The sequence below is a fragment of the Sporomusa sp. GT1 genome, from assembly GCF_014634905.1.
GTDB lineage: Bacteria > Bacillota > Negativicutes > Sporomusales > Sporomusaceae > Sporomusa > Sporomusa sphaeroides.
The window spans coordinates 1-722,469 of record NZ_BMBX01000001.1; the positions used below are offsets into that span (position 1 = coordinate 1).

Consider the following 722,469-nt stretch of genomic DNA (forward strand, 5'->3'; position numbering starts at 1 on the left):
CTCAAATAGGTTTATTCCTATTCTTGCCAGTAAGGAAGATGTTTCAAACTTATTTACACAAAATTTTCTGTGCCCTCTGGAAGTCCCATATAATATCTCCATTCAAGTAATGAGCAACACCACTCTCAATAAAAGCATATATTCGCTATAAAGCTATTTTTTCCTTTAAAAATTCTGTTAATTTCCTTGCTCATTCATTGACAATAATACTGTTGCTACTTCAATCTGCCTTATCCGCCATTCATTGTCTTCATATTTCCATATGGAAGTTACATTGGCCACCAGATCAGCGTTGTATGCCCCTACCACCCGTTGATGACCACGAAGCTCATAGGTGCCGTTACGGCTAAAATCAATGGGTTCTATTACTGAAAATGGATAGGAGTATGGCTTAACTTCTTTTAAAAGCTTACCTTCCGGGCTATACACATTACTGCCAAGATACCTGTCTTTATTAGCACTGAGATCAACAATGGTACTGCGTCCGGTATTTTCGTTGACTAATTCGGCTTTAAAGCCATCAACAAACCTGCCGGTAAACTTTGCTCCACCATTATTCTTTTCAGCAAAAATCACCTTCGGTTCGGCGCCACTGAAAGTAGCGATAACGTGTCCCACAATGCCGCCGCTGCCACCTGTTGGTGCCGACACCATAACATCACTGATCTTATCGCCGTCAAAATCTCCCACAAACAACTTAGCTTCGTAACCGCCGAAATTCTCCAATTGAGTAGACACCTGGTTACCGGTCGCACCATTTTGAACTATGATATCGATTTGGTCGGCATATATAGCGTCCGGTTTTGCTTTGCGACCAATTAAGAAGATATTGTCTTCGATAGCATCACCAGTAACATCGGCAATTTTAGCGTCAAGTACATACCTCCCGGCAGGCAGCTCAATTTTTGCCGGTTCCATTGCCAAGCTGCGCGCCGCACCGGTAACATGACCTGCCGCATTATAAACGGTTTTCACTGTATTGGTCTCATAAGAGCCTTCCTGTGCCAGGTACACTGACGGAACAAAAAGAACTACAGCCGATATAATTCCCGCAATTTGTTTTTTATATTGCATATCACGAAACTCTCCTTTTTAAAAATCACTTTGTTATTACAATAAACGTAAACCTATCAAAAAAGTAACGAAAATAGCTAAGTTTCTTAAAAAACAGAAAAGCCCACAGATACATTTCTGTGAGCCTGTTTTTTTGCATTCTGGTGGGACTAACTGGACTCGAACCAGTGACCCCTACGATGTCAACGTAGTACTCTAACCAACTGAGCTATAGTCCCTCAACTCAGGTAAATTATATTACGGTTAATTATAAAAGTCAAGGTACTTTATAAATTAGTACAGAATATTGTTGGCAATTACCAGACGTTGAATTTGGTTGGTTCCTTCGTAAATCTGCATGATTTTAGCATCACGCATATATTTCTCCGCAGGATACTCTTTGGAATAACCATATCCGCCCAGCACTTGAACAGCATCCACCGTAACCTTCATCGCCGTGTCAGCAGCAAAGCATTTAGCAATGGCAGATTCTTTAGTATAATCCACACCCTGGTCTTTCAGCCAGCAGGCTTTATAAACCAGCAGCCGGGCAGCCTCAATTTGCATCGCCATATCAGCCAGCATAGCCTGTACAAGCTGGAACGAAGCAATAGGCTTATCAAATTGTACGCGCTCCTTGGAGTATTTAACAGCCAATTCAAAAGCCGCCTGAGCCAATCCCACCGATACCGCACCAACAAACGGCCGGGCAGCATCCAGTGTTTTCATGGCAATCTTGAAACCTTCTCCTTCACGGCCAATACGGTTAGTTGCCGGAATACGCACGTTGTCTAACACCAATTCGCAGGTATTAGAGGCCCTGATCCCCATCTTTTCTTCTTCTTTACCAACTGTAAAACCCGGAGTGCCGCGATCGACAATAAAAGCAGTCAGGCCACGGATACCGGCTGTTTTACGGGTATTAGCAAAAATAATATAAATTTCAGCAATGCCACCATTAGTAATAAAACACTTTGTTCCATTAAGAATATAATCTTCACCGTCTTTAACAGCGGTAGTGGCAACTGCTCCTGCGTCAGAACCGGCACCTGGCTCAGTCAGCGCAAAAGCGGCTAATTTACCATTATTAAGAACATCAAACATCTTCCGCTTTTGCTCATCAGTACCCAATAATACTACCGGATAAGAAGCTAAAGCATTGGCTGCCGTTGTTGTAGCTACACCAGCACACCCTTTTCCCAGTTCCTCATAGATAAGAGCGATTGAAAGGGCATCAAGACCTGGTCCATCATACTCTTCAGGAACAGTTAAATTGAGCAAGCCTGCTTCATCAAGCTTCTTCCACAGATCAGCTGGAACCACACCGTCTTTATCCATTTCTAAAGCGTGCGGAGTAATTTCTTTAGCCACAAAATCCTTTACCATCTTTTGTAGATCCAGTTGGTCGGGAGTAAAGTTAAAATCCATGCCTTGCCTCCTTATTGTTCGCATAATACAAAAAAATACTAAAGATAAGTATACCGCATAATGATTTTTTTGTTAACACCCAAATTGCAAAAAAATGAAAAAACGCGCTATTTTAACAGCAGTTTAGCGCCAACTGCAAGTAATACTAAGCCAAACAGCTGTTGAGGGCTGCAAGCCATACGTTCAAGGCCAAAGCCGCCAAAATGATCAATAAGAATGGCCGTCAATACTTGTCCGACAATTATAGCGGTAGTAGCATTGGCTACACCAACACTGGGGATACTGGCAGCTACCAAATATATTATGGCAACGCCAATCATACCTCCCAACCAGGAATACCAAGGTGCTCCTTGCCATGCGTACAAATTCCCCTTACCCATTTTAAACAAAAACAGCAAGATCATTACCAACAAACTTCCGGTAATTTGCACAATAAATGTGGCCTCCAAAAGACCAATAACTTTACTTAACGAAGAATTCAGCGACCCCTGCACCGCCATTAATACCCCGGAAACCAACGCTAATACCAATGGCAGCATTTCGCTTGAGATGAAGTTCAACTTAGACACGCCCCCGTATATTTGCACAATTCTAAGTGTAGTATAATACTTGGAAGTTATTAATATTCCAGGATAACCTGCTTTGGAATAAAAAAAAGAGGCTTACTCTGCTAAGCCTCTTTAGTCAAGTATATATACTGTTACTTGCCGAACGCCAAAAGCCAAAGCCTCGCGGCGGTTCTCATAAGCCAAATCAATACGGTTACCCTTAATCGCACTGCCGATATCGTCAGCTACTGCATACCCATAGCCTTTAATATACAATCTGGTTCCCAAAGGAATAACCGATGGATCGACAGCAACCAAACCCTTACGCAAATAATTGCCCCGGTATGTATAGCTGCCATTTCCAGGATCATGCGCCGTATACGCTGATGCCTTCATAACAATAGAGCGGCTGTATCTGCTGGGTTCACTCGTCAAGCGCCCAAGATAGGCGAATGTTTCTTTGTCAACAATACCCGTTACTTCAAGGTCATTATTACGTTGAAATTCTTTTACGGCCTTAGCGGTAATCGGACCGAAGATCCCATCAATCGCGCCGGCATAAAAACCACCATCTGCCAAAAACTTCTGCACAGCTCGTACTTCATCGCCACGTGCGCCAACAGCAATCGGCGCTTTTTCCGGCTGCTCCGCAGTCAATCCGACCGATGGGCTGCTTACTGCAAACAGCATGACCAATGCAAAAGTAAACGCCCAAAAGGCTCTTTTCAATGGTTTCACCTCTCTTACAATGCGCCTCCGAGGTTAGCTGTCGGGTTTGGGCAAAAGAGAATGTGAGAACGCCCTACCGCGATTGCGGATTCACCCCTGTATTTCTATTGGTTCCCCCGTACCATATAAGGATTCGGCATTATAAATATAATATACCAAATTGCAAGCTTGGTCAAATTCGATATCATGGTATATTCTTGTCATATCGTCTATTTCTTTCAGTTATTTAAAAATTTCAGGAAAAATTGGAGGCAAACATTATATTCCCAGCGCCGTGCATAACTCCTTACTCGCTACACCGGTAACAGCTACCCCTTTATCTGCTTGATAAGCTTTAACCGCTTCTTCTGTCATAGTGCCAAACAAGCCGTCAGCCCGTCCCTGAAAGTATCCCATCTCTTTAAGTTTGAGCTGCAGCGCAGCTACGTCGGAGCCTGAAGCTTTATATTTCAAATTTCTTTCAATCCTAATATTTCTGCCTGTAATGCTTACCGGAGTACCAATAGGAGTCCATTCAAACAGCTCTTCGACATCCTTATTGCGCATTCTGATACAGCCATGGCTGGCAAATTGTCCAATTGACCATGGCTTATTGGTCCCATGAATACCAAATGTGCCCCACGGCACATTTAACCCCATCCAGCGAGTACCAAACCCTGTTCCCCAGTCATAATCCTTCCATACAACATTCCATTCGCCAATAGGGGTGGGAGTTTTACTTTTACCCACAGCAATCCGGTACTTTTTGTAAAGCTCACCATCGTTATGGAGCTCTAACTCCCTTGACTGAACTTTTATTAGAATGCTCACCTTACCGGCAGGTGCCTCAAAGGGTTGCCGACTATCAATTGCCGCCAGGTCCTGTTCATCCATATACTCAAAGCCAAGAATGCTAAAAACAATGCTTAAAATAGCTAATACTGCTATACCGAAAAATATCCGTGAACGCCTGACTTTAAACGACCATAAGGAATTCACCTGGTTCGCCCCCTTACAGACTGTATTCTTCAGAAAATATATGCAGCTGTCCGCAAGGGTATGAAATTTTACATGCTGTCAGGCCAACAAAAAAATTAACCGGCTAAAGCCGGTTAATTTAACACATTACATCGCATTAGCTACCATAACCCAATGGCACTTTGCGGGATTAAGATCCAAATGAATATTATTCTTGACTGCGTTTGGCATCAAAATAGTTATTAGTGTTAGTAAGCAACGTAGAAAGCAAGACCACCTCATCCTGGTATCCGGCTAAACGGTCACTTACCTCTGCTTGGACTTTTTCCTGCACGCTACTACGCACAGCAGTCTCTACCGCCCGGGCAATGTTTTGCTTAGCCACATCCTGGTCCTGGACTGCCAGTTGCGCCGCAACTGAGCTAATATCATTAACAATATCCGCTTTTCCGGTGCGTTCAAGGGCAAATTGGGCAAGAGTTCCCCACAATGCCTGTTTATTGCCTTGTTCAAAATTATCCTTTATTTTCAACAACTCTTCAATCTGGGCAGCCTGTGCGTTGGCAGCAGATAATTCAGCCAGTTGGTCTCCCAAAGACGCAGCCTCTGCTTTAGGCATCGCCAACGAAAATATTGGCATTGCGAAAACCATCAACATGACAGCGGCTATCTTTCTTTTCACAATAATACTCCTTCCCCTTTAATGGTTTGGATTCGTAACACATTTTATCATATAGTTTACATAATTAATAGAGGTAAATTAAACAAGAAAACTGATTGCAAAAACAATCAGCTTTTTTTGTCCTAACAGAAATATAACTTTCTTAAGAACAGGATCAACACCGGCTTCCGCTGCGACGCGCCTGGATGGTGCTAATACCGATTGTGCCACGGATGGCATAGCAATTCGGCCCGCCAAAGACTCGGCACAAGCCGTGTTTTCTTTATTTAATGCAAGCAGTTATAGTACCATTTTCAAATACCGGAATAACTGACAAGGTATCTTGTTGTAAACATAACATAACATCTTGTTCAAAGCCGATACTACGTAAATAGCTGGCATGTGACGATTCTGCCACCCTTGGCAGTAACTCGGCGGCAAAATCACGGTACATCGCCTGCGCGGCCAATGCGGTGTCACTGAGTTTAGCAGTCTTACTGAAGCGCTCTGCCAGCAGGCCTGCACACAAAGTGTCTTCCAAGGAAAACCGCCCCTCCGAACCGGCACATACAATGACGACATCGTCTTGCTGCTGTTGTAAAGCACTTGTTATGGCAGCCGCATTAACAAAAGCCATTGCATATACCTTTTGAGCCGCACTTGCTTTGGTTAATGCCAACGTTCCGTTGGTCGTTGTCATTACAATTGTTTTACTTGCTACTTGTTCCCGTGTGTATTCAAAAGGCGAATTTCCCAGGTTAAAACCCGGAATAAGCAAGCCTTCGCGTTCACCAGCCAGCAATATATCCGGATTATTAGCTTTAAGCTTGTTAGCCTCTGCTACTGTTCTTACAGGGATTAGCTCTTTACAGCCATTGGCACAAGCAGTGGCAATACTTGTCGTCGCTCTAAGCACATCAATAACCACCGCACTGTACTTACTGTATTTTTCATCGTCAAAATCGTTAGGAGTAAAACAAATATCAATATTCACGATTTCTACCTCACTTTCCTGACCAAGAATCCGTATTACATATATCCAAATTATATATATCCAAAAATATGTACATTTTTGTCAGACTAAAAGGAAAGCGCTTGGGCTGTCCAAGCGCTGCTCTGTTAACCTAGAATACCCTGTTTTACATTGTCTAAGCCTAAACGATCTATCATCATGCCAATGCGCTCGTGTTTGCGGGCATTGGCTTTGTAGTAAGCAATGATTTTATTAATAATCGCGATTACTTCTTCCTGAGGTATTTGTTCTGTTAATAAATCAGCAACTCTGGCTCTGGCACCAGCACAGCCGCCAATTACAATTTTCCAGCCTTTAGCGGTACCGATCAGGCCTATATCCTTTACCCAGCCCTCAGCACAGGAATTGGTACAGCCGCTAACCCCAAATTTGAGTTTGCCTGGCAACTCCATGCCATGATACAATTTATCAATCTCAAGCCCTAACGTTAAACCATCTTGCTGGGCCCGCTTACAGAAATGAGTGGCCGGACAAATCTTTACGCTCCGCACACACAGACCAACAGCAGCACCTTTATCCATCCCTAGTTCTTCCCACACGGCATCAATTTTATCCTCGGCAATACCAACAATGGCAATCCGCTGCGCTGAGGTTAGTTTGAGTGCCTTGGCTCCGTATTTTTCTGAGACGTCGGCTATTTTCCTCAACACGTTAACATCGAGAATGACACCACCGGGAATATGAGGAGCAATAGCATATGTTTCTCTGTCACGCTGAACGATAGCACCTTTTTCCAATAAATCTGTCTTTTGTTCCATAATATGAAACCTCCTATAAGATAATAATATGTAGTGGAATATTATTATAAATTAGATACTTCTTATAAAAATCCTGCTCCCTTACAAAATTTTTCTAAAAAATGCAAAGGGCAGAGATAGAGTTCTTTTGACGCAAAAAAATATAGCATCCATATAGACGCTATATTCTTGCTAAATCGATTCTGGCTTACGCCCAGGCATCCAGCATTTCACGGAGTTTTACTACATGTGTCTGTTCTTCAGCTTTTAACTGGTTAAATATAGTTCTGGCTTCTTCAAATTTAGCACATTTCGCTAAGGCATCATAAAACAGAATAGAATCTTTCTCATCTTGTAAAGCGGCTTTCAGAATATCGGCAATGGTATTAAGTTCAGGCAAAGTTTGCGCTGCCTTATCTTTAGGGAAAATATGGGGCTCAGCGAGAACTGTCAAATACTTTGAAGTTTCTTGGTCAAACAGGTAATCGCTGGCATCCGCATCTTTGTTTTCCTTAAGTTTATTATAAAGTGCAGTGAATTTTTCATGATGATAAATTTCTTCATTCATAAGAAACATGAACAAGTCTTTATGTTCCTGATTTTTGGCTTGCTCATATGCTTTTTTGTAAAAGTCGCGACCACGTGCCTCCATATCAATAGCGATTCTCAGGCCTTCCAAGTCGCTAAACAAGTTGCCCATATCACAGGCATTTTTTTGCATGTGGATGTCCTCCCTTTATTAAATTCATAATATACTGGATTATATTCCATCTTTCTGGATAAAATCCTTTTTCCTTTGTGACTTTTTTATCAAATATAGTGAATAATTAGCAAATTAAATTATGTACACTATTATATACATACTTATCCTGGGACTTAGCCGCTCTTGAACTCCCGCCTGTAGAAGATAGGGGTCTTAGAGCAGGTTAATCTCAGAATAAAAGGAAAGCAGCATGGGTAAAAATCCCAGTGAAATTTCACTGGGATTTTTACTATTAGTAAGGTGATATCCTATTAACAATGGATCATATTCTTCTTGTATTCACGATAGAGTACTTTTAATTCATTAACCTTATCTGACATCTCAATTTGCAGGGCTGATGCAGTATCATAATCGCCTGCCTGAATAGCCTCTTTAATCCGGGTAAATATACACTTTTGCGATAAGCAGTCTTTGGCAAGTCCCACTCTGAGAGCATTGATCTTATCCCAGTTGGAAAGGTCAAGATCACTGGCACAATCAGCATTATGCAAGAGTACTGCCTCTTTTACAACACCGAGATTTTCCGGAATAATGCGATTGAGCAGCTCAGTTTTCCAGCGAACTAACGCACCAGCCACAAAAGCCTTAACCAGTTCGGGGCGGAAAGATCCGCCAATAGTAAGTGTTTTAACCTTCTCCGGATATTTCTCGATATTTTGCATGTTTTCCCAAACAGTGGCAGGCGGTTTGCCAAACAAGCGATTACGCTCTTCGGCAGAATAATCATCAAATACGTCATGTTCGCTGCGATACGCCCGTTCTGTTTCAAGATAAAAGCCTTCTTGTCCGGCTTCTTTGGAAAGCTCGGCATCCAGTTCTGCTATTGTTTTGCCAGAATTTACGGCAGCTTTAATACCATCAAGCATGCTCATATAAATAGCCGTTATTGCAATATAGGTATTGGTATACGGATTCGGAGAACGAACTTCAAATCTGGTAGCCATCGGATTATTAACATCACGTACCAGTCCCGCCAGGATGGTTCTGTTACGCGAAGGCACGGCCGGAGTATGGCCTAAGGAGGTTACGATACATACCGGTGCCTCAAAACCGGGCTTTAAACGATTAAGCGAGTCATTGGTTGAAGAAATGAACGGGTTAATGACTTCGTAATGCTTTAAGAGTCCCATGATTGCACCATAACCAATGGCGCTTAAAAAATACTGCTTCATATCAGAAGGCGAGAACAGGTTAACGACTTTTCCAGACTTAAGTTTTGCTGCAATGCCGACATGAGTATGTTCACCACTGCCAGCAACACCAATTATCGGTTTTGCCTTGAAAGTTACCTCCAGGCCATTTGCCCGAAAAGCTTCTTTCACAATAATTCTGGCTTGAAGCTCATTGTCTGCGCATTGCAAAGCATTAGAAAACTTCCAGTCAATCTCCAGCTGTTCCATAACATGGTTTAAGTGACCGGTTTCATCGATCTGTGCTTTAACGCCACCGACTTCTTTGTGACCCATTTCCGGTTCAAGACCATATTTGGCCATCATCAATATGGCTTGTTCCATTGCAGTACGGACATTGCCACGTGTCCGCTGCCAGTATTGCTCCTGTAGAACCTGGGAAGCCGACAGTTCTTCCACTTCTGCTTTGTTGGCCGGAGTTTTTACCCAGAATTCAAGTTCGGTGGCCGCAGTAAAGAGAATATCGTCTACATCAGCAGCATTGATATGTTCTAAGCCGGCAATCTTACTATTGTTTTGGAAAAGAGCCTTGATTTCCGCTTTTATATATTCCATGCTTTGCGCTAAAATGGAACGGGAGTCAACTCTAAGTCCATCATGTACCAGGAACGCCGGAATCCGGAGCGTACCGACAGGTTTACCGGTCTCCTCATCAATATGTTCATAATTATAGTCTACAAACCAATTAACACTGGCATCGGCCAGCATATCCAGTTTGGCGTTGTTTAATGTTGCAATGCCGGTAAGAACAACAGACGAGCCATCTGTCTGGACTGCACTGCCATCATAAAAGTTTTCCATATCCTCCATGAACAAACCAATAGGAATCTTCTCATCGGTATCATTACCAGCCAAGTCAATACCCACCAGTGAAGCAAACTTGATTTCCGGGTGATTAGTTAACAGGTTCAAAATTTCTTCTTTACCATATTTACCTGCAGGAATTACATACACTAAATCTTTAGTCATTTCCTTCACCTCATCATAAAATATTCATCTTATAGGTTCTCGCAATAGACCCTGGCCAATTCGGGCAAAAAAACAAACTCCTCCACTTTGCAGGTGTGAAGGAGTCGCCATTGACTCAGTCATATTTAAATATGTACTTATTATAGCATAAAAAATCCTTTTGTCTAGATACTAAATTACTTTTTTCTATTTTTACTCATTCCCCTTGTCCATGTGGCTGTTTTCCCCCATGCCCCATTCTGGCAACCAGGAGCATTGCCAACAGGATAACAGATACCCCACCTACCATAACAGGTGTCGTTACTATGTGGCGCGGTAAATATTCATATAAGCCGGCTACACCAAAGAAAATAAAGATACTAGCGGCAACCCATTTTACTAATCGCTCAGGAATCTTCTTGCCTAGCACTACACCAATAACTATACCGATGGCATTGGCAATCATCATGCCGACTGTGGTTCCCAGCCAAACAGGTATGATTTGATTGGCAAACTGAGCTGCCAGTGCGACGGTGGCCAACTGGGTTTTGTCTCCCATTTCTGCAATAAAAAAAGCGATAGTGACTGTCCAAAAGGGGCTGCGGTTAGTCTCTTTATCTTCACCGTTAAGTTCATCTCCCCGGATTGTCCACAAGCCAAAAATAATAAATGATGCCGCAGCAGCAATCTGCACATATTGTAACGGCATGAATAGCGTTATGTAACTACCAACAACTACAGCAAAGAGATGATTAAGAACGGTGGCTACGAAAACACCGGCCAAAACGGTAGGCCACGGATAACGAGTGGCAAACGCCATGCCCAGCAATTGTGTCTTATCCCCCATTTCAGCAAGTATAACAAAGGTAAGTGATGTAATAAATGCTGTCAAAAAGATTCCTCCTTAACAAGGTTAACTCATCTACTAGTATGACCAAAATACAATAAGTTTTCAACCCCAAAACTTTACATTTGAATTTGATTCAGTTATGCTATTGCTATAATCGGTGGAAAAGGATGTGATTACATGGAGCTATTGGAAGCCATTAATAGCCGCCGCTCAGTACGAAGTTATACCAGCGCCCAGGTAGATAAAGCAACAATTGAAAAACTGCTCGACGCTGCCGTACAGGCCCCCAGCGCTATGAATTCCCAGCCTTGGGCCTATGCTGTAATTCAAAATGCCGCCCTGCTCAAAGAATATTCCGACCGCACCAAGCAACTTCTCCTGGCATCGCTGGATAAATTTCCGCAGCTCAACAAGTATAAAGCAGCATTTGAAAACCCTGATTTCAATATTTTTTACAATGCCCAGTCACTGGTAATTATCTTTGCCAAGCCTGGATCTCCAAATGGTACTGTGGATTGCTGTTTAGCCGCACAAAACTTTATGCTGGCAGCACACAGCCAAAACCTTGGCACCTGTTGGATTGGCTTTGCCCAGAGATTTTTAAGTCTGGCTGAAATCAAGGAAGAACTCGGCGTCCCGGCGGAATATGAAGCGGTAGCCCCGATCATCGTAGGTTATCCGGAGGTCAAACCGCCGGCAGTACCTAAAAAAGCTCCGGAAATTTTATTCTGGAAATAATACAAAACCCGCAGCCAAAATGCCTGCGGGGTTTTTTTATCATGATAGAAAGTATAACTTTCACCTGGATAAGGGCAACATCGGCTTGTGCTTTCGCCAAAGGCTCGGCGCAAGCCGTGTTTTCTTTATGCTTGTCTGAGTAGTCAATAAGCCGAGTTCTGTTCCGCGTTAGCGGTGATGATCATTTATCTGGGCCGGCAGTTGCCTGACAGCTCAAGCGACACAACCCGGAAGGCTCAGCGGGCAGCTTCATCCCTTCCCTATTCGGTCTTGCTCCAGGTGGGGTTTACCTAGCCAGTCAGTCACCTGACTGCTGGTGCGCTCTTACCGCACCGTTCCATCCTTACCTAACCAAGGTTAGGCGGTCTGCATTTCTGTGGCACTTTCCCTGAGGTCGCCCTCGCTGGACGTTATCCAGCACCCTGCCCTAAGGAGCTCGGACTTTCCTCGAGTGCAATCAAGCACCCGCGATCATCTTTCGTACTCAGAGGTTAATCAACCGGATATTTATTATATCACTTGTTCAACACTAAATCAATAAGAACTAAGCAGTACTAAAACAAGAGTTACTCCGGTCAAGACACAGCTGTATTAATAGGATCTAAATACATCCTGCTGTACATTACTAGCCATAATTTGTACATTCCAGTTTTTTTTGCCGGCACACAGGGTTAAATACCTGACCACACTTTCCACCACCGGTTGTTCGGTAGCAAAATGACCGGCATCTATAATAACCATCCCCTCAGCAATTGCCTGCTGGGCATCATGATATTTTACATCGCCGGTCACCAGGACATCGGCTCCCGCCTTACTTGCGGCTTCAATCAAACTGGCCCCGCTGCCACCGCATACCGCCACAGTGTTAATTACAGCATCGGCCGGACCTGCCACTTTAATTGCTTCAACAGCTAACGCCGTCTTTACCTTCTGTATAAATTCTGCCAAAGGCATTGACTCTGTCAGGCGGCCAACACGTCCCAAACCGTGACGAAGGCCGCTATTTTTAAGTACATATTCATCGTAAGCAACTTCTTCATAAGGATGGGCCGCCAGCATGGCAGCAATCACCTCAGAGCGCCGCGATTTTGTGACAATGGTTTCCAGCCGGTATTCCTCAACAAATTCAAGCTTGCCCTGTTCACCGATAAATGGCGCAGTCCCGGCAAGCGGTAAAAATGTGCCGATCCCCTGAGTCTGAAAAGTGCAATGGCTGTAATTCCCAATATGCCCCGCACCAGCTTCAGTCATAGCCATGCGCACCTGTTCGACATGGGAGGCAGGAACAAAAACTGCCAGCTTGTGCAGCGGCTCCTGATAAACCGTCGTCAGCGGCGCAATAGCCAGCAGATTGAGTTTCCGGGCCAGTACATCATTCACTCCCCCGGGCGCACTGTCAAGATTGGTATGGGCGGTATATACGGCGATTCCATGTTTAATTAAAGTGGACAACATACTTCCTAATGGCAAATCGGTGCGAAGCTGCGAAATTTTTTTAAATATTAGCGGGTGATGGGCAACAATCATGTCAGCGCCTGCCGCGATTGCTTCACTAATAACCGCCATATCTACATCCAAAGCTACACTGACTTTATGTATAGTCTGTTCCGGACTGCCAACCAACAGACCAACATTATCCCAATCCTCTGCCAAATAACCAGGAGCTAACTGCTCAAGCCCGGCAATAATATCACGGCATTTTACAGACATGCAAGCTTGTCCTCCAATTCTTTCAGTTTTCCATTAAACTCTCTGTATTTTACAGAATTAACGGCTTCCGTACTGCCGGCCATTGCCGAAAGTACGCCACGCAAATGACTGATCAATTCTTCGATATGCTGTTTCAACAGCGGATGCCTTGTATGCCAGAGCAGCGGTCCAATTTCATATAATACCGGCTCCACTTGCCGGCTTATTCCTTGTTCTGCCGCAATGATCTGATATAACCGCCCATCCTCTTCCACCAATTGTTCATCAACGATGTGCCAATTGTTAATACATAACCATTCTCTAACAAGTGCGGCAGCAATCATGGGTTGTAAAATAAGGCGTTTAATGCTTATCGTCACCTCTGGCCGGGATGTCAAAATGTCAATAATATTTGCCCCACCCATGCCGGCAATCACAGCGACGTCGGCTTCACCGGGGCTAAGTACCTCAAGGCCATTCCCCTGCCGTACGGAAACCTGTTCTGCCAATTGCCGGGATTCCACCGCGTTTTTCGCCGATAGATAGGGGCCATAATGGATATCTCCGGCAATAGCGCGGGAAATAACATTCCTGGTAACAAGATATATTGGCAAATAAGCATGATCTGTACCGATATCGGCCATAGTTGCTCCGGCAGGAACCATGTCTGCAATGGTTTTTAATCGTTCGCCCAATTTCATTGTGTATCCTCCTGTCGGTTTGTCCTTGTTATTATTTCGCCTGGTGGCTAAAAAATCCTTTCCTCCTATATAGTAAGAAAAATCGCTGACGCGCAAAATCATTCTATTAGACTAAACAAAAAACCTGCGAGCTTAACTTCGCAGGTTTTTATGGTGGGCGATGACAGGATCGAACTGCCGACATCCTGCTTGTAAGGCAGGCGCTCTCCCGGCTGAGCTAATCGCCCGGGTAATTAGAATAAAGGATGTTCTGCGCTACCGCTCAGAACTAAGCAATTCGCACAGGTTCTGGTATCGCTTTCGCTCTCCAAAACCTGGCTCTCTGCTTATCACTCAGGTTCTCATGTCGCCTATCGGCTCGTGAGAACCTGGTTCGCTGCTTATGGTGACCCGTAAGGGAATCGAACCCTTGATACCGCCGTGAAAGGGCGGTGTCTTAACCGCTTGACCAACGGGCCAGAACAAATGGTGGGCCCACCTGGGATCGAACCAGGGACCAGCCGGTTATGAGCCGGCTGCTCTACCGCTGAGCTATAGGCCCTAGAGAGATTAAAACAGGTTTTCCGAAGAAAGCCTGTTTGGAAACATAGTTAGAAACGTATAGGATAGGATGTTCCGCGCTACCGCTTGGAACTAAGCGATTCGCACAGATTTCCGCGTCGCTGTCGCTCCTAGAAATCTGGCTCTCTGCTTATCTGCTTATGGCTCCTCGAGTAGGACTCGAACCTACGACCGATCGGTTAACAGCCGATTGCTCTACCAACTGAGCTATCGAGGAATATCGCCAACGTTAATTATTATAAGATAATGTATTTATTACGTCAAGTAGTTTAGCAAATTTATTCAAGGAAGTCTTTTAATTTCTTACTGCGGCTTGGATGACGAAGTTTCCTCAGTGCTTTAGCTTCTATCTGGCGAATCCGTTCACGGGTAACGCCAAAATACTGCCCCACTTCTTCGAGAGTACGAGCCCGGCCATCATCCAGGCCAAATCTGAGACGCAGCACTTTCTCTTCACGCGGAGTAAGTGTTTCAAGCACTTCCTCCAGCTGTTCCTTAAGCAACATAAATGATGCTGCTTCAGCAGGAGCAGGCGCGTCCTGGTCTTCAATAAAGTCGCCTAAATGAGAATCTTCTTCTTCACCAATAGGCGTTTCCAATGATACAGGTTCCTGCGCGATTTTCATAATTTCCCGTACCCGCTCGACACTAACATCCATAGCTTTGGCAACTTCTTCCGGCGATGGTTCACGCCCAAGTTCTTGCAGCAGCTGGCGTGACACGCGAATGAGCTTGTTGATGGTTTCCACCATGTGCACTGGAATACGGATAGTACGAGCCTGGTCGGCAATAGCTCTGGTTATGGCCTGGCGTATCCACCAGGTAGCATATGTGCTAAATTTATATCCCTTGTTGTAGTCGAATTTTTCTACAGCCTTAATTAGTCCCAAATTACCTTCTTGAATAAGATCAAGGAACAGCATCCCCCTGCCAACATACCGCTTGGCAATACTTACAACCAGTCGTAAATTAGCTTCTGCAAGCCGGCGTTTGGCCTCCTCGTCTCCTTGCTCCATACGCTTTGCCAGTTTCACTTCTTCATCAGCGGTTAAGAGCGGTACCCGGCCAATTTCCTTAAGGTACATACGAACAGGGTCATCGATGTTAATGCCTTCAGGAATGGTGAGATCTATATCTACTTCTTCGGCTGTGGATTCAATCTCAGCCATGTCAGGGCCTTCAATCAATTCACTGTCCGGGGCATCATCAACAATTTCAATACCTTTATTGCTAAAGATTTCATACATATCATCAATTTCATCAGGACTCATATCATCGGTCTGCATAGTATCCATAATTTCGGCATATGTTAACACACCGCGTTTTTTTCCTTTATGCAATAGCTCATTGACATGCTCGCCTGAAGTATTTTTCTTATCGGCCATAGTTTTCCCCCCTTCCCGTGGCAATCGACAGTAGTTGATTTATCCATACCTGCTTATTAGTGATGCAATTTGCTAATTTCATGTTTAATTCGCTGACTTTCCGCCAGTTCCTGCAGAAAGCTACTATCCCCCATGCGTTCTAATTCGTCGGCCATCAGCCGGTGTTGTTCGTACAATGTTGTTAAATGAGCTAACCTAATGGTTTTTATACAATCATCTACTAATTTGACTACATCCTCAAACTGTATTTCCATTAACATAATATGTGAAAATTCGTTATTGGCTTTTTCACTTAAGCTATTCACAACTGTATTTAGTTCTGCCTGTGTAATATTTTTTTCCATATTATACGCATTAAATATCAAATTAATTATCTCTTGTTGCAAAACACCTTGAAATTCTTGTGGAAAAATTTTTGCAAATACATAAGGAACCAGTGATAAATCATCGCACATCAAACGAATCAGTTGACGTTCAGCCTGAACTACTGCTGGTGCCGGTTGTTTATATAAGAAGGCAATGTTTATAGTTTTCCCGTTTTTTACATTTTTATCCTTTTTAAGCTGAACTATATATTTTGTTATTTCGCTCCGTAAAGCGCTTTCATCAACAGCAAGTATCTGAGATAACCGTGTAATATGAGCATTGATTTCTACCGCATTATCTGCCTCGGCCAAAATGGGTGCCAGTTTGCCAACAACAGCAATTTTGCCTTGAACAGTAGAATAATCATCTGATTTTAACGCTTGGTCAAGCTGATAATCCAACAGAGACTGTGCTGCTGCCAGTAACTCTTCAAAGGCTGCACTGCCATGTTTCCTAATAAACTCGTCCGGATCCTTACCATCTGGTATTGTTACTACCCTGATAGCTGCGCCTAATGCCCGCACAGTATTGAGCGCCCGCAGGGTTGCATTCTGGCCGGCTGCATCGCTGTCATAGGAAAACAAAAGCTCAGTATTAAGGTTATTAAGTTTCAGGAGGGTTCTGGCCTGTTCTGGTGTAAAAGCCGTCCCCAGGGATGCCACTACATTTTTGATGCCATGAGTATACAGCGTGATAGCATCCAGATAACCTTCAACAATAACTACCTTGCCTAAGTCGCGAATAGGCTTATATGCACTCTCAATGCCGTATAGTACCTGGCGTTTATTAAAAACTTGAGTTTCCGGTGAATTAAGGTATTTAGGCTGAGTATCATCCAAAACCCTGCCACCGAAACCTACAATCCGGCCTCTTACATCGCTTATCGGAAACATAATACGGTTACGGAATCGATCGTAAACGCCATCTCCTGATGTCCGGGCAGCACACAGCCCTGATTTCAGCAGTATATCAAGAGTAATGCCTCTTTCACTGAATGCTGATGATAGTTTATCCCAGAATGGTGGTGCAAACCCTAGTTTAAAAAAATCAATACATTCAGCAGTTATGCCACGACTGGTCAGATAATCACGGGCCGGTTTACCATAATTGGTTTTGGTTAGACAGGAATGAAAAAAATCTCTGGCTAACTCGTTTACCTGATATATTTTGGCTATTTCCTGATCCCGGGCTTGCTCGCGCGGGGATTTTTCCTTTTCCGGCATAGGAATGTTAAGTTTTTTCGCCAAGAGCTTTACCGCTTCAAAAAAAGTAATGCTTTCAACTTTCATGAGGAAATTGAAAACATTGCCACCGCTCTGACAACCAAAACAATAGAAAAAACCTTTATCCGGAGTTACCGAAAACGAAGGTGTCTTCTCGTTATGGAAAGGACAGCATCCCCAGTAATTTTTCCCTTTCTTTTTTAACGCAACATAGTCTGAGACAATACTGACAATATCACTTTCCGAGCGCAACCTATCGATAAAATCATCGAAAATCGCATCTTTCATAAACTCACCTTATCCAGGCAATGAGCAAATTCTCCTGCTGTGTTTTTAGATACATGATTCTGCAAATAGTTCCAACATCTGACTTAATTCTGCATTAAGAGTAATATTCCTGCCAAAAAACAGCAAATATAGAAAGTTGTTTATGCATAGTTCAGTGCAACCGTGTTTTTCAGCAGTTACTTTAGTAATTATTATTCAATATAAATGACAAAATTCCTCTTTTACATCTTGACAAAACTGATAATATTTGTTTAGAAAGAAAACACGGCTTGTGCCGAGCCTCTGGCAACGGCACAAGCCGATGTTGATCCTGTTTATAAGAAAGTTTACTTTCTGTTAGGATAAAAAACAGAGCCTAAGGTGTAAGCTCTGCTGACTATTTTGGTATCCCCCAGGTAGCAGGGATAAATAATTTTTCAAACTGCTTAATGGCATACAAATCCGTCAAACCGGCAATATAGTCAACAACAATGGTTTGCAGCCCCCATCGTTCTTCACGTTCCAAAAATTCCTGTGGCAAATTGCCAGGAGCGGACATGTAGGATTCAAAAAGTTTGCTAATAACGTACATAGCCTTTTTCCGGTCAGGTTCAAGCGCATCTGAACGATAAATCCTGCTAAACATGAATGAACGGAATTCGTTCATAGCGTCTTTAACCCGGCCGGACATAATAATTTCATTTTTTCCATCAGACTCTGTAATAATATCTGACACCATAACCGTTATCATGCTGGAGGGGTTTGAACCGAGTACCTTAGAAACCTTTGCCGGTAAATCTACCGGCTTGAGCATGCCGGCCCTAATACCGTCATCATAATCATGACACAAATAGGCGATACGGTCGCCGTAGCAAACGATATTGCCCTCAAGCGTAAAGGGTTTATTTTCGCCTGTATGGTTTAAAATTCCATCTCTTACTTCGGCAGTCAAGTTAAGCCCTTGTCCGTTCCGTTCCAAATGCTCTACCACTCGTAAGCTTTGCTCATTATGATGATAACGCCCGATAAGGTCACGTAAGGCGTATTCCCCTGCATGTCCAAAAGGAGTATGTCCGACATCATGCCCCAACGCGATGGCTTCTGTCAAATCTTCATTAAGCCTGAGTCCACGGGCAATAGTCCGGGATATTTGCGCAACCTCCAAACTGTGCGTCATGCGCATACGGTAATGGTCACCAGGAGATATATATACTTGCGTTTTATGTTTAAGACGTCTGAAGGCCTTACTATGAATCACGCGATCCCGGTCCCGTTGAAAGGCTGTACGAAAATCACAAAACGGTTCTTCATGATCCCGGACGGCTTCCCGGCTTTTTGCAGCATAACTGGATAATATTTTAAATTCTTGTTCTTCAATGCGCTCACGAATTTTCATATGTTCAGCCTCCTTTTCTATATATTATACATTATTTCCCTTTATGAGACTAGTTTTTCTCAGTATTACACATTTTGGCAGAGCACAACTCCGAATAATTTGTTATAATGATATAATAGAAAGGGGCGTAACGGATGAGAACCAAAATATTTTTATCCACTCTTTTAATCTTAGTACTTTTCACAGGCCTGGCAGCGGCAGCAAAACCGGTAGTAACAGCTGATCGTACATATTTTGATATTAGTACCGGTCTTTATGTTCTAAATGGCAACGTCCGCATTGAGATGAAAAACCGGATAATAACTGCCGGCCAGGCAAAAGTTAACCCGGTTTCACTGGAAATCTGGGGTTCGGGCGGCATCACCGTAACTGAGAATGATGTGCATTTTACCGGTGACAGTGTATATGTCTACGGCACTAAGGATAAGGCAAAAATTGACGGTGGCGTTAACCTGTCCCGCAACGGATTAGCTATCACAGCCGATACTGTGGAATTTAACTGGCGTACCAAAATAGCTGTTTTTAACGGCAATGTTAATGTAGCTCAAAACGGCAGCCATTGGTCAGCTGATTCTGTCAGCTATAATGTCAAACTTAATAGTTTCCTTTAAAATGATTTAAAGTGATTAAGAAAATCCCTGGCCGCAACAAAATGCGTACCAGGGATTTTTACTATTTGGCGTAAAACGTCATTTTTTTTACAAATTGACTAATTTGTTTTTCTGAACAATTTCCAATATCCGGTTTGCCGTCTCTTCGATAGCTTTATTGGATACATCAATTATCGGGCACTGCACTCGGCGCATAATCGACCGGGCATAGTCAAGCTCCTCGTGTATCCGCTCAATATTGGCATAGCTGGCATCAGGCCCTAATCCCATTGTTTTGAGGCGTTCACTGCGAATTTCATTAAGCTTGAACTTGTCAATAATCAGGCCAACCGTGCGATGAGGCGGTACTTGAAAGAGCTCCTGCGGCGGCGGTATTTCCGGCACAAGCGGCACATTGGCCACTTTGACTTTTTTATGAGCCAAATACATGCTTAGCGGGGTTTTTGAGGTGCGCGAAACACCAAGAATTACAATATCGGCTTTTAGCAACCCCCAGGGGTTTTTGCCGTCATCATACTTTACGGCAAACTCTACCGCTTCCACCCGTTTAAAATATTCCTGGTCAAGTTTATGAATAAGCCCTGGTTTTAGTCTGGGAGTTATGCCACTGATGTCTTGCACTGCAGCAATCATCGGACCCATAATATCGATTGTCGGAATATTATGTTCTTTGGCCTGTTCTAATAATGCCTCACGCAAATCAGGAGAAACTAAGGTATGACAAATAACACAAGAATGGTTGGCTGCTTCCTGCACTGTTTCGGCAATTTGCTCCACCGAGTTGATATAAGGTATCCGGATAATATCAAATTCACTGGAATTAAACTGACTAGCCGTAGCGCGAGCCACCATTTCAGCCGTTTCACCAAGAGAATCTGATAATGCATAAATAATCGGCAGCTTAGCCATAACTGTCTCCTCCTCGTCCTTCGCCAATTTCAACAAACACTCTGGTAATATTGGTTTTAGTTAGACGCCCGACTACTTCATGCTCATGAACTTTGTTGCCCCGCAGGTTAGCCGGAACAACAACCGGCAGACTATCCACCTCGTTGTCAATAATTTTTTTGGCAGCTGTTAAAATTGGTTCCTCCGGAGTTGTTGTAATTATTTTCGTCACCGGTGTCATAAGTACCTTTACAGGCATTTTATGCAGGTCGCTTCCACCCATAGCCACCTTAAGCACATCTTTACGCGAAACCACTCCACCTAAAATGCCGCCTGGTTCAACAACATATACTGAACCGACATCTTCCAGGAACATAGTGACAACAGCATCATAGGCGCTTGTGCCAGTGGTGACAACAACAGGCACTGATTGCACATCCTTAACTTTTATCCTGTTAACTTGTTCAGTTAGCAAGCTTAGAGTATTTTTGCCGGTATAGTAGTAGCCCACCTTGGGTCGGGCTTCTACCATACCGGACATCACCAGGATAGCTAAATCAGGCCTAAGGGCGGCTCTGGTTACACTAAGACGTTCAGCAATTTGTTCCCCGGTAATCGGGCCTAATGTTCTGACCATCTCAGCAATTTTTTCTTGCCGCGGCGTTAAACCCAATAACTGCCCCCCCTTTTTGCTGATAGAAAGGCTACATAAGCCGCATTTTTCCTACAGGCGAAAAATGACTATATTACGACAATTTTAGTTAAATCAGCGGTATGTGCGGATAGGCCGGAAATGGCTTTTAGTAACGCCAGACGGTTGTTTTTGACAGCCGTATCTTCCACCATAACCATGACGGCTCCGAAAAATGCATCAATTGGTGCAGCCATAGCGGCCAGTACGGTGAGCACACCCTGATAATTTTTTTCGGCTTCATGCTTTTCAACGGCTGCCCGGGCGTCGGTGTATGCTTTATATAAAGCGTGTTCAGCCTCGGCTGTAAACAAACCTGGATCAATAGTCTCTGAGCTGGCATTCTTCGCTAAATTTCCTACACGAATCAGCGCCTGCACTGCTTTTTGCATAGCGATAGTTCCGCCTTCGACAGCCATGGCTTTTGCCCTTAACCAGGTATCATAGACATCATCAACACCTGCTGCTAATACGGCATCGATCATATCATACTTTAGCGCTTCATCTGTTAGAACATTTTTTATCCGCAGACGGAAAAAATCTTGTATGTCTGCCAACAGTTTAGTCTGCCGCTCATTATCGCTTATACCCAATAAATCCATAGCCTGAGCGGCTATCGCTGTTAAAGAAACAGGATACTTGGCTTCAATTAAAATATGTACAATACCCAGCGCCTGACGCCTGAGTGCGTACGGGTCCTGTGAACCTGTGGGAATGAGGCCCCGGCTGAACGTAGCCACAATATTATCCATCTTATCAACTATGCTGATTAATCGTCCTGCGGTTGTTTGCGGCAGCATGTCACCGGCAAACCGTGGCAGGTAATGTTCAAATATCGCTTGGGCAACTGCCGGATTTTCGCCATGCAGCAGCGCATATTCACGTCCCATGATACCTTGGAGTTCGGTAAATTCGCAGACCATGCCTGTCACTAAATCAGCTTTGGCCAGATGTGCTCCCCGGTTAACGATAGTAAGCTCCTCCTGGCTGATTCCCAGCATCTGTCCAATAGCAGCCGCCAAACGTTCTAAACGCAGTACTTTATCATAGAGTGTACCCAAGCCTTCCTGGAATACTATAGATTTTAGTTTCTCCACCCGGTCGTTCAAAGCTACTTTTTGGTCTTCTTCAAAAAAGAACCTGGCGTCAGCCAATCTGGCCTTCAATACCCGCTCGTTTCCGTGGCAAACAATGTCAATATGCTCGGCACCGCCATTCCTTACGGTAATAAACATTGGTAAAAGCTTGCCATCTTTGCCGGTTACGGGAAAATACCGCTGATGCTCACGCATGGGAGTAATAATAGCCTCCGGCGGTAAACTAAGATATTTTTCTTCAAAACTGCCGCATAAGGCTGTGGGATATTCCACTAAATGAACTACTTCTTCCAAAAGTTCTGCATCAATGGTCGCTGTTCCTCCCCGGCTCAGCGCTAAAGTTTCAATTTGCTCCCTGATTACACGGCGGCGTACATCCGGGTCAACCATAACGTAGTTTTCGTCAAGCCGGGAAAAGTAATCTTCCACCGAATTCACTTCGATTTCAGCCTTACCCAGGAAACGATGCCCGCGCGTCATGTTGCCGGAAGTTACTCCCGGCAGAGTGAAAGGCACCACTTCACTGCCAAACAAAGCTACCACCCAGCGGATAGGACGGGCAAAACGCATATCCAGATCTCCCCAGCGCATACTTTTGGGGAAAGATAAATGGTTGATAATATCGGTTAACAGTTCTGGCAGAAGTTCGGTTGTCTGCCGGCCTACTTCCTGGACAACAGCGTATATATAGCCATCTTTAACCACAAACGCCGAAGGATCAACACCCTGTCCCCGGGCAAACCCCAAAGCGGCTTTGGTAGGGGTGCCATCTTCAGCAAACGCTATTTTAACAGATGGTCCTTTATTTTCGCTATGTTTGTCGGCTTGACTGCCGGCAACCGCTCTGATGATAACAGCCAAACGCCGCGGCGTGCCGACAGTCCTGACCTCGCCGTGGACAATTCTAAGTTCCGCCAATTTGGTTTTTGTTATATTTTCCAGTTGTGCCAATGCACCTGGCATAAATTTCGCAGGAATTTCTTCTGTTCCAATTTCCAAGAGTAGATCTTTGCTCATGGCTTATTTACCTCCCTTTAGGAGCGGATAGCCGAGATTTTCCCGCTGCTCCAGATAACCTTGCGCACACAGACGGGCCAGATTCCGTACCCTGCCGATAAAGGCGGTACGTTCACTAACGCTGATGGCGCCGCGGGCATCAAGCAGATTAAAACTGTGGGAACATTTTAGCACATAATCATATGCCGGCAATACATAACCCAGTTCAACAATACGAATGGCTTCTTTTTCGTACAAATCAAACAGCTTGAATAATAGCTCAGTATCGGCAATTTCAAAATTATAATGGGATTGTTCCACTTCATTGCGATGAAAAACATCACCATAGGTAATACCATTTACCCATTCAATATCAAAGACATTTTCCTTGCCCTGAATATACATGGCCAAGCGTTCCAGTCCATAGGTAATTTCTACAGATACTGGTTTAACATCAATACTGCCCACTTGCTGAAAATAAGTAAACTGAGTAATTTCCATACCGTCCAGCCACACTTCCCAGCCCAAACCCCAGGCCCCCAAAGTAGGGGATTCCCAGTTGTCTTCCACGAAGCGGATGTCGTGTTTTTCTGGCTCAATTCCCAGTTTCGCCAAACTGGCTAAATATAATTCCTGAATATTCGCCGGTGAAGGTTTCATAATAACCTGATACTGATGATGCTGGAATAAACGGTTGGGATTATCCCCATACCGTCCGTCAGCCGGGCGGCGTGATGGCTCAACATAGGCCACATTCCACGGCTCAGGCCCGAGCGCCCGTAAAAAAGTCGCCGGATTCATCGTACCTGCACCCTTTTCTACGTCATAAGGCTGCTGAATAATGCAGTTTTGTTCTGCCCAAAAATTTTGCAATGTCAGGATTATCTCCTGGAATGTCATAGAATTCCCTCCTAAAAAAAATAAAAACATCTTGTCCCAGTAACTTTAATCAAGTTACAGGGACGAGATGTTATTCCCGCGGTTCCACCCTGATTGGGCACATAGAAGCGCCCCGCCTTAATCTATTGCAGGTTTTACTCTCTGACGATTTCCTCCTGCGGCTTGGGAAGGCCTTTCACCTTGATAATACCGGGCTTACACTCTCCCCGGTTCGCTGTACGGCAAGGTTACTTATTTCCCGCATTGCCTCATTGTATACTTTTTTATCCTAACAGAAAGTATAACTTTCTTAAGAACAGGATAAGTGCAACATCGGCTTCCACCTTCGCCAAAGGCTCAGCGCAAGCCGTGTTTTCTTTACCAGAATAACAAATGTCCTCAGGTTTGTCAAATACTAAAACACATCTTTAGGGAAATCAGCCTTGGCGGCTTCGGCTTCATCAGTGTCATCGGCATCAGGTTCCTGGCGTACTACCTCGATAGTACAACGTTTGAACACAGCCACTAATACACCCAGAGCAGCCAATTGCGGCAGCACTACAGCACCGATGGCACCTAAGGCAACCGGTATTTCAGCCAACACCCTGCCTTCATGCTTCACGCGTATTTTATTGACATTACCTTCCCGAATGAGTTCTTTGACCTTATCAATAACCTCAGTAGAACGTACTGAAAATTCCTCTGTCCACTTCCCATCAGTTTTGGTTAAACCCTCAAGTTCAATTAGAGTATCAATCACATTGCCCTGATTACGTTCCAAAGCCTCTTTGGCTTCCCGGTACGAAACACTTGTGCGTTCTCTAATCAGGTCGATTTTCTCCAAGGTAATATCCATGTCATAATCCCCCAAGCAGTTTTGCTTAGTTTCTCCTTATTACAGCAAAGCTATTCTTTATTCTAAGGAGTTAATCCGGTTAATGAACTCCAGTGACTTTAAAGGGCGCTCCAACTGGTGTCGGACAAACCCATACAGCAAGGTTTCGATATTTACCAGGATTCTGGCATTAACAGCAAACTGCCCTGGATTATCTAAATCAAGAGTGCATACTTGTTCTAAAAACTTTTGGTCGGCCTGGTGAAAAACAGGGTCATTCGCCAGGCTGCATTCGGCACAAGTGCTGCCACCGGCAGCAAAACTAAAGCTAACTGGGAAAATTAGTTTTTTGCCGCATTGCGCGCACCGCTCATACTCAGGTTGAAAACCGGCTAAGGCTAATAGCTGCCATGCCCCTGCCAGGGCCGAAATACGCGGGTTGCGAACGGCAAGCAAACGAAAAACCGCCAGCAAGGTATCATACGCCGCAGCTTCAGGCTGCCGCTCTGGCCATAACCCGGTTGCCAGTTCGGCAATGAAATTAGCGTATGCCAGTTTGGTTAAATCTTCTCTGATTTCCCGGAAAGAAGTTTGCACTTCACATTGTTTTACCGCATCCATGCCTTTTCCGGCAGTCATTGCCAGAGACAAGTGGGTAAATGGCTGGAGGCCTCCTCCCAGCTTGCTTTTAGGTTTACGGGCACCATAGGCCATAGCTCTTATGATTCCATATTCACGTGAAAATAAAGTGACCACTCTGTCGGCAACGCTCCAATCGCGTGCTGCCAACAGAATGGCTTCTGTCTGATACTCTACTGCCATCTAGCCTCACGTAATCCATGATTTGAAAAATTTGCTGGTAAAAGCATCGGTTCTGTGGATTCATCCGCCGGTTCAGAGGTATTGCCAGGACAATCTTGACATGCACGATAAGCAAGGTAAGCATCGATATTACCGGTACTAAAGAAAATCTCCCACATGGTTTCCCGTAATAACACTCGACATCATCCCTTCACACAATATTGACAAGCAGGATTAGCCACAAAAACCTATTATATTACGCTTCTGCCACTGCTTGCAGCGGCAAAAGCGGCACAGCCTTAACTCTTACAATCCTAAAACCGTTAACATGCAGCACCTCAAAGGAATAGTCACCGATATCCACCTTGTCACCGGCCTCAGGACGCCGTCCCAACATGCCGAAGATATAGCCGCCAAGGGTGTCTTCCTCATGTTCATCCAATCGGATATTTAAAAGTTCGGTTACATCATCTAAAAGTACTCCGCCGTCAAATTCATAGCTGCCGTCAGGCAAACGCTGGATTTCCACCTCTTCAGTTACATCATCATGTTCATCCTGAATATCGCCAACAATTTCTTCAATAACATCTTCCATCGCCACTAGTCCGGCCGTGCCTCCGTATTCGTCCGCAACAATAGCCAGATGGGTACGCTTACGCCGCATAACCTGCAATAAGTGAGCTACCGACATGCCTTCGGGAACCACCAATATTTCGCGCACAATGGCGGTTAAATCCTTTTTATTATTTACAAGCAAATCAAAATCCATTATATCGCGAATATGAATCATGCCAATAATATGATCCTTATCCTCCAGACAAAGCGGATATCGGGTATGGCCGGTTTCTCTAACCACTCGCATATTTTCTTCAAAAGAATCATCAGCAAACAAGCAGATCATATCCTGGCGCGGTACCATGATTTCCCTTGCCAAACGATCAGCAAAATCGAAAACATTATCAATTAATTCGCTTTCCATCTGATTGAGTACCCCGCCGCGGTGACTGGCACTTACAATCATCCGCAGTTCTTCCTCCGAGTGAGTCAGTTCTGCTTGGTTAGCAGCCTTAATCCCCATCAAACCCAAAATCGACTTGGCTGCTTGATTACACAGCAAGATAAAAAGATATCCGGCCTTGTGAAAAATGTATAGCGGCCAGGCACAAGCCAATGCCAGATTCTCCGGATGTTGAATAGCCATTGATTTTGGCACAAGTTCTCCTAAAACAATGTGCAGGAAAACAATGGTCATAAAACCGATGACAATACTTATCGTAGAAATCAGCCACTCGGAAACCGGAATATAATTGAGTAACAGGGGACCTATCAAAGCAGATATGGCCGATTCCCCCAGCCATCCCAGCGCCAAAGATGTCAGTGTAATACCCAGTTGGGTTGCTCCCAGATATGTGTCAAATGAGTTTACTACTTTTAAAGCTATTTTAGCCCGGCCATTGCCTTGATGAGCCAGTTCTTCCAGCCTGGTTTTCCGGATTTTCACCAGTGAAAACTCAGCCAGCACAAAGAACGCATTTGTTAAAACCAATAGCATGACGGCCGCCAGTTTTATTAAACTGAATAAAGGCGAATCGATAAAGCATCTCTCCCTAGTTATTTGGAATCATTACTGCGTGGCATAATAGAACCTGCAGTAATAACATATTGTAATGCGCTTTCGCTAGTTACATCTAAAGGTATTATGTCCCGTCTGGGCACAATAATATTAAATCCTGCAGTCAGATTTAAGCTCATAGGAACGAACACGCAGACATGTTCTTCACTAAATTTTTCCGCCAGCGGTGCTGATAATTCAGGCATAAGAAATCCCAGTGATTTGACTCCCGGGTGGGGATAAGGCACTAAAACCGCATTTTGCAAAAGTTTTTGTGATTCAAATACTGCCGTTGCCAATTGCTTGACACTGTTATATATAAATTTCACTACAGGTATTGAACCTAACAGCCGCTCGCCGTACCCGATTACATTTTTTAAAAGCCAGTGGGAGGATAACCAACCCACAAGAACAATTACCAGCAATACCACAACCAGAGCCACGCCGGGAAAATGAATCGGCAGATATTGTCCCAGCAAACGATCAGTGAATGAAAAGATATTGATAACAACAAACGTCGTGATGGTAATTGGTACAATGAGAATTAACCCATTAAAGAAATATTTAGAAAACCACTTCATTAATTCACCTCTCCTTACAAATCATACCATTAACCACCGTATTGGTCAATATATGTTACATGTTTATAGCCTGCGAAAGAAAACAGGCTGCCGCAAGCGGCAGCGCAAAAAACGGTTATTATGGCTTTACTACTCGAAACCAAAACTTTTTAATACATTTGCCCGGTTACGCCAATCTTTTTTGACTTTGACCCAAAGATCAAGATAGACTTTCGAACCCAGCAGGTTTTCAATATCGGCACGCGCCATCCTGCCAATATCTTTCAGCAACCGGCCGCCGGCACCTATTACAATGCCTTTTTGCGAATCACGTTCCACATAAATAACAGCTCTGACATACAAGTCTTCATTTGCTCTGGTAACTATTTCTTCAATATCAACAAGGATTGCATGTGGAATCTCCTCTTTGGTCAGATGCAGCACTTTCTCCCGGATAAGTTCGGCAATAACCAGCCTTTCCGGTTGGTCGGTAATCATATCTTCCGGGTAATATTGCGGTCCGGGCTCAAGGTAGTTCTTTATCTCAGCAACCAGTCCGTCAAAGTTAGTTTGATCAAGTGCCGAAATCGGAACAACAGCGGCAAAATTGAAGGCAGCGGTATATTTTTCGATAATGGGAAATAATTTTGGTTTTTCTATGCGATCTATTTTATTGACAACCAGAATGACCGGTGTGCGGGCATTGGCCAGGTTATCTAGTATGTAACGTTCTCCTGGCCCCATTTCAGCAGTCACATCAACGACAAATAAGATAACCTCCACTTCGCGCAACGAGCCTTCCGCTTCTTTAACCATATACTCACCCAGTTTGTGTTTGGGTTTATGAATGCCCGGGGTATCAATAAAAATAATTTGGGCATCGTTCTGAGTAAGCACTCCCATAATTTTGTTTCTGGTGGTTTGTGGCTTATCAGACATGATGGCCACTTTTTGTCCGATTAAATTATTCATTAGTGTTGACTTGCCAACATTAGGGCGGCCAATAACAGCCACAAATCCTGATTTGTAATTTTCTTTATTCATTATTATCACCGTCTTTATAAAAATCAACTTTAGCAAAACTAAAGGGTAACAGCTCATCCATAGTAACCAGCCGCCGATCGCCTTTAAGGTTCATTAAAATAATTTGGCTAATGCCAAATTCAGCCATAACCTGCCGGCAAGCACCGCAGGGAGAGACCGGACCGGGCGTATCAGCCACTACGGCTATTGTTGTAAGTTCTGTTTCTCCTGCCGATACGGCTTTGAAAATAGCCGTGCGCTCGGCACAGTTAGACAGACCATAGGAAGCATTCTCGATATTGCAACCCGTAAAAATCTGTCCGCTCTTGCCCAGTACTGCCGCTCCTACCTTAAATTTTGAATAAGGCACATAAGCCTGTTCTCTGGCCTTGACAGCGGCTTTACCCAGTTCCTCCATCATCGTTCCCACCTATTTAAACAATTTGTCCCAGAATAAAACATAGCCAACACCTACGGCAGCCAATGCCTGAACCAGCACGGCTCCGGCAGCGGCATCTTTAGCCGCTTTGGCCAGCGGGTGAAACTCCGGCGAAACTTTATCGACAAGCGCCTCTATCGCCGTATTTATCATCTCAACAGCCATTACTGCAGCAATCGTAACAATTAAAACAGCCAGTTCAATACGGCTCAGTCCCCAGTTCCAGGCTGCGGCAAGTACGAGCAAAGCAGCCGCTATATGGATCTTCATATGCCGTTCTTTGCGCACACAATAAACAATACCGGCAATGGCATATCTAAATGCCGCTATTATTTGCATACCGGCAGCGATTGCTCGCGCGTAATACCGAGAAGGGATAAAACATGTTCTTCTTCCTGACGCATTTCCTGTTGTTCTTCCGCCTCCTCATGGTCATAGCCCAAAAGATGCAGCATGCCGTGAACTGTCAAATACGCCAGCTCCCGCTCCAAGCTGTGTCCATATTCCCCGGCCTGCCGGGCGGCCGTCTCCAGCGATATAATAATATCACCAAGCAAAATCTCAATATCAGCCGGAATCTGGTTAATATCCGGCTCATGAGTGCCTGCGCAATGATCATTCATCGCAAAGGATAATACATCGGTAGGCTTATCTTTACCCCGGTACTGGCGATTAAGCTGGTGAATATATTCATCATCAGCCAATACTACGCTGACTTCGGCCTGGGGCTCTAATCCATATACCTCAGCCGCCTTATTTAGTACCTGGTTCAACATGCACTCCATCGCCGACGTTATCGTCATCTTTTCCTGCAGGTTGTTTATTATTATTTCCATTCTTGTTTTTTCTCCTCTCAAGCTCTTTTAAAGCTTCAGGGTATTCGATACGGCTGTGAAACATGCTTGACAACAAACGGATATAAACATCGCCAATTATCTTAAGATCTTTTAAGGTAAGATTACAATCGTCAAGCTGACCGTCTTGCAGCCTTTCCCGGATAATTTTCCGCACAGTAGACTCAATCCGGTTAACATTTGGTTTGCCAATTGACCGCACTGCCGCTTCACAGGCATCGGCCAGCATGATAAGCGCCGCCTCTTTCGTTTGCGGTGCCGGCCCTTCATAACGAAAATCGTCTTCAATAACACATTCACCATGCTCGTGTTCTGTTGCCCGCTTATAAAAATAGGATACCAGTGTTGTGCCATGATGTTGCTGAACAATATCTGTTATTACCTGCGGCAGCTTATAATCCCGGCACAGATCAAGGCCATCCTTAATATGTGAGGTAATGATCAAGGTACTCAGCGATGGTGCAATTTTGTCGTGCGGGTTTTCGCTGCCTGCCTGGTTTTCAATGAAAAAATACGGTCTTTTGGTTTTACCGATGTCATGATAATAAGCCCCTACCCGGACAACAACAGGATCGGCACCTACCGTAACGGCAGCCGTCTCAGCCAGGTTGCCAACAAGTACACTATGATGGTAGGTTCCCGGCGCATCCAACAGCAGTCGCTGCAATAGCGGATGGTTGGGTTTGGCTAAATCCAGAAGCTTTACCGGTGTAGTAATATTGAAGGCATTTTCAAGGTAAGGCAAAAGCCCGATTGTAATTACGGCAGAAAGTATTCCGCCAATGGCGCCAGACAGCCCCTGCAGCAAGATTTCACTGCCGTTAAGCTGCTCAATAAGGCCTGTCGACCCAATTACCAAAAAATTGACGGCCGCGATGGAAACACCGGCTTTAGTTAAACTGTAACCATGAACCATCTTGGTTACACTGTATACACCTGTCATACCACCAATAAGCGCAGCAGCCACTGCTCTTAAATCATGTTCAACAATTACGCCAAAAAACATAGCCATAATTACACCTACAACCAGCCCTACCCGTGCATCGATAAGGATAGCCGCCAGGAGAGCACCAGCGGCAACCGGTGCGGCAAAATCTGAATAATAATGGGCTACTTTGGCAATTATCATAGTGACCAAAATAATTAGACCGAGCAAAATCAAGTATCTGTCGTTGGCATGGATGCTATTGGCAAATTGATATAAATACCCCATCGAAATTCCCATAACCAATAACACAAAGACAGCCAGCCCCAGGATCCGCGCTGCGTTCACATTGCCGGCATAAAGTCCTAATTCTTCCATTACATGAATTTGTTCACTTGTAACAACATCGCCGCGCCTTACCAGAATCTGACCCTTTTTAACCGTTTCCCGAACAGGCTCAATATTGGCCAGCGCCGACTGCTTACGTTTGTCTGTTTCGCGAACATTTAAAATAAAGTTAGGTCTGATCAATGTTTGTGCAATTCCAGCTACTATCGTCTCGGCATTTTTATTAAGCCCTAATTCTTCAGCTTCCAGCACTACCTGTTTTCTGGCAATTTCAAGGTCATCATCCCTAATGCCGCGCTGCAGATATTTGCGCAATATCGCTGTAGTGTAGTTTTCCGTTTTTACTAAGCCGTCTTCATCCAAATGAATCAAACCGGTAATAACGGCACTTGACAGACTTACAGGTAAACCGTGCGTTAGTTTCTCCAATTTCTGCTCACTGGTAGTCAGGCTGTTGTCTGCCAAAACAGCCTGCGCTGAACGAAAAATAGTTTTGACATCTTCTTCCGCCTTCGCCATAACGGCAACATCCATGTCATACACATTAGCCACACTGGCCAGGACCTCAATCTCAAGTTTTTTAGTTTTAGCACTATCTACATAAGATACGGTCCGTGGTGCAATTACATCCCTGTCACTTACTTCTCCAACAAGCAGTGATACTTTTTCCGGAATAAAATCAGCAGACAAACATACCATATACAACGCAAAAAACACAACAAACATCAGGATTCGACGCACTAATGGCCGGGTATAGATACTTCCCGGCTTAAGAAACAGTTTTCGCAACCTGTTATTAACCGATATCATCTTTTTTCACTCCAGACAAATATTGAGCACCTGTCGGCAAAATCTTTATTTTTTATCAGCACTCAATAAATTCTTACTTTTGACCGTACTGTTCATAAGCCTTGATGATTCGGCTGACTATTTCATGCCTTACTACATCGCTTTCATCCAAAGTACAAAGTGCAATACCGGGAACACTGTCCAGTACGGCTTGGGCATGCTTAAGGCCTGATTTAACGCCTAAGGGCAAATCAATTTGCGTTATATCGCCGGTTATAACCATTTTAGAGCCAAACCCCATTCTGGTCAGAAACATTTTCATCTGTTCAGCAGTTGTATTTTGCGCTTCATCCAGAATGATAAAAGAATCCTCCAGTGTCCGTCCCCGCATATAGGCCAAAGGGGCTACCTCGATAATGTTTTTAGTCATATGTTTCTGTACAGTATCTACGCCCATGATATCATACATGGCATCATACAACGGTCTTAAATAGGGGTCTACCTTTTCCTGAAGATCACCTGGTAAAAAACCAAGCTTTTCACCGGCTTCTACCGCCGGCCTTGTCAGAATTATTTTCTCTACCTGCTTATTTTTCAAGGAAAATGCTGCCATAGCAACAGCAAGATAAGTCTTCCCGGTTCCTGCCGGTCCTATTCCGAAGGTAATAGGATTACGCCGGATTGCATCTAAATACCGGCTTTGTCCGAAAGTTTTTGGCTTAATATGACGGCCCCTGGCACTAACGAGAATGGTATCGGCAAACATTTGATGAAGAAAATCCGCCTGACCAGCCAAAATCATGCGGATGCTGTATTTAACATCGTGGCTGGTTACCGGATTACCCTCCCGATATAAATAAATCAGCTCGTTAATCAAGCGGATAAGATTGTCAACTTCTTGCGGTTCACCGTCGAAAACTATTTCTGTCCCTCTGGCCGTTATCCTGCTGGCAAAATGCTGGCTGACTAACCCTAAAAATTCATCATTTCTTCCTAAAACTGCTACTGCTTCTTTAGTGTCTGCAAAGCTAACCCGTTTCTCCAAACAACCAATGCCCCCTAATACCATATTTACTGAGAAATATTTATAGTCTGCCCAATATCTTCGATTGTTTCTACATTTACCTTAACTCTGACAATATCCTCTTCGGCTGTTTTTAGGATTTCATAATTACGTGATAATATCTGCGCTGTTTCAGGTATACTGGTTTGCACTAGCTGAATAGCCTTGGCATGCGCTTCATCACGGGCTTTCTCAAAAGGTTTCTCTGTCAGGGTCGAGTTTATTTCATGATATATTGTAATAGTTGATTCGACAGTAAACCCACTATTCCTCCATTGAGGCATGCGTTTCTGTGTAATCTCGGTTTCGAACTCCGTGAACGGCTGATTTGGCGTGGCATTAAAGGTTAACTCCTTATCATTGATTTTCAGTGTCACAGCCACCTGGCGATTGCCTGTGCGGATAACAGATTTTTCTTTGCGCTCAGCTTCGGCATAGCTTTCATACCACACCCGTGCTGTGACAATACCTTTAGCCCTTATCAGTTCCCCGGGAACGCTGATTATATGAGGTTGACCGGCATCAGCCGCAGGCACCGGCTCAGGAATAAATCCTTTCACCAGTAAATCACCTTTTTTTACGGTATCTCCCAGTTTTACTGCCGGTTGTCCGGCTAAAGCAATGATCTCGGTAATAACACCGTCTTTGGCAGCAACGATATGGGCCGGTGCTTTATCTTCCTGTTTGGGCATGGTCTTTTCCACCACTTCGATAATCGCCCTGGTACCGGTAAAGTTTATGCCGACCCATGCTACTTCCGGAATATTGAGTAATATTTCCCGTTCAATGCTTTTGATATTCAGGCCATTTTTGCCGGCTCCCGCTTTTAGCCCTTGCTGATAGGCAACATATCTGATCCCTTCTTCCGGTATATTTTTCAAACCTGTAATTTCAACAAACCAAATATAGGAAGATAGTATGTTGAGCACCAGGATAAACAAAACAACTCCTACGATCATCATCTTGCGGCGTTTGATGCGTTTGATTACAAACGGCAGACCACGATGTGACAGTACTTTTATTCTGGTACGGCTGCACAACACCAATGGCCGGATTTTAAAAAAATCACTTAATCCTATCCAGGCAATAATATCTTCATTGTTTTTGCTTATACCCCATAATAAAATCTGTTCTGTGATACAAAGATTAATAAACCGTTCCGGCATGGAGCCGCTTATCTGGATTTTTACAGCACCATGCAGATATTTAGTACTACATATCATACTTAACCTCCTGCACTACCCCTTCAATCAGGATTTGCTCGGCCTGCAGGTTGCCAAGCGTTAGTGTTTCACCATAAATATATAGTTCTCCCTGGCTGAGTTTGATACGGACAAGAGAAGGGGTATATTCAATAATCCCTTTATGATTTTCAACCAGCAGTTGCTTGTTGCCAAGCATAGTTATTCTTGGTAAGTCCAGTACTATATCTTGCGGTATTTCTAAAATTCCAGCCAACGATTGTAAATTTCTTCTACGGCGTAACATGGAAAATCCCCCCTCATATACAAATGTATGCCTATGAATAGGCTGATTAGTACATGATAAGGAGGATTTCAAAAACTATCTTAAATTACATTACCATAGTTGCCTGAGGCAGGGTAACTGCTGCCGCCAAAGAAGGATCAGGACACATGCGGGTTAAATATTCTTCAAATTTATGCACTTTTACCGGAGCGGCAAACCGCATATAGTTAGTGGCTACAATCATTTCACCGCAATCAAGGTTTTTAATTTCATTACGCTGCTGTAAAATATCTTTACGGCACATAGCCTCCAGTTTACCTCGATCAGCTTTAGAGGCAAGCCCCAGTATAAACAAAGTGTTCAGCTGGGAAAGTACTTTATCGGCTAACAAGCGGGGCTGCTGATCAACAACACATAAGCCGATATTAAATTTTCTGGCCTCACTAACTAACCGGGCAAAAACATTTTGCGTGCTTTGTTCCTTTTTACCCAAAAAGCGATGTGCCTCTTCCAGTACAATTAACACCGGCTTCGTCCGGGAAAGCTCAGACTCAGACTTACCGGCGTAATGCAGCAGCATTTTTTTTGATAAAAGGGTTGATAAAGCCTGTTCACCGACAGGAGAGATATTTTTTAGTTCAACAAGTACAACTTTGCCTTGTTCCAGGTTGGTTAGCATGTGTTCAATGGCGGTAAGACCGTTATTCAAATGGCTTTCATTACTAATATTCAGTTCTTGTTCCAGATTCCAGCAGATGCTTTTAATTTTACTAATTGTCCGTGATTGAAATTTTTGCCCGGTTGAGCCGGCTATTTCTTCAATAATATCATCCACATCATAATGTAACACATAGTCCATCCAGCGTTCCTGCCAAACAGAAGCCAGTTTATAAATCGCATCAAGCTGGGGTTCGCTGAAAGTAGCACAGGCCGTAATATCCTCCGGCTCTACTTCGCTATAATTGAGCGCTAGCTTTTGTACATTATTATGAGGATGTTCAGGGGTGGTGTTATAAACAACCAAACGCTCTTTCACGCGAGGATGCAGGGATAAATCACGATAATACTCATTATGAACATCAAATATGAGCAGTCCGTAATTCTCGCTGTCGATAATAGAGCTGGAAAGGACCTTTACCAGATTGCTTTTGCCAGACCCGGTTGTGCCGAAAATACCGATATGTTCGGTAATGGCTTTAGAGCCGAATATACCGACAGGCAGCTTCAACACTTCACGGCCGCTTTTCAGATACCCGATTTCAAGATCACCCTTCATTTCATTCAACAAAGCCGTGTCATCGGTTGTCAGGCCGCGAACTTCGCAGAAAAAATCCGGACAGGTTTTGGGATTAAATAGCTGCCCCTGGCCGTCGGCGTAACAAAGTTGTTCAGCAATACCAAGTTTTACCGTATGGTTGCCGCCTAAATAAAAATCAAGTTCTTCCTGATTAACCACCTGTCCATTCTCATCCAGTTTGCTCATTAAATAGCTGACACCATTCATTCCTGACCAGCGTGATTTAATTTTAAAATCATAAGCCCGAATATAGAACCTATCATTATTTTTCCCTTCAACCACTAAAATATCACCAAAATCAACATCCTGATTAGGAGCAACGACAAATTCCATATAGGTGCCTTTTGCATAAGTAAGGCGTCCTTTATATTCCAACATATGTTTGCCCCCTTTGATAGTTTGTTTAGCAACGATTTTAGTGTGCGCCAAAACAAAAGAAATAAAACAGGGGTTATTTTCCCTGTTTTATTTCGAATTGCTTAATTTGGTTTTTTATCCCGATAGAAAGTATAACTTTCGCCTGGATAAGGGCAACATCGGCTTTCGCCTTCGCTGAGGCTCGGCGTAAGCCGTGTTTTCTTTATCCATAATTATTGTTTAGGCTGCCGCCATATCGGCCGATAAGCACGAGGCGGCTGAAGGATTTCGGCAAAAATCAAGCCGTTTTGTGCTACTTGTGGTGATAATTTTCCCTTCCAGGGGGAAACCGGTTCTGTAGTGTGCGGTATATGTACCGGCGCTGGCATAGGCACCGTCGTTTTTTGGGGAGCATCCCAAGTTTGGGCAGTGAAATCCGTATAGGTTAATGCCGGCTGTGCGGCAGGCTTTGCTTTTATCTCTGTTGGCTGCGGTTTTGTGCCAACCGGGGTTGGCACTTTTGGGGGAATATCGGGATACTCATATTCCTCCGGATTTTTGCGCCGTTTTAGCAATTCAGGGATGAAATACAGCAACAGCATTATTAACAGAGGAAGTAAGGATTCCATAGCTTCACCAACCTATTTCTATTTCCCTTTTTCGTGTTCATTTGACTTCATATCTGTAGTTACCGGCCCGGCTTTAGCGATGGTTTCACGCATTTGCGTATCTGCCAGTACATTATTCATATTATAATAGTCCATTACACCGATACGCCCTTCTTTTAGGGCAACAGCCAAAGCTTTCGGTACATCGGCCTGAGACTCTACTACTTTCGCCTGCATTTCCTGCGTGAAAGCACGCATTTCCTGCTCTTGAGCCACAGCCATAGCCCGTCGTTCTTCGGCTTTTGCCTGAGCAATACGTTTATCTGCCTCGGCCTGGTCTGTCAGTAATTCAGCGCCAATATTACGCCCAACATCAACATCAGCAATATCAATGGACAGAATCTCAAAGGCGGTTCCTGAATCCAAGCCCTTGGTCAATACAGTGCGCGAAATAAAATCGGGATTAGCCAATACTTCCCTATGGTCCTCGGTCGAGCCCACGGTAGTAATAATACCTTCACCAACACGGGCAATAATAGTAGCTTCACCCGCACCGCCAACCAAACGGTCAATGTTAGCCCTTACGGTAACCCTTGCTTTAACTTTAAGCTCAATACCATTTTTAGCCACAGCTGATACAAGCGGGGTTTCAATAACTTTGGGGTTAACACTCATTTGAACTGCCTCAAGCACGTTCCGGCCAGCTAAATCAATGGCGGCAGAACGTTCGAACGGCAGCGGAATCTCAGCCCGGTGAGCGGCAATCAGGGCATCAATTACCTTATCCACATCACCGCCTGCTAAAAAATGAGCTTCCAGTTGATTTACGTTTACATCCAAACCTGCTTTGTTAGCCTTGATTAGAGGATGCACAATTTGAGCGGGAGGTACCCGCCTGAGACGCATACCGACAAGAGTAAAAATACCTACATTGACTCCGGCTGCCAAAGCTGAAATCCACAGCCCCAGAGGCACGAAATGCAGGAATACACCTATTCCGATAATCACCAGAAAAACAAATAAAGCACTACCAATTAAAGCTGACAACATAATACCTCCTATTTATCTTTAAGAATTTACAGGACGGACAACAATACGGTTTCCGGTTATATTCACCACCTTAACTAATGTATTGGGCTCAACAAACTGCCCCTCAGACACTACATCAAGTTGAACACCATCAATAATCATCGCACCGGCAGGCCGAAGGCCTGTAGTTGTTACACCTGTTTTATTCAAATATACGCTATAATCTTGACTGCTGCTAAAACCGGCATTTTTGGTCGCAGCATCTTTTAGAATCAGTCGTGACCATAACTTGCTGGACGGCAGGCGTTTTAAGAGCAGCAAAAACACCACAATGGCAACCAACAAGCTTATCGCCAGCATGTTAATAGCAGCGGCATTGGCTCCCAGTGTTAAAAACAAGCTGGCAAATACGGCGATAATGCCGCTAATTCCAAATACTCCCACACCTGGCGTATAAAGTTCAAACAGGATAAGCGCCAGACCGCCGAGAAACAGAATAATTTCCAGCCACCCGGCAATTCCGGTAAGCCACTGGCTGCCAAAGAAGAGTACGGCCGCAATCAGACCAATCAAAGCGGCAACTCCCATCCCGGCTGTTTTGATTTCTGTCAACACTGCTAAAAATATAATTGACATCAGAAATGATTTAACCGTAGGATTAGACAGCCAGCCTGCCACATTTTCCTGCCAGCCTGGCATATATTCTATGACTTCGCTGCCGGCTAATCCATAATGCGCAAGCACGGTTTCCCTGTCAGACGCAACAATATCGGCATAACCTACTTTGATGGCCTGGTAATCAGTAAGAGCCAATATTTGACCAGGTTCGGCATACCCCGGAAACCCCAGTGATTTATCCACCATAGCTTCAGCTACCTGAGGATTGCGCCCGGTTCGGTTGGCTGTGGCCGCCAGTTCTGCTTTTAAGGCAGCCACTGTCTTCTCAGTTGTTGGTATGGGTTCTGCCGCACCGATACTGCCGCCTGGCGCTATCGCAATATGTTTATGCGAAATTGCAATCAGCGCTCCCGCCGACCAAGCACGATTTTTGATATAACAGATAGTCGGCACAGGCGAGTTGATGATCATATCACGGATACTGACAGCCGAATCCACCAAACCGCCAAAGGTATCAATCTCAATTAAAACAGCCTGCGCCTGTTTGCTCCCGGCATCAGTCATAGCCTTATGAACAAGCGCCGCCTGACCGCCATCGATTTCGCCTTTGATAGATATACTGATGACAGGCCCGGTGGCAGCCGCTATCGGCCTTTCTGCAAGGAACAGGGTAAACAGGGCCGCCATTACAATAATTACCATTTTATGATACGCAATATGCCTCATATTCTCACCTCCAAACAATTCATTAGATTATCTTGCCAAATCATTTATTAGTTTATTCGCCATCATTTGCCAGTATCCCTGTTTTCTCCCAATAAAATCTTATTTGTCGAAAGTTTGAAAATTGTTACTTATTGTAAAAGCCTTGACTTGTCGAATCATGCATGTTATTGTCTTAATATAGTCAAGTGAAGCTTATGCAACATATAATGCAGTAATATAAACAGCCAATTCATCTACTATTTACACTTCTATGCAGCAATTATTGCGGTTGTTCCCCAGCAGTTATCTTCTATTAGTCGTAGCACTAGTGCATCAACAATAATCTACTGATCTCAGCATAAGCTACAGCAATTAATTACAAGACATGTAACGGTCAGCTTCACTAACTACAGAAAAGACAAGCATTGCTTGTCTTTTCTTTTTTATTCCCTCTACGATGTTTATCTATACAGGCACAGGACTACTAACCTGCCCTTTTCTCCCTGCTTGTAGCAATTTGAAGTCTTAAAGCAGGTTAGTCATCACAATAAACTAAAATCCGGCGTTAAAAAACGCCGGATTTAAATTTGTTCTACTGATTTAAGAACTCGCGCACAATGCTGTTTACGAGCTTGCCGTCAGCACGACCCTTAACTTTTGGCATCAATATAGCCATAACCTTGCCCATATCTTTGGCGCTGGCAGCTTGAGACTCTGTAACAGCTTCAGTCACAAGAGCCCGCACTTCTTGTTCACTCAATTGTTGAGGAAGGTACTGCATCAGAATGTCGACTTCTTGTTCAAGGTTCTCAACCAAATCAGGACGATTACCTTTTTTAAACTCTTCAATCGAATCCCGGCGCATTTTGACTTCTTTAGCCAGTACGTCCAGAACTTCCTCTTCAGAAAGTTCTCTTTTTTTGTCAATTTCTAGATTTTTGATACTGGCGCGAACCATGCGAATAACGGAAAGCCGAAATTTTCCAGCTTCTCTATCCTTCATAGCCTGCTTCATATCTTCTGTTAGCTTGTCTTTAATAGACATTCAGTTGATACCTCCGAAACTAGTTAAACTTACGTTTACGTGCTGCTTCGGATTTCTTCTTGCGTTTTACGCTGGGTTTCTCATAATGCTCGCGTTTTCTAACTTCCGCAAGAACCCCGGCTTTTTGGCAGGTACGCTTGAACCGGCGGAGTGCGCTGTCAAGCGTTTCATTTTTGCCTACTTTTACTTCAGACATCTGATCTCCCTCCCTCCACTAGAACCATTACGAGGAAGTGTACTTGAATAACATACACCTAATTATTATACACTAAAACGCTGAATATTGTCAATATTAACCTGGAGGCCAGGTCATAAAACGGCCGCCCAATATATGGAAATGGAGATGGTAAACAGTCTGTCCACCATTATCCTTGGTATTGATGACTGTGCGGAATCCGTCTTCAGCTACTCCGGCAATTGCTGCTATTTTGGGAATTGTCGCCATGATATGACCAAGCAGCTCTGCATCATCAGACGTTGCCTCAAGAATATTAGCTATATGTTTTTTGGGTATAATCAATACATGTACAGGGGCAACGGGATTTATATCAGGAAATGCAATAAGCTGTTCATCTTCATAAATAGCGTTTACCGGAATGGTTTTAGCTGCAATTTTACAAAATATACAGTCCTGCTGCATAGGTACTCCCTCCCCTCCGCAGTAGATAGTAATATACATTTGCTTTCTAAATTATTCTTCTTAATTATATAAAATCCTGCCGAAAATATGTTACTCAAGAAATTTATTCTATTATTTTCCCCCAGAGCCCATCTTTGTGCACACGCTCAATCGCAACTTTACCGATTAGTCCGATATGCTCCTGAGTACCGGCAGCATAAACACGCACATAATTGCCGGTTAAGCCTGAGAGTAAGCCCTCGGTTTCGCTAATTTCAAACAATATATCAAGCTTTTGTCCAATAAATGACTGATGATATATTTCTGCCTTCCTGTCAGCCAACTTTTGCAGACTCTGTGCCCGGCGTTTTTTTTCTAGTTCAGGTACTTGAGCCAAAAATTTAGCAGCCGGAGTACCTGTCCGGCGGGAATAAGGAAAGACATGGATTTTGGCAAATGGCATAGTACCGACAAAATCCAAAGTGTTGGCAAACATTGCTTCCGTTTCTCCCGGAAAACCAGCAATTATATCTGTCGTAACCGCAATATCCGGCACGCGCGCCCTAATACCGGCAATTAACTCCCGATACTGAGCAGTCGTATAGTGTCTGTTCATAGCCGTTAAAATCCGGTCATCTCCGGATTGCAGCGGGAGATGGAGATGCCGGCAAAACCGGCTGTCCAATTGCATCAACGCGATCAAGCTGTCAGAGACTTCAACCGATTCCAGCGAACCGAGACGCAGACGCATAAGCCGGTTCCCCCCGGCGTTTAAAACTGTCCGGGCGGCATCAACCAGCGTAATCTCCTGTTCTTTGTTGGACAAATCACGGCCAAAAGCCCCCAAATGTATGCCGGTAAGAACAATCTCGGTAAAACCGGCAGCCACCAGCTTTTCCGTTTCGGCGGCAATGCTGGCAAGTGTCCTGGAACGCAGCGGCCCGCGGGCATAAGGAATAATACAATAGGTACAAAAATTAGTGCAGCCTTCCTGAATTTTAAGAAAAGCCCGTGTTCGTCCCGGCATAGCAAACAGCGGAATATCCTCAAACTCTTTAGCCTGCATAATATCGGTAACGGCGTTGACCTGTACTGTCCGGTTATTAGCCAGAGCGGCCTCAACCAGTTCCACAAGCCGTGCTCTGTCCTGAGTACCGACAATGACATCCACCCCGGGAATTTGAGCTACCTGACCGGGCGAAACTTGCGAGTAGCAGCCGGCAACGGCAATAATAGCCTGGGGATTCAGTCTGCTGGCCCGCCGAATGAGTTGGCGTGATTTTTTTTCTCCCAGACTGGTGACCGAACAGGTATTGATGACATACACATCCGCCTGTTCGTCAAAGCCAACCATTTTGTAGCCTTGAGCCTTAAACAGACCTTCCATTACTTCTGTCTCAAACTGATTTACTTTACAGCCCAATGTTGTAAAAGCTACTTTTCGCATAGTCAGCCCCCTAAATCGCCGCACTCATACATGACAGCCGTTAAAGCAGCTAAGGCTGCTGTTTCGGTACGCATAATCCGTGGCCCCATAGTAACAATACTAACCCCTTGTTTTTGGCATAACCCGACTTCGGCTGTGCTGAAACCGCCTTCCGGACCAATAAAAAGCATATATGCCGGCTTATTGGCTTGAACAAGCACTTGCTTTAAACCACAAGCGGCTTGTCCCTCATATAGCATAATTTTATTGGTATCAGTAAATTCCTGGTTTGTAAGTACATCGGCCAGGCGGATTATCGGATATACTTGCGGAATATGGCTTCGCCCGCATTGTTTAGCCGCTTCACGGGCAATTTTTTGCCAGCGGTTCACTTTATCTGCCTGTTTCGCAGCCTCATACCGCACGACACAATGTTCGGTAGCCGCAGGAATAATGCCATGTACGCCAAGCTCTACTGCCTTTTGCACAATAAAATCCATCTTTTCCCCTTTGGCCAGGCCCTGCACCAGGTAAACCGCAACAGATGGTTCTGTATTATCTTCCGTAAGGGAAAGCAAGGTAAGCTGTATGACCTCCGGAGTTGCCTGAGTAATTTGGGCTTGACAGGTTTTTCCGTCCTGGCCGGATAATAAGACGGTATCACCGGCGGCTAGCCGCAGCACGGCAGCCATATGCCGGGCATCCGGACCGGTAATTGCCATAGTCTGACTAATGGGGGCCTCAATAAAGAAACGGCGCATATACGCGCCTCCCTATCGGCTGTCGCTGCCGGCCACAATAGCCACCCAGCCGCCTTCTTCAATGACCTTATCAACGGCAAATCCGTTATCAATAAGTGCAGCGGTAACATCACTCAAACGTTCGGAAATAATGCCGCTGGCAATAAACAAACCGTCATCTGCCAGTCGTGTCCGGACATCTGGCAGCATTTTGATAATGATATCGGCAATAATATTGGCAACTATCACATCAGCCTTACCCTGTACGCCGGTCAGCAGGTCGCCGTGAGCAACTTCTACAGTTGCCGCCACCTGGTTAATCACAACATTTTCCCGGGCTACCCGCACGGCTACCGGATCAAGATCAACCGCCTGCACATGTGCTGCGCCAAGTTTGGCCGCAGCCACTGCCAATATGCCGGAACCTGTACCGACATCAAAAACAATATTGCCTGGTTTAATACTCTCTTCCAGGCAGCGAATACACATGGAAGTGGTATGGTGTGTACCTGTACCAAAGGCCATCCCCGGATCCAATTCAATAACAATATCATCAGTGAGCGGCACATAGTCTTCCCAGGACGGTTTAATAACAATATGCTCACTTATCCGTACCGGATGAAAATACTCTTTCCAGGAGGAAGCCCAATCCTCTTCCTGTACTTCACGACAGTTAATACAACCCCGGCCTTTATCAAGGTTATGTTCATGCAGCCTATTGACACTTTCCTCAAATACACGCAGCTTATCGTCCAAAAGCTCATCAACAGGCAAATACGCCTTAATAGTTACTACTTCTGTTTCTGTTTCTTCGGGGATGTCGCAATAATCCCAGGTCCCTGAGCGCCGGTAACTATTAATCAGTTCAGGGTCTTCTATCACAACCCCGCTTGCTCCCAGATCGTGAAAAACATTAGCCACCGCCTCAGTAGCCTCATGGGAGGTTTGAATGCTGATTTCAGCCCATTTCATGCGCCATCGCCCCTTATACATCTATTAATACTACTTACAAAACACTAAAAACATTTTTAAATTTCTTAAAAAAACCTTTTTCTTCCGAGGTCGGCTCAACACCGCCGGCTTTAGCAAACTCTTGTAAAAGTTCCTTTTGGCGGTCGGTTAATTTCTTCGGCGTTACTATTTTAACGCGCACATGCTGATCACCGCGTCCATGGCCGCGCAAATGCGGAATACCTTTATCTTTGATGCGGAACACGGTGCCGGTTTGGGTGCCTTCAGGCACCTTGAGCTTAACCCGGCCGTCAAGTGTAGGCACTTCAATTTCGTCCCCTAATGCAGCCTGAACAAAATTAATCGGCACTTCGCAAACAACGTCATTGCCTTCACGTGTAAACAGTTTATGCTGTTTTACGAAAAGATACACGTATAAATCCCCGGGAGGACCTCCGCGCTGTCCGGCTTCGCCTTCATGAGCCACCCTAAGTCTGGAACCGTTATCAACGCCGCCAGGAACTTTAATTTTGATTTTACGTTTGACTCTGGTCTTGCCGCGGCCATTACACTCTTTGCACGGAGTCTTGACGATTTTTCCTTCTCCCCGGCAACGTTCACAGCTTCTCACATTGACCATACGGCCAAAGGGCGTGTTTTGCGTTACCTGAACCTGACCTGTGCCCCGGCATTCGGGACAAGTTTCAGGATGTGTTCCGGGAGCAGCACCTGAACCTTGGCAGGTACCGCAATCTTCGGTGCGTGGTACTTGAATTTCAGTTTCCAAGCCGAAAGCGGCGTCCTCAAAACTGATCTCCATATCATAACGTAAATCGGCCCCCCGTTCAGGTCCGGCCTGCCGCCCACCGCCGAAACCAAAACCCGCCTGCCCAAAGAACATATCGAATATATCCGAAAAACCACCAGCCCCGGCGCCGCCAAAACCGCCACCGCCGTTAGCGGCATCGAACGCAGCATGACCAAATTGGTCATACTGCGCCCGGCGCTCGGCATTGGATAGAATTTCGTAAGCTTCATTTACTTCTTTAAACTTTTCTTCCGCTTCTTTGGGATTGTCGCGATTAACATCAGGATGGTACTTGCGGGCCAATTTGCGATAGGCTTTTTTGAGTTCATCCTCTGACGCCGTCTTGGCTACACCAAGCACTTCATAATAGTCACGCTTACTCATTCACACCATCCCAAACTCATTATTTCTTGTCTTCGTCCACCACTTTATATTCGGCATCAACTACTTTATCGTCATCAGGTGCACCTTGCGCACCTTGTGCTCCGCCTGGCTGAGCCCCTTCTGCCGCTCCTTCGGCCTGAGCAGAGGCTTGATACATAGCAGTCGACAGTTCGTAAAGCGGCTTAGTAAGAGCTTCGGAATCAGCCTTGATGGCCTCAATATCGCTGCCTTTCAATGTTTCTTTCAGCTTATCAGCCGCTTGCTGCACTTGATCAACAAGAGTTTTATCGGCTTTTTCGCCAAATTCTTTAATGGTTTTTTCCGCATTATATACCAGCGAGTCGGCATTATTACGAACTTCGACTTCTTCTTTGCGCTGTTTGTCTTCAGCAGCATGCGACTCGGCTTCTTTAACCATTCTTTCTACTTCCTCTTTATCCAGTCCACCGGAAGAAGTAATGGTAATCTTTTGTTCTTTGCCTGTACCTAAATCTTTTGCCGATACATGGACAATCCCGTTGGCATCGATATCAAAAGTAACCTCAATGCGCGGTACGCCACGGGGGGCAGGAGGAATGCCGGAAAGTTCAAAGCGTCCCAGTGTCTTGTTATATGACGCCATTTCGCGTTCACCTTGCAGTACATGAATATCAACAGACGGCTGATTGTCAGCAGCAGTTGAGAAGGTCTGACTCTTGGAAGTCGGGATGGTAGTATTGCGGTCAATAATTTTGGTAAATACCCCGCCCAGAGTTTCGATGCCCAGGGACAGCGGCGTAACGTCCAGCAACAGTACGTCTTTTACTTCACCAACAAGCACACCGGCCTGGATGGCGGCACCGACGGCTACGCACTCGTCCGGGTTGACACCTTTATGCGGCTCTTTGCCCAAAGATTTTTTAATGGCTTCCTGTACGGCCGGAATCCGGGTGGAACCGCCGACAAGAATAACTTTATCAATATCCTTGGCAGACATCCCGGCATCGCTTAATGCCTGACGGGTCGGCCCCATGGTAGCTTCAACCAGATCGGCCGTTAATTCATCAAATTTTGCCCTGGTCAGATTGATGTCAAGATGTTTCGGACCAGTTTGATCGGCAGTAATGAACGGCAGGTTAATATTAGTGGTAAGTACACCTGACAGCTCAATTTTGGCTTTTTCCGCAGCTTCTTTCAACCGTTGCATGGCCATCCGGTCATTGGTCAGATCAATTCCCTGTTCTTTTTTGAATTCGGCTACCAGCCAATTCATAACCCTTTCGTCAAAGTCATCGCCACCCAGCTTGTTATTACCACTGGTGGCTTTAACTTCGAACACGCCGTCGCCCAGTTCCAGGATCGACACATCAAACGTGCCACCACCCAAGTCAAATACCAGGATAGTGTGGTCATTGCCTTTATCCATACCATAAGCTAAAGCTGCAGCCGTAGGTTCATTGATGATCCGAAGCACTTCAAGACCTGCGATAGCACCGGCATCTTTGGTAGCCTGACGCTGGCTGTCAGAGAAGTACGCAGGAACGGTAATTACCGCCTGAGTTACTTTTTCACCCAGATAAGCTTCCGCATCGGATTTGAGTTTTTGCAGAATCATTGCTGAAATTTCCTGAGGAGTATAGTCCTTACCCTCAATAGTAACTTTATGCGTAGTCCCCATATGACGTTTAATCGAGCTAACCGTGCCGTCAGGATTGGAGACAGCTTGACGTTTAGCGATTTGTCCAATTAAGCGCTCACCGTTTTTTGAGAAACCTACTACAGAAGGGGTGATGCGACTGCCTTCCGGATTAGGAATAACTACCGGCTCGCCGCCTTCCATTACAGACACGCAGGAGTTGGTAGTACCAAGGTCAATACCAATTACTTTTGCCATCGTTAATTTCCTCCTTAAGTAAACTTACTTGTGAATTAATTTCCTACTACTTTTACCATACTTGGACGAATTACCCGCCCGTTAACTTTGTAACCTTTTTGCAGTTCTTCCACAATCATACCATCAGGCTGACTGTTATCCTCAAGGCGCAGTACGGCTTCATGCTGCGCTGGGTCAAACATATTTCCTACCGCAATAATGGGCTCTACCCCTAACTGTGTCAGGGTACTATTTAGCTGGCGGAAAATCATTTCCACGCCTGTGGCCAAAGCAGTTACGTCATTTGGCGTACTGGCTGTTGCCCGCTCAAAATTATCCACTATAGGCAAGAGTTCACAAATAATGCGCTCTGCAACTATAATAGATAGTTCTTCCTTCTCCTGACGAGTCCGGCGCCGGAAATTATCAAAATCGGCTTGTAAGCGCTTATACCGGTCTGTCATCTCATCAAGCAGGCGGCCTTTTTCATCCAGCGCCGCCATAAACTGACTTACATCTTCTGCCTGAAAACAAACTTCATAATTTTCTTCTGCTGCAGTTTCAGTATTTAGATTTTCTTGAACTGATTCAGTTTGTAATCGCTCTTGTTTTTTTTCTGCCACGAACTCCACCTCCGGTTATTTAGAAGTCAGGCATACCGCTGTCAGCACCGCCTGCCTTCTGGGCATTAGCCCCCTCTTCTTTTTTCTTTATAATGGTATCAATCCGCAAAATAGCCACAGCCACTTCTCCTGCAGCTTTTATGGCATGAAGTTTTACCGGAACCGGATCAATAACACCCCGCTCCAGCATATCAACCACTTCACCGCTATCACAATCCACACCTAAAGAATCGCGGTTTTGAGCCGTTTGCGCAGCAACGACATCCTCTACTTTTTCCAGAGGATTAAAGCCTGCATTTTCCACGATTTGCGACAAAGGCTGCTTCAGAGCATTAGCTACGCAATCCAGGCCATAGGCAGCCATACCTTTAAGGTTTTCACGATATTTGCTGACTTCCCGTGCCATTGCAATTTCAATGGAACCACCGCCCGGTACGTAACCGCCCTTTACTGCGGCCTGCACACTGGAAGCGGCATCTTTAGCAATACGTTCGCGTTCCCCTACTACCTCTTCGGTGGCTGCACCTACCAAAATCGTGGCCATTGGCTTGCCGCTGCCGCCAATAACCCGCACTTGTTCCAGCTTTTCATCCTGGTATACCTTTTGTGCAGCACCCAAATATTTTTCAATATCGGTCTGTTCTTTTTTCAAGCCGGTGCGTTTTATCATCCGCGCTCCGGTGTGATCGGCTACCCGGCGCAGATCTTTGGAAGATACCCTCTGAATAACCATAATATTGGCATCTGTGAGAATTTCCTCGGCAGCGCTGTGTACCCCCCGGTCAACCATAACAATGTTCACACCAAGACCAACAATCTTTTGCACGTTGGATTTAAATTCATCCTGCAGATCGATATACCTTTTAAAACCGGCTTCTGTACTTAACGCCTCGTCTTCAATCTCTTCCGGTTCAAGTGCATCATCAATAAGCAGTAATTTTGCATTCAATATTTCTTCCGGCATTTCCTGGGTCATACGTTCCTGATCAACAATAACACCCAGAAAGACTTCATTGTCAGCGCCCGCTTCCGCCGTAATAATTTCGGCCAGCTTAAAGTTAGATTCGTTTAGCTTTTCCACACCTATCAGTTTAGCGGCTGCTACCACCAGGTCGGCAATATCTTCATGTTCCCGTCCGGCGATCATGGCAATACTCCGGAGTATGGGATCATTTACTTCAGTAATCGTACGGGTACGGTCCTTTACGTTTTCCAGGACTTTGGCGACACCATACCTGATGCCTTCAATGACTCTGGCGACAGGTACACCGCGCATAACCTGGTTTACCCCTTCAGATACCAGACTGCCAGCCATGATGGTCGCGGTGGTAGTGCCGTCTCCTACTTCGGCCTGTTGGGCCTTAGCGGTATTAATAAGCATTTTTGCCGCCGGATGATTAACATCCATCTTATCTAAAATTGTGACACCGTCATTGGTAATAATAACTTCACCAAAACGGTCAACCAGCATAGTATCAAGCCCTTTAGGGCCGATTGTACCTTCAACGGCTGCAGTAATTGCCCGTACAGCATTGGCGTTAGTTAACAGAGCGGCTAAGCGTTCATCCACATCAGCGCCACTGCCGGCTTGCTTTAAATTCATGGATTTCCTCCCACCTATAGCATTTTATACTTTTTCAAAATTTCACCTAAATGGCGTTGCATAAATTTAAGTACAGACATAGTTTTACCATATTCCATCCGGGTGGGACCAAGCACGGCAACCGTTCCTACCACTTGCCCGTCTATGCGGTACGTGGCTTGAACAACACTGCAGTCATGAATGCCTGTATATTTATTTTCCTGACCAATCGTAACAACCACACCATCACTGTTGGCCATATGGAGAATATCACATAGCAAACGGTCTTCCTCCAGCATGGTTAAGAGACCCTTAACCTTATCAACATCCCTGAATTCCGGCTGATTTAACATCTGCGTCGTGCCGCCAAGATACACTTTTTCCTTCTTATCAACAGTAAGTACATGCTTAAGCAGGGTAACGGCCCTTTCATACAACTGCGGGTCAGGCAAAATATCGTTTTGAATATCTTTTAGCACCGGTGTAGTAATCAGTTCGATCGCCAAGCCTCCCAGCCGGGAATTGATGGCAGTTGCCACACGGGTCAAGTCTTCATGGTTCAGGCCTTCAGGAATTTCAATTATTTTATTTTCTAACAACCCGGTATCGGTGATAATAACAACAATAGACCGGCACTCATCCAGCGGTAAGAACTGAAGGTATTTGAATGTACATTGTGACACTTGTGGTGCCAGGACCATAGAAACATTGCTGGTCACGCGGGAAAGGACCTTAACTGTCTCCTGAAACACTTCGTCTATCCGCCGGGCTTTTGTCTGATACCAGTTGTCGATGAGCTGAATATCTTTGTCAGAGATCTGGGGTGGTGCCAACAAACAGTCAACATAAAAACGGTAACCTTTGACTGAGGGTATTCTGCCTGCCGAGGTATGCGGTTGTTCAATATAACCTAACAGCTCCAAATCGGCCATTTCATTACGGATTGTGGCCGGACTGACCCCCAAATTATATTTACGGGCAATCGTCCGCGAGCCAACCGGTTCTGCGGTGGATATGTAGTCATCAATAATGGCGTGCAGGATTTGGCGCTTCCTTTCATCTAACATCGACTCCACCTCCTTGTTGTTAGCACTCATATCACGCGAGTGCTAACACCTACTAAAAAAATACCACTCCTTGGGTGTAATGTCAAGATAGTACACTACTTCTATGAGCTAATCGGGTAAAAAACTTCTAAATACTATATTGCCAAACTTCATCCCCGTATCGGTTAGCCAAATCCGTTCATCATCTGCCTCCAGCAAGCCTTGTCGTTGAAGCCTCGCAAAAACATTGCCAAACAGGTCAAAAAAATCTACACCAAAATACCGGGTAAAATGACTTAATCTCATCCCGCAGGTAGTACGCAATGTTAAGAAAATATATTCGGCCATAGACTCGCCCAAGGTCAATATTTCCTCCATGACGACCGGAGACCTGCCTGTTGTTACTCTACTTATATATTCCTTAATTCCCGTTACCGTACCTGTTCGCTGCCTGTTTAAAAAAGAATGGGCAGCAGCTCCAAGCCCTAAATAAGGCTGATAATGCCAATATTTCAAATTGTGCCGGCACTCGAATCCCGGACGGGCAAAGTTTGAAATTTCATAACGGGCCAACCCTTGATTTGGTAAAAACTCAGACATTGCATTATACATGGCTTCCTCGGCCGCTTCATCCGGCAAGGCCAGCAACCCTTGTTCAGCGGCCGTCGCCAACGGGGTTCCTTCTTCCAGTTTCAGCCCATATACCGAAATATGGGCCGTATGTAATGCTGCCGCTTGCTCAAGCTCGCGAAAAAATCCAGCTACTGTCTGACCTGGCAAACCATACATTAAATCAATACTTATATTATTAAACCCGACAGCTTGTGCGTATTCCACAACCGCAAGACTGTCGGCCGTTTGATGGATACGTCCCAGGCCGGTAAGCAAATCATCATTAAAGGACTGAACACCAAAACTCAGTCGATTAATTCCGGCAGCTTTCAAGGCGGCAAGCTGCTGCCGCGTTACCGTGCCCGGGTTAGCTTCCATACTGATTTCAGCTCCGGACTCAATCGTAAAGTTATCCTCAAGACTGGCTACTATTTGCTCCAGCAGGGGAACCGGCAGGACACTGGGCGTGCCGCCGCCAATATATACTGTGTCAACAAGCGGCTTATACAACTTACCGCCCTGATCAGCAATCTGCTGACACAAGGCGGTAGTGTAGGCCGTAAATAAGTGTTCTACTCCCGAATAGGAAGAAAAATCACAATACAAACATTTCTGTCGACAAAAGGGAATATGAACATATAGGCCAAGTTTGCTCATCGTCCGCTACCTTAATCCATTTTTAAAATAGCCATAAACGCTTCTTGCGGAACTTCAACGTTGCCCACTTGTTTCATCCGCTTTTTACCCTCTTTTTGCTTTTCCAGCAACTTGCGCTTACGGGTAATATCGCCGCCATAACATTTTGCCAGTACATCCTTGCGCATGGCCCGTACAGTCTCGCGCGCAATAACCTTGCTGCCAATAGCGGCCTGAATGGGAATCTCAAACATTTGCCGGGGGATAATACCTTTTAGCTTTTCGGCCAGCTGCCGCCCCCGGTGCGCCGCTCTGTCCCGGTGGACAATTACACTCAGGGCATCAACCGGCTCACCATTCAGCAAAATATCCAATTTTACCAAATCCGATGTCTTATAACCCAACAGTTCATAATCCAGCGAAGCATAGCCGCGTGTTGATGATTTCAACTTATCAAAATAATCAAAAATGATCTCACTTAAGGGTAAATGATAGGTCAGCATTACCCGGGTGGTATCCAGATATTTCATATCTTTAAACTCGCCGCGCTTATCTTGAGACAATTCCATAACAGCGCCCACAAAGTCATTGGGAACCATAACTGTGGCTTTTACATACGGTTCTTCCACATGTTCAATTTCCTGAGTTGTCGGCAATTTCGACGGATTTTCAATATTGATAACTTCACCGTCTGTTCTGAACACCCGGTAAATTACACTGGGTGCGGTGGTAATAAGCGTCAGATTATACTCCCGCTCCAGTCGTTCCTGAATAACATCCATATGTAGAAGTCCCAGGAAACCGCAGCGAAAACCAAAGCCAAGAGCAATAGAAGTCTCAGGTTCAAATACCAGCGATGCATCATTTAACTGAAGTTTTTCCAGAGCATCACGCAAATTTTCATAATCAGAGCTATCTACCGGGTATAAACCGCAATACACCATTGGCGTAATTTTGCGGTAACCCGGGAGTGGTTCGGCCACCGGACGCTCGGCACCGGTAATAGTATCACCTACCCGGGTATCTTTTACATTCTTGATGCTGGCGGCAATAAAACCAACCTGTCCCGGGCCCAACTCGTCAATGTTGGCAAGATATGGTTTGAATACGCCTACTTCCGTCACATCAAAAACCTTATTTGTCGCCATCATTTTGATTTTCATGCCAGGTTTGATACAGCCATTCATCACCCGTACATAAGCAATTACACCTTTGTAGGAATCAAAGTGCGAGTCAAAAATGAGTGCACTTAAGGGTTCATCAACAGTACCTGCAGGTGGCGGAACTTTTTTAACAATGGCCTCAAGGATTTCTGCGATGCCGATGCCTGTCTTGGCGCTGGACAAAACAGCATCTGAGGTATCTAAGCCGATAACATCCTCAATTTCCTGTTTAACCCGCTCCGGCTCGGCGCTTGGCAAATCAATTTTATTGATTACCGGCACAATCTCAAGGTCATGTTCCAATGCCAAATAAACATTGGCCAGCGTTTGGGCTTCAATCCCCTGGGCGGCGTCAACTACTAAGAGCGCCCCCTCACAGGCTGCCAGACTGCGGGAGACTTCATAGGTAAAGTCAACATGCCCCGGTGTATCGATAAGGTTCAGCATATACGTTTCGCCGTTATTTGCGGTATAAGACAAGCGAACAGCCTGCGCTTTAATCGTAATGCCACGCTCGCGTTCAAGCGCCATTTGATCCAAAACCTGGTTTTCCATCTCGCGGGCAGAGAGAGCACCTGTATACTCCAACAACCGGTCTGCAAGCGTCGACTTGCCATGGTCGATGTGGGCGATAATAGAAAAATTGCGAATATGTGATGTATCCATCAGACTGGGGCTCCTCCCTGGTATAAATAAGGTTTTTTACACATTTCTATAAATTATACCATTAGCTGCCCGTTAACTGCAAGCGCTACCTCTATTCGCCAATATACTGTTTAATTTGCACTATAGCCGCTTGGGCCTGTGTTCTCACTGCCTGAATGGCAGTCTCAATATAGGGTCTAATGTGATTCCAGTATTCGAGCACCTGTTCCTTCGCGGCAAACGCTTCATCCACAAACTGCCGGTGCCAAACATCAAGCCAATGTCCAATAAACCTTCCGTCAATTTCTATTTTAGCCGGAATAGTAATGGCATGATTGGCGATATGCACTACAAGCTCATGGTCTGTCCGGGAAATATGGGCAAAAGGATATATTTTGCCCAGCGTTAAGCCATAGCCAAAAGCATAAGCCGAATATACATCTTCCCGGTTGCGGCCAATATAAAAGAAGCGTTCTTGCTCAGGACGCTGAGTGAGAGTGGTTAATTGATGTTCTGCCAGTCCCACACCAATTACAATAATGGCCAGCAATATAAAAAGACCTCGGGCTATAATTCCTATATCATTTGCCGCCACCCGTTCAAACACGCCACCCCTCCTCCGCTGACTAACGGTTCTCAGCAAGTATTTCTGCCAGTATGTCTCCCAGTATTTCCATACTACGCATGGCCTCTTCTTTACTGCTTTCCTGTGATCCTACTTCTATCAGCAACGCTCTGGGATGAAGATGCTGGTTATACCGCCACTCCACCAATTGAATACCGCGGCATAACCCCGGAAATTTAGCATTCAGCTTAGCGTCAATTAACTTAGCAAAGGCGTGATTCTGCTGCCAGTGCGGTTGGGGCAAATCCTGCTGTCCGGTAGCTACAACAATAGTAATTTTGGCAATCGGCAAATCATTAGCCATAAGGGTTACATTTTGGCGCTTATCAGCGTCGCGATGAATATCGAAAATCATTTGAATCGACGGATTTTCGGCAAGCATTTTTTGTGCAGTAATTTCGGAAGGTCCATACGCTTTCATAAAGCTGGGGTAGTCGTGAATCGTGGTACTGTGAATGGCTTTTACCCCATTTTTCTCTAACTGTTTGGCTAATGCCGCTCCTACTTCCACGATTTCACCGTGCTGGCCTCCTGGCCGGTGCGTCACGCCGGAATTGGGAATAAAAGCTTCCGCCGTATGTGTATGGTATATTCCTACAAGCGGTTTGTCTGTAATTGCTACAGTTTTCGTATCAAATACCGGGAAGTTCGGCAGTGTCGTTGCACTGACAGCAGGCGATACCGGCTTTTTAAACGCCAATATAAAAGGGATTTCCTGTGAAACTAGCGAGCGCAAATCGCGAAAATCAACACCTGCAAATACCCGCACTATTTTGTTGGCAAAATTTTCATCACCGGGTGCCGGCGTTATTTTTATTATACTTTGCGGCTGAAATGTCAGGGAAAAACCAGGAATGCCTGAAATAAGCACGTCCTTTCCTTTAGGCCACAAAGCAGGCATGTATTGTCCGTAATATACTGCTTTGCCACTTACCGGTATAGCACTCTGTGTCAGATTGAGATAGGTGCCAAAAAATAATCCTCCTGATATTACCATCATCACCACAATAAACGCTATATTGGAAATCCTATAGATGCCGTAAAATCGCAAGAAATTAGACCAATGCCTGCTTTGATTTCTTTGTTTCCGCTCTTTCCTTGTAACCATTGCCGCCTCCGCCAGACCCCCAGAATTGGTTGTCCTCTGCTATTTTTGTTTACATACAATGTATATGCCTGGCGGCAGAACGATATTACAATTAGTCCCAAATCAATGTAAGTACATATGGATATTCTCGTAATCAATGTTAGGATGCATCGCCTGATTAATGCCGCCGGCCACAACGGCAGCAATATCTTCGATGAGTCTGTCAACCTCCTTAGGCGTTACCATAAGGTCTCCGAGTATGTCAGGCAATACCTGCCGGACAATGGTCTGCCTGTCCTGGTCAGATAAATTGGCCATGCTCTTAAAATACCGGCCAAAAGCCGCATGTTCCTGGAGAGTGTTAATGGTATCCATAGCAATGGTTGAAGCATGCACCACTGTCGGTACGCCAATAGCCACGACCGGCACTCCTAACGAGGCCTGCGTAAGCCCAAAGCGTTTATTGCCGACACCTGAACCAGGATGGATGCCGGTATTAGCTAATTGGATGGTAGTAATTACCCGTTGACTGGAAGCAGCAGCCAGAGCATCGATAGCGATTACCAAACTGGGCTTGATATTGTTCACAATCCCCTGGATAATTTCGGCTGTTTCCATACCGGTTATACCAAGCACACCGGGAGAAATCGCACACACCGCGCGCACACCGCCTTTTAGTTCCGGCGACAACATCTCCTGCAAATGCCGGGTAACGACAATCTTGTGCGTAGCCCGCGGGCCTAAAGCATCTGGCGTGACATTCCAGTTTCCAAGGCCGACAACCAATACGGTGGCGTTGCGAGGTAAATTAACCATTCCAGCCAATTCAGCCGCCAGAAAATTCATGATTTTTTCCTGTAACGGAGTATTTTTATAGCGTAAGCCGGGTGCCTCCAGGGTAATATAACTTCCTTTGGCTTTCCCCATCATTCGCTCAGCCTCAGGAGTAGTAATATTTACCCGGGTAATAAGTACATCCTCATCTTCACTGGTCTCAACTAAAACACCGGGAATGTCTTCGCTCACCTGTTTTGTCAGCATTTCACGCGCTTCTAACGCCAAATCGGTTCGTACTGCAGCAGGAACTTGATCCATGAATTATTCTCCCCCTACTAAAAACTATTTCAAACCTATCTTATCCGGAAAAAAAGTTAGCTATACCAAGCCAATTGCTTTTACTTTATTGCTTGCTTTTTCCTGTAGAGCATGCTAAAATAGTTCAGTAACATATACATAAGGAGGTGAATTACTTGCCAAATATTAAAGCATCTGAGCGTAGCGTAAAAACTGACGCAGAACGGCGTGCCCGCAATTATTCGGTAAGATCAGCGATTAAAACTTCTGTTCGTAAGGTGGAAGAAGCTGCACGTACCGGTAAAGCAGATGAGGCCAAGAACCTCCTGACTACTGCTGCCAGCGTTATTGACAAAGCAGCCGCCAAAGGCGTTATTCATAAAAATGCCGCAGCTCGTAAGAAGTCCCGTCTAGCTCGCAAAGCTAATGCAACTCAAGCTTAATTATCTCAATAATAATTGAAACCCTGTTCACTAAAAAGTGGACAGGGTTTTCTTTATCCTAACAGAAAGTATAACTTTCTTAAAAGCAGGATCAACATCGGCTTCCGCTTTCGCCAAAGGCTCGGCGCAAGCTGTGTTTTCTTTATCCGCATAATTCAATAATTATTTTTTCCAGGGCTACCGGCCCAGTCCGGCTTGACTTTAAATCCTGGTCGGCTGCCGCCAGGCTGAGCATAGCCTCTCTTAGTTTACTGTCAGCAAAACCCCGGCTTTGCTTCACCAGTTTCTCACCAATAAAGCTTGGCACCTTAAAATACTCAGCCACCTCCCGGCTGCCATAGCCTTGGTGTGTGAGTTCTTTAGCCTGCCATAACTGTCTGACCTGCCGGGCTAAGAGTGCCAATAGCCTCACAGGATGTTCCCCGGCTGCCAGTTGTTCACGCAAGAGCGCAAGTGCCTGTGAAGTATGTTTTTGGCTTAGCGCCTCCACCATAGCAAAAATAGATACCTCGGGAACGGAAGACAAGATTTGCAATAAATCCCGGCGGGTAACCAGCCTTTTATCTGCCGTATATAAAATTACTTTCTCTAATTCATTGTTTAAAAAATCAAGAGAAACTTGCGGCATCATGCTGACTGCTGCTATAAGATGTTCCTCAGCATCGGAAGCCATTTTGATTTTGAGTTCAGAAAGCCGGTCTGTCAACCAAGCGCGCAGTTCCTTCCCCTTTAAGGGTGCTGCCTCAAAGACCACGCCATTTTTTTCCACAGCTTTATAAATCTTGCGCCGCTTATCAGGCTTATCAGGCGTCAGAAATACAAGATGACTATAGGCAGGCATATTACTAAATAAAGCAATTAACCGGTTTAATGCAGGATCGGTTTTGTCCTGCCCCTCGTCGCTGCTGCTCTTGCGTCCGGCACTAAAAAGCGTCGTGCTGCGGATAATGATTAAGTTCTTTTCACCTAAAAAGGGTATTGTTTCAATAGTATTTATCAGTTCTTCCTTAGCTGGATCGGCTTCAAAAATAATGAGGTTCATATCCCGGTCTGCCGGTGGTACCACACTGGCAATCAGAGCCTGCTCGACCTGCCGTAGATGATAGGTTTCTTCCCCATGCAAAAGATAAACAGGAGCAATCTTATTTTGTTTAATGAGAGTACATATTGCTTTATAATCCATAATTCACCAGCTTATATATTATTTGATATAGGTGTCAACTTCCAGCTTCCTGCCGTCAGACTTAAACACTACGGCCCCATGGGTATCTGTACAGTAAATTACGGTCTGCCTGTCAGTCAGGCGTCTGATGGTTTCCGGATGCGGATGCCCGAACCGATTGGCATAGCCTACGGAAATAACGGCATACTCCGGGTCAAGAGCCTGTAAAAACGCCGCCGTGGTGGAGGTCTTTGAACCATGATGTCCTACTTTAAGCACCGTACAGGGCTTAACCGCTTTTGCGGCAAGCAGCGCCTCCTCACCTTTTGCTTCCAGGTCCCCGGTGATAAGAAAACTATGCCGGCCATAACTTACCCTAACCACACTGGATACTTCATTGCCTGTGACAGCTTGATTTCGGCCATTTTCACCAACCGCATGCTCGATACCAACATCCACCCCATCCAGTTGAAATCTCTGATCTGTATATGTAGGAATAATCGCGATCGCCGGTTTAGTGTGAACAAGTGCCTGTACTGCCTGTGAATATTCTTCTCGCGGCAGCATAACCTTATTGACGCTAACCCTGCCGGCAATACCGGCAGCGCCGCCTGCATGATCTTGGTGTCCATGGGTCAGGATTAAGTAATCAACGGTTGTCACGCCATAGTGCTTGAGATAGGGAGCAACCACTCTTTCACCGATATCATAATTTGAACTGCTGAAACTGCCGCCGGTGTCCACCAGTACGGCCTTGCCACGGGGTGTAATAATCAAAGCCGCATCCCCTTGACCCACATCAATAAAGTGCACGGACAAGGGCCGCGGATACCAGGTATACACTGCCAGCAGACCAATAATTACCATGGCGGTTGTGGCGCAAGTGCCCGGACGCTGCCTGACAAGCTGTCCCGGACCCGGGACAGCTAACGGACGCCAGCCATAAAACCAGGCCAGGAGCAGGTAGTAAGCCGCGCTCCCGCTTATCCCTACAGACGGTATGTAAACAGAACTGTACGGCATCGCTGCCAGGAGCGCTGTCAGCATCATAACCAAACCGATTAACAGGCTGCTGATTACAAACACCAGATTGCCAATGACCGGAACAACGGTATAAATTATAACTCCTGTCAAGCCAAGGATGATTACCAGTTCAACAACCGGCAGGACAAGGATATTGGCAGCAAAAGAGATGAGGGAAAAATTATTAAAATACCAGGCAATTATCGGCAAAACACCCAGTTGGGCACTCGCGGTCACCGCCAACGGTCCCGCCAGCCATGCTGGCAAAAAAGCAGACAGATAATCATATGTCGGTTTATATAAAAATACCAAACCGGCTGTGGCGGCAAACGATAATTGAAAACTAATATCATAAAGCAGCAGCGGCTGATAAACAAGCATTCCCAGCGCTGTAATGGCTAGTGCCGCCGGAGCATAGCTTTCCCGTTCAACCAATATTGCCAGCAAGCTGATTATGCCCATAATCATCGAACGTATTACCGGTGGCGTAAATCCGCTGATACAGGCATAAAATACAATCGCCAGTACAGCCACAACCGTAGTCGTCCGGGAACCCAGCCGCAGCTGATTGCCGAACCACCGTATCAAGCCTGCCACCAATGCAATATGCGCACCTGAGACAGATAAAATGTGAATTAACCCGGTTGCCGCGAAATCATCGACAACACTTTTATTTATTCCTTGATAGCCGCCAAACAGTACGGCCGTTAAGATAGCGGCATCATTTACCGGCATTACCTTTTGCAAGGCCCGGACAATTCCGGCTTGCCAGTCAGCCAGCGCTGCACGCCAGGAGTATCCGGCATAGGCTGTATTCAGCTTAATGTTCTGCTCCTGTACAGACATACGTGCTGTAATACCCTCGCGCTTAAGCGCAACCGTCATATCGATCTGTCCCGGGTTATTATACCCGCGCAGCTCCCGTACTTTCCCATAGACAGTTATTTTATCACCGTAAACTGCCAACTCACCGTTTTCCTTATACAGCACATTAATGCGAACTTTTCCACCGGAAGCTGATTTAGCGCCTGTCTTTTCCAATTCTACATTTTGAACTCTGACTACATATCTTACTTGTTTGCCGTGCGTATTTGCCTGGCTTATCTCAGGAACGGCATCCACAATTCCCGTGACCGTAACGGTTTTCCCGATATGGTGACTAATATCATCGGCCGGAACAATGCTATCCAGATTGGCACAAAGCATTCCGGCAATAAAAAACAGGCCGATAATCGGCCAAAAGGCCTGTTGGTAATTACGAACAACACGCCATAACGCTGTCAAAAACAATAACATAGCCAAGACAATAAGCGTCAGACTATGCCAGCTATATATCCCTGCCTGCCAAATACCTGCGGCAAAAGCGGCACAGGCAAATACAATAATAGTATTTATTTGCTCCATAATCACAGCGATATTTTGCTTTTAAACTGATTATATTTTGCCTCACCAATACCTGGCACTTTCTTGATGTCGGCAATATCTCTGAACGGTTCAATATTGGTGCGATACTCAATAATCCGTTCAGCTATTGCCGGGCCAATGCCTGGCAGTTTATCCAATTCCTCTTTGGAAGCGGTATTAATATTAACCTTATCACCGCTGCTGCCAGTATTGGCATTAGCAGGCGCTGCCACACCCGGATTATTGCTTACAGGAATAGCGGCATAAGGGATATGAATCTGCATCTCATCTTTAAGCAGCACTGCCAGATTAATTTTTGCCGCATCTGCCCCAGGCATAAAGCCGCCGGCCAAGGCCACGGCATCAACCACCCGGCTGCCGCGAAAAAGCTTGTATACGCCCGGCTTGCTAACCCCGCCGCTGACATAAACTACAACTTCATCCTCCGCCCCCTTACCGGCAGGAGTAGGATTAGAATTTTGTAAGGTTTCCGGTGAAGGTGCTGCTGTATTCATAGCCCGGTCTGCTGAAGTCTTTTGCACAAAGCTGTAACAACTATAGGCCAAAATCCCGCATGCCAGCATAATAATAATGATTAGCTTTCTCTGCAGAATCCCCATAAACTGATACCCCTCTTTGTATTTTTGAATATATTTCAACAAATTGGATTAATATCCTGCCCAATTTTCATTTTTTGTAAATTGTTTTACAGATATCGCCATTGACATTATTTTACTCGTTAGTTACCATAGAATTGCAATATAGCAGCTTTGACCCGGTTTTGTAGGATGGCAGGATTGCAGGAGCCTTGAAAGCAGGTGGTAATAACCAACCGGTCAATAGCCATTGTAGATGTAGAAAGGTAGGATAGTTTCATGTCAATTCAGTTTGTAATTGTTGTCCTTTATATTTTTTTGCTCTTTGCCATCAGCCTCTATGCGAAACGTAAAGCTGCCGGCGGAAGTGTGAACTTTTTATTTGGCGGACGCCAAATGAATGCCCTCTTAGTGGCCGCTAATGTGGCAGGACTGGCAGTTGGAGCCGCCTCAACTATCGGTGTGGCAGAAAATGCCTTCACAGCCGGTATCGCGGCCGGCTGGTATAATGCTGCCTGGGCTGCCGGCGCCTTGGTCATGGGCGTATTGGCAGCCGGAAAATACCGTGAAATGGACTGTACCACCATTCCCGAACTCTTTGAACGCTATTATGATAAAAAAGGCCGGGTTATCAGTGTTATCGGCCTAATTACTATACAATTGGTTATAACTTCCATGCAATATCTGGCTGGCGGCGCCATTTTGTCCTCAATGCTGCCGGAGGTATTTTCATTCACCGGCGGTATGATTACCAGCGCTATCGTTTTTGTAGGAATAACCCTAATCGGCGGACTATGGTCATCCGGTTTATCCAATATTGTCAGTGTTGCCCTGATATATGCAGGCGTTGTTACCGGAACCGTACTGACAGTTAAGCAGCAGGGCGGTTTGAGTACAATCGCCGCTCAACTGCCGCCAGGCACTGATTGGTTCACCCCTCTTGGCGGACTCGGTTTTGCTACCATTGCCGGCTGGTTTGTTGTTATGATTACCCAAAGCTTATCGGCCCAAGGCCCGGTGCAGATTGCCTGTGCCGCCTCAAGCGCCAAAGCTGCTAAACGGGGATTCATCTGGGGCGCAATTTTGATTTTCCCTATCGGCTTCTTATGTGCCATTATGGGTTTGGCTGCCAGAGTAGCTTATCCTGAAGTGCAGGCAACTCTGGCGCTGCCAAAAATTATTATGGGACTTGATCCTGTCATTTCAGGTATTACCCTTGCCGCGTTATGGGCTGCCGATGTGTCGACAGCCTGCACCCTGCTGCTTGGCGCCGGCACTTTATTTGCTCAGGATATCTATAAACGGTTTATAAATCCCGCACTAACCGAAAACAAATATGTCATCATCAACCGTGTAACTATTTTGGCTTTAGGCTTTTTCACCCTTTGGCTGGCCTTTAACGCAGTGGGCATTTTGAAAACCCTGCTGCTGGGCCTAAGCTTGACAACAGCATTTACCCTTGTGTTTTTATGTACGATCTTTTTGCCAGGCCTATGCCGGCGGAATTCCGCCTTTTATACCACCCTGGCCGGCATGCTGACATTGCTGGCCTGGCAGCTGATTCCGGAAATTAGAATAGTTGCTCACCCCATCTATCTCGAATGGCTTGTATGTATAGTAACTTTCCTGGCAGTTGCGGTAATTGACCCTCAGAAAATCACAATTCCTGCAAAATCCACTCAAACTACACAATGATGGGGGATTAACAATAATGAGTGAAATAACCAGCATAGATGTTGGACGAGCCGCACTGCGAATGGCTATCAGTGAAACCAGACAAGACGAGCACGATACTCGGCAGTTATTGGCAAAACGAAACCTGCAGACTGTAGCCGTAGATTTTGGCGGCGAGTTTATCCCTTCAGTCAAGAAAATCATTGAGCGGGCCGTTGTGGCTGCTCAGCGACAAAACCTGGTGCCTGGCAATCATGTTGGCGAAGGCGCTGTTGCCGGGGCGGTACACGCAGCCTTAGAACAAGTTTCTGCCAAGGCAGTAGGCCTTAATGTCGGTGGTAAAATAGGTATTGCCCGCCATGGAGAACATCTTTGCGTAGCCGTTTATTTTGGCGTTGGTGTGCTAAACCTTAATGAAGTTGCTATAGGACTTGCCCACCGCTCATTGTCATTGTAAATTGTACATTAATATAGAAACAGGGTACCGGTTTATTAGCCGGTACCCTGCTTTTAAATACGACTAAGCAATTGGGCTAATACTTTGTATTTCGCCTCACGCAGAGCCTGATCATAATCGACAATATACCATTCACCGTCAATTTTTTCAAGCCCTACCGGCTTAACCGAAACATTCATTGAATTTTGTTCGGCCTGCAAAGTAACAACCGCTGCCGCATAATCACCTTGCTGAGCCACTTTTTTCACAGATAACAAATTCGAGTTTTTAATTGTTGAACTGCTTTCTCCGGTGACGTATTTTAATACGGTCTTGGTGTCACTAGCCGATGTCGGTGACACATAGAGTGCCGCTTCCTTCATCTGGTTGTCTTTAGCAGCATCAAAAAAGTTCTGAATTACCGCTTCTGGTGACAAACCGGACTGACGCTGAACACCTGAACCGCCGCCGCAACCGGCTGCAACAAGCAGAGCCAACATGAGCATAGCAACCAGAATTACCTTATTTCTCATACTACGTAATCCAATCCTTTCTAAGTATTATGGTAACAAGATACTTGTATATTATATCATAAAACAAGCAGTTTTTTTGAGGATAATTATGTAAATATAATAGCCGCAGACAAAATTAATCACCAGCATAAACGGCATACCCATAACAAAAGTTGCGTGAAGCGTCTTATGCCGATAAATATACATACCGGTAAGTACGCCGGCGGCGCCAAAAAATAAGGCTACGAAAAAAAAGGTGCGTTCACGAATCCGCCAGGTTTTTCTCTTGGCCCGCTCTTTATCCAGTCCAACCAAGCGAAATGCAACCACATTCCAGACAAAATACAGTATAAGCCAAGCTGGTAAATCAATATTCACTACAATCCACTCCCCCTGCCATTGTCCCCGCCGAAATATAATTGTCGGCTTTTTGGATGATATAGGATACACCACTAAAACGAAAAAGCCTAGACATAAGTCCAGACAAACATAAAACGCATATTAATTGCTTTTAAACCGAACCTAGAACGCTTCCCATCAGCTTTATTTGTTCGGGATTTACCTAGCTTTCTGTTATTGTACCGCCATTTACATGAAGAACTTGACCAGATACATAGCGAGAGTCGTCACTTGCTAAATATACATATGCCGGAGCGACCTCAAACGGTTGCCCGGCGCGTTTCATAGGGGTATTAGCGCCAAAGGTTTTAATATACTCGGCAGGAAAACTTGACGGATTTAACGGGGTCCAAATCGGTCCCGGGGCTACTGCATTAACACGGATATGCCTTGGTGTTAAAGATAAAGACAACGATCGTGTAAGACTGACAATTGCCCCTTTAGTTGCAGAATAGTCAATTAGATATTTTTCTCCTTGATACGCCGTCACAGAGGTAGTATTTATAATCGAAGCATAGGGGCACATATGAGGCAGCGCCGCCTTAATCATATAAAAGAACGCAAAAATATTAGTTCTAAAGGTAGCATCCAACTGTTCGGCAGAAATATCAAGAATGCTCATCTGGGGAAATTGAACACCATGATTATTTACTAATATATCTAACCGCCCAAAAGTCTCCATTGTTTCTTCCACAACAATATAGGACTGACGCTCGTTTCGCAGATCTCCCGGCAAAAGGATACAATCTTGACCGATTTCGTGTATTCGTCCTTTTGTCTCTTCAGCGTCCCGGTGCTCATCAAGATAGGCGATCGCAATACTGGCGCCTTCTTTCGCAAAGGCATAGGCAGCTGCCCGGCCGATGCCGCTGTCGCCCCCGGTAATAATTGCTACTTTTCCCTGCAGTTTGCCACTACCCAAGGAGTTTGGATTTTCTGAGATAGGTCTGGGGTGCAAAAGATACTCCATACCGGGTTGACGGTTTTGATGCTGGGGAGGAAAGGTAACGGGGACAGCTTCGCATTGTTCTTCCATCCCTAAGTATGAATACTTAGGATACATAACATCACTTCCTTATTCGGTTTACTATATCATATTCCACCTTGATAAGTAGTGACATAATATCTTAGAAATTAATGCAGAGATGAGATCATAACCAGCTTTGATTGTGATTGCCAATTAGTTCCTGTATATTTAAACATAGTTTCTACCTCAGCTAATCTGTCTGCTCTATAAGCGCCAGAAAGACTTTGACTGCCTTTTAGCTCGTAGACCCCATCATGATCGATATCAACCGGTTCTAACTTAACAAAAGGGGCAGTCATTGTCTGAGTTTCCTTTTGTACCTTACCCTCTTTGTCATAAATACCTAACCGCAAATAATCTTCCCGGCGTTCAGCTACTCCAACGATTACTGTTGTTCCATCGGTATTATTGGCGAGAGATACTTTCCAACCGTCCACAAACTTGCCAGTAATGTTAGTGGTAAAATTCTCTTTACTGCCGAATAGCTCTTTTGGCTCACCGCCACTAAAAGATATGATATTGTGATATGACCATCCACCGCTGCCGCCTGATGCTGTCGCTACGTAGACGTCAGCTATTTTATCACCCGAAAAATCGCCAGCGAAAAGATAGGGCTGATAACCGCCTACTTCAGCAAGAGGAAAACGAATAAATGACTTATCTGCACCGCTTTTTACTGTAATACTAAGATTTTTAGCAGCAGAAAAATTGGACTGGATTTTATAGCCGGCAAGGTATATCCTGTCAGCTATACCATCACCGGTTACATCAGCCTCGAGAGTATCAAAAATATAATAATCGGCAGGTAAGTTTATTTCCGTTGCCAAAATAGCGCTCGCATTCACTGCCATCATCGGTGCAGTGAATAAGCTCAGCATAATCGCGGCCATAAGAACTTTAATTTTTTTCATGTTGCCAGTCGACCTCCTTTATAATATGAACGATAAACAAAGTGAAAAGTAACAGTTCTTATTAAACCCCTCACAAACTGTTGCCTTAGCTGCCGCTGGCAGGATATGATCACAGCAAGCAAAAAACTTAAAGTCTGGGAGAAATCATTAATTTCTCCCAGACTTCTATCTTTCGTGTTTCACAGACAATACTGTGCGTTTTCTCCCGGATCAGACTGGCTCGAAGCCACGGAATCCCAGAAAACTTATTATATTATATTGAATTAATTTTAACACCGCATTTTAATTTAAGCAAGCTTTTGCTATAGGCTCATTATCTTAACTGGTTGGCAATATCTTCCCTGCCAAGTTCTTTTAATTTTTCCCTCGCAGCTTCTAAGCTCTTGCCCAGTGATATTCTTTGCTTGCTGCTAATTAGTATTAAGGTATACTCACCATTGAAATCTGATATTTGCTCACTCATATCACCACTCACCCAAATTGTTGGAGCTCCAGCCATAATATCGCTCCTCCTTTTTTTGGCAGACTTTCGCCAAAAGATAATAAATCCCTGCTGAAGTCTAAAAAAGGGCGTTCGGTTTATTGATCAGGCATGGTTAACCCCAGATACAATCCGGCCAGAAATATCGTAAAAATTGCCACAAAATGAATGACAAACCAAAACCATTGTTCAGAGCGGAAAGCCTCGGCCGGTATGGGCGCTCTCAAATGCTGCGGTATAAGCTTACCACCGATCCATTCCATTAAAATAAAAAAGCCCCACCAACTGGTGTATGAATCCCAGAAATCCCATTCAAAATCATAGTGAATCAGCCTTGTTGTATTTTTTAAGACCGTTTCCAAGAGCACGCCAAGATTTACGCTCACCCCATAAAAGGCTATTTTGTGCACCCAGTTTACCGGACTGTACCTGACACCCAGAATAACATAAAAAGAAAATGCGGTCAGAACTGCAATCACGGGAATACGGCTAAATGGCATAAAGATGTAGGGAAAAGAGTAAAAGCCTACTTTTTCAAAAATAAAACAGAGTATAATTCCCAGTATTCCGGCGATCGTATAAAGCAGGCCATAGCGCCGCCAGTCCAGGCGCAGAATAAAAAAGGTACCGGTAAGCGATATTATCAAACTAATCACCGATATATACATTTCTATACTGCTATCAAGAAAAGTCAGCCCCATAAACCTGGCCTCCAGAATAATTCAATTTTGTTTGTAGTGTATTCCATAACAGTGCTTTATAATCAAATTAATTTTCATGTCGGACTGATCTGATTGTTATGGACAACAGTTACTGCCTTGGCAGAATGAGAAAATGAGCAAAATCGATTCAACAAAAACTGGAGAATAAGCAAATGCTTGCAGGTGCAATCACAAAATAACTCCACCTGATGATGCCCTGCCGTGAACAGGTCGAAACACTCTCATTAGAGAGTGTCGCGAAAACCCGCCACAAGGAGTATTACAAGGCTCCCCTTAATATAGATTGTTCTCTGAAAATAAAAAAGCCCACCAGATAAGCCTGGCAGGCGGCTGACTATATTAAATACTCTTTATCATTATCAATCAAAAAAGTTAAGTAATCACGAATAATATCATTCGCTTTGGACTTATCATTGGCATTAGCAAAATGAAAGCTTCCATCGGTAATCTTAAAATCTTGAATCCCTTTTAATAAAAGCTGTTCTCGTATGCGTGAAGTTAATTTACTCATGAGTGTCTCTTCCGTGCCGGCAATCACAATATCACTTCCTTATTTCCATAATTTGGATATATTATATCATTACATTGCCAAAAAGCCAACAAAAAAATAAAAAGCCGCCAACCGGAACCGGCAGGCGGTATAAATTTCGTGGTTGCGGGGACAGGACTTGAACCTGTGACCTTCGGGTTATGAGCCCGACGAGCTACCAACTGCTCCACCCCGCGATGATTGTTTATTGTTAAGCTTTTATTTAAACTTTTATCTATTATATCACACTTTGCGCGAAATTAGTACGATTTCCGAAAAATAAGAAACTCACCGTCATGAGAAGGATGAGCGGCTATCATTTCGTTAATAAATACGTACCGGCTGCAGTGCCAATAGTCTAGAATGTTCGCTCTTGCTGCGAGCAGATTTTTCTTTGTTGAGTTCCTTCTTATGCAGCTTAGCTTGCTTCTCCATCTCTTTGTTATGAATAAGAGCACCTACGGAATATCAGGCAGTTGTACACCATTGCCTACATTCCATAGGTTTGTACATCGCAGGTAAATAGTATATTGAGGAAACACATATACTATTATTCAATATCCATGTCAGAATGGTGTGCACCTTCATCAGATAATCTTTTTATTACCTCGTGATGCCATGGTAGCCATACTCCGTAAACCACAATGAAAACAGGTATTGAATACCAATTTTGCCATCCCAGTAACTTCATATATCCAATCTGCGTGAGCAGCCATTCATAAGAGTAAGATATACTTGTAAATATTGCAACATATAACCACTTGTTCTTTTTATCAAAATAGTTGATAAATATTACAGCTAAACAAGAGGGGATAATTGCATAAGACGCTAAGTCCCCAATCCCCTCTTTACCGGGATCTCCCAAGTCAAAGAGATCAAAGTATTCTCCTAGAATATTTATGTCAAGTAGCACACCTACACATCCTACGACTCCAAAGGTAAGGTAGATACCTAGCCAATTAATCTGTCGTTTGGGCATGAACACAACAAAGAGCAATACGGTCATGCAAAACAGTAAAGGAAGCCAAATTCCCGTAGCATATATATCCAATCTGTCCAAAAAAGCATCCATTACATTAAACATCTCCTTACCACGCTGCTATCAGCAGTATTCCCTTATTATAATTTTTATACTAACACAATTTGTATGAGACTTGTTCTTAATTGTCCTCCTATCATCAGCCGCTTACCGCAGAATTTTATCTCTCGCAGAATCTCACCTTGTATAAATTCTCGGTAATAGCACATCATATAAATAGGGAGAATCACCCTAAACGCATTTTTAAGGGAGGTAACACGATGGGTGGCAGAACTCTTGACCAGTTTCGCAGTAGGCAACAAGCCAAGTCCAAAAAGAATAAAGAAACCGACTTGCCCAAAGATCCCAAAAAAGAAGATTCAAAGCGTGATTCTGAATAGGTGGCAACCGCCGCCTTCTTTTATTTTGGTAATAGGGGCTTATATTCACGAATTGCAGTCAACAGAAAAACATTCTGCCAATGTCATGCAGGGGATTTTGCAAACATTAAAGCCAGAAATAAAAAAAGGACAGACCAATTAAGGTCTGTCCTTTCTACATCTACAAGGTTTAATTTTGTCCTCGCTAAAATGCGGCAAGGGACAAGATTACATAAATAAAAAACCCGCAGATCTATAAACCCGCGGATTTACTGGACTTTTCTGGTCGGAGCGACACGACTTGAACGTGCGGCCTCTACCACCCCAAGGTAGCGCTCTACCAAACTGAGCTACGCCCCGACATTGTTACCAGTCATGCTGTATTTTCTACGATGTTTGACTGACAAAATTTATTGTACCTAATTTCCGGAGAATTGTCAACAGTTTTATCAATTATAAGTTTTATTATGGAAACTTTTATTAGTTATCTGGTAAGTCCAGCGTGATGATTCCACACCGACCGAACAACAGTAATCGCTAGCTTTTAATGCATATTACCGGCATATTGCTGCCCGCTTGACCGGACGGGCAAATACTCCGCTTAGACCGGCTTTTGCCACCCGCTCTTTAATGGCTTGGATATCGGTGGTATATAAGCCTTTCTCCTGCATGCGCTCAAAGTATTGAGCACCGGAAAATGTGTATTTTACTTTTAAGCCGTTTACTGATTGCATTTGTTCGCCGACATGGGCAATAGCATCACCAATGGCTAATGTTTCGGGTAATATCAGTAGTTTTTCGCCAAGTGCCTGACGTAGTGCATTATGTCCTGCCAGAGTACCTGTTACAATGGCCTCTGTATGGCCAACCAAGAGACCGGCCTTTTCGCCGCCGCAAAACAGGTTATCAATTCCCTGGACTTTGAGGGTGTTGTCCCGCGGCGAGAGTGCGGTAAAACGCATCGAATTGCCCACACCGCCGGAATATGGATCTTCATAACGGGCGTTCTCAAAGCCCGGAATCTGGCGGAGCTTGTCCAATGGAAAATAAGGCGTCATGAGCTTGGCATGACCGGTATCAAGCAGAATGACGTTATCAGCAAATTCCTTTAAGGCATATTGCTGGCAGGCTTTTATCGATAGAGAGTCCGGCTTTTTAAGCCGGTCAGGTATAGGGACGACAACGACCCCCTTAGTGTTAAGTTCTTTAACAATGGCTTCACTCAGTGAGTCTTTGTGGAGTTTGCAGGAACCGCTCATGGCACCTAAGCTGCCGTCAGCCTTACGCCCAATCATTTCTTGTATGCCGGCACGGGCAGCAATACTTATTCTGGGGCCAAAGGTTGGACAACGAATAATACACATTGCGCAGCCGTTGCCATACTTGCTGCACTGGGATTGGGGGCCGGCGGTCCCGGTAGCTTCGACAAATACATCACCATACACTTCGTCGTCCTTGTCGGTGATAACTGACTTAATTCTTTGCCCGTCCATTGTAATGTCACGCACTCTGGCCAGGAAGTTATATTTTATATCATAGTATGCTAATAATTGTCTAATAGCGGGTTCCACACGCGCCACATCATACAAAGTAACATGCTTATGACCGGGAAATTCAACATTGCTATGGCGGGCAACTTTATCGATAGTATTAAATATATCGTCACCCATAGCTGACAATTCTTCCGCAGCCGTAAACCGGCCATTATTACGCATAATTCCACCGACCAGGCCTGTTCCCAGAAGCATGTCTGCCCGTTCAAGTAAAATTACTTCACCTGCGCCTGCTTTTTTGGCCGCTACAGCTGCACTGCAGCCAGCCCACCCGCCGCCAATAACAACTACTCTAGGCACGAAGGACACCTCCGTTATAGTTCAGGCAATGCCCGTATTTTGCAGATATTCTTCTTCCGGGATGTACCTTACGACTCCCGTTGCAACAAAATAACGCTGCCATTCTTTATCCGATGACTAACCTTCATCTGGGGTTAAAATCCCACCTGAAGCTAAGTCTACTTTATATTTTGGCATGAAATACCGCAAATATGTATAAAGAAATACGGCTACGCCGGGCCTCTGGCGGCAGACAGCAGTCGATGTTGCCCAAACAAAAACCTGATCGCGATATGTGCGAACAGGTTTTGTATATATGTTATAGTATTATAGCACCTTGCCGGTCAATGTTTAACAGTTGGTATCTTGCTTTGATCTTATGAATATTGAAGGCTTTGACCATTACCTGCCCCACTTCATCGGAGTCTCCGTCGGTAAAGGCCAGCAGACATGGCCCGGCACCGCTTAACGCCGCCCCCAGTGCTCCGGCCTGACGGGCAGCTGTTAATACTTGCGCCATACCGGGAATAAGCTTCTCACGATATGGCTGGTGCAACCGGTCTTCCAGCGCGTGCAACAGGAGTTTAAATTCACCGGTGCACAATGCTCCGACTAACAGTGCCGACCGGCTGACATTAAACACGGCATCCGCAAAGGGTACCGACTCCGGCAATACTCTGCGGGCAGCCTTGGTAGACAGGTTAAACTCGGGGATAACAGCTACCATTGTAAAATCCTTGGGAGGCAGGAACCGCAAATATTTGGCAGAGCCGCTATCCATGATGCTGACAGTAATACCACCAAAAATAGCCGGAGCTACATTATCTGGATGGCCTTCAATACTGGTAGCCATATCCAGAATTTCTTGCTTTGATAATTGACAGCCGGTAATTTCATTGGCTGCTACCAGTCCACCGACTATAGCGGCCGCACTGCTGCCAAGTCCTCGCGCCAGGGGAATATTGTTGACCATTTTAAGCGCAATTCCCGGATAGTGCCGGCCTGTTTTATTCAGAACCATCTGAACGGCTTTAATGGCAACATTAGAACCGTCAGCCGGGATAGCACCTGCACCTTCGCCCGCTACCTCAAGTGATATACCTGCTTGTGGACTCAAAGTAAGTTCAAGCTCGTTATATATCGTGCAAGCTATACCAACCGCATCAAACCCCGGGCCGCAATTGGCCGTTGTTCCCGGCACGCGGATTTTCACGGTATTTGCCATGATATCGCCACCTTTACTGCTATGAAATCTGCTCTGCTTCTACTCTGATTACATTGCCCACTTTGCTTACCATCGACATGCCCAGTAAGGTATTCATGGCTAGACGGATGTTTTCGTCAGATACCCGGTATGTAATAAGCACAAGCTCTGTTGCGCACTCCACTTTACGTTTCTGAATGACGGAATGCAGGCTGACCTGCTGGGCACCAAATGCACCTGCAATAGCCGCCAGCACACCCGGTTTGTCTTCGACTAAGAGGCGGATATAATACGGTGATTCGGTTTTACTGACAGGATAGATGGGTTTTTGTTCAAAACAAGTACACAATATCCTGCTGCTGACATTATGGCGAATATCGCGGGCTACATCAATGATATCGGCTGTCACCGCACTGGCAGTTGGCAATTCACCGGCCCCGCGGCCATAAAACATGGTTTCACCTACGGCATCACCTTTGACAAAAATAGCATTAAATACATCATTCACTGCGGCTAAAGGATGAGTAACCGGCAGGAAGGCCGGATGTACACGTACATTAATCCCCCGGTCATCTTGCTTGGCAACAGCCAGAAGCTTGATGACAAAGCCAAGTTCCCGGGCATACTCAATATCTTCAATGGTAATATTGGTTATACCTTCAATATAGACATCTTCTAATGTAACCCGGGCACCAAAACCGATGGAAGCCAATATGGCAATTTTTCGGGCCGCATCATAACCACCGACATCAGCTGACGGATCGGCCTCGGCATACCCTTTGGCCTGAGCTTCGGCTAATACATCACTATAATCCATTTGTTCGTTGGTCATTTTGCTGAGCATATAGTTGGTCGTGCCATTCACAATGCCCATAATCTCACTGATTTGATTAGCCGCCAGACATTGTTTCAACGGTCTGATTATCGGGATACCCCCGCCGACACTAGCTTCGAATAGAAAATCGGTATGAGTTTCTGCCGCAGTGTCAAACAATTCGCGGCCGCATTTGGCCACCACATCTTTATTTGCGGTAACAACGTGCTTGCCGGCCTTGAGCGCGGCTAACATATAATCTTTGGCCGGCAGCTCGCCGCCCATAACTTCAACCACGATTTTTATATCAGAATCATGTAGTATTTCGTCAATACTTGTTACCAGTTGCGCCTCTGTTGTTATATTTCTAACCTTGTCTGGATTTTTTACCAGTATTTTCTTGATAACAACAGGTGCTCCCACTTTTTGTTGAATACTGCGGGCGTTATTGGCCAATATTTTAACCACACCGGTACCAACAGTCCCCATTCCCAACAAAGCAATCTGGATTGCTTTCATTATTTTTCCTCCTAAGCCTGACCTAGAACTTCCAGTCTTTTCACACCATCAACCATTCTTAATTTGTCAAGCATTGCTTCCAAGTCAATAGCTAATTCGGCAGTTTCAATGGATATAGTCGCATTGGCGACCCCTTGCAGCGGAATCCCCTGATTAATTGTCAAAACACTGCCATGTTCGTTGGCTATCGTGTTTAGAACCCGTGACAATACGCCTGATTTGTGTTCAAGCAACAGAGCAAGTGTAACAATCTTTTCTTTACTGGCTTCATAAAACGGAAATACATAGTCCTTATATTTGTAATAGGCGCTACGGCTTAGTTCCATTTTTTCCACTGCTTCGTTAATTGTTCTTGCTTCACCGCGTTTTAATAACTCTTTTACCTTAATCGTCTTTTTGATGGCTTCGGGTAAGATTTCCTCCCGAACTAAATAAAAAACAGCTTTTTGTCCTGTAACCATGGTTCTCCTCCTCGGTACTGCTACTACGGATGGATATCTGTATCTGGTAGACATTATATCATCAATTCTGCCAGGTTTACAAGCCAAAATACAAAAAAATTCTAGTCAGTCCTTTACAGACTGACTAAAAAATTCTTCTGAAAATACTGTTTTTGTTAAAAAATGATACATATTAATCCGCCGCTGCCATCATTAACGATTTTTTGCAGTGTATCTTTTAGTTTTAACTGTGCATTTTCCGGCATAGCTGTCAATTTATTTTGAATGCCTTCACGAACCAGTTCATTTAAAGATTTACCAAATAAGTTGGTGCGCCAAATTCTTTCCGGTTCGCCTTCAAATTCACGCATGAGGTATTGAATGAGTTCTTCGCTTTGTTTTTCAGTGCCGATAATAGGAGAAATTTCCGCTTGCACATCAGTACGGATGATATGTAAGGATGGAGCCGAAGCCTTTAGTTTTACGCCAAACCGGTTGCCTGTCCGGATAATTTCAGGTTCTTCTAAAATCATTTCATCAAGTTGTGGCGGTACAATGCCATAACCAGTTTGTTCAACATCTTCAAGCGCAGAGGCAATTTTGTCATACTGCCGCTTAGCTATTGACAGATCTTTCATCAGGCGCAACAAATGATGTTCACCGCTAATAGTAAAGCCGGTGAGCTCTTCAAGTACACTATAGAAAAGATCCGGGCGGGCGGTCATTTCGATAACGGCTATACCACTGCCAAGGTCCATGTCATGAAGAATGACATCGGCGACAAAGTCATAACCGGACAAATCGTCAATGGCCCGATCGATATCACGCAAACGGCGAATGTATTGAACGACGTCATTCACCGCACCCTCAAATTTTTGTCTCAGCCAGTGATCTTTCTCCAGCTCTTCTACCCACTTAGGCAATGTTATATTGACTTCTTTGACCGGGAATTCATATAATACTTCCTGCAAAATTCCATAAATATCGTCATGCGATAATTGGGCGCAATCAACCGGAATGACAGGCACATCATAACTGCCTTCCAGTTTAGCCACAAGTTCACGAGTATCTTTGGAATTTGGTTTGCCGGTATTTAAAATGACCAGGAATGGTTTTTGCAATTCTTTAAGTTCGGCAATGACACGTTCTTCGGCCGGAAGATATTTATCCCGGGGTAAGTCGGTGACAGTACCGTCTGTGGTAATGACCAAACCAATTGTTGAATGTTCGGCAATAACCTTACGAGTGCCAACTTCGGCTGCTTCCTGGAACGGAATTTCGTTTTCGAACCAGGGTGTAAGCACCATGCGGGGGCCTTCTTCCTCTTCATAACCCAGCGCACCGTCTACGGTATAACCAACACAATCGACAACCCGAACCCGCACATTAACATTGTCTTTTACATTGATTTCGACGGCTTCATTAGGGATGAACTTAGGCTCTGTCGTCATAATAGTTTTGCCGCCGGCACTTTGCGGCAGTTCGTCTTTGGCACGTTCTTTATCATGGGGATTACTGATATTAGGTAATACCATGGTTTCCATAAAACGTTTAATAAAGGTTGATTTACCCGTGCGAACCGGACCGACTACACCAATATAAATATCTCCACCAGTGCGTTCGGCGATATCTCTAAACAGGTCGAATTTTTCCATCTGGCGTCTCCCTCCCTGATTACGGTAATTGTCATTATAAATATATGACAGGCCACCTCAAATATTACAAAATATAAAAAAGTATGGTAACTAAAAAGTAACTTACCTTACTTTATTAGCCACCATACTTTTTTATGCCAAGTTTATTTACTGCCAATGTAAATTGTTAAGCACAACTTCTTCTACCTCATGTGTCCGGCCGCGGGTCATGAGTTCGAGAACTGCATGTTTCGAGGATTTATTTTGATACAGGACCTCATACATTTGTTCTGTTATCGGCATTTCCACTTTATATTTAGCTGCCAATTGAAAGGCTGCTTTAGTTGCCCTGATACCTTCCACAACCATGGAGGTTTCCGCCTGAATTTCATCAATGGTCTTGCCTGCCGCCAGCATCAGGCCAGCCCGCCGATTGCGGCTGTGTACACTGGTGCAGGTGGCAATAAGGTCCCCGATACCGGCGAGTCCGGCAAAGGTCAGGGGATTTGCTCCCATCGCCATACCAAGGCGGGTGATTTCGGCCAACCCGCGTGTCATCAGTGCGGATTTAGCATTATCACCAAACCCCAGTCCTTCGGCAATGCCAGCGCCAAGGGCAATGATATTTTTGAGCGCGCCGGCAAGCTCTACCCCGACTATATCAGGATTGGTATATACGCGAAAAAAAGGCAGCATAAAGGTATCTTGCACAAACTCAGCTACCTTGCGCGACCTGGCTGCGGCAACAGTGGCCGTGGGATGACCGGAAGCCACCTCCTCAGCATGATTAGGACCTGATAATACGGCAATATTCTCAGCCGCTAGCGGTAATTCTTCGGCAATGATTTCGGACATCCTTTTCACGGTGGTTAGTTCCAGCCCTTTGGCAGCACTGACAATAAGGGTGTCAGCACTGACGTAGGGGGCCAAGGCTGCTGCTGTTTGCCGTATGGCGTGAGAGGGCGTAACCAGTACGATTAGCCGGGTATCGCCTGCGGCCACGGCGAGGTTATCGGTAACGCAAACCGTTGCCGGTAATTTGCAGCCAGGTAAATAGCTGTGGTTTTCCCGGGTGGAACGGATGCTTTCCGCTAACTTAGGCGACCTTGCCCATAGAACAACCGATTGATGTTTTTGACCCAACACGCCGGCTAACGCTGTCCCCCAGCTGCCGGCGCCAATTACTGCGATATGCATTATATTACTGTCACTTCTCCTTTGCGGGACCGGAGGCTGTTTTACCGCCTGCTCTAATTTTTGGTTCTTCCCCTTTTAGAAGGCGCTCAATGTTCGGACGGTGCCGGATAATAACAAATAAAGCGGCCAATATCCCGAAATAAAAAAATTCTTGCCTGACATTCAATAGCCACATGCTGATAGGAACCAAAGCTGCCGCGACAATGGATGCCAGCGAAACATAGCGAGTCAAATAAACAATAGCCGCCCAGACGGCAAAAACAATGAGTGTTACCTTAGGCGCAATCATGGCGATAACACCAAGGCCGGTAGCCACACCACGCCCGCCTTTAAAATTCAAAAATACCGACCAGTTATGGCCGGTGATAGCGCCAATACCACCAGCCAATTCAGCTAGCGCCGTTCCGCCCAAATACTGACCGATCAGGACCCCTGCCACACCTTTGAGCGCATCTGTAAGAAAGACCCAGAAGGCCGGCCAGGGACCTAATGTCCGATACGCATTAGTGGCCCCAATATTTTTACTACCAAACTGCCGTAAATCAATATTATAGAAATTCCGACCAATAATCAGTCCATTCGGAATTGAACCAATTAGGTAGCTGGCAGCAATAACCAGCACATACTCCATTCTCCCACTCCTTCAATGAGTTTACTCCTCTTTGTCTTTGCGGCCACGAACCACTAATTTGAGTGGAGTTCCTTCAAAACCAAACGCTTCTCTCAATTTGTTTTCTAAAAAGCGCAAATAGGAAAAATGCATAATTTCCGGATCATTAACAAAGAAAACAAAGGTGGGCGGTTTTACGTCCGGCTGGGTGGTAAAATAGATTTTAAGCCGCCGGCCTTTGTCGGAAGGTGGTGGATTGATCGCAGTAGCATCTTCAATAACTTGATTAAGCACACTGGTTGCTACCCTCATGGAATGCTGGTCTGCTACATATTTTACCAGCTCAGTTACCCGATGAACACGCTGTTTGGTGAGCGCTGATGTAAATAGGACCGGCGAATATTGCATGAAACCCAATTCTTCGCGAATGGTCTCGGTAAATTTCAGCGAGGTCTTGCCGTCTTTTTCAATAAGATCCCATTTATTAACGACAATAATGCTGGCTTTACCGGCTTCGTGGGCATAACCGGCAATCTTTTTATCTTGTTCTGTCACGCCTTCTTCGGCATTAATAACCATGAGCACTACATCACAGCGGTCGACTGCCCGCAGGGAGCGGATAACACTATACCGTTCAACCGGCATATCAATCTTGGCCTTACGCCGCATGCCAGCCGTATCAATCAGCACATAGGACTGACCGTCTTTAGTAAAATGGGTATCAATGGCATCACGGGTAGTGCCGGGAATGTCACTGACGATAACCCGTTCTTCACCAATAATGGAGTTAACCAGCGAAGATTTGCCAACATTGGGGCGGCCGATTACCGCCACTTTGATTTGGTCAATATCTTCGGGTTCAATATGCTCTTGTGGCATATTTTCAATTAATCTGTCAAGCATGTCACCAATGTTAAGGGCGTTAGCGGCGGAAATGGCAATAGGATCACCTAGTCCCAGATTATAGAACTCGTAAATATCGGCTTCATTTTTCATATTGTCTACTTTGTTTACCACCAAGAGCACAGGCTTTCTGGTGTTGCGCAAAATCACGGCCACTTCGTTATCAGAGGAAGTTAATCCGGCTTTGCCGTCCACAATGAACATGATAACATCGGCTTCCTCGATAGCCAGTTTAGCCTGATTACGTATGGCATTAAGCATCTTGTCTGTGGTCTCAAATTCGATACCGCCGGTATCAATCATAGTAAAATTGCGGCCCAGCCATTCGGCATCCATGTAAATACGGTCACGGGTAACACCGGGTATGTCTTCAACAATAGATAGACGGCTCTTGCCAATATAATTGAATAAAGTTGATTTGCCGACATTAGGCCGGCCAACAATTGCGACAATTGGTTTACTCATCTAATACCACCTTGTATCTTTTTAAAATCGTTTCCTTGATGTGATGAATCCGTTGATCTGTAGTAGTTTTTCCTTTACCATTGCCTGTATTTACTTAAATTAACCGCATAATTGCATAGTTACCGTACTATAGCTGTTCTTGCCTGCACACTATCGCCACGCAGCAAGCAATTGTTTTAAATCCTGGGCAAAATAGGCACTGCGCACAGGTGCCCCCAGTTCGGCGGCAATATCTGCAGGTGTGGTGTCATCAAGAAAAACCTGCTCCCCTTTTCTGAGAGCAACTCCTGGTATAATAATACCGGTCCGGGAACCCGGAAGCCTTTTCAATGCCTCGATAATATCACCGCCGGTCAACAGTCCGGTGACGGTAACATCACTGCCAAAAAATCTGTTTTCCACTGCAATAACCCTAACTGTTAAGTTGGGAACAGCCAGTTCAGCCAAAAGAGGTACGAGAATTTTTTCAGCGGAAATGCCGCAGATAACATCGATAACCTGTGGCTCAGTATAGCCGGCAGCCATGACCGGTTCTTCCTCCCATTCAGCCAGGAAGCTGCGGACAAGGCCGACCCCGTTTTCCAGCTGCCGAAAGCCGTCATACGATTCATAACTCGGAAATTCTTTACCTGCAGCCAGATAAAATTCATCAGCCAGATACACGAAAGATTCCTCAAGCTCTTCACGGCATTTTTTTTGCCACTCATGGACAAGTTCTGTTACCTCTTCAGCAGCGGCAGCGGAAAACTTGATTAACGGATGACAATGGTCACGATAACGGGTAAGACCTACGGGAACGATCGACAGCGATAAAACCGACGGCTTAAGAGCGTATAAATCCCGGATGGTTCTATCTAACTCCCTGCCATCATTAACCCCGGGGCAAAGCACAACCTGTGTATGAAAGTCAATACCTTTGTCTGCCAGTTCATTAAGCTGGTCCATTATCTTGCCGGCCTGCCTGCCACCTAACATCCGCTCTCTAAGTTCACCATTAGTAGTATGTACGGAAACATAAAGTGGCGAAAGATGCAGTCTGGCAATCCGGCTGATATCTTTTACTCCCAGATTGGTCAGGGTAACAAAATTGCCATATAAAAAAGAAAGGCGATAGTCGTCATCTTTAATATACAGGCTTTCACGCATACCTGGCGGCATTTGGTCAACAAAGCAAAAAATACATTTGTTAGCGCACTGTCGCACTTTATCAAATACTGCGCTTTCAAACTCCAACCCCAAATCTTCATCATATTCTTTTTCCAGAGTTATTAGTTCCTGTTCGCCGGAGCTGCGTTCTATAAGCAGTTCAATTTCTTCTTCAGCCAGCGCAAAACTGAGATCAATGATATCCTGAACAACCTCGCCGTTGACTTCAAGCAATCGGTCTCCGGGCATAAGGCCTATTTCAGCGCCGATACTGTCAGATTTTACGTTAGATATAATGCCGCTATATGTCAAAGTATTCCCCCCTTTCTTTAGTATTCCTTCAGTAGCTATATTTTCCTGCAAAACCGCTGATAAACGGCAAAAATTAAATTAGAAAAGGCAGGACCAGGCCTGCCTGCTTAGTACTATTTGTCGTCTTTCCTGTCAGCTTGCTCGGAAGGCTCATTGTCTTTCCTGCGTTTTCGGGACTTGGGAGCAAGAAAATTAGCAAACTCTGTTGATGCAAAATTTTTGAGTTTAGCACCGGCCTCTTTGAGGCCGCCGGTACTCAGTAATAAAAAAGCTGCGCCCCCAACGATGAGCAGTCCTAAAATCCACCCTATCGACTTGGTGGCGCCCGATGCCCCGCCGGCAGCAGAACCCAGGCCGGCATTGCCATCCGCATTGGTGGCTCCGGCGGCATTGGGGCCGGTAGGAGCGCTGGATTTACCGAGTATTGTTGGTATAACGTCGGCAAACAGGGCAATGCCTTTTTCAGCCGATTCGCGGTCATTCGTATGGGCTCCGACTTCCAGCAGCATGGAACGCGGATGCAAGTCCTGATTATAATCGCCGCCTTTGGCAAAAAAGATACCTTTCACCAAACCAGGATGCTTTTTATCTGAGGCGGCTTTAATCTGCAGGGCATAATCTTCAATTTGCTTGCCTGTAGGGCCATATTTGCCAACAACCAGTTGCACTTTACTGATATCCTGTCCGTCAATTTTACCACCATACACCTGCGGTGGCACAGCATCACGGTGAATATCAAAGATAGCATCAGGCTGTTCTTTTTTAATCAGATTAACCGCTGTCCGGCGCGAACGTTCATACGCCATATCGTCATGCGGATCATGCTTGGCTTCCGAAAAAGCCACATTCATACCTTTGCTTTCGAGTTCTTTGGCGAATCTGGCACCGACTTTATAGATACCGCCGGCACCAAGAATACTTTCTTTGCCATCGGTGGGCACATAAGACTCGTCAGAATGAGTATGATAAATGGCCACTTTACCGCTGCCCTCGGCTCTGGCAGTGGCTGGTTCCAAAAAACCCTTAAATTGAGCCAGAATCCCTTGCTCAGGTTCCTTATAATACAGGGATAGATCAACTTCCTCAATTAATTTGGCATAAGCAGTATCGCCCTCAACTCGGACAACTTCATACTTGCGATTGTTTTCAGTAAGAACCTGATCTCCCGGTTGCAGCAGCCGGCCTGTCATATACACGTTATTGCCGGCTTCATCGACAATAGTCGCGTAACTGCCGTCATTACGTTCATGGGCAAAGCCGTTGGGACTAAGTATCGCAAGCAGCAGCCCGATAATAAGGACTGCACCCAGTCTACTCTTCACGGCGTTCACCCCCGTTGTTTGAGGCCTTGTCATTTGCTGGCATTTGCTGGGTATCTTTTTGTTTTTCCTTCGGATGCAGTTCCTTACTAAACTCATAGAGACCTTCAGGACGATTGGGTCCCAGTACAGGCCCGCCCTGCAATTTTTCCCGGGTCTCGCCTACCAGTTCGGCAATCATAACCGCGATGATACCGGCAATAATGGTCGCATCAAAGGCTCCCGCCCCACCAATCGCCGTAGTTCCGGGAATGCCCAGACCAGAGATGGTTACTGCATGGACAATATCGCTTAAAACTATTCCCAATACCCCGCCGATAAAGGCACTGCGACGTGAACGGCCGGCAATATAGGCAATTAAGCCTGCGGATATTCCATAGATAAGTTTGGGGTCCATAAACATGTTTTCCGGTTCATACGGCAGATAGCGTGAGCCTAAGGATACCGCTGCAGCTACCAGTACCGCCGCAACAACCGCCCGCACTCTTTCAGCCGTTTCATCAGCTTTAACAATTAAGTAAATACAAAGTAAAATTGGCAATAAAGCGCCACCCACGTTAATGGTGATTTCCATCGGGGAACGCATAACGGGAATGTCAATAAAGCTGCCAATAACGATTCCGGCAATGAAAAGCAATGCCTGTTTATCCGTCATTCGCATACGATCCAGGATTCGCTGCGCTAGTCCGAAATAAACCAAGACACTGACGACTAAAAGTAGAATCATTCCCAGCGGCATATTCATCATGTTGTCTCACCTCATACCTTTGTGATGTTGATTTATTACATCTAGTTTGCACTGTTACTGTCTGATTAATACAAAGGGGGGTGTCTCAAAATAGGTTTTATTTCCAGCCCATTTCACATAAAAAAACACGGCTTGCGCCGAGCCTTAGGCGGGCCGAATTGCTATGCCATCCGTGGCGCAATCGGCACTAGCGCCATCCAGGCGCGTCGCAGCGGAAGCCGTTGTTGGGATTATAACCGCCGCCCGGCAATACCTGGACCCGCTGCCGCCATCCTGACAATATCCTCCATTTGCTCCGGCGAGTAAGTGGTGACCCCTGGTTTATCTCTCTGAGCAAGCTGATACATAGCCTGAGCCACCACTCTTGCCTCTATTGCCAGCTTAGGCCATGACCTCTTAAGTAAAAGGGAAAGCCCGCGGACGACCTTAATTGCTATGGTTTCGAAAAATCTAAACTCTTGGCGCATCCCGATCAGCAGCGACGGACGAAGAATCGAGACTGCTGTCAAAGGAATGCTTTTTATTTGCTCCTCAAGTTGTCCTTTCAATTTTTGATACCAGATAAATGATCCAACATTGGCATTTACCGCGCTTACAATCAGAAAATGACAGCCCCCCTGTTCTTTTGCCATATTAGCCAAGGTAACAGGATACTCTACATCCACTCTGTACATGGCTTCCTTCGTTTTGGCTTTCTTGATTGTTGTCCCTAAACAGCAAAAAACATCATCTACCGCAAAATATTCTTTTACCGCTTCAAGCCGGTCAAAATCACAGACTATTTCTATTAGCTTTGGGTGTTTCACCGCCAGAGGTCTTCTGACAATGGCATAGACTGTTGCATATTGTTTCTCCGCTAGCAGGATTTGCAGCAATTCACTTCCCACTAAGCCGGTTGAACCGGCGATAAGAGCCGTTTTCGCCTTCACAATACCCTCTTCCCTTCCAAAAGTAAATGTTTTCATTGCAATGGATTTGTTTAATAAAATAAGTCCGCTTTCAATCATAATCATGAGAAAGCGGACTCTGCCTTTTCGTTGATAATATCATTTAATCTTTCGCTAACTTCTTTGTTTTGACAGGCTCTCTCGCTGTACGACAGCCCCGCTAGCGTATTTTTTTCCGTCGTGCAAACTGTGTTATATCAATGCCTCTGGCTTCCAGCCATTCCCGGCTGAAGCCGGTAATCACAAGAGGACAAGACTGCAGTTCCTTAACGGTGCGTGTACCCGCCAGCAGCATGAATCGTTTTACATCTGTAGTAAAGCTCTCATACCAGTGAATAGCTCCCTCCAGCCCTTGGCACTGCAGCACTTTAAGTATCGGGCCGGCTATACCCGCCGCTGCACCGCCGATAGTAAGCGCCTTAACAACATCAAGTGGTGTTCGTACTCCGCCTGACAGGATAACATCTGCACTGGAATTGGTTATTGACAGCACTTCCATGGCACTGATAGCGGTGGGGATACCCCAACTCATCATGTCGTCATCCAAAGGCAGTTTACTGCGGGCAGCTTCAATTGCCAGGAAGTTAGTTCCGCCGGTCCCACCGACATCAATAGCTTTAACGCCGACACCCGCAAGCGCTGTCGCTTGTTCGCGCGCAATGCCGCACCCCACTTCCTTGACAATAACCGGAACATCCACTTGCGCCACGATGGCTGCAATGCGTGACAGATAACCGCTGAAGTCGCGGTCTCCCTCACTCATGATAATTTCCTGGCCGGAGTTAAGATGAATCTGAATAGCCTGGGCATCAATCATTTCAACGGCATAGCGGGCAGCCTCAGGCGTGGCATGGGCCCCAAGATTGGCAAATACAATCCCCTCCGGGTTGACCTGCCGGACAATTTTATAAGACTCGGCCACAGCCGGATTCTCAACGGCTGCATATTGAGAGCCAACCGCCATAGGTATGCCTGTTTGTTTGGCAAATTCCGCCAAATCGCGATTAAGGAGGGTAACATCATCGGCACCGCCTGTTATCGCATTAATAATAACTGGTTGTGCCAGAGGGATACCGGCCACAGTTGTACTGATGTCAATATCCCGCCAGGCCAAATCCGGCAGACAATTATGCACTAAATGAAAATCGGCAAATCCGGCAGCCGCCGGACCATCGTCCAGCAGCATCGAGTACTTTATATGTTCCAGTTTGCGTGACTGCCGTTTCATACTTCGCTTTAGTCCTCCCGTTTAAACAAATGACCAAATTTATCACCAAGCGTAACACCCGATGCAGGAGCCTGTTTAGTCAGGTAATCATTGAATTCTGCCCGCTCTTTATCCTGCTGAGCTTGCACCATACTCAGGGCAATTCGCTTGGTTTCTTTATCAACACTTAATATTTTAACCGCTACCTGCTGCCCGATGCTTACTGCTTCTTCGGCATTAACAATACGCCTTTCCGCTACTTCCGAAATATGCACCAAGCCTTCAACACCTGCTTCAATTTCTACAAAAACACCGAACTTTACAATTTTGGTAACCTTTCCAGCGACTACCGAACCAACAATTAGTTTATCGACAGCAGCATACCAGGGATCTCTTTCAACATCTTTCAGACTAAGTGACAGCTTTTTGGCCTCCATATCAACCTTAAGTACAACCACTTTAACATCATCGCCAACACTGACCACTTCCTGGGGCGTTCTAACCCGCTGCCAGGATAAGTCGGAAATATGAACCAGTCCGTCGATGCCACCGATATCGACAAATGCGCCAAAGTTAGCCAAACGACTTACTTTGCCGGTAATTGTCTGTCCCACCGCCAGTTTAGCAAACAGTTCGTTCTCCTTGGCTTCCTTTTCTGCCAGCAGCAATTGTTTGCGGGATAATACAGCTTTCTGTTTTTCCCTGTCAATTTCAATAGGAACTGCCGGAAGAGTTTGTCCGATAAAAGTATTCAAATCCTCCACATATCTGATATCCAGCTGTGATGCCGGAATAAAAGCGCGTACACCGAATACGGCGGCAACCACACCGCCTTTAACCACTTCGGTGACCCTGGCTTCAACCGCCTGTTTGGCTGCAAGGGCCTGCTCGAGCTTATCCCAGGCGGTAATTTTATCAGCCTGCGCTTTAGATAGCTTAACTTGACCGTCAGCACCATCAGCCTCAATGACCAGCACATCAATAATTTGTCCCTGACTTACAGCGTCAGCAGCCGTCTGCGGGGCCGGATAAGCAAGTTCTGACAGGGGTATGACTCCTTCCGCTTTATAACCGATATCAACAAATACCTCATCATGGCGTATTCCCACAACAGTGCCTTTGATAACACTGCCGGCCTCAAGTTTAACCACATTGCCAATATTCATTTCTTCCATCTTAGCATATACCTCCTCAATTACCCACTCAGGGGTTGACGCACCGGCTGTAATACCGGCATTCTGTACATTTACAAACCACTCAGGCTTTAGCTGACCGGCTGACTCAATGTGCCGCGTTTTGCAGCCGGCCTCCTGGCAGACACTTGCCAGGCGGGTGGTATTGGCACTATTTTTGCCGCCGACTACGATCATAATATCTACTTTTTTCGCCAGGTCGAGCGCTGCCTGCTGTCTGAGGTCAGTTGCTGTACAAATAGTGCGCTCAATCTTCAAATCCTCACATTTGGTTTTTAAAATTGACAGAATGGCTTCAAAATCATTGGCAGCAAAGGTAGTCTGAGCCACCACTCCCAGCCGCGGATAAAACGGCAACGACTTGGCTGCAGCAATGGTTTCTACCACTTGGGCTTCCTCATTTGACCAGGCCACAATGCTTCTTACCTCAGGATGCTGGTGCTCGCCGACAATGACCACCTGATAACCGGACTGCCTAAGCTCATAGGCTGCCTGTTGAGCCTTCTTTACATGCGGGCAGGTGGCATCAACCACGTCTAACTGCTTGGCCTCAGCCTGCCGGTAGATTTCCGGCCCCACGCCATGTGACCGGATAATGACCTTGCCTGCAGGAATATCCTCCAGATTGTCAACCGCACCAATGCCTTGCGTTTGCAGGTGACTAACCATTTGCGGATTATGAATAATGGGTCCTAAGGTATGTACCGGACAATTTGACGCAACAGCACTCACAGCCATGTTGACAGCTCGCTTTACTCCATAACAAAAGCCCCGGTGCTCAGCCAAATATATTTTCATAAAAGCCTCCTATTATATATTCCACAGCCAAAAATATGGCAGGCGCAGGCAGGTAATGGCCTTAAAGCTGTCTTTTGTATATTCACCTTATTTATTATACCCCCTTTACTCTGGCGTTTCAAATAAAAAGCAAAACCGCCACCAATTCGGCAAAGCCAAATTGGTGGCGGTTATCAGGCAACAATTAACTATTAGCTTGGAATATTAGGCTTTGTGGTATCAACCGGACAAGACATAATCGAAATCTCCGTGTTCATACCAATCGGCTTATCTGTTTTTAACAGCTGGCGCCACAGTCTGATAGAATCAATCAGGGTAATAATTACCAGGATAATCAGGATAATGCTCATTGTACCATTAGTGTTACCTAAGGTATCGCCGCGTTTGAAAAACATTTGTACGTTCATTACACCGGCAGTGATAACAGTAACGGTCAGAAAAGCAAGCGGTGCAAAGGTAATCCATGCATAGGATTTCTTAGGAGCAATTTTCAGGATAATGGTAGTGCCAAGAGCCAGGGCAATTACTGCCAAAAGCTGATTGGCAACACCGAACAGCGGCCAAATGGTGGCTACGTCACCACTATAGAGCAGGTAGCCCCAGCAGTAGGTTACGATAGCACTGGTAAAGAGAATGCCAGGCCACCAGTTGGTTTGTTTGAGCGGAGCATATATATATGTGCCGAGAATATCCTGAAGGATGTAGCGGGCTACACGGGTACCGGCGTCAATTGTGGTAAGAATGAACAGCGCTTCAAACATGATGGCAAACTGATACCAATAGCTCATGAGATGCTGCATACCACCAATACTGGAAAAGATGTGAGCCATACCAACGGCCAGCGATACAGCACCGCCAGGACGGTGAGCGACATCCATTTGCACCAAACGGGATAATTCTTGGATTTCAACAGTAGGAATACCTAATTTGGCAAATACAGCCGCCGGGCTGTTAATCGCAAAATAATCACCAGGCATCAGCACAACTGCCGAAATAAGAGCCATTACCGCCACAAAACCTTCGGTCAGCATGCCGCCGTAGGCAATCAGGCGGGCCTGAGACTCAAGTTCAATCATCTTAGGAGTTGTACCTGAACTGATAAGCGAATGGAATCCGGAAATGGCGCCGCAGGCAATAGTAATGAACACATACGGCCACCAGGGTCCGGGAATAATGGGTCCGCCACCGTGAATAAACTGAGTGGTCATCGGCATGTTAACCGTTGGCTGAACAATGAGAATGCCTAATGCCAATGCCAATACAGTACCAATCTTCATATACGAACTTAAATAGTCACGGGGAGCCAATAACAGCCATACCGGCAAAACTGCGGCAAAGAAGCCATACAGCGGTAAGGCTACTGATAATTGCTGCTTAGTTAAGTCAAAGATACCGGCAATTCCTGCCCAGGGCTGACCAGGGCTTAGCCAATGGCCGGTAAATACGGCAGCCATTACCAGGAGGAAGCCAACAATGGAACCCGACCGGATAGCACCCGGGGAGATTTTGAACATATAGAGACCAATGACAATAGCAATCGGGATGGTCATAAACAGCGTGTATACGCCCCAAGGATTTTTAAACAGGGCATTGACAACAACAATAGCCAAGCCGGCAAGAGCAACAATAATGATAAAGAGAATTGCGAGCGAAGTGGTTACACCGGTCAACGGACCAACCTCACGCCGGGCAACAACTGCCAGCGATTGACCATTGTGACGCACCGACGCGAACAGGATAATAAAATCATGAACAGCACCGGCAAAAACTGAACCTAGTAAAATCCACATAAAGCCAGGGCCCCACCCATATTGGGCAGCCAATACCGGACCAACAAGCGGGCCAGCACCTGCAATAGCTGCAAAGTGGTGACCAAACAATACCCATTTATTGGTTGGTACGAACTCTCGTCCGTCATTACAACGGTAGGCCGGAGTTATATTGGCATCATTTAATGCCAGGACTTTTGCCGCGATGAATGCTGAGTAATACCGGTACGCCAGCACATAAACACAAATCGAAACTACTAATAAATTAACTGAATTCAAAAATAATTCCTCCTTTCAGAATCTAAAAACTAAACCTTGTGAATACAATCCCCCTTTCACAGAAGATTCCCTTATATTTGAAATGATACAGTATAGTGTATGAGTAGGCAATACGTCTGCCGTGAAATGACAAAAAACCAGGATGAAATACACTATCATCCTGGTCAACAGCACACTCTTGTATACATAGTTACACATGTTTTTTTATTCTAACAGAAAATATAACTTGGCCGTGTTTTCTTCATAAACCGAATATTTTTTTGAGTTTGGGAACCTGCTGGCGGCTGACCGGCACTTCTTCAGCCAACCCTTCCAGGATCAAATTATAAGTACCGTTAAACCACGGAATTATCTCCCGGATTTTTTCTATATTAACAAGATAGGCACGATGGGTACGAAAAAACAATTGTTCATCCAGGCGAGAATAAAACTCCTGGAGAGACATATTGGAGTAATAGCATTTATTGGCCGTGCGGATGGCTAATTGGCCTTCGGCACAATATACGGCAATAATATCCTTTGTGTCAATTACAAAAGCTTTGCCGTTGTGTTCAATCGCCAATTTTTGCAGAGAATAAGGCACTGCTGCTAACTCGCCGGCCCGTTTGGTGGAATTGGTCTGCACAGCTTCCTGCAATAATGCCCGAACCTTTTCTATACATTTTGCCACTCTTTTGGCGGAAAAGGGTTTCAATAAATAGTCGACGGCATTAAGATCAAAAGCTTTAACCGCAAATTCTTCGTGCGCTGTGGCAAAAACAAGCAACGGCACAATCTGAGCCGCATGCATTTTTTCGGCAATTTGGATACCGTTTGAGCCGGCCATTTCAATATCCAGAAAAATTAAGTGCGGATTCAGCGAGGGTATGGCGTTGATGACGGTATCACCACCGGCAAACTCACCCACAACCTCAATTTCACGAAAACTTTCCAACAAGTATTTTAACTCACTGCGTGCCGGCTCTTCATCATCAACAATCATGACTCTAATGGTGCGTAATTGATCAACCATTCACCACAACCTCCATGTCAATGGGTATATGGAGCAGCACTGTTGTTCCCTGCCCTTCCACACTATCAATGGCAAGTGCATGTTTGGGACCGTATATCGCTTTGAGACGTTCATTAACATTAGTTAAACCAACACCGGCTCCTTTGCCAAAACCATATTCCAGTATCTGTTTTTGGATGGTGGCCGGGATACCCTGACCATTGTCGGTAATGGAAATCTCAACCTGCCTGCCAATGATTTGCGCGAGAATTTTAATGGTTCCGCCATCAACTTTGGCCAGAAGACCATGTTTTACAGCATTCTCGACAAGTGGCTGCAAGGTAAAAGCAGGGATAAATATATCCAGAGTATCAGGATCTATGGCATGCTCAATGGTTAGCCGCGAACCAAATCTCGCTTGTTCGAGAGTGAGATAGGAATCCACATGCTCAAGTTCTTCTTTGAGGGTGACAAAATCCCGGGCTGTTTTTAGGCTGCGCCGAAAGAACTCGCTTAACTCAATTAAAAGATTGCGGGCATTTTCAGGATTTGTACGGCAAAAAGAAACAATCGTATTCAGGGAATTAAATAAGAAATGCGGATTGATTTGAGCTCTAAGGGCTTTTAGCTCCGCTTTGGCCGTTAACTCTGCTTTATGTTGGAGGGCTGCCAGTTCAAGCTGAGTACCAAATACCTGGCCAAGTCCCTGGGCAAATTCGATATCCAGCGCTGTCAGCGCTTCTTCGCGCGCGTAATAAATCTTCAAAGTGCCAACAAGCTCGTCCCGGCAATAGAGCGGTACGACTATCGCCGATTTTAGCGGACAGGCCGGTTCCGTGCAGCCAATCTCTGCCTGCGTCTGAGCTACCGTAACCTGCTGCTGGGCCAAACAGGCTTTAGTTAATTTAGTAAATACCCGCATGCCCTGTGCATGATGGTCACTGCCACGGCCTATATGGGTTAACACTCGTTCCAAATCGGTGATTGCCACTGCGGCAGCCGAAGTCATAGTTAAGATATTTGCAGCTACTTTTTCAGCCGAGATTGGATTTAACCCCTGGCGGAAATGGGGTAATGTAGCATTTGCTATCTTGAGGGCTTTGTGAGTTTGCAAAGCGGCAATTTGGGTCTGATGCTCTTTGGCGTTATGAATAATAATCATAAAAACCGCGATACCTATGGCATTGGCCAGCGACATGGGAACAGCGACAAGAGACACCAGCGACCAGGCTGCTTCGTAAGGTTTTGCAAATACTAAAATCAAGCCCATACTGAGCATGATTACACTAACACCGATAATTACACCGGTAATCCATTCCGATGTTTTCGGTTTAATACGCATATGAACATAGCCGGCTATCACACCGCCGATTATGGTGGCAATGCCGCACTGCACAGCAGTAAAACCCCCAAGGTAAATCCGGTGCAGGCCGCTGATTACCCCGGTAGCGGTTCCTACCAGCGGACCGGCCAAGAGCCCGGCGGCAATTGCCCCGGTATCCCGGACATTGGCAAGCGCGCCTTCAATGGGTATGCCAAAATACGTGCCGGCAATAGATATAAGCGAAAAAATAAATATAAGTGCCAACTTCTCCCGGCCGGTAGTAGTTTCTTTAAAAAGCAGGCGAAAAGCCCGTGTATGTGATAATACATACGCAAAAACGGCAATTATGGCAATACGCTGCACTAAGATTATCGATAAATGAACTTCTACTATTTCGATCGTGCTATTTCCCATATACTTATACCTGCTTGCCAGACGAGGGATTGGCCGCCTCCAGCAAAAGACCTATCTCTGTCATAATTCGCATACTCATGACCTCCATAGTATCTTGGGTATTATTGTCACGGCTTACTATAATCGGCTTGCCAAAGACCACCTTAAATTCCGGCAGCCAGTGTCCGTCCCGGAAGACTTTATCGGTGCCAATTAGCGCCGCCGGCACCACCGGCACGCCGGACTTAATCGCCAGCAGGGCAAATCCGGGTTCCGGCGCACCCAGTTTACCACTCTTACTGCGAGTGCCTTCAGGAAAGATGCCGAGAACAGAACCGTTCTCCAGCAGTGTCAAAGCGGTACGGATTGCTTTCCTGTCAGCCGCTCCCCGCCTTACCGGAAAAGCTCCTAGTTTGGTAATCAACCAGCTAAATATAGGGTTAGAAAACAATTCTTCCTTAGCCATAAAGTGAATTTTCCGTGGTATAGCGGTACCAAGCACCGGCGGGTCCCAAAGACTGATATGGTTTGCCGCAATAATAACACCACCTGCCGGTATATTCTCGGCTCCAATCACTTTCCAGCGAAATACCAGTGAGAAAAAGGTGCGCAGTATAACATGAACCAAGTTATACATTTGTCTGCCTCTCCTTGCATAGGTTTAGTATTTTTTCCACAGTGTCATCGATAGACAAATGGGTAGTATCAACCTGAATAGCGTCGGCAGCAGCGATGAGCGGCGCAACTTCCCGTTCACAGTCTTCCTTGTCCCGGCAGGCAATTTCATTTTCCAGTTCAGCCAAAACAATGGTATAGCCTTTGTCTGTCAGTTCCCGCCACCGGCGTTTCGCCCGCTCGGCAATAGATGCTGTTAAAAATATTTTTATGTCGGCATTAGGCAAAACATGAGTGCCAATATCACGGCCATCCATAACAACGCCACCCTGGCTCGCCATTTCCCGCTGCAATTTTAACATAACATCTCTAAGCTCAGGTACCTGCGCTACCTTGGCTACAAGCCGGCTGACCTCAGGGGTGCGGATGGCCTCCGTAATATCCTGTCCGGCCACAGCCACTTTGGTTTTACCATCCACATAGGACAGCTTTACATCAAGCTTGCGGGCTAAACCGGCAATCTCCCGGTTATTAGGTTCCACACCTTCATGAAGCGCCTGCCAGGCTACTGCCCGATACATAGCTCCGGTGTCAATATAGGTATAGTTTAACTTTTGCGCGGCAAGTTTTGCTACCGTACTCTTGCCAGCGCCTGCCGGTCCGTCAATTGCAATGATTAAGGGCTTCATTTATTGCCTCCTTTACTCCTGCCTTAATGCTGCCAAAATGCTAAAAAAGTCAGGATAAGAAATTTTTACACAATCAGGTTCTTCGATTTCAACGCCTTGGGCAGCCGCACCAGCCACTGCCAGCGCCATGGCCATGCGGTGATCGTGGTGGGAATTGCATGAGGCAAAATTTAATTTTTGCGGTCCGTTAATAATAAGGCCATCGGCAGTTTCGTCAATAGCGGCCCCCATCTTCCCAAGCTCGAGCACAACGGCCTTGAGACGGTCGGTTTCTTTTACCCGCAGTTCTTCTGCGCCGGTAACAACGGTTTGACCTTCGGCAAACAAAGCCGCAACCGTTAATACCGGAATTTCGTCAATAAGACGCGGGATAATCTCGGCGCCAATGGTTACGCCCTGCAGCTTAGCCGAACGAACAATAATATCTGCTACCGGTTCTCTGCCGCTCCAGCGTTCATTGGTAACCGTTATATCTGCACCCATTTGGGTTAATATATCGAGAATACCGGTGCGGGTCGGGTTGATGCCCACATTGACTAATACTAATTGACTGTTAGGAATAATGGAGGCAGCTACCAGCCAGAAGGCTGCTGAGCTGATATCACCCGGGACATCAATTTGCTCCGGGGCGTCAACCTTTTGTACAGGCTCAATGATAATACTGTTACCCTCCCGTTTAACAGGTATGCCGAAGGTTTCAAACATGCGCTCAGTATGATCGCGTGAAGGCATTGGTTCGGTAACAATAGTCGGGCTGTTGGCAAATAGTGCTGCCAATAGTATGGCTGACTTTACTTGCGCGCTGGCAACAGGCATATCATATTCAATGCCTTGTATTTGTTCGGCTGCCAAAATAGCTAAGGGAGCATACCGTGACTGCTCACGCCCCTTAACGTTTATTCCCATCCTGGCCAGTGGTGTTATAACCCGGGCCATCGGGCGTTTTCTCAGGGAAGCATCACCGGTCATAACGCTAAAAAACGGCTGAACTCCTAATAAACCTGTCATCAGTCTTATTGTTGTTCCCGAATTACCGGCATCAAGTACCTCATGCGGTTCACGCAGTCCGTAAAACCCATTGCCTGTAACAGTAAGAACCCCTGCATCGCCTTGCTCAACACGTACTCTAAGCGCCCGCATGCAGTCAATCGTTGACCAACAGTCGGCGGCATGCAAAAAATTTGTTATCTTTACAGGCGTATCAGCAAGACCGGCAAGCATAATACTGCGGTGCGATATCGACTTATCTCCCGGAATATTGACAGTCCCTTTCAGACCGGTTGTTCCCGTAACTTTCATATTTTCTCCCATACTACTATACTACTCCCTCTCATCACTTATTTTTCTTTTTATTTACGGTTCGACCAAGTGCGGCAGTTAATTTGTCCAGTTCTTCCATGAGCTGGGCAAAATTTCCTGGCGTGAGTGACTGAGGTCCGTCAGATAAGGCTTCCTCCGGGCAGGGATGCATTTCTATCAGCAAGCCGTCAGCACCGGCGGCAACTGCAGCCTTGGTCATAGGACTAACCCACCGCCAACTGCCTGTGCCATGGCTTGGATCAACAATAACAGGCAAATGGCTTATATGTTTTATTACCGGCACAGCACTCAAATCCAGCGTATTGCGTGTATAGGTCTCATAGGTACGAATGCCCCGCTCACACAATACGATTTGATCGTTGCCGCCTGACATAATGTATTCAGCAGCCATGAGCCATTCTTCAATCGTAGCTGCCAAACCACGCTTTAGCAGAACTGGTTTTTTGGCTAACGCTACTTCTTTGAGCAGTACGAAGTTTTGCATGTTGCGTGTACCAATTTGCAGCATATCTACATACTCGGCAATTAATTCTACTTTACGGGGATCGGTTACCTCTGAAACAACAGGCAAACCTACTTCCTGACCAACCGTCCTGATAATTTCAAGACCGTCTTTTTCCAGCCCTTGAAAACTGTAGGGTGAAGAACGCGGTTTATATGCTCCGCCCCGCAGCATTGCCGCCCCGGCCTCTTTGGCGCTGGCAGCAGCTTGCTGTAATTGTTTATAGCTTTCAATTGCACAAGGCCCGGCAATAACGGGGATGTTTTCTCCGCCAAAACTGGCAGTGCCAACCGTAACAATAGTATTGTGCTGTTGAAACTCCCGACTGGCTAATTTATAAGGTTTTGCAACAATAACTACCTTATCAACGCCTGGCATTCTTTCATATAGATCGGGATTACAGGCCGATAAGTCACCACTGGCTGTAATAATTGTTTTATCTGCGGTAGTTATCGAGTGACCATCCAAGCCCAACTGTCGAAGCTTGTCCATTACCCGATTAACCTGGCCGGTAGTGGGAGTGTTCATCATTATAATCATAACAGGCCTCCACAATATCTCCAAAAATATGCTTTAGTATAATTCCCTGCCTGGTAAAAATTCTCCTCCAACATCCGCAGTTTATTGCCGAATTTCCGTAAATAATTCACCCTTGCGGCGTATTACCGTTTAAAAATTACCTTCCCTACCACCACAAGATTACTTTGATTTTCCAGTAAAATACCATCCACAGGATACACCAGATCATTTTTATGTGTATCAATAATAAACTGGGCGGTTTTTTTAATTCTAACAGCGTCAATTTCGATATAATCGCCTTCATATACTGTAAGTTCAACTTCACCTTTGCCAAAATTGCCCACCGTTTCCCCGTTTACGGTAACAATCGCATCAACACCGGCCGGCGGGTTAATCATCCGGATGGTAATTTTCTTCCCCGGCCGCAGCGTACGCATCGACTTGGCGACAACTTTGTTTACCGTGTTCATAGTCCGGTCAGCATTAGGCAAAGGCACATCGGCGGCATACATAGTGGCAGGAGAAGTGATTTGCTCGCCCTCCAGTTTATCTACCAAAGAGAGATATTTTCGGGCCTCGCCATGCACAAGGAGAACTTGCACTACCAGCAGCAAAACAACAGCTGCTGTGGCCAGTTTGATGAGCAGCCGGTCGATAACATAGAAATGCTTACGGCGGAACTTGTCATTTCGGTTCTCCATCCTAAAGCCCCCTATCGCAGTTCATCTCTACTAAAATGCCTTGCGGCCCTTACATAGCTAGTTTACAAGGTATTAGTGCTGCATCCGGCAATAACATGAAGTATATCACCGGATGCAGCACTAGCTCCCGGCAGCAGACCTGCCGGCCACATAGCCGGTAGAAAAAGCGGCTTGCAAATTAAAACCACCGGTGTATCCGTCTATGTCAATAACTTCACCGGCAAAAAACAAACCGGGTATCAATTTTGATTCCATGGTCCTTGCATCAATTTCTTTGGTACTGACACCGCCGGCCGTTACTATAGCTTCAGCTACCGGCCTGGTTTGCGAAATGGTAAACGTCAGGTGTTGAAGTATGGTTAGCAGGCGCATTCGCTCTTCTTTCGTAATTTGATGGACAAATTTATCCGGGTCAATAAACGACAAATCAATGACAACAGGAATTAGTTTGGCAGGCAGCAGTTCGTGCAGAGAGTTTTTCAACTGCTTTCTGGTAAACTTGGCAAAGTCACGCTGCAGGCGCTTGTCCAAAGTCTCCATACTAAGAGCCGGCTTAAGATTGATGGCTATCGTCACTTCCTGATCCGGAGCAGCGGCAAAAAGCTCAGACACTTTTTTGCTTAATGACAAAATAATGGGGCCGGACAGACCATAGTGGGTAAACAACATCTCGCCAAATTCTTCGGCGGCTTTTTTGCCGGCGCTTAACACAGTTGCTGTCACATTCTTAAGCGACAAACCTTGCAGTTCAGTTATCCATTCCTCCGCAACTTCCAGCGGCACCAGTGACGGCTTCAGCGGCACAATGGTATGTCCGGCAGCCTGCGCTAACCGGTAGCCGTCACCTGACGAACCTGTACCTGGATAGGAGGCGCCGCCTGTCGTAATAATTATGGCATCGGCCCGGTATTCGGCCTCTGTTGTAATAACACCAACAGCCCGGCCATCTTCTATAATTAGTTTTTTAACTGTTTGATTTGTTTTTACGTTAACCTGTAGTTTGGACAGTTCTTTAGTAAAGATGCTAATAACATCTTTGGCCTGATCACTAACCGGGAAAACCCGCCCGCCGCGTTCCACCTTGGTCGGCAAACCGGCCTGATTAAGAAAATCAACAACATCCTGATTAGTAAAGGCATGAAAAGCGCTGTATAAAAAAGAGCCATTCCCTGTCATATTTTTCACCAGTTCAGGAATATCGCAGTTATTCGTGAGATTGCAGCGGCCCTTTCCGGTAATAAGCAGCTTACGTCCGACATCTTTCATTTTTTCGAGTAGCGTTACCTGAGCGCCATATTGAGCCGCGCTTACGGCAGCCATAAGGCCGGCGGCTCCACCGCCGATGATAAGAACTTGCTGCATATGTCACACTCGCTTTTCTTAATTATTTGAGGAAATTGAGCAAAAAAACCCTTATTTACTTCCAAATAAGGGTGAAAAAATCAACTGTTTTTTTTCTTGCCCAGGCGTTTTAGTTCTTCCACCTCACCGGCAAGCAGTTGGCGGTACTGCCCTCGTCTGACTCCCTCCAAGGTTAAAAAGGCAAATTTAACCCGCTTTAAATTCTTCACAGGAAAACCGATTGCTTCACACATCCGGCGAATCTGCCTGTTTTTTCCTTCGTAAATAACAAATTCCATGGTAGTTAACGCTTTTTCCCTGTCGATGTCCACAATATTAATTTTTGCCGGCGCGGTCATGCCATCTTCTAATTTAATACCGGCCCGCAGCTTGTCGAGCTTCTCCTCAGGTGGATACCCCTGAACCTTGACTAAATAGGTTTTGGCGATCTCATGACTGGGGTGGGTCAGCGCATGCGTCAAATCACCGTCATTGGTCATAAGCAGCAGCCCTTCGGTATTATAATCCAGCCTCCCCACAGGATAAACCCGTTCCGGAATATCGGCAACAAGGGTAGCCACCGTTTTACGTCCCCGGGGATCTTCCAATGCAGTTATGATTCCTTTCGGCTTGTTGAGCAAAATATAAACATACTTTTCCGCTTTTAACGGCTTGCCATCAACAGCAACCCGGTCCCGCCTGGTCTCAACTTTACTGCCAAGCTCAGTAACCGTCTTGCCGTTAACGGTTACCCGGCCGGCTGTAATGAGTTCCTCTGCGTCCCGCCGTGATGCAATACCGGCTTGAGCAATAATTTTCTGCAAACGTTCTAACATGTATTTCGACTCCTACTTTTACACTTATTTTATTCTTGAGCAAATTGACTAAAATCAGTCTGTACTTTACAAGTGCGCACCCGTTTATTGTCTTTAGTTAGCCGGTCACAACTGCCGCAAATGCCTTCGCCACAGCACATGGTGGCATTATTGGTGGCTGCCATTGGCAGGTTGACTTGAGCCGTCTGCATGGCGGCGATAACTCCATAATGCTGCTCATCAGGCCCTGCGCTGACAATAAGCTCAGGACATTCTTTGCTGTCGGTTAACAGCTCGGTCAACGCCTGCATGCCAAACTGACGCATGGAGGCTACTTCCTGGACAGTAATGCCCAGTTCGGTAAGTTCACCGGCAATAAAAACCTTGCCAATCCTGCCCGGTGCGACAAGTGCTTTGATATCATTATTCTTTTTGACCAGCCGGTGTGCTATTGATAATGCAGGTGGCTGTCCCATACCCCCAGTTATTAATAATATTTTACCATTAACTATGTTGTCAATCCAGGGTTGACCAAAAATACCATTAAAATACGGACCGCGCACCAATACATGGTTATTGTTGTCGGCTAACAAGTGTGCGGATTTGGGTCCGGTAGTTTCAACAACCACTTGAAGATGGCTGCCAATGACCCGCATTACGCCTACAGGAAACTGATAGAACTGCTGGTCGGACGGCCGGCGCAAGAAAACAAAGGACCCGCATCTGTCAAGAGCCTGGGCAAGTTCAGGGATTACTTCAAATTCCAAGAGGTATGTATGCTCGGCAATCTTTTCTTTTAAAATAAATTCAGTATCGGCTTCCATGCGTACAGGTGCATCGGCATCAATAATCCAGTTTTTCTTTTTTGCTTGCCATTGTTTTTCGTATAGTATGCACACTCCGCTCCAGTTGCAATCACATACTGCTTCACCTTTTAAATGGCTGCAAAAAGTACAATGGTTAGTTTCCGCCAACAGGCAAGGGCAATAAGGAGAATTTATATCAATACACTTCATTGCCAGCTTATATAGCATATTTCACCCCTCCTTGTTAAACCAAACAGGTATTATAAATATCATTTAATCCCGTTTTGATAACACGGTCATTAATTTCTCCCCGAACGGCTGAATATAAGCCGCGTTGTTTCATCCGCTCAAAATAGGCCGAACCTGAGAAAGTATACCTTAGTTTAATGCCTTCTTCTGTCGTCATCTGCGCGTGAATATAATTGATAAAATCACCTGAAGCCAGTTCGGACGGCAGTTCAAGATACTTCATATCAATACAGCAGCGTACCGCATTATGGCCTGCTAAAAGTCCGGTTACTACCGCTTCCGTATGGCCTACAAGAATACCGGATTTTTCACCGGCACAGAACAAATTATCAATACCGTCTACTTTCAGTGAGCTGCCGCAAGGAGCCATACCCAAATACCGTATGGAATTCCCTACTCCCCCGGCGTACGGGTCTTCATACCTGGTGCGTTCCAGTCCGGGTATTGTCCGCAGCATATCAAGCGGGAAGAAAGGGGTCATTAGCTTGGCATGTCCGGTATCAATCAGAACCATGTTTTCAGCATAATCGGCAATGGCATATTGTGAGCAGGCTTTTTTTCCAAGCATTCCTGACTTTTTGAGATTTTCCGGCAAGGGTATGACTACCATGCCTTCTTTTTCTAATTTATCTTTAAGCTCAGGACTGAGTGAGTCTTTGTTAATTTTACAGGAGCCGCTCATAGCGCCATAGCTGCCATCGGCTTTTTTACCCATTATTTCTTTGACATCGGCCTTGGCGGTAATACTTACCCGGGGTCCGAATGTCGGACAGCGAAGAATGCACATGGAGCAACCGTTGCCATATTTTAGGCAATTGCCCATAGGGCCGGAAGTTCCGGTTGTGTCAACAAAGGCATCTGCCTTGAAAACTTCTTCGTTATCATCAAGAAGGTGTTGGATCTTTTTACCGTATTTAACTACACCAGATACCCTTACCCTGGTCTTGATTTCAATACCATAGTTTTGCAGGATTTTTTTCACCAAGGGTTCCATTGTAGTAACATCATAAAATGAAGCATGACTATGTCCGGGAAAATGTATACCTCTATGCCTGCTATTGGCATCCATGGCTACAAATAAGTCTCCCCCGCCCATGGCAATAGCTTCTTCAGCAGCCGTAAACCGGCCATTGTTGCGGAATATGCCCCCAACTAAGCCTGTTCCTAACAGCAAATCCGTGCGTTCAAGCAAAACTACCTGTGCCCCGGCTTTAGCCGCTGCTAACGCTGCGGCACAGCCAGCCCAGCCACCTCCAACTACGACGACTTTAATCATGGACTTCGCCTCCATTCCCCTGCTTTACATCACATTACAGTGTATTCGTTTGGATTCGAAGTGCCACAAATGCCGATATAGAAAAAACTGGCAACAAATGTTGCCAGTTAGCTTGTAAATAGATATTGGCACAGGTAGACGGCAAGCAAAAAGCTGGCTATATCACCTGATAGTCCGACCAGGAGAGCATACCGTGGATTGCTGATTGAAACCGCACCAAAGTATACGGTCAGCACGTAAAAGGTAGTGTCCGTACTGGCCAGCACGGTGGAAGCTATCCTCCCAACCAGCGAATCAGGACCATAGGTATTCAAAATTTCTGTTGCCATTCCAAGAGAACCACTGCCTGACAGCGGACGCATTATGGCTAACGGCACCAGATCAGCCGGTACTCCCAGCACATCCAGCAGCGGTGCCAGGAGTGCCACACAGGCGTCCATGGCACCTGATGCCCGAAAGATGCTGATAGCCACCAGCATGGCTACCAGACAGGGTATAATTCGGATAGCTGTTTGGAATCCTTCAGCAGCCCCTTCAATAAACGCTTCATATACTTTAACCTTGCGCAGGTATCCGACAATGGGAATTATGAGCAGCACAGCAGGAATAGCCCAAACTGACAGCTGCTCACTCAGTTCAGTCAACATCCGGAGTATTCCTCCTTTATCGTCTAAATACTGCCCGGCATAGCCGGTCAATAATAAGTACAAAAATGGTGGCAACCAAACTGACAATCAAGGTTGGCCCGACTATCTCGGTAGGATTTACCGAACCTGCCGCCGACCGCAGCGCAATAATAGTAGCCGGAACAAGGGTAAAACCGGTAGTGCATAAAGCCAGTAAAGTACACATAGCCGGCGTGGCCGTGCACTTTTTCGGATTTAAGGTCTGCAACTGCTGCATTGCTTTAATACCCAGCGGTGTTACCGCATTGCCCAGACCGAGCATATTGGCACTGATGGTCATAATGATCGCCCCCATGGCCGGATGATTTTTGGGTACACTGGGAAATAGCAAACCAACTATCGGCTGTAAAACGAAGGAGATGACTTTGATTAATCCCGATAATTCGGCAATTTTCATAATACCCAGCCATAAGCACATAATTCCAATTAAATTAATCGCCAATTCGACTGCACTTTTGGCAGCGCTGATGGCGCTCGCAGTAACAACCTCAATCCTCCCGTTCATTCCGGCATAAATAATGCCGCTGGCCATCAGTAACAACCAAATTACATTAATCATCACACTATCACCCATTATGATGTATGACAGAATGTTGCAGGCTAGAACGTCAAAAGGACGCCGGCGGCGTCCTTTAAGCAAAATTGCGAATTACAAATGTCACGAAGCCTACCACTGATCCCCAAATCAGTTTGAAAAATGATTTTCGTTCCACCGTCCGGTCAGCAACCAGTTCGGTACTGGCAACTGCTACATTATCGTACATGACGGTAACTGTGCCGAGTTTCTGCCCGGCGGCAACCGGTGCGGCAACTTTTTCAGGAGCATCAATTACCGTGGTAAATTTATCAAATTCATTATCAGCAACCGGTAGAATAATATCATCAGTGGCCATCAGTTTTACCTTACCGACTTTACCCTCAGTAATTTTAACGGTCTTTAGAATATCATCCTTACGGACAACAGGCAGTTGTGTGAGCTTGCTGAAACCGTAATCCAAAAGGTTTATGGAATCATCCCACATATGTTCGCTGTCCAGCACTACGGCAATAATTTGAATGCCGTTCCGGTTGGCGGCTGAAACCAGGCAGCGTCCTGCAGCATCGGTATAGCCTGTTTTAACCCCGTTAGCCCCGTCATAGAGCCATAGCATTTTGTTTTCGTTATACAAATCCCGGTCATGATCTTTCCCTGGCCAGGGAATAACTTTATGCTGGGTTGAAACAATTTGAGCAAAGAGTTGATTTTTATATCCGTATGCTGTAATTTTGGCCAAATCATGTGCCGTGCTATAATGCTGTTCATCAGGCAGGCCGCTGCTATTGGTGAAATTGCTGTTGACCGCGCCAATAGCATGAGCTTTAGCGGTCATCTGTTTAGCAAAATTTTCTACTGAGCCTGAAATATGTTCAGCCACAGCTACGGTTGCGTCATTGCCGGATACAAGCATTACGCCATACAACATATCCAGCAAGGTAAGCCGCTCGCCTGCTGTGAGCCATAAAGAGGATCCTTCCGTGCCGGCGGCTTGGTCGCTGGCAGTAACAACATCATCCAGTTTGCCGTACTCGAGCGCTGTTATCAGTGTCATAATCTTGGTGGTACTGGCCGGATAGCGCTGTTCTGCCGCATTTTTGCTATAAAGTACTTTTCCTGTTGATGCTTCTATGACAATTGCCGATTTAGCCGTAAGTTCCGGCAGAGCAGTCCCGGCAAATACAGTTGTTGGCAAAAAAACCAGACATAGCAGGGACAATATTCCAAAATTAATTAGTCGTCGCATAATTCAATCCTTTCGCGTAAGGTAAGCCAAGCAATATTATATAATTAAATTCACCACAGGTCAAAAGTAATTACCTGCCAAATTAATCCATGTTATAAGCCAGACCATCATCCATTTGTATCAAAATCAGGATCAATTTAGCGAGGATTGTTGCGCAGTGCAAGGCGGAGGAACCACACCGGCGTCGTAAAGCGGCTGTTAATAGCTAAGCTTGTCTAAATTTTACGTGTAATACTATCATGGCATTATTTGCGCAGCAGACGGAAATAATAGTAACAAATTCAAGGAGGTGAATCAATATGGAAACACTTGATCTTAAATCATCGTTGCGCACCACCCTGACGCAAAAGCAGGAACTTGTGCGCGATTATCAGTCGTTTGCCGATCGTATTAATGACAAAGAAGTAGCTAAAATGTTTAAACATTTCGCAGAAGCGGAAGCGCTGCATGCCACGCAAATTAAGAATAAGTTGGATGATTTAGCCAGCAATTAGTACTTGTATATGTAAAAACCCACACAATTATGTGTGGGTTTTTACATATACGACCGGTTGTCCTACTCCTCTGCCGAAGACTGCCGGTAGCCTTGAGTTTCGGCAGTTTGCGCAAGCTCTTCAAGTTCTTCCTCTTCACTGGCATCTTTGCTCAGCATGCTTTCAATCTTATTTATTACTTGTGGCACCATATCAATAAGCCGGTCATAAAAAAGGTTGCTCTCCACCGACATAAACCGCACTCCGCTAGTCGGCGAGCATACTAAAAATCCTACCGGTTTCACGCTAATGCCGGCACCGCTGGCACCACCAAAAGGGTGGCTGTGTGCAGCCGCTGTATCTTCGGCCTCATAGTCGCCGCCACCTGCCGCAAAACCAAATGTTACCCGCGATATAGGGACAATCACAGTTCCATCAGGGGTTTCCACCGCGTCGCCAACAATGGTATTGACATCAACCATACCTTTGATACTTTCCATAGCTGTTTTCATTAAACCCTGTATCGGATGATCAGCCACTGCGAGTCGCCTCCTTGTGCAATGAATTTGCTACTCTCGCCATACTTGCAGTAATAACATTGCCAAGTCTGATTCTGAATATACACCTTACTTCGACCTCCAGATAGTTGCATCCATATACGGGCTTCACCCTTACCGCAGGTTCGGAATCCATAATCAACCTATTTTGCAGCGATTGCAGCAACAGGCCCAGCATAGAGCCCAATATGCCCATTAGGACACCCGTAACAGCGGCATCCTCAAAGCCATATACAACTTTTATCTCAAGCCTGTCACAATGCATCGCCTGCGTTAATCTGTTTGCATAATGGCGATAGGTGCGGAAAAAGTGTCTGGTTGACTTAAGCAAACGCAAGAATCGCCGCGGGTTGTAAATAAATATCTTGGCCAGTTTTTTTACAAAACGCTGCTCACGCTCCGCATGTGTTGCGGTTTTAGCATGGGAAGTCTGTATTTCCGAGGTAACCCATGGCAAATCATTATACTGGATAATTTCAATAACAGGAATTTTCATGGTATAAATGAGCAGCTTTCTCAAGGCATAAACAGTCACTTCAAGAAAATCATCATCTTTACGCCGGCAAAAATGCAAGTCAATGTACAGGTTGACTTGTGAAAGCAGCCATAAAAAAAAGAGCACTGTTGTCAGGAATAATAGCCAGCTTTCCATGCTTTCCACCTCTCGCCTTGTAGCCTATTAGTTAGTATGCACGAATAAATAAAAATAAGACAACCAATGGTTGTCTTATTCCTCAGTCTCCGTACCCGGAAGCAGGCTGGCGATGGCCGGTAGGTCATCTAAGCTGTTCAGGCCAAAACATTGTAAGAACTCGTTAGTTGTGCCATATAAGATCGGACGTCCTACCGCTTCTTTGCGGCCTACTTCTTTAACGAGTGTACGGTCAAGCAGTGTGGCAATCACTCTGTCAGCTTTAACACCACGGATACTCTCAATTTCCTGTTTGGTCACAGGTTGTTTAAAGGCGACAATGGCGAGTGTTTCCAGGGCGGCAGCCGACAATTTGCTATCCTGCAGTTCGGCCAGTTTGCTGACAATATCAACAAGCGAGGGTTTTGTACATAGTTGATACCCACCTGCCACTTCCACAATGGTAAGACCACGCTGCTCACTCACCATGATGCCTGTCATTTCGACGATCAACGCATGCACATGGTCAACGTGAATATCTAATATTTGAGCTATTTTTGCCGCAGGCAGCGGCTGTCCGCTAGCAAATAGCAACGCTTCAATTGCTCCTTGCAAATGCTGATAAAACATCCGCCGGTCACTCCTTCAAACTAAGGCAAATCGGTGCAAACTGCTTTTCCTGGTGAATCATGATTTGCTTTAATCTAATTAGCTCCAATAACGCTAAAAAAGCGGCAATAAACTCCGAACGGGAACCTGTCCTAATCATGAGTTTGTGAAATTCCAGCTTCCCGTTGTTACTTCTCAACAGCGTCATAATATCGTGCATTTTATCCTTAACACTTATCTCTTCCGGGGCAATAACGGCAAAGTCTGGAATCACACTTTCCCAAAGCGCGGCAAAAGCTTTTAGTAAATCGTCAAGTGAAAGCCCTTCAGGCAGTGGAAACTGCTTGGCAAACTCCTGCGGCGATCTAATAAAATATTTATCCCGCTCACTGCCCAGTTGGTTGAGGAACTGGGCTACTTGCTTATATTTACGATATTCAATCAGCCGGTCAACCAGTTCTTGGCGCGGATCAATAAGCTCATCGGCTGCTTCGGCAATAACCGGACGCGGCAATAACATGCGCGATTTTATTTGTAACAGAGTAGCCGCCATAACGAGAAATTCACTGGCTACTTCAATATCGAACTCTTCCATAGCCTTAAGATAGTACAGATATTGCTCGGTTATCTCAGCGATGGGAATATTATAGATATCTATCTGACTTTTTTCAATTAGATGCATTAGTAAGGCTAATGGTCCCTCAAAAGCTTCTAGCTTGATAGTATAGCCTGACATAATTTAACTAGCCCAAGTTCATGACTGACCGGACTTCTTCCATGGTTGCTGCTGCTACTTTTCTCGCACGTTCGGCACCGTAAGCTAATATTTCCCTGATTTTTTCAGGCTTGGCCGCCAGCTCTTTGCGGCGGCTATGGACATCGACCAATGTGGTAACCATCTTTTCAGCCAGCCGTTTTTTACATTCTACACAGCCAATACTGGCATTCCGGCAATGACCGGCAATTTCGCTTTGTTCCTGCTGTGAACTAAAGATTTTGTGAAAGGTATAGACTGTACAAACTTCCGGATCACCCGCATCGGTTTTCTTAACCCGCTTGGGATCAGTAATCATCAGCCTTACCCGCGCCTGCAACTCCTCCGGCTCAGCCGCATACGGAATCTCATTGCCATAGGATTTACTCATCTTGCGCCCATCGATGCCTGGCAACAGGGGGCTTAAAATAGCCTGAGGCTCAGGAAATATCGGCTTGTACAAATTTGCAAAACGACGAACAATTTCTCTTGTCAGTTCAAGATGCGGTATCTGATCTTCAGCTACCGGCACGACATCAGCCTTATACAAGATAATGTCGGCCGTCATCAATTCCGGATATCCCAAAAATCCGTAAGTATTAATCTCTTTACCCATTTCACCTAATTGCTGCAATTTATCTTTATAGGTCGGGACACGTTCCAGCCAGGACAGCGGTGTCATCATTGACAGCAGCAAATGTAGTTCAGCATGTTCTTTTACATGCGACTGGACAAACACAATACTCTTCTCCGGATCCAGGCCGGCACTCAGCCAGTCCAGCGCTATATTTTCAATACGCTCAGGCAGTTTGCCGGTATCTTCGTACGAAGATGTAAGCGCATGCCAATCTACTATCGAATATATGCAATCATATTCTTCCTGCAGTTTGATCCAGTTGCTAAGCACCTGATAATTCCCCATATGGAAATTCCCCGACGGCTGCATGCCGCTAAAAATACGTTTTTTAGTCAAAATATATCTCCTCCTGTTATAAAACTGTCATTACTATTAAATTAATAATATAGGATAAACCAATTCTCAGCGGATAGATAATGCTGCCAATAACACCGGTAAAGACAAGTGCTATTAATATAAAGGAGCCATATTGCTCCATTCTATCAAATATCTCTCCCTGACGGGCTGGCAGTATACTTGCCAGTATCTTTGAACCGTCAAGCGGCGGTATGGGTATCAAATTAAATACGGCTAAAATTATGTTATAGCTGTACAGCAGCCACAAAACTTTTACCCAATCCCCGTGTAACAACTGCAACTTACCCAAAATGGCTATGGCAAAGGCGGTTAAGAGCGCCAGCAGCATATTAGACACAGGCCCTGCCATCGATACGAGTAACATTCCCTTGCGGTAATCCGTAAAATTGCCGGGATTAATAGGAACAGGCTTCGCCCAGCCAAACTGAGCCAGCCACAACATTAAGAGTCCAATGGGATCAAGATGTGATACAGGATTAAGTGTTAACCGCCCCATAAACCGCGGAGTCGGATCACCTAACGTAACTGCAACCCTGGCATGGGCATATTCATGTACCGTGAGGGCAATTAATAATGCCGGGATTCTGAATATCATATCGGCGTCAAAACCAAACAAATGGAGTCCTCCTTATTACTTTCACTCGACGTACTACTAAATTATACTAAAAAAGCAAGCAAAAGCAAAATAAAATAGCGGATTATTTCTATACTATCTACAATGCGTTACAGTTTTGCAGCGACTGGTGTGTTGGCAAAAGCACAAGTCAAGCGCCAGCGGTGGAGCGTTGTCAATACACCAGCCGTCTGCGACTGCAAATTCTTTACTGCTGAATATATAAAATTAGCAAAACCTGCTCAAAATAAACATATCCGGGTAAACTGCTGTTCTTTACCTTAAAATGAAAGGAGGCATCTACTTATTATGCGGGTACTGTCACTGATAAACATTGCGGTATTTACTTTGATTTTGCTGTTACTGGCCGGCTGCGGCTTAGCAGGGCCTGCGCCTAAACCGGAAATAGGTCCTGCCGGCAAACCGGTTGAGTCAAAGCCCAACCCGCCGGTTTGGGAAAGATTTATTTCAGCACCTGCCGAGCTCTATGATCTGGAAGCCACCGCCGGAGTTGTATTTGAAGGCATTAACAAAGAAGACTGGGCCCAGGCGCAGGCCGGGCTTGCCAATCTGCAAGCCAAGTGGCAGCAAGGCAAAGCCGCCGTCGGCGATAAAAAAGGCGTAAAGGAAGCCGATGAAGCTATGGGAAAACTAATTGCAGCCATCAATTCCGAAAAAATAACCGAATCTCATGAAAACCTGCTTGCCTTCATGGGTAGCATCAGCGATATCGGCAAGTCCTATAAACTATCACCTGTTGCCGATATTATTGCTGTCAGTAATGGGATACGCAATGTCAGTTTTTATGTAGAAAATAAAGATTGGGAAAAAGCTGTCATTAAAGCAAAAGAATTACAGGGAACCTGGGAAAAAGTAAAGCCTGGCATGGAGCAGGTTGGGATTTTAGGTGAGATAACCAAAACCCATTCAACGGTAAATCAGTTGAAAGATTCCGTTAATGCTGAAAATAAAGGCGCGTTTAAAGAGCAACTGGCCAACATCAATGAAAGCATGGGATATATACGTGAATTTTTTCGTGGAAAATAGCCTCCAGCAACAATGCCGCCCGGAAACTACGGGCGGCATTGTTTGTCTTACTTTTTATCTTGGTCACTACTGTCTTTAGTATTGTCTTGCACGCCGGTACTTTCAAGCCGGTCTGCATCCTGAGGTTTTAGGACGGCAGGACGCAATATTTTATTAGGTATGGGCAGCCGGAATAATACGTCTTTCATTGCACTAAAATTAAAGGGAATTGCCGGCCATAGATAAGGAATACCAAAAGATGATGTTGTCAGCATCAATAAAAATACGGCTCCTACTCCCACAATAAAGCCTGGCAATTGGAAGAACATGACCAAAATGATAATCAGGGCCCGAAAAAGACGGGTAGCCATAGCAAACTCCATACTGGGAGTGGCAAATGCTCCGACAGCGGCTACTGCCGTATAAAAGATTGTCTCATTGCCGAACAGTCCTACCTTGGTGGCAATATCGCCCAGCATAAACGCTCCAATAAAACCTAAAGCCGTTGATTGCGCGGTAGGAACATGTACGGTTGCCATTCTGACCAATTCGACCCCAAACTCGGCCAATATAAACTGAATTCCAATAGGAATGATGCCTGACTCCTGCGGACCCAGAAAAGCCAGAGATTCAGGCAAAATCTGTCTGTTTAGCACTACAGCCAGCCATAACGGCGGCAGAAGCAAAGATAATAAAACCCCTGCCAAGCGAATCAGCCGTAGGTAAGAGCCAACTACTACATTTTGCCGGTATTCCTCCACATGCTGCACATGATGCCAAAAGGTTGTCGGCAAAATCATAATATTAGGCGAAGTGTCAACAACTAAACATACATGCCCCTCAAGCAGATGAACGGCAGCGACATCCGGCCGTTCGGTATACCGCACTTTCGGCAGCGGATTCCACTTGCTGCCGACAACAACATATTCTTCTATAGCCTTTTCCGCCATCGGTACGCCGTCAATATTAATATTATTTAACCGCTCCTTGACGGTCTCAACCAGTTCCTGGTTGGTAATATCTTTAATATAAGCGACCGCAACATCACACTGTGACCGTGTGCCTACCTTGACAATTTCAAATCTGAGATTGGGGTCACGCAACCGCCGCCGGATCAGCGCCGTATTAAAAACAATGGTTTCAACAAAAGAGTCCCGCGAGCCTCTTGTTACCTTTTCGATATTTGATTCGGCAGGAGCCCGAACCGGATAGGCGCGTGCATCAATGACCATGACTTGCCCTTCGCCTTCCACAAAGAAGAGCAGTTCACCTGACAGCAGGCTGGTAATAGCATCATTCATGTTTTCAACCAATTTGACCTGGGAATGAATGGCCCGCGAATAAAACAGTTTCTGGAAGGTATTGACGGTTAATTCCTCTTGCTTATAAGCGGTTAATTCTTCAAACACATTTGATAAAACCACGTCATTGGTCATACCATTTATCGAAAATGAAGCTGCCCGTTTTTTCCCTGCCCGATATTCGCGAAAGATAATATCAAAGGTTTCGCCCACTCCCAGGCGGTCTTTTACATAATTTATATTACTGTCAAGATCTTTAGCAATTTTCTGTTCATCTGACATAATCAATGCCACTCCGTTCTAATATCTCTTCAATTGCTTTACGGGTTATTGGAGCTCCCCGGCTCAAGTCATCATGCTTATCCATTTTCCCAATATCGCCTACGCCAATAATAACAGGCACCTCAACATCATTTAACACATCAACAGTATCACCGGTAATCACCGGCTCACAGTCGCAAGCATTCTTTTTTTTGATTTCCCCTTTTTTATCAACCGATGAGTCAATCACATGGCCCTGGCAATCAATACAGGCATCGGCATGAACCCCATGAATACAGTGGGTATTGGAGGCTACAGCCACAGCACCTAATACTTCAATATCAGGATGATTGGCTACGTATTCCAGCGCCCGTTCTCCCTCGGCTTTTTCCTCACGTCCTTTATCATCAAACATAACAAGTACCGGATCACGGGGAACGGTTTTCAGAAGTTCAACAATTTTTTTGCCACCGATAGGTGTCGGGTTGCCCCCTGATGCCGAAATACAGCGTAAACCCAAGGAAGAACCAATATTTTCAACTGCCTGCTGAGCTACTTTATCACCATCTGTAACGAGAATCACCCGTATTTTTTTATTGAGTGCCGTAACTTTTTCCAACTCCATCACCTCATTGCTACTGGCTATTTTCTTCGCCTAGTAAATTACTGATTTTATTAGCAATTTTTTCGCTTTCACTAATTACCTGTTTGAGCTTTTTTAAACTTGCTTCCAGTTCATTGGAAAGCTCATATTGTGCCTGAGCCAATACTTGTGCGGCAGTCTGCACGGCAATAGGCTTGTTAGAACTGTTATTCCCGTCATTTCCCTGTTCTTTACTCTGGTTCTGGCTTTGCCTTGCCTGCTGCGCCCCTTGCTCTCCGCCGGTGGCTGCCGGATTATTTTGCTGACCGGCATTAGCCAGCAGCATGCTGAACAATTGCCGTAATTCCGGCGCCACTTCCGCTTGAGAGTTTGCAGCCTGCTGTCCTGCCTGGGGTGACTGCGGCTGCGGCATTGGTTGATTTATCCCGGGTTGTTGTTCTTGTTGGGGTGGAGAGTAGCCGCCACCACTATGACTGTTTCCGTTAAGGGTCCCCTGCAAGTTCTCCAGTTGCCCGTTAATCCTATGTAACAGGTCGACAACTTCTTGCGAATTATCCAGCTTGGCTTGCGTTTGCAAGAAACCTTTAGCCATATCGGCAATTACTGTTCCTTCACCTGTCTGTGAACTTTCCAGACTTGAATTTTGTCCTTGCCTGGGTTTAATGTAACTTGATACCTTACTCGAAATTCGTTTCGGCACACTAATCCCCCCATATGTTACTCAAAAAACTGACTGGCTTATAAAGTTACCCTTTCGGATTAAAAACAATGGCTATAAGTAAACCAAAAATAACCGCTGCTGTTATCCCACTTGCAGTTGCTTTAACGGCCCCGCTGAAAATACCCCAAAAACCGATTTTATCCACTTCTTCCAGAGTACCTGAGACCAGCGCATGACCGAAACCCGGTAAGGGAACGGTTGCTCCCGCACCGCCCAGCTCCACTAACGGCTGATATAGCCCTATTCCGCTTAAAAGGCCGCCTAATACTACAAACAGCACTAACACATGGGCTGGTGTAAGCGGAGTAAGCTCCATAAGCAGTTGTCCGATTACACAGATCAAGCCCCCAATAACAAAAGCCATTACATATGCCTGCAAATGGGTTGCCTCCTTTTATATTTCCACTGCTACAGCATGCGCAATACAGGGGATTGATTCTTTTTGCTGATACGAGGTCGTACTATGCAAACTGCCTGTACCTACCAGCAATATTTTGTGCAGTTTCTGACGCATGAGTAAACGGTAAATATAGCCGGTAAATACGATTGCCGAACTGGCGCAGCCACTGGCACCGGCATGGGCGTCCTGTTCCTCTTTAAAAATCATGCAACCGCAGTCCTCATAATTTGTTGATAAATCAATTCCTTTCTCCTTAAATAACTCAATGACCAATGCTTTGCCAACACTTCCCAGGTCACCGGTATAGATCATGTCATAATAATCCGGCGGACGCCCGGTATCGTTAAAGTGAGACCACAAGGTATCGGCAGCCGCGGGAGCCATAGCCGGCCCCATGGCGTTAGGATCTTTTAAGCCTATATCTACTATTTTCCCCACCGTTGCAGCCGTAATCCGCGGACCCTTGCCAGCGGCTGAAATGACCACCGCACCGGCTCCGGTTACTGTCCACTGCGAAACAAGCGGCCGCTGTACACCAAGCTCGGTAGGAAACCGGTATTGACGTTCGGCCGTGTCATGATGACTGGAAACACAGGCAACAACTTTATTGGCAAAACCGCCATCAAGCAAGGTCGAGCCAACCAGCATACTTTCAGCTAATGTGGAGCAAGCACCATACATACCCAAAAATGGGCGGCCAATATTTCTTAGCGCAAAATGAGTACTCATTAGTTGATTAAGCAGGTCGCCTGCCAATACATAGTCAACATCAGTAAGCACACTGTTATCCTTTGCTACCGCGGCCCGTATTGCCCATTCCATCATGCAGGATTCACATTGCTCCCAACTATCGTTGTTGTCAAGATTATCCTCTAGTATCCGGTCATAAAACTCGGTTAATATCCCATCGCCTTCCATCGGGCCGACAACATTGGCGGTACTTGTTATAACCGGGGGAACAACAAAAACAATACTCTGCTGACCTCGCTTTTTGTGCATGCTGTCCACCTTTCTTACAGTCTCAGCCAATAAATAAACCCAATGATTACTGCTGTTGAAATGCCATAAACCAATACCGGCCCGGCAATTACAAACATTTTTGCACCGATACCAAAGACATAACCTTCCCGCTTAAACTCCATAGCCGGCGAAACTATGGCATTGGCAAAACCGGTTATCGGCACAACCGACCCGGCACCGGCTATTCGTCCAAGTTCATCATACAGCCCTAAGCCTGTGAATAAGGCGCTTAGAAAAATTAGCACGATAGAAGTCGGCCCGGCAGCTTCCTTTTTGCTAAATCCCAAACTCATAAAATACTCCAGAAAAAATTGTCCAAGCACACAAATCAAGCCACCAACAATAAAGGCCCATACCACATTTTTTACTATAGGAGGTTTAGGTTTAAGCTGATTAAACTTTTCCTGGTACCGTTCCTGTTCAGCCTGACTGGCTTTGCTGTTAAACACTTGCACACCTCCATTATCAGTTTGGTATGATAAAGCAGACTTAGCTTCAGGTGGGGTTTTAACCCCATCTGAAGGTTAGTCGCCCAACTTCCTGGGAAGCCCCTAAACTCCCGCTGGGAGTCTTAGGGTTAGCCATCGGATAAAGCAGCTATTGCTAAAAACCAGTGTAAGTTCGCTTATATTTTGACCATAGCTAAACTGATTAATTCATATAACAACAAAGAGTGCCTGCGGCACTCTTTACGCTAATTATATTTAATTAGTGATTAACCTTGAAGGCTACCTTTACATCGGCTTTGTATTCCCCTATGTGGCCGTTATCTACACTTGCCGTAAAATTTGTTACTTCGACGCCAAGAATGGAGTCAACAGTCTTTGCCGCTTCCAAAACAGCATTATCTACCGCATCAGTCCAGTTGTGGCGGGAAGTTCCCACGAGTTCGATAACTTTTACAACCATATTACTACCCCCTGTAAAAATTATGTTTGGTGACAATTATAGTCTGTACATTATTCTGATTGTTATGCCACAAAAAAACTTGTCTGGCTCTCATTGGAGGTTTCGGAGTCATATCTGTAGTAAAATACAGCCAGGCAGCCGCGCTCCCGGCCATAAGCAGCGACACCAAAAACAGAAAAATAAAGCCTTTGAACTTTGATTTATTAACTACACTATCCATTGCAATCACCTCTTATTTTTATTATGTCCTAAAATCAGTTTACTACTATGGTATGAAAAAATAAGAAAAATCCTGGCACGCTCCATATAATCGTTAACATTACCGAGGCGCGAGTGGCCGTTATGCATAAGCGGAGCAGCGTTGTATGACGGCAGCCCGTGCCGGGTCTGGTGCTGGCACGCAAAATTTATACATGCTGTTAGACTAAAAAAACAGACCTCATTTGCTAAGAGGTCTGTAATAGTTCTCTGATTATCTTGAGCGCATGTTTTTCAATACGTGATACCTGCACCTGGGATAACCCAATAATTACCGCAATTTCAGCCTGTGTTTTATCGGCAAAGAAACGTAAATAAATAACGGTACGTTCTTTCACAGGCAGCCGTGCCAACACTTCTTTTAACGCCAGTTTATCGAAATACGCACTGTCCTGGCCCTCCGGCAGCATGATTTGGTCTAAAAGATGGATGGTATCGCCGCCATCACTGCCTGGAAACGCCTGCTCATATAATGAGACTTGCGGCTGAACAGCTTCGAGCGCGGAAACGATTTCTTGCGGTGCCAGCGATAATTCTTTGGCAATTTCGGTAATTGTTGGTTCTCGGCCCAAAGAACCTTGAAGCTTTTCCTGGGTTTTGTGAACACGATAGGCAAGCTCCTTTAGCGGGCGGCTGACTTTGACCGGATTATCATCTCTGATAAACCGGCGAATCTCACCAATAATCATAGGTACGGCATAGGTAGAGAATTTGACACTAAAATTGAGATCAAAGCGTTCAATGGCTTTCAACAGTCCAATACTGCCAATCTGAAATAAATCATCCCACTCATAGCCGCGGTTAGTAAAACGGTGGACAATGCTTCGGACTAAATTCAGGTTGTTTTCAAGAATACGCTCTTTAGCTTCTTCCCGTACGGCAGGGTCAGTCGATTGGGCCTTACAAAGCAATTCTTTAAATTCCTCATCTTTGAGCATGGTTTTCACCTAGTGCTCTACGCAGGGCACAAGCATTTTTACCATTCTTACCGTCGTCCCCTGCCCCAGTTCGGAAATAACTTCAAGTTCATCCATGAAAGAATCCATAAAAACAAAGCCTAATCCCATACGTTCAGGATCACTGGAAAACGAAGGCTGACGTGCCTCTTTGATATCGGCAATGCCTCGCCCGTAATCAATAACAGTAAATTCAAGCTTGTTCTGAAATAGGTTCATAATTAATTCAATATAGTTTTGTTTATCATTACAGTCACCATAACCGTGAATTACAGAATTAGATACGGCTTCCGAAACGGCAACTTTAATTTCATCAATTTCTGTGAGCGTCAAATCCAGTTGTGCGGCAAAAGCCGCCGCTGCCGTCCTGGCAAAACCGACATTTTCATCAACACTTAACATCGAGAATTTTATTTGATTTTTTATCTGCGTTCCCATTGGCACAGCCTCCTTATAGTAGTTCTAACGCTTGGTCTTCAGATTGATAAATGTTTAAAATTTTCATTAACCCGGCCAATTCAAATATCCGCTGTACCTGCGGTGCAAGGTGAACTACGAGGATTTTTCCGCCAAGCGGGGCAATATGCCGGTACCGTCCGAGAATAACACCTAACCCGGAGCTGTCAATGAAATTAACTCCCTGCATATTCAGTAAAATGTGTTTGGCTCCGCTCGCCTCCAGTGCCTCATCGACGACAGCACGGAATTCATTAGCTCCGCAAACATCCAGTTCACCTGTAAGCCTTACTACCAAAACACCCTGCTTCATAACTGTAACAAGCTTCAACAATATAACCTCCCAAGTTAACGTCTCTACAATGGGGAATTCGGTAAAAGGAAATTTTTTCCTGCTATAATTATGTAAAAAAATAAAAAACTGCAGAATATTCCGCAGTTTTTTATCCTAACAGAAAGTATAAAACTTTCTTAGTTACTCATTATCGATCTGTTTTTAATTTGAAATGCTGAACAAATTTGTTATCATATTTTGGAAAATTCTTATCAGCCCGGCTTTGGGTACCGCTTTTTCAGCAATTAAATCTACTTTACCCATTTCCTGGCCATCTTTAATAACAATAAGCTCGCCGCATTTTTGCCCTTCTTCTATCGGGGCATTAACACTGGAATCTGCCACGATCTTCTTTTGCAAATTCTTATTTTGTCCTTTGCCGACAATTAAATTTAAATCTTGAGCGGCCACCAGTTGAATCTCTTTCTCTATGCCTTTATTGACTTTCAGCCGTTCAACCACAGTGCCTTGAGTGACAATGGGTACAGCCGTATAATTGGCAAAGCCCCAATCAAGCAGTTTCATGCTTTCTCTTAAGTGAGAACGTGGTTCAGGGGTGGCGAACACTGCTGAAATAAGACGAAGACCATCCCGTTTGGCGGTACCGACAAAACAATATTTTGCCTCTTCTGTCCAACCGGTTTTCAACCCGTCACCGCCCTTATACCACCACAATAGCTTGTTAGTATTAACAAGCCAGTTTTTCCCATCCCGCAACCAGGCTTCTTTAATCCCGCACATCTCCATATACAGTGGGTGGGTGGTGGCTTCTTTGGCAATTAATGCAGCATCATAAGCACTCATGTAATGGTCAGTTGTTGGTAACCCATTTACATTGTTAAAATGAGTGTCTGCAAGACCTAATGCTTCGGCCCGCTTATTCATAGCTTCAACAGCAGCCGCTTCACTGCCGTAAATGTGTTCCATAAGTGCTACGGCAGCATCATTCGCACTGACGACCGCCACGGCAGTCAATATCTCCTTGACAGACATTTTCTCGCCTGGTTCCAGCCAGATCTGTGATCCACCCTGACGCCAGGCAGTTTCACTTGTAAATATTTCGTCAGTAAGTTGAATGCGGCCCTGTTCCACAGCTTCGACTGCCAGCAGCAAGGTCATAATTTTGGTTACACTGGCAGGCGGCAAGCGTTTGTGTGAATCTTTTTCAAAAAGTATAGTACCATTTTCGTCCATAAGCACAGCAGATACAGCACTAGTTTGCAGTTGCGCAGCTGACTGCGGGTTTGCCGGAGCGCCAAAAGCAGTACCACCGGCCAAAAGCAAAAACAGTAATGTTACCAGCACAGTTTTTCGGATCAATCATAACACTCCTTTCTTTTGAATTATGGTATCCCATATTGGAGAAGCTTAAACAAGAAATAAGACAAAAAAAATCGACTGGTATTATTCCAGTCGATTATGAAAGCCGTTTTTATCAACCAAGCCTATTATCAAAGGCGGAATGACGGCAGGCTGCTCTTTAATTTCAATGGCCTGCTGTAAAATTTCGTCCGCCTGTTCAAGCTTTGATTTATCATTTGTGTATATTATTGCCAACGGCTGCCCGCAGCTCACATACTGTCCCAGCCGGCACTGCATCTGTATCCCGGCGGCTACATCGATTGTCTGTCCCTTATACTCCCGGCCTGCCCCCAAACGCATAGCGGCATAACCAATTTGAGCAGCGTTGACAGCGGTAATATATCCCTGACAAGGGGCCGTAACTTTCTGAACAAAGCCGGCCTGCGGCAGCTTACCGGTATCTTGCAAAATAGCGGAATCACCCTGTTGAGCAGTAATAAACTCGCCAAATTTGGCTAACGCCTGTCTGTTGTCGATAAGGTTTGTGAGGAACCTGCGCCCGTCTGCCGGTGTTTTTGCTTGACCGCCTAACACCAGCATCTGCGAACCCAGTTCCAGGCAAACCTCCTTGAGCGCGGCTGTACCCCGGCCTGATAGCAGTTCGATGGCTTCCTTAACTTCCAGGCTATTGCCGATAGCCATACCCAACGGCTGATCCATATTGGTTAGTATGGCAACCGTTTCCCGGCCAACAAGCCGGCCGATAGTTACCATAGCTTCAGCCAAGGTAACAGCATCAGCCTTGGTTTTCATAAAGGCACCGTTGCCAACTTTTACATCCAGGACAATTTTATCTGCCCCTGAAGCAATCTTCTTACTCATAATGGATGATGCGATAAGCGGTATACTCTCGACCGTGGCCGTGACATCTCTAAGCGAATATAACTTGCCGTCGGCCGGTGCAATAGCAGCCGATTGGCCGGTGACAGCAATCCCGTATTGCTGCAGATTAGCAATAAATTCCTGACGTTCCAGCGTGGCCTTAAAGCCTGGTATGGCTTCCAGCTTATCTATGGTACCGCCGGTAAACCCCAGTCCCCTGCCGGACATTTTGGCCACAGGCACTCCGGCGGCAGCCACTAGCGGTGCCAGCACCAGTGTGGTGGTATCGGCAACCCCGCCGGTACTGTGTTTGTCCACTTTTATTCCGGGCACCTGGCTTAGATCCACCTGCTCACCGGAGTTAGCCATAGCCATAGTAAGGGCTGCTGTCTCACGGTCTGTCATACCCCGGAAAAATACGGCCATAAGCCAGGCCGCCATTTGATAATCAGGTAGTTTATCATCGGTATAAGCCTGTATCAGCCAGGCAATTTCATTTTCTGATAATTCTTCACCATTACGCTTTTTGGTAATTATGTCAGCGGCATGCACTATTTTTCACCTCAAAAGGTCTTTTAAGAAGCTATGTCCATAGGCTAACGGTGCCAGAGAGAAATTCGCGGCCACAGTTGCCCCCACATCGGCAAAGGTAGAACGTATCCCTAAATTGACTGGCTGCTGTGTTGTTGCCAGTCTCTTATGATACGCCAACAGCGGTACATACTCTCTGGTATGATCTGTTCCCGCTACAGTAGGATCACAGCCATGATCAGCGGTAATAATCAGCAGATCCTCTTCTGTCATCCTGGACACAAAGCCGGCAAGAGCTGTATCAAATTCTTCCAAAGCCTGCCCATAACCTGCCGCATCGTTGCGGTGTCCGTAAATGCTGTCAAAATCAACAAGATTGGCCATAATTAATCCGCTTGGCAAACTTTTGCCTGCTAAATCGGTAAGCACTTCCATGGCATGACTGTTGGATTTTGTGGGATAAGATTCCGTCAGGCCCTGGTGGGCATAAATGTCGGCAATTTTACCAATACCAGTGACGGCAAAACCGCTCTCTTTAAGCAGGTCAAGCACTGTTGGCGCTGGCGGTTCCAGACTGTAATCATGGCGGTTAGCCGTACGGACAAAATTCCCCGGTTTACCGATAAACGGCCTGGCAATAATCCGGCCCACAGCATGGTCGCCAATGCAAACTTTGTCTCTCGCGATTTTGCATAACTCATATAAACGGGTCAGGGGAATAATTTCCTCATGAGCAGCAATTTGAAAAACACTGTCAGCAGACGTATATACGATCGGTCGGCCTGAACGCATGTGCTCTTCTCCCAGCTCGGCGATAATCTCGGTACCGGAAGCTGCTTTGTTGCCCAAAACCTCCAGCCCTGAGTGGAGCTTGAAGGTTTCAACAATTTCGGCCGGAAAACCGTTAGGATAGACAGGAAACGAAGTAAACAGCGGACAGCCTGCCAGTTCCCAATGACCGCTTGTCGTGTCTTTTCCTTTCGACAGTTCCGCCATTTTTCCAAAAGCAGCAATAGGGCGGGAAACTGCCGGGACACCAGCAATGGGCTCAATTAGGCCTAATCCCATGCTTGCCAGTACCGGCAAAGTAAGTCCGCCCTTAGTTTCAGCAATATGTACCAGCGTATTGGCTCCGGCATCACCGTATTCGTGGGCATCAGACATAGCACCAATCCCTACGCTGTCAAGTACAATCACAAATATTCGTCTAAACAAGTTGTATAGCTCCTCTGTGAAGTAGTGTATATAGTATTATGCGCGCGGATGAGTTTTATCATATACTTCTTTTAAACGGTTTTTGGTTACATGCGTATAGATTTGAGTTGTCGAAATATCGGCATGACCAAGCATTTCCTGAACCGAGCGCAAATCTGCACCATTTTCTAACAAATGTGTGGCAAAGGAATGTCTTAAGGTGTGGGGAGTGATCTCTTTGGTAATATCTGCTTCTAATGCATATTTCTTGATAATCTTCCAAAAGCCCTGCCTGGTAAGACGATTACCATGATGGTTAACAAATAACGAAGCTTCTTCATAAGTACGCACCAGTTTCGGCCGGCCTTTGCCGATGTATTCCTGCACACATCTGGCGGCAATAGAGCCAAGCGGCACAATACGTTCTTTGGCACCTTTACCATAACACTTAATATAACCCATCTCCAGGTTAACATCAGATATGTTCAGACAGATGAGTTCCGAAACCCGGATACCTGTGGCATACAATAACTCCAGCATGGCTTTGTCCCGCAGACCGGTAGGTTGAAACGCATTAGGTTGTTTTAATAATTCTTCCACTTCAGTAATGGTAAGAATTTTGGGCAGTTTTTTCTCCAACTTGGGCGATTCCAGATTGACAGCAGGATCTTTTTCCAGATGACGCTCTCTGACCAGGTATTGATAAAAAGATTTTATGGCAGCAAGATTACGTGATATCGTGGAAACGGCGCGCCCCTTCATTTGGAGATTATTAAGATAACTTAGGATGGTGTCACGATTCGAATTCCGTAAAAAATCTAATTGACTATTTTGCAAAAACGTGTGAAACTGCCGTAAATCCCGCCCATAGGATTCTAGCGTATTTTGGGCTAACCCTCGCTCAACTGCAAGATAGTTAATAAATTCGTTAACATACGATTCCATTTTATTTTACCACCCTTTTTCCTTCCCAGATTATCGGCTGAATATTCACAGTATCTGGTCTATTTCTTTATTCAACATGAAGTTTACTTTTCCTTTATTTGTCTATCATGTTTTGTAAAGTTTTAGTGTTTTTTAGTGAGAAAATGCTAATCTATGTCATACTGTAAAGAGACAGCCGTCTTTGCTTCAGTCATAACCCGCAGCGGTTTTTCTAACAAGTGCTGGTCCCGTATTTTAAGACCGGGATTACTGAACTCCCAAAGCATGGTCATTAGTTTGGGCAGAATGTAGAAGATGATAAGCGTTAATAGGACGATTCTGATATACAGTTTGGACCGCTTGATTACACGCCGCAAAGAAAACATCACTACCATACGCTTGTTCTTCCCTCCCCGTTAGAAATATGGGGCTCTGGCTTAACTTAATATCATACTTATTCATCACATAGTAGGTTTATTCTTATTTTAAAAATTCAAATAGCATCCTTATTCTGTTTTTGAAAAAGTTATACTGCCTGTCAGGGTAAAAGAAACCGCTGGCACAGTCCTTTCATCTGTCAATATTCCTGAGGCGCGGGTGGCTGTTATACATAAGCAGAGGTTAAGCGCCCGCCGTATGGCGGCCACCCGCGCCGGGTCTTGTGTTGACATATAAATAAATTGACAAAGGCTGCATAGCCTACTACTATGCAGCCTTTGCTAATTAATAATGATTTGTGCCGCGGTTTTCATAAATACCGGTGAAATGTATACTTCTATCAAGGTTGCACCCAACATGAGCACCAGCATGATTAAGCAAAATACCGAGTAAGAAATCGAGTTATAAAATAAATTCTCTTTATTCTTGCGGCGCACTAACATCAGGGAAAAACTTGTCGCCGCCACACCTGTGGCCAAAATGGCCGGTACAGCCAAAAAATTATGCGGTAAAACGGAAACAAGAGCAAACAGCAAACCTTTCATTATATATTCATTGACTAAAAAACCAACCGTAAAACCAATGACAAACCCTCGCAAGCAAACCAAAAACAGCACAAAAGGTATCCCGACAATAGTAAAACCCAGCAGCCACATAATGCCAATCATTTTGATATTATTAAACATTACACTGGTTAATAAGGAATGGGTGTCACTTATTCCTTCCTGCTGCCCGGTTAAGCCCTGAAAAAATACCTGCAAATAACCGATGAGTTCAGTTTTTTGTTCATCAGGCAGTGTCTTTACTGCCATTGCACCAATAACTATGCCAATAATAAATATGAGAATCATGAAGAAATAGGCGACAATATTCGCACGGATATACTCGACAGCATTCTTGCGAAGCAGTTTTAGCATGCATGTACCTCCCTGCCAGTACTGCTACAATATATGTTCTGCTAAAACTGTTTAGACCTTTTTGTCCACTACATTTTAACCATCGGTCTTAACCATCCGCCCATAGATTCCGCCGCCACCGGCAGTGATGGCCGCCGCTCCTGTACGGGCACAGATAATAAAATCGGCGATTTTACTGCCCGCCACTTTGGCCAAAGCATCATAGGTGACGTAATGCAGAATATTCATCTCTGTATCAAAGGCCTCCAGCAAGTTAGCCATATTTTTCTTCCCCAGGCCAGGAATAAATTCCAAAGGAATTTGATAACAATAGCGGGGACGGTAAGCGGGATGGCGGGGTTCAGGATAATCAGCTATTTCGTTGATCCGGTCAAACACACCCTTTACCAGGCTGCTGCCGCCGCATTGCGGACAGCAGTTGCCTGTCAAGCCGTAAGTATCAGTAAAAGCGCAGTTTGAACAAAAGGTGTGATGGTATTTCCCCAGTCTAGGATCAAGGCCATAGTTGGCTGTTACCTGCCGGCCACCGCTGCGAGCTAAGGTTTTGGCTATTTCAGCAAAAGACAAGGCTTCCATGCCAAAAATGTTATACTCCCGGGCAATTTTATCTAATGAATGGGCATCTGAGTTAGTAATGAAGGTATACTCACTCAATTCACCAATTCTATCTGCCATATCGCTGTCAGAGCTGAGCCCCAGCTCAATTGCCGCCAGTTGGTTCAGTTCTTTATCGCCGAGAATGTGAGACAACTTATCACAGCACACGCCATACAAACTTTTATGTGGCGTAAAAACATGGGCCGGCACAATGAGCGCGTCAAAATTGCCGGCAATAGTAATAAGCTGGTTCAATGGCATATGGGCGTTCTGCGAACTAAGATTGATATTGCGGATAAACCGGCACATATAGCTGGAAAACGCCGCCATTGTCTCAATATCGGGAACAAAAACCAGGGTATGTGCCAAACCGCCATTAGGCTCCCGTGTCTCGATTTCCGCGCCAAGCACCAGCAGCATATGCTCCTTATAGATATACCCGCCGCTATTAACCGGCACAAGCAAGCCTTCTGACACAAGCAGTTTAATATCTGCCAGCACCAATGGCGATAACGCATCAACGATACCGACAATATCCATACCTTTGCGGCCGGCAGCCTCACTTAAAATTTCCCGCACAGTTAACCGGCGGGAGGTAGGAATTTTTACCCATTTGCCGCTTTCACTCATGCCGACATGAATGTGCAGATCAGCAAAATATTGATTTAGCATGGTCTAGATCCCAGCCAGACACAGTGCCACCAAACTTTTGGCATCACAAATTTCACCACTTTTAATCATTTGACGGATTTGTTCAGGAGAATACTGTTCTGTTTTGATAAATTCATCTTCATCAGGCCGCTGGTCGGATTCCACCAGATCTTCAGCCAGATACAGGTGAATCACTTCATTGGAAAATCCGGGGGTTGTGTACATGGATGTCAGTTTACGCAGTTTGTTGGCAACAAAGCCGGTTTCTTCAGCCAGCTCCCGCAGAGCGCAGTCTTCCGGTTTTTCGTTTCTGTCGAGCTTGCCTGCAGGAACTTCCAGAATGATCCGGCCGACAGGATGCCGGAACTGACGGACTAAAACAACCTGCCCCGTTTTGGTTATCGGCACAACAGCAACAGCACCGGGATGTTCCACTACTTCCCTTGTTGCGGTACGTCCATTGGGAAGTATAACCTCATCCCGTCTTAAATTAATGATTTTACCTTCAAATAAACGATTTGAGCTTACCGGCTTTTCATATAAATCAATTTCGGTATGCGGCATAGAATTACCTCCAAATTTTTATGGTATATGTTGCCAAGGCTTATCATATATTCCTTCATAAGGAGGAATGTCCTAATGAAAGTAATTGCCAATAATGGCCTGTATTTTAGCGGTAAAATTAAAGATTTACTGAAAGAATTACAAAGATTAAGCAAAAACTATAGTACGCTGCACGAAGTCATTACCAAAACCAGGCAGTAAACGGAAAACCGTGGACAAAGCCACGGTTTTCCCGTTTTTACCTTTACTCCATCCACGGATAATGCGTATGAGGTGTCAAAACAAACAGCGGTGTTTTGCTGTTGGCGGTTGCTGCAAGCCATTTGGGAACCACTACCCAATTAACAGGCAGAGACAATTGCCGGGCAGCCTGTTCAACAATACTCAGCCCCTGGTAAACATGTTCCAGGGTTGTTTCCGGGCCAAGATTAGTATTACTAACCAAACCGCTGATTTTGAGCCGTGAAACTTGTTCGATACGTTGCAAGGTGTGAATAATGCCCTGAACATCACTGGTAAAGGGGCGTTTGGTATTAATAACCAGCAAAGCCTGGTAAGCATATTGAGCAAAATGCCGGTTAAGCTGCCCTAAGACAATGGCCGACTCGCCACCGCCAACATCCATGACTACATGGGTATTGGTCTGGGACAACACTTCGAGTATATTGTGGGGTAATACCGGCAAGTCGGCATGTGACAGCCTCGGCTCAGGCGCAACTACCCTTACGCCGTTCTGCTCCAGCAGCTCACGGTTTTCCCTGGTGCGGAAATACGGTTTTACCAAATCAATGTCGACAATAGCTGTATCCATTCCCTTAGCTTTCAGTGCCAGCGCATAATTGACGGCTAATTCCGTCTTGCCGCTGCCAAATTCCCCGACAAAAATTGTGATACGGTTATCTGTCATCGCTTTTCCTTACCTGCTATTCATATATTTTTGCGGCTTCTTCGCCACGCAGCACCCGTAAAGCACCTTCAACCAATGCCTGAAGCTCATCTTCTCCCGGATATACCAAGACCTGATTGATAAATTTCACCCGGTCGGTAATCATTTTTACAAGCATGGTCGAATGGGCCAAACCGCCGGTCAGGACAATGGCATCCAGAGCACCGTTTACCACTGTGGCCATGGCACCAATTTCTTTTGCCACCTGGTAAGCCATAGCTTCATAAATAAGCGCCGCTTTAGTATCACCATTAGCAATACGGCTTTCTACTTCCCGTCCGTCATTGGTGCCAAGATGCGCTACCAGGCCACCTTGTCCAACCAGTTTCTTATTTATGTCATCAAGACTATACTTGCCGGAGAAGCACATATTGACAAGGCCATAGGACGGCAAACTGCCGGCACGTTCCGGTGAAAACGGTCCTAAATCATTCGGGTTGCTGACATCAATCATCCTGCCTCCTCGTTGTATCCCGACGGAAATACCACCGCCAAGATGAACCAGGATTAACGTAAGAGCCGTGTATTCTTTGCCCATTTCCTTGGCAACTCTATGGGCTACGGCTTTCATATTAAGGGCATGGAACAGACTGCGGCGGGAAATCTCCGGTAAACCGGTAATACGGGCCAACGGTTCAAATTCATCAACACTTACCGGATCAACAATGAAAGCCGGAATTTGAACCTGGTTGGCTATACCTCTGGCTAAAAGCCCGCCCAGATTGGAAGCATGTTCGGTTTGTACTCCTATGATTAAATCTTCAGCCATAGCATCATTAACGGCATAGGTCCCGCTGGCAAGCGGTTTTAACGGCCCACCGCGGCCAACAACAGCCGACAAGTGGTTTACTTTAATATTATTGTCCGCCAAAGCCGCTTCTACTAATTTTAACCGGTAGTCATATTGATCGCAGACTTTCGCAAAGGCTTTCAATTCAGTAGTACTATGACGGATAACTTGCTCAAAATCAATTTGTTCATTGGTATATACCGCTATTTTTGTTGAAGTTGAACCGGGATTAATTGCCAGGATTTTGTATTGATTCATACTGCCTCCATACCACAGTCTAGTTAATTATATTATGTATTCATTGCCTGATGCAAAAATCCTGCCAGACGAAACAAACCCTCCTGACTTAATTGTCCAGAGGGTTTGTACAGCTTAGCTGGCTCTCATTTCCATGCGGAGTTTATCGGCAATCATCGCCATGAATTCCGAATTAGTAGGTTTACCTTTGTCAAGCTTAATGGTATAACCAAACAATTTATTAATCATGTCAATATTGCCCCGGTTCCAAGCCACCTCAATGGCATGGCGGATAGCCCGCTCAACGCGGCTGGGAGTAGTAGAGTATTTCTCAGCAATCATGGGATAGAGAACTTTCGTGACAGCTCCTAACAATTCTACCTCAGCGACAATCATCATAATGGCATCGCGAAGGTATTGATAGCCTTTAATATGCGCCGGAATACCAATTTCTCTGATGATATTGGTAACCTCTACATCTATGGGCCGGGTCTTAACTATCGGCACAGTAGCGGCGGCAGTAACCGGACGGGTAGTAACAGCCGTTCCGGCTAATTGCCTGATTCGATTAATAAGCACGTCCATGTTGAAGGGTTTTAAAACATAGTAATCGGCACCTAGTTCTACTACCCGCTGGGTAATGCTTTCCTGACCGAACGCGGTCAGCATAATGATCTTGGGGCGTTTGTTAGCTGAAGCGTTAATGCGCTCCAAAACACCGATCCCGTCTAAATGTGGCATAATGATGTCTAAGACTATAACATCCGGAGATCTTTCTTCAATAATCGATAGCATTTGTTCTCCGTTATAAGCTACACCAACTAACTCAATATCAGACTCTCGGCTAAGACATTCCTGGAGAATCTCCGAGAACTCTTTGTTGTCGTCAGCGATAGCTACTTTAATTGTTTCGCTTAGCGTTACCATTGGCATCCTCCCTGCAATTCTCTTATATATTAATGCATGTTACAACATATTCGACAAAATCGCGCCAGTTCCTTCCTGGTTTGGTAGAAAAAACCAATTTATTTTAATTAAATTCTAAATATTACCTTAATTATATATGATACAAGGATTCTATGACAAGCCTGATGTGAAAAAGTACTCCAGGCATCTGCCTGGAGTACTGCAAGACACGGCTAACTTATTTATCGGTTTTAACGGCTTCCTCTTTTTTCTCATGCAAATTGGCAGACAATGGACGAAACGGAGTCACTGTTGAAATTGCATGTTTATAGACTAACTGCTGTTTACCTTCGTTTTCAATTATTACAGTAAAATTATCAAAGCCTCTTACGGCTCCACGCAATTGAAATCCATTAACCAAATATATAATTACCGGCACGCTTTCTTTTCGTACTTGATTTAAAAAACTGTCTTGCAGATTAATGACTTTGTTAGTCAAATGAAACCCCTCCGTATCAATGTTCTACTCTTTTTCTATTCTACCTTATACAAAACTTTCCTGCAACATACTTGTAAATAGCTTCCAGTAAATTATTGTAATTACCGAATTTGTCCACATCAAACCAGGTTATATAAGACATACGCCGGTAAAAGGTCAATTGCCGTTTGGCAAAGTTTCTCGTGGCTTGTTTTACCTGTTCGACTGCGGTAGCTAATTCTTTCCCTTCGCTCAGATGCTCAATAATCTCTTTATACCCAATGCCGCGCATAGCTTGACAGCCTGGCAATACTCCCTGCTGCAGCAGTCTGGCTACTTCATCTACCAAACCTTGCTCAACCATGATATCAACCCGTCGGTTAATCCTTTCGTATAACCGGGCTCTATCCATAGTAAGTCCAATAACAGCAGCATTATAAAGAAGCTCTGTGGGTGCTGTTTTGTCTTGAGAAACAGTTTCGCCGCTTACATAGAATACTTCCAGTGCCCTGATTATCCGGCGCAAATCATTAGGATGCAGCCTGGCAGCAGTGTCTGGCTGAACTTTTGCCAGGAGAGTATGCAGGTATTCATTCCCTTGCTCTGCCGCCAGATTAGTCAATTTCTGCCGCAGGACCTCATCGCCGGGAGCCTGACTAAAGCGGTATCCTTCAAGCAGCGCCCGCACGTACAGGCCGGTGCCGCCCGCCAAAATGGGAATATGTCCGGTGTTATTGATTTGGGTAATAAGTTTTTGGGCATAATTGCGAAAATCAACAACATTAAATTCTGCAGCCGGCTCTAAGATGTCAATAAGATGATGCACCACACCATCGCGCTCAGCCAAACTGGGTTTGGCAGTACCAACATCCAACCCCCTGTACACAAGCATAGAGTCGCCGGAAATGATTTGGGTGTTGAATTCTTTCGCCAAATCAATACTTAGTTTGGTTTTGCCTACGGCAGTGGGGCCAATAATTACTATCAAGCGTTCTGTCATAATTGGCCTCCGGCAGCTTTGTCTGTGTGACAGTCGATAATGCCATATTGTATGCTGCTGTATTTGCCGCCAACGATTGTCGTTATCCCCAGACGCGAAAACTCACCACTGCCTGCCGCTTCTTTTACCACAACTTTTTGCCTGGCTATCCGGCAGGCTTGCTCCACAGCTTCCGGTGTAAGAGAACGGTTATCTGCCAAATTTCTAATCGGGTGTAAGTTAGAGCTCTTATAAATCGGCTGACGAAACATGGGGTCAAAGTATACAACATCAAAACTGCAATCCGGTACTGCTAAGAGATATTGAAAATAATCGGCGTTTTCCACTTTAATCCGGCGTAAAGCGCTGGTGATATCATATTCAGGCTGAGGTTCAAGCGCAAAATTTTGCAGTCCAAGTCTGGTTATCAAAGCTATTATGGGTGAACTTTCCAGTCCAACAACCAGACCGCTTTCACCGGTTACAAAACTGGCAACAATAGCATCTGTCGCCAGACCTAAGGTGCAGTCAAGCACTGACATGCCTGCTGCCAGCCCCATGGCAGCCACCATATGGTCATGTTTTCCATTTAACAAGTTTTTTATGCGTAATTCGGCCATACTTAGGTGAAAAAAGTATTCACCATTGCTGGTGTGTACAATTGGACCATCAACAGCAGCGACAATAATATTACTCACTTTATATTGCTCCCTGATTGCCGCCAAAGATTGCCGGTTGCGTTCTATAAAAGGAGCATTCAGTGCCGCTGCCATCTGTTTCGCGGTTTGTACAACACAGGCTGAAGGCTGCCCAGCGGTTGTAACAATCAAATCCATGGTAACCACCTAGGTCCGCTTAAACATTTTGGCCAAATCATCCGGGCCAAATTTCACGATTGTAGGGCGCCCGTGGGGACAAGTGTAGGGCAATTCGGTTGTATATAGTTCACTAAGCAGGGCTTGAATTTGCCGCATGTTGAGTGACTCTCCCGCCTTAATCGCGCTGCGGCATGCCGCCATTTGCAGATAGGCATGCCGTAATTCCTGCGCCGATGGTTGGTGCATATCACCAATTAATTGTAAGATTTGCCTTAGAATAGCTTCGGCGTCGGTCAGGGGAATATCTGTTGGCATTTCCAACAGACGCATGGTATCGGGACCAACCTGTTCCAAAGTAAAGCCAAGCTGGTAAAATGTGTCATGATGTTCGACAATACTGTTGCAATCGTCACTGGTAAATTCAAAATATTGTGCCACCAGCAGTTGTTGGACCGGTACACGCCCTTTGGAGCGGCTTAAACGGTCATATAATATCCGCTCATGGGCGGCATGCTGGTCGATAATGTACAGACCGTCCTGCCCCTGTGCCACGATGTAACAAGCGTTGATCTGGCCCAGCGGATAAAGGTCGCATTCGGCATTGGCCGAACGGGAATCACTATACTCTGCTAATGGCTCCTCCTGCTGCAAGGACTGTCTAACAGCGGCAAAGGAAATATTTTCCTCACGCCACAATGCAGGTTTCCATGGCTCCGGCGCTGCGAACATACTGGTATGTCCCACGGCAGGAATGCTGTGTTTTTGTCCGCTCGGACTGCCGGTAATAACCGGCTGGTTTATCATAGGTTCTGTCTGGGTCTCATTCATGGCAGTCTGATTATGTACAGGCGCCGACAGGCTGGAGGATACGGCTTTATATACTGCCCGGTACAATTTTTGCTCATCACTGAATTTGACTTCTTTTTTCTGGGGATGAACATTGACATCAATGGTTTCCAGGGGTATGGTGAGCCGCAGCACGGCCAGCGGATACCCATTTTTCGGCAGCAGCGAGAAATAGGCATTATCAAGCGCTTTGGCCAGCATTCGGCTGTTTACCACCCGGTTATTAACCATAAAGGTTTGCCATTGCCGGCTGCTTTTTAGCAGTACAGGCTTTGCCACATAGCCTGATACAATGATGCCTTCGTTGTTATACTCTACCGGCAGTAATTCCGGCACCACCTTGTGTCCGTAAATATCGGCAATGGCATTAACTAACTGCCCGGTACCGCCGGTCGAAAGCACCAGGCGGTTATTGCTGATTAATCGAAAAGCTATGTGCGGGTGCGACATGGCTAATTTTGTCACCGCATCATTAATATGTCCGCTTTCCGCCGGCGGCGTCTTCAGGAACTTGCGCCTTGCCGGTGTATTGAAAAACAAATCGGCAACAGTCACAGTGGTGCCGCAACCTGCCCCGGCCTCGCGAGCATCTGCCAATACGCCGCCATTAATTTCTACATAGGTTGCCAAAGCATCGGTTTGCAACCGGGTAGTCAGCGTAAATTTGGCTACCGCCGCGATGCTGGGCAAGGCTTCGCCGCGAAAGCCCAGGGTTTGTATTGCCGCCAGATCTTCGGCGGTTCGAATTTTGCTGGTGGCATGGCGCTTTACAGCCAACAGGGCATCTTCATATCCCATGCCTTTGCCGTCATCGGTTACCCGGATAAATTGTGTGCCGCCGTCAACTATTTCAACTTCTATACTGGTACTGCCGGCATCAATTGCATTTTCGACAAGCTCTTTAACGACGGCAGCCGGCCGTTCTACCACTTCACCGGCAGCAATCTTATTGGCGGTATTCTCATCTAACAGGTGGATAATTTGCTGGCTCATAACCTTCCGGTTTCCTCTCTGGCTTTATTTTGCAGTTGATACAATACATTCAGCGCTTCTAAGGGAGTGAGGGTCATAACATCAACAGCCAACAGTTCGTCTGCAACACCTGAACCAAACAGCGACATCGTAGCGGCGTTAGCCGGCTTGGCACTTTCCTCTTTACCTGCTGCCGGTGCCTCACTGTTCACGTCAGCCTTACATTGTTCTAAATCCTGCAAAATTTGCTGGGCCCGTTCAATAATCCGCTTAGGTAACCCGGCGAGCTGAGCGACATGCACACCATAGCTCTTATCTGCCCCGCCCGGTATAATCCGGCGCAAAAATACAATATCATTACCACGTTCTTTTACAGCCACCGAATAATTTTTAATGACTTTACTGTACTGGGCCAGCTCGGTCAATTCATGATAATGTGTCGCAAACATAGTTTTGGCTTTAACCTTGTCTTTGATATATTCGACCACTGCCCGCGCAATGCTCATACCATCAAACGTACTGGTCCCACGGCCAATCTCATCTAAAATAAGCAAGCTATTGGCTGTGGCAAATTTTATAATTTGCGCCGTTTCCGTCATTTCAACCATAAAAGTACTTTGGCCTGTTGCCAGATCATCACTGGCTCCTACCCTGGTGAAAATCCTGTCAACAGGACAAATTGACGCCTCCCGCACCGGAATAAAGCTGCCAATCTGCGCCATAATGACAAGCAGTGCCACCTGACGCATGTAGGTCGATTTACCAGCCATATTGGGGCCGGTTATAATCATTATCTCACAGTCGTGATGATTGAGCCCGGTATCATTTGGCACAAACATTTCACCGGCTAAAAGCCGCTCAACCACCGGATGGCGTCCGTCCTTGATGATAAGCTCCCTGCTCTGATTCAAACCAGGACGTACATAGTTAAAGCGAACCGCTGCTTCATTTAAGGAAATAAGCACATCTAACTGGGCTATTTGCCTGGCAGTCTGCTGGATTTCGCAAATCCGCTCTTTAATATAGTCCTTAATGGTAGTAAACAGCTGATACTCAATAGTAACAATCTTTTCCTGAGCGCCAAGCACCTTTGTTTCAAATTCCTTAAGCTCAGGTGTGATATACCGCTCGGCATTGACAAGGGTTTGTTTACGGATATAGGTGGGAGGAACTGCACCGGCATTGGCGTGAGTAACTTCAATATAATAGCCGAAAACTTTGTTATACCCGATTTTGAGCGACCTGATGCCTGTAGCCTCACGCTCCCGCAATTCCAGTTCCTGAATCCACTCTTTGCTGTCTCTGGCAATACTCCTAAGCTCGTCCAGTTCTAAATCGTAACCTGCACGAATAATGCCGCCCTCACGAATACTAAAGGGAGGATTGTCGACAATGGCTGCTGCAATCATTTGGGTTACATCGATATGGGTTTTAATCGCCTGTCCGATACCGGTCAATAATGCTGCCTGGCAATCCTGAAGCTTGACCTTTATCTCAGGCAAGACTGATAAGGATGTTTTCAGCGCCGACAAATCCCGCGCATTGGCGCTGCCTACTTCAACTCGGGTCAGGATCCGTTCAAAGTCATATATCTCACCAAGCAGTTCACTTAAAGCTTCGCGGGTTGCCCCTTTATCCGACAAATCGGCAATTGCATCCTGCCGCTTGAAAATACCGACAGGACTTAACAGCGGAAATTCCAGCCATTTTTTAAGCAGACGCCCGCCCATCGCGGTTTTGGTAAAATCCAGCACCGCCAGCAATGTGCCTTTGCGCCCGCCGTCACGCATGTTGCGGGTAATTTCAAGATTTCGCAAGGTTGAGGCATCCAGGACTAAGTAGTCCTGGGTATCCACGCGTGTCAGCTTATTAACATGCGAAAGATCGCTTTTTAAAGTATGGTGCAAATAATACAGCAGATAGCCGACGGCAGCCTGGGCCCCCGAACTGCCGGGCAGTTCTTCACCGGCAAAATGCTGCCTGGATAGTTCATTAGCCAGTAACGAGTCCGGCATTGCCAGGGTAGTAACCGCACAAGCGGGTACTCTCTGACCGAGAAAGCCGTTTATTGCCGGAAAGCTTTCTATTTTGCCCACTACCACCAATTCTGCCGGCAGCAGGCGGTACAATTGGTCACAAACAGCCGTTGTGCGGAAACTGCCGGCAAAGACCGCCCACAAACACTCTCCGGTAGAAATATCGGTGGCTGTCAAACACAGTTCATCGGCTTCCTCATATAGTAAGGCCAGGTAATTATTTGCCTTATCAGGCAATGAGGCTTCAGCCAGCACAGTGCCTGGCGTTATAATCTTGACAACTTCTCTGCGGACAATGCCTTTGGCTTGTTTTGGATCCTCCACTTGTTCACAAATAGCCACCTTGTAACCTTTACTGATTAATTTAGCAATATAATTATCGGCGGCATGATAAGGAACACCGCACATCGGAACACGCTTATTCTGGCCTCCCTCGCGCGAAGTCAGAGTAATTTCTAATTCCCGTGAAGCGGTCTCGGCATCTTCAAAAAACATTTCGTAAAAATCGCCTAACCGGAAAAATAGTATCTCACCACTATGCCTACTCTTTACCTCCCGGTATTGTTCCAGCATTGGGGTATAGCTTATTGCCATAGTGTAAATTCTCCTCTACCAAAACAATTAAATCAAACGGCCTTTCAAAACCCAGGTCTGCGCCGTATCAATCTGAATATGTACCAAATCACCGGCTTGTTCCTGACCTTTTTTCGGCCATAACACAATTTTATTTGTACGGGTTCGTCCCATAAGGGTATTATCATCATTTTTACTGGGACCTTCAACCAGCACTTCCATACTCTTACCAACAAGCTGTTCATTGATAGCCAGACTAATTTCATTTTGTACCGTCATTAGCTGATTAAGACGGGCCTTTTTCGTTGGCAGAGGTACTTGATCCGGATATCTGGCCGCCGGTGTACCTGAGCGTTGTGAATAGATAAAGGTATAAGCCGCGTCATATCTAACCGTTTTAAGGAATTCCAGCGTTTCCTGAAATTGGTCTTCCGTCTCTCCCGGGAAGCCGACAATCAAGTCAGTGGTAAGACTGGCACCGGGGACAGCCTGGCGAATCTTAGCTACCAGTTGACGATAGTAGCGAGTGGCATAACCCCGGTTCATGCCTTCAAGGATAGCATCGCTGCCTGCCTGAACCGGCAAATGAAAGTGCTCGCAGATCCTTTTACTATTTTTAATGGTTTCAATGACCTTATCGTTCATATCCCGCGGATGTGAGGTCATATAGCGGATACGGGCAATCGTATCAACCTGGTCGGCGGCACGCAGCAAATCTGCAAAATCAACCTGTTCCTCACTGTCTTTTCCATAGGAATTGACATTTTGACCAAGCAGTGTTATTTCTTTGAAACCGTCCTGGCCCAGTTGCTGAATCTCATTTATGATATGCTCAAGCGGACGGCTGCGCTCGCGCCCTCTGACATAGGGGACAATACAATAGGTACAGAAATTATTACAACCATACATGATCGGTACCCAGGCAGATATTTTCCCTTTCCGTACAGTCGGCACATCTGGCGCAAGTCGCTGAGCCTGATCCCAGACAGCCAGAACCGGTTCGCGGCTTTCCTCCAGTTTAGCAATAAGTTCTACAAGTTGATGGGTATTATGGGTGCCCATAACCAGATTGACATGAGGAAATTTTTTAAGGATTTTATCTTTGTCCTTTTGGGCCATACAGCCAACAACCCCAATAATCAAATTAGGATTAACCAGCTTTAGCCTTTTCAGTTCACCGATTTTACCATAAATTTTCTTTTCGGCACTCTCCCGGACACAGCAGGTATTTATTAAGATTATGTCGGCTTGCTCCATATTTTCTGTAATCTCATAGCCAATTGTCCTCAATTGACCGGCCAGCCGTTCTGAGTCATTCAAATTCATTTGGCACCCGAAAGTAATTGTGTGAAAAAGCTTGGGTGAGCCGTGATTTTGCTTTGATTCCATCTATGTATCAGCTCCAATTGCGAAAGAGTATCTGCCAATTATTATAGCTTAAATTTTAAGCCAGCACAAATTTTAAGCAAACACGGCTTATACCACAGCCTGAACAAAAGCCCAAGCCGGTATTGATTCAACCGCAATGTCCGTTGCTGGCATCAGACGCAAAAAAAATCCCCGGCAATAAAAATCGCCAGGATTTTTTTTGTGCTATTTTTTTCGTGTTCCCCAAATCATTTTAAAACCGGAATAAATAACAAAAATGCCAAAAATCCGTTTAAGTTCACTGGCAGGTATATGTTGAACCAAATTAGAGCTGATTAAAGCTCCGACAATAGCTCCTCCGGCCAAATAGAGAACAGCTTGGTAGTGAATCAGCTTATCTCTATGAAAATGCCACACACTGACGAGAGCGGTAGGAATGATAACCAGCATGGAAATCCCTTGCGCGGTATGCTGCGTTATGCCTAAGATAAAGACCATCATCGGCACCAGCACCGCGCCGCCGCCAATGCCCAGCAGCCCGCTTAAGATACCGGCACCCAGGCCGATTGCAAAAATAATAAAAACGGCACTCACGATACCACCATCCTCAAACCGACAAGTATGAGTAAAAGCCCAAATAGCTGTTTTAGCCGGATGGCAGGGATTCTTTTCATTATCCGGGCCCCGATACTGGCGCCGCACATACTGCCAATAGCTAAATTAACCGCCAAACCCACATCAATATTGCCATGAAAACCATATACGGCACTGCTGACAAGGGCTGTCGGAATAATCACCGCCATTGAAGTGGCTTGAGCAATATGCTGGGTAATAGAAAAATAGGTTACCATGAGGGGTACAAGAAAGATGCCGCCGCCCACACCGAGTAAGCCGCTGAGAATACCTACAACAAAGCCGGCTCCCGAAAACTTCAGTTGTTCAGACATTATTAAAACCCCTTATTAATCAATGGTACAGGGGGCCAGGCCCTCTTTATAACTGCGGTATTTATCATAAATGATGCGAATGGCGGTAATGATTGCTTTCTTAGCGCTGCCTTGATACGTTTTGTCCACAACTCTAACCAGACTCTCCGGATTGGCAATAGATTTGCCAACTAAAATCGAGGCTACATGATTACGAGCTACCGCTGTAGCCAGGGTACAGTCGGCTTCCATGATGGTTCCCGTATCTTCATCAATACTCAGCACTACGCCGATAACTTTATAAATTTCACTGGCTGTAATTCCTGTGGGTAATTTTGCGTACCCTGAAAATAAAATACGCTTATTTCTATTGTTTTCCACAGTTTCCCATCCTCACATATAGTATCTTACTAAAGTTAACAGGCTTGTCGCCGAAAACGCCGGTCAAACGCAACCGCAGGCAATGGCTGCCGGAGAATTATTCAATACTTAACCGTTTAACCATCACATTTACTTCTTTAACGTTCATGCCTGTCATGTACTCAACAACCTGCTTGACACGGGTTTGAGCATCCTGTACGACATTCCAGATCGATGGCCCATATTTAATGGTTACATCCAACGAAATCGAAATTCCTTTTTCTCTGTCCTGCGAGTTTTTAATATGTATTTGGCCTGTTTTGGTAACAGCCTCCTCGCTTGTCGCAACATAGTCCACAATTGCCGCTATTACTGCATCGGAGATAAGCAGCTTTCCATAATAACTAAAGGTCGGCCGGACAATTGATTTTTCTCCCAGCTTACGCCGCTGCTTTGAGCGGGATTTTTTAAAAAAGACATCCAGCGGATCAATTAAATAACCGGAAAAATGCGGTTTAAGTTCAATCGTAGGTACAGGAATAATATGTTTCCCCTCTTTTAGCCTACTCTCTTTCGCTTTGGCAATTTCACCCCTAGTGGCAATATCCTCAATCCGGATTACCTGGCTGATTGGCGGTAGATTCAGCACATCCACTATTTTTTCTACCATGTTTTTGGATGTACCCAATACTAAAATACGGCCAGGTTTTACTCTAACAATTGCATCTCTAACTTCAACAGCATGGTCAGGTTCCATAAATATGGCACGTTTGACAGCACGAATTTTGCTTGGCTCTTTTTTTGCTGAATAGCCGGCAATAATTTTACTGTCCTTAATTAACAGCCCGTCGTCAATAATTGTATCAACGTCATATTCGTGCGCAACAATTAGCGCCCGATGGCTTTTGCCCGTTCCACTTGGACCTACCAGAGCGATGGTGTCCATAGGCCAGCCTCCTGCCCAAATAATAAGATATAGCCAGTTATTATTAGAAAGGGATTCTTTCTAATAATATAAAAATAAACACCTTTGCAGGTGTTGTCAAGTAAAAGTATCACATTGACAAAGATTCAACAATAGCAGTCGGAATCGTGAAGCTGCCCAGTTCCTCAGGATACCTGCCGGGAATAGCATGGAAATCGGAACCGCCTGTTATTTTCAATTTGTATTTGTTGGCAATCCCCAGGTATTTGTTTGTCATTGCCTGGTTATGCTCCGGATGATATACTTCCAAGCCATGAATACCGGCTTGGATTAAATCAATAACCAAATCATCGTTACCGACCAGGCCGGGATGCGCCAATACGGCAATACCCCCAGCCTGTTCGATTAAGCGGATTACTTGTTCCGGAGTCATTTTATAATGGGGAACATATGCCGGGCCATTTTGGGCCAGCGTCTGTTCAAAGGCTGCCGCAACTGTATTAAAGTATTTTTTCTCGACAAGCGCCTTGGCTATATGCGGCCGCCCTACGGCTTCGGCTTGCCCGGCAATGGTCAATACCCGGCGGTAATCAATCGAATAACCCAATTTATTTAATTTATCTACCATAACTTTGGCACGCTGCAAACGGTCCTGGAGAATAATCTCCAATTGATCGTTAAGCTTACCATTGTCAATATCAATATAATACCCCAGAATATGGACCTCATATTTCGGTAAATCGGTGCTGAACTCTATCCCGGGAATAATGACCGGCTTGGCAACAGCTGTATCGAAAGCAGCAGCTCGCCGCAGCTCTTTATGGGCAGCAACGGTGTCATGGTCCGTAATAGCAATATGGCTGAGGCCTGCCCGCCTGGCCTGCCTAACAATTTCCTGGGGCGATAACCGGCCATCAGAAGCCGTGGAGTGAATATGCAAATCAGCAATCATAACCGGCCCAGGTTGGCAGCCAATTGAATGAGTGTCCGAACCCCTGCCCCGGTACCCCCCTTGAGATTATAACCCTTATTCTTATCTGTATCCGATGTTCCGGCTATATCCACATGTACCCATGGGGTTTCGCCAGCAAACTGTCCGATGAATAAGCCGGCTGTAATTGCCCCGCCCGGCCGGCCGCCGCTATTTTTCAAATCAGCTATTGAACTCTTGATTTGCTCAAGATATGCTTCATCATTAGGCAGCTCCCACATTTTTTCCCCTGTTTGCCAGGCGGCAGTGGTGACTGCTGCCAGCCACTCGCGATTGTTGGTAATAACACCTGAATAAAAACTCCCGAGCCCAACAACACACGCCCCTGTTAATGTTGCGATGTCAATCAGCTTAGTGGCCCCCAGTTTTTGGGCATAGGTGATCGCATCTGCCAGAATCAACCGTCCTTCGGCGTCGGTGTTTAACACCTCAATGGTTTTCCCACTCATCGATGTAATAATATCACCTGGCCTGTAGGCCGTTCCGGATGGCATATTTTCAGTACACGGCACAACAGCTAAAATATTTATTTTAGGTTTAATTTGGGCAATAGCCAGCATAGCGCCTAACACAGCGCCGCCCCCAGCCATATCCCCCTTCATTTCATCCATATTTTGACTGGGTTTTAGTGATATTCCACCACTGTCAAAGGTAATCCCTTTGCCGACATAGGCTATAACTTCTGGCTTTGCCGGAGCTCCCGCATACTTTAAGGCAATTAATTTAGGAGCGGCAACGCTGCCTTGCGCTACTGCCAACAGTGCACCCATCCCCTGTTTTTCCATATCCTCTTTATCAAGTACGCTTAGTTCCAAACCGTATTTTTGGGCAATCTCAGCAGCATGCCACGCCATTTTGGCCGGGGTCATATATTGAGCCGGGTGATTTACCAGGTCGCGGGCATAATTTACACTTTCGGCAATTATTTTGCCAAGCCGCATTGCCTCATTATATTCATCAATTTTTGTGCCGTCCTGTATCGCAATAACAAGTTTCTCGATGGCAGGAGAATCCTCTTTGCCGGTTTTGTAATGTTTAAACCGATACAGCCCCATGACGGCCCCCTCAACAACAGCTTGAGCCGTTTGGCAGCCTTCTGCCACTCCCGTATCTGGTACAGTTGTTACTACCGTTTTCGCACGGAGCTTTCTGGCAGCCCGCATTCCAACAGCAATAAGCGCGCGGGCTTTGTCTAACGTAAGTTCACTTTGCTTGCCCAGACCAAGCAAAATAACATGTTTCGCACCAATTGCACCAAATGTATGTATAACTGTGGTTTCACCATACTTACCACATTCCGGCATATCACGAATGATTTCACTTATATGTCCACTTAACGCTTTGTCTACAGCGCCGGTTGTTCCACCGGGAATCATAGCGCCTTCAGATACATGAATAATAATGGAATCACATACAATTTCCGGTAATGAGCCGGCAATGACCTCAAGTTCCATCTTTTTCACTCCTTATACTGATATACCATCTATACTATTCCATGATATTTTATATGGTTATATTATGCCATAAAATACTTATTAAAAACACTAAAACCTGTTCAAGATGAACAGGTTTCAAGCTTTCGGTAAATAATTAGCGAGGCTCAACAATCAGTTTGATGGCAGTTCTTTCTTCACCATCAATAAGAATATCGGTAAAGGCGGGAATACAGATTAGATCAACTCCATGCGGCGCTACAAACCCTCTTGCAATCGCTACTGCTTTTACAGCCTGGTTAAGTGCTCCGGCACCAATTGCTTGAATCTCGGCGCCACCACGTTCTCTCAATACACCAGCCAAGGCCCCTGCTACAGAATTAGGATTAGATTTTGCTGATACTTTCAATACATCCATGCTTTTATGTGCCCTCCTTTGATAAAAAAAAATTATTAGTTCTATAAATTAGATATATTCGTTATACGGCAAAAAATACCTTTTTTCACAAATAAAAAAAATCTAATTATTACAACAAATTCAATAAATTCATTTTTTATAGCAACCAATAACGCATTATAGGCACATTGCAGTAACAACAAAGTCAAATACCCATTGTTGCAGGGCAACCGGACATGCTATTTGTTAAACACAAACACACGCCCATCTTCCCGAATACCAATAAGACCGTGATTATCATTATATTGTTTACGCATATTTTCCAGCATATCTTCTATTACTTCGTCTTGCAGCCGGAGGTCTTCTTCTAACATGGTATCATTATGGTCAGCAACCAAGCGCTCGGCAAACCGTTCTCTAAGAAGTTTGATCGTTAAGTTAATCTCTCCCCGGGACATAGTGTGTACATCCCGCGTAATACTTAGCATTGCCACTTGCTCATAGGAACTTAGTTCAACATCCATGCTGCTGGTTTTAATGTCCTCCAATAAATGATATGCCGCAACACTATTAATAATAAGTCGTTTAAGGTTTTCAAAGTCCACGGCCGTGGGAATACCGGAAATCATAAATGTAAGTTTTATCGAATTTTCCTCAGGATCAAAGTTGATGGTTCCAATTTCAGGATACCGCACCAACATAGATATAAGCAGGTTTGCCCCATCAGAAACCTGTTGATCATTTTGATTAAATTCAGGCATGTATTTTCACCATCCAAAAAGTATATATATAGAGCAAGTATTCTCTGAGAAGATGCTAAATCCTGCTTTTAAATTCTTGGTAAAAAATCTAAAAAACGGCTTTACCTAAAGGTAAAAGCCGTTTAAATAGCTCAATTCATTTTTTTACTTCGCATAATCAACAGCACGCGTTTCACGAATAACTGTTACTTTAATTTGACCCGGATATTCTAGTTCACTCTCAATTTTCTTCACAATATCCCTTACCAAACGAACAGCAGTTAAATCGTCAATCTTATCTGGTTTAACCATAATACGAATTTCGCGGCCTGCTTGAATAGCAAATGACTTTTCTACGCCATCAAATGATTCAGCGATTTCTTCCAATCGTGTTAATCGCTTAAGATAGCTTTCTAATGTTTCTCTACGAGCTCCCGGCCGCGCAGCAGATACAGCATCAGCTGCCGCTACCAGCACTGCCTGAATGGTTTTAGGTTCTTCGTCACCATGATGCGCAGCAATAGCATTAATAACCTCAGCTGTCTCACGATATTTCTTAGCTAAATCGGCACCAATGGTAACATGCGGACCCTCAACTTCATGGTCAACAGCTTTACCAATGTCATGAAGCAACCCTGCCCGCTTGGCTAACATTACATCCACGCCAAGCTCGCTTGCCATAACTCCGGCCAAATGTGCTACTTCAATGGAATGCTTAAGTACATTTTGGCCGTAACTGGTACGGAATTTTAATCGTCCAAGAAGTTTTATCAGCTCCGGATGCAAACCATGAACACCTGTTTCAAAGGTAGCTTGCTCGCCTGCTTCCTTAATTTTCTGTTCAACTTCTTTTTGCGCCTTTTCAACCATTTCCTCTATGCGAGCCGGGTGAATACGCCCATCAACGATAAGCTTTTCCAGTGCTATTCTGGCAACTTCCCGCCGAACAGGATCAAATCCTGACAAAATAACCGCTTCAGGTGTATCATCAATGATTAAATCAATACCGGTAAGGGTTTCAAGGGTTCGGATATTGCGGCCTTCACGACCGATAATCCTCCCTTTCATTTCATCATTAGGCAAGGAAACTACCGAAACAGTAGTTTCTGCGACATGATCAGCAGCACAGCGCTGAATGGCCAGTGATATAATCTCTTTGGCTTTCTTTTCCGCTTCTTCCTTGGCCTGTTGCTCCAATTCTTTGATGAGCATAGCTGTTTCGTGCTTAATTTCATCTTCGACATTGGCAAGCAGTAAGCTGCGGGCTTCCTCGGAGGTCAAACCGGACAGTCTTTCGAGTTCAGTAAGTTGCTTGGCATAAAGCTCGTTAATCTTTTCTTGACTTTTATCCAACTCAGTTTCTTTACGACTGAGAATCTCTTCTTTCTTTTCAAGAGAATCGATTTTTCTGTCAAGGTTTTCTTCTTTTTGCACCAAGCGCCGTTCCAGACGCTGAAGTTCTGTACGACGTTCTTTAATTTCCCGCTCAAGTTCACTTCTAAGTTTATGAATCTCTTCTTTGGCTTCTACTAGTGCTTCCTTTTTCTTAGATTCGCCATCCTTCTCAGCGTCTTCTAAGATTTTTCTGGCTGCATTTTCCGCAGAAGCGATTTTGGCTTCGGCAATATTTTTACGTACTAAATAGCCTGCACCAGCACCTAGCAGTCCGACTAAAATTGCGGTAAGAATAATTTCTAGTATATGTTCCACCTCCTTCATTTTGCAAAATAGCTATTAAGGGTAAAGCCGATATTTAGCTCGCTTTCAAAAGTAGCTGCTCTGATGCTTTATCAACATACAGGCTCTCTTAAAAGTTTACCTAACTAGATTTAACTTGTTACACGATTGGATAATTTTATTGTAAATGTTTTTCAAATAGGTGTCAAGGTGACATATCCCTAAGGTGCTTTAAAACTTTACTGACAGTTCCTGGGCTAAATCCTTTTGCCGCTAAACGGCGCACTAGCTTCGGCATTGCAGCCTCATGACAGGCCAGGTATTTTTGGGCTAAATTAAGGGCTGCCTGATATTCAAATTCCTCATCCCGGCTCATTAGCCTTTCATTAATCAAAGCTGCCGGCAAACCTCGCCGCCTTAATCTCATATAAGACTCTTTTACACTGTATTTATTCATCTCAGCATATTTTTCCAGGAGCCGATCACAAAGCGCGGCATCATTCAGATAGCCGCGCTCAGTAACATATTGAATAGCTGCATGTACTGCATCCTGGTCATAACCTTGCTGTGCAAGCTTTTGCTCAAGCTCGTACTGACTATAAGTTCTATTCTTTAACAGCGCAACAGCAGTGTCAGCTATCTTCTTATTCATCAGACTTCAAAAGCCTCGTCACTATCCTCGCTAAAAGCCTCATCACTTTGACTTAAGGTTTTATCAAGCTTGGCATCGCCGGTAAGTAAGGTTTCGCGGATCTTCTTATCAATTTCATCGGCAATTTCCCGGTTTTCTTTGAAAAATTCCTTGACGTTTTCCCGCCCTTGCCCCAGCCGTTGTCCATTGTAAGAAAACCATGCGCCGCTTTTATTGATAATATCAAGGCTAACTCCCATATCCACCAGACTGCCTTCACGCGAAATACCTTCACCATACATTATGTCAAATTCAGCCTGTTTGAACGGAGGAGCTACTTTATTCTTAACAACCTTGACCTTCGTGCGGGTACCGACAACATCATTCCCTTGTTTCAAAGTATCGGCCTTGCGAACATCCAAACGGACTGACGAATAGAATTTCAAAGCACGTCCACCGGTGGTTGTTTCCGGATTGCCAAACATAACACCGACTTTTTCACGAATTTGGTTGATAAAGATAACCGTAGTACGCGATTTACTGATAATACCGGTAAGTTTACGTAAGGCTTGAGACATTAAGCGGGCATGAAGACCGACATGCGAGTCTCCCATATCTCCCTCAATTTCGTTTTTGGGCACCAAAGCAGCTACCGAGTCAATGACAATAACATCAATAGCCGCACTGCGCACCAGTGCCTCAGCAATCTCAAGCGCTTGTTCACCATTATCAGGCTGGGAAATTAAAAGATTGTCAATGTCAACACCCAGTTTTTTGGCGTAAACCGGATCAAGAGCATGCTCGGCATCAATAAATGCAGCTATACCTTCCAGTTTCTGTGCCTGGGCTATAATATGTAACGCAACTGTGGTTTTACCTGACGACTCTGGCCCGAATATTTCAATAACGCGTCCCCGCGGTACGCCACCGACGCCGAGCGCAATATCAAGAGGTAATGAGCCTGTTGGGATAACTTCAATATTCATTTTGGCAGCCGCTTCGCCAAGCTTCATAATAGCGCCTTTGCCAAAATCCTTCTCTATCTGCCTCATAGCATTTTCAAGTGCTTTGAATTTGTCCATTTCCCGGTTTTTCTCAAAATCTTTCGCTTTATCCACGATAAATATAAACCTCCCCCGCTAACTATATATTCAGCATTAAAGAAGTTTACAGGCACAGGCAGGAGGCATGTTGACAATGCCGCACCGCTGGTGCCTGACTTTCACTGCCAACACACCTCCCGCCTGCAAACTTTAACGCTCTGTATATATACTAACAGTATACAAACGTTTGTTCGTTTTGTCAATCCTCTTGCCGGGTGATGTTTGCCTATATGGTATTTGTATTTTAGCGTCCCTTTGCCGGTTCTATATTAATCCGGTAGCCTTTAATGGTGTTTTTATTCATGACCGACAGTACCCGTTCGGCAACGGTTTCCGGTACTTCAACAAAGGTAAATTTATCATAAATATTTATTACACCGATGATACTGCCTTCAATGTCAGCTTCTTCGGCAATTGTGCGAACAATGTCCTGTGGCTGAATTCGTTGCGCCCGTCCGGCATTAATAAATAACCTTACCATGCCAGGCTCGGCCCCGGTGTTGGCAAATTGGGTTTTCTCAAGACTTACCTGCTCTTTGTAGCCTTCTTGAAACAGTTTTAATGCAGCTGCCGCAAGCTCGATCGGGTCGTAATCGGCAGCCAAATCAGCGATAATACTGCTATAGGCATCAAACCCGCCGCGGTTAATGGTCTGAGTGAGCTGGTTTTTAATCACTTCTGTCTGACGTTCAAGAATATCGGCAGGTGATGGCAATTGGCGCCGCAGGATGCGTGTCCTGACCTCTTTCTCAATAATCTTAAGCTGTCTGTACTCACGGGGTTGGATAAAAGTAATTGCCACACCCTTTTTCCCGGCGCGGCCTGTACGGCCAATGCGGTGAACATAGGATTCAGGATCTTGAGGAATATCATAGTTAATAACATGGCTGATATGATCAATATCCAGCCCCCGCGCAGCAACATCGGTGGCAATAAGAATATCCAGCTTACCGTCACGGAATTTTTTCATAACCCGGTCACGCTGCGTCTGGCTTAAATCACCATGCAATCCGTCTGAAATATAGCCGCGCGCCGACAAAGACGCCACCAGATCGTCGACACCTTTCTTCGTCCGACAAAAAATGATAACCCGGTCAACCGTCTCGGAATCGAGTACCCGGCACAAGCCGTCAAGCTTATCACGGGTTTCGTAATAGATTTGGTCAATCAGCGGCACTGTCAGTTGCTCTTTACTAATAGTTACCGTTACTCTGTCTTTCATATACCTATTGGCTAATCTCATTATTTCAGCCGGCATAGTGGCCGAAAATAGCAGGGTTTGGCGCTCAGTGGGAACATGCGCAAGGATACTTTCAATATCGTCGATAAAGCCCATATCCAGCATTTCATCAGCTTCATCAAGTACCAGCATTTTTACATGGTCCAGCTTGATCGTGTTTCTGCGAATATGGTCAAGCAGTCGACCAGGAGTTCCGATGACGACCTGTACACCTAATTTGAGCGTTCTAATCTGTCTTTCTATGGCCTGCCCTCCATAGATAGGCAAGGTTTTAATCCGCTTGAATTTCCCGATTTTAGCCAATTCTTCAGAGACCTGGATGGCCAGTTCGCGCGTTGGGGTAAGCACCAGGGCTTGTATTTGTCTGGCCTCGGTTATCCGCTCCATGATCGGTATACCAAAGGCGGCAGTCTTACCTGTCCCGGTCTGTGCCTGACCTAAAACATCCTTGCCTGTTAATACCAGAGGGATAGTCTGGCTCTGAATGGGAGAAGGTTCTTCAAACCCCATCGCCGTAATAGCTGCTGCTGTTTTCTTACTTAAAGCTATCTCACCAAATAAAGTTACTGTGTCTTTCAATATAACAACCTCCTAAATAGTAAGCAGATAATGCCGCAAATGACTAAGGGCGGCTAGAGCCGTCCGGTTTTTTATATCAGTACGTGCTCCTGTAAAATAATGCTCGTAACAGTTGGTTCCTGCCGGACCGTCAATGGCAATGTAAACAAGTCCTACCGGCTTATCGGCAGTGGCGCCGTCAGGACCGGCAATACCGGTAATGCCGATACCTACACCGGCACAGAATTTTTCTCTAATACCCTGAGCCATGCCTTCAGCTGTCTCACGGCTTACGGCCCCTTTTTCGGCAAGTATTTCTTCGGCAACGCCAACTTGTTCCATTTTGACAGTATTGCTGTAGCATACTATGGAACCTGTCAGGTACCGCGAACTGCCGGGAACATCGGTAATACGGCTGGTAACAAGGCCGCCGGTACAAGATTCTGCAAGCGCTGCCGACAATTTTTTTTCCAGTAATAATTTGCCCACACTCATCTCGATAGTGTCTTCATCAATTCCAAAAACATGTTCACCTAACAACGGGCGGATTTGGCTTTCGAGATCGTGAATCATTTGCAAAGCTTTTGGTTCGCTTGCCGCCTGAGCAGTAATGCGCACGTGAATTTCACCACTGCGGGCTAACAAGGCAATCGTCGGATTGGACTGAGATAAAATATAGTGCTTAATTCGCTCTTCTAACGCCGACTCTCCCAGCCCATAGGTACGGAGGACTCTTGATACTATCGCCCCCTGAAAACCAAAGCGTTCGCTAAGATACGGAACAATCGAGGTTTCAAACATGGCTGAACATTCATGCGGCGGTCCCGGCAGATTGATAATAATTTTACCTGTCGCCTCGTCTTCAATAATAACACCTGGCGCTGTGCCGCAAGTATTTTCAACAATCCGTGCTCCTTCGGGCATCATGGCCTGACGCAAATTATTACTTGGCATACAGGTACGGCGTGTGGCAAAATACTGCTCAATTTGCTTGGCACTTGCCTCATCCAGATACATCGTTTTCCCTAGCAGCGATGCGGTTACTTCTTTAGTGATATCACCTTGCGTTGGACCCAGTCCACCGGTTGTTATAACAAGGTCGGCCCGTTCTAATGCGGTTTTTAAAACCAGCTTCATTCTGTCCCGGTTATCACCGACTGTTGTTTGATATATCACGCTAAACCCCAGCTCGTTTAAGCGGGTAGCTAAAAATGGCGCATTGGTATTTATTATCTGTCCCAAAAGCAGTTCAGTTCCTGTACTGACTAACTCTACAATCATTACTTTCCCCCCTAACTCTATTGCATTCGCGTTATAAATTAGCAAATCCTCTACTTAATTGATATTTTACCGCAAAAATTATCGTTAATAACCGCATTATTGCTATGGCTTATTTATAACCGGACTGCTATATACAATGTGTTAAAAACTTTTGCAGGCGGGTGGTGTGTTGGCATAAGCGGAAGTCAAACGCCAGTGATGGAGCGTTGTCAATATACACCGCGCCCGCCTGCGCCCGCAAACTTCAAGAACACGGAATATATAGCTTTCAGGATAAAAAATAGCAGAGCATGACGCCTCTACTATTTTGAGCTTGCATTATAGTATTATGGCTGGTGCCTTGGCGAAATCGGATATGAGGTTTAAGATGCGCCTAGTCCGGCTTTTTCTCTGCTAACAGATCGTACGTAAATCCTTGTACAACCTCTGCCTGTACTACAGCCCCGGGAACCAGCCCGCCAGCGTTCTCAACAAAAATCCGTCCATCCACATCAGGCGCTTCCCGGTATGACCTGCCGAAAGCCACATCAGGCTGTTCGCTATTATGGCCTTCAATGAGTACCGTAAGCTCTTTTCCTTCCATCTGGCGATTCAGTTCTTCGGAAATCTGGCATTGCAATGCCATCAGTTCGTGATATCGTTCTTCTTTAACCGTGTCAGGCACCTGCTGCGCCAAAGCCCCGGCCGGTGTGCCTTCTTCCTGGGAGTAGGAAAAAACACCTACCCGTTCAAACTTTTGCGCAAGCATAAATTGCTTTAAGGTTTCAAAGTACGCGTCTGATTCACCCGGGAACCCGACAATGAACGAAGTACGAATAACTACGCCAGGGATGGAAGCTCGAATCTTAGTTAGTAATTTTTCAATATCAGCCCGCGTATCACGGCGGTTCATGGCCGCTAATATTTCATCATCAGCATGTTGCAGCGGCATGTCAATATATTTACAAATCTTAGGTTCGCTGGCAATTGTTTCAATAAGCTCATCATTAAAATATTTAGGATAGCAATAAAGCAGCCGAATCCAAAGAAGTCCGTCGATTTTTACCAATTCTTTAAGCAAGGCTGTTAACTGCGGCGTATGATAACGGTCACGCCCATAACTGGTAGTGTCCTGAGCAATCAAATTTATTTCTTTTACACCTTGTGCAGTGAGGTTTTTTACCTCACTGACAATGGATTCTATTGTACGGCTGCGATATTTTCCCCGCACCAGCGGAATCACACAATAGGAACAGCAATTACTACAGCCTTCGGCAATTTTTACATAAGCACTGTAAGAAGGTGTAGTGGTAATGCGTCTCATGTTTTCATCATAAATAGTATCTGTCTCACCAATAAGCAAAAGACGCTCACCAGCCAGAACAGCCTGTACTGCTTCCATAATCCGGTGCCATGCGCCGGTACCGACAATGGCCGAGACTTCCGGCAATTCGTCTAATAATTCCTGCTGATAACGCTGCCCCAGACATCCGGCAACAATCAGACCCCGGCATTTACCTTCCCGTTTAAAATCAGCCATCTGAATAATGGTGGAAATAGACTCTTCTTTGGCAGAGTCTATAAATCCACAGGTGTTGACTATCAGGATATCGGCGGCATGCGGGTCATCGGTAATAGTTATATTGTTATCAGCCAAAATTCCCAGCATTATTTCAGTATCTACCAGGTTTTTGGCACATCCTAAACTAACAAATCCTGCTTTAAGCATTGGTGCGTAGGCCTCCTACTTTATTCCCAAGCGGGCTTGAACCCATTTATCCAGTAATCGCCGCTGCTGTTCAGGGGAGTACATATCATGATGGTCAAGCAGCTTCATGTTTTTTTTCGCATATTCCCGGTATAGTTTTGTTTCCGGATTAGTGGGGAAAAAATAAAATTTATGTTGTGTCATAACCACTTGCGGTGCATCCTGAGTAAGCCAGTCAATAAAATGTTTTGCCTGCCCGGCCTGCTTAGCTCCTCTGACCAGGCCCGCGCCTGTCAGTAAATACGCCGAACCACTTTCAGGGTAAACAATTTGCACGGGAAAGCCGTCCTTGGCATAACGCATGGTCTCACTGTGCACAGCAATACCGATATCAACCTCACCCATGCTGGCCATTCGCGCCGGTGTTGCCAGAAATTTAGCATATTGCACAATATGCGGGTGAAGTTTTTTGAACAGATTTAATGTCTGCTCCTCACCATTAGCAGCAACCAAAGTGTATAAAAGATTGGCAGACGCATCGGCTGCAAGAAAATCCGTCATACCTACCCTTACTTTATCATCCAGCAGCAAGTCTGACCAGTTGGCCGGTTTTTGCGCTGCGGCTTGATAGTAATCCTGATTGACCGCAAAAACAATGGGGTCATACCATAGACCTACCCAATAACCGTCAGTATCTTGAAACCTGCTTGGTATGATATCCGTATATTCTGATTGGTATGGTACCAGAAGCGCACTGCTCCGGGCTTGTTTCAGCGTCTTGCGATGAGCCAGGATGAGGTCGGCCTGCGGCTGCAGCGACTCTGCTATTAACCGGTTAATCAGTTCCTTGTCGGTAAGGGGGGTAATATTCACTCTAACATTAGCGGTTTTCTCGTATTCCTGGGCTATTATGGCTACCTGCTCCAGCGGTAATGTTGTATAAACAGTAATGGTTTCCAAACCGCTTTTGTTCCCCTTGCTGCCCGCATAGCCTGCAAGATAGGTAGTGCCTGTAACCAATAAAATAAGCAAAAAGAAAGACATTAACAACAGTGGTAGATAACGTCGCATAAACTACCTCCGCTCTATTATAGTCCGCCAAGCCTAAATCCGCAGTGTTTTTATCGCAGACTACTAGCTATAGTTAGAATTACAGGAAAGGCAAACATATATACTATACCTTTTATTTCTTCTTTATGCAAGTCTAAATTCCTTTAATTTCCTGAACATAAATCATTATATTGTATCTGTAAGCAAACTAGTAGCTTGTCAGCTCTAAAACAGTAGAATAATGGCGAGGCTATTTTTCGCAAATCAAGGCGGAGGAAGGAAGCATACCGGACGTATGCTGACTGACGACAACGAAGAGTTGCGGAAAATAGACCGTCAGTATTCACTGGATTAGGGCTGGCAAGTTACTAACTCCATTATTCTAAAAAATAACATATTGTGGTAGAATAGAGGAGACCAAGCTTCCGGGGAAACCCGCTAAACTCCCGGTTATTAAAGCAGGGCGTATTAGTGTGGTATCAGGTAAATTATCGGAAAGGAGTTGTTACCATGATAGATAAACCCTCCTTGTGGTCTATGCTTCATCCGGATTTGACCGCGCGTCTGCTTATTGTCATAATTTTTTTACTGTTAATAGCAGTGGGTTACGCCTTCGGCATCTACGACGGGCTTGTACATAATGATACGACAGCTGCCCTGAATTCGTTTGCCGCACTACTCTTATACGCCATTCCCGCCTTTGGCTTGTTAAAGCTCAAACGCTGGGCCCGGCTGGTGGAATTAGTCTTATCGATTGTGTTTGTAATCATCGGATTTATCGTCATGTTCGGCTACAGTATGACGATGGGGATTATAACTATTGTCCCCCATGGACTAATTGCCATGTACCTGTTATCAGATGACTGCCGCCGTGCATTTGGCCTGCTAGCCAAAAGAGACTAGATTTTTCTATCTAGTCTCTTTTCTTTACCCCGCTTGTCCCTGGCAGGAGCAACCCGACGGGTTTTGTTAGATTTACCGGCTTGTGAAACGGCAGCCTGCGGTTTATTTCGCGGCGGCCGTATCAGGCATTTTGGCTCATAGCCGATTAAGTCCCGGCGATTGGCCTTAGTGAGTGCTTCATACACCAACTCGTAGTTTTTCGGATTCCGGTACTGCAATAACGCTCGCTGCAGCCTTTTATCCTCCGGCTTTTTGGCAACATAGACCTTTTCCCCTGTCAGCGGATTGATCCCGGTATAATACATACAGGTTGATATGCTTCCCGGAGTAGGAATGAAATCCTGCACCTGCTCCGGATTATAACCGGTATCACGCAGAAATTCGGCCAATTCAACCGCTTCTTTAAGGCCGGCGCCCGGATGGCTGGACATAAAATAAGGTACAAGGTATTGTTCCTTACCTAATTCCTTATTGACTTTTTCATATGCCTTTTTAAATTTTAAATACGTATCTTTACCTGCTTTGCCCATTAGTTGTGTTACTTTGGCCGAAATATGCTCTGGTGCTACTTTTAACTGACCGCTGACATGATGCTCGCACAATTCCCGCAAAAACTGCATATCATTGGCTGCCAGCAAATAATCATACCGCAGCCCGGAGCGCACAAAGACTTTTTTTATGCCGGGAATTTTTCTGATTGCCCTAAGCAATTCTAAATACTCGGTATGATCGGTGTTCAAACTTTTGCAAGCATTGGGAAACAAGCATTGCTTGCCGCGGCAGGCCCCCCGGTCTGCTTGCTGCTCACAGGCAGGCTGGCGAAAATTCGCGGTAGGTCCGCCCACATCATGGATATACCCCTTAAAGTCCGGCATTCTGACAATTTCACCGGCTTCCCGCAGTATGGATTCCTTGCTGCGGCTCTGAATTATCCTTCCCTGATGCGCGTATAACGCACAAAACGAGCAGCTTCCATAACAGCCGCGATGACTGACTATGCTGAACTTTACCTCCTGAATAGCCGGAATCCCGCCTGCTGCGGTATAGGAAGGATGATAGGTGCGCTGATATGGCAAATCATATATTTCGTCCATCTCCTGGGTCGACAGCGGCATAGCCGGTGGATTTTGCACCACATATTGTTCACCATATCCCTGAACAATGATTTTTCCCCTGATCGGGTCCTGCTCCAAATACTGAATTTTGAAGGCCTGGGCAAAATCAGCCTTACTGTTGACGACCTCCTGGTAACCAGGTACCTCAGCATAATCCCAGAGATGCTCAAGCCGCTCGGTGCGATAACAGGTTCCCGGTATATCCCGGATATTTTCAATACCAATACCGGCAGCTAATTGTGCGGCTAAGTCTTTTATCTGCTTTTCACCCATACCATATATCAGCAGATCGGCTCTACTATCAATCAAAACTGACCGCCGTATACTATCTGACCAATAATCATAATGGGCAAACCGCCGCAAACTGGCTTCGATGCCGCCAATAATCAACGGTGTCTTTTTCCAGATCTCTCTTAGCCGGTTGCAATAAACAATTGTCGCCCGTTCCGGCCTAAGTCCAGCCTGGCCTCCGGGCGAATAGTTATCAGTACTGCGATATTTCTTGGCTGCCGTGTATTTATTAAGCATAGAGTCAAGATTGCCTGCGCTGACCAATACACCCAGCCGGGGTTTGCCTAAACGTTTAAAGTCATTCGTGGTACGCCAGTCAGGCTGAGCAATGATTCCCACCTTGTAACCATACTTTTCTAAAAGTCTGGAGATAATGGCCGGTCCAAAACTGGGATGGTCAACATACGCATCCCCGCTTATAAACAGGAAATCCAGTTGTTCCCAGCCTCTTTCAGCCATATCTTCTCTGGTCATGGGCAAGAAATTCGTCATATCGGTAAATTTACCTCATTCCTATTGTGTAATTCCCGTCAATGTAAATGTTTTAACAATGACTTCACCATTCCCACCAATTTTCCCCACCGCATTCCCGTTATATACTACCTCAACGGCACCGGCGTTGCCAAACTTGGCTGTCAGAGTATTGACGGCTTCCCAGGTCAACGATTCACCGCGCTTGGGAATACCTTCGTAGATTTCCTTGCCGTCTGCCATGACTTGTGTCCAGCACTGGGAATTGTATTTAACATTTACAATGACTTTGGCAGCCGGCTGGACCGGCAGAGCCGACTGGGTTGACGGCATTGGATTTGAAGCCGGCTGCTGCGCTGCCGGTTGCTGCATTGCCGGTTCCGGCTGTTTAGGGGCCGCTGATTGCGATGGCGGAGTTGGAACAGGTTTTTGACTGCCAGATGACCACCAGGTCACTCCGGCAACAATCCCTGCTGCAACAACAGCTATCCCCAGCCATTTGAACCATGCATTACCGCTTTGAGGCGGCCTGCTTACAGGCTCTTCCTGTTGGCTGCTTTCCGGAACACTCTCGGTAACCTGCCCTTTATTTTGACGATATATCTCCATAACCTGCTGAGGATCAAGCCCCAGAAAAGTTGCATAATTGCGGATAAACCCTTTTACATATACCTCTCCGGGAATAACACCATAGTTACCTTCTTCAATAGCGTTAAGATACAGCGCCCTAATGCTGATAGCACTTTCAACATCTTTGATCGACAGATCTTTCTTTAAACGTTCAGCGCGTAAAAGTTCCCCTACTGTTTGCAAAACAACTACCTCCCAAACTGTTGTAAGTATTGGATTATCACTTCCGTTGCCTGCTCTATATCATCTGCATTTACTTCTACATCATATATAGCTGTATCTGATTGCCCATAGCCATACATAAGATCGTAATAGTCCACAAGCAGTACCTTCACGACGTCCCGAACCTTACCTGCTCTAAAATCAGCCAATAAGCATTCTGTTTTCTTGTTGCCGAGACGTCTGCGCAATGATTCAAGGCCAGCAACTATTGCTTCATCATTGTCTTTATCTTTATATAAATGTATGTACTCCTTGATTAACCGGTCTACCCGTACCTCAATATCTGCTGACACCAAAATCTTTTTGCCCCGCCTCATAGCGTCAAACAGACAGTCGGGTAAGTATACATTGCCAATACGCTTGCTTTCACATTCAACGACTATATATGGCTGTGTATTTAATTGGTCAAGCGCCAGCAATAAATTCGTATCAAAAATTTGAGCTGTTGCCGGTCTGCCTAAACCAATTTGTCCAAAAACCGACCCCCGGTGATTTGCTAATTGTTCCAAATTGATTACCGGAATGTTTGCATTAGCCAGTTGGTTTAGAATTAAAGTTTTCCCTGTGCCGGTTGAGCCGCAGAGCACAATGATTATGGGTTTAACCTCGAAAGTTCTCAGCCTGTTCAAGACAAATTGACGATAGGCTTTGTAGCCCCCGGAAAGCTGAGAAGACAAGATTCCCATTAATTCCAGCACAGTTACTACCGCTTTGGAGCGCATGCCACCCCGCCAACAGTACACTACCACTTTTCGTCCTGATTTACGAAGTTGTTGAACCCGTCCGACGATATCCGGCAGCTTGGCTGAGGCCAAAACCAGTCCCTGCAGCTTGGCTTCTTCGACACCTACCTGTCTGTAGGTCGTTCCCACCTGAACACGTTCATCATCACTGAATAAGGGAATGTTTACGGCTCCAGGGATATGCCCGGTTTCATATTCTGCCGGTGAACGCACATCAATAAAAACCGGACTGTCTATAGCGACAGCTTCTTCTACACTAATAATACTATGCAATATAAATCACCACTATTATTCTACCCTGTCATAAATGCGCTAAGCATAAAAGAGAGTTATTTCTTGAAATATCTTGCGTTAACTTGTTCAGAAGTCATAATAATATCCCGTGCTTTACTACCTATATTGGGTCCGACAATTTTCATCTCTTCCATAGTATCAATTAACCTGGCCGCGCGCGTATAGCCAATACGAAATTTGCGTTGCAGCATGGATACAGAAGCTTGTCCGGTTTCCAGCACCATATTTACGGCATCTTCCAAAAGTTCATCCTCAAAATGAGTTTGCTCATCTTTACCGGCATTCCCACTCTCCACAGTCGTTATACCATCATTATATTCCGGCTCAGCCTGTTCCTTAATATAGTTTACCAGGGCTTCCACTTCGCTATCGGCAATAAAGGCTCCCTGCACCCTGAGCGGCTTTGAAGCCCCGACCGGGTAAAATAACATATCCCCTTTGCCTAACAGTTTTTCGGCCCCGGCACTGTCTAAAATTGTCCGTGAATCGACTTGTGACGAGACAGCAAAAGAAATGCGGGAAGGTACATTGGCCTTAATTGTACCGGTAATGACGTCAACCGAAGGACGCTGTGTGGCCAGTACCAGGTGCAAACCGGCAGCCCGGGCTTTTTGTGCCAGGCGGCAAATGGCATCCTCAACATCGACAGGGGCTACCATCATCAAATCAGCCAGCTCGTCGATGATAATCAGCACTAAGGGCAGACGGTTATCGGCATGAAGCTCATTATACCGTGCAATATCACGGACTCCCGCGGTAGCAAAAACTTCATAACGGCGCTCCATCTCCTGTACAGCCCAGTTTAAGGCCGATGCCGCTTTTTTGGCGTCTGTCACTACAGGTGTCAGCAAATGCGGTATACCATTATAGTTGGATAGTTCCACCATTTTAGGGTCAATTAATACTAATTTTACTTCATCAGGACGCGCTTTAAAGAGCACGCTGGTTATCAACGTATTAATGCAAACGCTTTTGCCTGAACCGGTAGCCCCCGCAACCAGCAAATGCGGCATCTTAGCCAGGTCTGCAACAATTGGCTGTCCTGCAATGTCTTTGCCTAACGCTACTGTCAAACCGGAGGAAGAACGTACAAATTCGTCAGTTTCCAAAACCTCTCTTAAAGCAACACCGGATAATTCTTTATTGGGCACTTCAATGCCAATAGCTGCTTTACCGGGAATAGGAGCTTCAATACGAACCCCTGACGATGCAAGTTTCAGCGCCAGGTCATCTGATAAATTCACTATTTTGCTTACTTTTACACCAGGAGCGGGTTCAAGTTCGTACCGCGTAACTGTCGGTCCCTGACAAGTATTTATCACTCTGGCACTGACGCCGAAACTGTCTAACGTCTGTTCCAGTATACGGGCGTTGTCGGTAACTTCTTTCGGCAGCTTGGTTAAGCGTGGACGGTTTGGTTTTTTTAAGATAGATACCGGCGGCAACCCATATGTTGCAGTCGCCTCAGCCGCTTCAGGCCTGACCGGCACGAAAGACTCCGGTTCAGAGTGTTCTGCTGCGGCGATCCCCTCTTTAGGCATACTATTTTCTTTTTTGGGCGTCTTGACAATAAATTCCGGCTTGTCATCACACTGCTGGTCATAAAAAGCAGGCCGGGTTGGTGGCTCCTCTTGTTCTGAGAAAATATTTTCTGCAGACGCGGCGATAGCTTCCTTGGCTGAAGTCAGGCTGTCTACCGCCTTGACTTTAGCTGTCAGCAGTGCTGCCGCCAGTGACCAGGTCGTAATCATTAGTATTGAACAAAGCAACATGGCGGAGAGTACGATAATGGAACCATGCACTCCTAACAATTTACGCAAAGAAAAAAGCAGCACACCGCCGGTAAAGCCGCCGCCTGTCACCAAGCTATCAGGCATTATTTCCTGACCAACCGGAATCTTAACATGATGATAAATTGCTAAAACCATAAGATAAAAAAGCAATAAGCCCCAAAACTTGACTGAATAAATAATTGGGCTTTTCGCTACAATGTACTTTAGTCCAACGATTAACAACACCAAAGGTACAACTGTCGCGCCAATGCCAAAAGTATATGTAAGTATTTTAGCAATAAATACCCCTAACGGACCAACATTCAAGCCCAGCAGGCTAATTAACGCCAGCAGTCCGCCGGTAAACATTGTTATACCCAATAATTCATGTCGCAATTCCGGAGTCAAATGGTCTAACCATTTAGGCAAAACATACCACCTCTACTAGTACAGGGTTCTACACTATGAGAAAAATTCCTTTATTTTTAGTATTTTTAAGGTAAAAGAAAAACGCCCTCTTTACGAGAGCGCCTGAATAACCGGTTTATAAGTGATAATTGTTCCCGGCTGCAATTCATTGCGAAGGTAGTCGACAGGATCGGTGGTCAATAAGCGAACAACACGAAATTCATTATGCGATATTTTTTGCGCCATTACCTTTTGTCCTGCATATTCAATTTCTTCATAAGCTGGCTGCGGCTGATTTTGGTCGCTATACACTACTTCTTCCGGAACAATTGTCCAGAGAATCATTACTGCTTCAGCCCCTTACCTTCTTTATGGTCTTTTTGCAGTTCAATGAGTTCCTCTAGTTTTTTCAAGGCTTGCGATACGCCGCCTATTTCATTAATTAAACCATATTTAACAGCATCTTTGCCAGCTACCGAAGTTCCGATGTCCCGGGACAATTCACCTGTTTTGAAGAGAAATTCTTTCCATTTCTTTTCAGTTACATTGGAATGGCTTACCACAAATTTATTAACCCGCTCTTGCATCTTTTCGAGATAATCAAAGGAACTTGGCGCGCCTATGACCAAACCGGTAAGCCTGATAGGGTGAATTGTCATGGTAGCGCTCTCCACGATAAACGAATATGTCGCCGAAACGGCAATCGGTACGCCAATACTATGCCCGCCCCCCAATACTATGGAAACAGTGGGTTTTGACATACTGGCAACCATTTCAGCGATGGCCAGCCCTGCTTCAACATCGCCGCCTACAGTATTGAGTACCAGCAGCAAACCGTCGATTTCATTTGACTGTTCAATCGCGACAATCTGTGGCATTACATGCTCATATTTGGTGGTTTTGTTCTGAGGCGGTAAAACCATATGGCCTTCAATTTGCCCAATTATAGTCATTACATGAATATTGGTCTTCGCTATTGGTACTTCGGGTGTCCCCAACTCCTGGATATTTTCGGCTGCTGCTGTTTTCCTGGCTTGTCTGCTTTTTTTCGGACTTTCTGCCGGCGACGGATTTATTTGAGGTGCTTCAGGATTAGTACCCGGAGGAGCAACTACCGGATTATCATTAACTATCATCTACATATCCCTCCAGCCAATAAGCTAGTTATTTTTTATCCATATATAGTATTGGCGCTGATTGAGATTTCATACAGGCCTTGCCGGCAAAACAAATAAATAAGCCTTGAGGTGCCTGGTTTTTCAGCAGGAACACTCAAGGCTTCATTATTATACTTCCATGATTATCGGTAAAATCATAGGACGGCGGCGGGTACGTTCATATAAATATTTGCCCAGCGTATCACGAACATTGGATTTAATGGCGGCCCATTCCGTAATACCGTTATTTTCACACCTTTCCAACGCCTGCCTGACACGCTCTTTGGCATCTTCCATAAGCTGTTCAGACTCGCGTACATAGACAAAACCACGGGATACAATATCCGGGCCTGCGGCCACTTGCCCGCCTTGTTTGTCCATCGTAACCACAATGATTAATATTCCGTCCTGTGAAAGCTGCCGGCGGTCGCGAAGTACAATATTGCCCACATCACCAACCCCAAGGCCATCCACTAAGACGTTGCCGGAAGTTACCTTGCCGGCTACCAGCCCCTTGTCGGCGGTAAACTCCAATACTTGGCCATTTTCTGCAACAAAAACGTTCTCCTTAGGCAGCCCCATGGATTGTGCCAATTGAGCATGCTTTACCAGGTGACGGTATTCTCCATGAACCGGGATAAAGAATTTCGGCCGGATCAGGTTTTGGATTAATTTGAGCTCCTCCTGGCTTGCATGGCCGGAAACATGAATGCCTGAAGCTGCTTCATATACCACTTCGGCACCTTGCCGGAAAAGATAGTCAATTGTGCGTGAAACCAGTTTCTCGTTGCCGGGGATTGGTGTGGCTGAAATGATTACCGTATCTCCCGGAACAATTTCAACCTTTTTGTGTTCCGACATCGCCATTCTCGTTAAAGCCGACATCGGTTCCCCCTGACTGCCTGTTGTCAGAATAACAACTGCTGAAGACGGATAATTATTAATTTCATCAATATCAATAAGTATCCCTTCAGGCACATTTAAGTAGCCTAGCTCCAGAGCAATATTGGCAACATTAACCATGCTGCGTCCAAGAATAGCTACCTTGCGCCGGTATTTGCAAGCAGTATCAATGGCTTGCTGAATCCGGTGGATATTAGAAGAAAAGGAAGCAATAATAATACGCTCCCGCGCGCTGCGAAAAGTCTCGTCAAAGATGACTCCAACCGACTTTTCACTTTGCGTGTAACCAGGTCGTTCCGCATTGGTACTATCGGCCAAAAGCACCAGAACCCCTTGATCACCTAACTCGGCAAAGCGGTGAAAATCGGTAACTTTACCGTCAACCGGAGTCTGATCAAGTTTAAAGTCGCCGGTATGAACAATCACACCAACCGGTGTTTTTATGGATAAGGCTACTGAATCGGCGATACTGTGACTTACCCGGATAAAACCGATTTTAAAATTACCAATCTGAATTCGGTCGCCTGGTTTAACGGCATTCAGATTAGTCGTAGGAACGTTGTTTTCTTTCAAACGGCCTTCCAGGATGCCAAGAGTCAAACGAGTGCCATATACAGGGACATTCAGCTGTTTTAATACATATGGCAGGGCACCGATATGGTCCTCATGCCCATGCGTTAAAACAACCGCCTTCACTAAATCGCGGTTGTCCAACAAATAGGTAATATCAGGAATAACCAGATCAATCCCCAGCATGTCGTCTTCAGGGAACATTAAACCTGAGTCAATGACTATGATTTCGTCACCATAGCGTATGACCGTCATGTTTTTACCGATCTCCCCCATACCGCCCAAGGGAATTATCTGTACTTTGTTTGGTTGTCGTGACAAAAAAACATACACCTCCAAATAAATAAAGTAACCATACGAATCATTAAGTTGTAAGCGCCCGTTCATTAACCATAAACTAAAAAACCGGCCGTCCTGCCCACTTGTGAATAATTATAACCGATTTACCTGCCTATGACAACAAGTGGTACTGCTCGCTCAGAATATTATATGCAAATTCTGGCGACACATGCAAAAACCGGCAGCATTCGCTGCCGGTCTAAATTTACTGTAAAACACCTATTGATTGCATTACCTGTTTAAGCTGCTGCGTCTCACCCGCAGTGGGCGATATTAACGGCAGCCGCAGGGGACCTGCGTTGATGCCGATAATATTTACACATTCTTTAATCGGTATCGGATTAGTTGTAATAAAAATGGCTTTGAAGAAAGGCATAAGTTCAAGATGTATTGCTTGTGCTTTGGCTATATCTCCGGCAAAAAAAGCGGTTATCATCTCTTGCATACGCTTGCCGACAATATGTGCAGCAACACTAATTACCCCATTGCCGCCTACGCCTAAAAGCGGTAGTGTCAATCCATCATCACCACTATACACTAAAAAGTCGTTCGGCGTTATCCGGATAATTTCAGAAATTTGATCTAAGCTGCCACTGGCTTCCTTGACTGCTACAATATTGTTAATTTCCGCCAGCCGGGCAATCGTTGCCGGTAAAATATTAGAAGCGGTACGACCGGGAACGTTATATACAATAAGCGGCAACCCCGTTGAGTCGGCAATAGCTTTAAAATGCTGATAAAATCCTTCTTGCGGCGGTTTATTATAATAAGGACCTACAAGCATAGCTCCATGTACACCAATTTTTTCGGCTGCCTGCGTCATTTCAATCGATGCTCTGGTATCATTTGAACCGGTTCCCGCAATGACGGTAGCACTGTCCCCCACTGCATCCAATACCGTCCTGAATAATTCCAGCTTCTCATCCTTTGAAAGAGTAGCCGCTTCCCCGGTGCTGCCGGCCACAACAATGCCGTCAGAACCATTAGCTACAAGGTATTTCGCCAGTTTCGCTGCTTCATTGTAATTTACGCTGTAGTCAACATTAAACGGGGTTACCATCGCGGTTAAGACTCGTCCGAAATTCCTCATGATACTCTCCCCTTATTAATTTGATAAACCAAATTTTTCATGAAGCGACTTAACAGCGGCTCCAACGTCACTTTGGGGTACAAGCGCTGAAATGGAGGTATGCGAGTCTACAGTTTGCAAAATAGCAATCTTATTACGTGATAGAGCTTCGATAAAGTTCGCCATAACTCCGGGAACTTCACGCATTCCGCCACCAACTACCGACACTTTCGCACAGTTTTCCAAGATTTCGATATGATAGCCTTGCTGCTTGAGTTTGGTTGAAGCCTGCTCTACATGCTCAGCAGTAATGGTGAACATAATTTGTCCCGGATGGACATTAATTAAATCAACACTAATATCACTTTCAGCCATGGTTCTAAACACGTTAAAGCTGCTGTCACTTCCCATGGTATCGTCAAGATGAACTTTAAACTGGGCAATATTGGTCAGGTAAGTTACCCCTGTAGCCACCCTGTCAACTACCGCAGCTTCACTGGTATCCTCTTGGGCAATATTAGTGATAAGTGTCCCGGGAGCATCACTAAAGGTGGATTTTACTACCAGGGGAATATTTTTTTGCATGGCAATTTCCACTGCCCGGGGATGAATAACCTTAGCCCCTTGATGCGCCAGTTGACATACTTCACCATAGCTTATGCAATCAAGGATTTTAGCATTCTCGACAATTCTTGGATCAGCGGTCATGATGCCGTCAACATCGGTATAGATTTCTATCATTTCCGCATTGAGCGCTGCACCTAACGCCGAGGCAGTTGTATCACTGCCGCCACGTCCCAAGGTAGTAAACTCACCTTCATCAGTCATACCTTGGAAACCACAGACAACAGGGACTTTTCCTTGTTTTAACAGGCTAAGTATCCGTGTTGGATCACATTTTAAGATACGGGCGTCAGTAAAGTTATCATCTGTGGTAATGCCCGCCTGCCCGCCTGTTAACATAACAGAAGTCATACCGGCCGCCTGCAAAGTACCGGCCATAACTACAGCTGAAATCATTTCACCGCAGTACATAATCTGATCCAGTTCCCGGGCCGCAGTCCCTTTATACACCGAACGTGCGACGCTAAGCAGCGTATCGGTGGCATAAGGAGCTCCCTGGCGCCCCATTGCCGATACCACAATTACCGGATTGAAGCCCTGTTCCCGCGCCTTCTCAATTTTACGCAGAACCAGTTCCCTCACTTCGGGTGACGCTACAGATGTGCCCCCGAACTTCTGGACAAGTATTCGCATTTTGTACACCTCAAATTAAGTTATGCTCAATCATATACTCGGCAATTTGCACGGCATTAAGAGCTGCACCTTTTCGAATCTGATCGCCTACTACCCACATATTCAGCCCATAAGGAACCGTTTTATCCGGGCGGATACGACCAACGAATACCTCATTGCGGTCAGAAGTATATAAAGGCATAGGATACAGCATTTCTGCCGGATCGTCTTGTACAATAATGCCTGGGAATTCAGCCAATAGCTGTTTTGCCTCTTGCGGGGACAGCGGACCGTCCATTTCTATGTTTATTGATTCAGAGTGACTGCGATATACCGGTACTCTTACGGTGGTCGCAGTGATTCCGATAGAATAATCATTCAATATCTTATGAGTTTCATGTACCATTTTCATTTCTTCTTTAGTGTAATCGTCCTCAACAAAGACATCAATATGTGGCAACAGATTAAAGGCTATCTGATAATGTTTGGGCAGACTGGCACTTGGCAATATATTAGCTTCTACCGGACGGTTTTCCATAATGGCCTTAACCTGATCTGTAAGTTCGTCAATAGCCTCCTTGCCGGCGCCAGAGACTGCCTGATAGGTTGATACAACAATCCGCTTTATTTTGGCAGCGTCATAAATAGGCTTCAAAGCCATAACCATAATAATAGTTGAACAGTTAGGGTTGGCAATAATTCCTTTGTGCTTTTTTATAGCCTCAGGGTTAACTTCCGGCACTACCAAAGGCACTTCCGGATCCATGCGAAATGCACTGGAGTTATCAATAACAACAGCTCCCCGTTTAGCAGCTTCAGGTGCCAGTGTTTTACTGATCGAACCGCCGGCAAACAAAGCAAACTGCACGTTGTTAAAAGCCTCTGGTGTTGCTTCTTCAACTATGTAACTTTTTCCCATAAATTCTATGGATTTTCCGGCTGATCGTTCAGATGCCAACAATTTTAATTCATTAAACGGAAATTTGCGTTCTTCAATAAGTCTTAAAAATTCCTGTCCAACTGCTCCAGTTGCACCTACAATTGCTACATTATACTTTTTCATGTAAGCCACTCCCCCAAGCTTTTCACATTATTTTGTACTACTATACAAGACTTTAGTCCATTATATGTTCAAGGCCAACTATTAGCCCATCCACAGTCAGTACCTTTTTACAAGCCAGTACAACTCCCGGCATAAAGGATTCCCGGGATATTGAATCATGGCGAATGCTAAGCGTTTGTCCTAAACCACCAAAAATTACTTCCTGATGGGCAACATAGCCTGGCAAGCGAACACTATGCAGCCTAATTCCCGCTAATTCGCCCCCACGCGCACCAGGCAGTTTCTCAGTCTCCCGGGGATGACCCTGACGCATTTCACCTCGCACACTGGCAATCATCTCCGCCGTCCGCAGGCCGGTGCCGGAAGGTGCGTCAAGTTTTTGATCATGATGCATTTCGATAATTTCGACATGCGGTAAATACTTAGCAGCTTCTTGCGCCAGTTTCATCATGAGAATTGCACCTATGGAAAAATTAGGAGAAATAATTGCATTAACTTTAGAAGCTGTACATAATTTACGGAGCTCATTAATATCGGCTTCCGCTAAGCCGGTAGTTCCAACTACCGGGCACACACCGTTTTTAATTGCCAGTTGAGTATTATTCATAACTGCTTCAGGATTAGTGAAATCAACCATAACTTGTGGTTTTGTCTCATTGATAACCGTAACCAGATCATTGCCTACAGTTACTCCTGTTTTGCCTGCGCCGATAATATCCCCTACATCGGCAAAATCTGAGTTAATATCCATCGCACCAACTATACTTAACTGCTGGTCCTCATGAACTGCGCGCAGTACTTCCCGCCCCATTTTGCCATAAGCTCCACATACCATTACTCTAATCAAACGCTGTCCACCTCCTATTAAGATAAAGCTGACTTAGCTTCAGGTGGGGTTTTAACCCCATCTGAAGGTTAGTCGCCCTTATCCTGGGATTTAGCTGCTCTTAACTCCCTTTTGAAAAAGGGAGTCCTAGAGCGGGTTAATCTCAGGGAAAAACCTTCGCTTTTGCCAAATCCTTAGAAAAGTCAAAGGCATAAACATAAAGCAGCCGGTGAGTGCATTTCTCGCCGGCTGCCCTAAAGACAGCATTGGTCTAACCTTAGGAAAATACAAACGTATATTCCTCTGATCAGATGAGATAGCACTCCACCAAGTAATGGTGACAGTCTTAAACCTGTTTGATATAAGACCAGTAAAAGAGACTGGCAGTCCTGCTTTTACTTCGGCGGTTGTCCCTTTCCTTCCAGCTCATCGACGCCGCTCTCCCTGAAAGTACTGTTAACTCCCGCACCTCTACTTCATCCTGTATAGGATGTTGCTTATTCATTTTATACACATTCTATACCAAAGGTTCCAACGTTGTCAAATAAATATTAAAAAATAGTGTATTTTACGGTCTAAACAGGAAAAACCACCGACAAGTTTCTTATAACCATCATATTACTGAGGCGCGGGCGGCCGTTATATATAAGCGGAGTCAAACGCCGGCGGCGCTGTGTTGTATAAATTGAGTAAAAACCGGGGATTCCCCCGGTTTTTTTTAGCTTAATGCGTGAGTTTCGACATCCTTGGCACCATTTTGGCGAAGGATCTGAGCCGCTTGGTTAGCCTTAGCTGCATCGGCGCGGATAATAGTCAAAATTCCCCCTTGCACTACATGCTGCTCATAGCGTTTTCCCACCTCAGCGGGAATGCCCCAGTCAATCAAACCACCGGCAATACCACCGGCCACAACCCCGCTTAAAGCAGCTGCAATCGGACCGGCAGCAACAATTGGCCCTACTCCGGGAATGGCTAAAGCACCCGCTCCCAGCAGCAAACCGCCAATTCCGCCTAAGGTGCCGCCTGTAAGAGTACCATCGGTAATGTCATCTTCAAAAGATCCATCACCTTGGGTGTTTCTTGTGTTTTTGTTCTTAGAAACAATGTTGATTTCTTCTGTTGTAAAGCCTTGCGCCCTGAGGGAATTAACCGCTTGCTCCGCATTATTCCGGCCATCAAACACGCCGATTACACTTTTAACCCCCTGGGTATTTCCCTGAGCTGACTGAGTTGCCTGATTTCCCTGCATGGTGCCTGCCGTCATTTGATTGGAAGTGGCCGCCGGCTGGGCACCTGTATTGGCATTGAACATGGCATTGCCTGCCTGTCCTGTAGTTTGGTTCATCGCCTGATTATTAACATTACCTGCTATTTGATTGCCACCATTGTTACTGTTTGTTGTCTCCATCAATAAAGCCTCCTAACATTAGTGTGATATACAATCTAATGTTAGGTTGACCATGTATAAGTTTTTTATTCCCTAAACGTAGAATACATTCGTTCATAAGCATTATTCAAATCAACAATAACAACCTCGTCACCAATCCGTTTGATAGCCTGCCAGGGTATTGTGGTTATCTGACCATCCCCTAAAAAGTTAAAGAGGGATCTTCGTTTGGGTAATACCAAGCCGCCAATAACCCCTGTCCGACTGTCAAAAGTAATTTCACATTCACCGATTATGCCCAACCGGGCTCCATCACCCAAATTAATAACTTCTTTTCCGGCCATTTCACTTATCCGCATATCCTCACCTACTTAATTACCAAATAGTCTACTAAAAAGCGGCTGGATAACCGCCATAGCAATCGACGTCATAGCCAACGGATCAAACGAAAGTATCCCGACCGTTATTTTCTCAGGCAACTCAAGTTTCAGGAAGGAAACCACCATTACCATCGAAAGATATACCCCGCCGGCAGTAGCTACTAAATCCTGTACAGCGGTGGAAAAAGGTGATGGCTTGGGTTCCAGCAAAGGTGCACTGTCCAATAAGGTACGAGAGCGACAGACACGCAGCCAAACCGATCCCATAAGGAGAAGAATAATGAGTACCAACGCCGCCCATGTATACATCGTATCCCCCCTAACCGGCTTCTACCAATGTATATGGCGCTTTAGACTAAAATATGAACGAAAAATCAGCCCGGCTTCACTCGCCGGTACTGCCTAAGCCACCTGACCGGACAGCGGCAACACAATCATTATCTGTCTTTAAATACTTATAAAAAATTCCCTGAGCTATTCTAGTCCCTGCTCTGATTGTCAAAGGCTCGGTACCATGATTAAATATGCCAACCAGAATATGTCCCTCATTGTCCGGATTATTATAATAATCGGCATCAATAATTCCTTGCCCATTGATTAAGCTCAAACTATGTTTAATGGATAAACCGGAACGGATGTGAATACCTAAATATTCATCCTCCTGCATATAAGCTTTGAGGCCTGTCGGAATCAAGGCCACCTTTCCGGGATATAAAGTAGTTTCTTGAGCGGCGGCAATATCATAGCCGGCACTTAATCCGGTCTTGCGTACAGGCAAAATTACATTACAGTCCTTATATTGGGTAATTACCTCAAACCCTCTTGTCATACTATTCCCCTTTTAAATCCTAAAGTTCGTATTAATTTTTGCAGAATCAACAGGCCCCAGGGCAGTAAAGCACAATTGCTTGGCAGTAAGCATCTGCTCAATCATCTGATTGACATCGGTTAACGTTACCCTGTCAATTTTACCGACAACTTCGTCTAAGGACACAAATTTGCCTAAAGTAATTTCCAGTTTGCCAATACGGGACATCCTGCTGCTTGAACTTTCCAGTCCCAGCAGCAAATTTCCCTTTATTTGCTCTTTGGACTTAGTTAACTCTTGTTCACTGATTCCTTTTTCTTTGAATTCTCTTAGGTTTTCCAGAATCAGATCTAAAACCTGATTTACATTGCCTGGCCGGGTTCCGGCATAGATAGTGAATAAGCCGGCATCCCGGTAATTGGTTTGATAGGAATAAATGGAATAGGCCAGTCCCCGCTCTTCCCGGATAGATTGAAACAGCCTGGAGCTTATCCCGCCGCCTAAAATATTATTCAGAATATGAACAGGATATATTTCCGGGCTGTCTTGTGGCACACTTGCTGTACCTAAACACACATGTACCTGCTCTATGTCTTTGCTGACAATGGTTTTCGCCGGAGCAAACGCCGGAGCAGTGATTGCCAGATTTCGGCTTTGGCCTTGCATTTGACCAAAATAACTTGCTGCCAACTGTACCAAAGCGTCATGGCTTATATTGCCGGCTGCAGCAATAACCAAATTATCCGGTGTGTAAAAATCCTGATAATATTTTTTCACTAACGCCTGGTCAAAGCGTTCTATCGAAGCAAGTGTGCCTAAAATATTCCGGCCAAGCGGATGAGCCGGCCAGATAGTATCTAAATGAATATCATGAACCAATTCATCAGGTGTATCCTCATACATATGTACTTCTTCAAGTACTACCTGGCGTTCCCGCTCAATGTCATCTTCGGCAAATTTGGACCGTAGCAGCATATCGCTTAAAATATCCATCGCCAGCTCGGCATGCGAGTCTAACACTTTTAGATAATAACAGGTGCACTCTTTGGCGGTAAATGCATTAAGCTGACCACCTATAGCATCCACCGTCTCAGCAATATCCTTGGCCGACCGCCGGGCGGTACCTTTAAACATCAAATGTTCAATAAAGTGAGAAACACCATGATTTTCTTCGTTTTCAAACCGTGATCCGGTAGCCATCCATACTCCCATGGTGACTGATTTAACATACGGAATAGTCTCCGAAACAACACGAACCCCATTAGGTAACACTGATTTTCGGTACATACAGTCTCCTTTTCCTCAAACCAAAGTTAAAGCTTCCACCAGTATGCCTGGGAGAAAATCTTTATCATTTCACATACCTATTATAATGCAATTTATCAAAATAAGCATATTCCTTATTATACCTAAATTCAATAAAGAAAAAAACAGAGATAACCGGCTAAACTTCAGATTGACCAAAATCAATTGAAGTTTAGCCTGCTTTATCTCTGTTTACAGAAACTAATTTATCCGATGACTAACCCGCTCTAAGACTCCGCTTCACAAGCGGGAGACCCCTATGGGCACAGGCGAGCGGCTAAGTCCCTGGATAATTCCGACTAAGATTCAAATGGGGTTAAAACCCCATTTGAATCAAGTCTCCATTTATAGAATTAGTTAGCAAAGTAGCTTACTATCCCATCGAAAATACCCTGAGCCATTTTATTGCGGTAACTGTCTTCCTGCAGTTTACGCGCTTCGCCGGCGTTTGTCACAAATCCCATCTCAACTAAAATACTAGGCATGCTGGTGTTGCGGAGAACGTGGAAGGTTGCCGGCGATGTACCTTTATCTACAGCACCTGTCGCTTTGACAATACCGTTTTGCACTTTAAGTGCAAGCTGGGAAGACTTGCCGCTGGGATAAAAGGTCATTGCTCCGTAAATGGCAGGATTGGGATTAGAATTGGAATGGACACTAACAAATATATCAGCCTTGTTAGCTTCGGCAATATTTACCCTTGCGGCTAATTCCTGTCCAAGCGAGCTGCCCTCGGCAGCTACGGTGCGGTCAGTTTCTCTGGTCATAACTACTTTGGCGCCGGCGCTTGTCAGCTTGTCCCGCAATTTTTTGCTGACAGCTAAGTTATTATCCGATTCCCGGGTATTGTTGGCTACCGCCCCAGGGTTGCTGCCGCCATGGCCTGGGTCGACAACAATGACTTTGCCACGCAATACACCGCTGCTGCCGGTAACAGAACTGCCGTCTCCGGACGGAAGCGGTGTCACTTTTACCGGACTATCCGGCGAAGTTGTTGCCGCCTTGCCGCCATCAAAAATATTCAGTATTGGGCCAAGAATTTTATCAAATAAAAAACTAAAAAGCTTTTCAAAGATATTAGATCCGCCAGAGCTGCCGCCGCCATCTGTTCCGGGAACAGTCGAAGCCCCCAGAGTGCTGACAACACTGTTTAAAGATGCCGCATGGCTAACTTGTACAGGTGCCACGACATTAAATACCAAAACGAGAAGCATAGCTATAATCATTATTTTTTCTTTATACACAACAAACCTCCTGTGTCGTTTATTAGTTGGTTATTTGCGGAACTTGTCCCTCAATACCGGCCACACTGCCGGGTCTTCTTCGCCAAGTTTCCACATGGCGGCACCGGCAATATCATACTTGGTAATAAGTGCCAGCTTGTGTTTCAAGCTTTCGCTATTTTCAAACCAAACCGTATGCGCTGTACCGTCTGTTGCGGTATAGCTAAAATGAGGAGATTTAGCTGTGTCATCCCACTGCACGGTTTTACCATAACGCTGAGCTAAATCCATAATAGCGTCAAACTCTAATGACTGGACTCCTTGTGCCGACCAGTCATAACCATAAGCAGCAATGCCAAGATAGAGTTTATCTTTAGGAATAGATTTCAACGCATATTTTAAGTTGTTTTCCACCCAGCGGATATCAGCAATCGGCCCCGGGCCACTCCAGGCACCGTGATTATCGTAAGTCATGATCATAATTTTATCAGCATATTTGGCTAACTCGGCGTAGTCATAGGCAGCCGCCACATCATTGTTCTCATCCTGTTTAGGAAAAACATCAATGGAAACAATATATCCCTGCGGTTTGAGGCGGCCATAAAGCTCACGCATAAAGGCCGTTAAAAGATCACGGTCTTTTGCCGGCACCATTTCAAAATCAACATTGATACCATCCAGATTGTACTTTTTAATATAGGCTTCAAAATTATCAATCGCTTTGGTTCTAAGAGCAGGGTTTGCCAGAACAGTATGCACTGGTGGCGCGTTATCCTGTTTAGCGTTATTCACCAACAGCAATACTGCCACATCTTTCTGATGAGCAGTGTTAACCACAGCTATATGGTCATTGCCACCCCGGTCGGTTAGTGTGCCATCGGCCTGCATGGTAGCCCAAAAAGGCGCAATGGTCTTAATTACATCAGCATTTTGAACCATAGAATTATACGAGGAAGTATCTTCCCCCCACCATTCAGCATAAAACCCGACAAACTCTTTCGCTAAGTTGGTCTTTAAGCCATTATCGGAACTATTGTCTTGAACAGCTGCATCTGGGCTGGCAGCATTTCCCAGGACTTTACCCAGGAACAGACCAAGGATAATATCAACTACCCCCTTGCCTGCACTCACGCCACTCGTCCCGCCGGACTCAGCAGTCCCGGCAGCCTGTCCTAATATATCAGATACGGAAAAAGCATGTGCCGGCATAACCGGCAGCATAAAAGTCGCCATAACAGTCATCATGACTAACCAAGCCGTTGCCTGCTTATACTTTTTCATCAGCTACCTCCATCCCAGCAGATAAGTTGTCTTATCCTGCTTTTAGAAAGCCATGCTTTCTGTTAAAGCAAGCATAATAACTACATGTTATTTTTTATGTAAACATATAGTATCACATTTATTGCATTTGGTCAATAAAAAAGCAGGCTTTCGCCTGCCTGTTTTTACGGTTTTAGTATATCAGATACCGTAGTTATTGTATATCCGCGTTTTTGTATTTCCTCAATAAGACTGGGAAGAGCCTGGGCGGTAGGCGCGGTTGGATGCATCAAAATAATGGCGCCGTTATGAAGCTTTTTCAATACCCGCTCCTTAAGTATTTCCGGCGGCGGCCGCTTCCAATCGACCGTATCAATGCTCCACATGATCGTAGTGTACTGTAATTCCTGCGCAGCCAGCAATACTGTATTGTTATACTCACCATAAGGTGGCGCGTACAGGTTTGTTTTTATGCCGGTAAGATTGTTTACTAATTCTTCTGTTTTTATGATTTGCTCTTTGTTTTTCTCTTTGCTTAGGTTGTTAGGGTGCGGGTGGCTATAGGTATGGTTACCCAGCTCATGTCCTCTATTGGCTAAATCCTTCAGTATTTCAGGATATTTATTAGCCCAGCTGCCGCCAATAAAAAAAGTGATGTGAATATTATTTTTATCCAATGTCTTAAGCATATCGGGGAGGTATTCTTCGCCCCAGAATACATTGCAAGCAAATGCCACTTGCGGCCGCGACTGATTTCCCTGAAAAATGGGCGGCGGTACAGTCGTCAGTTGGGTAGTAGCCAGCAGCGGCTGGAGCAGGCCTGATAACATAGCTATTGTCAAAAAGACACCAATAGAAAAATACACATACCACTGGCGAATTTTTCCTACCATTATCATTTTACACTGCATAACAATCAACTCCTGCCTAATACCCCGCATCACTTAAATAGTGAGGTGACGCAAGGTACTATCTCCTCGCTCACATATAGTACAGTGTATTAATGGTGCCAGTCATTTATGAGCAAAATTAAAAGACTTGGCTGCTGCCAAGTCCCTAAATTGTTTGACCGATATGGTATTATTCGCCGACTTCAGGGCGGGTTTCCTTTGGCGGTTCTGCTTTTAACAACTCTTTACGCGACAGATTAATACGGCCTTGGCGGTCAATTTCTGTAACTTTAACCATAATTTCATCGCCAATCTTAACAACATCTTCTACTTTGGCTACCCGTTCGCGCGCAAGCTGTGAAATATGGACAAGGCCTTCTTTCCCAGGCAGAATCTCGACAAATGCACCAAAGTTCATGATGCGGGTGACTTTACCCATATAGGTGGTACCAACTTCCACGCTGCGTACCAGGCTTTCAATTATACTCACTGCTTTTTGACCAGCCTCAACATCAACGGCGGCAATAAATACTTTGCCATCATCCTCAATATCGATGGTCACGCCTGTTTCCTCAATAATCTTTTTGATAATCTTACCGCCTGGTCCAATGACATCGCGAATTTTATCAGGATCAATTTCCATCGTAATAATGCGCGGTGCAAACGGCGAAAGTTCTTTTCTCGGTTCAGCAATAGCCTCAAGCATTCTGCCCATTATATGCATGCGTCCCCGCCTGGCTTGAGCCAGCGCATCTTCAAAAATTTCCTTCGTAATGCCGGATATTTTCATATCCATCTGCATAGCTGTTACACCTTTTGCCGTACCGGCTACTTTAAAGTCCATATCACCCAGCGCATCTTCCATGCCTTGAATATCTGTCAGGATGGTATAATGATCCCCTTCTTTAACCAGACCCATGGCTACACCGGATACGGGAGCTTTAATCGGCACACCGGCGTCCATTAATGATAATGTACTGCCGCATACGCTGCCCATAGAGCTTGAGCCATTGGATTCCAGCACTTCTGACACTAACCGGATGGTATAAGGAAAATCAGTTTCTGAAGGAATTACAGGCAGCAAGGCTCTCTCAGCCAGTGCGCCATGACCAATCTCGCGACGGCCCGGACCGCGTGAAGGACGAGTCTCACCTACGCTGAAGGAGGGAAAATTATAATGATGCATATAGCGTTTGGATTCCTCAACACCAAGCCCGTCAAGAATCTGTTCATCCCCGATGGCTCCCAGGGTGGTTATCGTGAAGACTTGCGTCTGTCCGCGAGTAAACAAGCCTGACCCATGAGTACGTGCCAAAAGACCTACTTCACAAGTAATAGGCCGTACTTCTTCAATCTGGCGGCCATCTGGACGGATTTTATCAACGGTAATCATTTTCCGTACAATTTCTTTGAGAATTTTTTGGAACATGTAATTAATGTCTTTTTCATTCTCAGGATACAGCGAAAGGAAATGTGCCACAACTTCATTTTTAATCTGTTTGATATTTTCCTCACGCGTATGCTTATCTGAATTAACTACAGCTACCTTTAACTGTTCTGTTGCAAATTGCCGCATAGCTGCATCAATATCGGCAGGGACTTCATATAACGGTTTTTCCTTTTTCGGTTTACCGATTTTCGCAATAATATCTTCCTGGAAAGCAACTATTTCTTTGATGGCTTCGTGACCAAATAAAATTGCTTCAAGCATGGTTTCTTCCAGCAGTTCATTGGCCCCTGCCTCAACCATTAAAATGGCATCTTTGGTACCTGCTACGACTAAATTAAGTTCACTTTTTTCCTGCTCTTCCACCGTGGGATTCAAAATAAGCTTGCCGTCAAGCAGCCCTACACGCACACCGCCAATTGGCCCGTTAAAACCAATATCAGATACGCCTAAAGCGCAGGATGCACCAATCATTGCCGGGATATCCGGCGGGTTGTTCTGATCTACCGACATGACAGTAGCCACAACGTGAACATCGTTTCTCAGCCCATCGGCAAATAACGGTCGAAGCGGCCGGTCGATTAAGCGTCCGGCTAAAATGGCGGCTTCGCTTGGACGCCCTTCCCGTTTGATAAAGCCACCGGGAATTTTGCCAACCGAATATAAGCGTTCTTCATAATCAACAGTCAATGGGAAAAAATCAATGCCCGGCCGCGGCTCGGCCGACTGAGTCGCAGCCACAAGCACAGCCGTGTCACCGTAACGTACCAAAACGGCACCGCTGGCTTGTTTAGCCATTTTACCTGATTCAATGACCAGGGTACGGCCACCTAATTCCATCTGGAATTTCTCCATATTTTGTTTTCCTCCTCTGTTAAACCCCTTTTCTTTTAGCAAAGATTAACTGTTCGACATTTTTCTTATTATTCCCTTTTTTATTTTTCTTTAACCTGGAAAATAAATAAAAAAAAGCGGAAAATCCGCTTTTTTTATTTCCGCAAGTTGAGTTTTTCCAAGATTGAACGGTAGCGTTCAATATCATTTTCACGCAGATAGTTTAAGAGACCTCTGCGCTGACCAACCATTTTTAATAGACCGCGACGGGAATGGTGGTCTTTTTTGTGTTCTCTTAAATGTTCTGTCAAATAATTAATGCGCTCGGTAAGAATCGCAATCTGAACTTCCGGTGATCCGGTATCATTCAAGTGTACACGATATTTTTCGATAAGTTTCTGTTTGTTTTCAGGTGTCAGCACGATGGTTCACCTCCTTTTACGTAGCTTTACCCCCATTAGCCAAGACATCGCCGGAGACTCGACTATCCTCGCTATGGTTATATGTGATTTAATCACTAAAATATATACTAACATAAAGATTAACACATGTAAACCTTTATAGCGCTTTAAAAGTAATTTTTTCGCGCAAAATTGATATCATTAGCCATTTGCTGTTTTAGTTGCTCGATGGAATTAAAAGCAATCTCACCGCGAATTCGGTCAAGAAATTGTACCTGAAGATGTTCTCCATAAATCAAACGGTCAAAATCCAAAATATGGATTTCAATCCGGCGGGATTGCCGCGTGAAGGTAGGATTATTGCCAATATTGGCTACTGCATTAAATTTTTGGCCGGACTTATCTATGGCATACACGGCATAAACTCCGTCAGCGGGAACCAGCAGGCCTTGAGGAATAGCCAAATTAGCGGTAGGAAAGCCTAATTTATTACCCCGCTGGTCGCCTTTGATAACTTCCCCGGTGATGGTTACGAAGCGGCCAAGCAAAACAGCCGCCTGTTTGACTTCACCCTCTTTAATTAATTGCCGGATAACAGTACTGCTCACAACAGTACCTTCGATATCAACCATATGTACCACATCGACGCTGAACCCGTGAAGAACGCCAGCCTTTTTCAACATGTCCGACGTCCCTGCCCCCCGATACCCATAGGTAAAGTTTTCTCCGACTATCACATGTTTCAGCTTAAGGTTGTTGACCAGCATTGCAACGAAACTCTCAGGCGTCAGTTGTAAAAGCTGACTTGTAAAGGGGATATTAAATAAAATATCAACTCCCAGGGCTGCAATTAAATTAACCTTTTCCGGGTTGGTTATGATGAGCGGTGGACAATGTTCTGGATTAATAACATTTAGAGGATGATTGCTAAAAGTAAACACAGAGCTCAAGCAGTTTTCGTTTTTCGCCAGCTCGACAGTACGTGAAATGATTGCCTGATGTCCAACATGAACACCATCAAAAGTTCCTAACGCCATATAAATGCCCGGATATTGATGTATGTCTTTTATCTGTGTAAATACTTCCATAGTTTCTCTGTTTCTCCTCGTTACCGCCTTACAGAAGGCTTGAGCGCAATACCTGGCAAGCGCTAGCTATAGCCTTCCTATCAGGGCAAAAATTATAAGGGGTGACTTTTGCTAAGAAAAATCGCTGGAGTGGCGCGCAAAATTTATAAATTCTGTTAGGCAAGCCAATAGTCCGGAACGCTACCGGTCCGGACTTAATATTTTAACTGGCGTTAGTAGCGACTGACCTTCGGCCCCGCTTATTTTCCGTCCAATGCCAATGAAAGTTTTCTGCCAGTCGTAGATTGTAACCAAATCCAGGGCATTTGCCTGACAGCAGATACTGCGTCCATTTTTTACAGCATTAGAATCTTGTTCAGATAATATCACAGCGGGAAAATGAGCAAGAACACTATCAGGCTTTTGGACGGCTTTTTCCTTGAGTAAAGCAATTTCTTCAAGGGTTAAAGACTGTTCCAGACAAAAATTACCGACACGGGTTCTTACCAAAAAACTCATGACTGCCAAACAATTCAATTTACGGCCAATATCAGCACATAATGTCCGAATGTAGGTTCCTTTAGAACAGGTTACATCAAACACAAGGCCTGCTTCATGCTCTGCCACCAATGCAATAGCATGGATCATAATGGTTCGAGGTTTCCGCTCAACTACCTGACCGGCACGAGCCAGCTCATACAACTTTTTACCGCCAATTTTCACCGCTGAATACATGGGGGGAATCTGTTCGTTAACTCCGATAAACGCTGCCAGCGTTTCCCTTATTTGTATTGACGACGGCCTTGTGTACGGACTGCTGGCAATAATTTGACCTGTATCGTCACCGGTATCTGTTTCAAACCCGAAGGTAAGTTCAGCACGGTAATGCTTGTCTGCGTCTGACAGATACTCAACAAGTCTGGTTGCATTACCTAAAAAGATTGGTAAAACGCCAGCTGCCGCCGGGTCCAGCGTACCGGCATGACCGACACGTTTTATACCATATAAGCGGCGAATAAACGACACCACGTCATGAGATGTCATCCCTGGCGGTTTAAGTACATTAATCACACCACTGTGCATCATGCAATAAAACCTGCAGCTAATTGTTTTCTTGCTGCCTCGACAACCAATGTTTTAGCACGGTCAAGCGGCTCAGCTACCGTACACCCCGCCGCCCGCGCATGCCCTCCGCCGCCAAAAGAAAGGGCCAGCTTGCTTACATCTGCTGTCTTTGAACGCAGACTTACCCTCACACTATTATCATCTGCTTCCTTAAACATAATGGCTATTTCAACCCCGTCAATGTTACGCGGATAATTAATAAAGCCTTCTGTGTCATCCTTAAGTTTGGTTATTGCATCATAGTTTAACACGATTGTAGCTATGTTCCCGGCATCGCCGCAATCGATGATCTCAAGCGTCTCAAGCACTTTGGGCAGCATTTCAATAACAGCCCTTGGTTTGGTTTCAAGACGTTCGGAGATAACATGCGGCTGAGCACCCAGTTCCACCAATTCCGCCGCAATTTTGAGGGTTTGAGCTGAAGTATTGGCATAGCGAAAAAAACCGCAGTCAGTGGCTATGGCCGTAAACAATGCTTCAGCCATACTTGGCGTGATATTGGCATTTACTTCTTTAAATATCTTGAAAATAATTTCGCCGGTAGCGGCCGCCTGACTATCAATATACCAATAATCGGCAAACTTGACGTTGGATATGTGATGATCCAGGTTCAGTATAGGGGCTTTTATAACCTCACTTACCTTCCCAATTCGCTCCAGATCACTGGCATCAAGCACTACCAGTAAATCGGCGGTATGGACAATACCTTCAGGCTTTTCTACCTTCTCCCAGCCGTGGAGAAAGTAGAAAGCCCGAGGAACTTCATCATCAAGCAGGATTCTTACCTGTTTGCCCTGCGCTGACAGAAAGCTGTAGAGGGCAAACAGCGACCCTAACGCATCACCGTCCGGATGAACATGAGCAGTCAATATGATGTTGTTGGCTTTATTTAACAGCGTAGCGCTGTCTGCAATCGACACTTCCATCGGTGTTACTGGTTGCCTTCTTCCTGCTTAATTTTCAAGATGAGCTCCTGAATTCGCGCACTATATTCTAAGGTTTCATCAAGGTGTAGTGATAATTCCGGCGTACATCTCATCCGGATGCGTTTGCCGATTTCGGCACGCATATAGCCTAAGGCTTTAGTTAATCCAGCCCAGGTTTCAGCCTTTTGTTCATCACTGCCCATAAGGCTGAGATATATTTTAGCACTACGAAGGTCACCGGTGGCTTCCACCCTGGTAACTGTTACAAAGCCTATCCGGGGATCTTTGAGATCTGTCAGGATTATCTTGCTAATTTCCTGTTTGATAAATTCCTGCACCTTTTCTACCCGCAGTTGTCCCATAATAATTCCTCCGCTATCTACAACATCATTAAGCGCGCGGTGCGACTTCTTCCATGGTGAAGGCTTCAATGATATCGCCTTCTTTAATATCGCGGAACTTTTCAACAGTTATGCCACATTCATACCCTTGTGCGACTTCTTTGACATCATCTTTAAAACGCCGCAATGATTCGAGTTTTCCTTCATGAATAACAATGCCGTTTCTCAAGATCCGCACTTGGCTGGTACTGGTGATTTTTCCTTCCGTTACATAGGAGCCGGCAACCACTGCTTTAGGGATAGAAATTACCTGGCGTACTTCTACATGTCCCAAAACGACTTCTTTAAACTCAGGAGCCAGCATACCGGTGATGGCAGCCTCTACATCATTAATGGCTTCATAGATAACCCGGTAGGTTCTAACGTCGATTTTTTCAGTGTCTGCCGCTTTGCGGGCATTACCGTCAGGTCGGACATTAAAACCAATGATCAGGGCGTTAGAAGCGGCTGCTAACATAACGTCCGATTCATTAATGGCGCCGACACCGGCATGAACGATATTTACTCTCACTTCATTGTTCTTGATATTTACCAGTGATTGACGCAGAGCCTCAATCGATCCCTGAACATCGGCTTTCACTACAATGTTAAGATCTTTTAAGCTTCCTTCCTGGATTTGCTTAAATAAATCATCCAGTGAGACCTTCTGCGACTGCTTGATATCTTCTGTACGTTTTTTGGCCACACGTTTTTCAGCCACAGCCCTGGCAGTTCGCTCGTCAACTGCCACTAAAATATCACCCGCCTGGGGAACATCGGCCAATCCCAATACTTCTACCGGTGTAGAGGGTTCAGCCTTCTTAATTTTTTCGCCACGGTCATTGGTCATTGCCCGCACTTTACCATAAGCGGTACCGGCAATGATGGTATCACCGATTCTAAGCGTACCTTTTTGCACAAGTACGGTTGATACCGGTCCCCGTCCTTTATCAAGTTTGGCCTCAATAATGGTTCCATAAGCAAGACGATTGGGATTTGCCTTAAGATCAAGCATTTCCGCCACTAATAAAATCATTTCCAGAATGTCGCTGATACCTGTCTTTTGATGGGCTGAGACCGGAACCATAATAGTGTCGCCGCCCCAGTCCTCAGGTATTAACTGATGTTCTGCCAATTGCTGCTTGACCCGGTCTGGGTTTGCACCCGGACGATCTATTTTGTTAATGGCAACAATAATCGGAACTTTTGCCGATTTGGCGTGATTGATAGCTTCTATCGTTTGAGGCATAACACCGTCATCAGCGGCAACAACCAAAATGGCTATATCAGTTACCTGAGCGCCGCGCGCGCGCATGGAAGTAAACGCTTCATGGCCCGGAGTATCCAAAAAGACAATCTTTTTGCCCTGACACATTACCTGATAAGCACCAATATGCTGGGTAATCCCGCCAGCTTCCTGCGATGTCACATGGGTTTGCCGAATAGAGTCTAACAGTGAGGTTTTGCCATGGTCAACATGCCCCATAACCGTAACAACCGGTGGACGATGAACCAAATCTTTTTCATCATCTTCAATCTCCGGAATTTCTGTCGGATCTTCTTCCGGCGGAATAGCTTCAACAGTGACGCCAAATTCACCGCCTAAGATAGTGGCTGTATCGAAATCGACTTCCTGATTAATACTGACCATGGTTCCCAGCATCATCAGCTTTTTAATTACTTCGCCTGCTTCCCGGCCCATTTTGCCGGCCAGGTCTTTTACCGTAATTGATTCGCCAATTTTGATGCTCTTAGGTTTTGGCATCTCAGCTTTCGGCGGAGTAAACTGATTCCTGCCGGTCTGGTTTCTGTGCTGGCCGGAACGTTGCTGCAAATTCCTATTCCCCTGCCCGGGGCCGCGGCGCGAATTATTATTGGTCGAACGGCGATTATTATTTTGAAACTGCGAATTTTGCTGTCCCTGTGGCCTGTTATCCGCCCCAGAAGCCGGATTCGGCTGCTGGCGCTGCTGCCCAGACTGTTGCATAGGAGTCTGTGGCCTTTGCGGTGGACGCTGCTGCTGGTTATTGAAGCCGGGTCTGTTCTGTTGCTGCTGGTTATTGGTACCCGGTCTGTTCTGCTGTTGCTGATTATTATAGCCCGGTCTATTTTGCTGCTGCTGATTACTAAAGCCCGGCCTGTTCTGTTGTTGCTGATTATTGAAGCCCGGTCTGTTTTGTTGCTGCTGGTTATTATAACCCGGTCTGTTCTGTTGCTGTTGGTTATTATAACCCGGTCTGTTCTGTTGCTGTTGGCTATTGGTACCCGGTCGGTTCTGCGGCTGCTGGCTATTGACACCCGGTCTGCTCTGCGACTGATTGCTGCGGACCGGTCTGTTCTGTTGCTGCCCACTCTGATTCGGCCTGTTTGACGGCTGGTGAGAATGAGCAGCCGGTACGGCATTAGCGGCTGCAGGCTGCGATACCCGTTGTTCAGCCGGTGCGGCAGGCTGGGATGACTGCGCAGTGCGGACAGGCGTACCCGGATTAGGCTCTCCTGTTTTACGGGCAAACGTTCTATCAATTGCGACCTTTGCATCCTCATCAACACTGCTCATATGATTCTTGGCAGTAATATTATGGCGACCTAAAATATCTATAATAACTTTACTGGTAGTATTATATTCTTTGGCTAATTCATATACTCTGTATTTGGACATTGATCCACCCCCATTTTCTTTCTCCCCCACGGATAAAATCGACTTACCTTGAAGTGAGGTTTTACTCCTGCCACAAGGTTAATCTCCTCAATCCCGGACTTCCCGCTTTACCTCCCACTTGCAGAAGCTGGAAGTTCGAACAGGTCAGTCAGCGGAGATATAGCTTACTCTTCTAACGCCCGGACTAACGGTTTGACAAAACCATTATCGGTAATGACCACTGCCGCCCGTAGTGCTTTGCCGATTGCACCACCCAGTTGTTCTTTTGACAAGGCATAATAGATAACGATATCCCTGGATTCTGCTTGATACTGATACTCTTTTTTCGTAGCATCAGATGCATTGTTTGCCACAATCAGCATTCTGGCCTTGCCTGATTTGATAGCACCCTGAACCGCAAAATCACCTGAGACTATCTTGCCGGCCTTCTGCGCCAATCCCAGAAGCGACATAAGGTTCTTTTCGTTCATTCGGTAACCCCGGCCCTCAGCGCATTATAAACAGCTTCATCAATCTGATGTTTAAGCGCCTTTTCCAGGCGTTTTTCCTTAAAAGCTTTTGTCAAACATTGCTCACACGGGCACATATACGCACCCCGTCCGGCTTTTTTGCCGGTAGGATCAAGTATCACTTCTCCGTCCGGAGTTCTGACCACCCGCAGCAATTCTTTTTTTGATTTCATGGTCTGACAGCCAACGCACATTCTAAACGGAATCTTTTTGGCTTTCACTCAAACTCCTCCTGCGCTGAGCTTAATGGTGAAACTGATGCCTGAGCTGCTTGTGATTCACTCTTAATATCAATTTTCCAACCAGTAAGCTTAGCTGCCAGTCGTGCGTTCTGTCCTTCTTTGCCAATAGCCAGTGAGAGTTGATAGTCTGGAACAACTACTCTTGACATTTTTTCCGCTTCCTGAATATCTACAGAAAGTACTCGGGCAGGACTCAAGGCATTGGCTATATATTTTGCCGGATCAGCATTCCATTTAACTATATCTATTTTTTCGCCTTTTAACTCGTTAACAATAGTCTGTACCCGCATACCTTTATGGCCTACACAGGAACCTACAGGATCCACTGTCTCATCACGGGAGTAGACGGCGATCTTCGATCGTAGGCCGGGTTCCCTGGCTACTGATTTTATCTCAACAACCCCATCGTGAATTTCAGGCACTTCCAGTTCAAACAAGCGCTTCAATAATCCTGGATGGGTTCGGGATACAAGTATTTGGGGCCCTTTGGTGGTTTTCTTTACTTCTACTATATAGGTCTTCAATCTGTCGGCGTGTTTATATATTTCATCAGGAATTTGTTCAGAAGGTGCTAAAACAGCTTCCGCTTTGCCCAAGTCAATAAATACATTTTTTTGTTCAATTCTCTGAACAATACCTGTTACAATATCACTTTCCCGATTGGAAAATTCCTCATAAATCATACCCCGCTCGGCTTCCCTAATACGTTGCACAACAACCTGCTTAGCTGTTTGTGCTGCAATTCTGCCGAAGTTTTTGGGCGTAACTTCTAATTCAACCACATCTTCAAGCTCATAGCGCGGATCAATAGCCTTAGCTTCCTTTAAAGACAGTTCAAGACGTGCATCACTTACATCCTCAACCACATTCTTCCGGGCATAAACATGTATTTCACCGGTAGTTCTATCCAAAGAAACTCTTACATTTTGTGCCGAACCGAAGTTACGTTTATAGGCTGAGATCAAAGCGGCTTCTATGGCATCAAACAAAACTTCCGGCGCAATGCCTTTTTCTTTTCCCAATTGTTCAAATGCCTGCATAAATTCAGCGTTCATACAATTCCCCCCTATTCAATTGTTGCTAAAACTCTATATGTAATCTGATCTGCGCAGCTTTTTCCCGCGGAATATTCACAATTTGTCCCGCGATATCAATCCGGACTTCTCCATCAATTAAACCAAGCAGGTTTCCCACAAGCACTTTTTGTCCATTAATGGCCTCATAGGTTTTTACTTCTACCTTATCACCAGCATGACGGACAAAATCACGCTCCTTTTTGAGCGGACGATCAAGACCGGGGGAAGATACTTCAAGATAATAATGATCTTTAATCAAATTACTTTCATCCAGCTTAGCCTCAAGCTGCTCGCTCACCCATTGACAATCATCAATCTCAATACCTGATTCTTTATCCAAGAAGACTCTGAGATACCAGTCGTGCTCTTTTACATATTCAACATCAACCAATTCAAGCTTACTATCGGCAATAATGTCGGAAACAAGTTTTTCAACAACTGATTCTATTTTCTCTTTAGACATGATTTTTATAACACCTCCGCTTCAACGGCTCAAGCCGGCCGCAACAGTTCCTGCTTTTTATTCTTGCCTAATCTCTTACCCCTCATACCCTAAGATTGATTAGTGCTGAAATACGATGAAAGAGTGGGTGCCGGTACCCACTCTTAAAAAGTCAAATACTTTTATACTGCAATTATTATACCATTAAAATGGTAATCTTACAACCGACTTAATCAATTTTAATTATTAGGCAAACAATTGGGTTTGGTCACTGTCATCAAGCCCCTCTAGACATCCATGGGTTTTCAGAATATCAATAACAGTTTTCGAAACCCGGCTGCGGGACCGCAGATCTTCAATTGATGAAAAAGGCTTACCCTGCCTGGCAGCTACAATGTTTTGGGCAGCTGATACTCCTACTCCCTGCAAAGATCCCAGCGGCGGCAAAAGGCCATTGTCCACCAGCTGAAATTTTGACGCATCTGATTGGTATAGGTCAACCCGCCGAAAGCCAAAACCGCGCAAATACATCTCATATGCCATTTCCAAAATGGTATGAGTGCTTTTTTCTTTAGCCGACAAAGCATTGCCCTTTTCTTCCAGCGCCGTAAGCTCAGCCTTAATTGCTTTATCACCTTTGACGATTAAATCAGCATCAAATTCAGTGGCTCTAACCGTAAAATACGAGGCGTAAAAGGCCAAAGGATGATGTATCTTACAATAGGCTATCCGGAAGGCCATCATAACATAAGCCACAGCATGCGCTTTGGGAAACATATATTTTATTTTTTGACAGGACTCTATGTACCACTCAGGAACGTCTTTGGCCCGCATTTTCTCAACATCATCAGGTTTTACGCCTTTTCCTTTACGTACGCCTTCCATAATTTTGAAAGCCACCTGCGGATCAACGCCTTTATGGATGAGATAAACCATAATGTCATCCCGTGCGGAAATGGCTTCTGACAATTTTGCCGTGCCATTTCTGATAAGGTCTTGCGCGTTATTGAGCCACACGTCAGTACCATGGGAAAAACCGCTTATCCGCACCAATTCACTAAAGGTCTTAGGCTTGGTATCTTCCAGCATTTGCCGCACAAACTTAGTGCCAAATTCCGGTATGCCGAAAGTAGCAACCGTACTGCCCAGTTGTGCAGGGGTAAGCCCTACAGCCCCTGTTGAGGAAAACAGGCTCATTGTTGTCTGATCATCAAACGGGATGGTTTTTGCATCAATACCGGTTAAGTCTTCCAGCATCTTTATTACTGTCGGATCGTCATGGCCCAGAATATCAAGCTTGACCAACCGGCTGCTGATCGAATGGTAATCGAAATGGGTGGTAATTGTTGAAGAGTTTTTATCATCTGCCGGATATTGAATCGGCGTAAAATGATGCACATCCATATCCCGCGGCACAACCATAATTCCGCCCGGATGCTGTCCTGTGGTTCTTTTTACACCGGTACAACCGTCAAGCAAACGGTTTATGTGGGCATTACGAGCCACTTGGCCTTTGTCATTTAAGTAATTTTTAACAAAGCCGTATGCTGTTTTTTCAGCGATTGTGGCAATAGTGCCTGCTCTAAAGACATTATCACGGCCAAACAACTCTTCTGTGTATTTATGCGCCACCGGTTGGTAATCACCGGAAAAGTTAAGATCAATATCGGGAACTTTGTCGCCATGAAAGCCCATAAACACCGCAAAGGGAATATCATGCCCGTTTTTCTCCATCCTGATTTGACAGTGTGGACATTCTTTATCCGGCAGATCAAAACCACCGCCATAACTGCCGTCGGTTATGAATTCACTGTATTGACAGTGTGAGCAGCGCCAATGCGGCGGCAGGGGATTTACTTCGGTTATCCCTGTCATGGTAGCTACAAAGGATGAACCGACAGAGCCCCTTGAGCCTACAAGATAACCGTCATCCATTGATTTTTTCACAAGCTTATGCGCAATCAGATATAATACGGCAAAACCATTATTGATTATCGAGTTAAGCTCATATTCAAGGCGTTTGGCCACAAGTTCGGGCAGCGGAGTTCCATAGAGCGATTCGGCCTTTTGATAGGACATGAGCTTGATTTCTTCCTCAGCACCGGGAATCTGCGGTGAATATAATTCCTCGGGAATGGGTTTGACCGATTCGATAAGCCCATTAATCTTAAGCGGAGCTTCTACCACTACTTCATAGGCTTTATCGGTTCCGAGGTAATTAAACTCTGCCAGCATCTCGGCCGTTGTCCGGAAAAAAAGCGGCGGCTGCTTATCAGCGTCATCATACCCCTGTCCGGCCATGAGGATGCGGCGGTATATTTCATCTTCCGGATTTAAAAAATGCACGTCACAGGTGGCAACTACTAATTTTCCCAGTTTGGCACCAATGGTACAGACCTGCCTGTTGATGTCGCGCAGCCCTTCTTCATCGGCAATTTTTCCTTTTCGCAGTAAAAATTCATTATTACCTGTAGGCTGAATCTCAAGATAATCATAATAGTTGGCAATCTTAATTAATTCTTCTTCACTGGCACCTTGAACCATAGCATGAATTAATTCACCGGCTTCACACGCTGAACCTAATAATAGTCCTTCCCGGTGTTCATCCAGTATAGCCCGGGGAATACGCGGTGTACGGTGCAAATACCGCAAATGGGATATCGAAACCAGTCGATACAAGTTACGAAGCCCGATATTGTTTTTCGCTAAAATAATAATATGGCGGGCTTGGTTAATATCATCCTCAAAGAGATAGCCTTCCATACCATAAATCACTTTAATGCCGGCACTAACAGCCTCTTCATATGCCTCGGGAAAGGCTTGGACCACCCCATGGTCGGTAATGGCAATGGCCGGATGCCCCCATTTTGCTGCTGTTTTTATCAGGCTTTTGGCAGATACAACAGCATCCAGCGCACTCATGCGGGTATGGGCATGCAGTTCAACCCGGCGAACAGGTTCATTGTCCTGGCGTTCAGGGGCTTTTTCCGCCCGGCACATGCTGTCGGCAAACAATGTTAGTTCATTGGCAAATTTATCATATTGCACAGTGCCCTTAACGGTCACCAGCATCCCCTTCTTAATCAGCCCGCTAGTCTTATCGAATTGCTCTTTATTATCAAAAAATACTTTGCCGCTAATACCATCAGTCGAATCAACAAGGTCAAATGTCAGCAGAAAACGCCCCGACTTTAACTCCTTCAATTCATGATTAATGATTTGCCCGGTAAGTATTACGTTGCGTGCTTCTTCCTGGATGGCATTTATCGGTTGCCCAGCACCGGCAGCGCCCCGAATGTTGCGGCCAAATATAATAGGACTATCACTTGCTTTAGGTTTATCCTGCGGCGACGCTGCTTCCGTGAGAGCTTCCCGGTATTCAGGCGTTAACAGCGCATCATCACATTCAACCGTTTCTTCAATAATTGAATGGATAAACCTGACCTCAGAGCTACGGCCAAACTCTTGCAGGATAAAGGACTTAATCGCCTGTTCCACCCCACGCTCAGCCAAAATAGCCGTTGACAAACCGCCCATAGTTTCAATGGTAAGGGTTTCTTCGTCATAAGACCAGGAGTCGGAGGCACTTAATAGTAAATGTTTTGTACCATAATGTCCCCGTGCAACCTGTTCAACAAATTGGGACCAATTCTCAGTCAGATACTGTTTTACATCCCTGACCTGCTGGCTAAAAATAACGTTAGCTAAACCGCACTGCTGACACAGCTGCGCCGCCAGCGTATCAAGCGCCTGCCCGGCAACAAGTTTGGCTGTAGTTATATGTATTGCCCAGGTCTTTGCACTGGGATTTACTTCCACTTTTTTAACTTGAGCTGTTTTTAATAGTTGCTGACTAGCCGAATCCAGCGGTAGCCGCTCCACAAATTGAAAAAAGCTTTGGCAATTTTCAGGTATAACACAATAACTAGGCATTTAACCTCTCCCCATCAATAACAGGTCACAGATATTCTATATATTTTACCACGGTTTTTCAATAGAAATCACACCATCAATTTCTGTAAGTTCCGAGAAAATCCGTACCATATCGGCATCTGGCGGAATTGTTAAGGCAAACTCCAATTTTATCACTTTTTGTTCATGTATATGGTGCATGGTTATATTGTGGATACCAATACCATGTTGTCCAAAAAACATGCCTACCTGCCCAAGCTGTCCAGGCTGATCACGGATAATCAACTTAATTTTATCCCGTGATTTACTGGTCCAGTGGCGGCGTTCCACTTGCCCAAAAAATACTAAGGTCAAAAATACCAAAGCCGTACCGGCAATACCGGTAAAAAAGAGACCTGCTCCAATTGCCAGACCAATCCCTGCTACCACCCATAGACTGGCTGCAGTAGTAAGGCCTGTAACAGTCAAGCCTTCTCTCAGAATAGTACCTGCACCTAAGAAGCCAATCCCACTAATCACTTGCGCAGCGATTCGTCCAGGGTCCTTATTGACCGTCTCAATGCCGGTGAAACCGTAAATAGATACCAGCATCATTAATGTCGAACCCACACACACCAAAATATGGGTACGCAAACCGGCCGGCCTATCCAGGCTTTCGCGTTCAAATCCAATCAAGCCGCCAAGCAGACATGAGATAACCAACCGTAAAACAATATCTATTTCACTGATTGGAGCCACTCTCTCTCACCTCCCATTACTTGCAGCCGCTAATAAAGAAAACACGGCTTGCGCCGGGCCTGGCGACGATGAAAGCCGATGCTGCTCTTAAAAAAGTTATATTTTCCGTTAGGAAAAAAAGCGTGATCACCGGTATCACGCTTTTTTATGATAAAGCTGCTTCTATAATAATATATACCGCGTTAAAGTTTTTTTACAAACAGATGGTGTGCCGGCAAAAGACAAGTCAAACGCCGGCGCAGCATTGTGGAATATATAATTACAGTTTAGCCAGCAATGTTTTGATACCTGCTACATATTCTTCAGGTCCAAAATAGAGTGTCTCGCCGGTACGCCGCACTTTAACTTCAATTAGATTGTCACTGATGGCTTTGGGACCAACTGTGACTTTTACCGGATAGCCAATAAGATCGGCATCCTTAAATTTAACACCAGGACGCTCATTGCGGTCATCCAGTACGGCTTCTACGCCGCTGGCGTTTAACTCACCGTATATTTTCTCAGCCAAAGCCATTTGCAGTTGATCTTTGGTGCTGACGGGAACAACTACGGCATGGAACGGTGCAATAGGTACAGGCCAGATAATACCGTTTTGATCGTAATTTTGTTCAATGGCTGCCGCCATGGTACGGCTGACCCCTATCCCGTAACAACCCATTACCATGGGCTTCTCTTTACCATCGTCATCAATAAAGGTAGTCTGCAAAGCTGTACTGTATTTAGTGAATAGCTTAAATACCTGACCAACCTCAATCCCCCGTGCCGTTTTAATCGGAGCGCCGCAGCGGGGGCACGGATCACTTTCCTGAATCAAGCGGATATCGGTAACAATCGACGCCTTAAAGTCACGGCCGGGATTAACATTGATATAATGTGCATCAGGCTTATTGGCACCGCACACGGCATTATGCATATTCATAACAGTAGCATCGGCTACAATAATAATATCCTTTTTGTCCGCCAGGCCAACAGGACCAATATATCCGGCTTTACTGCCAACAACACTGGCAATAGCTTCTTCGTTAGCCATTTCAAGGTGCAGGCAGCCAACTTTATTTAGCAGTTTAATTTCGTTTACTTCATGGTCACCGCGTACCAGTGCCAGGACAATCTCACCTTTATCGGTGCTATAAGCCAGTGTCTTAATTGTCTTTTCCGGGCTTACCCCCAGGAACTGGCTGAGTGCGGCAATGGTTTTCGTATCCGGCGTATCTTTTTCCGTCAACGGCATGCTTTCCTCGGCTGCCGCACTGATGGGATGCAGTTCAGCTTTTTCAACATTAGCGGCATATTCACAGCCGCCGCAGTACACAATGCCTGCTTCCCCGGAATCGGCAATTACCATAAACTCGTGTGAACCACTGCCGCCGATAGCGCCTGAATCGGCTTCTACCGCACGGAAGCTCAGCCCGCAGCGGGTAAATATCCGGGAATAAGCATCATACATTTTGTTATAGCTTTCATCAAGGCCTGCCTCATCACGGTCAAATGAATACAGATCCTTCATGATAAATTCCCGTCCCCGCATAAGGCCAAACCGGGGTCTGATTTCATCGCGGTATTTATTCTGAATCTGATAAAGCAGGAGTGGCAGTTGACGATAGGAGCGTACGTCACCACGAACAAGGGTGGTAATCAGTTCTTCATGGGTAGGGCCTAAGCAGAAATTGCGGTTGTGACGGTCTTTGAGACGAAACATTTCATCACCATAAACACTCCACCGGCCAGTTTCCTGCCACATTTCGGCCGGCTGGATAATTGGCATTGCCAGTTCCTGACCGCCTTTTGCAGCCATCTCTTCGCGCACAATGGCTTCAATTTTTTTTAAGACACGCCACGCCAATGGCAGGTACGAATAAATTCCACCGGCAGCTTTACGAATAAAGCCAGCCCTGAGCATTAATTGATGGCTTATTACTTCGGCTTCAGCCGGAGTTTCTCTTAACGTTGGTGCAAATAATTGGGAAACACGCATGTTAGTTGTTAGCCTCCTTATTAAGTTTGTCAATTTCAGCAAATAATGCACTTATGAGTTCGTCTTCCGGCACTTTACGGATAATCTTGCCTTTACTGAACAACAGGCCCTCGCCTTTGCCCCCGGCAATACCAACATCAGCTTCTTTTGCTTCACCTGGTCCATTTACCACACACCCCATTACGGCTACAGTAATGGGCTTTTTAAACAGTTTCAGCTTATCTTCCACCATTTCGGCAATATCTACCAAATTAATCTGGCAGCGGCCGCAGGTGGGACAAGATACCAGCGTGGGGCCATATTGCCGCAGTCCAAGTGACTTAAGAATTTCATTGGCCACATGAATTTCTTCTACAGGGTCGCCGGTTAACGATACTCTGAGGGTATCACCAATCCCCTGGGCCAATAGCGCTCCGATTCCTACTGCCGATTTAATGACACCTGACCGCACTGTTCCAGCCTCGGTTATGCCAAGATGCAAAGGATAATCCACCGCTTCCGACATCAGCTGATAGGCGCGGATCGTTAGCGGTACATCATGGGCCTTCAGCGATATTTTAATGTCATTAAAATTATGCTTCTCTAATATATGGATATGCTTTAGCGCGCTTTCCACCATAGCTTCTGCTGTCGGACTCCCGCCATGTCTGGCAAGCATCTCCTTACTTAGTGAGCCGGCGTTAACCCCGATACGAATGGGAGTTCGCCGCTTTTTAGCGGCTTTAACAACAGCGGCTACCTGGTCAGCGTCGCCGATATTTCCCGGATTCAGGCGCAGGCCGTTAACACCGTGCTCGATGGCAGCGAGAGCCAGACGGTAGTCAAAATGAATATCGGCAATCAGCGGTACCTCGACCGCCGCTTTGATTGCTGCTATCGCCTGGGCGGCATTCATGTCAGGCACGGCAATGCGAACAATATCACACCCGGCGTCAAGCAGCCGCTTAATTTGTGCTACCGTTTCCGGAACATTGTCGGTACGGGTATTTGTCATTGATTGTATTGAGATAGGCGCACCGCCACCTACCGTAATTTTGTCAATTTGGATTGGCCGCGTTTGCTTGCGCTGCATACTTCATCACCAGCTTAAAACAATTTTAATCGCGATATATCTTTGAAGGTTGCCACCACAAACAGGAGCATGAGTAATGCAAACCCAATCATCTGGATAAATTGCATTTGGTTTCGATTTAGCGGTTTGCCTCTGAGACCTTCCACCGCCAGGGTGACAACATGCCCTCCATCCAGTACCGGCACCGGCAGCAGATTAATCAGGCCTAAATTAATACTTAAAAAAGCAGCAAATTGCAGTAACGGAATGATGCCAAGCTGGGCCACTTCTCCTGCCATCTGTGCTACACCAATGGGTCCGGCGACATCGGCAGCCGCTTTACCGGTAATCATCTCGGCAATGCCAACTACCATACTTTGCGCGACAAACAAGGTTTGTTTGCCCGCCAGACCAATAGCCTCAACCACTCCTGGCTGATACTTATTAATTAGCGGCATGACACCAATAATCCCCCGCTTAGTACTTTCATCATATTCAGGCGTCAATATCGCTGTTTTGTCTTGTTCAGAACCTCGGGCATAGGTTATCGTGAGATTCGCTCCCGCATGTGATTGGATTACACTGACAAAGTCACGCCAGGATTCAATCGGGGTGCCATTTACCGCCGACACTTTATCCCCCGGCAGCAAACCAGCCATAGCGGCCGGCTTATCCGGAAAAATCTTGCCGATGATTGGCTGATTGGAAGGAGTGTCGATGCCGGCACTGACAAATACGATGAACAGCAAAACAACCGGCAAAACCAGATTCATGGCAGAACCGGCCACAATAACCAGCATTCTGGCCCAGATAGGCTTCGCGCTGAAAGAACGTTCATCCTGTTCTTCATCAGGATCCATACCGGCAATTTTATTATAGCCGCCTAGTGGTATGATGCGAAGAGAGTATATGGTTTCTCCAATTTTTTTGCTTATTAGCTTTGGTCCGAAGCCGATAGCAAATTCATCCACCCTCATTCCCACGCTCTTCGCAGTAATAAAATGACCAAGCTCATGGACTAGGATTAATAAACCGAAAACAAATATGGTTGCAATAACGGTAGACAAATCTTTACCACCCCTTCATGTATTTGGTTAGGCCTTCCTGCCAAGGTCACTCACTGCCTGGACCGCACATTGGCGCGCCCATGTATCTGCTGCATATATTTGCTCCAAATCTGGAGTGGTAACAAGTGAATGTATTTCCATAGTATAACTTATAATCTGTGCAATATCAAGAAAACCAATTTTGCCCTGTAAAAATGCATACACAGCCACTTCATTGGCAGCATTGAAGACACAAGGCATGGTTCCGCCCTTGTTCCCCGCAGTATAAGCCAGCTTTAATGCCGGAAAATTGCCTGTATCAGGTTCAGTGAAGGTCAACGCCGACAAAGCAGTCAAATCAAGCCGTGGAAATTTGGAGGGTATGCGTTCAGGATAAGACAACGCATACTGAATCGGCAGACGCATATCCGGCATTCCCAATTGGGCCATGACACTGCCATCAATAAATTCCACCATAGAATGAATAATACTCTGAGGATGAACACAAACATCAATTTGATCATAAGCCACACCAAAGAGCCATTTGGCTTCAATCACTTCCAACCCTTTATTAGCCAAAGTTGCTGAATCAATTGTGATTTTACGTCCCATAGACCAATTAGGATGTTTCAGGCAATCCTCGACGGTAACATGAGCTAGTTCCTTGGCGGTACGCCCCCGGAACGGGCCGCCTGACGCCGTTAAAATAATCCGGCCAATGTGTTTATTGTTTTCGCCCTGCAAACACTGAAAAATCGCGCTATGTTCGCTGTCAACCGGATAAACGCTGACATTATAGTCTTTCGCCAAAGCCATAACTAACTGACCGGCGGCTACCAGCGTTTCTTTGTTAGCCAGAGCAATGTTTTTTTTAGCTTTGATGGCGGCAATCGTTGGCTTAAGACCGGCGAAGCCAACCAGTGAGGTCAAAACGGTATCTGTCTGGTGAAAAACAGCAGCTTCTAAGAGCCCCTCCTCACCGGTTACGATTTGGGTTGGCCCGCGATAGGAAGCAGCCAGACGGTCAGCTGCTTGTTTATCAATTAGCACCGCTAATTGGGGTTTGAAATATTCTATCTGCTCTTGTAGCAGCTGTTCATTATGATAGGCAGCCAACACTGTTACATTATATTTATCAGGGTTAGCAGCAATTACGTCCAAAGCCTGAGTACCAATGGAGCCGGTACTTCCTAAAATTGCAATATGCTTCATCTGTGGAACTCCTGTCTAAATTTCTAATAGCCGACAAATGTTCTTATGTAATAGTAGACCACCGGAACGGTAAACATAATGGCATCAAAGCGGTCAAGTACGCCGCCATGTCCTGGCAAAACATTGCCGGAGTCTTTTACTCCGGAAAATCTTTTAAGCGCCGATTCTGCCAGATCACCGAGCGGAGCTGCAAGACCTACCAAAAGACCTAAGAGCAGGGTATGGACCAGCGGCAATCCACTCACCCATCCCATAATACTGACACCGGCAATACTGCCGATTAAACCACCTATTGCTCCCTCATAGGTTTTACCAGGGCTGATAGCCGGACACAATTTATGCCGCCCCAGCGTGGAACCAACAAAATAAGCCAGCGTGTCACTAGCCCAGGTACCGATGAAAGCCAGCCAAAGATAAGCTGCACCGACCGATAAGGCGCCCAATGCGGTTTGTATATATTCATAGGGGCTGGCAAAGCGCAGCAGCAGCAAATGCGCAAACGGCAAACTGATATATAGTGTTCCCAACACAGTAAAGGCGGCATCCGTCATGCCAAATTTCGCATGGGAAACCACTGATTTGGCGATAGTCGCCAACACAACCAGCAATATAACCATAACCAGTTCCTGCGCATTACCCAACCACGCACAGCCCAAAACTAATATGACCCCCATAAGACCAATCCCGCAGTGAACCTGGATATCCTTTGCCTGCATCATTTTATAAAACTCATGCCAGGCCAAGAGTGCCAGCAGTATTACCGCGGCAGCAAACAGCCATGCACCATAATTAATAATGTATATGGCTATCGGTATTCCAATAGCTGCTGTCAAAATACGCATTCCAAGCAATATAGGCACCTACCGTTTATTCGTATTTTTTATACCACCAAATCTTCGATCCCGTTGCTGATAATCGCGAACAGCCTGCAGCAGATCTTCTGATTTGAAATCCGGCCAGTGAATTTCCGTAAACCAAAACTCAGTATATGCCATTTGCCATAACAAAAAATTGCTAATGCGAAAATCTCCGCTCGGCCTGATCAATAAATCCGGAGCCGGCAAATTGGCAGTATATAAATGTTCTTCAATAATTGTTTCATTGATATCTTCCGGGTCTAACTCCCGCCGTAACACTTTTTCACTAATTATCTTAACAGCGCGCGTCAACTCAGCCCGGCCCCCGTAGTTTACGGCCAGATTTAAAATCAATCCTGTGTTATGAGCTGTAAGCGTCTGAGCTTTTTCAACTTTTTTTTGCAAATTGAGGGCCAAATCCCCTGTATGACCGATAAATCTTACTTGCACATTATTTTCATCTAATTCGGCAAGCTCATTATCAAGATAATCAGACAGCAGACTCATTAACAAACTGACTTCATCAGCCGGCCGCCGCCAGTTCTCCGTAGAAAAGGCATATGCAGTAAGGACTTGTATACCTATTTCGGAAGCGGTCTTTACAATTTCCCGCAGGGTTTCCGCCCCGGCCCGATGACCAAGGGTCCGCGGCAACCCTTTTTTCTGCGCCCAGCGTCCATTGCCATCCATGATTATAGCCACATGACGCGGGAGTCTTGTGGGATCAATATCATTATAATCGTTTTGTTTAAGAGTATGCTTTTTGCTAAACCACTTCATCCACACACTATAATCCTCCGCTAAGCTTTAGCTATAGTTATGACCAAATTATCTCCAGAATATAGTAGTCCGCCAAGGCAAAATCCACAGTGTTTTTATCCATCCTGTGGCTTTAGACTTGGCAGACTACTAGTAAAATTAGCCAACAGATATCAAATTTAAACCCCCTCTTGCGAGGGGGATTTAAATTATTCCGGAGCTACAATTGCACCAGTTGGGCAAACCTCTGCACAAGAACCACAGTCAACACATTCTTCGTTGATGCTGTAGATGGGTTCACCTTCTTGAATAGCGCCAACCGGGCAGGTAGCCGCACAGGAACCACAGGCAACACACTCATCTGTAATTTTGTAAGCCATTAATTAAAACACCTCCTTTCCCATTTTAGCAGCAGCAATTAAATGATAAATTCCATCAGCATCCACTTGCTGCCTAATAACATACAATGTATCATCAAGCTGAAACATATTGCGCGAAGGTTTAGTAATGGTAACAGTATATTTGCTGTCATTTTGTTCCAACTTATTAATAACTTCAGACAACGGCTGCGCGACTGTATCCAAGCTGTTACACTTCCATAATGTCTTTTTCTTTTACTGCCATTACCTGATCCACTTCTTTGATGTATTTATCAGTCAGCTTTTGAATATCATCTTGCGCCTTTTTGGCTTCATCTTCCGAAAGGGCTTTGTCTTTTTCTATTTTTTTAACAGCATCATTGGCATCACGCCGCAAATTACGAATAGCGACTCTGCACTCTTCCGCTTTCTTATGTATAACCTTGACTATTTCCGCCCGGCGTTCTTGGGTAAGCTGCGGAATGGCAAGACGGATAACGGCACCATCACTATTAGGCATCAAGCCTAAGTCGGATTTTTGAATAGCCTTATCAATAGCAGTAAGCATTGACTTTTCCCAGGGCTGAATGATAATCATCCTGGGCTCGGGAACTGAAATATTGGCAACTTGATTAACCGGTGTTGGTGATCCATAATAATCCACCATTACCTTGTCAAGCAGAGAAGGGTTTGCCCTGCCGGCGCGCAAACTGCCATACTCTTTCCTCAAAGCTTCCAAAGCTTTTTTCATTTTATCTTCATGGGCAGAATGAATTTCCTTAGCTGTCATTTCTTTTCTCCCCCAACGATTGTTCCTATATCTTTTCCCAGCGCTGCTTTTAAAATATTTCCGGGTTCATCAATACTAAATACTACAATTGGAATTTGATTATCCATACATAATGAAGTGGCAGTAGAGTCCATAACCCCTAACCCCCGCTGCAGAACTTCAATATATTCAAGTTCTTTAAACTTCTTGGCATCAGGATTGTGACGCGGGTCAGAATCATAGACACCATCGGTACTCTTTTTAGCCATTAAGATAACATCTGCTTCGATTTCGGCTGCTCTGAGTGCTGCAGTTGTATCTGTAGAGAAATAGGGATTTCCCGTACCGGCGGCAAAAATAACTACGCGTCCCTTTTCCATATGACGTATTGCCCGGCGCCGGATGTAAGGCTCAGCAACCTGCTGCATATTAATGGCGCTCTGCACTCGCGAATCAACGCCGCAATGCTCCAGTGCATCCTGCAGGGCCAGCGCATTCATAACAGTTGCCAACATCCCCATATAGTCGGCAGTAGCGCGATCCATTCCTTTAGCGCTGCCTGCCAGGCCCCGCCAAATATTTCCGCCACCAACAACAATGGCTACATCCAGATTGTTTGCTTTTATTTCTTTAATTTCTTTAGCGATAGCATCGACAACTATTGGATCTATACCATAACCTTTATTGCCAGCTAAGGCTTCGCCACTTAATTTTAAGACAACGCGATTGTATTTACCGTTCGCCAAGCGGGAGAACCTCCTTTGATTGTATTTCTACAAATAGTCTTTAAATCCTTTATTTGTCACAACATTTTTTGTTCTGCTCTAACAGAAAGTTATACTTTCTGTTAGAGCTTGAGAAAAAAGAGAACACGAAGTGTTCTCCTATTTGTTAACAGCAGCCATTACTTCTGCCGCAAAATCATTGGCCTTTTTCTCAAGACCTTCACCTAAATGGTACCTGGTAAAACGACGAACCGATATGTTTTCGCCAATTTTAGCCACACTTTCTGTGATAAGCTGCTTAATTGTTTTATCCGGGTCCTTAATGAAAGGCTGTTCCAATAAGCAGGCTTCTTTATAGAATTTCTCCAACCGGCCGCCAATCATTTTCTCGATAATGTTGGCAGGTTTGCCTTCATTCAGCGCCTGAGCCCGAAGAATTTCTCTTTCATGATTCAGTATTTCTTCCGGCACTTCTTCACGGGCAACATAGCTAGGGTTAGCAGCAGCTATTTGCATTGCTATGTCACGCACCAAACTTTTGAACCCATCGGTTTTGGCAACAAAGTCAGTCTCACAGTTAACTTCGAGAAGAACACCAATGCGTCCTGCCCCATGTATGTAAGCTTCAACAAGTCCTTCCGAAGCTATCCGGCTAGCTTTTTTTGCGGCGGCAGCCAAGCCTTTTTCCCGCAAATAATCAACAGCCTTTTCCATATCACCATTAGTCTCACCCAGCGCCTTTTTACAATCCATCATACCGGCACCAGTACGTTCTCTCAACTCTTTAACCATTCCAGCCGTTATCATGTCTAATCCCCCTAACTATTATTAAAGGTAAGAGGGCAAAAAAGCCCCTTACCTTTATTTTGCAAATAATAGTTTACTCTGCCATCTGTTCGCCTTGACGGCCTTCCAGAACAGCATCGGCAACTTTTGCAGTAAGCAACTTGACAGCACGAATAGCATCGTCGTTGCCAGGAATAATATAATCAATTTCATCAGGATCGCAGTTGGTGTCAACAATACCAACAATGGGAATACCCAGATTGCGAGCTTCAGCCACAGCAATGCGTTCTTTACGCGGATCAATAATGAACAGCGCACCTGGAAGTTTGTGCATATTTTTAATGCCACCAAGGAATTTTTGCAGACGTTCCATTTCGTGGCGTAAAGTAATAACTTCCTTCTTAGGCAATACTTCGAACATGCCTTTTTCTTCCATACCTTCCAATTCACGCAGTCTGTTAATACGTTTTTGAATAGTTTGGAAGTTGGTCAGCATACCGCCAAGCCATCTTTCATTAACATAAAACATGTCGCATCTGATAGCTTCTTCTTTTACAGCTTCCTGAGCTTGTTTCTTCGTACCCACAAATAACATAGTTTGTCCTTGGGCAGCCAGGTCACGTACAAAATTATACGCTTCTTCCACCTTTTTAACTGTTTTTTGCAGGTCAATAATATAGATACCGTTACGCTCCGTAAATATGTACGGGGCCATTTTGGGGTTCCATCTTCTGGTCTGATGGCCGAAATGCACACCAGCTTCCAAAAGCTGTTTCATGGAAATAACTGACATAAGATACACCTCCTGTTAATTTACCGCCGCAATCCGCATTTTTTGCCGTCACCATTTCTTTGGCACAGTGGCAAAATTAGATTGCGTGTGTGATAACACCGAAAAATAGTATAGCATAAGTTCTTACCGGTAACAAGTAAAAATTCCTTATATTTTTTTACTTTTTATCATTTTTTTGTTTTTATTATACCAAACGGTTCATTTTTTATTCAATTGCAGCAGTAAGGTTATCTCACCCTTACCCACACCGGTGGCTTTAGCGATTTCCGTAATCGTATAGCCTTGATCAGCCATAGCAATAATAAGCCGGTGTTTTTCTATATTAACCGGCTCTTTATCAAGTTTATTATCATCAAGCAATTCAGCTATATCATCAGCAGGCGGAGCTAACTCCATTGCCGGGGTCGGCTCCGGTACATGACTCACAGACTCTGTCCGGCTCTCCTGCCTGTAATTATCGCTATTGGGGCGATTTTCCAGTTCTATCAGTTGTTCAATAATTTTATTGGCATACTCCACCTGCTGGCTAAGTATGCCAATCTTCGCTTCTGCTTCTTCCAGCAGTAACTCAAGCTGTGCTGATTCATCCTCCAGCCGCCTGATAATCGAATCGGCCGTTTGCTCAAGCTGCTGAGAAAATTCATTTGCCGGAGCAGATACATTCAGCATAAACATTTTGATAATCATTTCTTTCTTATATACCAATAAAAAAACTAACAGTAATACAGCTACTAAAGAAACAATCACGCCTGTAAGCAAGTATACCACCCCAATATATCAGGTTTTAATGTCAATAATATGTCCACGCAGCGGGTCCTGTCCCACACCTTCCGGATCTTCTTGCTCAGACGCTTCTTTTGGCTGATCATGATTGCGAGCAAACTCACGCGGATGTTTTTTATGCTTTTGGTTCTCATCCCGTTCAACTTTACCGCCTTGACTCTTGTCCATGCCTTGCACTTGCTGCTGGCGCACCTGTACTGTCTTTTTCAGTTCTTCCGCAAATTGCTGCTGCTGCAACGTACTTTGTTGGTTCAAATTATTTTGCTGTTTTCCGACTTCTGTCGCTTTGGGAATAAGCACCTGCATATCAATTGGTCTGATGCTCATTATATCACCCACCCAATCATAATATAAGCAGATTGGTCATTTATTACTATTTATAAGAACTTGTTTTTATTTCCCCGTCTTCAGCATAAAATTTAACAAACTTAGCGGCATCCCGTAAGGGTTTTACTAATGTTCCGATAACCAATTTAACTCCCGGATAGGCAGTATCCGCCACCTTAACATGTCCATACCGCATTTCTTCTAAAGATATTTCGATTTCTGCCAAACGGTTACGCATGGTTTCAATCTGGCCAATTAAATGAAATTGCGCTTTCGTCAATTTAAGCAGCATTTCGTGCTTATCGGGCGGCAGAGTATTTTGATTCATAGCTTTCAGTACGGTAAGGGCTTTCTTCGTTTGTTCCAGGTTAAGTTCAATCTTTTTGACTTCTTTTCTCAATTCCTGGTATTCTTCCCGCAGCTTAGGATTTACACCAACTTCGATATCGGTATTGGTGGCTGAATTAGTTCCAATAACCTTTGCCCTGATTTCTTCGCCGGCCGATATCTGCCCGCCGACAATTAAACCACGCCGTTCCTCAACAATTACCCGTTTTGCGGCACTTACTTTGCTATGCAGCACAACATCACTGACAATAACGTCTTTCCCGGCATAGACTGTTGCGTTTTCAATATATTTGGAAACTACATTTTCAGCAGCTTTTATATACCCCCGGTTCATGCCTTGAATTCCCATACGGACAACTACATTTTTTCCTTCAACAATACCACCGCTGACACTGCCGGCAATTTCTACATTGCCTTCTGCTTTAACCGTAAAACCGGTTTGCACTGACCCTTTAACGATTACACTGCCAACAAACTCAATATTGCCTGTAGACAGATCAACATCGGCTTTGATTTCAATCATAGGTATGACATTCAGCTTGTTATTGAGCATAACCAGCTGACCTGCCTGAGCGGCATACACCTTTAGGCCTTCGTCCACATAAACATTTTTGCCTTTCGGTAATACTACATCCCTACCCGGCTTAGGAAAAACTTCATTACCCAGAATATCCATACCGGCTGTGCCCGGTGTCGCCGGTACCTTTTCTGCCAGTAATTCATCTGCGTGAACAACAGTAAACATGTTAAGATTTTTAAAATCAACCCGTCCGTCTTCCAACTCTGCCGGGCGTCCTTTATTTTCTAAATCAACAAGATATGTAATACTTGCATTAATTCCATCAACCGGACGCAAGCCGTTGGCGCAAGCTACTATAGTACCAGGCTTGGCAAACGCTGTTTCCACTGCCGCAAGATCAATACCGTAAGTAATACCGGCATTTTTAATCCGGTCCATGACCTCTTCGATGCTAACCGGCCGACAGCCTTGCGGCTTAATCACCTGTAGTGTAGCTTCCATTTTATCACGAGAGATTTGAATCTGTATGTCCGGCTCTGCTTCTACCGGTTTCTCTGCAACTTTAACAGGAGTACCTAATGCCTCTCTTACAACACGGGTAAGCAGAGCATTGTCGACCTTATCGATACCAAGCTCTGCCAAAGCTTCAATTATTTTCGGTACTTTTACAGGCTCGCCTGTCCCTTGTTGAGGATAAACAGTTAGAAAAAAACCATCTTCTTCTGCCGCAATATTGAAATATCCGTCAAGTGAACTAAGTTTCTCCTCAGTATGCTCTAAAAAACGATTGTTGTCCTCCATACGATTATCCCCCATCAATAGCACTCAAACTATCATACTATATGATAAATATCTATACAAAACTCGACTTAACTCTTGACAGAGCGCCACGCAGTCGGAAAATAGCTTTAGTATGAAGCTGGGAAATACGTGCCTCCGATAACTTCAGTATTAGGCTAATTTCTTTTAACGTCAATCCTTCGTAATAGTAAAGACTGACTACCAGACGTTCTTTTTCCGGTAACTTATCAATACTTTTTGCCAACATCTCTTTTACTTCTTGTTCTTCGATATGTTGGGAAGGATTTGGTGTATGGTGCGAAGCGGTCTCAGTTCTGGCGAACTCTTCCAAGGGAATAAGAGTGCTGGCATTTAGATGATTAATAAGCGTATAAAGTTCATTTAGTGGAATTTTCATTGCCATAGCAATCTCTTCATCTTTTACCGAGCGGCCTAACGCATGTTCTAATTTAGCAACTGTTTGTTCATATTGACGTGCTTTTTGTCTAATGGTAGCCGGAATCCAATCCTGGGCTCTCAATGAATCAAGAATAGCTCCCCTGATTCGAACTACCGCATAAGTCTCAAATTTAACCCCCCGGTCAGGATCAAAACGTTCAATTGATTCCATAAGGCCAAAAAAACCATTACTGATTAAGTCATCTTTATCCACATGCTGAGGAAGACTGACTGCAATACGCCCTGCTACTAATTTCACCAGCGACAGATAGTGTTCAATAATTTTCTCGCGTATTTCCGGACTTCTGTTACTGCTATGATAGTCCTGCCAAAGCTTGAGTGTGTTAGCAGCCTTCTGTTCAGCATTATTACCTGCCATTGGCGCTTACCCTCCCATCCTTACTTTTGCGTTAGTGTTATATTATCAAAATTTTCAGGATTCAAGGGTGTAAATTCCGGAATCGGCAACTCTTCTGCCTCAGGCTCATCACTGCTGACAATATCAACATTTGTACCTTTAAGGTCAGCTTCTTCCAGGGTTTCTTGTTTCTCTTGCAAAAAACGCTCAGCAAATTGACCACATGCATATCCTAACACGGCAAAAAGGACTAGCGAGACTAATGTACGGTATAAAATGGCAGTCAGTGCAATCGTGTTAAAAGCACCAACCAGTACAGTCAAGATGCTGGCGGCAAATGCCATATATAAACTAACCCGTAACTTTAGTGCCATAGCCCGTCCTCCAATTATAGTTCTTTTTCACCTTTATCAATAGTTTTTACCCGAAATACGCCGGTATCCAGCTTTAATTCAACTGTTCGCCCATAATTGCCCCCGGTATCTTCAGCAATGAGCCTTATCTCCAGTTTTTTCAAAACTAAACGTACTGCCTCGGCATTGCGTTCCCCCACCCGCATAATATCAGTAGTATTGGTAAAGGTAAACATTTGCGCACCACCGGCAATTTTGGCGGTAATTCGTGATTTAACGGCCCCAAGTTTAATAATCTCACTTAACATTAGCGGCAAAGCAGTATCGGCAAATTTAGCCGGATTGTCGGTAGCGCGCGCCTGCGTACTATCAGGCAGCATAATGTGTGCTAAACCACCTACCTTAGCCACTGTATCAAATAAGGCAATACCTACACAAGAGCCTAGCCCATAACTAATTAAGCTGGCCGGATTACGTCCAATCTTGTAATCAGCCATTCCTACTTTTATTAGTTCTGCCATTATTCCTTCACCCCGATTGCCGCCAAGATTGTATTAAGGGAGCCGGGATCAGGAATAAGGAAGAAATGCCCTTTAACACCGTCGTTTTCAGTGGTAAACTCTGTCTCTATAACCAGAGCATGGTCACCCATTTGTCCCAGTTGGATCAAAATAACACTTAATATAGCACCGGCCATATCAATAGCCAAGGCCGGAATCGACGGGAGTAAGGTTAATTTAGTAAAATAGGACAAAGCATTCAAATATGCCCCTGCCAAAATATTACCAATCTCCATCAATGCCGATTCATCCATAGAGTTAAGCAGCTGAGTTTCCCCCTGAGTACGGCCCATAAGCATATCAACCAGATAAAAGGCACTCTCACGGGGAAGAAGAAATAAGATACTGCCAGGCGCCGGACCAAACACTCTCAGGTAAACACCTGCAACCATTGCATCCGGGCCGCCAACTACTTCCGGTACCTCCCCCAGAGGAAGAATGGATACCTCGGGAACCGTCATATCAATTTTGTTATTGATAATTTGAGATAGTGCTGTTGCCGCATTGCCGGCACCCACATTGCCAATTTCCCTCAATGCGTCTAACTGCAATGGTGATAAGTTTAATATATCCTCAGACAACCTCGCCCCCCCTTTGATATCTATACATAATAATTATCCTGCCTTAACTTCCTGGCCTATGCCAATAATTGCATCAGTATTCAATAAGATCAACAATCTGTCATCCACTTTTCCTACTCCGCTCAGGTAATCGGCTGCAATACCGCCTACCACAGCCTGTGGCGGCTCAATACTATTTTGGTCGATAGCCGTTACTTCTGATACAGCGTCAACAATCATTCCCACATGTATGTCTTCTACTTTGATAATAATAATCCGGGTATCGTCGGTGTGATCCTGCGGCGGCAAGTTAAGCCGTTTCTTTAGGTCAATTACCGGCAGCACACTGCCGCGCAAATTCATAACACCTTTAATATAATCCGGAGAATGAGGCACACGGGTAATCTCCGTGTTTCGCTTTATCTCTTGAACCTGCAGAATGCTGACACCATATTCTTCGCGCCCCAGCTTAAATACAACCAGTTGAACTTCATTTCCGGAATATGTTACTTCAGACATGCTTTTCCCTCCCTGCCTATTGCTTTAATGCGCTAACATCCAGGATGAGCGCTACTTCACCATTACCTAGGATAGTAGCGCCAGCAATAACCTTAATACCAGCCAACAGTTTGCCCATAGACTTAATGACTATTTCTTGCTGCCCGATAAGTGTATCAACAATAATTCCGGCACGATTTTCACCCATATGAACAATAACTACAAATAATTCATCCTGATTATGGATACAAGTATCAGGAACGTTAAGTACATTTCCTAATCGCACAATGGGAATAATTTGCCCTCTAAGTAAAATAACTTCCTGATTCTGAATGGTTTTAATATCCCGTGGCGTAATATTTATAGTGCTGTCAATGGAGCCAAGCGGTATGGCATAAATCTCTTCACACACCTTTACAAGCAGTGCCTGAATAATTGCCAATGTCAGTGGCAGCCGGATTTTAAACTTACTGCCGCCATTGATCTTAGTCTCAACATCAACCATGCCACCCAGGGATTCAATCTTAGTCTTAACAGCATCTGTGCCTACGCCGCGCCCCGAAACATCCGTAACTGTCTCAACTGTGGAAAATCCCGGTAAAAATACCAGTCTGATAGCCTCAGCCGGTTCAAGTCTGTCAGCCTCGGCTTGCGTAATAAGTCCTTTATCCACTGCCTTTTGTTTAATAACATCGGCATTCATGCCTTTGCCGTCATCTTCAACCATGATAATAACATTATTGCCTTCATGCCGGGCAATAAGGCGAATTTCGCCGACAGGATTTTTGCCTTTAGCTTGCCGTTCTGCCGGGTGCTCAATACCATGGTCAATAGAGTTTCTTAGCAAATGCACCAGAGGATCGCCAATTTCATCAATAACCGTACGGTCAAGTTCTGTTTCTTCCCCCTGAATGATAAGGTTAACCTCTTTATTCAATTCGCGTGACAAATCTCTAACCATCCGGGGAAAGCGATTAAACACCTGGCCTACCGGCACCATACGGACTTTCATAACAACAGCCTGTAAATCGGTAGTTACCCGGTCCATCTGCTCAATTGTCTCAACAAGTTCGGTAAGCCGATGCGTTAAGCCGATTTGCTCCAGCCGGGTTTTGTTTATAACAAGTTCTCCGACCAGATTTAATAAACTGTCTAATTTATCAATATCAACCCTGACTGATTGTCCGCTTTTCAGTTTTTTATCAACAGCAGGATTATGATCATTAGCAGGCGGCTTTTCGGACTTTTCAGCCACGGCAGCTTTCTTATCCATGTTGCTTAACGTAACGCTCTTTGGTTGAACCGCCGGAGTCTCAACCGTTTCTTTAGCCGTATCCTGAAGGTCGGACGAAACAACAACTACTTCTTCAACTTCCGAGATACTGCTGACTGCATATTCAAGCTTTTCAGCATCGGCAGCCGTTAAAACAAGTGCCTGGAACGTATAATCAAAATTTTCTCTTTCCAACTCTTCAACAGCAGGAATACTCTTGATAACTTCACCAATTTCTTCTAAGACGTTCATTACCATATAAGCTCTGGCTGATTTTAGCAGGCATCCTGTCCGTAAGGTAACATGAACTTCATAACATTCAAGGCCTTGTTTTCTTGCGGCTTTGACAACAGTAAGCTCTGTTTCATCCAAATTGACAGCTTCCACCGACCTTGCCGGAGCTTCCTGCTGGACTGCCGCCGGCGGCAGCTTTTCAGCTGGCGCTGGAGAAAATTCACCTCTGGCAATGGCTGTGAGTTTAGTAATTAATGGTTTAATTTCAATCGTCGCATCTGAATTTGAAGCCACATTTTCTACCAGCTGTTCCAAGGTGTCAATACACTTAAATAAAATATCAGTAATATCATCATCGGCATGCAGCGTCCCTTTACGCAAGAGGTCAAGAACATTTTCCATTTCATGTGTAAGTTCAGCAATCGTGGTAAAGCCCATGGTAGCGGACATACCTTTTATGGTATGAGCACTGCGAAATATCTCGTCAAGTACAGTTAGACTGCCGGGATCGTTTTCAAGATCAAGCAAGCAATTATTTAACGTCTGCAGATGCTCACGCGATTCTTCCAAAAACATCCCCATATACTGATTAATATCCATTCGTTTACACCCCCATATTACGTCCCAAGCTTGTTACTTCGATAAAGTAGACTTAGCTTCAGTTGGGGTTTAACCCCAACTGAAGGTTAGTCGCCCTTATCCTAAGACTTAGCCGCTCGCCTGTGCCCGTAGGGGCATAACTCCCACTTATAGAAGCTGGGAAGTCTTAGAGCGGGTTAGTCTCAGGATAAAACTTTAAGTATTTCAGCGGTTACACCGGTAATGGGTACTATCTTATCAACTACTCCCAACTCAATAGCCGCTTTAGGCATTCCGTACACAACTGCCGTTGACTGATCTTCGGCGATAGTATAACCGTTCTGCCGCTTAATAGCCTCGATACCTTTTGCACCGTCACGCCCCATACCGGTTAAAATAACGCCTATTGCCTTGCTGCCATAAGTACGTGCCACCGATTCCATTAGGGGATCTACCGCAGGTCTATGTCCGCCAATGGGAGGATTTTGGTTGAGTTTAATAACGGTTTTTCCACCTTCGCGTTCGATAAGCATATGATAATCTCCTGGCGCAATAAACACATATCCAGGACGGATAACATCATTATGCTCTGCTTCTTTTACAGTAACAGAAGACAATGAATCCAACCGTTCTGCCAATGATTTAGTAAATCCCGGCGGCATGTGCTGTACAATTACAATACCGCAGGGTATATTACCGGGAATTTTAGTAATAATTTCCTGTAAAGCTCGCGGACCACCGGTAGAAGTGCCAATGGCAACAATGCGTTCATCAAGTGCCAGTCCAGGCTGTGAATGCATTTTGGGCATTGCCGGCAAAGCCCCGGCGGTAGCTCTGCCTTTCGCTAGCTGCAAGACATTGGCTCTGACTGCGGCCCGGCATTTGGTAAGTATTTCGGTGCGAATGGCTGTAATATTTGATATCGGGCCTGCAGTCTTAGCAACAAAATCGACAGCACCAATTTCCAGTGCCCGCAAAGTAGCTACAGCACCTGCCTGCGTTAAACTGCTAATCATGACAACCGGTGTAGGAGCTTCTTTCATGATCAGTTCCAACGCTTTAATACCGTCCATAACCGGCATTTCAACGTCCATGGTAATTAAATCAGGTTTAAAACGTTTTACTTTATCGATAGCATCTTTGCCATTACGGGCAGTATCAACAACCGTAAAATCAGTTTCACCCGCAAATAAATCTGTTAAAAGCTTACGCATAAATACAGAATCATCAACAACCAATACCTTTATCATCAACTCACCACCAATATCCTGTATTTATTCCAAACCTTTGCGGCGTTGTTCCAATTGCTTCTTGAAGATAAATTTAATAATATTGCTGCGGTCTTTTTCGGTAATTTCAAGAAACTTAATCCCCACCCAAAACAGTGTGCGGTCAGGTTGAGGCTGCTCTAGCCTGACCACTTCAGTTTTTAATGTCAGCGGTCCGATTTCCGGGTAGTCAATTGTTACCATTAATTTAGTTCCAAGCGCCCATTTATGACTGGTGGCTATCTGCGCGCCACCGCCGCTGATATCCTTGGTTATCGCCTGGATGACAGGTGTCTCGACTACTTGGTCACCTTCCATATTCATAATCTGTACAGGCAGCGCTACATCAACACGTACGAAAGCCCGTTGTTGAAATTTCTTAATATTATACGGTGCAGCAATAACCCATATCGGCAAAGGGGTCAGTTCCCGTGAAAGTAAAGAACTGGTAAACTCAAATGCCAGCCCATTAACTACCGTTCGCCCAAAAAAGACCTCGCCCCGCTGCAGCATGACCGGATATCCTTTACTCATCGGCATAGCAATGCTCATGCTATTAGCGGTAATATCTTCAATACGGCTGTGGTATTGCTCAGCAAAGCCGTCTTTTCCAGGCACAATAACTACAATACGCTGATTAATTTTAAAGACATTGTCGGGTTTATTACTCATAAGAATACCTCCTCATTTGAGGACTACTACATATATTCTAAAAATTTATGGAAAAATCCTCTTATTCCACGAGACGGCTCAACATTTTCACCATAAAGCAATTTTTTAGCAATGCCTTCAATACACCGGGATGATATGGCTTCAGGAAACGATAGCAGAAGCGGTACTTGTTTCTTAACCGCTTTCACCAGATTGCGATCTTCATAAACATACCCAAGGTTATCAATAGACACATCAAGAAACCGCTCCGAGACTCGCATTAGCTTCTCAACAACCATCTGACCTTCATCCCGGTCCACCACACGGTTAACTACCAGTCTAAGCAGCGCGTCACCCTTTTGCCCGGCATACGCTTTCATCATGGCATAAGCATCTGTCATAGCCGTAGGCTCAGGGGTCGTAATAATAATAACTTCATCGGCAGCCGTCACAAAATTCAAGACATTGCGGCTTATGCCGGCTCCTGTATCAATCAAAATAAAGTCTGCCCAATTGTCAAATAGAGACAGTTGAGACACTATATGCTGCAGATGGACATCACTGAGGTTAGCCAAATGATAAATACCGGACCCACCGGCCATGAATAAAATCCCACGCGGTCCTTCAGTGACGACATCGGTTATTTTTAGTCCGCCTTCTAATAAATTAAGAATACTATAAGGTGCAGAGCAGCCTAAAACAACTTCAACATTTGCCATCCCCAGATCGGCATCAATGACCAATACCTTTTGATCAAACGCCGCCAACGCCAGTGCCAGATTTACGGTAAAATTAGTTTTCCCTACACCGCCTTTGCCACTGGTAATTGTGAGCACGCGGCTTTTAGGTTTTTGCTTGAGAATAGCAGTTTTCAAAATGGGAGAATTTAGGGTCATTTGACGTAATTTTTCCGCTTGATCACTCATGATAATCCCTCAAAATCATGTTCGCTAATTTAGTAGAGTTAACGAGTTCAATATCATCAGGAACACTTTGCCCTGTGGTCATATAAGACAGGGTTGTGGGAAAATGGTACAGCAAATTCAGCACTGTCCCCAAATTACTTGCTTCATCAACTTTTGTAAACAAAAATTTGTGCGGCGAGCAAACTGAAAATTTATTTACTATTTCAAATGCATCCCGATACTTAGTTGTAGTACTCAGCACCAGATGGGTTTCAATATAAGGATCAACCGCTAACAGTTCCTGCAGCTCAGTAAGCTGCTCACGATTGCTCGGGCTGCGGCCGGCAGTGTCAATTAAAACTAAATGTTTATCTCCATGGCGATAAAGCGCAGTTCTAAGTTCATCAGGAGAATATACAATTTCAAGTGGTACTCCGATGATGTCGCCATAAATTTTTAATTGCTCAACGGCTGCAATACGATACGTATCGGCGGTAATCAAAGCTACCTTATAGCCTTCTTTCAACGCAAAATTAGCAGCCAGTTTTGCAATGGTTGTAGTCTTGCCTACACCGGTTGGCCCAATTAAAGCTACCGTTTTGCAGCCTGATGGTGATATGTCAATCCCATCAATACCTTGTAAACACTGGACAATGCGATCAACCAACAGCTTGCGAATCATCCCCGTGTCACCGGCAGCACCGTTTTTGCCATCAGGTATTCCTTTAATAAGGCTCTCGGCAATCACCGGTTCAATATCATTCTTCAGCAATACATCCATAAGCGGCGAAGTTGACTTGCTGTCTTGCGGAAATTGACATAACATTTGCTCCATCATTTTTCGCATATTAGACATTTCAAGCTGCATCGCCGTTATTTTTGTATCCTCAATAGTATTGGCTGCAGGCGAAATCCATTGTTTTTTTTCAATACTGGGAGCAGCAGGAGAATCCAGCGCGGCCATAACCTCTACCATCTCTCTGCCGAAAAAGCCCAGGATTCCACCTTTTTTAAAGCGCCGAGTATGTAAAATAACAGCATCGCGTCCTAAATCCTGCTTAACTTGCGCCATTGCTTCTGGCATACTATGTGCTGTAAACAATTTGACTTTCAAATTACAATTTCACCATCCCTAGCGCCTGTACTTCAATTTTAGCATCTAATTCAGCATAGGATAACACAGCCAAATTCGGCGCCACCCGTTCTGTAAGTTTGCGGAAATATAATCTGGCCCCCGGACTTGTAAGTACCAGCGGTTGATAACCCATGTTAGTCAGTTTCGGCAGCTCATTTGTCAGGCTGGTGATAACAGCCTGTACCTTCTGAGGGTCAAGGGCCACATAGGAGCCTTGCTCGGTGCGCTGCACAGAATTGACAATAATATTCTCAAGCTGTGAGTCAACCGTTAGGCAGGTCAAAATATTATTGTTAACAAATTGGCGGGATATCTGGCGGGCCAGGGCATGGCGAACATACTCGGTCAAAATCTCAGTATCTTTAGTCAAAGTGGCATAATCAGCCAGTGTCTCAAAAATAGTTACCATATCTCTAATCGAGATTTTCTCACGCAGCAAATTGCCCAACACTTTCTGAATTTCACCAAGTGATAACAAGTTTGGCGTTAATTCATCGGCAACTGCCGCATTGTTCTGTTTAACAGATTCAATTAAGGTTTGTACTTCCTGGCGTCCCAGAATTTCAGCAGCATGGGTCTTAATAATTTCTGTAAGATGTGTCGCCAGCACAGATACCGGATCAACAACAGTATAACCGGCAAGTTCAGCTTGCTCCCGGTATGTTTCCTGAATCCATAGGGCTGGCAGCCCAAACGCCGGTTCGACGGTTTCAATACCCGGTACCGATTCAAAAACTGCACCTGAATCCATGGCCAGGAAATGATCTAACATTAACTCGCCTCTGGCGATTTCAATGCCCTTAAGTTTGATAACATACACATTGGGTTTAAGCTGAATATTATCACGTATCCGGATTGTCGGAACAATAAGTCCCAGTTCCAACGCACATTGACGACGAATCATAACCACACGGTCCAGTAAATCGCCGCCCTGGCTGACATCAACAAGCGGAATAAGACTATAGCCAATTTCCAACTCCATCGGGTCAACCTGCAGCAAAGAAACAATATTCTCGGGCTTACGCACCTCTTCTTTTTCCTTTTCTTCCTGCTGCGACATTTCCATTTGCACTTCAGATTTCTGCGTCCTTATCAGCGCATAGCCAATGGCGCCGGTAATAGCGCTCATCGAAAAAAACGGAATACCCGGCAGCCCGGGAATCGTCCCAAGCAGCGCCAGTACACCGCTGGCAATGAAAAATATGCGGGGGTTATTAATAATCTGACTCGTAAGGTCTGAACCTAAATTCGCTTCCGAAGCCGCCCTGGTTACAACAATACCGGTAGCGGTAGATATTAAGAGCGCCGGTATTTGGTTGACCAAACCCTCGCCCACGGTAAGCAGGGTATAGGTCTGCAGTGCCTGCAAAGCATCCATATCGCGCTGCAGCATCCCGATGGCAAAACCGCCGACAATATTAATCACAATAATAATAATGGCGGCAATCGCATCACCTTTAACAAACTTGCTCGCACCGTCCATAGCCCCGTAAAAATCAGCTTCGCGCTGAATAGTTTTCCGGCGGTCACGCGCTTCCTTATCACTAATAAGTCCTGCATTCAGATCGGCGTCAATACTCATTTGCTTACCCGGCATAGCATCCAGAGTAAAGCGTGCCGCGACTTCCGCGACCCGTTCAGCACCTTTGGTAATTACAATAAACTGAATAATAATCAGGATAACAAAAACAATAAAGCCAACTACCGCATTACCGCCTACTACGAAATTACCGAAAGCGGCAATGACTTCTCCGGCATGACCATCTAATAAAATCAGCCGGGTGGAGGATACGTTAAGAGCCAGCCGGAATAAGGTAGTAACCAGCAGCAATGAGGGAAATACAGAAAAGTCCAGTGGTTCTATATTATAGATAGCTACCATAACAATAACCATAGCCAACGTAATGTTAAGCGTCAGCAGCATGTCAAGGAGAATTGTCGGCAGCGGGATAATCATCATAACTACAATAGTAATGATGGCCACAGCTATCATGATGTCACTGTATTTAGTTATGCCTCTAACTAACGCAGACTGGTGTGCAGCCATTTATCAAATCGCTCCTTCTACTAAGACAAGCGTTTTTTTAAGCGGTATACATAAGCCAAAACTTCCGCCACCGCCTGATATAATTCAGGGGGTACAACATCCCCAATTTCCACTACCGGATACAGCGCACGCGCCAACGGTTTGTTTTCTACCACAACTACCTTGTGCTCCCGGGCCACTTGTTTGATACGCTCAGCGATAAAATCCTGTCCCTTCGCCAAAACCACCGGTGCCGACATATTTTTTTCATACTTTAAAGCAATGGCCAGATGGGTCGGATTTGTCACTACGACATCGGCTTTGGGAATTTCCTGCATCATACGCCGCATAGCGATAGCCCTCTGTTTTTCTTTTATTTTACTTTTTATTTGCGGATTGCCTTCGGTTTGTTTGAACTCTTCTTTTACTTCTTGTTTAGACATTTTTAAGCTCTGATTATGTTCCCACCATTGATAGATATAATCAAAGATTGCCAGAATCATCATGACGGCAATAATCTGAAAAGCCAGGTCAAGCACCAGCGAAGCCGCCAGTGCCACCGAATCGATAATCTCCATATTAATTAACTTAGGAATATCTCCTGTTTGTAACACCGCAAAGCGGTAAATAAAATAACCGATAATACATACCTTGAAAATAGACTTTGCCAGTTCGACAAGTGATCTTTTGGAAAATAAGCGCTGAAAGCCGGATATCGGATTCAGCTTGCTAAATTTCGGCATGATAACCTCTGTCGAAAACATGGCCCCGACTTGCATGAAATTGATCATTACCGCAATGATCATGATAACAAACAAAACCGGCAAAACTGTTTTTAACAACACTACAACTGCCTTAACATATATTAATTGCACAGACTGAAACGTAAAGTCCGGTGTAGCCAAACTTGACAACGTTGTTTTCATAAAGCCTGTCAGCTGATTATAGGCATGATCTCCTAAAAACTTAAGTGTGCAGAAAGCAGCCAGAATAACAAATACCGAATTAATTTCATTGCTTTTGGCCACCTGTCCTTTTTTTCTGGACTCCTGCCTGCGTTTCGGAGTAGCCTCTTCCGTCTTTTCACCATTAAATAACTGCAGGTCAAAGCTGGTCAGCTTATACCGGTTAGCTTTAAATTGGCGCAAAACTTTCCAGGAGGCGGTACATGTGGTGAAAAATTTCATTGAAAACTACCTCCAAGAAAACAATGTAAAATGGTAAAGCCAAAGATAGTACAAAAATGCCGACAAGAATTTTGCCCGGCACACCAACGACAAAAATATTCATTTGGGGCATAGTACGGGCTAAAATACCTAAAGCTACATCGGTAAGCACTAAAGCTACCGAAATCGGCAAACTAATCTTGACTGCAATAATAAAAATGGCAACAAGCATATCCACCATAATATTAGCCAGCATATTGGGCTGAAATACCCCCTTGGTTACCGGAATGATTTTGAAACTGTAAAACATAGCTGACAAAAAAAGATGATGACTGTTACTTGCCAAATAAACCAGCATCGCCAAGATATATTTAAAATTGCCAATAATCGGCACCTGCTGGCCAATTAGCGGATCAAAGACATTCACCATCCCAAAGCCGATTTGCGTATCTAACAATGCCCCTGTCATCTGTATTCCATGAAATATAAACGAACAGGCAAATCCCATGATCAGGCCGATTAAAAATTCACCGATAATCAAGGCAACATAGGATAATAAGGCGTCCGGCAAAATAAGGTTTGGTTCAGCTAACAGCGGTAACAATATATAGGATAATAGTAACGACAGCCCGGCTTTGACCATTACCGGAACATTGCGGGCACCAAACATCGGGGCTGTCGAAAAAATCCCGCTCATTCGCGCAAAGATCAACAGACAAAAGCCTAACTGGTTTTGCAGTAAAGTAAACAAATCCAATATTGCTTACCACCAATCTATGTAGAAATACCGCTGCTCCTTCCAGTTAGCGTACCATGGCCGGCAGATTCATAAATATCTCTCTGGTATAATCAACCAATATACTCAGCATCCATGGCCCAAAAACAAGTATAGCAACAAAAACAGCAATGATCTTGGGAATAAACACAAGTGTTTGTTCCTGTATTTGGGTTGTCGCTTGAAATATGCTCACCATAATACCAACCAGCAAGCCAAGAACAAGCATCGGAGCTGCGACCATCATAACCATAGCCAATGCATTCCGGCCTAACTGGATAGCCATATCGCCCGACATAAGCGCCCTCCTCTTAGTGAAAACTACTGACCAATGAGCGGACAACCAAATGCCAGCCATCTACCAGTACAAATAGTAAAAGCTTAAAAGGCAGCGAGATCATTACCGGCGGCACCATCATCATCCCCATAGCCATAAGGGTGCTGGCCACTACCATATCAATTACGATAAAAGGAATGTAAATTAAAAAGCCAATTTGAAAAGCCGTCTTCAGCTCGCTAATGATAAAAGCCGGAATCAACACCGAGGTGGGGACATCTTCCGGCGCATTAGGCCGCGCCATTTCCGACATATTTACAAATAAAGCCAGATCATTTTCACGGGTTTGCTTGAACATAAACTCACGCATAGGGTTCATGGCTTCGGTAAGTGCCGTTTCCTGGTTTATCGTCCCGGCCAGCATGGGCTGGAGCGCATTTTTATTCACCTGGTCAAAATAAGGCGACATCGTAAAAAAGGTTAAAAACAAAGCCAGTCCGACTAAAACCTGATTCGGCGGCATCTGCTGGGTTGCCAATGCACTGCGCATAAAGGATAATACGACAATAATGCGAGTAAAGGATGTCATCATAATCAAAATAGACGGTGCCAGTGAAAGCACCGTTAATGTTAACAGAACTTGCAGGCTCAGAGCAACATCCTGGGGATTATTCGCTTCTTCCACCCCAATATTAATATTGGGAATCAACGGTGCTGCTGTAGCCATTGCCGGAAAAGCCAGTGCTATAATTAGGGTCAAAACAAAAACATGGTAATGCCATGTTTTTGTATATGTAATCCATCGTGACACTCTATTTACCTCTTCCTATTATTGTTTTCAGGCTCCTTATCAACTGTTTCGGGAGTGTCTGAACCGAAAACAAGGGGAAAATTTCTTGGCATCTGCTTGAGCGAGACAAGCTGGCGGCGAAAAATGCTGCCAAACTGTTCGGGCGGCAGGGTATTAGCAGTAGCCTGCAAAGCTTTAATACGCTCAATCTCAGTTGGTGAAGTAATCTCATTGAGCAGCGTAATATTCTGCTCGGTAACCCCAAGCACCATAAACTTACCTGCTATCTCTACCACATGAACAGCACGATTAGGACCCAATGACAAAGTAGAATACACTTTGCCGCCAAATCCTCCGGCCCGTGTCATTCTTTGCCCCAAAAATTTGGATGTAAAATAGGCAAGCCCGAGAACCAGCAAAAAAGTTAACAGTAACGAAATAATATAACTGCTGGTAGCAAGCCAGGAGGATGCCGTCGGCTGAGGCTCTTGATATTTTAAATATTCGCCTGTTTCCGCGGCTGCCAATACCTGGCCTGTCAAAAATAGCAAAACAAAAATAATGAGTACAACACTACCGCTTACATGAAATTTACTGCGCATGTATCAGTATATTCCCATCTAGCCAACTGCTTTGCGGACAGCTTCAAGCACGCGGTCAGGCTGGAACGGCTTAACGATAAAGTCGCGAGCCCCTGACTGAATTGCTTCAATAACCATAGCCTGCTGCCCCATTGCGCTGCACATAATTACTTTAGCACTGGGATCAATTTTTTTAATTTCTTTTACGGCAGTAATTCCATCCATTTCCGGCATAGTAATATCCATTGTGGTCAAATCAGGCTTAAGCTCCTGATATTTTTCCAGTGCTTTAAGACCGTTTTCCGCTTCGCCAACTACATCATAGCCGTTTTTGGATAAAATATCTTTAATCATCATGCGCATAAAAGCAGCATCATCCACGACTAAAACTTTAATCGCCATTAAAATAATCTCTCCCTATTTCGAAATTTATTTAGAATTGTTACTGGAGATTGTTAACCCGCTCCAAGGGACTTATTACATCGGTGATCCTCACACCAAAGTTTTCGTCAATAACTACAACTTCCCCTTTGGCAATCAATTTGCCATTAGCTAAAATATCTACCGGCTCGCCGGCCAGCTTATCGAGTTCGATCACCGAACCTGGCGCTAATTCGAGAATATCACGTATTAGTTTGCGGGTGCGGCCCAACTCCACCGTAATTTGCAGCGGTACATCTAAAAGCAGGCCAATATTGGTGTCAACACCAGGCATGCCTCCTGGTTTTAACGGCGCAAATTGAACAGGTTGCACTGCCACATTTTGCACCGGTTGCTGGGTCGGCTGAGCATAAGCAGGAGCCGGTTGTGGTGGCGGCGCTGCGGGTTTAGGCGGCGCTGGCTGCGGCGGCGGGGCTGCTGCCGGCTGAACAGCATTCATCAAATTTTCCACCATTTCTTTGGCAACACTAAGCGGCATAAGCTGCATAAGCTCACTGTCAATAAGCTCTTCTACTTCCATCCGGAAAGACACCCGTACCAACGGGTCATTGCCTGTAACAATTTGAGTAATATCAGGATCTATAGCAAAATCCAATAAATTGACCTTGGGTGGCGCTATATCCACTTTTTTCTTGAAAATGGTAGATATGGATGTGGCTGTTGACCCCATCATCTGATTCATAGATTCACTGACAGCACTCATATACAATTCGTTTAATTCGGTCGGCGGATTTGAACCGTCACCGCCCATCATCAGATCGGCAATAATTAACGCGTCTTGCTCGCGTATAGCTAAAATATTGGTTCCCAGCAATCCCTGGGTATACCCTACTTCAATAACCAAATACGGCAGCGGATACTGGCGCTTTATTTCATCCAAAGTAGATATTGAGACCTTCGGGGTAGTAATCGAGACTCGTCTGCCCAAAAGCACAGACAGCGTAGTAGCGGCCGTCCCCATAGAGATATTGCCAATCTCACCCAAAGCATCTTTTTCAATATCCGACAACTCTTGCCCAGCCGGAGATGGCGAGGCTGCTACCGGTTCGCCTCTTAATAAAGCGTCTATTTCTTCCTGGGACAGGAATCCGTCACTCATCATTATCATCTCCTTGGGAAATTACTTGAGTAATTTGTATTGCATTTTTATGTCCGACTAAACCCGGTTTACACTTAAACTTTTCCCTGCTGCCAATAATGACACTCAAATCATTTTCAGCCTTAGTGTCAAGCTGCAACACATCCCCCACTCCCAAATTCAAAAGTTCATGAACGCTGATAGTAGCCCGTCCAAGTTCTGTAATAACAGGAATAAGGGTTTTCTCGAGCTTGCGCTGCAACGTATTCATGGTTTCCGGTGAAGATTGTTTGGCTGTTGAAGAAGACACCCAAAAAGTCGTTGTCAACTTAGACATAATTGGTTCAAGCACTAAATAAGGGATACAGATATTCATCAGCCCTTCCGCCTGACCAATCTTTGCCTGAAGCGTAATCAGCACCACCATGTCATTGGGAGGGACAATCTGAGTAAACTGCGGGTTGGTCTCTAAAGCCTCCATCCGGGGCTCTATACTTACAACTTGCTTCCAAGCTTCCTGCATGCTTTCCATAGCTTTATGAATAACCTTACGAATAATGGCTTCCTCTATATCAGTCAAGGCACGTGCTTTGGCAGGAGGCAATCCAGGACCGCCAAACAATCTGTCAATAATCGCTAACACAATGTTAGGATTTATCTCCAGGATTGCGTTGCCTTTCAGCGGCCGCATCTGGAAAATACTAATAACACTGGGATTGGGCATTGACCGGATAAATTCCTCATATGTCAGTTGGTCAACAGACGCAACATCAATATGAATAAGTGTCCGCAGATGGGCTGAAAGGTAGGTATTGATCATGCGCGCGAAATTTTCGTGCAGCATGTAGATGGTACGGATTTGGTCTTTAGAAAACTTATCCGGACGCTTAAAGTCATAGATTTTAATCTTACGCTGTTTTTCTTCAGTTTTTATTTCTTCAGCAGTGACAACACCAGTCGACAAAGCTGACAGTAAATCATCGATTTCGGATTGTGATAAAACATCAGGCCCTGCCAATCCTCCCCCACCTTTCCACAAAAAACAAAACTATGTACTTAACGAGCAGTTAATTTATTATACAAAAATATTCGACATGATTCTACTGTAAAACAAAATTAGTAATATAAATGTCATAAACCCGTTCGCCGCCAAGAACTGTATTAATTTCATTTTTTAATACTTCTTTTAGCTGATCTTGTTTTGCCGGGTCAAAATCTTCTATTTTCTGCGAACGTAAGACATAAACTGCAGTATCCAATATCTTTATTTCCTCAGGTGAGGGTAATTTCCCTTCTTTTTGCGCTGTTTTCTTCTCAGGTTTCAATTCCACAATCAAGCCGATTTTAAGGTACCGGCCGCTATTGACTCCGCCAATATTGAGAATAAGTCCGTCTTTTGCATCCCCTAGCTTAATAAAATGTCCCGGCTCATGCAGCGCACTTTTCTCAACCGTTTTATCAGATACCACTCTTGTCGCAATCAAGTACGAAATACCACCGGCTAAAATTAAGCCCACCACGATCAAAATGATAATTGTCATCATTGACATTTTTTTTGGTTTTTCCTCTTCAGCCACTGGCACACCTCCATTACATAGATATTTGTTTCATTGACATGCAGCTTACCAGCTATATATTCCGCGTTAAAGAATCTGATAGGTGCATGCGGGTGGTGCATTGACAACTCTCCACCACTGGCGTTTGACTTACGCTTTTGCCAACACACCACCCGCCTGCCACAATAGTTAGCACATTATATAAAAGGAGAGGTTACCGCATATTTCTAAACAATGCCCGCCGGTAATCCATAACCATGCGTACAATTTCATCCATTGATTCTTCCACAATCAGTTTTTTGCCGCTGGTTAACGTAATTACCGTATCAGGTGTCTCCTCAATGGTTTCAATCAGTTCGGCATTCACCACAAAATCGCGGTCTTGCGACTTAAGTTTGGTAACCTTTATCATGTCAATCCTCCTCACTTACTTTTTGAAAAAGCAGGTAGCGGAAGAGAGGTCTTCCCTCCGCTACCCATCATGCAATTATCGCTTCAAGTTAGCCAATAGCTCCAGCATTTCGTCGGTTGTGGTAATAATTTTGGAGTTGGCCTGGAAGCCACGCTGAGTAATAATCATATCACTGAATTGCTGAGCCAAGTCGACATTGGACATTTCCAGAGTACCGCCGGCAAACTCACCGCGCCCGCCGGTACCGCTTGTGCCGATGTCCGCAATGCCGGAGTTATTGGTCTCAGTATACAGATTGTCACCGGCTTTATTCAGGCCGCCGGGATTGTTAAATACAGCCATCGCAACCCTTGCCAGATTCTTACTCATACCATTGGTAAAATTACCCACAATAGTGCCTGTAGCATCAATGGTAACACCGTCTAAAGTACCGTCAGCCCAGCCATTTTGCTCGGTTGCCTTAGCTGTAGACTCACTGGCATATTGAGAAATTGCCGAAAAATCCAGATCAACCGTGAAAGAACCGGCGCCGGCATAGGGTCCGCCTGCCGGATCAATCGTCAGGCTGTTTACCATGGTGTTTAACGCATCATACACACCAAAACGATCAAAGGAGATTGTCGACGGATTCCCGGTTATTGTCCCGACTGTAACACCATCTTTGTTAACAGCAGTCCCGGAAGGAGTAAACTCCCAGGTATTATCTCCGGTCTTGATAATGCTGGCGTTTATGGTGTATGGATTTCCTTGTGAATCATATATGGTAACCTGCATCGGTACTTTAGATGTTTCGTTATAGGCTGCTTTCACTGCCTCCGATGCATTTGTAACAGCAGTTGCTGCATCAAGCGCTGTTTGTGATGCAGCTGTTTGTGCAGTTTTTTTAAGTTGCTGGTCAGCTTCTGCTGCCTGTCGTGCTGCTTCTGCAGTGGTGAATGCTCCGTTTGCAGCGGTAACTGCTGTATTTGCAAATCCTTCCGCAGTGGCTGCAAGTCCAACTACTGCACCTATAGTTGATGTTGGAGGTGTAGCAGCCAATTTATCCGCCTCGGTTTTTAAGTTAGTAGCCGCGTTTTTTAGATCATTAGCAGCAGTTTGCGTAGCCGAAGTAGCACTATCTGCGGCAGTGGCTGCGAGAGCTGCGGCTGTATTTGCAAGCAAGGCTACATCAGCTGCTGTCGGTACCGGAGCAGGTGTACCATTCTGCAAAGCTACTGCCGCAGCATGTGCAGCAGCCATGGCTGTTTGTGCAGCCACCAGTGCATTCTGGGACGCCTTTGCTTTCACTTCGTCAGTTTGTGCCGTTGATAAAGCAGTATTTGCTGCCGCTAAGGCAGTGTTTGCATTTTGCAATGCAAGATCTGCCGCATCCTTGTCCGATTTTGCCGTTGTCAAAGCAATGTCTGCCGCCGCCCGTTCGGCTGCTGTGCCTGTCTTGATCGCGCTGGCCGATAAGTTCTTGCCAAAGGTAATTTTGTTGGTTTGCTGCGCCTTCATCATCTCACCAACTGGAATTTTAATGGTAGTAATGTCGCCGGTGGAATCAATATTCCCGGTAACAGAATCGGCCATCCAGCCTGCCACCTTTAAGCCGGTTCCGGGCACCACATAATTGCCCTGCACATCAAAGTCAAAATTACCTGCACGTGTATAGTACTTTTGGTTGCCATCAGCTAAAATAAAGAATCCCTGACCTGTGATTGCCAGGTCTGTTTGCTTGCCTGTAGGCTGGTAGCTGCCATCGGTGAAAATAGTATCAATACTGGCCACAGCCATCCCGAGACCAACCTGCTTCGGGTTGGTACCGCCGCGATTGCCTTGCGGCGAGGATGCTCCCTGCAGGGTTTGGCTTAAAATATCCTGAAAGTTAACTCTGCTGCCTTTAAACCCAACCGTATTGACATTGGCAATATTATTGCCGATGACATCCATCCGGGTCTGATGGTTGCGAAGACCGGATACTCCGGCAAATAATGAACGCATCATAGTTAAACATGACCTCCTACATTCTTTTAGTAACATATTGGCTGCATCTGTCAATCAGCAGCCTGTGGGGCTTCCTCAAGAGGTCCAGCCCTAAATGATTACCGCACTGTCAATATTGGTAAATACGTTGCCTGCGCCACTTGCGCCGTCCACAGCAGTAATTACCGTTTTGTTTTTCACACTGACGACAAACGCCAAATTATTATCCATAATGATCAGTGATTCTTTTGCACCTTTTTGCGCCGCTTTGTCAATAGCCTGACTGAGCTGATTGAGCTGGCTGCTGTCAAGCTGAATTTTCCGGCTGTCAAGCCGCTGGAGCGCATGCTTGGAAAAAGTAACGCCGGCAAGTTCCTGACCCAGAATTTGATTGAAACTGGTTCCCGCAGCCGGTTGATTCGCCGCTGCTCTTGCTGGTTTGGGTGACGATGATACCGGTACTATTGGCGGCAAAGGCTGATATGACTGGTAAATACGGTTATCAGACATCGCTAGTCACCTGTGGAGCTATCCTTGACGCTGGTTACTTCACTTAGCCCGATAGTGCTGTCGCCAATAACCAGTTTCGGCACACCATCCACCAAGCGCACAGAATTCACCACGCCGTAGGTTTCCTTCCCGTCTTTATCTATCCAGCCTACTGTTTTACCGATCAGGGTGCTGGCCTGAGTCATCTGCCCGGTAGTGTAATCAACCGGAATTTCCGTAACGCTTATTACTTCACTCAGCCCCACAGTGGTATTTTCGTCAAGAACCAGTCTTGCTTCGCCGTTGACTATTTGCACAGAATTGACCATGCCATAGTAAAGCTGTCCACCCTGCGCCCAGCTGACTACCTTTCCAATCAAACCGCTGGCCTGACTCATCTGCATCGAGGTGTTCAGGTTTTTCATTTGTTCCAAACTGGTAAATTGGGCCATTTGGGCAATAAAATCCTTATCTTCCATCGGCTCCATCGGATCTTGATATCTCAGCTGCGTAATCAATAACTTCAGGAAATCATCTTTGCCAAGTTCATTGGTTTTATTGGTCCTGTTATTGGTCTTGTCAGTAGCTGAGCTTGCTGCGCTCTGCGTTGAGTTAGTAGTATATATACCAGCCATGATAACCTCCTTTTCTTATATACGGTAATCCACACCGGCTTGACTGCCGGTTCCGGGAATTCTTCCCTCTGCCACTTCTCCGTCAATTGCCTCAACAAAGCCCTCAGCGTCCTTTTTGTTCGTAAGCTTGATGAATTGCTGGCGCGAATTTCTGTCCTGGTCATGATTGGGCAAAAACTGGTCCAGTCCGGCTGAAACACTTACATTGTCAACCTTAAGACCGTTATTGGCCAAATCCAGTTTGAGCTGTGGCAGCGATTGTTCGATGATATTGCGTACTTCGGAATTGTTGGAATGGAAACTGGCGTTCACCACACCGTTTTCTACAGCAACCTTAAGGGTAAGCTCTCCCAGATGTTCAGGTTTTAGCCTGATAATCATTTCGGTGTTTTGCGGCTTGGCAATAAGTCTGGTCTGGGCTACGATTTGCTCAGCCACTTGATGAACATCGGCAAAAGGAACTCCTGGCTGCTTGGTCTCTGCAGCGGCGGTGGTACCGGTTTTGGTTAAAATAGTATCCAGGCCTTGGGTAAAGGTGTGTGTTTTATTTACTTCCACCGTATTGATACTCAGGTCCTGAGCAAGCTTAGGCTGGCTGAGCGGATTTTCCGCTGAAGAATGCTTTTGGCCTTCTCCGCTAAACCCTTTACTTGCCTGTTTACCCTGTTGGTCGGTCGGCAAGAGCGGCAGTACCTCAGCCTCTGCTGGCTGCTGCTCAGCTTCTACAAGACGCTCATTACGCATACCTGTTTCGGCTTTAGGTATCTGACTTTGGCCTGCGATCACAGTCTGAGGCCCTATTGTGGCAATATCCTCCGCACTTGGCACTGACTGCGGTAGATTTCCCTGCATCTGTTGCGTATTCAGGCTGGCAGTATTAGCCGCTGTAGTTGCAGTCGGAATAAGTTCTGCAGGCAATTGCGCCTGACTGGCCGGATTATTGGCGGTTTCTGCAAACAATGTTCCCATTTGCGCACTTTCCGGTGAAACCGCTGCCTGCTGTTGCAAATTGATGCTGGGAGCTGTTACCGGAGCAACTGTCGCTTCAGGAGCGGCAGACTCACTGGCGGCCGTTGGCACTGGAATAAATCCTGGTACAGTCAGGGCAGTATTCACGGCGGTCTGTAAAAGCTGATCAGCCGGAAGCATTGCGCCGTCATCAGAGCCAGGTAATTCATCTGTGAGCATGTCCAAGCTTTCAGGTAAAACTTGCTTGTCGGCAGACTCAGCAGTCTTGATGACCAAATTTGTTGGCAGGTCAGGCAGTAAAAGCTTCTCTGTCTTACCATCTGTTGTCTGCTGTGCTTCGGATTGTGAAACAGCAGTATTCAGTTTGTCGCTAAAACTGTTGTTTTGCTGACTTTTCGGCTTGTTATTAGCCGTCTTGCCGGAAGCGGCTGCCGTTTGCGGGTTGACTGGTAATAAACCGAGTGCTGTATTCATGTTTTTCACCTCCTTTCGGTGCGTACATACTATTTATGCTACAGGCGTGGCGGCTGGCGCTGACCTTTGAGCATATCTTCGGTTATGCGGGCGGCGCGTTTAGAATCAAACAAAGCCAGTATTTTAGAAACCTGGTCTTCTTCCATTTTGCCGAAAATGGCAATAACGGTAGCATCATCCAGTTCATTCATAATTGTTACCGCCGCATCGGGCTTCATTCCACCGTACAAACGGGCTAATTTTGAGATACGCTTGGCTTCTTCCTGCTGTCTAAGCTGGGCTTGTTTTTCCAAATCCTCCGGGGTAATGATATTAGGATTTGGCATTTGCGGAGTTGGCACAGGTGCTGCCGGCTGCTCAGCCGGATTCGATATTACCGGCGGCACTGCTGCCGGCCCAGGCGCAGCCATATCTTCCTCCAACTCTACCGGCTCAAAATTAGTTTTGGGCAAAAAACGCTCCATCACCGGATATTGGGACAAATTCATATCACTGGTGATTTTTTCTACATCAAATAATTTAAAATAGACTCCGGCACCAAATCCGATAGCTGTGAGAATACACAGGGAGAGGATTACCACCAAAATTTTAAATACCAGGCCAAATCTTGACTGCGGTTCTTGCTGTACCGGTGGCGGTGCAGCAGGCGGCGGCTGTTTGGATTTGGCAGCAGGAGTTCTAGGTTTTTCAGCCATTAATTACAGACTCCTCTACTTAGCCAGTGATAGCACTCTGGCTACATAGTTACGGGTTTCGCTATAAGGGGGAATACCATTAAAATTTTTCACAGCCTGCGGGCCGGCATTATAAGCGGCTACCGCTTTGCTGACATCCCCTCCAAAGGTAGTGAGCATTTGTTTCAGATAGCGAACACCGCCGTCAATGTTCTCCCGCGGATCCTTGCTATTGCGTACCCCTAATGAGCGGGCAGTTTCAGGCATCAATTGCATTACGCCAACAGCCCCAACCGGCGAAACGGCTTCAGGTGACAAGCCTGATTCGGCTTCAGCTACCGCCATTGCCAGCTTGGGGTCAACCCCATATTTGCCGGCAGCTAGGTTTATCATCTTAACAATATCTTCCTTGCCGGCGCTGACTGCAAGTTTGGCAGCAGTTGACTGCTGCGCTGCGTCCGCTGCGGCAAGTGTTGCGGCAAAATCACCGGCAGGCCGGGACTGAGTATGAGAAAACCGCTGTTCTATAGCAGCAATTCGCTGCATCACTTGATTAATACTCTCCATCATGTTAACCACTCTCCTTGTCACGCATAAAGGCTTGCGTTCCAAGCTCGTCAAGAATTTTTTGCTCTTCCTGCAATAGCTCGTTATTATACTGTTCCAACCGTTTTTTTCGCAAGTTATCAACAAGTTTTCGCTGTTGAATGGCAGCCTCCAATAAGGTAAGGCATTCCTGGCGATATTCCGTTGCCTTGGCAACTTGCTCCCGTTGAGCGATAATTTCGCTCTTTATTTTATCGATATAATAACTAAAGGTCTTAAGCTTCTCAATTGTCGGTTGTCCGGCCTGCTCGTCATTAAGCCGGTCAAGGTTGAGTGCCAGTGTATTTTGTAAGTCATTTAGCAATTCTTGTGCTTTGCGCAAACGGTCCGCGGCTTCGGCTAGCTTAATCTGCGCTTGTTCTTCCTGCATTTTTCGAAATTTTAGCAGCATTTCCAGGCGAAACCGAAACTTCTTCATAAGCTTTCATCCTTAGCAGCTATATATAACGACTATTTTTTTGCAATATTCCACCCGTCTGCACCTGCCAGCTTCTTTAATGGGGAATATATCTCTAAGCGACAAGTTTTTTTAAGCGCTGAACCGTTTCTGACAGCAGGGTATTTTCATTAATGCCTTGCTGGAGAAACTTTTTAATCTCGGCAATGACAGCAATTGCCTGGTCGATAGCCGGGTTGCTGCCATGAGCATAGGCCCCGATATTAATTAAATCTTCAGCTTCGCGATAGGTTGCCAATAAAGCACGCAATTGCTGCGCACATTGCACATGTTCAGTCTCAACAATTTCCAGCATGACCCGGCTGACACTGGCTAAGATATCAATGGCCGGATAGTGATTTTGTGCAGCCAAATTCCGGCTCAACACAATGTGTCCGTCAAGAATGCTGCGAACCGCATCGGCTATCGGCTCGTTCATATCATCCCCGTCAACCAACACGGTGTAAATTCCGGTTATTGATCCCCGGTCGCCAGTACCTGAGCGTTCGAGTAATTTTGGCAGCATGGCAAATACGGAAGGAGTATATCCCCGGGTAGCCGGCGGTTCACCTACTGTCAGGCCAACTTCACGCTGTGCCATGGCAAACCGGGTCACGGAATCCATCATCAGCATAACATCCAGTCCCTGATCCCGGAAGTATTCAGCAATGGCGGTGGCTGTCATGGCTCCCTTGAGCCTGACCAACGCCGGCTGGTCTGATGTCGCAACAACGACAACCGCTCGTTTTAACCCTTCCTCGCCTAAATCCCGTTCAATGAATTCCCGTACTTCCCGGCCACGTTCACCAATAAGAGCAATTACACTAATATCAGCCTCCGTATTCCGGGCTATCATGCCTAAAAGGGTGCTCTTGCCCACACCGCTGCCAGCCATAATCCCTACCCGTTGGCCTCTGCCAAGGGTCAGTAAGCTGTCAATAGCCCGAACACCGACACCGAGTTTTTCTGAGATGCGCCGGCGGGCTAAAGGTGGTGGCGGCACAGCAGTAAGCGGGTATTGACTGTTACTGTTCAGTGGACCTTTGCCATCAATCGGATTACCAAGTCCATCCAAAATCCGGCCTAACAGTTGACGCCCTACATTTACTTTAAGCACTCGATGAGCCGATACAACTTCACAGCCTGGACCAATACCCTGAATTTCACCGACAGGCATTAACAGCACGCGATTCTCTCTAAAGCCTACAACTTCGGCAGGAATCGGTTCACCCGGATTGCGCGGGTAAATGTAGCACAATTCTCCGAGGTTTACATGCGGTCCCTGCGATTCAATCACCAGACCGATTATCTGGGTAATTCTACCATTTAATTTCATGGTGTCGGCACTATATATAGCGGAGAGATATTTTGATGGATCAAATGCTGGGTTCATGGCAGCACTTCCTGAATGGCTTTGTAAACCAATTCTAATTTGGTATCCAGCCTGGCATCGACCGTACCCAGCGAGGTGTCAATAACACAGCCTCCTAATGGAACAATGGGATCAACAGTTACACTAACCGCATTTTCCCTGCCAACCATAAGCTGCAAATCGCGTTTGGCCATCAGTACCATTTCATAATCTTCGGGATTGACTCGAATAGTAATTTGTTCCTGGTCGCGAACCTTGCTTAATGCTTCTTTCACAATTGGCAAAATGGCAGTTGGGTTTTCTTCCAGCTCCCGGGCCAGTACTCTTTTGGCTACAACAAAAGCAATTTCGACAATCTCCCGTTCGGCGTCAAGAATCATCTGCCGGGCCGCTTGTTCTGCCGTCCCGACGATTCCCTGAGCCTTCTCCAGGGTCAACTGCATAGTCTGCTGCATATCAGCCAGTGCTGTTTGTTTTCCTTGTTCAAGCCCTTCCTGCTGACCTTGCTCAAGGCCTTCCTGATAGCCCTTATTGTGGCCTTCTTCATAAGCCTGCTGTGCCAGTTCGTGCGCCTTGCTTTCAGCCTCAGTCAAGCACTTGGCTGCAGTTTCTTCCGCCTTGGCGATAATTGTCTCAGCCTCATACCGGAAAGCCTCCAGGTCGATTGCAGGCACAACCGGCTCCGGCTCCTGTTCACGCACCGGCTCGGGTGCGATAATCGGACGGGCTTTGATAATTACCGGGCAGTTTTTTTCGAAGAACACACTTTTTATGATCTTAGACAATTATTTCGTCTCCTTTACCACGAGAAACAACGATTTCACCCGATTCTTCGAGACGACGTATATTATTAACAATTTTCTGCTGCGCTTCTTCCACATCTCTTATACGTACCGGACCCATGTACTCGATTTCTTCGCGAAGCATTTCACCGGCCCGTTTGGAAATATTTTTGTAAACTTTTTCAGATACTTCGCTTGCGGTTGCTTTAAGCGCCAACGCCAAGTCTTTGTTGTCAATTTCTCTAAGCACAAGCTGAAGCGACCTGTCGTCGAGAAGAACAATATCTTCGAAAACAAACATCCGCTTTTTAATTTCTTCAGCCAGCTCAGGATTTTGCACTTCCATGTTTTCAATAATGGTTCGTTCAGTAGTCCTGTCAACCCGGTTAAGAATATCGACAACAGAATCAACGCCACCGGCAGCTGTAAAGTCTTGCGTCACCAGTGATGATAATTTGCGTTCAAGAATTCTTTCCACATCACGGATTACATCAGGCGAAGTCCGGTCCATCGTTGCAATCCTGCGGGCAACGTCCACCTGCCGTTCAGGCGGCAATGCGGAAACGATAGCGGCAGATTGCTCCGGCTGAAGATAGGCCATAATTAATGCAATGGTTTGAGGATGTTCGTTTTGGATAAAGTTAAGTAATTGACTGGGGTCGGTTTTGCGGGCAAAGTCAAACGGCCGGATTTGCAGACTGGTAGTTAACCGGTTGATAATTGATACGGCTTTTTCGGAGCCCAATGCCTTTTCCAGCACTTCGCGGGCATAATCCAGACCCCCGTTGGAAATATATTCTTTAGCCACACACATTTGATGAAACTCAGCAAGCACTTTATCTTTTTGTTCTTGTGACAATTTTCGCTGATTGGCAATTTCCAGCGTTAATTTTTCAATTTCATCTTCACGCATGTGTTTTAACACCTGGGCTGAGATGTCAGGCCCCAGAGCGATCAACAAAATTGCTGCTTTTTGTTTTCCTGTCATTTCATTTGACTGGTACATGGCCTAAACACCTCTCATTACTCATCCGCTAACCAAACCTTAAGAATCTGAGCTACATCTTCAGGCCGTGATTTGGCAAATTTCTCTATCGAACCTCTTTGCTCAGAGCGTTCTTTTTCCTGAGCGTTTAATTCTTCTTTAGCTGCTTCAGCCTCCAGGTCAGCTATCGGCTGCGGTTCAAGCGCAAGCGCTGCAAGCGCCTCTTCCTCTTCGCGGCGGCGGGCATAGCGTCTGTAGTAGAAGTAGAGCAATGCAATAACGGCAAGAACAGCCAGACCAATGGCCAGCATATACACCTGCTGCTGTCTTTTCGCCATTTCCTCTTCTTCTTTACGTTGTTTGTCTGCCAGCTCTGTGTTGAACTGTATGGTTTCTACCGCAATGGCATCACCGCGTACCGGATTAATGCCAATAGCAGAAGCCACCGTTTTAGTAAGGCTGTCCTGCTGCGATTGCGGAATAGAGGCATCAACGAGAACAGCAACAGTTAACCGCTTGATGGAACCAGGGGTACTTACAACCTTTTCCTTGGTTTCATTGATTTCATAATTGCGGGTAGCTTCTTTTTTCTCGTAGTTTGACTCTGAGTTATTATTGGCGGCAACATAGCCCGGGATATTAGAAGTTGTTCCGGGAACGCCACCCGGCGCAGCCGCCGAATTTCCCTGATAACTTTCATTGATTTCGTGCGAACTGCGAATGATGCCTTTGTCATCGACAACAGGTTCAAAAACCTGCCGGTCCAAGGTACGCTGATCAAAATTAAGCTCAACATTCACCCTGGCCGCAGCCTTTCCTATTCCCAGTGTCTGGTCAAGCAGTGACTGCACATTTTTTTGCAAATCATCCTGTACTTTTTTGGTCATTTCAAACTGGGTGAGCGCAGCAGTGCCGGCAAGCGGCGGAGCTTCTTCCGACTGATCATTCAAAACCCGTGCAAGATTGTCAACAACCGTGATATTTTCCGGCTTCAGCCCCTGCACACTATGAGCCACCAGATTAACAATCCCTTTTACCTGCTGCTGGGTTAACTGGGCTTGCGGCTTGAGTTTCAGCATAATGGATGCCGTGGCCGGCTTTTCAGTTTTTTTATAAAGACTGTCCTCAGACATAACAATATGTACTCTGGCTTTTTCCACTTCACCCATCTGTTCAATGGTTCGCGTTAATTCTCCCTGAATGGCTTGCAGCAGGTGTACTTTGTTTTGAAATTCCGTAGTGCCAAATTTGCTCTGCTCAAAAATTTCAAAACCTTTATTTCCTCTGGGCAAACCCTGGCTGGCCAAATCCAACCTAAGCTTATGTACATCTTTAGAAGGGACTAAAATGTCAGCGCCCTTGCTTCCTGTTTGAACTTCATACTCAGCCTTCATCTCTTTTAGTTTCGCAGTAACATTGCCTGCATCTTCAGCTTCAAGACTAGTAAACAAAGGTACATTATCCGGGCGGCTGCCCCACCAATAACTCCACAGTAAAATAGAAAGAAATATAAATGCGGCTGTACCAATAATAATATACTTATGTCTTTTATTCATGTTTTGCCAAAGACGCAGAGACTGTTCCTTCAAATCAGCCATGTCTCCACCCTTTCAGTTACGGAAAAATATGCCCAAACTCATACAGTAGTCAGACTACAGCACAGATACCCGGCAATGGCAGATATCTGTGCTGTTTTCATATTAAACCTGCATTCTCATAACTTCCTGATAAGACTCAACAACTTTATTGCGGACTTGCATGGTGAGCTGCAGCGCAACAGATGCCTTTTCAGCAGCGATGGTTACTTCGGCAATATCTTGAATCTTCCCGGCCGCCAGGTTTAAAGATGCTTGTTTAGATTGATTCTGCAGGTTATTTACACTATGTAGCGCATCTTGTAAAAACTCGCCGAAGGTTTTCTCCGATTCTTCTGTTTGGGCAATCGAAGCGGTTTCCGACAAAGCATTTTTGACAGGCATTAATTTTAAAGCTTCAATTTTCATTTATTGTCTCCTACTTTCCAATATCTAAGGCCTTCAGGGCCATACTTTTGGCAGCGTTGACAGCCGCTACATTAGCCTCATAGGCTCTAGTGGCAGTAATCATATCAACCATTTCACTGACAATATTAATATTAGGCATTTCCACATAGCCATCCTGGTTGGCATCAGGATGATTAGGATCGTACATAAGTTTAAGGGGAGCGTTATCCTTAATAATACCTGTTACGCGAACGCCCTCGCCTGACTCCATCTGACGGGACAACAGCTGACCGAAGGAAGCTTGTTCAGAACGCGGTTCAAATACTACCATTTGACGGCGATAAGGACCGCCTTCCGCGGTGCGGGTAGTATTAACATTGGCTATATTATTAGAAATAACGTCCATACGCAGCCTCTCTGCCGTCATGCCGGAAGCTGCAGAATCAATGGCCCGAAACAATCCCATAATTAGCTTCTCCCTCCACTAATTGCTGATTTGATACCAGCAAAATATTTGTTGATTTGTTGCGCAACTGCATCATAGTAAATAGAGTTTTTTGCCAAACCGGCCATTTCGCTGTCAATGTCCACATTACTGCCGTCACTGCGGAAAGAAGTAGTGGTAATCGTGTGAATAGTCGGCTCAACATTAGTAATGCCTGTTGATTTTATCGGCAAATGCCGGGCGTGTGTCCTGGCAATTGCCGGTTTGCCAGCACTCATGGCTAATTCCAGCTGATCTTCAAAACTTACTTCACTTTTTTTAAATTTTGGTGTATTAACATTGGCAATGTTATTACTGATAACTTTATGACGAAGCGAGGCTGCGCCCAACGCTTTTTCCAGTACCGATACCTGTGTTGATTTTAAAAGTGAATCAAGCACTTGGCTGGCCCTCCTGTATGTTCAGATTGCACACCACGCCTCAGGTGCTGCGCGTTAGCTATAACCTTATGCATATTTCTACAAAATCTATGAAAATCCTTTAAAAAACTTCCAGCGGATTATTAAGTTTTCCTAAAAAAAAATTCCAACCACTTAACAGTGGCTGGAATGTAATATTGATTTTTTATAAGTCTGTTTTATTTTTTGAGTTTTTTCAACTCATCCAATAAGCGTTCATTAAGCACTTTAATATAGGTGCCTTTCATGCCAAGCGATTTAGATTCAATTACGCCGGCACTTTCAAACTTACGTAAGGCATTAACAATGACTGAGCGGGTAATACCAACACGGTCTGCAATTTTACTGGCGACCAGCAAGCCTTCATTTCCTTCAAGCTCGCTCAGTATGTGCATTACTGCCTCAAGTTCCGAATAGGACAGAGTTCCTAACGCCACTTGCACTGTAGCCTTTTTCCGAGCTTCTTCTTCAATTTTCTCGCTGCGGTCTCTGAGCATTTCCATGCCGACAACTGTTGCACCATATTCGGCCAGGATTAAATCATCATCCACAAACTCAAGGCTGAATTTAGCGACAATCAGAGTTCCAATTCGCTCGCCTACGCCATGGATAGGCACAATAGTCGTATACTTATCGTTGAATAAGCAGGAAGTACCTTCACTAAAAGAACATAATCCACTTTCCAGGCGGAGGTTAGGTGAAGTTTGATCAATTTTGCGCAGCCATTCAACATATCTTTCCGGAAACTGCCCCAGTTTAAGCACTTTATCCCGCATGAGTTCACACTCAAAATCGTCAATCAAGGCATAGCCTAACACGCCACCGTCTTTGCTGACAATATAAATGTTAGCAGCCATAACACTGCTAAGCACTGCTGCAACTTCGCTGTATTCGACTTTCTCTGATTTTTGGAGCAGTTTGTTAATCGCGCGAGTGCGTTCTAATAAAGACATACTATTCCCCTACCTTTCATAATGTAAAACCATTAGTTTATAAAATGTAATGGCTTAAATCTTGATTAATAACAATATGGTCCAGTCTTGCTTTTACATATTCGCGATTAATAATAACCTGCCGCTCAGCAACATCAGGCGCATCAAACGCCAAATCTTCCAGAAGTTTTTCTAAAATGGTATGCAGCCGGCGCGCCCCAATGTTTTCTGTCTGAAGGTTCACCCGGCAGGCAATATCGGCAAGCTCATCAATAGCATCTTCGGTAAATTCAATTTCTATGCCTTCGGTTTCCAGCAGACCAACATATTGTTTTATCAGCGCATTGGCTGGTTCTGTAAGTATTTGCTGAAAATCTTCTTTGGATAAGTTGGTAAGTTCAACCCGGATAGGAAAACGTCCCTGCAGTTCGGGTATCAGGTCAGAAGGCTTCGAAACATGAAAGGCACCGGCAGCAATAAATAAAACATGATCAGTTTTTACCGGACCATATTTGGTAACAACGGTAGATCCCTCGACAATGGGAAGTATGTCACGCTGGACTCCCTCCCGGGAAACATCAGGCCCTGAACTTTGACCCCTGACAGCTATTTTGTCAATTTCATCAAGGAAAATAATCCCATAGTTTTCTGCCAGGTCAATGGCACTGGCGGTAACCTCATCCATATCAATCAGTTTCTGCGCTTCTTCCTGAATAAAGATTTTCCGGGCATTGGCCACGGTTACTTTGCGCTTTTTCTGTTTCTTCGGCATTATATTGCCGAGCATATCTTGTATGTTCATTCCCATTTCTTCGATTCCGGTTCCGGCAAACATGCCCATGACAGGTTGACCACTATCTTCTACTGTAATTTCGATCAGTTCCTCTTCCAGCTCGCCGCTTTGAAGGCGTTTACGCCACCATTCGCGTCCTGCGCTGGCTACCGGCGGTTCTTCCGGTTCCGGCGGCTTCTCCTGATTAGTCCCCATACTGCCGGAAAATAGCATTTCAAATGGATTTCGTGTGGTATCCTTCTTGGGAGGTGGAACAAAGTGGTCAAGAATGCGTTCATTAGCGAGGTCTTTGGCTTTGTCGTTTACCTCAAGCATTTTTTGGTGTTTAACCATGCGAATGGAGGTTTCCAGCAAATCCCGGACCATGGACTCGACATCGCGGCCCACATAACCTATTTCGGTAAATTTAGTGGCTTCCACTTTGACGAAAGGCGCATTTACCAGTTTCGCCAGGCGCCGGGCGATCTCGGTTTTACCGACACCTGTAGGACCAATCATTAAGATATTCTTAGGGACAATCTCTTCTTTAAGCTCTGCCGGCAGCTTCTTGCTGCGCCAGCGGTTTCGCAGGGCCACAGCAACTGATTTTTTCGCCTGCTGTTGACCGATTATGTATTTATTCAACTCACTGACTATTTCTTTTGGTGTAAGTTCCAGCAAAATCATCCCCCTTTAAAACTATAGTTCTTCTACGGTAATATGGTCATTAGTATAGACACAAATACCGGCTGCAATTTCAAGTGCCGTACGGGCAATGCCGGCGGCCGGCAAGTCAGAGTGCTGCACAAGCGCTCTGGCGGCTGCCAATGCATAGGGTCCGCCTGAACCTATCGCGGTGACACCGTCGTCCGGTTCAATGACTTCCCCATTGCCTGATATAATGAGAAGATGTTCGGCATCAATAACAATAAGCAGGGCTTCCAGTCTGCGTAAAACTCTGTCTAAACGCCATTCTTTAGCCAGTTCAACAGCTGCTCTCATCATGTTGCCATTAAATTCTTCCAGCTTACTTTCAAATTTGGAGAATAACGTAAATGCGTCCGCAACCGAGCCGGCAAATCCGGCTAAAACTTTACCATGATAAAGGCGGCGCACTTTTTTCGCATTGTGTTTCATTACTGTATTTTGACCAAAGGTAACCTGTCCGTCACCAGCAATAGCTGTCTTTCCCTGATGGCGAACAGCAACAATCGTTGTAGCGTGAAACATGGTATCACCTCCAAGGGAAATTTAGGCACGTGGATGCGATTTCTTGTAATTGGCTTTGAGTCTTTCGGTAGTTATATGGGTGTAAAGCTGGGTGGTCGACAAATTAACATGGCCTAAGAGTTCCTGCACGGTTCTGAGGTCTGCCCCGTTATCTAACAGATGGGTAGCAAAAGTATGACGCAGGGTATGGGGACTGACATTTTTCTTCACAGCCATTTCTTCCACATACTTTTCAACAATCCGGCGTATGCTCCGGTCAGTGAGCGGGCCTCCCCGGTTATTTACAAACAGATAGCTGTGCTGCTTTTTGGTTTGGCGGCCATATTCGCCAGTCTTAGTGCACAATACGGGGCGTGCACGCTGCAGGTATTTTTCCAAAAAAACGACTGCCGTCTTCCCCATCAAAACAATTCGTTCTTTCGCCCCTTTACCGGAGACGATAATGGTTCGTCCCTCAGCATCAATATCCGGCAGGGTAATTCCGGCAAGCTCATTAACCCGTACGCCTGTCGCATAAAGCAGTTCCAGCACCGCTTTATCCCGAAGACCAAGCGGACTGTCATCCGGCAAAGCCATTAATTCGCTAACTTCGTTAACATCCAGAAAGACAGGTAGTTTTTTTTCCAGTTTTGGTGTTCTAACTGCGTCACATGGATTTTCACTTAAAATATTTTCCCGGCATAAAAACCGGAAAAACGACCTAAGCGCCGCAATTCGTCGCATAATGGTCGCTTTAGCGTACTCTTGCGATTTTAAATGTGCTAGATAACTGCGAAGTAACAACGGGGTAACATAACTAAACGGCCTCTCACCGCCCCCCTGATTTGACACAAACTCGACAAATTGGTAAATGTCGCGCTGGTAATTCAGCAGCGTATGGCGGGAGGAATTTTTTTCAACTCGTAAATAGAACATAAACTGATCTATAAATTTGTCAATTTGATTTGTTTGTTTGTTATCACACATTATCATCATTCTTCCCGACAAAATTAATGGCTTCTGATTTTGCGGAAATTACTATTATACTAACACACCTAAGAAAATTCCGCAATATTATTGTCGTATTATTCAAATAAATTCTTCTAGCGCCGCTAATGCCCTGTCGGCAATAGCTCTGTTTTTAAGTTTCTTATCTCTGATCTTATGCCCTAAGGGGGGTATAAGCCCAAAGTTTATATTCATAGGCTGAAAATTAGACGGATCGGCCTCTGTGATATAACGGCACAAAGCGCCGTGCGCCGTCTCTTCCGGGAAAACTTTCGGTTCGAGACCTTGGGCTATCCTGCCGGCGTTAATCCCTGCGATAAGACCGCTTGCCGCCGACTCCACATATCCTTCAACACCGGTAATCTGTCCGGCAAATACAATGTTTGGCTGCTCCTTCATTTGCAATGTCGGGAGCAGTGTTTTGGGAGAGTTGATATAAGTGTTGCGGTGCATTACTCCGTAACGGACAAACTCCGCGTTTTCCAAGCCTGGAATGAGTTTAAAAACCCGCTGTTGTTCCGGCCATTTGAGGTGGGTCTGAAAACCAACAATATTATAAAGGGTTGCGGCAACATTATCCTGGCGAAGCTGTACAACCGCATAAGGCATTTCCCCGGTTTCCGGATGTCTTAGCCCAACCGGCTTTAAAGGTCCGAAACGCATGGTATCCACGCCTCTGGCAGCCATAGTTTCTATCGGCATGCACCCTTCAAAGACAACCATGTTTTCAAACGCTTTGCGTTCTGCCGTCTCTGCATGAGTCAATTCGTGCCAGAATACCTCATATTGTTCTTTGGTCATCGGACAGTTAAGGTAGTCATCATCGCCCTTACCGTAGCGGGAAGCCCGGTAAATAGTGTTCATATTAAGGGAGTCGGCGGCAATAATAGGAGCAGCCGCGTCATAAAAATACAAATAATCATTACCAGTCAGCTTGGCAATAGCCTCTGACAAAGCCGGTGATGTCAGCGGCCCGGTAGCAATAACCAGCGGTCTGTCTTCCGGTATTGCTGTTACTTCGGCAGGTATAACCGAAATACGCGGATGATTGCTCAGCGTCTCGGTAATAAACCGGCTAAAATCGTTTCTATCAACTGCCAGTGCCCCGCCTGCCGGAACTGAATGAGCATCGGCCGCTTTCATAACCAGAGAATTCAGCCGCCGCATTTCTTCTTTCAAGAGTCCGACAGCATTTTCTACGGCATCAGCTCTCAGTGAGTTACTGCAGACCAATTCAGCAAACAAGCCGGTCTGATGGGCCGGTGTCATTGTTTTGGGGCGCATCTCATACAAGTCTACAGCTATGCCTGCTTCAGCCAGTTGCCAGGCAGCTTCACTGCCAGCCAGTCCGGCTCCTAATACAGTAACTTTAGCCACTCTTTTTCCTCCGGTTAGCAGAAGCCTTCTTGGAAGTTGGCTTTGCTGCCTTGCCTTCTGCTTTTTTCGTTGTTTCTTTATTCTCAGACGTTTGCCGTGACGGGCAAGACTCGTTGCTGCAAAGAGCGGCAAAGCCGCCATTTTTATATTTATGCCGAACCATATAGGTGCCGCATACGGGACAGTTATCGTTTAACGGCAGATCCCAGGTAGTAAAGTCACATTCAGGGTATTTTTCACAACCATAAAAAATTCTGCGCCGTTTAGTCTTCCTCTCGACAACCGCACCACCGCATTTAGGACATTTCACGCCGATATCTTTCAAAATGGGTTTGGTATTCCGGCAAGTGGGAAAACCCGGACATGCCAGGAAATTTCCATACCGCCCTTGCTTAATAATCATCATTTTCCCGCAGTTTTCACAGGGAATGTCGGAAACTTCAACAGGCAGTTCCACCTGCCCGATAGCTTCTTCGGCAAAACTCAAATCTTTAGCAAAAGGATCATAGAATTCTTCCAAAACACCTAGCCAGGAGGCGTCACCTTCGGCGATAGCATCTAATTTGTCTTCCATCCCGGCAGTAAACTCAACATCAATGATTCTCTCGAAGTATTGTTTTAAGAGATCAAGCACCACAATCCCCAGATCGGTAGGATGAAACTTTTTCTCCACACGCTCTACATAACCCCGGACAACAATCGTCTCAATGGTCGGCGCATAGGTGCTGGGACGCCCGATGCCCTTTTCCTCCAGTACTTTAACCAAGGAAGCTTCTGTATAACGAGGCGGAGGTTCGGTAAAATGTTGCTTAGGTTCCAGTTTGGCAAGCTGTAAAACTTGCCCTGTTTTTAGTTCAGGCAAAGTAGTTTCTGTGTCAAGATCACTGTCAGAGTTTTGTTCCAATTCCTTGCCTTTACCGATAGCTCCACTAAAAGCGGCTAAGAATCCGGGAAATTTTAATTGTGAGCCTGTGGCTTTAAGCCTGTAATTTCCGGCGGTAATCTCAATGGTAAGGGTATCGTAGACAGCCGGTGTCATCTGGCTGGCAATAAACCTTTCCCAAATAAGCGTGTAGAGCTTTAACTGGTCTTTGGTCAAACTTTTGCCGATAGCTTCCGGCAACAGCTCAAGAGTGGTAGGTCTGACCGCTTCGTGAGCGTCCTGGGATTTCTTATTGGCGTAGACAGGCGCTTTAGCCGGCAGGTAGCTCACGCCAAACTTGTTTTCAATATAGGCTCTGGCTTCCTGCTGAGCAGTTTCAGCTATCCGGGTCGAGTCGGTACGCATATAAGTAATAAGACCGACCTGACCGGCCCGGCCAATATCAAGGCCTTCATACAGCTGCTGCGCAACCATCATTGTTTTGCGGGAAGTAAAGCCTAATTTGCGGGCAGCCTCCTGCTGCAGGCTGCTGGTGGTAAACGGAGGATATGGATTTCTCTTTCTCTCACGCTTTTTCACGTCGCTTACTACATATTCGGCATGGGTAAGCTCACTAACAATGGTTTCTGCCTGCGATTGGTTGTTGACATTCAGCTTTTCGCTGCCAACCATAAATAATTCGGCAGCAAATGCTTTGGCTGTACTTTTTTCTTTTAACTTTGCGGTAATTGTCCAATACTCTTCCGGAACAAAAGCCTGGATTTCTTTTTCCCGGTCGCAAATGAGACGAACGGTGACCGATTGCACCCGGCCGGCGCTTAACCCTTTACGCACTTTGCGCCAAAGCAGCGGGCTAAGTTTATAGCCTACGATCCTGTCAAGTATCCGTCTGGTTTGCTGAGCATATACCCGCGGCAGATTAATGGGGCGTGGTTTCTTGATAGCCTGCTGAATAGCCGGCTTAGTAATTTCATTAAATTCAATGCGGCAGGTAGTATGCTCCGAAAGATTAAGAATATGGGCCAGATGCCAGGCAATAGCTTCCCCTTCACGGTCAGGGTCTGTCGCCAGATAAACAGTATCAGCATTTTTTGCTGCATCTTTCAGACTTTTAATCAGATCGCCTTTGCCTCTGATATTAATATATTTCGGTGAAAAGTTGTTCTCAATATCAACCCCGAATTGACTTTTGGGCAAATCCCGCAAATGTCCCATAGAAGCTTTCACCATGTAATTTTTCCCAAGAAATTTTTCAATTGTCTTGGCTTTGGCCGGGGATTCTACTACAACTAGAGCTTTGCTCACTCAATTCCCTCCCTAGCGGCACGGGTATAGCGTTGTGCACTATGTTCAACCGTCAAACCCCGTAATGAAAGTTGCAATAATATATATGCGGCTGTTGCCGGCAATACCTTCAACTTTGTAACAATTTCTTCAATGCTCATGGGCTCGTCATAATTGAGTAACCCATATATGGCTTGTTCTTCTGCTGACAACGCCAGCGTTGTTGGCTTAACTGAAAAATTTTCCCAACCATATTCTTCAAGAATATCGGTCGCGCAATCGACAGGCTTTGCTCCCAGCTTCAAAAGCTTATTGGCACCTTTACTGGTGTTTGCAAAAATACTGCCAGGTACGGCAAATACATCCCGCCCTTCTTCTAAGGCAAAATCAGCAGTTATTAAGGCTCCGCTCTTTTCAGCGGCTTCCACGACAATAACCCCGCGCGCCAAAGCGTTAATGATGCGGTTACGGGCCGGAAAATGACCGGGATGGGCCATGGTACCGGGCGCATATTCAGAAACCACCGCACCGGTTTCAGCAATGCTTGCCAGCAAATTTTTGTTTTCCGGCGGATAGGCAACATCTACGCCGGAGCCCAGTACAGCTATGGTATACCCTTGCTGCTCCAGCGCCCCCTGATGGGCGGCAGTATCAATGCCACGCGCGGCGCCGCTGACAATGCCTACTCCGGCAGCAGCTAATGCTGCCGCTAACATGCTGGCGGCATTTTTCCCATAAGCCGTAGCTTTACGGGCGCCAACAATGGCGATCAGCTTATCGGTTGCCGGTAAAGTCCCCCGGTAATACAGTACATAGGGCGGATTAAAACTGTTCTGCAACAGCGAAGGATAATTGTCTGCCGTTAACGTACACAGAGAAATTCCTTTTTTAAATAAAGTGTCCGCCAGTTTATGTATATCTATCTTGTCCCGGCAGCTAAGTAAATTATTACAAATAGTAGTATCGATACATTTGGATAAAAATAAATCGCCCTGGTCAGCTAGCCAAGTCTGCCGGGCGCTACCAAAATAATCAATCAAGACCTTCATGCGTGAACTGCCGATACCTGGCACCATTTGCAGAGCAGCCAAGTAAAATTGTTCCATATCAGTTCCTCCACATTAGCTGGCATTAAACCGCCAAAACATAGCAAGCACCTGGTAAGTCATAGTACTTGCAATTATAACTGGGATAAAATCCAAAGGTCAAGAGCCAGGAGTCCCAATTTAAATATTTTTTTACAATATTTTAGCTTTTAATTAATAAAAATACTTATTAACTAAAAAATTAACTATATTTTTAGCCGCATCAGGGCAGCCAACTGCTGCAGCCCGCTGCTGTAACCGGCTAAGCTCGCCATGCTCGCCTGCCATCAAATTCAGCAAAATAGTTTTTAACTCCGGCAGCGAATCAGCCCTAAACGCTGCCCGCCTGGCTAATAAGTAGCGGGTATTTGCTTCTTCCTGCCCCGGTATTGGCCGGTAGATAATAAGCGGTACCCCCAGAGCCAACGCCTCAGATACACTCATACCGCCGGGTTTAGAGATTAATAAATCGGCAGCGCTCATAATTTCATGCACATTGTCAATATAACCCAAAATCCTTACAGGATGCTTGGCTGCTGCGGCAAAGCGCATGAGTTTTCGATACAATTGCCGGTTATTGCCGGCAATTGCGATAAACTGCAACGGTTTATCAATTTCCATACACATATCCAGGATGCTGTCCATAGGCAGGACGCCGGCCCCGCCTCCCATAATCAGGATGGTTTTCCTGTCTGAAGAAAGCGTAAGCTTATTGAGTATTTGGCTCCTGTCACCCTGTTGGCTAAACGCCAGACTTACCGGAATGCCGGTGACAGTAACAGCTTCCTGCGCAACCCCGTATTGACCTAAGTACTCCACCATGCCGGCATGGGCCACAAAATAATGGTCCAACTCCGGATAAACCCATAGCCGGTGGGTAACAAAATCTGTGACAATGGCTACCGCCGGAACTGTGAGCAGGCCGTGCTTTTTACACCAGGCCACCAGCCCCGCCGGGGTAGCGTGGGTACATACAATGACCGATGGTTGAAAACTTCTGATATACTCCTCCAGGCGCCTGGCAAGAAACCGGCTGACCAAGTCCCGTCCCATCAAAGCCAACCGGCTTTGATTACCCCAGCTATACATGGCTGCGTAAGCCTGCGGAAATATATCCAGTATTTTTAAATAGCTTTTGAGTATCGCCTGTCCAATACTTGGGTGAAAAAAATCAAACACGTTGCAGAGTTCAGTCTGGCAGGCAGTGTCAGTCATTTTGAGCATCTGACTGACTGCTTGTGCCGCCCGGATATGCCCGGCACCGACCGGCGCGCTCATAAACAGAACCTTATTGTCAGCCAATGCCGTTCCCCTGCCTGGACGCTGAGAGCCGGCCATACAGGGTAACCTGACTGTCGTCCGGACTGACAGCCAGCAATTCCTGCGCTGTTTGTCCCTTAAATATAGGTACATTGCCGGCAATCTCGGCCAGTGGAATCAATACAAACCTTCTGTCAGGCATACGGGGATGCGGTAGTTCAAGTGCCTGAACGGCCATTTCCACATTATGATATGCTAAAAGATCAACATCAATATTACGCGGTCCCCATCGGACCTCGCGAACTCTTCCCATTTTTTGCTCAGCAGCAAGACAAACGGCAAGTAATTCCAGCGGCGGTAAATCAGTATCAATGGCAATTACCGCATTCAGAAAGCTTGGCTGCTCCTTCAGTCCTACCGGCTCAGTTTCATAAAGTGAGGATACTTTTGTCACGGTAATGCGCGCATGCCTGTCCAGCAGGCTGATAGCGGTGGCAATATTATCTTCTCTGGTAGTATTGTTGCTTATATTAGAACCCAACCCTAAAAAAATCATTCGCCACGTCTCCGGACGGCTTCCACTTCCACACAATCAAGAGCAGCGGCAATGGGCACCGATGGTTTGCGTACCCTGACGGTAACTTCCTCGACCAGAGGGTGCAAGCGCAAAACCTCCCCGGCAATGTGGTAGGATAATGCCTCCAGTAATTGGAAGCGATGATTTTCCACTATTTCTTTAGTCTGGTTATATACAGAAACATAATCTATGGTTTCTTCAAGCCTGTCATTTACGCCGGCTTGCCTTAAATCGGCTTTCATATCAAGATCTACATAAAAACGCTGTCCCAATTCCCTCTCAAACTCATATACCCCGTGGAAACCGTAAAATACCATATTTTTTAAAGATATTTTATGACTCATTGCTACTCCCCCTATTGATATTTGGCATTTAGCATTACATCTGTCATACGGGCCATGCGGGCTATAGCTTTTACATCATGCACCCGGACAATATGTGCCGCACCCTTGATAATTCCCAATACGACACTGGCCCCTGTTCCCTCTACCCGGTCATCAGGCAATGCATCCAAAATTTCACCGATAAACTTTTTGCGTGAAGTGCCGAGCAATACCGGGCAGCCCAGTGAATTCAATTCTTCCAGCCGTGCCAGTACGGCCAGGTTTTCCGGCAGCCCTTTGCCAAAGCCAATGCCTGGATCAATAATAAAATTCTTGGCGTCAATACCGGCCGCCATACCAATTTCGATACTCTTACGCAAGAATTCCAGGAGATGTGACATAATGTCCCGCTCGTAATAGGTGCCCTCCTGATTATGCATAACTACCACCGGCACATTATATTCGGCAACTACTTTAGCCATTTCCGGATCAAACTGCAGTCCCCAGATATCATTAATGATGTGTGCCCCGGCTTTAAGTGCCTCCCTGGCAACACTGCCTTTATAAGTATCGACAGAAACAGGCACACTAAAATTGGCTAATATTTTCTCCAGCACAGGCATTAACCTGTCTAACTCCTCTTCGGCGGAAATCTTCTGCGAGCCGTATGGCCTGGTAGACTCGGCGCCGATGTCAATAATATCGGCACCGTCTTTAAGCATTTGTTCGGCATGCCGCATGGCCGAGTCAAGAGTATTAAACTTGCCGCCATCTGAAAATGAATCAGGCGTAAAGTTCAAAATCCCCATTACCAGCGTTTTCCCCGGAGTAATTGCCAGGCTATGCTGTCCCAACTGATAGGCGCGATGCGGAAAATTTTCACCGGCGGCGATGATAGCCTCTAACTCTTTAGCTAATTGCCCCAGTCCCCATGGCTGACCCTTAAGCTGGGGAATGGCTTGCTTAAAGTGTTTTAAGCTGCCGCTTAACAATACATCTGTATACTCATCGCTAAAATCGGCTGCGCCTCTGGTAACCGCTGCCTCGCCGCCTTTAGAAAGAAAAGTCTGTTTTAAAATGAGCGAAGCTTTACTTAATACATGCTCGACTTTTACTGTCTTGTGCACAATTTTATTGGACATAATAGCCATACCGCCAGGATCACAATTGACTTTTGCCAGCTCCTTCCGGGCCTGTTCCTGGTTTTTTATTTCAATTATTCGCATATTGTATCGCATTAACGCTCCTCCCCTATTGCGGCAAAATGTAATTTTATTGTATCATAAAATTATGTAGAATAAATATTATTATGCAAATTTTAGAAATTTGTTATTCAATTTGCAATATCTAGGAGGCCTCTAATGAAACAACGCTTATCGCCTGATCTTTTCAATCTTCCTGTTGAGCAAATAAAAAGCGGTTTTTTTAGTGACAATTATTTCGTGCGTACCCAGGAAATCCTCATCAAAGACAATCACCGGCCTAAGGTAGTCATGCAGGTTTTTCAACGTCAGCATGCTGTTGTTTGCGGTGTAGATGAAGCCATTGCTATAATTAAAAAGTGCGCACATAATCCCGAAAGTCTGACAATTCATGCCCTGCATGACGGGGATTCGGTTGAACCATGGGAAACGGTTATGACAATTGAAGGAGACTTAGCTGACTTTTCTCATTTGGAAACCGTTTATTTAGGTGCACTATCCCGTCAAACTAAAATTGCGACCAATGTACGCAAAGTAGTTGCAGCCGTCAATGGCAAGCCGGTGTTGTTCTTCCCGTCACGCTTTGATCATTATGCAGTGCAAACCTCTGATGGTTATGCGGCCCATATTGGCGGCGTTCACGGAGTATCCACTCCGGCCAATGGTGCTCTTTGGGGCGCCGAAGCACTGGGCACCATTCCTCATGCCCTAATTGCCACATATGGCGGCGATACCGTCAAAGCCACCAAAGCCTTTGACCAGCATGTTGATCCGCGGATAAACCGGGTAGCGCTTGTTGATTTTTCTAACGACTGTGTTGCTACATCCCTGGCAGTGGCCAGAGAATTAGGCGATGCGTTATGGGCAGTCCGCCTCGATACTGCCGATAATCTTGTCGACGTATCTGTCATCCCCCAGATGAGTACTTTTAAACCTACCGGTGTCTGCGCGCAATTGGTGCTGAATGTCCGCCAGGCATTGGATGCAGAAGGCTTTAACCATGTAAAAATCATGGTTTCCGGCGGCTTCAATGCTGAACGCATCCGCCAGTTTGAAACCGCCGGCGTACCTGTAGACATTTATGCGGTAGGCAGCAGTTTGTTTAATGACAATATCAACTTTACCGCCGATATTGTTATGGTCGATGACAAGCCTTGTTCCAAAGTGGGCCGCAGCTACCGGCCAAACCCCCGCCTGACATTGGTGGAATAGTAAAAAAAGGGTTGTGGATAACTTGAATTCAAGTTGCCACAACCCTTTTTTTGTCCGCCGCTTAACCACACTACCCCTCCGTTTGCCGCATAGGGGAGTATTACGGAGGTAGTCGACTTTTCAGGCATTCACTTTTTATGATTTACAGTGGAAGCCATCCCGGCAAGCTGTTCCGACATTGCCATCAGCATTTGGCTGTGGGCTGTCAGGTTCTGAATGGTTTTTGCCTGATGTTCGGTAACAGAATCAACCTGCTCAATCTCGCCGGTAATTTTTTCAATAGACTGTTTGATGTTATCCAGAATACTGGTAATTTGCGTGGCTGAACCGGCACTATTGGCAGCCAGTTTGCGCACTTCCTCCGCTACCACGCCAAAACCTTTTCCCATTTCGCCAACTCTGGCAGCTTCAATAGCAGCATTGAGTCCCAGAAGATTGGTCTGACTGGCTACGTTTTTAATAAACCCGACAACTGCATCAGTATCGGTTACTTGCTTGTTGGCGGCAACTGAAAGGTCTTTTAGAAACCGGCTGCTGGCAGCCAGTTCTTCTGCCTGAGCCAAAACGGCTTGAATGGCCGAAGACATCTCAACCGCAGAATCAGAAAGTTGCTTTGCGGCAGTTTCCAGCATGGTTTGACGCTCCAGTGATTCATGGATAGCTACAGCGCCAATGACTTCCCCCTGCTCATTCATAACCGGCAGACTGACGGCAACATAGGGAATACCATAGACTTCACTGCCAACTGCCGTAACGACCCGCTGCCGCCGCTGTATGGCTTGTTGAGCAGCAGAGCCTGGCTTGAGCGGTTCCCCGACAACCACTTGCCCTTCCAGCTCAGGAATCGAATAAGATACCAGCCATTTGTTCCGGTCACTCACCACCATGCCGACTTTGCCATTGACTAGCTGAGGAATGTATTTTGCCACCCGGGTAAAGCACTCCAACAGTGAAACTTCTGCCATCATAACCCCTTCCTTTTCTCACTGAATGCTGTGGAATATTATATTCCTGCTACCATCTGCGGCTTGACCCGCCGCCGCCGCCCGAACCCCCGCCAAAGCCACCGCCGCCGCCGCCACCGCCACCACCGCGGGATCGCAGCAGGGAGAGAATAAGGTAGGTAATGCTGCCCCCAAAAAATACCCAGTCAACAATAAATAGGCCTAGCATTCCGGCAGCAATTGCCAGTTGAGCCCACCAAGGCAAGGTATCCCACCAGGATTGCTCTTGCACAGACTGTGTTTTTACGGCTTTTGCATCGGTACTGATGTCTGTCTTATACTCGGCGGCGGTAATACTTACCAAGGCCTGATAACCGTTCCAGATTCCCTGATTATAATCACCGGTACTAAAATAAGGTATCATGTAACTATCTTGTATCATACCGGTTTTAGCGTCATTGAGTGCCCCTTCCAGTCCGTAGCCTACCTCAATCCGCGACTGCCGGTCATTTACAGCCACCAGCATCAGGACACCGTTGTTTAGCGCTTTGTCCCCGATCCCCCAGTGCCTAAGTACGGCTAAGGCATACTCTTCCAAGGATGCCCCTTCCAGTGATTTTACCGTCAATACTACAATCTGCGCTTTGGTCTTAGCTGCCAGCTTAGTGCCCAAGCTGTTAATTTTACTCTTTGTTGCCGCATCCAGTACGCCGGCGTGGTCTTGAACATATATGCTCTGCGTTGGTGTCGGCGGAATTTTCGGCTGAGCCCAAACAGCAGATATCATCAATAAGGATAAGCATGCGATTAACGTCAGCCAAGCCAGCCTTTTATTCATAAGCCATCCCCCCGCCTGGCAATTTAAAAGTTAACCTGGGGAACTTGTTTAGCACTTTCTTCCGCTGTAAAGTATTCTTTAGGCCCAAAGCCCATCATTCCGGCAAATAAGCTTGTCGGCAGTGAACGTATTTTTACATTATAGACTTGCACCGCGTCATTATAGTCTTTACGCGCTACGGCAATGCGATTTTCTGTTCCGCTGAGTTCATCCATCAGCGCCCGGAAATTAGCATCAGCCTTAAGGTTGGGGTAATTTTCCGCCACCATCAGGAGTCTGCTGAGAGCAGAATTAAGTTCACCATCGGCTGCCGCTTTGCCCGCCGGCCCTTGGGCGCCGGCCAACTTGGCACGCGCATCGGCAACAGCCTGAATGGCTTGTTGTTCGTGCGCGGCGTAGCCTTTTACCGTATTAACCAGGTTAGGAATCAAGTCGCCCCGGCGTTGCAGCTGGTTTTCAATCTGACTCCACTTGCCGGTAACATTTTCATTCATGCCAACCAGGGTATTGTAGCTAAACATGGCGCTGACCAGGAGCGCCCCGACAATGGCGATAATAATCCATACCGACTTATTCATAAAAACCTCCTTTTAACTTTACAGTCTCCTGTTTATTATATCTATATACAACGCGTTAAATTTCTTGCAGGCAGATGGTGCGTTGGCAAAAGCGGAATGCGAGATATTTTGTTTAATTCAATTTATTTCCTGGAAATAAATTGAAAGTCACTGCGAAATTGAATGGCTTCCGCAATATGCTCTGCCGAAATCCGGGCTGACTGCTGTAAATCGGCAATGGTCTGAGCTACTTTTATGATCCGGTCATAGCCGCGAGCGCTGAGATTCATTCTGGCAAAAGCCTGCTTTAGCAGGTTTCTCGCATCCGGCATAAGCTGACATAAGGTTTTAATATGCTTGTGCTGCATTTGAGCATTTGCATAAAGTCCGATACTTTTGAGACGTTCCTCTTGAATCCATCTGGCGGCTTCTACCCGCTGCCGGATAGTAACCGATGACTCCTGCGGACTATCTTTGACCAGATCGTTATATTCCAGACGCGGCACATGGATTATTATGTCCAGCCGGTCAAGCAGCGGCCCTGAGATTCTCTTCTGATAACGGCGAATATCGGCCGGTGTACACGAACATTCCTGAACCGGATCCGAGCTAAAGCCGCAGGGACAGGGATTGAGTGCGGCAATAAGCATTATTTTTGCCGGATAGGATAATGTAGCATTAACCCGCGAAATGGTAACTTCCCCATCTTCAAGCGGTTGACGCAGGACTTCAAGCACCGTCCGCGGAAACTCAGGCAATTCATCCAGGAATAGGACGCCATTATGGCTCAGGGTGACTTCACCCGGCCTCGGTATACTGCCGCCGCCAATCATACCGGCGGTGGAAACAGTATGATGCGGACTGCGGAAAGGGCGCTCAGTAACCAGCCCCATATTGTTTTTCAGCATTCCGGCCACACTGTAAATTTTGGTAACTTCAAGCGCTTCCTGGGGGGTCATGGCAGGCAGTATTGAAGGAAGCCGTCTGGCCAGCATGGTTTTGCCCGAACCCGGCGGCCCCGACATTATAACATTATGAAAGCCGGCAGCGGCAATTTCAAGGGCCCGCTTGGCAACAACCTGGCCTTGTACATCAGCAAAATCAAGTGCCGAATCAACAGCCTGGCTTGCCGGCAGCCGGGAAATTGCCGGGAACAGTACCGTCTCACCAGCAAGATGTTTAACAACCCCGTCCAGCGTTTCCGGGGCATATACGGTTAAATCTCCGGCAAGCAATGCTTCCTGAGCGTTTTCCGGCGCGACAATCATTTCCTCGATAGTATTACTCCGGCAGTTAGCCGCCATCGATAATATCCCGGATATAGCCCGCAGCCTTCCGTCTAAAGACAGCTCTGCCGCAAATACCTGATTCCGGCAATTGGCAGGGTTAATCTGGCCACTTGCCGCCAATATGCCTACCGCAATGGGTAAGTCCAGTCCTGAGCTGTCCTTCTTGATATCGGCAGGTGCCAAATTAACAGTAATACGGCGGGACGGAAACTCAAAGCCGCTATTCTTGATGGCTGCCCGTACCCGTTCACGGGATTCACGTACAGCCGTATCAGGCAAACCTACAATATCAAGACCAGGAATGCCATTGGCAATATCCACTTCAACAGTTATCAGCACACCATGTAAGCCTAAGGTCGTAGAGCCGAAAGTTTGTGCAAACACTAGTACCTCATCTCCCTCAAAACCAAGGATATTTTGCGCTTTTCCCGCACTGCTTCGTTGTCGTCGCCTTACATATTCCCGATATGCGCGGCTCCTCCGCCTTGCATTGCGAAAAAATCTGCGCAACCTATTCCATCGGTTTTAAGAAAGATGAGGTACTAGTTACCCCCACAGTAAATTAACTGCCAAAAGCATTTATTATGTGATTGCAGCGAATAGAATCCTGAGATAAATACACTTCCAGAATATCGAAACGGCAAGCGGCATCTGCAAGACCGCGCTGGTTGAGAAAACACAGTGCCGTATTTATTATTTTTTGCTGTTTCCTCACATTAACGGCCTCAGCCGGAAACCCATAAGCAACTGAGCGTCTGGTCTTGACCTCGACAAAAACCAGGCACTCTTTATCTTTAGCAATAATATCGATTTCACCGGTTTTTGCCCGGTATTTGGTAGCAATAATTTTATACCCAAGCCTGCCCAGATAGCTTGCAGCAGACTGTTCACCTTTGTTGCCAACGTCAATATGGTTCATAACATCCTCCGCCGGCCTGTCACTTACGCTGCTTGCCTATTTGCTGGTCCAAACGGTAAATATATGCCAAAACTTCAGCAACAGCCTGATACAGTTCAGGCGGTATTTCCCTGTCCAGTTCAACAGCCATAAGCATGCCTGTAAGTGTTTTGTTCTGATATACCGGAATTCCATGTTCTTGGGCCGAGCTTAAAATCTTGCCGGCAACAAAGCCTGCACCTTTTGCGATTACTCGCGGTGCTTTATTTTCCAGTTCATCATATTGCAGTGCAACTGCCTGGGTTATTTTGTCACGCTCTTGCTCTGGCAAAATAGTATCTCCTCCGCGGCAAATATAATTACCCTACGCGATTAGCCGGTAGTCCAACAGCCCTAACCGGTGCAAAGCTTTGGCGATGATGCCTGCATGGCCCGTATTTTTCCAGCGCATCCATATGTTCTTGCGTACCATAGCCTTTATTGCGACTAAACCCATACATGGGGTATTGGCTATCAAGCTGATTCATGATGTGATCCCGCTCTACTTTAGCAATGATGGAAGCCGCCGCAATGGAAGCACTGACCTGATCGCCGCCAATAATTGACCGGGAGGGCATCGTAAGTGATAACGGTACGGCATCTATCAATACTGCCTGCGGTGATGGCAACATGTTTTCAATGACTTGGTACATGCCGCTCACGGTAGCTTGATAGATATTAAGTTCATCAATTGTTTCCACACTAATGATACAGCGGTTCACCGCGCTGGCAACCCGGTTAATATCCTCATATAGTTTTTCCCGCTGCGCAGCTGAAAGTTTTTTCGAATCATTTAACCCCGGCAGATAACAATCAGGCGGTAAAATCACACCGGCAATTACTACCGGCCCTGCTAAAGGCCCCCTGCCGGCTTCGTCAATACCGGCAACTAAACTATAGCCCGCACTTTGCAACTGCCGTTCATGTTTGTATAATGCGCTAATGCGCACTTTTTCCTGCAGTTCCCTTTGCCGCCGAGATTCCCATTTATCTGCAAGCCGCTGCACCGATACCCGGGCATCCTGTTTTAATGCATCTATTATATGTAGGGAAATATCTTCTTTTGCTAATAATGAAGTTATTTGTGCCACCGTCATCTGTGCCGTATCCAAAACCAGTCCCCCAAAACTTATTATATATTTTTACATATTCTTGATTCAACTTACAAATCCTGCCTGTTTAAGGCAAGAATAATAGAACGGCCAAAATTGTTCGGCCGTTCTTGTGTCTCCTGCCGCCAGGGGTGGCTCAACATAGGTTTAGTAATCAAGAGCATTATTACCACTAACAACTTGGAATATAGGTATTTTACAGCTGCGTTAAAATAATAGTCTCATCCTCCAATACGGCAATAGTGTGTTCATATTGAATGCAAATAGAATGGTCAACAGTCCGCGCCGTCCAGCCATCTTTATCGATTTGCGCCTGCCATCCGCCATTTGTAATCATCGGTTCAATGGCAATTACCATTCCCGGTTTAATTAACGGACCTCTGCCAGCCCGTCCATAATGAGGAATCTCCGGTTCTTCCCACAAATCCCGTCCGATGCCGTGACCACAAAATTCACGAACAACGCCATATTGATACCCTTCGGCATAAGTTTGAATAGCAGCGCCAATATCGCCGATCCGCTTCCCTGGCCTGGCCTGTTGAATGCCCAAATCCAGGCATTCTTTTGTGACCTTCATCAATTGATCTATTTCCGGCCTTACCTGCCCAACAGCATAAGACCAGCCTGAATCGCCATGATATCCATTTAACTTAACGCCGATATCAATCGTAATGACATCACCGGCTCTTAACTCCGTCTGATCCGGTATTCCATGACAAATAATATCATTGATTGATGTACAAATACACGCAGGAAATCCATGATGACCTTTGAAGCTAGGGGTTGCTCCCGTTTGTTGAATAAAATTTTCAGCAATTCGGTCCAATTCCTTAGTAGTAATTCCCGGTTGAATATGTTCTTTTAAAGCAGCATGACACTGAGCCACAATCCTACCGGCCTCTCTCATAATTTGAATCTCTCTGTCTGATTTGAATATAATCATTTAGATTCTCCTTTCGCACAGCATGCCTAAGGCAAACTGCCGATATTAAAGCATGTTTTCGCTATGTGGACTTTTATAGATTTCCCTGTTGTCTTATTATTTAATTGCTATTCCACCTGCTCCCGCCAAACCCTGCTAATACACAATGGCGCTCCCGCTTTACTTGAGAACAAGCAGTTCAGCATGCTGTATATTCCGCGTTAAAAAATCTGGCAGGCGCAGGCGGGTGGTGCATTGACAACGCTCCACCACTGGCGTTTGACTTTCGCTTTTGCCAATACACCATCGCCTGCAAAAATAGTTAGCACGTTATATATGCTTTTGCTTGCCAGCCGGAAACTGAACAGAGATATTAAACAATAGAACGGCCAACACAGTGTTTAGCCGTTCCTTCTAGCCTTAAAGGGTATATTGTCTTTCTGTTGTCAGTTGGGACTGTCAAGGGTAAACTGCCCCAGCTTACCGGAACGAAAATCGGTCAGAATAATTCTTCTGGCTTTTTCTTCATCTACCACGCCGCCGCTGCGTAAGCAGCCCCGCTTGGCTCCGATGAGCGCTAACAGCTCAGTGGCATCCTCAACCAGCAGTTCCTGCGTTAATTTATACCGCTCGCATAATCGGCTGCTATAGTTATCCCGCAATATTTCCAGAAGCCTGAGGATGACTTTTTCCATATCATATATGTCATCTTTAATCGCGCCGGTAGCAGCCAGTTTAAAAGCTACTTCCTGGTCATCCATCTTCGGCCATAATACGCCGGGAGTGTCTAACAATTCGAGGTTTTTGCCAACTTTTAGCCACTGTTGTCCCCGCGTTACACCAGGCCTGTCGCCGGTTTTGGCCGTTGCCGTACCTAACAGCCTGTTGATGAGCGAAGATTTGCCAACATTGGGGATACCGAGAATCATGGCTCTTACCGGCCGACCTTTTATCCCTTTAGCAGTCAGCTTAGCAATTTTTTCGCTAGCCTCTTGTTCCACTTTGTTGACCAGTTCTTTCATACCCTTGCCGCTGGCGGCATCGATACTTACGGTTGTTAAGCCCTGACTGCGGAAATGATTAATCCAGAGTGTTGTTTGCGCCGTTTCAGCCAAGTCGGCCTTATTAAGCGCCACTATCCTGGGTTTGTCGCCAACAATTTCGGCAATCATGGGATTAGCACTGCTTATGGGAATACGCGCATCCAGCAGTTCAATAACAACATCAATAAGACTGAGTTGTTTGGTAATCATTCGCTGGGCTTTGGCCATATGGCCGGGAAACCAATGAATGTGCATTACATCACACTCCTCACCTAAGAAACATAAATGATATTAAAGTAGCCTTGCCATTATTCTACCGTTTTAGAGCTGACAAGATACTAGGGCAAGGTTTTTATGTGATCAAGCGGCCAAAAAACAGTAATGGCTTTGCCTTTAATAAGCTCTAACGGCACAAAACCAACGTCTTTAAAGCGACTGTCTTCGGAATTGTTGCGATTATCGCCCATTACATAAATGTGCCCTTCCGGAACGGTAACTGCCGGATACGACCCCCGGGTACGCTCTAATATATATGGCTCGTTTAATAGTTGTCCATTAAGGAGAACTCTGCTGTCTTTAATCTCAACAGTATCCCCTGCCACGCCGATTACCCGCTTAATAAAGTCACGGCTCGGATCACGGGGATAGCGAAAAACTAATATTTCGCCCCGTTCGGGTGCCTTAAACCGATAAATAAATTTATTAACAACCAGTCGTTCGCCATTAACCAGGGTGGGCCGCATAGACGGTCCCTCGACCATGTATAATTCGACAATAAAATACCGGATAAAAAAAGCCAAAACGATAGCTATCAGAATCGATATAACCCAGTCTTTTATTTCTTCACCCAGATTGGTAGTACTCACAGTCTTACTCCTTCCGCAATAGGGGATACCTTACATTCAGGGGTGATATGAAGAAAAGGGACTGAAATCAGTCCCTGAGTACCTGTCGATTTAGCGTTTTTCTCTAATACGGGCGGCCTTACCAGTAAGGTTGCGCAGATAGTAAAGCTTGGCTCTGCGGACAATACCGCGGCGCATTACTTCGATTTTTTCAATACGCGGAGAATGTACCGGGAAAGTACGCTCTACACCTACATTATAAGATATGCGTCTTACAGTAAAAGTTTCCCGCACACCGCCCCCTTGGCGGTTGATTACTACACCTTCGAAAACCTGAATACGTTCACGGCTGCCCTCAACAACTTTTACGTGTACACGCACGGTGTCGCCTGCCTTGAAAGACGGGATGTCTTGCCGCAATTGTTCTTGTTCCAAAATTTGAATAATATTCATTTTATTTCCTCCTTATATCAGACGTTCATACCAGTGCGCAGAGGACCGTCCGTATTACACAAAATGTATTATAGCACATATTATCCGGCAACTCAACTAATCGATTGCAAAAGTTTGGATAATGTATCATATGAACCGTAATGCCTTTTGCGGACATCAAGAATGGCTGGTACAATAAAGCCAGGAGGTGTCCAACATGAAAGGTCAGCGATTTGATGCAGAGTTCAAAAAAGATATCGTGAAACTCTATCTAAGTGGAGCTCGAACCTGCCCCAGTTTGGCAGCGGAACTAGGAATTCACGAAACTACGATCTATAAATGGATTCAACAATATAAAAGTGATCCAGAACATGCTTTTCCCGGATCAGGGAATCTCAAGCCCGATGAGGATGAAATCCGTAAAGCGCAACGACGCATTAAGGAACTAGAGAATGAAGTCGCTATTTTAAAGCAAGCAGCGGTATACTTCGCCAAAAACAGCAAATAAGATATCAGTTTATCTACGATTACCGCTCCCAATATGCTGTTAGCGATTTATGCCGCATTTTAAAGGTAGCCAGAAGCGGATATTACGCCTGGGTGAAAGCCGGTTCCTGAAAACCCACGATCGGGATGCTGTAGTAGTGGCTCATATTCGTCAGATTGAACGAGAGCATGATCACAATTACGGCGTTCAAAAGGTCTATGAAGAATTAAACGACAAAGGGATTATCATCGGGCGCAGCAAAGTACAACGAATCATGCATGCTCACAGCATCAAAGCCCAGATCAAAAGCAAATACAAACCGCAAACAACCAAAGCTGACCCGAATGAACAAGCCTTTGACAACCTGTTAAATCAAAACTTTGAGGTGCAAGAAATAAACAGAGTGTGGCTGGCTGACATCACCTATATCCGGGTGGGCGGCCAGTGGTGTTATTTAGCTTGTGTCTTAGATTTAGCCAGACGCAAAATAGTTGGCTGGGCTCTGGGCAGTCGCCCTACAGCAGACCTTGCTTGTAGAGCGCTTAGGATGGCCATTGTAAAAGAAAAACCTGCTGAAGGTCTCATCCATCACTCCGACCGGGGAAGTCAATACACATCGAACAAGCATAAAGACTTGCTGAAAGAACATAACATCCTTGGCAGCATGAGCCGGAAAGGCAATCCCTATGATAACGCCCCGATGGAATCCTTCTTCCGGCTTTTAAAAGTGGAGCATGTTAAAAAACGGTCCTTTGCTACGCTAGGGCAGGCTGCGGCCAGTATCGAGGCCTGGATCAGCTATTACAATACACGTAGAAGACATAGTGCCTTGGGTGGCATTTCGCCGCTATGCTACGAGATCAGAAGAAACTCGCCATTTAATCTGTCCGCGTAGGCCAATATGGTTCAATAATACTCCACCTTCTAGAAGGTGGAGTTACCTCTTTCTAGATTCAGGTAGGTAGAGTCCCCCTCTGAATCCCCAATGTCCAGCTTTAGCTGGACAAGTTTACTCAGCCCACCAATGTTCGCCCAGCAACCGGTCAAGTATAATGGCAACTGCCGCACGCACAGGCAGATGGTTATAGGTTCCCGGTCCGTAAATCGGTTCTAATATATAATCAAACTGCTTCATTACTGAATTCTCCATACCCCAACCTGTTCCAAACAGCAGCAGGCAGGGTATGCCGGCTGCTATCTCCTGCCGCAGTCTCCTATAGGAGACTGTATTTTCATACTTACGGGCGTCGGTGGTAACAATTATAGGGCATACACCTTCCCTGGCCGCAACATACTCGACAGCTGCCGCAATATCGGGGATAACTTCCACTATGCTTAAGGCCTCTTTGCGGTCAGGATTATACTGCCCGCCGTAGCCCTCCTGCCAGTAGCCGATAATTTCTTCGGCCAATGCTTTCTGGCTGTCATGAGGATGAATGATAAAATACTTGATCAAATCATACGTCCTGGAGGTACGGGCAATATCATGGATATCAAAATTCGTAATGGCGGTGGTTACTATCTCATTATTTTTATTGTAAATAGGATGATGCACCAAGCCAATATATACAGGCAATGCCATAATCAGCCTCCAGCCTGCTCAGTCTTTATTTCTTCCAACAGCTTATGGTCAAGAGAACTTAGCTCCATCCCGGCCAGCAAATCCGGCCGGCGCAAAAGCGTTGCCCGCAGCGACTCTTTCCGCCGCCATCTTTCAATTTTGGCATGATCGCCTGAGAGCAGCACCTCCGGCACTTCCCAGCCATTGAACTGACGCGGGCGCGTATATTGCGGATATTCGAGCAAACCGTTATAAAAGGAATCCTGCTGCGCGCCATCATCGGCGCCAAGCACTCCCGGAAGCATCCGCGCAACCGCATCGGTAATGACCATTGCAGGCAATTCCCCGCCTGTCAGCACATAATCACCGATGGAAACAGCCTCGTCAACCACATGCTGGCGTATCCGGTCATCAATACCTTCATAGTGGCCACAGACAAGGATTAACTGCTCATAGCCGGCCAGTTCCCTGGCTTTAGCCTGATCAAAAACTTGTCCGCCCGGACACATCAGTACAATCCGCCGGCGCGTAAGCTTAGCTGTACATACTACGTTTTCCACTGCACGGAATATCGGTTCCGGTTTCATAACCATACCCGAACCACCGCCAAAAGGATAGTCGTCGGCAATATGATGCTTATCATAAGTAAAATCCCGGGGATTGGTTACATGAACAGCGATATGTCCGCTATCCTGCGCCCGTTTGAGGATGCTGTGCCCTAGTGGACCGGCAAACATATCGGGAAATAACGAAATAATATCAATACGCATAAAACCTCTGTTAGTCCATTTCTTCCTGAAGTTTGACTACCATCTGTTTTCCGGCAATGTCAATTTTCTTAACAACTTCTTTAATGGCCGGGAGCAGCAGTTCTTTGTTGTCTTGCTGTTTTACAACATACACATCGTTACTACCCGGCTGCAGGACATCGGTTATACTGCCAAGCTGTTCACCGTCTTCGGTAACGACAGTAAGGCCTATTATATCAAAAATATAATATTGTCCTTCCGGCAGTTTGACTGCATCCTGCCGGCCGATTTTAATTAGTTTGCCTCGCAGGCGTTCACTGTCATTCATAGAATCAAATCCGGAAAATTTGAGCAGGATCATCTTTTTATGCTGCCTGGCTGACTCCAGCTTCAGCTGGCCAACATCATCGACAAATACGGTTGTAAGATCATGGAATCGGTCAGGAAAATCAGTTAGCGGCAATATACGAACGTCACCCCGCACACCGTGCGGGGCAACAATTTTACCGATAGTAATCAGATCGGGGCCAGACATATTAGTTGCGGAAGGCAATAATTTTGCCATCTTCCAGCAAAATTTCCGTTGCCATCAGTTTGTGGAGGTCATCACCAATACTTACTGTAACAACTCTATCCATAGTACCCTGAACGACTTCCGCACCGATTTCCAGTTGTGCTGTTTCCTTTAGCTTTTCCAGCATATGATTTTTAAAATCAAGCCGTTTTTGCCGCTCGGCATCAATTTGCTGGCGCAAACCTACCAGCCCCTGGGCATCTTGCTTGGCTTGCTCGGTCATCATGCGTTTAGCATGAAATTCGATTTGCTGGAGTTCTAAATCGGCTTTTCTGATAGCTTCCTGAATTTCAGCCGCCAAGTGCGCTTTAAGATCCTCTGTTACTTTGGCTTTAACGGTTACCGGGCACTTAATTGTCAAGTTTTCAACGTTGGCCATTAATTCCACCCCTTTGGTTTCAGCTTAACAGGTTTTAATTATATTATTTCCACCATTACTCGTTTGTTTTCCCGGGTGGCGGCAGCTTTAACCACAGTGCGGATAGCTTTGGCAATACGTCCTTGCTTGCCAATGATTTTCCCCATGTCTTCCGGGGCCACATGCAGTTCATAGACTGTACCCAAATTATCGGTTGTTTCGTTAACATTGACGTGCTCCGGGTTTTTCACTAACGCTTTGGCGATAACTTCGACTAATTCTTTCATGCAGTTATCACGCCTCGTTTCTACACTTTACTTAGAACGCTTTACTTCATCCCATTTTTTCAGGATGCCGGTTTTGCTGAACAGGTTTTTAACAGTATCGGTAGGTTGAGCGCCTTTTTGCAGCCATGCGATGGCTTTTTCCTCGTCAATCTTGATAACTGCCGGTTCAGTAGTGGAATCATAATGACCCAGGTTTTCAATAAAGCGGCCATCCCGTGGCGAACGGGAATCAGCTACTACTACACGGTAGAAAGGACGTTTTTTTGCGCCCATACGCTTTAAGCGAATTTTAACTGCCATAATAAGTCACCTCCTTTTTAGAGTATCCCAAAATGTATCTTCAGATGATTTAATTCATAAAGGGAAGCTTAAAGTTTGGCTTCTTGCCGCTCTTTTGCATTTCCTGAATGCGTTTCATCATCTTTTTGGCTTCACCAAATTGTTTTAGCAGGCGATTAACATCTTGTACCCGCGTACCGCTGCCAAGAGCAATCCGCTTGCGGCGGCTGCCGTTGAGTATCGACGGGTCACGCCGTTCTTTGGCGGTCATCGACCGGATAATGGCAATGATATGTTTGACTTCTTTATCGTCAATATCCATGCCTTGCAGCTGTTTAAGCTTGCCCATACCGGGAATCATGCCGAGAATTTGATCAAGCGGCCCCAATTTGCGCACTTGTTCAATCTGTTCGAGGAAATCATCCAGCGTAAACTCTGCTTTGCGAAGTTTTTTCTGCATTTCCTCCGCTTTTTCCAGGTTAAGCGTCGATTCAGCCTTTTCAATGAGGCTAAGTACATCGCCCATCCCTAAAATACGCGAGGCCATCCGGTCAGGATGAAAGGGTTCCAGAGCATCCAGTTTTTCACCCATGCCGGCAAATTTTATTGGCTGGCCGGTAACTGCCTTAATGGAGAGAGCGGCCCCGCCACGGGCATCACCATCAAGTTTTGTCAGGATAATGCCGTCAATGCCAAGGTCATTATTAAAGGACTCGGCCACATTAACGGCATCTTGTCCGGTCATCGCATCAACGACCAGTAAAATTTCATGAGGCTTGACCGTTTGCTTAATGGATTTCAGCTCATTCATAAGCTCTTCATTAATGTGCAAACGACCGGCGGTATCAATAATCACAATGTCGCGAGCCATCATCAGGGCTTGATCCACGGCTTTTTTAGCAATATTGACCGGGTTTTCCTGCCCCATAGTGAATACCGGAATCTCCAGCTGCTGCCCCAGTACCTCCAACTGCTTGATCGCAGCCGGACGATAAATATCGGCAGCCACCATCAGCGGCCGCTTGCCCTGACGTTTGAGCAGATGTGCCAGTTTACCGGCTGTTGTCGTCTTACCTGCGCCCTGCAAGCCCACCAGCATAATGACTGTCGGGGGGCGGGACGCAATGGCAATGCGGCTCTGGGTACCACCCATCAGGTTGGTTAATTCTTCATTTACAATCTTTATAACATGTTGAGCAGGCGTTAGGCTTTCCAATACTTCCTGGCCTATGGCCCGTTCTTTGATTTTTGCAATCAGGTCTTTTACTACTTTAAAATTGACGTCAGCTTCCAAGAGGGCCATCCGCACCTCTTTAAGAGCATCAGCAACATCACTTTCCGAGAGTTTGCCCCTGCCACGCAACTTTTTAAATGTTTGCTGGAGCTTATCGGCCAAACTTTCAAAAACCATTTATGTTACACCTCCCGGGTGTCTTCTAACAATACACTTAATTTAGTCAAGGCGCAGCGCAGCTCAGGTAACTGCCGAATCTGGTGCGGCAGCTGCTCCAAATTACTGACAACTTCAGCAAGCAGCGTACGTTCTTCATGATAACGGGCAGCCAGTCCTAATTTAGCTTCATATTCTTCCAGGGTCTGTTCAGCCCGGCGTAAAATGTCATGCACCGCTTGGCGTGACACACCAAATTGTTCGGCAATTTCAGCCAGTGACAGATCCTGCAGATAGTGCATATTAAGACAGTCACGCTGTTTTTCGGTCAGGAGCGCATTATAGAAATCATACAATTGACCTACTCTCAGCACTTTATTTAACATATGGTCCATAACGCTCACCTGCCTATGATGACAAGGGAAATTCCTTTACACCACAGATTATATACAAAAACACAAAGTATGTCAAGTAAAATTACTTGTCAGCAAATAAAGCGGCGGCAAAATCAGCAGCAACGAAAGGCCGCAGGTCGTTAACCCCTTCGCCTACCCCTACCCATTTCACAGGCAGACCAAGTTCATTGTTAATAGCGATTACCACTCCGCCCTTGGCTGTACCGTCCAGTTTGGTTAAGACCACTCCCGAAAGCTTGACCGCATCGCCGAATAGTTTGGCTTGATTAATAGCATTCTGTCCGGTAGTGGCATCAAGCACCAATAAGGTTTCGTGCGGTGCATCTGCTATTTCTTTGGCAATTACCCGGTTAATTTTTTTCAGTTCTTCCATTAAGTTCGATTTGGTATGCAAACGGCCGGCCGTATCAATAATAACCATATCAGCTTTCCGGGCTTTGGCAGCCTGTACGGCATCAAAAGCCACTGCCGCCGGGTCAGAGCCCTCCGCATGCTTAATAACTTCGGTACCGGTCCGCTGCCCCCAGATTTCTATCTGATCAATGGCAGCGGCGCGAAAGGTATCGCCGGCAGCCAACAGCACTTTCTTGCCGTTTTCACAATAATAGCTGGCCAATTTACCAATTGTCGTTGTTTTGCCAACTCCATTTACGCCAACAACCAGTATAACGGTAGGCGGGTTATGGGAAGCAGCTTCTGCCGGGGACTGACCTACCAGCATAGCACTGATTTTTTCCTGTAAGAATGGTTTTAGATCATCAGGAGAATTGATTAGCTTGTCTTTAATGCCTTTACGAATTTCAGCCATTAATTTGCTGGTGGTTGCTACACCAACATCTGCCGACAATAATACGGCTTCCAGATCATCGAGAAATTCGTCATCAATTGTGGCATAACCAATAACCAGCTGCTCGATTTTTTCCGTAAAGCTTTTCCTGGTTTTCTCCAGACCTGCTTTTAATTTATCAAAAAATCCCATTGTGAATTCCCCCAAATTAGACTTATTGTTATCCGATGACTAACCCGCTCTAAGACTCCCGCTTTTGCAAGCGGGAATTATACCCCTACGGGCACAGGCGAGCGGCTAAGTCCCTGGATAATTCCGACTAAGATTCAGCTGGGCTTAAAACCCCGTCTGAATCAAGTCTCCATTTATCCGGCTTTGTCCATAAACTTTACCGAAACCAGCCTGGATATTCCCGATTCTTCCATTGTTACGCCATGCAATACACCGGCGGCTTCCATGGTTCCTTTGCGGTGGGTAACAATAATAAATTGCGTGTTTTGTGCATAATCACGTAAAAATTCGCTAAACCGCTGTACGTTGGCTTCATCCAGGGCAGCATCAATTTCGTCGACCACACAAAAGGGTGCCGGACGGTATGTCAGGATAGCAAATAACAGTGCAATTACGGTAAGTGCCCGTTCACCGCCTGACAACAGGGCCAGATTTTGCAGTTTCTTGCCCGGAGGCTGTACAATAATATCTATGCCTGTTTCCAGAATATTACCCGGCTCAATCAGCACAAGCTCCGCCCGTCCACCACCAAACAAACGGTTGAATACATCGCCAAAATATTGATTTATGGCTTTAAAGGCGGTATTAAATTGACGTGACATAGTAATATCAATATCTTTAATTACTGATGTCAAATACTCCTTAGCCTGTGATAAGTCAGTAACTTGCCCCTGCAAAAAGGCATATCGCTCCCGGACACGGTTATATTCTTCAATAGCTGCCGGATTAACCGGTCCAAGTGCTGCTATCTGCTGTTCAAGGGAAGCTATTGTCTGTAACAGCTGTTCAACACTGTCAGACCTTTTTAGCGCACGTGCCTCCTCAATTGAGAGGGCAAGCTGTCCGGTAAGCTGTTCGTGGCAGTTAGCTGCTTCATATGTATATTTAGTGACAAGTAATTCCAGCTCGTGCAGTTTGTTTTGCAGGTCAGCACTCTGCCGGCGTAAATCTTTGATCTCTTTGTCCAGCCGTCCTATACCTGCCAGTTTTTCCAGCTTGTCGGCATAAAGTGCCTGACGTGTTTCAACCAGTTGACATTTATCGCCTAACAGCCTTTCCTTGCTTGCCGAGAGTGAGGCGAGTTCGGCCTGAGCTTGTCCATTCTCCGACTGTAGCTGCTGCTTCTCAGTATGGATACGGGCAAGCTGCGCAGCCAGCGATGCGGTGAGCTGCCCAGCCTGCTCGCAGCCGGAGCGGGCTATGGTTACCGCTTGGGTAATGGCGCTGAGTTTAATTTTAGCATCGGTCAATTCATCGCCAATAGCTTGCTGCTCAGCTTTTTTGATTTTAAGTTCACCCTGCCAATCTTCCACTTGTGATTTATAACCGATTTCCCGGGTTTCCAAAGAAACAATGCTGGTTTTACTTTGCTCAAGCTTTTGTTGACAAACAAGTATTTCGCGCTGGCCATCCGCTACTTCGGCAGATATCGTTCTAAGCGCCAGCTCGCATTGTTCGTCCTCGGTCCTGACCGCAGCTAAATGAATTGCCAATTCGGCTTGTCGAAGCTCTATTTCTTTTACATTGTTATCATAACCAGCCAGCTGCGCGTTAGCCCCGGTTATCGCGCTGGCAAGAGCCGCTTTTTCCTGTTCTAAAATTTCCCGTTGCTCTTTCAGGGCTGTCAATGCTTGTTTGAGTGTATCAATTTCATTATTTCTGGCAATAAAACTGGCTTCTTTACGCCCCATGCTGCCGCCGGTCAATGATCCGCCGGGATTAATAAGTTCACCGTCAAGGGTAACAATCTTTACGGAAAATCCACAATTGCGCGCAATTGTCAGTGCATGATCAATGGTTTTTGCAATAATAACCCGGCCCAGTAAATAATTTACTACTGAGCGATACCGCTCGCTAACCCCGACAACGTCTGCGGCAAACCCTAGTGCGCCCGGCTGATTGGCGGCCAGTATTTCGGCTTCTCTTGGTTTATTTATTTTAATTGTGTTTAACGGTAAAAAAGTAGCCCGTCCTAATTTTTGTGTTTTCAAGAAATTAATAGCTTGCTTAGCGGTTTGATCTGTATCGGCAACAAGATGCTGTTGCGCGCCGCCAAGTGCTACCTCAATAGCATTGACATAGGTATCCGGCACTGTCAAAAGCTGGGCTACTGCGCCACAAATCCCCTGACGCCAGGAACTCTGGTGTTTCAATATACCTTTTATCGCCCGGCCAAATCCTTCTAATTCCTGCTGCATGCTTGTCAAAACACTAAGGCGGGATGAGGTTTCATTTACCTTACCGGCAAGCTGCTGTTCTGTTTCTAAGATATTCTTATATTCATATTCCAATTTAGCCTTGTTCAGTTGCACAAGGTTAATCTGCTGTTCGAAATCCTTTCGCCGGTCAGCAAGCGCTTGAGTCTCGGCCTTAAGCTGCTGATCTTTAGCGCTGATTTCCTGCTGCCGGATCAAATAGTTCTCACGTTCTTTAGCAAAATTCATCTGTTGTGCGGTCAACGCCGCCAAGTCACGCTCAAGCATGCGCAGGGCGTTACGTTCATTTACCAACAGCTGCAAATGTTCAAAGGTTTGCTCTTTGCCTGTCTCAATTTGCTGCTCAAGCTGTCTGATGCTGGCAGCCAGGCACTCGCTGTGCCTGCTTTTCTCCGCTAACATGGCATTAGCAGTAAGAATTTGTCCTTGTTTATCTTCCAGTTCACCGTATAGTTCATTAAGTTTTACTTCTGCCGCTTGCTTTTCAGCTGTTAAGCGGGCAAGCTCTTCGTCAAAACGCGCCTGCGCCTTTTGACCTTGTTCAATTCGCTCAGTCAATACTCCTGTACGGCTATCTGTGCGCTCTATTTCCTGGGTTACTTCTTGAATATTTTTTTCAGCACAAGTAACCGCTTCCTCTGTTTGAGCAAGCGTTAGCGTTAACGCATCTTTTTCATTGTCGGCTGTAGTTAGCCGGGCACTGGCTGCAATACTCCGGTCTGTTACATTAGCCTGCTCCAGCTTAGCGCTCTCTACCAGCTTTTCCGCTTTTGTCAACCGTTCCAGCAGCAAAGTTGCCTGACAGGCTGTCAATTCCGTGTCTAACAAATTAAACTGGCTAGTCCTGTCAGCGCTTTCTTTGAGCGGTTCTAACTGACTTTCAAGCTCTGCAGTGATATCCCGAACCCGGGTCAGATTCTGTTCTGTGTCGTCCAGCTTACGCAAGGCATCCCGTTTACGCTGTTTATACTTGATGATACCGGCGGCTTCTTCAAACAAAAGCCGGCGTTCTTCCGGTTTGCTGCTTAATATCTCATCCACTTTGTTCTGCCCGATTACTGTCATCGAATCGCGGCCCAGTCCTGTATCTGCCAGCATTTCATGAATATCTTTTAACCGGCAGGGTGTTTTATTGATGTAATATTCACTGTCCCCTGAACGAAACACGCGGCGGGTGATGGTAACTTCACTAAAATCTAATGCCAGCTGCCCATCGCTGTTATCAAATACGAGAGAAACTTCTGCTACTCCCAAAGGTCTGCGGTTGACACTGCCTGCAAAGATGACATCCTCCATCTTGGCACCGCGCAAGGTGCGCAGGCTCTGTTCACCAAGCGCCCAACGAATCGCATCAGAAATATTACTTTTGCCGCTGCCGTTGGGGCCAACAATGGCTGTTATCCCTTGTCCAAACTCCAGTTCGGTTTTTTCGGCAAACGATTTAAATCCATATGCCTCAAGTCGGCGAAGCAGCATACTAATCACCCTTTATATTTAAAGTCACTCAAAATTTTACCATGCCAGGTACAGTAACACAAGAGCAGAGAACATAAGGCCATAATTTAGCCGCAGATTCCCGGAACATTCCTACAGGCACAGGACAGTCGTTATGCATAAGCGGAAGTTAAGCGCCAGCGGTGTGGCGCTCCGTGCGGGCCTTGCATTGGCGCACAAAACTTACAAATTTTAGATATATAAAAAAGCCTGCAGCAGATGCTGGCAGGCTTTTTCACAGCAAGCCGAATCTCATTAACGAGGCTCAACGATAAATCTAATGGCGGTACGTTCTTCCCCGTCAATAGAAATTTCCGCAAAAGCTGGTATGGTAATCAAATCAATGCCATTGGGAGCGACGAAACCACGTGAAATCGCAATAGCCTTGATAGCCTGATTAACCGCCCCTGCACCTACTGCCTGCACTTCTGCGGTACCTTTTTCCCGCAAAACTGCGGCCAGAGCGCCTGCTACGGATTTGGGATTTGATTGTGCAGATACTTTCAGCACTTCCATTTTTTCGCTCTCCTCCTTTGAATTCAGGGCCTATACATAAAGGTATTCTTCCTATTTCCTAAAAATTCCTTCTTTTACATGATTTTTAAATTTCATTTTATCATATTTTTGCTTAAAAGAAAGGAAAGGCCCTTATACTTAAACAGGAGCGAACCTGGATTTACTGTCGAATCGGCGCATAGTGTTATCGCCGGTAAGTTGTATTGCTGCCGCAGGCGACTGAGATTGTTATTATGTTGTCCCCGCACTTTAGAGGTGTCTTTGGGGTGATGGACAATCGTAAAACCGGTTTCAGTATCGAAGAAGTTTTGTTCAATAAACCGGGCCAGCATTAAGTAAAAAATATGTGAATCCACCAGTTCGCCAAAAGCCGGATGATACGGCCCGGCAAGTACATTCTCATTACTGTCCAGTTCCTCACTGGCTTGCAGGCCTGTTCGAATAACCTCAATACCCTGGCGTTCAAAAACGAGTTTCATATAAGCGCAGCGGGCTACTGCCTGCGGTAATGACAACGGCTGATAGGCTCCCTGCTGATATAATTCTGCCAGCCTTGTCCCGGCAATAACGATAGTTGGATAAATGCGGGCAAAATCCGGACATAAAATGATGGTCTGACGGACGGTAGTAATTAAACTCATCCAATCCTCACCAGGTAAACCGGGCATCAATTGCAAACCACAGCTAATACCGGCAGCTTTCAGCAAATTCACAGCTTCAGCTACAATTTGACTGCTATGCCCGCGCGCCGCATTAAAAAGTACAGCATCGTCAAAAGACTGAACACCAAGTTCAACAATACTCACCCCGTGACTGCGAAGATTGGCAAGCATACTGCCGGTTATACAGTCAGGTCTGGTAGAAAGACGAATAGCATGAATTTGACCATTATATAAAGCCTGACTGGCCGGAGCCAGCAATTCATTTTGCATAGCTTGCGGCAAAGCGGTAAAACTGCCGCCGTAGAAGGCTACTTCTATCCGGCGAGCTTGATTAATGTCAGCCAGCCGCCCCTGAATAACAGCCGCTACCTGCCTGGCAGTAACTGGTGTCGATAGGCCGGTTATTTTTTTCTGATTACAGAAAATGCATTCATGCAAACAACCCAAATGGGGGATAAATACCGGGATAATATAATGCTTCATAATACTACAATACTCCTATACAGAAAGGACGACCAAAATGGCCGCCCTAGTTTCACAGATTATTGAGTTATTGTGCCAAGCTTTAGCAGCGCCTGTTTGGCAGCCTGTTGTTCGGCTTCTTTTTTACTTTTGCCCCAGCCTGAACCCATACGTTCGGTATTCACAAAAACGGCCACTTCAAAAGATTTGTCATGATCAGGCCCGCGTTCGTTAATAACTTCATAGGCAATTTTACTATCATTATTTTTTTGCACAATTTCCTGCAGCCAGGTTTTATAATCTTTTAAATAGTCACCGCGTTCAACCAGCTTCAATTCAGATTTAAGCTGATTTAACACATAGCGGGCTGCGCTCTTGAAGCCAGCATCAAGATAAACGGCACCAATGATGGCTTCAAAGGCATCTGCGAGAATGGATATCCGTTCCCGTCCGCCTGACAGTGCTTCCCCTTTACCCAAGAGGAGATATTCACCAATTTTTAGTTCCAATGCTCTTTTAGCCAGCGTTTGTTCGCAAACCACCTGAGCTCTGGCTTTGGTAAGTTCGCCTTCAGGCAATTGTGGACACTGACTAAACAAATATGAGCTAATGATCAGGTCCAAAACCGCATCGCCTAAGAATTCCAAACGCTCATTATGCCTAATACTGGTGCCTTTAGTTTCATTGGCATATGACGTATGGATAAGAGCCTGATGCAGCAGTTTATAATCGCCGAACACAACTCCTAAGGACCGGCACAACTCAGTTAACGCTTGCATGCGGGTATCATCTAGCATCCCTTTAACTTCTTTCATAAAAAAATAGGTTACGCCTGATATTTTTTTACCAGGATGGTTGCGTTGTGACCGCCGAAACCAAAAGAGTTCGAAAGTGCCACATTTACAACTTGTTCCCGTGGTTTATTTGCTACATAATCCAGATCCAGCTCAGGGTCCTGGTTTTCTATATTGATGGTCGGCGGGACGATACTGTTAGCAACGGCAAGCACGCAAGCAATTGTCTCGATACCACCGGCTGCGCCTAACAGGTGCCCAGTCATGGACTTAGTTGAGCTAACCTTGAGGTTTTTAGCATGTTCGCCAAACAATGACTTGATCGCGAGTGTTTCATTTTTGTCATTGAGTGGTGTGGAAGTACCATGAGCATTGATGTAATCTACTTCTTTAGGCTCAATTCCGCCATCTTTGAGCGCCATAGCCATGCATTTAGCGGCTTGAGCACCTTCAGGGGCGGGAGCGGTAATATGATAGGCGTCGGCATTAGAACCATAGCCGATAATTTCCGCATAAATTTTGGCGCCGCGTGCCAGTGCATGCTCGAGGGTTTCCATGACTACTATGCCTGCGCCTTCGCCCAAGACAAAACCATCACGGTCTTTATCAAACGGACGGGAAGCTTTTTGCGGTTCGTCATTGCGGGTAGACATAGCCTTCATGGCACAAAAGCCGCCAACTGCCGCAGGCGATACAGCTGCTTCGGTACCACCGGCAACCATAACATCAGCATCACCGCGTTGAATAATTTTGAAAGCATCGCCGATAGCGTTAGTGCCTGTTGCACAAGCAGTAACTACGCAGCTGCAAGGTCCTTCAAGGCCAAGAGTAATAGAAGTTTGGCCTGCCGGCATATTGGCAATCATCATGGGTACAAAGAACGGGCTAATCCGGCCCGGCCCCTTTTCAAATAATGTTTTGTACTGGTCATGCAGCGTATCCATACCGCCAATACCACTGCCGATTAAAGTTCCCATACGGCTGCGGTCCTCTTGTTCAAGATTGATTCCCGCATCTTCAAACGCCATCTTAGCCGCAGCGACAGCAAATTGAGTACATCTGTCCATACGCTTGGCTTCTTTTTTGTCAATATACTTTACCGGGTCAAAATCTTTTACTTCACCGGCAATTTGGGTAGAATATTCGCTGGCATCAAATCGGGTAATACGGTCAATTCCTGATTTGCCAGCAAGCAAAGCCTGCCAAAAAGCGTCTGTTCCAATACCAATAGGCGTAATCGCGCCCATTCCTGTAATTACAACTCGTTTTTTCAAGAAGGTCACCCCACTAATTTATTTCTTCAACTTCCCTAAGAAGCCGTGTAAATATTTCTTTTACAGGTAATATTTCATCTATTTTATGAATATACTCGCCGGTAAATACCAGTCCGGTGTCAACATCTCCCTGTTGAGCACGAATCAGTGCACTAATTATACAAAAATTCTTTTCGCAATGTTTTAGACATGCCACACATTTATCCGGACCATCGACGGTACATTCAAGGATTTTCTTAGCAAAAGGGTTTTTGATAGCACGTCCCGGCAACCCCACCGGGCTTTTAATCAATACTACGTCTTCAGGTTTAGCCTTTAAATAAAATTCCTTTAAAGCCGGAGCGGCGTTAGACTCCACACTGGCGGCAAACCTGGTTCCCATTTGTACGCCATCAGCACCAAGCTTCATTACTTCAGCAATATCCCGACCGGAAATGATACCGCCGGCTCCGATAACGGGAATAGCTACGGATTTTTTGATATCAGGCAGAAGTGCATGCAAAGATTCATCAGTCCCCAGGTGACCACCTGCTTCTTTGCCTTCAACAATAATAGCGGCAGCGCCCAGCTTTTCTGAAATTTTGGCGGCCTTAACTGATGATACAATTGGCACGATTGGAGTACCCGACTTTTTCCCCATCGGGAATACGTCACGCGAGAATCCAGCTCCTGCTACTACCAAATCAATCCCTTCATCAATGGCAGTATCAACATAGCGAGCAAATTCTCTTGCCGCTACCATGATGTTTATACCAATTATCCCTTTGGTCAAGCTGCGCGCCAGTCTAATTTCATGGCGCAACTCATCAAAAGCCATACCTGATGCTGCGATAAGTCCGATGCCGCCAGCTTCAGCCACTGCTGCCGCCAAACGGGCAGTTGATAATCTTATCGCCATGCCCCCTTGGATAATTGGGATCTTAGCAACATGTTGGCCAATTTTAAGCTCCGGAAGTTTCAAGTAACAACTCCTCCAATCAATAAACCATACCATAAGCTACCTACACATTACCTTTAAGAAAGTCCCGCGAAAAAGTTTCCACGGGACTTTCTCCGTTTGAATAAGGTAATGACACCAATTACGACGCCAAAAAAAACATTTGAATTACGCTTGCTTTTCCTTGTCTATGTACTCCACAGCGTCTTTTACTGTTTTAATTTTTTCAGCGATTTCGTCAGGAATTTCAATGCTGAATTCCTCTTCAAAGGCCATAATCAGTTCAACAATATCCAGTGAATCAGCGCCAAGATCGTCAATGAAAGTAGAATTGATTGCTACATCAGCTTCATCAACGCCGAGCTGTTCCACAACAATTTCTTTAACCTTGTCAAAAGTTGTCATAATGGTATTCACCTCCTTCCAAGGAATTTTAACATATATTACATTACCATACCACCGTCAACATTTAAAGTCTGTCCGGTAATATAATTTGCCGACTGGCTTGCTAAAAATACTACGGCAGCGGCCACATCTTCGGCTTCACCCAAACGGCTCAGAGGAATTTTCGCCTCCAAATCGGCTTTAACCTGTTCTGACAAACCATGTGTCATATCGGTAGCAATAAAGCCTGGTGCAATAGCATTGACGGTAATGCCCCGTGATGCCAACTCTTTTGCCATTGATTTAGTAAAGCCGATAACACCGGCTTTGGCCGCAGCATAGTTAGCCTGTCCGGCATTGCCCATAAGACCCACAACCGAAGTCATGTTGATGATCTTACCGCTTCTTTGTTTCATCATACTCTTGGTTACTGCCTTAGTACAATAGAATATTCCTTTAAGATTGGTATTCATGACAGCATCCCAATCCTCATCCTTCATGCGCATTAACAGTGTATCCCGGGTGATACCGGCATTGTTTACCAGAATATCAATTTTACCATAGGTATCAATGGTCTGCTTGACAAGACTGTCTACTGCATCGGCGTCAGCAACATCTGCCTTGACCGTAATTGCCTGACCGCCATTAGCGGTAATGACTGTACGAACCTCTTCAGCCGCCTCGGCATTGCCGGCATAATTAATTACAACCTTTGCACCAACCTTGGCCAGCGCAATAGCCACTGCCCGCCCAATTCCCCGAGAAGCTCCGGTAACGATGGCAACTTGTCCGTCTAAATGCATTTTAACGAACCTCCTTGAAATAATCAAGAACTTTTTCTAAAGAAGCCTCGTCTTCTATATTCAGCGTTTCGACATCTTTTGCAATTTTTTTGGTGAAGCCTGTAAGAACTTTTCCTGGTCCTACTTCTACAAAAGTATCTGCGCCAAAGTTCACGATTTGCGCCACACAGTCCTCCCACACCACCGGACTGGCAGCCTGTTTGACCAGCAATTCTTTTAGGGCTTCGCCTTGCGTAACAATTTGGCCGTTAACATTAACGACAACCGGAATGGCTGCATCCTTAACAGACACTTTGTCAAGTTCGGCCGCCAGTCTTACTGCCGCTGGCTGCATCAAAGAGCTATGGAAAGGTGCACTGACAGGCAAGGAGATAGCCCTTTTGGCACCTGCCGCTTTTAACAGTTCATTGGCTTTCTCAACAGCCTGTGTCTTACCGGCAATGACAATTTGCCCCGGGCAATTAAAGTTTACGGCTTGCACAACACCAGCTTCAGCTTCTACCTGCCGGCAAATCTCCACAACCTTATCGCGGTCAAGTCCCATGATAGCCGCCATACTGCCTTCTCCCAGCGGTACGGCTTCCTGCATGAATTGTCCACGCTTTCGTACCAATTGAACAGCATCTGTAAAGGCCAGCGCTCCAGCGGCAACCAATGCCGAATACTCGCCAAGACTGTGTCCGGCCACAATATCAGGAGTAATTCCACGCTGTTTTAATACCGCATAGCAGGCCACACTCATCGTCAAAATAGCCGGCTGGGTGTTATATGTTTTCTTGAGTTCTTCTTCAGGACCATTAAAACACATATCGGTAATTGAAAAGCCAAGAGCTTCATCTGCCGACTTGAATATGTCCCGGACAATATCAAACTTATCATAGAAGTCCTTGCCCATACCGACAGTTTGTGATCCCTGTCCGGGAAAAACAAATGCTAGTTTACCCATTTCTTTCCCTCCTTATGTATTTGTCGGATATTTACATATTTTGCGTCAGTCCAGTAATGACTTTCGGAACATTTTGAACAATATCCTGCATAATTTCATCCACAGTCCGGATTGAATTTATCAAACCCGCAACCTGCCCAACCATCACAGAACCATACTCTACATCGCCTTCACGTATCGCCGCCCTAAGCTTTCCGGCACCTAAACGGTCCAATTCCTCAACTGTCGCACCTTGCTTTTCCATTTCAGCAAATTCACGGGTTAGTTTATTGGCAATAACTCGTACCGGATGTCCTGTTATTGCACCGCTGACAACAGTTGAGCGTTCTTTGGCTTTGATAATGGCAGCTTTATAGTTAGAGTGAGCAGTACATTCAACCGAGGCGGCAAACAGGGTTCCGATTTGTACGCCCTGAGCGCCTAACGCCAGTGCAGCCACAACCCCGCGGGCATCGCCAATACCGCCTGCCGCAATAACCGGCACAGAAACAGCGTCAACAACCTGCGGCACTAATGCCATGGTTGTTACTTCACCTACATGACCACCGCTTTCCATACCTTCTGCAATAATAGCGTCAATACCTACCCGCTCCAGGCGTTTAGCCAGCGCCACCGAGGCAACAACCGGAATAATCTTGGTACCTACTTCCTTTAATGCCGGAATGTACTCGCCCGGATTACCTGCCCCGGTAGTAACTACCGCTACTCTTTCATCAACAACTACCTGCATAACCTCTTTGACAAAAGGCGACATAAGCATAATATTGACACCAAAGGGTTTGTCAGTCAGAGCTTTTGCTTTTTTTATCTCTATCTTCAGTGCCTCTGGCGGCATATGCCCGGCACCAATTAACCCCAAACCTCCTGCATTCGAAACTGCCGCTGCCAATTCAGCGGTAGCTACCCAAGCCATTCCACCTTGCAAAATCGGATATTTAATCTGTAAAAGCTGGCAGAGTTTGCTATTTAGCAATAGTGTCGGCCTCCTTGCCCCATTTTATAACAGCTGATGCCCAGGTTAACCCAGCACCGAAGCCAACAAGCACGACAATATCACCTTGTCTTATTTTGCCGCCATGTACAGCTTCTTCGAGGGCGATGGGAATAGAGGCAGCAGATGTATTACCATATTTATCAACATTGACCATAACTTTATCCATCGGCAGTTTAAGACGCTTTGCCGCCGATTGGATGATCCTGTTGTTGGCCTGATGCGGAATCAGGCAATCAACATCATTGGCGCTGAGTCCGGCATGTTCTAATGCCTGAATCGCAGCTTCTCCCATTATTTTAACAGCAAACTTAAACACTTCGTTACCATTCATATGGACAAAATGCATTTTTTGCGTAACAGTTTCAGAACTTGCCGGATTGCGCGAGCCACCGGCAGGGAGTTTTAACAAATCGCCACCTGAACCATCGGCTCCTAATTGGGCGCCAATAATACCGTAACCGGCCTCTGTTTCAGCCAATACTGCCGCACCGGCACCATCACCGAATAAAACGCAGGTATTCCGGTCAGTCCAGTCCAGTATTTTAGAAAGAGTCTCCGCACCGACGACCAATACCTTTTTGTATAAACCGGCCTTAATAAATTGACTGCCTGTCACAATACCATAAACAAATCCGGAACATCCGGCCGCTAAATCAAAAGCAGCTGCACGGCTGGCCTTGAGATTAGCCTGTACTAAGCAGGCGGTTGAGGGAAAAGACATATCCGGTGTGGCTGTAGCGACAATAATAAGATCAATCTCGTCAGCAGTAACACCGGCATCGATAAGAGCTTTCTCTGCCGCCCTGGTGGCTAAATCAGAGGTTGCCATATCTGGCGAAGCAATCCGGCGTTCCCGGATGCCGGTTCTCGATTCAATCCATTCATCTGAAGTGTCCACTATACTTTCCAGGTCTTTATTTGTCATTATTTTTTCAGGCAAATAGGTGCCAAGACCAATAATGCCTACGTCTTTAATTTCCTTCATGTGTTACAACCCCCTCTTTAGCAATGGTTTCGCGAATGTGGGCGACAACATCCTGCTCGGTAAATTCTTTAGCTACTCTAATAGCATTTTTTATAGCTTTAGCCTGTGAACTGCCATGGCAAATGATAAACCCTCCATTTACACCTAAGAGCGGCGCTCCGCCATATTCGGCATAGTCCAGCTTTTTCTTTAACCCGTTCAAAGCCGGCAACACCAGCATTGAAGCCACTTTTGTCAAAAAACCGCTGGTTTTGATGGATTCTTTAATCAATTGCAAAATGGCTTTAGCCAAGCCTTCCCCAAATTTTAATACAATATTTCCTACAAAGCCGTCGCAAACAACAACGTCAACCGTTCCTTTCGGAATATCACGGCCTTCCACATTGCCAATAAAGTTCACCGTATTAAGCTGCTTTAACAGCGGATATGTAGCTAAAACCTGTTCATTGCCTTTGCTTTCTTCCTCACCAATAGTTAAAAGCCCTACCCGCGGGCTGGGAATATTAAGGACATATTCCGCATAGATGGCACCCATAATAGCGTTTTGGACCAAATGTTTGGGTTTACTATCAACATTGGCGCCCGAGTCTAAGAGAATGGTTGTGCCTGTAAGGTTTGGCATCGGTGTTGCAATAGCCGGCCGCTCAATTCCATTAATCCGGCCTAAGCCTAATAGTGCGGCAGCTACAGCCGCACCCGTGCTACCCGCACATATTACCACATCGCAATGTCCCTGTTTAACCAGTGATGTAGCAACAACGACAGAAGCATCCTTCTTTTTTCTCACAGCAGCACCCGGCGATTCATGCATATCAATAACTTCGCTGGCGTGATGAACAGTAATATTTGATTCTTTCCCATTGCCATGACGTTCAAGCGCTTGAGTAATTTGACTTTGGTCACCGACCAAAACAATTTCAACATCATCATTTACATACGCCTTGGCGGCCTGTAATGCGCCTAAAACAATTTCATCGGGCGCATAATCTCCCCCCATAGCATCAATGGCAACCCTCATTCAATATCTTCCTTTCACAAAACCCGACAGAATATGAGTATTTATCTAATACTTTGTTATTTAGGCAAATCAGCATCCATGGAAACCATAATAAATTTAGCACGAAATACTTCTTGGCTATCATTTCTAGTTTTTACCCAAATAAAATATTTATTGCCTCTTTTTTTAATATTCTCTGCTTTGGCTACCAATTTTTCCCCTTCACGCACGGCAATCTTATATTTGATATTCGCAACCCCGGTTACGGCCAAGGGCGCATCAATAATTGCCAACGCCAAAGAATTCGCCTGAGCGAAGATATAATGCCCCCGTGCAACTTTTGTTTTCTCAAATACCATTTCCGGCGTTACTGTCATCAGCGATATCCCTGACTTCCCTAACTCCAGGTCAATCAGATCACCAATAACATCCGCACTGGCAATGGTTTTAAGCTTGTTCCGGGCTTCCTCGGCCATCTGCTTGGTACGTTCCCTAAGCTCGGGTATACCAAGTTCCAGCCGGTCAAGCCGAATGGTTTGCACGCTAACTTTCAAATAGGCTGCCAGTTCTTCATCTGTAAGAAAAGGTGTTGTTAACAACTTCTCTTTCAATTTCTCCTGGCGTATTTTTTTTTGGACCCGAGCCATAACATCACCTAATTTTATCAGCAACTTATAATACCAATTGATAGTATTAATTATAGCTACTTGCTACCAACATTGCAAGTAAAAAAGTGAGCAAGATAAATTTAATTGCCTTTTATCTTGCTCACTGCTTATTTTTTTATTCTGCTTGAACCACAACTTTACCATTATAATGACCACATTCAGGACACACACGGTGAGGCATCTTCTTTTCGTGACATTGAGGACATTCAACTAAACCTGGAATAGTAAGTTTCCAATTAGCACGACGCTTATCACGGCGAGCTTTAGACATTTTACGCTTAGGTACTGCCATTTGTTTCCACCTCCTTAACAAAATTGGCCAACCTGCATAACCTTAGTCCTTGGACAAGAGTTTTTCTAAAACCGCAAGCCTTGGATCGATTTTAATCGGATTACAGCCGCAGGTGCTTATGTTTAGGTTGGCCCCGCACTCGGGACATAGACCACGACAGTTCTCACTGCACACTGGTTTCAACGGCTTGGCCAACAAAATATTCTCACGAATTAAGTCAGTGATCTCCATTTCATCACCAGTAAAACAGCTAAATTCAAACTCGGAATCTTCGCCTGTTTCTGCCAGACCGGTTTCCTTGATTTTTTCACTAAAAGGAATGGTAAGTACACTAACCACAGATTCCAGGCACCGGCTGCAGGATTCCTTCAGAGTAGCATGGATGGTTCCGGTTATTTCGTAATAGGTTCCCTTATTGGCAACCACACCGTCAACCAGGACAGTATCAGTCCAGGCTTCTTCCCGCTGGTTAAGGGCAAGTTCGTCAACCGAAGTTTGGAAAGAAAAAGTTTGGGTACCCCCAAGCTCTTTTTTTAACTGTGCTATGTTAATTTTCATCATTTTCCACCAACCTTCATCTATTATATCGACCCCCCGAAAGTTTGTCAAGAAATAAAGAAAACACGGCTTGTGACGAGCGTCAGCGAAGGCAGAAGCCGATGTTGCCCTTATACCCGGAGCGGTGTAAAGAAAAGCAGGGAACAAAATGTCCCCTGCCTATCATGCGAAGGTTGTATGGTGGTTATGCAAGTTTGCTGCAAATTGTTTTGGTATCCCGGGCGATAACAAGTTCTTCGTTGGTCGGGATAACAAAAATCTTAACTTGAGCGCCATCAACACTGATTTCTTGCGCTTTGCCGCGAACATTATTTTTGACAGGGTCAATTTTGGTGCCAAGGAATTCCAGGCCGGTGCAGATTTTTTCGCGCATAGTGATAGAGTTTTCACCAAGACCGGCAGTGAACACAATAGCATCAACACCACCCATGGCGGCAGTATAGGAACCAATGAAATTACGCACTCTGTAAGCAAACATTTCCAACGCCAGTTCTGAACGGTCATTGCCGGAATTAGCAGCATCTTCAATATCACGGAAATCACTTGATACGCCGGAAACCCCAAGTACACCGGATTTTTTATTAAGATAGCTGTCGATTTGTTCGGCGGTCATGCCTTCTTTCTTCATTAAGAAAGGAATAATAGCAGGATCAATGCCGCCGCAGCGGGTTCCCATTACCAGACCCTCAAGCGGTGTGAAGCCCATGCTGGTATCAATGCATTTACCATGCTTAACAGCGGCAATGCTGGCACCGTTTCCTAAATGACAGGTAATAATACGCAGATTGGTTATCGATTCGCCCATGAGGTCTGCAGCCTGTTGTGAAACATATTTATGGGAAGTACCATGGAAGCCATAACGTCTAATGCCATATTTCTCATAGGCTTCATAAGGTAAAGCATAAAGAAATGCATGTTTAGGCATTGTTTGGTGAAAAGCAGTATCAAAAACAGCTACCTGAGGAACGCCTGGCATGATTTCGGCACAAGCATTTATCCCCATAATGTTGGGTGGGTTATGTAATGGTGCCATTTCAATGCATGCTTCCAGAGCGTCCATTACCGCCGGAGTAATCAACACAGAATCAGCAAATTTTTCACCGCCGTGTACAACCCGGTGTCCAACGGCCGCAATTTCTTTCATATCAGTGATTACACCATGCTTTGCATCAGTAAGAGCTTCGATAACCAGCTTAATTCCAATGCTATGGTTTTTGATATCGGCATTAATTACCACTTTGTCTTTGCCTTCCGGCTGATGAGTCAGGATCGAACCATCAAGGCCAATACGTTCCACCAAACCTTTGGCCAAAACCGACTCATCATTCATATTAACCAACTGGTACTTAATTGAGGAACTTCCACAATTGACAACTAAAACTTTCACAACAAAATCCTCCTTATTTCTTGGGTATGTTTTTTTCTGTCAGACCACGATTCATAAGCCAACTCATTCTCTAACAATTTTTATGTTTTCGACGCGTGCCTTAGTTTCCCTTCATCAGGAAAAACTTATTTAATAAAAAAATTCACAAATGCATAAAATCCGGAAAGTTTTTTTGCAGTATTGCCGCCATTAACATTCCAAGATGACGTTTAGCTGCAGTAATTCTGCTTTAGATGCTATATAATAAAACAATACAATGAATACAGGGTGATATGTAATGATGAAAGCAGTCGGTCTGATTGTAGAATACAATCCCTTCCACAATGGTCATTTATGGCATCTAAACGAAGCCAAACGAATTTCAGGCGCACCATTTGCGATCGGGGTCATGAGCGGCAATTTTACGCAGCGGGGCGAACCGGCCATGACTGATAAATGGTCTCGGGCTGCCATGGCTGTTAAGGCTGGTGTCGATTTGATCGTCGAACTCCCGGTAGTGTTTTCGGTACGCAGTGCCCAATACTTTGCAACCGGCGGCATTCGGCTGCTTAATCATTTAGGAGTTGTCAGCCATGTCTGCTTTGGTGCAGAAATGCCGGATATGGCAAAGCTAGCGGCAGCAGCAAACGCGTTAAACCAACCGGCTGTCATTACTGCAATGCGTGAACAAATGAAAACCGGTCAGACATATGCCGCCAGCCTTGCAGCAGCCGTATCGGCAAGCGCAAGCGTTGATGCAGGTCTGTTTCAATCCCCTAATAATCTCTTGGCCATTGAATATGTACGGGCAATTAATACCTATGCTCCCCAGCTTGTCCCTTTGCCGCTTAAGCGTCTTGCGGCCGATTACCATGATAGCCTGATTACTTCTCCTATTGCCAGCGCTACAGCTATCAGGGCGGCCATTCTCCAAAAGGGTGCATTGTCTCCCGGCAGTACGGCCTGGCAAGCACTCCCGCCAAGCTGTGCCCGGCAGATTAACGAATTGATCAGTACTGGAAAGGTCCCTGTAACCTTAGCAGATTTTAGCAATATTATTTTAGCCAAAATCAGAGCCATGCGCCTGGATGCGCTGGCCGGATTGCCTGACATCACAGAAGGCCTCCATAATAAAATAAACCAGGCTGCCTTCAAAGCCACTACTGTCCAGGAACTATTGGCATATAGCAAAAGTAAACGCTATACCATAACCCGTCTGCAAAGAATCATAGTCCACGCACTGTTAGAAACCACCAAAGACCAACTGGCACAATTTGACCAGTCTGGCCCCTTATATGCCCGTATATTGGCATTTAACAGCAATGGACGCCGCTTACTCAAAGAAATTTCCCAGCAGGCCACAATACCGCTAATAACAAAAACTGCGCATTATCTTACCAGCAAACAACAGACGCCTAACAGCCTATCGCCGCTGCAAGCTATGTTAGCCCGTGATATTAGCGCAACAGACATATATGCCTTGGGATTTCCTAATCCTCTGTGGCGGGCAGGCAATCAGGATTATCAGACTTCTCCTCTGTACATTGCAGACGAGTAGTCCGCCAAGCCCAAATCCACAGTGTTCTTATTCATCCAATGGCTTTAGACTTGGCAGACTAGCCAATATTTTTTTGATTTCCGGAATAACCGACTCGGCGGCAACTTCACCAGCCAGTGCACACTCATCCATCGTCTCGAAAGAGCTGGGCGAAAAGCTGCCCACATCTGGCTGAATAAGCACATCACAATGATGCTGGCGATGCTTGCACAATTCCCTTTCCATGATATCGATGGATTGAATAATTACGTCAAACATATTGCTGATATTGGTTATCGTACCTGCATGAGCCAAGTCAACAGCGATAACAACATCGGCCCCCATATTCCGGACAGTGTCGATCGGAGTAGGATTTATAACAGCACCGTCGACAAATAATTTACCATCGATGGTAAAAGGAATAAAGACACCCGGCACAGAAATACTGGCCCTCACGGCTTGGGCAACATCCCCCTCGGTAAAAACAACTTCCCTCCCGCTATTTAGCTCTGTTGCTACAACTGCCAAAGGAGTTTTTAGCTCGGCAAAGGTTTTTTGTTTTGTTAAGAGCCGGATAGTTGCCAGCGCCCGTTCACCGGAAACCATCCCCATCTGTGGTATAACAAAATCCAGCCAGTGACGCTTTTTTAGATTTTTGGCCAGTTTAAACATGGTTTCAGGATCAAGCCCGGCCGTGTACAAAGCACCTATCAGACTGCCAATACTACAGCCGGCAATATAATCTACAGGAATATTATGCTTTTCCAATACTTTAAGGACGCCAATATGAGCAATCCCCCTCAGCCCACCTGACCCCAGAGCCAGACCTATTTTTGGCGGCATCATCATCCCTCCAATACAACTACGCAGTATTTGCACCGTATTTTAGTTATATTACCTCTGCCTTGTCAATATATATATTATCAAACCGCACGGCTTGGAGGAGGAGATTAGTATATGCGGATTTGGGGCAGTGGCAAGCGTTATCGTTCACGATTATTAGCCTATTGCATGGCCTTTTGTACGGTATTTATAACTATCGCTATGGTGACATATCCCAAAGATGCCTTTGATTCAGCTATTATGGGTTTAAATTTATGGTGGAATGTTGTTTTTCCCGCCCTGCTGCCTTTTTTCATTTTGTCAGAAATACTTATGGGGCTTGGAGTTGTTCATTTCATCGGCGTGCTACTCGAACCCCTGATGAGGCCGATATTCAATGTTCCCGGTGTCGGAGCCTTTGCCATGTCCATGGGTCTTGCTTCCGGCTACCCAATGGATGCTGTAATCACCTGCAAATTTCGCAAGAATCAATTATGTAGTGCCGTCGAAGCTGAGCGGCTGCTCTCCTTCACTAATACGGCCGATCCGCTGTTTATGGTAGGCGCAGTAGCTGTAGGTATGTTTGGTATGCCCGAATTAGGTGCTACCATTGCCTTGGCCCACTACATATCCAGTTTTTTTGTGGGAATAATCTTCAGGTTTCACGGACGGGACCGGGATAATTACACCCAAGAGGGTCCGGCAGTACGCGGCAATATCATTATTCGTGCGTTTCGGGCTTTGTATAATGCCAGACAGGAAGATAAGCGCTCACCCGGCCAATTGCTTGGTGATGCGGTCAAATCTTCGATGAATACCATCCTGCTGATTGGTGGCTTTATCATTGTTTTCTCGGTATTTATCCGTATTATGACCATTGTCGGTATTACCGATATCCTTACAAGCATGTTTGCCGCAATGCTGGGAGTTATCGGTTACAGCACCAGCTTAGCTCCGGCATTGGTAAGCGGCTTGCTGGAAATTGATCTGGGCACATTGGCTGCCAGCCAAGCTGTTGCCCCACTTGATCAAAAGGTTGTTATCGCCAGTGCAATCATCGCCTGGAGCGGCCTTTCAGTTCATGGCCAGGTAGCCAGTATTGTTATCGAGTCAGGCATACGTATGATTCCGTACATGGTAGGCCGGTTGCTGCACGCTGTGCTGGCCGCTGGAATTACTGTGTTATTACTCGGCCCGGGAGAGCAGTTTACCAAACTATTGGTCCTGCCGGTATCGATGAATATTGCTCAAAGCAATACCTGGAGCTTATGGCTGACCAGAATCGAACAAACTACCTATCAGATCGGAATATTGCTGAGCATTATGATAGCACTATCGATCGCTTTTCACCTCTGCAGAGAAATATATGGGTATGTAAAAAGATAAGGAGCATAGCTCCTTTCTTCTTTGTCTGTAAGAAAAATATTCTTCTGCATTAAAAGCAACGCAGCTAAAAATTCTGCATCGCCATGCCACTTTATTTATCCTGGCTTTTTTGGTTTTGTTGTAACTCGCGATGGCCTTGCTGAACTACATCAAGTGTTCTTTCCAGGTGAACCAATACATGCTTAAATACTTCATCAGCATAGCTGACCGCATCGGACTGTAAATCTTTAGCTGTTTTACGGGCCTGCATAACAAGTTCATTAGCCTGCTCCTGCGCCTGTTTATTTATCAGGTTCTCATCGGTAAGCTTAATACAATAGGTTTTAGCCTGTTCCACAATACTTTGCGCTTCTTTCTGTGCCTCATCAAGAATGCGCTGCCGCTCGGCAATAATATGTTTAGCTTCATCAAGCTCTTTCGGCATCAGTTCACGCAGGTCATCTAAAAATTTGGCCAAATCATCTTCTTCGATGACTCTTTTATTAGTAAAAGGTACGCGGGCGGCCTCAACCAGCAGGGTCTCCATGTCATCAAGCAATTTCTCAATAGTCATAACTTTCTCCCTTCCCCATAACAAATCTAGCTTTTTTCACGTCTAGCCTTTTTCACGAATTCTTTTTACTATTTTTTCTTCTAAGCATGCAGGCACCAATCCTGTAATTGGTCCGCCAAATCTCGCTAACTCCTTAATGCCGCTTGAGCTAATGAACGAATAATCGCTACTGGTCATCATAAAAATCGTTTCCATATCGGGATCGATTTTCTTGATGAGCAGTGCCCGTTGAAATTCATATTCAAAGTCACTCAGCGCCCGTAAGCCCCTGACAATAAAGGTACTGTTCTGACGCCGTACATAGTCGTTTAGAAGGCCGGAAAAGCTATCTACTTTAATGTTGGGTATACCTTGTGTCGCCAAGGTTAGCATATCTACCCGTTCTTCCATGGTAAACAGCGGCTTTTTATTAGGATTATGAAAAACCGCGGCAATCACTAAATCAAACATTTTGCTGGATCGCAGAAAAATATCCAGATGCCCGTTACTAACCGGATCAAAACTGCCTGGGCAAACTCCTATCCGCATATTGGCTCCTCCTGTAGCAAATTAGTGTCGCATATTAACGCATCAAAAAAGTTACGACCGTTTCTCCATAGCGCTCGGTACGAATTAACTTGAGATGCTGCCATTGAGTAGTTATCGGTTCATGTTTGGAATGTTCAACAACAATGAGTCCCCCAGCTTCTGCAACACCGGTTGTATCAAGCTTGAGAAGCACAGCAGAAACAAGTCCCTGGTTATAAGGAGGGTCTATAAATATAAGCCTGAACGTCCGACCCAGCTGACTTAACTTATCAATTGCCTTAACCGAGTCACCCCGCCAGATTTCGGTCTTTTCACTCAATTTTGCCGTATGAATATTGTCTTTTATAGCCGCAAGACTATGCTGACTATGATCGATAAACAGCGCATGCGCTGCCCCGCGGCTAAGAGCTTCTAACCCCAGATTGCCTGTGCCGGCAAACAAATCCAGCACATGGGCACCAGCTACCGCACCCTCAGCAGTTGGCAATTCTAAGTTAATAATAATATTAAATATTGATTCTTTGACTCGATCCGCAGTAGGACGCACATCAAGACCTTTCGGTGCTTTGAGCCTGGTCCCTTTCGCAATTCCGGTTATAATCCGCATATCTACCTCAATTTGTGGCTAAAATTCAGTTTACCATAGATATTTTAGCACATTTAAACCCGTATAACACTTTTTGCTAAAAAATATTTTACATGTTTTTCTTATATATATAATGTGCTAACTATATATATATTAGTATTATTCCCGCCTGCACTCCGGGCAAACAAAAAATAACCGGAGATATCCGGCTATTCTTCACTCTCATTTATTTACTACACGGAAAGCTCCTAAAAATCTTGCCTGATAATAGGGCTTAGACATAGCGGTCAAGGTTACCTCGCCGGCACCGGAACTAGCATGAATAAATTGACCATTACCCACATATATACCGACATGAGAAGGACCCGGAATATAGGTGCTGTAAAAAACTAAGTCACCAGGCTGAATGGCGTTTGGTGGTACACGATGACCAATATTATATTGTTCGTCCGCCATTCTCGGCAGGGAAATACCGTAACGACTGTATATATAGTAAACAAAGCCGGAACAATCAAATCCGGTTGGGGCTGAACCAGCCCATACATAGGGAACTCCTAAAAATTGCTGAGCCAAACCAGCAATTTGCTGTCCGGTGTTTCGGTCAAACTTACCTCGGCTTGCTGCATGATTATTCCCTAAATAATTTTGCAGCGCCAGCCAGGTTTCCGAACCAACCACACCATCGTCCTCAATACCGACAGTCTGTTGAAATTGAATAACTGCCAGCTTCGTAAGCGAACCAAAATTACCGTCAACATTGTATTGATAGAAACCTATCTTTTTTAATTCTGCCTGCAGCGTATAAATGGCATCATTGGTGTCACCTTGTTGTAAAACAGGTAGATCCTGGCCAGACGCCTGAGCTATATTGCCGGGTGTCGCCAGCAAAAAGAAGGCACAGCTAAGAACCAAAAAAATCGTTTTAACTAAATTCAAACACATACCTCCGCACTTTCCATTTTTTTCTTACATTTCGACACTTGGTATGAAAAGTCCTTTGGGACTAAAGACTCATAAACCTGATATATCAAAATTTTCTTCAAAAACCTGACCCTGACTGTTGACATAGTATTATGCACGTGGTAGAATTAGTAACTGTGAGCCGGGGCGTGGCGCAGTTTGGTAGCGCGCTTGGTTCGGGACTAAGAGGCCGCAGGTTCGAATCCTGTCGCCCCGACCAGTTAAATCCAGTAATATCAGGCATCCCGAAGCTTGATAAGGCAACAACAGAGCATCACCAAAGCATTCTATTAACAGAAGGTTACAAATGAATATGCTGATGCATATACAAACATCTTGTTATTATTTACAAGATGTTTGTTTTTTTAGTTTGCCGTTATTTCCCCGTATATACTATGCTGCAAATATAAAACTGCCACCTGCCAGGAACGCTGACCGATGTAAAAGCCCTGCAGCAGCCCCAGGGCTGCATAGCCGCTCGCGATACCATTTTCCTTCTGAATCGTCAGCTAAACCGCTTTCGTTATCTCATGAAATTAATAGATAAACAGAATGGACAAAAAAGAAAATACAGAATATAATGAAAATAGGAGAGGGAATAAGAAAGGGAGGATGAAGCACATGCTTAAAAATTATCCTGCTACTCAATTATTTCTCTTATCATCATTGATTTTAATGATTTTGCTCCTCATTACTCCGTTAGTGAGGGAGTGGTACATTTTTGCCGCGGTGTTAGGCAGTCTGAAGTTCGTGGTAAAGGTTATCTGTGGCTTCTTCTTATTCTTTACAGTAATCGATATTATAGACGGTACACAGCTTCGCAAGCCAAAGCATTAATGATAATCAAAATGATAAAAAAAATTAACCGAAGCCGATGGCTTCGGTTTTTTGTCCCAACAGAAAGCATAGCTTTCAGATGGGGTTAAAACCCTATCTGAGTCAAGTCTCCATTTATCATTTGCATATACCGCATCTTTTACACCCCGCACTGCATGGCAAGGTGTATTTCTCTGCCTGAGCTTGGCGATACTCTGTCAATAAATAAGACATTGGAAAACCCATATGCAAGTTGTCCCATGGCAAAACTTCCGTTTCGTCGCGAAAACGGTACAAATAAAAATCTTCATCGACATTATATGTCTTTAGCGCCGTCTTCCAGGCTTTCACTCCACCCTTAGTCACAGCGGCAAGCAAGACTTGTCCCAGCCTGCGGTCACCCCGCGCCAGCACACTTTGGATATAGGCTTCTTTAGGCTGTTCAATCAGCGTCTCAATTCCCTTCCGCTTCTTTAATGCAGTTTGAATATATTTTAGTTTAGCCGCAACTTCTGACATTGCAGCCATAGGCAACCACTGAAAGGGGGTAAACGGTTTGGGAATAAACGGGTTAATACTCAGTGTCAGCATGCCGTTGCAGCCTAAAGATTCCATGTACAGCTTAATCTGCTCTGCCATTTCAACAATCGCTTCTATGTCCTGTTCCTGTTCCTCCGGCAAACCAACCATAATATACAGCCTCACATGAGGAATACCGGCCGTTACCGCCGCCTTGACTGCCTGGAAGATATGCTCGTTGCTAATCTGCTTATTAATTATTTTACGCATCCGTTCACTGCCGGCTTCCGGGGCCAAGGTAATGGTTCTATGGCCACTGACAGCCAAAGCCTCTACCAGCGGAGCGGTCAATGAGTCAGCCCTCAGTGAGGCAACCGACAGGGTCAGCCCCTGAGCTAAAATCAACTGGCACAACTTATCAATTTCAGGATAGTCGGAAATCGCCGCCCCCATTAAACCGACTTTGGCACGAAACGCTTTAGCCTTGTCCACACCTTCGGCAATTTGCGTCAGTGACCGCACCCGCGGATTACGGAAACAATAGCCTGCCATACAAAACCGGCAATGCCGGCCACAGCCTCTGGCGACTTCAATCAGATACATATCCTTAAATTCTGTATCAGCAGTAACAATAACCGTTTGCCCGGAATATCTGCCCAAATCTTTAACATAGCGGCGGTTTACCCTGACAGGCGCAGCTTCATGCCGCTCATACCGCTCAATAAGCCCGGCCTCATTATATCTGGGTTGGTAAAAACGCGGCACATATACGCCTTCAATTTGTGCCAGGCGTAATAATAATTCCTCGCGTGCCAATCCACACTTACGGCTATCATAATAGCAATCTAAAAACTCCTGAATTACTTCTTCACCTTCACCAATAATACAGGCATCAACAAAGTCAGCCAATGGTTCCGGGTTAAAAGTAGCGCACGGACCCCCGATAATAACCAGCGGATCTCCCTCTTGCCTGTCGGCAGCCAATAATGGAACCTTACCGGCTGCCAATATGGCAAGCAGATTGAAATAATCCATTTCAAAAGAAACAGCAAACGCAATGAGCGGAAATTCATATAAGGGCAGCTGATTTTCTAAAGTTAACAGCGGTGTATTTGTCCGGATATATTCATCAAAGGTTTTTTTATCAGGCAAAAACAGCCGTTCACAGGCAGTATCGCCCCGGCTGTTTATTTGCTCGTAAATGATATGCAAGCCAAGATTGGACATCCCAACATGGTAGGTATTCGGATAAACAAGCGCCATGGGAGAGCGGGCCCCAGGCGCATATTTCATGGTTCCCTGCTCAGTTGCTACTATTTTCTGCAAGCGCTCTTTTAATTGCCATGTCACAGTAATCACATCCACCTGTAATGTCTCTTATAATAGTTATTGTTAATAACATTACAATAGTATACATTAAATTTTACGCCCAAAGTTTTTTTGCCGCATCCTCCCAGAGTATTACCTTGTTAGCAGCCAGAGTTGCTTTGGTATCAATCAGGCGTTGATTGCGGGAACCCCTAAAGGCTAAGCCTAAATCCCGTTCGACCTCACGATATAATCCGTCAACCAAAAGATCAGTATACTTAAGCAATTGCCCAATACTTTTCCGTTTTACCGCCATGGCCGTCAATTGCTCAAAAGTAAAGCCACTGTAAGTAACAATATCCAGCCCCTGGGCTTTTAGCCGTTTGGCCAGATGGGCCAAAGGCCTTGGCTGAAGAAACGGTTCGCCACCCGAAAAGGTTACTCCCTGTAACAACTTGTTACGGGCAGCGAGTTGTTTAATATGATTAAAAAGATCTTCCACAGCAATAGGATAGCCGCCATTTACATCATGCGTATCTTCATTATGGCAACCCGGGCAGCGGTGCGGGCAGCCTTGCGTAAAAATCACCAACCGCAACCCCGGACCATCCATAATACTTTCTTCAGTGATTCCGGCAATGCGAATTTCCATATATTCACCTTCTTTTAAGCAGTGAGCCGGATTTCTAGGAGCGCGAGCGACGCGGAAATTTGTGCGAATCGCTTAGTTCCGAGCGCCAGCGAGCGAACATCCTCAGACATGCCGCACTCTTTGGTTTAATTCGTTCAACTTAGCATCATTAAACCGGTCCACCGTACTCAGATAACCGGTAATGCGGCGAACCCGGCGAACACTGGTAGTGCCGCAAGAGGGACATTCTTCGGTGTCAATTACGCCAAGATGGCCGCAGCCTTCACAAAAATCCACCGGGAAATTAAAGCCGGCATAGCCGAAATCACATTTGCCCATATAGCGGATAATCTCTTCTAAAGCTCCCAGGTTATTGACAGGCGGCGCAGCAAATTCTACATAACTAATATGCCCGGCATTGGCATATTTGTGATACACACCTTCAATGCGAATTTTATCAAAAACACTGATCGGGTAGTTAACAGGAATATGGAATGAATTCGTGTAATATTCTTTATCTGTAACCCCAGGAATAATACCATACTCCCGGAGATCCATCTTGACAAACCGCCCGGATAAACCTTCAGCCGGCGTGGCTAATAACGTATAATTCAGATCGTAATGCTCAGCTGCCCGGTCAAGCTTATCACGCATAAAGGCCACAATCTCTTCACCCATAATTTGGGCCTCTTCATTTTCTCCATGATGATAACCGTTTAAAGCAGTCAGTGCCTCAGCCAAACCAATAAAACCAACTGACAGGGTACCATTTTTAATAACATCTTCAATATAATCATTAGCTTTCAGTTTATCTGAATCAAGATAAAGGCCTTGCCCCATTAGAAACGGCATATCCCGAACCTTTAGTTGAGCCTGAACCTGAAAACGGTGGTATAACTGTTCACAAGTCAAATCAATAAGTTCTGCCAGACTCTCATAAAACTTCATAAAATTTCGTTCAGCTTTAATAGCCAGGCGCGGTAAATTTATGGTAGTAAAGCTTAAGTTGCCTCGCCCGTCAGTTACCTCTGGACCGCAACGATTGGACATTACTCTGGTACGGCAGCCCATGTAGCCCACTTGATTCCCATAAGGCTTATTAAAGGTAGAATCCATGAAACTGAAGGTAGGATTAAGGCGCTGGGCAGCAACGCGGATAGCCAGTTTAAATAAATCATAGTTGGGATCGCCGGGATTAAAGTTAACTCCTTCTTGCAGGCGGAAGATAATATTGGGGAAGATGGGATTTTCACCACGTCCTAAGCCTTTTTCATAGGCTAACAGCAAATTTTTAATTACGGCCCGCCCGGCCGGTGAAGTATCGGTACCTATGTTAAGACTGGAAAAAGGCACTTGGGCACCTGCCCGTGAATGCATGCTGTTTAAATTATAAATCAGCGCTTCCATTGCTTGGTATACTTCTTCATTGCTGGCTTTTTCCATAAAAGAAGCCATATCATGGTCAAAAAAAGCAAATGACTGGCCACCATGCATGTCATTTTGCGAGCTCTGCAAAATAATTGCTGCCAGCGCCGTGGCTGAGGCCGGGCGTTTAGGCTGACGAATAAAACCATGACCATTGTTAAAACCACTATGAAGTAACTTTCCTAAGGGTATTTGCACACAAGTCAAAGTTTTTCCGTAAAAGTCCAGATCATGAATATGATAATCCCCTTTAACATGAGCCTGAGCAAACTTTTCCGGAATCAGCCGGTTTAAATAAAAAGCCTTACTGGCTGCACTGGCGATTTGCAGCATCTTGGCTGATGGCGAATTAGATACATTGGCGTTTTCACGACTGGTTTCCACCAAAATTTCGCCAACTGCATCCATAAGGTCTGACTTGGCTTCACGCAGGCGGGTACGCTTGTCCCTGTGCAAAATGTAGGCTTTAGCGGTCTTAGCATGGCCTGTCTCAATCAAAATCTTCTCAACCGCATCTTGCACCTCTTCCACACCAAATACGCCGCCATTATATTTCTGTTTTAAAAACTTTAACACTTCAAGAGTGAGCTCCAAAGCTAATTGCCGGTCAGCTCCCCCCACGGCCTTGGCAGCTTTATAAATAGCTTCCGTTATTTTGCTTTCATCAAAAGCGGCTTCCCGTCCATCCCGTTTCTTTATTTTAATAAACATGACTCTTCCCCCATATTCAATTTACTCCTTATGCTGTGTTTTCATTAGGAGTTCAAGTTCCTGCACAAAGTTATTAATATCAGCAAATTGGCGATATACGGAAGCAAATCGTACATAAGCCACCTGATCAAGCTCTTTGAGATGCTGCATTACAGACTCACCAATCTGGCGGGTAGACACCTCCCGCTCAGAATGATTATAAATGTCCTTCTCTACCTTACTAACAGCTCTCTCAATAGTATCAATAGGTACTGGCCGTTTTTCGCACGCCCGCAACAGTCCGTTTAATAGCTTGCCCCGGTCAAACCGTTCCCGACGACCATCTTTTTTTATAACCATCAACGGTATTTCCTCAACCACTTCATAAGTGGTAAAACGGCGGACGCAAACTGAGCACTCTCTGCGTCGGCGAATAGAGTTCCCTTCATCAGCAGCTCTTGAATCAACAACCTTGCTGTCAATCACTCCGCAAAATGGACAGCGCAAATGTATCCACTCCTTGATTACTCCGCAAAATGTGCTATAATATTTATAGCTTCGCAGGTCACATTACTATATATTGTATTTCATAAATTAAATATACGCCATATATTGTGTTTTTCCTGCTTAAGGGAAAAATATTGCAAAAAAATCTCTAACCTATAACCAGGTTAGAGATTTTTTATCCTAACAGAAAGTATAGCTGTCTTAAGAGCAGGATCAACATCGACTTCCACCGTCGCCACAGGCTCGGTGCAGGCTGTGTTTCCCTTTATCAGCCATGTTTGAGCTCGCCAAAACTACCTGCTTCCACTAAAATTACGTCCATTCCGATTTTATTAATTTTATCCCAAGGAATAACCACATCTTCATTGCGACCAAATAGGCCTAAAAATTTGCCTACTCCTGGTACAACAATAGCGGTAAGCCTCCCGGTTTCAACATCAATTTCTATATCTGTAATATTACCCAACCGTTTACCGTCAATTACGTTTATAACTTCTTTCAATTTCAAATCGCTGGTCTTTAACATCTATCCCCCTCCTCCGTCCCATACCTTTACATTCTACAATAATTATATGAAGGACAAGGGATAAATGTGTGTTGAAATATTTATTTATTAAAGAATTCAACAATTTTCCAGCGTACCTCAGGAACAGGCGCTGCGCTGCCTTGCTGCCCAACCGTTTCTTTTGCCGAGGACAGCGGGGCTAGAGCCTTGTTAGCACCATCAATAAAGCACAGTGGCGGAAATAATACACACCACCAGTTTTGACCTGCCGCCTGCCCTAAGAGAATACGAACAGCTTGATAATCGCCCGCAGGCAATACCAGATTGCCATAGGAGCGTACAGGAAATGCAAAAATTCCCAATTGTACGGCAACCGGATAATCGGCACCGTTGTCCAGCAGTGTTTTTCTTGCCAGTGTGATAATCTCTTGTTTGTGGCTGGCAATAATATTTTCAGCTGCTTTAGCATCGCTAACATCTTTGACATAAGGGGTTATATACGCAACCACCGCATCACGAACTTTTAGCTTGAGCTGCTGATCTTCGATACTGTCACTATTGGCTAAAATATGCAGTCTCACATAATCACCCCGATTAGGCAGCGCGACGCCTCGCTCGTGCTGATAAAAAAGCACCGCCCAGCCACCGGCAACAAAACAAAACAATACTGCCAATAACACGATTTTAAATCTAACTATTTGTTTTCTCCTCATAACTATCTATTGCCTCCCACACAGCAGAACCTAAATATATTTGCGCATATGCCCTAAGGCTGCTTTTTCTAAACGGGACACTTGGGCTTGAGAAATACCGATTTCCTCGGCTACTTCCATTTGAGTTTTTCCTTCAAAGAATCGTAAGGTTAGAATATGTTTTTCCCGCTCGCTCAGTTTGCGCAGCGCCTCTTTAATAGCCACACCTTCAAGCCAGCTTAAATCCAGATTTTTGTCGTCGCTGATTTGATCCATCACAAATATCGGGTCACCACCATCATGATAGATGGGTTCAAACAAAGAAATGGGCTCTTGGATGGCATCAAGGGCAAAAATTATTTCTTCCCTTGGCACTTTAAGCTCATTGGCAATCTCACTAATGGAGGGCTCCCGTGAAAACCGGCTGACCAGCGAATCGCGCACTTGCAGCGCCTTGTAGGCAATATCCCGCATCGAACGGCTTACTCTAATGGGATTATTATCTCGCAAATAACGCCGGATTTCCCCAATAATCATCGGCACCGCGTAGGTAGAGAACTTAACATTCTGCGATAAATCGAAGTTGTCAATGGCTTTCATTAACCCGATACAACCAACTTGGAATAAATCATCAACATATTCGCCCCGGTTGTTAAATCGCTGAATTACGCTAAGCACAAGCCGCAGATTACTATAGATTAGCTGTTCACGGGCGGCTCTCTCGCCGCCTTGCATTATTTCGAACAGCTCGCGCATTTTAGTGGCAGAAAGCACCGGGAGCTTTGCTGTATTTACACCACATATCTCAACTTTATTGACAATCATGTTGTTTACCTCCCCAGTTTCCCTAAGCTACTAAAACAACTTACTCACACAAGCATTATTGCCATGGCTTGGAGGTTTTATACTTATATGCCCATAAAGACACGCGCACACGCAAAAAAAAATTATCCGCTGGACTCACTCCATGCGGATAATTTCTTTACGCAGCCTCTTGATAATTCGCTTTTCCAGTCTTGATATATATGATTGCGAAATCCCCAGCATATCGGCCACTTCTTTTTGCGTACGTTCATTGCCATCATCATTAAGACCAAACCTAAGTTCCATAATTCGCCGTTCCCGTCCGGATAATTTATTCATCGCCGTATACAGCAGGGTTTTATCAACCTCTTCTTCGACCGACTTATAAATTATGTCATTCTCGGTTCCCAGCACATCTGAAAGCAACAGTTCATTACCATCCCAATCGATATTAAGCGGCTCATCAAAAGATACCTCTGCCCGGGTTTTACTATTACGACGCAGGTACATTAAGATTTCATTCTCAATACAACGCGAAGCATAGGTCGCCAGTTTGATTTTCTTGACAGGATCAAAAGTATTCACTGCCTTAATCAGTCCGATCGTGCCGATACTAACCAAATCTTCCACACTGACGCCGGTATTTTCAAATTTGCGGGCAATATAGACAACCAGCCGGAGATTTCGCTCAATAAAAACACTCTTAACCGATTTATCCCCTTTTTGTAACCGGTTAAGCAAAAATATCTCTTCATCACTTGATAACGGTGGCGGTAAAATTTCTGCGCTGCCTACATAAAATACCTCATCAGGCTTGAGCCAACCGATGGCTTGCAGCAATGATATAATTTTAAGCCTGATATATAGTTTAACTATTGGCCAGGTTATGCGCATACACTCACCTCCTTTGTGATATGTGCTCCGGTTATAAGCGCCGGGTGCAAAAGTGCCTCATAAGGGCGATCACTGGCAAATACACCGTCATAAAGGCCAATAAGCACCTCGGTCGTATATGCCAAGCCATCCTCAGTCCTCACACTAATACCGTCCGGTCTAAAACCAAGCAGCATATTTTTTCCACCGACAGATTGACAAGGAATAACTTCCACTCTTGCCAGCCAAGCTGCATCCTGGCATTCGTGAAGATTTGACAGCCAGGCCGCCGGACTGGTAGAAGTTAAATAACCGGCTGCCTGTGAGCCTAGCAACTGAATTGCCGACTGCCAGCATAGCAGGACTACCGGCTTGTTCCCCAGCAGTGAATATAAGTTATTCCCGGTATCCAGCATGCCGGTGACATCTTTGTTCTGTCCATTATATTCAATCCGCACTTGATAGAAATTTCGCCGGCGAATCATTTTCCCCATCAGTCTTCTGGCAATAAGCGTAACAAGCATGACGGCTATGACACTGCCTGCAGCTAAGCTGCTCCAGGACATATCAAGATAATTGCCTGCCTGCTGGGGTGCTTCTGTTTGAATAAAATATAGCCAGCCTAAGGTAGCTCCCCCCAAAATGAAGGAGACAATAAAGAAGGCACCGACAAGGACCAATGTTGTCCTGACCGTCCTGTAACCAAAAGCCAGCAAGACAAGCACTACAGACATCAGCAACTTTCCCGGAATACTGTACAATACCGCCAGCTCCGGAAAAATTCCACTCAAAGCATAAACTCCCCCAAAGAGGGCGGCCGGCAACAGGCGTTTCCAGCTATAAGAAATGCCTGCCGCATGCGCTGTTAAGACCAGAATAACGCTATTCATGATACAATTAACAATCAATACTACATCAGCATAAATATACACTGGACATACCTTCCCGGCTGGAATTTTATAAGCTGTAACACTCTACACTATATGCGCTGAACCTAATTGCTATTCCAATTATAACAAGCAGCTAAGTAAAAGAGTGTCTGTTTTTGCCAGAAATTAACTGCAAAAACAGACACAAAAAACCCGGCTCAGATTGAGCCGGGTTTAATTTCCCTACTATCTTTTTAGCGACGCATCCATGCGGGGATATCTAAGTCCCGCCCTTTAAATGGTTCAATAACCGGAGTTCCTTCTTTTCCTTCACTGTGTTTCAGGAGTGGCTTAGGATCAAAACCGGTAGCAATAACAGTTACCCGTACTTGATCTTCAAACATCTCATCAATGGTAGCACCGAAGATAATGGTAGCTTCCGGATCAGCAGCTTTGGCAATAATATCGGCAGCTTCATTGACTTCAAACAGTGTAGTATTGGGACCGCCGGTGAAGTTGAGCAATACACCTTTAGCACCATCAATCGACATCTCTAACAGCGGGCTTCTGATAGCTGCTTCAACAGCCGCAATGGACCTGTTGTCGCCTGTTCCAAAACCAATACCCATGAGTGCTGAACCAGCGTCACTCATAATCGTCTTAACATCGGCAAAGTCAAGATTAATTAACGCAGGCACAGCAATCAGATCAGAAATTCCTTGTACACCCTGCCGCAGCACGTCATCAACAATTTTGAAAGCATCCATAATAGAAGTTCGTTTATCAACTACCTGGAGCAAACGGTCATTAGGAATGGTAATTAACGTATCTACTTTTTCCTTAAGCTTGGCAATTCCCCGTTCGGCTTGGAGTTGACGTTTACGTCCTTCAAAAGTAAATGGTTTGGTAACAACCCCAACCGTTAAAGCTCCGACCTCTTTGGCACATTCGGCTACCACCGGCGCTGCGCCGGTACCCGTACCACCACCCATGCCGGCGGTAATAAACACCATATCGGAACCTTTAAGAACCTTAATGATATCCTCGCGGCTTTCTTGAGCCGCTTTTTCACCAATATCCGGATTAGCGCCTGCCCCTAAACCTTTTGTTAACTTTTCCCCGATCTGAATCCGATAAGCGGCTTCAGAACCAATGAGCGCCTGAGCATCGGTATTAACAGTAATAAATTCCACGCCCTGCAATCCGGCACCAATCATGCGATTAACCGCATTATTGCCGCCACCGCCTACACCGATAACTTTTATAGAAGCAAACTGGTCTAAGTCCATGTCAAATTCCAACATTACAAAGTTTTCCTCCCTTAACATCTATCAAATTTTCAATAGTTTCTTTGCTTTATCAATAAATACACCCCACGCGCTATGACCAGCCTCCGGCTCGTTTGCAACAATCCGTGTACCATGGTTTATAATGCCATAACACACAGTATTGGACGGATGTACATATTCAGCAGCCAGCCGGTCTGGTTTCACCACTTCGGTATCAAGCTGAAAAACTTTAGCTACACAAGCTGCCATACTAGGCGTCGCCCCTGAACCACCAGTCAAATAAATACGTTCAAAGGTCTGTTCTGAGCCAGGCAGATACTTGTCCATTAACGGCTTAAGATAATCGTACATCAAAGTAACAATTTCATCTACTCTGCTTTCAATAATATCATATAAAAAGTCAAAGTGAACATGTTTGTCAGTCGTTCCATAATCATTGCAATCAAGCACTATTCCCTGGTTACGCAAATCAGGAGACAGCCGGGAATAGTAGCGTTTGATTTCCTCCGCGTGGGCTTGGCTGACGCCTATTCCCTGCATTAAATCACTAGTTATGTAATCACCGCCCAACGGTAACGAAGCCGAGTAACAAAGGTTGCCACCGACATAAATAACAAGTTCAGAAGTACCGGCACCCATATCGATAAAGATAAAGTTGCCTGGCCGCGCCGGCAGCTCATTTTTCATAGTTTCGGCTGCAATAACACTGCCAGCGACAATACCATTCAACTGGATTCCCTTCCCGGCAAGTGCCTCTCGGAGCTCCTGGATAATGGCTTTAGGAGCTGATATGATATGGGCTTCTACTTCTAAGGCGGTCCCTGGCAGGACTGCCGATTCTTTGGCCGGAAACACATGCAAAATGTCGGCATCATCCTGGGCAACCGAAAACATGGCCGCTTTGCAGGCACGCTCAACATCCAAACGGGTTACCGTTCCAGGTGTTGACGGCGCAACGCTGCCAATACTATTTTGCGTAACAAGTGTTGAACCACTGAGCCCCAAATAAACACCACCGGCAGCTTGGGTGTCAGCCGCCATAATAACACAATCTACTGCTTGTCTTATAGAATAAGCCAAAGCATTTATATCTGTAATGACTCCCCTGGCATATCCTGCTGTCGGGGCAGTCCCACTGCCGACAATTGCTACACTGCCATCGGCTTGTAGTTTTCCGGCAAATACTTTGACCATGCCTGTGCCGACATCAATAGCTAATATGTTTTTTTTGTTCATAAATCCCTCGCAGCACAGTATTATGTTTCTTCCCAATAGTTTCAACAAAAGTAGCATTTTCCCTTTTTTTTTCCGGAAAAATACTCGCTTTTTTTAAGGCAGTAACAACTAGAGCTTCAAGACCGAACCACTAACAGACGGCCTGAAGCTCCGGAGAATTTATTTCTTAAGAAAATACCGGCGAATGATAGCCAGGTTTTGAAAAATCCGTAAACCAAAAGCCAATAGTGCAACATAATATAAATCAATCCCCAGGCGCTCACCAATATAAACTAAGCCGGCAGCCATAAGCGCATTGGTGAAAAAGCCGGTTATAAATACCGTATTGTCAAATTTGTATTCAATTCCGGCTCTAAGGCCGCCAAATACCGAGTCTAACGAAGCCAGCAAAGCTACCGACATAAATTTTGCATATTCAAGTGGTACAGTAATCGGGAAAGAGATACCAATAAGAATACCTATAATAAGTCCAATAATCGGCAAGACCATATTACTGCTCACCTTCCTTAGCCGGCTTGGCAAACTCAAACCGGAAAGCGCCTTTATATGCCGGAACCACTACTGCCTCTTGCTTTTTAATTGTCACTTGAATACCCCAGAATTGCAAGGTTTCAATAACACCGCCGCGCATTTTCAGTGCATTTTCCAATGTTGTGGGTTCTCCGATAGCCCGCACATCATAAGGTGGCGAGTAACGGGAGTTATTCACCGATAAAGTTGGACCGGCACAGCGAATTTCCGAGCTGGCAATGAGCCGCTGCTCATTAATAGAAATAGCCTCAGCGCCTGCCGCCCATAATTCGTTAATGACTTTTAGGATATCATCATCATGAATAAGATACAGGTTAGGGTTTTCCCCCGGTTTGGACGGCCGTTTGCTATCATCAATTGTTACAATAATTCCTGGACCTTCTACAGCTACTACACCGGCGCCCATCCTTACCCGGTCAAATTCCTTGGATGCAACTTCAACACCTGAAGTGCGTTTTAAATCCTGAACCTGCTTAGCCAGCTCATCCCGTTCCTTTTCAGTCTGGTTCAGCCGTTGGGATAAATCCTCTACCCTTTGATAGGGAATACTTGATTTAATATCCTCAGTGGTACGATATTGTACCGCCAGCATAATACCCAGCACTACACAGACCAAGGCAATGGCAAATTGCCCCTGCTTAATAGGTAACAAAATATCGTCTCCTTTCCAATTTCACCTTATTTGTCCCGTATTTTGATAATGGGTGAAGTATAGTTAAGATCTATATATTCAACAACCATTTTTTTTGCGGAAATTTCCTGTAAAATTTCACCTGTTAATTTGGCTTTTTCCATAAGCCGTTGATTGTCACCCACCCGAATATAAATCGAGCCGGTGGTATAAGCTACAAGTTCATCAGCAGACTTAATGTTAACCTCGGATAATTGGTTTAAGACCTCCTCATCCAGCGCCGCCAAGTATGTTAATACATTTAAAAGTCCAGGATTATTCACTTGGTCACCAACATATACATTCCCCAAACGGACGCCGGTAATAACAGGCACTTTGACTTGTTTCAAATTTTTAAAAGCCGCCATAACTATGCCCTGCCTGTCAATTTCCACAAAACCATACTGATTGGCGACAAATGCCAGCGGCTGACGTTCCTGAATATGAATACCGATAGTAGCCGGAAATTCTCTTTCAACCTGCACTTCAGCCACCCGCAGGTCATTCAGCAATCGGTCCCGTATTTCCGGGGTTTTCAGCCGAAAAATATTTACTTGTTCAGGAACACCCGCAACACGCAATACATCTTCGACAGCAATATACTTATTGCCGGAGACAACGACTGTCCCTACCGTAAAATAGGAAGAATTAATAAATAAAAAAAATGCTATCAGCACTGCCAAAGCCGCCAGACAAAGCGCGAATCGCGAAGCCCGGCGCTTCCTGTCCGCTTTCAAGCGTTCTGCCGTTTGCATGCAATCACTCCTGTAGACACCTTATGCAGTAATTATACAACGGATTGTCCGCTAAAGAAATAAAAAAATGAGCAGTTAATACTGCCCATTTCACCTTTTATTCAGCTACCATCAACAAAATGCGTTCACACAATTCGTCAAAACCTATACCGACAGCAGCTGCTGCCTTGGGCACAAGGCTGGTAGCCGTCATGCCTGGAATAGTATTAATTTCCAGAACATAAGGTTGATTATCGTTGCCCAGCATGACGTCAACCCGGCCAATACCCCGGCAGCCCAGCAGCTTATATGCGGCAAGCGCTATGCGTTGTACATGGTCGGCAACCTGGGTTTCCAGTCTGGCCGGCACAATATATTCGGTGGCTCCCTTAGTATATTTAGACCGATAATCATACCGTCCGGATTGGGGTACTATTTCGATGATGGGCAGTGCCTCCGGCTGGTCGGTACCAAGTATGGAAACAGTCAGCTCTTGCCCCCGGATAAATTCTTCAACAACAATGTGACCGCTGTAGTTAAAAGCTTCCCGCACAGCTGACCCAATATCACCGGCCTTTTCGACAATGATGACACCGATGCTTGAGCCCTGAGCGGCGGCTTTTACTACTACCGGCACACCAAAGGTAGTTAAAATGTCCTCTGCCACCAAAGCCAAATCTGTATCCTGTTTGCTGTACAGCCGGGACTGCGGGGTAGGTATCCCTGCAGACATAAACAAGCGCTTGGTTATCGCTTTATCCATGGCCATCGCACTGGCTAACACTCCTGAACCGGTATACGGTATTCCCAGCATCTCCAGGGTACCTTGCATCAGTCCGTCTTCACCATACAGTCCATGAATAGCATTAAAGACTACATCAATCTGCTCTTGTTTAAGCTGTTCAATGAAATTAGGGGGATCAAGGTCTACGCCAACGGCAGTATACCCTTTTTCTCGCAGCGCTGTTAAAATAGCCCGCCCTGTATTTAACGATACTTCTCGTTCAGACGACGGTCCACCCATGACAACTGCAATTTTTTTGTTTTTCATAAAAAATCCCCCTTTAGTTACCCTGTCCTTACAATTTGTGCTCCTAAAGACTGCAACTTTTGCTCTAAATTTTCATAACCGCGCTCAATATGATATACCTGTTCAATCTCGGTGGTGCCTTTCGCCGTTAATGCCGCCAAAACCAGCGCACTGCCGGCGCGTAAATCAGGTGCAGCCACAATGGCGCCTGTCAGGCTCGCTACCCCGCGGATAATGGCAGTACGGCCTTCAACCTTGATTTTGGCCCCCATTCGGGTAAGCTCATCAACATGCTTAAACCGGTTCTCAAAAATAGTTTCGGTAATAATACTGGTCCCTTTGGCAATGGTTACTAAGGAGAGCATGGGTGCTTGCAAATCGGTGGGAAAACCGGGATATGGCAGTGTTTTAATATCGACACCTCTAAGCTCCCCGGCCTTTATTCTGATAAAATCATTGCCTGTTGTTATCTGCGCCCCAATTTCCTGAAGCTTATCGGTTACTGAAAATAGATATTCGGGAACAATATTTTCGATAACAATATCACCGCGGGTCATAACTCCTGCGATCAAAAAAGTACCGGCTTCAATCCTGTCGCACATTACCGTATGTTCGGCAGGAACCAGTTTATTTACACCATTAATCCTGATAGTGTCAGTACCTGCGCCGCTGACTTTTGCCCCCATTTTATTCAAAAAAGCCTGCAAATCAGCAATTTCCGGTTCACGAGCCGCATTACGAATAATGGTAGTACCCTTAGCCAGTACAGCGGCCATCATGGCATTTTCGGTAGCACCAACACTGGGAAAATCGAAGTTAACTTCGCCCCCTGTCAGTTCTACTGCTTCGGCATCGATAAAACCAAAACTTTCGTCAACTTTTGCGCCAATTCTCTCTAGAGCTTTAATATGTAGATTGATTGGTCGAGGTCCGATAGCGCAACCGCCGGGATAAGACACTCTAACTTTACGGAATCTTCCTAATAGTGGCCCCATTAAAAATACTGAGGCTCGCATTTCCCGCATCAAATGTTCGGGGATTTCAGCCTTACTGACGTTGGTAGTATCAATAAGCATGGTATGGTCCTGCCTGGATATCTTGGCTCCAAGCAGTGTCAAAATATCCTGCATGGCTTGAATATCACGCAAAAAAGGAACGTCATGAATAACGCTGACACCACAGCACAGAAGCGTTGCCGCCATAATTGGCAAAGTGGCATTTTTGGCCCCGCTGATCCGGACACTGCCACATAGTTGTACTTCTCCTTTGACGATAAATTTCTCCATCGTCTTCCCTCCTAGAAAAGTACAATCACCCTACATCTTATATCTAAGCTCTCCAAAATCCTCTATAAATTAAATTATAATTTTTGCATAAGCTTTTCTACTAATTCTTCGCCAACCTCATAAATATTACCAGCTCCCATAGTCATTATCAAATCTCCGGGCTCGGCAATTTCGGCCAGATACCGGGCAATTTTACTTTTGTCCGGTATATAAGTTACCTGCTGACTGGATTGCCTCTCAACCTCAGCTTTGAGACTTTCACCGCTAACTCCGGGAATAGGTTGTTCACCGGCCGAATAAATGTCGGTAAGAATCAGTAAATCAGCAGAAGTGAAAGCACCGCCGAATTCCTGGCATAAAAATTTGGTACGCGTATACCGGTGCGGCTGGAAGACACAGATTAAACGCTTAGGTTGCGTCTGCCTGGCACCTGACAAAGTGGTAGTAATTTCCGTAGGGTGGTGGGCATAATCATCCACTACCCAAATACCATTAACCCGCCCTTTGGACTGAAACCGGCGTTTAGCGCCCTGGAACAGGCCAAGACCATCCACGATCTGCGAAAAACTGAGCCCGGCTTCCCTGCCTACAGCTACTGCCGCTAAGGCATTGGCCACATTGTGCATGCCAGGCACGCAAATCCTTGCCGTACCTAATGATTCACCCCGGTGATATACATCAAAGATGGTAACCGGACCGTCGGATTTTATATTACGTGCGGTATAATCTGCTTCATGATTCAGTGCATAACTTACATAGCGCCGGTCCAGCTTAGACGCTATATTTCTCACATAAGCGTTATCAAAGCATAGTACGGCCAGCCCGTCTGCCGCCTCAAGCCTATGTAAGAACTCCTCGAAAGTGCGTAATATATTATCCATAGTCTTGTAGTAATCCATATGGTCATTTTCAATATTAGTAACAACTGCAATCTGCGGTGAAAGCTTCAAAAAGGAAGCGTCGCTTTCATCGGCTTCTGCCACCAAATACCGGCCCTGACCGAGTTTGGCGCTGCCGCCTATGGATTCTAATTCACCACCAATGATTATCGTCGGGTCCATACCTGACTTTTCCAGCATGAGAGCAATTATGGAAGTCGTTGTGGTCTTGCCATGAGCACCGGCTACAGCTATGCCCTGCCGCCTGGCCATCAGAAACGCCAGGATATCAGCCCGGTGGTATACAGGAATTGCGTTTTCCCTTGCGGCCCGGACCTCCGGATTGGTTTCGGGAATAGCGGTGGAAACTACCACAGCTTGCGCGTCACCGATATTTTCATAATTGTGGCCAGTATACACTACTGCACCCGCCTGCTCAAGTTTGGCTGTAACAGCTGATTTTTGGGCGTCAGACCCAGATACAGCATACCCCATATCCAGCAGTACTTTGGCAATAGCACTCATACCTGAGCCACCGATACCAATAAAGTGAATTCTTTTTATAGTATTTAACATGATATTTCTCCCCTTTCTTGCGCACCCCTCGATACCGCATCCGCAGAAAGAGTTATTCCCAGCCTATCCGGCTGCTGCCTAGGCATATCATAGTGTATGCAGTGCTTACAGCCATTGTTACCTTATACCCCGCGTTTAAGGTTTTTTCAGACTAAGCGCTAAACGGGCAATGGTTTCTGCCGCTTGCGGGCGCCCTAACTCTTTGCTCTTTTTCGCCATATCGGCAAGTGCTTCCGGGTTGTCCAGCAGCCTTTCAATTGTATCTATTAGTATAGCACTTGATAATTCCTTATCGGCAATAACACAGGCCGCTCCCTGTTTTGCGAGAGCTTGTGCATTGAATTCCTGATGATTTTCAGCCGCATACGGATAGGGTACAAGTATTGCCGGAATGCCTCGGGCTGTTAATTCAGCCAAGCCCACTGCTCCAGCCCGGAAAATAGCCAAATCAGCCGCCGCTAATGCTAACGGCATATTATACAAATACGGTTTGATGATAATATTACCATCACTGGAAATGTCTATACCAGCTTGCTTATTATTGCCAACTATGCTATTATACTCGTTTTGTCCTGTCACATGCAATATTTGAATACGCCTGTTACCGCTAAAATGTTTGTGAACACCAAGCATAGCGTTATTAATACTGCGGGCCCCGCGACTGCCACCGACAACCAACAGGGTGAGTCTGGCAGGGCTAAGCCCCAAGGCAGCCTGTCCTTCCTCACGTGTTGCCGACATGACTTCCGGCCTGATAGGATTACCGGTAAAGATAATTTGTTCAGGCTTGTATTCTGTAAAATATCCCCGGGCCTCTTGGTAGCCGATAGCGATTTTGTCAACAAAGCGTGCCAGAATTTTATTAGTAATGCCTGGTATAACATTCTGTTCCTGAATCATCGACGGTATCTTAAGCAAACTGGCACTGAGCAGCACCGGACCACATACATAGCCGCCGGTGCCTATAACAACATCTGGCTTAAAAGCCTTGACAATCCGGATAGATTTCCAAACACCGCCTGCCGTATTAAACAAAGTCTGCACATTTTTCCAGGAGAGTTTGCGTTCAAGACCGCGCACCTCAATGGTGGTAAAGTCAAAACCTTCTTTAGGAATAATATCGGCTTCAAGACCTTGTTTCGTTCCCACAAATAGTATTTCACAGTGCTCGGCCAACTTGGCTATCTCTCTTGCGATAGTAATGGCGGGGTAGATGTGCCCACCTGTCCCCCCGCCAGAAATAATCATCCGCATAGGTTTGCCCCCTACATTCATTTCCAGCTGACATATCGCGAAACATTAAGCAAAATACCCACTCCGGCCATGGTAAAAATCAGAGCCGATCCCCCAAAACTGAGAAAGGGCAGCGGTATTCCGGTTACCGGCATCGAGGCGGTAACTACTGCGATATTCATCAGCGCCTGTAAAACAATCATACTGGTTATGCCGGCAGCCAGTAAACTGCCATAAACATCCGGCGCCGAGATAGCTATTTTAAAGCCACGCCAGGCAAATAAGAAGAAGAGGATAAGAACAGTGGCCGTACCAATAAACCCAAGTTCTTCCCCTAAAATGGCAAAGATAAAATCGGTGTGCGGTTCAGGCAGATATAAGAATTTTTCCCGGCTGCGTCCCAGTCCAACGCCAAATAAGCCACCTGAGCCAATAGCATATAAAGACTGAATAATATGATAGCCGCTGTTTAGCGGATCTGCCCACGGATCACTAAACGCCAATAGACGCTTTAACCGATATGGTTCGGCAATAATGAGCCCAACAATGCCGAGAACGCCGACTGCCCCTAAAGAACCCAAATGTGCCAGTTTAGCACCGGCGGCAAACAACAGAATAAAGACCGTACCACCGATAACCAGGGCCGTACCTAAATCAGGTTCTTTTAAGATTAAGCCGAATACCACCAAAAGTATAGCTAACTGGGGAGCAACACCTTTCATAAAGCTGCCGATTTTGTCTTGCGTCAGAGCTAAACGGTTGGCGGTAAAGAGCACCATGCATAATTTGGCTATTTCTGACGGCTGCAGATAGAGCGAACCAAACCCCAGCCAACGCCTGGCACCGTTGACTACCTTACCTAACCCGGGAACGAGGACAAGCACTAGCAATAGCAGCGTAACCAGCATGATTGGCTTAGCTAAATTTCGCCAGGCATGATAATCAATATTCATGGTAAGCAGCATCGCCAGGATTCCCAACACGGCCCAGATTATCTGGCGTTTTAGAAAATAGTAGCTGTCATTATAGTTGACATATGCAGAAACAGCACTGGCGCTATACACCATTACTATCCCAAACCCCAATAAACCAATGATGGCAAAAAAGATGACATAATCGGGCGACTTAGGTCTGCCTACCACTCCCGCTCCCCCCTTAACCAAACGCAATTCAACAACCTATGGCTTTAACTCACTAACCGGTGTACCAAATCTTTGAAGGCTTTCCCCCGTTGTTCATAATTATCAAACATATCATAGCTGGCACAAGCCGGTGACAATAGCACCACTTGCGGCGGTTGAGCCAGACTGTGAGCAAGGGTTACCGCCTCATCAAATGAAAATACCTGGTGAACATTTTTTATGTCCTGCCGGGCAGCAGCCTCAGCAAAACGCTGCTGTGCTTCCCCCAGCAGTATTACATGATCGGTTTTTTCTTTAGCCACCTGCATGAACTCGGTCAGGTCTGTCTTTTTATCCCGCCCGCCGGCAATGAGAATAATCTGTCCGTCAAAAGCCTTAAGGGCTTTTATTGAGGATTCAGGATTAGTACCTTTAGAATCATTATAGTAAGCTACACCGTCAATTTCAGCTACAAACTCCAGGCGATGCTCAACACCGGCAAAGGTTTTAAGAACCGCCGCCATAGCTTCTGGCCGGACTCCGGCAAAATAGCCGATGGCGCAGGCTGCCAGCGCATTTTCTATATTGTGACCGCCCTTGATTTTTATATCGCTAACAGCACAAATATCGGTTTTTTTTCCGTCCCAGCTGATTCTGACATTGCCGTCTTCGACAAAAGCACCAGCTGCAAGCGATTGTGTAAGACTGAAATAAACTGCTTTACCGGCTGCCCGCTTAGCCATATCGCGCACAGCCAGATCGTCATAATTCAGGATTATATAATCAGCAGCTTGCTGCTTGGTAAATATTTGTTCTTTCATTTGCTGATAAATATCCATGGTACGATGCCGGTCCAGATGGTCTGGTGTTATATTTAAAATGGCCGCAATATGTGGCCTGAAATTAACAACACCCTCCAGTTGGAAACTGGATATCTCTGCTACAATAATGCCGTCCGGCTTCACTGCCAGTGCTTGCTCAGACAGCGCCGCACCGATATTCCCCCCGACAGCTACTTCCCGTCCGGTAGTTTTAAGCATTTCGCCGACAAGGGTTGTCGTCGTCGTTTTACCATTCGTACCGGTAATCGCCACTATCGGTGCTTCGCTGAGGCGGTATGCCACTTCCACTTCACTCATGACAGTAATCCCCTGCTCCCGGGCGGCAGCAACAAGCGGGCTATAGATAGATATACCTGGCGACAATACCAAATAGTCTACTCCGCGCAAAAGCTCTGCCTGCTGGTTTCCTAATGCCAGCATAATGCCGGCTGATTGCAATGCGGAAAAATCCTTGCCAAGCTGCTCGGCAGGCTTGGCATCGCTTAATGTAACCGCTGCACCTAATTTCCGCAAAATACAAGCTACCGAAATCCCACTTACCCCGGCACCTAAAACCAAAACTTTTTTATTGGCAAATTCCGTCTGTTTAACCACTTAGATACCTCCTGCCCGGCTGACCGCCAAGATACTCAAAGCTATCGCGGCAAACAACGTACCTGCCAGCCAGAACACGGTTACTACCTTGGTTTCCGTCCAGCCGGACAATTCAAAGTGATGGTGAATGGGACTCATTTTAAAAACCCGTTTGCCTGTTGACTTAAAGGAAACAACTTGAATAATAACCGACAGGGCCTCAATAACAAATACACCCCCGACGATAACCAGTAAAAATTCCGTTTTGGTCATCACGGCTACCGCAGCCAGTGCTCCCCCTAATGCAAGCGAACCAGTATCCCCCATAAAAACTTTCGCGGGAAAAGCATTATACCGTAAAAAACCAAGACATGCGCCGGCTAACGCTGCACAAAAGAGGGCTAAATGAGGTTTGCCAAAATAAAGCGAAATTACGGCATAGGCCAATGCAGCTACCGTTGTGGTGCCTGCTGCCAGGCCGTCAAGACCGTCTGTAAGATTGACTGCGTTGGTAGTACCGACAAGCACCAGAAAAATTAATAAATAATATAAAGCCCCAAAATCGACATTGGCTCCCCAAACAGGGATCCATAAATCGGTTCCCCGCCCAAAATAAATGCTGGCAATATAGGAAAGAGCCACAGCCATAATAATTTGTCCCAGCAGCTTTTGCCGGGCCTTAAGCCCCAATGAGCGCTTAAGCACAACTTTGATAAAATCATCCAGAAAACCAATCAAGCCATGACCCAAGGTAACAAATAAGGCTAGTAATACTTCCGGATTGTTGCCGGAAAAAATCAGACTGGGGACAACCAGCGCCAACAAAATCAGCACCCCTCCCATAGTGGGGGTACCGGCCTTTGCATAGTGACGCTCCGGCCCTTCTTCTCTAATACTTTGACCAAATTTCATTCGTCGTAGCATGGGAATAACCACCGGTCCGGCAAGTATGGCGATAGCAAATGCCATCACGGCGGCATACAGCAATTCTTGCATGGTAACCTCCTGTATCGGCTCACTGCTGCTTACAGCAAGATATCGTTAAACGCTTCCAGCATAGTTTCCATCTTCATCCCGCGGGAACCTTTAAGCAAAATGTAATCCCCTGGCTGAAGCAGGCCGCGCAAAGCCAGAGTGGCTTCCTGGTGTCCGGCAAAAGCCTGTGTGGCTTTTACGCCATCCTCACAGGCAGCATCGGCAATATGTTTGGCTAATTCCCCCACTGTCAGCACAATGTCAATACCCAGCGCCGCCGCCTGCCTGCCGATGCGGCGGTGCGCTTCCTTGGCAGCCTCGCCCAGTTCCAGCATATCCCCCAGTACCGCAATCTTGCGGCCCCGGGTCATGGCCGCCAAAGTATCAAGCGCCGCCGCCATAGATAAAGGGCTGGCATTATATACATCATTGACAACCGTGTATTCTCCATATTTTTTTACCTCAAGCCGCATCGCACCCGGAACAAAACTGCCAATACCTGCTTGCAGCTCGGCAGGCTTTAATCCCAGCTCCCAGCCGGTTGCGATAGCAGCAAGCGCATTATATACATTATGGATTCCCACGGTATGCAAAACAACCGGAAAAGAACCGCGCGGACTACAGCAGTCAAATTTGGTTACTAACTCACCATTGTCGTTGTTGCTGATATTTTCAGCCCTCACAACTGCTTCCGGCTGCAAGCCGTAAAACACCACTCTTGCCTCAGTTTTAGTATCCATGGCCCGTACATGAGGATCATCGGCATTGAGAACCACCAAATCATTGCGAGTAATTGCTTCCACAAGCTCGGCCTTGGCCATAGCAATATTTTCGACAGAACCAAGAATCTCCATATGAGTTTCTCCGACATTAGTAATAACCCCCACGGTGGGTAAGGCAATCTCAGTTAACTGGCAAATCTCACCGCGCGAGCGCATGCCCATTTCCACAACAGCCGCTTCGTGACTGGCTTCCAGCTTTAGTAAAGTAAGCGGCAAGCCAATTTCATTATTGAAATTGGCTTCGGTTTTAAGCACATTAAATCTACTGGACAACACCGCGGCCAGCATATCTTTTGTCGTTGTCTTGCCATTAGAACCGGTCACAGCAATGACCGGAATAAGAAATCGCTGCCGGTGAAACCGGGCTAACGCTTGCAAGGCCGCCAAAGTATCTGCTACTTCGATCACCGCGACATTGTCAGGTACCTGAACCGGCCTGCCGGCAATCACCCCGGCCGCCCCTTTAGCCACAGCCTGAGCAATAAAGTCATGGCCGTCAAAACGCTCGCCCACTAACGCAATAAACAAGCTGCCAGGCTGAAGCTTCCTGGTATCGGTAGTAATTCCCCTGAATAATTTTCCGCCGCTGGCTGCAGCCAAACGGCCGCCCGTGGCCTTCAGCACCTCTGGCAACGTAAAATCAGCCATTCTTTTTCATCTCCCTGATAATTTCACGGGCTGCCTGCCTGTCATCAAAATCAATTGTTTTGTCTGCCAAAATCTGATATGTTTCATGACCTTTACCGGCGATAAGCACAACATCCTCAGGCTCGGCAAGTGCTATCGCCCGGGCAATTGCCTGGCGGCGGTCAGCAATTTTCTCATACTGTTTGCCGGCCTGATTGCCGGCTAAGGCTTCTTTGATCCCGACTTCTATATCTGCCAATATTTTTTCCGGGTCTTCACTGCGGGGGTTATCTGAGGTAGCGATGACTATATCACCATACTGCACGGCCAGTTTGCCCATAACCGGGCGTTTCGTGCGGTCGCGGTCCCCGCCGCAGCCAAAGACGACCAGGATTTTGCCTGCAGCAAACTGTTTTGCTGTTCTGAGCACATTTTCCAAACCATCAGGCGTATGGGCATAGTCAACAATAACAGTAAACGGCTGCCCGGCCTGCACCAGTTCAAATCGCCCCGGTACGCTGGTAAACTCCTCAAGCGCTTGTTTAATTGTCTCCGGGTTAACACCTTCCGCCAAGGCGGCTCCTACTGCTCCTAATACATTATACACATTAAACATCCCGGTAATACTGAGCTTTAGTTCTCTTTTGCCAAAGGGCCCATGAATGTCAAAGCTGACGCCTGCCGACTTAACGTCAATATTGGCCGCGGTTAAAACCGCATTATTCGTAACAGCATAACTTATTACCGGACAAGATGAATATCCGGCCATTGGCACACCGGCGCTATCATCGAAATTAATTACCGCGGCTTTACCTGTTTTGGTGTTTTGCGGCCGGCTTAAGGAGCGAAACAACCCGGCTTTGGCATCAATATAATTCTCAAAAGTTTGGTGAAAATCCATATGATCCTGGGTCATGTTGGTAAAGACACCAACATCAAACTCGCAACCGGCCACCCGGTTTAGCGCCAATGCGTGAGAGGAAACCTCCATTATAGCATAGTCTATGCCGCTATCAACCATTTCCGCCAGTGTGCTTTGCAGTTCAATGACATCAGGAGTGGTATTTTTAACAGGCAGCACTCTGTCTTCAATCAATGTCTGAATGGTCCCGATTAAGCCGACTTTATAAGCAGCTTGCCGTAAAATACTACGAATCAAATACGTGGTCGTCGTTTTGCCATTCGTGCCTGTTACCCCAATCATCCGGAGCTTATGTCCCGGATAGTCATAAAAATAGGGTACAACCGCCTGCATGGCCGCCCGGGTGCTTGCTACTTTAATAATGGTTATCGCCGCATCTGGCGGCTCTGGCACATCTTTTTCCACTACGACGGCAACTGCACCACGCCGGGCAACTTCGGCAACAAAATCATGCCCGTCAGCATGAACGCCGGTTAAGCAAAAAAACATAGTCCCGGGAACCACTTTACGGGAATCATGCGCCACCGCAGCAATGGTTTGGTCAAGCCGTCCCCCTACCACAGGCTGCGGCAATAATGCCACCAATTGTTCTAATTTCTTGGCCATAAAAATTCCTCCTGCCTACATTACGAAAAAAATTAGTGAATCAATAACCCCATTATACTATTTTTACCAAAATCAGTTATATATAGTATACAAAATATACAAAAAATCTTTATTGACATTCTGAGAATAAAATGCCGCTACTCAAAATAGACGTCAATACTTGTTCCTGATAACACTTTACTGCCAGGCAAAGGATCTTGTTTGATAACTTTGCCGTCTTTACCGTCTATTCCAACCGGATTAATGACAAAGCCTAGTTCTGCCAGCATATCAGCTGCCTCCCGCTGTGTCCGTCCGGTTAGATCCGGCACAGTAACCTCACCGGCCACATACCTTGGCGTCATAGTATACAGCAATACCCCGCCGCCAGGCGGCATGCGGCTGCCAGGCTTAGGAATCTGATCGGCTATTCTATCGCCTGCTTCCTCTATCCGTGGAGTCAAGCCGGCTTTTTTCAGTTCCGCCACAGCTTCCGGAACGCTTAAATTAATTAAGCTGGGAACCAGTACATGGGCCTCGGTCGTCCCGGATTTTGCCGACGGGGACAACTGGGGGCTAATTTTGAGATATTGCAATACATCTTTCATTACGGCGCCAAATACCGGGGCGGCAATTTGTCCGCCATAGTAAAGCCCGACAGGTTCATCAATAATCACCAACAGAGCTACCTGGGGGGCGTCAGCCGGCGCAAACCCGACAAAAGACGCCACATATTTGTCAGGTGAATATCCGCCTGCACCGACCTTTTGCGCCGTACCCGTTTTTCCGGCAATCCTGAACCCCTCAATATATGCATTTTTCCCGGTACCTTGCGATACTACCGACTCCAATATTTCATTAACTTGCTTAGTTACCGAAGTATCAAGCACTTGCCGGACAACGTCCGGCTGAAACCCTCTGATAACCTGCCCGGATTTGTCCTTCACTTCTCTGACAATCTGCGGCCTTAACAGCTTGCCGTCATTGGCCACCGCTGCTACCGCGGTAACCAGTTGAACAGGAGTAACCGCGATACTCTGCCCGATTGACATGGTTGCAATATTAATCGGCGTTGCTTTAGTACGGTCAATAGTAATACCCTTTGCTTCTCCCGGCAAATCAATATTGGTGTGACGGCCAAAGCCAAAGTCGTCAATATACTTGTAAAAGGACTCCCGTCCTAACCGCAATCCTACAGTAACAAAACCGACATTGCAAGAGTTTTGTACCACTTCGGTGAAGCTTTGACTGCCATGCCCCCCATGTTTCCAGCAGTGAATATGGCGTCCCTGCACTTCCACTTCACCAGGATCAAAAAACCTGTCTTCCGGTCTTACAGTATGTTCTGACATAACGGCAGAAGTAGTAATAATCTTGAAGGTTGATCCAGGCTCATAGGAGTTGGAAACGGCAATATTACGCCAAAGTTTAGGGGAATACTCACTGAATTTATTAGGATTATAATCCGGTTTGTTGGCCAAGGCCAAAATACTGCCGTCACGTGGATCAATGGCAATAATCGTGGCCGCTTTGGCCTGAGTCTCTTTCATCACCCGTTCAAGTTCACGCTCAATAATCTGCTGAATAACCACATCAATGGTAAGGTAAATATCATTTCCTTCAACAGGAGCTACAAACCGGTGTGAAGCGTGCGGTATCTCCCGGCCCCTGGCATCATATTCGATGACAATACTGCCGGAACGTCCCTTTAAATAGCTGTCAAACGTCATTTCCACACCATCTAAACCCTGGCTGTCAATCCCGTTAAACCCCAGAACATGGGCAGCCAAATTATCATTAGGATAATGGCGTTGACTTTCCTGTGTCAGACCAATGCCCGGAATATTAAGCAATTGTACCTTACGGGCTGTCTCAGCATTAATTTTTCGTTTGACCCAGGTAAAAGCCTGGCGCCTTTTTAGCTTGTTTTTAAGATTAGTTTCATCCAACGCCAAAATAGCAGCCAGACTGGCTGCTGTTTCTTCAGGATTCCGTATTTCGGCTGGTATTGCATATACAGATTCAGTACTGACACTAACCGCAAGTTCGCGGCCATTTCGGTCGTAAATAATGCCTCGTTTGGCTTCAACAGGAATTTCACGTATGCGTTGATCAACAGCGTTTTCCGAAAGCCAGGCGCTCTTATAAAACTGGAGATAGAGTAAGCGACCAATCAACCCCACCATAATTACCGATATGACAAGAAAAAGGAAAGCCACCCTCTTCCTGATGGTAACATGCGAAACAGATGCCACCTATATATCTCCCCCATCGTCTAAATTACCGCCCTTTACTCGCCTCCGCTTTATGTACTTTGATTGCGCTCAGCATCTGCTCAGCAATACTCTCCGGCTGGACAGGCACTGTTAAGGACTGATCGGCTGAAGGTGTGGCTGCCGCTGCGAAATAGGCATTCCTAGGGATAACCATGCCTAACTCGTTCATCGCAATGGCTTCGATACGCTGCGGTGATTTCAATTTTGCAATATCCAGACGCAAGAGCTCATTTTCTTTTTCCAGCTTTGCTACCTGGCTTTTAACTTTCACTAAATCATAGCCTGCTTGAACAATGGCAGCACTTTGCATAGTTGTAACCACAGCAATTAGTATCGCCATGGAAACTAATATCAGACACTTAACACGCAATTGTTTGTCAGCTTTTTGCACAATCTTCGGCGCAGGTGAAGCGGCTTCTTGTTCATAAACATACAGTTCTTGTTTTTTCTGTACTAACATCTTTATTGCTCCTCCCCACTATTTAGAACAATTTATCATGCTAACTTTTCGGCTAACCGCAGCTTGGCACTCCGGGCCCGTGGGTTATATTCAAGCTCGGTGGACGATGGCAGGATAGGTTTACCCTGCACCTTAACCTTTGCTTTCGTATTGCAAATACAAATCGGCATTTTGGGCGGACAGACACAGTTTTTGGCCAACTCCTGGAGCGTCTGTTTGGCAATCCGGTCTTCCAGCGAGTGGAAGGTGATGATCCCGATACGTCCTCCCGGCTTCAGTCTGTCGACTGCGGTGATAAAAGTATCCCGCAAAATTCCCAGTTCGTTGTTCACTTCGATTCTAATGGCCTGAAAGGTTCTTTTGGCAGGATGCGGGCCGCCCTGGCGTGCTCCGGCAGGAATAGCCTTCTTGATAACCTCCACCAGCTGCCCTGTTGTTTCAATACTGCTTTTGGCTCTATTTTCAACAATAAATTGAGCAATTCGCTTTGCCCAGCGTTCTTCCCCATAATCGGCAATAACAGCTGCCAGATTCTGTTCACTGTAGCTATTGACAACCTCATAGGCGGAAAAATCGGCATTAGGATTCATCCGCATATCAAGCGGCGCATCCTGCATGTAGGAAAAGCCCCGTTCAGCAACATCCAGTTGATGTGATGAGACTCCCAAATCAAACAAAATGCCATCCACCAAACCGGTCTCTAAATGCTCTAACACCGAACCTAAGTTGCGGAAATTATCCTGAACAATACTTATCCGGCAGGCAGCTCCTGATAAACGCTGCTTGCCGGCTTCCACGGCTGACGGATCCTGGTCGATGCCGATTAACCAGCCGGTTGGTGCTAACTGTGCAGCCAAACAGGCCGAATGACCCCCGCCCCCAAGTGTACAGTCTACATAAATTCCCCGGGGATTAGAAAATATACCGTCAACACTTTCTTTTAATAATACACTGGTATGTTCAAAGTCTCGCACTCTTTACCCACTCGTTTCGGTTATAGTTATAATTAAATGCCTAAATCAGCTAAATTCTCCGCAATAGCAGTAACCGTAGGATTAATCTGCCGGTTATATTCATCCCAGGCCGCTTTATCCCAAATCTCAATCCGGGTCGATACGCCAATGACAACCACATCCTTGTCCAATTGAGCATGCTCCCGTAAATTGGCTGGCAATAGCACCCTGCCCTGCTTATCGCATTCCAGTTCAGCCGCTCCGGAAAAGAAAAATCTCACAAAAGCTCTGGCCTCCGGCTTAGCCAATGGCAGCTTTTTCAATTTTTCTTCTAGGATAGCCCACTCATCCCGGGTATATACAAATAAGCAATTATCTAATCCTTTAGTGGCAATACAGGTTTCTCCCAACTCCTCACGGAATCTTGCGGGAAAAATCAGCCGTCCTTTATTGTCAATGGTATGCAGGTATTCACCCATAAACACGGCTGTCATCACCACCATAAGAAAAATATAACCACTTTCCACCACTTTACACCACTTTTTTAGACTATTCTGGGCAAAAAAAAAAAATCCTGCTTATAATCTGCAAGATTCTAAAAAAATCCATTAAATGGAGACCTAAGTCCCATGTTTTTAATACTGGTACCTTGTTAGTTCCGTATCAACCCAAACCGTTCCAACACCGGCGCGGCATTAAGCCTGACAAAAAAGCTGCGGAAAGTCTGCTGTCCTCTAAAGATAGGTATGCGCTCCAACGCATACGGATTGCTTTCAGCGCCTGCCTGACCAAAACGGATAGTAAAAGCCGCCTTATAGCCTGCTTGTTTCACCATTTCCTCCACCTGCGAATTATATGCGCCGGTGGGATAGGCAAAATATCTGACCTTGCTGCCTAATTGCCGCTCAATTTCCTGGCGCGAACTTAGCAGTTCTTCCAGAGCCTGCTCACGGGAAAGCGCAGTAAGCGCCTTATGTGATACGGTATGGGAGCCAAAAACAAAGCCGTCGCGCTGCATCTCCCGCACTTGCTCCCAGGTCAGATAGCGTTCATCATGTCCCACCAAATTGGTAATCAGAAAGATTGTTGCCGTAAAACCGTATTTTTTCATAATCGGATACGCGTTGGTATAATTATCCAGATAACCATCATCAAAGGTAATTAGAACCGGCTTTTCCGGCAATGCCTTGCCATGGTTGAGATAAGCCATCAATTCGTCCGGCGTAATGGTGGTAAAACCGTTACGGGACAGATAGTCCATTTGCTCCTCAAAATCCTGGGGCGAAATAGACAGCGCATGGTGCAGCGTATCAATTTTATGATAATTTAAGATAGGAACATCATCAAGCGCCGCACCTATGTCGCGATTACGATTGTGTCCGGCTACCACAGCCGTGGTACTAATTGTGGATGATGCCAGCAGCAATAAAAAAATAAGTCCCATAATCATAAAACATCCCTGACGCCGGCTAAAACGAACCACCGTATTTCCTCCCTCTGTTAAACCACTTCACTATTTTTCCGTCTCTTTTTATTACGCCAAGCCAGCAAGGTTCCGCTCCATATTAGGATAATAGCACTGACTATCTGGGCCAAACGCCAGTCTCCCAGCATTTCACTGTCAAGCCGGAACTCCTCAATAACCAAGCGGCCCAGCGAGTATAAAATCAAATACAGCAAAAGCAGGCTGCCAGATGCCAGTGTGCTTGGTTTTTTAATTGTTAGCCGGCTTACTGCAATAAGTAAGATAAATATAGCTAAGCCCCAACCGGATTCATATAAAAAAGTAGGATGAAAAAAATCGAATTGCTCATACCCCGGTGGACGGTATATGTAATCAATATAGATACCCCAGGCTGCGTCTGTCGGATAACCGAAGGCATCCTGGTTGATAAAATTCCCCCATTGGCCAATAGCCTGGGCAAAAGCGAGCCCTGGTACAACGATATCGGCCCAGCGCCAAAAAGAAATTCTGTTGATTAACGAATATAGCCAAATCGTTAAAACAATACCAATTAACGCACCGTGGATGGCTAGGCCGCCATGCCATAGCTGCAAAATTTCCCGGGGATTGCCGGCATATAACTGCCAGTTTACAACAACATAATACAATCTGGCGGAAAATATTCCTATAGGTATGCTATACAGGGTTAAGTCCAGTAAAGTATCCACATTTTCACGGCGTAAACGAACCTGATACCAGCTTATGGCACATGCTGCCAGAATGGCGGTGGCTAAAATAAGCCCAAACCAGCTAAAATGAATGGTGCCTATTGAAAAAGCAATTTTTCCCATGGAAGCTCCTAATACTGATTAAATTTCGTGGAAAGCGTAAAAAACACATAAAAAAATATCGATAATACGATACTAATACAGTAGTGCGGCCAAGCACCGGTAGTGAACAATGCTAAGCCCTTATCAGTTGTCATGCACCATCACGCTGCTACTAAATTCATAATAAAGTCATGACAAGCATTAGTCAAGTGTGATATAATTAATTATGTTACCAACATATTCCATTTAACTGTAATTTAAGGAGGCTGTTACAATGACTATCACTAAAGACATGAGCATCGTTGATGTTGTTCAACAATATCCGCAGACTGTTCAGGTATTCCGCAACTATGGCATGGGTTGCCTGGGTTGCGCTGCTGCCCGCTTCGAGAATATCGAACAGGGCGCTGCTGCCCACGGCATTGACGTAACTGCGCTGATTGACGATTTAAACAAAGCTGTAAATGCATAATTATAAAAACAGGGCAATATGGCCCTGTTTTTATTTCTCCTTTTTCTCCTGCCGGCAGCTGACAACAGCAAGACCAACTGCCGCTTCATAATCCAGCGCCAGTTCCGTATTGCCAATCCTGAGAACATAGACCGGTGATGTCTGTACCATCTCAATCTCTACCCCGGGCAACAAACCAAACACGGTAAGTTTGCGCAAAGTCCTGACATCTTGCCCGGTTATTGCCACAATCCTGGCTTTTTCACCGGCTTTGAGTGCAGTTACAGACTGTTCTGTCATAGCATCCCTCACCTTTAGTTTCAACATGTTATTATTCTGTATATTCCGCTTTGCCAACACACTACCCGCCTGCAAAGCCTTAACGCATTATATATCCCTGCCGTGTTTGCACAAACTCTTTACTATATCCGAATAGGCAACAGGTTAAGAATATGATGCACCACCGCAGCCGAACCAAAGGCAATTATAATGATCAGCAGCACCATAGCTATAGCCCCGAATAGGCCGCGTTCCTTAACCATAACGGCAAATTGAGCGACACAGGGGACAAATAGGGTTATCGCTATGGCGGCAATTACCAATTGAGAATCGGTCAGTTTGCCCTGAGCCGCCAGGTCATACAACCCGGCGGCACCATAGTCACGACGAAAAAATCCCAATAAGAATGCCTGAGCTGTTGCCGGCGGCAAGCCGACAAATACCATCACAGGCTCAACCCATGTAATTACTGTATGTAAAACCCCGCTGTGATGACCAGCCCACAGCACCATGCTTGTTACAATAAATACCGGCAATATCTCCATTAAATACCATACCATTCTGCTATAGGCCTTTTTTATAACATTACTGACCAGCGGCAGCCTAAGCGGTGGCAGCTCCATATAAAAAGCGCTGCGACTTCCCGGCACAATTTTGGCACTCAACCAACCGACAGCAATAAAAACAATCAGCATATATACACTCCAGATCGTAACGGCAGCAGTATTATGCGATAACAGTGCCAGTACTACCCCTAGTTGAGCCGAACAGGGTATGGCCAGCGACAGCAGGAAGGTAGCCAGCAGCCGTTCGCGTTTACTTTCAAGAGTGCGGGTAACCATTACCGCCATCGTGCCACAGCCTAATCCCAAAGTCAGCGGGATGACAGCCCTGCCATTTAAGCCAAAATACCGGAAGACGGCATCCACCAACATTGCCAGTCTTGGCAAATAGCCGGTATCTTCCAATACCGCAAACATCAGAAAAAATGTCCCGACAATGGGTAAAATAATTGCCAATGCATAGCGAAATCCCATGGTAAAAATGCCGTATTCCCCTACCAGCAGCCCTTGTGCCCACTCCCACGGAATACTGCTGCCAACAAGCTGCTCGGCTATCGGGTTAATCAGCGGTATAAATACGCTATTGTTAAGATAATCGACAAGATAACCGGCACCAAACTTCCCAACAAATTGATATAAGCCAAAGTAAAGTACCAGGCAAAGGATAGGAATCCCGCTTACCGGTTGTCTGGTTATTTTGCCCAGCCAGCCTGCCAGCCTTTCTGTCGGCCGGCGTTTAAAACTCGCCTGCTTAACCACCTTACTGATAATCTTATCGGTAACCTCCTGCCGCAATGCCGCCGCGCTAGCCTCAAGGCTGCCTTTTTTTTGCCCTGACAGCTGCTTGATGGTATCGGCGATTTCCGGCCAGGCTGCCTCCGACCGGGCAATATCTGACATCATAGTATCACCCTGCAGTAACAAGAGCGCAGTTATCCGCTTACTAAAACCATATGGCCGGGTTAATCTGCTGCTAATACTGGCAATTGCCTGTTCAAACTCTTCGTTCAGGCTAAAAACCTTCGGCTTAGTCCGCTGATAATTGCCAACTCCTTGTTTCAGTGTTTCCAGCCCTGTCCTTTCCACAGCCGATGTAGTGATAACCGGGATTCCGAGTATTTTTTCCAATAGCAGCCTGTCAATTAACATCCCCAAATCCCGGGCTTCATCCATAATATTCAAGTTAAGGATTACAGGCAAGCCGGCATCAATAAGCTGAAGGGTCAGCGGCAGCATCCGCCGGATGTTTTTTGCATCAATAACATGAATCACAATATCTGGCACCAAATTGCCCAACAACAGTCTGGTAACCTTCTCCTCATCAGTCAGCGGAATTAGCGAATACATCCCCGGCGTATCAATGACTTCAAAGCGTCGTCTGCCGTAGTTAAAATGACCTGTTGAAATATCAACCGTAGTACCCGGGTAATTAGATACGGCAACATAACTTCCCGTCAAATAGTTGAATATTGCACTTTTACCAACATTAGGCGAACCTACCAGTACAACTTTTGCCGGTGTATTTCGCATGCCATATCCCCCGCTTATCAAAAGTACCATGTTAAATACTACTGCTAATTTCCTATGCCGGTACAGGCGTGGATATGCGTTCAGGACAAATAAAATTCCCGGCCCACAAGGGCCGGGAAACTGGAGAGCGGTTAATCATCGGATAAAAAATTATATTATTTTTTCCAGTTTGGCAACAATATTGGGTTTAGGCATATACCCTGTTATTTTTTCCAATTGTTCGCCGTCTTTAAAAACAATCATGGTCGGCAAACTCATGACACCATATTTTTGCGCCAGTGAACGGTTTTCATCAACATTAATTTTAGCAACCTTAATTTGATCTTGCATTTCTTCTGCCAGTTCATCCAGGAGCGGTGCTAATCTGGTGCAGTAGCCGCACCACGGTGCCCAGAAATCTACAAGTACCGGCTTAGCAGTGTCAAGAACTTCCTCTTGGAAATTATTTTCATTCGTATTGACTACATTTGCCATTAGACAGTCCCCCTTTTTATTATTATAAAACGGGTATGTATCCTACTTGTGGTTGCAAAGTTCAACCAGTACACAATTCTGATCAACCACATTAAGACCAATATTTGCGGCTGCCATCACTACGCTGGCAGCATTGGCACCAGGCTGCAGCCAAACATTCTTTATACCCAGCTCAGCACAATGATTCATAATTTGTTCGCCAATTTTAGGTGGCACAACGACATTTACCACCTCAGGCACAACCGGCAGGTCCTTAAGCGCCGGATAACAGGTATCACCAAGTATCTCACTTACACCGGGGTTTACCGGGTACACCCGATATCCCGCTTCTTTTAATGCTTTAAAAATCTTATAGCCAAACTTATCCTTGTTGTTAGTAGCTCCTACAACGGCCCAGGTTTTCATTTGGAGCATTGCATCAACATGGCTCATAGAGTATCCCCCTTACCGTTATTTTACGGCAATAACCCTTAAATCATTCCTCAGTAACAGTTACTTTATTCATTGTGTCACCTTGGGCAATTTGGTCAACGGTTTCCATGCCTTCAATAACCTTGCCAAATACCGTATGAACACCATCCAAATGAGGCTGAGGCTCGTATACAACAAAGAACTGACTGCCACCGGTATTGGGGCCGCGATGCGCCATTGACAATGAGCCGCGCTCATGTTTGTTAGGATTGCCTTTAGTTTCACAGGGAATGGTATAGCCAGGGCCGCCAGTACCATTGCCGCTGGGGCAACCGCCCTGGGCAACGAAACCTTTAATTACCCGGTGAAAGGTTAAGCCATCATAAAATCCTTCTTTGATTAACTTCTCGAAATTGGCTACTGTCTGGGGTGCATCTTTTTCAAATAACTCGATAATTACATTGCCTTTATCCATCTCAATAATTGCTTTTTTCAAAGTTTATCCCTCTTTTACATAGAATTATCTCAATTATATCACAGCTAGGTATACTTTGGCAAAATTGGAAACAGGTTTACAGAAAAAATAAAATACCCTTTCACAAAACGTATGCCGAAGCAGTTAGAGCATTTTTCGAAGTATCTCAATAGCAACGCCAGCCATAACCTTGTAACCGGCCTCACTGGGATGTACGCCGTCACAATGCAGCCCTGACTTTATTTCAGCATTGCTTTCGTCAACCATCGCTGAATAAAAGTCAATATAGACAGTACTATTATTGACAGCATATTGTTGAATAACTTCCCGGTATTCACCCAGCAAAGTCTCGGCATACCAGTCATTACACGGTATCGGCAGACCAATAATTGGAATAATGCCGTTTTCCACTGCCAGCTTTACCATAACTCGAATATTATCAATGGCCTGGCTAACCTCAACACCCTCGTAAGCATCATTAGTCCCGCCCATAATGATAACATGCGAAGGCTTATGCCCAAGTGCATCACGGTCAAAGCGGTTCAGCATACCAGTTGTTGTATCCCCGTTGATACCACTATTGACATGCTCAATATCAAATTCTTTAGACGCTAAGCAAAACCACGATTGCTCTGGCAAATAGGGAAAGCCATATGTAATTGAATCGCCTATGGCGACTATTTTTACTGTATTAACAGTACCCATCCTCCTTTTTCAAATTTTGTAAGACCAGCAGCAACATACTGCCCATTCTTAAAGGTAGCTTGTCCAGGAATGGCGAGAGTATGGGTTTAGGCATAAAAAAATTCTCCTTCTCACGAAGGAGTACCACTTGTTAAATAATTATGTCGGCCCACGGTACCGTGCTCTCGTATGTTCATACCCGCTTCTCAGCAGGTGGGCGTTTTCTAGTTATGTTTTTGCCTTCCACTCTTAGGAGGCTTGGCAGCTGCGTAACATCTAACTCCCCAAGTAAATGAGTCGGTTGAACATATAAGAGGTTAACGAATACCCCAGGCATTAGCGTCTTCTGTTATTATGTATCTTATCATGCCGGCGGCATTTGCTCAAGGCGGAAAATCAGGCAAAAAAGTAGGGTTTTAGCTTAATTAGCCGGCTTCATCAGGCTAATGCCATTTCACCCTTGAGCGCGCGCGGTTATTAATTATTTGACTTTTTAGTAATTCAATCCTCTGACTTTAGACTTGACGGACTACTAGCCTTATTTTTTAAAATGGCTGACACAGTTTAATAAGGTGATTGTCGGCCGGCCATCATAATATTCAATAATATTTACAGCAGTATTATCTTGTCTGATACTCCATACATGATTTAGGTGTATATCGAGGACCGCACATAAAATTGTGCCAATAGTACCGCCATGAGCCACTACGGCTACTGTTTGGTCCGGATGGTCGGCCACAATTTTTTCAATAGCGGTATATGCCCGCGCTTTGAGCTGATGAAAGGTTTCACCGCCAGGTATTTGCAATTCATCAGGTGTTGTCCACAATTTACCTAACAGTCCCGGCCAACGCACCGAAATTTCTTCATAAGTGAGGCCTTCCCAGTCGCCAAACTTTATTTCCCGCAGCTGCGGCACAGTATGTACTGTCAGGTTATGTTTAGCCGCAATATATCCGGCTGTCTTATAGGCACGAGACAGGTCACTGGCATAAACCGCCGCAACGGCTTCTTCAGCTAAGCGCTCTGCTACCGCTTGAGCTTGTTTAAGTCCGGTATCGGTTAAGGCAATATCGCTATGTCCCTGATACTTTCGTTCCAAATTCCACAGCGTCTGACCGTGGCGTACTATAATTAATTTCGTCATGGGTTCACCTCAATACCTGCTCTAAGTGTTCGAGCAGCATTTTGTTTTGCTCGGCCAATTTAACAGCCACCCGCATATAATACGGAGATAATCCCGGATAATTACTGCAATCACGAATTAAGATACCGCTTGCCGCCAGCCGCTGCCGCAGGCAGGCTGCCGAATGGCCGCTTAAGCTGGTATCTATTAATATGTAGTTGACAGATGGCCTAAACGGTTTTAAAACAGGCAAAGCTTTCAGACCTTCATACAATGCATCTTTTTCGCAGTTTATTATTCCCCGGCTTTTTTGCTGATACTCCTGATCCGCCAAAGCAGCTACACCGGCTGCCTGTGCTAACGAATTGACATTCCAGGGGTCTTTGGCAGCATGGAGTCTGGCGGTGAGTCTGGGATGAGCAAGGGCAAATCCCAATCTAAGGCCGGGAATAGCATAAAATTTAGTAAGTGAATGGAGTATTACCAGGTTATCATATTGCTTAAGCAGCGGCCGGCAAGTATATTTGCCGCCATCTATGATAAAGTCTATAAAGGATTCATCCATAACCACCATGACCTTAGCTTGTCTGGCAGCAAACAGTAACTGTTCAAGCTGGCTTACCGGCAAAAGTGTGCCGGTAGGATTGCTGGGGTTGCCGATAAATACCATATCAACCCGGCTCAGGTAATCACACAGTGATTTTACATCAAGCGCAAAATTATGTTCCGGCGACGCATACACGTATTCAACATCGGCCCCGGCCGCCCTGGCCGCCCGTTCATATTCACAGAAGGCCGGTACCGGAATAAGCACCCGTTTGGGGCGTAAGCTGTGGGCAAGCACATACAGCAGTTCAACAGCCCCGTTACCGGCAGTTATGTACGCTGCGTCGACTTGATAATAGCTGCTTATTGCTGTTTTGAGCAAGGCTGCTTCGACATCAGGATAGTGAATTACCTGGCCAACAGACTGAACTATAGCTGTTTGAACACTCGCAGGCAAACCAAGCGGATTTATATTGGCGCTATAATCCAGCACACCGTTTAAGGTTCCCCCACGCTCCCGTGCCCAGGCATACACATTGCCGCCATGAACATGATTATCCGCGTTCACTGCCATCATCTCCTGTTATGATAAGTCCGCCGGCGATCAAGCGGACAGTTTTCAGATAAGCAACTTCCGGACAGGCACGGCCCAGTTCCTTAATACAGGCATCGTGACCGGCCATAGCTCTTTCGCAGAACATAACCCCCAGCACTGTGCCGCTATGGGCAACGCAAACACCCACAGCACCGAAATCCCGGCTAATATGCAGCACCTGTTCAAGACAAGGTTTATATAATATCTTTTGATTGGCAACGGCACTCATCGTAGCTCCCTGTCCGATAAGCCGGGCATCTCCGGTTATGAGACCCTGTGCTACTAAATGAACTGCCGCTCTAATCGGCTGCTCATTGGCCTGATTTAAGCCGGCTAAATCCTCACGCTTATTAAAGGACAGCGTATCAACCTCACCACCTGCGTCAAAAACAGCAATTTTCATTGGCGGAGGGTTCCCCAGGTGGCGGCGAATCTTGCCCTGCACATGGTCAAACATAATAATTCCCGGATAAAAAATGCCGTCAGTCGGTTCAATGGCCAGAGCAATATCAGCAATTTCGTCACAAGACAGCCGTTCACCGGTGGCCGCCAGAGCTACAGCCTGACAAGCGGCGCTGATATCGGCACTGCTGGATGCCATTCCTTTGCCTACCGGCAAATCCGATTCTACTTGTATGCCAAAATCACCGGCAACAGTAAGATATTCAAGTGTTTTGTCAACAGCTGCCGCTGTTTTGGGCTCAACACCTGTCAATTTACCGGCAGGAATAATTGAGACTTCAGAATACCAGTCCACCGGGCAAGTAATCAAAAAATTGATCCCGTTTACCGTTCCCTGAACCAATTCGCCGCATGAGCCAGGTGCTTTAACTTTAATGGTCATAGAAAAGTCTGCCTTTCAGTGATTGAATCTTATTTATGCTAAATGATAAACACAAGCAAAGCCACTAACTCAGTTATCTCGGTAATAGCTCCATAGGTATCACCGGTTAAACCGCCCAGCACCTTGGCAAAATATCTTGCTGACAGTACTCCGGCCAATACGGCGCTACCGGCACTGATTGCTGCCTGCATACCAAACGGAATGATTGTTATAAGTGCGATAATACCGGCAATAACCAAAGTAGTACGGCCGGCATACTGGGCAAACGCCTTTCCCATGCCGTCAGGACGCGCATAAGGAAACGAAGTGATGCTAATAACCATAGCCATCCGGCCTGCCACCGGCATAAGAAAAAGAGCGGTAATCAGCGTGGCCGGCGCCATATCGGCAATAAGCGAATATTTTAATAATAACAGGAGGCCGAAGGCTACTACACCATTAGCTCCTACCCGGCTGTCTTTCATAATCTCCAGCATCCGCTCGCGTGAGCGGCCTGAAAATACACCGTCGGCTGTATCCATGAACCCATCGCAGTGCAAACCGCCGGTGAGTATAATTTCGGCGATAATAATGACCGCCGCCAGTACATGTGACGGCAGGAACTGGGCGAAAACATAAGCCAAACCAGCTAATAACAAGCCGATAACAACACCAATCAGTGTAAAATATTTTACACTGCGACCAAAACTGTCCGGCGACCAGTCGGTTTGCTCCACAATGCGGATACGCGTAAGAAACTGTAGTCCGGTAAAAAAATCTTTCAAGCTCTGCTTCCCTCCACCCTAAAGTAACGTGTGAGATAAAGAAAACACGGCTTGCACCGAGCCTCAACGAAGGCAGAAGCCGATGTTGCCCTTATCCAGGCGAAAGTTATACTTTCTATCAGGGCAAGAAACATGATTGGTCTGGTAGTCCATCTACATTAAAAGCCAAATCTCGCTCAGGATAAAGCAAACAATCCCTTGCAGGCAAATGCAGCTATAATAAACAGAGTGGTAACTACATACATAATTTGAATGGTTTGTTCAATATGTACAGGCCGCAGTTCATGTTTTGCCTCACCCATATAGGCCCGGAAAGAAGCCACTCCACCATAGTAATTGAGACCGCCCAGTCTTACTCCCAGCGCTCCGGCGACTCCGGCTTCCGAAAAGCCGCTATTAGGACTGGGATGTTTGACTGCATCGCGCCTGATAGCCTTCCAGGCCCCTTGGGTATCCAGCCTGAGCAGTGCGGCGGCCATAATGATCAATAACCCGGTAATTCTTGCAGGAATGTAATTAAACACATCATCAAGCCGGGCGGCAACCATGCCGAAATCCCGGTATTTTTCATTTTTATAACCGACCATGGAATCCATCGTGTTTACCGCCCGGTACAGGCAAGCAAGTGGTACACCGCCAATTATAGCATAAAATAGCGGCGAGATAATACCATCAACAATATTTTCAGCCACTGTTTCCACAGTGGCACGGGTAACTTCAGGCGTATCAAGAGCAGCCGTATCACGTCCAACGATCCAGCCTACCTTAAACCTGGCCTGTTCCATATTGCCGGAATTGAGAAACCCGGCAATCTCCCTCCCGGCTTCCGCCAGAGCGCGGGGCGATATGGCAAATGACAGCAGCACTGCGCCGGCGATGTAGCCGGCCCAGGAATGAATGGCGCTTAACGCCGCCATGATCAGCCATGCCACCCCATAGGCTGTTGTCAGCACAATAGCAACCAATATCGCCCCTGCCATGGTTTTACGCATAGCCGGATGATTGACAGCCAATAAATGCCGCTCCAGCCAGGCAATAAACGTACCAAGCATAACGACCGGGTGAAGTGATGTACGCGGGTCGCCAACCAACCGGTCAATAATAACCGCGCCTAATGCCACATACTGTTCCATGACTAGCTACCAGTGGCTTCATTCATAATACGATAGACCAAGTCCATATTCATATTCTGACGGACAACCTCTGCCAACCGGTCATAGGCGGCATTTTTCAGCGCCTGTGTATCCTTAACGACCCCCAGCGGTGCCAGGCCCTTGCGCACTCGCAGCGCATCAAGCACAGCCCGCCGATAGGCGTCATTATCGAAGATTCCGTGCATATAAGTTCCCATGACCAGTCCGTCTGCTGAAACAGCACCATCCGGCATATTTACCTGTTCACCCGAGCGGGTGGTAATACTAAAAGCATGGTCAACAGGGCTCAAAAACTGGGTGCGTCCCATGTGAATTTCGTAGCCTGTCAGGTTGCCGCCGCTAAAATTAATTCCCAAAAATTTGTGATTGTCAGCCGCCGCTGTAACTTGATGGGTTACTTTATCAGCGACAAAAACAGTAATACTGTCAATTAAACCCAAACCCATCACTTTATCCAGGTCTGATTCGGTATGGTCAGGGTCCTGCACTTCCCGTCCCAGCATCTGGTAGCCACCACAAATACCAACAACAGGTGTGCCGCTTTTTACCAGCTTGATAAGTTCCTGCTCATAACCATTATTGCGAAGGTATAACAAGTCTTCAGTAGTGTTCTTACTGCCGGGCAGAATGATAAGATCAGGCTTGCCAATGGCTTCTCCCTGCCGTACATACCTAAGCCGGACATCAGTTTCACCGGCTATGGCGTCAAAATCAGTGAAGTTCGATATTTTTGGAAGCCGCAGTACGGCAATATCCAGGTCACCGTTTTTAGCCGGCTGCCCTTTATCTTCCAGTGATACCGAGTCCTCATCATCAATACCCAGCCGGTCAAGATGGGGAATGACACCTACCACCGGTTTACCGGTCTTAGTTTCGAGGAAATCCAGTGCCGGTTTCAGCAAATTAATATCGCCCCGGAATTTATTAATAATAATGCCTTTTACCAAATCGCGCTCATCCGGCTCTAACAGTTCCAGAGTGCCGACCACAGAAGCCAGCGCCCCGCCTCTGTCGATATCAGCAATCAGCAGTACCGGCGCCGCAGCCAGTTTGGCAACACGCATATTAACAATATCGTTAGCTTTAAGATTAACTTCCGCCGGACTGCCGGCCCCTTCAATCACGATAACGTCAAAGTCATTATGCAGTTTCTCAATACACTCGGTTACAACCCCCAGTGCGGTGAGACTATAGCCGGAATGATATTCTTTTGCCGACATATTGCCGACAGACTTACCCATAACAATGACCTGTGAACAGGCATTACCGGTAGGTTTTAATAATACCGGATTCATTTCAACAGCTGGGTCCAGTCCGGCGGCCTCAGCCTGAGCTACCTGGGCCCGCCCCATTTCGCCACCTGTTTTGGTTACATAGGAATTAAGCGCCATATTTTGTGCCTTAAATGGAGTTACCCGCTGTCCATCCTGTTTAAAAATCCGGCACAAGGCCGTTGTTAAAATACTTTTGCCAACATGGGAACTTGTTCCCTGCAGCATAATTGCTTTAGCCATTATGCTCACCCTCCCCCAGACTAACGGCTATTTTTTTGAGTTCCACTGCCAGACCGCTGACCACCAGATATACTTCATCAGCAACCCCGGCTACTTTCTGATTCACCAGCCCGGCAACGTCCCGGTATTCACGGGCCAGCGCATTATCGGGCACAATGCCTGCTCCGACTTCGTTGGTAACAAATATTACCTCCGCCTGATCCTGCCTGGCGCTGGCCAGCAGTTTATCGATGGCTGTCAGTACAGCTTGCCTGCGTTCTTCCCGGTCAGCAGGCGCAGTCGGAGCCAGGAGCAAATTACTGGTATATAGTGTCAGGCAATCAAACAGCACGGCTTCGGCGCACTGAACAGCCTGAGCCATGGCTTGTTCGGCCTGGTAAGGAGCTTCAAACGTCGGCCAGCCGGCCGGCCGGCGGCTTTGATGCAGCTTTACCCGTTCCTGCATTTCCTCATCATAGATTTGGGCGGTAGCAATATATGCAACCTTCCGGCCGCCTTGCGCCGCATACCGCTCGGCAAACGTACTTTTGCCGCTGCGGGCCCCGCCGGTAACCAAAATAATGCTTGCTGCCATACTATTTCCCTCCCTGTCCGGTCAGGTGCTTATACCGGATACACCGTTCGACAAACCGCTTGGCAGCTTGCCGATTACCGGCAAAATGCATATGCAGATAGGAGGCCAATACCTCGCCGGACACATAACCGCCCGGATATTTGGCTCCTGTCCGCATTTTTGTAAATTCGAACGCCCAGGGAAACTCTGCTGCACTTACATCGGGAATCATCCGGGAAAAATGAAATTCATGCCCGCGCAGCCTTTCGCCGCCGGTACATAACACATTATCCTGTAATGCGGTTGTTTCCACATAGCCTACTGTTTCGAGCTTAGACTGCATCTGGCATACTGCCGGGATAATTCCGGCCATATCATAGGCCTGGCCGTCAAAGTCGATAATCTGCCGCGCCAAATACATCAGGCCGCCACATTCAGCATAAACAGGCATGCCGGCTGCTGCCGCACGCCGCAGATCATTTCTCATCAAGACATTGTCCGATAATTCCCTGACAAACATTTCGGGAAAACCGCCGCCCAGTACCACCCCATCTACCTTAGGCAGACAGCTGTCAGCAAGCGGACTAAACGGTACCAGCTCGGCTCCGAACTCAGTCAAAACTTCCAGACTTGACGGATAATAAAAGGTAAATACATCATCCTGGGCTACACCAATCCGGACTTTGGCCTGAGCCGCAGGCTTCCCGGTACTCCCGCTGCCGCCTGGCAGCGGCTCAGCGGTTTTAGCCAGCGCCAGCAACGCATCCAGATTAACCTCTTGCGCTATCTGACGCCCCATTTCCGCCACAGTGGCAGCCGCATCCTGCTCAGTTACCGGCGTCAGGCCAAGATGCCGTTCCGGCATCACCAGCTCGTTGTTGCGAAATACGGTGCCGATAACGGGAATTCCCAGTCTGGCAAAAGCCTCGCAGACCATCAGCCTGTGGCTTGGTGAGCCAAGCCGGTTAATAATGACCCCGGCCAGCTTAACCTCCGGATCATACATTTTAAAGCCCAGCGCTATAGCCGCCGCACTCTCGCCCATAGACTTGGCATTAATCACCAATACTACCGGTGCATTCAGCATTTTTGCCACCGCGGCCGTGCTGCTGACACCGGAGCGCCCGCCATCATACAACCCCATGACACCTTCAATAACGGCAATATCATTGCCTGCTGCCGTACTGGCAAAGATTTCTGCCAGCGTTGCCGGCGGTACCAGCCAGGTATCGAGATTATGCGCGCTTTTGCCGCTGGCCAGACGATGAAAGCCCGGGTCGATGTAGTCAGGGCCAATTTTATAGGATTGGACTTTAAGGCCGCGTTCAGCCAAGGCTGACAGCATACCGGTTACAATGGTGGTTTTACCCACGCCGCTGCTGACTCCGGCAATGACCACCCGGGGAATGTTTAATTGGCCCATAGGTACCCCTCCTGTATTCAGCAAATTAGCGGCCTAACATATACATAACCGCATTAACCGAAGCTGCTGCAATCGGGCTGCCGCCTTTGTTGCCAAGCACAGTGATATAGGGAACAGGCGAAGTGGTATGCAGCAGTTCCTTGGATTCGGCAGCACCAACAAAACCGACAGGTACGCCAACAATGAGGGCCGGCTTGACATTATTTTCTTTAATCATTGTCAAAACTTCAAACAGGGCTGTCGGTGCATTGCCAATGGCCACAATGGCGCCATTGAGCTTATCACCAAATTTGCGCATGGCCGCCATTGACCGGGTAATGCCGGCTGCTTTGGCTTCCTGGGCCACCGTTTCATCAGCTACCAGACAATAAGCCTGGCCGCCCAGTTCGGCCAGCCGGCGCTTGTTTATACCGGTGCGAACCATTTCTACATCACAGAAAATGTCGCAGCCGTTTTTAAGCGCCGCGAGCCCGGAAGCAATGGCTTCCGGATGAATTTTAATAATCCGGGCATAATCGGGGTCACCGGCAGCATGAATAATGCGCGAATACACTTTGATTGCCTGTTCATCTAAATTGAAACCGTCTAAATAGGGAGCGATAATCTCCATACTGCGATTTTCAATAGCCATCGGGTCTTTTATATATTCCATGATAATCCCTCCCGAATAGTAATTATTCTCATTTTGCAGCAGTACCGGCCAGCAGTCTTGTTATTACTTCGGTGCTTGTCCGGCACAGATTTTTATACTCAATCGCCGGACGTCCAATGACCACCAGCTTCAGACCAAGTTCCATAGCGGCCGATATTTTGGTATCAGCACCACCAATAGTACCACTGTTCTTAGTTATGACAACCTCTGTACCATACTCCTTAAATAACGCCACATTAAGCGTGTGGGAAAATGGCCCCTGGATGGCAACAATATCACCAGGCTTGAATCCCAGTTCCATACATTCTGTTATTACATCAATTTGTGGCAGCACCCTGGCAATCAGGCGGCAATCTGCCAGCAGCGGTTCTGTCTTGAATATCTTTAACGTGCGGCTGCCTGTGGTTAAGAAGATTATCTTGCCAAGACCGGCTGCTATTCTTGCGGCCTCGGCAGCATCTTTAGCCAGATGCAGTTGCCTGTATTCCGGAACACTCACCTCTGAACGTTCGTAGCGTATGTAGTCAACTCCACTGGTTTCACAGGCAGCCATAGCATTTGCCGATACATTGGCGGCATAGGGATGGCTGGCGTCCACAACCGCCTTAATCCCCTGAGCAGCTATGAATTCCTGCATCCCCGCCAGTGTCAACTGTCCCGTATGGACACAAATACCTGGTAATTCGGCCAAACTTCGGCCATAATCACTGATTACCGATACAACCACCTGATAACCGCCTGCCGCCAGACAGGCCGCCAATTGGCGGCCATCCTGCGTACCGGCCAGCACTAAAATCATACGTGATAGCCTCTGGGGGTAATCATTCTCCCATTGGCTGTATATGTCTGGCTGTTGCCAATAATGACCAGTGAAAACATATCAATATGCTCTTTAGTAAAGTTGTCCAAAGTTGACAACGTCATATCTTCTTTGGTCCGGGTAGCGTGATGCACAATCCCGACCGGAGTATCGGTCTGCCGGTGTTTTAGCGCAATTTCGCGCACCGTTTCTATTTGACTTGTCCGCCGGGTACTTTTGGGGTTATAAATAGCAATAACGAAATCCCCGGCAACCGCCATTTCCACTCTCTTTTTAATAACTTCCCAGGGAGTTAATAAGTCACTCAGACTGATAACGGCAAAATCGTGCATCAGCGGTGCTCCCAGGATAGATGCTGCCGCACCGACGGCGCTGATACCGGGAATAACCTCTACTTCCGGCTGCCTGGCTGCCGGCTGCTTGCCAACAAGTTCAAGCACTAAACCGGCCATACCATATATTCCCGGGTCGCCGCTGGAAATTACCGCCACCTGTTTTCCGGTCATGGCTTTATCTACCGCCGCCTGACAACGGTCGATTTCCTGCATCATGCCTGTGCCAATGGTGGTTTTGGCTGGCAGCAGAGCTTTTATCAAATCCAAATAGGTATCATAACCAACAATAATCTCAGCATCTTCAATCGCCTGCCGGGCTCGGGGCGTCATATCCTCCAGGCTGCCTGGCCCTATTCCCACCACCGATATTTTACCGTTGTGACCGCCACAGTCACTTTGGGATATTTTGTTTTGGGCAAAATCAGCTTGTTGTTCCGCCCCGCTAGTATGGCTGCTGGTTCGCATACATTTCCCACTCCTATCTTCTCATTAACAAAATCAGATAACGACAATTCATATTGGTCTATACATTGTTCCAGTTGTTCATTGGTAAAAAACTTAATCGGCACACCCAGCTGCTCCGCCACTGCGAGCAAACCCTGTTCATCGGCTTTTACGACAGTACTGCCAATCACAGCCACACTGTTGCTGCTCCGTCCGATTGTCCGGCAAGCCTGATTGATGGCTGACAAAATTTCAGCACCGGTGGTATCCCGCCGACAGCCGATACCAAGGGCTAAACTGTGGGGACGCAAATACAGATGCTGTTTCTGAATAGTAAGTTCTTTATCGGTAATGACTACAGCAGCATCATACTGATCCGGATGGATAAGTTCACTGCTATAAACTAATGCAACCCCTTGCCTGGCTGCCAAAGCAATATACCGCTCGCTTTCAGCCAGTTCTTTATCAACAAAAAACAACACCCTGTCACCATTAACAATGGCTGCGTTTATGGTTTTTAGCGAGCTGAACGGTTCTATGGCCAGGTCAAGTTTGACTGCCAGTATGTCAGCAGCCGGCAAGCCGGCAACATCGGTAGCGGTAGTGATAACCGGCACAGCTTTGGCGGCACGGCTCACTAACCCGGTTAACTCATTGGCGCCGCCGATATGACCTGACAACAGGCTTATCGCATAATTGCCGCCATCATCCATGACAACTACCGCTGGATCGCAGCGTTTGTCCTTCACCTGTGCCGCAATGACCCTCACGACAATTCCTGTCGCCATAATGAACACCAAGCCATCATATAAGGAAAATATTTCAGCTACCAGGTCGCTTAAGGAGTCATAGGTATGATGTAACTCTGGCAGATTGCGCCCGTTTTTAGCATAGACATCAACCCCCGGCCCCAGCAGCGGTGCTATCCGTTCAGCCAGTTCGGCCCCTTTGCGGGTAACTGAGATGACTGCCAGCTTCACAATTTATTTAGCCTCCTGCGCCTGTCTGAACATATGTCCGAATTCCGGAGCATATAACCGCGACAAAGCATAATCGGTTTGCAAGACCTTACCGACCACAATCATGGCTGTACGGTCAATATTATTTTCTCTGGCAATTTGAGCAATAGTGCCTAAGGTAGCGCGGAAGATTTTTTGATCAGGCCAGGAGGCTTTTTGCACAATAGCCACCGGGGTTTCGTAGGTATAGCCGCCATCTACCAGCTCTTTAACCACATTGTCCAGCATATGCACACTCAGGAAAATACACATCGTAGCCTCGTGGCTGGCCAGCTTAACCAGTTTTTCTTTTTCCGGCACCGGGGTGCGCCCTTCCAAACGGGTAATAATTACCGTCTGGGATACATCAGGCAATGTATATTCCTGCTTTAAGGCAGCAGCTGTAGCCAGGAACGAGCTAACGCCGGGGATAACTTCAAAATCAATATTTTTCGGTGCCAGTGCATCCATTTGCTCCTGAATGGCACCATATATGCTGGGATCGCCGGTATGTAACCGGACTACCAGCTTGTTCTCTTTAACCCCTTGCTCCATAACAGCAATGACTTCATCCAGCGTCATGGAGGCGCTGTTATAGATGGCAGCTCCATTTTTAGCCAGGGATAAGAGCGCCGGATTGACTAACGAACCGGCATAAATAATGATATCTGCCTGTCCCAAAAAGCGCTGCCCTTTCACGGTAATCAGCTCAGGATCTCCCGGACCGGCTCCTACAAAAAATACATTCATTGATATTCTCCCTTCATCCAGGCTGTTTCCCTATCCGGCAGCCTGCCCTTCTTTAGTACAGGTAATAATATATATCGGGTTAAGTGCTTTAAACATATTACTGGTGCCCACCGGCTGAATCCGGGTAACTTGTACACAGCAAGCCTCAACCGCATAGGCCGGACGCTGCCGCATAAGCTGGAGAGCGGCAGACAGTGTTTCTACGGTAACAGCTGTTACAATCAGGCGTCCGCCCGGTTTCAGCAATTGATCGGCCGAGGACAAAATGTCGGGCAGCCTGCCGCCACTGCCGCCGATTAAGATGACTTCCGCCGCCGGCAGCCCGGCCAGCGCCGCCGGTGCCGAACCAAGCACAGCCTTAACATTGCCGGCCGCAAACTTAGCGGCGTTGGCCTTAATCAGTTCAATCCCCTCGGGTTCGCGCTCAATGGCATATACCCTGCCTTGCCTGGCCAATAACGCTGCTTCAATGGATAGCGAACCGGTACCTGCCCCGATATCAATGACAGTGTCGGCAGCACCAATGCTGGCCTTAGCCAAAGTTAAGATGCGAATTTCCTGTTTCGTCATCGGAATGTCGCCTCTGATGAACTGCTCATCCGGAATACCTAAGCTGTGACTCATGCTTTCACCACCATTACGCTATGTTCAAAACCGGGAGTTTCTGTGGCCTCGGCTAAGGTCATAGCAGCCACCACTTCATTGTCATAAGACAAATTGGCGCATAACCAGACATGAGCCGCCTCCGGCCACCCGAATGCTAACAGGATGCGCGAAATGCAGGCCGGATTGTGCTGAGTGTCAGTCAGGATGCCCAGCTTATGGCCTGGCCGGTAACGCAGTACCTCATCAGCGGCTGTACGGCCATGCATACTGATCAGAGCGGCATCCTGCCACACTTCGGCCACCCGGGCAAACGCCAATTGGGCCGAACTAATACCGGGAATCACCGTAATACTCTCTGGCGCAAACCGTTTTCTGACTGCCACCAGCATGCTGTAAAAGCCCGGGTCGCCGGACACCATAACCACTACATCCTGACTTGCCAGCTGTTCTTCAATAAAATCAAGCACACCGTTGATATCTTTATCAATAATCCTGGTAACCTGACCGCCTGCGGCAAAGGTATCCAGCGCCCGCTTACTGCCTACCAGAACTCTGGCCTGGGCAATCCTCCGGCTAACGACAGGCAGTACATAATCAGGCGATCCGGGGCCAATGCCAACAACTACTACCTGGTACCTACATTCCATCCTAAATGGCCTCCAATTTCACGGGCTGTCTCATCAAGCCCCAGTATATCTCCCTGTAAAGTCACAATAACGGTTCCCACTGTCAAATCACCAAACACATAACGCTTTGCCCTGGCACTGGCCCTTTCGGCCAGTACAGAATAAACCTCGGTCATATTATACCGGGCGATGATTGGCATAGCAGCTTCGGTAGTAGTCGAAGCCATTATTTCTTCGATGGCCGTCTGTGGCGCTCCGTTTAGCGCCATATAGGCGGCTATTGTCTCCAGGCGGGCATCGGCCATCCGGTTATGAGTATGGAATATGCCGGCCGACACTTTAACGATTTTGCCAAGATGTCCAAATAACAACACCCGGCGCATGCCGTATTTTACTGCATTCTCCAACATATGTCCGATAAAATTGCTTGTCTGGATTACGGCAGCGGCCGGCAGGCCGCAACGGTTGATGGCTATATCCTGTCCGATTTTTCCCGGAGCAAATACTATATCTGTATAGCCTAATGCCTGCACCACACTAATCTGCGGTACAAGTGAATTTTTAAAAGCCTCTTCTGACATCGGTTCAACAATACCGGTAGTGCCAATAATCGACAGTCCGCCAACAATCCCCAATATGGGGTTAAGCGTTCTGGTCGCCAATTTCTCTCCCTCGGGAATAGAAATTGTCACAACAGCCCCTTTATCTGTTGGCAAACACTCAGTCACAGCCCTGGTAATCATGGAACGCGGCCCGGGATTTACTGCCGGTTCACCTACCGGCACAGCCAGCCCGGGTTTGGTCACCGTTCCTACGCCAATACCTGCTTTGATCATAACTCCCGGTTTATCGGTAATAATGACCTCTGCCATAATCCTAACCCCATTGGTTATATCCGGATCATCACCGGCATCTTTGATTATTGCCGCCATACCGCCGCCGGCAACCGGCCAGCTTTCGGCAACAGGTACTGTCAGCAGGACTCCTTGTGGTGAAAAAACCTGAAGAACAGTCACCGGCTGGCCCAGCCAGGCCATAACCGCAGCCTTGGCTGCCGCTGCGGCACAAGTCCCGGTGGTTATCCCTTTGCGCATTTCTTTATCGGACAATAAAAAAGCCCCCTTGAGCAGGGGGTATAACACCAAACAACATGTAAAGATTGCCTGAATATTGTACCCACACCTGCCTATCTTCCGTAGGTCCTAGCGGCATGTGTTAGAACAGGCAGGTCTCCTGACTCTGGTTCTTCGCGTACTTAGCCTTCCCAGTTTCCCAGTGGCATGTATTAAGCAGCATCCCCATTACAGTGGCGGGACCGCGCCGGTATTACACCGGACTTCCCTATTAAGCGCAAAGCACCCATTCCCTTACATGTATCAAATTTGCGATTAGTACTATTATTCCATATAGTTAATTATTTTCCTGCTTACCAGGCAGGAATTATCTAAATTAAATAATCTAAAAATTTTTCTGTATTTTTTGCGTTTTTTGTCAATTTTTAAAAGGGTTTTAGCCTATTTATTACGAAGTGTATACTGGTCAGACCATCATACCGATTAATTCGGTTATAAGGGAGTGGAGAATTTGAAAAAAGTAAGTGAAAATTGGACCCATGCGCTTACCTCCGGTACTTGTAGCGCCAACCTGTTCCCGGAGTTTGAAACCCGGGCAAAAAACGCGGCCGCCGAAGTATTTCGCGTCAAAACAGCGGCTGAAGCCAAAGAAGTCATTGCCAATTTAGTCAAATACACCAACGCCCGCAAAGTAGTAGCCGTTGACAGCCCCTTGCAACAGGCAGCAGGAATTAATGCCACCCTAACAGACCTGGGTGTAAGCCTGTACACCGAACAAGCAGATATCGCCGAGCATGCTGAAAGTGCCGACATTGGCATCTCCGCTGTTGAGTTTGGCATTGCCGAGTCAGGCAGTGTTTGCCAGGATGCGTTAGCGTTTGAAAGCAGGCTTGTCTCGATGCTGCCTCCTTTACATATTGTTTTCATGAACAGCAATAGAATTGTTCCCGGCATAACAGAAGCTATGGAAACAATCGCCAAAGTCTACGACCGCGGTTATATCAGCTTTATTACCGGCCCCAGCCGCACTGCCGATATTGAACGCGTACTGACAATCGGCGTACATGGTCCCAGCCGTTTTGTCATTATTGCCGTTGATGAAGAAGTTAACGGAGGTAAGCAATAATGGAAGCGAATAATCGTAATATAAAAAATGAAATCCAGGAAAAGTTACAGGATGAAGTGCTGCGTGGCGCATTAAGCCGCTTTGCGGAGGCCTATCCAATATCCAGGGCCAAAGCTTATGAAAATGTTGCCGATATTGAGGCTCTGCGCGAACAAGTCCGTCAAATGAAGATGAGCGCCGTTGCCGATATTGAAAACCTAGCCGATAAATTTGAAACAGAAGCTGCCAAACGGGGCGCTAAAGTGTTTCGCGCCAAAGATGGCAATGCGTTAAAAGAATATTTGATAAACCTCTGTAAAGAAAAAAATGTAAAACGAATTGTTAAATCCAAATCCATGGCTTCCGAGGAAATTCATCTTAATCACGATCTGGAAGCAGCCGGCTTGCATGTTAAAGAAACTGACCTGGGTGAATGGATTATCTCTCTGGCCGGTCATAAACCGTCCCATATGGTTATGCCAGCCATTCACTTAAACCGTGAACAAGTTGCCGGCTACTTCTCCAAAGAACTGAAGCAGGAAATTCCGACCGATATTCCGTTCATGGTTCAGGCTGCCCGCCAAGCGCTCAGAGGGGAGTTCCTGGAAGCTGATATGGGCATATCGGGCGCAAACTTCGGTATCGCTGAAAATGGCGCTATCGGGCTGGTAACGAATGAAGGCAACGCCCGCCTTGTCACTACCCTGCCACGGGTTCATGTTGTCATCATCGGTTATGAAAAACTGATTCCCACCATTAAAGATGCCGCCCCCATCCTGCGCACCCTGCCGCGTAATGCCACCGGCCAGCTGATGACCAGTTATATGACCATGACTTCCGGTGTAACCCCGGTCATGGTCAAACAAGACGGAAAATGGGTTGAGCAAGACAAAGAACTTCATATTATTTTATTTGATAACGGACGCTTACAAGCTGCCCATGACGATAAATTCAAAGAAATCTACCAATGTGTTCGCTGTGCTTCCTGCCTCAACGTCTGTCCTGTATACACAATTGTCGGCGGTCATGTGTATGGTCACATCTATGCCGGCGGTATCGGCGCCATCCTGACGGCCTTCCTCAACAGTATGGGGGATTTTGAAAAAATCAATGAACTTTGTATCGGCTGCCGCAAATGTGTTGAGATATGCCCTGGCAAAATTGACATACCACACCTGATTGAAGAACTCCGGGCCAAAGCCGTCAAGGAACACGGTCTGCCTTTCGGTGTTAAAGCAGTAGTTGAAAACGTACTGTCAAACCGTAAGGTATTCCACACCCTGCTGCGGTTAGCAGCGATCGGTCAAAAACCGTTCCAATCCGGCCGTGTAATCCGTCATTTGCCGCTATTTTTAGCCGGCATGGCCAAAGACCGCAGTCTCCCGGCAGTGGCTGATGTTCCCTTCCGTGACCGCGTATCCAAGGTAACCAGGAAAATAAATCAGCCTGTCAAGAAAATCGCCTTCTTTAGCGGCTGTAACATTGATTTTATTTTCCCGGAAACCGGTGAGTCGGTGTATAAGGTACTACAGGATCTTAATATGGAAGTAGTTTTCCCGGAAGAACAAAGCTGCTGCGGCAAACCGGTACTGGGGATGGGTGACCGCGAAACAGCCAAACGGATTGCCAAAAAGAATATCGAGGCCTTCGAAGCCACAGGCGCTGACGCCATTCTTTCAGCTTGCCCGACTTGCGCCGAGACCTGGCATCAAACTTATATCGAATTGTTTGAAGATGAGCCGGCCTGGAAGGCCCGGGCCGAAAAAATCGGTCATAAGGTCTGCGAGTTTACCAGCTTTGTCGCGAAGGAATATCAAAAAGCCGGCCGCCTGGTCAAAACTGCCGGCAATGTAAAAGTAACATACCATGATTCCTGCCATATGAAACGCGGCCTTGGCATTTATACCGAGCCGCGCCAGTTGCTGGAAGCGGCTAACGGCTACGAGCTGGTAGAAATGAAAGACTGCGATAAATGCTGCGGTATGGCCGGTGCCTTCGGCGTCAAATATACCGAGCTGTCCATGCCTATCCTTAAGCAAAAAATTACCAACATTAAAGCCAGCGACGCTGAGATAGTCGCCGTTGCCTGCCCGGCATGCATGATGCAAATTCAGGGTGGCCTTGATAAGCAGCTGCCAAATGTAAAGATTAAGCATGTAGCCGAGATTTTAGCGGAAAATATTAAAGAGTAAATAAAGAAAACACGGCTTGCGCCGAGCCTTTGGCGAAAGCGGAAGCCGATGTTGCCCTTATCCTAACAGAAAGCATAGCTTTCTGTTAGGATAAAAAAAGGAGTCTTTCGCTGAGAAAGACTCCTTTTGGCTGTTCATTTTGCTGCTTATCTCTCTGCCTGCCCCAGGGCATAGCCAGTTTCAAGCGCTTTCTTGTTAAGTTCTTCAGTACCTTTAGGTACTCTGGCCAGTACAGCCTTGGTCAAACATTCCAGTTCTACCAGATCGGCAAAACCGGCCAATGCACCAAGAGCAACAATATTGGCAACCATAACATTCCCCAGTTCATTACGGGCAATATGGGTTATCGGCAATGCCAAGACTTTGGCATCTACTTCCGGCAGTGTTTTAACCAGGGTAGTATCAACAACCAGCTTGCCGCCTTGCTTTAACAGGCCGATATATTTATTGCAGGCTTCCTGGCTCATAGCCAGCAAAATATCTGCCGCGGTAGCTTTGGGATAATCGATTTCCTGATCACTGATAAGGACTTCGGATTTGCTGGCTCCCCCTCTGGCCTCCGGACCATAGGACTGGGTCTGAATGGTCTGCTTGCCGTCAAGAATAGCCGCTTCCGCCAAAATAATACCGGCAAGAATCAAACCTTGACCACCAGTACCGCTCAAGCTAATTTGCCACATTATTTATTCCCCCTTTTGGCCTGAACATGAGCAATCAGTTTGTCATATTCTGCGGTAAACTCAGGGGCTTCCGAACGGTGAAGCTCGCCAATAACAAACTTGTCTTTAAGCTGTTCCTGCGAAAGCTTGGCAGCAGCCTGAACCGGAATTGCGTGTTCTTTCTGCCATTCCATCATTTTAGCTGCCGAACCCATCTTGTTTTTACGTCCGTAAGAAACAGGACATTGGGTAATGGCATCAATTACGGAAAAGCCTTTATTTTCAATACCTTTGACGACGAGATCTGTCAACATATTGGCATGAAATGCGGTTGCCCTGGCCACATAGGTAGCACCGGCAGCAATAGCTAATGCCCCAATGTCAAAGGACCGCTCAATATGACCAAACGGTGCCGTCGTTGATCTGCTGGCAAGCGGGGTAAGCGGCGAGGACTGTCCGCCGGTCATACCATAGATATTGTTGTTAAAGATAATGGTAGTAAGGTCGATATTCCGTCTGGCAGCATGAATGAAATGATTGCCGCCAATAGCGGTAGAGTCGCCATCACCGGTAATGACCAAGACATTCAGTTCAGGTTGCGCCAGCTTAATACCTGTGGCAAAAGTCAGCGCTCTGCCATGAGCTGTGTGGACAGTATTGAAGTTCATGTAACCGGATGCCCGGGACGAACAGCCGATACCTGATACAATAATGGTCTTTTCCTGATCAAGACCTAATTTATCAATGGCGCGAATGATAGAAGCCAAGATGATACCATTGCCGCAGCCGGGACACCAGATATGGGGAAAAGCTGACGGCCGCAAATATTTTTCGATGTCTGCCATTATTTAGCACCTCCAACGGCTGTAACAATTGGTGCCAGTATTTCTTCCGGTTTAAATAGTTCACCGTCGACCCTGGTAACAGAAACTACTTTGTCCTGACCTACATACCGCTCAATTTCACCGGCCAATTGGCCATAGTTCATTTCAGGCACAATAACCTTTTGGACTTTTGCTGCTGCCTGTTTTACAACATCGCCAGGAAACGGCCAGATGGTAATCAATTTCAAGAGACCTGCCTTAATCCCCTGCTCTCTGGCTGCCTTCACAGCAGCAATGGCTGCTCTGGCCGACCCGCCATAAGACACAACCAATACTTCGGCATCATCAAGATAATGCTCGGTGTAAAGCGTCAGTTCCTCTTTGGCATTATCAATTTTAGTATGTAAACGTTCAATGAGCTCAGCTGTAAGGTCATTAGCCTGGGTAGGCTGTCCCAGATAATTATGCACCAAGCCTGTTACATGGTAATAATAGCCTGACCCGAAAGCAGCCATCGGCGGAATGCCATCGGCCTCAGGTTTGTACGCCTGATACTCGCTTGGCGGGACAGCAGGCAATTTACGGTCAATGATCTCAATTTCATCCGGTTCCGGTAATTCTACCCGCTCGCGCATATGGCCGATGACTTCGTCCAACAGCAGCACAACAGGAGTACGGAACTTTTCCGAAAAATTAACTGCTTTGACGGTTACATCAAAACATTCACGCACAGATGCCGGCGACAGAGCAATTACACCACGGTCGCCGTGACTGCCCCAGCGAGCCTGCATAACATCCCCTTGACCGGGTGATGTAGGTTTGCCGGTGCTTGGGCCCAAACGCTGCACATTAACAATTACAACCGGAATTTCAGCAATAGAGGCATAGCCGATTAATTCCTGCTTGAGTGAAAAGCCGGGGCCACTGGTAGCAGTAAGTGCCTTAACTCCGGTCAGGGCTGCGCCGCATACGGCACCCATGCTGGCAATTTCATCTTCCATCTGGATAAACTTACCGCCCAGCGCCGGCAGTTTTTCAGCAAGTATTTCAGCAACTTCAGTACTTGGGGTAATAGGATAACCACCAAAAAAACGAACTCCAGCCGCCAGTGCCCCTTCGGCACAAGCCTGATTACCCTGCATTAAGCGTGCTTTTGTCACTTGGCAGTCCCCCCATCGGTTTTCGTACTGGTTTTTTCTTCTTTGGTTACTTTAATCGCATAATCCGGGCAACGCAGCTCGCATTGACCACAGATAATACATTTATCTGGATCTTTTGCATAGATTTTGCCCATTTCGTCTAAATCCAGAACGGCTTTAGGACAAAAATGCACACAGATACCACAGCCTTTACATAGCTTTGGTTTAATAGCCAGTGCCATAACAGCTTTCACTCCTCTTTCAATCAGTGTATGACTAGTGTGGATACTGATATATATACCCTAGTATAACCATAATAATTGGTTATCCAATTTTAAATTTGCTGTTATTGCGACATTTTCCTGCTAAAAATTTTATAAGCTGCAAAAAAAAAGTTAGTAATTTACATTGCCTTATTCAAAGCATGATAGGTTCGTCGCAGGCCTTCAGGCAACGGCATATAAGGCTGCCAGCCAATACCGGCAAGAGCAGCACGATTTGATAGTGTCGAGTGATAAATATCCCCTTCTCGAGGCGGCAGATAGCTCCTGTCCATTGGCTTGTCAGCCACAGCCGCCAATATTGCAATCAAATCGTTAACACTGGTTTGTGTCTGACTGCTAATGTTATATACCCTGTTTACCCGCGTATGCGCCATAAGGGCCTGACAATTTGCCTCAGCCACATCACCAACATAAATAAAGTCTCTGGTCTGGCCGCCATCGCCAAAAATACAGATCGGCTGATTTTGATGAAGTTTGCGGGTAAAAATGCTTACTACCCCTCCCTCGCCGCCGTCGCCTTGACGTTCACCATATACATTGGCATAACGGAGAACTACATAGTCAAGCTGATGGATCTGGCTGTAGAGCGCAAGATACTTCTCACCGGTACACTTGGTAAGACCATAAAAAGACCCGGGCTTAAGGTGCGCTTCCTCAACAATCGGCAAACAGTCCGCATCGCCGTAAACTGCAGCACTGGAGGCAAATACCACCCGTTTAACACCTGTTTTGCGGCAGGCTTCCAAAACATTCACCATGCCGAGCAAGTTTACCTGACAATCAATATCAGGATGGTCAACAGAATAGGGTACTGATGTTTGTGCAGCAAGATGCACTACACAATCAAACCTTTCCTGGGAAAATACATTCAACAGCTCAGCGTCCAGAATATCCATCTTCACAAATTTGACCCCGTCCGCAACATTGGCACGCAAGCCTGTACTTAGGTTATCAAGTACAACAACCTCCCAGCCCTTGTCCAGCATCTTATCAACAGTATGCGAGCCGATAAAGCCGGCGCCGCCAGTTACTAGTGCTTTCATATTGCTCATCCTCTATCTGTTATTCTTTCTACATAGTACGCCATCAGGCCCAAATTCAAGTGGCCTTGCCAATTCATCCTACGGCTTTAGACTTGGCAGACTACCAGACTTGGCAGGTTACTAAACCGGGCGGACTGGCAGACTGCCAAAGGATACCAGTCTGACCTGCCGCTGTGCCAGGCGTTCCATCACCTGCCGGCTGGCAACGGCCGCCAACTCCTGCTGCCAATGGTAATCCCAGCCGAATGCCTGGTGTAATACACTATTATCCAGACCCGGATGGACCATAATTTCTGACAGACCGTTAGGCAGATTATCAATAATGTTCAGCAAAATCTCTTCATTCATGCTGCCGCCGGCCAACATTCCATAAAAATGTTCAGGCGCAGCCAGCCTTGCACGCCGCACCTTCGAGCGGGCCAGGTTTGCCAGCGTACTAAGACCCAGCCGGCCAATAAGCCTACCGGCAGTTGGTCTGAAACCACCGAAAAACAAGGGCGGCTCGGCCGGAACCCGCAGAGCCGGAATAGCAAACTGTTTGGCAATGTCGATGACAACATCGATTATCCCAGGCACCACATGCATATGTTGATGGCTGTCAAGATGAGTAATGGCAATGCCGGCTGCCATTACTTTTTTCACTTGGGCGGTAAGCTCCCGCCTTACATCCTCAAGACGAACACCGGCTAAACAAAATTTTTGCAAAAATACCGGATAGCTGGAGCATAACAGTCCGTCCTTATCAATCAGCGAAATAACCTGTCCCGGTTCGGCTGCCGGCAATCCGCCAACCAGCGTGAGATGAACCCCTATTCCCAACTGCGGATGGACTGCCGCTAAAGCGGCTGCATGATTAAAGGCAGGCGCACCGGCCATGATCGAAGTGCTGGTTATACAGCCCTTAGTATATCCTTCAACGATACCGAGATTAATGGTTTCATGCAAACCGAAATCGTCGGCATTTACAATTAACTGTTTCATAGTTTCCTCAAAAAGATTTTATTTCCTCTGCGAAAATGGTTAATGGGGCAAAATATCCCTGGTATGAGTTGATATGTGATTTCTGATACTATTACTGGTTGCGTGACCAAATATAAAATACAGGGAGGTAATTACACGATGACACAATCCAAACAAAGCAAGCAAGCTGAAAGCAAAAGCGAATATGGTACCTTGACTGCTAAAATGGATGCCAACAAAGATTATTCCAGCAACACTGCCGGAACCAGCGCTTCCTCTTCCACGGCTGCCGGCACCTCGGCTTCTTCAGCAGATATGAACCAATTAAGCCAACTGGCTAAACAGTCGCAAACCAGCAGCAGCACAGCTGCTACTAACGCAAAAACCCAAAAGGCCAATCAAACATTAACCGCAAAATATGATGCTAATGGCGACTATAGCGCCGAATAGCAATAAGTGAAAACCAGGACGGCGCCGGACTCATGCAAAGAGTCTGGCGCCGCTTGTTTCATTGTTCCACGCACTCAACATGCGCAGCATAGGCACTATGATTATGAATGGACTCATAGTTTTCGCATTCCACTTCAAACCACTCTACACCATCAATCTTGCGCAGTGTTAGTACCAAATCCCTAAGCACATCTTCCACAAACTTCGGATTTTCATACGCCTTTTCCGTAACATACTTTTCATCTTCGCGCTTTAGCAACGCATACACCTGGCAGCTGCCCTGCTCCTCCATCATGGCCGCCAGATCTTCAATCCAAATAAATTTGCCTGGCAGCTGCTTAATTTTTGCCCGCATAGTTCCCCGCTGGTTATGGGCTCCATAATGCGAAATTTCTTTACTGCACGGACAAAGCGACGTAAATGGCACCGTAATTCCAAACATAAAGTCCAATTGTTCGCCGCGAACCAGCTCAGCGGAAAATACGCAATCATAATCCAGCATGCTTTTTAAGCCGCTTACCGGTGCCGCTTTCTCGATAAAATATTTAAAATGAATATCAATATGTGCCCGCATGGCATGTAAGCGATCAATAGTATCTGTCAGCATATACTCCACTTCGCGATAGGATACCGGTTTTTGACTCCAATCACTCAGTATTTCGATGAAGCGGCTCATATGGGTGCCTTTAAACTCTTGGGGCAAATCAACAGCAAGCTTAATTTTTGCCAATACCGACTGGAACGAGCCACTCTTGGTTTTTATTAAAAAAGGTAAGTGAACATCGCTGACCCCAACCTTCTGAATAGCAATACCACGCTCATCACAGCTGTTTTGAACATCCTTAATCCCGCTCTTTCCCTGGGTCGTTTGCTTCATGTTATTCACTCCTAGTATGATACAAAATAGGGTCCTTCAGTCCTGCCTCAGCAAATCCTTTAAGACGCAAAAGACAGCTGTCACATTGTCCACAAGCCGCATCCTGGCCCTGATAGCAGCTTGTTGTCAGATGAAGCGGTGCTGCCAGCTTGTCCCCTAATAATACGATATCCTTTTTGCTTAAGGCTATCAGGGGCGTCTCAATAATAATCTTCCGGCCATCCTCAGCCGTAGCTTTGGTAGAATAGTTAGCCAGTTGCTGAAACATGGCAATGAATTCAGGGCGGCAATCAGGATAGCCTGAATAATCCAAGGCGTTAACACCGATATATACCCGCTCAGCTCCCGTTACTTCAGCATAGCCAAGAGCATAACTCAAAAAAATCAAATTCCGGGCAGGCACATAGGTAATAGGAACTGCCGCAGCGCCGGTATCCCCTTCCGGGACAGCCAGTTTAGGATCAGTCAGCGCACTGCCGCCAATGGCATCCATATTTGTCTCAATAATCAAATGACGGTCAACATTATAATGCTGAGCGACACTGGCGGCGGCCGCAAGTTCCCGCTTGTGCCGCTGATGATAATTAAAGCTTATTGGCAGCAGCTCATAGCCTTCACTGTTAGCGACAGCCATACATACTGTAGAATCCAATCCGCCAGACAACAGCACAACTGCCTTTCTCTTCATAAGCGTTCCCCTATCTAATCATTTATTTTCTGCAATTAAGCTCTGATAATTTTTACAATGCTCAGATTCTTATTACGTTCCAAATCAATGTATTCTATGTCCGAAGTGACTACAACCGGCCTTGATGCCAGAAAATGTCCAAGATAAATCACCTCTGCCTGTCGTCCATCACTTAATTCTACAATATTGCCCACAAAAAAATCGCGAATATTATTTAAAAATACTATGCCAATCTCAGGGTCAAGCTTATGAAACATTTCCTCAAGGATCATATCTACTACGGCAAAGGGTGTAATCTTGCGATGATATACACGGTCGGAAGTCATGGCATCATAGATATCGGCTATGGCAATAATTTTTGCGTATTCATGTATTTTTTCGCTGGTAACACCCAGCGGATAACCGCTGCCGTCAAAACGTTCATGGTGCTGGAAAACTCCATAAGCCACACCCATTGGCAGATTAGGTATATCATGCACCAATCGATACCCCCGGATTGTGTGCAAACGCATAATCTCCATTTCTTCAGGGGTAAGCTTGCCAGGCTTATTGAGTATTTCTAAAGGAATCTGGGTTTTGCCAACATCATGCAGCAAACCGGCTAACACCAAATCCTGCAAATCCTGTTCGGCAAACCCAAGCCATTTTCCCAATACGCCACAAATTACCGCCACATTAACTGAATGATGAAACGTATAATCATCCTGACGGCGTATCATATGAATATGATTGATTACTCCGGTTGAGTTAACCAACGGGTCAATCGAGTTATTGGTTAATTCACGTATAGCTGCCAGTGGCACTTCCTTGAAAAAGCGTATTTTAGCAAATGACTCTTTGAGCGCATGCACCGTATCGTCATAGTCAGCATAAAACTTTTTTTGCTGGAGAGTTTCCGGAATAGAAAAATCAATATCAGGCTCATCTGAGAGTAATTCCTTAATAAATACTGTGGAAATATCCCAAAATTTTAGGCCTTCAATCATGCTTTGTGAGAGAATTGTTCCTTCACTGAGAACAATCTTTTTATCCCGCGTCAGTACCATCCGCCCAATTTCCATACCAGGCTTTATTTCGTCGAGCGGATATGGTTTGATACGATACTTTGCAGTCATTGCTTTCCCTCCCCGCACGCCACTCCCGGATATATAATTAGTATATGTTACAATATTAACAATATAATTTTACATGTTTTCCTTTTTTCCTGCTAAAAATTTTCCAAATTGAGTTATATCTGCTCAAAAGTCTTAAAATGGAGCTTGCAAACTTGGTTTAATGCCGCTTTTCCATACTTTCCGGCAAATTCCCGGGCAACGCCAACTACCTGGACTGCCCCTTTAGGAAAGCTGATGCCAAACTGTGCAGAAAGCTCGGCCATGCTGACTAAAAATCGGTCACGCGCCAGGATGGAGGCGGCGGCAACGGCAATATTGCGCTCAGCCCGGTGCATCTGTATTAAGGTAATCTCCTGACCTTTTTCTAAGAGTTCGGCCTGAATAAAACGTTCGTGGGCGAACTGGTCGGCGATGGCAAACTTGGCCGGCTCCTGGGTTAGCAGGCTCTCAAGAGCCCGGGCGTGCGAAAAGGCCAGAAAATGATTGAGGTTCCTGCCGGCACTGTTAAACTTGCTGTACATAGCATTATACTCAGCCGGCATCCACGCCAGTTCAACAAACCGGTGTGCGCACTCTTCCCTGATACGTTCTGCCAGAGCACGGTTTTTTTCGTCAGACAGGGCTTTGCTGTCTTTTACTCCTACGGCGGCCAGTTTATCGGCCGTCTGTTCATCCACCAGCACCGCAGCCACTACCAGCGGACCAAAGAAATCGCCTTTACCTGACTCATCAAGACCAATCCATTTATTATCAAAATCAGCCACAGCCTCAAAGCCTGGCGGCCGTCCGGCAATTAGCTGCGCCTTCCCGGCACCCCCGCCCGCAGCCGGCGTTTTTCCTGCGCAAATGGCCTCCACGGCTGTTTTGAGCGGAGACCCAGAACCACCTACAACAATACTAATGCCCTTTTTTCCATTATATATATTAACAGTCACTGTGGCCTGCCCGTCGGAAACCTTTACCTGCCGGCCATAATTGATCGGCTTTTCCGCCGTTATAGTAAATCCTGCCTGGGCAAACCCTTCCTTCAAAACCGCCAGTCTTGCGTTTAGCATATCCATCTACAACCTTCTGTCCTTAACAAATTGACATAGCTTCTTTTAACGCAATATGTTGAACTACCTTAAGCGGCACCCCGGTGGCTTCAGCAATTTTACGGCAATCTTCATATTCGGGCGCTACATTACATATCTTGCCCTGATGGGAGCTAATTTTCACCTTGACTTCTCCCCAAGGCAAGCTAATAATCATAAACTCGCGACTAGCCATAGACCGTGATACCGGATAGATGCGCATGCCAATTGAGGTGGTTTCCTGTAAAACAATATCAACTGCTTTAGTCCGGCAATCTGCGGGAATCAGTACAGACAGTTTCGTTGCCGGCCGGTTTTTCTTCATAAAAATAGGCGTCAGCCAAACATCCAGTGCCCCGGCAGCAAAGAGTCTGTCCATTACATAACCATACAACTCCGGGCTTTGGTCATCAATATTGGCTTCCAGCACCAAACATTGTCCGTCCTCCCGGCCACTCAGCAAGGCGGACACATTGCCTGCATATAACCGCAAAACATTGGGAATTTCCAGTTCCCAGGTACCGGCCCCATAACCAATTCGGGCACTGACAAAGCTTTCAGGCATAGCTCCAAAACCATTGCCTAAAGTCGCCAGCACAGCAGCGCCGGTAGGTGTCACCAGTTCTTTGGCAATATCTCCCTGATAGCAGGGAATACCCTGCAAGAGTTCGGCAGTGGCCGGTGCCGGTACCGGCATAAGTCCGTGACAGCACTTAACAAAGCCGCTGCCAACATGCAGGCGTGAAGCATAGATATGTTCGATCCCCAGGTAATCAAGCGCCCAGGCGATCCCAACAATATCCACAATCGAATCAACTGCGCCGACTTCATGAAAATGAACCTCTTCGGCCGGCATGCCGTGAACCTTCCCTTCGGCCTCTGCCAGACGGGTAAATATCCGCTTAGCCAGTTCCTTAACCGCAGGTGCAAGCTCTGCACAATCGATCATAGCGACAATATCAGCTAAAGTGCGATGCTCATGCACCGACTCGTCTACCTGAACATCCAGATAACAGGCATTGATACCGCCTTTGTCCACTCTGGTTATTACCAGCTCATAGCCGGTTACCGGCAATTTAGCCAGTTCTGTCCGGAGCAGTTCTGCCGGTGCACCGGCGTCCAGCAGAGCCCCCAGCAGCATGTTGCCGCTAATACCGGCAAAACAGTCAAGATAAATTGCATTATATTTTACATCCATTAGTTCAAATCACCTCATTTGATTAATAATGCTGGCCAGCCTGCCTGCGCCGAAACCATTGTCAATATTCACAACGGCGATACCTGCCGCGCAACTGTTAAGCATGCTTAATAATGCCGCAAGCCCGCCAAAACTTGCGCCATAGCCAATACTTGTCGGCACTGCAATGACAGGTTTAGCTGCCATGCCGCCGACAACACTGGCCAGCGCCCCTTCCATCCCGGCAACAACAATAAGGACATTAGCCTGCTCGATAAGCTGCCTTTGATCAAGCAGGCGATGAATCCCGGCCACCCCCACATCATATACCCGTCTGACTTCATTACCCATAATTTCAGCAGTAACAGCTGCTTCCTCAGCTACCGGAATATCACTGGTGCCGGCACTCATCACCAAAATAAACCGTTCACTGTCAACAGGCGGTTTTTGCCGCTCAACAGTAATTAATCTGGCCAATTCATGATACTCAGCATCAGCTACAACGGCTTTTACGGCAGTATACATCTCTTTGCTGGCTCTTGTCGCCAAAATACTATGATTATATTCGGCCAGCCGCTGAACAATAGCCTGCACTTGTTCCACCGTTTTCCCCTGACAGAAAACCACTTCGGCAAAGCCTTGCCTGATCAGGCGATGGTGATCCAGTTTAGCAAATTCCAAATCTTCATAGGGCAGTATCTTTAGTTTCTCAACCGTTTCTTCTAAGCTTAATTCGCCTGTCTTAAATTCTCTTAGCAGGCTGCTTACATGGTCAACATCCATTTTCTACACCTCGTTCAACGTCTCATTCATACTGCCGGTGCGATAACCACTAAGATCAAGCGTAACATATGTAAACCCAAGCTTCTTTATACCGGACACAATAACCGGCAACAACTCCTGGCTGGCTAACAGCTTTGCCATAACTTCCGGCTGCAGCTCAATACGTGCCAGGGCATCATGATGACGTACCCGGATCTGACCTGAGCAATGCTGCCGCACCACTTCCTCAGCAAGTTCCACCTGGCGCAACCGTTCAGCGGTAATCTCCAGCCCATACACCAGGCGGGATACAAGGCAGGCCGCACTTGGCTTGTCCCAGGTGGGCAGCCCCCACTCTTTCGACACAGCCCGGATATCCTCTTTGGTAAAGCCGGCTTCCAGCAGTGGGCTTTTTACCTGTGGCAGTTCGGCAATGGCTTTCATCCCTGGGCGAAAATCTCCTAAATCATCGGCATTGGAGCCCTCAATAACCCAGTCAAAGCCATGCTCCCGCGACCAAGCCACCAGTGCGGAAAACCGTTCCTTTTTGCAATAATAGCATCTCTGGGACGTATTAGCAATAAAATCAGCGCTATTCATCTCTGAAGCTGGCAGCACAGTATGCTTGATACCAATTGCCTGGGCAAACGCCCTGGCCTCCTCGCACTCTCTGGCCGGAGATGATTCGGATACCGCCGTTATGGCCATAGTATTGTCCCCCAGCACCCTATGCGCGGCTGCAGCCAAAAAAGTACTGTCAACACCGCCGGAGAAGGCAATAACTGCACTTTTGAGCGTTAAGAGTATGGTATTAAGCTTATTTACTTTTTCCTGGATTGTAATCATTGCCATCCTCCTGTTAATTATCAACATAAAGACATAATGTTTTTATATGCATTATGTCTTTATAAGAATTCCCTATGAACAGCCAAAATCCTGTTTATGGCTGAATTTTTTTAATTTTGCAATTGGGGAGCAGGATGTGAGTTTTCTAAAAGTTTTTCCAGGGTCTCGATGATTTTCAGTTGAGTTTCTTCCATAAATAATATGCACTGGTTTAGCAACAGAATCTGCGGGTGAATCCGTATTTGCCTTTCCCGCGCAACCAGTTCCAAATACCCAATTGCCAGTTCCATTTGTTCAGCAGCCGCTAAAACCTGGCTGTCAAGTAATCGCTCCCAGAGAATATAGTGATATGCCTGCACCAATTGGGCAGCCTGACTATATCCTTCACTATTGTAATGATAATGGGCAAATTCGGAAACATGCTTAACAAACTCATTAAATTCATGACTGGTAGGCAGCATCATATCCGAGACTGTAGTTAAGATGAGTTTGTTTAGCTCATGAATATTGCTGTTTTGCAGTTTCATTAATGTTAACAAATTATTTACTTCATCCGTCTGATTAAACAATAGCATCCCCCCAAGGCGGTGCCTTTTAGAGCATTATACTTCATAGTATTCAGTTCCCCCATATTATGTCACTAGGTACCTGCAAAACAAAACCGCCGCAAAACCTATTCGTAAGAATAGTGTCTGCGACGGAATTTTACTGCCACCATATGTTAGAAGAAAATTTTACCGGGATTTCTATTCGTAAATTTGCGAATTGACACAGGTAAGCGGCTTGCCGCCGGTGAGAACGGCAATAATATTGTTAGCAGCAATCTCGGCCATGGCGTTTCTGGTCTCAATGGTTGCATTGCCCAAATGCGGCGCTAACACTACATTATCAAGTTCTTCCAGACCGGCGGTCACTTTAGGCTCAAATTCATATACATCAAGAGCCGCACCGGCAATTGTCTTGCTCTTGAGCGCCGTAAGCAGGGCGGCCTCATCAATCAACGGGCCGCGGGCGGCGTTAATCAGGAACGCAGTAGGCTTCATACCGGCCAATTCCTTAGAGCCGATCATATGTTTCATGGCCGGATTATAGCTCTGGTGGAAGGTTAGGAAATCGGCCTGCTTAATGACTTCTTCCTGAGGCAGATATTCAAGCCCCAGTTCCTGCTCAAGTTCAGGCTGCAAACGGGTGCGGGTATAATAAACGATCCGCATATCAAAGCCTCTGGCACGTTTTGCCACAGCCCTGCCAATATTGCCCATACCAATAATCCCCAGTGTCTTTCCTGTCACTTCAACGCCCAAATGATACAATGGCGCCCAACCGGTAAACTTGCCGGCCCTGGTGGTTTTATCCCCCTCAACAATACGGCGGGCAATAGCCAAAATCAGCCCCCAGGTTAAATCAGCAGTGGCGTTTGTGGAAACTGCAGGTGTGTTGGTTACCGGAATCTTCCGGGAGGTAGCGGCAGCTACATCAATATTATTAAATCCGGCACCATAGTTGGCAATAATCTTCAAATTGGGATTTGAAGCGATTATTTCGGCATCAATGTTATCCGAGAGCAGGCATAATAATGCATCTTTTCCTGCCAGGCCATCGATAATTTCCTGCTTGTTTAAAAGGCGAAGATCGTTGTGCATGGTTACCTCAAAATGCTTGGACAGCATCTCGGCCGCAATTTTGGGAATAAGCCCCGAAACAAATACTTTTTGTTTCACTGTCAACAGCTCCTTTTTGTTACCTGCATTGCCAGTGCCTCACCCGGCGGGAACACGAAGTATATCACCGGTCTTTTTGCTGCCAGGCTTTGTTGTCGTCGCCTTACATATGTCCGATATGTGCGGCTCCTCCGCCGCGCCTGACAACAAAAATTCTCGGAGCTATGCTTCATAACCCCGCCGGATGAGACACTTGATATATTTTAAATATATTTTACCAAAATTCCTTACTTTATGGTAGAGTACGCCGGCAGGATATTATAGCTTTATCCCGAACAAATTTGGTAAATAGGTAGAAGGAGGTATGTTTATGGCAACGCTGACAATAACTGACCAGGCTCTCGAATATATTACTTCTCGCGGCAAACCAATATATCTTGAACTTTTTCAAGTCATTTCCTGCTGAATTGACATAAGAGAAAGCCCGGCTGTACGCCTGGGCCAACCGCATAATCCGGAAAAATATTCTCTTGAGGAAATACAAGGCGTAACAGTATATATCCCCTACGAACTGCCCGACATCCCCTTAACCATTGCGCTCAATCGCTTCCTATGGTTTAAGAATCTGGTTATCGAGGGCTGGCGACTGGTCTGAACGAGAAGCCCTGGCATTTACATGCCGGGGCTTCTGTCTGTTGTATCAGGGTTAGCCTGTCTGAAATGATTTTGCAGTCTGTCAATCAAAAGATATACCAGCGGAATAATAATAAGTGTCAGGAAAGTTGAAGTAATTAAGCCTCCGATAAGGGTTACTCCCATGGATGAGCGAATTTCAGCCCCGGCACCAATGCCCAAAGCAATGGGCAACATGCCGAAAATCATGGCAAGTGTTGTCATTAAGATCGGTCTGAGCCTGACTGAACCTGCTTCCACCAGAGCCTCGACGGTCGGCATACCTCCTGCGCGCAGCTGATTTGTGTAGTCGACAAGCAAAATAGCATTCTTAGTTACCAGTCCCATCAGCATGATAACGCCAATCAACGACATGATATTAATGGTATTGCCTGCAATTAATAAACCGAGTATGGCTCCAACCAGGGAAAATGGTAATGACAACATGATTGTCAGCGGATGGATAAAGCTTTCAAATTCCGCTGCCAGCACCATATAAATCAGAATGATAGCCAAGATAAGCGCCTTGGCAATCTCGTTAAACGAGTTTTCCATCATCTGGGCCTGGCCCACCAGCTTATGGGTATAGCCTAAAGGCAAATTAAGCCCTGGAATCAAATCTCTTACCTGGGCAAGGATTTCACCTGTAGAAGTGCCTACCGCATTGGCGTAGACAATGACCTGACGCTGACGATCTTCCCTGTCAATTTGCGTCGGACCGGATGACAGCTTCACTTCGGCGATATCACCGAGGCGGATAAAACCGCTCCGGCTCTGAATCCGAAGATTGGCCACATCGTCCATACCCAGGCGATGTTCTTGTTTAAGCTGGACGCGAATATTATAGTCACTGTCAGCCACATTATACTGGTTGCCGGTTGTTGACCCCAGAAAAGCAGTTTGTACCGCCTTGCCGGCAGTTGCCGCATCCAGGCCGACATCGCCCAAACGAGCCGGATCAAATTTTACCTGAACCTCCGGTTCAGACTGTTCGCTGGATATATCAACATCGGTAGTACCGGGAATTTGTTTTATTTGTTCGGCAAGTAAGCTGGCATACATATTCAGATTATCCAGCTCCGGACCGCGCAGTGCCACCTGTACCGGACGCGAATCGCCCCGCCCCACGCCTTGCCCGCTTGACACCGATACCTTTAAGCCTTTGACACTCCGGAACTTAACCCGAAGCTCATCCATAATCTGCATCATGGAGCGTGAACGCTCCCCGGTGCTAACCAGCCTTACACCAATCATTGAGCGATAAACCTGACGGTTGCTGCCAACAACCATATAAGCTGATTCCAGTTCCGGAATAGCCAGAATTTCCTGTTCAATCTGGGCAGCTAATTCCCGGTTCCGCTCAATCGACGTTCCTGCCGGAGCCGTCATATTGACAATAAATTCACCGGAGTCATAGGTGGGTTGAAATTCAGAGCCAAGAAACTGCACGAGCAAGCCATTAACCAACAGGGATATTATCGCCAGCGCCACCAGTTTTTTCGGCCGCCGCAGCGCCCAATGCAATACCTGCCGGTAAAATTCCCGGAAAGCCTCAAACCCTCGCTCCCATTTATCAAGCATGGCCTCCAGCCAGCGAATTCCACCTTTTTCCCCGCCATGACCGGCCTTAAGCCAATAAGCCGACAACATGGGTGTCAGTGAAAAAGCAACAAACAGGGAGAACGCCACGGCAAATGCCACCGTCAACCCGAACTGCTTGAAAAACTGGCCAATAATCTCACCCATATTGCCGACAGGCACAAAGACGGCAATAATGCAAAAGGTTGTCGCCAGCACTGCCAGCGAAATTTCTTTAGTGCCTTCACACGCCGCCTCGAAGGTTTTTTTACCTTGCTCCATGTGGCGGAAGATATTCTCAATGACTACGATGGCATCGTCAATCAGAATGCCTACCGCCAGACTAAGCCCCATTAACGACATATTGTTAAGGGTAAAATTCATCACCTTCATCAAAAAGAAGGTGGCAATAATGGAAGTCGGAATGGCAAGAGCACTGATAATGGTTGCCCGCGTGTTGCGTAAAAAGAGAAAAGTAATGGCCACAGCCAGGAAACCGCCAAACACCATGGTCACCATGACATCTTCCACACTGTCTCTAATATACACTGAGTTATCCCGCACTTTGGTGACCTTGATATCAGGCGGCAGCACATTCTGTTGCAGATGCTCCATCGACTGTTTTACTTTTTCCGCGACACCGACAGTATTGGTGCCTGATTGTTTTTGGATGCTGACAATCACGCTGGGTACGCCATTGGTTGCAGCATAGTTGCGTTCTTCCTCCCAGGCATCTTTGACCTCAGCCACTTCGTGGAGCCGCACTAAACGCCCCTGTTGGTTAAGAACAATAATTTGCTTGATATCATCAATGCTTTTGTATTTACCAATGGTTCTAACTGTTAACTCCATGCCTTTTTCTTTGACATGCCCGCCCGGAGTATTGACATTATTGCTGTTAACAACCTCCAGCAATTGCTGCAATGACAGACCATAAGCCTCCAGTTTGCTGGGGTCGGCCAGAATTTGAATTTCTCTTTGGGCTGCCCCATAGACACTAACCTCGGCTACCCCTTCTAACTGCTGGATTTGGTCTTTAACAATATCCTCGGCAATTTTGCGGATTTCACCCCGCGACCGGTTGTCGGAGGCCAGACTAAAAGTAAGGATAGACTGTGCCGTAATATCGTACCGCTGGACGACAGGCTCATCAATCTCGTCCGGCAGCCGCCGGCGAATACCGGCGACCTTCTCCCGCACATCGTTGGCAGCCAGCTTGGCATTTGTCCCCAATTCAAACTCAATCGTGGTCTGCGACACGCCTTCCCGCGATACCGAGGATAGTGTCTTAATGCCTGACACTGAGCTTACGGCATCTTCGACAGGTTTTGTAATCAGGCTTTCCATCTCTTCCGGCGAAGCGCCGGTATAGGTAACACTGACCAAAACAATAGGAAACTCCACATCAGGATACAGGTCAATCCCCAGGCTCGGATAGGAGTTAAGCCCGAATACCACCAGCAGCATAACCAGCATAGTGGTAAATACCGGCCGCTTGATAAATAAATTAATCATTTAGCTGCCGAGCCTCCCCCGGCGCAGCCATTCGGACCAGCGAACCGTCCCGCAGTTTATTTTGACCGGCAATGACGATCTGCTCTCCCTCTTTAACGCCGTCAATCACTTCCGCCCAGCCGCCGCCCACATACCCCAGAGTAAGCAGACGCTGCTGCACTTTGTTGTCAGCTGTAAGCACATACACCGTTTTACGGTCTTCCCGCATCACCAGTGCCGTTTCCGGCACAACAAGGGCCTGCTCATGCGCCGGAACAGGAACTTCCACTTTGGCAAACATACCGGCCTTGATAATATTTTGTTCATTAGGAATGGAAATCTCGGCGGTAAAGGTTCGTGAAGGCATGGCAGCTACCGGTGACAGACGGGTTATTGTCCCCACAAACTCCTGGCCACCAAGCGCATCTACCCTGACCTTTACACTGGCACCGGTCTTAAGCTGGGTAATCTCCGCCTCGCCTACCGTAGCCTTAGCTAAAAGCGTGCTAATGTTGGCCACAGTAACCAGCGGCGTACCTGCTTTGGCATAAAAGCCGACTTGCAGATGACGCCGGGTGACCACACCACTCTGTGGCGCTAGTATGGTAGCGCCTGTCAGTTTGCTTGCATAAAGGCTTAACGCGCCTTCAGCCGCCCGAACCTGACCTATAGCCAAATCGCGTTTCGTTCTGGCAGAATCGAGTGTTTGCACCGATATGGCACCTTGCTCAGCAAGTCTGGCCATCCGGCTATAATCAAGCTCAGCTTGTTCAAAATTGGCCCTGGCCTGCAGCAGAGTTCCCTCTGCCTGAATAACCTGGGCCGAAAGTTCTCCCATATCAAGCACGGCTATCGTCATACCGGCAGTGACAGCATCCCCTTCATCCACCGTAAGGGTCTCTATACGACCGTCAACTTTACCGGAAATATCCGCACTCCATACCGGCTCAAGACTGGAGGAAAAGGTTAGCACAGGCGTAACGTCCCGTCTGGTAACAGCAGCCACTTCGACCGCCACTGCCTGCCCCTGCGCCACGCGCCCGGCCCGTTCTTTTCCCGCCTGCACATTGCTATAGATACGGTAGCTGATAATCCCGGTTAAAACCAATGCCATAATTGCTACAATAATGATTGCCCTTTGCTTGCGTGCCACCTGTTCATTCCTCCACATAAATTTTAAAATCCTCAGTTTTTATTCGACAAGTGACCAGGCTATCCTGCCACCGTAATGTAAATTTATTGATAAGAAAAACCGCTAGCGCGGTCCTTTGGCTTTGCACAAATTAGATAATCCCGGAATGTCAAAAAAGATCTTTACTTTTGGCATTGCCCCATAAGCAGAGAATCAAGTTATTAGGAGCAACGCGACGCTAGAACTTGTGTGAATCGCTTAGTTCCAAGCGGAGCGCGGAACTTCCTTTAGCTAAGGTCTAGGCCTAGAGCTTCCAAAAGCTGAAAAGCCGGGCGGTATTCCTAAAATCCGTAAACTCGCTACGCTCAAACAGTACGGATTTTTTAACGGAATACCGCCCGGCTTTTCTCCTGCGGAACGCTTTTTCCGGCAATGGCCGGAGGGTTACGGGAATTGCGAGAAAGTATCGAAAATCTCTCTTGATGTAACTCGCTGGTGTCAGGTGATCTGCGCCAACGCTTCCTTAATTGCAGAATCCGTAACTTCGCGGGTTATCTTTACCTGACCAATGCCTGTCATAAGTACCCAGTTGATTTTACCGCTCTCCATCTTCTTATCTCTCTGTAAGTAACTCATAAGTGCTTGGGGCGAATAGCCGGGAGCTTTAAGCGGCAAACCCATGCGGCTGAGCAATTGCTGTAAAATCTCTACATCCTCGTGCTTACATACCCCCATACCCTTGCTGATAAGTCCGGCAGCATGCATACCGATGGCTACGCCTTCCCCGTGATTATACTCCGAATAACCACCCACAGCTTCAACGGCATGGCCAACAGTATGCCCAAAGTTCAGCAGCATACGCAGTGAACTCTCCCGTTCATCCTGGGCCACAATTTCAGCCTTAAGCTCGCAGCACCGGCCGATAACCGTCGCCAGCACAGCCGGATCGCGAGCCAATAAAGCGGCAGCAGCAGCGGCTAAGTCAGCAAAAAAGTTCTGGTCGGCAATAACACCATATTTTATGACCTCTGCCAGACCGGCTTTTAGTTCCCGCTCAGGCAGTGTTTCCAATGCTGTCGGATCAATAACGACCAGGTTCGGCTGATAAAAAGCACCGATTAAATTTTTCCCCAGCTCATGATTAACGGCAGTTTTGCCGCCAACACTGGAATCAACTTGCGCCAATAAGGTCGTCGGCACTTGGATAAAAGGTACGCCGCGCAAATAAGTAGCCGCCACAAAGCCGGCCAAATCACCGACAACACCGCCGCCCAGAGCAATAATCGGCGATTTACGGTCAAGGCCTTCGCTAATGGCCTCAGTGAACACCGCATTTGCTGTAGTAAGCGATTTTGAACCCTCTCCCGGTTTTACAGTTACCATCGCGACTGTAAAGCCGGCAGCTGTCAGGCTGTCAGTTAAGGTTCCCGCATAGAGCGGACATACGTTTTCATCGGTCACAATAAGGGCTTTATCTCCCAGCGGCAAGCGGCGCATCAGTGCACCCACATGACTGATTCCGCCGGACATTATATGGATGGTATAGCTATGTGCTTCCAGGTTAACTCTTACTTCGGCCACGCAAATAACCTCCTTCCCGCAGCAAGCCAATAATTTTCTCTGTCACTTGGTGGGGCGGCATACAACTGGTATCAATAGTATAGTCGGCCCTCATATAGAGGCTGGCCCGCTCTTGAAACAACCTGGCTACCCGCTCGGCCCGGTCCTCACAATCTAAGAGCGGCCGTACGCCACGGCGGGAGGTTCGTTCCAGAATGGTATCCAGCGAAGCCGTGAGCGAGATAATAATTCCCGTATTTTTAAGTCTGACCATATTCTCCTGCTTAAGCACTACCCCTCCGCCTGTGGCGATAACCGTGTTGGTATAACGCGCAACCCGTGAAATAACCTCCCGTTCTAATTGACGGAAATGGTCTTCGCCATAGAGTTGGAAAATATCACTAATAGCCAGCCCTGTTTCTTTCTCAATTTTTTTGTCAACATCAACAAAGGGACGGTTTAGTCTTCCTGCCAATAACCTCCCGGTGCTGGTCTTACCTGTACCCATAAATCCGATTAGAACTATGTTTTTCACTTGTTCCTCCAAATTAAACATTGCCTATTTAACAATACGTGGGGTAAGGAAAATGACTACTTCTGTATCGTTGTGTGTTTTACTAAAATTTTTAAATAAAGCACCAATTATTGGCAGCCCACTGAAGAAGGGCACAGCCTTTCTCGCTTCACTGTCTGTAGACCCGATTAAACCACCAATTACCATGGTTTCGCCGTCCTTCAGCCGCACTGTAGTCTCAGCCTGACGGGTGGTAATCTTATATTGTTTAATATCTGACACTAAAGTGGGACTACTGACTTCTGTAAGAACCTGTACGGTGATCAGTCCGTCGGTATTAATCCTCGGCGTATAAATCAATTTGATACCGGCATCTATATACTCGGTACTTGTTGTTGTTGTCCCATTTGTTAGTGTTTGCACCTGTACAGGAATACGGTCACCAATAAGGATCTGCGCCTGTTGACCGTTAATCGTGGTAACCTTGGGCCTGGCAAGCACTTTCGCATCGCCGTTGCTTACAAGTGCATTAATCGTTGCCTGGTAATAAAACTCGTAAGGATAGCCTTCCGGATTACGGCCAAATTGAATAATCCCTTTATTATTTTCGCGGGTAACCATAATATTATCATCATCGTCTTTATCCCGCTCTGCATATTGCGGCGTTGCTTCCCATGACCATTCAATTCCTATATTTTTTGTTTTCTCTTTACTGATAGCCAGCACTTCGGCTTCCAGTGATACCTGCTGATAAGGTACATCCAATTCATCCAACAGTTTTTGGACCCTTGCTGCCTCGGTATTGGTGCCAAAAAGAATTAATGAATTTGTTGCATAATCAATAGTCAGCCTGTCTAATGCTGTTGATTCTTCGCTGGATTTTTCGCCGGTAGTGGCGGCAGCACTGCTTTGCTGTGTATTGGCAGTTTTCATAGCTGAACTACCCTCGGTTTGTGTGATTTTCTGTCCTTTTTTCGCCCCAAACAAAATGGAGAGAATTGTGTCTTTAACAGAATCCGGATTGATAAATTTCAGTTTAAAGGTATGTACCGATCCAAACGCGCGGCCGATTTGTTCAGCAACCCCTACCACCATAACATCACCAACTAATTGGTAGGTGAGTCCTTTGGTCTTGCATACCAAATCAAAAGCCGAATCGTACGGGATATTGGTAAGCTGAATGGTGATCGTCCCCTTGACCGAATCATCCAGTATCATGTTTACCTTGCCGACACTCGCCAAAGCCGTAAGGACATCCCGGACTTCCGCATTGCTCACCTGCATGTTGACGGGGGGTTTAGCCGCAGCAACACCTGTTATGCTAAAGGAAAAAAGACATAACACTATAAGTATTGATTTCTTCAGGCAACACATTAAATTCACCTTTCTAAAGTCAAAACTTTTTCGCCCTGCGGGCTCCGCAGAGTGGCCGTGCCTTCCCCAATAGTTACCAGTTGATATATACCGATATATTCCTTAATCAGATAAGAGCGGCTAACACCATCTCTTTTTATTATCGCAACCTGTTGCCCGCCGCCACTCACTGTTCCAGCCAGTTCTAACGAACTTTCCGGCGTTGCAGAGGGTAACGCGGCAGATGCCTGAACACTTGAGTAATTCTTTGCTGACGGTAATGCAACGACCACCGCCGCCGGCTGAAATTCCGGGGGAACGGCAAACGGGTCACGTACCACGGCATGTACCGGATAGCGTGATGGCATTACCGCCCGTGACATTGCCGGTGAACTAATGCTTTGCCGAGAGGAGCCCGGATGAGTACCGGAAAAGGCAGTCCGTCCCGGCAACCAGAAAAAATACCCTGATGCCGCGGCGATAAAACAACAGAAAAGGATCAGCTGGATACTATGCCGCCAGCTTCGCCTGTGCTGCTTGCATTGTGTGCACTGCCCCCGGTTAAGCCTTTCCACAAAGTAACTCCTCTCTTAGTAAAACATCATGACACATAGATAATGAATTTAATCATTAATCCGTATTCTATAATTATTAATGGCCAGCCGCAAATCGTCAATACTGTCACCGCCGAATTTTTCCAACAGACACTGAACCATTACAATAGCCGCCATGGCTTCGGCAACAACCGCGGCCGCGGCAACAGCACACACGTCGCTCCGCTCCGTATTGGCCTTTTCTTCCGATTTATCGGCTATATTCACAGTCGCCAGCGGCTTCATCAGTGTCGGAATTGCCTTCATTACGGCTTTAATAATAATGGCCTCACCATTACTTATACCACCTTCAATACCACCGGCATTATTGGTGCGACGACAATACCCCTGACTGCCCTCATAATATATTTCATCATGTACCTGACTGCCTGACAAATTGGCATAAGCAAACCCTGCCCCGAATTCTACGCCTTTAATGGCTTGAATAGACATAACAGCGGCCGCCAAGCGGGTATCCAATCGCCGGTCCCATTGCACATGACTGCCTAGCCCGGGCATAACCTGAGCAACTACTACTTCAAAGATACCGCCCAGAGAATCGCCTGCCGCCTTGGCTTTCGCAATAGCTTCCAGCATTTCTGCCTCAGTTTGCGCACCACCGATGTTTAAAACTCTGGAAGTTATGGTAATACCAGCCACCGCCAAAAGCTGCTTAGCAACAGCGCCTACCGCAACGCGGGCTGCAGTTTCGCGGGCGCTGGCCCTTTCCAAAATGTCCCGGATGTCTTGCCGCTGGTACTTTAACACCCCAGGCAAATCAGCATGTCCGGGTCTGGGAGCCCGAATGGGTTCTCCCTGCGGCTGGCCAAATACAGCCATCCGCTCTTGCCAGTTATCCCAGTCACGGTTATGAATAAGCATAGTTATCGGACTGCCTAATGTAACGCCAAAACGCACCCCTGAGGTTATTTCGGCTTTATCTTTTTCAATCTTCATCCGGCCGCCGCGACCAAACCCCTGTTGGCGGCGTGCCATATCGGCATTAATTTGATCCAAATCCAAGGCCAAGCCTGCCGGAATCCCTTCAATAATAGCGGTAAGCGCCGGTCCATGCGACTCGCCGGCTGTAAGGAATCTGAACATGAAAACACCCCTGTTTAATTTTTTTTATTTTTTACCGGAGATGACTGAGACGGCTGTTGTGGTACAGGTTCGGAAAAAATGCCGTAGCTGTACACAACTGCTATAAGTTTAACTTCTAATATGCCTTGTTTTGCTTGAAGATGAGCATACGTAAGGTAATTAAACCGCTGAAGCTCACCCATTTTTTTCGTAAATTCAAGCAGATTGGGAAATGATGCTTTGAGCTGGATTTCTATCGGAATCTCCCTGTAGCCATTTCTGTTCACCATGGCCAATGGCTTAATCTCCAAAAGACTTACTTGACTTAGCTTAGCGGCTTGTTCAATTTCTTTTAAAAAACTGCCGATTTCAGGTTTATCAGGCAGTTTTGCAGCCAGTTTGGCAACCTTCGCATCCATATCCCGTACATGTTGTGACGGGTCAGGGTACTTTTGTGCATAGCTTTCAATAGTTTTTATGCGTTGCTGTTCTATTTGACATTGAGCTGCAAGGACATCCATCCGCTTGCCTTGTGGCGCTATTATCCCTAAATAGACCAAGACAATGGCAGTCAGCAACCCTGCCCCGAATAAAATCACCATGTGCTTACTGTCTAAGTTGACCAGCCAGCCTGTCACAACTATATCCCCTTAATTTTCACAGTCATTTCAAAGGTAGTATACAAATACTCAGCCTCTTGTTCGGCCTTAAGCAGAACAGGTTCGCCCAAAAGTTCATCCCGTTCCAGTTGGGTAATAAAATTGGCCAAATCAGGGTAGGTTGCCGCGTTGCCTTTTACCAGCAACACCTGCTGCTCCCCGGCACTTAGTTCGGAAAGCCATATTTGCGGCGGCGTTATCACGCCAAAATGCACTATGATGGCATTCCACGAAGTCTGTTCAGCCGTTATGTTAAGCAGAACTGCATGTTTTTCATTAATCAGACGTTGTTTATCTATGACTAATTGCATTTTTTCCTGGGTTGGACGTAACAGCTCATATTGCTGGCTCAAAGCTGCCAATTGCTGTTCCAATGCCCATATTTTATAAGTGTTAAAAATGATTATTCCCAAAACCAAAGTGGTAAAGACTCCGCCGGTAACCAGTGCCAGCTTTTTCAAAGGCCATTTTGGGCGTCTCCTGGCAGGCGGCAGCAGATTAATAGTTAACATCCATTCCTCCGTGCAAAGCAAGGCCAATCGCAACCGCCAGCTGTGGCGCCAAGCCATGCAAATACTCTCTATCCAGCGAAGCAGCCGGAGTTAACACGCTGAGCGGGTTATGCCGCAGCACCTGAATGTCCCCTAATTGCGCAACTAAATATTCCGGCAGATTATCCAGCTTTGCTCCACCGCCGGTAAGATAGATTCTATCAAGTACAGTTTCCCGGTTTTGTGCCTGATAATACTCGACCGTACGCTCTACTTCACGCCCAAGTTCACTGGCAAGCAATTGGAGATGCTGGTGCACCATAGACAATTCGCCTTTGAAATCATGGCACTTCAACATGCCGGTCTGTTGTTTCAAGCGTTCAGCCTCTGGATATTCAAGCCCTGTTGTCTGCATAATGACTTCGGTAAACTTGCGGCCGCCGATCGGAACAAGTCTGGTAACTGCCGGACTTTCACCCTGAAAAACACTAATTTGAGAAACAGTGGTGCCAATATCAATAACCATGGCATTTTTCACGTCATGCAATGTTCGAAATACAGCCAATGGTTCAATATCGATGGCTAACAGTTTGCACCCAGCCGCTGCCAACGCGGCAGCTAAGGTGTTAACAAGCTCATGAGGTGCTGCCACCAGCAGCACCTTGAGCTCTGATTCATCTTTTCCCGGCCCAATTACGGCAAAGTCATAATAATAACTGTCAGGCTCGTAGGGTACATACTTTTCCATATCCCACCTGACGGCCGCTTTAAGTTCTTCCTTAGTCATAACCGGAAAAATGATTTCCCGGACAAATACTGCTCTGCCGGCTACTGCTACAACCACATCCCGGGAGTAAATTCCACTGGTGGCCAACAGTCGGCGAATACTATCTGCCAGTGCCTCGTGCTCAAGTACATACCCGTCCTCTACCGCATGTTCAGGCAAATCAATCAAACCTGCGGCTTTAAGTACCGGGTGTCCGCTATGTAAAGATAGCTCCGCCGCCTTAACCTGTCCGGTGCCAATATCAATACCTACAATATTTTGGGATTGCCCTACAAACCAGTGAACCAGATGTTTTTTAATCCTTTTTAGATTCATGACGCGGCTGGCTGGACACAATCTGAATAGCCTGACTAATAGCAGTAAGAATATCAACATTAAATTGCTGTTCCAGTGATTTTGCCTTGCTAAACGTTTCCCCCTGTGCACTCACAACATAATGAGGCGGCAAAAGGTTCAAAGCCAGGGCAGCAGTGTCAAAACGGCATTTTTCACATCTGCAGGCATGTTTATGGCTTTCAATGACTTCATCAATCTGTTGCCAAACTAAGTCTTCCATAAAGTTTTTAAGTTCCACAAATATCCCTCCCACTGTTTAATAGTTGCTATACGAATCTATAGATAAGCCGGACGTACTTGCAGCATGTGGCGTAACCTGAAGTATTACTTGCCGTTTAGCGGCTGTTTTCCCACTGCCAACTGTCCCGGTTGAAGTAATAATGCGTGTTGTCCCCGAGCCTGTTACCTTGACAGTATAGCTGCCCGCTGTAGGAGTTCCCTCATTTTTAATGGCAGAAGTCTTGGTAACCCCTGGAGGAATTCCGGTTTTTGCCACAAAATCAGTCTCTGTTTTTAATTTGACAATAGCCCACTGAACTCCTGCTTCAGCGAGATATTGAGCAGCAACTCCATTGCAATAATCTTTGCTTATATCCACTTCGGTCGAACTAAGTGAGATAAAGGCTCCGCCTAAGCCTAAAAGTAAGGTCATGACAATGATTGCCATCAGCGTAACCGAACCGCGTTCCGGCGATAAGCGCCGCGTAAACAGCAAGAGCATCACCTCTGTTTCTTTCATCCTGACAGAAAGTGTATAACTTTCTTAAAAACAGGATCAACATCGGCTTCCACTGTCGCCAAAGGCTTGGCGCAAGCCGTGTTTTCTTTATCAAATAAGCGTGATATTGCTTCAGATAGAGTTGAAGCTCCACCTGAAGCAATTCTTACTTTGGCATTATCACTTAAAGGTCTGCGTCAAACTGGTAACTGCCGAATAAAGTACGAAACTATGCCCGGTAACAGTATCCTTTGCTTCCACCGTTATGGTTATCGTATCAGGATTGCTGGAATCAGGCTGCCTAAACAGGGCTTGATTATCCGGGTTAAGAATAATGTAGTTCGCCCCTTTAACATTCTCACCAGTCACCGGCTGCGAAACAACTTGCGGAATGATACCGGTCTTATATAATTTATGGTCGGCTGTACTGACATGATAGCGGTAGGTATTGCCATACTGGCCTGATTTTATATTACGGTAGGTAATAGATCTGCCATCGTTCCCCAGTTGATAATTATCACCATAACGTAAATCCCTAACCATACTATCAACCGCAAAACGGGCTGTCTGCTGCACCTCAGACCGGCTGATGCCGGACTTCCAGGAAACAAGCGAAGTAGACAGAAGCCCAAAAATTCCGGACAATAATACTACTGTCAGCATAAGTCCAAGCATCAATTCGATCAAAGTCATTCCCCGTTGCCCTGTCATGCTGTTTTGCATTTAACATCTCTCCAAATACTCCAAGTAAAACCGGCAACTGCAATAATTATGGAATGCAGGAGTAAAAAGTGGTTAGTTGTACCTGACGCGCTTGTCCCTGCCTGGTCCATGAAACCACCACCACCACTTCGACAAGGCGGCTGTCATCAATACTGACAAAAGCCGTAGTTGCAACCGAGTAAGGACCTGTTGCCGCTGCCGTTCCCTGCCACGCAATGCTGGCCGGCAAGGCTAGATTTTTCCAATAGGTATCTGACCGCAGCTTTAACAGTTCCAGCTGTTTTTGCGCTAAATTGACAGCCGCCGTATATTCCGCAGCGCCATTGGCAGCTTTGGTGGACTGGAGGAACATACCTGTAACTGCTAATAAAACTATGCTGGTAAGCATCATTCCCACCACTACCTCAGCCATAATAAAGCCGTTTTGCCGCCTTAGTCCAGACATTCACTCCACCCCGTCACAACGGTTACTCGATACGTATCCGCCCCACAGAATCAATGATCACTTGTTTGCTCAAGCCGGTTATCTTCCTGCTGTTTACGCTAATGGTCGTCCCCATACCGTGGGGCAAAACCGGAAGTCCGTTTACATTAAAAGATACAACAGCATTAACTACAAAAACACTGGCCGGCAGCCTAACAGATTTTACACTGTGACCACTCACCATCACACTGTATTGATAAGGCTCGGCCGAAGCAAAAACCATCCTGGGGATAGCTTCGCCGCCGCTATTAACTGTCAATTGCTGCATCCAGCGCAAATCGGCCGCCAATTGCCTTGACGCACTATCCATTTCCCGTCTGGCTGTCGAATCTCCCAGTTTCGGGACAGCTAATGCGGTCACCAACGCAAGGATGGCAAGCACCATCAGCATTTCTATAAAAGTAAAGCCGCTTTGACCAGACGGCTTTAGACAAATTTTCTTCTTTATGGCAAAAATTGAAAATACCATTGGATAACCTCAACTCCGTATAAAGCACTAATAAAACCGGCAATAGCAATAAAAGGGGCAAAGGGAATAAAATCTTTGCGGGTTTTCAGTTTGAACAGCAAGAGCAAGGCGCTGCTTAGACCGCCCAGGACAAAAGCTAAAAATAAGGTCAGCATGATGGGTTCTAACCCCAGCCATAAACCAAGAGCTGCAACAAGCTTGATATCCCCATCGCCCATACCGCCGCGCGTAATTAGGGCGAGAAAAAGTAAGACTCCCCCGCCGGTAACAGCAGCAAGAAGCATATCCCCAATAAGGGGATAACCGGTATATAGCTTGGCAACAACACCGGCTCCGGCAAACCAGACAAGCACTTTATCCAAAATAAGCTGATGATCATAGTCAATGAAGGCAATAATGACCAGAAATGAAGTAAACAGCAGAGCTGTAACCAGTTCAATCCCTGCGCCAAAACACAAGAAACACCAAAGGAATAATAATCCGGTAAGCAACTCAACCAGCGCATAGCGTGACGAATAGGGCTTGCCGCAATAACGGCATTTGCCGCCTAAAAGCAGATAGCTCATTATAGGAATTAAATCCCGAGCTGTAAGCGGGGTGTTGCATTGAAGACAATGCGAAGGCGAAGTAACTACAGACTCGTTTTGCGGTAAGCGATAGATACAAACATTGAGAAAGCTGCCGATAACAGAACCAATAAAAAACATGAACATACTTAACAACTAAAATACCCCTATCAACCCATATAGTTAAGCAGCTGATTATTCTGCTGCACAATACAGCTATAGTCCTAACAACCGCTTATGATTTTTCGCTCCAGTCGGCATAATACGACTTGGCTGTAGCTTCCACAGTCGCAAACGCACGTCCACCATCAATACCATAAATAACTTTCTTGTCCTGGTACTTAAAGCTTTGTTCGCCGCTCTTCACTGTTGAGATAAAATAAGGCGATAAGGTAGCAATATCTGTGGCAAATACGCCTGTGGCAGCATAGTGCTGGGCAATTGCGCTGTCAATACTCCGCAAATCAGCCTGAATTCTCGCCTTGGTTGCACTGTCGGTAGCACTGGTAAATTTAGGAACGGCAATGGCAGCCAAAATCCCGATAATGGCGATCACTACCAGTAATTCAACTAAAGTAAAGCCTTTTTGACTTTTTATATTGTTTCTGCTGTTCATAAGCATTGCTTCAACCCTCTGTTAATTATAAGATTGGTTAAAATTAGTAAGCACATCAAATATCGGCAGCATCACCGAAATCACAATAAACCCAATAATTATCCCCACAATTCCAATCAATACCGGCTCCAGCATACTACTCAGCCTGCTAACCATATCCTCAACATCACTATCATAAAAATCGGCGATCTTCTCTAACATCTTATCCAATTCGCCTGTTTCTTCCCCAACGGCTACCATCTGCACCACCATAGGGGTAAACACGTTACTAGCCCTTAGTGGCATTGCCAGCCCCATTCCCTCACGAATACTAGCCTGAGCCACAGTCAATGCTCTTGTCATACTAAGATTGCCTGAGCTCTTTTTCACAACTTCAATGGCGGTGATAATGGGTACCCCACCCCGTACCAAAGTTGACAGAGTACGGCTAAAACGGGCAATTGCCACCTTACGCCATAACAGGCCAAATACCGGCAAAACAAACAGTAATTGATCCAGCACCAGCCGGTATTGCGGCTGCCGCGCCAATATGATTACCCCTATGGCTGACAACAGCAGTGCCGCTGTCAGCCATAGGCCATAATCGGTGAGCAAACTGCTGATTTTCAGTAATCCTTGCGTCGCCAGCGGTATTTCAGCCTGCATATCTTCAAATAATTTCATAAAGGGAGGCAAAACAAAGGTCAGAATAAAGCTAACAGTTACTAACGCAATACCTACAACCACTGCCGGATAAACCATCGCCGATTTGACCCGTTCATTAAGTTTATGCTCTTGTTCGAAGTGAATTGCCAGCCTGCTTAGCATCTCGTCAAGCACACCGCCAACTTCCCCGGCTTCCACCATATTAATCATAATATCAGGGAAAATAGTGGCATACCCGGCCATAGCCCTGGACAGAGTTTCACCTGCTTGTACCTTTTTATAAATGACTTTTAGGGCAGCTTTGAGTTTAGGATTGTGGGCCTGTTCAATCATGATACTGAGACAGGCTAATAAGGACAGCCCGGCATCCACCATTGTCGAAAACTGGCGACAAAAAACGGCTAAATCTTTTATAGTAACCAACTGCAGTTTATCTAACGTCGCACCAATAGCGGATGCTGATTTCTGTACTTTGATTTGGGTGACAAAATAGCCTTTATCCCGGATATAGGCAGCTACTGCCGCCTCGTTTTCGGCCATAACGCTGCCTGTCAACACCTGACCGGTTCGGGCTTTGGCCTTATAGCTATATGTTTTTATCACTGCTAAATACACCTCTATGTTTAGCGAATATACATTTAACCATTTGCCAAACGGATAAAGGTCTCCTGATCTATAGCCCGTGCGAGAGCTTCCTCATAAGTTACGATACCCCTGCGATACAAATCACGCAGTGACATATCCATAGCCTGCATCCCGCTTTTAGCTCCGGTCTGGATAACCGATATAAGCTGGTGGGTTTTGCCTTCACGGATAATATTGCGCACCGCCGGTGTCGCCACCAAGACCTCCATGGCGGCTGTCCGCCCGGAAGCATCACGGTTGGGCACTAGCTGCTGCGCCACAATCCCCTGCAATGTGAGTGACAACTGAATCCTGATTTGCTGCTGCTGGTAAGGAGGGAAAACGTCAATAATGCGGTCAATGCTCTGGGCAGCATCACCGGTATGTAAAGTAGCCAGCACCAAATGTCCGGTTTCAGCGGCTGTCAGCGCAGTGCCAATGGTCTCCGCATCACGCAACTCACCTACCAGGATAACATCCGGGTCTTCCCGCAATGCTGACCGGAGAGCACTTACAAACGACCGGGTGTCTACATGAATTTGGCGTTGGTTAATAATACTTTTTTTATGGTTATGCAAATATTCAATAGGGTCTTCCAAGGTAATGATATGACAAGCCCGCTCGGTGTTAATTAGATTAAGCATAGCGGCTAAGGTAGTTGACTTGCCGCTGCCGGTAGGCCCGACGGCAAGCACCAGCCCCCGTGGTTTTCGCGCCAGGGTTTTGAGCACTTCCGGGTGGCCAAGCTGCTCTAAACTGGGTACCAGCTCGCTCACCACGCGAATGGCAACCGCCAGGGAACCACGCTGTTTAAAAACATTGACCCGAAAACGGCTCAAACCAGCGATACTATAGGCGAAATCAATCTCTCCCAAAGCTTGAAGCTTGTCTTGCTGTTCCTGAGTGGTAATCTCCCTAACCATGAATTCAGTATCTTTAGTTTCGAGTTTTGGATACCGGGTGCCTTGCAAACTGCCTCCTACTCTAAAAATGGGGGAAATCCCTACCGTAAGATGAATATCTGAGGCCTGAGCCAATACTGCTGCTTCCAGCAGACTATCTATATGTTTCATGTTTTTCCCTCTACTCCTGGCCCGAGTAAGCAACCCGCATAACCTCGGACACGGTAGTAAGTCCGTTGAATGCTTTGACAATACCATCCAGGCACATGGGTTTCATACCTTCCGTGGCTGCAATACTTCCTAAAATATTGCTCGATACCCGCCGGTTGATGGCCTCGCGCACCGCCGGACTGACAGCCATCACTTCATGGATGGCCATACGTCCAAGATAGCCGGTATGGCTGCAGCGCGGGCAACCAACACCCCGGTACAAGCCAGGCCTGTCTTTAAAACCATTTGTCAGCAGGAAATGCCACTCCGGCGACTCAGCTGCCGGTGTATATTGTTGTTTGCAATCCGGACAAATTATCCGCACCAGCCGCTGGGCAACTATCCCCAGTACTGCGGAAGCCACTAAAAAGGGTTCCAGCCCCATATCGATTAACCGTATCACTGCTCCCGGCGCATCATTGGTATGCAATGTACTAAATACCAGATGACCGGTAAGCGCTGCCCTGACAGCAATATCGGCAGTCTCCCTGTCCCGTATTTCACCAACCATAATCACATTAGGGTCCTGTCGCAAAATCGACCGTAAACCATTAGAAAAGGTTAATCCCGCCTTATAATTTACCTGCACCTGGTTAATACCATCTAAGCGATATTCAACAGGATCTTCCACCGTAATCACATTTTTGCCGGGGGTACTAATCTCAGTAAGAGTCGAATATAAGGTGGTGGTTTTACCTGCCCCGGTAGGACCGGTCGTGAGGATCATGCCATGAGATTGAGAATATAGTTTACGGTATACTGTTAAATTCGCGGCGGCAAAGCCCAGTCCATTAACATCCAAAATAACAGTCTGTTTATCCAGTATCCGTAATACAATTTTTTCACCGCTGATTGTGGGCAAAGTTGATACCCTAAGGTCAATCTCACGCCCAAACTCCTGCACCTTTATCCGTCCGTCCTGTGGCAGCCTTTTTTCCGCAATATCCATTTCACTCATAATTTTAATCCGCGAGATAATGGCAGCATGAGTATGTCGCGGGAAAGTAACAACTTCTCTTAGTACGCCGTCCATTCTGAACCGCACTCTCAGCAACTTGTCCTGCGGTTCAATATGGATATCGCTGGCCCGTTCTTTAATAGCCTGGCTGATAATGGAATTGACGATACTCACCACCGGTGCATCGTCGGTTAATTGAAGTTCAGCAGCAGTGGTGCTAGTACCGGCTGCGTCTGTTTTAAGCTTGCTGACAGCCTTCTCAACCAAATCCTGCACACCATAGGACCGCCGGATGGCCCACATAATCTCACGTTCGGCAGCAATTACCGGTTCGATGTCGCAGCCTGACGCCATCCGTACATCATCAATGGCAAAAAAATTAGTGGGATCAACCATGGCCAAGGTTAATGTACGCCCCTCTTTCTTTATGGGAATAACCTGATAGCGTTCAGCCAAAGCGACAGGTATCGTTGAAGCAATTTCGCGCGAGATTTCCATCGCGCCAATAGTAACATACGGTACACCCAGTTGAAACTCCAGTATTTCAGTCATCTTTGTTTCGGTAATATAGTCTAAAGCAATAAGCACTTTTCTTAGAGGTTCACCTGTCTTTTTTTGCACGCTTACTGCTTTATTCAGTTGTTCGTGACTGAGAATTCCAGCTTCAAGTAATACATTGCCCAACCGTTTACAATTATTCAACATTTGTTTATCTCCACCCAAAAATAATTAAACGGCTTGTACCGAAGTTTGAGCGAAAGCGAAAGGAAGCGAGTTCAGAGGAAAAAAAAGCAACCGGCACAGCAAAACATAGCTATTTTGCATGATCGGTTGCATTACTTGCGTTGTTGAATAAGTAATAAAATATAGCTTCAAACTTCATAATCTTTATATTATTTTTATGAAGGATGAATTAGAGAGTATTTTTATATAGTTCGTACATAAATAAAGAATTCCTGCCCCAATAATGGTGTTTTTATAAAAAAAATCCATTATTGGGTATTATTTACTTAATTTCGACAGCAGCACCTGCTGCATAATATCACGTGGAGCAGAGCAGCCAGTCCAGAGTTCAAATGCCAACGCCCCCTGCTCAGCAAGCATGCCTTCCCCCCCGACCACAGTGTGGCCATGTCGCACCGCCTCGGCCATAAAAGCGGTTGTCAGCGGGTTGTAAACCAGATCTGAGATAACGGCTGACGGCCTTAGCAGTTCCCAGGGCAGAGGTGGCTGGCTGGCTATATTGGGATACATCCCCAGAGGTGTGGTATTAACAACAATATCGGCTTTAGACAGCGCGGCGGTAAAATCCCGGCTATCCCACCCGGTGCCGTACACAGGCGTATTTATTGGCAGCAGCTTTACAATACCGTCAACTTTCCCTAGGTCCCGGGCACTAATAGCTACTGACGCAGCATGATTGGTGATAAACCCGGCGGCTACCGCCCGCGCCGCGCCGCCTGCCCCTAAAATAACGACATGCTTTCCGGTCACAGCAACACCTGCCAGTTTGAGGGAGCTGATATAACCGCCGGCATCGGTGTTGTGACCTATCAGGCGACCTTCCTTACTAACGATGGTATTAACAGCGCCAACCAACCTGGCACTGTTGTCTATTTCATCTAAATAATCCATGACAGCGATTTTATGGGGGATAGTGACATTGATACCTGCAAATCCCAGCGCTTTAACTCCGGTTACCGCCTGAGAGAGCAGTTCCGGCGGAACTGCAAGCGGCAGATACACGTAATCCAGACCGCTGGCAGCAAACGCAGCATTATGCATAGCCGGAGACAGCGAATGGCTGAGCGGCCAGCCCAACAAGCCAACTTTTTGAGTTGTGGCGGTTATATTCATAAAACAGTTCTCCTTTACATACCAGCCTATAGTCAGTATCAAACGGCACGCCTGAAGCTAAGTCGCCCTTATCCAGGGCTTAGCCGCTCGCCTGTGCCCGTAGGGGTATAACTCCCCCTTGCAGAAGCTGGAAGTCTTAGAGCGGGTTAGCCGTCAGATATATCTCAGGATAAGCGTCCGGCAGATTTTAACAAACGGACGGCCAGCTTTTCCAACTGGCGGGTAAATTTCGTGCCAATAAACTCTTGAGCTGCCAGCGGTTTAACCCAAATAGTAAACATACCTAAGCGATTACCGCCTAATATGTCGGTAAACAATTGATCACCAACTACGGCAATTGACGCCGGACTCAATTCCATAACCCGCGCGGCCTGGCGAAATCCTGTCCGGGAAGGTTTTAACGCCCGGGCGACAAAAGGCACTTCACACTGTGCCGCAATTTGTCTTACCCGCCGGTTTCCGTTGTTTGACACCAGGCACAGTTTAAAATCCCGGTTAACCAAATCGGTAAGCCATCCCAACACTTCCGGACAAATTTCCGAGCTATTCCAGGGAATTATAGTGTTGTCAAGGTCGAAAACGATGCCACGGATACCCTGTTTTTTGAGTTTTTCCAGATTAATGTCATATAAGGTGTTTACCACCAAACAAGGTGCTAATAACTTAAGCAAATTTCCCCTCCTCAGCCAATAGTATTATAGGTTGGTAGCAGCCCGACGCCAAGGTCGGGCATTACTAACAGCATTTATGGAAAAATCGGTATTGGCTGCCGTACAATTACCATAAATTATATCATGGCAAAAGTAAAAACAAAAGGAATTGCCACACAGGCGCTTACAATGACGGCCAAAGTCTGGTCATTGTAAGCGCAGTGCGGCAATCTTATTTGGGTGGGTTTCCATCCACCGACAAAGTCTTACCCAATTTGTTAATCGCATGTTTTTCTATTCTACTGACATAACTGCGGGATATCCCTAAAATTTTAGCAATATCCCGCTGTGTCTTCCGACTGCCATCAGGTATACCAAACCGCATTTCAAGTACCCATTTTTCTCTCGCTGTCAGTCGGCGAATCTCCCGCGTCAACCGTTCTTGCTCACATAGACTTTCGACTGCTTCGCCCACAACATCCGGAGCTGTGCCAAGCACATCAATCAGTGTTATTTCATTAACATCTGGTATTTATCTGTTTCATAGTTCAAGTTCGTCCGGCTGAGTATCTAATTACGCTTTCGGCTTGGGAACATGCTGTTCTAGCTCTTCGATAATATCTGGCAGCTGAAGCAATAGTTCCTCTATTTCCTTTAATTCTTCTTCACTTAATACAATATCGTCCGTACCGCCCATCACTAACCCTCCCGCACAAAATAAAAATACCAGATTGCGTTTAATGCAACCTGGCAATCATAGATGTAACTCATCCTTAGACCCACGGCTTTGCGTCCCTTCCTTTAAGAAGGTTTGCCCATTATTCTTTTTTTAATTATTTTTATACATCTATTGCCAAAATCCTGCTAAGATGGATAAAAAAGAGTAAATATTTTCCCATTTCTGCAGACATATCACATATCCACTGCCTACTGCAAAAAAGAGAGTTAAAAACCGCTGACCCGGTCCTTACAACCGACAACACTACTGAAGCGTAGACGGCCGGTATGCATAGCGGCGCAGCGTTGTCTGACGGCTCATCTGTTAGATTTAAAAAACCGCCCTTGCGGACGGCTTACCAGTTATAATCATTCATGAAATCAGGAAAATCTTCAGCTTTACTTAATTCTGTTAATTTCTGCCTCGCCTCAGCAAGCGTAGTTCCGATTCTTGTTGATTCTCCGGTTTTATTAATCAACAGAATCTCGCCGTTGCCAATTACTACCTGCTCCAAATCATCTTGGCTTGTCCAAAAATATTGAGACTCCATAATAACCTCCCCTTTTACCATTTACATGTACATCTTTCGGCAAAAAGGATTTAATTCCTGCTGCCAAGCAAGTCCATAGGAACGGTTAATTGCTCATTTTTTGCTATTCCCAATTAAATTCCATAGTTACCGCCAGTTCACCGGCTTCAGGCTGAACACTAAAATACGAGCAATGGGAAAGTATCTTGCGTAATGATCGGAGCTGTTTGGGAGAATCCCCTGCTATTTTAGGAACTCGAACAATAACAAGTGCCTTATTATTGAAATTCTCGACAACAGTAATATTATTCGATACAAGTTTTATAGCAGTTAATATACGGATAAATGTTTCTCTTCTCATAGACAGCCCCCCTTAAGATGACTTTATGTAAATTATATCATGATTAAATGAAAATTGCATGAATTTATTACTGTAAAAAATTGCGGCATATATTTATACCCTTGTTTAGGCATGAAAAAAGAGCCCGAAGGCTTTAATTATTTAATTTTATTCTTTAGCATTTGTTGATATTCATTGAGCAGCACATCCAGCATCTGGCTTGCCCGAACAACTTCCATATCTGTTAGTGATTTTTCTTTCGCGATTTCATGCAACTTATCACGCATTTTCTCAATCATTACTTGCAGTTCAATTAATTCTTTCATGATTATTGCCCTTTCACCCCCTGGATAATTACAGTCTTCCCAGGAACGAAAGCATCTATTTGCATAAATTTAATATCGCTAATGTTTGGTATGCCGGCAACTGATTTACCTCCGGTTTGCTGCTTCGATTTCTTCGCCCAGGTATCATTCCCGCTTGTCCGGATTGCTATCAGCCGATTACTCGGCTTTGAACAGTGTAGTAAGCCTGTGTTGAAGGATTGCAGTTAAATCAACACCCAAATTCAGTTTCAGCCTTTCATCAACAGGCAGCGAATTCCAGGCGGCCCAGGCGGCGAAGTGGAATTGGCGAAGGATTATCTCTTTTTCCTCCTCCTTCATGGGCGGCGGAGCTACTATGTGAACCGTGGTTTTACCTAATTTATAAGTAACGGCATATTTCTTTCCCACGCGATCACCTCATTTATATATATGCCGGTGACCGGTATGGACGGCCCTGCTAACTGCCAAAATTCACCTCTCCGGTCGCAGGAAGGTTATAAAGTTCTTCCCCGGTCCGTTTGGCAGTCATCAATAGTCCAATGTTGCTTACAGACAATATTTTTCACCTCATATATTGTCTGCGAGCAACATATAAAGTAAAATCAACATAGCGGGATACTATGCTGTGGCTAGATGTAATACCAGAAGTAATAGAAAGCTGAAACATTTATTCTTTATGTGACAAAGGACACAGTACTAATCCCACAGGCTGTGTTTTTGTTGATTATGTAGAATTAATCATATTGGAGGAGTCATTATGTCAAAAACCTTTGAATTTCGTGGTACCGGGTTTGGTTACCTCTGGCTGGTAATATGGACTTCAATTGTATCAGTCATTACCCTGGGACTATACTTCCCTTGGGCTTATTCCGCTCAACAGAGATGGATTGCCGATAATACTTACGTGAATGGACGGCAGCTACTGTTTACCGGTACCGGAATCCAATTTCTGGGCCACTGGCTGTTGATCATGGTATTAACCTTTATAACGTTTGGGCTGTACGTGCCTTGGGCTTACTGCCAATTAAAACGCTGGGAAACAGAGAATACCTGCTTTGCCGACGAGGTAACCACACAAAGTGGTTCACCAACAGTCATTAATCATTAGAAATAGTTACCAAACCGGTTGATATGAGCACAGGTTGCAAAATGAAACTTCGAGGAGGTATGTAATATGCGCCAATATAAAGTGATAGAAGTAAAGAAAAAAGGATTTCTGGGAACCTCACGGCTTGATGGCGGACGGCTGGAGGAAATTCTGAATGAACATGCCCGCAATGGCTGGATTTTTGATAAACACATTTCCGGAGAAACTCTGGTTCTTGATAAAGATACTATTATGCTTGTTTTTTATAAAGACGCCTAACTATTCGACGGAAACCTGTATATTACCCTCAGAGGTGATACTATGAGGCCACCACACACTTGTCAGGACTTAGAGCCAGCCGCCTTTTACCTCCGCAAATCGCGCGAAGACAGCGAAGCCGAAGCCCGGGGCGAGGGTGAGACACTGGCTAAACATAAACGGGACTTATTCAGACTGGCTAAAGACTACAACGTAACTATCGCACATGTTTTCGAAGAAATAGTATCTGGAGAAAGTGTCGTTAACCGTCCGGAGATGATGCAGCTTCTTAAGGAAGTTGCCGAGGGAAAATGGCGCTCTGTATTCTGTATGGAAGTTGACCGCCTGGGGCGTGGCGACATGGAAGATCAGGGATTCATTCTTAAAACCTTCAAGAACGCCAATACGCTCATCGTAACACCGCGCAAGATTTATGACCTTAATGATGAATTTGATGAAGAATACACCGAATTCGAAGCCTTTATGGCACGCAAGGAATTGAAGATTATCACCCGGCGTCTGCAAGGCGGCAGGGTGCGTTCGGTGCAGGATGGCAATTATATCGGCGCCAGACCGCCATATGGCTATCAAATTGAGAAAACCAACCGTGAGAGAATATTAATACCTCACCCAGACCAGGCTCCCGTAGTAAAGCTCATTTTTGAATTATATACTCATGATGACCCTAATGTCAGAATGGGCAGCAACAAGATTGCTGCTGAACTTAACCGGCTAGGCAAGCCTACCTATAGCGGCAAACCCTGGGAGGCCTCTACTGTTCTCTTTATCCTGAAAAACGAAGTCTATATCGGCCGGCTGCAATGGAAAAAGAAAGAGGAAAAAAAGTCAAAAACTCCGGGCAAAAAAGAGGACGTTAGAACACGCCCCCGTTCGGAGTGGATTGACGTTGAAGGCAAACACAAACCGCTTGTGGCCAAAGAGATTTTCAGCAAAGCACAGGCAATCCTAAAAGGTAAATATCATGTCCCCTATCGGCAAGTCAACGGTATTACCAACCCACTGGCCGGACTTGTTAAATGCGCAATATGCGGTGGAGCCATGGTATACAGGCCATACTCCCACCAGCAGTACCCCCATATCATCTGCTATAACAAGCAATGCCCGAATAAGAGCAGCCGCTTTGAGTATGTGGAAACCAGCGTGCTGAATGGCCTTGAATATTGGCTGGAGAAATACCGGGCTCAATGGGTGCGCAACAAGCCTGTCGAACAAAAAGATAATGCAATAAGTATTAAGAAAAAGCTATTGCAGCATCTTAACAAGGAGCACAAAGAGTTAGAGCTGCAAAAAGATCGTCTCCACGATTTTCTGGAAAGAAATATCTATGATGAAGCTACCTACCGGGACAGGTCTCAGAAACTTTCCGAACGGATTCTGGAAACGGAAAAGACCATAGCCGACACCGAGACTGCTATCAAGCACGAAATAGCAAGAGAACAAGCCAATAAAGATATTATTCCGAAATTTGAAAAGGTCCTTGTCGTTTATAAAAAGACAAAGGACCCGGCGGTTAAAAATCAATTGTTAAAAACTGTATTAGCATATGCCACTTACCGCAAAGAAAAGCACCAAAATGGCGACAGTTTTATTCTGGAGCTGCATCCCATTTTACCCAGGTAATGCGCAGCTGTGATTGCTTAAACAGATAAACAGTCAGTGTTATTTCATTTCCTTCCTTATCAACCCCGATCGGGTCATACAAACTAACTTCACTGCGTATGCGGCGGGTACTTCTTAAATGCATGAGTATTTCATTCTCAATGCATCTGGCTGCATAGGTAGCCAACCTGATCTTCTTGGCAGGGTCAAATGTGTTAATGGCTTTAATAAGACCTATCGTGCCGATGGAAATGAGATCATCAACATCTTCGCCAGTGTTATCAAACTTCTTGACAATGTGTGCCACTAATCTCAGATTGCGTTCAATTAGTACGTTTCGGGCCTCTTCCTCCCCGTTCTTTAACCGCTGCAAATAAATACGTTCATCTTTCTCCGACAGCGGCAAAGGGAAAGTATTGTTAGCTATATAAGAGACGAGCAGGGTGATGCCTTTAATTACCGAAGCTGCTAATACCGTAATAAACGTAAGAGCCATTCAGTCATTCACCCCCAAAAAATCTGTCGATTAAATTCTATGGAGTAGACAAGATGAATGTGCCTGGCAATAAAAAATATTTATATACCACTTGCGCCGGCAGCGCAGGTGGCATATAATCGATAAGAAATGTATGCCGTTCGGGAGGAGCGTGGTTTCGCATGGAGCGTTATATTGCTGATATTGGTGTATTCTTTGCCGGCACGCTGGTAGTACTATACATGATGTGGGACAGGCTGTTTCCTGAGGAGTAGGTAACAGCCATTAATCGAACTGAAAGGCGAGATGGCAGTGCAGCCATCTCGCCTTTTTCACTTGGTTCATTTAGCCATAGACTGAGTGCAGGCCGGCATTGTTTCAACCTGGATGGTGTTCATTGCTTCGGTAAGCACTTCGCTAATCACTTTGCTTATTTTCATTACCTTAGACAGCGGCGTACTCTGCAAATCAAGGTAACCTATCTGGCTTTGCGCATTCACCACACCAATAATTGATATATCACCAACAGTAGGCAGCCGGTTGCCGACAGCAATGCCTGCAGCCAATCCGCCTTGCCAAACTTCAATATTGCCGATCTCATGGCTTTTCCCCAGGCAAGCGTCAATGGCAATAATAAGCGGATGATGAAACCGATGCTTAATAATATTAAGCATTTCGACGAAATTACCGGCGTGAACAGGCTGCTCCAATGTACCATACACATGGCATTCGGTGTATTCTTCCAGATAGGTTCCGATTAGCGGCCCCAAAGCATCACCGGTATAGCGGTCAGAGCCAATGCACAGTACCACCAACGGCCGTAAGTGTATCCCTTCCTGACACTTTAATAGCATTATCAGATGGTCATATAGTTTTTCCCGGCTATTGGAATCATGCAGATTAACGGTTAGCTTATTCAGAACATGTTTTGCCATTATCCCTCTCCTTTTAGCTGTCCTCTTTAATCTGTATGCCCCCCTGCCTTAGTTTATGTTTAATATTGACCAGTAGTCTGCCAAGTCTAAAGCCGTAGGATGAATTGCGCGAGATTTTTCGTCCAGCAAGACGAAGGAGCCGCACATATCGGACATATGTAAGGTGACGCTAAAGTAAACACGGTTTGTGCCGAGCGATAGTGACAGCAGAAATCGATGTTGCCCTTATGTCCCCGTGGACCAACGAAGCTGGGCGGGAAATCTCGCGATAAGAACACTGCGGATTTGGGCTTGGTGGACTACTAACTAATAAGCGGCAGCTCTTGATATTCAGGCAGAGTCACTGCCCGGGCCAGCGCATGGGTAACAAATTCAACATGTTCTTTAAAATCGACCTCCATGGCGGCTGCGCTGACTGTAATGGTCTCACGGTTTACCGCACGGGCAAAAGCCTTGTCTTTCATTTTCTTCATAACCGATTTTAGTTCCAGATTTCCTAAGCTCTTATCCGGGCGCACCAAAGCACAGGCAATGATAAAGCCGGTCAGTTCGTCAACTGCCAGCAGCGTTTTTTGCAACAAGGTGCGCTCCGGCTGCCAGTCACGGGCATGGGCTTCAACATCGGTGATAAACTGACTGTTATACCCGGCTGCCGAGAGTAATTCCCGGGCATGATGGGGATGATCATCCGGGAATTTTTCAAAATCAACATCATGCAGTAGCCCTACAGCTCCCCAGTATTCAACATCTTCACCAAATTTAGCTGCATAGGCCCGCATCGCAATTTCAACCGCCAGGCAATGCTTTAGCAGAACCTCACTATGTACATGCTGACGCAAAAGCTGCCAAGCCTGTTGTCTGTTGTAGTCCATGTAATAATCCTCCTAAATTATGTATAGTAATTTAATCCGATTATACCAAATTTGTTAAATACATTACAAGTTGATTATCTGGCTATGGGACTCTGTCCGCTGCCAATAACGGTGAAGCTGACGGTAAATGGCCGTTGCCAGATAGCACAAAATTGCGGTAATAATGATGGAACCGCCTGGTGCAATATCCAGGTAAAATGCTGCCGTCAGACCGCACCCTACGGACAATACAGCTAACAGAATTGCCCAGCCCAGCGTAGCCTTAAAGCCTTTCCCCAATTGTTCCGCTGCCGCTACCGGCACAATCATCAAAGCACTCACCATAAGAATCCCTACCACCATCATACCGGTAACAACAGTAATGGCCGTAACTATACTTAATGCCATATTCACCGCACCGGTATGAATGCCCGCAACTTTGGCCACGTCTTCATCAAAAGCAACCAAAGTAAGTTTGTTAAAATGGCTAAATACCACTCCCAAAACAACAATGCCACACCCGCTAATCACCAGAACGTCTTGCCAGGATACTGTAAGGATACTGCCGAACAGAAATCCCAGCAAACTGGCGCTGGGTATCCGGGTAATAGTACTAAAAATTATCGCTAATGCTATTCCCGCATAGAAAAAAATAGCCAACGCAGTATCTGCCATTTGGGTGCGGTGGCGCCGTACAAGCTCAATGCCGACAGCCCCGGCAACGGTTAATGTAAATGCTCCTATCGCCGGGTAAATACCTGCCAGATAACCACCTGTTACTCCGGCAAAAGCAATATGTCCTAACCCGTCACCAATCAGCGACTGCCGGCGTACCACAATAAACATCCCCAAAACCGGGCAAATGACAGCCGTTATAAACCCGGCTAAAAAAGCCCGCTGCATAAAGTCGTATTGCAATATTTCCAAATTAAATCCCCCCACTTGTTCAGTTAGCCTGTGAAGCCGGAATAATACCACAAATGCCGCATAGTGGCATGACTGGAATGAAATTGTTCACTGTCACCAAAAAAACACAGGCTGCGATTAATACACGCTACTTTACTGGCAAACTGGGTAGCGTTTTCAATATCGTGGGAAACCATAACAATGGTAATGCCTAGTGTGCTGTTAAGCTGACCCAGTAGTTCATAAATTTTGGCACTGGCGGCATAGTCGATACCGCTGGTCGGTTCGTCCAGCAGTAATAATTGCGGATTACCGGCCAGAGCCCGTGCTACCATTACCCGCTGCTGCTGGCCGCCGGATAGTTCGCCAATCCGGCGGTCTTTTAGCTTATCCATCCCCACTAATTCCAGCATATGCCGGACAATATGCCTGGCTCCTTTGTCTTTTAGCAAACTGGAATAATTAACAAGCCCCAATGCCACAATTTCTTCGACAGTGGCTGGAAAAGCTGCCGTATTCTGGGCATAATGCTGTGGCACATAGCCAAGTATTCCCTGCCTGGCAGCGGTATAAACCGTCTGGTTGTCAATCAACACGTGACCAGCCAGGGGCTCGATAAGTCCGGCCATAATTTTTAACAGCGTACTTTTCCCCGCACCATTAGGACCGACCGCTACTACAAATTCACCCTGAGCTACAGAAAAGGTAATATTATTAAGCACCATTTCTGTGTTGTACCCGAATGTAATATTATGTAAGTTAATTTCAGCCATAGTTTTCCTTTTACTCCTTAAGAAGGATTGCATTGCCGGCATACACCGAACAATTCTAAGTTGTGACGCACTAATTCATAGCCATGTGTTTGCAACACCAGCATGAGGCGGGGGTCTACCGGGCAATACTCAATACATTGCGTTTGTCCGCATTTTACACATACAATATGATGATGATGGCTGGTGTCCACCAATTCATATCTGACACTTTCTTTTCCCAGGGCATTTATCGGGGTTAACGCTTCTAAGTCAACCAAAACATGAAGATTGCGGTATACAGTGTCCAGGCTTATGTCCTGATAGCGCACCTTTAGTTTTTCCCAAATTTCAAAGGCGGACAACGCTTGGCCTGACTCAACCAGCTGCGCAATCATAGCCTGCCGCTGGGCTGTTATCCGGTAGCCTTTATCTCTTAAACGGGCTATTACAGCAATGACACTTGCTGCATGATCGACAGTCATATCTTTTCCCCCCTTTCTACTGCAAAAAAGATTCCTAATAGGAATGAGATTGCCACGCTACGCCAGCAAGCGGTAACGCGGCAATCTCTGAATGCAATTTATTATTCGAGAGCCTGGATTAAATTGGCTAAGTTTGCTCGCATCAGTGTAAGATAATTCTTCCCCTGCTTTACTTCCTCAGGGGTTAACGCATCCACCGGATGCAATACCAGAACTTTGGCGCCGGCTTCTTTAGCCAAAGTTTCCGCTACTTTGGAACTCACAATGGTCTCCGAAAATATGTAACTAATTTGCCGTTCACGACACAGCTTGGTAATATCAGCCATCTTTTCCGGCGTTGGTTCAGCATCCGGTGACAAACCCATGATGGCAACCTGTTCCAGCTGGTAGCGCTCTGCCAAATAGCCAAAAGCAGCATGGGTAGTAATAATTGTACGTTTCTTTACCTTTTGCAAACCGCTCTGATACTCTTCGTGAAGCTTTTGCAGCTCTTTATTATAATTAGCGGCATTTTCACGGTAATAGGCGGCATTGGCTGTATCGGCAGCAGCCAGAGCTTCCGCAATGTTGTCTACTTCCTTCTGGGCCAATACAGGATCAAGCCAAACATGCGGATCAATTTCGTTTTCTTCATGCTCATGCTTATGCTCATCAACATGGTTATGTTCGTCATGTCCATGACTATGGGGAATGCCTTCTTTTAATTCAATACCTTTACTGACCTCAACCGCCGTTGTGCTGCCAAGTACGTCTTTCCCCGTTACTTTGCCAATCCAATGCTCGAAATTGGCACCGTGAAAGAAAAACAGTTTTGCATTTTTGACCTGTATCAAGTCCTTGGCAGATGGTTCCCATTCGTGCGGTTCGGCTCCGGCAGGAACAAGTATGTCTACCTCGACTTTGTCGCCACCAACCTGCCGGACGAATTCGTATACCGGATAAACACTGGCCAAAACCTTGATTTTGGCTGCTTGCTGTGCATTATCACCTGGCGCAGCTGTTCTCTGACCGCAACCACTGACAAGTACCCCCAATAGAAAAAGTACAACCAAAACCATCCTTGTTTTTATCATATATATCGCTATCCCCTTTTAATAAGAATATTCCTATTAAGATAGTAACAGGCCGGAATCCTACTGTCAACACTTTCCACCGCTTAATAAGATTATTCTTAACAAAAAATCAAAAAAATATAGCGGCATATATAGCTGCCGCTGCTTTTTTTAGCATTATTTTACTTGGTTGCACGGGTAACCTCAAAAGATCGACTGTATATAGCATGAAATAACAAAAGCGGGAAGACAGATAATGCCTTCCCTTCTTGTTGGTTTACATCACCCGGCGGGCGCCAATGTAGCGCGGACCCCAATAGCTACTGCTCATACTGGCAATAGCCACACCGCGGCTGGACGTAGCGCTGATAAAATTACCATCACCAATATAGATGCCGCTGTGAGATGCTCCCGGTGCGTAGGTAGTGAAAAACACCAAATCACCGGGTTGAAGACGACTGTAAGACACAGGCCGCCCAACTGCAAACTGTTCATCAGCCATTCGCGGCAGAGAAATACCACTCTGGGCAAATACGAAGCGAGTAAAGCCGGAACAGTCGAAACCGCCAGGGCTTGTCCCACCAAATACATAAGGCACACCTTGATAACGCAGCGATGTCTGAATAATACGCCGTACCGAAGTTGTGGAAGAATCACGGCTGGCAGGAATATCCCGCCCCATCAAAGCACGATAAGTTTGTGCTCCAACTACACCATCAGGCTCAAGACCCCGAGCTTTTTGAAAAGCCTTGACAGCACTGACCGTTAAGTTGCCAAAATCACCATCTGCTGTGCCGGCATCAAAACCAAGCTCATTAAGCTGAGTTTGAATAGCGGCTACATCAGCGCCTCGGTCACCGGATTCATATGTACCTGAAGCATGGGCAAAAGCAGCGGTCCCAAAAAAGAGACAAAAAGCAACAATAAACCCGAAATACTTTTGCAATTGGTTTCCCCTCTCCTTGGCCTCCGAGGTTAGCTGACGGGTTAGGGTTGCAGGCACCCTACCTGAAAAGCCAGTGCTAATCAGGTTTCACCCCATAAAACTGGTTCCCCCGTACCTGAGCTGGATTCGGCTTTCTAAAACGCTCCTTGGTTATTATTCTGTATCAAATTTGAAAATCCTGCCTAAAATTCATGGTTTTTTTACAAATTTAGGGAGGATTATAGTTTCCTGATAATTACTACTCGTTACCTTTGTTTTGCTGCCGGCTCAAATCAGCCTGAAGCCAGTAGAGCGGACGCTGTTTCACTTCTTCAAATATTCTCCCGACATATTCACCAATAATACCAATGCCCGCTAATTGCAAACCGCCCAACAGCAAAATACTGGCCGTAATTGTCGCCCAGCCCGGAACAGCTTCATCGGTAAAAAGCCTAATATAAACAACATGGCCTGTCAGCACAATGCTGCTGAACCCCAGGGCCAGTCCAATATAAAAGGCAAACCGGAGCGGTGTTTTAGAATATGCCGTTATACCATCAAGCGCAAAATGCAGCATTCGCTTTAATGAGAATTTGGATTGCCCGGCAAAACGTTTCGGCGCAACAAATTCAATCTTAGTCTGCCGATAGCCAATCGCGCTGATCATACCTCGAATAAATCTGGCACGCTCCCGAAAGCGCCGGAAACTATCTACCACCTGTTTATCTAATAATCTAAAATCAGAGCCACCCTCGGTAACCTGTACATTAGACACGGCATTCATCAATTTATAAAACATGCCTGAGGTAAAGCTTTTAAACCAGGATACTCCTTCGGTATTAATTCTCACTGTCTGGACTACCTGGAAACCTTCTTCCCATTTGGCAATCAACTGCGGCAGCATCTCAGGCGGGTGCTGCATATCGCCATCCATGGTAATAACGGCATCCCCTTTTGCATGGTCCAGTCCGCAGGTTAAAGCCACCTGATGACCAAAATTGCGAGCCATAATGAGCGCCCGTACCCGCTTGTCCGCATTGACTAAACGTTCTAAGATAAACGGAGTAGCATCACTTGAACCATCATCGATAAAAATGAGTTCATAAGAATAGGCCAGCGGCTCCATAGCATTAACAACTTCCTGATAAAAGTTGTCGATATTATCCTGTTCGTTAAATACCGGCACAACAATAGATATTACCTTTTCCGGTGAAGCCATAATCAGCCTCCTTTTCACCATTTTATTATTGCACTGCCGGGCAGTGAATGCAAGTCCTGGAACTGAAAAAGCGAGATTACTTCCCATACCTGCAATGACGGTAAGGACCCGCTACAGTCATTGTGAGAGGTACGGCGAAACAATCTCGCTTTTTCACTTGGAACCTTCTTACGCTGTGATATCCTGACGTAAAACCATTGCGTCATGCAAATAAATATGCTTGATATCCTGCTGACAAGTATCGGTATTCCAAAGAATCAATACTCTGATACACAACGGCAGCGCTTCAGGACACTCTATTTCCTGGGTGCCAAATAATGGCACTTGTGTCCAGCCGAGTTTTCTTGCACCTGCAGCCGGAAAAGCCGCGTTTAAATCAGGGGTTGAGCTGAATATCACAGCGCCAATATCTTCGGTATTCATCGCATTTTCCCGTACAATTGCCGCTAGAAGTTCAGCCACGCGCTCAAAGATTTCTTCACATTGGTTTGCGGTAACAGTTGTCGCGCCTCGAACGCCACGCAGCATAATAACCACTCCTAGAGAAAAATTAGCATAGGCTTAGTATACAATATACGCGAAATTAATCCTTTTTCCTGCCAACATTGTAAATATATATATCCAATAACACTAAAGCCTCGCCGCCATGCTGTTAAGGTTAGTCTTCTTTCTTAGGTTTATTGCACCGGCAGGAGTCGCATACATGGCACCGCCACCAGCCACATTCGGGGCAAACGGCATTGGACTGATTCAGCTCAACATATTTTCCTTGTTCATACTCTTGCCAGCAAAAGCTGGCACCCGCTATTTTCTTTAACATAACCGACCGGGTATCTACCCATAATTTTTGCCCAAAAACAGTAATCAACAGCTCATGTACACCATTCTGCTCGTTAAACCTGTAATCTTCAGCAGGAAATACTTCAGGCACTCCTTTAAGGCTAAGGATAACATAGAGAACATTGTACTTCACAGTCCACCTCCCGCATGTATCCGCTGACTTAATCACTCTAAGACTCCCGCCTCTTTAGGCGGGAGTAAGAGCAGCTAAATCGCTGGATAATTCCGACTATACTCCAGTTGGGGGAACCTCACCGGAAGCAAGTCTTCAGTTATAATACCTATGTATGCGGCAGGCAGTTTATACCCCAAGAATCTAATACTCGCAATGTCCTGCAGATAGCATTGTCAACACTAGCTTGTACTATTTCACTTAATTCTAAACCAACATCAATAACGGCCGGCTGAACTCCTAATACAACCACGTCTTTCACCGGCTCTTCCAATACTTCCAGTGCCGCCAGCACGTCCTGAATCCCCAGTTCGTGCATGGATACTTTATGTTTAAAATAAGCCTTGACTTCCTCATTGGCAAACTGAAAAAAAGCCCCTGGCTCACTGCCGCCATTGATGGCATCAATAATCAGCAGCCGGTCAGCGCCTTTGATAAAGCGCAGCAATTCCATGCCAAGCGTACCGCCGTCAAGAACTTCAACAGTATCCGGAAAGGTATAACGCCGGGTAAGTTCTTCAACCACCCGGACGCCAAAACCTTCGTCCTGCATTAAAATATTGCCGATACCCAAAACAACGATTTTTTCCATGATGCAAGCTCCTATCATTCGCTCAATAGACAGAAGATTGCCACGCTAAATTCTGCTATACATCCGGCGTGGCAATCTCGATCTTGATTACTCTATCTTAGTTTTCAGCTTATCTTTTCTAATATCATCCAAATCATCAGGTTCTTCTTCCATATACTTGACACCGGAGAACATCGCCGATATCTCGCCGCCTTTTTCGGTAAAGTCAGCCCTGATTGCCATATATACGTGCACAATGACAAACAAGATGATACACCAGGCAACAAAATGGTGAATGATATGAACAGTGTATTCGTTAACCAGCCAGTTGTTAAACGGGCCAAATACTTTTGCCAGGAACCGGTTAGGCTCAATCATGTAGTACATCGCCAAACCGGTTATGGCTTCAATCAGAAACATAAGATATACTGCCAGATAGCCTGATCTGGCCAATGAATTCCGGAGATAAGGACGATGCTTGCCGCGCATGAACATATAATGCATCTGCGTATCCATAATTCCAGTCCAGTACAGCTTAGTCCACGGCTTAGGCAAAAGCCTGTCGCCGGGATTAATGATAAAGCCGTAAATGCGGGGAATAAAGGAGATGATAAGCACATAGCCTGCGATAAAATGAATATACCTTATCATTTCCATCGATAAAACATGATTAACGGCAAACGTTGGCTCTATTCCCTGTGTCCCCAGGAAAAAAGGATTGCCAATGTACAGGCCGGTAAGAAACAGAATAAATGTACATATTACCATAACCCAATGGAAAATCCGCGTCCACGGGCTAAACAGGTAATAAGGTTTCATTGCTCCTTGACGCATGACCGGTATTCCTCCTTTTTTATAAATACGGGTCGGTGCGAACTACTGCAAGTTCCTTGCCTTCTTTGTCATAGAGATGAGTGGCACAGGCCAGACAAGGGTCAAAAGAGTGAAGCACCCGCAGTATTTCAAGCGGCTTTTCGGCAATCTTTACTTTGGTATCAATCATACTGGCTTCATAAGCGCCATAGCCGGCTTTTCCGTCCCGGGGACAAGCGTTCCAGGTGGAAGGAACAATCGCCTGATAGTTTTCAATTTTGCCGTTTTTAATGGTTACCCAATGACTCAGGCCGCCTCGCGGCGCTTCGTGCAGACCCACTCCTTTGGCTTCCTTCGGCCAGGTTGCCGGATCCCAGGTAGCCGTGTTAGCTACTGTTGTGTCGCCGGCTTTAATACTGTTTATCAGTTTATCAAAGAAATACTTGGCAATATACGCATGCAGCTGTGCATCCAAAGCGCGGGCTGCCGTACGCCCCACTGTAGTCGGCATCCATTTTTCCGGCGGCAGATTTAATGCTTTGGACACTGCCTCAATCTGGTCAACCATGAATTTTTCCGCCCAGGTTGGCTCACCGATAATGCCTTGTTTAACCTTGGTATACACAATAATATATTTAGCCAGCGGGCCAACTTCAGCCATTTTACCATTCCATTTGGGTGTCTTAATCCAGGAATATTTGCCATCCTCGTTAAGATACTTCCAGTTGGTCTTGGTTCCTTCTTTCGGTTCGGTATATTGCGGAGTGGTAACACCGTTCCAGGGATGAAGGTCCTTGCCGGCTTCAGGATAACGGTACCAGGAATGTTCAACACCTTCGGTCAACACATTCGGATCAGTCAGGTCTTTACCTTCCAGCGGATGGAAGACAGCCTGGCCAATACCCTGACCAAAGTTTTCTACAACCCCGTTGGCACGGATTAGCAGATTTTTAAAATAATCGCCATTGGAAGTTCCGCTATAGCGGTCTTCGGGGAAATCGCCAAAGGCCAGCACCCGTTGTCCGGCTAAACCACCCCCGTCGGCAAAACCTGCTTTGACAAACAAATCGCCAATGACCAGCGCATCCGGTATGTAAAAATTATTTACCAAATCTATCGTCAGATTTATCGCAGTATCCACTACGGCTAACCGTTCGGTGTTAATAGGTGCATTCATATCATTCATGGAAATGGAACAGGGCATCCCGCCGACAATATAGTGCGGATGAGGGTTTTTGCCGCCAAAGATAACATGGGGAATAACAATTTCCCGCTGACGGTCAAGCATGTTCAGATAATGGGATACAGCCATCAGATGAGCTTCCGGCGGCAGCACATTATAGTCGGGATGATCCCAGTAATGGGCCGAAAAAAGACCCAGTTGGCCACTCTCTACAATGCCTTTTATTTTATTTTGAATTTCCCTGAAGTACGCGGTTGTTGCCTTCGGAAACTCTTTAGGATAGGCGTTGGTGTCAAAACTGACAGGGCCCTCAAACGTGAGGCTGTATTTTTCCAGTACCGTGTTCTGCAGAGCCGCCGTAGCTGCCGGGTCGGCTCTGAGCGCCGCTACCGGGCTGACCCAGTCCAGGGCATGCAAATGATAAAAATGGACAAGATGATCATGCACCATTTGCGTACCGGCTATTATATTGCGAATAAAGTTGGCGTTTTTGGGAATTTCAATACCTAACGCATCTTCAACCGCCCGCAAGCTGCCTAAAGCATGTACGGTAGTACAAACACCGCAGATTCTCTGGACAAACATCCAGGCATCCCGCGGATCCCTCCCGTTTACTATTAATTCAATCCCCCTCCAGGCAGTGCCGCTTGAAAGAGCATCTTCCACTTTGCCGGTAGCTTCATCTACTTCTATTTCAACCCGCAGGTGGCCTTCAATCCGGTTTATCGGATCAACAACTATGCGTTTCATCTAAACCGCTCCTCCTCATCCCTATTCATTGTCCTGGCCGCGTTCCGGCTTTGGTTCGTCCGTGCCGTCCTGCGCTTTTTCTGCTTTAGACTCATGCATTTTGTGCTGAACATAGGATGCAATACCATGAGTCGCTACACCGGCGGCAGTCACGCCGGCCAGGATAGCGCCAACTTTGTCTGCATTGACAATAGTATTAGGCACAGGGATGTTAGGCAGCCGTTCATAGAAAGGATCATTATCCCAGAAGTTATTGGCGGCACAGGCAACACAGGGCGCACCTGCCTGGATGGGATAACTCATACCATTCCACCAGCGTATATTGCCGCAGGAGTTATAAGCTTCCGGCCCCCGGCAGCCCACCTTATACAGACACCAGCCGGCCTTGCTGGCAATATCGTCAAATTTTTCCACAAACATACCGGAATCAAAAAATGGACGACGATAGCAAGTATCATGGATGCGATTGCCAAAAAATTGTTTAGGCCGTCCCTGATTATCAACAGGCGGTAACTGGCCGAAAAGAACATAATGCATAATGGTACCTGTCAGCACTTCCGGAATCGGCGGACAGCCAGGCACCTTGATAATCGGCTTGCCACTAACAATCTCACTTACTGCCACCGACTTGGTGGGATTGGGTCTGGCGGCCTGAATTCCGCCCCAGGCGGCACAGGAACCATTTTCAATAATCGCTGCCGCATTTTTAGCGACATGCTTCAATGTCTCAAGCATGGGTTTCCCGCCAACCATACAGTATATGCCAGCTTCCGCAGTAGGCACAGCGCCTTCAAAAACCAGAACATACTGACCCGCATATTTTTTTATTGTTTCTTCCAGGTGATGTTCCAGTGGCTCGCCGGCAGTGGCAGCCAGTACATCCATGTATTCAAGAGCAATCATATTAAGCACCAGATCGGAAGCCAACGGTGACTGGGAACGAATAAAGCTCTCGTCGCAACCTGTACACTCATGACCATGCAGCCAAATGACCGGCAGCAACGGTTTTTTCTCTGCCGCTTCAATGACACGGGGTATTAGTTCGGTAGACAGCCCCATAATACTGGTCAGAGCCACGCATGTTTTAACGAAATCACGCCTGCTGATATTTTTCTTCTGAAATAATCCCCAAAGGGTATCCCGCTTTTCCATAGTCGCCCCCCTTAAAATAATACTGTTTACAAATTAATCCTTCTTCTGATATTCTGCTTATTTTTCCAGTTTCCTGTCGCACTTGTCAAAAAATAATAAATTACAATTAGAACTTATTATGCCGCAGCTATACAGGCAATTTACAGGCGGGTGATGTATAGGCAATACACCACCCGCCTGCACCATAAACTGCTTTCACTTGTTAATTACTTATAGAGAGTTGGTTCCTGCTGCCTTATTGGCAGCATTAATAGACTGATGAGATAAATCAATGGACTGCCCCAGCGTGTTAAGTCCTTGAACCGGATTATGGAACCCCATACTGTTGGAGGCTGCCATGTAATCCCAATACCATTGAGCCCGGCGCAGCAATTCACGGGCATTGGCCAGTTCAGTCTGATTGACATTCGGGATTTGACTGGCTTTTTGAATGGCTTCATGGGCTCTGGCAACATTTTCTCCCGCCATATGCTGAAGCTGCCAGGTATTATCCTGATAGGCCTTAACCTGGTTGAATAAAAGTTCCTGTCCCTGGGTATGGCAGGGGGAACAAGATTCATCAAGCGTCTTTAACGGGCTTGTCATCCAGTGCGAACTATACTTCTGTCCGTTTTTTCGCATATAGGGCATATGGCAATCAGCACAGGACACACCAAATTTGCCATGAACCCCATTTTGCCATTCTTCATAATCGGGATGTTGTGCCTTTAAAACAGGCACTTTTGAATCGGTTTGCAGAAAATCATATTCAAATCCGTTCGGTTTGTCGGAATAATACTCATACATTTCCTGAGGAGTCAGGCCTTTATCCCAGGGAAATATTACTTTGAAGGTGCCTGGCTCAAAATAGTACTCAGAATGGCATTGACCACATACATAAGAACGCATCTCTTCACGGCTGGCCTTGCTGACATCTATGCCACGCCGTTGCATAGCTTCGATAAAGGCCGGATTAATTACCCGCAATCCCATAGTCTCAGGATCATGGCAGTTAGCGCAGTTGATCGGATGATCTTTGGCCCGGTCCATGAGTTCATTAAGCGGTCGACTGGCATAACCCCAGCCCATTTCCTGATAAAATTGCTCCAGATACGGTGTTTTACAGGTAACACAGGCACCTTTAGCTGCCGGACCAATTCGCTTGGATTCCCGCAAATCGTGCATCGCATACTGGTGACCGCGATCTTCGGTATAATCTTTGCTGAAGGGATTGCCTTTGAAGTTGACAAATAATTCGGGCTGTCTTTCCGATTTTTGAATATTGATGCCGCCCCCATAACCTGTCGGCGAAGGTGCGGTTTCTAAATTCTTCTGATAGCTTTCGTAATACAGCGGGTAGTTTTTACCCCAGGCTTCGATGTTATATTCACCTGCCGGAAGTTTAACCAACTGTACTGCTGATTGCGGTTTAAACAACCATATACGGCTAAGCACCGCTCCTGTAAACAGGATAATAAGCACGAGAAAAGCAGCCAAGACTTTTTGGGTCTTATTCAACAGGAACACCCTCCTTAACTACAATCTGATTATGAATCATGCCGCGGTGGCATTTGGTGCAGGCGTACCCGCCGCTTGCCGACATAAAAGTATTGCCGATCGTATAAGCATGGCAACGGGCACAGTTATCGTTTACAATAGCTCTGCCTTTGGCACTAATCCGAATAGTATCAGGATAATCACGCAAGAATTCATGATAGGTGTCATGCATACCGGTTTGTCCTTTGACAATCATTTTCTCAACCAGGTTCTCCTGAGGCAAATGGCAATCCCCGCAACTAAACTGACGGTGATTGGACGCCTGCCAGGTAACCGCTGCATGCTGCATGGAGTGGCAGCTGCTGCAAAAGGAAGCCTTGTCTGCATAAGCTATGCCGCCGCCTGCTATGGCAAACCCGGCAATGGCTGCTAATGCGCCAATCAGCATGAAGGCAAGAGTGTTTCTTTCCAGATATTTTTTCCATCCCAATGTAGCCACCTCCCGATAACCGTTCAGATCTGCGTACTATTCAGCATTATTAGATTCCCATTTTTGGAAGGGTTTATGCCAAAAAAAGAAGCTGGCTGAAACAAAGTTTCAGCACAGCTTCTTTTTTAGCAGTATCATCTATTTCCCCGGTTACACCAAGGCTCTTCAGCCAAATAATCTCCGTCAGAATAATAATACGCTCTGGCGCGGCAACCGCCACACAGGCTGTCATAACCACAAGAACCGCAGCCGCCTTTGAGCGGTTCCTGGCGCAGTTCTTGAAAGACCTTACTGTCTTGCCATATTGTATCAAAAGCAGCCTCTCTCACGTTACCTACTTTCAGCGGTAAATACGGACAAGGCTGGACATCGCCATTAGGCAATATGACACAATAGGTAGTACCTGCCAGACAACCGCGGGTATAACGCATGGGTACGCCGCGTTCTTTAGCAATACGCATAAACTGCGGGGCACAGGTTGGTTTTATTTCAATAGAGGTGGTTGCCTGCTTGTCAAGAATGCGTGTCAGCAGGGCTTCATACTCTGCTGTCTTAAGCGTGGTTTCTTCAATATCTTTTCCCCGCCCGGCAGGCACAAGAAAAAAGATATGATGAGCAACAGCGCCTAACTCAACAGCCAGATCGGTAACCTTGGTAATTTCATTTTCATTCCAGTTGGTCACGGTGGTATGGAGCTGGAAAGGCAAACCGGCTTCCCGGCAGTTTTTGATCCCCTCCATGGTTTGCTGCCAAGCGCCTTTCACTCCCCGGAAGGTGTCATGACGTTCAGCGTCACAGCTGTCTACACTTATGCCTGCGCACATTAATCCGGCAGACTTCAGCCTGGCCGGAACCTCACCGGTCAGCATAATGCCATTGGTGCCGAGTACCGGTCTAAGCCCGACGGCAGCAGCATGGGTAATGAGTTCATAGATATCAGCGCGCAGCATGGGCTCGCCACCGCTTAAAATCATAATCTTAAAGCCGGCTCTGGCGATCTCGCTAAGCAATTTTTTGCCTTCAGCGGTGCTTAGCTCATCAGAACGTTTAGCGCCCGCATCGCGGTAACAGTGTATACAATTGATATTACACTGTTGTGTGGTATTCCATGAGATTATCATGCAGTTACTCCTTGTAATCAGTAAGATAGCACGCCGGATCTTCGCTCCAAATATCACCCGATACTGCCTCTGCCCTTATCCGGCAGCCACCACAGAAACTTTTGTAGCGGCACTCGCCACAGCGACCGGTAACATGGCTTTGTTTATCACGCAGCTTGCACAAAAATTCATCTTGTGCATTGTGCCAGATTTGACTGAATGATTGTTTGCGAACATTGCCAAGCGATTTATGGCCCCAGAACTGACAGGCATGAACATCACCCTGGGGATCAACATTAGCCATTTTCTGTCCGGCCGAACAGCCGCCATGCATACCCAAAAGCTCTTTAATTTCGGGTACCCGTTCCGGCTGAGTACGCTCAAAATGTTGCAGAATATAGATGCCGTCGGCATGATTATCGGTGGTAAGAATTTCAACTTCCACGCCACGCTTGTGAAAATCCAGTGTCCGTTCAATTAAATATTCAATTGTCTGGCGTTTCTGTTCAGAAGTGGTATCAAGTTCAGCCATTTCCTTGCCTCGTCCGGCATATACCAGATGATACATACAGAAACGAGGAATCTTCTCTTGTTCAACTATATCTAAAATATCGGGCAATGTATGATAATTCAGCTTGTTAACAGTAAAACGGATCCCTGTTTTGTTACCGGCGGCAATAGAGTTGCGGATTCCGGCAAGAGTTTCTTTAAAAGCCCCTTTTTTCCCCCGGAAATAGTCGTGCACTTCTTCATTGCCGTCAACACTAACGCCGACATACTGGAAGCCGGTATCTTTAATACGTTTGGCCATCTGCGGGGTAATGAGCGTGCCATTTGTTGAAATAACCGGGCGAATGCCCTTCTCAAGGGTATAAGCCCCCAGTTCAAACAAATCCTGGCGGACAAGTGGTTCACCGCCGGAAAACAGTAATACAGGCACTTTCATGCCTGCCAGGTCATCAATAAAACGCTTGGCTTCAGCAGTAGTAAATTCACCTGCATAATCACGGTCTTCAGCACAGATATAACAGTGCTGGCAATTAAGATTACAGCGGTTGGTCGAATTCCATACGACAATGGGTGTTGCGTCTGAGGAAAATTGAAGCATCTGGGGCGGCAAGTGGCGGGAACTACGACCATATTTTACGATGTCAGACACAGTCGCCGTGCCGCAAAGCAATTTGGTGCAACCTATCATCTTGTATTATTTCTCCTTCGATTTTAAGTTTTATAATAATTTCGACATACGGCGAAAAGTTCCCTGCTGGCCTTACAAACTTTTCCGATAATTGTAAACAAGCCCTATAGTTGACGGGGAATATATAGTATCCCATAAGGATTTACAGTAGGTTGTTGGTAAGAGCGCAGGTTAAGCGCCTGCGTCGGAACATAACTAACAACCTGCTGTAGAGGAAAATCTGTATTGGATTTTATATAGTACAACTCCCGGATACCATATAGTACCCGGGAGTTGTGGTTTTAAAACAGCTTTTCCAAAGCATCACCAATATCTTTTTTCGGACGATAGCCGGTAATCCTGGCAACTTCCCTGCCGCCTTTAAAGAATACCAGCGTAGGAATACTCATAACATTGTATTGGCTGGCCAGTTCCTGTTGCTCATCCACATTAATCTTAGCTACATCTGCCCGGCCTTCGAAGTTTTTGGCCACAGCCTCCACTTCCGGTCCCACCATTTTGCAAGGACCACACCAGGGCGCCCAAAAGTCGACAAGCACCGGTTTGTCGGCTTTAATGACATTGTCATTAAATTCCACCGCGTTTGTAATGGTAATTATACTCATTTTCCCGCCTCCTTGGACTAGCAGTCCGCCAAGCCCAAATCCGCAGTGTTCTTATCGCGAGCTTTCCCGCCCAGCTTCGTTGGCCCACAAGGGCATAAGGGCAAGATCGGTTTCTGCTGTCGTTATCACTCGGCACAAACCGTGTTTACTTTATCGTCACCTTACATATGTCCGATATGTGCGGCTCCTCCGCCTTGCTGGACGAAAAATCTCGCGCAATTCATCCTACGGCTTTAGACTTGGCAGACTACCGATGGTATTTATTATCTCTATTTCACAACAATATTAACCAGTTTCTGCGGCACAGATATTACTCTGACAACCTCTTTACCGGCAATAAGCTCACGGACTCTTTCCTGCTCAAGCGCTGTCTTTTCCAGTTCTTTTGCACTGAGGCCTGCTGCGACAACCACTTTGTCGCGGACTTTGCCGTTAATCTGAAGAACAATCTCGACTTCTTCGACTTCCAGGGCAGACGCATCAAATGTCGGCCAGAATTGTTTATGAACACTGCCGTCGGCAATGGTCTCCAGCCATAATTCTTCGGTGACATGAGGAGCGAACGGAGCAAGCATTTTCAGCAGACTTGCGACTACCTCCCGCAACAAAGCAGCGTTGGGTGTTATACTTTGCTCTTTCAGGGCATACATCGCATTAACCAATTCCATAATCGCACTGATGGCTGTATTAAAGTTAAACCGCTGACCGATGTCCTCGGTTACCCGTTTGATGGTTATGTGCAGAATGCGGCGAAGTTCTTTTTCTGCTTTAGTCAGTTGGCTTGGATCATAGCTTGCCGTCTCTGCCTGGATATACGGTCCATAATGACCGATAATCCGCCACAGACGTCCTAAGAAACGGTATGCACCCTCAACGCCCTGGTCACTCCATTCCAAATCCCGTTCCGGGGGTGCCGCAAATAAGATAAACAATCTGGCGGTATCGGCACCGTACTTGCCAATAATCTCTTCCGGCGAAACAACATTGCCTTTGGACTTGGACATTTTGGCACCGTCTTTGATAACCATCCCCTGGGTTAACAGGTTCTTAAACGGCTCATTGACATTAACCAGGCCGGCATCTTTTAATACTTTGGTAAAAAACCGTGAATACAGAAGGTGCAAAATGGCGTGTTCTATGCCACCGATATATTGATCGACAGGCATCCAATAGTTGGCTTTATCAGGATCAAAGGGCTCGTCCGCACTATGCGGGCTGGTATACCGGAAGTAATACCAGGAGGAGCAGATAAAGGTATCCATAGTATCTGTTTCCCGCCGCGCCTTGCCACCACATTTCGGACAAGTACAGCTGATAAACTCCTCGGCTTTAGCCAGTGGCGATACCGAGCCGCTGGTAAAATCAACGTTTTCAGGCAATAAAACCGGTAATTGTTCTTTGGGAACAGGTACTGTACCACACTCAGGACAATAGATGACAGGAATCGGTGCGCCCCAATAACGCTGACGGGAAATGAGCCAGTCACGCAGACGATAGTTAATCCGCCGCTTGCCAATGCCTTGTGTTTCGAACCATTGCGCAATTTTGACCTTGCCGGCTTCGTTATCCAGACCGCTGAATTCACCTGAATTAACCATAATACCCTGGCCATCATACGCGCCAGTCATATCATTAAGGTTTAGCGCTTGGTCAGCCGGCTGAACTACCAGCCTTTTCGGCAAATCATACTTATTGGCAAATTCCCAGTCACGCTGGTCATGAGCCGGTACACCCATAACTGCACCGGTACCGTATTCTGCCAATACATAGTTGGCTATCCAGATAGGCACTTGCTCACCGGTAAACGGGTGAAGAGCATACGCCCCGGTAAAGATGCCCTCTTTTTCCGTCTCAGTGGATGTGCGGGCAATTTCACTTTGTCCTCTGACCTTCTCGATAAAGGCTCTGACAGCCGCTTCCTCCGGTTTGCCGGTAACAAGCTTGTCCACCAGCGCATGCTCCGGTGCCAGTACAATATAACTGACACCAAAAACCGTATCATGGCGGGTGGTGTACACGGCAATCTTATCATTTATTTCAGGCACGGCAAAACTGAATTCAGCGCCTTCACTGCGGCCAATCCAGTTTTCCTGCATGGTCTTAACCCGTTCAGGCCAGCCTTTAAGCTCAGGCAAATCGTCTAAAAGCCGGTCAGCATACTCTGTTATCTTTAAAAACCATTGTTCGAGGTCTTTTTTAACAACATCAGAGTCACAGCGCCAGCAGCGTCCGTCAACCACCTGCTCATTGGCCAGTACGGTATTACAGTCATTACACCAGTTTACTGCCGCTTTCTTTTTATACGCTAATCCACGCTCAAAAAACAGCAAGAACAGCCACTGGGTCCAATGATAATAATTCGGATGACAGGTGGCTACTTCGCGGTCCCAGTCATAAGACAACCCCAGCTCTTGCTGCTGGCGGCGCATGTTAGCAATATTATCCTTAGTCCAGGACGAAGGATGAATGCCATGCTTAATAGCGGCGTTTTCGGCAGGCATGCCAAAAGCATCCCACCCCATAGGATGCAGCACATTGTAGCCTTGCATGACTTTGAATCTGGCGACAACATCACCAATCGAATAATTACGTACATGGCCCATGTGCAAATTTCCTGATGGATAGGGAAACATCTCCAAAACATAATATTCTGGTCGCTGGCGGTTAATAGTTGTGCAGAAAGCATTGCTTTCAGCCCAGAGTTTTTGCCATTTGGCCTCAATCTCGCCTGGCATGTATTTTTCATTCATCGAGTAAATCCCCCTTGGACAGATAAGATAATAAACTATAGCTTACACTGAGCTTTAGCGTAAGAGAAGCCGATTAATTTCTATACCCGTAGAATATAAAAAAATCCCGTGGCTAACGCCAGGGACGAGGCTTCTCGCGGTACCACCCTGTTTGATGACAATTGTCATCCACTCATTTGCCAATAACGCCAGCCTCGCGTCGACCACTACAAACGTTCACAGTCGCTCTTCAGCAGCGAGTTCAATAATAGTACAGATTGGCTCACAGCGACCGCCAACTTTCTGAACCGCAGCTATCATTTACTATTCTGCCTCTTAAGATTTGCATTCTCAATTATATAGTAATAATTTGCAAAAGTCAACTTATGGATAAATGAGTCTTTGTGCCGCACCGTCATAAGCCGGGTGGATAGCACCCCGACCCCTGTTTGACATAAATAGCACCAAGTGCAGCAGACTATAAACGCAAGCAGCTGTTTCTAGCAGATGGTTGGCTGGCTCCGCGACCACAGTAAATTTTGCAGCCGAAATCTATATGGTATAATTATACGGTGAGACGTTTTCGAAGGGGTATGGGTATGAAGCATTGGCAAGGTTACTGGCAAAGATACCGGCTGCATTTTAGCGGAGCGGCCTTGTTTGTGGCGCTGGAGGCGGTATGCGATTTGCTGCAACCGACCATTATGGCCAGTATTATTGATATTGGTGTGGCCAACCGGGATCTGGATTATGTACTGCAGCAGGGCGGCATCATGCTGCTGGTGACGGCGGTAGGCGCTTTGGCGGCAACCGCCCGCAATATCATTTCCAGTACAGTATCCCAGCGGATGGGCACCGAACTGCGCAGCCAGGTCTATGAAAAAATTCAGACCCTGCCGTTTACCATGGTTGACAAATTTGACCGGGCAGCCCTGATAACCCGGCTGACCAATGACGTAACCCAGATTCAGTCGCTGGTAAACGGCATGATGCGCATTTCGCTGAAAGCACCTATTCTTTGCATTGGTGGCCTGATTATGGCAGTCAGTCTAAACCCTCGCCTGAGCGTGGTGCTGGCCGGCGTTGTGCCGGTGGTGGGCTTGCTGATTGCCATTAATATGAAAATCGGGTATCCCATGTTTCTGGCGGTGCAGTCCGCCCTTGATCAAATGAACCGGACAGTACGGGAGACAGTGGCCGGGGTCCGGGTGGTAAGGGCCTTTAACCGGTTTAGTTATGAACAAACCAAGTTTGCGACTGTTAATACCTATTTCCGGGAGCGGTCGGAGACAGCGCTGCGCCGGATGGCAGTTTTCGGACCGAGCATTGCCCTGACGATGAATCTGGGAGTGGTCGCCGTCCTCTGGCTGGGCGGCCGCGGAGTGAAAAGCGGCGAGATGCAGGTCGGCCATATTATTGCTTTTATAAATTACATGACCCAAATATTATTTGCACTGGTCATTATTGCGCTGGTATTCAACGTATTTGTCCGGGCCCGGGTTTCGGCCCGCCGGATCGAAGAAGTGCTGAATGTCCAGGCAGACGGGACGGAGGAACTGGCAGCCGACCCGGCGCCTCTTTCCTTCCAGGGCAGGATTGACTTCGAACAGGTCTCTTTTGCCTATGATGGAACGCTGGCACTGGATAATATTTCGCTGACCTGCCTGCCGGGAGAAACCGTCGGCATTATCGGGCCGACCGGCTCAGGGAAAAGCACGCTGGTGCAGCTGATTCCAAGACTGTATGAACCTGCAGCCGGCACTGTGAAGCTGGACGGCCTCGATATCCGCCGGCTAAATCCCCGGCTGCTGCGGGATAGGATAGCCTTTGTGCCGCAAAAGGCCTTGCTATTTTCCGGCACGATTCTGGACAATATCCACTGGGGCAAAGAGGGAGCAACGTCGGCAGAAATAGAAACTGCCGCCCGCATGGCCCAGGCCCATGACTTTGTCATGGATTTCCCGGAAGGCTATGAAACCTGGATTGGGCAGGGAGGCGTCAATTTATCCGGCGGGCAGAAACAGCGGCTGGCCATTGCCCGGGCGCTGGTGCGCAAGCCGGCCATTTTGATTCTCGACGATGCCACCAGTGCGGTAGATGTTGCTACCGAGGCCCGGATTAGACAGGCTTTAGCGGCCTATGCGGCCGGGCTGACCTGTTTTATTATCGCCCAGCGGATTTCTTCTATTATGACAGCCGATAAAATTGCTGTTTTGGATGAAGGAAAACTCGTCGGACTGGGACAGCATGAAGAGTTGCTGGCAAGTTGCGCGGTATACCGGGAAATTTGCCAGTCGCAGTTAGTATCTTGTGTCACCTAATTCTTTGGATTATATAGCAGTCTTTTTCCGCCCTGCGTTGTTGTCGTCGCCTTACATATGTCCGATATGCGCGGCTCCTCCGCCTAGCAGGGCGAAAAAACCCTTGCTATCTAATCTCAAATTTCAAGTGACACAAGGTACTAGACGGGGAGGGTTGCTGATGGCAGAGCAGGACCGGCGGAAAAATTCCGGCTCCGGATCTTACCGGGAATTTTTGCGCGGCGGCAAGGGTTTGGGCCGGAGCAAACAGCAAGCAGTGATCAAGCCGCAGCATTTTTGGTCAACACTTGGCCGGTTGTGGTACTATCTTGGCCGGGAGAAAGAACAACTAAGCGTTATCTTTGGCATGGTACTGCTGGAAGGAGCGCTGGCGCTGGCCGGCCCCTATCTGGTCGGTGTGGCAGTGGATGCAGTGACAGCCTACGGCCAGGGCGGTTCTCCCGCCCGGCTGGAACAGCTCATTTTTATGCTGCTGGCTGTGTATCTGGGCACAGCTGCACTGTCTGCCGTTGGAGGCTGGTTGATTGTGGGCGTGTCTCAGCGGCTGGTGGCTGTCCTGCGCCGGGAACTGTTTACCAAGCTGCAGAAGGTTCCGCTGGTATATATCGATACCCGGGGCCATGGTGATGTCATGAGCCGTTTTACCAATGACATTGATATTGTAAGTACAACGGTTTCGCAAGCGGCCAGCCAGATAATGGGCGGCTCGATCGCAATTGCGGGTTCAGTGGTCATGATGCTGTGGCTGAGTCCGCTCCTGACGCTGGCTGCTATGATTACGGTGCCGCTGTTGGTTTTGCTGACCAAGGCAATTTCCCGGCGGACCGGACAGCTGTTTAAGGAACAGCAGGATCAGTTAGGCCGTCTCAATGCCCATGCTGAAGAAACTATCAGCGGGATTGAAGTGATTAGGGCCTATAATCATGAGGCAAAAGCCATTACCGAATTCAACCTGATCAATGACCAGCTCTGCCAGGTGGGGCTTAAAGCGCAAATCTGGTCAGGATTTTTAATGCCGATTATGAATGTCATCAACAATGTGGGCTTTGCCGCCATTGCCATCGTCGGCGGTATTCTGGCCGTCAATCAGGGAATTACCGTCGGCGTCATCGCCAGTTTCCTAGGGTATTCCCGTCAGTTTATCCGGCCACTCAACGACTTGGGTAATACCTTTAATACACTCCAGTCAGGGGTCGCCGGTGCCGAACGGGTCATAGAGCTGCTGGATACTGCCGAAGAACCACCGGATCCGCCAGGGGCGGCAGTGCTGCACAAGCCACGGGGCGAAGTGATCTTTGACAGGGTTTCCTTTGGCTACCGGCCGGACCGGCCAATTTTGCATGCTATTAGTTTTACAGCCGCCGCCGGCAGCAGCATTGCCCTCATTGGCCCGACTGGCGCCGGCAAGACGACCATCGTCAATCTGTTAACCCGTTTTTATGACGTTACCGGCGGAACCATTTACATTGACGGGCGGGATATCCGCGACTATACCCGCGACAGTGTGCGCAGCACGTTCGGCATTGTCCTGCAGGACACCTACCTGTTCTCGGGGACAATCCGGGATAACATCCGTTATGGCCGGCCGGGGGCGTCCGATGCGGATGTGGCGGCCGCAGCCGCCAAAGCCAATGCGGCCGGGTTTATTGAGCGCTTCCCACTGGGGTATGAGACCGAACTGACGGAAAACGGCAGTAACTTAAGTCAGGGACAGCGGCAATTGTTAGCCATTGCCCGGGTTATCCTGGCTGACCCCTCCATCTTGGTATTAGATGAAGCCACTAGCAGCATTGATACCCGGACAGAAGGGTATATCCAGACTGCGTTGAAGACCATTATGCAGGGCCGGACCACGTTTATTATCGCTCACCGTTTAAACACCATCCGTGATGTGGACATGGTGCTGGAAATTCAAGACGGCAGGATTGCCGTCCAAAGACTGCGGCAGCAGGCCTAAGCTACGGGAACAGCTGCCCTTCAATCCGGCTCCGGAGTACCGGCGGCACAAGCGCCGACCGGCAGCGAAAAACTTAGAGGGTTTATAAAACTGTTCTATCTCAGTCAAACCTTCATACACTGTTCATAAGGAGGTGCGTCATGTATAAGCTTATTATCGGCAATGTCAGAGTGACCGTAAATGATGACAGTATTAAGCGGGAGCAGGCCGCCGCTTATGGCAAACAGGCGATTGCCGCTGCCAGCCAGCAGGGCAAGCTACTCTCCCATGTTGAACTTAGTACCGGACCAGACGGTATTGAGGTTGCCTGCACGGAAAAAGCCGGTTGCCGCATGATCAGAAAATCCATTACCCAAAGTATGCTTGACGGTGTCTTAGATGCCGCCAAAGAGAAATTCTATCCCACCGGAACCTTTTCCCAAAAAGATTTATGGTTTGACAGCGAAACAGGTCAGGAGTGGCGGGGACAGGAATGCGAGTTAGCGCGTCAGGACGTTTTGAAAAGATTAGAAGAATGGGTAAGTTCTCAAAATTCCCAAATCCATACATAACCGGCACTTACGGACAAGTCAGAAGTTACGGGGAAACAACCAAAACCACCCTGAAACCAAAATCGGAATCCGGGTGGTTTTAGTTTGCTCTTAGCAATAGGGATAAGCATCTTTTTCATTGCCGTTGCAGCGTCCGGGTGACAATACATAGGCGTATTTGCGTGCATAGTGGTTCCTGTGTTTGGCAGCATGAGCCAATAGGGTGTAAAATATATCTATTTCCTCAAAGTTATTATATATACCGAAACTAATCCGGGCTAAACCGGGTATCCTTTTATCATCATGGGTTTGATAGTATTTGATTTCCTCTTCATTCAAGTTCAGCAGCTTTTCAACATAGGGGTGGGCGCAGAATAAGCCACTGCGAATGGCAATTCCGGCTTCCTGGGACAAAAGTTCGGCAACCTGACTATGGTGCAAGCCTTCTAAACTAAAGGATATCAGGCTTACCCGCTCCTCTCTTCTTTCCTGGCGACTGTATAAAGTAACACCGGGAATCTCTAACAAGCTGTCGATAGCATACTCAATGAGTGCCTGTTCGTAATTATGGATTTCGGTAATAGACAGACGGGACAGCGCTTCTATGGCGGTAATCAGCGCCAGCACCCCCATCATATTGGGAGTGCCGGCTTCATATTTTGCCGGTGGGTCATCCCACTCAATATGTTGCTGTGAAACCAGGCCAACTGCTCCTCCCCCCTGATACACGGGAACAGCCTGTTCAAAGCATTTCTTCGGCCCAATCAACACGCCGGTGCCAAACGGCGCATACATTTTATGGGCTGAAAAAGCCAGAAAATCAATATGTTCGGGCGAATGCTGCGGTTTCATGTTCACCGGAGCATGCGGAACCCATTGGGCACCATCAACAAAAATCCTGGCCCCGTATTTATGGGCCAATCTGGCAATTTTAGGAATAGGATTGATATAGCCGGTAACATTAGAAGCACCGGTAACAGCTACCAGGCTTACTTTTCCCCGATAGGCCCGCAGCTTGGTTTCCAGGTCTTCTAACGATAATCTGCCTGATTTGGTTAATCCTACATAGTCGACAGTAAATTTATCCCGCCAAGGCATGTCATTAGCTAAATGTTCCATATCTGTTGATAACACGACCTGCTCTTTGCCGCCTGCTGCCAGGACATAGGCCAGTATATTGATGGATTCGGTGGTGTTTTTGGTAAAAATAATGACATCACCTGGATCAGCCTTAACAAAATGCCTGACAACTTCCCGCCCGCGGTCATAAAGCTCTGAAGTCAGAATTGATTTATAACCTCTGCCCCGATGAACCGAAGCATACCAGGGAGCAAACCGGGAAATTGCTTTTATTACCGGGCTTAACGGCGGCGTGGTGGCTGCATTATCAAAATTAATCGCCGTAACCTGCCGGCCATTTGCCAATGTGACTTTCGTATCACATCCGGCCACTAGGGTTCGAAAATAACTTCCTGGGTTCCGGTAAATCATATTTCAACCCCGCTTTTCATTATTTTTTTTAATACGCCGTCAATATAATTTATGCAGCCGGTCAAGCCGGGGGAATAGCAATGCAGGATTTTCAGAGACCAGAGAATAATTATCTACTATTGAACCATTAGAGATAGCCTGAAGGAGTCGTTATGCTAACAGATGAACAGATTCGGCACGAAGCGGATATTGATGCTTCATATACCAGAGGATTGCACTATTATCGCAATAGCTGTGTCAAAACTTTGCACTTCTCAGCCTCTGACAGCACCTTTGAAGCCAAAGTGCTGGGAAACGACCTGTATAGAATAGCTGTGACATTTACCCCGGCGCAAAAGATTGAACAATATCACTGCGATTGTCCGGCTTTTTTCAGATATCATGGCGCTTGCAAGCATATTGTCGCTGTGTTGAAAGCCATCCAGCAGAATTGGGATACCTATTTCACTACAGCCAGCTATGTCCCAATAACGCGTGCAACCAAAGCAATGCTGGATTTTTTTCAGAATACCGGGCTTGAAGCCCAAGTGGACAAGCCCTACTCAGCCTCGCGGTTAAAGCTTATCCCCACCTATAGCTTTCAATGGTATCCTGACCAAAGACTAAGTCGGCTGGATTTTACCATTGGCACCGACCGGATGTATGTTGTGAAGAATATTCCACAACTCATCACCGCTATGGACACTAATCAAGAACTTATCTTTGGTAAAAACTTTACCTTACATCCCGTCGAAGCTATCTTTGATGAACCTTCAGCAGCTCTGCTGCAGCTGCTGAAAAATGCTTACGACGAAGAAAATCAGCGAGCCTTATGGAATTATCATTCATTTTCCGGGTCATCTGCCAACTCTGCTTTTAGTGAAGCCAGGCATTTTAAACTAACCAATACCTATCTTATGCGCTTCTTCGAGATTATGCACACTCAGCCTTTTACTGCCATAATTGACGGTCAAACACCGGCTAAGCTTACTGTACAAAAAGGCAGACCGCCAATACAGCTTGCAGTTGAAGCCGCTAAAGGCGGTTTACGCCTGTCTATGGCGGCCAAAGATGAAGTATTTTACGGACTTGATACCGATTACCGCTACATTTACCATAACAACACTATCTATCACACCGATACGGTATTCGCCGGCTATGTTAAACGGCTGCTTGAGTGCTTATGCGAAACCAGAAAAGCCGAAATAGCTATTCCGGCAATAACAGTGTCTGATTTTGTGTCAGGTACCCTACCGGTGTTGGAAACTATTGCTTCAGTAAAGGTAGATGCCACTGTTTACAACAAATTCCACAAAGAACCTTTGGTACAACATGTGTATTTGGATAAATTCGCAGAAGGGCTCAGCGCAAAAATTGAGTTTTGCTATGGCACTGTTATCATCAACCCGGCTGCCGACACAAGCGCAGTTTCTTCTATCCCGGAGGAAAAATGGCTTTTGCGGTCTACAGCAGAGGAACGGGAGCTGTTAAGTATTTTTCAACAGCACGGCTTTGTTTGGGAAAATGGCAGCCTGGTTTTACCTGACGAAGACGCTGCCTATACGTTTCTGCAGCAAGGCTTGCCACAGCTGCAGGATATTGCCGAAATATTTTACTCCAATGAGTTTCACCATATCAAAATTCAGCCTGCCGGCAAGATTGCCGCCGGTGTAAGACTGAATACCCATACTGACATGCTGGAGTTTTCACTGCAGCTGGACGATATCTCTGCTAAAGAATTAATCGAATTATTAGCCGCATACAAATTGAAAAAGCGCTATCACCGTCTGCCAAATGGTGCATTCATTCCGCTTGATTCCACCGAATTTCAAACAGCCGCCAGACTGATTGACGCGCTGGGCCTGCGCCCGGCCGACATTGAGAAACAAGTGGTAGAACTGCCCAAATACCGTGCCCTGTATCTTGACAGCCTGGCAAGGGAGTCACCGGACTTTACCATGGAACGCAGCAGTACCTTTAAACGTATGGTACAAGACATCCGCGAACCGCAGGATAGCGAATGCGTTATTCCGCAAGGCATCCAGGGCAAACTCAGAGATTATCAAAAAACCGGCTTTAAATGGCTCAAATCTCTTGCCAATTACGGGTTAGGCGGTATCTTAGCCGATGATATGGGGCTGGGAAAAACCCTGCAGGTAATTGCTTTTGTCCTTTCAGAAAAGGCTAACTGTCAAGCGCCGTCACTGGTCATCGCTCCCACCTCACTTGTCTACAACTGGCAGGAAGAAGTGTTCAAGTTTGCGCCCAGCCTAAACGCAGTCGTTATCTCCGGCCAGCCTGATGAACGGGTGGAACAGCTCCAGGATATCGGTAATGCCGATCTGGTCATAACCTCCTATGGCCTGATTCGCCGTGACGTAACCTTTTATCAAAAAACTGCTTTTAAATACTGTTTCCTGGATGAAGCCCAGCATATTAAAAATCCCAACACGCTAAATGCCAAATCAGTTAAGCAAATTAAGGCCGGCAGTTATTTTGCCCTTACCGGCACCCCGATTGAAAACACCTTAACCGAGCTGTGGTCGATTTTTGATTTCCTGATGCCCGGTTATTTGCGCTCACACAAAGCGTTTACCAGCCGGTTTGAAATTCCCATTGTTAAAAATGGCGACAAGAGAGCGCTAGCAGAACTGGGGCGGCACATCAAACCCTTTATTATGCGGCGCATGAAAAAAGCAGTTCTTAAAGAACTGCCGGAAAAGGTCGAGACTAAGATGGTCAGCGAAATGACCCCGGAACAAACCAAGCTGTATGCCGCCTGGCTCTTAAAGGCCAAATCAGAGTTCGAAGCCGAAGTCAGCGCCAACGGCTTTGAAAAAAGCCAGATTAAAATCCTCTCCCTGCTGACCAGGCTTAGACAAATTTGCTGTCATCCGGCTCTGTTTATTGAAAACTATGAAGCCGGCAGCGGCAAGCTGGAAATGTTGCAGGAACTAATCAGGGATGCTATCGGCAGCAGACACCGGATCTTACTATTTTCTCAATTTACCGGGATGTTGGCCTTGATTAAACAAACACTTACCGCCATGCAGCTCAGCTATTTTTATCTGGATGGCGCTACCAAGGCCGATGAACGCCTCCGGCTGGTAAATGCTTTTAACGCCGGGGAAAACGAAATTTTCCTTATTTCACTCAAAGCCGGCGGCACCGGCCTCAATCTTACCGGCGCCGACATGGTTATTCACTACGACCCGTGGTGGAATCCTGCCGTCGAAGATCAGGCAACCGACCGCGCCTACCGGATTGGACAAAAAAATTCGGTTCAGGTCTACAAGCTGATTACGAAAAATACCATTGAAGAAAAAATTTATCTGCTGCAGCAGCAGAAGAAAGAAATGATTGATACCCTCATTAAGCCTGGGGAGAATTTCCTGACCAAGATGAGTGAGTCTGAAATCAGGGAACTGTTCACCCTATAAGATGCCGGTGCGGCAACCTGCTGCCAGCATACTTGCCGTTTCCGGGTCGTCGGCAGCCATGGCACTCTTACTCATGGCATTGCTATTCACCCCATTATTAGATAAAATATATTCCAGAAATATAGGTGAGGATACTTTTAGTTATGAAGATATTTGCTATTGCTGACCTTCATTTGTCAGGAACGCCCCCTGCTAAGCCGATGAGCATTTTCGGCGCACACTGGGAAGGGCATTGGGAAAAACTTAAAGTAAATTGGCGCGAACAAGTCACCGATAACGATGTGGTTCTGATTGCCGGTGATACTTCCTGGGCAATGAAGCTGCCGGACGCACTTGTCGATTTACACGCTATCGCCAGTCTGCCTGGAAGAAAAATCATAATACGCGGCAATCATGATTATTGGTGGCAGACAGTAAGCAAACTAACCAAAGCCGTCCACGGCAAACTGGAGTTTCTTAACAACAGTTTTGCCCCTGCCGGCGAATGGGCCATCTGCGGCAGCCGCGGCTGGACATGCCCCGAAGACCCGCTGTTCAAAGCCAAGGACCGGCCCATTTTCGAACGGGAATTGCTGCGTGTCGAAGCTTCCCTGCAGGCCGCCCGGGTTGCCGGTTTTACCCGCATCATTCTTATGCTGCACTTCCCCCCGTTTTATGACCACCAGAGCCATACAGGTTTTGCCCAGCTGATTACTAAGTACAAGGCAGAGATCTGCATCTACGGTCATCTGCACAGCGATTCCATAAAAAATGCGGCAACCGGTGTAATTAACGGTGCCGCCTACCATCTTGTATCCTGCGATGCGCTGGAATTTCAGCTCAAGCAGTTGATTTAGCCGCTCGGCCTTGCTGCGATGTAATAGTTCAACCCAATAGGTTCCACAATATGCCGATGCCCTTTTGCATCAAATCAAAGTAAATAAACAGACCTGCGGCAATGAGTATGATGCCAGCCACTTGCTGAACAACCGGCAGCCATTTATAGATTCCCTGAATTTTACTCATATAGCGGTTTATCAGCAGCGCCAGGGCCAAAAATGGCAGACAAAAACCCATAGCGTAAATAAACAGGAGAAATGCTCCCTGGCTGACAGTGGCCGTTGCCCCTGCATACATAAGTACGGTAGCCAAAATAGGACCGGTACAAGGTGTCCAGCCGGCGGTAAACGCCAGCCCTAAGAAAAACGCCCCTGCCGGGCCGGTAAACGTGCTTTGTAAAAATGGCCGGTATTCGCGGGCAAGGCCAGGCAGTTTCAGTATGCCAAGCACATGTATTCCCATGATCATCATGAATACTGCCCCTATTTTACGAATAACCTCCTGATAGTCCAAAAACAGCTCACCAATATAGGAGGCCGTTGCGCCCATAGCCACGAATATGAGCGTAAAACCGCTGAGAAAACTAATGGCATTGGCTAAAAACCGCCAGCGATTGTCCGCCATGGTCTGGGCCCCGCCTCCGGCCAAGAGCGCAGTATAGGTGGGCAGCATAGGTAACACACAGGGTGACAAAAAAGAGACCAACCCCGCCCCGAAAACCGTTATCAGGGTGATGCTATAATCCATTCAGCACTCCTTCCAATTCGGCCAGCGTTACCGGGCCTGACTTCCGGTATTTGATAATCCCTTGCTTATCCACCACTAAAGTGGTAGGAATGGCGTTAATACGAAAGAGCTTTGCCACCTCCCCCTCTGTATCACTTAAAACGCTCATGGTATACTTGTTCTGAGCCATGAACGCAGCCACTTTATCACCAGGCTCCTGAATGTTGACAGCGTGGAATTCAACCTTGCCACTATACTGCTCAGCAAACTTATCCAATTCCGGCATCTCCTGACGACAAGGCGGACACCAGGTCGCCCAGAAGTTGATTACCAGAATCTGTCCGGCCGGAGCAACTGTGACCTGCCTTCCGTCCAAAGCAGGCAATGTAAACCCTGGCAGAGCTTTGCTTACTGTAACGCCAGTCTCGGCTGGCGGTTTCTGGGGTTCCGCCCCGGAAAAACTGTCAGGCTGCATGGCGACAAATCCCATGGCGACAGTCATGCAAATAACAGCCACTGCTAAAATGATAAGTCTTTTTGGCATAATAATCTCCTCTCATACACTATATGCTTACTAAGGAATATACAGAATCCGCGAATTACTAACACCAATATTATAATGGAGGCCGCACTATGCATCAGTATCTTTTTTTTATCGGAGACTTCCCCATCCGGGCTTACGGGCTCATTTTAAGTCTTAGTATTATTCTGGCTACCTGCACTGCCTATTTTTTTGCCAAGCAGGATGGGCGCTGGCATCAGCATGTGCCGGATATGGGAATTTATTGTGGCTTAGCCGGTATTGTCGGTGCAAGATTATGGGATGTCTTTTTCTTTGACTGGGATTACTACCAACACCACCTGCTGGAGATTCCCTTTGTCTGGCAGGGGGGAATGGCCATTCAGGGCGGTGTCCTGCTGGGGGTTATCGCTGGTATCGTCTACACTAAGATCCACAAAATCGACACCTGGGCTTTTGCCGATATTGTTGCCGCTCCGGCGGTTATCATGGGACAAGCTATTGGCAGGATGGCCAATCTAATGAACGGTGATGCTTTTGGCAATCCTACCGGCGGCAACTTTGGCATAATTTATCCGCCGACAACTTTAGCCTACCAGGTGTATGGCGACAAACCGTTATGGCCGGCTGAAGTGTGGGAAGGCCAGATCGATGTTGTTATTTTTGTACTGCTACTGCTCTTTAGAACAACCAACCATGCCAAAGGCCAGGTTTTTATCCTTTATGCGATTTTGTATTCAGCCGCCCGCTTTTTCCTCGAATTCCTCAGGGGAGACTATGGCACACTTTTATTTGGCTTAAAATCCGCCCAGCTCACCAGCCTGGGCATCATACTCATTGGCCTGATCCTATTTATCCGGCAAGGATATTATGCCGAACGTATCGGCCTCGGCAGCAAAAGTAAATAATAAAAGCTATTATAAAGCGAGGCTGTGGATGACTTATCACTAAGTTTTCCCACAGCCTCTTTATAATTTTATGGATATACGGCTATCAATTCAATTTCTACACTGACATCACGCGGCAGCCTGGCCACTTGCACACAAGCGCGAGCAGGCGGCTCATCGGCAAATGCTTGCGCATATACCTTATTCATCACCGTAAAATCTTCCATATCTTTCAAAAATACCGTTGTCTTGACAACATTGGCAAAAGTGAGACCCTCTCTTTCCAGAATTGCCCGCAAATTAGCAATAACCTGGTAGGTTTGGCTTTCTATGCCGCCATAAACAATTTGGCCGGTAGTAGGATCAAGCGGAATCTGGCCTGATACAAATAAAAATCCATTGGCTTTAATAGCCTGAGAGTAGGGCCCAATGGCCTGCGGGGCACGATCAGAACTAATCACGGTTTTCATGCTGCAGCCCTCCGGAAAATATATTTTTTTGAAGTATTCTCCATATATCTGAAAAAACCTGCTATCTGGCACTGATTTTTTCTGTCAACTCCAGGCCGGTAGGTGTAACTGCCAAACCACCCTGAGCCGTTTCTTTAAGCGAACAATGCATGGATCGGCCTACAGACTCCATGGCATCAATTACTTCATCCACCGGAATAACACTGGTAATGCCGGCCAATGCCATTTCCGCAGCAATGACAGCCTGAGCCACAGCACCGGCATTACGCTTAACACACGGTACTTCCACTAAGCCGGCTACCGGATCACACACCAACCCCAGCATATTTTTAATTGTAATAGCTACCGCTTGTCCGACTTGAGCTGCTGTACCGCCTAACAGTGCCACCATCGCGCCTGCAGCCATAGCTCCGGCTGAACCGCATTCAGCCTGGCAGCCGCCTGCCGCACCGGCCAGTGAAGCCCGAGAAGCAATAACCATCCCAATGGCACCGGCTACAATCAGCCCACCGGCCAATTGTGTCTGATCAAGGTCATATTCTTCTTTCAGGGCAAATAAGATGCCTGGCAATACACCGCTGGAACCGGCGGTAGGGGCGGCGACAATCCGTCCCATAGCAGCATTGGCTTCCCCGACAGCCAGAGCGTAGGCCACCGCTTTGCCGCTAAAACGCCCCATCAGCGTCTTTTGCCGACTTTGGTTGTATTGCTGTAACTTCCTGGCATCGCCGCCCACTAGGCCCCCCTTGGAACGAGGCCCCTTTAGCCCGGCAGCAATTGATTCTTCCATTACGGCAAGCATGGCTTCCATCCGTGCAATAATTTCAGCAGACGATAATTCTGTCTGTTTGACCTGAAGCCCTAAACAAAATTCTGTAAACGGCAGTGCCTCTTCTTCAGCCGCCGTAATCCACTCGGCAAGCGACAATTTTGCTAATGACATTCCCTTACACTCCTTGTCCGCTAATGGCATGAATACAACGTACTGTTTTTATCATCGGCAGACCGGCCACAGCAGCCAGGTCTGCCTCAGCCAGCGGCTGGTCGGTCTCAAGCACCATACTGGCCAAACCACCTTTATTTTTTCTGAACACTTTCATCTGAGCAATATTAACGCCACATTTGGATAATATTCCTGTTACCTCAGCCACTGCACCGGGACGGTCTTCATGCAAGGTCAGGATTGTCGGAAAATCGCCGGTAAAGGCCAGCGGGAAATCATCTACTTCACTAATTACCACGCGTCCGCCGCCAATGGATGCTCCCGCGACCTGACTCTTAACTCCGTCTTGCCCGGTCAGCCAGAATTTCACAAAATTGGGGTGAGCCGCATCACCGGCATCAATTGTCCGAAAAAAATAATGTAAACCGGCTTCCCGGGCATAGTCAAACGCCTGCGGGATCCTCAGATCATCGGTCGGCCAGCCCATAAGCCCTGCTACCAGTGCCAAATCAGTTCCATGCCCCCGTCCGGTCTGAGCAAACGATCCATGCAGGCCGATAGTGGCCTCAATGACCGGCTGACCTAAAATTGCCCTGGCAGCATTCCCCAGACGTACCGCCCCTGCGGTATGAGAACTTGAAGGGCCAACCATAACCGGACCAATAATATCAAAAATATTCATTACTTATCCTTGCCTCCCAGTCTGTCCAGCGCCAGCAGCAAACCATAGATAAGAGCCGCCGGACGCGGCGGGCAGCCTGGCACATAGATATCTACAGGAACGATTGTGCCGACAGCACCGCGAATGGCATAACTGCTGCCAAAAACTTTGCCGCTGGCAGCACAGGCGCCCACCGCCATAACCAATTTTGGTGCCGGCACAGCTTCATAAGTCATAGTTAGGGCTTGCTCCAGATTACGGGTAACTACTCCTGTCACCATCAGCATATCGGCATGCCGCGGCGAGGCCACGAAATCAATACCATATTGCTGCAAATCATAAACAGGATTATTCAGCGCCGTCATTTCCCAGTCACAAGCATTGCACGACCCGGCATCCACATGCCGGATATGCAGTGACCGTTTCAGCGTGGCTTTAATTTTTTCCGACAGCCGGGTTGTCAGCTCAGCCAACCGGTATTCGTCCGAATGATCTAAGACGGCATGCTCGCAGGCAGCAACACATGCCCCGCAAAAAATACAGGCCCGGTTATCAATGAGGAGCTGCCCGTCCGTAAGCCGGATGGCTCCGGTAGGACAAGCCTTACAGCAACTTTGGCACTGTTGGCACAAACCGGCTGCCTTCGTCACCTCACCGCGGAACCGGGGAGGCACCATGCCACCATCATAGGGTTCGGTTACGCGGCCTGTTTTCACTATTTTTTTGAGAAGTTCCAGCATAGTATCCCCCTTTAGTAGTCCACCAAGCATAAATCCATGGTGTTCTTGTCGCGATATTTCCCGCCCAGCTTCGTTGTCGTCACCTTACATATGTCCGATATGCGCGGCTCCTCCGCCTTGCTGGACGAAAAATCTCGCGCAATTCATCCCATAGCTTTAGTCTTGGCGGACTACTAGCGATCAAGACACGCATAACATAATTCAAAACTTTTATTGATTAAGGGAAAATCAGGAATAATATTCCCGGGAGCAGCAACCGTAAGCGCCGGCCAGTTGGCATAAGAAGCCGACCGGGAAAAATAACGGTAGACAGTATTATTTTCACCTGCCATCAGCCAGTGCAAAACAGAGCCGCGGGGCGATTCGGCATAACCGCAGCCTGCCTTATATGGCGGGGCAGACGGTACTTCAACTAACAGCTTGCCACCAGGTAACCCTACCAGTATTTGATCAATAATTCTGAGTGACTCGCCGGCCTCATCAGCCCGCACCCATAAACGGGCTGCCACATCGCCCTTCTTATACACCGGCACTTCAAAATCAAACCGCCCGTAGGCCGCATAAGGAAAATCCCGCCGCACATCAGAATCAATACCTGATGCCCTGGCGGCCACCCCGACAACCCCCAAATCACTGGCTGCCCGCTGCGGCAAAATACCGGTAGTATTGACCCTGTCCAAAAAAGCGTCATTCTCCCTGAGCAGCCCCATTAGTTCGTTAAAGTCCCGTGTAAGTCTGACAAGGGTGCGGCGAATGTCATTGATCATATCCTTAGTAATATCCATAGTAACCCCGCCCAAAGTCACCCAGCCACGCAAGAACCGGTTGCCTGCCAGACGTTCATTCAGGCGCATTACCTGCTCTTTTAACCGCGCTCCATGGCTTACTCCCGGCGCAAAGCCCAGCCCGGCACATAAATTGCCAATATCGCCAACATGATTATACAGTCGTTCCAGTTCGGCAGCCAGTACCCTTAGGTATTCGGCCCGAACGGGAATTTCAACCGCAGTCATGGTTTCCACAGCTTGAACAAAAGCCAGCGTATTGGCCACCGAACAAGCACCGCAAATACGTTCGGCCTGATATAATGCCCGGCCAAAGGACATGCCTTCCACCGCTTTTTCAATGCCGCGGTGAGTAAAAAACAGCTTGGCCTCCAGATTAATAACATTTTCACCTGCCTGGCTAAAACGAAAATGACCTGGCTCGATAATGCCGGCGTGAATCGGGCCGACAGGCACTTCAAATACACCTTTGCCCTGAACAGGCGCCATTGTATACTCGCTGTTGGCATTAGGTACAGGCGCATCCGGATCGAAATCCTTCCGGAGCGGGTATAGGCCCTGGGGCCAGTTTTCATGCAGCACAAGCCGCCTTAAATCCGGATGTCCAAGCGGTACTAACCCAAATAAATCATGAATCTCCCGCTCATACCAGGCGGCAGACGCCATCAAAGGCGTAAGGGAAGGAAATTCGGGCGGGTCCTCCTGCTTGATCAGGGCTTTAATGGTTTTAATCAGCCTGTCTGCCTTACCGGCAAAGACGGCATAGATGGCAAAACAACCATTGATAGCGCGTTCATCATTCGCAAACATAGCTGTCAGCCGGTAGCGGCCACCATGGCTGAGTACATTGGCGGCTGCCCGGAGGGTTGCCACCGGTATTACTTCCATTGTTGCTGTCATAGTCCCCCTCCTGTCATAATAGCCACAGCCCTGGTGATAAGAGTATCAAGCCAGGCCGGCAGGTAAATGCCGCCGCCGGCCATCAGCACCAGCGATACCACTATGGCTGCCATCGCCGGTTTGCCAGGCCGGTAGCCGCTGGCGGCAACCCGCCGTGGCGCTGAAGCAAAGCCCAGCTTTAAAGTATAGTAAATCATACCGGCAAAAATAGCAGCCATCAGCAATAATATTATCACTCCCAGCCAGGAACTGCCTGACTGAAAGGCGGCCCATACAATGGTAAGCTTACTGTAAAAGATGCTAAACGGCGGCAAGCCGGCAATAGCCAGCACGGCAGCCACAAACAAGGCTCCCATAACCGGTGCGGCGCCCACCAGGCCCCGGATACGCAGGATATTCTTGGTGCCATAGTGTTGGATAACAGCACCTGCCAGATAAAACAGGGCTGATTTCGTTATCGCATGATTAATTACATGCAGCAGCGACCCATACATGGCGAGCGGTGTGCCAATCCCCAACCCCAGTGTAATCAGCCCCATATGTTCAATACTCGAATAGGCCAATAGCCGTTTCAGATCATGCTGTACTAAAATAAACGGAACCGCAATGACAATGGACAATAAACCGAAGCCTGTCAAAAATTGTTCAGTAAAAGCAGGCCCTACAGCGCCTTTAACTATAATAGAGGTACGGATAATGGCATACAGTGCACAGCTTAAGAGTGCCCCGGATAAAAGACCGCTGACCGGCGACGGCGCCTGGCTGTGGGCGTCAGGCAGCCAGGTGTGCATGGGAGCCAAGCCAGCCTTGGTGCCATAGCCGATTAAAATAAATACAAAAGCCAGTTTAACCATACCAGGATCAAGCCGGCTGCTGGCAGCCTTAAGCGCCTGCCAGCTTAGTGCCTGCCCGCCGCCGATATCGGCGCTGACCTGCGCATAGTACAGCAAAATGGTGCCTAAGAGTGCTAAACAAATCCCTACAGTACACACCATTACATACTTCCAGGCTGCTTCCAGTGCCGGGCGGTCAAAATAGAACGCCACCAGTAAGGCCGAACTTAAAGTAGTGGCCTCAATGGCAACCCACAGCAGCCCCATATTCTCTACTACCGGCACACATACCATCGTAAATACAAATAAGTTTAGCAAAATATAATAGCGTTTCAGCATTTTTAAGGAAGCATGCCCCTGCACAATCTCCAGCTTCATGTATGACAGCGAAAATAGCGTGGCCGTGCAGGTAAGTATCGCAATCACCAGCAACAACACGGCGCTCAGGGCATCAACATAGAATTGACCGGCTTGAATATTCCCATTCACCGCCACCTGATAAACAATAACCAGCAAAGTCAAACTTAACAGACAGCTGCCGGTCAGATTAAGCCGCCTGATGGCTTGCTCTGTCAATTGTGCCATATTTAAAAGACTAGTTGCCAATGGCAGAACCAGTGCCAGAACTATCCATTGCTCCATACTATCATCCCTTTAACTTTTTTAACACACTGGTATCTGTCGACATAAACGAGCGTTTCAGCCGGTAAGTCAAAATAACCAGTACCACTACCGCCACCATCACATCCAGAACCACGCCAAGCTCAATAATGAGCGGCAAGCCCTGCGTTACCGACAGTCCAATCAGATACAGGCCATTTTCCATCGTAATCAGGCCAACAATCTGAAGTACCGCCTGACGCCTGATCATAATCATCGTCAGACCAATTAACATCATGGCAACCGCGGCAGCCAGCGCATCCCGGCTGACAATTTCCGGCAGCGCCTTGTCAGTTAGTCCATAGGCCAATACAATCATAATCCCGGCTACCATGGCCGAATAATTAGGCTGTAAAATAGGATTAACTTCCCGTTCCCGCCGCAGCATACCGACAATACGGAACAGAGCGTAAGGAATCAGGCCGGCTTTGATAACCAGTGTAAGCGCAGCCGCAATGTAAGTATGCACCGCGCCGGTTTCAGCAGCTACAATAGCACAGGCCAGTGCCACCAGGATGGATTGGCCCAGTAAAATAATAACCGCTGTTTTCAGGTTGGTAACCCGGCTTAACAGCAGTGCCAGAAATAACAAAATAATGATAAGCACATTCACAGCCTCACCCCCTTCTTACTGTGCCACCAACGCCAGCAGCGCCAGCATAGCACCTACTCCCATAAAACCCGGTACTTTAAACAGCCGCATTTTGTTAGTACTGGTCTCGATAACCGCTAAGATCAGGGCCGTAAGCAGTACCTTGCCGGCTGTCCAGAAAAATGCCATAACCGGCGATAAACCGCCCGGCTGCCAGGGTAAAAACAATACAACGAACAAAATGATAAAGACTAATTGTTTAATGGCCGACGCCCAAAAAATCAGCCCCAGCCAGCGGCCGGAATATTCCAGCACCATGCCCTCGTGAATCATGGTCAGCTCCAGATGCGTATCAGGATTGTCAACAGGAATGCGCCCTGTTTCTGTCACTAATATAAGAAAAAAAGCAATAGCAGAGAAAATATATGGCAGCGAAAAAGGAGTAGCCGCTGCCGCTCCGGCCATAGCCGCCAGCCCGGTTGTTCCGGCTCTCACAGCCACTGTCAGCATGGTTAATAATAGCACAGGCTCTACCAGCACACTGATATACATCTCCCGCGAGCCGCCCATGCCGCCAAAACTGCTGCCGGCGTCAAGGGAAGCCAGCACCAGAAAAAAACGTCCGGCCGCCAGCACATAGAGCAAAGTAAATAAATCGCCTGCCGGCAAGAGTGCTGCCGCGGCAAAAGCGCCGGCAAAATAAATAAAGGGCGCCCGGGAAAAAATCCACGAGGTGGTCGGCGATACCACACTGTCTTTTTGCAGTAGTTTAGACAAATCATAATATACTTGCAGTACTCCCGGGCCACGACGGTTTTGCATGCCGGCTTTGGCGGTTTTAATCATACCGGCTATGAGCGGTGAAACAGCCACAATAGCGAAAGCACAAACAAAATTTTTAATTAGCGTTACTGGTTCCATATTACTCACCACCCGTTACTTATAATGAGTGCCAGCACGGTAATTGCCGTGATATATCCGACATAAAGCTGGACACTGCCTGTTTGAATACCCTTCATAAACTGAGCCGCCTGAATGATGGCATGATTAACAGGCCGGTAAAGGGCGTTAAATATATCGATAATACTGACATGATAACTCAAGCGACGCCCAAAGTAGCGGTTAGGGCTTACATCCGCAACCGTCTCACGCTGGGGCCGTAAAATTGCCCGGAAAGCCATGCGGATTGGCTTGGAAAAGCCGGTAGCAGTATATTCCATCCTGGCTGTCGGCACAATCCCGCAGGTCCAGGTCTCACCACCAACAATCTGCGGTTTGCCGTATAACCGGTATAACGCCCAGGCAAGAGCTGCACCAAAAAACATAATAAGCACGACCACAGGCATCTCCAGACTGGTATTGCCGCCGGCCGGCTGAACCCCGGCCAGATACCAGGCCGTATCGGCAAAAGCCGGCAAAGCATTTATACCAGGTATCCCAAAAAGCACCTGTTTCAGAGCCTCAATAACCAGCTGCGGCCATACACCAAAAAATACGCACAAGCCGGCAAGAGCCGCCATAGACACCAGCATAGGCTTGTTAGCCTCCCCAGCCTGCTCAGCCTGGCTGCTGCGCGGTTTGCCCAAAAAAGCAATGCCGAACGCCTTCACAAAGCAAGCCGCTGCCAGCCCCCCGGTAAGCCCGAGCAGCGCCAGCAAAAGCGCTGCCAGCACCTTCCCCAGCACCCCTTGCAAGGCTTGCGGCAAATAGAGCAAAGACTGAAAGGTTAACCACTCGCTGATAAAACCATTTAACGGCGGCAATGCCGAAATAGCGGCAGTACCAGCCAACACACACACAGCCGTGTAAGGCATCTTTTTTATCAGGCCGCCCAGGCGTTCCAGCTCCTTGGTCCTGACAGCTGTAAGCACAGCTCCGGCTCCCATAAACAGCAGCGACTTAAAAACAGCATGGTTTAGCACATGATAAAGCGCTGCCGCCCAGGCCAGCGCTGCCAGCGTGCCCAGGCCTTTGGCCATAAATACCATGCCGGCCCCCATTCCCAGCAAAATAATACCCATATTCTCCGCACTGGAATAAGCAAGCAACCGTTTTACATCCGACTCCATCAGCGCATAAAGCACACCCAATACTGCGGACACAATAGCAAATACCAGCACCACTACGCCCCACCAGACCGGGCCTGTACCCAAAAATTCAAGATAAAACCGGCATAAGCCATAAATGGCGGTTTTGAGCATTACACCTGACATCAGTGCCGACACATGACTGGGAGCCGCCGGGTGTGCCCGGGGCAGCCAAATGTGTAGCGGAATAATACCGGCCTTGGTGCCAAAACCAATCCAGGCACACAAAAATACCATGTTCTTAGTCCAAGTATCAAGACTGCCTGCTGCCTGAACCAGGCTGCCAAAGTCCAAACTGCCTGCCTTGTGAGCCAGCAGAAAAAAAGCAGTGATAACAAAAGCCGTCCCCACATGGGTCATGACAATGTAGACAAAGGCTGCCCGCCTGACTTCACTATGATGATGCTCATAATTGACCAGAAAAAACGAAGTAACAGCCATCAATTCCCAAACAACAATAAAGGCGGCCACATGACTAACAGCAACCACCAGCACCATCGACAGCAAAAAAGCGCAATACATCGATACCATAACCTGATAGCGACGTCCGTCCCCCGCGTACTCACGGCTGTAACCAACAGCATATATACTGGCTGCAGCGCCTACTACCCCAATAATCAACAAAAAGTACGCCGCCAGATAATCCAGCCGGATGTGAACCGGTTCGCCTAACAGCAATAGCGGTGTCATTAAGTCAACTTTGCCACCGGCAAAAATAAAAATCGCACACAGTACAACCGCCAGACACCCCAGCGCCGCCATCCCATGTGCAACATAGTTGACTATTTTGTTACTTTTAGTGAAAAATGGTGACAGTACACCTGCAATAAAGAAAAACAGGGAAAAATACAATAAAACTTCGGCAACCATTGTAACGCCTCCGGTCCGGTAAATAGTGATTGATATTTTATATGATACTATTGTAACATAATATTATCAGGTATGGGGCAAGAAAAAAAATTTTCCAACATGAAATTACAGGTTAATTAAGTGGAGGCTAAAATATGGATAGAATACGTATTGTAATTGCTGACGATCATGCCGTACTGCGTTCGGGACTCAAAGCATTGCTGAATTGTTCACCATTATTTGAAGTCATTGGCGAAGCCGGTGATGGTCAACAGGCCATTCGCATGGTAGAACAGCTCCGTCCGGATGTACTGCTGCTCGATATATCCATGCCGGTTATGAGTGGCGTAGAGTGTATAAAAGAAATGAAATCCCGGGGACTTTCCTGCCGCATACTTGTCCTGACAATGTATGATGATGATGAATATATCAAAGAAGTCATGCGGGCCGGTGCCGACGGCTATGTGCTAAAAAAATCGGCAGACACCGAACTGGTTGAAGGTATCCTTAAAATTTCCTCAGGAAAAAAACATCTCAATGAAACCATGTCGCAAACCCTGCTGGATAGTCTGCTCAAAATTCCAGACGAAAAAAACGACCAGCGCGATCCCTATACCCTCTTAAGCGCGCGGGAGCGTCAAGTGCTGCGGCTGCTGGCCCAGGGGCATACCAACAGTGAAATTGCCAGTCACCTGTCTTTAAGCACCAAAACGATAGATACTTACCGCTCACGCGTCATGACCAAACTCAATGTCCGGAAAAAATCCGAACTGGTCAATTACGCTCTGCAGTATAAACTTATCAATATGTGAAAATTAAGACTATTTGTCGGATTTTCCCTTACAGGCACTTACAGTAATCCCCTACATAATATTACTGTAAGTGCCTGATTTACATTTTGACGAAATTTAGCGACAATATTATCAAATGCTAATTTTCTTTACTGTCGGAAAATTTTAAACATGAAGGGGTATGAGCAAATGCAAAACCAACATATTGAGGCGCTCAAAAGAATTGTAGGTACTGAGCATGTACTAACAAGTGCGGAAGAGCTGCACTGCTATTCGTATGATGCTACTCCAGGGTTTTCCCATATGCCCGACGTTGTTGTCATACCAGGCACTACGGAAGAAGTAGCCAAGGTGCTGGCGCTGGCCAACAGTGAAAAAATTCCGGTTTATACCCGCGGTTCGGGCACCAACTTGTCTGCAGGCACTATACCGACAAAAGGCGGCATTGTGCTCCTCATGACCCGTATGAATCAGATTATTGAAATTGATACCGAAAACCTGGTGGCGGTAGCCCAGCCCGGCGTCATAGTTTCTGATCTTAATAAGGCGGTTGAAACCCACGGCCTCATCTATCCGCCAGACCCCGGCACCGTAACCACAGCTACCTTAGGCGGCACCGTCTCTGAAAATGCCGGCGGACTGCGCGGGCTCAAATATGGCGTAACCAAACACTATGTGATGGGCCTTGAAGTAGTGCTTGCCAGCGGACAAGTTATGAATGTCGGCGGCAAAAATGTAAAAGACGTGTCCGGTTATGACATGACCAAGCTCTTTACCGGTGCGGAAGGCACCTTAGGCGTAATTACTAAAATTATTGTTAAACTGGTCCCCGCTCCTGAGGCCAAAAAGAGCATGATGGCTATTTTTAAAAACCTTGACAATGCCGGTAATTCCATAGCGGCCATCATCGCCGCCAAGATTATTCCGGCAACACTGGAAATTATGGATAATCCCACCATCCGCACGGTCGAAGATTATGCCAAAGTTGGCCTGCCGGTTGATGCCGAGGCCGTCCTGCTGATTGAAGTTGACGGTATTCCCGAGGTAGTGGAAAAAGAAGCTGCAAAAGTCCTGGAAGTGCTGACCATTAATAAGGCAGATGAAGTGAGACAGGCCAAAGATGCGGCTGAACGCGATAAAATCTGGGCCGCCCGCCGCGCCGCACTCCCGGCCCTGGCCAAGCTCCGCCCCACAACCTTTGTGGAAGATGCCACCGTCCCCAGAAACAAGGTTCCTGATATGATTCGCGCTGTAAATGAAATTGCAAAAAAATACAATGTCACTATTGGTACCTTCGGCCATGCCGGCGACGGCAACATGCATCCGACTATTGTCTGTGACATCCGTGATGAGGAAGAAATGAGCCGGGTATATAAGGCCATGGACGAAATTTTCGGTACCGCCATTAAACTGGGCGGCACACTGTCTGGTGAACATGGTATTGGCCTTGGCAAACTTAAATATATGGAAGATCAATTCGGTCCGGTAGCGATGGAAGCTATGCGCAATATTAAACGCGCCCTTGACCCCAACCTCATTTTAAATCCTGGAAAACTAGTAGGAGAGTGTTAAAATGAGTGATTCTAACAAATCCGTCACCGCGCAGGCCATCAATGCGCAGGATAAGGAACTGTTGGCTGACATTCAGGATGCGCTTGCCAACTGTATGAAATGCGGTAACTGTATGGAAGTGTGCCCCATCTACAAAGAGCTGGGCACCGAAACAGCAGTTGCCAGAGGTAAACTCGCACTGATGGAGGCGGTATTAAGCGGTAAAATTCCCATCAGTGAAAACTTCGATAAATGGATGGCCAAATGCGTATCCTGTAAAGCGTGTTCGGTAAAATGTCCTTGCGGTGTACCGGCTGACGAACTTATCGTCCGCGGCCGCCAGGCTGCCGTAAAAGCCCGTGGTCTGCATCCGGTAAAGAAACAGGTGTTTAACCTGCTGAAAAACCGGGCCATGTTTGACCTGGCACTAAGAATGGCCGGTCTCTTTGGCCCGCTAAGCATGAAAAAACTACCCCGCCCTATGGCGGCCGTAGCCCGTTTCCCGATGCCCGGACTTGACAAACGGCGCGTAACCGCACCGTTTGCCGCCACACCGTTGCGCAGCCAAAACCCGGAAGTAATTAAAGTTGATAAACCCAAAATGAAAGTCGGTTTTTTCACCGGCTGTACTATTAATTATATTTACACCGATGTAGGTCAGGCAGTCATTGATGTACTCAAGGCCAACAATGTTGAAATTGTCATCCCGCCTATGCAGCATTGTTGCGGCACACCGATATTTATGTCCGGCGATGTTGAGTCGGCTAAACTCTTAGCCAAACACAATATCGAAGTCTTCGAACAATATGATATTGATTACATCATTGCCGCCTGTGGCTCCTGTGCCGAAGCCTGGAAGATAGAGTTCATCGAATTGTTCCACGATAACCCGGTAATGAAAGCCAAGGCTGAGAAACTGGCTAGCAAGACCTATGAAATCAGCCAATTCTTGGTCAATGTTGTGAAGCTTGACAAAAGCAGGCTCGGTCCGGTCAATGCCACAGTCACCATGCACGACCCCTGTCACATGGCGCGTGGTATCAAAGTTACCGCTGAACCGCGTGAAATATTAAAATCCATCCCCGGTCTGACCTTCGTAGAAATGAAAGAAGCCGACCGCTGCTGCGGTTCCGGCGGCTCTTTCAGTCTGGCGAACTACGAAATCTCACGTAAAATTAACGACCGTAAAATCGCCAATATTGCTGAAACTAAAGCAGACACAGTGGCTACCAGCTGCGGCACCTGCCGCATGCATATCACCGACGGCCTGGTCCAAAACAACATGGACCAAAACGTATTCCATGTCATTCAGCTGTTAGACAGGGCTTATAAAGCCGGCCAGCGCAAGTAAAGCTTACTCCACATAGACTGCGATGGTGGCCGATGGTCTGACTCACCCCCCAGCCATTATCACAGTAATGTGTAAATTAAGTCCAGAGTAAAAAATGGAAAGCGGTTAATGGGCTTGCCCCAAACCGCTTTCTGTTTTTTTATGCTGCTGGACAGGAATCTCCACCGCAATGGTCGTTCCTTCCCCTTCAGAGGAATGAATGGTAAAATCTCCTGACAAAAGTGCGACCCTTTCATGCATACCGTGAATACCAAGACAATTATCACTGGCAGTACCGCTGATCCGCTTGGCATTAAAACCAATACCGCTGTCTTTTACTATCAGCATAAGTCTTCCCTTGTGCTTTTTCAGGGTGACTTTCACCTTACTGGCTTTGGCATGTTTGGCAATATTGGTTAAAGCCTCCTGCAAAATCCGGTATAAGGTAATTTCAATCTCCGGCAAAAACCTTTGCCGCGACAAATTAACAACAGCCAGGTCCACAAAAATATTATATTGACGTGAATAGTTCTCAATATACTTTTGCGCTGCTGCCACCAGCCCCAGGTCATCCAGCAAGGCCGGTCTAAGCTGCACGGCCAGGTGATGCACAGCCTCCAGTGTTGTTACCACCAAATCACGCATCTCCAAAATTTTCATCCGCTCATTCTCACTATGCACATGCTCGGATAATACCCGTAAACCAACAATAATTGACGTTAAAGCCTGGCTGGTTTCATCATGCAGCTCACGCGATATCTTTTTACGTTCCTCTTCCTGAACACTAATCACCTTGTTTAACAACGTGGATTGCAGCTCTTCCTTCTCCAGCAGAGCGCGCACCAGCTTTTCCTGTCTGGCATTAGATTCTAAGGCCGCCTCGACAAATCTTGCAGCCAATCGGGCGTAAGGCGCTGCCGTATGAGGTTCACCGGAAACGCCGATAACCCCAACACAGCAATCATTTACCATAATCGGCACATTGAATCCTGCCCGTACCCCTTTTAATTGCCGTTCTTCCTTATCTGTTACGGAAAATTCCCGGATCGGACCACTAAGCAGCATTTTTGCAGCCGCTTCATGAATATGCGAGATACGCTCCTTGCTGAAGGATGCAATAATAACACCGTGATTATCTGTAATATTGACGTTTTGATTGAGTTCTGCGGCAACAATATCAACAAGTGTTTGAGCAAAACGGGGATCAAGCTCCATAGCTGCCCTCGCCGGAGTAAGAGTATATTCGGTTTTTCCGCCAATACCTGCCTGACACTGCTGGTTTCATTGTAAACAAATCCCCCTTACAATTAATTTGTGCTTTACAAAATTTGGTTTGCGTCAATATAGATAGTATCTAATAAAGCTTTGCAGCCGCCTCACTTGCTTGCCTGCAATTACCAATAGACCACCTCCCCGTCAGCTGTGATATAATTAGCAAGTATTGATATGTTATGTCACCTAGTTGGGGAGGTTTCGATCGCATGGATACTTTCTCCCATGCCTTGCTGGGTATTGCTGTTGCAGGTTTATCAGGACACCCGTTAAGCATTGGCGACCCTATTTATGTAGCAAGTATTATCGGTGCCCAGGCACCTGATTTTGATGTAATTGCCAGCGTCCGGGGAAAACTCGCTTTACTCCGTCAGCACCGGGCTTTCTCGCATTCCATCCCCGGGCTTATCCTGTGGTCAGGTTTGATTACTGCCGGCTTTTTCTTAGCGTCACCAGCGACAGCACCTGTTGACGTTTTTGTTTGGTCTTTTCTCGGAGGTCTGTCACATAGTATTATGGATTTTTTTAATGCCCATGGCGCAGCCGTCTTGTGGCCATTTAGCCGGGAACGCAAAAGCTTCAGTCTGTTAAATGTGTTTGATCCGTTACTGCTAATCATTATGCTTGCCGTATTTGTTCCAGGCTTTCCGGTGCGGGACACTTCCCTGCTCTTTTTTGCCGTAACCGGTTTGTATATTGCGGTAAGATTTGTACTTAAGCTACGCGCAACCAATCGGTGCAGACACCATTTTGGCAGTAATGCAATTATGCGAATGCTGCTTATGCCATCCCTTAAGAGTACCCGCTTCTGGGATTTTGTTATTGAAACCAATAACCACTATTATGTCGGGCAAATCGGTGTATTTCATCAGGCGTTCACGATTCATACCGAACTGGCCAAACAAACCTTGTCTCCGGCTGCCCAGGGGGCACAAAAAACCGTTTTGGGCGAATTTTTTTCGTCGTTTACGCCGTTTAGCTATTTTACCGAACATCAGGATCACCAGCAACATGCTAAATTTGTGCACATTTATGATCTGCGTTATTTTTTCAATCAGACCTTCCTGCATAGTGCCACGATTATTTTTGGCAGCGATCAACAGCCCTGTGATTCCTACATTAAGACCTATGGGCAAAAAATAAAAATACCCTGTTAAAGCCAAGCCTGTTTCATGTGCTGCCCGCCTGCAGCGTCCATATTCTTTACTGTGGAATATACTAGTCGGCCCATTTATAGAATATGGCTGGCTACATTGGTTAATTGCTCCAAATTGCGGCATTCAAACACTTGCCGGCAATATGGCAAATACTCTTGCATGAGACAGTCTCCGGCAAACCACTCTTTCTCCGGCAGAGGATTCAGCCAGTAGATGGCCTCAGCCTGTTCGGCAATTTTAGCCAGTTCGTCCGCCCCGCCCGGATGCCAGTTATTCCGGCCATCCCCTAAAATAATTAGTTTAGTGCGGCTACTAATGGCCGAAAGCTCATGCCGGGCCAGTTGTTCAAAAACAAAATCATAACGTGACAAACCTACCCGGCGGTTAAATCGGTCGCGTAAATGCCTGGCCTGCAAAAAAGCATTAACATCCTGATTTTTAAACCACTCGGTAACTTCAACGGCTTCATCAACAAACACAAACGAGCGGATGTTGGCATAACGCCTGTTAGCCGCCTGCACCAGTTGCAGCATAAACCGGCTAAACTGTTCTACCGAGTTGGAAACGTCACATAATAGCCATAAATCCACCTTACTCTTGCTCTTATCCCGGTATTTTAAATGCAGCGGGCAGCCGCCGGTGCGAACTACTTCCCGGAAGGTGCGGCGAAGATCCACCTTGCCGCGTTTGGCCCGCCGCAGCCGAATGCCAGGCCTTTCGGCCAATTTTTTGGCCAGTTTGGCAATCTCCTGCTCCACGGTGATAATTTCTGCCGCAGCCAGGCCATCAAATTCCCGGCGCCTGATGTTAGCATACTCAACCAGCTGCACGATATGCTGACGGCCAAATTGCCTGACCGCTTTACGCTCCAGTTCCCGGCGGATAAGTGCCTCCAACTGAGCAAACAGCTTTTGCCAATTCTGAAACCGGCCTTCTTTCATCTGTTTATTTACATATTGACGCTCAATTTTGTTAACGGCTTCAAACCATCTGAGTTTGACCTGAACAGCCCGCAGCTTTTGCGATATTTCTTCCGGCTCTGCACTGGCAAGAGCTATATCTCTGGTAAATTGCCTGGCCAAGTCTTCCAGCACAACGGCCGGCTGACTATCAATGGTTTCCAGCAGACCTTCGGCATCGCCACCGGCGCCGGCTGAACTGCGGCCACTGCCATCAGCGGTAGCGGCTTTAATTGTCAGCAGTTCCTGATTATGAGCCGCTTGTTCGGACGCCGGCGGTGCTAAATCAAAATAAAGATCAAATAAAGCAGCAAAGACCGGCCGCTCCCACATGCTTTTGACCAGCGTGGTTTCCAGCACGCCCCGCAGCAGCACCGGGTTAAAGCCAATGAGTTCGGCCGACCGCAGGGCATCGGCGGCTTCCATGGTGGTTACCGTTAGACCGGCTTTCCGCAGTAAACGGACAAATTCGACAATCAAATGTTTCATGGCTTAAGTAAATATGGCAGCTTATCGGCGACAAGCTCACGGTCTTTGGTATATTTGAGCAGTGCGGTAAGCGTAGCGCGGACTGCTTCTGGCGTTAATTCGCCGCCAAAAAGATGCATGGATAATGCCCAATCAATACTCTCGGTAACACTGGGCGGCTTCTTGAGCGGCTGTTTGCGAAGATTTTGAACAAATTCGACAAGCTGATTGGCAAACTTCCGGTCAATTTGCGGAGCATTCAACTCAACAATCGCCATTTCCCGTTCAAAATCAGGATAATCAATGTGAAAATGCAGGCACCGGCGGCGCAGCGCATCACCTAATTCCCGGGTGCTATTGGAAGTCAGCACAACATGCGGCCGGGTAACGGCACTTATGGTGCCAAGTTCGGGAATGGTTACCTGCCAGTCAGATAAGGCCTCCAGGAGGAAGCTTTCAAACTCCTGATCGCTTTTGTCAATCTCATCAATTAAGAGCACCACCGGTTCCGGACTGGTAAGCGCCGTTAGCAGCGGTCGTTTTAGCAGGAATTCCTGATCAAAGATCTGCTGCCGCCCTGTTTCCCAGCCGCTTTGCGCCAATGCCTCAATCTGGATGTATAACAGCTGTTTTTGATAGTTCCACTCATACAGCGCCTTGCTTTCGTCAAGACCTTCATAACATTGCAGACGGATAAGCCGCCGGTTGCGCAGCCGTGACCACGCCTTTGCCAACTCGGTTTTGCCAACACCGGCCGGCCCTTCCAAGAGCAGCGGCTTCTCCAGGTTCTCGGCCAAATACATTGCTGCCGCTAAATTATTATCAGCCAGATAGCCGTTTGCCGCTAAGCCGGCTTTCAGGTTCTCAATTGCTTCCATCACTACCAACTCCATTAACTGATTATTGAGCCACCCCATCCTTAAATACTTTTACAACATTTTTTATACACGCGATATCGGTTAGCGGATTGCCGGCCAGCACCAGCAAATCTGCCCGTTTACCCATTTCCAGGGTCCCAAGTTCCTGATCGGCACCTATCGCCTGCGCCGCTAAGCCGGTAGCAGCCTGAAGCACCGCAGCGGCCGGCAAGCCACACTCGGCCAGCAAATAAAGCTCCCGCCAGATATCACCATGCTCTACCCCGAGTGCTCCGGCATCAGTACCGGCAACAATCCTGGCACCTGACCGATAGGCCCGCACTACCATCGCTTTATGCCGCAAGTATACTGTCTCAATGCCCGCCGGCGGCAAGGTCCTGGTCTGATGGGTACGGCCATAGTCCAGCATACGCTCAAACGGCACCAGGGTGGGTATCCAATACACAGCACTGTCAGCCATGATATCTGCCGTAGCTTCATCAATTAGCGCCCCATGCTCGATGGTAGCCACACCGACAGCCAGTGCCTGACGCACGCCGGCTATACCGTTTGCGTGTACAGCAACCTGCCGGTTTAACCGCTGCGCTTCATTGACGGCTGTCTTGGCTTCTGCCAGCGACAGTTCCACAATACCGGCGTCTTGGGCAACAAAGTTGACACAGCCTGTCATCATAAGCTTGATGCAATCGGCACCGCTTCTGACCTGTTCCCGCACCGCCTTAACCATTTCATCCGGTCCGTCAGCCTCCCGCCCGCCGGCATAATGAAAATGCCCGCCGGTTATGGAAATAGCTTGTCCGGCCGTAAACACTCTGGGGCCCGGAATAGTTCCCTGATTTACAGCCTTTTTTAAAAAGGTGCTTATCCCGTAGGGGCCGCCTAAATCACGAACCGTCGTTACGCCCTGACAAATGGTTCGCCTTAGGTTATTGACCGCCCGGAGCAGTGTTGTTTCCTTATCCTCCTTCCAGCGCAAAGTACGTGCTTTTGCATCTGAAATGCCTTCCAAAAATAAATGGACATGAGGATCAACGAGACCTGGCATAACGGTGTACTGAGTATAATCAACGGCTGCGGCCACACAGTCAGCAGCAAAATCGCCGGCTTGACCGATACCGGCAATGCGTCCCTGCTCTACAGCCAAGTAACAGGTCTCGCGGCAGCGGCCTGTTCCCTCTATTAGCAGACCTATCTTAAACAAATTCATGCTCGTCCTTCTTTCCCACACCTGACTTTGCTTGTAAAATTTAGCTGAGTGTACATTTTCACAGTATTCTTCATGCTGCGATTAAGTCCCTGCCGCTCCCGGATTTTTCTGTAAAATTCTTGACATTATCTTGCCAGATAAGTATAATTACAATGTAATTCAGTGTAATATTATAAAATTTGGGGGTATAGCTCAGCTGGGAGAGCGCTTGAATGGCATTCAAGAGGCCAGCGGTTCGATCCCGCTTATCTCCACCAAGCAAGAAGAATTAACTGTTCATCTGGTTAATTCTTCTTGCTTTTTTATCCTGCACTGCTCCGGGTTAAGTCCGCCTGCCATTTTATCCACTCCTTACCTTGACTGACGCCCGGATGTAAGATAAACTATTTAGAAGGAGAGGAGCGTGTTAATGGAATCGTTAGTAGAAATACTTTTGGAATGGGGTTTTCCCGGTCTCTTACTTGCCGCTTTTACAGAATCCTTTATATCGCCGGTGTTGCCTGACCTGCTTCTCATCCCATTAGCTTTAGCAAATCCGCACTACGCCATATATTACGGGCTAGCTGCCACGGTTGTATCTGTCTTAGGCGGTTTAGTTGGCTATGGCATCGGTTTAAAAATCGGCCTGCCGGCCGCCCGTAAGTGTATGCCGGCCAAATATCTGAGCAAAATACACACCACTGTGGAAAAAAATGCGCTGCTGGCAATATTTCTAGCTGCTTTGTCCCCTATTCCGTACAAGTTTGTCAGTATCACAGCCGGAGCGTTAAGAATAAATATGTCAATTTTTTTAATCATTTCTTGCCTGGGCCGCGGCAAACGTTTTTTACTGGAAGGTGTGCTTATCTATTATTTTGGCCCGCAGGCGGTGGAAATGTTTACCCAGCACAAAGATGATATGTTGATCATTTCACTCATTCTCATTGCCATCGTCGGTGTGGTGACTTATATTATAAAAAGAAGTAAAAAAAACGATACCGTGATTGATGAATTGTAATATCCACTGCCCGCTGCAGTCAAAGCCAGCGGGCAGTTTATTATAAGGAGGTTTAGCAACGAGATGGCCATCATGATCATCCTATAGCAACCGCGCGTGTTTGATACTGTGCATAAAAGGATATGATATGACTGTACCTGTACATGAATTTTACTTTATCCAATGGCTAACTCGCTTTAAGACTCCCGCCTCTTTAGGTGGGAGTCTACCCCTACGGGCACAGGCGAGCGACTAAGCCTCTGGATAATTCCGATTAGGATTCAGATGAGGTTAAAACCCCACCCGAATCAAGTCTACATTTATCAAAGGGAGAGTGCTATTGTAATTTTGGACACAGCTTCGATTGGTACCGAGATTATAATTATCCTTGTTCTTATTTTAGCCAACGGGCTATTTGCTATGACCGAAATGTCCATTGTTTCTTCCCGTAAAAGCCGTTTAGAAAGTATGGCCACCAGCGGCAGTAAGGGCGCGCAGGCCGCCATTAAGCTGGCAGAAGACCCTACGCCATTGCTATCCGCCGTACAGATTGGGATTACCCTGATTGGCATATTGACAGGCGCTTTTGGCGGAGCCAGATTATCGAGCTATCTTGTCGTACCGTTAAATACCATCCCCTTTCTGCGCGGTTACAGTGAGGCCATCAGCCTTGCTATTGTCGTTGGCATAATCACCTATTTATCGCTGATTATCGGGGAACTGGTGCCGAAAAAACTGGCGCTCAATAACCCTGAGCCAATTGCAGCAGCCATTGCCAGACCCATGTCTGCTTTTGTACGTCTTAACCGTCCGCTGGTCCATTTGTTAAGTCTTTCGACAGTTATGGTAATGAAGCTGCTTGGAACCAAAGCGCCTGATGAACCACCGGTAACAGAAGAGGAAGTCAGGGGACTGATTGGGCAGGGAGCACAATATGGTGTCTTTGAAAAATCTGAACGCGAAATGCTGGAAAAGATTTTTATTCTTGGCGATATGCGCGTCGGTGCTCTTATGACGCCCCGGACCCAGATCAAATGGCTGGATCTTGAAGATAATGATCAATATAACCTGCGCATCATCCGCAACTCTAACCATCTGTTTTTTCCGGTAGCTCGCGGCAGTTTAGACGATATAATCGGCGTTGTTTACTCTAACGAACTCCTGGCAAACTATATTCCCGGAGTGCCCTTACGCCTGGAGGAGGCTGCCCGCCAACCGCTCTATGTTCCCAAAAACACCCCAGCCCTGAAGGTTCTGGAAAAAATCAGGGAAACCGATGTATATGTGGCCCTGGTAGTTGATGAATATGGCGGTATTTCCGGTTTGATCAGCCTTTATGATATTGCTGAGCACATTGTCGGTGATATGCCCTATCTTGGTGAAGATGAAGATCCTGATGTCATCATTCGTGATGATACATCCTGGCTGGTAGATGGTATGCTTTCTGCCGAGGAATTGAAAGAATTACTGGATGTAGACCATTTTCCCGGTGAAGAAAGAGGGTATTTTCAAACCCTTGGCGGTTTCATTGTCTCTTTCCTTGGCCGCATCCCGGCAACTGCCGAAAGTTTCGAGTGGAACGGCTATACCTTTGAAATCGTTGACATGGATAAGGCCCGGGTTGACAAAGTGCTTATTACCCGTCAGTTGCCACAGGTACATGGCGATCGTTCAACAGAATAATAACATAGCAGCCCTGCGAATTTGCAATTCGCAGGGCTGCGTTCTATTTATAGCGAAAACATGGCTTGACCTTTGGCGGAAGCAGCCACCAAACCGGTGCTAAAAAGTTCGCATTGACGGAGTGCGTTTTTCATTAATTGTATGAGCATACTCCTCAAGCTGTGTGCTTAACGTGCTGCTGGCTGTTATGATCTCGGCATCAGCCGAATTAGAATTCTGCATAAGTTCATTAAGCTGCTGCCTAAGTGCTTTAACCTGCAGAGAAATAGTCTGTAACTGCTGGTCCATGCAATATTCCTCCTTATTGTCTTGTATTTATAGTCTTTCCCTCATCATAAAAAACATGTAAGCATTGGGATTAGCAATCATTGTCGCTCATGCTTATTTTGCATCCGGGAAAACTAACACCAGCACAGGAGGTGATAATTTGACAAAAAAGACTGGCTTCTGGAACGGCAAAAACATGGCCGGCGAATCACATGCGGGTGTTAAAGGGTTAATCAGTGAAGGGCCGCGCACAAGCCCTACCCAGTCAAAATATCAGGTAAGCACAGATACCGTCTCTGCCACTGACCTCCAGGCCAACGCAGAAGCTCCGGATACTGCTGGCAAACACACCCCTGGCTGACCCAACAAAAAAAAGCGGTAGTTGTGCCGCAGGCAAACTTTTAAGGAGGGATTATTCTATGGCTGACAAACAGACAAGGAAGGCAAACAATACCAAGAGCAATGAACTTGCCGACAAAATGCATCCCACCGACAAGCCTGCCGACAAAAAAAAGCATGCACCTTGCAAAAACTCCCTTCCCACTTAATAAATAATGAAGGTGGCTATTCGCCACCTTCATTATTTATTAAGTAAGTCCAGCCCTCTTTCTGTTCAATAAGCCGGTCTTTGAACAAACGGCCCATCGCACGTTTAAAGGCCGCCTTACTTATATTAAATTTTTCCTTAATGATCTCCGGCGGTGAATTATCACTATAAGGCATCTGACCGCCCCTGCTGCGAAGCACCTGCAGTATTTTGGCGGTATCCTCGTCCATGGCATTTTCTTTGGCCGGACGCATGGATACATTGATGCGGCCGTCTTCTCTGATATAAGTAACCCGGGTGTCAAGTTCAGCACCTACCCGGGGCCGTTCTGTCATCTCATCATTGTGCAGGAAGGCAATAAACCGGTCTTTAGTAAAAAGAAAGGCGCCCTGCTCATTATAATTGTATACCGACCCGGTTACCATATCACCGACTTTAACGCCTTCAGCCGGCCGGGAAGCCTGTCTGAGTTCGTCTTCCACCTCCATAGTAACAGCCGGACGGCCGGACTTATCGCGATACAGCTTGACCCACACTTTTTCACCGCGGCGCGGCAGGCCCCGCCTGCCGGCATGCGGCATGAATACACCCCGTTCAGCGCCAATATTGACAAAAGTGCCGTCACGGGTCGTGTTAATAACTTCCACTCTGGCGACCTGGCCTTCACGCATTTGCGGCAGGCGCATACTGGCCGTCAGCCTGCCTTTGGGATCTGTATAGAGGTATACCTTAACAGTTTGTCCTACGGCAACAGGTTCTGTCTGTTGGGCATTATGCAGCAAAATATCATCACTGGTATTGCCTGTACCGGCGTCTAAAAATACGCCTAAGTCACTTTTCCGTACCACTGCCAGCTCTACTACATCACCAGGCCTGAATGCATGTTTATTTCTATCCATACTCACACCTAACCTTGGTAAGACATTTGTTTGGCATCGCTCCACAACCGCTCGAGATTGTAAAATACACGGTCATCTTCCACAAAAATATGGGCCACACAACTGCCATAATCGAGTAGCACCCATCGCGCTTCCCGGTATCCTTCTTTACGCAACAGCCTAATGCCTTGTTCTTCCATCTGTTCCACAATGTTATCGGCAATGGCTTGTACTTGGGTAGTTGAATTAGCGCTGCAAATGACAAAGGAGTCAGTAACTGGTGATATTCCCAGCAAATCCATAATAATGATGTCACGCGCTTTTTTGTCGCTGGCAGCTTTGGCCGCTAATTCAGCTAAATTATGATTATCAATCATCGGTTAAACATTACCTCCTGGAAACTCTTCGTTATAGCTTTTTCTTTCCAAAATTATTTTATTCGGACCAGACAGGCCAGTTTCCTGCCTAAAAAGGGTAAAGCCTCAAAAATAAGCTTTACCCTCGAACATTTTAGTTGTTTCTGGTGCTGGCCGGACTTGAACCATCCCTGGATATGCCACCGGCTGCCTTTTTAGAAAAAAACATTTTTTCTATTACCTGTGTTGTCTGCTCGGTATTCGGCACCCAATAGCTCAAGCCTTCGATGGTGGCAAAATCACCTGGCAGCATTTCCGCATTAAAATTATTTGAGTCAAAGCTTTTGAGACTATTGGCTACTTTGGCCATAGTTATCACCGACATATCGGTATCAACATATTGATTAAGGGTACTGACAAGTGCGGGTACCTTTAAGAGAGTGCCCACCTGCATGGTCTCTTTAGCCAGGGCTTTTACAAAACGCTGCTGTCGCTGCACCCGGCCAATATCACCAAGTTCATCACTGCGGAATCGAACATATTGCCCCGCCATTTCACCATCTAAATGCTGATAGCCTTTATCAATATCTATCGTAAGATCAGCGTAAGGGTCACGATAGTGCATATCATGCTCGACGTAAAGATCCACACCACCTAAAATATCAATGACTTTGATAAATGCCTGCCAGTCAATTACTACATAATAATTAACCGGAATATGCAAAAACTGCTCCACGGTGCTGCGGGCAAGTTCAGCGCCGCCATAAGCGTAAGCATGGTTAAGCTTGTCATAGCCCTTGCGTCCGGGGATGTTCACCTTAGTGTCACGCGGCAGGGACAACAAATTGATTGTGCCATCATCCGGATTAAGGCTGGCAACCATCATGGTATCTGATCGTCTGGCCTTATCATAAGGGTTTTCATGATCTTGATCATCAAGACCTAAGAGTAGGATATTGACTCTGTTCTTAAGTGTTTCCGGCGGACGTTCGGTAGACTTTACCACCGGCGTTACTGCCGGTACACGAGCCATACTAAGGTATGCATAAACAGTGGCTCCCGCAATAGCCACTACCGCCAGCAGCAGCAGCACCAGCAGAATAAGAATGCGATCCCAGCGAATTTTGCGTCGCCGCTGTCTTGTTTTATTGTCTGCTTCGTTCATGGTATCATCTCCTCTCCAAGAGATAACAGGACCAACATCGGCTTCCATCGCCGCCAAAGGCTCGGCGCAAGCCGTGTTTTCTTTATCCTGATAGAAAGTATAACTTTCGCCTGGATAAGGGCAACATCGGCTTTCGCCTTCGCTGAGACTCGGCGTAAGCCGTGTTTTCTTTATCTTTGTAATAAATAATTACGGCCTTCTATTGTGGCCGGATGTATAAGCAAGCCTTGCTCAATAACATAGTAAAGGGACTGATCAAAGGCGGCAAGCAAAGCCGCATTAAGATCGGCGTCAGCTAAACGGCGAAGCTTGTCTACCCCGGGAAACTTCCTGCCCGGTTCTATACAATCAGCCAGATAAATGATTTTTGCCAAGGTTGACATAGTACGCCCGCCAGTAGTATGAAGCCTAATGGCAGCCAGAATATCAGGATCATCGACCCCATATTCCGTGTTGGCCAGAAATGCGCCGACCGGCGCGTGCAATAACACGGGTTGGCAACGTTCGACATCATTCATCACTATAGCAAAAGCTTCTGCCTTTTGCAATAGGCTATCGCTGGAAATGTTGCGGGCACAGTCATGCAACAGCCCGGCCAGGCGGGCTGTTTGTACATCTACGCCAAATCTGCCGGCAAGTTCACCGGCAGTCTGACTTACTCCCAATGAATGTTGAAAGCGTTTGGCAGACAATACTTGTGACAGCTTGTCCATAGCCTGGTTATACTCCATGATTTGACACCACCTTGTTGTTCTTATTATAAAGTAGACTTAGCTTCAGGGTGGGGTTTTAAACCCCATCTGAAGGTTAGTCGCTCTTATCCAGGGGCTTAACCGCTCTTAAACTCCCACTTTTAGAAGACGGGAGTCTTAGAGCGGGTTAGTCATCAGATAAAATTCGGCAGTTTTTTGCAAAAATCCTCTTACATATATAGTATCCAACAATTGCAGGCAGGTTGTGCAATAAACTGCTGGCTTTGCTGAAAGAGGCAAATAAAAAACCTCCTAAATATATAGGAGGTTAATATATAGGGTTACAGTTTATTATAAACTACAAGCTGCTACACCGGCCTTTTACCCTTGCCGTGGCTTAGCTTCATTGACAACGATTTGCCGGCCGCCGACTTGAGAACCATTCATAGCCTCGATCATTTTGTCGGCATCAGCGTCCTCTACTTCTACAAACCCAAACCCACGGGAACGTCCTGTTTCCTTATCCGTGATGATTCTGCTCGAAATTACAGAACCATGTGGGCGGAAAGTATCTGCAAGCTCTGTGTCTGTAGTAGTCCAGGGCAGATTGCCGACATAAAGTGTTTTTGCCAAAGGGAATCACCTCCGTTACCTCAGGATACTTTTAAACAAAATAAGTTTTACGTTAACATTATTTGCAAAAGCACGGTATTTATGCCTGCCTGATTCTACCTTTTTAAATTGGCGGACTACTATCGGTACAAGCCTTCCTTGTAGATGTAAGCTTCCACACTTTCCGGCACGATATATTTAATCGACCGCCCCTTCTTCACCCGTTCACGAATATCGGTTGAAGATATTTCAAGCTCCGGTGTGGCCAGCCGCTGAATGCTGCGGCGTCCTTTGGCGCCAAACTGTTTTATTACCTGATCAATATAACTGATGCAGCCCGGCCGGGTAGCGGCCACAAAGAAACATAAATCCAGAAGCTGGTCGATATGCCGCCATGTGGGCAAATCTTTTACCGCGTCGGCACCGGTAATAAAATAAAATTCGGTACTGGCACCATAGCAATCAATTAATGCTCTGACAGTATCAACCGTATAGGAGGGACCGGAACGCTCAAGTTCAATGCCTGACACAAAAAAATGGGGATTAGAATAGGTAGCCATCACTGTCATAATATAACGGTGGATGGCTGGCGTAACCAGTGATTCTTGTTTATGCGGCGGATTGCTGGCAGGAATAAATAAGACTTTATCCAGGTTGTATTCAATACGGACAGCTTCCGCCGTTACTAAATGACCGACATGAATAGGGTCAAAGGTCCCACCCATAATACCTACTTTAGCTGTTGCGCACACCATAGTATCTGCCTTTCAAAATATCCAAAAAATCCAAATTCACTTTCATTATAGCAAATGCTTGTCACCATGAAAAGATATTTAAGTGCTGCACCACAAAGCTTGGCTGCTTTTATCCGGAGACTTAATCGCTCTTACTCTTGCCTGGAGAAGCGTGAGTCTCAGCGCGAGTCAGTCATCGGCTACAGGTTATGATGAACCACACTATGCCAGCTACTGCGGCGATAAGGGCGGCTGCCTGCGCATAATCAACAGCGTCATGCCGTCCCTTTGGCGTACGCAAATAATTCATTACAGCATAATAATAACCTGACAGCTGTTTTAGCTTATTCATCAGTGCCTGCTATGCCAAACTATCGTATTTGCCCATTGCCGTTTACTATATATTTAATGCTGGTCAACTCCGGCAGCCCCATCGGCCCTCTGGCGTGAAGCTTCTGAGTACTTATGCCGATTTCAGCGCCAAACCCAAACTCAAAACCATCAGTAAACCGGGTTGAGGCGTTAACATATACGGCAGCAGCATCGACCTCCTGCTGGAAGCGGTTAGCATTGTCATAGTCGCAGGTGACAATGGCTTCCGAGTGCCGCGTGCTGTATGTTGCAATATGATCCAGCGCCATATCCAAACTGCCGACTACCCGTACTGCCAGAATAAGATCCAGAAATTCGGCCGCCCAGTCTGCTTCTGTCGCTGGCTTAACAGCGGTATGATATGTCATAGTCTGGGTGCAGCCTCTTATTTCAACACCGGCTTGGATATACCGTTCCAGCATGGCAGGCAGGAACTGAGGCGCGATTTTTTCATGAACCAGCAAAGTCTCCATGGCATTACACACGCCCGGTCGCGAAACCTTGGCATTGAAGGCAATGTCCTGAGCCATGGTAAGATCAGCCGCAGCATCGACAAAGGTATGACAGACACCTGTACCTGTTTCAATAACAGGTACCGTGCTGTTTTCAACAACAGTCTTAATCAGCCCGGCCCCGCCTCTGGGGATAATTACATCCAAATATTGATTAAGCTTAAGCATGGCAGTGACAGCCAAACGGTCAGTGGTCTCGATAAGCTGAATGGCTCCTGCCGGTACGCCGGCCGCCTGCGCGGCATTGGCCAGGATGGACGCAATAGCAGTATTCGAATGGATGGCTTCCGAGCCGCCGCGCAAAATAACGGCATTACCGGCTTTTAGGCAAAGTCCGGCAGCATCTACCGTAACATTGGGGCGGGCTTCATAAATAATACCAATAACCCCTAATGGCACCCTCATTTTTGTGACCTTAAGGCCATTAGGCCGCAGCCAGCCGCTGATACTCTCCCCGACAGGGTCTGGCAGTGCCGCAATTTGCCGTAAGCCGTCAGCTATGGCTTTGATTCTGGTTTCATCAAGCATCAGCCGGTCAACGAGGGGTTTAGCCATGCCATTTTCCCTTGCTTGCGCAATATCTTTGGCATTGGCGGCAATAATTACTGCCTGATTGTCTGCCAACGCTGCTGCCATCGCCAAGAGTGCCTGGTTTTTCACCGCAGTAGATAATGTCGCCAGTTTGCGGGCTGCGAGCTTAGCTTTGCCGCCTTTTTCGGTGAGTTCCTTTATGTAATCCATACCTTGTCTCCTCTCTATACCAGTAATACCAGGTTGTCGCGGTGTACAATCTCATCATAGGGTTTAGAGCCAAGTATCTGACTAATTTCATGGGTGTGAACCCCCATGACTTTTTTCACATCATCAGCACCGTAATTGGTAATGCCTCGCGCCAGTTCCCGCCCACAGTCACTTACGATACTGATGGTGTTGCCTAGCTCAAAGTCACCGTCCACGGCTGTTATTCCGGCAGCCAGCAGGCTGGAGCCGCCCTTTAGCAGTGCCTGTTCACACCCTTTATCAACTTTTACCTTGCCGCTCACGCCGGCGCCAAAAGCCAGCCAGCGTTTACGAATTTGCAGGCGATTTTCTTTGGAAATAAAAATCGTGCCTACCCTATGGCCTTGCAGTACCTCACGAACTACACCATCCCGGCCGCCGGAGGCAATCACCATGGTTACCCCGGAATTAACGGCAATTTTCGCTGCCTGTATTTTGGTATACATACCGCCTGTTCCCCGAAGGGTGCCTGGTCCGCCTGCCAACTCTTCAATCGCCGGGGTAATATCCATAATTTCATCAAGCAGAGTGGCCTGTGGGTCTGTCTGAGGATTGGCGGTGTAAACGCCTTCCACATCGGACAAAATGATCAGCAAATCGGCGTCAATAATGCTGGCTACCATGGCGGAAAGTGTGTCATTATCACCAATTTTCAATTCATCAATGGCAACTGCGTCGTTTTCGTTAATAATGGGAATGACGCCCTGGTTCAAGAGCGCCATTAATGTGTTGCGGGAGTTAGTATACCGCTTGCGATTAACAGAGTCGGCGCGTGTTAATAATACCTGGGCAACAATCTGACCGTATTCACCAAACATTTTCTCGTAAATGTGCAGCAAAATTCCCTGCCCAACAGCCGCCGCCGCTTGCTTTTCAGGAATCGTTTTGGGCTTTTCTTTAAGTCCCAGGCGATCCATGCCGGCACCAACTGCACCGGAAGTAACCAGGATAATCTGTTTTCCCTGATTGGCAAGATCAGACAACTCACGTGCCAGTCTCTCTATCCGCAAAAGATTAAGTTTGCCTGTCGTATGAGTTAATGTACTGGTTCCAACCTTAACAACAATACGGTTGGCACTGCTTAAATTCTCTCTGGTAAGCATACTAATACTCCCCTCCACAATTCACGGCAATTCTATTTTTGATTTTTCCTCATTTTTTTTATAAAGTAAGCCGTTGCGGCCAATTACCTGTACTAATTCTGCACCGGTAGCCTTTGCGAGTGCGGCAATAGCAGCTTTCGGTTCTTCCGGGCTGTTTTGCAGCACCCGGACTTTGATAATTTCTCTGGCAGCCAATGCTTGTTCAGCACTTTCCGTAACAGTGTCGATTACGCCACTTTTACCAATCTGCACCACAGGGTCAAGCGTGCTGCCCATCGCCCGTAAAAATCGTTTTTGTTTACCTGTGAGTGTTGTTTCATTCACTTGCACTTGCAAAATATAGCCTCCTATGGTCTAAACTCAAATTCCATATCGCCGATACGAACTGTGTCACCTTCCTGGATTCCTCTTGCCCGGAGTTCTGCATCAATTCCCAGTTTACGCCAAATGGCCTGGAAACGGCGTAAGCCCTCTTCATCACCAAACCGGGTCATGGCCACCAGTTTTTCGATATTGTCACCCCGAACGACAAACGCGCCGTCGTCTTCCCGGGTAATGGAGAATTCGTCCTCAGGTTTGGCTTCATATACTTTGGCCTCTTCTATTTCCTCCGGCTCTTCCACATATGCATCCAGGAGCTGAGAGGCCCGCTGCATAAGAACCTGCAAACCCTCGCCGGTAGCAGCTGAAATAGGATAAATCTCATGCCCGGCAGCCTTCATATAGTCGGCTACCTGCTGATAATTCTCCTGCGCTTCCGGCAAATCCATCTTATTGGCGGCAACAATTTGTGCCCGCTTAAACAGTTTTTCATTATACAGTTTAAGCTCATTATTAATTTTGTGAAAATCCTCTATTGGATCACGGCCTTCTATCCCGGATACATCAAGCACATGGATCAGCACTTTAGTTCGCTCAATATGACGCAAAAAGTCGTGCCCTAACCCCACACCTTCATGCGCGCCCTCGATTAATCCCGGAATATCGGCCAGCACAAAGTTTCGGCCTTCAGCAATGCTGACAACTCCCAATACCGGCGACAAAGTGGTAAAATGGTAGGCCGCAATTTCAGGTTTCGCTGCCGATACCATAGATAAGATACTGGATTTGCCTACACTGGGATAGCCAAGCAAACCAACATCTGCTAATAGCTTGAGTTCAAGCAGCAGTGTTTGTTCTTCACCGGGTTCTCCTAATTCGGCAAAAGTCGGTGCCCTGTTTACACTATTGACAAACCGGGCATTACCGCGTCCACCCCGTCCTCCTTTGGCAACAATAACCATTTGTCCGGGTTCGGTAATATCCCCAAGTATTTGGTTGGTCGCTTCATCTCTGATAATAGTTCCCGGCGGTACTTTAATCAATAAGTCTTCCGCACCGCGGCCGTGCATGTTGCTGGACTGGCCGTTAGCCCCGTTATTGGCTTTGAACTGGCGCTTGTAACGAAAATCAATAAGGGTATTCAGGTTGGCATCCCCAATTAATACTACATTGGCGCCACGGCCGCCATCGCCGCCGCTGGGCCCGCCTCTCGGAACATACTTTTCCCGGCGAAAACTCGACATACCGTTTCCACCGCTACCAGCCTTAACCGTAATTTTGGCTCTATCAATAAACATAGAAATCCCCTTGCATTTTTTATATGTAATATGCGCGTTCGCACCCATTCTTATCCGATAGCCAATCCAGCTAAGACTCCCAGCTTCCGCAAACAAGAATTAAGCATATAAGCTCCGGGAAGTTTAGAGATTCAGCCACAGGCATAAGTATATTTTTTACACAGACTTATTTTGGTAGGCGGCAAGCAGATCGGATATCATATCAGGGTCGTGCGCCAATTTTTCGATATATTGCAGTGCTTTTTCGCCCCGTCCTAATTGTATCATCGCATGGATGACCTGCAGATGATTTAAAAAATCATGCCGCTGAATACGAAGCAGTTTGATCATATCAGCACAGGTAGCTACTTCAGGGCAAGTGGAATTGGTCATACTATCATCCTTCCAATATACTGCGGATGATGTATCTTTCGCTCCCGGCAGCTAAAATACCTGTCGGACTTCGACATTTTCACTGAAAATTAAAGAAAACACGGCTTGTATTGGCACCCAAAACCTATACTTTCTGTTAGGGTAAAAAAAACCTGCGGCCAATTAGGCCGCAGGCGTTTCTTACATCGCTTCTTCAGCTGCAGGATACACACTAACTTGCCGGTCATAACGGCCTTTACGCTCGAAAGCGACTTTGCCGGGAACTTTGGCAAACAAAGTATCATCTTTGCCAATACCGACGTTATTACCGGGATGGAAATGTGTACCACGCTGGCGCACCAGAATGCTGCCTGCGGTTACAGCTTCACCGTCTTGACGCTTCACACCCAGGCGCTTAGCCTCGCTGTCGCGTCCGTTACGTGAGCTGCCAACACCTTTTTTATGAGCAAATAATTGTAAATCAAAAGAATTCAATTTAAATTTTTCCATCTTGCTTTCACCTCCTGTGCTCAATAATACGAACACTTTTAGGATATAGTCTGGCAATTTCGGTTAAGCCAAGCAGCATTGTTGCAAAAATTGCGTCCGTAAGCCTGTCAGGCTGACCAATAAGTTCCATAGTAAGAACATCAGTGTCCTGTACCAGCTCAATATCCCGCCCCAAATGGCGTTCAATTCCCATGATGGAGGATTGGACCAGTGCCGATACTCCGGCACAGACAATATCCTGACCATGTGGCGCAATATTGGCATGACCGCCGACCGTAAATCCGGTAATTGCCTTGTTGTTATCACGAACCAATGTAATGGTAATCATTGTCCGGCCTTATGCTTCAATTTTCGCAATGCGGACTTTAGTGAACGGCTGACGATGACCTTGGCGGCGGCGGTAATTGGACTTGGCTTTATATTTGAAAACCAGAATCTTCTTGCCTTTGCCATGGGCCACTACTTCAGCAGTAACTTTGGCATTAGCAATGAGCGGTTTGCCGATAACGACCTCGCCGTCCTTTACCACAGTCAGAACACGATCAAAATCAACAGTCTGACCTTCGGCAGCTTCGAGTTTCTCAATATTGAGCACATCGCCTTCAGTAACGCGGTATTGTTTACCGCCTGTTTCGATAATAGCGTACATGTTTAGTTTGCACCTCCCCTGTGTTAGGACTCGCCGAATACGGTAAAACGAAACAAAGTTTCGTTTTTTGTAGGAACCTCTCCGTGCGGTGGTGTAGACACTGCCTACATCATCAAATATTATCATACTGGTAATAGTTTGTCAATCTGGTTTCCACAGCAAGGAAAATATCTCCGGATTGAGGTCGGCAACAGGTTCTAGCGTAAGGCTTCTGGCTGTTTCCTCTTCCAGACGCTTGAGCTCACCCTGCTTTGTTAACAAGTCAGCTACCTGGGGATGAACTTGAATTAACAGCCTTCCTCCCGGCCGTGACCGTTTATTTAGCTTTCTTAAATCCCGTTTAATGTCAAGCACTACCGTTTCCGGCGATTTAATGCGGCCTTTTCCCAAACAATACGGACATTGGCTGTAAAGCATGCCGTTAATACTCTGCCTGGCCTTTTTCCGGGTCATCTCAACCAAACCCAGGCTGGTAAAGCCTAACACATTGGATTTGGTACGATCCTTTTTTAATTCCAGTTCAAGTACGGCAAGCACGGCTGCCCGCTGCTCGGCTTTGTCCATATCAATAAAGTCAATGATAATGATGCCGCCAATATCCCGCAGCCTTAGCTGCCTGACGATTTGTGCCGCTGCCTCCAGGTTTGTCTGAAATACCGTTTCCGACAGGTTGGTCTTGCCGACAAATTTGCCGGTGTTAACGTCAATGACAGTAAGTGCTTCGGTATGATCAATGACTAAATAGCCGCCACAGGCTAATTCTACCCGCCGGTTACGCAGGCTGTCCAACTGGGCATCCAGGTTAAAGCGGCTGAATATATCACTCTCCTGGCCGGTTGGTGTATACAAGCGAACACACTCTGCCAGCTCGGGCGATATATGGGTAAGTAAATCAACAACCCGGTTGTAAGCTTCCTGGTTATCAATAACAAACTCGGTAACATCCTCAGTCAGATAGTCCCTGACAATCCGCACAACAAGCTCGGCATCCCGGTAAATGAGCGCCGGAGCATTGCTGCGTTTAGCCCTGGAGCTTAGTATTGACCACATGTTAGCCAAATAAGCCATATCTTTTATTAAGTCTTCTTCACCTTTGCCTATGGCTACCGTTCTGACAATGACTCCCATGCCGGCCGGACGAATTTTCTCGGCAATCTGACGCAGGCGTTCACGTTCGGGTTCTTCTTCAATGCGGCGCGAAATACCGATATAGTCGACGGTAGGCATAAGCACAATATACCGCCCAGGCAGTGTCAGACTAATGGTAGCCCGCGGTCCTTTGTCCCCCATGGCGTCCTTGGCAATCTGCACAAGTACATCCTGGCCGATGGTCAAGTGCTGACAGGCGGCTTGACGACCCGCATCCCCCATATATAAAAAAGCATTTTTATCCCGGCCAATATCCACAAATGCGGCCTGCATACCCGGAAGAACATTTTTTACTTTGCCTTTGTAGATATTGCCGACCAAATGTCCGCTTTCGCTGCGTTCCACCGATACTTCCATCAGCTCACCTGCTTCTAAAAGGGCCACCCTGGTTTCTTCCGGCATCACGCTGGCGATTATACTTTTACTCATACTTTATTCCTCTTACGTTCTCTCTACCTATAATTCCATAGGCGATAGCTGTACCCGGCCATCGCTTACAAACAGCCCGGTGCGATTAATTAAGGCATTGTCTTTATCAGCAGGCAGTCCAAAACCGGCAATCAGCGCGTCAATCACTTCAACCGGCTTGACACTGCCGCCGGGAGTAATCTTTATCGATAAGCCAAGGCTCATGACTTCCTGCTGGCTGTCGGCCACTTTCCTCACGGCAACCGGTGTGGCAAGATATTCTTTAATATCAATTTCACGCCGGCCTTTAGGCGATTGTTTACTATAGATGACTTCAACTTCACTATTAAACTTTGCCAAGCTCGTTTCGACAGTATGCCAGTGCGCTCCTGGCGCCAGGGAAGCAACAACTTCATAGGTTGCCAAATTAACCACTGCCATCAGGGCTTTACTGCGCCCACCCACATATTTAGCGGCTTTCAGAGTAATGCCTGCAGGTAACTGGGGCTTCAGTCTTGCTGTTATCTGGTCAACACTGATTTCTTCAGTCAGTTCAAGCTCCAGATATTCGGCCTCACTGGTTACTCCCACCGCCAAAGCTGAAGCAAAAGCCAGCTTCATATGGGGATTAAAACCTTCCGAGTAGGCGGCCGGCAGCTTAGCCCGCCGAATGGCCCGTTCCATTGTACCGGCCAGGTCCAAGTGGGAAACATAGCGTATTTCATTGCTTTTGGTTATCTGAAGCCGTAATTTAGCCATTATGCCTGCCCCCAATCCACAACGTTAACCTCAAGCTCCTGACAGACGCCACAGGCCATGCAGTTTTCATGACGGCAATCAGGGGTAAACGCAGCATCTTTCGCCGCCTGCCACTCCCGCGCCAGGAAAGACTTGTCCACACCTGCCGATAAGTGTTCCCATGGCAAATATTCCTGCAGCGCCCGTTCCCGGTTGGCATAGAAAACAGGATCAATTCCTTCGGCAGCAAAAGCTTCCATCCACACAGCATAGTTAAAATGTTCAGACCAGCCGTCGAACTTGGCACCATTCTGCCAGGCCCGGAGCAGCACCTTGCCCAGCCTGCGGTCACCGCGGGCAAACACGCCTTCCAAAAAACTGGTGCGGGCATCATGCCAGCTTAGCGAAATACTGCGGTCCTTAATGAGTGAGCGCAGCAGCTTTTGTTTGCGTTCAAGCTCTTCCACCGGGTTTTGGCCAAACCATTCAAACGCAGTGTGCGGTTTGGGGACAAAAGAAGAAACACTGACAGTTACCTTGGCCCCTTTGCGTCCTTTCAGCTGTTTATACAGATCAGCCACCCGCTGAGCTAACGCAGCAATACCTGCGATATCTTCATCCGTCTCGGTCGGCAAGCCAATCATAAAATAGAGTTTAATGGTTGACCACCCGGACTTAAAAGCAGCACTTACCGCTTCTGTCAGGTTTTCCTCGGTAACTCCTTTATTGATAACATCTCTGAGCCGCTGAGTCCCGGCTTCCGGCGCAAATGTCAGTCCGCTTTTTCTCACTTGCTGCACTTGCTTGGCCAAATCAATGGAAAAGCTGTCAATTCTCAGCGAAGGCAGCGACACACTTACTCCCTGCTCTTTAAACCGCTCAATAAGTTCCGTAATTAAATGACTAAGACAGGAATAATCGGCCGAGCTTAATGACACCAGCGAGATTTCGTTATAGCCGGTATTGTCAATCAGCTGCTGCACATGCTTGAATAATGTCTCAAGTTTGCGTTCCCGAACCGGACGATAGATTACTCCTGCCTGGCAAAAACGGCAGCCGCGCGTACACCCCCGGAACAGTTCCAGCATGATGCGATCATGCACAATTTCAATAAAAGGAACAATCGGCTTTGTCGCAAATATTATCTGATCAAGCTCTTGAATAACACGCTTAACAATAACGGCTTTGGCTTCCGGTATAAGCGGCTTAATCGCCTCCACTGCACCGTCAGCCTGATAATCTACCTCGTAAAACCGGGGAACATAGATTCCCTGCAGGCCGGCAAGCCGTTTTAGTATCCCCGTCTTGCCACCAGGCCTGCCGGCCTGTTTCCACTCAGCAATAGCAGCGGCCACCTCGGCTATAACCTCTTCAGCCTCACCAAGTATAAAAAAATCGACAAAATCAGTCATCGGCTCGGCATTAAAAGCACATGGGCCGCCACACACTACCAGCGGTTGACTTTCATCCCGTTCGGCAGCCAAAAGTCTAATACCCGCCAAATCAAGCATATTAAGCACATTACTGTAACTAAGCTCATACTGTAAGGAAAAGCCGATAATATCACATTGGTCAACAGGCCGCTTACTTTCCAAGGTATGTAGCTTGATACCAGCGGTTCTCATTTCCGCTTCCATATCCACCCATGGCGCATACACACGCTCCGCAAACGTATCCGGACGGTTATTTAATACTTCATATAATATTTTAAGCCCAAGATTAGACATGCCCACTTCATACACATCAGGCATAGCCAGCACAAAATTTACAACATATTCATCAGGGGCTTTGCTAACACTGTTCCACTCATGACCAGTGTAACGGGCCGGTTTCATGACCCGGCTCAAAATCCCGGGACTGACAGGATCTAAAGAAGACATAGGTACCTCCAAAGTATATTTCTGCAATAGAATTCAGACAAAAGCCAACGGCCGGCAGCGCGACAGCTATAAAAATTATTATCTATTCTTTGACTGGAAATATCAAGACTTATTTTTTCCATCTTGGCCAGATTTGAAACCTGACAAAAAGATGCGGCTACAAAAACTCTTTTATCCTGGCTCTTATCCCCTTTTTCAGGAGGCCCTCCCACACTTCGGTTTCTGTCAGCGCTCCGCACAATTTGAAATTTTGGTCAACAATATGCACAATATAATATTGCTCTGGGCCAAATAAGGCAATAACCTCACTGATAGCAGCATCCTCAATGGCTGTCAGATGTCTTGTCGGCATAATGCCGCAGGCAATGAGCTCAGCTTTTTTTCTGGCCAGGATACGCATGGTCCGGAATCCGGCCAGCGTGTTTTCCGTCCGGGCAGTAAGCAGCAAAAACCCGGCAGCTACCAGCATAGTCAAATTCACCGTATGATCAAACAAAAAAATCAATCCTGCCAGCACGATCAGCAGACAACTTATGATATGACTCATGGTTACAACAATAGCTGTGGCAGCCCGGTAGTCGCGTCTGCGGGTAAGAACAGCCCGCAAAATTCTGCCGCCGTCAAGCGGTAATGCCGGCAGCAAATTGAAACCGGCCAACATAAGGTGTGTTTCGCCATAAAAATAAATCTCTTCCTGCCAACTGCCTGCCACCCCCGCTGCGGCATAACATAAAGCCGCCAGACCCAGGCTTGCCAGTGGTCCGGCGGCTGCAATCATTATTTCACTTACCGCCCCGGCATCGGCCAGGCGTTCTACGCGCGCCGTAGCGCCAAAAGGCAGCAATTCCACCTGCTTGACTTTATAACCTAAGCCGCCTGCCATCAGCATATGCGCCAATTCATGCAATAAAACGGCACTAACAATTAGCAGCGCTTTATCGGCAAGACCGGCAACAGCAAATACGGCAATCAGCCCCAAAAACCAATTATTTACTATGATTTCAACCCCTGCTATCTTCCCGGCCCGCATATTTCACATCCTTATCTGCCAGTATCGTGCGACACTACTTTATCCTCGACAAAGGATCAATAGCTTTGCCATTTTCCCGCAGTTCAAAGTACAATACGGACACGGCAGCTCCCGTTTTTCCAACCCGTGCCACCACCTGCCCCTGACTGATCTCATCACTTTCTTTGACTAATACATCGGTCAAGTGACCGTAGATTGTCTCGATATTCTGCCCATGGTCAATAATAAGGATCGTGCCAAACTGGACACTGTCGGTAACGATTTTGACTTTGCCGGTAGCCGCTGCACGTACACTTGCTCCTGCCGGCGCAGCAATATCAATGCCTTCGTGGAAGATATCCTGCTTAACCGCAGTATTGCCCTGCCAGCCATACTGCGCTACTATCTGCCCCTCTACCGGTTTAGTCATATAGCGCAAAGGATCGGCAGGACGGGAAATGGTTGTCTGCATTTGTTTCAACACAGGTATCCCGGATATATCGGCGCCATTAGGCCAATGCCGGTTTATATACTCAATGGTTCTGGCTGTATAATAGACAAAATCAGTCTGAGTCGCCAGGACCTGACGAACAATACCTGTGACTTCCTGTCCAACTCTGGTATTTGATGCCTGGGCACCGTAAACCAGCGCAAATATCGCTAACGCTGCTATTATTTTTTTAAGCCAGGTATAGTCAGGTTCTTCTTCATAATAAGATTGCCAGTTTTTTTCCGTATTGCGGGCAGAAAAATTCCAGTGATTTTTTAAACGGTTCCATAGCTTTGTCATCCTAAACCCTCCATAAGTACCGGCTTAAGTGTTCTTATGGAATATATATGCTAAAACTACAGATTTATAACCAGCGGCAAAATTCCCTCTCCAGCAATGGCAGGCCGCTACCACGCCAATCAGCAACAAACCCAAATAAGAAAAACTGCTGGCGCATAAAACTTATACATTTTGTTAGAGCAAAAACAAACAGACAGGCTGTTTCAACATTCACAGCCTGTCTATGTACAATAGGCACTACAGCCAAAGAAGTCGGCAGATGTCTGATGGCGGTGGGATAAAATATAACCGATGCTTTGCCGTCAAAATAAAATTTTTTGCCTTCGCATATAGATATTTAATAATATCCCGATACTGATCATATTAGTGGTCAGTGAACTTACACCATAACTCATCAGCGGCAGGGGAATACCGGTAACAGGCATAATTCCCGCGGTCATACCAACATTAACAAGCAGATGAAAGGCTAACATCGAAACAATGCCTGTTGCCAGCAGTGTGCCGAAATTATCACGGGCACCACCGGCAATTTTGACTCCGCGATAGAGTAAGATAAGGTACAGCAGCAAAATTATCACAGCGCCAACAAACCCCAGTTCTTCCCCAATCACGGCAAAAATAAAATCGGTATGATTTTCCGGCAAAAAGTTCAGCTGGCTTTGCGTACCGTTAAATAAGCCTTTGCCAAACAACATGCCCGAACCAATGGCAATCTTAGACTGAATAATGTGGTAGCCTGAACCCAAAGGGTCCACATTGGGATCGATAAATACCGTTAACCGTTTTTTTTGATAATCCTTTAAAAAATGCCAAAAAATTGGCATAAAGGCAATACCTGCCCCAATAATAGACATTAAGAGCCGCATATTAATGCCGGCTACAAAAATCATTCCGAACAATATGGCCATAAATACCAGGGAAGTGCCAAGATCAGGCTGCTTTAACACCAGGATAAACGGTATGCCCACATAGACAAAAATCGGGATAATATCTTTAAAAGAATTAAGCTTACCTGTTCGTTTATCCAATACCTGGGCCAGCCCAATAATCATAATCAGCTTAGAAAACTCCGATGGCTGCAAACTGATGGGGCCGATCTGAATCCAGCGCTGGGCGCCAAGCGCCGTTTGCCCGACAAACATAACGGCAAGCAGCATTATCAGATTAAAGATATACAAAAAACCTGAGAATCTTTCCAGTGACTTATAGTCAAAATTCAGCATAATAAAGAAAACAGCAATATTAGCCAGGACAAAAAAACCCTGACGCTGCACATACCAGTATCGGTCCTCACTGGGAGTGTTGATATGAGTAGCACTACCGATGATAACAAGACTTACAAGAATAAGCAGGGCAGTAACAGCGATCAGAATAAAATCTAAATTCCGCAACAGGCGCTGGTTAAGCATAACCTAGTGACCTCTCTCTAACAATATCTTATATATTATAATAGTATTTTCTGCCCGCGTCCAGTATGCTGCCGTAAGAGGCCGCCATCAATCTTATTTTCCCTACTCTCCCGGCATGGTCCGTTTCATGCGGTTTACCGGAATATTAGCAACCAATGCCACCTGGGTGTTAGTCCGGGTCAAATTTATTTCCATTTCGGTTTCATTAATATCCATATAGTTAGAGATAACTTTAATCATATCATCTTTTATAACTTCCATAAACTGTGGTGATACATTAACCCGGTCATGCACCAGAACAAATCTCAAACGTTCTTTTGCAATATTTTTCGAACCTTGCGCTTCTCGGCCAAACAGCTTTTGAATAAGTTCAAACAACATTTTCTCCTCCTAGACCCATTATTTACAATCCCAACACTTTTTTAAACTTGCCCCATAAACTCTCATTCGTCTCAAGAACCATGAGCGGAACATTTTCGCCTGTCAGGCGGCGCACGATGTTGCGGTAAGCCGTACTGGCCAGGGCGGAGTTGTTGACAACGGCAGGCTCGCCCCTGTTGGTAGATATGACAATGTACTCATCTTCAGGAATGATTCCCAATAAATCAACAGCTAAAATTTCGATAATATCGTCAATATCCATCATGTCGCCCTTTTTGACCATGAGTGGCCGGATACGGTTAACAATCAGCTTAGGGTTGTGCTTGCCTTCTGATTCTAACAAGCCGATAATTCTATCCGCGTCGCGAACAGCCGACACTTCCGGTGTGGTAACAATAATGGCGCGGTCTGCACCGGCAATGGCATTTTTAAACCCTTGTTCAATACCTGCCGGACAATCAATAATTACATAGTCAAATTCTTGCGCCAAGTCTTTGCATAACTGCTGCATTTGGTCTGGCGTAACGGCGTTTTTATCTCTGGTTTGGGCAGCAGGCAGCAGGTAGAGTGTCTCGTACCGCTTGTCCCTGATCAGTGCCTGCTTTAAGCGGCAGTTACCCTCAGTCACGTCAACTAAATCATAGACAATTCTATTTTCAAGCCCCATAACTACATCAAGATTCCTTAAGCCGATATCGGCATCAACTAAAACAACTTTTTTGCCCTGAAGAGCAAAACCAGTACCTATATTAGCGGTTGTCGTCGTTTTTCCTACGCCGCCTTTTCCTGACGTAATAACTATTACTTCCCCCATCTATGTACCTCCTATGTAATCTTTACATCGTCTGCCGGTCCAATCACAACAACTCCGCCGTCAATCCGGGCTGTTTCCCGGTAGGCAGGCACATCCTGGTTGTCAGGTGCCCGCGCAATAAGTCCGGCGATTCTTAGCTGGCCTGCGATTAGCTTATCAGCCGTAATAACCGCCGCTTGATCGCCGTTGGCGCCGGCGTGTGCTAAGCCTCTGCAGGTTCCCTGAACAGTAATATTGCCGCTGGCAATAATTTCAGAACCGGGATTAACGTCTCCCATAACGATGACAGAACCGTCAAATACTACCTTCTGACCGCTTCTGAGCGTTCTTGATATGATTAACGTTTGTCCGCCTTCGTTCTCCTGCCGGTATAGAGCAGCTTCCCCGCAGCTATTATCCTGAGGCGATATTTCGGGTGGCAGGGGCTCAGGCCGGTCATGTAAGGCAAGTCCATAACCGGCCAGCAGGCTGATTAGCTGCCTTCGTTCATCACCGGTTAATGTATTGGTGCCGGATGACACTTTGACGCCGGTGCTGCCGGTAAAAAAGTAGGCAGCCGACTCCAACTTTTCTTTTAACTGTTCCAATATGGCGGTAAAATCAGCCGTTTGGTTCAGTACCAATTCAAGGCCGTCTTTACTTCCTTTAAAAACTACATCCTCCCGCATATCTTCTCCTAAATTTTACCATAAATTATTACCCATATGTCAACTAAAATTCGCCCTATTTCCCAAATTTCCTGCAAACTATATACACAACATAGTAAAGCTTTTTGCAAGCACAGGTGTACCGGCAAACCTGTGCTTCCGGCGGGCAACGGCAAAGCGATACCAAACCGTATCGTTCTTATCGGGAGGCATATCCTGTTAACAGCTAAAAAGGGTATGTCCCATATAAGCTGGAATATAGTACTTTAGTATTGTATTGGAGGCTATAACGTGATTAACTTTTTGGCAAAAATTACTGCCTGGCTGGGACAGCATATGTTCTTTATCGTACTTTCCGGCCTGATAGCCGGGTTTTTAATACCGCTTCCCGATTCTCCCGCCCTGCGGGCGACCGTAGTCGGTTCCTTTGGTTATATGACGTTTGTTACCGCACTTGGTACAAGTTTAAAAGAATTTTTACGAGTGTTAAAAAAGCCGGTTATCCCGCTCTGGATACTGGTATTAATACATGTTGTATCCCCATGTATTGCCTGGCTGGCAGGACTGTTCTTTTTCAGCGGCGATCCTTATACCCAGTTAGGCTATTTAATAGCCGCCTCCACTCCCATTGGTGTGACGTCTGTCATTTGGACGGCTTTAACCGGTGGCAGCGTATCTGTTGCCCTGGTTGCCGTCACCCTTGATACATTGCTGGTGCCTGTCATGTTACCCTTTTTCTTTAAGGCCGTCATTGGGCAGACATTGCAAATTGATTACCTGCAAATGATGGTTCAGTTATTTGCGATGATTACCATCCCAAGTATAGCCGGTATGCTGATTCATGATCATGGCCGCAGCGATATGCTGCCCAAGTCGCTTAAGGTTATTGGCAATTTTATTGCCAAGCTGGCCTTCTTTGCCGTTATATTCATTAATGCCGCTTTAGTTGGACCAGATATCGCCTGGGACTTGTCGACCCTTAAAATCGTCCTGGTAACCATGTTCCTGGTGGCGCTGGGCTATGCCATGGGTTATCTGGGTTCTTTGGTTTTTAAAAACCGCTCACGTGAAGTGGCGCTGGCCATGATTTATTGTGTTGGCTTGCGTAATGCCAGTTTCGGCGTGGTGCTGGCTTTAACCTTCTTTCCCCATGCTGTCGCTATACCGGTAACTATGACAATTTTATACCAGCAGCCATTTGCAGCCATCATTCCTTACTTTTTTGGGTCTACAGGCAATAAAGACCAGGGTGCAACCTAAATATGGGGTAAGCAAAACCACTGACGCAGTCCTTTGACTTTACGCATATCAGATAATTCAGGAATCAAGCGTCGCGGTCTTACTTTTGGCATCGCCCCATAAGCAGAGAACCAGGTTATTAGGAGCAGCGCGACGCGAAAACTTGTGTGAATCGCTTAGTTCCAAGCGGAGCGCCGAACTTCCTTTAGCTAAAGAAGCCAGAGGGTTACGGGAATAAACTCTGTTAGACTAAAAAAACATGAAGCTAGACTGATAAAGTCTAGCCTCATGTTTTCTTTTATCTGGTTATAACGCAGTCTGCGGCCGGTATATTTTAGCCGCTTCAGCCGGAGTCTGGTTAATATTAAAAGCTGCTTCCATAATTTTTTTGGCAATAGGTACTGCTGATGATGAACCAAAACCGCCTTGCTCAACAATAATAGCAACTGCCACCCGCGGATCTTCATAAGGACCATAGCCTACAAACCAGCCATGGTCACTGCCATGAGAATTTTCCGATGTACCCGTTTTTCCGGCAATGGCAACCGGAAAATCTCCAAAGGCAGTGGCCGCAGTACCACCTTCCTGGGCAACTTCCCGCAGTGATTCCTGGATAAGTGTCCAATTGCTCTCAGCCAGAGTTACCTGACCTGTTTTTTCCGGCTCAAAAGTTTTAAGAACCTCACCATTAGGGCCGGTAATCCTGCTAACCAGTTGTGGCTTATAACGTTGACCGTCGTTGGCAACCTGACCAATAACCACAGCCATTTGGAGCGGCGTTGCCAATTGAAAGCCTTGCCCAATGGCAGCGTCGAAGGTCTCTGATAAATACCAGTCTTCTCCATACACTTTTTCTTTATACCGCCGGTTGGCCACCAGACCGTCCGATTCCCCCGGCAAATTGATTCCGGTATAGGCACCTAAGCCAAACATGCGGGCAAACTTTTCCAGATTATCAATACCCAACCGATTACCCATCTCATAAAAGTACACATTATCCGATTTAGACAAGGCTTCACGGAAGTTAATCCATCCCAAAGCTTCCCCCATAGCATTACCTTTGGGGATAATCCAGTGCGTGCCGGTATCAAGGATTTTTTCTTCCGGTGTTACTTTTCCAAGCTCTAATGCCGCCGCACCGGTAATAATTTTAAAGGTTGAGCCTGGCGGATATACACCGGCTATCGCTTTGTTATCCATCGGGTGATGCGGATTCTCGTTAAGTAATTTCCAGTCTTTACTGGAGATACCGCCATTAAATGCATTAGGATTAAAGGTCGGACGACTTACCATGGCCAAAACTTCCCCGGTCTTCGGGTTCAAGACTACGGCAGCGGCGGCTTTGGCATTGGTGTATCCTGCTTTGGTCTGCAGATAAATCAGCTGTTCATCAATGGCCGCTTCGGCCGCCTTTTGGATTCGCTGATCAATTGTCAGCACTAAGTTATTGCCAGGTATCGGGTCCTTCTTGCCAATTACCTGTACCGGACGGCCATTAGCGTCAACCTCCACCTGGTTGCCGCCGTCAGTACCGCGAATTTCTTTGTCATACACTCTTTCTAAACCAAATTTGCCGACAATATCTCTCGCTTTATACCCCTGGGCTTTGCCGCTTTCCAACTCTGTCTCATTAATCTCGCCGACATAACCAAAAATATGAGCGGCAAGCTCATTATTAATATAATTTCGCAGCGGCTGAATTTCAATAACAACCCCAGGCAGTTCTGAGCGCCGTTCTTCAATTTTGGTAACAATTTCGGGACCGACATCGGTTTTGACCCGGATAGGTTCAAATGAGCCGGTTTTCTGAGATAATTTCTCTTTAATCTCTTCTGCATTGAGGTTAAGGATAACAGCCAGCTTGCCGATGACTTCATCGGGAACCGGCCCGTTAATGGGCAGTAAAGATATGGTGAAACCCGGACGATTCGATACCAGCATTACGCCATTCCGGTCATAAAAAACGCCCCGTGGGGCCATAATGGGAATAAGCCTGATGCGGTTGCCGTCAGCCAGCTGTCCGTAGTATTGACCTTGTGCCATTTGCAGATAGCCAAGACGAGATACTAAGGCAACAAATATGAAAATGATAATTATACCAAAAATCTCTAGTCTGCCATATTCACGTTTAGCAAGCATCCGACAATCTCCCTTCCAAGAATACCAACGAACTGACATACCAGAGAATTAATTTGCTGTTTCAAAATTGACTGCGGTTACCGAAAGTAATCCGGTAAATCAGCCGGTGAATCGGAATACAAAACAAAATATTATAGGCCAAGGAAGGTAATAGCTGATATTGCAGCATAGGAATAAGCTCTACCTTGTAACCCAACAGCAAAAGCAGAGCCTGCATGCTCACGCTGTTAAAGAAAGTAGCCATGGTAATCGCCAATACCGGCAATACCATACTTTCTTTAAATACCTTGCGTTCAGCCAAGCCGGCTATATAGCCTGTAGCCATCTTCGATAAGGTGTTCAAGCCGAAAATATTGCCTGACGCAAAGTCCTGCATTACACCTGCAAAAAAACCAATACCAACACCCCGCTCCCGGCCGGCAAGCAAACCGCTGGCTACAACAATAATTAACAATATATCAGGTTTAGTCCCATTGCTAAAAATTAATGGCAGTAAGACAGACTGAACAGCAATAGTGCCTAGAAGTAACCCGGCCCAGACGACTATTGTTCTCATTGACCTGCCCCTTTCGGCTGTACAGGCGAACTAGACCAGGTTTGCCCCGGTGTAGTGGGAGCAGCCGCCGACGGCACAAGTTGCACTTCGCGCGACTGTACGATGATTAATACCTCTTCTAGTCTATCAAAATCTACTGCCGGCTTCAAGACAGCATATTTTAACAATCCGCCTTCATCATTAACAATATCCATAACTTCACCAACTAATAAACCTTTGGGATATATACCGCCGAAACCGGAGGTAATGATCTTATCACCCTTGATTACATCGGCGTCACGGGCAATATTAATCATTCGCGGTGCGTGCGAATTAAAGGTACTGCCTTCAACAATACCAGCTACCCGCGACTCAGGCCGTTGCACCAGGCAGCCGACCGCGCTCCGCGGGTCCAGGATGAGCTGCACTTTGGCAGCATTATTATAAACGGTTACGACATTGCCAACAAGTCCTTGGGCAGTTACCACCGCCATATCCTTTGCTATCCCATCGGCAGCACCACGGTTTATGATAATTATGCTGGTCCATGTTCCCGGATCACGGGCAATTACTTGCGCGGTGACAAAATCAAACTGCGGAACAGTTTTTTTGTAATCCAGCATACCCCGCAATCGCGCATTCTCTGCCAAAATCTCCGTAGTATTAACATCTTTTTGGCGCAGTCCCTCATTTTCAGCTTTCAGCGCCTGATTATCACGATACACTGTCATAATTTGTCCGGTAAAAGAACTTGTGTGACGTATAGCAAACCCAAGTTTGCCTAATACATATTCGATCGGAGTTAATAATGTAATTACAGTCTGCTCCATAAAAGCAAACTGATATTTCCCTTTGGCTACAGTACCGGCCAGCAAAAAGACGGTAAGCACCGCCACTAAGAGAATGACCGCCTTTTTGTGAATGAATCGCACTTTCCGGGCCCCTTCCTTACAATAATTCCAGCTGCGAGAATCAGCCTAGTTGAGTCTTTTTGGGCGGCATTAGCACCCGTTTTAAAAGATCAATGCTTTCCAGTGCTCCACCAGTACCTGCGGCAACACAGGACAAAGCTTCTTCGGAAATATGTACCGGCATTCCTGTTTCTTTGTTCAGCAGCGTATCCAGCCCTCTTAAAAGCGACCCGCCACCAGTCATAACGATTCCACGGTCCATGATATCGGAAGCCAGTTCAGGGGGGGTTTTCTCCAAGGTAACCTTAACAGCTTCAATAATACCTGCTACCGGCTCACTGAGTGCTAATTGCACTTCACTGGCTTTAATAATCAAGGTCTTAGGTAAACCGGTTACTAAATCCCGCCCGCGTACATCCATTTGTTCATCGGCTTTCGGAGTAATGGCCGAACCAATAGTAATTTTCACTTCTTCTGCAGTACGTTCACCGATCATTAAGTTATAAGTGCGTTTAATATACTGAATAATCGCCTCATCCATCTCATCGCCGCCAATACGGATAGAACGGCTGGTAACAATGCCGCCCAGTGAAATAACGGCTACTTCGGTAGTGCCGCCGCCAATATCAACAACCATATTCCCGGTCGGTTCATGAACAGGCAAGCCCGCGCCAATGGCTGCGGCCATCGGTTCTTCAATCAAATAGGCTTCCCGTGCCCCGGCCTGAATTGTAGCGTCAATAACCGCTCTTTTTTCAACCTCGGTAACACCGGAAGGTACACCGACAATGACTCGCGGCCTGATAAAAGACTTTGAATCCATTGCTTTTTTTATAAAATATTTAAGCATCGCCTGAGTTACGTCAAAATCAGCAATTACGCCATCTTTGAGCGGTCGAATGGCCACAATATTCCCCGGCGTACGCCCAATCATCTGCTTGGCTTCCTCACCGACAGCCAACACTTCCCCGGTATCACGCTGGATGGCTACTACGGACGGTTCTCTCAGAACAATCCCCCTGCCTTTCACATGCACCAGTGTATTGGCTGTACCGAGATCTATCCCCATATCACGCGATAGTGAACCGAACAAATTGAACATAGAAATTTTAGCCCCTTTCATTTAGAAAACCTATTATATTATTCCCTTTTCCTTAAAACTAACATACTTGCCATCGCCGATTATTACATGGTCAAGTACGGAAATATTCAGTACTGTTCCGGCTTCCACCAGTTGTTTCGTCAATGCGATATCTTCCCTGCTGGGAGTCGGATCACCGCTGGGGTGGTTATGCACCAGGACAACCGATGCCGCACTGTAACTGATGGCTTCCCGGAAAAGTTCCCGCGGATGAACAATAGAAGCATTTAAACTGCCGACAGAGATAATTGCCCGGGCAATAACATGATTCTTGGTGGACAAAAGCAAGGCAACAAAATGCTCTTTTGTCTGATATCTCAGCTCCGGCATCATCAAATCTGCGGCATCACGCGGATTCCTTATTACCGGACGTTCTGCCGGCTCTTTCCGGCTCAGCCTGCAGCCCAGTTCTATGGCAGCCACCACCGTAACGGCTTTGACTAAGCCGATGCCTGCCGTTTGGCTCAATTCCTGTGGTGATATGCTGCCAAGACCGGACAATTCATATTTAACTAACAGTTGTTCAGCAAGCCGGTTAACCGGCATATTTTTCGTGCCTGTGCGGAGAAGTATCGCCAATAACTCGGCATTACTAAGAGCTTTGGCTCCCTTGGCAAGCATTTTTTCGCGTGGCCTTTCCGTCTCAGGCAGCTCTTTCATCATTAACTGTTTATCTACAGTCATAACAGTTCTACTCCAGCCTGTCCTAATAGTTTTGACAGCAAAACAAGCGGTAAACCCACCACATTATTATAACAGCCATTAATGCTTTCCACCAGCAGTGTTCCCCGCCCTTGAATCGCATAAGCGCCGGCTTTGTCCATCGGTTCGCCGGTATCCACATATCGCTCAATTTGAGCTGCTGACAGCGGTCTGAGGGTAACGGCAGTCGCACTGAAACCAGTGAACACCCGGCCGTCTCTGACCACTGTCACGCCGGAAATAACCGTATGCTCTCTGCCGGCAAGAGCTGTGAGCATTCTGACAGCATCCTGCCTGTCCACCGGTTTGCCAAATACCTTCCCGTCCAAAACCACAATAGTGTCAGCCCCAATGACTACGGCATCTCCGGCAACCTGTTTACTAACATCCATGGCTTTATCGCGTGCCTGACCTATCGCCAATTCGTGAGGCGGCAGGTCTTTAGCATTATCTTCCTCAATTTGGCTGACAACAATCGTAAACGTAAGACCGATTAACTCCAGCAGCTGCTGCCGCCGGGGCGACGATGATGCCAGAACTATTTTCATGCCCAATCCTCCTAAAAACGCCGGAAAAGGATAACTGCCGCAATAATCCCTATTATACTCATCAAATTAGGGTACAAGGCAAAACCAATTACCAGTTTTATTACATACAGGTTAATGGCTACCGGTGGAACATCAAACACAGGAAACGGTTTTATCAAATAGGGAGCAATGCCTGAAAGCAAACTGGAACTGGCGGCAAGTTCGCCTAAAATGCCGCCGACAACTGCTCCGGTGACAAGAAATAATACCATCATACCCATATTTTTTCCGGCTGAGCTGCCTCTTTTTGTGCCGGTTTTCACCGTAAAACCCCCTCATGCATTAACAAATGTTGTCAGAACACTACTATATAACAATATATTGACAAAAGTATGACAAATCATATATGAACAAATGGTATAAGGACATTGTCAATCCGTATCTTTACAAGTCAAGCCATGCTTTACCGGAATTTTAGCAAGAAAATAATTAGCCGCCAGGCCGGTGCAGAGTCCAGTCGGTACGGCAAAAAGCAATAGGTATGGCAGATACCATAACAGCCCCGGACTATTAACAAGCATAGCTGCCAAAATTACTTGCGCAATATTGTGAGTTGCTGCGCCAAGTACACTGACACCGACAGGGGAAAATACCTTGCCGTAGGTATTAGCTGCATAACTCATAATAAAAATACTGGCCATCGCACCGCCCATACTCATAACAAATGCCGGTCCAAACAGGGAACCGCCAAATAACGAGCCTAGTAACACCCGGGCAACGGTAACATACACAGCATCCCGCCAGCCTAGCATAATGATTGTCAGCAGTGAAATTATATTAGTCAATCCCAGCTTTACACCAGGTACAGGTACGGGAACCGGCAGCCGGCTTTCCACAACATGCAGGGCGGCAGCTACGGCGACAAGCAGGGCTAAAAAAACCAGGCGTTTTGTCTTAGCCATATTTACCTCACAATGTCGTCAATATCAGCAGAACTATCGGCTGTTATTTTGACAACAACCCGGTAAGGTAAACATACGATCTGCTGTGGCGGAGTATTTATCCAGCCTGACTGAACACAAATTTGATCCGGACAGTCAGCTTCTTTCATATGTACATGTCCATCTTTGTACTCAACAACATTAAAATGGCTATCGCCGCCAATCCTAAATTCTCCGGAATAACCCGGACGTAACGGAATTGTTTTTACTATCTGGCCGTTTACTGATATGACCATATGCTTTTCCTGACCGCTTGCTCCTGACAGGTAGTACATATTAAGGCCGATACCGGCAGTTGCAAATAGTAACAAAGCACTAATCAGCCATTTGTCAGCTTTTGTAAGCATAATTGCCACCTTGCCCATATTCTATTATATTTTACATTAAAATAATGGTTTATGCAAATAATACCAAAATTATCCTTTGTAAGAAAATGCCGGTTTTTACCCGGGCTCTGGCATCATCCGGTCGCAGCGGCAGGAATTATATTTTCACTCCTGAAAAAAGCGGACCGGTAAGCGCCAGCAGCACAGCGTTGTATGCCGTTGTGCTGGGCCCCTGACCAAAAATCCTGGGAAGACAATAGTAAAGAGGAGGGCTTCCCCTCCTCTTTTACTTATTGTTTGTATTATGCTACAACATCTTCCACTTCGCTGCCGGGCACTACCCCAAGCACTGCTTCCCTGATGGCTTTAGTCGGACATTTAGCCAGGCAAGTAGGATTGTTACACTTCTCGATACATACTTTGGCGTCAACAACCGCTAAATTGCTCTCCATCTTAATAGCGCCATACGGGCATTCTTTCATACATAAGGTGCAGCCAATACAAGCAGCCTTGCAGGCTTTCTTAGCAACCGCGCCCTTATCATGTGAATTACAATTAACACGGACAGAAGCTCCCAGCGGCATCATAGCAATGACTTTTTTCGGACAAACTGTTTCACATTTTGCACAACCGGTACATTTATCCGGATCAATAATCGGCAGGCCGTCGGCACTCATTTCCATAGCGCCAAACGGACAAGCTCTAACGCAGGTGCCAAGACCCAGACAACCATATTTACAGCTCTTAGGGCCGCCGAATAACAGGTTGGCTGCCACGCAGTCCTCCACACCGACGTATTCATTGGCCTTACCGGCCTTGACATACGTACCGGCGCACCTGACCTGGGCAATCCGGGGGTCAACGGGCGCCGCCGCCTTGCCTGTCAGCTCGCCGACCAGTTTGGCGACAACGTCCTTGCCAGGGGTACAGAGATTGGGCGGGACATCCGGGTTGGTCACCACGGCCTCGGCATAGCCCATGCAGCCGGGATAGCCGCACGCGCCGCATTGTCCTTTGGGGAGTATGTCCTCAACAATATGAATAAGCGGATTAACCTCAACGGCAAACTTCTTGTTGGCATAGGCCATAATAATACCGAACAACAGTCCCATGGAGACTAGTAAAACTATAGCCGCAATTACGGTATCAGCCCCGACATTCGCGTCAATCGACGACTCGACTGCCACTGCAGCATGTACAGCTTGATCAAATCCGGCCAGCATAAGAAACAGAATGCCGGCTGTTATTTTTTTCATTGCGCATATCCTTACAGTTTTTTTCATAATTTATTCAGCCAAACCTCCTTTCTATGAAATCATGCCGGAGAAGCCGAGAAACGCCAACGCCAGCATACCAGCTAGAATAAAGGAAATCCCCAGGCCGTCAAGCGTCTTAGGCACATTCGCATACTGTAATTTTTCCCTAAGGCTCGCCATAAGCACGATAGCTAGGGCAAATCCCGCACCGGAACCAAAAGAGTTTACGACACTCTTAACTAAGCCAAAGCCCTCTGCGGCATTGATTACAGGCAAACCGAATACTATGCAGTTTGCGGCAATCAGCATCAGGTAAATACCCCACATATTATATAATGCAGGCGAATGTTTCTTGATAATCATCTCCAAGAGCTGCACAGAACAGGCGATAAGGAGGACAAAAACCGGTGTTTGCAAAAACTTAAGCCCAAATGGAACAAGGGCAAATGTGTATACAAGCCAAGTCATTACCGAACTTACCACCATAACCGAAGTTACCGCAACACCCATACCAAGCGAGGCGTCAAGGTTTTTGGAAACCCCGAAAAATATGCACAGGCCCAAGAAACGAGTTAGAACGAAGTTGTTAATAAGAACAGCTCCGATAAATAAAGTGAAATACTCACCCATTCGCACTCACTCCTTTTTGCAACGCCATTTTTTGCATTCTTGCCTCTTTCAGTTTCTTACTCGCCGCTTTATCTTGATATTGACCAATGATGGCAAAAAGGCCGATCAAAAGCCCAATAAGCATGAAAGCTCCAGGCGGCAAAATCATAATGAGTGCAGGATTGTAAAAGCCTTCGGGAAATATAGGAATCTTAAACAGAGTCCCGCTGCCAAACAATTCACGGGTAGCACCGATTAAAACCATGGCACCCAGAAAGCCGATGCCCATGCCTAAGCCGTCCACCGCCGAAGGGATAACGCCGTTTTTTGTGGCAAAAACTTCCGCACGCGCCATAATAATGGCAAAAACGACCACCAGCGGCAAATAAATACCCAGCGCCTCAAAAATCTCCGGAGAAAAAGCTTGCAGTACCAACCCGCTTACCGTAACAATTGTGGATATGGAAGTAATAAAAACAGGGAGGCGCACTTTGGGATTGATAAAGTTTTTCAAAAGAGAAATAACAATATTATTTGTGGTAATAACAAAAGTTACCACAATGCCCATGGCAACCGCGTTATTCACGGTCGCAGTTACCGCCAAAGCCGGACACAAACTCAAGGCCAGCCGGAAAATGGGATTCATTTCGAAAAGCCCTTTGGTAAACTCAGGCCACAATCTCATATTTTCGTTACTCATTTATTTTATTCACCTCACTTGTTCTGGGTTTCTTTCATATATACTCCAACTTCCTCAGCCGCTTCTCTAATACCTTTGGCTATTGCCCTTGTAGTGATAGTCGCGCCGGTCATCGCCTGAATATTTTTATCGGTTGGTTCTTTTACAACTACCAAATCTTCAGGTTTTTTCCCCGGAAACTGTTGATAAAATTTCGGCTCATAGAATTTGTCGCCAAGACCGGGAGTTTCCGCTTGGGATACAACCTTGAAATTTAATAGTTTCCCTTCCGGGCTAACGGCGATAATCATCGAAACTACACTAGAATAACCTTTGCTCGCAGCCGGGACAATATAAGCTATCACCTTGCCGTCAGCCTTCATTGCGGCTTTATACCATCCGGGCTTGTTTTCAATCGGAATTATACCCCAATCATTCGGGCTTAATTTTAAAGCAAACTCCTTATTCGGCACATCTTCAATTACCGCCTGCATAGCTTTTTCTTTTCTTTTCGTATCATTTGCAGCCGCGTAAGGCGCGGTAATAAAATACACTCCCGAAAGAATTACACTTGAGATCAGACAGGCCGTCGTCAAGTTAAGGGCAATTTTTATAAGACTGTCATTTTTACCAGAATCATGTGACATGCTCCCACCTCCTTACACCGTTTTTCCGAACCTGACGGGTTTAATAGCGCGGTCAATAAGCGGCGTTACCGAGTTCATCAGCAAAATAGCATAACAAACACCCTCAGGATAGCCGCCTTGAAGCCTAATCAAAACAGTAAGAGCTCCCGCTCCGGCGGCAAATATAATCTGCCCTTTGACGGTAATGGGGATAGTAACCATGTCGGTAGCCATGAAAAACGCCCCCAAAATCAACCCGCCGGAAAGCATGCTCAAAATCGGGTCACCTGTGAAAAGGCCGGTAGAGCCGTTAACATTATACAAGCCGCCAAAAATCCAAGTCAAAACCGCTACGGTAGAAATCATAACAACCGGAATTTGCCAATTTACATAACCCCGATAAATGAGGTAAAGACCTCCCAAAATCAGGAGAATCGCCGAAGTTTCGCCCATACTGCCGCCATGTGTGCCCAAAAACATGGCCTTGTACATAGTGGCTTGGTCGCCAAAAACCTCCACCAGCTTGGCATAACCTTCCATTTTTAAAATACCCAAAGGAGTGGCGCTAGTAAGCGCGTCAACCTTGCCGGGCATAGCCATCTTCGGCCAGGTTGTCATCAAAACCGGCCAGGAAGCAACCAGCGCCGCTCTGCCGATTAGCGCGGGGTTAAAAATATTAAACCCAAGCCCGCCCATGGTGTGTTTGGCAATGCCGATGGCAACGACAGAACCAAAAACCGGCATATACCACGGCACATCCGGCGGTATGTTCATCCCTAATAAAAGGCCTGTCAAAAACGCGCTGCCGTCATTTATGGTAATAGGTTTTTCCTGCCATTTTTGAATAAGATATTCGGTCAAAACACATACCGCTATACACAGGGCCAAAGTAGTAAAAGCCCCGATTCCAAACTGATAAACGGAAAATAAAGCCGCCGGCACCAGAGCCATATTAACGGTCCACATTATTTTGGAAATGGATTCATCGCACCTGATATGCGGCGACGCCGAGACCGTCAACATACCGGTGTCAAGTTTTACTTCTGCGCTCATACTCTTTGCGTCACCTCCTATTTCTTCGCCGCAGCCTGGGCCGCGTTTTGGACTTTACATAGTTTGATATACTGAACAATATTGCGCTTGGCGGGACATACATAGACGCATGAGCCGCACTCCACGCAGTCCAAAACGTTATATTCTTTCACGGCCACCTCAAACGCGCCGCGTTCGCCAAGAATGCTGAACATGTTGGGTACCAGCCCCATCGGGCAGGCCTCTACACAGCGGCCGCAGCGAATACAGGGCTGTTCATCCCCCATATTTACGTCAGCTGCACTCAGGGCTAAAATTCCGGACGTACCTTTGATAACAGGTACGTCAACAGTGCGTTGGGCCATCCCCATCATGGGTCCACCCATAATCACTTTGACCGGCTGCTCTTTAAAGCCGCCACACAATTCAATTGCCTGGGCAAAAGTTGCGCCTACCCGCAGCAAAATATTTTTAGGTTCGGCAATAGCACCACCGGTAATGGTAGCAACACGCTCGATCAAGGGGATACCTTTCTCGACAGCATCAGCCATAGCCACCATCGTGCCAACGTTTTGAACAACAGTACCTACATCCATAGGCAGGCCGCCGGATGGTACTTCCCGGTCAAGGATAACCTTAATCAGGGTCTTTTCCGCACCTTGCGGATATTTTGTTTTAAGCGGTACAACTTCGATAGCAGAACCGGTACAAGCTTTACGCATAATTTCAATGGCATCAGGCTTGTTTTCTTCGATGCCGACATAGCCTTTGCTTACGCCAAGAATCTTCATTGCAATCTTCATGCCTGTAATAATGCGCTCGGTTTGCTCCAGCATTACCCTGTGGTCGGCAGTCAGGTACGGTTCGCATTCTGCGCCGTTTAGGATAAATGAGTCAATAGGCTTTTCCGGAGGCGGAGACATTTTTACATGTGTCGGAAAAGTTGCCCCCCCCATACCGACAAGACCGGCAAGGCGAACAATCTCTTTCAATTCTTTAACATCAAGCGACTGCCAGTCGCGGCTAAGCGGCAGACCGGGTGCCCATTCATCCTTGCCGTCACTTTCAATGACAACTGCCTGACAGGCGCCAAAAACCGGATGAGGATATTCGGCAATTTCCACCACCTTACCTGATGTTGAGGCATGAATCGGACTGGCGACAAAGGCTTGTGCCTCAGCTACTACCTGTCCTTTCTTGACCAGATCGCCCACCTTGACTATCGGTGCGCAAGGCGCTCCCAGATGCTGCCTGGTAGGAATGATGACTTTCCGCGGTATCGGCGCCACTTCTATGGCTTTGGCAGCCGTATACCGCTTGCGGTCGTCGGGATGAACCCCGCCGCGAAAGCTTTTTGCCATAAATTCAACTCCTTTTTATTTAGAAATTTTTCAACCGCAATTTAATATTTTGGCCAGCCCAAACCAAACTGCTTACAAAATCCGGGTGATTACCGGCTGCATGTCTGCCCTGGTTCTGGCCTTGCGATCATAATAACGAACATACAAAAGTGACAGGACGCAAGCAATACTCCCGCCGCCCATTTGCAACCAGAAAGGGTCGTTAATCCCCATCATCTCGGTTCCAAAATACCAGCCTACGACAGCGCCGGCAATGGTGCTCAAAACAGGAACGGCATAAACAACAAAAGCCGATTTCAGCATGCTTATCTGCTGGATTTCAAAAACCACCCTCTGCCCGCGTTTCGCGCCCACCGGGTTGCGCGCGACAAGAACTATCGCATTGTTGCCGGGACACGAGCCGCAGCTTTCGCAATCGTTATGGCGGCTTGCCTTTATGCGGGCCACGCCGCCGTCAGTCTCGAGAACTATCCCTTCATGCTCCTTATCCATCAGGCTTTCACCTCCACGTTTTTTTAGCCTGTGCAGTCAGAATATATATGCTTCTACTACTACAATCAATTTTCCTGCTCTGGGAAGCATTTTTGCTCATTATTTATAGTTATTAAGTAAATCCGATGTTAGTAAATTGAAAAAATTCTAACTGTATTTACAATACCAGATTTTTAAAAAAATTACTATACTTTTTTGTGAAATTTTGTACAAAATCTTAAATTAACACAATAAATATAAAAAAGGCCTTTTCAAACGTTACCTGTAACGTTCAAAAAGGCTTTTAGTATAAAAAGGCTTATATTTTTGAATTTATTATCCTTTAAGCATGGTTTCATTTTTTTCTTCTGTCAGCAATACTTCTTTAATAATTTTTTCTTCTGCCACCACTTTTTCAGGTAATTTTGACCGCAATGCGATGAGCAGTTGCTGCCCTGGCTTAATGTAAAACCGTCTATTTTCCATTTTCCCCTTATATCCCGGCGCGGTATAGGCCAATGTCCAGACATTCCTGCTGTCCAGCGCCGAATTAAACCGATAGGTACGGCGAAATTTAATTACGCCGATAAGCTGGGGCTTATAACGGTATAAGCCAAAAATATCACGGTAAGGAATTTCGTGCGTTATGCGGCCTAATAAACCATGTTTGATTAATCTGAGTACCTTCTTATCCATTTCATAGGTGTATTTTGCCGACATACGCTCAATAAGCACAAACAGCACCAACGCTTCAGCCATCAGCTCCACCGGTTGAAATATTCCAAGGGCAAACCATTTGTAAAGTGAAAATACGACAACAGCCGCAAAAGCTGTTACAGCTGCTGTCATCACCATAAAATTCTTTCTGCTGATTTGTGAGCGTACTACTACTTTTTCCAATGCAATCGAAGCCTCCGTGTGACATTGCTTTATATAACCTTATTCTCTCTCAGTTTGTTAATTTCCTGTACACTTAAGCCGAGAAATTCCTGTAAAATTTCTTCCGTGTGCTGTCCCAGGAGCGGCGCCGGTTGTTCAACAACTCCGGGAGTATCTGACAATTTAATAGGTATTCCCGCCATTTTTACCATACCTGCAACCGGATGTTCAGTACCAACAAGCATATCTCTGGCAACAATCTGAGGGTTATTTACCACTCTATCCATGGTGTTAATCGGGCCGCACGGAATTCCCGCATCTTCCATCACCTGAAGCCATTCATCAACTGTCTTGTGTACAAAAGCAGCATCCAGCAAATCTTTTAATTGCCGCACATTTTGTGTCCTCATGGCATTGGTGGCAAAACGGGAATCTTGCGCCAATCCGGGTTGACCTATTACCTTACATAATTTTTCAAATAACTTATCATTACCTGCACCGACGATGAGCGAACCGTCTTTGGCGGTAAACGCCTCAAACGGGGCAATCGAAGGATGCCGGCTTCCCATCGGTCCGGGGGCGGTGCCTGTTACCATATATCTGGCTATGGCATTTTCCAAAACAGCCAGTTGACAGTCCAGCATTCCCACATCAATCATTTGGCCGTGCCCGCTTTTTTCCCGGTGGTATAAAGCCATTTCAATCCCGATTACAGTAAACAGGCCGGCAATAATGTCGCCGATAGAGGCGCCTACCCGGACAGGCGGCCCGCCTTCCGGCCCGGTAATGCTCATAATCCCTCCCATTGCCTGAACAATTACGTCATAGGCCGGTTTATTCCGGTAGGGACCTGTCTGACCAAAACCGGAGCAGGCAGCGTAAATGATGCGGGGATTAATTTCTTTTAAACTACTATAGCCAAGCTCAAACTTTTCCATAGTGCCCGGACGGTAATTCTCAACTACAATGTCGGCTTTTTTTACCATTTCCCGAAATAAGGCACGGGCTGCCGGACTTTTTAAATTGAGTGTCATGGAGCGCTTATTGCGGTTTAGGCTCATGAAATAGGCACTCTCTTCACCGATAAAAGGACCAAAAGCCCTGGAATCGTCACCAACTCCGGGAGGTTCAATCTTAATGATTTCAGCCCCAAAGTCAGCCAGCATCATGCTGGCATATGGCCCTGCCAGTACTCTCGTTAAATCCAGCACAATCACATCCTGCAATGCCTTCATTCTACCATCCCCCTAATTACGTAAATTTGCTGCCATTCATCGACAAAGCTGCTGCTATTCGGGAAAGGTCAATGAGAAAACTAAAAACCCAGTATGCCAAAGAATATATAGCAGACAATACCGCCAACCACCGACATGGCCAGTCCCCACATTAGAAGATTCCGGAACAATTTAGCCTTGTCTTCATGTTCACCCGCGCAGGCAATGCACAGCGCGCCGAGAGTAGAAAGAGGTGAGGTATCAACAAGGTGGGCGCCAATGTTAATTGAGGAGATAAGGGCGATGGGGTTACCGCCGCCAACTTCCTGGATAAGACCGGGCACCATGGGTAGGAACATTGGCATAACAACACCGGAAGAACTGGAATAAGCTGAAAGCAGACCGGTTACAAAACCAAGCACGCCATTAATAGTTGTCGGATTGGAAATAGCGCCAATCAGTTTTACCAGGGCATTCAGGCCACCGGCTTTATCCATAACTTCAATTAATACCGTGACCCCGCAAACCATCATAATTACACCCCAGGGAATAACCTTGATGGCCGCTTTGCTGTCACCGGAACCGGTCAGCATGAGTACGCCGGCCAGAATAAAGGCGATGGTTCCCACATTAGCTAAAATGTTCATCATCGCTTTGGAAAATAAACCTTTAGTGGCAGGCAAACCGGGTAGGATAACCAGGAGGATAAGGATAAACACAGCTAAAAGGGTTAGTATTTGATGCTTATTAAACGGTTCAGGCCTGGGAGCCAATTCATCAATATTCAACGCCTGACCTCGCTGCTTCTGAATCCAGGCCCAGCCGCCCAGAACAAAGAAGCCGCCAATGTTAACAAAGCCTTGCGCTATTTCCGAGTTAAAATGAATTTTCCAGGCTAAACCACTAAGCTGCTCGGTCGCAATGCCAAGCCCTGGCGCCATTTTAGCGATTATGCCATTGGAAATGATACCGGTGGGAGCAAAAGGTGAGAAAGCAGCGCCGTTAGCGGCACCAACAACCAGCAGGGTCATAAGCAAGGCCGGCATATTGATCCTGGTGGCAATGGCCATGGCTACAGGCGCCATCAATGCGGTACCGGCAATATTACCAGGTCCGATAGTAACAATAAAGGTTGTCAGCAAAAACACGATTAACGGCACAATGGCTGTATTGCCTTTACACAGGCGGACCGAATAGGCTGTCAGTTTTTCCATGGTGCCGTTAGTCTGGGCCATACCAAACAGGAAGGTTACCCCCACTAAAATCATAAATAAGCCTGTCGGAAAATAGCCAAGCACTTTTGTGCCGGCCGTGTCGCCCCAAAAGCCTCCAACAATTATGGCAAATGCAATGCTAAGGAAACCCACATTAAGATCTTCGTTGACGCAACTGATAACGACAACAATGACCAAGGCCACTATTGACATTATTGCTGCTACTGAAATATCCATTTACAATTCCTCCTACATCATGAATGTGTTTGCAGCCTTATCTTCAAGCGCGAACACGCATTTTTTATACTATTCCACAATTGCTTGAGTGTAATACCTCTTTACCGGGAATTTGGACAAAAATAATAAGACGGTGAAGCGCGTACACAGCTTCCCCGTCTTAGGTAATTCATATAGTATCATCCAATAGAGATTTACAGCAGGATGTTAAGCGTTATTCTTATTCTTCGTCTTCATCGTCTTCGTATTCATCATCATCTTCATCCTCTTCCACCGGTGCCGGAAATGCGGCATGAAGCGCCTTCGTAGCAAAAATGAAGACACCAATAACCGCGAACATGGTTGGCAAAGCGACTGTCATCAGGGTAATTGCTTTTGAAGTTGCACTTTCCATCTATTTACCTCCCTATTTTGCCAATGCAGGAATCAGAGCAAGTACTAAGCCGCCGGCCACAACAGAGGCAACCTGTCCGGCTACATTTACCCCGATAGCATGCTGTATGATGAAATTAGTAGGATCTTCTTTGAGTGCCATTTTAGCAATTACCCGGCCAGACATCGGGAAGGCCGAGATACCGCAAGCACCAATCATCGGATTAATCTTGGTCGGACTAAACAGGTTCAGCAGCTTGGCGAACAGTACGCCGCCAACAGTATCAAATACGAAAGCTACAGCACCCAAAGCCATGATCAAAAGAACGTCAAAAGTCAGGAAACGTTCGGCAGACATGGTACCGCCGATGGTAATACCAAGTACCAAGGTAACCAGATTCGCAAGCTCATTTTGAGCAGAGTTTGAAAGATTCTCTACTACACCACTTTCTTTCAGCAGGTTGCCAAACATCAGGCTGCCGATAAGAGCAACCGAGATGGGAGCAACGATGCCGGCAATAAGCACAATCATGATCGGGAATAAAAATTTGGTTGTTTGCGAGACAGGTTCTTCCCCTTCAAACCCCATTTTCATTTTGCGCTCGCTCTCGGTAGTAATGGCTCTGATAACAGGCGGTTGAATTACCGGCACCAATGACATGTAGCAATAGGCGGCAACCGATAAAGGTCCTAACAATTCCTGGGCAAATCGGCTGGCTACATAGATGGTTGTCGGACCGTCAGCAGCGCCAATAATACCGATAGACGCCGCATGTTCAAAAGAAAACCCTACCAAGGTTGCGCCAACTGCGGTGGCGAAAATACCGAATTGCGCGGCAGCCGCAAACAGCATGACCGAAGGGCGGCGAATGAGTGGCGTAAAGTCGCACATTGCGCCGATGGCAATAAAAATAAGTACAGGAAATAATTCATTGGCAATACCTGCGTTATAGAGAACAATGAGAAACCCTTGTTCTCCCGGTGCATTAGCGACAGCCGATGAATGCGGGATATTGGCCAGGACTGCCCCAAAGCCAATCGGCAAAAGGAGCGTCGGCTCATAATCATGTTTTACTGCAAGATAAATGAGTAATGCGCCGACAGCCCACATAACCACATGCTTCCAGGAAAGACCAATGAAGCCCATGAGAAGTTCGTCGAGCCAAGGATATTGGTGAATCAATGCTTCCATGTGTGTTCAGTACCTCCTAATATATGTTTGTGAAAGAAGCGGCATCATTATAAGCTTTACATAACATTTCAGCGTTATGTAGTAGGAAATAGTGCGGCTTAAAGAGTACCGCACTATTTCTCTATTTGCTAAAAACACGATTATCGCCGGCCATTGATGTGACAAATAGCCTTACCTTAGAAAAACGCGGCTTGCTGTGAGAATAGGCTTAGCCAAGTACAGCCATAACCTCACCAGGTTTAACATTTTGACCGGCGGCTACGTTGACCGATTTAACAGTACCGTCGGACGGAGCGCCGATTTCGTTTTGCATTTTCATGGCTTCCAGAATAAGGATGACTTCACCCTTCTTAACCTGCTGTCCGGCTTTGGCCATGACTTTAGATACTTTGCCAGGCATCGGAGCCACTATCGGGGTATCACCGGCAGAAACCTGAGCCGGTGCAGGAGCAGCGGCCTTAGGTGCCGGAGCAGCAGCAGGTGCGGCAGCCGGAGCTTGAGCAGCCGGAGCAGCGGTCGGACGAGGCTGAGCGGATGCAGCGGCGCCCACTTCTTCTACTTCTACCTCATAAGTATTGCCATTAACGGTTACATTAAATTTTTTCATTGTAACGGACCTCCATTCATTGATGGTGTTCTATTCACTTACGCAAATTGACGGCTATCCATAATCTTCTGCCGTCCGACATTTGCCCATTGATTGCCTGTGCGGGTAATCCTGACAGCCAGGTTGCCGGTTCCCATCATGGCATAGATGCTGGCAGTAATGGCGGCAATGACTTCAGGGCTAATGCCCTCTGCATCTACGGCCATTGAAGAGGCTATTGGCGATTCGGTTGCTGCCGCCGTTGGTTTTTTCTTCTTTTTCTTAGGCTTGGGCGGCTCAGGTTTTCCGAATATCGAATCTAAAAATCCCACGTTACTGTCCCCTTTCTTTCTGTTTCGAAGGTGTAAGCGAGAGAATTATAGCGGAATACTACCATGTTTTTTAGCCGGACGCTGTTCACGTTTGGTTGCCAGCATGTTGAGCGCAGTAATAATCCGTGGCCGGGTTTCTTTCGGTTCGATAACTTGGTCAACGAAACCGCGTTCTGCCGCTTTGTACGGAGTAGCGAAGTCTTCCACATATTTTGCTGTTTTCGCTTCCGCATCAGCATCACCACGGAAGATAATATTAGCCGCTCCTGCCGGCCCCATAACCGCAATCTCGGCGCTCGGCCAGGCCAAAACCTGATCGGCCCCTAAATCCTGGGAGCACATGGCCAGATAGGACCCGCCATAGGCTTTACGGGTAATAACGGTAATTTTAGGAACAGTAGCTTCCGAGTAAGCATACAGCATTTTAGCACCATGACGAATAATTCCGCCATATTCCTGATCAGTACCAGGCAAAAAGCCGGGAACATCAACAAGATTAACTAAAGGCAGGTTGAAAGCGTCACAGAAGCGAATAAACCGCGCCGATTTGTCAGAGGCGTTGATATCAAGGCAACCGGCCATATTGTTAGGCTGATTGGCGATAATACCTACCGGCTGACCGTCAAAACGGGCAAAGCAGGTAATGATATTTTGCGCATAATGAGCATGAACCTCATAGTACTCGCCATTGTCGACAACCGATTTAATTACATCCTTCATGTTGTAGGGCTGATTCGGGTTATCCGGCAGCAGGGTATTAAGCCCCTCATCCATACGGTTAGGATCATCGCCTTTGTTGACAACCGGAGCTTCGTCCAGATTGTTGCTTGGCAGGAAGCTTAAAAGATAACGAACCTGCTGCATGCAGTCATCATCATTTTCCGTGGCAAAATGCGCCACCCCGGAAGTCGAGTTATGGGTCATGGCACCGCCTAATTGCTCGGCCGTAACTTCTTCAGCCGTAACCGATTTAATAACCTGCGGGCCGGTAATAAACATTTGACTGGTATTTTTGACCATGTAAATGAAATCGGTCAAAGCCGGTGAATATACGGCACCGCCGGCGCAAGGTCCCATGATTACCGAAATTTGCGGGATTACGCCTGAAGCCATGGTATTTTGATAGAAAATTTTTCCATAGCCGGATAAAGCATCCACCGCTTCCTGGATACGTGCGCCGCCGGAATCATTAATGCCGATTAACGGAGCACCCATTTTAAGAGCCAGTTTTTGTACTTTTACAATTTTATTGGCATGCATTTCTCCCAGCGAACCACCAATAACGGTAAAGTCCTGGGCAAATACATATACTAAGCGGCCGTCAACAGTGCCATAGCCTGTCACTACGCCTTCGCCCGGAGATTCTATTGTTTCCATGCCAAAATTAGTGCAACGATGGGTGACAAATTGATCCAGTTCAACAAAAGTTCCCGGATCTAATAATTTTTCCACACGCTCACGGGCAGTAAGCTTACCGCTGGCATGCTGTTTGTCAACACGCTTTTGCCCGCCGCCTAGCTTAACCTTTTCCTGGCGTTTTTTCAGATCGTCAATTTTTTCCTGGATTGTAGCCATTTAGAAAAACACCTCCATAACTCTTGGGGATTACTTGCGTTCAGACAATTCGAGTAAAATGCCGCCGGTTGCTTTTGGATGAATGAAAGCAATGCTGGCACCGCCGGCGCCATAGCGCGGCGCCTGGTCGATAAGGCGAACACCTTGCTCTTTAAGGTCCGCAAGAGCAGCCTCAATGTTGTCAACACGCAGGGCTACGTGTTGAATGCCTTCGCCGTTCTTTTCAATGAATTTAGCTACAGGACCATCCGGAGAAGTTGATTCTAACAATTCCACTTCACTGTCGCCGCAGGGAATAAAGCATACTTTTACCTTTTGCTCTTCCACAACTTCTTCACCCATAGCTGTCATGCCAAGCACTTCTGTGTAAAATTTCTTGGCTTGTTCCATGTCTTTTACTGCAATACCAATATGATCAACTTTGAGGACCTCGAATTTACGGGCGTTTACGCCTGATTTACACTCTTGGGACATTCGCAATACCTCCTGTTAAAATTTGATTGATATATCCAATCTTTCTCATAATACCATATTTTAATATCAGGTACTATATTTTCCTGTCAACTGCGTATTTTTTTTCTATCAGCGCAGCACTTGACGCAATAAATCTGTAACTACGGTGTACGGGTCTTGCTCCCGCTTTTCGATGGCCGCCACTAACGAGTCGAAGGTACCGCCGGTGATAACGGTCTTAAGTATATACCGGCCGATTTGTTCATCCAGTAAAGCAATAAGTTCATTTTTCGTACGTTCTGTACGCCTGGCGGACAGCTGTCCTGATTGTTTCAGATGGCAAATATGCTCTTCAATGGTGGCAACAAGCTCGGTGATGCCTTCCCCTTTACTGGCTACCGTCCGTTTTACCGGCGGCCGCCATGCCAGCATGGTCTGATTTAAGTCCAGCATCATCTCAATTTCAGTATTTAACCGGTCTACGCCATCTCTGTCCGCTTTATTGATGGTAAATATGTCGGCAATTTCTAAAATACCGGCTTTAATCGCCTGAATATCATCCCCCAGGCCTGGTACCAGCATTACCATGGTGGTATCGGCGGCTTTAACAATGTCGACTTCAGACTGGCCGACACCCACGGTCTCAATAAAAATAACATCCTTGCCTGAAGCATCTAATATTTTTACAGCTTCCGCGGTCTTGCGTGACAATCCCCCCAGACTGCCTCTTGTTCCCATGCTTCTAATGAATACCCCTTCATCCAGGGTTAGTTCATTCATCCGAATACGGTCACCTAAAATAGCGCCACCGGAAAAAGGGCTTGTTGGGTCAACGGCTATGATCCCCACGGTTTTTCCCTGACAGCGGTATTCTTTGGCCAATTTGTCAGTAAGGGTACTTTTGCCGGCGCCAGGGGGGCCGGTAATGCCGATAACATGTGCATTACCGGTATGGGGATAGAGTTTTTTCATAATCTCGGCTGCTTCATCGTACTCATTTTCCACAGCGGTGATAGCGCGGGCCAGGGCTCGTTTGGAGCCGGCCAGCACCTCTTCTACGATATTCATTCCTATCACCTGTACATCTCACAAATGCGAGTGTTTATTATTTTACTGTAGTTTTGATAAATTCAACAATATTGGCTGTCGGGGTGCCTGGAGTAAATACTTCGGCCACACCGGCGGCTTTAAGTCCCGGAATGTCGGCATCGGGAATAACACCGCCGCCAATGATAAGTACATCGGACATGCCTTTTTGTCTGCACAGCTCGACAATGCGGGGGAAGAGGTGATTATGAGCGCCGGATAACAGGCTGATTGCCACCACATTTACGTCTTCTTGCAGTGATGCTTCCACAATTTGTTCCGGCGTCTGGCGAAGGCCAGTATAAATTACTTCAAATCCAGCATCACGGAGAGCGCGGGCTACGACTTTGGCGCCGCGGTCATGACCGTCCAAGCCAGGCTTTGCTACCAATACTCTAATACGTTTTTCCATCGTTGTCCCTCCTATTTTAGAGTTATAGGCTTACATGAGCTTCGTATTCGCCGAATACTTTGCGCATTACGCCGCAGATTTCTCCAAGAGTTGCATAGGCCTTAACAGCCTCAAGAATAAGCGGCATAAGATTAGTATTTTCATCTTTGCAGCCTGCTTCCAGTTTAGCAAGTGCAGCCGAAACGGCAGCACTGTCCCGGCGGGCGCGGAGGTCTGAGAGTTTTTTCTTCTGTAATTCACCAACAGAAGCATCCACACGTAAAAGACCTTCTACCGCCTTTTCTTCAATTTGGAACTGGTTAACGCCAACAATAACGCGCTGTTTATTTTCTACTTCCATTTGCCATTTGTAAGCGCTTTCCTGGATTTCACGCTGAATATAGCCTTTTTCAATAGCCACAACAGCGCCGCCCATATCATCAATTTTCTTAATGTAATCCCAGGCTTCCTGCTCGATTTGATTGGTCATCGCCTCGATGTAATACGAACCGGCCAGCGGATCAACCACATCGGCTAAACCACTTTCATAGGCCACAATTTGCTGGGTGCGCAGCGCGATACGTACCGAATCTTCGGTGGGCAAAGCCAGCGCTTCGTCTTTGGAATTGGTGTGCAGGGATTGGGTACCGCCAAGCACGGCTGCCGCTGTTTGCAAAGCAACGCGGACAATATTATTATCCGGTTGTTGCGCGGTAAGCATGGAGCCGGCTGTTTGTGTATGTACACGCAGCATCCAGGATTTGGGGCTCTGCGCACCAAAACGTTCTTTCATTACTTTGGCCCAGACCCGGCGCGAAGCGCGGAACTTAGCAACCTCTTCCAGTACATTGTTATGAGCATTCCAGAAGAAGGACAAGCGTCCGGCGAAATCGTCAACATTTAAACCGGCTTTAATGGCAGCATCAACATAGGCAATACCGTCGGCAATTGTGAAAGCGATTTCCTGGGAAGCTGTCGAACCGGCTTCCCGGATATGGTAACCGGAAATAGAGATGGTGTTCCAGTTAGGGACATGCTGTGAGCAATATTCAAAAATATTGGTGATAAGCCGCATAGAAGGCTTAGGCGGGAAAATATAAGTACCGCGGGCCGCATATTCTTTCAGAATATCATTTTGGATAGTCCCATTGAGTTTGTCAGGGCTGACACCTTGTTTTTCAGCAACGGCAATGTACATAGCCAGCAGTACGGAAGCCGGGGCATTAATCGTCATGGATGTCGATACCTTGCCAAGGTCAATGCTGTCAAACAGGATTTCCATATCAGCCAGTGAGTCGATAGCAACACCCACTTTGCCGACTTCACCTTCAGCAATCGGATCATCCGAGTCATAACCAATCTGGGTCGGCAGGTCAAAGGCGCAGGATAAACCGGTGCCGCCGGACTCTAACAGGTAGCGATACCGTTTGTTAGATTCTTCCGCAGTGGAAAAGCCGGCATACATACGCATGGTCCAGAAACGGCCGCGATACATAGTTGGCTGCACACCGCGGGTAAACGGATATTGTCCGGGGAAACCAATCTCTTGTTCATAGTCGGTGCCCTCAATATCAAGGGGAGTATAAAGCCTGTTGTAAGGTAAGTTTTTGCGTTCCGGAAATTTGGCCTGGGCTTTTTCTACCTTGCCGGTGTACTCGGCCATCTTTTCCTTCAGGCTAATTAGGTTAGCTGTGCACATCTTCTAAATTCCTCCTTTAGATATGTAGTTCTCTGATGCATCGGAAAGATTATTTTTTTTCTGTATAAGTCAATTCTATTTATCCGATGACTGACGCTCTTAAGACTCTGCCGCCTCTGCACCTGGGTGTAAAAACGGCCAAGAGTCTGACCAGTTTACCTTCACCAGTAACTAACAACAGGTGCTGATAAATCTGCTTTATTTCATACTGCCTGTTTCCAGGAAGCGAGTATGCCAGGATAAAGCTTCATGTAAGAGATGCGGTGTATGCGCATAGCCGGTGGCTTTTTCAGCCCGCTCCAGATACTCGCGCAGCATTGGCTGATAATCAGGATGAGCGCAGTTGTCAATAATAACCCTGGCACGTTCCTTCGGACTTAAGCCACGGATGTCGGCAATGCCACGTTCGGTAATAAAGACATCAACATCATGTTCTGTATGATCAAAGTGTGAGCACATGGGAACAACGGAAGAAATACTGCCTTGTTTGGCAATTGAATTGGAGAAGAAGCAGGTTAAGTAGGCATTGCGTGCAAAATCGCCTGAACCGCCGATGCCGTTCATCATTTTGGTGCCCATAATATGAGTGGAATTGACATGACCATAGATGTCAAATTCAATGGCAGTATTCATGGCAATTACCCCAAGGCGCCGGGCGATTTCCGGGTTGTTGGCAATTTCCTGCGGCCGGAGAATAATTTTCTTGCGATATTCAGCAATATTATCATACAGGCGTTTTAAGCCATCCGGGGAAGGAGTGAGAGAAGTACCTGAGGCAATAATCAGCTTGCCGGCATCAATAAGATCAAACATGCCGTCTTGAACAACCTCAGTGTATACAGTAAGATTTTCAAAGTCAGAATCTGCCAGGCCGGCAATGACCGCGTTTGCAACCGAACCTACGCCTGATTGTAAGGGCAGCAGATTGACCGGCATGCGGCCGGCTTTAATCTCCTGGTGTAAAAAATCAATAAGGTGACCAGTCATCGCCCTGGCATCATCATCAATGGCTGCCAGCGGACGAACGTCATCTTTGATATCACAGGGCACAATATAAGCTATTTTGTCAGGACCGCACGGAATATAAGGTGTGCCAATACGGTCACTGGCTTTGACCAGCGGTATCGGCTGACGGTTCGGAGGGTCAAGCGGCACATAGACGTCATGCATACCCTCAAGCTCAAGCGGCTGGCTGGTATTGATTTCCACTATGACAAAATCAGCACTTTGCACAAAGGATGCTGCATTACCAAGGGAAGTTGTTGGAACAATATGGCCTTCTTCGGTAATAGCGCAAGCTTCCACAATAGCCACATCCACCTTGCCGCCGAAAAATCCGTAACGGGACATCTGCGCTACATGGCTTAAATGAAGGTCGGTATACTGAATAGCACCACTATTAATGGCTTTTCTGATGGTATCGTTAGTTTGGTAAGGAAGACGTTTGGCAATCCCTTTCGCTTCCGCCAAAGCCCCGTCAAGCTCTTTACCAACCGAAGCACCGGTCCATAAATTCACTTGAAAATGCTCTTGTTTCATTCTCGCTGCCAATGCCAGGGGTACCGCTTTGGGATAACCTGCAGGCGTAAACCCGCTGGCACCAATATTCATTCCTGGTTTAATGCTGTTAGCCGCCTCTTCGGCACTAACAATTTTTGCATATAAAGATTTGTTTCTAACCCGCTCTTTAATGTCAATCATTTACGCACCCTCCCCGCGAATGATATGTTACTAGCTAATTAAGAAAGTAATCACTGTTATTGTTAGGAAAACAACAAAAAATATTCTAAAAGTATTCGCCGTCCACAATAAAAAAGCACCCATGGGTTCATTTTGTATAAACAAAATAAGCCTAGGTGCGCGCTTATTAGCTATCCGTGACCGATAGGCAACAGACCATAAGAGCGGAGTTTTCGAATATACTTTCAATGCGTCCACATGGCTGGCTTGTCCGTATATTATAGACTTGGCTGTACATGAGATTATTTGCTATTATCTATTCTGCAAAAAAGCCTAAATTCCTGCTATTTTTTTCTAATAACAGTTCGAATTTATTTATTTTCCCAACCGAAAGTCCAAATTTCCCTAAGAACCTAAAAAGAGGATAAAAGCAACAGAACAGAACAGCCTTGTTATACCAGTTGAACTTCCTCTGGATTAAAAGCCACCTCTACGTTGCTGCCCAGTGTCAGACCAATGGTTTGCTCCCGGGGTACCCGTACCAGCAGTGACAAACAACCGGTTTCAATCCTGATTTTATAAGCTCCAACACCTGGAATAATTCCGACCACCTTGCCTTTAGCCGTTATGAGCGGCTGACGGCGCAGCAGCGAGCTCTCATTGAGGATGTACAGGGCATCCCCCGGCAGGCAACAGGCCGTTGCCCGGGGCGGGGCCGGGGTATTATGCCTAAACTCAACACCCCCAGGCAAACGTACCACCAGTTCCCGTCCGCAATGCTCCACTTGACACGGCAATATATTATCCATATCGACAAGGTTAGCGACAGTTGCAGTAGCCGGGCGGCGAAGCACAACTTCCGGGCAAGCATCTTGAATAATCCGGCCGCCTTCTAACACCACCACTCTGTCGGCAAAATAGAGCACATCATTAAAATTATGACTAACCAGTAACACCGTTAATTTATGTAATGTTGCTACCTGCTTTAAATCCGTCAGAATGGCTGTCCGTGAAGCCGTATCCAACGCGGCGAACGGTTCATCCAACAGCAGTAACTGCGGCTGAAAAACCAACGCCCGCGCTAGGCCAGCCCGTTGCGCTTCACCGCCTGAAAGCTGGTTGGCCTGACGTTTGGCCAAGTGCTGACAGTGGAAGGTAGTAAGCGCTTCCCGTACCTGCTCTTCTATCTGTGCTGGAGAATAGCCGCGGAATTTTAAAGGCAAGGCCACGTTATCATATACTGTGCCATTAACCAGCAGCGTCTCCTGAAACATCATCGAGCTATAGCGGCGGGCAGTTTCCGGACCGCTTTTAGCAGCATCCCGGCCAAACAGGGTAAGCATTCCCTGCTGATAGGGCAGCAGCAGGTTGATTACCTGCAGCAGCGTACTCTTTCCGGCACCATTGGCACCTGACACTGCCACCAGTTCCCCTGCGCCGATAACCAGATTTTCAATATCCAGCACCGGCTGCCGGTTACGGTATACCTTAATTTTGTTTAATTCGATAATGGTTTCTTCCATAATTCCCCGCCTTGCTATCTTGCAGTCCGGTTTTGCAAATAAGTTAAAGCGGCAACAATACCGTATGCCACAACCAACAAAATAAAACTAAGCGCCAAAGCGGTGTCATAATTACCTTTACCCACTTCCATGACCGTAGCGGTAGTCAGCACCCTGGTCTGGCCCTTGATGTTACCTCCTACCATCATGGAAGCTCCTACCTCCGATACTACGCCGCCAAACCCGGCCATAACAGCAGCCAGTAATCCCAGTTTCGCCTGACGGATCAAGAGTATATTAGCCTGCCATTTGGAAGCCCCAAGTGATAAGAGCTGCAAGCGTAATTTCGGGTTCAGACTGCCAATAGCGGCAAACGATAATCCGGCAACAATCGGACTGGCAATAACAGCTTGGGCGATAATCATCGCCCAAGACGTATACATAATTCCCAGCATCCCAAGCGGTCCATACCGCCAGAGCATTAAACTAACCACCAATCCCACGACAACCGGCGGCAGCCCCATGCCAAAATTGACCACGCTGACAATAATTTTTTTCCCGGGAAACTCGTTAAGTGCCAGCCATAACCCCAGCGGTATTCCCAGGATAATGCTTATTATGGTAGCTATCCCTGACACTTTGATCGTCAGCAGGGCAACCGCCAGAATCTCTGGGTCTTGCCAGATATTATCCATAATTTAAGGCCTATATTCCAAAATCTTTTTCGGTTTTACCGCCGTCAGCAGTAAATAAAGCCTGTCCATATTTGTCTTTCCCAAAAGTACTGATGATGCTCTGGCCCTCATTTGACAACAAGAAGTCGGCAAAGGCTTTAGCACCTTCTTTGTTTACTTTATCGAATTTTTCAGGGTTAACTTCCATTACATGATAAATGTTGAGCAATTTTGCGTCGCCCTCAACCAGAATTTGGGCGGTAATGTTTTTTGCTTGGGATAAATAGGTAGCCCGGTCGGCAATGGTGTAGCCTTTTTTCTCATCGGCAATTTTAAGAGTTTGCCCCATACCGGCACCCGCTTCCTGATACCAGGCATTACCTTGCGGCTTAATGGCAGCGGCTTTCCATAAATTCAGTTCAAGCTTATGGGTACCGGAATCATCACCCCGTGATACAAAGGGTGCCTTACCTGTGCTAATGGCTTTTAACGTATCGATAACTGATTTGCCTTTAATGGCCGCCGGATCTTCTCCAGGACCAACAATAATGAAGTCGTTATGCATTACCAGACGGCGATTAATAGCCGCACCACTATCCACTACTTTTTTCTCAGCATCCGGAGCATGTACTAATAATACGTCAGCTTCGCCTTTTTGTCCCATTGCCAGGGCTTGGCCTGTACCAACAGAAATGGTTTTAATTACATAGCCTGTTTTCTTCTCAAAAGCCGGAATGATTACATCCAGCAAGCCACTATCCTGGGTACTGGTAGTAGTAGCCAGAATAACTTCCGGTTTGGCCGGTTTTGCCGGACTTTGTGCCTGCTGATCCGGAGCTTTCTGACAGGCTGTCAAGGCGAAAGTCATGAGAATGATCATCATGACGCCAATCAAATTTAGTACTTTTCTTTGCATACCATACCTCTCCCTTTTCCTATTCATTAGTCTAGCGCTAAAACTGCCGTTCTTGTACATTCACCTGCCTTTAATTTTTCATAAAGAAAACACGGCTTGCGACGCGCCTTAACGCGGCGCAAGTCAATGTTGCCCTTATCTTGTTCTTAAGAAAGCTATACTTTCTGTTGGAAATTAAAAAACAGCATTGCGAAAGATAAAGCAATGCCGTTTTTGGCGGTGTAAGCTTCTTCTTTTCACAAGGAAGGCGCTCCAGTTTCCTGGAATACCCTATCGGTCAGCTATCTTAGCTTTTCAGCCTTAGATTCACAGACTCGAAGAAAATATTTATTATTAAAGTCATTAAATTGTGCCATACAGGCCTGTTTCACTGCTTAGTAGCAAGCGCCCATAGCCAGGAACCATTCACATCTTTAGCAGCACCGTACCGGCTTCTGCCAGATCATAACCTCCCAGACGTTCCACTTCCTGCCGGAAAGCAGGTGTCTGTAAAATGGTAATAATTGTTTCGGCCGTAATATCGCCAGGCGGGAAGTTCAATAAGATATCGTAGCATTCGTGGGATATCGGAATAAATTCTAAACCCAAAGCCGTCGCCGCCGCCCGGATACCCAGGCCGGTATCGGCGGCACCGGCCGTAATGGTTGCCGCTACCGCCATGTGGGTGCTGACCTCTTTTTCGTAGCCTGTAATATGCTCCACCCGTAATCCTGTTCGAGGCACTAAATGATCTAAGAGCATTCTGGTGCCTGAACCGCGCTGTCTATTTACATAGGTGATATCTTCTCTCCCCAGCTCCTCCAGGGTCTTAATATTTTTGGGATTGCCCGGCAGCACCATCAATCCCTGCTCGCGGCGCGCCAGCCGTACTAGCTGCCAGTTTCCTTTTGTCAAATACTTATTAACAAAAGGAATATTATACTCGCCGGTCTTATCGTCAAGCATGTGAATACCGGCAATATGAGCTTCATTGTTCCTTACGGCCATTATGCCGCCCATACTGCCCACATTGGCGGCCGACAGCAGTTTGCCGGCCTGGCGGTTTAAAAATACGCCTAAAATATCCAGCGCCAGATCATGACTGCCGACAGCCAGTACTGTTTCCGACTGCTGCCGGTTAAGCATGTTTATCTGTACCATAGCGCCGGCCGGAAGCCCGGTACTGCGTTCACTCACCACCAGAACACCTTGCGCTTTGATGAGTGAAGAAATGATTCCTGCACCGCGGCTTAGCGGCGCAGCCACCGTTTTCCCTTGAATTGTCCCTACAGATACCCGTACAAACTCCTCAACGCCAACATGAGAGGACAGTTGTCGTGCCAGTACCGCCGGAACCTGCTGCGCCGCCGGGATCGGCAGACGCTGCCGCTCATAGAGCACATCTTTCACAAACAATTCAGCAGTCAGCATGGCCGATACCGGATATCCTGGCAGACCAATTACCGGCTTTCCCTGGCAGAAAGCCAGGATTACCGGTTTACCAGGTTTGATGGCTACTCCATGAACCAGCACTTCGCCAAGTTCGGCGAAAATGCGGGAAGTGAAATCCTCAGTTCCCGCTGAAGTGCCGGCATTGGTAATAACCATATCACTGGTTGCCAGACTGGCAATAACCGCTTGCTTGATCTGCTCATAATTATCTGGCACAATTTCATGACGTATAGCGTCCCCGCCCCACTGAGTAACTGCCGCACATAACATATGGGAATTAACATCCAGGATTGCGCCAGGTTTTAAGTCGTGTGAACGTGCTACAAGTTCAGTGCCTGTAGGAATAACGGTAACTTTTGGCTTTGCCACCACTTCAACGGTTTCCAGTCCGGCAGACAACAGGGCGGCAATATCAGCCGGCCTGATTACCTGGTGCTCCGGCAATACCATTTCATTGGCGACAATATCTTCACCGATGATGCGGACATGCTGCCATGGTGCCGCAGCAGCAATAATTTCGGCAGACGCATTTTCTATATGTACATCTTCAATCATAATAACTGAATTAGTCTCTGCCGGCATCAAGTCACCGGTATCAATTATATAGCATCCTCCCGGCACAAAAGGTTCATGACTTTTCAGTAACTTCAAGTGCATAGGGGTAGTTTCTGTTGCGCCAAACGTATCCTGCGCCCGGACAGCAATACCATCCATGGCAGAGCCATTATAATGCGGCACCGATTGTTTGGCATAGTTACATCCGGCAGTAACGCGCCCCAAGGCCTGTTCAACCGGCAGTGTCTCGGTCGGCAAATCAGTAAAATAACCGGCTGACATCAGCTTATTCTGCCATAATTCCCAGCTTTTTTCTCTGGGCAGACACTCTAAATATGCTTTTCCTGTGCGCATGACTATGCCTCCCTCATGACTTCGACAAGGACCACATCGCCGGCGTAAAGCCCGCTGCTGTCAGCAGGCACATGCACAACCCCGTCTGCCTGAGTCATAACACTGATAAGTCCGGATTTCCCCAACACAGGTTCAGCCCGGTATTCTCCAGCCTGCCAAATCAGCTTTACCCGCAAAAAGTCGTCGCGCCCGGGAGCGGATGCACAGTTACGGGTCAGTCTTGCCGGAATCCTCCAGCCTGTTTTACATGACCCAGAGCCCTGCAGTCTGCTAACCAACGGCATAACTACCATTTGGCATATGGTCATAGCTGCCACCGGATGTCCCGGCAGTCCGAATACCGGCACATGGTCAATCAAACCGAAGATGGTCGGCTTGCCCGGTCTAACCGCCAGCCCGTGAAATATGACCTTGTTCCGGCCAAGTTCCTCAATGACCTGCACCGTATGGTCTCTAGCCCCGACCGAACTGCCGCCGGAAACCAGTACCAACTGGTTTTCGCCGGCTGCTTTGCCGATTGCTGCCAACAGCTCAGCATAGTCGTCTTTGATAATTCCATAACGCGTAACCTGGCAATCGGCTGCTGTCAGCATCGCCGCCAGCGTATATGAATTAATATCGCGTACCTGCCCATTTTCAGGTACGGCAATAACATCGACAACTTCATCGCCTGTTGAAATAATTCCTACCGTTAATCGCCGGCGCACCTTTACCCTGGCAATGCCACAGGCCGCCAGCGCGCCAATTTCAGCAGCAGTCAGCCTGGTGCCGGCAGCGACAAAAACCGTACCGGGTTTTATATCTTCCCCTTTGGCCACCATATTTTCCCCCGGTGCAATCGGCTTGACTACCAGTAAGGTTTCTTGATCTGACTGCTCGGCATGCTCAAGCATAACCACACCATCTGCACCGGCAGGCAGCATACCGCCGGTCGGAACAATTACCGCCTGGCCTGAGACAATGGTATAATCGGCAGACTGGCCCATAAATACTTCGCCAATAATGTCCAGCATTACCGGCGCCCCTTCACCGGCACTGAAAGTATCGCGGCTAAGCACCGCATAACCGTCAACCGTGGAGCGGTTAAATGGCGGCAAATGATCAGCGGCGGCAATATCTTCGGCAACAATCCGTCCCAATGCCTCGATAAGCTCAGTTTCCTCAACAGCCGTTGTACATTCCGGCAATACATTGTTAATCAGCGTTTGTGCCTTAGTTAAAGAAATGCAATCAAAAAATTCCATGTCAGTCTCCTTTATTGACTCCAAAACAGCCCAACTGACAGGCAATAATTTTTACTTTAGCCGCATCTGCAGCCCTTCCGACAGTAATAGGCGGCACGCCTTGGCTATTAGCCAGTGCTATAGCTTCCGCACAGGTTAGACGGCCGTCTTTGGCAAGTTCCTGTACTTTCTGTTTAATGGATTCGTCAATTTGCTTCATGGCTGCCTCCTGTAATGCTGTTATCTCCTATACACTTTGCCATTTGTTTAACAATTCCTGCAATACTATCTGCTTACATTTCAATTATTTTCTATTTTCTAACAAAATTAAATTTGTTTTTCTGGTTTTTGGCATAAAATCCTAAAGCCATCCGGTATGGACCCGGACAGCCTGGAGGCACGAAAGCCACTCTGTCACCTGGTTGAATAGCATAATCCAGAGACTGCGCAAAACCGTTGACAAAAACTATTTCAATTTCATCCAGAGGTATCCCCAGTTTTTCCGCCAGTTGAGTGCCTGTAGTTGGCTCCTCAAGTTCCATAATCAATGGAATAGGCCAGTTTTTCTCTTTAAAAAATTTATACAAATGAAGAAATCCCCGTATCTCAATAGTTCTCCCAGCTTGTTCCGACATGGCTATCCTCCTTAAGTCCTACCTTTATCTTCCATTTTACTACATGATAATAAATAGGTACAGGCAAATATAAACTAGGCTGGTTTATTGACTAGTTTTTAATAGCATACAATCGCATCTTCTTATATAGAGTATTTCGGGATATTCCCAATTCTTTAGCTGCCCGGCTAACATTTCCGGCAAATGCATCAAGCTTGGCAATTATCCTATTTCTCTCTGCAAAGCCGGCCAGCTTTTGCCTTTGTTCCCTGGTAAAAATAACTTCATTTACTTGTGGTGCCGCTATTTTCATCAGTGAAGACTGTGCATAAAGTACTTCAGGCAAAAGCTCCACGGTAATAACTTTATTCTCAGCCAAACAGGCCGCATGCTCGACCACGTTTTGTAACTCCCGTACATTGCCAGGCCAGTAATATCTATGTAAATAGGTCATAACTTCGGACTCCACCGCAAATGTACACCCCTGTGCACGGCTTACCCTTTCTAAAAAATGATCAAACAGCAGTTGTATATCTTCGCGGCGCTCCCGCAGCGGCGGAATAAGGATTGACAACACATGTAAGCGATAATACAGATCAAGACGAAAGGTTCCTTTGTTTACTTCTTCCAGCAGATTCTTGTTTGTAGCACAAATCAGGCGAATGTCAATCGGAATTATCTTATCACTGCCGATGCGCGTCACTTTTCTTTCTTGTATCACTCGCAGTAAGGCGGTCTGCTGTTCGGGAGGCATGTCACCAATTTCGTCAAAAAAAAGAGTTCCACCAGACGCCAGCTCGAACTTCCCCGGTTTACCACCGCGTTTCGCCCCCGTAAAAGCCCCTTCATCATATCCAAATAACTCACTGCCAATCAGTTCCCGGGGAATGGCGCCGCAATTGACAGCCACAAATGGTCCGTTATGCCTGTCACTATGGTTGTGAATAGCCTGAGCAAAGATTTCTTTACCTGTACCACTTTCACCAGTAAGCAATACATTGGCTGCCGTATTCGCGGCCCGTGTGGCAACATGCACAGCTTCACGGATTTGAAAGCTTTCCCCAATAATATCGCTGAACTGCAACACTGCGGCATCACCACTAGAACGCTGTGCCATATGCTTCAGTTGTTTGATAGGCCTGAGAACAATAATGCCGCCAGCCAGCACGTCTTGCTCATTAAATACAGGCTCCCGGGAAGCTACAAAATGCCGGCTACCCCCGTGGGCATCCACTATGATTTCGACCTGATGATAACTTTTACTGGAAGTTAGAATCTCCCCTGACTTACCATCAAATAACTGCCTAAGTTCTGTCCCGATTATATGTTGCTCCGGCTTTCCAAGCATAGCCCGGCCTGCAGGATTTATTTCAATTACTGCCTCATGGTTATCAACAATAAGTACACCATCAGAAACGGTATTTTTTAAACTGGCCATCCTTTTGTTAATCAATGCGATTTCACAATTCTTTTGACTCATGCTTAGCTGGGCAGTAACAGCGTCGGCAATAACCGTTACAATTCCCAATGCATGTAAATGCGACGCATGAAAGGCGTAGGATATATTTAGAACACCGGTAATTTGTCCATCACAATCATAAATTGAGGCCGCCGAGCAGCTAAAAGCATGAATTTTTTTGCAATAATGTTCTGCACCCGATACCTGAAGCGGCTCTCGCAGCTTGATCACTGTTCCTATGGCATTAGTCCCTACCGTTTCTTCCTTCCAGCTAACCCCGGGATAAAAGTATTTCGTCATCGGATTCTGCCGGGTATCTTCGTCACATACCATTGCAAGAATACAGCCATTTTCGTCAGTTAATACAACAATAAAGCCAGAGCCTTTAAAAAATTCATAAAGTCTGGACATAAAGGGTTTTGCTGCCTCAATCAGTTTTTCCTTTCTTTTTAAAACCTCACTAAGGCTCAAATCATCCAACCAGTGGTGAATGTTATCATCATAAGGATCTATCCCCTCATGATAACACCTGGCCCATGACTCAATAATTTGCTGACGGGCTTTGCATGTATAGGGGTTACCTGTACTTAGGAATTTTTCCCATTCATGATAAACAGGGTCCTTCATCGGCAAAGAAATTATCGTCATGCAACCCTCCCCCTTTTCTTAGCAGGTATTCGCTCTATGCTGCGCCGAACGCCTAACCGCCACCCACTGGCGGAAATAAGCCCACCCGGTCACCCTCATGTACCGGCTTGTCAAACTCGCATCCAATACCATTAATCATAATCAGATGAATCTCTGCCGGATCAATGTTAATTTTTCTCACCACATCCAACACCGTGCTACCGTCAGGCACCACTACCGTTATTACTCCATTCGGGCTTGCTGGCGTATAACGCCTTAATGTAGCATATAAACGCACTTCCAATATCATAAAAATCCTCCCGTAGTTATGCAAACATTTTAAGCTTGTCTGTCGCAGGTATTCCTTGAAAACAAGAACATTAAACCGTTTGGTTCACCATAATCCAATGGTTCGAACCATTTTGGGTATCAGTTGTAAAAAGCCGGGCTAAAAGCCCGGCTTTTTATAGTTTCCTAGAAATTGAAGACTTCGTCGATTTCTTCAGGTGCGAAGTCCCAGACAGCATTATGCGGCGGGCATGGCTCATATTCAAAGAATTCAGGCAAACGGTCATGAGCGTTTGTAAAACCGGCTGCTGCATTAAAGGCTCTCTCCGCTTTAAGAATTGATTTGCCGAGAGCAGTTACGTCGTCGGCAGTCAGCGATAGATCATAGCGGGCATTAATCATATCAACCAGCGCGTTAAAGCCCTCCGGAATATCCAGAATAGCGAAGGCAATAAAGAGACACATACCTGTACTATCAACAGCAGCGGTGGCAATCTGCAGGTTACGGGAAAGTTCAATTTGTCCTTCCTTCACAAGCGGGTCCACATAACCACCAACTTTTAGAATGTTGGTAGCAATACAGTAACCAGATGTATGATCGGCTCCCATCGGCGTAGTGGCATATGTCAGACCGATACCTTTTATAGCACGCGGATCGTATGCCGGGATAGCCTGATCTTTAACAACCGGGGTGCGGAATAGACCGCAAACCTTGCCGACAATAGCCGTACCGCCACCAAGTATCCGGCCAAGCGGAGTGGGAATGGCAATTTGCTTGACAGCATCCAAGGCAGCCTTGCCGTCACCCCATGGCAGTAAACCTCCTTCAATAGCAGTGGCTATGGCAACGGAAACGTCGATCGAATCTACACCGACATCGTCCATAGCACGGTCAAGGTAGGCGATGTCATCCATATCTTGAATGCCGGCGTCAGCACCCAGGGCCCATACGGTTTCATACTCAAAACCACTGGTAATGTATTTGCCGTTCTTGTCCGGATACCACTGTGAACAACGGATAATACACCCGGTATGGCAACCGTGGGAAACTTTACCCTCGCCGCCACGCTCACTGATCGTGGCATTCAGAGTTTCACCAGAAATTTTGTCATTCCAGTCGATACGACCGGCAGTGAAATTCTTAGCAGGCAAACCGCCGGCTTCATTTATGATATTAATCAATACATCGGTACCATACGCCGGCAATGCCTGACCGGTAACCGGATGACTCGTCAAAGCCTTGGCAAATACTTTAGCTGCTGCCTTGAACTCCTCAGGTTTCGCGATGGTAACGCCAGGTGCGCCGGTATCATCAATTACAACAGCCTTTACCTTCTTTGAGCCCAGCACCGCACCCAAACCGCCACGACCGGCACTACGAATATTGCCTTCAGGATCTTTAAAGGAAATATTAGCGGTAGGCAACCGATATTCACCAGCCGGACCTGCCAGCGCGATGCCAGCTTTGGCACCATATTTTTCATTTAGAACTTTAATAGCTTCATAGTTTCCACAACCACCGAGGATTTCAGCCGGCGCCTCGTCTATGCTTACACCCTGCATGTCAACCTTGAGTATATAAAACTTGTCTTCTGCCGGCATTCCTTCAATAACAAGTGCTTTAATACCCATTTTGGCCATTTTCTGTGAGAAGCTGCCGCCACTGTTACTTTCCTTGATGGTACCGGTCAACGGACTTTTGGCCCCTACCGAAATGCGCCCCGACTGAGCAGCATAAGTGCCGCTAAGGAAACCAGGAGCAAAAATCAGCTTGTTGTTTTTCCCCAGAGCATGACATGTCGGCTTAACTTCATCGTTAACAAAGTTTGAAGTAAGCGCACGGCCTGCCAGACCTGCATATTTCGCTGGGGTCTCACTCATTGTGACTTCCTTGGTCGTCATGTTTACCCTGATAAAATTATTCATAAAAAAACCACCCTCCTTAATAATTTGACACATAAAAAAAGAGGCGCTAAAAATATTTTAGTACCTCTTCCTTTGCACATTGGCGGGCACGATAATTGCTTATCGTACCTTAACGTTTATTACCTCCCTGAGGGATAATAATAAATCGGAAGCAAATATTAATTTTTTCTTGTCTCTATAAGCCAAATAAAATCCTCCGGTAAAATACAAAAAAAGCCCGTATTAACGGACTTCCTTTGCACAATGGCCGGCGCGAAAATTCCTTCCCGCACCCCGATTACCAGCACCGGTCTGGCGATAGTAATTCGGAACTCTTGTAATATATATTCGTTGTAGAGCTTTATATTCCTGCAATAATTTTACATTTAATTTATTTATTTTTCAGTAAATAATAATTGCCTGACAAAGGCTTGGGCTAAACACATTCTGCTGCATTTTTTGAATGCCGCTAGATATTTCCAAACAAGTACAAGCCGGGCACTTCGCTGTTACTAAGCGCCCGGCTTGTATCGGTAAAACATACACGAGTTATCCGTTTTGACGGGAAAGGTAATAAGACATACTGCTTAATCCCACCGATAAATCTTCACTGACTACATGAATCGTATCAGGCACATTTATTTTAATCGGGGCAAAATTCCATATCCCTTTAATACCGGCCTCTACAAGTTGTGTGGCAGTACTTTGGGCAAATTCCATCGGCACGGTGATAATCCCAATTTGAATGTCCCGTTCAGTCACTATTTCCTTCATCCGGCTAACATGGAAAATCTCTACTTCATTTATATAACGCCCGATTTTGTCAGGATCAATATCAAAAATAGCCTGCAGGTGGAAGCCTTGCGGTGAAAAATTCGCATAGTTGGCCAAAGCCCAGCCCAAATGCCCAACACCACAAATGGCAATATTCCATTTACGGTTAAGCCCCAATATCTCGCCAATATTGCGCATAAGCTCGCGCACATAATAGCCTACACCTTTTTTGCCGAACTCACCAAAGGCCGATAAATCCTTACGTATCTGTTCCGGCGTAACACCAATCTTCCGCCCCAATTCATCAGAAGATATTATCTCTATGCCTTCTTCCTGACTTAGCTTAAGTGTACGGTAATAAAGCGGCAACCGGTCAATCGTAGCTTTAGAAATTACTGCATTTTCTTTGCTTTCTTTCATAACAACTCTCCCTAGCACAATAGTCAACGCTCATCCAAGCGGTTTATTTTCACATACTTGTATTCTATTCTCACTTGTATTTTAAAATCCTGCTATTTTTAGTAATAAACTCCTAGATTTGTTATATTATTTCACATATAATCTATTTTATGTAAAAACAAGCTACACGAATCCCTGTAGAAAAAACAAGCCGGTGCGATCCTTATCCGGGAAAATTAGTTATACTCTTACCTGGTGTTAAGCAGAAAAAAAGGCTGCCGACAATACTTTGTCGACAGCCCGGGATGTCCTTGCGGACATCTTTTTTTAGCATTTCTTTTGCGGATGATAGTGGGTATGAAGGAGATGGTGTGATTTTTCACCAAGCGGTTTTCCCAGATAAGTGTCATAGAGTTCTTTAACCGCCGGATTATCATGTGATTTTCTCAGTTCTGAGCACTTGTCGCACTCATAAATAGCATCAATGCGTTTTTGCCGGTGTTCGGCTGAAGTAATAATCGGTTGTCCGCCGCCGCCAGAGCAGCCACCCGGACAAGCCATAATCTCAATAAAATGATAATCAGCTTCGCCGGCACGAATTTTTTCCAGGATTACCCGGGCGTTGGCCAACGTATGAGCTATGGCAACTTTAGCGGTTAAGCCTTCTTTTAACGGCACCGAAGCTTCTTTAATGCCATTCATCCCGCGTACGGCCTCAAACTCAATATTGTCAAGTTCTTTGCCTGATACCATCTTGGCAACTGTCCGGAGAGCAGCTTCCATTACACCACCGGTAGCACCAAAGATCACGCCGGCACCTGAACCAACGCCAAGCGGCGCATCAAATTCAGTCTCAGGTAAATTGTTAAAGGTGATGCCGGCTTCACGAATCATGCGGCCTAATTCACGGGTTGTCAAAACGTAGTCAACATCCTGATAGCCGCTGGAATTCATTTCAGGACGGGCTGCCTCAGCTTTTTTGGCAGTACAAGGCATAATCGATACTGAAACAATATCTTTAGGATCAATACCGACTTTTTCGGCATAATAGGTCTTGGCCAGTGCGCCAAACATTTGTTGCGGTGACTTCGCAGTGGACAGGTGGTCCAAAAGGTCAGGGTATTTCAATTCGATGTAGTTAACCCAGCCTGGGCTGCAGGAGGTAATCATGGGCAGTTTGCCGCCGTTAGTCAAGCGGTCAATAAGCTCTGAGCCTTCTTCCCAGATAGTAAGGTCGGCACTAAAATTAGTATCAAATACTTTGTCAAAGCCCAACCGCTTGAGTGAGGCCACCATTTTGCCGGTAACAATAGAGCCGTTGGCTAAACCAAGCGCTTCACCCAAGGCTACGCGAACAGCAGGAGCCGTCTGCACAATTACATGTTTTGACGAATCATTGATGGCTGCCCATACGGCCTCGGTATCGTCTTTCTCAACAATAGCACCTGTCGGGCATACGGCGGCACATTGACCGCAGTACGTACAGGAAACTTCGTCTAACCCCAAATCAAAGGCGGGAACAACGGTGGTATTAAAACCTCTGTTAGCAAAGCTATATACATGCACACCCTGACGTTCGCTGCAGGCACGAATGCAACGGCCGCACAAAATACATTTGCTTTGGTCGCGAACCAAAGACGGATTCTTGGCATCAAGCGGATAGTTTTTCTTTTCACCGTCAAAACGAATTTCTCTAACACCAACGTCGGCTGCTATAGTTTGCAGTTCACAATTCAAATTGCGTTGACAAGATAAGCAGTCAGTCGGGTGGTTGGCCAGCAGCAGCTCCACTACTGTCTTGCGCGCTTCACGGACAGCCGCGGTATTAGTGCGAACAACCATTCCCTCGTTGACCGGATAAACGCAAGACGCAACCAAACTGCGAGCGCCTTCAACCTCTACCATACATACCCGGCAGGCGCCCTCTACGCGCAGCTCAGGATGATAGCACAGAGTCGGAACTTTTATTCCAAGCGAAAGTGCAGCGTCCAAAACAGTCGATGTTTTCGGCACAGCTACTTTCTGTCCATCGATTGTTATATTAACCATTTCCATCGTCGTGTCACCCTCTCTTCTCCCAATCATTATGGGTATTACCGGCGGTTAACCGGCAAGTTTATCCTTTAACAATTGATTTGAACGGGCATTTGCTAAAGCAGGCACCACATTTGATGCATATAGCCTGATCAATCGCATGCTGTTCTTTCTTCTCACCGCTGATTGCTTCCACCGGACATGCCTTTTTGCACAAGCCGCAGCCTTTACAGGTATCGTTAATGCTGTATTCCAGCAGATTGGTACAAGCACCGGCCGGACAGCGTTTATCTTTGATATGGGCTTCGTATTCATCCCGGAAATAATGCAAGGTGGAAAGCACCGGGTTGGGAGCCGTTTGACCCAAACCGCAAAGAGCCGTAGCCTTAATGTTCTTGGCCAGAGACTCTAAGAGTGCAATATCCTCTTCGCGGCCTTGTCCTTCGGTAATCCGGGTAAGGATTTCCAGCATACGCTTGGTGCCTTCACGGCAAGGAGTACATTTGCCGCAAGATTCAGCTTGGGTAAAGTTCAGGAAAAACTTCGCAACATCAACCATACAGGTGGTTTCGTCCATTACAACCAAACCGCCTGACCCCATCATGGCGCCGGCTTTAATGAGTGAGTCATAGTCTACCGACAAATCCAGCATATGCTCAGGCAGACATCCGCCGGACGGACCGCCGATTTGCACTGCTTTAAACTTCTTGCCGCCTTGAATACCGCCGGCAATACCATAGATAATTTCGCGCATGGTAATACCCATGGGAACTTCAGCCAAGCCGGTATTATTGATACGGCCGGTAAGGGCAAATACCTTGGTGCCTTTACTTTTTTCCGTACCGATAGATGCGTACCAATCGGCACCTCTGGTGATAATTTGCGGCACATTGGCAAAGGTCTCAACATTATTGATATTAGTAGGTTTGCCCCACAGTCCGGAAATAGCAGGGAATGGCGGACGTGGGCGCGGCATGCCGCGTTTGCCTTCAATGGAAGCTAGTAGCGCCGTTTCTTCACCGCAGACAAAAGCGCCGGCGCCTTCTTTGATCTTGAGCCTGAAGTTAAAGCCTGAGTTTAAAATATTTTCGCCTAACAGCCCCAGCTCTTCCGCTTGCTGAATGGCTATTCTCAGGCGTTTGATGGCCAGCGGATACTCTGCACGAACATAAACATAGCCTTCATCTGCGCCAATGGCGTACCCGCAGATTGCCATGCCTTCAATAATACGGTGCGGGTCGCCCTCAAGCACGCTGCGGTCCATAAATGCACCAGGGTCACCTTCGTCAGCATTACAGACAACATACTTCTTTGTGCCCGGTGCACTGCGGGCAAAGCCCCATTTCATACCAGTCGGGAAGCCGCCGCCCCCCCGGCCTCTCAGCCCGGACTTTTTAACTTCTTCAACAACTTCATCAGGCTTCATAGTTTCCAAAGCCTTGCCTAAAGCTTCATAACCGCCTTCGGCTATATATTCATTAACATCCTCAGGATTGATGTGACCACAGTTTGCCAGTACTATTCTCATTTGTTTTTTATAAAAATCAATATCATTATAGCTAGGAATTGCTTCATGAGAACTAGGCTCTTTGAATAGTAAGCGTTCTACAGTACGCCCTTTGTAAAGATGGGTTTCCACCAGTTCAGGCACGTCGCTTTCCTGAACCCGAACATAGAATGTACCTTCAGGATAAATGATAACCAGCGGGCCCATTTCACAAAAACCATGGCAGCCGGTTTCAATAATTTTTACTTCTTTATCCAACCCTTTTTTAACCAGCTCTGCCTGAAATGCGGCTTCCACTTTTTTCGAGCCTGATGACACGCAGCCAGTGCCGGCACAAATGAGCACATGCGCTCTGATATGTTCCATACGATCCCCTCCTGTTACTCTACCAAAATTATTCGATGATTTTACCGATAGCAAGTTCTTGTATGATTCTGCCATTAACTACATGCTCGGCAATAATTTTGGGGACATCTGCCGGCGTAACTTTGCCGTAGGTTATCCTCGGTTCGCCAGGACGTACAACGTCAAGCAGCACTTCTTGTTCACACATACCGATACAACCTGTTTGGCGAACTTTAACATCTTCAAGCTTCCGTTTGGCAATTTCATCTAATACGGCAGTCAGAACTTTTCTTGCGCCGGCAGCGATACCACAAGTACCCATGCCAATAATTACCTGAATGCCTCCGTCATGGCGCAGGTTGTTTTTTGTCTTAAGCTGTTCGCGCAGACGTTTCAAATCTTCAATCGTTTTCATTTTTAGCACCTCCGTACAAATTGTCTATGCTTTCTGACAAGTACCCGTCCAACCAAATTAACACATCCGGTTGAGTTAAGGGTATACCATCCAAAATATCGGCGATCTCCTGGGAGGAAACTGAAAGGCTTTGATCATTGAAAGTATGAGAATAAAAAAAATGTAACTCCGGATTAGCGACAAGTATGCTTTTAATGGTTTCCGGCAAGTCTCCCATTGGCGGTCTATCATAGTGGCTGTGCCGGTACATAGCCTCAATTACAGTACCTTGTCCCGGTATGGAATTAATGTCTAAATATCCGTCACAACGTTTAGTCGACATATCCATTAGCGGTAATCCCAAGCCTATTCGTCGGGTAGTCCTGGTGGTTATAAAAGGATCAATGACTAATTGACGCATTTTTTCATTCATACCCCGGCCATTATCAGAAACTCTGATGATCATACGATCATTGACTGTATCTTCAATGATTTCAAGTTTAACAGACGTCGCCTCAGCTTCGATCGAATTTTGGACCAAGTCAAGTATATGAAGTGATATTTCACGCATGGGCTACAACTCTAGGCGTATTGTGACAATAAATCAGGAATCACCTCAGGAGTTAGGCGACCATGGGTATCGTCATTAACCATAAGTACTGGCGCTAAACCACAAGCACCGATACAGGCTACGGTTTCCAATGTAAATTTAAGATCCGGAGTGGTGCCGCCGGCTTTAACCTGCAAGCTGTCTTCCAGCGCTGTAAGAATGCTCTTAGCGCCGCGCACATGGCAGGCAGTCCCCTGGCAGACGCGAATAATGTTCTTACCCCGGGGATTGAGGTGGAATTGGGCGTAGAAGGTTACTACACCGTAAATCTGGCTGACCGGAATTCCCATTTTTTCAGCAATATATTGAATAACTTCTCTGGGCAGATAACCATAAGCATTTTGCGCTTCCTGCAATACCGGAATAAGAGCTCCCTTTACACCATGGTATTTGGCAAGAACTACTTCTACCTGATCCATAGCCAGCTTGCCCGCTTCACCGCCACCACAGCAGCATTTAGTTTCTTTGTCGCTGTTCATGTTTAACTCCTCCTTTGAAAAATCACATTTGTTCCTATCGTGCTAGTAAATAGTGGCTAAACCACCACCTTTCGCAAGTTTTGAGCTAATAATGCCTGCCGGATTTCTGCTAATGTCGGTTGCTCAATATGAAAAACAGTTTTTGGACCACTAATAAAATCATCCATTACATGGGCATCGGAAGCTGTTATAATTGGCAGACAGCCAATAGCGGGAATACGCTGCGGCGCATGCTCTACACTCATATTCCTTGATACTTCCACCGCCGCTAGCTCAACATCTGGTGGAATAAAACCTAGTTGTGAAATAATGCTGTATACTGGCCTGTCAACATGGCTGGCAATACATATTCCGCCAAGCTCTTTTACCTGGGCGGAGATTTCTGCAACGCCTGCAGTCAACGAGGCTAAAAGCATTTCGGTTTTTTCCGCGACAAAATTATCCTCTGCGTCAACAATAAACTGAGCGCCAAAACGTTCAGCATCATTCAGGCGCCCCGACATATGCTGCTGGGTAAATTGTTCCCATGCTTTGAGTTGTCGCATTTTTTCGAATAAAACAACGAGATGTACTTCCTCTTTGCTTTCTACTTCCATACCCGGCAGTATAGTTACATCAGTACCTTTTGCCGCCTCCAGGGCGGCCACGACATTATCACAAGCGTTATGATCGGTAATGGCAACGATATCAACACCGTGCTGCTGTGCGTGCCAGACAATGTTACGCGGCGTCATTTCAATGGCAGCACAGGGCGACAAAAGTGTATGTACATGAAGATCGGCCACAAACCGCCTGATCATTCTCCCTTTATACCCAGCTGGTATAAACGACCAACCACTTCATATGCAGTCAGTGGTGTGGTAAGGATAACGATTTCTTCTGTCGACGCTTTGCGCAAAGCATCCTGATCAGGCTCCACGCCACCGGCAACAATAATCGCCGTCAATCCCACCAGTAACGCCACAGCCACAATATTCTGGTGACCTTGCATAGTAACCCATACATTACCAGCCTGCGCCTGACCCATGACATTGCTCAGCAGATCAGACGTATACCCGCCGCTGATTTTTTTGTTGAGGTTGGACTGGCCTGATACTACTGTTAGCGACAACGCGTCCGCTATCTCTTGTACAGTCACAAATACTCCTCCCAATACTGATTTGCTAATTTAACTATTCAGCTTGCTCCTCTTGATCATCCTGATCTTTATCAAGCGGTGGCGGCAGCTTGGCAGCCAGGTTAACCATTTCATATGCCAAATCCCGCACTTTGTTGCGCAAGATGAATACACAATCGGTCAGACTAGCACATCCCTGGGCAATATCTTCAGCCAACGCTTTGCAGTTAGGCGAGCCACAGGAACCGCAATCAAGACCAGGCAAGCATTTTAACGTTGCATCCATGATTTCGATTTTGGACATTGCTTTAGAAATATCGGCATCAAGCCGCAATACCGGTTTAGGTTCAATCGCCCGCCGCCCGGCCACCCCCAGTTCGAATTCTGAGTAATCGGTGCGTGGCAGTCTGCCAAGCTTGGGGTCTAGCATTTTTTTCTTTTCAATTCGCTGTTTCATCCGGTGTTCGGCTACATAACGATTTTCCACCGTCAGGGCTCCGCCTACACAGCCGCCGGTACAGGCCAATACTTCAATATAGTCAACATCTTTGAGTTTACCTAAGGCAACTTGCTCCAGCACATTGATAACCTGGTAAATGCCGTCTACTACCAGTACATTATCCACACCTACAGCAGCGGTCTCGCCACCCGACACTGCCCAGCCGACACCCAGCCAGGAAGCTTGACGGCGGGCGTCTTGGACATCGGCGGTTACCACTTTAAATAAATCATGATATATTTTACTGATGGCAATGGCACCGCTAATACTGGATGTTTCTGTGCCAAGAGGCTGATATACTGCGGTCATTTTCGCCGGACACGGGGTAATGAACCAGATGCCAATATCTTTCGGATCAAGACCATAGAGCCGCTCAGCCTCGGCCCTGGCCAATCTTCCGGCCACCTCGACAGGAGCGTCAAAAGGTACGATATGATTAATAATCTCAGGAAATTTGACCTGAATCAGTCTGACAATAGCCGGGCAAGCCGAGGAAATGGCCGGACGGGCAATATCAGTGCGCTTCATGTAATCTCTAATTGCCAGTGAGATAATTTCTGCTCCGTGAGCTACTTCAAATACTTCGTCAAATCCCAGTTTTAATAAGCCTGACAAAATGGCTCTAACCGGAATCTCAGGGTTAAACTGACCATAAAGGGACGGCGCAGGCAAAGCAATATTATGTTTAAATTTTTTCAGGTCGCTTAAATCATCAGTCACGGCCGTTTTAGCGTGAGCAGAACAATGCCGGATACATTCACCGCAATCAATACAGCGGGAAGAGGTTATCTGGGCTTTGCCGCCACGGATGCGGATAGCTTCCGTTGGACAGCGTTTCGTGCAATTTACACAGCCCTGGCACCGTTCCGACATTAACCGCACTGAGTGAAAACGCGCTTCCATCACTTTCACCACTCAATCTATAAAATACACACTTATTTCAGTGGTAAATGACCATACTAAGCTTTGTTCCCTTTCCTAGATCGGTTTGGATGTCAAATTCATCTGTACAGCGCGCCATATTGGGTAACCCCATTCCTGCACCAAAACCCATTTCGCGAATATGATCAGGAGCGGTAGAATACCCGGCCCGCATGGCAAGGTCAATATTAGGAATCCCCGGACCTTCATCATCAACTGTCAATGCAGTTCGGTCAGAATAAATCTCAGCCCGGATAACACCCCGTAAAGCATGAATAATTACGTTCATCTCTGCTTCATAGGCACTGACAGCAATTCGCCTGATGATCTCCGGACGTACCCCCAGTTGCTGCAAGGTACGTTTAATTTTGCTGGATGCTTCACCGGCGCCTTCAAAATCGGCGCCTACTAATCTAAATTCTAAGACTATTCCCGGTTGTGGAAGCACGGAGTTTCCTCCTTTTGCGAACTTCCCTTGAGCCCGTCTTTGTACAGAATGCCGCAGGCTTCATACATTTGCCGGTCTGTCGATAACAAAGGTATTTCCATAATTTCGGCCAATGCAATTACTTCTGGTCCCGGCCGTTTTCCCCGTACAAATAATATGGCTACTAAGTCGCTCATTTCAGCAGTACGAATTACTTGAATGTTTGTCAGGCCTGTTAACAAAAGTGCTTGTTCTTTGGTAAAGGCCAAAACATCACTCATCAGGTCTGCGCCACATGCGCTTTTTGCTTCTCGATCAAGCCATTCCATTCCGCAGAGTACCTCGGCATCCAACACATTTCTTACTTGTGCCAGTTTCACTACGGCACCTCCATGAGCCAAATTTGATGTTTGTGCGAAATTTCACAAAACTTACAAGAAAAAATTAAGGGGATGCCCCTCATTGTCGAAAGTTCCACTAATATTTTTGTATATTCGCGTTGCGTATTATAAATCCTGCTGCAAATTGCAAAATAATTAGTTTTTTCCAAAAAATTCTTGTGGGAATTATTGTAAACCCAAACAGCAACCTCAACAAGTTCAGGCTGCCGTTTGCTTAATGGTCGATAAGATTCGCTCAATTATAACGATAATTGCCTTCCCACACAACAATAATGATGGCATTGAGCAGCCAGAACAACATCGACAGCTGCACATTAAACATAATATAATCGGTGAAACCATTGAGCACTAAACCTAAGACAGCTGCCATTACTCCGAATATAATCCCGGCTATCATGCGATTGCTGGTCTTGCTTAAAATATCAACGGCTTTTTTGGCGTGACCAAAAATAATTGCCAAAAAGGCCAACAGACCGGGAATTCCGATCTCTGCCGCAATGTGCAGATACATATTATGAGCATGAACAATCCGGGCGTCAGGATTATTTAAAAAAAAGTCATATTCCGGGTATACCTGCCAATAAGCTCCCCAACCGATACCCAGCAAAGGCTTGTCCATGATCATAGCCAGTGTGCTTTCCCATAGTGCAATCCGCAGTGTCGAGGAAGTGTCTGTGGGATTCAAGACAGACAGCAGCCGTTCCATCACTGCATCATGGCCAAAAAATGCAATCAGCGGAATGATTAAAAATAGCCACAGTACCTTGCGGTTGTATAAATGAGCACAGATGGCAGCAACGGCTAAAACACTCAGCCAGGCACCGCGAGAGTAGGTAAGCACCAAACACGCCCCAAAGACAGCAGCAAGCGCAAATAACAGTAATTTTCCCGGCATTGATTCTGTATGCAATCCTAAACCAACAGCCAGCGACATCACCACAACCAGGAAGCCGGCCAGCAGATTCGGGTTTTGCAGTGTGGAAAATACCCTGATTTTAAGATCAGGAAACTGCTCGCCATCCACCCAGTGAAAGGTGGATATATCCACTCCCTGAATGTATTGATGAAATCCATAGAAAGCAACCAGTACAGCCGAAATCAGCACCGACCAAACCAGTCGCTGCAGTTGACGCAGTGAATGCAGATTGTTAACAACAAGATAGTAACTGACTATGTAGCGCCCCATTAAGTGGTAATAGTTGTAAAAGCTAAAATTTCTGTCAGGCGATACGGCAATAGAAGCAGCAGATAAAATGACGAAAAGCAGGATAAGTTCATCAAAAGGGGTGCGTTTGAACCACAGTTTTCTGGTTACTATCATCTTGCCAACCCATAAGGCTGTTCCCATTCCTAAAAACAGAGTGGCGGCATCCAGCGATAAGGGTAAGCAGAAGACCATTGCCAAAATACAGTGTTCAATCAGGTAATCCAGCCGGTATTGGGTTTGGCTATTAAACGAATATGCAATATGCACCACTTCACCTACGGTTCTAAAAACTACTGGCGCTTGAAATCACACCCAAGCGCCAGTAATTATTATATACAATTCTGTCATATTTGTCTACTTTTTAAAGATAATCTGACGGGCTTCGCCAATGAGATACAGTGAACCGGCTACACAAACAATCCCCTCAGCACCGGCCAGCTCCTTAGCCCGGTCAATACCCGACTCAATGGTGGCAGCTGCTTCCACATGGCGCGCCTCTATTTCCCGGGCAATTTCCTCCGGTGTCGCCGCCCGGTAGGAAAGCGGCTGAACGGTAACAACCGTATCTGTTGGGCGGATAAGCTCACAAATAATGCCTGATACGTCCTTATCGCGCAAGATGCCTAAAGCAAAGGTGATATCCTTGCCCGGAAATACCTGATCAAGATTTTGGCGAAGCACCCGTGCGCCATCGGGATTATGGGCACCGTCGATGATCAGAACAGGAGTGCCGGGAACTATTTCGAACCGCCCCGGCCAAAGAACCGCCGCCAATGCCGCTTTTACCGCCTGTGGCGTAATGCGGGTATCATTAGCTCCCAAAATCAACGCAGTGGTAACTGCCACAGCGCTGTTTTCCACCTGATGACAGCCAATAAGATTAAGCTCAGCCTCTATTTTGCCAAATTTGCCAGCCTCAATAGCTACCTGCTGTCTGCTATTTGCCAGGCCCTTAAACTCGCCGGTAAAATGCTCATCTTTAACATAAACTTTAGCACCTTTTTCTGCTGCCGTCTGCTTAATGAAGGCCAGCGCCTCACCTTTAGCGGCAGTCACAACCGGCACACCGTCTTTTATGATACCGGCCTTATGGCGGGCGACATCGGCAATCGTCGAGCCGCAACGGTCAGTATGCTCCAGGGTGACATTGGTAATAACTGAAATTTCGGGAATAATTACATTGGTTGAATCCAAGAGGCCGCCCAGTCCCACTTCAATAACCGCATATTCGACACCTGCTGCCGCAAAATAGTAAAAAGCGGCGGCAGTAAGTACTTCAAACTCAGTCGGCTGTTCAAAACCTTCTGTCAGCATTTGTTCAACAAAGGTGCTCGTATAAGTAAGCGCTTGAGCAAAGGCTTCCCTGGTAATTTCCTGTCCATTGATTTTCATCCGTTCAGGATAGTCGGTAAGATGCGGCGACGTGTACATACCGGTTTTTATCCCGCTGGCCGACAGCATGGCTGCCAGCATGGCGGTTGTGGAACCTTTGCCGTTTGTACCGGTAACATGGATGGTTTTAAAGCGGCGCTGGGGCTGTTGCATGAGTTCCAGGAGCCGCTCAATCCGGTCCATTCCCAGATTAATGCCGAATTTACTCAGGTTTTCGAGGTAGGCTAACGTTTCTTCATAAGTCATATGCTGCACCTCCATATTAATATAAGGGTACTAGTAGTCCACCAAGCCCAAATCCGCAGTGTTCTATTCATCCTACGTCTTTAGACTTGGCAGACTACAGGCACTTGCTACAATTGGGCTAAATAGGCCAGGCGCTCTTTAATGGCTGCCTGTTTTTCCAGATACTCAGTTTGTTTGGTCTTTTCTTTCTCAATAACCTCTGCAGGAGCTTTGGCGGTAAAGGCAGGGTTATCAAGTTTGCCGGCAATACGGGAAAGTTCTTTGTCCAGACTGACCATTTCTTTGTTTAGCCGGGCTGTTTCTTTCTCAACATCAATCAGTCCCTTAAGCGGCAGGTAAATCTCCACGCCATTTGCCACTGCGGTCATAGCGTTCTCCGGTGTGGCGGCATCAATGGCAAGAATTGTCACCGGCTCGGCGGCAGCCAATATTCTGATATAGTCACTATTGGCTTCAAGCCGGGTTTTAAGCTCAGCAGCGGCAATCTTTAAAATAACCTCACTCTTTTTCCCCGGTGGCACATTGACTTCGGCCCGCATATTGCGCACCGCTTTAATTACTTCCATCAAAATACCCATAAGCTGCTCATCCTGAGGGTAAGACAGTTTTGTGTCTTCCACCGGCCAGCTATTGGTCATAATACTAAGCCCCTGGTGCGGCAGGCTCTGCCAGATGGCTTCGGTGATAAAGGGCATAAAGGGATGAAGCAGGGTTAGCGTATTACCTAATATATAACTGAGAACATACTGGGCCACTTTGCGGCTTTCAGCATCTTCCTTATTATAAAGACGGCCTTTGGCCAACTCAATATACCAGTCACAGAACTCGTCCCAGATGAACTCATATACCATGCGGGCAGCTTCCCCCAGCTCAAACCTTTCCAGATTGCGGGTAACATCCGCCACCGTCTGGTTATAACGGCTCAAAATCCATTTGTCGGCAAGGGTAAAGGCTTTGGCATCTGGTACAAATGCCGGGTCAAAGCCTTCCAGGTTCATCAGCACAAACCGCGAAGCATTCCAAATCTTGTTGGCAAAGTTCCGGCTGGACTCTACCCGTTCCCAGTAAAAACGCATATCATTACCAGGCGTGTTGCCGGTTACCAGCATAAAGCGCAAGGTATCGGCACCGTATTTATCTATCACGTCTAACGGGTCAATACCGTTACCGAGCGATTTACTCATCTTCCGTCCCTGACTATCACGTACCAGACCATGAATAAAGACATGCCGGAAAGGAATATCCTCCTGAAACTTCAGTCCCATCATGATCATTCTGGCAACCCAGAAGAAAATAATATCATAGCCTGTCACCAGTACACTGGTCGGATAAAATTGTTTTAACTCGGCGGTATTTTCCGGCCAGCCCATGGTGGAAAACGGCCATAACGCCGAACTAAACCAAGTATCCAGCACATCGGGGTCTTGTTCAACACTGCCGCCACACTTGGGGCAGGCGGTAATGTCATCCCGGGATACGGTAACTTCGCCACAATCACAATACCAGGCCGGAATCCGGTGACCCCACCAAATCTGACGGGAAATACACCAGTCCCTGATGTTCTCCAGCCAATTGGTGTAAGTTTTAGTAAAACGCTCAGGTACAAATTGAATGCTGCCTGAAGTTACCGCCTCAATCGCCGGTTTGGCCAGCGGCTCCATCTTGACAAACCACTGTTTCGATACCAGCGGCTCAACAATTGTGCTGCAGCGCTGGCAATGGCCGACAGCGTGATTGTGTTCGTCAATTTTTACAAGATAGTCCTGAGCTTTGAGGTCCTCAACAAGCGCCTTACGGCATTCATAGCGGTCCATGCCGGCATATTTACCGGTATCTGCGGCCATGGTGCCGTCAGGATTCATAACAATAATTTCGGGAAGCTTGTGCCTTAGTCCCATGTCAAAGTCATTGGGATCATGCGCCGGCGTCACCTTTACCGCACCTGTACCAAAGGAAGGGTCAACATATTCATCAGCCACAATTGGCAGACGACGGCCTACCAGCGGCAGCACCAGATATTTCCCCAGCAAATGTTTATACCTGGCATCCTCAGGATGCACAGCCACTCCGCTGTCTCCCAGGATGGTTTCCGGCCGGGTAGTGGCAACAGTTACATACTCGCCGTCAGCACCTTCTACCGAATAACGGACATGATACAAATTACCCGGCTGCTCCTCATGCTCTACCTCAATATCACTAAGTGCCGTATTACAGCGCGGGCACCAGTTGGTGATACGGTTACCCTGGTAAATAAGCCCTTGCTCATACAAGCTGACAAATACTTCACGGACGGCCTCTGAGCAGCCCTCATCCATGGTAAAGCGCTCACGCTGCCAATCACAGGAAGCACCCAAACGCTTGAGTTGATTGATGATGCGGCTGCCGTACTGGGCTTTCCAGTCCCATACCCTGTCAATAAAGGTTTCGCGCCCTAAATCATAGCGGGTTTTCCCCTCCTGGGCCAGCATTTCTTCCACCTTTATCTGGGTGGCAATCCCTGCGTGGTCGGTACCCGGCATCCACAGCGTATCATACCCCTGCAGCCGCTTAAACCGGATAAGAATATCCTGCAAGGTGTTATCCAGGGCATGGCCCATATGTAATTGTCCGGTAACATTGGGCGGCGGAATAACAATGCTGAAAGGCTGTTTATTTGGATCTGTTTTGGCATGAAATAAGTTATTTTCTTCCCAGAATGCATACCATTTGGCCTCAACGGCCTGTGGGTCATAAACGGTTGGAATATTGTTCTTCTGTTCCATATGTCCTCCTTGAATATATGTTTGCGCATAAACTGGCGTCAGAGTTATTGCTGCTATAATTTAAACAAGAAAAAACCGCTGAGGCGCGCAAAAATTATAATTTTTGTTAGAATAAAAAAATTCTTTTCATCCACTATAAGGACGAAAAGAATTAACTTCCGCGGTACCACCTTGATTTTCGGCCAAAACCGAACACTTGCTCTGCCGTAACGGGGCAATCGGCCACGCCTACTAAATCGGTTCAGCGGGGCGGCTCCTGGATGACCTTCAGCTTGCACACAGAGAAACCTTCCAGCCTCGGGTTCCCTCTCTAAAACAGGCGCATCAGCCTACTTTTCCATTCTTCGCCGTTATTGTATGTAATTGGTTTTTATTATACCTGTTTAAAGTAAACCATGTCAAGATTTGAGGTTATCACGCGACTGCACAAGGTAACGCTCAGCTGCTGTTAAATCTTCCACTGTATTCACATTTAAGAAATAATGATCCAGGATATTCAGCCCAGTCATCTCAGGTTGCTCAACATAGGCGATATTTACATCTTGAAAAAAAGATTGAACACAGCAATGATCTTTATGAAGATGAAGCTCAATAGCCGCTATGCACTGCTTTGAATATATTGCGTGCAAAGGCTCTACACTTTCCCCGTTATGCGGAATAAGAATATCTTCCCCTGCTAACCGGTTCATCATATAGTGGATAAAGGCTTTTTCGATAAAAGGCATGTCACAGGCAAAAACAAATATATAAGGTGTAGGTGAACTAATCAGCCCTGCATGGATGCCGCCTAACGGGCCTTTATCTTTGACAATGTCACCAATCATGTTACACCCTAAATAAGAGTATTCCTCCGGATGATTGGTAATAATCACCGGTTTCTGCTGGAAAATGTCGGCCACTTTCCCGGCAACAATTTCGATTAACGGCCTGCCGCCCAGTCTTACAAAAGATTTATTTCTCCCCATTCGCCGGCTTTTCCCTCCAGACAATATGAATGGAGTAATAGTATGTTGCCAGCCAGGGTTTTCTTTGATTTTACTCAATAGAACCAAACTCCATCTCATAAATAGGGATTATGAATAATTATAATAAATGGTAGTATTTATGTCAAGATTGCGCTCATAGAAATAAAAGCAGCATATAATTAGGAAGAAAAAATTCTGGACTTCTGCATACAGTCGCTGCAAACGCCCGCGTTGCCCACCGGCTGATATTTCCGGCCGCAATCTTGGCAGACCGGCATGTTAAACAGCCCTACAATAGTCTCGGCTAACAAGCTTGCCGGCAATAGCGAGATTGCTCCCTGAGGACAAAGCACAGCACAAACACCGCAGTTTTTACACCTAGCCGGGTTATGCCTAATTTTGAAGATACCCTCCTTAGAAGCAGTAGCAATCGCACCCGCACTGCACACTTTGGCACACAGGCCGCAGGTATTGCATTTTTTCCCGACAGCAAGTTTTTTAAAAGTTGTCTGATTGTATAGCTCACTTTGATGCAACTGAGCAATACCACTCTTGCTAAATAAATCTCGGCGCGGAATTGGCCGCATTTCTTCGGCAGTCGCAAAGGCAATGTCCCTAATTGTCGAAACAGACGATTCCCAAAGCTTGGCGAAAAATTCACGGCGTGAAACCGCTTTTGGCGCCAAGCCGTCAAATTTTTGTTTGGCATTCACAATCCTTGGCGTACCGGAGCCCATAAGCCGGTTAGCTTCCGCTACCGTCCTTACGAGATGCTCGGCAATCTCATCACAGCACTGCCTGCATTCCTCCTGGTAGATTGCAACTTCCCGCCTGCCATCCTCAGCCGAAAATACAAGCGCCAAGAGCAAGGTCGGATCTAAAAAGCCCAAGCAAGGCCACAAACTGTCAGGTTGACAGCGTTGGCAGATTAGTCTTATGGGCTCCTGACTGGTGAATAGTTGCTGTACAGCTTCTACAGAATAACTGACTCCGCCGATTGCCTCAGCCGGACAGACGGCAAGACAGAGGCCGCAATTGGTACAATGGTTTCCTATTTCCAATGTCTCATTAATGCATTTAGCCGGGCAACTATCCCTGCAATCAGTACATTTTACCCTGGCAAAACGTTTATTTACACACTTTTGCGCATCAATTACAACCTTCATTTTACCTAGTGCCTTTCTTTTAAAAACTATACCGGCTCGAAATCCACAAAAACATCATAGAAAGCGAGACCCTTATAGCCTGTGCCTATATCCCCCATATCTGTCGGCAGACCTGCGTTTAAGGCGTTAAGGCTGCTATCTTTTCCCGGTCGCCAGCCTTGGTGGCAAACTAATACATCTGGCGGTATATCCTGGGAAATACAAGCTTTGAGAGTTATTGCCCCCATGCTATTGTATACTCTTATCTGCTGTCCATTTACTAAGCCTTTCTGCGCCGCCGTCTCGGGATTGATGAATACCATTTGTTCCGACGCTTTAGGCCAGGCTGTGATATTCTGAAATTGCGAGTTAAGTCCCTGCTGCGCGTGTGAGGTTATGAACCAATACGGATACGTACCATCAGGCACAGCCCCTGGTCTATATTCAGGCAATGCCGTTAGGCCGTTAGCCAGCGCCTTAGTCGAAAAAAACTCAAACTTGCCTGAGTTGGTCGCAAAGCGCTTATCCTGCCAAGCCGTTCGCGCAATAGCTGCCCGTCTTGGCCCGGTGCCCAATTCTGACCAGTGACTAATCCCGAGCAGGGTATACACGTTCTCGTTAAATTCGCTATCCAAAAAGTCGGCCGGTGATTTGTCAAGCGGAAAAGAACTGCTGCCTTCCCGGTACTGATTTAACGTTCCAGCTAACAGCCGGGCAATTTCAAGGTCGCTCTTGGAATCGAAAAATGGCGGAATGGCTTGCTCATTTAAACCAATCCAATGATGCCAATAGCCGGAAACCACATCCAGCTCTTCAAAGTGGGTAGTTGTCGGCAAAACAATATCAGAATAGTGGGTCGTAGGTGTAAGAAATTGTTCCACCGTAACAATCAATTCCAGCTTTTCAAGCTCTTTGACCAACATGCTGCTTGCCACATCTTGCGTCATCAAATTACGGCAAGCCACCCAGAGCAACTTAACCGGCGGCTCATTGAGACTCCCCAGTTCCCGGGCGAATTCATTCATATTGATATACCTGGTGCCAGCAGGGCTGTTGAGAAACTTATAATTAAAACACTGTGTCATTCTTTGCGCATATTGAACGCCGCTGCCGGCAGTGCCAATATTGCCGGTCATGGCAGCCAACGCGTCAATGGCCCGCAAGCTTTGGCCGCCGTTGACATGGCGCTGCAGACCAAAGCCAACCCAGACAAAGACAGGACCGAAGCTGGTAATCATAGCTGCCAGCTCTTTTATTGCTTCCCGATGCTGGCCGCATTGGTCTGCAAGGTAATCACGGTCTAATGCCGAGAGGTATTCCCGAAACTCCGGCCAACCCAGCGTATAATTGTCAATAAAATCCTGGTCAAGCTTGCCGCTGGCGCATAGTTCTTTTGCCAACGCCAAGGCTAAAGCGCCATCCTTCCCCGGGCTAATCTGCACAAAATAATCTGCCTTGCGCGCCGTTTGCGTGTAAATTGGGTCAATGACAATAACCTTTGCGCCATTAGCCTGTGCCTGGTAAATATACGGCAATGAGTGGATGGCGGTCCAAGCCGGATTTACACCCCAGAGAATTATCAGCCTGGCCTTGGCCATTTCCTCAGGGTCTGAATTAACATTCCGGCCTAAATCGTACAACTGCGCATCGATGCCTGCCGCCCAGCATGATGACCCTTTGGCCTGAGTAGTCGGGCCTAAACTATTGAACATCCCCTCCACAGCATTGTGGAGAATTCCCATGTTGCCGGAATACTTATTCAGACAAAGCGGTAAGGTAGAACCATATCGATCTTTTATGTCCAGGATTTTTTCACAGATAATGGCCATTGCCTCGTTCCAGGTCAACCGTTCCCAACGCCCTGACCCACGCCCAAGTTGGCGCATCGGATAGCGAAGCCGCTCCGGGCTGTAAACCCGCCGGATGTAGGTTTGACCTTTGGCGCACAATTTTCCGTTCGTATAGCCGTGCGCCGGATCACCGGTAACCTTTTCCAAAACACCGTTGCGGACATAGGCCAGCATGCCGCAGGCATCATAGCAATTGCGGGGACAAACATGCCGGGTAATTTGATAGCCGTCCTGTGTATAAGTCATAGCAATTTATCCGCACATATTATAGACCGACCGTGGTAGTGATTGCCGTAGCGTAGAAGATATAACGCCCAATAATTTCACCAACCAGGATTAAACCGGCTGCCAAAAAAACAGCATTCTTGGGCATTTCGGCAGCAACCTTGGTCGGATTATAAAGAGAATACAAGAATATGGCACTGCCGCCCAAAGCCAACATCCATTTCAGCGCAACAGCCAGAGCGAAGCTGCCGCCTAAGAGCGTTACTGTCGCCTGTGCCGCAGCATCACCGGCGGCCAAGACCGCAAAGTACACAGGCAGATAGGCTATCTGCACAATCAGGCAAGCTAACGCAACAATGCCTGCCACCCGGAATATCTTAATCACAGTTTGGTCTGCCGCTCCTTTGGCACCCAGCACATTGGTGAAAGCCACCCCGGTAATTCCGAGCAGCGCGGTTGTGCCGAAAAAAGTAATATAAGTATTGAGGCTGGCCCAGGCCGGTTTGACAGAGGTTGTGTAAATACCTGAGGTACTGTAGATAGCAGCCAGCCCCAGTACGGCTGTCACCAAATCCAGCAACCGGTTGATCTTGCCTTGCCGGTGCAGCAGGAATACAACAAACCATAGGGCAATGAACATACTGGTAAACAAACCCTCGCGGCTCAGCCAGGAAGTGGCCAGGTTATTCATGGCATTAGGGGCAGCCATCGGACTGCCTAAATGCAGCGCGGCAATGACAGAGGACAGCACAGCCGCCGGCCCTGCTGCCATAATGCCTAGTCTGGTTGCCGCTAGGGCTGTTTCCTTACCAGTACACAGCCTGATGACTACCGCGACAAGAAATGTGCCCACCGCCCACTGGGACAGGAGCGTAAATACTAATAATGGTAAATCTTCTGTATGCATACTGTACCCTCCTCATTTTACCTTTTCTTGGTGGTAATACATAGTGACGGCCGGGTCATGCCTGAGCTTGGCAGCCCTTTAATATCGGCTGTATTGCCATACTGCTTGCGCAGCTCTTCTATCTCGCCGGCATTGAGTGCTCTCATAACACAAGCACCCACACAGGCCGGTTCTTCACCTTGGGCCATAAGGTCGGCACACAGGTCACATTTGCCTGCTTTGCCTTCATCTTCTTTATATTGCGGAACACCGTACGGACAAGACCACAAACACATCTTGCAACCAATGCATTTGGCCTTGTCATGCATGACTATCCCATCTTCAGCCCGTTTGTAGAGCGCATTGGCGGGGCAGTTGGCCACACATTTGGGCTGTGCGCAATGATTACAGCCTAATGAGAAATGATCGATCCGCGGGTTGGGGTATATGCCGCTTTCCATGTCATACACCTTACGGTACAGCACACCGACTTTTGAGTTGTTCCTATCCTTGCAGGCGATTTGACAAGCCCTGCAGCCAATGCAGGTTGCCATATTAAAATGAAAGCCCAGTTGCGACATAGCTCTACTCCTTCCTAATTATATAATCCGCTGCGGCCACTTGACATCAGGTATCAGTGCCTCACCACTATATTTCTCGACCTCGGCAATACAGGTGTTCCAACCGGCAGTGCCTTGTCCGGTGGCAATCGGCCCTGTGAGAATATTGTCAGCTCCGGCCTTATCAATGCCGGTTTTTTCATCAATCTCTGCCCAGGCGCCATGCGGAAGGCCGACAACCCCCGGCATCAGGCGTTCTGTGACACTGGCTGTACGCAGAACCTTGCCGTGGCGGCTTTTCACCAGCACGGTATCGCCACTCTTAATGCCCCGTTCCTTAGCATCCTTCGAACTTAAAAATATCGGGTTGGGGTATACTTCCCGCAGTTGGGGAATATTGTCAAAGATACTGTGGGAGCGGCGGAAGTAATGCGGGTTAATGACTTGCAGCGGATATTCACCCTTGACTTTGTTATCCCAGTCTTTAAAGGTATCTTCATAACCTTCAATGGCCGGGTTGTAGGTCGGAATGGGCCGGACTTCGGTAAAGCCGTAATTTTTAATAAGGTCGGCTAAACCTTTGCAGTGAATCTCCAACTTGCCGGATTCGGTTTCCAGTTTATTGGCTTCCGGGTTCTGGCGGAATTTCTCGTAAGCGATATAGCCGTATTTGTCGCCAGGCTTGCGTTCCACTTGATAGATACCTTTTTTCTTAAACTCCTGCAGGGTAATCCTGCCTTGCTGCGGTTTGCCTGTTACGCCCATAGCGGCAATATCGTCAGCGGTAATTGTCACCAGCTTCTCCATGCCTGAACCATCTTCTTTAATGACTGTTGCCCCGGCTAACTGGTTAAAAACCTGCTGTCTTTCCGAGATCGGATAAATATCTTCGGCTTTCAAGCCCAGGCGTTTGCCGATCTCAATGGCCATCCACTGGTCATGCTTGGCTTCAAAGAGCGGCTGGGTAATGCGGGTGTAATAGATTAGCATTTCGCGGTTGCCGTAGCTGAACCCGCCTTCGCGTTCCCATTCAGTTGTTGCCGGCAGAATAATGTCGGCATACTTAGAATTAGTTGTCAGGAAGTGGGAGTGGGACACAACAAACTCTACCTTGCGGTGCGCCTCAATCCCCTTATTCATGGCCGAGCGGGTTTGCAGGACCGCGTTATAGCCATGATAAATCAGTTGGATGTTAATATCCTTCTTCTTATTGTAGCCTGCAGTGTATTTGCCGGTGAGAATGGTTTCCCACATTTCATTATCGTTGATTCTGTCGGTAACCGGATTTTTGATGGCAGGCAAGCCATTACCGCCCGGCTTTACCAAATAAGGTCCACCATTGCCTGAGGCAAAGTGGCAGCTTACGCCGGTCATCCGGCCAGGCTGACCCATATGCCCGGTCATGGCACCCAGGCTCATGAACATTTGCGGCCAGGAGTCAGAGTTATTGGTTCGTGCCGCAGCCCAGGCGGTGAATAAGGCCACCCGTTTGGTCTTACCAATCTTACGCGCAATATCTCGGATAACCTCAGGGTTTACGCCGCAGATTTCTGCTGCCCATTCCGGTGTCTTAGGAACACCGTCAAAGGTACCCAAAATATAATCTTTGAGATTTTCCCTGGGGTCGGCTCCTGCCGGTACATGAGCAGCATCAAAACCAATGGTACAGCGATTGAGGAAATCCCAGTCAATCAGCGGATTGAGTGTCGGGTTGTCCTCGGTTATCAGCGTATAGGCCATACCTAATGCCATGGCATGATCTGTTCCCGGATGAATGGGAACCCACTGGGCTTCCAGCGTCTCAGACGTATCGGTGTAAATAGGGTCAATGATAATAAATTTTGCGCCTGCTTTTTTAGCCTGGAGATAGTTGTACATCGGACTGCCACCCGCACTCCAGGCCGGATTGCCGCCCCAAATAACCACCAGTTCGGAATTCCTTAAATCAAGCCGGTCATTAATACTGTGTTCGACAAAGCCGTCTTCCATGCCAAACTTGTCCGGCCCCCAGCGCCAGGTCCCCCAGGAAGTGGTTCCCCAATGGGTGGAGTGTCCGCCATAGAGTCCCAGTGTGCGTGGCATTTCACTGCCGCCGGTAACCAAAATGGCGTTATTGCCATATTTTTCACGGATGCGTTTAACCTCACCGGCAACCGTATCCAGGGCTTCATCCCAGGAGATACGCACCCATTCATCCTTGCCGCGTAATTCCTTCTTTCCGCCGCCCGGCTCCCAGTGCTTGCGCTTCATGGGGTATTTGATGCGGTCAACACCAAAAACCTGGTGTCGCTGCGAACGGCCGCGGGCACACCCCCGCTGCTGGATATAATCCGGTGTATCCGGGTGGGTATCATCGGTTTTCTGACGCACAACCACCCCGTCAACAACATAAGCTTTATTCAAACAACGCCCGCCGCAGTTATGCCAGCAGGCTGCAGTAAGCCACTGTCCTTCGGCTTTTGCCAGTTCTTCGGCTTGCTTGGTGGTGACTTTGGTAAGGCCGCAGCCGGTCAAGCTGACAGCAGCAATCGCCCCAGCCGACATGCCAAGAAATGATCGGCGGCTTATCACATGTTTTTGGATTTTTTCAATGAATTTTATCATCAATATCCTCCCCCTTGTTACTGTTTACTTGCTAACAACTCCTGCAGAATCAGGGCATCAACGGCTAAAAAGCCGCTGAGTACCTGTACCGCGCCTTGATAGAAGACAGTAGTCGCATGGGCTGTAACTTTTTCAGCAAAAGCCGGAACCCATAGCAGCAGATGTTCTGCGAGGAAATCGGCTTGGTCCTGGATAACTTCCTGCAATGCCTCCCTGTTATTAGCCCCGGCCTTTTCATAGGCTAACGCAGCCAGCTGATACATGAAATCACATTCTAAGCCGATATGGTCATCGGCCTCTTGCTGATAAAGTAGCGGCAAGAACGAATACTTCAAGTAGGCCAGGCGCACAAGCCGCGTCTCTTGTTGGAACAGCAGCTTATCTTTATTGAGATAGACCGACTCCCATGGCGGCGCCGCTACCTCGTACGGGCCGATAAATAGCCGGGTATATTCCCAGTGCAGCTTTTCATATTCTGTTTGCGCCAGCCCCTCAGCACTACACTGCTTAAGATAAGTGGCTAGCTTTTGCACCCCTTGCGCAATATCCTCATTCTCCTCTTGAAACGGAAACGCCATGGCCAGCTCATTTTGGCTAAGCCTGACAAGAAAATCCTGCACCGGCTCCTGGAGAAAGGTCCGGCGTAACAAATCATAAGCAAATACTCTAGCCTCTAACAGCGGCAGTAATGACGCCAGCTCTTTGGTGTCGTTACCGGTATCAGTTTGTGGATGCAGGAACATAAAATGCCTCCTTTTATACCATATCCATCTGGAACGCTTGGGGGAAAACACGTTCAATCTTTAATTCGCGGCGATATATTTCACCATGGCGATTTTCCATAATATTGGTCGATATCCCAATTTCTATTGGCATATCTTTCAGTAGGGAAATCGCCCTGACAGGGAACTCTAAGTACTGATAATCTTCATTCCGTTCATAGTCAGTCAGGTACTGCTTGCACAATACCTTCACAACAGGCTGAATATCCTTGCCAAAGACTTTAGCGGTCTTAATAAAATAGTCTTTGGGTGAAAGATAAATTAGGCTTGACTTCCCGGCCAGCTGATTCTGCTGAAAGATTTGCCCGGAGAATTTGTTCGCCAGCGAGCAATAATGCACTCCTATTGTCAGGTTTTGCTCTGCTGCAAAAGTAAGCAGTTCCAAGCTTTCCTGCTCACTTTGATCAACAGGCAGCCCCCCTGCATACCAGTAATCATACAACACTTTGCAAGGAGGATTTTTCAGTTTAAACCCCCGCCGCTGAAACTCCTGCTGGTTATGATAAGGAAAGCAAAATTCCAGCAAATTAACTCCGGCAATTCCTATAGCATTTAAGGCTTGCAATAGCTCCTTCATCTCAGGCAAAGTACCGGGAATTACCGGCATCTCAACCACTACGCCGTCAATACTGTCTTTCGCCCAGCCAATCCGTTCCATGACTTTTGCCCTCACCATCAGGGAATCTTCCAGCTTAATACTAAACCTGATTTCATCCAGCCGGACGCGTTGAAGTTCAGACAGTACAGCTTTATCGAGCAAGTCACCTGAGGTATACAGCCGGGTGTGTGCCTGGGGAAATAATGACTTGGCCTCTTGGAAAAACCGAATAGTCTCTTGTGGGTAAAGCAACGGCTCGCCACCGGTTAAGGCTATATAGGACAGCTTGCCGCCAGTCTGCTTGATTCGCTTTAATTCTTTGATACTGTCCCGCTTTTGTTGCGTATGTTCTGCATAATCCTCCTGGTTGGGATTAAAGCAGTAGTAGCACTGCCGGTGACAGGCTAATGACAAGTAGAAGGTGGCGCTGTTTGCTCCTTTATTACAAGCTTTGCAGGCTGCAGACAGCCACTTGCTATGGATACTGTGATCATTGTTGCGAAAGCTCATATTCCTGGTTTGCAAACGCAGCTTACCCGCTTGTTCATTGTCCGGGCAACAGGGAGCAAGCTCCAGGCCATGGGCTTTTACCTGTTCCAAAAAACGCCTGTTTATCCGGATATAAATCTGCGCATATTCTTTAAACTGCGGATTATTAATTTCGTGTAGATTTTGTTCATTTATTTCTAATAACATTAAACTACCCCTCTTAAGCTAATTATACATGATTTTACAGTTACCCTTTTTGTAATATCCTCCAGATAATTTGTAGATTATTGTAGAAAAACACAAAACCAACCTCACAGGTTGGTTTTGTGCATTTTTGCTATTTTGCAGGCAACGGCAAGATTAATGCGAATCTCTAATTTCTGCAAATCAACGTCTAACAATTCCTCAATCTTCTTGAGCCGATACCGCAAGGTGTTAGGATGCATAAATAATTTTTCGGCAGTGGCATTTAGATCCCCGTTTTGCTGAAAGTACATTTGCAGTATCGCCAAAAAATTCATGTTGTTTTTTTCATCATACTCAATGATCACCGCCAATTGCTCTTTATAGTACTCGTCCAGTTGCTCAGCGTTGATGTGGGATAGCAACCGGATAACACCCAAATCCTCAAAATGAGTAATATGCCCTTTTTCGCGAATAAACCGGCCTAAATCCAAGGCATGTTTCGCTTCCTGGAAGCTTTGGCAAAGCTCGGCGGCAGATGAATGAAGTTTGCCTATCCCGAAGGAAACTGTAGTTTCAAAAGCAGCTTCCTGCAGGTTGGCTTGCAGCAAATTCGCAAGATTTTTTATAAGCAGCTTGGCACTTCTGTCTTTTTCTGCGGCAGCCGGGATAATTACAATAACCTGATCCTGCATTTCAGTTACAATGGCTTGCAAAAAATGCGACCGTAAAAAGGTCTCAAAGAAAAGTGCAAGCGCTGCCAAAACCCGATCCTTATTGCGTAATTGTTTAAAATCATCAGGTTCGGCAACCAGCAGATGCTGCGGCCCGGTAAGCTCCCAATCCCAGTAGCGTCCGCGCTTAATAAGCTCATCTGTTGATTCGAAATTATTATACAAGAGGTCATAGAGGAATTGCTGTTTATACTTTTTCTCAATTTCCTCAGTATTTCTGCGATTAATAAGCAGCTGCAGGCAAACAAGCCCCACCTCGCCGATCCGGCCAGCATCCAAGACATTTACCGGGCCGGCGTCTTCAAAAACTAACAAATAACCAAACAACTGACCTGCCAAAACCAACGGTGTAACAAAGCAATTCATAGCTTGCTCATGAAACCCTGTCAGCTGTTGGTGATATGGCTCAGCAGCAAGGGGAACACTTTGCCTGCGTTCCAGTATGAGCGGCCGAACGGCTTTCACCAGCCGTCCCAGTTCCGCTGCAGTCAAACCATGTCCACTCATCCCTGCGGCCAGCAGTTGAAATGCAGGGTCAAGCAAGACTGCCGGGTTTTGGAGATACGCGGTCAGTTGATTAAGCAAAACCGGTAGTTCCTGGCTTAGATTTGTCAATTGACGCAGACGATACCCCTCAGAAAAACTTATGATTGTTCTGTTTTTTACCAATTCCAGCACTAACGTCAGGGAACCGGCTAATTCCTGCACCTCGATGGCTTGGGGGAAAACCAACAGCGGCATACGGCTTTTTTCGGCTGCAGCTATAAGCCCTGGTGAAAGTACAGTTCCATAGCCATTGACGATAATGCCGGCGGCTGTTGAATTAAGATAGGCTGCCAAGGCCCCCGGCAGATCGCCTTGCCCGTCTCCTGTGTTAACTAAAACAAGCACTCCCGCCAGCGCCTGGGTGGTTGCACCTGGGCCAGCCGTAACAATTTTATGAACCTTGTTATTCCGGCCTGCCCAACCGGCAACTACCTTGGCCTGAGCAAACGGCTCCATAGTTACTAATTCCTGTACCGTACAAAATTGCCGCATATGTTTATCGCCCCTTCCGCCAAAAACACCGGGGTTCTTGGGGTAATATAACCCTAAGTGATGGCCGGGTAAATTTAATAATCGGCAAACACGACAGCGCCATCTGCTCACTTAACTCTGTTTGTTCGCTCAAATCCACTACCTGAAGCGCGCCGACAACACAGGCGTCCACACAAGCCGGAGCAAGTCCCTTTTGCATCCGTTCAATACAGAAGTTACATTTGCTTACCTTGCGGGTTCGCGTGTTTACCTTAGGTACCTGAAAAGGACATGCCGCAACACAACTTTGGCAGCCATTGCAGTGTTGCGACCGATGCAATACAATCCCATCCCGTCGTTTATAAAAGCATTGCTGTTGGCAAACCCGGATACATTCAGGATTTACACAGTGATTGCAGGCTAATGATAAAAACCCCAAACTTCGGTTATCCTTATTAAGATCAATAACTTGCCGGTAATGCACTTGCTCGAAGCAGTGTTCGTTTAAGCAGGCTATCTCGCAACCTTTGCAGCCAACACATTTATTCAAATCAAACAAAAAGCCCAGTTGTTTGCCCAAAAGCTTACCACCTCCAGCACACTTACATGCTTTAGTTTGATCTCACTACGATAAGACGGTAACATTACTTTAATACATCATTCGACAAGTTCAATACATATTCCCGCCGAATGATAAAACAATTGTATTTTTAAGGATTTATCCGGAGACTAAGATTCAGCATATTTACAGGCTTTAGAGGTTCTTTCAGAAGAAACAGACTATATCCAGTCAAAACTTATAAAAACAGCCTTGCTGTCTGCGACCGGAATAATGGAATTCTTTATTATGATTGCACCAACTACTTCTTTGAGATCTTTTACTTCTTACTACTGTCAAAGATGAGAGTAGTATGTCTATTCAATCTCTTGACGGCCTATGAGCACACTATTCAATGACCAATCCACAGTTTTAACTTAGTACAACCAGTTAAAACTCAAGTCACTTCAGTGCAATATTCCTACCATTCAGAATAATTAGTTAGCGCTTATGCCAATCTGTTTTTATAATATAACTTGATACGAGACTCGGATATCCGGAAATCACAATTTAAGTTAAGAAGGAATTTCAACAGGTAAGGTGGAACTTTTTTTAAAAGGAGGACAGGCGTTAAGCAATTAGTAACTCATCCGGGCCTATGAAAAATTGCACAGGCAAATATTTTAAAGGTTCTGCTCAACATTACCCCTATACTACGATAAGGAGTGTGAACACTGGTAATGGTCAATTTAACCATTGATGGACAGGTTATTGAAATCGCTGAAGGAAGTACTCTGTTAGAGGCAGCTCAACAAGCCGGAGTAACAATCCCCACTTTGTGCCATCTTGCCGACTTAACTCCCGAGGGTGCCTGCCGGGTCTGTGTCGTGGAGGTAGAAGGTGTGCGAGGGCTGGTTACCGCCTGTACCTATCCGGCTTCAGCAGGACTGGTGGTACGCACTAACTCTGCAGTTATCCGGGAAGCACGCAAAAGTGTGGTTGAGCTCATATTGGCTAACCATCCGCAGGATTGCCTGCATTGTCAACGCAGCCAGGATTGCGAATTGCAGTCGCTCTCAAGCAATCTTGGCATTCGCGAAATTCGCTTTGAGGGAGAACGCCGCAGCTATGCCATAGATGACAGCAACCCCTTTATTATCCGGGATAACAACAAGTGTATTCTTTGTGGACGCTGTGTCCGCGTTTGCCGGGAAATACAATGTTGTGATACCCTCGATTGGACAAACCGGGGCTTTGATACTAAGGTAACGCCGGCTTTTGACGAACCAATGGTGGATTCGTCCAGTTGTGTATTTTGTGGAACCTGCGTATCGGCCTGCCCGGTAGGCGCTTTGACAGAAAAGCCTATGCAGCATGCCGGTTTGCCGGATAAAAAGGTCAAAACCACCTGCCCCTTCTGCGGCGTTGGCTGCAATTTTGACCTGAACGTAAAGGACGGCAAGGTCATTGGGGTTACCTCCAATTTGAGCAGCCCTGTCAACGGTCGCCTTACCTGCGTTAAAGGCCGTTTCGGCATTGACTTCATCCACAGCCCGGAGCGCCTTACCACACCTTTGATCAAGAAAAATGGCGAATTTGTGGAAGCAAGCTGGGATGAAGCGCTCGATTTGATTGCCAGCAAATTTACTGAAATAAAAACTTCCCACGGCAGTGATGCCTTAGCGGCACTTAGTTCTGCCCGGTGTGTTAATGAAGACAATTATCTTATGCAAAAATTCATGCGCGCAGCGATCGGCACCAATAATATCGATCACTGCGCCCGTACCTGACACGCTCCCACCGTGGCCGGTCTGGCCACTTCATTCGGTTCCGGAGCAATGACCAATTCCATTAACGAAATTCCCCACAGTAAAGTTCTGTTTGTCATTGGCGCTAACCCAACCGAAGCCCATCCTGTCATCGGAGCCAAAATGCGTCAAGCCCTCCGCAACGGTGCCACTCTCGTGGTAGCCGATCCACGGAAAACCGAGCTGGCCGGCAAAGCCCACGTATGGCTGCGCCTGAAGCCCGGTACCGATATTGCCTTAATCAACGGTCTTATGCACATTATTCTTAAGTCCGGCTGGCACGACGAGGCCTTTATCAAAGAATGCACCAGCGGCTTTGAGCAGGTAGCGGAAACCGTGGAAAAATACACCCCCGAATATGTGGAAAAGATTACCGGTGTACCCAAACACTTGTTGTTTGAAGCCGCCAAAATTTATGGTACTGCGGAACGGGCTCAGACTTTTTACACCTTGGGCATCACCGAACACATCTGCGGCACAGATAATGTTATGAGCTTAGCCAATCTCACTTTGATGACAGGCAATATCGGTAAACCCAATGCCGGTCTGAATCCGATGCGCGGCCAAAACAATGTGCAGGGTGCCTGTGACATGGGGGCTTTGCCTAATGTTTACCCAGGCTACCAAAAAGTTGATTTCCCGATGGTGCAGGATAAGTTTGAAGAAGCATGGGGCGTAAAACTATCGAACAAAGTAGGACTCATGATTCCCGATATGTTTGATAAAGCCATTAGCGGCGAAGTCAAAGCCATGTATATCATGGGTGAAGATCCGGTGCTGACTGACGGCGACGCCAATCATGTACGCAAAGCCCTCAAGCATCTGGATTTCCTGGTTGTGCAAAATCTATTTCTGACCGAAACTGCCAAGTTGGCGGATGTGGTACTGCCAGGAGCCTCCTTTGCCGAAAAAGACGGCACCTTTACCAATACCGAACGCCGTGTGCAGCGGGTTCGGCAAGCCATCAACCCGCTTGGCGACAGCCGCCCTGACTGGCGTATCCTGATAGATCTGTCCAATCGTATGGGATATCCGATGTCCTATAATCACCCGAGTGAGATTATGGATGAAATGGCCTCACTCAGCCCGATCTATGGCGGTGTTGCCTATGACCGCCTGGACGAAAGCGGCCTGCAGTGGCCGGTAACGGACAGAGACCATCCCGGCACCCAATATCTTCATGATAAAGGCAAGTTCAGTTGTGGTATTGCCAGGTTCCAGCCAATAGAACACCAGCCGCCCGGCGAGGAACCGGACACCGAATACCCGTTCCTCTTAAGCACAGGCCGTATTCTTTATCATTACAATATTACGACCCCCGGGTATTCAAAAACGCTGACTTCTTTCCGCTCTGAGGAACAAGCCATGCTGCATCCTGACGATGCCAGACGACTGGGTATTCAGGATCAGGAAACCATCAGTGTGGCCTCACGGCGCGGCAAAGTACAGACCAAGGCATGGGTAACCGACCGTGTGCCGCCGGGAGTCATCTGGATGTCCTTCCACTACCTGGCAACCCCTACCAATGAGCTTACCAGCAGCAATGTGGACAAAACAACTAAAACCTATGAGTATAAAGTATCTGCCGTTAAGGTTGAAAAACTCGCAGCCAACGAGTAAGGTTATTTACAAAAACTGCTGACGGCAGTCTACAGCCGTCAACATTACTAAGGCGCGGACGGCCGTTAGGCATAAGAGGAGGTTAAGCGCAAGCGGCGTTGAGTGACGCCGCTTGCTACGGATCTTGTGCCGACACAAAACTTATACTGTTAGACTAAGAAAAGCAAGCTGCGGCACTTTGAAAGGCCGCAGCTTGCTTTTTCTCTGCCCCCGCTGTGTCACATTACTTGCGGCCGGGCAAGCTGACAACAAGCAGATTAGGCATTTCTTACTGCGTTGGTACGCTTTTCCTTAATACTTGTCTTAATAGATTCAGGCAAAACAAGTGACAGCGCTTTTGTCGGGCATTTTTTTATACACTGAGGACCTTCAGGCGTTTCAATGCACAAATCACATTTGTAAGCTGTTTTCTGGCAAGGATTTTCTTCCACTCGCGTCAGATAAACAGCCCCGATCGGGCAAGCCATCAAACAGTTTTTGCAGCCAACGCATTTGTTGGCAAGTACATAAATGGTTTGCTCACGCTGGACAATGGCTTTTTCCGGGCAGGCTTCCGCACAAGGCGCATCTTCACATTGGCGGCACTGTATGGGAACACTGATATCCTCGGTTTTTACGACAGATAACCGGGGTACAAACGGTACATCTTTAATTGCTTCAGTACCCAATTTTTTCTCGGTATGCGCTAACACACAGGCAATCTCACAGGTGCGACAGCCGATACATAAGTCAGGGTTGCCGATAACAAAAGCAGTATTAAGCATTTCTTATCCCCTCCTGATGTAATGAGTATGCAGTAATTCGTGAGATTTGTGTCCCAGCGGCTTGCCCAAAAAGTCTTTATACAGCTTGGTAACTTCAGGATTTTCATGCGACTTTCTCAGAGGCAGTTCCTCGTCATGCTGATACATGGAAGCCATCCGGCTGGCATAAACAGCTTTGCGCTCGGTTTCCATCAGAACTTTAGGCTGGCCGCCGCCGCTGATGCAGCCTTGCGGACAAGCCATTACTTCAACAAAGTGGAAATCGGCTGTCCCATTTTTTATTTCATCAATAATGGGGGCTGCATTGGCCAGTCCGGCAACAACCACTGTTTTGACAGCCAGGTCTCCGACCTGAATGGTAGCACGCTTCACGCCTTCGCTGTAGCGCACATCCAGAATGTTTATATCATCAAGCGCTTTGCCGGTAATCAGCTCATAGCCTGTGCGCAGCGCGGCTTCCATAACTCCACCGGTAACGCCAAAGATATGGCCGGCGCCGGTATAAGCCCCTAATACGGAATCCGGCTGGCTGGGTTCAAGATTCTTAAAGTCGATGCCGGCATGCTTAATTAAATTGGCCAGTTCTCTGGTTGTCAAAACAAGATCAACATCCTGGCTGCCGCTTGATTTCATTTCCGGCCGGGATGCCTCAAACTTTTTGGCCGTACAGGGCATAACCGATACACTGACTATTTTCTTAGGATCCAGCTTATCTACCTGGGCACCGTAAGTCTTAAACAATGCGCCGGCCATTTGCTGCGGCGATTTACAGGTAGACAGGTTTTCGTGAAGCTCAAACTGTTCCTGCTCCACATATTTGACCCACGCCGGACAACAGGAGGTAAACATAGGCAATACACCATTTTCCTGTATCCGCTTGATTAACTCACTGCCTTCCTCCATAATTGTCAGGTCGGCAGTAAAATTAGTATCATATACTTTATCAAAACCAAGTTTTCTGAGCGCGGTAATCATTTTGCCATCAACCAGTTTGCCTGATTCCATACCAAAATCTTCAGCCAGACCAACCCTGACAGCCGGAGCACATTGCACCATGGTCACTACCTCAGGATTGTTAAGGGCTTCCCATACTTTTTGTGCATGGCCCATATTATGAGCGGCAAACAGCGGTTCTTTCACACTTTCTAATAAACCGCGGTTTTTCAGCTTGGTTTCGCGCGGCGCGCTGGTCTCTGATTTGTATTCCTGGTATGCGCTGCAAACCTGCACACACTGACCGCAAAAACAACATTTATCATAATTAATATCTACTGACATACCTTCCGGCCCGCCGATAGCTCCCACCGGGCAGACCTCGGTACAGCGTTGACATCCGGTACATAATTCCTGATCAATTTCAATCGTATATTGCATAGTACTCACCTCCTATTTCTTAAACATGCCGACAATAGTGGCAACCGCTTTTTTATTTTTCTCTTTTTTTTCCTTATGAGGCTCTACCAAACGCAATGCTTGCTCCGGGCATATTTCAACACAGATGGGTCCATTTGGCCGGGTATGACACAAATCGCATTTGTTGCCATACAGCAGTGGTTTGCCTAAGTTTTCCTGAATGACTTCCCTGCCGTTAACAAACTGCGGCACAAGCTCCACGGCACCGAACGGACAGGCTACCAGGCAGTCTTTACAGCCTTTGCATTTTTCGGTATGAATCAGTACTTTGTCCCCGGCAAAATAAATGGCTTTTTCCAGACAAGCCTGGGCACAAGGGGCATCTTCACAATGATGACACTGTACCGGCATGGTTACTTCCTCCACACGGGTAACAAATAACTTGGGGAATACCGGAGTATCAATGTTTCCCGCCGTAATCCCTTTTACATTATGTGATGCATGGCAGGCAACCTCACAGGCCTTGCAGCCAATACATTTCTCCCCGTCCCCAACAACAAACGGGCTTAACTTCTCCATATTTACCTCCCTTTCAAGAAGCTACGCTTCCTGTTTTATTTTAAGACACCTCGGCACCCATTTTGCGTTTCAGGTCATTGTAGCTGGCAATAAGCTGCCGTTCTGCCTCCTCCTGATCCGCAATTGCCTCCAGTTTTACTGCACAATATTTATATTCAGGCGTTTTTGAAATCGGATCAAGGTTATCAATAGTAAGTTCATTACAGGCCCCTATCCACCATTGATAGGTCATATATACGGCTCCCGCTTTTACCCGGTCACTAACCCGGGCTCGTGACATTACTGACCCACGCCGCGAGGTAACACGCATCAGTTGTTCGTCTTCAATGCCCAACCGGTCAGCATCTTCAACACTAATCTGAACATAACCGGGTTCGTCAGCCAGTTGAGACAGCCCCCAGCAGTTGCCAGTCATCGTCCGGGAGGAATAATGCCCCACTTCGCGGACAGTGCACAGGACTGTAGAGTATTGTTCATCCGGCACCTCTGCCGGTGCCCGCCACTCAGTGGCAAAGAAAATTCCCTTTTTACTGGTGGTTTGGAATATATTCCCTTTGAACAAATAATCGGTACCGGGGTCCTCCGGGGTACGGCAAGGCCATTGCACACTGCCCTGGCGCTCCATTTTTTCATAAGTTGCGCCGGCATAGCTCGGGCATAAGCTAATCATTTCATTCCAAATCGCTTCGGTATTTTTATAAGTTAGCTCATAGCCAAATCGCTTTGCCAGCTCACCGATAATGACCCAGTCATCTTTGACATCCCCTTTGGCGTCAACAGCTTTTCTGAAGCGCTGGAAGCGACGGTCAGCCCCGCTGAATACGCCGCCATGTTCACCCCAGGAAGTGGCCGGCAGGATAACATCGGCATACAGCGCCGTTTTGTTCATAAATATGTCCTGAACTATTACGAATTCCAAATCATTAAGCGCCTTTTTCAAGCCGCCTGAATCTGGATCGCTTTGCACCGGGTCTTCACCAATAATGTAGAAGGCTTTTAGCTTGCCTGTGGCAACAGCATGGGGAACCTCAGTTATAGTAAAGCCGATTTTATCCGGTAAAGTCTCCACACCCCAGGCCTTGGCAAACTTTTTGCGGTTGGCGGCATCGGTGACTGCCTGATAGCCTGGATAGACATTAGGCAATGCGCCCATATCACAGGCTCCCTGTACGTTATTTTGACCGCGTACAGGCCCAACACCGGAGCTCGGCTTGCCAATCTGGCCGGTTAAAAGACATAACGAACCCAGTCCTTTTACCACGTCAACCGCCTGGCCAAATTGCGTTACCCCCATTCCCCACAAGATAAAAGAGTTCTTGGAATGAGTATAGATTTTCATGGCTGCTTCTACTAAATCCGGCTCAATCCCGGTTATGGCCTGAGCATATTCCGGCGTGTATTTCTTTACCGTGTTGCAATATTCGGCAAAGCCTTCAGTAAAATTATTAATAAAATGTTCGTTGTGCCAGCCTTTAGCTAAAATAATATTGGCAAAACTATTTACCAGAGCCATATTGGAACCATTTTTAAGTTGCAGCCACAAGTCCGAAATGCGCGCCGCCTCAGTTTTGCGCGGATCTACAACAATAATCTTAGCGCCTTTTTGCTTGGCGCGTAAAATCCGTTTTGCCACCAGCGGATGTGCGTCTGCCGCATTGTAGCCAAAAATCAGCAAGCAATCGGCATCTTCGATCTCAGGTATTGAGTTGGACATGGCTCCACTGCCAAATATAGCTGTCAGACCAGCGACAGAAGGTCCATGGCACACCCGGGCACAATGATCAACATTGTTAGTACCAATAACCGCGCGCATGAATTTCTGCATCACATAATTGGTTTCATTGCCTGTTCCCCGGGCGGAGCCTGTGCCCATAATGGCATCCGGTCCATATTGCTCTTTGATAGTTTTAAGTTTGCCGGCTACATAGTCCAGTGCTTCGTCCCATTCAACCTCGCGTAAGGGTTCACTGCGGGTGTATCTAAGCATGGGTTTGGTAAGGCGTTTACTCAAGATTTTTGTGTCGTTTAAAAAATCCCAGCCATAGTGGCCTTTTAAGCATAGTTCACCTTCATTGATTGGTCCGTTTGCAGGTTCAGCCCCAACAACCCGGTTGTCTTCAACACAAAGGTATAATTGGCATCCTGACCCACAATACGGGCATACTGTCAATACTTTCTTCAACTTAATTCTCCCCTTTTTATAAAACTCGTGATTTATATAAAACGCCGGGAGAATTATTTAGCGAAATCAGCCAAACTTTATCATACCGTTTGTGCCGTAACATTCACCGGATTATCATTATCCCCGGCAAATTACGGCTCGCATGCTTAGCAGTTCTGATTCAGCTTGGCATTGTCTGAACAACCAGCTAAGGCTTGAGCTTTATTAATCGATACACATCAATCCTGCAGCAAAACATTATTAAGAAACGACAGCACCCATTTTGTGTTTAAGATCATTGTATGCCGCAATAAGCTCTTCTTCAGCCTGTTTCTGGTCTGTAATAGCTTCTACTTTGACCGCGCAATACTTATATTCAGGTGTTTTGGAAATAGGGTCCACTACATGAATAGTAAGTTCGTTACAGGCCCCAATCCACCATTGATAGGTCATATAAACAACACCTGCACCCACCCGGTCGGTTACCAAAGCTCTGGTAATAACCGAGCCGCGCCTGGTAGTCACCCGCACAAGCTCCTCATCAATAATACCAAGTTTATCAGCATCTGCCGGATTAATCTGGAGATAGCCCGGTTCATCGGCCAGTTTCGCAAGACCCCAGCAATTGCCTGTCATCGTACGTGCTGAATAATGACCAACTTCCCGTACAGTAGACAATACCAGCGGATATTCAGCATCAGGCCGTTCCACCGGTGGCCGCCACTCGGCGGCAAAGAAGTTCCCCTTCTTGCTGGGAGTCTGGAACACATTGCCTTTGAATAAATACGGAGTACCGGTATCCTCTACCGTACGGCACGGCCACTGAATACTGCCGAGCTGCTCAATTCTCGCATACGTAGCACCGGCAAAGCTCGGACACAAGCTGATCATTTCACTCCAGATTTCCTCGGTATTTTTATAGTTCATTTCATAGCCAAAACGTTTGGCTAATTCGCAAATAATCACCCAGTCGTCCTTAACGTCGCCTTTAGCCTCCACCGCTTTACGGAAGCGCTGGAATCTGCGATCGGCACCGCTGAATACGCCGCCATGCTCGCCCCAGGAAGTGGCAGGCAGGATAACATCGGCATGCAGCGCCGTTTTATTCATGAAAATGTCCTGAACAATAACCAGTTCAAGCTCATCCAGCGCTTTTCTCACACCGGCAGCATCCGGATCACTCTGCACCGGATCTTCACCGATAATATAGAAAGCCTTTAGTTTGCCTTCTTCAGCACAATGAGGAACATCGGTCAGCGTATAGCCTGGTTTCTCCGGCAAGCTTTCCACACCCCACGCTTCGGCAAACTTTTTCCGGTTGGCCGGATCGGTAACTGCCTGATAACCGGGGAATACATTAGGCAAGGCCCCCATGTCACAGGCACCCTGCACATTATTTTGCCCGCGAACCGGACCAATGCCGGAACTGGGTTTGGCAATTTGTCCTGTCAGAAGACATAACGAGCCTAAGCCTTTAACCACATCTACCGCCTGATTGTATTGTGTTACCCCCATGCCATAGAGGATAAAGGACCTGTCAGATTTAGCGTAAATTTCCATAGCCTGCTCAACAAGCTTAGGCTCAATACCGGTGATTTGCTGAGCATACTCTGGTGTATACTTAGCCACCATTTTTCTGTAATCCTCGAAACCTTCAGTATATTTTTCAATGTATTCCTTGTTTTCCCAGCCTTTGGTTAAAATGAGGTTGGCAAAACTATTGACTGCCGCCATATTGGAACCATTTTTAATGGGCAGCCATAAGTCGGCAACCCGGGCGGCTTCCGTTTTACGGGGGTCAACAACAATAATTTTGGCCCCTTTTTCTTTGGCTTTCAGAATGCGGCGGGCCACCAGCGGATGGGAATCCGCACCATTATAGCCAAAGATAAATAAACAGGTAGCATCTTCGATTTCCGGTATGGAGTTGGTCATCGCTCCACTGCCAAATGTAGTAGCCAGACCGGCTACAGAGGGAGCGTGTCAAACACGGGCGCAATGGTCGACATTGTTGGTGCCGATCACTGCGCGCATAAATTTTTGCATGAGATAGTTGGGTTCATTGCCCATACCCCGGGCTGAGCCGGTGCCCATGATGGCATCAGGACCATGTTTGTCCCTGATGGCTTTCAGCCTGTCGGCGACAAAATCCAGAGCTTCATCCCATTCCACTTCATGAAACTCTTCACTTCTGTCATGCCTGAGCAGCGGTTTGGTTAAACGCTTACTCAAAATTTTGGTGTCATTCAGAAAATCCCAGCCATAGTGGCCCTTCAGACACAGCTCACCTTCATTGATGTGTCCGTTTGCCGCTTCAGCGCCAACCACACTGCCATCTTCTACCAGCAGGTACATTTGGCAGCCAGCACCACAATACGGGCAAACTGTTAAAACCTTCTCCAAAATTCTTCCCTCCTAATTTAGTCATTTAACATTTGGGTAAGCTTTCCATGCAGTTCAGTACGGAATTATTGCCCTTTGAGATAAAAATTTTAATCTTCTGATTTTATTCCATCCTTTTCAAAAAACTCCTGCTGGATTTTGAAAAAAATTTCACAAAGTCTGTCCGAATACTTTTGCTAACTGTTTTACTAATGGCTTGCACGAATATTCATGGTGCATTTATAATAAAAGTAATGCAAAATAATAGGGAAAAGGGGTAAATTACGCCATGATTCCAGTAATCTCAATTGTAGGACGTTCTGATTGCGGCAAAACTACCTACTTGGAAAAATTAATCCGGGAAATCAAACAGCGTGGCTATAGAGTGGCTACGATAAAGCATGATGTCCATGGCTTCGACATTGACAAACCAGGCAAAGACACCTGGCGTCATGCCCAAGCAGGAGCGGACATTGTCTGCATATCATCACCGGAAAAAATGGCAATGATAAAAAAGGTGGACAAAGAACTATTGCTTGAGGAGGTAGCTGCCCATATCAGCGGTGTTGATATTATCTTTACCGAAGGCTATAAACGTGAAAGTACATGCAGGATTGAAGTATTTCGCAAAGAAGCCTGTGAAAGCCCGTTGTGTTTAAAGGATGAGCTATTTGCCCTGGCATCTGATACCATGCTGTATGATGATGTGCCGCATTTCTCTGTTAATGACCCTGCTCCAATGGCTGATTTTTTGGAAACAACTTTCTTACAAAAAACTATACGCAAACCGTAAAACAGCTGCTGACAACAAACGGCGATATGCTCCCAAAGGGCGGCATATCGCCGTTTTGCATCTTACCTCAAACTCCACACATCACTTGCTAACTGTCTGCTGCTGTGGCTGCCGCTGTCTGCTTCCCATCATCAGCATACTGGAAATAATAAGGAAACCTCCTGCCCCTTGTGCATAACTGATTGTTTCTCCCAAAAAGAAGAGAGATAAGAGCATAGAAGTCAAAGGAATCATCCCTGAAAAAGCGGCGGTTGTATACGCGTCACAGCGATTGACCCCTGCATAGAAAAACACAAAGGCCAAGGCGGTTACAATCAGTCCGTACCAAATCAACGCCAGCCATTCTTTCAGCCCAATCGCCAGTAAAGACGCAAAAGGCTGTTCCACCAAAGCCGGAACAAGCGATAGTCCGAAAGCGATTGCTGATACGATCAGAGTTTGTACCACGGGATGAATTCGCACATCTGCACTGTCTCGCTGCATTGTCTTATGCTTTCTCGAAATAATGTTAAAGACAGATTCGCTTGCCGCAGCACAAAGCATAAATACATTCCCCCAGAAATGCCAGGCTGATAGCTGAATGGAATACAAGCTCGTTCCCTGCAGCAGCACAATACCCGAAACAGTACAGGCAATGCCAAAGGCTGTCCACTCTGAAGGTTTTTCTCTAAGTACAAGAAAAGCCAAAATAGCGGTAATTGCAGGTGTCGTTCCTGTCAATATTCCGGCCTCTACAGTGCTGGTCAAATTTACTCCTAAAAGTAAAAAGACGCGAAACAGAAATATTCCAAAGACAGCCTGAAGCACAAGCAGTTTCCAGTCATTTCTTTTCAACAGACGAATCGTTTGAACGGTTTTCGCTCTGTAAAATGGGGATAAGCACAAGATCATAATGCCTAAACTAACAGCAGTTATTGTAAACCGGTTTAACTTTTCAGAAAGGATATAGCCTGTAATCACCGATGTCCCAGCCAAGGTAAACGCAAACAGCAAATAAATTTTTCCCGTAATATTTTTCATCTGCCACCTTCTTTCTTTACACCCAAGCCTGTTGCTATATATAATAGTATCTTATAAACTGGAATGGTATAAGAGCCAGTACAAAGGTATTTTTATAGAGCCAGTTGGAGGAGGACACATGTGGGGTATTGAATTGCGTTATAAAGACGAAGTCAGTTTAGCCCGTCAGATTTTTTTATCACTGAAACAGCGTATATTGGCAGGAGAGATTTCGCAGGGAGAGGCTTTGCCATCTACACGGGAACTGGCAAAAGGCTTGGGCGCTTCTCGCAATACTGTTTGTGAAGCATATGATATGCTTTTGACAGAAGGATTCATTGTAAGCCATCAGGGCGCCCCGTCCCGTGTTGCAGCAGGGCTTCATCTCACAACGAAAAAAAACCCCGTTCCTGCGGCAAAGAAGCAAGAGCAGGCACCTATCCTGTGGGACTTCAAAACAGGTCAGCCCGACTTATCCCAATTTCCTCGTCAGCTCTGGAGCCAACTGGTACATGCTGCCGCCAATACCCTGACTACGCAGCAGCTGGAATATAGCGGCCCCAAAGGTTATGAGCCTTTATGCGAGGAGATCGCCCACTGGCTGCTGCGCAGCAGAAGCATGGAAGTAAAGCCTGAAGATGTGTTTATTACATCAGGTGCAACGGCAGCACTTCATTTGCTCGTAAATATACTGAATAAAGCCGGTCATGCGTTTGCACTGGAAAGCCCGTCCCATCCGGGCATTCGAACTGTTATTGCCGATAGAAGGTATCCCTTGCAGTGGCTGCTTGTGGATGAGCAAGGAGCTGATATTTCTACACTCCAGGGCAAGAATGTCTGCGCGGTTTATGTCACACCCTCCCATCAATTCCCTTTGGGCGGTATTCTCCCCGCCGGACGTCGGGCCGCGTTGCTACGTCTTGCAAGTGAACATGATTTTTACATCATTGAAGATGATTATGACAGCGAATTTCGGTATACCGGGCCTCCTGTCAGTCCGATCTATTCCATGGATTCCTCCCATGTGATTTATGTGGGAACCTTTAGCAAAACCCTGTTTCCTGCTTTGCGTATCGGGTTTGTGGTACTGCCCAAACAATTGCAGAAGAGTTGGAGACATTCCCGCAATTATATGGATGTACAGAATCCAATTTTGGAGCAAGCCGCACTGACCCAATTTCTGCATATGCGAAAAATGGACAAACACGTGCAGCGGATGCGGCGGATATATGGGGAAAAAAGAAAGGTCTTATTAAATTCGCTTGAGAATACGTTCGGTGCTTCTGTGCAGCAATGGGGGGATGCTTCCGGCCTGCATCTGGCTCTCTGCTTTCAGGAAATGGAATTTGGGAAACAGTTTGTGCACGACTGCCGGGATGCCGGTATCAGAATATCCTTGGTGACACAGTATTGTCCTATGAACGATCATCACAAAGATAAGCTGCTCTTGGGCTATGGACATTTGAGCCATATACAGATTCAAAAAGGAATACAGGCATTGTATGAATTTATTGCAGAAAGAGCATAAAGCAAATGGATATGAGGAGATGTGCGAAATTAAAAGATGCGATTGGGCACTAAAAACCAAGCTGGAACAAGAATATCATGATAAAGAATGGGGAATTCCAATTCATGATGACAGAAAGCTATTCAAAATGCTCATATTGGAGGGAAAGCAAGCAGGCCTCAGTTGGGCGATTATTCTTGCAAAAAGGGAAACCCTTTGTGCAGCATTCGATGATTTTAACCCTGCCATTCTGATAACTTATGATGATGCAAAAATCGAAGCGCTTTTACAAAATAACGGAATTATCAAGAACAGGCAAAAAGTAAATGCCGTTATCAGCAACGCAAAAGCGTATTTCAAACTCTGTGAAGAATTTGGTTCCTTAGACAATTACCTGTGGTCCTTCGTCAATCATCACCCTGTTATTAATACATGGACCCGGATCGAAGAGGTTCCATCCTGTACTCCTGTTTCGGCTGCCATCAGCAAAGACCTGAAAAAACGTGGTTTCAAATTTGTCGGCAGCACTACCATCTATGCTTTCATGCAATCTGTGGGGATGGTGAATGACCACTTAACATCCTGCGATTTTCGTGGACATTCTCAATCCAGCAAGTAACAGCAGGTCAGAAAAAAGCCGTAGGATTTCAAAATCCTACGGCTTTTCTTAAAAATTTAAAACATCCTTGCGGGATATTAGCCAAAAATTAAGCATCGGCCAGCAAAATAACTTCTATCTCTGTACCGACCGGTAACGGCGGCGAATTCTCCGGAATAACGATTAATGCATTGGCTGCCATTGCCGATTTCAGCATACCATTGCCTTGAGCGCGTGATGGTTCAACAAAAATATCGGTACTCGTCTGCCAGCACCGTGCCCAGACAAAGCGTTTGGCACCTGTCGGTTTATTAAAAGGTGTGGCAAGCACGGCCTTAATCCGCGGCCGCCACCACACTTTACGTCCACCCATTTTCATCAAAACAGGCCGCACCAATTGTTCAAAGGAAATAGCTGCCGCCGCCGGATTGCCTGATAAACCAAGATAAAGCTTTCCATCGCGGATACCGGCTAACACAGGCATTCCCGGTTTGATGCTCACTCTGTCAAACAGTAAGGTAATACCCAGTTTTTTATATACTTCGCTGATGAGGTCATAATCGCCCACCGAAGCGCCGCCGGTTGTTACGAACACATCACAGTCTGAGGCGGTCTCCAGCAAATGCGCAATTTCATCAATATTATCCGAAGCATTCCCCAGCAAAACAGTCTGCGCTCCCGCCTCGGCAACCTGCGCGCTTAGCATATAGCTGTTAGAATTGCGAATCTTCCCGGAAACCAAGGGGAAATCAACAGGCACAAGCTCACTGCCTGTAGCAATAAGCGCTACCCGGGGTTTGCAAAAAACATAAGGGCGGCTCTTGCCCAGTACGGCGAGCATCCCCATGACACCGGCATTGATAACAGTGCCTTGTGAGACAACTTCTTCACCGCTAAAGATCTCTTCGCCCCGCAAACATATATTTCTTTCGGCCCCTCTGCCCTCCAGGATGGTGACATCACCACCATTTACAACCGTATCTTCCAGGCGAATTACACCGGTAGCCGCCGGCGGCAAGGGGGCACCGGTCATAATGCGGCAGGCTGTGCCGGAACTGACAGGCTTATCAGAAGTTTCACCTGCCGGAATATAATCAATTTGCTTTAAAATTACGGGATTTTCCGGAGTTGCCGCAGCCACTTCTGCCGCAATCAGTGCATAGCCGTCAAGCGGTGATCGATCAAAAGGCGGAAAATCAATGTCAGAGGTTACAGTCTCAGCTAAAATACGTCGCCAGCATTCCTGTAACGCCACTCTTTCCTTCGGCATTACTGTCACTAAATTCAACAAAATTTCTTGCGCAATCTCCAATTTTACTGACATGAGCTTATTCCTCCTCTACTTTCCGAACGGGCAGCAAGGGTACGAACACTCTTTGCACCCCATACAGAGGCCGCCGTATCCCATTTCAGCAAAATCCTGCTTATTTAATCTTTCACCGGCAAGTATCCGGGGAAACACCAAATCCAATACCGTTATTTTGGAGAACATGCCACAGGCAGGCAAGCCCAATATAGCGATATTGCCAAGATAAGCCAGCATAAACATGGCTCCCGGCAACACCGGGGTACCATAAGTAATAACTTCTGCGCCGGTTGCGCGGATGGCATCTGGTGTCACATCATCAGGGTCAACCGACATGCCGCCGGTAACAACAATGACTTCCACACCGGCTTGAGCATAGTCCATAATAGCCTGAGTAATGGCTTCGGCTTTATCAGGCTGAAAGGTAATACCACTAAACTCGGCTTGATAATCTGCTATCTTATCCCGCAGTACAGGTCCGAATTTATCCTGGATACGTCCGTAAAAAACCTCATTACCTGTTGTAATTATACCTATTTTTAAAGCGCGCAGCGGTTTCACCGCGACAATGTCCTGATATTCACCGGCGATTCTTTCCACCGTCCGGACAACCTGATCATCTACGATTAGCGGCACCACTTTTACCCCGGCCAAAATTTCACCGGCCTTAACCAGCCGGTTGCCATGCAATGTGGAAAAGACAGCATAGTCAACAGCATTGATACTTGTCACAGCAGCCCTGTTTACTTTTAATAGTCCGTCCTGCTTGGCAATAATCGTTACTTTGCCTTCGCTCGGCCCTGCCATATAGGTATTTTCGCCGCTTACCAGGCGGGCAATCCGCTCTGCAGCTTCGTTTTCATGAATTTGCTGGTCGCCTAGCTCCAGAAGATAGATATGCTCTTTACCAATATTGAGTAAATGCGGTATATCTTCCGACTGAATAATATGCCCCTTCTTAAAGGCCGGTCCCTTATATTCACCCGGTACAATTTTAGTCATATCATGCCCTAGTACCATACCAACAGCTTCATGTATCCGTACTTTTTTGAGCGCCACTTGCTTCTCCTCCTGAGACCAAATTTCCCGCCTGCTCTTCTGGCGGCAGAACTCCGCTGACTCTTTCCGGATGACTATAGATATTCAAGCGCTCGCCCCTGGCAAAGCCGATAACCGTCACACCAAGCTCTTCCGCCATATCCAGCGCCAGACTGGTGGGAGCCGAACGGGCAATAATCACAGCTATATTCATCTTACTTACTTTAAGCAAAATTTCAGAGGACACCCTGCCTGAAAAAACCAGCACTTTATCATGGGTGCTGATTCCTTCCACCAGACAGCGGCCATATAACTTGTCAAATACATTGTGACGTCCAATATCCTGACTCCAGCACACCAATTCGCCTGCCGTCGCCAGCGCTCCGCCATGCACACCGCCGGTAAGCCGAAAAGTTTCAGATGCCGCTTCCAGCAGTTCAGAATAACGCATGGCTTCTGCCGGTGTGATGGTGACCACATTGCTTATTGGTTTGGCGGTTAATACATCATTTACAAAGTAAAAAGCGCTCCGTCCTTTACCACAGCAAGCGGTGAGATAGCGTTTTAAAAACTTCTTTTCCGCTGCTGTTTCACCAGATACTGTCGTAACCTGGATAACACCCTGCGCGGTATTAATGTCAAGCGTTTTTATATCTGCAACAGTTTGAATAATCCCTTCAGTAGCCAGGAAGCCGGTGACCAGATATTCCTCCTCGCCGGCAGCAGCCAGCATGGTCACAAGTTCACTGTCGTTTAAGTATATCGTAAGCGGAATCTCTTCCACAACCGGTTCTTCTGTTCTGGTAACATCGCTGCCATGAATTTTAATAACCTGATAGTTGGCGGTTCCTTTGAGCGCCTGCATACTCTCACTCCTTCCCGGCTAGTACCTTACGTCACTTAAAATGGTACTATGTCCCGATACAGCTTGGCAAGCACAGCGGTAACGGCCCCAGGCGCCGGCTCATTGCCGATAACCCGGGAATCAAGCACAGTCACTGGTATAATTTCCATTACAGAACTTGTTAAAAAGATTTCGTCAGCCCCGGTAAGCTCTTCCGGCCTGACTTGCCTGATTTCCAGCGGTATCCCGGCCGCCTGCGCCAGTTCAATAACCGTGCGTCTGGTTACACCAGGCAAAATGCCGCTATTTTCGTCTGGTGTAACTAACCTGCCTGAGGTAACAAAAAAGATATTGCTCATCGACCCTTCGGCAACAAATCCGTCAGTATTAAGCATCAGGGCTTCCTGAGCCCCCAGCGCTTTTGCTTCTGTTTTGGCCAGGATATTATCAAGATAATTAGCCGACTTTATCCTAACCAACGGCGAAGATAGATTGCGCCGCAGCGTAACGGTGGCAATACGCCAGCCTGCGGGCGGCAATGGCGGCGGCAGTGGTGAGGCAAATACCGTTACCGTCGGCAGGCCACAACTGCCGGGATCAGGCCGCGGTGTCCCGGTACCGCGTGACAATGTCAGCCGTACTGAAGCATCCTTGAGCTGATTTTTCTCAAGTACCGCTGCAATGGCGTCACTGAGTTCAGCACGCTCCGGCAATTGGGGCCATTGTAAATACCTTGCGCCAGCCTCCAGACGTTCCAGATGCGCCTGTAACCTGAATATCCTGCCACTATAAGCGCGCATGGTTTCGAACAAGCCATGGCCATAAAGAAAACTATGATCTAACGGAGACACCAAACCCTCCCCGGCTGAAACAATATGTCCATTAAAATAAACAAGCATGGTATCACCAGCCAATCTGTCTATATCTGATAACCTAAAGCCTTCATCAGGGCCCGCGCTTTGTCCAGACTCTCCTCATATTCCAGTTCAGGTACAGAATCAGCGACAATACCGCCCCCTACCTGGTAATACGCACAGTCACCCTTAATCACAAAGGTACGAATAACTATATTAAGATCGGCATCGCCATTAAAGTCGATATAGCCGATAGACCCGGTGTAAATACTGCGGCGCACCGTTTCAAGCTCGTCAATAATCTCCATGGCCCGGACTTTAGGGGCACCGGTAATCGAGCCGCCGGGAAAAGAGGCGGTGACTAAATCAATGATATCCTTGTCTTCCGCTAATTTTCCCACCACGGTTGATACCAGATGGAACACGGTGGCATATTCCTCCAGGCGAATCAAATCAGGCACACGCACACTGCCAAATTCGCACACCCGACCCAAATCATTGCGTTCCAGGTCAATTATCATAACTAATTCGGCCCGGTCTTTTGCACTGTTAAGCAGCTCCTGGCTAAGCTGCCGGTCCGATTCAGGGTCCTGGCCGCGTGGTCTGGTCCCTTTTATCGGCCTTGTCTCCACCATTCTGTCAGTCACCAGCAAATACCGTTCCGGCGACGCACTGGCAACAATGACTTCGCCAAAATTCAGATAGGAGGCAAAAGGAGCCGGATTGATATGCCGCAAATAACGGTAAAGCTCATAGGGCGGCACAGTCACCTTAGCCTCAAAACGCTGTGTTAAGTTTACCTGAAAAATATCACCGGCGGCAATATAATCTATGCCCTTTTGTACCATATCACAGTGTCCCTGGCGGGTAAAGTTTGACCGGTACTCCCCTGCCGGTATCTGTGGCTGAGGCTCAGGCAGCGGTTGTGCCTGAGCTACCAAAGCTGCCAATTCTGTTATGCGGTTTTCGGCTCGTTTGCGCCGGGAGAGCTCATCTTTTTCCGGAAACCCGTTGGACGCAATATAGGCCTTATTAGCATGGTGGTCAAAAATCAAAACCGTATCGTAAAATCCTAACATACAATCAGGATTATTCAGATCATCATTACTTAACGCCGGAATCGTTTCCAGCAAATATCCCATATCATAACCGAAGTAACCGATAATTCCGCCTGTCAGCGGCGGTAAGCCGGGTACTTTTTGGGTTTTGTATTGGTTGAGCAGCCGCTTAAGCTCGGCAAAAGGATTGCCTGTAAACGTAAGGCTGCCGCCCTTTTCCTCCAGCTGTATTGTCTGCCCTTTACTGGAAAATACCAAAAACGGATCACGGGCAATAAAAGAATAGCGGCCGAGGCCGTTATTATCTTTGCCACTGTCTAAATACACACTATTGGGCTGCTGCGCAAACAGGGCAAACACTTCAGCAGGCGGCAGCGCACATGTTATTTCGCGAATGATCGGTGTCGGATTCATTACCGGCCGGCCCCTTTCCTCTTGCTTGTCCAATTAGGATCTAAAGATAAAAAATTTTCCAGCATAGTATGTCCGGCTTCGGTGAGAATGGACTCAGGGTGAAATTGTACCCCTTCAATAGTATACTCTTTATGACGGATACCCATAATTTCACCAGCGTCTGTCTCGGCACTAATCTCCAGACAAGCAGGCAGGGTTTCTTTTTTAACAATTAATGAATGATACCGGGTAGCGGTAAGCGGATTTGCCAGTCCGGCAAAAACGCCTTTACCGTCATGGAACACCTGTGAGGTTTTACCATGCATCAGGCGTGGAGCACGCACAACCTCACCGCCAAAGGCTTGACCGATAGCCTGGTGCCCAAGACAAACACCCATTATCGGAATTTTTCCTTTAAAATGTTGAATCAGTTCCAGACTGATACCCGCCTCATTGGGCGTACATGGGCCAGGTGAAATAATAATATGATCAGGACGCAGGTCTTCAATATGGGGAATTGTTATTTTATCATTACGAAAAACCCGGATATCTTCCCCTAGTTCGCCAAGGTACTGGACGAGGTTATATACAAAAGAATCATAGTTATCTATCATCAGGATCATCTTCCATTCCTCCTCGGCATTATTTTATCATAGCCTGTCACTACTCTACAAATAGCTATTTGCAATATATTAATAAATGAGGACGGCTGTTTTTGAAGCCGTCCTCATTTATCACAACCTTTATAAAGGAAGTTCCGCGCTCCGCTTGGAACTAAGCGATTCACACAAGTTCTAGCGTCGCGCTGCTCCTAATAACCTGGTTCTCTGCTTATCTACTTATGCTTGGGATGATAATGAGTATGCAGCAGCTCATGGGATTTGTGACTTAAGGGTTTACCCAGGAACTCGTCATACAACGCTTTCACCGCCGGATTTTTGTGCGACTGCCTGATAGGCAGCTCGCGGTCAGCCTGATACAGACCGGCCATCCGGGCTTCCTTGGTAGCCTTGGTGGTGCCCCAGGGCTGACCGCCGCCGCCAATGCAGCCGCCAGGACAGCACATGATTTCCACAAACTGATACTCACAGTCGCCGGCGCGGATTTTATCCAAAATGACCCGGGCATTTTTCAGGCCGTTGGCAATGGCCACTTTGACTTTCTTGCCGTCAAGGTCCACTTCGGCTTCTTTAACGCCGGTGAGGCCGCGTACGCCTTCGAAATCGACGTTGGCCAGTTCTTTGCCTGTGACTACTTCGTAGACGGTACGGAGCGCGGCTTCCATAACGCCGCCGGAGGTGCCGAAGATGACGGCGGCGCCGGTGGACAGGCCAAGGGGTGCGTCAAATTCTTCTTCGGTCAGTTTATTAAAGTCAAAGCCGGCTTGTTTGATCATTCTCGCCAGTTCACGGGTGGTTAAGACGATATCGACATCCCGGTAGCCGCTGCCGTTCATTTCGGGACGCGCGCTTTCATATTTCTTGGCGGTGCAGGGCATGATGGAGACAGATACGATTTTGGCGGCGTCGATACCGGCTTTTTCAGGGTAATAGCTTTTGGCTAAAGCGCCAAACATTTGCTGCGGCGATTTGCAGGTGGAGACGTTGTCCAGCAGGTCGGGATAGAAGGTTTCGACAAAGTTGATCCAGCCGGGGCTGCAGGAGGTGATGAGGGGCAGGGTACCGCCCTGGCTCATTCTTTCGAGGAGTTCGCTGCCTTCTTCCATGATGGTGACGTCGGCGGCAAAGTCGGTGTCAAAGACTTTGTCAAAGCCTAAGCGGCGCAGGGCGGCTACCATTTTGCCGGTGGTGATGCTGCCTGGCGCGAGGCCGAATTCTTCGCCGAGGGCTACCCGGACGGCGGGAGCGACTTGGACGAGTACATGGTTATCGGTGTCGGCAATGGCTTGCCAGACTTTCTCGGTTTCGTCGTTTTCGTAGAGGGCGCCGACAGGACAGACGGCTATGCACTGGCCGCAGTAGACGCAGGTGCTGTCCTGGAGCGGCCGGTCGAAGGCGGTGGTGATTTCGTAGTCCACAGACCGGTGGGCGGTGTTGATGGCGCCGACGGTCTGGACTTCCTGGCACATTTCGACACAGCGGCCGCATTTGACGCATTTGGACATGTCGCGGACGATGACGCCGTTGGAGGCTTCGACAGGGATTTGTTTGGGCTGGTTTTCAAACAGGGGCTTAGCTATGCCAAAGTCACGGGCCAGCTGCTGGAGTTCACAGTTGGTGTTTCGGATGCACTGGAGGCAGTCCTGGGGATGTTCGGCCAATATGAGTTCGAGCACGTCTTTTCTGGCCTGGCGGACAGCCGGGCTGTTGGTGATGAATTCGGCGCCGTCCCAGACTTCGTTGCTGCAGGCGGTTTTGAGTTTTTTCTGGCCTTTAAGCTCGACTACGCACAGACGGCAGGTAGCACGCACTTTAAGGTCCGGATGGTAGCAGAGTACGGGAATGTCGATGCCGACCATTTTGGCGGCATCTAAGATCAGGGTAGTTTCAGGACATGATACGGGGATGCCGTCTATGGTAATGTTGACGATTTTGTTGGGATCGGATGCATGATGACCCACACTACTCACCTCTTTCCTGTTCAGTAAAGCAAATTTGTGCCGGACATTTCTGGTTCAGGTGATCTTCGAATTCGGCTTTAAAGAGCTTCCAGCAGGTGTTGAGGGCTACGGCTGCCGATTGGCCCAAACCACAGAAGGAGGCATTGGTCATGGTGTCAATTAACCGCCGCAGCACGGTCATGTCGTGCTGGGTTGCTTGACCTGCGGAAATTTTGCCCAGTATCTCATAGATTTGCTTGTTGCCTTCGCGGCAGGGGGTGCATTTGCCGCAGGATTCATGGATGAAGAATTCGGTTACGCCTTTGAGGTAGTCGATGACGCACACGTCTTCGTCCATAACGACGACGGCACCGGAGCCGACGCTTAAGCCGGCATTGCGGAGGGCTTTATAGCAATAGGGGGTGTCAAGCTGGGCCTCACTGCCAATGGGGCCGGACTGGCCGCCTAAATGGAAGAATTTTAGTTTTTTGCCGTCAGGGATGCCGCCGCCCAGTTCAGGGTCATAGATGACATCGCGCAGGCTGACGCCAAAGGGGATTTCGTATACGCCGCGGTTAACGACGTTACCGGACAGACAGACCAGCTTGGTGCCGCCGCTGTCTTTGGTACCATAGCTTAGGTATTTGTCGCCGCCTTCTAAGACGATGGTGGGGATGTTGGCAATGGATTCTACGTTGTTTACGAGGGTGGGCAGGAGGAACAGGCCGACTTCGGCCAGATGGGGCGGTTTGATGCGCGGGCGGCCGGCCTTGCCTTCGATGGAGTTTAAGAGGGCGGAGTTTTCGCCGCAGACATAGGCGCCGGCGCCGGTCATGATGTGGATGTTGAATTCAAAGCCGCTGCCCAGGATGTTTTTGCCCAGATAGCCGGCTTTGACGGCGTTGTCGATGGCGCTTTGGAAAACTTTCTGAATGGCGCGGTATTCGCCGCGAATATAAATATAGCCGTCGTGGGAGTTGAACACATAACCGGCAATGGTCATGCCTTCGATGACCCGGAGCGGATCCTGGCCTAAAAGGATTTTATCCTTAAAGGTGCCTGGCTCGCCTTCGTCGGCGTTAATGACAATGTATTTGGGGAACTCGGGAATTTCCAGCAGCTGTTCCCATTTGGAACCGGCCGGATACGCCGCGCCGCCGCGGCCTAAGAGCTTGGCCTTTTTCACTTCGCCGATAATGTCTTCCGGTTTCATGGTAAAGGCTTTTTTCAGGCCTTCATACCCGCCGGACTTTACATAGGCTTCGGTACAGTCAGGACGAATGACGCCGCAATTGCCGGAAATGAGTTGGTTTATTTTTGACATGACGACACCCCCCGGTAACTTGTCACAATTTCGGCTACCTTGGCTGCGGTCAGGTTACCATAGACTTCATCGCCGATTTTGGCTACCGGACCAATATCACAGGCGCCTACACAGCTGGTGTGCAGCAGGGTAAACTGGTTGTCAGGCGTGGTCTCACCCAGCTTAATGCCCAATTCTGCTTCAAACAGGGCCACTACGGCATCGGCTTTGGTTACATGGCAGGGTGTGCTTTTACAGATTTCAATGACATATTTGCCCCGGGGCACCGTACTGAACATGGCATAGAAGGTAAGAACATCATGGACTTTGCTGATGGGCACATCCAGTTGGCAGGCGACGACTTCCGCCCATTCTTCGGCTACGTAGTTTTCGCCGGAGGTTGCCTGAATATCTAATAGTATTGATAACAACTGCTCTTTGGCTTTACCGTAGTGATTGATAATGGCCAAGACTTGCTCGTATCTTCTGATGATTTCCAATGCCTGATCTTTTGTTACTTTTGAACAACACATGCTTGTTATCTCACCCTTTCTTTTGACATCTTGTAATTACCAAGACAAGTCAGTACCTGAAGGAGCATAACAACGACTAGGAGTAACTATACTAAATTTATATGTGAAAATTTGCACAATTTAAGTTACTCAAAGTATTGCCGCAAAATGATAGGATATAGGGTCAGCCATTTTCTTCCCAGGCTGACCCTACCATTCTCCCTGAGTATATCCTTCTAAACCAATGCTTAGCCAGATTATGGGATAACAACGATATTAAACTTTAGGACGCGGCAGGAACCCTGCTCCTTTTACAATCTCAGGCAGGGCTGCTTCCCAGCCAACAGGCATAATATGAATACCGGCTACACCTGGGATCTTTTTGAGCTCGTTGCACATTTCAATAGCAACCTGGATACCCTCTTTTTTCGGGTCCTCAGTTTTCTTCATGCGCTCAATCAGGCTATCGGGAATTTCCATACCGGCAACGTCTTTCTTCATGTACTGCAGCGCTTTTACCGAACGCACAGGCAGAATACCAGCAGTAATCTTAGTCCGTTCATGAATACCGCGGGCCACTACCATTTCCATGAACCGGGCAAATTTTTCGATATCAAATATGGCCTGCGTCTGGATGAAATCAGCGCCGGCATTTACTTTCTTTTCAAGACGGATAGCCCGGAATTCAAAGGGATCGCCAAACGGATTTTCTACAGCACCGATAAAGAAACGCGGCTCGTCTGTTTTGATAACGGCATCGGACAGAAACTTTTTGTCATCCCGCATCTTTTTGACCATGGAAATCAATTGTACGGAATCAACATCATACACATTTTTACTTGTCGGATGGTTGCCGAAAGACTGGTGGTCACCGCTTAGGCATAATACATCGCGAATTCCTATGCTATAAGCCCCCAGCAAATCGCTTTGCATGGCAATACGGTTACGGTCCCGGCAAGTCATCTGAATAATGGGAACGCCGCCGCCCTTAAGGACATGGACACCGGCAGCAATGCTGGACAGCCGCACAATAGCTGTTTGGTTGTCCGTAAGGTTAAAACCATCCACTATGTCTTTAAGTTCATGGGCATGGTGTTCTAATTCATGACCGTTAGAATGCTGGGGCGGTCCAAGTTCGCCTGTCACCACAAAATGGCCTAAGGAGTACAGTTTTTCTAATTTGCTTTCTGTTTTTAACACAGCTTGTTTGTCAATTGCTACTGCTTCGCTCATAACCGCACATCCTCCCTCACAATTTTGCGGGGACCGCCGTCTCTGCTCTTCGACCAGTCTTTTGCGGGTAATACCTCGGTCATCATTTCCAGACGGTTTTGGCTTTTGAGGCGATCATAAATAAGCTGCCATCCGCATGGGGTATCTTTGCTGATTTCGCAAACACCGTTTTGGGAACCGCCACACGGACCATTCATCAAGCTCTTGGAGCAACGGATAATAGGACATACGCCGCCGGTTTTGGCAAGTACACACTCGCCGCATAGCATACAGCGTTCTTCCCAGATGCCATGCTCAATAGCAGCGCCGGCAAAGGTAGTGTTTTGGCCTGGTACAAAAATAATTTCCGGATAGGTTTCCGCCATGTACTGCACACCAACGCCACAAGCCACGGACACCACAACATCAACATCTTTAAGATGTTCTTTAAATCTGGCCGCATATTCCGGATCACACTGCCGCTCATAAGTAGCAGTTTCGATAGAGGTAGGCTGACCGTCAACCTCCAGCTTCATCCGCAAGGCACTGGCCAGAATATCGGCTTCTTTTTGCCCACCGGACAGACATACGGTAACACAGCCGCCGCAACCGGCAACCAGTACTTTTTTAGCGCCTTTTATACTTTCGGCAATTTCTTCAATTGGCTTTATTTGTGCAACTATCATATCGCTTGACTCGTCTCCTTTCTAGGCCTTCCGGGCCTTAAGCGGACTCGGACCTAATTTCTCTAAGAGGCCGGCCATATCCCGGGCGATATGGGCAAAACGCGGACCATGGGTGCCGGACACGTTGTACATAACTAACCGTTCCCGGCCAATGCCGACTTGATCCAAAATTTCCTGGATATGCTCCAAACGTTTCCGGGCACGTGAACTGCCATTGACGTTCATGCACTCATGCTCAGGACAGCCAGCGACAAAGACAGCGTCAGCGCCCTTTTCAAAAGCCTCTAACAGCAGTCTGCCGTCAACTTTACCGGCGCAAGGCAATTCAACGGTTTCGATTTTCACGTTAACATCGGCTGGAGGGCCAAGGTCAGAGCTAATTAGCGCACACAAGCGGCAAACAAAACCAACAACTTTACCTTCACTCATATTAACCCACCTCCGTCAACGCGGTCTCAACCCGTGAGAGTACCTCATCGTCCTGATAATGATGGACAAAAATAGCCTTATTCGGACATTCGGATGCACACATGCCACAGCCACGGCAATCAGCAGGCGGAATATAGGCAGCGCCCATTTCTTTCTTCTCGCGAGTGATTTGTGGGATAGTGTAAGGGCAAGTCCGTACACAAGTCAGGCAGGCTGCGCATTTTTCCCATTCTACCTCAGCCACCATACCACCCATCATGAGTGCAGGCTGTGCCAGAATACGAGCCGCGCGCCCAGCTACGCCTTTAGCTTGGGTCAGACATTCAACCACTGATTTTGGCCCATGGGCTGCACCGGATATAAAGATGCCGCCGCCAGGGAAAGCAATCGTACCAAAATTTGAGTGGGTTTCGGAAAGGAAACCATCGGCATTAACCTGAATCTTGAAAATATTGGCAAGCTGCTCGGCTTCCTTGGAAGCCGTCTGAGCTACTGCCAAAATCACCTGATCCGGTTTCAAATTCAAGGTCAGTCCGGATTGCGGATCATTAACAGCCATCGACAGGTTGCCGTCTTTGTCTTTTACTAATACCGGCTTGTCAGTTTCGTCATAGTGGACAAACACTACGCCGGCTTTCCGGGCATCACGGTATTTGAGTTCAAGATAGCCAGGCGTGCGGATATCACGGGATAACACATATACCTTGGCATCAGGGTTTTGCTCTTTAATTTTGGCAGCCGCATATACGGTTTCACCGCAGCAGGTACGGCTGCAGTATTTGTGCTCCTCATTGCGCGAGCCGACGCATTGGACAAAGACATAGGTAGGCTCGCCTTTTGCCGGCAAACGCCCGTCAACCAGCCGGTACATAGCCTCAACACCGGTGATAACCCGCTGATCTTCACCATACATATATTCGGCCGGAACATAGGTTGTCGTGCCTGTAGCCAGGATTACCACGCCATGTTCCACATTCTTAGTTGTTTTTATCTGTCCCTGACCGGTTGCCACCAAAGTGATGAAATGGCCCTGACGACCGCTGAAGTGGGCAACTTCCGAGTTAACCAGCACCTCAATCTTGTCATTCTTGGCAACTTGCTTTTCCAAATTTTCGACAGTTTTCTTTAGGTCATCGGTTTCTAAGCTGCCGGTAAAATTACGGACATAGCCGCCAAGTTCGGCCGACTTCTCAACAATGGTAGAACTATAGCCACGATCAGCTAACGCTAATGCCGCAGCCATGCCGGTAACACCGCCGCCAACGATCAGCGCACGGGGAACAACCGGTTCAGCATGCCATCTTAGCGGTTTAAAGTTCTTGACATCCTTGACAGCACGCACAGTAACAGCAATAGCCGCACTGTTGGCCTTCTCAGAATGATTCTCCCAATTCTTCACAGGCACAGGGGCCATTTCAACCAGCATGCGATTTAAGCCTGCAGCCTGCGCAGCCTCCTGGAAGAGAGTAAGATTGTGTTTCAAGACACAGGGAGCAACCACAATGCGGTTGAGCCCCTGGGTAGCAATCAGGTTTTGTATTTTAGCTATAGCTTCCGGTTGACAGACCGCTTGGTCGCATTCAACCACTACTACATCGCCTTGGCCTTTGGCTGCCTGAATCACAGCTTCGGTATCAGCTCCCATAGCGGCTAACCCGCTTTTGCAGAGGAAAACGCCAAGTCTGAGCGGTTCTTTCGTTACATCACGTTCAGCCACAGGCTTGCGAGCCGGTCGCCCCTCTGATTTGCCCAGTACTCTGGCTGTAGCAGCAGCTGCGGCGCTGGCCAAAGCCATAGTCTCGGGAACATCAAGCGGACCTTGACTGCCGCCGACAGAAAATACGCCGGGGCGTTTGGTATTTACCGGGTCAAGGGGATCTACCTGCACAAAGCCATGTTCATTAAGAGGAAGTTGTAAAATTCCGGCAGTTTCTTTCAGACGGGTGGACGGACGAATACCTGCTGCAAGAACCACCAAATCAAATTCTTCAGCAAGCGGTTTGCTGGCTGCGGCATAATTAATGGATAATTTCTCCGTCACGGGGTCTTCTTTTACCTCGGAAATCATGGTCCGCACATATTTGGTACCTAATTCCTGAGCCCGGGATAAGAAGGTGTCAAAATTCTTGCCACAGGCCCTAAGATCAAGGTAAAAAACCGTAACATCGGTTTTAGGAGAAAATTCTTTTGCCAAGATTGCTTCTTTGGCGGTAAACATACAGCATATTGCCGAACAGTATTCTCCCTTTGACACTACGTCACGGGAGCCTACACACTGTATGAACGCAATTTTTTCCGCGCATTTGCCGTCCGATGGCCGTCTGATACAGTCTGAACGATAGCGGCTCTCAGAGAGCATATGCTCAAACTCTAAGCTGGTGACAACGTTCTTATGATATCCATAGCCGTATTCGCCTTTTTTAGACACATCATACATGCTGAAACCGGCTGCCAGAATAACCGCTCCGACGACGAGTTTTTGGGTGCGCTTGCCGGTTGCGACATCGCTAATGGTAGCTTGGAAGTGGCCTACATCGCCCTGCAGTTCGACCAGTTTGCTGCTGGTATAGAGATGAACAAGCGGATTGTTGTAGGCACGGGTAATGAGCGAACCCAATACCGTACTGGATGCATGGAGATTGCCGCCCAAATACAAAGCAGAAATGTTAACCTGATCACCCCAGACACAGGCTGCCTTGCTGCCATTTTCTGATGAATCGACCAGTTTTCCACCCAGATTTGCTTCATCTGTTATCAAATGAACAGGGTATCCTGCCCCAGCTAATTCCAGAGCCGCCTGCAGACCGGCAATGCCACCGCCAATAACGAGCACATCCTTTTGCATGGCTCTCACTGCCTTTCGATAAAATATCTTTGCTTCACCATCATTGTGAGTAGCCCACCAAGACTAAAGCCATAGGATGAATAAGAATACTATGGATTTGGGCTTGGTGGACTACCGATGTATAACCGCAGAGAAACCGGACATACCTAATAATAGTTCTGCCGGTTTCTCTGGATCGGTTACAACAACTGCAATGATGTCAAGAGCGGTACGGGATCAATAATATGTTTCTTCATCCATTTTTTTGCTTCAGGATGTCCGAAACTAATCCCGAGCAACTCGGTGAAGAAAAATATAGGTATTGGTTTTTGAATTTCTTTCTGCCGGGTTTCCAGAGTCATTTGACATAACGGACATGCAGTCACAATAGCGTCAGCGCCTGCCCGTTGAGCAGCAGTTACCAAGTTTTTGGTTATCTCATAAACAACGTCAGTACGTGGTACTGTTAAGCTGCCACCACAACAGTCGGTTTTGTACGACCATTTCCGCACATCGGCTCCGACCATATTCATCAGCTTATCCATTGCTTGTGGCTGCTCTACATCGTCAAAAGCTACATAGGTCGGCCTTGTAAGCAAACACCCGTAATAAGGTGCAAGCTTAAGTCCCTTAAGGGGTCTTTTGACCTCCCCACCCACTCTGCTAAGAATTTCTTTTCTCATGATGACTTCCAATGGATGTGTAACATGGACATTACCGCTATAGGACGCACCCATTATGCTTTTCAGTTCTTCGTTAGCATCTTTGGCTTCCGGAGTACCTTCCCGCACGTAATGATCAGCGGCTTTTACAAGATTATAACAGGCGGCACATGGCAGCACTAATTCTTTCTGCTGTTCGACTTCGGCGATAACAAGATTTCTCAGCGGCAAAGCGAGCGAAAGGAAACGGTCAGTGGAGTGTCCGGCAGTCGCACCACAGCAATTCCACTCCGGCAATTCAGCCAATTCCAGGTCCAAGGCATCAAATACAGCCTCGGTAGCCATATTATATTCGGCTGCTGTGGAGTGAAGGGAACATCCCGGATAATAACCTAGTTTCATCGTACCTTTTTCTCCTTTGCTCTCTGGAATATTTTCTTGATTTCGCCTTTGCGCCGCTTAAGTGCATTATGAGGTAAGAATGGCATCTTGCCCCGTTTTGTCATTTCTTTGCCGAGGTCCATATCCGCAAAATAAGTCCCTGTACACAGTTTGTAAAGTCCCATAAGTCCAAGTTCATAACCGCGGCCTTCGCCGCCGATTACCGGGAAGCCTTTCATGGAGTCGAGAAACAATTCATAAAACAATTTGATATTGTAATGACTAGCCGGAATCTTATCTTCAGCAATGGTTTCCATTTTAATGGTATCCATAACTTTAGACGTATCGATGCCGTTCGGACAGCGTACAGCGCAGGTCTTGCAACCAACGCATAACCAGGGAGTATTGCTTGTAAATACTTTGTCCTTTTCCCCCAGCTGAATCATCCGCAATATTTCATAGTTATTATGCTCCATGACAAAGTTAATCGGACAGCCACCAGCACACTTCATGCAATGATAGCATGAAGTGATCGGCTGATGTGACTTTTCTTCCATTTCCCGGCAGAAAGAAGTTTTTTCCTTAACGGGTTGATTTACCGTTGACATCATTGACCTCCTTTCCGGGAGTACACCCCCAGCGGAACTAATTACCGCTGTCTGAACACCTTAGCATAGGAGTCGCAGTAAATATCTTGGTTGAGAATCAAGCGGGCGGTAGCAATAGCATCTACCAAGTTATCGTCATTAGCATCGCAAATAGCGGAATCCAAACCGGCAGTCATCGCCATTATTGCAAAGGTGCGGTTAATGAGCGGACGATGCGGGCTCTTTTGGGAAATATTGGAGAGACCAACAGTAGTTTTGGGAGGAGGATTAGAAATCATTTTAATTTGGCGAATGGTTTCTAATGCCTCAACACCATGCTCCTGTGCCACGTTAACCGGTAAAATAATAGGATCAATGTACAGATTGTCAGGTTGCAGGCCATATGCTTCGGCATTGGCAACGAATTCCATAGCCATAGCAACACGGTCTTCTGCGCTCTTAGGAATACCGACTTTATTAATGCACAGGCAAACAACGTCAGCTTGGTATTTAGCAGCCATTGGAAAAACGCGATCGATTTTTTCTTGCTCACAACCAATGGAGTTTATGATTGCGCCGGGTTTGCCGTAAGCGATAAGAGCGGCTTCCATAGCATCATAGTCAGTGGTATCAATAGCCAGCGGCAAATCGGTACACTCTTTTAAAACATTAACCATCCAAGGAAGATCTACTGATTGGTCTTCGGAGTTGGGGCCGGTGTTTACGTCAAGATAATGAGCGCCACCCTCTTTTTGTTTAGCAGCCCACTCTTGTAACGGCTTCGGGTCATGCTCCCGGATAGCCTTACCGATATCTTTAAACATACCATTAATTCTTTCACCAATAATAATCATTAGCAAATCCTCCTCAATATATAATTAATTTTAAGAAAACCCATACATATATTTACAGATGAAATGTTTGAGAATACCCGATAGTCGTTGCAGATACTATAGCTTAGATTTCTGGAGCCGCCATTAAAGCTTCAGCATTTTTCTTGAAGAGACGAACTGCTTCCGGATGACGGAGCACCATGATATGAGCGCCACCTTGTAACAGGCCGGCAGCAGTCATGGCTTCCCATAGAATGGCACGGTCTGCTTGAACGCCCCAGTTCGGGAAATCGGCTTCGGCAGCAACAGCCTCTTTGGCGCGCCATGCTTCATAACCAACTTGGCAAATTACCGGTTGGGACAGCATTTTGTCGCCGCCAAGAGCGCCCAGACGTCCGCGTTCAAGAATCGAATAAGTATACTCTATACCATAGCCAAGAGCGGCTGTGCTCGGGTCGATAATAATGTTATCGGCAGCCAGACCTAATTCAGTAATAAGGATGTTGAGCTGTTTGCAGATGTTGATATCAAGCGGGCTTTGTGCCAGCACTTTATGCTTGTGAACCATAGCAGCGGCAGCAACCGACTTATAGTTGTCCTGTTCAGCCAAACCAATAAGCAGGTTTTCACCGGCAGCGGATTCGGCAACAACAGGCAGAACGGCGTTGTCTTTTTCGTCATTGCCGCAACCGACTACGATAAGAGGTACGCCTACGGCAGCCAAGACCTCTTTAACTATTTTAGCGCAATCTTCGGGGCTCTTGTTCGCTCCATCGGGATCAGCACCGGCAAGCTTGAGGTAAATCAGGTCTGCGCCGCATTCCACGCATTTTTGGGCCCATTTAACCGGGCAATCCATCACATCGGCAAATACTTCGTTCAATAACGGGTGCCAGTCAGGTTTAACATCCTGAATTTCCATGGCGACAACCGGTTTTAAGGGCATATCGCCTTCGAATTGGAGGAACGGCATAGTGGCGTCGCCGCCAACGGTTACTGTGCTGGTACGGGTGCCACCTTGTTCTTTGGTAGCACCGATGGTAACGGTATTAATTTTACCGATATATTTTTCTTTCAACATATTTGTTGCCATAGTTACGCTCCTTCCAGACTTTTAGATTTGTGCTTCTTTACAAATGGCGTTAACCGCCTGTACAGCCACCGAGTTATCTGGTAAATCAAACAACGGCTGGCTTAATAAGTCATATTTGGCTACTTGGGGGTCATAAGGGATTACACCGATTAAGGTAAGACCGGTTTTATCGATCTCAGCTTTGAGTTCGGCAATGTCCTCATCATTTTGCGTCTTAGTAACAATCAAATAGATCTTCTTTACATCCGACTTAAGGGTATCGACAAGTTGGCGAACACGGCCGGCTGAACGAATACTCCGTGCCGAAGCATCGCTGACAACGAACATATAATCAATATCCTGCGTTACCCGGCGGCTAATGTGTTCCAGTCCTGCCTCATTATCCATAAGTACATAGCTGTAGTTTTTGCTAAGCTTATCCATATAACCCTTCAGGAGGTTATTAGGAAAACAATAGCAGCCCGGACCCTCAGGCCCCCCCATCACCAGCATATCAACATAGTCTGATTCAACTAAAGACGATTGGAGTTTATATTCTATATACGTCTCCTGAGTCATACCGGCAGGAATATTTTTCGGGTTTTTGGTACTGGTTATCAGCTCAGAAATTGTTTGTTCAATTTCCATGCCTAGGGCTTCATTCAGGTTGGCATTGGCATCAGCGTCAACCGCCAGGATGGAACCTTTATTGTTTTTAACCAAATACCGGATAAGGAGTGCGGTAAATGTAGTCTTACCTGTACCTCCTTTTCCTGCCACTGCTATTTGTTTTGCCATGTCTTGAAACTCCTTTCAATGCTCCCAAACTATAGCTTTAAATTATTAAAGATCAACATTGGGAAATAGTGTTAAATCAGTATGTGGAATAAACAGGGATGATACAAATTCGTCCATAAATAAGTTTCCGACCGATAATTCGATATACGTCAGCTTACTTGCCAGATTGTTGGCTTCAGCCCATGCTTCCTGAGACAATAGCGCCATGCAGGCCCCTTTGGCTGATGTATTACCCACATATTTGTACTTTTGTACAGGTATATCAGGCAACAGACCAATGGCTATAGCATCAGGAATATTGAGATAGTTGCCAAATCCGCCTGCCACATAGATGTTTTCGATACTGTCCAGTTCAAAACCGACCACATTCAGCATGGTACGAATTCCGGCAAATACAGCACCTTTTGCTCTGAGCAGATTTTTGACATCAGCTTCGCTAATGATGACATCGCGGTCAAGGTCAGAATCGTCCTGCCAGACAAGAACAAATTCAGGGCCTGCCTCACCAATACGCATCCGGTCAGTTGGCAGACTGGTCTGAAACTTGCCCGCCCGGTCGATAATACCGGTACGCCGCAGTTTCGCCAGGCAGTCGATTAATCCTGAACCGCAGATACCAATGGCTCTGCCGTTATTGATGGTAGTGTAAGATACTTCATAGGTTTGAGGGTCGATTTCCATGCGCTCAATAGCACCATACATAGCCCTCATACCAAAGGTTATCCCAGAACCTTCAAATGCCGGTCCGGCAGAACAAGAACAGGTAACCAGCCAATCACCGGCACCTAATACCATTTCACCGTTCGTACCAATGTCAATCAGGAGAGATATGGGCGCGTCTTCTTTCCCCATATTGGTAAATAAAGTTCCGGAAACGATATCGCCGCCCACATAACTGGCGACTGACGGATAACTAAACACCGGAGCATCAGGATTAACTCTCAGTCCTAATTCCTGCGCTTTAACAACCGGGAAAAAATTAGCTGTGGGAATATACGGTTCCAAACGTATAAATTTGGGGTTAATCCCCAGGAACAAATGCGCCATGGTCGTATTCCCAGCCGTCATAATTACACGAATATCATTTTCTCTAATAGCTCTATGTTTTACCAATATGTCTGAAACCAAGTTATTTACTGTATCGATGATAGCTTGATGAATAGTTTTAAGTCCATCCGTTTCATCGACAGCATATACAATACGGCTAATGACATCATCACCAAAACGGGCCTGCCGGTTATGAGTTCCCGCCGTATCGACAACTCTGCCTTTTTCAAGGTCAAGAAGATAAGCTGCTACGGTAGTAGTCCCAATATCAACGGCTATACCGTACAGCGGCCGATGGCTATGACCTGGCTCAACGGCAATCACTTCAGCTTTACCACCAACCTCAGACAGCAGTACAGTTACCTTAAAGTTATCAGCCCTTAGAATTTCCCCCAAATCACGAATAATTGCCAGAGGAACATGAATGTCCGTACATTTAGTTTCTTTCCGTAGAACCATGGTCAGGCGATTCAAATCATCACGATTGTCCTGAAGATTGGCTGCCGGCAAGGTCAACCGTATACTCCGGCACAGCGGATGCAATGGATAACCGTTAAGCGGGCTTTCTTGCTTTTCTAACAGCAATTCTTTAAGCTGCCAGACATTAAGCAAATAATTGCTTAATGCTTCCGACATACCTGCATTTACCGGACTGCTGTCAACCAGGACCTGATGCTTGCTCATGGCAGAAGTTTTCGGTATTTCTACCACCAAATCCTCGTCTTGAACCAGCGTTTGACAGGCTAAGTTGACGCCTTTTTCCATAAGCCGCGCTGCCAAGTGGCTTTCCCTTCTCGCTTTCGCTTTACCGCTTCTGAGATGAATTGCACACTTACCACAGGTACCGTCACCGCCGCATGGTGCTTTTATCTCAATATTAGCCTTGCCTGCGGCAGTAAGCAAATCCGTTCCTGATTCTACTTCGACTTTCACACCGGCGGGAAGAAATGTTACGAACCTTTTGTTCATCCTAAATTATCCTCCTGATTTGTAATGCCGATAGTTCAGCATTTGTTAGCAAGTATAAAGAAAATATTACTTCATCAGGTGCGGGTAATTAGCTTTGGCAAAAGCCGGAATGCCAGCGGCTTCCTGAGGTCCGACGATTACATCCAAACCGGACTTTTCTTTAAGCTTGCCACTGATGATAGCAACATAACCAGGAATAACAATACTTTTATGGTTAACTTTGCTCATAATACCCATTTTCTCAACAAACTCGGCAATCGGCTCGGCCACGAATTTACCAGCAGCCCAGGCAGTAAGAACTGATGCGCCGTCAGTGTCGACAGCTACGATATAGCCAGGGATTTTACTGCCAACAACTTCGCCTTCAACAGCAAAGTAGGTAAGAGCAAAGTTAGTGCAGATATATACAGGGCTGTCCGGAGTAACGTCACCAATTTCATAAACCTTAGCGTCAACAGCCATCGGTTTTTGCGGATCAGTGTAGATGTTCATACGCCAAGCCATCAATGGCAACAGCAGGGCTTGTTCGTCAGCCTTCATGCAAATAATGCTGGCATATTTAGCAACATAAGTAGCTGCTTCAACGATTTCTTCCCTGGCGCAGGTTGCTTGAGTGCAAGCAAGCATCGGATAGCCAAACGGACGGAATTTTTTCTTGATTGCCAGACGGCGGGCATTAACCATTTCAGCCAAAGTTTTGGCTTGACTTTGATTACCGAAGTCAATAACTAACTCTTTATATTGAGCAGCCACTTTTTCAACTAAAGCAGCAGTATCATCAAGTCCATTACCTTTTACTACTACCGGGCAGTTATTAGCTTTAGCCAGCTCTACAACTTTTTCCCAGTTTTCAGCAGTTGCGGCGTGAAGAAGGGGTTTCTTAGCAGCTACGGCAGGAACAGCAGCTTCTAAACCTGCGGCATCGGCAACCAGCATGAGAGCGAAGTTAGCTTTAGCAGCTACAGCCTCAACAGCGGCTTTAAAGGTAGCGGCATTGCCAGAGCAGTTAGTGATAGCAACCATATCTATAGCAATTTGTTGTCCAACGCGGTCCATTACCAAAGCGTTAACTTTAGCAATTTTAGCATCTAGTTCTGCACCGGACAGAGTATCGGAAATTTGAATAGCCAATGCGGTAGGATGATAGAAGGTTTTGTCATGACGGAAGAGGACGGTTTCGTCACCCATCACGATTTCCTGTTCGCCTACACCTACTTTAACGGTGCGTACAGGAGGCGCAGTTGCTGCACCTAGTGTTTCTTTAGCAGCCTCAGTTGCATGCGGGCACATATCAAGGGATGCTTTACCATTAGCCATTGCCATTGCAAAAGCTAGGCAGGTAGGTGAACCGCAATCTTTACAGTTAGTTTTGGGTAGTTGTTTGAAAATATCCAAACCTGTTAATGCCATTTTCTCTTCTCCTTTCGAATATAAGAACTTAAAATATGAGAATCGGGACACATCAGAAACACTATGCTGTTATCCGGATGTGTCCCGAATTCTTCCAAAAAGGTTACTTAGGTTAATTACATCATCGGATCCATTGTGAGAGCCGGATGTTGTTTTTCTTCAAGGAACGGCAGGATTTCTTCTTCAGTGATACCTACAGTTTCGTCAGCAATCTTGTCAACGAAGTCTGCTCCAAGACCTGCAGCCACAGCAGCATCAACGAGGTCTTGACCGAGATATTCTTTGAGTTCTTTCGGCAGCCAGACAACACGTCCGAGACCACCATCGGCAGGAATGAACTTAGCGCTGCAGAGGTAACGACGGCCCAATCCCATAAAACCGGGGGTTTGAACACCGCCGCCGCAAGTACCGGCCAAACCGGAGAAAGTCATACCGCAAGGGGTTTCACCAGAATGTTCACGAGTGGTAACCATGACACCATTACACAGCGGTAATATCGCCATAATAGCTTCGAAACAGCCGCAGGAAGTCATCGGATCTTCCATCATGGTGTAAAAATTAACCTTTTCTATCGTCCGGTTGGAGCCTGTATAGAAGAAGTCATTCAGGTTTTGCCACTGACCTTTTACGGGATCCAGGCAATCGCCTTTTAGAACCGGCTGATTGGGGCCGGTTGGGGTAATTTCATTGGAGGCTTTGGCATCCAGCCAGCTAACAGCACCGCACAAGCCTACGTGCTCTGGCGTTACAATACACACATGGTTAGGTGCAAAGGATTGGCAGAGTGTGCATGTGTACCAGGTTTCGACAGCTTCGTCAGTGAGGCCTTTGAGACGGGCGTCACGGGCAGCGTATTTTTCAATAGCAAGCTTAATTTTATCTTCAATAACATCTTTATCAGTGATAATGGTAACTTGTACCCGGTCAATAATTGCCGGATAATCTGATTTGAACTTGGCAATAAGAATTTCGCCGATATCTTTAATTTTGAAACCTAATTCTTTAGCGTTTTTGCCGATACGCACCCACATCATGTTACGCTGGGCTACATGCCACAAACCTTCTCCATAGTTAATGAAATAGTGGATACGGCGCTCAAGCACGCCTTCGAAGTCTTCCTGCATCTTACGGCCATAGACGTCAATCATAAGGCCCAGCGGGAAGACGCTGCCTTCCGGCATTTCGTCAATTTCCGGTCCAATAACTTCGATTTTACCGTCTTCAACCTGATCGGCCTCAGCCATGCGAACAAGCTCGAAGCTGGTGGAGCGGCCGCCGCCGAACTCGACATGTGCATCTTTTTTACGGATGGTTTCGCCTTCGAAAGCCGGTCCAATGGTGATAGGTACAGGGATATCGACAATTTTAATTTTAATGCCGCGCATTTCAAGACCGAGTTTACCGATCTTCTCATAATCAGGCTCGGATTGATACCAGTCAGGAATTTCTTCGGCAACCGGCTGGTCGGTGACAATCGGGAAGCCCATGAAGATAGCACCAAACTCAGCAGCAAATTTAACGATATCATTAGGTCCAAGCTGGATTACGAACGCAAGTACGCGTTTTGCCTGATATTCAATAGCACGTTCACGCTGTCCGGCAGGAATACCACCGAAAGCGAGACCGGCGCGGAAAGCAAAGTTAACGGCATGGATAACCTGGGTGAAGTTGCCGAGAGGGAAGGTAATGAAGTCAGCGCCAATTTTAACATTTTCTTCAATACATTGCTCGATTACTTCGTTGGCCAGGAAGATCATGATGCCTTTGGATTGGAGGTCTTTTACCAGTTTGGCGGTAGACTTGCTATCTTTGCCCTTACCGACGATAACAGCAACACCAGGGATAGTTTGGTCAACCAAAGGTACACCGAATTTACGAAGAATAGGATCACCGATAAAACCGCAGTACGGGTATTTATCAGGTTTAGCACCATTGATGTAACGAAGTGCTTCAATAACCTCAGCTGCATACAGGGTAGCTTCACCGTTCAATTTAGCATTTTCGAAATTCAGTTCTTCTTTTATGTTAGTGGTCCGAACCCGATTAAGAATGGGAGCGAGATCACCAATTGTATTTACTTCCTCACCGCTCAGCGCAGTGATAACCGGTAATCTGTATGCGGTTTCAGGATATTTAACCGGGCAGTCGGCACCGTATTCCTTAATAGCTTTCGCCAGAAGAATTTCTGCGTAGCTGGTAGCTGTGACAGCACCTTCATAGGCGCCTTTAAAAAGCTCCATAGACATATTGTTTTTCTTCCTCCTTCATAGAGTCAATTCTCATTATCTATTGAGTAGCTAATAGCAAAGTACTATTTTTTTTATTACTCAGCAGCCGCTTGTGCATCACGGGCTTTTTTGCGCATTGCAATCTTCCAGCTACGCTCTTCAATAATTTCCACAGTTCTGGCAGCTGCTTTCAGCGCATCAGTTTCCCAGAAGAAGAAACCGCCAAATACATCTTCCGCAACTTTGGTGACAACATCATTTACAAGCTGGCTGCCAACAGTCGGGGCAATAACGCCTACATGTACCGCGTTACCGTAAGCAACGTTCCAGGAACCGATGGCAACAGCCTTTTCGGACATGGCTTCCGGTGCACTTACGACAAATGGAACTTCAGGTACGGATACGCCCATTTCTTTTGCAACCAGATTTACAAAGTCTTGCTGACGGCTATAGTCAACGCAGGAACCGGTATGGAACATAAGCGGAAGCTCCTCAGTCAAGCCTGCCGCAGCGTTCAGGCGGGCATAGAACTTCTTGAGGCCTTCACCAGCATACTCTTTAACTGCATCACCGTTCATCATGCCGGCAAGGGCATGGGCTTGAGCGGAACAGCCGCCGGCCAAGAGGAAGATATCGTTCTTAGCCAGTTCTTTAGCCATAGCAGTATGGTTGTAGTCGTGAGTGCCTTTAAGGTTGTTACAACCGATCAGCGCGGCAATACCTTTGATTTCGCCGGCTTCCATAGCATCAACAATTACGCGGATTGGGTTTTCAGGGTTAATTTTACCAAAGATATTGAGGATAGCTTCAAGGGTGAAACCAGCCACGACTTTATTCTTGATATTGGGAATGTTAACCTGGGCTTGGTCGCGGGTTTTGTAAGCTTCTATTGCCAAACGAATGATTTCCTTTGCGCTTTCAACCGCATGATCCTCATCAAAAGCGAAGTGATAGGATCCGGGAATCTTCATGATAGGCATGGTGGTAATGATCTTAGTGTGGAAGCATTCAGCAGCAGAACGCAAGCTCGGCATAATGCACTGAACGTCAACAACCATGGCGTCCATAGCGCCGGTCATTACTGCAAGCTCTTGAGTAGCAAAGTTAGTGGCAATGGCAACACCTTCACGAGTCAGAACCTCGTTACCGGTACAGCAGATACCAACAAGGTTGATCCCGGCAGCGCCGGCAGCCTTGGCTTCTTCCTGCATTTCTTTCGCTGCGTTTACAACCATTTGCGAGAGAAGCGGATTGTGACCGTGGAGAGCTATGTTAACTTTGTCAGCTTTAATGGCACCAAGGTTAGCTTCAGTTACTACAGGTACGCCAGTACCGAAAAGAATGTCGGACAGATCGGTTGCAAGATGTTGACCATCGTAATCGCAAAGAGCTGCCTTCAGACCACCGAAGATAATGTTAACGGGATCAGCGTCAGTACCAACATGGGTTTGATGAAGCAATTTAGCCAGGCTAAGGTTAATACCGGCAGGAATAATAGCAGTTTTACGCCATACGTCCAGTCTCTCTTCAGGAGCATAGGCCTTAAGCCAGGTAAGCTCCTGGGTTTCATCTACACGGCCAAACTCGGCAAGGGCAGCACTGGCAACATCTTTACAGATATCCATTACTTCGCGGCCCTCGGTTTTAATACCGATATTTTTAGCAACACGCATAAGCTTATCGGTATCAGTAATCTTATAGTCATGGTTATGGCCTTCAGCAACATGCAGAAGAACCTGAGCGATTTCGCGGCCATGGTCAGAGTGAGCCGCAGCGCCGCCTGCAATGTAACGAACGGTATTTCTAGCAACGATGGTGTAGTCAGCGGCACCACAAATACCTTTATTACCACCTGGTTTCTTGGGCAGAATGCGGCAAGGACCTTGTAAGCAAATACGGCAGCAGATACCAGTATTGCCAAAGGTACAACGAGGCTCTTGAGCTTTGGCGCGATCAAATGTTGTTAAAAAGCCGATTTCTTTGGCTTTATCCAGCATCTGAGTTGCTGCCACGTCAATTGTTCTTTGTTCGGACATTCTTCTTTTCCTCCCTATGTTCATCATAGTTGTTTTTCAGGTGAATCCACTTACAAGGAGCTTAGCTACTCAGGATTGTTTAATTATGAGGATTTTTTCACAAACTCTATATTTACAGGTATTCGCCCTTAGGCGGGCGAATACCTGCTGAGTTATGAGAAAATTTTTGTATATTTTTGTTTTTTTATAAAATTTAGAACAAACCGCTAACTTTACCGGTATTAACGTCAACATCAATACGGCGATATGCAGGGTCAGAGCTGGTTCCCGGCATCAAGCTGATAGCACCGGCCATCGGGCAGAGGAACTTGGCGCCGCCATAAACCAGGATGTCGCGAATCGGCAGTCTCCAGCCTTTCGGTACGCCTTTCCAGGTCGGTTCATGCGACAAGGACAGGTGGCTCTTAACCATCATAGTGCAGTAATCGGCGTATTTAGGATCAGACTCAAATTTCTGTGCTTTTTCTTGAGCCAGCGGAGCCCAGTCAACGCCATCGGCACCGTAAACTTCTTTGGCAATAAGCTCAACGCGTTGACGAAGCGGCATTTCAAGCGGATACAGATATTTGAAATCAACTTTTTCTTTACAAGCATCCATAACAGCATCAGCCAAATCAAGAGCGCCGTCGCCACCCTTGGCCCAATGCTCGGAAACAGCGGCGCGAGCGCCTGCTTGTTCAGCAATCCTTTTCACCAGCGCATGTTCGGCAGCAGTATCTGTGTAGAAAGCATTGATACAAACAACAGGCTTAATACCGGATTTCTTAATCATGTTGATCAAGTGCACCATGTTTTCACAGCCTTTTTCTAAGAGGCTAAGGTTTTCTTTGGTGTACTCGTCAGGAAGCGGACGGCCTGGTACAACGGTAGGTCCGCCACCATGCATCTTAAGGGCGCGAACAGTGGCAACCAGGATAGAAACGTTAGGCTTAAGTCCGCTTAAGCGGCACTTAACGTTCCAGAATTTTTCAAAGCCGATGTCGGCAGCAAAACCAGATTCAGTTACATGATAATCAAAGCACTTCAAGCCTATGCGGTCAGCAATAATAGAGGACTGACCGATAGCGATATTGGCAAACGGGCCGGCATGTACGAAGCAAGGCTGACCTTCCACGGTGGAGCAAAGTGTCGGATTGATGGTATTGCGCATCCAGGCAGTCATAGCGCCATCAACTTCCAGGTCACCGGTAGTGACAGGATCGCCTTGTCTGTTATAACCAACTACGATATGCTTGAAGCGTTCGCGCATATCTGCCAGATCTTTCGCAACAGCCAAAATAGCCATCAATTCAGAGCCAACAGCAATACCGAACTTGGAATGCATCATAAAGCCGTCTTTTTTACCACCAAGACCCATAATGATGTTACGGAGACCTTGGGCTGCAAAGTCAATTACCCAGCCCATTTCTATATTTTTGGGGTCAATATCTAAACGCTTGAGGTTTCTCTTAGCCAATTCAGCATCAGTATAGTTAGCCTCATGCTGCATTCTGGCATTCATAGCTACCATACCCAGGTTATGCGCATTCATAATGTCATTGATGTCGCCGGTCAAACCAAGCGAAAACTCAGTCATCGGAATGAGGAGCGCATTACCGCCGCCGGCAGCAGTGCCCTTAACGTTCATGGTAGGTCCGCCGGAAGGCTGCCTTAGGGCACCGCCAACGTTTACACCGCGTTTTCCAAGACCTTCCATGATACCGATGGAGGTAGTTGATTTGCCTTCACCAAGCGGAGTAGGAGTAATGGCGGTTACCTCAATGTAGTTGCCGTCAGGTTTATCCTTCAAGCGGTCAATGACTTTCAGAAAATCGACTTTCGGGGTTTTGCCGTAAGGAATAATTTCGTCCTTTTGCAGTCCCAGAATTTCCTGGTACTTCTCGGTACTGGGAAGATTTCCTGCGGCCTCCGCCGCCTCAGCGATTTGCCAATCCTTCATTTGCGTAGCATCCCAAGCCATAAATCTAAATCCCCCTTTTAAGTTGTTATTTAAGAATGCAAGCTATTTTTTAACTTTACATCCTGTAACGATACGTCCATAGATTTCTTCCATGGTCGTTTTGAAGGCTCCGGTAAGTATGTCTGCTTCGTTTCCGAGAGCGACATCCAGCAGTTCGTCATCAAAGCGAATGACACCTAACAGTTCTTGAGTCGTAAACTGTTCCTGGATGAATACTTCTTCTTTCGGAGAACGAATCTTATTAGCAATAACTTTTGTAACCTCAATGCCCAAATCATTAGCCAGCTGCATGACTACTCTTGCGGTTTGAACACTGGTCTTACTCGGTTCTGTAACAACAAGCATCAGGTCTACACCTTTTGATGTGCCACGGGTCAAGTGTTCAATGCCTGCTCCCATATCAAGAATAACCACATCGTCCTTATCCAGGATCAAAGCGTCTACTACGGAGAACAGAAATGCATTTTCGCGGCAATAACATGCCGAACCGCCTGGTTTAATAGCGCCCATTCGTAAAAATCTGATGTTACCCACGCTAATGGAATACTCATCTAATATGTCATCCACATCAGGATTAAGACTATAGAATAAACCCCCACCGGCACTTTTCTGCTTAATGGTTTCTTCCATGTCAATTAGTGGAATTACTTTAGCCAAGATATCATCAGGAATTCCTAAAGCCAAGCCTAAACTTGCATCAGGATCAGCGTCTACTGCGTAAACGCGGCGGCCCTCACGGGCAAATAATTTAGCTAAACTGGCAGAGACAGACGTTTTTCCGACGCCGCCTTTGCCGGAGACTGCAATTTTCAAGGTTTCACCTCCTTAAATTGGTTATCTCAAACAAATTGCATTGTTTGCGAAAATTTCATATTGCCGGTATATAACGAATTGTCTGTTAAATACAGGCAGTATGATCACCTCTTAACTTAAGGTTCGAACTGCTTTATTGAGCAAACTGGCACCGGCAGCAGCAGCCACCACTAAATCCTCGGTGGGCAGATAATACTGAGCCGTAGCATCAAATAATACAGTTGCATTTGCCGGGAACTCCTCGTCCCCTTCCCAGATAACATAGGTTATCGGAATGCGCGGTAAAATATCCAGTGTAATAGCGACATCACCATATTTGGCAAATGTAACTCCCAGTTTTTCACCCACTTGGCGTAATAAACCGGATTTTTTCCCAAATATAGCCTTAAAACCGCCAAGTACCCGGCCATTGAATGGCTGCAAATAAATCATGCCGCCTGGTATTTCTTTAAAAGATATCAACTGCCCGGACAGAGCGTGTCCGCTTGCAGTAAACAGGTAGTGAAGCAAAACTACTTTAGTGGCTATCGGCACCGGTTCCTGGCGTCCGACAAAGCTGACTTCCCCTTCAGGATAGCTTACAGTGTACATTTCATTTATATATTGGAGTGTAAATACACCACCATCAAATTCAGCGCCACTGTTTGCGGCCATTTCTTCCGGATTTTTAGCAGCTAAGCCAGCGCAAGCTTTTTCATAAGCCAACTGATAGCCATCCTGCAGATGCTGTGAATTACTGTTACCGGTTTGCATTGGCTGTGCCCCCTAGTGCAATAGCAGAATTACAAATATTGTTAAGCCAATCCGTTTTGCATTTCGCAAGCCTGAATGGTTTGCTTGCAGAGCACGACGGTTGTAACTGAGCCAACACCGCCGGGAACCGGAGTGATTTTGGCAACAATCGGCTCTACTTCGGCGTAGTCAACATCACCGCAATATTTTCCAGGATTGTCCGGATCTTCATTAATCCCAACGTCAATTACTACTTGACCTGGTTTTACAAAATTAGCCTTAACCATTTTGGCCCGGCCCACTGCGGCAATGAGAACATCGGCGTCGGCACAGACTGCCGGCAGATTATCTGTCCGTGAATGGCAAATGGTTACTGTTGCATTCTCTCTTAAGAGCAGCATGGCAACAGGCTTGCCAACTACTTGGGAACGACCCAGGACAACGGCTTTCTTACCTTTTAACGGGATATCATAGAATTTGAGAATATCCATACAGGCCGTAGGAGTACAGGGCGGGAAGCCGGTAGGATCGTCGGTGTAAACTTTAGCGGCACTGCCAATGGTCATGCAGTCGACATCTTTTTCTACAGGAATAAGACTGCGGATTTTTTTCTCATCCAATTGCTTGGGCAATGGCGCAAACATGAGAATACCATTGACTTCTTTATTAGCGCCAACCTCGATCACGGCTTTTTCAAAAGCAGCCTGATCAATATCGGCAGGATATTCGAAAACTTGGTATTCCATGCCAATGGACTCACAGGTTTTCTTGGCGCCGCCCTCATAGAAGAGATCGTCAGGACGGGCACCGACCCGGATAATCCCCAACTTGGGAGTAATACCTTTAGCTTTAATGGCTGCCACCTTTTGGGAGAGTTCCTCCTTCATGGCATCGGCCACCGCTTTACCGGCTAATCTTTCGGCCATCGTCAGATTCCTCCTATTTCTTTATCTTATTAAGAACCAGTTCAAGCGTAGCATCAGCGATTCTGGAGCCATCGGCTAGCAATTGTTCCATTTCCGCTTTGTTTTTGTTAACATATTCCTGATCCTTAATTGTATTCAGGTTTATCACAACATTGAGCATCCCGCTGATCAGGGCGGATTTTAAAAATACTACGCCGCAGCCGACATCGGAAATTGCCAAATTGGTGCCAATTTGACCCATGCGCTCGTGCAGTTTAATTCCTTCGTAGCATTTACGCATAATTTCCATCGGGCCTTCACAGGCATCTTTCGAGCATTTTTCCATAACTTGTTCTTTATAAGCTATCTGCTCTGGTGTGTCTTTGGGCAAGCCATAGGCTTTGGAAAGTGGCTCAAATACCGCCGCATCCTCATCCACCAATTTTTTTAAATCATCAATTACCTTGTTGCCTTTAACAATTAGGTCTTTAACTTCCTCTTCCACTTCGGCATATTTCTTTTTGCCCACAGTCAGGTTGCCGACCATGTTGGAAAGAGCCATCCCGATGGCACCGCCAAGGGCTGCTGCACCGCCACCGCCCGGTACCGGAGCTTTGGAGGCCAGCACTTCCAGAAAATCAGAGCAGGACTTGTCTAGCATACTCATGGTTCTTAATCCTCCCAATTCTTCCGTTAATTTGAAATAACAACAGCATGTTTTCCCGGCAACATTATTTGTTTGTTATTTCACATACATTTCATTTGAAAAAATTCGCTTTATATTCTGAAATTCCTGCTAGTTTTTAACTGCTCAAAAAAAATATTATTGTCGCATTTTAGCGAATTTTCATTTTATTACATAACAAAACCTCTCTTGTCGAAAAGCAGAGAGGTTTTGTTATGTAATGTCTTTGGTATATTTACAAATATAGCTAAATTTCGCACCATTACTAATCCAAGCACTATTGTTTACCGCACCATATATAATGAAATAACGGTAAAGATAAACAGCAAAGTGCTCACCAAGCCGTTGCGCATGAAATAGCGCTGAGTAACCTGGCGCAAATCATCCGGACTGACAATAGAATGCTGATAGATTAAAACAATGGCAGCTAATGCCACGCCAATATAATAGATAAAATGCAAATTCAACAATACTCCGACAATCATAAAACCAAAAATACTTATGCCATGCATGTATTTCGACAGCTTCAAAGCGCCGTCAACACCGAAACGTACCGCCATTGAGTGGAGGCCATGGGTTTTATCAAACGCCACATCCTGACAGCCATAGATCACGTCAAAGGCAGCAATCCATACCCCCACCGATAATCCGAGAAAAAGTACAGCATAAGAAACTTCACCGGCAACGGCAATCCACGCACCAACAGGGGCTGCCGCCAAGGCCACCCCCAGAACCAAATGACAGGTCCAGGAAAATCGCTTCATATACGGATAGACGACTAAAGGTATCAGTGCTAACGGCCAGAGTTTTAAGCAAAGCGGTTGCAATTGGGATGCAGCCAGAAGGAACACCAGGAGACAAACAATAATGAGAAGAGCGGCCTCCCAGGTTTTCACCGCGCCGGTAACCATTGGCCGTTTGGTAAACCGGGGATGCTGCCTGTCATATTTTAAATCAATATAATTATTAAGAGCCAGTGCCGCACTGCGGGCACCGATCATAGCCAGCGTAACCCACAAAAGGTCGTGAGCACTGGGGAAACCGCCGGCAGCCAAAAACGCTCCCATATAGGCAAATGGCAGCGCAAACACGGAATGGGACAAAGCAATATTATCAAGGTGGGCTTTTAACTTACTCAAGTCCCAAATCCTTCCATTTAACGTCAACCATTTTCTTAATGTCGTCAGACATGGTGATCTCATCAGGCCATTCACGGGTTTGTCCTTCCGACGGCCATGATTTTGTAGCGTCAATACCCACTTTTGTTCCCCAATTGGGCATTGGCGAGGAATGGTCGAGAACGTCAAGCGGTCCGTCTACCATAACAATGTCGCGCCTGGCATCAATATTATTAAATACCCGCCACCAAACTTCCTCCATCACCTGAACATTAACATGCTCATCAACGACAATAATCATTTTAGTAAACATCATTTGTCCCATACCCCAGATGGCGTGCATTACCTTTTTAGCCTGCTGCGGGTAGCTCTTTTTAATGGATATCACTGCACAATTATGGAATACGCCTTCCAGCGGCAGATTGATATCAACAATCTCGGGCAGCTGCATTTGCAGCACCGGCAAAAAAATGCGTTCTGTCGCTTTAGCCAGAAAGCAGTCTTCCATCGGCGGCTTACCCACAATGGTAGCCGGATAAATTGGATCTTTGCGATGAGTTATGCAGGTAATATGAAAAACAGGGTAATTATCGGCCAATGAATAGTAGCCGGTATGGTCGCCAAAGGGCCCTTCCAGGCGTAATTCGTCCAGGTTTACATAGCCCTCAAGCACAATCTCCGAACCTGCCGGTACTTCAACATCAATTGTCTCACATTTAACCATTTCCACGGCTTTTTTTCTTAAAAAACCGGCAAAAACCATTTCATCAATATCCCGCGGCAAAGGTGCTGTAGCCGCATAGGTAATCACAGGATCGCCGCCAATGGCAACCGCAACTTCGATCTTATCTTTGCCTAACTCCCTGTGGGCACGGTAATTTTCGGCCCCGTTTTTGTGAATATGCCAATGCATGCCTGTTGTTTTTTGGTCAAAAACCTGTAACCGGTACATGCCAACATTACGTTTGCCATTAACAGGGTTCTTGGTGAATACCAACGGCAATGTAATAAACCGGCCGGCATCTCCCGGCCAGCATTTCAGTATCGGAAATTTATCCAGTGAAGGCTGATCTTTAATAATGACTTCCTTGCACGGTGCATTTTTTACATATTTAGGAAAATTGATTGCCCGTTTAGCTGTCGGAATAATTTTAACCAAATCCAGTTTATTTTGTAATGAAATATAAGGCAGCTTCAAAATTTGTCGTATTTCCTGGGCAATATCATCAATTTTATCGACACCAAGCGCTAAAGCCATACGTTCCATACTACCGAACGCATTCATTAATACCGGCACATCATAGCCTGTAACATTCTCAAACAGCAGGGCGACATTCTTATCTCCTTGCATTTTAGAGACCCGGTCGGTAATTTCGGTAATTTCAAGCTCACAATCGACTGGATGACTGATGCGTTTCAGCCACCCCCGCGACTCCAGTGCAGCAATAAATTCCCGTAGATCATTGTAGGCCAAGTCAATACTCCTTTCGAGTTTGCGAGGTAAAAATCTACTTTTGCAATATATGTTTTACAATTAATATGCTTATTTCATATAACAGGATCATGGGTACTGCTATCATCGTTTGCGAAAAAACATCAGGGGTGGGTGAAATTACAGCCCCGACCACAAAAGACATCACCAGCACCAGCTTACGTTTAGCCAGGAGAAATTGGGAACTGATAATGCCCATCTTGGCCATCACCAGTATAAATAACGGCAATTCAAAAATAAAGCCAAAAGGCAAAAGAAAGGAAATGACAAAAGACAAATATTGTCCTATGGAAAACATCGGTTGAAGGTTGTCTGTCGCAAATCCCATAAAAAATCTAATTCCTGCCGGCAGGACAAGATAATAGGAAAATAGCAGACCGACAAAAAATAAAACAATGGAAGCAGGCACCAAAAAAATCCCGGCCGTACGCTCATTATTTGTCATGGCCGGTACAATAAAGGCCCACAATTGATACATAACTATCGGCAAAGCTAATAAAAATCCGGCAAAGAAGGAAACCTTCAAATAGGTAAAGAATGCTTCTGCCGGATTCATATAGTAAAGCTTTCCAGCCGATACAGTGATAAGTGCGGTAATTTCAGCAGCATAGAAATAGCAGGCAATGCTGCCTATGACAATAGCTGCAATCATGGTGATCAGACGGCGCCGCAGTTCTTCCAGGTGTCCGATTAGCGACATTGAGCCTTGCGGTGGTTCTTCATCAATCCTAGACGCGTCTGGTCGGCTGTCTTCACGAATAACTTTATCGCTGTATATTACTCCGGTGTTTTCCGTGGTTTCAGGTGTTACCCGGTTATTATCCTCATTACGCGTATTCTCAGGCATCAAACCCCTCACTTATGCTCGTCAGTCTGCTTGTTATCAATGGTTTTGGCCTCAACTTTAGTCGTTTCTTCTTTAGGATTGGCAATATCCGTGCTGGCCCGTCGGAATTCCTGAATTCCCTTGCCAATTGCCTTACCAACTTCCGGAAGTTTTCCCGGACCAAATACAATCAAAGCAATGACTAATATCAACACCAATTCCGGCATACTAAAACTAAACATAGCTACCATCCCCCTTTTCATTCTTGGACATATAATATATTATACCTGTCCGCTCCAAAAAAAACAATGCGACAAAGCAACAACAAAAATACGGCTGCCCTTATATGCCCTGCCAAGCACATTACGAAGGAAAGCCGTAATCTTCATTAGGAATCTGCAACTTTTTACTGTCTCCCTGCATTTTGGGAGTGTCGAGCTCACCCTTTTTAATTTTGGCAAGCACACTTTCAACCAAACTAAGATGTTCTTGCATTTTGCGTCTGGCTAAGCGTGGATTGTGGGCAGTGATGGCTTCATATATCTCATAATGAGATTGATGCAACAGTGTTGGCATATTTTCAATCAGAAACATTTTTTGCCGGGTGGTGCGAAACGTTTTGGTCAATAAATCGGTGATGGTATGCATTACTTTGATCAAAACCGGATTATTAGCCGCCTTGGCAATTGAAAAATGAAAAGCTGCATCACCATGTTCCCCGATACCGCCGGTATTAACTTCTTCAAGCATAGAAGCAAGCGCGCACTTTATATCTTCAAGATCTTCCGGTGTTGCCCGCATGGCAGCCAGCGCTGCCGTTTCTATTTCGAGAATCTTACGCACCTCAAGCAATTGAAAAAGATCATCAATCTCTACTTGTAAAAAGAATGATAACGGTTCCATCATGCCTTCATAGGAAACCTGCCTGACAAAGCTGCCTTCACCGGGACGAATGGTAATAATGCCCATAATTTCCAGAGCACTGAAAGCTTCGCGTACCGAGGCGCGACTGACATCCAAGGTTTCTGCAAGCTCTCTTTCGGAAAGCAATTTGTCTCCCGGCTGCAATTTACCGTCAATAATCAGTTTTTTTATCTGCCCGATGATTTCTTCATATACTTTTTTGGTTTTAACAGGCTTAAACATTAGCACCTCCGGAGATCACACTAGTATTTACGCAGTCCCACAAAGTCGGCTACTGCAAACAAGGATTCTCTCACAGAGCTATTAAGTGTTGCCGGCAAACTATTGCGGGCATGTTGCAAATAGGTATGCACCTGCCCATAGCTGTACTCAACAGCTTCTGTTTGGTGAATGATTTCTAAGCCTCGCTTAACTTCATCATCAGACATTTTCTGGTTTATGATAATATTTCGCAGTTCATCTGAGCGCGGGCTATTTTTTAAGGCATATATGACCGGCAGTGTTACTATTCCCTGCCGCAAATCATTGCCAACCGGTTTACCCAACTGTTCGGCAGAAGCTGTGATATCCAGGATATCGTCGGTTATTTGAAAGGCCATGCCCAGCGCATATCCATATTCCCGGACCCGGATAACACTCTTTTCGTCAAGACCGCCGGCAATTGCCCCAAGCTCGCAGCTGGCGGCAATAAAGTCAGCCGTCTTTTGGGCTACTCTAAGACGATAGTCGGCCTCAGTCTGATTGGCATTAAATGCTTCTTTCAGTTGTATGATCTCGCCCTCGCAGATATTACAAATCACATCTGTCAAAATTTTTAGCATATTTTTCCGGGCCAAAATAATGGCTGAAAATGCCTTGGCAAATAAATAGTCTCCTGTTAATACCGAACTGTGATTGCCCCAACGGGCATTAGCGGTTGGCCGGCCGCGCCGGGTAGCGGCATTGTCAATAATATCATCATGCACCAGAGTTGCCATGTGGATAAGCTCAATAGCCACCGCCATAGGCAGCAGTTCCGCCTGATTGGGAACCCCGCCACGGGCACACAATAGATACAAAGCGGGCCGTATGCGTTTACCGCCCGCTTGCACCAGATGCACACCAATATCATTAACCATGTCTACCGGCGATTGTATTATAGAGTACAGTTCCTCTTCAACAGCCACAAGGTCTTCACTAACTATATCAAAAATATTGTCTGGAAATTTACTCACTCAATAATCACCTACAAGACAGAATCTGTTTCTATAATACACCATTTCATCGATAATAGTCTACAATAATAGTTGGATTATTTATTTTTTTCCACCCGAATAGCGCAATCCGGACATACCATCTGACAAATACCGCAAAGAATGCACTTTTCCATATCGGCTTCGACACGCGGTGTACCATAAACACCCAGCTCTTCCGACCAGCCAATGCACTTTACCGGACATTTTTCTATACATAAGCCGCAGCCTTTGCATAGGTTAGGGAAAGTAGCCCAGAAGCCTTTTTCTCCGTCATATTTTGCAGATTCCCAATTAACTTTAGCCATTTTTTCCCCTCCTTACATCGCACTCTTAATGAGTTTGTAGCCGCGCTCCAGAGCCTCAAAGTTCATATCGCGGAGTTTGGGATTTTGCTTAAACTTGTCACCAAGTTTGCTTTCCAGCGCTCTCTTAATGCTGTCCATCGGCAGCAGTTCGGTTGCTGCAATGACTGCACCAAGAATAATAATATTGAAAACACGCGGATGCATTTCGTTTTTGGCAATATCATTGGCAGGGATGGCCACAACCTTTTTAACTTCGGGAATATCGGCAGGATCAACACCCGGACCGGGTTTAGTGAACGAACAGGTTTTAGGCTCGCCGGCAATCAAGTCCTGCGGCAAATCAGCATTAGGGTGCTCGGCTGTCGGACATGGCGGCGTTACATCAAAATATTGCATGCCGATAATGTTGTCACTCACCTGGCCTTCCTGAATAAGCGAATTATCATATATATATACCGTATCTTTCCCGGCATAGGTTTTTGTCCGCTGAACCGCACGCGGACTTACCGGAATAAGAATATCGGCTTTCTGAAACTTAGGAGCGCCAATCTCGCCGTCACTTACCTGTACAAAGGCAATAGAAACGCCGCCGCGCTGCTCTACACCGAAGTTGGGAATATATAACGCATTCTTTCCTTCTTCATTGGCAGCTTCAGCCAGGATTTCGGCAATGGACTGAACACCTTGACCACCCTCACCGGCAATAGCTATCTTAACAACCTTTGCCATCAACTTAGCCCTCCTTTGCTTGCGGCGTCTTAAGCTCGCCGACTTTGTAATACGCTGCCATATCTTTCTCGATAAACTCCCAGGTCTGTTTGGCATTGGTACGCCAGTTGGTCGGACAGCCGGCCAGACATTCTACAAAAGACAGACCATTGCCATCCATTTGATTTTGGAGGGCTTTTTTAATAAAACCTTTGAGCTGGCGTGGGTTGGCCACTGTACCGCGGGCGACATAAGCACCCTCCGGCGCTACGGCAGCCACCATTTCAGGCCCTTTGGTAGGATGCCCGGTTTGTTCTATATCGCGCCCATACGGAGTGGTTTCGGTTTTCATGCCAGGCAGGGTAGTTGGCGCCATTTGGCCGCCTGTCATACCATAGTTACCATTATTGCACAGGATAATGGTAATCTTCTCGCCGCGAACCGCAGCATTGAAAAGATGTTGCGAGCCGATAGCATACCCGCCGCCATCACCCATGTAAGCAACGCCGATAATGTCGGTATTGGCACGCTTCATTCCGGTAATTACCGGGGTAGTGCGGCCATGGTGGGTCTGTACTGTATCAACATTGAAGAAATCCCAGGCCAAGAGTGAACAACCGATATCACAGCCAAAAACCATTTTTTCCTTAATACCTAATTCGTCAATGGCCTCACCAAGGCATTTCAGAATAATTCCATGGCCGCAGCCGGGACAAAATTTATGTGCTTTTGTTTCTTCATTCCAACTGGCAGGCATAGCCGGCTGAAGAACGTTATTTTCTTTAAGTTCTTGCATGGTAGTCCTCCCTCCTAAATCTACAGTTTGTTATACGCTTCAAGCATTTCTTCGGTAGTGATGCCAACACCGGGACGCAGCATGGGGACAATTTCAATTGTGCTGCCGAATATCTCATGTTGAACAAGTTTCAATAACTGACCGTACGCCGATTCGGCGACCAGCAATTTCTTGGCACCTTTTATTGCCTCTTGCAGTTGTTTGCCCGGGAAGGGACGAACGGTAATCGGACGGAAATAACCAACCTTCTCGCCTTTGGCACGCAGTTGGTTATAAGCAGTCAGTGCGGCGCGCGATACAATGCCATGGGTGAGAAAAATCACTTCCGCATCTTCACAGCCTCTGGCATCCCATTCAACCACTTCTTCAGCCATCTTATCCCAATCATGCTGATTCTTCATTACGACTTCATACAACTCATCTTCCGTGTTATACGTGTTGCGAAGATGCTTGATTGTGCGTCCCGGGTTTTCAGTATCCCCAAGGAGGGGCTTAGGCTTCACTAAAGCCACGCCTTTTTCAGCAGGGTCGTAGATAGTCAGGGGCTCACGCATTTTAGCCTGATAGCCGTCACCCAGGACAAATGCCGGAAAACGATATTTCCAGGCCGAATTAAAAGCCTTAATGGTATAATCAAACAGTTCCTGATGGGTAGCAGTCGAGTAGACAATACGATGCCCCTCGCCATTACCGCCGAAAGTTGTCAGAATGGTCTCTTGCTGGGCATAGATAACGGTTGCCGTTGAGGGGCCGCCCCGCTGCTGAATTATATAGACAATCGGCAGACGCATCATTTCAGCCATACCGGCAGACTCTTGCATGAGCACGTTGCCAGGACCTGCGGTTGCGGTAAATGCCTTCCTGCCTGTCATTACACCGCCAAGAGTAGTGAAGCCGGCGGAAATTTCGTCTTCGGTTTGCAGGAAGCGTTTCCCGTACTTAGGAGCAAGCCTTGTCCAATAATGCATAATCTCATTCTGCGGTGTGATCGGGTAGCCATACATAATATCGGCTTTAGCTGCTACCGCAGCCCAGGCACACACCTCATTGCCTGTCATGAATACTCTTTGTTCACCTTGCAGTGAAACTTCGGCCATAAGAGCACCTCCTCAAAATATGTAACCTTCCGGGCTGTCAGCCATCCCGGCTGAGCCTCTCTTAGTCAGGCCGTAGCCTGACTGCCGCCCACGGCGCATAAAACACCTATGGACAACAGTCAATCTACGGAAACATGTATCTGTCATAACGGTTATACTAAGTTTGTGTCCATATTCTAAGAAACATGTAAGCTGACCAAATAAGATTAGGGGTGGGAATATAAATTCCCACCCCCATATCTTACCCAGAATATAGCATTTCTATATCCCGGACTAAAATCCTGATTCTTTCTACAGCGACATTTCTCCTAAGGAATCATCCAGGTTAAGAAATATGCCTGCGCATAAGTCATTAAACCGACGATAATAGCCAATACGAGAGAATGCATTACGGTAAAGCTGAACAAATCGCCTTCTTTACCGACAAGTCCGGTTGCAGCAGTTGCAACAGCAATACTCTGCGGCGAAATCATCTTACCGGTGACACCACCTGATGAGTTAGCGGCAACAGCCAAAACAGGATCCATACCCACTTGTTGGGCGGTAACGGCCTGGAGATTGCCGAACAATGCATTAGCCGAAGTATCCGAGCCTGTCAGGAAAACGCCCAGCCAGCCAAGGAAAGCGGAGAAGAAGGGGAAGAGACCACCAGTACCAGCTAAGAACAGGCCTAAAGTGGAGCTCATGCCCGAGTAGTTCATAACATAAGCAAGACCAAGAACACAAGGAATAGTGATAAGCGGTTTGGTTAACTGTTTAAAGGTTTTAGCAAATATGCTAACAAAGCGGGAAGGACCAACACCCAGAATCATAGCTGAGATTATGCTGGCAATGAAGAGGGCGGTACCGGCTGCGCTCATCCAGTTGATTTTATAAAGAGCAGCCATGGCAGTCGGTTGCTTGGCAATTGGCGCTACTTGCATAACGACTTTATCAAGACCTGGGACAAGGAATTTGAGAGTTACAGAATCAATAACTACCTGAATAGGTTTCAGGCCCCAGAGGATAACCATAACGGTAAGGATAATAAATGGTGACCATGCTTTTAAAACAGTGCCGGTACTATACTTAGGCACATTAGCCATAGTAGTAGCGGCAGCTTTTTCATCAGCGAAACGCCAGGTTTTAGCAGGTTTCCAGACTTTGAGGAAAAGATACAGTGCAACCATGGTCGCTAATGCGGATAGAATATCGGGAAGCTCTGGTCCGATGAAGTTGGAGGAAAACCATTGGACTGACGCGAAGGAGATACCGGCTACCAAACAGGCAGGCAATATTTCCATAGTGGATTTCCAGCCAGACATCAGCACAACAAGCCAAATAGGAATGATTACTGAGAGGAAAGGTAATTGACGGCCAACCATTTGGCTGATTTTCATGGTATCAAGACCTGTTACCTGACCGGCAACGATAATAGGAATACCGATACCACCGAAAGCAACCGGTGCCGTGTTGGCAATCAAGCAGAGGCCGGCAGCATAAAGCGGATTAAAACCAAGACCTACCAGCATACCTGCCGAAATAGCAACAGGTGTACCAAAACCGGCAGCCCCTTCAAGGAAAGCGCCGAAAGCAAAAGCTATGAGCAGTGCTTGCAAGCGGCGATCATCGGTAATAGAGGCGATTGAGTTCTTAATTATTTCAAATTGACCGGTTTCGACGGTCATATTGTAAATGAAAATTGCGGTTATAACGATCCAGAAGATGGGGAATACACCATACAGAGCGCCCATTCCGGTAGCAGTAAGCGCTGCGGCAACAGGCATCTTGTATACCAGCACTGCCACAAGTACTGCCGAAGCTACCGCGGCACCTCCGGCAATTTGACCTGGTGCCCGGCGGATGGCCAGCAAATAGAAGATAATAATCATCGGGATTGCTGCCATAAATGCCGATAAAGCTAAACTGCCCATTGGGTCATAGATTTGTGTCCACGTCATAATTTACACCCCTTTTTTAGTTTGGGTTTTTTTTTTATCTCTATAGCTGAGTTCACGTATTTTTCTTTAATTTCACCTCCTTTGCGCAATTTTTTTTTGCCCTTCAATCCATTTTTTGTTTTCCATAATATGGTATTGCGGGCAGGTGGTCTGACCACCTTACCTCTGATGATATTCTACTCACGCCAACAAATTCCTGCTGTATTTATTTAAATATTTGCAAATTTTTATTAATTTTTTATTTTTACAAAAATACCTTTTTTATGCATGTCGATTTTTGATGAATTAAAGCTAGTATTATCATTTTTTAGGGAAAAATGCTGTTTTTTCTAACACAAAGAAACCAATGGCTTAGGCTGGCAATGGAAGCAAAAGTTGCCCTTATCTTTAAAAATAAAAAACAGCGCAATAAGCGCTGTTTTTTCAGCCAAGCAATGCCCCTAGAGCAATTGACATCAATTTCGCTTCATGGGTGTCTGCCCGTGAAGTGACCACAACTGGCTTAGCGGCTCCCAAAACCAAACCGGCAATTTTGCCTTTTGCAATATAGACCAGTGATTTTCCCAGGATATTACCTGCCACAATATCTGGGGTAACTAAAATATCGGCCATGCCGGCAACCGGACTTTTAATCCCTTTGTGGCTGGCGGCTTCCAGGCTAATAGCATTATCAAGCGCCAGCGGTCCATCAACAATGGCGCCTTTAATCTGCCCACGGTCTGCCATTTTGGTAAGCGCAGCCGCTTCCAAGGTGGCCGGCATGTCGGGGTTAATCACTTCAACAGCAGCCAATACGGCTACTTTGGCCGGACTGATTCCAAGCACCCTGGCTAATTGAACGCTGTTTTGAATAATATCTGCTTTCTGCTGCAAAGTTGGCGCAATATTCATTCCGCCGTCAGTTACCATCAGTAAACGGTCAAATCCCGGCAGTTCGTAGACCGCCGTGTGACTAAGCACTCTGCCTGTGCGTAAGCCAATTTCTTTATCAAGCACTGCTCTTAATAAATCAGCAGTATTAATCAGACCCTTCATCAATACATCGGCTTGGCCGCCGGATACCAAAGCAACCGCCCGGTACGCCGCCTTGCGGTCATCCGGCTCGTGTATTATCTGCACATCCTCCAGGCTAACACCAAGTTTACCGGCAGTTTCATGAACTTTCTCCCTGTCTCCGACCAGTATAAACTCAGCAATTTTTTGTTCACGCGCTCCCTGAACGGCTTCCATAATCGCATCATCCTGGGCCACAGCGACAGCTACCCGCTTAGGAGCCTTATCTTTTACCGCGTTTAGTATATCCTCAAAGTTTCTAAGAACTTTATCCACCACTTCCGCCACTCTCCTTCGCATATTCAGGGAAATAACTCATACTGGTTTTTTTCCACTCGCGTGTACTGAATAGCAGCATGTAATGCTCCAGTCCCGCGGCTTGAGCCAGTGTCTCGGCTAAAGCCCGGCACTCCTCGCGCGTATGGGCATGGAGCATGGTGTAAAAGTTATAAGGCCATTCCGGCAGTGAAATCCGGGAATAACAATGGGTAACCGCCCGGTAGCCTGACATTAACTGCCCAACCGCGGCAAGACGTGCTTCCGGCACATTCCAGACACCCAACGCATTAGCGGCATACCCGACTTCCCGGTGACGCAATACGGCTCCCATTTTGCGCAACCGCCCTGATTGACGATAGGCAGCCAGTCTTGCCAGCAATTCCTGTTCACTAATACCGACTTTTGCCGCCAACACTTTGTAGGGTTCAGGCACCAACGGAAAGTCACCTTGCAAAACGGCAATTAGTTTTTTGTCCAGATTATCTAACATATAACACCTCGCAGGTTGTTTGATCTCTGAGTTAAAACAGTTCTATTCCACAGGAAGAATTACAAACTAAATTCCACACTTACCTTATATTTTTCGATGGCAGGCAGACTGAGTAAACCCTCAACCCCCGGCAAACTGCGGATAGCTGCCAGAACGCGGTCCTGCTCAGCCTGATCGGCGGTAAGCAGGGTAAACCAAAGATTATATTCACTTTCCCGTTCGTAGTTATGGGTTACACCACTATAAGCATTTACAGCCTGAGCAACGGCGGCAACCTGCTCGGGACGGACTTTGACAGCTGCCAGCGTGCTGACATACCCCAGGCAGGCCGAGTCAAAAAAAGCGCCAAATCGCCTTATGTAGCCATTGTCTTTGAGCCAGTTTAATCGTTCCAGCACCGTACTCTCCTCAACCTCTAACCATTGCGCTACCTTCGCATAGGGCCGTGATTCCAGCGGCAGTCTGGTTTGGATAATATTAAGCAGCTCTTTATCAAAAGGGGTTAGCATATGTGTCCTCCCAACTTTGAATATAAGTAAAGGGACAGCCGGCTGACTGTCCCCTCCGTGTGATATCCCTATTTTAGCAAAATATTCTTAATAACGTCAAGAAGTTCATCCCGGCCGGCGTTAGTTACTGCTGAGTAGGGTATAATACGGCCTCCCGGATGGAGTTGACCCATATTAATCCCTTGCGTAATAACCTGAATATGCTGCTGGATGCGGCTCTTGGAAATTTTATCGGCTTTAGTGGCTACCACTTGAACATTGAGGCCATGTTCTATCAGCCAATGATAGACGTTAATATCACTCTCCATTGGCGGATGACGCAGATCAATTAATTGGCATACCAACTTAAGGCGCGTTGACTTTAGCCAATATTCCTCAATAAATTTAGACCAGGTTGCTCTGGCTGATTGTGCTCTTTTGGCATAACCATAGCCAGGCAGATCGACCAGCATAAACTCCAGCCGTGATTGATCTGACAGCTTGCCTGTAAGGCGAAAGTAATTAATGGTCTGGGTTTTGCCGGGCGTCCCGCTGGTACGGGCCAGGCCATTGTGACGGCACAAGGAGTTAATCAGCGACGATTTGCCGACATTAGAGCGCCCAATGAAAGCTATCTCCGTAAGCTCGCCTTCAGGATATTGACTGGAATTAACAGCAGTGGCGGCATAACTGGCATGGGTAATATTAAAACTGGTCGTATCTGCCATTACTCTTTCACCATTGCTGTTTGCAGCACTTCATCCATGTGTTCAACAAGCACAAAGGCAAGATTCCGTTTGACGTTTGCCGGAATTTCATCAATATCACGCTTGTTTTCTTTGGGCAGCATGACTGTTTTTATTCCCGCCCGGTGAGCGGCAAGGACTTTTTCCTTAATGCCGCCGACAGGCAACACCCTGCCGCGAAGAGTTATTTCTCCAGTCATGGCAACATCGCTCCTGATAGGTTTACCGGTCAGTGCTGATGCGACCGCAGTTGCCATGGTAATGCCGGCAGACGGACCGTCTTTGGGAATGGCGCCTTCGGGCAGATGGATGTGAATATCCAGCTTTTCATGAAAATCTTCTTCAATGCCCAGTTCTTTTGCCCGTGAACGAATATAACTGAAGCCGGCTTGCGCAGATTCTTGCATTACATCGCCTAACTGGCCTGTCAAAGTCAGCTTGCCTTTGCCTTTCATGGTGGAAATCTCAACAGCCAGCACATCACCGCCAACTTCCGTCCAGGCAAGGCCGGTGGCTACTCCCACCTGGCTGTCTTTCTCGGCCTGAGCATGACGGTATTTGGTGGCTCCCAGAAAAGTATGCAGGTTCTGAGCCGTAATCTTAATAACAGGTCCCTGGTCTTGAACAATTTTGCGCGCCGCTTTGCGGCAGAGATTGGCAATATTGCGCTCAAGATTCCGTACACCCGCCTCGCGAGTATAGTCACGAATAATTTTGGCGATAGTTCCTTCTGAAAATGAAATTTGCTGCGGTGTGAGACCATGATCGGTTGTTTGCTTGGGAATAAGATACCGTTTGGCGATCTCTATTTTTTCTTCCTCAGTATAGCCGGCAATGCTGATAACTTCCATACGGTCTAACAAGGGTCTCGGAATATTATGCATGACATTAGCTGTAACTACCCAGAGTACCCGGGATAAATCATATGGCAGTTCAATATAATGGTCGCTGAAGGTATTATTCTGTTCCGGGTCAAGCACTTCCAGCAAAGCAGATGACGGGTCGCCCCGGAAGTCGGCATTCATTTTATCAATTTCATCCAAGAGAAACACAGGATTTTTTGAGCCTACAGTCCGCATACCCTGAATAATGCGTCCCGGAAGCGCGCCCACATAGGTCCGGCGATGACCTCTTATTTCCGCTTCATCACGAACTCCGCCTAACGAAACGCGGACAAACTTCCGTTCCATAGCCCTGGCGATAGAACGGGCTAACGATGTCTTCCCGACACCCGGCGGACCAACAAGACATAAAATGGGGCCTTTCATTTTTTCTGTCAACTTACGGATTGACAGATATTCTAAAATACGTTCTTTGACTTTTTCCAAGCCATAATGATCTTCGTCAAGGATTTCCTCGGCAACACTAATATCCAGCCGGTCATCGGTTTCCGTAGTCCAGGGCAGCGTTAACAGCCAGTCAAGGTAGGTGCGGATAACACCGCTTTCCGCTACCATCGGGGGCATTTTTTCCAGACGGTCGATTTCTTTATTGATTTTTTCTTCTACTTCTTTGGGCAGGTTTTGTTCTTTGACCCGCTGCCTGTATTCCTCTACTTCGGCGGTGCGCTCATCTTTTTCGCCTAATTCTTTTTGAATAGCTTTGAGTTGTTCACGCAAATAATATTCTTTTTGGGTTTTCTCCATTTGCTTGCGAACCCGGACATGGATTTTCTTCTCCAGTTCAAGAATTTCCATTTCGCGGCCAAGGATCTCACATAACCGTTCCAGCCGGTCTTTAATTTCTACTGCCTCCAGCAGGGTTTGCTTATCTTCAATTTTGAGTGCCAGATGACTGGCAATAAGGTCAGTCAGGCGGCCGGGTTCTTCTACAACAACGACTGATACCAGGGTTTCGGGCGGTATCTTCTTGCTCAGCTTAACCCATTGTTCAAATTGATTAATTGCTGTGCGTGTAAGCGCTTCAACCTCCGGTGTTTTAGGTTCAACTTCGGTAAATTCGTTAATCTGAACCTGATAGTAAGGATCAAAGCTGATAAATTCTTCAATTTCACCACGGTACAAGCCTTCGACCAATACCCGGATGGTTCCCCCCGGCAATTTCAAAAGCTGCTTAATTTCGGCAACAGTACCCACTGAAAAAATATCTTCAGGCTGCGGCGCGTCGGTTTGGGCATCCTTTTGTGTAGCCAGCATAATCAGACGATCCTGCACCATTGCCTCTTCCAAAGCACTGATAGATTTTTCCCGGCCAACATCCAGATGAATAATCATGTATGGAAAAACTAATATACCTCTTAATGGCAAAAGTGGTATTATACGGCGTTTATCTGCCAATATAGCTTCCTCCCTTCGGTAACCTTGCGGTATTATCTTAGTGGTCATTTAGTAGTTTCAACACCGCTATGTAAAATATTCTAAAGCAACCACTAAAAATCCTTTTATTCCTCAATAAATATAGGCCGGGTTTAGCAACCCGGCTAGCACTGGTATAAATTTATACTTTATCGACACCGGCAGCAGCCAATACCTCCGGCATAGTTACCGTTACATCCTGCCGCAGCACATCTCCGGTCTTGATTACGGCATGCTTCAATACTTCTTCGAAGGTTTCGACAGGAATGACTTCAATCTCCATATTCTTGTAGAGTCCCTGCCAATTTTCCGCAGGAATAATCACCCGCCGCGCACCAGCCTGCTTAGCGGCTGCTACCTTCGAACTCACTCCGCCGACCGGCTTTACTAACCCGCGGATAGAGATTTCACCTGTCATCGCAACAGTATTGTCAATGGGTATGTTATTAACAGCCGAATAAATAGCGGTAGCCACCGTCACTCCGGCTGACGGACCATCTACGGGAACACCACCAGGAAAATTTACATGGATGTCATATCTATGATATTCAATACCACACATTTTGGCCAATACAGTAAGTACATTATCCAGTGACCCTTTTGCCATGCTTTTGCGGCGCACGACCCTGCCGGGCGAACCCATTTCTTCTTCTTCAATAACGCCGGTAACGGTTAGCTTGCCGGTACCATAATTATTAGGCACAGCCGTTACTTCGAGCTCCATAAGCATACCGATATTGGAACCATATACAGCCAGACCGTTAACCACACCAACTTGGGGAGTAAGGGAAACCTTTTTCTCAGGCCGCGGGTTGTACTGACCAAAATTTATGACCCATTCCGCATCAGCCTGGGCAATGCTTCGCTCGCCTTTGCCAGTGCTTTGCACAATACCGGCCGCAATCTGAATGATATTTACGGCTTCCCGCCCGTTAGTGGCAAATTGCTTAATGACATCCAACGCACCCTGCTCCAGGGTATAGTTAATCTTTTTTGCCGCATTTAAGGCCACATTGGCAATTTCATCAGGCAATAGCGGCCGGAAAAATATTTCTACACACCGGGAGCGGATAGCTGGCGGAATATCTTGCGGCATCCGGGTGGTAGCCCCAATGAGTCTAAAGTCTGCCGGCAGCCCATTTTGAAATATGTCATGTATATGTTGTGGTATGTTACCGTCCTCACTATTATAATAGGAGCTATCCAGGAAAACTTTACGGTCTTCCAATACCTTTAGTAATTTATTCATCTGGATATGATGAAGCTCGCCAATTTCATCAATAAACAATACGCCGCCATGCGCTTTGGTTACGGCTCCGGCTTTTGGCTGAGGAATGCCGGCCATCCCTAACTGACCAGCGCCTTGATAAATAGGGTCATGTACGGTGCCAATAAGCGGGTCTGCAATACCCCGCTCGTCAAATCTGGCTGTTGTGGCATCAAGCTCGATAAACTTAGCCGCAACATTAAAGGGCGAATAACTATTTCGCCTGGCTTCGTTGAGAACTAACCGCGCGGCCGCTGTTTTACCCACACCTGGCGGACCATAGATCAATACATGCTGTGGGTTGGCGCCACATAAGGCAGCCCGAAGGGCTTTCAGGCCTTCTTCCTGGCCAACGATTTCCGAAAAGTCGGTTGGCCGGGTTTTTTCCGCTAGTGGTTCGGTTAAGGATATCTCCCGCATTTTTTGCAGTTTGTCCATTTCTTTTCTGGATTCGCGCTCTACGGCTATCTTGTTTCCTTGCTGTGATTTAAGCAGGTTCCAGAAATAGAGCCCAATAACCACGGCAAAAAACAGTTGAATGACAGTAATAAGATTGACAGCATAATCCAAAATTCAATGAACCTCCTTCCCCGGGCAAAATTTTTAAGTCTTGTAGCTTTATCATGAGTCTAGTATAGGCAATGTACACTATTTTATCCTGGCAAAACCCGGCAAGCAAAGCTGAATATATAAAAAAAAGGAGCCTTAGGCTCCTTTTATCGGTTAAGCAGATTCTTCTTTTTTCTTTGTTTTGCGTTCGGCAGCCACCAGTATCGGTTCTTCTTTATTCAAAATAACCTCTTTGGTGACAATGCATTTGGCAATATCGGTACGTGACGGAATATCATACATCACATTCCGCATAATACCTTCAATGATCGCCCTAAGTCCCCTTGCCCCGGTATTGCGTTTTAAAGCTTCGGCAGCAATAGCACTTAGCGCATCTTCTTTAAATTCAAGCTGGACATTATCAATTTCCAGGAATTTTTGATATTGCTTAACAAGCGCATTCTTTGGCTCAATCAGAATGCGTACAAGAGCAGCTTCATCCAATGCATCCAAGGTAACAATTACCGGAAGACGTCCAACAAATTCAGGAATTAGTCCAAATTTGAGGAGATCTTCAGGCAGAATGCTCTTGAGCATTTCACCCAATTGCTTTTTCTCTTTGCTGCGGACTTCGGCACCAAAGCCCATAGACTTTTTGCCTGTTCTGGAACTAATGATCTTATCAATGCCGTCAAAGGCACCGCCGCAGATAAAAAGAATATTTGTAGTGTCAATTTGAATGAATTCCTGATGAGGATGTTTGCGTCCACCTTGCGGCGGTACACTGGCTACCGTACCTTCAAGAATTTTCAGGAGAGCTTGCTGCACTCCCTCACCGGAAACATCACGGGTAATTGAGGGGTTTTCTGATTTGCGGGCAATTTTATCAATTTCATCAATATAAACAATGCCCTTTTCGGCCTTTTCAACATCATAATCGGCTGCCTGAATAAGTTTTAAGAGAATGTTCTCGACATCCTCGCCCACATAACCGGCTTCCGTCAATGAGGTAGCGTCAGCTACAGCAAAGGGAACATTAAGAATCTTGGCCAGGGTTTGCGCCAACAGCGTCTTGCCGCTGCCGGTCGGCCCAAGCATGATGATGTTGGACTTTTGCAATTCGACATCATCCATTTTTGCGCCAAGGTTAATTCGTTTATAATGATTGTACACGGCTACGGCCAGTGATTTCTTTGCTTCTTCCTGACCAATGACATACTGATCAAGAATATCATTTATTTCTTTGGGCTTAGGAACATCTCTGAGTTCGACATCCAAATCTTCACTCAGTTCTTCCTCAATGATTTCATTGCAAAGTTCGATACATTCATCACATATATATACACCTGGCCCGGCAACAAGCTTTTTTACTTGTTCCTGCAGTTTGCCGCAAAAGGAACATTTTAGTTGACCCCTGTCATCCCCAAATTTCAACATATTACCACCTCTCTACTTGGGAGTCTCCTTGTGTCTGTCACCCCGCACTACTACTGCGTCAATAAGGCCGTATTCTTTCGCCTGCTCACTGGACATGAAGAAATCCCGTTCGGTATCGTTCTGGATTTTTTCCATAGATTGACCGGTATGGTGAACAAGAATTTCGTTTAAATGTTCACGCATGCGAAGTATTTCCCGGGCATGAATTTCAATGTCGGTGGCCTGCCCTTGGGCACCGCCAAGCGGCTGATGAATCATAATCCGGGAATTAGGAAGCGCATACCGCTTACCTTTAGCCCCGGCAGCCAAGAGAAGCGCACCGGCGCTGGCAGCCTGACCTATGCAAATCGTGGATACATCCGGCTTAACATATTGCATGGTATCATACATTGCCAGGGCAGCCGTTACCACTCCCCCGGGACTGTTAATGTAAATATGGATGTCCTTATCCGGATCTTCTGATTCTAAAAACAGCAGCTGAGCAATTACCAGGTTAGCCACATTGTCATCAATTGGTCCACCAATAAATACGATGCGGTCCTTTAATAACCGCGAGTAAATATCATAGGCCCGCTCACCGCGGTTAGACTGCTCTACTACAATTGGCACATAAGGCATGACAAATCACCTCAAACTCAAAAATTTATTTTGCTACGCCGTCAATTACAAGCTGGGCAGCTTTTTTACGTAAAACTGAATCTTGCAGTGCCTGGAACCGGCCGGTTTGACGAATGACTTTGACAATTTCTTCGGCCGTAGTTTGATAATTCGCCGCCATAGACGCAATTTCCTGCTGCATTTCTTCCGGATTGGCCGTGAGACCTTCCGCTTTAACAATGGCTTCCAATACCAGGTCGGTTTTAACATTATATAATGCAGAGTCACGGTAGTTATTGCGCAAAGCAGCCATATCCATTTTAGTATATTCAAGATATTTATCAAGTTTCATACCACGTTGCTGCAAGTTGATATCAAAATCCTGAATCATGGTGTCAATTTGATTCTCAATCATTACTTCGGGAACATCAAGTGAAGCATTGTCAACAGCAGTTTTTATGGCTGCCGTACGGAACTCACGTTCTGCCTTTGCTTCAGCAGCCTGTTCTAACCTATTCTTAATATCGGCTTTTAATTCCGCCAAAGTATCAAACTCACTGGTTTCTTTGGCAAATTCATCATCAAGCTCCGGCAATTCCTTGCGTTTGATGTCATGAATATTTACGGTAAAGGCAGCTTCCTTCCCTGCCAGTTCAGCAACAAAATAGTCTTCCGGGAAAGATACTTTTACTTCGCGTTCTTCACCGGATTTAGCGCCTACCAGTTGGTCTTCAAACCCGGGGATAAAACTGCCGGAACCGATTTCCAGCGGGTAGCTTTTGCCTTCGCCGCCTTCAAACGGAACACCGTCAATAAAACCTTTAAAGTCAATGATCGCTAAATCTCCCTGCTTAAGTTCAGCATCTTCCACTACGACCATCTTAGCATTACGGCTGCGGTTTTTCTCAATTTCACTGTCTATGTCGGCTTCAGTAACTTCTGCGACAGTTTTTCCAATGGCAAGCTCTTTATACTGACCCAAAGTTACTTCAGGTTTTTTAACAACAGTGGCTTTAAATACTAACGGCTGATCTTCCGCTAGGGTAACAACCTCAATTTCCGGACGGCCAACAGGGTCTATTTCCTGTTCAGCCAGTGCTTTGCCATAGGCTTCAGGAGCCAGGATTTCAAAAGCTTCATCCAAAAGTGCTTCTTTGCCGATACGCATTTCAATAACCTTGCGCGGAGCCTTGCCTTTACGGAAACCGGGGATATTAACTTGGTTGGCTAATTTGCGGTAAGCCTTTTCCAGAGCCTTTGCCACCTCAGCCTGTGGAACTTCAAGATTGAGTACTGTTTTATGATTGTCTATTCTTTCCGCTGTTACCTTCATTTATGTATTTCCCCCTTATTAAATTAACTGCTGACACAGCTTATTCACTGTCAACCGAGTGCTGCATCCAGCGATAACACGAAGTATATCACCGGCCTTTTTGCCGCCAGGCTTTGTTGGCCCACAGGTGCATAAGGGCAACATCGGTTTCTGCTGTCGCTATCGCTCGGCACAAACCGTGTTTACTTTATCGTCGCCTTACATATGTCCGATATGTGCGGCTCCTCCGCCGCGCCTGACAACAAAAATTCTCGGAGCTATACTTCATAACATCACTGAATGCAGCACTAGTCCATTATCACAGTATTCCCATTATTGACATAAACTTTATGGTTTCTCTAGTATTCCCATTAAAAAATCCAGCCAGTATCCATAAATGCAGCAATGTCATGAATAATATCATACCACAAGTAAATATCAAAGACAAGATATGAGCAAAAAACCCAGCCAAAAGTGCTGGGTTTTTGTGCGTATGGAGCGGAAAACGAGATTCGAACTCGCGACCCTCGCCTTGGCAAGGCGATGCTCTACCGCTGAGCTACTTCCGCATCATTGTGCTAACAACGAAATTGATTATAAACCATAAATTATTATCTGTCAACATTAATCAATCTATTCTGTTAAACAATCCTCTTCCCACCAATAAAATGCTCCGCAGCATGCTGTATATTTTACAATTGAAACTAGCACCTATCTATCGGCTTGCATATTATGTATAAACACAAAAACACGGCTTGTGCCAAACCTGTGGTGACAACACAAGCCGCAAATTATCCTGAACAAGCCTACTCAGGATAAGCAAAGCTACGCTAAAGGAGGCGTCCGGTTGTATTACCATTTGAAAGCCGAAAGTGTCTTGATAGAAGGGAAAGCACGCGGTGCTATCTACGACTTTTCCTCAGGCCGAGTGTATTCTATCAACCGGGGAGCAGTAGAACTGCTCAAGGCGTGCGAAAGCTCGGCATTAGAAGAAATAATGGATGTCAACTCAGTTGACGGCAAGCGGTACTTATCATTTCTTGATAAATTGACAACCAAAGGGCTTGGTGCAATATACAACGAACTTCCCGCCGGAAAACGAACATGCCCCATCCAGCCGTACCAGCCTACACTTGAGTATATCTGGCTTGAGCTTACCTCAACCTGCAACAACCGCTGCTTACATTGCTATTCAGCCAGCAGTCCGCACACGGCGGCAGGCTGTATGCCACATACCCGCTGGCTTGAATTAATTACCGAAGCCCGGCTGGCAGGCGCCTACGGCATTCAGCTTATTGGCGGCGAACCGTTGTTGTACCCAAGGTGGCGAGAATTAATCATCAAGGCCCGTGAGGAAAACTATGAATTGGTTGAGATATTTACCAATGCCACACTTGTGGATGATGACTGTATTGACTTTTTTAAACAGCATTCTGTCAGCATTGCCACCACTATCTATGCCGACAATTCCGCAGTTCATGATAAGGTTACCCAGCATCCCGGCAGTTTTGACAAAACTATGTCTGCCATTCAAAAAATTCTGGCCAAGGGGCTGCCGCTGCGTATTGCGTCTATTATTATGAAAGCCAATGAACAAGAAGCAGAAAATATTGTGAAACTTTTGACCGACCTTGGGGTTGAGCCTGTGCCACCCGATGTCATCCGTCCTACCGGACGCGGTGATAACCTGGAACTGCTGCCCCAAGCCTACAGCAAACCGGCCATTAAGCCCCCCTTCTTTACCGACCCTGAAACATTTGGAAAAGCGCAGCATTTCCATAGCTGTTTAGCAGGCCGGCTGGCCATAACGTCCACCGGCGATGTCATTCCCTGCATCTTTGCCCGCGATCAAGTTTGCGGAAACATATTGAACACATCACTTGCTGCCATACTTGCCGGCCAACCGCTGACCACCTGCTGGCAAACCACAAAGGACTGTATCAGTAAATGCCAGGATTGCGAATACCGCTTTGCCTGCGCCGACTGCCGCCCGTTAGCCCAAGGCCAGGACCCAAAGAAGTCCTGGCAAGCCGCCCCTGCCGACTGCTCCTATAACCCATACACAGGAAACTGGGAGGATAGATGAAAATGTATGATGACAAATATATGGACCCGAAATGGGAAACCCCGGAAATGGAAGATATGGATGACGAATTTGAAGAAGACGAAAATACTGAACGTATAAGCTGCAATCCTGCTTGGAACCCCTGTCGACCAAATCAGCAAATCGGCTGCCGCCCCTCCTGGGCGCCTTGTTCTCCCCGCCAATGCCGTCCGCATTTTTGTTTTCCGCAGCAACAATGCAGGCCATGGCAATGCAGCCCAAGGCAGTGCAGACCATCACAGTGCAATCCGCAACAATGCAGACCTCAGCAATGTAGTCCGCAGCAATGCAGCCCTCAACAATGTAGCCCAAGGCATTGCAGTCCTCAGCAATGCAGCCCTCAGCAATGTTCCCCGCGTCCGTGCCGGCCTGCTCACCGCCCCTGCAACCCGTTATAAGTATAGAGAGAAGGGTACCGTAATGGTACTCTTCTCTGCTGTATGTAATACATATGTATTCCTACCTGACCGGAGGGGTACGATTATATGTCAGAACAATGGCTATATGAATAGCTGCGAGAAGTGCCCCTCCCAAATCTGCCAGTAAATCAAGGTTGGTATCAAGCAGACTGGGCTGACTGGGAATTGCCGGCCGCATAGTCGCATCTCCTATGAATTCACCAATTTCATAGATTGCACCAATACTTAGCCCCAGGGAAATAATAAAAAATAAGCTAAAGGCCCGGTTTATAACAGGCCGGGTTAACGTACAAATAAGAGTGTAAACAAATAACGAAAAGGCGTAGCTTCCAAATACATGCTGAATTTTATCAAAAATCGCCGACGTGGCATACAAATTTAAATATAGCCCGGCAAAACTGTCACTGAGAAGCACTGCCATTACCAACACCCGGATGTAATTACTTAATTGAACATTATATTTCATTTCTAAAAAAGTATAAATTACCCATAGAGCTGCTTTGATTGCAATATTTTTCGCATAATCATACCGTCCCTGTTCCAGCACCCCGATGATGATAACAATGAAAAGTGCCAGAAATATTCCCGTCAATGCCAAAGCGACTTTTCGCTGACTGGTCAAAGTTGATCCCCTCCATGCTTCTTATTATTGTCCAGCCTGAAGGATATATATATCTTTATTTTTGTGGAAACATATGTTATAAGAATGAATAATAATTATCATAGGACAATAACAATTAAATTATTTGAAGAGGGGGCACTTTAATCACCAGCATAGCTTCTATATCGTGGCCATCGTGGCCGGCAAAGAATGCACATATCTATTTGCCCTTATGCATGTGATAAAACGCCTTAAGCGACTTTTTCGTCTCGTCATCAAGGTAATGCCAGCGCATTCCTTGAATTGCACCCTCCAGCGCTGAAAGCCGCATAATGCAAGCGGACGGGTCACGGGCAAGGATGCGTAGCCATGCTTCACGGCTACCTGTGTTTCTTAACTCTTCCTCGGTAGTAATACCCACATCCGCAAGCTGCGCTTCCAACTTGGCAGCAATATTCGGCAATTTTGTTAACTCCCCCATAAGCCATTCTCCTCCTTTCTCCGTTCTAATTCGATGATCCCATTTGATTTTCTGCATTATCCAAAGCGCGGATGTCTTGATAAGCGGAAATTATATTCATTGACTGCAAATTGTCAGCTGAAAATTTATAGTTTCTAATATATACTATATACAAAAAGACTCTCAGGTCAAAGCCTGAAAGTCTTTTTGTTTGATTTGGTGCGGGAGAAGGGACTTGAACCCCCACGGTCACCCGCCAGATCCTAAGTCTGGTGCGTCTGCCAATTCCGCCACTCCCGCATTATGGTGACCCACCCGCGACTCGAACGCGGGACACCCTGATTAAAAGTCAGGTGCTCTACCGACTGAGCTAGTGGGTCGACATCTTTAAATAAGTTCCTTACTAACGCTCGGAACTAAGCGATTCACACAGGTTTTCGCGTCACTATCGTTCCTAAAAACCTGGTTCTCTGCTTATGGCAGGGGCGGCTGGACTCGAACCAACGCATGACGGAGTCAAAGTCCGTTGCCTTACCGACTTGGCTACGCCCCTACTAACAAGATTATTGGGGTGACTGAAGGGGATCGAACCCTCGAATACCGGAGCCACAATCCGGCGTGTTAACCGCTTCACCACAGCCACCATATCCAGTGCCGCTAACGACAGAATTTATTCTATCATACCACCATATTTATGTCAAGCATCCCAAATCACTTTTCTTGCTGACATATTTCTGACAACATTTCATAATTTTCCTGGCCTGATCCGGTGGGTTGGAACTGCCGTTGCCGGGTCATCCGGCCAATAATGCTTGGGGTAACGTCCCATTAAATCCTTTTTGACTTCAAAGTATGTAGTACACCAAAAGCTGGCTAAATCCCGGGTTACCTGAACCGGGCGCTGCGCCGGTGACAGCAGTTCCAAGGTCAACGCGACTTTCCCCCCGGCAATACACGGAGTTTCTTTAAGCCCAAATAGCTCCTGAAGTTTTACCGCCAGTATAGGGCATAGCGGATTGCTATAATTTATGGCAATCTGCCGGCCGCTGGGCACAACCACATGGGTAGGCGCATACTCATCAAGCTCCTGACGCTGCTGCCAGGTAAGCAGATTTTCTAAAATGGCAGCTACATTGAGTTTCGCCAGTTCTGCCCGGCTCGTTAGACCGTAGACATACGGTCCAAGCCAGTTTTCCAAGGTAGCAAGCAGCTTTTCGTCAGAAACGTCAGGCCAGCCTTCCGTCTGCTGCCCAGCAAATAACAAGCGTTGACGCAATTGCTGTGCCGCTTTGGTCCAGGGCAGGATGCTCAAGCCCTCAAGGGCAATGCCGCTCAGCAGGGCTGCCATAACGCCGTCCCAGTCAGGATTGGCACAAGGACTTTCCTTTAACAGGATGGCACCAAGCCGCTCATAGCTTTTTGCCCGTACTGCCTGGGCGGCTGCATCCCAGGCGACATTGGTCCCGGCTGCTATCTGCCGGCTAAAATAGCGCCTTATCTGTTCATAATCTATCGGCGCAGCCAAAAAAATCCGGCTGTCGGTCCCTTGCCCATCAAGATCGGCGGCTACGATATACGGACTATGCGCCAAAGGCTGTAATTCATGCATGCCGGCACCACGCCCATTCTCCAACAGGAACCGGCCGCCACTCCGCAATTGTCCAATTCTGTCCGGATAGGCAAAAGCCAGTACCAAGCCGCAAGCTTCCACCGTCTCCTGCCGGTTACGGTGAATGGAAAAATCCTGTTTTAACCTTTCACTTTCGGCCTTAATGCGCCGGAGCAGCGACTCCTCAGGATACTTGCCGCTTGCCGCTTCACGCACAGCCTCCAGCCGCAGCCGCAAATCAACATCAGTTCTATTGCCATTGCCTTGCAAAAAATCCCGTTCATGTAAAATAGCCGCAAGTTCACAGGCCAGGTTACCCAAACCCGCTTCTTTCGCTCTGATGATCATATGGGCCAAGCGCGGGTGCAAGCCTGACTGAACCATCAACCGCCCATGGGCAGTAATACTGCCACCTGTTTCCAACGCCCCCAGCTTCACCAGCAGTGCCTGCGCCTGCAAAAATGCCGCTGCCGGCGGTATATCCAGCCATAACAGCTGCTGAGGGTCATTCACTCCCCAGGCAGCCAGCTCCAAAGCAAGTGGTGTCAAATCGGCGGCTAAAATTTCCGGCGTATTGCTGGATTCTAAATACAAATCCTCCTGTCTGGTCCAAAGCCGGTAGCAACTACCCGGACCCAGCCGTCCGGCACGGCCGCGCCGCTGCTCGGCTGCCTGACGGGAAACCCTTACCGTTTCCAAGCGTGTTAGCCCGGTACGGGACGAATACTTTGGCACACGCATCAACCCGCTGTCAATGACTGTGCCTACCCCCTCCACCGTAAGGCTGGTCTCGGCAATCGAGGTAGCCAATATGACTTTCCGCATCCCATCCGTACTGGGTAAAAGAGCCGCATCCTGAGCGGCTGGCGGCAGATTACCATAAAGCGGCGCAACTCGCGCCTGTTTTGTTATGCCATTTGCGCTTAACTCAGCCTGAACCCGGCGAATCTCGCCGGCTCCCGGCAAAAACACCAATACATCACCACTGTTTCCAGCAAGTGAGGTAAACACCGTTTGCGCAACAATATGCTCCAGTTGGCTTGCTGTTCGCCGTTCTAGATAATGAGTCTCCACCGGAAAAACCCGGCCATTACTCCTAAGAACCGGCGCATTGCCAAGCAAGGCAGCTACCGGCTCAGCGGCAAGCGTTGCCGACATAATCAGCAGACGCAAATCTTCTCTAAGTACCGCCTGCGCTTCCAGCGCCAGCGCTAAGCCGAGGTCTGCCTGCAGACTCCGTTCATGGAATTCATCAAATAGTATCAGCCCTACGCCATCTAACGCCTGGTCGCTTTGCAGCATTCTGGTAAGAATACCTTCGGTAATGACTTCGATACGTGTTTTGGGACCAACACAGCTGTCCAGCCGAACCCGGTAGCCTACCGTTTCACCGGGTTGCTCTCCCAGCAGCCGGGCCATATAACGCGCAGCAGCACGAGCGGCTAAGCGCCTTGGCTCCAGCAGCAGGATGCGCCGCCCCTTTAGCCATGGCTCATTCAACAGCGCCAACGGAATGCGGGTTGTCTTGCCTGAGCCGGGTGGTGCTACAAGGACCGCGTTTCCCGGCAAGCTAAGTACGGCTTTAAGCTCAGGCAGGATTTCCTCAATGGGTAAAGTATTCATCAACGCCCTCAACCGGCAAACCCGTCGGGATGCGCCTGATGCCAGCGCCAGGCGGTGGCAATTATCTGCTTGATATCGGTGTACTGGGGCTGCCAACCTAAATCCTGCCGGATTTTATCAGCGCCGGCAACCAGCACGGCAGGATCACCGGCACGCCGGGCGGCTACCGTTTGGGGCACAGCCAGGCCGGTTACCGCTTCAGCGGCTGCAATTATTTCCCTAACGGTAAAGCCATTGCCATTACCAAGATTATACACATCAGACCCATGGCCGTTGTATAAAGCCGCCAGTGCCAGCACATGGGCCTGTCCCAGGTCGTTTACATGAATATAGTCCCGCACACAGGTTCCGTCTTTGGTGGGGTAATCCTCGCCAAAAATGCTTAGTCCCTTAGTTTTCCCCTGACAGGCTTTGAGCACAAGTGGTATCAGGTGCGTCTCCGGTTGATGATCTTCGCCGATGTCACCTGCGGCATCAGCACCACAGGCATTGAAGTAACGCAAGGCAATATAGGTAAGTCCGTACGCGCGTGAATAGTCCGCCATGGCGTTTTCCATGATAAGCTTGGTCCTGCCATAGACATTGGTAGGATTTTTTATTGACTCTTCGGTTATCAGGGATTTTTCCGGTTCGCCATATACGGCAGCTGTTGACGAAAATACCAGTTTTTTAACGCCGTTTTCCAGCATAACATCAAGCAGATTCAGCGTTCCGGCAACATTATTGTGATAATAGTCCTGCGGCTTGGCCATAGAAACCCCGACAAGGCTATAGGCCGCAAAATGAACGACCGAGCTGATGCTATAGCGTTTGATGGTGTCAGTCAGGCGTTCACTGTCAAAAATATCGCCTTTAATAAGTACGCTGTTTTTTACCGCAGCCTGGTGACCTGTCACCAGATTATCATAAACAATCACTCTGCTGCCTGTTTTTTCTAACAGGCGTACCGTATGAGAACCAATATATCCCGCGCCGCCTGTCACCAAAATATTCATGGTAAAGCCTCCAATACTTATGCAAACACTTTTTATTCTGGATATGGGTCAGAACTGCCGCCTGCCAGATAATCAATAAATTGTTTTGCCAGCCGGCCTGAACGGCCCGAATGTGACATCTCCCACCGCAGCGCTTTTGTTCTAAGCTCGTCGCCTGTTAAACGTATACCGTTTCTCAGCGCAATGTCTTCAACAATTTTAAAGTACTCTTCCTGGTTGGGCAACGGATAAAACAGCGTAATCCCAAAACGGTCTGCCAGCGATATCTTTTCATTAATGGTATCCTGGCGATGCAGTTCGTCGCCACTGCGGTCATCCCAGGTTTCCTTTATCAGATTTCGCCGGTTGGAAGTGGCATAAATCAGGACATTGTCAGGCCGAATTTCCATTCCACCGTCAATGAGAGATTTTAACACTTTATATTCTGCTTCAAATTCTTCAAAAGACAAATCATCAATAAATAAGATGCATTTTTTACCCCACTGGCGCAGTACCGACATAATTTCGGGAATACATTCAAAATCGCTTTTGGCAATTTCAATCAGTCTAAGACCTTCCTCAAAATAATGGTTAGCCACGGCTTTAACTGATGACGATTTGCCGGTTCCCCTGGCGCCTACCAACAGCACATTATTAGCCGGCCGGCCCTGAATAAAAGCCTCTGTATTACGGATAAGCTCGTTTTTTTGGTAATCGTAGCCTATAATATCCGACAACTGCACCGGATCAGTATGTTCAATCCCAACAATTTCCCGCTCCCGGCTATCCCATTTAAATGCGCTGTACCCGGCTAATTTACCGCAGCCATAATGATGATAATATCTGGCAAGAGCCGCCGCCAGTGCCTGCGGTGAATATTTATTTTCAACATCAAAAAATAGATCTCTGAGCACAGCCAGGTTCCGGAAATTTCTTGATTTTCTGGCAGCATCCCCGGTAAGCGGCCGATAATCTGCAATAATAGCCCGAACATCAGCTGAAAATAGTGTGCTTACCCCTGCCAGCAGTTTTTTCAAAATAGCAATATCATGAACAACAGCCTGCTGCAAACTGCTTTCTGCCTTAACGGCCAGCTTCTCAGCTGTGCTGCTGAAGATATTTGAGTCACACCCAATCAGTCCTAATACGTAATTTTCCGGAATATTACCGGCCACACCTGTTGCTTCAGCCCACTCAATCAGGATAGCAGCCAGCGCATACTCATTATCGTCTGCTGTATCTGCCTCCGCTAAAGCCTGTAAGCCGTTCACCACATCATCACCCAGCAAATTGCGGAAAACCAATAATTGATTCAGTTCAGTACAAATCGCGGCCACGACAAACCCCTCCTGCAAAGATGATTTATAAAAAGAAATAAGCGGTCATAACATAAAACCGCCCTAGTTGCATAGGTAACCTATACAACAGGAGCGGTAAAATTCGCAGTATCGTCCTGCTCTGCACTCACCTGCTATTGCCGGTTGCATTGTTACATGAGTTACGCCCCGGCCGACTGTACCAAATCGTTAGAATTCGCAAGAGCTACATTCAGGCACTTGGCTAGTACATTCAGGGTGAAACACATCAATACTATGCTTATATACATTATCCTAAAACTTCACAGCACTGTCAATAATCAGTTTACAGTCTATCTTGATTATTCGGGTACTTCCGGCCACATTGTAAATTACAGCTTTGCCTACAGATTTTTCCCGGATGGCGTCCTGCTGTTCCTGCTTTTTCTCTGATTTCGTACAAGGCTTCTATCTGTGTGGCCGACAATTCCACAGGCTTCCCCATTTGTAAGGACAAAAAGGTTAATTTGGCATAGAATTCTACCGATTCCAGCTTGTGATAAGCAGTAGTCAGGCTGTCTCCCCAGGCGAGCGCACCGTGGTTTGCCAATAGCACAGCATCAAAATGCTCCAAATAAGGAGCCACCGCATTGGGCACCTCGTGGGTAGAAGGAGTGCCATATTCAGCCACCGGTACACACCCCAGCATAGCGACAGCCTCCGCAATCAGCGGTTTATTCAGGGGAGTCCGGGCAATAGCAAAGGTCGTGGCATACGGCGGGTGGGCATGAACAACTGCCTGAACGTCCGGGCGCTCCTCATACACCTTAAGATGCATCTTAAGCTCTGATGACGGCCGCCAGCTGCCCTGCGCCGTCACGATGCTGCCTTCCCGATCAACAGTCAGCAGCATATCCGGGGTCATAAAGCCTTTGCTTACCCCTGTCGGTGTGGTGAGAAACTCGCCGGTGTTCAATCTCACACTGATATTGCCGTCATTAGCCGCAACAAAACCACTGTCATACATTCGTCTGCCAATCTGACATATCGCAAGTTTAAGCTCATTCTCTGTCATGCTACAGCTCCTACTGTGGTCGTACTTTACCGGTCATATGTTCCACCGTAATTTTTATTACCGTTGTCCGGTCTTGACTTTTTCGGATATATTCTTTTCCCTGTTCCAGATAGTCTGGTCCGTATTTGCTTAGCAGACCAAGCAGCGCTTCCTGTTTTTCCTGCCCCAGCACCACAGTCGCTTGACCAAAAACAATTACACTTTCATAGCTTGTCGTGAATTTCTCCGGCATGGATTGCTTTTGGCCAACAACACAAAACGAAACTTTGCCATTGCCGGCTATATTCTTAAGTTTATAGCCATCATTGGCACTATGAAAATAAATGCTGCCATCTTTATAAATATAACTAAGCGGCACGCCATAAGAATAGCCTTCCTGGTTTACTGTTGACAAAACACCATATTCACATTTTTCCAGAATTCGAATTGTCTCTTCGGTACTGACTTGCCGGTCAATCCGTCTCATAGCTGTAAACATATCATCACCCAATTATAATAGTTTATTGGTATACTATACCAAATTATATAAAAAAGGTAAATATATTGAAAGCTAAACTTGTGACCGTACAAACAGCCACCGGGAATTATCGCTGGCACACCGGACAATAAAAGGCATTCCTGCCGCCAACGCGTTTGGTTTCGATAGAAGTGCGGCAAACATAACAGGGCAGGCCGGTGCGATAAGCTACCTGCAAATGGGGTTCAAACCCTCCTGTCAGAATGTCATCTGAGGCAAACTTGTCTTCATTAACCCCACCCAGTTCAATCGCTCTGGTAAGAATATCGCGAATACAGTGGTACAGGTTAATTTTTTCCGTTGTTGTGAGTGCAGCAGCTTTGCGTTCAGGCCTAATCCTGCTGCAAAACAGCGTTTCATTAGAATAAACGTTGCCAATACCGGCAAGGAACGCCTGATCCATCAACAGGGGTTTTATCATTCCTTTACGCTTTGACAGTAGGTTTAAAAATTCTTCCGGCGTAAATTCCGGCGAAAGCGGCTCCGGGCCAAGGCCGGATAATTCCGGTATATCGGCAAAATTGACAGCAGGCACCAGATGGATATAGCCTAAAGTAAGTTTAAAAAAAGCCATTTTATCCCCGGAGTTTAACGTAAAAACAACCGAAGGGCGGCCACTCACTGTTTCCCGGCTATAAAAAATCCGCACATACCCTTCGAGCATAAAATGTACTACAAGGGAATGAGCATTGGACAAGGTCAGGATAATCTGTTTTGCCCGTCTCCTGACCTTGATGATTTGTTGACCGGTTATGGTATCGATGAAATTGTTCACAGACACGTTAAGTGATTTTTCCCGGTTAACCATTACTGTTTCAATTATCTTCCCCTGAACATGTTGTGCAAGCTGGCGTCTGACGGTCTCGATTTCTGGAATTTCCGGCAATTCTCTGTCAATCCTTTCCCCCGTATCTTCGTTTTTTACATTGCCTGCTACTGACAGGCAATGGCTTCGTTGGGTGCGAAGGTGACTTTCCTGAATCATTGCGCTTTGCTGCCGCAGGCCGAAACATCAGATAGTATGCTAAATCTTTGCTGAAGCCCAGCCGCTCCAATGCAACCTGTTTGCCAGGATCGTCACTATAGATTGTGGTGCTGATAACACCCGGGCCATAGTTCTCAGCAATAAGATGAACGGCTTTACTGAGCAGCCCCTGGCGCAAGGATTCATAGTCCGGATGTATGGTAAGACTGATTACATGGCTTTTTACCTTGAAATAGCTGTTCACATTCAGCCAGGCTACGATTTTACCGTCTTGTTCCACAACATAGTCCTGCTTTTGTTTACGCATTAGATAATTTTTCGCCCATTCCAGGTGCCTGACCATCATACTGGGGCTAAATTCCCCGTAAGTCCGTCTAATCACCCGGCGTAGGGTAATAGGCACCGACTCCAGATATAAATGATATAATTTCCCGCGTTCCAGCATGGCAAGCTTGCGAAATCCCGGCAAATCCACAACTTGTGGCAATATAAAGGCCGGATCCAAACGCAATTCGTAATGCAGTATCTCGGTCATTTCCCGGAAGCCCAGCCGTTTGTAGAAGTTGTATGCCCTATTGCCAACACGGACTTCCAAAATAACATCATAATTATTGGCATCAGCCACCTGGGAAAACAGAATCGCCAGAACCCACTGGCCTAAGCCCTGTCCCCGGTACTCTTTGCTGAAGGCAATATAATCAATATGCATCTGGGTAGAGTTGATGTAGGATACCTGGACAAACCCCACTAACTCACCGGAAATTTTTATTACATAAATATTAAAATGGTTTTTAACCCATAGAGAAAACTTACTTAATGGGTTCAGAATATAATAAAATTGCCTGGTGCGACGAATGCGGCGTTTCACTTGTTCAATATCCACCTCATCAGCAAAAGCGCTGGTAAATAACTTCTCTAGTTTACCAAGATCATCGCGTCGAACCTTTTCGATTGTCAAGTCTTCAAATGGTTTTTCCGGCATAAAATTCTCCCAGGCGAAAGATGTACTATCTTATATAAGTAGTATACATCAGAACCTGAGTTTTTATTAATTGTAAAACAACAAGGCTTACGCGCATCTTTGACCATAACGTAAGCCTTGTTGTTTTGAAAAAATCACCTAGATTTCGACCAGTTTTTTTACCACTTCCATATTCAACCCGTTATCTAGCGGACTGATTCTTGCAACCTTCACATCCTGGGCAGTAAACACCATTTGTTCCTGAATAGCATAATAGCTGGCAATAATATTGGACGGTATGGGCGGACGCGGTTTACGGCGCTCCAAACGCCCATACCTCCGGTAATTCCAGTTAGCCCAAGCCAGCATGACCAAAAACATCGCTAACGCAAAGACAAAAACCAGAAACAACATATTTTCTGTGCCTTCAATAATGTCCGGTGAAAAAAGCTTGGCGTACAAGGAGCGTCCACCTAAGATCCAAACAACCGCAGAAAGGAATGTTTGAAAAAAGTATAAAAAAACAACCCAGATCGAAGCCGAAGCCAATACCTCTAAGCCACGGATAATCGGCTTCTGCAAAATCGGTTGATTAATTACCAGTTGGGTTTCCAACGCAGCAGCTTCTTCAGTTTCTCGAGCTTTAGTTAAGAAAATCATTTGTATAATGTTATAAAAAAGCAACCCGGTAATAATTACAATTGCACTTATTATAACAAAGAATACTGCTATATTTTTGATTAACAACTGTTCAGGAGTCTGAATGTACCCAAAGACATAGCCAAGATACAGCACAATGACCACTAATAGAAGACCTGCAATAATAGCCATAAGCTTGCTGCCTAAAATCCGGTACAAAATTCCACTGGTATTCAAAAGCTCCCTCCTTTCGCATGAATGCACATTATAATTTGGTGAAGATCCCCCTGTCAGGACTGGTCCAGACAGCTGGCTGTCCCATTTTTCGGAATAATGCCCGTGGTGCTGCATATACGGTAGCAAAAGCCGTCAATAGCCAATAGGCGAAGGGATACCAAATAACCCAAAACAAATAACCCGGAATAGATTTCTCATATTTTTGGTCAATAGTTAAACCGATGAGAAACTGCAGCAGACATATAAAAGCAAGCATCGAGCCTTTCCATTCCGGAAAAATACGCACCTCCGGCAAGCCGGTTGGATAAGTTAAGTTAACAAGCCCGACAATCCCCAGTAAAACAAAAACATATGACCAGATGATGGATAACACATACTCTAGATATACCGGCCATAAACGGCGTTGTTTCCAGCTTTTCCAGATATCACGGTGCCGGTGGATAACTTCTACACCGCCTTGTGCCCATCTGACTCTCTGCCGCCACAAGCCGCTGACCGTCTCTGGCACTAAAATCCAACACAATGCATTCGGTTCATAGCGGATATCCCAGAACCGTTTTTCCAGTTTCCACGTAATATTAATATCATCAGTAATCATGTCGGCATCCCATAAACCGGCGTCAAAAATAGCTTGCTTACGGAAAGCAACAATTACGCCAGACACAGTCAACACCTTGCCTAAAATCCGCTGGGTGCGTTTAATCATCCCGATGATCGAGGAGTATTCACCCACCTGAATTTTTGCCAACAGGGATGTGCGGTTTCTCACCCGGGGATTACCGGTAACTGCCCCCACGCGGGGACCATTAAAATGACTGACCATCCAGTGCATCGCCCAGGGGTCAAGATACGCATCCGCATCAATGCAAAGCAGGATATCCCCTCTGCTGGCCAACGTCCCATAACGCAGCGCCGAAGGTTTACCTACATTTTCATTTAGCAATAATACCCGTACTCGTTCCTCGTTAGCTTCAATTTCTTGGACAATAGCTGCTGTAGAATCTGTACTTGCATCATCAAGAACGATAATTTCAAAATTAGGATATTGAGAACTAAGTACAGCTTCGATCGTACTGCGGATAGCGTCTTCTTCATTGCGGGCAGGAATCAACACCGATACCAGCGGATATTCTTTTAATTCTGGTACCTGTTTTTCTCCTCGCTCCCGTCGCAAATAAAAATACGATGCGCCAATCATCCAGACAATACTCATTGCCAATGGGTAATAGAAAACATAGTTCTCTACTAACTCAAGCCAGCTATATGTTTCCATCCTGTTTCACCCCCTGGTCTTAAATTATTCTGAAAAAACGTTCTCCGGATAGTATGCAATATGAATGGCGCCTTTTTTCTTCAGCGCTTTTGTAAATCGATTTATTTCATCTGCGCTTAGCCAGCGGTTTTTATTCCAATCATAAGTTTGCAATTTAAACACGGTTTTTTGCGCATTCTGCGGATTCCTTAATGCCGCTGTTGCTAACTCTTCCAGCCAGCCAACCGGATCCTCATATTCTTTTTCTAAATAGGGATAAGCCATAATCACCGTATAATCATAGGTCTCCAGGTATTGATCGTAATTTTGACCCAGCCATTCTTCTGCTTCGGGTTCAGTAATAAGGATAGGGTAAATATTGCGGGCACTACCAAGATTATTCCGGTATTCTTTCGCTGCAGCCTGTAGTTTTACCGTCAGACCGGTAAGCGCATTAGTTTTCATTTTTATCCAGCGGTCATTTAATTCCGGGTTAGCTTTCAGTAATTCGGGAGTAAGCTCCAAACCTGTCTCAGTTTTAAATACTTGCTTGGCTGCGGGTGAGAAATCCTCAAAATCATTTAGGTATACATCATCCTGAAATAGTATGCCATTGATATCACTGTATTTCACAAGATCAGTAACCATCGCTGCCAGGCGATCACTCACTTCCGGGCTAAAGGGAGTTGCCCGGCGATACCAGCCCAGATTTTTTGCTTCATAGGCCACAACCGCTGCTTCCGGGTTCTCATCGATAATCCATTGCGCCGCCAGTGTCGGCAGCCATGCATAAATTGTAAAACGGCCTTCTGCCCGCAAGCGTGCAACCGCATGGCTAAAAAGATCGCCCCTAACTGGAGCTGCCGTGGTATAAAAATATACACTTTCAATATTGCCTGATCCACTCTCATCACTGAAGGCTTGCAGGTAAACGGTATTCGTACCGGAAACCAAGAGGCGGTCAATGGCCAAATTTAAATTTTCTTCCGTTTGTTCTGCACTATCCGGATCATAAATTATGTCTAGATCCAGTTGCGCGGCTTTGACCGGCGCCTTACCGGCTGTGTTAACTAATTGAGCAAACCTTTTCTTGGACGGATTATTTGTTATGATGATACGATTGGCTTCTTCCAGCGCCTGTTTTCCGGGACGGTTAACCCCATCATTCAAGGCAAAGCAGGCTTCGAAGCCTGCCGCGAAAGCTTCCTCAATCGTTAATTGGGTGTAGGCCCCAAAAGGCCAAACTAGCGCTTTGGCTGTATGTCCCAATTCTCTTGCCAACACTGTTTGCGTTGCCGCAAAATCACTTACTACCCGTTGCCGGTAGTCGGCAACCGATTCGTATTTCCCCTCTTTATATTGCAGATTACCTAACAGCGGTCCCCGATCTCCTTGGGGAGTAGTGATAGTAAAACGATGTGCCGCATGAGAATGAGACGCAATAGTAATCAACCCGGAAGATTCCATCTCCCGAATTTGCTGCCATGTCAGCAACGGTCCCAGTTCGGCAGGCGCGTAATCCAGCCATGATGTTACAATGGCCATCATCCCCGGATAATTATATTCTTTCAGTAAGGGAAATACTTTTGTATAAAAGGACTGATACCCGTCATCAAAGGTTAGCATCACCGGCTTAGCCGGCAGCTTCTCCTCCCCCTTTGCTGCAGCAATATATTCTTCCAGCGAAATAGGCGTATAGCCATTTTCCTTCAAGTAATCCAAATGGCTTCTCAGGGCAGCAGGCGTTACAGTATAAATATTATTGCCGGGCTTTTCGGCAACATCATGATAGCATAAAATAAGAACATCGTTTGCCGCAGCCGGTAAACTAACGGAAAATAATACTCCCAGCAGGCATAACAGCGATATCCACACTTTTCTGTTCATCCAAAATAAACCTCCTAACTACCACGTGAAATAGTAACTAATATCAAATTGCCGATCAGCAAATTGGAGTTTTCCTCCTGTATTTGTTGAGTAACCGGTGCGTAAGCCGTAGCCGGCACCAATCACTACTGCTTGACTGCGTGAGAAAGTACAACCATACTCCAAACGGACAGCAGGATTAAAATCAATAGGCTCCGGCCGGTCGCGTCCCCAGCCCAAATCCAGCGAGGTTTCCCAATAGTGCTTAGGGTAATGCCAACGCTGGCGCAAGCCTGCGCCATAACTTTCCCGTGTCTCCGGACTTTCATAAACAGGTTCAACACCATTGATCTCCTGCTTTTTATAATTGTCCCTGCCAAAATAACTAAACCAGCTCTGCGTTTTTTTCGCATTATTAATCATGATATGTTCCCATTCCAGACTAAACCCGCTGCGGCGATTGCTGTCACTGTAATTGGCGGTAGTTGCCGTAACGCTAGCTATATCCCGGGTACCTATTTGACGGTTAAATCCCAGCTGGTATTCTGTCATCATAATCCGGTTTTCCAATGCTTGTACATCGGCTACCGGCACACGATTGGCGGCAAAATCCAACCAGCTATGTTCACCAAAATAGTAATTGCCGACAAAACGATAACCGTTAAGTGTCCCATGATTGCGGCTTTGATCCAACCACAGCTGCGCCGTGTGTTTCATATCCACATATCGTCCACCGACAGAAAAAGTTTTCAGGGTATCTGCGCCATCATTATCAAAAATCCGGCTGGCAGCCACTCCGGCCAATGCAAAGAAACGATCACCAAGCCGTTGTTCGCTAATGATTTGACCGGTGCGAACCTCATTGCCTTTATAATCGCTACTGCTGGAAAAAGAAGAATATATATCGCCCTGCAGACGCCGGTCAAACCGGCCAACCGCCTGAGCCAGAACCGTGTTGGTGCTATATTCACCATTTAGTTCCTTAAGCGCGCTTCTGGCAACACGATAGTCACCAACGGTAACCGCTGAATTAACAATACCGCCAGCCGCTACAGGCTGCGCATTCGGCAGCACCGCCAAGGCTTCATATTGCTCGCAGGCTTCCCGTATCAGTCCATTATTATAAAGCGCAACCGCAAAACGCTGGCGAACTATTGTATGCTCAGGATAACTATTGATGATTGCATGATACAAATTTTTTCCTGCCTCATGTCGCCCCATTTCAAAGAAACTATTAGCATCATAGGCAACATTCAGGGCTTGCTCAATGCCGGTATTAATAATTTCAGTATATAATTCCATTCCGGTTTTCTTATTTTTCCCTGACAATAAATACGAATAGGCCAAGCTATGTTTGTCACTTAATAGTGGTTCTTCATCATCCCAGATGCTGCGATAAACACCAATGGCTTGTTGGGGCAGGTTATACCGCAAATAAGAGTCGGCTAACGCCCGCCGCCCATATACAGGGATACTGCGATAATCTGGCCATAGACGCTCTGCTTCCGTAATCGCCGTTTTATAATCGCCGTTTAAGAACAACGCCAAAATATAATCACACTGCATCTGAATGGTTGCCGAACCATCCTGAATCGTCGGACGCAGGAGTATCACTGCATGATGATACTCCTCATTTCTGATACATTGTGCCGCCATTCCCCCCCGCAGTGACAACATTGATTGCACCGGATACTTTTCTTTGCTCCCATTAATCAGCGCCAGGGCTTTATCAATAACCGCAACCGCGCCAATCGCATCACCGCGCAAAAACAGCAGCCTGGCTTTGCCGCTATAGACCTCCAGATTGTCAGGCTGTTCTGTCAGCAAGGTCTCATAAACTATATCGGCTTCCTCACTTTTACCCATATAAGCCAGACTTTCTGCTTCCCAGAGCCTGACCTTCTGATTTCCGTCTTGGACTAATCGGTGGTATAACTGCCATGCCTCATTATAGCGCTCAAGTTTAAAATAAGCGCCGGCCACATTGACGCTTACATAATCGGGAACAGCTTGCGGCATATGCAGTAATTGGTTTTCATAAATCCGAACGGCAGTTGCATAATCCCCAGCCCAACAAGCAACAACAGCATAATCAAACCACATGGTTTTCTGTACGCCGGCATACTCGGACAAAGTTTCAAATATAGCCAGTGCCGGTTCATACTGTCCATCCCGCGCCAATGCCACCGCATAATCCTGCGCCGCCTGCCAGTTTCCCCGCTGTTCTTCATAATTTTGCCTCATCAACGCCAGTGAAGGTTGCATTCCCGCCACAGCAGGTGCAGCCTGCGTAGTGTTGCTGAGACAAAGACTCAACACAGCCCCTAACAAAGCTGCCTTAACTTGCATCTTACCAAACTCCCTTATATGATAAATTATTGTCCTTCTAATATATTCTTAGTATCGTCATCGTCACTCTATAGCGACCCCACCTTTCAGAGGGTTTGCCTACTATAGTTTCATAACACTGTTAATGGGCTTTCTCTTTGCACCTTAACTTTGTTATAATAAAAATAGAATAAACTAAAATGCATAACTGGAGGATAGAACAATGGTTTGTCAAAAATGCAATGCCACTATTCCGGCTGGTGAGGAAGTCAAGCACCGGGGACAGACGCTGTGTGAAGACTGTTATGTGGAAGCGCTGGAACCGCCGCGCAGTTGTGATGTAGCTGCCGTATACAGTGCTAAGTCGGCACGCAAGGCAGCAGGCCAGGAAGGCACCGACGGCCTGACCGACCTGCAAAAAGCTCTCTATAATTATGTCCAAGCCGAAGGCCCGGTTACGCATGACCAGGTTATGCAGAAACTGAGCATATCCCGGCTGCAGCTTGAAAAAAATTTTGCTGTCCTGCGTCATTGTGAACTGCTGCGTGCTTTTCGGGAAAACGGCCAGGTGTTTATAACTGTCTGGACCGCAGGCGGCCCTGGCGAAATGCAGCTAACTGACCACTAACCTAGACCTGCCTGCTGTTTCGCGTAAAAAACTGTTTTCACTAAGGTGTGCGCGGTCGTTATGCATGAAAAATTAACATATCATTAAACAACAATAATTATTATATAATAATATATGCCAATTATGTCAATTAGACTGCTGATATAAATTCATGGGCCGACATTTATACAGACTGATCAATTGACCGAAAAACAGAACAAAACAAGCTGCATTTCCCTTCGGGGTATGCCGCCTGTTTTGAGCCTGCTTCACAACTTGCATGCAGTGTTCCTAGAAGCTGCTATGGGCTCATAAGTAAGAGAAATTCCATGAAGCGGCCCTGGTTCTTCTACAAGGGCTTTCGGTCTGTGTGACCTTTTGTTGGTGTGACCATCTGCCTGCCAGCATTACCGGGGACTAGCCCTGTCACTCTGCGGTTATCAGATTTTTTCCGGCTGATTCGGTGAAGAACGAGTCCCAATCTATGCACACCGGTATTTTTATGGTAAACTAATTTATTTTCCCATAGCAAAGGTTACTATTTGATGGCAACCATGCTTTTTTTCTATTTTGGTTTCCATCCATTTCCCTCCCATCTCGCCACGTTGGTCTAGAACGTGGTATTTTTTGGGAATAATGATTGTGCATGTTTATTGTACAAGTTTATTGTAGTTTAATATCAAATTAAAGTCAAGGGGAGTGTTCTTTATTTTTAAATTAAACGTAGAAGAAGTGGCTTTGCGTTTAAAACAAGCACGCGATGATAAAAAGCTAACTACTGCTGAAGTCGCAAAGAACACTGGCCTGTCCAGCGGAAATATAAGTAGCTGGGAAAACGGAAAATTTCTTCCTAGCGCTACTGCTCTATATTTATTATCAAATCAATATGGCATTACGGTTGATTGGATATTAAAGGGGGATATCACTGCACCAATGCCAGCGCAAAAAGTCGAGGCCATAATTGACCCCGACTTAAAAATGATGATAGATGTCCTGCAAAATCTTATGCTGAGCGGCGATCCAGACCTGCGCGGCTGGGCAAAGGTACAGTTTAAACGCGCTTTTGGTGAGCAGGCCGCTGCCGTAGAGGAAAAAAACAACACGACTACCGCTTCTGACGATACAACAAATTGACGAGAAACAGCTGCCCGCATTAGTTCCTTAGTCGCATATAAAACGGTTCCCCAATAGTGAACAGTATCATATGGCCGTAGCTCATAGGTCAGATATGTTAATCTTAATTTTTACTGACAAAAATACCAAAGGAGCCGTGCTGAAACTCTTACGTTTCAGCACGGCCCCTTTTCTTTACCTATGATTTTCCGTATAATGCTGCCAACTGCTTCTTTACATCGGCATTAGCCAAATATTCGTCATAAGACATTTGGCGGTCTACTATACCATTGGGCGTAATCTCAATAATACGGTTAGCTATCGTTTGAATAAACTGATGGTCATGAGACACAAACAAAACAGTGCCGTCATAATTGATTAAGCCGTTATTCAATGAGGTAATCGACTCTAAATCCAGGTGATTGGTTGGCTCATCCAACAAGAGGACATTGGCGCCGCTCAGCATCATTCTCGCCAGCATACACCTTACCTTCTCTCCACCTGACAAAACATTGGCTTCTTTCAGGCTTTCCTCACCGGAAAAGAGCATGCGTCCCAAAAAGCCTCTAATAAAGGATTCTTCCTGATCACGGGAAAACTGTCTTAACCAGTCTACGAGGTTTAACTCCACACCGTCAAAATACTGGGAGTTATCCTTAGGCAGGTAAGCCTGACTGGTAGTTACACCCCATTTAAAGGAACCGCTATCAGGCTCAAGCTCTTCCATGAGAAGCTTGAACAGGATGGTTTTTGCCATTCCTTCCGGACCGACAAAAGCAATTTTATCCCCTTTATTGACAGTGAAGCTAATATCATTCAAGCTTTGTTCTTCGTCCAGCTTTTTGCTGAGATTTTCTACTGTCAGCAGCTGCGCCCCGGCTTCCCGGTCAGGCTTGAACGCTATGTACGGATATTTGCGGGAGGAGGGTTTAATATCATCCAGTGTAATTTTTTCCAGCAGCTTTTTCCGGGAAGTGGCCTGTTTGGACTTAGACGCATTGGCACTAAAGCGCTGGATAAAGTTCTGCAAATCCTTAATCTTGTCTTCTTTGCGTTTATTGGCTTCTTTAGCCAACTGCAACGCCAACTGACTTGATTCCAGCCAAAAATCATAGTTGCCCACATAGAGCTGGATATTCTGAAAATCGATATCGGCAATATGGGTACATACCTGATTTAAAAAATGCCTGTCATGTGACACGACAATAACGGTGTTCGGGAAATCGGCCAGGAAATCTTCCAGCCAGCTGATGGATTCGATATCCAAATGGTTGGTCGGTTCGTCCAGGAGCAGAATATCAGGATTGCCAAACAGAGCTTGAGCTAAAAGTACCCTTACTTTTTCATTGCCGCTGATATCTCCCATTTTAAGCTGATGCAGCTCTTCCTTAATCCCCAAGCCGTTCAGTAATTTCGCAGCCTCAGTCTCGGCATCCCAGCCGTCGAGTTCCGCAAACTCACACTCCAGTTCGGACACTCTAATCCCGTCTGCATCGGAAAAATCCGGCTTAGCATACAGTGCATCTTTTTCTTCCATAATGGCATATAAGCGGGAATGGCCCATAATGACGGTTTTTAATACTTCAAATTCATCAAATTCATAGTGATTTTGCTTAAGTACTGCCAACCGCTCGCCGGGGGTGATAGCCACTTCACCGGCAGACGGCTCGATTTCACCTGACAGCACTTTCAAGAGAGTTGATTTGCCGGTTCCGTTCGCGCCAATGAGACCATAGCAATTGCCTGGCGTAAATTTTATATTGACATCTTTGAACAGAATGCGTTTGCCAAATTGTAATGTTAAGTTGCTTGTACTAATCATTGCTTTACCTTATCTTTCTTAATAATCACTTGAAGAATAATTGTAACATATTCTTGAAAAAAAATAAAGCCGGCCATGACGGCGAGCTTTTCTTAATCTATCAGAATAGGTAACTCAAAACAATAACAGACTAACGGCCATAACCAGCATCCCCAGTACCAGACCGAACATTTCACTGTGTCCAGTACCTGATTCGCGGGCCATTGGCAGTAATTCATCCAGTGATATATATACCATAATACCGGCAACCGCGGCAAAGGTAACTCCCAGAACCATTTCATTTAAGAAGGTTTTTAAGACAATATAGCCCAGTAAGCCTCCCACAGGTTCTGCCAGCCCGGATAACAGCGAATAGCCAAATGCCTGCAGGGTATTGCCTGTGGCATAATAGATCGGCAAAGCCACCGACATACCTTCCGGGATATTGTGAATGGCAATAGCGGCCGCCAAAGATACCCCTAAAGCCGGATCATCCAGAGTGCCGATGAAGGTAGCCAAGCCTTCAGGGAAATTGTGCAGCGCAATGGCAAAAGCGGTAAACAACCCCATCCGTTTTAGCTTTTCCGCCGAAAGCTTCTGGGTTTCCTGCGCCGCATTAACATCGACCTCATGGTAGCTCATGTGCTCCGGCACCAGTTTATCCAGCAGTATGGATAGCAAAATGCCGCCGAAGAAGCTGGCAATGGTTATCCACTTGCCCATAGGATCGCCCATATGAGCAATCAGTGAACCCTCGGCTTGGCGCAAGAGTTCAACAAAAGAAACATAAATCATGATCCCGGCCGAAAAGCCCAGCCCGACAGACAGCAGCCTGGTATTATTCCGTTTTACAAGAAAAGCCAGTAAGCCGCCCACACCGGTTGCCAAACCGGCTATCGAAGTTAATATAAATGCTAAAACCACATTGTCGCTCATATCGTCCCCGCCATTCCTGCATTACTAGTTTCAACCAAGTAGAGAAAGTACGTAGCGGCCAATAAATCGGCAACCCCGCCTGGACTAATATTTCGGGCAATAAATAGTTCATCCAGTTCTGCAATTTTCGCCCTGCCTGTACCGGCAAGCATACCCCCATGCCTCATTATCCATTTAGCCCGGTTTTTCACATCAAGCAAAACTTCCATGCTATGACGGTTTAAAATCGTAGTATCTTCGACCACCGTCATTAAACTCACCAGCGTATGTACCAAGGCGTCATTCAAAGACAGCCCTGCGGCTAGCGCCTGCTTTAATACCGGCAGACCATGCTCCCGAATACTGGGGATTCCGCTCTCCACTTCGCCGCGGATACCGGTTACTCCATATTGCAGGTACAGCTTTTCGCCGGCAGTCAGCCTGACCGTCTCTCTCGCCGGCAGCACCGCCAGCTCTCTGCTCACAATGCCTTGCGCCATAGCGGCGGCTGTATCAAGAATTTGTTCCCCGGTAACGGTTGCTGACTGTTTCAAGGTATATGCAGCGGCAGCCGTCAGTATCCCCAGCAGGAACAGCAGCCCTTTTTGGGTGTTAACACCGCTTGTGGCCTTCATCATCCGGGCTTCACCGTCTTTGCCGATATATCGCAGCACCGGCAATAACTCTGCCGGCAAACCATCGTGCCGGTATCCGGCGGCGGCACAGCGGAACATACTGCCGGCCAGCGCACTGCTGCTCATCAAAAAGGAAAAGAAATCCATATCGTTGTGCGCACCGGCATTATCCCGGTCTACCAACCCCGGCGCCGGTGTGCAGGCCGCTTCCATCAGCATGGCTTCAACAGCCCATGCACCTATATCCCAAACAGCTTGTGGCCAGGGGTCGGTGGCTGTCGCCGCAAAAGCTGCCAACCTTGCCTGAACATTAGCTTTAATTTCCTCAAGCGTATGTTTGTTGGAACGGCGGCACATTACTGCAGGCTCACCGCACAGAAAACAGGTACGTTCCCGCTGGCCCAAGGTACTGCGGGAAATTTGCCTGCCGTCTGCACTAAATACATCAATATCAAACAGCCGGGCATGAAAACCGGCTTCTTCAATAGCAATACAGGAGCGTTTAAGTTCGTCCGGACTACCGTCCGCGACCAATACCGCTGCCGGGCCTGTCGGCCAATACATAAACCGTTCTTCCACAATATCAATGCTGCTGCTCCCGGCAATAATCCTGAATCTATTGACCGCAGTCTGCAGCAATTGCCGTACCACCGGACTATCTTTGACAGACCCGGGAATATTAGCAGTAAAACTGACTACCGGTAATTGATAACTACAGCGCAGTTCAGCCTGAAGGGAAGCAAGCCGTTCTTTGGCTGCTAATACGTCTTCCAGCGTTATTTGTTTCAACTGCCCACCCCTCCCTATTTCTCCTCCAATTCTACCATATTTTTTTCGAAATATAAATTTTATCTATTTTTCACTTTGGGATTAAAGTGCTACTATATACAGGAGAGCTTACAGATGGTATATTCATTCCATGAATCAAGGTGAATACATGTATAAACAATTGTTATCCATTTTTCTCCTGGCTATAACCGGCGGCTTGTTATTTAACCTGCTGCATTTGCCTTTGCCCTGGACGTTAGGCCCGCTGGTTATAACCATTGTCTGGAAATCAGCTTTAAAGAAAACCGTTTATTGGCCGAAGAAATTACGCAACATGGGCATGGTTGTCCTGGGATATATGATGGGCAGCCCCTTTACCCCGGCAGTCGGCCACCAGGTGCTGCAGCAATTGCCGCACATGCTGCTAATGACAACAACACTGATTGTCCTTTGTTTAGCCACAGGCTATGTATCCGGACGGTATACCGATGTTGGCCTGGCCAACAGCCTGATTGGCAGCCTGCCTGGCGGCTTGTCCCAAATGTCGGTTATTTGTGAAGAAACCAAAGGGACTGATGTGTCCGTAGTTACCCTGATGCAGACAGTGCGGGTGATTACCGTCATCTTTGTCGTCCCCGTGCTGGCACTGCACGGCATTACCGGTCAAATGACTACAGCCGGCGCACGGTTGGTTACACCCATGGGCAGTGATGAACTGCCGGTACTGTTCTTTTTTCTGCTAACCATTCTTGGCTTAATAAAATTAGCCAAATGGATCAGACTAGCTAATGTATATGTCCTTGTACCTGTTTTGGGAACAGCGCTACTGGTATTGGCAGGCATACATGCGCCTGTTTTGCCTTCCCCGGTGATTGCTCTGGCACAGATTTTCGTTGGTATTCGCATGGGCAGTGATGTTGACTTCAACAGTCTGACCAACTGGAAAACCATTGCCGTGGTCAATCTGCTTACAGTGTTAACGGTAATCGGCCTGCTGTTAGGCATTTCCTACGCCTTCTCCCTGATATACCCGATGTCATTTGTGACGGCATTTATCAGCATGGCCCCGGGAGGTATGTCGGAGATGGGTTTGACAGCCCTGGCAGCCAACGCCGATCTAGCCACCGTTGTTGCCTACCAATTGTTCCGGTTGCTCTTTATTTTGCTGGCCGGTGTACCTGTTACCAAATGGTTGATACTAAAAACCCAGTTAATGCGGGGTTAATCCAGTTTGCGCTCTATATCCTTCAACCGGGCAAAAAACTTTTCCACTTTACCGATTTCTCCGGTTACCTCATATTCATAAAGCCAGCCGGCCGCCTCACTGCGGCTTTCCACAAACCGCACATCCACCAGGCATTCTTCGCCTACAATAACTGCACGCCGCGGCTCCAGGGGTGTAATAATACTTTCAGTTGTTTTTACAAATTTACGCAATATAGTAACCTCACTTATTTTTGCTTTTTATTATACAAGACAGGCTGTCAGCCGTCACTCTTTAACTATCTTTTCCTTGACTTTTTCTTGCTTTCATATTACATTGTTGGTGTCGAAACCTCAAAATGAGGTTAAACTATGACAAAGTGGTGATTGCATTCATGTCGGAAAGAATGAACTTACAGGATGTTCTGAGGGAATATGGCATTCCCCTGGCAACCCTCAATGTAACAGCATCGCATCAAGATTGTTTGGCTCTCCGCGAACGCCTGATGGCCATCCGCGACCTAAGTCATGGCAAAGAACAGGGCTATCTTGAAGTCGCCTGTACCTTTTATATTGATGTCCATGATATTGATCGCTACTTAGCAGGAGAGTTGCCTAATTTAGCAGAAATATACACTTTCCCTGAAGATGTAAAGACCCATAAGGAGGAGTAACATTACTAATGAAAAAATTATTATTGCTGACTTTTGTTTTCATGTTTGCTTTTAACGCCGTAAGTTTTGCCGCAATCGGTGGTTCCAGGAAAGCTCCGTCTTTCAAAGCGCCGCCAACCCAATCTTCCCCTGTCAAAAATAACAATTCCGGCGATTATAAGCCTTCAGCCCCGGCACAAAGCTATAATGAAAAAGCACCGGCAGCTGCAGCTAAACCCAATCCCCAGACCGCAGCTGCACAGCAAGCCACTACCGGTGGCGGCTTCCTTCGTACTGCCGGTCTCCTCGGCGGCGGCATGCTGTTAGGCAGTATGCTGGGCGGTATGTTCGGCTTTGGCGAATCAGGCATGTTTGCCAGTATAATGGGCATAGTATTCAATGTCATCTTGCTTGCCGCCGTATTTATGGCCGGACGGTATCTGTGGGATAAATTCAAAAACAGGGATAAACAAGCACGACGCTAAGTAAAAATTACCGGGCTGCAATGAATTGCAGCCCGGTTTTTATTTGTTTAACAGAAAATTCCCTGTTCTTCTATGGTTAAAAAAAAATATTTCCACATACTTTTTCAGCAACATTTTTAGTGGGATATGGTAGACACTAGGCGAATAATATACTATAATTAAATTCATGTTTTAAATTTTTATTTAAAATTCCAAACAGGCTATTGAAGAAAGAGGGTGAATACAGCGAAAGCACAAGTAAGCACTGAAAAGCCCACTGTTAATAAAATTATTGAAGCCGCAATTCCTTTGTTCGCGACCAAAGGATTGGCTGCCGTCTCGGTAAAAGAGTTGGCTGATGCCGCAGGAGTAAACATTGCACTGATTTCTTATTATTTCGGCGGAAAGGAGAACCTGTATGCTTTTGTACTGGAAAAACAGTTAGCCATACTTGAAAACATGATTGACAGCATCAGTAACGAAGATATTTCTCCGATTATGAAGATAAGACAGTTTGCTGCCCTGCTAATTGTGACTCATAAAGAAAATCCCTACATAGACCGTCTTTTTTTTGTTGAAATCTTCAATCCCACAAAATATTTCGACAGTACTGTGAAAATCGCCGCCCATCGCCTGCACGCCTTTTTACAGGACTGCATCAAGGATGCGATAAGCAAAGGTGAATTTCGGTCTGATATTAAACCGGACTTTGCTGCCATATCTCTGATGAAAATATTGCATCTGTCATTTTCCCCACAGCATGTTTGCGGCAATTTACTGCCAAACAAGGAAGACAATGCTGAACAATATGCAGCCCAGGCACTTGAAATCTACTTATATGGAGTAACAAACTAATTTCACATTTATCAATGAGAGGAGAAATAAGGGTGAACCGAAAAAGCATTATATGGCTGACTGTGCTGTTCTTGATGGTAACAGCAGGCTGCAGTAAGCAGCAAAGTGCCCGTCCAGCGCAGGAAGTTGTCGTCAAGGCCATGCAGGTTATTCAGCAGGATACACCTGTTACATACGAGTTTGTTGGTGAAATTATCGCCAAAGACGAAGTCCAGGTCAAATCAGAAGTCTCTGGCAATATCTCCCGTAAATTTGTCAACGGCGGCGATACCATTCGTGCCGGACAACCGCTGTTTGAAATTGACCGTCGCAAATATGCGGCGGCGGTAGCCGATGCCCAGGCGCAGGTGGCCCAGGCGCAGGCTTCGTTTAGCAATATCCAGCGCGATGTTACCCGCTATCAAAACCTGGCAAGTCAAGGGGGCATAGCGATTCAGATTCTGGATACGACTGTGTCGCAGGCCGAACAGGCAGAAGCTTTGGTAAAGGCGTATCAGGCCAAACTGGAACAAGCCCAGAATGATTTGTCAGACACCTTAATCGTATCACCGGTAGATGGCCGGATTGGCGTAAACGAGTTAAGTGTCGGCGGCTATGTTCAGGCCGGCAGTACTGTACTGGCAACTGTCTCAACAGTCAACCCCGTACAAGTGCGCTTCAGCATGAGTGAAAATGAATATTTGAAATTTGCCAAAATGGGCACTTCCCCGGATGCCTGGGGACAAAACCTTAAACTGATTCTCAGCGATGGCAGCGAGTATCCACTTCCCGGCCATCTGGAACAAATTGACCGGGGAATGGCCAATCAAACCGGTACTCTGGCCATGAAAGCCGCTTTCGATAATCCAAACCAATTGCTGGTCCCCGGCATGTTTGCCAGAATAATGGCCATTGGTGAAACCCGGCAGGGAGCATTGCTGATTCCCCAGCGGGCTGTTCAGGAAATGCTGGGGAAAACCTTTGTCACTGTTGCCGGCGCCAATAAGGAAGCAGTAACAAAGCCGATAAAATTAGGACCTAAAATTGGCAATCTGCAAGTTGTCGAAGAAGGGCTTACTCCCCAGGATATCGTTGTTATCGAAGGATTTGCGAAAACCCAGCCAGGTTCACCGCTTAACATCACCATGATCGGACTAAATGATCTGACTATTCCAGGCACGAAGTAAGGAGGCGGGTTCATGGCAAAGTTTTTTATTAATCGACCTATCTTTGCGATTGTTATCGCGATTCTCATTACCTTGACAGGCGGTGTTGCCGCCTTTTTCCTGCCAATTGCCCAATATCCGCAGATTACGCCGCCACAGGTCAGTGTCAGTACCGCCTATACCGGCGCTAATGCTGATGTCGTAGAGAAAACGGTAGCCCAGGTCATCGAACAACAGGCCAACGGCGTAGAAGGTGCAGTGTCGATGACCTCCACCAGTGCCGATACAGGCCGCTACTCCCTCAATCTCAAATTCGAATTAGGACAAAATCCTGATATGGTGACAATGTACACCCAAAACCGGGTAGCTCAGGCGAATTCCGGCTTACCTCAGGATGTGCAGCTTATGGGCGTAACAACCCGCAAGGTTTCGCCTGACACAGCTTTGTATTTTTCTCTTGTTTCCCCTCAGGGCAGCTATGACAGCGTGTTTCTCAAGACTTACGGCAGTATCAACATCATTGATGACATCCGCCGGGTTAAAGGTGTCGGTGATGTTGCCGAATATGGCACCGACTATAGTATGCGGGTTTGGCTCAAACCGGATAAATTGGCCCAGCTGGGAATTACGGCTACTGACATCGCTAATGCCATAAAAGAGCAGAATGTGCAGGCACCGGCCGGTACCATTGGCCAGCTCCCCTCAATACCGGAGCAGGAATTCCAATATACGGCCAGTGTTCAGGGCCGTCTGACCACCGAAGAAGATTTTAAGAAAGTTATCATTCGCATGCACTCGGACGGGTCGGCGATCTATTTAGGCGATATCGCCACCATTGAATTAAGTTCTAAGGATAATTCGTTTAAAAGTAATTTTGACGGCAAAGATGCTGTTGTGTTTGCAGTCCAGCTCACGACCGATGCCAACGCTCTGGAAACAATCAGCGGTGTACGGCAGGTCATTGACGATGCGGCCAAACGTTTCCCGCCAGATCTGGAATATCGCATCCTTAACGATAGCACCGAATATATTAAAGAGTCTCTGGAAAAGGTGTTCCATACCTTCCTGGAAGCCCTTGCGCTGGTATTGGTTATTGTTTACCTATTCCTGCAAAATTGGCGCGCCACCTTGATTCCAATGCTCGCAGTTCCCGTATCCCTGATCGGAACCTTTGGCGCCTTTGTGGTATTAGGATTTTCCATCAATACACTGACCCTGTTTGCCATGGTACTGGCCATCGGTCTGGTAGTTGATGACGCCATTGTCGTTGTGGAAGCCGTTGAGCACCATATGCGGCATTCCGGCCTAAATCCCAAGGAAGCGACAATCCGGGCGATGGAAGAGGTATCCGGTCCGGTTATCGCCATTGCTTTCGTGCTTGCGTCTGTTTTCATTCCTGTTGCCTTTTTCACAGGAACGACCGGCGTTCTGTATAAGCAATTTGCCTTAACCATTGCTGTTTCGATGGCCTTGTCGGCCATTGTAGCCCTGACACTGACACCGGCATTATGCGCCATGTTTTTAAAGCCATATACAGGTGAAGCTCGCACCGGCATGTTGGGCAGATTTTTTGATCGTTTCAACAAATGGTTTGAGCGGATAACCGAAAAATATTCCGATGGTGTCCGCCATTCAATTCGCCGGGCCAGTCTATGGGGTGTAGGACTAGCAGTAATCGTCATATTGTGTGTCGGTATGCTGCGGGTTATTCCGTCCACTTTTGTTCCTAATGAAGATCAGGGCTTCATGTTATCTGTCGTCAGCCTGCCGGAAGGGGCTAATATGAACCGCACCCGGGCAATTGCCAAGCAGGTCGGCGAAATCTACCGGTCACTGCCCGGCGTGAAAACCACCGGGGAAATAGCCGGTTTTGATATGCTGGCCGGTGGTCAAAAGCCGAACGGCGCGATGGTAATTGCCGGCCTGGAACCATGGGCAGACCGTCCAACACCTGATACACAGTTAAACGCCATTCTGGGGCAAGCCATGGCTAAGGTAAGCAATATACCTGAAGCTACCGTTTTCGCCTTTAACCCGCCTGCCCTGCCGGGAATCGGCAGCGTCGGGGGGTTAACCTTAATGATTCAGGACAGGGGCGGCGCGCCGCTGGACGAAATGAGCAATGTGTCCCAGCAATTTATCGCAGCCGCCAGGAAGCGTCCGGAATTGGCTATGGCGCAATCGAGTTTCAAGGCTGATACACCTTCCTACCGATATGATGTAAACCGCGAGAAGGCCAAAGCGCTGGGTGTACCTGTCCAGGATGTATTTATCGCCCTGCAAACCTTCCTTGGCGGTGTTCAGGTAAATGACTTCAACAGATTTGGCCGTACCTACAAGGTTATGCTCCAGGCAGAGCCGGAATTCCGCTCCGATGTGGACGCAACCCGTTTCTTCTATGTACGGAGCTCGGCCGGCACCATGGTACCGCTTAATACCTTGATTACACCGGTTGCCACCAGTGGTCAGACACTGATAAAACGTTATAATGGTTATCCGGCCATGCAAATTAATGCCACCACGGCTCCAGGCTACAGCTCCGGTCAGGCTATGCAGGCTCTGGAAGAAGTAGCAGCCGAGGTATTACCTCAAACCATCACCTACGAATGGGCGGATTTAAGCCGCGAAGAAAAGCTTTCCAGCGGGCAGACCCCTATTATCTTCGGCTTTGCGCTGCTGTTCGTCTTCCTGTGCCTGGCAGCTTTGTATGAAAGCTGGAGTGTCCCCTTTGCCGTACTGTTATCGGTTCCCACCGGCATTTTAGGCTCAGTCCTCTTCATCTATGCCCGGGGAATGGAAAATAGCGTTTACATGCAGATTGGTTTGGTTATGCTCATCGGTCTGGCGGCCAAAAACGCTATCCTGATTGTAGAATATGCCAAAGTCAGAGTTGACAATGGCATGGAACCGGTACAGGCAGCCATTGAAGCTTCCAAACTCAGGCTGCGGCCAATTTTGATGACCTCGTTTGCCTTCATTTTAGGCTGCATCCCGCTGGCATTATCAACAGGTGCCGGAGCTGCCGCCCGTTCGGCACTGGGAACAACCGTTGTCGGCGGCATGGTGGTAGCTACCGGTCTGGGCATCTTCCTGATCCCTGTATTATTTGTTGCTATTGAATACGGAGTTGCTAAATACAAGGCTTTTAAATTGAAACATAGCAGTTGATGCAGAGTTAGTAAAAATTTTTAAAAGAGAGAGCCATTGGCACGCAGCCAATGGCTCTCTCTTCTTGTTATTCTTTAGCTGACTTATGATTTTTCCCTACACGGTAAACCTGCTCGACAACGGCTGCCGGCTGCACGCTGCTTATACAATCCATACTTTTTAGCCGGCATTTTGTTTTATGACAAAATGAACAGGCCTGTTGATTATAGACAAACGCATTATTCTTGCCTGGCGGTACATAGGTTGCCGGATTGGTCGGCCCGAAAATGGCTACCGTTGGCGTGCCTAAGGCAGCCGCCATGTAGAGCGGCCCGGTATCGCCGGCAATAACGACAGCTGCGCACCCAAGAAGAGCCGCCATCTCTAAAAGACTGGTCTGCCCGATCGCATTGATTACCGGCACACCGGCCTTAGCCATTATTTCCCGTCCCAGATTGAGCTCGCTCTTGCCACCGCACAACAGTATTTTGAAATCTTTGGCAAGCCGCGCCGCCGTTGCCGCGAACCGTTCTGCCGGCCAGTTCTTAGTCGGCCAGGTGGTACCGGGAACCAATACGGCCAGCCTGTCTTCCAAGGAAACATTCTCTTGTTGCAAAAAATGTTGCGCAAATGCTTTGGCTTCCCCCGGCACCACCAGCAGCATTTCCCGGCAGGCGGGGCGAATGCCCAGGGCGGTTAAAACCCCCAAATACCGGTCGATAATATGCGTTCCTAACGGCGCTGCCTGCTCGGTCATAAACAGGGGGTTAAGTTCTCTGGCACACTTAAGGCCGATACGCCGGTCGGTTCTTACCTGCCTGGCTATCATCCCGGTGAGAAACAGTCCGTGAATATCAAGTACCGCATAAAAAGACTTCTCCGACAGCTGTTGCTGCAAATCCCGCCACATATCGTAAGCCTGGCTGAATTCATAGGCTTTGAGGTGTTTATCAAATCGTTCCCGCGGCCATACCATGATTTCATCAATATGCGGATTATCTTTGATAAGGTCGGCGCAAGTCTCACCGACAAGCCAGGTGATTCTACAGTCAGGCCAGGCGGCTTTCAGCGACCCGGCTACCGGTGTACAATGGATAACATCACCAATGGAACTTAATCTAATTATCAATATCTCCCTGGTCATAAAACTACCGCCTTCAGTCACTTCGGATTCATCCTGTTACTTTAGTGTAAGCTTGGCAAGCGCTTCGGCAAGCGCAGTATTAAAAGGCTGACTATCAGGCTGCTGGTTTAAATAGCGTGATACATCCTTTTTAGAAATTTTCGTGTCGTTTTCCTGTTTTCTACGCTCGGTAAAAGCTGCAAGTTTCTCGCGATAACCGCAGGCGCACACGAAAGTCCGTGCCTCGCCTTCTCCTTTGAGGTCAAGCTTTTTGTGGCATTTGGGGCAGCGGGCATTGGTTGTCTGGGCCACATTCTTGCGGTAACCGCATTCACGGTCCTGACAAACTAAGGCTTTCCCTCTTTTCCCATTAACCTCAAGCAAGTACTTGCCGCATTCCGGACAGCGGGTGCGGCTGAGATTATCGTGCTTAAACTGTTCCTTACTGTTTTTTATACCAATAATAATGGCTCTCGTATAGTCTTTGATCTCAGTAATAAAAGCCTGCTTGGGCAGCTGTCCTTTAGCAATGGCGCTTAATTTCTGCTCCCATGCAGCCGTTAAAGCCGGTGATTTCAGTTCTTCCGGAGCTAAATCCAACAGCTGCCTGCCTTTGGAGGTAACAAAAATATCTTTGCCCTTTTTCTCAATAACAAAACTACTAAATAGCTTTTCAATAATATCCGCCCTGGTGGCAACTGTGCCAAGCCCCCCTGTTTCACCAATAATTTGTTTAAGTGCCTGGCTCTCACCTGACATGTATTTTGCCGGATTTTCCATGGCCGATAACAAACTGGCTTCATTAAAGGGAGCCGGCGGTTTTGTCGCACCTTTAGTCAGCGAAACTGAGACTACCGGCAAAAGTTCGCCTTTAGTAAGACTGGGCAGCAATTGCTCGGCAATGCCGTCAGCCGAATCTTCCTCATCGGGGGTATTGTTATAGAGTTCTTTCCAGCCGGGTGCAAGCACAGTTTTGCCTTTGGCAATAAACAGTTCGCCGCCGATTTGCGCTTTAACCGTTGTCTGTTCGTATTCAAACGGCGGCAGCAGCACTACCAGAAAACGTTTGACAACTAAATCATAAATCTTCTTCTCCTTATCGGTTAAAGCAGCCAGCACCACCGGCTGCTCGGTCGGGATAATGGCATGATGGTCAGATACTTTGCTGTTATCAACAAAATGACTGCCGGCCTTGATGGACCCTTTCAGTATTTTGAGGATTTGCCGGGAATAAAGGCCGGTATCGCACGCTTTTACTCTGTCCTTCAGGGTGTCGACAATATCTGTTGAAAGATAACGCGAGTCGGTTCGCGGATAGGTCAGGGCTTTATGGGTTTCATACAATTTCTGCATAATTGACAGGGTTTCCTTAGCGGAAAATCCAAAAATCTTATTGGCATCCCGCTGCAGTTCAGTTAAATCATATAAGGCCGGCGCAAAGCTCTTCTTGTTAGTTTTATGTACATCAATGATTTCCGCTTTTTTCCCGGTGATGGCTTTACTAATCCTGTCACAAACCTCTTTGTCAAAGGTCTTGCTGTCTTTGGTCTTACTATCCTGCCAGGTTAATTTCAGGCGTTCGGCCGCTGCCGTAATTCCATAATACACCCGCGGCTGAAAATTCTTTATTTCCGCTTCTCTGGCGGCAATAATGGCCAGCGTGGGGGACTGAACCCGCCCGCAGGATAACTGGGCATTGTACTTGGTGGTTAAGGCCCGGGTGGCGTTAATACCTACCAGCCAATCGGCTTCGGCGCGGGCTACCGCAGAAGCGTACAGATTTTCATAGTTTTTCCCCGGCTTCAGGTTGTTGAAACCCTCAAGAATAGCTTTATCAGTAACAGATGAAATCCACAGTCTTTTTATCGGCTTATTGACATGCGCTTTCTCCAGGATCCAGCGGGCAACAAGTTCGCCTTCACGGCCGGCATCGGTGGCAATAACGATCTCACTGACATCCTTGCGCGTAAGCTGCTCTTTAACAGTGTTGTATTGTTTGCCTGTCTGCTTGATGATCACCAGCTTAAGCTCTTTGGGCAGCATTGGCAAGTCTTCCAGGCGCCATGCCTTATATTTGTCGTCATAGCCTTCCGGATCTGCCAGTGTCACCAGATGCCCAAGCGCCCAGGTAACGATGTATTTTGATCCCTCAAAATAACCATTGCCTTTGGTATTGCATTTCAACACCCTGGCTAAATCCCGGCCTACAGAAGGTTTCTCGGCTAATACTACAATTTTGCTCATAATAGACCTCACATAAATATAGTATGAATATTAGTATACCCCTTTTATAAGGCCACCTTCTGCCAATCAGAAAGCGGCCTCTGAATATGCTGTCTTACCTGTCGGGAAAACGCTCCAGTGGTTCAGGAGATAGATTTTCCTGACTGCCTTTAAATAAGCCAATAATCCGTTCTTCAGCTTTAATAAATAGCTTAGTCCTGGCTAACGAGAATATGCCGAGAGCCAGCCATATTAAACTAAAGGAAAGCAGATGGGTGCTTGTAAATGGTTCATGATACAGCAATACACCCAATGTTAAAGAAATGGTCGGCGACAGATATTGGATAAAGCCCAGTAAACTTAACGGCAAGCGGTTGGCACCGCTGGCAAATAGCAGCAAAGGTATGGCAGTAACCGCACCGGCCCCCATGAGTAAGGCCGCGGTAGCCGGCACCGCAAGGCTGAAAGCGGCTCCCCCCTGTCCGTGTGAATACAGCAAGTATACTATGGCAAATGGCGATACAATAAGCGTCTCCAGCGTGGTAGCCGTTACCGCCCCAATAGCGAGTATCTTCTTGCACATGCCATAAAAGCCAAAGGTAAAGGCTAACCACAAAGATATCCAGGGAATAGCGCCAAAATTGACCGTCATTGTCAGTACGCCGACAGCAGCCAGCATAAATGACACACTTTGCCACAAAGACAATTTTTCTTTCAAAACAAGGATACCCAGTAAGACACTGACAAGCGGGTTAATATAGTATCCGAGACTGGTTTCCACAATACGGCTGGCATTAACGGCCCATATATAAACCAGCCAGTTGATGCTGATTAACAGGGAAGCGATGCATAAGCCTGCAAATTTTTTGCGGTCACGGCAAATTTGTTTCGTCTCATCTACAAATTGACGCAGACTGCGGGTTGCCAGGATAATGGCAAACATAAAGAAAAAAGACCAAATAACACGATGTGCTAAAATCTCGTAAGCGGAAACATTCGGTAATTGCTTCCAGTAGATCGGCAGTATTCCCCATAAGCAATAGGCTCCAAGAGCCGATAATACTCCTTTCGCCCATTCATTTTGCTGACTTGTTTTTATCTGCAAGTGTATTCCCACCTTTATGAACGCTGTTCCAGTTTATTGCTACTGGCTGATTGTCTTCCCCGGAAAATCAGCGGATCATGATTAATATCCTGGGCCCGTTTTCTCATAATACTAAAAGCCCATTGAATGGATGGCCCCAGAGTAAACGCGATGATAATCGTGCCAACACCGACAGGCCCGCCAAGAAAATAGCCGATAGCTGTCACACTGGTCTCAAGAATGGTTCGTATCTTCCATACCGGCCAGCCGATTTTCCAGACAACGGCAACCATCAGACTATCGCGCGGTCCGGCGCCAAAAGCAGCCGATAAATAGAAGAAAGTGGCCCAGCCGATTAGCCAGATACCTATAAACAACATAGCCAGTTGCAACAGCCAATGGTTCACCATAGGAATCCAGCCAACAGCCATAATAAGGTCAATAAACAACCCGATAAAATACATATTGGCAAAACTGCCCCAGCCGGGCTTTACACCTAAAACCCAGCTAACGCCAATGACAAGGATTCCTGTCAGTTGGGACACTTGCCCCAGTGTGAGCGGCAAATAATTGGTTAAGCCCAGATGCAAAACATCCCAGGGCGCTGTTCCCAGATTACTTTGGACAGTAAGGACAATCCCCAGGGCAAACAAAAATAACCCCCAAAGCAAAGAGAGTATTCGCTTAATCATCATACTGTTCTCATTTCATTATCTGTTATAAGTATATCTTTTAATAATACCATATATGAGAAAATAAAGTAAGACTAAGCTTCAGGCAGAGTGTTAACTCCAGTTGAAGCTTAGTCCTTCTCATCCGGGGATTAACCCGCTCTTTTGTTCAGTTCTTTTTATTTTTGCAAGCCTTTGCGAATGGCAGCAACATTTAGTTCATACAGCTCCGGCTTTTTCTTGCCGATAACTTCGTCCATAGCCGTTTTAACACTGTCCAGATTAATCAAGGATAAAGCCGGCAGCAAAGCTCCCAGGCAAACCATATTAGCCAGGCTGGCATTACCAATCTCATTCGCCAGCTCGGTGGCCGGAACGGCAACAATTTTGATATCATCCCGTTTTTGCGCAGTATTGATAATTGAGCTGTTTACTATCAGTGTTCCGCCTGGCTTGATGCGTGCCAGAAATTTATCATAGGAAGGCTGGTTAAGCACAATACCGGCATCTGCCTGATTAATGACCGGAGAATGAATTTCTTCGTCAGAAACCAGTACCGAGCAGTTCGCTGTCCCGCCGCGCATCTCAGGGCCATAGGATGGAATCCAGCATACCTCGCGCCCACCCAGCATACCTGAATAGGCCAATACTTTGCCGATAAACATAACTCCCTGACCGCCGAAGCCGGCTAAAAGGATTTTGTCCATCATAGCGCCTTCACCTCCTCAGGTACTTTAAGCTCGCCCATTTCGTAAACAGGCAGCATCTTTTCCTGCAGCCACTTGAGGCTGTCGACAGGCGACAATCCCCAGTTGGTCGGGCAAGACGATAATATGCTGACAAAGGCAAAGCCTAATCCCAGTTGCTGTACCTGAAAAGCCCGCTTAAGCGCTTTTTTGGCCTGAATAATATTTTTAGGCGAATCTACCGAAACGGCGGCGACATAGACTGCGCCGCTCAAACTGGCAATGGTCTTGGGTAAATCAATAGGCGCACCGACCAGACTGTCATCACGGCCATAAGGGCTTGTTGTCGTTACCTGTCCCGTGATAGTGGTAGGGGCCATCTGGCCGCCGGTCATGCCAAATACAGCGTTATTAACCATGATGGAGGTAATCTTTTCCCCTCTGGCAGCCACATGAATCGCATGGGCAGTACCAATGGCGGCAATATCGCCGTCACCTTGATAGGTGAACACCAGTCTGTCAGGCAGTGCCCGTTTAATTCCGGTGCCTACCGCCTGAGCCCGGCCATGCGCTGCGCCAACAAAATCACAGCTGAAAAAATCCAGGGAAAAACCGGCACAGCCTACCGGTGCTACACCAATGGTTTTATCAATAATATCAAGTTCTTCCATAACTTCACCGATTAGGCGGTGAATAATTCCATGAGTACAGCCTGGACAATAGTGAAAGGGGATATCTGTCAAGCCTGCAGTTTTGCTAAATACTTTTTCCATTATTACACCTCCCGCACTACGGGGATTTCCAATTGTTTAATAAGGTCTCCCAGTATTTCATCTTCGTGTGGCAGCATGCCGCCTAAACGCCGGTGAAGTTTGACCGGCACGCTGCATTCCAGCGCCAGCTTGACATCTTCAATCATTTGTCCGGTATTTAACTCCACAGTCAGTACACCTTTAACCTTCCCCCGGTAGGGAGCAAAGGCCTTTTCCGGGAACGGCCACAGCGTAATGGGCCGGATTAATCCCAGCTTAATTCCCTGCTTGCGTGCATTCAGCACCACGGTCTTAGCAATTCTGGCACAGGTGCCGTAAGCGGCAATCAGGTATTCGGCATCTTCAGTCTGAAATTCTTCCCAGCGCTGCTCCAGCCCTTGTATATTCTTATATTTGGCTTCCCAATACAGGTTATTGACTTCACCAATTTCATTAGTAAGCGAAAAGCTGGCAAGTTTGCGTTTCGGCCTGCCGGCTGAGCCGTCAATCACCCAGTCTTTTACCGGCAATTCCACTGCCTGACGTTCTTTAAGCTCCACCGGTTCCATCATCTGGCCTAAGAAGCCGTCGGCAAGAATAAGTACAGGGTTGCGGTACTTATCGGCAAGATCAAAAGCTTCCAGCGTGTAATCATACATTTCCTGCGCTTTGGAAGGAGCCAGCACGATCAGACGGTAATCGCCATGACCTCCCCCTTTGGTACATTGGAAATAGTCGGACTGAGTCGGTCCAAGGCCGCCAAGACCAGGTCCGGTCCGGTTAATATTGACGACAACCACCGGCAATTCGGCAGCCGCAATATAAGATAAGCCCTCCTGTTTTAGACTGTAGCCAGGACTGGAGGAGGCAGTCATAACCCGCGCACCGGTACAGGCTGCACCATAACACATATTTATCGAGGCAACTTCGTCCTCACCTTGCAGCAGCGTTCCTCCGGCTTTGGGCAAATGCTTTGACAGGTATTCCACGATTTCTGTGGACGGTGTAATGGGATAACCAAAAAACAGCTTACAGCCTGCCTTGATTGCTGCTTCGGCAATGGCTTCATTGCCTTTGATTAATTTCTTGTCCATAATGTTCTCTCCTTTCTAGTACCTTGCGCCACTTAACATTTGAGATTAATAAGTGGTATGAGGTACTAGGACTCTTTGTACACTTCCAGTGCAATATCCGGGCACATCAGAGCGCATAAGGCGCAGCTCACACATTTATCTTCCTCGGCGGCAATTATCGTGTAATAGCCCTTAGAGTTAGCCTTATCGCCAACAGCCAGCACCTTCTTCGGACATACTTCAATACAAAGACCACAGCTTTTGCACTTTTCGCCAAATACATGGATTTTAGGCATCATACTCACCCCCACACATCTTTGTTCTATTCAAAAAGCCATACGTTTTGTCCAGGTAACACTTTGTTTACATAAACTTTAGTATAACTACATTTCTATACACTTCGACGTACAAACGTATTGTCCTGCCGTTATCATAAAGAAAACACGGCTTGTGCCGAGCCTTTGGCAACAGCGCAAACCGATGTTGCCCTTATCCTGCTTTTAAGAAAGTTATACTTTCTGTTAGGACAAAAAAGCCTCCGGCAATAGCCGGAGGCAAACATTCACTAGCCGATAACCCTGCCTGCAACTGTCAGCAGTTCAGTATGCAGCTTACTGTCCTGTTCAACAAATTCTTTAATCTTTGCTTCGGTGACAGTGACAAAGGCGCCGTCTTTAATACTTCCTAAATTAATTTTCACATTAAACAGCGCGCCATGCAAGCCGGCATGAGCCATCAGACCTGCCACCGCTGCGTCGCTGGCAGCATTGGCATTGCCAATGGCGAGTACCCGCCCTGCCAGAGCAAGCACCTTCAGACAACACTCGGCAACAGCCAGCGGCAGATTAGCCGCCTGCTGCATGGCGTGTTGAATAGCAGCAGTTCGCGCCGCCTTTTCCTCTTCCGTGGCTTTGGGGAGCTTATAAGCCGCCATGACTTCATTGAACGCCTCGGTATCGGCATCAACATAACGGGCAAGTATGCTCCTTAAACTGTCGGCTTCGGCAAGAATGGCTGCTACCTCGCCCTGCACTTCTGCATATTTGCTGTTGCCCACTGTCAGCCGGCAAACCATGGCTGTCAGGGACCCGGCAAGAGACCCGGCCAAGGCTGCAATGCTGCCACCACCCGGCGCCGGTGAGTTTGAACCCAGTTCTTCGAGGAAATCAGTAAGTTTCATTTGTATCAACATCTTGCACGACCCCTTTTATCTAAGGTTTTCTTCCAGTACCTGCTTGCGGTCAAAGCCTTCCAACCGTAAATAAAAATCTGCCGTGTCAACAAGCGCTTGCAAAGGAACCATGCCGACAATCTCACTGCCAATAATCGAAACACCATACCGCGCCGCCTCTGATTTGACGGTTTCAAATACCCGGTGCAGCGGTGTACCGGTATAGTCTACCATATTAATGGTAACCTGCGCCATATTCCGTTCTTCAATCATTACCCCCATGGCCCGGCAATATTTATAGCCGCCTTTGACCTCGCGAATGCTATTGGCAATTTTTTTGGCAATAGCGACATCAGAAGTGCTGAGGTTGATGTTATAAGCAATCAGGAACTGACGCGCCCCGACTACCGTTGCACCGGCAGTCGGATGCATCCGGGCCGGACCAAAGTCCGGAGTGCGTTCCGGAGTGCTGATAGCAGTCTTTAGCCCTTCATACTCGCCTTTGCGCACATCAGGCAGTTTAACCCTGGCCGGGATTTTGGCAGCCGCTTCGTACAAGTACACAGGAATGCCAAGCTTTTCGGCAATTTCCCGGCCCAGTTCATTGGCAAGCTCCACACACTCTTCCATAGTAATACCACTGACAGGGATAAACGGAATGACATCGGTAGCGCCGATGCGCGGATGCTCGCCCTGATGCTGCTCCATATCAATCAGCTCAGCCGCTTTGGTGCAAGCATTAAAAGCTGCCAATTTGGCTGCCTGAGGTTCGCCCACAAAAGTGACTACCGTACGGTTGTGGCTGGCATCGGAGTTAACATTTAAGAGTGTCACCCCTGCCACTTTCGTTACCTCCCCGGTAATAGCCGCAATAACCTCCGGTCGCCGTCCTTCACTAAAATTTGGCACACATTCAACAAGTTTAGCCACTACAAGTCCTCCTTCTGTAAGTTCCATTTTCGCATCTTGCTATTATTTCGCCAAATAGTTAATAAACCATACAATATTAGGTATTCCGACAAGGTCAATCAGTACCGCGCCGCACAGCGGGATAACCAGAAAAGCCTTGTGTGACATTACTCCATACCGTTCGCATACCGCCCCCATATTAGCCACCGCGTTAGGAGTTGCCCCCAAGCCATGCCCCATAAGGCCCGCACACATGACAGCAGCGTCATAATCTTTACCCAGCAGGCGGAACAGCACAAAGATAGCAACTGCCAAGAGCGCAATTGTTTGCAGCACCAGGATTACAACCAACGGTATTGCCAAATCATATAATTCCCAAATTTTAAGCCCCATCATTGCCATAGTTAAGAATATCCCTATAGATACATCGGCAATAATGTCAATGGATGACAGGCGAAGTTTTACCCAGCCGAAGGCATCGTTAAGATTTCGGAAAAGAACGGCTACAAACATAGCCCCCACATAGCCGGGAAGCACAAATCCGGTTACATCTTTAATTTTACCGGAAATCCAACTGCCCAAAGCCATTACAACCAAGACTAAGGCAAGCATGCTCAAAATATTCCGGCTGGTGACTTTATCTTCTTCATTACTGGCACCCACAGCGTCTTGGAAGCTTTCATATTTTTCCGTGCTGGTTGTAACCGATACTTTGTATCTGTCAATCAGCCATTTTGCGGTAGGCCCTCCCAGCAAACTACCTGCAATTAAACCGTACGTTGCAGACGCAATGGCAACCGCTGTTGCACCTTTTACCCCAAGCTGCTCAGCAGTAGGGCCAAACGCGGCCGCCGCACCGTGGCCACCCTCCAGCGACACCGCACCAGCCATTACTCCCAGTACCGGGTGAAGACCCATCATATACGCCAGGGAAGAGCCGAAGGCATTTTGAAATACGGCAATAAACCAGCATGTTACCAAATAAATAATGAGAGCTGCCCCGCCTTTGCGCAGAAGCCCAAAGCTACCGCCCAAACCAACTGTTGTAAAAAATGCTACCATGAAAGGGGATTGTAAGGTGGTATCCATTTTAAAACCAAGTGTGCCTGTTTCTCTAAAAATAAGGGCAAGAATTGCAAAAGCAAATCCTCCAATTACCGGAGCCGGTATACAAAACTTTTCAAAAAAGTTTATCCTCCTCCGGATACCATAGCCAAGCATTAGTAAAACTGCAGCTAGGGCTGTTGTCGAAACTAAATCAAGCTTCATTGTTAAGAGCTTACCAGCATACTCAAATCCCATGTTCCGTCACCTCCGTTTATTTTGCGCGCACTTTATATAATAGCAAATATCGTGCCAACAGACATGCGCCGACAAAATCAAGGAGTATTCACTCTTTTTCAACAATTACAGCTATAAAATACGGCAAAAATTGCAGTTTCGCTATTTTTTTCATGTATTCAGTGCGGCATTTTTTGCAGGTTCGGCATTTTTTTCCGGTTCCACACTATATTCTTTAAGCTTGTACCTTAAGCTCCGTTCGCTAATATCCAGCATTTTAGCGGTTTCCCGACGATTACCTTTTAAAGATTTCAGCGTATGTAAAATCACCTTTTGCTCAATAACATCCATACTTTCCCCTACATATACCGGAATCAGCACCTGCGAATTACTAAGTTTTACACTCTGTCCCAAACATACCTCTGTAGGCAAATCCTGAATCTCAAGATACTCTCCGTCACTAAGTACAAGCATTCTTTCAACAATGTTTTCCAGTTCCCGTACATTACCTTTAAACGAATACCTGCACAATACCTCCATCGCCTGCTGACTGATACCTGCGATTGCCTTCCCCATTTTTCGATTGTATTTTGCAATGAAATAGTCTACCAATAGCGGGATATCCTCAGAGCGCTCCCGCAACGGAGTCAAATGAATATTGATAACATTGAGCCGGTAAAAAAGATCTTCTCGAAACCTGCCTGCGGCAATTTCTTTGGCAAAATTCCTGTTCGTCGCACAAATTATACGAACATCTACTTGCTTACAAATTGTTGAGCCTACAGGAATAATTTCCTTTTGCTGTACTGCCCTGAGAAGCTTTGATTGCAAATTTATATCCATTTCACAAATCTCGTCAAGAAATAAAGTCCCTTTGTCCGCCAATTCAAAGATTCCTCGTTTTCTTTGCAGTGCGCCTGTAAAAGCGCCCCGTTCATGGCCAAATAGTTCGCTTTCCAGCAAGTTAGGCGGTATTGCCGCACAATTAATGACCTCAAAGGGTTCATTTTTTCTAATCCCCGTAAAATGTATCGCCCTAGCCACTAATTCTTTGCCGGTACCGGTCTCCCCGGTAATCATTACATTAGTTACCATATCGCGCACTTTTTCAATCAAATTAAATACATTATGTACTGCCTTGGATCTCCCGATTATCCCGGTCTGTTCATATTCGCGAAAAATCTTGCCGGCATAATGTTCCACTCTGCTGCTCAATTTGATGTAATTCGTTGCATTATTAAGAAGAACCCTTAATTCTTCCATGTTGATAGGCTTAGTAATGTAATAAAAAGCTCCTTTCTTCATAGCGGTAACTGATGATTGGATACTGCCATATGCCGTCATAATAATTACCATGGCAGTTGGCCTGATTTCTTTTATTTTGGTCAATACCTCAAGTCCGTCGGTCTTTCCCAAACGCAAGTCCAAAAGAACCAGGTCAAATTCCTGCGCCGCGAATAATTCAAACGCTGCCTCTTCATTTAGTGCAGAATATACTTCATATTCACTGTCAAGTGCAAAGGCCAAAGAAGAACAAATAGGTTCCTCGTCATCTATAATCAGTAGTTTATACATCGGTTTCACTCCCTATAGGACTACTTGGAAATTCAATATACAGCTTTGTTCCAATACCCGGTTCACTGTCTGACCATATGCGGCCATTGTTTTCTCGGACCAACTTATAACTGATAGCCAGCCCAAGTCCTGTTCCCTGAGCCTTGGTGGTAAAAAACGGGTCAAATATTTTATTGACAATTTCTTCACTCATTCCCGGGCCATTATCCTCAATAAGCATGGTTACGGTGGCAGCGTTTGATGTACCTGAAATATCAATACTTTTCCGGTCCTGTTCTTCCATAGCTTCGATAGCGTTAAGCAAAATATTTATCAGAATTTGTTGAAATTGTTGTTTGTCTGCGAAGATCATTACTGCTTCATCAATGGTATGCGTAATGGATATGCCATATTTTTCAATATGACCGGTAAATAAAATTAATATATTTTCAATAAGCTGTTTCAGGCAAAACATTTCCGGTCTTGGCTTACGCGGCTTTGCATACTCTAATAAACTATTTACCATCCCGTTAATCCTGTCCACTTCCTGTGGAACAAAACGGCTAATCTGCTGACGGAAAGAAGGATTATCATATTTAACAGGCAACAGCTCGGTAAACATTTTAATTGAAGTCAGCGGTGTTCTTATTTCGTGAGCAATGCCAGCCACTAAAATCCCCAATGCCTCCATCTTATCCTTGCGAACAAGTTGCCGCTGCATGTTGTTTTCAAGCGTAATGTCCTGAAAGCTGATTACAATCCCTTCCACGAATTCTTCTTGCACTAATAAACAGACAGTATATTTAATACTATAACCTTTAATATTTTTTTCTCCACGGACAATATTGTCTTTTTCCTGAAAAAACGACTGAATGTCTTCCGCCGGAAAAAATTCAACTACCGGAGTAGTCGAATAATGTACTCCGATAACATGACCAAGCCCCATATATTCAACGGCATAATCATTAATAAACTGAATATTCCCTTTAGGATTAAGCGTAATTATCCCGCTATAGCCGCTGTTAAGAATTTTTTCCTTGTAAATATTCTCCCGTTTTATATACTCATTTTTCTCTACAAGCGTTTTATTAATTCCGGCAATTTCTCGCGTCCGTTTTGCCACCTCATTTCTTAATGCAAAGCTGATATGACCCGCCGCAATCAATCCTAAAAACAGTACAACCGCCAAAATCATAACCAAAGTAAGACGATCTTTATAATAAGAAGGCGGATGATCAACTATCTCGCCAAACCATTTCTTATAGATTCGATCATATGTTCCATTTCTCTTTATCTCACGAATTCCTTGATTAATTATCTGATTTAATTCATAATTTCCTTTTTTTACAGCAACCCCGTAATTATGAGGATCAATATCCGGGCCAATCATCTTTACGCTATCAACCTGATTATTTCGCTGTAAAATATACTGTCCTGTCAGTTTATTGCCAATTACTGCCGTTACCTCACCAGCGAGCAATAGTTTGAAAGCGGCTTCTTGATTAGGTACAGCTACAATAGTAAAAGAAGAATGGCTTTTTAACTTTTGATAGGCAATATCTCCATTCTGAACCGCTACCTTATGACCCCGTAATTCATCCAGTTCTGAAATATACATACCGCTGGGAACAAAAACAACCTGAGCACTTGTAATATACTCATCGGAAAATTCGTATTTATCGGCACGCTCACTATCGTATTTCATTCCTTCAATGGCATCTATTTCCCCATTATCCAGGGCTTGGAGCGCATCCGCCCAAGTCATCGGTCTAAATTCAATTTCTATACCGGTCTGCAAAGCAATGGCCCTCATAATATCAACATTGAATCCCCGGTATGTTTTAATTTCATCATTTACTGAAAGGTATTCGTATGGCGGAAAATTATCATCTCCTCCTATTATGTAAACTTTACCTTTCTCGGCAAAACATACGGAAAAGCTAACTATATTAAATAGCAGTATCACCGGCAAAACAAGCATTCCACCCCTGTAGAATAGCTGAAAATGCCTAGTCATTTCTTTTAAGGTTTTCATTTTATCACCCCCATACCGACTTTATCTAACCTATATTTTAGTTTACCATGCAATTTTTTTTTTGACAGCTTATTTTATTTGTTAAAATGTTCGCCTGCAAATAAAGCCGTTGCAAAAAACCGGCCGCCGGCATAACACACGCTGTCGGGGTAAATATAAAGGCTCTGCAATATATGGTTAATATGATATAATCAAGTTAACCCAGCTCATAAAGGAGGAACTTTATGCCTTATTCTGTTGAAATAATACGTAAAATGGATCAAACCACCAGCGACTGGTCGGGTGGTACAACAACGCAAATTGCCATTTATCCTAAATACGCAGCCTATAGTGAACGAAACTTTATCTGGCGGCTTAGCTCAGCCAGTGTGGATTCGGAAAAATCGATCTTTACATCCCTGCCTGAATTTTGGCGGCTGATCATGGTGCTGGAAGGCGAAATGAAACTTGAACACGAAGGCCATCATAGTGTAAAATTAGGACCATTTGAGCAAGACAGCTTCAGCGGAGCCTGGACTACCACTAGTTTTGGCAAGGTTCGCGATTTTAATTTGATGCTTGCTGCAGGCTCTGTCGGACAATTAACAGCCATCCAAACCATACCTGACACTACGATTTCGTTAGATATTGTAAAAGCTGACCCTGATCAGTTTTCAAAAATAACCTCAGCCTTTTATTGTGTGCTGGGTGACGCCAATATCACCGTTGGCGATAATCCTGCCTGCAAAATATCCGCGGGAGATGTACTGCTACTTACCACGCAAGCTGCACCGGAAATAACCAGCTTGATTCTTGCTGCCCCAGCTACCTCTCATCTGGTCAGAGCCGATATAAAGTATTAGAGAGATAAGCCACACAGTACCAAATTGAGAAAGCGCTATTTGCCTTATACCGGCAAATAGCGCTTTTCTACTCTTATCGGGGTTAACTAGCTGATACTTATTCCTTAGCAGCTGTTTCAGCTACAATTTCACCATGAAGTTTGACTAACCGTTTGTACATATCCCGTCTTTCGACGGCATCTTTGGCTGTTTTGTCAAATAATTCATCGGCTTGTTCAGGGAACAGCTTCTTAAGTGAGGAGTAACGTACTTCACCCATGAGGAATTCTTTGAAGTCAGCAGTCGGCTCTTTGGAGTCAAGGCTGAACGGATTTTTGCCTTGCTCTTTAAGCGCAGGATTGTAACGATACATTGACCAGTATCCGGCTTCAACAGCACGTTTGCATTCAAGCTGGCTGTTGCCCATGCCTACTTTCAAGCCATGGTTGATGCATGGCGAGTAAGCGATGATGAGGGACGGTCCCGGATAAGCCTCTGCTTCGGCAATAGCTTTAAGAGTTTGGTTCTTGTCAGAGCCCATGCAGACTTGGGCTACATAAACATAGCCATAGCTCATAGCCATCATGCCAAGATCTTTTTTCTTGGTTTGCTTGCCGCTGGCAGCAAACTGAGCAATAGCGGCAGTCGGAGTGGCTTTCGAGGATTGACCGCCAGTATTGGAGTACACTTCAGTATCAAATACGAACACATTGACATCTTCACCGGAAGCCAGAACATGGTCAAGGCCGCCGTAACCGATATCATATGCCCAGCCGTCGCCACCAAAGATCCACTGGGAACGTTTAACAAAGAAATCTTTATAGCTGTTTATTTCGTCAAGCAGTGCGTTGGTGCCTTTTACAGCGTCCAGAGCAGCGCTCAGCTTGTCAGCCCGTTCACGTGAACCGGCACCGATATCTTTTTTGGCCAACCATTCTTCAAGAGCTACCTTCACATCACCGGTTGCGGTAGTCAGCGCTTCAGCTACTTTGTCTGCCAGGCGTGCGCGAATTTGTTTCACGGCAACTTGCATGCCATAACCGAATTCGGCATTATCTTCAAACAGGGAGTTGGCCCAAGCCGGACCATGGCCGCATTTATCAGTGCAGTACGGAGTAGCAGGTGCCGATGCGCCCCAGATGGAAGAACAACCGGTTGCATTGGCAATCATCATTCTGTCACCGAACAGTTGAGTTACAAGCTTGGCATAAGCAGTTTCCAGACAACCTGCGCAGGCGCCGGAGAATTCAAGGTACGGAGTTTCGAACTGGCTGCCGCGGACAGTCTCTTTGCTAACCGGGTTAGGCTTTTTGGACAGCGACAACGCATAATCCCACAAATCAGCCTGAGCCATTTGGCTTTCCAGCGGCTGCATGGTAATAGCTTTTTCTTTAGCCGGGCACACTTGAACGCAGTTGCCACAGCCTGTGCAATCCAGCGGCGATACAGCAATCCGGAACTGGAGATCAGCGGCACCATTAGCTTTCTTGGTAACAAAGCCGGCAGGAGCATTTTTGACTTCCTCTTCGTTGGCCAGCACCGGTCTGATACAAGCGTGCGGACAAACGAAAGAGCATTGGTTACATTGGATACATTTTTCAACATCCCATTCAGGAACGTCTACCGCAATACCGCGTTTCTCATAAGCAGCAGTTCCCATTGGGAAAGTGCCGTCAGTAATACCCATTTCCTTGAGCACACTCAGCGGCAGACTGTCACCTTCGTTGCGGTTCATCGGAATAACAACCTTCTTGATGAACTCAGGCACTTCTTTGGTTTCTACAACTGTGTCGGTTGCATTCTTCCAGCTTTCCGGAACAGTAATTTTCACCATAGCATTGATGCCTTTGTCGATGGCGGCAAAGTTCATGTTAACAATCTTTTCGCCTTTTAAGCCATACTCATCAACAACCGCATCTTTAAGATATTTTACTGCATCTTCAATAGGAATAATGTTGGCTAATTTAAAGAATGCCGATTGCATGATCATGTTGATACGGCCGCCGAGACCAATTTCTCTGGCAATGCCTACTGCGTTGATGGTGTAGAAATTAATATTTTTATTGGCAATATATTGTTTAATGCTAGCCGGTAAATGCTCGTCCAGCTCTTTTTCATCCCAAATGCAGTTGAGCAGGAAGGTACCACCCTGTTTTAATCCGGCCAGAACGTCATATTTGGTAACATAGGATTGGTTGTGACAGGCGATAAAGTCAGCTTTATTAATCAGATACGGGGATTTAATCTGTTTTTTACCAAAACGCAGGTGAGAAACAGTTATACCGCCTGATTTTTTGGAGTCATAGGCAAAATAACCCTGAGCAAACATGTCGGTTTTGTCGCCAATGATTTTGATCGCCATTTTGTTGGCGCCGACTGTGCCGTCAGAACCCAGACCCCAGAACTTACAGGCGCGGGTGCCTTCAGGTGTGGTGTCGATATCTGCGCCAAGCGGCAGGGAAGTATGGGTAACATCATCAACAATACCGATGGTGAAGCCATCTTTCGGCTCATCGGCTTTGAGGTTTTCATAAACGGAAAGGATTTGGGCAGGCACAACATCTTTTGAGCCCAAGCCATAGCGGCCGCCAACAATAACCGGCTGCCAATCTTTGCGGTAAAATGCATTTTTAACATCAAGATAAAGTGGTTCGCCAGCACAGCCTGGTTCTTTGGTACGGTCAAGAACAGCAATCTTGGTAACTGTTTTAGGAATGTATTTCATGAAATGCTTAATGGAGAAAGGACGATAGAGGTGAACAGTTAAAAGACCTACTTTTTCACCATTAGCATTCAGATAGTCAATGGTTTCTTCAATAGTTTCGCAAGCAGAGCCCATAGCTACAATCATGCGATCAGCGTCAGGCGCACCGTAGTAGTTAAACAGGTGATATTCCCTACCGGTAACTTCTTTAACTTTTTCCATGTATTTTTCAACAATTTCCGGCAAAGCTTCATAATACTCATTGGAAACCTCGCGACCCTGGAAGTAGATATCAGGATTTTGCGCAGTTCCTCTGGTAACCGGATGGTTAGGATTCAGAGCCCGTTTCCGGAAGTCTGCCAGAGCCTCCTGGTTAACCATTTTGGCTAAAACATCATAATCCCATGTTTCGATTTTTTGAATCTCATGGGAATTTCTAAAACCGTCAAAGAAGTTTAGGAACGGAACACGGCCTTCGATAGCTGACAGATGGGCAACGGCTGCCAAGTCCATTACCTGCTGCACACTGCTCTCAGCAAGCAGGGCAAAACCAGTTTGGCGGGCTGCCATGACATCCTGATGATCACCAAAGATATTAAGAGCGGAAGCAGCAACGGCACGGGCACTTACATGCAATACGCCTGGCAGCAATTCGCCGGCAATCTTGTACATATTAGGAATCATTAATAATAAGCCCTGGGATGCCGTAAACGTAGAGGTAAGAGCACCTGCTTGCAGAGAGCCATGCACAGCACCGGCAGCGCCAGCTTCGGACTGCATTTCAACAACTCTCACTGTTTGCCCGAAGATATTTTTGCGACCTTCTGCTGCCCAGATATCAACGTTTTCTGCCATATTAGACGACGGGGTGATGGGATAAATTGCCGCAACTTCCGTAAATGCATAGGCTACATGTGCTGCTGCGGCGTTGCCATCCATAGTTTTCATTTTTGCCATAGGTATCCCTTCCTTTTCATCAATTTGGTTTAGCCATTGCTAGCTAGAAAAATTGTGTTAACAAGAAATAATTGTGAAATTATATTGTATACATTCTTGTAAAAACCCTAGACTCCTGCTTATAGATGAAAAAATTGTGTGGAAATAGCATTTTTTTTCGTTTTTTAGCGCAAAAATATTGCCAATATTTCTTGAATTCATAATTTATATATGTTATAATTAATTTTTATTTTTTTGAATTTTCACTCCCTTATAAAGTTTTTTTAACGGTATGCTGGTACAGTGGTCTGACCAGTAATTTGTTTTGTAATATTAGTTCGGAATCAATTGCAAAAAACCTTTTATTTTTTTTTACAAAACACAAAATTTACTGAAAAAATTTTAAACTGCGTTTTGCAACGGCCCGTTTCTGATATTATGCAGGTATATGCCGCTCTTTTCATGGGTATACTATTAGCTAAACACAGTTGGAGGTGACGGGTGTGGGGGATAAAAAACCTGGCCGCGGCCCTAAGCAAAGTGGAAAGACTAAAAAAGAGCCGGTAACCCGAGCTCAGGAAGCAACTAAAAAAGAGTAAAAAAAGCGTACTCGCAGCCATCGCAGCTAGGAGTACGCTTTTTTATCCTGATAGAAAGTATAACTTTCGCCTGGATAAGGGCAACATCGGCTTTCGCCTTCGCTGGAGCTCGGCATAAGCCGTGTTTTCTTTATGCCACAGCCTCTAGTGCTGCATCCGGCAATATCACCGGATGCAGCACTAGCTTTCAGCCAATGCCAGGGCAACCTTATGATGGGGACCGGCCCAGGGCATATTGCTAAATTCAGTAAGACTCCGCCATTGGCCTTCCTTCATCACCCCATTGCCTGACAGCCATTGACATGAAAAAAAGGAAATATCCCATTTCCGGTGACTAAATATATGGATATAATGAAACTGCTGTTCCCTTACATCGACTTCCTGACCAAACTCATGCCACAGTACTGCTGTTAGACACCGGTCTGCTGCCTGCCCACCAGTAAGTTCCACAGTGGGAAATTCCCACATCCCGGCCAACAGACCTTTGGCCGGGCGCTGCCGCACCAGATATTTTCCGTCCTGCAATACCAGACCGGCAGCTAACTGCACCAACACAGGCTCTTTCTTGGCTGGCCGCACTGGTAACATATCCTGAACCTCCCGTGCATAGCCTTCACACAAATTGCTTAGCGGACAAACCTGGCAGCGGGGACGTCGGGGAATACAGATCATGGATCCCAAATCCATCAGCGCCTGGTTAAAATCTCCCGGACTGCTGTCAGGCATATGCCGATGCAGCAAGCCGGCAATCTCCCGTTTGGTCGCCTGCTTGCTGATATCACTCTCCAGGCAAAACAGCCGGCTGAAAATTCTCAAGACATTGCCGTCAACAGCCGGCACCCGCCGATTATAGGCAATGCTCGCGATAGCACCGGCAGTATAGTCTCCCACCCCAGGAAGCTGCCTGATCAACTGCTCGTCTTCCGGTACTTCCCCCCCATAGGCTGCACATACCTCCCGTACCCCGGCCAGCAAATTGCGGGCCCGACTGTAATATCCCAGCCCCTGCCAATACTGCAATACTTCCTGTTCAGAGGCCTCTGCCAAAACCGCGGGTGTGGGAAACCGGTCAATCCATCGCTGATAATAACCCTTTACAGCTTCTACCCGTGTTTGCTGCAGCATAATCTCCGAAACCCAAATTTTATATGCATCTTTATCCTGACGCCAAGGCAAATCCCTGGCGTTTTCGTAATACCAGTCCAATAACTGGGTTGCTAATGTCATAATTGGCTTTCCTTCCTAATTAATTATTCCTATCATAACACAACAGCGCTAGTGCTGCACTCAGAATAACATGAAGTATATCACCAGATGCAGCACTAGTCCTGGAATCTGGGGAAGGCATTTGCCAACTGCAGGATTTTATTTTATAGTAGAATTGTACATACCTTTTTTGAAAGAAGGCTATTTATTAATGAAATCATTCCAAAACCATAAAATCTCACCAGAGCATACCAGCCTCACGGTAGAAGACTATCTTAAGCAGGTACTGCACTGTTCCGGACGGCAAATCCAGAAGCTGACACGCCAAAAAGGAATATTCTTAAACGGCAAGCCTGCTTTTCTTCAGCGTCAGCTTAAGGCAAACGACACTTTACGCGTTTTACTGCTTGAAGATACATCCTATGGGGTTGAGCCTGAACCGGGAGACATCGATATTCTTTATGAGGATGAGCAGGTACTGGTTTTGAATAAACCTCCTTACCAGCTGGTTCATCCCACCGGACAAACAACCGGTGGTACTCTGGCCAACCATCTGGCTTATCACCTCCGTGAGCGCGGCATCCTGAGTATCGTTCGCGCAGTTCACAGGTTAGACCGGGAAACATCGGGCTGCATAATTTTCGCGAAAGATTCCCGCAGCCAGTTTTTATTGGAAGAGCAATTAAAGGCAAGGACCCTCAAGCGTACCTATTGGGCTCTAGTCCAAGGTGTGCCTCAGCCGCCGTCGGGAACAATTGCCGCCCCTATCGGCCCGCATCCAAACTCACCAAACCGGCGGGCCATCAGCACCAAAGGCGAGGAGGCTGTTACCCATTACCAAACTGTCCGCACCTTTGCTGCCACTTCACTACTCGAACTGGTACTGGATACCGGCCGAACCCACCAGATACGGGTTCATTTAGCTCATCTTGGCTACCCCATCATCGGCGACCGCATGTACGGCAGCCGCTCTCCGCTTATATCCAGGCAAGCCTTGCATGCCGTATCGGTAAGCTTTGAGCAGCTGTCAACAAAAGAACCGATTACCGTCACAGCACCCCTGCCGGACGATTTTGCCCGAATACTGGCAACCCATACCACACCCTATAGATAAAGAAAACGCGGCTTGCGCCGAGCCTTTGGCGATGGCGGAAGCCGATGTTGCCCTTATCCTGCTCTTAAGAAAGTTATACTTTCTGTTAGGGCAAAAAACCGGAGGTCTTCTTATGCTGCCTGCCTACCGCACAATAAAACAAGTGGGTGAAGCCCAGCTTGAAATCAATAAATCCCTGTTTATTGCCTCTGCCTGCCCTGCCGTGACAGAAGAGGCCGCTATGACGTTCATTAACGACATTAAAAAGCGTCACAAAGAGGCTAACCATAATTGCTCCGCCTATGTAATCGGCCAGCATGGGCAATATCAAAAAGCCGATGATGACGGCGAACCTAGCGGCACGGCCGGTAAACCAATATTGGAAGTCATCAACAAATCGGCGGTAAAAAACACCGTCATTGTCGTAACCCGCTATTTTGGCGGTATCAAACTAGGAGCCGGCGGACTGATCCGTGCCTATGCCAAAGCAGCTTCCGCCAGCCTGGAGGCTGCCGTAATTGTTGAAAAGCAGCTGCATACCAAGCTAGCCATCCAGCTTGACTACCATCTGCTGGGCACAGTAGAAAATCAGTTGCGGCTTAACAAATTTCCTATCCAATGCAAAGATTTCGCCGAGACGGTCAGTATTGTCACCCTGGTCCGCAAAGGGGAAGAAGATCAATTAATCCAGCTGATAGCCGACGCCACTGCCGCCCAGGCCATTGTTAAAATAACCGGGGAAGAATATCTGGATATGTAGATAAAGTGCCTAAAAAAACTCCCTCTTCATAAGAAAAGGGAGTTTTTTTGTGCATTTTTTTATTTTTTCAGTTCAAAATTTTATAATTCATCATAACATATACTAAGCTGCCAACACAATTTTATTGATAAGCATTATTATTTATTAATTTCATGCTATTAACCCGGCAAGGTTTCAGGAGGAATATCTATGCTTTCACCAAGCCTGGAAGATTATTTGGAAGAAATCTATCGGTTTCATGCCAATCTCGGCGTTGTCCGGGTTACTGATATCAGCCACAAACTTAATGTGTCTATGCCTTCTGTTTCCAAAGCCATGCGCAAACTCAATCTTCTTGGTTATATCACCTACCAAAAATACGGTCATATCTGCCTGACTGCCAAAGGCATCGAAACCGGCAAATTCCTTGTCCGCCGCAACCAGATTCTGCAGGAGTTTTTAGTAATGCTTCGCACTAACTGCAACATTGCCGCCGAAGCCGAAGCCATTGAGCATTACTTATCCAATTCAACTATTGAAGCCATTCAGTCCTTCGTAGTATTTATGCGAAAAAATCCCGATACGTATCAGCAGTTATACACCTTTCTCGAAGAGCGTCAGCCGACTGATTTGTAGACGGCAGTCTGACATCCTCCGGCTATACCAAGCCTAACGCCCGAGCCGACTGGGCAACAATAAAGCATACGGCAAAGCCAACTATGGTCGGCAGTAAAAATGTCAGGAACGTCCATTTGGCGCTGCCTGATTCTTTATATGCCGAGAGCAAAGCCGTCGTACAGGGCCAATGCAGCAAACAGAACAACATGGTATTTAGAGCCGTCAGCCAGGTCCAGCCGTGGCTGATGAGGACTTGCCGCAATTGAGACAACTCATCAAGCTCAATCATATGGCCTATAGACAAATAGCTCATCAGCAAAATCGGAACAACAATCTCGTTGGCAGGCAACCCTAAGATAAACGCCAGCAAAATATAGCCATCAAGCCCGATTGCATAGGCGACAGGCTGCAGTCCTCCGGCCAGGTGCTGCAGGATACTGAGCTCACCTATGTATAAATTGGCAAAGAGCCAGGTGATTGCACCGGCCGGAGCCGCCATCAGGACCGCCCGTCTGAGCACGAAGAAAGTACGATCAATCATGGACCGGTAAATGACTGCACCAATATTCGGTTTGCGGTAAGGCGGAAGTTCCAGTACCATTGAGGAGGCTTCCCCTTTTAGAATTGTATGGGACAAAAGCCAGGACGTGACAAAAGTAATGGCAATTCCCAGCATAACCAGACCGGCCATAAAGACAGTGACAACAGCTGTTTCATATTGTGGCGTTAACGCCCCGCCAACAAAAATGGTGGCAATGGCAATCAGGGTGGGAAACCGGCCGTTGCAGGGTACAAAGTTGTTGGTCAGAATGGCAATAAGCCGTTCCCGGGGCGAATCAATAATCCTGCAGGAAACTATGCCGGCGGCGTTACAGCCAAAACCCATGCACATAGTAAGAATCTGCTTGCCGCAGGCCTTGCACTTTTTAAACAAATTATCGAGGTTAAAGGCCACCCGGGGAAGATAGCCCAAATCCTCCAATAGAGTAAATAACGGGAAAAAGATAGCCATTGGCGGCAGCATTACCGCAATCACCCAGGCCAGTGCCCGGTAGAGGCCAAGCACCAGAATACCATGCAGCCACTCAGGCGCACCTGCAGCTTGAAACCAGACAGTCAACTGGTCCTGGAAGCTAAAAAGCGCTGTGGCAAGCATTGCCGAGGGAACGTTAGCCCCCTCGATGGTAATCCAAAATACCAGGCTTAGCAGTATCAGCATAATTGGATAGCCAAATATACGCGATGTCAATATGTCATCAGCCTTGTTATCCCAGCAGGATTTATCGGTTGCCGGTGATGTAACGACTTTGCGGGCAATGCTCTCAGCATTGGCATATACATCGGCAACTATTTTGTCACTTAACTGGTTGCCATAGCGAAGGCGAATAGCCTCAGCCTCCGCGCATAAACCGGCAAACGTATTCAGCGGCTTAACATTATCCTTCATTGTATGGCCTCCCTGACAACAGGATTGCCGCTCAACTGCAAGTGCAAGGCAATACTTTCAATAAAAGCCCTGTCTCCGTCTAACAGTCTAAGCGCTACCCAGCGGGCATTAAGCCGTTTATCTATATGACGCTCAATATTGGGTAAAAGCTGCGCGATTGCTGCTTCCACCTCAGGCGAATACTGCAATTGTTTGTGATGAGTCTTACACTCACCTGTGGCTATACGATACAAAGTAGCTAGCAAGTGATTAAGACCTTCATTTTGGCGTGCTGCTGTTGCTACCACCAGCACGCCAAGTTCTTTTTCCAGCAGGTTTATATTTACCTGGATTTGCTTTTTTCTGGCTTCATCCATGAGATTAACACATACGACAACCTGAGAAGTTATTTCCATGATCTGCAGCGCCAGATTCAAGTTTCGCTCCAGACAGGTCGCGTCCACTACCACCAGAGTCACATCAGGACGCCCAAAGCAGATGAAGTCCCGCGCAATCTGTTCTTCTGCCGTATGTGCCATGATGGAATAAGTGCCTGGCAAATCGACCAGTAAGAAGGACCGGTTATTATAGCTAAATGTCCCTTGCGCATTATCCACCGTTTTACCCGGCCAATTGCCGGTGTGCTGCCGCAAGCCTGTCAGGGCATTGAAAACCGTGCTTTTGCCAACATTGGGATTACCTGCAAGAGCAACAATAAACTGCCCGGGATTGGCTTGAATCCCGAACTGCTCCCGCAATACTTTGCGGGCCGGTACTATTACTTGCGCCACTTTGTCAGCCCTCCATTTCATGAGTATCATTGCGAAGATGCGCCCGGATAAGCTGCGCATCTTCGGTGCGCAAAGCGATAGTACTTCCCCTGACAGCAAACGCTATCGGATTGCCGGCAGGACTTTTCCGCACACACCGGACCGTTGTGCCTGGAACCATTCCTAAATCAAATATCCGCCTTCTTAATAATCCGCCAAGTTCAACACTGGCCACATAACCGGATGCCCCTACTGCCAAATCGGAAAGTGCAATTGTTGATGCCTGTTCACTGCTCATTTTACCAACCTCCTCAACTTAACCAAAGCTAACAGATGGGCCAAAAAATATAAGTTAGCTACAGCTAACTGTCAGGCCATCTGTTATATGCTATGAACCAGCCTTGTGGTCGGATACAAAAAATGCATATTTTCCAAGCAGCGTTAATACACTTTTAGATTGCAGGTGCAGCTAAGTTATTATCCGATGACTAAGATTCAGATGGGGTTAAACCCCCACCTGAATCAAGTCTCCATTTATAAATCAGTCGGTTGCATACTGCTGCATTCCATTCTGCCTGTTTCTGTAGTCTTCCTAATGGCGTATTCGATAATGTCCAGCATAGTTTCAATTTCACTAACCGTACTGCCAAGCGGCGGCATAAAAATAACCACATCACCAATCGGACGGATGATCAGTCCCCGCCGGCGCGCTTGTTCACACACATTGGCGCCAACAGCCTGCTCCCACCGGTACGGAACTTTCCGGCTCCTGTCCTGCATCAATTCAATCCCCACAATAAGACCACACTGGCGAACATCACCCACATGCTCAAGCCTGGCTATGACTTTGAGCTTGGCTGCTGCGGCGGCTATCCGGCAATTGAGCCCCTCAATTACCTTTTCCTCGCTGAATATCCGCAAATTAGCCAATGCGGCCGCACAGGCCAACGGATTGCCGGTATAGGAGTGTCCATGGTAAAAAGTCTTTTTAGCAGCATAATCGCCCAAAAAGGCATTATATATTTCGTCTGTAGTCAGCGTTGCTGCCAGCGGCATATAGCCGCCGGTTATGCCTTTGGACAGGGTCATCATATCAGGGGCTACCGCTTCATGCTCACAGGCAAACATCTTTCCTGTCCGGCCAAAACCCGTCGCCACCTCGTCGGCAATAAAGAGTATGTCATATTTCCGGGAAATATCCCGCACTTTGGCCAGATAACCGGGCGGTGACATGATCATGCCTGCTGCCGCCTGCACCAGTGGTTCAATAACCAGGCCGGCAATCTCTTGATGGTGCTCAGCCAATACCTGCTCCAGCCTGACGGCACACTGCAGGCCACAGGTGGCCGGATCGGAGGACAGTTTGCAATGATAGCAAGACGGGGCCGGAAGATGCACCGGCGTAAACAACAACGGTTTGAACACCCGGTGAAACAAATCAATGCCGCCAACGCTGACTGTCCCTACGGTATCTCCATGATAGGCCTGCTCCAGCGCAATAAACTTCTGTTTGCCGGGCTTACCTTTATGCTGCCAATATTGGAAGGCCATTTTCAGGGCCACTTCCACTGCCGTCGAGCCGTCATCAGAATAGAATACCTTATTCAGCCCGTAAGGGGCTATGGCCACAAGTTGTTCGGCCAGTTCGGCGGCCGGTATGTTGGCTAACCCCAGCAGAGTCGAATGCGCCACTTTACCAAGCTGATCAATAATGGCTTGGTCGATCTCAGCCTTGCGGTGACCATGAAGGTTGACCCATAAAGACGATACGCCATCATAATACTCATTGCCCTCAGTGTCAATAAGCTTAATGCCTGACGCAGCGGCAATAACCTTCTGCGGTCTCGACACCCAGTCCTGCATCTGAGTAAAGGGATGCCAAACATACTGCTTGTCTCTCAGCTCTGTTGGGGACACGGACAAACCGCTCCTTTCATCATACCGATTAAATGGTCTATCGCCAAATGCTGTTCCGCTGCCTTGCCTAAGGTAACCATTGAGGCTTGACCTGATGGAATCCCGGCAAGTGAAGGAAACTTGCCCAACACCGGCAAACCTGTCAAAAGCTTTATATAAGCTAAGTTGCTGCGTTCTAACACAGTTGCCGCAGCTTCATCCCAGCAATTAGCAATAATGCCGGCCAGCGGTATGCTTCGCTGCCGGGCATATTCTGCAGCCAGCACAGTATGGTTAATTGTACCCAGATTAGGCTTCACAACAAGTATGACAGGCAGCTTAAGTTCCAGCATCATATCGGCCACAAGATAGTCTTTCCAGACAGGTGCAGCCATGCCGCCTACCCCTTCCACCACCGTTAGCTCCGATTGGTGCAACATAGCCCGGCAAGCGGTAATTAACTTTGTCACATCGATAGTCATACCGCACTCAGCAGCAGCCACCGCCGGGGTCAAGGCAGCAGCCAGGCAGACAGGGTTGACCTCCTGCCGCCGTTCTTCAGCCATGCCGGCAGCCGCCATTAAGAAGGTAGCGTCCTCAGACACTGGTTGGCCACTGGTATTAACCCTGCCGCCTGAAGCTACCGGCTTAACCACACCGACATTTATCCCGCGCCGCTTCAAAGCAGCGGCAATGGCTCCGCTAATAACAGTCTTGCCCACTCCGGTATCGGTTGCCGTAATAAACAAACCTTTTTGCATTTTCTATCCCACCACCATTCCAAACTGTCTGGCCCTTGCCGTAATTGTTTCTACGGCCTGGCGCAATTCATCCCGTTCATGTGCTGCAATCACCGTCAACCGCAGCCTGCTTGTGCCGCAAGGCACAGTCGGCGGCCTGATAGCTGTAATAATAATTCCCTGTTTATATAATTCATCAGCCAGGCGGACGGCAGCGCCGGCCTCACCCACCATAATGGGTATGATCGGCGTCACACCGCCAGGCACCGGCATACCGGCAGCCTGCAGCAAACTTCTTACATAATTGGCGTTTTCACTCAGCTTGTTGACCATGTCCGGTCCGGCTGACAGCTGCCTGAGAGCGGCCAGCGCCGCCGCAATCGTTGCCGGCGCCAGTGCGGTGGAAAAAATAAAGCTGCGCGCTTTATTCTTTATATACTCAATCAGCTCTTTTGACCCGGCAACAAAACCACCTTCTGCCCCAAGTGCCTTGCTTAGTGTGCCGATTTGCACCTGAACCTTATGCTTTATGCCAAAATGAGCAGCCGTTCCCTGTCCGCCTGGTCCAAGCACACCGGTAGCATGCGCATCATCAACTATAAGGAGAGCATGATACTTTTCAGCCAGGTCGGCAATGGCAGGCAGCGGCGCTATATCCCCATCCATGCTGAACACACCGTCTGTTACGATCAGCCGTTTTCCCCGGCAGACAGTGCCTTGCAGCAGGCCATGCAAATCCGCCATGTCTGCATGCCGGTATATCACAGTCTGCGCCCGGGATAAACGGCAACCGTCAATGATGCTGGCGTGATTCCACTCATCACTAAAAAGAACGTCATCCGGGCCGGCCAAAGCACTGATGACACCAAGATTAGCCATATAGCCGGTATTAAATACCAAGGCTGCTTCCGTCCCTTTGAATCTGGCTAATGCCGGTTCCAGCTCATCAAACAGCGGGTGCGTCCCGGTAGTAAGTCTGGACCCGCCCGAACCGGTGCCATATGTCAGTGTTGCCTTGACAGCAGCCTGCTGCAATTCAGGGTGATGGGTCAGGCCCAGGTAATTATTAGAAGACAGCAGTAAGTAAGTCTGTCCGTTTATCCGGACATGACCGGGAGCAACAGGGTCGCAGGTTACCGTCCGCCGATACAAATCACAGGCTTTTGCCTGCTCCAGAAACTCACTCAGAAACTGCATCAGCAGCACCTCCTGCCGCTGGAACTTTAACCAGTATCGGCTGATACTGCAGGTAATCTACCAGTTGTTTCAAATCAGTGTTTTCCTGTATAAAGAAAATCCTGCCGCCAATAGGACTGCCATGAGGTTTTAACTGGGTAAACCGGGTGTATGCCGCCGGGGTTGCCACATAACCGGCCGTATATTCCGGGTCATCTGACCAGCATAATTCCGCAACCATACCCGGTGCCGACATAACTTTAGCGGCTAACACCACCGCCTCACGGAGATGAATCTGGTTATTACCGTACCCCTGACGGTTCAGCCAATGCAAATAGTCTTGTTCATCGGCAATATCCATCCGTGATACGCGAACTCCCCGCTCAGCCTGCGTGTCAAGCCTCAAGCCTGTTTGCGCATTGACTACCATAGCGCCCCGCAGACTGACTGGCAATCCGGCCAGCGCGCTCATGCCTGCCGCCGCGGCCACAGGCGCAACTCCGGCCCTGATCAGCATGGCTTGCGCCGACTCCCGCCCGGCAATCATATCAGGAGTATTCACCGTTATAATTGGCAGGCAGGTTACTTCCCTCACGGCCTCAGCAGGAACGGTCTCGACAGTAAGATTGATAAAATCGGCCGTTCCCCGGCTATGAGACAGCGCACGCCTAAGCATGGCCGCTGCTACGGAGGTGAGCAGTTCCCCGCTTACCAGCCGTTCGGCACCGGAAATATGTTTGCCGCCTTGCTCGTGCGTACTGCCTTGGGCTGCCCTCATTCTAACGCTGTACAGCATGCTCCGTCACCTTCCCTTATGTTCCTTTATCCGTTTTAACAAAGCCGTAAGCGGCCAAGCCAACAAAGCCGTGTACATCATCCCCGGCAGAGCTGCCAGCAAAAGCGGGATTGCCGCTTTGCCAATAAACCCGCCCAGCGCCAGCCGGGCAGCAGCCGAACCTGCCGGACCTGCCAGCACAATAATCGGCCAGGAGTTTCCGAACAGGACGATTATCATACCGACAACTCCCCGGAATACCATGGCGATAAACACATTTAACAGCGACTGGGTACCAAGTATTAGGCCAATAACACTTGACAGCACACCTGCCGTAATATATTTGCCAAAACCAAACACTGCACAAATAGCCACAGCCAGCGGCGCTGACAGTTGAAATTCTGTTCCCGGCAGCAGTCCCGGCAGCTTAAAGGTGCCGGTTATGGTGATAAAGGCGGTCAGCAGCCCAACCTCGCTGATCCACCCCACTCTGCTCAGCATATCGTTATTCCTTGTTGACAGCTTTTGCCGACAAAGGGCGCAGCCCTGCATCTTTTACCATGGCCACATCCATCTCACAGTTGCGTCCGCCTGTTGTAAGATAACCGCCAATCAGCATGCCATTAATTCCTCCCATCAGGCTTATGGATTGTAAATCCCGCAAGTTTACCTCCCGCCCGCCGGCAGTACGAATTCCTCTGGCAGGCAGAATAAACCGGAACAGGGCAAAGGTTTTCAATATTTCACGCGGCGGAACCGGTGGCTGTCCGGCCAGTTCTGTGCCTTTAATAGGATTTAATATATTAAGCGGCACAGAATGAACGGCCAGTGTCTTAAGTTCAAATGCCATATCCAATCTGTCTTCCATGCTTTCGCCTAAACCGATAATGCCGCCTGAGCATACCTCCAGCCCGGCTGCGTGAGCAATGCTGATGGTGTCTGCCCTGTCATCATAGCTATGGGTTGTGCAAACATTTATGTAGTAATTGCGGCTGCTCTCAACATTATGGTGATAGCGGCTTACCCCGGCTGCCTTCAGCGCTATGGCCCGTTCCAGTGTCAAGGTGCCGAGTGAGGCACATACCATTAGGCTGGTTTCCTGCTTAATTCGCTCCAGGGCACTGACAATCTGCGGGAAGTCCCGGTCTCGTTCCACCCCCCTGCCACTGGTAACTATGCTGAAACGAAGCGCCCCGCCGGCTTCGGCCTGTTTGGCTGCCGCTACCAGTTCAGCTTCACTAAGTAATGGATATATGGAAATATTGGCTTGGTGATGAGCTGATTGTGCACAAAAACGACAGTTTTCCGTACACAATCCGGAGCGGCCGTTTACGATAGCGCACAAGTCAACGTCATCACCAACAAACTGTTGCCTGATCCTGTCAGCCATCGCTAATAAGAACGGCACCTCTTTATCATCAATTGCCGCCAGGACTGACGCCTCTTCCCGGGATATTTCCCCACCCTCCAGCACTTTGGTGCCAAGCTTAATAATCAATTCCGTACTCAGCATGTCGCCCTCCTCTTGTTAACCGATTTTATTTATCATGGTTAACTAATAAAACAAACGTTAACCATCAATTTTTATCATGGTTAACGTTAAAATTATACTATATTCTCACACATCCTGCAAATAGAGAAAATACGGTTTTCCCCCGCCCCCTGGCAAACACAAGTAAAAGATCCGCCAACACGTGCCGGCGGATCTGTAAGCAGGTTCATTTCTTCTCGTCAAGACGCTTACCGAATTTATATTTAGGCATTGGTTTTATTGGTATGTCACACTCGTCTTCAACTTCTTCGCAGTCATCGGTACTATGATAGTCGTCACAAAAGTCATCTTCATCCTCTTCATCGTCCGGGCAGAAGGTTGACGGTCCGAGACCGGTAGCACCGGAAAAGCTATGGCAATGTCCACAGTCTTTGCTTGTCACGCCTTCAAAGTAATGAACATGAGTGCCTTCCGGCATTTCAATAGCCGGTCCGGTCATAATATCCTCGGTATGCCAGTGCCCTTCCCCGTTTTCTTCACTGATAAATGAAGTCCGCCCATGAATCCGGTGAATATGGGTTCTTCCCCTTTCCCTCGCAGGGCCACTAACTCCCACAATTATATGCTGATGCTCGTCGGCCACATCAGCTTCAAGCAGATAAGTATGCACATGTGGCATTGCACAGTTTTGTTGATGATAATGATGCTTGGATTTGCGATCGTCTTCGTTAACAGGCATAGTCTATAACACCTCCAAATTGGTTTCGCACCATATACTATGCCTGAAAACAGCAAATTGCTACCTTTTTAGTTACCAGCGACTTCAGGGCAAGAATCGGTTTTGACAGATTAACGGCTCCGGTTCAATAACACGCCTATATTCCAAGCCACCGCAGCGACAGCATGGCTGTCAAACCCAGTCCCATGGTCAGCATGGCGTTCCGGCAGGTATAAGCCACAATGGCCGCCAATATCCCCGCCAACAAATAGTGGTTGCTGAGAGACAAGTCAACCCGGCCCTGCGGCAGCAGCAGTGCCGGCACAATGAGGGCCGTCAGCACGGCAGTGGGAACATGCCTGAGCCAGCGCTCAAACCAACAGGGCAACCCGGTTTTTTTCAATAAAGCCAGCGCACCAAACCTCGTAAAAAAAGTAACCGCCGCCATTCCGGCGATAATCAGTAACATCTCAAACCGCATGGTTTTCCTCCTTTTCCAATAAGCCGCCTACAATACTAGCCGACACACAGGCAGCGATAATATACCATTTTCCCGGCAAATAAGCGGCTCCCACTACCGCCGTCACAGCAGCAACCAGGCAAACAGCCACACTGACAGGATTATTCAGCCGGGGCACCAACATGGCGAGGAAGACAGCCGGCATGGCAAAATCCAGGCCCCAGGCCAGTGGGTCCGGAATATAGCTTCCCACCAGCACACCGACAATAGTGGACAATGCCCAGGTAAAATATAACGCCCAGCTGCTTCCCATCTGGTAATTGGCGCTATAGCCGACTTGGGCTGTGCGATTGACGGTAATCGCATACGACTCATCTGTCAGTGCAAATGCCAGCAGGATCTGCCGGGCAAGCGGCAGTTTTAAAAGCTGCGGTGCCAGCGATGCTCCCATTAACAGATGACGAAGGTTAATCAGTAAGGTAGTAAATACTATAAGACCCCAGCCGGTAATGCCGGCTCCCAGCATAGTAATGCAGATAAATTGCGCTGCCCCGGCAAACACCAGGAGCGACATAAGTATGGTTTCTGCCGGAGTCAGGCCGGCTGCCAACCCCATAACACCGCAGGTAATACCAAAAGGCATTACTCCCAGCATAATAGGTATGCTGTCACGCGCCCCTTGCATATAGTCTCTCAAGAGCTCCACCGCCTTTTATAATTTATTTTATATTACCTGGCAGGAAAACCATTGTAAATATCCAATTATGACAATTATTATAATAATTGGATACACAAGGAGTTTTTTATTCAAATGGATATATCCAAAATTCTTGACAAAGTATTGCTTGCCCCTAAATCAGCGATTCCCCTGTACATGCAAATTGCCACCATATTGACCGAAAATATCAATAATGGCACCCTGCCTGCCGGCAGTAAGCTGCCGCCTGAACGTGAGCTGGCCGCTCTCTTAGGCGTAAGCCGCACGACAGCCATTAACGCGTACCGCCGCTTGGAGGAACAAGGACTGGTCAGCACCAGGGTCGGCAGCGGCACCTATGTAGCTGAGTTGACACCACCTGTCCAGAGTGTTCCTGCTGTACCCTGGTCACAGTTATTTACTCCCACCCCCAATACGCAATTATCCTCTATTTTACGTGAAATAATTGCTTCGGTCTCAGTCACTGACAGTATCCCGTTAGCAGCCGGTATGCCTGACCCGGCATTATATCCCGTAAATGACTTTAACCGTTTGTTTAGCCTGCAATCTGCCCATACTGGCGGCTGCGACTTAGGCCATATCCCTACAGAAGGCTATTTGCCGCTCCGCCATGCCTTGGCAGCCAGACTGACGACAAAAGGCTATGGCACAACCCCGGAAAACACAATGATTGTCAGCGGCTCGCAGCAGGGACTGTATTTAATTACCAAGGTTTTTCTGGAACCGGGTGATTATGTTATTGTTGAGTCTCCCACTTATCTGGGAGCCATCCAGGTGTTTAGTACTGCCAATGCCCGGTTACTTAGTCTGCCGTCTTCAGGCCGTTTACCGTTGGACCTGCTTGAGGATTATCTGATCCGCTACCGCCCTAAGCTGTTCTATATCATGCCGACATTTCAGAATCCCAACGGCCGGGTCATGCCGCTGGAAGAACGCCGCAGACTTTTGCAATTGGCGGCAAAACACCGGTTAATCATCGTCGAAGACGATCCGTATGGCGAATTATATTATGGTGAACAGCCGCCGCTTTCCCTCAAAGCCCTTGACCCTTATGGCGGCGTTATTGCTCTGGGGACTTTCTCCAAAATGCTCTTCCCCGGCCTGCGCACAGGCTGGGTTGTAGCGCCGGAAACAGTCATTAACCGGTTTGCCCTGGAGAAACAATATATTGATTTGCATAGCAGCAACCTGTCGCAACGATTGCTCTATGATTATTTAACGGCAGATTTACTTGATGATCACCTGGCGTTTGTCCGCACCGAATACAAAAAGCGCCGCGACTTTGTCGCCAGCGCCCTTAGACGGTACTGCAGCCCATACCTCACCTTTACCTTGCCGGCAGGCGGCTTTTATTTTTGGTGCACACTTAGCCATGGCATTTTTACCCGCCAACTGCTGCATGAAGCAGCAAAAACAGGAGTTTCATTTGTTCCCGGTGAAGCTTTCTATGCAGATGCCGCCGGTTCTCAGGAACTTAGAATCTGCTTTGTCACCTATCCGGAGGACCAGTTGCTCGAAGGTATTAAACGGTTGGGCAAAGCGCTGCATACCGTGGCCAACAGCACCAATACCGGCATCCGGGCACACCCGGGAGTTACCCCGATCATTTAAGGCAACCCTCATCCCCTTGTCCTGCAATTTTTTCTTGACAAAATACATATGTTTTACTATAGTATTCATCATAGTACATATTCATCAGAAATATTCCCTTGTGTTGCTTGCTATGTATAATTAAATTAGGACTATCGAAAAACGATGAAGAGGAAAAGTAGCCATTCAATTACAGCCCAGAGAGCTAGGAAACGGTGAGAGCCTAGCCTGAAGTTGATGTGTGAAGTTCTCCTTGGAGTTGCCAGCTGAAGAACGGGGCAATTGCTGTCCCGATTGGTAGGTGCGGACGGGACTTCCACCGTTAGCGGGAAGGAGGTATCGGTAACATTTAATGTTGCCCGTACTTTACAGAGCGGAGTCTGCCGGCCGATCAGCCGAATGACTCTACCAGGGTGGTATCGCGGGAAGTGAAAACTCCCGTCCCTTATCAATAGGGACGGGAGTTTATTATTTTTACATAAGGAGGTGATTACTAGTGTTGGGATTGACCGACCCCTGGATTGCATTTGCATACCTGGCTTGTTTTGCTGCTACTGCATTATGTATCTTTTATTCTGTCCGCAAAGGGGGCGAATAAACTAAATTTATTATAAATAAGGGAGCGATTGTTTTGAATACTGACTTACTTTATATTATGTCAGCCGTCTATCTGGGGATAACAGTTTTCCTCGGCTATCTTGGCTACCGGCACACAAAATCCTCAAAAGATTATATGATTGCCGGGGGTAATGTCCATCCTGTTCTTATGTCCCTGGCATACGGTTCAACCTTTATATCCACCTCGGCCATCGTCGGTTTTGGCGGAGCTGCCGGAGTGTACGGGATGAGCTTATTATGGCTGACGGTATTCAACATATTTGTCGGTATATTTGTTGCTTTTGTTTTCTTCGGTGTGAAAACCCGGCAACTTGCGCAAGAACTACAAGTCAAAACCTTTCCCGAGTTTCTGGGAGCTCGTTTTGCCTCTCCCTTTATCCGAAAATTCTCTGCTGCTATGATTTGCCTGACAATGCCTCTCTATGCAGCAGCCGTAATGATCGGCGGAGCCAGATATATGGAAGAAGCTTTGCAAATGGATTATGTGACTGCCTTGACGATTTTTGCAGTCATCGTGCTGGCCTATGTTTTCTTTGGTGGCTTGCGCGGGGTTATTTATACTGATGCACTGCAAGGTATTGTTATGTTCATTGGGATGGCTGCACTGGTCATATTTACCTATTCGCTGCTGGGCGGAGTCACCACGGCGCATTTGAAACTGGAAGCACTGCGCAATATGGTGCCACAGGCTATGATAGCTAAGGGACATATGGGTTTTACAGCTATGCCTGCATTTGGTTCGGAATTATGGTGGTTTGTCATTTCTACCCTGGTTCTGGGCGTAGGTATCGGTGTTTTGGCCCAACCGCAGCTTGCTGTACGATTCATGACAGTATCAAGTGCCAAAGGAATCTATAACGGCTTAGGAGTTGGCGCAGTCTTCATTCTTTTCATGACCGGTGTTGCTTTTACTGTCGGCGCTTTATCTAACGTATATTTTGTTGAGCATGGCGGAAAACTTGCACTGGCAGCAACGGCTGCAGGCGGCACAGCCCCAAATATTGATAAAATTATCCCGCTCTTTATCACCCTAGCCATGCCGGAATGGCTGCGCTATATTTTCTTATTCACACTGCTATCGGCAGCCATGTCGACCTTAAGCGGCCAATTTCATATTATTTCCACTTCTATTTCTTATGATTTGAATCCCAAAAAAGGCGCCAGCGATGCACAAACCCTGATGCTGGCACGTATCGGTACGCTGCTGGGCTTTTTACTAACTTTGGCATTAGCGCTTTATCTCCCGGCAGGAATTATTGCCATTGCTACGGCGCTGTTCTTCGGAATGTGTACAGCGGTTTTCCTGCCAATATATGCAGCCGCCTTATACTGGCCGCGCATTACTCCATCAGGCGCTATGTACAGCATGATTACGGCAACAGTAGTATACGCCGGACTGGTATTTTTTGTACACGAAAAAGAAGCCGGTATTTTTGGCCTCTGCGCCAGATTGTTCGGAGTTAACACCTTGGGCGTTACACCGTGGACATATATCGACCCCTTGGTTATCGCCCTGCCGGTCAGCGCGATCGTGCTCATTGCTGCCAGTTTGCTGACACAGCCTGCCGTCGAAGCAGCAGTTGCCGAAGAACTATAAAAAATACAAAGAACCCGCGAAATTTGCGGGTTCTTCTTCATTCAGCCGACCATAAATCCTAATTAAGATAATAGCTCTTTTCCCGTTCCAGCATCTCTTGATTCCAAAATAGCCCGACTTCGCTATACTTTGGCTCAATAACCATCTGGCCTGTTGTGTCCATAAATCCCCAAGTTCTCTTTTTAACCGGCAGCATACCAAAGGAACCGCCCATAAGCTCGGAAGCACTGTCAAATACCGCAGGGACTACCATGCGTCCCGTGGTATCAATTACTCCCCATTTATCGGCAATCTTTACTTTAGCAAACCCGCAAAAGAAGCCCAGTTTTTCTTCTAAAACCGCTTTATCGGGAAAACCAACATCATCATACCGAAAAGCAATGACCGTTTTACCGCTGGTATCGATAAAGCCCCATCTTTCCCCCACTCTCACCGCCGCCAAACCATCATACCCGAAGCTTGATACCTCATCAAACCTTAGCGGTGTTAACAGCTTGCCGGTTTTATCAACAAAACCCCATTTCTGGTCGTCTTTGACCTGAGCAAACCCGTTACGAAAAGCAGACATCTTATCATACTGTACCGGGACGACGGCAGCGCCGGTTTTATCTACCGCACCCCATTTATCTTTTATCCGTACTGTAGCCAGCCCCTCCCGGAAAACACCGGTAACATGATTTTTGGTCGATATAATTTCTTTTCCTGTTCTGTCAATAAAACCGCGTTTCGTATTTTCCGGCAAAAGTTCATTAGTCCGAATTTCCACATACCCGGCAGAAGCCCCCACAGCTACCAGAGCGGCTTCCAAAAAGGAAAATGACTTTTTCACAACCCAAACTTCCGCCACATCCTTGTTAAAAGGAAACGCTGTGTCATAGCCTGAAGCTAAAACAGTACCTTTTCTGTCTATGTAGCCCCACTTTTTTTCTACCTTGACTATAGCGATCCCATCTTGAAAGCCGCCAGCTACCTCGCCAAAAGCCTCCTTGATAACAACAGCGCCGCTCCGGTCAATAAACCCATACTTACTGTCCAATTTAACAGCAGCCAGCCCCTCGCTAAACTGACGGGCATTCTTAAATTGAAAAGGTAACATTACCTTGCCTGTATTGTCAATATAACCCCATTTCCCGTCGTTTCTAACCGGCGCCAGGCCTTCGGCAAACAACCCGGCCTCCTTGTACTGAACGGGGATCACCAGTCCTTCACCAATCCGGTAATATCCCCATTTGCCGCCACTCTTAACCAAAGCTAATTTTTCACTTATTCCCGCCACGGCATCAAATTCCACCGGTACCACAGCTTGCCCCTGGGTATCATAATAGCCCCACTTGTTTTTATGTCTGGCCGTCACAAATCCATCTTTGAAGGTCCCCACCTCATCAAACTGGGCAGGAATCACCAACTGGCCCCTTTTATCATAAAATCCCCAGCCGGTTTCTTTTTTTACAGCAATAAGACCTTCCTCAAAAGCTCTGATCTCTTTGCATTCAGCAGGTATGATATATTCTCCCTGCTGATCAATAAACCCCCATTTTCCCCCTGTCTTTACTCCTGCCAAAATAACATCCGGGATTTTTTTGTCATCCACGTTAATCTCCGGATTTATCGCCGGCACACTAACAGCCTGCTCTGTGTCCAAACTCGCCTCAGACGCAGCAAACGCCCGCGTTCCCGGCACCATTAATAGCGCCAATACAGCAATTAACCCGATAAACCCTTTAAAATTCACCAAAAAACCTCCTATTGATCAAGCTTCACTATTCCATTAAAACCCTTAATGGTTACCAAAATCAAACAATATATTCTATATAATTTACTTTTTATCCTCCATTTTTATCCAGGAATTTAGTCCCGAAATGCATGAGCATGCTTAAGGACATACGAAGCAAAAAGAGCGTCCCCACGCTTCTTGTTTATAGTGACATTTTCTCACGATAATCTACCTAGTGTCATTATCACAAGTTAAACACACGATTTGATGCTATTATTGTCATTGTTAACATTTTCATATTATAATGAAAGAGTAAAAATATTTATACTATGGACAGCAGACAATAGCTATACTCTGCACACCACACCACAGAAGGAGCTGAGAGTAAGGTGGACCAACACGAATTGCCGGCGCTCCCCGTCCCCGATCTTTGCCAGTCTATCGACTGGTATTTAAAAGGCTTACGGCCCTTGCTCAGCGAACACGAATTCGCCGAGGCCAAAACCGTGGCCGAACATTTTTGCCATAACGACGGTGCGGCGCTGCACGGCAAACTACTGGAATACAGCCGGTCAATCGCCCCTCGCAGTTGGCTCATGCCTTATTCACGCGACATCTATTTAACGATGCGGGACCCGGTCACACTTGTCGGCAATTATTTGCTGGAGCTTGCACTGCCCAGTTTTTCAGAAAAATACGACTATCTTGAGTTTACTGCTATTCTGGCACACTCTGCTGGCCAATTATATCTGGAAATTGTGCACAACACGCTGCCGGCGATGGCGCACAAAGAGACGCCGCTGTGCATGAGCCAGTTTCAGGGAGCATTCAGGGCAACAAAAATCCCGCACAAGAATAAAGACCGCTTCACGTTCTTTCAAGACTTTACCGAAGTTCATTCCTTCGGCGTATTTTACAAAAACAAATTTTATACAATAAAACTAATTGATGAGGACGGCCGGATATACAGCGCTGACTGTATCCGGCGCGCTTTGCAGCAAATTTATCACGACAAAGGCAGCCACGCCGAAGCATCCTGGAACGTCCTGTCTTTGGCCGGCAGCGACCGGGCGGCAGAACTGATTGCTGAAATCTGCCAAGTCCCGGCCAATGCCTGCAGCATGGATATTGTCAACAAAACGATGTTCATCGTTACGCTGACCTCGTTGACAAGCATGCAGCAGCCTCTTGCCGACAAGCTTTATAACAGTACCGACGATATCTGGGCCTATAAGCCGTGGAGCATAACGGTATATCAGAATAAAGTATGCACCTTCAACAATGAGCACACCTATATGGACGGCGTCAACAATATCTATCTAATCAATCGCTTGCTTAAAAAAATGGCCGACTTTGCCGGCAGCTTTGCCGACAACGCCCAGACCGCGCCTCTCACGCCGATCAATTTTGTCCTCTCGCCGCCAATCCAGGAGCAGCTGGCCGCCATAAAAGCGCAGTATCAAAAAACAGCGTCCCAGATCGACATAGTGCGCTATGTCCGCGACAAGCTGTGTATCGGCAAAATAAAGGCACGCAAGCTTAACGTGGACGCCTGTTTCCAGTTCGCCTTTCAGTATGCTCAGTTAAAAGTCTTTAAAGCCCTTAGGACAACGCACGAATCGGTTAGTGTAACGCAATATTATGAGGGCCGCACCGCCTGTATCCGCAGTGTCAGCGAAGAAAGCGCCCAATTTGTGGCCGCCTTGCTTAACGGCGCGCCGCAAAAGCAGCTGTCCGACATGCTCGCCCAAGCCAGTTGCGAGCATGTGCAAAAAATCGCCAAGGCCAAAGATTTCTGCTGCTTTATCAGACATGCCGCCGGTTTGGAAATTATGTACGAGCGTTTTGGCCGGGAGCTCGGCATACCAGAAAAACCGCCGTTATTCAGCGATGCCGCATTTGCCACATATTGTACGCAGTATTTGTCGACATCAACGCTCGGCAACACGCCGATCGTCGACACATTTGCCTTCGCCCCCGTCGCACCGGGTGGACTGGGAATCGGCTATGTCACCCATAATGACAGGCTGATCGCAGCCATCAGCTTTTACCGGCAGGATAACGCCAATATCGTCCTGTTTCAGCATGCGCTGGACGAATTTTTTGTTAAGCTTGAGTTATTGCTTACTTAATCGGGGTGGTGTAACACAACCAGGAGGTTTTCTATCACCGTTCACTTCTTATCCCAAATTAAATCGGGACTGGGGAGCAAAAAGAACGTCCCCATGCTTCGGTGATGATTCGCGGGGTGATGGATAGCTCTAGGTTATTGACTGGCCAATTGTTTGCCAAGCGCCTGTAGATTTCGTTTAGCGATGCTTTCGTACCGGTCCCGAAAGTAATCGGTCTGATAAATGCTGTCTTTACTGAGAAACCCTTCGATAACCTGCAATCGCCCTTGACGGTAGTCTAAATCAGGCACATGTCCATACTCGGCTCTTATCTGATGCTCATAATCCAAAAAGCCGTTCCATTCTCGCCCAAATACCGACAAATCAATATCTGCCAAATATTTTCCGTCCTCGCTGTCAGCCAGTTCCTGATGACTTGTCAATAAAATCAGTTTGGCTGCCTGTCCGGCAAATGCCGTCGGCAACCCCATTTGTTCGGCAGCATATGCCGCAACAGCTGCGCTCATATATTCGTTACTCTGCGAATTCGGCACACATACGATATCATGAAACCATAATGCATACTCCGCCACCGCAGGCTGAGCCAGCCTGTGCCTGATTTCATCAAAGTGGATAAAACAATCGGCAAGATGGTTCAATCCGTGGTAACAGCGAAAAAATTGCTGATAGCCATCCCAAATAAGAGTATGTATTTTATTGGCTGCCGAAGTCTTACAGGCCAACAAAGTAGCCAAACTATACCAGCGGCCACCCAGTATCATACTGACGCTTTGCAAAAATACCATCCCCAGCTTCTAATTTTTTTTTATTTTTTCCGTTACTTTTTACTTATCAGGGCGTTTATATGAATAAGGAGTTGATAGTATGAAAAAACCAGTCAAAATCTTAGTCCTGATGCTGCTAATTATAACAGCGGCGTTGCCGGCCGCTCTGGCTGCCGAAAAAAGTCCTAATGGTACCGTAGTCCAAGTAAGCGGCAATTACCAGATGGAAATTGCCCCGGATACTGCCTACATCAATTTGGGGACGGTAACAGAAGCCGAAACCGTAGCGGCGGCGCAGGCCAAAAATGCCGATATCTCAACTAAAATCCGCTCGCAGCTGGAAAACCTGGGAATCAAGTCAGACTACATAAAAACCGCCCACTATGTGGTAAACCCAATCTATAAATATGACGACAGCGGACGGCGCCTGCCAAGCATTAAAGGGTACCAGATTACCAACAGCATTACCGTAACAACATCGGTTGAAAAAGCCGGGGAGGTTGTGGATACGGCTTTGAACGCAGGAGCCAATCAGGTAAACAGCATCCGGTTCAGTAAAAATAACGAAACCGATGTGAAAAATGCCGCACTGGCGCAGGCCGTCCGGGATGCTCTTAGCAAAGCCGACGCCATTGCCGCAGCCTTAGACAAACGGGTGGTCAGGGTTACGACGGTAAACGAAAATGGTGTTCATCTGCAATCACCGGAAACCGGCAGCCGGTTGTATGCCAAAGCCATGGCTGACACTGCGTCAACCCCGATTTCCGCCGGACTAATACAGATATCTGCCAATGTGCAAATTGCCGTGGAATTGGAGTAACAGCAAAATTAGAAAAGTTATGCTTGGTGTTAAGATAGTTAAAGGGTCAGGCTGCAGCCTGGCCCTTTAACTATCTTATGTTTAATGTTTAAAATGCCTCATACCGGTGAACACCATAGCAATTCCATGGGCATCTGCCGCTTTAATCGAGTCTTCATCATGAACCGAACCGCCCGGTTGAATGATGGCTGTAACACCTGCCGCAATGGCAGCTCCGACAGTATCGGCAAACGGAAAGAAGGCATCTGATGCCAAAACTGCGCCTTTAGCCTGTTCACCAGCCTGTGCCAAAGCAATCCCGGCTGCGCCGACACGGTTCATCTGGCCTGCCCCCACACCCAGGGTTTTGTTGTCCTTGGCAATGACAATGGCGTTAGACTTGACATGTTTAACTACCTTCCAGGCAAAGAGCAGCTGCTCCCATTCATCGGCTGCCGGCTGACGCTTGGTGACAATTTTCATGTCGTTTTGGGCGGCAGTAGTCATATCGGCCTGCTGCAACAGCACACCGCCTGCCACTGATTTCACGTCAAGCCGGTTGCCATCAGGCTGCGGTATAGCGGCTGCCAACAGCCTGATATTTTTCTTTTGCGCCAGAATCTCCAGCGCGGCCTGACTGAAGGACGGCGCAATGACGGCTTCAACAAATATCTCGCTGATAAGCTGCGCGGTGGCTTCATCGACCTCCCGGTTTACGGCAACAATACCGCCAAAAGCCGATATTGGGTCAGCCTGATGCGCTTTTTGATAAGCTTCGGCCAACGTGGCGCCAATGCCTGTGCCACAGGGATTGGTATGCTTGATGATGGCGGCAGCCGGCTGCTGGAATTCCGCTGCCAGCGCATAGGCGGCTTCTACATCAACAATATTATTAAACGACAGTTCCTTGCCATGAAGCTGCCTGGCATTAGCCACACCCGGGCCTGAGTAATATTGCTCACGGTAAAAAGCAGCTGACTGATGCGGATTTTCTCCATACCGCAGGTCTTGGATCTTTTCATAGACCTGATGCAGCGTGTCCGGGAAAAGCCCTTGCCCCAGCTGGCCGCTCAGGTATTGAGAAATATATGCGTCATAGCCGGCGGTGTGGCTGAAAGCTTCCTGCGCCAATGCCATCCGGCTTTTTAACGCCACTTCGCCCCCGGCCTGCAACTCTGCAATAATGTCCTGGTACCGCAGCGGATTGACAACAACCGTCACATAGTGAAAATTCTTGGCCGACGCCCGGATCATTGCCGGTCCGCCAATATCAATATTTTCCACAGCCTCATTCAGCGTCACGTCCGGTTTCGCCACCGTCTGGCGGAAAGGGTACAGGTTGACTGCCACCAAGTCGATACCGTGAATGTTATGTTCAACCATGGCCGCCTGATGAGCCGGATTATCACGAATGGCCAGTATGCCGCCATGAATATAGGGGTTGAGCGTTTTAACGCGCCCATCCATAATTTCCGGAAATCCGGTGATTTCGCTCACATAGGTAACAGGTATCCCTGCCTCTTTAATGGCTTTCATAGTGCCGCCTGTTGAGATAATTTGTACCCCTAAATTGTGCAGTTCTTGCGCAAACTCAATAATTCCGGTTTTGTCCGACACGCTTAGCAGCGCACGTTTAATTTTCATCAGTCTCCTCACCTCACTCTATTCTTTTTATGTATACACGTCGCCCTTCCATACACAGCCGCCCCTCACAATATAAAGCCAGGGCGCGAGGATACAAAATATGCTCGGCATGCAAAATCCGTTCTGATAAGGTTTCTTCAGTATCGTCTTCCATAACAGGCACCGCTTCCTGCAGGATAATCGGCCCGGTGTCCATGCCTTCATCGACAAAATGCACGGTGCAGCCTGACACTTTAACACCGTATTGCAAAGCCTGAAGTTGCGCGTTTTCCCCCGGAAAAGCGGGCAGCAAGGAAGGGTGGATGTTCATGATTTTTCCGGCAAACCGGTCAATAAAATACCGGCCTAAAATCCGCATAAAACCAGCCAGTACTACCAGTTCGACATGGCGGACATTAAGTTCTTCGGCAACAGCAGCCTCAAAATCCTGGCGGCAGGCAAACTGCCGCCTGTCAATACACACAGATGGGATGTCTGAGCCAGCCAGGCGCTTTAAGACATTGGCTTCCGGGTTATCGCTGATAACTACACCAATCGTAACAGCAAGCCGTCCGGCCTCTATGGCATCGACAATGGCTTGCAGATTACTGCCGCGGCCTGAAGCCAGAACACCGATGACGGTTTTGTTCATCAGGAATCCCTCCTTACTTCAGTTCTACCCGCTGCTCACCTGCCGTAATTTTACCGATTATGTATGATTTTTCGTTGCGGGCAGCCAATTCAGCCTGTACGTCCGGCGCGGCTGCGGCCGACACAATGAGAATCATGCCGATACCCATATTAAACGTCCGGTACATTTCGGCCTTGGCTACACCGCCCCATTGCTGCAGCAAGCCAAAGACAGGCGGCTCAGTCCAGGCTGAGGTGTCTACCTCGGCCCCACAGCCTTCAGGCAGCACCCGCGGAATATTATCATAAAAACCGCCGCCAGTGATATGAACCATACCATGAATATCAAATTTTTCGATAAGCGGCAGGCAGGTTTTCGGGTACAGCCGGGTAGGTTCTAATAGTTCTTCCCCAAGTGTACGGCCTAATTCGGGAATATGGGCATCCACCTGCAGTTGTTTTACCTCAAAGCAGATTTTACGGACAAGGGAGAAGCCGTTGGAATGGAGGCCACTGGATGGCAAGCCAATTAATACATCACCTGGCTTAATTTTTTCGCCTGTGATAATTTTATCCCGGTCAACAACTCCCACGGCAAAACCGGCAATATCATACTCGCCGTCAGGGTAGAAGCCAGCCATCTCGGCTGTCTCACCGCCGAGCAGAGCACAGCCTGATTCCCGGCAAGCCATGGCCACCCCGCTGACTATGGCGGCAACCTTTTCCGGCTCCAGCTTGCCTACCGCCAGATAATCCAGGAAAAACAGCGGTTCGGCCCCCTGCACCAGAATATCGTTAACACACATGGCAACACCGTCTTGCCCAATGGTGTCATGCTTGTCAGTCAAAAAGGCAATTTTGAGTTTAGTACCGACACCGTCAGTACCGCTCACCAATACCGGTTGCCGGTATTTGCCGGAATTTAATGCAAATAATCCGCCAAAACCGCCAATATCACCAAGCACTTCAGGACGATAGGTGGAACGCACATGGCGTTTCATAAGTTCAACAGCTTTATTGCCGGCATCAATATCAACACCGGCATCACGGTATGTCAGTTCGATGCCCGGAGTTTGTGTCTCGAGGTTTGATTTTTGGTTGTCGGCCATTTTTGCCCTCCTAATATATTCTTTTGCAGTTGAATCAGGGATCTACTTCCTGCCCGCAGGCTCGAATAAAAATTTATTATTGGCACAGCTGCCTTCACCCGGCGTGTGGGCCGGGTAGTCACAGTTAAAACAAGCATTGCACAGCGTTTTCGCAGAAATGTGACCGATAGATGCATGCAGTCCTTCGAGGGAAAGATAATGGAGCGAATCAGCACCAATAAACTGCCGGATTTCCTCCACTTGTTTGGACGAAGCAATCAGTTCTTTGCGTGCCGAGGTATCAATGCCGTAATAACAGGGAAAACCGATGGGCGGCGAGCTTACACACATGTGAACAGCAGTTGCACCGGCCTCTTTTAACATGCGGACAATTTTACCGCTGGTAGTGCCTCTCACAATGGAATCATCCACCATGACAATGGATTTGCCTTTCACTACCGAAGCAACGGCATTAAGTTTAATCCGCACACCCATATCCCGTTTTTTCTGTTCCGGTTGGATAAAGGTCCGGCCAATATAGCGGTTTTTCATTAATCCTTCGGCAAAAGGTATGCCTGACTCATGACTGTATCCGAGCGCCGCCGTGGTACCTGAGTCAGGTACTGAAATGACAATATCAGCTTTAAACCGGCTTTCCCGCGCCAGCGTCCGGCCCATGTTAAACCTGGCCTGGTACACGCTCTGTCCGTCAATGACACTATCAGGCCGGGCAAAGTAGATGTATTCAAACACACAGCCTGCCCTGCGGTCGGTTTCACCAAACCGGCGGGATACCACGCCGCTATCATCAATACTGATCATTTCCCCGGGTTCAATATCACGCACAAATTCCGCGCCCACAGTATCCAGGGCACAGGACTCGGAAGACAATACCCAGCCATCGCCCAGTTTGCCCAGGCACAAGGGCCGGAAACCATGCGGGTCACGCACACCGATAAGCTTGTTTTCGGTCATGATAACAAGACAATAGGCACCGTGAATATTAATCAGACTGTCAACAATCTTCTCCTCAACAGTTTGCTTCGTAGACCGGGCAATGAGGTTAACAATGACTTCACTGTCGATAGAGGTCTGAAACACACTGCCCTTTTCTTCAAGTTCTTTGCGAACTTCACGAGCGTTAGTCAGATTGCCGTTGTGAGCCATACTAATTTGCCCGCCGGAATAGTTGACCATTAGGGGCTGCGTATTTTGCAGCAGGCTAGAGCCGGTTGTCGAATACCGGACATGACCGATGGCAATATGGCCCGGCCTTTCAGGCAAACCATGACGAAATACTTCGTTGACCAGTCCCATACCCCGTTGCACATCCATAACCGTCCCGTCGGTTACCGCAATTCCGGCACTCTCCTGACCCCGGTGCTGCAGCGCATACAAACCCCAGTAAGTAGACAGCACTACATTCTCTTGCCTGGCAAAAATGCCATAAATACCGCATTCTTCCCGCAATTTATCACTTTGTATATCGTAAAGCACTTGGTTTCTCCTTTGCCTCTTACATTCTTTATTCTGATAACACTCTTCGCAGCCAATTTACTGTCCGGTAATTCGGCGCAGTACCTCCTGGTACGCTTCCTCTACATTGCCCAAATCGCGGCGGAAACGGTCTTTGTCAAGCTTTTGGCCTGTTTCGCTGTCCCAGAAGCGACAGGTATCTGGCGAAATTTCATCCCCAAGCAGCACTTCGCCTTTATGCACACCAAATTCAAGTTTGAAATCAATTAACTCCAGTTTTTTGTCTTTGAGGAAGGCTGATAGAATTTCATTGATTTTCAGCGCATAGGCCTCCAGGGTTTCCACTTGTTCGGGACTAGCCAGCCCCAGCGCTTTGATGTGATAATTATTAATCAGCGGGTCGCCCAGCTTATCGTCTTTGTAATAGAGTTCAATAACGGTGGACGGCAGCTTGCGGCCTTCCTCCCAGCCGATACGTTTGGCTAAGCTGCCGGCGGCAATATTGCGGACAACAACCTCGACCGGCAGAATGTCCAATTTTTTGACCAGCATTTCGCGTTCACTAAGCATTTTGATAAAATGATGCGGTATACCCTTTTCACTTAACAGATTAAAGAAAAACGTGGATATCTTATTGTTAAGCACACCTTTGTTGCCGATAGTGCCGCGTTTTTCACCATTAAAAGCGGTAGCGTCATCTTTGAAATACACCAGTAATTCATCGGGATTTTCAGTGGCAAACACTTGTTTTGCTTTACCTTCATACATTGGCTTTGTCATAATACATCCTCCCCTACTAAATCTGTCCTGTTAGTTTTTTAGCCAGACGCTCATCTTTTTTCTCAACCTCTTCCGCCATAGTCCGGCGGTGGGCTGCCAGCTTATCAGCCAGCCCGGTATCATGAACAGCAAGTATCTGAGCTGCAAACAACGCCGCATTTTTGGCACCGTTAATCGCCATAGTCGCTACCGGAATGCCTGCAGGCATCTGCACAATACTAAGCAGCGCATCCATACCGCCCAGCGGTGTGGCATTGACCGGAATGCCGATGACCGGCAGTGTGGTAAAGCTGGCAATTACTCCAGGCAGATGGGCGGCCGCCCCGGCGGCGGCAATAAATACCTGAACACCGCGTTCCTTGGCCCCGGCCACAAAATGATGCACCTTATCCGGTGTGCGGTGTGCTGATGCTACCAGAACTTCTGTTTCAATACCAAACTCATTCAGCTGGCTGACTGCCGGTTCAAGCACCGGCCAGTCGGAATCACTACCCATAATAATTGCTACTTTCATATCATCACCCTTTCATTTGCAGCTATATTCCGCATTAAAAATCCGCAAAGTTAGATTTGCAATAAAACCCAGATATTTTACCAAAATATCTGGGTTTATTTTTTTCTTTATTCAGCCAGGAATAGGAACCGGGATACGACAAGCACTGCCAGAATGTATACAATCCAGTGTACTTCGCGGCCACGGCCGGTAACCAGTTTCAGCAAAGGATACATGACCAGACCGGCTGAGATGCCATTAGCAATGCTGTAGGTAAAAGGCATCATAACAATGGTCAAAAAGGCGGGTATGCCTTCGGTAAGATCGCCAAAGTCAATATGACGGACAGATTCAATCATCAATGCGCCTACAATGATCAGCGCCGGCGCAGTAGCGGCATCCGGAATCAAACCGGCAAGCGGCGTGAAAAAGAGAGCCAGGAAAAAGAGTATGCCACAGACAACAGCAGTCAGACCGGTGCGTCCGCCTGCGCCAACCCCGGCAGCACTTTCCACATAGGCAGTAATTGTGCTTGTACCCAGCATAGCGCCTAAGCTTACACCGGTGGCATCCACCAGCATGGCTTTGCCAATACCCGGGAACTTGCCGTTTTTGTCCATCAAACCGGCTTTAGAGGCAGTGCCGACAAGTGTGCCCATGGTATCAAACAGTTCCACAAAGGTAAATGTGAAAACAATAGCCACCAGTCCCATATTCAGCGCGCCCATAATATCAAGCTGCAGGAAAGCATTGTTGCTAAAGTCAGGAATAGCCATCGGGCTAAAACCGGCAGGAATCTTAACAATTCCCATCATGATGCCCAAAACAGTGGTAACGAAAATGCCTATCAAGATAGACCCTTTTATTTGGCGGGCCATCAATACACCAATGAATATCAGGCCAAATACGGCCAGCAATACTTCGGGATGGGTAAATTTACCCATTTCAATAATGGTTTCAAAACTAAGCGGCGTACCGTTGCCTTTGGCGGCGACAATTTTTTCTAAAGTAGGCGGAATCAAAGACAAGCGGATACTCATGATGCCGGACAGTTTCAAGCCAATAATAGTAATAAACAAACCAATACCTACGGTAATAGCATGTTTTAAAGAATTCGGCATGCCCTCAACCAGCAGCTGCCGCACATGAGTTACAGTAAGCAAAATAAAAATAAGACCGGAAATAAACACTGCCCCCAGGGCAACCTGCCAGGGGACGCCCATCCCAATAACAACTGTAAAAGCATAAAAAGCATTTAGACCCATGCCTGGCGCCAAGGCAATCGGATAATTGACAAAAACCCCCATCATAATCGACACGATGCCGGCACCCAGTGCAGTAGCCAAGAGCACTGCATTCTTGTCCATACCGGCAGCGCCCAGAATACTTGGGTTGACAAACAAAATGTACGCCATGGTCATGAAGGTGGTTAAACCGGCAATTACCTCTGTTTTCACATCGGTTTTACGAGAGCTGAGTTCAAAAAATTTCTCCAACATTTCCTTTTCTCCCCTTTTTCTACTACTAGTTAAGGTGTCTCCTCAACACTAGTACCCTGCGTCACCCAAAGGCATGGATTCGTTTACAGACTTTGGCCGCATTGCAGAGTTGCCGTCGCCTCACAGGTCCGCTATGAGCGGCTTCTCCGTCCTATATGGCGCAAAAAACCCTGCAAGCTAACCTCTGTAGGCGATGCCTAGTGCTAGCTTACCCCGAAAAAGCTAAAGAAAACACGGCTTGTGCCAATCCTTGGCGAAAGCACAAGCCGCTGTTCTCCCTATACTGCTTTTAAGAAAGTTATGCTCTCTGTTAGAATAAAAAACTGGCGGGAAAATTTCGCATGAATCTAATAGAGCGAAACTTTCCCGCCAGGGTTTTTATCCCATCGGTGTAGTGTTAGAGTCAACACCTGCGCCACTTGGTCACAGTCTGCAGCATCATCGGTGCTGCACGGAACCCTAGGCGCACTTTCACTCGTAGTCGGGCGATTTACGGTCGCCTGGTAGAAACGTTTGAGCCGTATTCTCAAATATATACGAGCATTATGGATTTGTTTTTATTGTACCAGCAGTGGACAAAATCTGTCAATGAAAAAATCGAACTTTAATCACAGTTTTAGAATCATCGTTCGGAAACTCAATTTAATTCATTATTCTTCTGGCTCCAAGATACCGTGGCTTCCAGTACGACTCCTCAAGTTTCGTGATTATTACGCCCCGGCTGGAAGAGGCATGAATGAAATTACCGCCGCCATAATAAATACCGACATGAGAAACACCCTTTCCATAGGTGTTAAAGAAGACCAGGTCTCCCGGCTTTAGTTTGCTGCGTGCCACCTTTTTGCCTGTTTTATACTGAACATCGGCTGTCCGAGGCAGCTTTTTTCCATGCTTGTCATATACAAATTTAACAAAGCCGGAGCAATCAAACCCCCGGGGAGATTCGCCGCCAAACCGGTAAGGTGTTTTTAAATATTTTTCCGCAGTTTTGATAACAGATTCCGGCTGCGGGTTAACTTTTTTCTTTGTTGCAGCCAGTACCGGACTATTTACCAGAACAAGCATAAGAATTACCAGGCATATGGCAGGTAACTTTACAGGCAACCGCATGGAGGCTCCCCCCTGAATAGTTGTGCTTACCTGCAAATACCTTCGGCAAACTTCCGACAAATCCTTCTGTTTTTCTGCAATATTTTTCCGATTCTGTAGCTATATACAACGTGTTAAAGCTTTGCCACTACACTCCCCGCCTGCGCCTGCCATATTCTTTAATGAGGAATATCTAAGTGCAATCCGGCGGCAGACTACTAGAATTTTGCAACTAAATAATCGGTAACATAAGTAAAGCCAATGGACTCATAGGCCCGAACGGCCGGAATGTTATCCCGGTGCACCATCAATACCGGAATTTTGCCAAAGGACTTGCTCCTCTGGCACAGTGTGGAAACCAACGCCTGACAATAGCCCCGCCCACGGCTGCCTTCCCTGGTATATACACCGCCGATCTGATGAACCTGGCCGGTAACTGCCTGAACCATGGCCAGCGCTTGCGGCACACCGCCTGCTAAAAGAAAGACAATCGCTTCCTCAGGACTGCGGTCATGAATAAGCCTGGCTGCCAATTCCTGATTAAAGCGGCGTTGAAAACCCAGCCGGTAGGCTTCGACAATAAACCTAAGCGCCAGTATGCGGTCTACTGTTTCCACTTCGGCAATAGCAAGCGATTCTGGCAGCGTCCTGGGCTTTATGGCATAATTAGCCAGATAATGGCTGTCTTCATAAGCCAGCACCGGTTTAGCCTGGGCTTGACACAAAGGTTCTGCCACCCTTTTCACGCCAGCCATCACCTTCCACCGGCGCAGACGCATTAGGGAGGCAAACTCACCGACCGCCTCCGGCACTTCAAAATGAGGGATGACACTGCCTAAGTTAAAAAAGGCCAGTATTCCCCGTAACTGACCGGCGGCAAAATATCCATAATAGTCGCCCGAACGCCGGCTCATATGATCATTTTCAATACCACAACGTTCAAGATTGCCGCCCAGCGAAACCGTTTCCAGGTAATTCCGTTCCAAATATATGCTGACTTCGTGCATGTCGCCGGCGGTTAACAGCCTAATCACAACTGCCGGCCTGCCAGTACATGAAATTGATACACTTTCACCCTGCCTGCTCGCGGAGTACGCGTTTTAATATCTTGCCTGTCTGATTCTTCGGCAAAGCATTCACAACAATGAAATCCCGCGGGATTTTATAGGCGGCAATATTGCTTTGCAAATACTCTCTGACCGCTTTTTTATCAAAATGCTGGCCTTCTGCCAGCACGATATAAGCGCGCGCCACCTGACCGCGCAGTTGATCAGGCACACCAATTACGCTGGCCTCGATGATACCCGGATAGGCATACAGCAATTCCTCAATCTCACGCGGATAAATATTTTCTCCATTGGCTATAATTAAGTCCTTCAAACGGTCGACAACAAAGAAATAGCCTTCAGCATCCCGGTAAGCCAAATCTCCGGTATGAAGCCAACCGTCTTTCATTGCCTTAGCCGTCTCGTCCGGCAAATTGAAATAGCCTAACATCACCGTGGGCCCACGGACAACAATTTCGCCTACCACCCCTGGCGGCAAAGACTGGCCCTGCTCATCAACCACTGTAACTTCCAGGCCGGGGAGAGCTTTGCCGATAGAACAGTATTTAGGCTTTTCTACCGGATTTAGGGCCACAACCGGCGAGGCTTCGGAAAGGCCGTAACCTTCGAGAATTTTTATACCATATTTATCGGCAAATTGTATCGCTACCTTTTCCGGCAGCGACGCTCCGCCGGATATGAGGAGTTTTACTCCTGCCAGGTCATCCCTCTGCCCGACACGGGTAAGGAGGTTATACATGGGCGGTACCCCATAAATGACAGTTACGCCATACTCTTTAATGGCGGCAATGGTTTCTTTGGGCGCAAAAGCCTCCAAAACGGTAATCGACGCTCCGCAAAGCAGAGCGTTCAGTATGGCGCAGGTCCAGGCAAAGCAATGATACATCGGGAGCACACATAGTACATTATCACCGGCAGTAACAGGCAGCACTTCACCAAAGGCTTTCGCATTACTTACCAGATTTTTATGGGATAACACCGCACCTTTCGGGCTGCCGGTAGTACCGGAAGTATAAATGATGACACAGGGGTGGTTCTCGTCAAACTCATCAGATATAGCAGGAGCGGCAAACAGCCGCTGGTGTTCTACAACCTGCCTGATATCCGGCAGGACAAGCTGTTTGACCTCCTGGGCGTATCCCAGCTGTGCAAGTTCGTCATCAAGGTCCAGACGCTCCATCGTAACCAGCTGCTTCATTTTGACATCTTTAATGATGAAAGCCGTTTCCCGTGCTGTCAGTTGGAAGTTAATAGGCACTACTACGGCCCCGAGACTGACAATGGCCATATAAGAGTAGACAAAGTCAACCGAATTCCGCGAAAACAATCCTACATTTTCACCGGTCCGGACACCTGACATATAAAAATAATTGCGGTATTTTTCTACCTGCTGGCTAAACTCAGCATATGTTACATAATCTTTTCCATGAAAAGCTATGCTGCTTGGCGTTCCCTGCTGAATAAGCTCATGAACAAACAATAGCTGCACCCCTTTTTTTCGTAGTACTGGCAAATAGTTCTAAGCGTCATTTTATCGTGAATACCAGGATTTGTCCATATATAGTATTACCACCCAAAGGCTTGCTGATTATAAAGCTTTCTGCAAGCCAATTTCAGCATCACTGAGGCGCGGGGTGGCGTTGTGCGTAAGCAGAGGTTAAGCACCAGCGGCGCAGCGTTGTATGACGGTCGTCCGCGCCAGGCCTTGTTTCGGCGGTTGTGCAGACTAACAAAAACTGAGTACTGAAAGCATAGCTTTCGGTACTCAGTTCTATTGCTGCCACCCTGTTTCAGCCTGAAGGCCTGCAAACAGGATGTTATGTAATTACTGTCTAAATACTGATTTTAGCCCCTAACAAGTCAACAAAAGCCCGTAACCACGCAGGATGATCCGGCCAGGCTTGCGCCGTCACCAGATTACCGCTGACAACGACCTGCTCATTTTTCCACTCCGCGCCGGCCAACTGGCATTCTGCCGCACACGCCGGATAGGAAGTTACGGTTTTGCCTGTCAATACGTCAGCCGGAGCCAAAAGCTGCGTTCCGTGGCAGATGGCGGCCACAGGCTTGCCGGCAGCAAAGAATGCTTTTACCAACGTAATAACTTCGGGATACATGCGAATATATTCAGGAGCACGACCGCCGGGGACTACCAGCCCGACATATTCTTCCGGCTTAACATCCTTAGCAGCAATATCGACCTGAATTCGATGTCCGGTAAGTTCCACATAAGTATCCAGCCCGGTAAAATCGTGCACAACCAGCTGTGCCGTGTCACCGGCCTTCTTATTAGGTACAGCTACGTCAACTTGGTAACCAAGCATCATCAGTGCCTGCTGGGGTACTTTAACCTCATAATCTTCAGCACAATCACCAGTCAGTATAAGAATTTTTTTCGCCATTACTTGTAACCCTCCTTACGTTTGATATAATATTTATTCTATAGTAGTAATATTTTTCCTGCTGTCCATCCTGACAGCTATTTACAGTTTTTCTACAAAATAAAGAACACATTTTTCTCCCATTATTGACTATTTTTCACAGATAGGTTATATTAAATTAACTTAGCAAAAATTTTTGCAATGTAAAAGCATCTGTTTTACTGGCAGATGCTTTTTCTGTATTGGAGGATGAAAATATGCCGATAGCAATTCCCAACAACTTACCTGCCGCCAATATTCTTGAAAACGAAAATGTATTTATCATGTACGAAGACCGGGCCTATAGTCAGGATATCCGCCCGCTTAAGGTCCTGCTGCTCAACCTGATGCCAACCAAGATTGTCACCGAAACACAATTGCTGCGCTTATTAGGCAACTCACCCCTTCAGGTAGAAGTTGATTTTATGTATACGGCAACCCATACACCCAAACACACCCCGCAAGAACATCTCGTCAAATTTTATGAGACTTTTGATACCATCAAATCGCGCAATTATGACGGTATGATCATCACCGGCGCGCCTGTGGAACAAATGCCTTTTGAGCAAGTGGCTTACTGGGATGAGCTTTGCGAGATAATGGAGTGGAGCAAAAAGCACGTCTATTCCACGCTGCACATTTGTTGGGGAGCCCAAGCCGGTTTATATTATCACTATGGCATTCCGAAGTACAGCCTGCCGGAAAAAATGTTCGGAGTTTTTCCGCATAACATTATTTCTCCTAACCAAGACAAGCTATTCCGGGGGTTTGACGATATATTCTATGTTCCCCATTCCCGGCATACCGAAATCAGGCGGGAAGATATTGAAAAAAACGCTGCCCTCCGCATCCTCTCAGAATCCGAAGCCGCCGGTGTTCACACGGTAGCTGACAGCCACGGCCGGCAAATCTTTATAACCGGACACTCCGAATATGACCCGCTGACGCTCAAGTCAGAGTATGACCGTGACATTTCGCAAAAATTACCTATTAATATCCCCTGTAACTACTATCCCGGCAACGACCCGAGTAAGCCGCCGGTAGTGCTTTGGCGGAGTGCCGCAAATCTCTTATTCTCCAACTGGTTGAATTACTATGTTTATCAGGAAACCCCGTTCGATTTGTCACGCTTGTAAGGTGAATATGTGAAACAAAAAAATAGCAACCGGCATATCACATACTGCCGGTTGCTATTTTTTGTGCTTTCACAGACCTTGTAGAGCGATAGTCTCATAGGTATTGACAATACTCACTCTTTATAAATGTTACTTATTCTGTTGGATTATTGAAATACTACATTGCTGCCTTCACTCTCACCATCAGTGAAAGCAGGAGCAGGGTTATTCGTATCCCCGGCAGTGCTGGCTTGGTTGATAGTGGTTTGGTTATTAGCTTCTGTCCTGCCGGCGGCTGTGCCTTCATAGCTATTAACAACACTGCTAAGAAGGGATTCCTTTTCATTCTGTGACAAAGAGCCCTGCCCTAAGATGGAGTGGAGGGCACCTACTACAGCGGCAGGTTGCTCGTCGGCCGGTAAGCCGTTAATGGTATGTACCACGGCAATAATCTGCTGTTGCTTGTCTGCCAAGCTGCCACTGCCGTTTAGGATGTCATCAATGGTTGGGTTGGTTGCACCGCCATTTAGCGACAGCGTTTCTACGATCCCAGGTGCTTCCATATCCCCTTCCCCTTGCCAAACAAGCTTATACTTGTAATTATCCAGATCACGGTTCAGCTCAGCCACTTTTATTGATTCGTCAGTACGGTCAACGCCTGTAACTGTACCTACCGCCAAAAGTTCGGCAGCTCCTGTGGTCTTATCAGTCCAAGGCGCATCCTGATGCCTGCGGGCCTCAATCGTGCCGGTATTATCAATGATGCTCGCAGCAATCCCGATTATGCCATACTCCGGGTCCGCACCGGAATCAAAATTGGCCTGATCGGCAAAGATTGTTCCGGTATTAATGACCTTATTGTTTTTGGAAGAGATTTGATAACCTATGTTACCTTCCTCATTAAAATTTCGTTCATCAACCGCTCTGATATTAATTCCATAATGGCCATGAGCGTTAATCGTTCCGGCATTGGTAACAGCATTGGCGTAAATGGCTGCTTCGCCATTAGCGACCAGTGTCGTACCTTGCCCTAAGTTCACCGTATTTCCCAGACCGCTTTTGAAATAATCAGTGAAGTAATACTCGTCCCAATACTGCCCAGTGCCTTCATCACTATCCGCTTCCACACCCAGTTTGCTGCCGGCACCGATTAATACTTCACCGCCTTTGATAGCAGAAGTGCCTGTTATATCGACCTTGCCACCCAGAATGAATATCGGCCCATCCTGAACATTAGTAATCGATACCTCATTCAAGGTAATGGTATTAGTCGAATCGGCTGTAATATCGCCCCCCCTAAAGTAAGGTGGTGGCTCACCCGTACTCTCACTTGCATAATTTGACTGTATCTGGTTCGCCGCAATAATACCTACATGATGACCTTCATCAATACTGATATCACTACCATTCATAACAATCTGACCGCCAATCAGCATAGCCGATTCATTCTCATCTCCATCGATGGTTATCTGACTATTTATAACACTAAGTTTATTGTCTGAAGTGGCAGATATACGGTCACTAGTATCACCCACCGTATATTGCTTGGCGGCAATTAGATCGACCCATTCTCCCTTCATTGCCGCATTTTCCACACTGACATTTCCGCCCTGTGCCCAAACGCCTTCAGCTTCTAAGCTGCCCTTAACACTCACTAAATTGTCTTTCTGGCTAGCCACCGAAAGAACCTGATCGGAAGCTCTGTCAACCTTGTCGCCGGCCAGCAAGTAGACTTCACCATCTATTGCTATAGAAACTCCCGGCGCAATGCTGACACTGCCGCCAATTAAATCAAGATTTTGCTCGATACTGAAAGCACCGCCTTCAACCGTAACCGATTTGGCTATGGCATCCTGTTCTCTTTTGGCAAAGCTTACTGTATCGACTTCTCCGTTAGCCCATTTCATAAACTTATCATTACCGACATCCAGTGTCGACAGCACTAAGTTGCTGGCATTGATGGTCGCCCCTGCTCCCACCAGCACTCCGTTAGGGTTGACCAGGAAAACACTGCCGCCGGTACCGTTAAGAGTGCCAAGGAGTTGGGACATTTCAGTACCGGTTACCCGATTTAAGACCGCCAGTTGGTTGGCAAAGTTAAAGTTCACCGTTTCCCCACTGGCAATACTGAAACTGTTCCAGTCAATCACGCCGTTGGCATTGACGCCGATATTGAGAATGCCGCCCGCGCCATCGCCAATGGTAATCTGACCGTTACCCACTACGACATTAGGATTTTGCGGCAATGCAAAGGCCGGAGCTGTTATCAGCATGGCCGCCAACGCTGCTCCCGTCAGAGCACGTTTGATGTTACGTTTAATTTTTCGTTGTAGCTTCATGGCTATTCACTCCTTCACTAGAATTTTTTACTGAGGCTGACATGCCATTTACCGCTATCCTGGTCGTTTCTGTTTTCAATGTCATCGACGACATGCGCATAATCGAGCGAACCGCTCCAGCCGTCTACACTATCGGTATAGCGATAACCTACGCCTACGGAAGCAATAGTGTCGTTTTTAAGTTCGCCGATATTGGCCTGATTGTTATAGAGGTGACCCATGTCACTAAAAATGACAAACCGCTGGCCTTTGGCAACTTCCGGGCTGTAGAATTCGATATTGGCAATATAGCCGTTATCGGCGCTGATGGCCCGTTCATCAAAGCCGCGAACACTATACATGCCGCCGGCTCCCAATTGCTCGGTAGTAACAAGGTTGTCGCGGGTATATTGCCCATTCAGTCGGAAACTTCCCAGCCAGTCGCGGCCCATTTTGTATTGGTGGCTGATGCCGGCTTTTAAAATACCAAAGCTTTTGTCGCTGCCTGTCCGGTAGTTATTGTATTTGTCCTCGTCGCCGCTCAAATTGATAACATAGCCCAGGCTATAACTGGTCACTTTGGCGGTATCGCGGACACTGCCGCCATAGGTCAGTCCCAGCATAGTAACCGTGAAGTCTGTCCCTTGCTTAAAAATAGGGGTTCCATTGATGGCAAAGTTTTGGGCGTTGTTGTAATCTTTATAGTCAACGCCAAAATCCAGCCAGTTTCTTTTGTTGACACCGTAATTTAAATTATGCTGATAATGCAGGCCGTAGGCGTGACCTTTACCGGTCGCGTTCATACTCAGAGCGCCGAAGCTGGCGATTTGTCCCATGTCCACATCCGAGTAACTATAGGAAAAATACAGGCTGTCACCCGCCTTGGGCAGAGTTTGCCGGTAAAATAAAGCCGCCTGGGTAACATCGCTCACATGATTGGGTGAGGTAACATAGGCGATGCCAAGCGTATCGGCACGATTGCTGGTATTGGTATTGACATAGGTCAACGATGTACGGTAATCACCGGTATAGTCGTTACCGGTATTGTCAGTACGAAATAAGAAATGCTCGGTCTTTACTTCCTTGACCGTAACCACTGCAGTCGTTTGACCGGATTTGTCGACAACAAACTTTACCGCCAGATTGGCTGCCCCGCTGTCATTGACCAGTTGAATCTGCCGTGACAAAGCGGCAACATTGACACTGCCTGTTTTGAGTTCCGGCAGCAGCCAGGCGATTTGCATGTTCGACAGCTTGCTATTGCCTGAATAGGTGATGTCATTGACCATGACGGTTTGGATGGCCGGTGTTTCACTCGCCTCAGCCGGCGTCATGCCGGCTAAGGATGCAGCCCATAGACTACAGACCAGCCCTACGGACACAACGAGTTTTTTGAGTAACCTTTTGCGAATCTTTTTTTGCAAGTTACAGCATCCTTTCTTTATGAAAAATAAATTCCTGCGTAAGTATGTATTGTATGCTTCCTGCACAATGCACGTCTCCCATATATTTAGGGTATCCGTATTACTGGATTGAAAAATATTTTTGGGGGCTGCCTGTACTCTTTTTAAAAATCAGTTTATAGGATGGAAACTATCTATACGCTTTTGTTACGATTGCTGTCTTTCGCTTCTTTTAAAGAAGCAAGACCGCGATTGATTAAGTCTCTGATCATTTCACTCTGGGTTTCTTTGTAATATGTCTCTTTTTTGGCTTTATTTAAATCCACTTCCATATCCTGATTAATGGAAACTGTAAAACGTTTCAAATTCGCAACCATGTTCTCACTCCTTTTTCGGTGCAGTGATTCACTGAACCTTACTGTTTTATTTTAGTGGTTCACTGATTCATTGTCAACGTTTTTTTAAAAAAGAACTAATCTTTACACCATTGGTTCACTGGTGTATAATCATAAGTGAGGTGATAAATATGGCTACTGACAAGCCACGTTATACCGTATCTGTAGATACTGATATGTTCAAACAAATAGAAGACTTTCGCTTTGAACGCCGCTTTCAAACACGCTCAGAAGCAACAGCAGAGCTTATCCGTTTAGGACTTGAAGCGTTAAAAAAAGAGCAAGAAGAGCAGAAAAAGGCGCAAAAAAATGAGTCCTCGCAAAAGGATAGTTAATGAGCCCCCTCCAAGTCAAGGGGATATTCTGGATTTTCCTATTTCCATGGTCACAAGGGTTAATGCCAAATGCATAAGCGAAAAAGTGGGATGTTTAAAACATCCCATTTTCTTTTAATTTGTTTTTTACATATTTTTGAATTTCCGAGAATTCTTTTTTTCCATTTTCCCGCGCTTTTTTGATTAATTTTTTTAGAGCCCCATGTTTTAACGATATATTGAACTCGTTGTCTAGTTTTTTTAACATCTCCTTAGCCTTTTTGTATTTCCACTGTGCGACCTGGTAGTGTTCATTGTCCTTATCACGATCTGGCTCTTCGTCTAGGTAACGCGCATATTTTTTGTCACCTTGGCACGTAAGCGTCACCGCACAACTGATGTAATACTTGGCATTTTTCATGGATACACACCCCTCGTTAAATTTTCAGTTGTTATTTAAATTATTAACTTTAAAATCCAATTTGATCTGTTAATAGAAGCTTTTTTTTGTAAATATTAACAATTAAGGAATGCTGAGTAAAATTATTTTGGAATTTTGACGAAGCCCTTGCCGCCACACCAGGGGCACTTTATTTGCGCCTCTCCTCTGCATTTTGGGCAATCGGGTTCACATAAGGTAAGGCCAATTGGTGACAGGGGGCATCGGACAACGCATGCGCCGTGACATTGGGGGCAATCCAATTTTTTAAATTTATTTTTCATAAAGTTTTCCTCCTTATATTTATCCGGAACAAAATGGTAAAATATATAATAATGCTTCCGATTTTCCTATTATTAATAAATTATCATATCGCATTTTAGAAGGTGTGACATTTTTGAAATTCTTTTTGTATTGCATTTAAAATTACTTTAAGGAAGTTGTGGATATGATTTCAAATATGCGTTGGTTTAACGAGTTTATAAAAAGAGAAAACAATTTTTATGGAAAAACTAGCTGTTTTCCAAAGGAATTTGATCCATTACAAGACCGCTTCTTCTCTAAAATACAGGAGTTGGAAGAAACAACCCAAAACCTTTTTAATCTATTGCGCAACTTCAATGAGAAGGATATTGCTAAATTTAAGTTTGCCAGCAAATTAAACAAAGAGAGCCTGCTTATAGTTGTTATCAAAGAAATCTATGAGATTGTAATAGCGAGCAACGATGAATATAAATTCTTTGACAAAGATTCATTTTTAAAATTATGTCCCCACTTTTTTGATATTGGAGATGAGAGAAAAAATAGTTCTGGTCAATACATAAATTCCTATTTAGATTCCTTATTTTATCAGCATATGTTAGACGCGTGTTTATTTACTACACTATGTAGTTTTATTAATACAACTAAACGTAAAGACGGGTTATCAATTCAAAATGCTTTAGAAGAATATTACAAACCTAAAAGAGATACCGGGGTTACGTTCAAGCCTGTTATTGGAGATCGCGAAAAAGTAAACATTAGAAAAATGAAACAGAGGTTATTTTCAAAAAAAGGTTCCTATAATAAACGTTCTGAATGGTCAGCAATTCCATTGGATTCAGCATATGAACTTGCGTCTACTTACGAGTTGAGGTTTAATAATCTTTTAAAAAAAGAGTTTGATAACAGAGAATTAACAGATGAAAAATTGGCAAAAGTGTTTAAAAGGATCGGCAATTTAAATAACGAGATAGAAAAGGCACTCGCGCAACCTTATGATAATTATTCTCAGGAGGCGATAAACGAAGCATTTAAGAGATTTGCATCAAAAATAAAAAAAATAAGATATGCAGACTACTTAGCGCTTAACAAACATATTTTGTCTGGAATATGTAAATGTAAAGAGTATTATGGAATAAATCTTTACAGATTTGAAAAAAGCCTAAGACTTTATGGGACGATAAATGAGGTGAATTTATTATTGCATTGCTCTGATAAAGAGAAAGAAAATATTATATTACAGAAGATTTTCTACCTAAGAGATATTGTTTTCCCCAATCTTTACCAATGTTTTTGTTATATTGAAAATCCCGCTAATTTTATTAAATGCCTAAAAGCGTTTTATGCTATCAGAGATATTGTTGTGCGGACAAGCTGTTTAATCCTTGATAAACTTGTTGAAGATAACCATTTTGGCGATGGTGATAAATGGTATTACCTCTTTCTCGAAATGACAAACAATATGGCAGAACGTGTATTTTACGACCCTGCGAAAATTGATTATTCAATTGAGCCCGAAGCGCAAACTAAATTTGAACAAGTGCTATCCGCTCCAATCCAATTCTTTAAAAAATAATAGGCGTGAGCTAATGTCAGGGGGACAGGTTATCGAAATCGACATAAAAGTGTTTAAGTTTAACTGAAGACGGGTTTCCCTGAACAGCAAGGTATCAGCAACTCCGTCCCTATGACACTAAACATAAGTGAATAATATATATAAAACAGGAACGGTTCCAGCGTATCCAAAGAAAGGATACGCTGGAACCGTTCCTGTTTTATCTTAGCTTAGGCCGTTCAGCAGCTTGACACGATACTGACCGGAGTTGCCTGCCAGGATATTGACACAGCCATAGTCCTGCGAGATGCGGAAAAGATTTTCCAGCGGCATGCCAAGGATATGGCATAAGAGCAGCCGGTTGGTGCCGGCATGGCCGACAATCAGCAGGTTTCCGTCTGTGACCTTCACGATGTCCGTGAAGGCGGCAAGAATCCGGAACTTGCATTCGGCAAAGCTTTCAGCGCCGGGGATACGGTAATTAATGATATCATTGCCCCGCCTGACATATTCTTCAGGATAGGTTTGGGCAATTTCCCGAAAGGGTTTCCCCTCCCAGTCCCCCATGCTAATTTCCCGCAGTTCGCGCCTGCTTTGCACCTGCAATTCCAGCTTTGCCGCAATAATGCTGGCAGTATGGACAGAACGTTTCAGATCACTGCAAAAAACGGCCGCAATGTCGTTGCCGGCAAGTTTTTCTTGCAGCCGGTGAGCCTGACACACACCTTCGTCTGACAGGGGAATATCGATTTGTCCTATGTATCGCCGCTCATTTGGTTCTATGGCGATTTTTCCGTGGCGCAGCAAATAAATAAGCCTTTCCCGCTTGTTACCCGGCACTTTGAGCCTCCTTTCCCGTCTGGTCAACTATACGGATACTTCTTTTACCCGGAGCCAGCGATAGCCGGCAGGCAACCTCTGCTGTCAGGGCCAGCCTGCCCTCCTGCTCTGCTATTCGAATGGCCGGTAGTTGCCGGACAGCGCATAAGATTGCCGACTTGTCCAAGGGTAATGCCTCTGGCAGTACCTCGGCAGCAAGCGTTAGCTCAGCAGCCTGACCGGCGGTAATGAGGGTTGCCGTAAAATCGACGACCCCGGGCAGTGTGAAAAGCACTTCATCAAGCTCAGCCATGGTAACCGGCCTGCCTTGCCCGAAATATACCCGCCCAGCCTGCCGGCTGTAAACCCGTTCCAAACGCCGCAGCCTGCTGCCGCAGGGACATGGTTCAACGATAAACCGGGAAATATCCCCTGTCCGGTAACGGATAAACGGCATTCCCTGCCGTGTCAGGGTGGTAAAAACCACTTCGCCATATTCACCGTCAGGGCAGGGGCGGGCTGAAGCCGGATTAATAATTTCAAAATACAGATCGGCTTCCCGCAAATGATACCCCTCATGGGCGGCGCATTCCAGCCCACCGCCCAGCCCCATTTCCGTCATGCCATAGTGTTCATATACTTCACAATCCCAGATTCGCCTGAGTTCACTCACAATGGCGGCAGAAACATAGTCAGTACTTAACAGCGCGCACTTTGGCGCCCAACTGTTTTTTCCCCAGTTTTCCCAATAGCGGGCCATAGCCAAAATTTGTACCGGAACACCAACAAGGCAGACTGCCTCTTCCCTGCACATCGTCCGGACAGCATCGTCCAGATTTTGCACAAGGCCATAGGCAGCAGGCCGGGCACCAATACCAAGCAATCCCTGGAACAACAGCTCGCCTACACTGCCCGGGCGTTCGCCTGGCAGCAAAATCATCGTCTTGTCCCCCGGCCCCACTAAGGTGGACATGCCGCATCCAAAAAAATCAATGGTGAGCTTTTGGTCAGCGCTCGTAAAATAAAGCCTTTTGGGCTTCCCGGTAGTGCCTGAAGTCGTCAGCGTCACCACCCGGCTGATATCGCCCTGGGAACCGCAGATCATCTCACCGGCGTATTCCATAACGTCAGCAGGGGTAGTCAAAGGATAGTCGGCAAGCTCTTCCAGGCAGGTAAGACCATTAGCCCCCATTGCCGCAAAATGCCGGCGGTAAAAAGAGCTCATATGCCGCACCTGTGCGATTGTTGCATTTAACCGTGCCAGCTGGTAAGCCTCCAGTTCCGCCCTGGTCATGCATCCGCCTGCGGCTCCTGTCCTGCCTGCTATCCAGCCGTCTAACGGCGTTACCATCAGGCCGGCGGTCATAAATTTCTCCGGTACAGAGCCTGGCCCTGCCGGTTAGTGAGATTATAGGCGCAAAAAGGAATCAGCCGGTTATCAGGGCCAACCACATGAATAAAGCATTGTTTTAAGCGGTCTAAATCCAAGGTCCAGGCATCCTGAAACGCCATACCTGACACAGCCAGCGTATAGGTGTTCACCTGTTCCAAAAACTCGTCAAGGCTGGCCACATCGCCAACAGCGGACTGAGCTTCTGCCTGTTCTTTATGATGAATTCCCGTTTTTCGGGGAGCAGACCATTGCCTGGCAACAAACTGCCTGGCACGTTTCGCCCCTTCGGTTACAGGCTTGGCCTGACAACAGCAGCCGCCCGTCGCTGCTTGCACCAGCGGCTTTATATACCCGTCAGGCATTAAAACAAAGTTTCCATGAAAAGAGCAATGGGCATGCTCACCACCCGGCGGACGGAAATGGGCTGTTTTCATTTGTCCGTCTGTCTGGTTCTCAATCTCGCGAATCACCTGGGGAAGAGTTATCCGGTCGGTAGCTTGCGGTTCTTGCGGGTATCTGCCAAAATAGCTTACCGGCTGAAAATGAACGCCCCGGACAACCGGCATTTTGCTTATAGCAAACCGTAGGATAGCGCCAATCTGACCATCGTTTATCCCCGGTACCAGAGTGGGAACAAGCACAACCCCAATATCATGAGCAGCACAAACCTCAATGGCTTTTTTCTTGACCTCCAATAGCGGTTTCCCCCGCAGCTTGAGGTAGACACTGTCATCCATTCCGTCAAATTGCAGAAAAACACAGTTAAGACCTGCCGCTTTCAATCTGCCGACATATTGTTCATCAGCTGCCAGCCGCAGGCCATTAGTATTGACCTGAAAAAAAACCAAGCCTAATTTTTTCCCCAGGGAAATAATCTCCGGCAAATCGTCCCGTACGGTGGGCTCACCGCCTGACAACTGGATATTATACGGGCCGCCGCTGTCCATGAGCATCCGGTACCACTCCTCAATAATCGCCAGCTCAGGCTCTGCTTTATCTGCCGGCGAAGCTGCAGCAAAACAAACCGGACAGTGCAGATTGCATTGATTGGTGACTTCCAACAGCACGCAGCAAGTCTGCTGACGATGCTCCGGACATAAACCGCAGTCAAAGGGACACCCGTTGACTGCCTCGGTTGCACATACGGCGGGCGCAGAGGGGATTTGGGCCTGCGCCCAGTCCTGATAGCCCGGTTCCCCCTCCCACACACAGACCTGGTATTCGCCATGTTCCGGACAGTGTTTTTGCAAAAATACCTGCTTCCCTTTTGCTACCCGCTTGGCCGGAATCCGCTTCAGGCATTCGGGACATACACTTTGGGTTGCCGAAAGCAGAATTTCTTTTTCCTTGCTATTGCTATGCTCCATAACTGCGCTATCTCTCCCTACCATCCGCCTGCTGCTTAAGCAGAGTTTCCAGCAATATCTCAAAATTGTCTTTGCTGCTGTGCGGCTGATTGTCAGGAAAACTCACTCTGATCACCGAATCAGCAATTACGCCTTTGAGCGTTGTACCATCCGACAGGGTGGCTTGAAAACAGGGCCGGGGAAAATTCTTGTAATATTTGAGGGAAGCAACACTGGTAAAGTTCTCAAGAAACCCTTCATCTGCTTTAATCCTCAGGCGATATTCATAAATATTGGCACCACTGAAACAGTTTTCTACCTTCCTGCATTCATACTGTTTCATGCATCAATTCACCTATAGCCGTAAGGCAGTATTCAATTTCCCGGTCTGTAGTAAAACGGGATAAACTGAATCGCACCGTTCCCGCCGGGGCAGTACCCAAATAGGCATGAATTTTGGGCGCACAGTGAAGGCCGGTACGGCAGACGATTTTAAAACCCTGATATAATAATTCGCCGACATCCTCTACCGGCCAATCCTTCAAAGTAAAAGAAATAACAGGAGTTCTCGGCGGCTCCACCAAAATAACGTCGGCTCCCAGTTCGGCAAGTCCTGCAGCCAGCCGCTCCGTCTTGTGTAAAATATTGTTGTCCTCAAGCACATGCTCAAGGCCCCAGGCCAGAGCGGTGGACAGTCCGGCAAATGCCGGGTCATTCGGGGTGCCGGCTTCGAAACGGATAGGCATGCTTACCGGCATTTCCTCAAGGTCGCTTTGGATTCCCGTTCCGCCCACCCACACAGGCTCAAGGTCTACATCCGGGGCTATATATAATCCTCCCGTACCGGTCGGACCTAATAAATACTTATGCCCGGTAAAGGCTACCAGATCAATACCCCAGGCTTCGGGCAAAACAGGTACAATCCCCAGACTTTGCGATGCGTCCATAAGCGTAATCGCCCCCGCCTGTTTGGCCATCCGGGTAAGCAAAGCCGCATCATTTACCGCGCCGGTAACATTGGAAGCATGGGTAAAAACAACTGCCTGCGGTTTGTGCTTTTGTAAGGCGGCTTCCCACTCCTCCGGGTTCACCCGCCCCATCTTATCAACCGGTACCAGTTGGACGGCTATTCCCCTGGACTTAGACAGATAATACAGCGGACGCAATACCGAATTATGTTCCGCCACCGTGGTCACCACCACGGCACCTGTCCGCCAGCGTATGCCATGCAAAGCGATATTTAAAGCATGAGTGGCATTAGGGCTGAATACAATCCGGTTTGAATCTTTCACTTGGAGCAAACCGGCCAGCAAATTGCGGCATGCTCCGGGAACATCCGGCCCGGCAAAGCCGGAACGCCCTGCATGGTGGGGCAAGCCACTGATATAGGCTGCCACCGTTCCCCCTACTTGTGGTGCCTTAGGCCAGGAAGTCGCAGCATTATTTAAGTATACTGGCATCATAAACTTCGCCCCCCATTATAATACCATTATCTCCTCCAGGCTGCCTGTTCCCACCAGACTGGCGGCCCGGTCCCAGATAGCTTCCGCCGTCCGCCTTCTGCGCAACACGGAATCGACTATTTCAGGACTGGCGGCAAACTTGTCTAGTGCCAGCCTAAACCGCTCGGTCAGAGATACCAGTTTGTCGCCCTGGACTAACTTGTCGGCAAGAAACACGACTGCCGCCTCATCAATGACATAATCTGCCGCCAGTTCCAAATCCATGTGAGATGCGATAATGCCGCCAACACGGGAAAAACCCATACTCCTGACAACCCGCTCTCCCCGTTTGGAGTGATTGGGTTTACTTTTAGCCAGGTCATGCAGCAAGCCTCCGGCAACCACCAGTTCAATATTCAGATTCAGTCCGGCCCCGTTCAGCAGCTCGGCCAGCCGGCGGGCAACAGCGGCAACGGCGCGCCCATGACACGCCACTTTATCACTAACCTGATATTTATATAATATGCTGAGACATTCACTATATGTCGGTATATGCCGGCGAACATAAAACTGAGTCAGCTCTTTATAGTCCTCCAGGGTATCAATATCAAGCAATACACCCTGATCCGCCAGTTCAACTTCCACGCTGTCGGCGTCAAAGTAAGCCAAAATACGGCGAAGCCCGCCAGTCCCTTCCCCACTAAGGATACTGGCAAAACATCTGGAACTGATAAGCGGCGGATGACCTCTCTCGCCGTTAAAAACCGGATATACCACGGCTGCCCCTGTCTTATGGTACAGCCGAACCATGTCTTTAATGCTGCGTCTTCGTATCAGCGGCGTATCGCCAGGCAGCAGGAAAAAGGCCTCTGCTTCCCGGGCAAAAGTGCTCAGCCCTGTAACAATGGAAGAAAACATGCCCTCGGCATACCGTGGATTTTCGATAATACCAACCTGTAACCCTGCCAATACGGGATATAATTCCTCCGCCCGGTGCCCGACAATTACCCGGATATCGGTAACTCCCCCCAGCCGCAAACTGTCTACAGCCGCTTCAATTACGGTTTTGTCCCCTAAGGGCAGCAGCGGCTTGAACGCCCCCATCCGTGAGGAATAACCGGCTGCTACGATTAAGCCTACTAACCCTGGGCGGCACATTTTTCCCGCTCCGCTCTAACTTTAATTAATTCGGCCACAATGCTTACAGCTATCTCTGCCGGCGTTTCGGCATAAATCTCAATGCCAATCGGTGAATGGACCTGCGCCAGCTTTGCCGGACTGAAACCTTTTGTTTGCAGCAAAGCAAATAAATCCGCCCGCTTCTTTTTGCTGCCAATCATGCCAATGTACACAGCCTCAGTCTGCAAAGCTTGTTCCAGCACAACACTGTCATGCAGATGGCCTCTGGTCACAATAACCAGATAGCTGTCCTGGTTTATGGGAAAGTCTGACACACAGGCAAAATTATCAACAACAACAATTTCGCACAGGGGGAACCGTTCCCTGTTGGCAAAATCCGGCCGGTCATCAATAACTACAGTAGCAAAGCCCACCATATCGGTTAACCTGGCAATCTGCTGTGAAACATGACCTGCCCCGAAAAGATACACCACTCCGGTAGTCCGGATAGGCTCGACCATAAAACTCCGCCCATCTCTGGCATCGGCATGAATAGAAATTTTGGCCGGTCCGCCAGAAAGCTTTTCCATAAATTCCGGCTCGCATTGGAAATTGCCGACAACACTGCCATCCTGTCTCACAAGGCACTGCTGCCGTTCAGGTCCGGTCGCCGGCTGCTCGGTTAATTCTGTTATCAGCCACGCTTTTTGCGCTTTATCCATGGTGGAAAGGACAGCTTCATAAATCTGCTGATTGTCGCCATTCGCCGCCGCAATATACTCAAGCAGAATTTCCCCTGACCCGCCGCAGATCATCCCCGCTCCGGCAGCATCTGAGCCTGTTAAATCAAAGGGCTGGATCAGCGAGCGCCGGTTGTCCCGAACTTGTTTTGCCAGTTCGATGGTCTCGGCTTCCAGCCGTCCGCCGCCAACCGTACCGATAATGGAACCATCTGCGCGGATAATCATCTTGGCTCCTGCCGAACGCGGAGCCGACCCGGCGCTATGGAAAATTGTAGCCAAAACAACATTTTCACCGGACGAAAGCAATTGAATTAAATTCTTGTAGAGTTTTTTCATGCCACCCTCCTCCTAACGCTGCACCTGGTTACCTAGTAGTCCACCAAGCCCTAAATCCTACGGCTTTAGACTTGGCAGACTACTAATACTCCAAACGGCCTGAAAGGCTATAGCCATTGGCGGCCAGAATCTCTTCGACTTTGGCAAGAGCATCTAAAACAAGCTGCGGACATCGCGTCATCCGGTTCATGGGATCATTCTCCAGGATGGTATGGCAGTCGATTCCGCCATACTGGGAGTATACCTTTTCTTCAAACCACCCGGCAAACTCTCTGATCATATCATTGAGACGGCTGTCTTCCATTTCTTCGGCTACTCCCTTGCCGGCATAGAGACCGATCAGACAGGCCCCGCCAGTCAAAACGCCGCAGGTTTTTCCACAAAAGCCAATGCCGCCGTTTAATCCTGACATAGCCCGCACAATATCGGGATTTTCCTTGCCCTGCGCTTCCAGCCCGATAATCAGCAAGATCTGGCTGCAGTAAAAACCCGCCTGTGACAACTCAACCAACTTTATGAAAGCATCTGTCATATTCTCCACCTTCCTCCCGTCCGTGCTTGCCGCACAGCTATAAAACCTGAATAAACACCTCCATAATTCCCCCGCAAACCATCCCTTCATCGGCTGCTGCATCATTTAACATCCTCACCGTATGCAATTGAGACCGGCTGTCGTCAAGTGCGGTTAGCGCCTGACGCCTAACCTCCGCTTCCCCGCAGCCACCGCCAATTGTGCCCAAAGACCTGCCATCAGGAAAAACCAGCATGCTACTGCCTGCTTTACGCGGAGTCGAGCCACGCGTTTCCACAATGGTTACCAAAGCGGCTTTCTCCCCCCGCTGCCGGCATTCACAAATATACTTGAGCAATGACCGATCCATTAGAACGCCTCCTTATACTCACTCAGCGGGCGACCAGACCCATTGCGAAAAACGGACACTACTTCGGCCGCAATACTCAGTGCTATTTCCGCAGGAGTTTCGGCTTTAAGGTCAAGACCAATGGGCGCACGCAGCCGTGTTTCCAGATCTGCCGGCGCTCCTTCCTCCTTTATGAGCGTAATAATTTCCCTTATGCGTTTCCGACTGCCAATCATGCCCAAATACCGGGCATCGCTGCCCATAACAGCGCGCAGGCAGTCCATGTCATAGCGGTGGCCGCGAGTTACAATGATAACAGCCGTTTCATTGTCCACAGTCAATTCTTTCACGACAAGTTGAAACTTCTGACAAATTACCCGGTACGCTCCGGGAAATCTGGCGGTATTGGCAAATTCCGGACGGTCATCAATAACTGTTACTTCAAAACCCATTAGTGAAAGAATTTGAACCAATGGTTGGCTGATATGCCCGCCGCCAAATACGATGGCACTAAACTTCTTTACCATTCTATCCCAAAACAGCCGGTAGGTATTGCCAAGCCCATCCTCAACAGAAATGGTTACCGGCTTAGTCCACACCGTTGTTTGCACTATATGTAATATATTTTCCATAACCAATGTCTCTAGCTGCCCTGACACCGTTCCGTCGGCCTGAATAATGATCATTTGCCCGATTGGGCTGGGGGAGCCTGAGGTACTGTCAATAACTGTAAGGATATCTGCTGCATTCCCGTTATCCATCGCCGCCTGCAGCTCATGAAAGCTCATCCAACTCCTCCTTTTAGTCACAGCGGGCACAGTCAGGTCCTTTACCGGTCAAATCATTAATTTTAGCAAGGGCGGCCTCAGACAAAAAATGTATTTGCGCCGGCTTTCCTTCCAGTGTTTCGCCAAATAAGGCAACGCCATTATCGGTTTCCAGATATCTCACCGGTAAATTGCGTCGAAATGTTTTTCCTGTGGTTTTATCAATCACTTCGATAGTAATCCAGTCGGCCTCAATTTTTTCCAGCAAAATTTCTTTTTCCATTCCCGAGCCTCCAAAAGCTTCTTATTTAACTCCTGAAAGTATCAAACGGGACCCCATCCTGCATTGCGGACAGCTCCGCCCCTCATTGGTATCCTCACAGTTCTTGCAATAAATGCTAAAACACCGGCAGCACTGGTACAAGGGATCATTTTCAGTTATTTCTTTACTACAGCGTGGACAGGTTTTGTTCTCCAAAGCAATTCATCCTTTCGCTTTCCATTTTTCAGCCACCAGTAAAAAATATCCTACTTTCGTTTTTGGGGTTATCGTGCACGGCCAAAGCTCTGCCGCCGAGCCATGTTCCATAATGTAGCCGGCAACAAACTCCCGCAAAAAGGCAGAACAGTCCTCCCAGATAATAATACGGAATCCGTTTTCCGCCAGCATCTTTTTTAATTGTTTATCATTCATATACCCGGCTGTCGCAGTGGAAGCCGGTAAGTACACATCGGTTATCGCCAGTTTTCCTCCAGGCACCAAAATCCGGCTAATTTCAACCAGCACTGCGGCGGCGTCCTGCATAACTGACAAACTGCACTCGGCGATCACTCCCGCAAAGGAAGCGTCGGCAAAAGGCAAACTTTCACCTGCGGCCTGGATGAGCGGCAAATCCGGCGCCCGCTTTCTCCCCTGCGCCAGCCGGACTAGTGATACATCCACCCCGACGGCCGCCAACCGACAGGCAGTATGTAAATATTCCACAGTCATACCGGTGCCGCAGCCAACATCAAGCACCTTGGCGCCGGGAGCAAAGGCACAATAGCCAACAACCTGTTTTGTCAACGTAATCCCGCCCGGATGCAGCATCATTTATCCTCCAGTGCCGCTTCCACCTGCTGCATCTTGCCATTGGCCAGATCCTCCGGAATGTACACCAGGCCACATTGAGAACACTTGTATAATTCAACCGGAAAACTGCTGCCAAGATATGACAGGGTTACTTTCCCCAGGGTCAGGCTGATGCCGCAGGTAACACAAATAATATTGACCGGCTGCTGTTCTGTCGGTTTACTCATAGTTCCTCCACTATCCCGTAATTTCCAATCGGTGGCAATAAGCATTATGGACAACAAAGCTGTCCCCTTGCGGTGAATATTCTACCCAATAGGTCACACTGGCCGGTTGAAAATACGCTATATAATGGCCGTTTCCGCCATGCTGGAGTTTACTGCCGGTACCTTCTGCATGCTCAATCACCCTAGTCACGTCCTCGACAAGAATCCTCCGTTCTTCCATAACCGCAAGCACAGCTTGCGGAATAATAACCTTAACCATTGCCGGTGTTGCCTCCACCTTTTCCCCCCAAACCTCCCGCAGCAGGGTTTGTTTTAATTTAGCCCGGTTGTCCTGACGTTCTGAATAGCCGGGACCCGTTTGTGCGGCCAGGTCTTCCTGACCATTTCCCAAAATGAGATCCAGAAGATGGTAGGTACGTTTTCCCTGACCGGCAAAATTATCCCGGCACATGGCACAGTAGGCGAGATAATCCAGTTCACTTTCTTTAATCCGCCTGTCTATCACCTTATGCGCAACCTCCTTATTGGCATAAAGCATCAGACCCCCATAGCCGCAGCAGTTAGTCTGTTCACGGCTAAAAGGCAATTCTTCCCATGAATATCCTAACCGGCCCAAAAGTGTTCGCACACTGCCCTGAAGTGCTGTATCATATCTGGTGGTACAGCTGTCATGGATGGCCAAGGTTTGCGGAGTATCCTGCAGCCGGACTGGCTCAGGCAAACCAATGCGCTCTAATAAAGTCCACAGACTTTCTGCCGGCCTATCCGGCAAATGCTGGTTAAATAAGCTATAACAGGTCGGACAACCGGCTATGATCCTGGGACTTCCCAAGACACGCCAGTTATTTTCCAGGCTTTGCATAGTTTCCTCAAATAGCCCTTCTTGGCCGGCCCAACTGGCCGGTGCCCCGCAACAACCCAACATTAACCCGACGCCGCCGTCCAGCCTTTCGCATAAAAACTTATACATCTGCTGTACATACTGCGGTGATGAGGCCGCTAACTGGCAGCCGGGATAAAACACCAGTTCACTTGCCGCATACCCTGGCTGATGCCTGGTAAGCGCAAATTTTTCACTACTGCTAAACCGCATATCCCGTAAGGCAAAATCATGAGCTGACGGGGGCATCTTCCCTTTCTCCACCATCATTTGCCGCGCTTGCTGGCAAACTTCACCCATGTTCAAATTACCCGGGCAAATTTCTTCACAAAGACCGCACAGACTGCAGGAGTTAATCATTTTATTGGCATGATGGATTCCCATAACAATGGATAAATTATTGTATACTTCACGCACATACCGTTTGGGATACCCCCGGTAGTGAGCCAGATACTCACACGCCTTTACACATTCCAGGCATTCGCATAACAAACAGCGATTGGCTTCCCGGCCGGCTTCCTCCCTGGTATAACCGCCGGCAGAATGGGCTGGCAGCACCATCGGTTCAGGCTCTATTCCTTTAATATTGGTATAAAGCAAAGTATCAAAGGGTCCCTCATTCTCCCGGTTAGCCGTAAGGGATGCCTTTTGAAACAGTCTGTCAATTGAAATGGCGGCAATCTTACCATCGGCAACCGAGGCAATGGGTGATGAATCCCCGCATGCACGGCGCAGACTACCACCGGCAAATACCTTGCTGTCACTTGTTGCCAAAGAGACCGCATCAACTTCAATTCTGCCGTCCCCGTCCAAAGCAAGACCGAAGTCTGCAGCAGGTATTTGCCCTGCCCCTGCGCCCAAATAGATGGCATCAAAATCGTCATAGATACTATGTAAAGCTACAATACGCGTAGTATAGTGAAGCGTAAAGGGAAATTTCCCGAGGATGCAAAAATCAGCATGAATCACTTCCCGGGGCAGCCGTTCGGCGGGGATATCCCAGATACTTCCTCCCAGGCGATCTGTCGCTTCAAAAATGACCACCTGGTAGCCCTTGCGTCCAAGCTCAACAGCCACCGTCAAACCACTCAGACCGGCACCCACAATGGCCACTTTCTGTTTTTTGGCCGGTGGCAATAAAACCTTGGGTATTGTGCTGTTATTGTCCACACAAACCTGTTCTAACGCTCTGATAAAAATTGGCTCGTCAAGTTCGTTACGCTTGCACCCCTGCCGACAGGGCTGATCGCAAATCCTGCTGATAATTCCGGGAAAAGGAATCATTCTGTGAAACAAAGCGAAGCCTGCCGTGTAATCTTCCTGGCGTACAGCCTTAGCCACACCCCGGACATCGACATGAACAGGACATCTGGCAGTACAGCCGGGCGGACTTTCCTGTACACACTTCGCTTCCCGTTGACGCAATACTTTTTGATCCATATTGAACCATCCTCTCCCAGGTATGGAGAAATTCTAAAACGAACGGAAAGCCTAGTACCTCGCGGCTTTCCAGTCCGTTTTAGAAAAACACTATTGCTTGGTCGTTTATTTGCTGCCGGCCGCTTGTTCCTTGGCAGCCAATGCTTCCAGACCTGCTTTAATTTTTTCGGGCAGTGCCGGTACTGCATAAACCCGTACGCCGCAAGCATTATAAATGGCGTTAAGAACAGCAGGATGCGGAGCAGTAAGCGGGCCTTCGCCCACCCCGGCGGCACCATACGGGCCATGCTTACGCGGTGAGATATTATAGATGATGTCTATGTCATCAGGAATATCCTGGATGAAGGGGAAGCCACAAGCCACCAAATTAGTATGCTTTTGCAGATCTTCGAAGTCCTCGGTCAAAGCCAGACCGATGCCTTGTGCCAAACCACCATAAATTTGTCCGTCGGTAGTCGCCTTATTGGTAAGTGTGCCAATATCGGCAACAGTCGTAAACTTGACCACTCTGGCTTTACCTGTCTTCATGTCCACTTCGACCTCTGGCATAAATACTTCATACATGTATACTGCAAACGGATCACCTTTGGCAGTATCAGGATTGCAGTCAGTACACATTGAGGCCGCCCATTTGCCGTCATAGCGAAGCGGAATATTTTCGGCAACCATTTCGTCATAAGTGCGATAGGTGCCGTCAGGCTTACGCATGGCATTGACCAGCATTTCGCAGCCAACACGAATGGCATTGCCTGTCATTACATTTTGCCGGCTGCCGCCAGACGGGCCGCTGGCCGGAGTAAAGGCCATATCATTCATCACAAGTTTGATTTGTTCCGGGGTGATACCCATTTGCCGCAGGGTTTCATGAGCATGGGTTAAAGCGGCAAGGTCTGCGCCCTGGCCATGGTCTTGCCAGGAGGAACCGACACTAATGGTGCCATCTTTGTTCAGTTCTATCCAGGCCACCGAACCGTCAGGACCGTCAAGCCCGCAACCGTAGATACCCAGTGACAGGCCTACACCGCGTTTTTTCTCAGGTGTGGAGAGCTCCTGGCAACGCTTTTTGGCTTCTTCCCAAAGCGGCCGGAGGGTGTTGAACATACTCTCAAAGCAGAATACTTCCGGTACCTGCTGTGTCGGCGTAGTGGCACCAGGACGATAAATATTCTTAAAGCGCAATTCCAGCGGATCCATGCCGAGTTTCTCTGCCAATTCGTCCATGGCAATTTCCGAAGCCAGGAAGGCCTGCGGGGAACCGTAAGCGCGGAAAGCAGAACCCCATGCATGGTTAGTGCATACGGTGCGTCCTTTGCCGCGAATATTGGGAATCTCGTAGCCGGCACCGGTAAACTGGGCTTGACGCAGAGTTGCCAGATCACCGAACTCGCTGTAGGGACCATGATCCATTGCCCAGTCTGTTTCCATAGCCAGCAGTTTGCCTGTTTTGTCGGCAGCCAGCTTGCATTTCATAAAGACAGGTGAGCGTTTACCGGTATAAGTAATCATTTGGTACATATTGAAGTTCAGGGATACCGGTTTGCCTGTAGCCATACAAGCAACAGCCAGCAACGCTTCATTTGTCGGGCTGAACTTATAGCCAAAAGTTGCGCCTGTGGGGTTGGCGACCAGACGGAGTTTTTCCGGCTCAATACCAATACCGGGGCAAATCATCGCATGGTGCAAATGCAGCGCGATACTCTTGGAATGAACGGTCAGGCGCCCTTCTTCATCATAATAGGCGCAGCCGCAGTCAGGTTCCAGCACCAGATGAGGCTGACGGCTGCAGTAAGTATCAACTTCTACTGTCACAACCTCAGGGTCCTGCATAATGGGTTTGGTGTCCTCACCTTTGACAACCCCTTGCTCAAAGTAAGTATTGGGCACGCCGGGATGAATATCGATAGCATCAGGTGCCATGGCTGCCGGCGCACTCATATAGGCCGGCAATACTTCCAGATCAACCTTGACCTTTTTGACGGCTTCTCTGGCATGTTCTTCAGTATCGGCACAAACTATGGCAATTGCATCACCATATTGGAATACTTTCTCGTCGCACAAAATGGGGCGATCCCAGCCGTCACCTTTATTGGTCGGGAAGGTAATCAGGCCGGTGATACGGTTTTTGCCTTTGACATCCTTGTGGGTAACAACCTTGTAAACACCAGGCATTTTTTCGGCTTCCGTAGTATCAATGCCTTTAATATTTGCATGAGATACTTCTGCCTGAACAAGCGCTAATCGCAGCGTTCCGGCAGGCATCTGCAGGGCAACATCGGCACCAAAATCCCAGGTTCCGGTGACTTTCTGCAGGGCAGACGGACGATGATAGGTAGTGCCATAAATCTTGTTGCCTACAGGCTGGTACAACAGATCTTCTTTCCGCATTTCACCACGAATAACCTTAGCGGCTGCCATAACGGCATCGACCAGCGGCTTATAACCGGTGCAGCGGCAAGCGTTGCGGTGCTTCTGGAACCAGTCGCGAATCTCTTCTCTTGATGGGTTCTGGTTTTCGTCAAGTAAAACCTTGGCCGACAAAATAAAGCCAGGGCTGCAGAACCCGCATTGGGCGCACCCGTAAGCCATCCAGGCAACCTGCAGCGGATGAAGATTGGCAGGTGTAGCCAAACCTTCAATTGTGGTGATATTGGCTTCGTCAGGAACTCTCTTCATTTTCATAACACAGGACCGTACCACTCTGCCATCCATGATGATCGAGCAAGTTCCGCATTGACCTTGATTACAGCCGACTTTACAACCTGTCAGCAGTAGTTGTTCCCTGAGCACACTGGCCAGACTGGCTTCAAGGTCAACGATCAGGGTTCTTGGCAAACCATTGATATTCAGCACTTTTTTTTGCATTTGCTTTTCTCGTCTCCTTCTTATTGAATAATCTATATTTCAGGGGATTTGCTCCTCCCCGAAATACGCCCAAAATAAAATTAGCTTCCCTTGCCAAAGCCGCATTCAGGATAACGGCATTCTTCACACACCAGGCACAACCCGCCATGCCCGAGCCTTACGATATCCTTTCGGGACAGTACTTCACCTGCTAACAGGCGGGGAACCACCAAGTCAAATATTGTGCTTTTGTGATACATCACACAGCCAGGCAAACCCAAAACCGGCACGGTTCCGAAATAAGCCAGCATAAACATGGCACCAGGTAAAGTAGGTGCACCGTACGCAACAATCTGGCCTCCTGCCGCCCGGATACCGGATGGGGTTACATCATCAGGGTCAACAGACATGCCGCCTGTAGTGACAATCATCTCCGCCCCCTCTGCCAGCAAACGGTGAATGGCCTTGGATATCATCGAAATATCATCAGGTACAAACACTTGACGCAAAACAGAACTTCCCAACCGTTCAAACTTATCTGTCAGCACCGGACCAAAACAATCTGTAATCCGGCCATGATAAACTTCACTGCCGGTAGTCACCACCCCCACCTTGCAAGCCTGTAAGGGTTTGACTTCCACTACCGGATAACAGTCAATACCGATCTGCTCAATTTGCTTAAGCTTCTCATGGCCAATCACCAAAGGAATAATTTTGCAGCCTGCCACCTTTTTCCCGGCATCTACTATTTGATTTGAATGTAAGGTAGCTGCTGCCACTTGATCAATATCATTAATCCGTTCCAGTGCTTCGCCATTTATTTTTAGCAAGCCGCGAATACTGGCTGTTATTTCAACTTTCCCCTCAGAAGCCTCGGCCAGTGACAAACCCGGACCGGCTATTGCCTGCGCAAATCTGAGCGCGGCATCATTTTCGTGCAGGGTTTGCTCATTTACTTCCCAGACATAAATATTTTCTTTGCCAATAGTCAGCAATCTGGGTATATCGTCCCGTCGAATTACATGTCCTTTCTTGAAGGCCTTTCCCTTGCGTTTTCCCGGAATAATTTCAGTAACATCATGGCAAAGGACCATGCCTTCTGCCTGGTATACGGGAACTACTTTCATCGTCCATCCTCCTTAGCTAATACAATCTGGATAAGTAGCCGTCTTTGCTGCCTGACTATGTATGTACTATTATTCATTGCAAGATTTATACCAATGGGAAAATGTCCCATAAAAGTAAAGAACCAGCTGCTTTTCGGGCAGCTGGTTCTTTACGATTTTGTTACATGTACCTAAATATGTTCACAAGTGTCACACAAAAGTGTCACACCAAAGTGACACTTTTTATATTTAATTGTATATCGCATATTGTTTCATTTTCCTGTACAGGGTATTGCGCGAAACTCCCATCGTACGCGCCGTCAAACTCACATTTCCTCTATGGGCGGACAGCAGGGAAAGAATTTCCTGCCTTTCATTCTCCTCCAGCAGGAAACGCCGCCCCTCCCGGCCGCGGCATACTTCCACCACATGCCGGGCAGGATAAAATCCATTGCCATTATCCGGATTTGGGCTAGCCGGGTTAGCCGGTTGCCAGGTACAGATTTCTTTGGGCAAATTAATTAAATTTACCATTTCTCCTTCTGTCAGACTGACGATCCGCTCCACCACATTTTGAAGCTCGCGCACATTTCCCGGCCAATCGTATTTCACAATCCGCTCAATTACCGCCGGACTCACCCGGAAGTTCCGCCCATGCTTATCCAGCCTGTCGAGGAAATAATTAAAGAGCGGCACAATATCCTCCGAGCGTTCTCTGAGCGGCGGTATTGTGATGGCGATTACATTCAATCGATAATACAGGTCTTTGCGGAAAGTGCCTTTCTCCACTTCTTTTAATAGGCTTTTGTTGGTGGCACAAATCACCCTGACATCAACAGGTATTACCTTATCCGAACCAATCCGGTTTACTTTGCGTTCCTGCAATACCCGCAAGAGCGCTACCTGCTGCTCTAACGGCATGTCACCAATTTCATCCAAAAACAGTGTTCCGCCGCAGGCCAGTTCAAATTTGCCCGGTTTCCCCCCGCGTTTGGCCCCGGTAAAGGCTCCGTCTTCATAACCGAATAGTTCACTGCCAATCAGTTCCCGTGGGATTGCCCCGCAATTTACCGCAATGAAGGGTCCGGCAGAACGGTCACTGCGATTATGGATAGCCTGTGCAAATATTTCTTTACCGGTACCGCTTTCACCCTGGAGCAGCACACTGGATATACAGGTCGCGGCAAGAGAGGCTATCCGGACAGCTTCCAGGATGGCTTTGCTCTCACCGATAATATCACTAAATTTCAAGGTTCCATAGTGTCCGCTAAACCGGTTTACTAAATTCTGAATTTGTTTCATCGGCCGCAGAATAATAACCCCGCCTGTCACCACGCCCTGCTCATCAGCAACAGGTTCACCGGTTGCCAGATAATGACTCAGCCCACAGTTGGTATCCAGCATGATTTCAATGTCTGCACAGGATTCCTTGCAGGTTATTATTCTTCTGATAATTGTGCTTTGGGCGCCAAAGATACTTTCTACTTGCAGCGGCTGCTTGGTCTCAAACTTGGCTGGCCCAAAACCGAGTATTTTTTTGGCAACAGGATTCAGTTCGCTGATAACGCCATTATTATCAATCATAATTACGCCGTCAGACATTGTATTAAAAATATTTGTCAGGCGACTGTTCATTACACGTAATTCGTTATTTTTTCTCCTGATGGCAAGCTGGGCCATAATAGCCTCAGCTGCCGCCACCACCATCCCCAAGGTATGGAGATGAGCCGCAGTTGATTTCCCGGAAACGTCCAGGATTCCTAATACTTTCCCCTTTTCATCAAGAATAGGTGCTGCCGAGCAGGTCAGACAATGATGCTTCCGGCAGTAATGCTCCGAACCGGATACCTGAATCGGCTTTCTGGTAACCAGAGCCGTACCGATGGCATTCGTGCCTGCTTCCTTTTCACTCCAGTTTGCCCCTTGAAAAAAACTCACCGTCATGGGGTTCTTTAATGTATCTTTATCGCCAAGTATTTCCATAATGTAACCGCGTATATCTGTCAGAACAACCACAAAGCCGGAACCGGCAACAATCTGGTATAAGTTATCCATAAACGGTTTAGCAATGGTAATAAGTTCCTGGTTTTCCCGCAATACCGCCCTAAGACTGTATTGGTCCAGCTGGTGATGAACGCCATCATCGTTAGGATTAACCCTGGCTTGGCGACACCGCACCCACGAGTCGAGAATCTCCTGTCTGATAGAGTGCTTGTAGCTTTTGTCGATACTCTTTAACGTTGCGGTAAAGCTTAGCCACCCGGCCAAAGTACCATCACAAGTGTTTTCGGCATACACAACCATAAGTCACCTGCCTATTTTCGATTTTGACTCAACACAAGAAGGTAAGCTAACATCCAGAAGCTTATCAACAATAGGAAAATTACTGGCGCGTTCCTTGCAGCCGTCAATATTACTGAGGCGCAGGCGGCCATTATGCATAAGAGAGGATAAGCGCCGACGGTGCGGCGTTGTATGACGGACGCCCGTGCCGTGCTCTTAAAGTCATACTTTCTGTCAGGAAAAAAAACAGAGCCTCCCCAAAAGGATGAGCGCCCGGTCACACTTAGCACTGACTCCTTCCCGTAGCGCGGGAGACCTACCGGCTTCCCGGTAAACCATCGTTCTAGCGATCATCAGTTGCATTAGACCGTCAGATTTGGAGGTACTAATATTTTTCTTTATTTCCACTATTCGGTAAATAATAAAAAATTCCTGCAATGTTAAAATATATTCCCAAAAACTAGCAGCAAACTTATCCACTGGTAGTGCGGCAAGCTTCCCGCCACTGCCGTCAGCGTTAGTCCTGGCGTGGCAGAATGCCGGCATAATGGCTCAGCCTTTCAGCTTCTCAGTCAGCACGGCGGGAATAACCGTTTTGTACAATAGATAAGCAATAATACTGCCGCCGGTTGTGCTGACCATAAAAGGAATGACAAAGAAAAACGCGCCGGCCGCCGAACCGATAAAATATTTGGCAACAGGATAAGCCAGTAACGCACCGAAAATACCTGTTCCGATTATTTCCCCGGCAATAGCTCCCCAAATGCTATTGGTTCGCTTATATAAAAAACCGGACAACGCTGCGCCAACCATGCTTCCCGGAAAGGCTAACAGCGAACCTGTGCCTAACAGATTGCGTAAGAGCGAAATCCCAAACGCGGCACTAACCGAGTAACGTGTTCCCAAAAGGACGGCCAGCAATATATTGATAACATGCTGTAAGGGAAAACACTTGGCGATACCGATCGGGATATATACCAAATGGGACGTGAGTACACCCACAGCCATAAAAATAGCGGTATAAGCCAGTTTACGAATTTGCATAAGTATTTATCTTCCTTTCTCCGTGATTCTGTCTTTATGAAAGTTATACTTGCTGTTAGGATAAAAAAATTCGTCACAGCAAACCTGCCTCCTGCCAAACAGGAAGGTAAAACTTTTATTTGTCAAACAATTGTCTGCCCCCAAAATTATAATACTGTATATTTTCGGCGTATGCCTTGTATTTTCGGTAATTCAGTGATAAATTAGCAATTATAACTTTACATCCATCTACTTCGTTGGTTTTGGAGGGAATTTACATGAAAAAAATTCAAACCGTATTGGTAGCCAATCGTGGCGAAATTGCCATCCGGGTCATGCGTGCTTGTAATGAATTGGCAATACGCACTATTGCCATTTATTCTAAAGAAGATATCTTTTCCTTGCATCGCTATAGAGCCGATGAGGCCTATCTAATCGGCGAAGCCAAAGGCCCTGTCGATGCTTATCTGGACATTGAAGATATCCTGCGCATCGCTAAAAATCGCGGTGTGGACGCTATCCATCCCGGCTATGGCTTTTTAGCAGAAAACATTAATTTTGCTAAACGCTGCCAAGAAGAAGGTATCCTGTTTATCGGACCGGAGATCCGGCATCTGGCTATGTTTGGCGACAAAATCAACGCCCGCGCCCAGGCAGTAGCGGCAGGATTACCGGTCATCCCCGGCAGCGACGGTCCTGTGAGCTGTCTGGAAGAGGTCAAAGCGTTTGGCGAACGCTACGGGTATCCGCTGATCATCAAAGCCATCTTAGGCGGCGGCGGCCGCGGCATGCGGGTCGTGCGGACAGCGGCCGAGGTTGAACAAGCCTACCTGCTCACCAAATCGGAAGCCAAGGCCTCTTTTGGTGATGACCAAATCTATCTTGAGCGTCTCCTGGAAAACCCTAAGCATATTGAAGTTCAAATCCTGGGCGACCAGCATGGCAATATTATTCATTTGTATGAAAGAGACTGTTCTGTCCAGCGTCGCCACCAAAAGGTTATTGAAATCGCTCCCAGCATCTCCATCACGCAGGAATTGCGCCACGCAATCTGCAACGCTGCCGTAAAACTCATGAAAAAGGTCGGTTATGTCAATGCCGGCACTGTGGAATTTTTAGTAACCCCCGACCAGCAGTTTTATTTTATTGAAGTAAACCCGCGCATCCAGGTAGAACATACTATCACCGAAATGATTACAGGTATTGATATTGTGCAAGCCCAGCTGCACATTGCCGACGGCACAAGTCTGCGCGACGAAAGTATCGGCATTGCAGATCAAAACAGCATTACGTGCAATGGCCATGCCATCCAATGCCGGATTACCACCGAAGACCCGGCTAATCAATTCCTGCCTGACACCGGAAAAATAACGGCCTACCGCAGCGGCGGCGGTTTCGGCGTACGCCTGGACGCCGGCAATGCCTATACAGGCTCGGTTATCACGCCCTATTATGACTCGCTGCTGGTAAAACTCTCTACCTGGGGCCTGACACACAAGAGCGCTATTGCCAAAATGAAACGCTGCCTCAATGAATTCCGGATTCGCGGCATAAAATCCAATATCCCGTTTCTGCACAATGTGGTTGAGCACCCGGATTTTTTAAGCGGCAATTATTATACCTCCTTTATCGACACCTCGCCGGAATTATTTGTATTCTCACCGCCGCAGGACAGAGGCACAAAACTCTTAAACTACCTGGCCGAGATTACCGTCAATGGCGCTGAAGGGGTAACTAAGCGGCCTAAACCCGGTTTTCCGCCGCTCCGCCTCCCGCAAGCACCGCAGACGCCACTGCCGAGCGGCACTAAGCAAATTCTTGACAGCCGCGGCCCTGAGGGTTTGGCAGCCTGGATTAAAGAACAAAAGGAAGTATTACTGACCGACACTACCCTGCGTGACGCCCACCAATCCCTGCTGGCTACCCGGATGCGGTCATACGATATGCTCAATGCCACTCGGCCTATGGCTCATGGGATGCCTAACTTATTTTCCCTGGAGATGTGGGGCGGTGCTACCTTCGATGTTGCTTACCGGTTCTTAAAGGAAGATCCCTGGAAGCGTCTTGAAGCGCTTCGGGCACAGGCCCCGAACGTTTTGTTCCAGATGCTGCTGCGCGCTTCTAACGCGGTTGGGTACACCAATTACCCGGACAATGTCATTCGTGCCTTTGTTGACCAGGCCGCCGAAGCCGGCATCGATGTTTTCCGCATTTTTGACAGCTTAAACTGGCTGGAAGGCATGACGGTTGCCATTGATGCGGTACGCAAGTCCGGCAAGGTTGCCGAGGTTGCCTTGTGCTATACCGGCGATATACTGGACCCCGCCCGCAGCAAGTATGACTTGAACTATTATATTAAGCTGGCCAAAGAGGTCGAACAGGCCGGTGCTCATATTCTGGCCATCAAGGATATGGCAGGCCTGCTTAAGCCGGAAGCCGCCTATCAATTGGTTTGTGCCCTCAAGGAAGCTGTCGAGCTCCCTATTCACCTGCATATGCATGACACCAGCGGCAATGGCATTTATGCTTACGCCCGGGCCATTGATGCCGGTGTGGATATTGTTGACACAGCCATCTCTTCTTTGTCCGGCATGTCTTCGCAGCCCAGCGGCAACAGCTTATATTACGCCCTACAGGGCCATCCCCGCCAGCCTAAGACCGATATCCGCACTTTACATGGATTATCCCATTACTGGGAAGATGTCCGGGCCTATTACCGGGATTTTGAAAGCAGCCTCTTTTTCCCTAATCCAGAGGTATATCTCCACGAAATGCCTGGCGGGCAATACAGCAACCTCAGGCAGCAGGCTAAAGCCCTGGGACTGGAAAGCCAGTGGGACAAAGTCAAGGAAGTATACCGCCAGGTCAATGACATGTTTGGCGATATTACCAAAGTAACCCCTTCCTCCAAAATCGTCGGCGACATGGCCTTGTTTATGGTGGAAAACAACCTTACAGAAGAAGATATTTATGCTTCCGGCAGCAGCTTGGACTTTCCCAACTCTGTCGTGGAATTCTTCTCCGGCCAAATCGGCCAGCCTTACCAGGGGTTCCCGCAGAAGCTGCAGCGCATTGTTCTCAAGGGGAAAGAACCGTTAACCAAACGTCCCGGCGAACTGCTGCCTGACGCCAATTTTACGCAGATCCAGGAGACGCTGGCAAACACAATGCAGCGTCCGGTGACAATGAAGGATGCACTGGCCTATGCCCTGTATCCCCAGGTGTTTTCCGCCTGGAACAGCTTTGTCAATTCTTATGGTGACGTATCGGTGCTAGACACTCCTACCTTCTTCCATGGCTTACAGCTCAGAGAAGAAATCAGAGTGGATATTGAGGAAGGAAAAATGCTTGTCATTAAACTTATCTCAATCGAAGATCCGCGTCCTGACGGCACACGGATTGTTCAGTTCGAGCTCAACGGCATGCCCCGTGAGGTTGTTGTTAAGGATAAGAGCATCAAAGCGGTAACTATTGCCAGGGCAAAAGCCGAAAAAGACAATCCCGCCCATCTTGGCGCTTCCATGACCGGCAAGGTTGTAAAAGTTATGGTCGAAAGAGGTGCTCGCGTTAAGAAGGGAGAACCGTTAATCGTTACTGAAGCCATGAAGATGGAAACCACCATCCAGGCTCCTTTTGACGGCGTAGTTGATGAACTCTATGTGAAACCCCAGGACTCCATCGATACAGGCGATTTACTCTTAGAACTCCTGAAGGTATCAGAGGCATAACACTACGAAATATAAACCGGCTTAATGCCAATAGAGCAACACGGCATGCACCAGAACAAAAGTGCATGCCGTGTTGTTTACTTTAGTCGGCCGTTTCGGTCTGAATCGGCTCTAAAATGATACGGTGGTCAACCAGATTCAGTTCTTTAATCCTAGCGGCAAGAGTCTTTCTCTGTCCGAAGATGCTTTCCAGATACACTTCACCATTCTGCGGCACAACCTTGTCGACGCGTTCCATCAGCAGCTCTTCTTTATCACCCTTAAAAAGATAAGCATTAGCCTCGCACATGTGACTATTCCCTCCCTCCATCGTCTATGTATTGCTTCATTTGCATAACCAAAGCCTCAACCATGTGTGGCAGCGGCTCTGAATGAATACCCACCAGATCAATATTGTTTTGATGAATGGGTAAAAGAATCTTTCTTGCCTTGCTGGCAACCACTCGTTTGGCCATTTTAGGCGTTAATTCACCCTTCATGGAGTTAGGCAGAATGATACTGAGCGGTCCTAAAATCAAAGTCACTTCATTAATATTGCAAATAAGCGCATTTTCGCCGGTGGCGCCTTCATTGGCCCCGGCCCGCAGCATCACAGCGGTAGCCTGGGCATTGGTCCCAATAGCCAGAATATCCACAGCATTCCCAAATTCGCTGCGAACCCGGTTAATTATGACCCGGCCAATTCCGCCTCCCTGCCCATCGACAACGGCAATGTACACAAAATCCCTCCAGTAAACCAATCCAATAATACCACATTTGCTATAAGTATTATTGTACATTACTATGCTATCACTTTCCATAGAAACAGGCAAATTCCTGCTGCCGGCAAAAGCCGCCCAACTCCGGCTGCCGCTCCGGCAAGTCACAGCACAGGTTAATCCCTGGATACCTGCAGCGGATTTTTGCTGGCACCGGCTTGTGTTTTGCCTGCACCCCTGACAGTATTGCCGGTATCTGTTAAAAAGGCCGGACATTTACCGGTAGCTATCATTTGACTGGGATATATGCTGCGATGGCCGGAAATGATGTAGCTAATCAGGCAGCTTATGGCGGCATAGGGAATAACGTCACTCCCATATAATTCTGCGGCCATAATAACTGCCGCTATCGGCGTGTTGACGGCACCTGCCAGCAAGGCCGCCATACCGATTACAGCATAGGCCTGGATGTCCACACTGCCGATGAGCTGGCCAAATAAGTTTCCTGCAGCGGTTCCCACCACAATAACCGGCATAATAATCCCGCCTGTCCCGCCACAGCCCAGGGTAACAGCCGTGGCAAGGGTTTTCCAAAAAAATGCCGCCGCCGGAATACTGTCGCCGCGCACCCCGGTTTCCAGCAATTCGGTACTTAGCCCCAGATACAGCGGGCTGATAAAGTGGGCAATACAAGTAAGCATCACGCCGCCAATAAACGCTTTTACCGGTTTAGTCAGCTGCAGCCTGTCAAAATACCGGCCACACTGCTGAATTGTCTTAATAAAGAATACCGAGACTGCCCCGCAAAGCAGCCCTAATACGATTGCCCCCATGGTCAGATAGCAGCTGGATTCTATTATAATATCCCGGTACACATAAGATATCCCGGTAAAATAAGCAACATAATAACCGGCCGCACCGGCAATGCAGGCAGGATAGAGTGTATCATAAAGAATTTTACCAACAAATAATACTTCTACGGCAAAGATGGCACCGGCAACAGGCGTACCGAAAACAACGGCAAAACCTGCGCTTATGCCACAAATAACAATTTGCTTGCAATCTGCGTCTGCCGCTTGCAAAAACCGTCCCCAGGCCGAGGCAAGGGTGGCGCCAAGCTGCGCCGCCGGACCCTCTTTGCCTGCCGAGCCACCGGCAGTGATTGTCATGACGGTGGCTATTATCTTTACCGGCACTTCGGCCAGGGGCAGATAACCAGCCTTTTGGTGAATGGCTTCAACCATTTTATCGCTCCCGCCTGAAATTCCCGGTGCCAGCCACCGCACCAGCAAACTGTTTAAAAATAAAACCGGCGGAATAAAAAAATAGTAATAGGGCACTTGGGTCCAAACAGCAATAGCCCAGGCTAATAGCTGCAAAAATAAAGTTACCCCCAGGCCGGCAATCACGCCTGTGGTAACGCCAAAATATGTCCATTTAATAATATGCCTCAGTAATGGCAGCTGCTTATAGTACTGAGTAAGCAACCGGCAGCCGAACAATACCGGCTCCATACCTACCACCAATAATTCGGATACTGCCGTTTGGCGGCCAAATTATTCACCAGTAGCCCGACAACTACCAAAATACCGATACCTACACCTACAGGCATTAGCGGAAATAGCCAATCCTGCCGGGTAATTACAGCAATTAAGGCCGTAGCGCCGGCCGGCGGGTGGACGGTCCTTGTCCCTACCATTGCCGCTACCGCAATGCCGACACTAAGAGCTGCCGTATACCAGTAACAACCTGCCACCTGGTAAACAGTAACCCCGATAATGGCTGAAAGTATATGTCCGGCAATGGCATTGCGCGGCTGCGCAAACGGAGCCGCCGGCGCACCGTAAATGAGACAGGCTGATGCACCTAAGGATGCTACTAAAACAGGAATTTCCTGTATAAAAGCAAGGTAGGTAACAATACCGATACCGGCAAATGAACCAACCAGCGCCCAAAAGCACTCTGACACAGCGGGGACTGGCACCCCACATCTTCCGGCCGAGTTCATTTTATGCCAATAGGCTTCACAGGACGAAACCAGATGCTCACTGGGTGCTGCTGTTTTTTCACAACTTTCTTTTTCCGGCAGACTGTTTGGCATATACGCTCCTCCTTATAGGTTTAAAATGGGAAAATGCCGCAAAAAACGGCATTTTCCTGCTATCTACTTTTTGGTGACCAGGGGAACCAGACAGGCCAAAGTGAATATCACATACGACAAACCAACCAGTGCGCTGTTACTGCTGATGCCGCCTTCGTAGGATAGATAAAAGCCCAGCCAAAAGCCCCAGAAGGCTGCATTCATCAGCGGAGCACGATATTTTTTCCGCCATGATACCGGCGGAATGGCGATATTAGGGTTGGTATTCGGCGCAGGATTTGTTGTACTCATTACAATACCTCCTTTGTATTTCGCAAATTTATTGACCTAGGGAAGATCTTTAAATAGCATGTAGGCAAATATCCAGGCATTGATGCCCACAAGCAGCGAAATGAGTATGCAATAAGGTATTGTCCGGTTCATTACTTCGCTTTCGCGACCGTCCAGACCAACAGTTGCTGAACCGATCAGTACTTTTGAAGGAGCAATAGAGCAGCCTACCGAACCGCCGACAGACTGCACGGCACATGTGATAACCGAGCTGATCCCCAGCACCTTGGCAGTCTCATATTGCAAAGCGCCAAACATAACATTAGAGTTGGTGTTGCTGCCGGTAAGAAATGCTCCCAGCACCCCGATAAACGGCGAGAATATGGGGAACAGAGCGCCTGTCGAGTTAGCTATCCCTTGTGCCAGCAGGCTGGTCATTCCGGTATCGTTCATGATTAAAGCCATCATAACCATGGTAGTTATGCCAATACTGGTGGGAACACATTGGGAAATAGTAGCCTGAAGAGCTCCGCCAAAGGCACCCGGTTTCCACTTGCCTGCCGCCTTGAAAATCAGGAAGGCACAAAAGGCGGCAAATAGCAAGAGCGGTGCCGGATGAGAAAAAATGTTAATTTTTGAATACATTTTTTCGGCTTTTATAGCGTAACCGGCAGCGGTCGTCATTGCCGGATAGTTGAGACCCCAGGTAAAGGAAGAGAAAATTTGCGCAATTGATTTAATCTGCGTCATGATACATAAGGCAATTAAAATATAATAGGGGGAGAACGCCAGGTTAAATCCCATATACGGTGCTGCGTCCTCCTGCTGAGTACCGTCAGCTTCGTGACGATAGATGGTTTTTGCCAATATAGCCATCGTTCCACAACCCAACAGTGCCGGAATTAAAGTAGCCAGCTGGGCTGCCCCCAGCTTGTTCATGACCCAGCACATGAAAGCCATTACCGTACCTGTTATCAGCACCGCCGGCATGCCTCTTTTCACAGCGGGGAAACCGCCGTAAATATGGCAAACAGCAAGCCCTGTGGCATAAATAGGCACAGCAAACAAAATGGCCATCCAGGGACCGATAACCTCCCCGGGAATCTTAGTTGCCAGCTGGATGGTATAATAGGACGAACCCATGGAGCCAAAGCTAATTGACCACGAGTGTCCGACCAGACAGGTAGCAGCCGCAACAGCCGGCTTAAAACCCATAACCAGCATAATGGGAGCAACAACTGCAACCGGTACGCCAAAGCCGGCAATACCCTGCATAAAGCTGGCAAAACACCATGACATCAGTAAACATTGCAATAATTTTTCTTCCGTTACTTTGATCATAGTGTCGCCAATTACTTTGATGGCACCATTCTTCTCCACAAAGTTATAGAGAAAAACCGCCCCCCAGATGATTAAGAGCACATACAGCGACATCGCCATCCCTTTACTATTGGCCAAAGCCAGCAGACGCAGGTCGCCGCCAAAGGCTAAGAGGCCAATGGCAACTGCCGTGAACCAGGAGACGGCTCCTGATTTTGGCGCACCCCAGTTAAATAGTAAAATGGTGGAAAGCAAGACTAAAATCGGTAGGAAAGCTAGTATCCAGTTCGTAAAGGTTAAGGCAACCCCCTTATCCATACAACCGAGCCTCCTTCCAGAATCCTTCGCCAATTATGTGAGCCACGGCAACATACATTACTAAGTCCCTGGTTCCTTTTGTTCATGAAGGAACCAGGGACTAGCATGTTCATGCCATTGCTATCATATATTTATTAAGCTAGCTTACTTAGCAGGCGGAAGCGGAACTTCCATGCCAAGCATTTTTGCGCGGTTATTGACGAAGTTTTGAATTTCGGCCACATGCTCAGGCTGCAGATGGGCGAAACGTTTTTGGGTTTGGAGATACTCGTCAACCGGCCGGAGTTTCTTCGGCATAGCGCCAAACTTCTTATTTGCCCAATCGCCATTTTCAACTTCATACAGGTTCCACATGCCAGTCTCAATAGCCAATTTGGCAATTTCAATAGTGCGCTCAGCCGGGAAGCTCCAGCCTTTAGGACAGGGAACATGCAAATGAATAAACGCCGGACCATCTTGAGCAAGACCTTTGCGCACCTTGTTCATGAGGTCAATCGGATGGGCAATGGAAGCCGTTGCACCATACTTAAGGTATGGATGGCCACCGGCGCAGAATATCGGCATCGGGTCTTTCATGTGATGCTTTTTCGCTTCAGGTATTGCCGGGCCAGCCGGAGTGAACATGGTGGTAGCACCATAAGGAGTGGACGGCGAAACCTGAATGCCAGTGTTGGCATAAGACTCATTATCATACATTACGCAGAGAACTTTATGCCCGCGATAGAACATAGCAGACATGGCCTGAAGACCAATGTCGGAACAACCGCCGTCACCGGCCATGACGATGATGTTAGGATATTCGTCCTGAATCTTCCCCTTTTTAATCATCATCCGGAAAGCTTCGGCAATACCGGAGGCAACCGCGCCACCGTTAGTGATTTGCGCATGAGTCCAGGGCACAGCCCAGGGACCACAGGCATAACTGGTGTTTGCCACATACATACAACCAGTTGGGCCAATGAAGATTGTATTTTTTCCGGCAGCTTTGGCTACCAGACGATAACCAAGAGCCGGACCGCAACCAGCACATGTACGGTGACCAGGAACATACGTGTCCACTAGGTCAGTAGTACGTGCAATTGATTTTACTAATTCAGCAACTGCCATCGTTTACTCCTCCTTATTATTTACTGGGGGCAGCTTCAGTTTTAGCAGCATTAATCTGGGAAGCGCCTTCATGATAATCATTGAAGTTAACCCAAGTACCGCCCTGAATAATTTTGCCGGCTGCCAGCGTCTGCTTCATCATTTCAGCCATAGCAAAGAATTCTTCATGGGTAATGGTCTCGCCGCCCAAACCGGAGGTAAAGCTTTGAATAAGCGGTTTGCCCGGAACTTCGGACATAGCTGCTTTTACTTCTGTTGAGAGAACGCCACCGGCGCAAGGTGCACCATAGGAAGTACCGGTATCAACAACACCAGCCACCTTGAATTTAGGAAGAATTTGCGCAAGAGCCTCATCCGGGAACGGACGGAACCAGCGAAGTCTGCACAAACCAACTTTATAGCCGGCTTCACGGAGATATTTGATGGCACTGCGACAGGTTATAGCATGAGCACCTTGCAGCACAAATACCATGTCAGCATCGTCTGTCATATATTCTTCAACAAACGGAGCATAGGTACGGCCAAATACTTTAGCGAATTCTTCGGTTACTTCCACGATTTTCTCTTTTACTTTGGTCATGACGATATGGCGGTCCCATTCAAGGGGAGGTCCCATTTCCGGCTCAATTTGCGGCCCCATAATTACAGGATTCTTAACATCAAGACGGAATTTGGGATTAAATTTAGGCAGGAATTTATCCACTTGCGCTTGATCAGGCATTTCATAATCCTGAGCAATGTGAGTTACGAAGTAGCCATCCATAGCTACGATTTGCGGCAGCATAACATCAGGATCTTCACCAATCCGGAAATACATTAAGCTATTGTCTAAGGATTCCTGAGCGTCCTCAGCCCAGCCATAAATCCAGCCGTTATCCCGGAGGGTTAAGCAGTCTGTATGCTCGGAACCGAAGTCACCGGGAGGATCCAGGGTGCGGTCGCCGACCAGCGCCTGAATCGGACAGCGGCTGCCGGCAATGGGGGAATAGGTTTCAAAAGCATAGGTAACACCCACACCGGAGCTTCCGGTAGTAGCACGGGCACCGGCCATGGATGCGCCGTGAGCAATACTGAACTGGGCGTGTTCACCTTCGCCGTGGACCATTTCACACTGCATAGTGCCGGCGGCAATCCGTTTTGCCAATTCGGCCATAACGGCTGTATACGGACGGATAGGATAGGATGCTGAAACATCAATATCAGCAAGCTGCCAAGCATCTGCAACCGCAGTTAAACCTGTACCTCTTTTCTTAATCGGCATCTTATTCACTCCTTATTCGTCAAAATCAAGTTCAGGCACCCGGCTAATAGCCCCTACCGGGCAAACATTGCTGCAAATACCGCAGCCCTTGCAATACTTGAGATTAAAGCTAACCCCGTCGTCTTCGGCAAAATTAACACAGGCATCAGGACAGTAAATATAACAGGTTTTGCATTCGGTACATTGACCTTTATCAACTACCGGGCGGAGAAACCGCCAGTTACCGGTGATCATACCCTCGTTTTCTGTCTGAGGGGAAGGAACAATAGCCGCAAAGGGCACTTGTTTATAAACTTTTGCCATGTTTACACCTCCTTAAAAATTTACCAGTCTTACAAGGCAACTACTTGAACAGCGTCCCAGCCTTGCTGTACCGCCTTTTTGTTTTCAGCAATTTTAAGCAGGGTTTCTAATTTAACGATACCGCTGGCTTTAGCAACAGCAGCTGCCATAGCAGCACCAACGCCGGCGCCAATCTTGGTATCATCAATACAGCCTTCGGTACCATCGAAGGTATGGAATACGCCAGCGCCCAGAGCATCAGCGTCAATGGCGGCAACAGCTTTTACCCTGCTGACATTTTCTTTTGGCGACAACCATTTAATTAAATTGTTAATGTCGCGTTTGGTATTAATTACAACAACACAGCCCTCTTTACAGCCTTTTAATACATCGTTGCCTTTAACCAAAGTTTCTTCGGCCAGCACAACAATATCGGGACGGTAATTCTCATACTCATAAAAGGTCTCAATAGGCTCAGGACTAAGGCGTGCATAACTCTTAACCGGAACACCAATCCGGTCAGGCAGGTCGACATAATTGTCAAAGAACTGGTGATACTTACCTTCCAGGCTACCTGCTTTAGCAAGCAAAGTAGCAGTGTCACGGGCTTCCTTGGCCAAGGTTACACCCCTCGTCCACACAGTAACTTCCTGCATCTTGGCGTCAACAGCAACTGCCAGTGTCATTGTCTCTCCCCCTTTTACTCTTTGAACTTAATAGGTGACCGTCAGGACCGGGATACCGTTCTTTGATCATCACCCCCATAAGCAATCCATGCCATTATTTAATTATTTGTCGCAGACCATTGCCAAAATCCTGACTTGTTACCAGGTAATTGCCAGATAGCTTGGCTTGGTTCTGCATGCTACTAACTGCTCTTTTTAAAGCCAGCATCGAAGCGTGTTTGCAAACAGCCTCAATATCGGAGCCTGTGGCTCCCTCGGTCGCTGCCGCTAAAACGGCTATATCAACATCGCCGGCTAAGGGCAGCTTGCTTGCATGAATTTTGAATATATCACAGCGCTCCTGTTTTTCCGGCAGCGGCAGTTCCAAAATAAAATCAAATCTGCCTGGCCGCATAAGCGCGGGATCTACCATATCAGGCCGGTTGGTAGCCGCTATCACGATAACATTGGCATTATCCATCAGACTGTCCATTTCCAATAATAATTGGCTTACCAAGCGGTCGGCACCGCTTCTGTCCGAAACGGCCCGCACAGGTGCTAAGGCATCAATTTCATCAAAGAAAAGTAAGCAGGGAGCAATTTGCTTTGCCCGTTTAAAGATCAGCCTGAGTCCCTTTTCCGCTTCCCCGAACCACCGTGAATTAAGGGTAGCGGCATCCACCGCGATGAAATGTGCCTCACTTGAGCCGGCCAGCGCTCTGACTAAGAGCGTCTTGCCTGTTCCCGGTTTGCCGGTAAGCAATATGCCTCTTGCCATGGCATACCGCGCTTCTTTGAACAATTCCGGATTTTGCATAGGCAGCTCCACCAGTGACCGTAATTTATCTTTGATATCTTCCAAACCACCGACCTGTTCCCACTTGGTATTAGGCCGGTCGGAAAAAAATTCTCTGGTGGCCGTTGGCTCAACTTCCCGAAATGCGTTATAGAAATCATCCATGCTAATCTTTAAACCAGCCAAGTCCTCTTCAGATATACCGGACATAAAGTCGATTTGCGGCAACAGGCGCCTTACGGCATTCATCCCGGCTTCTTTACACAAAATAGCTAAATCGGCGCCGACAAAACCATGCGTTATCTGAGCAAGTTTTTCCAGGTCAATATTTGAATCGGTTGTCATATCCCGTGTATGAATTTTCAATATTCGTAATCTTCCAGGCCTATCTGGCGGATTGATTGACAGTTCACGATCAAAGCGTCCTGGCCGCCTGAGCGCCGGATCTACCATGTCGGGAACATTAGTGGCTCCGATTACGATGACCTGGCCCCGGTTTTTTAAACCATCCATTAGCGCCAGGAGCTGAGCTACCACCCGCTTTTCAACATCGCCGATCACATCGGTACGTTTGGGAGCAATGGCATCAATCTCATCGATAAAAATGATGGCCGGTGCCCGGCGTTGTGCTGTTTCAAACATTTCCCGCAGGCGGGCTTCACTTTCCCCGTAAAACTTATTAATAATTTCCGGGCCGTTAACATGCAGGAATGCGGCATTGGTTTCGCTGGCTACCGCCCGGGCCATCAGTGTCTTACCCGTGCCCGGCGGACCGTAAAGCAACACTCCTTTAGGAGCATCAACACCAAGGTGGCGAAAGATTTCCGGGTATTTAAGCGGCAGTTCGATCATTTCCCGCACACGCTGCAGTTCTTTGTCCAAACCGCCTACATCTTCGTATGACGCCCGGAACTTCCGGTCTTCTGTTGCATCCTCCCGGGTAACTTTAAGCTTTGTACCGGTATTAATGATTACCGGGCCTTGGGGATTTGTTCCGAGAACGGTAAAAAACTGATTTTGTGCCCCCGCCAAACGCACTTTCACTTTGTCGCCGATAAGCACCGGCAACCCGTTTAACATGCGCTCCAAATGCTGAATGTCCTGAGCATCGCTAAAATCTACGCTGACATCAAGCGGACTTAAGACTACGGTTTGGGCCGGTTGCCGCACTGCCTTTTTCAGGGTAACCCGCTCATCAATGCCGACTCCGGCATTTTCACGAATGATGGATTCCAGCTGTGCCAGGTTTTTATTCCGAAACTGGGTGAAACAGGGAACTACTTTTGCTACCGTTGTTTTTCTGCCCTGAATTTCTACTATGTCACCAATAATAACTTCAAGTTTATCCATTTCGTCATTGTCGATACGGACATATCCCTGACCAACATCTTCCGGCATAGCATCTGCTACTCTAAAGGATAGGGTAATGGCCATGTCTGCTTATCCTCCTCTAGATAGTTGTCAGTGGAAGCTTCTTACAGTTCTTATTATAATGACCTGTTTGTCTTTTTACCACTATATGGTAAATAATGATACTTTTGTAACTAAAATTCATCATACAAGCGGCTCAGCGTTGTGTGATGGGCATCCGCGCCGGACCCTGTGTCGGCGCCTTCTGTTAAATATATAAAAGAGTCAGTGCAGCAAGCTTTTACCTGTTGCTGCACTGACTCTTTTATATAAATTCTGGTATGGGTTCAGTTAATCGTTAACAGAAAATGCATCATCTTTCATGTACTTATGCAGCGGCCTGCCTACAGGCCCATAAGATAAAATCCCCTTCAAACATCGACTTTCACACAGATAATTTAAATAACGCCGTACCGTGACTCTGGAAATGCCGGCAAGTTTGGAAATATCGGCAACACTGAAATATCCGGTCTGCTTTTCAATAATTGCTAAAACTAAATCTAACGTAGCTTTGTCCAACCCTTTGGGAATATTCTCTTTTACATCTTCTAAATCGTTTACACCTCTTTCTTTAGACGTATTGCCCTTTAAGATATCAACATCTCTTTGCGACATGTTCTGGATATTATTTATTTTGCGAATATATTCCTGATAGTTTTTTAACGCTTTTTTAAAACGCTGGAAAGTAAAGGGCTTGATGATATAATCAATAGCACCATACTGTATCCCTTGCTGAATGGTTTCTGAGTTATGGGCAGCTGTTACCAGAATAACATCGGTATTGATACCGGTTGCTCTAACCCGCCGCAGTAAATCCAGCCCATTCAAACCGGGCATGTAGACATCAAGAATGACTATTTGCGGTTTTACCCGGGCAATAAGGTCAAACCCGGTTTTCCCGTCACAGGCCTGGCCTACTAACTTAAATCCCTTTATTTGATTGATATACTGTCGGTGAAGTTCCAGTACCATTGGGTCGTCTTCCAAAATAACAACATCAATGGCCATCATTCTGCCTCCCTTTAACTTCAAGGTTCATCTTTCTCGAATTGGTATTTTCACACTGAAGATGCTCCCCTGGTTTTCTTGAGATTGAATAGCTATTTTGCCTCCACTCATAGCTACTTCCTTCTTGACAAGGTATAAACCGACACCACGGCTTCCCCGTTTAGTCGAAAAGCCCCGCTGATATATCTTTCTTTTATACAGTTCAGGAATGCCGCAGCCACGATCACTCACTTTTATGTTTAAATGCCGCTTTCCCTGGTAAACATATACATCAATTACTTTACGTTCACTCGGCACTCCATCCACCGCATCAATGGCATTACTAATCAGATTGCCTAATACAGTTACCATAGCCAGACTGCTGAAGGTTGGCGGCAAAGCTTCAAGCTTACTGCGTGCATGCAGGCGCAGGGAAATCCCCTGTTCGGTCGATTGACTGATTTTTCCGATAATTAAACCGGCAGTAGCCTGATCCTTAATACGTTTGACAATAAAGCTAACAAACTCTTGCTGGTTTTTATACATTAAAGTAATAAGCTCTGACACTTTCTCATATTGTTTCATTTGGACAAGCCCGGAGATTGCATGCAATTTATTGGCAAACTCATGAGATTGGGCTCGCATCGAATCAAGCAGGCTTTTCAGTCCGATGATTTCTTCCGCCAACACCTTAACTTCTTCTTTATCACGAAAGGTAGCCAAAGCCCCTATTACTTCACCTGCGACAATTATCGGAATCCTGTTGGTGATGATAACCTTATCCCCAACCTCCTGCTCCTGATCATACTCTGCCTGCATGGTTTTAATCACAGTCGGCAGCCTTGAATTAGGCAGAACATCTATAATGTGTTTGCCAATAAGATCGGTGTTTATGTTTAGCAGCCGTTCGGCTTCATTATTTACGATATTGATGTAGCCGTCAGTATTTATTGCAATAACGCCTTCCCGCATACACTGCATAATGGCACGTTTTTGCTCTAAGAGCACAGTTACTTCATGGACTTGCTGCTTTAGTTTTGTGTCAGCATCGCCATACAACCGGGCATTGTACACAGCAATAGAGGCATGATTGGCAAAAGTCGCAAACAAAGTATGCTCAATCGGAGTAAATTTATGATCTGTGCGAAAGCCGATTACCACTATGCCGATTAAAGAATCCTGAAAATACAGCCTGACGGCTTTTACGCTGCAAAGCTGCTCATTTTGCAGCACAGTAATCAGGCGTTCCGACAACGCTTCACCTGGTTTTATTTCTATAACTTTCGGGGTGTCCGTGTCCAATACAGTTTCAGAAATAAGAATTGGTGAATTAGGCTGATACCAGGCGGTAGCAATAGGTGCGTTCCATTTGCTTCCTTTTCCTGTCAGGAGAATACTGCCGCAATCGGCTTTAAATAAACGCATGGCACTGGAGACAATGAAATCCAGTACATCATTAAGATGCATCGAGGATGTCATACAGGCAGTAATTTCGTTAATCGTCCTAAGTTGCTCAAATTGCCTAAAAACAGTATCTTCATAAAGAACAAAAAAGTATTCGGTTAAGTACACCCTAACCCTGTCCAGCAAAGAGTCAAACTCACGCCGGAATATATTGAGTCTGGGTAAATCGTTCTTTAAACATAATGACATGGTGTCTTTAACCGTTTTTTCATAGTGCTCAAGGAAAGCCATTAGCTCCGGCAAGCGAAAACCTTGCTCCAGCCTAATTTTGCTTATCCAAGTGACATGAACCTTAAGCGGCGCAAATGTGTCATCCTGCAACGACTGGATCATAGCGGCCGTTAGTTTGGCAATATCCTGTGCCAGCCGCTTGGTCGGAAGCTTGAGATAGGAAAGCGGCTGTCCTTCGCTTTCCAGCTCACTTAAAGTGCCTATATTAATTTCATATTTAAGACTTTCAAGTACAAGTGCCAGTGAGTTCATAACAAATCACCCTGCATTTACTTTACTTTACTTATTAATCTTTCTTATTGTTTGATTGACTGATAACCTACCATTACTTATTATATAATCAAAATACAGTATTTACCATATGTTTTTTGTAAATAAAAGCCGTAGGAGGATAAGATTTATGTTAAAAGACAAGCCTACTATGCCGAATTCTCCTGCCAATACCCCATTGTCCGGTGTCGATCCTGCTCATGCGGCCACCAATCGCTCCAGCCTGTCAGTAAAACAGAGAATTATTAAAGAGTTACGAGCTTTGGTGCAGAGTTTTATTGAATACGCAAAGAAAGTGGAACTCTAGTCAGGCTAAGGGCCAACTCCATATATGCCATTGTCTAAACAACAAGATCCAGTCCGCTATCAGTATTTTGCTTCACTGCTAAAAATACTGATAGCGTTATTTTACGTATTCCGGAAACCTCCTAAAATCCTACTTGCAGAAGCTGAAGTCTCTGCGCGGGTTAAATGTCACAAAGAGAGAGGAGAAGATGTTTATGGATGCATTTCATGCTCTGGAAAAGCTCCTCCACGGGAACAGGAGATATGTTACAGAGCGTTATGCCAAAACCGATGTGGGCTTGCAGCGCCGCTCTCAACTGGTAACCTATCAGGACCCTTTTGCTGTCATCCTCGGTTGCTCTGATTCCCGTATTCCCCCGGAAATAATTTTTGACCAAGGGCTCGGCGATTTGTTTGTGGTGCGAACCGCAGGTCAGGTAGTAGCCGATGTTGTATTAGGCAGTATTGAGTACGCCGTAGAACATCTCAACGTCCGGCTGGTAGTAGTTTTAGGACACGGAGACTGCGGAGCAGTTAAAGCTGCAATAAACAATAGTCTTTGCCTAAACCATATTGAAACCATCAAACAAGCTATCCAGCCTGCCGTGCAAAAAGCCAGTACACAATCTGGCGAACTATTGACAAACACGATTAAAGCAAATGTTGAATTTGGGGTGTGGAAATTGAAAACATCCAGCCCAATACTGCAAAGAGCCCTTACTAAAAAGGGGCTGCACATCATTGGTGCCATCAAAGATCTGCATACAGGCAGCGTTGATTTCGATATAGTCGGTAGTAATGATTTCAACGGGTCCTAATTACCATTATAAAAGACTTCACAAAAATTCTGCGAAGTCTTTTATATTTATTTTATGATCCTGAATCATAAAACTCATTAACATCCATATTCATCCACTGATAATAAACAGCATATTCAGCTAAACTTTCCTGCTCATCGGCCTGCCTGGGTGAACTCAACTTAGTCTGTGCTTCCTCGAGGGTAGTAATATTGCCACGCATAGCAAAAGTACCATAGGACATGCCATCCAGAAATACATGAAACAGAGTTGTTCCGTATTGAGTTCCTTGCCCTTGGCCCTCATAAATAATTTTTGCCAGGGAGCCTGTTGGAGCTTTAACCGCTTCTAGAACCATCATACCCTTTTCTAGCTTTGTCATCGCCTGTATCCCCCTTTATCTTCGTTACCCCTATTATATAATGACAGGCAATTATTTTCTATTTTTGTAAATAAAGTAAACAAGCTGAATCTAAAATCAGCCATTAAGCTTCCTGACTACATCGTAGACAATTAATAACAGACCACCTATTAATACTCCGGCAAAATATTTCCTTGTATCGCGCACATTAACCCGTTTAGCAAGTCTAACTCCGGCATTCACCCCGGCTATTGAGCCAAAAAACATAAAAATTACCAACAATACATTGACATGACCAGCCTGGAGGTGCCGAAACATTCCATAGGCGCTCGCTAACAATACCTGTAACGTACTTGTCCCTACAGCAATGCGGGTAGGCACTCCCAAAAGATAAATCATCAGCGGCAGACTGACAAAACCGCCGCCGATACCCAACAGTCCTGTTAGACAGCCAACAACAAAACTTAAGCCGGTAGGTACCCAAAAACTTAGACGTGGTATCGCTGCTTGTTCAAAGCACATAAACGGCGGAAGTGAGCATTGATGAAGCAGCTTGCAACAACCGGTATCCGGTTCATCAATTCCGCTTTTATTACTTTGGTAAACCTCCCTGAGCATAAAACCGGCAACACAAGCCATCAGTAGAAAAAAACAGGTATTAATTAACAGATCCATAAACTCCATCGAATATCCGGCAAACTCAATGGTTCCTCTCATGCTGATAACGTGCAGTAAGCGAACACCACACTCAGTCCCGGCTAAGCTGCCTACTATTGTAACCGAGCCTAGTTTCAAATCAAGATTTTGCTGCCGCCAATGGTTATAAACCGAAAGCATTGACGTCGCCGTTATTTGCAGCAAACTGCTGCCGATGGCAACCGGATAGGATAGATCAAAAATAATCCGTAGCACAGGTGTCAGCAAAAATCCGCCACCGATACCAAACAAGCCGGTTATAATCCCAATCCCAAAGCCAAGCACGATTAAACCAAACCACCACATGATATTATCTATAACCATACACTCACCTACCATCCCTATAGTCTGGCAAATAAGATATAGACTGGTTTGCCAAAAACTTGTCACTCGCTTACACCTGGTGGGTATAGCTCCTCTTATAAAAGATTGGAGGCGCAGAGCGGGTTAGTCATTGGAGAAACAACTCTATGGTCATTGTAGCACTTATTCTCCTATATGTCGTTATTTTCCAGGCAAAATCAAAAACAAAAAAAGACTCCGCAAAAATGCGAAGTCTCATAAGACGATTTACATAGAATTGGTGCCGAGGACCGGAATCGAACCGGTACGGAAATTTCTTTCCGACGGATTTTAAGTCCGTTGCGTCTGCCAGTTCCGCCACCCCGGCATAAATAACCCTTGGTTTGATGAATTTCCATAAAACCATCTAAACCAAGTTAGCTTGAATTTGCAATATTGCAAACAATGATTAAGAAATTGGAGGCGACACCCAGATTTGAACTGGGGAATAGAGGTTTTGCAGACCTCTGCCTTACCACTTGGCTATGTCGCCATAAGCAGCGAACCCTGTTTTTGCAAGCCGCAGGCGAAGCAAGAACATGTGTGAGTTGCTTAGTTCCCAAGCGTAGCGCGGAACTTCCTCTACGTATGGAACAGGAATTGGAGCGGAAAACGAGATTCGAACTCGCGACCCTCGCCTTGGCAAGGCGATGCTCTACCGCTGAGCTACTTCCGCTTAAATGGTGCCTCAGGGCAGAATCGAACTGCCGACACGAGGATTTTCAGTCCTCTGCTCTACCGACTGAGCTACCGAGGCAAAATGGCGACCCTGAACGGATTTGAACCGTCGATCTCCGCCGTGACAGGGCGGCATGTTAGACCGCTACACCACAGGGCCGCGTATTAGATGATGTTCTTCGCTTTCGCTCAGAACTAAGCGACTCACTCAAGTTCTAGCGTCGCTAACGCTCCTAATAACTTGGTTCGCTGCTTATCTGCTTATGGTGGGCGATGACAGGATCGAACTGCCGACATCCTGCTTGTAAGGCAGGCGCTCTCCCGGCTGAGCTAATCGCCCAAATTAGATGGTGACCCGTAAGGGAATCGAACCCTTGATACCGCCGTGAAAGGGCGGTGTCTTAACCGCTTGACCAACGGGCCATGAATGGTGACCCACCCGCGACTCGAACGCGGGACACCCTGATTAAAAGTCAGGTGCTCTACCGACTGAGCTAGTGGGTCAAATGGCAGGGGCGGCTGGACTCGAACCAACGCATGACGGAGTCAAAGTCCGTTGCCTTACCGACTTGGCTACGCCCCTATTAATAGGTGAACATCTCGTGAGAGTATGTTCCCTAAAAACTTCACAGAAGATAAGCAGTTGCGCATTAGGTTTATTGATGTTTGCACTTGTGCGAACGAAATTTAAGTCAAGTCCTCGGCCTATTAGTACCAGTCAGCTGCATGGATTGCTCCACTTCCACATCTGGCCTATCTACCTTGTCGTCTACAAGGGGCCTTACTTCTTTCGAATGACAGACCTCATCTTAAGGCTGGTTTCACGCTTAGATGCTTTCAGCGTTTATCCTTTCCGAACGTAGCTACCCAGCTGTACTCCTGGCGGAATAACTGGTACACCATTGGTTCGTCCACTCCGGTCCTCTCGTACTAGGAGCAGTTCCCTTCAAGTCTCTTACGCCCGCGATGGATAGGGACCGAACTGTCTCACGACGTTCTGAACCCAGCTCACGTACCACTTTAATGGGCGAACAGCCCAACCCTTGGGACCTACTTCAGCCCCAGGATGTGATGAGCCGACATCGAGGTGCCAAACCTCCCCGTCGATATGGACTCTTGGGAGAGATTAGCCTGTTATCCCCAGGGTAGCTTTTATCCGTTGAGCGATGGCCCTTCCACTCGGTACCACCGGATCACTAAGCCCGACTTTCGTCCCTGCTCGACTTGT

The 722,469-nt window shown here is 46.6% G+C and carries 708 protein-coding genes, 23 tRNA genes, 1 rRNA gene, 2 other RNA genes, 7 riboswitches and 3 other annotated features; of the genes, 69 read left to right on the plus strand and 665 right to left on the minus strand.

What is annotated here, in order from left to right:
• Positions 1–177: 177 nt before the first annotated feature.
• From GT1_RS00005 to GT1_RS00060, 12 genes are all read right to left on the minus strand, one after another.
• On the minus strand, positions 178–1,074 hold the full coding sequence (locus GT1_RS00005; protein ID WP_075755513.1) for an integrin alpha: 897 nt from the start codon (positions 1,072–1,074) through the stop codon (positions 178–180).
• 141 nt (positions 1,075–1,215) lie between these two features.
• Positions 1,216–1,292: transfer RNA gene (locus tag GT1_RS00010), tRNA-Val, on the minus strand.
• Positions 1,293–1,347: 55 nt separating this feature from the next.
• A complete protein-coding gene (locus GT1_RS00015; RefSeq protein ID WP_075755512.1) occupies positions 1,348–2,481 on the minus strand; it encodes an acyl-CoA dehydrogenase family protein in 1,134 nt (377 codons plus the stop codon).
• 107 nt (positions 2,482–2,588) lie between these two features.
• Entirely contained in the window at positions 2,589–3,041 is a 453-nt protein-coding gene (locus tag GT1_RS00020; RefSeq protein ID WP_223225967.1) for a DMT family transporter, read from the minus strand.
• Positions 3,042–3,161: 120 nt separating this feature from the next.
• Positions 3,162–3,758 carry a peptidoglycan-binding protein gene (locus GT1_RS00025; RefSeq protein WP_223225968.1) on the minus strand — a complete coding sequence of 199 codons (597 nt, stop codon included), beginning with the start codon at positions 3,756–3,758 and terminating at the stop codon, positions 3,162–3,164.
• A gap of 6 nt (positions 3,759–3,764) precedes the next feature.
• A riboswitch (cyclic di-AMP (ydaO/yuaA leader) is annotated at positions 3,765–3,907 on the minus strand.
• A 109-nt stretch (positions 3,908–4,016) separates the two neighbouring features.
• Positions 4,017–4,736, minus strand: a complete 720-nt coding sequence (locus tag GT1_RS00030; protein WP_075755511.1) for a L,D-transpeptidase family protein — start codon at positions 4,734–4,736, stop codon at positions 4,017–4,019.
• Between the two features lie 187 nt (positions 4,737–4,923).
• Complete coding sequence (locus GT1_RS00035; RefSeq protein ID WP_188396527.1) at positions 4,924–5,397, minus strand: hypothetical protein; 474 nt, start codon at positions 5,395–5,397, stop codon at positions 4,924–4,926.
• Between the two features lie 262 nt (positions 5,398–5,659).
• Positions 5,660–6,370 carry a 2-phosphosulfolactate phosphatase gene (locus tag GT1_RS00040; RefSeq protein ID WP_188396529.1) on the minus strand — a complete coding sequence of 237 codons (711 nt, stop codon included), beginning with the start codon at positions 6,368–6,370 and terminating at the stop codon, positions 5,660–5,662.
• 125 nt (positions 6,371–6,495) lie between these two features.
• Positions 6,496–7,167 carry an NAD(P)/FAD-dependent oxidoreductase gene (locus tag GT1_RS00045; RefSeq protein ID WP_075755507.1) on the minus strand — a complete coding sequence of 224 codons (672 nt, stop codon included), beginning with the start codon at positions 7,165–7,167 and terminating at the stop codon, positions 6,496–6,498.
• Between the two features lie 187 nt (positions 7,168–7,354).
• The gene (locus GT1_RS00050) at positions 7,355–7,867 is read right to left on the minus strand and encodes a ferritin family protein (RefSeq protein ID WP_075755506.1); all 513 of its coding nucleotides are present in this window, start codon (positions 7,865–7,867) and stop codon (positions 7,355–7,357) included.
• Positions 7,868–8,160: 293 nt separating this feature from the next.
• On the minus strand, positions 8,161–10,068 hold the full coding sequence (locus GT1_RS00055) for a glutamine synthetase (RefSeq protein WP_188396531.1): 1,908 nt from the start codon (positions 10,066–10,068) through the stop codon (positions 8,161–8,163).
• A gap of 196 nt (positions 10,069–10,264) precedes the next feature.
• Complete coding sequence (locus GT1_RS00060) at positions 10,265–10,939, minus strand: TMEM165/GDT1 family protein (protein ID WP_075755504.1); 675 nt, start codon at positions 10,937–10,939, stop codon at positions 10,265–10,267.
• A gap of 135 nt (positions 10,940–11,074) precedes the next feature.
• Here GT1_RS00060 and GT1_RS00065 point away from each other — a divergent pair, with 135 nt between their 5' ends.
• Positions 11,075–11,635: a nitroreductase family protein gene (locus GT1_RS00065; protein ID WP_188396534.1), complete on the plus strand. Its 561-nt coding sequence runs from the start codon at positions 11,075–11,077 to the stop codon at positions 11,633–11,635.
• Positions 11,636–11,767: 132 nt separating this feature from the next.
• Here the strand turns inward: GT1_RS00065 and rnpB are convergent.
• The 10 genes from rnpB to GT1_RS00115 all read right to left on the minus strand — a co-directional run bounded on the left by rnpB (position 11,768) and on the right by GT1_RS00115 (position 19,223).
• An RNA gene (gene rnpB / locus GT1_RS00070) (RNase P RNA component class A) lies at positions 11,768–12,122 on the minus strand.
• Between the two features lie 104 nt (positions 12,123–12,226).
• Positions 12,227–13,345, minus strand: coding sequence for a Nif3-like dinuclear metal center hexameric protein (locus tag GT1_RS00075; protein ID WP_188396541.1), 1,119 nt, complete (start codon positions 13,343–13,345; stop codon positions 12,227–12,229).
• The gene (locus tag GT1_RS00080) at positions 13,336–14,025 is read right to left on the minus strand and encodes a class I SAM-dependent methyltransferase (protein WP_075755501.1); all 690 of its coding nucleotides are present in this window, start codon (positions 14,023–14,025) and stop codon (positions 13,336–13,338) included. Before GT1_RS00080 ends, GT1_RS00075 begins: the two co-directional genes overlap by 10 nt.
• Positions 14,026–14,176: 151 nt before the next feature.
• Positions 14,177–14,252: transfer RNA gene (locus GT1_RS00085), tRNA-Val, on the minus strand.
• Between the two features lie 156 nt (positions 14,253–14,408).
• A tRNA-Glu gene (locus GT1_RS00090) sits at positions 14,409–14,483 on the minus strand.
• 8 nt (positions 14,484–14,491) lie between these two features.
• Positions 14,492–14,566, minus strand: a tRNA-Ile gene (locus GT1_RS00095).
• Between the two features lie 161 nt (positions 14,567–14,727).
• A tRNA-Asn gene (locus GT1_RS00100) sits at positions 14,728–14,803 on the minus strand.
• A 61-nt stretch (positions 14,804–14,864) separates the two neighbouring features.
• Positions 14,865–15,971, minus strand: a complete 1,107-nt coding sequence (gene rpoD / locus GT1_RS00105; protein WP_075755500.1) for an RNA polymerase sigma factor RpoD — start codon at positions 15,969–15,971, stop codon at positions 14,865–14,867.
• Between the two features lie 56 nt (positions 15,972–16,027).
• A complete protein-coding gene (dnaG, locus tag GT1_RS00110; protein ID WP_188396543.1) occupies positions 16,028–17,848 on the minus strand; it encodes a DNA primase in 1,821 nt (606 codons plus the stop codon).
• A 376-nt stretch (positions 17,849–18,224) separates the two neighbouring features.
• The gene (locus GT1_RS00115) at positions 18,225–19,223 is read right to left on the minus strand and encodes a deoxyguanosinetriphosphate triphosphohydrolase (protein WP_188396545.1); all 999 of its coding nucleotides are present in this window, start codon (positions 19,221–19,223) and stop codon (positions 18,225–18,227) included.
• A gap of 134 nt (positions 19,224–19,357) precedes the next feature.
• Between GT1_RS00115 and GT1_RS00120 the strand changes: the two genes are divergently transcribed.
• Positions 19,358–19,834, plus strand: a complete 477-nt coding sequence (locus GT1_RS00120; protein WP_188396547.1) for an LptA/OstA family protein — start codon at positions 19,358–19,360, stop codon at positions 19,832–19,834.
• 87 nt (positions 19,835–19,921) lie between these two features.
• Here the strand turns inward: GT1_RS00120 and GT1_RS00125 are convergent, their stop codons facing one another.
• The 36 genes from GT1_RS00125 to gpr all read right to left on the minus strand — a co-directional run bounded on the left by GT1_RS00125 (position 19,922) and on the right by gpr (position 56,654).
• The gene (locus tag GT1_RS00125) at positions 19,922–20,743 is read right to left on the minus strand and encodes a pyruvate, water dikinase regulatory protein (protein ID WP_188396549.1); all 822 of its coding nucleotides are present in this window, start codon (positions 20,741–20,743) and stop codon (positions 19,922–19,924) included.
• Entirely contained in the window at positions 20,736–21,395 is a 660-nt protein-coding gene (locus tag GT1_RS00130) for a helix-turn-helix transcriptional regulator (protein WP_188396551.1), read from the minus strand. The genes GT1_RS00125 and GT1_RS00130 overlap by 8 nt, the downstream gene beginning before the upstream one ends.
• Positions 21,396–21,463: 68 nt before the next feature.
• A complete protein-coding gene (gene glyS, locus GT1_RS00135) occupies positions 21,464–23,527 on the minus strand; it encodes a glycine--tRNA ligase subunit beta (protein WP_188396553.1) in 2,064 nt (687 codons plus the stop codon).
• Between the two features lie 3 nt (positions 23,528–23,530).
• Positions 23,531–24,406 (minus strand): glycine--tRNA ligase subunit alpha, encoded by an 876-nt coding sequence (gene glyQ, locus GT1_RS00140; protein ID WP_075755493.1) that lies wholly within the window; start codon positions 24,404–24,406, stop codon positions 23,531–23,533.
• A gap of 394 nt (positions 24,407–24,800) precedes the next feature.
• Entirely contained in the window at positions 24,801–25,241 is a 441-nt protein-coding gene (locus tag GT1_RS00145; RefSeq protein ID WP_075755491.1) for a DUF4342 domain-containing protein, read from the minus strand.
• A 57-nt stretch (positions 25,242–25,298) separates the two neighbouring features.
• Positions 25,299–26,042 (minus strand): DNA repair protein RecO, encoded by a 744-nt coding sequence (gene recO / locus GT1_RS00150; protein ID WP_188396555.1) that lies wholly within the window; start codon positions 26,040–26,042, stop codon positions 25,299–25,301.
• A 235-nt stretch (positions 26,043–26,277) separates the two neighbouring features.
• On the minus strand, positions 26,278–27,573 hold the full coding sequence (locus GT1_RS00155) for a hemolysin family protein (protein WP_075755487.1): 1,296 nt from the start codon (positions 27,571–27,573) through the stop codon (positions 26,278–26,280).
• A gap of 59 nt (positions 27,574–27,632) precedes the next feature.
• Positions 27,633–28,214 (minus strand): DUF502 domain-containing protein, encoded by a 582-nt coding sequence (locus GT1_RS00160; protein WP_075755485.1) that lies wholly within the window; start codon positions 28,212–28,214, stop codon positions 27,633–27,635.
• 129 nt (positions 28,215–28,343) lie between these two features.
• Entirely contained in the window at positions 28,344–29,237 is an 894-nt protein-coding gene (era, locus tag GT1_RS00165) for a GTPase Era (protein WP_075755483.1), read from the minus strand.
• Positions 29,230–29,634 carry a cytidine deaminase gene (locus tag GT1_RS00170; protein ID WP_188397450.1) on the minus strand — a complete coding sequence of 135 codons (405 nt, stop codon included), beginning with the start codon at positions 29,632–29,634 and terminating at the stop codon, positions 29,230–29,232. Before GT1_RS00170 ends, era begins: the two co-directional genes overlap by 8 nt.
• Positions 29,635–29,646: 12 nt before the next feature.
• Positions 29,647–29,994, minus strand: a complete 348-nt coding sequence (locus tag GT1_RS00175; protein ID WP_188396557.1) for a diacylglycerol kinase — start codon at positions 29,992–29,994, stop codon at positions 29,647–29,649.
• Complete coding sequence (ybeY, locus tag GT1_RS00180; protein WP_223226026.1) at positions 29,985–30,458, minus strand: rRNA maturation RNase YbeY; 474 nt, start codon at positions 30,456–30,458, stop codon at positions 29,985–29,987. Before ybeY ends, GT1_RS00175 begins: the two co-directional genes overlap by 10 nt.
• Complete coding sequence (locus tag GT1_RS00185; protein ID WP_188396561.1) at positions 30,409–32,592, minus strand: HD family phosphohydrolase; 2,184 nt, start codon at positions 32,590–32,592, stop codon at positions 30,409–30,411. Before GT1_RS00185 ends, ybeY begins: the two co-directional genes overlap by 50 nt.
• Before the next feature lie 73 nt (positions 32,593–32,665).
• Positions 32,666–33,640: a PhoH family protein gene (locus GT1_RS00190; RefSeq protein WP_188396563.1), complete on the minus strand. Its 975-nt coding sequence runs from the start codon at positions 33,638–33,640 to the stop codon at positions 32,666–32,668.
• Positions 33,641–33,642: 2 nt separating this feature from the next.
• Positions 33,643–34,857, minus strand: a complete 1,215-nt coding sequence (gene yqfD / locus GT1_RS00195; RefSeq protein WP_188396565.1) for a sporulation protein YqfD — start codon at positions 34,855–34,857, stop codon at positions 33,643–33,645.
• A complete protein-coding gene (gene yqfC / locus GT1_RS00200) occupies positions 34,847–35,122 on the minus strand; it encodes a sporulation protein YqfC (protein ID WP_188396568.1) in 276 nt (91 codons plus the stop codon). The genes yqfD and yqfC overlap by 11 nt, the downstream gene beginning before the upstream one ends.
• Before the next feature lie 85 nt (positions 35,123–35,207).
• On the minus strand, positions 35,208–36,776 hold the full coding sequence (locus GT1_RS00205; protein ID WP_188396570.1) for an ATP-binding protein: 1,569 nt from the start codon (positions 36,774–36,776) through the stop codon (positions 35,208–35,210).
• A gap of 212 nt (positions 36,777–36,988) precedes the next feature.
• On the minus strand, positions 36,989–37,357 hold the full coding sequence (locus GT1_RS00210; protein WP_143558971.1) for a hypothetical protein: 369 nt from the start codon (positions 37,355–37,357) through the stop codon (positions 36,989–36,991).
• A 45-nt stretch (positions 37,358–37,402) separates the two neighbouring features.
• Complete coding sequence (gene floA, locus GT1_RS00215; protein ID WP_188396572.1) at positions 37,403–38,413, minus strand: flotillin-like protein FloA; 1,011 nt, start codon at positions 38,411–38,413, stop codon at positions 37,403–37,405.
• 18 nt (positions 38,414–38,431) lie between these two features.
• On the minus strand, positions 38,432–39,736 hold the full coding sequence (locus GT1_RS00220; RefSeq protein ID WP_223225969.1) for a nodulation protein NfeD: 1,305 nt from the start codon (positions 39,734–39,736) through the stop codon (positions 38,432–38,434).
• 571 nt (positions 39,737–40,307) lie between these two features.
• Complete coding sequence (locus GT1_RS00225; protein WP_075755459.1) at positions 40,308–40,760, minus strand: GatB/YqeY domain-containing protein; 453 nt, start codon at positions 40,758–40,760, stop codon at positions 40,308–40,310.
• A 19-nt stretch (positions 40,761–40,779) separates the two neighbouring features.
• Complete coding sequence (rpsU, locus tag GT1_RS00230; RefSeq protein WP_021167731.1) at positions 40,780–40,956, minus strand: 30S ribosomal protein S21; 177 nt, start codon at positions 40,954–40,956, stop codon at positions 40,780–40,782.
• Positions 40,957–41,052: 96 nt separating this feature from the next.
• Positions 41,053–41,400, minus strand: a complete 348-nt coding sequence (locus GT1_RS00235) for a histidine triad nucleotide-binding protein (protein ID WP_188396574.1) — start codon at positions 41,398–41,400, stop codon at positions 41,053–41,055.
• A gap of 103 nt (positions 41,401–41,503) precedes the next feature.
• A complete protein-coding gene (mtaB, locus tag GT1_RS00240; protein ID WP_188396576.1) occupies positions 41,504–42,826 on the minus strand; it encodes a tRNA (N(6)-L-threonylcarbamoyladenosine(37)-C(2))-methylthiotransferase MtaB in 1,323 nt (440 codons plus the stop codon).
• A gap of 2 nt (positions 42,827–42,828) precedes the next feature.
• Entirely contained in the window at positions 42,829–43,566 is a 738-nt protein-coding gene (locus GT1_RS00245) for a 16S rRNA (uracil(1498)-N(3))-methyltransferase (protein WP_188396578.1), read from the minus strand.
• A gap of 12 nt (positions 43,567–43,578) precedes the next feature.
• On the minus strand, positions 43,579–44,517 hold the full coding sequence (gene prmA, locus GT1_RS00250; RefSeq protein ID WP_188396580.1) for a 50S ribosomal protein L11 methyltransferase: 939 nt from the start codon (positions 44,515–44,517) through the stop codon (positions 43,579–43,581).
• A 34-nt stretch (positions 44,518–44,551) separates the two neighbouring features.
• Positions 44,552–45,688 (minus strand): molecular chaperone DnaJ, encoded by a 1,137-nt coding sequence (dnaJ, locus tag GT1_RS00255; protein ID WP_188396583.1) that lies wholly within the window; start codon positions 45,686–45,688, stop codon positions 44,552–44,554.
• A gap of 19 nt (positions 45,689–45,707) precedes the next feature.
• Positions 45,708–47,561, minus strand: coding sequence for a molecular chaperone DnaK (dnaK, locus tag GT1_RS00260; RefSeq protein ID WP_075755447.1), 1,854 nt, complete (start codon positions 47,559–47,561; stop codon positions 45,708–45,710).
• A 35-nt stretch (positions 47,562–47,596) separates the two neighbouring features.
• On the minus strand, positions 47,597–48,163 hold the full coding sequence (gene grpE / locus GT1_RS00265) for a nucleotide exchange factor GrpE (RefSeq protein ID WP_188396585.1): 567 nt from the start codon (positions 48,161–48,163) through the stop codon (positions 47,597–47,599).
• A 19-nt stretch (positions 48,164–48,182) separates the two neighbouring features.
• Positions 48,183–49,766, minus strand: a complete 1,584-nt coding sequence (locus tag GT1_RS00270) for a TCP-1/cpn60 chaperonin family protein (protein WP_075755443.1) — start codon at positions 49,764–49,766, stop codon at positions 48,183–48,185.
• Between the two features lie 14 nt (positions 49,767–49,780).
• The gene (gene hrcA / locus GT1_RS00275) at positions 49,781–50,812 is read right to left on the minus strand and encodes a heat-inducible transcriptional repressor HrcA (protein WP_075755441.1); all 1,032 of its coding nucleotides are present in this window, start codon (positions 50,810–50,812) and stop codon (positions 49,781–49,783) included.
• Positions 50,813–50,920: 108 nt separating this feature from the next.
• Complete coding sequence (gene hemW, locus GT1_RS00280) at positions 50,921–52,060, minus strand: radical SAM family heme chaperone HemW (protein ID WP_188396587.1); 1,140 nt, start codon at positions 52,058–52,060, stop codon at positions 50,921–50,923.
• 11 nt (positions 52,061–52,071) lie between these two features.
• Entirely contained in the window at positions 52,072–53,868 is a 1,797-nt protein-coding gene (gene lepA / locus GT1_RS00285; RefSeq protein ID WP_188396590.1) for a translation elongation factor 4, read from the minus strand.
• Positions 53,869–53,959: 91 nt separating this feature from the next.
• A complete protein-coding gene (locus tag GT1_RS00290) occupies positions 53,960–54,454 on the minus strand; it encodes a hypothetical protein (protein ID WP_075755435.1) in 495 nt (164 codons plus the stop codon).
• A gap of 19 nt (positions 54,455–54,473) precedes the next feature.
• Positions 54,474–55,580 carry a stage II sporulation protein P gene (spoIIP, locus tag GT1_RS00295; RefSeq protein WP_188396592.1) on the minus strand — a complete coding sequence of 369 codons (1,107 nt, stop codon included), beginning with the start codon at positions 55,578–55,580 and terminating at the stop codon, positions 54,474–54,476.
• Between the two features lie 102 nt (positions 55,581–55,682).
• The gene (gene gpr, locus GT1_RS00300) at positions 55,683–56,654 is read right to left on the minus strand and encodes a GPR endopeptidase (protein WP_188396599.1); all 972 of its coding nucleotides are present in this window, start codon (positions 56,652–56,654) and stop codon (positions 55,683–55,685) included.
• 155 nt (positions 56,655–56,809) lie between these two features.
• Here gpr and rpsT point away from each other — a divergent pair, with 155 nt between their 5' ends.
• Positions 56,810–57,076, plus strand: coding sequence for a 30S ribosomal protein S20 (gene rpsT / locus GT1_RS00305; RefSeq protein ID WP_075755431.1), 267 nt, complete (start codon positions 56,810–56,812; stop codon positions 57,074–57,076).
• 142 nt (positions 57,077–57,218) lie between these two features.
• On the opposite strand, the gene holA is transcribed toward rpsT, so the two are convergent.
• The 3 genes from holA to GT1_RS00320 are packed head-to-tail and all read right to left on the minus strand — an operon-like array spanning position 57,219 to position 61,327.
• Positions 57,219–58,259 (minus strand): DNA polymerase III subunit delta, encoded by a 1,041-nt coding sequence (holA, locus tag GT1_RS00310; protein ID WP_188396601.1) that lies wholly within the window; start codon positions 58,257–58,259, stop codon positions 57,219–57,221.
• An 18-nt stretch (positions 58,260–58,277) separates the two neighbouring features.
• Positions 58,278–60,665 (minus strand): DNA internalization-related competence protein ComEC/Rec2, encoded by a 2,388-nt coding sequence (locus tag GT1_RS00315; RefSeq protein WP_223226027.1) that lies wholly within the window; start codon positions 60,663–60,665, stop codon positions 58,278–58,280.
• Positions 60,666–60,667: 2 nt separating this feature from the next.
• Positions 60,668–61,327, minus strand: coding sequence for a ComEA family DNA-binding protein (locus tag GT1_RS00320; RefSeq protein WP_223225970.1), 660 nt, complete (start codon positions 61,325–61,327; stop codon positions 60,668–60,670).
• A gap of 213 nt (positions 61,328–61,540) precedes the next feature.
• Between GT1_RS00320 and GT1_RS00325 the strand changes: the two genes are divergently transcribed.
• Complete coding sequence (locus GT1_RS00325; protein ID WP_188396605.1) at positions 61,541–62,956, plus strand: sodium:solute symporter family protein; 1,416 nt, start codon at positions 61,541–61,543, stop codon at positions 62,954–62,956.
• Positions 62,957–62,972: 16 nt separating this feature from the next.
• Positions 62,973–63,392 carry a HutP family protein gene (locus GT1_RS00330; protein WP_188396607.1) on the plus strand — a complete coding sequence of 140 codons (420 nt, stop codon included), beginning with the start codon at positions 62,973–62,975 and terminating at the stop codon, positions 63,390–63,392.
• Between the two features lie 53 nt (positions 63,393–63,445).
• Here the strand turns inward: GT1_RS00330 and GT1_RS00335 are convergent, their stop codons facing one another.
• The 9 genes from GT1_RS00335 to GT1_RS00375 all read right to left on the minus strand — a co-directional run bounded on the left by GT1_RS00335 (position 63,446) and on the right by GT1_RS00375 (position 69,024).
• Positions 63,446–63,904, minus strand: a complete 459-nt coding sequence (locus GT1_RS00335; protein ID WP_188396609.1) for a DUF4878 domain-containing protein — start codon at positions 63,902–63,904, stop codon at positions 63,446–63,448.
• Positions 63,905–63,955: 51 nt separating this feature from the next.
• Positions 63,956–64,261: a DUF1294 domain-containing protein gene (locus tag GT1_RS00340; RefSeq protein WP_223225971.1), complete on the minus strand. Its 306-nt coding sequence runs from the start codon at positions 64,259–64,261 to the stop codon at positions 63,956–63,958.
• Between the two features lie 184 nt (positions 64,262–64,445).
• Entirely contained in the window at positions 64,446–65,345 is a 900-nt protein-coding gene (locus GT1_RS00345; RefSeq protein WP_075755421.1) for an SDR family oxidoreductase, read from the minus strand.
• A gap of 71 nt (positions 65,346–65,416) precedes the next feature.
• Positions 65,417–66,220 carry a hypothetical protein gene (locus GT1_RS00350; protein WP_188396611.1) on the minus strand — a complete coding sequence of 268 codons (804 nt, stop codon included), beginning with the start codon at positions 66,218–66,220 and terminating at the stop codon, positions 65,417–65,419.
• Between the two features lie 313 nt (positions 66,221–66,533).
• Positions 66,534–66,719, minus strand: a complete 186-nt coding sequence (locus GT1_RS00355) for a hypothetical protein (protein ID WP_188396613.1) — start codon at positions 66,717–66,719, stop codon at positions 66,534–66,536.
• A gap of 80 nt (positions 66,720–66,799) precedes the next feature.
• The gene (locus GT1_RS00360) at positions 66,800–67,402 is read right to left on the minus strand and encodes a CBO0543 family protein (RefSeq protein ID WP_223225972.1); all 603 of its coding nucleotides are present in this window, start codon (positions 67,400–67,402) and stop codon (positions 66,800–66,802) included.
• A gap of 355 nt (positions 67,403–67,757) precedes the next feature.
• Positions 67,758–67,961 carry a hypothetical protein gene (locus GT1_RS00365; protein WP_188396615.1) on the minus strand — a complete coding sequence of 68 codons (204 nt, stop codon included), beginning with the start codon at positions 67,959–67,961 and terminating at the stop codon, positions 67,758–67,760.
• Between the two features lie 112 nt (positions 67,962–68,073).
• Positions 68,074–68,149 (minus strand) — tRNA-Met (locus GT1_RS00370).
• Positions 68,150–68,502: 353 nt separating this feature from the next.
• On the minus strand, positions 68,503–69,024 hold the full coding sequence (locus GT1_RS00375; RefSeq protein WP_188396617.1) for a hypothetical protein: 522 nt from the start codon (positions 69,022–69,024) through the stop codon (positions 68,503–68,505).
• 231 nt (positions 69,025–69,255) lie between these two features.
• Here GT1_RS00375 and GT1_RS00380 point away from each other — a divergent pair, with 231 nt between their 5' ends.
• Positions 69,256–69,513 carry a hypothetical protein gene (locus GT1_RS00380; protein ID WP_188396619.1) on the plus strand — a complete coding sequence of 86 codons (258 nt, stop codon included), beginning with the start codon at positions 69,256–69,258 and terminating at the stop codon, positions 69,511–69,513.
• A gap of 120 nt (positions 69,514–69,633) precedes the next feature.
• On the opposite strand, the gene GT1_RS00385 is transcribed toward GT1_RS00380, so the two are convergent.
• The 30 genes from GT1_RS00385 to GT1_RS00530 all read right to left on the minus strand — a co-directional run bounded on the left by GT1_RS00385 (position 69,634) and on the right by GT1_RS00530 (position 102,643).
• A tRNA-Pro gene (locus GT1_RS00385) sits at positions 69,634–69,710 on the minus strand.
• A gap of 194 nt (positions 69,711–69,904) precedes the next feature.
• The gene (locus tag GT1_RS00390) at positions 69,905–71,203 is read right to left on the minus strand and encodes an FAD-dependent oxidoreductase (RefSeq protein WP_188396621.1); all 1,299 of its coding nucleotides are present in this window, start codon (positions 71,201–71,203) and stop codon (positions 69,905–69,907) included.
• A 298-nt stretch (positions 71,204–71,501) separates the two neighbouring features.
• Positions 71,502–72,407, minus strand: coding sequence for a homoserine kinase (gene thrB, locus GT1_RS00395; protein ID WP_188396623.1), 906 nt, complete (start codon positions 72,405–72,407; stop codon positions 71,502–71,504).
• A gap of 19 nt (positions 72,408–72,426) precedes the next feature.
• Positions 72,427–73,722, minus strand: coding sequence for a homoserine dehydrogenase (locus GT1_RS00400; protein ID WP_188397460.1), 1,296 nt, complete (start codon positions 73,720–73,722; stop codon positions 72,427–72,429).
• An 8-nt stretch (positions 73,723–73,730) separates the two neighbouring features.
• Complete coding sequence (locus tag GT1_RS00405; RefSeq protein WP_075755403.1) at positions 73,731–74,180, minus strand: ACT domain-containing protein; 450 nt, start codon at positions 74,178–74,180, stop codon at positions 73,731–73,733.
• 155 nt (positions 74,181–74,335) lie between these two features.
• Positions 74,336–75,814: a stage IV sporulation protein A gene (gene spoIVA, locus GT1_RS00410; RefSeq protein WP_075755401.1), complete on the minus strand. Its 1,479-nt coding sequence runs from the start codon at positions 75,812–75,814 to the stop codon at positions 74,336–74,338.
• A 147-nt stretch (positions 75,815–75,961) separates the two neighbouring features.
• Positions 75,962–76,990, minus strand: a complete 1,029-nt coding sequence (locus GT1_RS00415; protein WP_304626243.1) for an NAD(P)H-dependent glycerol-3-phosphate dehydrogenase — start codon at positions 76,988–76,990, stop codon at positions 75,962–75,964.
• A gap of 10 nt (positions 76,991–77,000) precedes the next feature.
• Positions 77,001–77,621, minus strand: coding sequence for a glycerol-3-phosphate 1-O-acyltransferase PlsY (plsY, locus tag GT1_RS00420; RefSeq protein WP_188396625.1), 621 nt, complete (start codon positions 77,619–77,621; stop codon positions 77,001–77,003).
• A gap of 21 nt (positions 77,622–77,642) precedes the next feature.
• Complete coding sequence (gene der, locus GT1_RS00425) at positions 77,643–78,968, minus strand: ribosome biogenesis GTPase Der (RefSeq protein ID WP_075755395.1); 1,326 nt, start codon at positions 78,966–78,968, stop codon at positions 77,643–77,645.
• 150 nt (positions 78,969–79,118) lie between these two features.
• Positions 79,119–80,426, minus strand: coding sequence for a DUF512 domain-containing protein (locus GT1_RS00430; protein WP_188396627.1), 1,308 nt, complete (start codon positions 80,424–80,426; stop codon positions 79,119–79,121).
• A gap of 113 nt (positions 80,427–80,539) precedes the next feature.
• The gene (spoIIP, locus tag GT1_RS00435; protein ID WP_223225973.1) at positions 80,540–81,748 is read right to left on the minus strand and encodes a stage II sporulation protein P; all 1,209 of its coding nucleotides are present in this window, start codon (positions 81,746–81,748) and stop codon (positions 80,540–80,542) included.
• On the minus strand, positions 81,738–82,493 hold the full coding sequence (locus tag GT1_RS00440; RefSeq protein ID WP_223225974.1) for a DUF1614 domain-containing protein: 756 nt from the start codon (positions 82,491–82,493) through the stop codon (positions 81,738–81,740). Before GT1_RS00440 ends, spoIIP (GT1_RS00435) begins: the two co-directional genes overlap by 11 nt.
• Positions 82,494–82,723: 230 nt before the next feature.
• Positions 82,724–83,458: an NAD-dependent epimerase/dehydratase family protein gene (locus GT1_RS00445; RefSeq protein WP_188396629.1), complete on the minus strand. Its 735-nt coding sequence runs from the start codon at positions 83,456–83,458 to the stop codon at positions 82,724–82,726.
• Positions 83,459–83,600: 142 nt separating this feature from the next.
• The gene (gene fni / locus GT1_RS00450) at positions 83,601–84,668 is read right to left on the minus strand and encodes a type 2 isopentenyl-diphosphate Delta-isomerase (protein WP_188396631.1); all 1,068 of its coding nucleotides are present in this window, start codon (positions 84,666–84,668) and stop codon (positions 83,601–83,603) included.
• 8 nt (positions 84,669–84,676) lie between these two features.
• Positions 84,677–86,638 carry a bifunctional 4-hydroxy-3-methylbut-2-enyl diphosphate reductase/30S ribosomal protein S1 gene (locus tag GT1_RS00455; RefSeq protein ID WP_188396633.1) on the minus strand — a complete coding sequence of 654 codons (1,962 nt, stop codon included), beginning with the start codon at positions 86,636–86,638 and terminating at the stop codon, positions 84,677–84,679.
• 191 nt (positions 86,639–86,829) lie between these two features.
• Positions 86,830–88,686 carry a carbon starvation protein A gene (locus GT1_RS00460; RefSeq protein ID WP_075755383.1) on the minus strand — a complete coding sequence of 619 codons (1,857 nt, stop codon included), beginning with the start codon at positions 88,684–88,686 and terminating at the stop codon, positions 86,830–86,832.
• Between the two features lie 241 nt (positions 88,687–88,927).
• Positions 88,928–89,698 (minus strand): LytTR family DNA-binding domain-containing protein, encoded by a 771-nt coding sequence (locus tag GT1_RS00465; protein WP_188396635.1) that lies wholly within the window; start codon positions 89,696–89,698, stop codon positions 88,928–88,930.
• A complete protein-coding gene (locus GT1_RS00470) occupies positions 89,691–91,415 on the minus strand; it encodes a sensor histidine kinase (protein ID WP_075755379.1) in 1,725 nt (574 codons plus the stop codon). Before GT1_RS00470 ends, GT1_RS00465 begins: the two co-directional genes overlap by 8 nt.
• A 4-nt stretch (positions 91,416–91,419) precedes the next feature.
• Positions 91,420–92,031, minus strand: a complete 612-nt coding sequence (locus GT1_RS00475; protein ID WP_075755377.1) for a 1-acyl-sn-glycerol-3-phosphate acyltransferase — start codon at positions 92,029–92,031, stop codon at positions 91,420–91,422.
• Positions 92,024–92,698 (minus strand): (d)CMP kinase, encoded by a 675-nt coding sequence (gene cmk, locus GT1_RS00480; protein ID WP_075755375.1) that lies wholly within the window; start codon positions 92,696–92,698, stop codon positions 92,024–92,026. The genes GT1_RS00475 and cmk overlap by 8 nt, the downstream gene beginning before the upstream one ends.
• 12 nt (positions 92,699–92,710) lie before the next feature.
• Positions 92,711–94,009: a 3-phosphoshikimate 1-carboxyvinyltransferase gene (gene aroA / locus GT1_RS00485; RefSeq protein ID WP_188396637.1), complete on the minus strand. Its 1,299-nt coding sequence runs from the start codon at positions 94,007–94,009 to the stop codon at positions 92,711–92,713.
• A 22-nt stretch (positions 94,010–94,031) separates the two neighbouring features.
• Positions 94,032–95,060 (minus strand): 3-deoxy-7-phosphoheptulonate synthase, encoded by a 1,029-nt coding sequence (gene aroF / locus GT1_RS00490; RefSeq protein WP_188396639.1) that lies wholly within the window; start codon positions 95,058–95,060, stop codon positions 94,032–94,034.
• A 122-nt stretch (positions 95,061–95,182) separates the two neighbouring features.
• Complete coding sequence (locus GT1_RS00495) at positions 95,183–95,740, minus strand: hypothetical protein (protein ID WP_075755369.1); 558 nt, start codon at positions 95,738–95,740, stop codon at positions 95,183–95,185.
• 120 nt (positions 95,741–95,860) lie between these two features.
• Positions 95,861–97,102: an NAD(P)/FAD-dependent oxidoreductase gene (locus tag GT1_RS00500; RefSeq protein ID WP_188396641.1), complete on the minus strand. Its 1,242-nt coding sequence runs from the start codon at positions 97,100–97,102 to the stop codon at positions 95,861–95,863.
• An 80-nt stretch (positions 97,103–97,182) separates the two neighbouring features.
• On the minus strand, positions 97,183–97,917 hold the full coding sequence (locus tag GT1_RS00505) for a pseudouridine synthase (RefSeq protein ID WP_188396643.1): 735 nt from the start codon (positions 97,915–97,917) through the stop codon (positions 97,183–97,185).
• 29 nt (positions 97,918–97,946) lie between these two features.
• Positions 97,947–98,930, minus strand: coding sequence for a hypothetical protein (locus GT1_RS00510; protein WP_188396645.1), 984 nt, complete (start codon positions 98,928–98,930; stop codon positions 97,947–97,949).
• A 16-nt stretch (positions 98,931–98,946) separates the two neighbouring features.
• Positions 98,947–100,227 (minus strand): FAD-dependent oxidoreductase, encoded by a 1,281-nt coding sequence (locus GT1_RS00515; RefSeq protein ID WP_188396647.1) that lies wholly within the window; start codon positions 100,225–100,227, stop codon positions 98,947–98,949.
• Between the two features lie 107 nt (positions 100,228–100,334).
• Positions 100,335–100,874, minus strand: coding sequence for a spore maturation protein (locus GT1_RS00520; RefSeq protein WP_075755359.1), 540 nt, complete (start codon positions 100,872–100,874; stop codon positions 100,335–100,337).
• A gap of 16 nt (positions 100,875–100,890) precedes the next feature.
• On the minus strand, positions 100,891–101,472 hold the full coding sequence (locus GT1_RS00525; RefSeq protein ID WP_075755357.1) for a nucleoside recognition domain-containing protein: 582 nt from the start codon (positions 101,470–101,472) through the stop codon (positions 100,891–100,893).
• 73 nt (positions 101,473–101,545) lie between these two features.
• Positions 101,546–102,643 carry a D-alanyl-D-alanine carboxypeptidase family protein gene (locus GT1_RS00530; protein WP_223225975.1) on the minus strand — a complete coding sequence of 366 codons (1,098 nt, stop codon included), beginning with the start codon at positions 102,641–102,643 and terminating at the stop codon, positions 101,546–101,548.
• Positions 102,644–102,993: 350 nt separating this feature from the next.
• On the opposite strand from GT1_RS00530, the gene GT1_RS00535 reads away from it, so the two are divergent.
• A complete protein-coding gene (locus tag GT1_RS00535; protein ID WP_075755353.1) occupies positions 102,994–103,188 on the plus strand; it encodes a rubrerythrin family protein in 195 nt (64 codons plus the stop codon).
• A gap of 62 nt (positions 103,189–103,250) precedes the next feature.
• Here GT1_RS00535 and ytfJ read toward each other — a convergent pair whose 3' ends face one another.
• The 6 genes from ytfJ to GT1_RS00565 form a co-directional block, all read right to left on the minus strand.
• Positions 103,251–103,706 carry a GerW family sporulation protein gene (gene ytfJ, locus GT1_RS00540; RefSeq protein WP_075755351.1) on the minus strand — a complete coding sequence of 152 codons (456 nt, stop codon included), beginning with the start codon at positions 103,704–103,706 and terminating at the stop codon, positions 103,251–103,253.
• Positions 103,699–104,376 carry a DUF2953 domain-containing protein gene (locus tag GT1_RS00545; protein ID WP_188396649.1) on the minus strand — a complete coding sequence of 226 codons (678 nt, stop codon included), beginning with the start codon at positions 104,374–104,376 and terminating at the stop codon, positions 103,699–103,701. The genes ytfJ and GT1_RS00545 overlap by 8 nt, the downstream gene beginning before the upstream one ends.
• Before the next feature lie 75 nt (positions 104,377–104,451).
• Entirely contained in the window at positions 104,452–104,985 is a 534-nt protein-coding gene (gene scpB / locus GT1_RS00550; protein ID WP_188396651.1) for an SMC-Scp complex subunit ScpB, read from the minus strand.
• 7 nt (positions 104,986–104,992) lie between these two features.
• Positions 104,993–105,700 carry a ScpA family protein gene (locus tag GT1_RS00555; RefSeq protein ID WP_188396653.1) on the minus strand — a complete coding sequence of 236 codons (708 nt, stop codon included), beginning with the start codon at positions 105,698–105,700 and terminating at the stop codon, positions 104,993–104,995.
• A gap of 7 nt (positions 105,701–105,707) precedes the next feature.
• A complete protein-coding gene (gene trpS, locus GT1_RS00560) occupies positions 105,708–106,691 on the minus strand; it encodes a tryptophan--tRNA ligase (protein ID WP_075755343.1) in 984 nt (327 codons plus the stop codon).
• Between the two features lie 16 nt (positions 106,692–106,707).
• The gene (locus GT1_RS00565; RefSeq protein ID WP_188396655.1) at positions 106,708–107,328 is read right to left on the minus strand and encodes a site-2 protease family protein; all 621 of its coding nucleotides are present in this window, start codon (positions 107,326–107,328) and stop codon (positions 106,708–106,710) included.
• 306 nt (positions 107,329–107,634) lie between these two features.
• Between GT1_RS00565 and GT1_RS00570 the strand changes: the two genes are divergently transcribed.
• Complete coding sequence (locus GT1_RS00570; protein ID WP_075755339.1) at positions 107,635–108,372, plus strand: DUF4363 family protein; 738 nt, start codon at positions 107,635–107,637, stop codon at positions 108,370–108,372.
• Between the two features lie 47 nt (positions 108,373–108,419).
• Here GT1_RS00570 and GT1_RS00575 read toward each other — a convergent pair whose 3' ends face one another.
• The 19 genes from GT1_RS00575 to GT1_RS00665 form a co-directional block, all read right to left on the minus strand.
• Positions 108,420–109,934 carry a spore germination protein gene (locus GT1_RS00575; protein ID WP_188396657.1) on the minus strand — a complete coding sequence of 505 codons (1,515 nt, stop codon included), beginning with the start codon at positions 109,932–109,934 and terminating at the stop codon, positions 108,420–108,422.
• Entirely contained in the window at positions 109,924–110,532 is a 609-nt protein-coding gene (locus GT1_RS00580) for a stage V sporulation protein AE (RefSeq protein ID WP_223225976.1), read from the minus strand. The genes GT1_RS00575 and GT1_RS00580 overlap by 11 nt, the downstream gene beginning before the upstream one ends.
• A gap of 16 nt (positions 110,533–110,548) precedes the next feature.
• On the minus strand, positions 110,549–111,217 hold the full coding sequence (locus tag GT1_RS00585; protein WP_188396661.1) for a hypothetical protein: 669 nt from the start codon (positions 111,215–111,217) through the stop codon (positions 110,549–110,551).
• A gap of 46 nt (positions 111,218–111,263) precedes the next feature.
• On the minus strand, positions 111,264–111,602 hold the full coding sequence (spoVAE, locus tag GT1_RS00590; RefSeq protein WP_075756034.1) for a stage V sporulation protein AE: 339 nt from the start codon (positions 111,600–111,602) through the stop codon (positions 111,264–111,266).
• 30 nt (positions 111,603–111,632) lie between these two features.
• Positions 111,633–112,637 carry a stage V sporulation protein AD gene (gene spoVAD / locus GT1_RS00595; protein ID WP_188396662.1) on the minus strand — a complete coding sequence of 335 codons (1,005 nt, stop codon included), beginning with the start codon at positions 112,635–112,637 and terminating at the stop codon, positions 111,633–111,635.
• 14 nt (positions 112,638–112,651) lie between these two features.
• Positions 112,652–113,107 (minus strand): stage V sporulation protein AC, encoded by a 456-nt coding sequence (gene spoVAC / locus GT1_RS00600; protein ID WP_075755329.1) that lies wholly within the window; start codon positions 113,105–113,107, stop codon positions 112,652–112,654.
• Between the two features lie 259 nt (positions 113,108–113,366).
• Positions 113,367–113,567: a dodecin family protein gene (locus GT1_RS00605; RefSeq protein WP_075755327.1), complete on the minus strand. Its 201-nt coding sequence runs from the start codon at positions 113,565–113,567 to the stop codon at positions 113,367–113,369.
• A 446-nt stretch (positions 113,568–114,013) separates the two neighbouring features.
• The gene (locus GT1_RS00610) at positions 114,014–114,763 is read right to left on the minus strand and encodes a SigB/SigF/SigG family RNA polymerase sigma factor (protein ID WP_188396665.1); all 750 of its coding nucleotides are present in this window, start codon (positions 114,761–114,763) and stop codon (positions 114,014–114,016) included.
• Between the two features lie 9 nt (positions 114,764–114,772).
• Complete coding sequence (spoIIAB, locus tag GT1_RS00615) at positions 114,773–115,219, minus strand: anti-sigma F factor (RefSeq protein WP_188396667.1); 447 nt, start codon at positions 115,217–115,219, stop codon at positions 114,773–114,775.
• Positions 115,220–115,232: 13 nt separating this feature from the next.
• The gene (gene spoIIAA, locus GT1_RS00620; protein ID WP_223225977.1) at positions 115,233–115,568 is read right to left on the minus strand and encodes an anti-sigma F factor antagonist; all 336 of its coding nucleotides are present in this window, start codon (positions 115,566–115,568) and stop codon (positions 115,233–115,235) included.
• 165 nt (positions 115,569–115,733) lie between these two features.
• On the minus strand, positions 115,734–116,891 hold the full coding sequence (locus GT1_RS00625) for a D-alanyl-D-alanine carboxypeptidase family protein (RefSeq protein WP_223225978.1): 1,158 nt from the start codon (positions 116,889–116,891) through the stop codon (positions 115,734–115,736).
• Between the two features lie 84 nt (positions 116,892–116,975).
• Positions 116,976–118,307, minus strand: a complete 1,332-nt coding sequence (locus GT1_RS00630; protein ID WP_188396668.1) for a pyrimidine-nucleoside phosphorylase — start codon at positions 118,305–118,307, stop codon at positions 116,976–116,978.
• A gap of 6 nt (positions 118,308–118,313) precedes the next feature.
• The gene (locus GT1_RS00635; protein WP_188396670.1) at positions 118,314–119,501 is read right to left on the minus strand and encodes a phosphopentomutase; all 1,188 of its coding nucleotides are present in this window, start codon (positions 119,499–119,501) and stop codon (positions 118,314–118,316) included.
• 36 nt (positions 119,502–119,537) lie between these two features.
• Entirely contained in the window at positions 119,538–120,425 is an 888-nt protein-coding gene (gene xerD, locus GT1_RS00640) for a site-specific tyrosine recombinase XerD (protein ID WP_188396672.1), read from the minus strand.
• Positions 120,426–120,571: 146 nt separating this feature from the next.
• Positions 120,572–120,799 carry a hypothetical protein gene (locus GT1_RS00645; protein WP_188396674.1) on the minus strand — a complete coding sequence of 76 codons (228 nt, stop codon included), beginning with the start codon at positions 120,797–120,799 and terminating at the stop codon, positions 120,572–120,574.
• Between the two features lie 111 nt (positions 120,800–120,910).
• Positions 120,911–121,075 carry a hypothetical protein gene (locus GT1_RS00650; RefSeq protein WP_188396676.1) on the minus strand — a complete coding sequence of 55 codons (165 nt, stop codon included), beginning with the start codon at positions 121,073–121,075 and terminating at the stop codon, positions 120,911–120,913.
• Positions 121,076–121,123: 48 nt separating this feature from the next.
• Complete coding sequence (spoIIM, locus tag GT1_RS00655; protein WP_075755246.1) at positions 121,124–121,759, minus strand: stage II sporulation protein M; 636 nt, start codon at positions 121,757–121,759, stop codon at positions 121,124–121,126.
• 75 nt (positions 121,760–121,834) lie between these two features.
• On the minus strand, positions 121,835–123,028 hold the full coding sequence (locus GT1_RS00660) for an endonuclease Q family protein (RefSeq protein WP_188396678.1): 1,194 nt from the start codon (positions 123,026–123,028) through the stop codon (positions 121,835–121,837).
• Positions 123,029–123,031: 3 nt separating this feature from the next.
• Positions 123,032–123,571: an NUDIX hydrolase gene (locus GT1_RS00665; protein WP_188396680.1), complete on the minus strand. Its 540-nt coding sequence runs from the start codon at positions 123,569–123,571 to the stop codon at positions 123,032–123,034.
• Between the two features lie 75 nt (positions 123,572–123,646).
• Here GT1_RS00665 and GT1_RS22475 point away from each other — a divergent pair, with 75 nt between their 5' ends.
• The gene (locus tag GT1_RS22475; RefSeq protein WP_255430382.1) at positions 123,647–123,772 is read left to right on the plus strand and encodes a hypothetical protein; all 126 of its coding nucleotides are present in this window, start codon (positions 123,647–123,649) and stop codon (positions 123,770–123,772) included.
• A 43-nt stretch (positions 123,773–123,815) separates the two neighbouring features.
• On the opposite strand, the gene GT1_RS00670 is transcribed toward GT1_RS22475, so the two are convergent.
• The 24 genes from GT1_RS00670 to GT1_RS00785 form a co-directional block, all read right to left on the minus strand.
• Positions 123,816–124,478 carry a hypothetical protein gene (locus tag GT1_RS00670; protein WP_188396682.1) on the minus strand — a complete coding sequence of 221 codons (663 nt, stop codon included), beginning with the start codon at positions 124,476–124,478 and terminating at the stop codon, positions 123,816–123,818.
• Between the two features lie 16 nt (positions 124,479–124,494).
• Positions 124,495–125,565: a butyrate kinase gene (gene buk, locus GT1_RS00675; RefSeq protein WP_188396684.1), complete on the minus strand. Its 1,071-nt coding sequence runs from the start codon at positions 125,563–125,565 to the stop codon at positions 124,495–124,497.
• 114 nt (positions 125,566–125,679) lie between these two features.
• A complete protein-coding gene (spo0A, locus tag GT1_RS00680; RefSeq protein ID WP_188396686.1) occupies positions 125,680–126,471 on the minus strand; it encodes a sporulation transcription factor Spo0A in 792 nt (263 codons plus the stop codon).
• A 217-nt stretch (positions 126,472–126,688) separates the two neighbouring features.
• Entirely contained in the window at positions 126,689–126,949 is a 261-nt protein-coding gene (gene hfq / locus GT1_RS00685; protein WP_075755234.1) for an RNA chaperone Hfq, read from the minus strand.
• Between the two features lie 40 nt (positions 126,950–126,989).
• Complete coding sequence (gene miaA / locus GT1_RS00690) at positions 126,990–127,928, minus strand: tRNA (adenosine(37)-N6)-dimethylallyltransferase MiaA (RefSeq protein WP_188396688.1); 939 nt, start codon at positions 127,926–127,928, stop codon at positions 126,990–126,992.
• Positions 127,925–128,743, minus strand: a complete 819-nt coding sequence (locus tag GT1_RS00695) for a class I SAM-dependent methyltransferase (RefSeq protein ID WP_188396690.1) — start codon at positions 128,741–128,743, stop codon at positions 127,925–127,927. The genes miaA and GT1_RS00695 overlap by 4 nt, the downstream gene beginning before the upstream one ends.
• A gap of 9 nt (positions 128,744–128,752) precedes the next feature.
• Positions 128,753–130,564 (minus strand): DNA mismatch repair endonuclease MutL, encoded by a 1,812-nt coding sequence (gene mutL / locus GT1_RS00700; RefSeq protein ID WP_188396692.1) that lies wholly within the window; start codon positions 130,562–130,564, stop codon positions 128,753–128,755.
• Complete coding sequence (gene mutS / locus GT1_RS00705; RefSeq protein WP_188396694.1) at positions 130,561–133,173, minus strand: DNA mismatch repair protein MutS; 2,613 nt, start codon at positions 133,171–133,173, stop codon at positions 130,561–130,563. Before mutS ends, mutL begins: the two co-directional genes overlap by 4 nt.
• Positions 133,174–133,200: 27 nt before the next feature.
• Complete coding sequence (miaB, locus tag GT1_RS00710) at positions 133,201–134,541, minus strand: tRNA (N6-isopentenyl adenosine(37)-C2)-methylthiotransferase MiaB (protein WP_188396696.1); 1,341 nt, start codon at positions 134,539–134,541, stop codon at positions 133,201–133,203.
• Between the two features lie 204 nt (positions 134,542–134,745).
• Positions 134,746–135,114, minus strand: coding sequence for a sulfite exporter TauE/SafE family protein (locus tag GT1_RS00715; protein WP_188396698.1), 369 nt, complete (start codon positions 135,112–135,114; stop codon positions 134,746–134,748).
• Entirely contained in the window at positions 135,111–135,467 is a 357-nt protein-coding gene (locus GT1_RS00720) for a sulfite exporter TauE/SafE family protein (RefSeq protein ID WP_188396700.1), read from the minus strand. The genes GT1_RS00715 and GT1_RS00720 overlap by 4 nt, the downstream gene beginning before the upstream one ends.
• Positions 135,468–135,482: 15 nt before the next feature.
• A complete protein-coding gene (locus GT1_RS00725; RefSeq protein ID WP_188396702.1) occupies positions 135,483–135,827 on the minus strand; it encodes a DUF3870 domain-containing protein in 345 nt (114 codons plus the stop codon).
• A gap of 97 nt (positions 135,828–135,924) precedes the next feature.
• Entirely contained in the window at positions 135,925–136,752 is an 828-nt protein-coding gene (locus GT1_RS00730; RefSeq protein WP_075755216.1) for an Asp23/Gls24 family envelope stress response protein, read from the minus strand.
• 109 nt (positions 136,753–136,861) lie between these two features.
• The gene (locus GT1_RS00735) at positions 136,862–137,683 is read right to left on the minus strand and encodes a PHP domain-containing protein (protein WP_188396704.1); all 822 of its coding nucleotides are present in this window, start codon (positions 137,681–137,683) and stop codon (positions 136,862–136,864) included.
• Positions 137,680–139,176 carry a leucyl aminopeptidase gene (locus tag GT1_RS00740; RefSeq protein ID WP_188396706.1) on the minus strand — a complete coding sequence of 499 codons (1,497 nt, stop codon included), beginning with the start codon at positions 139,174–139,176 and terminating at the stop codon, positions 137,680–137,682. The genes GT1_RS00735 and GT1_RS00740 overlap by 4 nt, the downstream gene beginning before the upstream one ends.
• Before the next feature lie 136 nt (positions 139,177–139,312).
• Positions 139,313–139,573, minus strand: coding sequence for a stage V sporulation protein S (locus GT1_RS00745; protein WP_075755210.1), 261 nt, complete (start codon positions 139,571–139,573; stop codon positions 139,313–139,315).
• A gap of 218 nt (positions 139,574–139,791) precedes the next feature.
• Positions 139,792–140,313 (minus strand): hypothetical protein, encoded by a 522-nt coding sequence (locus GT1_RS00750; RefSeq protein ID WP_188396708.1) that lies wholly within the window; start codon positions 140,311–140,313, stop codon positions 139,792–139,794.
• Between the two features lie 144 nt (positions 140,314–140,457).
• Positions 140,458–142,011 carry a ribonuclease Y gene (gene rny / locus GT1_RS00755; RefSeq protein ID WP_075755205.1) on the minus strand — a complete coding sequence of 518 codons (1,554 nt, stop codon included), beginning with the start codon at positions 142,009–142,011 and terminating at the stop codon, positions 140,458–140,460.
• 163 nt (positions 142,012–142,174) lie between these two features.
• Positions 142,175–142,621 carry a regulatory protein RecX gene (locus tag GT1_RS00760; protein WP_188396710.1) on the minus strand — a complete coding sequence of 149 codons (447 nt, stop codon included), beginning with the start codon at positions 142,619–142,621 and terminating at the stop codon, positions 142,175–142,177.
• A complete protein-coding gene (recA, locus tag GT1_RS00765; RefSeq protein ID WP_188397470.1) occupies positions 142,621–143,682 on the minus strand; it encodes a recombinase RecA in 1,062 nt (353 codons plus the stop codon). The genes GT1_RS00760 and recA overlap by 1 nt, the downstream gene beginning before the upstream one ends.
• A gap of 265 nt (positions 143,683–143,947) precedes the next feature.
• A complete protein-coding gene (locus tag GT1_RS00770; RefSeq protein ID WP_188396712.1) occupies positions 143,948–145,522 on the minus strand; it encodes a DEAD/DEAH box helicase in 1,575 nt (524 codons plus the stop codon).
• Between the two features lie 12 nt (positions 145,523–145,534).
• The gene (locus GT1_RS00775) at positions 145,535–146,782 is read right to left on the minus strand and encodes a competence/damage-inducible protein A (protein ID WP_188396714.1); all 1,248 of its coding nucleotides are present in this window, start codon (positions 146,780–146,782) and stop codon (positions 145,535–145,537) included.
• A 373-nt stretch (positions 146,783–147,155) separates the two neighbouring features.
• The gene (gene rimO / locus GT1_RS00780) at positions 147,156–148,490 is read right to left on the minus strand and encodes a 30S ribosomal protein S12 methylthiotransferase RimO (RefSeq protein WP_188396716.1); all 1,335 of its coding nucleotides are present in this window, start codon (positions 148,488–148,490) and stop codon (positions 147,156–147,158) included.
• Between the two features lie 15 nt (positions 148,491–148,505).
• Positions 148,506–149,540, minus strand: a complete 1,035-nt coding sequence (locus tag GT1_RS00785; protein ID WP_188396718.1) for an ABC transporter substrate-binding protein — start codon at positions 149,538–149,540, stop codon at positions 148,506–148,508.
• Positions 149,541–150,029: 489 nt separating this feature from the next.
• Here GT1_RS00785 and GT1_RS00790 point away from each other — a divergent pair, with 489 nt between their 5' ends.
• A complete protein-coding gene (locus tag GT1_RS00790; protein ID WP_188396720.1) occupies positions 150,030–150,422 on the plus strand; it encodes a hypothetical protein in 393 nt (130 codons plus the stop codon).
• Here the strand turns inward: GT1_RS00790 and GT1_RS00795 are convergent.
• From GT1_RS00795 to folP, 93 genes are all read right to left on the minus strand, one after another.
• On the minus strand, positions 150,419–152,320 hold the full coding sequence (locus GT1_RS00795) for a YgiQ family radical SAM protein (RefSeq protein WP_188396722.1): 1,902 nt from the start codon (positions 152,318–152,320) through the stop codon (positions 150,419–150,421). The genes GT1_RS00790 and GT1_RS00795 overlap by 4 nt on opposite strands.
• A 21-nt stretch (positions 152,321–152,341) precedes the next feature.
• A complete protein-coding gene (locus GT1_RS00800) occupies positions 152,342–153,112 on the minus strand; it encodes a RodZ domain-containing protein (RefSeq protein ID WP_188396724.1) in 771 nt (256 codons plus the stop codon).
• A gap of 5 nt (positions 153,113–153,117) precedes the next feature.
• Positions 153,118–154,167 (minus strand): tRNA 2-selenouridine(34) synthase MnmH, encoded by a 1,050-nt coding sequence (gene mnmH, locus GT1_RS00805; RefSeq protein ID WP_188396726.1) that lies wholly within the window; start codon positions 154,165–154,167, stop codon positions 153,118–153,120.
• Positions 154,168–154,223: 56 nt separating this feature from the next.
• A complete protein-coding gene (locus GT1_RS00810; protein ID WP_188397476.1) occupies positions 154,224–156,329 on the minus strand; it encodes a DNA translocase FtsK in 2,106 nt (701 codons plus the stop codon).
• 150 nt (positions 156,330–156,479) lie between these two features.
• On the minus strand, positions 156,480–156,713 hold the full coding sequence (locus GT1_RS00815; RefSeq protein ID WP_188396728.1) for a YlzJ-like family protein: 234 nt from the start codon (positions 156,711–156,713) through the stop codon (positions 156,480–156,482).
• Complete coding sequence (locus GT1_RS00820; protein WP_188396731.1) at positions 156,713–157,504, minus strand: ClpP family protease; 792 nt, start codon at positions 157,502–157,504, stop codon at positions 156,713–156,715. Before GT1_RS00820 ends, GT1_RS00815 begins: the two co-directional genes overlap by 1 nt.
• A gap of 150 nt (positions 157,505–157,654) precedes the next feature.
• A complete protein-coding gene (locus GT1_RS00825; RefSeq protein WP_250728380.1) occupies positions 157,655–159,274 on the minus strand; it encodes a ribonuclease J in 1,620 nt (539 codons plus the stop codon).
• Positions 159,275–159,542: 268 nt separating this feature from the next.
• Positions 159,543–160,427, minus strand: coding sequence for a 4-hydroxy-tetrahydrodipicolinate synthase (gene dapA, locus GT1_RS00830; protein ID WP_188396735.1), 885 nt, complete (start codon positions 160,425–160,427; stop codon positions 159,543–159,545).
• 15 nt (positions 160,428–160,442) lie between these two features.
• Positions 160,443–161,663: an aspartate kinase gene (gene dapG / locus GT1_RS00835; protein ID WP_188396737.1), complete on the minus strand. Its 1,221-nt coding sequence runs from the start codon at positions 161,661–161,663 to the stop codon at positions 160,443–160,445.
• 10 nt (positions 161,664–161,673) lie between these two features.
• A complete protein-coding gene (locus tag GT1_RS00840) occupies positions 161,674–162,705 on the minus strand; it encodes an aspartate-semialdehyde dehydrogenase (protein ID WP_075755172.1) in 1,032 nt (343 codons plus the stop codon).
• Positions 162,706–162,757: 52 nt separating this feature from the next.
• Positions 162,758–163,552 (minus strand): 4-hydroxy-tetrahydrodipicolinate reductase, encoded by a 795-nt coding sequence (dapB, locus tag GT1_RS00845; RefSeq protein WP_075755170.1) that lies wholly within the window; start codon positions 163,550–163,552, stop codon positions 162,758–162,760.
• 288 nt (positions 163,553–163,840) lie between these two features.
• Positions 163,841–164,013, minus strand: a riboswitch (Lysine riboswitch).
• 236 nt (positions 164,014–164,249) lie between these two features.
• Positions 164,250–164,939, minus strand: a complete 690-nt coding sequence (locus tag GT1_RS00850) for a general stress protein (protein ID WP_223225980.1) — start codon at positions 164,937–164,939, stop codon at positions 164,250–164,252.
• Between the two features lie 65 nt (positions 164,940–165,004).
• Positions 165,005–165,277, minus strand: coding sequence for a YlmC/YmxH family sporulation protein (locus tag GT1_RS00855; RefSeq protein WP_075755166.1), 273 nt, complete (start codon positions 165,275–165,277; stop codon positions 165,005–165,007).
• Positions 165,278–165,289: 12 nt separating this feature from the next.
• Positions 165,290–165,607: a hypothetical protein gene (locus GT1_RS00860; protein ID WP_075755164.1), complete on the minus strand. Its 318-nt coding sequence runs from the start codon at positions 165,605–165,607 to the stop codon at positions 165,290–165,292.
• 76 nt (positions 165,608–165,683) lie between these two features.
• Positions 165,684–166,127, minus strand: coding sequence for a dUTP diphosphatase (locus GT1_RS00865; protein WP_188396739.1), 444 nt, complete (start codon positions 166,125–166,127; stop codon positions 165,684–165,686).
• Between the two features lie 12 nt (positions 166,128–166,139).
• A complete protein-coding gene (locus tag GT1_RS00870; protein ID WP_188396741.1) occupies positions 166,140–167,393 on the minus strand; it encodes a pitrilysin family protein in 1,254 nt (417 codons plus the stop codon).
• A gap of 371 nt (positions 167,394–167,764) precedes the next feature.
• Positions 167,765–168,655 (minus strand): N-acetylmuramoyl-L-alanine amidase, encoded by an 891-nt coding sequence (locus tag GT1_RS00875; protein ID WP_075755158.1) that lies wholly within the window; start codon positions 168,653–168,655, stop codon positions 167,765–167,767.
• Positions 168,656–168,685: 30 nt separating this feature from the next.
• Positions 168,686–169,915, minus strand: a complete 1,230-nt coding sequence (locus tag GT1_RS00880) for a glycosyl hydrolase family 18 protein (protein WP_075755156.1) — start codon at positions 169,913–169,915, stop codon at positions 168,686–168,688.
• Positions 169,916–170,079: 164 nt separating this feature from the next.
• Positions 170,080–170,805, minus strand: coding sequence for a polysaccharide deacetylase family protein (locus tag GT1_RS00885; RefSeq protein ID WP_223225981.1), 726 nt, complete (start codon positions 170,803–170,805; stop codon positions 170,080–170,082).
• Between the two features lie 169 nt (positions 170,806–170,974).
• Positions 170,975–173,086: a polyribonucleotide nucleotidyltransferase gene (locus tag GT1_RS00890; RefSeq protein WP_188396743.1), complete on the minus strand. Its 2,112-nt coding sequence runs from the start codon at positions 173,084–173,086 to the stop codon at positions 170,975–170,977.
• A 134-nt stretch (positions 173,087–173,220) separates the two neighbouring features.
• A complete protein-coding gene (gene rpsO / locus GT1_RS00895) occupies positions 173,221–173,487 on the minus strand; it encodes a 30S ribosomal protein S15 (protein ID WP_075755152.1) in 267 nt (88 codons plus the stop codon).
• Positions 173,488–173,633: 146 nt separating this feature from the next.
• Positions 173,634–174,554: a bifunctional riboflavin kinase/FAD synthetase gene (locus GT1_RS00900; protein WP_075755150.1), complete on the minus strand. Its 921-nt coding sequence runs from the start codon at positions 174,552–174,554 to the stop codon at positions 173,634–173,636.
• 180 nt (positions 174,555–174,734) lie between these two features.
• Positions 174,735–175,619 (minus strand): tRNA pseudouridine(55) synthase TruB, encoded by an 885-nt coding sequence (gene truB / locus GT1_RS00905; protein ID WP_223225982.1) that lies wholly within the window; start codon positions 175,617–175,619, stop codon positions 174,735–174,737.
• Positions 175,616–176,584 carry a bifunctional oligoribonuclease/PAP phosphatase NrnA gene (locus GT1_RS00910; protein WP_075755148.1) on the minus strand — a complete coding sequence of 323 codons (969 nt, stop codon included), beginning with the start codon at positions 176,582–176,584 and terminating at the stop codon, positions 175,616–175,618. The genes truB and GT1_RS00910 overlap by 4 nt, the downstream gene beginning before the upstream one ends.
• Before the next feature lie 5 nt (positions 176,585–176,589).
• Complete coding sequence (gene rbfA, locus GT1_RS00915; protein ID WP_075755146.1) at positions 176,590–176,946, minus strand: 30S ribosome-binding factor RbfA; 357 nt, start codon at positions 176,944–176,946, stop codon at positions 176,590–176,592.
• 28 nt (positions 176,947–176,974) lie between these two features.
• Positions 176,975–179,623 carry a translation initiation factor IF-2 gene (gene infB, locus GT1_RS00920; protein ID WP_188396745.1) on the minus strand — a complete coding sequence of 883 codons (2,649 nt, stop codon included), beginning with the start codon at positions 179,621–179,623 and terminating at the stop codon, positions 176,975–176,977.
• A 164-nt stretch (positions 179,624–179,787) separates the two neighbouring features.
• Positions 179,788–180,093: a ribosomal L7Ae/L30e/S12e/Gadd45 family protein gene (locus GT1_RS00925; protein WP_075755142.1), complete on the minus strand. Its 306-nt coding sequence runs from the start codon at positions 180,091–180,093 to the stop codon at positions 179,788–179,790.
• Entirely contained in the window at positions 180,090–180,353 is a 264-nt protein-coding gene (gene rnpM, locus GT1_RS00930; RefSeq protein ID WP_075755140.1) for an RNase P modulator RnpM, read from the minus strand. Before rnpM ends, GT1_RS00925 begins: the two co-directional genes overlap by 4 nt.
• On the minus strand, positions 180,350–181,429 hold the full coding sequence (gene nusA / locus GT1_RS00935) for a transcription termination factor NusA (RefSeq protein WP_075755138.1): 1,080 nt from the start codon (positions 181,427–181,429) through the stop codon (positions 180,350–180,352). Before nusA ends, rnpM begins: the two co-directional genes overlap by 4 nt.
• Before the next feature lie 25 nt (positions 181,430–181,454).
• Positions 181,455–181,913, minus strand: a complete 459-nt coding sequence (gene rimP, locus GT1_RS00940) for a ribosome maturation factor RimP (RefSeq protein ID WP_075755136.1) — start codon at positions 181,911–181,913, stop codon at positions 181,455–181,457.
• A 225-nt stretch (positions 181,914–182,138) separates the two neighbouring features.
• On the minus strand, positions 182,139–185,825 hold the full coding sequence (locus GT1_RS00945; RefSeq protein WP_188396748.1) for a PolC-type DNA polymerase III: 3,687 nt from the start codon (positions 185,823–185,825) through the stop codon (positions 182,139–182,141).
• A gap of 45 nt (positions 185,826–185,870) precedes the next feature.
• Entirely contained in the window at positions 185,871–186,542 is a 672-nt protein-coding gene (locus GT1_RS00950; protein WP_158027057.1) for an MgtC/SapB family protein, read from the minus strand.
• A gap of 259 nt (positions 186,543–186,801) precedes the next feature.
• Positions 186,802–188,517, minus strand: a complete 1,716-nt coding sequence (locus tag GT1_RS00955) for a proline--tRNA ligase (protein WP_075755132.1) — start codon at positions 188,515–188,517, stop codon at positions 186,802–186,804.
• Between the two features lies 1 nt (position 188,518).
• Positions 188,519–189,589: a flavodoxin-dependent (E)-4-hydroxy-3-methylbut-2-enyl-diphosphate synthase gene (gene ispG, locus GT1_RS00960; RefSeq protein WP_188396750.1), complete on the minus strand. Its 1,071-nt coding sequence runs from the start codon at positions 189,587–189,589 to the stop codon at positions 188,519–188,521.
• Positions 189,590–189,603: 14 nt separating this feature from the next.
• Positions 189,604–190,635, minus strand: a complete 1,032-nt coding sequence (rseP, locus tag GT1_RS00965; RefSeq protein ID WP_075755128.1) for an RIP metalloprotease RseP — start codon at positions 190,633–190,635, stop codon at positions 189,604–189,606.
• A gap of 27 nt (positions 190,636–190,662) precedes the next feature.
• Positions 190,663–191,826, minus strand: a complete 1,164-nt coding sequence (locus GT1_RS00970) for a 1-deoxy-D-xylulose-5-phosphate reductoisomerase (RefSeq protein WP_075755126.1) — start codon at positions 191,824–191,826, stop codon at positions 190,663–190,665.
• 23 nt (positions 191,827–191,849) lie between these two features.
• A complete protein-coding gene (locus GT1_RS00975; RefSeq protein ID WP_223225983.1) occupies positions 191,850–192,686 on the minus strand; it encodes a phosphatidate cytidylyltransferase in 837 nt (278 codons plus the stop codon).
• Positions 192,687–193,469 carry an isoprenyl transferase gene (locus GT1_RS00980; RefSeq protein ID WP_075755124.1) on the minus strand — a complete coding sequence of 261 codons (783 nt, stop codon included), beginning with the start codon at positions 193,467–193,469 and terminating at the stop codon, positions 192,687–192,689. It lies immediately after the preceding gene.
• Positions 193,470–193,651: 182 nt separating this feature from the next.
• Positions 193,652–193,822: a DUF362 domain-containing protein gene (locus GT1_RS00985; protein ID WP_075755122.1), complete on the minus strand. Its 171-nt coding sequence runs from the start codon at positions 193,820–193,822 to the stop codon at positions 193,652–193,654.
• Between the two features lie 3 nt (positions 193,823–193,825).
• The gene (locus GT1_RS00990) at positions 193,826–194,026 is read right to left on the minus strand and encodes a hypothetical protein (protein WP_075755120.1); all 201 of its coding nucleotides are present in this window, start codon (positions 194,024–194,026) and stop codon (positions 193,826–193,828) included.
• 4 nt (positions 194,027–194,030) lie between these two features.
• Complete coding sequence (gene frr / locus GT1_RS00995) at positions 194,031–194,591, minus strand: ribosome recycling factor (protein WP_188396752.1); 561 nt, start codon at positions 194,589–194,591, stop codon at positions 194,031–194,033.
• Positions 194,588–195,316, minus strand: coding sequence for a UMP kinase (gene pyrH / locus GT1_RS01000; RefSeq protein ID WP_075755116.1), 729 nt, complete (start codon positions 195,314–195,316; stop codon positions 194,588–194,590). Before pyrH ends, frr begins: the two co-directional genes overlap by 4 nt.
• A 138-nt stretch (positions 195,317–195,454) precedes the next feature.
• On the minus strand, positions 195,455–196,102 hold the full coding sequence (tsf, locus tag GT1_RS01005) for a translation elongation factor Ts (protein ID WP_075755114.1): 648 nt from the start codon (positions 196,100–196,102) through the stop codon (positions 195,455–195,457).
• A gap of 73 nt (positions 196,103–196,175) precedes the next feature.
• Positions 196,176–196,874: a 30S ribosomal protein S2 gene (rpsB, locus tag GT1_RS01010; RefSeq protein ID WP_075755112.1), complete on the minus strand. Its 699-nt coding sequence runs from the start codon at positions 196,872–196,874 to the stop codon at positions 196,176–196,178.
• Between the two features lie 198 nt (positions 196,875–197,072).
• Positions 197,073–197,633, minus strand: coding sequence for a DUF6115 domain-containing protein (locus GT1_RS01015; protein ID WP_188396754.1), 561 nt, complete (start codon positions 197,631–197,633; stop codon positions 197,073–197,075).
• Positions 197,634–197,651: 18 nt separating this feature from the next.
• A complete protein-coding gene (locus GT1_RS01020) occupies positions 197,652–197,984 on the minus strand; it encodes a hypothetical protein (RefSeq protein WP_075755108.1) in 333 nt (110 codons plus the stop codon).
• 46 nt (positions 197,985–198,030) lie between these two features.
• A complete protein-coding gene (locus GT1_RS01025) occupies positions 198,031–199,653 on the minus strand; it encodes a DUF342 domain-containing protein (RefSeq protein ID WP_188396756.1) in 1,623 nt (540 codons plus the stop codon).
• Between the two features lie 52 nt (positions 199,654–199,705).
• A complete protein-coding gene (locus tag GT1_RS01030; protein WP_188396758.1) occupies positions 199,706–200,470 on the minus strand; it encodes a FliA/WhiG family RNA polymerase sigma factor in 765 nt (254 codons plus the stop codon).
• 20 nt (positions 200,471–200,490) lie between these two features.
• Complete coding sequence (locus tag GT1_RS01035) at positions 200,491–200,823, minus strand: hypothetical protein (protein ID WP_188396760.1); 333 nt, start codon at positions 200,821–200,823, stop codon at positions 200,491–200,493.
• A 14-nt stretch (positions 200,824–200,837) separates the two neighbouring features.
• Entirely contained in the window at positions 200,838–201,323 is a 486-nt protein-coding gene (locus tag GT1_RS01040) for a chemotaxis protein CheD (protein WP_075755100.1), read from the minus strand.
• The gene (locus tag GT1_RS01045; protein ID WP_075755098.1) at positions 201,323–201,943 is read right to left on the minus strand and encodes a chemotaxis protein CheC; all 621 of its coding nucleotides are present in this window, start codon (positions 201,941–201,943) and stop codon (positions 201,323–201,325) included. The genes GT1_RS01040 and GT1_RS01045 overlap by 1 nt, the downstream gene beginning before the upstream one ends.
• Before the next feature lie 33 nt (positions 201,944–201,976).
• Positions 201,977–202,441, minus strand: a complete 465-nt coding sequence (locus GT1_RS01050; RefSeq protein ID WP_075755096.1) for a chemotaxis protein CheW — start codon at positions 202,439–202,441, stop codon at positions 201,977–201,979.
• Between the two features lie 16 nt (positions 202,442–202,457).
• The gene (locus tag GT1_RS01055) at positions 202,458–204,527 is read right to left on the minus strand and encodes a chemotaxis protein CheA (RefSeq protein ID WP_188396762.1); all 2,070 of its coding nucleotides are present in this window, start codon (positions 204,525–204,527) and stop codon (positions 202,458–202,460) included.
• A gap of 182 nt (positions 204,528–204,709) precedes the next feature.
• Entirely contained in the window at positions 204,710–205,756 is a 1,047-nt protein-coding gene (locus GT1_RS01060; protein WP_188396764.1) for a chemotaxis response regulator protein-glutamate methylesterase, read from the minus strand.
• 24 nt (positions 205,757–205,780) lie between these two features.
• Positions 205,781–206,446, minus strand: coding sequence for a flagellar brake protein (locus GT1_RS01065; protein ID WP_188396766.1), 666 nt, complete (start codon positions 206,444–206,446; stop codon positions 205,781–205,783).
• A gap of 26 nt (positions 206,447–206,472) precedes the next feature.
• A complete protein-coding gene (locus GT1_RS01070; protein WP_223225984.1) occupies positions 206,473–207,351 on the minus strand; it encodes a MinD/ParA family protein in 879 nt (292 codons plus the stop codon).
• A complete protein-coding gene (gene flhF / locus GT1_RS01075) occupies positions 207,344–208,444 on the minus strand; it encodes a flagellar biosynthesis protein FlhF (RefSeq protein ID WP_188396768.1) in 1,101 nt (366 codons plus the stop codon). The genes GT1_RS01070 and flhF overlap by 8 nt, the downstream gene beginning before the upstream one ends.
• A 1-nt stretch (position 208,445) precedes the next feature.
• Positions 208,446–210,512, minus strand: coding sequence for a flagellar biosynthesis protein FlhA (flhA, locus tag GT1_RS01080; protein WP_188396770.1), 2,067 nt, complete (start codon positions 210,510–210,512; stop codon positions 208,446–208,448).
• Positions 210,513–210,532: 20 nt separating this feature from the next.
• Positions 210,533–211,678, minus strand: coding sequence for a flagellar biosynthesis protein FlhB (gene flhB, locus GT1_RS01085; RefSeq protein WP_188396772.1), 1,146 nt, complete (start codon positions 211,676–211,678; stop codon positions 210,533–210,535).
• A complete protein-coding gene (fliR, locus tag GT1_RS01090; RefSeq protein WP_188396774.1) occupies positions 211,626–212,414 on the minus strand; it encodes a flagellar biosynthetic protein FliR in 789 nt (262 codons plus the stop codon). Before fliR ends, flhB begins: the two co-directional genes overlap by 53 nt.
• 46 nt (positions 212,415–212,460) lie before the next feature.
• Positions 212,461–212,730, minus strand: a complete 270-nt coding sequence (gene fliQ / locus GT1_RS01095; RefSeq protein WP_188396776.1) for a flagellar biosynthesis protein FliQ — start codon at positions 212,728–212,730, stop codon at positions 212,461–212,463.
• A 13-nt stretch (positions 212,731–212,743) separates the two neighbouring features.
• Entirely contained in the window at positions 212,744–213,436 is a 693-nt protein-coding gene (gene fliP / locus GT1_RS01100) for a flagellar type III secretion system pore protein FliP (RefSeq protein WP_188396778.1), read from the minus strand.
• Positions 213,437–213,525: 89 nt separating this feature from the next.
• Entirely contained in the window at positions 213,526–214,101 is a 576-nt protein-coding gene (gene fliO / locus GT1_RS01105; RefSeq protein ID WP_188396780.1) for a flagellar biosynthetic protein FliO, read from the minus strand.
• Between the two features lie 18 nt (positions 214,102–214,119).
• Positions 214,120–214,482: a response regulator gene (locus GT1_RS01110; protein ID WP_075755074.1), complete on the minus strand. Its 363-nt coding sequence runs from the start codon at positions 214,480–214,482 to the stop codon at positions 214,120–214,122.
• Positions 214,483–214,522: 40 nt separating this feature from the next.
• Positions 214,523–215,620, minus strand: coding sequence for a flagellar motor switch phosphatase FliY (gene fliY / locus GT1_RS01115; protein WP_188397485.1), 1,098 nt, complete (start codon positions 215,618–215,620; stop codon positions 214,523–214,525).
• Positions 215,613–216,617, minus strand: coding sequence for a flagellar motor switch protein FliM (gene fliM, locus GT1_RS01120; protein WP_075755070.1), 1,005 nt, complete (start codon positions 216,615–216,617; stop codon positions 215,613–215,615). The genes fliY and fliM overlap by 8 nt, the downstream gene beginning before the upstream one ends.
• An 82-nt stretch (positions 216,618–216,699) precedes the next feature.
• Positions 216,700–217,149: a flagellar basal body-associated protein FliL gene (gene fliL, locus GT1_RS01125; RefSeq protein ID WP_083945533.1), complete on the minus strand. Its 450-nt coding sequence runs from the start codon at positions 217,147–217,149 to the stop codon at positions 216,700–216,702.
• 220 nt (positions 217,150–217,369) lie between these two features.
• Positions 217,370–217,567 carry a flagellar FlbD family protein gene (locus tag GT1_RS01130; protein WP_075755066.1) on the minus strand — a complete coding sequence of 66 codons (198 nt, stop codon included), beginning with the start codon at positions 217,565–217,567 and terminating at the stop codon, positions 217,370–217,372.
• 75 nt (positions 217,568–217,642) lie between these two features.
• Positions 217,643–219,553, minus strand: coding sequence for a flagellar hook protein FlgE (locus tag GT1_RS01135; protein WP_188396782.1), 1,911 nt, complete (start codon positions 219,551–219,553; stop codon positions 217,643–217,645).
• Positions 219,554–219,643: 90 nt separating this feature from the next.
• Positions 219,644–220,042 carry a TIGR02530 family flagellar biosynthesis protein gene (locus GT1_RS01140; RefSeq protein WP_075755062.1) on the minus strand — a complete coding sequence of 133 codons (399 nt, stop codon included), beginning with the start codon at positions 220,040–220,042 and terminating at the stop codon, positions 219,644–219,646.
• Between the two features lie 2 nt (positions 220,043–220,044).
• A complete protein-coding gene (flgD, locus tag GT1_RS01145) occupies positions 220,045–220,656 on the minus strand; it encodes a flagellar hook assembly protein FlgD (RefSeq protein ID WP_075755060.1) in 612 nt (203 codons plus the stop codon).
• 15 nt (positions 220,657–220,671) lie between these two features.
• Complete coding sequence (locus GT1_RS01150) at positions 220,672–222,099, minus strand: flagellar hook-length control protein FliK (RefSeq protein WP_188396784.1); 1,428 nt, start codon at positions 222,097–222,099, stop codon at positions 220,672–220,674.
• Between the two features lie 38 nt (positions 222,100–222,137).
• Positions 222,138–222,794, minus strand: a complete 657-nt coding sequence (locus tag GT1_RS01155; RefSeq protein ID WP_075755056.1) for a MotE family protein — start codon at positions 222,792–222,794, stop codon at positions 222,138–222,140.
• A gap of 15 nt (positions 222,795–222,809) precedes the next feature.
• On the minus strand, positions 222,810–223,340 hold the full coding sequence (locus GT1_RS01160) for a lytic transglycosylase domain-containing protein (RefSeq protein ID WP_188397487.1): 531 nt from the start codon (positions 223,338–223,340) through the stop codon (positions 222,810–222,812).
• A 4-nt stretch (positions 223,341–223,344) separates the two neighbouring features.
• Positions 223,345–223,797 carry a flagellar export protein FliJ gene (gene fliJ, locus GT1_RS01165; RefSeq protein WP_188396785.1) on the minus strand — a complete coding sequence of 151 codons (453 nt, stop codon included), beginning with the start codon at positions 223,795–223,797 and terminating at the stop codon, positions 223,345–223,347.
• A gap of 94 nt (positions 223,798–223,891) precedes the next feature.
• The gene (gene fliI, locus GT1_RS01170) at positions 223,892–225,208 is read right to left on the minus strand and encodes a flagellar protein export ATPase FliI (RefSeq protein ID WP_075755052.1); all 1,317 of its coding nucleotides are present in this window, start codon (positions 225,206–225,208) and stop codon (positions 223,892–223,894) included.
• A complete protein-coding gene (locus GT1_RS01175) occupies positions 225,205–225,972 on the minus strand; it encodes a FliH/SctL family protein (RefSeq protein WP_188396787.1) in 768 nt (255 codons plus the stop codon). Before GT1_RS01175 ends, fliI begins: the two co-directional genes overlap by 4 nt.
• Complete coding sequence (gene fliG / locus GT1_RS01180; protein ID WP_075755048.1) at positions 225,965–226,975, minus strand: flagellar motor switch protein FliG; 1,011 nt, start codon at positions 226,973–226,975, stop codon at positions 225,965–225,967. Before fliG ends, GT1_RS01175 begins: the two co-directional genes overlap by 8 nt.
• Positions 226,976–226,992: 17 nt before the next feature.
• Positions 226,993–228,552 carry a flagellar basal-body MS-ring/collar protein FliF gene (gene fliF, locus GT1_RS01185; protein WP_075755046.1) on the minus strand — a complete coding sequence of 520 codons (1,560 nt, stop codon included), beginning with the start codon at positions 228,550–228,552 and terminating at the stop codon, positions 226,993–226,995.
• Positions 228,553–228,654: 102 nt separating this feature from the next.
• Positions 228,655–228,957, minus strand: a complete 303-nt coding sequence (gene fliE, locus GT1_RS01190; RefSeq protein WP_075755044.1) for a flagellar hook-basal body complex protein FliE — start codon at positions 228,955–228,957, stop codon at positions 228,655–228,657.
• A gap of 10 nt (positions 228,958–228,967) precedes the next feature.
• Positions 228,968–229,402, minus strand: a complete 435-nt coding sequence (gene flgC, locus GT1_RS01195) for a flagellar basal body rod protein FlgC (protein WP_075755042.1) — start codon at positions 229,400–229,402, stop codon at positions 228,968–228,970.
• Between the two features lie 2 nt (positions 229,403–229,404).
• Positions 229,405–229,821 (minus strand): flagellar basal body rod protein FlgB, encoded by a 417-nt coding sequence (gene flgB, locus GT1_RS01200; protein WP_075755040.1) that lies wholly within the window; start codon positions 229,819–229,821, stop codon positions 229,405–229,407.
• A gap of 197 nt (positions 229,822–230,018) precedes the next feature.
• Positions 230,019–230,792 (minus strand): GTP-sensing pleiotropic transcriptional regulator CodY, encoded by a 774-nt coding sequence (gene codY, locus GT1_RS01205; protein ID WP_188396789.1) that lies wholly within the window; start codon positions 230,790–230,792, stop codon positions 230,019–230,021.
• A 37-nt stretch (positions 230,793–230,829) separates the two neighbouring features.
• On the minus strand, positions 230,830–232,224 hold the full coding sequence (hslU, locus tag GT1_RS01210; protein WP_373325878.1) for an ATP-dependent protease ATPase subunit HslU: 1,395 nt from the start codon (positions 232,222–232,224) through the stop codon (positions 230,830–230,832).
• 18 nt (positions 232,225–232,242) lie between these two features.
• Positions 232,243–232,773, minus strand: a complete 531-nt coding sequence (gene hslV / locus GT1_RS01215; protein ID WP_075755034.1) for an ATP-dependent protease subunit HslV — start codon at positions 232,771–232,773, stop codon at positions 232,243–232,245.
• A 21-nt stretch (positions 232,774–232,794) separates the two neighbouring features.
• Positions 232,795–233,748, minus strand: a complete 954-nt coding sequence (xerC, locus tag GT1_RS01220; RefSeq protein WP_308507628.1) for a tyrosine recombinase XerC — start codon at positions 233,746–233,748, stop codon at positions 232,795–232,797.
• 93 nt (positions 233,749–233,841) lie between these two features.
• Positions 233,842–235,137, minus strand: a complete 1,296-nt coding sequence (gene trmFO, locus GT1_RS01225) for a methylenetetrahydrofolate--tRNA-(uracil(54)-C(5))-methyltransferase (FADH(2)-oxidizing) TrmFO (RefSeq protein ID WP_255430385.1) — start codon at positions 235,135–235,137, stop codon at positions 233,842–233,844.
• A complete protein-coding gene (gene topA / locus GT1_RS01230; protein WP_223225986.1) occupies positions 235,130–237,325 on the minus strand; it encodes a type I DNA topoisomerase in 2,196 nt (731 codons plus the stop codon). The genes trmFO and topA overlap by 8 nt, the downstream gene beginning before the upstream one ends.
• Entirely contained in the window at positions 237,322–238,410 is a 1,089-nt protein-coding gene (gene dprA / locus GT1_RS01235) for a DNA-processing protein DprA (protein ID WP_188396793.1), read from the minus strand. Before dprA ends, topA begins: the two co-directional genes overlap by 4 nt.
• 153 nt (positions 238,411–238,563) lie before the next feature.
• Positions 238,564–239,691: a glycosyltransferase gene (locus tag GT1_RS01240; protein WP_223225987.1), complete on the minus strand. Its 1,128-nt coding sequence runs from the start codon at positions 239,689–239,691 to the stop codon at positions 238,564–238,566.
• Positions 239,684–240,205 (minus strand): 2-amino-4-hydroxy-6-hydroxymethyldihydropteridine diphosphokinase, encoded by a 522-nt coding sequence (folK, locus tag GT1_RS01245; protein WP_188396797.1) that lies wholly within the window; start codon positions 240,203–240,205, stop codon positions 239,684–239,686. The genes GT1_RS01240 and folK overlap by 8 nt, the downstream gene beginning before the upstream one ends.
• Entirely contained in the window at positions 240,202–240,570 is a 369-nt protein-coding gene (folB, locus tag GT1_RS01250; RefSeq protein WP_075755022.1) for a dihydroneopterin aldolase, read from the minus strand. The genes folK and folB overlap by 4 nt, the downstream gene beginning before the upstream one ends.
• A gap of 11 nt (positions 240,571–240,581) precedes the next feature.
• Positions 240,582–241,787: a dihydropteroate synthase gene (gene folP / locus GT1_RS01255; RefSeq protein WP_188396799.1), complete on the minus strand. Its 1,206-nt coding sequence runs from the start codon at positions 241,785–241,787 to the stop codon at positions 240,582–240,584.
• 123 nt (positions 241,788–241,910) lie between these two features.
• On the opposite strand from folP, the gene GT1_RS01260 reads away from it, so the two are divergent.
• Positions 241,911–242,963, plus strand: a complete 1,053-nt coding sequence (locus GT1_RS01260) for a nicotinate phosphoribosyltransferase (protein WP_188396801.1) — start codon at positions 241,911–241,913, stop codon at positions 242,961–242,963.
• A gap of 128 nt (positions 242,964–243,091) precedes the next feature.
• On the opposite strand, the gene GT1_RS22620 is transcribed toward GT1_RS01260, so the two are convergent.
• The 11 genes from GT1_RS22620 to rplS form a co-directional block, all read right to left on the minus strand.
• A complete protein-coding gene (locus tag GT1_RS22620; protein ID WP_304626244.1) occupies positions 243,092–243,931 on the minus strand; it encodes a methyl-accepting chemotaxis protein in 840 nt (279 codons plus the stop codon).
• A 46-nt stretch (positions 243,932–243,977) separates the two neighbouring features.
• The gene (locus GT1_RS01270) at positions 243,978–244,745 is read right to left on the minus strand and encodes a YgcG family protein (RefSeq protein WP_188396803.1); all 768 of its coding nucleotides are present in this window, start codon (positions 244,743–244,745) and stop codon (positions 243,978–243,980) included.
• 23 nt (positions 244,746–244,768) lie between these two features.
• Positions 244,769–245,323: a LemA family protein gene (locus GT1_RS01275; RefSeq protein WP_188396805.1), complete on the minus strand. Its 555-nt coding sequence runs from the start codon at positions 245,321–245,323 to the stop codon at positions 244,769–244,771.
• Between the two features lie 122 nt (positions 245,324–245,445).
• Positions 245,446–246,975: a YifB family Mg chelatase-like AAA ATPase gene (locus GT1_RS01280; RefSeq protein WP_075755010.1), complete on the minus strand. Its 1,530-nt coding sequence runs from the start codon at positions 246,973–246,975 to the stop codon at positions 245,446–245,448.
• A 178-nt stretch (positions 246,976–247,153) separates the two neighbouring features.
• Positions 247,154–247,510, minus strand: coding sequence for a YraN family protein (locus tag GT1_RS01285; RefSeq protein ID WP_188396807.1), 357 nt, complete (start codon positions 247,508–247,510; stop codon positions 247,154–247,156).
• A gap of 19 nt (positions 247,511–247,529) precedes the next feature.
• A complete protein-coding gene (locus GT1_RS01290; RefSeq protein WP_075755007.1) occupies positions 247,530–247,820 on the minus strand; it encodes an EscU/YscU/HrcU family type III secretion system export apparatus switch protein in 291 nt (96 codons plus the stop codon).
• Between the two features lie 28 nt (positions 247,821–247,848).
• Positions 247,849–248,640, minus strand: a complete 792-nt coding sequence (locus tag GT1_RS01295) for a ribonuclease HII (RefSeq protein WP_188396809.1) — start codon at positions 248,638–248,640, stop codon at positions 247,849–247,851.
• Between the two features lie 196 nt (positions 248,641–248,836).
• Positions 248,837–249,583, minus strand: coding sequence for a type I methionyl aminopeptidase (gene map, locus GT1_RS01300; protein WP_188396811.1), 747 nt, complete (start codon positions 249,581–249,583; stop codon positions 248,837–248,839).
• A 425-nt stretch (positions 249,584–250,008) separates the two neighbouring features.
• The gene (gene ylqF, locus GT1_RS01305; RefSeq protein ID WP_188396813.1) at positions 250,009–250,860 is read right to left on the minus strand and encodes a ribosome biogenesis GTPase YlqF; all 852 of its coding nucleotides are present in this window, start codon (positions 250,858–250,860) and stop codon (positions 250,009–250,011) included.
• A gap of 83 nt (positions 250,861–250,943) precedes the next feature.
• Positions 250,944–251,471 carry a signal peptidase I gene (gene lepB / locus GT1_RS01310; RefSeq protein WP_075755001.1) on the minus strand — a complete coding sequence of 176 codons (528 nt, stop codon included), beginning with the start codon at positions 251,469–251,471 and terminating at the stop codon, positions 250,944–250,946.
• Positions 251,472–251,561: 90 nt separating this feature from the next.
• Positions 251,562–251,903: a 50S ribosomal protein L19 gene (gene rplS, locus GT1_RS01315; protein ID WP_075754999.1), complete on the minus strand. Its 342-nt coding sequence runs from the start codon at positions 251,901–251,903 to the stop codon at positions 251,562–251,564.
• A gap of 196 nt (positions 251,904–252,099) precedes the next feature.
• Here rplS and GT1_RS01320 point away from each other — a divergent pair, with 196 nt between their 5' ends.
• A complete protein-coding gene (locus GT1_RS01320; protein WP_188396815.1) occupies positions 252,100–252,390 on the plus strand; it encodes a transposase in 291 nt (96 codons plus the stop codon).
• A gap of 49 nt (positions 252,391–252,439) precedes the next feature.
• On the plus strand, positions 252,440–253,264 hold the full coding sequence (locus GT1_RS01325; protein WP_188396817.1) for an IS3 family transposase: 825 nt from the start codon (positions 252,440–252,442) through the stop codon (positions 253,262–253,264).
• A 114-nt stretch (positions 253,265–253,378) separates the two neighbouring features.
• Here GT1_RS01325 and GT1_RS01330 read toward each other — a convergent pair whose 3' ends face one another.
• The 25 genes from GT1_RS01330 to GT1_RS01450 form a co-directional block, all read right to left on the minus strand.
• Complete coding sequence (locus tag GT1_RS01330) at positions 253,379–253,951, minus strand: RNA methyltransferase (RefSeq protein ID WP_188396819.1); 573 nt, start codon at positions 253,949–253,951, stop codon at positions 253,379–253,381.
• A 2-nt stretch (positions 253,952–253,953) separates the two neighbouring features.
• Positions 253,954–254,700, minus strand: a complete 747-nt coding sequence (gene trmD, locus GT1_RS01335) for a tRNA (guanosine(37)-N1)-methyltransferase TrmD (protein ID WP_188396821.1) — start codon at positions 254,698–254,700, stop codon at positions 253,954–253,956.
• A 10-nt stretch (positions 254,701–254,710) separates the two neighbouring features.
• Positions 254,711–255,214 (minus strand): ribosome maturation factor RimM, encoded by a 504-nt coding sequence (gene rimM / locus GT1_RS01340; protein ID WP_223225988.1) that lies wholly within the window; start codon positions 255,212–255,214, stop codon positions 254,711–254,713.
• Between the two features lies 1 nt (position 255,215).
• Positions 255,216–255,632: a YlqD family protein gene (locus tag GT1_RS01345; RefSeq protein ID WP_075754991.1), complete on the minus strand. Its 417-nt coding sequence runs from the start codon at positions 255,630–255,632 to the stop codon at positions 255,216–255,218.
• A gap of 38 nt (positions 255,633–255,670) precedes the next feature.
• Positions 255,671–255,898, minus strand: a complete 228-nt coding sequence (locus tag GT1_RS01350) for a KH domain-containing protein (protein WP_075754989.1) — start codon at positions 255,896–255,898, stop codon at positions 255,671–255,673.
• A gap of 27 nt (positions 255,899–255,925) precedes the next feature.
• The gene (gene rpsP / locus GT1_RS01355) at positions 255,926–256,198 is read right to left on the minus strand and encodes a 30S ribosomal protein S16 (RefSeq protein ID WP_188396825.1); all 273 of its coding nucleotides are present in this window, start codon (positions 256,196–256,198) and stop codon (positions 255,926–255,928) included.
• A gap of 49 nt (positions 256,199–256,247) precedes the next feature.
• Positions 256,248–257,588, minus strand: coding sequence for a signal recognition particle protein (gene ffh, locus GT1_RS01360; RefSeq protein WP_188396827.1), 1,341 nt, complete (start codon positions 257,586–257,588; stop codon positions 256,248–256,250).
• Between the two features lie 5 nt (positions 257,589–257,593).
• Positions 257,594–257,962: a YlxM family DNA-binding protein gene (gene ylxM / locus GT1_RS01365; RefSeq protein ID WP_223225989.1), complete on the minus strand. Its 369-nt coding sequence runs from the start codon at positions 257,960–257,962 to the stop codon at positions 257,594–257,596.
• An 82-nt stretch (positions 257,963–258,044) separates the two neighbouring features.
• A complete protein-coding gene (gene ftsY, locus GT1_RS01370) occupies positions 258,045–258,962 on the minus strand; it encodes a signal recognition particle-docking protein FtsY (protein WP_188396829.1) in 918 nt (305 codons plus the stop codon).
• Positions 258,963–259,135: 173 nt separating this feature from the next.
• The gene (smc, locus tag GT1_RS01375) at positions 259,136–262,693 is read right to left on the minus strand and encodes a chromosome segregation protein SMC (RefSeq protein WP_188396831.1); all 3,558 of its coding nucleotides are present in this window, start codon (positions 262,691–262,693) and stop codon (positions 259,136–259,138) included.
• 273 nt (positions 262,694–262,966) lie between these two features.
• Entirely contained in the window at positions 262,967–263,227 is a 261-nt protein-coding gene (locus tag GT1_RS01380; RefSeq protein WP_075754977.1) for a stage V sporulation protein S, read from the minus strand.
• A gap of 92 nt (positions 263,228–263,319) precedes the next feature.
• Positions 263,320–264,372, minus strand: coding sequence for an elongator complex protein 3 (locus tag GT1_RS01385; protein ID WP_188396833.1), 1,053 nt, complete (start codon positions 264,370–264,372; stop codon positions 263,320–263,322).
• A 59-nt stretch (positions 264,373–264,431) separates the two neighbouring features.
• Entirely contained in the window at positions 264,432–265,166 is a 735-nt protein-coding gene (gene rnc, locus GT1_RS01390; RefSeq protein ID WP_075754973.1) for a ribonuclease III, read from the minus strand.
• A gap of 11 nt (positions 265,167–265,177) precedes the next feature.
• A complete protein-coding gene (fabF, locus tag GT1_RS01395) occupies positions 265,178–266,419 on the minus strand; it encodes a beta-ketoacyl-ACP synthase II (protein ID WP_075754971.1) in 1,242 nt (413 codons plus the stop codon).
• Between the two features lie 13 nt (positions 266,420–266,432).
• Complete coding sequence (locus tag GT1_RS01400) at positions 266,433–267,380, minus strand: nitronate monooxygenase family protein (protein ID WP_188396835.1); 948 nt, start codon at positions 267,378–267,380, stop codon at positions 266,433–266,435.
• Positions 267,381–267,524: 144 nt separating this feature from the next.
• On the minus strand, positions 267,525–267,761 hold the full coding sequence (locus tag GT1_RS01405) for an acyl carrier protein (protein ID WP_021167513.1): 237 nt from the start codon (positions 267,759–267,761) through the stop codon (positions 267,525–267,527).
• Positions 267,762–267,799: 38 nt separating this feature from the next.
• Positions 267,800–268,543, minus strand: coding sequence for a 3-oxoacyl-[acyl-carrier-protein] reductase (fabG, locus tag GT1_RS01410; RefSeq protein ID WP_188396837.1), 744 nt, complete (start codon positions 268,541–268,543; stop codon positions 267,800–267,802).
• Between the two features lies 1 nt (position 268,544).
• On the minus strand, positions 268,545–269,489 hold the full coding sequence (gene fabD, locus GT1_RS01415; protein WP_188396840.1) for an ACP S-malonyltransferase: 945 nt from the start codon (positions 269,487–269,489) through the stop codon (positions 268,545–268,547).
• Positions 269,490–269,520: 31 nt separating this feature from the next.
• Positions 269,521–270,402: a DUF561 domain-containing protein gene (locus tag GT1_RS01420; protein WP_376741995.1), complete on the minus strand. Its 882-nt coding sequence runs from the start codon at positions 270,400–270,402 to the stop codon at positions 269,521–269,523.
• A gap of 49 nt (positions 270,403–270,451) precedes the next feature.
• The gene (locus GT1_RS01425) at positions 270,452–271,468 is read right to left on the minus strand and encodes a beta-ketoacyl-ACP synthase III (RefSeq protein ID WP_188396844.1); all 1,017 of its coding nucleotides are present in this window, start codon (positions 271,466–271,468) and stop codon (positions 270,452–270,454) included.
• Positions 271,455–272,486, minus strand: a complete 1,032-nt coding sequence (gene plsX, locus GT1_RS01430) for a phosphate acyltransferase PlsX (protein WP_075754957.1) — start codon at positions 272,484–272,486, stop codon at positions 271,455–271,457. The genes GT1_RS01425 and plsX overlap by 14 nt, the downstream gene beginning before the upstream one ends.
• 56 nt (positions 272,487–272,542) lie before the next feature.
• On the minus strand, positions 272,543–273,112 hold the full coding sequence (gene fapR / locus GT1_RS01435; RefSeq protein ID WP_188396846.1) for a transcription factor FapR: 570 nt from the start codon (positions 273,110–273,112) through the stop codon (positions 272,543–272,545).
• A gap of 136 nt (positions 273,113–273,248) precedes the next feature.
• The gene (gene rpmF, locus GT1_RS01440) at positions 273,249–273,425 is read right to left on the minus strand and encodes a 50S ribosomal protein L32 (protein ID WP_021167506.1); all 177 of its coding nucleotides are present in this window, start codon (positions 273,423–273,425) and stop codon (positions 273,249–273,251) included.
• 42 nt (positions 273,426–273,467) lie between these two features.
• A complete protein-coding gene (locus GT1_RS01445; RefSeq protein ID WP_188396848.1) occupies positions 273,468–273,986 on the minus strand; it encodes a DUF177 domain-containing protein in 519 nt (172 codons plus the stop codon).
• Positions 273,987–274,167: 181 nt separating this feature from the next.
• On the minus strand, positions 274,168–275,370 hold the full coding sequence (locus tag GT1_RS01450) for an acetate/propionate family kinase (protein WP_188396850.1): 1,203 nt from the start codon (positions 275,368–275,370) through the stop codon (positions 274,168–274,170).
• A gap of 277 nt (positions 275,371–275,647) precedes the next feature.
• On the opposite strand from GT1_RS01450, the gene GT1_RS01455 reads away from it, so the two are divergent.
• Positions 275,648–276,907, plus strand: coding sequence for a nucleotidyltransferase (locus GT1_RS01455; RefSeq protein ID WP_223225990.1), 1,260 nt, complete (start codon positions 275,648–275,650; stop codon positions 276,905–276,907).
• A gap of 27 nt (positions 276,908–276,934) precedes the next feature.
• Here the strand turns inward: GT1_RS01455 and GT1_RS01460 are convergent, their stop codons facing one another.
• The gene (locus GT1_RS01460; protein WP_188396851.1) at positions 276,935–277,729 is read right to left on the minus strand and encodes a patatin-like phospholipase family protein; all 795 of its coding nucleotides are present in this window, start codon (positions 277,727–277,729) and stop codon (positions 276,935–276,937) included.
• 114 nt (positions 277,730–277,843) lie between these two features.
• On the opposite strand from GT1_RS01460, the gene ylbJ reads away from it, so the two are divergent.
• Complete coding sequence (ylbJ, locus tag GT1_RS01465; protein WP_188396853.1) at positions 277,844–279,094, plus strand: sporulation integral membrane protein YlbJ; 1,251 nt, start codon at positions 277,844–277,846, stop codon at positions 279,092–279,094.
• 91 nt (positions 279,095–279,185) lie between these two features.
• Here the strand turns inward: ylbJ and GT1_RS01470 are convergent, their stop codons facing one another.
• The 4 genes from GT1_RS01470 to GT1_RS01485 all read right to left on the minus strand — a co-directional run bounded on the left by GT1_RS01470 (position 279,186) and on the right by GT1_RS01485 (position 281,697).
• On the minus strand, positions 279,186–279,647 hold the full coding sequence (locus GT1_RS01470) for an ATPase (RefSeq protein ID WP_188396855.1): 462 nt from the start codon (positions 279,645–279,647) through the stop codon (positions 279,186–279,188).
• A 42-nt stretch (positions 279,648–279,689) separates the two neighbouring features.
• Positions 279,690–280,175, minus strand: coding sequence for a pantetheine-phosphate adenylyltransferase (gene coaD, locus GT1_RS01475; RefSeq protein ID WP_188396857.1), 486 nt, complete (start codon positions 280,173–280,175; stop codon positions 279,690–279,692).
• Between the two features lie 34 nt (positions 280,176–280,209).
• Positions 280,210–280,782 carry a 16S rRNA (guanine(966)-N(2))-methyltransferase RsmD gene (gene rsmD, locus GT1_RS01480; protein WP_188396859.1) on the minus strand — a complete coding sequence of 191 codons (573 nt, stop codon included), beginning with the start codon at positions 280,780–280,782 and terminating at the stop codon, positions 280,210–280,212.
• Between the two features lie 201 nt (positions 280,783–280,983).
• The gene (locus tag GT1_RS01485) at positions 280,984–281,697 is read right to left on the minus strand and encodes an NlpC/P60 family protein (protein WP_188396861.1); all 714 of its coding nucleotides are present in this window, start codon (positions 281,695–281,697) and stop codon (positions 280,984–280,986) included.
• 167 nt (positions 281,698–281,864) lie between these two features.
• On the opposite strand from GT1_RS01485, the gene GT1_RS01490 reads away from it, so the two are divergent.
• Together GT1_RS01490 and GT1_RS01495 are read left to right on the plus strand one after the other, a co-directional pair.
• A tRNA-Pro gene (locus tag GT1_RS01490) sits at positions 281,865–281,941 on the plus strand.
• 332 nt (positions 281,942–282,273) lie between these two features.
• Positions 282,274–282,558 carry a hypothetical protein gene (locus tag GT1_RS01495; protein ID WP_188396863.1) on the plus strand — a complete coding sequence of 95 codons (285 nt, stop codon included), beginning with the start codon at positions 282,274–282,276 and terminating at the stop codon, positions 282,556–282,558.
• A 117-nt stretch (positions 282,559–282,675) separates the two neighbouring features.
• Here the strand turns inward: GT1_RS01495 and GT1_RS01500 are convergent, their stop codons facing one another.
• The 29 genes from GT1_RS01500 to lgt (GT1_RS01640) form a co-directional block, all read right to left on the minus strand.
• A complete protein-coding gene (locus tag GT1_RS01500) occupies positions 282,676–284,406 on the minus strand; it encodes a TIGR03960 family B12-binding radical SAM protein (protein WP_188396865.1) in 1,731 nt (576 codons plus the stop codon).
• Positions 284,407–284,479: 73 nt separating this feature from the next.
• Positions 284,480–285,016 (minus strand): anaerobic ribonucleoside-triphosphate reductase activating protein, encoded by a 537-nt coding sequence (gene nrdG / locus GT1_RS01505; RefSeq protein ID WP_188396867.1) that lies wholly within the window; start codon positions 285,014–285,016, stop codon positions 284,480–284,482.
• A 102-nt stretch (positions 285,017–285,118) separates the two neighbouring features.
• Positions 285,119–287,131, minus strand: coding sequence for an anaerobic ribonucleoside-triphosphate reductase (gene nrdD / locus GT1_RS01510; RefSeq protein WP_188396869.1), 2,013 nt, complete (start codon positions 287,129–287,131; stop codon positions 285,119–285,121).
• 21 nt (positions 287,132–287,152) lie between these two features.
• Positions 287,153–287,617, minus strand: a complete 465-nt coding sequence (gene nrdR / locus GT1_RS01515; RefSeq protein WP_075754929.1) for a transcriptional regulator NrdR — start codon at positions 287,615–287,617, stop codon at positions 287,153–287,155.
• 268 nt (positions 287,618–287,885) lie between these two features.
• Positions 287,886–288,143, minus strand: coding sequence for a YlmC/YmxH family sporulation protein (locus GT1_RS01520; protein WP_075754927.1), 258 nt, complete (start codon positions 288,141–288,143; stop codon positions 287,886–287,888).
• Positions 288,144–288,223: 80 nt separating this feature from the next.
• Entirely contained in the window at positions 288,224–288,835 is a 612-nt protein-coding gene (spoIIR, locus tag GT1_RS01525) for a stage II sporulation protein R (RefSeq protein WP_188396870.1), read from the minus strand.
• A gap of 30 nt (positions 288,836–288,865) precedes the next feature.
• On the minus strand, positions 288,866–289,639 hold the full coding sequence (sigG, locus tag GT1_RS01530) for an RNA polymerase sporulation sigma factor SigG (RefSeq protein WP_075754923.1): 774 nt from the start codon (positions 289,637–289,639) through the stop codon (positions 288,866–288,868).
• Between the two features lie 135 nt (positions 289,640–289,774).
• Positions 289,775–290,512 carry an RNA polymerase sporulation sigma factor SigE gene (gene sigE / locus GT1_RS01535; RefSeq protein WP_075754921.1) on the minus strand — a complete coding sequence of 246 codons (738 nt, stop codon included), beginning with the start codon at positions 290,510–290,512 and terminating at the stop codon, positions 289,775–289,777.
• Positions 290,503–291,423 carry a sigma-E processing peptidase SpoIIGA gene (locus GT1_RS01540; protein ID WP_075754919.1) on the minus strand — a complete coding sequence of 307 codons (921 nt, stop codon included), beginning with the start codon at positions 291,421–291,423 and terminating at the stop codon, positions 290,503–290,505. The genes sigE and GT1_RS01540 overlap by 10 nt, the downstream gene beginning before the upstream one ends.
• A gap of 191 nt (positions 291,424–291,614) precedes the next feature.
• Entirely contained in the window at positions 291,615–292,664 is a 1,050-nt protein-coding gene (ftsZ, locus tag GT1_RS01545) for a cell division protein FtsZ (protein WP_075754917.1), read from the minus strand.
• A gap of 27 nt (positions 292,665–292,691) precedes the next feature.
• Positions 292,692–293,885 (minus strand): cell division protein FtsA, encoded by a 1,194-nt coding sequence (gene ftsA, locus GT1_RS01550; RefSeq protein WP_188396872.1) that lies wholly within the window; start codon positions 293,883–293,885, stop codon positions 292,692–292,694.
• Positions 293,886–294,044: 159 nt separating this feature from the next.
• Positions 294,045–294,374: a small basic family protein gene (locus GT1_RS01555; protein WP_075754913.1), complete on the minus strand. Its 330-nt coding sequence runs from the start codon at positions 294,372–294,374 to the stop codon at positions 294,045–294,047.
• 1 nt (position 294,375) lies between these two features.
• Positions 294,376–295,068 (minus strand): DUF881 domain-containing protein, encoded by a 693-nt coding sequence (locus GT1_RS01560; protein ID WP_075754911.1) that lies wholly within the window; start codon positions 295,066–295,068, stop codon positions 294,376–294,378.
• A gap of 26 nt (positions 295,069–295,094) precedes the next feature.
• The gene (locus GT1_RS01565; RefSeq protein WP_075754909.1) at positions 295,095–295,841 is read right to left on the minus strand and encodes a cell division protein FtsQ/DivIB; all 747 of its coding nucleotides are present in this window, start codon (positions 295,839–295,841) and stop codon (positions 295,095–295,097) included.
• A 97-nt stretch (positions 295,842–295,938) separates the two neighbouring features.
• Positions 295,939–296,871 carry a D-alanine--D-alanine ligase gene (locus tag GT1_RS01570; protein ID WP_188396874.1) on the minus strand — a complete coding sequence of 311 codons (933 nt, stop codon included), beginning with the start codon at positions 296,869–296,871 and terminating at the stop codon, positions 295,939–295,941.
• 17 nt (positions 296,872–296,888) lie between these two features.
• Entirely contained in the window at positions 296,889–298,136 is a 1,248-nt protein-coding gene (gene murA, locus GT1_RS01575) for a UDP-N-acetylglucosamine 1-carboxyvinyltransferase (protein WP_188396876.1), read from the minus strand.
• A gap of 74 nt (positions 298,137–298,210) precedes the next feature.
• Positions 298,211–299,590 (minus strand): UDP-N-acetylmuramate--L-alanine ligase, encoded by a 1,380-nt coding sequence (gene murC / locus GT1_RS01580; RefSeq protein WP_188396877.1) that lies wholly within the window; start codon positions 299,588–299,590, stop codon positions 298,211–298,213.
• 135 nt (positions 299,591–299,725) lie between these two features.
• Positions 299,726–300,844 (minus strand): undecaprenyldiphospho-muramoylpentapeptide beta-N-acetylglucosaminyltransferase, encoded by a 1,119-nt coding sequence (gene murG / locus GT1_RS01585; RefSeq protein ID WP_188396879.1) that lies wholly within the window; start codon positions 300,842–300,844, stop codon positions 299,726–299,728.
• A 17-nt stretch (positions 300,845–300,861) separates the two neighbouring features.
• On the minus strand, positions 300,862–301,965 hold the full coding sequence (gene spoVE, locus GT1_RS01590) for a stage V sporulation protein E (protein ID WP_188396882.1): 1,104 nt from the start codon (positions 301,963–301,965) through the stop codon (positions 300,862–300,864).
• Between the two features lie 44 nt (positions 301,966–302,009).
• Positions 302,010–303,380 carry a UDP-N-acetylmuramoyl-L-alanine--D-glutamate ligase gene (murD, locus tag GT1_RS01595; protein WP_188396884.1) on the minus strand — a complete coding sequence of 457 codons (1,371 nt, stop codon included), beginning with the start codon at positions 303,378–303,380 and terminating at the stop codon, positions 302,010–302,012.
• Entirely contained in the window at positions 303,381–304,355 is a 975-nt protein-coding gene (gene mraY, locus GT1_RS01600) for a phospho-N-acetylmuramoyl-pentapeptide-transferase (RefSeq protein ID WP_075754896.1), read from the minus strand.
• Between the two features lie 29 nt (positions 304,356–304,384).
• Positions 304,385–305,764, minus strand: coding sequence for a UDP-N-acetylmuramoyl-tripeptide--D-alanyl-D-alanine ligase (gene murF, locus GT1_RS01605; RefSeq protein WP_188396886.1), 1,380 nt, complete (start codon positions 305,762–305,764; stop codon positions 304,385–304,387).
• Complete coding sequence (locus GT1_RS01610; protein WP_188396888.1) at positions 305,757–307,271, minus strand: UDP-N-acetylmuramoyl-L-alanyl-D-glutamate--2,6-diaminopimelate ligase; 1,515 nt, start codon at positions 307,269–307,271, stop codon at positions 305,757–305,759. The genes murF and GT1_RS01610 overlap by 8 nt, the downstream gene beginning before the upstream one ends.
• A gap of 137 nt (positions 307,272–307,408) precedes the next feature.
• Positions 307,409–309,505 (minus strand): stage V sporulation protein D, encoded by a 2,097-nt coding sequence (locus GT1_RS01615; RefSeq protein ID WP_188396890.1) that lies wholly within the window; start codon positions 309,503–309,505, stop codon positions 307,409–307,411.
• 25 nt (positions 309,506–309,530) lie between these two features.
• Entirely contained in the window at positions 309,531–309,986 is a 456-nt protein-coding gene (gene ftsL / locus GT1_RS01620) for a cell division protein FtsL (protein ID WP_188396892.1), read from the minus strand.
• A gap of 35 nt (positions 309,987–310,021) precedes the next feature.
• Positions 310,022–310,960 carry a 16S rRNA (cytosine(1402)-N(4))-methyltransferase RsmH gene (gene rsmH, locus GT1_RS01625; protein ID WP_188396894.1) on the minus strand — a complete coding sequence of 313 codons (939 nt, stop codon included), beginning with the start codon at positions 310,958–310,960 and terminating at the stop codon, positions 310,022–310,024.
• A gap of 32 nt (positions 310,961–310,992) precedes the next feature.
• The gene (gene mraZ, locus GT1_RS01630) at positions 310,993–311,424 is read right to left on the minus strand and encodes a division/cell wall cluster transcriptional repressor MraZ (protein WP_083945532.1); all 432 of its coding nucleotides are present in this window, start codon (positions 311,422–311,424) and stop codon (positions 310,993–310,995) included.
• A 167-nt stretch (positions 311,425–311,591) separates the two neighbouring features.
• Positions 311,592–312,422 (minus strand): polysaccharide deacetylase family protein, encoded by an 831-nt coding sequence (locus GT1_RS01635; protein WP_223225991.1) that lies wholly within the window; start codon positions 312,420–312,422, stop codon positions 311,592–311,594.
• A 17-nt stretch (positions 312,423–312,439) separates the two neighbouring features.
• Positions 312,440–313,234 (minus strand): prolipoprotein diacylglyceryl transferase, encoded by a 795-nt coding sequence (lgt, locus tag GT1_RS01640; RefSeq protein WP_188396896.1) that lies wholly within the window; start codon positions 313,232–313,234, stop codon positions 312,440–312,442.
• Positions 313,235–313,487: 253 nt separating this feature from the next.
• Between lgt (GT1_RS01640) and GT1_RS01645 the strand changes: the two genes are divergently transcribed.
• A complete protein-coding gene (locus GT1_RS01645) occupies positions 313,488–313,685 on the plus strand; it encodes a DUF1858 domain-containing protein (RefSeq protein ID WP_075754880.1) in 198 nt (65 codons plus the stop codon).
• Positions 313,686–313,715: 30 nt separating this feature from the next.
• Here the strand turns inward: GT1_RS01645 and GT1_RS01650 are convergent, their stop codons facing one another.
• The 23 genes from GT1_RS01650 to cbiD form a co-directional block, all read right to left on the minus strand.
• Positions 313,716–313,964 carry a FeoA family protein gene (locus GT1_RS01650; RefSeq protein ID WP_188397500.1) on the minus strand — a complete coding sequence of 83 codons (249 nt, stop codon included), beginning with the start codon at positions 313,962–313,964 and terminating at the stop codon, positions 313,716–313,718.
• A 122-nt stretch (positions 313,965–314,086) separates the two neighbouring features.
• Entirely contained in the window at positions 314,087–316,036 is a 1,950-nt protein-coding gene (gene feoB / locus GT1_RS01655) for a ferrous iron transport protein B (RefSeq protein ID WP_188397501.1), read from the minus strand.
• A gap of 150 nt (positions 316,037–316,186) precedes the next feature.
• On the minus strand, positions 316,187–316,510 hold the full coding sequence (gene trxA / locus GT1_RS01660) for a thioredoxin (RefSeq protein ID WP_188396898.1): 324 nt from the start codon (positions 316,508–316,510) through the stop codon (positions 316,187–316,189).
• Between the two features lie 42 nt (positions 316,511–316,552).
• Positions 316,553–316,942: a CoA-binding protein gene (locus GT1_RS01665; protein ID WP_188396900.1), complete on the minus strand. Its 390-nt coding sequence runs from the start codon at positions 316,940–316,942 to the stop codon at positions 316,553–316,555.
• Positions 316,943–316,985: 43 nt separating this feature from the next.
• Positions 316,986–317,417: a peptidylprolyl isomerase gene (locus tag GT1_RS01670; protein WP_188396903.1), complete on the minus strand. Its 432-nt coding sequence runs from the start codon at positions 317,415–317,417 to the stop codon at positions 316,986–316,988.
• A gap of 123 nt (positions 317,418–317,540) precedes the next feature.
• Positions 317,541–318,101, minus strand: coding sequence for a GDSL-type esterase/lipase family protein (locus GT1_RS01675; protein ID WP_188396905.1), 561 nt, complete (start codon positions 318,099–318,101; stop codon positions 317,541–317,543).
• A 141-nt stretch (positions 318,102–318,242) separates the two neighbouring features.
• Positions 318,243–318,419: non-coding RNA, 6S RNA (ssrS, locus tag GT1_RS01680), on the minus strand.
• 199 nt (positions 318,420–318,618) lie between these two features.
• Complete coding sequence (cobC, locus tag GT1_RS01685; RefSeq protein ID WP_188396907.1) at positions 318,619–319,227, minus strand: alpha-ribazole phosphatase; 609 nt, start codon at positions 319,225–319,227, stop codon at positions 318,619–318,621.
• A 4-nt stretch (positions 319,228–319,231) separates the two neighbouring features.
• Entirely contained in the window at positions 319,232–320,320 is a 1,089-nt protein-coding gene (gene cobD / locus GT1_RS01690; protein WP_223225992.1) for a threonine-phosphate decarboxylase CobD, read from the minus strand.
• Positions 320,307–321,191 (minus strand): GHMP kinase, encoded by an 885-nt coding sequence (locus GT1_RS01695; RefSeq protein ID WP_188396909.1) that lies wholly within the window; start codon positions 321,189–321,191, stop codon positions 320,307–320,309. Before GT1_RS01695 ends, cobD begins: the two co-directional genes overlap by 14 nt.
• Before the next feature lie 38 nt (positions 321,192–321,229).
• Positions 321,230–321,955, minus strand: coding sequence for an adenosylcobinamide-GDP ribazoletransferase (gene cobS / locus GT1_RS01700; RefSeq protein WP_188396911.1), 726 nt, complete (start codon positions 321,953–321,955; stop codon positions 321,230–321,232).
• A 176-nt stretch (positions 321,956–322,131) separates the two neighbouring features.
• A complete protein-coding gene (cbiB, locus tag GT1_RS01705) occupies positions 322,132–323,088 on the minus strand; it encodes an adenosylcobinamide-phosphate synthase CbiB (RefSeq protein ID WP_188396912.1) in 957 nt (318 codons plus the stop codon).
• 2 nt (positions 323,089–323,090) lie between these two features.
• On the minus strand, positions 323,091–324,623 hold the full coding sequence (locus tag GT1_RS01710) for a cobyric acid synthase (RefSeq protein ID WP_188396914.1): 1,533 nt from the start codon (positions 324,621–324,623) through the stop codon (positions 323,091–323,093).
• Positions 324,616–325,197, minus strand: a complete 582-nt coding sequence (gene cobU, locus GT1_RS01715) for a bifunctional adenosylcobinamide kinase/adenosylcobinamide-phosphate guanylyltransferase (RefSeq protein ID WP_188396916.1) — start codon at positions 325,195–325,197, stop codon at positions 324,616–324,618. The genes GT1_RS01710 and cobU overlap by 8 nt, the downstream gene beginning before the upstream one ends.
• Position 325,198: 1 nt before the next feature.
• Entirely contained in the window at positions 325,199–326,599 is a 1,401-nt protein-coding gene (locus GT1_RS01720) for a cobyrinate a,c-diamide synthase (RefSeq protein WP_188396918.1), read from the minus strand.
• 25 nt (positions 326,600–326,624) lie between these two features.
• Positions 326,625–327,251: a precorrin-8X methylmutase gene (locus GT1_RS01725; RefSeq protein ID WP_188396920.1), complete on the minus strand. Its 627-nt coding sequence runs from the start codon at positions 327,249–327,251 to the stop codon at positions 326,625–326,627.
• A 28-nt stretch (positions 327,252–327,279) separates the two neighbouring features.
• Positions 327,280–328,050: a precorrin-6A reductase gene (cobK, locus tag GT1_RS01730; protein WP_188396922.1), complete on the minus strand. Its 771-nt coding sequence runs from the start codon at positions 328,048–328,050 to the stop codon at positions 327,280–327,282.
• The gene (gene cobJ / locus GT1_RS01735) at positions 328,047–328,736 is read right to left on the minus strand and encodes a precorrin-3B C(17)-methyltransferase (RefSeq protein WP_255430401.1); all 690 of its coding nucleotides are present in this window, start codon (positions 328,734–328,736) and stop codon (positions 328,047–328,049) included. Before cobJ ends, cobK begins: the two co-directional genes overlap by 4 nt.
• A gap of 20 nt (positions 328,737–328,756) precedes the next feature.
• A complete protein-coding gene (locus GT1_RS01740; RefSeq protein WP_188396927.1) occupies positions 328,757–329,830 on the minus strand; it encodes a cobalt-precorrin 5A hydrolase in 1,074 nt (357 codons plus the stop codon).
• A 3-nt stretch (positions 329,831–329,833) separates the two neighbouring features.
• On the minus strand, positions 329,834–330,598 hold the full coding sequence (cobM, locus tag GT1_RS01745; RefSeq protein WP_188396929.1) for a precorrin-4 C(11)-methyltransferase: 765 nt from the start codon (positions 330,596–330,598) through the stop codon (positions 329,834–329,836).
• Between the two features lie 30 nt (positions 330,599–330,628).
• On the minus strand, positions 330,629–331,222 hold the full coding sequence (gene cbiT / locus GT1_RS01750; RefSeq protein ID WP_188396931.1) for a precorrin-6Y C5,15-methyltransferase (decarboxylating) subunit CbiT: 594 nt from the start codon (positions 331,220–331,222) through the stop codon (positions 330,629–330,631).
• On the minus strand, positions 331,219–331,851 hold the full coding sequence (cbiE, locus tag GT1_RS01755) for a precorrin-6y C5,15-methyltransferase (decarboxylating) subunit CbiE (protein ID WP_188396933.1): 633 nt from the start codon (positions 331,849–331,851) through the stop codon (positions 331,219–331,221). Before cbiE ends, cbiT begins: the two co-directional genes overlap by 4 nt.
• Positions 331,830–332,924, minus strand: coding sequence for a cobalt-precorrin-5B (C(1))-methyltransferase CbiD (gene cbiD / locus GT1_RS01760; RefSeq protein ID WP_188397505.1), 1,095 nt, complete (start codon positions 332,922–332,924; stop codon positions 331,830–331,832). The genes cbiE and cbiD overlap by 22 nt, the downstream gene beginning before the upstream one ends.
• A 111-nt stretch (positions 332,925–333,035) precedes the next feature.
• Positions 333,036–333,208: riboswitch (cobalamin riboswitch) on the minus strand.
• Between the two features lie 206 nt (positions 333,209–333,414).
• On the opposite strand from cbiD, the gene GT1_RS01765 reads away from it, so the two are divergent.
• Together GT1_RS01765 and ldhH are read left to right on the plus strand one after the other, a co-directional pair.
• Positions 333,415–334,029 (plus strand): lactate utilization protein C, encoded by a 615-nt coding sequence (locus GT1_RS01765; protein WP_188396935.1) that lies wholly within the window; start codon positions 333,415–333,417, stop codon positions 334,027–334,029.
• Positions 334,029–336,200: an L-lactate dehydrogenase (quinone) large subunit LdhH gene (gene ldhH, locus GT1_RS01770; RefSeq protein ID WP_188396937.1), complete on the plus strand. Its 2,172-nt coding sequence runs from the start codon at positions 334,029–334,031 to the stop codon at positions 336,198–336,200. The genes GT1_RS01765 and ldhH overlap by 1 nt, the downstream gene beginning before the upstream one ends.
• Before the next feature lie 146 nt (positions 336,201–336,346).
• Here the strand turns inward: ldhH and GT1_RS01775 are convergent, their stop codons facing one another.
• The 6 genes from GT1_RS01775 to GT1_RS01800 form a co-directional block, all read right to left on the minus strand.
• Positions 336,347–336,880, minus strand: coding sequence for a 2-oxoacid:acceptor oxidoreductase family protein (locus tag GT1_RS01775; RefSeq protein ID WP_075754831.1), 534 nt, complete (start codon positions 336,878–336,880; stop codon positions 336,347–336,349).
• Complete coding sequence (locus GT1_RS01780) at positions 336,880–337,704, minus strand: thiamine pyrophosphate-dependent enzyme (protein ID WP_083945451.1); 825 nt, start codon at positions 337,702–337,704, stop codon at positions 336,880–336,882. The genes GT1_RS01775 and GT1_RS01780 overlap by 1 nt, the downstream gene beginning before the upstream one ends.
• Entirely contained in the window at positions 337,704–338,843 is a 1,140-nt protein-coding gene (locus GT1_RS01785) for a 2-oxoacid:acceptor oxidoreductase subunit alpha (protein WP_188396939.1), read from the minus strand. The genes GT1_RS01780 and GT1_RS01785 overlap by 1 nt, the downstream gene beginning before the upstream one ends.
• Positions 338,840–339,064: a ferredoxin family protein gene (locus tag GT1_RS01790; RefSeq protein ID WP_188396941.1), complete on the minus strand. Its 225-nt coding sequence runs from the start codon at positions 339,062–339,064 to the stop codon at positions 338,840–338,842. Before GT1_RS01790 ends, GT1_RS01785 begins: the two co-directional genes overlap by 4 nt.
• 161 nt (positions 339,065–339,225) lie before the next feature.
• On the minus strand, positions 339,226–340,149 hold the full coding sequence (locus tag GT1_RS01795) for an NAD-dependent epimerase/dehydratase family protein (RefSeq protein WP_188396943.1): 924 nt from the start codon (positions 340,147–340,149) through the stop codon (positions 339,226–339,228).
• A 120-nt stretch (positions 340,150–340,269) separates the two neighbouring features.
• Positions 340,270–341,130, minus strand: a complete 861-nt coding sequence (locus GT1_RS01800) for a ChbG/HpnK family deacetylase (RefSeq protein WP_188396945.1) — start codon at positions 341,128–341,130, stop codon at positions 340,270–340,272.
• Positions 341,131–341,268: 138 nt separating this feature from the next.
• On the opposite strand from GT1_RS01800, the gene GT1_RS01805 reads away from it, so the two are divergent.
• On the plus strand, positions 341,269–341,559 hold the full coding sequence (locus GT1_RS01805) for a hypothetical protein (RefSeq protein WP_075754819.1): 291 nt from the start codon (positions 341,269–341,271) through the stop codon (positions 341,557–341,559).
• Positions 341,560–341,617: 58 nt separating this feature from the next.
• Here the strand turns inward: GT1_RS01805 and folE2 are convergent, their stop codons facing one another.
• From folE2 to GT1_RS01850, 9 genes are all read right to left on the minus strand, one after another.
• Positions 341,618–342,406, minus strand: a complete 789-nt coding sequence (gene folE2, locus GT1_RS01810) for a GTP cyclohydrolase FolE2 (protein ID WP_075756019.1) — start codon at positions 342,404–342,406, stop codon at positions 341,618–341,620.
• Between the two features lie 31 nt (positions 342,407–342,437).
• Entirely contained in the window at positions 342,438–343,124 is a 687-nt protein-coding gene (queC, locus tag GT1_RS01815) for a 7-cyano-7-deazaguanine synthase QueC (RefSeq protein WP_188396947.1), read from the minus strand.
• Between the two features lie 35 nt (positions 343,125–343,159).
• A complete protein-coding gene (locus GT1_RS01820) occupies positions 343,160–344,239 on the minus strand; it encodes an HD-GYP domain-containing protein (protein ID WP_188396949.1) in 1,080 nt (359 codons plus the stop codon).
• A 113-nt stretch (positions 344,240–344,352) separates the two neighbouring features.
• Positions 344,353–345,300 carry a ribonuclease HIII gene (gene rnhC / locus GT1_RS01825; protein ID WP_223225993.1) on the minus strand — a complete coding sequence of 316 codons (948 nt, stop codon included), beginning with the start codon at positions 345,298–345,300 and terminating at the stop codon, positions 344,353–344,355.
• Positions 345,301–345,316: 16 nt separating this feature from the next.
• Entirely contained in the window at positions 345,317–346,510 is a 1,194-nt protein-coding gene (gene larC, locus GT1_RS01830) for a nickel pincer cofactor biosynthesis protein LarC (protein ID WP_188396951.1), read from the minus strand.
• A gap of 9 nt (positions 346,511–346,519) precedes the next feature.
• Positions 346,520–347,272 (minus strand): nickel pincer cofactor biosynthesis protein LarB, encoded by a 753-nt coding sequence (larB, locus tag GT1_RS01835; RefSeq protein WP_075754811.1) that lies wholly within the window; start codon positions 347,270–347,272, stop codon positions 346,520–346,522.
• 3 nt (positions 347,273–347,275) lie between these two features.
• Positions 347,276–348,097 carry an ATP-dependent sacrificial sulfur transferase LarE gene (larE, locus tag GT1_RS01840; RefSeq protein WP_188396953.1) on the minus strand — a complete coding sequence of 274 codons (822 nt, stop codon included), beginning with the start codon at positions 348,095–348,097 and terminating at the stop codon, positions 347,276–347,278.
• 110 nt (positions 348,098–348,207) lie between these two features.
• A complete protein-coding gene (locus GT1_RS01845; RefSeq protein WP_075754806.1) occupies positions 348,208–348,666 on the minus strand; it encodes a hypothetical protein in 459 nt (152 codons plus the stop codon).
• 177 nt (positions 348,667–348,843) lie between these two features.
• Complete coding sequence (locus GT1_RS01850; protein WP_223225994.1) at positions 348,844–349,818, minus strand: 2-hydroxyacid dehydrogenase family protein; 975 nt, start codon at positions 349,816–349,818, stop codon at positions 348,844–348,846.
• A gap of 412 nt (positions 349,819–350,230) precedes the next feature.
• On the opposite strand from GT1_RS01850, the gene GT1_RS22700 reads away from it, so the two are divergent.
• Entirely contained in the window at positions 350,231–350,413 is a 183-nt protein-coding gene (locus GT1_RS22700; RefSeq protein WP_376741996.1) for a CC/Se motif family (seleno)protein, read from the plus strand.
• Positions 350,414–350,430: 17 nt separating this feature from the next.
• Here the strand turns inward: GT1_RS22700 and GT1_RS01855 are convergent, their stop codons facing one another.
• From GT1_RS01855 to GT1_RS01985, 28 genes are all read right to left on the minus strand, one after another.
• Positions 350,431–353,523, minus strand: coding sequence for an efflux RND transporter permease subunit (locus GT1_RS01855; RefSeq protein WP_188396956.1), 3,093 nt, complete (start codon positions 353,521–353,523; stop codon positions 350,431–350,433).
• Complete coding sequence (locus GT1_RS01860; RefSeq protein ID WP_223225995.1) at positions 353,516–354,655, minus strand: efflux RND transporter periplasmic adaptor subunit; 1,140 nt, start codon at positions 354,653–354,655, stop codon at positions 353,516–353,518. Before GT1_RS01860 ends, GT1_RS01855 begins: the two co-directional genes overlap by 8 nt.
• A 477-nt stretch (positions 354,656–355,132) precedes the next feature.
• A complete protein-coding gene (gene aroB, locus GT1_RS01865) occupies positions 355,133–356,215 on the minus strand; it encodes a 3-dehydroquinate synthase (RefSeq protein WP_188396960.1) in 1,083 nt (360 codons plus the stop codon).
• Positions 356,196–356,729, minus strand: a complete 534-nt coding sequence (locus tag GT1_RS01870) for a shikimate kinase (protein ID WP_075754796.1) — start codon at positions 356,727–356,729, stop codon at positions 356,196–356,198. Before GT1_RS01870 ends, aroB begins: the two co-directional genes overlap by 20 nt.
• Before the next feature lie 24 nt (positions 356,730–356,753).
• A complete protein-coding gene (locus tag GT1_RS01875) occupies positions 356,754–357,992 on the minus strand; it encodes a type II secretion system protein GspD (protein WP_223225996.1) in 1,239 nt (412 codons plus the stop codon).
• Between the two features lie 95 nt (positions 357,993–358,087).
• A complete protein-coding gene (locus GT1_RS01880; RefSeq protein ID WP_188396963.1) occupies positions 358,088–358,636 on the minus strand; it encodes a hypothetical protein in 549 nt (182 codons plus the stop codon).
• Positions 358,637–358,684: 48 nt separating this feature from the next.
• Entirely contained in the window at positions 358,685–359,758 is a 1,074-nt protein-coding gene (locus GT1_RS01885) for a chorismate synthase (RefSeq protein WP_188396965.1), read from the minus strand.
• Between the two features lie 14 nt (positions 359,759–359,772).
• The gene (locus GT1_RS01890) at positions 359,773–360,375 is read right to left on the minus strand and encodes a type 4a pilus biogenesis protein PilO (protein WP_188396967.1); all 603 of its coding nucleotides are present in this window, start codon (positions 360,373–360,375) and stop codon (positions 359,773–359,775) included.
• Between the two features lie 2 nt (positions 360,376–360,377).
• Entirely contained in the window at positions 360,378–360,908 is a 531-nt protein-coding gene (locus tag GT1_RS01895) for a PilN domain-containing protein (RefSeq protein WP_188396969.1), read from the minus strand.
• Positions 360,895–361,989: a type IV pilus assembly protein PilM gene (gene pilM / locus GT1_RS01900; protein WP_188396971.1), complete on the minus strand. Its 1,095-nt coding sequence runs from the start codon at positions 361,987–361,989 to the stop codon at positions 360,895–360,897. Before pilM ends, GT1_RS01895 begins: the two co-directional genes overlap by 14 nt.
• Complete coding sequence (locus GT1_RS01905) at positions 361,970–362,248, minus strand: late competence development ComFB family protein (RefSeq protein WP_188396973.1); 279 nt, start codon at positions 362,246–362,248, stop codon at positions 361,970–361,972. The genes pilM and GT1_RS01905 overlap by 20 nt, the downstream gene beginning before the upstream one ends.
• Positions 362,249–362,266: 18 nt before the next feature.
• Complete coding sequence (locus GT1_RS01910; RefSeq protein WP_188396975.1) at positions 362,267–362,749, minus strand: hypothetical protein; 483 nt, start codon at positions 362,747–362,749, stop codon at positions 362,267–362,269.
• A gap of 159 nt (positions 362,750–362,908) precedes the next feature.
• Complete coding sequence (locus tag GT1_RS01915) at positions 362,909–363,451, minus strand: PilW family protein (RefSeq protein WP_188396977.1); 543 nt, start codon at positions 363,449–363,451, stop codon at positions 362,909–362,911.
• A 46-nt stretch (positions 363,452–363,497) separates the two neighbouring features.
• On the minus strand, positions 363,498–363,896 hold the full coding sequence (locus GT1_RS01920; protein WP_188396979.1) for a type II secretion system protein: 399 nt from the start codon (positions 363,894–363,896) through the stop codon (positions 363,498–363,500).
• 22 nt (positions 363,897–363,918) lie between these two features.
• Complete coding sequence (locus tag GT1_RS01925; protein ID WP_188396982.1) at positions 363,919–364,404, minus strand: prepilin-type N-terminal cleavage/methylation domain-containing protein; 486 nt, start codon at positions 364,402–364,404, stop codon at positions 363,919–363,921.
• Positions 364,380–365,117: an A24 family peptidase gene (locus tag GT1_RS01930; RefSeq protein ID WP_188396984.1), complete on the minus strand. Its 738-nt coding sequence runs from the start codon at positions 365,115–365,117 to the stop codon at positions 364,380–364,382. Before GT1_RS01930 ends, GT1_RS01925 begins: the two co-directional genes overlap by 25 nt.
• An 88-nt stretch (positions 365,118–365,205) precedes the next feature.
• Positions 365,206–365,592 carry a type II secretion system protein gene (locus GT1_RS22625; RefSeq protein ID WP_304626260.1) on the minus strand — a complete coding sequence of 129 codons (387 nt, stop codon included), beginning with the start codon at positions 365,590–365,592 and terminating at the stop codon, positions 365,206–365,208.
• A gap of 15 nt (positions 365,593–365,607) precedes the next feature.
• Positions 365,608–366,834 carry a type II secretion system F family protein gene (locus GT1_RS01940; RefSeq protein ID WP_188396986.1) on the minus strand — a complete coding sequence of 409 codons (1,227 nt, stop codon included), beginning with the start codon at positions 366,832–366,834 and terminating at the stop codon, positions 365,608–365,610.
• 35 nt (positions 366,835–366,869) lie between these two features.
• A complete protein-coding gene (locus GT1_RS01945) occupies positions 366,870–367,928 on the minus strand; it encodes a type IV pilus twitching motility protein PilT (protein WP_188396988.1) in 1,059 nt (352 codons plus the stop codon).
• 10 nt (positions 367,929–367,938) lie between these two features.
• A complete protein-coding gene (locus GT1_RS01950) occupies positions 367,939–369,630 on the minus strand; it encodes a GspE/PulE family protein (protein ID WP_188396990.1) in 1,692 nt (563 codons plus the stop codon).
• Positions 369,631–369,927: 297 nt separating this feature from the next.
• Complete coding sequence (locus GT1_RS01955) at positions 369,928–370,782, minus strand: shikimate dehydrogenase (RefSeq protein ID WP_188396992.1); 855 nt, start codon at positions 370,780–370,782, stop codon at positions 369,928–369,930.
• Positions 370,783–370,946: 164 nt separating this feature from the next.
• Positions 370,947–371,453 (minus strand): YqeG family HAD IIIA-type phosphatase, encoded by a 507-nt coding sequence (locus GT1_RS01960; protein ID WP_188396993.1) that lies wholly within the window; start codon positions 371,451–371,453, stop codon positions 370,947–370,949.
• A 211-nt stretch (positions 371,454–371,664) separates the two neighbouring features.
• Complete coding sequence (locus GT1_RS01965; RefSeq protein ID WP_223225997.1) at positions 371,665–371,931, minus strand: sigma factor-like helix-turn-helix DNA-binding protein; 267 nt, start codon at positions 371,929–371,931, stop codon at positions 371,665–371,667.
• A 75-nt stretch (positions 371,932–372,006) separates the two neighbouring features.
• Positions 372,007–372,129 (minus strand): hypothetical protein, encoded by a 123-nt coding sequence (locus GT1_RS22480; RefSeq protein WP_255430388.1) that lies wholly within the window; start codon positions 372,127–372,129, stop codon positions 372,007–372,009.
• A 41-nt stretch (positions 372,130–372,170) separates the two neighbouring features.
• Positions 372,171–372,258: riboswitch (cyclic di-GMP riboswitch) on the minus strand.
• 247 nt (positions 372,259–372,505) lie between these two features.
• Positions 372,506–372,721, minus strand: coding sequence for a hypothetical protein (locus GT1_RS01970; RefSeq protein ID WP_223225998.1), 216 nt, complete (start codon positions 372,719–372,721; stop codon positions 372,506–372,508).
• 82 nt (positions 372,722–372,803) lie between these two features.
• Complete coding sequence (locus tag GT1_RS01975) at positions 372,804–373,040, minus strand: hypothetical protein (RefSeq protein ID WP_075754762.1); 237 nt, start codon at positions 373,038–373,040, stop codon at positions 372,804–372,806.
• Positions 373,041–373,177: 137 nt separating this feature from the next.
• Positions 373,178–373,345 carry an aspartyl-phosphate phosphatase Spo0E family protein gene (locus GT1_RS01980; protein WP_188396998.1) on the minus strand — a complete coding sequence of 56 codons (168 nt, stop codon included), beginning with the start codon at positions 373,343–373,345 and terminating at the stop codon, positions 373,178–373,180.
• Positions 373,346–373,522: 177 nt separating this feature from the next.
• Positions 373,523–373,753, minus strand: coding sequence for a hypothetical protein (locus GT1_RS01985; RefSeq protein WP_188397546.1), 231 nt, complete (start codon positions 373,751–373,753; stop codon positions 373,523–373,525).
• A 349-nt stretch (positions 373,754–374,102) separates the two neighbouring features.
• Here GT1_RS01985 and GT1_RS01990 point away from each other — a divergent pair, with 349 nt between their 5' ends.
• The 3 genes from GT1_RS01990 to GT1_RS02000 all read left to right on the plus strand — a co-directional run bounded on the left by GT1_RS01990 (position 374,103) and on the right by GT1_RS02000 (position 376,331).
• Positions 374,103–374,453: a DUF898 family protein gene (locus GT1_RS01990; protein ID WP_188396999.1), complete on the plus strand. Its 351-nt coding sequence runs from the start codon at positions 374,103–374,105 to the stop codon at positions 374,451–374,453.
• 66 nt (positions 374,454–374,519) lie between these two features.
• On the plus strand, positions 374,520–374,711 hold the full coding sequence (locus tag GT1_RS01995) for a DUF4177 domain-containing protein (protein WP_188397001.1): 192 nt from the start codon (positions 374,520–374,522) through the stop codon (positions 374,709–374,711).
• A gap of 42 nt (positions 374,712–374,753) precedes the next feature.
• Positions 374,754–376,331, plus strand: a complete 1,578-nt coding sequence (locus GT1_RS02000) for a recombinase family protein (protein WP_188397003.1) — start codon at positions 374,754–374,756, stop codon at positions 376,329–376,331.
• Here the strand turns inward: GT1_RS02000 and GT1_RS02005 are convergent.
• The 21 genes from GT1_RS02005 to leuS all read right to left on the minus strand — a co-directional run bounded on the left by GT1_RS02005 (position 376,297) and on the right by leuS (position 397,007).
• Positions 376,297–376,806, minus strand: a complete 510-nt coding sequence (locus GT1_RS02005; protein WP_188397005.1) for a sigma-70 family RNA polymerase sigma factor — start codon at positions 376,804–376,806, stop codon at positions 376,297–376,299. The two genes, GT1_RS02000 and GT1_RS02005, sit on opposite strands and share 35 nt — an antisense overlap.
• A gap of 320 nt (positions 376,807–377,126) precedes the next feature.
• On the minus strand, positions 377,127–377,720 hold the full coding sequence (yyaC, locus tag GT1_RS02010; protein WP_075754746.1) for a spore protease YyaC: 594 nt from the start codon (positions 377,718–377,720) through the stop codon (positions 377,127–377,129).
• Between the two features lie 302 nt (positions 377,721–378,022).
• Positions 378,023–378,592, minus strand: a complete 570-nt coding sequence (locus tag GT1_RS02015; RefSeq protein WP_188397007.1) for an HD domain-containing protein — start codon at positions 378,590–378,592, stop codon at positions 378,023–378,025.
• 63 nt (positions 378,593–378,655) lie between these two features.
• The gene (locus tag GT1_RS02020; RefSeq protein WP_188397009.1) at positions 378,656–379,498 is read right to left on the minus strand and encodes a metal ABC transporter permease; all 843 of its coding nucleotides are present in this window, start codon (positions 379,496–379,498) and stop codon (positions 378,656–378,658) included.
• Between the two features lie 23 nt (positions 379,499–379,521).
• Entirely contained in the window at positions 379,522–380,250 is a 729-nt protein-coding gene (locus GT1_RS02025; protein WP_188397011.1) for a metal ABC transporter ATP-binding protein, read from the minus strand.
• Positions 380,251–380,267: 17 nt separating this feature from the next.
• Positions 380,268–380,711 carry a Fur family transcriptional regulator gene (locus tag GT1_RS02030; RefSeq protein WP_188397013.1) on the minus strand — a complete coding sequence of 148 codons (444 nt, stop codon included), beginning with the start codon at positions 380,709–380,711 and terminating at the stop codon, positions 380,268–380,270.
• Between the two features lie 101 nt (positions 380,712–380,812).
• The gene (locus GT1_RS02035) at positions 380,813–381,784 is read right to left on the minus strand and encodes a metal ABC transporter solute-binding protein, Zn/Mn family (RefSeq protein ID WP_188397015.1); all 972 of its coding nucleotides are present in this window, start codon (positions 381,782–381,784) and stop codon (positions 380,813–380,815) included.
• Between the two features lie 256 nt (positions 381,785–382,040).
• Positions 382,041–382,688 (minus strand): C40 family peptidase, encoded by a 648-nt coding sequence (locus GT1_RS02040; RefSeq protein WP_376741997.1) that lies wholly within the window; start codon positions 382,686–382,688, stop codon positions 382,041–382,043.
• Positions 382,689–382,712: 24 nt separating this feature from the next.
• A riboswitch (cyclic di-AMP (ydaO/yuaA leader) is annotated at positions 382,713–382,851 on the minus strand.
• A 96-nt stretch (positions 382,852–382,947) separates the two neighbouring features.
• The gene (locus GT1_RS02045; RefSeq protein WP_188397018.1) at positions 382,948–383,907 is read right to left on the minus strand and encodes a glycosyltransferase family 2 protein; all 960 of its coding nucleotides are present in this window, start codon (positions 383,905–383,907) and stop codon (positions 382,948–382,950) included.
• Positions 383,908–384,075: 168 nt separating this feature from the next.
• Complete coding sequence (gene aroH, locus GT1_RS02050; protein ID WP_075754730.1) at positions 384,076–384,435, minus strand: chorismate mutase; 360 nt, start codon at positions 384,433–384,435, stop codon at positions 384,076–384,078.
• Positions 384,436–384,565: 130 nt separating this feature from the next.
• Positions 384,566–384,880, minus strand: coding sequence for a hypothetical protein (locus GT1_RS02055; RefSeq protein ID WP_188397020.1), 315 nt, complete (start codon positions 384,878–384,880; stop codon positions 384,566–384,568).
• 148 nt (positions 384,881–385,028) lie between these two features.
• On the minus strand, positions 385,029–385,511 hold the full coding sequence (locus GT1_RS02060; RefSeq protein ID WP_188397022.1) for a HyaD/HybD family hydrogenase maturation endopeptidase: 483 nt from the start codon (positions 385,509–385,511) through the stop codon (positions 385,029–385,031).
• A gap of 87 nt (positions 385,512–385,598) precedes the next feature.
• A complete protein-coding gene (gene cybH / locus GT1_RS02065) occupies positions 385,599–386,324 on the minus strand; it encodes a Ni/Fe-hydrogenase, b-type cytochrome subunit (RefSeq protein ID WP_188397024.1) in 726 nt (241 codons plus the stop codon).
• A 19-nt stretch (positions 386,325–386,343) separates the two neighbouring features.
• The gene (locus tag GT1_RS02070) at positions 386,344–388,236 is read right to left on the minus strand and encodes a nickel-dependent hydrogenase large subunit (RefSeq protein WP_075754723.1); all 1,893 of its coding nucleotides are present in this window, start codon (positions 388,234–388,236) and stop codon (positions 386,344–386,346) included.
• A 21-nt stretch (positions 388,237–388,257) separates the two neighbouring features.
• A complete protein-coding gene (locus GT1_RS02075; RefSeq protein WP_188397026.1) occupies positions 388,258–389,388 on the minus strand; it encodes a hydrogenase small subunit in 1,131 nt (376 codons plus the stop codon).
• A gap of 210 nt (positions 389,389–389,598) precedes the next feature.
• Positions 389,599–390,885 carry an ammonia-forming cytochrome c nitrite reductase subunit c552 gene (locus GT1_RS02080; RefSeq protein ID WP_188397028.1) on the minus strand — a complete coding sequence of 429 codons (1,287 nt, stop codon included), beginning with the start codon at positions 390,883–390,885 and terminating at the stop codon, positions 389,599–389,601.
• Positions 390,878–391,354 (minus strand): NapC/NirT family cytochrome c, encoded by a 477-nt coding sequence (locus GT1_RS02085; RefSeq protein ID WP_223225999.1) that lies wholly within the window; start codon positions 391,352–391,354, stop codon positions 390,878–390,880. The genes GT1_RS02080 and GT1_RS02085 overlap by 8 nt, the downstream gene beginning before the upstream one ends.
• Positions 391,355–391,488: 134 nt before the next feature.
• Positions 391,489–392,475, minus strand: coding sequence for a putative heme d1 biosynthesis radical SAM protein NirJ2 (nirJ2, locus tag GT1_RS02090; RefSeq protein WP_188397030.1), 987 nt, complete (start codon positions 392,473–392,475; stop codon positions 391,489–391,491).
• A gap of 4 nt (positions 392,476–392,479) precedes the next feature.
• Positions 392,480–393,652 carry a radical SAM/SPASM domain-containing protein gene (locus tag GT1_RS02095; RefSeq protein ID WP_188397032.1) on the minus strand — a complete coding sequence of 391 codons (1,173 nt, stop codon included), beginning with the start codon at positions 393,650–393,652 and terminating at the stop codon, positions 392,480–392,482.
• Between the two features lie 281 nt (positions 393,653–393,933).
• On the minus strand, positions 393,934–394,257 hold the full coding sequence (gene trxA / locus GT1_RS02100; protein ID WP_075754713.1) for a thioredoxin: 324 nt from the start codon (positions 394,255–394,257) through the stop codon (positions 393,934–393,936).
• A 269-nt stretch (positions 394,258–394,526) separates the two neighbouring features.
• Positions 394,527–397,007: a leucine--tRNA ligase gene (gene leuS, locus GT1_RS02105; protein ID WP_188397034.1), complete on the minus strand. Its 2,481-nt coding sequence runs from the start codon at positions 397,005–397,007 to the stop codon at positions 394,527–394,529.
• 117 nt (positions 397,008–397,124) lie between these two features.
• Positions 397,125–397,333, minus strand: a binding site (T-box leader).
• Positions 397,334–397,585: 252 nt separating this feature from the next.
• On the opposite strand from leuS, the gene GT1_RS02110 reads away from it, so the two are divergent.
• The 3 genes from GT1_RS02110 to GT1_RS02120 all read left to right on the plus strand — a co-directional run bounded on the left by GT1_RS02110 (position 397,586) and on the right by GT1_RS02120 (position 401,815).
• Positions 397,586–399,307: an ABC transporter ATP-binding protein gene (locus tag GT1_RS02110; protein WP_188397036.1), complete on the plus strand. Its 1,722-nt coding sequence runs from the start codon at positions 397,586–397,588 to the stop codon at positions 399,305–399,307.
• 160 nt (positions 399,308–399,467) lie between these two features.
• Positions 399,468–401,264, plus strand: a complete 1,797-nt coding sequence (locus GT1_RS02115; protein ID WP_188397038.1) for an ABC transporter ATP-binding protein — start codon at positions 399,468–399,470, stop codon at positions 401,262–401,264.
• A gap of 140 nt (positions 401,265–401,404) precedes the next feature.
• On the plus strand, positions 401,405–401,815 hold the full coding sequence (locus GT1_RS02120) for a hypothetical protein (protein ID WP_188397040.1): 411 nt from the start codon (positions 401,405–401,407) through the stop codon (positions 401,813–401,815).
• A gap of 90 nt (positions 401,816–401,905) precedes the next feature.
• On the opposite strand, the gene GT1_RS02125 is transcribed toward GT1_RS02120, so the two are convergent.
• Entirely contained in the window at positions 401,906–403,246 is a 1,341-nt protein-coding gene (locus GT1_RS02125; protein WP_223226000.1) for an aminotransferase class V-fold PLP-dependent enzyme, read from the minus strand.
• Between the two features lie 191 nt (positions 403,247–403,437).
• On the opposite strand from GT1_RS02125, the gene GT1_RS02130 reads away from it, so the two are divergent.
• Together GT1_RS02130 and GT1_RS02135 are read left to right on the plus strand one after the other, a co-directional pair.
• Positions 403,438–406,704 (plus strand): DEAD/DEAH box helicase, encoded by a 3,267-nt coding sequence (locus tag GT1_RS02130; protein ID WP_188397043.1) that lies wholly within the window; start codon positions 403,438–403,440, stop codon positions 406,702–406,704.
• Between the two features lie 143 nt (positions 406,705–406,847).
• Complete coding sequence (locus GT1_RS02135; RefSeq protein WP_188397045.1) at positions 406,848–407,540, plus strand: metallophosphoesterase; 693 nt, start codon at positions 406,848–406,850, stop codon at positions 407,538–407,540.
• Positions 407,541–407,568: 28 nt separating this feature from the next.
• On the opposite strand, the gene GT1_RS02140 is transcribed toward GT1_RS02135, so the two are convergent.
• Together GT1_RS02140 and GT1_RS02145 are read right to left on the minus strand one after the other, a co-directional pair.
• Positions 407,569–408,270, minus strand: a complete 702-nt coding sequence (locus GT1_RS02140; protein WP_188397047.1) for a cytochrome c biogenesis CcdA family protein — start codon at positions 408,268–408,270, stop codon at positions 407,569–407,571.
• Entirely contained in the window at positions 408,260–408,793 is a 534-nt protein-coding gene (locus GT1_RS02145) for a TlpA disulfide reductase family protein (RefSeq protein ID WP_188397049.1), read from the minus strand. The genes GT1_RS02140 and GT1_RS02145 overlap by 11 nt, the downstream gene beginning before the upstream one ends.
• An 89-nt stretch (positions 408,794–408,882) precedes the next feature.
• Here GT1_RS02145 and lgt (GT1_RS02150) point away from each other — a divergent pair, with 89 nt between their 5' ends.
• A complete protein-coding gene (gene lgt, locus GT1_RS02150; protein WP_188397051.1) occupies positions 408,883–409,677 on the plus strand; it encodes a prolipoprotein diacylglyceryl transferase in 795 nt (264 codons plus the stop codon).
• Positions 409,678–409,745: 68 nt separating this feature from the next.
• Here lgt (GT1_RS02150) and GT1_RS02155 read toward each other — a convergent pair whose 3' ends face one another.
• From GT1_RS02155 to hyfB, 9 genes are all read right to left on the minus strand, one after another.
• On the minus strand, positions 409,746–410,126 hold the full coding sequence (locus GT1_RS02155; RefSeq protein WP_188397053.1) for a RidA family protein: 381 nt from the start codon (positions 410,124–410,126) through the stop codon (positions 409,746–409,748).
• A 61-nt stretch (positions 410,127–410,187) separates the two neighbouring features.
• On the minus strand, positions 410,188–411,069 hold the full coding sequence (sdaAA, locus tag GT1_RS02160; RefSeq protein WP_188397055.1) for an L-serine ammonia-lyase, iron-sulfur-dependent, subunit alpha: 882 nt from the start codon (positions 411,067–411,069) through the stop codon (positions 410,188–410,190).
• A gap of 4 nt (positions 411,070–411,073) precedes the next feature.
• The gene (sdaAB, locus tag GT1_RS02165; protein WP_188397057.1) at positions 411,074–411,751 is read right to left on the minus strand and encodes an L-serine ammonia-lyase, iron-sulfur-dependent subunit beta; all 678 of its coding nucleotides are present in this window, start codon (positions 411,749–411,751) and stop codon (positions 411,074–411,076) included.
• Positions 411,751–412,500: an NADH-quinone oxidoreductase subunit NuoB gene (gene nuoB / locus GT1_RS02170; protein ID WP_223226001.1), complete on the minus strand. Its 750-nt coding sequence runs from the start codon at positions 412,498–412,500 to the stop codon at positions 411,751–411,753. The genes sdaAB and nuoB overlap by 1 nt, the downstream gene beginning before the upstream one ends.
• Positions 412,501–412,643: 143 nt before the next feature.
• Positions 412,644–414,155 carry an NADH-quinone oxidoreductase subunit C gene (locus GT1_RS02175; protein WP_223226002.1) on the minus strand — a complete coding sequence of 504 codons (1,512 nt, stop codon included), beginning with the start codon at positions 414,153–414,155 and terminating at the stop codon, positions 412,644–412,646.
• Complete coding sequence (locus GT1_RS02180) at positions 414,152–415,630, minus strand: hydrogenase 4 subunit F (RefSeq protein ID WP_188397058.1); 1,479 nt, start codon at positions 415,628–415,630, stop codon at positions 414,152–414,154. Before GT1_RS02180 ends, GT1_RS02175 begins: the two co-directional genes overlap by 4 nt.
• A gap of 4 nt (positions 415,631–415,634) precedes the next feature.
• Positions 415,635–416,261: an NADH-quinone oxidoreductase subunit K gene (locus GT1_RS02185; RefSeq protein WP_188397060.1), complete on the minus strand. Its 627-nt coding sequence runs from the start codon at positions 416,259–416,261 to the stop codon at positions 415,635–415,637.
• Between the two features lie 15 nt (positions 416,262–416,276).
• Complete coding sequence (locus tag GT1_RS02190) at positions 416,277–417,161, minus strand: respiratory chain complex I subunit 1 family protein (RefSeq protein WP_188397063.1); 885 nt, start codon at positions 417,159–417,161, stop codon at positions 416,277–416,279.
• 5 nt (positions 417,162–417,166) lie between these two features.
• Positions 417,167–419,197, minus strand: a complete 2,031-nt coding sequence (gene hyfB / locus GT1_RS02195; protein WP_188397065.1) for a hydrogenase 4 subunit B — start codon at positions 419,195–419,197, stop codon at positions 417,167–417,169.
• A gap of 134 nt (positions 419,198–419,331) precedes the next feature.
• Here hyfB and GT1_RS02200 point away from each other — a divergent pair, with 134 nt between their 5' ends.
• The 3 genes from GT1_RS02200 (at position 419,332) to GT1_RS02210 (ending at position 422,869) form a co-directional block, all read left to right on the plus strand.
• On the plus strand, positions 419,332–419,988 hold the full coding sequence (locus GT1_RS02200; protein ID WP_188397067.1) for a response regulator transcription factor: 657 nt from the start codon (positions 419,332–419,334) through the stop codon (positions 419,986–419,988).
• Positions 419,989–420,156: 168 nt separating this feature from the next.
• Positions 420,157–421,539 carry an FAD-binding oxidoreductase gene (locus GT1_RS02205; protein WP_188397069.1) on the plus strand — a complete coding sequence of 461 codons (1,383 nt, stop codon included), beginning with the start codon at positions 420,157–420,159 and terminating at the stop codon, positions 421,537–421,539.
• A 1-nt stretch (position 421,540) separates the two neighbouring features.
• Positions 421,541–422,869, plus strand: a complete 1,329-nt coding sequence (locus GT1_RS02210; RefSeq protein WP_188397071.1) for a (Fe-S)-binding protein — start codon at positions 421,541–421,543, stop codon at positions 422,867–422,869.
• A gap of 105 nt (positions 422,870–422,974) precedes the next feature.
• On the opposite strand, the gene GT1_RS02215 is transcribed toward GT1_RS02210, so the two are convergent.
• Positions 422,975–424,063, minus strand: coding sequence for a sugar diacid recognition domain-containing protein (locus GT1_RS02215; protein WP_188397073.1), 1,089 nt, complete (start codon positions 424,061–424,063; stop codon positions 422,975–422,977).
• Between the two features lie 266 nt (positions 424,064–424,329).
• On the opposite strand from GT1_RS02215, the gene GT1_RS02220 reads away from it, so the two are divergent.
• Positions 424,330–425,277 (plus strand): metal-dependent hydrolase, encoded by a 948-nt coding sequence (locus GT1_RS02220; protein WP_188397075.1) that lies wholly within the window; start codon positions 424,330–424,332, stop codon positions 425,275–425,277.
• Between the two features lie 74 nt (positions 425,278–425,351).
• Here GT1_RS02220 and GT1_RS02225 read toward each other — a convergent pair whose 3' ends face one another.
• From GT1_RS02225 to GT1_RS02235, 3 genes are read right to left on the minus strand one after another with little or no spacing between them, the layout of a single operon-like run.
• Positions 425,352–426,725: a VWA domain-containing protein gene (locus GT1_RS02225; protein ID WP_188397076.1), complete on the minus strand. Its 1,374-nt coding sequence runs from the start codon at positions 426,723–426,725 to the stop codon at positions 425,352–425,354.
• Entirely contained in the window at positions 426,722–427,582 is an 861-nt protein-coding gene (locus GT1_RS02230; protein WP_075754660.1) for a MoxR family ATPase, read from the minus strand. The genes GT1_RS02225 and GT1_RS02230 overlap by 4 nt, the downstream gene beginning before the upstream one ends.
• A 22-nt stretch (positions 427,583–427,604) precedes the next feature.
• The gene (locus GT1_RS02235) at positions 427,605–428,789 is read right to left on the minus strand and encodes an amidohydrolase family protein (protein ID WP_188397078.1); all 1,185 of its coding nucleotides are present in this window, start codon (positions 428,787–428,789) and stop codon (positions 427,605–427,607) included.
• Between the two features lie 181 nt (positions 428,790–428,970).
• Between GT1_RS02235 and GT1_RS02240 the strand changes: the two genes are divergently transcribed.
• The 3 genes from GT1_RS02240 (at position 428,971) to GT1_RS02250 (ending at position 431,448) form a co-directional block, all read left to right on the plus strand.
• Positions 428,971–429,046: transfer RNA gene (locus GT1_RS02240), tRNA-Ala, on the plus strand.
• Between the two features lie 152 nt (positions 429,047–429,198).
• Positions 429,199–429,786, plus strand: coding sequence for a YqaA family protein (locus tag GT1_RS02245; RefSeq protein ID WP_075754656.1), 588 nt, complete (start codon positions 429,199–429,201; stop codon positions 429,784–429,786).
• Between the two features lie 327 nt (positions 429,787–430,113).
• On the plus strand, positions 430,114–431,448 hold the full coding sequence (locus tag GT1_RS02250) for a hemolysin family protein (RefSeq protein WP_223226003.1): 1,335 nt from the start codon (positions 430,114–430,116) through the stop codon (positions 431,446–431,448).
• A gap of 99 nt (positions 431,449–431,547) precedes the next feature.
• Here GT1_RS02250 and GT1_RS02255 read toward each other — a convergent pair whose 3' ends face one another.
• Positions 431,548–431,736 carry a hypothetical protein gene (locus tag GT1_RS02255; protein ID WP_188397082.1) on the minus strand — a complete coding sequence of 63 codons (189 nt, stop codon included), beginning with the start codon at positions 431,734–431,736 and terminating at the stop codon, positions 431,548–431,550.
• 139 nt (positions 431,737–431,875) lie between these two features.
• Between GT1_RS02255 and GT1_RS02260 the strand changes: the two genes are divergently transcribed.
• Positions 431,876–432,076 (plus strand): hypothetical protein, encoded by a 201-nt coding sequence (locus GT1_RS02260; protein ID WP_075754650.1) that lies wholly within the window; start codon positions 431,876–431,878, stop codon positions 432,074–432,076.
• Positions 432,077–432,134: 58 nt separating this feature from the next.
• On the plus strand, positions 432,135–432,263 hold the full coding sequence (locus GT1_RS22485) for a hypothetical protein (RefSeq protein WP_255430392.1): 129 nt from the start codon (positions 432,135–432,137) through the stop codon (positions 432,261–432,263).
• Between the two features lie 16 nt (positions 432,264–432,279).
• On the opposite strand, the gene GT1_RS02265 is transcribed toward GT1_RS22485, so the two are convergent.
• The 24 genes from GT1_RS02265 to minC all read right to left on the minus strand — a co-directional run bounded on the left by GT1_RS02265 (position 432,280) and on the right by minC (position 451,841).
• Entirely contained in the window at positions 432,280–433,161 is an 882-nt protein-coding gene (locus GT1_RS02265) for a S1 RNA-binding domain-containing protein (protein ID WP_188397084.1), read from the minus strand.
• A gap of 8 nt (positions 433,162–433,169) precedes the next feature.
• The gene (rsfS, locus tag GT1_RS02270; RefSeq protein ID WP_188397090.1) at positions 433,170–433,517 is read right to left on the minus strand and encodes a ribosome silencing factor; all 348 of its coding nucleotides are present in this window, start codon (positions 433,515–433,517) and stop codon (positions 433,170–433,172) included.
• 133 nt (positions 433,518–433,650) lie between these two features.
• On the minus strand, positions 433,651–434,661 hold the full coding sequence (locus GT1_RS02275) for an LCP family protein (RefSeq protein ID WP_188397092.1): 1,011 nt from the start codon (positions 434,659–434,661) through the stop codon (positions 433,651–433,653).
• 170 nt (positions 434,662–434,831) lie between these two features.
• Positions 434,832–435,392, minus strand: coding sequence for a bis(5'-nucleosyl)-tetraphosphatase (symmetrical) YqeK (gene yqeK / locus GT1_RS02280; protein ID WP_075754642.1), 561 nt, complete (start codon positions 435,390–435,392; stop codon positions 434,832–434,834).
• Between the two features lie 342 nt (positions 435,393–435,734).
• On the minus strand, positions 435,735–435,986 hold the full coding sequence (locus GT1_RS02285; protein WP_075754640.1) for an RNA-binding protein: 252 nt from the start codon (positions 435,984–435,986) through the stop codon (positions 435,735–435,737).
• A gap of 119 nt (positions 435,987–436,105) precedes the next feature.
• Positions 436,106–436,720, minus strand: a complete 615-nt coding sequence (nadD, locus tag GT1_RS02290; RefSeq protein WP_075754638.1) for a nicotinate-nucleotide adenylyltransferase — start codon at positions 436,718–436,720, stop codon at positions 436,106–436,108.
• 172 nt (positions 436,721–436,892) lie between these two features.
• Positions 436,893–437,051 carry a hypothetical protein gene (locus GT1_RS02295; protein ID WP_188397094.1) on the minus strand — a complete coding sequence of 53 codons (159 nt, stop codon included), beginning with the start codon at positions 437,049–437,051 and terminating at the stop codon, positions 436,893–436,895.
• Positions 437,052–437,070: 19 nt separating this feature from the next.
• Complete coding sequence (locus GT1_RS02300; protein ID WP_188397096.1) at positions 437,071–438,324, minus strand: glutamate-5-semialdehyde dehydrogenase; 1,254 nt, start codon at positions 438,322–438,324, stop codon at positions 437,071–437,073.
• A 14-nt stretch (positions 438,325–438,338) separates the two neighbouring features.
• On the minus strand, positions 438,339–439,466 hold the full coding sequence (proB, locus tag GT1_RS02305; protein ID WP_075754632.1) for a glutamate 5-kinase: 1,128 nt from the start codon (positions 439,464–439,466) through the stop codon (positions 438,339–438,341).
• Positions 439,467–439,487: 21 nt separating this feature from the next.
• Positions 439,488–439,790 carry a ribosome assembly RNA-binding protein YhbY gene (yhbY, locus tag GT1_RS02310; protein ID WP_075756012.1) on the minus strand — a complete coding sequence of 101 codons (303 nt, stop codon included), beginning with the start codon at positions 439,788–439,790 and terminating at the stop codon, positions 439,488–439,490.
• Positions 439,791–439,813: 23 nt separating this feature from the next.
• Positions 439,814–441,085, minus strand: a complete 1,272-nt coding sequence (gene obgE / locus GT1_RS02315; protein WP_188397098.1) for a GTPase ObgE — start codon at positions 441,083–441,085, stop codon at positions 439,814–439,816.
• A 156-nt stretch (positions 441,086–441,241) separates the two neighbouring features.
• Positions 441,242–441,457 carry a Spo0B domain-containing protein gene (locus tag GT1_RS02320; RefSeq protein ID WP_188397099.1) on the minus strand — a complete coding sequence of 72 codons (216 nt, stop codon included), beginning with the start codon at positions 441,455–441,457 and terminating at the stop codon, positions 441,242–441,244.
• Between the two features lie 180 nt (positions 441,458–441,637).
• Positions 441,638–441,931, minus strand: a complete 294-nt coding sequence (rpmA, locus tag GT1_RS02325) for a 50S ribosomal protein L27 (RefSeq protein WP_109298216.1) — start codon at positions 441,929–441,931, stop codon at positions 441,638–441,640.
• A 22-nt stretch (positions 441,932–441,953) separates the two neighbouring features.
• A complete protein-coding gene (locus GT1_RS02330) occupies positions 441,954–442,274 on the minus strand; it encodes a ribosomal-processing cysteine protease Prp (RefSeq protein ID WP_188397100.1) in 321 nt (106 codons plus the stop codon).
• Between the two features lie 9 nt (positions 442,275–442,283).
• Positions 442,284–442,595, minus strand: coding sequence for a 50S ribosomal protein L21 (rplU, locus tag GT1_RS02335; RefSeq protein WP_075754622.1), 312 nt, complete (start codon positions 442,593–442,595; stop codon positions 442,284–442,286).
• Positions 442,596–442,736: 141 nt separating this feature from the next.
• A complete protein-coding gene (locus tag GT1_RS02340; RefSeq protein ID WP_188397101.1) occupies positions 442,737–444,173 on the minus strand; it encodes an Rne/Rng family ribonuclease in 1,437 nt (478 codons plus the stop codon).
• Positions 444,174–444,200: 27 nt separating this feature from the next.
• A complete protein-coding gene (locus GT1_RS02345) occupies positions 444,201–444,911 on the minus strand; it encodes a TIGR03936 family radical SAM-associated protein (protein WP_188397102.1) in 711 nt (236 codons plus the stop codon).
• On the minus strand, positions 444,911–446,770 hold the full coding sequence (locus GT1_RS02350) for a TIGR03960 family B12-binding radical SAM protein (protein ID WP_188397103.1): 1,860 nt from the start codon (positions 446,768–446,770) through the stop codon (positions 444,911–444,913). Before GT1_RS02350 ends, GT1_RS02345 begins: the two co-directional genes overlap by 1 nt.
• Positions 446,771–446,927: 157 nt before the next feature.
• Positions 446,928–447,800 carry a site-2 protease family protein gene (locus tag GT1_RS02355; protein ID WP_188397105.1) on the minus strand — a complete coding sequence of 291 codons (873 nt, stop codon included), beginning with the start codon at positions 447,798–447,800 and terminating at the stop codon, positions 446,928–446,930.
• A 34-nt stretch (positions 447,801–447,834) separates the two neighbouring features.
• On the minus strand, positions 447,835–448,569 hold the full coding sequence (locus GT1_RS02360; RefSeq protein ID WP_188397106.1) for a M23 family metallopeptidase: 735 nt from the start codon (positions 448,567–448,569) through the stop codon (positions 447,835–447,837).
• A 302-nt stretch (positions 448,570–448,871) separates the two neighbouring features.
• Complete coding sequence (gene rodA / locus GT1_RS02365; RefSeq protein WP_075754610.1) at positions 448,872–449,978, minus strand: rod shape-determining protein RodA; 1,107 nt, start codon at positions 449,976–449,978, stop codon at positions 448,872–448,874.
• Positions 449,979–450,080: 102 nt separating this feature from the next.
• Complete coding sequence (gene minE, locus GT1_RS02370) at positions 450,081–450,356, minus strand: cell division topological specificity factor MinE (protein WP_075756011.1); 276 nt, start codon at positions 450,354–450,356, stop codon at positions 450,081–450,083.
• Positions 450,357–450,381: 25 nt separating this feature from the next.
• Positions 450,382–451,173 (minus strand): septum site-determining protein MinD, encoded by a 792-nt coding sequence (gene minD, locus GT1_RS02375; RefSeq protein ID WP_075754608.1) that lies wholly within the window; start codon positions 451,171–451,173, stop codon positions 450,382–450,384.
• Positions 451,174–451,184: 11 nt separating this feature from the next.
• Positions 451,185–451,841, minus strand: a complete 657-nt coding sequence (minC, locus tag GT1_RS02380; RefSeq protein WP_075754606.1) for a septum site-determining protein MinC — start codon at positions 451,839–451,841, stop codon at positions 451,185–451,187.
• Between the two features lie 270 nt (positions 451,842–452,111).
• On the opposite strand from minC, the gene GT1_RS02385 reads away from it, so the two are divergent.
• A complete protein-coding gene (locus GT1_RS02385; RefSeq protein WP_223226004.1) occupies positions 452,112–453,080 on the plus strand; it encodes a bile acid:sodium symporter family protein in 969 nt (322 codons plus the stop codon).
• Positions 453,081–453,365: 285 nt separating this feature from the next.
• Here GT1_RS02385 and mrdA read toward each other — a convergent pair whose 3' ends face one another.
• From mrdA to GT1_RS02700, 63 genes are all read right to left on the minus strand, one after another.
• The gene (gene mrdA, locus GT1_RS02390) at positions 453,366–455,198 is read right to left on the minus strand and encodes a penicillin-binding protein 2 (protein ID WP_188397108.1); all 1,833 of its coding nucleotides are present in this window, start codon (positions 455,196–455,198) and stop codon (positions 453,366–453,368) included.
• A gap of 61 nt (positions 455,199–455,259) precedes the next feature.
• The gene (mreD, locus tag GT1_RS02395) at positions 455,260–455,754 is read right to left on the minus strand and encodes a rod shape-determining protein MreD (protein WP_075754602.1); all 495 of its coding nucleotides are present in this window, start codon (positions 455,752–455,754) and stop codon (positions 455,260–455,262) included.
• On the minus strand, positions 455,751–456,665 hold the full coding sequence (gene mreC / locus GT1_RS02400; protein WP_188397110.1) for a rod shape-determining protein MreC: 915 nt from the start codon (positions 456,663–456,665) through the stop codon (positions 455,751–455,753). Before mreC ends, mreD begins: the two co-directional genes overlap by 4 nt.
• 40 nt (positions 456,666–456,705) lie before the next feature.
• Positions 456,706–457,746 (minus strand): rod shape-determining protein, encoded by a 1,041-nt coding sequence (locus GT1_RS02405; protein WP_075754598.1) that lies wholly within the window; start codon positions 457,744–457,746, stop codon positions 456,706–456,708.
• A gap of 33 nt (positions 457,747–457,779) precedes the next feature.
• Complete coding sequence (gene radC, locus GT1_RS02410) at positions 457,780–458,469, minus strand: DNA repair protein RadC (protein WP_188397112.1); 690 nt, start codon at positions 458,467–458,469, stop codon at positions 457,780–457,782.
• Positions 458,466–459,035, minus strand: coding sequence for a nucleoside triphosphate pyrophosphatase (locus GT1_RS02415; protein WP_188397114.1), 570 nt, complete (start codon positions 459,033–459,035; stop codon positions 458,466–458,468). The genes radC and GT1_RS02415 overlap by 4 nt, the downstream gene beginning before the upstream one ends.
• A gap of 11 nt (positions 459,036–459,046) precedes the next feature.
• The gene (locus GT1_RS02420; protein WP_083945529.1) at positions 459,047–459,289 is read right to left on the minus strand and encodes a DUF4321 domain-containing protein; all 243 of its coding nucleotides are present in this window, start codon (positions 459,287–459,289) and stop codon (positions 459,047–459,049) included.
• A gap of 156 nt (positions 459,290–459,445) precedes the next feature.
• Complete coding sequence (locus tag GT1_RS02425) at positions 459,446–459,976, minus strand: Gx transporter family protein (RefSeq protein ID WP_188397116.1); 531 nt, start codon at positions 459,974–459,976, stop codon at positions 459,446–459,448.
• Positions 459,977–459,978: 2 nt separating this feature from the next.
• The gene (locus GT1_RS02430; RefSeq protein WP_188397118.1) at positions 459,979–460,362 is read right to left on the minus strand and encodes a NusG domain II-containing protein; all 384 of its coding nucleotides are present in this window, start codon (positions 460,360–460,362) and stop codon (positions 459,979–459,981) included.
• A gap of 281 nt (positions 460,363–460,643) precedes the next feature.
• Complete coding sequence (rnfB, locus tag GT1_RS02435) at positions 460,644–461,597, minus strand: RnfABCDGE type electron transport complex subunit B (protein ID WP_223226005.1); 954 nt, start codon at positions 461,595–461,597, stop codon at positions 460,644–460,646.
• A 51-nt stretch (positions 461,598–461,648) separates the two neighbouring features.
• Positions 461,649–462,227: an electron transport complex protein RnfA gene (locus GT1_RS02440; RefSeq protein WP_075754585.1), complete on the minus strand. Its 579-nt coding sequence runs from the start codon at positions 462,225–462,227 to the stop codon at positions 461,649–461,651.
• On the minus strand, positions 462,220–462,906 hold the full coding sequence (rsxE, locus tag GT1_RS02445) for an electron transport complex subunit RsxE (RefSeq protein WP_223226006.1): 687 nt from the start codon (positions 462,904–462,906) through the stop codon (positions 462,220–462,222). Before rsxE ends, GT1_RS02440 begins: the two co-directional genes overlap by 8 nt.
• A 14-nt stretch (positions 462,907–462,920) precedes the next feature.
• Positions 462,921–463,532 carry an RnfABCDGE type electron transport complex subunit G gene (locus GT1_RS02450; RefSeq protein ID WP_075754583.1) on the minus strand — a complete coding sequence of 204 codons (612 nt, stop codon included), beginning with the start codon at positions 463,530–463,532 and terminating at the stop codon, positions 462,921–462,923.
• Positions 463,533–463,544: 12 nt separating this feature from the next.
• On the minus strand, positions 463,545–464,564 hold the full coding sequence (locus GT1_RS02455) for an RnfABCDGE type electron transport complex subunit D (protein WP_188397120.1): 1,020 nt from the start codon (positions 464,562–464,564) through the stop codon (positions 463,545–463,547).
• 17 nt (positions 464,565–464,581) lie between these two features.
• Positions 464,582–465,904 (minus strand): electron transport complex subunit RsxC, encoded by a 1,323-nt coding sequence (rsxC, locus tag GT1_RS02460; protein WP_188397122.1) that lies wholly within the window; start codon positions 465,902–465,904, stop codon positions 464,582–464,584.
• A gap of 72 nt (positions 465,905–465,976) precedes the next feature.
• Complete coding sequence (locus GT1_RS02465) at positions 465,977–466,396, minus strand: SoxR reducing system RseC family protein (RefSeq protein ID WP_188397124.1); 420 nt, start codon at positions 466,394–466,396, stop codon at positions 465,977–465,979.
• Positions 466,397–466,711: 315 nt separating this feature from the next.
• Entirely contained in the window at positions 466,712–467,275 is a 564-nt protein-coding gene (locus GT1_RS02470; protein ID WP_188397127.1) for a hypothetical protein, read from the minus strand.
• 29 nt (positions 467,276–467,304) lie between these two features.
• Entirely contained in the window at positions 467,305–468,489 is a 1,185-nt protein-coding gene (locus tag GT1_RS02475; protein ID WP_188397134.1) for a CaiB/BaiF CoA-transferase family protein, read from the minus strand.
• 80 nt (positions 468,490–468,569) lie between these two features.
• Positions 468,570–469,919 (minus strand): SLC13 family permease, encoded by a 1,350-nt coding sequence (locus tag GT1_RS02480; RefSeq protein ID WP_188397136.1) that lies wholly within the window; start codon positions 469,917–469,919, stop codon positions 468,570–468,572.
• Positions 469,920–470,139: 220 nt separating this feature from the next.
• A complete protein-coding gene (locus GT1_RS02485) occupies positions 470,140–470,313 on the minus strand; it encodes a hypothetical protein (RefSeq protein WP_188397138.1) in 174 nt (57 codons plus the stop codon).
• 12 nt (positions 470,314–470,325) lie between these two features.
• Positions 470,326–471,483, minus strand: a complete 1,158-nt coding sequence (locus tag GT1_RS02490; protein WP_188397140.1) for a sodium ion-translocating decarboxylase subunit beta — start codon at positions 471,481–471,483, stop codon at positions 470,326–470,328.
• 208 nt (positions 471,484–471,691) lie between these two features.
• Positions 471,692–472,090, minus strand: coding sequence for a biotin/lipoyl-containing protein (locus GT1_RS02495; protein WP_188397142.1), 399 nt, complete (start codon positions 472,088–472,090; stop codon positions 471,692–471,694).
• Between the two features lie 38 nt (positions 472,091–472,128).
• Positions 472,129–472,401: an OadG family transporter subunit gene (locus GT1_RS02500; protein ID WP_075754565.1), complete on the minus strand. Its 273-nt coding sequence runs from the start codon at positions 472,399–472,401 to the stop codon at positions 472,129–472,131.
• A 45-nt stretch (positions 472,402–472,446) separates the two neighbouring features.
• On the minus strand, positions 472,447–473,976 hold the full coding sequence (locus GT1_RS02505) for a carboxyl transferase domain-containing protein (protein ID WP_075754563.1): 1,530 nt from the start codon (positions 473,974–473,976) through the stop codon (positions 472,447–472,449).
• Positions 473,977–474,006: 30 nt separating this feature from the next.
• Positions 474,007–474,450, minus strand: a complete 444-nt coding sequence (gene mce, locus GT1_RS02510; protein ID WP_075754561.1) for a methylmalonyl-CoA epimerase — start codon at positions 474,448–474,450, stop codon at positions 474,007–474,009.
• A 108-nt stretch (positions 474,451–474,558) separates the two neighbouring features.
• The gene (gene meaB, locus GT1_RS02515) at positions 474,559–475,497 is read right to left on the minus strand and encodes a methylmalonyl Co-A mutase-associated GTPase MeaB (protein ID WP_075754559.1); all 939 of its coding nucleotides are present in this window, start codon (positions 475,495–475,497) and stop codon (positions 474,559–474,561) included.
• A gap of 37 nt (positions 475,498–475,534) precedes the next feature.
• Positions 475,535–475,927: a cobalamin B12-binding domain-containing protein gene (locus tag GT1_RS02520; protein WP_075754557.1), complete on the minus strand. Its 393-nt coding sequence runs from the start codon at positions 475,925–475,927 to the stop codon at positions 475,535–475,537.
• Positions 475,928–475,949: 22 nt separating this feature from the next.
• A complete protein-coding gene (locus tag GT1_RS02525; RefSeq protein WP_376741998.1) occupies positions 475,950–477,569 on the minus strand; it encodes a methylmalonyl-CoA mutase in 1,620 nt (539 codons plus the stop codon).
• 234 nt (positions 477,570–477,803) lie between these two features.
• Complete coding sequence (locus GT1_RS02530) at positions 477,804–479,306, minus strand: acetyl-CoA hydrolase/transferase family protein (protein WP_188397146.1); 1,503 nt, start codon at positions 479,304–479,306, stop codon at positions 477,804–477,806.
• A gap of 431 nt (positions 479,307–479,737) precedes the next feature.
• Complete coding sequence (locus GT1_RS02535) at positions 479,738–480,808, minus strand: ABC transporter ATP-binding protein (protein ID WP_188397148.1); 1,071 nt, start codon at positions 480,806–480,808, stop codon at positions 479,738–479,740.
• 14 nt (positions 480,809–480,822) lie between these two features.
• Positions 480,823–481,482, minus strand: coding sequence for an ABC transporter permease (locus GT1_RS02540; RefSeq protein ID WP_075754549.1), 660 nt, complete (start codon positions 481,480–481,482; stop codon positions 480,823–480,825).
• 10 nt (positions 481,483–481,492) lie between these two features.
• Entirely contained in the window at positions 481,493–482,377 is an 885-nt protein-coding gene (locus GT1_RS02545) for a substrate-binding domain-containing protein (protein WP_075754547.1), read from the minus strand.
• 213 nt (positions 482,378–482,590) lie between these two features.
• A riboswitch (molybdenum cofactor riboswitch) is annotated at positions 482,591–482,709 on the minus strand.
• A gap of 73 nt (positions 482,710–482,782) precedes the next feature.
• A complete protein-coding gene (locus tag GT1_RS02550) occupies positions 482,783–484,717 on the minus strand; it encodes a molybdopterin biosynthesis protein (protein ID WP_188397150.1) in 1,935 nt (644 codons plus the stop codon).
• 2 nt (positions 484,718–484,719) lie between these two features.
• The gene (gene glp / locus GT1_RS02555) at positions 484,720–485,961 is read right to left on the minus strand and encodes a gephyrin-like molybdotransferase Glp (RefSeq protein ID WP_188397152.1); all 1,242 of its coding nucleotides are present in this window, start codon (positions 485,959–485,961) and stop codon (positions 484,720–484,722) included.
• Between the two features lies 1 nt (position 485,962).
• Positions 485,963–486,160, minus strand: coding sequence for a hypothetical protein (locus GT1_RS02560; protein ID WP_075754541.1), 198 nt, complete (start codon positions 486,158–486,160; stop codon positions 485,963–485,965).
• Between the two features lie 91 nt (positions 486,161–486,251).
• Positions 486,252–486,575: a MoaD/ThiS family protein gene (locus tag GT1_RS02565; protein ID WP_075754539.1), complete on the minus strand. Its 324-nt coding sequence runs from the start codon at positions 486,573–486,575 to the stop codon at positions 486,252–486,254.
• Between the two features lie 91 nt (positions 486,576–486,666).
• Complete coding sequence (locus tag GT1_RS02570; RefSeq protein WP_188397154.1) at positions 486,667–488,661, minus strand: sigma-54-dependent Fis family transcriptional regulator; 1,995 nt, start codon at positions 488,659–488,661, stop codon at positions 486,667–486,669.
• A 52-nt stretch (positions 488,662–488,713) separates the two neighbouring features.
• Positions 488,714–488,950, minus strand: a complete 237-nt coding sequence (locus GT1_RS02575) for a MoaD/ThiS family protein (RefSeq protein WP_075754535.1) — start codon at positions 488,948–488,950, stop codon at positions 488,714–488,716.
• Between the two features lie 164 nt (positions 488,951–489,114).
• Complete coding sequence (locus tag GT1_RS02580; RefSeq protein WP_075754533.1) at positions 489,115–490,854, minus strand: aldehyde ferredoxin oxidoreductase C-terminal domain-containing protein; 1,740 nt, start codon at positions 490,852–490,854, stop codon at positions 489,115–489,117.
• Positions 490,855–491,382: 528 nt separating this feature from the next.
• Positions 491,383–492,027, minus strand: a complete 645-nt coding sequence (locus GT1_RS02585) for a redox-sensing transcriptional repressor Rex (RefSeq protein WP_075754531.1) — start codon at positions 492,025–492,027, stop codon at positions 491,383–491,385.
• A gap of 306 nt (positions 492,028–492,333) precedes the next feature.
• Positions 492,334–494,061, minus strand: coding sequence for an NADH-dependent [FeFe] hydrogenase, group A6 (locus GT1_RS02590; RefSeq protein WP_075754529.1), 1,728 nt, complete (start codon positions 494,059–494,061; stop codon positions 492,334–492,336).
• 61 nt (positions 494,062–494,122) lie between these two features.
• The gene (gene nuoF, locus GT1_RS02595) at positions 494,123–495,913 is read right to left on the minus strand and encodes an NADH-quinone oxidoreductase subunit NuoF (RefSeq protein ID WP_075754527.1); all 1,791 of its coding nucleotides are present in this window, start codon (positions 495,911–495,913) and stop codon (positions 494,123–494,125) included.
• Between the two features lie 28 nt (positions 495,914–495,941).
• Positions 495,942–496,307, minus strand: a complete 366-nt coding sequence (locus GT1_RS02600; protein WP_075754525.1) for a ferredoxin — start codon at positions 496,305–496,307, stop codon at positions 495,942–495,944.
• Positions 496,294–496,827 (minus strand): ATP-binding protein, encoded by a 534-nt coding sequence (locus GT1_RS02605; RefSeq protein WP_250726070.1) that lies wholly within the window; start codon positions 496,825–496,827, stop codon positions 496,294–496,296. The genes GT1_RS02600 and GT1_RS02605 overlap by 14 nt, the downstream gene beginning before the upstream one ends.
• Before the next feature lie 41 nt (positions 496,828–496,868).
• Complete coding sequence (nuoE, locus tag GT1_RS02610) at positions 496,869–497,375, minus strand: NADH-quinone oxidoreductase subunit NuoE (RefSeq protein WP_075754521.1); 507 nt, start codon at positions 497,373–497,375, stop codon at positions 496,869–496,871.
• Positions 497,376–497,431: 56 nt separating this feature from the next.
• Positions 497,432–498,175 carry a PHP domain-containing protein gene (locus tag GT1_RS02615; protein WP_075754519.1) on the minus strand — a complete coding sequence of 248 codons (744 nt, stop codon included), beginning with the start codon at positions 498,173–498,175 and terminating at the stop codon, positions 497,432–497,434.
• Positions 498,172–498,513, minus strand: coding sequence for a DRTGG domain-containing protein (locus GT1_RS02620; RefSeq protein WP_188397156.1), 342 nt, complete (start codon positions 498,511–498,513; stop codon positions 498,172–498,174). Before GT1_RS02620 ends, GT1_RS02615 begins: the two co-directional genes overlap by 4 nt.
• A 34-nt stretch (positions 498,514–498,547) precedes the next feature.
• A complete protein-coding gene (locus tag GT1_RS02625; protein ID WP_223226007.1) occupies positions 498,548–499,906 on the minus strand; it encodes a [Fe-Fe] hydrogenase large subunit C-terminal domain-containing protein in 1,359 nt (452 codons plus the stop codon).
• A gap of 25 nt (positions 499,907–499,931) precedes the next feature.
• Positions 499,932–500,360, minus strand: a complete 429-nt coding sequence (locus GT1_RS02630) for an ATP-binding protein (protein ID WP_075754514.1) — start codon at positions 500,358–500,360, stop codon at positions 499,932–499,934.
• Positions 500,339–500,719 (minus strand): DRTGG domain-containing protein, encoded by a 381-nt coding sequence (locus GT1_RS02635; protein WP_075754512.1) that lies wholly within the window; start codon positions 500,717–500,719, stop codon positions 500,339–500,341. The genes GT1_RS02630 and GT1_RS02635 overlap by 22 nt, the downstream gene beginning before the upstream one ends.
• Positions 500,720–500,975: 256 nt before the next feature.
• Complete coding sequence (locus GT1_RS02640) at positions 500,976–502,217, minus strand: O-antigen ligase (RefSeq protein WP_223226008.1); 1,242 nt, start codon at positions 502,215–502,217, stop codon at positions 500,976–500,978.
• 84 nt (positions 502,218–502,301) lie between these two features.
• Positions 502,302–503,585, minus strand: coding sequence for a folylpolyglutamate synthase/dihydrofolate synthase family protein (locus GT1_RS02645; RefSeq protein ID WP_188397160.1), 1,284 nt, complete (start codon positions 503,583–503,585; stop codon positions 502,302–502,304).
• Between the two features lie 107 nt (positions 503,586–503,692).
• Complete coding sequence (locus GT1_RS02650) at positions 503,693–506,347, minus strand: valine--tRNA ligase (protein WP_188397167.1); 2,655 nt, start codon at positions 506,345–506,347, stop codon at positions 503,693–503,695.
• 134 nt (positions 506,348–506,481) lie between these two features.
• Positions 506,482–506,701 (minus strand) — a binding site (T-box leader).
• Positions 506,702–506,745: 44 nt separating this feature from the next.
• Entirely contained in the window at positions 506,746–507,411 is a 666-nt protein-coding gene (locus tag GT1_RS02655) for a molybdenum cofactor guanylyltransferase (RefSeq protein WP_223226009.1), read from the minus strand.
• Between the two features lie 80 nt (positions 507,412–507,491).
• Positions 507,492–508,478 carry a ferredoxin family protein gene (locus GT1_RS02660; RefSeq protein WP_188397172.1) on the minus strand — a complete coding sequence of 329 codons (987 nt, stop codon included), beginning with the start codon at positions 508,476–508,478 and terminating at the stop codon, positions 507,492–507,494.
• Positions 508,479–508,504: 26 nt separating this feature from the next.
• On the minus strand, positions 508,505–510,553 hold the full coding sequence (locus tag GT1_RS02665; RefSeq protein WP_188397174.1) for a molybdopterin-dependent oxidoreductase: 2,049 nt from the start codon (positions 510,551–510,553) through the stop codon (positions 508,505–508,507).
• A gap of 19 nt (positions 510,554–510,572) precedes the next feature.
• Positions 510,573–511,439, minus strand: a complete 867-nt coding sequence (locus GT1_RS02670; protein ID WP_188397176.1) for a DmsC/YnfH family molybdoenzyme membrane anchor subunit — start codon at positions 511,437–511,439, stop codon at positions 510,573–510,575.
• 17 nt (positions 511,440–511,456) lie between these two features.
• Positions 511,457–511,999, minus strand: a complete 543-nt coding sequence (locus GT1_RS02675; RefSeq protein WP_188397178.1) for a 4Fe-4S dicluster domain-containing protein — start codon at positions 511,997–511,999, stop codon at positions 511,457–511,459.
• 18 nt (positions 512,000–512,017) lie between these two features.
• Positions 512,018–514,582, minus strand: coding sequence for a molybdopterin-dependent oxidoreductase (locus GT1_RS02680; RefSeq protein WP_188397180.1), 2,565 nt, complete (start codon positions 514,580–514,582; stop codon positions 512,018–512,020).
• 17 nt (positions 514,583–514,599) lie between these two features.
• A complete protein-coding gene (locus GT1_RS02685) occupies positions 514,600–515,325 on the minus strand; it encodes a molecular chaperone (protein ID WP_188397182.1) in 726 nt (241 codons plus the stop codon).
• Between the two features lie 13 nt (positions 515,326–515,338).
• The gene (locus GT1_RS02690) at positions 515,339–516,658 is read right to left on the minus strand and encodes a radical SAM protein (protein ID WP_188397183.1); all 1,320 of its coding nucleotides are present in this window, start codon (positions 516,656–516,658) and stop codon (positions 515,339–515,341) included.
• 104 nt (positions 516,659–516,762) lie between these two features.
• On the minus strand, positions 516,763–518,406 hold the full coding sequence (locus GT1_RS02695; RefSeq protein WP_188397185.1) for a CdaR family transcriptional regulator: 1,644 nt from the start codon (positions 518,404–518,406) through the stop codon (positions 516,763–516,765).
• A gap of 4 nt (positions 518,407–518,410) precedes the next feature.
• On the minus strand, positions 518,411–518,965 hold the full coding sequence (locus GT1_RS02700) for a 4Fe-4S dicluster domain-containing protein (protein ID WP_188397187.1): 555 nt from the start codon (positions 518,963–518,965) through the stop codon (positions 518,411–518,413).
• 692 nt (positions 518,966–519,657) lie between these two features.
• On the opposite strand from GT1_RS02700, the gene fdhF (GT1_RS02705) reads away from it, so the two are divergent.
• Entirely contained in the window at positions 519,658–522,351 is a 2,694-nt protein-coding gene (gene fdhF / locus GT1_RS02705; RefSeq protein WP_188397521.1) for a formate dehydrogenase subunit alpha, read from the plus strand.
• Positions 522,352–522,608: 257 nt separating this feature from the next.
• On the opposite strand, the gene GT1_RS02710 is transcribed toward fdhF (GT1_RS02705), so the two are convergent.
• The 5 genes from GT1_RS02710 to fdhF (GT1_RS02730) all read right to left on the minus strand — a co-directional run bounded on the left by GT1_RS02710 (position 522,609) and on the right by fdhF (GT1_RS02730) (position 529,611).
• A complete protein-coding gene (locus GT1_RS02710; RefSeq protein WP_188397189.1) occupies positions 522,609–523,115 on the minus strand; it encodes a 4Fe-4S dicluster domain-containing protein in 507 nt (168 codons plus the stop codon).
• 3 nt (positions 523,116–523,118) lie between these two features.
• A complete protein-coding gene (locus GT1_RS02715; protein WP_188397191.1) occupies positions 523,119–524,489 on the minus strand; it encodes a [FeFe] hydrogenase, group A in 1,371 nt (456 codons plus the stop codon).
• A 12-nt stretch (positions 524,490–524,501) separates the two neighbouring features.
• Positions 524,502–525,047 carry a 4Fe-4S dicluster domain-containing protein gene (locus GT1_RS02720; RefSeq protein WP_188397193.1) on the minus strand — a complete coding sequence of 182 codons (546 nt, stop codon included), beginning with the start codon at positions 525,045–525,047 and terminating at the stop codon, positions 524,502–524,504.
• A gap of 40 nt (positions 525,048–525,087) precedes the next feature.
• Positions 525,088–527,229, minus strand: a complete 2,142-nt coding sequence (gene fdhF / locus GT1_RS02725; RefSeq protein WP_188397195.1) for a formate dehydrogenase subunit alpha — start codon at positions 527,227–527,229, stop codon at positions 525,088–525,090.
• A 240-nt stretch (positions 527,230–527,469) separates the two neighbouring features.
• The gene (gene fdhF, locus GT1_RS02730; RefSeq protein ID WP_223226031.1) at positions 527,470–529,611 is read right to left on the minus strand and encodes a formate dehydrogenase subunit alpha; all 2,142 of its coding nucleotides are present in this window, start codon (positions 529,609–529,611) and stop codon (positions 527,470–527,472) included.
• Between the two features lie 268 nt (positions 529,612–529,879).
• Between fdhF (GT1_RS02730) and mobB the strand changes: the two genes are divergently transcribed.
• On the plus strand, positions 529,880–530,383 hold the full coding sequence (mobB, locus tag GT1_RS02735; protein ID WP_188397197.1) for a molybdopterin-guanine dinucleotide biosynthesis protein B: 504 nt from the start codon (positions 529,880–529,882) through the stop codon (positions 530,381–530,383).
• An 81-nt stretch (positions 530,384–530,464) separates the two neighbouring features.
• On the opposite strand, the gene GT1_RS02740 is transcribed toward mobB, so the two are convergent.
• Positions 530,465–531,403, minus strand: coding sequence for a DMT family transporter (locus GT1_RS02740; protein ID WP_188397200.1), 939 nt, complete (start codon positions 531,401–531,403; stop codon positions 530,465–530,467).
• A gap of 118 nt (positions 531,404–531,521) precedes the next feature.
• Between GT1_RS02740 and GT1_RS02745 the strand changes: the two genes are divergently transcribed.
• A complete protein-coding gene (locus GT1_RS02745; protein ID WP_188397202.1) occupies positions 531,522–532,910 on the plus strand; it encodes a PLP-dependent aminotransferase family protein in 1,389 nt (462 codons plus the stop codon).
• Complete coding sequence (locus GT1_RS02750) at positions 532,885–533,508, plus strand: DNA-3-methyladenine glycosylase I (protein ID WP_223226010.1); 624 nt, start codon at positions 532,885–532,887, stop codon at positions 533,506–533,508. The genes GT1_RS02745 and GT1_RS02750 overlap by 26 nt, the downstream gene beginning before the upstream one ends.
• Before the next feature lie 88 nt (positions 533,509–533,596).
• Here GT1_RS02750 and glp (GT1_RS02755) read toward each other — a convergent pair whose 3' ends face one another.
• The 48 genes from glp (GT1_RS02755) to GT1_RS02990 all read right to left on the minus strand — a co-directional run bounded on the left by glp (GT1_RS02755) (position 533,597) and on the right by GT1_RS02990 (position 587,167).
• Complete coding sequence (glp, locus tag GT1_RS02755; protein WP_075754481.1) at positions 533,597–534,811, minus strand: gephyrin-like molybdotransferase Glp; 1,215 nt, start codon at positions 534,809–534,811, stop codon at positions 533,597–533,599.
• 15 nt (positions 534,812–534,826) lie between these two features.
• The gene (locus GT1_RS02760; RefSeq protein WP_223226011.1) at positions 534,827–535,852 is read right to left on the minus strand and encodes a molybdopterin-binding protein; all 1,026 of its coding nucleotides are present in this window, start codon (positions 535,850–535,852) and stop codon (positions 534,827–534,829) included.
• Positions 535,824–536,696: a formate dehydrogenase accessory sulfurtransferase FdhD gene (fdhD, locus tag GT1_RS02765; RefSeq protein ID WP_188397204.1), complete on the minus strand. Its 873-nt coding sequence runs from the start codon at positions 536,694–536,696 to the stop codon at positions 535,824–535,826. The genes GT1_RS02760 and fdhD overlap by 29 nt, the downstream gene beginning before the upstream one ends.
• 35 nt (positions 536,697–536,731) lie before the next feature.
• On the minus strand, positions 536,732–537,526 hold the full coding sequence (locus GT1_RS02770; protein WP_223226012.1) for an aminotransferase class IV: 795 nt from the start codon (positions 537,524–537,526) through the stop codon (positions 536,732–536,734).
• Between the two features lie 68 nt (positions 537,527–537,594).
• Positions 537,595–539,034: an aminodeoxychorismate synthase component I gene (gene pabB, locus GT1_RS02775; protein WP_223226013.1), complete on the minus strand. Its 1,440-nt coding sequence runs from the start codon at positions 539,032–539,034 to the stop codon at positions 537,595–537,597.
• Complete coding sequence (pabA, locus tag GT1_RS02780) at positions 539,001–539,603, minus strand: aminodeoxychorismate/anthranilate synthase component II (RefSeq protein WP_075754473.1); 603 nt, start codon at positions 539,601–539,603, stop codon at positions 539,001–539,003. The genes pabB and pabA overlap by 34 nt, the downstream gene beginning before the upstream one ends.
• Positions 539,604–539,815: 212 nt before the next feature.
• A complete protein-coding gene (locus GT1_RS02785; RefSeq protein WP_223226014.1) occupies positions 539,816–541,561 on the minus strand; it encodes an NADH-dependent [FeFe] hydrogenase, group A6 in 1,746 nt (581 codons plus the stop codon).
• Between the two features lies 1 nt (position 541,562).
• Positions 541,563–542,864 (minus strand): NADH-quinone oxidoreductase subunit F, encoded by a 1,302-nt coding sequence (locus GT1_RS02790; protein WP_083945380.1) that lies wholly within the window; start codon positions 542,862–542,864, stop codon positions 541,563–541,565.
• Entirely contained in the window at positions 542,852–543,376 is a 525-nt protein-coding gene (locus GT1_RS02795; protein WP_188397208.1) for an NAD(P)H-dependent oxidoreductase subunit E, read from the minus strand. The genes GT1_RS02790 and GT1_RS02795 overlap by 13 nt, the downstream gene beginning before the upstream one ends.
• A gap of 255 nt (positions 543,377–543,631) precedes the next feature.
• Positions 543,632–544,588 (minus strand): methylenetetrahydrofolate reductase, encoded by a 957-nt coding sequence (locus tag GT1_RS02800; protein ID WP_109298232.1) that lies wholly within the window; start codon positions 544,586–544,588, stop codon positions 543,632–543,634.
• Complete coding sequence (locus tag GT1_RS02805; RefSeq protein ID WP_075754471.1) at positions 544,585–545,253, minus strand: methylenetetrahydrofolate reductase C-terminal domain-containing protein; 669 nt, start codon at positions 545,251–545,253, stop codon at positions 544,585–544,587. Before GT1_RS02805 ends, GT1_RS02800 begins: the two co-directional genes overlap by 4 nt.
• A gap of 21 nt (positions 545,254–545,274) precedes the next feature.
• Positions 545,275–545,682: a hydrogenase iron-sulfur subunit gene (locus tag GT1_RS02810; protein ID WP_075754469.1), complete on the minus strand. Its 408-nt coding sequence runs from the start codon at positions 545,680–545,682 to the stop codon at positions 545,275–545,277.
• A gap of 1 nt (position 545,683) precedes the next feature.
• Positions 545,684–548,527, minus strand: coding sequence for an FAD-dependent oxidoreductase (locus GT1_RS02815; protein ID WP_075754467.1), 2,844 nt, complete (start codon positions 548,525–548,527; stop codon positions 545,684–545,686).
• A 179-nt stretch (positions 548,528–548,706) separates the two neighbouring features.
• Positions 548,707–549,570, minus strand: a complete 864-nt coding sequence (locus GT1_RS02820) for a CoB--CoM heterodisulfide reductase iron-sulfur subunit B family protein (protein WP_075754465.1) — start codon at positions 549,568–549,570, stop codon at positions 548,707–548,709.
• A complete protein-coding gene (locus tag GT1_RS02825; RefSeq protein ID WP_083945441.1) occupies positions 549,567–550,160 on the minus strand; it encodes a 4Fe-4S dicluster domain-containing protein in 594 nt (197 codons plus the stop codon). Before GT1_RS02825 ends, GT1_RS02820 begins: the two co-directional genes overlap by 4 nt.
• Positions 550,161–550,198: 38 nt before the next feature.
• Complete coding sequence (locus GT1_RS02830; protein ID WP_188397210.1) at positions 550,199–550,990, minus strand: methyltetrahydrofolate cobalamin methyltransferase; 792 nt, start codon at positions 550,988–550,990, stop codon at positions 550,199–550,201.
• Between the two features lie 103 nt (positions 550,991–551,093).
• On the minus strand, positions 551,094–552,062 hold the full coding sequence (locus tag GT1_RS02835; protein WP_188397212.1) for an acetyl-CoA decarbonylase/synthase complex subunit delta: 969 nt from the start codon (positions 552,060–552,062) through the stop codon (positions 551,094–551,096).
• 21 nt (positions 552,063–552,083) lie between these two features.
• Positions 552,084–552,839 (minus strand): AAA family ATPase, encoded by a 756-nt coding sequence (locus GT1_RS02840; protein ID WP_188397214.1) that lies wholly within the window; start codon positions 552,837–552,839, stop codon positions 552,084–552,086.
• A 45-nt stretch (positions 552,840–552,884) separates the two neighbouring features.
• Entirely contained in the window at positions 552,885–554,855 is a 1,971-nt protein-coding gene (locus tag GT1_RS02845; RefSeq protein ID WP_188397216.1) for an ASKHA domain-containing protein, read from the minus strand.
• Between the two features lie 66 nt (positions 554,856–554,921).
• Entirely contained in the window at positions 554,922–556,265 is a 1,344-nt protein-coding gene (gene acsC, locus GT1_RS02850; protein WP_188397218.1) for an acetyl-CoA decarbonylase/synthase complex subunit gamma, read from the minus strand.
• A gap of 116 nt (positions 556,266–556,381) precedes the next feature.
• Positions 556,382–558,511: an acetyl-CoA decarbonylase/synthase complex subunit alpha/beta gene (gene acsB, locus GT1_RS02855; protein WP_188397220.1), complete on the minus strand. Its 2,130-nt coding sequence runs from the start codon at positions 558,509–558,511 to the stop codon at positions 556,382–556,384.
• A gap of 77 nt (positions 558,512–558,588) precedes the next feature.
• On the minus strand, positions 558,589–560,529 hold the full coding sequence (gene cooS, locus GT1_RS02860) for an anaerobic carbon-monoxide dehydrogenase catalytic subunit (RefSeq protein ID WP_188397222.1): 1,941 nt from the start codon (positions 560,527–560,529) through the stop codon (positions 558,589–558,591).
• Between the two features lie 193 nt (positions 560,530–560,722).
• A complete protein-coding gene (locus tag GT1_RS02865; protein WP_188397224.1) occupies positions 560,723–562,489 on the minus strand; it encodes a formate--tetrahydrofolate ligase in 1,767 nt (588 codons plus the stop codon).
• A 42-nt stretch (positions 562,490–562,531) separates the two neighbouring features.
• Positions 562,532–563,302, minus strand: a complete 771-nt coding sequence (locus GT1_RS02870; RefSeq protein WP_188397226.1) for a P-loop NTPase — start codon at positions 563,300–563,302, stop codon at positions 562,532–562,534.
• A 111-nt stretch (positions 563,303–563,413) separates the two neighbouring features.
• The gene (locus GT1_RS02875) at positions 563,414–564,055 is read right to left on the minus strand and encodes a DUF3786 domain-containing protein (protein ID WP_188397228.1); all 642 of its coding nucleotides are present in this window, start codon (positions 564,053–564,055) and stop codon (positions 563,414–563,416) included.
• 41 nt (positions 564,056–564,096) lie between these two features.
• On the minus strand, positions 564,097–564,960 hold the full coding sequence (locus GT1_RS02880) for a bifunctional 5,10-methylenetetrahydrofolate dehydrogenase/5,10-methenyltetrahydrofolate cyclohydrolase (RefSeq protein ID WP_075754441.1): 864 nt from the start codon (positions 564,958–564,960) through the stop codon (positions 564,097–564,099).
• 13 nt (positions 564,961–564,973) lie between these two features.
• Complete coding sequence (locus tag GT1_RS02885) at positions 564,974–565,606, minus strand: cyclodeaminase/cyclohydrolase family protein (RefSeq protein WP_075754439.1); 633 nt, start codon at positions 565,604–565,606, stop codon at positions 564,974–564,976.
• A 302-nt stretch (positions 565,607–565,908) separates the two neighbouring features.
• Positions 565,909–566,763, minus strand: a complete 855-nt coding sequence (locus tag GT1_RS02890; protein WP_075754437.1) for a UbiA-like polyprenyltransferase — start codon at positions 566,761–566,763, stop codon at positions 565,909–565,911.
• Positions 566,756–568,216: a menaquinone biosynthesis decarboxylase gene (locus tag GT1_RS02895; RefSeq protein WP_188397230.1), complete on the minus strand. Its 1,461-nt coding sequence runs from the start codon at positions 568,214–568,216 to the stop codon at positions 566,756–566,758. The genes GT1_RS02890 and GT1_RS02895 overlap by 8 nt, the downstream gene beginning before the upstream one ends.
• A 34-nt stretch (positions 568,217–568,250) precedes the next feature.
• Entirely contained in the window at positions 568,251–569,081 is an 831-nt protein-coding gene (gene tatC, locus GT1_RS02900; protein WP_223226015.1) for a twin-arginine translocase subunit TatC, read from the minus strand.
• Positions 569,082–569,089: 8 nt separating this feature from the next.
• The gene (locus tag GT1_RS02905) at positions 569,090–569,302 is read right to left on the minus strand and encodes a twin-arginine translocase TatA/TatE family subunit (RefSeq protein ID WP_188397232.1); all 213 of its coding nucleotides are present in this window, start codon (positions 569,300–569,302) and stop codon (positions 569,090–569,092) included.
• Between the two features lie 121 nt (positions 569,303–569,423).
• Positions 569,424–570,206 (minus strand): FadR/GntR family transcriptional regulator, encoded by a 783-nt coding sequence (locus GT1_RS02910; protein WP_075754431.1) that lies wholly within the window; start codon positions 570,204–570,206, stop codon positions 569,424–569,426.
• Between the two features lie 20 nt (positions 570,207–570,226).
• Positions 570,227–571,177 (minus strand): polyprenyl synthetase family protein, encoded by a 951-nt coding sequence (locus tag GT1_RS02915; protein WP_075756002.1) that lies wholly within the window; start codon positions 571,175–571,177, stop codon positions 570,227–570,229.
• A 98-nt stretch (positions 571,178–571,275) separates the two neighbouring features.
• Entirely contained in the window at positions 571,276–571,524 is a 249-nt protein-coding gene (locus tag GT1_RS02920) for a 4Fe-4S binding protein (RefSeq protein ID WP_188397235.1), read from the minus strand.
• A gap of 12 nt (positions 571,525–571,536) precedes the next feature.
• A complete protein-coding gene (locus GT1_RS02925; protein ID WP_075754427.1) occupies positions 571,537–572,253 on the minus strand; it encodes a 2-oxoacid:acceptor oxidoreductase family protein in 717 nt (238 codons plus the stop codon).
• 4 nt (positions 572,254–572,257) lie between these two features.
• Positions 572,258–573,028, minus strand: a complete 771-nt coding sequence (locus tag GT1_RS02930; RefSeq protein WP_188397236.1) for a thiamine pyrophosphate-dependent enzyme — start codon at positions 573,026–573,028, stop codon at positions 572,258–572,260.
• 20 nt (positions 573,029–573,048) lie between these two features.
• A complete protein-coding gene (locus GT1_RS02935) occupies positions 573,049–574,125 on the minus strand; it encodes a ferredoxin oxidoreductase (RefSeq protein WP_188397238.1) in 1,077 nt (358 codons plus the stop codon).
• 308 nt (positions 574,126–574,433) lie between these two features.
• Positions 574,434–576,065 (minus strand): L-lactate permease, encoded by a 1,632-nt coding sequence (locus GT1_RS02940; protein WP_188397240.1) that lies wholly within the window; start codon positions 576,063–576,065, stop codon positions 574,434–574,436.
• Positions 576,066–576,488: 423 nt separating this feature from the next.
• Positions 576,489–577,397: a phosphate butyryltransferase gene (ptb, locus tag GT1_RS02945; protein ID WP_304626296.1), complete on the minus strand. Its 909-nt coding sequence runs from the start codon at positions 577,395–577,397 to the stop codon at positions 576,489–576,491.
• A complete protein-coding gene (locus GT1_RS02950; RefSeq protein WP_075754417.1) occupies positions 577,387–577,887 on the minus strand; it encodes an AsnC family transcriptional regulator in 501 nt (166 codons plus the stop codon). Before GT1_RS02950 ends, ptb begins: the two co-directional genes overlap by 11 nt.
• A gap of 59 nt (positions 577,888–577,946) precedes the next feature.
• Positions 577,947–578,396, minus strand: a complete 450-nt coding sequence (locus tag GT1_RS02955; RefSeq protein WP_188397244.1) for an Lrp/AsnC family transcriptional regulator — start codon at positions 578,394–578,396, stop codon at positions 577,947–577,949.
• A 68-nt stretch (positions 578,397–578,464) separates the two neighbouring features.
• Complete coding sequence (yihA, locus tag GT1_RS02960) at positions 578,465–579,103, minus strand: ribosome biogenesis GTP-binding protein YihA/YsxC (RefSeq protein ID WP_188397246.1); 639 nt, start codon at positions 579,101–579,103, stop codon at positions 578,465–578,467.
• Positions 579,103–581,355, minus strand: a complete 2,253-nt coding sequence (lon, locus tag GT1_RS02965; protein ID WP_373325867.1) for an endopeptidase La — start codon at positions 581,353–581,355, stop codon at positions 579,103–579,105. The genes yihA and lon overlap by 1 nt, the downstream gene beginning before the upstream one ends.
• Before the next feature lie 223 nt (positions 581,356–581,578).
• Positions 581,579–583,273 carry an ATP-dependent protease LonB gene (gene lonB, locus GT1_RS02970; protein WP_188397248.1) on the minus strand — a complete coding sequence of 565 codons (1,695 nt, stop codon included), beginning with the start codon at positions 583,271–583,273 and terminating at the stop codon, positions 581,579–581,581.
• A gap of 153 nt (positions 583,274–583,426) precedes the next feature.
• Positions 583,427–584,689, minus strand: coding sequence for an ATP-dependent Clp protease ATP-binding subunit ClpX (clpX, locus tag GT1_RS02975; RefSeq protein ID WP_075754407.1), 1,263 nt, complete (start codon positions 584,687–584,689; stop codon positions 583,427–583,429).
• 12 nt (positions 584,690–584,701) lie between these two features.
• Positions 584,702–585,307: an ATP-dependent Clp endopeptidase proteolytic subunit ClpP gene (gene clpP, locus GT1_RS02980; protein ID WP_075754405.1), complete on the minus strand. Its 606-nt coding sequence runs from the start codon at positions 585,305–585,307 to the stop codon at positions 584,702–584,704.
• Positions 585,308–585,332: 25 nt separating this feature from the next.
• Positions 585,333–586,619 (minus strand): trigger factor, encoded by a 1,287-nt coding sequence (tig, locus tag GT1_RS02985; RefSeq protein WP_188397250.1) that lies wholly within the window; start codon positions 586,617–586,619, stop codon positions 585,333–585,335.
• A gap of 473 nt (positions 586,620–587,092) precedes the next feature.
• Positions 587,093–587,167, minus strand: a tRNA-Gly gene (locus GT1_RS02990).
• A 278-nt stretch (positions 587,168–587,445) separates the two neighbouring features.
• Between GT1_RS02990 and GT1_RS02995 the strand changes: the two genes are divergently transcribed.
• Positions 587,446–588,684 (plus strand): radical SAM protein, encoded by a 1,239-nt coding sequence (locus GT1_RS02995; RefSeq protein ID WP_188397253.1) that lies wholly within the window; start codon positions 587,446–587,448, stop codon positions 588,682–588,684.
• A 477-nt stretch (positions 588,685–589,161) separates the two neighbouring features.
• Here the strand turns inward: GT1_RS02995 and GT1_RS03000 are convergent, their stop codons facing one another.
• From GT1_RS03000 to GT1_RS03080, 17 genes are all read right to left on the minus strand, one after another.
• On the minus strand, positions 589,162–589,743 hold the full coding sequence (locus tag GT1_RS03000; RefSeq protein ID WP_188397255.1) for a hypothetical protein: 582 nt from the start codon (positions 589,741–589,743) through the stop codon (positions 589,162–589,164).
• A 199-nt stretch (positions 589,744–589,942) separates the two neighbouring features.
• On the minus strand, positions 589,943–590,203 hold the full coding sequence (locus tag GT1_RS03005) for a TfoX/Sxy family protein (RefSeq protein ID WP_188397256.1): 261 nt from the start codon (positions 590,201–590,203) through the stop codon (positions 589,943–589,945).
• Positions 590,204–590,399: 196 nt separating this feature from the next.
• Positions 590,400–590,482: transfer RNA gene (locus tag GT1_RS03010), tRNA-Leu, on the minus strand.
• Between the two features lie 4 nt (positions 590,483–590,486).
• Positions 590,487–590,562, minus strand: a tRNA-Lys gene (locus tag GT1_RS03015).
• Positions 590,563–590,659: 97 nt separating this feature from the next.
• A tRNA-Gln gene (locus GT1_RS03020) sits at positions 590,660–590,735 on the minus strand.
• 14 nt (positions 590,736–590,749) lie between these two features.
• Positions 590,750–590,825 (minus strand) — tRNA-His (locus tag GT1_RS03025).
• 102 nt (positions 590,826–590,927) lie between these two features.
• Positions 590,928–593,414, minus strand: a complete 2,487-nt coding sequence (hrpB, locus tag GT1_RS03030; protein WP_188397258.1) for an ATP-dependent helicase HrpB — start codon at positions 593,412–593,414, stop codon at positions 590,928–590,930.
• A gap of 8 nt (positions 593,415–593,422) precedes the next feature.
• A complete protein-coding gene (gene galE / locus GT1_RS03035; RefSeq protein WP_188397260.1) occupies positions 593,423–594,409 on the minus strand; it encodes a UDP-glucose 4-epimerase GalE in 987 nt (328 codons plus the stop codon).
• Between the two features lie 32 nt (positions 594,410–594,441).
• A complete protein-coding gene (locus GT1_RS03040; protein ID WP_188397262.1) occupies positions 594,442–595,725 on the minus strand; it encodes an ATP-binding protein in 1,284 nt (427 codons plus the stop codon).
• 304 nt (positions 595,726–596,029) lie between these two features.
• Positions 596,030–596,758 carry a class II aldolase/adducin family protein gene (locus GT1_RS03045; RefSeq protein ID WP_188397264.1) on the minus strand — a complete coding sequence of 243 codons (729 nt, stop codon included), beginning with the start codon at positions 596,756–596,758 and terminating at the stop codon, positions 596,030–596,032.
• 10 nt (positions 596,759–596,768) lie between these two features.
• Positions 596,769–597,236, minus strand: coding sequence for a pyridoxamine 5'-phosphate oxidase family protein (locus GT1_RS03050; protein WP_188397266.1), 468 nt, complete (start codon positions 597,234–597,236; stop codon positions 596,769–596,771).
• A 106-nt stretch (positions 597,237–597,342) separates the two neighbouring features.
• Positions 597,343–598,260 carry a bifunctional DNA-formamidopyrimidine glycosylase/DNA-(apurinic or apyrimidinic site) lyase gene (gene mutM / locus GT1_RS03055; RefSeq protein ID WP_223226016.1) on the minus strand — a complete coding sequence of 306 codons (918 nt, stop codon included), beginning with the start codon at positions 598,258–598,260 and terminating at the stop codon, positions 597,343–597,345.
• On the minus strand, positions 598,169–599,242 hold the full coding sequence (locus tag GT1_RS03060) for a GNAT family N-acetyltransferase (RefSeq protein ID WP_188397271.1): 1,074 nt from the start codon (positions 599,240–599,242) through the stop codon (positions 598,169–598,171). The genes mutM and GT1_RS03060 overlap by 92 nt, the downstream gene beginning before the upstream one ends.
• 138 nt (positions 599,243–599,380) lie before the next feature.
• Positions 599,381–600,097, minus strand: coding sequence for a poly-beta-1,6-N-acetyl-D-glucosamine biosynthesis protein PgaD (gene pgaD, locus GT1_RS03065; RefSeq protein WP_188397273.1), 717 nt, complete (start codon positions 600,095–600,097; stop codon positions 599,381–599,383).
• Positions 600,098–600,125: 28 nt separating this feature from the next.
• On the minus strand, positions 600,126–601,370 hold the full coding sequence (pgaC, locus tag GT1_RS03070; protein WP_188397275.1) for a poly-beta-1,6-N-acetyl-D-glucosamine synthase: 1,245 nt from the start codon (positions 601,368–601,370) through the stop codon (positions 600,126–600,128).
• Between the two features lie 24 nt (positions 601,371–601,394).
• Complete coding sequence (pgaB, locus tag GT1_RS03075) at positions 601,395–603,236, minus strand: poly-beta-1,6-N-acetyl-D-glucosamine N-deacetylase PgaB (RefSeq protein ID WP_188397277.1); 1,842 nt, start codon at positions 603,234–603,236, stop codon at positions 601,395–601,397.
• Between the two features lie 18 nt (positions 603,237–603,254).
• Complete coding sequence (locus tag GT1_RS03080; protein WP_188397279.1) at positions 603,255–605,564, minus strand: tetratricopeptide repeat protein; 2,310 nt, start codon at positions 605,562–605,564, stop codon at positions 603,255–603,257.
• 202 nt (positions 605,565–605,766) lie between these two features.
• Here GT1_RS03080 and GT1_RS03085 point away from each other — a divergent pair, with 202 nt between their 5' ends.
• A complete protein-coding gene (locus tag GT1_RS03085) occupies positions 605,767–606,171 on the plus strand; it encodes a hypothetical protein (protein WP_188397281.1) in 405 nt (134 codons plus the stop codon).
• Between the two features lie 678 nt (positions 606,172–606,849).
• Positions 606,850–607,284 (plus strand): helix-turn-helix domain-containing protein, encoded by a 435-nt coding sequence (locus GT1_RS03090; RefSeq protein ID WP_188397283.1) that lies wholly within the window; start codon positions 606,850–606,852, stop codon positions 607,282–607,284.
• A 178-nt stretch (positions 607,285–607,462) separates the two neighbouring features.
• Here the strand turns inward: GT1_RS03090 and GT1_RS03095 are convergent, their stop codons facing one another.
• The 3 genes from GT1_RS03095 to citX form a co-directional block, all read right to left on the minus strand.
• Positions 607,463–609,085: an ABC-F family ATP-binding cassette domain-containing protein gene (locus GT1_RS03095; protein WP_188397285.1), complete on the minus strand. Its 1,623-nt coding sequence runs from the start codon at positions 609,083–609,085 to the stop codon at positions 607,463–607,465.
• A 114-nt stretch (positions 609,086–609,199) separates the two neighbouring features.
• On the minus strand, positions 609,200–610,000 hold the full coding sequence (zupT, locus tag GT1_RS03100; RefSeq protein WP_188397287.1) for a zinc transporter ZupT: 801 nt from the start codon (positions 609,998–610,000) through the stop codon (positions 609,200–609,202).
• Positions 609,997–611,403, minus strand: a complete 1,407-nt coding sequence (gene citX, locus GT1_RS03105) for a citrate lyase holo-[acyl-carrier protein] synthase (protein WP_188397289.1) — start codon at positions 611,401–611,403, stop codon at positions 609,997–609,999. The genes zupT and citX overlap by 4 nt, the downstream gene beginning before the upstream one ends.
• Before the next feature lie 148 nt (positions 611,404–611,551).
• On the opposite strand from citX, the gene GT1_RS03110 reads away from it, so the two are divergent.
• Entirely contained in the window at positions 611,552–612,607 is a 1,056-nt protein-coding gene (locus tag GT1_RS03110) for an AbrB family transcriptional regulator (RefSeq protein ID WP_188397291.1), read from the plus strand.
• On the opposite strand, the gene GT1_RS03115 is transcribed toward GT1_RS03110, so the two are convergent.
• A complete protein-coding gene (locus GT1_RS03115; protein WP_188397293.1) occupies positions 612,604–612,819 on the minus strand; it encodes a hypothetical protein in 216 nt (71 codons plus the stop codon). The two genes, GT1_RS03110 and GT1_RS03115, sit on opposite strands and share 4 nt — an antisense overlap.
• Positions 612,820–612,980: 161 nt before the next feature.
• Between GT1_RS03115 and GT1_RS03120 the strand changes: the two genes are divergently transcribed.
• The 5 genes from GT1_RS03120 (at position 612,981) to GT1_RS03140 (ending at position 618,870) form a co-directional block, all read left to right on the plus strand.
• Positions 612,981–613,259, plus strand: coding sequence for a hypothetical protein (locus GT1_RS03120; protein ID WP_188397294.1), 279 nt, complete (start codon positions 612,981–612,983; stop codon positions 613,257–613,259).
• Positions 613,260–613,267: 8 nt separating this feature from the next.
• Complete coding sequence (locus tag GT1_RS03125; RefSeq protein ID WP_188397296.1) at positions 613,268–613,723, plus strand: hypothetical protein; 456 nt, start codon at positions 613,268–613,270, stop codon at positions 613,721–613,723.
• Between the two features lie 216 nt (positions 613,724–613,939).
• Positions 613,940–614,557 (plus strand): TetR family transcriptional regulator, encoded by a 618-nt coding sequence (locus GT1_RS03130; protein ID WP_188397298.1) that lies wholly within the window; start codon positions 613,940–613,942, stop codon positions 614,555–614,557.
• A gap of 32 nt (positions 614,558–614,589) precedes the next feature.
• The gene (locus GT1_RS03135; RefSeq protein WP_223226017.1) at positions 614,590–615,723 is read left to right on the plus strand and encodes an efflux RND transporter periplasmic adaptor subunit; all 1,134 of its coding nucleotides are present in this window, start codon (positions 614,590–614,592) and stop codon (positions 615,721–615,723) included.
• 12 nt (positions 615,724–615,735) lie between these two features.
• On the plus strand, positions 615,736–618,870 hold the full coding sequence (locus GT1_RS03140) for an efflux RND transporter permease subunit (protein WP_188397307.1): 3,135 nt from the start codon (positions 615,736–615,738) through the stop codon (positions 618,868–618,870).
• A 67-nt stretch (positions 618,871–618,937) separates the two neighbouring features.
• Here GT1_RS03140 and GT1_RS03145 read toward each other — a convergent pair whose 3' ends face one another.
• From GT1_RS03145 to GT1_RS03205, 13 genes are all read right to left on the minus strand, one after another.
• A complete protein-coding gene (locus GT1_RS03145; RefSeq protein ID WP_223226018.1) occupies positions 618,938–619,978 on the minus strand; it encodes a glycosyltransferase family 9 protein in 1,041 nt (346 codons plus the stop codon).
• Between the two features lie 51 nt (positions 619,979–620,029).
• Positions 620,030–622,216: a DNA topoisomerase III gene (locus GT1_RS03150; protein WP_188397308.1), complete on the minus strand. Its 2,187-nt coding sequence runs from the start codon at positions 622,214–622,216 to the stop codon at positions 620,030–620,032.
• A gap of 94 nt (positions 622,217–622,310) precedes the next feature.
• On the minus strand, positions 622,311–623,300 hold the full coding sequence (gene rarD / locus GT1_RS03155) for an EamA family transporter RarD (protein WP_223226019.1): 990 nt from the start codon (positions 623,298–623,300) through the stop codon (positions 622,311–622,313).
• Between the two features lie 14 nt (positions 623,301–623,314).
• The gene (locus GT1_RS03160) at positions 623,315–623,974 is read right to left on the minus strand and encodes a YitT family protein (protein WP_223226020.1); all 660 of its coding nucleotides are present in this window, start codon (positions 623,972–623,974) and stop codon (positions 623,315–623,317) included.
• Between the two features lie 155 nt (positions 623,975–624,129).
• Positions 624,130–624,660, minus strand: coding sequence for a 2-oxoacid:acceptor oxidoreductase family protein (locus GT1_RS03165; protein WP_188397310.1), 531 nt, complete (start codon positions 624,658–624,660; stop codon positions 624,130–624,132).
• Positions 624,657–625,409, minus strand: coding sequence for a thiamine pyrophosphate-dependent enzyme (locus tag GT1_RS03170; protein WP_188397312.1), 753 nt, complete (start codon positions 625,407–625,409; stop codon positions 624,657–624,659). Before GT1_RS03170 ends, GT1_RS03165 begins: the two co-directional genes overlap by 4 nt.
• Positions 625,410–625,411: 2 nt before the next feature.
• Positions 625,412–626,482 carry a 3-methyl-2-oxobutanoate dehydrogenase subunit VorB gene (gene vorB, locus GT1_RS03175; RefSeq protein ID WP_188397314.1) on the minus strand — a complete coding sequence of 357 codons (1,071 nt, stop codon included), beginning with the start codon at positions 626,480–626,482 and terminating at the stop codon, positions 625,412–625,414.
• Positions 626,483–626,547: 65 nt separating this feature from the next.
• Positions 626,548–626,760 (minus strand): ferredoxin family protein, encoded by a 213-nt coding sequence (locus GT1_RS03180; protein WP_223226021.1) that lies wholly within the window; start codon positions 626,758–626,760, stop codon positions 626,548–626,550.
• A 266-nt stretch (positions 626,761–627,026) separates the two neighbouring features.
• On the minus strand, positions 627,027–627,653 hold the full coding sequence (locus GT1_RS03185; protein ID WP_188397316.1) for a cyclodeaminase/cyclohydrolase family protein: 627 nt from the start codon (positions 627,651–627,653) through the stop codon (positions 627,027–627,029).
• Positions 627,654–627,668: 15 nt separating this feature from the next.
• On the minus strand, positions 627,669–628,562 hold the full coding sequence (gene ftcD, locus GT1_RS03190) for a glutamate formimidoyltransferase (RefSeq protein ID WP_188397318.1): 894 nt from the start codon (positions 628,560–628,562) through the stop codon (positions 627,669–627,671).
• A gap of 42 nt (positions 628,563–628,604) precedes the next feature.
• Positions 628,605–629,843, minus strand: a complete 1,239-nt coding sequence (gene gltS, locus GT1_RS03195; RefSeq protein ID WP_188397320.1) for a sodium/glutamate symporter — start codon at positions 629,841–629,843, stop codon at positions 628,605–628,607.
• Between the two features lie 150 nt (positions 629,844–629,993).
• Positions 629,994–631,397: a sigma-54 dependent transcriptional regulator gene (locus GT1_RS03200; protein WP_188397322.1), complete on the minus strand. Its 1,404-nt coding sequence runs from the start codon at positions 631,395–631,397 to the stop codon at positions 629,994–629,996.
• Positions 631,390–633,411, minus strand: coding sequence for a transporter substrate-binding domain-containing protein (locus GT1_RS03205; RefSeq protein WP_188397324.1), 2,022 nt, complete (start codon positions 633,409–633,411; stop codon positions 631,390–631,392). The genes GT1_RS03200 and GT1_RS03205 overlap by 8 nt, the downstream gene beginning before the upstream one ends.
• 224 nt (positions 633,412–633,635) lie before the next feature.
• Between GT1_RS03205 and GT1_RS03210 the strand changes: the two genes are divergently transcribed.
• Positions 633,636–634,253 carry a HutD family protein gene (locus tag GT1_RS03210; RefSeq protein ID WP_188397326.1) on the plus strand — a complete coding sequence of 206 codons (618 nt, stop codon included), beginning with the start codon at positions 633,636–633,638 and terminating at the stop codon, positions 634,251–634,253.
• 97 nt (positions 634,254–634,350) lie between these two features.
• Here GT1_RS03210 and nifJ read toward each other — a convergent pair whose 3' ends face one another.
• Positions 634,351–637,893 (minus strand): pyruvate:ferredoxin (flavodoxin) oxidoreductase, encoded by a 3,543-nt coding sequence (gene nifJ, locus GT1_RS03215; RefSeq protein ID WP_075754333.1) that lies wholly within the window; start codon positions 637,891–637,893, stop codon positions 634,351–634,353.
• 758 nt (positions 637,894–638,651) lie between these two features.
• Positions 638,652–639,698: an A/G-specific adenine glycosylase gene (gene mutY / locus GT1_RS03220; protein WP_188397328.1), complete on the minus strand. Its 1,047-nt coding sequence runs from the start codon at positions 639,696–639,698 to the stop codon at positions 638,652–638,654.
• 190 nt (positions 639,699–639,888) lie between these two features.
• Between mutY and GT1_RS03225 the strand changes: the two genes are divergently transcribed.
• From GT1_RS03225 to GT1_RS03235, 3 genes are all read left to right on the plus strand, one after another.
• On the plus strand, positions 639,889–640,791 hold the full coding sequence (locus GT1_RS03225) for an RluA family pseudouridine synthase (RefSeq protein WP_188397330.1): 903 nt from the start codon (positions 639,889–639,891) through the stop codon (positions 640,789–640,791).
• Positions 640,792–640,822: 31 nt separating this feature from the next.
• Positions 640,823–641,530: a YigZ family protein gene (locus GT1_RS03230; RefSeq protein ID WP_223226033.1), complete on the plus strand. Its 708-nt coding sequence runs from the start codon at positions 640,823–640,825 to the stop codon at positions 641,528–641,530.
• 189 nt (positions 641,531–641,719) lie between these two features.
• The gene (locus GT1_RS03235) at positions 641,720–642,145 is read left to right on the plus strand and encodes a metal-dependent transcriptional regulator (protein ID WP_075754327.1); all 426 of its coding nucleotides are present in this window, start codon (positions 641,720–641,722) and stop codon (positions 642,143–642,145) included.
• Positions 642,146–642,167: 22 nt separating this feature from the next.
• On the opposite strand, the gene GT1_RS03240 is transcribed toward GT1_RS03235, so the two are convergent.
• The 12 genes from GT1_RS03240 to GT1_RS03295 form a co-directional block, all read right to left on the minus strand.
• Positions 642,168–643,574 carry a ferrous iron transporter B gene (locus GT1_RS03240; RefSeq protein ID WP_188397332.1) on the minus strand — a complete coding sequence of 469 codons (1,407 nt, stop codon included), beginning with the start codon at positions 643,572–643,574 and terminating at the stop codon, positions 642,168–642,170.
• Positions 643,571–644,344, minus strand: coding sequence for a FeoB small GTPase domain-containing protein (locus tag GT1_RS03245; RefSeq protein ID WP_223226022.1), 774 nt, complete (start codon positions 644,342–644,344; stop codon positions 643,571–643,573). The genes GT1_RS03240 and GT1_RS03245 overlap by 4 nt, the downstream gene beginning before the upstream one ends.
• Positions 644,345–644,348: 4 nt before the next feature.
• Entirely contained in the window at positions 644,349–644,621 is a 273-nt protein-coding gene (locus GT1_RS03250) for a FeoA family protein (RefSeq protein ID WP_188397341.1), read from the minus strand.
• Between the two features lie 236 nt (positions 644,622–644,857).
• Positions 644,858–646,240: an adenosylmethionine--8-amino-7-oxononanoate transaminase gene (gene bioA / locus GT1_RS03255; protein ID WP_188397343.1), complete on the minus strand. Its 1,383-nt coding sequence runs from the start codon at positions 646,238–646,240 to the stop codon at positions 644,858–644,860.
• Entirely contained in the window at positions 646,222–646,980 is a 759-nt protein-coding gene (bioD, locus tag GT1_RS03260; RefSeq protein ID WP_188397345.1) for a dethiobiotin synthase, read from the minus strand. Before bioD ends, bioA begins: the two co-directional genes overlap by 19 nt.
• Before the next feature lie 3 nt (positions 646,981–646,983).
• The gene (gene bioF / locus GT1_RS03265) at positions 646,984–648,156 is read right to left on the minus strand and encodes an 8-amino-7-oxononanoate synthase (RefSeq protein WP_188397347.1); all 1,173 of its coding nucleotides are present in this window, start codon (positions 648,154–648,156) and stop codon (positions 646,984–646,986) included.
• Positions 648,140–648,931: a 6-carboxyhexanoate--CoA ligase gene (locus tag GT1_RS03270; RefSeq protein WP_188397349.1), complete on the minus strand. Its 792-nt coding sequence runs from the start codon at positions 648,929–648,931 to the stop codon at positions 648,140–648,142. Before GT1_RS03270 ends, bioF begins: the two co-directional genes overlap by 17 nt.
• A gap of 6 nt (positions 648,932–648,937) precedes the next feature.
• Positions 648,938–649,411, minus strand: a complete 474-nt coding sequence (locus tag GT1_RS03275) for a hypothetical protein (RefSeq protein WP_188397351.1) — start codon at positions 649,409–649,411, stop codon at positions 648,938–648,940.
• 4 nt (positions 649,412–649,415) lie between these two features.
• Positions 649,416–650,423, minus strand: coding sequence for a biotin synthase BioB (bioB, locus tag GT1_RS03280; protein WP_188397353.1), 1,008 nt, complete (start codon positions 650,421–650,423; stop codon positions 649,416–649,418).
• Positions 650,424–650,628: 205 nt separating this feature from the next.
• Entirely contained in the window at positions 650,629–651,141 is a 513-nt protein-coding gene (locus tag GT1_RS03285) for a YmaF family protein (RefSeq protein ID WP_075754307.1), read from the minus strand.
• Between the two features lie 136 nt (positions 651,142–651,277).
• Complete coding sequence (locus GT1_RS03290) at positions 651,278–651,601, minus strand: AzlD domain-containing protein (protein WP_075754304.1); 324 nt, start codon at positions 651,599–651,601, stop codon at positions 651,278–651,280.
• On the minus strand, positions 651,591–652,286 hold the full coding sequence (locus tag GT1_RS03295; protein WP_373325855.1) for an AzlC family ABC transporter permease: 696 nt from the start codon (positions 652,284–652,286) through the stop codon (positions 651,591–651,593). Before GT1_RS03295 ends, GT1_RS03290 begins: the two co-directional genes overlap by 11 nt.
• A gap of 105 nt (positions 652,287–652,391) precedes the next feature.
• On the opposite strand from GT1_RS03295, the gene GT1_RS03300 reads away from it, so the two are divergent.
• The 3 genes from GT1_RS03300 to GT1_RS03305 all read left to right on the plus strand — a co-directional run bounded on the left by GT1_RS03300 (position 652,392) and on the right by GT1_RS03305 (position 656,103).
• Positions 652,392–653,909: a PLP-dependent aminotransferase family protein gene (locus GT1_RS03300; protein WP_075754302.1), complete on the plus strand. Its 1,518-nt coding sequence runs from the start codon at positions 652,392–652,394 to the stop codon at positions 653,907–653,909.
• Between the two features lie 135 nt (positions 653,910–654,044).
• Positions 654,045–654,337 (plus strand) — a binding site (T-box leader).
• Between the two features lie 47 nt (positions 654,338–654,384).
• A complete protein-coding gene (locus tag GT1_RS22705; RefSeq protein WP_331250330.1) occupies positions 654,385–654,486 on the plus strand; it encodes a symporter small accessory protein in 102 nt (33 codons plus the stop codon).
• Between the two features lie 33 nt (positions 654,487–654,519).
• Complete coding sequence (locus tag GT1_RS03305; RefSeq protein WP_188397355.1) at positions 654,520–656,103, plus strand: sodium:solute symporter; 1,584 nt, start codon at positions 654,520–654,522, stop codon at positions 656,101–656,103.
• Between the two features lie 58 nt (positions 656,104–656,161).
• Here the strand turns inward: GT1_RS03305 and GT1_RS03310 are convergent, their stop codons facing one another.
• Entirely contained in the window at positions 656,162–657,835 is a 1,674-nt protein-coding gene (locus GT1_RS03310; protein WP_188397357.1) for a WG repeat-containing protein, read from the minus strand.
• A 371-nt stretch (positions 657,836–658,206) separates the two neighbouring features.
• On the opposite strand from GT1_RS03310, the gene GT1_RS03315 reads away from it, so the two are divergent.
• Entirely contained in the window at positions 658,207–659,949 is a 1,743-nt protein-coding gene (locus tag GT1_RS03315) for a choline/carnitine O-acyltransferase (RefSeq protein WP_188397359.1), read from the plus strand.
• 134 nt (positions 659,950–660,083) lie between these two features.
• On the opposite strand, the gene GT1_RS03320 is transcribed toward GT1_RS03315, so the two are convergent.
• Positions 660,084–660,734: an N-methyl-D-aspartate receptor NMDAR2C subunit gene (locus tag GT1_RS03320; protein WP_188397361.1), complete on the minus strand. Its 651-nt coding sequence runs from the start codon at positions 660,732–660,734 to the stop codon at positions 660,084–660,086.
• A gap of 79 nt (positions 660,735–660,813) precedes the next feature.
• On the opposite strand from GT1_RS03320, the gene GT1_RS03325 reads away from it, so the two are divergent.
• Positions 660,814–661,533, plus strand: coding sequence for an SIMPL domain-containing protein (locus GT1_RS03325; protein ID WP_188397363.1), 720 nt, complete (start codon positions 660,814–660,816; stop codon positions 661,531–661,533).
• 81 nt (positions 661,534–661,614) lie between these two features.
• Here the strand turns inward: GT1_RS03325 and purH are convergent, their stop codons facing one another.
• From purH to GT1_RS03380, 11 genes are all read right to left on the minus strand, one after another.
• Positions 661,615–663,156, minus strand: a complete 1,542-nt coding sequence (gene purH, locus GT1_RS03330) for a bifunctional phosphoribosylaminoimidazolecarboxamide formyltransferase/IMP cyclohydrolase (RefSeq protein WP_188397365.1) — start codon at positions 663,154–663,156, stop codon at positions 661,615–661,617.
• 13 nt (positions 663,157–663,169) lie between these two features.
• A complete protein-coding gene (purN, locus tag GT1_RS03335; RefSeq protein WP_188397367.1) occupies positions 663,170–663,787 on the minus strand; it encodes a phosphoribosylglycinamide formyltransferase in 618 nt (205 codons plus the stop codon).
• Between the two features lie 13 nt (positions 663,788–663,800).
• A complete protein-coding gene (gene purM, locus GT1_RS03340; protein WP_188397369.1) occupies positions 663,801–664,874 on the minus strand; it encodes a phosphoribosylformylglycinamidine cyclo-ligase in 1,074 nt (357 codons plus the stop codon).
• Positions 664,875–664,916: 42 nt separating this feature from the next.
• Entirely contained in the window at positions 664,917–666,350 is a 1,434-nt protein-coding gene (purF, locus tag GT1_RS03345; RefSeq protein WP_188397371.1) for an amidophosphoribosyltransferase, read from the minus strand.
• 57 nt (positions 666,351–666,407) lie between these two features.
• Entirely contained in the window at positions 666,408–667,109 is a 702-nt protein-coding gene (purC, locus tag GT1_RS03350) for a phosphoribosylaminoimidazolesuccinocarboxamide synthase (protein WP_188397373.1), read from the minus strand.
• 16 nt (positions 667,110–667,125) lie between these two features.
• Positions 667,126–667,623 carry a 5-(carboxyamino)imidazole ribonucleotide mutase gene (gene purE, locus GT1_RS03355; RefSeq protein ID WP_188397375.1) on the minus strand — a complete coding sequence of 166 codons (498 nt, stop codon included), beginning with the start codon at positions 667,621–667,623 and terminating at the stop codon, positions 667,126–667,128.
• Positions 667,624–667,730: 107 nt separating this feature from the next.
• Positions 667,731–669,101, minus strand: coding sequence for an NCS2 family permease (locus tag GT1_RS03360; protein WP_075754280.1), 1,371 nt, complete (start codon positions 669,099–669,101; stop codon positions 667,731–667,733).
• 458 nt (positions 669,102–669,559) lie between these two features.
• Positions 669,560–669,661: riboswitch (purine riboswitch) on the minus strand.
• An 82-nt stretch (positions 669,662–669,743) separates the two neighbouring features.
• Positions 669,744–670,211 carry a C40 family peptidase gene (locus GT1_RS03365; protein WP_075754278.1) on the minus strand — a complete coding sequence of 156 codons (468 nt, stop codon included), beginning with the start codon at positions 670,209–670,211 and terminating at the stop codon, positions 669,744–669,746.
• A gap of 197 nt (positions 670,212–670,408) precedes the next feature.
• On the minus strand, positions 670,409–671,224 hold the full coding sequence (locus GT1_RS03370; protein ID WP_188397377.1) for a GNAT family N-acetyltransferase: 816 nt from the start codon (positions 671,222–671,224) through the stop codon (positions 670,409–670,411).
• A 37-nt stretch (positions 671,225–671,261) separates the two neighbouring features.
• Positions 671,262–672,737 carry a class I adenylate-forming enzyme family protein gene (locus GT1_RS03375; protein WP_188397542.1) on the minus strand — a complete coding sequence of 492 codons (1,476 nt, stop codon included), beginning with the start codon at positions 672,735–672,737 and terminating at the stop codon, positions 671,262–671,264.
• Between the two features lie 352 nt (positions 672,738–673,089).
• Positions 673,090–673,659, minus strand: coding sequence for a DJ-1/PfpI family protein (locus tag GT1_RS03380; RefSeq protein ID WP_075754272.1), 570 nt, complete (start codon positions 673,657–673,659; stop codon positions 673,090–673,092).
• 236 nt (positions 673,660–673,895) lie between these two features.
• Here GT1_RS03380 and metA point away from each other — a divergent pair, with 236 nt between their 5' ends.
• Complete coding sequence (metA, locus tag GT1_RS03385) at positions 673,896–674,813, plus strand: homoserine O-succinyltransferase (protein ID WP_188397379.1); 918 nt, start codon at positions 673,896–673,898, stop codon at positions 674,811–674,813.
• Between the two features lie 146 nt (positions 674,814–674,959).
• Here metA and GT1_RS03390 read toward each other — a convergent pair whose 3' ends face one another.
• The 3 genes from GT1_RS03390 to GT1_RS03400 form a co-directional block, all read right to left on the minus strand.
• Positions 674,960–677,131 (minus strand): filamentous hemagglutinin N-terminal domain-containing protein, encoded by a 2,172-nt coding sequence (locus tag GT1_RS03390; RefSeq protein WP_188397381.1) that lies wholly within the window; start codon positions 677,129–677,131, stop codon positions 674,960–674,962.
• Positions 677,132–677,148: 17 nt separating this feature from the next.
• On the minus strand, positions 677,149–678,534 hold the full coding sequence (locus GT1_RS03395; protein ID WP_223226024.1) for a ShlB/FhaC/HecB family hemolysin secretion/activation protein: 1,386 nt from the start codon (positions 678,532–678,534) through the stop codon (positions 677,149–677,151).
• A gap of 173 nt (positions 678,535–678,707) precedes the next feature.
• Complete coding sequence (locus tag GT1_RS03400; protein ID WP_188397383.1) at positions 678,708–678,890, minus strand: hypothetical protein; 183 nt, start codon at positions 678,888–678,890, stop codon at positions 678,708–678,710.
• Between the two features lie 149 nt (positions 678,891–679,039).
• Between GT1_RS03400 and GT1_RS03405 the strand changes: the two genes are divergently transcribed.
• The gene (locus tag GT1_RS03405; protein ID WP_188397385.1) at positions 679,040–679,243 is read left to right on the plus strand and encodes a ribbon-helix-helix domain-containing protein; all 204 of its coding nucleotides are present in this window, start codon (positions 679,040–679,042) and stop codon (positions 679,241–679,243) included.
• A 94-nt stretch (positions 679,244–679,337) separates the two neighbouring features.
• Here GT1_RS03405 and GT1_RS03410 read toward each other — a convergent pair whose 3' ends face one another.
• Positions 679,338–679,643, minus strand: coding sequence for a hypothetical protein (locus GT1_RS03410; protein ID WP_188397387.1), 306 nt, complete (start codon positions 679,641–679,643; stop codon positions 679,338–679,340).
• A gap of 466 nt (positions 679,644–680,109) precedes the next feature.
• Between GT1_RS03410 and GT1_RS03415 the strand changes: the two genes are divergently transcribed.
• On the plus strand, positions 680,110–681,498 hold the full coding sequence (locus tag GT1_RS03415) for a hypothetical protein (protein ID WP_188397389.1): 1,389 nt from the start codon (positions 680,110–680,112) through the stop codon (positions 681,496–681,498).
• Between the two features lie 204 nt (positions 681,499–681,702).
• On the opposite strand, the gene cobC (GT1_RS03420) is transcribed toward GT1_RS03415, so the two are convergent.
• The 18 genes from cobC (GT1_RS03420) to thiW all read right to left on the minus strand — a co-directional run bounded on the left by cobC (GT1_RS03420) (position 681,703) and on the right by thiW (position 701,195).
• On the minus strand, positions 681,703–682,317 hold the full coding sequence (gene cobC, locus GT1_RS03420; RefSeq protein WP_188397391.1) for an alpha-ribazole phosphatase: 615 nt from the start codon (positions 682,315–682,317) through the stop codon (positions 681,703–681,705).
• On the minus strand, positions 682,307–683,662 hold the full coding sequence (locus GT1_RS03425) for a DVU_1553 family AMP-dependent CoA ligase (RefSeq protein WP_223226025.1): 1,356 nt from the start codon (positions 683,660–683,662) through the stop codon (positions 682,307–682,309). Before GT1_RS03425 ends, cobC (GT1_RS03420) begins: the two co-directional genes overlap by 11 nt.
• Complete coding sequence (gene trsS, locus GT1_RS03430) at positions 683,659–685,056, minus strand: radical SAM (seleno)protein TrsS (RefSeq protein ID WP_188397395.1); 1,398 nt, start codon at positions 685,054–685,056, stop codon at positions 683,659–683,661. The genes GT1_RS03425 and trsS overlap by 4 nt, the downstream gene beginning before the upstream one ends.
• Positions 685,057–685,063: 7 nt before the next feature.
• Positions 685,064–685,378 carry a hypothetical protein gene (locus tag GT1_RS03435; RefSeq protein WP_188397397.1) on the minus strand — a complete coding sequence of 105 codons (315 nt, stop codon included), beginning with the start codon at positions 685,376–685,378 and terminating at the stop codon, positions 685,064–685,066.
• Positions 685,365–686,498, minus strand: coding sequence for an aminotransferase class V-fold PLP-dependent enzyme (locus GT1_RS03440; protein WP_188397400.1), 1,134 nt, complete (start codon positions 686,496–686,498; stop codon positions 685,365–685,367). The genes GT1_RS03435 and GT1_RS03440 overlap by 14 nt, the downstream gene beginning before the upstream one ends.
• Positions 686,499–686,513: 15 nt before the next feature.
• A complete protein-coding gene (locus GT1_RS03445) occupies positions 686,514–687,635 on the minus strand; it encodes a DVU_1551 family NTP transferase (RefSeq protein WP_188397401.1) in 1,122 nt (373 codons plus the stop codon).
• Positions 687,617–688,675, minus strand: a complete 1,059-nt coding sequence (locus GT1_RS03450) for an XdhC family aldehyde oxidoreductase maturation factor (RefSeq protein ID WP_188397402.1) — start codon at positions 688,673–688,675, stop codon at positions 687,617–687,619. The genes GT1_RS03445 and GT1_RS03450 overlap by 19 nt, the downstream gene beginning before the upstream one ends.
• An 82-nt stretch (positions 688,676–688,757) precedes the next feature.
• A complete protein-coding gene (locus GT1_RS03455; protein ID WP_075754246.1) occupies positions 688,758–689,207 on the minus strand; it encodes a DVU_1555 family C-GCAxxG-C-C protein in 450 nt (149 codons plus the stop codon).
• 37 nt (positions 689,208–689,244) lie between these two features.
• Entirely contained in the window at positions 689,245–689,556 is a 312-nt protein-coding gene (locus GT1_RS03460; protein WP_075754244.1) for an XdhC family protein, read from the minus strand.
• Positions 689,556–690,323 (minus strand): XdhC family protein, encoded by a 768-nt coding sequence (locus GT1_RS03465; protein ID WP_188397403.1) that lies wholly within the window; start codon positions 690,321–690,323, stop codon positions 689,556–689,558. The genes GT1_RS03460 and GT1_RS03465 overlap by 1 nt, the downstream gene beginning before the upstream one ends.
• 13 nt (positions 690,324–690,336) lie before the next feature.
• Positions 690,337–690,585 carry a hypothetical protein gene (locus GT1_RS03470; protein ID WP_188397404.1) on the minus strand — a complete coding sequence of 83 codons (249 nt, stop codon included), beginning with the start codon at positions 690,583–690,585 and terminating at the stop codon, positions 690,337–690,339.
• A gap of 201 nt (positions 690,586–690,786) precedes the next feature.
• Positions 690,787–691,395 carry a DVU_1556 family methyltransferase gene (gene trsM / locus GT1_RS03475; RefSeq protein WP_188397405.1) on the minus strand — a complete coding sequence of 203 codons (609 nt, stop codon included), beginning with the start codon at positions 691,393–691,395 and terminating at the stop codon, positions 690,787–690,789.
• Positions 691,392–691,601 (minus strand): DVU_1557 family redox protein, encoded by a 210-nt coding sequence (locus tag GT1_RS03480; RefSeq protein WP_075754238.1) that lies wholly within the window; start codon positions 691,599–691,601, stop codon positions 691,392–691,394. Before GT1_RS03480 ends, trsM begins: the two co-directional genes overlap by 4 nt.
• 10 nt (positions 691,602–691,611) lie before the next feature.
• Positions 691,612–693,921, minus strand: coding sequence for a pyridine nucleotide-disulfide oxidoreductase/dicluster-binding protein (locus GT1_RS03485; protein WP_188397406.1), 2,310 nt, complete (start codon positions 693,919–693,921; stop codon positions 691,612–691,614).
• A 105-nt stretch (positions 693,922–694,026) separates the two neighbouring features.
• The gene (locus tag GT1_RS03490; protein ID WP_188397408.1) at positions 694,027–696,783 is read right to left on the minus strand and encodes a molybdopterin-dependent aldehyde oxidoreductase; all 2,757 of its coding nucleotides are present in this window, start codon (positions 696,781–696,783) and stop codon (positions 694,027–694,029) included.
• 80 nt (positions 696,784–696,863) lie between these two features.
• Entirely contained in the window at positions 696,864–697,889 is a 1,026-nt protein-coding gene (locus GT1_RS03495) for a molybdopterin-binding protein (protein ID WP_188397410.1), read from the minus strand.
• A gap of 228 nt (positions 697,890–698,117) precedes the next feature.
• Positions 698,118–700,172 carry a sigma-54-dependent Fis family transcriptional regulator gene (locus GT1_RS03500; RefSeq protein ID WP_188397412.1) on the minus strand — a complete coding sequence of 685 codons (2,055 nt, stop codon included), beginning with the start codon at positions 700,170–700,172 and terminating at the stop codon, positions 698,118–698,120.
• A gap of 531 nt (positions 700,173–700,703) precedes the next feature.
• Entirely contained in the window at positions 700,704–701,195 is a 492-nt protein-coding gene (gene thiW / locus GT1_RS03505; RefSeq protein WP_188397414.1) for an energy coupling factor transporter S component ThiW, read from the minus strand.
• A 257-nt stretch (positions 701,196–701,452) separates the two neighbouring features.
• Here thiW and GT1_RS03510 point away from each other — a divergent pair, with 257 nt between their 5' ends.
• Positions 701,453–704,902, plus strand: a complete 3,450-nt coding sequence (locus tag GT1_RS03510; RefSeq protein ID WP_188397416.1) for a pyruvate carboxylase — start codon at positions 701,453–701,455, stop codon at positions 704,900–704,902.
• Between the two features lie 82 nt (positions 704,903–704,984).
• Here the strand turns inward: GT1_RS03510 and GT1_RS03515 are convergent, their stop codons facing one another.
• From GT1_RS03515 to GT1_RS03575, 13 genes are all read right to left on the minus strand, one after another.
• A complete protein-coding gene (locus tag GT1_RS03515; RefSeq protein ID WP_075754220.1) occupies positions 704,985–705,191 on the minus strand; it encodes a CooT family nickel-binding protein in 207 nt (68 codons plus the stop codon).
• 4 nt (positions 705,192–705,195) lie between these two features.
• Positions 705,196–705,621 carry a DUF3842 family protein gene (locus tag GT1_RS03520; protein ID WP_188397418.1) on the minus strand — a complete coding sequence of 142 codons (426 nt, stop codon included), beginning with the start codon at positions 705,619–705,621 and terminating at the stop codon, positions 705,196–705,198.
• Positions 705,622–705,776: 155 nt separating this feature from the next.
• Positions 705,777–707,114 carry a chloride channel protein gene (locus tag GT1_RS03525; RefSeq protein WP_188397421.1) on the minus strand — a complete coding sequence of 446 codons (1,338 nt, stop codon included), beginning with the start codon at positions 707,112–707,114 and terminating at the stop codon, positions 705,777–705,779.
• A 2-nt stretch (positions 707,115–707,116) separates the two neighbouring features.
• Positions 707,117–707,701 (minus strand): HPP family protein, encoded by a 585-nt coding sequence (locus tag GT1_RS03530; RefSeq protein ID WP_188397424.1) that lies wholly within the window; start codon positions 707,699–707,701, stop codon positions 707,117–707,119.
• A 63-nt stretch (positions 707,702–707,764) separates the two neighbouring features.
• Positions 707,765–707,992 (minus strand): hypothetical protein, encoded by a 228-nt coding sequence (locus GT1_RS03535; protein WP_188397426.1) that lies wholly within the window; start codon positions 707,990–707,992, stop codon positions 707,765–707,767.
• A 36-nt stretch (positions 707,993–708,028) separates the two neighbouring features.
• Complete coding sequence (locus GT1_RS03540; RefSeq protein WP_188397428.1) at positions 708,029–709,609, minus strand: L-lactate permease; 1,581 nt, start codon at positions 709,607–709,609, stop codon at positions 708,029–708,031.
• 144 nt (positions 709,610–709,753) lie between these two features.
• Positions 709,754–710,716, minus strand: a complete 963-nt coding sequence (locus GT1_RS03545; protein WP_075754208.1) for an oxalate oxidoreductase subunit beta — start codon at positions 710,714–710,716, stop codon at positions 709,754–709,756.
• 16 nt (positions 710,717–710,732) lie between these two features.
• Positions 710,733–711,977 (minus strand): oxalate oxidoreductase subunit alpha, encoded by a 1,245-nt coding sequence (locus GT1_RS03550; protein WP_075754206.1) that lies wholly within the window; start codon positions 711,975–711,977, stop codon positions 710,733–710,735.
• Between the two features lie 12 nt (positions 711,978–711,989).
• Positions 711,990–712,280, minus strand: coding sequence for a 4Fe-4S binding protein (locus tag GT1_RS03555; RefSeq protein WP_188397430.1), 291 nt, complete (start codon positions 712,278–712,280; stop codon positions 711,990–711,992).
• 29 nt (positions 712,281–712,309) lie between these two features.
• On the minus strand, positions 712,310–712,945 hold the full coding sequence (locus tag GT1_RS03560) for an oxalate oxidoreductase subunit delta (RefSeq protein ID WP_188397432.1): 636 nt from the start codon (positions 712,943–712,945) through the stop codon (positions 712,310–712,312).
• A 94-nt stretch (positions 712,946–713,039) separates the two neighbouring features.
• Positions 713,040–715,154: a CDC48 family AAA ATPase gene (locus GT1_RS03565; RefSeq protein ID WP_188397434.1), complete on the minus strand. Its 2,115-nt coding sequence runs from the start codon at positions 715,152–715,154 to the stop codon at positions 713,040–713,042.
• A 267-nt stretch (positions 715,155–715,421) separates the two neighbouring features.
• Entirely contained in the window at positions 715,422–716,141 is a 720-nt protein-coding gene (locus tag GT1_RS03570; RefSeq protein ID WP_188397436.1) for a response regulator, read from the minus strand.
• 24 nt (positions 716,142–716,165) lie between these two features.
• Positions 716,166–718,064, minus strand: coding sequence for an ATP-binding protein (locus GT1_RS03575; RefSeq protein WP_188397438.1), 1,899 nt, complete (start codon positions 718,062–718,064; stop codon positions 716,166–716,168).
• 148 nt (positions 718,065–718,212) lie between these two features.
• Between GT1_RS03575 and GT1_RS03580 the strand changes: the two genes are divergently transcribed.
• Together GT1_RS03580 and GT1_RS03585 are read left to right on the plus strand one after the other, a co-directional pair.
• On the plus strand, positions 718,213–718,389 hold the full coding sequence (locus GT1_RS03580; RefSeq protein WP_188397440.1) for a hypothetical protein: 177 nt from the start codon (positions 718,213–718,215) through the stop codon (positions 718,387–718,389).
• 193 nt (positions 718,390–718,582) lie between these two features.
• On the plus strand, positions 718,583–719,185 hold the full coding sequence (locus tag GT1_RS03585; protein WP_188397442.1) for a carbonic anhydrase: 603 nt from the start codon (positions 718,583–718,585) through the stop codon (positions 719,183–719,185).
• A gap of 52 nt (positions 719,186–719,237) precedes the next feature.
• On the opposite strand, the gene GT1_RS03590 is transcribed toward GT1_RS03585, so the two are convergent.
• From GT1_RS03590 to GT1_RS03645, 12 genes are all read right to left on the minus strand, one after another.
• Positions 719,238–719,546, minus strand: coding sequence for a hypothetical protein (locus tag GT1_RS03590; protein WP_188397444.1), 309 nt, complete (start codon positions 719,544–719,546; stop codon positions 719,238–719,240).
• A 96-nt stretch (positions 719,547–719,642) separates the two neighbouring features.
• Complete coding sequence (locus GT1_RS03595; RefSeq protein WP_188397445.1) at positions 719,643–720,545, minus strand: sulfite exporter TauE/SafE family protein; 903 nt, start codon at positions 720,543–720,545, stop codon at positions 719,643–719,645.
• Between the two features lie 257 nt (positions 720,546–720,802).
• Positions 720,803–720,891: transfer RNA gene (locus GT1_RS03600), tRNA-Leu, on the minus strand.
• A gap of 90 nt (positions 720,892–720,981) precedes the next feature.
• A tRNA-Cys gene (locus tag GT1_RS03605) sits at positions 720,982–721,056 on the minus strand.
• A 108-nt stretch (positions 721,057–721,164) separates the two neighbouring features.
• A tRNA-Gly gene (locus GT1_RS03610) sits at positions 721,165–721,239 on the minus strand.
• A gap of 5 nt (positions 721,240–721,244) precedes the next feature.
• Positions 721,245–721,320, minus strand: a tRNA-Phe gene (locus GT1_RS03615).
• Positions 721,321–721,324: 4 nt separating this feature from the next.
• Positions 721,325–721,401, minus strand: a tRNA-Asp gene (locus GT1_RS03620).
• A 104-nt stretch (positions 721,402–721,505) separates the two neighbouring features.
• Positions 721,506–721,581, minus strand: a tRNA-Val gene (locus GT1_RS03625).
• An 8-nt stretch (positions 721,582–721,589) separates the two neighbouring features.
• A tRNA-Glu gene (locus GT1_RS03630) sits at positions 721,590–721,664 on the minus strand.
• Positions 721,665–721,669: 5 nt separating this feature from the next.
• Positions 721,670–721,745: transfer RNA gene (locus tag GT1_RS03635), tRNA-Lys, on the minus strand.
• Between the two features lie 3 nt (positions 721,746–721,748).
• Positions 721,749–721,824, minus strand: a tRNA-Gln gene (locus tag GT1_RS03640).
• 105 nt (positions 721,825–721,929) lie between these two features.
• A 23S ribosomal RNA gene (locus tag GT1_RS03645) occupies positions 721,930–722,469 on the minus strand; the annotation flags it as partial.

What these genes read in the sequence shown, in the direction of transcription:
- GT1_RS00005 (WP_075755513.1), bottom strand. Translation starts at nt 1,074, where the DNA reads ATGCAATATAAAAAACAAATTGCGGGAATTATATCGGCTGTAGTTCTT.
- GT1_RS00015 (WP_075755512.1), bottom strand. Translation starts at nt 2,481, where the DNA reads ATGGATTTTAACTTTACTCCCGACCAACTGGATCTACAAAAGATGGTA.
- GT1_RS00045 (WP_075755507.1), bottom strand. Translation starts at nt 7,167, where the DNA reads ATGGAACAAAAGACAGATTTATTGGAAAAAGGTGCTATCGTTCAGCGT.
- GT1_RS00050 (WP_075755506.1), bottom strand. Translation starts at nt 7,867, where the DNA reads ATGCAAAAAAATGCCTGTGATATGGGCAACTTGTTTAGCGACTTGGAA.
- GT1_RS00055 (WP_188396531.1), bottom strand. Translation starts at nt 10,068, where the DNA reads ATGACTAAAGATTTAGTGTATGTAATTCCTGCAGGTAAATATGGTAAA.
- GT1_RS00065 (WP_188396534.1), top strand. Translation starts at nt 11,075, where the DNA reads ATGGAGCTATTGGAAGCCATTAATAGCCGCCGCTCAGTACGAAGTTAT.
- GT1_RS00075 (WP_188396541.1), bottom strand. Translation starts at nt 13,345, where the DNA reads ATGTCTGTAAAATGCCGTGATATTATTGCCGGGCTTGAGCAGTTAGCT.
- GT1_RS00080 (WP_075755501.1), bottom strand. Translation starts at nt 14,025, where the DNA reads ATGAAATTGGGCGAACGATTAAAAACCATTGCAGACATGGTTCCTGCC.
- rpoD (WP_075755500.1), bottom strand. Translation starts at nt 15,971, where the DNA reads ATGGCCGATAAGAAAAATACTTCAGGCGAGCATGTCAATGAGCTATTG.
- dnaG (WP_188396543.1), bottom strand. Translation starts at nt 17,848, where the DNA reads ATGAAAGATGCGATTTTCGATGATTTTATCGATAGGTTGCGCTCGGAA.
- GT1_RS00115 (WP_188396545.1), bottom strand. Translation starts at nt 19,223, where the DNA reads ATGAAAATTCGTGAGCGCATTGAAGAACAAGAATTTAAAATATTATCC.
- GT1_RS00120 (WP_188396547.1), top strand. Translation starts at nt 19,358, where the DNA reads ATGAGAACCAAAATATTTTTATCCACTCTTTTAATCTTAGTACTTTTC.
- GT1_RS00125 (WP_188396549.1), bottom strand. Translation starts at nt 20,743, where the DNA reads ATGGCTAAGCTGCCGATTATTTATGCATTATCAGATTCTCTTGGTGAA.
- glyS (WP_188396553.1), bottom strand. Translation starts at nt 23,527, where the DNA reads ATGAGCAAAGATCTACTCTTGGAAATTGGAACAGAAGAAATTCCTGCG.
- glyQ (WP_075755493.1), bottom strand. Translation starts at nt 24,406, where the DNA reads ATGACATTCCAGGAGATAATCCTGACATTGCAAAATTTTTGGGCAGAA.
- GT1_RS00145 (WP_075755491.1), bottom strand. Translation starts at nt 25,241, where the DNA reads ATGGATATTACCTTGGAGAAAATCGACCTGATTAGAGAACGCACAAGT.
- recO (WP_188396555.1), bottom strand. Translation starts at nt 26,042, where the DNA reads ATGGCAGTAGAGTATCAGACAGAAGCCATTCTGTTGGCAGCACGCGAT.
- GT1_RS00155 (WP_075755487.1), bottom strand. Translation starts at nt 27,573, where the DNA reads ATGCTATTGGTTTTAACAAATGCGTTCTTTGTGCTGGCTGAGTTTTCA.
- GT1_RS00160 (WP_075755485.1), bottom strand. Translation starts at nt 28,214, where the DNA reads ATGAAGTGGTTTTCTAAATATTTCTTTAATGGGTTAATTCTCATTGTA.
- era (WP_075755483.1), bottom strand. Translation starts at nt 29,237, where the DNA reads ATGAATAAAGAAAATTACAAATCAGGATTTGTGGCTGTTATTGGCCGC.
- GT1_RS00170 (WP_188397450.1), bottom strand. Translation starts at nt 29,634, where the DNA reads ATGGAGGAACTGGGTAAAGCCGCTGTCAAGGCCAGAGAACAGGCTTAT.
- GT1_RS00175 (WP_188396557.1), bottom strand. Translation starts at nt 29,994, where the DNA reads ATGCAAATAATAGCGGCATTTAGATATGCCATTGCCGGTATTGTTTAT.
- ybeY (WP_223226026.1), bottom strand. Translation starts at nt 30,458, where the DNA reads ATGACGATAACGTCGGCGATGGAGTGCATGTTGAACCAGGTACTAAAT.
- GT1_RS00185 (WP_188396561.1), bottom strand. Translation starts at nt 32,592, where the DNA reads ATGATATCGGTTAATAACAGGTTGCGAAAACTGTTTCTTAAGCCGGGA.
- GT1_RS00190 (WP_188396563.1), bottom strand. Translation starts at nt 33,640, where the DNA reads ATGGTATTAGGGGGCATTGGTTGTTTGGAGAAACGGGTTAGCTTTGCA.
- yqfD (WP_188396565.1), bottom strand. Translation starts at nt 34,857, where the DNA reads ATGATATGTAGTACTAAATATCTGCATGGTGCTGTAAAAATCCAGATA.
- yqfC (WP_188396568.1), bottom strand. Translation starts at nt 35,122, where the DNA reads ATGTTACGCCGTAGAAGAAATTTACAATCGTTGGCTGGAATTTTAGAA.
- GT1_RS00205 (WP_188396570.1), bottom strand. Translation starts at nt 36,776, where the DNA reads ATGTTGGAATATAAAGGACGCCTTACTTATGCAAAAGGCACCTATATG.
- GT1_RS00210 (WP_143558971.1), bottom strand. Translation starts at nt 37,357, where the DNA reads ATGCTGTTGCTGTATTTCATCCCTGAATTGCTAAAACGGCGCAAAAAT.
- floA (WP_188396572.1), bottom strand. Translation starts at nt 38,413, where the DNA reads ATGTTGTCAGCTTTAATTGGTAGTGCTTTATTTGTTTTTCTGGTGATT.
- GT1_RS00220 (WP_223225969.1), bottom strand. Translation starts at nt 39,736, where the DNA reads ATGAGGCATATTGCGTATCATAAAATGGTAATTATTGTAATGGCGGCC.
- GT1_RS00225 (WP_075755459.1), bottom strand. Translation starts at nt 40,760, where the DNA reads ATGTCTATTAAAGACAAGCTAACAGAAGATATGAAGCAGGCTATGAAG.
- rpsU (WP_021167731.1), bottom strand. Translation starts at nt 40,956, where the DNA reads ATGTCTGAAGTAAAAGTAGGCAAAAATGAAACGCTTGACAGCGCACTC.
- GT1_RS00235 (WP_188396574.1), bottom strand. Translation starts at nt 41,400, where the DNA reads ATGCAGCAGGACTGTATATTTTGTAAAATTGCAGCTAAAACCATTCCG.
- mtaB (WP_188396576.1), bottom strand. Translation starts at nt 42,826, where the DNA reads ATGCGAAAAGTAGCTTTTACAACATTGGGCTGTAAAGTAAATCAGTTT.
- GT1_RS00245 (WP_188396578.1), bottom strand. Translation starts at nt 43,566, where the DNA reads ATGCGCCGTTTCTTTATTGAGGCCCCCATTAGTCAGACTATGGCAATT.
- prmA (WP_188396580.1), bottom strand. Translation starts at nt 44,517, where the DNA reads ATGAAATGGGCTGAAATCAGCATTCAAACCTCCCATGAGGCTACTGAG.
- dnaJ (WP_188396583.1), bottom strand. Translation starts at nt 45,688, where the DNA reads ATGAGTAAGCGTGACTATTATGAAGTGCTTGGTGTAGCCAAGACGGCG.
- dnaK (WP_075755447.1), bottom strand. Translation starts at nt 47,561, where the DNA reads ATGGCAAAAGTAATTGGTATTGACCTTGGTACTACCAACTCCTGCGTG.
- GT1_RS00270 (WP_075755443.1), bottom strand. Translation starts at nt 49,766, where the DNA reads ATGAATTTAAAGCAAGCCGGCAGTGGCGCTGATGTGGATGAACGCTTA.
- hrcA (WP_075755441.1), bottom strand. Translation starts at nt 50,812, where the DNA reads ATGTTAGATGAAAGGAAGCGCCAAATCCTGCACGCCATTATTGATGAC.
- hemW (WP_188396587.1), bottom strand. Translation starts at nt 52,060, where the DNA reads ATGAGCAAACTTGGCCTATATGTTCATATTCCCTTTTGTCGACAGAAA.
- lepA (WP_188396590.1), bottom strand. Translation starts at nt 53,868, where the DNA reads ATGGATACATCACATATTCGCAATTTTTCTATTATCGCCCACATCGAC.
- spoIIP (WP_188396592.1), bottom strand. Translation starts at nt 55,580, where the DNA reads ATGGTTACAAGGAAAGAGCGGAAACAAAGAAATCAAAGCAGGCATTGG.
- gpr (WP_188396599.1), bottom strand. Translation starts at nt 56,654, where the DNA reads ATGGATCAAGTTCCTGCTGCAGTACGAACCGATTTGGCGTTAGAAGCG.
- holA (WP_188396601.1), bottom strand. Translation starts at nt 58,259, where the DNA reads ATGGATTATAAAGCAATATGTACTCTCATTAAACAAAATAAGATTGCT.
- GT1_RS00315 (WP_223226027.1), bottom strand. Translation starts at nt 60,665, where the DNA reads ATGGAGCAAATAAATACTATTATTGTATTTGCCTGTGCCGCTTTTGCC.
- GT1_RS00325 (WP_188396605.1), top strand. Translation starts at nt 61,541, where the DNA reads ATGTCAATTCAGTTTGTAATTGTTGTCCTTTATATTTTTTTGCTCTTT.
- GT1_RS00330 (WP_188396607.1), top strand. Translation starts at nt 62,973, where the DNA reads ATGAGTGAAATAACCAGCATAGATGTTGGACGAGCCGCACTGCGAATG.
- GT1_RS00335 (WP_188396609.1), bottom strand. Translation starts at nt 63,904, where the DNA reads ATGAGAAATAAGGTAATTCTGGTTGCTATGCTCATGTTGGCTCTGCTT.
- GT1_RS00345 (WP_075755421.1), bottom strand. Translation starts at nt 65,345, where the DNA reads ATGTATCCTAAGTATTCATACTTAGGGATGGAAGAACAATGCGAAGCT.
- GT1_RS00350 (WP_188396611.1), bottom strand. Translation starts at nt 66,220, where the DNA reads ATGAAAAAAATTAAAGTTCTTATGGCCGCGATTATGCTGAGCTTATTC.
- GT1_RS00355 (WP_188396613.1), bottom strand. Translation starts at nt 66,719, where the DNA reads ATGGCTGGAGCTCCAACAATTTGGGTGAGTGGTGATATGAGTGAGCAA.
- GT1_RS00360 (WP_223225972.1), bottom strand. Translation starts at nt 67,402, where the DNA reads ATGGGGCTGACTTTTCTTGATAGCAGTATAGAAATGTATATATCGGTG.
- GT1_RS00375 (WP_188396617.1), bottom strand. Translation starts at nt 69,024, where the DNA reads ATGGATGCTTTTTTGGACAGATTGGATATATATGCTACGGGAATTTGG.
- thrB (WP_188396623.1), bottom strand. Translation starts at nt 72,407, where the DNA reads ATGGCAAATACCGTGAAAATCCGCGTGCCGGGAACAACGGCCAATTGC.
- GT1_RS00405 (WP_075755403.1), bottom strand. Translation starts at nt 74,180, where the DNA reads ATGGTTACAGGACAAAAAGCTGTTTTTTATTTAGTTCGGGAGGAAATC.
- spoIVA (WP_075755401.1), bottom strand. Translation starts at nt 75,814, where the DNA reads ATGGAAAAATTCGACCTGTTTAGAGATATCGCCGAACGCACTGGTGGA.
- GT1_RS00415 (WP_304626243.1), bottom strand. Translation starts at nt 76,990, where the DNA reads ATGCATATCGCAGTAATTGGCGCCGGCAGCTGGGGGACAGCGTTAGCC.
- plsY (WP_188396625.1), bottom strand. Translation starts at nt 77,621, where the DNA reads ATGGAGTATGTGCTGGTTATTGCTGCCAGCTACCTAATTGGTTCAATT.
- der (WP_075755395.1), bottom strand. Translation starts at nt 78,968, where the DNA reads ATGAGTAAACCAATTGTCGCAATTGTTGGCCGGCCTAATGTCGGCAAA.
- GT1_RS00440 (WP_223225974.1), bottom strand. Translation starts at nt 82,493, where the DNA reads ATGATGAATATGCCGCTGGGAATGATTCTACTTTTAGTCGTCAGTGTC.
- GT1_RS00445 (WP_188396629.1), bottom strand. Translation starts at nt 83,458, where the DNA reads ATGAAAACATTTACTTTTGGAAGGGAAGAGGGTATTGTGAAGGCGAAA.
- fni (WP_188396631.1), bottom strand. Translation starts at nt 84,668, where the DNA reads ATGAAACGGCAGTCACGCAAACTGGAACATATAAAGTACTCGATGCTG.
- GT1_RS00455 (WP_188396633.1), bottom strand. Translation starts at nt 86,638, where the DNA reads ATGAAAATATATTTGGCTGAGCACCGGGGCTTTTGTTATGGAGTAAAG.
- GT1_RS00465 (WP_188396635.1), bottom strand. Translation starts at nt 89,698, where the DNA reads ATGGTTGATCAATTACGCACCATTAGAGTCATGATTGTTGATGATGAA.
- GT1_RS00470 (WP_075755379.1), bottom strand. Translation starts at nt 91,415, where the DNA reads ATGGGAAATAGCACGATCGAAATAGTAGAAGTTCATTTATCGATAATC.
- GT1_RS00475 (WP_075755377.1), bottom strand. Translation starts at nt 92,031, where the DNA reads ATGTATAACTTGGTTCATGTTATACTGCGCACCTTTTTCTCACTGGTA.
- cmk (WP_075755375.1), bottom strand. Translation starts at nt 92,698, where the DNA reads ATGAAGCCCTTAATCATTGCAATTGACGGACCGGCAGGCGCTGGCAAG.
- aroA (WP_188396637.1), bottom strand. Translation starts at nt 94,009, where the DNA reads ATGGGAGAAAATATGAAAGTTACGGGAACAACCGGTCTGAAAGGGACT.
- aroF (WP_188396639.1), bottom strand. Translation starts at nt 95,060, where the DNA reads ATGATTATAATGATGAACACTCCCACTACCGGCCAGGTTAATCGGGTA.
- GT1_RS00495 (WP_075755369.1), bottom strand. Translation starts at nt 95,740, where the DNA reads ATGGAGAACCGAAATGACAAGTTCCGCCGTAAGCATTTCTATGTTATC.
- GT1_RS00500 (WP_188396641.1), bottom strand. Translation starts at nt 97,102, where the DNA reads ATGCAGCAAGTTCTTATCATCGGCGGTGGAGCCGCCGGCCTTATGGCT.
- GT1_RS00505 (WP_188396643.1), bottom strand. Translation starts at nt 97,917, where the DNA reads ATGTTAGAACGTTTGCAGAAAATTATTGCTCAAGCCGGTATTGCATCA.
- GT1_RS00510 (WP_188396645.1), bottom strand. Translation starts at nt 98,930, where the DNA reads ATGCTATATAAGCTGGCAATGAAGTGTATTGATATAAATTCTCCTTAT.
- GT1_RS00515 (WP_188396647.1), bottom strand. Translation starts at nt 100,227, where the DNA reads ATGATTAAAGTCGTCGTAGTTGGAGGTGGCTGGGCTGGCTGTGCCGCA.
- GT1_RS00520 (WP_075755359.1), bottom strand. Translation starts at nt 100,874, where the DNA reads ATGTTGACTGAACTGAGTGAGCAGCTGTCAGTTTGGGCTATTCCTGCT.
- GT1_RS00525 (WP_075755357.1), bottom strand. Translation starts at nt 101,472, where the DNA reads ATGATTAATGTAATTTGGTTGTTACTGATGGCCAGCGGCATTATTTAT.
- GT1_RS00535 (WP_075755353.1), top strand. Translation starts at nt 102,994, where the DNA reads ATGGAAACACTTGATCTTAAATCATCGTTGCGCACCACCCTGACGCAA.
- GT1_RS00545 (WP_188396649.1), bottom strand. Translation starts at nt 104,376, where the DNA reads ATGGAAAGCTGGCTATTATTCCTGACAACAGTGCTCTTTTTTTTATGG.
- scpB (WP_188396651.1), bottom strand. Translation starts at nt 104,985, where the DNA reads ATGTTTTATCAGCATTTGCAAGGAGCAATTGAAGCGTTGCTATTTGCT.
- GT1_RS00555 (WP_188396653.1), bottom strand. Translation starts at nt 105,700, where the DNA reads ATGTCAGGCTATACTATCAAGCTAGAAGCTTTTGAGGGACCATTAGCC.
- GT1_RS00570 (WP_075755339.1), top strand. Translation starts at nt 107,635, where the DNA reads ATGCGGGTACTGTCACTGATAAACATTGCGGTATTTACTTTGATTTTG.
- GT1_RS00575 (WP_188396657.1), bottom strand. Translation starts at nt 109,934, where the DNA reads ATGTCAGATGAACAGAAAATTGCTAAAGATCTTGACAGTAATATAAAT.
- spoVAE (WP_075756034.1), bottom strand. Translation starts at nt 111,602, where the DNA reads ATGGCTTTTGTTATTGGGGGCTTGATCTGTGTAATCGGACAACTGCTT.
- spoVAD (WP_188396662.1), bottom strand. Translation starts at nt 112,637, where the DNA reads ATGCACAAAAAGCGAGGTCAGCAGAGTATTGTTTTTGTTGTTCCCCCG.
- GT1_RS00605 (WP_075755327.1), bottom strand. Translation starts at nt 113,567, where the DNA reads ATGGTTGTAAAAGTTATCGAACTCGTGGGAACTTCCCGCCACAACTGG.
- GT1_RS00610 (WP_188396665.1), bottom strand. Translation starts at nt 114,763, where the DNA reads ATGCTCAAAGATGAGGAATTTAAAGAATTGCTTTGTAAGGCCCAATCG.
- spoIIAB (WP_188396667.1), bottom strand. Translation starts at nt 115,219, where the DNA reads ATGGGAACGCAGATAAAAAATCAAATAAAATTCTCGATGTTAAGTGTT.
- xerD (WP_188396672.1), bottom strand. Translation starts at nt 120,425, where the DNA reads ATGGAATCGTATGTTAACGAATTTATTAACTATCTTGCAGTTGAGCGA.
- GT1_RS00645 (WP_188396674.1), bottom strand. Translation starts at nt 120,799, where the DNA reads ATGGTAGTGATGTTTTCTTTGCGGCGTGTAATCAAGCGGTCCAAACTG.
- GT1_RS00650 (WP_188396676.1), bottom strand. Translation starts at nt 121,075, where the DNA reads ATGTCAACACAAGACCCGGCGCGGGTGGCCGCCATACGGCGGGCGCTT.
- spoIIM (WP_075755246.1), bottom strand. Translation starts at nt 121,759, where the DNA reads ATGCTAAAACTGCTTCGCAAGAATGCTGTCGAGTATATCCGTGCGAAT.
- GT1_RS00660 (WP_188396678.1), bottom strand. Translation starts at nt 123,028, where the DNA reads ATGCTAAATCAATATTTTGCTGATCTGCACATTCATGTCGGCATGAGT.
- GT1_RS00665 (WP_188396680.1), bottom strand. Translation starts at nt 123,571, where the DNA reads ATGCCGCATACCGAAATTGATTTATATGAAAAGCCGGTAAGCTCAAAT.
- GT1_RS22475 (WP_255430382.1), top strand. Translation starts at nt 123,647, where the DNA reads ATGAAAGTAATTGCCAATAATGGCCTGTATTTTAGCGGTAAAATTAAA.
- GT1_RS00670 (WP_188396682.1), bottom strand. Translation starts at nt 124,478, where the DNA reads ATGACAGATAACCGTATCACAATTTTTGTCGGGGAATTTGGCAGCGGC.
- buk (WP_188396684.1), bottom strand. Translation starts at nt 125,565, where the DNA reads ATGAATCAATACAAAATCCTGGCAATTAATCCCGGTTCAACTTCAACA.
- spo0A (WP_188396686.1), bottom strand. Translation starts at nt 126,471, where the DNA reads ATGGTAACGCTAAGCGAAACAATTAAAGTAGCTATCGCTGACGACAAC.
- miaA (WP_188396688.1), bottom strand. Translation starts at nt 127,928, where the DNA reads ATGACAGAACGCTTGATAGTAATTATTGGCCCCACTGCCGTAGGCAAA.
- GT1_RS00695 (WP_188396690.1), bottom strand. Translation starts at nt 128,743, where the DNA reads ATGGATTTGATTGTTACAACCGCTGGGCAGCCTTCAGCCTGTGTTGTA.
- mutL (WP_188396692.1), bottom strand. Translation starts at nt 130,564, where the DNA reads ATGAGCCAGCAAATTATCCACCTGTTAGATGAGAATACCGCCAATAAG.
- mutS (WP_188396694.1), bottom strand. Translation starts at nt 133,173, where the DNA reads ATGGCAATAAGCTATACCCCAATGCTGGAACAATACCGGGAGGTAAAG.
- miaB (WP_188396696.1), bottom strand. Translation starts at nt 134,541, where the DNA reads ATGGAATCAAAGCAAAATCACGGCTCACCCAAGCTTTTTCACACAATT.
- GT1_RS00720 (WP_188396700.1), bottom strand. Translation starts at nt 135,467, where the DNA reads ATGTCTGAACAACTGAAGTTTTCGGGAGCCGGCTTTGTTGTAGGTATT.
- GT1_RS00730 (WP_075755216.1), bottom strand. Translation starts at nt 136,752, where the DNA reads ATGGACACCATCGCTCTGGTAGGTCCAAGTGGAACGGGCAAAAGCCAT.
- GT1_RS00735 (WP_188396704.1), bottom strand. Translation starts at nt 137,683, where the DNA reads ATGATTGCTGATTTGCATATTCACTCCACGGCTTCTGATGGCCGGTTA.
- GT1_RS00740 (WP_188396706.1), bottom strand. Translation starts at nt 139,176, where the DNA reads ATGGAACTTGAGGTCATTGCCGGCTCATTACCGGAAATTGTATGTGAT.
- GT1_RS00745 (WP_075755210.1), bottom strand. Translation starts at nt 139,573, where the DNA reads ATGGATGTATTGAAAGTATCAGCAAAATCTAATCCTAATTCTGTAGCA.
- GT1_RS00750 (WP_188396708.1), bottom strand. Translation starts at nt 140,313, where the DNA reads ATGCCTGAATTTAATCAAAATGATCAACAGGTTTCTGATGGGGCAAAC.
- rny (WP_075755205.1), bottom strand. Translation starts at nt 142,011, where the DNA reads ATGAAGGAGGTGGAACATATACTAGAAATTATTCTTACCGCAATTTTA.
- GT1_RS00760 (WP_188396710.1), bottom strand. Translation starts at nt 142,621, where the DNA reads ATGAATAAGAAGATAGCTGACACTGCTGTTGCGCTGTTAAAGAATAGA.
- recA (WP_188397470.1), bottom strand. Translation starts at nt 143,682, where the DNA reads ATGGACAAATTCAAAGCACTTGAAAATGCTATGAGGCAGATAGAGAAG.
- GT1_RS00775 (WP_188396714.1), bottom strand. Translation starts at nt 146,782, where the DNA reads ATGATTGTAGAGTTAGTCAGTACAGGAACTGAACTGCTTTTGGGACAG.
- rimO (WP_188396716.1), bottom strand. Translation starts at nt 148,490, where the DNA reads ATGCTTAAAGCAGGATTTGTTAGTTTAGGATGTGCCAAAAACCTGGTA.
- GT1_RS00785 (WP_188396718.1), bottom strand. Translation starts at nt 149,540, where the DNA reads ATGCGACGTTATCTACCACTGTTGTTAATGTCTTTCTTTTTGCTTATT.
- GT1_RS00790 (WP_188396720.1), top strand. Translation starts at nt 150,030, where the DNA reads ATGATAGATAAACCCTCCTTGTGGTCTATGCTTCATCCGGATTTGACC.
- GT1_RS00795 (WP_188396722.1), bottom strand. Translation starts at nt 152,320, where the DNA reads ATGACGAATTTCTTGCCCATGACCAGAGAAGATATGGCTGAAAGAGGC.
- GT1_RS00810 (WP_188397476.1), bottom strand. Translation starts at nt 156,329, where the DNA reads ATGTTTACCGGCGGACTGCTGGCGTTAATTAGCCTGCTGGGCTTGAAT.
- GT1_RS00815 (WP_188396728.1), bottom strand. Translation starts at nt 156,713, where the DNA reads ATGATTCTCTGGACAATTGTTCCGGAAGAAGTAGTGTATAGCGACCAA.
- GT1_RS00820 (WP_188396731.1), bottom strand. Translation starts at nt 157,504, where the DNA reads ATGATAGTTAATGATAATCCGGTAGTTGCTCCTCCGGGTACTAATCCT.
- GT1_RS00825 (WP_250728380.1), bottom strand. Translation starts at nt 159,274, where the DNA reads ATGGGGGAGATCGGTAAAAACATGACGGTCATACGCTATGGTGACGAA.
- dapA (WP_188396735.1), bottom strand. Translation starts at nt 160,427, where the DNA reads ATGAGGAATTTCGGACGAGTCTTAACCGCGATGGTAACCCCGTTTAAT.
- dapG (WP_188396737.1), bottom strand. Translation starts at nt 161,663, where the DNA reads ATGCGAATACTTGTCCAGAAGTTCGGGGGCACATCTGTAGCGTCACCC.
- GT1_RS00840 (WP_075755172.1), bottom strand. Translation starts at nt 162,705, where the DNA reads ATGAAAAAGTATAATGTAGCAATTGTAGGTGCAACTGGAGCAGTTGGA.
- GT1_RS00850 (WP_223225980.1), bottom strand. Translation starts at nt 164,939, where the DNA reads ATGGAGACAACAAACAGTAACAATGGTGGCAATCAAATAGCAGGTAAT.
- GT1_RS00855 (WP_075755166.1), bottom strand. Translation starts at nt 165,277, where the DNA reads ATGCGGATAAGTGAAATGGCCGGAAAAGAAGTTATTAATTTGGGTGAT.
- GT1_RS00860 (WP_075755164.1), bottom strand. Translation starts at nt 165,607, where the DNA reads ATGTATACATGGGCGGCGTTGGTACTCATTATTCTTCTCCTTATGGGA.
- GT1_RS00865 (WP_188396739.1), bottom strand. Translation starts at nt 166,127, where the DNA reads ATGACAAGAGGGTTTGAGGTAATTACCCAATATAAGGACTGTAATGTA.
- GT1_RS00870 (WP_188396741.1), bottom strand. Translation starts at nt 167,393, where the DNA reads ATGTACCGAAAATCAGTGTTACCTAATGGGGTTCGTGTTGTTTCGGAG.
- GT1_RS00880 (WP_075755156.1), bottom strand. Translation starts at nt 169,915, where the DNA reads ATGAAAAAGTATAAGCAGGCAACGGCTTGGTTAGTCATGATGACTGTT.
- GT1_RS00885 (WP_223225981.1), bottom strand. Translation starts at nt 170,805, where the DNA reads ATGCAGTGTAAAATGATAATGGTAGGAAAAATTCGCCAGTGGTATGTG.
- GT1_RS00890 (WP_188396743.1), bottom strand. Translation starts at nt 173,086, where the DNA reads ATGGAGAAATTCCAGATGGAATTAGGTGGCCGTACCCTGGTCATTGAA.
- GT1_RS00900 (WP_075755150.1), bottom strand. Translation starts at nt 174,554, where the DNA reads ATGGAAGTATTTACACAGATAAAAGACATACATCAATATCCGGGCATT.
- truB (WP_223225982.1), bottom strand. Translation starts at nt 175,619, where the DNA reads ATGATGCACAGTGGTGTGATTAATGTACTTAAACCGCCAGGGATGACA.
- GT1_RS00910 (WP_075755148.1), bottom strand. Translation starts at nt 176,584, where the DNA reads ATGGAAGTGTCGATTGCAGACAGCGCTACGCTGTTAAATAAAGCCAAC.
- rbfA (WP_075755146.1), bottom strand. Translation starts at nt 176,946, where the DNA reads ATGGGACAACTGCGGGTAGAAAAGGTGCAGGAATTTATCAAACAGGAA.
- infB (WP_188396745.1), bottom strand. Translation starts at nt 179,623, where the DNA reads ATGTCCAAATACAGAGTATATGAATTAGCCAAAGAATATAATACTACC.
- GT1_RS00925 (WP_075755142.1), bottom strand. Translation starts at nt 180,093, where the DNA reads ATGAACGAAAAGAACCTTATGTCGCTTCTGGGATTGGCGCAGAAGGCC.
- nusA (WP_075755138.1), bottom strand. Translation starts at nt 181,429, where the DNA reads ATGAACGCTGAATTTATGCAGGCATTTGAACAATTGGGAAAAGAAAAA.
- rimP (WP_075755136.1), bottom strand. Translation starts at nt 181,913, where the DNA reads ATGTCTAAAGAGAAAATAGAATCAGTTGTTGAAAAACTTGTTTCCGAC.
- GT1_RS00945 (WP_188396748.1), bottom strand. Translation starts at nt 185,825, where the DNA reads ATGCCTAGTTATTGTGTTATACCTGAAAATTGCCAAAGCTTTTTTCAA.
- GT1_RS00955 (WP_075755132.1), bottom strand. Translation starts at nt 188,517, where the DNA reads ATGCGTGTTTCCCAATTATTTGCACCAACGTTAAGAGAAACTCCGGCT.
- ispG (WP_188396750.1), bottom strand. Translation starts at nt 189,589, where the DNA reads ATGCAGCGCAAGCAAACGCGGCCAATCCAAATTGACAAAATTACGGTA.
- GT1_RS00970 (WP_075755126.1), bottom strand. Translation starts at nt 191,826, where the DNA reads ATGAAGCATATTGCAATTTTAGGAAGTACCGGCTCCATTGGTACTCAG.
- GT1_RS00985 (WP_075755122.1), bottom strand. Translation starts at nt 193,822, where the DNA reads ATGGCTTACAAAATTACAGATGAGTGTGTTGCCTGTGGTTCCTGTGCG.
- frr (WP_188396752.1), bottom strand. Translation starts at nt 194,591, where the DNA reads ATGACAGCTAAGGAAATTCATTCTGCCCATGAAGATAAAATGAAAAAA.
- tsf (WP_075755114.1), bottom strand. Translation starts at nt 196,102, where the DNA reads ATGATAACGGCTGGAATGGTTAAAGAGTTGAGAGAACGTACTGGTGCC.
- rpsB (WP_075755112.1), bottom strand. Translation starts at nt 196,874, where the DNA reads ATGTCAGTTATTTCCATGAAACAGCTTTTGGAAGCTGGTGTGCATTTC.
- GT1_RS01020 (WP_075755108.1), bottom strand. Translation starts at nt 197,984, where the DNA reads ATGAGCATCAGACCAATTGATATGCAGGTGCTTATTCCCAAAGCGACA.
- GT1_RS01025 (WP_188396756.1), bottom strand. Translation starts at nt 199,653, where the DNA reads ATGGAGGACAACAATCGTTTTTTAGAGCATACTGAGGAGAAACTTAGT.
- GT1_RS01030 (WP_188396758.1), bottom strand. Translation starts at nt 200,470, where the DNA reads ATGGCAGGTAATAATGCTGAACAGAAGGCTGCTAACACACTCAAGCTT.
- GT1_RS01035 (WP_188396760.1), bottom strand. Translation starts at nt 200,823, where the DNA reads ATGGCACTAAAGTTACGGGTTAGTTTATATATGGCATTTGCCGCCAGC.
- GT1_RS01040 (WP_075755100.1), bottom strand. Translation starts at nt 201,323, where the DNA reads ATGGCAGAACTAATAAAAGTAGGAATGGCTGATTACAAGATTGGACGT.
- GT1_RS01050 (WP_075755096.1), bottom strand. Translation starts at nt 202,441, where the DNA reads ATGTCTGAAGTAACATATTCCGGAAATGAAGTTCAACTGGTTGTATTT.
- GT1_RS01055 (WP_188396762.1), bottom strand. Translation starts at nt 204,527, where the DNA reads ATGGATATTAATCAGTATATGGGGATGTTTTTGGAAGAATCGCGTGAG.
- GT1_RS01060 (WP_188396764.1), bottom strand. Translation starts at nt 205,756, where the DNA reads ATGATAAAGGTATTGGTTGTTGATGATTCTGTATTTATGCGTAAGCTT.
- GT1_RS01065 (WP_188396766.1), bottom strand. Translation starts at nt 206,446, where the DNA reads ATGAGTAATAAACCCGACAATGTCTTTAAAATTAATCAGCGTATTGTA.
- GT1_RS01070 (WP_223225984.1), bottom strand. Translation starts at nt 207,351, where the DNA reads ATGAGTGATCAAGCGGAAAAATTACGTCAAATGACCCTAAATTCTCCC.
- flhA (WP_188396770.1), bottom strand. Translation starts at nt 210,512, where the DNA reads ATGGCTGCACACCAGTCTGCGTTAGTTAGAGGCATAACTAAATACAGT.
- flhB (WP_188396772.1), bottom strand. Translation starts at nt 211,678, where the DNA reads ATGAAATTTTTCACCACATGTACCGCCTCCTGGAAAGTTTTGCGCCAA.
- fliQ (WP_188396776.1), bottom strand. Translation starts at nt 212,730, where the DNA reads ATGTCGGGCGATATGGCTATCCAGTTAGGCCGGAATGCATTGGCTATG.
- fliP (WP_188396778.1), bottom strand. Translation starts at nt 213,436, where the DNA reads ATGGCTACAGCAGCACCGTTGATTCCCAATATTAATATTGGGGTGGAA.
- fliO (WP_188396780.1), bottom strand. Translation starts at nt 214,101, where the DNA reads ATGCGCAGTAAATTTCATGTAAGCGGTAGTGTTGTACTCATTATTTTT.
- GT1_RS01110 (WP_075755074.1), bottom strand. Translation starts at nt 214,482, where the DNA reads ATGGCGATTAAAGTTTTAGTCGTGGATGATGCTGCTTTTATGCGCATG.
- fliY (WP_188397485.1), bottom strand. Translation starts at nt 215,620, where the DNA reads ATGAGTGACGGATTCCTGTCCCAGGAAGAAATAGACGCTTTATTAAGA.
- fliL (WP_083945533.1), bottom strand. Translation starts at nt 217,149, where the DNA reads ATGTCAATGATGACAATTATCATTTTGATCGTGGTGGGCTTAATTTTA.
- GT1_RS01130 (WP_075755066.1), bottom strand. Translation starts at nt 217,567, where the DNA reads ATGATAAAGGTTACCAAACTTAAGTCGCAAGACCGCGATTTTGTGGTG.
- GT1_RS01135 (WP_188396782.1), bottom strand. Translation starts at nt 219,553, where the DNA reads ATGATGCGTTCATTATTTGCCGGAGTATCCGGTCTTCGCAACCATCAG.
- GT1_RS01140 (WP_075755062.1), bottom strand. Translation starts at nt 220,042, where the DNA reads ATGTCTGATAACCGTATTTACCAGTCATATCAGCCTTTGCCGCCAATA.
- flgD (WP_075755060.1), bottom strand. Translation starts at nt 220,656, where the DNA reads ATGGCTGGTATATATACTACTAACTCAACGCAGAGCGCAGCAAGCTCA.
- GT1_RS01150 (WP_188396784.1), bottom strand. Translation starts at nt 222,099, where the DNA reads ATGAATACAGCACTCGGTTTATTACCAGTCAACCCGCAAACGGCAGCC.
- GT1_RS01155 (WP_075755056.1), bottom strand. Translation starts at nt 222,794, where the DNA reads ATGGCTGAAAAACCTAGAACTCCTGCTGCCAAATCCAAACAGCCGCCG.
- GT1_RS01160 (WP_188397487.1), bottom strand. Translation starts at nt 223,340, where the DNA reads ATGGAGAGTATTAATCAAGTGATGCAGCGAATTGCTGCTATAGAACAG.
- fliJ (WP_188396785.1), bottom strand. Translation starts at nt 223,797, where the DNA reads ATGAAGAAGTTTCGGTTTCGCCTGGAAATGCTGCTAAAATTTCGAAAA.
- fliI (WP_075755052.1), bottom strand. Translation starts at nt 225,208, where the DNA reads ATGAACCCAGCATTTGATCCATCAAAATATCTCTCCGCTATATATAGT.
- fliG (WP_075755048.1), bottom strand. Translation starts at nt 226,975, where the DNA reads ATGTACCAGTCAAATGAAATGACAGGAAAACAAAAAGCAGCAATTTTG.
- fliF (WP_075755046.1), bottom strand. Translation starts at nt 228,552, where the DNA reads ATGGCTGATTTGAAGGAACAGTCTCTGCGTCTTTGGCAAAACATGAAT.
- fliE (WP_075755044.1), bottom strand. Translation starts at nt 228,957, where the DNA reads ATGAAAATTGAAGCTTTAAAATTAATGCCTGTCAAAAATGCTTTGTCG.
- flgC (WP_075755042.1), bottom strand. Translation starts at nt 229,402, where the DNA reads ATGGGATTGTTTCGGGCCATTGATTCTGCAGCTTCCGGCATGACGGCA.
- codY (WP_188396789.1), bottom strand. Translation starts at nt 230,792, where the DNA reads ATGTCTTTATTAGAACGCACTCGCGCGATTAACAAACTGCTCCAAAAA.
- hslV (WP_075755034.1), bottom strand. Translation starts at nt 232,773, where the DNA reads ATGTTTCACGCTACAACGATTGTTGCTGTTCGCCATCAGGGAAAGACA.
- xerC (WP_308507628.1), bottom strand. Translation starts at nt 233,748, where the DNA reads ATGATGATAATGTGTGATAACAAACAAACAAATCAAATTGACAAATTT.
- dprA (WP_188396793.1), bottom strand. Translation starts at nt 238,410, where the DNA reads ATGGAACAATTTTACTTGGCTGCTCTGCAAATGGTGCCAGGTATCGGC.
- folK (WP_188396797.1), bottom strand. Translation starts at nt 240,205, where the DNA reads ATGATTTTTTTAGGGTTGGGTTCTAATATAAGCAACAATACTACCAGA.
- folB (WP_075755022.1), bottom strand. Translation starts at nt 240,570, where the DNA reads ATGAGTCATAAAATATCTTTAAAAAATATGGTATTTTACGGTTTCCAC.
- folP (WP_188396799.1), bottom strand. Translation starts at nt 241,787, where the DNA reads ATGCGATACAATATGCGAATAATTGAAATAAAAAACCAGGAACAGGCC.
- GT1_RS01260 (WP_188396801.1), top strand. Translation starts at nt 241,911, where the DNA reads ATGAAACAACGCTTATCGCCTGATCTTTTCAATCTTCCTGTTGAGCAA.
- GT1_RS22620 (WP_304626244.1), bottom strand. Translation starts at nt 243,931, where the DNA reads ATGATGGCAGAAGTTTCACTGTTGGAGTGCTTTACCCGGGTGGCAAAA.
- GT1_RS01270 (WP_188396803.1), bottom strand. Translation starts at nt 244,745, where the DNA reads ATGAATAAAAGGCTGGCTTGGCTGACGTTAATCGCATGCTTATCCTTA.
- GT1_RS01275 (WP_188396805.1), bottom strand. Translation starts at nt 245,323, where the DNA reads ATGAATAAGTCGGTATGGATTATTATCGCCATTGTCGGGGCGCTCCTG.
- GT1_RS01285 (WP_188396807.1), bottom strand. Translation starts at nt 247,510, where the DNA reads ATGAACCATATTGACGTTGGCAACAAAGGTGAACAGTCTGCTGCAAGC.
- map (WP_188396811.1), bottom strand. Translation starts at nt 249,583, where the DNA reads ATGATTATATTCAAATCAGACAGAGAGATTCAAATTATGAGAGAGGCC.
- ylqF (WP_188396813.1), bottom strand. Translation starts at nt 250,860, where the DNA reads ATGCACATTCATTGGTTTCCCGGCCATATGGCCAAAGCCCAGCGAATG.
- rplS (WP_075754999.1), bottom strand. Translation starts at nt 251,903, where the DNA reads ATGAATATTATTCAAATTTTGGAACAAGAACAATTGCGGCAAGACATC.
- GT1_RS01320 (WP_188396815.1), top strand. Translation starts at nt 252,100, where the DNA reads ATGAAAGGTCAGCGATTTGATGCAGAGTTCAAAAAAGATATCGTGAAA.
- GT1_RS01325 (WP_188396817.1), top strand. Translation starts at nt 252,440, where the DNA reads ATGCCGCATTTTAAAGGTAGCCAGAAGCGGATATTACGCCTGGGTGAA.
- GT1_RS01330 (WP_188396819.1), bottom strand. Translation starts at nt 253,951, where the DNA reads ATGGCATTGCCTGTATATATTGGCTTGGTGCATCATCCTATTTACAAT.
- trmD (WP_188396821.1), bottom strand. Translation starts at nt 254,700, where the DNA reads ATGCGTATTGATATTATTTCGTTATTTCCCGATATGTTTGCCGGTCCA.
- rimM (WP_223225988.1), bottom strand. Translation starts at nt 255,214, where the DNA reads ATGTCTGGCCCCGATCTGATTACTATCGGTAAAATTGTTGCCCCGCAC.
- GT1_RS01345 (WP_075754991.1), bottom strand. Translation starts at nt 255,632, where the DNA reads ATGGCCAACGTTGAAAACTTGACAATTAAGTGCCCGGTAACCGTTAAA.
- GT1_RS01350 (WP_075754989.1), bottom strand. Translation starts at nt 255,898, where the DNA reads ATGAAAGAATTAGTCGAAGTTATCGCCAAAGCGTTAGTGAAAAACCCG.
- rpsP (WP_188396825.1), bottom strand. Translation starts at nt 256,198, where the DNA reads ATGGCAGTTAAAATTCGCTTAAAGCGTATGGGCGCAAAAAAACGTCCT.
- ffh (WP_188396827.1), bottom strand. Translation starts at nt 257,588, where the DNA reads ATGGTTTTTGAAAGTTTGGCCGATAAGCTCCAGCAAACATTTAAAAAG.
- ylxM (WP_223225989.1), bottom strand. Translation starts at nt 257,962, where the DNA reads ATGGACCATATGTTAAATAAAGTGCTGAGAGTAGGTCAATTGTATGAT.
- ftsY (WP_188396829.1), bottom strand. Translation starts at nt 258,962, where the DNA reads ATGGGATTTTTTGATAAATTAAAAGCAGGTCTGGAGAAAACCAGGAAA.
- smc (WP_188396831.1), bottom strand. Translation starts at nt 262,693, where the DNA reads ATGCTGCTTCGCCGACTTGAGGCATATGGATTTAAATCGTTTGCCGAA.
- GT1_RS01380 (WP_075754977.1), bottom strand. Translation starts at nt 263,227, where the DNA reads ATGGAAGTGCTGAAAGTATCTGCACAATCAAATCCCAAATCCGTAGCA.
- GT1_RS01385 (WP_188396833.1), bottom strand. Translation starts at nt 264,372, where the DNA reads ATGAAGCATTATATTATCCCGGTATTTATCCCCCATTTGGGTTGTTTG.
- rnc (WP_075754973.1), bottom strand. Translation starts at nt 265,166, where the DNA reads ATGAAAGAAGTTAAAGGGATGCTAGATGATACCCGCATGCAAGCGTTA.
- GT1_RS01405 (WP_021167513.1), bottom strand. Translation starts at nt 267,761, where the DNA reads ATGACAACTTTTGACAAGGTTAAAGAAATTGTTGTGGAACAGCTCGGC.
- fabG (WP_188396837.1), bottom strand. Translation starts at nt 268,543, where the DNA reads ATGCATTTAGACGGACAAGTTGCCATCGTTACCGGAGCTTCTCGGGGA.
- fabD (WP_188396840.1), bottom strand. Translation starts at nt 269,489, where the DNA reads ATGGGTAAACTAGCATTTGTTTTTCCCGGACAGGGATCACAAACTGTC.
- GT1_RS01420 (WP_376741995.1), bottom strand. Translation starts at nt 270,402, where the DNA reads ATGGCTTGGGTAGCTACCGCTGAATTGGCAGCGGCAGTTTCGAATGCA.
- GT1_RS01425 (WP_188396844.1), bottom strand. Translation starts at nt 271,468, where the DNA reads ATGAAGGAAATTAAAGACGTAGGCATTATTGGTCTTGGCACCTATTTG.
- plsX (WP_075754957.1), bottom strand. Translation starts at nt 272,486, where the DNA reads ATGAGGGTTGCCATTGATGCTATGGGGGGAGATTATGCGCCCGATGAA.
- fapR (WP_188396846.1), bottom strand. Translation starts at nt 273,112, where the DNA reads ATGGCTCGGGTCCAAAAAAAAATACGCCAGGAGAAATTGAAAGAGAAG.
- rpmF (WP_021167506.1), bottom strand. Translation starts at nt 273,425, where the DNA reads ATGGCAGTACCTAAGCGTAAAATGTCTAAAGCTCGCCGTGATAAGCGT.
- GT1_RS01445 (WP_188396848.1), bottom strand. Translation starts at nt 273,986, where the DNA reads ATGATGAAAATTAACATAGCACAGTTAAAAAAAGAGCTTGGGGGTACC.
- GT1_RS01455 (WP_223225990.1), top strand. Translation starts at nt 275,648, where the DNA reads ATGATGAAAGCAGTCGGTCTGATTGTAGAATACAATCCCTTCCACAAT.
- GT1_RS01460 (WP_188396851.1), bottom strand. Translation starts at nt 277,729, where the DNA reads ATGCCGCCAAAAATAGGTCTGGCTCTGGGGTCAGGTGGGCTGAGGGGG.
- ylbJ (WP_188396853.1), top strand. Translation starts at nt 277,844, where the DNA reads ATGCGGATTTGGGGCAGTGGCAAGCGTTATCGTTCACGATTATTAGCC.
- GT1_RS01470 (WP_188396855.1), bottom strand. Translation starts at nt 279,647, where the DNA reads ATGACTATTGAGAAATTGCTTGATGACATGGAGACCCTGCTGGTTGAG.
- coaD (WP_188396857.1), bottom strand. Translation starts at nt 280,175, where the DNA reads ATGCGGATAGGAGTTTGCCCAGGCAGTTTTGATCCGGTTAGTAACGGG.
- rsmD (WP_188396859.1), bottom strand. Translation starts at nt 280,782, where the DNA reads ATGCGGATTATAACCGGAATTGCGAAAGGGACCAGGCTCAAAGCACCG.
- GT1_RS01495 (WP_188396863.1), top strand. Translation starts at nt 282,274, where the DNA reads ATGGACAAAAAAGAAAATACAGAATATAATGAAAATAGGAGAGGGAAT.
- nrdG (WP_188396867.1), bottom strand. Translation starts at nt 285,016, where the DNA reads ATGGAAATTCGCATTGCCGGAATCACTGAAGAAAGTATTATGGATGGT.
- nrdD (WP_188396869.1), bottom strand. Translation starts at nt 287,131, where the DNA reads ATGTTTATTAAAATAAAGAAACGGGATGGACGGGAAGCCGCTTTTGAT.
- GT1_RS01520 (WP_075754927.1), bottom strand. Translation starts at nt 288,143, where the DNA reads ATGTTAAAGACCAGCGATTTGAAATTGAAAGAAGTTATAAACGTAATT.
- spoIIR (WP_188396870.1), bottom strand. Translation starts at nt 288,835, where the DNA reads ATGAGGAGAAAACAAATAGTTAGATTTAAAATCGTGTTATTGGCAGTA.
- sigG (WP_075754923.1), bottom strand. Translation starts at nt 289,639, where the DNA reads ATGATTGTCAATAAAGTTGAGATATGTGGTGTAAATACAGCAAAGCTC.
- sigE (WP_075754921.1), bottom strand. Translation starts at nt 290,512, where the DNA reads ATGCGCATAACCTGGCCAATAGTTAAACTATATATCAGGCTTAAAATT.
- ftsZ (WP_075754917.1), bottom strand. Translation starts at nt 292,664, where the DNA reads ATGTTGGAATTTGACATGGACTTAGACCAGTTTGCTTCTATAAAAGTT.
- ftsA (WP_188396872.1), bottom strand. Translation starts at nt 293,885, where the DNA reads ATGAACAAAAAAAACATATTAGCTATTGATGTCGGCACAGGCATGGTC.
- GT1_RS01555 (WP_075754913.1), bottom strand. Translation starts at nt 294,374, where the DNA reads ATGGTCTTGCCGATTATTGGACTTATTATAGGTATTCTTATTGGTATC.
- GT1_RS01565 (WP_075754909.1), bottom strand. Translation starts at nt 295,841, where the DNA reads ATGCAAACGGCAGAACGCTTGAAAGCGGACAGGAAGCGCCGGGCTTCG.
- GT1_RS01570 (WP_188396874.1), bottom strand. Translation starts at nt 296,871, where the DNA reads ATGAAAAACAAAAAAATTGCAGTTGTCATGGGTGGACCGTCGTCTGAA.
- murA (WP_188396876.1), bottom strand. Translation starts at nt 298,136, where the DNA reads ATGGAGAAATTTATCGTCAAAGGAGAAGTACAACTATGTGGCAGTGTC.
- murC (WP_188396877.1), bottom strand. Translation starts at nt 299,590, where the DNA reads ATGTTAAATACTATAAAAAGAATTCACTTTATTGGTATCGGTGGCTCA.
- murG (WP_188396879.1), bottom strand. Translation starts at nt 300,844, where the DNA reads ATGCGGATGATTATTTCTGGCGGGGGGACAGGTGGGCACATCTACCCC.
- mraY (WP_075754896.1), bottom strand. Translation starts at nt 304,355, where the DNA reads ATGCAAGAATTGCTGTATGCCGCCGTGATGGCATTTGCTATCGCCATA.
- murF (WP_188396886.1), bottom strand. Translation starts at nt 305,764, where the DNA reads ATGGCTGATTTTACGTTGCCAGAGGTGCTGAAGGCCACGGGCGGCCGT.
- GT1_RS01610 (WP_188396888.1), bottom strand. Translation starts at nt 307,271, where the DNA reads ATGGCCAAGAAATTAGAACAATTGGTGGCATTATTGCCGCAGCCTGTG.
- ftsL (WP_188396892.1), bottom strand. Translation starts at nt 309,986, where the DNA reads ATGTTAGTACAGAAAAAACAAGAACTGTATGTTTATGAACAAGAAGCC.
- lgt (WP_188396896.1), bottom strand. Translation starts at nt 313,234, where the DNA reads ATGGGAAAAATTGCTTTTTCAATAGGCACCATTCATTTTAGCTGGTTT.
- GT1_RS01645 (WP_075754880.1), top strand. Translation starts at nt 313,488, where the DNA reads ATGACTATCACTAAAGACATGAGCATCGTTGATGTTGTTCAACAATAT.
- GT1_RS01650 (WP_188397500.1), bottom strand. Translation starts at nt 313,964, where the DNA reads ATGACAGAACAGTCTGTAACTGCACTCAAAGCCGGTGAAAAAGCCAGG.
- feoB (WP_188397501.1), bottom strand. Translation starts at nt 316,036, where the DNA reads ATGCGAAATACACCGGCAAAAGTTGTACTGGTAGGTTCGCCTAATGTT.
- trxA (WP_188396898.1), bottom strand. Translation starts at nt 316,510, where the DNA reads ATGGCAAATGTAGTCAATACGAATGAAAATAATTTCCAAGAGGAAGTT.
- GT1_RS01665 (WP_188396900.1), bottom strand. Translation starts at nt 316,942, where the DNA reads ATGAGCCATGTTGATGCAATGCTCCAAATGAAAACCTGGGCCGTTGTA.
- GT1_RS01675 (WP_188396905.1), bottom strand. Translation starts at nt 318,101, where the DNA reads ATGGGTACTGTTAATACAGTAAAAATAGTCGCCATAGGCGATTCAATT.
- cobC (WP_188396907.1), bottom strand. Translation starts at nt 319,227, where the DNA reads ATGACGAAATTAATTATAGTACGCCACGGTCAGACGCTGTGGAATTTG.
- GT1_RS01695 (WP_188396909.1), bottom strand. Translation starts at nt 321,191, where the DNA reads ATGACCATTAAAGTTAAAGCACCTGGCTCATGCGGCGAATTGGTTCAG.
- cbiB (WP_188396912.1), bottom strand. Translation starts at nt 323,088, where the DNA reads ATGGAACAGTATGTGGCATTAGGCGCGGTTATTATTGACCGGTTGGTT.
- GT1_RS01710 (WP_188396914.1), bottom strand. Translation starts at nt 324,623, where the DNA reads ATGGCTAAAGCAATTATGCTGCAGGGAACAAGTTCCCATGTTGGCAAA.
- cobU (WP_188396916.1), bottom strand. Translation starts at nt 325,197, where the DNA reads ATGGCAGCAAGCATTATTTTGGTTACCGGCGGGGCCCGCAGCGGCAAA.
- GT1_RS01720 (WP_188396918.1), bottom strand. Translation starts at nt 326,599, where the DNA reads ATGGGCCAATTAAACATTCCCCGGGTGGTCATTGCCGGAGTCAGCAGC.
- GT1_RS01725 (WP_188396920.1), bottom strand. Translation starts at nt 327,251, where the DNA reads ATGGAATATATAAAAGACCCGATGGCTATTGAAAATCGCAGTATGGAG.
- cobK (WP_188396922.1), bottom strand. Translation starts at nt 328,050, where the DNA reads ATGATTTTAGTGCTGGCCGGTACGCAGGATGGCCGCCAATTGGCGGCC.
- cobJ (WP_255430401.1), bottom strand. Translation starts at nt 328,736, where the DNA reads ATGACGCCCCGAGCCCGGCAGGCGATTGAAGATGCTGAGATTATTGTT.
- cobM (WP_188396929.1), bottom strand. Translation starts at nt 330,598, where the DNA reads ATGAATGTATTTTTTGTAGGAGCCGGTCCGGGAGATCCTGAGCTGATT.
- cbiT (WP_188396931.1), bottom strand. Translation starts at nt 331,222, where the DNA reads ATGAGTCACAGCTTAGGTATTCCGGATGAGCAGTTCATCAGAGGCGAC.
- cbiE (WP_188396933.1), bottom strand. Translation starts at nt 331,851, where the DNA reads ATGGAATGTAGGTACCAGGTAGTAGTTGTTGGCATTGGCCCCGGATCG.
- cbiD (WP_188397505.1), bottom strand. Translation starts at nt 332,924, where the DNA reads ATGCGCAAAGGGATAACCACCGGGACTTGTGCCGCAGCGGCAGCCAAG.
- ldhH (WP_188396937.1), top strand. Translation starts at nt 334,029, where the DNA reads ATGGAAGCGAATAATCGTAATATAAAAAATGAAATCCAGGAAAAGTTA.
- GT1_RS01775 (WP_075754831.1), bottom strand. Translation starts at nt 336,880, where the DNA reads ATGTGGCAAATTAGCTTGAGCGGTACTGGTGGTCAAGGTTTGATTCTT.
- GT1_RS01780 (WP_083945451.1), bottom strand. Translation starts at nt 337,704, where the DNA reads ATGGCAGACATCGAAAAATATTTGCGGCCGTCAGCTTTTCCCCATATC.
- GT1_RS01790 (WP_188396941.1), bottom strand. Translation starts at nt 339,064, where the DNA reads ATGGCACTGGCTATTAAACCAAAGCTATGTAAAGGCTGTGGTATCTGT.
- GT1_RS01795 (WP_188396943.1), bottom strand. Translation starts at nt 340,149, where the DNA reads ATGAAAGCACTAGTAACTGGCGGCGCCGGCTTTATCGGCTCGCATACT.
- GT1_RS01800 (WP_188396945.1), bottom strand. Translation starts at nt 341,130, where the DNA reads ATGAAACAGTTAATTGTAAATGCCGACGATTTCGGTTTGCATGAAACC.
- GT1_RS01805 (WP_075754819.1), top strand. Translation starts at nt 341,269, where the DNA reads ATGACACAATCCAAACAAAGCAAGCAAGCTGAAAGCAAAAGCGAATAT.
- queC (WP_188396947.1), bottom strand. Translation starts at nt 343,124, where the DNA reads ATGAAGAGAAAGGCAGTTGTGCTGTTGTCTGGCGGATTGGATTCTACA.
- GT1_RS01820 (WP_188396949.1), bottom strand. Translation starts at nt 344,239, where the DNA reads ATGACTGCAAAGTATCGTATCAAACCATATCCGCTCGACGAAATAAAG.
- rnhC (WP_223225993.1), bottom strand. Translation starts at nt 345,300, where the DNA reads ATGGATATGCTAAACGCAAGACTGGCGGTTTTGAAGGAAGGGTTTGCC.
- larC (WP_188396951.1), bottom strand. Translation starts at nt 346,510, where the DNA reads ATGGATGTAAAATATAATGCAATTTATCTTGACTGTTTTGCCGGTATT.
- larB (WP_075754811.1), bottom strand. Translation starts at nt 347,272, where the DNA reads ATGGATGTTGACCATGTAAGCAGCCTGCTAAGAGAATTTAAGACAGGC.
- larE (WP_188396953.1), bottom strand. Translation starts at nt 348,097, where the DNA reads ATGATTACAATCCAGGAAAAAGTAAATAAGCTTAATACCATACTCTTA.
- GT1_RS01855 (WP_188396956.1), bottom strand. Translation starts at nt 353,523, where the DNA reads ATGATTAATTTATTTATCAAGCGGCCGGTATTTACCACTATGCTGGTT.
- GT1_RS01875 (WP_223225996.1), bottom strand. Translation starts at nt 357,992, where the DNA reads ATGCAGGTGAGCAATGCGGAAGTCCGGGATGTCCTTACGGCTTTGGCG.
- GT1_RS01885 (WP_188396965.1), bottom strand. Translation starts at nt 359,758, where the DNA reads ATGTTCAGATTCCTTACAGCCGGCGAGTCGCATGGACCGGCGCTTACC.
- GT1_RS01895 (WP_188396969.1), bottom strand. Translation starts at nt 360,908, where the DNA reads ATGTTAACTATTAATCTGCTGCCGCCTGCCAGGAGACGCCCAAAATGG.
- pilM (WP_188396971.1), bottom strand. Translation starts at nt 361,989, where the DNA reads ATGAATCTAAAAAGGATTAAAAAACATCTGGTTCACTGGTTTGTAGGG.
- GT1_RS01910 (WP_188396975.1), bottom strand. Translation starts at nt 362,749, where the DNA reads ATGAAAGAAACAGAGGTGATGCTCTTGCTGTTTACGCGGCGCTTATCG.
- GT1_RS01915 (WP_188396977.1), bottom strand. Translation starts at nt 363,451, where the DNA reads ATGCAAAACAGCATGACAGGGCAACGGGGAATGACTTTGATCGAATTG.
- GT1_RS01920 (WP_188396979.1), bottom strand. Translation starts at nt 363,896, where the DNA reads ATGTCTGGACTAAGGCGGCAAAACGGCTTTATTATGGCTGAGGTAGTG.
- GT1_RS01925 (WP_188396982.1), bottom strand. Translation starts at nt 364,404, where the DNA reads ATGGTATTTTCAATTTTTGCCATAAAGAAGAAAATTTGTCTAAAGCCG.
- GT1_RS01930 (WP_188396984.1), bottom strand. Translation starts at nt 365,117, where the DNA reads ATGTTCATGTTTTTTATTGGTTCTGTTATCGGCAGCTTTCTCAATGTT.
- GT1_RS22625 (WP_304626260.1), bottom strand. Translation starts at nt 365,592, where the DNA reads ATGCTTATGAACAGCAGAAACAATATAAAAAGTCAAAAAGGCTTTACT.
- GT1_RS01945 (WP_188396988.1), bottom strand. Translation starts at nt 367,928, where the DNA reads ATGAAACATATAGATAGTCTGCTGGAAGCAGCAGTATTGGCTCAGGCC.
- GT1_RS01950 (WP_188396990.1), bottom strand. Translation starts at nt 369,630, where the DNA reads ATGTTGAATAATTGTAAACGGTTGGGCAATGTATTACTTGAAGCTGGA.
- GT1_RS01955 (WP_188396992.1), bottom strand. Translation starts at nt 370,782, where the DNA reads ATGAATATAACCGCCACAACTCAAAAAGTTGGCTTGTTGGGCTGGCCG.
- GT1_RS22480 (WP_255430388.1), bottom strand. Translation starts at nt 372,129, where the DNA reads ATGGGCGGTACGGACGATATTGTATTAAGTGAAGAAGAATTAAAGGAA.
- GT1_RS01970 (WP_223225998.1), bottom strand. Translation starts at nt 372,721, where the DNA reads ATGGTAAAAGGGGAGGTTATTATGGAGTCTCAATATTTTTGGACAAGC.
- GT1_RS01975 (WP_075754762.1), bottom strand. Translation starts at nt 373,040, where the DNA reads ATGAGAAGAGAAACATTTATCCGTATATTAACTGCTATAAAACTTGTA.
- GT1_RS01980 (WP_188396998.1), bottom strand. Translation starts at nt 373,345, where the DNA reads ATGAAAGAATTAATTGAACTGCAAGTAATGATTGAGAAAATGCGTGAT.
- GT1_RS01990 (WP_188396999.1), top strand. Translation starts at nt 374,103, where the DNA reads ATGTCAAAAACCTTTGAATTTCGTGGTACCGGGTTTGGTTACCTCTGG.
- GT1_RS01995 (WP_188397001.1), top strand. Translation starts at nt 374,520, where the DNA reads ATGCGCCAATATAAAGTGATAGAAGTAAAGAAAAAAGGATTTCTGGGA.
- GT1_RS02000 (WP_188397003.1), top strand. Translation starts at nt 374,754, where the DNA reads ATGAGGCCACCACACACTTGTCAGGACTTAGAGCCAGCCGCCTTTTAC.
- GT1_RS02005 (WP_188397005.1), bottom strand. Translation starts at nt 376,806, where the DNA reads ATGGCTCTTACGTTTATTACGGTATTAGCAGCTTCGGTAATTAAAGGC.
- yyaC (WP_075754746.1), bottom strand. Translation starts at nt 377,720, where the DNA reads ATGGCAAAACATGTTCTGAATAAGCTAACCGTTAATCTGCATGATTCC.
- GT1_RS02015 (WP_188397007.1), bottom strand. Translation starts at nt 378,592, where the DNA reads ATGGACTACAACAGACAACAGGCTTGGCAGCTTTTGCGTCAGCATGTA.
- GT1_RS02025 (WP_188397011.1), bottom strand. Translation starts at nt 380,250, where the DNA reads ATGGCTGAAATTAACTTACATAATATTACATTCGGGTACAACACAGAA.
- GT1_RS02030 (WP_188397013.1), bottom strand. Translation starts at nt 380,711, where the DNA reads ATGACTGTCGATCATGCAGCAAGTGTCATTGCTGTAATAGCCCGTTTA.
- GT1_RS02035 (WP_188397015.1), bottom strand. Translation starts at nt 381,784, where the DNA reads ATGATAAAAACAAGGATGGTTTTGGTTGTACTTTTTCTATTGGGGGTA.
- GT1_RS02045 (WP_188397018.1), bottom strand. Translation starts at nt 383,907, where the DNA reads ATGGCTTCACCGGAAAAGGTAATATCTATTGTTGTGCCGGTATTTAAC.
- aroH (WP_075754730.1), bottom strand. Translation starts at nt 384,435, where the DNA reads ATGCTGCGTGGCGTTCGAGGCGCGACAACTGTTACCGCAAACCAATGT.
- GT1_RS02060 (WP_188397022.1), bottom strand. Translation starts at nt 385,511, where the DNA reads ATGGAAAAAATCGTTGTTTTGGGTATCGGCAATATTTTAATGCAGGAC.
- cybH (WP_188397024.1), bottom strand. Translation starts at nt 386,324, where the DNA reads ATGCGTCAAGGAGCAATGAAACCTTATTACCTGTTTAGCCCGTGGACG.
- GT1_RS02070 (WP_075754723.1), bottom strand. Translation starts at nt 388,236, where the DNA reads ATGAAACGCATAGTTGTTGATCCGATAAACCGGATTGAAGGCCACCTG.
- GT1_RS02075 (WP_188397026.1), bottom strand. Translation starts at nt 389,388, where the DNA reads ATGGAAAAGCGGGATACCCTTTGGGGATTATTTCAGAAGAAAAATATC.
- nirJ2 (WP_188397030.1), bottom strand. Translation starts at nt 392,475, where the DNA reads ATGATAATCTCATGGAATACCACACAACAGTGTAATATCAATTGTATA.
- GT1_RS02095 (WP_188397032.1), bottom strand. Translation starts at nt 393,652, where the DNA reads ATGATAGGTTGCACCAAATTGCTTTGCGGCACGGCGACTGTGTCTGAC.
- trxA (WP_075754713.1), bottom strand. Translation starts at nt 394,257, where the DNA reads ATGAGTATAATTACCATTACAAACGCGGTGGAATTTAATGACAATGTC.
- leuS (WP_188397034.1), bottom strand. Translation starts at nt 397,007, where the DNA reads ATGAATGAAAAATACATGCCAGGCGAGATTGAGGCCAAATGGCAAAAA.
- GT1_RS02110 (WP_188397036.1), top strand. Translation starts at nt 397,586, where the DNA reads ATGAAGCATTGGCAAGGTTACTGGCAAAGATACCGGCTGCATTTTAGC.
- GT1_RS02115 (WP_188397038.1), top strand. Translation starts at nt 399,468, where the DNA reads ATGGCAGAGCAGGACCGGCGGAAAAATTCCGGCTCCGGATCTTACCGG.
- GT1_RS02120 (WP_188397040.1), top strand. Translation starts at nt 401,405, where the DNA reads ATGTATAAGCTTATTATCGGCAATGTCAGAGTGACCGTAAATGATGAC.
- GT1_RS02130 (WP_188397043.1), top strand. Translation starts at nt 403,438, where the DNA reads ATGCTAACAGATGAACAGATTCGGCACGAAGCGGATATTGATGCTTCA.
- GT1_RS02135 (WP_188397045.1), top strand. Translation starts at nt 406,848, where the DNA reads ATGAAGATATTTGCTATTGCTGACCTTCATTTGTCAGGAACGCCCCCT.
- GT1_RS02140 (WP_188397047.1), bottom strand. Translation starts at nt 408,270, where the DNA reads ATGGATTATAGCATCACCCTGATAACGGTTTTCGGGGCGGGGTTGGTC.
- GT1_RS02145 (WP_188397049.1), bottom strand. Translation starts at nt 408,793, where the DNA reads ATGCCAAAAAGACTTATCATTTTAGCAGTGGCTGTTATTTGCATGACT.
- lgt (WP_188397051.1), top strand. Translation starts at nt 408,883, where the DNA reads ATGCATCAGTATCTTTTTTTTATCGGAGACTTCCCCATCCGGGCTTAC.
- GT1_RS02155 (WP_188397053.1), bottom strand. Translation starts at nt 410,126, where the DNA reads ATGAAAACCGTGATTAGTTCTGATCGTGCCCCGCAGGCCATTGGGCCC.
- sdaAA (WP_188397055.1), bottom strand. Translation starts at nt 411,069, where the DNA reads ATGTCATTAGCAAAATTGTCGCTTGCCGAGTGGATTACGGCGGCTGAA.
- sdaAB (WP_188397057.1), bottom strand. Translation starts at nt 411,751, where the DNA reads ATGAATATTTTTGATATTATTGGTCCGGTTATGGTTGGCCCTTCAAGT.
- nuoB (WP_223226001.1), bottom strand. Translation starts at nt 412,500, where the DNA reads ATGCTTGGTGGACTACTAAAGGGGGATACTATGCTGGAACTTCTCAAA.
- GT1_RS02175 (WP_223226002.1), bottom strand. Translation starts at nt 414,155, where the DNA reads ATGACAGCAACAATGGAAGTAATACCGGTGGCAACCCTCCGGGCAGCC.
- GT1_RS02180 (WP_188397058.1), bottom strand. Translation starts at nt 415,630, where the DNA reads ATGGAGCAATGGATAGTTCTGGCACTGGTTCTGCCATTGGCAACTAGT.
- GT1_RS02190 (WP_188397063.1), bottom strand. Translation starts at nt 417,161, where the DNA reads ATGGAACCAGTAACGCTAATTAAAAATTTTGTTTGTGCTTTCGCTATT.
- hyfB (WP_188397065.1), bottom strand. Translation starts at nt 419,197, where the DNA reads ATGGTTGCCGAAGTTTTATTGTATTTTTCCCTGTTTTTCTTTATTGCA.
- GT1_RS02200 (WP_188397067.1), top strand. Translation starts at nt 419,332, where the DNA reads ATGGATAGAATACGTATTGTAATTGCTGACGATCATGCCGTACTGCGT.
- GT1_RS02205 (WP_188397069.1), top strand. Translation starts at nt 420,157, where the DNA reads ATGCAAAACCAACATATTGAGGCGCTCAAAAGAATTGTAGGTACTGAG.
- GT1_RS02210 (WP_188397071.1), top strand. Translation starts at nt 421,541, where the DNA reads ATGAGTGATTCTAACAAATCCGTCACCGCGCAGGCCATCAATGCGCAG.
- GT1_RS02215 (WP_188397073.1), bottom strand. Translation starts at nt 424,063, where the DNA reads ATGGAGCTTGATCCCCGTTTTGCTCAAACACTTGTTGATATTGTTGCC.
- GT1_RS02220 (WP_188397075.1), top strand. Translation starts at nt 424,330, where the DNA reads ATGGATACTTTCTCCCATGCCTTGCTGGGTATTGCTGTTGCAGGTTTA.
- GT1_RS02225 (WP_188397076.1), bottom strand. Translation starts at nt 426,725, where the DNA reads ATGAAACATTTGATTGTCGAATTTGTCCGTTTACTGCGGAAAGCCGGT.
- GT1_RS02230 (WP_075754660.1), bottom strand. Translation starts at nt 427,582, where the DNA reads ATGGAAGCAATTGAGAACCTGAAAGCCGGCTTAGCGGCAAACGGCTAT.
- GT1_RS02235 (WP_188397078.1), bottom strand. Translation starts at nt 428,789, where the DNA reads ATGAATTTGTTTAAGATAGGTCTGCTAATAGAGGGAACAGGCCGCTGC.
- GT1_RS02245 (WP_075754656.1), top strand. Translation starts at nt 429,199, where the DNA reads ATGGAATCGTTAGTAGAAATACTTTTGGAATGGGGTTTTCCCGGTCTC.
- GT1_RS02255 (WP_188397082.1), bottom strand. Translation starts at nt 431,736, where the DNA reads ATGGACCAGCAGTTACAGACTATTTCTCTGCAGGTTAAAGCACTTAGG.
- GT1_RS22485 (WP_255430392.1), top strand. Translation starts at nt 432,135, where the DNA reads ATGGCTGACAAACAGACAAGGAAGGCAAACAATACCAAGAGCAATGAA.
- GT1_RS02265 (WP_188397084.1), bottom strand. Translation starts at nt 433,161, where the DNA reads ATGGATAGAAATAAACATGCATTCAGGCCTGGTGATGTAGTAGAGCTG.
- rsfS (WP_188397090.1), bottom strand. Translation starts at nt 433,517, where the DNA reads ATGATTGATAATCATAATTTAGCTGAATTAGCGGCCAAAGCTGCCAGC.
- GT1_RS02275 (WP_188397092.1), bottom strand. Translation starts at nt 434,661, where the DNA reads ATGAACGAAGCAGACAATAAAACAAGACAGCGGCGACGCAAAATTCGC.
- yqeK (WP_075754642.1), bottom strand. Translation starts at nt 435,392, where the DNA reads ATGGAGTATAACCAGGCTATGGACAAGCTGTCACAAGTATTGTCTGCC.
- nadD (WP_075754638.1), bottom strand. Translation starts at nt 436,720, where the DNA reads ATGGTGTGCGCAACAGCTAAAGTAGGTATTATGGGTGGGACCTTTGAC.
- GT1_RS02295 (WP_188397094.1), bottom strand. Translation starts at nt 437,051, where the DNA reads ATGAATAAGCTAAAACAGCTGTCAGGTTATTATTATGCTGTAATGAAT.
- GT1_RS02300 (WP_188397096.1), bottom strand. Translation starts at nt 438,324, where the DNA reads ATGGATTACATAAAGGAACTCACCGAAAAAGGCGGCAAAGCTAAGCTC.
- proB (WP_075754632.1), bottom strand. Translation starts at nt 439,466, where the DNA reads ATGCTTACCAGAGAGAATTTAAGCAGTGCCAACCGTATTGTTGTTAAG.
- obgE (WP_188397098.1), bottom strand. Translation starts at nt 441,085, where the DNA reads ATGTTTATTGATAGAGCCAAAATTACGGTTAAGGCTGGTAGCGGTGGA.
- GT1_RS02320 (WP_188397099.1), bottom strand. Translation starts at nt 441,457, where the DNA reads ATGACCAATTCCACTTGCCCTGAAGTAGCTACCTGTGCTGATATGATC.
- GT1_RS02330 (WP_188397100.1), bottom strand. Translation starts at nt 442,274, where the DNA reads ATGATTACCATTACATTGGTTCGTGATAACAACAAGGCAATTACCGGA.
- rplU (WP_075754622.1), bottom strand. Translation starts at nt 442,595, where the DNA reads ATGTACGCTATTATCGAAACAGGCGGTAAACAATACCGCGTTACTGAA.
- GT1_RS02340 (WP_188397101.1), bottom strand. Translation starts at nt 444,173, where the DNA reads ATGAGTAAAAGTATAATCGCCAGCGTGATGCCGGAAGAAACCAGGGTG.
- GT1_RS02345 (WP_188397102.1), bottom strand. Translation starts at nt 444,911, where the DNA reads ATGGCTAAATTACGGCTTCAGATAACCAAAAGCAATGAAATACGCTAT.
- GT1_RS02350 (WP_188397103.1), bottom strand. Translation starts at nt 446,770, where the DNA reads ATGTCTTCTTTAGATCCTGTCAGTCCCGGGATTTTGAGCCGGGTCATG.
- GT1_RS02355 (WP_188397105.1), bottom strand. Translation starts at nt 447,800, where the DNA reads ATGCGGGCCGGGAAGATAGCAGGGGTTGAAATCATAGTAAATAATTGG.
- GT1_RS02360 (WP_188397106.1), bottom strand. Translation starts at nt 448,569, where the DNA reads ATGACAAAGCTATGGAACCGTTTAAAAAATCACTGGAATTTTTCTGCC.
- rodA (WP_075754610.1), bottom strand. Translation starts at nt 449,978, where the DNA reads ATGCTTAACCAGCGCCTGTTGCGGAATTTAGATTTTATTCTGATCGCT.
- minD (WP_075754608.1), bottom strand. Translation starts at nt 451,173, where the DNA reads ATGGGGGAAGTAATAGTTATTACGTCAGGAAAAGGCGGCGTAGGAAAA.
- minC (WP_075754606.1), bottom strand. Translation starts at nt 451,841, where the DNA reads ATGCGGGAGGATGTAGTTTTTAAAGGAAGTAAAGACGGCCTTGAATTG.
- mrdA (WP_188397108.1), bottom strand. Translation starts at nt 455,198, where the DNA reads ATGCTTGCTAAACGTGAATATGGCAGACTAGAGATTTTTGGTATAATT.
- mreD (WP_075754602.1), bottom strand. Translation starts at nt 455,754, where the DNA reads ATGAGAACAATAGTCGTCTGGGCCGGGTTACTTCTAGGCACTATTGCT.
- GT1_RS02405 (WP_075754598.1), bottom strand. Translation starts at nt 457,746, where the DNA reads ATGTTCAATTTGTTCGGTTCACTATCGCGTGATATGGGGATAGATCTC.
- radC (WP_188397112.1), bottom strand. Translation starts at nt 458,469, where the DNA reads ATGACTGTAGATAAACAGTTAATGATGAAAGAGCTGCCTGAGACGGAA.
- GT1_RS02415 (WP_188397114.1), bottom strand. Translation starts at nt 459,035, where the DNA reads ATGAAAATAGTTCTGGCATCATCGTCGCCCCGGCGGCAGCAGCTGCTG.
- GT1_RS02420 (WP_083945529.1), bottom strand. Translation starts at nt 459,289, where the DNA reads ATGATGGTATTATTTCTTGTCACCGGAGCAGTTGTCGGCGGCATTTTA.
- GT1_RS02425 (WP_188397116.1), bottom strand. Translation starts at nt 459,976, where the DNA reads ATGGCTAAGACAAAACGCCTGGTTTTTTTAGCCCTGCTTGTCGCCGTA.
- GT1_RS02430 (WP_188397118.1), bottom strand. Translation starts at nt 460,362, where the DNA reads ATGCTTACAAAAGCTGACAAATGGCTGATTAGTGCTTTGTTACTATTT.
- rnfB (WP_223226005.1), bottom strand. Translation starts at nt 461,597, where the DNA reads ATGAAAAAAATAACAGCCGGCATTCTGTTTCTTATGCTGGCCGGATTT.
- GT1_RS02440 (WP_075754585.1), bottom strand. Translation starts at nt 462,227, where the DNA reads ATGGGTGAGTATTTCACTTTATTTATCGGAGCTGTTCTTATTAACAAC.
- rsxE (WP_223226006.1), bottom strand. Translation starts at nt 462,906, where the DNA reads ATGAGTAACGAAAATATGAGATTGTGGCCTGAGTTTACCAAAGGGCTT.
- GT1_RS02450 (WP_075754583.1), bottom strand. Translation starts at nt 463,532, where the DNA reads ATGTCACATGATTCTGGTAAAAATGACAGTCTTATAAAAATTGCCCTT.
- GT1_RS02455 (WP_188397120.1), bottom strand. Translation starts at nt 464,564, where the DNA reads ATGAGCGCAGAAGTAAAACTTGACACCGGTATGTTGACGGTCTCGGCG.
- rsxC (WP_188397122.1), bottom strand. Translation starts at nt 465,904, where the DNA reads ATGGCAAAAAGCTTTCGCGGCGGGGTTCATCCCGACGACCGCAAGCGG.
- GT1_RS02465 (WP_188397124.1), bottom strand. Translation starts at nt 466,396, where the DNA reads ATGGATAAGGAGCATGAAGGGATAGTTCTCGAGACTGACGGCGGCGTG.
- GT1_RS02475 (WP_188397134.1), bottom strand. Translation starts at nt 468,489, where the DNA reads ATGAAGGCATTGCAGGATGTGATTGTGCTGGATTTAACGAGAGTACTG.
- GT1_RS02480 (WP_188397136.1), bottom strand. Translation starts at nt 469,919, where the DNA reads ATGGATATTTCAGTAGCAGCAATAATGTCAATAGTGGCCTTGGTCATT.
- GT1_RS02485 (WP_188397138.1), bottom strand. Translation starts at nt 470,313, where the DNA reads ATGGAAAGTGCAACTTCAAAAGCAATTACCCTGATGACAGTCGCTTTG.
- GT1_RS02490 (WP_188397140.1), bottom strand. Translation starts at nt 471,483, where the DNA reads ATGGAAGCATTGATTCACCAATATCCTTGGCTCGACGAACTTCTCATG.
- GT1_RS02495 (WP_188397142.1), bottom strand. Translation starts at nt 472,090, where the DNA reads ATGAAAAAATTTAATGTAACCGTTAATGGCAATACTTATGAGGTAGAA.
- GT1_RS02505 (WP_075754563.1), bottom strand. Translation starts at nt 473,976, where the DNA reads ATGGCTACAATCCAGGAAAAAATTGACGATCTGAAAAAACGCCAGGAA.
- mce (WP_075754561.1), bottom strand. Translation starts at nt 474,450, where the DNA reads ATGTCCCAAGAGTGTAAATCAGGCGTAAACGCCCGTAAATTCGAGGTC.
- meaB (WP_075754559.1), bottom strand. Translation starts at nt 475,497, where the DNA reads ATGAATATCGTAGAAGAGGTGCTGGCCGGCTCCAAACGAGCCCTGGCC.
- GT1_RS02520 (WP_075754557.1), bottom strand. Translation starts at nt 475,927, where the DNA reads ATGGAAAAACGTATTAGAGTATTGGTAGCAAAGCCTGGCTTGGACGGT.
- GT1_RS02525 (WP_376741998.1), bottom strand. Translation starts at nt 477,569, where the DNA reads ATGGCCGAGTACACCGGCAAGGTAGAAAAAGCCCAGGCCAAATTTCCG.
- GT1_RS02530 (WP_188397146.1), bottom strand. Translation starts at nt 479,306, where the DNA reads ATGATTGACATTAAAGAGCGGGTTAGAAACAAATCTTTATATGCAAAA.
- GT1_RS02535 (WP_188397148.1), bottom strand. Translation starts at nt 480,808, where the DNA reads ATGGAAGAAACCATTATCGAATTAAACAAAATTAAGGTATACCGTAAC.
- GT1_RS02540 (WP_075754549.1), bottom strand. Translation starts at nt 481,482, where the DNA reads ATGGATAATATCTGGCAAGACCCAGAGATTCTGGCGGTTGCCCTGCTG.
- GT1_RS02545 (WP_075754547.1), bottom strand. Translation starts at nt 482,377, where the DNA reads ATGCAAAGAAAAGTACTAAATTTGATTGGCGTCATGATGATCATTCTC.
- GT1_RS02550 (WP_188397150.1), bottom strand. Translation starts at nt 484,717, where the DNA reads ATGCGCACAGGAAAAGCATATTTAGAGTGTCTGCCCAGAGAAAAAAGC.
- glp (WP_188397152.1), bottom strand. Translation starts at nt 485,961, where the DNA reads ATGGAATTTTTTGATTGCATTTCTTTAACTAAGGCACAAACGCTGATT.
- GT1_RS02560 (WP_075754541.1), bottom strand. Translation starts at nt 486,160, where the DNA reads ATGAAGCAAATTGACGAATCCATTAAACAGAAAGTACAGGAACTTGCC.
- GT1_RS02565 (WP_075754539.1), bottom strand. Translation starts at nt 486,575, where the DNA reads ATGTCGGAACAAGCTGGGAGAACTATTGAGATACGGGGATTTCTTCAT.
- GT1_RS02570 (WP_188397154.1), bottom strand. Translation starts at nt 488,661, where the DNA reads ATGACGATAATTTCTTTGCCGATGAAGGACCCTGTTTATCATGAATGG.
- GT1_RS02575 (WP_075754535.1), bottom strand. Translation starts at nt 488,950, where the DNA reads ATGATATTGGAAGTGCGTTTATATGCTACATTAAGGCGTTATACGCCA.
- GT1_RS02580 (WP_075754533.1), bottom strand. Translation starts at nt 490,854, where the DNA reads ATGAATAATTTTATCAGGGTAAACATGACGACCAAGGAAGTCACAATG.
- GT1_RS02585 (WP_075754531.1), bottom strand. Translation starts at nt 492,027, where the DNA reads ATGAAAGAAAGCAAAGAAAATGCAGTAATTTCTAAAGCTACGATTGAC.
- GT1_RS02590 (WP_075754529.1), bottom strand. Translation starts at nt 494,061, where the DNA reads ATGGAAATGGTTAATATAACAATCGATGGACAGAAAGTAGCTGTGCCG.
- nuoF (WP_075754527.1), bottom strand. Translation starts at nt 495,913, where the DNA reads ATGGAACATATCAGAGCGCATGTGCTCATTTGTGCCGGCACTGGCTGC.
- GT1_RS02600 (WP_075754525.1), bottom strand. Translation starts at nt 496,307, where the DNA reads ATGAAAACGATTGAAGATTTGAAACGTCTGCGCGAACAGCTTAAGACA.
- nuoE (WP_075754521.1), bottom strand. Translation starts at nt 497,375, where the DNA reads ATGAACAGCGACAAAGAAACTAAATGCTGCTGTGGTGGCGGTGAAGCG.
- GT1_RS02615 (WP_075754519.1), bottom strand. Translation starts at nt 498,175, where the DNA reads ATGATCAGGCGGTTTGTGGCCGATCTTCATGTACATACACTTTTGTCG.
- GT1_RS02645 (WP_188397160.1), bottom strand. Translation starts at nt 503,585, where the DNA reads ATGACTTATGAAGAAACGTTAGCCTACCTCGAAAACCTGAGTAAATTC.
- GT1_RS02650 (WP_188397167.1), bottom strand. Translation starts at nt 506,347, where the DNA reads ATGGAACAGAAGAACAATATTCCAACCGTTTATGACCCACAGGCCGTT.
- GT1_RS02655 (WP_223226009.1), bottom strand. Translation starts at nt 507,411, where the DNA reads ATGAGATGGAGTTTGGTTCTATTGAGTAAAATCAAAGAAAACCCTGGC.
- GT1_RS02660 (WP_188397172.1), bottom strand. Translation starts at nt 508,478, where the DNA reads ATGAAGGTTGTAATTGATGCGCAAAAGTGTGTAAATAAACGTTTTGCC.
- GT1_RS02665 (WP_188397174.1), bottom strand. Translation starts at nt 510,553, where the DNA reads ATGACTTATACACAGGACGGCTATCAAATTACCCGGCATGTTTGTCCC.
- GT1_RS02670 (WP_188397176.1), bottom strand. Translation starts at nt 511,439, where the DNA reads ATGCATACAGAAGATTTACCATTATTAGTATTTACGCTCCTGTCCCAG.
- GT1_RS02675 (WP_188397178.1), bottom strand. Translation starts at nt 511,999, where the DNA reads ATGTCGCAACTGGGCTTTCATTTTAATATGGCAACCTGCATTGGCTGC.
- GT1_RS02680 (WP_188397180.1), bottom strand. Translation starts at nt 514,582, where the DNA reads ATGATAAAATTCATTGAAAAAATCCAAAAACATGTGATAAGCCGCCGA.
- GT1_RS02685 (WP_188397182.1), bottom strand. Translation starts at nt 515,325, where the DNA reads ATGTTCCTGCATCCACAAACTGATACCGGTAACGACACCAAAGAGCTG.
- GT1_RS02690 (WP_188397183.1), bottom strand. Translation starts at nt 516,658, where the DNA reads ATGTTATTAGAAATAAATGAACAAAATCTACACGAAATTAATAATCCG.
- GT1_RS02695 (WP_188397185.1), bottom strand. Translation starts at nt 518,406, where the DNA reads ATGCGGCAATTTTGTACGGTACAGGAATTAGTAACTATGGAGCCGTTT.
- GT1_RS02710 (WP_188397189.1), bottom strand. Translation starts at nt 523,115, where the DNA reads ATGCTTAATACTGCTTTTGTTATCGGCAACCCTGACTTATGTATCGGC.
- GT1_RS02715 (WP_188397191.1), bottom strand. Translation starts at nt 524,489, where the DNA reads ATGCAATATACGATTGAAATTGATCAGGAATTATGTACCGGATGTCAA.
- GT1_RS02720 (WP_188397193.1), bottom strand. Translation starts at nt 525,047, where the DNA reads ATGGAGAAGTTAAGCCCGTTTGTTGTTGGGGACGGGGAGAAATGTATT.
- mobB (WP_188397197.1), top strand. Translation starts at nt 529,880, where the DNA reads ATGATTCCAGTAATCTCAATTGTAGGACGTTCTGATTGCGGCAAAACT.
- GT1_RS02740 (WP_188397200.1), bottom strand. Translation starts at nt 531,403, where the DNA reads ATGAAAAATATTACGGGAAAAATTTATTTGCTGTTTGCGTTTACCTTG.
- GT1_RS02745 (WP_188397202.1), top strand. Translation starts at nt 531,522, where the DNA reads ATGTGGGGTATTGAATTGCGTTATAAAGACGAAGTCAGTTTAGCCCGT.
- GT1_RS02750 (WP_223226010.1), top strand. Translation starts at nt 532,885, where the DNA reads ATGAATTTATTGCAGAAAGAGCATAAAGCAAATGGATATGAGGAGATG.
- glp (WP_075754481.1), bottom strand. Translation starts at nt 534,811, where the DNA reads ATGTCAGTAAAATTGGAGATTGCGCAAGAAATTTTGTTGAATTTAGTG.
- fdhD (WP_188397204.1), bottom strand. Translation starts at nt 536,696, where the DNA reads ATGCAGGCGCTCAAAGGAACCGCCAACTATCAGGTTATTAAAATTCAT.
- pabA (WP_075754473.1), bottom strand. Translation starts at nt 539,603, where the DNA reads ATGATCCTGATGATAGATAACTATGATTCTTTTGTATATAACCTCGTC.
- GT1_RS02790 (WP_083945380.1), bottom strand. Translation starts at nt 542,864, where the DNA reads ATGTCAAAAATAAACCAACTCATTTCCGGCAATTGCGGCGTCATTCGT.
- GT1_RS02795 (WP_188397208.1), bottom strand. Translation starts at nt 543,376, where the DNA reads ATGTGTTGTTCAAAAGTAACAAAAGATCAGGCATTGGAAATCATCAGA.
- GT1_RS02800 (WP_109298232.1), bottom strand. Translation starts at nt 544,588, where the DNA reads ATGAGCGAAGCAGTAGCAATTGACAAACAAGCTGTGTTAAAAACAGAA.
- GT1_RS02805 (WP_075754471.1), bottom strand. Translation starts at nt 545,253, where the DNA reads ATGATAGTTGCACAAATAAAGCCAATTGAAGAAATTGCCGAAAGTATA.
- GT1_RS02810 (WP_075754469.1), bottom strand. Translation starts at nt 545,682, where the DNA reads ATGAGTGAAGGTAAAGTTGTTGGTTTTGTTTGCCGCTTGTGTGCGCTA.
- GT1_RS02815 (WP_075754467.1), bottom strand. Translation starts at nt 548,527, where the DNA reads ATGCAAAAGGATGTGCTCGTTATTGGCGGTGGCATTGCCGGTCTGCAG.
- GT1_RS02820 (WP_075754465.1), bottom strand. Translation starts at nt 549,570, where the DNA reads ATGAAACTAGGTTATTATCCGGGATGTTCCCTTCACTCCACAGCAGCC.
- GT1_RS02825 (WP_083945441.1), bottom strand. Translation starts at nt 550,160, where the DNA reads ATGATGTCAACGGTAAATCAACCCGTTAAGGAAAAAACTTCTTTCTGC.
- GT1_RS02830 (WP_188397210.1), bottom strand. Translation starts at nt 550,990, where the DNA reads ATGATTATTATTGGTGAAAGAATTAATGGTATGTTTAAAGATATCGGT.
- GT1_RS02835 (WP_188397212.1), bottom strand. Translation starts at nt 552,062, where the DNA reads ATGGCAACAAATATGTTGAAAGAAAAATATATCGGTAAAATTAATACC.
- GT1_RS02840 (WP_188397214.1), bottom strand. Translation starts at nt 552,839, where the DNA reads ATGGCAAAACAAATAGCAGTGGCAGGAAAAGGAGGTACAGGTAAGACT.
- GT1_RS02845 (WP_188397216.1), bottom strand. Translation starts at nt 554,855, where the DNA reads ATGAACAAAAGGTTCGTAACATTTCTTCCCGCCGGTGTGAAAGTCGAA.
- acsC (WP_188397218.1), bottom strand. Translation starts at nt 556,265, where the DNA reads ATGGCATTAACAGGTTTGGATATTTTCAAACAACTACCCAAAACTAAC.
- acsB (WP_188397220.1), bottom strand. Translation starts at nt 558,511, where the DNA reads ATGTCTATGGAGCTTTTTAAAGGCGCCTATGAAGGTGCTGTCACAGCT.
- cooS (WP_188397222.1), bottom strand. Translation starts at nt 560,529, where the DNA reads ATGTCCGAACAAAGAACAATTGACGTGGCAGCAACTCAGATGCTGGAT.
- GT1_RS02865 (WP_188397224.1), bottom strand. Translation starts at nt 562,489, where the DNA reads ATGGCTTGGGATGCTACGCAAATGAAGGATTGGCAAATCGCTGAGGCG.
- GT1_RS02875 (WP_188397228.1), bottom strand. Translation starts at nt 564,055, where the DNA reads ATGCAAACCGGTAACAGTAATTCACAGCATCTGCAGGATGGCTATCAG.
- GT1_RS02880 (WP_075754441.1), bottom strand. Translation starts at nt 564,960, where the DNA reads ATGGCCGAAAGATTAGCCGGTAAAGCGGTGGCCGATGCCATGAAGGAG.
- GT1_RS02885 (WP_075754439.1), bottom strand. Translation starts at nt 565,606, where the DNA reads ATGAGTATGCTAGACAAGTCCTGCTCTGATTTTCTGGAAGTGCTGGCC.
- tatC (WP_223226015.1), bottom strand. Translation starts at nt 569,081, where the DNA reads ATGCCTGAGAATACGCGTAATGAGGATAATAACCGGGTAACACCTGAA.
- GT1_RS02905 (WP_188397232.1), bottom strand. Translation starts at nt 569,302, where the DNA reads ATGTTTAGTTTTAGTATGCCGGAATTGGTGTTGATATTAGTCATTGCT.
- GT1_RS02910 (WP_075754431.1), bottom strand. Translation starts at nt 570,206, where the DNA reads ATGTTTAAGCCTGTTAAAACCAAAAAAGTATATGAAGAAATCATCGGG.
- GT1_RS02920 (WP_188397235.1), bottom strand. Translation starts at nt 571,524, where the DNA reads ATGGCTAAAGTTAATTGGGAATCTGCAAAATATGACGGAGAAAAAGGC.
- GT1_RS02925 (WP_075754427.1), bottom strand. Translation starts at nt 572,253, where the DNA reads ATGGCAAAGGTTGTTAAGATAGCTATTGCCGGTGAGGGTGGTCAAGGT.
- GT1_RS02930 (WP_188397236.1), bottom strand. Translation starts at nt 573,028, where the DNA reads ATGCAAGAACTTAAAGAAAATAACGTTCTTCAGCCGGCTATGCCTGCC.
- GT1_RS02935 (WP_188397238.1), bottom strand. Translation starts at nt 574,125, where the DNA reads ATGGCCGAAGTTTCACTGCAAGGTGAACAAAGAGTATTCATGACAGGC.
- GT1_RS02940 (WP_188397240.1), bottom strand. Translation starts at nt 576,065, where the DNA reads ATGACGTGGACACAAATCTATGACCCAATGGGCAGTTTAGCTTTATCG.
- GT1_RS02950 (WP_075754417.1), bottom strand. Translation starts at nt 577,887, where the DNA reads ATGTTAGATAATCTGGACAAAAAACTAATTGCCGTTTTGCAAGGTGAC.
- GT1_RS02955 (WP_188397244.1), bottom strand. Translation starts at nt 578,396, where the DNA reads ATGCTAACCCCTTTTGATAAAGAGCTGCTTAATATTATCCAAACCAGA.
- yihA (WP_188397246.1), bottom strand. Translation starts at nt 579,103, where the DNA reads ATGGCAGATACGACCAGTTTTAATATTACCCATGCCAGTTATGCCGCC.
- lon (WP_373325867.1), bottom strand. Translation starts at nt 581,355, where the DNA reads ATGATTATTCATCTGGATGTTGGCCGGGAAAAATCTATCAGTGCTTTG.
- clpX (WP_075754407.1), bottom strand. Translation starts at nt 584,689, where the DNA reads ATGTTGAAATTTGGGGATGACAGGGGTCAACTAAAATGTTCCTTTTGC.
- clpP (WP_075754405.1), bottom strand. Translation starts at nt 585,307, where the DNA reads ATGCCTTATGTGCCAATTGTAGTAGAGCAGTCTAACCGCGGTGAGCGG.
- tig (WP_188397250.1), bottom strand. Translation starts at nt 586,619, where the DNA reads ATGAAGGTAACAGCGGAAAGAATAGACAATCATAAAACAGTACTCAAT.
- GT1_RS03005 (WP_188397256.1), bottom strand. Translation starts at nt 590,203, where the DNA reads ATGGGGGAGTTAACAAAATTGCCGAATATTGCTGCCAAGTTGGAAGCG.
- hrpB (WP_188397258.1), bottom strand. Translation starts at nt 593,414, where the DNA reads ATGAATACTTTACCCATTGAGGAAATCCTGCCTGAGCTTAAAGCCGTA.
- galE (WP_188397260.1), bottom strand. Translation starts at nt 594,409, where the DNA reads ATGAATATTTTGGTGACAGGCGGCGCGGGATATATTGGTTCTCATACG.
- GT1_RS03045 (WP_188397264.1), bottom strand. Translation starts at nt 596,758, where the DNA reads ATGACAGAGAATGAGCTTAAACTTGCGATATGTCAGATTGGCAGACGA.
- GT1_RS03050 (WP_188397266.1), bottom strand. Translation starts at nt 597,236, where the DNA reads ATGTTTACAGCTATGAGACGGATTGACCGGCAAGTCAGTACCGAAGAG.
- mutM (WP_223226016.1), bottom strand. Translation starts at nt 598,260, where the DNA reads ATGATTCAGGAAAGTCACCTTCGCACCCAACGAAGCCATTGCCTGTCA.
- GT1_RS03060 (WP_188397271.1), bottom strand. Translation starts at nt 599,242, where the DNA reads ATGCCGGAAAAACCATTTGAAGACTTGACAATCGAAAAGGTTCGACGC.
- pgaC (WP_188397275.1), bottom strand. Translation starts at nt 601,370, where the DNA reads ATGGAAACATATAGCTGGCTTGAGTTAGTAGAGAACTATGTTTTCTAT.
- pgaB (WP_188397277.1), bottom strand. Translation starts at nt 603,236, where the DNA reads ATGAACAGAAAAGTGTGGATATCGCTGTTATGCCTGCTGGGAGTATTA.
- GT1_RS03080 (WP_188397279.1), bottom strand. Translation starts at nt 605,564, where the DNA reads ATGCAAGTTAAGGCAGCTTTGTTAGGGGCTGTGTTGAGTCTTTGTCTC.
- GT1_RS03085 (WP_188397281.1), top strand. Translation starts at nt 605,767, where the DNA reads ATGGTTTGTCAAAAATGCAATGCCACTATTCCGGCTGGTGAGGAAGTC.
- GT1_RS03095 (WP_188397285.1), bottom strand. Translation starts at nt 609,085, where the DNA reads ATGATTAGTACAAGCAACTTAACATTACAATTTGGCAAACGCATTCTG.
- zupT (WP_188397287.1), bottom strand. Translation starts at nt 610,000, where the DNA reads ATGAGCGACAATGTGGTTTTAGCATTTATATTAACTTCGATAGCCGGT.
- GT1_RS03110 (WP_188397291.1), top strand. Translation starts at nt 611,552, where the DNA reads ATGTATAAACAATTGTTATCCATTTTTCTCCTGGCTATAACCGGCGGC.
- GT1_RS03120 (WP_188397294.1), top strand. Translation starts at nt 612,981, where the DNA reads ATGTCGGAAAGAATGAACTTACAGGATGTTCTGAGGGAATATGGCATT.
- GT1_RS03125 (WP_188397296.1), top strand. Translation starts at nt 613,268, where the DNA reads ATGAAAAAATTATTATTGCTGACTTTTGTTTTCATGTTTGCTTTTAAC.
- GT1_RS03140 (WP_188397307.1), top strand. Translation starts at nt 615,736, where the DNA reads ATGGCAAAGTTTTTTATTAATCGACCTATCTTTGCGATTGTTATCGCG.
- GT1_RS03150 (WP_188397308.1), bottom strand. Translation starts at nt 622,216, where the DNA reads ATGAGCAAAATTGTAGTATTAGCCGAGAAACCTTCTGTAGGCCGGGAT.
- GT1_RS03160 (WP_223226020.1), bottom strand. Translation starts at nt 623,974, where the DNA reads ATGATGATTAAGCGAATACTCTCTTTGCTTTGGGGGTTATTTTTGTTT.
- GT1_RS03165 (WP_188397310.1), bottom strand. Translation starts at nt 624,660, where the DNA reads ATGATGGACAAAATCCTTTTAGCCGGCTTCGGCGGTCAGGGAGTTATG.
- GT1_RS03170 (WP_188397312.1), bottom strand. Translation starts at nt 625,409, where the DNA reads ATGGAAAAAGTATTTAGCAAAACTGCAGGCTTGACAGATATCCCCTTT.
- vorB (WP_188397314.1), bottom strand. Translation starts at nt 626,482, where the DNA reads ATGGACAAGAAATTAATCAAAGGCAATGAAGCCATTGCCGAAGCAGCA.
- GT1_RS03180 (WP_223226021.1), bottom strand. Translation starts at nt 626,760, where the DNA reads ATGATGCCTAAAATCCATGTATTTGGCGAAAAGTGCAAAAGCTGTGGT.
- GT1_RS03185 (WP_188397316.1), bottom strand. Translation starts at nt 627,653, where the DNA reads ATGTTGATACAAATGAAACTTACTGATTTCCTCGAAGAACTGGGTTCA.
- gltS (WP_188397320.1), bottom strand. Translation starts at nt 629,843, where the DNA reads ATGGGATTTGAGTATGCTGGTAAGCTCTTAACAATGAAGCTTGATTTA.
- GT1_RS03200 (WP_188397322.1), bottom strand. Translation starts at nt 631,397, where the DNA reads ATGTATAAACTACTGATTATAGATGACGAGGAACCTATTTGTTCTTCT.
- GT1_RS03205 (WP_188397324.1), bottom strand. Translation starts at nt 633,411, where the DNA reads ATGAAAACCTTAAAAGAAATGACTAGGCATTTTCAGCTATTCTACAGG.
- GT1_RS03210 (WP_188397326.1), top strand. Translation starts at nt 633,636, where the DNA reads ATGCCTTATTCTGTTGAAATAATACGTAAAATGGATCAAACCACCAGC.
- nifJ (WP_075754333.1), bottom strand. Translation starts at nt 637,893, where the DNA reads ATGGCAAAAATGAAAACTATGGATGGCAACGCCGCAGCAGCACATGTA.
- mutY (WP_188397328.1), bottom strand. Translation starts at nt 639,698, where the DNA reads ATGACATTAGCAACCCAGTTATTGGACTGGTATTACGAAAACGCCAGG.
- GT1_RS03225 (WP_188397330.1), top strand. Translation starts at nt 639,889, where the DNA reads ATGAAATCATTCCAAAACCATAAAATCTCACCAGAGCATACCAGCCTC.
- GT1_RS03230 (WP_223226033.1), top strand. Translation starts at nt 640,823, where the DNA reads ATGGCGGAAGCCGATGTTGCCCTTATCCTGCTCTTAAGAAAGTTATAC.
- GT1_RS03235 (WP_075754327.1), top strand. Translation starts at nt 641,720, where the DNA reads ATGCTTTCACCAAGCCTGGAAGATTATTTGGAAGAAATCTATCGGTTT.
- GT1_RS03240 (WP_188397332.1), bottom strand. Translation starts at nt 643,574, where the DNA reads ATGAAGGATAATGTTAAGCCGCTGAATACGTTTGCCGGTTTATGCGCG.
- GT1_RS03250 (WP_188397341.1), bottom strand. Translation starts at nt 644,621, where the DNA reads ATGAGCAGTGAACAGGCATCAACAATTGCACTTTCCGATTTGGCAGTA.
- bioD (WP_188397345.1), bottom strand. Translation starts at nt 646,980, where the DNA reads ATGCAAAAAGGTTTGTTTATTACGGCAACCGATACCGGAGTGGGCAAG.
- bioF (WP_188397347.1), bottom strand. Translation starts at nt 648,156, where the DNA reads ATGCAGTTTCTGAGTGAGTTTCTGGAGCAGGCAAAAGCCTGTGATTTG.
- GT1_RS03270 (WP_188397349.1), bottom strand. Translation starts at nt 648,931, where the DNA reads ATGCTGTACAGCGTTAGAATGAGGGCAGCCCAAGGCAGTACGCACGAG.
- GT1_RS03275 (WP_188397351.1), bottom strand. Translation starts at nt 649,411, where the DNA reads ATGCTGAGCAGAGTGGGGTGGATCAGCGAGGTTGGGCTGCTGACCGCC.
- bioB (WP_188397353.1), bottom strand. Translation starts at nt 650,423, where the DNA reads ATGCTGAGTACGGAATTGATTATTAAGCTTGGCACCAAAGTGCTGGAG.
- GT1_RS03285 (WP_075754307.1), bottom strand. Translation starts at nt 651,141, where the DNA reads ATGCCTGTTAACGAAGACGATCGCAAATCCAAGCATCATTATCATCAA.
- GT1_RS03290 (WP_075754304.1), bottom strand. Translation starts at nt 651,601, where the DNA reads ATGCGGTTTGAGATGTTACTGATTATCGCCGGAATGGCGGCGGTTACT.
- GT1_RS03300 (WP_075754302.1), top strand. Translation starts at nt 652,392, where the DNA reads ATGGATATATCCAAAATTCTTGACAAAGTATTGCTTGCCCCTAAATCA.
- GT1_RS03320 (WP_188397361.1), bottom strand. Translation starts at nt 660,734, where the DNA reads ATGGTATTTTTGCAAAGCGTCAGTATGATACTGGGTGGCCGCTGGTAT.
- GT1_RS03325 (WP_188397363.1), top strand. Translation starts at nt 660,814, where the DNA reads ATGAAAAAACCAGTCAAAATCTTAGTCCTGATGCTGCTAATTATAACA.
- purH (WP_188397365.1), bottom strand. Translation starts at nt 663,156, where the DNA reads ATGAAAATTAAACGTGCGCTGCTAAGCGTGTCGGACAAAACCGGAATT.
- purN (WP_188397367.1), bottom strand. Translation starts at nt 663,787, where the DNA reads ATGAACAAAACCGTCATCGGTGTTCTGGCTTCAGGCCGCGGCAGTAAT.
- purM (WP_188397369.1), bottom strand. Translation starts at nt 664,874, where the DNA reads ATGGCCGACAACCAAAAATCAAACCTCGAGACACAAACTCCGGGCATC.
- purC (WP_188397373.1), bottom strand. Translation starts at nt 667,109, where the DNA reads ATGACAAAGCCAATGTATGAAGGTAAAGCAAAACAAGTGTTTGCCACT.
- purE (WP_188397375.1), bottom strand. Translation starts at nt 667,623, where the DNA reads ATGAAAGTAGCAATTATTATGGGTAGTGATTCCGACTGGCCGGTGCTT.
- GT1_RS03360 (WP_075754280.1), bottom strand. Translation starts at nt 669,101, where the DNA reads ATGTTGGAGAAATTTTTTGAACTCAGCTCTCGTAAAACCGATGTGAAA.
- GT1_RS03365 (WP_075754278.1), bottom strand. Translation starts at nt 670,211, where the DNA reads ATGCGGTTGCCTGTAAAGTTACCTGCCATATGCCTGGTAATTCTTATG.
- GT1_RS03380 (WP_075754272.1), bottom strand. Translation starts at nt 673,659, where the DNA reads ATGGCGAAAAAAATTCTTATACTGACTGGTGATTGTGCTGAAGATTAT.
- metA (WP_188397379.1), top strand. Translation starts at nt 673,896, where the DNA reads ATGCCGATAGCAATTCCCAACAACTTACCTGCCGCCAATATTCTTGAA.
- GT1_RS03390 (WP_188397381.1), bottom strand. Translation starts at nt 677,131, where the DNA reads ATGAAGCTACAACGAAAAATTAAACGTAACATCAAACGTGCTCTGACG.
- GT1_RS03400 (WP_188397383.1), bottom strand. Translation starts at nt 678,890, where the DNA reads ATGGTTGCGAATTTGAAACGTTTTACAGTTTCCATTAATCAGGATATG.
- GT1_RS03405 (WP_188397385.1), top strand. Translation starts at nt 679,040, where the DNA reads ATGGCTACTGACAAGCCACGTTATACCGTATCTGTAGATACTGATATG.
- GT1_RS03410 (WP_188397387.1), bottom strand. Translation starts at nt 679,643, where the DNA reads ATGAAAAATGCCAAGTATTACATCAGTTGTGCGGTGACGCTTACGTGC.
- GT1_RS03415 (WP_188397389.1), top strand. Translation starts at nt 680,110, where the DNA reads ATGATTTCAAATATGCGTTGGTTTAACGAGTTTATAAAAAGAGAAAAC.
- GT1_RS03425 (WP_223226025.1), bottom strand. Translation starts at nt 683,662, where the DNA reads ATGACCGCCGGCCTGATGGTAACGCCGTTAGACGGCTGGATAGCAGGC.
- trsS (WP_188397395.1), bottom strand. Translation starts at nt 685,056, where the DNA reads ATGGAGCATAGCAATAGCAAGGAAAAAGAAATTCTGCTTTCGGCAACC.
- GT1_RS03435 (WP_188397397.1), bottom strand. Translation starts at nt 685,378, where the DNA reads ATGAAACAGTATGAATGCAGGAAGGTAGAAAACTGTTTCAGTGGTGCC.
- GT1_RS03440 (WP_188397400.1), bottom strand. Translation starts at nt 686,498, where the DNA reads ATGATGCCAGTATACTTAAATAATGCTGCGACTTCCTGGCCTAAGGCA.
- GT1_RS03445 (WP_188397401.1), bottom strand. Translation starts at nt 687,635, where the DNA reads ATGTGCCGCCCAGGGTTAGTAGGCTTAATCGTAGCAGCCGGTTATTCC.
- GT1_RS03450 (WP_188397402.1), bottom strand. Translation starts at nt 688,675, where the DNA reads ATGAAAAAACTCTACAAGAATTTAATTCAATTGCTTTCGTCCGGTGAA.
- GT1_RS03455 (WP_075754246.1), bottom strand. Translation starts at nt 689,207, where the DNA reads ATGACAGATGCTTTCATAAAGTTGGTTGAGTTGTCACAGGCGGGTTTT.
- GT1_RS03460 (WP_075754244.1), bottom strand. Translation starts at nt 689,556, where the DNA reads ATGGATCGGTCATTGCTCAAGTATATTTGTGAATGCCGGCAGCGGGGG.
- GT1_RS03465 (WP_188397403.1), bottom strand. Translation starts at nt 690,323, where the DNA reads ATGAGCTTTCATGAGCTGCAGGCGGCGATGGATAACGGGAATGCAGCA.
- GT1_RS03470 (WP_188397404.1), bottom strand. Translation starts at nt 690,585, where the DNA reads ATGGAAAAAGAAATTTTGCTGGAAAAAATTGAGGCCGACTGGATTACT.
- trsM (WP_188397405.1), bottom strand. Translation starts at nt 691,395, where the DNA reads ATGATGCTGCATCCGGGCGGGATTACGTTGACAAAACAGGTTGTTGGC.
- GT1_RS03480 (WP_075754238.1), bottom strand. Translation starts at nt 691,601, where the DNA reads ATGAGTAAACCGACAGAACAGCAGCCGGTCAATATTATTTGTGTTACC.
- GT1_RS03485 (WP_188397406.1), bottom strand. Translation starts at nt 693,921, where the DNA reads ATGGATCAAAAAGTATTGCGTCAACGGGAAGCGAAGTGTGTACAGGAA.
- GT1_RS03490 (WP_188397408.1), bottom strand. Translation starts at nt 696,783, where the DNA reads ATGCAAAAAAAAGTGCTGAATATCAATGGTTTGCCAAGAACCCTGATC.
- GT1_RS03495 (WP_188397410.1), bottom strand. Translation starts at nt 697,889, where the DNA reads ATGAAAGTAGTTCCCGTATACCAGGCAGAAGGCATGGTCCTTTGCCAT.
- GT1_RS03500 (WP_188397412.1), bottom strand. Translation starts at nt 700,172, where the DNA reads ATGGTTGTGTATGCCGAAAACACTTGTGATGGTACTTTGGCCGGGTGG.
- thiW (WP_188397414.1), bottom strand. Translation starts at nt 701,195, where the DNA reads ATGCAAATTCGTAAACTGGCTTATACCGCTATTTTTATGGCTGTGGGT.
- GT1_RS03510 (WP_188397416.1), top strand. Translation starts at nt 701,453, where the DNA reads ATGAAAAAAATTCAAACCGTATTGGTAGCCAATCGTGGCGAAATTGCC.
- GT1_RS03515 (WP_075754220.1), bottom strand. Translation starts at nt 705,191, where the DNA reads ATGTGCGAGGCTAATGCTTATCTTTTTAAGGGTGATAAAGAAGAGCTG.
- GT1_RS03525 (WP_188397421.1), bottom strand. Translation starts at nt 707,114, where the DNA reads ATGGAGCCGGTATTGTTCGGCTGCCGGTTGCTTACTCAGTACTATAAG.
- GT1_RS03530 (WP_188397424.1), bottom strand. Translation starts at nt 707,701, where the DNA reads ATGCCAAACAGTCTGCCGGAAAAAGAAAGTTGTGAAAAAACAGCAGCA.
- GT1_RS03535 (WP_188397426.1), bottom strand. Translation starts at nt 707,992, where the DNA reads ATGAGTACAACAAATCCTGCGCCGAATACCAACCCTAATATCGCCATT.
- GT1_RS03540 (WP_188397428.1), bottom strand. Translation starts at nt 709,609, where the DNA reads ATGGATAAGGGGGTTGCCTTAACCTTTACGAACTGGATACTAGCTTTC.
- GT1_RS03545 (WP_075754208.1), bottom strand. Translation starts at nt 710,716, where the DNA reads ATGGCAGTTGCTGAATTAGTAAAATCAATTGCACGTACTACTGACCTA.
- GT1_RS03550 (WP_075754206.1), bottom strand. Translation starts at nt 711,977, where the DNA reads ATGCCGATTAAGAAAAGAGGTACAGGTTTAACTGCGGTTGCAGATGCT.
- GT1_RS03555 (WP_188397430.1), bottom strand. Translation starts at nt 712,280, where the DNA reads ATGGCAAAAGTTTATAAACAAGTGCCCTTTGCGGCTATTGTTCCTTCC.
- GT1_RS03560 (WP_188397432.1), bottom strand. Translation starts at nt 712,945, where the DNA reads ATGACACTGGCAGTTGCTGTTGACGCCAAGATGCAGGAAGTTACTGTG.
- GT1_RS03565 (WP_188397434.1), bottom strand. Translation starts at nt 715,154, where the DNA reads ATGGCCATTACCCTATCCTTTAGAGTAGCAGATGCTATGCCGGAAGAT.
- GT1_RS03570 (WP_188397436.1), bottom strand. Translation starts at nt 716,141, where the DNA reads ATGATGGCCATTGATGTTGTTATTTTGGAAGACGACCCAATGGTACTG.
- GT1_RS03575 (WP_188397438.1), bottom strand. Translation starts at nt 718,064, where the DNA reads ATGAACTCACTGGCACTTGTACTTGAAAGTCTTAAATATGAAATTAAT.
- GT1_RS03580 (WP_188397440.1), top strand. Translation starts at nt 718,213, where the DNA reads ATGTTAAAAGACAAGCCTACTATGCCGAATTCTCCTGCCAATACCCCA.
- GT1_RS03585 (WP_188397442.1), top strand. Translation starts at nt 718,583, where the DNA reads ATGGATGCATTTCATGCTCTGGAAAAGCTCCTCCACGGGAACAGGAGA.
- GT1_RS03590 (WP_188397444.1), bottom strand. Translation starts at nt 719,546, where the DNA reads ATGACAAAGCTAGAAAAGGGTATGATGGTTCTAGAAGCGGTTAAAGCT.
- GT1_RS03595 (WP_188397445.1), bottom strand. Translation starts at nt 720,545, where the DNA reads ATGGTTATAGATAATATCATGTGGTGGTTTGGTTTAATCGTGCTTGGC.